Source organism: Sphingobacteruim zhuxiongii (assembly GCF_009557615.1).
GTDB lineage: Bacteria > Bacteroidota > Bacteroidia > Sphingobacteriales > Sphingobacteriaceae > Sphingobacterium > Sphingobacterium zhuxiongii.
Genome location: NZ_CP045652.1, coordinates 1,095,760 through 2,018,505 on the forward strand (window position 1 = coordinate 1,095,760; position 922,746 = coordinate 2,018,505).

Below are 922,746 nucleotides of genomic sequence, written 5' to 3' on the forward strand. Positions count from 1 at the left end.
TATTCCTTGAAGGATCGTATTAACTTGTTGGAATTGAAGCAAGATCGTGCGGATGTTATTATTCCTGCCGCGGAAATCTTTTTGACCATCATGAAAGTTGGCCATTTGAAGAATATCACTGCGCCAAGAATTGGTCTTGCGGACGGTATTATCCAAACTTTAATCAATAAAAATTTTAAAAAATAATACTCGCATTTTGCGTTGCAAGTATAGAAAATAATTATATTTTTGCGGTGTAGATACCTAGGTGGCGAAATTGGTAGACGCACCATCTTGAGGGGGTGGCGCCTGAATGGGCATGGCAGTTCGAATCTGCTCCTAGGTACTGAACAGCAATAAAAAAGCCTTGCATTTTGCAAGGCTTTTTTATTATTCAATCCTATTAAATTTTATTCGCTTTAACGGTTATTTCTGCAATATCAAGGACTTGGATTTCCTGTTCTTTTTCTTTGACCTTGACACCATCACGGAGCATCGTCATACAAAATGGACAAGCCGCGGCAACAACGGTTGCTTGACTTTCAATCACATCTTCAATACGCTCAACATTGATGTCTTTATTTCCTTTTTCTGGTTCTTTAAACATTTGCGCACCACCGGCACCACAACAAAGACCATTCGATTTACATCGTTTTAATTCAACTAGGTCTGCATCTAGTACTTCTAAAGCTTTGCGAGGAGCTTCATAAATTTCATTTGCGCGACCTAAATAGCAAGGGTCATGGTAAGTGATCTTTTTGCCTTTAAACTCATGCCCGTCGGCAGGTTTTAATTTACCGTCGTCAATTAATGATTGTATGAGTTGCGTATGGTGGATGACTTCATAGCTTCCGCCGAGGCTAGGATACTCATTCTTTAAAGTATTGAAGCAATGTGGACAAGCAGTCACTATTTTCTTGATCTCATAACCATTCAGCACTTCAATATTCATCATGGCTTGCATTTGAAAAAGAAATTCGTTTCCGGCACGCTTTGCAGGATCTCCTGTACAGGATTCTTCCGTACCCAGAATAGCATATTTAATACCTACATGGTGTAATATCTTGCAGATATCGCGAGTAATTCTTTGTGCGCGTTCGTCGAAACTTCCCGCACAGCCAACCCAAAACAATAGATCTGGAGATTCTCCTTTGGCTAATAGTTCCGCTACGGTAGGAATATGTATGTTATTTTCCATGTTAAATTCATCTTATTGATTAGTCCAATTTGCACGGTCTGCCTGTGCATATTTCCAAGGCGCTCCATTGTTTTCTAAATTGGAAAACATGTTGTTTACACTAGATGGAGCTTGTGATTCTTCCATTACTGAGAATTGGCGTAAACCAATAATTATCTCTAAGGGATTAATGTTAACAGGGCATTGCTCTACGCAAGCATTACAGCTTGTACAAGCCCATATCTCTTCTCTAGTGATATAAGTGTCTAATAAAGATTTTCCGTCCTCCTGAAAGGCTCCATTCTTGTCTATGTTCTTTCCAATCTCTTCGATACGATCTCGAGTATCCATCATGATTTTACGAGGCGAGAGGAGTTTTCCAGTGATGTTTGCTGGACATGCGGACGTGCAACGTCCACATTCTGTACAAGTATATGCATCGAGCAAATTTTTCCAAGTCAAATCTAATGCGTCCTTCACTCCGAATCGCGTAGGCTCACCTGTTGGAGGCGGTAAAGAAGGATCTAACATTACTTTCACTTCGGCGGTAACCGATGGCATATTGTCAAGTTTTCCCTTTGGTTCCAAACGTGAGAAATAGGTGTTCGGAAACGCCAATAGAATATGTAAGTGTTTGGATATCGGAAGATAGTTCAAAAAGGCAAAAACGCCAAGGATATGAAACCACCAGCAAATCCGTTCAATCAGGATTAAACTGCTTGCTTCATTTGGTAATAAAGGAAGGAGGTAAGCGCTAATTGGGAAAGACCCAGCCATATGATAATGCTCAGCGCCCATCGCCTGTAGTTTTTGATCGGCTGCATTCATGAATATGAATGCTGTCATTAAAAGTATTTCTGCTGTTAATATAAGATTGGCGTCCGTTTTAGGCCAATTATTTAACTCTGGCTGATTTAACCTTTTTAGCTTTAAGACGTTTCTACGAATAAAGAAAATCACACAGCCTAATAATACAGCAAACGCTAATATTTCGAAAGCATAGATTAGAAAATTATAAAAGCCTCCTAAAAACGAAAATACGCGGTGTGTTCCAAATAGACCATCAATTACGATCTCCAGCATTTCAATGTTGATAATACAAAAGCCGACATATACGAATAGATGGAGGAGCGCTGGAATCGGTTTTTTAAACATCTTTTTTTGCCCAAAAGCTACCAAAAGCATTGTTTTTAGTCGTTCTCCAGGCTGATCAAATCGATTGATAGATTTTCCGAGTTTAATATTTCGGTAAATCTTTTTGGCGTTATAGAAGAAAAGAATTAACGACGCGATCAACAACACGCCGAATAGTATTTGACCTATCATAGTTTACAAATTAGGTAAAACAAATATAAAGAAAGCGACTATACTATGCATGCATAATAAATTATTTAGAAAGATTAAAAACAATTGGCAAGATATAATAAAAGTTATGTTAGCCTCACCATGTCTCATGATTACAAAATAACATTATTGATGCAATAGTGCAAAAGCTTGATTTATATGTGTACTCTTTTGTAAATTGCGTTGTACAACCCAAATCTGTTGATTGACCTCGTCAATTAACTATCTATACAAAACATAATGAAGTCTGAAACAAATCAATTTGATGTTATTATCATCGGTTCGGGTATTTCCGGCGGTTGGGCAGCAAAGGAATTCTGTGAAAAAGGATTCAAGACCCTAGTCTTAGAACGGGGGAGAGACGTCAAACATATAAAAGATTATCCTACAGCATTTACAGATCCTTGGCAATTTGAGCATCATAATGCCTTGAGTACAAAATTGCGAGAGGAGAATCCAATAGCCTCCAAATGCTATGCTTTTAAGGAAGATGCCATGCATTTTTTCACAAAAGATAAAGATCAAGAATATATTCAGGAACATCCGTTCGATTGGATACGAAGCTATCAAGTTGGCGGTAAGTCTTTAACATGGGCGCGTCAGGTGCAACGCTGGAGTGATTTTGATTTTTCAGGTCCGGCGAGAGATGGTTTTGCGGTCGATTGGCCAATTCGATATGCAGACATCGCTCCCTGGTATAGTTATGTAGAAAAGTTTATTGGCGTTTCGGGTAATCGCGATGGTAATTCAGCTATGCCCGATGGAGAATTTCTTCCTGCATTTGATTTAAATGCGGTGGAACGAATGATTCAGCAAAAGATTCCTCAGAAATATCCAGACAGACAAGTTATTTCCGGTCGATGTGCCCATATTTCCTCGCCTCAGCCGATACATATTCAACAGGGTAGAACACCGTGTCAGAATCGCACGATGTGTCAACGTGGATGTCCATTTGGAGGGTATTTCAGTTCTAATGCTTCAACTTTGCCTTGGGCAGAGAAGACTGGTAATTTGACGTTGAAATCGCAGTCTATTGTCGAATCGATACTTTTTGATGAAATAACGCAGAAAGCTTCTGGTGTGCGTGTGATTGATGCGGAGACAATGGAAACCACAGAATACAAGGCTAAGATTATTTTCTTGAATGCCTCGGCACTGGCGAGTAATTTAATATTGATGAATTCTAAATCTTCTCGTTTTCCAAATGGTTTAGGAAATGACAGTGGTACGTTGGGGAAATTTGTCGCTTTTCACAATTATTTAGGAAGTGTCGGTGGAAGCATAGAAGGATTTGAAGATCAATATTATTTTGGTCGAAGACCGACGCAACCTCTAATTCCTAACTTTAGAAATGTGAAAAAACAAGAAACGGATTTCTTACGCGGATATGCTTCATTTTTCTCAGCTTACAGAAGACGCGGAATTGCTACTGATCAACAAGTTGGAGGAGAATTTAAAGACAGTTTACTTGAAGTCGGTGGTTGGGGTGTTGGAATGATGATGCAAGGAGAAACCATTCCAAAAGAAAGCAATCATGTCCGTCTTAGTGCTGATCGGAAAGACAAGTATGGGATGCCACAACTTATTACCTCCGTTCAGTACGACGATAATGATCAGAAAAGCATGGAAGACTTTATCGTACAAGCATCTGAAATGCTTGAATATATTGGTGTGAAGGATATTTATAGCCATAACACAAAACAAAATCCGGGTCTTGATATCCACGAAATGGGGGGAGCAAGGATGGGGCTTGATCCCAAAACGTCCATTTTGAATCGATGGAACCAAGTCCATAGTTGTAAGAATGTGTTTGTAACAGATGGGGCGAGTATGACCTCCACAGGAACACAGAATCCCTCCTTGACCTTTATGGCATTGACTGCTCGAGCAGCTAATTATGCTATTGAAGAAATGAAAAAGGGAAATCTTTAATTTAGGGATGCATAAGAATCAAAAAAGGCTTTCAAATTGAAAGCCTTTTTTGATTAAGAATGTCTTAAACTTATTTTTTAGTTGCAGGTGCTGCTGTCGCTGAAATACCAAGTTTTTTCTTGATATCTGTAGTTAAGTCGTCACCACCACCAAAATAAGGAATACTTCCATTAGAAACATCTAATACATAAGCGTATCCTTTTTCTTGCGCTACTGAATTGATTGCAGTAAATACTTTTTGTTCAATAGGAGCGTATAATTCTTGTTGTTTCTTACCGATATCCTCTTGTGCTACGCGTTGTACTTCTTGGATACGTGTTTCCATTTCGCGCATAGAGTTTGCGATAGTTTGAACTTCAGCATCTACAGCATCTTTATTTGCTTCGCTTCTGTTTCTCAACTTTTCATTCGCGTCGTTTTGTTTCTTTTGGTATTCAGCATACATTCCTTGAAGCTCTTTTTGTTTTGTTTCGCTTAAGGTTTTCATTTGTGCTTCCGCTGCTTGAAACTCCGGAGTTGATTGAACAATCTCTGCAGTATTGATATGTCCGATTTTTTGTTGTGCACTCGCCGTGTTTGCTGCCAATAAAACTCCCGATGCTACTACTACACTTTTCAATAAATTTTTCATGCTGTTCATGTTAATTACTTATATACGCTGATATAAGGATTTTGCTATTTTAAATTATCTAGTTAAAAATTAGTTACGCAATAATAATAAAAAAACTTAGTTTGCCAAGGATGCATTTGGCTTCAATCCTAACTTAGTAATAACCTCGTTACTTTTGTCCATTGCAGGATTAGCATATAAAAATGAAGTTTCACTACGCTTATCTAAAATAAAATCAAACTGTTGCGCTTTTGCAACGTCTTGAATTGCCTTTTGAACACGGTCTTGAATAGGCTTCATCAACTTCTCGCGTTGTTGAAATAATTCGCCTTCCATACCAAATTTTCCACGTTGAAACTCTTTTACTGATTTCTCTTTGTTGACAATCTCATCTTCACGACGCTTACGCATGTCTTCATTTAAGCGAGGTGCATCGGTTTGATAAGCTTTGTATAAGTTCTCAATATCCGCATATTGCTTATCGACCTCCGATTGCCATTGTTGTGATAAATTGTCTAACTGTTTTTGCGCATTGTTATATTCAGGGATATGTTTCATCACAAATTCTGAATCTACATAAGCTAATTTCTGCGCGTATGATACACTGCCCATGAAGGCTAGCATAGCCACTAATACTAATATTCGTTTCATAGATCTACCTATTTTAATCATTTCTTTGTTTATGACAAATATTGTGCTAAAAAGTTTAATCCTAAAATCCACCCATGTTCTGGATAATACTAAACGTAAAGTTTTGTTTCCATTGAGAGTTTTGCATTCCAGGGATTGGATCTAACGCATGACCATAATCAATTCCTAACATACCAAAGATAGGTAAGAAAATACGTGCTCCGACACCTACTGCACGACGAACCTTAAATGGATTCACTTCATCAAATTTATTCCAAGTGTTACCCGCTTCGGCGAATGCTAATGCAAATACAGTTGCTTGATCGTTTAACATGATTGGGTGACGAAGTTCAATTTGATATTTTGCATAGATTGGACTACCAGATTGAATAGCAATGTTTTGCATAGAATTACCAGTAGAAGCAGGGATAACAGTACCGTTCGCGTATCCACGCATAGCGATAATCTCAGATCCTTGAAGGAAGTCAAAGCCTTGCATACCATCACCTCCGAGCTTGAAGCGCTCGAAAGGAGAGGTTGGCGTTTCATTTCCATATTGACCTAAATATCCAAATTGAGCTTGTGTTTTTAACACCAATTTACCTACAATCTTAGTATACCATTGTGAGTCAAACTTCCATTTATGATATTCAGTCCATTTATACTTCTCATTATCAGGCGCCGTCGCGTAGTTTACATTATTCCATAATGAATATGGAGGCGTTAACTGTACGCTAAACTTCAAGTGTGAACCTGAGGTAGGGTAGATAGGCGCATCGATAGAGTTTCTGCTAATTTCCTGTGTAAAGTTAATATTAGTCGCTGTACCGTTTGAGAACAAGAAATAGTTTCCGTAGTTCTCAAGTACGTAACGTTGGTAAGATAATGAACTATTAATCTGGAAGTAATTATCTGGCCATTGTAAACGCTTACCTAATGTTGCTGTTACCCCGTGCATTTGAATTTTCGGGTTATTTGCATAACCTTCGTAACGACCTGTTTGAGGATTGTAATATTGTGATTGTGAGTTCGAGATATAAGCGCTTAATCCGAAATAGATAGGTTTTTTACCACCTAACCAAGGCTCAGAGAATGAAAAGCTGTATGATTGATAGCGTTTTCCCGATGTTTGGCCACGAATACTTAATTTCTGTCCATCTCCACGAGGAAGTGGTTTCCAAGCTTCTTTCTTAAAGAAATTACTAGTAGAGAAGTTGTTGAACGTCAATCCTAAGGTACCGATAACTTGGCCGGCTCCATAACCTCCAGAAAGTTCTACTTGATCAGAAGGCTTTTCAGCCACCGAGAATTCAATATCTGTTGTACCGTCCTCATAGTTCAAGTTTGTTGGCATCGGTGTTACTTTTTGCTCATCAAACATTCCTAATTGGGAGATCTCACGTACAGAACGTACTAATAACTCACGAGAGTATTTCTGACCTGGTTTTGAGTAGATCGAACGTAATACAACACGGTCATTCGTTACATCGTTACCTTTCAAGATAACATTGTTGATGGTGTATTGTTTACCCTCAAACATTTGGATTTCCAAATCTACCGTATCTTGGTAAATACGTTTGATCACGGGTTGTACGTTGAATGTTAAGTAACCATCATTTTGGTAAATGGCAGCGATATCATCCGAGTTTCTCGTTGGTCCAGAAAGCTTAGAGTTTAATTTTTCTTCGCTATATACGTCACCTTTTTGAATTCCTAGGAGGATATTTAATACAGAATCTTTGTATTTTGCATTTCCAGCCCATTCGATATTACCAACGTAATATTTTGGACCTTCGTAGATATCGAAATCGATTGCTACTTCATTATTATCAAAGCGGTATACACTATCCTTTAATATTTGAGCATCACGATATCCTTTATCTTGCATTTTAGCGATCAATTTCTCTTTCGCCTCTTCATATTTGTCTTCTTTGAATTTTCCTGGACCAAATACGCGGAACCAAGCTCTAGGCTTAACACCTTTTAAAAATTTGCGTAATTGTTTGTCACTAAATTCTTCGTTTCCTTCGAAATCAACTTTTCTAACTTTAATCTTCTTGTGACGATCTACATCGACTACAACAATTTCATTGTTGTTTTGCGCAGAGTCCTTGATCGTTTTTACTTTAATTTCTGGGTACAAGTATGATTTTTCACGAAGGAATTTTTCGATGGTGTTTTTTGTTGTTTGGAGTAGATTCTCGTTTACAATCTTACCGGTGTTTGCATTTAGACGCTTGCGAACTTCTTCAGTTTGACTCTTACTCAAACCATTGATATCTACACGAGTTAATCTAGGACGCTCAACAACGCGTATTTCTAAAAATATAGTCTCGTCTTGAATTCTGGTAGCATAAAGCTGAACATCTTCAAATAAGTTCTGATCCATTAAGAACTTAATTACGTTCGCCGTTTGTTCACTTGGAACCTCAATATATTCACCAACAGTTAGTCTTGAAATAGTAACCAAGACATCCTTATCTAAGTACTGAGCTCCTTTTACGTCAATTCCGCCGATTACATAGTTCTTCGGCTCCAATGCACTGATATCGTTTCTGTTATTTAAATTAAGAGGGCGATTGCCTGGAATCTGAGCATACGCGAAGTTTAATAAAAATATGGTCAGTAATAAGGTAAGTTTAATTTTGTGATTCATCTACTCTTTATTATGTCTGCTAAAGTACAGCAAAGTCTTGTTAATTTTTGTTAAAAGAAATATTACGAAATTATGGCTTTAACAGCGCCAAAATCAAAATGTTGCAAAAGTAATGATTTCTTATAATTGTTCACTAGTTTTCCCGAATCTTCTTTCTCGGTTTTGATACAAATAGATACATTCGAATAGATGTTCTCTAGAAAATTCTGGCCACATGATCGGTAGGAAGAATAATTCTGTGTAAGCCAGTTGCCATAACATATAGTTGCTGATACGTTGCTCACCGCTTGTTCGAATCATCATTTCAGGGTCTGGAAGAGCTTTCGTATATAGATTATTACTGAAGACTTCTTCATTAATATCTTCCTCTTTTAATTCTCCAGATTGAAGCTTCCTCGCGATGCTTTTTGTAGCATCAAGAATTTCTTGTCTAGAGCCATAACTTAGCGCTAGGGTAAGGGTACATCCTGTATTATCTTTGGTTTGGTCGATTGTGCTCTGAAGGGTTACCTGACAATGCGGGGGTAGATCTGCAGTGCGTCCAATCGTATTCACACGGATATTGTTTTTTTGAAAGGTTGGAAGTTCTTTATTTAAGGAGTCTACTAATAATTCCATTAGTGCATCGACTTCAAATTGGGGGCGATTCCAGTTTTCGGTTGAAAAGGCATAAAGGGTTAGGTAAGAGACACCGATTTCAACGGCGGCTTCTAGGGCTTCGCGAACAGCGGTTACACCATTTCTGTGCCCAAAGACACGCAGCTCACCTTTTTCTTTTGCCCAGCGGCCATTCCCATCCATGATGATGGCAATATGCTTGGGAAGATTAGTTTTGTCTATATTCTCTTTATAGTCCATTTGTTATTATTCAATTGATGATTCCTCAGGTTTTATTTTCGGAATCGAAGGCTTCATTTTTTATATCAACGATAATCAACCCTGATTGGTAGGGTTGGATGTGTTTGATAATCAATAAAATGAAGGTGATTTTTTACTTATTTTTTTATTGCGCGAAAAGGCAAGACAATTATATTCCCGGCCTTGCAAGCGGGTATAATTGTTATCAGTTGCGCTGGTAGAATTGCCAGTTAAAGCCTCTCTTGTTTTCAAAGTAAGACAAATTTTCGTAAAGATACAGGTTTTAGGTCATTCCCTGCACTAAAATAAAGTTAAATGCAGGTTAAACCGAATATTAATAATTTCGAACATCGATACCCCAAAGTAGTTTTTCACGTAATATCCCAAAATACTGATCTTCTTTTAAACGAATCAGGTTTACTGGATAGGGTGCTTTCGTAATTAATAGACTTGTTTTAGTAGACAGGGTATAACTTTTTGAATCACAACTGACGATATATTTTTCCGTACGGCTTTCAATATCTAATCGCAATTCCATGTTTTCCGAAACCACGATAGGACGTACATTAAGGTTATGTGGAGACACTGGCGTAATGACAAAGTTTCCACTTCCAGGCATAATAATTGGGCCGCCACAACTCAATGAGTAGGCTGTAGATCCAGTCGGGGTCGCAATGATAAGCCCATCTGACCAGTAACTGTTTAATAGTTCGCCATTGAGGACCGCATGCACGGTAATCATCGCAGAGGAATCATAACGGAAAACGGTAATATCATTTAAGGCATTAGAGATTCCCGCTTTCAATGTGCCGTCTGAACTTTCCACTTGTAACAAGGCTCTAGGTTGGACGGTGTATTCATTGTTAAGGATTTGGTCTAGCGCTTCTTCAATTTTGTTTTTAGAAATATTTGCTAGAAATCCTAGACGACCGAAGTTAATTCCAGCAATTGGGATACCCGAATCTGCAATTAAGGTTGCAGCGGAAAGCATAGTGCCATCGCCACCAAGACTCAACATAAAGGATATATCCTTCGGCAGGTCTTTATGAGATTTGAACTTTTTAAATTTGAAATCTACTTTACAAAGCTTTTTTAGGAAAGCGTGGAAGTCTTGGTAGATATAAACTTGAACATTCCTTTCGCGTAAATAAGTAAAAAGCTCAACAACATATCCAATGACAGATTGATTGAACTCACGTCCATATACCGCTATCGACAGTTCCTTCATGCTATAAATAATTGTTTATTTTGTTCAAAGTTGGGAATTTCTCTGAAATTATATGTTCAAATAGTTCATTAAAAGGTTATATCGCTCTTGGATATCATTCTGATCTGTGCCGTCATTGAATGAAGCTTTCACAACATAGTCATGGCGCCAAAGGGATGCTAAAACAGAAGAGATATTGTTTTTATTCACTTTAATCGTTAACTCCACCTTCGTGCTTTCTTCGATAGCGCGTATACCCGTGCTCAAGATTTTCGTATTCTCTGACTCAATGATATGAGCGACATGCGTTAGGGAATTATCACGATCTTCCATTTCCAAAACAATAATGGCTCCTTTTTCTTGATTCGATATCGTTTGGTTTACAGCGCGTAGTAAATCTTGCTGAGTCACACAGCCTACATATTGATTCTGCTTGTTTAGGATAGGTAGGATATCGTATTGGTAGGTCTCCAAATATTGAAGAGCATCGTAAATGTGTTGATAATCGTAAAGGTAGATGAATGGTAAAGTGATTTTTACTTCAGAGATTAGGTCGCTTTCATCTTCGACAGAAAGTAAATCTTCTTCCGTCAGAAGCCCTAGGTATTCCTTGTTTTTAACGACAGGTAATTGATGAAAATGCAATTCATTAACCTTATTTAAGGCATATTCCACCGTGTCGGACGGCCTGAGTTCAGTATAAAGTGATGTTATGATTTCGCCAATAAACATATAGCCGTTTATATTATTGAATCGAATAAAGCCCGAAAGGTTTAATTCTTCATTAAAACAGGGTTGAAGCTAAGGTAGCGAAAAAGATATAATTTCATATAAAATAAATAGATGTTTTACGCTACTTTAAACTATTTGTGTAATTTTACGCTACTTTAAAAGAGGGGTTATTATATGGACTTACTAGAGAAAGAGAAGTTTATTAAAGTCAGGGAAGTCATTCATAAGAAAAGTCCAACATTAGCCAAATGGATCCCTAAGCCTTTGATAAGTTATTTGGAGCGTATAATCCATGAAGATGATATCAATTACATCATGACAACCTATCATGATGATATCGGACTAGATTTTGTTGATTCATTGTTGAAAGAATTAGATGTTAAAGTACATCTTGAAGGGATTGAAAATATTCCACTCGAAGACAGTGTAATTTTTGCTTCTAATCATCCGCTGGGTGGTCTTGACGGTATTGCTTTTATGCAAGCCATTGGAAACTACAGAAAAGATGTCAAATTTTTGGTGAATGACATTTTAATGAATATTCGGAACTTGGAGCCTCTTTTTGTACCGGTAAATAAATTGGGTGGTCAAAGTAAGTCTGGAATTGCGGCGATTGAAAATGCATACGCTTCGGATCACGCGCTTTTAGTATTTCCAGCGGGTCTGGTCTCCAGGAAGATAAATGGAAAAATTGTTGATTTGGAATGGAAGAAAAGCTTTATTTCTAAAGCTAAAAAATACCAAAAGGATATCGTTCCAGTATATATTGATGGACGTAATTCTAACTTTTTCTACAATTTGGCTCGATTTAGGAAGTCAGTAGGTTTAAAAGCTAACATTGAAATGTTATATTTACCAGATGAGTTGTTTTCGCAACGTGGAAAAGATATCACCATCAAAATAGGCAAGCGGATTCCATATTCGCAATTTGATAACAGTAAAAATGAACGCCAATGGGCCGCAGAAGTGAAAGAGATCGTATATGCGATGGCCAGAGGTAAAAAATAATTTATGCAAGAAATAATTGAACCAGTAGATAGAGCGTTGATCAAAGCTGAATTGACCAAAGAAGCTTTTGTGCGCTATACTAATAATGGGAATAATGAGGTTTACTTGATCAACTACCATAACTCACCAAACATTATGCGTGAGATAGGGAGATTGCGTGAAGTAACTTTCAGAGGTGCTGGAGGTGGTACAGGATTACCTTTGGATATTGATGAGAATGATACGTGTGAGCATAACTATGATCAACTAATTGCTTGGAACCCGGAAGATGAAGAGGTCATTGCCGGTTACCGTGTTATTAAATGTGCTGATGCTGTAGACAGCAATGGCGAATTTCATCTATCGACTGCACATTATTTTGAATTCTCGGATACATTTGTGAAAGACTATCTACCGCATACGGTAGAATTAGGTCGCTCATGGGTGCAACCCAAATATCAACCAGCAATCGACAATCGTAAGGGAATTTTTTCTTTGGATAACTTATGGGATGGATTAGGGGCTGTCGTGCTTATGAATCCTGACGTGAAATACCTTTTTGGTAAAGTTACGATGTACCCACATTACAATGAAGAAGCTCGTGATTTATTGATTTTCTTTATGAATCATTATTTCCCGGATAAAGATAACTTAGTGAAGCCTGTGGAGGATTTGTATCTAGGTTATAAAACGGATATTTCAAAATATGAAGGTATCTTCGATGGCTTAGATTATAAAGCAGGTTATAAGGTTTTGAATACCAAAGTGAGAGACCTAGGCGAGAATATCCCGCCGTTGATTAATACTTATATGAATTTATCTCCAACGATGCGTGTTTTTGGTACAGCTAGAAACAATGAATTTGGAGAGGTGGAAGAAACAGGTATCATGATCACTTTAGACGATATCTATCCAGCGAAAAAAGAAAGACATATGAATACTTTCGAACGAGATCGTGTATACGGAAGTCGAAAAGTCGAAGATTAACAGAACAAATTTGTATTAAAAAAGCGCAAAGGATATATTCTTTGCGCTTTTTTATTGCCTCAAACCCGGCAGTTCCTTGCTATATGCGAAATCGTCAGACTTCGTTGAAGAATCTTCAGCTATAAAAGAGTTGTCGTTTTTATTCTCTGATACTTCCTATCGAGTATAGACACTTTTGTTATTAAATTGGAAAACTAGTTTTGAAAGACTTTAGCCAGGAAATGAAATAAAAACAGCCTTATAAGTACTATGAGTAAAGTGCCATTTCAATATGTGGTATATTGTCTTCCAAATAGATCTCACTTTCTCGGATGAAACCTAATTTTTCGTAAAAGTCTTGTAGATATTGCTGTGCGCTAATTCGGACAACGTGATTGGGGTATTCTTTTTTCTGATGTTGAATCGCTTCTTTCATTAACTTCTGTCCGAGTTTTTGTTTTCGGAATTTAGGATTGACGACAACGCGTCCAATGGAGGTACAATTCGAATACGATAGGTTTGGTGGGAGAAGGCGCGCATAAGCGGCGCATTGATCTTGTTCCATAAGGAACAAATGCTTTGATTGGAGATCTTTATTATCACATTCAGGATAGAGGCAGTTTTGCTCAAGCATAAATACTTCTATCCTGACCTGTAAAATTTGATACAATTCTTTCGCGCTTAACGCATCAAAATCCTTGATCACCCAATTCATTACTGTAATTTTTTAGCTTAATAAAGACTTTACAACTTCAGAAATTGTGCGCCCGTCAGCTTGTCCAGCAAGCTTTTGATTTGCCAATCCCATTACTTTACCCATTTCCTTAACGGAAGATGCTCCAGTTTCGGCGATAATACCTTTAATAATTTCCTCAATTGCCGTGCGGTCTAATTGTTTTGGAAGATAACCTTCAATTACCTCTTGTTCTTCGATTTCAATTTGATATAGATCGTTGCGATTTTGTTGCTGATAAATTTCAGCTGACTCTTTACGTTGCTTCACTAATTTCTGCAATACTTTGATTTCAGTATCTTCGCTCATTTCTTCCGATCCGCCTTTCTCCGTTTTAGCTAATAAGATAGCAGCTTTGATAGCACGTAAGCCTCTAAGTTTTGCAGTATCTTTAGCGATCATTGCCGCTTTAATATCTTGATTGATCTGTGTTTCTAATGACATATTATTTTGAATTTGATCTGTTTACTATTGTTCCTGTTGCTTGTACCGTTGGCATCACCAACAAATCATTGATGTTTACATGTGCTGGACGATTCAATGCAAAAACTATAATTTCAGCAATATCTTGGCCGCTTAGTGGCGTTACACCTTCATAAACGGATTTTGCACGGTTGCTATCCCCATGAAATCTAACTTCAGAGAATTCTGTTTCTACCATGCCAGGGTTTATTGCAGTGACTTTGATTCCTTTTGCGAGTAAGTCGATACGCATAGCTTTATTTAACGCGTCTACAGCATGCTTTGTTGCGCAGTACACATTGCCATTTGGATAGACTTCTTTTCCGGCTATCGATCCAATATTAATAATATGGGCTTGTTTGCTATCTTCCATCATTGGAACGACAAATCGCGTTACGTAAAGTAAGCCTTTGACATTGGTATCAATCATACGATCCCAATCACCAATATCGCCAGTCTGGATAGGATCGAGACCTTGGCTTAATCCAGCATTATTAATGAGGACATCTATGTTTTTCCATTCCTGAGGAAGGTTGGATAATGTCGTTTCTACCTCGTCAGCATTGCGAACATCTAATTTGAAGGAGTGTACTTCGCAGGCGGGATTAAGGTCTTTAATCTTGCTTTTTAACTCTTCTAATCGTTCAACTCGTCGTGCACATAGCAATAGGCGGTAGTTTTTATCTTTTGCCAACTCTAAAGCACATGCTGCACCAATTCCGGAGCTGGCCCCTGTGATTAATACAGTTCTCATCGGCCTAATTTATTTTTTATATGTTATACCTATTTATTGCATTCATAAATCGTACAGAAACCAAAGGTTTGTGGGCGAACATTGCAGGATGCGAATCCCACTTTATCGGTGATTGCAGCAAAACGTTCACCGTCAGGGAATTTTGCAACCGACTCTGGAAGATATTCATATGCACGATTATCTTTGGAAATCAATTTCCCCATTGCTGGAACAACTTTATGGAAGTAAAAACGGAAAAGCTGCTTAATCGGGAAAGCGGTTGGGTTCGATAATTCAAGAATGATCGCTTTACCTCCTGGTTTCAATACTCTGCGAATGTCAGAAAGGCCTTGCTCTAAATTTTCAAAATTGCGGACACCGAATGCAACAGTGACAGCGTCGAAAGTATTATCGTCGAAGGGAAGACTCTCCGAATCGCCTAATCGTACCTCAAATTGATCTGTTAAGCCTTTTTTCTTTGCTTTCTCTGCCGCAACATCTAACATCCCCTGCGAAATGTCTACACCAATGATTTTTTTTGGATTTAGAATGCGAATCGATTCTAAAGCAAAATCACCAGTGCCTGTCGCAACATCAAGAATAAGTTGAGGATGAAGTGGCTTTAATGTTCTAATCGCTTTTTTTCGCCAGATCGTATCAATACCCATCGTCATAAAGCGATTTAATAGATCATAAGTCTTAGAAATGTTGTTAAACATATCGGCAACTTGTTCTTTTTTACCACCTTCTGGGTTATACGGTTTTACAGTAGAAGCATCGTTTGACATAGCAACAAAGATACAACAAAGTATAGAGAAAATTGCTTTTTCTGAAGCACAAGTTTAAAGCTAAAGAAGACCTCAATATGGCTAACTGCTTGAGGATGAATTTGAAGAGTGCATTAGCCGGAAAATTAGATTTCTTAGACTCACTCATTCAGCTTATTAACATCCACTAAGGTTATTCACATTTTGTTAAAATGTTGATATTGAGTGTCTATTTTCATATATTAACATGTTTTCCACATTTGATGTGGAATACTAGGACTTAGTTTTCAAATCCATAGCATGATTGTTGAAGCACCTATTTTAACTGTTTAAAACTTGTGAAAGGGGGGAGGGTAATTTTTCTTACATTTGTTACCCCAACAGGAATCATCGAGCCGTAAAATTAAATTTGATATGTCCGTAGAAAACGAAAATTCAAACAGTATGTCTAGCCACGCTAGCCGTGCAAACTTTAACAAAAAGCGAACTAGCCTAAACAACTTAGTTAGTGGAATGGGGAAACTTCCTCCACAAGCAGTTGACTTAGAAGAGGCTGTATTGGGTGCGCTAATGTTGGAGAAAAATGCACTAAGTGAGGTGATTGATATCCTGAAACCAGAATCGTTCTACAAGGAGTCTCATGAAAAAATATTTCAAGCGATTTACAACTTATTCCAGAAGACTTCGCCCATAGATATTTTAACGGTTGTTGCAGAATTGCGACAAATGGGCGCGCTCGAGATGGTTGGCGGTGCATATTATATTACGCAATTAACGGATAGAGTAGTTTCTGCTGCGAATATTGAGTTCCATGCGCGTATCATATCTCAGAAATATATTCAACGTGAATTAATCAAAGTGTCAACGGAGATTATTAATTCTTCCTACGACGAGACAAGTGATATTTTCGACTTGCTTGATCATGCTGAGAAATCACTTTTTGATATTGCGCAAAATAACTTACGTCGTGACTCTCGAAAGATGGATGATATTATGCGTGAAGCAATATCATCTTTGGAATTACTACGGGATCGTACAGATGGTTTAACAGGTATTCCTTCTGGATTAACGGCCTTAGATCGTATGACTTCGGGTTGGCAACCATCAGACTTGGTAATCATTGCTGCTCGTCCTGCGATGGGTAAAACCGCTTTCGTATTGTCTGTCGCTCGTAATGCGGCAGTTGATCATTCGCGTCCTGTTGCGGTCTTTTCACTAGAGATGTCGTCTGTTCAGTTGGTTAACCGTCTAATTGCCGGGGAAACGGAGATTGAGCAAGAAAAATTGAAAAAAGGAAATCTAGCCGATCATGAGTGGCAACAATTGCACTCGAGGATTGGTAGATTAACAGAAGCGCCTTTAATTATTGATGATACACCAGCATTAAATGTATTTGAATTTCGTGCAAAGTGTCGTCGTCTAAAAGCGCAATATGATATTCAGATGGTTATCGTCGATTATCTTCAGTTAATGCACGGGAAGAGTGAGGGTAAAGGTGGCGGAAACCGTGAACAAGAAATTGGTAGTATTTCACGTGCCTTGAAGTCTGTGGCAAAAGAATTGAATATCCCAGTATTGGCTCTATCACAATTAAGTCGTGCTGTGGAGTCGCGTCCAGGTAACTCTAAGCGTCCAATGCTTTCCGATTTACGTGAATCTGGATCTATTGAGCAGGATGCCGATATGGTACTGTTCCTATATCGTCCAGAATATTACGGTATCACGGAAGATGAAGAAGGTCGTCCAACGGCTGGTGTCGGTGAGGTAATCATCGCGAAACACCGTAACGGTGAAACAGGGATTGTACCGTTGAAATTCGTTGGTAAATATGTGAAATTCGTCGATTTAGAGGATGACTTTTCAGGTATGCCAAGTGATAGTGGAAGTTTCAATGATTTACCAAGTGGGTTTGGTTCAGCTATGGCACCATCCAACAATTTCGATAGCTTCGGCGGAGGAATTACAATGCCATCAAGAATGAACGATATGCCTGACGATGCACCATTTTAATTAGTTTGTACTGATCCGTAAATAGATTTATTGCTGCAATCTTTCGTTTAGTTTTAGATGTATTGCCGATTACAGCTAAGAAATACCGAGTTGGGGTTGATTGCTTTTCATTTCAATGATTTTCATTCGTTAGTGCACTTTCTTAAAGGATGTAGCTAACGAATTTTAGTTTGCCGATTGCGTAGGATATGCCGATTCTTTATCGGTCTACTGGCAAACCATTAAATACTACCTACTAATACATAGTGGTAAGTAAATTTTTACTATTTTTGATTCCCCTTAGTAGAGGCTATACATAAGTTAAAATTAGGAGACAATTTTGGATTTTTTAGCAGGATTAAATCCCTCACAGCGGGCTGCCGTAGAACAAACAGAAGGACCAGTAATGATTGTTGCTGGTGCAGGATCAGGGAAAACACGTGTAATTACTTATAGAGTTGCGCACCTTATTCGAAAAGGTGTAGACCCTTTCAATATATTGGTGCTGACATTTACGAATAAGGCGGCAAAAGAGATGCGCGAGCGTATCATGAAGGTCGTAGGTTCAGAAGCAAAGAATATTTGGATGGGAACTTTTCACTCGGTCTTCGCGCGCATTCTTCGCGTGGAAGCTGAGTTAATAGGATATCCGCGCAATTTTACGATTTATGATACTGACGATACAAAAAGTTTATTGCGTTCTATTCTAAAAGAAATGAACTTGGACGATAAGCTTTATAACGTTAATCATGTGTATGGACGGATTTCTTCGGCGAAGAATAATTTGATATCGCCCCAGGAATACAATAAGAATGAAGCCATCATGGCAGAGGATGTCGCTAATGGCCGAGGTCAACTAGGACAAATCTATATGACTTATGCACAGCGCTGTTATCGTGCTGGAGCGATGGATTTCGATGATTTGTTATTCAAGACAAATGTTTTGTTAAACAAGTATCCGGATGTTTTGCATAAATATCAACACCAGTTTAAGTATCTGATGGTTGATGAGTATCAGGATACCAACTTCTCTCAATATCTTATTGTGAAGCGTTTAGCAGCTGTTAATGAAAACATATGTGTGGTAGGTGATGACGCGCAGAGTATCTATGCTTTCCGCGGTGCAAACATTCAGAATATCTTGAACTTTCAAAAGGATTATCCGGATGTTAAAGTCTTCAAGTTGGAGCAAAATTATCGCTCGACACAGATGATCGTTAATGCGGCGAACAGTATTATTGCAAATAATAAAAATCAATTAGAGAAAAATGTCTTTTCAGATAATGAAGAGGGTGAGAAAATTAAAGTAACGCGCGCTTTCTCAGATAACGAAGAAGGTAAGATTGTTGCTGAAAATATTTCACAAGAGAAGGCTCTAAAAGGATTAAAATATAAAGATTTTTCCATTCTTTACCGTACAAATGCACAATCGAGATCGCTCGAAGAAGCATTACGTAAATTAGGAATTCCATATAAACTTTACGGAGGTACGTCATTCTATCAACGTAAAGAAATCAAAGATTTAATTGCTTACTTCCGATTAACGTTTAATCCCAATGATGAGGAAGCGTTGAAGCGAGTAATTAATTATCCGAGAAGAGGCATTGGCGACACCACCGTTGAGCGTATTATGGTGATGGCTGATCAGCAACAAATTCGACTTTGGGATGTTGTCGCAAATGCGCAGATGTTTCTAGATGGACGCAGTGCAGGTTCTGTTGGTAATTTCGGCCTGATGATACAAAGCTTTCAAGCCTTATCTAAGACGAATTCGGCATTTGAAACAGCAATGCATATTGCTCAACATTCAGGCATTTTAAAAGAATTGTATGAGGATAAATCCGTCGAAGGGCTAAGTCGTTACGAGAATATTCAAGAACTCTTGAACGGTATCAAAGAGTTTTCAGAACGTGAAGATTTAGAAGAAAAAGGATTGGATATCTTTATGCAGGATATCGCACTGCTGACGAATGATGATAACGATAAGGACCCTAATGCGGATACAGTATCTTTAATGACAATACATGCTTCAAAAGGATTGGAGTTCCCCGTTGTATTTATTGTTGGTTTGGAAGAAAATCTATTTCCGTCGCAATTGTCTTTAAATTCGCGTACTGAATTAGAGGAAGAACGTCGATTATTCTATGTTGCTGTTACACGAGCAGAGAAAAAGCTATTTCTTTCTTACGCAACTTCGCGTTATCGATGGGGTACATTGAACAATTGTGAACCTAGTCGTTTCTTAGACGAGTTGAATCCAGCATGTTTAGATCTTGACTTTAAACCGAGATCCGGTGGCAGTGGAGGAACAGATGACTTCTCGTCTGAAAGAGTTACATGGCAACGCAAGGAAGCAAATACTACTGGCGATGTTTTCTCTAAGCCTAAACCTAAGGTGATCAAAACGACGTCGATTCTTCCGAAAGCACACGTGCCGACAGCAGGGTTTGCGCCTTCAGATACCTCACGTTTACAAGTAGGGATGGAAGTGGAGCATGAACGTTTCGGATTTGGGAAAGTTATCAACCTCGAAGGGAATAAACCCGACATAAAAGCAACTATTTTTTTCAAAGAGTTGGGACAGAAGCAATTGTTGCTTAAATTTGCCAAACTTAGAATAATAGAATAATTCGTATATTACCATTAAAATAAAAGGACACTCTCGAGGTGTCACCCCATAACATATGATTTTTGATTATAACAGTACAAGACCTAAGCTGATCCTAGCTGAATATGGTAGAAACGTACAAAATATGGTAGATTATATCTGCACATTAACAGATCGCGACGAAAGAAATCGTTTAGCACAAGTTGTTATCGATATGATGGGCGTATTGAATCCACACCTTCGCGACGTGTCAGATTTTAAACATAAGCTTTGGGATCACCTATATATCATTTCCGATTTCAAAATTGACGTTGACTCTCCGTACCCTATTCCTAAGAAAGGAGAAATTCATCATAAGCCAGAGTCGCTACAATATCCAAACCACCCAATTCGTTTTAAACATTATGGTCATACAGTTGAGCAAATGATTAAAAAGGCGAAAGCACTTCCAACAGAAGAAGCTCGTGTTAAGATGACGCTTGGTATTGCGAACTTTATGAAGATGGCTTATTTGACATGGAATAAAGATTCAGTGTCTGATGATCAGATTCTAGAAGATTTAAAAACACTATCGCAAGGCGAATTAGCTTTACCAGCGGATACAGTGCTAACGAAGTTAGACTTTAAAACACCGCCTCCAGGAAGCCGCGTGAAAACAGGTAGCGATAATCGAAGCAGTTACAGCAATACTGGTTCGCATTCGAAAGGAAAAGGCTCTTTTCAACGAAATGACAATAATAAAGGCCGTACCTACAGCAACAATAACAACAATAACAACAAGCAAAATATTAAACGTAAAAAATAAAAGAATACAACAAAATACTGATAAAAAGCAATGGTTAATTAAAAGACAACGATTGCTTTTTTGTTTTTGTAAGACTATACTATGAATGCATTTGAAATCCGTGGTGGAAAGCCATTAAAAGGTGAGATTGTACCTCAAGGCGCGAAAAACGAAGCGCTTCAAATTATTTCTGCAGTATTATTGACGGCAGAAAAGATGACCATCAGCAATATTCCAGATATTAAAGACGTAAATAAGCTTATCGATCTTCTGATCGCTTTGGGCGTTAAGGTCAATCGTTTAAATGAGGATACATACGAGTTTGAAGCTCGTGATATAAATATTGATTACTTCCAATCCGAAGAGTTTAAACGTAAGGGCGGAAGCTTACGTGGGTCTATTATGATCGTCGGTCCATTACTTGCGCGCTTCGGGAAAGCTGCAATCCCTAAACCAGGAGGAGATAAAATTGGACGTCGTCGTCTTGATACTCACTTCTTGGGTTTTGAGAAATTGGGTGCTAAATTTGTCTATGACGCGGAGAAACATTTTTTTAATGTTGATGCGACAGAACTGAAAGGAACCTATATTCTTTTAGACGAAGCCTCAGTAACAGGGACTGCAAACATCGTTATGGCGGCGGTACTTGCAAAGGGTACTACAACAATCTATAACGCTGCCTGTGAGCCTTATTTGCAGCAATTATGCAAGATGTTGAACCGTATGGGGGCGAAGATTTCCGGTATTGGATCAAATCTCTTGACAATTGAAGGGGTAGAAGTACTTGGAGGGACCTCGCATCGTATGCTTCCAGACATGATTGAAATTGGATCTTTTATAGGTTTAGCAGCAATGACTGGTTCAGAAATCACGATTAAGAACGTTTGCTTTAATGAATTGGGAATTATTCCGACCGTATTTTCACGTTTAGGAATTAAGTTTGAGTTGCGAGGAGACGATATATTTATCCCAGCTCAAGATAATTATGAGATTGATACATTTATCGATGGGTCTATTTTAACGATTTCCGATGCTCCATGGCCAGGATTTACACCAGATTTATTAAGTATTGTGTTGGTTACAGCTATTCAAGCAAAAGGAAATGTCTTAATACATCAGAAAATGTTTGAAAGCCGCTTATTCTTTGTCGATAAGTTGATTGATATGGGTGCCCAAATTATTTTATGCGACCCTCACCGTGCAACGGTAATCGGTTTAAATAAACAGCAAAGTCTACGCGGTATTGAGATGACATCGCCAGATATACGTGCAGGAGTTTCTTTGTTAATTGCTGCTTTGTCTGCACAAGGAAAATCTGTAATCTATAATATCGAGCAGATTGAACGTGGTTATCAACATATTGAAGAACGATTGAAAGCACTGGGTGCAGATATTCGTCGTGTTGATGCGCAACCACTTGGTCACTAAGTAGATTGTCTGTTTAGTGTTAAATTATTGCTTAGAATTTGGAAAACTTTCGTTGTCCTCTATTTTTGTATCAAATTTTAATGTTTAAACAAATAAAATGAAAAAAATCACATTACTTTCAGCGATTGCAGCGCTAGTTCTTGCGTCATGTGCTGGAAACCCAGAAGGAAAAAAAGCGGAAACAAAAGATTCAGTAGCAACTACAACAGACTCGTTAGCAGTAACTGGCGTAGCTTATACAGTTGATGCAGCAGCATCAAAAGTTGTTTGGACTGGTACTAAAGTGACTGGCAAGCATACAGGAACTGTAGCTATTAAATCTGGTACTATCAACGTTGAAAACGGATCAGTAACAGGTGGTAATTTCGTGTTAGATATGACTACGATCAGCTCTACAGATTTAGAAGGTGAATACAAAGAGAAATTAGACGGTCACTTGAAAGCTGATGACTTTTTTGGTGTAGCTACTCATCCTGAAGCTTCTTTCGCAATTACAGAAGTTAAACCAGGTACTGGTGCTGGCGATTTATCAGTTTCAGGTAACTTGACAATCAAAGGTGTAAGTAAAAATATTACATTCGATGCGAAGGTTGTTGAATCGACAGAAACAGGCGTTAAAGCAACTGCAAACTTCAACATCGTAAGAGCAGATTGGGGAGTAACTTATGAAGGTAAGTCTGACGATTTAATTTCAAAAGAAATCAACTTTGACGTTACTTTAGTAGCGAAAAAATAATATTCTATTTTAGTTTTTCGAAGCCTCTGGTCTCTGATCAGAGGCTTTTTTTTGTGTATTGCTAAAGAATATTTAATCGTTTCGTCGCTTAAATTGTATAGTGCAGGCTTAGATAGAATTTGTAATTTTGTGACATGAAGATTAGCCTAATATGTATTGGTAAAACCGATGATAAGTATATTGAACAGGGTATCGAGATCTACACCAAGCGATTGAAACATTACTGTAATTTTCAGATCATTGTAATTCCTGATATAAAGAATGTAAAAAATCTAACCGAGGCGCAGCAAAAAGAAAAGGAATCACAATTGATCCTTAAAAATATAAGTAATCAAGATTACGTTATGTTACTGGATGAGCGAGGTAAAGAATATTCTTCAATAGAGTTTTCATCTTTTTTAGAGAAGCAAATGGTCGGAAGTGTTGCACATATCGTATTGGTAATAGGCGGTCCCTATGGCTTCGATCAACAAGTCTACGATCGTGCAAATGCAAAGTTGTCTTTGTCTAGAATGACTTTTTCTCATCAGATGGTACGCTTGTTCTTTGTAGAACAATTATATCGAGCACATACGATTATGCGTGGTGAGCCTTACCATCATGAATAATTTTATGTATTTTTAATGTTAAAAGCATCATCTATTAAAGAAGGAGGATAAAATGGATTTAGATAAATTTAAAAGAGAATATAAATATAAAAGCCAAGAGGGCGCACATGGTGCGGATATGAATAAATGGATTATCATCATTGGTGGTGCACTGGTCGTTTTATTGGCTTATCTGTTTACCTAAGCGTATTGGAATATTGATAGAAGAGAGGTGGCTTGTAGCTGCCTTTTTTTATGAAATAAATAAGGCGATACGGGGAGTATCGCCTTAAAATCACACTAACTATTAATAAAACCCTATAGAACTAGGTGTTTTCAAAACGTAGATCAGAAATCATCTCTCTGACCTACTGTAAAAGTAAAAACCTTTTATTATAAAATCAAATAAAAGTTGCAACATTTATATTATAATTCAATTTTGTCAACTGTTTTTAAAAATTCAACCCACGCAACTTGGTCAGTTTTAAAGGTTAAGTCCTCAGACTTTAGTTTATCTACGGGGATCAATCTGAACGATTGTAGCTTACCCTCCACGCTTTTTTCGGTAAAATCGAATTTTTTTGTCTTAATGTTTAATTCAACTTTATTAATAGGATTTACTTGATAATAAATAGAAATAATTTGACTATCATTAAAACTTGATTTTTCCCAAAAATCCGTTGTGTAAATATGCTTTAGCACCTCCACTTCGAGTCCAGTTTCCTCCATATACTCACGTTTTAATGCATCGAGTAAGCCTTCTCCGTACTCTAATCCACCACCTGGAAACTTCGTAAAAGAAACGTTCTCCGTTCGTTCATCACTGATCAAAACTTCTCCTTGCTCATTGACCAGAATACCGTATACTCTTACATTAAATAAATACATTCTTAAAAAATATGATTTTAAATATTAATAAATTATTCAGCGAGTTTATTTCATTTGAAAATGGCCAAGAATAGTCGGGAAACTGATTCTTAGCCAATTGAAATCTTCTATAATAATTCGAATCCCGATGGAATCGCATCTTCATCCATACCAACAATAGAATAATGTCTTGGAAGGAACCAAGAAATACTATTCATTGCCGTCTGATAGTCCTTTTCGTTTGCAAAATTCTTTGGAGTCACATTTATAACAAGATCTTGAGAAACCTTGTCTTCATCCTCATAGTTTCTAGCAATCAACATAACCTTCGGTATTTTAACTCCGTTATAGGCTAGGAATTCACGTAGTTGTTGACGAATAAAAGCCGGTAGAATTGCCTCCGAAGGCTGACCTACGAGTACTTGTTCGTCTTTTCCAATTGCGAAATTTCCCGTGTTTTCAGAAAAGAGATGTTCGTCTGTGTAAAACTCATTATTGATCTGTAGATTGGCTAAATCTCCATAAGTAAAAATCCAATCTGGGTTTGGCTTGTGGGCATTGATAGATACACCAAAGCCATTTCCTAAAATGGTTTGTAATTTATGTTTGATTACGAAGGCTTGAAAATTTTCACCTTCTTCAATCGTTTTTAAGTTGAAATAAGGGAATCCATCGTTGCTCATAATGACTTCTGGTTCGCCAACTTTTAAGTTCGCCTCATCGATTGCAAATAGAAAATCAGCAATCCACTTCGAGTCTCTATCTTCTAAAGCGGTTTCCATTAAATTATTTAATACGATTGTCTTTTCTAAATCGCCTAAATTTCCTGCTCCCGCGCTAGCATCAAAAAAATGTATCGTGCTCATATAAAAATAAAATACGGCTAAAAGTACTGAATATTGGATAAAAGAAAGACCATCGAGGCAATTTTCCTTTGTTTTCCCCGATATACGCTAAGATTAACGGGTTAAATTTAGTACTTTTGTTAAAAAACAAACGCATAGATGTCAGAAACAAATACGACACGACCAGTGCAGTTTAACTCAGCTAAAATGAGCTTCGAGGAGTTCCGTGAATTGCTGATTGCCGATTATAAACTAGCTGTACAAAGCCGTTTTGTTAGTCTACTTGGAAGGAAAGAAGTCCTTACAGGGAAGGCTAAATTTGGTATTTTTGGTGATGGTAAAGAGCTTGCTCAAATTGCTTTAGCAAAAGTGTTTAAACCTGGAGACTGGCGTTCCGGATATTACAGAGATCAAACGTTAGCCTTTGCTTTGAAAATGAGCTCAGTCTATCATTTCTTTTCGCAACTGTATGCAAATCCTACTTTAGAAGCCGATACATCCTCTGCCGGTAGGCAGATGGTTGCCCATTTCGCGACGCCCTTGTTGGACGAAGATGGGGAATGGATTGATCAGACACAGCAATACAACTCCGTGTCGGATGTTTCCACCACTGGAGGGCAAATGTCACGCATCCTTGGACTTGGACTTGCCTCTAAGCTGTATAAGGATAATCCTAATCTTTCTCACCGTACAAAGTTCTCCAAAGAAGGGACGGAAGTTGTTTTCTGTACCATCGGGAATGCAGCAACGTCTGAAGGTGTATTTTGGGAAACTGTGAATGCAGCTGGCGTTAAACAAATTCCGATCGTTATCTCTATTTGGGATGATGGTTACGGGATTTCTGTTCCTAATGAAGTGCAAACGACCAAGGGAGATATTTCCTCCGTACTACGAGGCTTTCAACGTGACGAAGCAGGGGCAGGATATGAGATCTTCCGTGTAAAGGGTTGGGATTATGCCGGACTTTGTGAGGTGTATGAGAAAGCCGCAGAGTATGCAAGAAATGAACATCAACCTTGTATTGTTCATGTAACAGATATTACACAACCTCAAGGTCATTCGACCTCAGGCTCCCATGAAAGGTATAAAGATTCTGACCGACTAAACTGGGAGACAGAATTTGATTGTAACAAGCGCATGCGCGACTGGCTATTAGATTCTGGTCTAGCTTCTGATGATGAATTGAAGGAAATCGAGACAGAAATGAAAGATTTTGTTCGTCAGGAACAAAAACGAGCCTGGTCAGATTACCGAAAAACTCTTCAAGTCGACTTAGATGAAGCCATTCTATTGCTCGAGAAGCTAAATCACCATGCTGTTGAATTGCCTTTGAAGACCTTGTTGTCATTAACTGACTTGTCTTTAAAAGAGGTTTATGTCAATGTGCGTCGAGTGATTCGTGACCTAAGAGGAATCGAACTTGAAGGTAAAGCGGAGCTTTTGGCTTGGTACCAAGAGAAGAAAGAGGTTAATCATAGCCGCTTTAATGATAAGCTATTTAACGATACTAAATATTCGCCTTTAAAGGTTGAACGAATTGAGCCTGCTATCGATGATGATTCTACAATAGTCGATGGTCGTGAAGTGCTAAATGCTTGCTTTAAAGCAAACTTTGAACGAGACGCTCGATTAATTGCTTTTGGTGAAGATGTAGGTAAGATTGGCGATGTTAACCAAGGTTTTGCTGGATTGCAGGAGATCTTTGGTTCACAACGAATCTTTGATACTGGAATTCGTGAATCGGCAATTATCGGTAAAGGATTGGGCTTAGCGATACGCGGTTTCAGACCTATTGCGGAGATTCAGTATTTAGATTATTTAATTTACGCGATGCCAGTATTAAGTGATGATTTAGCTAGTTTAAGTTATCGCACTAAAGGACGTCAGAAAGCACCGCTGATTGTTCGTACACGTGGACATCGATTGGAGGGGATTTGGCACTCAGGGTCGCCTATGTCCGTACTCCTAGGCGGATTACGTGGTCTGCATATTTGTGTGCCAAGAAATATGACGCAAGCAGCAGGTATGTACAATACTTTGTTGAAAGGTGATGAACCAGCGTTAGTAATTGAGTGCTTAAATGGGTATCGTCTGAAAGAGAAAATGCCACATAACGTCGGTGAATTTACAGTGCCGATTGGAAAGGCTGAATTACTTCGTGAAGGTGCTGATATTACTGTTGTATCCTATGGTTCTACATTACGTATAGTCCAAGAAGCAGCATTAGAACTTGAGAAATTAGGCATATCAATCGAGATAATCGATGCGCAATGTCTGTCTCCATTTGATCAAGATCATCTTTGCAAAAGTTCACTAGAAAAGACAAACCGTTTACTCATCGTTGATGAAGACTTCCCTGGCGGGGCCTCATCGTATATATTACACGAAATATTGGAAGTTCAAGGTGGATATTATCTATTAGATAGCCAACCTAGAACACTTACTGCAAAACCTCATCGCGCACCATATGGCTCTGATGGTGATTATTTCACCAAGCCAGCGGTAGACGATGTTGTCGAAGCAGCCTATAAAATCATGACGGATAGTAAACCAAATGATTATCCGGCATTGTATTAACGTACATTAATGTTATTAATTGAAAAGCCTGTTCAAACGAACAGGCTTTTTTGTTGTGTTTTCAATCCATTTGGCCTACACCTTCATCGGTACTCAAGCCTATTTTTGTACGATTCATGGGTTATGCTATGCTTAAGGTAGGGCTAAGGTAGGCTTGAGCTATGAAAGATCCGTGACCATCATGTTTTGTTACTTGCCGGTATAAAAACAAAATGCTGTATCGAGGTATTCGATACAGCATTTAAAAGTCTTAAGCTAAATTATTGCGCTTAGGAGGAGAATAGACTGGCAGCGCCTATGATGGCAGCCTGCTCTTGGAATTTTCCTATGATGATATTATAATTTTTTAATGCGGATTCATCAGGGAAGATCTTTGTCCATGCCTTGCTGATATTGCCGCCAATGATAAAATGATGGCAATGATATTTGTTGCTAAAAAACAGTAGAAAATCCAATAGATGATCCCGATATTCTTGCAGCAATTGCTGGGTTTCTATCCGCGTCTCGTGCTTTTCTAGAATTTCCCGCAAGCCAGTTTCTTCAATGCTGGTCAACTCTTTAAAACGCTTCACAAACCAACGAGTGACTAAATATTCTTCAAATATTCCCTCTTGATAAGGGCTGTTCCAAAGATCGGCGTCGAACGCCTTTTCGCCGTTGTTCCATACAGCTGAGCCTAGACCTGTTCCTAAGGTAATGCCTAAGATACAGGTTTCCGTTTCCAAACCACAACCGTATACCTCTCCCTGAAGAAAGGCTGCAGCGTCGTTGATGTATCGAATTTTTAATGGACTTGCACCAATTAATGCTTTAATTGGTTCGGTTACTTCCATCTGGTAAAGGTCATCGTATTTCGATTGGCCCTTCATTAATGGGATTCCTTTTTCATAATCAAAAGGACCTGGAGCTGCTATGCCTATCGACTCAACGGTTGATTCATTTTTGGCTAGACAAGTCTTCATATTGCTTGTCCAGGCTAGTAAAATCGTTTTAGCTTCTGCTTGCGAATCTACGTGCGAGCGAGTGATTGTGTCTTCTAAGATAGTCCAGTTGCTACTGTCGACAATGGCGGAGGTTATATGTGTTCCGCCAATATCACAGGAAAGGATAAGTTGGTTACTTGGCATTATGATAAGCTTCATATTTTAAGAGGTGGTCAGCGATCACCAATGCAGCCATAGCTTCGACAATGATTACTGCGCGAGGAACAACACATGGGTCATGACGACCTTTGCCAGATATTGTTGTGTCATCTCCTTGCTCATTGATCGTTGCTTGATCTTTCATAATGGTTGCAACAGGTTTGAAAGCCGTTTTGAAGGTAATATCCATTCCATTGGAAATACCGCCTTGAATGCCTCCTGAAAAATTGGTTAATGTTCTAATATTGGAATCTTGATTTACAAATATGTCATTATGTTCTGATCCTAACATCTGCGAGCCTTCAAATCCAGATCCATATTCAAATCCGTGAACCGCATTGATACTCATCATCGCCTTAGCAAGATCAGCATGTAGCTTGTCAAAAACAGGTTCGCCGAGGCCTACAGGCACGTTGCGAATAACTGTGCTGATACGTCCACCAACGGTATTTCCATTTTTGCGAATTTGATCAATATACTCGGTCATCTCTGCCGCGCTAGCAGGATCGGCACAGCGTACGATATTGCTTTCACGACGGGTTAGAAGATCTTGTAAATTGGAACTGTCTAAGTTCGGAGCTTCAAGCTTCCCTACGCCAGATACATGCGCAAATATTTCTATTCCGCGTTGTTTTAGAAAAAGCTTAGCAATCGCTCCCGCCGCTACACGTGCAGCAGTCTCTCGTGCAGAAGAACGACCACCACCACGATAATCACGGATACCGTATTTTACTTGGTACGTGTAATCTGCATGTGATGGGCGAAACTTATCTTGGATATGGGAATAGTCTTTGGAGCGTTGATCTTCATTTGGAATCACAATAGCGATTGGTGTTCCTGTTGATTTTCCTTCAAATACCCCGGATAGAATTTGCGCAGTGTCACTCTCTTTTCTTTGGGTTGTAATCTTCGATTGGCCTGGACGACGTTTATCTAACTCGGATTGAATGAACTCTTCATCGATATCAATCAATGCCGGACATCCGTCCAAAATAACGCCAATCGCAGCGCCATGAGATTCACCAAAAGTGCTGATTTTAAAGATATCTCCGAAAGTGTTTCCTGCCATAATTTGTAAATGCTCGTAAATATAAAAAATTGGTACTAATAAATGTTACTGAATCGTGGAATAATAAGCTTATTCCACGATTTGAAAACCTTGCGCTACAAGGTGCTTCCAGAAGGAAGGGTAAGATTTCTCAACGACTAAAGGTTCCTCGATAGTTACTTGGTTGAATACCAAGGCTAATGGGGCAAATGCCATCGCCATACGATGATCTTCATAGGTCGCTATATTAATGTTTTCGGGCTCAAATACCTTCTCTGTTTTTAAGTGGTATACTTCGCCATCGGCAATTAGTTCTGCTCCAAATTTGCCAATCTCTTGTTGTAATGCAAGGATACGATCGGTTTCTTTGATTTTAAGCGTTTCTAATCCCGTAAAAGAGCTGTCTTTTCTAAGTGCAGCAGCAACAACGATAACCGTTTGTGCTAGGTCTGGACACTCCTTAAAATTAAATAAGGATTTTTTAGAAATTAAGCCTGATTTACGTAAATGAAGTCCGTCTTTTTCAAAGGTTGATGTTACCCCGAAATGGGTCATGATATCAATAATTGCAAAATCACCTTGCAGACTATGCTTTTTCAATCCAGGTAGGACGACATGTGCTTCTTGTGCTAGGGCAACCATCGCGTACCAGTATGATGCAGCACTCCAATCTGGCTCTACATAGATAGTGGCAGGTTGGAAGTCCTGTTTTGCAATCGCAATACTTTGCTCTTGGAAGTCGTATTGAATACCGGCTTCTTTAAGCATTTCAAGCGTCATGGTTACATAGGGTCTTGAGGTTAACTCGCCTTCAATTTGAATCGTCAATCCTTTCTTCAAAGATGAAGCAATTAATAGGAGAGAAGAGATGTATTGACTTGAGATATTTCCTTGTATAGCAACTTGATCCTTACTTTGGAACATCCCGCCCTCGATTTTCAAAGGTGGATAGCCTGCTTTTTTTTCATAATGGATATCCGCGCCAATGCTTTTCAGAGCATCGACAAGAATACCAATAGGACGTTGTTGCATGCGTTCCGTTCCTGTCAGGATAAAGTTTCCTTTTATTAGGTTTAGATAGGACGTTAAGAAGCGCATCGCTGTTCCCGCGGGGCCAATATCGATGGTTTTAAACTCAGTATTGCCAGATTGGGCGATTTCTAATGCTGCTTCTAGTGTTACAGTATCCGCTGCTTCAGATAAGTTCTCAACTGTGACAAGACCTCCACTTAATGCCCGGATAATAAGAGCACGGTTGCTCTCTGACTTGGAGCCAGTAAGTTGAACCGTGCCTCTAATAACTTTTGATTGATGTGATAATATCAATTTTTCTGCTGCCATTATGCCTCCGCAACAGAATTAGAATTCATAATTTCGTTTTGTTTACGGATAGACTCATTGTGTAATAACTCTAAGAATTTAACCGTGAACTCTTCACCTAAGTTTAATGCTTTTGCAAGTGAAACTCGTTTTTGAACGATTTCATCCCAACGACTTACTTGAAGAATAGTTACGTTATTATCTCTTTTGAATTCGCCAATTTTCTCAGCAATCTTCATTCTATCACCAATTTGCTTGATGATTTGATCATCTAATTTATCAATCTGTCCACGCAATTCTGCTAATTTATCTTCGAACGCTGGATTATTTGATTCAGCTTTACGAACTGAGATTGAATCCAATAGGTCTGCTAATGCTGCAGGTGTTACTTGTTGTTTCGCATCGGTCCATGCAACAGATGGGTCAATATGTGATTCAATAATTAATCCTTGCATATCCATGTCCATTGCTTTTTGAGTCACGTAAGGAATAAGCTCACGATTACCGCAAATATGACTCGGGTCGTTGATGATCGGAAGATCAGGTGCAATTGTTTTTAATTGAATTGCAAGATCCCACATTGGCTCATTACGGAATGCTGTTTTTTCATAAGATGAGAAACCACGGTGGATAGCTGCAATTTTCTTGATACCTGCACGGTTTATGCGCTCTAATGCGCCAATCCATAAGGATAAATCAGGGTTTACTGGGTTTTTTACTAACACAGGAACGTCAACACCTTGTAAAGCGTCAGCAATTTCTTGTACTGTGAATGGGTTCGCAGTAGAACGAGCACCAACCCAAAGGATGTCAATACCTGCTGCTAAAGCTTCTTCGACGTGTTTTGCAGTAGCAACCTCTGTAGCTGTCAATAATCCAGTTTCTTCTTTTGCTCTCTTCATCCACTCTAAACCGATGCTGCCGATACCTTCAAATTCGCCTGGACGAGTACGTGGTTTCCAAATACCTGCACGTAGTACATTAACTTTGCCTGTATTTGCCAATAAATGAGCAGTAGAAACTAATTGTTCTTCCGTCTCCGCACTACAAGGTCCTGCTATGATTAAAGGTTTGTCTCCAATTTCAATCCATGAATTCAAAGGAAGAATGTCTAATGAATGTTTCATCTTATTTGCGTTTTGAGTTTTTTACTTATTAATAGATTTAGATTTTTTCGTTTTTTAGGTATTCGCCCATAATGCTAAAGTTGACCGTATGTTTTAACACTTTACGGATCGCAGCATCATAGTCTGCCTGTTTTTTCCATTCTACGTCAACATAGAAGTCGTATTCATTACGACGACCAACAACTGGCATAGATTGAATTTTACTTAAATTGACGTTTTGCTCAGCAAAGCATTGTAATACCGCTGCTAGTGCGCCAATAGCATGTGAGGTTTGGAAAGAAAGGGAAGCTTTGTTCGCATTCTTAATTTCTTGAACCTCGTTTGAAAGGATGAGAAAACGTGTTGAGTTCTTTTTATTTGTTTCGATGCGTTTTTCAATCATTTCTAGTCCGTATACTTTTGCAGCTGCTTCACTAGCGATTGCTGCTGTGTTTGTCAGCTTTTCTTCAACAATCTTCTTTGCACAAGCTGCTGTATCCATCCCTTCTTTGATTGTCCAATCTGGATGCTCGCTTAAGAATTCATCGCATTGACGGATTGCAATAGGATGTGACTCTACAAATTTAATGTCAGAAAGCTTAGTGCCAGGTAAGGCTAGAAGATGCTGCTGGATGTTCAAATGAACTTCACCAATAATGTGAAATCTATAGTCACGAAGCAGGTTGTAATTTGGAAGAATACTTCCTGCGATTGAGTTTTCAATTGCCATCACTACATAGTCTGCTTTTCCTTGTTTTAGTAATTCGCAAGTCTTTTTGAAAGATTCGCATTCTAAAGTTTCGATATCCCTGCCGAAATATTTATAGGCAGCTTCTTCGTGGAAGGAAGCTTTAACTCCTTGGATAGCAATCTTTATTTTTTCACTCATGTTATTGTTTATTCGCTGTTTTATTCAAAAAAAAGAGGTCCCAAATTATTTTGGGACCTCTAAATATATCTTTTAATATACTACATACTAGTCCCTGCTTTTATCGCTAAAATAAAAGTGCCAGAAATAAGAATATGTATTGTTTGTGTTCATTCCCTTGTTATTATGGCTCAAATATAGAAGTAAAAACAATAAGTGCAAAATATTTTTAAATAAAATGTGAAAATACTTTCATTTTACTGCTTTTTAATGTGCTTTTTTTGAGTAAAAAATGCATTAAAAATAACTCTAAAAAATGATGATTGTACACGTTATTTTAAGCTTATATTTTTATAAATATTGTGTTAATGCGTTTAGAAGTGGTTTTTGTTTAATTTTAGGCTGTTTTTGGCAATTAAAAAATTCTATTTATTTAGTAGGTTTTTTGCAGTAAAAATGTTTGTTTTTTATCAATGTTTTTATGGTGTTTTGTATTGAATATAACGCTGTAAAACGACGTTATATTATTGTTTAAACATCTAGATTTAGAATTGTTATGATAAAAACCATCAATAGAGGGCTGTTTTAGATATCTTTGTTCGACCTCGGTCGTCGCCTATAAAGGGTGTTTTTGGAAAATAATGACGCTAGATTTTTGAGTATATGTGGTATGTTTTAATTTCAGTACTTTGTTCGGTAACAGTCGCTGTGATAATCAAGCTTGCGAAACAACGATCTGTGAACTACCTACAGTTATTAGTTTGGAATTATCCTGTCGCATTGATTTTAACCAATATTGTTTTAAAGCCGACCCTAGTTTCTTGGGATAGCTCGCTTCCATGGCATTTATATCTTCCGCTAGGGTTGTTATTGCCGGCAATCTTTATTTGTATCGCGATGTCCATTCGTTATGGTGGTATTGTTCAAACTGAGGTTGCTCAACGTCTTTCTTTGTTTATTCCTTTGCTGGCGGCCTTTCTTTTTATGGGAGAGCAAATAGTTCCCAGAAATCTAATCGGTATAGCTGTTGGATTGGTTGCTATTGTATTTTCGATTGGATGGACCAAAGAGAAAAGAAGCAAAGGCGACGTCAATTGGATATTCCCACTGCTTGTTTTTGTGGGGATGGGAATCATTGATATTCTGTTTAAACAAATAGCATTATTAAGCACCGTTACCTATATGTCTTCCTTATGGATTGTTTTTGTGTTAGCGTTATTATTTGCCTTTTTATTTTTGCTTTATCTACTATTGATCAAAAAACAGAAGCTAGATGTTCAAGCGATTTTTTATGGAGCGATTCTAGGTGTTTTTAATTTCGGGAATATTGTTTTTTATATGAAGGCGCATAAAGCATTACCTGAGAATCCATCCCTCGTTTTTACGGCTATGAACATCGGTGTGATATCCGTTGGAGCGCTAGTAGGAGTGTTGTTGTTTCGAGAAAAGCTTAGTAAATACAATAAAATTGGGGTAATTTTGGCAATTATATCCGTATTATTAATTGCATTACTGTGAGTTTATTCGACGATACTTATAAGACTATCGAGGAACCCTCGGAAGGAATTTTTAGAGATAAGGGAAGTAAATTTATTGCCTATGCTTACCCTTTTAAAGATGAGAGTAAGTTAAAAGAAATTATTGCTCTTTTAAAAGCAGAACATCCGAAAGCGAGACATCATTGCTGGGCGTATAGGCTGACTCCTGATCGAACTGTATTTCGTGTAAATGACGATGGTGAACCTTCTGGTACCGCGGGTAGACCTATATTGAATGTCTTGCTTTCTCAGGATATTACTAATCTTTTAGTGGTTGTCGTGCGTTATTTTGGTGGAACACTATTGGGAGTTCCCGGACTGATTAATGCTTATAAGACGGCTACTCAAGAAGCAATTGATAACAACGTTATCGTTGAGCGTACTGTAAACGATATTTATGCTGTTCATTTTGATTATTTGCAAATGAATGACGTGATGAAAATCGTTAAAGAATACGACCTAAAGGTACTTAGTCAAAACTTTGATACGTCCTGTACTATTCATATAGAAATGCGTAAATTACAAGTGAACGAATTAGTTGGAAAACTAGAATCCATTGAGGGGATTGAAGTAGATTATTTACGAACCATATGATTAACGACTCTGAATTAATTATCAATGCGGATGGAAGCATATACCATCTAAATTTAAAACCGGAGGATATTGCCGACACGATTATTTTTGTTGGAGATCCTGATCGTGTTGCCGAAGTATCAAAATATTTCGATAACATCGAAGTAAAAAAGGGTAAACGTGAGTTTATTACCCATACTGGTTTTCTTGGAAACAAAAGACTTACTGTTATTTCAACGGGAATAGGTACTGATAATATTGATATTGTAATAAATGAACTAGATGCACTAGTTAACATTGACTTTGAAACAAAATCATTAAAAGAAGAAATTAAGTCTTTGGATATTATTCGAATTGGTACTTCCGGTTCAATACAAGGTAATATTGCTATTGGGACTATTTTAGCTAGTGAGTTCGCTATTGGGTTTGATACGTTAATGCAATATTATAAAAAGCCGTATACAGAGACAGAATTAGCGATTCAAAATGCTGTCATTCATAATTTTGAAGATCTTACATTTAGACCCTATATTGGACACGCCTCAGAGAAGTTATTAGCGAAGTTTGCATATGATCTTCCGAAAGGTATTACAATGACTGCTCCTGGATTCTATGGTCCGCAAGGGCGCGCCTTACGCACGAACAATACCTATCCACAACTTATAAAGCAAGCAAATCAATTCATAGTTGGCAATCGACAAATTACCAATTTAGAGATGGAGACTGCAGGAATCTATGCAATGTGTAATATGCTAGGCCATCATGCAATTTCAATTAATGCAATATTAGCCAGTCGTGTTCAAGAATCATTTTGTGAGAATCCTCAAGAGATTATTGACAACGCGATTAAACTTGTGCTGAATAGGCTTTAAATCCCAACGGTTCCTTTTCTAGAAGAATCAAATCTTAATAGAATAAACAATAGAATGGTGAATGACCATAAAGAAGATCCTCCATAACTGATAAAAGGTAATGGAATCCCGATTACAGGTACAATCCCGATGGTCATACCAATATTGATAAAGAAGTGGAAGAATAGGATAGAGGCGACACCGTATGCGTATATCCTCGCAAATGCCGTTCGCTGCCGTTCAGCAATATTCACAATTCGCAGTAATAGCGTTAGGTAAATCGCGATCAGCACCACAGATCCTACAAATCCCCATTCCTCGCCAACAGTACAAAAGATAAAATCGGTACTTTGCTCGGGAACGAAGTTATACTTCGTTTGCGTTCCTTGTAGATATCCTTTTCCAAAAAGTTGTCCAGAGCCTATAGCAATCTTCGATTGGTTTAGATTATATCCTTGACCTTTCGGATCATCCATTTTGCCTAAGATGATATCGATGCGGTTTCTTTGGTGAGGTTGTAATATTTTCTCGTAAGCAAAGTCAACGCACAATACGTAGACAGAGGATGCCGCAAATAGGATTGCCATATTGATCACATACTTTCTCTTCTTACGCATGGTAAAGGCGAAGAAGCCGCAAATTAAAGCAATACAGCCAATAATAATCCATTGGTTAACAAGTAAGGCCATAACGAATAAGAATATCGCCAAGCCTCCTATAATAAGAAATCCTGTGCTTAAATAACCTTCTCTATAGAACACAAATACCAATGAAAAGAATGCTAGCGCTGAACCTGTGTCGGGTTGCAACATAACTAGCGCAACAGGGAATAATACGATACATGCCCCGACAAATAAAGTCTTCATGTTGGGATTCTTATTTGTCTGATTGCTTAAATAATAGGCAAGCGTTAAACAAGTGGCTAACTTTCCGAACTCTGAGGGTTGTAAACGAAAGCTACCTAAAGGAATCCAAGCTTGATTACCTCCGACATTTCTACCAACAATTAATACGGCAATCAAAAGCAAGACTACTATAAAATAGATAATCGGTGCAGAAGACATAAAAAAGCGGGAATCAATAATCAGAATACAAATCCCAATAATCAATGCCGTGAATATATAGATTGATTGTTTTCCGTAATTCGTTGCGAGATTAAATAATCCTGGATTTTCAGGATCATAAACTGCTGCATGAATATTAAACCAACCGATAAGACAAAGTGAAAACCAAAGCAATATGGTAATCCAATCAATACGACCGAAAAAGCTTTTTTCTTGCAAACTATTCATGTGTTCTTCTCACTTGGCTATGATGTACTAATACGGCACTTTTTTCTTTCTTCGGATCATTAGCAGCCGATTTTAAAGGTGCTGAAACTGGTTTATTCTTCGTGCTGTCTTTAGCGTTTTTAGTGGTGTCCTTTTTAACATCTGCTTCTTTCGGTTTTTTAGGCTTCGGCAGAAGGTTGGCATTGTATACACGGTCCTGTATGTACTTAGGAAGGGTAATCGTATCTTTTAAATACTTCTCAACAAGCATGGAGGCTATTGGCGCCGCCCATGTGCCACCATATCCTGCATTCTCAACAAAAACAGCAATCGCTATCTTGGGATTATGTCGGGGAGCAAAGGCAAAGAATACAGCATGGTTTTCTCCATGTGGATTCTGAACAGTACCTGTTTTTCCGCACATTTCGATTCCCGCGATACGAGAAGCTGCACCAGTACCACCTTGGTTAACGGCTTGACTCATTCCTTCAATAACAGGCTCGTAATATCTGGGATCGACTCCTGCAGAGATCTTTTCAGTAAACTCTTCTTTAATAATTTGTTTCTCACCAATCCCTTTAATCAAATGCGGACGGTAATAGAAGCCGCGGTTCGCGACAATTGCCATTATATTAGCCATCTGCAGCGGCGTAATACCGAGTTCTCCTTGTCCAATTGACAAAGAGATATTATAACCCGAACGCCAACTACCATTGCCATAGCGCTTAGTATAGAAGTCTGAAGTCGGTACGAGCCCCGGTTTCTCACCAGGTAAATCAATTCCTAAACGATGCCCAAGCCCAAATTTACCCAAGGCCTCACGCCATAAATCGTAAGCTTTTGGACCACTCATACCTCTAGAGTCGATCATTTTAGCATAAACATATCCGTAGTACGTATTACACGACATCTTAATGGATTTCACTAAGCCCGTTGCACCATCCACGTGGGTACAGCGCATGATAGCTCTTCCGCCACCGTAACGATAACCACCTGGACAATAGAATACTGATTGTTCATTGATAACGCCAGCCTGTTGACCTGTCAGTGCAGCAACAACCTTAAATACCGATCCCGGAGGATACGATGCCTGTATCGGTCGTATAAACATAGGTTTGCTCTCATCATTCAATAACTTCATGTAGTTATTGCCTAGATCGCGCCCAACCATCATGTTTGGATTATAACTTGGGCTACTTACGAACGTTAGTATTTCTCCGGTTGATGGTTCGATGGCTACTACAGAGCCAAGCTTGTTCTTCATCATTTTCTCCGCTAAAACTTGCAGATCTTTGTCTAATGATGAGACTAATCCATCACCTGTAACGGCGACAGTATCATACTTGCCTTCCATGAAGCTACCTTTGGGTCTATTTAGTGCATCAACCATTTGGTTCTTAACGCCACGCTTACCACGAAGTAAGTCTTCATAAGCTCTTTCTACACCAGAAGCGCCAATATAGTCTCCAGGACGATAGAATCCTTCGGACTTTTCAATATCACGCTCATTAACTTCCTGAATATACCCTAAAAATTGTGCAGCAATGCTATCCGGATAGCTGCGGACGGTTCTATTTTGATAATAAAATCCCCTAAACTTATAAAGATGTTCTTGAAACTTAGCAAAGGTAGTCGCGTTTACCTGTTTCATAAACTGTGAAGCACGATACGGCGAATGCGCCCGAGCTTTCTGCATACGCGTGTTAAAGTCGGTTGTATCAATGCCAAGTAAATCGCATAGTAGAAGTGTATCTATGTCTTTGGCTTCGCGAGGAGTTACCATGATGTCATAGACCGGTTCATTCTGAACCAAGACCTGACCGTCGCGGTCTAAAATAACACCTCGAGCAGGATAGACTATCACTTTACGCATGACATTATTATTTGCTGAAAGCAAATAGCGATCATCAATAATTTGTAGATAGAAAAGTCTAGCAACTATAACCAGCGCGATGGTTATGAAGATACCTTGAACGACGAATTTACGGTTGAAGAAACTATTGTTCATGAATGAGATGACCGTAAGAAATATTAATTACCTAATAAGCGAGATTTCCGTTTGTAAAACAATAAACTCATCAAAATAATCAGCAATATGGTGAATATGGAGCTTAACAAAATACTGAATAATGTACTCAAGTAATTGCTAAAGCTAAAATATTCCACGTGCAACAATACGATATGATGAATTAACGTACCAATGGAAATATAAGAAAAAAACCACTTATTTCCCATTATACCTAGCGATGGTGTCTCGAAAGAACCCTGAACATCAACATCTAATGTGATGTTGCAGAAGAATATCCTAAACCAAACCAGTGCTACACATGCAGCTGCATGGACTCCAATGGAGTCGTAAAATGCATCCACGGTTAATCCTGTGATAAATGCAAAAAGGTATAGTAAGAAGTTTGATGTCCCAATCGGTAACAAAAAGATAAACAGGATATATGGAAATGGAGTCGCGAGATTGTAATAGCCAATGTTTTTGAACAAGACAACTTGCATCGCAATCAATGCGATAAATCGAACGATGTTAAATATAATTACTTTACCCATTGTTATCTTCCGTCAACACTTGTAATTGTTTTTTCTCATCCTCTAATAAATCCTTCACCACATAGACATGGTTCAGATTGCTAAAGTTTGTGCGCAGCTGAATGCGAACATCCAAGAAGCTTTCACCGGATTGAATTCCAGTTTCTGAAACTGTCCCGATCTCAATGCCTTTCGGGAATAGCGAAAAGCCCGAGGTGTAAATCTTCTGACCTTTTTTGACCTTCACATGGTTGGGGATATCTTTAACCATTGCAAAGCGAGGGTCTACATTATTCCCCCAAACCAAAGCACCGAAAACATTCGTTGTATCTAATGTTACCGAAATGCGGGTGTCTGGGTGAAGTAGGGACTGAATGGTACTAAAGTGAGGGGAGACATTTAACACAATGCCCACAACACCATTTGATGTAATCACGCCCAATCCTTTTTGGACGCCATCTAAAGCACCTTTATTGATGGTGATGAAATTACTTTTTTGATGAATACTATTGTTGACCACTTCGCCCATGACGAATTGATAACGATTCTCTTCAATGGAGTCTTGAAGTTGTACCGAATCCAGCGTATCTTTTAAAATGTAATTCTGTAATTGCTGACGTAATAAAGCGTTCTCTTGCGCTAAGTTTTTGTTCGCTTCATCTAGTGCTAAATAACTCTTCCATGAATTTAATTTGTCGTAAAAGGATCCTACGACCACATTTGAAGAATTTACAAAAGATGAACGCTGATAGCGGTTATTTTGAACAACTAAGATTAAAGCAACAGTAAAGAAGAGAACAAACCAAAAGAAGGCATTGTATCTAACCAAGAAAAGCCAAAGGTTTTTCATTCTTGTTGTCTTTTAATAGCTACGCGATATAACGTTATGAAACATTATATCGCGCAACGAATAAGTATATCTCAGTTTATTATTACTGCATTAAGAACTTGAAGCGTCCAATATTTTTCAACGCAATACCTGTACCTCTTACAACTGCGCGAAGTGGATCTTCAGCAACATGTACTGGTAACTTAGTTTTTGCTTGAATACGTTTGTCTAATCCTCTTAGCAATGCACCGCCACCAGTAAGGTAAATACCAGTTTGATAAATATCTGCTGATAGTTCTGGAGGAGTGATTTCTAATGCTTTTAGAATTGCTTCTTCAATTTTCGAGATTGACTTGTCTAGACAGTGGGCAATCTCTGTATAAGACACAGTAATCTGTTTCGGGATACCGGTCATTAAGTCACGGCCTTGAACAGCGAAATCCTCTGGTGGATCTGTGAGTTCAGGAAGTGCGGCACCTACTTCAATCTTAATTTTCTCTGCCGTACGGTCACCGATCATAATATTATGTTGGCGACGAATGTATTGCACGATATCTGAGTCGAAGTTATCTCCAGCAACGCGAATGGATTGATCACAAACAATACCTGATAATGCGATTACAGCAATTTCTGTAGTACCACCACCGATATCAATAATCATATTTCCTACAGGTTCCTCAACGTCAATTCCGATACCTACAGCAGCAGCCATGGGCTCATGAATTAAGTAGACTTCCTTAGCGCCTGCAATTTCTGCAGAGTCGCGAACAGCACGTTTCTCCACTTCGGTTATACCAGAAGGGATACAAACCACCATTCTTAAAGATGGGAAGAACCAACTTTTTCCATTATTAACAAGTTTAACCATACCACGAATCAAGTGCTCAGCAGCTGTAAAATCTGCAATCACACCGTCGCGTAATGGTCTAACTGTTTTTATATTGTCGTGCGTTTTACCTTCCATTTGCATAGCCTGACGACCAATCGCAATCACTTTGTTTGTCGTGCGGTCGAAGGCAACAATAGAAGGTTCATCAACTACTACTTTATCATTGTGAATGATTAGGGTGTTAGCTGTACCCAAGTCTATTGCAACTTCTTGCGTAAACCAATTAAAAAGCCCCATTTATATATGAAAATATAATTTAAAATTTTTATGCAAACCTAACGAAAAAAAATGGTTTTTAAATAATTACTAATTGATAAATATCATCTTTTGAACATGAGATTTATCAATGATTAGTATTATGGTATGTTTAACGTATTTGCAGGTTTTTTTATTGTATACTTAACCCAATGTAATAGTTAAACGTGTCAGCCTTAAGGGTTTCTTTTGTAAGCCCATCGAAGCGCATAAGTTTGAACTTGCTGCTTGGATGAATCAATTGTCGTTTTCCATCTTTGTCAAAGATATGTACCGGCATATTAAAATCCTCCACCTCAGAAATCCAACGAACCATAAATACCCCAGGTTGATTTTCAATGATCTCTAAGGTAGGAATACTTTTCTTTTGAACGTATTGCTCAAACACTTTTGTTAAGTCAATTCCGCTCTGTTCATTCATGTACGATAGGATATCTTGATAGTCGACCGTTTTGTGATAAAATTTTTCGTTTATTCCACGAAGTAATGCTCTCCATTTATCGTCGTTGTCAATCATCGTGCGTATCATATTATGTAGAACACCGCCTTTGTTGTACATATCACCGGAGCCTTCCTTGTTAACATGGTAAGGCCCTTGTAATGGGCTGTCATTCTGAATGCCTCTGCGATTCCCATTAACGTAAGCTTGACTTGCTTCTTTTCCATAGAAAAAGTCAATGAATAGGGCTTCAGAGTAATTGGTGAAACTTTCATGAATCCACATATCTCCAAGGTCTCTCGCGGTGATGTTGTTTCCAAACCACTCATGTCCCGATTCATGTACAACAATAAAATCCCATTTCATACCCCAGCCTGAACGAGAACCATCATTTCCTAAATAGCCATTTTTGTACTTATTTCCATAAGCAATTGCGCTTTGATGTTCCATGCCTAAATGAGCAGTTTCGACTAATTTATAACCATCTTCATAAAATGGATAAGGACCAAACCAATGCTCAAAAGCTTCTAGCGTTTCATTGGCATTTTTCTTTAGGTGCGCTATCTTGTCTTTGTTTTCTTTCAGAACATAGTAGTCAATTGCCAAAGGGCCTTTTTCGCCAGCATAGGTCTCCTGAAAATGAGCATAGTCTCCAATATTTAAAGCAATGTTATAGTTGTTAATTGGATTTTCAACCTTCCAATGAAATTTGGTGTAGCCACCTTTGATTTTTTCAGTCTTCAACAAACGACCGTTTGATACATTTATCAATCCGTTTGGTACAGCGACTGAGATTAACATACTTTCAACTTCATCAGATTGATGATCTTTATTTGGCCACCAAACACTAGCGCCTAGACCTTGGCAGGCAGTAGCAACCCATGGCTTACCCTGACTGTCCTTTTTCCAATCAAAACCACCATCCCAAGGCGCACGCGTAGCCTGTATCGGATTACCTGAATAGTGAACAGTGAACGAATCTAGTTTGCCCTTTTCAATATAATCGGGAAAGCTAACAAAAACTGCATTGTAGGATCGTTTAAATGGGAGAGCCTTACCTTTATATTCAACTTTATCAACGGATAAGTTGTCAAATAAATCAAATTGGAGCTGATTAAAACGCTCAACTGCGGTAAATTTGAATAGGTTCGTTCCAGAGATGAATTTATTGTCAATATCTACTTTAACATCCAAGTGGTAATACTGGATGTCATAACATGTGCGTAGGGGAGTAAGTTCACCTCGTAGGGAGTCTGCTTTAGTATATATGTCCTTCGCTTTCATTAACTGTGCTTGTGTTGTTGAAAAAGTCACAAGCATTGTTAATCCGAGGATAAGAGATTTAATACGAATCATAAAGATTAAACGATTTGCTTTTGCTGCGTAAAATAATTAGTGATTTGATCTAAATTGAATGCATTTAGACATTTGTCGGCTGAGAGGCCACCTTTTCTAGCTACATACACGCCAAATTCCATGTCTAGGAAACCTTCTTTGCGGTGCGCATCGGGATTGATAGATAGCAACACACCTTTTTCAAGTGCATACTGATGCCATCTCCAGTCGAGGTCTAAACGTAACGGGTTGGCATTAATCTCAATGACTACACGATTTGCCGCACAGGCATCAATCACCTTTTTAAAGTCTAGTGGGTACCCTGCGCGCGAAAGTAGTAATCTGCCCGTTGGATGACCTAAGATCGTCGTGTAAGGATTCTCAATAGCCTTAATTAATCGAGCAGTTGCTTTTTCCTCATCCATTTTCAAATTACTATGGATTGAAGCAACAACGAAATCAAACTTCGCTAAGATTTCATCAGGATAGTCCAAAGAGCCGTCCGACAGGATATCTGATTCAATCCCTTTAAATATCTTAAATGGCGCCATTTCCTGATTAAGGATGTCAATTTCGGCCCATTGCTGTGCTAAGCGATCTATACCCAAACCATTCGCATAAACTGCCGTCTTGGAGTGATCGCAAATGCCTAGATATTCCATTTTCAACTCATCACGTAAATATTGAGCCATTTCCTTCAACGTATGGACACCATCACTGTAGGTCGAGTGGTTATGGAGAGATCCTTTTAAATCGCTATACTTAATTAAGTTCGGTAGTGTATTATTCTTTGCTTGATCAATTTCAGAACCTCCTTCTCGTAGTTCAGACGGGATAAAGGCTAAACCTAAAGCTTTGTAGATCTCCTCTTCGTTAGCTAAAGAAGGAATTTCACCAACTGTTTTCAACTTTTCAAGATGTGCTTTCGAACCTGTCGTAAGGAGGAGGTTTTTAGCGAAATCTACAGCGCTACTTAAATATATTTTGAAGGCTGTGCTATTTTCATCTTGAAAGCTGATAAATCCTTCGCCTGTGTTAATCACTAATTCATTGTCAATCGCAGTGACCGCTTCGTTCACAACGCCTTCTGGCGCATCGGTTATTAATTCTACATATTGGAGTACTTCTGCTTTTCTGCGAAAATCACCAGTGAATTCAACTTGAAAGGATTTCAAAGTTTCCGTTAGTGTACTTTTAATCGCATTCGCAGATTGTAAAACTTTGGCGAATAAGAACCAACCTTGATTTGCAATCGAAAACTCGATTGCTTTTTTGATATCTTCTTGGGTTTTTAGACCAAATCCTTTCGCTTCAACTAATCTATTCTCATTACAAGCATAGTATAGTTCGCCAACTGATTCTATTTCTAGATCCTTCCAGATAATTTGAATCTTCTTTGGTCCTAAACCTTTAATTTTTAACATTTCGACAATGCCTTCTGGCGTTTTGTCCAATAACTTATCGAGGTCCGGGAAAGTACCACTCGTAATCACCTGCATAATTTTTTCTGCCGTACTCTTACCGATATTAGGTTGTTCACTCAGTTCTTCTAAATTGGATCCGCTAGCAGCAAACGGTAATTTGTCGATTCGAAAGGCAGCACTTGCCATAGCTTTAGTTCGAAAAGGATTCTCATTGTGTAGTTCCATTAGTTGCCCGCACAGTTTGAAAACTTTAGCTATGTCTTTATTTGTCATGATGATGATTTTGATGAAATCAAAAATACGAATCTTATTTCATTAAAAAATCCTGAGGCGGGGAGCCTCAGGATTTTTACCAAACCAATTATTAACCTAAATTATGAAATTTTTACTCTTTTGCTTTTTATACTCTAATAACGCAATCTCGATGCCTTTCGTCTCAAAGTACCTTGAGATTAACATTTTTTAACAAAAGGAGCGCTGAAATCGCGGGTTAAACAAGTAAAAAAGGCTCTCTATATTAATAGACAGCCTTCTCATATGTTTCGTTTGTTTTGTTTTCTATTTTTGTTGTTCAGAAATAGGTACAACCGGTTTACTCGGTTCAGGACGATTATATCGGTGGATAATTAATCGGATACCTGAATTCTTTGTTAAGAACTTGATTGTCCAGTTTACAAAAGTAACCAGTCGGTTTCTGAATCCGAATATCGACACTAAGTGAACAAACATCCAAGTTGCCCAAGCCAAGAATCCTTTCATGTGAAAGTTCCCTAGGTCAACGACAGCTCTTGAACGTCCAACAGTTGCCATAGATCCTTTGTCAAAATACTTGAAGTTATCTGTACTTTGTTTATTTAGCGTGTTGACGATATGTTGTGCAACATATTTACCTTGTTGCTGTGCTACCGGTGCAACACCAGGTAAGCCTCTTGGATTCTCTTCAGTAATCAATGCTGATACGTCACCGATCGCATAGATGTCATTTTCACCTTCAACGCGACATTGTTCATCAATCTGGATACGGTTACCACGTTGAATAATTTCTTCCTTAAGACCTGATGGCATTTGTCCCATAACCCCAGCACCCCAAATTACCGTCTTTGTCGGAATTTGCTCACCCGAAGATAAGGTTACGGTGTTTCCGTCATAGCCGTTTACCGTTGTGTTTAAAACGATATTTACACCTAATTCTTTCAAATAGTGTTCAGCATCGCGGGATGATTTTTCGGACAAAGCTCCTAAGATTTTTCCAGTACCCTCTACTAAATGAACTTTCATTTCGTAAGTAGACAATTCAGGATAATCGATCTTAAGCATGTGTTGTTGGTATTCAGCGATTGCTCCAGAAAGCTCGACGCCTGTTGGTCCGCCACCAACTACAACAAAATTCAAATAACGCTCTCTGTCGGAAGCATTCTTGCGTAAAACTGCTTCTTCTAGATTCTGTAACAAGTAACTACGGATGTTTAGCGCTTCAACAATATTCTTCATTGGTAAAGCATATTTTTCAACCTCCTTATTTCCAAAGAAGTTTGATGTCGCTCCAGTCGCCACAACCAAATAATCGTAATCATAATCTGCAACAGAAGTCTGTACGATTTTATTTGCTGTATCAATATGAAGTACATCCGCTAAACGAAAACGAAAGTTCTTTTGATTCTTAAACATTTTCCGAATAGGGAAGGATATAGAATCTGAAGCTAATGTCCCGGTCGCAACTTGGTACATTAAGGGCTGAAAAGTGTGGTAGTTATTACGGTCGATGAGTAAGACCTCCACTTCTTTGTTCTTCAATTGGCGTGCAACTTCCACACCACCGAACCCAGCTCCAATAACGATAACTCTTGGAAAGTTTCTTTCAGAACGATTTAATAACATAATGCTCTCTTGTTATAAGAATTTTAAAATAAGGCACAAATATCCGACATTTTCTTGTCTATTTCACTAAAATATTACATTATTTTAAGTGTAAGGAAGAGTTGTTTGCCGGATTTGCATCTATCTATCTTTTAATCAGTTGTTTACATTATGTCTTATTAGTGTTAAAAGTACACTATTGAAACCTTACTGTAAACTCCCTCGTATTTTCACCCTTAAACCCTCATTATTATTGTTTAAACGAAGCTGACATGCTAAACGACTATGATCTGTTAAATCTGGCAATGTATCGAGCATGTCAAGTTCTTGATCTTCTGGTTCCGACAGGTTCTCACTGCCTGCAAGAACCTCAACGTGGCAAGTAGCACAAAGCGCCATTCCGCCACATGTTGCCAAAATATCATATTCGGAAGCCTTCAAGATTTCCATTAAACTTAAATTAATATCTGTTGGTACTTCAACAGTTCTCGTCGTTCCGTCGCGGTCTTCTACTTGAATATTAATGATATTGTCCATTCTTAAAATGCATTTACACCATTGACGGTGGTATATTTGAAACTTAATTTTTGATCCGGATAAACATATTTAAAAGCGCTTTGTGCCATGAGCGCCGCCTCATGGTAACCACACAAGATAAGCTTTAGCTTGCCTGGATAGGTATTGATGTCACCTATGGCGAATATGCGCTCGATATTTGTAGAGTAATCAAAGGTGTTTACCTCTATTGCATTTTTATCTATCGTTAACCCCCAGTCAGCGATTGGACCTAATTTGGGACTTAATCCATATAATGGGATAAAATGATCTGCTGAGACAATCACTTCTTCTTTCGATTTATTCAATAAGTGTACACTTTCTAAAACACCATTGCCATGTAGTTTTTTTAGATTATGAGTTAGCAGTAAATTGATTTTACCTTCCTGAGCCAAATTGAACACTTTTTCTGCTGAATCTGGCGCCCCGCGGAAGCTATCGCTACGGTGTACTAATGTTACCTCACGGGCGATATCTTTCAAAAAAATAGTCCAATCTAAGGCTGAATCACCACCGCCAGCGATGACGATTCGCTGATCACGGAAACGCTCCGGATTCTTAACCATATAGTGAACATTTTGTCCTTCAAACTTTTCTAAATTTTCTAATTCTGGTTTTCTAGGTTCAAAACAACCCAAGCCACCGGCGATAACAACGACTTGACAATGGATAATCGTGCCTTCTGTCCCAATAACGTAATAGGAGCCATCGTCAAGCTTTTGTAATTGATCAACACGCTCACCTAGTGTAAATGTGGGATTAAATGGTGCAATTTGTTCCATTTGATTATCAATTAACTGCTGCGCCGTAATATTCGGATATCCGGGAATATCATATATCGGTTTATGGGGGTATATTTCCGATAGCTGTCCCCCAATTTGAGGAAGTGCATCAATTAAATGGCAACGCATTTTTAGTAAACCGGCTTCAAATACCGCGAATAGACCTACAGGTCCAGCTCCGATGATACAAATATCTGTTGTAATCATATTTATTTTGTTTCTAGATTATTGTAAATAGTTTTCAAAATTCTCGTAAAATGATCGAAATCCGCTTGTGACAGATTTTCCCAGGCTTTCATCCGAAAGTCTCTCACCAAGGGTGCTAGATCCTCTACCTTTGCTTTGCCTTCTGCGGTCAAATGCAATAATAAACAGCGACGATCACTCGGATGTTCCACACGCACAACATAGCCCTTTTTTAACAAGAGGTCAATGATTCTTGTCATTGTCGGTTGATCCTTTCCACAGATTGTGGCTAGTTCTCGATGAGTTTGATCAGTTTCCTCGTATAATGTTTTTAATACCGACCACTGATCTACGGTGAGGTCGATTCCATGGTGCGAGAAAGAGCTTTGGGCAAATTGTCTGACCCGTTTTGCCGTCTGATCGAGAATGAATGAATATTGATTGAAGGATTCCTTTAGCATAACAATTATTAGTATGACAAGTAAATCTATAAAATATTTAGCTTTTAACCTAATTCAGATATAATTTTTACATAGCTTATACGAAGCTTGTTCGATAAAAAGTGGCTTTCATGGGTTAAGGTACGAAACAGGTACGAGCGAGGTAGGTCAGAAGTGAAAGGAAAGATCAATACTATGAACCAATTTCTACGTGTTCATGCTTGTCATGAGGGGAACGAATTCTTCTAAAAAAGGGGCTAGTTACTTCACAAAAAAAGCCGTCTTCCGACGGCTTCTATATTCATTGAATGATCTATCTATTATTCATAGATCCACTTAAAGTTGTATTGTTTTTCTGGAATACTCATGCGATCTGCTAAACGTAATAAACGATCGGGAAGTCGCATTAAATAATCTCTTGCTTTTTCTCCTTTTTCATTCAAATCGCTAACCTTATCGATCTTCCAATCGGCTATCAATTCTTTGAGGATATCAACATAGTCGACTGCAGTATATACACCTAAGCGTTGAGCTGCGTCAGAGAAGTGAGAGAAGGCATCTCCTTGAGGTTCGCCAGATTCTCGCAAGAAGTGCGCAGGCATGACAATCTTCTTACGCATCATATCTTCAAATGCAATCATTACTTCGGAAGGGTCAACAGCAAATGCATGCGATATAAATGACATATATGCTTTGGCGTGACGTGCTTCATCGGCAGCAATCACTCCACACATTTTTGCAAGTAATTTATCTCCACTTTTCTTTGAAAGAGCAGCAACACGTCTGTGAGAAACGTTTGTTGCTAATTCTTGAAATGAAGTATAGATAAAGTTTCTATAAGGGTCAGCACCTGTGCCGATATCAAATCCGTCTTTAATTAAATACTGAACAGAAATTTCAAACTGTCGCATGTCAATACGCCCCGAAAGGTATAAGTATTTGTTCAACAAATCGCCGTGACGATTTTCTTCTGCTGTCCATGCACGTACCCATTTCATCCAACCGCCTTGCTCATTTCGATCAACCTCATCAACCATTGTTAACCATGATTCATAAGTAGGAAGCGCTTCTTCAGTTACCGTATCACCAACTAATACAGCGACAAGATCATATGGAAGTTCTTTTGCACTTTCCTGTAATTCACGTACCTCTTCAAAAAAAGTATCACGTGATGAGTCAGGTAAGAAATCAGCAGGTTGCCACATCTGGTCAACAGGCTTCAAATACTCAGACATCTCATTGATCATGAATGGTTCTAAGTAGGTCATCACCTCTTTTCTTGAGCCCTCTGGTATGTTTAAAGGTAATTCTTGCATAATTGCAACAAAGTTAATCAAAGTTAATTTAATATAAGTTCTATATTTTAATAATTCATCGCGTTATTTTAGTTTAAAGAACATATCCTTAAGACAGTGTAACTGCCGTTTTGTTTGGACTTTGCAGGCTAATTATTACGTTTATATTAGATAATATATACTAAGATTGTAGGCATTATTGTTAACTTTGCCTTCACATTAATACGTAATAAATTGAGCAATCTAGATATTCAGAAAATCCGTGAGGATTTCCCCATATTAAAACGCCAAGTGAATGCAAAGCCACTCGTTTATTTAGATAACGGTGCGACGACGCAAAAACCACAAGTCGTTATTGATGCGATTCTTGAGTATTATACCGATATGAATAGTAATGTGCACCGAGGCGTGCATTATTTAAGTCAGATTTCTACCGATGCGTTTGAGGTTACACGTCGAAAAGTACAGGAATTTATCAATGCAAAGCATGATTATGAAGTCATCATTACTAAAGGGACAACCGATAGTATCAATTTGGTGGCTACCTGCTATGGTCGTGAATTTGTACAGGCCGGAGATGAAATCATCGTTTCGGCAATGGAACATCATTCGAACATTGTGCCTTGGCAAATGATCTGTGAAGATCGTGGAGCTACTTTGAAAGTTATCCCGATGAATGAAGCCGGTGAACTGGATATGGACGCTTATGAATCTTTACTGAATGGAAAAACGAAATTAGTATCTGTTAACTACGTTTCCAATGCATTGGGGACTATTAATCCGGTACGTGAGATCATTCAGAAAGCGCATGCAATCGGAGTACCCGTATTAATTGATGCAGCGCAAGCCGTTCAACATATCAAGATTGATGTCCAAGAGTTGGATGTTGATTTTCTAGCCTTTTCTGGACATAAAATGTATGGACCTACTGGTGTGGGTGTGCTTTATGGTAAAGAAGAATGGTTGAATAAAATGCCTCCTTATCAAGGCGGTGGTGATATGATTAAGGATGTGACTTTCGAAAAAACAACTTATAATGAGTTGCCATTTAAATTTGAAGCAGGCACCCCAAATATTGAAGCTGGAATTGCTTTAAACGCTGCGATTGATTATATAAACGATTTAGGTATTGATAATATCAAGGCTTATGAAGATGAGCTTTTGGCTTATGCGACTGAGCAGTTAAGTACAGTTGAAGGAATTCGTTTCATTGGAACAGCGAAAGAGAAATCATCGGTTATTTCCTTCGTAGTAGATGGGACGCACCCTTATGATATTGGTGTACTATTAGATAAATTAGGAATCGCAGTACGTACAGGGCATCACTGTGCGCAACCAGTAATGGATCAATTTCAAATTCCAGGAACTGTTCGTGCGAGTTTAGCTGTTTATAATACAAAAGAAGAAATTGATGCATTAGTAGCTGGCGTAAAACGTGCTACTGCTATGTTGGTATAAAAGGATATGACAATTAACGAAATACAAGACGAGTTAATCGAGGATTTTGCTTTCTATCAAGATTGGATGGAAAAATATGAATTCATCATCCAATTGGGTAAAGAGCTTCCCCTGATAGACGAGTCGAACAAACAAGATCAATATATTATCAAAGGATGTCAATCAAAAGTTTGGCTTTTTCCAGAGATAAAAGATGGTAAGTTATATTTTACAGCAGATTCTGATGCTGTAATAACCAAAGGTTTGGTGAGTTTAATGGTTAAAGTTCTCTCAGGTCACACTGCAAAAGAAATAGCGGCAACTGACTTGTATTTTATAGAACAAATTGGTTTGAAAGAGCACTTGTCACCAACTCGCGCCAATGGCTTGCTATCCATGGTCAAGCAAATGAAATTATATGCCATTGCCTATCAAGCAAAAGGTATTTAGAATTGAATAAAGAAGAAGGTCGCCAATTTGGCGACCTTCTTCTTTTATTATATAATAAGTTCATCTGCGAGAGATAATTCCTTTTTCGTTTGCTTCGTAGAATCAGACCCTACACTTTAATACTTTGTGATTCGATACTTTTTCCAAAGAAAATATTAGCCTTTTGATTGAAATCACTTGCGTCATCGGTGGTGAAGAATTGTAGATTTCCACCCTTGCTACACTGCTCTTCGACTTCAGGATGGCGTTTGAGATAGTCGACTAAACTATCTGCAACAAGCTTTCCTTGTGAAATTATCTTTATTCCCTCGGGAACATATTTTTCGATTATTGGAAGCAAGAGCGGGTAGTGGGTACACGCTAATAAAATAGTATCGATATCCTTGGATTGTGCTAGCAATTCCTCAATATCTTGTTGTACAAAATAATGTGCGCCTTCACTATCTAATTCGTTGTTTTCAACAAGTGGCACCCAGAATGGGCATGCGTGTTGGAATACGTCAATTTCTGGGTGGAATTTATTAATTTCGATTACATAAGACTCCGAGTTAACCGTGCCCTGTGTTGCTAAAATTCCTACTTTATTACTTTTTGTAAATTGGTTAACGATTTCTGATGTCGGACGTATTACACCTAATACTTTTTTGCCTGGCGGAAGATCATTTTGTTGGATAGAGCGCAGTGCTTTCGCAGATGCGGTATTGCAAGCCAAAATAACGAGGTTACATCCTAAATCAAAAAGCTTGAACACGCACTCTTTTGTGAATTCATAAACGGTCTCAAAAGACCTTGTTCCATATGGGACGCGAGCGTTATCGCCTAAATAAATATAGTCGTATTCTCCTAGTTGCTTGTGTATTTCTTTAAATACAGTTAAACCACCGTATCCAGAATCAAATATACCAATAGGTCCTGCTTGTTTATTGTCGTTCATATTTCATCGCATTGAACTCCTTCGTCCAATTTAATTTTAATGTGTCAACAAAGATGAGGTTTCTTTTTTCATTTGTCAATAAAAAAAGGCTGTCCTAGAAGACAGCCTTTAAGTTTATGCTTTTAATAGATGCGGTTTTTCTTTATACAATTTCCACATCAGTTCTCCGAATAACGTGTTTGTCCAGGCGAACCAATGGCGAGTGAATTTCTTTGGATCGTCCACATGAAATGATTCGTGCATAAAGCCAGTGTCTCCATGGGTGCTTTTTAGCATCTGAACACATTTCTTTATTTCAGCATCATCTGTCGACGTAAAAGCACGCATAATGATCGACATTGGCCAAATCATATCACGTCCTATATGTGGACCGCCAATTCCTTCTCCTGCTTTTCCTTTGAAAAAGAATGGGTTTTTATTGGACAAAATAAAAGCCCGCGTACGTTGATAGACTTCATCATTAACATCAACCGCCCCCAGATAAGGAAGTGCTAATAGACTAGGCACATTGGCATCGTCCATCATGAGGTAACTGCCAAAACCGTCTACCTCAAATGCGTAAACACGTCCGTGGGTTGGATGGTCAACAATGCCATAAGTGTTAACGGCTGTTTCTACCTCGTTTGCAAGAGCTTCTAATCGACCCGCTAATTCGGTGTTTTTCTTAACGTTTTTCAATATCTCTGCGGACTGACGTAAGCTAACTACAGCGAACAAATTCGATGGAATAAGGAATGGAAAGATGCTACAGTCGTCCGACGGCCGGAAGCTAGATACAATTAAACCAACAGGATTAACAGGGTAGCCATAACCGTCTACTTGAAGGGTGTCAGTTCCTCGAGATGTGGTGCGTTCAAATTTATATGGACCTAAGTTTTCTTTTCTTTGTTGTTCGACAAAAGTCTTATAAATTAACTCTTGTGCCTTTACCCAGGTGTCATCAAAAGGAGTAACATCATTTGTTAATTTCCAGTAATGATAGGCTAAACGAATAGGGTAACATAAGGAGTCAATTTCCCATTTACGCTCATGTAAGCCCGGCTTCATGGCGGTATGGTCCGAGAACCATTCACCTTTTTTAGTCGGATCATTATAGAATGCATTGGCATATGGGTCAATTAGTATACATTCCGATTGCTTGTTTATGAGACCTAGCACTAGGTCTTGCAACTTCTTATCCTTCTTCATAAAGGCTAAGTAGGGCCATACCTGTGCACTGCTATCCCGAAGCCACATCGCGTCAATGTCGCCAGTGATTACATAAGTTAATTTTCGATTCGGTTTGTCTTCTGAAAATACGGTTGTGTCCAACGTATTGGGTAAGCAATTATTGAATAGCCAGCCTAACTCTTTATCATTAACGTTTTTCTGGAATTCTTTAATCATTCCTTCAATAACTTTACTACTGAAGTGTCTTTTTGATTCTGGCGTTCGGACGACTGGAAACTCCGCGTTCATCGCGCCGAATGAGAACTTACTAGCGAACATTCCTGCGCCTAAAAGGGCAGAGTTCTGAATAAATGCTCTTCGTTTCATATCTTAATTCGTGAGGTTTTATAATTTCAATCCTAAGCAATATACAAATTGTAGTTGATTTTGGAAATAACAAAACGTTTTAGCATATGTTGCTCTTATTATAGGGTAGGATTGAGAATTAAAAAGTATTTTTGTTGTGTTTTAGGAATAGTATTTGTTAGAATAGCCCCAAACACCCAATCCATTATATGAAGCATATTATCAATGGTGCATTAGCTACGGTTTTATTGATTGGAACTGCAGACTCATTGCAAGCACAGATTAAAAATCAGCCATTTTCCCATCAGCAATATCAGAAGTTGAATGAAGAAATGTATTCGCCTTATACGCGTTATCATACTTCTTCGAAGCCCGTTCTTTTTAAAGGCGCCTTGTTAGAAAAGCTAGATTCAATCGAAACAGCTAATCAAACAATGTCTGATAATTGGATTATGAGAAAATTGTTCAATGAACATTTAATCGAAGTTGAAAAAGAAGATCATACATTTTATTTAGATGTATTGCCTGACTTTCAGATCGGTTCGGAATTAATGGGTGCTGATAAAAGAACGACTTGGTTAAATACACGTGGTGTTCAAGCCGGTCTAACTATTAAAGATAAGTTCACCTTTTACGGTAACTTCTTCGAGAATCAAGGTGTTTTCCCTTCCTATATTGACGATTATGTTTCTCGGAATATGCTAGTTCCCGGACAAGCGGCCTCAAAGAAACCTACCGAAAAAGAAAAGGATTGGATGTACGCTACAGCAAATTTGACCTATGATTTCAGTGATTACTTCCAAGCGACATTAGCCTACGATAAAAACTTTATTGGGGATGGTTATCGATCGGTCTTACTTTCTGATTTTTCTTCGAACTACGCGCATTTAAAATTCACTGGTAAAATCGGGAATGTGCAGTACACCTCAATTTGGGCGTATATGTTAGATCCTAAAAATCCACGTGTGGATTCATTGAATTCAGGAGGACGCTATGGAGATGGTATTAAATGGGGTGCTTTTCAATATTTAGATTATAATGTAACGAATAGATTATCGATTGGATTTTTTCAATCGGTTGTTTGGGCAAATAGAAATGAAGGTGGACATCGAGGATTTGACTTTAATTATCTAAATCCCGTTATTTTCTTACGTCCTGTTGAGAACTCAAACACTTCATCGCCCGATAAGATGTTCTTGGGTTTAAATGCGAAATATAAAGTGCTAGACAACGCAACGGTATATGGTCAGTTTTTATTGGGTGAATTTACTGCGAAGGAATTTTTTGCCAATAACGGATATATTCATAATAAATGGGGCGCTCAGTTAGGGGCGAAAGCATTTAATATTTTTGGTGTCAAGAACTTGAATGTTTTAGGTGAGTATAATATGGTTCGCCCATATACCTATCAACATTATGTTTCTATTTCGAACTATAGTAATCGCGGGGAGCCTTTAGCACATCCAAGAGGAGCCAATTTCCGTGAGTTGCTAGGTATTGCGAATTATTCATGGAAGAGATTTGATTTTTCTCTACAAGGTTTATACAGTCGTTACGGTACTGATGAAGCAACGGCATCAGGTATGGTGAATTGGGGAGGAGATATCTTCCAATCTTATAGAAGTGCACCTAATATGTATGGTAATAAGATTGGACAAGGTGTTCAAAACGATTTATATTATGCAGATTTCAAAGCGGCCTATGTACTGAATCCGAAATATAATCTACGTTTAGAATTAGGATATACGCAGCGATATAATAGAATTGAGGATCAACCAACACAAAAATCTGGGGTTATTAACTTCGGATTGCGCTCTAGTTTCCGCAATTTCTATGGTGATATGTAAGATTCTGTTATCTTTATCTTATTAATCAAAACCATGAAAAAAATATTAATATTAAACGGTCCTAATTTGAATCTCCTCGGTGTTCGAGAAAAGGGAATCTATGGGGATCAATCTTTTGAATCTTACTTAGAAACCCTCAAGGAACGATTCGCTGCTAATGCCGAGCTCGAATATTTTCAAAGCAATACGGAAGGGTTTATCATTGATAAAATACATGAGGTAGGTTTTAGCTATGACGGAATCGTTCTAAATGCTGGCGCCTATACGCATACTTCTGTAGCGATTGCGGACGCTATCGCTGCTATTAACACACCAGTAATCGAGGTGCATATTTCTAACGTTCACCAAAGGGAGTCGTTTAGACATCACTCTTATCTTTCTAAAAGTTGTAAAGGTGTTATTTTAGGTTTTGGCTTAGACAGCTATCGCTTAGGGATTGAAAGTTTACTGTAATACAGTTTTAAATATAAAAGAAGCGGGCTGATTGAATATCAGCCCGCTTCTTTTATATTGATATATTTTTTTAGATATCTACTTTTACTTTTCGTCTAGCAATTAAATGCAGGATAAGCGAAATTACAGCTCCCGCACACATCACCGACAACATGGGCCAAGGTGTTTCATTATGAAGGTAACTCACCAATGCAGACGAGAAAGCGCCCAGTGCCATTTGGAAACAGCCTAATAGCGCCGATGCGCTCCCTGCTAAGTGTCTCATTTCAGACAACGCAATGGCAGATGTATTCGGGAAAATAAAACCATATCCAAGCAAGAAGAAGAAAATTAATGCGAGTAGAATTGGAAGACTTAATATTCCAGTTGCTAATACAATAATCATCGATATTCCGACACCAGCCTGCCATATATTGGCATATTTACTGATATCTGCACTTGTGTTGTTTTTTAATAACCATCGATTTAACTGGGTGGCTAAAACCATCGCCGAGGCGACAAACGCGAATGCCAATCCGTACTCGCTTTTATTTAATCCAAAGTATTTTTGAATAACAAACGATGAGCCTGCTAAATAAGCGTATGTTCCCGATGATGCAATGGACCCAATTAGGCAATATGTGATAAAGACCTTATTACTTAAGACACTCCAGAACGTCTTAACGATAGATTTTGGTGCTAAGGATAGATCTTTGTTTCCAGAATACGTTTCTGGAAGCAAAAACATTGTTCCCACGAAAATCAACGTAGCCATTAATGCAAGTAATAAGAATATGTAATGCCAATCTAAATAGTTTAAGAACATGGCACCTGCGCTCGGTGCTAGAATTGGTGAGATACCAATAACCAGCATGAGCAAACTGAATACTCTAGCAGCCTCTCTACTGTTGTAATAATCGGTTACCATAGCTCGGGCACCAACCATACCTCCACAGCTTCCTATGGCTTGTAAGAAGCGAAGAAAGATTAAGTGATTGATGTCGCGTGTAAAAACACATAATATAGAGGCTACAATATAGATCGCCAAACCTACTAAAAGTGGTTTTTTCCGTCCATATCTGTCCAATAGTGGGCCATATATAATCTGTCCAAATGCTATACCGATGAAAAAACTTGTTAAGGATAACTGCACTTTTTCCAGCGGACTATTAAAGTCAGCAGCGATATTTTCAAAAGCAGGTAGATACATGTCGATTGAAAATGGTCCGATTGCGGAAAGAAGTCCGAGGATCAGTAGGGTGACCTTTCTGTTGTTTCTTAGTTTTTGCATAGGATAAAAAAAATGCCCTCTTTTTAAGGAGGGCAAATGTACTGTTTTAAATGCGTTTTGTCTCTTTTGGTTTTCGAAGTAACAAAAATATTCCAACTAGAATAAATGGGATACTTAATATTTGTCCCATGTTAAGTAGCATACCAGCCTCGAAAGCTACTTGATCTATTTTCACATATTCGATTACAAAACGAGCACCGAATAGTAGAATTAAGAAGAGCCCGAATAGTTTTCCAGGAATTGGTTTAGCGTTTTTCTGATACATCGACCATAAAATGATAAAGATGATCACATAAGCGATACATTCATACATCTGCGCTGGATGTCTTGGGATATTGTCAATATTGCTAAATACAACTGCCCATGGGAGCTCAGTTGGATTTCCAATCATCTCGGAGTTGAAGAAGTTACCTAAGCGAATAAAGGCACCTGCGATTGGCACAACGAGTACCAGTCGATCAGCTAACCACATGAAATTAGTTTTAGTATTTCGGCAGAATAACCACATCGCCGTAAGAATACCAATAGCACCACCATGACTAGCAAGACCTGTAAAGCCGGTCATATGCCAGTTTCCTGAAGGGTCTTTTTGGAAAGGGATAAATATTTCTAAGATGTGGTCTTTATAATATTCGAAGTCGTAAAACAAGCAGTGCCCTAAGCGAGCGCCGATTAAAGTTCCAACAAAAATATAAATGGTCAGTTTATCTAAAAGATCTTGTGATACATTCTCTTTCTTAAATACCTTTAGCATAAAGTAATAAGAGGCGGCAAATGCGAGAAGCCAGCAAATTGAATAGTATCGGAGGCCGAAAGCACCTATTTTGAATATTTCAGGCTTAGGATCCCAAATAATATAGCTTAATAAATCCTGCATAATTGTGTTTAATGTTCGGTAAAGATAAGGTTTCGGATTTTATTTTTGCGAAAATTAAGGAAATACTTATTTTGCAAAACTTAACAAGAAAAAGATGGCAAAGAAGAAGATTAAAGAGGATTCGCTTGGTACTGTTGTGACTGCGGAATCATTGGCTTTTTTTGAAAAATATATTAATAACCCTTCGCCTACCGGCTTCGAATGGGCTGGACAGCGTATGTGGTTAGATTATCTAAAACCTTATGTGGATGAAACATATATTGATAACTACGGAACTGCTGTAGGTATCATCAATCCGAAAGCAACATATAAGGTTGTTATTGAAGCGCATGCTGATGAGATATCTTGGTTTGTAAATTATATATCGAAAGATGGACTAATCTATGTGATTCGCAATGGCGGATCGGATCATCAGATTGCTCCGTCGAAGCGCGTCAATATCCATACCGATAAAGGAATCGTAAAAGCAGTTTTTGGTTGGCCTGCAATTCATACGCGCTCTGGAGAAAAAGAAGAAGCACCAACGTTGAAGAACATCTTTTTAGATTGTGGATGTACATCGAAAGAGGAGGTTGAAGAATTAGGGATCCATGTAGGTTGTGTGATCACTTATGAAGATGAATTTATGATCTTAAATGATCGCTACTATGTTGGGCGTGCATTGGATAATCGTGCAGGTGGCTTTATGATTGCAGAGGTTGCAAGACTGCTAACTGAAAACAAGCAAAAGCTTCCTTTTGGATTATATATTGTGAATTCGGTACAAGAAGAGATTGGTTTACGCGGTGCAGAGATGATTGCTCAGCATATTAAACCCAATGTTGCAATCGTGACCGATGTGACCCATGATACCAATACTCCGATGATTAACAAGATAACCCAAGGCGACTTAGCTTGTGGTAAAGGTCCTGTTGTATCTTATGCTCCTGCGGTACAAATTAATTTGAACAGACAGTTAATCGAAGTTGCTCATAAAAACAACATTCCTATTCAACGTCAAGCCTCTTCAAGATTTACTGGGACAGATACTGATGCTTTCGCCTATTCGAATGGAGGGGTGCCTTCCGCGTTAATATCATTACCTTTGCGATATATGCACACCACTGTAGAAATGGTGCATAAAGATGACGTTGATAATGTCATTAAATTGATTTATGAAGTGCTTCGCTCTATAGAAAAAGATCAAGATTTTAGAACATTCAGTAAATAATAATAAACAATCTAACAAACCATGGAAGATAATAATTTCAATAACCCGGAGGCGCAAGAGATTAGCATAGAGCTTAGTGAAGAAATTGCCGAGGGCGTATATTCTAACCTAGCGATCATTACACATTCTAATACAGAATTCGTTATAGACTTTGTGCGCATTATGCCTGGCGTACCTAAGGCAAAAGTAAAGTCAAGAATCGTATTGACACCAGAGCACGCTAAACGTCTGATGAGCGCATTGCAAGATAATGTTAATCGTTTTGAGGGGCAAAATGGGAAAATTGATTCTAAAGATGTCGCTTTTCCATTAAACTTTGGTGGTCCGAAAGGAGAGGCATAATCTTTTTTTAACAAATCTTAAGAGACAAAAAAGCATCCAATCATTGGATGCTTTTTTTTATTAATGTGTGTAGATAAATTTTATCTTTATGTGGAATGAATCGGAGGATAAGTTTTAGCCTGATAAAACAGGGCTTGTCGGCCGCAGCCTGTAATTTTAACCTAGAATTTTCTACACAATATTGATTTTATATGGAAGAACTCTTTAATGCGATGACATTTGAAGAAGCTTTCGAACGCTTTATCAAAGGACAAAAAGCAGTGGATTATGGGGTCCGTCAGCCAGAAGCGGTTATGCTGTCTAACGGATATCAGGCTTTTCCTTGTGGATACTATACACTGTTTGAAAATGGATTCAAATTAATAGTGTCTGGCTTTAATGTAAGCCCTAAGTCTTCTCAACATGAAGCATGGGTATTGGATGAAGATGATCGACCAGTTGGCTATAAAGAGGAAGCATTTATAGACTTTGATTAAGGTACATTTAACTGGTTGTATGAATTCCCAAAACCGAAACAATGAACATTGAAGACTGAACCGATATTTCATTTAGGATTCTAAATCGAATATATCTGTTTTAAGAACTGGAATGGCTTTTGCATAATAATCGTTAACATATGGATATTAAAGTAAGAAACCTTAGTAAACGAGATTACAAGGATTTAAAGTCTTCCATGGAGGAGGCTTATCATGGATTAGTAGGGGATGCTTGGACAAAAGAGAATATCGTTGATTTAATAGATATTTTCCCTGAAGGGCAAATTGCTGTAGAAGTCAATGGGAAAGTTGTCGCATGTGCGTTATCAATTGTGATCGACTCCAGTAAAACCAATATATACGATAAATATTATTCGATTATCGATGATGGTAAATTTGATAAACATGATTACGAAGGAGATACCATGTATGGTATCGAAGTATTCGTGCATCCAGATTTTCGATCGCTACGATTAGGTCGAAGATTATATGATGCGCGTAAAGAATTATGTGAAGAGATGAACTTGCAACGTATTGTTGCAGGAGGTCGTATTCCGAACTACCATAATTACTCGGATTCGATGACGCCGCGTACTTATATTGAGAAAGTCAAACGTAAAGAAATTTACGATCCTACCTTAACATTTCAGTTGTCGAATGATTTCCACGTTAAAAAAGTATTAAAGAACTACCTTCCCGAAGATTCTGAATCGAAGGAAGTGGCGACTTTGCTGGAATGGAACAACATCTATTATGAACCAGATTCCCGTTCGGTATCTGCATCGAAGCGAACAATTCGCTTGGGACTTGTGCAATGGCAAATGCGATTGCTAAAAGATATTCAGGAGTTTTATGATCAGGTAGAATTCTTTGTCGATACAGTCAGCGACTACGGTACGGATTTTATTATGTTTCCGGAGTTCTTCAATACGCCATTGATGAGTCCTTATAACGAGCTCCCAGAACGCATGGCGATGGAAAAATTGGCGGAACATACGAAAGAAATTATAGATAAAATACAGCAGTTTGCAGTATCTTATAATGTCAATATTATCGCTGGTTCTATGCCGGTAATGGAGCGAGGCAAGCTTTACAATGTATCCTACTTGTGTCATCGCAATGGTAGTTTAGACTCCTATAAAAAGGTGCACATTACGCCGAATGAGTTAAAGTATTATGGCTTAGTTGGAGGAAACGAGATTAAAGTGTTTGATACCGATTGCGGTAAAATAGGTTTGCTGATCTGCTATGATGTCGAATTCCCTGAGCTTGGACGTATATTGGCTGATCAAGGAATGCAAATTCTATTTGTTCCATTTATGACGGATACGCAGAATGGTTATATTCGTGTTCGTTCATGTGCGCAGGCAAGAGCCATTGAAAATGAATGTTATGTTGCCATTGCTGGTTCTGTTGGTAACTTGCCGAGGGTCAATAACATGGATATTCAATATTCTCAATCAGCAGTGTTTACACCTTCCGACTTTGCTTTTCCCAATAATGCGATAAAAGCAGAAGCAACACCAAACACCGAAATGGTGCTTATTGCAGACGTAGATCTTTATGCATTAAAAGATTTAAATGAATACGGTACAGTTAAAATACTTCGAGATCGAAGAAAAGATTTATATGAAGTCAAGCTTTTAAAAGACTAGAAAATAAAAGAGCCGTATTTAATACGGCTCTTTTATTTTCTATAGTAAGCTAGTTGCTATCTAATGACATGGAAATGCCTATAGTTCCCTTACCCAAATATTCCTAAAGTTTACTAAATCACCATGATCTTGTAGCGAAATAGAACCAGGACCATGGACTTTAAGCTTTGGTAACCCGATATACTCCGTTGTGCCTTGAAGTTCTGTGTTATATTGTACGACAACGCCATTATGTAAAAGTGTTACTTGACCACGCTTAATTAAGTGCCCATCCTTATTGAATTTTGGAGCAGTGTACAATACATCGTAGGTATGCCATCCATCTTCTGGTTTGCGAACTTCCACTAGGGGAGGTGTTTGCTTATAAAGGCTTCCAGCTTGTCCATTGACGTATGTTTTATTATCATCATTATCCAAAACTTGGATCTCATAAGCCCCATCGCTTAAAAACAATCCGCTATTTCCTCTTCCTTGTCCTTCACCTTTGATAACTTCGGGGCTCTTCCACTCAATATGCAATTGGATATCACCGAACTTACGCTTAGTCTGGATGCCTCCAGTTTTTGGAGCGACAGTCAGCACACCATTTTTTACAGTCCATTGCGGAGCACTTGTTTTGTCCTTGTCACTAACCCATTCATTTAAGTTTGTGCCATCAAATAGAACAATAGCATCGCTGGGAGCAGCATGTGATTTCGTATTCACTACGCGAACCTTTGGTTCATAAAACTCGGTGTCTTGCGGTTGAAATTTAGTCTGCGCATTGGAATTTAACGCAAAAGCTAGAGATGCTAATAAAAAGCTGTATTTGTACATAGGTTTAAGTTATTTTAGGTTAATATAAGAAATATGTCTAATTTTATTTAACATCATCCGTTAAAACTTTTAGATAATGGCTCAAATAACACAGAAAATCGCTCTTGAAAACGTTCGTTTCTTTTCACCTATTGGATATTACGAGGAAGAACAATTATTAGGAAACGAGTTTTTTGTAAACGTATCTGTAAGTTTCCCTTTTAAAAATCCTGATTCCGAGGATATTTCAAATACCCTAAATTACGAAGACTTGTATCGTATTCTCTCAGAGGTTATGAGTCCGCGCCGTAAGCTTTTGGAATCTGCTGCTGAAGATATCTTAAATAAGCTTTTAGAAGGCTATGCGGATATCGAACAGATTGCAATCAGTATCAAAAAGATGAATCCTCCTTTCGGTGGTGACTTAGCTAGTTCTGTTGTATCGCTCGATTTCCAACGTTAAACTTTTATTAACGCATATAATTCACTCCTTTTTAACGTTATTCCATTTATAAGGAAGCGCCTGTTAATTGTTGTTTCGGACATTTTGACCTGTTGTTTTGATTGCGATATGTCAAAATAGCAGATAAATAGAGCGCTAAATGCTTTGGTATGTAAGTTGAATAACAAGAAATGTATTCGAATAGAATAGTAAATAAATAAGTATAAAATATAAGGAGGAAATATATTATGGCATTAATTAAATTACCTGGAAAATCTTACAACACTGACGCAGTGAACCCATTCGTTAACAACGTATTTGATAACTTATTCAACGATTCTTTTATTTCTGATCGTTTAGTTACCAGAGTTCCTGCAGTAAACATTACAGAATCAGCTGATGCATTCAGTATTGAAGTTGCAGCACCTGGTTTACAAAAATCAGATTTCAAGATTAATGTAGATAAAAACATTATCTCGATTTCTGTAGAAAAACAAGAAGAAAAAGAAGAAAACGGTAAAGTATATAGTAAAAAAGAATTTAGCTATACTTCCTTTTCTAGATCCTTCACCTTACCTGATATCGTTGACTACGCAAATATCGATGCTAGTTACGAGAGTGGTGTCTTAGCCGTGAAAATTGGTAAAAAGGAAGAAGCGATTGTTGCAAAAAGACTTATAGAGGTTAAGTAAGAGGATTAGTTGTGGTTAGTTGAAAGGGGCTGTCTGTTAGACAGCCCCTTTTTTATTTGTCATTTTAATGTCTGAATATACGTAATGCTTTTGACTACTTAACACTGTTAAGTAGTTTTGTTTTACATGACGGATATTAAAGAGAAAAAGCAAAAGCATAAAGAGGATCTTAAATTGACGATTCTTGAGGCCGCGAAGAAGTTATTTGTGCAGGAGGGCTATGAATCCACTTCAATTCGAAAGATAGCTAAGGAGATTGGGTTTAGCCCGACAACCATTTACTTATATTACAAAGACAAAAACGATATTGTCTATGCTCTCCATCGAGAAGGTTTCCAACTGTTAAGACAACAATTTGGCGCGCTAGAATCTGTTGATGATCCTTTCCAACGTATTAAAGCCTTAGGACGAGTTTATATAGATTTTGCTTTCCGAAATCCTGATTATTATCAAGTTATGTTTATGATGAAAGAGCCGATGACCTTTCTAGAGACGCATTGTGCACATGAGCAATGGCCTGAAGGAGAGCGAGCATTCGATTTCCTTCGCGGAACAGTCGCACAATGCCAAGAACAAGGTTGGTTTAAAGGTCTAGATGGAAACTTTGTAGCCCTTCAAACCTGGGGAGCAGTGCATGGTCTAGTGACGTTATATCTCTCTGAGCATATGAGTAAGATTGCTGAAAATCTTGCGCTTGAACTCAGTGTAAGGGAATTGGTTAATAAATCATTTGAAGTGTTCGTAACATTTATTGAGCAGTCTAAAAAGTAAAAATTCACAATAACTTAACACTGTTAATGATGAAAACAGTAAATATTCATTTCCCTATCCTCATTCTCCTATTGTTGCTAGGTAAGGTTGGTATCGCTCAAGAATCCATCCTAGATACGTATGTCAAACAAGGGCTAGATAGCAATTTGGTACTAGTCGAGAAAGATTTATCGTTGAAGAAAGCGATGAACGGATTAGAAGTTGCACGCAGTATGTTTCTACCTAATATTACGTTCGATCTTACCTATTCGCATGCGGATGGTGGACGTTCAATTGATCTACCAGTCGGCGATATGTTAAATCCAGTTTATGCGACGCTGAATCAGCTTACAAATTCACAGAACTTTCCACAAATAGCGAACGAGAAAATAAACTTCCTTCCTAAAAATTATTATGATGCGAAGATTAGAACAGCGGTTCCTATTATCAATACAGATCTTAAGCATAATAAAACTATACGTGAACAGGTATTAAAAATGTCAAAGCAAGAAATAGAACTTTACCAACGGGAGTTGGTCAAGGACATTAAGGTTGCTTATTTTAACTATCTAAGTGCCCTTGATGCGGTCTCTATTTATAAAAACGCAATAAGCCTAGCCAATGAAGGCAAACGTGTCAATCAGAAGCTGTTAGATGCCGGAAAGGGATTGCCAGCTTACGTAATCCGAGCTGACGCTGAAATAGCACAACAGGAATCGAAGTTAGCGGAGGCAGAACAGCAATTGCTAAACGCACAATATTACTTTAATGCTTTATTGAACCGTAGCGCGACCGCTAAAATTGATATCCTTGCGGTGCAAGGTTCCATTGAAAGAACTTCCCCAGAGACCTTATCCGTAGGTATTGAAGGTAGAGAAGAGCTGAAATCCTTAAGCGACAACATTGCAATTCAAGAAACAGTACTTGAAATGAATAAGCAAGTATTTGTCCCGAAACTGAGCGCATTTTTAGATCTTGGTTCTCAAGCTGAAGGATTACGCGTAAGTAGCAAATCACAGTATTATATGATTGGTGCCCAATTGAGCTTTCCAATTTTTGCGGGCAATAGAAATCGCTTAAAGATTCAAGAAGGTCAAATCGCCGTAGCTGAGGCAGAGAATAAATTGGCGCAAGCAAAACAAAAGCTAGAGCTCTCCGCAAACATGGCTAAAAATGAACTCGTCGCTACGCAAAAGAATTTCGAAAGCTCGAAGATTCAGATGGAGGCAGCCGCAACCTATCAGCGATTAATACAACGTGGGTTCAATGAAGGTGTCAATACTTACTTAGAAACAATAGACGCACGTTCGCAGTATACCAATGCGAAACTCGCTCACAATATAGCCGCGTTCAAATTACTGTCCGCTGCCGCGAAATTTGAAAGAGAAACCGCAAGCTATCCATTAAACTAATTTCCACATGAAAACAAACCTTACAAGTATTGCTCTGGCAATCATATTATTCAGCAGCTGTCATCAGGAAAAAAGAACTGCAGGAATCCCAGTGCAGGACACCATACCGGTTAAATTAATACCTCTTCAACAAAACGGGAGAGCGACAATTATTGAGGCAACGGGTGTCTTTACAACCGATGATGAGACGCTTTTAGGATTTAAGAATGGAGGAGTTATCTCCCGCGTTTTTGTGAAAGAAGGGGATCCTGTACGGAAAGGACAAGTGCTGGCGGCAGTGCATACTTCAGAGGTGGACGCAAAAGCCGGACAAGCACGCTTAGGCGTAGAGAAAGCAAGACGGGACTATGAAAGAGCAGAGAAATTATACCGAGATAGTGTTGCTACGCTAGAACAATTGCAAAATGCCAAAACGGCTCTTGCCGTTGCTCAAGAGGACTTAAAATCGGTCGGTTTTAATCAACAATATTCACAGATTCATTCACCTGTATCGGGCTATGTATTGGCGAAGCTTGCCAATGAAGGACAGGTTGTGGGGCCAGGAACACCCGTGTTACAAGTGAATGGCGCAAATAATGGGACATGGATGTTAAAAGTTGGTGTGAGTGATAGTCAATGGGCACTTATAAAGGTAGGGGATAAAGCAAGTATACAAACTGACGCCATTCCTAATACTACGCTGCAAGCTCGTGTTGCAAAGAAATCCGAAGGCTTAGATCCGCAATCTGGGACCTTCAGTATACATTTAGTCTTGCAAGAAAAGCCTAGTGGAAAGCTTGCTTCTGGGGTGTTCGGTAAGTCGCAAATTGCTGTGAGTCCAGTAGCATCCAATAATAATTGGCGAATTCCATTCTCGGCTTTATTAGATGGTAATGGTTCCGAAGGATATGTTTTTGTGAGTGTTGACGGTAAGACGGCCAAGAAGCAAAAAGTTACGGTAGCCTCAATTGAAAAGGAAGAAGTTTTAATCTCTGCGGGATTAGAGGATGCGAGTGCGCTAATTATATCTGGATCGCCATATCTACAAGATGGTTCTCCAATCACGGTGAAAAAATAAAAGGATAACTCATGAGTTTGATTAAATATCCGATAAAGAACTACCAATTTACAATGATCATGGTTTTGATGATCATGTTGGTAGCTGCGACATCCCTGATGACGATGCCGCGCGCAGAAGATCCAGATATGAAAGCTGTAAGCTTTCCTGTAATCGTCGTACAGCCAGGTACCAATCCGAAGGATATGGAACAACTGATTGTAAAACCTTTGGAAGCGCGTTTCTATGGTTTAGATGATATTAAGCGAATTAAGACCACTATAAATAATAGCGTTGCATTCTTTTTTGTCGAGTTTGAATACGGAACAGATTATGACGATAAATATCAAGAACTTGTTCGTGAACTAAATGCTGCTGGACCAGAACTCCCCGATAATATCTACAGCATGGAAGTCAAAAAGATTGACCCGACGAATGTCTCCGTTATTCAGCTGGCGTTAGTATCTGAGAATGCATCTCAATCTACGATGAAAGGTTTGGCCGATAAACTTAAGCAGGAACTTGAAAAAGTAAAATCACTGAAGGAGGTCGAAATCTCTGGACTGCCCGATCAACAAATTCGTATTGATATCGATCAAGCAAAAATTGCAGAATTAGGGATACCGATGAATAGAATTATTCAAGCGGTTCAAAGTGAAAATCAAAATATACCTGCCGGTTCTGTGAATGCTGGAAACAAGACGTTTAGCGTTAAAACATCCGGTAATTATCAACAAATTGAAGATATTAAGAATACCATTATTGCCAGCGGACAAGGAAAAAATATAATCCTGAAGGAAGTCGCGACAATCTATCCAACTTTTGCAACGAACAATCATATCACTCGTCTAAATGGATATAATGCGATATTGATAAATGCGGCTCAAAAAATTGGAAAGAATATATCGGACACACAAAAAGACTATCAAAAAGTCTTAGATAAGTTTGAGAATTCACTTCCAGAGAATGTGGATATGATTGTCAATTTCGATCAAGCGAATAATGTAAACAACAGACTAAGTGGATTGGGAATAGATTTCGCTATAGCAATTGTATTAGTGCTTTTTACGTTATTACCCTTGGGTACTCGGGCATCTTTAGTTGTCATGATTGCCATTCCACTGTCTTTAGGATTAGGAGTCATTGCAATGAATTCTTTCGGCTATTCGTTGAATCAGTTGAGTATTGTTGGTTTCGTTGTAGCACTTGGTTTAGTTGTAGACGACAGTATCGTCGTTGTTGAGAATATCGAACGTTGGATGCGCGAAGGCTATAGCCGCTTGGAGGCATCGATTAAAGGAACCGAGCAGATTGCGTTGGCCGTTCTAGGTTGTACCGTTACACTCGTTATTGCATTTATGCCTTTGGTCTTTATGCCCGAAATGGCAGGTGAATTTATACGCTCCATGCCAATCGCAGTAATTACCTCTGTAATCGGTTCTATGTTAATTGCTTTGCTCGTCGTCCCATTTCTTGCCAGTAAGCTCTTGAAGCCGCATGAACATGAAGGTGGAAATGCAATCCTTAGGGGGATGCAAAACATCATCCATAAAAGTTATGGCGTCTTCTTAGATAAAGCGTTGAAACATCCCGGTCGAACTACCTTGATTGCTTTAGCAATATTCTTAGGCTCGCTAGCTTTGATTCCAGTAGTCGGATTCAGTTTGTTCCCTCCATCCGAGAAACCACAGTTCATGATTCATATTACCAGTGAATTACAGGATAATATGGAGACGACCAACCGAATTACGAAAGATATCGAACAGCAACTAAAAGCAATGCCCGATGTAAAGTATTTTACATCAAATGTTGGAAAGGGGAATCCTCGAGTGTATTACAACATGCAGCAAGGACAGGAAAACGTTTCCTATGCTGATATCTTTGTCCAATTGCATGGCGACGTAAAATCGGATAAAAAAATCGAAATGATTGAACAATTACGGAAACAATGGACACCCTATTTAGGCGCAAAGGTCGAGGTTCGAAACTTTGAGCAAGGTGTTCCAGTGATTTCGCCGGTAGAGGTTCGCATTTTTGGGGATAATTTAGACACATTACGTAACCTCGCTGCTCAAGTCGAAGACCTACTGAAGAATACAGCAGGATCTGAATATGTCAATAACCCGATTAAGAATAACAAAACCGACCTACGTGTCAATATCAATCGTGAGAAAGCGATGGCGCTTGGTGTACCCACTTCGTCAATTGATCAAACAATTCGTGTCGCATTAGCAGGATATACGGTGGGCACTTATTCTGATCCGAATAAAGACGATAATGACTACCAAATCGTCGTTTCTGTACCGCGTGCAAAAGATGCCACGATCGAGACTTTAGAAGGTGTGTTCGTCGACAACGTAGCTGGTAAAGCAATTCCACTTGCTCAATTAGCGAGCTTAACTTTCGAAGTGTCGCCTTCCAATATTTACCATATCAATAAGGAACGTACTGTTTCTGTCAATTCTTTTGTTGCCAAAGGCTATAGTAATGATGAAGTGATTAATGCGGTAATTGAACAAATGGAGAAATTTCCTTTGCCAAGCGGTTATACCTACGAAATGGGAGGAGAGGTGGAGAGTCGAGAAACGGCTTTCGGAGGTTTCGGAACAATTATATTGATTACCGTATTTATGTTTATAGCCGTACTGATTCTCGAGTTTAAAACATTCAAAAGCACGTTGATTGTCCTTTCGGTAATTCCGTTAGGTATTGTCGGTGCGGTAATTGCCTTGTTGTTTACAGGAAATACCTTGTCATTTGTTGCAACAATTGGGATCGTTGCGTTAGCAGGGATAGAAGTAAAGAATACCATCTTATTGGTTGACTTTACAAATCAATTGAGAAGAGAAGGAGTGGCTTTGAATGAAGCGATCGAGAAGGCTGGGGAAATACGATTCCTTCCAATTATCTTAACTTCTTTGACGGCAATTGGGGGATTGATGCCGATTGCATGGTCATCGAATCCACTCATTTCACCTTTAGCGATCGTTATGATAGGCGGACTGATTAGTTCTACGCTCTTATCGCGTATCGTTACGCCTGTGGTTTACAAATTAATACCACCGAAAATAGAGATGGAAAAGCTTGTTCATATAGAAGATGGAAAGAGCGAGTAAACGGTTTCGGTTGATTTAAGAGCGAAAGGTCGATTAAATAGCATGTTGGCTATTAATCGACCTTTCGATTTATCTATATTGCGCCTAATCTGCGTGCCTCAAAACAACACTGATGTTTATTTAGCGTCGTAGTATTTTTGTACTTGATCCCAATTAACGATAGACCAAAAATTACCCACATAGTCAGGACGTTTATTTTGGTATTTTAAATAATAAGCATGCTCCCATACATCCAAACCTAAGATCGGTTTTCCTTGTAATGCTACGCCTTTCATCAGAGGGTTGTCTTGGTTTGCAGTACCACCTACTTTTAATTTACCATTCTCGACAACTAGCCAAGCCCATCCTGAACCAAATTGTGAAGTTGCAGCTTTTGCAAATTGCTCCTTAAATTGGTCAAATCCACCGAAATCCTTATTGATAGCTTGTAGTACACTGCCGGTAGGCTTGTTATCTACTTTAGGAGAACGTAATAGTGTCCAGAACATTGCGTGATTAAAGGCACCTCCCGCATTGTTTCTTAGTTTTGAACTGTATTTATCAATTGAAGCAAAAATTGCTTTTGCATCTTTCGCTTGAACTTTTTCATCTACTAAAGCGTCGTTCGCATTTTTTACATACGTACCGTAATGTTTTTCGTAATGTATTTGCATCGTGGTAGCATCGATAGCACCTTCTAACGCATTGTAAGCATAGCCTAAAGGTACTTGCTCAAACTTGAATCCAGTTTGACCTAAGCTAGATAGACTCGCTGTTGCGGTTGAGTTCTTTGCAAGCAAAACACCTGCTGCTAATCCTAAGCTGTTTTTGATGAAATTTCTTCTATTTGCCATCTTCGAATTTTTAGTTTTTTATTTGATTAAGGACGTCAAAATCTGCTTAAAGATAATTGTTAAAATAGGTATTCCAAGGTTAAATTTTTATGAAATAGTCACAACATCGTCAAATGGAATATTATTGAAAGACAATAAATCGAGATAGTTGTAATAAATAGCAATAGTTGAGCAAAATCAATCACAAATCATGGCCCATTTGAGAGGCGAGTGAAAGAGATTTAAAAGGGATTTGAAAGGGATTTGAATTGGGTTTGAAAGGGAAGTAGACTGTAATTATTTAAAGAAAGAAGGCTACCTAAATGTGTAGCCTTCTTTCTGTTTTTATTTATAAATAGACAGACATAGGGAACCGTTAATTGTCCTTGATGCTGCGGTAATATTCATTTTTTAAATCTTCAAATCGATTTTTCCAATCGTCCGATACATTATTGGCTACTGTTTTCAAGCGCTTCAATTGAAACGAAAGAACAATAGATGCAAGTCCTGCAGAGATGATGGCAAATCCAGTCCAATAAACTAAGGTAAGGCCGGCAAATATTGGATTCCAAATGAGCACAAAGCTAAATAAGATACCCAATACACTGAATGTCGTGATCCAACCCCATTTTTTAATACCATAGTTTTTCATATCCATCGAAACTGATAATAATTGAAATGACTTGAAGAGCGAATAAAAGCCCAAAACTAAAGGTAAAGTAGCCATGGATATGGCAGGGTTTCCTAGCAAAATACAGCCGAATAGGGCATTGAGTATACCTCCAGCCAAATACCATCCCCATCCTTCAACTTCATTTTTATTATTTATGGCAAATATGATCTCCATCAAACCAGAGAAAAGGAAATACATGCTAAAAATGGTCGCTAAGGTTAAATAGGATGCTAGGGGAGTTGTTAGCGTATATATTCCTAAGATAATCAGTAGAATTCCGACAATCAATGGAATGTACCATTGTTTTATCGAGCTTTTAATGGTTTTAATAAAACTTGTTTCCATAATAGATTAATTTTATATGTTTGAACTTTTTGATTAATTAGTCAATAGTTTAGTAAATATAATAATAATCTTAGATATATGTAAGTTATAGCAATAGCGATTCTATTACTTTTTGGAAAATAGCGAAGGTTTAGAAGTAACGTTACTTGTAATTAAAGGTTCGTATGTAGGCTACAATACAGGTCTTTAGGTGTTTTCCTTGAAGTTTGCTGCAAAGTGTAGATGATATGTTTAGAATATAATATTTGTGGGTAATAAATGTGGTGGGTTTTTAGATTCAGGCAAAAGATTTAGCATTTGTTTTTAGGAGTTTCGATGCTAAGTCAGTTGAAATCTTCCCTGAATATAAATGCAAAAGGGCTATTGATATCAATAGCCCTTTTGCATTCTTTTTTATTGAAATTAGCCTAAGCTAACCAAACTCTCTTCCAAAATTTGGATCTTCGCCTCTGCATCGGCCTTTTTATTCTTTTCGTTCTCTACGATTTCCGGTTTCGCATTTTGAACAAATCGTTCATTTGATAATTTCTTATCAACGGCATTTAAGAATCCTTTTAGATATTCAATTTCTTTGCTGATACGCTCTTTCTCAGCATCCACATCAATGTTATTTTCTAACGCTACATAACACTCGTTCTTTCCTGCAAGGAAACTTACAGCGCCTGAAACCTTATCATTAACGAAACTTAGCGTCTCTATATTTGCAAGCTTAATGATATTCTCCTTGTATTTTTCATAATCCACTTCAGCAGCATTGATTGCTAATGGAAGCGCGATTTTTGGGGAAATACCTTTCGAATTACGAATATTACGAACCTCAGAAATAATTTGTTGAACTACGCTGAAGTCTTTAATGATTTTTTCATTGTATGCCTCAGCTGTTGGAAATTCAGCGATGATAATACAATCGTTGGCTTCACGTTGTCCGAAGATTTCATCGTGCCATAGCTCTTCTGTTAAGAAAGGCATAAAAGGATGCGCGAGTTTTAGTACCTTTTGAAATAATCTCTTTACTGTCTCTAAGGTTTCGGCTTCAATTGCAGTTTGATAAGCAGGCTTGACAAGTTCGAGATACCAGGCACAGAAATCATCCCAGATTAACTTGTAAGTCGCCATTAATGCGTCTGAAAGACGATAGTTGGCAAAGTGTTCATCAATTTCTACTAATGCTTGATTGAAACGGCTCTCAAACCATTCTGCAGCAGTTTTCTGTGCAGACGTAGCAGGTGAATCCGTCGTCTCCCAGCCTTTTACTAAGCGGAAAGCATTCCAAATCTTATTTGCAAAATTACGTCCTTGCTCACAATAAGATACATCGAACATTAAATCATTTCCGGCGGGCGAAGAAAGCAACATACCTACGCGAACTCCGTCCGTTCCGTACTGCTCCATTAACTCAATCGGGTCAGGAGAATTACCTAATGATTTCGACATTTTGCGACCTAATTTATCACGCACAATACCTGTTAGGTATACATTGCGGAAAGGAGGCTTCTGTGTATAGTCATGTCCCATGATGATCATACGTGCCACCCAAAAGAATAAAATCTCTGGAGCGGTTACTAAATCATTTGTAGGATAATAGTATTTGAATTCTTCATTCTCAGGGTTTCTTACACCGTCGAATACCGATAAAGGCCATAATCCTGAAGAGAACCAAGTATCCAATACATCATCTTCTTGACGAATTCCTGCTGTGGATTTTCCTTGTTTCGTTAGTTCTTCAATGGCTTCCTCTTCAGTTTTGGCAACTACCCACTCATTTTTCTCGTTGAACCATGCTGGAATTCGTTGTCCCCACCATAATTGACGAGATATACACCAGTCCTTAACATTCTCCATCCAATGCTTATAGGAAGCGAAGAATTTGTCTGGTATCAATTTGATTTCTCCGTTTTCTACGTATTCAAGTGCTGGTTTTGCGAGGTGATCCATCTTTAAGAACCATTGCATAGAAAGCTTGGGTTCGATTACAGCATCTGTACGTTCCGAGAAACCAACTTGCGATTTGTAATCTTCAATTTTCTCAATCTGTCCCGCTTCTTCTAATAAGGCAATTATTTTTTTACGGGCAGCAAAACGATCTTCTCCAACTAATATTTGGGCTTTCTCATTTAACGTTCCGTCATCATTTAGAATGTCGATGACTTCTAAATTATGTTTCTGTCCCAACTCGTAGTCATTTAAGTCGTGGGCAGGTGTCACTTTCAAACAGCCTGTACCAAACTCCATTTCTACATATTCGTCTTGGATTACTGGAATCTCGCGGTTCACTAAAGGAACTAAAACCGATTTTCCTTGTAAATGCTTATATCGTTCATCCAACGGGTTAATACAGATCGCTGTATCAGCCATAATCGTCTCCGGACGAGTAGTCGCTATGATAATATATTCTTTACTGTCTTTTACATGATATCGAACGTAGTAAAGCTTTTGATTCACTTCCTTACGAATTACTTCTTCGTCAGACAATGCCGTTTTGCCTTGAGGGTCCCAGTTCACCATACGAACGCCTCGGTAGATGTAACCCTCTTTGTAAAACTTAATAAACGTGTCGATTACTGCTTCGGAAAGGTCGGGATCCATAGTGAATTTCGTGCGATCCCAATCGCATGATGCGCCAAGCTTTTCTAACTGTTTTAAAATAATGCCGCCGTATTTTTCTTTCCATTCCCAAGCGTATTTTAAAAACTCTTCGCGTGTAATGGATTTCTTATCGATTCCTTTTTCCTTTAGCATAGCGACGACTTTAGCCTCCGTAGCAATCGAGGCATGGTCGGTCCCAGGAACCCAACATGCGTTTTTACCCTGCATACGTGCACGGCGAATTAATACATCTTGAATCGTGTTATTCAACATGTGACCCATGTGCAATACTCCAGTTACGTTTGGTGGGGGCATTACAATGGTATAGGGCTCTCTTTCGTCCGGTACTGAACGGAAAAAACCATTTTCCATCCAATAAGAATACCATTTGTCTTCTGCTTCTCTAGGATTGTACGTTTTTGCTATGCTCATTATCTAATTATAAATAATCTAAAAAGGAGTACAAAAATACGGATTTAACCGCTTATTTCCCATTATGTGAACGCAAATAAATACGGATAGATTAATTTAAAGTATAAAATTTGTTAAGAAAATATTTACACTGCTGAATTAAATGTAAATTTGCGCGTTTAGCGTATAACTTTCACATGCAAGATGTTGTAAATGAGCTTAAAGCCTTTGTTCGTTATTTTGGTTTTTGGCTACTAATTTGTTTTATAGACCGTCTAATTTTTATCAGCAGTTTTTATGAGAAAATTGGAGGTTCGAAGATAAAGGAGATTTTAAGGATGTTTTATCACGGTTTGAGTCTCGATTTCTCAACCGTCGCTTATATTAGCGCACTTCCTTTTGTTATTTATAGTTTGGTATCGTTCATTCCAAAATGGAAAATCGGTAGAAAATGGCTCGATATATACACATTGGTGTTAATAGTTGTCTTTTTTGTCGTTTCGTTTATCAATGTGAATGTCTACCGTGAATGGGGAGATAAGATTTCTAAACGTGCGATAGATGCATTTTTTGCATCCCCCTCGGGAGCAGTGGCATCAGCTGAATCAACGCCTATATTTTTTCCAATATTGGGAATGATTGTCGGCATTGTTCTGTTTTATTATATCTACAAAAGACTGTTTAAGGAGGTACATTTCGGACATATCAAGTCGAAATGGGGGTTGATTTTCCGATTGCTTATCGGTGCTGCCATTATTTTTACTTTCATCCGTGGTGGGTATGGTAGAGCAACATTAAACCCAAGTAAGGCATACTATTCGGAAGAGGCATTTAATAACCATGCTGCCGTTAGTACACAATGGGCTTTACTGCGCGACTATTTTAAAAGTAGCACACTCAAGAAGTCGCCCTATAATTACTTCCCTGAATCGGAGGACCTCTCAAACTATATTAAACCGGCGATTGCAAATAATCCAGATTCTGCCATCAATGTGTTAACCACACAAAGACCCAATATTGTATTAGTACTGTTAGAAGGTTTTGTTGGCGATTTGGTGGAATCGATGGGCGGGGAGAAGGGTATTACACCGCATATGGAATCCTTTATCAAGGAAGGTGTTTTCTTTGATAAAATTTATTCTGCCTCCGATCGATCGGACAAAGGGGTTATTGGAACGTTCAGTGCGTTTCCTGCGCAAGGACCGGAAAGCGTTATTAAGTATATCGCTAAACATGAAAATATGTATGCCTTCATGCAAGAATTGGATTCTGCAGGTTATCATAATTCATTCTACCATGGCGGTCAAAGTGAATTCTATAATGTAAAGTCCTATATGTTAACTCACGGAGTTGAGCGTGTTGTTGATAATGCTAACTTTTCGCCGGCAGAAGAACGGGTATCTTGGGGCGTGACTGATGAAGTGGTCTTGAATCGTATGATTAAAGATCTTCGAAAGGAAGAGACGCCATTTTATTCCAGTATTTTTACGCTGGTTAATCATGAACCATTCCAGCTTAAGGGGAACTATAAATTTGGCTCAGATAATAACGCGAATAAATTTAGAAGTACCGCCTATTATACTGATTCCGTGTTGTATGATTTTGTGGAGAAAGCGAAGAAAGAAGCTTGGTATAAAAACACCCTTTTTATTTTTATCGCTGATCATGGTCACCGACTTCCTGCTGAGAAATATGAGATATCACACCCTAACCGATTCCATATTCCCCTTCTTCTATTTGGGGAAGTTTTAAAGCCTGAATTCATAGGTAAGAAAATATCAAGAATTGGAAATCAAACTGATCTAGCGACGACCTTATTACATCAATTAGGCTTACCAACAGAACATTTTCATTGGAGCCGTGATTTGTTTAATCCAACAACGCCGCAAGTTGCGTTTTATAACTCCAAAGATGCTTTTGGTATTATCACACCGGAGCAAAGCATTTCCTTTGATAATGTTGGAAAAGTAATCAATTATCAGGCGACGAAAGATTATCCAACAGCAAAGAACGATAGCCTTCTCAATGTTGCGAAAGCTTATTATCAGACTGTATACAAAGAGTTTTTAAAGTACTAATATGAAGGGGGAAATATTACTTAAAGGTTGGTTTGCACCCTATTTAGCAATAATCATTCGCTTTGTCCTTATGCTGTTTGTGTACCAGATCCTACGCGTTGGATTTTATGCTTACAACGTGGATCAATTTCCGCATGTGACTTTCGCAGAAATGTTAAATATGATGCTTGGCGGATTGAAATTCGATATTGCTGCCTTATTTTATTTGAACAGTCTTTATATTTTAATGATGGGCATTCCATTGCCTTTCAAATCTGATCCTTTGTATCAGAAAGTTGCCAAGTGGATTTTTATCAGTACAAATAGTATCGGAATAGGTTTAAATCTGATTGACTTTGCATACTATCCCTTTACCTTAAAGCGCACGACAGGAACTGTATTTGGTCAGTTCGCTAATGAAGAAAACTTGTTTAAGTTGACCGGTGATTTCTTAATGGATTACTGGTACCTACTACTAGAATTTGTTGTTATTATTTGGTTATTGATCAAGATTTATGATCTTGTGCGAATAGAATACAAGCGATTCAGCGGCTGGATGTTTTACCTCGTTCAACTCATTTGCTTGCTCTTCGTCGCTTTCTTATTCGTAGGCGGAGTTCGTGGCGGCTGGGCGCATAGTACACGTCCAATTACACTGAGCAATGCTGGAGATTATGTGAAATCACCGGAAGAGATGAATATCGTTTTAAATACGCCATTCTCTGTATTGAAAACCTTGAAGGCAGTCGCGCTGAAAGAAAAGCATTTTTTTGATGATCAAGAATTGCAAGCCATATATCCTGTTATTCATCAACCTGTAGACTCCGCAAAATTTAAACCTCTAAATGTCGTATTCCTAATTATGGAGAGTTTTGGTAAGGAGCATATCGGCTTTTTCAATAAGAATCTTGACGGTGGCACTTATAAAGGTTATACACCCTTTTTAGATTCATTAATAACGCAATCTTATACGTTTACGCGGTCCTACGCCAATGGAAGAAAATCTATTGACGCTCTTCCATCCGTTATTACTGGAATTCCTTCTATCGCTGAGCCGTTCGTGCTGTCAATTTATTCGGGAAATAAAACGACCAGTATAGCTAAGTTATTAGGCGATAAAGGGTATGAAACGGCGTTTTTCCATGGAGCTCCCAATGGTAGCATGGGTTTTTCTGCCTATATGCAGTTGGCAGGGATAAAAAACTACTATGGAAAGAATGAGTATAACAACGACGCTGATTTCGATGGTATTTGGGGAATTTGGGATGAACCATTCATGCAATTTATGGCGAATAAAATGAATACGTTCAAGCAACCTTTTTTCAGTAGCTTCTTTTCGTTGAGTTCGCATCATCCGTTCAAAGTTCCCGAACAATACGCTGGCAAGTTTCCAAAAGGAAAGTTACCTCTACATGAGCCGATTGGTTATGCAGATCATGCGTTGAGATCATTCTTCCAAACGGCTGCAAAAAGTGATTGGTACAATAATACTCTATTCGTTATTGTCGCAGACCATGCGAGCATGATTCATTTTCCGGAATACAATACGACTCCCAATTTCTTTGCAATCCCTATTATTTTTTACTATCCAGGAGGACAGCTAAAGGGTTTGTCGGATAAATTAGTTCAGCAGATAGATATTATGCCAACTGTTTTGAATTATCTTCAATATGATAAACCATATTTCGCTTTTGGTTCTGATGCTTTTGATCCAAGAAGGGACAATTTTTTAGTAAGCAATATTGGGGGAAGCTATAATTTCTTTATGGGCGATTACTTTATGACTTTCGATAATGAACGCGTAAGCTCTCTTCACAATTTAAAAGTAGACCCTAAATTGTCTAAGGATTTAGTGAAAGAAGAACCTGTTATAGCAGATTCCTTAAAAAAGCATTTAGAGGCCTTTATACAGCAGTACAATAATCGGATGATACATAATCAGCTTGTGGCTGAATAAGCGCTTCTAGTTCTTTATTTTACCTCCAAATCGATAGCGTAGCGTAAACTGTTGTTGATTGTCAATTTGTCCGGGGGAGAAGTGGAATGAGGCGGTAAATTTACCTTCAATCTTGTCTGATTTAAAAGGCATCCAACCTAAATCTAGTCGATTATATCGATCACGATGATAGAAAGAATCGCCATTTGGAAGGTTCATCGCATCTCCTAAATATAAGGTGTTTGCTAGGAAGAATCGTTTGTAACCTAAATGAATATTTGCGATAAATCCAGCACCTTTGTTTTCATAGGTAGAGCGCAAACGATCGTATCCTAATGCAGCGCCTGCATCAATCGTTAATGAATCTAAGAATGTTTTATGGCTCAAGTCAGCGCCTAGTCTCAACATGAGGATCGCATTATCTTGTATATGCTCGCTAATACTATCATTGCTAGTCAACGCATTGTGATATAGTAATCCGTCATTTGCAATATAGAAGTTACCCATTCTGTATTTTCCAGAAATACCTGCAACAAATTGCTCTCGATGCGTATAACTTTGTTTACTCATCCAATCGATATAAACTGCCTGTTCGAAATTGCTGTTTTTGTATTGGAAGTACATTCCTTCAACATTCGGGCGATCATACATTAATGTATCCGCCAATACTATTTTTGGGATATTCTTAAATCGTTCGTAACGAGGGATATAACCAATTGCGAAATCTATGTTATCGGTGTTGTAATTATAATAAGCAATAGGTTTGACGCGAACTTTATTATCAGCATGGGTCCCAAACTCTTGATTGACATGCACGCCACCGTAAAGTCGATGATTGTCCTCTAACTGAAAGTATAGATGGGGAGATATTGTAGCACCAAAGAATGTTTTGGGAATCGTATAGGGGGCTTTGTATTCGCGATTGTCAGCATATCCTAAGAAATCAATGCCATAGCCTACTTGTTGAGCGGCGCTATAATGTACTGTACCTAGAAAGAAAATGAAGAGTAGATAGCGTAGAATTTGGTCTTTCTTATATAACATGTTCGGAGATAAAAATACCTATGTAATCTTACAAATATAAAAGAAAAGGTCGTTAGAACAATCTAACGACCTTTTAATATCATGTTACTAATGATTATACTTCTAATAATAATCTAGCAGGATCTTCTAATAGTTGTTTAACACGAACTAAGAAGCTTACAGACTCACGACCGTCAATAATACGGTGATCGTATGATAATGCAATATACATCATCGGACGGATTACTACTTGACCATTTTCAGCAATAGGACGTTGAACGATGTTGTGCATACCTAAAATCGCTGATTGAGGAGCATTAATAATTGGAGTTGACATCATCGATCCAAACACACCACCGTTTGTGATTGTGAATGTACCACCCGTCATTTCTTCAAGTGTTAATTTGTTATCGCGAGCTTTACCAGCTAATTCAGCAATTGCTTTTTCAATTTGGTAAAGAGCCATAGCGTCAGCGTTTCTAATAATTGGAACAACCAATCCTTTAGGTGCAGAAACAGCGATTGAAATGTCAGCGAAGTCAGAGTATACGATTTCATTATCTTCGATACGTGCGTTTACTGCTGGCCATTCTTTTAAAGCGGTTGTAACGGCTTTCGTGAAGAAAGACATGAAACCTAGTCCAATACCGTGTTTTTCTTTGAATGTATCTTTGTATTTCGCTCTTAGATCCATGATAGGTTGCATGTTTACTTCGTTGAACGTAGTTAACATTGCAGTTTCATTTTTCACGGCTACTAAGCGTTTTGCGATAGTTTTACGTAATGAGCTCATTTTCTCACGACGTTCGTTTCTCGCGCCCGCAACTACAGGTGCAGCAGCAGGAGCAGGGCTAGCCGCCGGTTTTGCAGCAGCTTTAGGAGCAGCAGAAACTTGTGCTTTTTCAGCATCTTCTTTTGTGATTCTACCGTCTTTACCTGTACCTTTTATGGTTGAAGGATCGATTCCTTTTTCTCTTAAAATCTTAGCAGCAGCAGGAGAAGCAGTACCAGCAGCATAAGTCTCTGGACTTTCGTCTTCTTCAGCTTTTGCAGCAGCAGGAGCAGCTTCTTTAGCAGGAGCATCTTCTTTCTTCTCGCCAGATCCAGCAGGAGCACTTCCCTCTTCAATTGTACAAACGACAGCACCGATTTCTAAAGTGTCGCCTTCTTGTGCAATAATACGTAAGATACCAGCTTTCTCTGCAGGTAGTTCAAAAGTAGCCTTATCTGATTCCAATTCGGCGATATTCTCGTCCATCTCGACGTAATCACCATCTTGTTTTAGCCATTGGGCCAAAGTCACTTCCGTAATTGACTCTCCAACTGTAGGGACTTTAATTTCTAAGCTCATATAGTTATTTTTTTAAACCAGCCGTTGTACACTCTTAAAGATACAACGGCTGGTTAAATAAATTGTTTATTCGAATGATTTATTTATGATTGCTTCTTGTTGAGCAACGTGTTTTTTCATGTATCCTGTTGCAGGGCTACCACTTGCCGTACGTGCGATATAGTCAGTAAATTCAACGTCAGTTTTACGTAATGTACGACAGAAATAAGGCCATGCACCCATGTTCTCATTTTCCTCTTGTACCCAGATAAATTCTTTCGCTTTACTGTATTTTTTGTGAATCGCTTTTAATTGCTCGATTGGGCTAGGGTATAGTTGCTCAATTCTAACAATTGCTATATCCGTACGTTTATCAGCTTGTTGTTTCTCTAACAAATCGTAGTAGATTTTTCCTGAACAAAATAATACACGTTTAACCGAAGCTGCTTTTGCGTAGCTATCATCAATTACTTCTTGGAAATTAACTTTTGTAAAGTCTGTTAATTTAGAAACAACTTTTGGATGACGCAATAAGCTTTTTGGCGTAAATACAACCAATGGTTTACGGAAGTCACGTACTAATTGACGACGTAATAAGTGGAAGTAGTTTGCAGGTGTTGTACAGTTAGCAAGAATTAAGTTGTCATTAGCACATAGCTCTAAGAAACGCTCAATACGACCTGAAGAGTGTTCAGGGCCTTGACCTTCCATACCGTGTGGTAACAACATCACTAAACCATTGGAACGCTTCCATTTTGTTTCCGCGCTACTTAGGTACTGGTCAACGATGATTTGAGCACCATTGTAGAAGTCACCAAATTGAGCCTCCCATATTGTTAATGAACTCGGATTCGCTAGTGCATATCCATATTCAAAACCTAGAACGGCATATTCAGATAACAATGAGTTATAGATGTTGAAGCGATCACCACCATTAACTTGCGCTAATGGAATGTATTTCTCTTCAGAATCTTCTAATGTTAATACCGCATGACGGTGAGAGAATGTTCCACGTTGAACATCTTGTCCTGAGATACGAACGCGTTTACCTTCATTTAATAAAGTCGCGTAAGCCATTAATTCTCCCATTGCCCAGTCGTAAGAATCATTTTTGATCATCGCTGCACGATCTTCAAATAATTTGGAAATCTTACGGAAGAACTTTTTGTCTTTCGGCAAAGTAGTAATCTCTGTAGCAAGTGTTTTAAACTCTTTCTCAGAAACCTTTGTGTTTGCTTCAGCAAAGATATCAGATTTCTTAGCGGGGCGAAGACCTTTCCATGCTCCACCGAACATAGGGATTTCACCTTCTAAGCTTTCTGCTTGTTTAGAAGCATCTAATTGCAATTGTAAATAGTCTTTGAATTCTTTCTCAACTTCTTTCGCATAGGCCGCGTCGATAGTACCTTCATCTTGAAGTTTCTTAGCATAAACCTCTTTCGGATTAGCATGCTTCTCGATTGCTTTATACAATAAAGGCTGAGTGAATTTAGGCTCATCTGCCTCGTTATGTCCATAACGTCTGTAACATAACAAGTCGATGAAAACATCAGTCTTATATTTCTGACGATATTCTACAGCTAAGTTAATCGCATAAACAACTGCCTCTGCGTCATCACCATTAACGTGGAATACTGGAGAAGAAGTGATTTTTGCAACGTCAGTACAGTAAGTACCAGAACGCGCATCTTTATAGTTTGTCGTAAAACCTACTTGGTTGTTGATAACAATATGAATTGTACCACCAGTACGGTAACCTTCTAACTTAGACATCTGAGTCACTTCATATACGACACCTTGTCCAGCAATTGCAGCATCCCCATGAATTAAGATAGGAGCAATTTTAGATGCATCTCCATCATATTTCATGTCTATCTTAGAACGAACAACACCTTCTACAATTGGATCAACTGTCTCCAAGTGGGAAGGGTTAGGTGCTAATGATAAGTGTATTTGTTTGCCAGAATCTGTTGTGATGTCAGAAGAATATCCTAAGTGGTATTTTACGTCTCCACCGAATTGTAATTCAGGATCCTCATCAGCATACATCTTACCTTCAAACTCCGAAAGGATAGTTTTATAAGGCTTACCCATGATGTTTGCTAATACATTCAAACGACCACGGTGTGCCATACCAATCATAAACTCTTGGATACCTAGGTTGCTACCTTTTTCCAATACAGAGTCTAATGCAGGAATCAATGCTTCTGCACCTTCAAGAGAAAAACGTTTTTGACCTAAGAATTTTGTTCCAAGGAAGTTTTCAAAAACGACTGCTCTATTTAGTTTCTTTAGAATACGTTGTTTTGTTTCTTTATCGTAGTTCGGCTTGTTACGATCTGCCTCCATACGATCTTGAAGCCATTTAATCTTCTCTGGGTTACGGATATATTTAAATTCCGCACCAATCGAACGACAGTAGGTGTCTTCGATCAACTGACGAATATCACGTAATTTCGCAGGACCTAATCCAACTTCAACACCTGCATTAAATACAGTGTCCATGTCAGCTTCAGATAATCCGAAAGTTTCTAATTCTTTGCCTGGGTAGTATTTGCGACGCTCGCGAACAGGGTTTGTATGAGTGAAAAGGTGACCACGATCTCTATAGCCGTGAATCATATTAAGAACATCGATTTCCTTTAAAGCGTGTTCCGAAACATTTTCAACATCTACAGAACCAGATACGCCTTCAGAACCTTGTCCAAATTCAAATCCTTCAAAAAACTTTTGCCAGCCAAAGTCTACAGCGTTTGGATCGGCTTTGTACGCTTGATATAATCCGTCGATATAACTCGAGTCGGCATTACTCAAATATGTCAATTTGTCCATGTGGATAGGTAAGATAAAATTTTGCCAAATTTATAAATAATAAAAGAGTTTTCCTCATTTAAAGCTGATAAAATACAATGTTTTAACGGGATTTCCGACATTTTTTAAATATTTAAAATTATATGTCGATTTTAAATAAATAAACCCATTAATACTGTAAAAAAGACAAGATTTTCAGATTAAATTTATAATTATGCTTTTTGTGTTTCTAGTTTTTTTGCAAGCTCATGCCAGCTGCTTGCTGTGTTCTCTTTATCGCTTGTTCCGACTCCTGCAATATGTGACCAATAGCCATAATTTGAGGCCGGATTATAGTCTAGTAAGTGTTCCTCGAAAAAGGAAGCGCCTAATAGCCAATTGTTACTTACTTCTTGCATGTAATAACTTGCAAGCAGTCGACGATTCATATACGTCAAATTGCCGCTACGCAACAACTTTTCCATAGATTCATCGATTAAATCTTCACCCGTGTTTCCACTCATCCATTTTCGAATAGCTTCGCTATCGAGTTCTTCCGAGAAATGTTTGTCATCATGCAAGCCATTCGCTTGGAAAAAAATGTTGGGATATTTTTTTAGCATAAAACGGAAATAATCTCTCCATAATAGTGCTGTTAGTAATCGATCAAAGCGTTTTTTATTTTGATTCAGATTTGACTTAATCATCTCATCATAAACATATATCGGAGATAAAGCACCAACGGATATATAGTGAGAGATCAATGTGAAATTCTGAAAATCACTGTAATGTGGATCTAAAAGTTGGTTTAGCTTTTGGGTTCCTTTGGCTTCACCACCTTCAAATGTTTTTCCTTTCGTTTTCTCAATTTCCGATTCAGAATAGCCTAAGTCGGACAGCGTCGGGAGCTCTGTCGGCTCTAAATGCTGTGGGCTAGCAATCTTTTCCGGTGAAGCAATCGGTTTGCGAACCATGCTTTCACGTTCGATTTTCTTTCGGAATACATTAAATTTGTTAGGGATATCTTTAATTGGAAAGGGTAAATCTTCTTTGTGGTAAAGCGTATGCCCAATAAAGTGTCGGAGATTAATTTTATTTTCCCAAAGAGCCGACTCCACTAACTCCGAGATCATAGTTTCCCGATAAGCCACTTCGCGATGATGATAAACTTCATCAACTTCATACTTTGCGCAAAGTTGTGGTAGGATCTCTTCAGGATATCCAACGAAAGTCATTAAGTCACTCTGCATGTTTTGCAATTGCTCTTTCAAATGCGAGACCGACTCAAGTACGAAGGAGGCACGAAGAATTCCCGTGTTTTTTTGTTCGAATTTATTGGTTTTAAAGTAGCGAGGGTCAAAGCAATAAACCGGAATAATCAAGTCGGATTTATTTAACGCTTCCACTAATACTTCATTATCATGCAAACGTAAATCATTCCTAAACCAAACTAATACGACTTTTTTACCCATTTCTTTTTGTTCCCCAATTATGCTAATTCAGCAAATATAATGTATCGAAAGCATCTAATTCCGTGTTAGAAGGTATTTTTACACACTATAGACAATGTTTTTATGTAAAAATTCTTTTGATTTGTAAAATTATCAGAATCAAGAAACATTCAACAACACTTGTCTGTTAGACAAGCAAGGTGATTAGTGAAGTTCTGGATTTTGGATTAGAATCAATGGAAGTAATAATATCGGGCTTAAACTCCTATTTGGGGAAAAGAGCAATGAGCCATCTAAATAAAGAAGATTTTCATGTTCACGGACTTGTTCGTGACGTGGAATTATTTCGCGCAAGGACGAATGAAGAACTCACAGGATCGCTTAATAAAGTTGATTTATTACGACGTGGAAAGGAATTCGATGCATTCAAATTGGAAAAAGATGCCGATTTAGCAATCTATATTACCCATGTTCCTGAACTGGGGGAGATGGTCAACTTAAATTTAGAGATCATTACCTTAAATAACTTTATAGAACTCGCACGAAGAAATAACTGTTCACGAATTATATATATCGCGCGCCTAATGGATAAGCCTTTCGTTTCACCAATTAAGGCAGCCCTGGAAGCAAGTGGATTGACGTATACGGTAATCCTTAAGAATCTTGCTATTGGAAGGGGCAGTGTTCTTGATCGTTATATGCGACAAGTATTCCGAGGGAAATATCTACCTTATGACTCCAGTATTGCTTCTGTGAAATTCAGCCCCATTTCAGCCTTAGATTTGCTACGTTGGATTTACAATGTGGATTGGAAGAAAAACTTCTTGAATGAAACAATTGAAATTGGAGGGCCAAATACATTAACGATTCAAGAGATGTTTCGATTGTATAGGAAGCATTTGTTTCCTGATTCTCCAGTCAAAAGCATTCGATTACCCCATGCAATCATGAGTATATTTTACAAGAAATTCTATCATATCAACAGTGAGGACCTTGTAGAATTTAATCGCCTAATGAAAAGAGAATATCCTATTGATAATTCAAATTGGAAACAAATTATCCTGTTTTCTTTTACACCACTTGATCAAATTATAAGTGGTGGTTAAAGACCTTTAGATTTTCTTTATCCCACGAATTCCGTTACATTTGTAGTTAAGCTATATTATTAATATGGGATACAAAAGCTTGCACGAATGTGTAATAGATTTAGAAAATAACGGACACTTAATCCGAATTAAAGAGGAGGTTGATCCTTATCTAGAAATGGCTGCAATTCATATGCGTGTCTATGATGCGCAGGGTCCTGCAATCTATTTTGAAAATATAAAAGGGTCGAAATTTCCAGCAGTCTCTAATCTGTTTGGCACATTGGATCGATCGAGATTCATGTTTCGAGATACCCTTGAGCATGTAAAACGATTGGTTGATGTGAAAATGAATCCCATGTCTGTTTTAAAAAATCCGCTACGCTATGCGGGCTCTTCGATGGTGGCTTTAGGCGCTCTTCCTTGGAAGAGAAAATCCAATGCACCTATATTGTATGGGCGGACAAGTATTTCGGAGCTTCCTCAAATTGTCAATTGGCCAATGGATGGTGGACCATTTGTTACTATGCCGCAAGTATATACTGAGGATATGACAAAGCCGGGCATTATGAATGCCAACTTAGGCATGTATAGAATTCAACTTGGGGGAAATGAATATATACAAAACGAAGAAATCGGACTCCATTATCAATTACACCGTGGAATCGGTGTTCATCAAACCAAAGCAAATCAACTAGGGAAGCCTTTAAAGGTCAGTATCTTTGTTGGAGGTCCTCCTTCGCATCCGCTTTCGGCGGTGATGCCTCTTCCAGAGGGATTATCTGAAATGATCTTTGCTGGCACATTAGGGAATCGAAGATTCCGCTATTTTTATGACGACGAAGGGTTTTGTATCTCAGCAGATGCTGATTTTGTTATTACTGGAACAGTTTATCCAAATGAAAATAAACCGGAAGGACCTTTCGGTGATCATATAGGTTATTACTCCTTAGTGCATCCTTTCCCTTTGATGAAAGTGCATAAAGTTTACCATAAAAAGGATCCTATTTGGTCATTTACGGTTGTAGGGCGTCCGCCTCAAGAAGATACAAGTTTTGGGGCATTGATTCATGAAATAACTGGAAATGCGATTCCTCAGCAAATTGCTGGTTTACATGCTGTTCATGCGGTAGACCCTGCTGGCGTTCATCCGCTGTTATTTGCAATCGGTAGTGAGCGTTATACTCCATATCAAAAAGTGGAAAGACCCCAGGAAGTTTTAACGATTGCGAACCAAATACTAGGGACAAATCAGCTTAGTTTAGCGAAATATCTATTTATCTCTGCATTTGAAGATAATCCAAAGCTGGATATTCATGATATCGAAGGGTTCTTTACCCATATATTTGAAAGAATAGACTTAACTCGAGACTTACATTTCTTAACAAAGACTACGATAGATACACTTGATTACACTGGCGATGGCTTAAATGCTGGTTCTAAAGTGACTTTTGCTGCTGTTGGGGACAAAAAACGTGAGCTCGCGCGAACGTTGCCTGCTGGTTTTGAATTACCAAGACCTTTCCAAAATGCTAAGTTGGCTTTGCCAGGTATAATTGTTATCGATGGAAAGTCTTTTTCAAGCTACGAAGAGGAAGCAAAAGTATTGGCGGAGTGGACAAGGGCTGCTTCGAATTATGATTGGACTGGAATCCAATGTATTGTTCTCGCTGATGATGCTGGATTCGTGGCCGAGAATGAGAATAATTTTGTGTGGACGACATTTACTAGAAGCAATCCTTCGTATGATATCTACGGGATAGATAGCTTTACGGAATACAAGCATTGGGGCTGTCGCGGTCCTGTCATTATTGATGCGCGAGCTAAGCCACATCATGCTCCAGATTTGATTAAAGATCCGGAAGTTGAGCGCCGTGTAGAACAGCTAGCTACTAAAGGAGGCTCATTGCACGGAATAATATAGAATTAAAATAGGCAGCGGTGCCTCAGATAACATGCTCCATATTCTTTGTGTTAAACAAAAGAATATGGAGCATTTTTATTTGGTATATGCGCGTTTCATACCGATGATCAGAAACCTTTTACATCTTGCTATTGTGTTTTTTCTACAAACTAAGGATTGTTATGTTCTAGGTTGTGATGGGAATGTTTTAATATGCTTATGCTGCTTGTTTCAAAGAAAAGGCTTATATGATGATAAAAACACAATGAAAAAGAAGTATTATTGATAATTTATCAATAAAAATTAAAAAACATTATGATATTAATTATATAATGCTTTACTTTGTGTCATTCAATAAACAAAAACAAGAATTAGATATTAAAATTTAAATTTTATGTGTGGAATCGTAGGAGCATTTGATTTGAAACAGTCCTCAGGGAGCCTTAGATCGCAGGTCTTAGAAATGTCGAAAAGAATTCGTCATCGCGGACCAGATTGGTCTGGTATTTTTAGTTCTGATCGTGCGATATTAGCTCATGAGCGCTTAGCTATTGTAGATCCAAAATCGGGAAGTCAACCTTTATTTAGTCCAGATGGACAAGTTGTTTTAGCTGTAAATGGAGAGATATATAACCACCAAGACCTACGAAATTCTCTTCCAAATTATCAGTTTTCAACACTTTCTGATTCAGAAGTTGTATTAGCGTTATATTTAGAAAAAGGTCCTTCCTTTGTGGAAGAATTAAACGGAATCTTTGGTTTCGTACTATACGATGGTCGTGATGATTCGTTTTTTATCGCTCGTGATCATATGGGTATTATCCCGTTATATTACGGTAAAGATGAATCGGGGCAAATCTTCGTGGCATCTGAACTAAAATCGTTAGAAGGTTTTTGCGTAGAGATGGATCAATTCCCTCCAGGACATTATCTATACAGTAAAGAAGGGTTAACGCCTAAAAAGTGGTATACAAGAGAGTGGGAGAGTTTCGATACAGTGAAAGACGCGACAACTGATTTAGATGTGTTGAGAAAAGGATTGGAGGATGCTGTTCATCGTCAGTTGATGTCTGATGTACCCTACGGTGTATTATTATCAGGAGGTCTAGACTCTTCAGTAATTGCTGCTGTGACTAAGAAATTTGCTTCAAAGCGTATTGAAAGTAAGGATCAAGAGGAAGCATGGTATCCACAGCTACATTCATTTGCTGTAGGTTTAGTTGGCTCACCAGATTTGATTGCAGCTAAAAAGGCAGCTGACCATATCGGTACCATTCACCACGAGGTAAATTTTACGATCCAAGAAGGCTTGGATGCTATTCGTGATGTTATTTATCATTTGGAAACTTATGATGTTACAACCATTCGTGCGTCTACACCGATGTATTTGCTTGCGCGTGTCATCAAATCGATGGGTATCAAAATGGTATTGTCAGGAGAAGGCTCCGATGAATTATTCGGTGGTTATTTATATTTCCATAAGGCACCTAATGCTCAAGAATTTCATGAAGAGACCGTTCGTAAACTGAAGAAACTGTATTTGTATGATTGCCTTCGTGCGAACAAGTCTTTAGCGGCATGGGGAGTAGAAGGCCGTGTACCGTTTTTAGATAAGGAATTTATGGATGTTGCGATGAGCATTAATCCTGCGGACAAAATGATTAAAGATGGTAGGATGGAGAAGTGGGTTGTTCGTAAGGCCTTTGAGGATTATTTACCAGAGAGTATTGCATGGCGTCAAAAGGAACAATTTTCAGATGGTGTTGGATATTCTTGGATTGATACCTTGAAAGAACAAGCTGAGCGCCTTGTCTCGGATACTGAATTTGAAACGGCAGCTGGACGTTTCCCTATTAACACGCCAAAGAACAAAGAAGAGTATTTATATCGTAGTATTTTTGAAAGACATTTCCCTTCAGAAGCTGCGGCGAAGACTGTACCTTCCGTAAAATCGGTTGCATGCAGTACGCCCGAAGCATTATTATGGGATGCATCTTTCCAAAACTTGAATGATCCTTCTGGTCGTGCAGTAGCTTCCGTACATAATGAAAGTTATGAAAAAAGCAAACCTGCTTCGATTGTAGATTAAGACTAGTAGAATAGTGAAATACATACAAAAAAGGAGATCTATTTAAGATCTCCTTTAGTTTTTTATAGACTTATTTGGTTTTCGAGAGACCGAAAGCCTGTTCGAGAATATCAAATGCTATCTCCGCCATTTTATTACCCTGCTTATCTAACAATGGATTTACTTCGACGATTTCGAAACAAGTTACCCTTTTGTCCGCTAAGAGACTATTTATGATTTCTTGCACTTCGGAAGGTAGAAAGCCTTTCGGGACAGGGGTTCCTGTTCCCTCAGATACTAAATCACTATCCATACTATCCACATCAAATGAGATATAGAGTATTTCGCAATCTTGAAGTCTTGTTTGGCATTCTTCAAGACAAGAGTTAATTCCCCTTTTTTGAACTTCTTCAACTCTAAAGTTCTTAATGCCAAGCTTGTCAATGAGATGGTCTTCTTCTTCTTCCGTGTCGCGAACGCCGAAATAAACGATATGTTCTTTTCGAATTGGGGTGCTTTGATCCACCATTGCCTTGAGCTTTTCCCAGTAGGCATGTGTCTCCGGAGTTATATCATTTTTTTTTGCCGACGTATTGTCTATGCCTAAAATTGCTGCAATAGGCATTCCATGCATATTTCCTGAAGGCGTGGTATAGGGCGAATGAATGTCGGCATGTGCATCAATCCAAATGATGCCTAGTTTTTTGTTCGGAAATTTAGCCCGAATACCAGCTACAGTGCCGATAGCAGAGGAATGATCTCCAGAAAAAACTAACGGGAAATTCCCTCCCATTAAGCTGTTCTCTACAATGGAACTCAGGTCTTTACATTGCTGATAGATCTGTTTAATATGTTTTGCACGAGTATTTCCTTCAATTTCATAAATTGATTCATTTCTCGTTGGCACGTCAATATGTGGGTACTTTTTGAAGAAATAGCTGCCCTTATTGATTGCTGCGATCTCCATAGCGTCAATGCCTAGGTCTGCACCGCGGGTTCCTGCGCCGATATCCGACCTATTCTTGATCAATTCAATTGGTCTTTCCATAATTATTCAGTGAATTTACTCAAAGACTTTTCGATCAAGCGAAGACTTTCTGTTATTTCTTCTGGACTGATAACTAAAGGAGGGGCTAAGCGTATTTTATTTCCATGAGTAGGTTTTGCTAATAAACCATTTTCCTTAAAGGACAAGCAGATGTTCCAAGCAGTTTCGTCGTTTTCGTCTGCATCAATAACAATTGCATTTAAGAGTCCTTTACCGCGGACATTGGTGATTAAAGGACAACGACTTGCAATGTTGTTTAAGCCATTTCTAAAGAGTTCTCCCATTTGTTTGGCATGGTTGGCAAGATCTTCATCAATAACCGTTTGTACGGCTTCTAACGCTACTGCACAGGCTAAAGGATTGCCACCATAAGTTGAACCATGTTCTCCCGGATGAATGGTCATCATCACCTCGTCATTAGCAAGAACAGCTGAAACGGGCAGTACACCAGCAGACAACGCTTTCCCTAATATAATAACGTCAGGTTTACTCATTGAATGCGGATCCAAGATATCATAGGAAGCTAGCATACTTCCTGTACGTCCAATTCCAGTTTGAATTTCATCAGCAATGAATAATACACGGTACTTTGTGCATAATGCTCTGACTTTTTGGAGATAGTCTTCTGCTGGTACAATAATTCCAGCTTCGCCCTGTATAGGCTCTACAATAAATCCGGCGATATGTGGTTCGGTTTGGAATAAGCGCTCTAACGCTTCGATATCGTTGTAAGGAACCTGCAAGATTCCCTCGATGAAAGGTCCAAAGTTGTGGGTAGCCGTCAAATCATTGGATGCGGAGATCACTGATAATGTTCGTCCATGGAAATTATCCTTTGCAAATACAATCTTTGCGCTATTTTCTGGTAAACCTTTAATCTGATATCCCCATTTTCGACATAATTTCATGGCTGTTTCAACAGCTTCAACACCAGAGTTCATCATGAGTGTTTTATCATATCCAAAAAGTTGACATAGAAAAGATTCTAACTCACCTAATTTATTATTGTAGAAAGCACGGGAGGTTAATGTGAGCTGTTCTGCTTGCTTTTTCAATGCGTTAATAATTCGGGGATGGCAGTGGCCTTGATTTACGGCAGAGTAAGCAGAAAGAAAGTCAAAATATCTGTTGCCTTCGACATCCCAAACATATACACCGTTTCCTTTTTCTAGAACTACAGGAAGGGGATGGTAGTTATGCGCGCCATATTTTTCTTCTAAGTTGATATAGTGCTGAGCGTTGTTTTTTTTACTCGAGATATTCATAATTAAAGAATTTTTACGTAGGTTCGAAAAATCAAAATTAAGTTATTTTTTTTCAAAAACAATATGTTTTGAGTTTGATTGACTTAATGATATTTGTTATTAATTTAATTTGACTTTTTCTACTTCTATGGATAACGCAAATAAACTAGACGATTTTGACGTCAACATACTCAAGATTCTTGATCGAGATGGCCGTATAGCCTATTCTTCTATTGCTTTGGAACTTGGCGTTTCTAATACGATGGTTCATCAACGCATTAATCGCTTGACAGAACAGGGGATTTTAGAAGCCGTTCGTCCCGTGTTAAATGAAAGGGCATTGGGTTATGATTGGGGGGCATATACAGGCCTTAGTTTAGAGAAAGATGGCGACTCAAAAAGAGTTATTGAAGAATTAAAGAAGATACCAGAAGTAACAGAGTGTTACTACATCACGGGGAATTATACGCTTTACATTAAGATTCTTGCAAAAAATCATGAGCATATGCGCCAATTGCTATACGAACAAATTGACAATATCCCTGGTATAGCCAAGACAGACTCTATGATAGAATTGGGATGTGCGTTTAAAAGAAATGTAATCCTATAAACTAGATTGGGTTAAATGAGTTTGGAATTAAGCTCAGCGTCTTCTAATTGATAGTTTTCATCCATAATTAGACCGAAGCACGTAAAGACAGCGTTTGTAAAATCTATCAATATTGGAAAATTATCAACGGTATCAATAGAATTGAGCATGTTTTTGAATGTTTGCCAATGCGACATAAAATCCTCTTTGTCGCCAAGAAAGAATGTTAGACCTTCGTTTATTCCTTTTTTTTGAAGCATTTGGGCAATGTAGCGACCGCCTAAAGAGGATCCTTCTAAAACATATTGGGCAACGAGCGCTTCTTCAAAATTTTGTGGAATAGGAGAGGATCTAGTCACGCTATTTGGGGATTCCTGACCTAAGACATTTAAATCGTTTAGTATCATGGATGATCTACGAGAGCAAAGCTCCTTAGCTACAGGGTTTTGCTCTAGATAAGGGAAAATAACATCTTCAACCCCTTTATAGAATTCATAAAACTTATTAAGCAAATTGATGTAATCGTCCTTTGTTTCGATTTCCTTGATTTGCTTAATCACTATTTTCTCCACTCGTTGATGAGATGTTAGCGTTTCGTTTTTTAGTGTATCTGATAAAAGCGTCATAAAGTGTCTTAATTATTATCGTCGTAATTTGGAAAGTAAAGATATATTTCTGTACCGATTCCTACCGTACTTTGGATCGATATCTTTATTTCGAGCTTATCTACAATTCTTTTTACAATAGCCATTCCCACCCCAGATCCATCAAAGCCTACTGAATTAGACATACGTTTGAAGATCTCGTAAATAGAATCTAGCTCTGCTTTCTCAATACCGATACCATTGTCTTTAACGATATACATAACGCCGTTATTTTCTAAATAAGACTCGATCTGTACTGTAGGATTTTTAGATTTTGCAGAGTATTTAATTGCATTGGCGATAATGTTGAGAAATAGTTGATAGATCAACGTTTTCTCTCCATATACAGGTAGTAAGTCACCGCATACAACATTTGTTTTTTCACCAGAAAATCTGTCCTTACTATGAACAATAATTTCATCAATAAACTTGTCAGTTCTTACTAATTCCGGTTCATACTTGAAGACACTAGATTTTGAAAACTCGTGTATCTTGTCAAGCATGTTTACAATGGTTTCGACTCCATCCAAGATATTTGAAGTCATACGTTGTTTCAAATGGTCAGGAATGTTTTCTTTTGAACGTAGAAACTCGCCCGAAAGCTTTATCGCAGAGAGCGGATTTTTTAGATCATGACTTATGGTATACGAGTAGGTGTCTAAGGCGTTGTTCATCTCAATAAGTTGTTCATTGAGATGCGATATCTCGGAGGCCTTTTTAAGTAACGTTACTTGCAAAAGATCTCTAAGACGTTCCACGAAAATAGATTCACGGTAAGACCATTTTACAGATGTTCCTTTAACTTCTTCCATCCATAGGTTAAAAGACGTTCGTGGAGAAGGGATGTTAGCCTTAGCTTTGTCATCAAAAACGTAAGGTTTCTCGGGTTTCCCGGCCCATTTTTTCAAGGTCTCTATTTCTTTTCTGAACCACACGATATGAAAACCTTGTGGTCCTCTTATATTCAAATAGGCAACACCTGGAAATGCTTGAAATGACTGCTGTACACCGTCGATTGAATGCTCATGATGATGATTCGAAAGATAAATCTCTTTGTTAAGCTTGGTTAATGAATTGACGAATTCTGTTATTTTTAATCGGGCTGGCGTTTTTCCAAAAGTATGGATTTCATTTTCTTGAAGAATAGCTAATCCTTGACTTTGCATGAACTCATTTAAATCAAAGCTAAAACTCTTCAGTTCTTGAAATACATTGTTTTTCAAAAGGATTGACTCTTTTATTTTGCTTTCAAGTTGGAGTGATTCTTCCACATCTTGCAACTGCTTTTCATTTAATAACTGTTGATATCTTGCCGCAGCATAATGTGTAACCGTCAATGCCAAATTACGCTGTTGTAAATCAATACATAGCGGTTCACGGTGTTGGCAGCATACTAAACCCCATAACTTCCCCATCACCAAGATTGAAATACTCAAACTCGCTTTGAATTCGGCATTTCTCAAATACTGTAAGTGAATTGGAGAAAGCGAACGAATGGCTACCTGTTGTAAATCATAGGGTTGATTATTGAGGGATCTCATCCGATGCGGTTCAACGTTTACGTCGGCAATAAAACGTAGATGGTTTTTTGTGTAAAGCTCACGTGCCTGACGAGGAATATCAAATTCAGGATAATTATAACCTAAATAACTTTTAAGATTCTCATCCGCTAGCGATTCAGCAACATTTATCCCACTACTGTCTTCATTAAACTTGTATATCATGACGCGGTCAAATGGCATCAATTGCCTTATAATCTTGGCAACATCGTCCCAAAGGCTATCTGTAGATCGTGAAAGTGTGTTTAAATGACTATTAAAGGATAGGTTTTGAGTGAATTTTGTTTGCGACTTAATTTCGAATTCTAAATAGAAAAGGTCGTCGATCTTATAAAGGGAACCATAATATGGAATGTCGCCTAAATTTACCTCTTCAGTTAAGCGGAGGGAATTCTGTATATCCATATTGGATAGTGCCTCTTCTAATTCTGGATTTAAGGTTTTCCATTGATTTGTAACAACGTCGGAAAACTTCTTCCCCAGGATATCTCGAGTGAGAAATTCAGTGTCTGCATTCTCTGGGAGATCGCTATGCGCTAAAATTGTTTGATTTCGATCCAAGATAAATAGAAATCCAATAGGCTGAATGAGCCCAAGAAGATGGATTTGCTCGTCTTCACATTTCTTTGCGTCGATCGTCATAAATTGCAGTAATTAGAAGAAATATAGTGTGTGTTTATTTCTTGTAAAGTGTGTTTAAACAGCTTTTTTCGAAATACGGAAGCAAGATAAGTAAATTTTTGAGAAAGTCGCCTCTTATTCAATCCCGACGGAAACTTTTCAATTCTTTCCAATGGAACAAAGGAAATCGTCTTCAGGAATCTTATTTTTTACTATTTAATCGAAGATGGGATAGCTTTTCTACTGTTGTCTAGGACTGTTCCAAGGGTTATTCCATACTGAGCAAGCATGTAGGTACCCATGATGATTAATCCTGAATTAGCGATATAGGCAACAAACTTATTAGCAGCCAAGATAGAATCAGAGATTATAAAGAGTACCGCTCCAATCATAATGGCTAAGAAACTCCACAAATTGGTTTGATATTTTCTTAAGAATGCAAAGTAGCCCATCATAGCAATGACGAAGATATAAAGTATGACTGGGTATTTTTCAATACCTAAACTAGGCGATAGCAGGTTGTAAAAATTGTATGAATACAGCGATAATATGAGGGCAATTAAAAGGCGTATCTTATGTTTATTTAATTGGATAAAGTAGACCTGTTTATAAAATGCAACTACATAACAAATATGTCCGATAAGAAAGGCTCCTAAACCAAATAAGAATTTGTTTGGAAGCATTAGAAAGATATCGCCAATTAACCCAAATGCTAGCCCTACGGCAACAAGCTTTTGAAAAGTACTTTTTAATCTGGTCGCCTGGAATAGGTACGCAATCAGAACAACACAGATTAATGGTTTTGTTGCCATTCTCAAGCTCTGTAAATCTTCTGAAACGCTATACATATGAATAGCAAATAGAAGAAAATACACAATATGAGGAATGGTCTTTTTCAATATGTGAATCGGCTATGTCTCTAAAGTCTTCTTTTTGTTTTTCTCGACAAGCTTATAGCTAATAAACAGTAGAATTAGCCATAGAGGAATGAGTTCAACTGATATTTTTAAGCCTGTGAACCACATCATCACAAGGACACCAACCAAGAATACCAAACTGAAATAATTACTGATTGGATATAGTATTGTCGGGAATTTGGTTTTAATACCTTGCTGATCTTTCTTCTTGCGGAAGAACATATGAGTCAACGTAATCATAATCCAATTGATAATTAATGCGGATACAACAAGTGACATTAAGATTCCCAAGGCTTCCTTTGGAATTACTTTATTGATCACAACAGTAATCGCAACGATTCCTGCTGAAACTAATATTGCATTGACAGGGGAGTGGTTTTTATTTAGTTTTTTTAAGAATTTTGGTGCATTTCCTTGTTCTGCCAACCCGTAAAGCATTCTGGAATTACTGTAAACACAACTGTTATATACTGATAGCGCCGCTGTCAGTACAATAACGTTTAATGCATTCGCAATAATCGTTGTGAAGTAGAATGTTTTACCAAAGAGATGGAATTCAAATCCTTTCAATGTTGCAAAGACTTCAACAAAGGGACTTGTATCAGCGGAAATTGACCGCCAAGGCATTAATGAGAATAATATAAAAAGAGCACCAACGTAAAACACGAGGATACGCCACAACACTTGATTAGTTGCCTTAGGGATATTCTTTTCAGGATTTTCAGCCTCAGCTGCAGTGATACCTACCAGTTCCAGACCGCCGAATGAAAACATAATTATGACGAGCGCGGCGAGTAATCCTTGATATCCTCCAGCGCCGTCTAGCGCTAACCATCCTTTCGGGAGAAACCCACCATCGTTATATAGATTGGCGACGCTTGCACGATCGCCTCCATTTCCTGAGAGTAGGAGGTAGGAACCGAATATTATCATCGCAATAATTGCCAATACTTTGATGATCGAGAACCAGAACTCCGTTTCTCCATATACTTTTACAGAAGCGAGATTGATGGCATTAATAATAAAGAAGAAGAATAAAGAGGATGCCCATAAAGGGATTTCTGGCCACCAAAATTGCACATATTTTCCAATAGCTGTTAATTCTGCCATGCTGACGAGAATATATAGAATCCAATAATTCCAGCCAGAGGCAAAGCCAGCAAAAGGCCCCCAGTATTTATTTGCAAACGAACTGAAGCTTCCTGATATTGGTTCTTCAACAACCATTTCACCTAGCTGTCGCATAATGAAAAATGCAACTAAGCCTGCTATCGCATAACCTAAAATAACAGATGGTCCCGCAAGTATTGCCGCTTGACCAACGCCTAAGAATAAACCTGTTCCAATAGCTCCTCCTAAAGCAATAAGCTGAATGTGACGATTGCTTAATCCTCTTTTAAGTTCTTTTTCTTGATTTTCCTGCACCTTGTAGATTATTTTTTTGCAAATGATTGGAGCTAATATAGGTTCTATCTTGCCCAAAGATCGCTCTCTGCTGCAAGATAGATTTTTCATTTTACTTTTCAGGAATCATGCGTAAAAATTGGGGATATTTTCGCATTCCCTAATTATTCAATAAGAGGAACTATCTTGAATATATAATATATTTATTGTTCGCTATACATCCAGATTACAACCACACCCTTTACCACAACCAGCAGTATTTTTCTTTGATTTTCCAGGGAAAAATGAACGAAAAATAAAGTATAAGGCCCCTATAAATAAGAGAAAGATAATGATGTACTGGATGATTAAACTAGTTTCCATTACTTTAATGTTTGATACGCAATCAATGCCGCTAGGTAAGCAAGACCCGTCATAAATAGGGTTTGTATCAGCGTCCAGCGCCATGAGCCAGTTTCCTTACGGACAACTGCTATAGTCGCCATACATTGCATTGCGAAGGCGTAAAATAATAATAACGATATTCCTGAAGCCATATTATAGGCTGGCTGTCCGGTATTTGCATTGATTTCAGAACGCATTTTTGATAGAAGCGTGTTCTTTTGATCGTCATCTTCAATATCTACATCATCCCCGAGACTGTATACAACAGCCATAGTTCCTACAAATACCTCTCTTGCAGCAAACGATGAGATTAAACCGATACCCATCTTCCAATCGTAACCTAAGGGGCGTACAATAGGTTCGATTCCCATGCCGATATATCCTAAGAAAGAATGCTCCAGTTGGTACGATGAAACAGCCTTAGCAAGCTCGTCTCCTTCTAGATTTGGACTAGTTTGCACGACATAATCTTCCGCTTTGTAAAACTTATCGTTAGGGCCGAAATTACCTAATACCCAAAGTACGATTGAAATTAATAGAATAATTTTACCAGCATCAACAAGGAAGCCTGATGCCTTATCCCAAACGTTAGTAGCCACGTTTTTCCAATCTGGCATTTTATAGGTCGGCAATTCGAAAATCAAAAATGAAGAACGGACGCTTTTAATAATTTTATTGAGTATCAGAGCGGAGAAAAGGGCGCCTATAATACCTAATATGTACATAGCAAAAAGCGCAATACCTTGCATATTGAATCCTAAGAATTTCTCATCAGGAATCACTAAACCGATAATAACAATATAGATTGGTAAGCGCGCAGAACAAGTCATAAATGGCGTTACTAACATCGTTAGAAGTCGTTCTTTCGGGTTCTCAATGTTTCTCGCAGACATGACAGCAGGTATAGCACAAGCTACGCCAGACATCAATGGTATTACTGATTTTCCATTCAGCCCGAACGGCTTCAACCATCTATCCATAAGAAAAACAACCCGACTCATATAGCCTGATTCTTCCATAATAGAAAGGAATAGAAAAAGAATAACAATCTGTGGAACGAATATTACAATTCCACCAATACCCGCCACAATTCCGTAGATGAAAAGTGAAGAAAGCGGTCCGTCTGGTAACTTGTCGTCCAAATAAGCCGTTAAATCACCGAAAGCGCCATCAATCCAATCCATCAAAGGACCGGACCAAGAATAAATCGCCTGAAAGATTAGAAATAATAGACCAAAGAAAATGATATATCCGAATACGGGATGCAGTAAAAACCTATCGATTTTATTGGTGCTGTCTAATTTATGGTTTTCAGTCTTTAAGATGAAAGAATCTAAGTCCCCACTTGTTTTATCATGTCGAGTAAGTGATTCTTGTTTTTGTAAATCATGCGCATTTAGTCCATATCGATTTCTGATATTCGCTAATTTATCTTGCGTTTCTTTAGGCAGGTTACTGATATGTTCCTGAGCAAGGTATTGCCAGGTCAGGTATTCCGTTGCTAAAGGGAACAATGCTCTTGCCTCATCCATTGCTGCTTGATATGCATCGGGGATCTGGTAATTACCGAAATAATGACCAACTTTTTGATCCAAGCCTTTGATGAGTTCATCGATTCCTTTTCCTGTTCGCGCATTGGTCTTGTAGACCTTTGCTTGCAGATAGGCTTCGAGCTTATTGAAATCGATCTGCATGCCCTTCTCTTCAAGTTCGTCGATCATGTTCAATACAAAGACCGCTGGAACACCAAGTTCACGAGCTTGTTGGTAAAGAATAATGGATCGTTTAATCGTGGAAGGTTCTGCGACAACCAGTGTTAGATCTGGATATAGTGGGTTGTTTTTGTCGCTTAAAACATTAAATACTATCTCTTCGTCTAATGAGCTAGGAAATAGTGTATAAGTACCTGGAAGATCAACTATATGGTACTTTTTGCCGTTCGCACTAAGCGTTCCTTCGCGCTTCTCGACAGTGATACCAGGGTAGTTACCTACTTTTTGGTTTAATTTCGTAAGTCTGTTGAATAGGGATGTTTTTCCAACATTAGGATTCCCTAATAGAATGATTGTTGGGTTTGCCATTAGATTCTTTCTGCGACGATAAGTTTTGCTTCAGATTTTCGGATTGCGATTAGTGCGTTGTTTTCGATGATATTAACACATATAGGGCCGTTCAAAGGCGCTTTATGTTTTACTTCAACTAATGAACCGGGGTAGAATCCGAGTTCATAATATTTCGCGGGTATTTCTAGGGATTGTATTTCGTTGATTTTAACTCTATCTCCAATATTTAGCTTGTCCAGGCTAATCACATCTTGCATCTGTACTTATTTAGATTAAATTTTAATAAAAATATCTCAACGGAAGCAAATATAAAGAATTAAAATCTTTTAATTTGTAAGCTAAGTCACACTAATGTATTAAAATATGCCAAAGATTGAAGAGCTAGTAAAGGTCAGAAAATTTGCTAGTGCTTGGCATCGCGCGACCATTAACATCATTTACAGTAACAACTGGCTGAATGTGGTATTGGAGAAGAGAGCCGGTGCGAAGCAGCTGACGTTACAACAGTTTAATGTACTTCGGGTATTGAGGGGACAATATCCAAATCCAGTAACCAACAATTTACTTAAAGAGCGATTGCTAACTAAAACGCCTGATATTAGTCGTTTAGTCGATCGCATAGTAACCAAAGGGTTGGTTACTAGAGAAAAAAACAGCATCGATAAGCGTGCTGTTGATCTAGTTATTACGCAGAAAGGATTAAATCTACTCGAAGAAATCGAAAGCTCAATGATGCTCGACGACCTGTTACCTAATCACATCACTGAAAAAGAATGTCTTCTACTAAGTGAGTTATTAGATAAATTTAGAGGACCAAGCAACGAAGAGATTTCAGAAGTCTAGCGATTAATGATTGTGGTCATGTCCTTCATGATCATGATTATGATCATGGCCATCTTCAGTGTGGTCGTGTTGCTCCTGAGCAGGACCATGATTATGGTGTTCATGCTCATGAGGGAATAGGAAATTGGTTAGAGAAACCAATACGCCTAATAACACGGCTGCCATTTTCTTTTTGTTGAAGGTGTGGTGATCTGCAGAACCTGATTCAAATAGAATGGTGGTAGAAATATGTAAGAATATACCAATTACTACGGCCATCATTTTATCAAAATACTGCGACATATCACCGATATCACCTTGAGATAGGCCTTTGCTTATTAGAAAGCCTAGTGGTGTCATTGCTGCAAATACAGCGATGAACATGGAGATTGTTTGTTTCGATAATTTCGTATTAATCAATAAACTTCCTAAGGCGAACGCTGCCGGAATATGGTGAATCGCGATCCCAAAAACCAATTCATTTCTGTGCCCTGACGCAAGAGGAAATCCCTCTAGGAACGCGTGTAAGCATAAACTGATTAAAATTCCAACAGGAAACTTATGTTCGTGTTGATGTATGTGTCCGTGTTCAATACCTTGTGAAAAATGTTCAAGTACAAGTTGGAAAAGAAATCCCCCAAGTATATATAGTCCGATTACTTCTCCAGAGGTTTGTCCGCTATGGTACACTTCTGGGATTAAGTGGAGAACGGTAATTGCAAAGAGATAGGCACCACTAAACGATAAAATTAGTTTTAGAAGTTGTGTGTTGTCTTTTTTTACAAAGAATACAGCAATTCCGCTAATTAAAGCAGAGAGAAATAGAATGGATACAATTAGGAAACTACTCATGCAGGTATTGTTGGTGGAATATTATTTTTGGGTTCGAAAAATTTCGGAAAGAAACGTTTAAATAGGTAGCCTGTCCCTAAACCTATGAGCATGCCAACGATGGCACCACAGAGAATATCGAGCGGATAATGCACGCCTACGTATATTTGTGAAATGGATATAGAAGCCGCCCATAAAATACATAACCATAAAGTATGGCGCCATTTTCTACGGAATAATACAATCCAGAAAAAGGCCATTGCAAAGTGGTTGGTCGCATGAGATGACGTGAAACTATAGCCTGATCCACAACGCGCTCTTAAATTAATTTCATTTTTAAAGACGACATCATTACATGGTCGTACTCGTTTCACCGTTTTCTTAATCAGGTGTGAGGAGGTGGCATCAGAGATTCCAAACGTCGCCAAAGTACATGCGACGATTAATACACCAACTTTCCCATAGTGTTTAATGAAAAAGATAATTAAGAATAAATATAGCGGAGACCAAGTATACGGATTTCTCAAGATGGGTAATAACCAATCGAAGACTGGGTTGCTAAGTCCTTGATTGATGGCTAAGAAGAAATCTTGATCGAATTGAATTATTTTATCTAACATATTTGCGAAATAGATTTGTCTAAAATTTATCAAACCAAATCTAAAAAAAAAATGCAAGTAGCCTTTCGATTATTGCAAATGAAACATAGTTGCAACAAAGATAGATAAATATTGGAAAAAAAGAATAATAATCGAATTAATTGTTTAAATGCTTTAAATTTACCGCCAATATCAATTTGAACATCTATGGCATTAATAAAATCTATTTCTGGTATTCGTGGAACAATCGGTGGACGACCTGGTGATAATTTAACACCTGTTGACATTGTGAAATTCACGGCTGCGTATGGTAAAATCGTTACGGAAGGTGCTGACAACAAAACTATTGTTGTTGGACGTGATGCTCGTGTTTCGGGCGAGATGGTTGCTAATCTAGTAATTGGTACACTACAAAGTATAGGTATCGATGTTATCGATTTAGGACTTTCGACAACACCGACGGTAGAGATTGCCGTTCCCAAATTACAAGCCGCAGGTGGTATTATCTTGACAGCTTCGCATAATCCTGGTCAATGGAATGCTTTAAAGTTGTTAAACAATAAAGGTGAGTTTATCGATGATGCTAAAGGGAAAGAGGTTCTAGAATTGGGCGAAAGCTTAAACTTTGATTTTTCTCCCGTGGAGGAATTAGGTAAAGTAACTAAGGATGATTCTTTTTTACAGAAACATATTGAAGATGTTCTAGAGCTTGAATTCGTAGATGTAGCTGCTATTAAGCAAGCGAATTTTAAAGTTGCTGTAGATGCTGTAAATAGTACTGGTGGAGTTTTTATACCTGAGCTTCTAAAGGCATTGGGTGTTGAAACGGTCTATAAAATTCACTGCGAGCCCAACGGATTATTCCCACATAATCCAGAACCATTAAAAGAACACCTAACGGATCTTTCGAAAGCTGTATTGGATAATAAGGCTGATTTAGGGATTGCGGTAGATCCAGATGTTGATCGCTTAGTTTTCATGATGGAAGATGGCGAATTATTTGGTGAAGAATATACTTTAGTTGCTGTTTCTGATTTTATCTTAACACATAAAAAAGGTAATACGGTTTCTAATCTTTCTTCAACTCGTGCGTTGCGCGACGTTACTTTGAAACACGGTGGTGAATATTTCGCTGCTGCTGTTGGCGAGGTGAACGTAGTGACGAAGATGAAAGAAGTAGATGCGGTTATGGGTGGCGAAGGAAATGGAGGCGTAATTTATCCTGCCTCACATTACGGTCGTGACGCCCTAGTAGGTGTAGCCTTATTCTTAACGCATTTAGCCAAGTTAGGGAAGAAGGTTTCTGAGTATAGATCTGAACTTCCGCAGTATTTCATGTCGAAAAATAAAATTACGCTTACTCCTGGATTAGATATTGACAATCTATTGGAAAAAATGCAAGAAAAATACGCACATGAGCAGCATTCGACCATCGATGGATTAAAGATTGATTTTGCGAATGAATGGGTTCACTTACGTAAATCAAATACAGAACCGATCATCCGTATTTATTCTGAGGGTCATACGCCAGAAGCTGCAGAAGCTATCGCTCAAAAAATTATGAATGAAATTCAAGAGATTGTTGGTTAAAACATTCTTACGATATTAATAAATTAAATCCCCCAAAACAGCTATTTTATGTTTTGGGGGATTTTGCTTTTTTTGCTACATGAAAAATCTATTCGCACTTCTACTTACCCTTCTTTTATTCTGTCCATTTTTCACTAATGCTCAACAATCGGTGAACATCAAAGCGAAGCAGGATTTTAAAGTAATTCCAATTGTGAATCACCAAGTGGAACTTTCTAAGAATTCATTTAAACTCATGTTCCATGTGAAAGGGTTAGAAGCATTTTGCATTGCTTTTACAACCGACAAAGATATTTACCGATCAGCTCTTGGTGAGGCAGACTTAGAGGTAATGTGGTTCGAGAATACCGGTATGGCGGAAGGCGTTTTTAATGATGATAAAACCGTTCTATTGTCTGACGAGGCTCCAAGCTATTGGTTTTACTCTTCGATAACAGAGCATAGATTCGATAAGCATCCTCAAGGGACCAGCAAGGAGTGGACTGCGGAAAGAACGATTGATAAGTTTTATCAGGTGGAAGAAGATAAAACCTATAAAATTAGCGAATTGAGTGGCCCCATCTACTATGTTGTTTATCTTCCGATATACGATGAAGATTATCAGCTAATCGATAAGACGATTTTAAATTATGGTGAATTGAAGTGGAAGTAGCAGTTCACAGCAATATTTTACTTAGCAAACGGCTAGACTGGGGTCATAATTGTGGAATCGACGAACTGTATTCCAAATACTAACTTTGTTCTGCTCTTCTTTTTTCGACTTTCAAAATATTTCTTTGAATATCCTGCATAATCCATCTTGCCCATATGCCAGCGTAGAAGTTAAAGGTCGTATCAAGGGTAAAATGACTATAAAGATGAAGTCTATATTTATCATCGGCTAATTTCTCGAGCTCATAAGTCCCATTCAGAACATCGAAGAAATTACCACCAACGACAACGTGTTCATCTAATGTTGTGGATGGAATTTCATAAGGATTTGCCTTGATGCTAAAGCTCATGCTTTTCTGATGCGCATAATGTGTTACGGTCTCATGAAAGACTAAACCATTTGTGAATATTGCTTTGCGATAGGCTCCTACACCCTCGTAGTTAAGTTCAGCCTCGACTGGACGCGGAAATCCTAAGGCTTTATTCAACCAACCTGTGTCTTCCTCTTCTTTAATTTTAGATACACGAGTCACTAAACTCCAAATCTTATCCGCCGGAGCTTCAATATCAATGTAATTATACGCTTTAAACGTTTGTTTATGACTACCAATCCAAGATTCAATGGGAGCAGAAAATAATGGAAGTAGAACTAGGAGCGATACGAGTATTGTATCGTGTTTCTTCTGGAAGCTTTTTCCAACCAGTCCACCAATTGAACTAAAAATCATAAAGATTGGGAATGCCATCATCCAACATGCCCAGCCTTCGAGTTTCAAAATCATGGTCATTATAGCGAACAAGGTTAAAGGAATGTACGGAGCAAGTAGGGTATATGCATTCTTTCTCGTTTGTTCAATCGGGGAGAAATAGATAGTTAGTGCGCCCATAACAAAAGGGACAAGGAACAGAAAACTTATCGACATTAATACAAACAAGGATGAGAAATTCGATAGATCGAACAACAATCGCATTAGCAAGGCGTAGACTAGCGGCATCACTAAGGCGTGGAAATATTTGTTTCTCAGAAATTTTGGAGTCATAGCTTGATTTACGTTTTAAAGATATTAAAATAAGTTTGCTCGAATAAAAAATATATTTTATCTTTGCCACTCATTAAATAATAACATTTAATTCATAACAATGTACGCAATAGTAAATATAGCAGGACAGCAATTTAAAGTTGCTAAAGACCAATTCCTTTTTGTACACCGTTTACAAGGAGAAGAAGGCGCTAGTATTGAATTTGACAATGTATTGTTAGCAGAGGACGGTGGTAAATTTACTGTAGGTACGCCAAGTATCTCAGGTGCTAAAGTTTCAGCTACGATTTTGTCTCATTTAAAAGGTGAAAAAGTAATCGTTTTCAAGAAAAAACGTCGTAAAGGCTACAAAAAGAAAAACGGTCACCGTCAACAATTCACTAAAATCCAGATCACTGGTATCAGTTTATAATCGAATTTTTAATCTGACGTAAGTCATAAATTAGAATAAAGAAATGGCACACAAAAAAGGTGCGGGTAGTTCCAAGAACGGCCGTGAGTCACACAGTAAGAGATTAGGTATCAAGATTTTTGGAGGTCAACAAGCTATCGCTGGTAACATCATCGTTCGCCAACGTGGTACTCAACATAACCCAGATGCTAACGTAGGTATCGGTAAAGACCATACATTATACGCTTTAATTGACGGAACAGTTGTATTCCGTAAAAAAGCTAACAATAAATCTTACGTTTCTGTATTAGCTACAGAAGAGAATAACTAAGATATCTCAAAAAACAAAAAAAAGGCTAGCAGTAATGTTAGCCTTTTTTTTGTTTTTATATATTTCTCATGGAAGGGGTATGAATTCGACGGTATTGTGGTGAAGGATTTAAGTTATTAGAATTTGATATAGATTACTATGAACCTAAAGTAAATTTCTGTATAGTGTAGAAAATACTTTATAAATTAAATTATAGTTTATAACTTGTAAGAGTTTCTGATTTATAAGGTGGAAAGATACAAGTGTTTTCGAGAAAACTACAATTTATTTGACGGATGTTTCACACAGCAGGTTAAACCAATTGTGTTGAATAGCAGCCTAAATAGTAACTAGTAATAAATGTAAAATATAACTTCTATGAGCAAGACAGTTATACGAGGAAATTTTGTCGTAGCGACAAAAGAAGGCCGTCTATATATTAAAACTTCTGATTTTTTTAAACAAACAAAAGTTAGAGAGACAATTGAGAAATTGAAAAACTCTGAGATTGTAAAAAAAATAGGTGAACATAATAAAAAGCTCGCTGGAGCATAATGATATTAAATTTACTTGTCCTTCCTTTAGCAGCAGGGTATTATATTCTCACGAAGTCATATAAATTTAGATATAGAACCCAGAGATTGGACAGAAACTCGTTGTTTTTTGAGACTGTTATTTGTGCTGTATTTATTTTAATAGGTGCATTCTTTATAAAATTATTTTTATATGATCAGTTCATTACGAATAGTTTCAAAGAATCTTTTAGAGCGTTAAATCCATTAAAAACTACACCACTCTCAGGGTTAGTTGGATTAAGTTTTCTTTTAGTGGTACTAATTACTTATGTAAGTAATTTTTTGTTAGATCGTGAACAAGAAATTCATGCGGCTATTATAGCAATAGGCAATGAGTTTGAATTACTGGCTTCGAAAGCAATTAAGGAGGAAAAACTCATACTTTTGTCATTAAAGAACGATAAGTTTTATATCGGCTGGGTTAAAGAATTGCCTATACCGTCTCAATCAAACTACTTAAGGATTATTCCAGTATTCAGTGGCTATCGGGATAAAGAAAAAAGGCTTCAATTTACTTCTCAATATATCGAAGCTTATTCTCTTCTTATCGAAGATGGTCAAGGAAGTAGTTTTAATGATTTTAATTCGGATGTATTGATGCCTATATCTGAAATAATAGCAATATCTTTTTACGACCAAGAGATATATGATATTTTAAATTGACACTGCCTTCGTTAAGAGCGGATGTCGTTTTTTATCTATTTACAATTGCAAAATGTCCGGTCAACATATGTCTTGTTATTATTTTTATTGATATAATAGCAGGCACCCCTAGGCCCCTCATATAAAGCTTTCCCTTTGTACGTACATTTCGTTTTAGACTGATATAAAAATGAATTGTTATCCCCGGCGTAGCTATTCGTAAAAAGAATAACAATAAACAATAAAAGGAATCTTCTCATTATAATTGGTTTTGAACCAAATATATCAATTAAATTCACCGAACCTTATGCATAAGCGTAATCATAATAAACAAAAAAGCGTTAATTTTTTAAAAATTAACGCTTTAAGTAGTTTTGTTGTGGAGAATAACGGAGTCGAACCGATGACCTCTTGCCTGCCAGGCAAGCGCTCTAGCCAGCTGAGCTAATTCCCCGCTTGCGTGCCTGCCAAAGATATAAATTTGTTTTACTTTTTATCGAGAAATGGTAAAATATATCGGTAGGAATCACTGAATGTTGCGTCCTTCATAAATTGAGTAAATGCCGCATAGCTCTCTGCAGGATACTCACCCTCTCTAATTTGTATTTTTCGATAACAATACATTTTTCCGTCTTTCATTTTGATAGACATCTCATAAGAACCCATTGGTACTTCATTTTTTACATCTGCAGGCTTAATTCGGGCATCTAGATCTTCAGGTAATTCAATTTCAATTTCATCGATATCGGTATAACCTCTGGTGATCTTTACAGGGTTTATACGCTTCGCTAGTTCAGTTATTGCGCTAGCTTTGTTGAACACATTGGGGTATATGGTTAGATTATTTCCGTTTTTTATCGCATAATTTGGGACTTCAATTGTTAGGTTTTCCGTAAATACGAGGTTCTTATCATCTAAGCTGTATTTTACATCTGTAAATTCAATTCTATCGATATCGTATTGTCCTCTCAATTCTTTCTTTTGATCGTCCAAGCTCTTCTTGTAATTTGTGAAGTGATTATCGAATTGAGTTCCCATAAACTTTGTTTCTAATGTGCCTTTCAGTAAACCTGTTTCATCGAGTTTTAAAGTCGATTTTCTATGTTGCAAATTTTGCTCAAAATTAAAGCTCTGGGTGCGCATTATTTCCCCGCCAGTCGGTGTTATAGCAAGTACCAATCGATCGTCTGTAAAGTCTCCTAAATAGCCAAATGGACTCTCTGAGCTCGTGCATTCAAGCCAAGTTGTATCCTTCTCAGAAGGCAGACAAAGAATAATATGGTTTCCTTGTAGACTAGCAAAATCCTTGTATAGATCTGATTTGGTTGTTCCAGCGGTTACAACAGAATAGTAGGAGGGTATATCAACGACATCAAGTAAAGCCTTCATGTAGTTGGCGAGGGCTTTACAATCACCATAGCCTAATCTATCTACCTGTTCAGCAGGGAAAGGTTCGTTTCCGCCAACACCAATTTGTATACTGATATACCGCGTTTTCTTCTGCATGTATTCATATAGTGCTTTTGCTTTCTCGCGATTGGAAGATAGGTTTGCCGTTAATTCCTTGACCTGTGCTACGGTGCTAGCGGGCAATGTTTGCTTATCTTTCAATAAGGTTTCATTCATCCATAATCCAAATGTTTTCCAATCAGTAACTTCGCCCTTGTATTTATAAAATTGGAAGCTTTTAGGTATAACTTCAACGAACATCCCTGTCGTTCTACGACTTGGGCTATAGGGCTCGCTACGTTCTGCACGAATATTTTCTACAGTCCAAGTATAAGAGTTGAATTTAGCTTCTTTTTTTGTAATGACTGGATTCGTTAAATTGCGTTCATTTATACGCAGATCGATCTCAGGAGAAGTAATTACCTGAAAAGAACTTTTTTCAACGGAGAGGTCGATTGAATAATTTGGTTGCCAACTTGGTAAATTCAGTGTTTGTTGATGGCGAATTTCATATTCGTATACAATCGTGTAGGGGTATGTGCGAATCAAGGGACTATAACTTTTTACTCGATCATCTGCGTAAAGGTTTGATTGTCCGCTGGCACTATAGTCTTTAAAATCCTTCATTCCGAATTTGCGAATTACTTTGCCATCCTCGTCTTGAATTTCGCCTTTAAGGTCTTTTATTTGCCTAATTTTATCATAAAAGATGTAGAGATCGGCATATTCGTCGCCGGCTTTATTATGTATTGTAATGGCGCTTTTTTCAGTCTCTATCGCTTGATTAAACGACTTAATCTCGAGCACAGTTTCTTTAAATCTGACCGTCGCGGAAGCACGACTTAACATTTCTTTTGGAATTAAGTTCGCTGCGTATTGTGCTTTACTTTGAAAAGCGGTACATGCTAATATTGTAAATAGCGTTGCTGCTAGTATTCTCATATTTTCTTGAAAAGGAAGTCAGTATTCTGATGTTGAATTAGTAGTGAGAAGAACTCTTTTAAATGGAAGTATTCTTCGGGGGTGTAAATTGCCTGATTTAGGTTGGTGACTTGTTGAACCATGAGCACATTGTCCGAAAAAGAAGACCGATAAATAAATTTAGCGGCACCCTCTGGTAGCGAATAAGAGGTGTTTTTTGGGAAATTATCTAATTTATAGCCTTCTGGGAAAGTGATGTTAATATTATACTGTTCAGCTCGTGCGGAACCTAAATCGACATGGAAGTTTCTCTCTGATAAATTAAAAGGATTTTTCCGCTGGCGCTCATACATGATTGGGTTCAATAGAATTTGTGTGGCATTGAAATTTTCGCGCATGTCAAACTCGAATTCCATTGATTCCACTAAAGGATTGTCAAGTTCCGTAAGGTTCTTAATTTTATTGCTAAGAATCTTAAGCCCCGAACTCTTTTCGATCACATTTTCCTCGTACTCCTCAATGGTAGGGAATTTTTCTATTTCGCTTCGCTGGATATAGGCTTCCAAACCGACATAGTATTTTTCAATTTTACCTTTCATTTTGCCGTCTTCGGAAATCGTCGCAAATATATTGTATGTCTTTTTTGTTGGAATAGTATTCGTAAGTTCAATCCAATCGGAGCTTTGTTTGGAGTATATAATTCTTCCTCGTTCATTAATCGAACGTAAAGACAATAAGCCAAATGTTAGGTATTTGTCGCTGGCATCGAGTAGGTAGGACTTTCCATCAATTAATGCCGCCACGATGACCGCATTGAAATCGGATAACACCGGATGTACAACATTGGGAATCCCATTGTTTCGAGTGGAGATAATAACAGGATAAGCTTCAATATCGGCATTGTTTAAAGCGGATACCAAACTTAAGTTAATATCCCCGATATTTCCTTTCTTTTTCTCCAATGCGTCCTTAATACCATTTTCAGCGTATTTACCTAATGTTTTATTCCATACGATATTTTGCTGAATGTAGTTGTAGATTTTCTTTGCGTTGAATAATTTAGATGAGTCTGGAGAAATAATACTAGGAAGTAATTTTCCATAGACGGATTTATTTTTTATTTGCCCACCGAAATCTTTGTCGTTAAGAAGTTCTGTATCTACGTCTTTCCAAACGCGTGTATAGTTTTTTATAGCTCCGCTTGGCTCGTGGAATGTTTTAAGTTCGAAGTTAACCGCAGAAATGTAATTGATGGGAGCCAGCATATAATCTTCTTCTTTGAATGCTGGAATATCCTTCATAATATAGGTCATTCGTGAGCAATCAAAACGCTTACTGTTTAATAAGAAATGCTCGCTTAGTCTTGCTGTTTTTAAGTCACTGATTGCGTAGTGTCCTTTTAGTGTGACGTTGTATTCAAAGACAGATGGGATGACAGCTACGTATTCACTGTGCAATTTTGGGATTTCATCTTGAAAATACCAAGTCTTTAAATTCCATATTGCTGGCGTATTTGTTCGATAGCTATATTCAATAATTGAGTTTTCTTGAATGTTGGGTAAGGTGAATTTAATGACCTGGTAGTGGGCACTAACTTTCTCTGTGAAAATAGCGTCCTTTTTCAGCTCATCAGCTTGAATTTGTCCATCGATTAAATTGTACGTCGATCCCTTTATTTCGGTCACTCGTTCGAAATCTGATCCATATTTGTAAACTGGGATTTCAATCGTAGCGTGCTTATCACCATCTTTCTTTAGGATCTTTATCCGTACGTGACAATAATGGTTAACACCTATTGAATTTTGCGATTCGGAGACTTCAATTTCTGATCGTCCGAATTCGTACAGTACAACAGCTTTAGCTGCGGTGTCTACAGATTGATGGTCATGCTTGAAAATAGTGACGTCTAATTTAGGCATGGAGGAGTTCTGGGCATAGCCCAATGCGCTTAAGAGAATTAAGCAGCAGGTTAATAAATAGCATCTCATAATTGTGTTTGGCTAATATGCTTTAACACAAATTAAATGAAATATTTTGAAATTATACGAGAAATATTTGATTTTTAATTTTAGCTAAGATTCTAGCAATTGTTTATCGTAAAGTGAGCTGTATTCGCCATTTAAAGCCAATAATTCTTGATGCGTTCCTCGCTCAATTATTCGACCTGCATCCAACACTAATATTTGATCTGCATTTTTAATTGTCGAAATTCGATGTGCAATGATAATTGACGTTTTACCCTGCATTATGCGACCTAAATTATGTAGTATTTCCTCTTCGGTCTTCGTGTCTACTGCCGAAAGACAGTCGTCAAATATCAGTATATTCGGATCTTTAACTAATGCTCTTGCAATAGAAACACGCTGTTTTTGACCACCGGATAATGTGATTCCTCGTTCGCCTAAATGAGTCTCAAAGCCTTCTTCAAAGCCGACGATGTTCTCATAAACAGCCGCATCTTTTGCTGCTTGTTCAATGCGCGGCATATCGACCTGGTCTAAACCAAATGCGATATTACGGGCAATGGTGTCGGAAAACAGAAAAACTTGTTGAGGAACAAAACCAATTTGTTCTCGGACAGCATGAGTTTTGAATGCTTTGATATTCTTTTGGTCATATAGAATTTCACCTGCGTCAACATCGTACATACGGAGTAATAGATTTGCCAATGTAGATTTTCCAGAACCTGTTTTTCCAATAATGGCTAATGTTTTTCCTACAGGGACATGAAAACTCACTTGATCAATAGCCTTGATTCCGGTATCAGGGTAAGTGAAGGATATGTTGTCCACACGAATGTCTCCTTCAATTTTTACATCACTTTCTCCTTCTTTGATTTCTGATCGCGTATTTAGGAATTCATTGATACGTTTTTGAGATGCTGCCGCACGCTGCACTAACGAGGTTACCCAGGCTAGCGACATCGCAGGGAATGTTAATTGATTGACGTAAATAATAAATTCAGCAATATTACCTGCCGTAATGTTACCATCATTAACTTCTAATCCGCCAATATAAACTGTAATAATTGTACTGAAACCAACTAGGAATATGATTAAGGGAAAGAAAATGGCTTGAACTTTAACCAGATTTAAATTGATGTTTCTATACCGATCACTTTCAATTTTAAAGGAGTCCATTTTATCTTTTTCGCGGGTATAGCTTTTAATCACACGGATTCCTGAAAATGTTTCTTGTACAAAGGAAGATAAATGAGATAATTGCCGTTGAATGCGCTCACTTCGTCGGTTGATTACTTTATTGACGAATAGAATTAATATCGAGATAATTGGAATTGGAAGAAGTGAATAGGTCGCTAATTTCGCATTCACATTATACATGGCGTAGATAATCATAATCGACAATACAACAGTATTTATCGCATACATGATTGCAGGACCTAGGTAGTTTCTTACTTGATTTACATCTTCGGTTGCTCGGTTCATTAAATCACCGGTGTTATTTCGGCGATAAAATGCGAAGTCTAGTTCCTGATAGTGCTGATAGATTTCATTTTTTAGATCATACTCTATATGACGAGACGTTAAAATCAACGTCTGACGCATCATAAACAAAAAGATTCCCCTGAGTAAGGCCAACACCAATACTACAATACCGAAGAATAGCAAGCTGTTACCAAATATCTGATAGATGAGGGTTTGGCGTTCAAAGCCGTCATAAAGTCGATACAGATCAATATTTTCTTTTACTAAATCGAAAGCCTCGCGAATTACTTGTGCAGGTAGTATTCCGAAGTAATTTGAAATAATGACGAAGATGACACCAGGTACTATCTTCCAGCGATACTTGTAAAAAAACTTATTGAGGTAGGCGAGATCTTTCATGCAAGAACAAAAGTAAGGGATATATTTAAATAAAAGTACTGTAAAGATATCCGAATCTGTTATCCAAGAGTCATGATTCAAGTCAATAGTTGATTATCGGGGCTGAGATAAATGTGTTGATTTGTTTAAATGTTTAGCAGGTTGATAACACAAGGGGATAATCGTTTTAGAATTTTAACTAAAAGGGAATGCATGCTGCATAAAATTTCAAATCTAATGGCTCTAACCTAATATTTTGTGGGTGCATAGCGTTCGATGCAAAAATATTGCTATTTTTGTAGCTGTAAAATTATGTTTAATTATGCAAAGGGATAATTCCTCACTTTTCGACTTGATGCGTATATCTGACCATCAGAACCTTTTTTTCTGTAATGATAAAGAGGTAGGACTAAAAGCAATCGTAGCGATTCATGACACAACTTTGGGCCCAGCAATTGGTGGAGTCCGTATGTTGCCATATGCAACAGAAGCAGAAGCTATTGAGGATGCATTGCGTCTTTCTAAAGCCATTACCTACAAATCTGCATTAGCAGGTTTGAACTTAGGAGGAGGTAGTGCAATTATTATCGGCAATAATCGAACAGAGAAGTCAGAAGTGTTAATGCGTCGTTTCGGACGTTTTATCAATGGGCTAAACGGTAATTTTATTGCGTCTATTGATGTTGGTACAACTCAAAAAGATTTAGAGCATATACATGGTGAAACGAACTATGTTGCTGGTCTACCAACTTCATTAAATGGTGCTGGAGACACAACTGTTTTTGCAGCGAAAGGTGTTTATTACGGGATCAAAGCGGCAATTAAGGAGTTATACGGTGACGAGAACTTGGCGGGTAGAAAAATCGCAGTTCAAGGTGTTGGAAGCGTTGGAGAGCATTTAGTATCCTTATTGCGAGCTGAAAATGCACGTGTATATGTTTCTGACATGACAGAAGAGCGCAAGATGAAAATTGCGGCGAAATATAAGGCTGAGCCAATAACTTACTCTACGAGTTTTGAATTGGATGCCGATGTTTATGCACCTTGTGCGTTAGGAGGAACCGTAAATCCAGATACAGTACCGCGTATGCGTTGTAAAATAATCGCTGGTTCTGCGAATAATCAGTTATTAGACGAAGAGGTTACCACACAATTATTAAAAGATAATAATATTCTTTATACACCAGACTTTTTGATCAATTCGGGCGCTTTAATTAGCTGTTTCTCGGAGTTGGAGGGTTACGGTGCAGATCGTACGGACTATTTGATTCGTCATATCTACACAGCAACAAGACATGTGATTCAAAAAGCAAATGAAGAAAACATTTCGACACACCAAGCTGCAAAAGAGCTTGCGGAAAAACGTATTTCCGATATGAAAAAGTTGAGATAATAGTATAATATCGTTCTTTATTAAATATTCGTTCTTTATAAAATTATGCTAAATAGAAGACACCTTAGGGTTAAGGTAATGCAAGTACTGTATTCCTACAGTTTATCGGAAGATAAAAACCTTCCAGATTTTCAGAAAAGTCTACTGAAAAATGTAGAGGAAGTTGATGAGATGTACATTTGGACTCTGAATCTTTTGGATGAGGTTGCGGAGTATGTATTAAAAGATGTGGAAGGTATTGCCAATAAATGGATCCCTTCGTCGACAGATCAGACCTTTTCTTCAACAAAATTAAACAGCAATACGTTTATTGAGTCTCTACGTCAAAATAGAGAGTATTTGGAGAAAGTAAAACGTTACGATGTTGATTGGAGTTACGATCCAGAGATTGTTCGTTCTATTTTTGCTCAACTGAAAGAATCTGAAACCTACCTAGAATATTTGCAACAAGATGATAGATCTATTGCTACGGAAAAAGATATCATTAAACATATCTTTAAAAAGCTTATTCTAAAATCTACAGACGTTGAACAAGCTTTCGAAGCTCGCTTTATCAATTGGCCGGTAGATCGTGAAGTTTTACAAGCGATGATTGCGAAGACTTTCAAGAATTTCAGTAGTGAGGTTCCTGCAAAGAATCAATTAGCAGACTTGACGCCTTCTTGGATTGAGGATAAAGATTTTGTCTTAGATTTATTGAAGCTTACTATTAAGTATACAAAGGAATACCAAGATCTTATCTCTGAGAAGACTAAAAACTGGGAAGCTGATCGTATCGCGTTAATCGATAATTTGTTAATGAGAATGGCTATCACGGAACTGATACATTTCCCTACGATTCCTGTAAAAGTAACAATTAACGAGTATATTGAACTTTCAAAGTCCTTTAGTACGTTGAAAAGTAGTACCTTTATCAATGGTATTTTAGATAAGATTTTATCGGACTTAACGAGTCAACGTCGTATTAAGAAAGAGGGTAGAGGATTAATCGCATAACATAATGAAAAAACTAAGTTTAATATTGTTAGCAAGCGGATTGTTTTTCACAGCTTGTAACAACACAAGTAAAGAAGCAACGGCGGGCAAAGCAGATTCAACTGTAGTTAATGCTGAGCAAGCAGGTGCTGGCAAAATGGAATTCGAAGAGGATGCATTTAACTTTGGAACAGTTAAAGAGGGTGAAGTTGTAGAGCATGTTTTCAAGTTTAAAAATTCAGGAGATTATCCTATTGTTTTAGCACAGGTATCGGCAAGTTGCGGGTGTACTACGCCAACTTATACTTCAACGCCAGTAAAGCCAGGTGAAGTTGGTGAGATTGCGGTGAAATTTGATAGTCAAGGTCAGGTAGGTCAACAACAAAAAATTATTACTATTGCTTCCAACGCTGAAAAGCCGGTGACAACGGTTCAGTTAAAAGGTGAAGTTGTAGTAAATTAAAAGCAAACAAATAAATTATAATAAAACAAGATGATTTCAACTATTTTATTACAAGCAACAGGTGGGAGTGGAATAATGCAATTCCTTCCAATTTTATTAATGGTGGTGGTTTTCTATTTCTTCATGATTAGACCACAAATGAAAAAGCAAAAAGACCATAAAAAATATATCGAGGAATTAAATGTAAATTCTAAAGTAGTAACTACAGCTGGTATTCACGGTAGAATCGTGGAAGTAACAGATACTACCTTTTTAGTAGATGTAGGTAATGGTGTTAAAATCCGTTTCGATAAAACTGCGATTGCTTTAGATGCTTCAAAAGCAGCAAATGCTAAAGCTTCGGCTTAAACATATTAACAAAATAAAAAAGGCTATCTGATTATCAGATAGCCTTTTTTTATTTTTTATCAACCCATTTCCAAGCAAGAATTCGATTAATCTTATTCCCTTGGGACATATTGATTACTTGAACATCTTTAGCCTTGTGGTATTCGATCACTGCGCGAAGCGGTCTAATATTGTCTTTATTCGACACTAAAGCGGTGCAATAGCCAATTTGATCCTTGAAAGTTAGGCTTTCATAAATTAACTGCGTTATAAACTTTTGTTCGCCACCTTCTGTCCACAGCTCTGTTGCTAATCCCTGATAATTTGAATTGGCATCCTGAGAAATACGAAGATTCTTATTTTTCCTCGAAACTTGTGATTCATGATCCTCTCTGGATTTAAAAAATGGAGGGTTACACATAATCGCATCGTAGTATTCATTCGGGAGAATAATATCCTTTAAAATATTCGTTGGGTCGTTTTGTTGTCTAAGACGAATAGATTTCGCTAACTCTGGATTATCCTTCAGGATAGCATTTCCGTTAACTAGCGAGGGAACATGAGTCTCCGATCCAGTAAATAACCAACCATATTCTTTGACTCCTAGGATAGGATAAATAATGCTAGAACCCGTTCCAATATCAAGAATCTGAACAGAACGTCCTGATTTTCCTCCTAATAGATCGGCAAGATAATGAATGTAGTTTAAGCGTCCTGGTACTGTTGGCACTAGACTATTCGGTAATACGCGCCATCCCTTGATTCCATAAGTAGATTTTAACAAGGCTTTGTTTAAGTGAAATACAGCTTCAGGATGCGTGAAATCTATTGATAGATGATCATGATCAACTTGAATGACATAACTTCTTAAACTTGGGGTATTCTTCACCAGTTGCTCAATATTGTAAGATTTATTGAACTTATTTCTGGGATGTAAATTTTTTGAGATATTTTCCATTAATTTTATACACACAAAGATACCTATTAATAAATGATTGAGTCTAATATTTTATTGGTCATGATACTATTTTTCTTCATGGCTATGTTATTTGTTATAAGTCAGCGGTTTAGCGTTTCTTATCCAATCCTGCTTGTTATTGGAGGACTAGTGATTTCACTGATTCCCGGAATGCCTGAAGTAAGTATAAATCCGGATATTGTTTTCTTAATATTTCTGCCGCCACTGCTCTTTGAGGCTGCTTGGTATACCTCGTGGAATAGCTTCTGGAAATATAAGCGATCAATTATGATCATGGGCTTCGGTCTCGTTTTTGTCACCTCGTTGGCAGTCGCGTATTTATCTGTACATATTATCCCGGGATTTACTCTTGCATTAGGATTCTTACTTGGAGGGATTATATCTCCACCTGATGCTGTTGCCGCAACCTCTGTATTGAAAGGTGTTAACATGCCTAAGCGAGGGATAACACTATTAGAAGGGGAGAGTCTAGTCAATGATGCTGCCTCACTTACTGTTTTTCGATTAGCCTTAGCGGTGATTATTACCGGAAGTTTCGAACCTCAAAAGGCAATTGTTGACTTCTTTACCTTAGCCATTATGGGAATATTTGTAGGTCTGATTATCGGTCATATCCTTTATGTTTTCCTACGTTATGTTGCGAAATCTTCCAGTATTACAACCCCGATTACTTTAATCGCCCCATATATAATGTATATCGTCGCCGAGCATTTTGAATGGTCTGGCGTATTGGCTGTAGTTGCTGGGGGATTATTTCTATCCTTCCGTTCCAAAGACTATTTGGACTATCATACCCGTATTCAAACGCGGGAAGTATGGGATACTGTTGGATTCCTTTTAAATGGCTTTGTCTTTATCCTGATCGGCTTGGAGCTACCAATTATTATTGCTGGGATTGAGGACGTTTCGATGGAATGGGCAATTCAAATGGCACTTGCTATTACCGCAATTATCATTGTGCTGAGGATTATTTTTATTTATGGTTCAGCCTTTATTCCAAGAATGCTGTTCAAAATTATTCGTAATAATGAATACTCTCCAGGATGGAAACTTCCTTTAATAATTGGATGGGCAGGCATGCGAGGTGTTGTTTCGCTAGCTTCAGCATTGGCAATTCCATTGACACTCAGTGATGGTACAGCCTTTCCGCACAGGAATCTTATTTTATTTATCACCTTCGTCGTAATTCTAGTCACGTTAGTCGTTCAAGGGCTTTCGCTTCCTTGGTTAATCAACGGAATTAAATTGGAAGGAAATTCAGAAGAGATCCCAGAAGACGTGCAAATTGAAGCTATTCGTTATCGATTGGCGCGAGAGGGCATGAAATTGATCGAAAATAAATATACCAATGAGTTGCGAGAAAGCTTTACCGTAAAGGCGATTTATACGCAAATGAAAAGAAGATTAGATACTTCTGCGTCGACGATAGATGAAGAATCGAAGATGCGAATCGCAAATGAAAAGGATCTTTACAAGCGCGTTACACAGGATGTGATAAATCAAAGACGTAAGACTTTATATAAGATGCATTCGGAAAAGAAATATGACGATTCACTATTGCGGGAGTTAGAACATAACTTAGACTTAGAAGAATCGCGTTTAAATAGAAAATAGTGATGTTAGATAGGAGTATCCTCAAGGTTACTGGAAACCTTTGGTAACCCATGATTTATGTGTGAAATAAAAAATGTAACTTAATCGATAATAACTTCCATCACTCTTTTTATCAGCAAAAAGAGGGGGAGAGTACAAAAATTGATTGAATTTTATTACACACAATTACTCTAATAAAAGCCAACGTTTTTAAAATGTTTATTAAGATAGCTATCCCGAATAGGGCTAGCTATTTTTTTATTGTTCACTAGGACGGAATATCTTAGGATTTCTAAATCAGAGAAGCAGTAATTTAAATCGAATGAAGATGTTTTGAAAAAATAAACCAGCGTATAAAACAACCTGTTTTTAAGAATTCTTCGTTCTACTAAGGAATTTGGCGAACGCTGTAAAATAGAAAACACTTCCGATTAACGGCACGAAAACTATAACTAACGCGATGTAAATAGAATTTATGAAATTCAACTGCTTATTCGTGGCAACATGAATTAGTGCAATAACCATCGCCAGTACGTGCGTGATAAAAAACAGTTGCCAAATAAATAAGGCGTATGATAACTGGTCAATTAACATAGTCGTATGAATTTAAATTACCTAAAGATAAATGTTATTTCTGAATATTGAATAATCCTACAGAATATGTCTAAGGTATTAGTCGGCATCTCTTTGTCTAAATCAAATTGTGGAAGTGTAGCAAATAGACTAGCGAATTCTTTAAGTTAATTTCTATCATAAGTATGATTCATCACAATCCAGTTGCATTTCTACCATAAAAGATGCTTTAACCAAATTCCAGTCATACCGAATCAAATATTCTTATCGACGTCACGACGCAAACATCATCAAAAAACTAGATATCTAAAGCAATCAGATAGAGTGCTATTTCGAGGAGTTGAATGTTAGAGGTTTAAAAATAGAAAGGAGCCATAAATAATATGGCTCCTTTCTTATTCTATTTATTCTTGTGCTTCACGCTTTAGGAGTGATCGCTAAATTGGCTGAGCCCATTTAGCAACAGCTTGATCAAAATCATTCTCTATCTGTTTAGATAATACCGCCTTTTCTTTCCACGCTGAATCGCCATAAACGCCAGCTTTTGTGTAGTCAAATTTTTTGAAACCTATCTTTTTAATGATTTTATCATTCTTAAATCTGAAGTCAAAGTTTGCGGGATCTCGAAAATTTGGATCAGCGATAAAACTGTGTTCATCACGTCCAAGTTTTTTCCAATCAGCAAAGTTTAATTTAGCGAATTGAAAAGTTTTACTTCGCGTATCCCAATAACAGTTGTTATCGATATCGACTTTCGCTGTAATCCATTTATCTTTTTCATTACTTCTATAAAGAACGCCCTCATTGAAATAAACAATATTGTTTTGAAAGGAAAGTGAACGATGATCCTCTGATCGAGTCAGCTGAATTTGGAAATACTGATTTAGTGCAAAGATATTATTACGGATCATATTATCTTTTCCATAGTGCTGATGGAAGCCAGCGCTTTTGCATTTATACACCAAATTGTTTTCCATAACGATTCCGGTAGAGCCTTCATCAGTATAAAGTCCCCATCCCCCATAATCATAGGAAAAGACGTGGTGTACGACGTTATTACTGACTGTAGTACCTTCTGATGCACCTAGGGTGTAAACACCTCCCATATCGCTTAATTCTGCCCAACCTAGGTGATGGATATGATTGAATTCGATTTTATTCCTTTTGGAAGGACTCGGAGCATATCCCCATACCCATCCTACAGAAACTCCAGAATATCTAAAATCAGCAATATCGTTATGTGTTATTTCATTGTCGCTTCCATGAATGATAATCACGCCTACTGCACAAGGGAAAATGTAGCCACCATGCTGAATGATGTTATTGTGGATTTTTATATGATGACTTAATGCAATTGGGTCACTTCCAATCTTGACTCCACCTCCTCCTAAATCATAAAGGTGACATTCTTCGACCGAGGAGTGAGAAGTATTTTTATTGAACCATATACCGTATCGCCCTGTATGTGCGATATCGCAGTTCTTAAAATGAATGTTATCGGCATAATCAATCATGACAGCCGCATCTAGGTTAGCAGCCGCTTGTACAGGATCTTGACCCTCTGGAGGCGTCTGTGTGGAAACATATTCAAAACGAATATGCTCGAACCGAATATTGGAAACCTTTTTTTCTGGACTGCCTTTTATCACTAGGAATTTCTCCGCAACCGGATAAACGGCCTCTGTATTTTCCAACGTTTCGCCAGGCATCGGGATATAGTAGAGGAAGCCGTCTCGTTCGAGATACCACTCCCCAGGTGAATCTAAAGCTTTTTTATAGTTTTCTATAACGTAAAGGCTCTTGATTGTCAATGGATTTACGGTATGTAGTCTACCGGTTAGATACATGCTGGAGTCTACTTTATTGATATACTGAATCCGTTTTCTAGTATTATCCCATTTATGATAGAATACAGCCTGCACATCATTCCATTCAGATTTTTCTATATCGTTTAAAATGCTTAGCTCGCTATCCTTTAATGTGATTTTTTGTGAGGTGTAGGCATTTGTAGAATCTAATTTATTGACAGTTACGCGTTTTGGTTTGAAGAAGTCGCCCTGATTAGGAGTTTGTGCTCGAAAGCGACGCTCACCATTGATATATAGCTGCTCAAAGTAAAAGCCATAGTTTGCGACTTCGGGGATATAAACCCGCCAAAGCTGAGGTGTCACTGCTTCAAATCGACCGGTAGTTCTACCACCAGTAATTAATGGACGATCCTTTTGATCACCACGGAAAATAATGGTTGTTTTGGAGTCGGAAAGCACTGGATAATCCAATGTAATTGGTCGATTAATTGGATAAGTGCCAGATTGAATTTGAACAATGATACTGTCATTTGCTTGTAATCTTGAGCGGAGTTCTTTGATTTTTAATTGTGCCCCTTCGATACTTGCAAGTGGGGATTCTATTGTTCCTTTGTTCCCATCATTGCCGTTTGGAGCAATGAAGATGGTTTCATTCCCTGCATAGGAATAGGAGACTAGAAATACTAGAAAAGTAAGCCAGATTGTTTTCATTTGATTGTATAGGTTTAAGTAGAGGATAAATATACGATTTGCCTGAAATATCCACCGACTGAAAACAAACAAGGGGCTAACTCTTCAGTTAACCCCTTGTTTCATATTGCGTTGTTTCCAACTTATTTGTTTTGATTTTCAATCCATTGGCGTGCATTAACAAACGCTTCCAACCATGGAGTTACTTCATCTTGACGTCCTTCAGGGTAATTAGCCCAGTTCCATTGGAATGTAGAACGCTCAATATGAGGCATCGTAACTAAGTGACGACCAGTTTTATCACACATCATCGCGGTGTTGAAATCTGATCCATTTGGATTGTGAGGATATTGATCGTAAGCGTATTTCGCTACAATATGGTATTGACTCTCTGTGTTTGGAAGATTAAACTTACCTTCTCCATGAGAGATCCATACGCCTAAAGTGCTTCCTGCTAAAGTTGACAACATGATCGAGTTGTTTTCTTGAACTTTTACAGAAACAAAATTAGATTCGTGCTTCTGAGAAGTGTTGTGCAACATCTTTCCATGAACTTCGTGATCAGGATTGATCAATTCAAGCTCCATGAACAATTGACATCCGTTACAGATACCAACTGAAAGTGTATCGGGACGAGCAAAGAATTTTTCTAAAGCTGTTTTTGCTTTTTCATTATAAAGAAATGCACCTGCCCAACCTTTTGCAGAACCCAATACATCAGAGTTTGAGAAACCACCAACAGCACCAATAAACTGAATATCTTCTAAGGTTTCACGGCCGCTGATTAAGTCGGTCATATGGACATCCTTAACATCAAAACCTGCCATAAACATCGCATTCGCCATTTCACGCTCGGAGTTCGAACCTTTTTCGCGAATAATAGCCGCTTTAGGGCGTGCTTTGTTTGCATCAATTGCAGGCTTCTTCCCGTCAAACTGACTAGGGAAAGTATATTGCAATGGTTGATTTTTATAATTATTAAAACGCGCTTCAGCAGTGCCGTTTTTTGATTGTTTCTGATCTAAAAGGAAAGACGTTTTAAACCATGTATCGCGTGTTTCAGCGACATTGAATGTAAACTGATCTGCATTGATTTTAAAGGTCACTTCGTTGCCGTCAATCGCTTGTCCAATTTTCACAGCTTCGACTTGTGCTTCAGCCATTGCTTGCTCAAATGCAGTATCATCTTTTGCTTGAAGAATCACTGCAATATTTTCATTGAACAATGCTTTTACACTGTCTTGTTCCTTTAATCCGCTTAAATCGTAATTTGCTGCCAGATTTACATCAGCAAAACACATTTCCAATAAGCTGACGATTAAACCTCCTGATCCAACGTCATGTCCAGCAGCAATCTGATCATCTAAGATGAGCTCTTGAATTGTATTGAACGCATTTTTGAAAGCATTCGCATCTTTAACTGTTGGAACTTCTTTACCAATCTTGTTCTGGATTTGAGCAAATGAAGAGCCTCCTAACTTAAAGCTATCTTTGGACAGATTAATATAGTAAATCGAACCAGCAGTTTTTTTCAATGTTGGCTCAATGACTTTGTTAATGTTTGTACAATTTCCTGCAGCTGAAATAATGACAGTTCCTGGCGCAATAACATGCTCTCCATCAGGATACTTTTGTTTCATCGATAGGGAATCCTTACCTGTAGGGATATTAATTCCTAAAGCAATCGCGAAGTCAGAACATCCTTGAACCGCTTGATACAATCGTGCATCTTCACCTTCATTATTACATGCCCACATCCAGTTAGCCGATAGTGAAATACCACTTAAGCCATTTTTAATCGGTGCAAAAACAATGTTCGATAAGGCTTCTGCGATAGCATTCCTAGATCCAGCAACTGGGTCTACTAAAGCCGTTAACGGCGAATGACCTACTGTTGTCGCAATCCCTTCTGTAGACTTATAGTCTAAAGCCATTACACCAACATTATTTAACGGTAACTGTAATGGACCAGTACATTGTTGTTTAGCAACACGTCCGCCAACACAACGGTCGACTTTATTCGTTAACCAATCTTTTGCAGCAACAGCTTCTAATTGTAAGACTTGGTTTAAGTAACTTGGAACTTGATCAGCTTGATATGAAAGATCCGCATATGGACGATCAATTGTTTTGTCGTTCATAATCGTTTTTGGCGAAGAGCCAAAGAAATCTTCCAATGCATAATCCATCGGTTTTTCACCAGTGCTTAGCGATTCAAAAGTAAATCGGTGATCATTCGTCACGTCACCAACAGCATACATCGGAGCACGTTCGCGATCAGCGACGTCTTTTAACTTTTGAATATCATCTTGAGCAATAACAAGCCCCATACGTTCTTGGGATTCATTACCAATAATTTCTTTTGCAGATAGGGTAGGGTCTCCAACTGGAAGTTTATCTAAGTCAATTAGCCCGCCTGTATCTTCGACAAGTTCAGAAAGACAGTTTAAATGTCCTCCAGCTCCGTGATCGTGAATCGAAACAATTGGGTTATGATCTGACTCTACAAAAGCACGGATCGCATTTGCCGCTCTTTTTTGCATCTCAGGGTTTGAACGCTGAATAGCATTTAATTCGATACCAGAGCCAAACGCGCCAGTATCTGCTGAAGATACTGCTGCTCCTCCCATACCAATACGGTAGTTTTCTCCACCAAGGATTACAATTTTGTCTCCTTCTTGCGGTTTATGTTTTTTTGCTTGATCTAATTTGCCATAGCCGATACCACCAGCTTGCATAATCACTTTGTCGTATCCTAATTTGCGACCAGCCTCTTCATGCTCAAATGTAAGTACCGAACCAGTAATTAATGGTTGACCAAATTTATTTCCAAAATCTGAAGCACCATTCGATGCTTTGATTAAGATGTCCATAGGGGTTTGATATAACCATTCACGCTCTTGCATACCGTTCTCCCATGGGCGGTCAGCAAGTAATCGCGAATAAGCTGTCATATAGATGGCCGTACCTGCCAACGGCAATGCACCCTGACCACCAGCAAGACGGTCACGAATCTCGCCACCAGAACCTGTCGCTGCGCCTGAAAACGGCTCAACCGTAGTTGGGAAGTTATGCGTTTCCGCTTTAACCGATATGACCGAATCAAAATCCTTTTCCTCGTAATAGTCGGGCTTGTCGCCAGTTTTAGGAGCAAATTGAGTTACTCGCGGACCTTTTACGAAAGCGACATTGTCTTTATAAGCAGAAACAATACCGTTCGGGTTTGTTTCTGATGTTTTCTTAATCAATTTGAATAGCGAAGTTGCTTGTTCCTCACCATCGATGACAAAAGTACCGTTGAAGATTTTATGACGACAGTGCTCCGAGTTGGCTTGTGAGAAAGCGAATACTTCAGAGTCTGTTAACTTACGGCCAATTTTGTCAGAAAGACGATTCAAATAATCTACTTCCTCCGGACTTAAAGCCAAGCCTTCAGATTTGTTATAAGCATCGATATCTTCGATATCCAGAATAGGCTCTGGTGTGATATGGATGGTAAACATATCTTGAGTTAATGCACTATATTTTTGAGAGATCATCGGATCAAACTCATGAAACTCTGCATTAACTTTTTGAAACTCTTCAATACGAATAATCCCCTCAATGCCCATGTTTTGAGTGATCTCTACGGCGTTAGTACTCCAAGGAGTAACCATTGCAGCACGAGGCCCTACATGGTAGTCATTTAATGTCTGATCGTTGAGTTTATTAGCATTTCCAAAAAGCCAGTTTAGTTTAGAGATATCTTCGGTAGATAAGTCTTTTTGGGTTTGAACAGCATATACAGTGTTCGATTGGTTCACGAAGAAATGAATCATTATGAAAGTGAATTTTGAACGTCCTTCAATTAAAGCACAAAGTTACGTATAATTTTGTCAATAAGCGGATAAGGAACGGGAACTTTTTGCGAATAAAAGCGGTTTTTTTACCGTGAATCGACTCTAGGATGGGGATGTAATTTTTAGTTTCAAAATAGTACATTTGTAAAATGGCTATGAGGCGTATCAGTAAAGTACAACGACGTAAATTATCTATTTTTTTACGTTGTATCCTTATTTCATTTCTAGCATGGACATTATTCGCAATCTCCAGCGATTACACTTTCTCTAAGAAGGCAAGTATGACCTATGTGAATTTGCCAGAAAGTAAAGCCTTCCATCCATTACAATCCGATACAGTCACGGTCAAATTAAAAATGTCTGGTTGGAAAGTTCTAATGGAGCGCGTTCGTCCGGATACTGCGAAAATACAAGTCGATCTAAGTGGATTGAAAACAAGAAATTTTATTGTGTTCGGTAGTCAAATCGGATTTATAAACCGTCAATTTCGACAAGAGGAACAAGTAATCGGAGTGTCTCCAGATACACTTTACTTTGACTTCTCTAAGCAAACACAACGAAAGGTTCCAGTGAAAGTCGTTCATAACCTGACCTTCCAAAAGCAATATGGCATCATTGGAGCTACCAAAGCAAGTCCAGAATATGTGACGATAACAGGCCCGTTAGATGATGTGGCAAGCATTGAATACCTAGAAACCGATACGATCAAGGGGAAAGATGTTAACACGGATGTGCGTACAGTTGCCTATTTGAATAAGCAGCAGCGTACGAACATTACAATCTACCCGACTTTCTCCGAAGTTGTGATTCCTGTCGGTGAAATCACTGAGAAGATTATTGAGTTACCATTAAAAGTCGAAAATGGTAAACAGTATACCTCCGTTCGTGTTCTACCTGGAAAAGTGAAGGCAACGATCTTAGTGGCCGTGAAAGATTATAATAAATGGACTTCCAGAGACTTTGAAGCTGTTGTTGATCTAGAAGCTTGGAAAGAGCATAAAGTTCAAAGTTTGCCGGTAATCATCACGAAGATTCCCGATTTCTGTCAAGTTATTAGTATTGAACCTCAAAATGTAGATTTCTTCGTTCGAAAATAATATGGGATTAAAAATTGGGATAACCGGAGGAATAGGTGTGGGCAAAAGCTTAGTTTCAAAGATTTTTAAGATTCTTGCTGTTCCAACCTACGACGCGGATAAAGAAGCCAAGGACATCATGATTCGAAGTGAAGCAGTGCGAGCTGCATTGATTGAGACTTTTGGTCCTGAAGTCTACTTTGAAGACGGAACGTTAAATCGAGTATGGCTTTCTTCACGTGTTTTTAAGGATGAAGTTGAATTGAAAAAATTGAATTCAATTGTTCATCCCGCTGTGATTAAGGCTGCTGAAGATTGGGCTGCCGCACAAAGCTCCCCTTACAGTCTAAAGGAAGCTGCGCTTTTGTTTGAAAGCGGGTCTTATAGAAGCTTGGATTATTGCATATTAGTAAGTTCTCCTGAAGAACTGCGTATTCAGCGAGTGATGCAACGAGATCAAGTGGATGAAGAAGAAGTGAGGCGACGAATAAGTAAACAAATGCCAGAAAAGGAAAAAGAGGCATTAGCCGACTTTATCATATATAACGATGATGACCACAGCTTGATAACACAAGTGATGGCATTACATCAACAATTCTTATCGAGTAAATAGCTGTATGGCTGAAATAATTGAAGATTTTCTAGTAAAAAAAGATCAAGGCTACTATTGTGCCTATGGTGATTTTTATATTGACCCGCTCTATCCGGTTCAACAAGCGGTTGTTTCGCACGCCCATGGTGATCATGCGAGCCCCGGACATCAAGCGATATATTGCACAGAAGCAACTGCTGCCTTTATGCAAATTCGCTATGCTAAACAAGCCTTGTCATCGTATCAGGTTAAAGACTTTGAACAAAAATTTCATCTCAATGGCGTTGACATTTTATTTTACCCTGCAGGACATATTCTAGGTAGCGCCCAAATACTGATGATTTATCAGGGAGTTCGGTATTTATATACCGGCGACTATAAACTTCAAGAGGATAACACCTGCGAACCTATAAAAATTGTTGAGGCTGATGTGTTGATTACAGAGACGACTTTCGCGGATCCAAATGTGAAGCATCCAGACCCTAAGGAAGAGATTTTGAAATTAGCTGTCGCAAGTAATATTATGTTGGGATGTTATTCGCTAGGGAAGGCTCAACGAATTACGGCACTGTTAAATCAATACCTTCCTGAAAAGGAAATCTTAGTACATCATAGTATGCTAGCGTTCCATCGCATTTATGATAAGTTCAACGAAGTCCCCATGAAATATGAACTCTATAATCGGAAGTCGATGAAAGGTGATGAGAAGAATAAAGTTTATTTGATACCTCCATTGACATTTAATAGTTATAGGCGAGCAAAAAATGTATTAAGGGTATTTGCATCGGGCTGGGCGAGACTTCAAGCAAGCAACGATCTTAGTTTATACCTTTCGGATCATGTTGATTGGGAGGATATTCTGACGTTTGTAAAGCAAGTAAAGCCTAGAGCTATTTGGACTTTACACGGTGATGGAAGGCAACTTCACGCACATTTATCTGATGATCTTATTATACGCGATATTTTTACGCAAACATATAGACCTGACTTTTGTTAGATAATTAATACTAACAAGGAAAACTATATGAACAAATTTTTTAGAGCATTAATTGCCGGTTGGGGAGCAAAAAAGATGGGGCTAGGTTGTTTTGGAACCATCGTCGTTTTTATTATTATCTATTATCTTTTAGGATATTTATAAAATTGAAAAAATGGCTAGTAGATTCTACTGGCCATTCTTATAAAACTAATACCCGAGCGGGTGAACATGAAACAAACCCTTACCAGTTTATTCCCTACATTAACTATTCGATCTTGACGATGTTTGTTGGAAAGGCAAGAATCTACGTTGTGTTTAACTTATACTAAGTTATCCAATAAGGGTTTGATAGTAAATACCTAGAATTCGGTATTTTAAACGGATGTCTATAAGTCATTAGCGCTTCGCGCAACTTTTCAGGTGTTTAATCCTGCCTGGGCGTGGACCTTTCACAAATTGAATGTATTGTCTGAAAAGTTTTTTGGAAACGAAGTTGTATGAATGTACCAGGTATTTTTAAGGCGCAAAAAAAAATCCCCTATCTTTTTCGATCGGGGATTTCTGTGGTGCCAGCTGGATTCGAACCAGCGACACAAGGATTTTCAGTCCTTTGCTCTACCAACTGAGCTATGGCACCTTTACAAGCTTTTGTTTTGAATCTGTTACTTGTCAGATTTTGGTGGTGCCAGCTGGATTCGAACCAGCGACACAAGGATTTTCAGTCCTTTGCTCTACCAACTGAGCTATGGCACCTTTTTCTGCACTTCCGTTACCGAACTTGCGTTGCAAATGTACCGTCTTTTTTCGAAATCTAAAACTTTTGTCAGATTATTTTTAAAGGTTTTTAGCAAATGGTTGATTTTGATTGAGATAAAATTACATCAAATAAACATTGGTATTCCTCATTTTACGGTATCTTTGCACTTCAATAAAATAATATGAGTAAGAAAGGGAGAGTATTGGTAGCCATGAGTGGTGGGGTCGATAGCTCGGTAGCGGCAGTTATGCTTCATGAACAAGGCTATGAAGTCATCGGTATTACGATGAAGACATGGGATTATGCAAGTTCAGGAGGCTCTTCAAAGGAAACAGGTTGTTGTAGTCTAGATAGTATCAATGATGCAAGAACTTTAGCTGTAAATTACGGATTCCCTCATTATATTCTTGACATTCGTGATGAGTTCGGCGATTACGTTATCGACAACTTCGTTGATGAATATATTGCAGGTAGAACGCCAAATCCGTGTGTGCTATGTAATACCCACATCAAATGGGAAGCACTAATCAAACGTGCAAATAAATTGGATTGTGAATTTATCGCAACAGGTCACTATGCGAATATTCGTTTACATGATAATGGACGCTATGTAATCTCTAAAGGTAGAGATGAGAATAAAGATCAATCCTATGTCCTATGGGGCGTGTCGCAGGAGAACCTAGCGAGAACACAATTTCCTTTAGGAAGCTTTACAAAGGCCGAGATTCGTCAAATGGCGTTAGAAATGGGCCAACAGGAGTTGGCTAATAAGTCGGAGAGTTACGAAATATGCTTTGTTCCCGATAACGATTATCGTTCATTCTTGAGACATAAAAAACCAAATTTAGATCAAGAAATTGGACCTGGGAATTTTATCCTTTCGGACGGAACCGTAGTTGGTCAACATATCGGATATCCATATTTTACGATTGGACAACGTCGAGGATTAGGTATTGCATTGGGAAAACCAATGTTTGTCATCCAGATTTTACCGGAGAGTAATTCGGTCATGCTAGGCGAGGAACATGAATTAGAAAAATCACAAGCGTTTGTCCGTGATATCAACCTTGTAAAATACGCTTCGATTGAACAACCAATGGAAGCAATTACAAAGATTCGTTATAAAGACGCCGGAGCGATTTCAACAATTACTCAACAAGGAAGTATCATGCAAGTCGATTTCACACATAACGTGAAGGGAATTGCGCCAGGTCAATCTGCAGTATTCTATGAAGGAGATGATTTACTTGGTGGTGGTTTCTTGATGAAACAAGACTAGTTAGAATAATTTATCAGTTATATAAAGCGAGACCATCGATAGCGATGGTCTCGCTTTTTTATTTTCTAGACAATGCATTTGGAAATAAGCTTAGGCCTAGCTGAGCCTTACCTTAAGCATACCTTAACCCTTGTTTTGTCGAATTAAAGGGCTTAGGTGTACGCGGAATAGGCATGAGCTGGATTTTAGAATAAGGGATGTCGTGGCTGTTGTCTTCAGGGGTAGATACAAAAAAAAGGGAACTCTATATAGAATTCCCTATTTTTTTAAATGCGTTTGGGAGATTAGCTTAATTTAGCAACCTCTTGCGCTAAGTCGATAATTTTGTTAGAATAACCCCATTCGTTATCATACCAAGAGATAACTTTTACGAAGTTGTCATTCAATGAGATACCAGCTTTAGCATCGAAGATTGAAGTACGCTCATCGCCTAAGAAGTCTGTAGAAACAACCTCATCTTCAGTGTAACCTAATATACCTTTCAAGTCACCTTCAGAAGCATCTTTCATTGCTTTTTTAATATCTTCGTAAGAAGCTGCTTTGTCTAAACGAACTGTTAAGTCAACAACAGAAACGTCAGCTGTAGGAACGCGTAAAGACATACCAGTTAATTTACCTTTTAATTCAGGTAATACTAAACCTACTGCTTTAGCTGCACCTGTTGACGAAGGGATAATGTTTTGGTAAGCACCGCGACCACCTCTCCAGTCTTTTGCTGAAGGACCGTCTACTGTTTTTTGAGTTGCTGTAACAGCGTGAACAGTTGTCATTAATCCTTCAACGATACCGAATTTATCGTTCAATACCTTTGCGATAGGCGCTAAACAGTTTGTAGTACATGAAGCGTTAGATACGATATTGTACTCAGGTTTCAAATCTTTATGGTTTACACCCATTACGAATGTAGGGGTATCATCTTTTGCAGGAGCAGACATGATTACTTTTTTCGCGCCAGCATCAATGTGTTTTTGTGCTAATTCTTTCGTTAAGAAGAAACCAGTAGATTCAATTACTACATCAGCACCAACCTCGTCCCATTTCAAGTTTGCAGGGTCTTTTTCAGCAGTAACACGGATAGTTTTACCGTTAACTACTAAATGACCATCTTTTACTTCAACAGTACCGTCAAACCTTCCATGTGTAGAATCGTATTTTAACATGTATGCTAAGTAGTCAGGCTCAACTAAGTCATTGATCCCTACTACTTCAATATCACTGCGTTTTACAGCAGCTCTGAAAGCTAAACGACCGATACGGCCAAATCCGTTAATTCCAATTTTCATTTTAACTAATTTTTATTTAAATAATATTTTAATAGGTTCTGTACAGGTTCACGAATAATAGTCCCCACATTGAGATGGTATTCCGCTGCTATCGCTCTCAGCCATTCGGAGTAATTATTGGCTACGGAGCCCGTAAAATGTAAGGTTACATCGGGATACGTCTCTGATAAAGGAACCAAATAGGTTTTTACATACGTGTCCAATCCTTTTTTTATAATATTCTCCATGTAGGGATCATCTTTGTTTTCTAAAAAGAAGTCCGCAAAAGAGGTTAAAAATATATTTGGGTTGGGTGTATTATAAACTTTATCTAAAATTGTTTTTCTGTCGATATTGTGTTTTCTCAATAATTTTTCTCGAAATCCTTGAGGCATAGATTCCGTTAGGAAATCTTTCAAGACGTATCGTGCTTGCCAGTTTGTCGACGCTTCGTCCGCCAGAATATAGCCTAAGCCATAGTTGTTTTCGATTATCTTACGACCGTTATAATAAGCTGCGTTGGACCCACTGCCGATGATACCAATAATACCCTTTTCGTTTCCAAATGTAGATATTGCCGAGGCAAGTACATCATGACTTGCTTTTACCTTCGCATTTTTAAAGAATTGCATAAAGACTTTTTCAATCTTGGCTTGTCTTTCACGCGAAGAGGCACCCGCACCGAAGAAATAAATCTTACGGATGCGTTCGGCATTATTAATAAGGTGCGTGTTTTTATTCAGTATTTGGTAGATAAATCGCTCGTCTTGTATATATGGATTAATTCCCGTTGTACGGAAACCGTGCAAAATTCGTCCCTTTTCTGCTAATCGCCAATCGGCATATCTTGATCCACTATATACTACTGCTATCATAGATTATATGTTCATTACTTCGGAAATTGTAATTAGCTCTTCGTCAAGTTTAAATTCTTTTCCTTTCAGGGCGTCTTCTAAACTGGTCGAGGTGATCTTACTGCCTCGGATTCCGACAGTGCCTTGGGAATTGCCACTTAACAATTCGTTGACTGCGAAATATCCCATACGGGTTGCTAGTATACGATCAAAACTACTAGGAGAGCCCCCTCGTTGCAGGTGTCCTAAGATACTAACTTTTGTGTCATAAAAATCAAATTTTTCTTTCACTCGTTTAGCTACATTATAGGCGCCACCGTTCTTGTCTCCCTCTGCTACAATAACGATCATCGATGTTTTGTTTCGTTCTTTAGCAACTTCCAGCATCTCAATAAGTTCGTCAATTGCAGTGTCTTTTTCGGGTAACATGATGGCTTCTGCACCACCAGCAACACCAGCATATAATGCGATACTGCCCGAGTCTCTACCCATTACTTCAACGAAAAATAAACGATTATGTGATGCCGCCGTATCTTTAATCTTATCAATTGATTCAATCACGGTATTGTTTGCTGTATCGAATCCTAGCGTGTAATCTGTACCAGCCAGATCATTGTCAATAGTTCCAGGGATACACATCACGGGGATATTGTATTCGTTGGAGAAAATTTGGGCGCCAGTAAAGGTTCCGTCACCACCTATTGCGACTAAGGCATCAATACCTGCAGCTTTAATATTCTCATAGGCTTTTTTACGGCCTTCAACGGTTCTGAATTCTGGACAACGTGCTGATTTCAACATGGTGCCACCTTTTTGCAAGATGGAGCTTACCGAACGGCTTACTAAGTTTTTAAAGTCACCCTCAATCATCCCTTCGTATCCTCTAAATATTCCTGTAACTTCTAAATCGTGGTAAAGCGCTGTTCTGACGACGGCTCGAATGGCGGCGTTCATACCGGGGGCATCGCCTCCAGAAGTATAAACTCCAATTCTTCTGATGTTGTTCATTAGGTTCCTCAATTTTTGAATTACGAATATAATGTGTATTTCTTACACTATTAAATTTTTTTGGTAATTTGTTTGTTGATTTATATAATTGTTAGGGTTATATTGTAATCCAAATTAATCAAATAAATAAATTTAGATTTTGCAGACGCATTTTACCATTGATTGTGTAATCTTTTCCTTCGATGAAGGCCAATTAAAGATACTTTTAGCAGAGAGAAATGAATATCCTTATAAGGAATGGTGGGCACTACCTGGATATTTTGTCAATAAATATGAAGAAATGGAAGATGCGGTTGCGCGTATTCTATTTGAGATGACTGGCTTAAAAGACATCTATATGGATCAATTAGCTGCATTTGCTGGCGTCAAGCGACATCCGGAGGGGAGAATTTTGACCGTTGCTTATATGGCCTTGGTACAAATGGAAGAGGTGAAGAATAAGATTGCGCCAACTTCCGATTACATGCGTCAACTGAAATGGTTTCCTGTTGCTGAGTTGCCCGAGTTAGCCTTTGACCACCGCGATATTATTAATCTAAGTTTGGAAAGATTGAAGAAGTCTGTTACATACTCAACAGCACCTTATGAATTATTACCTACGAAATTCACACTGACACAACTTCAACAAGTGTATGAATCGATACTCAATAAAAAGCTTGATAAACGTAACTTCCGGAAGAAGATCAATAACCTAGGTTATCTGAAGGAATTGAACGAATATCAGAAGGGAGTGTCCTATAGAGCAGCCAAACTGTACTCTTTTGACAAAAGGAAATTCCAAAAGCAATTTTCTCAAGATTAAATATTTAGTCCTTTTTTAGCCACATTTCCTGTTTAAAATGCTGCTTCATTGTTAAGAATGTGTTAAGAATCACTTTTTTGACAATTGAATGATATAATTTGCGATCATTTCTTTACTTTTGAACAATTTTTGAAAAAAGTCAAAAGATAAAAAAGGAGAGAAATGGAAAATCGTAAGGAACAAATCATTGAGGCGGCGTTGAAACGCTTCTCGCATTTTGGTTTTCAAAAAACCACAATGAACGAGATTGCTGAAGATTTGCGAATTACCAAAGCGAATCTGTACTACTATTATCCGGACAAAACCAGTCTAATTCTAGCGGTTTTACATTCTGTAATCGACAATATTCATGCAGATGAGCAAACACTTATCAATAAGTACAATGGTAATCTAATTGACACACTCGTTAGCATCTTGGAGATGCGCGCTTCATTTTTAAGAAAGTACTATGTTCTTCACATCGCCGAAAATTTAGATTGGTTGAAAGGTATGGATATTCAATGCACCATGGAAGGTTTCTATAATCGTGATGTGGAATGCATTTCTGCTTTATTTAAAAAGGCAGTTGATTCCGGTGAAGTGGCTTTAGAAAATGCAGCGGATGCAGCGGCGGCTTACGTTGAGTTAACAAAAGGGGTTAGTATTTTGCATACTGTATCGGATATTATTACCGGTATCCCGAATGAGCAAAATGTAGAACTGATCTTAGCGAGCCAAATAAGAGCGACGAAATTAATATTTGCAGGAAAAATAAAATAAGAATTACACATAAATGAAAAGGATAAATATAATCACACTGTTAGTAGCAGGAATTTTTTCAGGTTCTATGCTACATGCGCAGGAAACCTTGACGCTTCAAGAGGCTGTAAAGTTTGCATTGGAGAATAAGGCAGAGGCAAAGAAATCCAAATTGGATGTCGAAAATGCGCAGTATCAAATCGATGAGGTGCGAGCTGGCGCACTTCCGCAAATTAGTGGATCGGCATCTGTAAAGTATAATGCCATCATCCCAAGTATGCCTTTAGATATGGGAGGTCAGACTACCTATATCAAAATGGGACAGCCTTGGAATTCTACAGCCGCCATTTCTGTTAACCAACAGATATTTAATCAGTCCTTATTTACAGGATTGAAAGCTGCTAGAACAACGCGTGAGTTTTATGCAATCAATCATCAGCTGACTGAAGAGCAGTTAATTGAAAAAGTGGCGAATGCTTATTATGATGTATATACCACTCAATTGCAATTGGAAACGATTGATAGTAATTTAGGTAGTACAACTAAAACACGCGACGTAATTGCTGGTCTTGTGCAAGCTGGATTAGGTCGTAAGATTGATTTAGATAGAACAAATGTTGCGATTAACAATTTGCAGGCAAATCGCCAAATCGTTATCAATGCACTTGAACTAAAAGAGAATGCGTTGAAATTTGCAATCGGTATGGGTATGGAAACGGATATCGTTCTTCCGACAGAAACCTTCGATATCGATGCTGGATTGGCAGGATACGCAGTTTCTGAACTTAACAATCGTACAGAGATTCAGATTCTGGAGAAGCAAAATGAATTATTAGAATTGAATCGTCAAAATATTAAAGCGGATTACTATCCGAAATTATCATTTGGTGGCGATTTAGGATATACTGGATTTGGACAAGGGTTTCCATTAGGTGGAGATTTTAACTGGTTCGGAACGTCAGGTTTAGGTTTAAATTTATCTATTCCGATTTTCAACGGTGGTGCTACAAAAGCTAAAGTGAATCAAGCAACCATTAAAATCAAGCAAGCTCAAGTTGATTTAGAAGACACCAAATTAGCATTGAACTTAGCGAATGAAAATGCTCGCGCTCAAATTAAAAATAGTTTGTTGACAGTTGATGCGAATCGTCGCAATACACAGTTAGCCCAAGAGGTATTGAATGATACCAATAACAACTACAGAAATGGCTTAGCAACTTTGACAGAATTATTAGATGCAGAAAATGCGCTATCTGATGCTCAAAACAATTTGAACACTTCGCTATTAAATTATAAAGTTGCAGAGATCCAATTGATCAAAGCAAATGGAAAATTAAAAACATTAGTAAACGAATAATCACAACTCTTAATACTCATTATGAAACGCGCTTTAATTACAATTATAGTCATTGCATTAGCCCTAGGCGGGATAGTTTACTTGTTAAACAAGAACAAGGCTAAGGTAGAGCAAGAAACAGCTGTGGTAGCACAGAAAAATGCAGCAGTAGCTGTACGTATTGACACTGCAAGAAATCAACAAATGAGCTTGGCTTACCAAGCGAACGGTACTTTCATGCCTAAGCAAGAGGTTACCGTAGCTGCTGAAACAGGTGGTCGCGTTGTTCGTGTCCTAGTTGACGAAGGTTCTCGCGTTTCTGCGGGTCAAACTTTGGCAGTCGTAGAAGGCGATAAGCTAAATGTAAATGTAGCAAACGCACAAGCTTCTTACGATAATGCACAAGCGACATTACAACGTTATGAAAGTGCTTTAGCAACTGGTGGTGTTACACAACAACAAGTAGATCAAATGCGTCTTCAATTTGAAAATGCGAAAAATAACTTGAAGAGTGCAAAATTAACTGCTGGAGATGTTACTATCAAAACATCAGTAAGCGGTATTGTGAACTCACGTAAAATTGAACCAGGTGCATATGTTAGTGCAGGAACACCGGCATTTGATATCGTTAATGTAAGTACGTTAAAACTACGTGTGAATGTTGATGAAAAGAATGTGGCTACGTTACGTTTAGGTCAAACAGTTCAAGTGTTAGCGAGTGTTTATGTAGATAAAACATTCTCTGGTAAAATTACTTTCATCGCTCCTAAATCAGATGGTAGCTTAAACTTCCCTATTGAGATTGAAATTGCGAATAACCCGAACAATGATTTACGTGCAGGTATGTACGGTACAGCAGTATTTGGTGGCGAAGGTACAACATCAGCATTAGTGGTTCCTAGAAACGCTTTCGTTGGTAGTATCTCTGATAATAAAATATTCGTATTGAAAAATGGTAAAGCAATCGAAACGAAAGTAACTTCAGGAAGAAGTTTTGGAGATCAGGTAGAAGTAACAAGCGGTTTAGCTGCTGGCGACCAAGTGATTGTTTCAGGACAGATCAACTTGTTAGATCAATCTCCTGTGGAAGTGATTAAATAATTGTGCGAAACGAAAATTAAGACATGAAGATTACTGAAATATCCATAAAACGTCCCAGTCTGATCATTGTATTATTTATAATACTGACATTGGGCGGGATCTTCTCATACACCCAACTGGGGTATGAGTTAGTACCAAAATTTGAGGTAAACGTAATTACCATCCAAACAGTATATCCTGGAGCTTCACCGACAGAGGTAGAGAACACGGTTACTAAGAAGATTGAAGATGCGGTTTCCTCGTTAGAGAATATTAAAAAGTTAGAGTCAACGTCCATGGAGAATGTCTCTGTGGTAATGATTACGTTGAACGATGGGGCAGATGTTAACTTTCTTTTGACCGATGCTCAGCGTAAGATTAATACAATTTTGAAGGATCTTCCAGAAGATGTGGATCCTCCATCATTAAATAAATTCTCGCTTGACGACGTGGCAATCATGAGTCTTGCGGTAACATCGAAGTTGACCGAGAAAGAACTATATGATTTATTGGACAACAAGATTCAACCTATTTTTGCACGTATTAATGGTGTTGCGAAAGTTGACTTAGTTGGTGGTGAAGAAAGAGAAATTCAAATCAGTGTCGATGCTAAGAAATTAGAAGGATACGGATTATCGATTGGTCAAGTTCAACAAGTTGTTGCACAATCTAACCTTGACTTCCCTACAGGTAACGTAAGTACTCGCGATAGTAGAACTACAATTCGTTTAGCAGGTAAAGTTACTGACGTAGAAGAATTGAGAAATCTTCCAATAACGACACCAGCAGGCATAACTGTTTTTTTACGTGATGTTGCTGATGTTCAAGATGGGATTAAAGAAATTGAGAAAATTGCTCGATTAGATCAAAAGAATACCATCTTATTGCAAGTTTTCAAACAGTCTGATGCCAATGCAGTAGAAGTTTCTAAATTGGTAAAAGAGACGATTACTACCGTAGAGAAAGACTATGCTACCGATAACATTAAAGTATTAGTGGCGAATGACTCGACAGATTATACCTTAAATGCGGCAAACAACGTAATGCACGATTTAGTGATTGCAATTGCCCTGGTAGGTTTTATCATGTTATTCTTCTTGCATAGTTTACGTAATGCGGCGATTACGATGGTAGCTATTCCACTTTCATTGATCGCGACTTTTATTGGTCTATTATTAATGGGCTATACGTTAAACTTAATGTCTTTACTAGGTTTATCCCTTGTGGTAGGTATTCTTGTCGATGATGCGATCGTTGTTATCGAGAATATTCACCGCCATATGGAGATGGGTAAGAATAAAGTGCGTGCAGCTTATGATGGAGCAAAAGAAATTGGTTTTACTGTATCTGCAATTACCTTGGTTATTGTGGTCGTGTTTTTACCAATCGCCCTGTCTTCAGGTTTAGTAGCGAATATCTTAGCACAATTCTGTGTGACTGTTATTATCTCTACTTTGCTATCCTTGCTTGTATCTTTTACAGTGGTACCATGGTTATACTCTCGTTTTGGTAAATTAGAGCATATCAACGGAAACTCCTTCTTTGGACGTATCATTACTGGATTTGAAGCTGGACTTACTAAATTCACGCACTCGATTACGGGTATTCTAGAATGGTGTTTGAAAAGCAGAGCAACGAAATTAGCGACATTAGGTCTTTCGATATTATTATTTGTAGGCTCATGTAGTCTAGTAGGGATGGGATATATTGGTTCCGACTTTTTCCCTGCTTCTGATAAAGGAGAGTACTTAATTCAGTTAGAGTTAGAAAAAGATGCTTCATTAGAAAAGACAAACTTCTTGACACAAAAGGCTGAGGCAATTATTCTTGCGAAACCGGATGTTGAACGTGTTATTACTTCCGTAGGACAGTCTTCGGATGGGGTAATGTCGACTTCGGGTTCCCGTTATAAGTCGGAAATTCACGTTATCATGAAGGACACTTATACAGAAAACTCGAAAGTATATGCTGCTGTCTTACAACGTGAATTAGAAAACAAACTTGTTGGAGCTAAAATTAAGTCTGTTAATATGGGCTTAATGGGAGCGGAACAAGCGCCATTGAAATTGACAATTATCGGTTCTGATGTGAAAGATGCAGGAGAATTTGCTGCGAAAGCTGCCGACCTTTTACGTAAAGTTCCAGGTGCAACAAACGTCAAATTATCTTCTGAAAGTGGTAACCCTGAGATCAACGTAAAAGTTGATCGTGAGAAAATGACCTCATTAGGATTAAATGTTGCTACTGTAGGTATGACGATGCAAACAGCATTCTCAGGAAATACAGACAATAAATTCCGTGCTGGTGATAATGAATATGATATCAACATCCGTTTTGATGAAGCTAGTCGCTCAAATATTTCAGATGTTAGAAACTTGAAATTCATCAACCAACAAGGAACACCAATTGCATTAGAGCAATTTGCTAATATCAGCTATAGTTCGGGTCCAACCTTGTTAGAGCGTCGTGATAAATCGCCTGCCGTATCGGTTCAAGCATCTATCGTCGGTCGTACATTAGGTGAGATTGCTGGCGAATGGCAAGCAGAGTTTGAGAAGTTAGAGCGTAAGCCTGGGGTAGTATATATCTGGGGTGGTAATATGGAAAGTCAAGAAGAAGGTTTCGGTACCTTAGGAGTAGCTTTATTAGCTTCAGTCTTATTGGTTTACTTAGTAATGGTATCGCTTTATGATAGTTTCTCTACGCCATTTGTCGTGATGTTCTCAATTCCATTATCATTTATTGGAGCCCTATTGTTACTTGCATTAACGGGACAGTCGTTAAACATCTTTACGATTTTGGGGATTATCATGTTGATTGGTTTGGTGGCGAAGAATGCGATCTTATTGGTTGACTTTGCGAATCACCGTAAAGAACATGGCGATTCAACGCATGATGCGTTAGTTGCAGCCAACCATGCTCGTCTTCGTCCAATCTTAATGACTACAATTGCCATGGTTTTCGGTATGATTCCAATTGCAATGGCAACAGGTGATGGTGCGGATATGAACAGAGGTTTAGCAATCGTAATTATCGGGGGTCTATTATCATCCCTACTTTTAACCTTAGTTGTTGTTCCAGTCGTTTATTCGATCTTCGATAGTATTGGAAAACGCTTCGGTAAGAAAGAGAAAACAAATTACGAAGAGTTAATGACTGCAGAATTTGTGATGAATGAAGACTATGTTGACGAAATGGACGTTAAACATAATTAAACAGAACAATTAAAAATACCATATAGTGGAGGGCTGCCGAAAAGGTGGCCCTCTTTTTTTTGAATGCAAGATGTAATTTCAATTCGCGCCTATCGGAAAATAGAATACGATTATATCCCAACGGCTAATTACTTGATGTTTTATTATCGGATTGATAATAAATTTCTGAAGAGGCATTATAGAAACTCATCATTTTTCGTTATAATCGTTCGTATATAAAGAATCATTATGAGAACGATCGGCTTAGCTTTTATAATTTTGTTGTTTTTTTCGGGATGCCAATCTGAAAAGAAAAAGGAAGAGGTGAAAGATACTGTTGGGACACTTCCAAAATTAGATACGTTGGTGAAAGAGATTTCAACAGACATTGGAGTAGATAGTTTATTCAAGGGTATACCCGAGCAAGCGTTGCCATATGTGGATTCTACGAACTTTGATAATTTTAAACAACAGGGGATTTCTAACCCGACCCTGATTACGCTATTGAAATTCCAAGCCGACTATCCGAATTTGGAGGATATCAAGATTCGTTATCAAGTACGTTTTTCTGATGATATTCGTGGATTGGTTATTACTTACCCGATTAGTGGACAAGAATTGAATACGACCTTAATAATCATCAATAACAATAATCAGGTTGTTGATGAAATGGAAATCGCTTACGATGAGATAGCCGAGTCAGCAATACGTGAGTTGACTCTAATTGAAAAGGACAAGCTTAGTATCGAACACTGGAATTATTTCAGTGAAGAACCAACTGTTAAAAGAAAGGTTTACAGCATTCGTGCAGATGGCAAGCTTGTGCCATTAAAAAATTAATGTTTACGACTGAATACTGTTGTTCCAATACTTGCCATAACAACACATGCGATTGAGAGCCATTGGAAGCCCGTCAGGCGCTCTTGTAGGAAAATCAATCCAGATAAGGCGGCGAAGGCTGGTTGAAGGCTTGTCAATATAGAGAACGTTTTTGCGGGTAAGCGTTTTAATGCGACCATATCCAAAGAAAAAGGCAGAGCAGAAGACAAGATTGCTACTCCTAGGCCCTGTGCGAACAGCAAAGGCGTAATTTTAGTCAGTTGCCCATCCCATATAGCGAAGGGGATAATAAATGCTGCTGCAATTAGCATTCCGGTTGAAACGGCATCTTTACTATCCATCACTTTGGATACTTTACCGCCCATAACAATATATAATGCCCAAAAAGCCCCTGCTAGAAAAGCAAGGAATAGACCTAAAGTATCTATTGTTCCGCTGCCCCATGGTACTATCAATAATATGCCAGCGCAGGCTAACATTGCCCATAGAATATCTAATAATTTTCTCGACAATACTAAAGCTAGAAAAAGAGGACCAACAAATTCAATTGTAACACCTAATCCAAGCGGTATTTTTTGGATAGCCAGATAGAATATTAGATTCATAGCAGCAATCCCTAAGCCATATATGAAGCAATAAAGCCATTGCTTTTTTGTAAAACTGAATAAGTTAGGGCGATTGATTAGGAATAGAATAATTGCTGATAGACCGATACGTAATGTACTTGTGCCGATGGCGCCTAAAGTAGGGAATAGTCGTTTTGCTAGAGAAGCTCCTCCCTGTACACATATCATAGACGCTAAAGCAGCTGGTACTGCCATGTTTTTATTCTTCATAAAGGTTGTAGTTAATTAAAATCTAAAGACAAACGTTGGCTTTCATTTTTATAAGATTGATTGAATTAACTACCTGTACATGGGTTCATGGTCTTCTAATTTGAGTGCTAAAGATAAGAAATTGGAATGAGGTAGTGAGAGATTTAGGATTTAAGAATCTAAAAACATAGAGGAGCGTTCCGTATTGTATTAGAAAGGCGATACCGAAAGATATCGCCTTTTTATTTAATGGTCGTCGACTTTATTGGGGTTCGGAGGTAATGGGTTTGTATCCTTCTCTGGCCGTTTGCCAGTGTCATGTTCAACGTCCGTTTTCGTTTCTTCTTCTTTAGGATATTTTTTCTCTTCTTTCTCTTTTAACGTTTCTTTTTTACTCATCTCTGTCCTTTTTAATCTTACAACATACGAATAAGTAAAATGTTCGGTATTTCCATCAGAAACATCAATTTACGACCCCATTTTTGATTGAGAAGCATAGTCTCACTTGTGATATATTTCTCCTGTATTTCTAAGGGGAGTGAATAACAAATTATTGAATTAAAAGCTATGGGCTAAGTAAGAATAGATTATCCTAATTAGTGCCTCCCGATCACTTAGATAGATGTTTTTCAAAACAATTCTCGTTCGATCCTGTTTCATTAACTAGAAAAACAGCCTTAATTTATATGGAAAAGCAAAAGAAATCTAATTTCTTTAAAGACAGTTTTAATATTTTGAAAAACTCTGTAATGGGGTTTATGAACGAGGACAGCTTAAAGTATAGTGCGTCGTTAGCATACTACACGATTTTTTCATTAGGGCCAATTTTGGTTCTAATGATTTCACTGGCCGGAATCTTTTTAGGTGAAGAGGCTATAAAAGGGAAAGTTTTTACAGAACTCAATGGAATCGTAGGAGCGAGCGCTGCACGTCAGATTCAAGAGGTTATCAAGAATTTAGAGCTCTCCGGAAAATCTAATATGGCTTTGATTATTAGTATAGTGACGTTAATAATTGGGGCAACAACTGTATTTGGTGATATCCAAAACTCAATAAATAAGATTTGGCATGTACGTGCGAAACCTAAAAAAGGCTGGTTGAAAATAATTACAGACCGTCTGTTATCTTCATCTCTAGTGATTGGATTAGGGTTTTTATTAGTTGTAACGCTTGTTGTTAATGGAGTCATTCTAACACTTACGGATAGGCTTCTTCGTTATTTTCCTGACATGACAGTGTTTGTAATGGATGCGATTAATTTCCTATTGTCGTTTGGAATCACCTTTGTGCTTTTTGCTGTTATTTTTAAGGTATTACCTGATGTCAATATTAAATGGCGAACAGTACGTGCAGGGGCACTATTTACCGCTATTCTATTTATTTTCGGGCGATTATTGATTGGCCTATATCTCCAGAATTCGGATACAGAAACGACATATGGCGCTGCGGGCTCTATTGTGTTAATTCTTCTGTGGGTTTATTATACGGCGGCAATCCTTTATTTTGGCGCAGTTTTTACCCGTGAATATGCGACTTATAAGGGCGTCAGTATTGAACCATCAGAGTTTGCTGTACATGTGGAAACAAAAGAAATAGAAAGGAATGTAGATGAAATCCCCCCCGCGCCATTAACGACGGAGGAGACTGTTATTGAAAAGTAACTTAATCAGCATCAATTGCGGCGTAGAATTGTTCAACTCGTTTTTCAAGATCCGCTATAATTGCGCCTGAAAAGTCTTTTCCACCAAGTTGTATTGCATGGTATAAGGCACCGGGACTGAATACATTAACTTCCATTATTTTGTCGCCTACAATATCTAATCCGACCAAATACATGTTGTCGTTTTTTAACTTTTGGGACACTTGTTGCGTCAGGTTAAGTATGTCATCCGTAATTTCGGCGACTTGTGCTGTTGCGCCTTGATGAATATTACTGCGGATTTCATTCTCCGGTTGTACTCGTTTGACGGCTGCGAAAACACCATCAACAATCAACGGTTCCCCATCCAGCATGAAGAAACGTATATCTCCTTTTGGTGCTTCTGGCAAGTATTCCTGCGCGATCACATAGCCGTCGCGAGCAATGGCCTCTACTGTTTGTTTCAGATTTTGGCGCTCATCATATTTGATCATGAATACGTTTTTTCCACCCGACCCTTTCAAAGGTTTTAAAATAATCTTGTTGTTTTGTTCTTCTAGAAACCGAAGTACATCTTCATGATTTCGAGTTACCATGGTTTTAGGCCTGACGGATTTTGGGAAATTCTCTAAATAAAGCTTATTATTTGCCTGAACTAGATTGTCTGGATCATTGATCACGAATCCACCATTTTTCTTAACAAGCTGTGCGAATTGAATTCCGCTAGCTGCTGCCCAAGGACGATTGATCATGTCTAATGTTGGATCAAATCGAAGCCATAACACTTCGACATCTGCCAAATCGATACGCTGTTTTTTGCTATCTTTTAAATACTTCATGAGTTTCTCACCAGAATCAACTCGGCTCTCAGGTTCAACAACCCGACAATGTGCCAAGACACGTTGCTCATCCTCATAAATAAAGTCAGCCAGCCCAATATATAATACGGTATGGTTACGCTCTAACGCCTTTAATGCAAGTATAGTTGTGGTGAATTTTTCTTCTTCTTTGTGGGTTTGATTGATTAAGAATGCTATTTTCATACAAATGCTCGGGTTTATATTATTCAACTAGTTTAAATATGGATCCTTTTTGGATGACTTCTCGCCAGCGCGGTTTATATTCTTCGGACATATACCGAGGTATTAGTGCCGGCGGAATAAGTACACCACGCTGCAAAAGGTCTTTAATAATTGGTAGATAGTCTTTTCGTATTTTGCCCATCATTAACAATTCAACTTCATGACCTTCCTGCAAGTAGGTTAGAAGCTCGATGATGCCTTTAAGGTAAAGCGCGTCTTTGGTTAATCCTCCTCCTCGATAAACGCGCATCGTTAGATTAAATGCTGTTTCCGGAAGAAATTGATACTGATCGACCAAAAGATCGAACGTATCTGTAAAAGTATTCCCAAGAAGCATATGATGTACGGCAATGACTCTTGCAGCAATAATACGCAGTCGATCGTTATTGAGTCCATTGACAATATATTCAGACAATACGGCTAAACCTTCTTGTAATTCTTCATATCCCGGTACGCCTAGACTAAATAAATTCAGCGGTTGTTGTCGTCCGTTGAAGTAGGTCACCACGTGGGTTCCAATCTCATGCTGAATCAAGGCCATGGCTCTTCCTCTAGTCAACTTATACTCTTGGCTAATGTTCAATGCGCCGCGATTAACCATGACCCCTGAGATATCCTCGCGTACTCGGACAGGGCTATTAAATTCTGCGTTTTGTTTTTGAAGATAACGTATTTCTTCGCGGGCCATCTTCGCAAAGTCGTTCGCAGAGATAATATCGTCAGACTTCTTTGCAGTTTCTTCCGGCTCTGTCATCATTAATAGGGCCAATGCTGAATTATAAAGCTTCTCTGATACGTTTCCAAAGACTTGCAAACTGCCGTGCAAGAAATCTTCCTTCCCTCGGTCCGAAAGCATCGTTATCATGGAGTCCAGTTCGGCACGTTTATCTCTGAAAATATAGGCCATTGTAGGGTCGTAAATGTCTTCGATTCGCAGATTGTAAAGCCTGCGCTTAACAAGATCAGGATCTACATGCATAGGTCTGTACAGAAACTTTGGAGCCTTCCAGTATTTATCTTTTTTAAATTGAAGCCAAGCTTCATGCGAATTCAATGGCGTCACCATCAATAAGAAATCAAACTTCTTTGTTTCCTGCGCTAAAGCTTGATCAATTTCGACCATCATTGGAGTAAGCTCCTGATGTACGTTTATACGTTGTGCCGTAGCATTTAGATGAGTGTAAACTCGAAGGAATTCAAAAAATAATCGAGAGAGTGACTTTGCTAGCGATTCGCGGTATATTCGCATGAGAATTGGGAGGATATTCTCATTCTCGTCCATGTAGTTCCGTTTGATTGACAGACCGAGCAATAGAATTTGCTTGTTCTGTAGCTCTTTTTTAGAGAAAAGCTCATTTGTTTCCGGAGGATGCGGAATATGCTGATCCTTTTCTATTCCTACACTTATTTCAAGCGTCTCCATGCGAATGTTTTTCTCGAGATACTCAGCTAAGGGGAGGAGGTCTTTTTGCGCGACATGGATCTCTATATCGTCGCGCTGTCCATCCTCAGCGGTCCATACCTCGATTAGTAAACAGGCTCCAAAATCCGCTGCCAATTTCTGAGCGATTGGACGTATCCATTCTTCTAAGGGAAAGTCCGAGCTCTTATATACCATACTGGCGTTCTCGGTCTTTGCTAAATCAACTAACATTTTATCTCTTTTTCCTGATTCTGGAACCCGATAGATAAAAATGTAGGGTACAATCTTATTGAATATGAATTTTCCAACATTCGGAATCTGATAATGAATCGCCGATCGCTTATTGATCGCATCTAGGATGCTCTGTAATGGTTTATTCTTTTCGATCATTGTCAAAATAATTCGTTAGAACTTTTAGCGAATTCAATAGCAATTGCTTGTTTGCCGTAATTTTGCTCGGGTCGGGAGCTCCGGTCCATTCATCCATGAAGTCCTTGCGGAATTCGATTGAAACCACACAGCCCGATTCGCCGTATGTTGAATTCAGATACCGATTGAGGTATCCTCCTTTAAATTTAACGTTTTCTCGAATATCGATTGGCTCTCCGTCCATTGTTTCTTGTTGCCAGCAAGTCATAAATGTGGATACGAGCTCACGCCATTTAGGTTGCACATAGGCCGTGCCTAAATTTATCTGAGGGTTTGCTTGCTTATCGATTAATTCGTGAGGCCCTTCTCTCTTAGAATTGTAACTATGTATATCGAAGACAAAAAAATAGCCGTGTTGTTCTATCGTATGTTTAATCAGCGAATCAATTTCTTGATATACGCTAGCATACTCCTTTTGCAAGATGGCGATTCGAGCCTCAGGCAGCTTATTCCATACCTTTAGACCCCATGCTTGAGCCGGAGCAAGATATATTGCATTTTCTAAATCTCGATTAATGTCAAGTTGAAATCTTGATGTACCGACAATGAATTGATTGATGGGTAATTCGGCAAAGGCGGCAGTAAATGGATCCTCTTCGCGCAATCGTTCCGCATCAGAGAGCAACATATAGGGAAGAAGTTCATCTGCCAGCTGATGTCCGTCATGTAATGCAAAGGCCCAAAAAGGACTTTCAACTTGGTTGATGAAGTATTTTGTCATTTGATTCATACATGTAATTAAGAAAAGCGTGTATAGTGTAAACAGCTTTATAGACTAATAGTTTGTTCTCTTTTCTAACTAGTAAAAAAATGAAACAAAGTAATAGAACGTTTGTTTATACGTTAATTTAGTATAACCAGTTAAAAAGGAGGTTGTTATGAACCTAATCGAACGTATAGAGCATTGGGGTGATGCACATCATCCACGTTGGATTGACTTCGTCCGTATATCACTTGGACTTGTCATTTTCGCTAAAGGGGTCAGTTTTATCATGGATCGAGATTCTGTAGCTGCACTGATCGAACGTACGCATTTCCAGCTTTCCATTTGGTCTGCAGTGCATTATGTTGTTTTTGCACATATTGTCGGAGGAATCTTCATTATTTTAGGACTTCGAACAAGACTTGCCGTTGCACTGCAAATTCCAATTCTAATCGGTGCAGTATTCTTTGTGAACATCACGCGAGGATTTAGTTTCCTTAATTCGGAATTTTGGCTTTCGCTCGTTGTGTTGATCTTATTGATTTACTTTCTCGTTGTTGGATCTGGACCGATGTCTTTAGATAAGGAAATGGATAAGCCCGGTTATAAGCGTAGGATATAATAGGAGGTGAGCTTATTGAACTAGTTTTTAGATTAAATCAAAGGCTATTGCGAATTTTAAGAACGCCGCAAAGGTTTTGCTTTCTAATTTGTTGAGTATATTTTTTCTATGCGTATTTACCGTATGGACAGAGATATAAATGTGATCTGCAATTTCTTTGGAGGAGCAACCATTCGCAATAAAAGTGATAATCTCTTTCTCTCGCTTGGTCAGCGATGCATATTTGCGATAGTTTTGTTTGACAAAGTCATAATCATCTAGCACTTTGTTCACCTTATCGATCATATGTCCTTCCCCTTCAACTTGGGTTGAAATAATCATTAACTGATTTGAGGATTTGGAGCTTTCCGACGTCTGAACGAGTTTACAAACGGTAAAGAACCACTTGTACTCTGGGGAATCGCGCAATCTGACTTGCTGAAAAAAAGAATATTGATGATGAGCGTCGCCTTCTAAGACATAATTTTGTATTCCAGCGACTGAACTTTCGACCTCTTCTTTGATGAAATATTTTTCATAATATGCAAAGCCAAGTTCGTTGATTTCTTCTGCGCAGGTACCCAGTAGATTGCAACCAAAAGGACTCATATAGGATACTCCGACAGGAATATTCCCTTGCAATTCATGCATCATAATTGCAGCAGGAATTTGTTCGCCTAATTCCTCAATATTAATTTTTGAATTTGACACAGCCCTTCCTAAAGAGTCAATATGTCCTGCTATCGGGTAGCTGAGCATAGTAGGGTAAATAATGTTAATAATGGTTGAATAGAAGTAAATCTTTCGTAAATCTAATCTGCATTGAGGGATATGTCAATAGCTATTTTCAAAATACCTAAAATGAGGTATTAATTAGAAATTAAACAAAAGAGCCGTATTGGGCGTACGGCTCTTTGAAAGATTTGGATTATTTTAATAGTTAAGCGATAATCCAACACCAAATCCCATGTCGGAATCATAGTGAGTTCGGATACCCATATGCCGCGTTAAGATATATTTTAAATCACCCATATACTCTTTATCGGAGTTAACCATAAAACCAGCTCTAATTCTTTTAGAAATAGGAATATCTTCACGCATCAACTGTAATCGTAGATTTCCATCATGATAAACTTCTGCTTGAAATCGTATTAACATAGGTAGCGTATAGGCAAATCCAATTGACATTAAAGCGCGGTCATTTTTACTGTTTTTCTGTCCAAAGAGATTAGTTTCTGGACCATGTGTTTCCATATTTCTATACCGCCAATCAAATCCTATAAAAGGCATAAACCATTGCATGCGATCGGTAAATCGGCCTATATGGGTTTCAACTTCATAACCATGCATAGCCTGATAGCCTAAGCGCCACTCGCTTGATAGCTGCCATCTCGTATTCTGTAGCATGAGTTCTCCATCATTACCATTGGATGCAAAGTCATTCTGTATCATAAAATGGGGCATATTACTTTCCTGTTGAAGCATTCGGTAAGCTTTATCTTTATGGAGTAGTTTTGGATTCTCCGGCTGATCCTCAGTGCTAAACACGCGGTTCATTCCCGCCATCATGTGATAGAGTATATGACAATGAAAAAACCAATCTCCATCAACATTCGATTCGAACTCAATCGTGTCGGTTTCCATCGGCATAATATCCAATACATTCTTTAAAGGAGCGTGATCACCTTGTCCATTGAGTACACGAAAATCATGTCCGTGTAAGTGCATAGGATGTCGCATCATTGAATTGTTGTAAAGAACAATACGTAGCGCTTCCCCTTTTTTGATTTTTATCTTATCAACTTCAGAAAGAACCTTGTTATCCATGCTCCATACATATCGATTCATGTTACCCGTTAATTCGAATTTTAGTTCCCGAACCGTAGTTCCTTCTGGGAATTTTGTCGAAGTAGGAGAACGGAGCATACCATAATTTAGCGTGACAATTTTAGGACTGATGTTATCAGATTGGTTATGTGTATCGCTGTGCATCTCTCCGTGTTTTGCAGAGGTCCTGTGATCTTTATGCCCGCTTGCCGATTCTACAGTTTCTGGATACATGACGGTATTCATATCCATCTTTTGCAAAGACATCTTCATACCCATATCATCTAGGTCGCCGTTCATCTTCATCATTGCATTCATCATCTTCATCCCCTCGAAATATTTTAATTTAGGGAGAGGAGCGACAAGCTGTTTGATGCCATCGCCTAAGTAAATTGATGTGTTTTTTGTGCGATCTTCCGGGGTTGCCATAAACTCATATGCGAATCCATTCTCTGGTATTTCAACAACAACATCGTAAGTTTCTGAAACAGCAATCAACAGGCGGTCTACTTTTACGGGTTCTACATCGTTTCCGTCGTTAGCAACAACAGTTATCTTTCCACCAGCATAGGTCAACCAAAAATAGGAAGATGCGCCTGCATTGATTACGCGTAGACGAACTTTGTCGCCAGCTTTAAAATCCTTAAAGGATTGCTCGCTCTGACCGTTGATAAGGAATCGGTCGTAGTACACATCACTGACGTCCATCGCTAACATACGTTTCCATTCATTGGCGACTTTTGTTTTGAAATGACCCGCTTTTATGGCCTCAGCATAACTCTGTGTTGCATTCTTTTTAATGGCAAACCAATCATTCGCGTTGTGCAACATTCTATGCACATTGTCAGGATTTAGATCTGTCCATTCACTCAGAACAATAGGGATGGTCGGTAAGTCGTCAATACCCTTCCTGTTTGTTTTATCTTCGTCTTTTTTCTTCAAGACTAAGGCTCCATACATTCCAATTTGCTCTTGCATTCCAGTATGGCTGTGGTACCAATGCGTTCCGTTTTGAATTATAGGAAAGCGATAGATATAGGTACTTCGAGGCTTAATCGGCATCTGCGTTAGAAAGGGAACACCATCTTCAGGATTGGGGAGGTAGATTCCATGCCAATGTAGGGAAGTAGGTTCGTCCATTTCGTTGTGAACATGTATCTCCGCCGTATCTCCTTCGGTAAATGTAAGGGTTGGCATCGGAATCATACCATTGACCGCGATAGCGCGTTTTGTTTTATTTCCATAGTTGACTAGCGTGTCCTTAACATACAAGTCGTACTTAACAACCATTTGTCCAAATAATGAAAGGCTGAAAAGCAGTAGCACGCTAAGTATCGAAGAGGTTCTTAGCTTTTTCATAATTTTCCTTAAGGAATAAATAGAATGTCTGTGAGTTTAGTTTTAGATTTTTTCTTTTACTTCACCACAGGTCATCATTTTTGAACCGTAATAAGGATTTTTAATCTCTTCTTCTAAACTCAACCAATGAGCACCTTTGCCAGCGTTTGCCATCGGACAAAATTGTAAATATAAGGGGATTGTAGTTTTCGAAACCTTTGCTAGCGAATAGATCTGGTTCGATAGGTTCATGAAGCTATTTCTTTGCTTGGTCAGATCTGTCGCCTTTTCAATTGCAGTAGTTTCATTTTCTAAACTTCTTATAACCTTCATCCATAGCTCATGAACCGAAGTGTTAAGCGTTGACATATCGATCGAAGTGATGCTCTTTTTCAAGGTCTGTGCGGCACTTTGAGCTGATTTACTGTCAGATGCAAGCAATGCGTTTTTAAGGTTGATATAGCTCTTAAAAACAGGGTCTAATTGATTGTTTGATTCAGATGATTGTGTTTGTTGATTTTGAACGGTATTATTTTGATTGTTGCTCGCATCTTGATGATGCTGGTGCCCGGTCTGATCGTGTACAATAGGATCGTCTGTTGCTATCGTATGAGCACGGTCATAGCGACAACATTCATGCAATTTCGCATATACATCGTCGGGAGCTCGGAAAGACTGGTTATCATATCCGGCTTGGGCAATCTTCTTCAAAATTGCTTCTTCCGATGTTTTGTTAGCGTCAAACGTCAAAACGGCCATATGGGTATCTTCATCCCATTCTGCTTTGGCTATCTTGGGTTCATAAGCTGCGGTTTCTATTGTCTTTTTACACATCCCACAATTACCATTGATTTCAACGGTACTCGTTACTGCATTCTTAATTTGCGCTTGGGAAGAAATCGTGAACAACACGATAAAGGTAGAGGCGATTAATGCCTTTAAATTTTTCATTTCAAATATTTTTAAATAATCAAACTATCAAGCGTTTACGGGCTTGATTTCCAAATAATAAATCGAACGAGGAATTGATTATCCGATTTTAGGCGGAATAAAAATACTTGAGAATCCATTCGATACAGTGAATTGCTGAAATTCTGTATTTAAGGATTTGATTGTATAGGAGGGAACGTCAAACTCGAATGAAAAGTTGTTGATTTGCAGGTGCGACAGCATAGGAATTATGCAGCAACAAGGACTATTTCCCTGACAACCACTGGAACCATCCGTAGATTTTTCGATAGGTTTACTGTCTTTGTCACAGCAATGATGCCTCTTTTCGTTTTTATCTTCGTTTGTTGTATGTTCACATTTTTCAGTTTCTTGTTGTTCATGATGCATAGCACAAGCTACACTCTGCTTGGGAAGCAGGAATGACAACAAAAGAAAACCTATGAGAACAATGTATTTCATCTGAACAATAAACGTTTTTTAAGGCAAAATGTTATGATGACGTATGCTTTAATGTTTCTGCAAGTTAATAAATAATTCAGATCCAGCGCGCGGTTTAATGCTATTATAGCTCTCCTCCATCTTGTGGATATCAAAATATGCGGAAAAAGCAGGATGATATTCAGCGATATGTCCGCCGAAAGGAGGTCCTTCTTTCTCAAAGTCGGTGTTAAAAAGCAAACCAACTAATCGTCCTTGTGGTACTAGTAGGCTAGCCATCTTCTGGATGTACTGTGGTCGTAAACTTGGATCGATCGCACAGAAGAATGTTTGCTCTATAATTAGATCAAATTGAGCCTCGAGTTCGAAAAAATCACCTTCTATAATAGAGACCTCCGGATGATCTTTAAACTTGTTTCGCGCATTTAAAACGGCAATGGGAGCAATATCTATCAACGTAACGTTTGTAAACCCTTTTTCCAGGAGATAAGATGCTTCATAAGCATTTCCGCAACCTGGAATGAGAATCTTAATATTTTTATCAGTAATGCTATCGATGTATTTGGAAATAGCGGGAGCGGCATAGCCTATATCCCAACCAGTCTGCTTATTCTCCCAGCGCGTATTCCAAAAGGATTGGGTAGATTCAGGATTCAATAGTGTCTTATTTCGTTCCATGTTATGCGATCTTGATACCAAATTATTAATATTTTATGGTAATCGATTTGACCTTATGTCATAAATTGAACATAATAAAATAGACGTTTAATTTTTCTTGAAAAGCATTACTGTGTGTTCGTCTCCATCTGTATACGGGACAATCGAAGTGTTCACTAGCTTAAAATCCCTTTGTTTGAGCATTTCTATCAAGCTTTTTTGACGATGGTAATAAAACTTTACTGAACCTAATGGATTGGTTTTGACCTCAGGTTTGGAAGGTTCGCCTTCTACAAAGGACACATAAAACAAACCGTATTTTGAAAGCTTATCAGCGACATCGTCAAAGAATTGCTGAGTTTCCATTTCGTTCAGATAGGGGATACAAAAGCCTGCAATGACCGCATCGAATTTGCCATCTATCAATCCAATAGCGCGGGCATCTAATAGATGAAAATCTCCCTCAGGTACATTTTTACGAGCAAGCTCCAACATATTTTCAGCAATATCGACGCCTAGCAATTTGATATTCGGGTTATGCTGATGTATAAACCGAGAAATATTTCCCGGACCGCATCCGATGTCTAAGATGCGATTATGACTAAGTACGAGATGATCCAATAGGTTTTTGTAGGTCTCATCGTAAATCGTCAGATCCATGAACTTATTTTCATAGAGCTCCGCTATATTATTCCATGTATTAAAGGTTTCACTTTTATCTTCAGGTTCTTCCTTTTCTCGGAGGATATAACAGCCTGCTTCACTCGGATGATCTAGTACAAGGCTTTCAGGATCTTCTTTACGAATCAGGTCAATAATCATCGCATCGCCAATTGCAACGAGCTTAAAAATTATTGCGAGCGCAAGGAGGGTTGGATTACCAATTGCTATAGCGATAATAGCAGGTATCACGCCTAAGATAATGCCGGGCATTGCACCGCCGATGATATAATGTTTTAGTTTCAGGGGTTCTTTACAATGGCAGTAGGGGGTCAACATTTTTGCTAATATTCCATATTTCATCGATTTGTGTCCTCCCTTAGCATATATACTCCAAGTAAGTCCATGTATCAATTCATGAACAATAACTCCAACAAATAGAATTAAGAGGAAACCAAAGCCTTTTAAAATTGATGCACCCGATGCAATCGACTTCGCGGTCTCTTTCATCGAATCCAGGGTAAATTGATCGGACCAAATTAGAAAATAGGGAATCAAGTATATGATGGCAATTGGAATAATTGCCAAGCAGCCAAGCGTATTGGCTTTTACTAAATCAATTGTCAGTTGTTTCTTATGGTAGTTTGATAGGTCAATGTCCATTATTTACTTTTTTATCCTTATATGTCATGTAAATCATATCGATGCCAGGAGCCCAATAGTCTTTGTGTGTTTCAATGGCAACAAAACCGTTTTTCTCATAGAATTTAAATGCGAATTGAGAGGTTCGCACAATGATTCTTTCGACGGTTTTATTGGATTTGATTATTTCTAAACGATGAGATAATAGCTGCTTTCCAATTCCTAATCCCTGAAGTGAGGCGTCGACAAAGTCCCAACTGATATATGCATCATTGCCTTTATAGTTGATTCCTCCAGCTCCAACGAGATGAGTATCTTGTTCGATTACAAAATATTCCTCACGTTCATTATTTAGGTATTCGATTAAGTCATTGCGTTCTTCTTCTGCAAAATAGCTCGGTACGTTCGTATTAAACAAACGCAAGACCAATTCATAGTCATCGACTTGATAGGGTCTAATATTCAATTCTTTCATTCAACTGTGCTATTCCTTGAATTTATCGAAACTATGCCAATACTTGTCTTTGTATATATCGAATTCTACTTTAAAGTTATTCGCATATTTCTTGACGATTTCCGTCATCACTCGTGAGGGTGTTCGGAAGTCTCGGCAGACCATGTTTATTTCACGGAGCCCATTGCCTGTTTCTCGGAGTATGTTGAGGTATCCCTCTGTCTCGGGAAGCCTGTTGCTAACATCATCCTCTAATCTATCCATCAACTCGTATGTTGCATCATCGGGTAACCCATTCTCTGGTATTCCATCATAATGAATCATGATAAGTAAAACCCAAGGGTGCGAAGCTTTATAATCCCAATCCAACAAAGTCTTATTTACGATGGCGAAAATCGGCAGACCATCTTCAAGTTCGCCTTCAAAAGAGGAGTACACATCGTCCTGACTATTATGTGTTATCTTATCGTATTTCTCAACAAATTCTTTCTCGCGCCATGTAAGGTAAGCATTTAATTTTTCTAAGGGAATAAGATCGGGATGTTCTTGATCTGGACCCACTACTGATACGTTGTCGATACTCGTTATGGACTTCAACTCGCCGAGTGCATTGTCTAAAAATATGCAAACACCATTATAAATTTCCTCATGAAGATTAGCGTCATAAAGCTCATAAACAAGAACCAAATCGATTTGATCGGGAAAGGCCGGATGTTCAATAGGATAGAATTTTAGATTATCACTGCTGTAATTCCTATTATTCATTTTAATACCAAAATCCTTGATGTCGCTCGCTTCTTTTAACGCAATAAAGCGCCAAGAGTCTAAAGAAGGGGCTTCTTTTACAAGATCTTCGATAAATGCAATATTTCTTACAATTGCATCAGGCGTGAGTGTTAGTTCAGCAACTTTTGTTTCCTTATGAATTCCTACAAGAAAATAAATACGCTCATGTAGTTTCGATAGCTGCTCCGCTAGAGGGACAAAGAATTGACCTTCTATGTTCTTTCCGTCTTGAACTGCTTTGTAGAATTCTTTTTCATGATCATTGAACCATTTCCAGAAATCTACAATAGATTGAATTTCGCTTACTCGCTCAGAATTACCTTTAAAAAGCTTATTAAATATGCTCATCGCATGAAGTTTATCGCTGTGAGCTATCAATTTAGTAAGAAATGCTGAAATAATGAACTAGGACGGGGGATAATAAAAAAAAGCACCTCATTCGAAGTGCTTTTCTTATTTTAATATTCTTATGCTAAAGGAGCGGGTGCTTCTTCTTCAAATAATGGTAATTCTTTGATGATATTGTACCAAGAAATTATTTTTTTAATATCAGAAGAATATACTCTTTGTTCGTCATGACCTGGAGCAACTTCTCTGAAGAAATTTCTCAAAGTATCTCCATCAGCTTTTACTTCCGGTGTATTGCCTTCATTTCCTTTGATTGCTTCGAATACATCAATCAAACGAATTTCATCGTCTTCACCGTATATTGTGATATCTTCCAAAGTTGCCATCTTAGTCGTTGACAGATTGACAACAGATTTAATCTTCGCCTTGTCTAAGCTTTCTAAAATGAAACCACCTTTGTTTTGTCCAATTAACTTGAATAAACCTGGCTTACCAGTTACTGAAACTAATCCTCTTAAATTCATTTTTCTTAATTCTTAATCTTCAATAATTTCTACTGCAAGAATACGATCACCTTGACGGATATCATCAACTACATCTACATTCTCAATTACTTTACCGAAACAAGTGTGATTTCTGTCTAAGTGAGCAGTATTATTGCGACTATGGCATACAAAAAATTGTGATCCACCAGTATTACGACCAGCATGAGCCATTGACAATACGCCACGATCGTGGTGTTGGTTGCCACCTTCTAGTTCACAATCGATTTTATATCCTGGACCACCAGTACCTGGCATACCTGTTGCACCTTCACGTGTATTTGGACATCCGCCTTGAATAACGAAGTCTGGAATTACACGGTGAAAAGTTAAACCATCATAATATCCTGATTTAGCCAATTTAATAAAGTTCGCTACTGTATTTGGTGCATCTTCTGTGTAAAATTGCACAGTCATATCACCTTTTTCTGTTTTGATAATTGCTTTACTCATAAGTTCAATTCATTCGAAAAATATTTACAAAGATAAGGTTTTAGCCTAGAATAGGAAGTTATGTCTGTAAGTTATTGATTTTGAATGATTTTATCTCTTCTGAATTCCGTATATTTAATGGGAATCGATTGTTAATCAAATAGATATCGTATGATTCATAAAATGGTTATTCGCGAGTGGGCAGAAGCAGATCGACCAAGAGAAAAACTCAAGGAACGCGGGCGACGCGCATTAACAGATGCAGAATTACTGGCGATTATAATTGGGTCTGGTTCGCGAACAGAATCCGCTGTAGAACTATGCATGCGACTGCTCTCCGGGGTTAACCAAAATCTGCTACAGCTTGCAAAACTTGAAGTACACGATTTATGCCAGTACAAAGGGATAGGTGAAGCAAAAGCAATCAGCATTATTGCGGCCTTAGAATTAGGAAGACGGAGACAAGACTGTCTGCAGGAGGAGGTTCCTATTCTAAATTCAAGTAAACGGGTTTATGAATATTTTCGTTCGAAGTTGCAAGATTTACCCAATGAAGAGTTCTGGGCGATCTATCTAAACACCGCTTGTAAGGTTCTTGATACCCAATTGATAGGGAGGGGAGGAAACGATTTTACGCCTGTCGATATTCGCACAATTTTTCGCTTCGCATTATTGAATAGATCACATTCTATTATATTAGCTCATAACCATCCCTCCGGAACGCTGAAAGCTAGCGACATGGATATACGGATTACCAAGAAGATTACCCAAGCGGCTGATTTGCTCGAGATACGCATTCACGACCATCTAATTTTCACTGACTGTGCATATTTAAGTTTTCGAGACGAAGGGTTATTATCCTGTTGATCGTTCTTATCCTAGATCAATGTGAGTAAAAACCCTTTGCTGGATATTTGCGTTATTAAATTAGAAAGTAGAAATTATGGCAAAATATTTTTATCACGAAGCGGACAGTAGAGGCGATGCAAATCATGGATGGTTGCATTCTAAACATACTTTTAGTTTTGCAGGGTACATGAATGCGGAACGGATGAATTTTGGAGTTCTCCGTGTATTAAATGATGACTTTGTAAGTCCGGATATGGGCTTCGGTAGACATCCCCACAGTAATATGGAGATTATCTCTATTCCGCTTGAAGGAGAATTAGCGCATAGCGATAGTATGGGTACAGGTTCTGTCATAAAAGCAGGGGATATTCAAGTCATGAGTGCGGGTACTGGGATTGAACATAGCGAGTACAATCACTCCAAAGTAGATCCAGTGAAGTTTTTACAAATCTGGATCATCCCAAACAAGCAAAATGTTGACCCTAGATATGAGCAACAAACAATCGATAAGGAAAAAACACATAATAATTTCTTACAAATATTATCGCCAAATGCCGATGACGAGGGCGTTTGGATACATCAGAACGCTTGGTTTCATCTTGCTTCCTTCGATGCGGGGTACAATCGGGAATATGTACTAAAAGACCCTAATAATGGATTATATGTTTTTGTATTAAAGGGAGACGTTGAAGTTGGGAATCAACTCATGCATACGCGCGATGGATTAGGCATTGTAGGGGAGGAACATGTGTCGATCAAGGCGACAACAAATGCTGAATTCTTGTTGATGGAAGTGCCAGTTGTGTTTTAAGGAACTGCTATTTTCCAAGGATTAACATCCTTATAGTTGTGGGGGGAATCTTTGCAATTAAGCAAATAAAGGAATAGGCATTGGTTTAAATTGGAAGACCTATTTTCATATCAGTTGAATTAATCGTTAATACTGATATGAAAATAGGTCTTTTAGTATTCTTGCTCAGGCTTTTCAGCCACTTGCGAACTTAATGTTAATCCAATATGTTGAGATCAATGTTTAAGTTAGGATTATGATAGCTTCCTTAGAATTGCCAGCCTGCAATTTTCGCAACTGTTCTTGGAATATCTACGTTATCCATTTTATGGCTAAAGTTTTCTGCTCCAACACCAATTGCAAATACAGGGATGAATGCTGCTGAGTGATTTCCAGAAGCCCAACCAAGAGATGATGCTTTATTTAGTGCATTTACAGCTAGTGAAGCAATTTTATTGTTGTTTGCGTACAGACTCTTCGCTGTTTCATTTTGGTGATTAACGAAGCTTTTCTCATATGCAGCCTTAATTTCACTTTCTTCTTTTTCTCCAACTTTAACTTCTGTCCATAAACCTGTTTGCTCACTTAAAAGCGTTTTCACTTGCTCCCAAGTCGCATTTCCGTTTTTCTCACGAAGTTCATTAATTTTCGCAGAAAGTGCTTCTTGTGAGATCTTTTGGTTTTTGATATTGTTTATACGTAACGTAGAGCTACCATTACCCACAGCTAAACCACCAGTTTCATGGTCGGCAGTCACAACGATTAACGTTTCTTCAGGATGTTTCTTGTAAAATTCGTAGGCTTTTTGCACGGATTTATTGAAGTCTAAAACCTCTTTAATTGCAGCAGCCCCATCATTTGAATGACATGCCCAGTCGATTTTCCCACCTTCAACCATTAAGAAAAATCCTTGATTACCTTGACTAAGTGTTTTGATTGCTGCTTCAGTAATATTAGCAAGGTTCATATCATTTGGTTGTTGGTCAATAGCAAATTTTAATGCGGAAGGAGATGTTCCCTTATCATTCATTAAAATCAGTTTATTGGTACCGCTTTTTACTTTATTGAAATCGTTCATTCCATAAACAACAGTATAACCAGCTTTTTCTAATTGAGGGATTAACGGGGTAGCTTTTTCTCCCTTAGCATTTGTCTCTGGTTTTAAGAAACCAGCTCCACCAAAAAAGTCGAAATTTGATTTGATGATGTCTTGACCAATTTCATAATACATATCGCGATCTTTTTGGTTCGCGTAGAATGAAGCAGGGGTTGCGTGGTCGATGCTGACACTAGTCGTTATACCAACTTTCATACCTTTTTTCTTTGCTTTCTTTGCAATGCTTTCATATGCGGTCGTTCCAGTACTGTCCATACCAATAACACCGTTTTTAGTTTTGTATCCTACAGCTAAAGCAGTACCACCTGCTCCTGAGTCTGTAACACCATGTGAAAGGGAATGCGAAGTTGCGTGTGTAGCATGGGGAAAGGTGCTGAATACCATCGGAACGATACTGTTTTTGTTTTCTTGACTTGCCAAAAATAGTTCCGCTGCGTGTACTTGGTTAAGGCCCATTCCGTCACCGATAAGAAAGAAAATGTACTTAGGTTGTTTTTGTCCAAAGCTTAGTCCTACGCATAATACGAAGGCGAAGAAAAAGCTTATGCTTTTTTTAATCATGAGTGATAATATTTGATTTGTGTCAAAAATACGGTTAGGATGTTAAGTTACCATTAATTTAATAATGTCTCTGTATGCAAACAAAAATATTACACTGCTTGTTTAACCCGTATATCAATATATAGACAGTATGGAAAATAGTTTATTAACTACCGCTCGATCATACTTTAATGATCAGGTATTCGACAATCTTGCGGCTAAGCATGGCGAAAGTGCAGATAATGTCCGTAAAGGCTTAGATGCCGTAATTCCTTCTTTATTTCTTGGATTACAAAGTAAGTCGCCAAGCGACCAAAGTGGGATAATTGATGTTTTAAAACAATACTTTTCTCAAATAAATTTCTCTGATTTGGGTTCCTTGTGGAACAGCGGAGATCAGGATCCGGCGGATTCTGAAAAAAGCTCTCATCTAATTTCATCTATTTTTGGTGGTGGACTTGATCAAGTGATCGCAACGGTTTCTGGATTTCTCCATACCAGTGGCGGTTCGGTAATGCAACTATTGAAAACGGCTCTTCCAGGAGTGGTAGGTGCTTTAACTCAAAATGGAACCGACTGGGATAGCAGCCGAATTGCAGGCTTGTTAGATAATAACAAATCTGACTTTTTAGCCGCATTGCCGTCTGGATTAAATTTAGGCGCTTTGGGCTCATCGCTTCTATCGCAACCTAACGTTGTTGAAGGAAGACCTGTTATACCAGTAACAGATCCGGAACCGATAATTGATCCTGTAAAAGATGTGATCGTAGATGATCCAATTATTCCGCCAGTGACGAGAACAGCAAATAGAGTAGAGGATCGTCCTGTCGCCCATGTGCCGGAAGAACGTAAAAAAGGAGGAGGCTTATGGTGGCTACTTATCCCGCTGTTGTTACTTTTACTTTGGTTCCTATTCGGAAAAGGCTGTAGCCGTGAGAACGAAACAGCAGCAACTGATACCATCCCATCAACAGTAGCGCCTGTGGATACTGTGGAAGAAATCATAACAGAGACCCCAGTTCGTGAATCGATCATGGTAACTCTACCAGACAACAGTACAATTAATGCTTATAAAGGTGGTATTGAAGATCAATTGGTTGCATTCTTAAACAGCGACTACAAACAGATCTCTGATGATGACTTGAAAAATCGCTGGTTCGATTTTGATAACTTGAATTTTGAAACAGGAACATCGAAAATTACTGCAGAGAGTCAAACACAACTACAAAATCTAGCGGCAATCTTGAAGGTATTCCCGGATGTTAAAGTTAAAATAGGTGGATATACGGATAAGACAGGCGATGAGGCTTTCAATAAAAAGCTATCTGGCGAACGTGCTGATGCGGTAAAAGCAGCATTAACCAATATGAGTGTTGGGGATCGCGTAGTTGAGACAGAAGGATATGGTTCTTCATTAGCGAAGTTTGAAGCGAACGCTCCTGAATCTGATCGTATTAAAGACAGAAGAGTATCAATTAGTGTAAGAAAATAAACGAAGAATTTTTCTAGATTATCTTTTCGGCGTGTTATCTCTTTCTTGAAAGAATAATGCGCCGATTTATTTTTGGAATTTTGAAAAGTATCGGCAATGTTTATTTTTGTGAAATGTTAACAGCTACGCAAACCAACATGATTCAAGGGGATTTCGAGAAATTCCTTACTTTTTTACGTTCTCAAAAAAGGGGGCTGGACTTCGATGTGTTCGGTGATTATGCGGGTTCGGTGTTAAACTTCTATATGGGAAGTTCTCTAATTATTCCGGCGGATAAGCTAGAAGCTGCCAAAGAATTGACAAACTTGTTTAATGCGGGGCTTAAAAATATTATTTCGAAAGAGGATGTTCTCGAAATCGCTGAAAGCATCGCGCAAGATACCAGCCTTGACTACAGTATCTTACAACCCATATTTATGGGGTAGATGTGAAGATTAGATGATTATTTAAAATAAGTAGACTTGAACTTCCGGTTCGCCGGTCTCCCCATGATCTCCTGACGCTGAAAAGTGAATATTAATATTTTCTAAAGGCTAAAAACGAGATTGAGTTACCTTTTCTTTAAATCGTCGTATTCCTAATTTCATTTATTCCTGAACCGTCCATACTAATTTGGAAATATCGTATCCACTTGCTTCTGCGTAGTTTAAATAGGCTTCCTTCCGTTCTTTTGACATGGTTTTTGAGCGAGAGAGGAACCATATATAATCCAGATTGTCACCGAAAACAAGGGCATCTTGATAATTTTCATCCAATTTAACAATGTTATACCCCGAATAGAATGGGCCAAAGAAGGATACTTTCAATGCACCACGGTTCTGTTCGTCTACAAATTTTGCTTTGCCTAAAGACTGTTTATGTTTTCCAGAAGTCTGATCAATACCTTGATTATTTACTAAGACAGTACCATCTTCATTAAGCGAATAATCTGCCGTTACATTCTTTAGATTTTTCTCCCAACGGAAGTCAAAACGCGCAATTTCATACCATTTCCCGAGATATTTTGCTAATTGAAAAGGTTCTACGACCTCAACTTTTGAACGAATAGGGCGTAATAGATTATAAGCTACAGTTCCTAACGCAACGACCGATAGTGCTATAAGTGATTTCTTTTTGTCCATAGTTAAATTTACGAAGAAAACACTTAGCAGACATAAAAGTTTAAATAGATTACTAGTTTTGCAGAAAAATAAAAGATATTGTATTCCAGAGACGAAGCAAAAAGTATTAGAGAGTCCTTTTGGACGAGTTTCGGTCAGTACATGACCCCGATTTTGGGTGCAGAGGGACAAAAGGTGAACTGGGTGAATTATAAAACCGGAGTGAAGCATCTTTTCTTTCGTATGGATGTCGACAATAAGAAAGCTTTTATTGCTATTGAGATGGCACATCCAGATGCTGGAATTAGAAGCTTAATGTTTGAACAGTTTTTACAGTACAAGATGGTCTTGGAGTCGGAACTCGCCGAAGAATGGGTATGGCATGAGCAGTGTTATGATAATTATGGCAAAGAAACTGCGCGAATTTATATGGAATTATCAGATGTAAGTATATTTCGAAGAGACGACTGGCCAAGCTTAATTTCATTTTTTAAACCTCGCATTATCGCATTAGACAGTTTCTGGTCAGATGCACAATATGGATTTGAACTTTTTAAATAGATTATAATGAAAACAGTAGCAAAGATTGTGTTGTTTTTTATGTTGTTGACGTCAAGCCAACAGTTATTTGCTTGGGGAACAACAGGCCACCGTGTTATTTCGGAAATCGCGGAGAAGCATCTTTCAAGAAAAGCAAAACGTAATATTGAATCCTTGATTGGAAAGCAAAAGATTGCATATTGGTCGAATTGGGCGGATTTTATTAAATCTTCTCCTGATCCTTTACTAAACAGCACCGGATCATGGCACTTTTTGAACACCGCAGGAAACTTGAATTTTCAAGATTTTAATACTGCCTTACAGAATTCACCTGATCAAAATTTATACAAAGCATATGCTCGTGTGAAAGCACAATTGGCAGACAAAAAGCTTAGTGTAGAAGAAAGACGTCAGGCATTGTATTATGTTATTCACCTGTTAGGGGATGCGCATCAGCCGATGCATGTTAGCCGCGCGGAAGACTTAGGCGGTAATAAAATAGATATTACATTCTTTGGTCGTCCTGGGAATATCCATCGTGTATGGGATAGTGATTTAGTAGATAACGAGAAGTATTCTTTTATAGAGTATGCAGCCGTTTTAGACTACGATAAATCATTTTTCAAAAAGTATACACAATCTTCATTTGAGCAGTGGCTATATGAATCCCATCAGTTAGCGAATGTAATTTATGACGATGTCGTTAAGCAGAATAAATTGTCTTACGACTATATATACCGTTTTAAATATCCGATGGAAGAGTGTTTGTTAAAGGCGGGACTTCGCTTAGCAAAAGAACTAAATGAGATCTTTGGATAGTATTATTCAAAAACAAGAAAGCCGCTTCATTAGCGGCTTTCTTGTTTTTGTTATTGAATGGTCCAATTAAAATAGCACCCATCTGCCTGAAATAAAGCATTCAAATAGCTAAATTTCATATCTACATAGTCATTGGAACAGCTGTTAGAGTCGCTACAACAAAAATGGCGATCAATGTCGAAACTTAATCGAAAACTACCCTTCGAGTCCTGAGGTGAATATTTAAACTGAGTTATCTTGAATCCATCGGCCTGAGGACTCCCGTCTTTATCTTGCAGTTGATCAAAGATGTAAGAACGAAACGAATCCCATTGATCCGCGGGTACTAGTTTTAATAAAAGCGATGCATCGATAATTAGCTTATCCCAATCGTGCTTTTCTATCCTAAACGTAAACTCAAAAGACTTGCTATCCATGATTAAAATGATTTATAATTTTTTCGAAATCGGGAAAGTATTGACGAATTAATTCAATCTCGTGAATCGAGTTCAATAGTGGTAATATGGCTGAGAAGACGAAATAGTCTATGGTGCGTAAGGGAAAATCTTTAATCTGTTTATTAAATGTGATGTTTCGATTAGTACAATTTGTTTTAAAGGGACTCGCCTTTAACACCCGAAAAGTGATGTTGTTAGTCAAAATATTCAATTGTTCTTCCCAATGGCCAACGCGTTGAAGTATATATTGTTCAAAAAGTTGTTGTCTTAGATTTTCCGCAAATTTCTCTTGCTGAATATCTGTATTAGCTTTTGCACTGCAATGAACGAGATCAGCCTTAATAAAGGGCTTGAATTCCTCATTACGAACAATCTTAACAGGGTATTTTTTTCCAAACAATGCAATCCGAAAAAACTCTAACATGGATTCCGCTTGCGGATAGATAGAAAGATCTTGTTGAAATTGACGGATGTATGCCGCGACTTCATCAATGCTGTGTTGCGCATGCGCAAACACCGTTGGCGTCTCTTCTTGATGATGAGCAATACGAATCTCTTTTTTTTCCGTTGTTAACAGCTTATATTCCTTTTCGTCGACTTTTATCAGCATATCGATACAAAATAACGTATTTCCTTTTTAAAAAGGCGTTAGATTCCGAATATAAAGGAATAGTTACTTTAAGTTTGTTTTTAGATTAACTATGTTTGCAGTAACAAAAAACACCTTTTAGAATAAATGGTTATTATGAAAAAATACGTATTGATTGCTGCATTGATGACTGGTTCGGCCTTAGGCTTCGCTCAAGACCACCAAGCTATCAATGTGTCCTACATGGACAAAAATGTTCGTCCGCAGGATGACTTTTATAATTATGTCAATGGAAACTGGATGAAAACCGTACAAATTCCTTCCGACAAAGCGCGTTGGGGATCATTTGATGCCTTAGCAGAGAACACGGATGAAAACAGCTTAAAACTTCTTAAAACATCCTTAGATCAAAAATTTGAAAAAGGATCTGATGGACAAAAGATTGCCGATTTATACCGTTCATTTGTTGACTTTGATTCGCGTAATAAATTAGGCTTGGCGCCAATTCAACAACAGTTGAAGGATATCGATGCGGTTAAGGATTTGAAGGGACTATATAGCTATTTCTTGAAATACGCTGAAATTGGTGGTAACCCATTCTTTGGGGCTTATGTCTATGCACATATGAAAAACAGTAATATGAATGCTGTTTATCTAGGTGGTGGAGGTTTAGGTCTTGGACGCAGCTACTATCAAAAAGTTGATGAAAAGAATACTGAAACGTTAGGAAACTACCAAAGCTACATCAACACTTTATATTCAAAGGTTGATCAAAAAACTAAAGACTTAAAAGGTCCTAAAATTGTAGAATTTGAAAAGCTGATCGCCTCTAAATTGAAAACAGTAGAGGAGCAACGCGATGCCCAAAAGCGTTATAATCCGATTGCTGTTAATGATTTAGGTAAACTCGTGAAAAATATGGATGTTGCAAAATACATTCGTAGTGTAGGTTTCACAGCAGATACCGTTATTATTGGGGAGTTAAAATACTACCAAGAGTTAGATCAAATTGTAAATCAAGCGAATCTTCCTGTTATCAAAGAATACTTAAAATTCCATGTAATGGATGATGCGACAGGGTACTTAACAAAGGAGCTTGATGATTTATCGTTTGAGTTCTACGGTAAGAAATTAAGAGGACAAAAAGAACAACGTGCATTAGATAAGCGCGGTTTGGCATTTGTGAACAGTAATGTAGGTGAGCTTTTAGGTAAGTTATATGTAAAAGAACATTTTCCAGCAGAAGCAAAGCAGACATGTGAAGAAATGGTACAATACCTCGTTAAGTCATTCAATCAACATATTAAAGACTTAGCTTGGATGTCTCCAGCGACAAAGGAAAAGGCTTTAGAGAAACTCTCTAAGTTCAATGTGAAGATCGGTTATCCAGACAAATGGAAAGACTATTCAAATCTTAGTGTTGGTACCAGCTTGATCGAGAATGTACGCAACATGAATCGTTGGTCTTTCAAAGAGAATCTAGCAAAGCAAGGGAAACCTGTTGATAAATCAGAATGGGGTATGTATCCTCAAATGGTAAATGCATATTACAGTCCACTATTTAATGAGATTGTTTTTCCAGCGGCAATTCTTCAACCTCCATTCTACGATTACAAAGCGGATCCAGCAGTTAACTTTGGTGGTATTGGTGCAGTGATCGGTCATGAACTGTCTCACGGTTTTGATGACTCAGGTTCACAATATGATGGTAATGGTAACTTGAACAACTGGTGGACAGATGACGATAGAGCGAAGTTTGAAAAAGCTGCGGATGCTCTAGTGGCTCAGTTTGAATCGTATGAACCTGTACCGGGAGTATTTGTTAACGGTCGTTTTACATTAGGTGAAAACATCGGTGACTTGGGTGGTTCTTCTGTTGCTTTCGATGCCTTAAAAATGTATTTGAAAGACAAAGGAAATCCAGGCTTAATTGATGGATTTACACAAGAACAGCGTTTCTTCTTATCATGGGCTACCATCTGGCGTTCTAAAACAACAGATGAATTTGTTGTTAACCAAGTGAAAACAGATCCACACTCTCCAGCACAATTTCGTGCATTTGGACCAATCATCAACTTAGATGGTTTCCATGATGCATTCCAAACGAAAGAAGGTGATAAATTATTCGTGCCAAAAGGCAAACGTATTGTTATTTGGTAATCGTCTAAAATATAGATAAATAAAAAGCCCCGAATTTCGGGGCTTTTTATTTATTTCTTATTGGAATTTAACCTAGCTAGTTAAATCTTCAGTCGCTGCTTCAGGTGCATTTTCCTGAACCGACTTTATTCCATTTGCACGTCCAGACTCACTCGCATACATTTCACTAGTGCCGATAATTTGTCCATTACCTGCTTTTAGATTGAAATAGAACTTTCCATTCTTTGCAGTTAACTTCTCAAATTTGCCGCTGTCAGCAGCATTTTTTTTAACGGAAGAAATACCATTTTCACAGGCTGATTTCGTTGTATATCCTTCGCTTGTCAAAATAACCTGCCCGTTAGAAGCTTTTAGATTAAATTGAAATTCTCCGTTCTTTCGGGTAGACATTACAAATTTTCCCATAGTTTTAATATTTAAAATTGATATACTAATCTAATAAATTTCAATTAACATATCATATTTTACTAAAAACTTAGGCTTTCATTTTTCCATCATAATAATACCAAACGCCGTTAAGCTGCTTAAAGGTCGATTTTTCATGATGTATGTGGAGTTCTCCCTGCATATCAATGTAATAAGCCTTGAATTCGACTGTTGAGTTTGTAGACTTGATAAGCTCGAGCTCTTGCCAATTATTCTCTTTCGCCCAAATTTCAATTTCTGCTTTTTTCTGAAATCTGCGCGTCTGTGGATGAAATGTTTGATACAAAAAATCAATAAGCTCCAAACAGAAGGCGGAGTAACGAGCGCGCATCAATTGCTCAGCACTCTCTGCTTGGCTGAGGTCTTCATGAATTTGATTGCAACAATTTTGATAGGAAAGGGTAGAACCGCAAGGACAAAGTTGTTTCATACACGTTTTTATTTGTATTTTAGAAGATAGACCAATATTGGCGATCTTTTTCAAGTTGCGAATATACTTATCATCTTTGTGTCATAGAAGAAATGATAAGGATAATGTTACAAACTAATCCTCGAAAAACGTCGTTATACAAGCAAAACAGTAAACCTGAAATGACAACGATAAAAAACGAACTAATCGGGACTTGGACCCTTTTATCCTATATTGAAATACCTACAAACGGCGCTGATAGTACATTTCCGATGGGCAAAAGCCCTGTTGGAACCATTATGTATGGCGCTGACGGCTATATGTCTGTGCAGATATCAAATCCAGCACGGCAGAAATTCAACTCGAATGATCGATATGTCGCTGATGCTGCAGAAATGGAAGCCTGTGTGAAGGGCTTCATCGCATTCTCGGGCAGTTACCATATCGATAATAAACAAGCGGTCGTAAAATACCATATCAACAATTCATCCTATCCAAACTGGGAGGGGGAGATTCAAGAGCGAAAGGTCGATTTTGAAGGTGACATCTTATATTTGAAATCTGTAGAACCGATTCTTTCGGGTGGTTTCTATGTGCATAGTTACATGACTTGGCGAAGAATCGAAAAACAGGAGTTGATTTCGAGGCGTGATCGCTTTCTAGAAATCAACGCTAACAAGCAGAAATACACATCTTTAGAAGACTTAGATTAATAGTGTCTTTTCGGTGCAATTTTTCTGTTGAAGCCTACGGAGTTTTTTTTAAAAAAGCGTACCTTTGTGCCATCAATTCAAGCTATGAGTGACGCTATAAAACACGAGTGCGGTATAGCACTTATTCGATTGTTAAAACCCCTATCTTATTATCAAGAAAAATACGGTACGCCCTACTATGGGATCAACAAGTTGTACCTGCTTATGGAGAAGCAGCACAACCGTGGTCAGGATGGCGCTGGTATTGCGACGATAAAATTCGACGTAAAACCAGGTAACCGTTATATCTCTCGTTATAGAGCAATGGGTTCATCAGCAGTCGCGGAAATTTTTGAATACGTTCAAAAGAAGTTCGCAGCAGTACAGAAAGCATTTCCTGAAGAAGCTAAAGATACCCAATGGCTGAAAGAAAATGTAAGTTTTACCGGAGAGGTGCTTTTGGGACACCTACGCTATGGTACCCATGGTAAAAACAGTATCGAGAGCTGCCATCCATTCTTGCGCCAGAATAACTGGATGTCGAGAAATTTGGTCGTTGCTGGAAACTTTAATATGACCAACGTAGATGAGCTATTGCAGCAACTTTACGATTTAGGTCAGCACCCTAAGGAACAAGCGGATACTGTTACGGTATTAGAGAAGATTGGACATTTCTTAGATGAGGAAAATCAAAAACTGTTTGACTCCTTTAAGAAAGATGGTCTTTCAAACATCGAAATCTCTGCACAAATCGCAAAAAATATTGATGTATCGAAGATATTAACTCGTTCTGCGAAGACTTGGGATGGTGGATATACGATTGCAGGTATCTTCGGACATGGTGACGCCTTTGTTATGCGTGACCCTGCAGGTATTCGTCCAGCATTCTACTACCAAGACGATGAAGTTTTAGTGGTAGCATCTGAGCGCCCTGTTATTCAAACAGCGTTTAATGTTCCTTTAGATTCGGTAAAAGAAATCAAACCAGGACATGCACTGATTGCTAAAAAAGACGGAACAATTTCTCAAGAGATGTTTAGAGAGCCTGTTGAGCAAAAGTCTTGTTCTTTCGAACGTATCTACTTTTCTCGCGGGTCAGATGCCGATATTTACAAAGAGCGTAAATCTTTAGGTAGCTTATTATGTCCTCAAGTCCTTCAAAGTATAGATGGTGATATAAAGAATACGGTATTTTCTTTTATTCCTAATACGGCCGAAGTTTCCTACTACGGGATGATGGAAGGAATTCGCGAACACGTTAGAAAAGTACAAAAGGATGTTCTTTTAAATCGTACCGATAAAATCACGGATCAAGAACTAGAAGAAGTTTTAAATATGTCTCCGCGTTTTGAAAAATTGAACGTGAAAGACGCAAAACTACGTACGTTTATCACGCAGGATGCCGATCGTCAAGATATGGTTCAACACGTGTATGATACAACTTACGGAATTGTTCGTGATCATGAAGATACAATTGTAGCTATCGATGACTCGATCGTACGTGGTACAACGTTAAAACAAAGTATTCTAACGATTTTAGATCGTTTAAATCCAAAGAAAATTGTCATTGTATCCTCGGCGCCTCAAATTCGTTATCCAGACTGTTACGGTATTGATATGTCCAGAATGGGCGAGTTTGTAGCTTTCGAAGCAGCTATCTCTTTATTACGTAAGAATGGCTTAGCGCACATTATTGATGAGGTTTATCAAAAATGTGTGGCATCTGTTACAATGCCTAAAGATCAAGTTGAAAACTACGTGAAGGCGATATATGAGCCATTTACAGACGTGCAGATTTCTGAAGAAATTGGTCGCATTGTAAAACCACATAGCTTAAAGGCTGAGCTGGAGGTAATCTTCCAAACGCTAGATAATTTACATGTCGCTTGCCCGAGTCATAAAGGGGACTGGTATTTCTCTGGAAATTATCCTACTCCTGGAGGCAACAAGGTTGTTAACCGTGCTTTCATGAACTGGATGGAAGGTAAAAATGTAAGAGCTTATTTCAGTAGTTAAGCAATACAAAATAGTATACATAAAAAAGGCTGTGCACATCGTGCACAGCCTTTTTTTATATGTTTTAAATTTAATTTAAAACTGCTTTGCTGTCTTTTTCTATCTCATCCGAATGCTCGGCGATCATCGTCGGATTTGGAAGGATAGGATTTGATTTTATCAATCTCGTACTAGCTAAGTAATCCTTGTTTCCTGCGTAGATGAACATCAATGAGCCGTTTTTAATGGTGTTGATGATCGGTTTACTCAATTCACGAGGTAATGCTGGACATCCATAGCTTCTGCCGAGTCTTCCTGTCGAGTTGATCACATTCTGGCTGCAATAATCCGCACCATGAACAACAATAGCTCGCGCTAATGCTTGATCATTGATTCCTTTCTCTAGGCCATTCAATCGTAATGAATAACCGTTACCACCTTGATAGGTTCCTTCTGTATAATAAAAACCTAAAGAACTCTGGTAGGAGCCATGTTTATTCGAAAACGTAGTCGCGAATTTCTCACCGCTATTTCTTCCATGTGAAACTATATTATGATATAATAGTTTCTTGTTCTTTAAATCGATTACATACATCCGTTTCTGCGTCGATGATAATGTAAAATCAATAATCGTGATTATATCCCTGTTCTTAGGATTTAACTTCCCGTAACCTTGCATGGCTTGCTCAAAGGCATCCCATTTTAAAATCTTGGAAAGCTTCAACTCTTCGTAGAGACTTCTTGTTGGATCAATATGTTCTGTCTCGATTGTCTTGTTTTCTTTGTGGATTGTTTTAGCATTGCTGCTGTTTTGGTCTACCGGTAGTAAAGACGTAGCTACTGCCCACAATGAAAAAAACATTAGTTTATTCATAAGCACTTTTCCCTTTGTTTACTAATACAAAGCTAATAAAAATGTGACAATCAAAGTGTTAAAAAACCTTTAATCAATCACAACGACAAGGGATTTGAAGGGTTTTGACGTGTCGTAAACAAATTTAGCATGTGATGACGCATTTCTGACACACATGTGTGAGCGAGGCGTGGTACCAAGGGACCAACTGTATTCAACAATTTTACCTTTTGGGTTGTTAACTGGAATACCATGAATATAGCCTCCATTGGTGAATCGGGACGCCCAGGGCGCAAATCCTTCAATAGTTGTTGTTCCATCTCCGTAGTAAAACATCTTGGATTTTTGCTCTTGTACCATGAAGATTCCAACTGGGGTTTCCATCTGATGTGGAGGTCGGTGGAGGCCTGATGTAGCCGGATTCATACTGCGAATTTTCCACTCATCTTCGCCTGTTCGTTCGACTGTTAAAATATTTTGATTTGTAACATCGACAAAGTTAACATGCGTAATATTTAAAGAATCACCAATTGATTTAACATAGCGTTTAGGGACAAACCAGCTTCCTTCAAAGGAAATTCCATTCACTTTAACCATCTTCAGGGTGTCACTGCTCTCTAAACTCACTAAGGAACCATCACGACCATAAATCGCGGGTTTGTCGCTATCTTCTGCAGGATAAAGCGGTGCAGACTGATAACGCTCAGTTCCTAGCGTGTCGGAAACTCGTTTATATGCATTTCTAACGAAGTGTTCTACTACTGGAGATTCACCATTGCGGTTCTTGTAGTTCTGTAAGACAGCATAATTATGCGGTGCTCTTTGGAAATTTTCTATAAACGCGAGTTTTTCTTTTATCTTTTCTAACTGAAACTGTCGCGTGGTATCCTTGTAGGGGTATGTTTCTTCGAGCGAATGTTGATCATAGGTAAGTTCTTTCTCTAACTTAATATCTGCAGCCGTACGCGGTTTTGCTTTCGCTTCTTCTTCTGCTTTTTTTACGCGTTCTAAAGAATCATTCTTTCTTTGAATAGTGGGATCAATCGTTTTTTCTGATGAGTTGGTGCACGACGAAACCGCAATGATAGCGAGTAACATTAAAAACAAAGAATATCTTCTCATTGGTTCGATAGGTATTGTAAAATAGTAAGTTAAAAATTGCCCAAAGATATAAAATACTTTATATCAATCTGTAGAGTACTAAAAATCGTTCCATTATTTAGATAATATCGAAAAAGTTAACTTTGACCCTATGAATGAAGCGAAAATACTACAAATAGCTGTAGCGATTATAATAGACTCGAAGAATAGGTTATTGGTTGTTCAAAAACATTCTTCAACGTACTATCAGCTTCCGGGCGGGAAAATTGAAACTGATGAATCTCCACAATGGGCACTACAAAGGGAATTGTTGGAGGAGTTGGATTTGCAGATCACCGAGGAGCAGATTCAAGCCATTGGGATTCATGAAGCAAAGGCGGTCAACGAAGTTGGGATGACGGTCAGAGGGCATGTCTTTCAAGTGAAGCTAACGACAGCTCAAGAGCATGTTCGTCCGCATGCGGAGCTAAAAGCGATACATTGGTTAACTGTTGATGAAGTCGCTGATTTTAAACTTGCCAACTTACTCAAAGAGTTTGCATTACCCATTTGGTTGGGATAAGGAGAATAAGAAAAGGTCGCCAAAATGGCGACCCTTTCAAATCATTTAACATATTACGTTTTTGATGTCAATTATTTGACATCGGGATATTAAAAGTGGAATTGTACACCTAAAGATGGCGCTAAAGAATTAGCATCTAAACCATAGCTGCTTGTAGTCACTTTGTTATCAGTTATTTCGTTTTTAGCAGTACCATTGTTGTAGTACAAACCTCTAACTTTTAACTCGATACCAATGTTGCTAGTAGGGAAGTAAGCGATACCTGGCGCTAATTCTACACCGTAGTTTGCAGTAGTACCTACTTTATCACCGTTCACTTTGTTTGTACCCCATGACATTGGAACTGAAACTTGTCCGAAGAATTTAACAGGTCCGTCATTTTTGCTGTACATTCTACCGTAAGGAGAAACTACAAATGCAGCGTTAGTTGCATCATTATCTTTATCAGTTTCTTGTTTGTTCCAAGAGTAACCTACACCTGTACCAATAGCGATGTTATCTGCTACGAAATAGCCTACTTGTGGGATGATGTTGAAACCAGTAGTTTTTACATCTGTATCTTTAATTGATGTACCAGCGAAACCAACTTGTCCACCTAAAACAATTTTACCTTTTTCAGTTTGAGCATTAGCAGCGAAAGTGATTGCTGAAATAGCAGTTAATGTAAGTAATAATTTTTTCATGTTTTTGTTTTTTTAATTACTGACTATTATGTCGTATATGGTCAGTTATTCAAACCAAGTGCCAAAGTGTAAAGACGAAAATGAAAAAAAGTATAAAATTCGGCTAGCTTGGCGATAACAGCTTAGTTTATAGTGTTATAGTTTTTGATTAAAAAATATAACGAAAACTTTAATGACATAAAATAAACAAAACTCAGACGAAAAGTTGAGACTTGTAAATTTGAACATTACACGAAATAAGTCAGTATGACAGGTGTCAGGTACAGTTTGGCATGACATGTCTGCAATGTCGCGTTTGAACCAGCATCATTTAATAGCATTTGGATTCATTTGATTTGTACTTTTAACTTAGCATAAGCGATCAATTGTGTGTTTAATGGGTTAAGGTATGCTTGAGCAAGGCTTCAGGTAGGGCTTATCTGTAACTTATTGTTTATGATCAGCGTAAAACTTTCAACTTTTCAAGAAGTTTGATAGCTTAGCCACGTTTTTGATTTTCACACAGCACTATGAATTCCATCAATTCGAAACTTTCATCGACCGTACTTTGGCTCATGACGATTTTTTCCGCGCTAATTGTCGCTAATATCTATTACAATCAGCCATTGTTGGGAAAGATTGCCGAAGAATTCGGTGTTTCAGAAGCTGCTGTTAGTAAAATTACAGTGCTTACGCAGTTGGGTTATGCTTTTGGTTTACTGTTAATTATTCCTTTAGGAGATAAAATGATGCGGAAGCGCTTGATTTTAATCGATTTGGTTTTTGTATTCATCGTTCTTATTTGGATGGCCGTAGCGAGTCAATTGTGGATGTTATTTGTTGCTTCATTTTTGTTGGGGGTAACTTCAGTCGTTCCCCAGCTGTTTATTCCTATGGCTGCAGATCTCTCCACGCCGGAAAATCGCTCTAAAAATCTCGGTTTGATTATGTCGGGATTATTATTGGGAATCCTATTATCTCGTTTTGTTGGGGGTATTGTTGGTGACTTGTGGGGTTGGCGCAGTATATATTGGACAGCATCTATTCTAATGATCTTTTCTTGGATTTGTATCTATCGGTTGTTCCCGGAAATAAAACCCAACTTTAAGGGGAACTATTTGTCTTTGATGCGTTCGGTTTGGGAACTTGCGAAAACACAACCTGTATTACGCCTTGCGGCGTTTAGAGGCGCAATGGGCTTTGGATCTTTGTGTGGAATCTTCACGACTTTGGCATTCCATTTAGAACAAGCGCCTTTTCATGCCGGTCCCTCCGTTGCAGGAAGCTTCGGACTTGTTGGGGCTGCAGGTGCATTGTCGGCTGCCTTTGTTGGAAGGTTGACAAAGCGACTCGAAGTAAATCGTATTATTCTAATCTCCTTATGTGTTTTGCTTGGGAGCTGGCTGTTCACTTATTTTGGGGGATATACCTATATCGGTTTAATTATTGGAATAGTGCTGATAGATTTAGGATTACAGTCCACGCATATCATGAATCAATCCGATTTCTTTGCCATTAAAACAACAGCAACAAGTCGATTAAACACGGTTTATATGGTAAGTTATTTTATCGGTGGATCGTTGGGATCCTGGTTTGCCGCCTATGCTTGGGAATTCGCAGGTTGGACAGGCGTCTGTATCGTAGGTTTTACATTCGCTTTATTGGCATTGACAGCACATTTACTTTTCGCCAATCGATTGAAGCGTGGGTAATAAAAGAATTCGTTCATCGGCCAATCACAAATAATTGCGGATTGACTGATGAACGAATTCACAAAAAAAACTAGTCCTATTAATCTAACGTGGTTCTGTTTAACCGTAATGAGTTAACAATAACCGATACCGAACTTAGACTCATTGCTGCCGCTGCAATCATCGGAGACATCAATATCCCAAAGCTAGGGTATAGAATTCCGGCAGCAATCGGAATCCCGATTACATTATAAAAGAAAGCGAACCCTAAGTTTTGCTTGATATTTCTTAGCATCATATTACTTAAGGTATAGGCTTTATGCACACCTCTTAAGTCGCCTTTCACAAGCGTAATTTCTGAACTTTGTATGGCGACATCTGTACCGGTCCCCATAGCAATTCCAATATCCGCTTGGGTTAGGGCAGGAGCATCGTTTATGCCGTCACCAACCATTATCACTTTCTTCCCTTCCGCTTGAAGTTTCTTAATGCCGTTAAGCTTGTCTTCGGGTAATAAGTTGGCTTGGACATGCTTAATACCCGCCTGTTTCGCGACAATTTCCGCGGTATTTTTGTTGTCCCCAGTAAACATGTAGACTTCTATACCTTGATTTTGAAATTTCTTGATGGCATCAATGCTGCTATCACGTAACGTATCAAATGCAGCGACGATGCCGGCATATGCGCCATCGATTGCCAAAATGGATACTGAATTTCCTTGTTTTTGCAATTCTTCAATCTGAAGACGCTGTGTTTCGTCTAATTTGATCTGTTGTTCATCCATCAATCGAGCCGTGCCTAATAAGACAGACATGTGATGAATTTTGCCTTTGACGCCCTTGCCACTTATATTTTCAAATTGAATGACATCTAATAGTTGGGTGTTTTCCGCTTTGGCTTTATCAATCATCGCCTGCGCTAAAGGATGCGTACTGTTCTTGTTTACCGACGCGGCGATTTGCAAAATATCTTTTGCTTGAAATTTATTGTTTCCTGAGATCACTTCCGAGACGGATGGTTTTCCAGAAGTAATTGTTCCTGTTTTATCGACGATAAGCACGTTGGCTTTGGCGAGGTTCTCCAGTGCCTCCGAATTTTTTATCAGGATACCGTTTTTAGCGCCTTTTCCTATTCCTACCATGACTGACATAGGAGTGGCTAGTCCGAGCGCACAAGGACAGGCGACGATTAATACGGCTAATAAATTAGAGAATGCCATGGCGGTACTATTCGGTACCGATGATAAAGACCAGGCGATAAAAGTTATTATTGCAATGATAATAACTGTAGGAACAAAAATCTTGGATACTTTATCCGTTAGTTTTTGAATAGGGGGTTGGCTACGACTCGCTGTATTTACTAATTCTATAATTTGGGAAAGCAATGTTTCGCTTCCTATGCGTTCCGCTCTGATAAGCACTTCATGGTTTCCATTAATGGTTCCACCGATGACGCTATCTTCCGGCGCTTTTTCAACAGGGATAGGCTCTCCAGTTATCATCGATTCGTCAATAGCGGTATTCCCTTCTTGTATACGCCCGTCGACAGGGACTTTATCTCCAGCTCGAACACGTAAGATATCTCCAACTTTTACATCATGAATAGATATTTTTTTATCCTTTCCATCTACAACAATAATAGCCTCTGCCGGACTTAGTTTAATCAATTCTTTGATCGCACTATTGGTCTTCGAATGGGCTTTTGCCTCCATCACCTGTCCTAATAGAACGAGTGTTAAGATTACAGTTGCGGACTCAAAATAAAGATGTACTTCGCCATGATGTCCTTTTAATTCTGCTGGGAATAGCTGTGGAAAGAATAACGCTAGCAAACTGAAGATAAACGCCGCCGCTGCGCCTAAACCAATTAAACTAAACATATTTAGATTCCATGTTTTAAATGAAGTCCATGCACGTTCAAAAAACATCCAGCAGGTATAAAATACAACAGGGATTGCTAATATAAGTTGAATCCAAGCATTGATCTGATAAGGTATTATCTTGCTAATCGGTTGTCCAGGAAGCATATCACCCATAGATAAAATGAATATCGGAACGGTACAAGCTACAGATATCCAGAATTTCTTGAGTAAATCTCGGTAATGTTTGTCCTCTTCCTCTGTGACTTGGTTGGGTACTAAATCCATTCCACAGATTGGACAGTTTCCAGGGTGATCTTGTACAATTTGAGGATGCATTGGACAGGTATATTCGACTTTAATCGTCGTGTCTGGAATCTTTTCAAGGTTCATTCCGCATACAGGACAAGAGCCGAATTTATCATATACTTTATCACCTTCACACATCATTGGGCAATAATACTTTCCCGCATTTTGGGAATTACTTTGGGCTTTTTGATGTCCGTGCATATGTCCTTGCATAGGAATATGTCCGTGTTGATGCGCGTTATTCGGATTCGGTTTTTCTACTTTTTCAATGGGTCTCAAAAACATGCCACAGACAGGACAGCGCCCAGGTTCATGGTAAATTTTGTCCTCGCCCTCGCAAAACATCGGACAGATATATTGTCCGCTTGGCGAGATTTCCTCACTTCTTTGGATCGGTTCACTTTGTGCTTTTTTTTCGTCGCTAATCTGATAAGAAGTGCCTAACTCATTCAATTTTTCTTGAAGTGAATCTGTGCTGGGAATAGTATTAGAAGTGATTTCCGCTTCACCCTTTGCTAAATCAACCTTTGCATTGATGCCGGGTATTTCATTTAGTTTTTTTTCGACATTTGTTCTACAGCCATTGCAGGTCATTCCTGTAATGCTGTAAGTCCTTGTCGTTTCGGTGTTTTTAGCTACATGATCGTGATGATGCGATGTGTGTTGATTGACTGGTTTTGCTTCATGAATGCTATAGCCTCCAGCAAGTTCATCTAATTTGTTTTGTAACGCTGCAATATCGAGGGGCTGTTCTGTTGATATCTCAACCTCAGCGGTTTCTAGGTTCACAGCGGCTTTAACGCCAGGGATCTCATTGAGTTTATTTTCTACATTGGTTCTGCAACCATTACAGGTCATCCCCGAAATCTTATAGGTATTTGTTGTACTCATGTCGTCTACTTTCTTGATAAACAAAAATCGGGAATATATGATTGCCGTTGTTACATAATTCTGATAATAAGTTATATAATTATGCAATTCTTGCTTAGAAGTCTGCAGAGAGAAAAGGTGAAATTAGCGCTAACGAGCGTTAGAATATTTGAAAGTGTGTTTTAAATACTAGGAAACAAGTTTGTTTTAGGTTTTTCCACGACCTGATTTTGAAGATCAGAAAAAAAGCGATTATTTAATGGGCTGTCTTCCAGTAAATAAGGAATGTAAATTGAGCCTTTTGCTAATTGAAGCTCGTAATACCCAAAAAGAACACCATTGTTTTTCTGTACAGATTGCACGGTTTTGATATGCTGCACGTCGGTTTGTAGGTTAAAACGAACTTGACTGCCACTGAGCCATTCAACAACGACTTCATGTGTTTGTGGGTGATACCAAATCTGTTGCTCACGAACATACTTCAGGTGGTTATTCAAGAGGAATAGATGGCTAATTAAGTAGAAGCTGATTGGGAGTAAGAATAAAAGAATTTTGATCTTTATGGCAAGCACCAATGTGATAATTAACAATACGACGCCGATAGCGACACTATAGGTCGTTGCTTTTATAGCTTTGCTTAGCACCTTAGCGCCAGCATCTAAAATATAATAACCCTGCTTAGTGCTGCGCTGTATATCAGTAGATGAATTGGTTTTCATCATGATTTTACGTGATAGGTAGTAAATTATTACGCCTACCAGACCAACAATAAGCAGGATCTTGTACATTTTAGTATTGTTCTGATTCGTTAGGGAAGGTTCCAGCTTTTACATCCGCAATGTAATTGCTTGCCGCTTTCGTAATTTCTTCTTGAAGGTCAGCGTAAAGGCGAAGGAATTTTGGTTTAAATTCTTTGTTCAAGCCCAGCATATCATTTACTACTAATACTTGACCATCACAGCCATTACCTGCACCAATGCCAATCGTCGGGATATCCAATGAATCGGAAACTTCTTTTGCTAAAGCAGCAGGGATCTTTTCTAATACAAGCATAAAGCAGCCTGCTTCTTGAAGTGCAAGTGCGTCAGCTTTTAACCTGTTTGCCTCGGCTTCTTCTTTAGCACGCACAGAGAAGTCTCCAAACTTATAGATTGATTGTGGGGTTAAACCTAAATGTCCACAAACTGGGATTCCAGAATTTACTATTTTTTTGATGTTGTCGATGATTTCCTCACCGCCTTCCAGCTTTAAAGCATGCGCGCCAGATTCTTTCATCATGCGTACCGCTGCTTTGTATGCATCTTCGACCGAGCCTTGGTATTCACCAAAAGGTAAGTCTGCAAGTACCATTGCACGTTTTGACGCTCTAGCGACTGCGGAAGCGTGGTAAATCATATGGTCAAGAGTGATCGGTAGTGTCGTTTCATATCCCGCGAATACATTGGCAGCAGAATCGCCTACCAATAGTACCTCCACACCTGCAGCATCTAGGATGCGTGCCGTCGAGAAGTCATAGGAAGTTAGCATCGAGATCTTTTCGCCTCTGGTTTTCATTTCACGTAGGGCAGAAGTAGTCACTCTTTTTATTACTTTGTGTACTGACATAGCGTTAAGATTGATTTGCAAACTTAATTATTTTTAGCGGAATTCATTCCTAATCTTACGCTTGGCTTTTAAGAAGGCTGTACAATAGAAAATTAACCTATTATTTGCTACTTTTGCAGGATGGAAATCAAAGAGCAGAATCAGTTTAAATTCCCGAAGTTTCAAGACTTAATTATTCATGAAGATGATAATCTTATTGTAATCAATAAACCACCGTTTATTGCTTCTTTAGATGCGCGTGAGGGGGGAGAAGTCAATATTCTTCGTCTGGCAAAGAAATATCATCCAGATGCGCAAGTATGCCATCGCTTGGATAAAGATACTTCCGGTGTGCTCTTAATTGCTAAGAATCCAGAAACGTATCGTTCGATGTCAATTGAGTTTGAAAAAAGACGTGTAAATAAAATATATCATGCTATTATTGGTGGGACACACGTTTTCGAGAACCTGACTGTTGATTTACCAATCTTAAATCAAGGAAATAAGAGTGTATCGATCGACCGTTACAACGGTAAGCCTTCAGAAACGATATTCAATAGTATTCGCTTCTATAAGAATTTCACTTTAGTTGAGTGCAAGCCTATTACTGGCCGTATGCATCAGATTCGGATTCACTTGGCGACACAACATGCTGCCATTGTAGGCGATCTAATGTATAAAGGAAAGCCTGTTTATCTTTCACAGATTAAAAAGCGCGGATATACATTATCAAAAGATCAAGAAGAGCAGCCTATTATGAAGCGATTTGCATTGCATTCGAAGTCGGTTAGCTTTAAATTGAATGATAAGGAGTATAGCTTTGAAGCTGAATATCCGAAGGACTTTGCCACTCTATTGAAGCAATTGGAGAAATTCGATGCTTAGTATTAATTTATAACAATCATTTTCACTTACCATAATTTAGCTATATAACAAATGAATAAGCAAGAGCTCATTAATCAGATTAAAAGCAAGAGAAGCTTTTTATGTGTTGGATTAGATACGGACTTGACTAAAATTCCAGAACATCTTTTGGATGAAGAAGACCCAATCTTTACCTTCAATAAAGCGATTATTGAAGCGACCGCTGATCTATGTGTTGCTTATAAGCCGAATATTGCATTTTATGAGAGTTACGGCGTAAAAGGATGGGAATCCTTACGTAAGACTAGTGAGATTCTTCCGAAGGATTGCTTCTCGATCGCAGATGCAAAACGTGGGGATATTGGCAATACATCCAAAATGTATGCACAAGCTTTTTTTAATCCTGAAGTATCTGGATTGAACTTCGATTCGATTACTATTGCACCGTATATGGGTGAGGATTCGGTGACACCGTTTTTAGATTTTGACGGTAAGTGGGCGATCGTTCTTGCTTTGACATCGAATCAAGGTAGTTTAGATTTTCAAAACTTCAAAAATTCGACTGGCAAGCAGTTGTTCGAAGAGGTCATCGATAAAGTTAATACCTGGGGTACTGATGAGAACATTATGTATGTTGTGGGTGCGACACGCGGGGAAGCGTTTGTGAAAATTCGCGAACATGCGCCCGATCATTTTTTATTGGTGCCGGGTGTTGGTGCTCAGGGCGGTTCGCTTGCTGATGTTTGCCAATATGGGATGAACAAAGATTGCGGATTGCTTGTCAATAGTACACGTGGAATCATCTATGCTTCGAAAGGTAAAGATTTCGCTGATCGCGCTCGCGAAGAAGCGTTGATTCTTCAAAAGGAGATGGAAGAGCAATTAAGTTTACACGGGGTACTGTAAAAGCTATTTATTTCTTACTTTTTGTTAAAACTGTCGTTTTTGGCATAATAATTTAGGTGCTTGCAAGGTTAATGTTATTTATGAAACAACTTCAATCGAGCTTGCTCTTAGGGGCTATAGCGTTTATCACAATCCTATTTACGGGATGTAGCTCCGTTTATTTGCCGAACGTGCCGGCCACACCGATGTTTACCAATGCAGGTGAGGGGTATTTGGGCGCACATGTGAATGTTAAGGGAAACGTTTCTGGTACTGCGGGTGTCGCTTTTACTGAAAACCTAGCCATTATTGCAAATGGTTCCTATATTGATAATAAAACTACCAATCAAGACTTTAAACAGCATTTAATTGAAGGCGGCTTGGGCTATTATACAGTTCTTGGTCATTCCGGGCGTAGTGTTTTGGAGTTCTATGGTGGATATGGGATTGGATCAACGCGCGATGTTGATAAACGAGCTTCTACTTCAGGAACTGATCCGGTAGAGATTCGTGATCTTGATTTCAATAAGATATTTGTTCAAGCAAACTTCTCCTCCACACGAAAAAACAAATTACGTTTATTTGGAAAGCAACGCACATTAAACTATGGGACGGCAATTCGTCTAAGTAGAATAAAGATGGACAGATTTGATTTGAATAATGCACCCGCTGCATTAGAAGAAAATCTTTACATAGAACCGGTCTTTTTTACCCGTATGGAATTGAATAAGGGTTTCCAACTTCAATATACCAATGGTTGGAACATAGGTTTGATGAAAAATGAATACCTTAAAGCGGGGAATGCTGTATTCACATTAGGATTGATTTATAATTTTGGTAAAAAGAAATAAGTATATGAAAAAGTTAGTTGGGATTTTAGGAGTAATGACTTTGTTGTTCCTTTCGGGTTGTCAGGTAAATAAAAAAGCGCAGTTGCAGGCATTAGCTGATTGTAAGTACGATGTAGAGTCCGTTGATCAGGTTAAGTTTAATGGGAAAACATTAAATTCTTACAAGGGAGCAGATGGCAATTACAGTATGTCGTCAATTGCGAATATTGCGGTTGCTTTATTTAGTAAGGAACTTCCACTGGAGGGAAAGATAAATTTGAAGATTACGAATCCGGAAGCTAAAAAAGCTGCGGTTAATTCGTTTAAATATATGATCGAGATTCAAGGCTCTCCATTGTTTGAGGGAACTGTTGACCAGAATGTAAATTTAACGCAAGGAGAAAGTGCAATCGTTCCTTTGACATTTAAAGCCAATATTTTTAATAAGGCAAAGGAAAAAGGTTTTGATAAGTTCTTTGATGAGATTTTCAACAAGAAATCGGAAGGATTCCTTGTGTTAAAAATCAAACCTTCTTTTAAAGTTGCTGGACAAAATATTTATTATCCATCGTACATTACAGTAGATAAAAACTTTGGTCAGAAAATCTTTAAGCTTTTCAAATAGATTTTAAACTGCTTATAGCAAGATTTGCTATAAGTTGAATAAGCTAGAAGCCCTTATTTAATTGGATGAATGTGGTTCGCCAATTTAATAAGGGCTTCTACTTTTTGATTCAGTTAAAGCACTGAACGTAGTTTCTTACTCTGTGTAAAATATCGAAATTTCTTTACTAGCGGTTGAACGTATATCCGACTGTCCATTCTATGAAGTCAGCCTTACCCATATGTGCTTTTATGGAAACTCCTGCATTGATATTTTTGTAAACATAATATCTAGCTCCGGCGCGTAGAAAGTATTTTCTAATCTCTCCATTAAAGCTTTGGTTGTGAATATAATAACCGATATTTCCATTTAATACCAATCGTTCGTTGAGAATATGAGCAATATAGAAAGATGGACCTCCAGATAGTTTGGATGATAGTTCTCCCGACTTATCTCCCGCAATCTCTGTATCATTTCCGGAAGATGAGTAGAATAAATCAAATCCTCCACCTAAACGCCATTTATAGGATACATGACGGCTAGCATAAACGCTAAAAGTACTCTTCAAGAAACGCTGATCTAAATCATTACGTAATTGTTTTAATCCAACACCGTAATTAACGTGGTACATTATTTTTTTACTATAGGGCTCTAAAATGGAATCTCTTTTGATTTTTAAATCTGGATTGATTTGATATGCAGCCGATAGTGTTAATGGAACAAGGTTTACGCCCTTATTTGGAAGTGCTAATGCTCCATTCGAGAAATGATGGAATGCGAATCCGGCTCCGAGTTTCCAATGTGGATCGACCTGATATTGCGCCCGAATTCCCAAGTCAATGAATACATTATTTTTAGATCCAATAACTAAGTTTAATGGGTTTTCATGCTCATTGTAAGGTTTGAAGTTACCAGATAGACCTAATCCTATGCGGTAGTCATAACTCCATTTAGAGTCTTCTTTAGGTGAAATAGGTGTTTGTACGAAGCCGTATACAGCGTAGGGGCTTCCAATAATATCGGAGTGGAAAGTACTTGAATAGATGCCTATGCCATAAATTGGATAATTGTAAATCTGATAGTACTGATCTTTTTTTGCACGTTGCTTAAATCCAATCTTGAAATTCAATCCATTATAGTATGCACCTTCATAAGTGGTTTCTTTAAGTCCTGATTGCTGAAGTATTCCTCCGTTTTCGACTTCTAATTCGAAAACTAATGGGCTTCGCTTTATTTTTTTAGCTATACTATCGATTTGTGCCGATGCAAAAAAAGGGAGGATAAGGGAAAATATGATGACTAAGACTCTGTTCACTAGCTAAAGAATTTTGCGGTTTTTTAGACGAGGAACAAAAATAGTAATAACTTTGTCAGGTCAAACGGGCCCTCTGTCATTTTTTAATGATACAGGGTGAAAAACATTAACAAGTGTCGAATTTTATCCTCATTGTTTTCTGCTTAGCCGCTGGTGTGCTTAGCCGAAAGATGAATTGGGTTGCAAAGGATGGCTTTCGAGCCTTGAATGCCTGGGTGTTATATTTTGGATTGCCCGCAATCTCTTTCTATTACCTGCCTAAATTAACCTGGGACAATAGTCTAATCTTTACTCTAGCAGGCCCTATTCTTGTTTTGATAGGATCGGTTTTGTTTTTTTATGTACTTGGGAAAATATTAGCTTTATCCAAGCGTACTTCCCATACCTTGATGTTAGTAGCAGGTCTTAGCAATACCTCCTTTGTCGGCTTCCCCTTGATTACTGCGTATTTTGGAGCGGAACGCTTGCCAATTGGTATCGTTGCTGATCAAATGACTTTCTTTCTGCTTTCTTCAGTTGGTGTTTTGATTGCAACTAAAGGAAGTCTGAATACGAATAAGAAGATTAATTTAGCGTTTATTGCTAAACGGGTTTTTACTTTTCCACCACTCATCGGTTGTCTGCTTGCGTTGATTACGACGCAATTTATTGACTTAACTTCTTTAGATGAATTCTTCCATATGATTGCTGGAACTGTATCGCCTATCGCGTTATTCTCCATCGGTCTTCAACTAAATTTTACAATAGTAAAAAGTGAGGTTCCTAATATTATTTATGCGATGCTCTATAAATTAATATTAGCTCCCTTGGCTGTATTCCTAATTGCCTACTATTTTGGCTTTCGAGGACCTATCGTTGAGATCTCTATTTTTGAGATGGCAATGCCCAGTTTAGTGGCAACCAGTATAGTTATTAGCCAATTTAAACTAAATAGTAAACTAGGAAATAGTGTTATTGGATTAAGTATTCCTTTAGGATTATTAACTACCTACCTGTGGTATCAAATTTTGAATATTTTCATAATGTAACTGAAATGTTATCAATATAGGCGAGCTTTTTTTTATCTTTATCAATCGTGTAGTTGATACACTGATAATAACATAATTTATAAGCTTAGTTTTCAGATTAATATGAAGAAATTAATTTTCTTTGCCTTATTAGCTAGTTCTTTCCATTCCTCCGCGCAACAGAATCATGAGCGTTACATTCAAAAAATAAACGGTACAAGTTTAGAATTCAGTATGGAAGCAATTCCTGCAGGGGAGTTTTCAATGGGAAGTGCAAAGTCAGGCAATGAGGATGAGAAACCTGTTCATCAAGTCAAATTAGATGCTTTTTGGATGGGTACCTATGAAGTAACTTGGAACTTATTTGAACCTTTTCTCTACAAAGACTACGAGGTTACTAAATCTACTGATGGGAAAGTTCCTACTGAAGTTGATGCTGTTACAAGACCAACAAAACCTTATTTAGATATGACCTTTGGTTATGGTAAAGACGGGCAACCAGCTTTGGCCATGACTCACTATAATGCCATACAATTCTGTAAATGGCTATATGTAAGAACTGGTGTTTTCTATCGTCTTCCAACGGAAGCAGAATGGGAGTATGCTTGTCGCGCTGGTTCTAGCAGCGAGTACTTCTTTGGCGATGATGCTACTAAACTAGCTGAATATGCTTCATTTAAAGATAATAGCGGCGGCCAAACAGTAAAAGTAGGTACTAAGAAGGCAAATCCTTGGGGTTTATTCGATATGCTTGGGAATGTTGCAGAGTGGACGTACGATCAATATGATGCAAACTTCTATGCTACCTTTAAAGGTAAAGTAGCAGAGAATCCTGAGAATGTTCCAACTACTTTGTATCCGCATGTTGTCCGTGGTGGATCTTTCGAAAGTGAAGCTATCGATTTACGCTCTGCAGCACGTGGTGCTTCAGATGCTATTTGGAAACAATTAGATCCTCAAATTCCAAAGTCAAACTGGTGGTTCCCAGAAGCGCCTTTCGTAGGTATGCGTCTTGTACGTCCAGTAAAGCAACCAAGTCATGCTGAGATCATGGATTACTATGACAAAGCGCCAATTAAAGACTTTTAATCAGAATCAATTACTAAAACAATACATTATAAACCATGGAAAATCTAAATCGTCGAGGATTTATTAAATCTTCATCAGGCCTTGTTGGTGCTGCAGCATTGACGAGTGGTGTAGTCGGAAAAGTATTCGCAGGTGGGAGCGATGTGATCAAGATTGCCTTGATCGGTTGTGGTGGCCGCGGCACAGGAGCAACTTTTGATGCTTTTGCTTCAGGGCAAAACATTCAATTGGTAGCGATGGCTGATGCTTTTAAAGATAATTTAGATCAAACGTACAAAACTTTAAAGGAGAAATTTGGGGATAAAATTAATGTGCCAGATAGCCGTAAATACGTAGGATTTGATGCTTATAAAGCTGCGATTGCAGACGCTGATGTTGTTTTATTAACAACGCCTCCAGGATTCCGTCCATTACATTTTGCTGAAGCAGTTCGCGCAGGTAAGCATGTATTTATGGAAAAGGCGGTAGCAACTGATATTCCAGGTGTTCGCAGTGTGTTGGAGACAGCAAAAGAAGCAAGACGTAAGAAATTAAACGTTGTTGTTGGTTTGCAACGCCGTTATCAAAATAACTACCGTGAGGCAATTAAGCGTATTCACGATGGTGCAATTGGCGATGTAGTTGCGGGTCAAGTATATTGGAATAGTGGTGGTGTTTGGGTTCGTCCGCGTAAACCAGGACAAACAGAAATGGAGTATCAAATGCGTAACTGGTATTATTTTAACTGGTTATGTGGTGATCATATCGTAGAACAACACGTTCATAATATTGATATTGCAAACTGGGTTAAAGGTAAATATCCTGTTTCTATTCAAGGTACAGGTTCTAGAGCACACAGAACAGGCAAAGAATACGGTGAGATTTACGATAACTTCGCGTTAGAGATGACTTACGATGATGGGTCAGTTGTATACAGCCAATGTCGTCACTTTGAGGGAATCTCAAACCGTGTTGATGAGACTTTCCAAGCTACTAAAGGTCGTGTTTATCTTTCGGCAAGTAATCAAGCGATATTATGGGACGCGCAAGGAAAAGAAATCTATAGACACAATACAAAAGGTAACCCTAACCCTTATCAGCAAGAACACAAAGAATTGTTCGAAGCGATTGCAAAGGGTGAGTATAAATTTGACAATGCAGAATACGGTGCTTACAGTAGTTTAGCTGGTATTATCGGTCGTATTGCAGTTTACACAGGTAAAGTAATTAAGTGGGATGAAGCAATGAAATCAAATATTGATTTAATGCCAGATCGTCTTGCATGGGATGCTATGCCAAAGGTTGTTCCTAATGCTGATGGATTCTATCCAGTAGCTGTACCAGGACATGACGTTGAGAAATTTATTTAATAGCCGTGATTAACTGGCTTAATCTATTCGGTATAATGGGAATTGGTTGTTGTGCTTATGCGCAACAACCAATTTCTAATTTACAGCGCTATAATATTGAAGGTACCGCACAAGGGACAACCTATGCGGTAAGCTATTATGCCGAAGATGAGGAGGTAAATAAAATACAGCTAGATAGTATCTTCAATGTGATCGATGAGTCGATGTCGCTATATCGCCCGAATTCATTAATCAGCAAGTTTAACAACAATGTTGTTAGCGAGTTGGAAATGGATCAACATATGAAAATTGTCATGAAGAAATCATTTGAAATCAATAAGAAATCAAAAGGTATCTTCGATATTACCGTGAAACCTTTAGTTTCTTTATGGGGATTCGGTCCTGAGAAAGTGACAGGCATTCCTGACTCCAATGTTGTTCAGTCGACGTTAGCATACATAGGTATGGATAAGTTGCGGATGAAGGGGAATAAGCTGTTGAAGAAAGATAAACGCGTCGCTATTGATCTTAATGGAATTGCTCAAGGCTATACGGTCGATGTTCTTTATGATTTCCTGCTTTCAAAAAAGATTACTTCGTTTTTGGTTGAGGTAGGAGGAGAGATTAGAACACACGGTTATAAGCCCAAGAATGAGACCTATAAAATATTAATACAACGACCAGATGAAGCCAAGGAACAAAGAAACCATGTGATATCCCTTCATAATAAGGCTGTCACAACTTCTGGAAGTTATGAGAAATATCGTACTGTCAATAACTACCGTTTTTCACATCATATGGATGCGAAGACTGGCTATCCATTAAAATCAACCATTATCACCGTTACGGTGATTGCTGATAAGGCAATGGATGCGGATGGCTTAGATAACGTATTTATGGCTATGAAGCCAGCAGAGGCGGTCGCATTTGCGAATGCCAAAAATAAAATTGATATTTATTTGCTGTATTTGGACCAAGGAATTGTCAAAGAAGCCTATTCCAAAGGTTTTAACAAATATATTTTAACCAACTAGCACGCAGGTGCAGTAAAACTTAAACTTAATCCTACATGAAAAGATCAGAATTCTTAAAGAACAGTTCCATGCTTGTTGGTGGCACTTTATTAGGTGGTACAGCTGTAGCGGGCTCTGCGTCAAATGAGCAGAATGCTAAAGTTGCTAATCAGACATTCAAACTAGACTATGCACCTCACCAGGGGATGTTTAGTGCAACTGCAGGAAAGAACTTTTTGGATGAAATTAAATATATGCACGATCTAGGATTCCGTAGTATTGAAGACAACGGAATGCCATCTAGAACGGCTGATGAACAAAAGAAAATTGGTGATTTACTAGCCAAACTTGGCATGCGCATGGGTGTATTCGTTGTCCCTAAAGGTGGCAATGGCGCGAATTCATTGGCAGCAGGTAAGCAAGAGTTTATTGATATCTTTTTAAAAGGATGTAAAGAATCGGTAGAGATTGCAAAGCGTTGTAATGCAAAGTGGGCAACTGTTGTACCTGGCGACTATGCGAGAAAGCTTCCTATAGGAGTACAGACTGCAAATGTAGTGGAAGCGTTGAAACGTGGAGCAGAGATTTTTGAACCACATGGCCTAACGATGGTATTGGAACCTTTGAGCGATACTCCAGATTTATTCTTACGCTTCACAGATCAAACTTATGAGATTTGTAAAGCAGTAGGTAGCCCGTCTGTAAAGATCCTTTACGATGCATATCATCAACAAAAGAACGAAGGAAACCTCATCAATTTAATGGATTTATGTTGGAGTGAGATTGCTTATATCCAAGTCGGAGACAATCCTGGACGTAAAGAACCAACAACTGGCGAGGTTAACTATAAAAATGTATTTAAGTGGTTGCACGAAAAAGGATATAAAGGCGTTGTAGGTATGGAACATGGAATGTCAAAATCAGGAAAAGAAGGGGAATTAGCCCTTGTGAAGGCCTATAGAGAAGTTGATTCTTTCTAGTGCTAAACCTTTTTAGTGTATCTAACAAATTTGTTATCCTATTTTATAAACCGTTAATAATATCTATATTTAGTACCGTTAAATTTAAATAAGCCTATATTACATGTCATCATCTATCAAATTTAAATTATCCTTCATGATGTTCTTAGAGTTCTTTATATGGGGCTCTTGGTTCGTGACGTTGGGTCGCTATTTGCCGAAAAACTTAAATGCTTCAGGCTTTGAAATCGCCAATGTATTCTCTACTCAATCTTGGGGAGCTATTATCGCCCCGTTTATTGTAGGTATGATTGCCGATCGGTTCTTTAACGCGGAACGCGTATTAGGGACTTTACATATCATTGGTGCCGTATTGTTGTTTCAAATGTACAATGCCACGGATATCGCTGCATTTTTCCCGTATGTATTAGGATATATGATTCTTTACATGCCAACTTTAGCATTAGTGAACTCCATCTCTTTCAGACAGCTTTCTAACCCAGAAAGCCAGTTCTCTAATATTCGAATCTTCGGAACAATTGGATGGATCATTGCTGGACTTTCCATTTCATATTTATTTAAATGGGATAGTACCCAAGGTATTGAAGATGGATTATTGAGAAATACATTCTTAATGGCTTCGATAGCTTCGTTATTATTGGGAGTATTCAGCTTTTTATTACCGAAAACACCTCCAGTAAAAGATGATGGAAAAGAAAAACCTTCAGTAGCCTCCATCATTGGATTGGATGCAATCAAATTGTTAAAGGATAGAAACTTCTTTGTATTCTTCCTTTCATCAGTATTAATCTGTATTCCATTAGCCTTCTATTACCAGAACGCGAATGACTTCCTTGGCGATGTAGGGATGGAAGAGGTGACTGGTAAAATGACCATCGGACAGATTTCAGAAGCTTTATGTTTATTATTACTTCCGGTCTTCTTTGCACGCTTCGGCTTCAAAAACACCATCTTGGTGGGTATGTTAGCTTGGGCAATTCGTTATGGTCTATTTGCCTACGGAAACACAGATACGAATACCTATATGCTTTATATCGGTATTGCTTTACACGGTATTTGTTATGACTTCTTCTTTGTATCGGGACAAATCTATACTGATTTCAAAGCGGGAGATAAATATAAGAGTGCTGCGCAGGGTTTAATTACCTTAGCAACCTACGGTGTGGGGCAGCTTATTGGCTTCCAAGTGGCGGCTTATGTAGGAGAATTATACAAAGATTATAAAGCAGATAATATCCACGAATTTTGGCAACATGTATGGTTAGTACCAGCAGGAATTGCTATTGTGGTCATGTTGTTATTCCTTCTTTTATTCAAAAACGAACGGGTTGCAACAGTTAAATTAAATCAATCAGAAACTAATTAAATAGAAAAGTAATGGTAGAGAATAATGTTTATGATGCCATTGTAATCGGATCTGGTATTAGCGGCGGATGGGCAGCTAAAGAACTAACTGAAAAAGGTCTGAAGACAATCATGTTAGAGCGTGGTCGCAATGTCGAGCACGTGAAAGATTACCATGCAAATAAGGATAGTTGGGAATACCCTCATCGTGGTGGTAGAACCAAGCAAATGGAAGCTGACTATCCAGTGCTAAAGCGTGACTATGCGTTAAATGAGAAGAACTTGGATTTTTGGGTTGACGAAAAAGAAAGCCCATATGTAGAGAAGAAACGCTTTGACTGGTTTAGAGGATACCATGTTGGTGGTCGTTCATTAATGTGGGGGCGTCAGAGTTACCGTTTTGGTGATTTAGACTTCGAAGCCAATGCTAAAGATGGTCATGGAGTAGATTGGCCGATTCGTTATAAAGATATTGCGCCTTGGTATAGCTATGCTGAGAAATGGGCAGGTATTTCTGGAAACCGTGACGGCTTAGATGTGCTGCCTGATGGAGATTTTCTTCCAGCAATGGAATTCAACTTCGTGGAGCGTGATTTAGCTGATCGTTTGAAAAAACAATATGGTGGTAATCGTCATTTCATTATGGGACGTACCGCAAATATTACTAAACCACATACTGGACGTATCAACTGTCAATTTCAAAATCAATGTTGGTTAGGCTGTAACTTTGGAGGATACTTCTCTACACAGTCATCAACCTTGCCTCCAGCAATGAAAACAGGTAATCTAACATTACGTCCATTCTCGATTGTGACGAAGATTATCTATGATAAAAACACTAAAAAAGCAAAAGGAGTAGAGATAATCGATGCGGAAACAAATCAAACTTATGAGTTTTTCGCTAAGGTAATCTTTGTTTGTGCTTCGGCATTTAACTCCACTTGGGTCTTAATGAACTCCGCAACTGATGTATGGGAAGGTGGTTTAGGAAGTAGCTCAGGCGAACTTGGTCACAATGCCATGGATCACCATTTCCGTTTAGGAGCGAGTGGTCGTGTGGAGGGTTACGAAGATAAATATATGTTCGGTCGTCGTCCGACTGGCTTATACGTGCCTCGTTTTGTGAATGTTGCATCTGACACCAAAAAACGTGACTATGTTCGCGGATTTGGTTACCAAGGCTCTGCAGGCCGCGGACGTTGGTCAGGTGAGATTGCTGAAATGGCAGTAGGTGGCGCTTGGAAAGATGCGTTATGTGAACCAGGAGACTGGTCAGCAGGCTTTACTGCGTTTGGAGAGATTCTTCCATACCATGATAATCGCATTTTCCTTGATAAAGAAGTGAAGGATAAATGGGGATTACCAGTGTTAGCAATGGATATGGAGTTGAAGGATAACGAACATAAGATGCGTAAAGACATGACCGAAGAGATGAAGAATATGTTAGAGTCAATCGGTTTAAAAGATGTGAACACTTATGATGGTGGTTATAACTTCGGGATGGGTATCCATGAGATGGGAACAGCACGTATGGGCTTAGATCCAAAGACATCGGTACTGAATAAACACAATCAAGTTTGGGATGCAACGAACGTTTACGTAACGGATGGTGCAGCAATGACTTCAGCAGGATGTGTGAATCCATCACTTACCTATATGGCATTAACAGCAAGAGCAGTTGATCATGCAGTGAGTGAGCTTAAAAAAGGTAATATCTAATTGAACTAAACCGAACATTATGAGTAATAATAATTCAAGAAGGGAATTTCTAAAGAACTCAGCAATCGCTGCAGCAGGATTTAGTATTGTTCCACGTCACGTCTTAGGCGGATCAGGATTCTTAGCGCCAAGTGATCGTTTAATTGTTGCCGGTATAGGTGTAGGTGGAAAAGGAGAGAGCGACATTAAAGCGTTTGCCGATAGCGGAAAAGCGGAAGTAGCCTATTTATGTGACGTCGATGAGCGTCGTGCTGCAAATTCTGTAAAAAGATTTCCTAAAGCAAAATTTTACAAAGACTATAGAGAGATGTTAGATAAGGAACATAAGCATATCGATGCGGTTTCTGTTTCATCTCCCGATCATAACCATGCGATTCAAGCATTAGCGGCAATGCAATTAGGCAAACACGTTTATGTTCAAAAACCTTTAACCCACGATATTTGGGAAGCAAGAGTTTTAACGCATGCAGCAAAAAAATATAAAGTCGTTACGCAGATGGGTAACCAAGGAGCGTCAAACGATGGTCCTCGTGAAATCCGCGAATGGTATGAAGCAGGCTTAATTGGCGATGTACATACCGTTTACTGTTGGACCGATAGACCAGTATGGCCTCAAGGAATTCAATGGCCTAGTCAAAAAGCTCAGGTTCCAAAAGAACTAGACTGGGATTTATGGTTAGGTACTGCACCTCAAAAAGACTATATCGACAAATTAGTGCCATTTAACTGGCGCGGATGGTGGGATTATGGAACCGGTGCATTAGGCGATATGGGATGCCACTTGTTAGAAGTGCCTTTTAGCGTCTTAGGTTTATCGTACTTACAAGATGTACAAGCATCAGTAGGATCGGTCTATGTAGATGAGTTCAAACGCGGATATTTCCCTGAAAGCTGTCCGCCATCGAGTCACGCAACAATGACTTTCCCTAAAGCGTTAAGAACAAATGGTCCAGTAACCTTACATTGGATGGATGGTGGTATTCAACCTGCACGTCCAGTAGAGCTTGAACCAAATGAAATCTTTGGTGATGGTGGTAATGGTATCTTAATGATTGGTACGAAAGGTAAAGTTTTAGCTGATACGTACGGTGACAATGCTCGTTTATTGCCGACTACGCGCAAAGAGAACGTAGCCATGAAATATGCTCGTGTAGCGGGTAAAGCAAGCGGACACTATGGACAATGGGTGGAGGCATGTATTGCCGGATATGGTAAGAAAGAAGTAAGTGCTCCTTTCGAAATTTCAGGTCCATTAACCGAAGCATTGTTGATGGCGAATTTAGCAATCCGTGGTGCTGACATGAGAATCGATGGTAAGTATCCAGGGCGTAATTTGAAGCTACTATGGGATAATGACAATATGAAAGTGACTAACTTTGATATGGTAAACCAATTCGTTAAGCGTCAATATCGCAAAGGATGGGAAATTAATTATTCATTTTAAGAAGGTATAAGAAGATGATGAATAGAAGAGAAGCGTTAAAGCGCGTAGCCTTTATCATGGGTGGTACTGTTATCGGTGCTAATCTATTTTTGGAGGGATGTACTCGTCCCGCATCGAAAGATGTAGCTACGTTATTTGAAGCGAAAACAACAGATTATTTAGGAGAATTGGCAGAAGCAATTCTTCCAAAAACTTCGACTCCTGGTGCTAAAGAAGCAGGAGTAGGCGAATTTATCCCAGTGATGATCCGTGATTGTTACGATGAGAAGGATCAGAAATCATTCTTAGATGGTTTAAATGGCGTTGAAGATCGTGCGAAAAAAGATTTCAAAAAGGGATTCTTAGAATTGACTCCTGAAGAGAAACTTAAATTCGTAAATACATACGATAAAGAAGCAAAGGAATATCAAACAAACAAAAAAGAAGAAGAACCGAATCATTTCTTTACCATGTTGAAGCAATTGACTTTGACAGGTTTCTTCACTTCAGAAGTTGGTATGAAAAAGGCCTTACGCTACGTTAAAATCCCTGGAAAATATGATGGAAACTATCCATATAAAAAGGGAGACAAAGCTTGGGCGTTATAGTATAAAAAAAGCCTTCCGTCAATCGGAAGGCTTTTTTTTTATGCTTTTTTTGTTAGTTGCATCAAGAAGTGCGGTCGCTCTCCTCGAGTAATGCTATAAATCGCATTTTGATCATCGATTCTGGCTTCGTTAATCGCGACTTGATTCCCATAAGACAATTCCCTTAGAAAGTTCATCTCGACGGTTTTAATTTTGCCGGATAATACTTCTTTCGGATCTAATGCATCGAAGCACCAGTCCATATATTTAACATTGTTCGCATGATTGACAATATCCAAATCGGATAAGACAACCTGATAATCTCTAATTTTGTTAAAAGCAACATTCCCATCGATTCGTTCAGCAGTTCTTGAAGTCATGATACGATCGGGATGGGGAATGACATGATCTGTACTCGCGATTAGCGTTTCAGCACGTCGTGCCTCAATGTTGAAGACTGCCCATAAGCTCGTTGCAGCAACAAGTCTACGTTGTCCAAAAAGCACTTCGAAATTACGTGTTGAGCGCGATCCGGAGAAGTCTTGAATCCATGTTCTAACGGTAATCGTCTGTTCAAAAATCGGAAGCTTTTCTATTTCGATGAGCATTCGGCTGAGTACCCAAGATTGTTTCGTGCGTAAAATGGCTTTGGTGCCAAAACCTAAGATATCAGCATGCTCGCTTGCGGAAACTTGCAATATATTATCGAGTTCACTGTATTTAAGCTGTCCGTTTGGATAACATTGTGTGAAGTTGAGTTTCCATTCTTTTTCAAAGATACCTTCTTCCATTTTATTCATATTTCATGCGAATGTAACTAATTTAATATTCTAAAATAAAACACTTGTCATTTTATATATAAATCCCTAATTTGACGTTAACCTAATAAACAAGAGTAAGTATGAGCATGATTGGAACATTAATAGAAAAAGAGCAAGTTGATAAATTCAAAATCATTCCTGCCGAGATTGATAATTCAGAGAAGTTTATGTCGAGGTTACAAAGTGCTTTACGCTTAGGGAATGAGTTTAAGTCAAAAACAGACATTGTATTTAATACCGAAGAAGGACCGATGCGTATTGAAACTACGGTATGGTCGTTAACCGATAAATATTTACAAATCAAACACGGAATTTTAATCCCATTGCGATCATTAATTGCAGTGGAATACTAAGAGAAAGGGCATCAGATTTTGATGCCCTTTTTTTGTTTCCCGAATAGCCTAAATCCTAGCTAAGAAGCCACCATATATTTTCATCCAATATCAGTTTTCATCATAGACGTAGTTTTCAAAAGTAAGTTGTACGCGGCTCAAGTTTAGCTTAGGCCTTTTTTATTAACTTATAAGGGCTCATGTAGGCCTAAGGTATGCTTGAAGTAGGCTAAACGTCCAAACAAAACCTGTTTTGAAAATAATTTTCGAGCGCGGATAAAAAAAATAAAATAATTTGTAACAATATCCAATTTATGTCGACTGATAGGGAAACATAAATTGAATAATGAAACAACCGATTTTTACCCTGGTATTTGTACTTTTGAGCATGTTAACAGCCAAAGCGCAAATTACTGGCGATTGGAAAGGAACCTTAGAAGTTCAAGGAACCAAGATGGACCTAATTTTCCATATCAGCCAAGACGGAGAAGCTTACAAAGCAACTTTAGACATTCCTGCACAAGGCGCTTCTGGCCTTGCAATGACGGAGACAAAATTTGAAAATAACAAACTTACTGTTGCTATGGCGCAGGCAGGTTTCTCTTATGAAGGTGAGCTGAAAGGCGAACTCGTAGAAGGTGTTTTCAAACAAGGCGGAGCAGAATTCCCATTAAAACTAAGCAAGACAAAAGTTTCTAAACCTGGAGACACGACTTTGGTTTCTTCAAGAGCCGAATTAGATCAGTTAATCGCTTTAGACAAGGGAGATTTCAAATACGAAGTGAAAGATTATTTTGCAAAACCTAATTCTTCACAATTTGCATTATCTCCAAATGGTAAATATATCTCTTACCGTGAAAAAGATGCGAATAATAAGCGTCATGTGATGATTAAGGAAGTCGCTACAGGAAAGGTAGTTCGTGCAATCGAAGAGAAGAATGAACTTATTCGTGGTATCGGCTGGGTAAATGATGAACGTTTGGTTTATGTAATGGATCAAGGTGGTAACGAAAATTATCACTTATATGCCGTTAACATTGATGGAACGAACAATATCGATTTAACTCCGTTTCCTGATGTACAAGCGGGTATTTTAAATATGTTGAAAGAGCAAAAAGACTTTATCATTATTCAAATGAATAAAGATAATAAACAAGTTTTCGAGCCTTATAAAGTGAATATTCATACAGGTGCTATGGAGAAATTGTTCACAAATACCGATCCTGAGAATGCTGTCGTTGGTTATGATTTTGATAAAGAAGGTAACTTAAGAGGTTACTCGAAAATGTTCAACGGAATAAATACACAATACTACTATAAAGTAAAAGGAAAGACTGATTTTGAACTGTTTGGAACAGGGAAATGGGATGATAGCTTCTCGATTCTTTCGTTCAACTACGCCTCTAAAAATCCGGATGAAGCTTACGTCTTGACGAACTTGGATTCAGATAAAGCGCGTATCATTCTTTATGATTTTGCGACGAAGAAAATTGTTAAGGAAATTTACTCCAACAAAGATTATGATGCAACAATTCTAGCCTTATCACGTAAACGTAACTGGGAAATCGATTATGTTGGTTTCGAGGGTGAGCGTGTAGAAATTAAACCCGTAAGTAAAACTTTCAAAAAACTATACGATAAATTTAGTAAGGAATTCCCGGGCTATGAGTATTCGATCGTTGGTAAAACGGATAACGAAGATCAGTATCTCGTGATGGTACAAAGCGATAAGTTGTACGGTCGTTATTATCATTTAGATGCGAAATCAGGGAAGACAACATTGTTGTACGATTTGATGCCGCAATTGAAAGAAGCGGATATGGCAGAGATGCGTCCGATAACTTTTAAATCACGTGATGGATTGACAATTCATGGATACATTACTTTACCGAAAGAGGCATTAAATGGCAAAAAAGTGCCATTGATTGTAAATCCACATGGAGGTCCTCAAGGTGTACGCGATAGCTGGGGATTTAATCCAGAGACGCAGTTATTCGCAAGTCGCGGATACGCAACCTTACAAGTAAATTTCCGTATTTCTGGAGGTTATGGTAAAGAGTTTTTACGCGCCGGATTTAATCAGGTTGGTCGTAAAGCTATGGATGACGTAGAAGACGGTATACAGTATGTGGTTGATCAAGGATGGGCAGATAAAAATAATGTGGCAATCTATGGAGCTAGTCATGGTGGATATGCGGTGTTAAGAGGCTTGACGAAAACCCCTGATTTGTATAAAGCAGGTGTTGATTATGTTGGAGTTTCAAACATCTTTACGTTATTAAATTCAATTCCAGAATACTGGAAACCTTATAAAGAAATGCTTTATCAAATTTGGTACAACCCAGATAAAGAAGATGAGGCAGCTATTGCAAAAGAAGTATCACCATTATTTCATGTTGATAAAATTAAAACGCCTTTATTCGTAGTACAAGGGGCAAATGATCCGCGTGTTAAAATTGCCGAAGCGGACCAAATTGTAAAAGCGTTACGTGCAAAAGGTGTTGATGTTCCTTATATGGTAAAATATGATGAGGGACATGGTTTCCATAAAGAAGAAAACCAAATCGAATTTTATAAAGCGATGATGGGATTCTTCCGTAAAACTTTAAATTAAACTGTTGTTAATTATGCGTAAAGCCCCTAAATTTAGGGGCTTTACCTTTTTATAGATACCCCGATGAAAATCCTTAACCCAAAGCAATTAAAATTAGTCGACGAAGAAACTGTGATTACTCAGCATATAAGCTCATGGGACTTGATGGAGCGTGCCTCTTCGGTATTTGTTGAGCAACTATTAGTTGATTTTCCGAAGCTGCTTTCTAGCCCTGTTTTCGTCGTTTGTGGCAAAGGAAATAATGGGGGTGACGGATTAGCAATCGCCCGGATCTTGAAGGCCAGAGCTGGACAGATAGAGGTCTTTTTGCTAAAATCGGAGCGATACAGTCAGGATAATGTGATTAATCAAGAAAAGTTAGGGCTGGCGAATATTCATTTCTTTACATTGAGCGATCAGATTGACTTTGCTAACGATGCAGTAATTATCGATTGTCTCTTTGGTTATGGCCTAGAAACAGCTTTAAGCGCAGAGTGGCAAAATATCATAGGGCAGATTAATGGGGGTGACTGCCTTCGAATTTCGGTCGATATGCCATCTGGACTTTCCTGCGAGACACATATTGCCAAGGGATCACCAATTATACATGCTGATATCGTTTATACTTTTCAAGTTCCCAAATTAAACTTATTGTTGCCCGAATATGCTCCTTACGTGGAGAAATTTAGTGTATTGGATATTGGTTTGGATAACGAGATCATACAAGAACAGGAGAGTAGCAACGAATATGTAAAGGAAGATCTGTTGATGCCCTTAATGCCGAAACGTAAGAAGTTTTCACACAAAGGAACTTATGGGCATGCGCTGGTTATAGGGGGGAGTTATGGCAAGCTAGGGGCGGTATTACTTGCTGCAAAAGCAGCTCTACGTTCGGGTTGTGGATTGATTTCAGCAGGCATTCCAAATTGTGGTCATAACGTTTTACAAACTGCATTTCCAGAAGCTATGTTATTTACCGACGATTCAGATCGGGAGCTTCGTAAATTCGATTTTCCAACGAATCTTTCTGCTATCGGAATTGGTGTCGGTATGGGTACTGAAGAGCAAACGTTTCAAGGCTTTTCTAGCTATCTTCAATCGCTTCCTAAAAATGCCAAATTGGTATTGGATGCCGATGCTCTGAATATACTTGCACTGCATCAAAATTTATTAACTTATTTGCCTGCCGATACGATCTGTTCTCCGCATCCGAAAGAATTGAGCCGACTGATAGGTGCATGGGAGAGTGATTATGAGAAACTTTCAAAAGCAAAAGCATTCGCCGCGAAGCATCAAATTTATTTGATAGTGAAAGGCGCAAATTCAGTGTTATTGTGTCCTGATGGAGCTTTGTTTTTTAACTCAACAGGGAATCCTGGAATGGCTACTGGAGGATCTGGCGATGTATTGACAGGAATTTTGACCAGCTTGCGCGCACAAGGATATCATGCTAAAGAAGCGGCCATACTTGGAATGTATATTCATGGATTAGCAGGAGATTTAGCATCTGCTAAAATTGGAGAGGCGAGTTTAATTGCTTCAGATATTATTCAGTACCTACCAGCTGCGTTTAATCAATTGGTAGGCAGATCATAGTTTAGATATCCATTCCTTTTTGCATTTCTACTTCAAAGACGGAGTCTATTTTCCAATTGGCTTTATCTTTTGAAGCTTTTACAGCTAGTTGATCACATCGCTCATTCAAAGGATGTCCGGCATGTCCTTTCACCCAAACAAGTTTGACTTTATGGAGCTTATGTAGCGACATAAGTCGCATCCATAGATCTTTGTTTTTCTTACCTTGGAAGCCTTTTTGAATCCAACCGAATACCCACTTCTTATCGATCGCGTCAATTACATATTTGGAATCAGAAAAGATTGTGACCTGCTGATTGATGCTTTTCAACGCTTCTAGACCAATAATCACCGCGAGCAATTCCATTCTATTATTGGTTGTTTTACGAAAACCTCCTGAAAACTCTTTTTCAATTAGTTTGCCTTGATATGCAGGATTTGTTCCGGTATAGATGGTTCGTAGTATTGTTCCATAGCCTCCAGGCCCTGGGTTTCCGCTCGATGCACCATCAGTATAAAGTTCAATCATTACCGCAAAAATAAACTAATTTCCCGAATTCGGAGCCTCCGAGTCGGCTAAGTATTTATCGATCAAGTAATGCTTTAGTCCTGAGGTGATAATAACTATAACCAAACCGATGATACAACCAAGCCCTGTAGATACCGCACGATAAATCGGTGTATAGGCAATTTGAGTATGATGTGGTTCAATCATTATTATTAGTAATGCGACGATAGCCACTCGCGCCATATTCATGATATTGAATACGCGACAACAGATAATCGTGAGTATTATCCCTGCGGCAATTGAATAGACAGATTGTGGTAATACCCAGACACAAATCATCGCTACACTAGACCCGATACAGTTTGATTTGAAGCGCTCTATTGATAGTCGCTTGGAATCTTTCTCTTCGGGAGAAATAACTAGAATAATCGAGAGCAAGGCCCAAAAAATCTCAAACTCCCTGTATTTATTATAGAGTAAATAGCCAATCAGGAATCCTAATAGGCAACGGAGTGTATAGATTAATAGAGGAGATGTAACTAATTTTCGAACAATTTGCTTTGTAACGCTGTCGCCTTTCATCGCTACAAAAGTAAGGCTTGTGATTCAGTATAAAAAGGAAAAGCCATTTGATTAATCAAATGGCTTTTCTTTTTGTTAAGATATAAGTCACTTATTTCGTTACTTCACGTACAAGTTTTTTTGCGTTTTTCACTTTACTATCTAATAAAGCGAGTTTTACTACTTCTTTCATGTCGGTCACATAGTGGAATTTTAAATCTTTTACGTAGTCTTCTTTTATTTCCAAAATGTCTTTTTGATTCGACTTGCAAAGGATAATCTCTTTGATATTAGCTCGTTTTGCCGCAAGAATTTTTTCTTTAATACCTCCAACAGGAAGTACTTTTCCACGAAGCGTAATTTCTCCGGTCATGGCTAATTTTTCTTTAACTTTACGTTGGGTAAATAGCGACGCTAAGGCAGTCAACATAGTAATCCCTGCAGAAGGACCGTCTTTAGGTGTTGCACCCGCAGGAACATGGATGTTGACATCCCACTGATCGAAAACAGTGTAGTCAATCCCAAAGTCTTCGGCATGCGAACGAAGGTATGCCATGGCAATAGCCGCAGATTCTTTCATAACATCACCTAAATTTCCTGTGAGACTTAATTTTCCTTTCCCCGGACTTAAGCTTGATTCAATAAATAAAATATCACCGCCTACAGAAGTCCAAGCTAAGCCTGTCACAACACCAGCGATATCATTGTTTTCATATAAATCTTTATCAAAGATTGGTGCGCCTAATATTTCTTCAATATCCGAAACACCAAGGTTTGGTTCATACGGTTTTTCCATTACTATCCGGGTGGCAACACCGCGAACAACAGAACCAATCTTTTTCTCTAATCCACGGACACCAGATTCGCGTGTATATTCTTCAATAATCTTTTCGATCATCTTTGGTTTCAAGCTAATGTCTTTGGCTTGTATCCCATGCATTTCACGTTGTTTCGGTAACAAGTGCTTTTTAGCAATCTCAATTTTCTCCTCGATGGTATATCCATTGACCTCTATAATCTCCATACGGTCTAATAAAGCAGGCTGAATACCGCTTAGCGAGTTTGCTGTCGCTATAAACATCACTTTGGATAGATCATACTCCATTTCTACATAATGATCGTAGAAATTGGTGTTTTGTTCTGGATCTAATACTTCTAATAAAGCTGAAGATGGGTCTCCTTTGAAATCAGAACCAATCTTATCGATTTCATCCAATACGAATACAGGATTCGAAGCACCTGCCTTTTTTAAAGATTGAATGATTCGACCAGGCATGGCACCTATATATGTTTTACGGTGTCCACGTATTTCGGCTTCATCGCGAATACCACCTAAAGCCATACGCGTATATTTTCTGCCCAACGCACGAGCGATAGATTTTCCTAAGGATGTCTTACCTACTCCTGGAGGGCCAACAAGACATAGAATAGGTGCTTTCATATCATTCTTTAACTTTAATACCGCTAAATATTCGATGATACGTTGTTTTACCTTTTCTAATCCGTAATGATCTTTGTCTAATATTTTTTCAGCACGTCGTAAGTCGAAGTTATCCTTGGTATATTCTGCCCAAGGTAAGTCTAACAACAATTCTAAATAGTTCAATTGCACTGAATAATCTGCCGCAGCAGGATTTATACGCGCTAATTTCTCTGTCTCTTTATTAAAATGCTTTGCAACATCCTCTGGCCATTTTTTGCTTTTCGAACGTTTCTTTAACTCTTCAAGCTCCAAATCAGGGGTATTACCACCCAATTCTTCTTGAATTGTTTTTAGTTGCTGGCTCAAGAAGTAATCGCGTTGTTGCTTATCTAGATCGACACGAACTTTATTTTGAATCTGATTTTTCAATTCCAACATTTGAATTTCAGTCGTCAGATATTCCAACAATTGTTTTGCGCGCTTAACAAAGTCCTTTGTTTCCAATAGGTCTTGTTTATCTTCTAATTCAAGCGAAAGATTGGATGCAATAAAATTGACAAGGAATGTAGGGCTTTCGATGTTTTTAATAGCAATTCCAGCCTCGCTAGGTAAATTTGGAGACAATTGTATAATCTGCAATGCTAGTTCCTTCACTGAAGAAATTAACGCTTTAAACTCCTTGCTATTTGTTTTTGGTTTCTCTTCAGGGAACTTATCGACCTTCGCAGTCATATAAGGCTCCGACTGAACCAGTTCCACCAATTTAAAACGTTGTTTGCCTTGAATAATAACTGTCGTATTTCCATCAGGCATTTGAAGAATTTTGATAATGTGGGCTACCGTTCCGACTTTATGTAGTTGTTCGAAAGTAGGGTCCTCGACAATCATATCTTTTTGGGATACGACACCAATGGTTCGATTTCCTTTATAGGCATCTTTAACCAACTTGATCGACTTATCTCTACCAACAGTAATTGGAATTACAACACCAGGAAATAATACGGTATTGCGTAAAGGGAGAATCGGTAATACCTCAGGAATCTCCGCATCGCGCATTTCGTCTTCATCTTGTTGGGTTAACAGTGGGAAGAATTCTGTTTCCTCGTTTATGATAGGTAATGTTTGTTCAAAGTTGAATGCGTTGAATTTACTCATATTTTCATATATCGTTATGCCGACATCTTGTCATTAAAATCAGCGATAAATATCTTTTTACAGTTGATTACATATAATGCAACAGCAATGCCAAGGGTAAATTTTTGGTATTATTTATGCTAATGAAGAGTAAAACTGTTAAATCGTCAGTATTTTGCTGTTCATTGACAGCGTTTTAATTTAGCGCAAAGGTAAGTCAATTATCGTAAAATGTGGAAATGTTTATAACTATTGATTGTGGTCTTAAACTATTTAACAGATTTTTACTCTATGGAGTAGTGGACTGCTCTAACAGGCAATGAAAAACAATTAGAAATGAATATTAATAAAATCAATACACAGATGAAGTCTTTAAAAATTGGATTAGCAACGGTAGCATTAGCATTGAGTACAGTAGCTGTACAAGCGCAAGAGAAGCAACATAGTGACCCAAATGTACGTGCTGGGGAGAAAGCATTATTGGATGGAGATTTTAAAACTGCTGCAGCGCAATTTGAAAAAGCACTTCCGACTTCAGGGACAGATCCTGATGTGGTTTATTTATTAGGATATTCACAATTTCAGAACGGTGAATACAAGAAATCGATCGGGTCATTCAATAAAGTAATCGGATTGGATGCAAAGAACGTTCATGCTTATTATTATAAAGCAAAAGCAAACAATAATATCGCTGTAAACCGTGAGGTAAAATTGAAAGAGTCCGAGCGCGAAGCATTATTGCAATCGGCTATTGCTGACTATACAAAAGCAATTGCTATTAACGCAAATGATGCTAAATTATATCAAAATCGTGCCATCGCTTACCGTGATCTAGGAATCTTAACAGGTACTAAATCATCATCAAATTACAATAAAACGTCAGCAACAGAAGCTTACAACAAAGCGGTTGCAGATTACGAAAAAGTTTTAAGCTATGACGCTTCGCGTAAGGATATCCAAACGGAAGTTAAAAAAGCGAAAGTTTATCGTGACAATTTGAAATAGAAACTGTTTTTGATTCGAAATCAAAAACTATGCAAATAAAGAAAGGCAACATTGATTAATGTTGCCTTTCTTTATTTTTGATGGTGTTGCAGATAAAACAACTTTGTCCGATTCTATCTCAAAAATAATTTCTTAAATAGATGTCCTAATACTTGGCATCCGACTTAAACTTAGAAGGGGTGGATCCAGTTATTTTTTTAAATTGTGCGCTTAGATGTGCAACACTGCTGTATTGTAATTTATGAGCGATTTCTGCCAGCGAGACATCGTATTGTAATAACTCTTTCACTTTTTCAATACGCAGTTTGATTAGGTATTTCTCGATACTCTCACCCTGTATTTCGGAGAATATGGTGCTTAGATAGCTGTACTCATAACTAAAACGATCGATCAAATATTGCGAGGTCTTCAAGCTGTTTCCATCTGTCTGATTGACTAATTCTAAGAGTGCAATCTTTATCTGTTCGACCAATTGCGTTTTTCGGTCATGCAAGATTTCAAAGCCGATCGCTTGAAGTTCCTGCTCAAGATCTTTAAGTTCTGAATCTTCAAACAATCGATTAGTATTGATTTGTCCAATTTGTACCTGCGAATAGGACAAATCGAGTTTGTGCATAATCTGCTCTACAGCCATTATGCATCGTGGGCAAACCATATTCTTAACACGTACAACGTTCATCTTAATCAATTAATCCTGCTCGTCTTAATAGCGGTTCAACAGAAGGTTCTTTTCCTCTGAATGCCTTGTATAATTCCATCGGGTGCATAGTGCCTCCTTTAGATAAAATATTATCCTTGAATTTCTTCGCTACTTCTTTGTTGAAAATGCCATTTTCCTTGAAGTATTCAAATGCGTCTGCATCAAGTACTTCCGCCCATTTATAACTATAGTATCCCGAAGAATAACCACCATTAAAAATATGTGAGAACGATGGACTCATAGCGTTGTCCGCGATGTCAGGATAAATGTTGGTATTTGCAAATTGCTCCAATTCAAACGTTTTGACGCTTTTAATCGCACTTGGATCTTGCCCGTGCCAGCCCATGTCTAATAATCCGAAGCTCAGTTGTCTAACCGTTGCTAAACCTTCTAAGAAGGCAGCACTCTCTTTGATTTTTTCAACATACTCCATCGGTAGTGATGCGCCAGTTTCATAGTGCTTGGCGAATAGTGCTAATGCTTCTTCTTCATAACACCAGTTCTCCATCACTTGGCTTGGTAATTCTACGAAATCCCAATAAACGGAAGTACCCGATAGTGTAGGGTAGGTCGTATTGGCTAACATGCCATGTAATGCATGTCCAAATTCATGGAATAAAGTCGTTACTTCATTGAAGGTCAACAAAGACGGTTTTGTTGCAGTTGGTTTTGTGAAATTGCAGACAATAGAAACGTGTGGTCTTTCGTTGTTCCCATCCTGAATATATTGTGGTTTGAAAGAAGTCATCCAGGCTCCATTTCTCTTTCCTTTTCGCGGAAAGAAATCAGCATAAAAGATCGCGACTAAACCACCAAGGTTGTCTCTTACTTCAAAAGTCTGAACGTCTGGATGATATTTGTCTATCGTTCCTACTTCTTTGAAATTGATGTCAAATAATCTATTGGCGATATCAAACGCGCCTTGAAGTACATTTTCTAATTTGAAATATGGTTTCAGTTTTTCATCGTCTAAGTTGAATTTTAACTGTTTCAATTTTTCACTGTAATAAGCGGAATCCCACTTTTCGAGTTGTGCGATACCGTCGATTTCTTTAGCAAATGCGGAAAGCTCAGCAAACTCATTTTCGGCCGCTGGTTTTCCCTTTTCCAGCAAATCATTGAGAAATGTTTTTACGGTCTCCGGATCTTTGGCCATACGTTCTTCCAATACGAAATGCGCATGTGTTGGATAACCTAATAAATTAGCTCGTTGATGTCTTAAGTTGACAATGCGCAGAACCAATTCTTCGTTGTTATTATCGTTTGTTTGAAAAGCTTTTTTACCAGCAGCGATGGCTAATTCTTCACGTCTTGCTCTATTTTCTGCATAAGTCATGAAGGGGATATAGCTTGGGTAGTCTAGTGTGATCAGCCAGCCTTCTTTTTCTTGTTCTTTCGCTAGTTCATGAGCGGCTTCTATCGCGCCTTCAGGTAAGCCCGCAAGTTCCACCGGATCTAACAAATGCATCTGATAAGCATTGCTGTCCGCTAAGACATGCTCACCATATTTTAGCTTTAGTACGGACAATTCAGCGTCAATGTCGCGTAGTTGCTGCTTCTTGTCTTCGGGTAGTAAAGCGCCATTACGAACAAAATCTTTATAATTTTTCTCTAAAAGGGTAAGTTGTTCTACGCTGAGGTTGAATTGTTCTTTTTTGCTGTAGACAGTTTTTATTCGCTCAAACAGGTCCTTGTTCAATGTAATGTCATTGCTTAGCTTAGAAAGCTTCGGAGCTATCTCCTGAGCAATTTTATCTAACTCATCGTTGGTCTCTGCGGAATGTAGGTTGAAGAATATGTTTGAAATCCGGTCTAGTTTCATTCCTGAATACGCTAATGCAGCGATCGTGTTTTCAAAATCGGCAGGTTTTGAATTGGCAACCAACTGATCAATCTCATTTCGAGTTTCTGTAATTGCATCTTCGAATGCAGGTAGAAAATCAGACTGTTGAATTGAAGAAAATGGTGCAGTATCGTGTGCCGTATTAAATGGTGTTGTAAGCAAATTCATAACATAAAGTTACAACAAAATAACATAGCTATGGGTTTACAAACATTTTAAATGATTAGTTTTGACGGTAACATTACGTACATTTTCACCGTTATTAATATTAAAGGAAATTTTATGAACAGAAAAATCAGAGCTTGTTTTTCGATGTGTTTGTTGTTGATGGGTACACAAGCTTGCAATTCAGGTAAATCAGATAATTCAAGTCAGTCAAATGATTCGACTGCAGTCGAACATGTGGAATCAGCTAGTCTTCCAGGGACCTACGAATATGTGGGGAATGCAGACACGATTCGCTTAGATCTGCATACCAAGCAGGATTCTGTTTACGGTCAATTACTTTATGCATTAGGTGAGAAGGATCGTAATGTCGGAGATTTTAAAGGTGTTATTAAAGGGGGACAGCTAATCGGTGAATATTATTTTATGTCGGAAGGACTTGCGTCTGTTCGCGATATGATATTTAATGTGACGAAGGAGGGTTTGCTAGAAGGTTATGGTGAGGTCGAAGAACGCGACGGAGGCTTTCGTTTTATCGATACCAAAAATCTGAAGTTTAATCATGGGATGTTGCTAATTAAGAAATAGCGAATACTGTTATTTAAGAAATAAAAAAGGAAGGATATGGATTCACGTCGGTTTATTGACCAGTGATTTCATATCCTTCCTTTTTGCTAAACTAATCTTTTTGTTAGTTTATTCCTTCCCACCAATGTTTAGTTATATTATTTTGATTTAAGAATATAATTTGTCCCATTTGAGGGGTCAGCAAAGCTTGTCCCTGTTTTTCTGCCTCTGCAGAAATACGAATCATCGGCTCGTCCCAAGCATGATTTGCTAATGGGAATTTAGAGTTGTGGACGGGGATTAAATTCTTTGTCTTTAATTCCTTCGCTGCCGATATAGCTTCCTCAGGCATTAGATGAATGTAATGCCACATATCGTTATATTGGCCGTTTTCGATTATACTGAAGTCGAATGGTCCGTATTTGTCTCCAATTTCTTTGAAGTGTTTACCGTATCCACTATCTCCTCCAATGAAGATGTTATAGTCTGGAGTTTTTAAAACAAAGGAAGACCAGAGACTTGTATTTCGTTTGAACCATCTGCCAGAAAAGTGCCTTGCGACATTTGCTGTAAATGTTAGTGAATCGATGGTTTCTGATTCTCCCCAGTATAGCTCATGTATTCGTTCTGCAGGATATCCCCATTTTTCCAAATGAGCACCGACACCAACACTGGTAATAATCTGCTTCGCTTTATTTTTGAAGCTCATGAAGGTGGGATAATCAAGATGGTCAAAATGATCGTGCGTTATCAGTAACACATCTACTTCTGGCATGTCGTCCACTTGATATGTATACGTCATGTCGAAAGCTTTTACTCCAAATGGAACTGGAGAAGCATGTTTACTAAAAACTGGATCTACGAGGATTCGTTTACCATCAATTTGAAGAAAATAGGAGGAGTGTCCAAACCAAACATACACATCTTGATCTAATGGAATGTTTTTAAGGTCGGTCTGAATCACAGGTAATGGGGTGCTTGGTATATTACGTTTGTCCTTGTCGAAAAAAAACTTACGAAGCATAGTGAATTGTGAAACGCCTTCTTTGACAGCCGGTGTTATTTCGATATTTTGAAAAACACCGTCTTTGAATGTTTTCGTGGACTCCATTCGATGAAGTCTTTCGCCTGACGCTAAAGCGCCGATGGTATCTGATATGCCTAATAAATAGATAAATAATGCAGTTAGAACTACCAATGTTAATATTACATACAACATGTATCTAAGGATCTTTTTCATATTAATGGGGCGCAAGATATAACAATGTTTCGTTTCATTTTTATGGAAGATCAAAAAGACGCAATATTTTACTTTCAATTGAAAATTCACGAAAATATGTTAATTAATAATATTAATCAATAAATAAAATGTTGTGTATTTATTAATAATAAGTTAATATTGCATAGTTATCTTTATGTGTATTTAAGTGAACAAGCCGATGGATTTGATGAACAACAATGAGGTTTCCCCCTTAGTCGAATCTTTCAAGAATTTGGATTCAAAGTATCAATCGTTCTTAGAAAGAGAGGGAAGATGGTTAGGCGGAAGTCTAACAAACGTACTAACCAACACGAAAAACTCCTCCAATGAGGATGTTATCCAAGTAAAACGGGATGTTTTTAATATGTTGCCATCTAACATTAAGGCTGACATTATCAGTCTCGTTCAAGTATAGGTTAGAGTTAGTTTGGTGGCTAGTATTGAATATGGTGCATCATGCATACAAATCAAAAAAAGACCATCTTTTTTAAGATAGTCTTTTTTTGATTATTCATTCGAAGCTATTCGGATTGGCCGAATGCTATTGATATCCCAATAATTTCATTACTTGTTTGGAGTTCTGTTCTTCTCCAAAAACTTCGTAATTGAACGTTTCATCTCTATTCCTGCGCACTAAAACATGTTTAGGGGATGGTAGGAGACAATGGTGTATTCCTCCATATCCACTCAACACTTCTTGGTAAGCTCCAGTATGGAAGAAACCTAAGTACTGTACCTTTCTAGTTTTAGGCATAAATACAGAGTTCATATGTGCTTCTTGATTGTAATAATCTTGGCCATCACATGTAATTCCGCCTAGATTGACACGCTCGTACTCAGAATCCCAATTGTTTATTGGCAAGAGAATATATTTTTGATTCAATGCCCAAACGTCCGGTAAGTTTGTAATAAAGGATCCATCGAGCATTAACCATTTTTCGCGATCGTTCTGTTGTTTACGTCCTAAGACTTTATACAAAATACCAGAGGCTTCAGCGACTGTATATTTTCCAAATTCTGTGATAATATCTGGTTCAACAACCTCGTGATGTGCACAGATTTGTTTAATACGATTTACAATTTCATTGACCATGTATTCATAATCGAAATCATGAACTAATGAATCTTTGAAAGGCATACCTCCACCAATATCTAGGGTATCCAATTCTGGATTGATTTTCTTGAATTTGCAATACAATGTTACATACTTTTCAAGTTCGTTCCAGTAATACGGTGTGTCCGAAATACCTGAATTAATAAAGAAGTGAAGTAATTTCACTCGGAAGTTCGGATTTTCAGCAATCTTGCTATTGTAGAAATCGATAACGTCTTCTAAACGAATGCCTAAACGAGAAGTATAAAATTGCGAGTCTGGTTGTTCCTCAGCGGCAATTCGAATACCTAAGTTACAAGGTTCTGATAGTTCGATTTCATCGTCATACATGTTGAATTCTTCTTTATTATCCAGAACTGGGATAATATTATGGTATCCATCATGTAACATATCTACAATATATTGCTTGTATTGGAAGGTTTTGAAACCATTGCAGATCACGGTAATGTCTTTGTTTACTTTACCTTGTCTCTCCAAAGCATCAATCATTGGCATGTCAAAAGCGGACGAAGTCTCTAAGTGGATATCGTTCTTTAACGCTTCTTCTACAATATGTTTAAAGTGTGATGACTTGGTGCAATAACAATACTTGTAAGTACCGCGATAGTTGTATTTCAACATGGCTGTTTGAAACAAAATCTTCGCTTGTTGTATCTTCTTGCTAATAATAGGGAGATAAGTAAAACGTAACGGCGTACCGTACGTTTCTATCATTTCCATCAAATTCAAATCGTGGAAGTACAATTCGTCATCGATAATATCGAATCCGTCTTGCGGAAAACCAACACTTAAGTCAAGAAATTCCTGATAGCTCTGCATTTTTTATTATTTTTGGCAAAGATATACTTTCGTAATGAATACATAAATATTATTGCAGTTATTTTTTGAATTCATTATCAGAAAGTTAAGAATATTACGAAATATTTACATGGCAAATTCAATTCAAGAACTGCTTATTGAGAAGACAGTTGAAGCAGTAAGTACACTATATGGTTCTGAAATTCCAGCAGAACAGATTAGTTTGCAGGAAACACGAAAAGAGTTCGAAGGTCAAATTACAGTTGTTGTTTTTCCTGTAACACGCTTTTCGAAGAAATCTCCTGAAGTAACAGGTACTGAGATTGGAACATATCTACAGCAAGAGATTAGCGAGATCACCGCTTTCAATGTTATTAAGGGATTCTTGAATTTAAGTTTTTCAGATGACTATTGGGTTAATTTACTCAATGATACGATTCTAACGGAAAGTTTTGCGCAAGTCCCTAAGAATGGTCAAAAGGTGATGGTTGAATACTCTTCACCAAATACAAATAAGCCTTTACACTTAGGTCATATCCGTAACAATCTGTTAGGATATGCTGTTGCGGAGATTTTAGCCGCAGCTGGTTACGAAGTAATCAAAGCAAACTTGGTCAACGATAGAGGTATTCATATTTGTAAATCGATGTTGGCTTGGCAGAAGTTTGGAGAAGGACAAACTCCGGAGTCTACGGGTATGAAAGGTGACCATTTAGTTGGTAAGTACTATGTAATATTCGATAAAGAATACAAAAAGCAGATTGAGGAATTAAAAGCAGCGGGTCAATCGGAAGATGACGCAAAAAAGAATGCGTCTCTAATCAAAGAAGCTCAGGCGATGTTACAGCAATGGGAAGCAGGAGATGAAGAAGTTATGTCTCTTTGGAAAACCATGAACAGCTGGGTTTACGCGGGCTTCGATAAAACATATAAGCAACTAGGTGTAGATTTTGATAAGTTCTATTACGAATCGGACACCTATTTGTTGGGGAAAGATATTATTCAAGAAGGACTTGATAAAGGAGTTTTCTTTAAGAAAGAAGATAATTCCGTTTGGATTGATTTGACTGCAGAAGGCCTTGATGAAAAACTTGTGCTTCGTGGTGATGGAACTTCCGTTTATATCACGCAGGATTTAGGTACCGCACAACTTAAATACGATGAATTCAAGATGAATGAATCAATTTATGTTGTAGGTAACGAGCAAGATTATCACTTCAAAGTGCTGTTCGCTATTTTGAAAAAACTAGGTAAGGAATGGGCGCAGGGTTTATTTCATCTTTCTTATGGGATGGTTGATTTGCCACAGGGTAAGATGAAGTCGAGAGAAGGTACTGTGGTAGATGCTGACGATTTAATGCAGGAAATGTTGGATACCGCTCAGCAACGCACGGAAGAATTGGGTAAAACTGAGGGATTGGAAGAAGATGAAAAAGCTGCTTTATACCAGACATTGGGTTTGGGGGCATTGAAATATTTCTTGTTAAAAGTTGATCCTAAGAAGCGTTTATTGTTCAATCCGAATGAATCTGTCGATTTTCAAGGTCATACAGGACCATTTATACAATATACGCATGCTCGAATTAAATCAGTATTACGAAAAGCAGACTATCAAAAAGATGCTAAAAAAGTAATACCAGCAACGATATCAACTTTTGAGCGTGATCTGATCCAAGCAATTGCTGGTTATCCGGCTATAATTGCTGTAGCGGCAAAAGAATTTAGTCCAGCACAGATTGCGAATTACGCTTATGAATTAGCTAAACTATATAATAAATTCTATCACGAAGAGAATATCTTAAAGGCTGAAGATGAGGATGTAAAACAATTTCGTTTACATTTATCAGCTGCAGCAGCTAAAGTTATCTCTGGATCTATGAAATTACTAGGAATTCAAGTTCCTGAAAGAATGTAATCATGACAAAATTAAACGTTGGATTAATTGGGTTCTCTATTGGGGGACATGTGTTTCATGCGCCATTTATTGCTGGAAATGCTGATTTAAACTTGTATAAGGTAACTGCGCGTAAGCCAGATCAACAAAAGATGCTCGCTGAACGATATCCTGAAGCTATTGCGGTGCAATCTGCAGACGATATCATTAATGATCCAGCGGTAGATATTGTTGTTGTAGCTACATCAAATGATGTGCACTTTAGCCTTGCTAAGCAAGCGCTGGAGGCAGGTAAGCATGTTGTTGTAGAGAAACCCTTCACCAATTATTCTGTTGAAGCAGACGAGCTTATTTCGCTTGCTAAGCAAAAAGGATTGATCTTGTCAGTACATCATAACGCGCGATATCATTCGGATTTCAAAACGGTTAAGAAGGTTTTGGCATCAGGTAGATTAGGTCGAGTTGTAAATTATGAAGCACGATTTGATCGTTTCCGTAATTTTCTTCGTCCGGGAGCTTGGCGTGAAGAAAACTTGCCAGGATCGGGCATTCATTATGATTTAGGTGCTCACCTGATTGATCAGGCTTTGCAATTGTTTGGTAAACCTGATTCCATTTACGCCGATTTGCGTGTACAACGCGATAATGCAAAGGCAATTGATGATTTTGAATTTATACTATCCTATTCAGGGATTAAAGTGTCATTGAAAGGCCAGATGTTGGCAAAGATTCCAACAGCGCGATTTGCGGTCTACGGAACCAATGGTTGTTTCGTGAAATGGGGTGTGGATTCACAAGAGAATATGCTTAGAGAAGGAGCCATGCCACATGAACATGCAGATTGGGGTGTTGAACCAGACGACATACAAGGCACCCTGGCTATTCTAGAAGATGGAAAAGACGTCAATGAACGCGTTGTGAGTGAAGTTGGTTCAGGTCAAGATTTCTACCATAATGTGGTAGCCGCTATTCGCAACGAAGAACTTTTGTTTATCACTCCTGAGCAAGCTAGAGATGTGATTCGTATTTTAGAACTGGCCGAATTATCTTGGAAAGAACAACGCGTTGTTTCTTTAGAGGGTGAACTGATATCCTAATGAATAATTACGACGCAGTTATTATTGGAGCAGGTGCTTGCGGTTTAATGTGTGCCGCGCAGGCTGGTCTACTCGGTAAAAAGACCTTGTTAATCGAGCGCAACGAAAAGCCTGGAGCAAAAATCCTTATTTCTGGTGGTGGGCGTTGTAATTATACCAATATTCATACGTCCGTTGATAATTTTGTATCCGAGAATTCGAAGTTTTTAAACGCCGTTTTTTCGCAATGGACAGTAGATGATACCCTAAATTTCTTTGAACAATACGGAGGGATAACAGGGCAGGAGAAGACTCTTGGCCAGCTTTTTCCTGTGTCTAATAAAGCAAAAGATATTGTAGCGACTTTCAGTAGCCTGTTATATGACACTGGTCAAGATCTTTGGCTAAATACAGAAGTTAAACAAGTTCACAAGCTAGCAGAAGGTTTCGAAATTGTTGTTGATCGCGGGGGAAGCTCACAAACGATTGTTGCAAAGAAAGTCGTGATGGCTTCAGGAGGTCTTCCTGTGGCTAAACTAGGGGCATCGGATTTTGCACTTCGCGTCGCTAAGCAATTTGATATACATGTCGTGCCAACGGCAGCTGCGCTTGTTCCACTGACGATTACGGGAAAAGATGCCGATTGGTACGCATCACTTGCTGGAAATTCTGTTTTCGCGAGGGTCTATAACGATAAGATCGCTTTTGAGGAAAATATTCTCTTCACTCATTGGGGACTTAGTGGTCCCGCAATCCTTCAGATATCTTCATATTGGAAAGCAGGGGAGCAATTTACAATTGATTTGCTACCAAAATTTAAGCTGGAAGACGTTATTAAACAAGAACGTAATGAGGGTGGTAAACGAACCGTTGGTCAGTTATTGAATGATTATTTTACAAGGAAGATGGTCGAGGCTTTAGGAAAATACCTTCCATTAGATATTAAAATCGCTTCCCTCAGTAAAGTCGATGCAAAACTTATTGTAGATGTCGTACACCGATTTAAAGTTAAGCCTGCGGGAGATAAGGGGTATGATAAGGCAGAAGTAATGCGTGGTGGCGTTTCGACAGAAGAGCTTCATGCTAAAAACCTCGAATCGAAGAAGATAAGTGGTCTTTATTTTGGTGGAGAAGCTGTTGATATTACAGGTTGGTTAGGCGGCTACAATTTTCAATGGGCATGGGCTGCAGGTTTCGTCATTGCTCAAGATCTTTAACATTCTTTCCTTAAAAGGAAATAGCCGCACTGAGTGCAGCTATCTTTGGGTCATTAGTTTCCTTAATTAAAGTTTTTCTTCCTTTTTTATTAGCATTCCTTTTCTATTAATTAAATGTGTATTCAAACTTTGCCTCTTCTTTCGCTGCATCTTTAATGATGATATCCTTGGTGGATGCTGCATTATCATTGACTTTAATTTCCAATTTTACCGTTGACGGTTTATCCACTTTCGCGCGGATATAGATTTTCTCACCCTTTTTAGGGATTTTTCTAGTCGTACTAATTGCTTCGCCAATTTTATAATCTTTTTTCTCTTCTTCAGCCTTGCTTCCAATGAAAAATACGCTTGATATTTTAGCATCTTTGTCACTTATCGACAGAATCTTATAGGAAATCTTGGCATCCATTGGGTATTTATTAATTGGCTTTGGCTTGTTTTTTTTGTCATCATCACAAGAAGTTATGAAAATGAAGGCCACAAGCGTCGCTACTTTAATGCCCGCTCTCAATGAAATTAGTTTTTTCATAAAATGAATAAGATAAAAATAAATAATAGTAATTAAATAAAACAATTGTCGACTAATGTTTTGTAGTTATACGATACTTGTAATCAAAACGCTACAACAAACTATGTTTAGATGTTATTTATTTTTCTTTTATAAATTATTCTGAATAAGAAGGATAATAGAGAACCTATCTATATTTTTCCTACTTTTGCATACTGAAGCAAACTGGTTCTATCGCTGCTCTGTGTTTAAACAGAGAAGAGGAAAGTCCGGGCAACAAAGAGCGACACGCTTCCTAACGGGAAGGCTATTTAAAATAGACAGCAAGTGCCACAGAGAATATACCGCCTTGCAAAAGGTAAGGGTGAAAACGTGAGGTAAGAGCTCACGGTATTGTATGGCGACATGCATTACGGTAAACCTCGTGTGTTGAAAGACCAAATAGGTTACGAGTTCGGAAAGCTGCTCGTTTTCTGCCTTCGGGCACTCGTAATGGGTAGGTTGATGGAGCTTGTGTGTAAATGCAAGCCTAGATAAATGATAGAAATTCAGTAATGGATACAGAACCCGGCTTACAAAGTTTGCTTCTTTTTGATTTGTTTAATATTTACCAATAAACTTGAAAGACATAATATGACAACAGTTTTAATCATCGATGATGAGCGTCCGATACGTAGTTCTTTACGAGATATCTTGGAGTATGAAGATTATAAAGTATTAGACGTCGACAACGGCGAAGATGGGCTAAAAATATTAAAAAAGGAGAAAATCGATCTTGTTCTTTGCGATATCAAAATGAATAAGATGGATGGTATGGAAGTTTTGAGTACTGCAAAAGAGTTCTCAGACGTTCCTTTTATCATGGTTTCTGGTCACGGTACGATTGAAACTGCCGTAGAGGCCGCGAGGAAAGGTGCATTCGACTTCTTAGAAAAGCCGTTAGATTTAAATCGTCTTTTAATTACTGTTAGAAATGCGTTAGAAAAAAGCTCTTTAGTTAAGGAAACAAAAGTTCTGAAACGTAAGTTCTCAAAAACCAAAGAGATCTTAGGTAGTTCAACGGGTATCAGTTTAATTAAAGATACTATTGATAAAGTTGCTCCAACCGAAGCGAGAGTATTAATTACAGGTGCTAATGGTGCAGGTAAGGAATTAGTCGCTCGCTGGTTACATGAAAAGTCTTCACGTGCCGCCTCTCCATTAATCGAAGTTAACTGTGCTGCAATTCCATCCGAATTGATTGAGTCCGAATTGTTTGGACACGAAAAGGGATCATTTACTTCGGCTGTTAAACAACGAATTGGTAAGTTTGAACAAGCAAACGGTGGTACCTTGTTTTTGGATGAGATTGGCGATATGAGCTTATCAGCCCAAGCAAAAGTACTTCGTGCCTTACAGGAACATAAAATTACACGTGTAGGAGGGGAGAAAGAGATCGATGTCAATGTACGTGTGATCGCGGCAACAAATAAGAATTTATTGCAGGAGATTGAAGACGGTAATTTCCGCATGGACTTGTATCACAGATTAAGTGTAATCTTAATCCATGTGCCTTCCTTAGCAGAGAGAAAAGATGATATTCCAACTTTGGCTACTGCATTCTGCGAAGAAATATGTGCTGAATATAGTATGCCAGTAAAGCAAATCACGCCTGACGGGATGAAAGCTCTACAATCTTTACCTTGGACTGGGAATATTCGCGAGCTTCGTAATATGATTGAGCGTTTAATCATTCTTTGCGATAAGAAGATTACGGAAGTAGATGTACGCATGTTTGCTAACCCAGAAAGCATTTCTTCAGTTCCTAAATCAACCGGTTCCTCTGATAGCGCAGAAGGATTTGATTTTGAGCAATTTACTTCATTTCAGGATTTTAAAGATTACTCCGAATGCGAGTTTATCAAATATAAGCTAGAAAAGAATAACTGGAATGTCTCGAAGACGGCAGATGATTTAGATATTCAACGTAGTCACTTGTATAGCAAAATTGAAAAATTTGGTTTAAAGAGAGACTAAAGAAAAAGGAATTAAAATAAAAAGCCTCGCAATTTGCGAGGCTTTTTATTTTTCTAGCTATAATCCTAGTCGTTGAATTTTCTTTTCTGCTTTCTATAAAGCATAAAGATTACGACCACTAATAAAATCACACCAATCACTGCATAGGATGAATTTGACGTTTTATGGACTTGCGAAGTACTATCTTGCGCGAAAGCGCTGATTGCCGCCACATTCATCAATGCCAAGACATTCCATTTTCTCATAATACTCAGAATTTAAAGTTTATTTTTAAATATAGTAAATATATTAAGCAAAAACCATGTCATTTATTTTTCTAAAATAAAATTATTTTTAAGGATGGAGAGAATTGGTAGGTAATTACGAAAAAAAAGCGCAATAATTATTGCGCTTTTCTTCTTTTCAATTTTAGATTATTTCGGCTATGAAATTTCCTTGCTGATGAATGATCGATCTTTTATCAATTATCTCTTGGATGTTTATCGTACCAATCACATATTTGTGATTTTCACTGTAGAAACGCTCGGAGATATTGATGAAATTAATATTTTCTAAGATATCTTCCTCTTCATATCTGAAATATGCAGTAATTGTATAGTCTTTCGTGTATTTTACACGCTCGGCATCTAAATGTTTTTTGTATTCATAACGATAATCATATCGTAATGCCGTAATATCAGATAATACTGCTGATCCTGTCGGGTGTCCTCCAGCGCCTTTACCTAAGAAAAATTGTTCATCGGCAAATGCCGCTTTTACTAACACTCCATTGTATTCATTCTCAACATTAAAGAGGATATTAGACTTTTTAATGAATTTCGGAAGAACATATAGAACCACTTGTTTATTGTCAATTTCTTTGGCTAATGGAATCAACTTGATCTTATAGTCTTTCTCGCGAGCATAGCGTATATCAGCGTCTCCTAGCGTATCAATTCCTAGATTCAAGATCTCTTCTGGATTAATGTATAATCCATAAGCATGAGAAGCAACAATAGCTAATTTGAATTTCGGGTCAAAACCGCCAACATCTAATGTTGGGTCGGTTTCTGCGAATCCTAAATCTTGCGCTTTTTTTAGTGCAACATCATAACTCTGACCTTCATTGAATATTTTCGATAGAATATAGTTTGAAGACCCATTGAAAATACCACTTACAGAATGCAATAGTTCATTGTCATAGTACTCTTCTAAATTACGAATGATTGGAATACTTCCGCAGACAGCACCTTCATATAGCAAAGAAGTGCCGTGTTGATGTTGAATCTCAACAAGTTCTTCTAAATGCGTCGCAATCATTTTCTTGTTTGCTGATACGACATTTTTGCCAGTAGATAGGGCGCGTTTCGTTATTTCAAATGCTGCATCAGCATCATCAATTAGCTCAACTACCGTATTAATTTCAGGATCATCTAATATGACATTCGCATCCGTGGTAAATAGTTCAGCTGGGAGACTTCTTTTCTTATCTGCATTTTTGATTACAAACTTCTTAATCTCTAGATTTAAATCCTTCGTTTTGATGATATCGTATAATCCTTGGCCGACTACGCCGAATCCAAACATCCCGATAACCAGTTTTTTACTCATGGTATACTTTTAGTGTGCTCTTTTCTTTTTTTATATTCTACTAATCGTTCAAACTATTTGATTTTCTCAAATGCTTGTTCTAGATCTGCTTTGATATCCTCGATGTGTTCAATACCAACTGACAATCTTAATTGTCCTGGTGCTACCCCTGCTTTTAATTGATCTTCAGCACTCAATTGTTGATGGGTTGTTGCTGCTGGATGAATAATTAGCGTTTTCGCATCTCCAACATTCGCAAGGTGACTAATTAATTGAAGAGAGTCAATAAATTCATTTGCTTTTTCAACTCCGCCTTTTACCGTGAACGATAGCACTGCTCCATAACCATTCTTCAAATACTTTTGTGCATTTTGATGATAAGGATGATTCTTTAATCCTGGGTAGCTTACTTTCTCAACTTGAGGATGAGCATCTAACCATTGTGCAATTTCTAACGTATTGTCAACATGTCGTTGAACACGAAGTGATAATGTTTCCAAACCCTGTACTAATAAGAACGAGTTGAAAGGTGATAGGGCAGGGCCAAAGTCTCTTAATCCTTCAACACGTGCTCTAATTGCAAATTGAATATTTCCAAAAGGTCCGTTTTCACCGAATACGTCAGCAAATACAAGTCCATGATATCCTTCAGAAGGTTCAGAGAATTGCTTGAACTTACCATTCCCCCAGTTGTAGTTACCACCATCGATGATGACACCACCAATACTAGTTCCATGACCGCCAATCCATTTGGTTGCTGATTCAACAACGACATTAGCACCATGTTCTAAAGGTTTAAATAAATAACCACCAGCACCGAATGTGTTATCAACGATTAAAGGCAAATCATGTTTTTTAGCTACAGCCGAGATGCGTTCGAAATCAGGGATGTTATAGCTCGGGTTTCCGATTGTCTCTACGTAAATAGCTTTTGTTTTATCATCGATTAATGCTTCGATATTGTCTGCGTCTGTATCTGCTGCAAAACGAGCTTCGATACCTAATCGTTTGAAAGATACTTTGAATTGGTTATAAGTACCGCCGTAAAGATTTGCACCAGAAACAAAGTTGTCGCCTGCTTCCAAGATATTCGTTAGTGCGATAAATTGAGCTGCCTGTCCCGATGCAACTGCAACTGCTGCAACACCTCCCTCTAAAGCTGCAATGCGTTTTTCAAACACATCGGTTGTAGGGTTCATGATGCGGGTATAGATATTTCCGAATTGTTTTAATGCGAATAAATTAGCTCCATGTTCTGCATTGTTGAAAACATATGAGGAAGTTTGATAGATTGGTACGGCCCTAGATCCTGTAGTTGGGTCAACTTCTTGTCCTGCATGTACCTGTAATGTTTCAAATTTTAAGTTTTTAATATCAGCCATTGTTGTAGATTTTTAAAATGATAAATAATGAATTGTTTTCTTTTTTGTGTTGCTTTTGGTCGTCTTGTAAAGGTATGTAGATTCCACAACGGTAGAACCCAGTTAGATACCGACGACTATCGCATTCGTGAACAGGTGTTCACGACGAAAAAGAAAGTATTGGAGCACTTGCTAGTCGGTTTTCCGCTAGAATATCCAATTAAAGAATTTGAAATAGTTGAAGTCATAGTCTATGTCATTTATATGCTCCGCAGCTTAATTGCTTTGGACAGGAATTGGCACCTTTTCAATCGCTATTGAAGGTTGCCAGTGGGTCTTTGAGCCAGTCTCTCGCCACTTCTTTATAAATCAAGACCAATCGATTGGAAGGGTTTTGATTAGGTACCGATTGCTCGGCACTGCGCAAATATACATTGCCAAATTCAATTTTGCAATGTTTTTTTAATAAACGAGCTTCCGAACTCGATAAATCTTGAAATTATCGAAAGCGGAAGCTCGTAAAAATATAATATTAGTAAATGCGAAGGCTTAGTAAGATCCAGCCTTTATATCACGCATCTGTATAATTTGATCGACGATGTAAACGGTATTACCACGCCATGGTAAAGCTCCTTTATATTCTTTGTAATGCAAATCAAAAACTTTACCGCTATTCACTTCGAGGATTCGGTAAATAGAGTCGTTTTCTATAGAGAACTCAAACTGATTACTCGTTAACCCTGTTCCTGCCTTGCTCGTACCAAAGCCCTCTTGAATCAGTTTACCCTCATAGGTTTTAAATAGATTTCCTTTCTTTACAGCATAATTCAGGACTCCAGATTTGACTCCTTCACCAAATACAAAATAGTATTTCCAATAAATCAGACCGCCGCCTAACAAGACTAGAATTAAAAGCGTCCAACTGATAAACTTACGAATTGCCGATCCACCTTTTTTAGGGACTTGGTTTGTTGTGGTTTCCATGTTAAGATTATTTTGTCAGCAAACCACAAAAAAGATACCTAAAATATAGAAGTTTATGGTAATCAGTTTCAATAGTAGCTATATGTCCGCAAATAAAATTGAAAATGTAAGCTAAGCTAGCTTCTTCATTTCCTGTTCGATGCCCTCTTGCGTCTGTTTTCCAACTGGTACTAAAGGTAAACGAACGGTATCAACACCAAAGCCTTTTTGTTTTAAAATATATTTTACTCCAGCTGGGTTTCCTTCGATAAAACACAGGTCGGTAATACGCAATAAATCAGAATGGATAATTCTTGCTTGTTCGTAATTTCCTTCAAGGCATAGATGCGTAAGCGCTGAAACCTTATTTGGGTAAGCGTTTCCTACAACTGATATAACGCCAACAGCGCCTAAAGCGATCATTGGTAAAGTTGCCGGATCGTCTCCGGAAATCAGCATAAACTCTTTCGGTTTGTCGCGCAGTATTTCGCTAAATTGTGCAAAACTACCTGATGCTTCTTTTATAGCGATAATGTTGTTAAAATCATTAGCTAATCGAAGTGTAGTTGCGGATGTCATATTGCTGCCGGTACGGCCGGGAACATTATACAATATAATTGGAAGGGGAGAGGCTTCTGAAATAACCTTGTAATGTTGGTATATACCCTCTTGCGTTGGCTTGTTATAGTATGGAGAAACTGATAGTATCGCAATATAATCCAAGACATCGAAATTTCGAGTTAATTCGGCAATTTCCATGGTATTATTGCCTCCAATACCAGCGACTAAAGGGATACGTTTATTGACGTGCTTCGAAGTAAATGCCCAAACCTGCTTTCGTTCCTCATTAGACAACGTAGCGGTTTCGCCCGTTGTTCCCAATGAAACAATGTAATCAATTCCCCCTTGGATTTGGTAGTCTATTAGTCTACCTAGGGTCTCATAATCCACAGATCCGTCTGCATTAAAAGGGGTAACTATCGCTACTCCTGCTCCTTGAAGCTCATTCATTCGTGTATAATTATTTAATTTAAGTATTTTTAATTATTTATCATGGCTAATAACTCGCTCTCCGAGATAATCGGAACTTGCAACTTTTCAGCTTTTGCCAATTTGGATGGACCCATTTTATCACCTGCAACTAGAAAGTTCAGCTTTGCGGAAATACTGCTAAGCATCTTTCCTCCATGGGATTCAATTAAAGCGGTCAGTTCTTCTCGCGAATAATCTACAAAAACGCCAGAGATCAAAAAAGTCTTGCCTGCCAATCCATCTCCTGCAAATACGACTTCTTTTTCTTCAATAGCGAATTGAAGCCCTGCATCTTTTAGTTTTTGAATCTCTGCCCAATGTTCATCTTGATTAAGATAGAAATGGATGCTTTCTGCGATTCGGAAACCAATATCTGGCACCGCTTCAATTTCTAATGCGGTTGCAGTAGCAATCGCGTCAATATTTTTGAAATGCTGTGCTAATTTCTTTGCCACAGTTTCACCAATATGACGGATGCCTAATCCGAACAAAACTTTCTCAAAAGGCTTTTGTTTGGAAGCCTCAATTCCCGCTAGCATATTATCTATTGATTTTTGACCGAAACGTTCCAAGCCGACCAAATTATCTTGATGATCTTTCAGAGCGTATAGGTCTGAAATCTTAGATATCAACCCTAAGCGAAAAAATGTTTCAATGGTTTCATCGCCAAGGCCTTGGATATCCATCATCTTCCGGCCAATAAAGTGTTGGATTTTACCAACGATTTGCGGTCTACAACCATCTTCATTTGGACAGTAATGCACTGCTTCGCCTTCTTGGCGAACGAGTTCTGTATTACACTCCGGACAATGCGTAGGATAGGAGATAGCAACAGCGCCTTCTGGACGTTTTTCAATATTCGCGGAAATGATCTTTGGAATAATCTCCCCACCCTTTTCCACAAATACAGTGTCGCCTTCATGCAAGTCTAAACGTGCTATTTCATTTGCATTGTGTAACGATGCACGCTTGACCGTCGTACCTGCCAATAACACGGGTTGAAGGTTTGCAACCGGCGTTACAGCACCCGTACGTCCGACCTGGTAGCTTATGCTTTCTAATATCGTTTCTACACGTTCTGCTTTAAATTTATAGGAGATTGCCCAACGAGGAGATTTTGCTGTAAATCCCAAGTCTTCCTGTTGTGCGTAGTCATTTACTTTGATTACAATACCATCAATTTCATAAGAAAGCTGATGTCTCTCTGTATCCCAATAATGGATAAAGTCTAATACGTCCTGAATATTATTGCAAAGTTTAGTATGCTCACAGACATGGAAACCCCAACTTTTTACCGCTTCGATGCTTTCCCAGTGATTTTCAAATAACTTATTGCGGTTATCAGCGTATAGAAAGTATAAGAAACAATCTAAAGGACGTTTTGCAACTTCAGCAGAATCTTGAAGTTTTATAGTTCCTGAGGCAAAGTTTCTTGGATTCGCATAAGTTTGATCGCCATTGTCTTCGCGTTCTTGGTTTAAACGGAGAAAGGCTGACTTATGCATAAATATTTCACCACGGATTTCGAAACTATCTGGATAGTTTCCTTTTTTTAATTGATGTGGGATACTTCGTATCGTACGTACATTATTGGTTACTTCGTCGCCTTGCGTACCATCACCTCTTGTCACAGCTTTAACAAGCTTACCATGCTCATAGGTGAGGGAGATTGATAAGCCGTCAAACTTAAGCTCACAAACGTATTGAAAATCATCGCCAATCGTCTTACGAACGCGACTGTCAAAGTCTTTAAGTTCTTGTTCGTTATACGTATTGCCCAATGACATCATTGGCCATTTATGTTTTACCGTCTTAAATTTCTGAGTAATGTCTCCACCGACCTTTAACGTAGGTGAGTTTGGATCACGATATTGTGGGAATTGAGCTTCTAATGATTCTAATTCTTTGAGTTTTTGATCAAAATCATAATCGGATATTAACGACTGTGCCAATACATAGTATTGGTAATTATACTCGTTTAATTCCTGGGTGAGCTGCTCAATTTTAGACTGGATATCTGCTGACATAGACCACGAAAATACAAAATATTCTAGGCCTAAAACAATTTAAAACAACTATTTAATTAAATACGCAAACTAATGAGCAATAAAAGATAAACCAGTAAAAAACTTTGTTCAGCAGAACTCCTAATGATGAAAATTATTGTCTTTTAGCTGGGAGAATTTATGGATATTATTCAGATAAAAATCCCATACAATGGAATTCTTATATTGACCAACTTTATTCTCCGGGCTTGAATATTTCTTTCGTTTTCTTGCTGTTTTGAAGAAGTTTTTGAAGAAATACTGATGCGCACGACTCACAGCCCATGCGTCCTTAGGCTTACGATCGACAAGGAATTTCAGTAATGCTGCGAGATCTAGCCAGAATCGTATTCCTATTTTCCATATCCCTTGAGTTATTGGTAGATTTTTTTGCATCATCTGCAGATTATTCCGGAAGTTCAAATAGGTTTTATGAGGGTTACTTGTGTTTAAAGTTCCTCCGCCCACATGATATACTAACGAATTCGGACAATATCCAATTTTATAGCCAAGCTTCTTTAATCGCCAGCATAAATCAATTTCTTCCATATGTGCAAAGAAGTCCGCATCAAATCCTTCAGCTTCGCGCCAAGCGGATGATCGAATGAATAGGGCAGCTCCAGTAGCCCAGAATACCTCTTTTTCATCGTCATATTGGCCTTCGTCTTTTTCAACGCTTTCAAAAAGGCGCCCTCTACAGAATGGGAACCCGAAGTAATCGATATAACCACCGGCAGCGCCTGCATGTTCGAAATATCCTTTTTGATGATATGATTGGATTTTAGGTTGAACTGCGGCCAATTGCGTATCCCGCTCCATCTGCGCAATAACAGGTTCAATCCAATTTTGAGAAACTTCTACATCGGAGTTTAGCAGTACAAAGTAATCTGCTTCGACGCGTTTTAAGATCTCATTATAACCGCCGGCAAATCCTAGATTCTGATCGTTCTTGAGGATAGTGAACTTGGGGTAATTCTCTTCAACATACGATATTGAGTCATCGGTAGAACCATTATCACCGATAACAAATTCAACATTTTGATAGGTGCTGTTAAACACGGATGGAAGGAATTTCTCCAAGAAAAATCGACCGTTCCAGTTTAATATGACAACTGCTACTTTTGGATAATTAGTCATTTAACTCCTTCTTTTTCTTTTCCAACGACGATGAGACCATAACCAATATGCCGGCTCACTACGAATAATTTGCTCGGTAAACTGATTGTGAATATGGGTAATCTCATGTTCTTGATAATCGTCAGGATTCTCTATTAGTGTTGTAAATTTACAAGAATAGTAACCCCTTTTTTTCTTTCTTCTAATTTCACAAAATACAACAGGGTTTTTTGTCAATCGCGCAATGCGCTCTGTTCCTGTATAAACCAATGTATCTTGGTTTAAGAATTCCATGAAATAATCTGAATCCTGATAAACAGGTGTCTGATCTGCTACAAACATACTGATATGCGGGATGTTTTTCAACTTTATCATATGCCGCAATATTTGTTTCATTGGAACCATCGTTGCTCCGAACCTGGTTCTGATGCGGTTATATACTTCGTTGAATACTTTATTATTTAACGGTTTGTAGATAATTAGCTCAGGGGTATTCATCATTAAGGATAAACTATGAATGCCCATCTCCCAATTTCCATAATGAGCCGTCACGCCAATCACTGACTTTCCTTGATTGATATGTCTAAAGACTTCCTCTGGATTTAATAATTCAATTCTCTCTCTTACGGACTTTTCAGAAATACTAGCCAATTTTACAATTTCTACCAATAAGTCGGGGAAATAGCGATAGAATTCGCGTGCAATTTCTTTTATTTCGGAGTCTGACTTCTCCGGGAATGCGTTTCTTAAATTCTCAAAAACAACCTTTTTGCGGTAGCCAACAATGTGGTAAATAAGTACAAAAAGTACATCCGATAGCAGATATAAGAACCAGAATGGTAATAATGAAACGATGTAAATAAATCCTGATACTAGTTTTTCTTTCATCACAAGTGATAAGTACTACGCAAATATCCCCAAATAAAGCTATTTTTGCGGACATTTTGTTGTTTAATTAATTATGTCATCAGGACTTTTGTTGCCGGCTTGCTATTTGCCGAACGTTTCATTCTTTCATGCTATCAAACAAAACGATCAACCTATTGTGATTGAGCAGTTTGAAAATTATCCAAAGCAAACCTTTCGTACGCGAACTCAAATCGGAACCGCAAATGGGGTGCTGAATCTTATTGTGCCGATTGTTCATGGTCGAAAAGAACGGGTTCGAATGAATGATGTGAAGATTAACTACGATCATCCTTGGCAACGTCTGCACTGGTTGAGTATTCAAACAGCATACCGTAGTTCTGCATATTTCGAGTATTATGAAGATGATTTCAGTGCTTTTTATGAAAAAGAATATGATTTATTATTGGACTACAATACCGAGCAAATCAAGCTGATTCTCAAGTTACTTAAGATAAATAGAGAAATTAGCTACTCTACAAGCTATACTGATGTGGAAGAGGGAATTGATTATCGTAAAGCGATACATCCACGAAAGCCTTCACCAATGGTTGATCCTAAACCTTATTATCAAGTATTTGAAGACAAGACAGGATTTATTCCAAACCTTAGTGTTATTGATTTATTATTTAGTCAAGGACCTCAAGCGAAAAACTTCCTATAGTTTTAAATTAATTTGCTTTCAAAACAAATTGCTTTGGTTTATTGTTGTTCAATAAACCAGCAGTTTTAATGAGAAAATTAATGTTACTAGCCCTTTTTTGTTGGGTGTCATTCAGTGCGGTTGCACAGCGGGGTGCTGATACCCTACACTATCGAAAAGTTTATTATTTCGGAGGAACTGGAATAGCGTTCCCATTAGGCAAAACCAAACAGGCTTTGTCGACCAAACTATTTACAGGTAGTATGGGTTTGGATATTTCGCTTCGGAACCCCAAATACTATTTGCAGCCGACATTATATTTGATGAATTTTAAATATGATCAGCTGAATCCCGATTCGAAATATAACCGTGTCGTTGAGAATGCACGTGCTTCTATGTACGTCTTGTCGCTCGCTGGCGGTATCCGGCGTCAGTGGAATCGTCTAAATACCTATGCTTATATCGGTCCTGCAGGTGCCTTGAATATCGAACCTCGAGCGCAGGATGCCGGAAATAACGAATTGGTCGAACTGCACTATAAATACAGTATATCCCCTGCAGCAAAAATTGGAATTGGTGCCGACTATAAATTCAAGGGTTTTTTCTTAGGAACCGAATTAGGTTACATGCATAACTTTCGAGAGATTCAAGGAAATCCGGTCAATGTTATGACATTGATGGTCGGATTGAAATCTGATATTACAAGCTTGAAAGATAAGGTTGTTGACGTTATCCAAAAGACAACAGAATAGCTGCAAGTAGTTGCTTTTAAAAGAATATTAAAAAATTTAATAATCGTACAATATTTGAAAAGTTGCTTCGTTAATGTATTGAATAGAAGAAAAAATATTTAGGTTAATAATTGGTTTGGTAAATACCTGAGGTTCCCCGCCTTGGGTATTTTTTTTATATCGCGTTTTTGCGTGTGTTTCTATTGCAGAGTGAAACAGACGAAGTTGATGAAATCTGATATTCTGATCAATTCTATTGTCGACGAGTTGTAAAGGCTTACTATTTAAATCGAATTGTAACAAAAAAAAGTGTAAATGATACACTTTTGAGATAATATAAGGCGTTTGAGAACGTTATAATGGTAAATTCATAATTTCATAATTTAGGTTAATAATTGGTTTGGTAATACCTGGGGTCCCCGCCTCAGGTATTTTTTTATGGATATGGAAATAAAAAAAGGATCGTAATTCCTACCGCTTACGCATTGAAATTTTCGATCAACAAGTTATTCCACATTACCTTCTGGCAGTATCGATCGAATTACACGACAAGGGTTGCCGACTGCTACAACGTTTGCTGGAATGTCTTTAGTAACCACAGAGCCTGACCCGATTACTGAATTATCGCCAATGCTTACACCGGGATTAATAACGGTATTGCCACCAATCCACACCTGATTCCCGATTGTTATTGGTTTTGAAAATTCCCAACCTTCTGTTCTAAGTTTTGGATCAATTGGATGAGCAGCTGTAAAAAGACTTACGTTAGGAGCGATCATCACGTTGTCGCCAATAATAACTTTGGCGCCGTCGAGAATTACAAGGTTATAATTGGAGTAAAAGTTTTCTCCAATCTCAATATTGTAACCATAGTCGCAACGAAAGGGAGGCTCGACAAAAAAACGATTTCCAGTTTTTCCGAAAAGCTTTTTTATAATTTGATTCCGTGCTTTAACTTTTGTTGGATCCATCAGGTTGAATTCATGTAGTAATTTCTTCGCGTGCTGACGTTCTTGAAAGAGTTCACCGCCCATATCTAAGAATAGCTCTCCAGCTATCATCTTTTCTTTTGCTGATTTCATATACACTGTTTTGCTGTCCGGGGGAAAGATACGAAAATCGCAATTTGAGGCGATGAAATTTCAATTATTAATGAAGACGACATTTTTTTTTGTTAATTATCAGATATTCTGTATTTTAGTAAAAACTAATTATAATTAAAGGAAACAATGATACAGCTACTAATTAAGCCTTACCTACAGGTTTTTGATTATCGAAGTAAATCTTCAATCAAAGAGTTTTGGACTTTCTTTATTGGTGTCTATCTAATATTGATACTGCTTGGCATTGTTGGGAATCGTATCGGCGTTGAAAATCTTCGAATTTACTTCGCGGCATTGAGTTTCTTACCATTGGTAGCCCTAGGTTTCCGACGTTTGAATGAGGTAGGGATTAATAAATGGTTGTTTGTTATTCCTATCGCTGGGCTTTACCTAGCAGGCCTTCCCGCGAAAGGGCAGGAGTTGCGATAATAAGTATGTTGTAAATAACGAAAATCAAATAAGAAAGGGTTGTCTAATGTAGACAACCCTTTTAAATTAAATAAAACAAATCGTTTCTTTCAATATCTTTAGTTCAAGTTGATAACGAAATCTTCCTTGTTTACTCTAACTTTCTTTAAATTGACTAACCAGTCGTTTTGCTCATCGCGGTAACCTAACGCTAAGATAGTAACAGACTTAAGTCCTAATTTATCCAATTCCAATAGCTCATCTAATTGTTGATTATTGAAACCTTCCATCGGTGTAGCATCAACGCGCAATTCCGCTGCTGCCGCTATTGCAATTCCGAAACCAATATATGCTTGACGTGCCGCATGTTCGAAATGCAATTCTTTTGATTGAGTTTGAAAGCGAGCAAATAATCCGTTTTTGTAATCATCTGCAAAGCCTTCAGGTAACCCACGTTCTACTTGTTGTTGATTGAATGGTGCATCCACACGTTCTTTAGTATACTCGTCATATGCAGCAAAGATCAATAGATGTGAAGCATCTACAATTTGCGTTTGTCCGAATGCGATAGGTTGGATTTTAGCTTTCAATTCTGGATTACTTACCTCAATAATCTTGAAGGGATGTAAGCCTGAAGATGTCGGTGCTAAACGTGCTGCTTCGATAATTTGATCAACTTTTTCTTGATCCACAGCTTGACCATTCATCTTTTTGGTCGCGTATCTCCATTGTAAATCTTGTATTAAACTCATCGTGTTCTTTAATTTGTTATGTCCTATTATAATTATTAATTCGCCTTTATGGATTGAATAAAAGCATGTACCGTATCTTCTAATACTTCAGAAGGACAAACTTTGTCCCATTGATTCAAAGATAAAAGCTCAATAGCCACTACGCCATGTAGAATAGACCAAAAACTACGGTATTTAATGCAGCTGCTTATATTCGTGTTTTTACTGCTCGCAATCAATTCATTGATAATATCTAAAAGATATGTTGATAGCTCTTTGATTGACGAAACTTGTTGGTGCATTTCACAGGTAGGTAAACCTACGCCAAACATTAATTCGTAATCCTTTGGGTGCTTAGAGGCAAATAGCCAATATCCTTTAGCCACTTGCTGCACGCGTTTCTCAATGCTGTCACCAACGACAACGCAAGTTTCGATTTCATGCTTTAATGCGGCGAAACCTTCTGCAACGAAAAACGAAGTGATAGCTTCCTTGCTTTCAAAATGCTTATAAACAACGGGGACAGAATATTCAATAGCTTCAGCAATCTTACGGATAGAAAGTGCTGCCCAGCCTTCCGCCTGCACGATCTCTCGTGAGGACGCAATTATCTGGTTTTTCACCTCTTGTTGTTGCCTAATCTTTCGCTCTGATAAGCCCATTATAGTTACTTTTGTTAACAGTGTTAGCAAAAGTAACAATGATAATTAAATTGCAAAAACAACATTTCTAAAACGACAAAAAGATGACATTTTACAATCAGAAAAAATAGATTTAACTTTAACTATGAACATTCTGAAAAGTAAGCGTAAAGTTTCTTTAGTGTTAGGTAGTGGGGGAGCTCGAGGTCTAGTACAGATTGGAGTTATACGAAGTTTAGAAGAAAAAGGATATGAAATTGATGAGGTAGTCGGTTGTTCGATTGGCGCTCTAATTGGCGCAGCCTATGTTGAGGGAAGATTAAACGAACTAGAGGAATGGATGCTATCTATTAATCGCTCCACAATATTTAAGCTGTTGGATTTTACCAATCCAAAGTTTGGTTTGTTAAAAGGAGAAAAGGTTTTTGAATCCCTAAAAGATATATTTCCCGACAAGAATATTGAGGACATGGATATCCCGTTTCGAGCGATTGCTACAGATATTAAAAATGAAAAAGAAGTCGTTTTTGATAAGGGTTCAGTCTATAAAGCTATTCGCGCATCTATCGCTATCCCGGCAGTATTTACTAGTGTTTTAGCTGATGATATAAGCTTAGTCGATGGTGGCGTCGTTAATCCCTTACCAATAAATTTTGTAAAGCGTAAGCGTCGAAATATAATTGTTGCAGTCAATTTGGATGGAAAGCCAAGTGCAAGATATGGCGCTATTCCTTTTGATAAGCCTTTGAATTCAATTGGGATGCTCCAAGAAGCTTATTTCGTTATGCGCAGGAAATTAGCGCAACTCTCTGTGGAATTATATAAACCGGACTACGTTATCAATATACCGCACAATATCGCAGGTCTCTGGGATTATGATAAAGCCGAGAATCTCATAGCGCAAGGTAGAGCATTGACCGATCGTGTCGTGCCGGCATCATCCTATAAAAAGAAGGAATAAATCAAAAAAAATAGCGGAGGAACGTTGTAATCGTTCCTCCGCTATTTTTATATGTAAAACTTATATTTTTTCTTGTAAAAAAGTATTCATGTTAAGATTGAACTTCTCAACGTCTTCCAAATTAGGAAGATGTCCGCAGTGTTCAAACTCCAAGTAAGTCGCTCCTTTAATCTTTTTTGCTAATTCCCCCATCAGCTCAGCAGGGGTAATCTTATCTTCTTTGCCGCGAATAACAAGTGTTGGAACCTTGATATCAGCCAATACGTCTGTGGTGTCAGTTCGAGCGGCCAGAGCTAGCAAGGTGGCGCAAATTGAAGATATGCTATTCCTTCGGATACTACTTTTGATTAACTCAACAGCATCAGGTTTATCCTCTACAGAACGAGGAGAAAAGACATTGCCAATAAAACCAATAGCATAGGGGCGGCGTCCATGTTGTAATACAGCTTGAACAGCGTCAAAGCGCTTTTGTTTGCCTGCGTTGTCATCTGCCTTACTATGTGTATCGCATAAAATCAATCCACTAATCTTCTCCGGAAATAGCTGATAAGCGCGAAGCGCAATATATCCGCCCATAGAAATACCGCAAAGTACAGCGCTCTCAATCTCTAACTTCCGCATAAAAGCACCTAAGTCCTTCGCAAAAACATCAATCGAAAAGAAACCGTGACCTTTGGTACTATTACCATGTCCTCGAATATCCACAGCAATACCGGTAATATTATCCTCTAAACTCTCCAGTTGATCACGCCACATATTTTTATTGAAGGGGAAGCCATGCAGAAAAATGATCGTTTTCTCGGGAGTTTCTGTCGCTTTTTTAATGTGATAGGCAATACTTAAATCACCAACTCTAATTTTATTGCTCTTAATTATACGTTCCGCCATAATTGTAAATATATTAAAATCAACAATATGTAGAAAAGATAGTTTTGAAATGAATTAAAAAATTAAAAAAGGATTTGGAAAAAATAAAAAAGTCACGATATTTGCCTCACCACAAAGGGACATCGTTCCCAATAATGCGCTCATAGCTTAATTGGATAGAGCACCTGACTACGGATCAGGAGGTTAGGGGTTCGACTCCCTTTGAGCGCACATTTTTCCCTCAAAATTTCGAAAATACACTAAAAGCATTCCCACTGATTTATTGCAGAAATAGGTATTTCTTGAAATTGCTTAGTGAACCTACTTTGGCATAAAATCGAAGATGACCTAATCCTATACGCTATAATCCAAATGCTTTCTAAATCTTTTAATGGGGTTTCGATAACACTCGACTAGCATATATGAATAGCAGGAAAGGTTGTTCTTGAATCCCATCATAAAACTGATATCTCTGTCTGGAATCGATGCTCTGCATACTCGTAAAATTTATTTTCCTCAATACATGGAACTTAGCTCAAAATGTAAAAAAAAGTTTTGCTCGGCAGATAATTTCCGTATATTTGCATCACCAAAACAGAAAAGGCACTAAGTCGAGACGTAATGGTTGCCGCGCTCATAGCTTAATTGGATAGAGCACCTGACTACGGATCAGGAGGTTAGGGGTTCGACTCCCTTTGAGCGCACTGAAAGGAAGCCTAATTCTTAAGCGGAATTAGGCTTTTATTTTTTATCTTGAAAAATAAAAATAACAACAAACTATGCTAAACCTTGTATTATTCGGACCTCCAGGAGCAGGAAAAGGCACTCAATCAGCTAAATTGATCGAAAAATATGGATTACACCATATCTCAACAGGTGATATTTTTCGTGCACACATTCAAAATCAAACTGATCTAGGAAAACAAGTAAGTCAAATTATTGCTGACGGTAATTTGGTGCCTGATTCTATCACAATTGCAATGTTAGAAGAAGAGATCAAACAAAATCCAGACGCTAAGGGCTTTATTTTTGATGGCTTTCCTCGTACAGTTGCACAAGCTGAAGCGCTAGATGCTTTTTTAGAGTCAAATAATACAGCAATATCAGGGGTAGTAGCATTAGATGTTGATGAAACAGAATTAACACAGCGTATTGCTAAGCGTCAGGAAATATCTGGACGCGCAGACGATGCTGCTGACAAATTGAAAAAACGAATCGAAGAATATTTCGGAAAAACAATTCACGTACTTCCTTACTACGAAGGTCAAAATAAATTGACTAAAGTAAATGGTATCGGTGATATTGAAGAAATCTTCAATAACCTAACGGCGGTTATCGATCGTTATTAATAAAATAAATTTAGAGGGTTAATGGCGCAGGGGTCAAATTTCGTTGATTATGTAAAGGTTTGCTGTCGCTCTGGACATGGAGGTGCAGGGTCAGCTCATTTGCACCGTGATAAATTCACGGCAAAAGGTGGGCCTGATGGAGGCGATGGTGGCCGTGGTGGGCATATTATATTAAAAGGTTCAACACAACACTGGACACTTTTACACTTAAAATTCCGCAAGCATATTATTGCCGAAAGTGGTGATCCAGGTGGTTCAGCATTACGCTCTGGGGCAACAGGGAGAGATGAAATATTAGAAGTTCCTCTTGGTACAGTTGCAAAAAATGCCGAAACGGGTGAAGTTTTATTCGAGATTACCGAAGATGGTGAGACTAAAATCTTAACAGCAGGTGGTCGCGGAGGACTCGGTAACTGGCACTTTAAATCTTCGACCGTGCAAACCCCACGCTTTTCGCAACCAGGGATGCCAGGGAAAGAAGAATGGATTATCCTCGAGTTAAAAGTCCTTGCGGATGTTGGCTTAGTAGGATTTCCAAATGCAGGAAAGTCAACTTTACTTTCTGTCGTATCTGCAGCGAAGCCAGAAATCGCAGATTATCCTTTCACAACGATTGTTCCCAACTTAGGTATTGTAGGTTATCGTGATAACAAATCATTTGTTATGGCTGATATTCCTGGAATTATTGAGGGAGCTTCAGAAGGTAAGGGATTAGGGCATCGTTTCTTGCGTCATATTGAACGAAACTCCGTTTTACTGTTTATGGTACCCGCGGATACTGATCGTACAATTGCGGAGGAATATGAGATCCTATTGAATGAATTAACTGCATATAATCCCGAGTTATTGGATAAGCCAAAACTACTAGCCATTACGAAGTCTGATATGTTAGACGAGGAATTGGAAAGAGAAATGGAGTTGCAAGTTCCGAAAGGAATGCCGCATGTATTTATCTCCTCGGTAACCGGAAAGAATATACAGCAACTGAAAGATTTAATCTGGAAAGAAATTAACAAATAATATTAAAGCAACTTCGGTTGCTTTTTTTATGTATTTTGCTCTCATGGACTTATCGCTTAAAGACTTCTTAGATAAAAAGGTTGAAGAGTTTAACACCCCCGATTTTATACCTTCCGATCCAATCAGCATCCCACATCGCTTTAGTAAAAAGCAAGATATTGAGATTATGGGTTTCTTTGCAAGTATCCTTGCTTGGGGGCAGCGAAAAACAATCATAAATAAGTGTGTTGAGTTAGCTGAGCGAATGGATAATGCACCGCACGACTTCATTCTAAATCATCAAGAACAAGACTTAAAGAAGCTGTTGGAGTTTAAGCACCGAACGTTCAACGACACAGATTTGCTTTATTTTATATCCTTCTTTAAGCAACATTATCTTCGCTATGATTCCCTGGAAGATGCATTTCTCCAAGCTCCTTTCACTTCAGACTTTAACCGAGTGGAACAGGCTTTAATCAGCTTTCGATCCTATTTTTTCTCCTTACCCGACTTTCCTATTCGAACCAGAAAACATATTAGTTCGCCGCTCAAAAAGTCAAGTTGTAAACGCCTGAACATGTTTCTACGCTGGATGGTTCGAAAAGATAATAGGGGCGTTGATTTCGGAATATGGAACACGTTAGAGCCACGTGATTTAATATGCCCTTGTGATGTGCATGTCGAACGTGTCGCTCGAAAATTTGGATTAATACAAAGCGATAAGGTAAATTGGAAGACCGCCCTAGAGCTAACGGAGAATTTGCGTGAATTAGACCCTTTAGATCCCGTCAAGTACGACTTTGCGCTATTTGGAATAGGTGTAGTGGGGGAGATGTAAAATGGATTACAAGAGCTTAAACATCTCTTTATGGGGGCCGATTCCTGGAATATCAAATTCGTCTGACATATATTCAAAACCTAAACTTTCATAGAAAGGATAAGCCACTTCGCGCGCATTAAACCAGAAATAGGGAACATGCAATTGATTCTTAATATGTTCCATTGCTGCTAACATCAATTGCTTCGCGTAGCCTTTGCGTCGCGCTTCAGGGTGTGTAGCCATGCCGCGCAATCGATATGCTTCGTGTGGAAGCTTAGGATGCCGCTCTTTTTGACAGGTTAAGACGCAAACCAACTTATTGTTTTCATCAAAGTAGCCAAGATGGAAGGTTTCTGGAAGTAAATCCTGTGGATTGATACATTCCTGTTCTGCTAAGCCATTACGTAGCACTAAGCTACGCAAGGCTAATGTGTCTTGTAATGAGATAAAGCGTATCATTTTTTAGCTAATATTTCTAATAAATCAACTAAACGGTTGGAGTATCCAAACTCATTGTCATACCAACCAACTACTTTTACCAATCCACCCACGATACTCGTCAATTGCGAGTCAAATACACATGAGTAAGGGTTATTAATGATATCTACAGAAACAATTGGATCTTCTGTATAATACAGTACGTTTTTAAGTTCATTATCCGCTGCCTCTTTGAACTTCATATTGATCTCCTCTACAGTTGTTGGCTTCGCGAGGGTACATGTGAAATCGGTTAGCGAACCATTCAATACCGGAACGCGAATACCTGCACCACCTAGTTTTCCTTCCAAATGCTTAAACACATTTGTTATTGCTTTTGCGGCTCCCGTTGTTGTTGGAATAATGGAGGCTGATGCGGCTCTAGAACGGCGAAGATCGCGATGCGGAGCGTCATGTAAATTCTGATCTCCGGTCATCGAGTGCACTGTCGTAATATAGCCATCTTGGATTTCCCAATTTGCATCCAATATCTTAATTAGTGGTGCAACATTATTGGTAGTACAAGATGCATTGGAGAAGACAGGTGTTGACCAGTCAAAATCCGAGTCGTTAATACCCAAGACCACGGTTGGCACTTCTCTATCAGGCGATGGTGCTGAAATAATCACTTGTTTCGCACCTGCTTGAATGTGTTGCTCTGCCTGTGCTCCCTTGACGAAGTGTCCGGTAGATTCTATAACGACATCTATTTTCAAATCTCCCCATGGAAGCTCCAATGGCGATTTCGAATTGAAGATATGAATCTTCTTTCCATCGACGTATAAATGGTGATCATCATGCTTGACATCCCGATGAAGGGGGCCGTGCACCGAATCATATTTAAAAAGATGAGCAAGTGTTGCCGTATCTGCCAAATCATTGATCGCCACAATCTCGATAGCAGCGTTCTCACGATTTAGTAAGTTTCGCAAGGTATGTCGACCAATACGACCGAATCCATTAATGGCAATTCTCATTATTTTGTAAATGCTGCAATTACTTCCTCAATTGGTTTTTCACCTTCCCAATATGTTTTTAATGCACCGTCCGCACCATATACATAATTTGCTGGGAATTGATTTGGAATATGGAATTTCTGAATGAAATCTTGATTTCTATCATAAAGCATCTCAACATTCGCTTTACCTTCTAACTCCTTACCGAAGGAAGTAAAGAAATTAGCCATTAATGCCGGATCATTCATCGATACATAGTAAACATTGATGTCTTTAATCTTTGCATAATTGCTTGAAAGTGCTGATGTTTCATGCTGACAGTGACCACATGAAGGGTCAAACATAATGAATACCGTGTTCTTTCCAGGCTTGATATCTGCTTTACTAAATGCAATACCAGATTTTACCTTATAGAAATTAAAATCAGGAATACTTAAAACTGGCGCCTTTACTGCTGTTTGTTCCGGAGCGGTTGCCTGTGTAGTTGCTGTTTGCGAATGATCATGCCCTTCATGTCCAGCGGCGCTGTGATCATGACCAGCATGTGCATCAGCAGTTTCCTGCTTTGTCGTGGAATTATTATTACAAGCAACGGTGCTTAAGGAGATAGCAAGAATGGGAATTAAGAACTTTGTTTTCATATCTGATTTTGTAAAATGTAAAACTAAGAAAAATAAGATAATCGAAATAGCATTTAAAAGTATTTAGTCGCTTCTTGATTGCATTTAGACCTATAGCTGACAGAGGGAGCGGTCCGTAATGCTTTTGCTCGTTTTTAAAACGCTAGAAACAGTAGAAGAAGCGATTACCGTGCGAAACAGGCGATCCGATATTATTAGACCAATTCATTATGCTACTTTCCAAACTGAACGTAGCAAGAGCTTGTAATTAACGGATACTGTTTATTATAAAACAAAAAAGCCCGATTAGAATCCTAACCGGGCTTTTTGTTTTATGTTTAAGCTTAAGCGATAACTTTAGCTTGTTTTTTTTCTTCTGGTTTTGCTGAATCAGCAAGGTGTTTTCCAGCGCTCATGTCATAAATAGACGGAGCAGCTAAGAAGATTGAAGAGTAAGTTGCTACGACGATACCAATTAAGATAGCGAAAGAGAATCCGCGGATAACTTCCCCACCGAATACAAATAACACAGCTAATACGAAGATTACAGTTAATGAAGTAATCACGGTACGACTTAATGTCGAGTTGATCGCATTATTGATTGTTGTATCCATTTTCTCTTGATTCGCATTTGGTTTCGCTAGGTATTCACGTAGACGGTCAAATACAACCACCGTGTCATTCACCGAGTAACCTAATACGGTTAGGATTGCCGCTACGAAGTGTTGGTCAATATCTAAAGAGAATGGAACTAAACCATCCAAGATTGAGAATAAGCCTAACAAGATAATCGCATCGTGAATAGTAGCAATCGCAGCACCTGCTGAATATTGCCATTTACGGAAACGAATTAGAATATAAGCTGCGATTACGATGATTGATAAGATCGCTGCATATACCGCACGATCACGGATATCCGAAGCAATAGTAGGTCCTACTTTTTGTTGCGATAGAATCTCATATTTACCGTCAATTTTTCCTAATCCCTCGTTTAATTTTGCTAATACTTCTTGGTCAGCATCATCGCTTGTTTCTTGGATGTGGTAAGAAGTAGTAACACGTAATTGGTTCTCACTACCGAAAGTTTTAACCTCTGTTGTGGTTCCAAATACATTATCTAAGCTTTCACGTACATGTTCTGCAGCTACGGCTTTATCAAACTTAACCGTATACGTACGACCACCTTGGAAGTCAACACCGTATGAGAAGCCTTTAGTAAGGATAGCACCGATACTGATTACGATAGCGATAAGTGAGATTGTATAGAATAATTTTCTCTTCTTAATAAATTGGTAGTTCGCATTTTTCATCGTGTGGTCAGACCAAGGGAATGAAACCGTGATTTTCATGTCTTTGCTCAACATGTATTCGAAAATCAAACGAGTGATGAAAATTGCAGTGAATAACGATGTAATAATACCGATCATTAAAGTTGTCGCAAAACCTTGGATAGGTCCTGAACCAGTAAAGAATAAGATTACACCTACTAAGAAAGTCGTGATTTGTGAGTCTAAGATCGAAGGTAATGCATGTTTGTAACCATCAGAAACAACTTGACGCATTGATTTACCTAAGTTCAATTCCTCACGCATACGTTCATAAATCAGTACGTTCGCATCGACCGCGGTACCCATCGTTAATACAATACCCGCAATACCCGGTAGGGTTAATACCGCATTTAGTGATGCCAAGATACCCATTAAGAAAAATACGTTGAATAATACAGCAATGTTAGCAGCAATACCCGCACGGTTGTAGTAAGCAATCATAAAGATCATTACCACGATAATACCAATTACTGAAGAGTTAACCCCAGAATCAATAGCAACTTGACCTAATGATGGACCAACAACAGCTTCTTCAACGATTTTCGCAGTCGTTGGAAGACGACCTGCTTTTAATACGTTTGATAAATCTTTTGTATCCTCGAAAGTAAAGTTACCAGAGATCGATGAACTACCGTTAGGGATCTCCTCATTTACTGTTGGTGCAGAATAAACTACATTATCCAACACGATGGCAATCGCATCTTTGTTTTGAGCCGCTTGCGCAGTTACACGTCTCCATTGACGAGCACCTTCTGCATTCATATCCATGGATACGATCGGCTTATTTGTTTGTTGATCAGAACCTGGACGCGCATCTGTAATCACATCACCAGTCATCACTGCTGTATGATCAGCACCAGTAGTTTTGATGGCATGTAAAGCTAATACATTTGGAGATTGTGTTTCTGGTTTAACAGCCCATAATAATCTTAAGTCTGCAGGAATAATCGCTTTGATTTCCGGACGCGCTAAATATTGATTTACTTTCGCTGTATCTTTCAAGTTCGAATAACCCACAGTAGATCCTGGGATTAACTGCGTTTGACCATTCGGCGCTTGATAGAATGAAGGCGATAAAATCGCAAATAATGGATTGTTTGCTAAAGCTGTAGCGTTCGCTACTGCGTTTGTTGTATCTTTTGCTGAATCGGTCTTACTAGCGTTTAAGTTTGCCAATAAGTTCTCTTCTTTTGCAGTGCTGTCAGCAGTAACTTTTTTCGTGCTATCCGCAGTAACAGCAGGCTTGTCGCCTTTTAATGAGTTCGCTAATGTACCGTTGATGTTTTCCAATAATGGATAAATCTGTACGTTGTTGTACGTTTCGTAGAATTCTAATTTCGCTGAACCTTGTAATAGTTTACGAACGCGTTGTTGATCACTAACACCTGGAAGTTCGATTAAGATACGGTTTGTACCTTGTTGAATTTGAATGTTAGGAGAAGCAACACCGAATTTATCGATACGCGTACGAAGTACCTTGTATGAGTTTTGAATCGCATTGTCTGCTTCTTTATTCAAGAAACTTTTCAATTCGCCTTCAGAACTTCCTGCTTGAATTGCAGCTGAGTTATCCTTCGTTGCGAAGAAACTAGCGATCGGCGTACCAGCACCTGTTGCTTTGTATTCGCTAAGGAATAAATCAATTAATGAAGTGTTTGTCGTTTTGCTTTTCGCAACAGCATTTTCTAATGCTTTATTGAAGTTAGCATCTTTCGGGTTGTCGGCCAAGTTTGCGATAAGTTCGTTCAATGCAATTTCCATTGTAACGTTCATACCACCTTTTAAGTCCAAACCAAGAGCAAGTTCATTTGCTTTCGCTTCCCGATAAGTGAATTTTGCAATTCCTAGGTTATAAACCTCTTCACTTGCCATGGAATCCAGGTAGGCTTTTTCTTTTGCCATGTCACCTTTCGCGTATTCCGCAGCGTCTTTTTCTACTTTGCGTGTTACAAAAGTAAATGATAGGGAGTATAGGCACGCTAAGGAAACCACTACCACCAAAAATTTAATCAGCCCTTTACTCTGCATTGTCTATTCGTAATAAGTTATGATTTAGTTCTGTTTTTTTAAGCTTAATAATACTTTACCAAGATTCGCAAAGGTATAAAAAAATTAGAGAAACGAAACAAATTGACAAACTTAATATCGAAAATTTTGTTATACAGAATTTGGCTAATTCTCTAGTTCTTAATACATCATATTTAGCCCAATAAGGGCACTTTTTTTAGTCACTAGCTTGTTACCGAATTTGTGTTATGAATGGTAAAACAAACGGATACAAAAGAATTGAATATTTCTTTTTAGCTGACTTATATTTAGAACGCTATTGAAGCGTTCAATATCAAGTATAAAGGGATGAGCTATGCTTCAGGTGGGGCTCAGCTAGGCTTCAACCCCGAAGAAGTTTCAAAAGGAGTTATTGTGATTCTTTGGAGAGTGATCGTTGATTAGCAAAAAATAGAATGATTGCATGTTGGATGCAAACAAAAAATGGGTTGATTCATTAGAATCAACCCATTTTTTTCTGATTTATTTTAAATTATCTTAAAGTAAATTTAAATCCTAAGCTGAAACGTCCAGCTTCGAAGTTAGACTCGTCAGAAAGGTTCCACCAAGGTTTCCAATCGAAGTGCATAGCTAAAGGAGCTGAAGGAATTTTGAACTCTAAACCAGCAGCAGGACGGATAGCGAATGCAGAATCATCATTTGCGAAAGCGATTTGAGGACCAACACCTACGTACCAACCTAAGCCGTTAGTTCCAGCGAAAGGTCTGTTGTATGAGTAGTCAACACCAACTACTGTAAAGTGATCTCCGAATAACACTTGTGCTTGACCAGCATTTGCACCACCGAATGAATGTTTAATTTGTGGACCGAACAAAGATGGACCGTCACCTAAATCAATACCTAGACCGATTGCGGTTTTATAAGGAGTTTGAGCTTGTGCTTCGTTTGCACCAAAAGCTAAAGCTGCTGCAGCTGCTAAAGATAGTAAGGTCTTTTTCATAGATTATAATGTTAATTAAACTTTAATTTTTCATCATCAATGCAATTAGCTTGCCAAAGTTAAATTGTGTTAAATTATTTTTGAATAAATATGCAAGGCTGTCAATTATTTTCGATTGTCGATTTATTGTAATTAGTGAAACTTTGTTTTAGTTTTCGATAAGTTTTCGTAATTTTGCCCTGCAAATAGATAACCCCATAATATTTGCTATGCAATTAGATCCACAAAAATTCGTATCCGAAGGCCTTACTTACGACGACGTGTTATTAATCCCTGCATATTCAGAGATTTTACCGCGTGACGTTGATACAAGTACCTTCTTGACTAAAAAAATAAGGTTAAATATTCCATTAGTGTCTGCTGCGATGGACACTGTAACTGGTGCAGATTTGGCGATCGCCATTGCGCAAGCTGGAGGAATAGGAATGTTACATAAGAATATGACTATCGCAGAACAAGCTGCAGAAGTTCGCAAAGTAAAGCGTTCCGAAAGTGGTATGATTCAAGATCCTGTTACTTTATTAGAAAATGCAACGGTTGGTGATGCTTTCCAAATTATGCGTGAACATAAGATTGGTGGTATTCCTGTAATCAATTTAGAGAATAAATTGGTTGGTATCGTGACGAACAGAGATCTTCGTTTTCAAAAAGATATGAGCCGTCCGATCAGTGAGTTAATGACTAAAACAAATTTAGTTATTGCACCCGAGGGAACAGACTTAATCAAAGCTGAGGAGATTTTACAGAATCATAAAATTGAGAAGCTGCCAGTTGTTGATGTAAATGGCGTTTTGAAAGGATTGATTACTTTTAAAGACATTCAAAAATATAAACACTATCCAAATGCAGCAAAAGATGAACACGGTCGTTTATTAGTTGGTGCTGCGGTAGGCGTTACACATGATACACTTGATCGCGTTGATGCATTAGTCAAAGCTTCTGTTGATGTAATCACCATTGATACAGCACATGGACATTCATTAGGTGTAATCAATAAGCTAAAAGAAGTAAAAGCGAAATATCCTAATTTGCAAGTTATCGTTGGTAATATTGCAACAGGTGATGCTGCTAAGATGTTAGCCGATGCTGGTGCTGATGCTGTAAAAGTAGGTATTGGTCCAGGGTCAATTTGTACGACACGTATTATTGCAGGTGTTGGTGTTCCACAGTTATATGCGGTATACGAAGTTGCTAAAGCATTAAAAGGGACAGGCGTTCCCCTTATCGCCGATGGTGGTATTAAGCAGACTGGCGATATTGCGAAAGCAATTGCAGCGGGTGCCGATACGATTATGGCAGGTTCGCTTTTTGCGGGTGTTGAAGAAGCTCCAGGAGAAACAATTCTGTTAGAAGGAAGAAAATTCAAATCTTACCGCGGAATGGGTTCTATCGAAGCAATGGAAAAAGGATCAAAAGACCGTTACTTCCAAGATGTGGAAGACGATATCAAAAAATTAGTGCCTGAAGGTATTGTTGGGCGTGTGCCATATAAAGGTACATTAGCGGAAGTTGTTTACCAATATATTGGTGGTTTACGTGCTTCAATGGGCTACTGTGGTGCTGCTACGATCGAGAAGTTACAAGGTGCTCGTTTTGTCAAGATTACTGGAGCAGGACTTCGTGAGTCTCATCCACATAATATCCAAATCACTAAAGAATCTCCAAACTATAATAGTAAGGGATAGTGTTGTTTGGATATTAGATTTTAGACATTAGATGTAAGACATCCTATGGGGTATAAAAAAAATCCTCTTGTTGAAAGACAAGAGGATTTTTTGTTATTAAGGGATTTGATATTTTTTTCAAGCTAGCCATGTTTTTAAACTAGTCATGTTTTGAAAGCGATACCAATTGCTGATGTAATTGTTCAATTTTCTGGTCTGACTTTAACCAGTTCTGTACTGCGTAGGTGTCATTTTTGTGATCGTTTTGAAATTTTTATGAAAGCTAACGAAGTTATTAAAGCCTGAATCGTAGCATATTTCTTTAAGAGAGAAATCTGAATTTCGCAGTTGCGTGCATGCATGGCTGATGCGTAATTCAGTAATAAATTGTACCGGTGTTTTTCCCGTTTTCTGTTTAAAATACCTACAGAAGGAGTTCTCGGTAAGTCCGGCGATTGAGGCCAGCTCTTCAAGTTTAATACGCTGTTTATAATTGTTGCGAATATGCTCCATCAGGCTGTTCATCCGGCCTTGGTCGTCGGAACTATTTAAGATTGAATAATTCTCGCTAGTTAGCGTCTCTGATTCTTGCTGCGCGAAATAGTCCATCAATTCTAACATGGAAGTCAGCTTACTAAGCCCACTGCTGCTGAGCGTACGCTCGGTAAGAAAGGGAATGCGATTCGGATTCCGTTTAGATAAATAACGTCCACGACTAGAATGGCTTATTAAATGTTTAATACCCAACATTTCTGGGGCATTCAAAATATTGTTAATTCCTAAATCCTTGTTGAAATGTAAAACGATACAGTCTATTGGTTCGACTTGTTCATCCAACGTATATGTTTTCTCAAACATCCAATAATGTGGAATCTGTGAACCGATTAAAACGGTGTCTCCTGCTTGAAAGGATTTTATACAGTCTCCAATAAACAAGGTGCCGACCCCTTTAATAATATGAATCAGCTCCAATTCTTCGTGATAATGCCAAATCAATTGATGCTTTGGGGTATAATCGCGACGAATTTGGAAACTTTGATTCGGTTCTTTCGGTAAAGCAAAGTGTTTAATTATCATAATTAACCAATTTATTCAGAGTTTTTCGAATATACAAGGGAATCTATGTTAATATTGTTTATAAGTTGGGTAAAATCTTTTATCCATTGTTTAGAATAATTACCGTAATTAGACTTTCCAATCTATAGCCATATTATATGAGTAAGACAAATAATACTGTAGCAATCGTTTTAATAACGTCTTTGTTTTTCTTTTGGGGATTTATACATAATCTTGATCCAATTTTAATTGCCCATTTACGAAGCGCATTTAGCCTTAGTCATTTACAAGCGTCGCTTGTCGACTCTGCTGTTTTTATCGCTTATTTGGTCATGGGAATTCCAGCGGGGATCATTATGAAGCGTTATGGTTATAAGATAGGCATTTTAATCGGATTGCTTCTATTTGCTATTGGCTGTTTCTTGTTTGTGCCTGCAGCGAATACAATGAGCTACGTTTTCTTTTTATCGGCTCTATTTATTGTTGCTTGTGGAATTACGATCTTGGAAACGGCAGCAAATCCTTATATGACTGTGTTGGGAGATCCAAATACGGCTACGCAACGTTTAAATTTTGCACAGTCTTTCAATGGTTTGGCCGCGTTTGTCGCTCCGATCATAGGGGGACAGTTTATTCTTGCTGAAGACCCATTGAACGCTACGCAGGTAGCGGCTTTGAGTGAGGTTGAGCGATTAAACTATATTCAAGCAGAGACCGCCGTTGTGAAAGGACCTTATGTAATTCTAGGCTGTATTATCCTGGTTGCGGCCTTAGTCTTTATGATGATTAAGCTTCCGGAAGCCAAGGAGGAGAATGAGGAAAAATCAGGTTTCTTTTCGGCCTTGCGCCATAAGAATGTCTCTTGGGCTGTGTTTGCGCAGTTTTTTTATGTAGGAGCTCAGGTCTGTGTATTGAGCTTTCTAATTGTTTTTGCAACTGAGGTATCCGGGATTTCAGCTCAAGACGCTAAATATTTTGCGGGCGTTGCTGGATTGGTGTTTATGCTCGGAAGATTTATCGGTACATTTTTGATGCGCTCCATTGCGCCTTCGAAATTGTTATTCATCTATTCGGTTATCGCAATGTTATTAACCTGTGTAACCATATTTGGGTCGGGTGTGATAACAATGTATGCAATGATTGCCATTGCCTTCTTTATGTCAATTATGTTTCCTACGATTTTTGCTATCGGGGTTACTGGGATAGGCTCTGATACCAAATCCGCATCCAGCTTGATTATTATGTCAATTGTTGGAGGTGCTTTATTGCCGCCATTGCTTGGCTATATATCTGATGCAACGGGTAATATGCAATATGGTTATTTTGTCGTCGTTATCTGTTTTTTAGTGGTGGCACTTTTTGCTTTAAATAATAAGTCTGTCGGCATAAATACGACGGCAGCACATTAATGATAATAGTATATGTTTAAGAGATATGCGCTAGCGTTGGATCTAGTTGATGATCCCCAGATGATTGCTGAATATGAACAGCATCATAAGACCGTGTCTGAAGAGATTAAGAAGTCAATTACAGATGCGGGTATTACGGTCATGGATATTTATCGATTTTCGAATCGTTTGTTTATGATTATGGAAGTAGACGAATCATTTGATTTCGCTCGAAAAGACGAGATGGATGCTTCGAACCCTGCAGTTCAGGTTTGGGAGGGATTGATGTGGAAGTATCAGCAATCTATACCAGGCGCGAAACCAGGCGAGAAGTGGGTAATTATGGATCAAATATTTGCGTTGTAGAAGTCATGGAAAAGACGAAATTATCTTATTTACAAATTCATCCGAAGGACAATGTTCTTGTGGCTTTACGTGATTTGCCAGTCGGATTTACAATAGAATTTGCTGGTGAGCATTTTGAATTAATTGATGCAGTTGCAGCAAAGCATAAATTCACAATTTCTAAGCTTGCCAAGGATGAAGAAGTATATATGTATGGTGTTTTGGTTGGGAAAGTAAATCATGATGTTGAACGAGGGGCTCTGATCCATGTGGAAAACCTTCGTCATGCATCCGACGATTTTAGATTAGGGAAACGCAACTTAAACTGGTTGAAGCCAGATGTTTCGCAATATAAAGATCGTACATTTTTAGGCTATCATCGCAAGAATGGACAAGTTGGAACAGCGAATTATTGGTTAGTAATACCTTTGGTTTTTTGCGAAAGCCGCAATGTAGCAACGTTAAAGAATGCCTTGGAAGAAAAGCTTGGATATCAGGTGGAGTCGAAGGATTACGCTGATGAGGTTGATGTGATGATTTCGAAATTTAAACAAGGTGCATCGGTTGACGAACTATTGAATGTCGATTTAAGCGCTGCCAAGGATAATAAATCTAGGAATCGTTTATTTGAAAATGTGGACGGTGTGAAGTTTTTGAATCATGAAATGGGCTGTGGAGGAACAAGGTTAGATTCTGATTCACTTTGTGGTTTGTTAGCTGGATATATCACACATCCGAATGTTGCCGGAGCAACTGTTTTGAGTTTGGGATGTCAACATGCGCAAGCTTCAATCTTGCGGGATGAGATTCAGAAACGTGATCCGCATTTTGAGAAACCGCTTTATATCTTCGAACAACAGTTCGAGGGTACAGAGCAAGGCTTGATGCAGAAAGCGATTAAGGCTACTTTTGCGGGTTTAAGCTTGGCAAATCAGGATACTCGAAAGGAAGCGAGTTTAGATAAACTTTGTATAGGTCTAGAATGTGGGGGCTCCGATGGTTTTTCTGGTATTTCAGCGAACCCTGCATTGGGTTATGTTTCCGACATACTGGTAAGTCTTGGTGGTTCTGTGATTTTATCTGAATTTCCAGAACTGTGTGGTGTTGAACAGGAATTAAGTGATCGCTGTCAAGATGAAGCGACTGCTGATCGGTTTATGAGTTTGATGAAAACCTATAATGCAAAGGCGGAAGCTGATGGTTCCGGCTTTTATATGAACCCTTCTCCTGGTAATATTCGCGATGGATTGATTACCGACGCTATTAAATCTGCGGGGGCGGCTAAAAAGGGTGGCACATCGCCGGTCGTTGCGGTAAAAGATTATCCTGAACTAGCCAATGGACCGGGGTTAAACTTACTTTGCACGCCAGGGAACGATGTTGAAAGTACGACCGCGGAAGTTGGTTCCGGAGCTAATATCGTTCTATTTACTACCGGATTAGGAACGCCAACCGGAAATCCAATCGCACCAGTCATTAAGGTTTCTTCAAATACGAAGATTTATGAAAAAATGAACGATATTATTGATATCAATTGTGGGACGATTATCGATGGGGAGGAAACGATTGAGGAGGCAGCGCATCGGATTTTGGATTATGTGATTACTGTGGCCAGTGGTCAACAGCTAGCAAAGGCGGTCGTTCTTGGTCAAGATGATTTCATCCCTTGGCGTCGCGGCGTATCCCTTTAGGTAGTGATTTATAGAATTTATTATTGTTTAGAAAAATAAGAAATTAAAATATGGCTAAGTTAGCTGGTAAAGTCGCGGTAATTACTGGAGGTGGCTCTGGAATTGGGCGCGCAATTTCCGAAATGTTTGCCTCAGAAGGCGCAAAGGTTCACATTTTAGACTTGAACCCCGATGGGGCTACCGAAACAGCAAGCGTAATTAAACAAGCAGGTGGTGCTTGTGAATTGCATACAGTAAACGTAAGTAAACAGGAAGAAGTGCTAGCGGCAGTTCAGCAAATCGGGAAGATTGACATATTGGTAAATAATGCGGGTATTGCGCATGTTGGGAACGTTGAACGCTGTGCTGAAGCGGATTTCGATCGTGTTTATCAGGTCAATGTGAAAGGAGCTTATAATGCATTGTATGCTGTAATTCCGGTGATGAAGGCTCATGGTGGTGGTGCCATATTAAATTTAGCATCTATCGCTTCGTTAGTAGGTATTGCCGACCGATTTGCTTATTCGATGAGTAAAGGTGCAATTTATGCGATGAGCATGTCTATTGCACGCGATTTTATGCACGACAATATACGTTCAAATTCTATTTCCCCTGCCCGCGTACATACTCCATTTGTGGATGGTTTTATTTCTAAAAATTACCCGGGACAAGAAGAGGAAATGTTTGAGAAATTATCGAAATCTCAACCTATTGGTAGGATGGCAAAACCAACGGAAATTGCTAAATTAGCGCTGTTCCTTTGTTCGGATGATGCCGCCTTTATTACTGGTAATGATTATCCGATCGATGGCGGCTTTATAAAACTAAATAATTAGCGATTAGATTTGAGACTTTAAACAATAGGATAAAAAGATTTGATCATTGAGATATAAGTACGAATCAAACTATCGGATTCAATATCTTGTTCGTATCGTTTTATCATTTTCTTAGAATAAATAATGTCTTCAATCTGATTTCTACTATCGAATAGAAATCTAAACTTAAATATAATACAATGAAATTATTACGTTACGGAGAATCTGGGAAAGAGAAAATCGGAGTACAAATCGCGGATAAGAACTATGATGTTTCGGCATTCGGTGGCGATTTTAACGAAGAATTTTTTGCGGACAACGGCTTAGCTCGTCTAGAAGAGTTTTTGAAAGCCAATGAAGGTAAATTGATTGAAATTCCTGCCGATTCACGTTTGGGAGCGCCTTTTGCACGTCCATCTAAGATTGTTTGTATTGGCTTGAATTATAGAGATCATGCCGAAGAAACAGGGGCTGCGATTCCGGCAGAGCCAATTATTTTTATGAAGTCTACGACTGCTTTAGTTGGTCCAAACGATCAAGTAATGATTCCACGTAATTCAGTAAAGACGGATTGGGAAGTTGAATTTGGAATTGTTATAGGAAAGAAGACTTCTTACGTAGAGGAATCTGATGCATTAGATTATGTTGCAGGATATGTTCTTCACAACGATGTTTCGGAGCGAGAGTTTCAGATAGAGCGTGGTGGTACATGGGATAAAGGTAAGGGTTGTGATACGTTTGCCCCAATGGGTCCTGTTATGACTACAGCAGATGAAATTCCAGATATTAATTCGGTTCGCCTTTGGTTAAAAATTAATGGCAAGACCTTTCAAGATGGAAATACAAGTAACTTGATATTCAATGTTCAACAAGTGGTTTCTTATGTTTCTCAGTTTATGACGTTGTTGCCAGGTGATGTGATTTCAACAGGAACGCCAGCAGGTGTTGGTTTAGGATTTAACCCACCAATCTATTTGAAGCCTGGAGATATTATTGAATTAGGTGCAGATTACCTTGGAGTACAACGCCAAGAGATTGTTGCATTTTCGAAATAATTAGACTCTCATGCGTATTGATGCTCATCAACATTTTTGGCTTTTTGACCCGGTAAAAGATAGCTGGATCACGGAGGAAATGGCCGTTATTAGTCGGAATTTTTTACCAAATGATATTGGTCAAATTCTGAAGGATAATAATTTTGATGGGGTTGTTGCGGTTCAAGCAGACCAATCTCACCAGGAAACGGATTTTCTTGTTGAATTATCAGGGGTTTATAAACTCATAAAAGCAGTGGTCGGCTGGGTTGATTTAAGATCTGAAGCGATTGATGAGCATTTGGCACACTTCAAGCGTTCACCTATCATCAAGGGGTTTCGTCATATTGTTGAAGGCGAAGTTGATCCTGATTTCTTACATCGGGATGAATTTCTTCGTGGTATTGCCGCTTTGACGAAGCATCAATATACATACGACTTGCTTATTCGTCCGAGACACTACGCAAGTACCTTAAAATGTGTTTCAGTAAATCCGGAACAAGCTTTTATGCTTGACCATATTGCAAAACCACCCATCAAGACACAAGAATTCGACGAATGGGCTGCATTTATCCATGATCTTGCACAATACGAAAACGTGCATTGTAAAATATCTGGATTGGCAACAGAAGCTGATTGGAAGCATTGGACATTGGATCATTTCACGCAATATATAGCGCATGTCATCAGTTGTTTTGGCAAGGATCGCGTTTTATTTGGCTCAGACTGGCCCGTATGTTTATTGGCAGGTAGCTATGAAGATAGCATACGTATCGTTGAGGATAAGCTGAATGACTTTACAGAAGCTGAATTAAAAGGGTTCTGGGGTGATAACGCGGTACAATTTTATTCGATTACTTAAAACTATGGATTTACATTTGAAAGATAAAGTCGTTCTGGTAACAGGCGGCGCAAAAGGTATAGGTAAAGGCATTGTGCTTGCTCTAGCAGCAGAAGGTGCTATCCCCGTGATTATCGGTAGAAAGCAAGCTGATAATGAAACAGTAAAAGGAGAAGTGGAAGCTTTAGGTGGAAGCGCCTTTGCGGTAGTAGCGGAATTAGCAAAGCCTGAGGCTTGTGCGCTCGCCGTGCAGCAAGTAATTGCAAAATATGGTCGAATAGACGGCTTAGTGAATAACGCAGGTCTTAATGATGGCGTTTCCTTAGCTAATGGCAACTATGAGGGTTTTGTTCAATCATTACATAATAGTCTTATTCATTATTATTTGATGGCACATCATTGCTTGCCTGAATTAATAAAAAGCAAAGGGAGTATTTTGAATATTTCTTCCAAGACTGCCGAAACAGGGCAGGGCGGAACGTCAGGCTATGCTGCAGCGAATGGTGGTCGTAATGCTTTGACGCGAGAGTGGGCAGTCGAGCTTCTTCCTCATGGTCTTCGTGTAAATGCAATCATTGTTTCTGAGAGCATGACTCCGCAATACGAAAGTTGGATACAAACCTTGGATAATCCAGCGGAAACATTGCAAAAGATCACCAGCAAAATACCGTTGGGAAATCGAATGACAACCGTCGATGAGATAGCAAATATGGCTGTATTCTTATTGTCGGATCGTTCGAGTCATACAACAGGACAACTTATTCATGTCGATGGTGGTTATGTGCATCTCGATAGAGCACTAATCAAGGAATAAGGTTCTCTAAAGAAAATAAAAAGGCTGTCCTAATTTAGGACAGCCTTTTATTATTATAGAGGTTGATTACTTAGCGAACCATAGTTTTTTATCAATCTCGTCGCCGCCAAGATCGGCGGAAGCTTTTTTCCAGTTTTCTGGATTTAGTGTTTGCTGCGTGAATGGATAGCGTACGCGTGCAGGAAGGTCTTTAGCAATGACATTTCCAGATTGCAATGGGGTGAACACATAAGTTGAATTGTCTTGTGGACGAACTCCAGTTTCACCAGGCATCAACAATATTTGCGTATCCGGATAACCGGTTCTTCTATACTCATTCCATGCTTCGTCAGGATTGAAGAATAAAGAAATATACTTCTGCGTTATGACGTTCCTTTCATTCGCTGCAGGTAATTTAGCGATGTAAGCTGCGATATCTGATGCAGAAACACCTAATCGTTCTTGATTTGCTTTAACGCCTTTTATATAATGATCTTGCGACCAATTATTCATTTCACTCAAGATAAACTCTACTTCAGCGTATTCCATTAATACTTCTCCTCTTGTCGCTGTCAGAATATCTTTTCCAAAGAAATTGACATTTGCTTGCTGAGTATAATAGTTTTCTACAGTCGGAAGGCCATAAGGAAGTCCAACATAATCTGTTAATTTAGTCGAATTTGAATAGCCAGCAGTAAACTGCGCCAAAGACATTCCTTTTGGTGCAGCAATTTTATACAACCGTGGATCTAAACCATAAGTACCAACGGTTCCTTTAAGTAGATCCATGAAAGATTTATTTACCCAGAAATCCGTACGATTTCCAACATAGAAAGTTTTCCATAAAGGATTTCCTTCTAAGTCAGTTGCACCAGAAGCGTGTATTGCATTATCTGCATTTGACGTAAACACGCCGGAAGTAACAGCATCACGCATTTCTGCAGCAGCAGCCGGATGAACTTTCTTAATTCGATTTGCAATTCTTAAACGTAAAGAATTTGCAAATTTCTTCCATAATGCCGCTTCGCCAGCATAGATATTATCACCAGAATTGAAGACAGGGTTGGTAGCTTCAATTTGATTTGCTGCTTCTTTCAGCTCTTTTAATAAATCAGCATAAATATCTTGTTGCTTTGCATAAGCCGGTGTAATATATTGCTCTATATTTAGTGCTTGAAAATTAGGGTTATCCTTTTGACCGTATGACCAATAGGGAACATCGCCAAAATGGGTGACTAAATTGTCAAAAACATAGGCAAGCATGATCCGAGAGGCTGCGATTTGATTTTGTAATGAGCCATAACCTGCCATTTGCGCACTGGTTTCTGGAGCTTCACACTTTTCAATTACGTCTTTATAGTTGTTTGCGACACGATAAAGGAAAATCCATCCGTTCGTCGTTTGATTATCTCGATATTGGTACTTGTCTTCTTCAACATAGTTACTTTGCGCAGAATATTGCATCCAAGGCATAGACATTCTTGCCATCCACCAACCGTCACGTGTATTGTCAAAGAGTACGCGGTTTGCCCCATTGAAAATCGTGTTCGTTGGAACGATTTCCGGTGAATTGGGGTTCTTATTTATTTCTCCTAAATCTTTTGTACAGGATCCCAATGATAATGTGGAAATCCCAATTACAGAAGACAATAGTATTAATTTTATATTTTTCATATTCTCTAAGTCAAATGATTAAAACTGCAATTTCAAATTAATGCCGAAATTTCTTGAAGCGGGTAGATTACCGCCTTCAAATCCTTGGATGTTTCCTGATCCTGTTGTTGTCATCTCTGGGTCGAAGTTTTTATTTGCTAATCCCCAAGCGGCAAGGTTTCTTGCGAATCCGGAGATCGTAGCATTTTTCAGACGTAATTTGCTTACAAAAGATGAAGGTAAATTATACCCCAATGTTATTTCTCTTAATTTAATATAATCAGCATCGAATACGTTTTGAACTGTAGGACCTCCATAGTAATGGCGGTAGTAGCTATATGCAGACACTTCTTTAGTATTCTCTTTCACATCCGTAACAGTGTAAGATCCATCCGCTTCTCTTGCAACAGTTCCTGTAACGCCGGGAACAACAAAATCATTTTCGCGAACTCCATTAGCTGCAGTGTGCTCAAGAACACCAGTGTAACTTCCAAACATATTGGAAATTGAAAAGTATTTTCCACCTTTTTGAATGTCGATCAATGCACTAAGCGTAAAATCTTTGTATCGGATGTTGTTTCTCCATCCTGCGTTGAAGTCAGGTAAAATAGAGCCGAGATTTTTAGCATCTGAGGATAGGTAAAGTCCATTAGCACCTACTAATTTATTCCCTTGATCATCATAAATGAAGTCCGATCCATAAATTTGTCCATAAGGTTGACCAACCATTGCCACAAGCGAAGCTTTAAATGGAGCATTTGCTAGCGGTAAAGATTTGATACCTTCGAATAACTCGACTACTTTGTTCCTATTGCGCGCAAAATTGATTGATGTTGACCATTCGAAGTTATCATTGCGAACTGGTACTAAGGTCAACATGGCTTCTATACCCTTGTTAACAGCGCGTCCTGCATTTAATATTTTAGAAGAGTATCCTGTTTCAGGACCTGTAGAAACAGGCATTATTAAGTCAGTAGTCTCTTCGTTGTAGTAGGTTAAATCTAAACTAACGCGACTATCAAACATTTGGGTTTCGATACCGAATTCGTAAGATTTTTTTGTTTCAGGACGAAGTGCTGGATTTAATTTCTGTAAGCTTTTTAAGAAATAAGGCACATCTAGATAAGATGTGTTTCCGTAGGTATTATTTAGGTATACGTCAAGTAAACGGTATGGATCTGTATCATTACCGACTTGCGACCAACCGGCACGTAACTTACCAAAGTTTAACCATTCGGCACCCACAAACTTAGTGAACACAAATGAACCTGTTACGGAAGGGTAGAAGTAAGAGTTGTCGTTTTCTGGTAGAGTTGATGACCAATCATTACGCCAACCAAAATCAGCATATAGGAAATCTTTGTAACCTAAAGAGAAGTTACCAAAAACAGAATTTACACGCTTCCTAGATAGGGTAGTTTGTAACGTTACTGCCTGCATGCTGTTGTTAGTTGTGTAAAGATTGGGAACGATTAGACCACCATTTGTGTTTGAGTTGGAGGAGAATCTTGTCGTATTACGACGATTTCCACCTATGAATGCATTAAAAGTGAAATTTTCCCATTTCTTATCATAATGCAATCTACCTTCATAGTTCATCTCTGTAAACTCTCTAATTCGCTCTGTAAATGCTGATACGGCTTGTGAACCAACAGCAACACGTTCGCCGATTTTAAGGGTGTAATTATCGCCATAAACATTTCCCGTAACGTATAACCCTGGCATAAAGTCGTAACGTACCTCCGCATTTCCATAAAATCTATCACGTTGATCATCGGCTGTGTTTTCGTTGATGATCCAATAGTAGTTGTCTGAATACAATGGAGTCGGGTCGTTCCAAGCAGATCGGTTCCAAGTTTTTTGAGCCCCCGAAGAAGTCTTATAATTTTGTAGACGTTTGTAGTCTAACTGCATTTGTCCCCATTGGAACATTTTTTGTCCAATTGAAGCGTCACTATATCCTTGTTCCGGGCGATTAAAACCGTTCGTACGAATGTAATTAATGGTACCGCGTGCGGAGAATTTATCAGAGAATTTATTGTCGATACTCAATGCCGCAGTCGTTCTTTTTAAATCCGTATTGGGAACAATACCTGATTGAGAAGTATTCGAGAGGGATAGTCTCGCCGAAGTATTTTCGTAAGATTTTGCTAATGAAATCGAGTTGTTATAAGCTACACCTGTTTCAAAAAACGTTTTATAATCATTTTTAGGGTATTCCCAAGCTCTCGTTTTCATGTAGTTTTGGGTATCCTCAGGGTCGAATGCGTCCCAATGTAATACTTGCTGATTATCGTATTTGGCTCCCCAAGATTCATCTGCATTGTAATCTACAAGTAAGTATTCTTTTCCGTCTATAGTCTGTTTTAAGAAATTAGGTCCCAAACCACCACCATATTGTTTTTGAAGTTGTGGAGTTATTCCTAAACTTTCAAAAGCCATTCCTGTATTTAGGACAATTTCATCACGACCTTGTTTTGCTTTTTTAGTTTTGATTAATATAACCCCGTTTGAAGCTCTTGCACCGTAAAGAGCAGATGCTGGACCTCCCTTTAATACGTTAACGGATTCAATATCATCTGGGTTGATGTCAAAACCTGCATCACCATAATCGCGTCCACCTGCGCCTCTTTCAGCATTTGCTGTATTATAGTTTGAGTTATCCATTGGAATACCGTCCACTACGATCAAGGGTTTGTTCTCTCCTGTTAAAGAGCCAATACCTCTCAACACAATACGTGTGGATCCACCTAAGCTTGAAGAAGGTGCGGAAACTACTGCCCCAGCCACATTTCCAGATAATGACTGTAAAGCGTTTCCACCGCGTGCTGCGGTCAGGACATCGCCTTTAACCTCTTGTGCGGCGTAACCCAAGGATCTTTTCTCTCTTGAGATTCCTAAGGCTGTGACAACGACCTCTTCTAAGGCCTCGTCTTCGGATACTAATTGAATGTTGATAATTGATCGATTTCCTATTGAAACCCTTTGTGAAGTAAACCCAATATACGATACGCTTAATTGGGTTGCTGTTGTAGGTACATCAAGGCTATAGTTTCCTTGATCATCCGTTTGTGTTGCAGTAGTACCTCCAACTACTGTAACTGATGCGCCAGAGATTGGTGATCCATCTGTTGACGAAGTCACTTTTCCCGTTACTTGGCGATTTTGTGCATAAGCCGCTCCAACCATAAGCGTACATAGCACTAAAAGACTAAGTAATCTTTGTTTCATTGTTCGTTTTTTAGTTTTATAATTTTTGTGAGTTCTCTAGGGCTAGAGATACATCACAGAAGTAAACATATTGAAATTTTGAAGATCCTTTTACATTATTTAACATTTAATTCTATTTGTAATATAAAAATCTTAATAAATGAGATTTATTTTTTATTGAAATTTAATAAATGTTTATTTTGTATAATACTACAAATCAAATGTTTATGTATTTTTTTGAATAAAGGTTTGGTTAGGTTAAGTTTTATTGATTTGAGGGAGTAAAAAACAAGAAAGAGGTTTCCTTTGTAACTGTTTTTTGTCAAATGGTAACAAGAATGTTGTAGTAACACTCAACATTTTGATAATTGTATTAAATATTGGATTCAAAACAGCATTGGCTGGGTGATCCTGCTTGTTTTAATAGGATATTTGTATTTCGTAGAAGGGAAATTATTAGTGTATTTGGGGAAATAGTTGATGTTAATAGTAAAGGTTTTTAAGCGACTTAATTGTCATTTAAACAAATAGCATTAGTCAACTTGAAGTTTTTGTTGGCAATGCAGATGTTTCAGTAAACTAGTCGATAATTTTTACAATAGCTAATCCCGCCCAAACTGCAAGGATGCCCAGTAGAACACTTAGTACAATATATAAAAGTGCTTGGATGACTTGGTTATTATTGATCAAATTCAGATTCTCAGCTGCAAAGCTAGAGAATGTAGTGAAACCTCCGCAGAATCCAGTTATTAACAGCAATTTCCATTGGTTATTTATTAATTGATATTTATCAAAAAAGCCAATGAGTAATCCGATAATTAAACAGCCAATGATATTAACGAATAAGGTGCCTGTAGGAATAGTGTTTGGAAATTGCTTTGCTATAAAATGACCTGTAGAGTAGCGTAGAATACTGCCGACAGCGCCTCCGATTCCAATAATTAAAGCTTCTTTAAACATATAAAAGATTATCGAATAATTTCTTGTTGTTAAATATATAGGAAATATGTTTTAAGTATTGATTTTTGCGCTTCTTATTTTAATATTCCAAGTTTTTGTAAAATTAAGAACAATATAGGTTAATAAATTGCCATTTGCGGTTAATATCTGTCTGTCGGGACAGTGTACCTTTACCGAAGAAATAAGCATTAAAAACACCTATTATGATGCAAACTAAAACTAATTCAGGTCTATTTGATTTGAACTATTTGAAGATTGGTCTACATGATAATTTATATTATCAATTGAACGCAGCAGAACTAGTTGAACAGTCGATCCTTAATAACGAGGGGAAATTAGCTGATTCTGGTGCTCTTTGTATTGAAACTGGAAAATTTACCGGTAGGTCTCCAAAGGACCGTTTTATTGTACTTGATGATGAAACTAGAGATAATGTCAATTGGAATTCTGTAAACCAAGCTATCTCGGAAGAAAATTTCGACTCACTTTGGTTGCAAGTTTCTGAATTCCTTTCACAACAAAAGTTGTATGTAATTGATGCTAAAGCATGTGCAGATCCGAAAGAGGAAATTAAACTACGCGTTGTGTCTACCTTTGCTTCGCATAATCTATTTGCATCAAATCTCTTTATTAACGACACTGATGCTTCAGTTTTGGTGCAGCCGGATTGGTCTATATTAGTAGCTCCAGCATACACCGTTTCAGATTATCGCTCGTTTGGGTTGAACAATGAGAATTTTGTTGTTATCAATTTTACGAAGAAAATTATATTAATAGCAGGTACAGGTTATACGGGAGAAATTAAGAAAAGTATTTTTACTGTACTGAATTACTTATTGCCAACTTATAAATCGTACTTAACAATGCATTGCTCGGCTAATCGTGGCGAGGATGGTGAAACGGCTTTTTATTTTGGTTTGTCTGGTACGGGAAAGACGACGCTTTCTTCAGATAAGCGACGTCAGTTGATAGGCGATGATGAGCATGTATGGACGGAAGATAAAGTATTTAATATTGAAGGAGGATGCTATGCGAAATGTGTTGGTCTAAATTCGGAATCTGAGCCTGAAATCTTTCAAGCTGTTCGATTTAACTCTTTACTCGAGAATGTCAAGTTTATTCCGGGTACCCGTACAGCAGATTATGACAACACAAGTATCACTGAAAATATTCGTGTTTCATATCCTTTGGATTTTATCGAAAATATTGTCGGTAATGGGCAGGGAGCTGCACCTAAACATATTTTCTTTCTTGCTGCAGATGCATTTGGTGTTTTACCGCCAATATCAAAGCTCAATGTGGAGCAAGCTATGTATTATTTTATCAATGGCTATACATCAAAAATTGCAGGCACTGAGACAGGTATTACAACGCCGCAGGCGACATTCTCAGCTTGTTTTGGGCAGGCTTTTCTACCTTTACATCCAACAAAATATGCCAATTTATTGGGTAAAAAACTAGAGAAACATCCAGATATTCAAGTTTGGTTAGTAAATACAGGATGGGTTGCAGGTCCATATGGTGTAGGAAATCGAATAAAACTAGGCTATACAAGAGCATTAATAAGAGAAGCATTGTCAGGTAATTTAGCCGACCAGGAATATATTACGCACCCTATTTTCGAATTGCAAATGCCTAAGGAATGCGCAGGTGTGCCAACAGAGATATTAAATCCAGTAACGTTATGGACCGATGCAGACGCATATGAGAAACAAGCGTTCGATCTAAAAGGTTTGTTCGAGAATAATTACGAGCAATTCCGCCAAAAATAATCCGGTAATTGATGGATCTAGGATCTGTCATTACGTATGATTTCTTTAACTTTTAACTAATTTTAATGAAGCGCGGCCTTTCTTCGGAAAGGTCGTACTTTGTTTAGCGATCAAATATTACAATTAACTCATAAAGTATATATAGATTTGCAAAAGAAGATGCCTAGCTTTGGAAACTAAATTATGAGAATATTTTATGTCTGAATTGTTAATATATTCAAACATCTTTTAAGAATAATATAGTGGTTATGAGAAACGTAGATTCAAAAAATCCAATCGAGTTTACAGCCCCTGCTTCAGGGGTTGGTTCGTTCTACGTGCAAGAAGACCTCCGGAATGATTTTTATAATCATTATCATCGTCACAAGGAATATCAGATTTCGTATATCTTGAGAGGAAGTGGCTCCATGCTAATCGGAAATTTGATTCAACCTTTCTCTGATAATGAAATCTATATTATGAAGGCGAATGATCCTCATATATTTATCAAAGAAGGCTCTAACGAAGACAGAATTCACGTTATCCATATTTTTGTAGCATTCGATAAATTATGGTCATTTTTTGATTTGTCTGAACTTCATCCAGCTCGAGATTTTTTCACTAAACTCGATTCTAGTAAAAAGATTTCATCAGAAGTTAGCTTAGAGATAAAAGAGAAGTTTATAGAACTTGCGAAAGTTGAGGGAATGAAGAAGATTATTTCGATTCTTGATATCTTTCAATTTTTAATACGTCATGAACAAGATATGCATTCTTTGTATTCTGGTTTACCTGAATCAACCTTTAACGATAAAGTCGGTATTCGAATCAACGAGGTGTTACGCTTTTCATTAGCCAATTACGACAAAGAAATCAGTATCGAAGAAGTTTCTAAACTTATCCATATGACACCATCAGCTTTTTGTAAGTATTTTAAAAAGCACACGATGAAGACCTATGTTACATTCTTAAATGAGATTCGTATAGAGAAAGCTTGTCAGTTATTGATTAATAAATCAACAGAAAATATTTCAGAGGTTGCATATCAATGTGGATTTAATACGGTTGTACATTTTAATCGGGTTTTCAAAAGTATTATGAATACTTCACCTTCAGAGTTTATTCATAATCATTCGGCAGAGCTCCAAATTTCCAATGCTAAAGATCATCAAGAAGCTGCTGTTTAGATAATTATATTTCGATAGTACTTTTTTTTAACCGTCAATTTAAGGTAATATTCATAATCAATTTGGAAATTGGTTCAGAATTTGCTATATTATAATCAAACAGAAAAAGAAAGGTAAAATATGATTAAAAAGAAAAGTAAGAAAAACGAAAAAATGATGAGTAACCCGTATTTGTATTACGTAACAAACTGGGGTTTCGTCGGAGCCAACCAAACTAAACCTACCAGAGGAGTTAACAGCAAAAGTTAACCTCCTCAATTCAAAAAAATCCAATAAGTTTTCTTTAAAAAATAGATTCTAGACATCAAATGAAGATGTTTGGCTTCTTTGTTTTGTGCATATTGCAAACATAAAGCAATATGGGGAATATCCTATATTACCAGGTGTTAGAACGAGAATTCTGCCGTTCTTTTGGGATTGTCGAGCTTAATACTTTGACGCTTGCCATTGATTGTCACATGCATTATATTCGATTGCGTTTTAAAATCTTGATACAATAGTTGATTGATGATTTTGATGGATGTCACAGGTTGAAGCTGTGGACTCTCCAGGTAACACCAAGCGACATCGTCTTCGATTTCATATCCTACAAATTTTAATGGTTTAATGACTCCGTTCACCTGGATTCTGAAATTCGTACGCACATAACGTGCTATCGCAGAATCGGCCACTGCTCTATTTTTTGGATTGATGACGTCGATTTTTTGTTTTATTTGGTTCTGCAGCGCGACTTCTAAGTCATTGTAGAAGATACGGCAAGATAATTCTATTTGTTTATTGCTCGAATTGTATTCTACAGTTGAAATACTGACATAGAAAGGGTGAGCAATCGCTGTGAGTGTAATAATACAAAGAAGTAGAAGTGTCCAAGCCTTTATTTTCATTTCTTATTATAAGTAGAATTGCAACAATTTTATGCGAATTTATCGAAAAACCCGCAGATAGCGTCTGATAATTAAAATAATACTAAATTTGTATTGCAATTTGACAATACCTAATTAATGAGCGATTTTTCTATCTATTTCCAACTCGGCTGGCAACATATTCTTGACTTGAATGGATATGATCATATATTATTTGTGATGGTTTTGTGCTGTAGTTATGTGCTAAAAGATTGGAAAAAAATATTGTGGTTAGTGACTGCGTTTACACTTGGGCATTCGCTTACACTAGCTCTTGCAGCATTCAAGATTTTAAACGTGAATACCGCTTGGATTGAATTCTTGATCCCAATAACAATATTGATAACAGCAATCTATAATCTTCCTAAGCGAAGAAAACAGCGAAATCCTGCTTTGCTCTATACGATGACATTAGCTTTCGGCTTGATTCATGGTTTAGGATTCTCTAATTATTTACAATCTCTCTTAGGAAAAGAAGCGAATATATTCTTGCCTCTTCTATCTTTCAATATTGGATTAGAATTTGGACAGCTAATCATTGTCTTCTTCGTAATTCTGTTGTCAGAGTTGATGTTGAAAATATTTTCAGTCACAAATAGAGATTGGAGTTTTTTTATATCTTCTGCAGTGATAGGTATATCTTTTATTATGGCTTTAGAACGTATTCCAGTATGATAATAAAAAAGTATTTCAGACTAGCCTTGGGGCTTATCAGTACATTAACAGCGCAGCAAGTTGCCGCACAATCCCTGAATAATCCGGGATCAAACCATGGAAATAAGTTTGAGCAATTAGGTACGTTGTTGACGGATCCTAATATTTTTCGAACAGCATCCGGTGCCCCTGGAGCAATGTATTGGCAGCAGAAAGCAGACTACGTTATCCACTGTGAAATTGATGATGTCAATCAGGTGTTAAAAGGTAAAGAGACAATCACTTACACTAATAATTCTCCAGATCCATTAGATTATTTGTGGATTCAGTTGGACGAAAATGAACACGCTGATAATGCGGAGAGTAGAAGCTTTGACCAAAGTTCGTTAAATGAGCGCATGTCTCTAGAGCAATTAAAAGGAATGGTTCAAGAGAAGAAGGGGCTCGGCGTCTATATTCATAAGGTCACAGATGGAAATAATAAGGCATTGAAGTACACAATCAATTATACGATGATGCGAATCGATTTACCAGTTTCTTTAAAGCCGGGTGCGAAAATGGTTCTAAATATTGATTGGGATTATAAAATCTCAAATCGTATGGTAGAAGGAGGACGCGGCGGATATGAGTATTTCGAAAAAGATGATAACTATCTATATACTATTGCACAGTGGTTCCCTAGAATGGCTGTATATTCCGATTTTCAGGGATGGCAGAACAAGCAATTTACAGGTAGAGGCGAATTTGCACTAGTATTTGGAGATTACAAAGTTCATATCACTGTACCTTCCGACCATATCGTTGGAGCGACAGGCGTTTGTCAGAATTATGCTCAAGTTTTGAACTCTACACAGTTAGCTCGATGGAAGCAAGCACAACAGACAAATGAACCTATTGAGATAGTTACCTTGGGCGATGTTAAGAATGCTATTTCTGAGAAATCAGCGACCAAGAAAACATGGATATATGAAGCGAAAAATGTTAGGGACTTCGCTTTTGTGAGTTCTAGAAGATTGGTGTGGGACGCATTGAAAGTTAATGAAGGAATAGAAGGGAATCAACCAATGGCGATGTCATACTATGGCCCAGAAGCCTATCCTTTATATAGAAAATATTCTACTAAGGCAGTCGCTCACACCTTAAAGACATATTCTAAATATTCGATTCCATACCCATATCCAGTTGCCATTTCTGTTGAAGCTGCCAATGGTATGGAATACCCAATGATTTGTTTTAACTACGGAAGAGCAGATGAAGACGGGACTTATACCGAAGCTGTTAAATATGGAATGATTGGCGTAATCATTCATGAAGTTGGTCACAATTTTTTTCCAATGATTGTTAACTCTGATGAACGTCAATGGACTTGGATGGATGAGGGACTCAATACATTTTTACAGTTTTTGACTGAGCAGGAGTGGGATAAGAATTTCCCTTCTCGTCGCGGACCTGCACATAAGATTGTAGATTATATGAAACTTCCAAAGGATCAGTTGGAACCGATTATGACGAACTCTGAGAATATTTCACAGTTTGGTCCAAATGCTTATGCAAAACCTGCTACGGCTTTAAACATATTACGAGAGACCGTGATGGGCAGAGAGCTTTTCGATTTTGCCTTTAAACAATACGCACAACGATGGGCATTTAAGCATCCAACTCCTGCAGATTTCTTTCGGACAATGGAAGATGCGTCTGCTGTAGACTTAGACTGGTTTTGGAGAGGATGGTTTTTCGGAACAGATCCTGTAGAGATTTCACTAGAGAATGTAACTCAATACAGAATGAGTGGTGGTAACCCTGCGCAGGATCAGAAATCGAAAAAAGAGGCATTTGAAAAAGACTTAAATACAATTAGCAGACAGCGTAACATGGAAGACAACATGGCCTTCTTAGTTGAAAAAGATACCTCTCTGCTAGATTTCTACAATAAATGGGATCGTTTTGCTGTGCGTCCAGTGAATCAAACAAATTATCAACAATTCTATAATGGATTGAATCAGAAGGAAAAGGATATATTCGATGGCAAGGTTTCGTTTTACGAGTTAAGCTTTAAGAATAATGGCGGACTAGTGATGCCATTGATCATCGAGTGGAACTATACGGATGGCACGAAAGAACTCGAGCGTATATCAGCTTATATATGGCGTCATAATGAACTCGAAGCTACCAAAGTATTTGCTAAAAGTAAAGAGGTGGCTAGCGTTCGTTTAGACCCTTATCGAGAGACTGCAGATATTGATGAATCCAACAATTCATGGCCTCGCCAAGCTAGACCATCTCAATTTGAAATCTTCAAGCAGAATGGACGAAATGTAAGAGGACAGTCAAATGAATCGAATCCAATGAAGGAAGCAAGATCTAATTAAATTTTATATTGCTCTAAACTGTACTTCAAAGAGATGAGGAGGGGAGATAAATGGTTGATTTTAACTATTTATCTCCCCTTTTATTTTTTAAGAAATGCTTATAGTGATTTACACGTTTTGCATACAAGCAATTCAATTCTCTTTCCATTAAAGTTTACGATCTGATTTAAGTTTGCTAAATACGATTAAGTCTCTAAAAACTAGATTTCCTGCCCATTCACCATTTCGCTTAATACCTTCCTGTGTAAATCCTAAGCGTTTAGGAATAGCAATACTCCGCTCATTGCCAACTGCACAGCAGATCTGAATTCTTTCCATACCTAAGGTATCGAATATGATTTGCGATAACTTCTCGACCGTTTTTGTCATGATTCCTTTTCCTTGGAAGTCTCTCGAAATCCAATAGCCAATCTCCGTGTTCTTATTTAAATAATCGGTATCTTTTGTGCCAATTAGACCTATCATCCGGTTATCATAGCAGATTTTGTAGACGTAGTCTTTTTTATTTTTGCGAAGCTCTATGGCCATATCGACAAAGCCCTTACTGTCTTTTACCTGATGTGTGAATTGAACGAAAGGCAACCATTCTCCTAAATATGTTCGCTGCGAGACGATGTAATTAAACATGGTTCTAGCATCACTTTCGACTAAAAATTTAAGTGATACATGATCATCGATGAGAATAGTTCGTTTCATGATTCCAAGTTTATTCGACTTTTCCATCTTTAGCGCTCTTAATTAGATGCTCTAATGTCGTTTCTACACTTTTTCGAATTCGGTTTTTCCCTTCTTCTGTATTTAGGTCAATTCCGCAGAACGTGCTGCCGTTGGATTTAGCGTGTAGCGCAAGATAGTAAAGACCGGCGGTCTGAATCGCTAACAGTGCACGAATATCGACATCCTTATTTGGATAGGTAGCTTCAAATTTCTTTAGTAATTGTTCTCCAATTTCTTCGCGCGCATCTGCAAGCTTACGAAGCGGTTTACTCTTCACACCCAACTCCCAATGTATGATACGTTGTAATGTTTTATCATTCAAAACTTCGTCAAATTGACCTTGAAGCAAATTAACCATGGCCAGCTTACTCAGCGTTTCCGCTTGTAATAGCGATTCTATTTGTTGATTTGCTTTTGATTTCCAGTAATCTTGACGTGTGATATAAACTTCGATCAAATTATCTAAGGTACCGAAATACGTATAAACTAGTTTTCGATCTAAACCGCTTTCACTAGCAATATTGGCAATTGTTAAACCCGGATACCCATGTTTTTTAATTACTTTTCCAACTGCTGCGATAAGCTTGTCCATTGTGCGGGCTTTTTCCCGGATCGGTCCAGCGGTCACTTTTCTCGCTTTCTTTTCAGGACGTTCCTCCATGTTATTCATTCTGCATAGGTTCGATAGTCAAAAATTATCTTCGTACGCTTACTCGCTAATGCTCTTGAGGTTTACGGATATAATAATTTTCGTCTTAAATTACCTTTTATTATTTATACTATCGCTTTTCTTTTCTTGTTTTTAAAGCGATAAACAAAAGAGCCGATTTTCCACTTTGAAAATCAGCTCTTTTAAATAATGATAAGAATAGAAATTCTAAGTTGGATAAAGCGAATGGATGCTTGTTTTGCTCTATGGTTAGAATGCAATTTGAGTAAATTTCCAATGGAAAGTATCAATCAAAGTCAGTTGATTCGTTGGAACAGGGAGATTACAAATAACCTTTAGTGCGAGCATTGCCATCATACTCCCGATGATTCCTGGCAATGGTCCAAGAACACCATTTCTATCGCAATTAGGAACTTCGTCAGCAAGTGGTGCCTCTGGGAATAGATTTCGAAGATTTTTCGATCCTTTATAATTGAATAAAACTACTTGTCCTTCGAAGGACTGTATAGTGCCATAAATCAGCGTTTTTTTCAACCTTACTGCAGCATCATTTACAAGATAACGAGTGTCAAAATTATCAGATCCATCAATAACGATATCGTAGTTACTTAGAATTTCATCGATATTGTCATTACAAATTTTCTCAGAGAGTCGAATAAACTGTACTTGGCTGTTTAAATTGCGTACAAAATTAGCGGCAGAATTCACTTTTAGTTCCCCAACAGAGGCTTCGCAATGAATAAATTGACGGTTTAAGTTATGTAGCTCAACCTGATCGAAGTCAGCCAAGCCCAGTACGCCAACACCAGCTGCTGCGAGATAGCTAATAACAGGAGACCCCAGACCCCCAGCACCGATAACTAATACCTTTGCTTCCATAATCTTTCGTTGACCCGCAGGCCCTATTTCATCAATAAATATTTGACGACTATATCGCTCGAATATCTTTTCTTGTTGATTCATAGATCAAATTCCACTGTAAAGTTTATCCCAATCTTTCATTATTGGATCATAGCCTACCTTTTTTATCATATTCTTGATGGACTCCATGCTCCGTTCGTCGGAGATTTCAAATTGTTCGAGGGATTCAGGGTCAACTACATAGCCTCCCGGGTTTGTTTTTGAGGCAGCACTCATACTTGTGGCAGCGATTTGTACGATATGATTTCGAAATAACTCACGTTCACGTGTAGAAATAGAAATCTCTAAATCTGGGTTCCATATTCGGTAGGCGCAGATCAACTGTAATAAGTCGCGATCTTCCATAATGAAATTCGGTTCAACTGTTCCCTGAGCCGGACGCAATCTTGGAAATGAAACCGAATACTTTGTTTGCCAATATTTACGCTGTAAGTAATCTATATGGGCAGCGTTGAAAAAGCTGTCAATGCGCCAGTCCTCTAAACCTAATAGGACCCCTAGACCAATTTTATGAATTCCTGAATAACCAATTCGATCAGGTGTATCTAATCGATATTCAAAATTTGATTTCTTCCCCTTTGGATGGTATTGCTTGTAGACTTCTTGATGGTAGGTTTCCTGGTATACTAAAACCGCATGGCAACCTGCTGCTCGAAGGCTTCGATAAGCTTCGGTTTCTAGGGGTTGTACCTCAATCGATATTTGAGAGAAGTGCGGTTTTAGTAACGTTAAGGCATTTTCAAAATAGACGCTGTCCACTACTTTGTTAGCTTCGCCACTTACCAATAAAACATGTTCGACACCCATCGCTTTTAAGGCCATTGCCTCCAATAACAGCTCCGTATTATTGAGGGTTTTTCTTTTGATCTTGTTGTCCATACTGAACCCGCAATACGTGCAGATATTCTGACATTCATTGCTTAAATATAGAGGCGCAAAAAGCTGAATAGTTTTGCCAAACCTTTGCTGTGTTAATGACTGAGCTTGTTGTGCCATTTCTTCCAAATAGCTAGCTGCAATTGGAGAGAGTAGAATCAGAAAGTCATCTAATGTTTTTCTAGATTTTCTCAATGTTTGCTCCACTTCCAATGCTGTACAACTATAAATGCGCTGCTGAACAGTCTCCCAGTTATATGTATTGAAAATATCTTGAAATCGTTTTTCTGACATCATTAATCCTCCATTAAAAATGCAGTAAGCGGGCTTGAAGCCTCAGCAGCGCGACGTTCAGAATCTAATCCTGATAAAAACGCTTTTCTACCAGCGATAACCGCTAAGCGAAACGCATCCGCCATATCAATTGGGTCTTTAGCTGCTGCAATCGCTGTATTGACTAATACAGCGTCGGCTCCCAATTCCATAGCCTTTGCCGCATCTGAAGGCGCGCCGATACCAGCATCCACTATGACTGGCACACTAGTCTGTTCAATAATAATCTCTAGAAAGTCGAGGGTTTTTAATCCTTTATTACTTCCAATCGGCGATCCTAATGGCATAACAGCAGCCGTTCCCGCGCTTTCTAAATGCTTGCATAAAACAGGGTCTGCATGTATATAGGGTAGGATGATAAAGCCAAGCTTGGCGAGTTCTTCAGTTGCTTTTAATGTCTCAATAGGGTCGGGAAGGAGATATCGAGGATCTGGATGAATTTCCAACTTTAACCAATCCGTTTCCATCGCTTCCCTTGCTAGTTGAGCCGCAAGTACTGCTTCTTTAGCGTTTCGAGCACCCGATGTATTCGGAAGTAGATTCACCCCTGGAAGCTGTAGAGATGACCATAGATTCTCTTCTTGATTTTTGAGATCCAATCGTTTTAATGCTAAGGTTACTAGTTCCGACTCAGAAGTGCGAATTGCTTCTTGCATTTGCCTGTAACTACCGAATTTACCAGTACCAAGAAACAAGCGTGAAGTGAATTCTTTGTTGGCGATATTTAAATTATCCATAAAGATATTGGTTGAGTTGTGGTATCTGTTTATGATTTTTTAGTAAATAACTCGACATAGAGACCCCATAAATCCCCGATGCGCGCAGTTGTTCTACATCGTTTAGTTGTATTCCACCAATGGCATATATTGGCGGGATGCGGTTCGATTCAAGCTGTGCGATAATTTCTCTATAGCCTCGAAGACCCAAAATGGGGCTTAACTTCTCTTTGGTTGAAGTAAATCGATAGGGGCCAAGTCCGATATAATCGCATTTTTCTTGAATTCGTTGGTTTAGATCGGCAAGTGTATTCGCAGTTCCACCAATGATTTTTTCGAATCCTAGAAGTTTGCGACTTTCAATTACCGATTCATCGTTTAGACCCAAGTGTACCCCCGAACAGTGGAAGCTGTTTGCAATACTCGGAAAGTCATTAACGATGCATAGTGCATTATAAGATTTACAAATTTGGAATGCTTGATTGACAAGGTCCTCTAGTTCATCAATGCTAGCATTCTTCCATCTAATTTGTATAAACTGAACACCCTGATCTAAGACTAAGCGAATTCCGTGCAATTGCGCATCTGCGGTGTCGCCAGCAGAGATAAACATTAATCGAGGTAACTCTAATATTCCTTTTGGCATTGAATGTTTTTTAATATTTGTTGACATTTTATAGCGTACTGAATTGGCTGTTTTGTTTGCCAGATAGCTCCCATGAGGGCGATGTTGTCAGCTCCCAGGGCTAGGACTTCTGCCATATTATGTTGGTCAATTCCGCCCAGACCAATCAATTTAACGCGCTTATTTTGACGTTCAGTTATTTGATGTTTTACAGAGGTAGAAACACCATAACCGGGTTTAGATAAGCTAGCATACATTGGACTTAAAAAGGCATAATTCCAAGGGCCAGTCAATGCGTTAAATTCATTTATGTCATGTGTTGAAGTTGAATACTTAAACTTGTCAATAGCTGCTTGTTCGGCGATCTTACTACGATGTTGACTATTATAATGTAAGCGATTAATCCCTAATTCGGCGGCCAAACTATGCTGTTGATGTAATACAATTTGACTGAGATTTTCGGTGCCTAGTGCAACGATCAGTTTTGCTAGGTTTCCCCTGTCTATCAAGGGTCTACGAATGTGTAGTATAACGCCAAGTTCGAGTAATTGCCTCATCGTATTGACTTCTCCATCAATGGGAAATTCATTGCTGATAACAATCATTATAAATAAATCTCTTTTCCTGACTCGATGAACTCTTTAGACTTCGCTAGCATTCCTTCTTCTGTAGCTTCCCTTATTTCTTGTGTAATTTTCATTGAACAAAACTTAGGGCCACACATGGAGCAAAAATGAGCAACTTTAGCCCCGTCGGCAGGTAATGTTTCATCATGAAACTCTCTAGCCGTATCTGGATCCAACGAAAGATTGAATTGATCTTCCCAACGAAATTCAAATCGAGCCTTACTTAACGCATTATCTCTATATTGCGCACCTGGGTGTCCTTTTGCTAAATCGGCTGCATGAGCGGCCAATTTGTAGGTTATTACGCCATCTTTAACATCTTTTTTGTTTGGTAAACCAAGATGCTCTTTTGGGGTAACATAGCACAGCATTGCACAACCATACCATCCAATCATAGCTGCCCCAATTGCGGAGGTAATATGGTCATAACCGGGAGCAATATCGGTGGTTAATGGACCTAGGGTGTAAAAAGGTGCTTCGGCACATTCTTCCAATTGCTTCTCCATGTTTTCTTTGATCATGTGCATCGGGACATGACCTGGGCCTTCAACCATTACTTGTACATCGTGTTTCCAAGCAATTTTAGTAAGTTCACCTAAGGTTTCTAGTTCTGCAAATTGCGCCGCGTCATTCGCATCGGCAATAGACCCTGGACGCAAGCCATCACCTAGTGAAAAAGCTACATCGTATTGCTTCATAATCTCACAGATTTCCTCGAAATGCGTATATAAGAAGTTTTCTTTATGATGAAATAAACACCACTTTGCCATTATAGACCCCCCACGAGACACAATACCAGTAACGCGTTTCGCTGTCAGATGGATGTAGCGTAGTAAAACGCCAGCATGTATTGTGAAATAAGAAACACCTTGTTCTGCCTGTTCAATCAGGGTATCTTTAAATATTTCCCAGGTTAGATCTTCAGGGATTCCTTTTACTTTTTCTAGCGCTTGATAGATTGGCACTGTTCCGATCGGAACAGGAGAATTACGTATGATCCATTCCCGAGTTTCATGTATATTTTTACCGGTTGATAAATCCATGATCGTATCCGCTCCCCATCGACATGCCCAAACCGCCTTTTCTACTTCTTCTTCAATGCTTGAACTCACAGCGCTATTCCCGATATTGGCGTTGATTTTTACGAGAAAATTCCTGCCAATCACCATAGGTTCACTCTCTGGGTGATTGATATTGTTTGGGATAATGGCTCGTCCGGCGGCAATTTCATCACGAACGAAGGCAGGAGTTATTCTACTCTTTGGCGTTTGAGCGCCAAAGCTTTCACCAATATGCTGTTGCTCCATTCCAGGTGTAGCACTTTCGAGCTGCTCAATTCGTTGGTTTTCACGAATTGCAACATATTCCATTTCGGCAGTGATAATGCCTCGCTTCGCGTAGTATAATTGAGAAACATTGGCCCCCGCTTTCGCACGCATAGGGCGATGACTATAGGCAAACCTCAGTTGATCTAAACTAGCATCATTCAAACGAGTTTGACCGTAATCCGAACTGATGTTTGCCAAGATATCAACGTCTTCACGATCGAGTATCCAAGGTTCACGAATTCGATCGATTCCTTTGCGAATGTCAATGTTCTTTTGCGCATCCGTATAGGGCCCCGAGGTATCATATATCGTTATCGGAGGGTTTTCTTCTATTCCTCCTTTGCTTAGTTTTGTTGGACTAAGTGAAATCTCGCGCATAGCGACACGAATAGGATATAATTCGCCAGAAAGATAAATCTTTTTAGAATTAGGAAAAGCTTGCGTTGAAATTGTTTGTTCTTTCATATCGTATTTAGATTGGATTAGAAGTTAACCGCCTTGCGTTGCAGTAATGATGAGAATTTGATCTTTATCAGATAGGGGAGTATTCGGCCATGCGCTAGCTGGAATAACTTGATGATTTAATGCAACAGCTATTCCTTTTCGTAAAGTGCCGAATTCAGCCAATAGCAAAGCAGCTAAATTGGCAGGTATATTTTCGTAAAACTTGGACTGATTGTTTATTGTTAGTTCCATTCCTAAAATGTTTTTTTGGGTAAAAACTTTAGGAATGGCTACATCGATGCATACGGCACCCATGTTGACATCTTACTTTTCCCTACGCCAGTATGATCTGGATCAGGTTATAAGGGTAAAATCTCAGCCTACAACAATGTAGACACCCCTAAAGTCAAGACTAAATTAGACATATTTTTTTAATAAGCAATTATTTCTTCAATGGAGAGTGTAAAAGTGATATAAAAATGGATGGCAACTTGCTACATTTCGAGGGAGGCCTTCACGGGTGAGAAATAAGATTTTTACAGCGGCAATTATCGTCGTTAAATTCTCCTTTTTACTCTTTTTTTGGATTTATTAATCCAGATAATATACCCAGTAACAGGTAAACTAGCGCAGAAAAGGGAAATAATAAAGGCTAGTATTTTCGTAGGCCAACCTGCAATATTTCCAGTGTGCAAATCGAAGTTTAAAGACCCTAACCTTTCACCCGCTGTCTGCTTGTCATGACTGATGACTTTATCTAATGTCAAAGCTTTTTTATCGAAATAATACCACTTGAATTTGTTTGTCTTTTGTTCCTCTAGTCGGATTTGTATATCAAAACTTGCAGCATCTTCTTTTCTGAGGCGTATTGACATCATCCCAGAATTAGGATATGTTTTTAATAAATTGCTAAGCGCATCGTCTAAAGGATTATTACCCCATTGAATGTTGAGTGGCTCAATTTTTTCAATCGCAGTGCTACCTGAAGTAAGCTTATCAAGTTGATCGCCTGCCCAAGTTTTGAACGCCGGGAAGCTAAAGAACAAACCTGTGATTCCGATAAGAAGCCCCAGAATCAAGGAATAGAAGCCTATGATATTATGTAGGTCGTGATTTAATCTTTTCCAATTAACGGACCATTTTGGCCAGAAGCTTCGACTAATTTTATTGCTTTTCCAGCGCTTTGGCCACCATAGAATAACGCCGGTCAACATTATGAAAACAAATAGTACAGTCGAGTAGGCTACTAGCGGATGACCTATTTTCTTTCCCAATAATAGATTCATGTGCAATTGAAGCATTAATTGGAAAAACTCAGTTTTTGAGTTCTCGATAGCCAACACCTCACCAGTATAGGGGTTGACGAATACTCTCTTGGAATAAGTATAGTAGTTCCAGTGTCCGAATGCATTCTCATCTGTTGCTTGAGCCCGAAATATCCAAGAGCGGTTTTTTGCAGGGAATAAGTCCACACGTGATACTTTCTCTCCATCAGGAAGACTCTTGTTCGCAATTGCAGACAACTCGCTTAAACTTAGCGCTTGTGCCTGTCCTGGCGATACTAAAATATATTTTTGCGGATAGCAGATCAACTTCAGATCATCATGGAAGGTATAAATACAGCCGGTGATGCCGAGTATAAAAACGACAATACCAGATAGTATGCCCATCCATTTATGGAGCCAAAGGGATACTGTTTTAAACATTAAAATTTATAGTTAAGCGTTAATGAAGCCGTTGTGCCTGTTCCTTTGACGTATTCTGCATCTAATGCGCGGTATTGGCTAACTACTGGATAGTAATCTTTGTTAAATAGATTTTCTACCCCTAATCCCATTGACCATTTTTGATTAAATTGATAAGAGCCAGCTAAATTAAACATCGACACAGATGATACAGAACCTTCAGAGCTTTTATAAACGCCTTTGTCATTGACAGCAAAGCGATCTCTCGAGCCCGTATAAAGCCAATGCAATTGTAGGTTTAGCTTATCATTCGGTGAGTAATAAAGATAGGCTGTCGCTTTTGAAGGAGCGATTCTTGAGCCGTTTAAGTATGTCTTTGTACCATTATCCTGCTCAGATTTACCTTCGACATAAGCGTATGTTGCTCCGACAGTCCACGTCTTATTTAAACGAGCATCTAGTGCAATTTCGTAACCTTGTACTACCTCAGGTAAGCGTTGTGCAACTAGAATACCATTTCCTTGATCTACTAGTTCTACACCCAGTTTGGAATCACTATAGTAGTATGCCGCGGTGAGGTTAAAGATGCTATAGTGACTGGAAAATCCTATTTCGTAGTTATTGGTGATTATCGGATCAGTTTTTATACTATCTAAATCACTGTCAGTTGCGCGTCGTACAATACGTCCAAGCTCATTGATGGCAAAGCCCTGCGAGAAACTTACGAAAGGATTGAAAATCTCGTATTTGTTAAATCGCAGTCCTGCGTTGAAGGTGGCGCCTTTGTAAGGTATCTTAGCCCCTTTAACGGCAATACTTCCTTCATTATTGGGTCCAGATGCTATCGTATTAAAATCGTCGATCTTCACTGTGGCATTTTCATACCGAACCCCGCCTTTCAAAATAAGATTTTCGACAATATCCAATCTCAATTGCGCATAAGGTGCTAGATTAAACATATTCATATGTGGAATATAGACGCGTCCATCTGTTAAATCTTGATCAGTAACATCGTTTAATAAATCCAATCCATAGGTCAATTCGGCTGCTGATTTGAAAATCTGGAATGGCGTATTTAGATTCAATCGAACGCCCTTTTTCTCGGAGTTAATCTGTGTTTGACCGGGGCCAAACCACGCTGTTCCTTTTTCGACGTAACGATTCATGGAGCGAAAGGTATTATAGTACAAAGTGGCTTGCAATGAACTTTCTCCAAATATCCCCGACTTGTTATAATTAATCATTGCATTATGATTATAGGGAGTTCCCGTCGGTTTACCTGGATCTACACCTTTGATGCCAATAGTAGGATTGAGATCGTATTTACCGGTTTGACTGATGTATTTAGCGTGTTGGTTACTGTTATAATAATTGTAAGAGGCAACGATAGAGGAGGTTGAATCGATGTCGTAGCCTAGTTTGATAAAGGCGTTGTTTTGGTAAGAATTGGATAAACCATCTGTCTGACCTAAGGGTAGCCCATCAGCATCCCGTTGCAGACCGGTATAATCTGTCGATCCACTCAGCGTATAACTAAATTTGTTTTTGCGTCCGTACAATAATTGTGAGAACTTGTAACCCATAGTTTCATCACTATGAAGTGGGTTATTGCCGACACGAACACTACTTATACCTTGGATTAACTTCGATTCTTCAGGACTCTTTTTTGTGATGTAGTTTATGATACCTCCTGCAGAACCATTTCCGTAGATGGAGGTCGCTCCTTTGATAACCTCTACGCGCTCAATGACGTTCGGGTCAATTGTACGAATGTCTCTCGCACCGTTCATCAAAGGTGTCGATTGTGGGATACCATCTATAAGTACTAATACCGCACGGCCCCTTAACGTTTGTCCGGAATTGGTGGCTTTATTTGTAGCTGTTCCCAATCCGGGAACCGTGGCGCCAAGAATATTAGATAAATTGTTGTTGATTTGACTTTGCGCCTGAACTTCCTTTTCAGTTAAAATGGTAATGGAGGAGGGGACAGTTGACAAGTGTTCTGGTTTTCTGCCGGCAGTCACAACCACCTGATCTAACTTGTTCTTATCGGATAGTTCAAAAATGAGACTGTCTTGTGTACCGAGCGCTGTAATAGTCTTCGTGCTTGTACTATAACCAATGTAAGAAGCTTGAATTCTATAAGGAGCTTGATAGGTACTTAAGTCTAAAGTTATTTGCCCATTGACATTAACATACCCTACATTTTTATTGTTGACTAGAATATTAGCATGTGCTATAGGCTGTTTATTTTGATTCTGCACAGATACGTTGAGAGTTTGAGCAACAACAACTTGAGAAATAACGGCAAAAACTATAAGGAGTCCAATTTGGCGCATATAGGGTAGATGTTTGTTTATTTAGACCAATTTTAAATTAGGCAAATGTATAAAGTATTTGAATAATCAAAAAAATAAATTGAAATTTTTCTTAGAAAGTGAGCTTTAGCACATCCATTTTAAACAAATACCTTATTTTAGAGTATATTTCTTTTAAAACCAATTTGGTTAATAAATCGCAAACAATGACAATAGAGCAGGTTATCAATAATTTCTATGAACTACCCCCAGAATCATTGGAACTGCTTTTAAGTCAAATGGATCGTGTAACGTATCCCAAAGGCTATATCTTATTGGAATCCGATCGATTAGAACGTAAAGTGTTTTTCTTAACTAAAGGCTCGGTGAGAGCGTATTCACCTCAACCTGATCAGAACATTACTTTTTGGTTTGGACTCGAAGGAGATATCGTATTATCGATGCGCAGCTATGTAGAGAATTTGAAATCCTATGAAGATATCGAACTGATGGAAGATAGCACGCTGTATGCTATTGGAATGGAGACATTGAAAAGTCTTTATCAAAAGGATATTCATATCGCCAATCTTGGGCGAGTCATTGTGGAAGGCGAGTTGTTGAAGATGGAAAGACGATGGATTTCTTCCCAACTTAAATCTGCAAAGGAGCGCTATGAAGAACTATTGATGGAGTCGCCTGCATTGTTACAGCGAATACCACTAAAATACATTGCTTCATTTCTTCGTATGACACCCGTCAGCCTGAGTAGAATTCGAAAAGAGAAGTAGTTTTTATTGAATTTTAATTATCCCAGGATAATTTCGAGCCGAATTGGAGCACGTATTTTTGCAAGGTTTTCAAAATTTGTAAAGCATAAGAGAGCATCATGAATACAATAAAGAAATTATCTTTTAAGGAACTCATCCCGAATTCAACTTGGATTCGATTAGGATTAATATGGTTGGTTGTTGTTGGTTTTACCTTTTTCGGTCACGGTTTAGTGAACGAGCAAATGAACAATATGACCGCCATCTGCATATTTGGAATATTGCTTGCAACTATTATAGGCGCGGCATTTGGCGTCGTTAAGGAAGCCGACGAGTTAGCTCATAAGTTAGGGGAGCCTTACGGAACCTTAATTTTAACACTTTCCATAGTTTCAATCGAGGTGATTTTAATTGCCGCTGTCATGCTTGGACCAACGGATAATCCAACGATTGGTAAGGATTCAATTTTCTCGGTGATGATGATTATTATGAACCTTGTGATGGGCTTATGCTTATTATTAGGTGGATTGAAGTTCGGCGAGCAAGAATACAACGTCCAAGGTGCAATGGCTTATCATAGTATGATTATTATGCTAGGAGGGATTTCGATGATGCTTCCAAACTTTATTGTAGGCGCTGGCGATGGAGCCTTTAGCACGATACAGGCAATTATCCTTTCCGCTTTAGTCGCTTTATTGTATGCCGCTTTTCTATATTTTCAAATGACTAAATATAGTCATCATTATGTTCAACCAGCTCTGGGCAAGATGGAGATTCGTTTTGCAGAACTGCAACAAGAGAAAATGTCGGACGGTGCCGTGAATTCACAAAAATCCGAATCCAATACATCGGAGATTATCATCCGTTCAATTCTGCTACTTGGAATGATACTACCTATTGTTTTATTATCACATCAAATGGCGGTAGTTGTGGATTATGGAATTCAAGCAGCAAAACTACCAATCTCTTTGGGAGGCGTCTTGATTGCTATCATTGTATTTACTCCGGAATCGATGACAGCCGTAAAAGCCGCATTAAACAATGAATTTCAACGTGCCATTAACTTATGCCATGGAGCATTTGTTTCTACCGTTGGATTAACTGTTCCTGCTGTATTAATCGTTGGTTTGATATCTGGGAAGACGGTACACTTTGGTTTGTCAGGTGCAGAAACCATTATGTTCGTATTAACTCTATTACTGAGTTTGATGACCTTTTTAGGCAGAAGAACTTCACCAATTGTAGGATTAATGCACATCGCGCTATTTATTATATTTATGATGTTGATATTTAATCCTTAGATTTTAGTTTTGCGAAAAAAGATTAAGGTTAAAGAATGTTAATAGACTAATCGATAATTCTCATAATTGTATATCTTAGCTCAGATGAATCCAATACATATATGAGAATTTCTATCTTTTTCTTGATCTTTTTTTCTTCAATATTCTCTGCCATTGCACAAATTAAGATTGTCGATAGCTTGAGTAATAATCCAATTTCGGGCGTTAATATCTATACGGATGCAGGAATGTTAATAGGCTCTTCGGATTTAAATGGTTGGGTGTATTTGGATTCTTTGTCGGACTATCAGTCAAAAACAATCACCTTGAATCATATTTCTTATTTAAATCTGGAGATTTCCAATGCAGCATTTATGAAGTCTAGCATTATTCAAATGCAAGCTCGAAGTGTTGCTTTAGAAGAAATACAAGCACTAGATCGTGAAAAATATGACTACGTTGTTCTGAAAGGTTATTTTAGAGAATATGAAACCTTCAATAATCGTTCTCGTTATTTATACGATGGTATTATAAGTTACTACATCCCGATTAATAAGAACAAAGGGAAGACGAAGATGGAATTGCATCAATATCGTTTGTTCAGTAACAAGGAGGCAAACAAAGAATTGAAAGATACGCAAGGATCATTAATGTATCTCAAACCTTCTGTTGCTGCAATTCAAGGGAGGAGCTTATTGGAAGCCGTTGGAAAAATAAAGGGCGCAACTCTAACGACTAATGGAAATCGGACCGTAATCGAGAAGGAAGGTTTAGCGATGGGCTATGCGCAAGTAGGAGCCGATGGAAATACACAGGTTTTCTATAATGTGCTCCCACCAGGGAAGAATGCTCATGTTAGTTTTTTTAGGATACAAATCGACGTTAACAAGGTCACAAGATCAGAATCCTATCACGGGAAAAACTTCAAAAACCCATCTATTGTCGATTTAATTAGTCGAGTATCAACGGTGTCCGGGTCGATGAAACGACAAAAGAAGCACGGACATATGCCAAGAGATTACTCATCTGAATTCTACGTGATGGAACGGAGCTTTTTAACAAAAGAACAGTACAAGCAATCAAAACCCAATGATAAGCGTTGGATGTTTTTGGAAGAAAAAAGTAGCTATACTGAAGAATTTTGGAAAGATCTTGATCGCTACAATATTCCGCCTTTAATGAAGAGTATATCGAATAAAATTGGTTCTGAATTAACGTTAATGAATTAGTTTTTAGCGATTAAGAGATTGACGTGTTGCACTTGGAAGTTGTTGGTAATGTTGAAGGTAAACCTGCGAGAAATGATGTGCATACTTAAATCCGCTAATATAAGCGATCTCTTTAATATCCATGTCGCTGTGCAACAGTAAATGATGTGCGTGTTGAACACGCTGTTTCCTTACATAGTTGATCACCGTATCGTGGAAAAGCTCCTTGAAAGCATTCTTTAATTTATTCTCGTTGATCCCAAACTGACGGGCAATGTTTTTCAGTCGAAGCTCTTGTTGGAAATTGCAGTCTAGGTAGTTCTTTATATGTGCTAGAATATTTCGGTCCTCTAAGCGCCATCTCGATTCTGTCGAGACTACATTATTGTCTTTAAATGCCGAGAAAATCAATTCAAGGGTCTTTATTCGAATAAATTCTTTCGCAAACTCATCTTGATACTGGTGATTCAATAATTCTTGAATCAAAATATGTTGTTGAGGAGTAATCTGACGCGCATTATGGAAAAAACTAAAATGTCTTAAGTTACAATGGTCCCGTATTTCTTTTTCACTTAATCCCTGCGAACTTAGAAATGCTAAGATGTGATCTAGAGGAATATGAATATCTAATACTTTTCGAGACGTTGAATAATGTAAAACTCCTTTCGCGTTAGGGATATAAATAAACTGATAGTGCCCGCTCGGGATATCAATTTTTTGCTGATCTGCACTCCTAAATTTGGAATCACCTTCAATCTCAAATTGTAACTTGATGAGTTCCTGTTGATGTGCGATAGCTAACTTAAAAGGAGATTTTATATTCCATTCTTGATAGCAAATGGTAATATCGTTAATATTTAGCGTTTTCATTGTCCCGTTGACAAATTCGTTGTTCAAAATTCGAAAATGATAACCGCTAACGCAATCTACATTAGAGATAGAGTCTAGAAGGTTCGAAAACGAATTTACTTCGTAAAAATGCTGTATGCTAATGGTCTTCAAAATATCCGTTTTTTGATATAATAAAATTCGCAATTTGATATTTCCTGGTAACCAAAACTAATACATTTGCTCCATTATTTATAATTGTTCTAAATAAAAACAATATATGCAAAGTATTTACACCTTTAAAAACGTCAACATTTTTCAATTACTTTTACTCTTAATCTGTCTCCCGATTCTTGGTTTTTCACAACAGAACGGCAAGATTGAAGGAGAAATTTTTACAATAGATGGTCTTCCATTATCTTATGCTTCGGTTAATTTAAAAAGTACGGCATATGGAACATCTGTAACAGCAGAGGGACAGTATTCCTTTTCTGCGCCTGCTGGCAAGTATGTTTTGATGATTACCTATGCAAACTATACAGTTCGCGAGATACCTGTTCAGATTCAGAATGGACAAACCACACAAGTCGAAAAAATCACTGTTCCTTCGCAGGCCAATCAATTGAGAGAGGTAATCGTTTCGGATATTCAAAAGAATAAGTTCGCTAGGAAAGAAACGAATGATATTTCAAGAATGCCCTTGGCAAACCTTCAAAACGCACAAGTCTATAGTGTAATAACTAAAGAATTGGTTCAAGAGTTGGGAGCTACTGATTTCAATGCCGCTATGACTCAAGTGGCAGGTGCAGTGGCTAGTAACGGTGTGAACGATAGCGGTAATGAAGTATTTTTACGTGGATTCAATGCTAACGTGACGATGCGTAACGGACTGCCAAGCAGTCCTAGAACAGCTGTTGAAATATATAATGTGGAACGTGTTGAAGTGATAAAAGGTCCCTCAGCGACTTTATTTGGTGCGCAGGTAACCTCTTACGGTGGAGTAGTCAATTCAGTAACGAAAAAACCATTTGAATCGTTTCGCGGTGAAGTTGCTTATACGACAGGAAGTTGGGGAATGAACCGTGTGACAGCCGATATTAATACACCTCTTAATAAAGACCGTACAGCTCTTGCTAGATTTAATGTCATGGGCAGTACCCAAAACGGATTTCAAGATGCAGGTAAACAGCAAGCAATGGGTTTTGCAGCCAGCTTACTATTTAAACCGAACGATAGAACAACGGTAAGCTTTGATGCTGATATCTATGTTCCGGAGAAGACCTTGTTAGCGTATATTCGAAATACAGAAAAGCTTTCATACGGTACGATGGACAAAGTCCCGCTGCCCTATAATCGTGCTTTATTGAGCGACGATATCACAACCTCTCGCGCCAATATGAACATAAGTACGGAACTTGCATATAAAATTTCCGACCATTGGGTTTCAAGAACATCATATCAGTTCAATCAAAGCGGAGACAAAGAGTCGATCTTTTTTGTTCCCACCTATTTAAATGACTCGCAAATATTAAGAAGATATCGCATTTTCGACCGATATAGTTTGACTTATAATTCATTACAACAAAATTTTGTTGGTGACTATTTCGTCGCCAATGTAAAGAATACAATGGTTGCTGGTGTTGATTATTCGTTCTACAAAAATACCGACCAAAGTATGTCCCCTGCATTTCTAACGTTCGACACTGTAGGTATCGCAGATCCATTTTGGACGCCAATTTCTAGAGCTGATATTGCGAAATCGCGTGGCGAGCAAAGCCCAGGAGATTCGTATAGTCGATCTGGTAACAAAAATCTAAGGGGATACGTTTCCAACGTAACAAACATAGCAGATCGCCTTTTCGTTATGTTGAGCTTAAGCGTAAACCATCATATGAGTGATGATGCTTATACTTTTACACCAAATAAAGACCCTAAGAAAAATACTGCAACAACCTTGGAGGGGTATGAACAAACTTCCGTTTCGCCGAAACTGGGACTGGTGTACCAGCCAATTAAAGGCCAGTTGTCCATCTTCGCTAACTACATGAATAGCTTCCGAAATATGGCTGCATCACAAGGCTTAGCGAACGATAATGACTTAAGCATACAGCCCGTTTTGATGAATTGGAAACCTGAAAAGGCGAATCAATACGAATTCGGAGCAAAAGGTGAATTCCTCGATGGAAGAATCAATAGTTCATTGAGTTTTTACAACATTGACGTCACTAATTCGCTTCGCTTAGTTTCTGCAGACGTAAACGTTCAAGATGGCAAATTAAGAAGTCGAGGAGTTGAATTTGACTTTATTGCGAATCCGATTAAAGGTTGGAATATTATTCTCGGCTACGGTTACAACGACATTAAATATGTTAAGAGTATTGAAGCAAACATGAATAAACGTAAAAACTGGGCACCAAAAAACGTTGCTAATATTTGGACCTCGTATAAATTTTTACAAGGGTCTCTTGAGGGTTTCGGTTTAGGTGCAGGAGCTAATTACGTGGATAAGGTATATTTAGATATACAAGAAGTGTTTGCCGTACCTGCATATACTACATTCAATGCGACAGCATTCTATGACAAGCCGAAATACCGTGTGGGAGTTAAATTGAATAACCTTGGAGATATCAAATATTGGGATTTCTATGGCAAAGCTCAAAAGCCATTTGAAATATTAGCAAATCTATCATTTAAGTTCTAAATATTATACCAAATCTGCTGGATGTTGATAGGCATCCAGCTCCCTAAACCAATAAGACATGGCAAACTTCAAACTTAGATCGACAGGAAATGCAGCAGCGGCGGGCGTGCCCGCGAAGAAAAAGGGAAAATCATGGTTTTCTAAACTAAACGCATGGTTACATCTCTGGCCAAGTTTAATATCCGGAATCATACTGGTTTTCGTATGTATTACGGGAACTTTGATCGTCTATTGTGATGAGATATTGGAATATAGTGCCGGGGAGGCTCGCTATGTTGAAGTCGGAAGAGAAAAAGCATCCGGGGAAAAGATTGTCGAATCGCTAAAGCAATATGATCCTAACTATCAAATTGCGCAGATGGTGTTTTTTCAACAAGATAACCGCAGTATTCGTATCCGAGCATTTCATAAGTTGACAAAAAAGCTAACCTTCATCTATATTAATCCTTATACCGCAGAGGTTTTGAAATCAGATTCTAATGCGCACTTTTTCTTTGTTACCGCTCATTTACACTCATCCGTACTTGCAGGCGAAATGGGACACTGGATTGTCACCATTTCGACCATAATATTCGCCTTGGGTTGTATAACCGGTTTAATCTTATGGTGGCCTAAGCGTTGGACAAAGAAAACAAGAAATGATTCCTTCACGATTAAATGGAAGGCAAAGTTCAAACGACTGAACTATGATTTACATAATGTCTACGGATTCTACTCACTTCTACTGTGCTTTGTTTTAAGTGTAACTGGGATTTTTATTTTCTTCCATTCGCTAAGTGACGGATTGAGTAAGGCTTTTGGTGGATCGGGAGAGCATGTTGATCACATTATGCCAAAGTATGATGAGAATCGAAAGTCGCTCGACGTTGCTACGTTTGCCTACCGAGTACTTGAAAAATATCCAGAACAAGAAAATGCAGGCATTTGGGTTTCCGAACGCACTAAGTCTGGTGCCTTCGTATTTAATCTAGGAGTGGCAGGTTTAAAAAGTACTGAAAATCTCGCTATCGAAGCTTATGACCGCTACACGGGTGAAAAACTCCATATAGAACGACCATATATTATTCATGAAAAGGTAGATAATTTCATCTGGCAACTACACATGGGACAATGGTGGGGCCAATTTGGGAAGTTATCTACTTTTCTTGCAGGTATTATAGCTACTTCGTTACCTGTCACTGGGTTCCTCATCTGGTGGGGTAGAAGAAAAAAGAAAAGAAGCACAGTACAAAAGCGGGAGCTTGTCAAAAACACAGAAATAGTAACGAACGCATCGATATAGTGTCACAATAGATATTTTATTTTTTTTCGTAACTCCATTAATTATTATGAAGATCCGTTTCAAATTGTTAGCTGTATTCTTTTTTCTTACTTTTCACTGTCTTGGACAAAAGATAGTCGGAATAAAAGGGCTTGTTGTCAATGACGTACATGAGGCACTTGACCAGGTGAACATTAGCCTTACTAAACCAGGGATGAGGCCCATTTCTATCGTTACTGATGTCCATGGACAATTTCAACTGGAATTGACACAAGGCACCTATCATATTAAGTTTTCTTATTTAGGTTATGAAGATTATATCCGTGAGCAGCTCATAATCGAATCTTCCTTACTTGACTTAGGACAGATTATGTTGAAGTCCTCATCAAAAGCATTGGATGCTGTTTCCATCCTAGGGAATCGACCGCTCATCGAGCAAAAATCTGATAGATTGGTAATCAACATAGAAAATACTGTTCTTTCGGATGGAATGAACGCTCTGGAAATTTTAAAACGTGCTCCAGGAGTGAAAGTCGATGAGGATGGAAATATAAGTATGCGCGGGAAATCCGACGTTGGTATTCTCATCAATGGCAAGCTTTCCTATCTTTCGCAGAAAGAACTGGTTACCCTATTACAGGGTACTTCATCTACATCATTAAAATCAGTCGAATTGATTACGAACCCTTCGGCGAAATATGATGCTGCTGGAATGGGTGGATTGATTAATCTGCAGTTGAAAGATGGTCAAAAGCCTGGTTTTAATTTAGCGGTTAATACGTTTGGCGGTGCTGGGAGAAAGGAACGATATGGTGCTGGAGTTAATTTCAATAGTCAACATAAAGTGATTAATATTATCGGTAGTTATGACTATGCCTACAGAGGAGAAGAAGAATTCCGAACATTTGATCGATATTTTTCAATACTACCCACAGAGAGCCTTGCGCGGAAATCAAAGCAGTATTCCCAAACTAGTGAACCCTTAAACACCAATAATGCAAAATTTGGCATGGATGTACAGGTCTCCGAAAGCCTTCAGTTAGGTGTATTATGGTCTGGTAATTTTGGAACTTATAAAAACCTAAGTGAGGGATATAACAATGTCTTGTTCGAGGATAATCGTCTTATCTCAAATTCGTTAACAGACAATAGTAATGTTAGTGAGTGGAATTCCCATAATATCAATTTGAATTTGTTGCAAAAGATAGGGAAGAAGGAACATGTACTTGCCGTTGATTTCGACTACATGGATGCAGATTTTGATGCGAATCAATTACTTGTGAGCAGATTCCAAAAAACGGATTTCGAACAGCCCTACACCTCTCAACGTAAGAATACAACACCTTCCTTAAGTAAGTTATATGTGGCAAAAATTGATTATTTGCACCATATTGCTGAAAAACAACGTGTAGAAATAGGATGGAAGAGTAGCTGGATGGACGCAGACAACAACGCAATAAATGATACATTACGCGGAAATGAATGGGTGGCTGATCTTGGGACTAGCAATCATTTTTTATATGAAGAGCAAATTCATGCGGGTTATGTGAACTATCATTTGGAGTTAGAAAAGTGGAGCTTAATGGCAGGATTAAGAACAGAGCACACGAGAGCAAATGGTAATCAATTAACGAACAAAATGATTAGTAAAAGGGAATATACCAATCTGTTCCCAAGTGGTGCAATAGGATTCAAACTCAGCGATAATCATCAATTCAGGTTTTCATATAGCCGTCGAATCAATCGTCCTGACTACGAAGATTTAAATCCTTTCCGATTTTATGTAGATGCGTTTGTATTTTGGGAGGGGAACCCGACCTTGCAACCTGAGTTAGCCAATAATTTCGAACTCAGCTATTCACTGCAACAAAATCTGCATCTTTCATTATTCTACACCGATGTCAAAGACGTTATGACGAGTGTGCTGACGCAATTGCCAGCACAGAATATCACGATTCGAAGTTTGCATAATATTGAAGGCTATCGAAATAAGGGTTTCAATTTAAATTACTCAATTTCCCCCGTGAAATCCTTTCATAGTATTAATAATGTAACGCTACATGAGAACCACTATTTTGGCGCTTTCCGTAATGAAGTGATTGATAATAGACAGTGGTCTGTAAATGCAATTAGCAGTAACACGGTCAGATTTCCTAAAGAATGGTCGCTCGAGGTGATTGCTGGATACCAATCTCCGCAGTCAGATGGTGTTTTCAAGCAAAAATCATCAGGGTATGTTTCAGCTGGAATTATGAAAAAATTATGTTCCGATAAAATGAGTGTAAAAATAGCAGCGAATGATCTGTTTAACACTCAACGCTATCGTACAGAGTCATTCGCAGGAAACGTGCGCATGGATCAACACTTTAATCTTGACAGTCGAACATTCCTATTGTCGCTATCTTATAAGATTGGAAGCAATGGGAAAGCATTTGATAAATTGAATCGCAAGAGTGAAGAACAGGGTCGAGTGCGTGGCGGAAACTAAATATTAGCGTAGAATTGTAATAGAGTTTCATTCATAGGTGTCAAAGACGGCAGACTTTCGATAAGAAATTCTGCCTCTTGATTTTATGGAGTCGCTAGCTTTAGCGGCTCTTTTATTTTTGTATCTCCTACATCCCTTTCACTTCCCTTTCAGACCCAATGGTTAACCGTTCTGAATTGGGTTAGATTTGGATTTGATTTGGTCGAGATGAGGTAGGGCTTCAGCGCTGTAACTTGGGAAGACTTGATCATGTTGGTTAGATAATCGTTTCAAAATTTAGCGCTATTTAAAGGCTTCAATTTTACATTGTAAAAATGAGCTGAATGAGGTCATAAGTTTCGTTAGGTGTGGTGAATTAAAGTTAAAATTCTTTATAGTGTTGATATACAGTGTTTTATATATTGTTTGTCATGCTGTTTTTTGCTGGTTATTTAGGTGCTATTTGGTTTTTGAAATACTATGTTTTAACATTGATTTTATAATACCAAATACAATTTTACAATGTAAAATTGCCTAACCAACAAAAAATTATAAACTATGAGAAATTATTTAACGCTTACATTAGGCTTTTTTCTGTATTCTCTTTTTGTGTTTGCTGAGCCCTCAGGAATTCAAGAAAACGTAAAAGGAAAAGTGCTTAATGAACAAGGGGCCGGGATCCCAGGTATTAGTATAACAAATAGGCAGAATAAGGCAAGTACGTCTTCCGACGCCAATGGATCATTTGTTATACCCGGCAAATTAGGAGATGTACTTGTACTGTCTTCAATCGGTTATGAGGGTAAAGAAATTACCCTACTCAGCAAAGAAGTTACCATCACACTTAAACCCAGCGATGAATCTATCGATGAGGTTGTCGTGGTAGGTTATGGTACCATGAAGAAAAAAGATGTTACTGGCTCGATTGCCTCGGTCAGTGGCGAAAAGATGTCTGAATATGTGGTTCCAAATCCTATTCAAGGTTTGCAAGGCCGAGTGGCTGGTGTTTCGGTTTCCAGCAATTCTGGCTCTCCCAATGGAAATTTTACAGTCCGTATTCGTGGTAGCAATTCGATCCGCGGAGGAAATGATCCATTGTATGTGGTCGATGGAATACCAAGTAATCCTTCATCGGTCAACAGTTTAGATATTGAATCTGTTGAAGTCTTAAAGGATGCTTCCGCTACGGCTATTTATGGATCTAGAGCCTCCAACGGCGTTGTTCTGATTACAACGAAACGCGGAAAAGTAGGAAAGGCATCAATCGCCTATGATGGGAACTACGGCGTACAATCGCAGATTAAGCAACTGGAATTAATGGATGCACAGGAATATATGCGCTTCTATAATATCCAGCAGAAAAACGATAACGGTAAAGAATACTTTACGCAAGAGCAAATCAATTCAGCAGGCGAGGGGACCAATTGGCAATCCTTAGTCTATACTGATGCACCCATTCAGAATCATAATCTATCGATCGCTGGCGGGTCAGATAAAATTAAAGCCCTAATTAGTGGTTCGATTATGAATCGCGATGGTATCATTCAGAATAGTAAATACGATAAATATAATCTTCGTTCCAATCTAGATTATAGTTTCAATGATCATTTTACAGCGCACTTGAACATGGCTTATGCGAAGACGGGAACTGATGCGCAGAACAGTGGAGGCGGAAACAGAGGGGGATCTCTGATTGGTGGTTCAATTGCTTCACCGCCGACTTTAGGAGTGTACAATGATGACGGTAGCTATAGAAATCTGCAATTGGCCTATCCATTTATGTCCAATGCGCTATACAACCCTATTAATCTTATTAATGAACAATCCAATTTAACTAGAGCCAACTTGATGAACAATAATCTGATGTTGGTTTATAAAATTATTCCTGGATTATCGATACGTTCATCATTAGGTATTGAAACCTTAGATTATCGAGCAGATGCCTACACTTCATCCAAATATCTCTATGGTTCGTCGGCGGGATCGGTTTCTAACAATAACGATGTTTCAATCTTAAATGAAAATATATTAAACTATAATAAGGAATTTAATGGCAAACATGGATTAGACGTTACGGCTGGATTTACTTATCAAAATAGTCAATCAAAAAGTAGCTTCTTGAGCGGTACGGGTTTCTTAAGTGATGTTCCCGGTACGGATCAAATTTCGGGAGCCTCGGTCTTTGGAACGCCTTCGACTGGTTTTTCGGAATGGACATTAATGTCTTATTTAGGTCGTATCAATTACTCGTACCTAGGGAAATATTTGGCAACGGTGAGTGGACGTGCTGATGGTTCCTCGCGCTATAGTGCTGGTGAAAAGTGGGGATTCTTTCCATCCTTAGCGCTCGCATGGCGTCTCTCGGAAGAGGAATTTATCAAAAGTGTAACTTGGATAAGTGACTTAAAACTACGCGCTGGTTACGGAAAGACAGGGTCTACAGCTCTTAGCCCATATGCGACGATGAACATGTTGAGTCAAGGAAAAACACCAATCAATGGTGATATGGGAACCTTTTATGCCGCAAGTTCCACTTTACCATCCAATCTAAAATGGGAGACAACTGGCCAATATAATATTGGTATCGACGCTGCTTTCCTTCAAAATAAAATTCGCGTTACTGCGGACTACTACAATAAGGAAACGACAGATTTATTGAATTCTGTTGTTCTTCCACCTTCCTCAGGATATGGAACAACCATTAAGAATATTGGTAAAATGCAAAACAAAGGCTTTGAACTCTTAGTTGAGGGGCAGCTATATCAACGCGAAGAATTTAGTTGGGCACTTGGTGGTAATATTTCTTTCAATAGAAATAAAGTCACTGAATTGAATGAGGGTAAAGATATCTATGGAGGTGTTGTTGGATTAGCATACATTGAAGACTTCATTCATTTAATTCGCGTTGGACAACCGATGGGTGTATTCTATACCTATCAGCAAAATGGCTATACAGACGATGGCAATTTGAGCTATGTCGATGTAAACGAAGACGGAAAGCTTTCTATTGACGACAAGATGATTCTAGGTAATCCGCATCCTAAGTTTTTGTATGGCTTTAATTCAGACTTAACTTATAAAGGCATCAGTCTTAATCTCTTTTTCCAAGGAAGCTATGGCAATGATTTGTTTAATGTTGGCGAGACGGCAAATTTAGACCAAGGTATGGGATTGAATTTACGTAGAGCTGTTTTGGAGAGCCACTGGTCAGCGGACAATACACCGGAGCAAAATGCAGCGGCCGCTTATCCGAAGATTACAAGACAAATAAAAAACCAATATTCCAGTCGATATATTGAGGACGGATCGTATTTGCGGTTGAAGAATATTGCTTTAGGCTATGATCTGCCATTGAAGAAATGGGGCATTACCTGGTGTAATCAATTCAAAGTCTACGCGAGTGCTCAAAATATTCTGACGTTTACCAAATATTCGGGCATGGATCCAGAAGTTAACTCTCGTGGTGGCAATGTGGACATTGGATTGGACTACCTGACGTATCCAAACGTAAAGACCATTTCATTTGGCGCTAAAGTTCAATTTTAAATCAATGTTCAATTTTAAATCAATCAATTATGAAAATAAGAAATCTATATATAGCGGGTTTTGTGCTTTTAGGGAGCTTAAGTTCATCCTGCAGTAAATGGCTGGAAGAACATCCGAAAGCGGTAGCTGCTGAAACCTTCTATAATACACCAGCAGAAGCGGCAACAGCCGTTTTAGCCCCACTAAACAAGTTTAGAAGTGGATTTGCGATGTCTTTTCCGGGTTTGATGGAGTGTTTTACAGACTATCAATATGGTCGCGGTTCTTGGACTAGCAACAGTGATTATGTCGGGCTGGATCCAACGAATGTGACTCGTGCTTCCGGAGTTTGGAGTAGCCTTTACGGTGGAATCCGCGATTGTAATATAGCAGTGGATCGTTTGCCAGAGGCATCTGCAATGGATGATGCTCAAAAAAATGCCTATATCGGTGAGGTCAAGTTCCTTCGCGCATTCGCTTATTTCCATCTCGTTAGACTGTGGGGCGATGTGCCTTTGCGTACTGAGCAAAATATGTTGGATTGGGACCTTCCTAAAACGGCAAAAGCAGATATCTATAAATTAATCATCGAAGACTTAAATTACTGTATTGCGAACGCTCCAGAGAAACCGCGATTGGTCGGCACGCCGAGTAAGTGGTCTGCGAAGAGTTTACTTGCTCAGGTTTATATGCAACTAGCGCAGTATAATAGCGCATTGCCGATACTTAAAGAAGTGATTGACAGTAAGCAGTATGCATTGGTTAACGTAGCCAACTCTGGAGAGTTTGAAAAGATCTTTGGCCCTAAAGTCATTACGACTACAGAGGAGATCTTCTATTTTAAGCAAACGAGCTTGGCAGGTTGGGAATTTGTAATGTTCTGTTCGCATCCAAATGCGAAGATTAATGGACAGAAAATGCATGGTGCGGGAGGCTATTTTGGAATTTATACTCGTGCGGATAATAAAGTCTTCACAAATTGGGATCCTAATGATCTTCGTAAGTCGTATAATACATTGAAGCAAGATTTAGGCCTTCAGTTTGAAACATATATTCCAAGTAAATTCTTTGATTCGGAAGCTCCGAATTCCAATGGGGCACGAAACTCCTTCCCATTGATTCGATACGCCGATATCCTGCTAGCATATGCGGAAGCATCCAATGAAGTTAATGGTCCGACACAGGATGCCTTAGATAAAGTCAATATGATTTATCGAAGAGCTTATGGATTGGACCCCTTGGTTTCAGCAAGCTCTGATTACAGCCTTGCAGATTATAATAGCAAAGACAAGTTTTTTAATCTCGTTTCTAAGGAATTAACCTACGAAAACTGGAATGAAGCGAAACGTTGGTTGTTCTTGTTGCGAAGAAATATTGCAAAACAAGTGATTAAAGACGTAAAAGGAATTGATGTTCAAGATAAGCACTTATTGTTTCCTATTCCTGATAATGAATTCAGTTACAACAAAGCTTTAGATCCAGCAAAAGATCAGAACCCAGGGTACTAATTTTCTTTAAATCAATACAATTACGATGAGATATAAGTTAAATAGATTGGTTTTAACGCTAATTGCGACCGGATACGCCGTAGTTAGCTTAGCACAAGACAATAAGCAAGTAATGAGCGCTGCCTATAATGATATTTGGAATCAAGATGTGCAGCAAAAGATTGATGAGCGAATAGAAAAGCATAGGAAGGCTGACGTCAAGTTAAACTTTGCCGATATAAAAAAGGGTAGCGCTGTTGTCGTTGAACAAATAGCACATGATTTTGTGTTCGGTAGCAATATTTTTCTGTTTAATCAATTCGATACACAAGAGAAGAATAATCGATATAATGAGCTTTTTACACAGCTTTTTAATGCTGCCACAGTTCCATTTTATTGGAAAACTTTAGAGCCTACTCAAGGAGAACCTCGCTTTACCAAGGACAGTAAGTACATCTATCGCCGTCCTCCTGTAGATCCTGTCGTTGAGTTTTGTATCAAAAACGGAATTAATATGAACGGTCATGCGATAATCTATGGAATGCGAAGATGGGGACATCCGGAGTGGATGCCAGCAGATCGAAAGAAGATGGAACCAATATTTGAAAATCACATCAAACTATTGGCTGAGCGATATGGGGATAAGATTCAACGTTGGGATGTCGTCAATGAACCTATAGATCAAGCGAATAGAGGTATTATGCCTGACGATTATACCTACAAGTGTTTTCAATGGGCGACAAAATACTTTCCTTCCAATGCGGTTTTCAATCTGAATGACTGCGATATGAATTGGGAAGTTGCACCGGTACGTCGATATGTTGAAATCATTCGAAATCTGAAGGATCGAGGCGCAAAATTGGATATTACCGGGATTCAGAGCCATATTTTTAATCCACAAGGGGCGAAAGCAATTGCTGCTGGCGAGAAGAAGTTGACGCCAGATAAGATCAATGAACTTTTGGATGTCTTAGATGAAGCCGAGCTGCCTATTCATATCAGTGAGGTGACTATATCAGCCCCGGATACTAGTGTAAATGGTGGAGAAATACAGGCTCAAATTGCTAGAAACTTATATCGCTTATGGTTTTCACATCCTACAATAATGGGGGTAACATGGTGGAATGCTGCGGATGGCGGTGCTGCTGAAGGAGAACCTTCATTTTCTGGGATTTTGGATCAGAATTTAAATCGTAAACCTGTCTTTGCGGCTTTACAACACTTAATTCATAAAGAATGGAATACCAGCTTAAATCAGAAAATTGGAACAGCAAATCAAATAACATTCCGCGGATTTAAAGGGAAGTATAAAGTCAAATGGCTAACTAAGAAAGGGAAGTCGATGGAACAGATCGTTGAGGTAAAGTCCGATACAAATATCACTATTTAAAAAACTAAACACTTTCAAACATAAATTATGATGAACTTAAAAAATCAACCGAAAAGAATCATAAGTATGGCGCTGCTGGCAGCCCTTCTCGGAGTAGGTTCCAGTGCCAACGGACAAGAATCAACTTATCAGGAGGCAAAGGGTGCCATGAAAGAGGGCTACTGGAAATTGTGGAATGATGATGTGCAGAAGCAAATCGATCAGAATATTGATAAGAATCGTAAAGCGAATGCTGTTGTACAGATTTCCAATGCTGCTTCTGGAACCAATGTTCATGTGGAGCAGATATCGCATGACTTTATCTTCGGTGCGCATATCTTTAATTACGATCAACTAGGTACGGAAGAACGAAATAAACGCTATAAAAATCTATTTGGGGATTTATTTAACTCAGCAACGATTGCTTTCTATTGGAAGAAATTTGAAATGCAACATGATCGTCCACGATTTAAAGAAGAATACTGGGATTCGGAAGATTTTTGGAATAACTCGAAAGATCCGAAGAGCCAACCACATTGGCGTCGTCCTTCGCCGGAGGCCGTTATTGAGTTTTGCGAAAGGGCCGGAGTCCGCATGCACGGACACCCGATCATTTGGGGAAATAGAAAGTGGCACCACCCAGAATGGTTAATTGATCTTGCTCCTGAAAACGAAAAGGCAATTATCAACGGCTGGTTTCCAGAAGGGGCTAAGAATAAAGACCAAGAGGATATGAGTGCTGAATATAAAAAGTTAACAGCTGATCAAATTCAACAGAGAATTCCTGGATTCTTGAAGATTATGGAAGATGAATTTGAGCGTCGTGTTGTAGAGATTGCACAATATTATGGTGATCGTATTCCGAGTTGGGACGTTGTGAATGAAAGTGCAACGGACTACTCTTTGGGCGTGATGTTGCCCGGTAAAAAGGTTACGAAAAGTCATTATGGAATTATGCCTGGTGACTACACGTTTGCTGCCTTCAAAACTGCAAAAGCTCAGTTTCCAAAGAATGTTTTGTTAAATATCAATGACTATAAGAATGATAAATCCTATTTAGATCAAACAAAGGATTTGATTAAACGGGGGATGAAGATTGATATCCTAGGTTCACAAATGCACTTATTTAATCCTAAGCAATGTCTTGATATTGCGGAGGGTGCAAATATTGAAACGCCAACCATTGTAAAAGATAAGATGAAAATCTTGAGTGAGGCCAATCTTCCAATCCACCTTAGTGAGATTACCATTACAGCGCCTGCCGATGATGAACGTGGACGTAAGATCCAAGCTGTTGTAGCAAGAAACCTTTACCGTTTGTGGTTTAGTACGGAGAAAATGATGGGTATTACTTGGTGGAATATTGTGGATGATTGCGGTGCTCCAGGTGAGCCAACAACTTCCGGACTATTCACAAGAAATATGGAACCTAAACCTTCGTATTTCGCGCTAAACGACTTAGTGAATACCGAATGGAAAACAAAGCTTGATGCGAAGGTTGAAAACAATAAGATTTCGTTCCGTGGATTCAAAGGTAAATACCGTTTAACCTGGAAAGACAAGGATGGTAATTTCCGTGAACAAATTGTGGAAATGAAAAAAGATGTCAATATCTAGATGAGGGAATCAATCAATAAGTCAAACCGCTCGTTCCCATTTAAATGGGAACTGGTTTTCTTACTTTGGGTAGCCTACTTTTTAAATCAGGGGGATCGCCAAATTTTCAATGTGGTTATCCCTTTGATTAAAGAGGATTTACAGATTAATGATGTGCAGATAGGCTGGATTGCTAGCATTTTCACGTTAGTCTATGGATTACTGGTTCCTGTTGCAGGAGTTTTGAGCGATAAGTTGGATAAGGTCAAGATTCTTTTGTTGAGCTTAGCGGTCTTCAGTATTGGCACGCTGTTAACTGGGATTGGACAAGGCGTAATCGCATTGATTATCTATCGCAGTATTGCAACAGGGGGAGGGGAAGCCTTTTATTATCCTGCTGCCAATTCATTGATAGCGAAATATCATGATAGTACGCGTGCTACTGCAATGGCTATACACCAAACAAGTCTTTACGCTGGCGTTATTTTAAGCGGATTTATTGCTGGATATCTAGGGGAACATTATGGCTGGCGCGTTGCATTTTACGTCTTTGGAGCATTTGGTATCCTGTGGGCCATCGTTATTTTTCTGCGAATGCGAAATAAACCGGCTGATAGCGTTGAACTTTCTGTGCAGCAAGAAATGAATGATTCTGCGGTACTCGATACCTTTAAACGTATTGCTTCGACGAAGACCGCGATTATGTTGAGTATCGCCTTTGGCTTTATGTGTTTTGTGAATATTGGGTATTTAACTTGGATACCAACATATCTGCATGAGAAGTACAGTTTGACATTGGCCTCTTCGGGATTAAATTCAACACTATATCACTTTTTAGGCGCTTTCTTCGGGGTGCTATTAGGGGCGAAAATCGCGGATAGATTTGCGCAATATCGAAAAACAATTCGACTAGAAATACAAGTAAGCGGATTGTTAATTGGCGCGCCATTTATCTTTTTGATTGGACAAAGTGACTCCTTGCTTTGGACCTATGTATACATGTTCGTCTTTGGTTTCTTTCGAGGAGTCTATGATTCAAATTTATTTGCCGCATTATTCGACGTGATCGAATCAAAATATCGCGCTGCAGCTACCGGCTTCATGTTATCTTTTGGCTTCGTCGTCGGTGCTTTTGCGCCCGTCTTACTCGGACATATACGGATGACAATTGATATGGCCTATGGAATTACGCTTTTGTCGATCTGCTACTTGATCGGCGCATTGATGATATTTCTAGGTCTGAAACTGTTTTTTAAGAAGGAGAATATTTCATAAAAGAATAGGATTATGATACAGGTGATAAAACGGGCCTTTGATATTATCGAGTTTATAGCATCCGATACTACAAAACCACATTCATTAAGCTCGATTGCTACTTATTTAGGTTTAAATCAAGCGACATGTGCAAATATCCTAAAGACACTTGTCGAACGTAATTACATTGAGCAGGTTGGGTTTAAAAAAGGATATAAGCTGGGTTATATGATTTATCGTTTAGGGCATATAGGCACTTTTGAAGACCAATTGCTGAAGGCGAGTATTGAGCCTATGAACCAACTTCGCCTTTTATTAAATGAAACATGCTTATTAGCGGTATTGCGAAAGCAGAATCGGGTGATTATCCACCAGTCGAATGCAGAACGTGATTTAATGGTGAAGTCAGCGATTGAAAAAAATGCATACAACAGTGCTACAGGTCGTTTTTTATTAGCGAATCTACCGGATGAAGAACTTGAGGAACATATCGAGAAGTTCGGTTTACCCAAATTGGAAGAATGGCCTGAGGCTACCAATTTGAATAAGTTCTGGGAGCAGATTAAACGGATCAGAAATGAAGGTTTCTCTAAACAAGTGACCGCTACACATATCATTGGCTTTGCTTATGGCATCAAGTCGAAAGGTCGAGTTATCGGTTCCATTAGTGTGTATTTACCATTGTCGAGACTGGTAGAACATGGCGAAAAGAATATTGTCTCGGCGACAATCAATACTGCATTAATCATTGAACAATCAATTTAAACGATATATGAAGATTATAGATTTAAGAGTAAGATGTGTTGCAATTCCATTAAAGGCGCAATTGCGCCACAATACGGGAGTTCATCCAGGTTATTTTTTAAGAACCATTTTAGAGCTTATTACTGACGAGGGGATTGTTGGACTTGGCGAAGTAGGCGGTGGCGATCAACGAGCAGCATTAATGAAATTGAAACCAAGGATCGTCGGCTTGGATCCATTTCACTTAGAAGTGATCAAAATGAAGGTCTTGCGCAGTATTTATTATTTATCCAATGCGCGCCTTTATGCTGCAATAGAAATGGCATGTTTAGATATTCAGGGGAAAATTCTTGGTCGTCCGCTTAGTGATCTTTTGGGTGGAAGAATACGTGAGGAAATTCCTTTCATCGGTTACTTGTTCTGGCGCTATGATCGTGAAGACGGCAAGCATGATCAACGTGCTGAAGATTTGGCGGATTACTGTGTTCAATTACATGAAGAACTGGGCGTAAACTCCATGAAGTTGAAAGCTGGCGTAATGGATCCGATGGAAGAAGCTAAAGTTTTGGAACTGTGTAGAAAGCAGTTGGGTGATGATTTTGGTCTTCGTATTGATCCAAACGGTGTTTGGTCTGTACAAACGGCTGTCAAAGTTGGAAAGCGTTTAGAGGATTTAAATATAGAGTATTTCGAAGATCCTTCATGGGGCTTGGAGGGAAATGCTGCGGTTCGCAAACAGATTCGCATTCCCATTGCGACAAACATGTATCCTAATAAATTCGATGATCTGGGGCCTGCAATTCGTTTAGGCGCTGTTGATATCGTATTAACCGATATCCATTATTGGGAGGGGCCCAAAGGGGTGAAAGACCTTTGTGCGGTCTGTAATACCTTCAATTTAGGTATTGCAATGCACAGCGGAGCGGAGTTTGGAATTGAGTTAGCAGCGATGTTGCATACCGCTTCAACGATTCCTCAGATGACTTTTGCGGGTGATGCGCATTATCACTACTTAACAGATGATATTATTCAAGAAGGACTATTTCAATATGTAGATGGCAAAATAAAGGTGCCTGACGGCCCTGGATTAGGGGTAAACCTCGATGAGGAGAAGATGGAGAAATATGAGCGTTTGTATGAGGAGAAAGGTGACTACTATGCACGTTTTCATGCGGATGCTTACAAACCGGATTGGTTTCCAATTGTGGGTGGAATTTAAAAGAGATATATGGATTTCGGCAATTTAAGTAATAAACGAGCATTTATAACTGGTTCATGTGAGGGCATAGGCTTTGCAATTGCAACCCTGCTCGTTGCGATGGGTTGTGAAGTTATCATCCATGATAAATCGGATGAAGAAAAATGTCGATTAGCGGCCCATAAGATTGATCCAAAAGGAAGCTTATGCAGAGAATTTGTTGTTGGGGATCTGGGTAGAATGGAAGAGTTAAATCACATACAATCACAATTGAGTAATGTCGACATACTTGTTCTCAACGCATCTACACAAAGTCGTATAGACTTTGAATTGCTCGATAAAGCAATATTTGATCAGGAAGTTAATACGAATGTTTGGTCAAGTATTGCGTTAGTGCAACGCGTTATTCCACATATGAAAGATTCAAAGTGGGGGCGTATTGTGACTTTAGGGAGCGTTCAAGAGGTGAAGCCTCATCCGAAGATGGCAATTTATGCGAGTATGAAAGCAGCAACAAGCAACTTAGTTAAGAATCTGGCTTTGCAATATGCGAGTTTGGGCATTACGGTCAACAATGTAGCGCCGGGTGTGGTTGCGACCGCTCGAAATATCGAAGCGTTGAGTAATGAAGAATATGCGGCAACAATGCTGCAAAAGATACCGATTGGCAGCTTTGCGAAACCAGAAGATTGTGCCGGGATCGTCGCATTTTTAGTATCTGAATTAGGAAATTATATCACTGGGCAAACCATCTACTGTGATGGTGGGATGAGCCTTTAATTAATAAAATCACTGACATTTATACATTTAACTATGGAAAAGAGAGATTATCCGTTGAGGAAATTTGAAGTAAATTACAATGCGCAAGAGATCGCAGAACGTTTTAAGAAGTTATATACCGGATTGGTTTATGACGCGATGGAAAGCGTAGGGTTAAAGGGACGAGCAATGGATAGCGGAGTTTACCCTTTGGTACACACGATGAAGGTGGCAGGGCATGCTTTCACTATGCACGGGAAAGCAACCCCAAATATGGATACTTATACCCATAATATCCGATTGGGATTGATGAAAAGCATGAGTGACGGCTGTATACAGATTCGAGATACGCAAGGAAATCTAAACTGTGGACAATTTGGAGAAATTAGCGCAACAGCTGCTGCTGCTGTTGGCTGTGTCGGTGCGGTAATTGATGGTTCAACAAGGGATTCGAATATTTTAATTGATATGGATTTCCCAACGTTCTGTCGCTTTAGAAACCCGGTAGAAGCCTACGGAAGGTTTATGATTGTTGATTATCAGATTCCTATTTTCGTGAAAGGGATTGATGGAATGATTGTAGTCAATCCTGGAGATTATATCTTCGGGGATAACGATGGAGTTGTTGTTGTGCCATATGAAAGAACCATTGAGATCTTAGAAATGGCGGAAGAATGGTTTGCTGCAGAAGCGAGAAGTCGTAAAGCGATGGCCGATGGTCGAGATCCTTTTGATGTCTACGACGAATACGGTAGGTTCTAAGGTTAAATAAAAAATCCTGAAGCGGGGAGCTTCAGGATTTTTACCAAACCAATTATTAACCTAAATTATGAAATTTTTACTCTTATTACTTTTGCTTTATATACCTAACGCAATTCGAGTGCCTTTCGTCTCATAGACTATTGTTATTAACACATTTTAACAAGAATCTATCGATTATCGATAAATTTAATCGGTTTTCGGCTTAATGGATTGTGTATAATCTTCTGTAATGTCACTTCTTCCTCAAAGCTTATATGAGGAGTGGCACGTAGTCGTGCTCTAAAATAATCTCTTAATTTGGCAGCAAACTCCTCCGATTGATCCGTTGAATAGATACGAATCAGAATTTCATCGGTTCCTATTTCATTGGAAGAGATTTCAATTAGGTGCAATTTTACCTCATTAAAATGGGCTACAGCATCATGCATTGCTGGCGGATACAACGTCGTTCCTTTATATTTTATCATTTGCTGCTTGCGTCCTTCTACAGGACCAAGTCTATCAGTAGTGCGTCCACAGGTGCAAGCATCGCTATATTTTCGGACTAGATCTCCTGTTTTGAAACGTAAAAGGGGCATGGCTTCAATCCCCAGCGTGGTTATCACCAACTCACCCAATTCACCCTCTGCCACGGGTTTATCATTCTCATCCAATACTTCGGTGATGATCAGCTCTGGATGTTGATGCCCACCTTGAAAGGCATCGCATTCTGTAAACGCAGCACTCATCTCTGTTGAAGCATATGTTGAATAGAGTTTGATAGGCCATTTCTCTTGGATTTTGCTTGCAAGAAGTGTTGGCTTTAAGTCCGCAGTTCGTAAAGCTTCGCCAATACAGATGACACCGCGGACAGAAGAAGCTTTGTAATCGATATTGTTCTCTTCTGCGTATTCTATCATTTTAAGAATGAATGAAGGGACCGCAATCAGGTATTTGGGTTCATAACGCAATATAGAGTCCCACTGTAAGGGTGGTACGCCAGCACCGACACGTATAATACCGGCGCCAAGTTTTCTTAGTCCTAAAAAATAAGCCATCCCGGCCATAAAACGGCGATCTATCGTGGTCATCAACTGTACTAAATCACCCTTTTCAACACCTGCACATTCAAAAGATAACAGCTCGTTATAAGCCAACCTTTCTAAATCATTTTCTGTTAATCCAAAAGTAACAGGATCGCCTAAGGTTCCTGACGTGGTAGAATAATCTCTTAGCTCTTTTTTTGGTACACAAAGGAAATCATCGTTATACAATTGAAGATCGGTTTTTGTAGTGACCGATACTTTTTGCAAATCGTCGATCGATTGAATACTCGTTAACTGAATATTTTCGGCCTTGAACTTCCGCTGATAAAATGGCGAATTACTCATCAAATATGCAATTTGCTTAATTAGCAAAGCGTTTTGGAAGGAGCGTATTTCCGCCTTTTCTTTTTTTTCTATGCTTGGAATCATGATTTCTTCTTTGCTTTTATTAAGCGCTTTTGGATATATTCTTTTGCTTTTTCTGAACTGATCTCTTTAGTCAGTACATTTTCGTAGTACTGAGCGGCTTTTTCCCAGTTGTTTTGGGAATAATAGTAGTCAGCAATTTCTTTATGTGTTAGCCAAAAATTTGGATTGCTGTCTTCGAATTGCGTTAATACTTCAGCAGACAATGATTTCTTTTGTTTTATCGCTTTTTCCAACAAGGGTAGCTGCCTTCTAAATATTAGAAAATTAGCAAAAGTATCTGTTTCTAGAAAGGGATCTGCTGGTATTTCAAGACTTTTAACCGCTTGAATCGGTTGATCACTTTTAAATATCTCTGCTAAGTTGTATGCCTCAAACGTGCCTAGTTGGTAGGGATTGTTTGAAACCCACATAATTAATTCATCTGGCTTAAATATGACTGCATGGTGTGCAATTAATTGGTTTAGCGCTTTTTCGTTTCCATAGCCGATATTACGATTGCTCATTCCAGTAACATCTCTTAGAATCGGAGCCAAGTCTTTAGGTTCATATGTTCTGTTCGACTTTATGGATTCTTTAAGTTTATCTAGGCGGTATTGACTGTGCGAGCTTGAAATATGTGCTTGATTTCTTTTATCTTTACTATAGGTTGCTGACTGAAAATGATTGGTACAGAAAAGAATATCATTCTCGACAGTGTATACATCGAAACGCTTTGGACTGATTTCAATATTAACCGCTTTATTATCTTCGGACGATCCGATTAAGAGTGATTCTGCTACAAATACTTTAAACTCCTTTGCAATATTAATTGCTTCATCTATGTTCTTCGCATGCTGTAAAATTGTTCTCGCAACAATGGATATAGGTGTTTTCCCACTTAGCGGGATGTGTGATTTCCCCGCATTTAAGCTGATCGTCAATCCTTTTTCATTCATTCCTGAGACAACACCTACCATTCCTGGCCAAGAAACAGCTGCGAAATTATAGCCCTCCGAGGGTTTGATAAACTCGATAATCTTATTTTCAGCAAAGTCCTCGTTGATATAGAAGTCGAAATTCCGAGCAATCAATAATTGCCCGTCTGACGTATGCTGATCCCATAGGGCTACGCTTGAACAGCCGACAAGCATCAAATCCTGCATAGCATGCCCAATATCGTGAGCGCCATGTAGAAGTAAGCTGCGCTCATATTTTGTGCCTATATGCTTCCATTTCTCATTTGCATTTAGCGATAAACCGAAGATCTCTTGTCGATATGATAGAGGTATTTCCGTCAGGATATCTTTATGGTACCATTTTAGAAATTTAACAAGAAATCGTTGCCTTTTCGGATTGGGGATATATTCGGCCATCTTCTTGAAAAATACATCTTCTTGGTTTTGGAACAAGGTCTGCGTTATTTTTCCCTTTTTGTATCCCAGTTCAAAATCATTGCCTTCAATCCGCAATTGCCAATTTCCATAAGGCGAGCGGTTCAGTTGATCATGTTTGTCAAAGATTACACTCGAACTGTCAAATTGCTCATTAAACCGTGATGTTTCGTTTTTTAAGCCCTTAATTGAGCCGCAAGAACTAAAGAGGAGGAACACGCAGAAGAGAAACAGGAACCTAGTCATGCTGCACAGTCTTTAAGAATTCGTCGAAGAACCCGTCTCTGCCTAAGATCTCTCCAGCTGCAAGAAAAGCGGAAATGGTAACCCCAAGAATGCCATGCATCCGCACATCTTGACCTGTTAAAAAAAGATTGCTGACTTTTGTTTTCGGAGAAATCAGACTGCTCAGCGGATCGGAAGCGAGCTTCTCAATACCGTACATACTCCCGCTTGATGTGCCTATATAATCTCTGTAGGTTAGTGGAGTAGAAGTGTATATGGATTTAATATTATTTTGTATATCAGGAATATATGTTGAAAGTGTGGCGATCATTTCACTTGCTACCTTCGCTTTAAATGTCTCGTATTCTTCCCCTCGGAAATGCGGGTCTTTCACGGTATTGGATGTATCCTTCCAAGCTTTCACATTGGAAAAATCCATATAACTAAGCATTGATATGCTACTAGCGTAGGTTTGATTTACTTCCTGCGGACTGCAACTAATCATCATGGATTTGGGCTTTTGCCCTAACCAATTCGACTCATAGGAAAAGACATCTTCTGGGCTTTCGAAGTGATAAATGTTATGATTAAAATAGGGGACACTGTTTTCTTTTAGCGTAATGTGTGTAGAAAACGCAGAGGGCCCTTCTTTAAGCCTTTCTAAGCGCCTAATATAAGGCTTGTTGGTGTTTGTGTGGTCAAAGAGTTTAAAGAGCTTTAGAACGCTTAAATTGGATACAAACAGTTCTGCGGTATATTTGTAATCCTTAGTCTCACAGCTTTCGATGGCATTCCCATCAAAATTTAGTTTTTCGACTTCCTGATAAGTATAAAGCTTTGCTCCATGCTTTCTTAACTGTTTTGTTAATGCTTTGCTGATTTGGCTACCTCCTCGGATACAACGCCAAGCACTCTGAATGTAGGAGTTAATGATTAACGCGTGCATGTAAAATGGGGAATCAGCATGTAAACCATAAAGGAATCCGTTACCGAGTAGCACCGCCTGTAGCTTTTTGTTCGTCGTTAGGCGAGAAATAACGCTAATGCAGCTATCCTTCATAATCTCAGCATCATAGCCATAGCCCTTGTCAAGTTGATACAAGGGAAATTTACTGCAATAATATTTCAGGGTTTCAATATATTCTTCAATCGCTTCCCGTTCCTCTGGAAACACTTTGCTGAGTTGTTCGATAAAGTTTTCATGATCTTGCGCTTGCGGATATGCCGTTGCATCATCCTTAAACCGAATAATATCGAAATGATCTTTGTCTAACTGTTCAAATTGGATATCTGCTAGTATATCTAGGTAACGCCAATATTGGTTAAGATTTTCATTTTTACCTAAAGAACCGATATAATGTACGCCAGAATCGAAGATCTCTCTATCACGAACGAAGGTTTGTAAGTTTCCCCCATATTGGTTATTTTTCTCCAATATGCAGACTTTCTTGCCGGATTTAGCCAGGAGTAGCCCTGTTACTAAGCCCCCGAGTCCGCTTCCCATCACGACAACATCGAAATGTCTAATTTCCTTCATATCGCTCATAAATCTGATAATTAGATTCTTCATGTTGAAGCTTGAAACCTGGAAATTTAGCTTGGTATGTACAACAAACCATTACTATTCGTTCAATTTGATCCGGAATATTCTCTTGAAATTCTGTTAAAGCAGATAGCAAGAGAACCTTCTGGCTTTGCCAAACTTGATCGATTGTTTCGACGTATTGTATGTCAAACTTATTGACGATAAAGCTCGCTTTCGCTATAGCTCGATGCTCGGTGTTGATATTGAAGCTGCGTATTTTTCTTCCTGCAAATTGATGTACTAATAGAAAATCAAGCTGGCCGTAATCTGAAGTGATATGTGCTATTTTCTCCTTCTCTCCGAATTCTTTAAATAGTTTATAATAAATACTATTATGCTTTCTGAAGTCTTTTTTTACTTGAGATAGGATATAAGCATCTTTATATCGATAATTCAAGAACAGCTTTTGTTTAAAGTAGTTTTCATCTTCATTTTGGAGTCTAATTGCTTTAAAGGACTCGCGAAAATATAACGCAATGTTTTTAGATCGTTGTGCGTAGTTTTCTCCAAAACTCAAATCACTTGGATCGATTGGCTCTCCAACATGGATATCAAATATGCCATCATAGATAATGAAATCGCCTTTTGGCAGTGCTTCTGCGTTTCCATGCAGGTAAACGGGGGTGATTGGCATTTGCAGCTCTTCTGACAAGTAGAAGGCTCCTTTATGGAATCTATGGATTTCTGATGTTCTAGATCGCGTGCCTTCAGGAAAAATGGCGATAGAAAAGGTTTCTCCAATTCTATTTTTCAGTTGATCCATTTGTCCTTCGATCCCTGCTGATGTCGATAAAAAGCCTAAAAATCGAACTGCGCGACCAAATACAGGAGAGCGATATACCCAGTCATTGACTAAGAAAACGATTCTAGAGTAGAGTCTGCCAATGCTCAGGCTATCGAGGAAAGAGCTATGATTCGCAATAATGATACTAGGCTTGTCATTTGATATTCGCTCGCCACGGAAGGTACGGTTGCTCTTTTGAAATTTTAGAAATAGAACCGAACGCATATACCAAGACATCCATTTTGAAAACAGAAGTTGCTTGTTCAGTTTTGACATCGGAAGTATCCAGAACAGCCCGCGAATTAAAATTGAAACGAAAATACTAGCAATTGCAAAGTACGCGAATAAGAGTATGCTTTGAACGAGTAATCGTAAGTTTATTGGCGATAGTCCTTTTTTTATCCTGTTAAAAAACAGGAATTTGAATAGAATAGGGTAAAGTACAAATGTAACCAATACAGCGACGCTAACACCAATTAATGCAACCGAGGATATGGATTTAAGTGCGGGGTGCTTTGCAAAAATCAACGCTCCAATGGCGAGAATAGTTGTCAGTACAGCAAGGATAATGGAAGTTCGATAAATTGCCATCTCATCTTTTCCATTAGTATATTGCTTTTGAAGCGCACTGGTCATAAAGATGGTAAAGTCAATTCCATGTCCAAATATGAGGGTACAGACAATCGTGCTAAAGATATTAAATGGCACCTGTAATACACCCATCAAGCCAGCGGTAATAAAGCCGGTTAATGCAATAGGGATGGAGGCAACGATTACAAGTTCGATGCGCTTATAAAATATAAACAAGATTAAGAAGACAGCGATAAAAGAGTAGCTTACCAAACTATTGAAGTCTTTAATCAAATAACCTAAATACTGCTCATTCAATGCTTGACGATCAATAAGCAACATAGGTTTATTTGCTATCGTCTTTTCGAAATGGCTGACGAACTGATCTCGATCCTTGGGCCTAATAGAAACTAAAGTTGAAAGCAGTAATTGTTCCTTCTTTCCATGCACAAACTCCCGATAAAATTGTTCATTGAAGGTTTTTATTGAATCTAGACTGACGGTTGAGTAATCGCTAGTTAATCCATCATAGAATGCCTGATGCGTTTTTGGAAGAAAGCCTTTTGCGACACTAGCTTCTTCAATTACGGCTATGGTTGATTGCGACCTTCCATTTGCCCAGAATTGTTGCCAGCGTTCAATTGCGGCTATTTGTTTTTTGTGGCTTGGGATTAAGCTACTAATCGACTGAACGCTAATAATAGCATCTTGTTGCTTGAGGTTTGCCAGTAAGTCTTCGTTATTTTGTAAGACTTCTTCCTCGTTTTTCCCATAGTTAACGATAAAAAGACTCTTTAGTACTTCCTGTCCCTGATTGAGCGCTTTTTCAGCTAAAGCTTGATCCTTTGGAATATAGTTAATTTTTGATAAATCTCCATCAAATCCGACGCGATGATAAGTAAATAAGCTAACAATCAACAGTAGTAAGGAGATGGATATTAAGATTTTATTCTTTTCGAAGGGATAGCCTGCTATCCGGTCTATCGTATGCGCGTGCTTAATCTCTTTACCTTTATACACATGAGGCAGGATAATCAGTGTGAAAATTGCCGTCGCGACAACCGCGATACTCGCAAAAATACCAAGATCAATTAGTGCTTCAGACCGAACAAATAATAAGCATAGAAAGGCGATTGCTGTGGTTGAACTACTCATCAATAGCGGCTTGGAGACATCTTTAAAGAGCTCCTTCTGATTTGCATTACCCTTCGCATGCGTTAGAAAATGAAGGGCATAATCGATCGTTATACCAATCAATATTGCTGAAATGGATAAAGATATCGCGGAAATCTCTGATCGCACGAAATACAAGCAGATAATGCCTAATAAACCACCAAATACAGAGGGAATCATAACGATAATCGGCACAAGCCAATTTCTATAGTAGAATATAAGCATGAGCATCAACAGTGTCACTGAGATAGCAACGGTCGTTAGAATATCTTGCTTAATTTGTTTAGCATTCGCAACAGCGATAAATGCGGAACCAAAGTAGGAGGTTTCTACTTGCGCATATTGCGTATTTAGCTTGGATTGAATCTCCCGTAGCTTTTCAACAAAGACTTCATTGTTCTTTGTTTCTGCCCCTCCAAATTTGGGGTTGATAAAAAGAAATAACTTGGTCTTGTCTTTAGAAAATAGAAAACCCTCGTCAAAAACATAGTTAGTGCCGCCTTGAAACTGATGCAATTTGTTTAGCGCCAAGAATGATAGCTGCAAAGGATCATGAACAATAACATCTTTCATAAAAGCGCCACCAGTCCCCATTAATGCTTCATAATTTCGACTTACTTGCTGCTCAATACTATCTCTCTCTATTTTTTTCTCGATGACTTGATAATCCGCGTCGTTTAAATAAATCGGAAGATGCTGGAAGATAAATTGAAATGACCGATTAAAAAGATCTTCGTCGAGTACTCCTTGAATATCATGGTAATATGGCTGTAGATGAACTACCGTATCTAAAAATGATTGAGCAGCCTCTCGTAAGTCGTCTTCATTGGCCTTGTCATTCTTACTAAAAATAACGGCTATTTTATCCGTGAAAGACATCTGCTGTACGATACTTGAAGCAGTAGCTGTCGAATCATCAATTGGAATAACTTTATTGATATCCTCATTGAATTTGATCTGTTTGATCACAAAAGCAGAAGCGATGAGAAACAGGAATGCAATGAGTAAAGCGATCTTAGGATGCTTATGAATCAGCTTATAAATGTGGAAGAAACTATTCGACATGCTTTTTCGCTTTTCGGCTGGAAGATTTCAAAATAATGTAGAAGACCAAACCAATGCTTACAGATGCAAAAATAGCTAAAAGAAAACTGCCTAGCACATATTGCAGTAGATGAATTTTGATTGATTCTGTATTAAAATGGTCGAAATCAATAAGAATGGGCTGTTCCGATGGAACAAGAAAGCTTCCGATATGCAAAGCAACAAAGACAATGATTGGAATGAACGGAGGAATGCTAATATTGGATCCTAGAAACGCTAGTGCTTTATTCCAACGCAAGGCGACGGCAATACTGATGCATAGAAAGGTTTGGAATCCCCAAGCGGGAATAATTCCTATAAAAACCCCCATTGCGAGTGATAAAGCTTTGATTTCATCGCTATCGCCCGTTTGCAGGATATCTTCTTTTAGGAATTTGTTAAAGCTTTTTTTTTTAGCTTTCTAAAGAAATTACGTGGCTTGATATAAAGTAGGGTGACAATGACTAAAAGCGTATTCAGTATCGAGATTCGCGTAAAGTCTTGGAAAGGTCGGAAATGAGAGACCCGTTCTTTTGGGTCATATAAAACCTTGACAGGGATGTTTTTAACGGTTATATCGTTCCAAGCTGTCCGTACTATGATTTCTATTTCGAATTCGAACTTATTGGTGTAGAGTTTCTTAGGAAGATGTTTTAACGGATACAGACGGTATCCAGATTGAGTGTCTTCTAATCGAATACCTGTTTCGAACCAAAACCAAAAGTTTGAAAAGCGATTTCCAAAGCTGCTTTTCCCTGGAATACCTGCTTGTTCCATATCGCGGTTTCCAATGAGTAAAACTGGCTCGCTATGCTTTTTGAGTTCTGCTAAGATGACGGGGATATCATCTGGGTAATGTTGACCATCAGAATCAATACTGATAGCATAGTCAAATCCATCGATTAAGGCTTGTTTAAAGCCTGCCTGAAGAGCTTTTCCTTTACCAAGATTTTCCGGCTGTTGAATAATCTGAATCTCGCTATAAGAAGCCAAGATTGATGAAGTTTCATCGGTGCTTCCATCATTTACGACATATACATCAGGGAGAAAATTCAAAACCCCATCAATGACCCTTTTCAATGTTTTCGCATTGTTGTAGGTCGGGATGATGACACATACTCGATATATTAAGTCCGTATTCTCCAATATTGTTAAGCGCTAAGCAAAGCTGAAATTTTGAAAGCTAAGGTGTCTCCGAATTGTGCATGCCCCGTAATCTTAAATACAGTAGGTGTTTCACTTTTAATCTGAAAATCAATATGTATTTCAGGATCGGTAAAAGGGTTTATAAGCGCCGTAAATTTGATGTTTTTGCAAGATTTAATCGTTAAAGATTTCTGTGTCGCTTCTTCAGCCAATTCCTTACATATTTGCAACATGCAGACCCCTGGAGTTACTGGATTTTCGGGGAAATGTCCTTGAAAAATAGGATGCTCAGCGTTCAATTTAATATGTGCTTGCACATGTTCGCTTGAAATATTACTGGGTAATAAGCTATAAAAATCAGGGATCAGCATAGAATTCATCATTATTCAGCTAAGCAACAAAATTACAATTTAAACTCACTATCACTAATATTGCTATTGAATTTCTTGTTTTTCAACTTATATAGCGTATAATCGTTGGATTTTTCCACAATCTTGATTGAAGAGATGGTATGCTCGTTGTTCTTGAATGTCAATTCAACTTGCTTTATAAACTTTGCTAAATCTTTATTCTTAGGCGTTAATGTCGCAGATATTGTTGAGGACTCTTTAAAATAGGCGATATTGAAATTCGCTTCATCAAATACGTTCCCCATATTCGTTTCTGTCATTAAGCGTTGTAGCTGACGGAATCGACGGTTTTTGTTCAAATCAATAGTTGATTTTTTCCCTTTATCGTCTTTCATCAATAGTTTATCTTGATCAAACAACATGGCATTTTGCTGAGGGGCATGATAACGCCAAAGGAGTTTTTTGCCTTTTAGTCTAAATATGCCTGTCGAGTTAACCGGATTTTTTAAAACGGAGACATATCGAGTTGCATCAAAGTCAGCAGAAATACTCGTTATTTTCTTTGATTGCTGCTCAACCTTGCTTTTAAAAGCAGCGGCTTCCACGTTATTCATCTTGGTTTGCCCAATCGCTGTTACGCTCAGCAGACAAAATATCAGTATTATTAATCTTGATAACTTATCCATTTCTTTCTATTTTCAACAACCTATCAACGGGGATTGATTGTAAGTTCAATTCTTTCATTTTTATCAACAACTGTTCCAGCACGTTGACTGTGCGTTGTGAAGTATCATGCAACAAAACAATATCACCAGCCTTTAATCTAGGAACAATCCGCTTTAATATCCGATCTTCATTGTTTATGACCGTATCTAGCGAACGTATGTTCCAGCCGATAATGTCTTTGCTTTTTGCCTTACAAGCTTTGACTACATTTGGATTGGTTACCCCAAATGGTGGACGGTACATTGAATTGTTTTGTCCAGTTATTTTCTCAATCATATCATCGGTTTGCTGAATCTCTCCTTCCATTTCTTTAGGGCTTGAAAAAGCAATATCCTTTTTATGCGTATAGCTGTGGTTTCCGATGCTGTGTCCTTCTGCAATAATGCGTTTAGCAATTTCAGGATATTGCGTCAATTGCTTGCCGATACAAAAGAAGGTCGCTTTCATCTTATATTGATCGAGCAGATCGAGTACTTGAAGCGTGTAAGGGCAGGGGCCGTCGTCAAATGTTAATGAGATATTGTTTTCTCCTATGTCCTTTGCCTTAAAAAATGTCTTCCCAAAATAACCCAAACGGATATCAAAGACACCCCAGGTAGTTAAGCCCAAGGCTATTAAGCCAATTAAAACGAACCAATAGATTGTCCAGTCATAAAATAACATACCAATTACCACGATAAGGCATGAAACAATGGAAACAACTTGAATATATCGGTGTTTTAACATGATTTGATTAATACAAAACTATGGTCTAAACCCTGTGACTGATTGATAAGTAAGATTGTTTTTAGCTGAATTGGTTTAATGTTATTATACATCAAATAGGAAGGGACAATCTGGTTTTTCAGTATTTCTACAGCGACTTTTAAACCATAAGCAGAAGCGGTATCAAATGAGCCAGAAATATGCTGATAGTAAGCTAGCGTAGTTCGCGGAAACAGATTGGCGTATATGTCAAAATAGTGTTGCTGGGTCACGTCAGCATTATAGCCAAGAAAAACAATATCGATATCGCTACTCGTCAGTTGATTCCTATTTAGAAACTCTTCTATCTCGACTTGTGCAGAAATCCTAGGTTTATTAAAATAATGTACATCTACCAACTGTGCGTAGGAACTGGGGAGTTGCTTAGCTGAAAGCACAAAAAAGTTGGCTCCTTCCGATCGGCAGGCACCTGCACTATTGGGTTGCTTAAAATCAATCGATGTCATATCCGCTTTATAGTTTCCTGCGAGCTGAAATAAAGCATCAAAAGAACTGGAAGTCTCTTCGACTCCACCAATTAATACATTCGATGCCTCTAAGACTTCAATCTGTTGTAAGCCATCGAACAATGCCGACTCGAACGAATTCGCCCCATTTACATAAGTGAAGTTATAAGCTCTACATTGAAAATGTAATGCTATTTGAGCTGCTACGGTATTATGCGTTGACTGAATGAAAGATGTTGGCGTAAGATATTCCTCCTCATTGGCAAGCATCGACGCTAAGAACTTCTCAGAGTCTTGTAAACAACCTAAGCCAGTACCAGTGATAATAGCATCCAAGTTATCAATCTTAGCCTCTTGAATTGCTTGATTTGCTGCAAATATCCCCATCTTTACGCCTGATGCCATCCTGCGTAGCATCCCTGCTGGGATAATTTCTTTATATGATGGGTGACTCGCTTGATTATAGGTGTTTATGGCAACAGGGCTATCGTTGAAAAGATTAAACGTTAGCGCCTGAATCCCTACTGAGCCGATACCGTTAATATAACATCGTTCCATTTGCTTTTGAAAAAATTAAAGTGGAACAATTACCGCCAAAACCAAAGGAATTGGACAATACATGATTTACTTCTTTTTGAACAAGCGCTGTGTTCGGTACAAGATCGAACTCTTCCATCTTAGTCTCAAAATTGAGGGTAGGGAAGATCAGATTCGATTGCAACGAAAGCACACTATAGACCGCTTCAATTGCACCCGCAGCGGCCAAGGTATGTCCAGTAAAAGATTTTGTTGAACTAAAAATGGGAACCGGTGAAAATGCGCGTAGTAAAGCTCGACCTTCGGAAAGATCGTTGTTGCCGGTAGCGGTGCCATGTACATTGATGTAATCAATCGCCTGAGGGTGAAGTTGTGCCTTCCCAATAGCCTTCTGGATAGCCAAATATGCACCTTCTCCATTGTCAGACGATGCTGTTTGATGGAAAGCATCATTGGCATTCCCGTAGCCGCTTAGGCAAGCTAAAACAGTTTTACTATGCTTTTCAACCTGATCTTTTGACTCCAGCACGAGATAGGCGGCCGCTTCTCCTAGATTTAAACCATTTCGATTCTGATCAAAAGGCTTATTGTCTTTCTCAGAGAGTATCATCAGACTATTAAAGCCGTTAATCGTAAATTTACTCAAGGCATCTGTACCGCCCACAATGACGCGGTCTAGTTTTCCTCGCTCAATGAGTGAAGAGCCAAGCATGATTGAATTTGCCGCTGATGAGCAAGCAGTCGAGATTGTGCTGACCATGCCGCGAACACCTAAATAATTAGCAATCTTGTTGGTACTATCACCAGCATGGTGACTGTTAATATACTTACGTAGCGAAGGTTCTTCCGAAAATCGATTAAAGTATTTCTCGGTACTGTCCATACCAGCAACACTTGTCGCCGAAATAAATCCCGTCCGAGCGGATTGAATATCCGTTATCCCTGCATGTAGCAAAGCTTGTTTTGCTGCGAATGCGCCAAGGAGACTGCCTCGCGTAAAGCTGTGGTCACTCGGGAGCTGCAAAAGCTCCTGAAAGGAGGTGTTGCTAAGCTTAATCTCGCCAACACGCAGATGTCCTGCATGTTTAGAGGCGATATGTTCTAAATTAGAGATGCCCGTTTTCCGATTGACTAACGAATGGAGGTTTTCTTCCACGGATAGTCCAATCGAAGAAACAATACCCATTCCCGTTATCGCGACACCTCTTTGCATCAATATGCTATTTACTGCGATTTTTCTCTACGAAATCCGCCAAGGTATTAATCGATTTAAATATCTCCTTGCCCTCTTTTGGATCCGATAGTTTGATGCCATATTCTTTATCCAATAGGACGATCAATTCTAAGGCATCAATGGAATCTAAGCCCAAGCCATCGCCAAATAATGCATCCTCATCTTGAATATCAGTTACTTGAATATCTTCTAAATTCAAAACCTCAATTATCTGTTGCTTTAACAGATCCTTTAATTCTGCCATTTTTATTTATTTAAAATCTGCTCTATATTGTTAATTTGATGTGCTATGTTACCTTGCTTTTCCACTAAATAAAACTGCGCAACATAATCATCTTTTAGCATCCTTAGCCAACCGCAAAGTACTTTTTTTGCCTTTCCTGATTCGATTAAGAAATCACTGTATGCTTGTATGTACGCTGTTTGGTATGCTTCGGCGAGTAAGAACATACTCTCTGTTTTTAATTGATGTCTAATGCTAACTTCACCAATACAAATATTCGGAAGCGTATAGACAAATGTTGCAGGGCTAGGGTAGAAGCTGTTTTCATCCTGAATATGCCCCTGATGTTGAATGTCTGTATCTAAGCTCCCTTCCTTACTGGAAAATATCAAAGCGATATCTTCTCCATCCTGATCTTTAAGAACGATTTCTGATGCTAGAAAGGCTAATTTACATAAATTATCCATCTTGTAAAACTTAGGATAAGTTATCCCCAAATGCTGATAAAGCTCTTTTGCAAAATCTTTAAATTCGCTGGGCTGCCCCTTGAAATAGGGAGCCCCATTTACTGAAACAGTAGCTTGGCGGATTACGATGGAATTGCTTATGAAATGCATCTGATTAACTTTTCATTAATAGTAAAGCCGTATTGCTTCCCCCAAATCCTGAAGCGGTTTTCAGTGCGGTCCGTATAGGAGCCTGCATATTGTTAACTAACACATTAATGTATTCTGATGTGCCTAGCGTTTCAAATCCTTTACTGGCAAGCAGCGTATCCTTGCGCAAACAGGTTGCCATTAATATACATTCGAGTAAGCCAGAAGCAGCTAGCGTATGTCCATAATTGCCCTTATAACTCGCAAGTGGGGTATTTCTTAACCCTGCTCGGTTGAAGGCAATAGCTTCCATTTCATCGTTGTAAAGTGTCGCAGTGCCATGCCCGACGATATAATCTATTTCATCTGCCGAGATATCCGCTTCCTGCATTGCTTTTTGAATACTTAAGAATAGTCCTTCTCCAGTTCGGGAAGGTCCCGAAATATGGTTAGCATCATTGATACTCGAATCAGCAGCAATTTGAATGCTATCGCTGTTTTTCTCTGTTGAAATATAACAAGCTGTGGCAGCTTCGCCTAAACTAACGCCTTTACGCAGCGCATCATATGGTCGACAAGCTTCTGTACTAATCGCTTGAAAGGATTGAAATCCCGATTGAACAAATGTCGATACTTCGTCGAAGGCAACGATATAAGCATCGTCAAACATCCCCATTTGAATATAGCGCTTCGCTAATGAAAGTGCCATCAATCCAGAAACACAGGCGTTGCTCAGCGTCAAGGGTTCCGTGACAAAGCCAAAATAATTGGAGATATGCTTTGCTAAAGAGGGGATATACGTATTTAATTCATCCGAATCGGCTAATGCCTTGATATTCCCCTTTGTTGTCGTAACGACTAAAAGGCTTTTCCGTCCTGGTGCTTTTTTATCGATTAGCGGTTTTAAAGCGGCAATAGCCAATTTTTCTATTCTTGAGGAATCATTACTTATTCCCAGTTGATTAAACAAATTTGCAAGACGATCCTGATCAAAAATCGAAACATAGCTATTACCTAGTTTCGAATGGATGCTATGTTCTTTTATACTGGTCTCACCTGCGAAAACTGCATCAAAATTCGCTGCAGTAGTAAAACCCAAGGGGCTTAGGATGTTAGAGTCTTGTAAGTAGACTTTCTTCATAACATGCCTACTTTCTTTTTCCAACTTTCAAGAAAGGGAGGAATAGTCAAACTGAGATTGCCCGCAAAATCGGTAAAGACTTGAACCGTCTCTCCGGTACATACCAGCTCGTCCTTCGCGTTGTAGATCTCAAAATTGAAAATCATCTTTGCAGCAGCACAGTCAACATAAGTCGTGATGATATAAGCATCATCAGCATATCGTAGTGGCTTTTGATGTTCACTCAAAACTTTGACAATAGGGGTTGCATAACCATGCTCTTGTATATCCTTATACGATATCCCAAATGCTCGTCCGAAAGCCTCTCTACCATCTTCGAAATAGCCAATGTAGTTTCCGTGCCATACAATACCCAAAGCGTCAGTCTCGTTAAACTTAACCTTAAAATGTTCGGTGTGCTGTAATATCTTGTCGGTTCTAAATCGCTCTTTTCTTCTGTTCATAGTGTGATTTTCAGGCCCTACTCCCATAACTACAAAAATAGGGAATCCATTTAGCTTTTTTTAATTGAATATTATTTTGCAATAACCGTTTTCATCTGTCCCTTCGCAATAATTGTTTTGCCAATTCTACTGACTATTTCAACTAAAGTAACACCTGAAAACTCTTGTAATACAAGTGCTTCTGTATTAATTTGCTCGCCGATCTTTGCGCTTTGCAGGAGATCTAAATTGCTGATACTTCCTATATATCCAATTGGCGCTTGCTCTTGACGTAAATAATATCCAAAACCAGTATGTAAAGCGACAGATTGAGCCATATGCTCTATTAATCCGCTTTCCTGCAAAATCTGGTCTTTCACAAAGATATTCCCCACATCAATGGTCAACGTAGCTATGATTCGTTTTTCATCGTATTCTTTTAAACCATCCACCATCAGCATAGGAGCACGTTGCGGTATGCAAGCTAATATGATATCCATGTCATTGATGGGAAGTACGATATTACTAATCATGTATTAAATATTCTTTGTAGCCCGCAAAAATAGCAAAATATACACTAATTGGGCGTTTTGGTCAATATACAACATAATCGAATCGCGAGAGATGTTGTAACGTATAGACGCATTTAAATAAGAAAGGTTTGAAATGGATGGGGATCTAAAATTCAATTATTTTGATTTTTTAGCGTTCCAGAAATCAAAAAAATTAAACCATTGATAGGGATAACGTTTAAGCATTTGTTCCATGCTTTCGGTATAAGCATTTAAAACTGCTTGTGCATCGCGATGCTTAATTGGGGCTGCTCGACGAGTGTATAAATGATAATGCAGATTGGGCTCCTTCATTACATAGACAAAAGCAATTGGTGCATTCAATCTGGAGGCGATCATAAACGTACCTGCAGGGAATAAAGCGTCTTCTCCTAAGAGTGGTGCAGACATGGTTTTTGAATAGTCAAAATAACGGTCGCCCGTTAAACAAATCAGATCATTGTTTGCTAAAGCTGCGGTAATCTCAAATATATGAGACATATCGTCCTTTATATGAATAAAATTGACTTTAGATTCCTCTTGAGCGATTGCATTCAGGTAATCCTTAATGATAGTCCGTTCTTGATCTGCGGCGACAATATGTATTTGTTGCTGGAAATCGATATCAGCGAAGAATTTTTCCGCAATTTCAAAGTTACCAATATGTCCGCTAATCAGTATGCCACCCTTTTTCTCAGCTAATAATTGCTTGAGGATTTCGATGCCATCAAAATCGAAACTGAATTTGTTGCGTAGACCGGCAAATAGCGCAATTTTATCAATCAAAACTTGCCCAAATACAAAATATCCTCTGTATAGTGCCAGCAAGGATTTTATTAAACTAAAGCCTTGACGCTTTCTATAGTAATAGAACATAGCTCTAGCTGTACTAGGATATGCAATAACATAGTAAAACGCAACAGGGATTAATAACCCATATGCTGCATTTACACCAAGCTTTTTAATGATATTGACGAAAATTTGGTAGCCGAGTAGGGTACCTTTAGATTTGCCGTCCCATTGACTCATGGTTAGGCTTGTTTATCTGCGATCTTTTGTTCGATTAAGTTATAGAAATCTTGAAAGGAAACGACATCTGTAAAATCAGATTCTACCAATTTAACTCCGAAGTTAGACTCAATAATTACCACTAAATCAACATAGTCTAGGCTATCTAAATCCAGTGTGTCTTTCAGGTTTTTATCAGCAGCAATTACCTCCTCATCAACTTCAAACTCTTCCACTAGGATTTCGTTAATCTTGTTGACGATGTTTTCAATTTCTATATTCATCTCCACTATAGTTTGAACTTCTTAACGATCATTGCGGAGTTTGTGCCGCCAAAACCAAAAGAATTGGACAAATATACATCAAAATCTTGATTTTTCGTTTCAGTAACGATATTCAATTTGGAAGAATAAGCGTCCGCTGTTTCAAAATTGATATTCGGAGCAATGAAGTTATGATTCATCATCAAAGTGGAATAAACAATCTCACTGGCGCCTGCCATCCAACATTCATGTCCTGTCATCGACTTTGTAGAACTCACAAAAGGACGTGTTTCACCAAAAACTTCATCAATTGCTTGTGCTTCATTGGCGTCGCCAACGGGCGTTGAGGTTGCATGGGCATTGATATACTGTATTTCCGATGCGTGCATATTAGCCTGTTCCAATGCTTTTCGCATAGCTGTTGCCGGGCCTTCTACATTGGGGGTCGAAATATGACCGCCATTCGAAGAAAAACCATAACCAACGACTTCCGCGAAGATTGGTGCATTTCGTTTCAACGCACTTTCTAAGCTTTCCAAAATGATTGTTGCTGCGCCTCCACTCGGAACAAGACCGTCCCGATTGGCGTCGAAGGGACGACAAGCTTTCTGTGGCGCTGATTCATGGGCCGAAAAAACCCCTAATCCATCAAAACTTGCCATCGCATATTTATTAATCTCTTGAGCGCCACCACAAATAACTAAATCCTGCAGACCATTTTTGATCATCATATGCCCTAAACCGATAGCATGTGAACCACTCGCACAAGCTGCTGAAATGGTCATATTGATACCTCGCACATTAAAAATAGTGGAAAGATTCATCGTAACCGTCGAGTTCATCGATTTGAAAATTGCGCCTGAACCAATCAAGGCGGTATCCTTTTTTTCTCGGACGATATCCGTAGCATCGATGATTGCTTTAGAAACACTGTCGTTACCGAAAATTAACCCAATTTCACGCTCATTAAAAGACTCCAAGGAGATGTTTGCTTCTCGAAGTGCTTCCAATGTTGCGATATAGGCGTATTCGGTTTCTTCACCCATGGTCACCCTTTGCCGTCTATGCAATAAAGCCTTTAACTCTGGAGTAGGTACAACGCCGGTTAAAGCCGAACGAAAGCCATATTCCTTGCGCTCCGGATCAAAGACAATTCCCGATTTTCCTGCGTATAGCGATGCTCGCACCTCATCAAGACTAGTCCCGATGCAGCTGTAGATCCCCATACCTGTAATCACCACTCTGTTATTCATCCTTTATGAATAGATCCCTCCATTAATATTAATAACTTCTCCAGTAATATAGCTAGATTTTTTTGATGCTAAAAATGCGACCAAATCCGCCACTTCTTCAGCTTCCCCAAATCGATTTGCTGGAATTAATTTCTTCAATTCTTTTTGATCCAAATTGGACGTCATATCGGTGTTTATGAAGCCTGGTGCAACCGCATTCACGGTAATATTTCGCTTCGCGATCTCCTGCGCCAGTGCTTTTGTCGCTCCAATGACTGCAGCTTTCGCCGCAGAGTAATTCGTCTGCCCAGCAGTTCCTTTAACGCCGGAAACAGAAACGATATTGATAATACGGCCGTAGCGATTATGCAACAACTTCTGTATAAAATGATTCGTTACATGATAAAATCCTCCAACACTGGTTTGAATAACATCATTCCAGTCTTGAAGAGGCATCCACATAAACAAGCCATCGCGCGTAAGTCCGGCATTATTTACCACGACTTCAACGAGTGCATCGGGATGTGACTCTTCCCATTGCGATAGTGCTTTTTTTACTTCATCCGCTTGGCCTACATCGAATTTGATGATTTCGCCATTTGAACCTGCCGCGCGTACTTCAGCAAGTGTTTCTAGCGCCGCAGTTTCGTTCGAATGATAGTTAATAAGTATATGATAGTCGGTTTCTTCCGCTAGTTTCTTACAAATAGCTCTTCCAATCCCACGAGATCCGCCAGTTACGATTACGTATTTTATTATATCTGCCATTTTTTACGCTACTATCTACTTGAATATTGCACTTAAACTCTTTTTTTCCGATTAAAACCTCAAGCATCAATAATCGCGAGATTGCCAATGCTTAATCAATCGTATTGATTTTTAGTCTATTTTATCAGGTAATCTTTTACTTTTTGAACGATTGGATACATCACAATATCCTCTTTAAAGACCGGGATCATAGTTCGCAAGGATTTATATATTTCCTTCGAGCTTGTGCTCAGTTGATCTTCGATTTTTAAAGCTTCGACTGCTTGGGCAATCGTAATCCATTCAATGGCTAGTACTTCGAAGGTATTTTCAATAACCTTACTACAGATGACCGCCGCATTCGTGCCCATAGAGACAATGTCTTGATTATCATTGTTGTTAGGGATACTATGTACATATAATGATGTCGATAAGGCTTGATTCTCTGCTGTTGTCGACGTTGCTGTAAATTGAACACCTTGCATACCAAAATTAAACCCTAGTTTTCCCAAATTTACGAAAGGAGGGAGTAACTCGTTTATTTTTGAGTTTAACAAATAGTTAAGTTGTCGTTCAGCTAACATCGATAATTTCGTGACTACAAGCTTCAGTCGATCCATTTCTAGCGAAATATAATCACCATGGAAATTGCCACCATGGTAGACATGTTGAGTCTGTACATCAACAATAGGATTATCGTTAGCCGAATTGATCTCCTTTTCTAAGACTTCTTCTACGCTACGTATGCTATCAAAAATGGGTCCTAGAATCTGCGGAACACAACGTAGCGAATAATACTCTTGAACTTTTTCTTTAAAAATATCTTCGTTGTTGTTTCCGTTGTAAAGGTGCTCTTGCCTACGTTTAATAAGTTTACTATCTGAAAGATGTGAACGCATTAATTTTGCAACCTCTTGCTGTCCCAGATGTAATTTTGCCTGATTTAATTCTGCAGAGAAATGATCATCATAGGCTTGCACCAGTTCATTAATGAAACAAGATGCTTTAATCGACCAATCCAAAAGCTTTTGTGCACGATAAGTATTGACGATCCCGATACCAGTCATCACCGAAGTCCCATTGATTAGCGCTAATCCTTCGCGAAGCTTGATTTCGATAGGTTTTAATCCTAATTGCTCGAAAACGTCTTTAGTTGGTCTGCGCTCACTTTGATAAAATACTTCGCCTTCCCCAATAAGTACTAAAGCTAAATGCGCCAGTTGTACTAAATCGCCGCTTGCACCAACGCCGCCGTGGGCGAAAATTAAAGGCGTGATATCCTTGTTAATTAACTCCTGCATTAATTTGATAACCGAAATATGGATGCCGGATTTGCCTAACGATAAGGTATTCAAACGTGCTAGAATGGTTGCTTTAACATGTTCTGCTGACAGCGCTTGCCCTGTCCCAGAAGCATGACTTCGAATTAAATTATACTGCAGTTGTAATTGATCTTTCTCCTGAATTCGGTATTGGGCCATAGGACCGAAGCCAGTATTTACACCATAGATAATCTTATTTTTAGAGAAGCTTTTTAAAAATTCATAACAGTCTTCTACTCTGTTGATTATCGATTGGCTTAAGTCTATTTTTTCATTCTGAAATAGAACATCATTAAACTCTTTAATCGTTAAATAACTGTTGATGGTTTTCATTTAAAATAATTAGTTTCTTCTCTTTTAATTGTTCGAAATGTATGTAATTTTGGAACAAATTTTTGTATCACAAAAATAGAATTTATATATTATTTATAGCTATGGAAAACGAAATTGTTGATGTCCTGATTATCGGCGCAGGCCCCAGTGGTGCAGTTGCGGCAGGTTATTTACATCAACAGGGCGTCAATATCAAAGTTGTTGAAAAGCAAAAGTTTCCGAGAGTAGTCGTTGGCGAAAGCTTAATCCCACGGGTTATGGATCATTTCGATGAAGCCGGACTTTTAGAAGCATTGAATTCCTATGGTTTCGAGAAAAAACCTGGCGCTCGTTTTATTCGAGGTGAAGAACATTGTGTCTTTGATTTTAGTGATAAATATGGTGAAGGCTGGGACTGGACCTGGCAGATACCACGCGCCGATTTCGATAAAGCGATGACCGATGAACTCCAACGTAAGGGAGTTGATATCGCATTCGAAACGGAAGTGATTGATGGCCAGTTTCAAGGTACCAATTCGACAACCAAAATTCGCGATAAGAATGGGGCAATATCCAACATCGAAGCTAAGTTTGTGATCGATTGTAGTGGCTATGGCCGTGTACTTCCAAGATTGTTGAATCTAGAAAGACCATCGCAATTGGATAATCATTCAGCCATCTTCACCCATATAGAAGATATCCGGAGACCAGACGGGGTTGAAGGAACGCAAATCTCGTTTGATATCATTGAAACAGAAGTCTGGCTATGGGTAATTCCATTTTCCAATGGCAAGACAAGCGTTGGAATTGTAGGTCCAACAGATTATATCAACCGCCTGTCAGAAAATATGGACAATCATGAAGCGATAAAAGAAGCGATCAAATTGTCGGATTACTATATGGATCGATTTAGCGGATTAGACTATGAGTTTGATCCTATTCGTCTGACGAATTACTCCGTTGCGGTGTCTCAATTCTACGGGGCAGGATATGCGCTAACTGGAAATAGCACGGAATTTTTAGATCCTGTCTTTTCTTCTGGCGTTTGTTTCGCAACTGAATCAGGTATTTTAGCTGCTAAGTTAGCAAAGCGACAATTGGCGGGGGAATTGATTGACTGGGATAAAGAATACGCAGCCTATATGAAATACGGTATTGATGTTTTTACAACTTACGTAAAGGAATGGTATACAGGAAATCTACAGGAGCTATTTTATCATAGACCAGAGAATCCCGAAGTAAAACAAAAGATATGTTCCGTATTAGCGGGCTATGTTTGGAATAAAGAGAATCCTTTTGTTGCAAAGCATCGCAATATTATCGCGAATATGGCCTATTTGATTAAAAAATAAATATTAGTCGGATTAGCTCTATTAAAGATTAGAGGTCTAAATTGTTTAAAAGGCACATAAACGACAGTTTTTAAGAGAAGCACAATAAAAAGGCGATTCCTGTATATGGAGTCGCCTTTTTTTTTCTGAAAGTGTCTCGTCCTGAAATAGCGATACATAAAAAGAATCGTTATGAAAGAAATATCCAATTATGTAAAACGTACGCAGCGTGATTACACTTTAAGCTTCAAACTGAATGTTGTCAGAGAAGTTGAATCCGGAGAATTGACAAGCACACAAGCACAAAGAAAGTATGGTATCCAAGGAGATAGCACAATTCGTAACTGGTTGAAAAAATATGGTAACTTTGATTGGGAGAATCAAATACCATCCAGTATGGCAAAGTCACCAGAACAACGCATTTTAGAATTAGAAGCCAAAATCAAATTGTTGGAGAAGCAGAAAGCGCAGCTTGAGCGACAGAATTACATTGCTGATTCCAAAGCGATTATCTTTGATATGATGATCGATATTGCCGAACAAGAATATAAAATAGACGTAAGAAAAAACTTCAAACCCGCACAATCGATTGTTTCCGACAAGAAAAACAAAAAAGCCTAAGTTTTACTTGTGGGTTGTTCGGGTTAAGTAGGCAAGTGTATTATCGAAGAATCAGACGAACTAAAAGAAGTCAAAATATAGCGAGTAAAGTTGTGAGCTTAGTCCAGGAACTACGCGCTGTTCAGCCAAGAATTGGTACACGGAAACTCTATCATTTATTGGTCCAAGAGCTACAGGTATTAAAAGTTGGCAGAGACAAGTTTTTTGATATTTTACGAGCCAATCACTTATTAATTATTCCAAAACGGAGTTATCGTACCACGACCATGTCACATCATCGATTTAAAAAATATCCTAATATTATTAAAGAAATGAATATTTATCGTCCCAATCAAGTTTGGGTGAGTGACCTCACTTACATCGGAAAGCGAGAAAAACCTTGTTATCTAAGTTTGATTACAGATGTATATTCTAAGAAGATAGTAGGCTTTGAAATCTCAAGCACAATGTGTACAAGTCATGTTGTAAAAGCATTGAAAATGGCTCAAAAACAAAGAAAAATAAAGGAATCATTAATCCATCATTCCGACAGAGGTATCCAATATTGTTCAGACGAGTATCAATATTATCTAAACAAATACAAGATTAAGTGCAGTATGACAGAAAACTCTGATCCTTATGAAAACGCCATTGCTGAACGTATAAACGGTATTCTGAAACAAGAGTTCATGATTGATACCTATCATTTAGATCTAACTTTGATGAAGCAAATTGTAGAGGAAGCAATCAATATCTACAACAATGACAGACCACATTGGTCTAATCATATGCTAACTCCCAATCAAATGCATCTCAAATCAAATATGAATTACAAAACTTATAAAACAAAAAGCAGTAGAAACCTCTCGGCTACTACTGCATAAAATTATGTATTTTTAATCACTGAAAAACTGTATCTATTTTTCAGGACTAGTCAAAGTTATTATTGTTTTTTTTAGTAATCCAATAAAATGTTAGACCAGTGATTATTCAAGGGTCTATTCTTTTTGTCCGGATAATTTTGTTTCTGTTTCTTGTGTATTATTATTTATGATGAAATGACTTGATTAATAAAAACAAGAGTATAATTTTTTCTACGAGCTCTAAAGGCATCAACTGTTGGTTCTTAACGTCTGATATCAGTTTTATTTCCGGGGAGTCTAACCACCAAAAAAAGGTCGATCTTTTATTTGTAAGACGTGTTTTTAAGGGTACTCAATTGTTTCTGTAATCTGTCAATTCTTTTAAGTCGTCTATTTTCAAGTATTTTCTTATCCTGTGGATGCAATTGATAGGCTTCATCGTCCCTCAGGACATGGTATGCTGCAATCAAGATCTTATGTGCGATGGCTATTGTAGCCTTCTTCTGACCTCTTCGTGCAGCGATTTGATGATGCTTGACCGCAAGTAATGGATTTGCCTTGGATCTAGAGGCCACCCATGCTGCCTCCACGAGCGTCGTCTTGAGATACTTGTTTCCACGTGTTATTTTCGAGGAGTACTTCTTTCCTGCACTCTCATTGTTGCCTGGGCAAACCCCAGCCCATGAAGAAAGGTTCTGATGTGTTGCAAATTGAGCCATGTCCGTACCGATTTCTGAAACGATTCCCAGTGCCACCCTGGAAGATACTCCAGGGATAGATTCCAGTAGTTCCAGCTCCTTGTGCATGATCCTTGCGTACTGTTCCATCTGAGCCTCTGATTGTGCTATTTGTAGATTGATATGATCGATGGATTGCAGTATTAGGTTCAACATGAAGCGGTGATGATCCGTGATCTTGCCAGTAAGTGCCTTAAGTAGCTCTGCGTGTTTCTTGACCAGCGAACCCTTGGCCATGCTTGCCAATAGCAAAGGATCGAGTTGACCTTTGGCCATGGCCCGGACCATTTCCATGGCGCTTACCCCAAATACGTCGCTGACTACGCTCCTCAGTTTGATGTTGGCGGATTCAAGGATGTTCTGTAACCGGTTCTTTTCTGCGGTCCGCATAGCGATAAGCTTACGTCTATGTCGGAAAAGTTCCCTGAGCTCCCGGATATGTTGTGGTGGGATGAAGCTCCCCTTCAGTAAACCGGAAAGAAGCAGTTTAGTGATCCATTCGCTATCCTTCTTGTCGGTCTTCTGTCCCGGAACATTTTTGATATGCCGGGCATTGACCAGTAGGATGTGAAAATAGTCTTCCAGAACCGCGTAAACCGGTCGCCAGTAAACCCCAGTGCTCTCCATGGCAACCTGTGTAATGGAATGGGCCTGGAGCCATTCCACTAAATTGTACAAGTCATCCGTAAAAGTTAAGAAGGTTTTTGTCTCTGTATCAAAATCACTACCTTTAATGGTAGCAACTACTGTGTCTTTGTGGACATCCAGTCCACAACCACGGTCAAGAATAAAGGGTAATCCGCTGACAGCCATAGGTCTTATATTTATTGGTACTAAGATACCGTTTTGGCTAAATGCCTATTGGGACTATGAGCCCGTGACTTTCATGGCTGTTGGTGATACCCGATGTATCATGAACGTTTTATTTAACTGGGGAACGTTGGCTTTTGAGTTATCGAAATTGTCGGCTAAATAGCATGTCCTCCTGTTTTTCTCATTTTGTGAGATCTCCCAAATTTCATGGCCATTGTTTCTGTCTATATCGTTGTATTTATTGCCTATTGCTTCGTGCCTTGTTCGAAACTTGACCGATGATCATTTGATTTGAAACGAAGAAAGGGAAAGTAATTTATTCCCAATAGTTCATTGTCCCGGAATGTATTCAATTAGGGAAAGCATGCCGCGTGTCGTTCATATTAGCGTACGCGCTATAGGTTTATTTACGATCAAAATACCTAAAAAGGTGGTTTTTCAATTCGATTAATTAAGCTATTATTTATTTTACATTTTATTTTTGTTAAGCGTTAAACTTTTTTCGTTCATTCCTATTCAAAGAGGTAAATTGTTCCCATGAAGAAGCTCGCTTTACTAATCATCTTTACTTGCCTTATCTGTGTTGCTTTCGCTCAACAAGGCCGTTACGATACGGATATTTTTGGAAATTTAACTTTTCAATCGGATCGAAACAGCTATGAAGCAAAGCTCGAAAAAAATATTTTCGGCGATTTAATTTTTACCGATTCAAGGAGGAATAAAGAGAGCATGGATAGCAAATTTTTGGAGGAGTTTATGCCCGGTATTCAGGATAGTAAAGAACGCCAGCAGAAGCTGTTTCATGATTTAATTTGGCAGCATCGTCATAATGAATCCTATGAAGTTAGCTATTCGGTGGATATATTTGGGTCGGTTATTAGTAAGGACAATCGAGGCAATGAACGCGAAAGCGGAACGGATATCTTTGGGCATGACTTTGTAAAAGACAAGCGTAAGGGGAGTACCGCGAGTATGAAGCGAAATATTCATGGAGATTTGGAATATGCAGAGGATGGCCAGACGGCGACGATAAAGAAAGATATTTTTGATAAATGGTCGTATAGCGATAGTTATGGCAATAAGCTTGAATTTGCACCATCTACCTGGCGTAGATTGATGAAGAAACTAGGATCAGACAAGGAAATACTATGGTATTTTGTCGATCAATTTTTCGACAATTAATTTATAATTTTCTAAAAAATTTGTTTTCAAGAAAAGTAAGTTCTACTTTTGACACCGATAAATAATTTTTAACTCTTTAAAAAAGACGAAGATATGTTTGTAAGTACCCCAACTTTTCGAGCTTTAACAGCAAACGGTTTTGCTGTAGCTACGCTTCGTGCTTTTTTCATAAACTAGATTTTTAAATCTTACTTCTATTTTCTTTAAAAAGCCCGTCATTTTAAATCGGTTGGTTTGCTGTTGATTTTAATCGACGCCATCATCCGCAATTTTCAATACTATTTTTTATAACAATGGGAAGTAAACTTTCTGGGAAAGACCTGATAAAATTGGGTTTTCCGCAGACTAATGCGATAAATATTGCCTTAGGGCAGATTTCGCGCTATCGCAAACGCGATAAAAAAGAACATATATTACAGGAGGCAAAGCAAGTTTTGTTATTTCCTGAACAATACAAAGGGCATGGTACCTGGGGCAAGGTCGCCGAAGGCTTAATTAAGCCAGTCGAAGTGCGGATGCAACAATTGCGATCACAACGAGTACCATTCGAGATTTTTGGTGAAAACGAAATCGATGAGTTAGCAAAACGACAGCTCTATGATGCTTTGAAATTACCGATATCGGTCAAAGGCGCATTGTTGCCAGATGCGCATGCTGGATATGGCTTGCCGATTGGTGCCGTGTTGGCAACAGATAATTCGGTTATTCCTTATGCTGTAGGGGTAGACATCGGCTGTCGGATGAGTTTGTCCGTATACGATCTTCCGGCAAGTTACCTGAAGGGTCGGAGTTTCCAACTTCGAAATATTCTTCGAGATAACACGGCTTTTGGACTCTATGAAACACATAAACAGCGGTCCGATGCGGAGGTTTTATCACATTCCGCTTTTCAAGAGGTACCGCTGTTAAAGTCCTTACGCGATAAGGCCTATAAACAGTTGGGTTCCTCCGGTGGAGGGAATCATTTTGTCGAATTCGGGATTGTAGACTTGTTGGTCGACCGAGCAGATTGGCAATTGAGAAAAGGTACGTATTTAGCTGTGTTATCGCATTCGGGGTCACGTGGCTTAGGCGCAAATATCGCTAAACATTACACGTATCTAGCACAGAAGCAATGTCCATTGCCTAAGCAGGTGCAGCAATTTGCCTGGTTAGATTTAGATACACATGATGGACAGGAGTACTGGTTGGCGATGAATTTAGCTGGCGAATACGCGAAGGCATGTCACGACGATATACATCGACGCTTAGGTAAAGCACTCGGTAAGCGAGCAATGTTAACGATTGAAAACCATCATAATTTCGCATGGAAAGAAGTCGTTGACGGAAAAGAATGTATCGTGCACCGAAAAGGGGCAACACCGGCTGGCGAAGGCGTATTAGGTATAATTCCGGGTTCAATGACTGCTCCAGGTTATATCGTGGAGGGCAAGGGCAATCCGCTAAGCTTACAGTCAGCTTCACATGGTGCAGGTCGAGCTCGATCGCGTGGTGCATGTAAAGATAGCATCAGTCGGAGCGCTATGTTTGCCGATTTGGAAGCAAACGACGTGGAGCTTATTGGAGGTTCAGTCGATGAAGCGCCGATGGCCTATAAGGATATCACGAAAGTAATACAGCTTCAAGATGAATTGGTTAGCGTATTGGGGACATTTACGCCGAAGATTGTACGAATGGATAAGTAGGGTAGATGATGAAAGTACAATTACAAGTCAGTTCTGGACGAGGTCCTAAGGAGTGCAATTTGGCCGTCGAACATGTATTAACGGTTCTACAGCAAGAAGCTGTAGCTAATAAGATTGATGTGCGAATCGTCCATCAAGAATATTCCGATGGATTATGCTGTTCGGCATTATTAACACTTGAAGGGATTGAATTAAATCTTTTTTTAAAGAGTTGGATTGGAAGCGTCTTGTGGATTTGTACAAGTCCCTTCCGACCGAAGCATGCAAGAAAGAATTGGTTTATCGCTGTTCAAGAAACTGCTCAAGTCAATGTGTTGGATGATATAGATCTTAAGGATGTTGTTTTTCAAACAATGAGGAGCAGTGGGGCCGGAGGCCAGCATGTCAATAAGGTGAGCTCAGCCGTTCGGGCGACACATCTTCCAACGGGAATTGATGTGCAAGTCATGGACACTCGCTCGCAGTTGCAGAATAAGCAAATTGCGCTGCAACGCCTACAAGAGCGGGTTTCTACGATCAATGCGTCGTCGCAGCGATCCAGCAATCGCTCGAATTGGGAGCAGCAGATTCAAATTGAGCGAGGAAATCCTATCCGTACATTTGAAGGAAAAGGATTCAAGCCAAGGCGATAAGTTCCTTTGTTGCCAAAAATAGAATAGCCGATTTGAACTATTACGATTCAAATCGGCTATTTCTTTTTATATTATGCGACCGTTATTTTGGCATCGGTGGCAATGCAAATCCGTTTTTGTACGGCTTATTAATCCACTCTTGTGCTGCTTGAGCAGCATTCAGCGTTACTGATTGACGATTAAATCTAGGGTGTCCATCGATTACGCTAAACTCATCTACCGATACGACCTTGATTTCGTCATTTGGATTGATATTCGTAAAGCGCATGTTTTCACCATCCCACAGTAATTCGCGATGTAGTGCTTGAAGTCGCACAGCAAGAACCCCCATAACGACCATCTCATTAAATGGACCCGAAAATTGGAAATTGGAACTTGTCTCCGTACGGTTTTCTTTAGATTCTTTTGCCGCGCGGATCCAGTCCTGCTCGTGGGCATCTGTTTTCCAAATATCACCATTTCCACCTTTGACACGTGGAATCCATGGGCTTGGTTTTTTGAAGTCCTTCATGTTTTCAACAGGTAATAAAGTCGCATTCATGCCGTAACATCCAGTCATGATTTTACCTTTTTTACCAACGAAGATAATACCTCCGTCTGGGTCACCCATCATCATACCTGGTGTAAGTTCTTTCGGTCTGTCTGGCAATAATCCGCCATCATACCAATAAACGTCAACTTCCGGCATTTTTACCTTTCCAGCCTTCGGACGCGCAGGGAACGTATATTTTACAATCTCCGCATGCGGTGGCGAATATAGGTTACTTAATGTTGAACTACCATTTACTTTCGTCGGATACTTCAAGTTCAATGCCCAGTAAATAGGATCCATAATGTGACAAGCCATATCGCCTAAGGCACCTGTTCCGAAATCGTACCAGCCTCTCCAGTTCCAAGGAGTGTAAACTGAATTAAAATCGCGATGTTCCGCAGGGCCCAAGAATAGGTTCCAATCTAAATCTTTCGGAATAGGCATTCCTTCTTTAGGTTTCATTAATCCTTGCGGCCAAATTGGACGGTTTGTCCAGCAATGTACTTCAGTAATTTCGCCAATAGCATCGGATTGTATCCATTCTGCAATTTCACGACACCAATCAAATGAATTACCTTGATTTCCCATCTGTGTCGCTACACCATATTGCTTTGCCAACTTCGTTAAAAGTCTAGATTCGTAAACATTATGGGTTAGTGGCTTTTGGGTGTAGGTATGCTTTCCAAGTGTAATGGCGTGTGCAGTAACACCAGCGTGTGTATGATCTGGTGTAGCAACTAACACAGCATCAATACTATTTCCGATTTCATCAAACATCTTACGCCAATCTTTGAAGCGTTGTGCCTTTGGATAGTCATTGAAAGTCTTCGATGCATATTTCCAGTCCACATCGCATAAGGCAACAATATTCTCGGTCTTCATATTGTTTAGGTTTCTTCTCCCGATTCCGCCCACTCCAATTCCGGCAATATTCAAGCGATCGCTAGGAGCGATATGCCCAAACTTCTTACCTAGTACAGTGTTCGACACAATAGTGAAACCAGTTAACAAGCTTGCGTTTTTAATGAAATCTCTTCTTGAGTTATTTTCCATGTTGTATTTGGTTTAGTTTATTTCTCTGATTCGTATGTTTTTAAAAAATGCTGGATTCCCATGATCCTGAATTCCAATTTTACCTTTCGCGATCTTGGCGTAGGGCAAGGCAGCGAATTTGCTCTTTGCAATATGCTCCTTCAATTCTGCAGATCCCATCTGATAGGTAAGAATAAGTTTCTTGTTTAGCCAATGTTGAACCTGACCGTTTTTGGATACGATTCTAGTCTTATTCCATTGTCCCGCAGGATTTAAAGGTGAAATATTGGGAGCAATAACGTCTGACATGGCGCCTGTTTTCTGCTGCTCTGTTAATTGCTGCGGATAGTTTTCATTATCAATAATCTGAAATTCCGGTCCTGTTTGATACATGTACTTATTGTCTGGATGTTCGACGACGTAGATAAAAATTCCGCTATTACCGGCTTTTTCGATTTTCCACTCCATTTCTAATTCGAAATTCTCGAATTCATCGTTAGTAACAATATCACCGTTTTTGCCCGCAGTCGATAGAATCCCATCTTGTACTTGCCATCCTTTGATTGCACCAGCATTGTACTGATGCCAAGAATCTAATGAATTGCCGGCCAATAGATTAATCCATTTACCTTTTTTCTCTATATCGATATGATATCTTATTGAACTATCCGTATCGATAACAGGCTGTTCTTGTATTCCAACAGATAGCAAGGCTAGGATGCCGCTGCCGATTAAGATGCTGTTTATCATTTTTTATTATTTTGGGTTAAGTTGAATTAATATCCGGGATTTTGTGTTAAACCAGGGTTTGCGTCTATCGCCGTACGTGGAATCGGATAAATCAAGCGGATTGCATTGATCGCCCCGCGTCCCACAGGTCCGGGTATCGGATTTAAGAATGTGCCAAATCGAATCATATCTTGACGACTTACCAGTTCCCAGGCAAATTCGAATCTTCGCTCTTTATAAATATCATTTAATGTGACACTGCTAAGCAATTTTGCAGGATCCGTAAATGCTCTTTTTCTTATCGCGTTGACAAGTTCCGTTGCTTCCGCATTCGACGTACCAGAACGTACAAGTGCTTCTGCCTTCATTAAGTAAATATCCGCTAAACGGAATATCGCATAGTCGTTTTCCATATTTCCATTAACACCCTTTTGAAATTCCCATTTGTAGCAACGTGCACCATCTTCTTGTTCTACCTGACCCCATCCATCAGCGTCTACACTATATTTAAAAGTGAAATCGATATGGTGGATTAGAGGTCGGCCGTGAGCAGTCATTAGTATTTGTCCTGTTGCAGGATCTCGCATTTCACCAATTAAGAAAGAACCAGCAAAACGGATATCTTCCGTATCAAATTCTCGCACATATCCAGGCATTGCGTTAATTCCATTGAATCCTGTTGTACTCAAGCCTAATGCCGCATTGCTAAGATAATGAAGCGTATGTTGAAGCATGATATTACCACCATCAACAGTACTGAATACGATTGGAAATATGATTTCTTTAGAATTTTGGTTGTTCACGGCGAAGCTGGCTTTCCAATTCGATTCTAAGGTATAGCCTAATGACAATACTTTATCACAACTTGCAATAACTTCTTGCCATTTTGTTCCAGCGGTTGGATTCCAAATATTAGCGTTAAGATACATCTTTGCAAGCAATGTATAGGCTGCACCCTGTGTCATCTTTCCATAGCTGTTGCTAGTAACATCAGCACGTAGGAGATCTTTTACTGCATTTAGTTCGGAAATAATAAATTCATAGACCTCTTTTCGGGAGGAAGTTTTCGGTTTATCGGTTACTGTGAAATCTGTCACGATCGGTACATTCCCATAATTATCAATTAAATAATAATACCATAATGCTCGTACAGCTCTAATTTCTGCTAAGATTTGCTCTTTATTATTTACCGATGGATTGGAATTTACCATATGATAAATCTGATTACAAGTTGATACACCACGCATCATTCCGTTATATGAATCTGTCACGTAACGGTTTCCAGAAGTCCATGTTCCGAATCGGAATTCCTTAAATAATCCGCCTTCCCATCCATCTCCACCTTTTCGCGTAGGAGTAATCGCCATATCCGAAGAACCATCAACCATACAGAAATAGGCTGGACTCCAAATTGGTTTCAAGGTTCTATAGATGGGAGCGATTAACGCATTTATTTCTTTTTCTTTCTGGCCAAATTGATCGGCTGGAAGTTTATCGTACAAATCCTCGTCAAGGTTAGTACAAGCGCATATATTGAGAATCAGCAATAATGCTAATCCATATCTGTATTTTGATTTCATAGTCATTTCTTGCTAAAGTGTTAGATTAAGTCCGAAAGAAACTGTCCTAGCTTTCGGATAATAGTTTCTTCCCTCCATACCAGGGGCTAATCCTCCCATATCAACTTCGGGATCCATACCCTTATAATTCGTTATAAGGAATAAATTCTGCCCATTGACATATAAGCGCAAGCCTTTGACATATTTTATCGAATTTGCTGGAAAACTGTACCCAATCGTAGCATTGTCGAGTCGCAAGAAAGATCCCTTTTCGATATTAAAACTGCTATATTTTGGGTTATCTTTTAATCCATTTGTTAATGCTTCTTCCAGAACATTTCCACCTGGGAGCCACAAAGTCGTGGCATATGCCATTCTTGAGAAGTTTAACACATCATTACCATAAACTCCACGTAGGAAGAATGAAAAGTCTAGATTACGGTAGTTAAATGAATTATTGATTCCGTATGTGAATTTCGGTTGCGCCGATCCAATGTAGGTCCGGTCATCATCCGTCAATCCTGCTTTTCCATCGATCATGTCATCAAAGATATACTTGCCATCGGCATCAAGACCTAAGGATTTCCAGCCAAAGAAGGTGCCGACTTCTCTTCCTTCTTCGAGGATATGAGTCGTTGTATGCGCAGCTCCACGTACAGCAGCAGATCCTAATTTAATCGAGGATGTCGAGAAGTTCGCATTTGATAATTTGGTGACTTCGTTTTTATTGCGTGCAAAATTGACAGACACATTCCATTTGAAGTTTTCTTTAGAAATAGGGGTGCCATTTAGCAATACCTCGACGCCTCGATTTGACATGGAGCCTACGTTGGCAATCATCGAAGGATATAAGAAAGGAGGGACAGGCACTTGATACATATAGAGCAAGTCGTTTGTATTCTTGTTATAGTATTCGACAGTTCCACTCAACCGTCCTTTTAGCATTGAAAAATCAATTCCAACATTGAACATTGCCGTTTCTTCCCATTTTAAATCTGGATTCGCATTTTGACCGATTTGGTAAGCTTGATACCAACTTCCATTGTCATAATAACGACCACTTGCAGCATAAAGCTCCAATGTTTGGTATGGATTCAAACCATCCTGATTACCGATTACACCGTATCCGGCTCTTAATTTTAAGTCGTCAAAGAGTTCTTGTTTTACAAACGGCTCGCGAAGGATATTCCATGCGGCCGATACCGAAGGGAATAATCCCCATTTGTGGTTTTTTCCAAACTTGGAGGAGCCATCACGTCGCAAGGTGGCACTCAATACATAGCGCTCATCATATGAATAGTTTGCTCTTCCGAAAAATGAAATCAGCTTATTCATATTTGCGCCAGACCACACATCACCAGCTCGCAATACTTCGCCCGCCGAGAGGTTATTGTACTCGAAAAAGTCGGTCACAAATTGTCTTGATTGAGCTCCTGCATTTTGGTAATGATTGTCTTCATAGGAGTATCCTCCTAAAACCGAAAGGTTGTGGAGCGATTCGGATTTTAAAGAATATTCCAAGGTTGTTTCTAGTAGCGTGCGATCGTTTGTCCAAGATTGTCTGGATGCAAAGCCACCATCGTCTCTTCCGCTTTCTGTTTCGGAATGATTGTATGCGCCATAGTCATTTGTTCCGCGTTCTCGGAGTACATTTACACGCCCAATTAAATTGGATAGGATATTGATTTTTCCCTGTGCATTTAAGAAATAGCGACTCTCTTTGTTGTCGATACTGTTGTACGTTAGATTTCTAACGGGATTTCCTTCATCGTAGCCGCGGCTGTCGAACCAAGTCCCATCATCATTCTTTACAGGGTATACAGGAAGCATGTTATAGGCTAATACGAAATTTCTGTCGTTCGTCGGGCTATAGTCTCTCTGTGTTATTCCACCAATTAGCGATATTTCGAGCTTATTGTCCATTGCTTTCTGTGTAAAAGCTAAGCGGCCGTTAAGAAGTTTTAAGTCGTTTCCTATAGCAAGTCCTTGACGATCCAAGTAATTCATGGACCCTCTGTACACACTATTATCGTTACCGCCAGAAACGGATAGACTATGATTTTGGGACACACCAGTCCTTAAGATTTCATCAAACCAGTCTGTATTTGCGCCTTTATCAAGCCCCGATACATTGAGGTTATTTTCTTTTACGTATGTTCTCCATCCATCGGCACTTAACATTTTTGGCTTATTGCTGACCTTGTCAACACCTGCGTAACCTTCATAGTTGATGATTGGATTATTTGCTTTTCCTTTCTTTGTTGTAATTAAGATAACCCCACCTGCAGATCTTGATCCATATATTGCTGCCGCGGAAGCATCTTTTAGTACACTGATCGATTCAATATCTTGAGGAGCGACAGAATTAATGTTCATTCCTGGTACGCCATCAATTACGACAAAGGGAGAAGAACTTCCAGTCAAGGAAGAGGTACCACGCAAGCGAATGGTTTCTCCTTTACTCACATCGCCTGACCCAGAGGTAATGCTAAGACCTGGAATTTTTCCCCTTAACAAGTCTACAGCATTTCTATTAACCCCTTTATTGAATTCTTCTTCTTTTAAATTACTTACCGAGCCGGAGATCAATCGTTTATTCTGTGTACCGTATCCTACGACAACCACTTCATCAAGATTATTGATAGATGGTTCTAGTTGAATATTTAGTACGGTTTGTTGATGTGGGCTAATTTCGTATTCTTTATAACCAACTAACGAAAACACGAGAATTGCGTTTGGCGATGGAACTGCAATTTCGAACTGACCCTGTGCGTCTGTGCTGCTGGCCGTCTGACTGTTTTTTATAACAACTGTTACCGCAGATAATGGATTATTACTAGGGTCGGTAACTCGACCCTTAATAATCTGTTGTTGTCTGTTAAGCGACGTCGTTTTAGCTTTTTCAGCTTCTTTTTTGCGAATTACAATCACTTCATTTACGATCTCATAGGTGAAAGGTCTATTCGTAAATATTTGATTTAGTGCATTCTTGACTGTTGTGTTCTTAAATTCTACATCCAATTTTTTCTGACCTAGAAATATTTTCGAATCAAATACTAGGTCATAATTCACCTCTTTGCTGATGCGTAAGAGCACTTGATCAATACTTGCGTTCTTCATACGGAAGTTCACTTGTTGACTCAACACGGTACTAGCGTGTAATAAAGTAAAAGCGCAAATTAAAGTCAGGATTTTCATCACAATAAGGGTCTTGAAAAAGAACATTAGCTGTTCTCTTTTCCATGGAATTTTCATAATTTTGATTGGTTTTTAGTTAATTAATAAATTTCAATATTTGTTAATGATCTAATATTTATCTGTCGGGATGTATCCAGCATCCTGACATTTATTAAATCATTAGATTAGTGATTTGCTTTTCTAACGATTATCCTCCTTTCTTCAATTTTTATATTTAAATCACCTGTCAGTTGAAGTATATCCAGCACTTCACGTAATGATTTGTTGCGGTTTATTTTTAATGTCAGTATAAGTTCGTTTGATTCTAATCCAGATAAATCCGGTACCATATGATACCAACTAGAGATTTCGTTCATGATAACCTGGAGAGATTGATTTTGGAATAAGAATTCATTTCTGGTGAAAGCTAGCATTTCCTCAAGGTCAAAACTGCCTATAGTTAAATTATCATTTTGCAATGCACCTTTTTGTCCCGGCTTCAGTAATATGTTGGATTGATTGTGTACACAGGCTAAACTGCCTTCGACTAAGGCTATAAAAGTATCCTCGATTTTATTATTTGAATTAAACACAAAGGACGTTCCTTTTACAAGAGCCGTGATATGATTCGATTCGACAGAAAATGGACGAGAAGGATCTTTCACGACTTGAAAGTAGAGTCGTCCTTTGGCCTCCACCTGTCTGCTGTTACTTTTGAATTTGCTTGGGAAGATCAGCTCACTTTGGGAATCTAGAGTGACTATAGAAAGGTCAGGAAGTTGAAGTTGAAAACTCTCCATAACGTCTGTTGCGACTCTAATTTGTGTTAAATCTCCGTTATGTTCTTTCGACCGGAATTCATACTTGTTCTCGGAAACCTTAACTATTGAAAAACTTTGCTGTTCGTAAGTCTCACCAATGGACATCAATTTTAGATCTTTGAAATCTCCATTGGAAGTACTCAATCCTGCTGAAGCAGATTTAAAATTATGCCCCTTACTGAATAATCCGATATTAACGATATCATATTTGGCGGCTTGATAGCCAACAATGCCAAGAAATAAGATGGTCGCAGCGATTTTTAAGATGATGCTGTAGTTATTCTTTTTGAAATTAACAGGAGGGTTGGTTTTGCTTAATACGGCTTTGGAAATTCTATCGTGAACATTTTCTTGAGCATCATTATCATCGTTCCATTCGTTCCTTTCAAAAGATTCGGCAAGCTGTTGATCAACCTTATCCAGATCATCTTTGCCCTGTCTTCCAGAAAGAATGTTAATAATAGTTCTAAGAATTGGTTGCTCCATTACCGATTGATTTATCTATATAGAGCAATTATAAAGGAGTATCCCCCAAAGAGTTCTAGAAAAAAAATAAAAAAAACATATATCTACTCAAACCTGCTTTTAATTTCTTCAAAGCAATTGTCAGTTGATTCTCGACGGATTTCCTAGAAATGTTTAGGGCTTCCGCGATTTCTTTTTGCGATAGGTTCTCCTCGCGTTTCATACGATATACCTCTCTGCAGCGCGGTGGTAGTTCAGATATTAGCAGCGCTAGACGATCAAGGAGATCTTGGTATTCTAGTTTTTGTTGTGGATCGAAGGGGTCTGGAACAAGTTGGCTAAATTGTTCAATATCGAGGTGAGGAACTTTCTTCTGTTGAATTTGCTTGTAGATTTGATAACGTGTACAAGCGAATAAATAGACTTTAATGGAATGGTTGATGGATATAGAAGCGCGTTTATTCCAAATGCTGATAAAAACTTCCTGTACAATCTCCTCACTGGTATGACTATCTTTTAAGACAGATTCTGCCATTAAGAACATAGGACGCCAATACCGATCCATGAGCTGTTTTAATGCTCTCTGATTGTCGGTCTGTATCGAATGGAATAAATCTCGATCAGAGGGTACCATTTTAAGTTTAGAGTTTGGTTAATTGTTTTTCAAAGATCTTCATGTCGACCTTTAAGATTAAAGATACAAAAATCCTTTCTAATAATAAAAGGCTTGAGCGAAGCATCTGTCTTTGAATTTTGGGGATAATTATACATCTTAGTTACCGCATATGACTATTTTTTCTCCCGACATTAAATTCAAATATCCTTGGCGTAGCTATCAACAACGCGTATTGGACGAATTAAATACCCATATGGAGGATGAGCACCTTCATGTTATTGCGCCGCCGGGGTCAGGGAAGACCGTTCTTGGCTTAGAGGTCATGTTACGATTGGGGAAACCTACACTTATTTTAGCACCGACTTTAGCGATTCGAAACCAATGGATTCAGCGGTTCACAGAGTTGTTTTTGCGACAAGATTCTACGCCGGACTGGATATCGAAGGATATTCGGAATCCATCAAGGGTTACTGTGGTTACCTATCAAGGTTTGCATGCGGCGTGCAACAATCGAAAAGAAGGGAATTATCAGATAGACTTCGAACACGAAACTGATATTATTGATGCTAAGCGTTCGAATTTTTTAAATCTACCTGCGATAATTAAAGGACTAAAAGCACAAGGTATTGAGACCTTTATTCTAGATGAAGCGCATCATCTAAAAAATGAGTGGTGGCAAACACTCGATCGCTTAAAGAAGGCAATGAAGCCAAAGATGGTCGGACTAACGGCGACACCACCATATGATGTCACAGGATTGGAATGGCATCGATATTTAGAACTTAATGGTGCTATCGATGCGGAAATTACTGTTCCAGAACTAGTGCGGCAGGGGGATCTATGCCCGCATCAGGACTACGTCTATTGCTGTTTGCCTAGCGATGAAGAACTGCAAGCCATCCGAGGATTTCGGGTAAAAGCTTCCGAGGTATTTTCGCTTGTTAAAGAGAATGAAACGCTTTTAGTTGCAATTTCTAATCACCCCATCATTGTTGACCCCATTGCTCAAGAGTATCAGATCCATGAGAACCTTGCGTTCTATTCTGCGTGTTTAATCTATCTGCACGCGAAGGCTATAGAAATTACACCGTTGCATTTTGAGTTATTAGGTATTCCCAATCATCCTGAAGATTTACGATTACCAGAGTTAGATTTTGCATGGATGGAAGTTTTATTACGCAGTTACCTCTTTGATGAGAAAGGATATTTTAAAGAGCAATTCGAAGAAGAACGTAAGCAACTATTAAATACACTAAGACGAAGCGGAGTCATTGAGCGACGAACGATTAAATTTGATCAGGGGCCTAAGATACTGCAACGTTTGAATTCGAGTGTTAGCAAACTTGGCGCCATCGAGCAAATCGCCAATTTTGAATATTCACAACTTAAACATTCACTTCGACAAGTAATTCTCACCGATTTCGTTCGTAAAGAATATTTGCTGAATAGTTCGATAAATGATGTGCCACTACAAAAGATTGGCGTACTACCTATATTCGAACAGTTGCGGCGAAACAATCAGCAAAATATTAAGCTCGGTGTTCTATCAGGAACGATTGTTATTATTCCAATAAGTGCCTACGAAAACTTTCTATCAGCTTATAAGCGGTTAGAAAAAGTGGATGCATTATCCTTAAAGCCGTTGGCTTTTGATTCAGCTTATTACCTAATTCAAGTAACGGATCAAACTAGAGATGGGATGGTTGCTGTTGTGACGAAATTATTTGAAATGGGTAATATTGAAGTGTTAATTGGAACCAAGGCACTCTTAGGTGAAGGGTGGGATGCTCCAGCGATCAATAGTTTATTGCTTGCGTCTGTGGTTGGGTCATTTGTTTCGTCTAACCAAATGCGTGGACGAGCAATTCGTACGAATCTTGCAATTCCAGATAAAACGAGTAATATCTGGCATATCGCATGTGTCGATCCAAGTGCCAAAGATGGCGGACAAGAACTTCTTCTTCTAAAGCGACGCTTTCGCAACTTTGTTGGTTTGTCAGAAAATGTCGAAACAAGTATAGAAAATGGAATCGCTAGAATTGGATTACCCGAACAAATGGATAGTGCAGGTATTTCTAATTTTAATGCACATAATTTCAATTTGGCCACTCAAAGAAACCGTCTTGCTCAGCAATGGGAAACGGCAATCAATAAAGGCTCTCAGCTATTAGAAGAGCTGAAAGTCCCATTCATTGAACCGGATAAATTTCAAGGATTCAAGGCTGCTGAAATGAAGAAAACGATTCGTAATATGACGGCATCACTCGGATCTGCGCTTGTTTTTTATTTAGAATGGAGCACACAGGTATCAATGAAGATGATGAAATGGATGGGGGCCAGTGGAGGACAGGTTATGCTTGGAATGTTTGGAGTCGGCACAGTTTATTTTTCTTCAAAAGCGCTGAGGACTTTTCGTTACTACGTCAAATATAGGGACGTTACAAAGGATATTTATCAAATAGGAAACGCCCTCATCAAGACGCTTTGTAAAAATCGAATTTTCTCTAGTTCAGTATTAGATTTAAAAGTTCTAACTTATTCAGACGGATATGGTGCTGTATTCTGTCATTTAGATGGCGGGACAACCTACGAGAAATCACTCTTCGTTCAAATGATACAAGAGATTGTTGAGCCGATTGATATGCCTAGATATATCATAGTCCGTAAAAGTTTTGCCCTTAAGGTGCTAAGACAGTACGATTATCACGCGGTTCCAGAATTGCTTGGGAAAAGGGCAGCCCTCGCGAACGACTTTGCGCAGTATTGGCAAGAGGAAGTTGGGAAATGTGAGCTTATTTTTACAAAGAGTTTAGAAGGCCGCAAGCTATTAATTCGATCGAAAGTTGCGGCCTTGGCTAATCATTTTAGTGAAGATACGAGCGTACAGCACGTTAACATCTGGAGGTAATTTTCCCTTGTTAGTTTATCAGATTATGCTTCTACCGCAATAAAAGTTTCTACTTCTGCATTTTCTCCATCATAGTATTTTTTGCCATGCACAGTGAAATCAGCTTTATAAGTGCGTTTCAGCGTATCATCGGCCCAAATTTCAAACCAGGTTTTCGCAACCGCTTCTGGCATTTTTCCCTTCGAAACAAATTTTTGATAGTTGGTTTTCTCGATTTCAATACCTACAAATCCCTCAGGGACATCTGACAGCGTACTGACTTGGAGGCCAATGATTGTCGTGTAAGGATGATTGAAATCTGATTCGTAGTTTGTATATACGGCATAAATATCTTCACTGATGCTATTTGGGATTTGTTCCTGAATCTTTTCATTCCAGAACTTAACCCATAATGCTTCAATGTCAACTGCTGCTTGTCCATTTTGATTGCAGGTTCTAGTCGCGATACCAATTACGTAGAACTGTTCGAGTGTTTGATGGTTCATTAATGCTCTTGTTTTTGATTTTCATAAAGGTATAACGAATCATTGACAGCCCTATGGCAGTAGTGTACCGTTACCGTAAATAATTGATTAAAAATAATTTTTCTTAGTAGGAATTTTTTAACTTTGAATAGAGGGTAAGCTTCTGAAAGTTAGTTGTTTACCGCATTTATGCTGTTAAAATTCTAGAAAATATGAAAGCCACCATTGTTTTTGTCATACTATTAGCGTTTGTAGGAGGGTTCTTATTAACGTCTAACAAAGAAAGTTCTATTGTTGGTGCTACAAGCTTATCAAGCGATTTAGCAGATTCAACAAATAAAGATTTAAAAGCTATTTACTTTGCAGGAGGATGTTTCTGGGGAACAGAGCATTTTTTTCAGCAAGTGCGCGGCGTCGTTAAAACGGAAGTTGGTTATGCAAACGGGAATGTTGATAAGCCGTCTTACGAGCAAGTTACGACAGGAAAAACTGGATACGCGGAGACTGTGAAGGTTGTTTATGACCCAACTGTGGTTCATTTGGATTTATTAATTGATTTATTTCTTAAAACCATTGATCCAACCTCGTTAAATAAGCAAGGTAATGATATTGGAACACAATATAGATCGGGAATTTATTATGTAGATCCCTCAGAGCGGTCATTAATCGATTCGAAATTGCAGGACTTAGCAAAAGGCTTTAATACCTCGATAGTCGTTGAGTCAAAGCCTTTGACGAATTTCTATATTGCTGAGAAATATCATCAAAAATACTTGGACAAGAATCCAGGTGGATATTGTCATATTGGACCTGAGTTGTTTGAGATGGCAAAAAAAGCAAATAAAAAATAAACCGCATTTATCTTTCAGATTGAGTCAATGACTTTCGGCTTTAAATGAAACAGAACGCCTATTTTAGTTTGAATTATTAACCTTCTGTTTTAGGTGTAATCTAATTACTAATTTGATTATTTGCTAATTAGTAACTATTTTACTGATTGAAACCAATCAGCCTAATTAATGAGCCGGGACTTAAGTGAAGAAAATCTATTATATCGCCTTCGATGTGGTGATATGAAAGCATTTGAGTCGTTGTACGAAATCTACAGCTCTATAATCTACAATAACATCTTTCGCTTAATTAGAAATAAGACAGTTTCCGAAGATTTATTGCAAGATGTATTTATCAAAATATGGGAAAATAGAGAAAAGATCGACGTAAATCAATCCTTTGTTGCATATCTATTTATCTGCTCCAGAAACATTGCATTTAACTTTAAAAGGCGCTTAAAGCTAGAAATCTCTTCTAGTTTAAACTCTAATTCTTCAATAGAACCCCACGTACATGCTGTTGATGATTGGCTAGAAAATAAAGAAGTTGAGCAACATATAGAGCAGATCATCAATAAACTTCCAGAGCAACGACAAAGGGTTTTTCGTTTAGCCAAATTGGATGGAATGAAGTACCAAGAGATTGCCGATGATTTAGGGATTTCAATCTCTACTGTCAAAGACCATTTGGTTAAAGCGAATAAGTTTGTTAAAAAATATATGATCGAGAATGGCGGTTTAAATGCCGTCTCCCTAATGTTTTATCTTTTTTTGAAAAAATAGTCGACAAGGAGCAGACCTATTCTTCCGCTTAGGTGTATTTATATAAAAATAGACCGAAGTGGATTCTAAGAAAGCCAATATAAACCATTTACTTCAGCGCTATCAATCCGGAGAATATACAAAAGAAGACCTTGAATGTCTTTTAACGTTGTTGTCGGAGGAAGAGAACGTTGAAGTTGACCAACAGCTCATTTTGGAGTTGTTGCATCCCGTAGTAGATTCGAAAGCTGAGGAAAATCAGCTAAGTGCAGTATTCGATCGAATTCAAAGTCAAATTGCCTTGTCGGAAACACCCGACTTAATTCCGATAACATCAAAACGTCGTTCATTAGTCCGTTATTCTATTTGGATAGCAGCATTACTCTGTGTAGTGATGTCGATTACGCTAATTATTAAGAATAGAGAGACTGGAAATAAGGTGCTTGTAAATCTTCCTGAAATCGCTGTTCCATTAGAACAGATACTGCCTGGTGGTAATAAAGCAACTTTACGTATGGCTGATGGAACGCTTGTTCAACTTAATGAATCACAAACGGGAATTGTGATGGGAGATGAAATTCTATATGCAAATGGTCAGATGATTACGGAAGAATCAAGCATTGGTCATGTTGGTGCAAAAGATAAGTCAACCATCGCCTTAGAGCTTTCTACACCTGTCGGAGGAACCTACCAAGTTACTCTCCCGGATGGTTCAAAGGTTTGGTTAAACTCATCTTCCAAATTAACCTATCCGATGGCATTTTCTAGTAAGGAGCGTTTAGTCAATTTAGAAGGAGAGGCCTATTTTGAAGTTCAGCATGACGCTAACAAACCGTTTCGCGTAACAAGTAAAGGTCAAACTTTAGAAGTTTTAGGGACAAGCTTTAATATCAAAGCCTATTTAGATGAAGCGGTAGTGAAATCTACACTAGTGTCAGGTTCAGTGAAGCTTAATACTATTGGCGCTAATCAAAAGAGCATTCATTTGAGACCTGGGCAACAGTCCTTATTTACGGCTGGAAAAGTTATTCAAGTTGATCAAGTTGATACTCGTACGCTTACCGCTTGGAAAGATGGTTTATTTTATTTTAATGAGACTACATTGAATGATGCTTTAGAGCAGATCGAGCGATGGTATAATCTTACTGTTGAGATGGATTCAAACATACCGAATACTCATTTTTATGGTCAGATGAAGCGTAATAAACCACTTAAAAATGTAATTGAAATTTTAGAAGAAAGCGGATTGAATTTCAAGCTTTATCATCGGGGTGATAAACATATTCTACGCGTAAAATCTAAAGAATAAACCAATAATAGACAATCAATTAGACCAGTATAAACCTTAAATCCTATTTCACATATGAGATCTCCAACTTAAATTTTGGAGAACATACAAAAAAAGAAGTAATGCTGGCGGGCATTACTTCCAATAGTTGCATGTTCTCAAACGATGCCATAAGGCATATTAGTTAACCATTTAATTAACATACAAACCTTACAAACTTATGATATTTTATCCATTTGTTAGGCTTCTTCCATGGAGTTTAACATTACGAAGCCTATTGATTATGAAATTGATCATTATCATTTCTTTATTGACTATGATGCAAGTGTTTGCAGAGGGAAGAGCACAGACCATCAATCTCCATGTCCGCAATAAGTCGTTAAGACAGGTTATGGAGCAGGTTCAACAGCAAAGCGGACTTGATTTTTTTCTGCATGGAAAGACCTTAGCGGATACTAAAATTTCCATAGAGTTGAAAGACGCTACTCTTAGGGAGGCAATGGACAAGATCGTCTTACCACTCCACATGGAATGGGTAAAGCGCGAAGATGTTATTGTAATTCGACACGCTAAAGAAGAGCTTTTAGATTATATGACAACAGTACAGCAACGTAGTATTAATGGCCGCGTTGAGAATGAAAAGGGTGAGCCTATTGATCGTGCAACAGTGTTGGTAAAAGGGACCAATATATCTACGTCAACCAATGCGACTGGTGATTTTAGTCTGACATTACCGGAAGCTAATGCTGTTTTGATTTTTTCTAGCATAGGGTTTCAATCTCAAGAACAGACTGTTGGTTCCGAATCAAATGTTCGGATTGTTCTGAAAGAACATGTCGGCGATTTGGATGAGGTGGTTGTCTTAGGTTATGGTAGTCAAAAACGAGCAAATGTGATAGGCGCTGTATCTACGATTAACGGATCATCTTTAGAAAACCGGTCGACTGCAACATTAAGTAGTTCTCTAGCCGGCTTAGCGTCTGGAGTCAACGTGCAAACGAGTACAGGAAAGCCCGGAGCAGATGGCGCTAGCATCTTAGTGCGCGGGACAGGAACACTAAATAATACCTCGCCATTAGTGGTTATTGACGGTATTGTTGGAAATATGGATGCTTTGAATCCAAATGATGTCGAATCGATCTCGGTATTGAAAGATGCTGCAACAGCTGCCATTTATGGCTCTTTAGGGTCGAATGGAGTAATTGTTATCACAACGAAAAAAGGCGCGAAAGGGAAGAACAATATCTCTTATACGGGGATGACCGCCATGTTACGCCCAAATAATATGCCTGAGTTTGTTACCGACTATGCCGATCATATGCGACTTGTTAATGAGGGTTTTACCAACTTAGGGCAGGCGTCTGTCTACACTGACGCGACGATTAAACTCTGGGAAGACGCAAAAGGAAATCCGGATGGATTAACCGAGTTTGGTATTCCAAATTATGTAGCATATCCTAATACGGATTGGGGGAAAGAATTGATGGGCCAGCGGAAACTGTTGCAAAATCACAATCTTTCTCTTAATGGTGGTACAGATCAAACACAGTATTTGTTTTCTGTTGGTTATTTTGATAATCCTGGAACTATGCCTGAAACGGGTGCTGATAAAATCCGAATGCGGATTAACTTACAATCAAAGGTTGCTAAGTTCCTAACACTAGGCACACAAACTTTTGGAGATATGCAAAATCTTAGTGTCTCAGATGTGGTAACGGCGTATTCTTACTTGACACAAACAGTGCCGGGGGTGTATCCTTTTTACAATAATGTATATGGTTTTCCGGCGGCGGCTGAAGAGTCTGCTACAGCGAATAATGCAATTGCATTTTTAAATGGTCAGGGTGGTAAGCATCAAGTAAACCGTCTGAATTCGACCATTTTCGCAAAAGTAAATCTGTGGAAAGGACTGGAATTTGAATCTCGTGTAAACTATAACCAATCTTATACAGAAGTAAGAAATTATCAAGTACCTTATGAGAAATGGAATTTTGCAACAAATAAATTAAGTACGGCAGCATTAAGTCCAGCTCAGATTACAACAAGCTTCGGACTAACCAAGGGGTATAACTTGATTATCGATAATATACTGCGCTACGCAGGAACCTTCGGTTTACATGATGTCGGAGGTATTGTAGGGTACAATGAACAATATTTTAATCAGTTTACTAGTGGAGCTGCAAAGTTGGGACTTGTTCATCCCGATCTGACGACCTTCAACTCGGCAACGACGATGAGTTCAATTACAGGGGATGAAATAGACTACGGCTTACGGTCTGTTTTTGGACGAGTAAATTATGCCTACGATAATAGATACTTAGTGGAGGCAGTTATGCGCTACGATGGATCCTCGCGCTTTGGTGAATCAAAGAGATGGGGTGTGTTCCCAGCATTCTCTGCTGGATGGCGTATTTCAGAAGAAACATTTATGGCGCCATTGAGGACTTATATCGATGACTTGAGAATTCGTGGTTCTTGGGGACGAACTGGAAACAATGCTTCCGGCAATTATGATCACTTACCATCCTATGGTACAGTAAATTATTCGTTTAACAATCAGGCGATTCGAGGGTTAGCACAAACTAAACTCGGGAATGATCTCTTGCACTGGGAAACGACAACGACAACAAACTTAGGGTTAACAGCGGCAGCATTAAAAGGAAAGTTAACTTTCGAGTTTGATGTTTATAAGGGTTTAACCGACGGAATTTTATTTGTTCCAAACATCCCTGCAACAACAGGTACGGCAACAGCGTCTACCATGAATATTGCTGAAGTAAGCAAGAAAGGATTAGAACTAACGCTTGGCTATCAAGATCGAGTAAACGATTTTAAATATGGCGTGTCTGGAAATTTTGCTTATAACAGTAATCGCGTTGAAAAGTACAAGGGCTTATTAGAAGAAGGATACATAACCGATGCTGGAGGAAATCAAATCTATCAGTCGAATATTGGTATGGTATCAACCGGAGGGACAAACCGAATCTTAGAAGGTCATGCGATTAATGAATTTTATTTGTACCAAACATATCAAGGCGTAGGGAACCATTTTAATTCCGATGGATCTGTAAATATTCATGGCGGTCCAAAAGATGGAATGATCCGTACCGAACAAGACATGGATTGGTTAAGGGCGATGGTTGATGCCGGATATAAGTTTCAACCTGCCGATGGCATCGATCCTACAAAAATATGGTACGGCGACTTGATCTATTCCGACTTGAACGGCGATGGCATATATGGAAATGTATATGATCAACAGTTTGCGAAACGTCGTACGACGCCTTCCTATAACTTTGGTTTGAGTATTAATTTGTCGTATAAAGGATTTGATGCGTCGATGATTTGGTCAGCAGCTACGGGAATGTCCTATTATTGGAATGAGCTATATCTAAATTCATCAATTGTAGCACAAGGAAAATCAGTACCTGCTTTAGTGGCGAACGATCATTACTATTACAATAGTTCGAACCCTTCAGATCCGAATAATAATCTGAACGGTCGATTCCCTAGACTTAAGGGTGTTACAGACGCTCAAAATGGTAGAACAAGTAATTTCTATTTCTACGATGCGTCTTTTGTGAAGCTTCGGAATCTACAAATTGGTTATACTTTGCCGACTGATCTTGTCAATCGTTGTTCTGTTTCGAGACTACGTCTCTACGTTGCAGGAGAAAACCTCTTGACCTTTACGAAGTTCCCTGGATTAGATCCTGAGATTGGTGCTGTCGCGAACTATCCGACAATCAGGCAGTATGCATTGGGATTAAATGTAACCTTCTAATCGACTTTAAACATGAAAAAGATATTAGCCTTAATAATGATATGCAGTTTATTCAGCTGCAAGAAGGATCTCTTGGATACTTCACCAAATTCTTCGGTTTCAACAGCTACGATGTGGACAACCGATAATCTTACAGACCTAGGTATCGCTGGGGTATACAACACCTTTCGGTTGATGATGGGACATAGTGGATTAATTTCACCGTATGAACTGTATCAATTCGATCGTTTCTCATTTACTGGTCAAGGGCGTTTTGATGAGCCATTAATGCTAGGCACAATAACAGCTGGTGACGGGATGTTTTTAAATTACTGGAAGATTCAATACGAAGGGATACAAAGAGCAAACGATGCGATTAAAAATATCCCTGTGAAATCTCCTTCATCTGAGGATAAAAAAGCGAAATACATAGCCGAAGCAAAGTTTCTACGCGCTTATTTTTACTTTCGTTTGAATCAACTATATAAGGGAGTGCCAATTTATTTGGAGCCATTTACTGCGGCAGAAGCTACTAGAGGAAGGAGTTCAGAAGAAGAAGTTTGGCAGCAAATTATCAGTGACTTGACCGATTGTATAAATGAGAAGAACTTTCCTGATCGTTACCAGGGAGGCAATGCAAACTATGGTCATGCAACTAAAGCGGCAGCGTATTCGTTGCGTGGCAAAGTGTACATTTATAAAAAAGAATGGGCTAAGGCAGCCGCAGATTTCCAAAAGGTGAAAGACGCCGGACATAGTTTGTTTGCAGATTATAAAGCTTTATTTAAAGAAGCGAATGAGCAAGCCCCAGAAATGATCTTTTCAATACAGCATCGTAGCGAATCTGGATATGGTAACAATATGCAATTGTTTTGCGGATGGCCTTCTGTTTATTCACGTGGTTGGAACTACTATATGCCGACACCTTATTTAGTGGACTTGTATGAAAACTTGGATGGATCTCCATTCAATTGGGATCAAGTAATTCCAGGCTATAGTGCTCTAAGCGTAAATGAACGAGAAGTTTACTTTTTACGGGATAATATTAGCGACGCAGAACGTGCAGCAGCAACATTGAGAGGAGCAAAGATGAGTCTTTATTTAGCGAATGGAAATGAGGAGCGAATTAAGAAAGCCTATGAAAATAGAGATCCGCGCTTAGCCGCAAATGTTGTTACGCCTTATTCAACGTTTAGAGGGGCCTATAATTTTACGATTGTAGAAAGTACACAGCATATGCGATGGCCGTTTAGAGGACAAGCTCAAATTAATGGTGATATTCAGAGTGATACTCAAATTAATTTCTTTTACTTTTATAGGAAGTTTGTTGCCGAGGGAACAAATGAAATTATTGACCGTAATTATGGACCTATTGATTTTCCAATATTTCGATATGCTGATATTCTTCTCATGTGGGCGGAAGCCTTAAACGAGGACAATAAACTTGAGGAAGCGGTTAGTAAAGTGAATGAAGTACGGCAGCGCGCTGGAATTGCTTTGTTGAATTCGAATGCTGTTACGCAGGTAAATGGAAAAGCGGATTTGCGATTGAGAATACAAAATGAAAGACGCGTTGAATTTCCGAATGAGGGAATTAACTATTTCGATGAACTTCGCTGGGGTACATGGAAAGAGAAAGTCTTTCAATCCGGAAATGGAAGAAAACAAATCTGGGGAACGAATGTAAGCAACTATAGTTACAAAGGAGATTTCCTTAGCGTTTGGCCTATTCCGACGTCAGAAATACAAATGAATGTCAATCTAGTTCAAAACCCTGGATGGATTGACTAAGCCTAAACTACATATGATGAAAAGCGTATTGACTAATTTATTGTCTTCATTCTTGTTGATCTTTCTAACCCAATATGCAGTGTTGGGTCAACAAGCAACACCCTTTGGATTTAATCTTGCTGAGCAGCAGTATCGGTTGCTTGCAGAATCGTATACAGATTTAACGAAGTATCCGCGCTCTGCCGATCCAAATGGTAAAACATCTTTTACAGATATTAAAGACTGGACCGGAGGATTCTGGCCCGGATGCTTATGGTATCTATACGAGCACACGGAAGCGCCATATTGGAAGGAACAAGCCTTGAAATGGACAAAGTCTCTGGAAACAAATCAATACAACACCAATCATCATGATATAGGATTTGTTATGAATAGTAGTTACGGCAATGCGTATCGATTGTTGGGAGATACAAGTTTTAAACCGATTATTATTCAAAGTGCTAAATCCCTATTAACACGTTTCAATCCGAAAGTAGGCGCTATTAAGTCTTGGGATAGATTTCGTTCTTGGGATGGAAAGCATACCTATGAATACCCTGTTATCATCGACAATATGATGAACTTAGAACTCCTATTCATAGCTTCGAAATTGTCAGGAGACCCTATCTATAAGGAAGTCGCGATAAAACATGCTGAAACAACTCTCAAGCATCAATATAGGGAAGACTTTAGTTCTTATCATGTGATCAATTATGATCCAAATACAGGTGAAGTGCTGAGTAAAGAAACAGCACAGGGTTTCTCTGATAACTCCGCATGGGCAAGAGGACAGGCATGGGGTCTTTATGGCTTTATACTCATGTATCGGGAGACTGGGCGTGAAAAATACTTACAGGCGGCAATTAAAATGGCTGAGTTTTATCAAAATCATCCTCGACTTCCAGCAGATAAGGTGCCATTTTGGGACTTTGACGTCAATCAAGAAGGCTATAAGCCGAATTGGGATTACAGACCTGAAGAGTATAAGGTTATTCCTCGAGATGCATCTGCTGCGGCAATTACTGCATCTGCATTGATCGAACTTTCTGATTACGTTGCTCCTGAAAAGCAACGTTCCTTTCTCAAACTGTCTAGTGATATTCTCGAATCCTTGGCAACGGAAACTTATTCAAGCAAAGTCGGGAAGAATGGATTTTTCTTACTAAAACATAGTGTTGGTAGTCTGCCTCATAAGGGTGAAATCGATGTTCCTTTAGTCTATGCCGACTACTATTACCTTGAAGCACTACATCGTTGGAACAAACGGAAAGATCAGCGGAAGATTAGTACAGTGTCTCTGCCAAAAGAAGGGAAAGTTCTATTTCTTGGTAACAGCATAACGTATGCGGGTGATTATGTTGCCATGTTTGAAAGCATGAATCGCATTGCCCTACCTCAACATAAGCTTACGTATCTTAATTTAGGCCTTCCTAGTGAAACAGTCTCTGGATTAAGTGAAGAAGGGCATGCTGATGGGAAGTTTCCGCGTCCTTGTCTATTTGAGCGTGTGGATCGTGTTTTAAATCAAATATCAGCTGATGTTGCATTTGTATGCTACGGAATGAATGATGGTATTTATCTGCCATTCGACAAGAGTAGATTTCAAGCTTACAAAGATGGTGTTGAAAAGCTATCTGAAAAGTTAAAGGCAGCAGGAGTGAAGCGTGTGATTTGGATGACACCTCCTGTTCATGATGACGCAAATAAAAGATTAGATGGATATAATCTAGTCTTAGATCAATATGCGAATTGGTTGAAAGAAAAAGCAGCGAAGGAAGGTTGGGAAATCATAGACCTTCATTTCCCTATGCGCTCTTTTCTTGAAGGTCAAATAGCAAAGGAAGCATCTTTTAAACTAGCCGATGATGGCGTACATCCAGCTAAACAAGGACATTGGCTAATGGCGAGAGAAATGTTAAAGCATTTCAATCCTGATGCTTACTACGCACAAGATTGGCAGGTACAACTTAGTAATCAACCAAAGTTAGACAAGGTCTTTCAACTTGTTTCAAAAAGGCAAAGTCTATTAAAAGATGCCTGGTTGACAAAGACTGGTCATAAGCGACCAGGAATGGCGAAAGGTGTTCCAATCAAGGAAGCTGTCTCGAAAGCTTCAGCGTTAAATCAGCAATTGGAAGCAGCGTTATAGCAGAATTATAAAATATAAAAGGCATCAGATAAGATGCCTTTTATATTTTAAGATTTTCAAAGAAAAAATGCATGGTTGCCTTGAAAAACATTGTTGATAACAGCCTATTAATTTATCCACGCTTTCCTAGGCTCTTTATACCAAAGCCTTTTGCTGTGATATAAGGATATCTGTAGAATATTAGAAATATAAATATCCCTATAGCTAGTAGTAAAATCCAACCGTAAAGCTCTTTGAAAGAGCGTAACAATACTTGATTCTGTATCGATTCCAATATACTACTCGCAGATTGCATGAGCTTTTCTTTTTCCAAATTATCAATTCCAGCACTGATTACTTGATAGTTTCTTGTTGTACTATGGTCGAATAGATGATGTAAAACAGCTCCAACGATTGCTGACCCGCAAGCGGCACTGACGACGGCTTGTACTGTCAAGGATTGAAAGAAATGGGGAAAAGGAACTTTTGTCAAGCTACTTAATAATACAATAGCAATAATCACGTAGCCGAAATTTCTCAAAAGAATAGCAAACTGCAATAATTGCTGATTTGTATTTTGATCAATCCAGAAATACATTAACGCCAAGTAGCTGATTATAGCCAATAAGCCGATCATAAAAGTCGATTTATACGAATTCTTTCTCAGTGCAAAATATTGATGACTAAAAAGAACCCCGAGTACTATTCCTATTAACCCAATAACATTGTTCTTTATGAGTTGATGGTGGTCGTAGTTTAAGATTTGATGGAAATATATTTCTTCCAATAAGTGAGCTGGAGAGATCAGAAAATCAACTAGTAAGTAGACAACAAAAGTCAATATGACGATTCTGTATTTGAATGTCTGTAAAGGAATAAAGGGGTGTCGTATAAAAGACGCGCGGACCAAATTGAGTCCGATTAATACGATAGCGAGGAGGCTAGCAAATTGAATTTGCCAAGCATCAAACCAATCGTAATGTGCGCCGTAAATGCAAACAAAGTTAATACATAGCATGGCTAGCCCCCACATTAGCATCCCGAGCCAGTCAATTCCGAAAAGGGGAAAGGGTTTCATAAACCGATTGCTATTGAAAGTAACCCAAACGATAATTATTAAGAGCAGCAAACAAGCGATGACGTACAAATGTACATTCTCCCAAGTCGAGAGTAGTGCTACGTAAGTAAATGCAGAGCCTGACAGCAGTATCGAGCCTTGAACTAATAGATACACGTAACAGAAGAATATGCTTAGATCACGCTTAGGGGTTATCCAAAGCTGTATGGTCGAATTACATTCAAATGTCGCCCACATTCGAAATATGCCGGCAATAAAGCAAACTGCAATCAGTAACATTACATTGTTGGTATATAGGCAGATAATATTACAAAGAATAAGCACGCTGCTACATATCATCAAAATATGTTTAGAAAGAAATCTCAATTTCAGACGCAGCATAATTGTAAAGGTGAGCGCTGTACCTATTAAGCCCGCATATCCTGCCATTAAGATGTCTTCTTGAAGTAGCGAACGCCCAGACTTCATCTCGGTCAGCGTAGCTAGGTATACACCTCCACCCGCAAACTGAAACAAAATAGCAAATAGGATTATTAACCAAGGCTTTAACGGCTCTGGTACATAATTTTTGATGGCGGGGATAGAGAAAGGACCTCCTGGATGATGCATAAATTAATACTTAATAAAACATTCCACATTCATTCCCGCTCTCAATCGGCCGAGTTGCTCTGCATTGTTGTCCTTGTCAAACTCAATTCTAACCGGAATACGTTGCTCGATTTTGACGAAGTTACCAGCGGCATTGTCCTGGGGTAGTAATGAAAATGCGGAGCCTGTCGCATTGGAAATTGATTTTACTATGCCTTTCAATGGCATCCCGTCGAAAGCATCGACTTTAACTTCTACAGCTTGCCCTTCGACAAGGTGATGAGTTTGTGTCTCTTTATAATTGGCGATAATCCACTTCTCATTATTATCTATTATATCAACGACAGTTTGTCCCGGTTGAATTAGTTGTCCCACTTGTACATTCTTCCGGCCTGTATAGCCACTCGTAGGCGCAATAATTACTGTGTAGGAGAGGTTTAATCGTGCTAAATCAATCGCTCTAGCAGCAAGGTTGATATGTGCATCATTTTGTGAGATACGATTGCTCTGTTCGCTCTTAACTAGCACTTGTGATTGCTTCTGTCTTGCCAAGGTTTCATATTTGGCTTTCAATGACACATATTTTGTATGAATGGCATCGAACTCCTGTTGTGTTACACTTTCCTGATCCAATAAGCTCTGGTATCGCTTTTCTTCTTTTGCGGCCAAATCCAAGAGCGCTTTGACCTCCGCAATTGCCGCTTCGGAAACTAATACATTGTTAGTTGCGGTTTGTACAGATGAATTGGATACTGATTTTCCAGCCATTGCATTTTGATAATCTGCTTCAGCCTGCGCTAATCGATAACTAAATTCGGCGTCCTCGAGAATCATTAGCGTATCACCTTTGTTAACAAATTGATATTCATCAAATCGCAATTCTTTTACTGTACCCTGCAGTCTCGAATTGACAGGAACGATTAACTGTTTTACTTGGGCATTATCGGTGAATTCCACATTGCCGAAATGTATAAATTTCGAGCATAGAAAACTAAAAGCAGCGAGCAATAAAATGATAACGAGACTATTGTAAATGTATTTTTTTGTTTTATGATTCATGATTATAGTGTACCTGTAAGTTGTTTTAAATGAAATAATTGAAATAGAATATTGATTTTAGAATTGCTTGCTTGTAAGCTGGCGTCGATTTGGCTATTTTCAGCATCTAGCATCTCGGTCATTAGCACCATGTCGTTCAAAAATCTGTTTTTCACAATCGTGTAATTTTGATTCGCTAAATCAAGTGCTTTCAAATGCGATTGATGTACTGCAAGTGTTTCTTCGTATTGAATTAAGGTTCGCTCTACAGCAAGCATTAATTGATCTTGATTTATGCGATTCAGTTCCTCTGCATTCTCTAATGCTAGCTTGGCTCTTGCTTCCTTTGCTTTATTTTTATAGATGGATGATAGCGAGTATTTTATCCCTACACCCGCAGTCCAATAATTGAAATTGTTATTTAGTATGGGGATTTCGATCATAACTGGTCCATTCAAGTAGTTTCCTGCAAATGCAAAGATTTGAGGATAACGTTCCGCGCGAACTAGTTTCTGCCGTTTCTCAGCTTGGACAACATTTAACGCTGCTTGCATTAGGATAGGGGAACGCTCCATGGCGATATCCTTCCATACTTTCGTGTCGACGCTGTCGCTTTCTTCGAACAGGGATTCTTCAAATGCTACGTTAAGATCTACGTTCGCTGGATATTGAAGAAGCAAACGAAGCTCTTTTAGTCGAATTGTTTTCGCGTTTTCTACTTTAAGCAAAGAAGTTTGCAAATATTCTAGTTGCAATTCGTAACGCGTAACATTGTTCTTTAACGCGACACCCTGTGCTAACTTCTGATTGATTTGATCAATCATCTTAAGAGTTTGTTGAATATTCTTTTCCAATATCGTACGCTGATTACTTAACTTTTGTAGTTCCAAGTAATGTCCAGCAATCAAAAAACGAAGGCGCTGTTTCGACTCTTCACTGGAGAGGGTCGCTTGTGTAATATCATCTTTTGCAAGCGAGATAGATTGCTTGACAGCTCCACCTGTATAAATGAGTTGTTGTGCTTCTATCGAAAAGCTATTTCCAAGTTTAGGAATAGGGATTGACATCCCATTAGAGAAATCTCGATCAGTGATATAACCATTTCCCATATAGCTTGCCGTCAACGATGTCTCTAGATTTGGAAGCCTTTTATCCGTTTGTTCTTTGAGCCTCGACGTCGCGATTTGCTCCTGAAGTGAGTGTAGTGTTAATTCCCGATTTCCTGAGTCTGCAAGATTAAAAAGATCTTCCAAACGCAGAGGCTGTGAGGCATGTTGTGCCAATACTAGGAAAGGAAACAGCAAGCCATATATCGATCCGAATAGGCACTTAAAATTTATATTCATACAATCCAATTTGAGTTGCAAAGTTCAGCTTTAAAACTAAATTGTCGTTCTTCCCAAAACAGTGTAAATTGGTTTTATTTGAATATCTTTGATTGAATAAAGGGTGAATAATTTTAAAGTGTGAAACAATGAAATTGAATGATGATGACTTTGAGGTGTTTCTTGAAAGATTAAGTTATAACGATTTTGAGGCGTATATTAATGTATTTCCTTTTAAGAGCGTACATGCTAATAAGCTAGTCAACAGTAATGTTATCCTAAAATCTACGTTATTTATATTGGTTTTAAATGGAAGTGGAGTGATTGATGTGAACTTCCGACAGTATGAGTTAAAGGCCCAAGATATTGTATTGTTGTCTTTTGGTCACTTCTTTAAAATCAAAGCATTGAGTGAAGACTTCACTGCGCTTGCCCTATATGTCAGTAAGGATTATGTTGACCAGATGTTCTCGGCGGATATGATGTATAAACGAGTGAAGTACGGCGTTCAGATGTTTTCCAATCCTGTAATCAATCTATCCAAGCCTTCAGTCATTCGTTTGAAGAGCCGCATTACTTTTATAAAGGGGCTTTTGAATGATACTAGTCATAGCTACCAGAATGAAATGGTATTGAATGCGCTACGAATTTATTTTCTAGATCTCAGTCATCTCTTAGAAACTTCAAATAAGATGGTGAACCGCAAGCCATCTAACGATGAAATTTACTTAAAGAAGTTTTTAGAACTGCTGGTTCTACACTATAAAGAGCAACATTTGGTGGAGTTTTACGCTAGTAAAATTAATATTACTGGGCATCATCTAACGTTAATTATTAAGCGACTTTGTGGCGAAACTGTATCAGAGTTTATCTTTCAGTTGATATTCGCGGAAGCGAAAATAATGCTGAAATCTCCCAAAATGACTATTCACCAGATTGCAGATGAACTGCATTTCTCCGATCAATCTGCATTTGGAAAGTTCTTTAAACGAAGGTCGGGCGTCTCGCCGAAGGAGTTTAGGAATTTGTAAGGGGAATAGTATTGTTAAAGCATTATTATCAACGTCATTTCAATTGTCGTAGATAAATAGATATTCCTAAGTCTAATACCATGCAATTTGCTTCAATCTTAAAACTGTTGTTTTTGAGCATATTCTGCTATTTGACTATTGAAATATCAACTACAACGTTTTCGTAATTAGTTCTATAAACTCATTTTGAAGGAAATTAAAATTTGTATCTTAAGGATGTTATATTAATCTTATATTAAAACGAAATAAACCTATACGAATGACTATCTACTTTTGATTCTTGGGCGTGCTGATTTAATAGCAGTGACTCCTCAAGATAAATCAAATTAATATCTAGGAATTCGAATGATAATTAACCGATGCTTCGTCTTTGATTAGCCAACAATTGCGGAGAGTAAGAAAATAGTTTTTATTTTCTGAGAACCTTTGAATTAGTAATTCTTTTCTAACCCACCCAAATAATAGCCCCTCTTCAAAGAGCGGCCAGGAACCCATTTGAATATTTGCAACATCTGTTTTTTTCGAATTATATAGAAAAACAGTAAAGATTTATTGAATAATCCCGCGCGCTTTCGCGAAAAGAATGAAAGCGTTGTGCTACAGGTCTGCCCTAAAATGTAGCCTGTTGCAAAATATGAATGCAAACATTTTACCCTAAAATGAAGAGTTTATGAGTCCTTAAAATTATAGTGCCTAAGAGAAGTTTAACTAATTTTTTACTAAACCCATTAAGTATGAAAAACCGATCAAGAAAAACACCTTTAATCATGTTAATCTGTGTAATGCTATTCGTGAGTTATGAAGCTATTGCACAACAAGCATCTGGAAAGAAACTTACCATTTCTGGAATCGTTATGGAAGCTAACGATCCCCCAATTCCGCTATCGGAAGCGACTATCTCTATTAAGGGGTCGGGGAGATCCTTGAAAACTGAAAAGAATGGAAATTTCAATCTAAATGATGTTCCCATCGGAAGTATTTTGGTTGTCACATACACCGGATTCAAAACACAAGAAGTTCCAGTACATCGAGATTACAACAATTTGATTATATCTCTAGTTCGAGATCTCAATGAGATGGAGCAAGTTGTTGTAACTGGTGTCGCCAAACAGAAAGTAAAAGAGATTGCAAGCTCCGTGAGTACTGTCGATATGGAGAATGTGGTCAATAAACCGGTTACTCAACTTTCCCAAGCCTTGCAGGGCGGAACGACAGGGATTAGTGTCAATCAATCGTCGGGCGTAGTGGGGAGTGAACAATCAGCGATTCGTATACGTGGGGTCGCGACTATGGGGAATGCTGACCCCTTAGTATTAGTTGACGGCGTGCCATTCGATATGAATAATTTGGACCCAAACTCCGTGGCGAGCATAAGTGTACTTAAAGATGCTGCCGCAGCCTCAATGTATGGCTCTCGAGGTGCTAATGGGGTAATCTTGATTACAACTAAGCGTGGTGTAGCCGGACGAATAAACGTCGATTATAACGGCTATTATGGGGTTCAAAAGCAATCTATCGTGCCGAATCTAGTTGATGGACCCGTGTATATGCGCGCCATGAATCAGTTAAATGAAAACATGGGCTCAAACCCTGCTTTCTCAGAGGGGGCAATTGACTCCACTGCGAGAGGGTTAGATCCTCTTTTGTACCCAAATACAAATTGGTGGGATCTGACCATGCGGGAGTCTATTCCTATTCAGCAGCATTCCGTTTTGTTGTCTGGTGGTAACACGGCCTCTCGATTTGTAATCAATATCAACCATCTCGAGCAAAGTGGTCAGATCAAGAATTTGGGTGTTAATAATCCGTCAAAATATTCAAGAACTAGTGCGCGTATAAACTCTACGGTCGATTTGACGCGTAACATTATGATTTATACAGACTTATTTGCTTCTCGTTCGCAGCAAGCGGAGCCTTATGTAAATGGTTCCGGACGAGCAACGGGATATCTGCAAGATAAAATCTATGCTGCACCGCCAACAGTTGTCGGCAAATATCCTTTTCCAGGAGGTACAGTACCAGGTTACATTCGTCCCGGTACTGAATTCTATGGGAATTTTGGAGAAGCTTGGAATCCCGTTGGTGTTTTAGAACAAGGCGGTACAATCGGAAGAACGCGTGATGAAGCAATTCTAAATATACGGCCTCAATGGCAGATATCACCCAATTGGAGTGCTAGCGGACAAGTAAGTTATACGGTAGCCTCTGGACTCGATATCACTAATCAAGACGCTTATACATTCTTTGACTATTATTCTTTTACTCAGGTCGGCTCATATGGCTTAACCAAGGGTAGCAGCCTGACCGGTAGGAATAGTTACTTCTATTGGGGTGGAAATGTAGAATATAAAGCAAACATAGGGGCCGATAAAAAGCACAATGTAAATGCGATTTTAGGGTATACGCAGGAGTTGCGAAATCCAGGTCAAGAAAATACGAGTGCTTATTTCGATTTTGTCGCCCTACAGTCTTATTCTTTTAAAGGAATCTATAGTTATGATGAGAAATATCTTTTGGAAGTGGGTATGCGTAGAGATGGTTCCTCACTATTTGGACCGGGGAATAAGTGGGGTAATTTCCCATCAGTTGCTGTAGGTTGGAATATTGATCAGGAAGCCTTCATGGATGGGCAAGATTGGCTTATGGCATGGAAGTTAAGAGCTTCCTATGGTATTTTGGGAAATAACCGTGTGCGTCCTTATTTGTACCAAACAACACTCAATGGAAATGGTACGGTGGCGTCGCATGGGAATGCAAATCTGCGTTGGGAGAAGTTAAATCAGTTCAACATCGGAACCGACTTGAGCTTGAAAGCAGGCTTAGATATTACCGTTGAGTGGTATAACAAAAACTCAGAAGATTTATTACTTACTGCCGACCCGTTGTACTCGAGTGCGATCGGTGTAAATTCTGCTGGTGGAGGCAATAGCCCTACATTTAATGCTGCATCAGCAAATGTCAAAGGTTTAGATGCAAGTATCAAATATTTTAAATCATGGGATAATCGCTTTGGTTTAAATCTCAGTTTAGGTTATAGCACGCTATCAAGTAAAGTGTTGTCGGTTGGTGAAAGCAATACTCCGATTATTTCTGGAAATACAATCTTAATGGTAGGTGGCGCATTACGTGAGTTTTATGGGTATCGTAGCCAAGGATTGTTGCAACAAGCGGATATTGATAATGAAAACATTCCGAAATTGTCTGGAGCAATAAACGCTGGCGATATAAAATATATCGATAAAAATGGAGATGGTAAGATTGATGCGAATGATAGAGTGCCCTTAGGTACAACCCAACCCACAAAGGTTGTCTTCGGGAATATTGGGTTTAATGCAAAAGGTTTTGACTTTGATATGCTTGTTAATTATCAAGCAGGAAGTCCAATTTTCTATCAAGGTGCATTTGCGAATCCCTTTAGCACGAATCCGAGGATAACGCCTCAAGAGGAGCAGATGGATACTTGGGCTCCCGAAAATACGGGCGCAAGCTTGCCGCGCTTTTCTACCGCTGGAGTTGTCTTTTCAGATTTTTGGCAAGAGAAAGGCGATTTTGTGCGCATACGATACATGCAATTGGGATATACGCTCCCTGAGAGCTGGTTGTCAAATGCCCGTATAAAATCAACAAGAGTATATTTCAATGCGCAAAATCCATTCACATTCTCGGACATTAAAATGATTGATCCTGAGACCGCACGTTCGAGTGTGAGCACTGAAAATATTGCTCCGTTAAAAATTTATACGTTCGGTCTATCCGTAAAATTCTAATTAATTGTTAGCACTTTTTAAAGTTTAGAACATGAAAAAATCAAAGATTATTACGACCATATTAGTTTCAACAAGTGTTTTGCTTAGCGGTTGCGAAAAATTTCTCATTCGCGATAATCCCACGGGGATAACAGATGATAGATTCTGGCGTGTAGAAAGCGATTTGACCAGCTATCTTGAAACAATTTATAATAATGCAATTCCTGCAGGGGCGCTAATTACGGATGGTGGAACCTATCAAGCAAACTCATTGATGCAAATGTCAGGGATAACTGACGAAGGCGTGTCCAGAGCAAATTTTGGATCTTGGCAAAACTTCCCAATTGGTTTATTGACCCCGAGTGACGGATATATTAGTGATGTTTATCGATATAATTATGCAAATATATCCGATTGCAGTCGAATCTTGGAAAACTATCAGAACGTTTATATCGCTAATGACGAGCTAAAAAAGAGGTATGCTGCAGAAGCAAGGGCGTTAAGAGCGTATGCACATCTGAAGTTATATGAATTCTTTGGCGTCGTACCGATTGTTGATCACAGTATTAAGTTTTCGGACGAAGACGCTAAGAATCTGCCGCGGCCAACCGAAGCTGACTTAGTAGCCTTTATTTCGCGCGAATTGGATGAAGCAGCGAAAGATCTGCCGACAAGCTATAACGTTGATCAAGCCTATAGAATGAGTCGCGGAGCCTGTCACGCACTACAAGTAAGGCTATATATGAATAATAAAAATTACCCTAAGGCAATTGAATACGCAAAGAAGCTTATCGATTTGAATGTTTACCAATTATGGAAATCGAATAGCAGTAAGAATAGCTATGCCAGTCTTTTTTCATATGATGCGCAAAACAATTCAGAGCGCATTTTATTTCGACGAGCTGGAAACAAGGGGATAGCAGGGCGCATGGGGCCAGCATCTGTTGTAGCAAATGGACAAGCAACGATATCGGCAACTGGTGCTTTAATTAATACCTATGAGACCAAGCAAGGGAAGAACCTGAATGAATTGCCTGCAGACAGTATAGCGATTTATAAAAAGACACCGAACTACAATAATAATAGAGATCCAAGGCTTTCAACCTCCGTACTGCTGCCGGGAGCTCGATTTGTTCGCCCGTACGATCCCTTTAATAATGCAACCGACCTGGTCGGTAAGACGTTTGCAACGGTTACGGGAGCATTGTGTACAAAGTATCTACAAGAAGAGGATTATAACAAAGGGTTTGGCGGCGCAACTATAAATTTTATGGTGATAAGATATGCTGAAATTTTGTTAAGCTATGTTGAGGCGCTAGTAGAGTCTGGTGATTGGCAGAATCCCGATGTGAAGAAATATCTTAATGAAATTAGAAATAGAGCAGGTTTACCGACCTACAATGAAGCTATCTATAATTCACAAGCAAAAATTCGTGAGTTATATCGAAGAGAACGATTTTTGGAGCTCGCATTTGAAGGAACAAGATTGATTGATATTCGTCGGTGGCGAATTGGTACGGAAGTGTTGAACGGTCCGGCATATGGCTTGATCGATCCCAAAACAAATGAAGTAGTGAAAGTTGAAGATCGTGTGTTTGATGCAAATCGGGATTATCTATGGCCAATCCCTCAAACAGAAATCAACAACAATACAGGATTAAATGGTCAGAATAACCCTGGCTGGTAGTTCGATTTAATCTTGTTAATTTAATGCTCGACATTGGCAAAAAAGGCGCTAGAAGTAGCGCCTTTTGTAATCCAGTTGAAACGAATTTTAATATTCAATAGGGTTATATAAACTTTAGGTCGATATATAATTCGAATTAGTGTCTCGAAAGCTTGAAAGCAACTTCAATGCGATTGATTTGATCTAAGTGTCTTATTATATGGTTGATAAGAAACTGAAATGTGTCGCCTAGATTAAGACTTAAAAAACTAGAAATGGAAGTGCGAATTTTTATTTTGTTCAAACTTACATGTCTTGATTTGATCAGAAGATCTAATAGCCTTATTTGTTGATCAATAAAATTGTCAATCACATCAATATTAAGACTCGCGTTTATTGGGTTTTTGTTTTTAAATGTTTTAATTTTCTTTGTTTTATTCTTTGGCAGAATACTTTTTGCAAAATATCCACCTAGAAGGCCACTTTTAAATTGGATATCACTCGTTGTATTAGAGTTTTTAATCTCCATTTCTATTTGTGGTAGATAGAATTGGCCATATAAATTTAGATGTTCCAAACATTCTAAAATGTTCCATGAATTTTCGCTTTCCCGCCATTTTAAACTATCCAATTCATAAAATTTCAACTTTTCGACCTTATTTATGATCAGTCGAACGTCGTCTATAAGTGATTGAATCAATGTCTCAGTATTCATACTGTAATATTTTAAAGGTTAAGAATAAATAAGGTAATTGTAGTTGATCAAAGAACAGATTCAATTGTCAGCCAAATTCTGCCAAATTCACCTAAGCGCCTATATGACCGAATTGTCATCATTCTAGAGGCAGCATAAGCTCCCAAAACACTGATAGGTGTTTCGGTCGTTTAGATAGGTCTTTTAATATTAGATCGTTCGAAAGGATAATAAAAGCTGAATCAGCTCCTCTGTAAATCTCGCTTATAGAATTTATGGCAATAGAATTGGATCATGCGATAGCGCGCTAAATCAATCTTAGATTGTGGGATTAATAATGTTTTTAGGACTACATATTTCAAAACCACAATGGCTTCAGTAAGATAAACTAGATAACTCATTCTAATAATATTCTTTGTATAATTCATTTTTAATGTACTATACAAAGCTCTTACGTTTTTTATGATTAATTCTTGATTGAAGTCAAGAGTTTTTTAAACGAGATAAGGTTTCTGGACTCATTCTTAAATAATTTGCAATGTGTCTATGTGGAACTTCCTGAAAAAGCTGCGGACTTCTTTTTAAAACTCTAAGATATCTTTCTTTCGGTGAGTTTGTTAGAATATCTATTTCCCGCTCAAACTGCTGGATGATAAGAGTTTCTAACATATTAACCCACATATCTCTATTAATTTGTATTTTTAAAAAGGTATTGATTTGGGATTTTGAAATTACTCGAACTACAGTTTTCTTTATAGCTTGTATAAATAGTTCCGAAGGAGTTTCTGTAATGAATGAGTCTAATAAAACTATAATATTGTCTTTGTATCCGAGCCTTATTGTTTGCTCTTGATAATCATCTAATACAAAAATTCTGACACTACCACTCACTATGTAGTATACATTGGTGTCTATACTTCCTTTAACTTTCAAAAACTCATTTCTCTCTACAGTAATTGTTTTTTCGGACAATTCAATGATTCCTTTCATGTTTACTTTAATTTATACCTTAAAAGAATTAGAATATTCGATTTTATTCCGACAATTATAAGTCAGCCTTGAGAATGTAAATTTGCAAAAATTAATGTAGTATGTGTGAGTGTCCCTAAAAAACAAAAAATGTAAAATTGGACAGAAATGCTTATGTAACCCTCACGAAACAATCTGACTCTCGCTTATTCTTGTCTTTTTCATTGGGTTGTTCTAAGTTGCGAATTTTTGCATTTCAAACTGTCCGACTTTTCGGGAGGGTTACAGAACTACCCAGCGAAAATTTTTAACGACATAAAATATGGTCAAAAGAAATTTCAAATATTCGCTACTTAATAAGCTTCCTTTTCTGTTTGTAAAAAAAATGTTGCAAAAATATTTTTTTTATACTGGGCTTTATGTAACTTGTAGTATATAACCTATTAAGTGAGGAGGAGCGAATTGAAATCACCAATTTTAGAGTTCGCAAAGTGAGGAGGCCGATTTATAAACTATCAAAGCTAAATTAAACAAACGAACATGAAACACACCTACACTCTTCGCTATCGCAAAAGTACTTAGTGTATTTTTTACATAATTTTCAATGATTGCCTAGCCAACACAATAGGGTGGGGTGGTATTCTATTGATTAAGTTATTCGGTATTTACCAAAATATCATAGCTAAACACGTGCTTTTCTTTATTTTAAAAGTTTTTTTTGTGATTATTAGGGTATAGTTTATTTAATAATATTTCGTCTATAACCATCACTTAATTCGAAAAAACACCAAAACAACTAATATATTAAACTATGGGAAAATCAATTAAATCCAATAGTAGCTTCTACACTCCTAAAAGCCTACTAAGAGGTGGTTTCCTGCTTTCCTTAGGACTATTGTCAATCAGCAATATGGCTGTTGCCGAAGGTCATCTATGGAATAGGATATCAACCCATCCACTCCAAGCAGTACAATCTACTGTAAAAGGTCGCGTACTAGATGCTATTACAAAGGAACCTATTGCTGGAGCTACTGTTAAAGTGGTCGGTAAATCGACTGCTACATCCACAGATGATGCTGGTAATTTTGAGATTAATGCTTCCGCGAATGATGTGCTAGAAGTTTCGTACATCGGATATCTGAAGGCCTCTTCTGTTGTTACATCGGTGTCTCAAAATTTGTCGATTGAATTGGGCGTTGACAAAACAACCTTCGAAGAAGTCATTGTAACCGGCTATGGTGCGCAACGCAAGAAGGATTTGACAGGTTCTGTTGCGGTCGTTAATGTCAACCAGTTAAAATCGCAACCCGCTGCCTCAGCTGTTGAAGCTTTACAGGGGCGTGCGACAGGGGTGCAGATCGTCAATGATGGCGCCCCAGGTTCTACTCCTCAAATCCGTATTCGCGGTTATAGTACGATCAATAACAACGAGCCACTATATGTGATCGATGGCGTTCCGTATGAAGGAAAGTTAAGCTGGTTCAACCAGAACGATATTGAGACGATGCAGGTATTGAAGGATGCTTCGGCGGCGTCCATTTATGGTGCGCGAGCGAATAATGGTGTTGTCATTATTACAACAAAATCAGGTAAAGCAGGCAAAACTTTAGTCAATGTCGACGCTTATGCTGGTGTCGGTGTACCGAATAGAGGGGCCTTTCCTAAAATGTTGAGCCCTCAACAAGTAGTGGATATGAAGAATACGTTGTTCGGAACGAATAGTGTTGTTCCTGAATATCTACTTGCCGGTGCGAAAAACAAGGACATTACCGCGTCAGACGTGGATATGTCGAAATACTATTATAATTTAAAAGATGCAAACAACTTCTACCAAATAACCAAAGCAAACAAAGAGGGGACAAAATGGTTCGATGAGCTTTCGCAAAATGCACCTATCCAGTCGTATCAAATTGGAGCAACAGGAGGTAGCGAAAATGCAACTTACGCCTTCTCAGGTGGCTATTTAGATCAAAAAGGAACGGTTATACATACAGGATTCAGGCGTTACAATGGACGGACAAACACTCAATTTTCTGCATTAAACAAGAAGCTTCGTTTCGGTGAAAATTTGCAATATAGCTATACTGAAGGCTATGGTTTCGGAGTTAACCCGAACACTGCTGGAGGATATATCGGTGAAGGATCGGTAATGGGATTTGCATATCGTGTTCAAAATGTTGTTCCCGTTTATGACGAAGGAGGGAACTTCGCGGGGACGAAAGGCGGATGGGGTAATGGTCAAAATCCTGTAGCCATGTCTTATCGTGCTAAAGATAATATGAATCGTCAAAACTTCTTCTTCGGTAACGCTTTTGCGGAATACGATGTAATTCAGGGTTTGACAGCTAGAACGAGCTTCGGTATCCGCTACGAAAACTACAACGGTGTGAGCTATAACTATCCAAATCCGGAATTTACTGAGGGTACATTCAACAATGGTATGAGTGAATATCACGGCTACACTACCGAATGGACTTGGACCAATACCTTAAACTACAAGCCAAACCTTGGTGAAGATCATAGCTTAAATGTTCTCGTTGGTACAGAAGCGATCAGCAATCGTAATCGAGGTATCAACGGTTCTAGGAATGGTTATTTCATTTTGAATAGTCTGGATTATTTCTACCTCGATGCTGGTAGTGCGAACATCAATAACGGCGGCTCTGGTTCGGTCGGGTCGATGTTTTCGCTTATGGGTAAGGCTGATTATTCTTACAAAGATCGCTATCTATTGAGCGCGACGGTTCGTCGTGATGGCTCGTCTAACTTCGGCGAGAACCATCTTTATGGGGTATTTCCAGGTATCAGTGGAGCGTGGCGTATTTCTGAAGAAGAATTTGCTCAGGGCGCAGAGTGGTTGAACGATTTGAAACTACGTGCGGGATACGGAGTAACGGGTAATCAACGCATCAGTGCTTACGAATACTTGGCACGTTATAGAGCGTCTTTGACACAATCATCTTATCCGATCAATAATGAAGTTGTCACAGGTATCTGGAAAAGCAACTACCAAAACCCTGATATAAAATGGGAACAAGTAAAATCATTGAACTTAGGTGTTGACTTTTCTGTACTTCAAGGCGATTTAGATGGTTCAATTGATTGGTATAATAAAGCAACCGAAGACATGTTATTCCGTGTCCCATTGCCTGCAACTTCGGTAGGTCGTGCGACTTCCCCTTACCAAAATATTGGAGAAATGCGCAATCGTGGTATTGAGGTAAGCTTAGGCTACCACTATGGACGTCGCCAAGAAAAGCCATTCACTCTTGATATCACGGGTACGATATCGACATACAAAAACGAGGTCGTATCATTAGCACCATCGATAACGCAGGTGAACTATGGAGCGTTCCGTAGTATGCAAACTTCCTTGTTGAAAACAGGCGAAGAGTTTGGTGCATTCTATGGTTATCAGGCGGATGGAGTTTATAATGACGACGCGGAGTTAACAGATTCGCCAACTTATCCAGGAGCACGCAAAGGCGGTGCAAAATACAAAGATATCAACGGAGATGGAAAGATTGATCCTTCCGACCGTACGATTATCGGAAGTCCGCACCCTGATTTTGTTTACTCATTAAATCTAGCGGCTACTTACAAAGACTTCGATCTCACTTTATTCTTCTACGGTTCTCAAGGTAATGATCTATATGAAGCGACACGTTATTTCACAGATTTCGGTGTGTTCAACGGTCAATATAGCGCGCGTTTATTAGACGCATGGAGCCCAAATAATACGAATAGCGAAGTGCCATCCATCATTAGTCAGGGCGATCTTAATGAAATGGAAGTTGCGACTTCATCGCTTTATATACAAGATGGTAGTTTCTTAAAGCTTAAAAACTTACAGATCGGTTATAATCTGAATACGACGAAGCTGTTTGGACAGAATACTTCTTTCAATAAAATGCGTATCTATTTTGGAGCGACAAATCTGTTCACGATTACGAAGTATACAGGTTTAGATCCGGAGATTTCAGCAACCCCATCCGATTATCCGGCATTAGGTGTCGACTTTGGGGTTTATCCGCAATCTAGACAGTACACATTGGGCGTAAGCTTAGGATTTTAAGATTGTTATTATTTCAAAAGAACAAATATTATGAAACGAAATAAATTATACACCTATTTAATTGTTGGCGCCTTAGCGATGAGTTCGTGCGGCAAAGAGTTCTTGCAGAAGCTGCCGCAGGGAGAGCTTTCAGAGCCACAGGTAGGAAATAAAGAAGGAGTAGAAGGTTCCTTGTTAGGAGCCTACAGTATATTAAATGGTAATGTAAGTGGAACCTGGGGCAATTATGCGTCTGCACCAAGCCAATGGCTATTTGGTGAGGTGGCTTCTGATAATGCACACAAAGGATCAGAAGGAGGAGACCAACCTTATATGGCCAATATTGAAAGCTATAAAGCAACTAGCGTTAATGATAACTTGAGTACGATGTGGCAAGTTTATTACGAAGGCATTTTGCGTTGTAATAATACATTGAAATTGCTTGCTGCGGATCAAAGTGGTGCGAAAGAAATCACCGAAGAGCGTGCAAAGCAAATTCAAGGCGAAACCAAGATGCTAAGAGCGCATTATTATTTCTACTTATGGCGAATCTTCAAAAAGATTCCATACCTCGATGAAAATACCACGGCGGATCAAGCTTTAACGATCGGTAATGATGTTGATGTGCTTCCTAAGATTGAGGAAGATTTACGCTTTGCCCTTGCCAACTTGAGCGAGGAAAAGTATAATAATGATGCTGGTCGCATGAATAAACGTGCTGCGCAGGCCTACCTTGGAAAGGTGCTTTTATACAATAAAAAGTATCCAGAGGCGCTAACCTTGTTCAATGCGGTTATGGCAGGAACAGATCTTTCCAGCATGCCATTTTGGAATAACTTTGATGTAACAAAAGAAAATGGCCCAGAAGCTCTCGTGGTTTCTAAACACGCTATCAGTTCTAACGGTAATCCGGAGAACGGAAATGTCGGCGATATGCTTTCAGGTTTGTCTGGAACTGCTCCAGTTAACTGTTGTGGATTTTATCAGCCTACTATTGATCTTGTGAATGCTTATAAGGTCGATGCAAATGGTTTACCGTTGTTAGACAACTACAGATCAAATCCTTATGTTTCGGATTTCGGTCTGCCAGAAATTCAAAAAGAAAATTATGAGTTAAACGTTGATTTAGCATTCGACCCTCGATTAGACTATACAGTTGGCCGTCGCGGTGTACAGTACCTTGATTGGGGTATTATGGCGGGCGACTCTTGGATTAGAGAGGTTGTAACCGGCGGTCCATTCGTAGGGATTAAAACAATGGTGCCTAAAACCTTATTTGGCGTTCAGACGGCTCCGGGTGAATATTATATTACGGGCTTGGATGTGAACATCATTCGTTTGGCTGATGTGTATTTGATGGCTGCAGAATGCGAAATCGAGGCCGGAAGCTTAGCGAACGCATTGAAGTTGGTTAATGCGGTTAGAGCGCGCGCAGCAACGCTAGCTCCGAAGAAAGCTGAATCCGGTGTCAACGCAGCAAAATATAACGTAAAACCTTACCCATCTTTCCCTGATAAGAATTTCGCGCTGAAAGCAGTGCGCTTCGAGCGTCGTTTAGAGTTAGCGATGGAAGGACATCGATTCTTCGACTTAGTAAGGTGGGGAATTGCAAAAACTACGCTGGAAAGCTATTCGGCGTTCGAGGGCGGTATCATTCCAACTTATAAAAACTTGGTGTTCAATACAAATAATGAGTATTGGCCGATTCCACAAGAAGAGCTCGATAGAAATAGTAATCTCAAGCCTAATTAATTGAAGAAACAGCCCAATAGGGTAGTCATGGTCGGAAGATTTATCTTCCGACTTTTTTGTTTTTTCTGTAATCAAATTTGCGAGTGATTCTCACTGATGGTCATTTTTTTTATCATTTAATTGGTCTGTGTTTGGTGTATTTGCGCGCTTGTTGTTGATTAACAGTTAGGTGTGGTGTTTCTGTGAGATTATGAAATATCTCTCGACGACGTTTTCATCTTTGTTCTTACAGCAATACTAAGCTATTTTCTTAATCTTACTTTCTACAATCACACGCATAGCTTAATCCAATTTAGAGTATTAATAAGTATTGTATCACCCTTAACTTCGAAGTCTTGAAAGCGATTTCAAGCTAATTTAAGCTGATGGATACAATTCTATCAAGCTATGCCTGATTCTCATCGATTAATAGATCAAGTACTTATAAACGAATGCATTCGAAGAAAAAATTATGGAATGTTTTTGTAAATTGGTTTTAAAGATTGTTGAAGCGTGTATTGGCTTTATTCACCTGTCACTAATGGAGATTGTAACTATTGAGTTTTGAAGAAATTTTAAACGAACTGAGAAAATATTATCCATTTGGAGTTCCTTTTATGGATGAAAGATATTGTTCTACTAAAGAATTTAAGTTTGGTAGACAAGTTCATAATGATCAATATGCTGAAGGAATTGAAGGACTGGCTGAAGCAAATGATGAATTAAGCAGTTTATTGAATTCAGAAATCGATAGCTATTTTATGGCTGCAGGACATTTTTGTCATCACTATACTTTTTACACTCATGATAATCGTGATGAAAGATATTATTCATTACTTATCAGTACAATAATACCTTTTTATACGATTCGAATTCTCGATACAACAACATGGGAATCGGATTTTTCAAGCTTTCAATCTAAATATCCAGAAAAAACGAAGTTAATAGAAGAATATATAGCAAGAAGATTCCCCGGATATCAAGTCATAACTGATAATGAATTACTAACTAAATCTATTGACGGTGTTGAGGTTGACTTGAGTGATCACCCAAGCTTACTTAATTTAGCATTTACAACTATACTTGCATAAAATCTCTATACACAGTATGCGTCAGATTGTGTAACCTCTTTTTTTACATGTGAATAATTATAAAAAACTCTTCAGGAAACTAAAGCTTTATTCGCGAAAAACCAAGTACTTATTTCATTTAGAGTTTGATTAGGATGATTACGGGTGTCATCAATTTGCCTCTCAAAAGCTAGTGCGTAAACTAACTTATAGATTCAAATAGATAAATAGTCTTCGTCTATTTTTATATATCATCGAATTAATAATTAAGATTACGGCTTTACTTTAAATTTGACTATCCATTTAATGGAGAGCTAATCTTCTCGTTATTAATAAATATTTAGGTTTTTTAATTTTCTTGCCTTATTGTTTTCATTATCTTATATTTGGTTAAGATAATAACCGAACTTAAGCCGCAATCTTTAAATTATTTATTGTTAAACTATTATTAACAATTACTTTATATACTTAGGTTAAATTTGATTAATAAGAAACTTAAACTTTGAAATATACCTTGGATACAAGTCTAAATACGCGTTTAAAGAACAGTGATCATGATGCCTTTGTTTCTATTTACAATAGGCATGCAAAAGAGTTGTATTATTTTGTCAATAAGTATATTAAAGAATCCTCTGTTTGTGATGATATCATTCACGATGCATTTTTAAATTTGTGGAACGCAAGGGCTCGCATAAAGGACTCTTATCCTGTTCATTATTATCTTTTTCGTATTGTTAGGAACTTAATTTATAAAGAGATTAAAAAGCGAATAAATTTTAATCTACTGTTTCAAAATAATTCAGAAATCCTCGATGTTAAAGGGGAAGATGATGTTGAAGAGAAAGTTCTAGATAAAGAATATACTGAAATTTATAATTTAGCGTTAAACACATTACCTCCTCAGAGAAAAAGAATATTTAAAATGTCGCGAGAGGAAGGGTTAAGTTATAAAGAAATCGCAAGTAATTTGGAAATATCCACACAAACGGTTAAAGAACATATGTCTTTGGCAATGAAAACAATTAAAGATTATATTGCTAAAGAACATGATATCTTATTGAAGTCCTTATTTATTTTAATTTTCTATAATAAGCTTTAACGGTATTAATACCGTTAAAGCTTAAATTGTTTAGAAATTAATCATAAAATTAGCGATTACAGGGTAATGATCCGATTCCTTGTCTGCCCAAGTAAATACAGAATACATTTGTGGAGTAAATGCATCTAAAGGATGATAAATTAAATAATCAATAGTTCTTGTTGGATTTGGCGTAGGGAAAGTAAATTGACTACAATTGCCGTTCAAACATCCGAATGTAAAGAAGGTTCTCAAAATGTTCATTGTATTTGAGTTTGGAAGTGCATTAAAGTCAGAACCTACAATCATTGGTTTTCCGAAATTTTTGCAGAGGGTGTTGAAATCATTTGCTTGTTTAATTCGATTTCTTTCATCACCTAGATGGTCAAAATGTGTGCTCATGAAATAGAATTCTTTGCCATCTTTTTCGACTAGAATTCGAGCTACAGATCGCCTTTCACCACCCAAGACAGGGTCAACTTCTAGGTTATATGCCCTTTTCTCTTTAATGGGTAATTTAGATAAGACTGCATCACCATATTCTCCACCTGCAATATCAATTGCTTTAGCAAAATAGTAGTCCATACCTGTTAATTCTCCTAATGCTTTTGCAATGTCTCCATTGTTTTTGTTGCGTTCCGAATTCTTATCAACTTCTTGCAAAGCCACCAAATCAGGATCTGCTTTTTTTATAACTTCGGCAATAACCTTTAAGTCTGGAATCCCGCCAGACCGAGCACCAAATATATTATAGGTCATTGTTTTTACGATAGTTTTATCCTTCGGAGGATCTATTTCGGACGGTTTATTATCCTGCCCTTTGCTACATGCTAATAGAACCATTAAAATAAATATTGAAGTTATTTTTTTCATAGTTTTCATGTTGAATAATATTAAAACGCTACTATTTCTGCAATTGAAGTTGTATCACCGTTTCCTGAGCTAGATAGTACAGTAATTTTGAAGAATCTACAGTTCGCATTTTTTTCAAAATACATAATCGCCGAAGTGTCATCGGATGATGCTGCAATAGTGAAACTTCCTGCTTCAGTCCATGTTGTCCCGTCATTTGAAGTTTCAATCAATACGTTCTTTGGAAATAAATAGGCTTGATTTTGCCCCCTTCTCCCATAAAGGGTAATTCCATGCAAGGTATGGTTTGCATTCATATCTATTGTCAAGTAATGTGGGTGTGCTGGCCTCCATCCATCGACCCGACGATAGGTAGATAACCAGGCCATTTCGATCGTTCCATCAATCGCGTATTTTGCTCTTCCACCTACAGCATCATAATCATCATCTGAATAGTCATGGATTTCCCACTTATCAATCGCGATTGGACTAAATGGATTACTTTCGTAAATTCCATTTATAAGAAAGAATGTTGTTCGTAAAGGTTCATTTACCGTAAGTGTTGGTTGAACATCGCTAATGGCTACAGGAATCATGTAAGCTTTGGTCCCTCCCAATTTAGAAGGATTAATTTCCAAATTAATATTATTTGATCCTGCATTTCCTGGTTGAATGGTAACTGAAGACTCAGCTATCTTATAGCTATCTGCTGGTGGTAATTCGTAATTAGTATTATTTTGTTGATTATATAAGTCTAGTTGCACTTTATCAATCTTAAAGTTAATATTAATGGGGTCCGTAAGTAGTTTAAATCCACTGTAACCAGCGCCAAAGGGAATGTTTGTCCATTCATCCTTTATCGTTAAGGTTTTTGTTACAGCACCATTACTTGCTGATTGCATAAAAACTCTTGTATATTGGTCTGGGTTATCAATCTTCAATTCTGATTTTTTACATTGATACAGAGATGCTAAAGGAGCGGAAAGCAATATCAAGAACGTCCACCGACGAGCTTTTGTCCGTAATTTTATATATATAGTTTTCATTGATAATAGAAATTATAAGGGTTTGAATTACCAACCTGGGTTTTGAATTAGGTTCGGATTACGCTGAACCTCCGTTTGAGGAATTGGAAAATAATAATAGCTTTTTCTAAAAACTCTATTTTCAAATTTAGTCCTTTTAAAAAATGTGAGGTCAGTGTTCGAAGTACCTCCTTCAGCGTTCATTCCATACATTGGACCTGCGTCAGTTTGCTCTGCAATTTTCCATCTTCTAGTGTCAAAATAACGCAGATGTTCCATGGTTAACTCTATACGTCTTTCTGTTCGAATTTGCTTCCTCATGTCTGCCTGGGATAAACCTGAAGATAATGCTGGTATGCCGCCTCGTTCACGGATTTGATTTAGATATTTTAGAACATCAGGATTGTTTGGATCTGATTCATTTAAGGCTTCCACATAATTCAATAATATTTCTGCATAACGCATCATCACATGTGGTCTAGCAACAGAATTTTGCGTTGGATGATATGTTGGTGAAATATTTTTACGGAATAAATAGCCGGTTTCTGAATAATCATGGGAGCCTCCTTTTCCTGATTCCCCCGTATAATATAATTGTATTTCACGTACACCGAGGCTGGAGGTAGTGTTAATCCAATCACTTCCTGAATAGATTATAGTAGCATAAAATCTAGGTTCCCGATTAACATACATATTGAACGTATTTTTTGAACGGGTGGCACCAGGTGCTTGAAAATTGCTAAATCCACTTTCTGAATACCCACTTGAAGTATTGATATTAGGTGCTCCGGTACTATTGTAGCTGGTAATAGGAGATTCTCCGTTTGCCATACGGTAGCTATCAACTAATTGTTGAGTTGGTCCCATTGATGCATAACCACCAGCAAGTCTTGGGGTGCAAGAGCGTTGATAGTTCGTTAAAGAGTTGTTGTTTCGTCCCATTATCCATTCTAAATTCCAAGAGTCTAGAAACAAATCCCTATAGGATAAAAAAGGATCTATTTCGCCATTACCTTTGTTTTTACGATATAATCCTAGTTTACCGGATGATTCAGCATAATTGATAACAGATTTTGCTGCATCGGCGGCTGCCTTCCATTTATTAACATCATTCGTAGCATTGAATAGGAGCTTACCGTCTTTGTTAGCAACACTGGCATAATCTTGGTTTCCATTATTTAATGGACTGGCAGCGTATAATAACACTCTGCTTTTAATTGATCTACAAAGAATCTTACTTGCTCTACCCATATCATTTTCCAAAACGGCATCGCCATTTGCGTAGTGTTCAACATCTAGTTCAGCTTCTGCTAAATTCAATTCGTTTATTATATAATCTACACACTCATCATATGAACTTCGTGCCAACTGCATTGAAGGGTCCGTTAGGGGTAGATCCGGCGCTATTTCCGAATCTCCAATAATAATGAAAGGACCATATTGTTTTAAGAGTTCTGCATAGAAGAAAGCTCTTAGAAATCGAGCTTCACCTTTTCGCTTTTTAATTAAAGCAGCTCCTTCGCGCTCTTGAAGAATTTCTTCATTGCCATCGATATTATTAATGAAGGTAGTTGCTGTGCGTATTCCCTTGTAATAATGGTCCCAAAAATTCCAATAATTAGAGGAGGCATTCCAGTTTCCTAAATTTACTTGAAATGCAGCATTACGCTGAGAAACATCATTGTCATCAGATAATACATCCCATGGTGAATTGTTTGTGCGATGCCCCTCGTCTCGAATGAAATTATATGTTCCTGCTAACCATTCTTCAGACAATTTCCGTCGATTAAAAACCTCTTCTAAGGAAAGTCTATCATCAGGTACTTGGTTTAGAAAATCCTTTTGACAGGAACTCCCAAAGGTTAATATTAGGGATGCTAATGTGGGGTATATAATAGTTCTAAAATTTATTTTCATGATTCGGTAGGTTAAAAGTTAATATTAAGTCCTAAAGTGTAGGATTTGATATTTGGATAACGAGTTCCTCGTCCATCTCCTAACTCCATATCCCAAAATTTAAATGGTGTCCAGGTTAATAAATTGTAACCAGCGAAAAAGATGTTTGCATTTGTTAATTTGATAGGATTGGTCCAAGATTTAGGTAAATTATAAGATAATTGAACGTCCTTTAATCGAATATATCGACCATTCTTTACCCACCAAGTAGAGGTTTGATAATTCCCATTCGGGCTACCATCAGATAAGCGAGGATAGAACACATCTTGCCGTGGATTCTCAATGGTCCATCTATCTTCGATGTTACTTAATAAATTACCTCGACTCATTGATACCGAAAAAGGCATTATCCCTTCGCCATTCATATGTACATCTACGTTTCCGACACCTTGAAACAAGGTCGAGAGAGATAAACTTTTGTAGTTTATACTAAAACCAAAACCATATACAAATTCTGGAATTGTTCCGTAGCCAATTGGCACCTTATCGAAGTCATCAATTTTACCATCACCATTTACATCTTGAAATTTAATATCACCAGGTTTTACTAAGCCTGAATGCAATGGTCCGTTAGCAATTTCTTCCTCAGATTCAAATAGCCCTAAGGCAATCAGGCCCATACGTTGACCAAGCTTTTGCCCTTTTTCATCAAGCCAGGGGTATAAAGGGTCAGGTTGATCATTTTCTACAATTTTATTTCGGTTTAATGTGAAGTTTCCTAGGATTTGGAAGCCAAAATCTTGATATTTTTTGGAATATGTAATTGATCCATCAAAACCTTTGTTGTCTATAATTCCTAAATTGCCAAAAGGAGCGGTCTGTAAACCTACGTAACTAGGAACATTTCCTCTTCTGAGGAAAATACCTTGCCTGCGTTCTTTGAATACATCAAATTGTATACTAAGTTCATTGTTCTTCGTCTGTAAATCAAATCCTAGATTACTTTTAATAGAAGTTTCCCAGGAAACATTTACACCATATTCTCCAATATTGTATCCTGTGGAGAAATTATTTCCTCTGTCTTTCCCAAAATTATAACCTGTAGTATTTGCAATGGTAGAGATATAGGCGAATCGAGTTTCTCCCGTTTCACTTAAAATACGACTACTTCCAACTTTTCCATGTGATAGCCTAAGTTTGGCCAATGGTAAAGTTTCTTTTAAATTCTTAAAGAATTTCTCTTCACTTAAAACCCAAGCTAAACCTACTGATGGGAAGAACCCATAACGATTTTCAGGAGCGAAATTCTCTGAACCGTTATAACCAAAATTGGCTTCTAAGAAATATTTATCAGCAAAAGAATAAGTCCCTCTACCTGACATCCCCATGAATCTAAATGGTAAGGATGTAATTAAGGTTCCGGCTTGTGAATTTAATTCGTCAGACTTATTAAATAATAACATACCTGTTGTGGTGTGTTTACCAAAATTGCGATTGTAGTTTATTGCTCCCTCTAAATATATGGTTCTAGTACCTTGTGATGAGCGAGCAAAACTCAAAAATCGATCTCCTTCAAAAGTCTGTTCATACTGCATTTCTCCATTTTCATCACGGCCAACAGCTAAATAGGAGCTAGGTCGCTTGGTTCGACGCATACTTGTGTAATTGTAAACATCAAAGGAAAACATACTGGTAACAGATAAACCCTTTGTAATAAAAGGTAGGTCTTGGGTCGCTCGAAGGTTCGAAAATAACTGATTTCTCCATTGGTTCGCATAGCCTGTTTGTGTTAAATGGGCATAGGGGTTGACTAATGAACCTGCACGTTGGTCGGGCACTGTCCCATTTTCAAACATGACTGGGTGAAGTACGGGGGTTACCATCCAAGCATTTGCAAAGATATCTCCATTTCCTGTAGCGGGGTAATTCGCATTTGCCAAATAGCCTTGAATACCTAATTCAATTTTTGTATTGATGGATGGCCGCACGGTTAAGTTAGACGTTAAGTTATATCGTTTATAACCTACTTGTTGATTGTAATTTACATTTGGATCTTCCTTATAAAGTCCGTTCTCATCAAAATAACTTGTTCCTACGTAATAAGTTGCTAAATCAGATCCCCCACTGATATTAAGATTAGCTCTACGTTGTTGACCGAAATTCCTGAATAGTGCATCCATCCAATCTACATTAGGATATAGATACGGATCTTCGCCACTAGCTGTTTTTTCTATTCGGTCTTCGCTGTAAATTGGTGATGCACCACGATTCATTAATGCTTCGTTTGACATCCGCATGTAAGTAATACCATCTGCAAACTCTGGAAGTTTTGTGAATTGTGTAACTCCTTCATAATACCGAAAACTAAATTTAGGCTTTCCTGCTGTACCACTTTTAGTCTTTATTATCACTACACCATTGGCCCCACGAACACCATAAACGGATGTTGCTGCAGCATCTTTTAAGACAGTGAAGCTTTCAATATCTTCAGGGTCAACATTAGACATGCTTCTAGGCGTTCCATCTACTAGTATTAGAGGAGCACTTAATCCTTGGCTAAATGTTGAAATCCCTCGAATCCATATACCTGCATCATCAAACCCCGGTTCTCCAGTACGTTGGACAGCAATTACGCCAGCTACTTTACCAGCAATAGCGTTTGTTAAGTTAGCGGCTGGGACTTGGAGTTTTTTAGCCTCAATAGTAGATTGAGAGCCTACCACGCTTAATTTCTTCTGAGTTCCGAACCCTACCACTACAATTTCATCAATACCTTCCTCTGTTGCCTCCATGACAATATTGAAGGTTTTATTGTTGCCTATTTCTATTTCTGTAGTTTTATATCCGACAATTTGAACAACAAGCGTGCTATTTGCCGGAATCGCTAGAATAAATTTTCCATTTATATCAGAGGTAGTACCTACAGATGGTTTCCCTTTTTGAACAATCGTCACACCTGCTAATGGTTGGCCGTCTATATTTCTAATCGTACCAGTAATTTCATTTTGAAGGTGCGTGTTGACTACGGATGAATTGGTTTTTGTTATTATTCGAACATAATCATGCTTGGTTTCTATTGCCAAATTATGTTTGGATAAAATAGAATTTAAAACCTCTCTAGCGGTGCTCTTTCCAGAATAGTTAACCTTATATTTCAAATAAGTAGCTTCGTTACTGTAGGCCAACGGGATTTGGTGTTTTATTTGTAGATCTTCTAATACGGATTGGAGGGAAGCATTCTTAAAATCTACTTCTATAGTTTTCCGAAGTTCCTTTTGACCGAAACTTTCTGTGCTGGCAAATACAATGCAGCAGGTAAGTAAAAAATTCCAGAGCATAAATGTTTTACGCATAATCTGTCGCAGGTTAGGATTGTATAAAATGAGTCGAATTTTTAGCATCTTTGCATAAATTGATAAAGGTTAATACTTTGTTGATTTTGTTGAGTAATCTGTAAGTTTCGCAGACCGGCTGATTACTACATCATGAAATGCAGGGGTGCCTAGCACTCCTGTTTTTGTGTCTTATTTCTTCTTAATTTCCCATAAGTGAGCTGATTTTTTGTAAAGCTTTGCATTATTCATTTCGGCAATGGTGCTCAATACTTGTTCTATATTTTTATCTTTAAAGGTTATTGTCGTTCTTGCATCAGCAATCTCTGGGGAAACGATGATTGAGTCTCCATAGAAGCGATAAGCTTTCATTAAAATTGTACTAACTTTTTCTCCAAGATGAATTAGTTCATTGTTATACCAATTGGTATTTGTATAGGATTTTACTTTCAATTTATTGTCCTCGAAGACAGCTCTTTCACCTGTAGAAAGATCAATTTGCGCCTTCGATAACTTTTCAACAAATTCATTAAATCCTGCCAAATCCTGTTTTAAACTTTTTGAATAACTGTTTTCATGGATTTGGAAAACCTTTACTTTTCCAGTTTTTACTTCGATGGATTTGTCAATTTCAGAATCAATATTAAAAGAAGTGCCAACAACGCGGGTCACAAAATTTTTTGAAAGAATTAAAAATGGACGGATACTGTCTTTTTTTACGTTAAAAAAGGCTTCACCTTTTAGTTTGACAATTCTTAAATCTGTGGTTTTAGATGCCGAATATGATAAAAAGGAATTTCCGTTTAACTTTATCTCTGTGTTATCTTCAAGGCGAATGACTTTTTGTTCACCATGTGAAGTCTTTATAGTAACCCAATCAACTTCCTTAACTTTAATTTCATTTTTGGGATAAAGAAAAATACCGGCAATTATCAGGGATGCTGCAATTGCCAATCCAATGTAAATTAAATGTATTTGCCTTTGTGGTTTTGAACCAGATTGTTTTAAAATAGATAATTTAATGCGGTCTAGATTTTTTTGTTGGTTTTTATATGCGGGATAATTGTCTATATTTTTTCTTATTATGTCATAATCCAATCTACTTGTATGGAGGAGTAATTTTGTGCCTGAAGAGGTATCAAGAATTTCCTTTAGTCTTAAGAAGTCATGTTGTTCAATTTTACCGGATTTGAACTTTTCCAATAAAGTGATTAATTCGTTGTTCTCCATATTAACATATATCTATAAACTTGAAAATGGTAGGGTTATTTTTTTAAAGAAAAATGTAAGTCACTGATGGTCAGTTGAATTATTTTTTTTTCAATTGTTTGTATAAACAGATTAATTTTCCATTTTGACTGCAAAGTATCTGACAGGCTTGCTATAGGTTTTCTGTCCAATCAATTTTACAGGAACGAATTTAATTATTCAAGAATGCTGATTGGGAGGCTTAAAATGACTGCTGATAGGAGGATAGCCCGTAACATAGTCATTGCAGAAAGTTCGTCAGCAGCCAGCCTTAGCGAGAGTCGACTTAATCAAGCTGAGAATAGTACATGGATGGAAGGTATCAGCGGCTAGTCAAGTACATAGAATCCAGACTATCAACTCTTTATATGGGATGTCTGCTAATAAATTAAGGTAGTACTATCGAAATAAATTAAGCGGCTGCCAAAAATTGGAGCATCGCGAAAATGCAATGAAAGGTTGATCTTCCCACAATACGTCAACAGCAACCTTTCAATTGACGAGGCCTGTCTATCCCATCGGGAGCGCTATCGCGTTGTCACCAAGAAAGAAGCCCATGGTACAAAAGGGACTATTACAGTGGTAGTAAGCGGTACATAGTCAGAGACCATTTTCTCTATCCTTTAAAAGATTCCACGACGACTACGCCTCTATAAAAATGAACATAAATGGTCTTTGGAACAACGAGAAAGTGCTATTATGCTATTTGAACGATATCGGGATGGTGAAAACGACTAGATATTACTCAGGAACTCTCTTGGATCTTCAACACCACTATTGATAAGATAAATGCCTTTTCCAGACTAGCTAAACGGGCGGATAAGGTTGAACAAGCTGGCTTCAAGTCTTTCAATACCGTTTCCAGAATAATAAAAATCCATCACAAAAAAATATTGAATGACTTCGATAAAAGAAGTTCGAGTGCTGCTACGAAATCTTTCAATGCCAAGATAAGGACTTTTAGAAGTCAATTTACAGGAGTAGGAGATATCAACTTTTTCTTGTTTAGATCGACTAAATTATTTGATTAGCGCACAGGTTTTGAAACCGATCCAAAAAACTTTCCGTATAATCGAGGATCATACCGAAAGTTTGGGGGGTAAAGATTTTTAAGCATACAATTTCATCACTCTGTACAGGAAGAATGTTGTGTCCCTTACGCCACGGAAGACGCTTCTGAAAGCTTTGAGTTTTGCATTGAAGGATTCTGCGGAAGCATTGGTACTTCTATTGTCGAAGTAGTGTAGGATGTATTGATGATGCGCTGCAATGGATTTTGCCACGCTCTCAAAGGAAGCAATACCCGCATTCTCAACCTGATTGTTCCATAGGCCTAGTTTGGTAAATGCTACCTTTTTGTCCTTGCATTTGTTGAAGATGTCCCCTAAGGCAATTCCAAGATCATAAGCCTGTTTTAGCTTGGGGAACCGCAGGAATAATAATTCAGCACGATGTTTCTGGCTTTCCGACCATCGGCTTGGATGCTTGAACAATAGGTGTCTGGATCTAGCCAACAGCTGTTTGAGCGTATCACCATTTGGCAACAATTCCGGTTCATACGGGATCCCTCGCTTTCGTGATTCCATTATTTTCTTGCTTTCTGCATCCAAGACTTCCCAACGATACTTGATACGGAGTTCCTGCACGGCATCGTAAGCTAACTTTTGGACATGGAACCGATCGACCACACGTCTGGCATTTCTGAAACATCTACGGATTGCCTTGGCCATGTTGGGAGCCATATCCATGGTCACCTCCTTTACCTTATTCCTCGAGCGCAAGGGTATTCGCTCGAGAACAGCCATGATATCCTCAGCCTTGGTACCCTTTATAGTTGCTAAAATCGTTCCTTTACGCCCTTTTGCCGATTTACTGCTAACAATGGTATATAATTCACCGTTGCTGAAGCTGGTCTCATCAATGCTCAGGTGTTCCGATATGTTTTCAGGGAACAATGTCCAGCTCTCGGCATGAGGCTTTTGGTCCCAATCATGGAAATCACTGAGGTGGTTCTTGTATTGATCCTGTAGTTGTTTGCCGTCCATCTGGAAGAACAGACCTACCAATTGGGCGCTTACAGGGTAGCTATCCAAATATCTTCTTTAAAAAAAGCCCGAATTCCGTAGTCATTCGAGCGCCCTCACGCACTAGGTTCCAATCTCTTGTGATGATATCTCCGGTATCCAGTACCGTCCATCGACGACGGCGGATATGTAGCGTAACTTTCTGGCCTCGAATGGGAAAGTCTGAAATTTCAGTAGAAGGCATAAAACCCTTTGACTCCAACTTGCTGTGCTCATAGCCTGTCGGAGCAATATTAAGTTCATCTAAATAAATATGGAGTTGATTGTCGACCTGATCGACTTCTAAAATCTGGAAGTATTCCAAAAGCCCTTCGGGCATCAATAAGGATAGTAATTTACGTTCGGCTTCTTGCAAGGGATATTTGTATTAAAGACGCTAAACTAAGAAATTTTTAACACTCCCCCCAAGAATTCAGCTTGATCCCAAGAATTCAGCTTGATCCGAATTCAGCTTAATCCCTCTTATTTATCAGAATAACAGCAAGTTACAGGATAAAAAAAATGGGACAAGTCTATCATTTTTAGACTTGTCCCAAGAAGTGATCCCGCTGGGATTCGAACCCAGGACCCATACATTAAAAGTGTATTGCTCTACCAGCTGAGCTACGGAATCTTATATCCTTCGTTGTTTGAAGTGATGCAAAGGTAGAAAAATCATCCATACACTCCAAATCTTTTGTAAAAAAATCTAACACCTTATAAATAACTCCTTGTTTCTCAGTTTGAAAAAATAGAAAATATACTTCAGTCTCTCTAAAAACCAAGAATTGTTCCCTGCAAATTCGATGGAATCCACAGCAGAATGGGAGGGACATCCTTCGGGACTTCTTCGTACTATGGCCTATTCTTGTTGAAAAAATGACGAGCCAAAAAGATTGCAGTCGCGACAGCAATAAAAAGATTGGGTTAAGAAACGAAAAGATGTTTAGTAAACTTTCAGCATTCTGGGTACCGCGTTGATGTCTTCGAAGATGACGGCATTTTTAAAACCTTTCTTCAGCATTAGATCTTTGGTTTCTTGTGCGAGATATTGGTTGATCTCAAAATAAAGATGACCATTTGGTTTTAGGTGAGTTAATGCAAAATCAGCGATGTAATCATAAAATAATAGGGGAGCCTCTTGAGGGACGAAGAGAGCGGAATGCGGTTCATGCTGGAGAACATTATGGTGCATGGAAGACATTTCCTCTTCGGTAATATAAGGGGGATTGCTGACGATAATATCATAGGTTTCATCACCGAATGTTAGTTCCCATTCTAAAATATCTAGACAGCGGAAATCGACAGTCGCCTTTTGTCGTTTTGCATTTTCCCGAGCGATTGCTAGCGCATCCTGGGAAATATCGACAGCGACGGTGTTTGCGTTCTTTAAGTTATTCTGCAAGCTGATAGCGATGCAGCCGCTTCCCGTACCGATATCGATCAGTCTAAGGTTTTCTTGGTTTTGGTGATCCCGTAAGATCAGATCGACCAGTTCTTCGGTTTCTGGTCTTGGAATTAGGGTATGCGCATTGACAAGGAATTCGGCACCGTAAAAAGGGGCATGGCCTAAAATATGTTGAATAGGCTTTCCTGTCGAAAGGTCCACTAATAAATCCTGCAAAGCTGTTTCATCAACTGAGTTTAGTTGATTTTGAAGCTGTAAACTAAGTTGCAGTTTGTTTATTCCCATTAATGCTTCGACGCCAATTTGAAACAAGGCTTTCGCTTCCTCAGCATCGTAAATGCTGCTGAGTTTGTCGATGTAATTTTGACGAATTTGCAATAATGTTCCCATGCTACAAACCTACAAAATTCAACAGAAATCTGTGTTTTTATCGATATAATTAATAGTTTTGTTCCATGATGAATGATCAAGTTTATATGCAGCGCTGTCTAGAATTGGCTGTTTTAGGGGCAGGGAAAACAAGTCCTAATCCAATGGTCGGTGCAGTTATCGTATATGAAGATCAGATTATCGGAGAAGGCTATACCTCGCCTTATGGAGGGCCACATGCGGAGGTTAATGCAATAAATAATGCCATCGCGAAGTTTGGTGAAATCGAAGCCTTAGAACGCTTTAAATGCAGTACAATATACGTTAGTTTGGAGCCATGTGCACATTTTGGGAAAACACCACCATGTGCAGATCTAATAGTTGAAATGGGTATTCAAAAAGTTGTAATAGCCTGTTTAGATCCTTATGCCAAAGTGAATGGATTAGGGTTGAAAAAACTTCAAGATGCAGGTATTGCGACCGAAGTAGGCGTTCTAGAAGCTGAAGCGAAATGGGTAAATCGTCGATTCTTTACCAAGATTGCACAATCAAGACCTTATATCATTTTGAAGTGGGCAGAAACTGCTGATGGTTTCTTTGCACCTATAGATTCAAGTCAAAAGTGGATTAGCAACGTGGCCAGCAAGCAACTGGTTCATAAATGGCGTGCTGAAGAAGATGCGATCCTAGTTGGTAAGAATACAGCAATCGTTGACAATCCCAGTTTGACGGTTCGCGACTGGCAGGGAAGGAATCCCAAGCGTGTGTTGATTGATAAAAATCTTGCCGTACCCCCTGACTTTTCTATACTAAACGATCAGGCAGAAACGATTGTTTTTAATGCGATTAAAACCGATTGGCAAGGACATTTAAAATATGTCGAATTAGAAAATTTTGATCTCTATCTACCCCAACAGATTCTATGTCAATTATATTTAATGGATATACAATCGGTTATTATCGAAGGTGGTAAGAAAACTTTGGATATGTTTATTGAGGCAGGACTTTGGGATGAGGCTCGCGTTTTTCAATCAACTGAATCATGGGAGACAGGCGTCAAAGCACCGAAATTCAATGGGCAGGAAATTGCTGTTGAAAAAATAGGTTCAGATGTACTTAGCACTTTCGTTCCTCATAAATAATCGTATCCTAATAGTAAATTTCCCTTAGCTTAACCTTGACTTGGTATTTTCGGATGTGCATGTGTCCGAAGATATACTCCACTTTATTTGGCGCTTTCGCCTATTCCGGCAGCTTCTTTTATTAACATCGAAGGGGCAGTCTTTGCGGATTCTGCAACCAGGTATCTTAAATGAAGATGCTGGTCCTGATTTTCATCAAGCGTTGATCTTACTTGACGGTGTTTACTTGTATGGTCATATTGAGATTCATGTTGCCGCGAAAGATTGGCGATTGCATGGTCATTCTAAAAATCCAGTATACAACACGGTTATGCTACATGTGGTTTGGAATGGTGATGAGCCCTATTGCTTGGAAGACGGTTCAGAAATTCCGACTTTAAGGTTGTGTGAGTTGATCGAAGAGAAGGTGTTATTGAACGCAAATCGATTGCTACAAAATATTAATTCGATTCCTTGTGCTTATGATTTCGACAATGTACCCGCGCATATTCAATACCAAGTGCTGCAAAGGACTTTAGTTGAGCGTTTCGAATCCAGGTATATGCAGGTGCTAGAACACTTAAAGGAAACGAACGGGGATTGGGAGCGCGTTAGTATGGTTTTAATTGCTGCGGCATTTGGGATGAAGGTTAACAAGATGGCGTTCATCGAGTTGGGTATGTTGTTGAATATTAATCTACTGAAGAAATTTGCGAATAAACCAACGATTATACATGCCTTATTCTTTGGGCAAGCTGGTTTTCTAGCTTGCGGATTCGAACGGGATCCCTATGTTCAGTGTTTAAAGAAAGAATATCAGTATTTCGCAAAACTATATCAGCTTCCACAGATGTCCATTTATCAATGGAAATTCATGCGTATGCGACCTGCTAATTTTCCTACATTTAAATTGGGTCAGCTAGCGGCGTTATTTGCTTATAATAGGTCTTGGTTTGCCTGGCTAACGACGACAGAATCATTAGCCGAAATACGAAATGTAATTGCGTTAGTTGAAGTCCCCGAATTTTGGATTAATCATTACCATTTTAAGAAGGAGACAGTAGTGCATAGCACAGCGATTTCTGATGATTTTTTCAACTTACTTGTCATTAATAGTTTTTCGCTTATTTTATTCGCTTACGGGAAGTATGTTGGAGATTCGAATTTGATTCAGAGAGCTTTGGATTGGCTAGAGCAAGTGCCTGTTGAGTCGAATAGAATCGTAGCCATATATCGGAAACTCGGGTTTTCAATGCAATCGGCAATGGATAGTCAAGCGGTACTGCAATTGCAGAAAGAATATTGCGAAAAGAAGCGCTGTTTGCACTGCGGCATTGGCGCTTCGATCGTGAAAGGTATTTAAGCTTTTAGAATCTCTGCGATGTCTTGAAAGCCTTTTTCGGCAGCTAAATCAGACGCGTTTTGACCAAAATCGTTGCGGATACTGATATCTGCGCCTTGTTCGAGTAAAATAATAATCAAATCGATATTGCCTTGTTGAGCCGCCAGGTGTAAAGGTGTAGTTCGCGAAGCTTGAATCACGTTAACTTCAGCACCAGCCTCGATTAGCATTTTTACGATATTGTGTTGCTGTGCGCTTAATGCAGCATGAATAGGGTAGACTTGATAGCCATTGGTTGAAGAGGCATTCGGATTTGCATGGCTCAGTAATAGCATTCTCACGATTTCCTCTTTGCCAAAATGAGCGGCTATACCCAATGGGTAAAATCCGTGTACGGAAATCTCGTTAATTACATCAGGTTTTTGATCAAGCATAAAGCGAACTTGCTCCGCTAGCCCTGCAGCACAGGCTTCATGAATCGTAATACTTGATATGTATTTCAACATAACCTGTACGATCTGTGATTTATTATAATAGCAGGCAAGGAGTAAGGGAGAAATCTCATGACTCGTACTTTCCTTAAGCAGATCCGGATTTTTGCTTAGCAATAAATCAAGATCTTGATGATTCCCTGTTTCAATATATTCTTCCAAAACTGTCAAACTCATAGAGGGCTTTTTATATTACGAAATAAATAAAAAAAAGTTAAATTTGAGTTCTTAGCGGGATTATTCTATAATTTCCTAAATTTTCTTAGCAGGATTTACGCTGTATATATACAAATCTTTTTTAACGTTTACGAACATCATTTAAATTTTGTAGATAATTAGCTACAAATACCCTTTTTTATTAAGTAACCCTATATATATTTTCACGAAATAACTACTTTTGTATTGCCCTCCCCAAGGGCATGTTTTTCATAGGTAGATGTAGGGTCGAATATATTTTTTATTCGACCCTTTTTTATCGCCTAATTTTCCATAAGATTGCGTTTTTAGGATGTTTCAGCAGCTTTCTTATCATCAAGAATGACAAGCTTATTTTCAATCGATACGTGCATCGCCGATGAATGCCTGCTTTAATAATTTGGTTATGATTCTGATTATCGATGCTTTTCAATTCGATATCCATTTAAATCGTTTGAGCAATATTTCCCACTAATTTTGTAACATATTTTATTCAGATTTGAATCTGTTTTTGATTTCGAATTTTGGACTTTATCCGCAAGATGATATATTTGGGTAATTCGTGTTTTAATTCCGAATTGCATCACCGAAGAGCGCGCTTAAGGTGCCTGCTCAAATCGCGCAATCTATTATCAAGAACAAAATTTTATGGCAATCGAGCAAGAAAAGAAACATTTTGGAATTAAGGATATCGCTAAACTGGCAAATGTTTCCATTGCTACTGTCGATCGAGTACTAAATAATAGAAAGGATGTTTCGAACGCTACCCGGGAGCGTGTACTAGCGATCATTAAAGAGCATAATTACCAACCTAATTTATTCGCACGAAGCTTATCTGTAAAAAATAATATACATGTTGCCGTTATCATTCCGAAAACTTCGTTTCAAACGGGTTATTGGGCGCTATGCCTAGAAGGGATTAACAAGGGTAAGGAAGAATTGGCACCATTTGGAATCGTTACAACAATCTTTCTCTATGATCAGGAGGATGTGTCGACTTTCAAAAAGGAAACACAAAAGCTATTGGCAGAAAATTTTACTGCTGTGGTTATAGCGCCCATCTTCGTGAAAGAAACAGAAGATTTTGTGCATGCATGTCATCAACGACATATGCAGACGATTTATATCAATTCGGATATTCCGACAAAGTCTACGATGGGATATATCGGACCAGACTTATACAGTACCGGCAGACTTGCGGGCAATTTGACTTCTTATCTTGTTAAATCGAACTCGAAAATTTTAGTGCTAAACGTCGCTAAAGGGATTGAGAATTATCGTTATTTGGGTACAAAAATCGATGGGTTTAAAGAATATTTACATGATTTCGATCCAACCATTCAGATTGATATTGTTGATATCCCTTATAACGAATATGAGGAAGTTGAATTAGAATTAAAGATTAACATTAAAAAGCACGATCCGAATCTTATCTTCTTTACCAATTCTCGTGTAGCATTTCTGGGACGATTTTATGCGGATCATCCAGAAATTAAAAAACCGCCGATCATTGGTTTCGATTTTCTGTCCTCAAACGTCGAGTACCTCGCGAATGGCGTCGTTGATTTTCTAATCTGTCAGCGTCCCGATAAACAAGGATACTTTGCGTTGAACTATCTTTATCGCTATTTCTTGAAAAAGGAAAGCTTGGAGGGATTCAAACCTATGCCTATTGATATCCTGACGAAAGAGAACTATCTTTTTTACGAAAATTAGAGTAATGAAGTGTTTCCCCGAACTGTTGTATTTTTCCTAGCTTTGCACAATGGCGAACAAGAAAAAGATCGTAGTAGCAATTACGGGTGCTAGTGGCTCTATCTATGCAAAGGTGTTATTAGATAAACTGATGCAGTTGAAAGATCAGATCGCAGAAGTTGGCATCGTCATGTCTGATAATGCTAAGGATGTTTGGAAGTTTGAGCTAGACGATCAATCGTTCAATAATTATCCTTTTAAGTTCTACCAAAAGAATGATTTCATGGCGCCTTTTGCATCGGGCTCAGCAAAGTTTGATACGATGATTGTCGTGCCTTGTTCTATGGGGACATTAGCAAGAATCGCGCAGGGAATTTCTTCTGATTTGACAACCCGGGCAGCCGATGTGATCCTAAAAGAGCGACGTAAGTTGATTTTAGTTACCCGCGAAACGCCTTTAAATCTTATTCATATCCAGAATATGCAATTGGCAACGCAAGCAGGGGCCATCATCTGTCCAGCATCGCCTTCCTTTTATAGCCGTCCACAAACATTTGAAGAGCTTGCCGCAACGGTTATTGATCGCATACTTGATATGGCTGGGTTAGATTTAGATACCTTTCGCTGGGGTGAATAAATAAGCCATTTTATCTCGAGAATTGATCGGTTTAATCCGTTAGCGCGTATTTAAGTTGAACTTTTGGCGCTAATCCTAAAAACTTTTTATTAATCTATTAGAATGATTTTGTACTTTTGTTTTTTAATGAAACAGCTGTACCCATCTTCGCTAAACACAGTTTTCTGTATGCAGAAGGTTTTTCAAAATGCTCATTGGAAAAGATCGATCTGCAGGGTTATTGCTTTCATTCCTAAGCAAACAAAACTTACTTCGCAAATTTTAGATTATCAACATACTTCATGGCTACAATATTAATTACTTCTGCAACATTAGTTTCGGCATCGCATCCTTTGCACTTGACATCGGTGGATGTATTGGTTAAGAATGGTAAGATTGAAAAGATTGCTAAAAACATCCAATCGGATGATAAGAAGCTGCAGGTGATCGATGCGAAGGATAGTTTCTTGTCGGTTGGTTTTTTTGATTTGAATACGAATTTCGGCGAACCAGGTTATGAAACTAAAGAGGATATAAAAACAGGAACTGCAGCAGCTGCGGCAGGAGGTTTTACAGCGGTGGCTGTACATCCGAATACAAACCCTCCAATTCATAGCCGTTCGGAAGTTGCATTAATTGTCAACACCGCGAAAGGTAATCTCGTGGATGTGTATCCCGTTGGAACAATTAGTAAAAAGAGAGAGGGAAAGGAACTAGCGGAGCTTTATGATATGCAACAGACAGGCGCTATCGCATTTTCTGATGGAAACCATAGTGTTCAGCAAGCTGGTCTCATGGGGCGTGCATTGTTATATGCGAAGGGTTTCAATGGATTAATTATGTCACATCCGGAAGATGATTCGATTGGTGGCGGAAATCAAATGAATGAAGGCGAAGTGAGTACCTATTTAGGTATGAAAGGAATCCCTAATCTAGCGGAATCTATCATGGTTTCTCGTGATTTATTCTTAGCGGAATACAACGAGGCGCCAATACACTTCAGCACAATTTCTACGGAAGAATCGGTAGAACTTATCAAGAAAGCGAAAGCAAAAGGATTGAAAGTTACTTGTGATGTTGCAGCACATAACCTCGTGTTTACAGATGAAGAAGTGAAAGGTTTTGATAGTAACTTGAAAGTAAATCCTCCACTACGCACGAAGAAGGATATTAAAGCATTATTGAAAGGATTAAAGGATGGGACAGTCGATGCGATTGTTTCTCAACATACTCCACATGAAATCGAATTCAAAAATGTAGAATTTCAAATTGCTTACAATGGAATTATTGCTTCTCAAACCGTGTTACCACTATTGGTAAAAGCTGGATTAACTGTAGAAGCAATTGTAGAGAAACTTTCTGTTGGGCCACGTGTTATTTTAAATATAGAGCAACCGAAAATAGAGGAGGGGGCAACGGCCAACTTAGTTATTTTTAGTACGGATAAAAAATGGATTTTTGACGGAAAAACAAACAAGTCAAAATCGGCAAACAGTCCTTTATTTGGACAAGAATTAGCAGGCAAGGTGCTTGCAGTGATTAATAATAATCAAATCTTAATCAACGATTAATATGGATAAGAAAGTTAAAAAGGCTTTAGAGGCCAGTATCAATTCATACGCAAAAAGCGAAGAGTTAGACGGCGCAGGTATTTCTGCTGCGTTGATCAATGTGTTCGAATCAGACAAAGCTTTTATGGATAAAGTGTCTGATATGGATGCGGTATTCGATGACGAGCAGCATTTTGAAGAGCTTCGCGAATACGCATTCGATCTATTGATGATAAATTTCTTTGCTGCAGATGTAGAGAAATTAGAAGAAGATTACTTAGATTCGGAAGAGTGGGAGGCAATTGAAGAAGACACGATCGACAGAGGGTCGGAATTGTTGAATATCTTATTGTATCTTCGTGAATGTGCGGATGACGAAATTGAACCTTCGCTAGAGGATTTCTTGAAGGAATTCTTATTGGTCGAGGAGGATGAGTTTCAAGATGAATACCGTATTTACGAGAAGGTAATCGCCAATCAGATTCTAATAGAGAGTGATTTTGCGGCGGTAGCTAAAGTAGCAAAGACAGTAAATGAGGATGAAGAATTATTTGAAATATTTTATCCTTTAGTTGGTTTCTTTAGTGAACCAAAGCCTAGCGACGAGCAGTTAGCTGAATACGAGGCGAATGCTTTGAACAAGTCATTAGATACGGCGCTATACCAATTAATTATAAACTTTAATAAATAATTATGAACGAGACAATCGACAACGCAGCAGTAGTTAAAAAGAAAGCGATTATCCAAGGAGTAATCTTAGGGATTATTTCCTTTATTCTATCGATTATTTCTTTATATATCACGAAGTCAGCGACTTCTTTGTTTACGTCGTCTGCAGCAGCGGGATTTATTAATTACGCCGTTTTTTTAATCGTGGCTGTGTTTTTTGTGATCTCCTTAAGAAAGGCAGCTGGAGGTTATTGGAGCTTTTCAGATGCTTTAAAGAACATTTTCATTATGATGGCTATCGTTGCAGCGATTGGTACTGCGGGTGTCAGCATTTGGAATATGGTTAACCCTGGTTTACAACAAGAAGCAATCGATAATACGATTAATATGACGATTGAGACGATGGAAGCAACTGGTGCACAAGACGAGAATATCGACAATACGATAGAGATGTTGGAGCAACAAAGAAATGCTTTATCGGAGATGACAATTGGTCAAACTCTTAAGGGTTTAGCGATTACGATCGTGATGTATTTCGTGTTATCCTTAATCTTAGCGGCGATTTTCAAAAGAGAAAAGCCAATTTTCCAAAGTCCTGCAGCATCTGATAATGCTCACCCTTGGCAAAATCAAAATTCTTAAATAAAGGTAAACGTTTATATGCTAAAGGTATCATTGGAAAATGATACCTTTGCTTTTTATTATTATGGATATATCAGTAGTTATACCCCTATATAACGAGGAAGAATCACTTCCTGAATTGGTTGCCTGGATTAAACGGGTAATGGATGAACATAACTTTACATATCAAGTTATCATGGTTGATGATGGTAGTAAAGATCGTTCTTGGCAGGTTATCAAATCGCTAAAAGCTGAAAATGAACATGTGACTGGAATTCGATTCCGTAGAAATTACGGAAAATCGGCCGCTTTAAATGTTGGTTTCGCAGCCGCTGAAGGTAATGTCGTGATTACAATGGATGCCGATTTACAAGATAGCCCTGATGAGATTCCAGAATTATATGATCGTATCATGAACCAAGATGCGGACCTAGTTTCTGGATGGAAGAAAAAACGCTATGATCCATTAACGAAGACAATTCCTACGAAGTTATTCAATGCAGTGACACGTAGTATGTCGGGTATCGATAATCTTCATGATTTTAATTGTGGACTTAAAGCCTACAAAAAAGATGTGGTGAAGAGCATTGAAGTTTATGGCGAGATGCATCGATATATTCCGGTGCTTGCTAAGTGGGCGGGATTCAGTAAAATTCAAGAACAAGTTGTACAGCATTTTCCGAGAAAGTACGGCACAACGAAGTTTGGTCCGGGTCGTTTTGTAAAAGGCTTCTTAGACTTGATGTCCATCTTTTTTGTTGGAAAATTTGCGAAGCGTCCAATGCACTTCTTTGGTCCATTAGGCGTGATTAGCTTTTTATTAGGTTTCTTTATTACGATTTACTTAATCGCTGATAAGTTGATGAGTATTGCGAATGGAACGGCCTACAGAAATGTAACCGATCAACCGCTTTTCTTCTTGTCTTTAGTGGCTATCGTATTAGGAACACAATTGTTCTTAACGGGTTTTGTTGCTGAGCTAGTTGCTCGTAACGGTTCTGACAGAAATAAATACCATATCGACCAAGTCATTTAACATGTTCTTTTCGATTATTATTCCTCTTTACAATCGACCTGTCGAAATTAAAGAACTATTAGCTTCTTTAACGGAACAGGTTTATCAAGATTTTGAAGTAATCATTGTTGAAGATGGTTCTTCGAAACCGGCAGAGGATATTGTTGCACGTTTCAAGGATAAATTGGATGTGCATTACTTCTTCAAAGAAAATGAAGGCCAAGGCTTCGCAAGAAACTACGGATTTGAGCGGGCCAAGGGAGATTTCTTTATTGTGTTCGATTCAGATATTATTGTTCCAAAAGACTATTTGAATCTAGTATTGCAGGGTTTGGAACGCGATCAATGGGATGCTTTCGGTGGACCCGATGCGGCACACCATTCCTTTACATCGATTCAAAAAGCGATTAGCTATTCCATGACAAGCCCTTTTACTACAGGGGGAATTCGAGGAAATAAAAAGCATGTTGGTCAGTTTCATCCGCGTAGCTTTAACTTAGGTATTTCGCGTGCGGTTTGGGAGAAAACCCAGGGATTCAAACTATCGAGACGATCGGAAGACATTGAGTTCAGTATCCGAATGATTAATGAAGGTTTTAAAGTGGGATTGATTCCAGAGGCCTTTGTTTATCATAAGCGCCGCGCAAATTTCAATCAGTTCTACAAGCAGACGTTTAACTTCGGAAAAGGAAGAATAGATATCTGGCAGCGCTATCCTGCTGAACTTAAGCCTGTTCACGCATTGCCTGCAGTATTTGCGATCGCCGTGTTTGGATTGATCATGATTAATGCCATCAATTTGTTGACGATGAATGAAATAAACATTGTTAATTGGTTAGGTTGGATTGGGAACAGTTTTATGTTCATCTATACGATTTTGCTTTTTATACATGCATTGATTGTCTGTAGAAGTATTAAAGTAGCGTTTCTCGCAGTAATTGCCGCTTATACACAATTAATCGCTTATGGGCTTGGATTCTTGTCCGAATACTTTAATGTGACGCTTGCGAATAAAAGCAAGAAAAAATTGACAGTTTAACTGGCCTTTGTTATATTGTCGATATTAAGATATGATTGCACTTACACAAACTAGTTTAGATAAGTTAGAGGTACTATTTAGTGATTTGGGATTCAAATTACGTTATGAGAAGGGTTCGTTTCGCACCGGAGCCTGTATTCTTCAAACCTCAAAAGTTGTGGTTGTTAACAGATTTTCCAGTGTGGATATGAAAGTGCAGTCACTGTTACAGATATTACAAGGTATCGAAGTGGAGGAGTCACTCATTAGTGAAAAACTTCAGCCATTTTACGCAAATATAAAAAAGACTTTAGAAACGATTTGAGAGTAACATTTTTAGGAACAGGAACTTCTCAGGGTGTGCCAGTTATTGCTTGTCATTGCCCAGTTTGTCAATCTTCAGATAAGAAAGACAATCGCCTTCGTTCGTCTATTCTGCTCGAATATAATGGACATACGGTCGTAGTCGACACAGGTCCTGATTTCCGTTATCAAATGTTACGTCAACGTGTAGATCGCTTGGATGCTGTCTTAATGACGCATTCGCATAAAGATCACGTTGCTGGTCTCGACGATGTACGTGCGTATAATTACCAACAACAACAATCCATTCCTATTTACGCGAACAAAGCGACTCATGATGCTTTAAGAAAGGAATTCTACTATGCCTTTAGTGAGCATAGATATCCAGGCGTTCCTCAGCTGGAATTGGAAGAGATACATGCGGCTGAAGCCTTCGAACTTTATGGCGAGTTAATCTTGCCGATCGAGGTTATGCATTTTAAAATGCCGGTACTTGGATTTCGTATTGGAGATTTTGCATATATCACCGACGCCAAGACGATTTCGGATTTGTCATTCGAATTGCTTGCTGGTGTGAAAGTCTTAGTGCTAAATGCATTACAGAAAGAACCCCATATTTCTCATTTAACGCTAGAAGAAGCTTTGGAAGTTGCGAAGCGTATAGCTCCAGAAAAGACATATTTAACCCATATTAGTCATCGGTTTGGAAAGCATGAGGATATACAAAAGGAACTCCCTGATGGAGTTTATGTTGCTTTTGATAATATGGTTATCGAATTAGATTAACTTGTCTTAGGCGCGCTCTTATGCGCTCAAAAAAAGTAAAGAAAAGTAATAGACCTTCAAATTCATTGCATTAGCCTATCTGGTTTTTGTTTTACTGTATCAAATCTTGCTTATATATTTTTATTTTATAAATAAGATTATCAATAAGTTATCTCTTTTAAGGCTGAAACTTAATTACTAAAAACAACTCTTTCGCAAACCTTTTAACTCCTAAGTTGTTAGAAAGTTGATAATATGTTTAATTAATTTATAACAAATCAAAACTTTACTACTATGGGAAATATTTTGTATTTAATCGCTGTAATTTTAGTTATTATTTGGGCCATTAGTTTTTTTGGTGGCTACGCGACAGGTGGTATTATCCACATTTTATTAGTAATTGCAATTATTGTTGTCTTATTAAGAATTATACGAGGAAATGCTTAAAAGTTCTTAGTTAGAACTGTTTAAGTAATACTGAGCAATAGCGATATCTTCAGGAAGGGTGATTTTAATATTCTTATAATCCCCTGGTATGATGGTTATGCTATTGCTCATTTTTTCTATTACAGAAGCATCATCTGTAAAGTTGCTGTCTTCCTCTTGTTCGTAAGCCTTTTGGAATAGGGTAGCCTCAAAAACCTGAGGTGTCTGAACCAGCCATACGTCATTTCTATCAATCGATTTACTTTGTTCTTGATTCCCAAGCCGAACCGAGTTACTGCTTTGTACGGCAGGAATGAGCGCTGCCTGTTTACTATGACAAGCCTGAAATAATTGTTCAATCAAGCTTGTACTGACTAGCGGTCTAGCAGCATCATGGACAGCGATAACATCATTCTCTAATAGGTGATAGTGAGATTGGATAAATGAAGTTGCATTTTTCACACTTTGAAATCTGCTGTTTCCCCCAACACATACCGCATGCGGTATGTCAAAATGGTATTCGAGACACAGTTCTTCCCAATAGTTCATCATGTCTTCCGATAGCACAATGATTATTTTTGCATTGACATCGGCATTTGAAAACTTAGCAATAGTATGCATTAGGATAGGTTTTCCATCCAACAGCATAAATTGCTTAGGAAGATTGCTCGCCATACGAGAACCCGTACCAGCAGCTACAATGATTGCAAAGTTATTGTTCATAGCTCACAAAGATATCTAGTAGAAAATAAAAAAGGAGGCATTAGCCTCCTTTTATTTATCTTTTATGCGAATCATTAGATGATTAACATGGCATCACCATAAGAATAGAAGCGGTATTTTTCTTTTACTGCTACTTCGTATGCGTTCATCGTGTTTTCATATCCCGCAAAAGCAGCAATCATTACCAATAGTGTTGATTGAGGTGTGTGGAAGTTTGTGATCATCGAGTTCGCGATACTAAAATCGTAAGGTGGGTAAATAAATTTACTTGTCCAATCGTTCGCTGATTTTAAATGTCTATCGGCAGATACAGATGATTCAATAGCACGCATTGACGTTGTTCCAACTGCACAAATTCTGCGTTTTGCATCAATTCCTTTGTTCACAAGATTTGCCGCTTCATCGGTAATGATGAATTGTTCGGAGTCCATCTTATGTTTGGTTAAATCTTCAACTTCAACGGTACGGAAAGTTCCTAAACCAACGTGTAATGTTACTTCAGCAAATTCAACACCTTTTAGCTCTAAACGTTTCATCAACTCTCTCGAGAAGTGTAAGCCAGCTGTTGGAGCAGCTACAGCACCTTCGTTTTTCGCATAAATTGTTTGATAGCGGAACTTATCTTCAGGAGTAGCTTTACGTTTAATGTATTTAGGAAGTGGAGTTTCTCCAAGAATTTCAATGTTTTTGCGGAACTCTTCGTCAGTACCATCAAATAAGAAACGGATAGTACGGCCTCTAGAGGTTGTATTATCTACAACTTCAGCAACAAGTAAATCGTCATCACCAAAATATAGTTTATTTCCAACACGGATTTTACGAGCAGGATCAACTAAAACATCCCATAAACGAAGTTCTTTGTTTAATTCGCGTAATAAGAATACTTCGATCGTAGCACCTGTTTTTTCCTTGTTTCCGTACATACGGGCAGGGAATACTTTGGTGTTATTTAAGATCATAACATCTTTATCATCAAAATAATCTAAAACATCCTTGAAGATTTTGTGCTCAATTTTTCCACTGTCACGGTGTAATACCATAAGACGCGATTCGTCTCTTTGTTCAGAGGGTTCAGAAGCGAGTAAAGATTCAGGTAGATTAAAGTTGAATTGTGATAATTTCATTCTAAAAAATAATGACAATATTAGACCCTCTAGCCTTACTGGGGCTAGAATTTAATAAGGCTTACAAAGGTAAACATTTTTATGTATTTAATATGTCAAATGTTTCCTTCACAAATCCTTAACGAAATCTTCTTGTAATTGTGTCTTCGAGTTGCTCTTTTTTTGAGATATTCAAAAGATTTCTATTCGCGATATTGCTTTTTCTAAAATATATCGTAATTTAAGTCGAACAAAAAACTGTTAATATCTCCAACTTGAACTAATATAACATGGCTGATACAACCAAAAAAGAGGGTATTGCAAACGAAATCGTTCCTATTCCTGAGATTCTAGAAGACGGAATGCAACATGTGAACAATCCTGTTCTTGATTTGCCAAGAATTGAAAAGCAATATTTAACTGCGGTGAAGGGGTACTCCCAAGACCGTAATGTATTTTATTTTACCGATGGACGCGCCAAGGTGGAGGTGCTGGTGGTCTCGGAAGAGATTATTCGCGTTCGCTTAGCACCGGAAGGTGTTTTTTTAGCTGATTTCTCCTACGCTATCAGTAATAAACCTGATGAGTACGTAAATTATCTATTGGAGGAATCGGATACCCATTATAAGGTAAAAACCAATGCGGTTACCTGTTTCATTCAAAAGGATAATTTCTATATTTCCTTCGGAAGTGCGGAAGAGAAGGTGTTAAACGCAGATTTTGCGGCGATGCACTGGGAGGAAAATGTTGATTTCGGAGGGTACTATGTTTACTGTACGAAAGAAGCACAAGAAGATGAGGTGTTTTTCGGTTTAGGTGATAAGGCGACCAATTTGAATTTACGCGGTAGAAGAGTTCGCAATTGGAACTCAGACACCTACTCTTATGCTTTTAATCAAGATCCTTTATATAAGACTATTCCATTTTATATTGGCGTAACACAAGGTGATGCCTATGGGATATTTTTTGATAATACATTTAAAACTTTCTTTGACTTTGCTGCGGAGCATCATGATCAAACTAGTTTTTGGTCAGAAGGTGGCGAGTTACAATATTATTACATCCATGGTCCGAAAATGATTGACGTGGTAAAACGTTATCATAGTATTACAGGAACGCACTATATGCCGCCATTGTGGGGGATTGGTTACCATCAATGTCGTTGGAGTTACTATCCAGAGAAAAAGGTAAGAGATGTCGCGACAGAGTTTAGAAATCGCGAAATCCCTTGTGATGCACTCTATTTGGATATTGACTACATGGACGGTTACCGTTGTTTCACTTGGAATAAACGTTATTTTCCGGATCCTAAAAAAATGATTGCTGATTTAGCAGCCGATGGATTCAAAACGGTCGTGATGATTGATCCAGGAATTAAGGTTGATGATCAGTATTGGGTATTCAAACAAGGGAAGGAAAACAACTATTTCTGTAGGAGAGGGGACGATTATTTTATGGAAGGTTTTGTATGGCCTGGACGCTGTCAGTTTCCAGATTTTACGAATCCGGAGGTTCGAGAATGGTGGGGCACGCTCTACAAAGGTTTAGTTGATGATGGAGTTGCTGGTTTTTGGAATGACATGAATGAGCCTGCTGTTTTTGGTCGCGGAACTTTCCCTGATGATGTCAGACATCAATTTGATGGACATCGCGGTTCGCATCGAAAGGCACATAATATTTATGGAATGCAAATGGTTCGCGCTACATATGAGGGTTTAAAGAAGTTATATCGCAATAAGCGACCATTTACGATCACGCGAGCGGCTTATGCCGGAACGCAACGTTACTCTTCGGTTTGGACGGGTGATAACATCGCGACTTGGGAGCATTTGCGCATTGGTACTCTTCAGTTACAACGTTTATCGGTTTCCGGAATGTCATTCTGTGGTACGGACATCGGCGGTTTTACTGGCGAACCTGATGGGGAATTATATACTAGATGGATGCAGTTTGGGGTGTTTTCACCATTTATGCGTGTGCACTCTGCCGGAGATACGCGCGATCGTGAACCATGGAGCTTTGGCCCAGAGTGGGAAGCGATTTGTAAGAAATTTATTGAACTACGGTATAAGTTACTGCCTTATATCTACAGTGTATTCTGGCAGCAACATAAATATGGTGATCCCATTCTACGACCGATCGCTCTGTTAGAGCAGCATATCGCGAAGAATTTACAACGCGAAGAGGAGTTTGCTTTCGGCGATCATTTATTAGTATCTCCTGTTTTACACCCAGGTCAAGCAAGTAAAATTGTTTATCTTCCGGAAGGAACTTGGTATTATTACTTCAACAATAAGGTGTACGTGGGTTCGCAAGAACATACAATCGATACACCGTTGGATGAGATGCCTTTCTTCGTTCGCGGAGGCGCCATTATTCCAGAATTCCCTGTGATGCAATATACGGGAGAGCAAAAGATTGAATCGCTTCGTTTGAACTATTACTTTTCAGCGGACAGTTGCGATTCTTATGTTTATTCTGATCATGGCGATACTTTTGCATACGAACAAGACGTTTATATAGATAAGCATTTTATAGCCGAAGGACGAAATAACGGAGTTAGTATCCGTCAAGGCGAACAAGGGCTTTATACACCTAACTATTCAACATTTGATTTATACCTAATTGGTTTACCTTTTACGCCGAGCAATATCATTGTTGATGGCTTAAAAGTTGAATCGAAGAAAGATACAGAAGGACTGTCATACGTACAATTAGACCGTGATTTCAAAAAGATAACAATTCAATAGAGAATAAATTTCTTAAACAACCTAATAATGAGTGAAGCGGTTCAAGTACATAGCTTACTGTCGGATTTTGATATTTCATTATTTAGATCAGGGAGGCACTACAAACTCTATGAGAAATTTGGTTCTCATGAGTTAACGATCAATGGGCAGGTTGGAGTATACTTTGCGGTATGGGCTCCAAATGCGAAGGAAGTATCGGTGATCGGAAATTTTAATGGCTGGAATCCTTATTCTCATCAACTACATGTGCGTTGGGATAGCAGTGGCATTTGGGAAGGATTTATTCCTAACCTGCAAAACGGGGAAGTCTATAAATACCATATTCTAACGAACCAAGGGGAACGTTTAGAGAAATCAGATCCTTTTGCGTTACATACTGAAATTCCACCAAGTACGGCTTCAATTGTTTCAACGACTTGGTACAAATGGACGGATTCGGAATGGATGTACAATAGGAGAGAAACGAATGCATTAGATCGACCGTATTCGGTTTATGAAATGCATTTAGGCTCGTGGATGCGTGATCCTGATCATCCGGATCGTTTCTTTAGCTACCTGGAAATTGGCGAACGACTCGTTCCCTATTTGCAGGAGATGGGCTTTACGCATGTTGAGTTTATGCCGGTTATGGAACATCCTTATTATCCGTCTTGGGGTTATCAAATCACAGGCTACTTCGCGGCGAGTTCTCGATACGGAGGACCTCAGGAATTGATGGGGCTGATTGATGCTTTGCATCAAGCGGGAATTGGAGTTCTGCTAGATTGGGTCCCTTCGCATTTCCCGGGAGATGCGCACGGGCTGTATCGATTTGATGGGACACATTTATTTGAACATGAGGATCCGAAGAAGGGATTTCATCCCGATTGGCAATCTTATATTTTTAATTACGGTCGGAATGAAGTCAAATCGTTCTTAATCAGTAATGCGTTTTTTTGGCTGGATCGTTACCATATTGATGGTTTACGTGTTGATGCCGTCGCTTCGATGCTTTACTTGGATTACTCGAGAAAACAAGGTGAATGGATTCCAAATGAGTTCGGTGGGAATGAGAATCTAGAAGCAGTTCGCTTTTTAAAGGAATTGAACGAAGCTGTATATAAATACTTTCCGAATACCCAAACTATTGCAGAAGAGTCGACTTCTTGGCCAGGTGTCAGTCGGGCGACTTTTAACGACGGTTTAGGATTTGGAATGAAATGGATGATGGGCTGGATGCATGATACGTTGAGCTATTTCAAGGAGGATCCTGTCAACAGAGCGTATCATCATGATAAGATGACTTTTGCAGGTGTCTATGCTTTTACGGAGAATTTTATGCTGCCACTCTCACACGATGAGGTCGTGTATGGTAAGCAATCATTAATCTATAAAATGCCTGGCGATGAGTGGCAAAAGTTTGCTAACTTAAGGTCACTTTACCTCTATATGTTCACCTTCAGTGGCAGCAAATTGCTGTTTATGGGCGGAGAATTTGGGCAAACATCGGAATGGAATGTCAACCAATCTTTAGATTGGCATCTCTTGCAGTTTAAACCCCATTTAGGTTTAAAGAAATTTGTGTCGGATTTGAACGCTGTTTATAAAAATCATCCAGCGTTGTATGAGAAGGCTTTTAGTCCAGAGGGATTTTCTTGGATTGAGATGGCTGATCATGCGAATAGTCTCTTTGTTTATGCTAGAAAAGGGCATGACGAGGAGAACGATTTGCTTGTTGTGTTAAATCTTACACCTGTTGTTCGTCGGAATTTCAGGGTCGGAGCTCCACATGAGGGCAAATGGGAACTTGTTTTGAATTCTGACGATGCGAAATATAACGGTAGTGCTGTCGCTGTAAAGAAAAAGGTAGCAACCGAATCGGTTTATTGGATGAATCAAAAACAGTCTATTGTATTAGATGTCCCACCTTTGGCGGGCTTAGTGTTTAAACGTGTTTTATAAGTTATGCAAGTTATTCATCTTAGTGTCGAGTGTTTTCCAGTTGCTAAAGTTGGCGGATTAGCAGATGTAGTCGGTTCATTGCCGAAATACCTCCGCCAGTTAGGTGTTGATGCTTCTGTGATGATGCCTTTTTTTGATCGGAAATTTACACAGGATCATCAATTTGATAGTGTTGCAAAAGGTGAATTCTACCAAGGCTCGTCACTACTATCCTATGAAGTGTTGCGTGAAAGCAATGATAGCTTAGGTTTTCCATTGTATTTAATACGCATTCCTGGGGTATTGGATCGTGAAGAAGTCTATTGTTATCCTGATGAAGCGGAACAATGGATTGCGTTCCAGCATGCAGTTTTACATTATCTAAAGACCAATGATATTCGTCCAGATGTGCTTCATTGCCATGATCATCATGTGGGTTTAATACCTTTTCTTATTCGTTTTACGAATGAATATAGATCATTAGCGGAGGTTCGAACAGTTTTCACTGTTCATAACGGACAATATCAAGGTTGGATGAGTTGGAGCAAGGGTATTTTGCTTCCAGGATTTGATACTTGGAAATGGGGATTATTGGATTGGGACGGTGTCATTAACCCTTTAGCTACTGCGATTAAATGCTGCGATGCTTACACTACAGTATCGGAAGGATATTTAGAAGAGCTATATAAAGAGGCTAACGGCTTACAGGCGCTGTTTTATGATGAACGGGCTAAATCACATGGCATTGTAAATGGTATCGATACGGCTTATTGGGATCCTGTTACAGATCAACTAATCATAGAGAATTATGGAATAGCACAAGTTGACGAAGGAAAGCTCGCCAACAAAAAGATTCTATCGACCCAATATGGTTTGGATCCAGCATTGCCTCTTTTAAGCTTTATTGGACGATTTGCAACGGAAAAAGGCGCTGATATCTTAGCGGATATCATTGAAGATCTCTTGGGTAACAGTAAGGTATCGCTGAATATCTTTATACTTGGCTCTGGTGATGCAACGATTCAAAATAATATTGCTGCGTTATTGCAGCGGTATAAAGGTCGTTTAGCAGCATTCTTTGGCTACAATGAAGGTTTGGCGCATCAGGTTTATGCCGCGTCGGATTTATTGATTATGCCTTCCAGAGTAGAGCCATGTGGCTTAAATCAACTTTATGCATTGAAATACGGTACCATTCCTGTTGTTCGTAAAATTGGCGGATTAAAGGATACGGTTATCGATGTTGAGGATGCAGGCTATGGCTTTGTGTTCGACGAGGTCGATTCTACTCAGGCTACAGCTGCGGTTTCGCGGGCTTTAGCTTATATTTCTAACGCAAAGCAATTTGATCAGATAAGAGAAAAAGCTATGGAACTGGACTTTTCCTGGCATCAATCTGCTCAAAAATATATTGACTTATATAACCAATTACTTAGATGATATGGCGCACAAAGTTGTTTCAATTGTATTAGGAGGAGGTCGTGGAACACGCCTTTATCCTCTGACCGATCAACGGTCAAAACCTGCAGTTCCTATCGCTGGAAAGTATAGATTGGTGGATATTCCGATTTCCAACTGTCTGAACTCGGGTTACAATAAGATTTTTGTTCTTACGCAATTCAACTCCGCGTCATTAAACAAGCACATTAAGAATTCCTACAACTTTAGTATTTTCAGTAAAGGCTTTGTAGATATTCTTGCTGCTGAACAGACTAGTGAAGGCGATAGCTGGTTTGAAGGAACCGCAGATGCTGTTCGTCGAACGCAAAAGAACTTAATCAATGTGGATTATGATTATGTGCTTATCCTTTCTGGTGATCAATTATACCAAATGGATTACTCTGCCATGGTCGAATTTCATGTCAAGGGTGGTGGGGATATCACGATTGCAACGATCCCAGTGACAGGCAAAGAGGCAACTGGTTTTGGTATTTTGAAATCTGATGAAAATGGCGAAGTATCGTCATTTATCGAAAAACCAGCTAAAGATTTGCTGCCTGATTGGACTTCCGAGGTTCCTGACGAATTGGAAAGACAAGGAAGAAACTATTTAGCTTCGATGGGGATTTATGTGTTTTCTAAAGGGGTCATGAAAAAACTTCTTGCAGAAAACAAAGGAATGGACTTTGGGAAAGAGATTATTCCAGATGCCATCGGGAATGTTAAAATTCTCAGCTATCAATATGATAGTTACTGGACAGATATTGGAACGATCTCATCTTTCTTCGATGCGAATATCGGCCTGACAGACGATATTCCTGCATTCAACCTATTCGGGGAAACAGTCTATACAAGAGCACGTATGTTACCTCCGTCTAAAGTTTCAGGGACGACTTTAAATCATGTAATTGTTTCCGACGGCTGTATTATATTAGCCGATAAAATCCATCGCTCTGTTATGGGAATTCGTTCAAGAGTAGGGGCTGGTACGGTTATAAAGATGACTTATATGATGGGTTCGGATTACTATGAAGAACTAACGGATGTTCTCGAGATGACGAATTCGCAGCAACCTCCTCCAATTGGAGTAGGTGAGCGTTGTTATATTGAAAACGCAATCCTTGATAAGAATTGTCGAATAGGTAATGATGTGAGAATAAAAGGTGGTAAACACCTACCAGATGGGGATTTCGAACAGTATTCGGTAGTAGACGGTATTATCGTGGTGAAAAAGAATGCCGTGATACATCATAATACAAGTATCGGCTTGTAATCCATATTGACTTAACGATATAAAAAAGCGTCTTGATATATTCAAGACGCTTTTTTTATTAAATATTTTGTTCTGGATTTACTGTATCCGTTGGTTTGTCTTTATTGTCAGCCTCCTTTTTTGGTTTCCTTTTACCAAATTCTGCAACCTCTACTATACGTGGGATACTTGATTTAGGTGCCATATGGCGAAGCTTCTTAATCTTTCTTCTACGCTTATAATTTCTTAAAAGGCTACTGTCTTGATAAAGATTCCAATTCATAAGTAATACCGAGAATAATACAACTGCTAGACCAATAATCTGCATTTTGGTAACTTCATGCTCGGTGAAGAAGTGGACTAGGATTAATGCTACAATAGGATTAACATAAGCATAGGTGCTCACTTCCGTTGCTGGACGAACCTGAAGCAAGAAGATATAGCAACTGAACGCCAATATTGAGCCCATTAAAGCGAGATAAACCATAGCACCCCAATATTCAATAGAAACACTCGAAGGATCGAAGCTGCTATATTCACCATTTACTAGAGCTACCGTAGTAAAAGCAGTTCCGGCTACAACCATTTGCCAAGCTGTCTTAACCATTACGTTTAGGTCTTCTTCTTTCGCTGGAGATTGCTCGGCGTTATCTTTGATACTAGCTTTTGAACGTTCCTTACTATATTTAGACCATAGTGAACCTACTGTCCAGCCAATTGTACCTAAGGTTAAAACAATCATCGCTGTTAGCTTATTCTCACTTTCTGTGGTTGCAGAGGCTGGACCAAATATTTGCTCAGCAAAGAGCATAATCACCCCCATAAAGCCAAGGGCCAAGCCGAGGATTGTTGTGATGCTTGAGAAGTTTTCTTTCCATTTCGGTTTATCTAAAATAATAAACCAGATAGCTGTCGCTGCAGATAAGATCGAAACGATAGCACTCGATATATATTGCTCCGACCAAATGATAGCGGCCATATCAATGAATAGCAATAAGAAGCCGACAAATGCAGCATCTTTTACAGCTTTCTTAATATAGATTTTATATCCTTTAAGATAGCAATATCCCATTAACAGCGTTCCCGCGATAATGAAGCGGATAGAGCCTAGCACAAAGGGCGGAAATGCATGTAGTGCTTTTTCAATAAAGAAGAATGTGGAACCCCAAACCACATAGACAACAGCGTAAGCAAAGATAATGGTGCTTGCTGCAGGGGTACTTGTATCTTTTACCATTGTATTCTTATTCCTTTGTCGGAATTACTAGTTTATTGTCTTCTTTTACAGTTTCTAAAACAATCGTCGTCCGAGTTGAAATTATACCCTCAACCTTACTTAGCGTATTACGCATAAGATCCACTAGGCCTGCTGAATCATTTGTTCTCACTTTAATTAAATAACCATCTTCACCCGCGATATCGTGTACCTCGAGTACATCAGGAATTTCAGCAAGCAATAAGCCTACTTTCTGTACACCAATAATATCTTGAGTCTTAATGAAAATAAAAGAAAGCATTTTTTGATCAAGTGCAGCGGGATTGATACGCGCATTATATTGAAGGATAACATCTTTTTGTTCTAACTTCTTAACGCGCTCTAGAATTGCGGAGGGAGCCATACCTAATTCACGTGCGATATCCGCATTATTTGTGCGCGCATTGTCTTGCATAATCCTCAATATTTGAAGATCAATTTGGTCTAAGGAATATTCTAGTTTTGCCATATCGGGCAAATATCGTTAATTCCGAATAAAATTCAAATTAATATATTTATAAATGAATAAAATTCAGTTTTATTACAGTATTGCAGGAGAATGTTTCTATGGAATGTAACGGATTTCTTTAGGGATATAGGCTAAGATACAAATAAAAGTTTCATAGTTTATATTCTTAATTTCAATCGTTTTCCAATGGTTAATTAGTTCTTGCGTTATTGTGCATGTTGTAGTTTTAATAGCGCTTAATAAAAGATAAAAAACTATAAAAAACGCAAAAAATGCGGATTATTTTATTGAATATTGCGTAATTTAGTGATTTCAATCTATACAGTCGTGTCGGAAATTTCAAGTTTAATATCCTTATCAAAATCCCTATCGGGGGATTTATATTTTGATCCCAACAATGTAGAACATCAGACGATGCGCTTAGCATATTCTACAGATGCATCTGTTTATCAAGAGATGCCGTTGGCTGTTTGTATTCCTCAGAATTTAGAAGATCTACAAACTTTGATTGCATATGCCAAAGCGAATCAAACTACATTGATACCGCGTACAGCTGGCACTTCACTTGCCGGACAGGTTGTGGGGGCGGGCATTATACTCGATGTCTCCCGATGCTTTAATCAAATCTTAGAGGTTAACGTTGAGGAGAAATGGGCGAGGGTTCAACCTGGTGTGATTCGTGACGATTTGAATGCTTACCTGAAGCCATTCGGTTTAATGTTTGGTCCTGAAACATCAACGGCGAGTAGAGCGATGGTTGGCGGAATGATTGGAAATAATTCATCTGGACTCCATTCGATCGTTTGGGGAGATACACGACAAAATTTATTAGCTGCCAAAGTACTATTGGATGATGCCCAATTGGTCGAGTTTAAAGACTTGTCTGAAGGCGAATTCTTTGGTAAGCTTGCTCTAAAGTCTCGTGAAGGAGAGATCTATCGGAAGATAAATAATATTTTAACAGACAAAACTAATCAGGAAGCAATTCTTGCAGGCTATCCAAAGAGTGAGATTACACGTCGTAATACTGGATATGCATTGGATATGCTGATGGATAGTAGTCAACCTTTTAATTTTTGCCGTTTGCTGGCAGGTTCTGAGGGGACGATTGGAATTATCACGGAAGCGAAAATTAAGCTATTGGATCTTCCTCCAAAGGAGATCGGCTTACTATGTGTACATTTCAATGATATGGTGGAATGTATGCGTGGGAATGCCCTTGCTTTAAAGCATCATCCCGAAGCATCGGAATTAGTTGATAAGTATATTCTAGACTTTACAGTAGGTCATCCGACCTATCAATATAATCGTTTTTTCATTGATGGGGACCCGCAGGCCTTACTGATTGTGGAATTTCGAGCAGATACCTTGGCAGAAATTGAAGCTAAGGCAGATGCTCTAAAACAGGCTCTACAACAGTCGAACTTAGGCTACGCATATCCTTTGATTACTGGGACGGAACAGACCAATTTAGTATGGGATGTACGGAAGGCGGGACTAGGCTTGATTAGAAATCTGCCTGGCGATAATCAACCCGTAAATCTAATTGAAGACTGTGCGGTATCTCCAGAGGATTTACCGGATTACGTGGCTGATATTCAAAAGCTATTAGCTGAAGAGGGTGTACATGCATCTTATTATGCACATGCAGGGGCTGGAGAGCTGCATATTGAACCATTTATCAACTTGAAATCTTCAGAAGGAAAGCGCCAATTTCGCTCAATATTAGAGAAAACAACGGATTTAGTATTGAAATACAATGGCTCTTTAAGTGGTGAACATGGAGATGGTCGTTTAAGAGGGGAGTTTATTGGCAAGGTGCTTGGTGAGCAAGTTTATCATTTGTTACTTCAGGTGAAGCAAGCATTTGATCCACATAATATATTCAATGCTAAAAAGATCGTTGACACACCGCCAATGGATACACATCTTCGTTACGATACTGTTCGTGATGGCAAAGATATTCCTACCTATTTTGATTTCAACAAGAATGAAAGTATACTTCGTTTAGCGGAAAAATGTTCAGGCTCGGGCGATTGTAGAAAGACAGAAATTACAGGTGGTACCATGTGTCCTTCATTTATGGCGACTCGCGATGAAAAGGATACGACGCGTGCGAGAGCAAATATGTTACGTCAATTCTTGACGAATTCAAATAAGCAGAATCGTTTTGATCACGAGGAACTAAAAGAAGTAATGGATTTATGTTTGAGCTGTAAAGGCTGTAAAACAGAGTGTCCTTCGAGTGTGGATATTGCGAAAATGAAAGCTGAATTCCTACAACACTATTACGATGCTAATGGCAGTAGCTTCCGGTCAAAATTGATTGCTAATTTTACACAATCGCAGAAATTAGGATCTTATGTTGCTCCAATTTATAATTTCTTTGCAACGAACCAAATTACGTCGGGTCTTATCAAGTCTGTCGTTGGATTTGCGCCGAATCGTTCATTACCAAAAGTTCATGGTACAACATTAAGTGCATGGATAAATAAACAAAACACGATTAAACAGAAAAGAAAAGTATATCTTTTTAGTGATGAGTTTACAGAATATAATGACACAGAAATCGGCATAACGGCTTATAAATTATTAACTGCGTTAGGATATGAAGTAGTTGTTCCAAAGCATTTAGAGAGTGGAAGAACGTTCCTTTCGAAAGGATTTGTTAAGAAAGCAAAAGCCTTAGCAAACAAAAACGTATCCATGTTAGCAAATTTGATTTCCGCAGACACGCCTTTGTTAGGTATTGAGCCTTCCGCAATTATTACTTTCCGCGACGAATACGTCGATCTTGTTGACCCTGATTGTAGAGCCGCAGCGGAAAGCCTTGCAAAGAATGCACTCATGGTTGATGAGTTTCTAGTGCAAGAAATAAAGGCAGGTAGAATTCATCCAGAGCAATTTACTGCTGATGCGCAGAAAATCAAACTACATGGTCACTGTTATCAGAAAGCATTCAAACTAGTTGATTACACCAAACAATTGTTATCCCTTCCAACAAATTATGAGGTGGAAGTTATACCATCGGGTTGTTGTGGTATGGCGGGTTCATTTGGCTATGAGAAAGAGCATTTCGAAGTGTCGCAGAAAGTAGCAGAATTAGTATTGTTTCCAACCCTGCGAAAAACTAGCGCGGAATATCTTATCGCAGCTGCAGGTACTTCATGTAGACATCAAATTAAAGACGGTGTGCAACGCAAGTCCTATCATCCTGTAGAGATTATGTATAATGCATTAATCAACAAATAAGAAACTTTTCGTAACTTAAACTGTTGTCATTAAAAAAGATAGATCATGAAAAAAACATTAACGTATTGCTTGTTAGCTTCGATAGCTGTCAGCTTTGCCGCATGTGGAAATGCTAATAAAACCGATGCATCCGCAGCAGACTCTACAGGATCATCGAATGAAGCGTCTAGTACCACTCTCAATCAATTGACCAACGATCCAAAAGGATCGCCACTACATTTATATTTCAACATGAATGAAGTAGGGCAGACCGATTCATCGGTGATTTACGATGCAAGGTCACTTTACAAGAATGATACTGTAGGTTTTAAATTAGAAGTCTTAAAGAATATTGATGCTGGAATAACGGCACAGAATGCGCCGGATAATGATTTAGGTTTTAGAGTAGGATCACTGCGTATATCTTCTTTAGGAGCCGTGTCCGATAATTTCCTAAAAGCCGTAGGAGACATATATGGATTGCCAGCGGCAGGAGCGATGTCAAGTAAGACTATCTCACCATTAGTATTCTCGTCAAATAACGAAAAAGTTGATTTAAGCAAATCAAAGTCTTATAATTTTAAGCTGTTTTTCGATCAAGCTACCGGAGAGCCAGCTGAGTTTTTTGCAGTAGTGGATAATTATAAAAAGTCATTCGAATTGTCTGAGAAAGATTCAACTTTTAGACAAGCTTTTATTAATGCCTTGTCAGGGAAATAGTTTTCGACTAAAAAAAGATTAAGAGCACCTTTCAGAGGTGCTTTTTTTGTTACCTACAATTTCTATTCAACGATAGAATAACGTGTCTTTTCTTACATTTACACTCATGATTCGCAAATTGATTTATTCTGTCCTTGTTCTTGTTTGCTTGTTTAATGGGATTGCAGTTGAAGCGCAAGATTTGAAGGCCGCACGTCAAACCCTAGGCAAAGCAAGCCATCCTGCATTAAGCGAAATATCAGGAATAATTGCCTCTCGGCAATATCCAGGGAAATATTGGGTTCACAACGATAGCGGAGATAGTGGTCGGATATTTTTAATTGATAGTGTTGCAAATCTGCAATGTGAATTCTATTTAGAAGGAGTGCATGCCGTCGATGTTGAAGATATCGCTTGGGTTAATAATGCTGGGCGAAACTATATATTATTGGCAGATATTGGTGATAATCAGGCTAAACGTAGCGAAATAAAGCTTTATTATTTTGAGGAGCCAAAGCTTAGCCATGGTAAGCGGTTGGACAGCATACCAGCATCGCAAATTCAAGAATTTACCTTAAGATTTCCTGACAAATCACGTGATGCTGAAGCCATATTCGTCGATCCAATTGACCAAAGGTTTTATTTAATCAGTAAAAGAGACTTTTATTCAACGCTGTATACCGCAGATATCTTCCAAAATAAACAGGGTAAATATACACTGAAGAAATTATTAGAATTGCCATTTACATTCATCACTGCCTCCGATATAACAAGTACTGGAGATGCATTGATCATGAAAAACTTAACCCAAATATTCTTCTGGGAAAGAAACCCAAAAGAATCAATACTTTCGACGCTTAAGAAGCCATACAAACGGGTTGCTTATCAAGTTGAACCTCAGGGGGAAGCTATTGCGTTTGATTTGAAGCCGAATAACTTTGTCACAATCAGTGAGCGTCCTTTTGGATTAGATGCTTATCTTTATCAGTATAAAATCACTAAACCATGAAAATAAAATTTACTATTCTTTTTCTTCTTTTGACTTGCTCTTTTGCTTTTGCGGCAAAAGTAGATACCTTATCTATTCAAAGCGCTGCTATGGGCAAAAGTATAAAAACTGTCGTCATTTCACCTGATAAGGCAGGTAAAGGGCTACCTGTACTGTATCTCCTACATGGATATTCTGGAGACTATGCAAATTGGGTCAATAAAGTCCCGGCGGTTAAGACTTTAGTTGATCAGTATGGTTTTATCGTGGTATGTCCCGACGGCGGATATGGTTCATGGTATTGGGATATCGAAGGGAATAAGAATTATCAATATGAAACATTTGTAAGTAAAGAGCTTGTCGGCTATATCGACGGAAAATACGATACAGCCAAAGACAGAAGCAAGCGTGGAATTTCTGGTTTAAGTATGGGAGGACATGGTGCGATGTATTTGGCGATTCGTCATCAAGACACATTTTCTGCTGTAGGAAGTACTGCTGGAGGAGTTGATATTCGACCTTTCCCTAACAACTGGGAGATGGCGAGTCGATTGGGAAGCTATGCGGAAAATCCGGAGAAATGGAATCAACATACCGTGATGGAATTAACCCATTTGATTAAACCTAAGTCTTTGGAAATATTTATCGACTGCGGAACGGAGGATTTCTTCTTTGGCGTGAACGAAAGATTACATGAAAAATTGAAATATATGAATGTCCCACATCGCTACTTAAGCATGCCAGGTGGACATAGCTGGGAATATTGGAGTAAATCGATCCATTATCAAATGGCATTCTTCAATGAGGTTTTTAATAAACCAAATGAACCGATAAAGAAATAATAGAAACGCACGGTATTTTGTTTACGACAAAATATTCATAAAAAGGAAGTTAAACTTTGCTAAGCCATTTTGAATAACAAGATGGCTTTTCTATTTTAGTTGCGGATTATTTTAAAGCTACTGCACTATATGCCGATCAATTTCAAGAACAGCTCATTATTTTTACTACTATTACTGAACGTTTTATTTACATACGGGCAGGAAAAGATCACCTTAAGTGGAATAATAAAAGATGCAAATACTGGTGAAACATTAATTGGTGCCCTCATTCAAGTTCCCGCAGCGAATGTGAGTAGTTATTCTAATAACTATGGATTCTATTCAATCACGATACCTTCTGGTGAACAAATCATCGAAGTTTCTTATGTTGGATATAATCGCGTTACGCAGACTATTTCAGTAACGGAGAACAAAAAGATCAATTTTGAACTAAACGATAATTCCACGACGATCGAAGAAGTTGTGGTTTCAGGAAGACGTCAGAATGAAAGTGTTACAAATCCGCAAATGGGCGCTTTGAAGTTTACCATGGAGGAATTAAAGAATGTACCCATTCTGTTCGGGGAGAAGGATATTCTAAAAACGATACAATTGCTGCCTGGTGTTGCATCGGGAGGTGAGGGGAGTTCAAACTTCTATGTTCGTGGGGGAGCGGGCGACCAAAACTTAATCCTATTAGACGAAGCGACTGTATACAATGCCTCCCATCTATTAGGCTTTTTCTCAACCTTCAATTCTGACGCTATAAAAGATGTTAACTTGTACAAAGGTGGAATACCAGCACAATATGGAGGACGTATCTCCTCTGTTATGGATATTTCCATGTTAGACGGTAATAATCGTAAGTTCTCGGGAGAGGGAGGGGTCGGTCTGATAGCCTCGCGTTTAAAACTTGAAGGACCAATTGTTAAAGATCGCAGCTCATTTATGTTGAGCGGACGAAGAACCTACGCAGATATGTTCTTAAAAGCTTCTCCTGACGAGACGGTGAATAAAAGCAAGCTGTATTTTTATGATTTAAATGCCAAGTTAAACTATAAATTGAATGATAGGAATACCGTATACCTGTCTGGATATTTTGGTAAAGATGAATTAGGATATGGAGATTTATTTGGGTTTGATTGGGGAAATGCCACAGCGACGGTTCGCTGGAATCATATTTTTAACGAGAAACTATTCAGTAACACAACTTTGATTTATAGTGATTTCACGTATAACGTGAATGTTAATAATGATGACTCGGATTTTAAAATTGCTTCTAAGATTAGAAATTGGAATCTGAAACAAGACTTTTCATATTATTCCTCAAATAACAACACGCTGAAATTCGGATTAAACATTTTGCGTCAACAAGTTTTGCCGGCAAGTCTTAATGCTTCGAGCGAATCGGCCGTGAATTCAATCAATATTGAAAAACGGTCCGGAGTTGAAGCGGCAGCGTATGTTTCTCATGAATGGAAGCCATTGGAACAGCTCTCTGTGATTTATGGATTACGACTAAATGATTTTATGGTGATGGGTCCAGGAACATTTTATAACTTCGATTCAGACGGTGAAGTAAGTGGTGAAGAATTGTATGGAAATACCGTCATTAAACACCATTTCAATATAGAGCCCCGCGCATCGATGGCTTATATATTAAACCCGAAAAATAGTATTAAAGCGAGCTACAATCGAATTGCCCAAAATTTACATCAACTTACCAATACCACTTCTAGTCTTCCAACCGATCAATATGTATTGAGTAGCTTGAACATAAAACCACAAGTTGCCGACCAAGTAGCCTTAGGATATTTCAGGAATCTTAATAATAACGCTTATGAGCTCTCTGTAGAGACGTATTATAAGTTTATGGACAATCAGATAGATTTCCGAAATGGAGCAGACTTACAGGCTAATAAATACCTTGAGGGCGAACTACTATTTGGTATCGGACGTTCCTATGGTGTCGAGTTTCTCGTTCGCAAGAATAAAGGAAAATTAAACGGATGGATATCTTATACACTAGGACGTAGTGAACGACAGTTCGATGGAATCAATGACGGAAATTGGTTTGCTGCACGGCAAGATCGAACACATGATCTCTCCGTTGTCGGGATGTATCAGATTTCCAAGAGCTGGAATCTAGGGGCTACATTCGTATTCAATACTGGTAACGCTATTACTTTCCCAAGTGGAAAATATCAAATAGATGGAACTACCATGTTTTATTATACAGAGCGAAACGGCTATCGTATGCCGAATTATCATCGTTTAGATTTGTCAGCGAATTACGAACCGAATAAAGAAAATAAGAAATTCAACTCCAGTTGGTCATTTGGTATTTACAACGCTTATAATCGTAAGAACGCGTATATCATAGATTTTAGAGAAAGCGAGAATAATCCTAACGTCACGGAAGCCTATAAAATCGCGCTTTTCGGAATCATTCCATCTGTAACTTGGAACTTTAAATTTTAATAACATGCGAAAACTCTTATACCTCATATTTGCCCCACTTATCATTTTAGCATGCATATCCTGCGAAGAGAAGATTGAAATTGATCTAAATGATGCGAATGCAAAAGTTGTGATTGAAGCCGATATCAATAATCTCGACAGAAAACAAGAAATTAAAATATCCAAGACCGTATCATTTAATGAAAACCGAGGATTTGAACCCATCGAGAACGCTGTAGTTACAGTTACGACAGGTGCTGGACGTGTTTTCAATTTTAATTCAGTCGGAAATGGAGTTTATGTTCATGAGAATATGAGCATTATGGCACAACAAAACTATACGTTGAACGTAACTGTGGATGGCGAGGTGTACAACGCTACAACCAGAATGCCGAGCTATGTAGAGGTCGATTCTGTTGGTATTACTAAGGAAAATATTTTCAATGAAGATTATTATTTTGTTAACCTGAATTTTGATGATCCTACAGGCGTAGATAATTATTACAAGTATAATTTAGCGATTGAAAGTAATAGTGCAGAATCAACAAACATGCAATTTAACTCAGTCTATTCCGATAAGTTTAATGATGGATTGCATGTGAAGCACCAAATTGGAGGTCGTAATGCGGAGATTTACAACGGTGATCACGTTACAATTAGGCGATATTGTATTGCAAAGGATGTGTATACATATTGGTCTGAATATCAATCCACCAATCCTGGGAGTGCGTCTCCAGCCAATCCAACCTCGAATATTAGCAATGGTGCTTTAGGTTATTTCTCGGTAGCTGGAGTGAAAGAATATTCGTTGGAGATTCAAGATAACTTTCAGGACGAAGACTAAAACGTGGAAAATCTGAAGCCGCGCGCGCTTAGGTTATCAATAGCTTTTGGCAAGGCATATTTAACGTTTTCAATTGCTTTGATATTGTCGTGAAATACAATAATACTGCCGTCTCGAGTATATTGAACGGCATTTTTTAAGCATTGTTCCGGGCTAATACGTCTATCGTAATCGCCAGTTAAGACATCCCACATAATCACTTGATATTTCTTCGAAACTTCGCGAAGTTGTGATTTCTTAATACGTCCATAAGGTGGTCGAAACAGTGGACTCGCAATTAATTTATCCGCCAATTCAATGTTTTCCAGATACTGATCATCTGCACAATCCCAACCCTTTAAATGATTGTAGGTATGATTTCCAACTTGATGTCCTTCGTCAAGGATTCTTTGAAATAACTCAGGGTGTTTACGAACATTGTCCGCAACACAGAAAAAACAAGCTTTGATATTCTTCTCCTTCAGACAGTCTAGTATCCAAGGTGTAATCTCAGGAATTGGGCCATCATCAAACGTTAAGTAAATATTATTTTTCCGATTATTTATTCTCCAAATCGCATCTGGATAGAGATAGGGAAGTATAAAAAACGGGCGGACAAAATGCATGTTGATGAATTGCTTGATTTGTAGCAAATTTATCAAGATTTAATTAGCCATCCAATTAATCAGAAGAAAGATGAAAAGATTGTTTGCTTATTTCGAAATGCGAAGAGCCGAGCAAATTGGATTCTATACGATGTCTACTATCATTCTACTGTTGATAGTGATAAATATGATTAAGCGAAATCCGAATAATGAGCAGCCCATAACAGTTCAAGTATTGCCTCTATCCTCCGATCTTATTGACTCCGCTCATCTTCAGCAACCTAACAACGAGTTATATCAAGAAAGTCAACAGCAGCAAAGTTCTAGCGAATTCAAGAAAGCAGTTGCCTATTTTCAATTTGATCCGAACAATCTATCAGCAGAGAGTTGGAAGAAATTAGGATTATCCGATGCGCAGATTCGTGTAATTCACAATTACGAATCCAAAGGTGGTCAATTTCGTGTTCCTGAAGATATTGCAAAGATATATTCTCTTTCAGCTAGTGATGTCAATCGCTTACTGCCCTATGTTATAATTGAAAATCAAAAAGTGGTACCAATAAGCGTTGAGAGCAATAACCATGTCGTAAATTCCGAACTACCTATCAGTCGATATGCTGATTTGATGATTGAACTGAATACGGCGGATAGTTTAGCTTTAATAGCACTGCGTGGTATTGGACCTGTTTTTTCTAGTCGTATAATAAAATATAGAGAACTACTTGGCGGGTATTACGAACTAGAGCAATTAAAGGAAGTCTATGGACTACCGACAGAAACCCTTGAGCATATTTCAAACCATCTTCAGATTGACCCAGGATCCATTCTTAAAATTAAGATTAATACATTGGATGCCAGTGCAATATCAAAACATCCATATATTTCCTATAAGCAGGCGAAAACGATCGTCAACTATCGAAAACAACACGGACATTTTTCTAGCATCGAAGATTTGAAAAAGATTCTTTCGCTCCAAGAGCCTTTTTTTCGTAAAATTGAAATTTATTTAGATTTCAATTGATTTTCAATGGTAGAAGAAAAACTTAAAGCGGTCATCCGCGATATTCCAGATTTCCCTGAACCGGGTATCGTTTTCAAAGATATCACACCCTTATTACAACATCCAGAACTGGTCGATTTAGCCGTAAAAGAGTTTGTGAAACGGTTGTCGGGAATTGAATTTGATCTTATCGCTGGAATTGAAAGCCGAGGCTTTCTTTTCGGATTTTTATTAGCCCAAGAATTGAAAAAACCATTTATTCCAATTCGTAAACAAGGGAAGCTTCCCTATAAAACAGTTTCTGAATCATATAAGTTAGAATACGGTCAAGCGACAATTGAGATGCATGAAGATGCATTCCCTGCTGGATCCAAAGTGTTGTTGCATGATGATTTATTAGCAACCGGCGGTACGGTCGTTGCAGCAAGTAAGCTGATTGAAAAGGTCGGGGGAGAAGTAGCAGGATTTAGTTTTGTTATTAGTCTTGATTTTCTACAGAGCCAAGGCCGCCTTACGCGATTTAGCGAAAAAATTATATCTTTAGTAGGTTATCAATAGGGATAACCCTTAATCACTAACTATATTCTATGGAATGGCTGCTGGATCCAAACATTTGGATATCATTTTTAACGCTGACAATTTTAGAAATTGTACTCGGCATTGACAACATTGTCTTTATCTCTATTCAAAGTGGAAAGCTTCCACCAGAACAACAAAAGAAAGCGCGACAAATTGGTCTTTTATTAGCATTAGTGATGCGCGTTGGCCTGTTATTCTCGATCAAGTGGATCATGGGGCTTACCGAACCATTCCTAAATTTAGCAGATACATTCGGTATTGATGACCCACAGTGGCATCGTTATCTAACGTTGTCAGGGAGAGATCTAATCCTATTTATTGGAGGTTTGTTTTTAATTTATAAAGCAACGACTGAAATTCACCATAAAGTAGAAGGACATATTGAAGCGAGCGGTGGAAAGGCGAAAGTTGTTACGTTTTCGAGCGTTATTATACAAATTATCATCTTAGACTTAGTTTTCTCTTTAGACTCTGTCATCACAGCAGTGGGTATGGTTGACCAAATTGGCGTCATGATAGCGGCGGTAATTGTTGCGGTCGGTATTATGTTATTATCGGCAGAAAGTATCTCGACCTTTGTGAATGACTATCCATCCGTAAAAATGCTAGCATTGGCATTCCTATTATTAATTGGAGTTTCCTTGACAGCAGAGGCTTTTGATCAACATATACCGAAAGGCTATATTTACTTTGCGATGGCATTCTCCGTTTTAGTCGAATTCCTAAATATTCGCGCAGAAAAGAAAGCATTAGCTCATTTGAATAATGAGGAAAAGAAATAAATAGAAAGAGGGAGCTTAGCTCCCTCTTTCTATTTTAAGTTCCCTTGAACTTTATAATAATTATCGCCCATTAATAGAACCTTCTGGTTCTTTTCAACGATATAAAAATTTCCCGTTTCATACACTAGAAATTCGCTGGTTTGATACAAGGTGTTATGGACATGCTTGTCAACACTAAGCATCTTCACTTTCCCTTGATCATCGAATGCTATCCTTACGCATGAAAGGTCTAAATCAGGATTCGTGAAATTATACTCCAACACCCCGTCCACTGTATCGATATCAATGAAACCCGCATACGCTGGCTTATTCAGGTCAATCGCTTTAAAACTCGAAAATTCACTCTCCCAATCTTTTATTGGAAGTGCTTTAGTTTCCTCTTGCATATCTTTAATAACGGTCTTGTTGATCGTTGGATTTGCCTGTTTTAGCGAGTCTATCTGCTGCTGTATAAAGCTAGGGATATCGAAAAGTTCTTGCTGAATTCCATTTATATGTTGCTGAGGCGCTGGTGAGGAGCACGAAAAGAAAGCGATGGCAAGCAAACCTGCCATCGCTAATTTTTTCGGTAGATGCTTAGTATACCAATACATCGCCATTCATTTCTAATGGAATTTCCAAGTTCATCATCTTCAGAACTGTAGGGGCAACATCCCCTAATTTTCCATCTTTTATGTGTTGATAGTCTTTATCAATTAAAATACAAGGAACAAGGTTGGTCGTATGTGCTGTATTGACAGATCCATCACTATTCAACATATATTCTGAATTTCCGTGATCGGCAAGGATAATAAAAGAATAACCTTCTGCTAGACCTTGGTCAACAACTTGTTTAGTTACAGCGTCTACTTTTTCAACAGCTTTAACAACAGCATCAAAAACTCCGGTATGACCTACCATATCCGGATTGGCAAAGTTCAAACAGATGAAGTCTGGATGATTATTAACCATATCTAAACAAATAGCATCAGCGATACCTTGCGCACTCATTTCTGGTTGTAAATCGTAAGTTGCCACCTTTGGCGACGGAATTAAAATACGAGATTCACCTTCAAACTGTTCTTCGCGACCTCCAGAAAAGAAAAACGTAACGTGTGGATATTTCTCAGTCTCGGCAATTCGAACTTGAGTTTTGTTTTGAGCAGCTAGAGTCTCTCCTAAAGTCTTTGTTAAGTTATCCTTCTGGAAGATTACTTTTACACCTTTGAAGGTGTCGTCATAAGAAGTCATCGTTACATAATATAAATCCAAAGGATGCATATCATACTCCGGAAATGCTTGCTGTGTTAACGCAATAGTAATTTCACGACCTCGATCTGTTCTAAAGTTATAACAGATTACGACATCACCATTTTCGATTTTTGCGATCGGTGAACCATCAGGCTTAACCATAACGATCGGCTTGACAAACTCGTCGGTGACATCGTTTGCATATGAAGCTTCAATCGAAGCTAGTATATCTGTCGATGCTGTACCCACGCCTTTGGTTAACAAGTCGTAAGCTTCTTTAACACGTTCCCAACGGTTATCGCGGTCCATTGCATAATAGCGACCAATTGCAGAAGCAACTGTTCCAACAGATAAGGTTAAATGTTGTGTTAAATCACGCATATAACCAATACCGCCATTTGGATCCGTATCGCGACCGTCTAAGAAGGCGTGAATAAAAACTTGATCGCTCGTTAGCTCTGCATGTTTCGCTGCATCACATAATGCTTTAAGATGCGAAATATGAGAGTGTACTCCACCATCTGATAATAGACCTATAAAGTGAACTTTCTTATTGTTTTCTTTAGCATAGTCAAAAGCGCCTTCGATTGTTAAATCGGATTTGAAAATACCATCTTTTGCGGCTTTATTAATACGTCCTAATTCTTGATATACCGTACGACCAGCACCAAGATTCATATGTCCAACCTCTGAATTACCCATTTGACCAGCAGGTAAACCAACAGCTTCACCTGAAGCTTCAAGTTTAGAATTAGGATAGTTGGCTAATAGGTAGTCGAGGTATGGAGTTTTTGCGGCTATTACAGCATTTGAATTATCATCTTTTCCGTAGCCTAATCCATCCAGGATTAATAATGCTACTCTTTTTTGCTCAGAACTCATTACACAAATATAATACTAATGCAGAGAAAAGTATAATTCTCATGCTCAAGCATAGTATTTGTTGCAAAAAATGGGTATTGGCATAATTTTGGTTGTGAATTTCTAAATTTTAGCGTTAGAAACATTGACAGAATATTGAGCAGATCCGCTTTAGGAGTTTTTAAGAGACATGATACAAGGTTTTAAATTTAGTTGCAGAACATTCATTCACCTTTGCTGTACCCTAGTAATAATCCCCTTACTATCCTTTAACCTAGGTTATTCGGATATTGGGAATGAAATATTAGAAGCTTTTAAGTCGAATAATGCGAAATCTATATCGAATTATTTTGGTTCGAATATTTCGTTATCGATTAAAAGCGATGGGGGGTATTATTCGAAATTCCAAGCTGAAATGCTGCTTAGTGATTTTTTTCAAGCCAATAAAACGACAGAAATTAAACAGGTACAGCGAACCATGCGTACTAACAATAGTTTCTACATTGTCTACCAACTGAAAACCTCATCGGGTACTTACCGTGTTTTTACGAAGTTTAGCCAAACATCTGGAGATACTCAAATCGCAGAATTAAGGATAGAATAACAGAGATTTTATTGAATTTATCTTTTTTTTAAAGTAATTTTTATTCATCTTCGCTTAATTTTACATCAATAAATGGAGAAAGAATTCAAAGAAAAGTTGTTGCAATTTGTTGAAGAAGCAATAAAAGAGGATGTTGGGCCAGGAGACTATACCACACTTTCTACGATTGATGATTCAAAGCAAGGCGAAGCACAGCTCTTGGTTAAAGAATCCGGAATCATTGCCGGTATTGAGGTAGCTAAGGAAATATTTTTGGCCATTGATCCAAACCTACAATTCGAAATATTATTGAAAGATGGACAAGCCGTTCAGTATGGTGATATAGCATTTCGCTTAAAAGGCTCCATTCATACAATTTTAAAAGGTGAGCGTCTCGTATTAAACGTAATGCAACGCATGTCGGGCATTGCTACGCAAACTTCAAAATATGTCGCTGCACTCGCAGGTACCAATACTAGGGTATTAGACACTAGGAAAACCACACCGTTACTTCGTTTCTTAGAGAAGAAAGCAGTCACGCTTGGTGGCGGGGTAAACCATCGCTTTGCACTTTACGACATGATTCTGATTAAGGATAATCATGTTGATTATGCAGGAGGTATTACTGCGGCGGTAAACGCTGCATTGTCTTATAAAACGACACATAACTTAAATATTCCGATAGAAGTCGAAGTACGCAACTTTGATGAGTTGAAAGAAGTACTTGCCATTGGTCAGGTTGATCGCGTAATGTTTGATAATTTTACGGTAGAACAAGTAGCCGAAGCTGTTCAATTAGTGAACGGACGATTGGTTACCGAAGCATCCGGAGGAATTACATTAGAAACGATTGCAGACTATGCCAAAGGAGGTGTGGATTTTATCTCTGTTGGTGCATTAACCCACTCGGTTAAAAGTCTGGATTTGAGTTTAAAAGCGAAACTTATTTAGTAAATTGCTGTATATGATTTCAATCTATCTCGTAGGAATAGTCATATTAGCATATTTATTCGGATCAATCCCTACAGCGGTTTGGTTTGGACAAGCGTTTTATGGTGTTGATGTTAGAGAATATGGGAGTGGTAACGCGGGTGCAACCAATACTTTTCGTGTTTTAGGGAAAAAAGCAGGGTCCGTTGTGATGTTTGTAGATATCCTTAAGGGCTGGACAGCAACAAATCTTCCTTATTTATTAGACAGTACGGTGGTCGGAAATCACGATGGCCCACAGTTTGTTAATTTTCAATTAGCATTAGGTGTTATCGCGGTACTGGGTCATTTATTCCCAATATTTGCTGGTTTTCGTGGCGGTAAGGGAGTTGCAACCCTTTTTGGAATGGTTCTAGCAATTCATTGGCCGGCAGCATTATGCTGTGTGACTGTATTTTTGGTCGTTTTGTTTATCTTCCATTACGTTTCCTTGGGATCTATCCTCGCAGGATTTACATTCCCCTTTAGTATTGCTTTTATCTTTAAAACGACGGTACCATCGGTACTACTCTATGGAATAGCCATTTGTGCATTGATCTTAGTTACCCATCAGAAGAATATCGAACGACTACTCAAGGGTAAAGAATCCAAAATATATTTATTTAAGAAAAAATCGTCCGGTTAAACTTTTGGGAACAAGTTTTGTTTAATCATTGTAAAACATTATTTGTATTGAGTTAACTTAATAACAACGTTTATGAAAAGGATTTTTAAATATACGGCCATGTTAATGTTGGGGGCTACGATTGCCGGATGCGCAACATCTGCAATCACAGGTCGTAAATACCTTAAATTGGTAGATTCTCAACAGATTAACGATCAAGCTGCATTAGCCTATAAAGACTTTCTGAGTAAAAATAACTCTAAGGTAATTACGGGAACGGCAGCTGCAACACAGGTTAAGCGTGTTGGTAGTAATATCGCTATTGCTGCGAATCAATACTTGAAGCAATTGGGGATTGCCGACAAATTTAGTTTTAACTGGGAATTTAATTTAATTGAAAGCCCTGATGTGAATGCTTGGTGTATGCCTGGCGGTAAGGTTGCGGTTTATTCAGGTATCTTACCTGTAGCAAAGAACGATGCAGGCTTAGCGACAGTGATGGGCCATGAGATTGCTCACGCGATTGAGGAACACTCTGTATCGCAGTATTCGAATGCTATGGCGGCTCAATATGGCGCGCAAATATTAGGTGCTGCAGGAGCAATGTCAAATAGTAAGTATATTGGGATGTTCAATCAATTATATGGTATTGGCTACCAAGTAGGTTCGTTGAAATTCTCGAGAAATGATGAGTTAGCCGCTGATAAAGCTGGACTAATTTTGATGGCGATGGCTGGATATGATCCAAATGAGTCTATTAAATTCTGGGAAAGAATGGCACAAGGGAAATCTGGCAGTCAACCAGAGTGGCTGAGTACACACCCTAGTGATGCCCGTCGTATCTCTCAATTACAAGCGATGATTCCTGAAGTCATGAAATATTACAAGAAATAAGCTAAAATATAGCATTAGCAAAACAATAGAAGGGTTTATCTAAATGATAAGCCCTTCTTTTTTTTGCCTTTTCAAGTAAGAAGTTAGATTAGGATTTCTATTGGAATATCTCCATAGAAAAACACATCTCAAGCGCAGCTTTTACTATTTATTCTACCAAACATGGTATAAGGTAGGCTAAAGCTATGGCCAAGCTAGGCTTGATCTCCGAGGATTCTCATTGTTTCAATAGTTTTGCTTCATACATACCTTAAAATGCTTCGATTTTAGTTCACTGACTATTTTAATAATCTTTGTTGTAACATTTTTGCTTTTTAAGCGACTAACCAACTATAATACTAAACAACATGAACTTAACAATTAGTAATTTAAACAAGACTTATAATAACGGTGTAAAGGCGCTGGATTCTGTGAATTTGACGATAGGCCCGGGTATGTTTGGTTTATTAGGTCCAAATGGAGCTGGTAAATCCTCATTGATGCGTACAATTGCGACACTACAAACCCCAGATTCAGGCGAAATAACTTTTGGAGATATCAATCTTTTAACGGATAAAAATGCACTTCGTCGTGTTCTAGGCTATCTTCCTCAGGAATTTGGCGTATACCCAAATTTATCTGCTGAAGAGTTGCTCCACTATTTTGCAAATTTGAAAGGCATTACATCCAAGGCTGACCGTCAAAAAATCGTGGCGGAGGTTTTGCAAATTACCAATCTGTATGATGTTCGTAAGAAAAGTGTAAGTGGTTACTCTGGTGGTATGAAACAACGCTTTGGGATTGCTCAAATGCTATTAAATAATCCTAAGCTTATCATTGTCGATGAACCTACAGCTGGTTTAGATCCTGCGGAACGTCATCGCTTTTTAAATGTATTACGCGAGATCGGTGCACAGCATACGGTTATCTTTTCGACACACATTGTAGACGATGTGCGGGAGTTATGTCATGAGTTGGCTATCATGAACGGCGGTCGTGTTTTATTTCGTGGTTCCGCGCAAGAAGGCGAATCGAAACTAAACGGAAAGATATGGACAGCTCGTATCGAACGCGAGGCTTTCGAGGCTGCAAATCAAAAACATAATGTTATCTCTTCAAATTATAATCAGGATAATACATTAAATATTCGCGTGATGAGTGAGCTGCAACCTGATGATTCTTTTCAGTCGGCAACACCGATATTAGAAGATGTTTATTTCGTAGCCCTTAAAAACGATAGCGTTCATGTTTAGTACCATCTTTACTTTCGAAGTAACACGCTGGTTTAAACAGCCTGTTTTCTATATCTATTGTGCTATTTATTTCGCATTAGCTTATTTTACAACCATTTCTTCCTTAGGTGCATTCGACGGCGTCACGGTGACAACTTCCTCACCGATAATGGTCAATTCGCCAATCAATGTTGCTGGCTACTTCAATAGTTTTTCGACGTTTATCTATTTCCTGTTACCGACTGTCGTCGGCGCAGCTGTATATAGAGATTACTTGTATAATGTTCACAATCTATTGTTTTCTTATCCTTTGGATAAGTTCAAGTATCTATCTGCAAAGTTCTTTGCTGCAATAGTTATCGTATGCCTGATTGCAATACTGACTGTTGTCGGGTTCTATGCTGCCCAATATCATCCAGGAATTAATACGAGTCTACTCGGTCCTAATCGTATCGAAGCCTACCTGAGTGGGTTCCTAATCGTTGTGCTTCCAAATTTCTTGCTTTTCGGCAGTATGATTTTTGCGCTAGTGACGTTCAGTCGTAATATCTACATAGGCTTTGTATTTGTACTTGTTTTGTTGCTATTGCAGTCCGTTCTAGATATTGCAACACAAAACGCAGATAATCGATATTTAGTGGCCTTACTCGATCCTTTTGGATTTCAGCCAATCACCTACTACACGAAATACTGGAGTATTGACGAACAGAATAACAATTTATTGCCACTGACGGGGGTGTTGCTTTATAACCGATTGATTTGGTCGGGTTTGGCAATTGTTATTTTAACGGTGGTATACTATAGTTTCTCATTCTCGCAACAAGGCTTTAGCTTTCGTCGAGCAAAATCTGCTGATCGTATAACGAAGAACAACTTTGGTAGTATTATTCGTATTGATCTTCCGAAAGTTGCTATATCACATTCATTTTTTAGCAATCTAAAGATGAGCTGGCGCTTGAGTAATGTTGATTTTAAATATGTTGTTAAAAACTGGACTTTCGCCATCTTAATTATAATCGCCGCACTTTTTGTACTAGCAATTATGTCGTCCAGTAGTATGTTGTTTGGAACGACGACTTATCCTGTAACATGGCAGGTGTTAGAAAGTATGGGAGGGATTTATAGTTTCTTCTTAATCATTATGATTATGCTTTTTGCGGGGATGCTCGTTCAACGAGATCAACAGAGTAATATGAAACTTTTGGTTGACTCCACTTCGGTGCCGAACTGGGTATTGTTATTTTCCAAGTATTTGGCATTGATGAAAATGACGGTCGTGGTTCTGTTTATCAGTATGTTGACAGGGATCGTCTACCAAGCATATAACGGGTATTATAATTTTGAATTCGGACATTATTTATATGAGCTTTTTGTGCTAGATTATCTGAAATATCTGGTACTTATTGGCTTCGCATTGTTCATTCACGGATTCTTCCGTAACTACTTTATTGGTTTTATAGTTTGTCTACTGATTGTGTTAGGGATACCTTTTCTTTCGAAGATAGGAGTAGAACAATTGATTTATAAGTTCAATAATTCTCCAAAATATCACTATTCGGATATGAATGGCTACGCTGATATTCGCCATTACTTGTATTATCGTCTATATTGGTTATTGTTTTCGGGAGTTTTATTTGCGCTGACGTTGTTGTTTTGGCGTCGTGGAATTCTTTCCAGCGTAAAAGACCGAATGCAGCAGTTTACAATGCGATTAAAGCCTGCAATTGTTGTACCCGCGGCTTTATCACTAATCGCATTTATTGGATTAGGATATTCCATTTATTATGTTAATAATGTCGTTTCTACGCGCTACTCTAATAAAGAGACTGAGCTTCAGCAAGTAAGTTTTGAACGCAAGTACAAGCATTTTGAGAAATTGCCAAGTCCGCGCTTAGTCAGTGTATTTACGAATGTAGATATCGATCCGAAACAACGAAACTTTACTGCAAAAGGAGATTTTGTTTATGTTAATAAAACGACGCTGCCGATTGATTCCTTATTTATGGGGATAAATAGTAGCGTGAAGACGAATATTAAAATCGAACGGGCGATTAAAAAGTCACAGCGTGATACAGTTCTTGATGTCAATGTTTATCAATTTGAGCAACCTTTGATGCCCGGTGATACTCTTCGTATTCAATATCAGTTAACGAATCTCTCCAATACTTTTCTGCACGATCGATCGATAATCTTAGAGAATGGAACATTCTTTAACAATACAATTTTTCCAATTCTAAGTTATGCGGATCATTTGGAAATTGATGATAATAGTATTCGCGAGAAGTATAAATTGGCACCTCGGGATCGTATGGCAGACCCCCGCGATAGTAGTAAATTGGGTAATACATACATTTCGAATGATGCCGATTGGATCGATTTCGAAGCCATTGTCAGTACCAGTGCCGATCAAATTGCAATTGCTCCGGGATACCTTCAGAAAGATTGGGTAGAAAATGGAAAACACTACTACCACTATAAAATGGATAGTCCGATTTTGAACTTTTATTCGTTCATCTCGGCGAAGTATGAAGTGAAGCGTGAAAAGGTTAATGGGAAGAATATGGAGATTTATTATCATAAAGGACACGAATATAATATCGATCGTATGATGGCTTCGATTAAGAAATCGTTGGGTTATTATGAATCACATTTCAGTCCGTACCAATTCAATCAGTTACGCATTATTGAGTTTCCAAGTTCTCACGGTACATTTGCGCAGGCTTTTGCGAATACGGTGCCTTTCTCAGAGAGTATTGGTTTTATAGCAAAGGTCGATGAAGACAATCCAGACGCTGTAGATTATGCTTATGCTGTTGTTGCACATGAGTTTGCTCATCAATGGTGGGCACATCAAGTGATTGGCGCGAATGTTAAAGGTGCGACCATGATGTCGGAGTCTTTATCTGAATATAGTTCTTTAAAGGTATTGGAGCAGACATACGGGAAAGGACAGATGCGCAAATTCTTGAAAGAAGCTTTGGATAATTATCTAGTTGGTAGATCAAATGAAAAATTAAAGGAGAACCCTTTGATGTTTAATGAGAACCAACAATACATTCACTACAACAAAGGATCGCTCGTAATGTATGCAATGAGTGACTACTTAGGTGAAGAGGTCTTCAGCGACGTGTTACAGGCCTATATCAAGAAAACAGCATTTCAGTATCCTCCGTATACGACTTCGATTGAATTTGTTGATCTGTTAAAGCAACATACGCCTGATAGTTTGCAATATCTTATTAAGGATATGTATGAAACGGTGACTATCTACGATAATGCTGTAGAGGAAGCGGAAATAAAACCTTTAAAAGGCGGTAAGTATGAAGTTAGTATAGATTTTAAGGTTTCCAAATATCGTACGGATGACAAAGGTAAACGCAGTTACGAAGACGTGAAAGGCAGCAAGCTTTCCGAAAAAATGAACGCAAAAGATAAGAAAGCTATCGAGTCGTTGCCATTGAAAGATTATGTGGATGTCGTTGTATTTGGCGAGGCGAAGAAGCAAGGTAAATATGAAGTCGAGAATCCTCTTTTGGAGAAACGCGTGAAGATTGATCGCATAAAGAATCGTTTGACTTTTGTCGTGAATCAAAAGCCGATTTCCGTTGGTGTCGATCCCTATAACAAGTTGATTGATACGGATTCCGATGATAATCGACATACATTTTAATAGATTGTTACTTACCTTTGGTATAACATAATTTAGACCTATGGATACCATTGTGAATTTACAGCCTGTTTTAGAGCATGATCATTATATGTTGCTCCCCTTACAAGCGGATGATTTTGAAGTACTCTATCCAGTAGCTTCAGATCCTAAAGTTTGGGAGCAACATCCTAATAAAGACCGTTGGCGCCGTGAGGTGTTTTTAAATTTCTTTGAAGGTGCGTTGAAAAGTGAAGGCGCCTTCAAAGTTATTGATAAAGACAGTATGGAAGTTATTGGTTGCACTCGATATTATGATTTTAAACCATCTGAAGAAAGCATACATATCGGCTATACATTCTATGCGACGAACTATTGGGGTTCTGGCGCAAATCATGCGGTAAAGCGGATGATGATTGCTTATATATTTCAGTATGTATCGAAGATACGTTTTCACATTGGAGCCGAGAACCTGCGCTCACAGATTTCTATTGAACGCCTAGGGGCTATAAAAGTGGACGAGAAGGACGTTGCATACTACGGAGAAGGGGTAAAGCGAAATTTCGTTTATCAGATTGATAGGAAGGATTGGAATCCAACAACAGCTTAACCGACAGAAGCGGGACTATTCGAAGCTGATCCTGAGTTCGTCGGGAAAGATGAATAGATTTCGTATTTTTGAGCTTTATTGAAGTTAGCGTTTCCATTTAGCATGAATATTCAAGACCTTATTATTAAGGATAAAGAGCCTGTCGATTTAAACGATGTTTTTCTGAGTCAGGACAACAGATTACAAATCGATCAATTAATTAAAGAGCAGTTGTATGTTGAACACCTGCAAGAGTATGGCCTCCCGGTCAACAATAAAGTTTTACTGTTTGGAAGCTCCGGCTGTGGTAAAACAACAACGGCAAAAGCAATTGCAAATGCCATTCATCGCCCTTTAATTGTTCTTAATTTAAGTAATATCATTAATTCCAGAATCGGAGAGACATCCCAAAATATAAAACAGGTTTTTGATCGTGCGATCCGCGATAAGGCTGTGCTTTTTTTAGATGAGTTTGATCAGATCGGAAAGGCAAGGGGAGAGGATGAAAATGATGTAGGAGAGATGCGTCGTTTAGTTAATACGATGATCCAACTAATTGACTATTTGCCAGAGCAAGTGATGCTGATTTGCGCAACAAATCATATCGATATTATTGACTTTGCCTTGATTCGTCGTTTTCAACTTAAGATTAGTTTCGAAATGCCAACAAAGGAAGTCTTAGATCATTATTATGATAAAATCTTAGCACGTTTCCCTATCGAATTACAACAGGTCGAACGTCGATATCATATTTCATTTGCCGAAGCAAAAGACTATGCTTATACCTTGGTAAAAGCTAATTTGATTCGCTTACTGGAGGAGAGAAGTTAGATGTAAGTATTTAGTATTTAGATGTTAGTATTTAGATATTAGACGTGTGATGATTAGATGTTAGAATTTAGATGTAAGATATTAGTATTTAGATATAAGACGTTTGATTTTGTCTAATATCTTAATACTAACTACTAAATACTAACAAAAAGAAGGTGTCTAAAAAGGCACCTTCTTCTGTTTTATAGCTTTTGCGATTCCATTACTGTTTTCATTTTTGAGTTTTAAGCAGTAAGTTTATATTTTGTGGTTTTAACGCTCCTGACTCCAATTTTTATCGTATATAGTGTTTTATCGCTATAACCATTTCGAAACAAGACATCGTTTGCCCACTTTTTTGCCCATTTTCTGAGGTTATGAGCAATGGCCATCAAACCGAACTCTACAGCGACTTTCTCCAGTCCTTTCATCGTGAACCGGGTAAACTTGTTGTTGCTTTTCATCTGACCGAAAACAGCTTCCACTTCTATGGGTCGCTTGCTTCGATGGTACATTCCCTCTTCTGATAGCAGTCTTTTTCGGGCTTTAGCCTTGAGCTGATCAAGCCTGTGGTTCACTTCAATAATACGATTGCCTTTTGCTTTATGGCACCCACTGCGCATTGGGCAGCCTTCGCATCGCTGAGCCTGATAACAGCTTACCCGGGCAGTATATCCATTGGTACTAACTCTGGTTGCATGACCGATATAGCTGAGCTTCTGTCCGGCCGGACATACATAATAGTCATCTTGCTGGTTGTAATACAGATTCTGTACCGAGAAAGGATCCTGTTTATGCTTGCGCTTCTGTTCCACATGAAAGTAATTGTACTTGACAAAGGCAGTTATGCCCTGTTTTTCCATCAATTCATAGTTCTGTTCACTACCATAACCGGCGTCTGCTACAAGCTGTTCGCTTTGTTTTCCGTAATGGGACTCAAAGCCTTCCAAATGTTCCGGCAGGGTTGTGGTGTCGGCAGTTGTTTGATGGATGCTGTAATGGGTGATGAACTGATCTTCGGTGCTGATTTGGGTATTATAGGCTGGCTTAAGCTGGCCATTCTTCATGTGGTCCTCTTTCATCCGCATAAACACAGCATCGGTATCGGTCTTGCTATAACTATTGCGATCTCCCAGTACTTCCAGTTGCTCTTCATATTTCTCTAGTCGAGGCAAATAGTCCTCTTCAAGTTTCTTAAGCTGCTTATCAGTAGATTTATTGGCTCCTTTGAACTTGGCATTGATCGCTTCGATCTTTTCCTTCAACCGACTGCTATCAATGGCCTTGCTAACTTCTTGATGCCCTAATGAAGATTGGTCTTGGGCGATCTGAGCCTCGATTTCCGAAAGAACCGAAGCAATGTTTGCTTCTAACTTTACCTTATTCTTCTCGACCGATTTCTTCCAAACGAACGTATAACGACCAGCGACCGACTCGATCTTGGTACCATCAACATATTGAACTTTCAGGCTAACATACTCCATATCATGCAGCATACGAACGATACTTGCAAACAGCTCTTGTATCTGTCCTTTAAGACGCTTTCCTCTGAAATAATTGATCGTACGATAATCAGGTGTGCTATTGCCCGAAAGCCACATGAAATGGATATTCTCTTGTAAGGCGCGCTCAATTTTTCGGCAAGAATAGATATTGCTTAAATAGGCGTAGAACAGCACCTTAATGAGCATTCTAGGGTGAAAACTAGTGGTGCCTCCGCCTTTATACTGACGGATAATATGATCTAGATCCAACTGATCAACAACCTGACTCACCAACCGAACCGGATGGTTCATTGGAATACGATCTAAAATATTCTCAGGAAATAGACTCGGACTATTGGATGGAAGCGCTTTGAATTGTATGTTTGCCATATTGTTTTTTTGGGTGCACCTTAAGATACAAAATCTTAAGGACAAAAAAACAGAAAAACCCCGCCATTTTTTAATGACGGGGTTCTTTCTTTAAGAGACCTTTTTAGACAGCCCCTTTTTTGTGTTATTTATACATTTGCTCTCGTTGCGCTTTTACAACATCTGAGTTGATGTATTCGTCGTATGACATCAATTTGTCGATAATACCTTTTGGTGTTAGTTCGATAATTCGATTTGCGACAGTTTGTGTTAATTCGTGGTCACGTGATGTGAATAACATAGAACCTTTAAAGTCGTTCATACCGTTGTTTAGTGCGGTAATAGATTCTAAGTCTAAGTGGTTGGTTGGTTCATCAAAGATTAGGAAGTTGGCTCCTTGTAACATCATTCTTGAGAACATACAACGCATTTTCTCTCCTCCCGATAATACCGAGCATTTTTTCAATACCTCTTCTCCAGAGAATAACATTTTACCTAGGAAACCACGAATGAATTGCTCATCCGCATCTGGTTTGGTAGTATAATCTCTTAACCAATCTACCAAGTTTTCCGTCTTGCCTTCGAAGAATGCAGCGTTATCAATCGGCATATCTGCAGGAGTAATAGTTACTCCCCATTTAAACTCGCCTTTGAAATCGTTATCGCGTCCGGTTAAGATATCGTAGAATGCTGAAGTGATTAAGTTGTTTTCTGCCAATACTGCAATCTTATCACCTTTATTCATCATGAAGGTGATGTCTTTGAAGTATACTTCTCCGTTTTTAGTTTTGCTTAAACCTTCGATATTTAAGATTTGATCACCAGGCTCTCTATCCATCATGTTAAACATAATGGCAGGGTATTTTCTGTTTGATGGTTTGATCTCGTCAATATTGATCTTATCCAAAGCTTTCTTACGCGAAGTTGCTTGTTTTGATTTTGAAGCATTGGCTGAGAAGCGACGGATAAATTCCTGAAGTTCCTTAACCTTATCTTCCATCTTCTTGTTTTGATCCGAACGTTGTTTTAACGCTAATTGAGAAGATTCGTACCAGAATGTGTAGTTACCTGAGTAGATAGACATCTTGCTAAAGTCGATATCCACAATATGCGTACATACTGCGTCTAAGAAGTGACGGTCGTGGGAAACGACTAACACGATAGCTTCATACGATGCTAAGAAATCTTCTAACCAAGCGATAGTATTAATATCCAAGTCGTTGGTAGGCTCATCCAGAATAAGGATATCTGGATTTCCGAAAAGCGCTTGTGCTAATAAGACACGTACTTTTTCGTTACCATCTAACTCTTTTACAAGTTTGTAGTGTAATTCTTCTTTGATTCCTAAGTTGCTCAATAGAGTTGCTGCATTACTCTCTGCATTCCAGCCATCCATTTCAGCAAATAGGCTTTCTAACTCACCAGCACGCTCTCCATCGGCATCCGTAAAAGGATCTTTCATATAGATATCATCCTTCTCCTTCATCACTTTGAAAAGCTCTTGATTACCCATCATAACTGTTTGGATAACTGGAAACTCATCAAATGCATAGTGATTCTGATTAAGAACAGACATACGCTCTCCTGGTGTAAATGCCACCGAGCCTGTACTTGGATCAACTTCTCCTGATATAATTTTTAGGAATGTAGATTTACCAGCACCGTTGGCGCCAATAATACCATAACAATTTCCGGTGGTAAACTTTAGGTTGACATCTTCGAATAGAATACGTTTTCCATAGCGAAGCGATAAATTTGATACATTAATCATTTAAACGTTCTTTCTGTTGTTTTTAAAGGTAATAGTACCTGTAAATCAATTGTTTTTTATACTGTTGTTTTTATATATAAACCCTATCTTACGTTTTTTGATAGTGTCCACTGAATCGCTAGAGCTTGTGGTCTGCTAGGTTCTATGACACAATCCTTCTGTACTAGAGGAACGAAATGGGTCTAAAAACAAAAAAAGACGGACTTATTCTTCTTCAATCTGTAAACGGCGATATACGCCCTTCGGTGAAAAAAGAGAACCTTAAATCCGATTTGCCCACAAAGTTACGATTAAAAAAGGGATTTACCTCATGCGGGTAGATGTACTGTAAACGATTGATTGCTATGCGATGAATTCTGTATGTTCAGTCCGGAAGTATAACCAAATTAATGCTTGATAAAAAACCTTGAAATTTGTTTCAATAGACATTTAAAAAAGCACTTTATTCTTGTTAATAAATTGTTAAATTAGCATTGAAGGGTGAGAATACTAATAAAATAGACTATTTTGACCTACAATTAAACAGACAAACAAAAAATGCCTTCACCTATTAAGTTCATTAAGCCGAGTTCAGAATTTTCTAAAACGCTAAAAAATAAGGTTAACGCCTATTTCAGCGACTTATCAATCAGAAAGGAGGGTAATATGAGTTTAATGCTTAAAGGATTTTTATTGATCCTTGCTCTCTTGGTAAATTATATCATTTTGGTGTTTTTTACTCCCGTTAGTTACATTGCAATACCATTATGTGTTATTTTGGGTTTAAATCTTGCTGCAATTGGTTTTAATATAATGCATGATGCCGGACACGATACATTCTCTTCGAATAAGACACTCAATAATGTGCTTTCCTATTCGCTAAATTTACTCGGTGGTAATATTTATCTATGGAAATTAAAGCATAATATTTCTCATCATACTTTCACGAATATCAATGGTAGTGATCATGATATTGAGATTAAATTTATGCGTGTTACGGAAGACCAACCTTTGAAAGGGATACATCGTTATCAATCTTTCTACTTTCTATTTTTGTATTCTATTTCTTACCTAGCTTGGATCTTCTATCAGGATTATGAAAAGTATTTCAGAAAGAAATTAAGTAAGGAATCAAAGGAGTTTAACTTGCCAATGAAAGAAAAGATTATTTTCTGGGTTAGCAAAGCGATACATTTTGTGATATTCTTGGTTATTCCGATCTATGTTGTTGGTTTTCAAAATGCAATGATTGGAATACTAATTGCGAGCTTGGTTTGTGGACTAGCGCTTGCTACTGTTTTCCAGTTGGCTCACGTTGTGCATGGCACCGAATTTAAGAACGAATCAGATAGTACGATTGATGAGGAGTGGATGGTGCATCAATTGCAGTCGACCTCAAATTTTGCGACCAAAAGTAGAATATTAACCTGGCTTCTTGGCGGTTTAAACTTTCAAGTAGAACACCATTTGTTTCCGAAAATTAGTCATGTACATTATCCTCGCCTAAATAGTATTATCAGAGAAACCTGTAAAGATTATGGTGTTTCGTACCATGAGCATAGAACATTCTTTGGTGCGTTCCGTTCTCATTACAGCGTTATTCATGCGATGTCTAGATAGTTATCTAATATTGTCAAAGACAGCTTGGAAAGGTATATTCTCACTTGACTTGGTTGCTATATTGTCAATCATTCAAAATGAACGTAATTCGTATAACAATAGCTGAGCAATTATAGGTACTTTTGTTGTATGGCAAATAAAAAGAAGTCACAGAAAGCAAACTTGGGCAATCAAGCCGATGTAGAGCGTGTGAGAGAACCCAATCGAGCTTACTTAAATCATGTTCAGATGCAAGCGCGAAAAATGGCTGAATTGATGGGACCGAAGCTCGGTCAACAGTATATTAAGGATGCTTTGAAAGATTGGCCAAAACTTCTATTAGTTGAACTAAAGAAATTTGGCGCATAAATATTTTGCATATTAACGAAGCGAAATGTGAGTAGGATTAATGTAGATCAATCCTACTTGTTATACAGCATAAACAAAGAAAGCCTAACGATTATCGTCAGGCTTTCTTTGTTTTTAATTGATATGCTTTATTTACATGCTTTCCATGTCGTTTGTTTGTTAATCATCTATTCGTAACATTAATGATTGTCAACTTGTTTTTTGAGCGCTGAAGAAAGAGGCAAGGTGCCGCGAATACGGTCTTTGAGGTTCATTAATTGTGTGATTGACCTTGTTTTGTAGAATGTCTTAAATGTACATTATGCTACATTTTGTCCAATTCAAGAGCAAGGGCTTTTAAATCTTGTTTCATCAAGTTAATATTGGACTCGAGTTGATCGTACATATCTGCGCGATTATTTAACTGCTCACTGGAGTATCGACCTCCTTCAGCAAAGTATAGCTTTACGAGTTTCTCTCTCGAGTCGTTATCGATCTGACCTAAATGTGTCCACTTTTCTAAGATCTGTTCGCGGAACGAGGATGTGATATTATAATCCGGATTTGCGTAGTTCAAATAATACCAGACCGCAGGGGGGAATATTTCGGATGTTTTGGTTCCAAACCAAATATCTTTTAAAGCATTTCTCTTATGATGGAATTCAATGGAAGCTTTGTCAAAAAACATTAGAAACCCGAATGTGGCTTCAGCGATACCGGTTGAGATGCCAGTTGCGTTGGCTGCCGTTTCGTTTTTAATAACTCCACCTGTTAATATTGCACCAACTGCGCCAACGACGATGGCTCCAATCGTTAGTTTAGATTCCCGTTCATCAGCAATTCCAGAAAGATAATTCGCAACTTGACTTGTACGTTCTTCTTCACAATCCATCTCCGACGATATTGCTGATATTTCTAATGAAGATAGGTTAATCTTATGATCGATATCTTGTCTCAGTTCCAATAGTTCTATTCGTTGCGTTGGATCAGTAAGACCTTTTTTAACTTCAATGTTGCAGTAACGCTCTAATGTTGGAATGAGACCAATGGCATTTGCTATATTGAGGCTATTATGACTGAGTTTATTTTTTAAGTTGTCTGAAAGCTTTTGTAAATGTAGGGGGATCGGCAAATCAGCTTCCTTATAGTCGTACACATTTCGCTGGTTACAATTGCTATGCTGCAGCAGGTTCTTAATTTCCGCATTTTTTACAGTGGCACAAGAATAAAACAATAGAGTGAGGATGCCCATTCCTATATTTAATAGCGTTGCTCTCATGTGTGATAATTTGCAGGTAAATAAAGTGAATATCAACGATATTTACGAATGATGGCCTCATTTTTTTTAAGCACTAATTACTAGTAAATCTGATTGTTTAAAACGCCTAAATCAAAATTAAATTCTAATATTTAGGTAAAAAAACAGTTTCTTTACGGATATTTCACTATTGATAAACAGTTAAACCAAATTAATGGACAAGTTCGTATCCAGTATTTCCTCCCTTGTCTGGAGTGATATTTTTATTTATTTGTGCCTTTGTACCGGGCTTTATTTTTCGATCCGTACCGGATTTCTACAGGTAACTTACATCAAAGATATGTTAAAGCTCTTGTTTGCTAAAAAGCAAGGGGATGAGGGGATATCTTCCTTTCAAGCGTTTGCATTAGCTATTTCGGGACGCGTCGGTACAGGTAACATTATCGGTGTTGCTACTGCTATATTTTATGGAGGACCGGGGGCAGTGTTCTGGATGTGGGCGATTGCTTTCTTGGGCTCTGCATCCGCGTTCGTCGAGGCTATGCTCGGACAGGTGTATAAACAAAAAGATGGTACTGAGTTTCGTGGTGGCCCTGCTTATTATATTGAAAAGGGACTCGGTGTAAAATGGTATGCGGTTTTATTTGCTGTTTTAACGATAATAAGTGCTGGACTACTATTGCCAGGAGTGCAAAGTAATGCGATTGCTTCATCGATACATAACGCTTTTGAAATACCAACAAGTTACACAGGTATTGCGGTTGTTCTACTTTTGATTTTGATCATCTTTGGAGGAGTAAAGCGTTTAGGAACTGTAGCAGAATATGTTGTGCCTTTTATGGCAGGCGGTTATATCCTGATGACCTTGGTTATTATTGCGATGAACTTCCAGCAAATTCCTGAAGTCTTCGAATTAATCTTTAGTAGTGCCTTTAGTTTAGATGCGACTTTTGGTGGTATCATTGGAATGGCAATAGCATGGGGTGTTAAACGAGGGATTTACTCAAATGAAGCTGGACAAGGTACTGCTCCACATGCTGCTGCTGCTGCTGAAGTTAGTCACCCAGCGCAACAGGGCTTAGTACAAGCGTTCTCTGTTTATGTTGATACCTTATTTGTTTGTACTGCAACAGCATTGATGATTCTGTTTACGGGTAAATATAATGTAACAAATACAGATGCTGCGAGAAAAGCGACATCCATGTTGCAAGAGAATCTTCCTGGAGTTGATTATAATGGTTTTACACAAGCAGCGGTTTCACATCATTTTCCAGGATTTGGCGATGGTTTTGTTGCTGTAGCATTATTCTTCTTTGCATTCACTACAATTATGGCCTATTTCTATTATGCCGATACCAATATCGTCTACCTAGTGAAAAATGAAAAAACACAGAAGATTCTTGGTTGGATTTTTAAAATTGTTTTCTTAGGCTCGGTTTATTACGGGACGGTGCGTACGGCAGATACTGCCTGGGCTATTGGCGATATTGGCGTGGGATTGATGGCATGGGTAAATCTTATCGCAATTCTGTTAATGAGCAAGACAGCGATGAAAGTATGGAATGATTATAAAAAGAAACGTAAACAAGGAATAGAAAACCCTGACTTCAATCCGAAAGAGATTGGCGTTAAAAATGCCGATTATTGGGAAAGTAAAAATCAATAAGCGTCTAAAATATTTTACGTAAATAAAGCGGCTGTTTTTTTAAAAATAGCCGCTTTATTTATGATGAGCCTGTTGTATTTTTTTTGGCTTTTATGGTTATAAAAAAAGGAACAACTTGTTGTTCCTTTTTAGACTCTCACACTTTAATGAATGCCAAAGCAAGTCGTTGCGAATAATAAGACGACAGCCACTAAAAGTAAAAGGAACAAATTCGTCAACGGAGTCCTTTTCATGTTTAATTTAAATTGTGTCTAAATTGGTGATTAACGTTAAAGTTACACATTTTTGTTAGGATTGGAAATTTTTATCCACAGTCTAAAGTTTAATTCTTTGTTGTTTTAAAATAAACTCAAAATATAAACTACTAGTTTTGTCGTTTTTTTATGGAGCTTCCTTTCAAGTAGAAGAATTATACTACTTTTGTAAGGTTTATATAAATTATTCTTATGAAGAAAGGCAATTTTTGGGCCTTACTGCCGCTTATATTTTTTGTTGTCGTCTACTTTTCGTGTTCTTATATCCTTGGCGACTTCTATGCACTCCCTGTTTTAGTAATTTTTGTATTGGCGCTTTTTGTTGCCTTTTTTCAATTTCCGAAAGTATCTTTTTCAGAGAAGTTAAGTCATTTTTCTAAAGGATCGGGCGATGAGAATATTCTGATTATGATTTTGATATTCTTGTTGGCAGGAGCTTTCGGGGAACTATCAAAGAATATTGGCGCAATCTCATCGACAATAAATTTTGCGCTCACTTACGTCTCACCACAATTCATTGTAGCTGGACTTTTTCTGGTAGGCTGTTTTATTTCAACATCTTTAGGAACTTCCGTTGGTACGATTGTCGCTCTGGCTCCAATTGCTGTAGGCTTAGAACAGAACATTGCCGGAATTATGCCTATTGCCTTAGCTGCTGTCATAGGCGGTGCTATGTTTGGTGATAATCTTTCGTTTATTTCAGATACAACTATTGCAGCTACACGAACTCAAGATGTAGGAATGCGCGATAAATTCAAGGTAAACTTTAAAATGGTCTTCCCTGTCGCGATATTAGTTTTTATTATCTACGGATTTCAGGGTCAAGCGCTCGTGAAGAACCTTCAAGACATACCAGTCGGAGATTATGAAGTTATTAAGATTGTTCCCTATGTGATTGTTTTCGTATTGGCTTTATTGGGATTGAACGTTATTTTTACTTTGGGTGTCGGAATTGTCATTGCTGCTATAATTGGACTATTTACGCATTCCGTTGATTTTCTAGCGGTCTTAAAGTCGATAAATGATGGTTTTGCAGGCATGTTCGAGTTAAGTTTATTATGCCTAATAATAGGAGGGGTCGTAGGGATCATTCGTTTTAATGGCGGAATTGATTATCTATTAAATGCAGTTACCAAACGTATCGATTCAAAGAAGAAAGCAGAGTTGGGTATCGCATTTCTAACCGGATTAGTTAATTTGGCTATTGCGAATAATACAATCACCATTGTTATTGTTGGTCCTATTGCAAAAGAGATTTCAGATAAAAACGGATTAGAAGGGAAACGTGTTGCGAGTATCTTAGATACTATTTCTTGCTTTATACAAGGTTTAGTGCCCTATGGTGCGCAGATTTTGGCAGCTCTTGCCGCAGCGAACATGGTTTTATCGGAGCAAAAATTACCACTCTTGTCGCCTGTTGATATTATGCAATATCTTTATTATCCAGTTTTGCTTGGTGGGGTTACCTTGCTGTTTATTATATTCCGTAAAGAAAAGCAAGTCGTGGCTTAACCTAAACGCCATTTGTCTTTTTCAGGATAGTAGCTTGAAGCAATATTCTGTAAAACCTATATAAAGCGAATTTGAAAATGCGCAATATATAGGTTTTTACTTTATGTTGGCTTACTATTTTTAATAAACGTCTTGATTTTTATTTTTCAATGTTTTCGATAACGTCAAGAATCAAAGGGTAGGTGTCATTTTTTATTTTAGATAGGTTTGATTTTTTAACCCATATTGCTTGGTCGATATCTTCTTCCAGCTGAGGTGTAAGTTTGGGAACTTTATTAATTCCCATTTCATACCACTTGGTTTGTTTAAGCACGAATTTTCCGCGCATCGTATAACAGTGATAAGTCGTTTCTATTTTCTTTCCTAAGTAGTTTATCTTGATTCCACATTCTTCTTCGACTTCGCGTAATGCGGCTTCTTTCATTTTCTCGTTTTCTTCAACTTTTCCTTTAGGAAGATCCCATTTTCCTAGTCGATGGATAAAAAGATAGTGTCCTTCACCGTTTTTTACAAGTCCACCAGCAGCTCTGATAATTCGAATATTAGCGATGAAAGTTTTGAAAACTTTCTCAATATTTGGTTGTATGTGTAAATAGATGTTTTTTTCAGTCTTGTTGGTCGACTGGTTAAAAAGTTTTTCTAAATCAATGTCTTGTAAACCAATCGTTTGAATGTTCCCTTTGATTTTCGGAGCAAAATCTGCGAAAATTAACAGAGATTGGTTCATATAAATTTTATAAATTTGTGCCATGAATTATTTAAATGAGGTTGAACAAAAAGTTGCAGAATCCTTATTGCAAATTAAAGCAATAAAATTACAACCTAAAAGTCCTTTTACATGGGCGTCAGGATGGAAGTCTCCAATTTATTGTGATAACCGTATAGCTTTATCGCATCCGTCGATCCGTACGTACATCAGACAAAAGCTATCTCAGTTGATCCAGGAAGAGTTTGGATCGGTAGATATGATCTCTGGCGTAGCGACCGCGGGCATCCCACAAGGCGTTTTAGTAGCTCAAGACCTAGGTTTACCTTTCTCATACGTTCGTAGCAGTGCAAAAGATCATGGTCGTCAGAATATGATTGAAGGAGAGATTAGTAGTGGACAACGTGTTGTTGTGATTGAAGATTTAGTTTCTACAGGAAAGAGTAGTTTAATTGCTGTTAAAGCTTTGCGCGAAGCAGGATGTAACGTAGTTGGCTTAGTTTCTATCTTTACCTATGGTTTCGACGAGGCTCGTAAGAACTTTGAAGAGGCAAAATGTACATTCCATAGTTTATGTAATTATGATGCGCTAGTTCGTGTAGCTGCATCAAATAGCTATATCATGGAATCTGATATCGAATTATTAGAAAAATGGCGCCAAGATCCAGCAAATTGGAGCCCTGAAGTTTAAGCTATGACAGTAATACAGAATTCTACGCTTATTAGTAAGCCAGTTGAGGAAGTATACAACTTCCTTTCGGATTTAAATAATCATGAGCAATTGATGCCAGATAATATTTATAACTGGGTATCAACTGCTGACGAAGCTAGCTTTACCATTAAAAATATGGCGAAATTAGCATTACGTATTAGCCAACGCATCGAGAACAAAGAACTGGTTAGTGTGCCTTCGGAAGAAGCGCCTTTTGCCATTACACTTCGTTGGAAAGTAGAACCAGCATCTGAAACGACAACGACAGCAACGTTTTTAATCGAGGCAGAGTTGAATATGATGATGAAGATGATGGCTTCCGGTCCATTGCAGAAATTAGTGGATCATCAAGTAAGTAAATTGAAAGAAATTTTGGGTTAATCACCCTAGATTCCACAATAAAGAAAAAGCAGCTCATTGAGCTGCTTTTTCTATTAATACAACATCGTTCTTTAAAAAGAATAGGACAGGTGAGTTAGCATTCTATTTCCTGCGTCTATTCTCCCGCGGCCTAGATCTTGATTGATTGGCGTTTGGAATGATGCCCCGACAGATATTCTATTGAAATTGGCTTCTAACCCCATAGAAGCATTTAATAGATGTCCGCCAGTTTCTTCGACTTTAAAGCCCATACTATGATCTTTTCCTTGTTTTTCAAAAGATAGCCCTGCATTTGGAGCAATACGACTATTTGAACCCAAGGCAATCTTGTAATAAGCGCTAGCGTTACTTGCAATTTTATTACCGTATCGATAATCGTCTTTATTTTCTGTATTCAATTTATAACTCGCATTCATATTGATTCCAAAATCTTGAATACGGATATCGTACATTAAACTCGGAATAATGTCAAGGCTTCCAGTTCCCAGTTGGAAAATATTGGGATTTGTTGCCATCGCGTTCTGCTGTTCAAGTGCGTCATATGATCCTGTAGGTAGTTTCACGCCTAATCCTAACCATAATGCTTGAACTATTAATTTATTATTATCAGTACTGTTTGAGCCCTCAAAAAGTTTGTAGTATCCGTTTAATGTGATGTCACCGATACCGTTTTTCTTACGTAAAATTTCACTTCCAGAAGTGTATTTCTCACTGAAATTATAAGGAACAAGGGCTAATACTCGCCATCGCTGACCAATATTCCATGCCCCCCATAATTCCATCGTTTGATATTTTTCGTCTGTTGTCAAGGCTGTGCGATTGCCATGTATATCCAATTGTGTCGTAATTCGATTAAATTGATAGCGGAGACCGATAAATCGTTTACTGAAATCCGGCAACAAACCGATATAATAACCTCCAACACCACAGCCACAGATATCACAAGCCTGGCTACTGTTCATAGAGATTAAGAGTATTAATACAATCAAAAGTTTCTTCATATTATTCACGGAATAAAGGGTTTTTTATAAATGTTTCATCATTGAGTGTGTTTAAGAATGCTAAAAGCTGTTTAACTTCTAGTTCGGATAGCTTTATTCCCATCTCTTTGCTAAATAAAGGATCCAAATTCGGCGTTTGTTGTACTTCTCGACGATAGTGATTAATCACCGATTCTAGCGTTCTAAAACGGCCATCATGCATATACGGTTGTGTAAATGCTAGATTTCTTAGCGTTGGCACTTTAAACTTGAGCCTATCGTTTTCCAATTGGGAAATTTCAAAACGTCCTTCGTCTTTTGCCGGATTCATCCCAATTCCATTATCGCGAAATGATCCGTCAGTGAATAGGGGTTCTTGATGACATGCGTTGCAGTTCGATTGGAACAGTCGATATCCAGCTTCCTCTTCAGCCGTAAATTCCGCTTCCGATCGTATAACCTGATCATATTTCGACTGGTCAGATACGAGCAACAGCATAAACTGTGACAGCGCTTTTAATAAGTGGCTGCTTTGGATTTCACGTGTTCCGAATGCCTTCTCAAACAGTAAAGGATAGGTCTTTGAGCTATTCAACTTTTTTAAGACGTTGGGTAATTTTTCGTCCATCTCCACGACGTTCTCGATCGGTGCAATGGAAAACAAATCTAGATCAAAGACTCCACCATCCCAAAAGAAGGACTTTGACCAAGCCAAATTGGTTAGCGTCATACTATTTCGAATACCTAACCTATCATCGATTCCATGACTAACATCATGGCCGTGATGAGTGAAAGCGTTCTCAGGAATATGACAGCTAGAACAAGAGATGGTATTATCTCGAGATAGAATGGGATCATAAAATAACTTCTTGCCAAGATCAAATTTCTCTTTACTAATCGGATTTCCTGGGAAGTTATAGTTTGGCTCCGGGAAATGCTTCGGTTTCGTAAAAGAAATAAGGTATTCGTCAACAAAGTGATCTGCCTTTTGACAGGCAAATATGATCGTTATGATAGTGCCAGCAACCAACCAATAGGCTTTATTCATTATTTATCTTTTGGAAGTTGTGCGTATGGTCGTGTCGAAACATCTCGCTATAGTTTTCAGCAATTTTATCATTGGGCCCTGTAACCATTACGGTGCTGTTCGTCGCTATGCTGATTTTATTTTTTCCATCGAATACTTTGGATAAGTCAACCATTAGATGGATATCGCTACTCAGATTTTCTTTAACTTCTGCTGCACCCGCTGGGCTTAAATCAACTTGAATAGTTTTGATGTTATTTTTTGTTGGTTTATCATAACCTCCAAAGAGACCGATATGATAGCGGAATTTTTTATCTGCCGTTGTTGACGCCGAGGAGTTACCTTCCATTTTGAAGAAAATATAGCCGCTGTTCCAACTCCAATACATCCCATTTTTGGCAATATCTAAAACCCCCGTACGTTCTTCGACAGGTAGTGTATTGGTTAGGCTGTCAAGACCTAATACGAATTGTAGTTTCGTATATTTTCCTTCCGGTACTTGGATTTTTGGTTGTAATGACGGTTTATTTTCTGCGTCTATTAGAAAATACGATTCTTTTTTTGGAACGGTATAAACTTCGCCTCTATCATTTGAGAGCTGAATATTGCTCACAAAATATTTTAGGTTTTCAACGTTAAATTGTTCCCCGCTATTGTTGCTGTAATTGTAGTCATTCAATACTAATGATTTTCCGCCAACTATATGGTCGAACTTGATTTTTAGCTGCCCTGATTTATTGTTTTCGTAAGTAATATCGTCTTTGGCGCAAGAGAATAGCGTAACTGTAGCCACAAGGCTAAGCATGAAGTGTTTTATTTTCATCGTGTTTTTTTAACTGAAATTTTTTGAAATAAGCTGAACAAGTCATTGCAAAAGCACAATAACTTCAATAGAAATTATGGTCAGTTATACGAGGGGAGGACGAAGGAGTCCTATCGAAATGTCTTTGGGATTCAAGTTCGACTTGAAGATTGCATAGTCCGACGAGTTAAGTTCGGAATAAGTCGGAGATTTGAATGAGAAGGAGAAAATCTGTAGTGTGCATGCTTCATGTAAATTCATTTTGAAGTTTTGCTGCTCTTGTTCTTGTTGAGCTTTTAGTTTCTTCGCAAGATAACATTGACCATGACAGGAGTTGTTTTCCATGTCGCGCTGAATACACAAGTATTTCTCGATGTAATTTTGGTTGTAGTAGAATGAAGCTGATATCAATAATGTCATATTGCTTTGTAAAAGCATTATGGGAATGAGTAGATATAATAACAGCCTTTTCATTTGCTTGCAAATCTAATTGTTAAGTTTCGTAAGTAAAAATTTTACATTGAATTAATTTAGTAAAAGCAAACGAATCTAATTCTAATAGAATAGTTTTTGTACTTTTGTAGCGTTAGCAAAAAACATAAATCTAGAAAGCGCATGGAATTGAATTTAAAGCGCCCGTTGGCCTTTTTTGACTTGGAAACAACGGGAGTCAATGTTTCATTGGATAAAATTGTTGAAGTATCCATTTTGAAAGTATCCCCGGGAGGAAAAGAAGAATCACTTACACTTCGCGTTAACCCTGAGATGCCAATTCCTGCGGAATCATCGATGTTTCATGGTATATATGACGAAGATGTAAAAGATGCGCCGACTTTTCGAGAGCGTGCTGCTGAGGTTGCTGAATTTATCGGCGATTCAGATCTAGCGGGCTATAATTCGAATAAGTTCGATGTACCGATGTTGATGGAAGAGTTTTTGCGAGCTGGCGTTCCTTTTACGTTAGCGGGGCGCGCTTTTGTTGACGTTCAAAATATATTCCATCAAATGGAACAGCGTACGTTAAAAGCGGCGTATAAATTCTATTGTGGAGAATCCCTAGAGAATGCGCATAATGCAGAAGCTGATGTTCGTGCGACCTACGATGTGTTGAAAGCGCAGTTGAGCAAATATGAAGGAGCGGATTTTGAAGATAAGCATGGGAATGTGAGTAAGCCGGTTGTTAATGACGTACAAGCTTTACATACATTTACAAATTTGAGTAAGCCCGTTGACTTTGCTGGACGTATCGTATTTGATGAAGATGGTGATCCTTCCATTAATTTCGGGAAGCATAAGGGTAAAAAAGTGACTGATGTCTTTGATGTAGAGCCGAGTTATTATGCTTGGATGCAGAACGGCGATTTTCCATTATATACAAAGAAAGTGTTGGAGGAGATTTGGACAAATTATAAAAACGCAAAGAAAACGGTAAAGACAGCTGCGGTAGCAGATAAACCCGAGCCCAAGCGTGTCGTAAAGCGCGAAGAGCCCAAGCCAATAACTTCAGATATGTTGCAGCAATTGCAAGGGAAATTTAAGAAATAGCAGATATAAATAAAGATTATGAATAAAACAGAACAAGAAGTAGAACACGTAGGATGCTTGATTATTGGTTCAGGTCCTGCTGGTTATACTGCAGCAATTTATGCTGCTCGCGCGGATCTAAAACCTGTTATTTATACAGGGATGGTACCGGGTGGACAGCTTACACAAACTACAGAGGTTGATAATTTCCCAGGTTATCCAAAGGGTATCACAGGTCCAATCATGATGGAGGATCTACGTGCACAGGCCGAACGTTTTGGTACAGATGTGCGTTTTGGATATGCAACTAAAGTTGATTTTTCTACGGATGGAGGGATTCATAAAGTAGAGGTTGATGGAATAAAAACTGTAACTGCTGATACCGTTATTATTGCTACTGGCGCAACGGCAAAATGGTTAGGTTTGGATTCAGAACAAAAATATAACGGTTTCGGAGTTTCTGCATGTGCGGTTTGCGACGGATTTTTCTTTAAAAATCAAGACGTTGCCATTGTAGGGGCAGGAGATACTGCAGCTGAAGAAGCGACTTACCTTGCAAAACTTTGTAAAAAGGTATATATGCTTGTTCGTCGCGATGAGTTCCGTGCTTCAAAAGCAATGGTTCACCGTGTTATGAATACAGCAAATATTGAAGTATTATATAATTCAGAAGCTCAAGAAATTTTAGGCGATGGTCAAGTGGTGACGGGATTGCGCGTTATCAACAATCAGACTAAAGCACTTACAGATCTAGATATCACAGGATTTTTTGTGGCAATTGGGCATAAACCAAATACAGAGTTGTTCCAGGGCGTATTAGATATGGATGAAACTGGTTATTTGATAACAAAACCAGATAGCACCGCTACTAATATTCCTGGTGTGTTTGCATGTGGTGATGTTCAAGATCATGTTTTCCGTCAAGCGATTACTGCGGCAGGAACGGGATGTATGGCTGCATTAGAGGCTGAGCGTTATCTCGTTGCTAGAGAAGATATCGTAGCATAAAAATATAAAAGGGGCGGATTCACATCGGCCCCTTTTTAGTAAAAGTAATCCGAACGATAGCGTTTGACTATGTTCTTCAACTCGAATTTAAATCTTCCTAAGCGCGGAATATATACCTAGTATTCGGTATTTGTCTACTTCAATTCTTATCTGACCTAGATTAGACCATATTTCTTTAAAGCATTCCATATTCCGTTGTCATCAACTTCATCTGTCGTGTAGTTCGCAATTTCTTTGACTTCTGGATTTGCATTTCCCATAGCAATTCCAAGTTCTACATGCTTTAACATGCTAATATCATTTCCTCCATCTCCAAAAGCCATCGTATGACTTATGTCAATTCCAAAATGCTTACAGATGATGTCGATGCCGACTTTCTTACTCAAACCTTTTGGATTCACATCGGCAAATAGTGGAGTCCATCGTGAAGCTAATGAATTCGGCATTACTTGATTCATGAATTCTTCTTCCACATCTGGACCAAGAAATATGTTTGTTTGTAAAATACTGCTGGTGTCAACCAAGTCCATGTCGACTAGTTTAGGGACAGGTAGATTTAGATGCGCGTACATTCCTGCGATTTCAGGGGTAACATCATGAATGGTGATTTCATGTTCCGACATAAAGGAGAAGCTTAGCGGCTTTTCTTTTGCGTAATCCATCACCGATTGAATATCTTGACTGTCGATTGCTTGACGATAAAGCACTTCGCTGTCCTTCGTAAGACAATATCCTCCGTTGAAAGTAATAAAACCATCGAAGTCTAAAAATTTAACGTGGTCAATGCTATTTATCGAACGGCCCGTAGATAGAATCGTCTTTATCCCTTTGCTTTGCAATTCGCTGATTGCTTCTACGGTTGAGTCTGGTACTTTATGTGTCTTGAAGCTAATTAATGTACCGTCGATATCAAAAAAGACGGCCTTTACAACTGGGTTTTGCATATACAAAGTTACGTTTTAGGCTGATGATTCCTATCTTTGTTTCAAATTCTTAGAACATGGCTATATATCAGGATTTCATTGAACTTCTAAAAGAAAGTATTAAAGACCGCAAGCTCGTCAAATTGACACTAAGTCAATATAGAGGTCAAGAAATCGGGTTGAAAAATTTATACGTTAAGTTAGTTGAGATAAAGCGAGAATTGAAAATGTCTTTTGTTTATCGCTACGAGACTCGAGATATAACAAAGAATTTCAGTCTAAGAGAAGGTTTTGATGTATTGGTCGAAGCGGTTCATTTTAAGGGGTTTCGCTCAGTAGTTTTGCAATCGATCGATGAACAACTGGAAATGCAGATGAACAAAAAAGCAGAGTGGGCTGGTAGTAAGAAAGTTTTGTCGGAAAGTAAGGAGTTGAATCTTAATCACGATAAACAAAAGGAGCGTAAGCTTCAAGACGCGTCGAAATCATATTTACATGATTTAAAATTGACGGATAGTGCGGGTCAAGTTTATAAGAATGCGCAAGATAAGTGGAAGCAAATAAATCATTATATCGAGATTTTGAGTAGTTCGTTGAATAATCTTCCGAATGACCAATCTCTTCGAATAGTAGATATGGGTGCAGGGAAGGGTTATTTAACCTTTGCATTATATGACTACTTGCAATCTACCTTAAAAAGGGATGTGTCAGTTGTTGGAGTGGAGTTTCGACAAGACCTAGTTGAATTGTGTAATCGTATTGCAGAACGAGCAGGATTTCAGCAATTGCATTTCGAGGAGGGTACAATCGAGAATTATCAGGCGAACAAAAAGATTGATGTACTAATTGCTTTACACGCTTGTGATACAGCGACAGATGACGCTATCTATAAAGGTATTCAGGATGAAGCTTCGTTAATTGTTGTAGCGCCTTGTTGCCACAAACAAGTTCGACGAGAGTTGGAACGTGTGAAGGTGAAAAATGATCTAGACTTTATGACGCAATATGGTGTTTTTATGGAACGTCATGCAGAAATGCTTACTGACAGTATCAGGGCATTGATTCTAAACTATTATGGATACGAGACGAAAGTAATGCAATTCATATCAGATCAACATACACCGAAAAATGTCATGATAGTTGCGGAAAGAAAGACGGTAAGTACCGAACAACAGCTTATTATCCTTGAAAAGCTTGCTCGATTAAAAGATTACTATGGTCTTGGATACCAACATTTGGAGCGTCTTTGCCAACTGAATGCAGAGGTGTCGAAATAAAGTCAAATAAAGCACAGCAAAAACATATTAAAAAATCCTTACGAAATGGCTTATTGACTACAAGATTGTGGTTAATTTAGCCTAACATTTCGTCACAAAGTCCTATCTTTGTGTTTTGAAAAAACGATACAATGAGAATTTCATATAATTGGTTAAAAAATTTTATTCAGATAGATAAAACCCCCGGAGAGTTATCGTTGATTCTTACTGATATTGGTTTGGAAGTTGAATCATTAGAGGTAGAACAAAGTATCCCTGGAGGTTTAGAAGGTTTAGTAGTAGGTGAGGTTCTAACTTGTGAACAACATCCGAATGCTGATAAACTAAAGGTTACGACGGTTACCGTTGGTTCTGGGGAACCTTTACACGTTGTCTGTGGGGCGCCAAATGTTAGAAAAGGATTAAAAGTAATTGTTGCTCCTGTAGGTGCGACATGTCATCCAACTAACGGAGAGCCTTTTAAAATCACTAAATCAAAAATTCGTGGAGAAGTCTCGGAAGGAATGTTATGTGGTGAGGATGAGATTGGTCTAGGTAGTTCTCATGCAGGTATTGTTGAGCTTTCTGAAAATGCCGTTGTTGGTTCTCTAGTAAAATCGTATTTCAATATGGAAGACGATTATGCTTATGAAATAGGACTTACGCCTAACCGTGCAGACGCTGCGTCTCACTTGGGGGTAGCGCGCGATTTAGCTGCATATTTCAAAATCCCAGTAAACGCGATTGATGTAGAAGGCTTTAACGAATGTTCAAATTCAGGAACTTCTGTTGAAGTACTTTCAAGCGAAGATGCACCCAGATATGCTGGTGTCAATATAACCGGAATTAAAGTTGGTGAGTCTCCAGAATGGTTGAGAAATAAATTGACGGCAATTGGAATTCGCTCAATTAATAATATTGTCGATGTTACGAATTATATTCTGCATGATTTAGGACAACCTTTACATGCGTTCGATGCCGATAAAATCGCGGGCGATAAAATTATCGTGCGTAAGGCAAAAGAAGGAGAGTTAATGGTGACATTGGATGCTGTAGAGCGTAAATTGTCTGCTGAAGATTTAGTTATCGCGGATGCTGAAAAGCCGATGTGTATAGCCGGAGTCTTCGGTGGTGCAAATTCGGGAGTGTCTGATTCGACAACTTCGATTTTCCTTGAATCTGCGTATTTCAACCCGGTTACTGTTCGGAAAACATCAAAAAGACATGCGTTAAAAACCGATTCATCTTTCCGTTTTGAACGTGGTGTTAATCCTGATATTACAGTTTTAGCATTAAAGAAAGCAGCAAAATTAATCGCTGAGGTTTCGGGAGGCCAAGTTTCATCGACGATTGTTGATCTTTATCCTGAACCGATCATGCCTTTCGAATTTGCGATAAGCTATCGCAATATTCAACGCATAATCGGAAAAGCAATTCCTAGTGAAACGATTCGTGATATCATTGTTAATTTGGGTATTGGGATTCAGAACGAAACAGCTGAAGGGTTTGATGTGATCGTACCTCCCTACAAAGTTGATGTGACTAGAGAAGTGGATGTTGTAGAGGAAGTATTGCGTATTTATGGCTATAATAATATTGAACTAAACACGCAAATTAAAGCTTCATTAAATACTTCGGAAAAGCCTGATAGAGAAGTTGTTTTGAACCAAATTGCTGATTTGTTGATTAGCAATGGCTATCGGGAAATTTTATCTAATTCGTTGACAAAGGCGGATTATTTAGAAAATCCAGAAACAGCTGTAAAGCTTTTGAATCCTTTAAGTAGCGATTTGGACAGTATGCGTCAAAACTTATTGTTTTCTTCATTGACTGCAATCGGTTATAATCAAAAGCGTAAAAATGGTGATTTGAAATTATTTGAGCTTGGTAAGTCTTATAATACAGATGGCGATTGGTATGCTGAAAAGCAAATATTTTCACTTGCTATTGCTGGAAACGAAGAACCTGAGCAATGGAATGCGAAATCAGAATCCGTAAGTTTCTACAATCTTAAATCGGCAGTAGATTTGATTGTAAAACGTTTAAAAATAGAAGGTCTTCGCATTGAAGATTATGAAGGAAGCTATTTCGACTTTGGATTAACCTATCGCAAAGGGGAGAAGGCACTTGTTTCATTTGGTGCTGTTTCTAAATCGAATTTAAAGAAAGCTGATGTGGAGGGCGTTGTATACTTTGCTCAGTTTGATTGGGATTTACTTTTGAAGGTGATCAAAAAGAACAAAATTACATTTAAGGAAGTTTCCAAATTCCCTTCTGTTCGTAGAGATTTAGCATTATTGTTAGACGAATCTATCACTTTTGAACAGTTGAGATTAATCGCTCTGAAGACGGAGAAAAAACTATTAAAAGAGGTAGGAATTTTTGATGTTTACAAAGGCGATAAGCTGCCTTCAGGTAAAAAATCTTATGCATTAAGTTTCGTCTTATTGGATGAGGATAAAACGCTAACCGATAAACAAATTGATGGCGTAATTCAAAAATTAATTGTTAACTTTGATAAAGAGGTTGGTGCAACGGTGCGTTAATCTTCATTAAAATTGCGAATATATATGGCGTCATTATCTTCCCAAATGAATATTATCGTTGAGAAAACGAAAAATTTAATTCAAATGTGTGAAGCCTTGCAAGAAGAAAACGATTTACTCAAGTTAGAGGCTCAATCTTTGCAAGTGGCGTTTGATACGAGTTCTGAGAAGGTTAAACAGCTGGAAGAGAAAGTGAAAGCTTTAGCAGTTGCCAAAACATTAGATGACTCAGCGGGCGATAAGGAAGCCATAAATGAAAAAATACTTGACACAAAACAAAAAATTAACGATTTTGTGCGAGAAATAGACAAATGTATAAGTCTTTTGAAGTAGGTTTAGTGAATTAGGTAAGGACTTATTACGTTTTTAAGCTCAAGAAAAATGGGAGAAATTTCCATAAAAATAAATATCGCTGATCGAGTATATCCACTTCGCGTTGATACGGAAGAGGAGGAAGTAATTCGTTATGCAGCGAAATTAATAAACGAAAAAATAAAAGAATTGCAGGATAATTATGCAGTTCGTGATAAGCAAGATTTATTGTCCATGTGTGTACTACAGTATGCGACAGGGATGATTAAAGCTGAGAAAAATGCACAGAATCAAGACTCAGGATTGGAAAGTGCGGTTCATGAACTAGATAATATACTGACAAATTTCTTTTCAAAATAAAACGTTTCCGTTCTTACATTTAGAGCTTATAACGACGAATTTGCCGCAATTAAATTCGGGTTGTCACTATTTTAAACTTAACGCTTCAATATCACGAGCAATACAAAGATGTAGGCCATTTTGCGAAAGCCATCTAGGTCATGATCATACGCTCAAATCATGTGTAATCGAAGTTTAATAATATTAGATACCTGAAAATTTAATTGCGGTTTTTTTTTGAATAAAAATTGCTATTACATTAACATATATAAATCATAAACAATGGAGTTATCAACTACTATATCAATAATAATATCACTTGTTGTAGGTGTGTTTATTGGACGATATTTGTTGCAGATGCTTTTCAAAAAGCAGGAGCAATCCGCTAATGATAAGGCTGCACAAATTATCAAAGATGCAGAACAACAAGGTGAACATAGCAAAAAGCAACGTCAATTAGAGGCAAAAGAAAAGTTTTTACAGTTGAAGGCCGAACATGAAAAAGAGGTAAATCAACGTAATAATGCCATTTCACAAAAAGAGAATACAGTTCGTCAGAAGGAACAATCCATGAACCAAAAACTGGAGAACTTAAATCGTGAGAAGCAGGAATTGGATGGCAAATCTAAGAAATTAGAGCAGTTAGTGGAGCTGAATGAGAAAAAGAAAGAAGAAGTAGAACTGTTAAAAGGTCAGCATATCAAGCAATTGGAAAGTATTGCAGGCTTGTCAGCTGATGAAGCGAAAGAACAATTAGTAAACTCATTACGTGAGGAAGCACGTTCTCAAGCAATAATTCAAATTAAAGACATCGTTGATGAGGCAAAGTTAACTGCATCAAAAGAAGCGAAGAAAGTTGTAATCCAAACGATTCAACGTACAGCAACTGAGGCAGCGATAGAAAACACAGTTTCAATATTTAATATTGAGAATGATGAGATTAAAGGACGTATTATCGGTCGTGAAGGTCGTAATATTCGTGCGTTAGAAGCAGCTACGGGAGTTGAAATTATTGTTGATGATACGCCTGAAGCGATCATCTTATCTGGTTTTGATCCTGTTCGTCGTGAAATTGCACGTTTATCTCTTCACAGATTGGTGACGGATGGTCGTATCCACCCTGCTCGTATTGAAGAGGTGGTAGCGAAGACGCGTACGCAGATTGAAGATGAGATTGTTGAGATTGGAGAGCGTACAGTAATTGACTTAGGTATCCATGGCTTACATCCTGAATTGATTCGTATGGTTGGTAGAATGCGTTATCGTTCGTCATACGGTCAAAACCTTTTACAGCACTCTCGTGAGGTGGCAAACTTCGCAGCGACAATGGCTTCTGAATTAGGCTTAAATGTTAAACATGCGAAGCGTGCAGGTCTTTTACATGATATTGGTAAAGTACCCGATGATAATCCAGAATTACCTCACGCTATCCTTGGTATGCAATTAGCTGAGAAATATAAGGAGCATCCAGATGTGTGTAATGCGATCGGAGCGCATCACGATGAGATCGAAATGACTTCTATGATTTCACCTATTGTTCAAGCATGTGACGCGATCTCTGGGGCTCGTCCTGGAGCTCGTCGTGAAGTGGTAGAGAGCTATATCAAACGCCTGAAAGAATTGGAAGATTTGGCGCTTTCGTACCCTGGTGTAGAGAAGACATTTGCAATCCAAGCTGGACGTGAACTACGTGTGGTTGTAGAAAGTGAAAAAGTTTCTGATGCGCAAGCGGAAATCTTAGCTGCAGATATTTCGAATAGAATTCAAACAGAGATGACTTATCCAGGTCAGATTAAAGTTACTGTAATTCGTGAGACACGTTCTGTGTCTTATGCGAAATAGAAATAATATTCTAGCATTGAAAGGGCTGTCGTTAATGTCGACAGCCCTTTTTCATTTTAAACTATTCTCGCCTTAGGGTTAAATCAAACGTCCTTATTGTAAATAAAACAACCTTAAGTCAAAATTTGACTCATCATCTTATTTATACATATTAATAGTTATTTTTGCCGCATGAAGAAACAGGCTAAACAAACAAATAAAACGCCACAATTCAATCGTCCGGTTGAAAAGTACTTTTATGAACTGGATCAGCTGTACGGCAATTCAAATTTAACGACTTTGACTGTTGGGGTCGCCTTAACATTCTTTGGTATCATGGGCTTGATTTGGATGATACCCTTTCCACAGTTTGATTTTCTTGTAAAGATGAATGCCCATACTTTTCTTAATTGGGGATCCTTCTTTATTGCTATTGTGATATACAGTTATTTAAAATTAGCGCCAACTCTATCTTATGCGGTTCTATTTTGTATAGGTATTATGAGTTATTTTATTGTTCAATTGGAATATCTTGAACGCGATGGTGGTCCGTCTGTTATATTAGTCTGTTCAATCATTGCAATTATAGGTTTGTTGATTACTTTTTTAGCGGCTAAGAAAAACAAGGCTGTTAATTTCAATGAGTTTTTTAAGCTTTTAACAATAGGTCCCGTATGGTTATGGTCGAAAATGTTCGATAAGCTAAAGTGGAAATATTAAATAGAGATGTTAAGAAATATATAAATCCCTGGCATAAAATGTTGGGGATTTTCTATTTTTACGATAGGGAGCATTTATGAAAGATATAAAATATCCAATTCACTTTAAGTTTCGCGTCACTACGTTTTCTAATGACTTTGAAGCGACTGACGCCGATGGTAGGACTATCTATTACGTTCGAGAGAAAATCTTCAAATGGCGGGATCATATTATGGTTTACCGCGACGGCAGTAAAAGCGAGATGCTGTATGAGTTTGTTTCAAATAAGCTAATAGATTTCCAGCAGACGTTTACGATCAATGATCATAACAAACGTGTTATCGGAAAAGTGCGTCGAAAATCCATAAAATCACTTTGGAGATCGACTTTCAACTTGTTAGATGAGAATGATCAGCATGATCATACGATTACAGAGAAGAATCCCTGGACCAAGTTTTGGGATGGCTTATTTGGGGAACTACCGATTATTGGCATGTTGTCAGGTTATGTTTTTAACCCGAGCTATATCTTAAAAAATCAATTTGGAGAACCGATTTTTGAGATCCGAAAAGAACCCTCATTTTTCGGAAGAAAGTTTACAGTGTATAAGCAGACAACAAAAGATATCGATGATGAACGTTTTGTTCTGAGTTTAATGCTGATGGTGTTGACGGAACGAACAAATGGTTAAAAAAAAATGCTGCAATATATTTGCAGCATTTTCTTGTTTATTGATAGTCTTTTTTCTGGATGGAGAATTGAACTTGTATTCCCGATCCATCTTCTGCTGGATATTCTGATTCCTCAATAGCGCCGATTTTTGCAAGCGCAGCCTTGGAACGTAGATTATCTTTTCGTACATGATAAATTACCTTATCCACTTCTTGGAAGGCAAAGTCCATCATCAATTGTTTTATTGATTTATTATATAATCCACCCCAGTATTCTGTTTTCAGAAAGCTATACCCGATTGCAACAGACTTATTCGCTTCATCGAATTGGTAAAATGAAGTCGCTCCGATTACTTGCTCTGTATTCTGATCGATAATCAAATAAGGGATATCTGTCTCTATTAGTTTTTGGAAGTACTTCGTAAAACCAATCGGCGAATAGCGAAGTTTGTCTGGATGCTGTTCCCAAATTCCAGGATCAGATGCTGCAGCGTATACCCATTCAAAATCTTCTTTGATCATAGGAATCAACTTAACGAGCTCATTGCTGAGTGTTTTTTTGTCCAACATAGCTATTTAATAATACGTTTAATCTTATTTGATTTCTTGATCCATTTGTGTACGGCTTCATAATCCTCCTGATTAATCTTGTCGTAGATATGCTGAAGCTGTTTGATATGCTCTTCAAGTACCTCAAGTACGTTAGTTCTATTTTGTTTAAAAATAGGGGTCCACATGTCAGGTGACGATTTAGCTAAACGCACTGTTGATTGAAAACCCGAACCAGCCAGTTCAAATATTCTGCCCTGTGATTTTTCTTTCTCTAGAACCGTTAAAGCCAAGGCAAAGGATGTTAAATGCGATATATGGGACACATAAGCCGTATGCATATCATGCTCTTCGGCGTTCATGAACGATGTTTGCATTTCCAATTGATCGGTAATTGCATCCGCGATTTCGAAAGCATCTTCATCCGAACGGAAAGCTTCAACATAAACCATCATCTTATCTTTAAAAAGATTTGGAATTGCTGCTTCAGGGCCAGAGTATTCGGTACCAGCCATTGGGTGAGCCGCAATATACCTGCCTCGATTAGGGTGATCTTTAATTAGATTTAGGATGTTCGATTTCGTAGATCCCATATCAATAATCACTTGATCTGTGACCTGATCTAGTAAGCCCGGTAAGATGCCCATGATTACATCAACAGGAACCGTTAATATCAAAACCTTGCAACTTTTTAGCGCTTCTTCTAAAGGTTGAATTTCATCAACCAATCCAAGTTGTAATGCTTTCTTCTGATTTGATTCGCTACGCTCGACGCCGATTAGCTTATCACAGAATTTTGTTTCTTTAAGTCGAATGCCGATAGATCCTCCTATCAAGCCAACTCCGACAATTGCTATATTCATTATAATTGAAAATAATAATCTAAATAATATACTAAATCAGTCTATGAACTTAATCTAGTCTTTAATCTATCCAACGCTAGGTCTAAGACCTTTGGTTTCGCACAAAGGCTAATTCGAACATATTGCTCGCCAGCGGAACCAAATATGCCGCCAGGCGTAATAAAGACCTGCGCGTTATACAGAACCTCATCACTTAATGCATAAGAATCCTTGACAGTAGATGGGATTTTCGCCCAAACAAATAGACCTACCTGGTTCTTGTCGTATTGACAACCTAGATAATCCATAATTTGATAAACTTTTTCACGACGTTGCTTATAGCTGTCGTTCAGTTGAGTATACCAAGATTTATCCAATTGCAGTGCTTTCGCTGCTGCTAGCTGTGCAGGCAAGAACATACCCGAATCCATATTGCTTTTAAAGCGTAATATCTCGTCTATACGCGCTTGATTTGCGATAAGCATACCAATACGCCATCCAGCCATATTAGATGACTTGCTCAATGAATTAAGCTCAATAGCAACATCTAATGCGCCTTCGACAGATAGAATACTTAGTGGATGATCATTTAAGATAAAACTGTAAGGGTTATCGTGGCAAATCAAAATGTTATGCTTTCTGCCAAATTCGATTACTCGTTCAAAAAATTCTATTGTTGCAAGCGCTCCCGTCGGCATATGTGGGTAATTGATCCACATTAACTTCACCTTAGAAAGGTCTCCTTTTTCGAGTGCATCAAGGTCTGGAATCCAGTTGTTCTCTGCTTTTAATTCATAAGGAATAAGCTCAGCACCTGAAATTTGAACAGCGCTAGCGTAGGCAGGATAGCCGGGATTCGGAATTAACGCTTGGTCACCTTCTTGTAAGTAAGTCATGCAGATATGTACAATACCTTCTTTGGATCCCATTAGCGGTAGGATTTCCGTATTTGGATTTAGTGAAACGCGATAATATCGATCGTACCAATCTGCCATGGCTTGTCGTAGTGCTGGAGCACCTTTATAACTTTGATAACCATGCGTGTTGGACAATGCTGCCTGCTCTTGTAATACTTGGATTACTTCAGGATGTGGCGGCAAATCAGGACTGCCGATACCCAGGCTTATTACCTGTGCACCGTTCTTGTTCATCTCGTCGATCTCTCTCAGCTTTTTCGAAAAGTAATACTCTCCGGTGTGCTGTAGACGTTTCGCAACTTCTATTTCCATTTTTACGCTAATTTGGCGTTAAAATTAGGAAATCTTACGGTCAATAAATCATTTCTATCAAATAATTACAGGATTTTTAATCGAATTATTTCAATTTGTTATTTATTCTAATGCATCCATTCCTCTGGAGGCAATTTCCACATCATACCAACCAAAAATAATGTTACTGTTGCTTTCTTGTTAATTTAAATTGAAGGAAATGTTTGGATAGTAATAATAGTGTTAAAAAACTAAAAACATTTAATCATATATTACAAATAGCGATAATATATTGTGTATAAATTATATTTTTGGTTAAAATTAAAAATAATACTTTAAAAATTAATTCAAGACTATGAAAGCTACAGAATTGTCTGGAGTCAAAGAAATTGCCCGTAGGGCCAATGTTTCCATCGCTACGGTAGATCGAGTATTGCATAATAGGGTAGGAGTTGCATTAAAGACGAAGGAAAAGATCGAGTCGATAATCAAGGATATGGACTATAAACCGAATATCCTTGCCAAGCGACTAGCATCTAAACGAGTGCATCGATTTGCTGTACTCATCCCGCGTGAATGTTTAGAAACTGATTATTGGCGCGCACCACTCATGGGTATTCAGGCGGCGCTAAATGAACTCGGTGATTTTGGTGTAGAAATTACCTACTATTTATTTGATCGTCACGATAGCAAGCACTTCCTTGAGATGTCAGAGTATATACTTGCAAAATCTTTAGATGCTGTAATTGTTGCGCCCATTTTTGTTTCGGAAGCTAATGAATTTATTAAGCGATGCGATGAACGCAGGATCAAGTATCTATTTATTAACAGCGACGTGCCTTGTTCTCAACCGTTAAGCTTTATTGGTCCGGATCAGTGGCAAACCGGACGTTTGGCAGCAAACTTATGCCAATACATCATTAGACGGGAAGACGTTATCTTGACTCTTTTTATTCAGAATGAATTCAGTAGTACAGATCATATCAAAAATAGAATCGACGGTTTTGAGAGCTTTTTTAAAGAACATGATGCTAATCGCGAAATAGTAAAACATGAAATCCAAGCACATGACTACGCGACTTTCTCTGAAAGTTTCTCCACTTTCTTAGATTTTAACGATATCGATGTGATCTTTATTCCTAATACTTATGCTTATTGGGTCGCAAGATACTTAGAAGAAAAAGGGATACTTAATTTGAAGATTATCGGATATGATTATACCAGTAAGAATCTTGACTATGTTAAAAATGGAGGTATTGATTTTCTCATTTGTCAAAAGCCATTAGAACTAGGTTACAAAGCGTTAACAACGCTGTTTGAACATTTCATCGCAAAACGTCCCATTTCACGAGTGCAATATACGCCAATCGATATTGTGACAATGGAAAACTTTAGACTCTATAAACATTAATTAATTGTTTTCTATAAAATGAACATATGTAGGCTAACTGCTTAATATTCAATGTTATTGTCTTGTTGCAAGTTTATGTCCTCTGCCTGGTATATCCACTCGGATTTTGACATAAGTTTGCAACAATTTTATTCGATCGCTACCTAAGAACATCGAAGGTTACAAAATTTCTTACATTTGTAGTCTTAGTAATATGCATGAAGACCTACTTTAGATTAATTTCATTCGCTAAGCCTATTGAGAAATATGCAATTCCATACCTGATTTGTACGGTTATCATGGTTGTATTTGGAACACTCAATTTCGCTCTACTAGCACCTTTACTCCATACTTTATTTAACGCGCAAGATGCTGTTGTCGAAGTAGTTGATAAGCCTACGGGAGCATTCGATTTAATGGGGTATTTTAACTATTACGCCTATGATCTTAATAATAGATTAGGACCGTATGCGGCGTTAAAATATATCTGTATTATCATCGTTGTCTCGGTATTCATATCCAATTTATTTCGATACTTATCGCAGCGGGTGATGGAAAACCTTAGAATTCACACCTTATTAAATTTACGTAAGTCAGTTTTCAATAATGTTATGAATCTCCACTTGGGTTACTTTTCCAACCAAAGAAAGGGAGATATCATCTCCAAAATTGCTTCTGATGTACAAGTGGTGCAGTTTTCAGTTACCGGTACTTTGCAGGTTGCATTTAAGGAGCCTCTACAATTAATAGCGTACGTTGTTATGCTATTTATCATCTCGGCGAAATTGACACTATTCTCGATGTTAGTGATTCCAGTCTCCGCTTTTTTTATTTCCCGTATTGTTAAAACGTTAAAGTCACAAGCCCAAGAAGGACAAAAGACTTATGCAAATATGATAACCTATTTGGAGGAAGCGCTGAGTGGGGTTAAGATTATTAAATCCTTTAATGCCGTAGAATACGTAAAGGCAAAATTCAATGGCGAAAACGACCAATATGCTACGATTATGCGAAGGATGGTCCGTCGTCAACAAATGGGATCGCCTGTTTCGGAATTATTAGGGGTTGTCATGGTTGCTATTATTCTACTTTATGGTGGACATTTGGTGTTAACAGGTAATGGCGATCTATCAGCGTCTGAATTTATCGCTTACATCGCTATATTCTCGCAAGTAATGCGTCCCGCGAAAGCATTGACTGATGCATTCAGTAATATTCACAACGGGATTGCAGCAGGTGAACGCGTCTTGCAACTTATTGATGAAAAGAATTTAGTAGAAGATAAGCCAAATGCTATTGTTGTAGGATCGTTTAATGATAAAATACAATTCAATCAGGTTTCATTTTCTTACGAAGAGAAGGAAGTGTTACATGATGTCAATTTGACGATTAATAAAGGAGAAACAATTGCACTCGTTGGTCCATCAGGAGGAGGGAAATCAACCTTAGTTGATTTAATACCTCGTTTTATGGATGTCAGTTCCGGAAGTATCACGATGGATGGAACCGATTTACGCGATTTGAATCAACAATCATTGAGACAATTAATAGGCGTTGTAAATCAAGAATCGATATTATTCAACGATACGATTTTTAATAATATCGCTTTTGCTAATACAAGTGCGACGGAAGAAGAGGTTATTCAGGCAGCAAAGATTGCCAATGCTCATGAGTTTATCTTAGGAACCGAAGCGGGTTATCAAACGAATATCGGAGACCGGGGTTCAAAGCTTTCTGGAGGGCAGAGACAACGTATTTGTATCGCGCGGGCGGTTCTAAAGAATCCGCCGATTATGCTCTTAGACGAAGCGACATCGGCATTAGACACCGAGTCAGAGCGTCTAGTACAAGATTCGCTCTATAAATTGATGGAAAACAGAACAACAGTTGTGATTGCCCATCGTTTGAGTACGATTCAAAACGCCGATAAGATATTTGTTTTAGAGGGAGGTAGAATTGCTGAAACAGGTTCCCATTTAGGGCTTATTGCGCAGAATGGATTGTATAAGCGATTGATTGATATGCAGCAATTTACTGAGTCATAAGGGGTTAAGTTAATCGCTTTTTAGGGCAGGTTTTGCTACATTTGTATAGTAAAGAGTGCGAAATGGAATCAACACAAAAGCTATCGTTTTTATTGAACGATAAAAATTTATCAGAAGAACTAAAAAGTATTGCGCAGAAAGTTCTAAATGACCAGCGTATTACTTTTGACGAAGGAGTCTATCTTTACGAACATGCGGAATTAGGATACCTTGGCGTATTAGCGAATTATATTCGTGAGAAAAAGCATGGCGACATCACTTATTTCAACCGTAATTTTCATATCGAACCTACGAATGTCTGTGTCTATGACTGTAAGTTTTGTTCTTATTCAAGATTGATAAAAAACAGAACCGATGGTTGGGAGATGGATGTCGATGGAATGATGGATATTATACGTAAGTACGACAATGAGCCTGTTACTGAAGTTCACATTACGGGAGGTGTTGTACCAAAGCAAAATTTAGAGTTCTATGCTGAATTCTTTAAACGCTGTAAAGAACATCGTCCTGAATTACATATCAAGGGTTTAACGCCTGTTGAATATTATTATATCTTCAAGAAAGCCAAGCTGAGTCATTACGAGGGCATGAAATATCTTCAATCTTGCGGATTAGACTCGATGCCGGGCGGTGGAGCAGAAATATTCCACCCAGAAATTCGTGAGAAAATTGCACATGATAAGTGTACTGCGGATCAATGGTTGGATATTCATGAGCAAGCTCACAAGTTAGGAATGCACACCAATGCAACCATGCTCTATGGACATATTGAAGAGTATTGGCACCGCGTCGATCATATGGAACGTCTACGTACATTGCAAGATAAAACGGGCGGCTTCCAAACATTTATCCCATTAAAATTCAGAAATAAAGATAACCAAATGGACAATGTGCCAGAGGTATCGGTAATCGAAGACTTACGTAATTATGCGATTGCACGTATTTACTTAGATAATTTCCCACATATTAAAGCATATTGGGCGATGATTTCGAGAAATACAGCACAGTTGTCTTTAGCGTTTGGTGTTGATGATATCGATGGTACGTTAGATGATACAACTAAAATCTACAGTATGGCTGGCGCAGAAGAACAAAATCCTGCCATGTCTACGAAAGAATTAGTGGATTTGATCAAACATGTAGGTCGCCATCCAATAGAAAGGGATACATTATACAATGTAGTAACGGACTATAATGAAGTTGAATTTGAAGAGGAAAATCCTAAAAAGCAGTATTATTCCTTACCAGTAGTGAATTAAGAGAAAGGGTAGGATTGAAAAAGACTATATATTTCATACGACACGGACAAACAGATTTAAATTTAAGAGGTATAGTGCAGGGCAGAGGGGTGAACTCACCCTTGAATACCAACGGTATACAGCAAGCACAAGCCTTTTTTGAAGCTTATAAAGCTGTTGCCTTTGATAAAATATACGCTTCTACATTGCTCAGAACCCATCAAACTGTCGCTCCTTTTTTAGCGCAGGGCTTAGAGATGGTAGAACTAGAAGGCTTGGATGAGATTTCTTGGGGAATTTATGAAGGACAGGAGCAAACCGAAGAGATCCTTAAAGGTTTTGAACAAGTCGTAGGATCCTGGAGAAACAATGATTTAGATTTAGCCATACCCAATGGCGAATCACCCAATACACTCGTTCGTCGTCAGAAAGAAGCGATTGCGCATATCGTCTCGCAAGAAAATGAAGAAACAGTTTTAGTATGTATGCACGGTCGTGCTCTCCGTATTATGCTTTGTCATTTAACGGAAGTTCCGGTATGCAAGATGGATGACTTTCCGCATACTAACACTGCGCTATATGTTCTTGATTATGAGGATGATAAATTTACTATTGTAGACTACTACAACACAAAACATTTAGAAAATTTATTGAATGAAAAAGATTAGAGTATCTGCAGTCTCTTATACCAATACATTACCATTTTTGCAAGGTATTAAGAACTCAGATGTGATAAACGATATTGACCTTTCTGTGGATTACCCAAGTGAATGTGCTCGCAAAGTCATGGAAGATGAGGCCGATATGGGGATTATTCCCGTTGCTGCTTTAGCAAAAATGCCAACTTACCATATCATTGGTGATTATTGTATCGGAACTAAGAACTACGTAGATTCTGTTTTTATATTTTCATCTAAACCAATCGAACAAATACAATCCCTATTACTCGACAAGCAGTCAAAAACGTCAAATGGCTTAGCCCGTATCTTACTTAAACGATATTGGAAGCGTAACGATGTTGAAATACTAACAGAGGGAGAAGCAGATGCCTATGTATTGATTGGAGACCGTACTTTTGGAAAAAAAGAAGACGTACCATACGTTTACGATTTAGGTCATTACTGGCATGAGCTAACAGGCTTGCCATTTGCATTCGCTGTATGGGTATCTAATAAACCTTTACCAGATGCGTTTAATCAGAAATTCAATCAAGCGCTAGCGGAAGGCGTTTCTCGACCTGACGATGTGATACCGGGCTTACCCGTATTCCCAAACTTCGACTATCATGTTTACCTAAATGAAAATCTTGATTTTAATCTAGATACCGATAAAAGAAAAGCATTAAAGCAGTATTTGGAGTGGTATGTGGAGGATGGATTGGGTAGTATCTAGTAGTTAGTAGATAGTATTTAGTAGGGAGTATTTAGTAGGAAGTAGTGAGTAGGGAGACCGATAATTCTACCCTTATTAATTCAAATAGAATTCCAATTAAAGCTCACTGACAAACGATATTAAGATAGGAATATATCAAAAAAGGCTTCATTAAAATGAAGCCTTTTTTGATTAAAACACGCTTTGAACCTTCTCTAAGTTCAGTTCTCAACGCTTATATCGGAAAGTAATTCTTTATACTAAATACTAAATTCTAACTACTAATTACTAATTACTAACTACTAAATACTAACTACTAAATACTACTCAAGAGTATCATTACCCAACCGATAATCATTAAAAGTCCACCGATTGGAGTAATCGGGCCTAAGAATCTAAGATTTACTTTCCAAACATCTTTGAAGCTTAGAAAATAGATACTTCCCGAAAATAGTAAGCAACCAGATAGTAATCCGTAGACAGCCCAATTATCGGAACTGCTTTGGAAATCCATATTGTATCCGACGATTAATAGCGTTATTGCAGCATACATTTGATAGCGAACACCGACTTCAAATGAACTCAATCGTTCTTCTGAGAGGAACTTCTTAAATGCATGCGCGCCAAAAGCGCCTAATATAATAGCGAGAATACCTAGTATTGCGCCGGAGACTAAAGCTAGTTGATTCATTATTTATTAGCCTTTTTAACTTGTTCTAAGATTTCCGATTCTGTTGCAAGACCCGTATTGTCCCAAAACAATTTCCCGTCTTTGTATAGCTTTATTTGAGGGATTGCCGAAATCTTCAAGCTCTTCGTTAACTGCTTGTTTTCGTCGGCATCAATCCGAACAAGTTTGACTTTATCGCCATGCTTTTTTTCAATGCTTAATAAAACTGGTTTTAATTGTTGACACGGACCACACCATACAGCAGAAAAGTTAACTAACACCACTTTAGAGGAATTAATTGCTTTTTCATAATCCGTAGTTGACATCCCTGCCTTAGAATTACCCTTTTCGGTTTTAATCTCAGTTTTTTCAGCTTTGCGCCAGTCCATCATACCGCCAGAGTAATCATAGACGGTATATCCTTCCTTGGTTAAGAAATCTGAAGCCTGTTTACTGCGGCCACCACCCAAACAATAGATATAAACGGGTTGATCTTTTTTCAGATTCGCTAATTGTTCTTTAAAATTAGCTTGGTCTTTCCAGTCGACATTCACCGAATTTGGAATGTGACCTTCAGCGTACTCTTGCGGCGTGCGTACATCCCATAATTGCGTCTCGGGTTTTGCAATTACCTTTTCCATCTGTTCAGCACTGATCTTCGTCTGCGCAAATCCAAATTGAATCGATGCTACTAAGCCTACAATGAATAACGTTTTTCTCATGATTTATCTCCTTTTTGGATAATACTATCCTTTTCTCAAATACTTGGTGAGGATAACAATCGTCTGCCCCTCAACTTTACCTTCAATCTGATCGGTATTGTCGGCCACTAAACGAATGTTCTTAACTACCGTTCCTAATTTCGCAGAAATAGTAGACCCCTTAACATCTAAAGTCTTAATCAAAACTACGGTATCGCCTTCAAATAAACGTGTTCCATTGGAATCTTGATGAAATTCAACACTAGCTTCCGCTTCATGATCGCCAGTTTTCATCGCCCAATTAATCGCGTCATCATCCAGATAAAGAATATCAAGATTATTTGCTGCCCAGGCTTCATTACGTAAGCGACTAAGCATTCGCCAAGCGACAACTTGAACCGGTAAATAAGGAGACCACATGGTATCGCCTAACACTTTCCAATGTTCTGGATCGATCTGCTCTGTCTTTTCAATTTGACTCTTGCAAACAGAACAGACTAAAATACTGTTATCTTGATTAGGGATTTCAACAGGGGGAACTTCGTATACAGAAAGCTCCTGAGTAGAGTTACACAATTCACACTTGTTTTCACTTCTACTTTTTAATTCATCTAGTAACATAAAATTGGGTAATAAATTAATGTTTCAAAGATAAGCATTTTAAATGAGGCGTATGTATATTACATTCGTATAAGGAATTGCTTTGTGGCAAAGATTTTGTATAAGAAGAAAAACAAACTGTAAAATAAATTTAGACTTATGAAATGGCAAGGCGGCCGCAATAGCGGAAATGTAGAAGATCGTAGGGGAATGTCCGGAGGGCAGAAACTAACCCTAGGTGGTGTTGGCGGGGTAATCGTATTGATTATCGGATTTTTAATGGGGGGCGATCCTTCAGAATTATTAAATCAAGTTCAGCAGCAGGGCGGTGTTGCAACAGAACAGGGCGAGTTTCAATCGACTCCTGAGGAAGATAGGCTGGTAGAATTTGCAGGTGTTGTACTTACCAGTACGGAGGATGTATGGGGTGCCATATTTAGAGAGAATGGTAAATCATATCCAGTAACCAAATTATCAATTTATCGCGATGCACTAGAAACAGGAGGCTGCGGTGTTGGTCGCTCGGAGTTTGGGCCATTCTATTGTCCTGGAGATCAGAAAATTTACCTGGATTTAAGTTTCAATAAAGAGCTGAATACACGTTTCGGCGCTAAAGGTGAGTTTGCATTAGCATATGTTATTGCACATGAGGTAGGACACCATATTCAAAATATCTTCGGTGTTTTAAATCAGACAAATGCGATGCGTGCAAAAATGTCGGAAACAGAATACAACAAGATATCGGTGATGACTGAGCTACAGGCGGATTTTTACGCTGGCGTATGGGCGCATCATGCAACTAAACAGTCGGATGTCAAGTTAACGTATGATGATATCGTTGAAGGTATGAATGCTGCTGCTGCGGTTGGTGATGACCATATTCAAGAACAAGCAACTGGACAGTCGCATCCCGAATCATTTACGCACGGTACGTCTGAGCAACGCGCATACTGGTTTAAGAAAGGTTACGAAACAGGTGACGTGAATCAAGGAAATACATTTAAAGACCCTAGTTTGCAATAAGCTATTGCACCAAGAGGTTACATCCGCGAATATCCGAATTGTCAAATCGACCTAGGATTTCAAAGGATCCATCGCTATGGAACTTTCCTAAATCCTGCGTCGCAATAAACGAACAGGAGTGATAATTGGCTAAATCAATGACATTTATTGCTCCTGTTTTTTTATTATCCAAAAGCGTAAGTGGATCATTAGTATCGCGAATAAGAATCTTCATCCAATTTGGTGTATGAAACAATCCTTCTCCATACGAATAGCCTTGAGATAGTAATTCGGTCATTCCATATTCGGAATGAATACGAGGCACCCCAAATCCTGCTTTTAATACTTCATGCAGTTCATCCCGAATCATTTCCTTGCGTTTTCCCTTCATTCCACCCGTTTCCATAACGATAAGCTCGGGAAAATCAACCGAAAACTGCTCCACAAAATCTAAAAGTGCATAAGTCACGCCGAACAAAACGGTCTTTGTTCCTTTTTCCTTTAGCCTATTCAAGCGCTCAAATAAATCTTGATGGTTATATAAGAAGTAACCACTTTCCTCCATTACAGAATGTTTAATTAAATCATCAACCATGTAAATCAAGGATGAGCCAGTACGCTCCAAATAGGATGGAAGCAAAGCTACAATTGCGATGTCCTTAACAGGGCAGTAAAACTGTTCAAAAGCCAAACGGAAGCTACGCTCATACAAGCCGCTATCGGCAACCAAGTGCTTACTAGTAATCATACCAGTCGTACCAGAACTGCTAAAAACCACTTCTGCTGTCAAACCCCTGGTAATAATATCTTGAGTTTTGAAAAATTGGATCGGCATAAACGGAATCTTAGCATAATGATCAATCGAGGAAATTTCAATTCCTAAAATCTGAAGGTATTGCTGATAAATAGCCGTAGTTTCTGCCTGATGTTGAAAGACCGATATTGCACAGGCATTAAACTCGTCCTCCGATTGAATTTGAAAGATTTGATCAAATAATTCCATTGATGCAAATATAGAAGTTTAGAAAGTATTTAAGACCTAGAAAATAGTAGTTATGCCGAGGTCTGACTTTCTCTCGTCTGAGTAGCAAAAGAGCAAAGAAGCTTCAAGTTTTCAATCATATTTTTCGTTCATGAAAATGTCTTTTCAAACCGAATTTACGGAGCGATTTAGCGCTTAATCAAGTCCTTATTTCGAAATGGATTATCTTTGATGTCCAGCTTTTTAACTTTTATACTTTCTTTCAGTTGATCATCAAGGATTCTAGAATAATCGGGAGAAGCTTGCGTGGCGACGCTATAAAGAGATAAATGCCTTTTGATATCGGTAAAGCTTGCTGAATCGGCATGCACTTTAAATGCTTCTATACTTGGTTTGTATATGAGACGCGTAACTTGATCTGCGGCGGCGGCTGTCGCAATTGTTGCAGTACCCAATAATGCTTTTGCTGCAGCGTCGCTTAACGTGGGTTCGTCTGCAGGGTTATCATAGATTGGCCTGCCATTTTCATCCTTTCGAATATTCGGTCGATCGTCGTCAAACGAACTTTCTACTATTCCAATCCCTGTCTTAGCCATTCCCTCGTACAGCGCTATTTTCCGCTCGCGATCAAACTTCACTTTAATTTCTTTGATCGACGTTACGGGGATGTTTTTTGCGCCAGATTTGCCAATAACATCAATCGAATATTTGTTTACCTGTTGCAACAATCCTTTAATGGAGCCATTATCGGTTCTTACTGTTACTTGATATTCTTTAATGGATCGCTCAATGCCTGTTTGGGCACATAAGTTCAGCTTTATAAAAAGACAACTGAAGAATAAAAGATATCTAAAGTGGGTCATAAAGTTAATAATATTTCGTCGATGTAAAAATATGGATTTGTATTGTTTGTTTTTAAAGAAAGTTAAATTATAGCTAAACTTTCCAATAATTCGTGTCATCATGCGTCCTTGCGGTGTTTTGAGATACCGATTTTGAACCTATAAATACGCGATATATAAAAGCTGTATTTAGGAAAGAACAAGAACAATCTAAATTATTAAGTTCACTACACCGACTAATACATACTAACTACTACTTGCTAATTACAGTATTTCACACTATACGACCAATTCTAAGTACTAAATATTAGCTACTAGTTATTTTCTCCATACATGCTTCGAGACACAGCCGCTCGAGATTGGAAAAAATATGAACATTTTCGACGGAATTGTCAATAAAAAAGCCCCGAAATTCGGGGCTTCCATTATTATGTTTGTTCAATGCTTACAACATTCCGCCGTCAACAGGAATTACTTGTCCAGTTACATAAGCAGAAAGATCAGATGCTAAGAAAACACAAGCATTTGCTACATCTTCAGGTTCGCCAGCGCGTTTTAGAGGGATATTTGCTTCCCATCCTGCTACTACTTTCGGATCTAATACATCTGTCATTTCTGTACGGATAAATCCTGGTGCGATAACATTTGTACGGATGTTTCTAGAACCTAATTCTTTTGCTAAGGATTTTGAGAAACCGATGATACCTGCTTTTGAAGCCGCATAGTTTGCTTGACCGGCGTTGCCTTGAACACCAACTACCGAACTCATATTGATAATACTTCCTTTACGGTTTTTCATCATCACTTTCGAAGCAGCTTTAGAAACATTAAATACTGACTTCAAATTGATATTAATTACGTCATCCCAGTTCTCTTCAGTCATACGCATCAATAGGCCGTCTTTAGTAATGCCGGCATTATTAACAACGATGTCTAGGGTTCCGAAATCTGCGACAATATCATTTACTAATTTTTCAGCTTCATCAAATTTAGAGGCATCCGAACGGTAGCCTTTTACTTGTGTGCCAAAGGCTTGTAGCTCTTGTTCTAGCGCTTGTCCTTTCTCTACAGAAGATAAGTAAGTAAACGCAACGTTTGCACCATGTTGTGCAAAAACCTCTGCAATTTTTCTTCCTATTCCTTTCGATGCACCTGTCACTAAGGCTGTTTTTCCGGCTAACAATTTCATATGTATTTCTAATTAAATGCTTGTTAAATGAACCACAAAAGTGGAAAATAAACTGCATAATACAAAAAATGTTGTTGAATAGGAAGATGAAGATTTATTTTTTTGAGCCAGAAACCTGTATTTCTTTAATCAGAGCGGGGAAATTTTGATAAAATCACAAATATCTGATATGTTTCTGACAAAATTATTCGCTTATATATAAAGCGAATATTAATTTTGTAACTCATTTAAAAATCAAATGGGTAAGAAAACTAAGAAAACGGAAGTAGACGTCGTTTTGATTGGTGCTGGTATCATGAGTGCTACTCTAGGCACATTAATAAACGAGTTGAGTCCGGATATTAATATTGAGATTTTAGAACGTCTTGATGTTGTGGCGGCAGAGAGCTCCGACGCATGGAATAACGCCGGAACGGGTCACTCGGCGCTTTGTGAGTTAAACTATACTCCAGAGCAAGCTGATGGTTCTGTTAAGATTGATAAGGCAATTAGCATTGCTGAACAATATGAGGTATCCAAGCAGTTTTGGTCTTACTTAGTTGAAAAAGGAATTATTAAGAATCCAAGTCATTTTATTCGTCAAGTGCCTCATATGTCGGCTGTATTTGGTGAAAAAGATGTTCGTTTCTTGAAAACAAGATTTGAAACGCTAACGCAGCAAAATCTGTTTAAGGGAATGGAGTATACGGAGGATAAACAACAATTGCAAGATTGGGTTCCTTTGATGATGGAAGGTAGAGATGCTAGCGAACAGGTTGCGGCGACAAAGATGGACATCGGTACAGATGTAAACTTTGGTGCTTTAACTAGAGATCTAGTTTCTTATTTAGATGGAAAAGATAACATTAAGCTTTCCTTAAATCAGGAAGTAAAAGATATTGATCGGGAGGATGATGGACGTTGGGAAATCGAAGTTAAGGATTTAGCGACAGGTGAGAAACGTGAAATCTTAGCGAAATTTGTATTTATCGGTGCGGGTGGTCACTCTCTATTACTTCTAGAGCGTTCAGGTATTCCTGAGGCAAAGGGTTATGGTGGATTCCCTGTTGGTGGCCAATGGCTACGTTGTACAAACGAGGATATTATCAACGCGCATCATGCAAAGGTTTATGGTAAGGCGTCGGTTGGAGCTCCTCCAATGTCGGTTCCTCACTTAGATACGCGTTACATCGACGGAAAGCAAGCGCTATTATTCGGACCATATGCAGGTTTTTCAACAAAATTCTTGAAAAAAGGATCGTATTTTGATTTACCAGCTTCGATTAAATTATCAAATATTCGTCCGATGTTATCTGCAGGTCTTGATAACCTACCATTGACGAAATATCTAATTACTGAGGTGATGAAAAAACCTCAAGATAAATTGGATGCTTTGAAACAATTTATGCCTACAGCGAAAATGGAAGATTGGCAAATTGAAAAAGCAGGACAACGTGTGCAGGTAATTAAGAAAGATCCTAAGCATGGTGGTATCCTTGAATTCGGAACTGAAGTTGTTTCTAGTGCTGATGGTTCTATTGCCGCATTATTAGGGGCTTCTCCAGGTGCGTCGACTTCGGTTGCTATTATGATCAACTTGTTGAAAAGATGTTTCCCTGATCGCGCAAAATCAGATCCATATCGTAAGAAATTACGCGAGATGATCCCGACTTGGGGTAAGAAGTTAAACGATGATGCGGACTTATGTCAAGCGACACGCGAACGTACGCACCGTTTATTGAATTTAGATAAATAGATTTTATTAAACTTATGGGGTGCTTGTTTCGAATATCGAAATCGGCTGAGATTATACCCAATACCTTAAATGGTACAACCTGATCCAGGTAATGCTGGCGTAGGGAGAAAGGATCTTGTTATTATATAACATCCATAAGTTTTGTTTTAGGACATAATTTATGGATGTTTTTTTTATGGATTTTTGGAAAGCTTTGCTGGAAACGACAGCATTAGAACGATTTTCAGTGATTTGCAGCATTATCCAAGTTTTACTCTCTCGGAATAATAAGGTTTCAAACTATTTCTTTGGTATTTTTGGCATATTGACAGGTATGTACGTGTTGTTAGGAGCAAAACTATATGCTGAGATCGCATTGAATATGTATTATTTGCTGATGAGTGTTTACGGTTGGTGGTATTGGATGGCAAACAAAAAAGCGCGTGAACAACCTATTAGTTTTTGCCAGCGAAAAGACTGGGTCGTTGTAGGTTCTATTGTCGGTGTCGGTTTTTTCGTGCTTTATTCTGTTTTATACTTTTTTACGGATTCAGATGTACCGATTTGGGATGCTTGGGTTTCTGCAACCGCATGGGCGGGAATGTGGCTCTTAGCAAAGCGGAAAATTGAAAATTGGATTCTTTTGAATATCAGTAATGCTTTTGCGATACCTCTATTAATTCATAAGGATTTGTATTTATTTGCGGCCCTTACCTGCTTTTTATTTATTGTTGCTATTTTCGGATTTTTGAAATGGCAATCCATTATGCGAAATCAAAAACAAATTGAGTATGCTTAGTTCTGAACAAATTTTAACGATTAAAGAGGCGCAATCGGAAGCGATACATAAAAAGTCCTTAACTGCCAATCAGTTAAAACTAGCATATGATAATAACTGGTTCAACCTTTGGGTACCTAAGGAGTACGGCGGTAAGGAAGCAAAATTGGGAGATGGGTTGGCATTATTAGAGGCATTAGCTTACGAGGACGGCGGGTTTGCTTGGACCGTTACGCTTTGTTCTGGGGCGAATATGTTTGCCGGCTTTTTGGAGCCTGGGCTTGCACAGGAACTCTTTAATAAGAAAGATATATGTTGGGGTGGAAGCGGTCGAGCGTCTGGAACGGCAAATTGGGACGGTGAGCATTATGTACTACGTGGCGAGTGGCAGTACGCTACTGGAGCTCCTCATCTTACGCATTTTACTTTAAATGCTCGCTTATTTGAACATGGGCAAGCAGTATATGATAAAAATGGAGAACCAAAAGTGTCGTCGTTCTTTGTACCGCGAGATCAGGTCTTAGTTCATTATGATTGGACTTCCTTTGGATTAGAGTGTACAGCGAGTCATAGTTTCTCTCTACAAGATGTTGGCGTACCGAAAAGCCATGCTTTCTCACTGGGTCCACAAGCAAAGACTTCACAGTCGCCTCTATTTGAACTTCCATTTATGCCATTCGCAGAATTAACACTAGTAGTTAATTATATAGGTATGTTTCGTCGTTTTCTGGATTTAGTGGAGCGCTATTTTTTTGAAAAGGCAAAAGATACAGAATGGGCAAAGCAATACAGCAAAGATAGATTTAAGCTACTTGATGGCTTCCAAGTTGATTTTGAGCAACGTAGGGGGCATGTTTTTAAACTTGCGGAACAGATATGGTCAAATATATTATCTGATGCTGTAGAGGCAAATACGATGATTTATGAAGAATTATCTGTTGAAGCTCGTTCTTTTGTTGCCGATATGCGTCAACAAGTTGTTCAACTATTTCCATTGCTTGGTATTCTTGCTTCTCAAATGGAGAATGAACTAAATATCGTATTCCGAAACATCTTTACAGCAAGTCAGCACAGTTTATTGAATGGCAGATAATAGCAAGTTTGTCAGCGGTACATATTGCGAAGTCCGTATGAGATGATTTCTGAAAGCTATCTTAACAGTCGAATTGTCGATTCGTCTCATAGCCTATTTTTGAACCAGAAAGATTGAATATCAAGCGTTCTTCTTCATAGTCTCGCGGACTTGAGAAGATAAAGTCTGGTTGCCCATCATGGTCTAAATCACCAATGAATTTGAGCTCGGTTTGCGTATCATTGTATTGATCTTGAACAATTAAATTGCGAATAAATTGGTCACCCTCGTATAATTCTAATTTATAGGGAGCAACGCCGTTATTTTCGCGATCGTCGAATTGACGACCCGAGGCTTTAATTTGAAAATTTCGACCTCCGAAGGAAAACTTACTGACTTCCGTTGGGTTTAAGACTAAACGTTCAAGTTTTACACTATCTACTTTCCCATTTTTAATTTCATTCAGTTTAAAGAAGGCAAGTGTATATTCAGATGCAACAAGGGTTTCTGTAGGTAATCCTGAACAAGGGTCTTCGGCTTCATGTTCGATGTGATAAGGAATTCGACCAACGTGATACTGATTATCTTTCTTGTACAAAGCTACCCAAGTGCTGTCAATCTGCTTTTCTATAGATTCAAAAGATTCCCATATTCTGTATCTTGATGGAAGCAGGATATTGCCTTCCGACAGACTATCAATAGGTACTGCTGAAACCGTAGGTTTTTCCACTAAGGCCAAATTAACGGAAGTATCTGCTAATACTGTTGAATCATTTGTTTGTGTTGCGGGGGAATTAGCCATGTTACAAGCAGCACAGAACAATCCTGTACAAAGGATAAAGAAGCTAAATGTTTTCTTCATAGATGTGATCTATTTAGCTTAAAATTATGAAAAATTATTGATTCTATTGTGTTAAGGAGGTTTCCTTTAGGGAGAGGTTGTAATAAAGTATGGGTGGATTTTAATCCTCCTCAGAATTAAAATCATCACCATCATACATTAACTCGAACATGATCGTCGGGATCTCTGTTACTAATACTTCATCTTTTATCATATCTTTTCTTTTTTATTGATACGAAGATAGGGGAGTATTTTGATCTATATATTAATGATGTGTTAAGCTTATGTTAAGCGCTATCAAGGTTAAAATTCTGACCATCATATGCTCCTCGCTCTTTCCCACTCACATAACGTTTTTGAATTTCAAATAAACCTTGTTCTGCCCATGAAACTGCGTTATTATTCTGAGTTCTTAGAATATTATCCTTGTTTACCATTTGTCCTTCTTCCGGAATTCCATAGAAATAAAGTTGTAAGTTTTCGTTCAATCCTGTCGGTTTTCCAAATTCGTCCAATTCAATTGCTCCCGTTCGGTAGCTATCATTGATCCATTCTTTAATAATACTTTTTTCAAGCATTCGATCAAACAGACTATTATTGTTTAATCTAAGATTCCCTTTTGGTACCCGAGCGTTCAATAGGAATTGAAAGTCTTTCTCGATATACTTATTTTTTAGGCGAATACTATTTCCACTTTGTGTAACCGACGGCATCTCTGAAAACAGAAAATTGATGTATCCCTCGCGCATCAAACAAAAGAACTTCTCAGAGACTTCCCGAGGAGGGCCATATGCTAAATGGTTGATGTTAGGTGCCCAACGATCGAGAAATGCTTTCTGTGATTCGGCTGTAAATCCTACCTCATTATACAGCTTAACAATTTGCTCATAGCCTTCGCGAAGTGCGCCAATTGCTGCGGCCATTGGGCTTTGAAATTCGCCAAATTCTGTCATTTGCATGCAGTAATTGCTTAGATCCACTACAAATTCTTGAAAATTGCTGTCCGAGGGTAATTTCGAATGTGAGAATGGATCCATCAGCGCATTTAAGCTAAAATATTTCTCCGCTTTATCGTCCTTTAAGAAATTTAGAACTGCTTCCTTATCCATTTCTTTAAAATTGGGGATCAAGGGGTAAAAAGCATATTTGACTTCCATATCTAAAAGCGGAATTACTTCATTTAAAAAGTCTACTTTTTTATTTTCGGCAATCAATTCGGATAGCCAAGTATCATTCAAAAAGGTAAGTTTTCTTTTTTTCGTGTTTGAAAATGGATTGCCTGGTAAGTTAGGTAAGCTGCGACGAGAAAAAGGAAACATAATTGGCTCTTTACCGGAGCTTAGATAATGGTATTCTTCGTCTTTTTTATAAAAAATTCCTCCACGACCCTCCGTCAATTCAAGCATCGCGTCCAAAAAGGTTAACCCGGTTCCCCAAACAGCCACTTCTGCACGTGCTGGAATCTCATTTAGTTTGTCAATAGGATAAATCTCATCAATAATAGAATAGCCCGCATTTTGATTTGATTTTAAATAAGAAAAGCTAGTATTCTGATAGGAGTGACCTGTTGCAAACAATATTGAATCGTAATGGAAAGGAATGTCTTGCGCTTTAGCTTTTAAGGAAAATTGATCTTCTTCAATATCAAGATCAATAATATCCTCTTTCAATAAGTGCACAATAATTTGAGGATGCTTTTCTTTGATGATAGACATACATGCGTCAAGAAAATAGTAGCCAAGTAATTCGCGTGTGCATAGGTGATCCCATTTAACTTCCTGACTCGAGTTGCTATATTTCTGTAACCAACCTATCAAATTTAACTTATTTGAATGCTGGTCTTCATCCTCATGCTGTTCCCAACAAGTGATCTCTGCTATACATCGGTTGACTAAGAAATAGGATGGTAAATCGGTGTTAAAGTGTGGGCCTGTTGCGAAATTACGGTTATCATTGTACCAATGTACATTCAATTTTTTATCCTTAAACTGTGGTTGTTTTAGGTAATCTTTAGCTCGACTTAGAAAGCTGTCTAATGCGTAGAATCCTTTTGGACCGCCACCGACAATTGCAATATAAGGTTCGTTTTCGCAATACTCTTCTAGCTGCTCAACAGAGCATATCAACGAATCAATCTCGTTGGGCAAATTAAGAAGAGCTGAATCCAAGTTTGATGAATCCCAAATCATATATAGTAATTCTGAAATATATCGGATGCGTTATCCTTAAATAAGAGCTGATAAAGGCAGCTCAGTTAGTGTTTATTTAAAATTAGATATTTTCTGATTAAATAAGAAATGATTTTAATTTTTTACAGATAGTAATGTTGTAAAATAAGTATAGTAAAAGGGTTTGTATTTGTGTTATTTTTAAAAAGTATAGCATTTTATTGAAAAATACCTATAAAGATAGGTGTTTAAACATTTCTTTTAGAGAAACAATGTTTCACTATTATAGTTGGGTTCAATAAATAAAATCATCTATAGCAAAGCGGCAGTCTGTTGTTTTTGTAGGCTGCCGCTCGACATTATTTCGAAAGATAATTAGATACTGACTAATCGTGGATTATGTTAATCTCCAATAGCGTCTTTAAGATTATTGATTTATGCTCGAGAAAGCATCAGCAATGATTTTGAAAGCACGTAGTCGTTTTTCATCATCGAAAATATTATTGGTTACCATAAATTCTTTTGCGTGCAATTCTGCTGCAAATAGTTTAATATCCTTTGCTATTTTCTCTTGCGTTCCAATAAATGTACAAGATGTCATACTTGACACGGCTTGTTCAATTTCTGCTATTCCCGCATAAATTGGCTTTTCTGTAGGTGCTGACAATGGCAGTCGTCTATTGGTAATGATCCCTGCGAACATATTAAATAAGCTATTTGCCAGGAGTTCTGCTGCTTCTTGCGTATCAGCCGCAACGACATTCGCACAAACCATAAAATAAGGTTCTTGTAAATCTACAGAAGGCTTGAAGTGGGTTCTGTAGATTAATGCCGCTTGTTGCAACATTGCCGGGGCGAAATGGGCAGCGAATGCATAGGGGAGGCCTAGTTCAGCAGCTAAGTAAGCGCTATCTGTGCTTGATCCTAAAATCCAAATGGGTACATCGCAGCCTTCGCCAGGAAACGCACGCACTTTAGACATTGCATTTTCTTCACTAAAATATTGTTGTAAGGCGAGCACGTCGTCACGAAAGTAAAATTGAGTGTTTATATTATTTCGTCGTAGTGCCATCGCTGTACCTTGATCTGTACCAGGAGCACGCCCTAAACCAAGATCTATGCGACCAGGATAGATGCTTTCTAAGGTTCCAAATTGTTCGGCAATGACTAATGGGGAGTGGTTAGGGAGCATTACTCCGCCGGAGCCTACCCGTATATTCTTGGTATGGCTTGCAATATGGCCGATGAGGACAGAAGTCGCGGAACTTGCTACAAATTCCATATTATGATGCTCCGCCAACCAGATCCGCGTATAACCAAGGTTGTCAATGCATTGGGCACCTAATTTTGCGCGTTCTATTGCTTGTGCAACGGTTTTGTTTTTAGCAACGTTGGCTAATTCTAAAAGAGAATATTTTATCTGCTCCATCTTTCAAAGATAAGCGCAAAATCAAAGCAGTATTGTAATAGAATTGTAGGATTTTATCGTAAACGGCGACAAGCAATTGCTATATAATTGTTGTCTAAGTCACTGGTGAAGAATAAATAGACTTGTCCACCATCTTTAATTTTGTGTTTTTTACGAATGAGTTCAACCTTATCGGGGAAATTGCGAGTGGCAACATTCGCCTGTGGATAAGGGTTGTTTTTTTTGAATAAGCCGTAGGGTATCACTTCCATGACTTCAAAGATACGTCCAGGGAAATCTGGATTAAACTTATCCGCAGTATAAAGGTGGGCGTGTTGATGAAGTTTTCCTAGTCCAAAATACTTGCCTACAATTTTGAACGCTCCAGCTTTGCTGATCGCGACATCTGGGTCATAAAGGTATTTCTGTGGAAGAGAAAATCGACTGATAGTACCTCTTTCTTCCGAATATGTAAATTCAAAATCTTGGAGCTGATCATGAAAAAGGCGAATTGCTTTAATTATTGGCTCACCAATGAAATCCCGTTCTTGTATAAAAAGAAGCTCTTTGCAGTCGTTATCCAAGCTAACTACATAAACATATTTCACATGAGATAAACTGGAGAGCGCAGTCGAAATATCCAGTAGTGGCGCAAGTTTAGAAATGATAACACTTGCCTTTTTGAAAAACAATTGCTGATTTGCGACTATATTAGGTTCGCAATCTTCGAGTAGAAAGACTTTTCCTTGATTTACGCGTCGAGAAGGGTCAACGTAGATGTAATCAAAGGCGTTGTCTTCGCTTTCCTGCAGATATTTGATACCATCGGTTACTACACAATGTAAATTGTTTACACGAAGTATTTTAGCATTGTAAGCGACGATCTCTGATAGTTTGGCGTTGAGTTCACAATGAATAACTTCAGCGGCTTCTTGTGCTAAATAACAACTGTCGACACTAAAGCCTCCGGTCAAGTCAATAACCCGTGTACCATTATCAATTAACGTTTGTTTGATTAATGCGGTATGTTCCGAAGAGCACTGCTCCAGGTTTAGTTTGTCAGGATAGTAAATGCTGTCACTAAATGCCCACGTGGGTAACTTACGTACGCTTCGCTGCCATCCATCAATTTGTGCGGCAAGCTCCGCTGAGGAAACAGAAGGAAATGGACTTTTCTTTAAAGCAATTTCTGTGGGCGATTTTTCCCGATTTGCTTTAATAAATTGTTGAACTTCTTCTGTTAGTAGATTTCTATTCATCTTTGTTTTTCACCAACATCTGGCAGGTATAACTATCCTTAAGTTCGCGAATAATTTCCTTATTTACCAATACTCGATCAATAGTTTCTTGATTGTAGTATCGGATGGTGATTAATTCAAGGCCTGTTGCAACAGATACTTTATAGCGTTTCTCTAGTTGCTCTAGGAGGGTCCATACATTTTCGCCAGTATCATCCACACTCACACTGAAGCTAATAGCAGAGTTGTGCATCATATTGATTTTTATACGATTTTTATGAAATGCGTTAAATATAGAACTCAAATTATCCTCGACAATGAAAGAAAAATCGCGCGGTTGAATATTGATAAAAACCTGATTTACTTTAAATATAAATGAAGGGACAGGTAATGTCTGATTTGTTGTCTTAATTTGAGTTCCTGGAGCATCCGGATTTAAGAAAGAACGTACATTGAGCGTAATCTTCTTATTTTGAAGCGGTTTAATCGTTTTTGGGTGGATTACCGTTGCTCCATAATAAGTCAGTTCGATAGCGTCAGTATAAGAAAGTTCAGGAATAAGTTCTGTTTGATCGAACCATTTAGGGTCCGCATTAAGCACGCCTGGTACATCCTTCCAGATGGTAATATTTTCGGCATTTAGGCTTGCAGCAAATATTGCCGCAGAGTAATCTGAACCTTCGCGACCTAATGTTGTCGTGAAGTTCTCTGACGTTGATCCTATATATCCTTGAGTGACGATAATATGCTCATCCAAAACAGATGGCAATTCTTTACGGATCTTTTCTTCCGTTTTTACCCAATCGACATTTGCCTCTCGGTGCGTGTTATCCGTAAGAATATAATCACGAGCATCTACCCATTTGATTGGTAAACTACGGTATTGTCCGTATCCAGCAATAATCTTAGTTGATAAAAGTTCGCCAATCGAGACGATTTGATCAAATAAATAATCATAATCATCCTGCGGCTCCTCCTCTAGAATCCATTCAATTTCGACAAAGGTATTAGCGATATCATCAAAGATAGGATTAGATTTATCCTCAAATAACTCATTTAATACTTGGAAATGCTCGTTTTTTAAGTCTTCCAATAAGGCAAATGCATCTGAAGTCTTCTTTACATAGCTATCGGTAATCTTGGCTAACTTATCCGTAGTTTTTCCAATAGCCGAGACAACAACCAATAGTTCGGAATTTTTGTATTTTTCTATAATAGAAACTACATTTTTGATGTTTTCTGAACTCTTAACAGAGGCACCTCCAAATTTAAAAACTTGCATTTATACTAATGTGTTGAATGATAATACTCTTTTACTTGTTTAATGTAATTCTTCCCAGTTTCCGTCATGACGTCTTGCACGGCATCGAAAGGTATAATTACCGTTGTAGTCCCTGCCGCATACGGTTTTATCTCGTACTGATTGTAATGAAAAAAGACACCTTCTTTATTGATGCCGTAATTGGCAGCTAGTGCGAATTTCCCATTTTCGAAAAAATAAGACTTCTCTAAACTTGCAGTATCAGATAGTCCTTCTTCTTTGCGAAAGAACTTCTCTGCAATTTTAGTAAATTCTTTCATCTTATTCTCGGAAATAAAGGTATTTAATGCCAGTTTTTGATAATTTTCTAGATCATATACATTAAGAAGCTCAAAAGTATTGCCGTGCGCCCCGCCTGAATACTCATAAGTCATGTTTTTTAACGTAATTAACTGTGGCGTATACATCAAAACTTCAACATCAGTAATTTTAGACCAAGGAAGATTGTAGTTTACCTCATTTTCTTCGATAAAATTCCCATATCCTTCAATAAAGTTGTCTGTATACTGGTCTATGGATTGTTCCCCATCTAGCAAGATCGTTTGGTTGATTAAACTATTCATGCTACTATCCGCAAAATCTGGATAAGAAACTTGAATATAGGTAGTGTCAATTTCACCATTATTTTCAGAGAAATATTGGCTTATTTTCTTTATTTCCTGCTTTTTATAGGATACCGTATCTGTACGGACAGCTGTTGTGACGCCCTTCTTACTTATTTTTGTGTTCTCAGCTTGATTACTTTGGCAAGCAACGAAGCTGAAACCTAGGATGCCAAGAACTAGCGCCGTGTGTTTAGTGTTTTTTAAAATCAATTGAAACATTTATCCATTCCCCATCTAAAGTTGTGTCGTATTTTTTGTAAAAGTTTATTGCTGGTTCGTTCCAGTCCAAAACCTGCCACATCATTCCGCTGTAGCCTTCTGCTTTAGCAAACGCAATGGTATGGTCTAATAGTATTTTTCCGAAGCCTTTTCCTCGTACCTCCTCCGTTACAATTAGGTCTTCAAGGTATAATCGACGACCCTTCCACGTAGAGTATCGGATATAATAGAGCGACATGCCAACAATCTTTCCTTGATATATTCCAACGAAAGCTCCCCATACGGGATGTTCACCAAAACCTGATTCTTCAAACTCCTCCATGCTAACAGTTACCTGTTCAGGTGCCCGCTCATATAAAGCAAGCTCCTTAATTAACTCCAATAAGTGCGGACAGTCCGTTCGCTCGGCTTTGCGAATTTCTAATTCCATTTAATTGTTTTTGTAATGTTTGATAACACGCTTGCCAAATATCGTACTGCCTAAGCGTACCATATTACTCCCTTGCTCAATGGCAAGTGTGTAGTCTGAAGACATTCCCATGGATAGCGTGTCGAAACTATCTTCTTTTCGGAAGTAGGTTGCTTTAATACCATCGAAAAGCATTTTGAGCTCATAGAATTCTTCCTTGACAATACGTTCATTTTCAGTATTACTTGCAATCCCCATCAATCCGCGAATTCGGATATTTTTTAAAGTACTGAATGCTTCGTCGCGAAATAATTCAATCAATTCGGCATGATCTAATCCAAATTTGGTGTCCTCGTCTGCGATAAACACCTGTAACAAGCAGTCGATTATTCGGTTGTTTTTCAACGCATGTTTATTGATTTCTTCCAGGACTTTTAGCGAGTCTACCGAGTGGATTAAGTGCACAAAGGGGGCAATGTATTTTACTTTATTGGTTTGTAAATGCCCTACTAAATGCCATTCAATATCTTTTGGTAGCTCTTCATATTTTGCGACCAGTTCTTGAACTTGGTTTTCACCGAAAGCACGCTGACCGGCATTATAGGCCTCAAGAATATCCTCGTTAGGTTTTGTTTTAGAGATAGCAATTAATTGAACGCCGATGGGATCTAATTCCTTATGTAGCTCGTTGATGTTGGATGTAATGCTCATATTGTTTTGGGATTCACTTCGAATTTTTATAGGAAGCTATGTGCCAGCTTTTCCGTATTTTTGTACAAATTTACAAAATGCAACGATTAATATTTGGTTTCATCCTGTTGTTTTTTATTACTTCTTCTTGTAAGAAGGGACTGCCTCAAGGAATTTTGAAAGAAGATACCATGGCTGAGCTTCTTGGGGAAGTCCATGTGTTAGATGGATATCTGACCACAATCCCTATCGATAGTGCAAAAAAACTTCGTGACCCACTTTATAATGAGTTGTTTACAAAATACGGGTTGGACTCTGTATCCTTTACAAAGAATGTAGATTATTACTATGGTAATCCAGACTTATCAGTTGCAACATATGACAAAGTCATCAAAGATTTGCAGGAAAAGGAGAGTGCTTTTGTTAAAGAAGACTCCATCCGCAATGCAATATTTTCGGATAGTGTACGCATGGTTAATTTTCAAAATATGAGATGGCAATCAAGCTTTAATTCATTGATGAATGCGAAAGCTGATACGTTACCTTATGGGATTGCTGAGGCCACTCGACGGAGCTTAACATCGACCGGATTGGATGTCATCTGGCGAAATAATATTTATGAAAAACCAACTGTGAGTGCTGCTACAGTGAACCCGCCGCAAACGGGTAGTACGCAAGCAGCACCAAATGTTAGCAGCCCACAGGCAAAACCTGAAGAGCTTAAAGTAGAAGAGGAGGCTCCTCAAGCGCAGCCTCAGGAAGTTAAGCCAGTGGATAATGGAAGGCCTACAGATATTAGGCGTCCATTGCAAGCGCCTGACGGGTCGCAGTTGAAAGAGGTAAAGCCTAGAAAGCCTTTGCCGACAATACAATAAAACATGATTTACCCTCAAAACGCAGTAGATAAATTAGGATATACCGACATTAAGGCACTCATTAAGGATAAATGCCTGAGTGAGGCTGCAAAGCAAATGGTCGATAAAATACAGCCTCAGATTAAATTGGAGCTGATTGATCGATATTTGCGTCAAGCGAATGAGTTTAAAAACTTATTAGTGAATGATGCAGCTTTGCCTGTTGATCATATCTACCCTATAAAAGCAATTATAGAAAAGGCAAAAGTTGAAGGTGCTTTTCTATTTGAAGATGAGTTTTATCGAATTCTACTTTCTTTACGCACCGTTTATGCGATTATTCGGTACTTCAACGAGCGCGAACAGCAATATCCCAATCTAGAACTATTATTCGAGCACTTGCCAATTGAAAAAAGCATTGTTCGTAGTATTGAGCAGGTAATTGATGAGCGCGGCAAAATGAAAGACAACGCTTCTCGTATGTTGTTGGAGATTACGCAACAAATTACGAAGAGTGAACAAGAAGCAAGAAAACGAATTGACAGTATTTATAAGCAAGCCCAACAAAACGGTTGGACGGCTGATGGAAGCTTAACGATTCGAGATGGAAGGCTTTGTATTCCTATTCTCGCAGAAAATAAACGTAAGGTTAAAGGGCTAATTCATGATGAATCGGCTACTGGACAGACAGCATACATTGAACCGGAAGAAGTATTTCATTTAAACAATAAGGTTCGAGACCTTGAATTTGAGAGAAGGAGAGAGGTAATTCGAATTTTGACAGAATTAACGACTACTATTCGATCGCATGTACCTTTATTGCTGGCCTATCATGGATTGTTAACAAAGCTTGATTTCGTGCGTGCCAAAGCATTATTCGCCTTAGATGTTGATGCTGAAATGCCTGAGCTTTCCAAAGAAGCTGAAATTCGTTTAGTGAATGCGAAGCATCCTTTGTTGAGTTTAAGTGCGCGACAAGAGGGGCATCAAGCGGTTGTTCCATTGAATTTGAAGATTGACGCTGTCGATCGCGTTCTCCTTGTTTCTGGTCCTAATGCAGGTGGAAAATCTGTTTGTATGAAGACCGTCGGCTTATTGCAATTGATGTTTCAATCGGGCTTATTGATTCCTTGCGATCCTACTTCCAAATTGGGCTTGTTTAAACAATTCTTCGCCGACATTGGTGATGATCAATCGATAGATTCGGATTTAAGTACTTACAGTGCGCATTTGTCGAAGATGAAGCATTTCACACAGTTCGCAAATGCTAGGACGCTCGTGCTCATTGATGAATTTGGTACAGGTACCGATCCTCAATTTGGGGGACCTATTGCAGAGGCTGTCCTTGAAGTTCTAAATAAGAAAGAAATTCGTGGAGTGATTACCACGCATTACTCAAACTTGAAAGTTTTTGCAAGTAATACGCATGGAATAGAAAATGCGTCTATGCTTTTCGATAATGAACAAATGCGTCCGCTCTATATTTTGCAGACAGGAAAGCCAGGTAGTTCATATGCTTTTGAAATTGCTCAAAATATCGGTTTGCCGAAAGAAGTATTGCATTTAGCGAAGCAGAAAATAGGTGTTCAGCAGAAGAAGGTAGACACCCTACTAGTTGATCTCGAACGCGAGAAGAAGGAAATTTATGATACTAAAACTGCGATTTCCCTGCGCGAGAAGGAGTTGCTTAATCAACAGTCTGAAGTGCAAGAGTTGCAATCTTATTTAGATGAGAATCGACATAGCTTGTTGAAAGAAGCAAAGGAAGAAGCGCGCCAGATTATTAAGAATGCCAATAAGTTGGTGGAGAATACTATTTCTGAAATAAAACAAGTCAAAGCCGAGAAGGATAAAACAAAAGATTTGCGTGTAGGTTTGCAGAAAGCGGCCGACTCCTTAAAAGATAAACCTAAAGAACAGGCGAAAGTGGTTCAAGAAGTGTTATCTGACGAGCCTGTGGAAATTGGAGATTGGGTTCGCATTGTTGAGACAGGAAATGAAGCTCAAGTCATTGAAATAGCAAAGAATAATCTGATTCTTGCCCTGGGCGATTTGAGAACTGTTGTTAAAAAGAATAAAGTCGAAAAACTTCGCGGTAAGGAGAAAGCGAAAGCAGTCAAAAAATCAAGACCAATTTCAGCGGAGAGTGTTGCTGATTTCCATCCTGAGGTTGATGTACGTGGGATGCGAACAGACGACGCTCTACAGAAAATTGAGATGGTGTTGGATCGAGCAGTGATGATTGGATACCCTTCGCTAAAAATTATTCATGGCAAAGGTGATGGTATCTTACGACGGTTTATTCGAGACTACTTGCGAAAATACAATCATGTCAGTCGATTTGAAGATGAACATGCTGATCGCGGTGGAGACGGCATTACCTATGCCTATATCGCTTAATTTAAATTAATAATAAGACGGCGAGAAACAGAAGGTCCGCTTCTTAATTCTTAAAACATTCTATATAGACTCTTTTCTAGCGATCGTTAGAAAGGAGTTTTTTGTTTAATGAACCTGCTTGCCTAATACGCTAGAATGCTGAAAACATTCAATTCTAGCTGTATTATCCCGATGAAGTCATTGCAGATAAATAATCTCAAAGTTTATTAATAATTAAATTTCTGTTAAACGAAGAAAATCCAAAAGAAGCTTTGTGTTTTAACCTGTGATTTAAAAACAGATATTATGAAGAAACTTTTACTATTTTTTGCTTTAATTACGACAAGTTATGTTTCGGTTCAAGCTCAAGTTACCAGCAGTAGCATGACTGGGGTTGTCAAACAGCATGACGGTGTCACAAGGGAAGGAGCAAGCGTCAAAGCAATCCATACACCCTCAGGGACTACCTATTCAGGTATCAGTAATAGCGCTGGCCGATTTAGTCTTGTAGGCATGCGTGTGGGCGGTCCCTATCGGGTGGAGATAAGCTATGTCGGAAAGGAGCCTATTGTTTATCAAAATGTCTACATACAGTTGGGACGCTCATTTGAGTTGAATCCTGTTTTTGGTGATGACGTGAAGTTGATTGATGCAGTTGAGATCCGTGGACAACGTCAAGGACAAAATATGAAGACAGGAGCCAGTACACAGCTTTCGAATCGACATTTGCAAAATATGCCTACTATTTCGCGGAGTTTGAAAGACTTCACACGTTTAACACCACAGGCAGATGTACGTGGAGAGGCTTTATCAGTTGGTGGAATGCATAATCGCTTTAACCAATTAACGATTGATGGTGCCGTGAGTAACGATGTGTTTGGATTAAACGACGCAGGAACAAATGGTGCTAGTACTGGTACATCTCCTATATCTTTGGATGCCATAGAGGAGATTAATGTACAGGTTGCGCCGTTTGATGTGCGTGCTAGTGGATTTGCCGGCGGTGGTATCTCTGCTGTTACACGCTCAGGTACAAATGCTTTGTCGGGTTCGGTATATTATTTCATGCGCAATGAAAATTTAACAGGAAAGACGCCTCCAGATTTAGTGCGTGGCGAGGAGGTTCGAAAAAAGCTTGAGGATTATAAAGAGCGTCAAATGGGGTTTCGCCTAGGGGGACCAATCATAAAAGACCGCTTGTTTTTCTTCGCCAATTACGAACGAACAGAGAATGTGACGCCGCTGGGTTACCTTCCGGGAACTAGTGCTTCAAACATTCCTTTGGACGCTGTAAAGAAAGTGGCAGAATTGGCGACAGCGATGGGTTATAAACCTGGAGATTACTTGGATTTGGAGTCTAATAATTATTCGGACAAGATTTTCACTCGTTTCGATTTAAACATTAATGAACGACATAAGTTAACCGCAAGATATAGCTATGTTAAGGGGTCGGCATTTCAGATTTCGAGAAGTGCTTCTTCTGTAAATTTTAACAATGCAGGTATTTTGAGAAAAAGTGATACGCATTCAGGTGTTATCGAATTGAATAGTAGATTTTCAAATGTGTTGTCCAATAATCTAGTGCTCGGTTATTCCAATATCCGTGAGCCACGTGCATTTCCTGGTGATCCGTTTCCACGCGTCGCTATTAATGGTAAGAACCGAAATATCAATTTGGGGCCAGAACCATTTTCGACCATTAACCAATTGAATCAGGATATTTTTACAGTCACTAATAACTTAACGCTCTTCCAAGGCAATCATACCGTTACTTTCGGAACGCATAATGAGTTTTATAAGATGTATAATGGTTTTATCGGAAGTGCTTTTGGAAATTATACTTTTACTGATTCTCCAGCAACCGATATTAATCCGAACACCCAAGCACCATATACTGCGATTGAGAATTTTGAGCGTCGCATGGCGAGCAATTTTCAATACAACTATAGTGCAACCAGCGATCCTAGGCAAGGTGCAGATATTAGTGCAATGCAGTTGGGTTTTTATATTCAGGATGAATTTCAAGTTGCAACGAATTTCAAATTGAACGGGGGATTGCGCGTGGATATCCCGATTTATACGAGTAGTCCGTTAGAGAATACGGATTTTAACAATTCTATATTAGCAAAACAATATGATGTGCAGACTAACAGGATGCCTAAAACTGCGTTTCTATGGTCGCCAAGAGTCGGTTTTCATTGGGATGTGGAAGGTAATCGTTCTTTAGTATTGCGTGGAGGTGTAGGTATATTTACCTCGAGATATCCATTTGTATGGTCTTCTGGAGCATTTACCCAAAGCGGTGTCTTGTTAGGCGGTGTTCAGGCAAGCGTTAGAAGTAATATGGCACCAAATATTACATTTATTCCAGATGCTAATAAACAGCCGAAAAGTACAGAAGAAATTAAACCTTCGGGAAATATATCGGTACTTGCACGTGATCTAAAATTACCTCAAATGGCACGAGTATCATTTGGTATGGATTACCAATTGCCGTGGGGTGTTCAAGCGACTGTAGATGCCATGTTTTCTAGGAACCTAAGTAATTTCCGTTTTAGGGATTTGAACAGCAAGGAACCAATCGGTCAGCTTGAGGGTGCTGATAATCGTTTGATGTACGATCCGGATGTTAGAAAACGTCGTGTGTTACCGAATTATACACAGGTGATTTATATTGACAACGTAAACAAAGGCTATGCGTGGTCTGGTACCGCTCAACTTTCGAAGCGCTTTGATCAAGGTTTTTTTGGATCAATAGCTTATACGTATACAGAATCTAAGGATTTATTCTCTGGATCATCGTCTCAAAACCAATCTAACTTCTTTAGGACAGGTACTGTCAATGGATCAAACAATATCACTTTAGGACATAATTCGTTTAGTACGGGTAGTCGCATTATCGCTTACGTTTCTTATCATAAAGAATATTTAAAGAATTTGGGATCTACAATTTCATTAGTCTATAATGGACAATCGGGGAATCGCTTTGCATATATGATTGCTGGAGATCCGGCCGGACATTCGGCAGGCAGAAGTGATCAATTCTCTTTGATGTACATTCCAAAAAATGCAAGTGAAATTAAATTTGTTGATATCCCGAAAGGATTAACGGCTGCACAGCAATCTGCAGAATTTGAGAAATATATTGAAGGGAATCCTTACTTGAAAAGCAGAAGAGGGCAATATGCTGAGATTAATGGTGATCGTACGCCATTTAGCCATCAGTTTGACTTAAAATTCTTGCAAGACTTGTTTGTCAACGTGGGAGGGAAGAAGAATACAGTTCAGATTTCAGTAGATATCATGAATGTAGGTGCACTATTAAATAAGAATTGGGGTAAACAATATCAAGGAGGTCAGAGTTTTTGGGATAATAATTTCCGCCCAATTGTATTTGATAGTTTCGAGAAAGATACCAATATCCCACAATATAGATTAGGTAACTTGAACGATGGAAAGCCGTATTATCAGCATAATCTTTCGTCACGTTGGTCCGCTCAAGTTGGGCTTAGATACCTTCTCAATTAGTATTTCTGACTCTTTTAATTTAATATTTTTAATAGTTTGAAGACTGCGATTTTTATCGCAGTCTTTTTTATGCGTTGACACATCGAATTGAATTTAAGGCTTTATAGCGTTTCTCGTTACTTGAGATTATCGGATTGGGTATTTATTATTCAGAATTTGAAAAAACTTTTCCACATTTTAGAAAATGTTAAAATTTGTTAAACTGATAATGTTCTCGTGATTTTGTTAACATTTTGTTAAATATTAACGTTTCTCGGTATTAAAAGTTGTCATGTTTACCAATTTGGGTTACTCGTTTTTGCCAATTCAATGCAAATCTATGGTTGTTAGTATATTAAGTTTATGTTAAGCACTTAGAAGTGATGATATAACTTTATAATTTTGCAGCGGAAAACAAAACAAACCATATGAAGAAATCTTTACTTTTCTTTGCTTTGGTTCTTGCGAGCTACGGAACTATCCAAGCGCAAGTAACCACGAGTAGCATGACGGGTGTGGTGACTCAAACCAACGGATCCACTACTTCAGGTGCTACTATTAAAGCAACCCACTTACCTTCAGGAACGAATTACTCGGGTTCTGCAAATGATGCGGGTCGCTTTAACCTTGCTAACATGCGTGTTGGCGGTCCTTACCGTATCGAAGTAACATACGTAGGACAAGATCCGGTAGTATATGAAAATATCTACTTACAATTGGGTCAACCATTCGTTCTTAATCCAATTTTTGGAGATTCGGCAACGAATATTGATGAAGTTGTTGTAACGGGCAGAAGAGGTGCAAATGATCAAAAAACGGGTGCTTCAACGGTTATTGGAAAGCAGCAATTAGAATCATTACCTACCTTGAGCAGAAGTTTACAAGACTTCACAAGATTGACTCCTCAAGCAACAGGAAGCAACTCTTTCGGAGGTGCAAACAACCGTTTTAACAACATCACAATTGATGGAGCGGTAAACAATGACGTATTTGGTTTAGCTAGTTCTGGTACTCCAGGTGGTCAAGCAAGTACTCAGCCGATTTCATTAGACGCGATTCAAGAGATTCAAGTAGTGTTGGCTCCTTATGATGTAACACAAGGTAACTTCACCGGTGGTGGTGTGAATGCAGTTACTAGATCTGGTACAAACAGATTTGAAGGTTCTGCTTACATGTTTTTTAGAAATGAAAATACCATTGGTAAAAGTGTTCTAACTGGTGAGCGTTCAAGCAAATTCTCAGACAACCAATACGGTTTTAGACTTGGTGGTCCAATCGTTAAAGATAAATTATTCTTTTTCGTGAATGGTGAAATTGGAAGAAGAACTTCTCCATTAGCAGGAAACGCAGGAGAGCCTGGATCAGCGATTCAAGTAGCGACTGCAGAATCTATCGCTAAATATACACTTGATAAATTCGGTTATGATGTAGGTTCGATTGGTCCACAAGACGTTCAGACTCAAAACAGTAAGATTTTCACGAAAGTTGACTGGAATATTAATGAAAAACATTCGTTAGCAGTTCGTTATAATTATATCGATGCTTACGATGATAACATTAGCCGTTCAGGAACTTTCTTTAGATTTGGTAACAACGCTTACAAATTCTCAAACAAGCAACATGTTGCGGTAGCGGAATTAAGAAGTAACTTCTCAAATCGTTTTTCAAATAACTTAATTGTTGGTTATTCAGCGATTAGAGATAACCGCGATATCGCAGGTGGATTATTCCCACAAATTACTATCAACAACGTCGATGGAATCGCTGCTAACTCTGCAGAACTTGGTTCTCAAAGAAGTTCAGTAGCGAATGAATTAGATCAAGATATCTTCGAATTCACAAACAACTTCAAATGGTATGTTGGTAAGAATACATTTACTTTCGGTACGCACAACGAATTCTTTAGCTTTAGAAACTTATTCATCAATAACCTAAACGGTCGTTGGGATTTCAATAGCGTTGAAGATTATTTAAACAATAAGCCAAATCGTGTACGCGCTACATATTCATTAATTGATGGAAATAGCAGACCTTCTGCAGAATTCAGTGCAGCGCAATTAGGGTTTTATGCACAAGGTGAGTCGGAAGTAATTCAGAACCTAAAATTGACTTACGGTATCCGTGTTGACGTTCCTGTTATCAGTGACAAACCACTAAGAAACACAAAAATTGAAACTTCATTTCCTGGATATAGAACTGATAATACACCAAGCGGTAAATTATTATGGGCTCCACGTTTAGGTTTCAACTATGATGTTCAAGGAGACCGTTCAATTATCATTCGTGGTGGTGCGGGCGTTTTCACAGGACGTGTTCCATTTGTATGGTTGTCTAACCAATTCTCAAATAGCGGATTATTGTTCGGTACAGTGGATGCGAGAGGAACAGCAATCAATGGCGGAAAAGGATTTGATCCTAACGTTGACAACCAAAAGAATATGGGTACTGGATCAACAAGAGCTGAGGTTAACTTAGTAAATGAAGATTTCAAAATTCCTCAAGTTGCACGTTTTAACTTAGCAGGTGATTTCAAATTACCTTACGGAATCGAGGCTACTTTAGAAGGTATTTATTCTAAGACAATGAACAATATCGTTTATTCTGATATTAACATTTCTGGATCTCAAGCTTCTATTGATGCATCTTTAACTGGTGGCGCGGACAAACGTCCTTTTTATGCAGGACAACGCGTAAATTCTGGTGATTTTACAAACGTAATCTTAATGGATAACACTAATAAAGGTTACACTTACAGCTTAACGGCTCAATTGAAAAAGCAATTCGGAAACGGATTTAGCGCAATGGTAGCTTATACGAATGGTGGTGCAGAATCTGTAAATGATGGTGCTAGCAGTACAGCGTTATCGAACTGGGAGTATGTTCAAATCGTGAACAATGCTAACGATCCTTCATTAGCGACTTCAAACTTTGCTATCAAACACCGCGTTATCGGTTCATTAGGTTACACTGTTGAGTACGGAAGAAATAAACAATTTGCAACAGGATTTAGCTTATTCTACGCAGGTAACTCTGGTTCTCCATTCACTTACCTATATAACGGTGACTTAAACGGTGACGGCGCATTTGCTAATGACTTACTTTATGTTCCATCTTCAATGAACGAAATTAAGTTAGTTGATATCAAAGATCGTTCAGGTAATGTAACAGCTACTCCTCAACAACAATGGGATGCGTTAGATGCTTATATCAAAGGTGATGAGTACTTATCTTCAAGAAGAGGTCAATACGTAGAAAGAAATGGATCTTTCCTACCTTGGCAACACCAATTCGATTTAAGAATTACTCAAGATTTAGGTGTTTTAGCTAATGCAAACAAACACAAATTGCAATTGACATTCGATATTTTCAATGTTGGAAATATGTTGAACAAGAAATGGGGTAGAAACTACTTCGTAGGAAACCAAGCTTTAACATTAGTAAGTTACACCAATTCTGGTTATACTTTCAGTGCTCCTAAAGAAAATCTTCCTTACACAGTTTCGGATCTATCTTCTAGATGGCAAGGTCAAATTGGTATTCGCTATATCTTTAATTAATAGCTGAATATCTCGATTTAAGTATTTCCTTTAATAGGGTTTTCTTAAAACTATATAAAAGGGTGGAGTAATTTATTACTCCACCCTTTTTTTATATAAATCAAAGTGATCAGAAAGTCTTGTTTTTCTCATCTGTGTCAATCGGATTTTGCGATAAAGCAGTGCAAACACTACGTCTTAGAACTTTAATTTAAAACGAAGGATTTATATGCATTAGATGCAATATGTAGTCTGCATATCTCGATAGACTGAAGCTGATTGAATATTGGCTAAGCTTGACCCGAATTGATTATAGCTAATTGAGGAGTAGCATTATTGTCATAAGGCGTTCTAAAAACTATGAAACGAAAAAAGAGATAAGTTTAATCGCACATGATGTTATTCGATTAAACTTATCTCCTTTTAAACTATATAGGAGGATTAATTCCGTTGCCAGCGCATTATAAATAATTGCTCTTCTTCCTCATCATCCGAAAGAATCTGAATACGCCATTCCATTTTGTTTTCATCGATTGGAAAGACTTCATATTCTGCAACACTGACAAAATCTTCGTCAGTTAAACTTTCGTTTCTGATTAGAATATGCTCGCGTACATCCCAGTTGAAGGTGCCTGCCGCTTGCTCTTCACAAGAACCTCCTGAGTAGATGTAGAATTTATCTGTTCCACTTTGATCATCATTAAACTGGTAATAAGTCTGACCTTCGCAGTCTTCATTAAAATCAACCTCTAAATTACCTCCAACCTGCGCGCCTCTAAAGCATAAGTTCCATCTTCCAACGAGGTAGTCTTTCAATTCTGTGTTTATCATGTAGTTGTAATCGATTAGAAGTTCGGTTTCAACAAATACTTGTCGTAGAAACGGAAAATATGCTCTGTTGCTTCTTCCGCCGAGTCAACCATACGATATAGCATTAAATCTTCTTCGGAGATATATTTGTTAGTCAACATCGTATTCTTGATCCATTCAAACAATCCACCCCAGTATTCGGAGCCAACCAACACAATCGGAAAGCGCGCGATCTTTCCTGTTTGAATTAACGTAATTGCTTCGAAAAGCTCGTCCATAGTTCCAAATCCACCAGGAAGTACAATATACCCTTGTGAATATTTCATAAACATTACTTTTCGAACGAAGAAGTAATTGAATTCAAGCAATTTGTCGCGATCAATATATTTATTGTGAAATTGCTCATGCGGTAATTCAATATTTAATCCTACAGACTTTCCTCCGGCTGTATAAGCGCCTTTATTTGCGGCCTCCATAATTCCAGGACCTCCTCCTGAAATAACGCCATAGCCACGCTCTGCAAGTAAGCGAGCAATTTCTACAGTCATTTGGTAGTACTTATGTTCGTCAGGAGTTCTTGCAGATCCAAAGATGGAAACACATGGCCCAATTTTCGCTAATTTTTCAAATCCATCTACAAACTCTGACATGATTTTAAAGATTTGCCAGGAATCTTTAACTTTTATTTCCTGCCAATTTTTATTGGCGAAGGAGTTTCTAATTTTATCGTCTTTTATCATACTATTAAATAATTCCTTTCAGCCTTTAGCCAAACGGCTAGGGCACGATGTAATATAACGTTTATCTTATAATTTTCGAACGATGAACGTCTGTTTTCTTCATAAAATCTAGTCAAACTATATGCCTAATTTTGAAATCTCTCGTGCTTTAATTAGATTTAAGAAAATAAACCTATTAAAACTTACAACTTAACCTAAAGATGAACAGACGGAAATTTATTAGTTCTGCCGCTCTTGGTGCTGCAGCATTTACAATTCTTCCCAGACATGTGCTTGGAGGCAATGGCTTTTTAGCGCCTAGCGATCGTATAAACCTTGGATATATTGGGGTTGGAAAGCAAGTCGGAACATTGTTGAATGGTTTGATGGGCCTTCCAGAAACAATGATTATGGCTGCCGCTGATGTGGATAGCACTAAATTGAATCGATTTCTAACCAATGCCAATAAAAAGAATGCAGAGAAGTCAGGACATCAGGTTCAGGGCTATAAAGATTATCGCGAATTATTAGAACGGAAAGATATTGATGCTGTGGTTATTGCTTCGCCAGATCATTGGCATGCGCTTCATGTTGTCCATGCAGCAAAGGCTGGCAAGGATATTTATTGCGAGAAGCCACTAGCATTGACTATTGACGAGGGGCGATCGATGGTCGATGCCGTTCGGAAATATAAGCGCGTATTGCAAACTGGAAGTATGCAGCGATCCTATTATAATTTCCGACAAGCGGCTGATTTAATAAGAAATGGATATATCGGCGAGATTAAGGAGGTTAATGTTTCGGTGGGCGTACCTGTGAAGGAATGTGATTTGCCTTGGTTAGAAGCGCCTGCACATCTAGATTGGGATATGTGGATTGGCCCTTCACTATATAGAGGCTACCATCCGGTATTAAGTCCTCTATTAGATGCGAAAGAGTGGGCAATGTGGCGTTTATATCATGGCTTTGGGGGAGGTTATATTACCGATTGGGGAGCTCATATGTTTGATATTGTCCAATGGGCATTGGATATGGACCATTCGGGACCTGTTTCGTTCACGCCGCCAAGTCAAGCAGATGCATCCGAAGGCTTGTATTATACCTACAAAAATGGAGTGAAAGTTCATCATAAGTCTTGGGGTAAGTTTAACGCAATTCAGTTTATCGGCTCCGAAGGAAAAATTGAAGTATCACGAGAGTTCTTAAACTCGGATAAGGAGAATTTACCGAAGTTGCAGATTCCGGAGAAAGATCGAAAAGTCTATTATTCCGAGAATCATTATAAAGATTTTGTCGATGCAATTAAAAAGCGTTCTAAGCCGATATGCGACGTCGAAATTGGTCATAGAACTGCTACGGTGTGTAACGCAATAAATATCGCGTATCAGCTTCAAAAGCCGCTTAAATGGGATCCTAAAAAGGAACAGTTTGATAACGCTTATGCAAACAATTTGAAATCACGACCTTATCGCGGAGCTTGGGATTACAAGGATTTTTAGCGTAAGCTGAGAGATTACTAAAATATTATTATGGTGGTTGTGATCGTTGATGATACAACCACATTTTTTTTTGCTATTAATTCGTAATTTTGAAGAATGAATTTTTCATCAAAACTATTAGAACAAGCGGTTGAGGAGTTTGGTAAGCTGCCAGGAGTAGGGAAGAAGACTGCTCTTCGATTGGTATTACATCTTTTAAAACAATCTGATGCCGATGTTTCTCGATTTACAACATCCTTAGATCGCTTAAAAAGCGATATTAAGTATTGTAAAACTTGTTTTAATATTTCTGATCATGATGTATGTGAAATATGTAGTTCAGTAAAGCGTGATCGCCATATCGTTTGCGTTGTCGAAGATACTAGAGATGTGATGGCGATTGAAAATACGAATCAGTTTAATGGTCTATATCACGTACTTGGTGGATTAATTTCTCCAATGGAGGGAGTAGGTCCAGCCGACTTAAAGATTGAGGGGTTAATTGACCGTGTGCGTTCTGGAGAGATTCAAGAAGTCATACTCGCGTTGAGTGCAACGATGGAAGGCGACACTACGATTTTCTACCTTTATCGGAAATTACGCGATTTTCAAATTCAGATTAGTACGATTGCTCGCGGTATTTCATTCGGCGGCGAGTTAGAATATGTGGATGAAATAACGCTAGGACGATCAATAGCTACCCGTATTCCATATGAGCGTAATGTAGGTTAGGAGTCATTCTTTTTCTAATCAATTCCCTTAAGTTCATGCTGCAATAAAGTGCTGAAAGTTTGTCGGCGTCTTTGCGGACTAATTCTTAAATAGTTATTTTAGTACAAATACCTAAATCATGACTAAAATACTGTGTACAATATTCTTATTGGGCTGTGCTTTCCTGAGCTTCAGTCAAGAGCGCATTTATCTCTATGAAAAAGAGGTTCCTAATTCGAAACCCGGAGAGAATTTGGAAGAAGATCTCCCCAACAATCAAGTCGATACCATCACAAAATTTGTATCAAAGCCTAGTCTAACAGTTTATCTTCCTCAAAAAGGAAAAAGCAACGGAACCGCAGTGATTATCTATCCTGGTGGTGGGTATCATGTGTTGCTCAGCAAACGAGAAGGATCCGATGTAGCGAAGAAGTTTAATGAACTTGGAGTTACAGCCTTTGTGTTGCGGTATAGATTGCCAGACGACAGAGTAATGGTCGATAAGTCGATTAGTCCATTGCAGGATGCGCAAGCCGCAATGCTTTATGTGAGGACACATACAAAACAATGGAATCTTAATCCAGAAAAGATTGGTATTATGGGTTATTCTGCTGGTGGCCATCTTGCTGCTATGATGGGAACTCATTACGAGGATCTGAAGATTAATAATCCCAACGGAATAAAATTAAGGCCTGACTTTCTCATTTTAGTAAACCCAGTAGTCAGTTTTACAGATAGCATAGGGCATATTGGTTCACGAGATAATCTTTTAGGCAAAAATCCAAGTGTAGAGAAAATCCGATACTTCTCCAATGAATTGCATGTCAATTCACAAACGCCAGCAAGCTTTCTTGTCCATGCAGGTTCAGACGAAGTAGTCTCTGTAAAAAATAGTCTATCTTTCTATAATCGACTTTTAGATAATCAAGTACGCGCAGAAATGCATATCTATGGTTTTGGGGAGCACGGATTTCTCACTGCACCAACCTTTGATGAATGGTTTGGTCGCTGTTGCTATTGGATGAAAAGCATGTCGCTATTATAAGCAACACATGGTCTAAGTCGATTTTAATTTTCCGATAATCCAATAAAAACCAAATCCACAGCATATTAATGTTGATCCTGTAATAAGCCATAGGGTAGAATAACCGTGATGTTCGGCTATGTAGGTTCCTATATATGCAGCGACGATATGTGCCATGGCAAAGGAAAGTGAGTTGAGACCCATGTAGGCACCTTGATTTCGTCTTCCTGCTCGCTGAATAGCCACTGTTGCGGTAAACGGTAGTGTAAGCATCTCTCCAGTTGAGAGTAAGAACATCGCGAAGAATAACCAGCCTATACCAAAATCTAAGGTCAACATTAAATAAGAAATACCGGCGATAGCTGTCCCCCAGAACATAATCTGGCGAACGCTGAAGCGATGTTCCACCAGGTGGACTAAGACCATCTCAAATAGAACAATAACAAATCCACTGAAGCCGAGCAAGAGTCCAATCTGACTTGTGTTTAATGAATGCACTTCCTTGTAGAATAAGGATAGCGTTCCTAATAGCTGAAAGAACGCCATAGAAAATAGACAGCAGAAAACACTGAAGATAAGGAATAGCCCGTCTTTATAGGGGCTTCTTTCTGTTGTTTTCTCTTCCGCTGTCTGTTTTATTTGGACGTCTTGAAGATTAGACTTCGGTGCTCTATTTCTAAAAAAATAAATAAAAACAATGACTGCTATAGAAGCACCAATGGCGTTCCCGTAGAAAATCCAATTGTATGAAAATCCTGCTAGAAATCCGCCAAGGGCGGGGCCTATCGAGAATCCAAGATTTACGGCCATTCGGTTTAATGAATAGGCTCTCGTAATATTTTCTGGCTTCGCGTATCGAGCAACGGAAACCGAATTTGCTGGACGGAAGACGTCGGAAACGAGAGAAAGTAAAAAGATCATTATCGCCAAACCTTCGAAGGTTTTGAATGTCGGGAGGATTAGGAAGATGGGTATAACGCCAAATAAACTCCACATTTGAACTTTGAAGCTGCCGAATCGATCGGTTAACCAGCCGCCAAGCCAAGAACCGAAAACGGCACCCAGACCAAAGCAGCCTAATACGATTCCAATCTGTGGCTTCGAAAAACCTAACTCTGCAGACATATAAAGGCCCAAAAAAGGAATAACCATCGACCCTGTACGATTAATAAGCATGACTAATGCCAATAACCATGCGGCAGGAGAAAGTCCCTTATAAGAGTTTATATATAGTCTGATGAGTGATTTCAATTACTTTCTATTATGTTCAAACAAAAGTTTAAACGATTACCTTTTTATCTAAACTTGAATCAATGACATACTGATGAGCAATTGCTTTCTTTGTTCCCTTTTGTTTATCTAAGATAAAGTCAGCGCGCCCCAAATTCACTCCAGAACGTCCAGTTTGATTGACTAAAGTGATCTCGTTATCTAAATTCTTAACCTCAGTTGGTTTATCTAAGAATGTATGTGTATGTCCACCAATGATTAAATCAATATAACGACTGTTTTTAGCGAGTACTAAATCGGAAACTTGATCGGTGTCATAGCTGTAGCCAATGTGGGATAGGCAAATTACTAAATCGCACTTCAATTCTTTTTTCAAGAACGGTGTCATTCTGTTGGCTACTTCAATGGGATCGGAAATTGTCATACCTGCATAACTTCTAGAGTCAACTAATCCTTCCAGGTTAACACCGACAGCAAATACACCAATCTTGACTCCTTGTTTGTTAAAGACCAGGTAATCTTTTGTTTTTCCTTCCAACACGGTACCTTTAAAGTTGTAGTTTGAAGTGACAAAAGGGAAGTTTGCCTTATCAAAATGTTTCAGAAGGCCATTTAATCCATTATCAAATTCATGATTTCCAAAAGTTCCGGCATCATAGCCGAGTTTGGACATCAATTCCAGTTCGACTTTGCCATCAAAAACGTTGAAATAAGGCGTGCCCTGAAACATATCGCCAGCATCAAATAACAAGACATTGGCTTCTTCCGATCGAATTTTCTTAATCAGTGTACTGCGGCGCGCCACACCTCCTAAACCTTGGAATCTAGAACCATCCATGGGAAAAGGCTCAATACGACTGTGTACATCATTGGTATGTAGAATCGTCAACCTTACTTCTTTCGAGCTTCCGAAGCTTTCAAATGGAAGACTGGCAAGACTTGCTGAAGCACCTAGTGCTGCTAAGTTCTTTAAGAATGTTCTTCTATTTAATGATTTCAACTCTTCCATCTAATTTTGATTCTACTTTTTTACCCGCCTTTGTTAATTTCTCAATATGACTTATCAAAGCCTCTCTCACACGTTCGCTAGAGGTAACACTCTGAATAGGATTTGATAAACCCTCTACGTGGTCACCACCATTAGCAATGAAATCGTAGGTTACCAACTTGTACGTTTTATTGGGGTCAATAACTTGATTGTTAATCTTAAATTCTACAAGTTTTTTGTCCTGTATCTTAACCTTTACATTCCCCACTGGCTGTCCATTTGTTTTTGCAATAAAGTCTGCTAAACGCAAAACGTCAGTGCCTTTTAGAGTCAAGATGGTGATATAATTTTCAAAGGGCATCAATTCAAAAACAGTTCTAACCGTTACATCTCCTTGCTTAATGCTGGAGCGGATACCATCTTTTGTTGCCATAGAAAATGAAACCTCCGGGTCAATATTTTCCCCTATAGCAAGCAGTGCATCACTAAAGAAGTTGCTCAAATTAGTCTCCGGGAGATTACGATTATGAATCATGTTTTCTGGAGCAGTGCCGATCACTCGGTTCATAGCTTGATCCAACTGAATCTTATAAGGTTCAATATAATTGCTAATACTTGTGTCTTCTGCAATTGTCTGATCAATAGCAAGCATCTGCTTGTTGCTTACTGAAGCTTGGTAATACGAGGTTTTACACGAAGCTAACAGTAATAAGGTGGAAATCAACAGTAAGTTGAAAGACCTTAAATTTAGTACTCTCATAGCGCGAATTTAATACGCAAAGGTATTAAGATTGCATTAGAATACGAATTTAAGGTCTTTGAAAATTGCTAATATGACAAATTGATAATCCTATCCTAACGTAATCTTAATTGTTTAAGAAGTTAATACTTTTAATGCGGGGATTATCCCATTTTTAGTTTGTCTTCAAAATACTTCTCAATGAAGAATCGACACAAGCCCAAGATTGAACCTTTATCAGCCAGTTCGGATACAAATAACTCACAATCTTTCGATATTTTACCCATTGTATAGGTCTGAATTTGTTGTTGAATTGGATTTGTAATCAACGATGCGGCAGTAGCAAAGCTTCCTGACAAAACAATGCATTCAGGATTTAGTACTTGCAGAAATTGAGCAATTGCCTTACCCAAATGTGCACTGACACCGGAAATCAACTCGATTGCATATTGGTCTCCATCAACTGCTGCTTTTAGGATGTCAATAGGTTGAAGATCTTGATCTTTGAACATGCTGGTAATCATGGTCGGTGTTCCGTTTGCGATATCATTTTTCGCTCGCTTCACTAATGCAGTGCCCGAAGCAACCGTTTCCAAGCAGCCGCGTTTGCCGCAATAGCAAAGTTCTCCATCTTCCACGAAACTGATATGTCCCATTTCTCCGGCAAATCCATGCTTACCTTGGAAAATTTTTCCATTTGAAATGATACCCAAAGATACACCCCAGTCGATTAATACGACGAGACCCTCTTCGCGATTCCGAAGTAAGCCATAGTGCATCTCGGCCAGCGAGGCAATGTTGATATTGTTGGTAATGCATGTCGTTTTTCCAAACGTTTCCGCCAAGTGGGCTTGTAGGTTGAAGTTGGTTGCATGAAAAAATGTATAATTCTCGCCACTATCCTTGTTTATTAGTCCTGGCATAGAGATGGAAAGCCCGGTTACTTGGTTCCAGTCAATCTGTTGTTCTTCAGCATAGCGTCTGATTAGGTCGATAAACGCGGGAAGATTACTCACGTCGCGACTTAACATTAAAGGATATCGAACAGTGCGCGCTAATAAATTGCCATTATTGTCGATATAGGAAATATTGATATTGAAACGGTCTACTTCGATACAAAGGACACGAAACAATTCATTTCGTAACTGATAAAGATTGGGCTTTCTCCCACCGATAGACTCTCCTCGTTCGTGTTGAGTAATTAACTTCTGATCGAGTAATTCAATAATTAAAGTGTTGAGAGTAGGGAAACTTAAATCAAGACTTAACATCAATTCATTGACGGATGCTTTGTCGAGAAGGTAGACTGCTTGCAGTACTTTAAATTTCTTCTTTGCTGTTCTTGCAAGCTTTAGATTCTTATTTGTAGGATTGATAAAAAGTTTCTCAACTGAATTCATATGATGCTATTGTAAAAAAGAGATGCTTTCGACATCTACAAAAATCCGTTCGAAACGAATTTAGATCGTAATAATAAGTATTAAATTATAAAAATAGTAATGTTATATTATTTTAAACATTATCCTATACGTGGTGTTCATTTCAAATATAAGTCAAATTATATAAATAATTCATGTTTTATTGTTTGGAAAAACTTATTTGTTTCTTAATATGAAAACGTTAATGATGGCGTCAATGAGAAATCCAACATTTCCTAAACTTATATACTTTAAGTTTCTTCATTATCTTAAGTTATTTCTTGCAATATAAATTATTTTTAGGTTATAAACACGAATAATTGAGATAATAATTTTATTTAAATATAAATAATAATCAGTTTTTGGATTAAAAATTAAACATGTATTAAATTTATTTCTATAATATAAATTTGTAGCATCTTTATTACGAAGAGGTTAGCGGGTGCATGTAACGAAAATGGAGGTTAAGCCCATGAAAAAAGGTTGCTTTAAACAAAGCAACCTAATCACAATATAAATTTAAATCGATCAAATTATTGTTTGTCGATTTTGTATACTTTCCCAGAGTCTGTTATGCTGTATAAGGCACCATCAGTACCTTGGATAATATCTCTGAATCGTTGTCCTTCGGACTGTAATAAGCGTTCTTCGCCAACAACTTTATTGTCTTTGATAACTAGACGTGCGATATGCGTACTGCTTAAGCCAGAAATAAAGAGGTTGTTCTTCCACTCAGGGATATTATCACCTGTATAGAATGTCATACCGCTTGGCGATAATACGGGATCCCAATAGTAAACTGGTTGTTCTAATCCTTCTTTTTGTTGAATAGGAGGGTTGCCAACAGGATCACCTTTATATTCAATACCGTAAGTTATGATTGGCCATCCATAGTTCTTACCTGCTTGTACTAAGTTAATTTCATCACCTCCACGTGGTCCAAATTCAGAATCCCAAAGATCTCCTGTAGTTGGGTTGAAAGCCAATCCTTGTACGTTTCTATGCCCGTAACTATAAATTTCAGGTTTAGCATCAGCTTGATTTGCAAAAGGATTTCCTGAAACAGGTTTTCCATCTTTTGTAATACGTAAGATCTTACCCAATGCCGAATTTAAATGCTGCGCCTGAGGGCGTGTTTCTAAGTCTGAACGCTCGCCAGTAGATACAAATAAATTACCTTCTTTATCGAAAATGATGCGACCACCGTAGTGTAATTTGCCATTATACGTTGGAAGTGCCTGATAGATTACCGTAGCACCCTCAATTGTTTTGTCGTCGGCAGAAAGCTTACCTTTCCCAACAGCGGTATGGTTTCCTCCGTTTGCTGGTTCTGCAAAAGTCCAATATACCATGCGATTGCTAGCGAAATCAGGATCTAAGGTAATGCCTAATAAGCCACCCTGACCCTCAGCGTCTACTTTTGGAAGCCCAGTAATAGCGTCAGACAACTTGCCTGTTGCAGGGTCAACAATACGTAAATTGCCAGCTTTCTCTGTGATTAGTAAACGACCATCTGGAAGTGCTGCGATTCCCCAAGGACTCTTTAAGCCTTCAGCAATTACTTTTCCAGCAAATGCAGTAGTTGTTTTTACGCCTGCAATTCTCGTTTGTCCTTCGAATGCTGGTTTGTACTCTGCATTACCTTTGTTAGTCTCTACCGGTGGCAGCTTGCTTGTATCTTGTGCTGTACTATCGGTAGGATTTGTTCCTGCTGAATTTGCACCATTGCAGGCAACCAAGGTTGTCGCAGCTGCGCAAAACAGAGCTTTGGAAATTGTTATCTTCATAGCGTATATGTTTTTTAAGTTTAGTTGAATTCTGGACGTTTCGGAAAGTTGGCAACATGTGCGTACTTTGGACCCATGCTAATTATGGCTTCTTTCCAAAGATCTTCGCCATCGGTAATAAAGGCTAAGTCAATGTTGAATGAATTGTGAACAGCCCAAGAATTCAGTTTTATCTCCTCATCAAGCTGATTTGGAGACCATCCCGAATAACCTAAGAATAGCTTCACCTCTTCATTGCTAATTAACCCATCGTTTAATAGTTCTTTTAATCGCTCAAAATCGCCACCCCAATATAGATCGTCAATGATGTGATTCCCGCTCATGAGCTTGTCGTAGGCTTTGTGCACGAAAAATAATGCATCACCCTCTACGGGGCCGCCAAAATACAATGGAACTTCCGTATTATCCATTCCGACAATCACATCAGAAAGATAAAGCATCGATCGATGATTCAGAATCAAACCGACAGTTCCTGATTCCTGATCATGTTCACAAAGGAGAATGACGGAACGCTCAAAATTCTGATCCAACATAAACGGTTCAGATAATATTAAGCTTCCACGTTTGGGTATAAATTCGTTGAACATAAATAAATCAGTGTTGCCTTATATCAAATTTATATAATAATTTGCAAATCGAGCGCTAAATACCTAACTATTTTACCAATAAAACCCCAAAAGGTTCGCTATTTTATTAAGTTTGTAAGAATAAAAACAGCTGCTATGTCGATTCAACATAAGGAGATTGCAGCCATTCGTCAGGACTACGCATTAAGCAGTTTAAACGAATCGGATGTATTACTAAATCCCATCGAACAATTTAAAAAATGGTTTAACGAAGCTCTCCATAGTGAGGTAGTTGAGGTCAATGCTTTTGTCTTGTCGACAGTTAGCAAGGATTTAAAACCATCGTCAAGAATTGTATTACTCAAAGATATTAAGCCCGATGGCTTCAGTTTTTTTACAAATTACGACAGCCGCAAAGGGCAGGAGATGGCGGAAAATCCGTCCGTTAGCGCTCTGTTCTTCTGGCCTGAATTGCAACGCCAGGTGCGAATCGAAGCGCAGATAGAAAAGCTGCCAACCTTCGATTCTGATGAGTATTTTGCTTCTCGTCCTCGTGGCTCTAGAATTGGAGCAATTGCTTCGCCTCAAAGTCATGATTTATCCAACAGAGCAGAATTAGAAGCACTTGTCCAAGCAGTAGAAGCACAATTTGCGGACAGCGAAACAATTCCTCGACCTGCTAATTGGGGAGGATATCTATTAAAGCCAAGCCGTATCGAGTTTTGGCAGGGAAGAAGCAGCCGTCTACACGATCGCATCGTCTTCAGTGTACAAGAAAACGGATGGACTATAAAACGCATCGCACCATAACATGATTGAAAATATCCAAATCGACCTAAATAAACATGTAAACCCGCAAGCGGTATTAAGTCTACAAGAAAGTGGTTTGCAACCCGCTTTGTATATAAATCCAAGTTATCTAAAAGAAGTTTGTTTGTTCTTGAGAGATACCGAAGGCTACTATTTCGATTTCTTAGCCGATATTGCGGCTGTAGATTACTTTCCTGAGCATTATTTTGAAATAGTATATCATCTGACTTCCTTACCTTATCAAAAACAATTGGTATTAAAAGTGAAGCTTGAAAATCAACGTCAAGTCGATGATTTACCAAGTCTAACTTCCGTTTCTGAAATCTGGAGAACGGCAGATTGGCATGAGCGTGAAGCATTTGATTTAATGGGAATTCATTTTGAAGGTCATCCGGACTTAAGAAGAATATTGATGCCCGATGATTGGGAAGGTTATCCCTTAAGGAAAGATTATCAAGATCCAGAAATATATCACGGGATTACAGTCAAATAAGATGGGAAAAGAACAATACGAAGTTGGTTTACGTAACTATGAGCAAAAGATTGCCAGTGTAACGTCCCAAGAGATGGTAATTAATATGGGGCCTCAGCATCCTTCAACGCATGGTGTGCTACGTCTTGAGTTAATTACTGACGGAGAAATTGTAAAAGATATAATTCCACATTTAGGTTATCTACATCGTTGTTTTGATAAGCATGCCGAATCCATAAACTATACGAAAAGTATTCCTTTTACGGATCGATTGGATTATTTATCGTCCATGAACAATAGCCATGCGTTTGTTATGGGCGTGGAGCGGATGTTAGGTCTTGATCAAAAAATACCGAAACGTGTCGAATATATTCGCGTATTGGTATGCGAATTAAATCGAATAGCATCCCACCTCATTGCCATTGGAACTTATGGTATCGATATCGGTGCTTTTACACCCTTTATGTGGTGCTTTCGCGATCGAGAGCATATTATGAATATGTTGGAATGGGCCTCTGGATCTCGGATGCTATACAACTATATTTGGATCGGAGGATTATTCTACGATATACCTGTAAACTTTGAAGAACGCTGTCAAGAGTTTGTAAGCTACTTTAAACCCAAACTCATCGAATTGGACGATCTTTTATCCAATAATGAGATTTTTATCGCTCGTACCGCCAATATCGGCATACTGCCAGCAGATGTCGCAATCAACTACGGTTGTAGCGGTCCGATGCTGCGTGCCTCAGGCGTTAAATGGGATTTGAGACGTATAGACGGTTATTCGGCTTACCCAGAACTCGACTTCGAAATCCCAGTAGGAAAAGGAGAGATGGGACAGCTTGGCGACTGTTGGGATCGCTATAAAGTACGTGTCGATGAGGTGAAAGAGTCGGTGAAAATAATCGAACAATGTCTGGAACGCCTATTGAAGGATTTCAAGCGAACGACAGAATTTGACCCCCGTGCACTCGTTCCGAAGAAAGTAAACCTAAAAGCGCAAGATTATTATGTTCGTGCAGAAAACCCGAAAGGTGAACTTGGCTTTTATTTTGTAACGGCAGAAAAAACGGATATACCAAGACGGGTAAAAGCCAGAGGACCAAGCTTTAATAACCTCTCTGTGCTGCCTGAACTCGGGAAAGGCGTGCTAATTGCCGACCTAATCGCTATACTCGGGTCAATCGACATTGTGCTTGGTGAGGTCGATAGATAGATAAAACATGCAAAAAAACGCAATTTTATTTGAGGCGTATTAGAAATATTTCTATATTTGCTCTCTCATAATTTAAGTTTATAATTGGTTAATAGTTAGGGATGCAATTGCCAGATTGCGTCCCTTTCTCTTTTTAAGATTTCCAAGCACTTCTCGTCATCATTTCAAGACATCTTTCCGAGCATTCCCTAGATCGATTCAGGCTAAATACATAATAATAGCATGACCAATTCAATATCGTTTTAAAGCCCTTGCTGATCGAAGATAAAAGGGAAGTGAAAGGGATTTGAAAGGGAAGTGAAAGGGATCTAAGCAGCTGGATTCATTAGCTTGAATTTTATTTGGAAGGCAAGTAAATCAGCTAAGTCCTTGATTTATTGTGGACAGCAGATTCAATCAGCTTAACATTTATTGTCCGAAAATCAAGAAAGATGTAATTTTTTTGTTAAAAAGTGTTAAAGCAGCTTGAGGTATTCAATCACGCAGTATATTTGACCTCGATATGAAAGCAGTTATCACATTTATTCTTTTCTTTTTCTTCCTCCTTATTCGGAGTGGAAATAGTCATGAGCTAATGACTGACTCGTATCGCCCTGCAATCAGCTTTATGCAACAACATAACGTGCAGGATTTAAAAGTGAAATCAAATACTTCCGTACAGCAGGCAATAAGCTCGTCTAAGACCAATGGGCATAACACAGTCGACGAACACTTACTGTATACCAACGAGAATGAGGACCTTCAAAGTGCCAATGATTTTCAGATGCAAATGGCTTTGTTTGCAACATTGGTTTGTTTCACTTTCGTTTTTGTTCAAGTAGGACGAAAAGCAGAGGAACTCCCTCGGTTTTCCTACCAGCTATCTTACGATACCCCACTTTATCTTACCAAACGCGCGCTTTTAATTTAAGCGTTTCTATTTCCGTTTTTCTGCAATTTCTTATGCTGGAATGGGAATGGTATGCCGTTGTTGTATCCTGACTTCTTCATCATAAAAATTCAGTACGGGAATCCCTTTCGTTTGAGAGTCTTTTAGGCTTTTAAAAATCAAAATTAGTTTACCCCCTATATTGTTTTAAAAATGAAGAGAGTATTAGTGCTCATGAGCTTGGCTGCATGTTTAGGTCAAGTCGCGTGTTCTCACAAAAAAGAGGAACACAAAGAAGAAGAGAAGTTTACAGTGACCTCCGCCATGCTGATGGATACCTGTTTTACGAAAGAGTATGTTTCACAAATCAAATCTGTACGTAACATTGAAATTCGAGCTTTAGAAAAGGGCTATCTAGAGCAAATCTATGTCGATGAAGGACAGACGGTTCACAAAGGGCAATTGTTGTTCCGTATTATGCCAAGGATGTACGAAGCTGAATATCGTAAAGCAATGGCCGAAGTTGATCTGGCGTCGATTGAGATGGAAAACACCCGCAATCTAGCGGATAAAAATATTGTTTCGCCAAACGAATTGGCCATGTCAAAGGCTAAACTAGAAAAAGCAAAAGCAGAATCGGCAATTGCCAAGTTGCACCTTTCTTTTACGGAAGTTCGCGCGCCGTTTGACGGAACCATTGACCGTATCCCATTGAAATTGGGAAGTCTGGTTGACGAAGGAGAGCTTTTAACCAGCCTATCGGATAACAGTCAGATGTTTGCTTATTTCAATGTTTCGGAACCAGAATATTTAGACTATCAACAACAAGTTGCCGACCGCGGTGATAATCACGTATCCTTATTGTTAGCGAATAATCAACCATTAAGCGCTAAAGGGATGGTTGAAACGATCGAGGGGGAGTTCGATAACGAAACCGGTAATATTGCCTTCAGAGCGCGTTTCCCCAATCCAAATAGATTGTTGAGGAATGGGCAAACCGGTAAAGTTTTAATGACCGTTCCGATGAAGAATGCGATCATTATCCCGCAAAAGGCAACCTATGAATTACAGGATAAGAAATATGTGTATCTGGTCGATAAACAAGGTAAAGTTGCTTCTAAGCAAATTAAAGTAGGCTCTTCGTTGCAAGATCTGTATATCGTAGCGTCAGGGCTTTCAGCCAACGACCAATTTTTATTGGAAGGCATTCAGAAAGTGAACGATGATGATAAAATTAGTTTTAGCAAAGTGAATCCTCAGGATGCTATTTCTAATCTGAAGTTGAAAACCGAATAATAAAGCAAAGGAGTAACGTTTATGTTTAATAGATTTATAAATAGACCGGTACTATCGATTGTTATTTCGCTTATTATCGTGTTTTTAGGGATTCTTGCGATGACGCAGCTTCCTGTAACGCAATTTCCTTCCATTTCACCGCCAAAAGTTACGATTACAGCCGAATATCCGGGAGCCAATGGTGAGTTAATGATTAAGTCGGTCATTATTCCACTTGAACGTGCCATCAATGGTGTTCCTGGAATGAAATACATGACTTCGGATGCGGGGAATGATGGTGAGGCTAGTATTCAAGTGGTTTTCAACCTAGGTACAGATCCCAATCAGGCATCCCTCAATGTGCAAAATAGGGTCGCCTCTGTCGTCAATAAGCTTCCGCCGATCGTTGTTCGGGAAGGGGTGAAGATCACGCGAGAGGAATCCAATATGTTGATGTATATCAACCTTTATTCTGAAGAGGAGAGCTTAGGCGGGAATTTCATGTATAATTACGCCGATATAAACATCTCACCTGAATTGAAACGTGTAAACGGTGTTGGTGTTGCTGATATTTTGGGTAATCGCGAATATGCGATGCGAATTTGGTTGAAGCCCGATCGTATGACTGCTTATAAGATTTCTGCCGAAGAGGTGATGAAAGCACTTGAGGAACAAAGCTTAGAAGCTTCTCCAGGTCGTGCAGGGGAATCATCGGGTATAAAATCGCAATCTTTCGAATATGTACTTAAATATTCAGGTCGTTTTACAACGGAAGCTGAATATGGAAATATCGTGCTGCGCGCGAGTTCCAACGGTGAATTATTAAGGCTTAAGGATGTTGCCGATGTTCATTTTGGATCAGCGATGTACGATATCTATTCGACCTTGGATGGTAAGCCTTCTGCGGCAATTGTCTTGAAGCAATCCTATGGAAGTAATGCCTCTCAAGTTATCAAAGACGTAAAAGCCAAAATGGAAGAGCTTAAAGGTTCATTCCCTAAAGGGCTGAAATATGAGATTAGTTATGATGTTTCGAAGTTTTTAGATGCATCTATCGAGAAAGTAATACATACGCTCGTTGAAGCATTTATTCTAGTTGCAATTGTTGTTTTCCTATTCTTAGGGGATTTCCGGTCCACCTTGATTCCAGCCATGGCGGTACCGGTATCCCTCGTAGGTTCTTTTATGTTTATGCAATTCTTTGGTATCACCATCAACTTGATCACCCTGTTTGCACTGGTGCTGGCTATTGGGGTGGTCGTTGATGATGCCATTGTCGTCATCGAGGCCGTCCATAAGAAGATGGAAGAGCAACATATTTCTGCCTATAAGGCAACCAAGAAAGCCATGGGAGAAATCGCAGGAGCAATTATCGCTATTACGTTCTTGATGGCTGCGGTGTTTATCCCTGTCGCATTTATGTCCGGACCTGTTGGGATTTTCTATCGGCAGTTCTCCATTACGATGGCAACTTCGATTATTCTTTCGGGTATTGTCGCGCTGACTTTAACACCAGCATTATGTGCTATTCTATTAAAGAATAATCATGGTAAACCGAAGAAGAAATCAATCGTCGACAAGTTCTTGGATTCATTCAATCGCGGTTTCGATAAGATGTCGAATCGATACGTCGGAATCTTACAAAAGATTGTGACCAAGCGCGGCTTAACCTTTCTGATCTTGACAGGTTTCTGTATTGGTATTTATTTTTTAAACAATAGTGTGCCTTCCGGTTTTATTCCCAATGAGGATCAGGGGATGATCTACGCTATTATTCAGACTCCGCCGGGATCTACCTTAGAGCGTACAAATGCGGTTGCCCGCAAGTTGCAGGCTGAATCGGAGCATATTGATGGGGTTTCTTCTGTATCATCTTTGGCTGGATATGAAATATTAACAGAAGGAACGGGTGCAAATACGGGTACATGTTTAATTAATTTGAAAGATTGGTCCGATCGGAAGGAGTCAGCACATGAGATTATCGAGCAGCTTGAAGAAGTAGCTAAGCATATCCCAGGAGCAACGATTGAGTTCTTTGGTCCGCCTGCTGTTCCCGGCTATGGTGCTGCGGGAGGTTTTGAATTGCGCTTATTGGATAAAACAGGAAACAATGACTTCCAAAAGATGGAAGAGGTAAGTAAGGATTTTGTGAAGGAATTGAGTAAGCGTCCTGAGTTAGCTTCAGTATTTACGTTCTATAGTGCTTCATTCCCTCAGTATATGCTGAAGATCGATAATGATATTGCTCAGCAGAAGGGAGTTTCGATCGATAACGCGATGAATACGCTGTCTACACTTGTCGGTAGTAATTATGAAACCAACTTCATTAAATATGGTCGTCAGTATAAAGTTATGGTTCAAGCTTTACCGCAATATCGTGCTTTACCGGAGGATATATTGAAGCTGTATGTGAAAAACGATAAAGAAGAGATGGTTCCATTTTCTGCATTTATGCGTATGGAACGCGTATATGGGCTATCGGAAATCACTCGGCATAATATGTATATGGCTTCGGAGATTTCGGGATCTCCAGCGCAGGGATATAGTAGTGGGGAAGCGATTCGTGTTATTAATGAAGTTGCTGCGAAAACACTACCAAAAGGATATGGCATTGATTGGGCTGGTATATCGAAAGACGAGGTTTCTAGAGGTAATGAGGCGATGTATATTTTCTTAATCTGTTTAGGCTTTGTTTATTTAATCTTGGCCGCGCAATATGAAAGCTTTATTCTCCCATTTTCGGTTATCTTATCGTTACCAGTGGGGATCTTTGGAGCCTATTTATTACTGTTGCTATTGCATCTAGAGAATAATATCTATGCGCAGGTTGCGCTAGTCATGCTGATTGGTTTGCTGGGTAAGAATGCGGTATTGATCGTGGAATTTGCTGCCCAGAAGCATGCCGAAGGAATGACAGTGTTAGCATCTGCGATGGAAGGAGCGAAAGTTCGTTTCCGTCCAATTCTGATGACTTCGTTCGCCTTTATTGCAGGATTAATTCCTTTGGTATTTGCGACTGGACCTGGAGCAATTGGAAATAGAACGATAGGTACAGCTGCCGCTGGGGGTATGTTATTTGGAACTGTGTTTGGTGTGCTGATCATTCCAGGATTGTATTTCATTTTTGGTACCATCGCATTTAAGCGAAAATTGATCAAACATGAAGAGGAGGGGCCTTTAACCGAAGAAATCAATGACAATTAATAAAAATAACATCAAGGACTGGGCTGCTATTGCTAGCCTAGCCCTTCTACTGGGGTCTTGCAAAGTTCCGCAAGCAACACAGTTGAAAGAAAATAAGCAAACGCCAGCTTCTTTTGCTGCGCAGAACGATATGTCTTCTGCGGACAGTACAAATATTGGGAATTTGAGTTGGCGGACGTTTTTTAACGATCCAAATCTTGTGTCATTACTTGATACAGCATTAAAAAATAATCAGGAGTTGCGTATAACATTGCAAGAGCTTGAGATTGCTAAAAGTGATATTTTATTACGAAAAGGGGCGTTGAAACCTAAGGTAGATATTCGTGCTGGAGGAGGAATTGAAAAGGTTGGGCGTTATACTTCGCAAGGTGCTGGCGATGCGAGCACGGAGATAACTCCAGGTCACGAAATGCCTGATCCCCTTGGCGACTTAAATATTGGCGCCTATGCGAATTGGGAAATTGACGTATGGAAGAAGCTTAAAGACGCCGAACAAGCTGCTGTAAACCGTTATTTAGCGTCGGTTGAAGGAAAGAATTTTGTGTTAAGTAGTTTGATAGCGGAAGTTGCGAATTCTTATTTTGAACTTCTTGCATTAGACAATCAACTGGATATTATTCGTCAGAATATTAAGCTGCAAGAAAATGCTTTGGAAGTTGTAAAGATACAAAAGGAATCGGCTAAGGTTACGGAGTTGGCGGTTCAGAAATTCACAGCTGAAGTGGCAAAGACTAAAGGCATGGAGTTTTCGACATTGCAACAGATTAAGGAAACAGAGAATCGGATTAATTTCTTGCTCGGTCGTTATCCACAGCAGATTGCGCGTGATCCGAATAACTTCATCCATCTCGTACCAGCATCTATAAAAGCGGGATTTCCAAGTCAATTGTTAGGAAATCGACCAGATATTATGCAGGCAGAGCATGAACTGACAGCCGCAAAATTAGATGTGCAAGTCGCACGGAAGGAGTTTTATCCTTCCATTGGATTGTCGGCAGGTGTAGGCTTGCAAGCTTTTAAACCTTCCTACCTATTTAAACTTCCGGAATCGTTATTATTCAATTTGGCGGGTGATCTAGCTGCTCCTTTATTGAACAAGAATGCGATAACCGCCGAGTTTAACGCTTCAAATGCTAGACAGATACAAGCGGTCTATAATTATGAGCGCGCTATACTTAATGCATTTACCGAGGTGTCGACGCAGTTGTCTAATATCGATAATTTAGAGAAGGGCTTTCAGTATAAAAGCCAAGAAGTGGATGCATTAAATAAGTCGATTGAAGTGTCGAATGATTTATTCAAGTCTGCTCGTGCAGATTATTTGGAAGTGTTGACGACCCAAAGGGAAGTGTTGGAGGCTAAGCTGGAGTTACTTGAAACAAAGAAACAACAGTTAAGTGCCGTGGTAAATGTTTACAAAGCGTTAGGAGGGGGATGGAAACCATAGTTCATTATTTTTATTCAATATAGGGTTAGTACATTGGGGCAGGCTTTAGCTTGCTCCTTTGTCATTTTTATCCAAGTTTCTCGATAAAAGAAAATTGCTTGGGAATGATGTCTTTTCCGATAAAAGATATAAATTTAATCAGCAGACAATGAATGGCGTTAGACTAAACTTATTTTTGGTATGAACTTATATATGCTAGTACTTGGCGGAAAGCCAGCAGGTCGATTTACAGAGCAACATGACGTATTTTTTGGTATAGCGAACGAATTGAAAGACTTAGTTCCTCAAATGAATGAATTTTGGCCTGAATTGGCGGATAGGATGCATATAGACTCTTGGCGTAAGGTAACGCGTGTTGGGAATTTTCAAGTAGACGTTATCGAGAAGGTAGCCGACAGCGTTCCTCATGATGTGAACTTGTTCTTTGTCAACTTAGGAGGCTATAAGCCGAATGATATGGAAGAATATCATTATAAAATCCTGGTTGTCGCGCAGGACTTAGCGGAAGCAAGCAAAGTCGCAAAGGAATCAACTTTTTATAAGCATTATGAATCATCTCATATTGATGATAAATATGGAATTGATGTAGATGATATCTATCCAATAGAAGATATGCTACCTGCTTCTTTTAAAGAAAGCTATCAACTTGTTTTTCGTATTGCAGAAGATAGCTTTGAAGATTTGTTAGAAGTAGGCTACCTCAAAATCAGTAAATTACTGGCTACTTAATTTAATAAGCAGCCGTAAAATGTTGTTTGATAAATTTGTTGTTCTCCAGTTCATCCGCGATAGCTACGGCAACATCTTCCACTGAAAGAATACTTTTACCATCATGGTCGAATACGGGGTGTCCAATAGCGGTTCTGTATTCGCCTTTACGTGTTCCTGAGTTTGAAGGATTCATTTCGATTGCAGGGCTGAAAAAAGTCCAATCAAGTTCATCCTCGCGCTTCACGACTTCGAGATAATCGGCAGCAGCTAATGCTCCAGGTTTAATGGCTGCGGGAAAATCAGGACTGTCAACAATTCGTGACTCATCATTGATTTTAAGACTGCCAGCCCCGCCGACAATAATCAGACGTTTTATTCCTGCGTCCTTAACTGCTTGTAGTATATGGCGTCCGCCAGCAAGGAAATCATCGTAAATCTCTGGGTTTTCCCATCCTGCATTATAGGCTGAAATGACAACATCATTACCTTTCAATGCGCTTGCTAGCCTACCTTCGTCATTCACATCCGTCTGAACAGCCAACACATGTGGTTTGTCTTTTATTTTATCTACATTTCTCGCAATTGCTGTTACTTCATAATTTCTATTGATCAATTCTTGGAGGATATGTGATCCTACGAATCCCGTAGCTCCGATTAAAGCGACTTTCATATATATGATATTTAAAGTGAAAATGCCTTGAACATCAAATCGTCCAAGGCATTTATAAAACATTTTAAAACTATTTTAGTTTGACACGAATGTCATCCTATTGTTTTTTGAATTTCGCATAAGAATCGAGAATATAAGCTGTCAAATCTTCTTTGCGAGCAGCTTTAATGAACGCGTAAGTCGGCCTGTATTTATCTCTAAATAAGGCCAGTTGATCGGTTGGGAGCGAAATTAACGATAGGATAAGTTCGTTTGTAAAAGTACGATCAACAAGTCGTTGTTCTTTCTCAAGTTCTAGAATTTTAATGCTGTTTCTAGCAATCTTCGCTTCCTTACCAAATAAGCGCGATGGTGAAACACGTAATCCGCCACGCGTTTTGCTAGTCTCAACCGCTTGACTGTTGTTCTTCGCACGCTCAATCTCGGTATTTAAGCGACTATCGGTCATTCGTGTCACCGTAACTTCGTCAATACGGATAATACTTTTATCGCGAACTAGGTAGATTCTTGAAATTCCATCTTGGTAGATAAATGCTGTATCGCGATCATATCCTTTACCTTTGAGTACTAAATAGTCGTTCTTCTTACCATCGATTGTGAAACTACCATCCGCTGCTGTCTTTGTCGACTTATTGTTGCTGATATTTTCAATCAAGACCTCGGAAAGGCGCTGACTATTTTCAAGATCAAATACAAGACCTTTAATCTGCTGTGCCGCTGCGATTCCGATATTACCTAATAGTATCAGGGTAAGAAAGGCTATAATTTTGATGTTCTTCATTTCTATTTTGATTTCCAAGTATTGTTTTCAGGATTACTATCCGGGTACACTTCGTCCGGGTCAATTTTTACCGATATTAATTTTTCTGTTGAATTCAACAAAAATCGCCATGATTGGTTTCTTTCCCAAATCTCAACAGGTAATTTTTTTCGAATTTTCTTACCGCTTGCGGTTGTTGCTTCAATGACAACAGGCATTGCCATTTTATCTAGATTACTGATGCTGATAATCGCACCTTTGGCCGGGTCTAAATCCGGATAGTTTACTTCATCAATCGCTTGATCTAACTGCCAATTATTTAGGAACCATCCGCGCCAGAACCAATTTAAGTTTTCGCCGGTCTCGTTTTCGATGGTACGGAAAAAATCATATGGTGTAGGGTGCTTGTATGCCCAATATTCCACATATTTCTTAAAAGCATTGTCAAATCGATCCGCACCAAGTACTTCATCGCGCAGGATTCTTAGTGCAAAGCCTGGCTTGTAATAGGCTAAGATGCCGATGTTACGCTCTTTCATCCCTTGCGGCGAAGTCATCACCGGTTCTAAAGCAGGATTCATCAATGCTCTGGTCATAGCATTTCTGCTGCCTAACTCGCGATTGTATTCGCCCTTGTTAAATGCTTCCGTAGATAAATCATTGATAAAGGTATTGAATCCTTCATCCATCCATGCATATAAGCGTTCGTTAGAACCGACAATCATTGGAAACCAAATATGGCCAAATTCATGGTCGGTTACTCCCCACAGACTCGCGGCCTTGGCCCTATTTCCACAGAAGACAATCGCAGGATATTCCATTCCGCCAACATTAGATGCTACGTTAATCGCAACGGGGTATGGGTATTCCATCCATTTCTTGGAATAGTATTCAATAGATGCTTTGGTATATTCGGTTGATCTTTCCCAAGCATTTCCGCCATTGCTTTCCTTTGGATATACGGAAAGTGCTAGTGCTTTCTTACCACTCGGTAGGTTGATTTTGGCACCATCTACAATAAACGCTTTGGAAGATGCCCAAGCAACGTCACGTGCATTTTCTAATCGGTATTTCCAGGTAAGGGTTTTCTTCTGCGGTCTAGAATTTGCGTTTTTCACCTCTGAATCCGAACGTATAATAACTGTTCTGTCGCTTTCTTTTGCTTTGTTATAACGATCCAGTTGGTCTTTTGTCCATACTTCTTCTGGATTTAATAATTCTCCACCTAAAACGACAATATGGTTCGCTGGAGCAGTAACTTCCACATTGAAATTGCCATATTCCATATAGAATTCTCCTGGACCTGTATAGGGTAGGCTATTCCATCCAAGAACATCATCATATACAGCAACTTTAGGATACCATTGTGCGATCGCAAAGATATCACCATTCTCCGTTGGAAGAACACCGGTGCGATCCGCGCCATATTCGGGAACGATATAAGAGAAATCAATGTTGAATTCTGTCTGACCTCCGTTTGCTGCCAATGGTGTCGGTAAATCAATACGCATACGCGTATCATTGACGCTATTCTTTAGTTCTTTACCACCTTTGTCGATGACCTTCGTTAGGGTATATCCGCCATTAAAGTCCGATGCGGCTTCCCCATAGCGACTATTACTTAAAGGTACCGTTGCCTGTCCTGTCGAAGACTGATTAAATAAATTCTGTTCTAGTTGAAGCCAAATAAAATCTAATTGATCGGGGCTATTGTTTGTGTAAGTAATTTTTACGGATCCTTTTACTTCCCGTGTTTGGTCATTCAATGCAACCTTGATATCGTAGCTAGCGGCATTTTGCCAGTATTGATGTCCTGGCTTACCTGAAGCCGAACGATAGGGAGTACCTGTATTGGTGTAAAATGTAGAACTAAAGGCTTCTTTATAATCGTATCGACTTTCTTTCTTTTGAGCTTGCAATTCTTGCTGGCTAATAAAACTAACCAATAGACCTGCAATTGCCCATTTAAAAATTATTCTCTTCATAGATTTATAGTTTAGTTTGATACTCGTCTTCGTTAAAACCTAATAAAATCCCATTGGGTGATTCAATTAGCGGACGCTTGATCATACTATTATTTGATAATAACACTTGATTCGCCGTAGCTGCATCTTGAACAGCCGCCTGCTCTTCTGTGCTTAATTTTTTCCAGGTGGTACCTTTTTTGTTTACTAAGCTCTCCCAGGAAACTTCCTTTTCCCATTCTTCCAGTTTCGCTAAGCTTGCAGGTTCTTTTTTGTAGTCATGAAAAACATAGTCTTTTTGATTCTCTGTCAACCAATCAAGCGCTTTTTTTACTGTATTGCAATTCTTAATTCCGTATACCTGTAGCATAGTGATTTAAAATAATAGATAATAATTCAGGATAAAGATATTAATTAGATCGATATAGGCACGCTAAATAGTGTTAAAATAAGGCCTTCAGCTATGTTTTGTATCAAGATTGTTTAACTCAATGTAGGGGTAATAATGCATGTATTTATGCGTTTAGCCGATAGGATATGTTTGTTTTACAGTAAATAAACGTCAATTAATTAGTTAGTGTAAATTTTACACTATATTTTTTCGAATAATAAAAAAACGTTATCTTTAAACATTCACAACAAATACTTAGAACGAATAAACTATGAGCCTAAAAGATTTCAAAGGTGTTTTAACAGGAGATCAAGTACAAGAGTTATTTGAGATTGCTAAAAGAGAGAAATTTGCTTTACCAGCGGTAAACATTATCGGTACGAATTCTATCAATGCTGTTATGGAAACGGCGAAAGCAGTTAACTCACCCGTAATTATACAGTTATCAAACGGTGGAGCACAGTTCTATGCTGGTAAATCATTAAATAATGATGGCTTGCAAGCATGTATCTTAGGAGCTGTTTCTGCTGCTCAACACGTACATTTATTAGCAGAGCACTACGGTGTTGCTGTTATTTTACATACTGACCACGCGGCTAAGAAGCTTTTACCTTGGATCGATGGATTGTTAGATGCAGGAGAGAAATTCTTTGCTCAACACGGAAAACCTTTGTTCTCTTCTCATATGTTAGATCTTTCCGAAGAGCCAATTGAAGAAAATATCGAGATCTCTAAAAAATACTTAGAGCGCATGAAGCCACTAGGTATGACAGTTGAAATCGAATTAGGTGTTACAGGTGGAGAAGAAGACGGCGTTGACAACTCTGACGTTGATAGCTCTAAACTATATACACAACCAGAAGAAGTAGCTTACGCATTTGAGCAATTAGGTCAAGTTTCAGATAAATTTACTGTTGCTGCAGCTTTCGGAAATGTGCATGGCGTTTACAAACCAGGTAATGTTAAATTACAACCTGTTATTCTTCATAACTCACAAGAGTACATCCGTGAGAAATTTAATTTAACGGCTGAAAAACCAGTGAACTTCGTATTCCACGGTGGTTCTGGATCATCTCCTGAGGAAATTGCTGAGGCAATCTCTTACGGTGCAATCAAAATGAACATTGACACAGATATGCAATGGGCATTCTGGGATGGTGTTCGTGCTTACGAAGCGAAAAACCACGATTATTTGCAAGCTCAAATTGGTAACCCTGAAGGTGCTGATTCGCCTAACAAGAAATATTATGACCCACGTGTTTGGTTAAGAAAAGGTGAAGAAGCTTTTGTTACTCGTTTGAAACAAGCTTTCGAAGAGTTAAACGCTATTGATGTAAATAGCAAACTATAAGGAACGAAATCTTAGATTTAGGGAAAGGGCGAAGTTATACTTCGCCCTTTTTCATTTTCCTGTCATATGAGCATTTTCAACAATAATATTGTCCTTAATCACATTTTTTATAGAAAATAATTCCTAATATTACCAATAAGGGAAGAGGAAATGTATAAGGATAACTTCATCACATATCTACGATTTGAAAAACACTACTCGGTGCATACATTGTCTGCTTATGAAAAAGAGATAGATCAATTTCTATCATTCGCGGAACAGGAATCGTATACCTTTGATGCCATAGATTTTAAATTTCTTCGCTATTATTTCTCTACGCTACGGGAGTCAGGAAAAGAAGTTCGTTCAGTGAATCGAGCGATATCGGCTTTGAAATCGTTCTATAAGTTTTTAATGAGGGAAGGGCTCTGTAGCAAGAATCCAATGTCTCTAATAAAGTCATTGAAGGTACCTCAAAAGCTACCGACGATTGTCGAGAAAGATAAGTTAGTTCAACTGCTTGATAACCTAGAACAGGAGCTCGAAACTTTTGAAGATATACGTGATTTCATTGTATTGGAACTACTTTTTGGAACGGGTATCCGTGTTTCTGAACTAATAAAAATAAAAGAAATTGATGTTGATTTTTATAATAAAAAAATACTTATATTAGGAAAAAGGAGCAAAGAACGCTTTGTTCCAATCAATAACACATTACTTGAAGAACTGAAACGATATTTGTTGGAAAAAAAACAACAAAACTTTCAAAACATTATCCCTGAATTAGTCGTTACCAAAGAAGGGAAGCCTGCATATCGGGAATTGATATATAAGATTGTTAAAAAGTACCTGAGTATGATTACTTCGCAGAAAAAAAGAAGTCCTCATGTCTTGAGACATACTTTCGCTACAGCATTATTAGACAACGGTGCAGATTTGAATGCAATTAAAGAGTTATTAGGCCACGCTGGGTTGTCCGCAACACAAGTTTATACGCATAACTCAGCTGAACGTTTGAAATCAATTTATAAACAAGCCCATCCAAAGGCTTAAAAAAGGAGGAAAAATGAACATTACAGTGCAATCTATTAAATTTAATGCAGACCAAAAGTTAATTGAGTTCATTAAGAAGAGATCAGAGAAGTTAAATCAGTTTTTCGACAACATCATCGAAGGCGCATGTTATTTGCGATTAGAAAATGTCGAAGACGAAGCTAACAAGATTGTGGAATTGAAATTCAATGTCCCAGGCAGTCAATTGTTCGCTAAGGCGCAGGCGAAGACCTTCGAAGAAGCAACTGATATAGCTATTGAATCGATCCGACGACAGATTAATAAGCACAAAACTAAGACTAGAACAAATTTAAGTAACCACAAAGAGATATTAAATCAAGAAGAGGAGTTTTAAGAACATCCGACACTAAGATGAAGAAAGCTGCCTGTACAGGGCAGCTTTTTTTATGAATGGTATTCTCTATAGTATGTCTGCAAAAGTAAATTAAGTCGTTCAACTTGATTCAATATACGTTTTTAACGAGCCATTAGTATACAGTCATGTGTACATTGATTTCGATCGTTAACATCTTCCGAAAACGTGATACGGAAGCAATATAGACTTAGCTAGAAGTCGATTAGCAGATGCTTATGACGATGTGATGACTCAAATACTAGGAAAACCTATTGATTTACTTCTAAAATTTTTATTTATTTGGATTAATTCTTAATATTATTTAGATTTGTTCCAGACTATTGAAAAACATGATTTGTCCTTTAGCAAACGTTGAAGAAGTATTTATAACAGATGACGCGGCAGTATACCAATGCAGCCGTCAAAATTGTTACTGGTTGGAGTTCCAAGGAACAACGACATCGTTCAATGTAAGAGACTTCTTTAATTTTAAAAAGAAAGTAGATAACATCGATATCGAAAAGATGTTAAATGACTCTGCGCGCAATTGCGACTTTGAAATTATCATGCCTTTCCGTACAGAACGTTGTTTCATTCTTTCCATTGAAGAGATATTACAATTACGTGATGTACTTGCTGGGGCTAAGTTTATGATTGAGCTGAATGGCGTAATTCATAGTTGCCTTAGGTCGCGTACCCTTCTTGCTATTTAAAGCTGTAATTATACTAGTTCTAAATAAGTTAGCTCTTTTGCTGTCTAATTTAGACTGAATTCGTATTGCAGAAAAAACCATATATTTTATTGTAACTCATTATCTTTGTAGTGTTGGATTTGAAACTCAAACCCGCTGGACATTTTATATTAGATTGTTATGAAAGATTTATTGAAATTAAAAACATCTATCTCTGAGGAGATCGAAAACATATTGAACGCACAAGTTAAAGTGGAAGCACATTCATCAGCATTGTATTTAGCGATGTCAGCATGGTGTGATGATCAAGGTTTAGATAACGCAGCAGCATTCTTTGCAAAGCAATCTGACGAAGAACGTGCGCATATGTTGAAATTATTTAACTACATATCAGCAAGAGGTGGTCGTGCGATCTCTCCTGAAGTAAGCAATGTACCTGTTGATTTCGAATCATTCAGAGGTGTATTTGAGCAAACTTTAGAGCAAGAAATGTTCGTTACGGAGCAATTCAACAAAATTGCTGATAAATGTATGAAAGCAAAAGATTTCGTGACATTCAACTTCGTACAATGGTTCTTAGAAGAACAAGTAGAAGAAGAGTATGTTGCTCGTCGTATTCTTGAGTTATTCGATGTTATCGGAGAAGAAGGAACTGGTCGTTGGGAGATTGATCGTCACCTAGTTAAAGTTACTTTCGACGGAGAATAATCAGACGAAAATAAAAAAAGGGGCTAAGATTATAATTTTAGCCCCTTTTTTTATACAAAAATTTTAAGTTCCTACGTTTTAATGTTAAATTTCATTTGTTGTGAATTAATGGATATAAATTTCTCTTTAGGAACTGTCTTAAGTGTATAACCTTTATTATATTTTGACCATTGCCATGGTCTGCCTTTCGTTCTCTCCGAATCTTCTCGCTCAAGAGCGAACTAGAAGCATCGAAGGTCTTGTGGTGGATACTATTGGGATGGGATTAAAAGGTGTATCAGTACGCTTGAGTAGCACAGACGATACCGTGGCAGTCATGACAAATGCCAACGGTTTTTACCGAATTGATAAAATTAAAGGAGAACATATTAGTCTAACCTATAGTATGCTTGGGCATCAAATCGTTAAAAGGACATTTCCCACGAATAAATTCATTAATCAGATTTTTGCGCCAAAGATCACGCTACATCCTCAAGCGAATATAATTCCAGAAGTAAGGGTCTTGAAATATATCCCCGTCGTAAATAAAGGTGATACCGTTCAATTTAATATGAAAGCATTTTCTTTCCCTGCACGCTCCTTGTTGGAGGAAGCATTGAAGAATTTGCCAGGCTTCCAAATCCTGCGCGATGGAACTCCGTTCTATAATGGACAGATGATTACTAGCGTTCAAGTGGATGGACGTAAGTTCTTTGGAGGAGATGTACTTACAGCAACAAGAAATCTTCCTGCTGAATTTGTTAAGCAAATTGAAGTTATCAATGATTACGGCTCCTTATCTACAGCAAAAGGAATAAAGAACAATGAACCAGAAAAGATCATCAACATCATTCTCGAGGACAATAAGAAGAAAATAACGTTCGGTCAAGCCACACTAGGTGGCGGTACTCGCGAGCGGTATATTGGAAGTATTGGCGTAAATAAGTTCAATGATGGTCAAGAGATATCCGTCGTTGGGTCCCTAAACAATACGAATAACAGTCTATTTGCATTTGGTTCACCTAATGGTGCAGGGGGTAGAGTCAGTTCTTTAGGAGAATTCGGCGACTATTCTGATCAATCCGACGGCTTGAATAAGCTCGGATCGTTGGGTATTAGTTTTTCAGATAATTGGGGTAAGGATATTCAAATTTCAGGCGGTTATACCTACCAAAGCAGACATAATTTGACTGAAGGTAATTCCCTATTAACCTCTTCCTATAGTAATTTCAAAATCCATAAGAAAGAAGATTACAGCACCAAAACTTTAGACAACTACCATAAGCTATTCTTTGAGATCAATTCCAAACTGAAGAATCAAGATATTATCAAAATAACGCCTACATTGACTTATAATAGAACTTTTGTAGATAATAATCGTTTTACGACGCGCTTAAACTATCGTGTTAGCGAGAGTGGAGAGCAACAAGATAGTTCGGTCAATTCGACGCCTACCGCCGAGTTGCTTTTGTTTTATTCTAAGTATTTTAAAAAACCAGGAAGGAAATTAGTAGGTGATTTTCGATTTAATTTCCAAACCTTAGGTAAAGATGAACGGGTTAGAGAAAGTTACGTTGTCTACGATACAACCAGTACGAATCCTTCCATTAGTATGTTTCAACAAGAGCAAATAGTTGATGCTCGTAATGATTTAAGCACCATTAAATCGTCGATCTCCTATGTCGAGCCTTTTTATAAGCACAGCCTTTTAGAGGTGTCCTATGATATTGACATTACCGACATTGAAGCGCGACGGATGGTCAGGAAAGAACCCTTTGAAATTATCGATTCCCTAGGCGTGGATTATGCCTATAGATACTCTAGTTTCAAGACAGGATTAAATTATCAGTATGAACCTAATAATAAATTTAGAGTAAATGTCGGATTCTCGGTTCAACCACTAAGCTTAGATGGAAAGGTTAAAGGAGATTCGGCTTCCTATAAATATAATAACGTAAATCTTATTCCGACAACAAATGTACGCTATAAGATTGGCGATGCTATGGAGCTTCAATTCTCCTATCTAGGAAAGAATAATCAGCCAAATTTCTTGCATATATCTCCAGTGCGTGATAACTCAAATTCTAGAAATATTATCGTGGGTAACCCGGCGTTAAAGGCAGAATTCTACAATAAGATATCGACGAGTTTTAAAAAGTTTGTGCCTTCTCGAGTGCAGAACTTTGAAACCAGCTTAGCATATACCTTTATCAGCAATAAAATTGTAAGTTCAAAAACATCGGTTTCCAAAGAGTCAACCATACAAGAAACATCCTTTGAGAATACAAGCGGATACTATGATATACGATGGAATTACTTCTTTAACACACCATTAATCAATGATAATTTCCAACTCGATCTAAATGGAGATGTTGAATACTATAATAATTTATCATTTATCGATACCCGGAAAAGTACGACAAAGCAATTGCTTTATAACCAAAGCTTGCAATTTAGATACAATTGGAATGAATACTTTGAGTCGGTCTTTAATTCCAACTATTTTCTGAATAGAGCAATCTATGAGCTCCCTTATGAAAATAAGATTGCTGCACATTCCTTCCTTTTAAGCTTGGGCAGTAAAGGCTATATTAATAATAATATTGTGCTTGGCGCAGAGATGTCGCAGCGATTTTATAAAGGTTACGTTAGTGAGTTAAGCGATGTAAATCCAACGATCATTAACACCTATCTAGAGTATACCTTTATGAAGAATAAATTAGCGTTGTTACGCATTCAATGTTTTGACTTATTAGATCAAAATAAGAATGTAGGCGTGTTGACAGAGTATGCAGGTAACGATGTCTTTGAATCTCGGAATAATCGATTAGGGCGCTATTTTATGATGACATTGAATGTCAGATTACAATCCTATCCAAAGAAAAAATAATGAAAGCTGTAATAATAAGTGCATTTGGCGGTCCAGAAGTTTTAACAATTGAGGAACGCGAGAATCCTATTCCCAATGAATATGAGGTTCTTATTCGAGTAAAAGCAGCGGGAATCAATCGTCCCGATATATTCCAACGAAAAGGGAATTATCCCGCTCCTGACGGTGTTCCTGCAGATATTGCAGGTTTAGAAGTGTCTGGAATTGTTGAGCAGCTTGGATCCAAGGCGTCAAAATATAGAATAGGAGAGGAAGTCATGGCATTGGTAGCGGGCGGAGGCTATGCTGAATATGTGACTGTACATGAGGATATTTGTTTGCGGAAACCGGCTAATATAAGTTTCGATGAAGCCGCTGCAATTCCTGAAACAGTATTTACCGTTTGGCACAATGTCTTTCAACGCGGGAAATTAGCCAAAGGAGAAAACTTTTTGGTACATGCAGGAGCAGGTGGAATCGGTACAACGGCAATACAGCTTGCGCACGCCTTCGGAGCAAAGGTTTATACTACTGTGGGGACAAGTGATAAAAAGAAACTTACGGAAGAGCTAGGGGCAATAAAAGCTGTTATTTATAAGGAAGAGGATTTTGCGGTAGCACTCCAAGGTATTGGAATGGATGTCATCTTAGATGCGATCGGTGGAGATTATTTCGATAAAAATATTAAACTATTGAATCCAGAGGGGCGATTGGTTTATATAAACGCAATGAAAGGAGCGAAGGTTGAGTTGAATTTATTAAAGCTTATGCAGAAGCGAATAAACTTGACGGGTTCAACACTTCGAGCGCGAGACATTCCATTTAAAGCATCCCTAGCAAAAGAGATTCAAGCGCAGGTCATTCCTTTAATCGAGAGCGGAATTTTTAAAGTACAATTAAGCAAGGTATACGATTTCAAAGATGCAGTCGCTGCCCATCAGCAGATGGAAAGTCCCGAACATTACGGAAAGATAGTGCTTTCTTTTAACAGCTAAATACTTTTAGCTGTTCGTAATCCAATAATATTTTTTATATTTAAGCAACTAATTAATCCAATAAAGCCTATGCGATTAAAATTTATTGCTTCAACGTTTATACTGGGTCTATCCGTTTTGTGTTCCTATGCACAGAAAATCGGTAAAGTAGAACGCCCAATTGATATGGTTAGTACCCTGGTTGGTACTCAATCTACTTATTTTCTATCGAGTGGGAATACCTATCCTGCTGTGGCATTACCCTGGGGGATGAACTTCTGGAGTCCCCAAACTGGAAAGATGGGCGATGGTTGGATGTACAGCTATACCGCCGAAAAAATTCGAGGAATTAAGCAAACACATCAACCTTCACCATGGATGAATGACTATGGTCAATTCTCCATTATGGCCATGGTGGGCAATAAGACGTTCGATCAAGAAAAGCGGGCCAGCTATTTCTCGCATAAAGCAGAAGTCGCCAAGCCACATTACTATTCCGTTTATCTTGCCGATTACGACAGTAAAATTGAAATAACGCCAACGGAGCGCGCTTCATACTTCCGTTTTACCTTTCCGAAAACCGACGAAGCTTTTGTGCTGATCGATGCTTTCGATAAAGGTTCGTATGTGGAAGTGATTCCGCAGGAGCAGAAAATTATTGGATACAGCACCAAAAACAGTGGAGGGGTTCCTGAGAACTTTAAAAACTACTTTGTATTGCAGTTTGATCGTGCTTTTGCGAACTTATCTACTTTTTCCGATTCTCTTCTTGTCGATGGAAGACTTAAAATTCAAGCTGACCATGTCGGTGCATTAGTTGGGTTTCAAACCGCAAAAGCCGGAGAGCAAGTGTTGGTGAAAGTTGCATCTTCCTTTATTAGTCCTCAACAGGCGGAGCTTAATTTGAAGGAGTTGGAAGGCATTACCTTTGACCAACAAGTGAAAAAAGGAGAAGAGCGCTGGAATTCGGAGCTTGCCAAAATACAAGTCGAAGGAGGAAGCATTGATCAGATCCGTACCTTCTATTCGGCTCTATACCGTTCTTTACTATTCCCACGCATGTTTTACGAGATTGATGCCAATGGACAGGTTGTACATTACTCACCCTACAATGGAAAAGTACTGCCAGGATATATGTTTACAGATACGGGCTTTTGGGATACCTTCCGTTGCTTGTTTCCCTTTTTAAACTTGATGTATCCGGAGGTTAATGAAAAGATCCAAGAAGGCTTAGCAAATGCCTATCGAGAAGGAGGCTTTTTACCGGAGTGGGCAAGCCCTGGATATAGAAATATTATGGTTGGCAACAATTCCGCATCGATTGTAGCTGACGCTTGGATAAAGGGCGTGAAAACTAAGGACATTGAAACTCTGTATGAAGCAGTAAAGAAAGGCGCGAATAATGCTGGTCCTATGACCGCCGTAGGACGCGCGGGAGCGGACTTCTACAATGAATTGGGTTATGTACCCTACGACGTAAAAATTCATGAGAACGCAGCGCGTTCCCTAGAATACGCTTACGACGATTTTACCATTTTTCAATTGGCTAAATCATTAAATAAACCTAAAGAAGAACAAGAGTTCTATAAAAAGCGCTCTTTCAACTATCAGAAGCTATTTGATCCATCAACGGGCTTGATGCGTGGAAAAAACAAAGATGGATCTTGGTCAACGCCTTTCAATCCGTTTAAATGGGGCGATGCCTTTACTGAAGGAAATAGCTGGCATTATAGCTGGTCGGTATTTCAAGATATTGAGGGACTAGCAAAATTGATGGGTGGACATGCAGCAATGGAAATAAAGCTTGATTCCGGATTTAGTCTTCCACCAGTATTTGACGATTCTTACTATGGATTTCCAATACATGAAATTAGGGAAATGCAAATAGCAAATATGGGTCAGTATGCGCATGGAAATCAACCTATTCAACACATGATTTACTTATATAACCATGTTGGAGCGCCGTGGAAATCACAATATTGGCTTCGTGAAACCATGAATAGGATGTATTCACCAAATCCAGACGGCTATTGTGGTGACGAAGATAATGGACAAACATCTGCATGGTATGTATTCACGGCAATGGGATTTTACCCCGTAACACCTGCAACAGACGAATACGTACTGGGATCACCCATTTTTGATAAGGTAACGATCAGCTTGAATAATGGAAAGAAAGTGCATATTGAATCAAAAAATAACTCCGATAAGAATCGCTATATCCAAAACCTGAAATTCAATAATAAGAACTATAGCAAAAACTATATCAAACATAGCGAACTTCTCAAAGGTGCAAATCTAAGCTTTGATATGGGAGCAGAACCCAATAAGCAAAGAGGCGTAAGTAAGGGCGATTTGCCGTATTCTTTGTCTCTGGAGGACAGATAATAGATGTGAGACATTAGATATTAGACTTTAGACATTAGATGTTAGATATTAGACATTAGATTTGAGACATTAGATTTAAGATGTTAAAAATTAGATTTTAGAAATAAAAATACCCCCAGAAAGTGTCTAACTTTTTGGGGGTATTGTAATTTAGCGCCTTTTTATTTACTTGTTAAGAGTGATAATTAAATTTCGAACCAATATTCAAAATGATGCTTGTTTTGTTTTTCGTTAAAAATTGTACGCCAAACATCTAAATACTAAATACTAACATCTAACATCTAACATCTAACATCTCACATCTCACATCTCACATCTCACATCTAATATCTAACCAGTTGATTATTAGAGACTAAAAATCGTCATCCTCGTCGTCGAAGTCATCGTATCCTCCACCGATTGCATCGATATCATCCAATTCGAAATCGTCCTCGTCGGTATCGAAATCATCAGAATCATCATCTGGACCGTTGAAGTTTAATACTCTTTCTTCAACCATTACATCATTTTCAGTTACTTGCATTGTCGCCATTTTGTTAATTATGATATTGTACTTTGTATCTTTTGTATCGTAAAATTATAGAAGAAAATTCAATTCAAAAATATTTTTTTGAAATTATTTCTAACTGTATAATCTTTAATATTTACAAATTTTATTCAACAATTTCACCAATGCTATTCTCCTCAGCCACAATGTCTTTCAGTTGAGGAAGCTCTTTTGTGCTTCTTAATCCAAAATGCTGCATAAACTCAAAACTGGTCGCATAAAGTAGAGGTTTACCAATGCTATCCGCTTTGCCGACAATGCTGATCATTCCTTTGTCGAGTAGACGTTGGATGGTGTAATCACAGTTCACCCCGCGGATTTGCTCTACTTCGAGTTTTGTAATCGGTTGACGATAAGCAATGATTGCTAATGTTTCCAATCCTGCTTGTGACAACTTTCTTTTTTCTTTATGTAACTGCAGCTGATTTATTGAATTATGATAAACCGCTTTTGTTAAAAACTGATATTGTTCGTTAATATTATGTAGTTCGAAAACTTGATCGTCAGCCGTATATTTTAGCTTAATTTTCTCAACAAAATCTTCAATCTCTTGCTTATTAATCTCTATCGCCATAGCCTCTTGTAACACAAGACGTAAGTCCTGAATACTGATTCCTTCTGCTGAAGCAAAAATAATTGCTTCAATATTTAATAGAATATCTTTCAATTTATAGCTATTAATAGTTAATCACTTGTTCTTCCATTTGTGTTGGCAGTTCCCGATACTTATAAGTCTGTGTACGCAATTGCGGTTCAAAGCCAGCCTCTGTAATCGCATCCTGAATAGATTTCGATGTAAAGCGATGTGGAGCACCCGCAGCGGAAACAACATTCTCTTCAATCATGATCGAGCCAAAGTCATTCGCACCTGCATGTAAACATAACTGCGCGGTTTGCTTTCCGACAGTTAACCAAGAAGCTTGAATGTTTTTTACGTTTGGAAGCATAATGCGGCTTAACGCAATCATACGTACATACTCGTCGGAAGTAACATTATTCGTAATACCGCGTAGACGTTTTAATAAGGTTCCATCATCTTGGAAAGGCCAAGGAATAAATGCGATAAAGCCGTAGTGATCTGCTGGTTTTTCGTCTTGTACTTCACGAATCCAAACTAAATGCTCAAAGCGCTCTTCGATGGTTTCGATATGGCCAAACATCATGGTTGCGGAAGTTGGAAGATTGATTTTGTGCGCAGCGCGCATCACATCCAGCCATTCCTGTCCTCCACACTTACCCTTAGAAATTAAACGACGAACACGATCATTTAAGATTTCTGCTCCAGCACCTGGAAGCGAATCTAAGCCCGCCTCTTTCATAGCTGTCAACACATCGATATGACTCATGTTTTCTAATTTAGAAACGTGAGCAATCTCGGGTGGACCTAAAGAGTGCAGCTTTAAAGCTGGATAAAGCTCTTTTAATTGCTTAAATAGATTCGTGTAGAATGCCAACCCTAAATCCGGGTGGTGTCCACCTTGCAATAGCAATTGATCGCCACCATATTTAAAAGTCTCTTCAATCTTTTGTTTATATGTTTCTATATCGGTGATATAGCTCTCATCGTGTCCGGGTCTACGGAAGAAGTTACAAAATTTACAGTTCGCAATACAAACATTCGTGGTGTTTACATTACGATCGATTTGCCAGGTCACTTTGCCTGAAGGAACTTGAATCTTACGAAGTTCATTTGCAACAAAAGCAAGATCGGCAGTAGGCGCATGATGATATAGGTAAACTCCTTCTTCTTTAGAAAGGAATTCAAAATTCAACGCGCGTTCTAGTAAGTTGTTTACATTCATTACTAACAAAGATACGTAGTTTTTTACAAATCAGTAGCTCAAGATATCGCCGGGATTATCGAAAAGTACATGTGTATTTTTTTACAAGACAATAACTTTCTCTTAATAAACTATTGGATTCTATTGCTTATATTTAAGACAACACAAAGGAGGTCTCTATGCGCCAGCAAACTATTCACATTGAACGTACTTATCCCATCGCCCTAACCGATTTATGGCAGGCTATCACGAATAAACAATATATGAAAGAGTGGTTCTTTGAGATCCCCAACTTTACAATGGAGGTTGGCGGAGAGTTTGAGTTCTATAGACATAACAAACGCGAAGACTCGCTTCATCTTTGTCAGGTTGTTGATGTAATCCCAAATGAGCTCTTCAAATTCACTTGGCGCCATCCTAAACAAAGTAAAGGAACATCGATTATCACTTGGCGCCTAATTCCTCGAGGCGGAGCAACTACCCTACATCTGACGCACGAAGGCTTGGAAAACTTTAGCGATGCCGGCGAACAGTTCAGTCAATCGAGATTCGAAAGTGGATGGAACTATTTGCTAGGGGAATCCCTCAACAAATTTATCGATAAGCTCACGCTGTCCGATCAATAGTACAGCGGAACTCCCAAACGCAAATTTATGACCTTTATTGAAAACTAAATGCAAATAATTTGCAGTAGTAGCTCTTTTTCCTTTAAATTAGACTTTTGTAGATTCTAAAAACCTAACATTATAAGCCACAAAAGCTGTTTATGAAGAAGATTTTCTCGAGCTTGTACGTGCAAGTTATCCTCGCTATTCTCATTGGTATCCTTATCGGTATCTTTTATCCCGACTTCGCTGTTCAAATGAAACCCTTAGGTGATGGGTTTATCAAACTCATCAAAATGGTAATCGCGCCATTAATCTTTAGTTCGATTGTCATCGGTATAGCAGGAATGCAAGATGTTAAGAAAGTTGGGAAAATAGGCTTAACTGCTATTATTTACTTTGAGATCATGACGACAATTGCATTGATCATTGGCTTGGTCTTCGTGAATTGGATACAGCCAGGAACAGGCATGAATGTCAATCCTGCTGAACTTGATCCATCAGCTGTTGCTGAATATGTCAGCAAATCAAAGGAACATAAAACCATGATGGATTTCATTATTGGGATAATTCCGGATAATGTTGTTGCGGCAGTTGCCTCCGACAATTTGCTGCAGGTCTTATTGTTTGCTGTGTTGTTTGGTGTGGGGCTTACTAAGATCGGTGACAAAGCGTCAGAGCCCGTGCTAAATGTCTTAAATTCGTTTCTCAAAGGCCTTTTTGCAGTTATCAAGATCATCATGTATTTGGCACCAATTGGCGCCATGGGCGCGATGGGATTTACGATTGGTAAATATGGTGTGGAAGCCTTATCCTCGCTAGGGATGCTGATGATTAGTTTCTACCTCACCTGTGTTATATTTATCATCTTTGTGATCGGCACTGTCCTTCACTTCTACGTTAAAGTCAACATTTTTAAGTTTATCAAATACATAAAAGAAGAGATTCTTATCGTGCTTGGTACATCCTCTTCGGAGTCGGCACTGCCCGGAATCATGAAGAAAATGGAAGATGCGGGATGTTCCAAACCGATCGTAGGCTTAGTCATCCCGACCGGCTATTCCTTTAATTTGGATGGAACCTGCATATATTTAACAATGGCGGCAGTATTTATATCCCAAGCATTGAACATGCATTTAAGTTTAGAGCAGGAGATTACGCTGTTACTGGTATTATTGCTGACGTCAAAAGGGGCTGCCGGAGTAACAGGAAGTGGATTTGTTACGCTCGCGGCGACATTGCCGGTCGTGGGACATATTCCAGTAGAAGCCGTTGGAATCATATTAGGCATTGATCGATTTATGAGTGAAGCTCGTGCCATTACCAATCTGATAGGTAATGCTGCAGCAACTCTTGTTGTTGCGAAATTCGAAAATGGACTAGACCAAGAATCCTTACATGAAAAATTAGGTTAAATTCCGAGTATAGTATTGTTGCAACTCAACGTAGTACGCGGGACATGTTGTAGAGCTTAAGCCTAGCTTAGCCCTACCTGAAGCATACCTTGTTCGTCTATATGCATAAATATTGGGTTGAGCTATGCAAATGTTTAAAGCAAGGGAGAAGCGAGAGTTACTGAAAAAAAATAAAGGGGTTATACTTTCGTACAACCCCTCATTTATAAAGTTATTTCTTTTTTTGTTAGCATCGCTGCTATCTTAAAAATAACCTTATTTGTTCTATTATAACGCACTGATATTTCAGATATTGTGTAAGTATTAAGTTTTTTTAAAAAAAAGTATCGAAGAACCGCTATCTAGGCTTTTGCAATAATTTTTACTTAGATTAAACCGTTTAGATTAAACACTGTCTTACTGAGAAATGACGAAAGAACAAATGAAGAAAAACTATTTTAGCAGAGCACTACTGTTATTTAACACCTTCAAGAATCGCAAGCTTACGAACGAGGAGATTGATTTGGCAGAGGATAAAGCTCAGCATTTAGGAGAGAAGAGTAGTGATTTTGGTCTTTTAATAGATATGATCAAAGATACCTTCTCGGGGAAATACAAGATGAATAAATGGAATATGTCTGTCGTTGTAGCAACGATCATCTATGTTGTTTCACCTTTAGATGCGATTCCTGACCTTATTCCAGTATTGGGATGGTTGGATGATGCTTCCATTGTTGGCTTTGCCATATCAAAGCTAGCGGATGAGATTCTGCGCTACAAAAAATTTAAACGTATGAAGCCGATTGATTTATCGGTAACAGAATAGACGATGATGAAAATGAAGAAAGGGTTGCGAGCGAATCGCAACCCTTTTTTATTTCGAAATATTTCATTAGCATTGGCTATGCATTATTTAAAACGCTATTTTTTTCTTGTCATGTTTGGGATTTGCTCTTCGGTATCCGCGCAAGACCTCAGTCAGCAATTGGACTCTCTGATTCAACATTACTATCCCGATGCGAATACTCCAGGACTTATGCTAGCTATACATAATCGTTCGAACGGATTTGTTTACAGAAAAGCGGCGGGTTTAGCGAATATGGAATCGCAGGAATTAAATGATGAAATGAGCAACTTTCGTATGGCATCGGTCAGCAAACAGTTTACCGCTTTTGCTATCTTTCAATTGGCTGAGCAAGCAAAGCTGAATTTCAAGGATCGAATCGGGAAGTACTTTCCCTCTTTAAAAGTTCCTGCTGCAAATATTACAATTGAAGAATTAATTCATCATACCTCCGGTATTAAAGACTATGAGGATGTGATTCCGGAGCATCAAAAAGTGCAATTGTCGGATGCAGATGTGCTAAAGTTGGTTAGTCCATATACGGATGCTTTTGATCGAAAGCATGCAAAATTCAGATATAGCAATACTGCATATTGTCTAATGAGTTTGATTGTTGAGCAGGTGAGTGGGAAGTCTTACTTAAACTACATGAAGGATGAGGTTTTCGACAAATTAGGAATGAACGCCACGCAGATTTTTGAACAGGATGCTGATATTTCGAACCGCGCCTATGGGTATACTTTAAAAGGTGAACAATTCGTATTTGCCGATCAGAGTATCACAAGTGCAACAAAGGGAGATGGAGGTGTTTATTGTTCGGCGAAGGACTACGATCTTTGGAGCGCATATATTATAGCAGCTTTTAAGTCAAATCGTAATTTAAGAAACCAATTGACCAATAGAAAGCTAGTCTCCTTCGTTAGCCCGTCGATTTCCTACGGCTTAGGTTGGTTTGTATTAAAGAATGATAAGGGTCAGGATTGCTTACTCCATTCGGGTGAAAGTACTGGATTCAATAATATTGTTTTAATAGTGCCTGCGGAAGGGTTAAGCATCAGCTTATTTACTAATCGCGATGATGCGCAGATAAGTCCTTTTTTTGATCAAATTTTGAAGAGCCTTCAAATTCAATTTAACGATGGTCAAAATAAAGAAGTATTCCGATGCTTAAGCGATGTGTATGCACATCAAGTAAATAACTAATCGAATTCTTTTACATTAGCAATCTTATAAGTATGCTGATCCTTAACTAATGTGATTTCTCGATTGTAGTCTGTATTGTATTGGCAATCAGAAATTAATACTTTAAAGGTTGCTTCTTGCTCATTTCCATGAATGAAATCGCAGGTCGATAAAGTAATGCTGCCGTAATCTTGTCCAGAGATAAGAAACCCCGTGCCTATGCCAGCAAATTTCGTATCAAATTTACCATTCCATTTCTTTTGAAATTCGGCGTTAGTTAAACTGCTGTCGAGGTCCAAATCTACATTTGTCGCGTCGACTTTATACTCATAATAAGTTGCTGTCGTGATAGCTTTCATGTCAGCGGAACTGTCTTCTGTTTTGAAATGTTTCTCCACGGTGGTTTTTAGCCAGCTGCATCCTTCATCTTTCCAAGATGTACTTAGCGTATCCTGAACCAGAGCAGCGCTATCTGCCGTATTTTTTGATTCCAATTTCGTATTCGATTGACAGGCAAAAAATAGGAGGGTTGCCGGAAGTATGAATAGGGACTTTGTTGCTTTCATGTTGAATGTCTAAATTATAGTTTTACGAGTATTTATTAGGAATTGTATCCTTATAAAGGAATCGCAAAGCTGTATATTTTCTTTAAAATTCCACTACCTGCAGACGTAAACTCATACGTGTCATTAAACGCAATAGTGTTCGTTCCATAGCTTATTTTGCCCATCGCCGAAGCGAATTTCCCGTGGCTGATAATCGTTTCAATCTCGATGGAATCGGCTTTGTTAAAACTTACAGTTCCTAAAAATGCGATAACAGCATCTTTACCGATAATTTTTTGATCTCCGACCATCTCCCAATAGATATCTTGATGAAAATATGGAAGGAGTTTTTCTAAATCGGCATGAGCATAAGCCAGATTAAAATCTCTGATCAGTCTTCGTTTCGGTGCGTTGTCGCAATCTTTAGGAACTGTAATATGCATCGTTTTATTGTTTTTCTAATATCTCTTTCAAGTTCGATAAACCTGAATCGAAATCTTTACTCATATCAAAAAAGAGGGTCATTACATTCCATGGGTAGGGCATTTGTCCATCGATAACCCAAGAAATTTTACTTTGTCCGGCTCCGGCATCTTCAACAGCCATATATGATTTGTTTGCTTGATCTGAACCATTAAAATATAAATCCATGTCTATTCGTTTGCCTTCATCGATTTTGCTGATCACTTGCTTGCCATCGCCAACCTTGCTACTTTTCCAAGTGTAAATGAAACCGACTGTACCGTCTGTTCCTTCATAAGCTTGGGTGATGTTGGGGTCTTTCCTCGACCAGGCATCAAACTTGTGCTGATTCTTAATGTACTTTACATAATCAAACACCTCTTGTCGAGGTTTGTTTATTACAATTTCACTTCCTGCGTGAAAATCCTTCGGTACAATTAGGCCGATAATGAGTACTAATGCCAATAAGCCCAGTACGATAAACAGTAGATACTTTAAAAACTTCATGGTAAATTGATTTGGATTTTATTTTGTTGTTTTAGCCAGTAAATTTAGCATTTTATTTACGGTGTTTATATTACGTCCAGTGGCTTTTATCTTCAATTTTTTCTCAAAAAAACTATTACTCAATTTGGCGTTTGCTGCACCATTTGGAAGATAATAGTAAATATGTTTCTCTGTGCAGAGAAATTCTTCTGCTGGGAATTGCAACTTGTTTATTTCTGTTCTCTCGCTGTCATTTATTTTAGAAGAGAGAAATGTGATAAAAACACGGTTTCCTGGTAAATTGGAGTCAAAAGGATTACCATCTCGTGCTGCCATAAGTTCAGCTTCGGTCAGGGCAAAACAGGTAATATCAAGGTTAAAATGCTGAACAAATAATGTGGTCAGTTTATCTCGGGTTTCATCCGTATTGCTTTCTGATTGGAGTATGATATTACCGCTCTGTATATATGTTTGAACGTTTGTAAAGCCTTCTTTTAAAAGCATATCTTTCAAGTCAGCCATTTTAATCAAGTTTTTCCCCGAAACATTGACGGCACGTAGGAAGATGACGAAGGTATTCATTGCGTTTTTATGCTTATTGTTTAACTAATTCTACGCGTCTGTTTTTCGATTTGTTATCCTCCGAGTCGTTCGCCACTAACGGGCGTTCCGCTCCATAACCAATTGCTTTGAGACGAGCTTTTTCGATTCCAGCTTTCTCTAAGGCGACAACTACCGCTTTTGCACGATCTTCTGACAGCGTTTTATTGTGTGCACCATCGCCGGTATTATCGGTATGCCCTTCGATAGCCAATTTCAAAGTACCTTCAGCCTTTAATACTTTCGCAATTTCAGCAACAATCTCTTGTCCGTCTGACTTAATTGTGGCCTTGTCGGTGTCGAAATTGATATATAATATGGACTTTCCGTGGGCAGCGATGTCTTTGCTGATTTTTTCAGAATTTACCTTCTGAATGGTCTGCACTAAGGGTTACTCCTGTAATAGCTGTATCGTCGACGAAGCGTCAATATTATCTTCCAATTGTATATAAATGTCACCATCTGCACGACGGATAATATAAGATTTGATCGGGTTGTTATAGATGTCCATGGATCCATCTTCTCCTTTATACCTCGCTTTCTCGTCGTAAATCTTAATTTGTTCAGGAGATAGTTTGCCATCGAATAGCTTGATTCCACCGGCCTTTAGAATCGCATCCTCATAGCTTTTGTTTAAGTAGAGATTGGTTATTTCATTTACAGAACCTTTGGAGGGATGGATAAAGGACTTGAAAACTTTCCCTTCTTTTGATTGCAAACTACCGTCAGGCATCGCAATAAGTAGTGCATCAAACGCCTTAACTTTTGGGTTATTGATGTATTCACTGCCTTCAGGGGTAGTAAAGAATGGGAAATCGCCAATATCGGCAGTGGAAATCTGAATACTGTTAATATCGAGACTTTGCGGATCTGTTTTCGTTTCGACAATGGTGTCTTTGATTACTATGGTGGTATCGCTATTATTTTGATTCTCCTGTCCTGAATTATTACAGGCAGAAGCCAATAGTGCGAGACCTAAGCTGGATAGGATTGCTCTCTTCATCGTTGTAGTTAGTGTTGTTATTAAATAAATATAACAATTTTCGAGCACTACTTTACGTTACCCGGCGTTTATTAAATCGTTGATTATGATCTTTTTCATCTTCATTAAGGCCGCGCCAGCATGGGGATTGGCACTCATTATTTGACTGATATTTCGGGGTACAACTTGCCAAGATACACCAAATTGGTCTTTACACCAGCCGCATTGGCTTTCTTGTCCTTGCGCAGTAAGGGCATCCCAATAATAATCCAATTCTTCTTGGTCTTTACAGGTAATTGTCACAGATATGCCTTCATTGAAGCTGAAGTCTTGAGGTACGCCACTATCCATGGCAGCCATCGTTAATCCGTTTGCAATAAATTGGGTGTGCATGATTTGTCCTTTAACCTCTCCGTCTGGGTAGGCGAGTAGACCTTGCTTTTTAAATTCCTTGAAGACTGATGCATAAAAAGCAATCGCCTCAGCACATTTTCCTTGTTGTTCGCCACAGAACATGAGGGTCGGTATTACCGCTTGCTCATTGACATCGGTAAGCTTCCCTAAATACAACTGCCAGCCAATCCCAAATTGATCTGTAATCCATCCATAATATTCGCTCCAAGGATAGTTGTCCAGAGGCATCAAGACCTTACCTTGTTTGCTCAGTTCATCCCAAACTCGCTTTAATTCATCCCGGGATTCATACACTTGCATGAAAGATATTGAGTTATTAGGCTTAAAATGAGGTCCGCCGTTAATGCCAATAAAATCTATTCCCATAATAGATCCTTCGACCACGATTGGACTGTTCTTATAGATATCGGTGCTTGGAAAAACATCGGAGTAGAATTCAAAAGCTTCTAGGGCATTATTATCGAACCATAGGGAAGGTATGAGCTGATTCTTCATAATAGCATGTTTAATTTTTCTATAAAATTTATTTAGTAGTATGATCTCTTCGATAATCACGATTTCTGTTCTTTAGTATTGGATAAAACGTAAATTTTACACTTATGTTTTCCGCTGACGTAAGAGCAGGATATTACCCACTGGATCTTTTATCCAATGTGCATTTTGAGGTAATTGTTCGAGGCTATCATCTTGTTCAATATTATTCGCTAGCATATAATCTAAGGCCGGTTTGATAGCGTCTGTTTCGATTTCAAACCAAAGATCTTTCTGTGTTAAATCTTCAACGCCATCAATCCATAAAATCATGTCCGCAAACTTAATTTTACAAGTCTTTGCAACTTGTGGATGATTGAGTTCAATTTCTTCAGCTTCCAATAGCAGTACATCCCGATAGAAATGTACGGTCTCGGCATACTTGTCTAAGGATACTTTCATTGCCAGATTTTTTCCAGCGTTAAATTGTGGCTGTTGCATGTTCATTTAGGAATTTAAGGCGTTTAAAAATGCGATATCGGGATATTGATATCGCATTTCAATTTCTTGGCATTTTAGCCCATTTTCTTATTTCCTTCGAAATGTATCATCCAATAGATTCCGAATTTATCCTCGAATGAGGAGAATAGTTCTGCAAAGAATGTTTCACCTAATTCCATTTCTAGGATTTTTGCATCTTTTGCTAAGGCTTGATACAATGCGCGTGCTTCTTCTGCGTCTTTCGCATCTAACATAATGTATGTTGCATTTCCATTAATCACTTTGCCTCCAAAACCTTCGACAACATCAGAGCCCATTAGCATAGTTGTATCGTTTAACATTAAAGAGGTATGCATTACTTTTCCCTTTGCATGTTCAGGTAAGGCAGGTGAGCCTGGTTCTGCAGGCATATCGTCGTACAGGTATGTCCCGGTAACTGGGGAATTGAAGACTTGAGCGTAAAACTCAAAAGCTTGTTTACAAGTTCCGTCAAAGTTTAGATAAGCATGAATCTTTGCCATAATAAGTGTGTTTTAGTTTTATATGTTTTTTTAAAGTATCTATAGAGGGCATCTTTATTCAGGATGCTGTTTTAACCAATCTATTAAGTTTTGCTGCCCCATTTCGTATCCTTCTTTGAAGCCCATATCTAGCGTTGCTTGAAGATCTTCCAAACGCTGATAGGTGATTTTATTTTCTACAAGGGTTTGATTGTCAAGGGCTGTGAAAGTTGTTTCCCAAACGGATTGTGGAAACGAGGGATCGACATGACCGTTCTCATCGGTGAAAGCGTCATCGACGATAAAACTCACTTTAGGAACAATCTGTTGATAAGTGGATGTTGCCCACATTTTTTCGCCATCGGGGCCCAACATGGCGTAAAGCCACTGACCACCTGATTTGAATTCTTGAGACTTTGTTTCGCATCTCCATGGCTTTGGTGCCCACCATTGATCTGTAATCTTAGCATCGGTGAATGCTTTCCACACTTGGTCTAACTTAGCAGAGTAGGTTCGTTTTATCGATATGCTACGTTTCGCTTCGTCGATTTTGAACTCATAATTTTTAGAATTTTCCATAGCTTTTTTTCTTTGGTCTTGAGCGATATCAAATATTCACAATGAAACTGAGATATTCTTCATAAACCGTTTGCATTCAATTCGATACTCAAAGTTAGGGGATGGGATTTCAAATCTACTTTGCCTATGACAAGTTTTTATTTTTTTGAACTACGCATTGCAGGAATCTTCTTGATGGTCTTATCCTCGATAAGTTGAAAGTATTCCTCCGAAGCCGAATCCACTAATTTCACTCTTCCCTTTTCGTCAAAATAAATTCCCCAACCGTAGGTCTTTGTCAATGGACTTGTGCGTAAACAGGCTTGACCTTTCGAGAAAAAGGTTGATCGTTCAGCCGCTATTTCCGATGTTGTGATATCCTTTCTTAATACATGCGTGTTAAAGATGATGTCATCGGATTCCAGCGCTAGGGGATTCTGATTGATCAGTTGGAAATGATAGTTGGCGACGGTAAGTTTTTCGGGACTTTCTTTTGGAATCGTGCCATGACTGACTTTGCAATCTTCTGCTACGGTTATTAAGCTGTTATAGTAGTTTGTGCTATGCATGGTTTTCGTTATTCGTATAGACCAAAAGTAGGGAAGGAAATGACAACCTTATGTCAGCAGTCATTATGCCTGTTCGCCTATATTCTTTGGTATTTTTCACTAGTAAACTTGATGGAATCTGTCATCATCTTTTGTAGCGTATCTAAATTGATATCGGTCAACTTTTTAACATAAATGCAGGCCTTTCCCATTTTGAATTTTCCAAGCGACTTCAATAGTTCATCTTGTTGCTGACCTCCAGAGTAAACGTAAAGTGAGATTGCTGCTTTGCGAGGAGAGAAGCCCAACAGTGGCGCATCGCCCTCATGACCAGAATCGTACTTATAGTGGTATCGTCCAAAACCGATAATACTCGGGCCGAACATTTTAGCGCGTTCTCCCGTTGCTTCTTCCATTAGCTTAATGAGCTCGTAACTATCCTGACGTTTTTGTTCATTGTCTACCAGTGCTAGAAAGTCGGTCACATCGTCATTTGTAAATGTTGTCTTTACTTTTGCCATTTTACTTTCGTTCGCAGATTTCCTTTAATACTTTTAAAGCCTTCGGCCACATCTCGGAAAACATTTGCTCGTGTTCGTCACTATTCAATTCTAATGAACAAGTGAGAACCGTTTGACCATTTTCATTTCTAAACCGATAAACCTCTAAAGAGTTTCGCCAGGGATCGACATGCTCTCCATCATACTGTTCCACTTGATCTGACAGAATTCCCAAATGTCTAATGATGACAATATCTCCGGGGATATTTTTATCCACGCTGGCGATCATGCCGCTGTTTTCCATGCCATGCTCACTGGATACAAAGAATATCTTTGAGCCTTCGCTCCAGTCACCACGATAGGAAGAGCTTGGCGAGAAGGCTTTAGTCCATTCTTCGTAGCTTTTCTTCTGAAGCATCAAATTATGCACCTTACTTGGCGATGCATTTATCTTCTCTATAAAATATAAGGTTTTCATAGGCTTTATTTATTGCATTCTGCCGATACCAAATACAGCACCTGCAGGATCTTCAACAATGATAAAATTGTATTTACCGTCTTTGCCTTTACTGGAGTGGATAAGCTTTCCACCCAAGGCTAATACTTTTTCTAGTCGCTCGTCGACATCAGGAGCATAGAGGTACATTATCCATTGGGAAGGAATTGCACTGTTTACTCCACGCTTATGGCAAACGCCGCCAACGGCTTCATTATCCTCTCGGAGCATGGCGTAATCATGATAATCTCCGTTCTCATCTTTCATCGCAATAGGATGCTCTTTCCATCCCGCAACTTCTTTATAAAATTCTTTTAGACTGTCTGCCTGATCAGTACTGTAGTCTGCCCAAACAAATTGACCGAGTTTAAAACCTTCTTTTTCCATTTCCTAATTTCTGTTTATTTGTGCTCTACATAATTTTTAAAGCTGTCAAGGATGGCTTGCCAACCTGCCTTTTGCATTTCTTCCGGGTTCATTGTCTCCGCATCAAAGTCTACACTAATTAGCGTGCTATTCCCTTGTTCTTGGAAGCTTATATCTGCAGTTCTTTCATCTCCCAATACGTAGGATATCGAATTTAATGGCGTCACTTCCGTATAGGTGCCTTCGAAGTCAAACTCGAAGCTGCCGTCTTTTGCCGCCATCTTGTTTTTGAACTTACCACCAACACGCAAATCATTTTCCGATGATGGACAATGCCAATCTGGCGATGCTTGATTCCATTGCTTGATATCGTTTGGATTGTTGTAAGCATCCCAAACTTTTGCTATTGATGCGTCGATAAGGCTTTCAATATGTATCTTTTTAGTGTTCATTATAATTGAGTTTATTGAATACGAAGTTATTATTCCGACCGCAAATTATGCTTGCCTTATGACAAGAATATTTCAGTTTGGATTCATCGATGAATTAAAACACGTTTTTTTAATCGGACTGCGATAAATAATCAAATGAACTCCTTTCTAGTAAACGAAAATTTTTAGATATTGATTTAAGAAATGATAAATTATTTCTTCATTTGTGTAGTATTAAAAAAATGTAAAAGCCTAACAATTTCAGTCTATGGAAAACACACTAACTGCGAAAGCATCCATCCAAATTCAAAAGCCTGTGCATGAGGTGTTCGAGGCGATCGTTCAACCGGAGGGTATGAGCAAGTACTTTATTGAACATTCTACGGGACCTTTAGCAATGGGGAAAACCGTTACTTGGAAATTTCCGGAATTTGAAGATACCTTCCCTGTGACAGCTAAGCATATTGAATTGGATCGTTATATCTCATTTGATTGGAGTGGTGGTGTCGAAGGAATGCTCGTTGAAATACATTTACAATCTTTAGCTGACGGTTCAACTGTTGTCCGTATAGTAGAAGGGTCGATGAATCCAGACGAAGAGGGAATAAAACAAGCAATTGGACAATCGGAGGGTTGGGCGAATTTCTTAGCGTGTTTAAAAGCTAGTTTAGAATATGGCATCAACCTACGTAAAGGAGCCTTTGATTTTATGCGTCCTGAATAAAAGTAATTTGTTATGAGTGATACGATTTCAGTAATTGATGAGTATATCGCAGGTGTTGACCCCTCGAGACAAGCATTGCTACAGGAGTTACGTACAATCATCCGGAATAACGCACCCTCGGAAACGACAGAAACCATCAATTATGGGATGCCCACATTTCGGTATAACGGTAACTTAATTCATTTTGCTTCATTTAAAAATCATATTGGACTTTATCCAGGGAGTGAAGCGATTGAAGCGTTCTTCGGTGAATTGTCTGCTTATAAGACATCGAAAGGCGCTATTCAATTACCTTTAGACCAAGCGCTACCGGAAGATCTAATTAAACGTTTAGTAGCCTTCAACGTCTCCAAATTGAGAGATAAGACGGCACCTAATTGGCATAAGCGATATGAGCGTTGGGATGAATGTGTAGAACTAATGAATCAATTGATTGTGAAAACTTCAGAACCGTTAAAAAAGGAATTTAAATGGGGCACTGATATTTATACATTTCAGAAAAAGAATCTTATTGGATGGGGAGGATTTAAGGATTTTTTCTCGCTATGGTTTTACAATGGTGTTTTTCTAGTCGATAAAGACAAACATTTAATAAGTGCATCTGAAGGTAAAACGAAGGCTTTGCGTCAATGGCGATTTACCGATTTCAAGGATATGGATGAGAGTATGATCTTAGCCTACATTAATGAATCGATTCAGACGATTAAAGACGGTAAGGAGATAAAACCCGAACGAGGCAGTGCAAAACCCGTAGACGGTTTATTGAAAGATTACTTGGAGCAGGATTCAGAATTTGAGTCCGCTTTTCAACAATTAACCCCTGGCAAACAGAAAGAGTATATCGCTTATATTGAAGAAGCAAAACAGGAGAAGACCAAGATGGCTCGTATAGACAAAATTAAGCCGATGATCTTTGCTGGTCAAGGTCTTCACGATAAATATAAAAAGTAACGGCATCAGCTGACATTGTTTAAACCTCTCCATTGGAGAGGTTTATTTGTTTATATGATCTTCCGTTTGTCGTTTTGTTTGGTAAAAGAAATTGGAATTGATTTGTCCGGTCCGGATACAAAAATGTAACTTAGAAGTATGAAGCAAAACGAAAGACTTGGATTTATAGGATTGGGAAATATGGGGCATCCCATGGCAAAGAACTTAGAGAAGGCTGGATTTCCACTATCTGTCTATAATCGGAGTGCCGATAAGGCTGCAGACTTTTCTGCAGGTTCTCAAATCTGTACAGATATTCCAAAGCTTGTAGCGGAGAGTGATATTATCTTCACGATGCTGAGCAATGATGATGCGGTTCATGCAGTTTATGAGACCATATTACAGCTTCCGATAGCTGGAAAAGTGTTTGTTGATATGAGTACAATTTCGCAGTCAGCGTCCGTTGAAATAGGCAAGCTACTCAGGAATGAACAGGCAGATTTTGTTGATGCGCCGGTTGCTGGCAGTACACAGCCAGCGAAGGAAGGTACGCTAATCTTTATGGTCGGCACTTCCAATACAAGCTTGTCTCGTGTAAAACCTTATCTATCCGTTATGGGCAAGGAGGTACTACACCTAGGGGAAAATGGTCAGGGTATAGCTGCGAAATTATGCATTAATTACTACCTATCTATCCTTTATCAAGGTATGGCAGAGACAGTTCTATTTGCAGAAAAGATGGGGATCAGTGCTGTCGATATGATGCGTATTATCAATGAGAGCGCGAGTGGAAGCGGCGCGAGTCGAGTAAAAACACCCCTTTTGGTTAATAATGAGTTTCCTGCAGCATTCGCGTTAGATTTTATGTTGAAGGATGTAAAGCTTGCGGCAAATGCTGGTGCGAATTTTCCAATGAGCAGTACGCTATTACAAACTTATCAAGGTGCGCATGACAACGGCTTGGGTGAGAAAGATGTGATGGCTGTAATCGAGTATCTTCGAAAATTAGGATAATACATAGCCGCTAAAAAAATAATTGCGTCCTCAAAGTTTTTGTAGGACAGCTATAAGGACAACAGCATATAAAAAAGTAAAGACTATGAAAATTGCATCGATATTATGTCTGTTCGGAATCATTGGAAATCTTTCTGGATATGCGCAAGAGTTGAAAGTTGTAAACTACCAAGATGGTGACCAAAAGTTACAAGGGTTAGTGAGTGCTAACGCGGCAAAAGGTAAATCTGGCGTTCTTATTCTTCCAGCGTGGAAGGGGATTGATCAAGAGGCTAAGACTGCGGCATTAGCCTTGGAAAAGGAGGGGTATATTTCTTTTATTGCCGACATCTATGGGGTTGGAAATACGCCGGAAAGCAATCAAGAGGCAGCGGCTTTATCTTCCAAATATAAGGTCGACTATCAGCTATATCAGAACCGGATTAAAGCGGGCATTGCTGCTTTAAAAGCGCAGGGAGCGGATAAAATTGCGGTGATCGGTTATTGTTTTGGCGGTACTGGAGCTTTGGAAACAGCGAGAGCTGGCTTGCCGGTCTTGGGTGTGGTTTGTATTCATGGGGGTCTCGCGAAAGCTGCCGACCGTCCGCATACAGCAATCCACGCTAAAGTATTAGTTGAACATCCTGCCGCTGATGCCAGTGTGAAGAAAGAACACTATGATGCCTTAGTTCAAGAATTGGACGAGGGGAAAGCGGATTGGCAGATTATCACATATGCACATGCGAAACATACGTTTACCAATCCAGAATCTGCAGATTATAACGAATTGATGGCGAAACGAGCGTGGAATCATACGCTGCTTTTTCTAGCGGAATTGCTGAAGTAGAAATCGAGCTGTTATCTTCCTTTTGGTTTTATAGATCGTCTTAATAAGATATACCAGAAGGAAGTTGCTAACCAACTATAAAATACCAGCCAGTCGTAAGTCAACTCTAAAGCATATTTCTTGGAGAGTATTAAGCTGGAGAAAAAGAACAGCAAGAAGAGGAATAGTAGAAAGAGGATTACTTTCATTTTATTTACGATATCATTTTTACTTATGTTTATTTAATTTAAAGGTAAATAACAATTATCTGAAATGAAAATATATGTCTGTTAAAAATTATTGTTAACTCATTTATGTAAAATAGCTGTTAACTATTCAATATTGTTTTGTGAATTGTTCTAAATCAGATTAAATCATTGTTTATTTCGAAAGCCTTGACGAAATAATCTTTATATTGTTCGAAAATTATTCGATTGATCGAATTGTTCATTATAATCGTACTTCATGAATACTAGAAGAGACTTTTTAAAGAAAGCTTCCTTGTTAGCAGGTGCAACTGCTGCGACTCAATTTATGCCGGATTCTATTCAACGTGCATTAGCCATCGACGCTCCTGCTGGTTCAACATATTTGGACGCTGAACACATTGTGTTCCTAATGCAAGAAAATAGATCATTCGATCATAGCTATGGTACATTGAAAGGTGTACGCGGATTCAATGATCCACGCACGATTAAGAATAATGGCATTCCAATTTGGGTGCAGAAAGACCATCAAGATAGATATTTTACACCTTTCCATTTAGATATCGAGAAGACGAAATCTACTTGGATGGGTTCCTTACCACATGGATGGCGCGATATGGTTTATGCACGGAATGATGGTAAAATGAATACTTGGTTAGAAGCGAAGCGGGCGGGTAATCCGAATTATCAACATATGCCATTGACTTTAGGATTCTACAATAGACAAGATCTTCCATTTTATTATGCTTTTGCGGATGCCTTTACGGTATGTGATCAGCATTTTTGTTCGTCCTTAACCGGTACGAGTGCAAATCGTTCATACTTTTGGTCAGGTACGATTCGTGAAGAGCCTCGTAATCCAGAATCGACAGCTCATGTCGACAATGGACAGATAAATTATCGAGATATTTCATGGAAGACTTTTCCAGAGCGCTTGCAGGAAGCTGGTGTTGATTGGCGAGTTTATCAGAATGAGTTGAGTTTGCCTGTAGGATTTGTTGGTGAAGAGGAAGATTGGTTGGCAAATTTTACCGATAATAACTTGGAATTTTATAAGCAATATCAAGTAAAATTCCATCCTGCATATTATGATTATATCAAGAAAGAGATTCCTAAGATTGAACATCAGTTAATGACAAGTCGGTATGCTAGTGAAGAAGCGTACAAGAAGGTCGTCAATCGTTTGGAAGGTTATAAGCGTGATGTTGAGCAATATTCCCCTGAGAATTTTGCCAAATTAAGTCAGCATGATCAAGAAATCCATAGACGTGCCTTTACAACGAACACGGATGATCCGGATTATCACAGTTTGACTGATATTAATTATGATGATCAAGGAGAACAAAAAACTGTTCAGGTTCCAAAAGGCGATTTGTTCCATCAATTCAGAAAGGATGTGGAAGCGAATAAATTACCTACCGTATCTTGGTTAGTTGCTCCATGTCGTTTTTCTGATCATCCAGGTTCACCTTGGTTTGGTGCGTGGTATGTGTCGGAGACCTTAGATATTTTAACTAAGAATCCTGAGGTTTGGAAGAAGACGATTTTTGTACTTACCTACGATGAGAATGATGGTTATTTTGATCATATTCCACCATTTGTTCCTGCTTTACATAGCCGTCCTGAGACCGGTGCTGTTCCGAAAGGTATGGACACCGCAGATGAATATGTGACGAATGCGCAGGAGATTAAACGCAGTGGAAATCCGGATAGCGATTTGGACTCGCCAATCGGTTTAGGCTTCCGTGTACCCTTAGTGATTGCTTCACCATGGACAAAGGGGGGCTGGGTAAACTCCGAAGTTTTTGATCATACGTCGACACTTCAATTTATGGAGCATTTTATTCAGAAGAAAACAGGGAAAAAAGTAGTGGAATCGAATATCAGTGCGTGGCGTCGTTTGGTATGTGGCGATTTAACCTCTGTATTTCGTAAACCGGAGGATTCGCAAAGACCGACGATTGAATTCGTCGATCGGGATGCCGAAGTTAGTCGGATATATAAAGCTCAAGCAAAAGGACTTCCGGAAGATTTTGATGTGCTGAATAGCCTTACAGATGTTAATGCTTTAAATTTTACGAATGGGCATAATGGATTACGTTTAGCAGAGAAAGGAACTAAGGCAGCTTGTGCAATCCCTTACGATATGGACGTTAACTTTGCCATTGATAGAACACATAAAACGTTGACACTATCTTTCCAAGTTGCTGGAAAACTTCCTGCAAAGAAAGTTGTGGGTGTTCCATTTTTTGCTAAAAGTGCTGTGCCTTTTGGTGAATCGGCAGAATTAGATCGCGTATTCAATTTTGCAGTAAAGCCAGGAGAATCAATTCACTACAAATGGTCAATCGATCAATTTATTGGTAATGTTGTCGATATTGAAGTTTATGGTCCAAATGGATTCTATCGTCGTTTTAAGTTTGATAAGAATCAGCTGCCTTCAGCAATCAAAGCTACAGCCGCCGATTATAAACATGGTTTTTCCTTAAAGTTTGATTCCTCGTTTGCTGATCTAATGATTCGCGATACATTCTATCAACAGGAGGAGAAGCAAATTGCAAAGGGGCAATCTGTGACGCATCGTTGGAATTTACAAAAATCTTCGGGCTGGTATCAGTTTGAGATAAGCAGCAAAGCGGATGCTACTTTGTCCTTGGTTTACGCCGGACATCAAGAGAATGGTAAACCTAGTATCACCGATCCACAGATGGGTGGAGCTTCCTAAGCTACTTAGATGAGTTTGTATTCAAGCAGTTGATATTTAAAATATAGGCCCTATTATTTAGGGCCTTCTTTTTACAAGGAATATGATTCAAGTGTTCTTGATTACACTCGTGCCTGCTGTCTAGTTAATCGTCCTTTCTGAAGTAGGTTGGAATGGTAAGTTTATTGGCAATCGTTTTCGGAAGACTTCTCGAGAAAAGATTACGGAAAAAGCTTTTTCGCGTATAGGATACCAATAATAAATCGACAGCTTCTTCTTCCACCAATCTTTCGACAGCGTAGGGGATAGGCTCGTTGACATCCAATCGGTTGACCATCTCATAGTCATGATATGTAAGCTCGTTAATGCCGATGTCCTTCATTAGGCGTTCCTGCCAGAATAAGATATCTTCGTTTTTAGGTTTTTTGTTTACTTCATTGACATGAAGCAAAGCAACTTGTAAACTAGGACTTGTTCTGCCAATGAAATCTTTTAAGATTTCGACATCATTTTCTTTAAAATTAGTTAGAAAGCCGACCTTTTCGAGTTTAAAAGATTTTGCGCTTGCAGGGACCGCGAGTACACCAATCGGAGAATGACGTATTAATTCATACGTATTACTCCCCAAAGCAACATTCACAAGTCCACTAGCACCTTTTGTTCCCATCACTAAGAACTTAATTGGGTTTGCTTCAATAAGCGCTAGTACGATGTCATTTAAATTTCCTTCCATACATGCTGCAGTACAGTCGATGTCTGGATAGGTGGCTCTAAATCGAGTGTTAAATGCTTCCATATCCTGTTCTGCCGCGGCGATATTGTGCACGCTTACAGCGTCTTTAAATTCTTGCGTCGCGAGTAATCGTGAAAAAGTTTGGTACACATGGAGTAACTGTATATTCCAATCGTATTTCTTGGCTAGTTCAGCAGCATAACAGGCTGCAATCCATGCGTTTTCGGAAAAGTCTATGGGGACGAGTAAGACATGTTTCATAATGATGGCAATTAAGAAGGTTATAAATCAAATATACCCAAATCAAAAAATCCAAGCAAGTGAATGGGTATTGGTGCAATCAATTTGTAGCGAAATCCGCTATGCTTGTTAAATATTGTTAAGCCTTGGTTTATTACATACGATGCTTACCGCTACGGCGTTATTATAGCAAAGAAAGCGAAGCAAAGAGTAAAAGAGTAAGTAATTTCATAATTAGGTTAATAATTGGTTTGTTAAAAATCCTGAAGTTCCCAACTTCAGGATTTTTTTATGTGTTGATTCTCTCCTAACGGAGTGTGTTATTAATTACTTGTGGCTCGATTTTAATACCAACGAAGGCATTTACTATTTTAACATCATTGCCTCTTTATGATTGAGAACTTGTTTATAGGTAGGATCTCCATTTAGAAAAAGGTTTTCATGAAAGGGGGCAGGCACCAAAACTTTAGCTTCGAATTTATCCATCGGAATAAAAAAGAGGACACCATGCGATACGGACTTATCGTCGATTATCTGCGTGTATTTACTTGCCTTTTCTCCAAGTTTTTTATCCTTTTCTAGTTTTTTGATCAGTAACTGCATAACTTATTTCTCTTCATGGAATACTAAAATAGGAACTTTAGAGTGAAAAGCTAGATTGTTACTAACACTATTGTTAAACATGCGGTCAAAAAAGCTTCTGTTGCGCTTCACGACAGCAAGGATATCGATATTATTCTCTAATAAGTATGTCGTGATGGTATTTTCAACGCTCTCGACTTCGTCTAGTAGCACATAATTGATATCCTCATTGGGGAATTCATGTCTCCAATTTTCAGTCTGCAACAAAATATCGTCGACTTTTGAATTCCGAAGGATATTTAAACAATCTAATCTAGCGTTGACAGCTTTCGCCATGACGAGTGCCTCGCGCAATGCAGGTTTGTCTTTATCGCGGAATAGCGTTGTAAAGACTACGCGTCTAATGCCCTGATATTTGGCATGCGGCGGTACAGCAAGCACTGGATTTTGAATGCTCTTAATGACATTTACTGTATTTGATCCGATAATTTTAGATAGAAATCCGCTTTCTCCATGGGTTCCCATCACCACAAGATGGATTTTTTCCCGTTCTGCGATTTTCTTTACGACAGAAGCGACAGGCCCTTCTTCGAATAGAAAAACAAGTTCTACCTCTGCAGCGCCTTCTTTCTCGGCGATTTCACGCATACCCTGGGTTTTCTTCTTATAAGTTTCGAATTGATTGAGTTCGATCGTTTGGTATACTTCGCCAATCAGCTCTGGGTGTCCAGCATGGGTTGCCGATAAAACGGGTTCAACATAGGTATATAGAACGTAAATCTTTGCATCGATTGATTTGGCAATATGCAAAGCGTAGACAAAAGCATTTGTAGCAATGTCTGAAAAATCGGTGGGGAATAGTATGGCTCTCATGATAGTGCTTTTTGAAGTCACTTAAATTTACCAATTATTTATCATATTGTTAATGACGTAGGTCATTAATTGAAATTGAGCTGTAGCATTTTATGCAGATTCTACGTACTCATATAAAATAAGTAATTTTGGGTATATGAATATTGAATAAGGCTATTTAATCGATTGATAGGAAGACAAGAAATGACGTTAGTATTGGAGCTTAGATAACCAGTGGGAATTTTAAACAAATACCTTGGAAATAGCGCCCCATTGAACCTTAGAGTTGCTTTGGAGAAGTGTGCTATGTCTAACTCTGAGAAGAGCAAGGCATTTTTGTATAAGAAATTCTACGGTTACGTCATGACGATTGTATTCCGTTACATGAAGCATGAGATGGAAGCAGAAGAGCTTACGAACGAATGCTTTGTGAAGGTTTTCTCGAAGATCAATAGTTTCAGCATTCATGACGATGAGGTCATTTTGGAGAAAACCTTCAAAGCTTGGATTGGCCGAATAGCGGTAAATACGTCTATAGATGCATTACGCGTGCGCAAGCAAATGTATATGCTAGACGACTTAAACGGTAGTGACACGCTGCATTTTTCCGTTGAAGCTGATAACCGATTAGAGTATAATGATATTATTGCTCTAATCCGTGAACTTCCTGATATACAGCGTTCCATATTCAATATGTACGAAATTGAGGGTTTCTCCCATGAGGAGATTAGTAAAGAGTTAGGTATTCCTGAGAGTACATCCCGGACATATTTAACGCGCGCGAAGCAGAAGTTGAGAAAGCTTTATGCCTCGCAAATTAATTTAGAAAGAATACAATCCTGATCTGTTTAGAAAAATGGAAAGCAAGAAGAATAGAGACATTATTGATCACATTGTTCGGTCATTAAGAGATAAGGAGGAGCTACCTTATCGAGAAGGTGCTTGGGAGAATTTCCAAAGCAGCCAGTTTGGCCCTAAGCGTAGTAAGTCAGCCGTATATTATTGGGCTGCTAGTGCTGCTGCGGCCTTACTTTTTGGCTTTTTTGCGGTGAATCGCTGGGTAGAGAGTCCAATTTCGGAAAACACGCTCAGTACTGTGAATTCGGGTCCTTCTCAAGAAGCGATCATTGCGCCTGAGACTCAAGACTCTAATTCAACACTGCTTGATTATGTTCAAGCGGACAACCTTCAAGCTGGAAACTCCATTAGCTCAGGAGCCAATTCTAGTGTGAGTAATTGGATGTCCTTTCAAAATACTAATCCTGATTATGTGAGCGAGACGAGTCGTACAGAGTTTACAATCGGTGATATGCAAGCTGCTTCAGTAGATTTTGTTAATAAGTTGGCCAATATTCCAATGTTGCAACCTGCGGGCGTTGTGGTTGAGCATTCTGTTAATTTTGCAAACGCGAAGCCTAGGTCTGATGGCCCGATGAATCAAGTTATGGCTTATCAAGGGGATCAGTTTGCCGTACAGTCGACCGGTTCAGCACCCAAGCTATCGCAAAAGAAATTTAGTTTTGCGGAGAAGTTTGATTTGGGATTATTTGTTTCGCCAAGTTCTACAGATGAGCAGATGAATTTCGGAGGAGGTATGCTTTTAGGTTATAATATCACTAAAAACCTGAGTGTACGAACTGGCCTAGCGTACAATCAATATCAAGTCGGTTTAATGAAAGATCCAGTAGGTAATCCGGAGACCCAAGTACTCGCGTCTTCAGATGTCTTAGAACAGGATGCTAAATATAGCATGATTACCATGCAGGCTAGTCGCACGATGATTTTACCAAATGTAAATGCGGTGAGCGGGAATGTGCAAGCTTTTGAAATACCGTTGGAAGTGAAGTTTAAGGCTAATTCCGGTATTTATGCTTCTTCGGGGATGACATATGCGGTTGTCCTTAATCAGAATCGCTTTACCCACTTTATCGAAAACGCAAATGCAGATTTATTTGATAAGGGTTTACCAAGTTCATCTAAGGAGATGAATGATGCGGTACAACCGGTGACTCGTAAAGTAAAAACAGACGAACAAAACGTGAATACCAATAATTTCGGTGGCTTTATCAACTTATCGATTGGTAAAGAGATGAAAGTTAATAAGCGTTTGAATTTATCAGTAGAACCCTACGTGAAGTTACCAGTTGGAAGTTTTAAGCAAGCGGATATGAATTATACCAACGGAGGTATAAGAATTATCACAAACTTTTAAAGGATACTAAATTTCATCTATTCTTACCCAGGACATTCCTGCGGCAATTGCTCCTTGTACCCCAGGATCTCCGTCTTCAAAGACTAAGCAATCAATTGGATCTACTTGAAGGTGTTCCGCGGCAAGCAGAAAAGGTTGTGGAGAAGGTTTCCCAAACTCCGTATCGCCGGCGCATACCAGTGTTTGATATTTCCCTTTCACTTCAATAACGTCTAAAGTAATGTTCAATGTAGAACGGGATCCCCCGGAAACTACCGCTATTTTTTTGATGTCATGGAAGTCAAATAAGATTTGGCGTACGAAATCAATCGGTTTTGTTTGTTGAATGAATTCTTGAATGAAAATTGCGGATTTCCTTTTGGCAAATACTTCAAAATCCAATTCCACTTGATATCGTTGACTAATTTCTTTCGCAACAGCAACTGTTGGCCATCCTGCCGTTTCGTCGATTAAGTCTGGATTTAAGGTTATACCGTATTCTTTGGCTGCCGCAACATAGGACGCTTTATGGGCATACATGTTATCGGCAAGTGTGCCGTCAACGTCAAATAATAGTGCTTTAAAGGGAGTGGAGAGTTCTTTAAGTTTTAGGTATTTGTACAATGATTGTTCATTCATGGCACAAAGGTAAGAAAGTCTCCGTAATTGGGAGACTTTCTTACTATTGAATTATCGTGCTGCCTTACGGCGATTAAGTTCTTTCATGATTAAGCCTAATTCACGGCCTGTTTGACCTCCGACCGATGTATTCTCTTGCGCTCGACGGAATAAGTACGGCATAACAGATTTAACTGGACCGTATGGCATGTATTTAGCTACATTGTATCCTGATGCTGCTAAGTTGAAAGATAAGTTTTCCGACATACCTAGCAATTGTGCGAAAAATACGTGAGGGTGGTTATGAGGAATGTTACGTTTCTCTAATTCTTTCGTTAGAATAAGGCATGATTCTTCATTGTGAGTTCCAGCCATAAAACCAATGCGATCGATATGATCTAACATGAAATAGATTGCTTCATTATAGTCAGTATCTGACGCAGGCTTGTTTGGTTGAATTGGAGATTGATAGCCATTTTCTTTTGCTCGTTCACGTTCAATTTCCATGTATGCGCCACGTACTATTTTAGCTCCTAAGAAGAAGTTTTGAGTCTCTGCGTATGCAAAGTCTGCTTTTAAGGAAGCTAATTTGTCGTGTCTATATAATTGATAAGTATTATAAACGATTGGTTTTTCTTGATTGTATTTCTCCATCATCTCTCTTGCGATGTCATCGATGGTGTCTTGAATCCAAGAATGTTCTGCATCAATCAAAACGGGAATACCTGCATCATGACATGCTTTACAGATTTGATCACAACGATTATATAAGCGATCGTACTCTGCTTTTTCTTCGCTTGTTAGACTTTGTTTAGCATCAATTTTTGCGAATAAATCAAAGCGTCCTAATCCTGTTGGTTTGAATACACAGAAAGAAATCAAAGGGTTTGTCTTTGCCGATGCTACGGTTCTCAAGATCTCTTTACAAGTTTCGTCGAAACTTGCTTCCGATTCTTCACCTTCCACCGAATAGTCGAGGATTGTGGTAACTTTTCCTTTTCCTAAATCTTGGATGGCTTGATAACAGTCGTCTATACTTTCGCCGCCACAGAATTGTTTATAAATTGTGTTTTTAATAATTCCTGTTATTGGAAGACCAATATTTAAGGAGAAATTGGTAATGGGGGTACCAATTTTAATCAAGGTATTGCTTGCTACCATTTTGAACAACCAATAAGCCTTGTTTAAATCCTTATCACTTTTATTTTTGAAAGCGATTTCGGTGTTGTTAAAGTCAAGCTTTGTGGGCGCTGATATATCCATGATACTATATTTTATATATTCTGCAAAAGTAGTTAATTAATTGTAGATAATTTTAATAGATAGGTTGTAAAAAGTTCGCAATTGCATATTTTTGTTTATGCAAACGTTTACATTAAAAGGTGAGTTCATCCAGATGATTCAATTATTGAAAGTAATGAATTGGGTTGAACATGGCGCAATGGCTCAATGGGTCGTTGAAGAGGGATTAGTTAAATACAATGGTGAAGTTGACCTTCGCAAACGGCTGAAAGTTAAAGTTGGCGATATCGTCGAATTTGATGGTAATAAAGTAAAGATAATTTAACGCGAAAAACGCTATCTTTAGGCTGAAATTATAATATGAAAAAGATAAAGAGCTTAGGGTATGACGTGGTGTTTGAAGATAATTTAAACGAATTACAATCATTTTTGATTGATCACGACTATTCCCAACTATTAATACTTGTTGACCGCAATACGAACGATCATTGTTTGCCTGTCTTGCAAGCATCCATTCCTGACATTGTAGACTATGATATCATTGAAGTTGATCCAGGAGAAGAGAACAAGAATATCGACTTCTGTATTGGTGTATGGAAAACGATGTTAGACTTCGGTGCTGATAGAAAGGCTTTGATGTTGAACCTTGGTGGCGGCGTTGTTACCGATATGGGTGGTTTCGCTGCAGCAACATATAAAAGAGGTATTGATTTTATTAATGTGCCGACGACATTACTTTCACAAGTTGACGCATCAGTAGGAGGTAAGACTGGAATAGATCTCGATAATGTTAAGAATATCATTGGGACGTTCTCACAACCTCAAGCCGTTTTTATTTCAACAGCCTTTTTGAAAACACTAGATGATAGACAAATTCGCTCTGGATTCGCAGAAATCATTAAACATGGATTAATTCAAGATAAAGCACTTTATCAAAAGTGTAAATCGTTGGAATTACCAGTGGTTCCGAATGAGATTGTGTTTGAGTCTGTTCAAATAAAGAACAATGTTATTACGATTGATCCGAAAGAAAAGGGATTACGTAAGATTTTGAACTTTGGACATACCATTGGTCATGCGATTGAAGGTTATTCCTTAGAAAATGATCAATCGCCTTTATTACATGGGGAGGCTATTGCAATAGGTATGATCTGTGAAGCATATCTTTCATTTAAATTGAATAATCTTGAGGAAGCGGAGCTTGAAGAAATCGTTCAATATTTGAGTTCAGTTTATCCAAAGTACCAATTTGATCAATCAATCTATCCGATATTGTTAGGACTAATGCGTAACGATAAGAAGAATGAAAATAACCAATTAGGGTTTTCGTTATTACGTAGTATTGGAGACTGTGACTTCAATAAATATGTAGAAGAGGCAGATATTATCGAAAGTCTTGATTATTATAGAAATTTGAATTCATAGAACATGAAGTTAAAGGCATTTCACCTAGGTTTATTGTTTGTTTTTCTTGTAAGCTTTACTGGGCTTAGTTTTGCTGCTAAAAAGAAAATATTGCTATTTACCAAGACTGCCGGATATCGACATGAAAACATTGAAAAAGGAGTTAATGTATTAAAGAAGCTTTATGCTGAAAGTGGATATCAAGTGGTTCATTCTGAAGACGCGGATATTTTCCTTTCTGATTCGATTTCTAGTTTCGATGCTGTCTTGTTCTTCAGTACAACGGGTACAATCTTTAATGAGGCGCAAAAGGAAGCTTTTCAGAAATATATCCAATCTGGGAAGGGATTTATGGGGATCCATGCAGCGACTGATTCGGAGCACAAATGGCCTTGGTATAATCGTCTAGTAGGCGCCTATTTTATGAGTCATCCTGCTGTTCAAGACGCAAAGATAGATGTGTTAAATAGAAAGCATGCTTCAACAAAACACCTAAATAAGATTTGGTTGCATAAGGATGAATGGTATGATTTTAAGGACGTCCAGCCTGGAATAACCGTTTTGATGAACCTTGACGAAAGTTCCTATAAGGACGGTAAAATGGGGGCAAATCACCCAATCGCTTGGTTTCAAGAGTTTGAAGGCGCTCGGATGTTTTATACAGGATTAGGACATACGAATGAATCATTCGACTCACCGACCTTCTTAAAACACCTTGTTGGAGGCATGAAATACGTTTTAGGGAAATAACGAAATGTAAGGAGGCGATAAGCCTCTTTTTTGTTTTTATTCTATCGACTTATTTCGATGCTAAAACAATAAGAGCATGCAATTTCCTCCTTTGCCTAAACTAAGTACAAATGGCATTAAATTAAGATTCTGGATTTGAGAACCTTGTGTTTTCATAAGGTCAATCGTTTAGATTTCTCTTATATTTACGAATTATTGAATCACACCTTATGAAAAGAATCGTGGCAACTTTATGGGCATTGATCATGTCCTTTTCATTGTTTGCGCAAAACTATAGTGAGCTAAATGGACTATTTCAAAATTCTACCGTTTTGAATAAACATTATGTAGGATTTAGTTTATATGATTTAGCGTCTAAGCAATATGTCTATGGTCAAAATGAGGATAAGCATTTTACGCCAGCGTCTAACACAAAGGTATTTACACTTTATACTGCATTAAAGCTAATTGGTGATTCTATCCCCGCTATAGCATATGTTGAACGTGGCGATTCGCTTATTTTTTGGGGTACTGGGGATCCTACCTTTCTTCACCCAAAATTTAAGGATGAAAAAGTGTTTCAATTTCTGAGAGATTCGAATAAAAAGCTCTATTATTCGTCAGCGAAATCGCAAGAACCATTTTATAGAAACGGTTGGTCTGTAGAAGACTATGAATATTATTATCAACCTGAAGTTTCGGTATTTCCGATGTATGGAAATGTTATCCTGTTTAAAGAAAAATCAGGCAAGTTAGTGTTAAGTCCGAAATATTTCGATAGCCATATTAGTCATAAAGATGATACTACTTCACGATTCTTAATCCATCGAGATTATGGGTCGAATAAAATGGATTATAACTCGGTACCCTTGCCTAAGGAATATATCAATGAGAAACCTTTTCATGTTTCAGATAGCTTAATTCAAGCCTTATTGCAAGATACTTTACATCGCTCCGTTGGTCTTGTTGAATTACCACTACCTATGGATGCGAAGGTGCTTCATTCCGAGAAAACCAGTGAAGTGATTCGGGAGATGATGCTGCCGAGTGATAATTTCTTGGCGGAGCAATTAAATATGGTTGCTTCCTTTGTTAAAAACAGGTCTTTTCAGACGAAGAGCTTGCGTCAACAGATGCAAGATGATTTCTACCGCTTTTTTCCAGATACGATTGAATTAAGAGATGGAAGTGGATTGTCTTCGTATAATAAATTTACGCCTCGTGCGATGGTGACTTTGTTAAATTGGATTCATTCAGATATTCCAGATGAGCAGACAAAGCTTCATTTATTTCCTGCAGGGGGATTAGAAGGTACGTTAAAAGGTGTATATCCTACGCCAGGAGGAAAAGCTTTTGTTTGGGCAAAGACAGGCACAATCAACTCTGTACATTGTCAGAGTGGCTATATAATTACGAAACAAGGAAGACGCTATGCGTTCTCGTTCTTAAATAATAATTTTATGGGAAGTGCGGGACCTATTCGGAAGGAGATGGTTAAAATTGTTACGCACATCTATGAAAACTTTTAGTCGTTTTAAATTCATTTGGCTATATTCGCTAGGTATTTTATGAAGATTTTCAAGAAAAACGACAAGCGATTAATTCGATCGTGGTCCATGTATGACTGGGCCAATTCGGCTTATAATTTGGTTATTACTTCGACCATTTTTCCAGTATACTATACTACGATTACTAGCAATAAAGAAACAGGGAATGATATCGTTTCTTTTTTTGGATTTGAGTTGATTAATACCGCTTTATCGAACTTTTCATTGTCCATTGCCTATCTGTTAATGGCCATTTCTTTACCTTTTATTTCGGCTTATTCTGATGCTGCGGGAAAACGTAAGTATTTCATGAGAATATTTACCTATGTGGGTGCGATTGCCTGTATGGGGTTGTTTTTCTTTAAGATAGAGACTCTCGAATTAGGGATTATATTTTTTGCGCTCGCCGCGATGGGTTATATTGGAGGGGTTGCGTTTAATAATTCCTACCTACCTGTCATTGCGACGCCCGACGAACAAGATAGAGTCAGTGCGCAAGGTTTCGCATATGGCTATGTGGGTTGTGTAACGCTGCAATTAATCTGCTTCATTTTTGTGTTCAAGCCCGATTGGTTCGGGATTACTGATCCTTCTTTACCGGCCAGATTGTCCTTCTTTTTAGTCGGATTATGGTGGATTTCTTTTGCGCAGATTCCATTTAGGTTTCTTCCAAGGAATAAGCCTACCATTGAAAATGAAAAGCTTTCATTCTTTGTGAAAGCAAAGAAGGAGTTTTTGTCGGTGTTTGAAAAAATTAAACAGATACCAGCAATTAAGCGCTTCTTACCTGCATATTTCTTTTATGCGATGGGTGTTCAAACTATTATGATTGTTGCAGCAGCGTTCGGTGAAAAAGTACTCAACCTAGGGGCGACAAAGCTAATTGCATCAATTCTTTTAATTCAACTAGTGGCCATTGGTGGAGCATTTATAATGTCTGCACTGGCAAAGAAATTTGGCAATATTAAAGTGTTGATATTTGTTGTTACGATTTGGATCTTCATTTGCGTCGGCGCATTCTTCTTAAATAGTGAATACCAGTTTTATGGAATGGCGTTCCTAGTGGGGCTATTAATGGGGGGAATTCAATCCTTATCGAGGTCAACATATTCAAAGCTTATTCCTACTGATGTGGAAGACACGACGGCTTTTTTTAGTTTTTATGATGTTTCAGAGAAACTAGCAATCGTTATCGGACTTTTTACATTTGGAATCATTGAACAGCTTACTCATAATATCCGCTATTCGGCACTATGTATGTCTGTATTTTTTATTATTGGACTGTTGTTGTTGTTTCGTGTTTTAAAATTTAATAAATTACAGATTATTCAAAGCAATTAATGCATAAAGTCGAGTTATTTATACCGTGTTTTATTGATCAGCTTTACCCAGAGACAGCATTCAATACAATCAAGCTATTGGAGAAAGCGGGATGTGATGTTATCTACAATACGGAACAAACTTGTTGTGGTCAACCAGCCTATAATGCTGGTTTTTGGGATGATGCAAAAGTTATTGGTCAAAAATTTCTAAACGATTTCACTGAAGAACATCCTATTGTATCGCCTTCTGCCTCCTGTACAGGTATGGTTCGCGAAGGATATGATGATTTATTTACGAATACTACGGATCACAATCGTTGTCGGGGAATTCAGCGCAATATATTCGAAATCTCGGACTTCTTAGTCAATGTGATGAAGAAGGAATACTTCGGCGCTGAGCTTGTCGGACGGGCAGTATATCATGATTCTTGTTCCGCCCTACGCGAGTGCAAGATCAAAGAAGAACCTCGCCGTCTACTAAGTCATGTTGGTGGTTTGGAGATCGTTGAGATGCGCGATCAAGAAAGTTGCTGTGGTTTTGGAGGGACTTTTGCAGTAAAGTTTGAAGGTATCTCTACAGCGATGGCTGAGCAGAAAGTGAAAAATGCACTTGCGGTAAACGCGGAGTATATTATTTCAACGGATGCTTCTTGTTTGCTGCAGTTACAAGCTTATATTGAAAAACATAAATTGGCAATCAAAACCATTCATTTGGTTGATGTCTTGACATCCGGTTGGGCCAATATCTAAGAATACTAATAAATAAAATATGAACTCAAGAAGAGAATTTTTAAGAAATCTAGGATTGGTAGCTGCGGGTGTGACGCTAGCGCCTTCATTAGATGTATTTGCTGCAAAGAAAGGTTGGTTCGAAATTTCATTAGCCGAATGGTCTCTGCACAAGAAATTGTTTAAGGGAGATTTGAAAAATATTGATTTTCCAGAGTATACAGCAAAGAATTTTGGTATTTACGGAGTTGAATATGTAAATCAATTCTTTAAAGATAAGGCACAAGATATGACTTACTTAAAGGATTTGAACAATAGAGCGAAAGATAACGGCGTGAAAAACGTATTAATCATGGTCGATGGCGAAGGTTCATTAGGTGATCGTGATGAGAACAAGCGTTTAAAAGCTGTAGAGAATCATCACAAATGGATTGATGCTGCGAATTTCCTAGGCTGTCGTGCTATTCGTGTGAACGCTGCAGGAGAAGGTACCAAAGAAGAGGTGAAAGGTCAAGTTGTAAAAAGTCTTTCGGCATTAGCTGATTACGGTAAAAAAGGAAAGATCAATGTAATCGTAGAGAATCATGGTGGCATTTCTTCTCATGGAGATTGGTTATCTGATGTTTTGAAAACCGTAGGTAAGAAAAACTGTGGTAGTCTTCCAGATTTCGGTAACTTCTATGAATATGACCGTTATCAAGGGGTTACTGATTTGATGCCATATGCAAAAGGTGTAAGTGCGAAATCACATGCTTTTGATGCAAATGGTAACGAAACTGGTATCGATTATGCGAAAATGATGGATATCGTGAAAAAGGCAGGCTATAAAGGTTATGTTGGAATCGAGTTTGAAGGGGATAAGATTAGTGAAGATGAGGGTATCAAACTAACGAAAGCCTTATTAGAGCGTTTAAAATAGATATCGTGAATAGGTATTTGTATAAAATACTGACGTTATTAATAATATGCTGTACTTCAATTGCTCAAGGGCAATCAAAAGTAGTAAAGCTAGAAGTATGGCAAGATAGTTTAGCAAGTTTGGGGAGCGCAATGTTCTCCAGACTTTCTGAACCTGAACGGATGCAGAAGAACTTCACCTTCGTGAAAACCCTCGTTTCTGCATTAAAGGAAAAGGAGTCCTATCAGTTTACCTTTTCGAAGCTTAAAATGATCTCTATTTTGAGCTCCCCTGATCAAAAGTTTCGTGTCTTTTCTTGGAATTTGCCGTTAGACGATGGTTCGTTTCTCTATTATGGAGCTATTCAGTTTCCGAATAAGAATGGGCAGCTGCAATTAATTCCATTACTAGATAAGACTTTTGAGATTAAAGATCCAATGTATGCACAAGTTCAATCTAATAATTGGTATGGAGCTCAATATTATGATATTCGAAAATTGGATGCGAACAGTTATGTACTTCTCGGATGGAAGGGACATCACGCAGACTATACGCAGAAGGTTATTGAAGTCTTGGAATTAAAAGGGGAGAAGTCTGTAAGCTTTGGTAAAAATGTTTTTACAGACGATCAGAAATTAATGCGTAAAATATTTAATTATACGCGACAAGCCAGTATGTATTTGAAATATAATACCGAAGTGCAACGCTATGAGTTTGATCATTTGGTACCAGCCGACCCGAAATTAAAAGGCAATTTTAAGTATTACGGTCCTGATTTATCTTATGATGCCTATTATTTGGAAAATGGGCGACTAAGATTTCAAGATGATATCGAGATCAACAATCCTGTCCGAGGCGATGAAGATCGCTTTTTAGCACCCAATCGGAAGGAAGTTAAAAAGGAAAGCGGTTTCTAAAAGCTGTGGAAATTGTAAATAAAAATTTGTTTATTTGCTTTCCGAATAAAATATTGTTCTGAATATAATCAAACATTAACAAAATAAGTATAATATATGAATCAAGAGAAAGACGCAGAATTGGTCCAGCACCTTGCGAAACAAGGGGTTGATGACAAGATGGTGATGGGCCATCCAGCCAGTCTTTTTGTACTCTTCTTTACTGAAATGTGGGAGCGTTTTAGTTATTATGGAATGCGTGCATTGTTAACTGTATTCTTAATTACAGAAATAGCAAAAGGAGGCTGGGGATGGACTAATGCTGAGGCCATGAATTTATATGCATGGTATACTGGATTAGTTTATTTAACACCTTTAATAGGGGGTATGATTGCCGATAAGTTAACCGGCTATCGTAAAGCCATTATTTTAGGCGCCTTGATTATGACTCTAGGACATGCGTCCATGGCATTAGAAACCTTTAATCAAAACTATTTCTATGTAGGCTTAGTGCTTATGATTCTAGGAAACGGACTATTCAAACCGAATATTTCTTCGATGGTAGGTCAATTGTATCCTGATAAAAGCGCTAAAAAGGATGCAGGTTACACCATCTTCTACATGGGTATTAACTCCGGTGCATTCCTAGGAATGTTGTTATGTGGTTATATTGGTGAAAAAGAAGGATGGCATTATGGATTTGGACTAGCTGGAATATTTATGTTCTTCGGTATGATTCAGTTTTATTTTGCGCAAAAGATATTTGGTATTATTGGTGAAAAGCCGGGTACTGAGCATAAACCGGGCGATAATTTAGTGAGTGTTCAAGAAGAAGATCACACGCCTGCAAATATCGTTAGAGATCGTTTGATAGTCGTGGCTGTATTGATGGTGGCGAGTATCTTCTTTTTCTTTGCTTTTGAACAAGCTGGTGGATCGATGACCATCTTTGCGAAGGATTATACGCAGCGCGTATTATCTGGTAACTCAGGAGAGATATTCAAATGGGTTGATGCCGCATTAACGATTTTCCCAATCGCCATAGTAACTTATGTATTATTTAAGCTTTCCCAGAAAATTGTTGCTAAATACCCGTTAACCGTAGTTTTTACCGCTATTTCCTTTGCCATTATCTGGGCGTTAGGAATCTGGAAAGTATACAGAGAATTCAATCTTGATCAAACAGAGGTAACCGTATCTTGGTTTCAGATTTTGAACTCATTCTTTATCATTACGCTAGCATCATCATTTAGTAAGCTTTGGGAAAAAGTATGGAATCCATCAGGTCCGGTGAAGTTTGCATTCGGATTACTATTGGTAGCTGTAGGATTTGTTGTTTTAGCATACGGATCGATGTCGATTCCACAGGGTGCGAAAACAGCATCTGTAAGTATGGTGTGGTTAATCTTAGCCTATTTCTTCCATACAACAGGCGAGTTATGTTTATCACCAGTTGGCCTATCGTATGTTAGTAAACTTTCGCCGAAGAAATTCGCAGGCCTTCTATTTGGTTTATGGTTTACAGCATCTGCGATCGCGAACTTTATTGCTGGAAAAACAGGTTCATATATTGACTATATCGTTCAAAACTATTCGATGACAACATTTTTCATGATTATCGCTGCATTGCCGGCAATAGCTGCAATATTCTTGTTATTGTTTAATGGAAAGTTGAAGAAAATGATGCACGGAATTAACTAATATCCGTTTATATTAAAAAAAAGGCCGCTTTGTTTAACGAAGCGGCCTTTTTTGTTTTTAAAGCATTAAATCCATGAATTAATAATTAAGTTAAATTATTACTTTTACAGTCCAGAAACAAAATCGCGTTTGGGAGCGCGAAAAAGTTTCCTTAAGTCGCTGTCTCGAATAAAAAAAGATAGTCCAAGAGGCAGGACTTACTGAATTTTACAAGTACAATTATGGCTATTGAAGCACAAAAATCTCTAGAAGAGATTCAAGATTTTAAAGGGAAGTATCCAAAACAGATTTGGAGACTATTCTTTTCTGAAATGTGGGAGCGATTCTGTTTCTACGGAATGCGTGGTATGTTGGTGTTCTTTATGATAACCCAGTTAAATTTCGGTGAAAAAGAAGCCAATCTTCAGTACGGAGCAACTCAAGCTTTTGTATATGCTTTCACATTTATTGGTGGTCTTTTCGCGGATAAGATCCTAGGCTTTCGGAAATCGTTGTTTTTCGGTGGCGTATTGATGATTGTCGGTTCAGTGCTACTGTCGATTGATACACATGAGTTTTTCTTCTTTGGTTTAGCGTTCATTATTATAGGTACGGGGTTTTTCAAACCGAATATCTCAACAATGGTGGGAGAGCTTTATAAAGATGGCGACAATCGTCGTGATGCTGGATTCTCGCTGTTCTATGCAGGTATTAACTTAGGAGCATTCTTAGGAGGGTATATTTGTGTTGCAATTGGTAAGGGATATATGCTGAGTTCTGTAATCGATGAGGCTCACCGTTGGAATGTAGCATTCGGTTTAGCAGCAGTGGGGATGTTAATCAGTTTAATAAATTTCCAGTTTACTAAACATGAATTAGGTCCAATTGGCTTGCAGCCTGGACATCCCGATGCTATCGTAAAGTCAAAACCTCTACCGAAATGGGTAGAATATGCTGTTTACGTTGGAACTTTATTATTAGTTCCTGTCATACAGATTATGGTTTCCAAAACGGAGTTTACAGATTATTTCATGTATACCATTGGTCCATTGACGTTGATTTATTTGTTTTATGAGATGTCTAAAGTCGAAAAGAAAGAGCGTCATAAATTAATAGCCGCGTTAATCTTTATCCTGTTTTCTATCGTATTCTGGGGTATTTATGAGCAGAGCGGTGGTTCGCTAAGCATATTCGCGGCGAAGAACTTAAATGACTCAATGCTCGGAGGAGCATTTCATTTAGATCCAAATGGCGTGAATAATTCTGGAGGAGCATTCTTTATTATCTTATTAGCACCTTTATTTGGTCTTTTCTGGTTGTGGTTAGCAAAAAGAAAAGTAGAGCCGAATACGGTTATTAAATTTGGATTAGGATTCTTGTTTTTGGGATTAGGATTTTATGTGTTATATGCGACGAAGTTTTTCGCTGTAGACGGAATGACCTCGCTTGATATATTCACCTTAGCCTTATTGGTAATCACAGTTGGCGAGCTTTGTTTATCGCCGATCGGTTTGTCTATTATGACGAAGTTGTCTCCAGCACGTTTGCAAGGTATTATGATGGGCATGTGGTTTCTAGCTAGTGCCTATGGACAATATGTTGCTGGATTAATCGGAGCCAATATGGCAGAGGCTAGAGAAGGTGATTCATTAATGGATAAACTAATCACTTATACGGAAGGATACAAGCAATTAGGACTTTATTCTTTAATTGCAGGGGCGATTTTGATTGTTTTATCCCCAATGATTAAAAAGTTGATGCACGGCGTTAACTAGTTTATAAAAGCTTATTTATTAGCCGATTTGTAGTAACAAATCGGCTTTTTTGCATTTAATGCCTAAGCCTATGGGGTTAATAGTTCCGCTAAATTACTACCTTTACATTTCAAAATGTAAACGGTGACAGATAGTATAGTTATTATTCCGACTTATAATGAGAAGGAAAATATAGAAAGAATCATAAGGAAAGTGTTTTCGATGGAGGTGCCCTTCCACATATTGGTGGTCGATGATGGCTCTCCGGATGGTACAGCTCAAATTGTCAAAAGTTTACAACAAGAGTATCCCGATCAATTACACATCGAAGAGCGTAAAGGGAAGTTAGGATTAGGAACGGCTTATATTCATGGCTTTAAATGGTCGCTAGCACGAGCATACGAGTTTATATTTGAAATGGATGCAGACTTTAGTCATAATCCTGATGATTTGATTCGTTTGCGCGAAGCATGTTTGCATGACGGAGCTGAGATGGCAATAGGTTCCCGATACATTAAAGGTGTTAATGTTGTCAATTGGCCAATGAAGAGAGTATTGATGTCATATTTTGCATCAGGCTACGTGCGGATGATTACAAGGATTGATATTCGAGATGCCACTGCTGGTTTTGTATGCTTTAGAAGGAAAGTACTACAAACGATTCCTTTAGATAAAATCAAATTTGTGGGCTATGCCTTCCAAATTGAAATGAAGTTTACAGCGATAAAATATGGCTTTAATGTAGTTGAAATACCAATTATTTTTACCGACCGTACATTAGGCACTTCCAAGATGAGTACCAAGATTTTTAAAGAAGCATTCTTTGGCGTTATTCAAATGAAAATCGCTAGTTTTTTTAAAAATTACAATAAATAACGAATTTTTCTGTTTAATTGAATAGAGTAATCCAAGATATGAACGAAAACCTAGATCCAAATGCAGAACGATTGACCCAAACGGAGAAAGACCTAGAGCGTGTATTACGCCCTCAGACTTTTGAAGATTTTACGGGACAAGCGAAGATTTTGGAAAACCTGTCTATATTCGTTCAGGCAGCCAAGCTACGAGGAGAGGCTTTAGATCACGTTTTATTACATGGCCCTCCAGGCTTAGGTAAGACTACCTTATCCCATATTATTGCCAATGAAATGGGTGTCGGGATCAAGATTACCTCTGGACCTGTTTTAGACAAGCCAGGCGACTTAGCAGGCTTACTAACAAATCTTGATGAGGGTGATATTCTATTTATTGATGAAATACACCGTTTAAGCCCGCTGGTTGAAGAATATCTCTATTCCGCAATGGAGGACTTCAAAATCGATATCATGTTGGAGACGGGTCCAAATGCACGTTCAGTTCAAATTTCCTTAAATCCATTCACGCTTGTCGGAGCAACAACTCGATCAGGTCTGTTGACTGCACCATTGCGCGCAAGATTCGGTATTAATTCTCGCCTGCAATATTATGATGCAAAGTTATTGACTGATATTGTTGTTCGTTCATCGAGTATATTGAATGTTCCGATTTCGGAGGAGGGGGCTTTTGAGATTGCACGCCGAAGTCGTGGGACCCCAAGGATTGCCAATGCGCTATTGCGTAGAACACGCGATTTTGCGCAAATAAAAGGCAATGGATCTATTGATAAAGCAATTTCTCAGTTCGCATTAAATGCGTTGAATGTAGATGAGAATGGCTTAGATGAAATGGATAATAAAATTTTGAGCACAATTATTGATAAGTTCAAGGGCGGTCCAGTAGGGTTGAAGACAATTGCAACAGCGGTTGGTGAGGATGAAGGAACCATTGAAGAAGTTTACGAGCCCTTTTTAATACAAGAAGGATACCTGATGCGAACCTCTAGAGGGAGAGAATGTACAGAGATTGCATTTAAACATTTAGGAAAAACTAATCATTACAAAGGAAATACATTATTTTAAATTATGCACTTAAAGAAAATACTAAGTTTAGGACTCATCTCCATTCCATTTTTGTTAAATGCCCAGGCCCTAAAGTGTCCTCCAGTTGATGCCTACGGAAATGCTAATCAGAAATTTGACCTCACTATGGGTGGCGGTGCGACTTGGTTATACGGTGATATCAATCATGAGAGCAATTTAGGATATGCAGGCGTATTAAAACTAGATTACAAACTTTACAAAGGTTTATACATTGGTGTCGAAGGACAACTGGGTCGACTTAGATCAAAAGGAAACGATAATCCTTTAGATCAAGATTGGGACCCTAGATATGTTATCAACCAATTTTATGCTACTGGACTAATTAACGCCACGGTCTATCCGTATCGTTTCTTTATTAACGAACGTGATCTTTTCCGTGCCAGCGGTTTCGAAAAATACGTATTAAATGGCTTTCACGTCTCTATAGGAGCGGGTGGTATTTTCAATAACTACGCTAAGGTGAATCGTAACTCTACTTATCGCTATAGAGCAAACGACGGTTCAGAGATCGTACAAGATATTCCTCCTGGAACTGTAAACGGTCCGCATGAAGTGACGGAAAGAACAGACGCCAACGGCAATGTGATTACAGGCAAGGCGTACAAACGTAAAACCAAGGATGTCTTATTTCCAGTTGTTAGTGCTGGGGTAGCAGTACCTTTAAATAAATACAGCAGCTTCTATAGAAGCGGATATTATAGTCTTGTCGTAAACACTCAATTTGCTTTCTCACAAGGCGAAGATTTAGATGGCTATGATCCATTAGATGCTGGTGGCTTACCAGCCAGCAAATACAATGATATGTACAACTTCACGTCTATCGGTCTACGATATACGTTTTAATATACGGTTACCTCGGCTTTTTAAAGCCGGGGTAGCTTCTTTTTCTAAAGCCAGCTCGATACGAATTCTCAGCTCGTTGGCAATCCAATCATATTTCTTAATCAAATCCGCAAGTATATCCATGACGTTGACTTGAACTGCGACAGGACAACTACTATTGTCGAGTATGACGAATGATTTCTCAAGGATGTGCTCTTCTTGCTCCTCAGATAATGTAAACTGTTTGTTCTTCTTGGAAAGCATCCACATCAGCAATTTGCTATAGCTACGTAGAACACTCCAATTGGCTGTATGGTAGTATATATCGATAATATCGGCGCCATACAAAGCGTATAGACGTTCATCTTTTAGGAAGAAATGCTCAATGTACCAAGCAGACCGAAACGCCAGTCTGTTATCATCTAATTGTCTACTCCATGCTATTAATTGTGGAATTGAGAAGTCATGGACGGTTTGATCAGTAATGCCAGCAGCACTATGGTTCAATAGTGCTGCTAACATTTCTTCTTTACTTTTTTTCATATTATCTTCTGATCGGGCGATCCTTGTTAATTTCCGTCATATCGACTTCATTAATCTTAGATTCACCTAACAAGTGCTCACTGAAATAGTCGGCCATTCTCCAAAAGAAATATTCAGTCATTTCCCCAAAAGCATGACGCTGTCCCGGAAGTAACACAAAATCAAAACGTTTGTTTGCCTTGATAAGGGCATCTACCATACGAATCGAGTTTGCTGGATGTACATTGTTGTCAATATCGCCAGTGACAATTAATAGCTTGCCTTTCAAGTTTTTCGCTAAATCGGAATTACGTTCAATTTGGTAATTGAATGTCGTATCGCCTTTCGCGGATACTTGTTCTTTAACACCATGATGCCTTTCGCTCCACCAGCGGTTGTAGATATTATTCTCGTGATTTCCAGCACCTGAAACAGCAACTTTAAAGAAATCTGGATAAACTAGCATCGCCGCAGTAGACATAAAGCCCCCGCCAGAGTGTCCGGTAATCCCAACACGATCGATATCGATGAAATTGTATTTGTTGGCTAGTTGTTCAGCCACAAATTTCTTGTCTTCCAAGCCATAATCTCTCAAATTTCCATATCCGTAAGTATGATACCATTTAGAGCGCGAAGGATGTCCTCCACGATTACCAACTGATACGACAATAAAGCCCATCTGAGCTAAACGATCAACGCGATCCATGCTTCTGCCGAAGCTTTTGTTCACAGCCTCTGTTTGCGGGCCAGGGTAGACATATTCTATGATAGGGTAGGTCTTGATGGAATCAAAGTCAAAAGGCTTGTACAAGACGCCATATAGGTCTGTAACGCCATCGGCAGCTTTAACCTTAAACGGCTCTGGGAATTTATAACCTGCAGCAAATAGCTGAGATAAATCAGACTCCTCCAATTTCATGATGAGCTGACCGTTTGAATTATATAGATTACTAACCGGAGCGGTATTAACACGGGAGAAATTATCAACAAAATAATTTGAACTCTCGCTGCTCGCAACTTGATGGTCGAAATCGCCTGGCGTTAATAGGTTAATTCTTCCACCATTTTTATTAACTGAATAATAGTAGGTGTAATATGGATCCGAATCTTTTTCTTTTCCGTTAGCTTTGAAAAGTAAGTTGCCCGTGCCTTCTTGATAAGCTGTTAATTCATCGCAATGGAAATCGCCTTTAGTAATTTGATGGATTAATTTTCCTTGCATATCATACAAGTAGAAATGTCCCCATCCATCTCGTTGAGACCAATGAATAAACTGCTTTCCATTGTTAACGATATATGGCTTCTTAACATCGAGATAGACGTTAGAGCGTTCCTCAACCAAGGTTCTCACCGTTCCGTCAATATTTACCGCGAGTATGTCAATACGTTTTAAATCACGGCTAGATCTTGCAATATAGAACTCCTTGTTGTCTCCATGCCAATAGTTGATATAGTAACGTCCTTTAAAGCTCTCTTTGCTTCTATCCTTACTCCAAGGACTAATTGTTTGATTCTTAAATGCAGAAACGTCGACGCGTTTGGCTTTTAAATCTGCCGAATTAAAGATGTATAATTCATTCTCAGTTGAATCAAGTTCACCTGGCATTAAGTATTTATACGTTTCTAAAGTCGGGCGCTTGGCACCTACATTGTTGATTACCCAAAGTGCACTTAAGTCTCTGTTATCCTTGCGCATTATAGAAAAGTGTTTTCCGTCAGGAGACCAGTTTAACCAAACTGAATTTCTTTTCTTCTTTTCATCTTCTTCCGATTTTTTGTCTCCGGTCGTAACACTATACGGTTCGCCGCCCCAACTATAATATTGAACCCCATCGGTAGTAATTTGATGCTCAACAATTGTCGAGTCCTTATCATCTTTGATCGCTTTTTGATAGTTCGCATAATCCATCCAATACAAGTTATAGTTCTTGCTGAAGAATACGCGAGAGGTATCCGGATTAAAACTTCCCCAAGATAGACGATCTTTCTTCTCTGTGCTATCACTTATCTCTTTCAATATGTTATTCGAAAGATTGTACTCAAAATAGAAGAGTTTCTTTTTGATCGTATCGCTCTTGTTCGTTAACTTCTTGATTTCCTCCTTTGATTTAACCGTGTCCTTGGTGCTTTGTACCTCAAATCGTACGATATTGTCGCTAGTTTCGTTGAAGCGAAGGTTCTGAATCGCTAAATGCTGAGCGTCGAATGGATTCTTTACAATTGAAGTAATTCTGGCTGCCATTTCCGAACGATTAAATAGTTCTTTTTTAGAACGTGTCTTCGGATCAACGATATACCAATATTTTCCAGCCGGACTGCTGTATTCATACCAAAACTTATCGGAGAAATTAATCCAATTCGGTGATACTTCAGTCGAGAAAATCATTGTCCTTAAGCGAGCTGGAGAAAACTTTGCTGCTTGTTGGTAATTTGGTTTTGCTAAGGTATTCTTTTCTTGAGCGAAAAGAATACCTGTGCATAAAAATAATAGGCTTAAATAAACTTTTTTCATTTATATGTTATAGTGTAATAAAGAAATAGCGAAAATATCTTTTTTCTCAGTTAATCACGCATACAAAATGTATCATTTTCGATAGGCAGATTAGGAATAGAACTTTTCATTGAAGTTTACTAAAAAAAGCTCTTGTGTTGCCCGTGTAATAGCTGTATAGAGCCAGCGAAGAAACTCCGTGTTCAGCATATCATCGTTCATATAACCTTGGTCGACAAAGATCAATGGCCATTGTCCACCTTGAGCTTTATGGCAGGTAATCGCATAGGCGAACTTGATTTGCAATGCGTTATAGTAAGGGTCTTTTTTAATAGCTTCCAATCGATCCTTCTTATATCCGATATCTGCATAGTCTGCAGCGATACGTTCGTAAAGTTCTTTTTGCTGATCGTATGGCAAGTTTGGCGAATCTACATATAGGCTGTCTAGCAATACGCGACATCGAATTGCGTCACCTTCGTTGTTATCCATAAACTCCAAGTATAGGTCAGCAAAGCGAAAACCATGCATATCATGTACATTACTAACTTTCTTAATCATCGCCATATCACCATTGGCAATAAATCCAGTATTCTTCTCGTCATTGTCTTGAAGCCAGTAATAATTGTTTCGCACAACCATAATTAAATCACCACCAGTAATCTCTTCCTCGCGAAACAAAATTTGGTTACGAATATGCCGGTTGTAAAGGTTCGCGGATTTGTTTGAGCGACAAATGACCATACAACTCTCCAAACCGAATTTGTCGTACGCATAATGAAGTCCCTCAATTAACTTATCGCCATTCATGCGAAAGATATCACGATAATTCTGTGTGACGAACTGTGGATAGCTATATTCTGGTGCTGCTTCCTCGAGCCTAATTTCATTCCGAATCTTTGTCGCGTTGAATAATATTCCCGAGTTTTTATCCTGTCTTACCACCTCTGTAAGCTCGTACTGCATGACCTGAAGCCCGAAAACGTCGGCAAGGTAGGCTGGGATCAAAGCGGGGCTTTCTTCCAAGCCGACAGGCGGAAGCTGTGCGATATCGCCAACGAACATGATCGAACAGTTCTTGCCTGATTGCACATATTGTAGCAAGTCGCTCAATAAACCATTCGAAAACATCGAAGCACCTTCATTTGAAATCATAGAAGCCTCATCGATTATAAACAGGGTGTTCTCATGTATATTGTCGGCAAGTTCAAAATCCATCTGAATGCTTGCGGCTGATTTCTTTCTATAGATTTTTTTGTGAATGGTTAATGCTTTTCGCCCGGAATACGACGACATCACTTTGGCTGCCCTACCCGTAGGAGCTAACAGGACGGATCTTTTCTGTAATCTCGGTAACACATTGACGAGTGCGCCAATTATCGTTGTCTTACCCGTTCCTGCATATCCCCGTAATACAAAGCAGCTTTCCTGTGCAAAAGTGAGTAAAAACTCCTCCAAAAGGCGGAACACTTCAATCTGCTGTTGTGTGGGCTGATGGGAAAACTGCTGTTGTAGTAGATTTTGAATATGCACATCCCAAAGTTATCTAAAAGGTTGGTCAATCCAATTTTTAAAACTATTTTTGTCTTCCTAGTAAAGGCAAAAAATGAATTATACCGCAGCAGAATTCCATCTACATTTTATTGCAAAATACACGCTAATTGTCAAAGCAAACTATGTGTATGATATCTTATATGTGATTGATCAAGAGGGACAATTAATGGTTTATATGAAGTATGATAGTAATAGACCGTCCGAAGAGGCGCTCAAGCTATTGAGCTTACCTTTTCAACGTGTATATGTTAGTCTACCTCAAAATAACCTTACTTTTATTCCAGCTGATTTATACCAATCCGAAGATGAAGGTTTATACCAGGAGTTTATGGAGAACCCAAATCAAGCGATGGAGCTTACCGATTTAGATTATCTACAAATCAAAGCTGTATATCAATATGACGTATTGTTAGCGCAACGTTGGAAATCGTTGTTCCCGGAAGCTCACTTGATTCCCGAGTTTAAACTTAATTTAATGCAAGTTAGGCCTTATGTGCCCTTGAAGGGAGAAGTTATGGGGGTTGTTTTCAATGATACCAGTACCGAGCTGTTTTTATTCATTAATGGACAATTTCAGTTCTTCAATAGCTTCGAAGTTATCACAGAAGACGATTTAAGTTATTTCATCTTGAATTTATTCCAAACTTTTGGAATAAAAGACAAAGTGAATAAGGCGGTTGTGAGTGCTGTTGATATGGAACCTTCTTTTCAATATAAACTTCAACAACTGGCCGATGAAGTGTTGGTAATCAGAGCTAATACAAAATTGAAAGCAAGTGATGAGGTATCTGATGATATTACATCGAGTTATTTATTAGACTTACCTTTATGCGTATAATTGGCGGGAAAGCAGCAGGTCTGAGGATCAATCCTCCAACAAGTTTGCCTGTACGTCCAACTACAGATATTGCAAAAGAAGCTTTGTTCAATATTCTGAACAATCGTATTGAGTTTGATGAGATAGATTGTTTAGATCTATTCGCTGGTACGGGGAATATCTCTTTTGAACTCGCATCGCGAGGCGCCGTATCGGTCGATGCAATCGATCAACATGCGAAATGCATTATGTATATCGATGAGACCGCGAAGAAATTGAAGCTTGAGCAAATTAAGACCCGTAGAGCGGATGTATTTAAATATATTAAATCGGCAAAGAAGTCCTACGATTTTATCTTCGCTGATCCACCCTATGATATCGGGGCGCTTCCACAATTAGCCCAAATGATTCTCGATGGCGATCTATTGAAACCTGGAGGCTTGCTTGTAATTGAACATCCAAGCTCTAGAAAATTAGCGGAAAGTCCGTATTTTGTAGAGATAAGAGTGTACGGAAACTCTTCTTTTAGTTTTTATTCCAAATAATATGAAAATAGCTGTATTCCCAGGGTCTTTCGATCCCTATACTTTGGCCCACCACGATCTGGTAGAGCGTGCTTTACCAATTTTCGATAAAATATACGTCGCGATAGGAATCAATAGCGCTAAGGTTGGGATGATGGATGTAGACTTGAAAAAGGAAGCGATCGCAGCTTTGTATGCTTCAAATCCAAAGATTGAAGTGACTACTTATAAGGGATTGACTGTCGATTATTGTAAAGAAGTGCGGGCGCAAGTTATCCTACGTGGATTGCGAAATACGACAGATTTAGATTATGAAAATATTATTGCACAGAATAATTTGCAGTTAAATCCAGCAGTAGAGAGTTATTTCCTCGTTAGTAGAACTGGTTTAGCGCATATATCTTCGACGATCGTACGCGATATTTGGCGAAACAATGGTGACATTGCACCATTAGTTCCTGCCCAAATTCTTAAATATATTGAAAAGTTAGACCGTAAATAGTCTAATTTTTTTACCTTTTATCTTAGTATTATTTCCTGTTTTCGCAATTTCGGACGCTTTACTGGCTGCCACAGCAACGTAAGATTCATAATCTTTTAGATTAATCATTCCCACATCTTCTTTTTCCATTTTCGTCAAAGAGTGTAAGAATCCAACGATATCGACCTTGTTGATTTTGTCTTTTTTACCTGCAGAGATACGCATGGTTTTAAATCCCGGTGCATCTGGTAGGGGATAGAACTCGTCCAGACTCATGACTTCTGAATCTTGAAAATATTCTGGAAAACGATCCTCAGGTGTGAAAATACCATAAACGGAACCCGAGCTTTGATTTCTTCCTGTACGACCATTTCGGTGAATAAACTCTTCTTCTTTATATGGAAATTGATAATGAATAACGTGCTTCATTTCTGGAATATCCAAACCTCTAGATCCCAAATCGGTCGTCACAAGGATATGCTCACTACCATTCTTAATCTTGATTATCGCCAACTCACGATCGTATTGGTCTAATCCTCCGTGGTAGTTAATACATTCTACACCCTTACCAATCAGGAGCCTTTGAATATGATCTACCGCTTCTCGATGATTACAGAAAATCAATACTTTCTCCGTACCGATTTTACAGATTAACTTGAATAACGCTTCAAGCTTCATCTTACTGCTTGCCTCAATCTGGAAATAACCCAAATTCGGCGTAAAAACCGTATCTGCTAAGAAGTTTAGGGATACCGGATTGTTGAGCTTTAAGAATGGTGGATATTCTTTGATAGCCGTTGCTGACGTTAAAATCTGATTTTTAATGCCTGGGCAAGCATTTAAAATACTGTCCAATTGTTCATGAAAACCTAATTCCAGTGACTTATCGAACTCATCGAGTACCAAGATTTTACAATCTTTCAATAAATTCGGATTTCTGTCAATATGATATAGAATACGTCCTGGTGTACCGACAATTAAATTAGGAATCTGCTCGAGTTTTTTGCGCTCCGCTCGCGCATCATTCCCCCCGTATACACAAACCAAGGATATATCCTTGGTTAAGGCTTTAATTACTTGCTCGATCTGTAAAGCTAATTCGCGCGTTGGAACAATAACTAATGCTGATGTTCCTTTTAATTTGGCCTTCTCCATCAATTTCAACATCAATAGGGCAAAGGCTAAAGTCTTACCGCTTCCGGTAGGAGACAAAAGCATGAAGTCTCGACTATAATCAAACGCCGCTAAAGATTCCTCTTGCATGGCGTTTAACTTTTCGATTCCTAAGTTTTTGAGATACTGTTCTAATGCTAGCATGCCGCAAAAGTATCAATTTAAATGCTATTTCACTTGATGATATAGAATTATAATAATTTGCAATTGATATTTAAAGTTTGGCACACTGTTTGATTGTGTACTAGTATTCATAATTTAGGTTAATAATTGGTTAGTTAAAGCTTGTAATCTCCCCGATTACAAGCTTTTCTTTTTTAGCCTAAGTATTTGATATTAATTAGCGTTGCTAATTGTTCCACCGCTTGACTTCTCGAAACTTGTTGCTTTTGGTTGCCCAGTATAGGATACCCTAGCACCAGAAGATGCTTCCGCAGACAAGGACTCTGTTACGTGTATATTTATTTTAGCACCTGAACTTGCGTCGGCAGTCACTTTATTTGACGAAAGCTTTTGCGCATTAATATTAGCGTTTGAGCTTGCTTCAATGGACGTTGTTTTGCTTGCCCCTGAAATTTCTACAACGGATGCAGAAGAGGCTTCAATGGCCAATGTTGTTGCTTTTATAGCCCCGGTATGTACCTTTGAAGCAGAACTAGTTTCAATCGATAATGCATTAGCGTTTATTGCTGCTGTCTTTAATGATCCGGCAGAGGATAGGTCAATATCAAGATCACGAACATCAATAGCGTCTGTAATTTCTAATGAACCTGCAGACGAAAGTTCAATACTACTCAAATTCGGATTGATATATACCGTCGCTTTTAGGTTTTTAGAGTTTTGAATGTTGCTGTTCCGCTTTACGCGAATGGTCAACACGCCTGATTCAACCTTAGTCTCAATCTTGCCGAGCTGATTTTGGTTTTGCGCTTCAAGGACAACCTCGTTCTTGTTTGATTTAATGATTTTCGCTTGAATGCCAGTAGAAACGGAGATACCAATAGGTTTTGAACTGATTTTTCGAACTTCAGATTGCTGTGCATAACTTAAGCTCGCAAATCCAATAAATGCAATGGTTAATAATTTTCTCATAATCACTTATACATTATTTAAGTTACTGCAATTTAAGTAATCCTAATGGCAAATTGTCCTTTAGTAAACTGGAAAATTTGAAATTGTAGAAGAATTAGGTTAGGAAAAGATAAATTTAAAAATTTTGTGTAGACCGATTAAAAAGCATATTTTCAAGTATCTTAACCGTTCGATAAAGGGGAGTTTAATGGATCTTATAAGCAATTTCAAACAGTTATATCATATTGATGATTTCTTAGAGGAATATCTCGATAAAATAATAGAGACAAAGAACTTTCAAAAAGGAGATATTATATTCGAACCCGGAGCATATCTCAAGTATATATACTTTATCGAAGAAGGCTTTACGCGCATTTACTATTATAAGAACCGACGCGATATTACCCATTCCTTTTTTGGCTCAAATTCCTTTAGTACTGGGATAGAAAGTGTATTCTACAAAAAGCCTGCGATGTTTGGCTTTCAGGCATTGACGGCTTCTCGAATTAGCTATATGCCATTTGCGGCGATTGAGAAGCTTGCGAAGACTAATATTACAATGAATCAGATTGTCCAAAAAGTATTATTAGATAATTTAATCCACTTTTCTACCCGTTTCTATAATACCCAGTTTGAAACCGCTCATGAGCGCTATGCTTCGCTCATCAAGGAGAATCCCGAACTTTTTCAAAACGCAACCTTAGGTCATATTGCTTCTTACCTAGGTATTTCTCAACAAACACTCTCCGTTATCCGAGGACAGAAATAAATTTCATTTTTTAAGATATCTGAAAATTCCTTTACTAAACAACTCGGAACTTTGCATTGTTAATCAAGTAAACAATGAAAGAGATGACGTTTTCAAGAAAAGGAATTTTTATCGCATGGGCGATACTTCTCAGTAGCATTGATTTAGCGTTTGCCCAAGATGACTTAACAACGTTTAGGGAACCTGTCAATAATGCAATTCGCTACAATAAATCGCTTAAAAATGCCGAGCTGGAAAATCAAAAAGTGGCATTAGATCAGCAGATGGTGAAAGGAAAGTTATTGCCAACGGTCTCCGCCAATGCGATGTATGGTTATGTAAATAGTCTGATAAATATCGATCTCCCTACTCAAAATCTACCCATTACCGGAATTAATTTGTTCGAAGGAAGCCAGAGCGCTAGACTTTCAACACAAGTTGGATTGGCTGGAGTTACAGCAACGCAAGTAATTTTTTCGGGCCTACAGATAAGTAATGGACAGAAAGCATTGGAGCAGAAATTTAAAGCACAAAGACTCCTCCAAGAGGCTAGTTATGATCAGGTAGCACAAGAGGTCATTATGTGTTTTGATCAACTGATGCTACTCAAGGAGGTTGATTTACTGATTGCCGATTCTGAGAAGCGATTGAATAAAGAGCATCAGAAGGTCATGCAAGCAATAGAAAACGGACTTGCAATCCCATATGATCGCGATAAGATAAAATTAGCAATTCTGGAGTTGGAAAGTAAGAAAGCCGAAGTCGAGAGTAATCGAGAATTGCTTCATTACAAGTTATCAGAATTAACGGGAATGAAGGGCTCAGCCTTGGAGAATGTCCGATTCAAGTTAAAGGAAATATTATTAGATAAGGATACTGCTACTGTGATGAACCGTAAGGAAATATCCGCTTTAGAAGCATCTCAAAAAGCGTATGAATATGCTTATAAAAAGGAGAAAGGGACTAAGCTTCCACAGGTTTTTGCTTTTGGCAATGTATCCTATGTTAATGCTTTTGGTACCAGCTTAAAGATCAAAGATTTACCCGTTGTTGGTGATTTAAAATTGTCAAGTAATCAGTTGATGATGGCTCCAAATTATGCAATAGGCATTGGAGCAAAGTGGACCATCTTCGAAGGCAAAACCCATCAAACAGCTATTGACAAGGCAAAAATCGATATGCAAATCAATGAAAACAAGCTTTCCGATACTAAAGAGAAACTCGCACTTCTTCAACGAAAGACAATCGTCGATTATGATTTGTCGATGAAGAAAATTAAGGTGAATGAACAGCAGGTGGAAATAGCAAAAAATAACTTGTATTTAGCTTCCAGACAATTCGAAGAAGGTCTAAGTGATGTGACAGATCGTTTAGAAGCCGAAAACGAATACTATAAACAGACATTGAATTATTATACTCAAATCTTAAACCAACGTACAGCTGCTTTAGAACTGCTTAAAGCAAATGGCAACTTGTATCAAACTGTAACTCGATAATCATGAAAAAATTAACATATACGTTCGCCGCGCTTTTCTTTTTACAAAGCTGTTCTAATAAAGATGCTGAAAAGCAGGTTAAACTGGAAGGTAAAATTGAAAGAGATCAATTAGCTGTGACCACGAAGATTCCTGGTAAGATTCAGCGAATTCTTGTAGAAGAAGGGCAACATGTTCAAAAAGGGGACACACTAGTTATTTTAGAACTTCCGGAGGTGGATGCGAAATCTATGCAGGCGCAGGGCGCCTTGGATGCTGCACAGGCCCAATATGAAATGGCACTAAAAGGAGCGACCGACGGACAGATGAAACAGTTACATGCGAAGGTGAACGGTTTAAAAGAACAATTTGACTTTGCGCAGAAGTCACTGGATCGCATGAATAATTTGTTGAGAGACTCCTTAGTGGCGCAACAAAAATATGATGAAGTTTATGCCAAATACCAAGGTGCTAAGAATCAATATTTAGCTGCCCAAGCTGAAGTGGCAGATGTACAGCATGGAGCACGCGTCGAACAGCAACGTATGGCTCTTGGACAAAAGGAACGTGCTATTGGTGCGGTTAGCGAGGTAAACGTGGCATCCAAAGAACGTTACATTATTGCGCCTCAAGATATGAGCATAGAGACGATTAATCTTCGCGTTGGTGAACTAGCACTCGCTGGCTATAGTTTATTGTCAGGTTACATTATTGATGGCACTTATTTTCGCGTAACAATTCCAGAAAGTCAAGTAAAGGATTTTCAGAAGGGGGCGGAAAAGATATTAGTATTTCCTTATTTAGCTAACAGAGAGCTTAAAGCTCGTGTAGAGACCATTAAGTCGTTAAGTTCTTATGCGAATATTAGCACCGCATATCCTGATTTTGAAGAACAGGAGACTTTATTCGAAATCCGACTAAAGCCCGTTAATCTCAATGATAGCCAAGATTTATTGACAAAAGCTACGTTTATTGTTAAACAAGAAAAATCAGCTAAGTAATGAAGAACTTTATTAGCTTATTGAAGCGAGAGTTTTCGCTATTTTTTCAAAATAAAGTGCTGATGGTTTTATTCCTTGGCGCGCCAATCATGTATGCTGTACTGATAGGAGGGGTCTATAAGAAAGGGAAGGTGACGAATCTTCCTATCATCGTCGTCGATGAAGATCGAAGCCCTATGAGTCAGCAATTAATTGAGATGTTTAATGAGAGTGAAGTAATTTATGTTGCGGAGGTTTTGAACGATGGTTTTAAAGCAAAGGAGGAAGCTTTGCGTACCGAGTCGACTGTTGTTGTTCAGATTCCTAGAAACTTCTCTTCAAATATTAACTACGGTCGTTCGACAGAGTTGACTTTGTTTGTGAATGCATCAAATACATTGACGTCGAATTATGCGATGATGGCTGTTAATGTTGCTGCTGGAACAATGAAAGCCGGAATTCAAATTAAAGCTCAACAGAAGAAAGGTGTTCCAGAATTTGTCGCTTCTCAACAATATGAGCCCTTTAAAACGACGATTATCAAACAACATATACGAAGTGGAAACTACTTATACTTTATGTTACCGGGCGTTTTGCTTACCGTACTTCAGCAGGTCATGATGTTGGGATTGGCACTAAGTTTTGCCTCAGAGTTTGAAAAAGGAACTTTTACCGATTTAGTCGCTCGATCTAAAAATGTATTCCTTCTGATTCTGGTCAAAGTGTTGCCTTATATTCTGATGTCGGTTTTTATTGTATTCCTGTACTATGGGTTTTCTGTATTCTATCGTATGCCTTTACAGTTATCAGGCATATCATTTTATGTCTATACCTTGTTGTTTTTACTAGCGGTAGCTTTTATTGGTATTTTGGTGAGCATTGCAATCCCGAGCCAGTTGAAGGCGACAGAAATCTTAATGGTTATTGCTACACCAAGTTTTATATTAAGCGGTTTCACTTGGCCTTTAAGTCAAATGCCGGAATGGATTGTTTGTATTGCAAAGGTAATTCCATTAACTCATTATCTGCAAATATTTAGAACGATGATTATCGAGCAGGGCGGAGCCGCTTACGTGCAAGAAGCAGTCTGGGGATTAGTGCTAATCGCTTCTATTGCTTTGCTACTTTCTGTGGTTCTATTGCAGTTGAAAATAAATAAAGCGAATAAAGAATTAAAAGCGCAAGCTTAAAATGTTGAATTCCGTCGATACACTAGACTAGGATCTTCATTTTGAACATCGGAAAGGTAATCGATTAAGTTGAATTGGCATTTTTCAAGTACGTTGATGGAGGCAAGGTTGCTGGGGCGAACAAGCGCGTAAATGGCCTTTTTCTTTAGTTCTTCAAATCCAAAAGCAGTGGCTGTTTGTGCTAATTCAGTCGCAAATCCTTTTCCCCAAGCGCTAGGGGAAAAACGATAGCCTAGATTAGTACGTTGATGATCGAGGTACATTTTGTTGGAAAGACCGCCAAATCCTATGATTTCGCTTTTATTGACTTCTCGGACCATCCAGATACCGTAACCGCTAATGTCCCAATGCAACATAATATTATGAAAAACCTCATGGGCTGTTATTTCTGACATTGGTCCATGTGGATTGAACAAATTGGTTTCGGGATCCGCATTTATAGCAAAGTATGCTTTAAAATCTTCCTTGCTAGGTCTGTAGTAGGCTAGTCTGGATGACTTGATAATCTTATTCTTAATCATTGGAACTCGAGCTAAGGATCTCTTTTTGTATAGCAAGCAAGCGTTTTTTCAATTGGAAATAGTTGTCGTAGAGTATAAAATAATACTGATTTAATGCAATATTAAGCAAGTCGAGGCATTCGTTAATATAAGAAGAGCCATCAAAATAATCCAGTGTCGTATTTGTATAGCGTTCTAACTTAGACTCGATTTCTGTTCCAAGCGTGTTGCCGTTGATTTTATAGCTGTTTATCAATTTAGCGAGCTCGACTTTGAATGGAATCTCCGATTTTTTGACCTCTTCTAGTCTTCGTGCAATTTCTGCGTAAGGATGATTTTCATAGATAAAATAGGTTTTATCAATCATATCCATATAGAATTTAGTCTGATCCGCAAATTTACGCTCCGAATCCATGAACGCCTCATATACATCAGTTAGTGCATTGTCGATTTGCTTCTCGGTAGATTGAAATAGGCAGTAATCATAGACGTCAGTATTATATCCTTCGACGCGGTTTTTTAAAAGATCCGATTCTTGTTCGAGTTTAGCAATCACTTCTGCGACATCCGAATTTTTGTATTTGATCCCCTCATAGTCAAAGGTTTCTACGTCGATTGTTTTCGTTTGTATTTGGTTTAACGTTTCAATGTCATTCGTCAAAGAATTCAACGTAAAAGTATCGCTAACGCGCTCATCGCTAAAAAGGACCGCAGGACTTAACTGACTACCATTTTGTAAAGAGATTTTTTCTTTATCAAAGTAGGGATTATTGAAGGTATAGAAGTCATTGAATACCTCATCAAAAGATTGAGTTTCAAACCAGGATACGAAAGCGCTTGCAAATTCCTTTTCGTTCATAGCACTGGGCGTATTTGAATAGGGGCCGTCGGCAAAAGCTAGTGCGGTGAAGTGATCAGCATAATGATCAAATCGCGTTAGAATTTTAAATGCCGGACTTTCATTCGTCTTCGTTAGTTCGAATTCTAAAATCTTTACAGCTTTAATGCGATCCGTTTCAGACGGGTGAGATGCCCATTGATCACTAATTACTAACTTCGATTTATCGTATTTATTAGCTTCTAAAAGACTAATTTGCGGGATTCCGTTGATTAAAGGATATTTAAATCGAGTAGATAACAGCTGTGTGGCCGATCTTTGGTCGTCAAAAATATTAGCGCTAATATGATTGTTTTCGATTTGCGCTCCGTAAAAATTATAGACATTGGTTAGGCAGTAGTTTGAAAACGCCGTGCGCAACAGTGAGGTTTCAATAGCTTTTGAACCGGCTACTTCTGCAGAAATGGCGTCCGCATGAAATTCCATTTCTCGCGATAGGGCCATGTAATTCTTGTTGATGATTTCATATTGCTTCTGTAATATTTTCTGCATAAACTGAATAATAATACGAGGAAGCCATTGAAATGCTGCAGCATAATAGCTTGTGTTATACCAGCGTTCGCTTAATGAATTCAATGACTCATTCCGATATAACATATTATATATGGCTTGGTTTACATGATATACATAGCTCCCGACGCGCATGCTCCGCTGAGAAAAATGACCAAATTCATGGGCCAGAATACCTTTCAGCTCTTGATAGGTTGTCGAATTCACTAAGCCTAAGCCGATTATCAAATTCTTGCGTACAGGAAAAAACATGCTCCAAAAGCTCGAGTTGTAGAAAACAGACGCATTTATTTCACTCGATAGAAATACTTTTTTTGGCATCTGAGTTTCTACAGCAGAAGCAATTTCTTCAATTAATGTAAATAAAGTAGGTTCTTGATTGTTATCAATTTTCACCAAATGACTGGTGTCAAGTCTTTGAAAAGAGAATATAAATTTGAACAGAAAGACAAATATAAACAGGGCAGAAACAAGTAGACTAATTGCTAAAAATAACAGGATTAAATGCGGATAATTGGATATCAGTAGAATGCCGATATAGGATATGCCTGCACATAAGGCTATGGTGAAAATTACAAGCAATAAATAGATGAAGGCAAATGCAAATATAGAATATAGTGTTTTATTCGCACTTTTCTTGAATTCAGCAGAGATTTTAGCTGTCATTGGTCAATATAATTTGTCTTCTAAATTAGAAAAATATATCAGAACTACTACGTATATTTCGTTTTTTAACCGTTAATTATTACATGCGTCATTTTCTGTTGTTTTTCCTACTTTTTAGCGTCGTTTTATCGCAAGCTCAATCGCCTGATAGTACGCTGTTGAAGCAGTTTGACTTCGATAAAGCTCGGTATCAAGAATTTGAAAAAAATCATCGACGAACAGTTAAAACAAAGCATGTTGCACTTTCTTACCTGCATTGGGGTAAGGCATCTAATCCTGCATTCATTTGGCTCCATGGAAGCTATTTGGATGCGTATGATTTCGAACCTTTCGCACAGCATCTGGTTGACTTAGGGTATCAAGTGCTTTCGATAGATCATTATGGGCATGGGAAAACAGGTTTTCCGAGTAAAGATCTTAGCTTCGAAGATTTCGCTAATGATCTATCCGCCCTAATGGATTCGCTAGCGCTTCCAAACGCAGTTGTCGGTGGTTTTTCAAGAGGAGGGTATTTGGCGAGTAGCTTTTATAAACAACATCCTAAGCGTGTCAAGGCGCTAGTATTAGAGGATGGCGGTTCCGCGAGGTTCTATGGGCATTTTTATAAATTAAACGCAAAGGAACAAGGAACGATATTAAGTTCTTTTAATCTCTCGACAGAGATGTCTGATTTTCTCTTGGGGGCGACAGCAACTCCTTTTGAGCAGTATAAGCGATTTTATGAGGCTGAAGGGGAGCCATCACAATACAAAATCTTATCAGTTATTAAGAGAAAAGGCGATAAATATATCACGTATCAAGGCTTGAATACATATTATGGCCTTCAAGACTCCTCACATGCTGCACAAGCGCTGTTCGCCCCTGAAACGACGTCTCGGTACGTTCGTTCTATTGTTCAGCAGAATCCTATCGAAATATATCAGCAATTAACCGTTCCAATGTTGTTGATGGAAGCGACGAAATCGCCGGATGCTTTTCCGCAGGATGTAGAGAATAATTTGTTAAGTGAATCGCATCCCGACCTGATTGCTCATAAGAAATTCCCGAATGCAAGTCACAATATACATTATGAATGTACAGCAGAATTTATAGTGACACTGCTCGACTTCTTATCCGAAATAAAAGCAAAACAATAGCTTTGATATAATTAATATTTTAATAATTTAATAATATTCGTTTTAATTATTTTATATTTGTCGACTTAAAACGACAGGGTTTCACCTGCTTTATTTATTGTTAACCATATTTACGAAGGAGAGAAAATGAAGTTATGTGCTTTAAAACCGACATCTTGTATTGAGGTACTGTTTGTAATTGCCGTTTTACTCAATATTGTGAATTATCATATGATTCAACTGACTCTAATTCCGCTGGAGGTTATTGCGAGTTTCTTTCTGATAGGGGTTTTTATCATTTTTATTCTAGGACTTGTTTCAAACCCCATCTGGCATTATGGCTTCGAAATGCTAATGTACTGTGTTGTCATCTTTGGGACCTATCTAACTTTCCTATGTTTGATGATTAACGTCATCTTCTGCGCATCGAAAGTACACGCGAAAAGTTATAAAGTTGAGCGGATTACCGATCGTTTGGTTGGACGGTATATATACTCGCATGGTCATCATATCGGTTTAGTGACTTTTGAAAATGGGAGAAGTAAGCGAGTTTACCAGGAAAAGTTGAAAGGAAAAAATAAGCATTCCAAGGATTCCATTGTTGTATTTACTTCAGATGGTTTTCTTAAATACCCCATAATCCGAAGGTTTGAAAGCAAGAACTAAATTCAACGCTTTCGTTATCAAATAAAAAAACTCCTAAAGCGGGGAGCTCTAGGAGTTTTAACTAACCAATTATTAACCTAAATTATGAAATTTGATAAGTAATGTACAAGCACCGTGCCGAAAAAAGTGAGTGCTTTCCTTTTAACATTTGTTAACATTTGAACTGAATACGAGTGCTTTATTAAAGTATTTAACTTGTTTTCTTGTACTTAACGAGCGCCCAAGTATTCAATACGATGGCGAAGATGAACATAATGACAAAATGCCAGCGAATGTCCATTAATCCACTGCCTTTTAGTACTAACATACGCATGACATCAATAAAATAAGTGACAGGACTGCAGTATGCTATGACTTTTGCCCAATCGGGCATACTGTCTATCGAGGTGAATAATCCGCTCATCAGCATGAATATCATGATAAAAAAGAAGGCGACAGACATAGCCTGCTGCTGTGTATTTGCCGTTGTTGAAATCAATAGTCCCATGCCAAGCAAGGCAATTAAGTAGATTGCTAAAAAAGCGTACAGTAATAGGATATTTCCAATCGGCACAATGCCATAGATAAAGCGAGCGATTCCAAATAACCCAACCGTAAATATAAAGATGCCGATAAGCCAAAAGGGGATGAGCTTACCAAGGATAAACTGATATTTCTTAATCGGAGTTACATTGATCTGCTCGATTGTCCCAACTTCTTTTTCCTTCACTATATTGAGTGCGCACATGTATGCGCAAATCATCGTTACGAGTATAACTAGTATGGCAGGAACCATAAAGATTTGATAATTCAGATGCGGATTAAACCAATAGGTGCTTGTCACTTCGATTTGTTGTGTTTGAATGTTGGCTGCACCGGAGGTCCATTTAAGGCGTACTTCTTGATTGAAGTCGTTTATAATTTGGCCCACGTAAGCACCGCCCAGACCTGCCTTAACACCATTAATTGCATTTATGGCGATAAAGAGTTCTTGTTGATTTTCGCGTACTAAATTTCTTTCAAAACCGGCGGGAATTTCAAGTATAATATCTGCTTTTTCTTCTTCAATCTGCTGTAATGCCTGACTGTACGAGCTTCCATAGCCAACGGCGCGGAAATACCCTGAGGAAATGAGTTTGTGGAAGAGCTGCTGCGATAAAGTCGAATGATCATGGTCTACATAACTAATATTGATATTTTTCACCTCGAAGTCGGCTGCGAGGGGCAGAATGATAAGTTGCATGACCGGTGCAAAGAAGATTAGCGGTAATAAAGCCTTATTTCTAAAAATCTGTTTAAACTCTTTACGGAGTAAGAATAGTAGGGTTCTCATTGCAATCGAGTTTTAAATTTTTTGAAACTGAGGAACAACAGAAAGACAGTCATTCCAATTAAAATAAGCGTCTCTTTCCAAATTGCCGTAATACCAAGTCCCTTGATCATTATGGATTTTACGATGATATAGTACCATTTTGATGGGATGATATTGCTAATGATCTGCAGCGGAAGGGGCATATTCTCGATTGGGAACATAAATCCGGTAAACAACATAGTAGGAACTAGCATTCCCATCATGGCAATTAACATCGCTGCTTGTTGACTTGCGGTAATATTGGATATTAATAGACCGAGTGCAAGCGCCGTAATAATAAGTAAGGTGCTTTCCGCAACCAGTAGCATGATACTGCCATTGATAGGCATGTCGAGCAACGTCACACTAAGGATTAAGATGACCGCTAGATTGATTAGAGAAAGCGCTAAATAGGGGATAGCCTTCGCGATAATTAATAAAAAAGGATTAACTGGCGATACCAACAATATTTCCATAGTTCCTTGCTCTTTTTCTTTCACAATGGAGATCGAGGTCATTAATACGCAGACTAGCATAAGCACCAAGGCCATGACACCAGGTACAAAGGTTGGTGCTCCTTTGAGCTCAGGATTATAGAGCATGCGTGTTTGCGGAATAATCTTTAATGGAATGTTCGCGGATTCCATCATTTCCTGCTGATAAGACTGTACAATAGCAGTCGCATAGGATTGTAAGGTGCTCGCAGTATTCGGGTCGGAACCATCCAAAATAAATTGTATGCTGCCTTTTTGAAAGTGATTTAATTCCTCTCCGAAGTTAGCAGGTATAATCATCATCATCTTGATATTGCCTTCTTGAAAGACTTCTTCGATTTGAGTCTCCGAATTTATCGTCTTTTGAATGCTAAAATACTTGCTCGCTTCAAACCTATTGATGATTTGCTGTGAGGTTTGATCTTTCGCATGATCAAAGATGACCATCTTCGCGTTCCGAATCTCATTGGAAAGTGCGAATCCAAATAGGATAATCTGTACAATCGGTAGTCCGAATAACATAAGTAGGGTCTTGTTATCGCGGAAAACATGATAAAATTCTTTACGTACAAAAGTGATTAATTGATTCATTTGCTAATCTCCTTTTCTTTGTGCTCCTCGAGCTAGATCAAAAAATACGGCTTCCATACTGTCTACATGGAAGTTTTTCTTCAGATTCTCGGGACTGTCGAGCGCTTTGATTTCACCATCGACCATAATCGAGACACGATGGCAGTATTCCGCTTCATCCATATAGTGTGTGGTTACAAATATGGTAATCCCGCGTTCGGAGGCATCATATATTAAATCCCAAAATTGTCGACGCGTGACAGGATCAACACCACCAGTAGGTTCATCGAGAAATACAATCTCCGGGTTATGTATGGTTGCTACAGAAAAGGCAAGCTTCTGTTTCCATCCCAGAGGTAGTGTGCTGACTAAGCTTTTGCTCACTTCTGACAGGCCTAAACTTGCGATTAATTGTTGTCCACGTGCTTTGATTTCTTTATTGCTAAGACCATAAATGCCGGCGAAGAAATCAATGTTCTCCTGTACGGTTAGATCCTCATAGAGGGAGAATTTCTGACTCATATAACCAATTCTGCGTTTGATTTCTTCCGTGTCTTTATAGATATCAAAACCGGCAATCGTAGCCTCACCTGATGAGGGTATGGAAAGTCCGCATAGCATTTTCATAGCTGTCGTTTTTCCGGCACCGTTGGCTCCCAAAAAGCCGAAGATCTCGCCTTTATACACATCGAAGCTGATTGCGTTGGTTGCTATAAAATCACCAAATTGCTTCGTTAGTTTGTTCGTGCTGATTACTTTTTCCTGTTCCATATTAATGCATTAATTGAATGAAACAATCTTCAATATTTGGCTTAATCGCTTTGATGTTGATACCATGATGACCCTTCTGCATCAGGTAATTTTCTAAATATGAATAATCGATCAAGCTTTGATTTTTCCAAGTGATGTGATGGTATTCGCCGAATGCATAACAAGAACTGATATCCGGTAGCTCGCGCAGATCTTTTAATAACTTAATCATATCACTCGCTTTGACAGCATATAAAGGCGCTGGGTACTTTTGCATCACACCTTCCGGGCTGTCGATCGATAGAATGGAACCGCCTTGCATTAATGCTATTCTTTCGCAGAGATTTGCCTCATCCATATAGGGGGTAGATACTAATATACTTATTCCTTGCTCCTTAAGGCGTTTCAACATTTCCCAGAATTCCTTCCTTGAGACAGCATCGACTCCCGTTGTCGGCTCGTCTAGGAACAAGACGCTTGGTTTATGAATCAAAGCACAGCAAAGCGCTAGTTTTTGCTTCATACCGCCCGATAATTTACCTGCACGCCGATCTTTGAACGGCTCAATCTGTACATAGATATCCTTAATTAAATCGTAATGATCTGCTATTTTATGGCCGAATACTGAAGCAAAAAAGCGAAGGTTCTCCTCAACAGTTAAGTCTTGGTATAGGGAAAATTTGCCGGGCATATAACCGACTTGTTTACGGATTTGCTTATAATCTTTGATAATTTCTAAGCCGTCTACACTAGCAGCACCGGAGTCTGGAAGCATCAGTGTCGTCAATATTCGGAATAAGGTAGTCTTACCAGCCCCATCGGGACCGATTATCCCAAATAGTTCAGCCTCCTTAACGTCAAAACTAACCGAGTTAACAGCCGTTAGACCGCCCTTGTTGAAAGTTTTATGAATATGATCTATACTTACTGCCGCCATATTAGTTCAGCTTTATTTCGCCATACATACCGATTTTGTAAAAGCCATCATTCTTTACTTGCACTTTGACAGCATATACCTGATTCGCTCTTTCATTCTTCGTTTGAATTGTTTTAGGCGTGAATTCCGCTTTACTATTAATCCAAGTGATGATGCCTTCGGTTTCTTTAAAACCTTTATTTCCATCGTCTGTAAATACTTTTACCTTCTGATTGAGCTTGACTAATGCTAACTGATCTCCACTGATATATACTCTCAAAATCATGTTGCTGAGGTCAGCAACTTTATATAATGGTTTTCCAATGCTCGCCATTTCGTTAACCTCGGCATATTTCGTTAATACGGTACCATTGATTGGATTGATAATCTTACTTTTTTGGAGTTGATCTTCAATTTGAAGCATCTGTACCTCAATAGGCTGTACATCTTTATCGATTCCGGAAACAGAAAGATCTAGGGTAGAACGTTGGGCAGCAACCTGCTTACTAATAAGGTCGATTTGCGCATTGATATCGTCTAATTGCTTAGCCGGAACAGCATCATCTCTTAGAAGATTCTGTATGCGCGTACGTTCGCGTTGTGCGGTCGCAAGCTGCGATTGCAATGCCGCTAACTGAGTATTTACACTAGGCTTTTTCCCTAAGAGGGCTTTCGCTTGCGTCTGCAATTGCCTTTTCTTTAAATATAGTTGAACGCTGTCAATATAACCGATGGATTGTCCAGCGGTTAATGTTTGTCCTTCTTGCACATCGAAGGCTTTAATGGTTCCTGCGGCTTCCGCTGAGATAATCGTCTCGATTGCTTCAAAGGTGCCCGTTGCGTCAAATCCTTTGTCTTTATCTTTACAAGATGAAAGCAGGAATAAACTCAGGATACATAGGAGGTTTAAAGTAGTATGTGAGGTTTTCATAATGTATTAATTGCCTAATGTGATGTTTTGGTTGTATTGAGAAAGTTGAAGTTGTATTTGATGCAAGACACGATTCTGGCGTGCTTGATCTTCTTCAGTCAAGGCCGTCATATAGTCGTAGGTACTAGCAATTCCATTCTTCAATTGCGCAAACATGGATTTCTTGACCGTCTCACGCAATTCGACAATCTGATTATCGGTTTCTATTAACTTCTGGAACTTGTTAGACTCTTCTTTTTGTTGTAGTAAGGTTAGGTTTGTATTGAAGAGGAATGTTTCCTTTTGTTTTTCCACTAACAGTTTGTTTACTGCGATATTCTTTCTGTCGTTTTTGTAGGTATAAAAGCTGGACAAGTTCCAGTTCAAACGAAGCCCAGCCATGTAGTATCCTTGCATGTCAGGATTCAACATATTTAAGCCTGGTCTGCCAGCGCCTCCTTGAAGAAATGCACTAAAGCGAGGTAAATTTTTATTGTATAGTAATTTGTTCTGGACGTCAATTGCATTCTCCTGTAGTTTAAATAGTTCTAATTCCGGACGATTGATTTCTACGGAGGAGCTTTGGACAATTGGAGTAGTCAATTTAACGTCGTCCGTAAGCTTCTGTCCAATAAAGTAGGATAGCATATTGATGTATGCTTTTTTTAATGCAATTTGCTCTGTTTTCCGCTGATCAACTTTTAAGAGTTCGGCCTGTAGCTTACTTAAATTGCTCTTGGTTGAAGTGCCATTTTTTACAGCTGACTCCACCTGTTGAATGGCATGCTCAATATCTGTTGCCGTTAATTTGGTCTGTTCTAATTGTGCATCAACCAAAAGACTTCCGAAGAAAAGCTGGGAAACTCGCTCGCGAAGTTTATAAAGCTCAACTTCTATTTTTTGCGATTCTACCTGGCTATTTGCTTCAACAAGCTTATGCTGATCGTTGACCAGAAGCAGATCCGTTAAGCCTTGAGATAACTCGGCGTAAACTTTATATTGATCTTTTGAAAGACTTGGTATTGACATCGAGGGGATACTAATTGGAACCTTCGTAACATCAGATTGATAAGTTGCCGAGCCACTAATATTAACCTGAGGCAGGTAAGCTTTATTTGCATTGTCGATGGAATAGTCTTTGGATTGCTGGATAAGACCGATTTGTTGAATCAATGGGAAATTTCGCTTCGCCATGGTTAAGCAGGAATCTAAGGATAGGTGAGATGGTACCTGTGCATTCGCTTGAAAAGCCTCAGCATTTATTCCAATCGCAGCCGCAAGCAAAAGGAGTTGGAGTATATTTTTCATTGTTTTATATTATTAATCATTTGATTAAATAAAGGGTAAATAAAAGCCCTAGGCTTGAATCATATTTTTTATCCATATAGGTATTAATTTCTTTCTTTCATTCATCATTTCTTGAAATAGTTTTTCCTTAGTGCCCGTTATATTTTCGAAGATTGGTTTAGCAATAAAAGGGAAAATAATCAAGCCCATCAGGTTCAATAAGAATTGAAGTGGATTGGTTTCAGAGATCTCTTTTCTTTCTCTCTTCTCCAGAAACTGTTTGTAGAAATAGGATCCCATAACGATTGTCTTGAATGGAATCTTATCCGCAAAATTATCAGGATTATCTCGAATTGCAGTTAATATAAAAACAGGTATATTAGGTTCTTTGCTCAAGAAGTCGATGTATTTGACAGCCAGCATTTCTATCTTTTCTTCGAATTCGCTATTTTCATCATGGAATACTATGGCTAAACTTTGGATAAAGTTAAATAGAGTCTCAAAGGTTATAATCTCAAATAAATTCTCTTTGCTTTTGAAATAGTAATTTAACAGCGCTAAATTCAAACCAGCTTCCTCGGCAATATCTCTAGTCCTTGTCGCGGCAAAGCCTTTCTCATGGAATACTTTCCGTGCAGCTTCTTTGATTTTATCTTCTGTAGAATGATCTATTTGTTTCTTCGGTCGTCCCTTTGCCATGTCCTTGATTTGATTAATGCTAAATAAAGGTAAATGCTAGAAATTTAAAATCAAAATTTAATTAATCAAATGATTAAAACATGTCATAAAAAAAGAGGAAACATATCGTTTCCTTTTTCCATAAAGTGTTTATATTTTATGCAGATGGTTTATCTGTTTCTTTGCCGAAATTGTAACTCGCAAAACGCCCAGCGTCTTTAGGATTTACCAAATCGGTTTCTTGATCTCCCCAAGGCCATCCGCCAAACTCTGTTAACTGATACTCGCGGAAAGCATCTTGCAATTCACGTTGGGTGTTCATGACGAACGGTCCGTGTGCTGCAACAGGCTCGTTTATAGGCTCGCCTTCCAAGATTAAAAACTGTGCTCGCTTATCAGCGTTTTTGATTGTAATCTCCTCGCCACCATCTAAATCCGCTATATAGTTCTTTTGAACTTTATAAGTGTCGATTTCAATTGTACCATCTCCTTCATAAAAGAATACAAAACGACTCATGCTGCTCGATACTGCCGGAAGCTTGAACTCAGTATTTGGATCCATATCAACTAAAGCAATACCTACATGGTTTTTAGGATCGGCAGCCCAAGAATGCGTTAAAGCTCCGCTATCTTTAGTGCCATAGTACTCGCCTAAGATTACTTTGGCAGTTACTTTTTTGCCATCTCCTTGTTCGATTACCGCTGTAGGGATTTTCTCTGCCCAAAGCATTTTGTAATTCGGATCCGTTAATTTGTTTTTACCAGGAAGGTTCAACCAAATCTGGAATAAGCGTAATGGATTTGGTTTATCTTCATGTATCAATGGAAACATTTCAGCATGTAATACGCCTGATCCAGCACTCATCAACTGTACGTCACCTTCGCCATAACGACCTTTAGAACCTTTGGAGTCAAAATGGTCTGCATATCCTTCTGGAACAATGGTCACAATCTCAAATCCTCGGTGTGGATGGTGAGGGAATCCAGGGATGTTCTGTCCATGATACATACGCCATTCTGCTTTGTTGTCAAAGTCACTTCCGATTTGACGGCCTTCTAAAGATGCTTTAGGACCAAACTTACCGTTTCCTTCAGGATATTTATCGTAATGATATGCACCTAAGATATATGGATCGCGAATAGGTAATCTACCTTCAACTTTTGTAATATTTTTTACTTTCATAATTATTTTCCTTTTTCTAATCTATTGTACAAAACACAGACCATCCTACGTCGAATTGACATGGAGTTACCAGCAGGTGACTAGTTACTTGATGGTAACTCAAGCTTAAAATAGCAATAGGCCGAGCTTGCTTTTGCCAATACGCGACATGAATGTTTCTGCCTTTTGACATTCTGGCAGGAGCAGGATGTCTATATGAAAACTAAATAGCGCTTACTTTGTTTAGTTAATTATACAGTAAATCAATCTGATCCCAGTTAGATTCATTTGAACACGTATTTTATAAGGAGGGAATTGCTATGGAAGAGAACAAAGAGTACAACGAGAATCTGCCTCAAGAAGATCAAAAAGTCCCAGAGATTGTAAAAGAAGAGGCTGATGATAAGCCGGCAGGGCGGAATATCTTTCGGTCGATTATCATCGCGATTATTATCCTTGTGATTATTTACTTTATCTATGTTCAGATGCGTGACGGCGCTTGGTAAGTAAAAAATCAGGTACAATTCGCATGAGTTTTCATTAGTAAGGTATAGAATTGGCTAAATATTTATATATTTAGTCAAGCCAATTCAGGCTGCATTAGCTTGGCGATGTGAATCTTACCCATTTGCTCGCTTTTATAAACTTAAACCTTTACCCAATGAAAGACCATTTTTCGAGAAGGCAGTTTCTTGCTGCTTCTAGCCTTTTGTTAGGAGGAACTGTACTTCCAGCATCAGCAACAACAAATAATGAAGATTTATTAAGTGGATGGATTCCCAATGGGAGCCATGCAAAATTGAAAGTAGCACTCGTTGGAACAGGGTCACGTGGCTCTGGTATGTGGGGACGAGACATTCAAAAGAACTATGCAAATCAGATTACATTTGTTGGCTTATGCGATAAAAATAAAGGTCGTGTAGCCTTCGCAAAGCAACATATCGGCGTGGATTGCCCAACCTACACAGACTTCGAGAAAATGATGAAAGAAACCAAGCCAGACTTACTCATCGTATGTACAATGGATTCAACACATCATCATTTTATTATTCGTGGAATGGAATTAGGCGCCAATATCTTAACGGAAAAGCCGATGACAACGGATGAGAAGAAAGTTCAAGCCATAGTCGATGCTGAGAAGCGGACGGGAAAGCAATGCCGTGTAACCTTTAATTATCGCTATTCGCCACATCGTGCGAAGATATGGGAACTGCTGCAAGCTGGCGAAATCGGAGAGCTTACCTCAGTCGATTTCCACTGGTATTTAGATACTTCTCACGGCGCGGATTATTTTAGAAGATGGCATCGCCGCACAGAAAATAGCGGCTCACTATGGGTACACAAGTCAACGCATCATTTTGACTTATTAAATTGGTGGATAGAAAGCGATCCAGAGTCGGTATATGCTTCGGGCTCGCTAGATTTCTATGGAAAGAACGGAAAGTTCCGTGCTGATAATTGTCGCGTCTGTCCGCATACAAAGAATTGTGACTTCTATTGGGATGTCACGAAAAGTAAATATAGCAAGGATCTATATGTCGATAATGAACAGTATGATGGGTATAAAAGAGACGGCTGCGTATTCAAAGAAGATATTGATATTTATGACAAGATGGCTGCAACAATTAAGTACAAGAACGGCGTTCAGGTATCTTACTCATTAACCACTTATTCACCTTATGAAGGATATCGAATTGCATTCAATGGGACAAAAGGCCGTATTGATGCATGGATTGAAGAGTCCAATAAATCTAACAATGCGGATTATGATGAGCTCGTTGTTTATAAGAATTTCAATAAGCGTGAGTTTGTTCGCATACCACATGGTACTTCTGGTCATGGAGGAGGCGACAAATTACTTCAAGATCAGATATTCTTACCTAATGTTCCAGATCCTTTAAAACAGTCGGCAGGTGTTAGAGATGGAGCCTTATCTTGTTTAATTGGAATTGCAGCACGAAAAAGTATAGAAACAAAAGGTGTCGTTGCGATCAGCGACTTAACAACAATAGATTTACAAGCAAAGAAACCATACCAACGCATGGTATAGTGGTCGTTAAGCTTATCCTACAAACAACAAGCACAAATGATATTACTCATTTGTGCTTGTTGTTTTTGGACTCTATACGGATTTATTGCTTTACGCCGTACATCAACATTCTCTTAAACGGATAAATAGCGGGAAAGCGTTTAAAATGCGTTGCAATACGCTCTATAAAAGTATCTTTTAACAGAACCTGTAGATCTTGCTCAAGTTTTTCCATGTAAGGGATCAATGCGGAGCCCGCAATAAATTGGTAAAGATCTAAGGCGTTGTCAGCGATGATAGGGTAGGTTTTGATGCTAATATCGATATCCTTTAAACCCTGCTCAAACATAATCTGCGCATATTGATCCAAGCTTAGCACAGGCGACACTCGGCGAAAGCCTCTTAGTTTCGTGAGGAATGGTTCTTCTTGCACAAGTCGATCTAGTAAAATATTGAGGGTATTATCGTTTTGCAAGGGCATCTGCACAGCAAATTGCCCATCCTTATTTAGTTTGGAAATAAGTTGAGGGAATAATTGTTCATGATTGTCCACCCACTGCAGTGCGGCATTACTGAAAATTAAGTCCCAACGGCTATCGTCAGCAGTAAATGATTCTATAGACTGCTGTTTGAATGATAGTCTCTCCTGAGTGATCTCCTTCGCCTCAGCTAGCATCTCTTCAGAAGAATCAATTCCTAAAAATGTTGTTTGTTTGAACTTCTGCGATAAGAGTAATGTTTGCTCTCCGGTTCCACAGCCTATATCAATAGCATTTGATTGATGATCGTCGATGATTAAGGCTGCAAGATCGTAGAATGGCTTATAGCGTATTTCTTTATATTGATTGTAAACGTCGGGATTCCAAGGCATAATTCTATTATTTCCCGAAACGAAGCCAAAGGCGTGCCATGTTTTTTCTAATAGTCAGGCTAATCAGGCGAAAAAAAAGCCATCCGATAGGGATGGCTCTTTACATATTTAATAAATTATTTTTTCAAATACTGATCAAAGTACTTTGCTATCTTATCGTACATGTGAATTCGATCTTTTCCCATCACGTTATGCTCATGTGTTGGGTATAGAAAGTAATCCACTTGTTTTCCCGCTTCAATACATTTTTGTACGAATTCCATACTATGCTGTTGAACGACAACAGGATCTTGCGCTCCATGAATTATTAATAAATGCCCTTTCAATTGATCGGCTTTATTCAACATAGACGTCTTTTCGTAGCCTTCCGGATTCTCCTCCGGCGTATCCATGTAACGCTCACCGTACATGATTTCATAATATTTCCAATCGATTACCGGACCTCCAGCAACTGCAGCTTTAAAAATATCGTTATGCTTTGTCATAAAGGAGCTAGACATAAATCCACCAAAGCTCCATCCGAAAATACCCATGTTTTCTGAATCAACATAAGCTAAGGATTTCAAATAGTTAATCCCCACTAACTGATCCGCCATTTCTGCTTCCCCTAAATTTCGATGTGTTACGCGCGTAAAATCTCTACCCCGTGCATCGGAACCTCGGTTATCTAATGTGAATACAATATAGCCTTGTTGTGCCATGTACAGGTCAAAATAGCCCGCCGCACCTAACCATTTATCAGTTACCAATTGCGCATGCGAACCGCCATACAAGTAAACCATGACAGGATACTTTTTAGTTGGATCAAAATTGTTCGGATATAAGATTCTGGCATTTAAAGGGGTTTTTCCATCCGCCGAGGTGAAAGATTTCAACTCTATCTTAGGTAATGCTATTTTTCCAGTAAATGGATTTCCAGCTTCTAAGATCGTGCTGCTTTGATTTCCTTTGCGATTGATAACTTGAACTTTATTAGGAACGCTAAGATTACTGTACTGATCCAATACATAGTTGCCACTTGTACTGATTGAAGCATTATGTGTTCCTGCTGTATGGGTTAATGCTGTCGTCTTACCGGATTGTAAGTCCACCTCAAATAAATGACGTTCTAAACCATTGTTATTCGCCCCAATATAATAGGCTTTAGTTCCCTTAGTATTGAAACCTTGAAAGTCTGTAACGACAACATCTTGGTATCCTAACTTGCGAATTAGTTTTCCTTGGGTATCATATAAGAATAACTGGTTGAATCCATCCTTATCCGTTTGATAAAGGAACTGATTAGCTTTATTAGGCACAAATGCCAAAGTATGCTGCGGTTCAACCCATGTTGTCGATTGCTCTTCAAATAGGGTAGAGATAAAGGCACCTGTATTTGCGTTGTATTTGTTCAATTTTAAGTGGTCCTGCCCACGGTTTAATACGCCAACGTATACAAATTCACTACTCGGGTCCCAAGTAACGATCGTTAGGTATTGTTCTTTAGGTTCTCCGGTTTGTAATCGAATCGTTTCACCTGTCTCGGTATTAAAGATGTTTAAAGTAACTTCTTCACTCTTCATACCTGCCATCGGATAGCGAATGTCTTTTACGGTTGCCACACGGGAATCCCACTGAGGTAAAGGATATTTGGTAACCATGCTCTCATCCTTACGGTAATATAGCAGTAGCTTGTCATTGGCAGACCACCACATCCCCTGATCGATTCCAAATTCGTTTCGGTGTACCACCTCGGAGCCATTGACGATACCGTCAACCGTATCCTTTGTTACGACGATTTTATTTCCAGTAGCGTCGATAATTTCAATATTGTTTCCATTTAAATATGCTGTTTTATTTTGTGAGGCATTACTCATTGTGTTCGCCAATTCTGACGGCACAGTGTTTAATACAGTCACTTGTTTCTTCGACAGATCATATTTAATTTGATATTTGTTTTTCTCGCCTTCAATTTGGAACGCTATGTTGTTCACGTCAATCCATTGGTAATCGCTAGGGAAGCGACGCAATTCGATTTTATCCGTAGAGATTGCTTTAGCTAATGCATTTTGTAAGTCTGACTTACTAATTAATTGTTTTGCTTGCCAGTTGTTTTTGGCATCGCGGACTAGTAAGTTTTGATAAGTGCTGTCTAAGCTAGAAAAGGCATCAACGTTTTTTATCCATTTTGACACATAGATTGTCTTAGGAGCAAATTTTCCAGGACCAAAGACCGTTTCATCTATACTGAAATTACGCTGTCCGTAGGCCATCGAAGAGCTTAGCAGAAATAATATCAATAGTTTTCTCATTGTAAATAATTTTATGCAGACGAAATTAGGGATTAGTTCTGGTAAATTCGCATCGAAAATTAATCAGTACGTCGGACTCTAAGGATTTTATTTTAGCTTAGATAAGCTAAGCAACGCTAAATTAATAGCCACATTTGCCGAAAAAATAGGTGAAGATTATTATCTTTAAAAAAAATAAGCACAAAGCTTTTAGTGAACTTTTGCGCTTACGATATATTAATTCAGAACCTAAACCCAATAGATATTCAATAATGATTGCTTCCAATTTCATGAAAACATGTATGCTGTTGTTTTGTGTAGCAGCGCTGTCCTCTTGCCAACAAAAAAGATCCGGTGATCCTCGTGTACTCGTCTTCAGTAAATCCGATAAAGATACCTTAAACACAAATGCCGAAGGAAGTGCAGCTTTACTCAATTGGGCAAAGGAGAATAAAATCAAGGTTGATACAAGTACGAATGCTACCTTATTCAATGAAGATTCGTTAAAGAATTATTCTGCCGTTGTATTATTAAACACCTCTGGAAACATCTTGAATAAGTTTCAAGAAGTTGCTTTTGAGCGTTACATACAAGCAGGGGGTGGTGTATTAGCATTGGAATCGATTCAAAATACAGAAGTTGATTGGAAATGGTATCGTCGACTATTTACAGATAAGGATGCGCATGCTGTTTCGCAACAAGAAGTCGATGGAGGACGTGCTGCATCAATTCAGATGGAGGATAAGTATTCAAATGCTGTTTTTTCGGACGAATCATATCTAACGAATGTTTCCAATAGCTTAAAATTTGCAATCGGCAAAAACTTAGAGTTAGTTTACACAAAAGCAAAATCTAAACCCGTTCCTGCGGAAGAAGATTTTACAAAAGTAGCCATGGCTTATGGCGAACTTTTCGAGCCTACAGAAATGGCTATTCTACCCGATTTAACAATACTGATTGCACAGCGCAGAGGTGAGCTATTATTGCTCGATCAGAAGACGAATAAGTTAGAGCAGGTCGGAATGTTAGATGTTTACCATGATACCGGTATTCCGAAAGTAAGTGCGGAAGAAGGCTTTATGGGCTTAACTTTGGATCCTGACTTTGCAAAAAACAACTATATATACGCATTTTATAGTCCTAAAGATACTTCGGTTAATCGTCTGTCGAGATTTGAGTTTAAGAATAAGAAGCTAGACTTGAAATCAGAAAAAGTAATATTACAATTTTATTCGCAACGATATATCTGTTGCCATACCGGAGGATCCTTAGCTTTTGGAAAGGATAATCTACTTTACTTATCAACGGGCGATAACTCTACGCCATTTAATGAAGAAGGACAAAAATTCGTAAGTGACGGTTATTCTCCAAAAGACTCACGTGTAGGACATGAACAATACGATGTACAACGTACATCAGGAAATACTAACGATTTACGCGGTAAAATTTTAAGAATTAAGATGAATGCCGATGGGACTTACGCTATTCCTGAAGGTAACCTATTTAAAAAAGAGCAAGCGAATACACGTCCTGAGATTTATGTGATGGGAAATCGGAATCCATACCGTATTTCAATTGATCAGAAAACAGGATTCTTATATTGGGGTGAGGTTGGACCAGATGCTAGCAAAGATTCATTGGGTCGAGGACCTCGAGGATACGATGAGGTTAATCAAGCACGTAGTGCAGGTTTCTTTGGATGGCCATATTTTATCGGTAACAATTACGCCTACCATGCGCACAATTATGAAACAGGCGAAAAAGGCGCCGCATTTGATCCGAAAAAACCAATCAACGATTCCCGCAACAATACGGGTTTAAAAGAATTACCAACAGCTCAAGCCGCATTTATTTGGTATCCTTATGCCGATTCACCTGAGTTTCCACAAGTTGGAAATGGCGGGCGAAATGCTGAAGCAGGTCCTGTTTACTATTCTTCAATGTTTCCGCAAGAGACGCGTTATCCTGATTATTACGATGGAAAACTATTTATCTATGACTGGATTAGAGGTTGGGTGATGTTGGTCTCCATGCAACCGAATGGCGATTTTGACAAGATGGAGCCTTTTATCAGCAACATGAAGTTAGCAGCACCAATTGATATGGAGGTTGGCCCGGATGGTAAGATATATGTATTGGAGTATGGAAGTGGTTGGTTTAGTAAGAATCCAGACGCTGCGGTAGCTCGCTTCGATTACGTTGCTGGCTCTGGAAAAGCAGGGAAAACAACCGGTGCTCAGGCTGGCAATGCTGCGAATACAATCGGACATCAACAAGCCGCCATTCCGCGCGGACAAAGCTTAATTGAAGCTTCAGACTGTAAATCATGCCACGCTATAGATAAGAAATCCGTCGGCCCATCATATAAAGAAGTAGCAAAACATTATAAAGATAATAAAGACGCCGAGTCGATCTTGGTAAAAAAGATCATGACAGGAGGGAGTGGTGTATGGGGGAAAGTTGCCATGGCTGCGCATCCTAATTTGAAAAAAGAGGATGTTCAAGAAATGGTGGCTTGGATCTTAAAACAATAAGGACCAGTGCGATTAGCTTGATTGCTTTTTAATACAATCGAAGCTACTCGCAGTTTATTGCTTATTGGGACGATTTGGAACATTTTATCTTACCTATGAACTAAGAACATGGGGCTAGGGTCTATTTTTTGTAGGGTAGAATAGCGGGGTAAGTAATCAATCTAACATCAACCTAAATAAGTATATGAAAATTTCCTATCGATCGCTCTATTGTGGAATGCTGGCTATGGTTATCTTCCTGAATGTCACCGTTGCTCAGCAAGAAGGCAGTGTATTGGCACCTGGATGGTTTATGCATCGCGACGCTCCGAACTCTTTGTATGAGCACTATTATCATCAGTCTATCAATTACTTAAATCAACGGAAATCAACAGTTGATAAAATCAATACGCTTGCAGAACTGCAAGCTTGGCAGGTGAAAAAGAAAGAGCAGATAAAGAAAGCAATAGGCGAATTTCCGAAAGCAGAGTCTTTGAATGCGAAGCAGGTCGGGAAAGTAAACTTTGCCGATTACAGCATCGAACACATCGTATTTGAATCGCGTAAGAATTTTTTTGTCAGCTCTTCACTCTATTTACCTAAAAATCTGAAAAAGCCTGCTCCAGCGATAGTTTATTGCAGCGGACATAGTGAGACAGGGTATCGTTCGGATACTTATCAGCATGTCATTTTAAATCTCGTTAAAAAGGGATTTATTGTCTTAGCATTTGATCCGGTAGGGCAGGGAGAACGACTGCAATACTTTGATCCGCAAAGCAAGAAATCCAAATTCGCAAGTCCGACCCAAGAACATTCTTATCCTTCGATACAGCTATTGGCTGCAGGCGACAATATGATTAATTATATGGTCTGGGATGGTATTCGGGCGATTGACTATCTCGTTTCACGCAAAGACGTCGATTCAAAACGAATCGGAGTAACCGGTAGATCGGGAGGTGGTACACAATCGGCTTATCTAGGTGCCGTTGATGATCGGGTAAAAGCAGTTGCAATAGAGAATTATTTAACGAATTTTGAAAGACTGTACCAAAATAAAGGTCCTCAAGACGCCGAACAAAACTTAAATAGCGGCATCAAACAAGGAATCGATCATGCCGACTTTATGATAGCTCGCTTACCTAAAGCGACTTTACTGGTTGCCACACGAAACGATATATTCAATATTCAAGGTACGCGCGAAACGTTTTCCGAGGCTGAACGCTTATCTAAACTCTACGGGGGGCAAGCCGCCAACCTGTCGATGGTAGAAGATGATGCAGGACATGCCTCCACCAAAAATAACCGGTTGGCCTTATATGCTTTCTTCCAACAAGCACTAGCGAATCCCGGCAATGTAGTAGATGAAGAGGTCACTTTACCGACTGAGGAGCAATTGAAAGTAAGTCCGACTGGCCAAGTCAATAGTTCCTATCAAAGCAGCTCCGTATTTAGACTGAATAAGCAAAATGCGGATAAATTAAAAGAAAATTTACGAGGACAAGCGAGTCTAGATTTCTTGAAATCAAGCCAAGGAAAGCAGCAGCTAAAAGACATGACAGGATTTGTATCGATGAAACCCTTACAAAGTCCAGTTTATACCGGTAGGATACTAGGTAAGGGTTATAATATCGAGAAATTTTTCAGTTATACGGATGCCGGATATATTTTGCCATACCTACTCATTAAACCAGAAAAGACCAATGGTAAGTTCATCCTTTGGCTCGCGGAGCAAGGAAAACAAGATGTCGTTGGAAAAGAGGATAATTTTGTCAATTTAGTGCATCAAGGATATACGATTGTGTGTCCTGACCTAATTGGGACGGGTGAAGTAGGTCCTGGCACTTATAAAGGCGATGCGTTTATCAACAATGTTTCCTATAACCTCGCCTATATGGGCTTGCAAATTGGACAGACAACAGTGGGTTTGCAGGCAAATGATATTCTTGCATTAGCGGATTTGTTGAAGCGGGAGTATGCTGCTGAAGCGATTGTTGCTGTTGCTCAGGATAATAGCATAGCGAGTTTGCTGCATGCCGCTTATTTCGAGAATCCTTTTCAGCAGGTTATTGCCCTAGGTAAATTGACCACTTATCAAGAAATAGTCGACACCGAGTATTATGATTCGAACGTCGTGCCTAGTATTGTACCAAACGCGCTGAATTATTATGATTTACCCTTACTGGCAAAAGTTATTGATCGTTATTCTTTTATTTCAACAAATCAAGAGTCTTTAAAGGGGGAATACCTACTAAAACTATTGCAAGCTAAATCGAAGTAAAGACTGAAAGGCCTAAGTATATGTAAGGTAAATATTAGAGATCTTATCTGCTTTTACGTACTCCCTTTCATAACCCATAGATACAGAATGTGAACGGGGTTTGAAAGGGAAGTGAAAGGGATGTGAAAGGGATCTAGACAGAGGGTCCTAGTACGAAATCGAGAAAACAGTAGGTTCACGTCTATAAAAAAGTTTCTGCCGTATATGAATAAAATACTGTATAAACCAAGATTGATTTAAAGAGATATTTAACATAACCAAGTTAGTTATGTAAGGTTTTAGAGTTGTTGAAATCCAGTTAATTAAGAAATAAAAAGAAGAGAAAATTTAAAAAGAGTTTTTTTAAATAACCATTTTTATGTTCTTTTGCTATTTATAATTAATCTTAATAAAAGTGAATCGCTTAATCTGCCTTCTCGTTCTAATGCTTTTTTTTGCGGGCATTCCTTATTCATTTGGACAAATCACCTCGCTAAGAGGGAGAGTAGTAAACGATAAGAATAAGCCTCTAGCTTTTGCTACTATTCGGATCAATAACGGTGAGCAAGTAACCTCATCTAATGACAACGGAGAGTTTTCCATTAGCATTTTTACTAATCAGGATGCAGTACAGTTGTCGATTTACCATGTTGGCAAGAAGACCCTACAAACGCGTATCAGGCGTCAAGATTTTTCGCGGTTTCAATCCTTTGTACTCGAAGAATTAAGTTTAACTCTGCAAGGCGTAAATATTATTCCAACCTACCAGAATACCAAGAACAGTAATTCCTCCATTTTTTTCGATAAAGAAACCATTGAGGCAACGCAGGCTTTTAGTCTACAAGATGTTTTGAAAAATTTACCTGGGAAAGCCAATATCGCCCCCAATGTAAACCAAGTGGAGACCTTTACGCTGCGTGGTGGAAATACCAGCGGTTCTGGTGCTGATAATGTTTTTAATCTGAATAATTCCTTAGGTATCGCCATTATTATGGACGATATGTATTTGAGTAATGATGCAAATATGCAAAGTCGGTCCGCCAGTCGCTGGGGGATGACTAGCGCAACACTCTCGGGAGTTGGTTTTAACGATTCGTATTTAGGAATGCAAAGTTCAAAAAATTATGACGTTGCTTTTCAAGGGATTGATTTGAGAGAAATCCCGGTGAATAATATCGAAAGTATTGAAGTCATCCAAGGAGTAGCATCAGCTAAATATGGTGAGATTACGGACGGAGCAATCATTATCAATCGCCAAGCGGGATCGTCGCCATGGGCTGTCAATCTTCAACTCAATGGTGGATCGGTTTCGACAGGTATCAGCAAGGGCTTTGAACTTGGGAAGATCGGAGCTTTAAATGTGTCGACGAATTATACCAATTCCAACGCGGATCCAAGAGATAAAATCAAAACTTTTAATCGTATCAATCAATCGCTCATGTGGACGAAGCGATTCCGTAATGATATAAAGAATACTTTGTCTTTCGACTATAATTATCGAAATGATCATCGGCGTTTAGATCCAGATGATGATCAAAAGGAATCCTCAAAATTTACGAATAAGGGATTTTCCATTTCCAACCGTTTAGCCATCCCGACCAATATCAAATGGCTAAATACGGCCAATTTTAATGTAAACTTTTCAAGGTCGAAGCAAAACTCTTATAAACAATATATTCTGAATCGGGGGATTACCGCTATAACAATAAAAGACACGACGGGTATTTATAAGGGCTATTTTAGCAACGGTAGTTATCGTGCGGAAGAAGAAATTGTCGGCATTCCAATCAACTTTGGGGCGAGACTGGATGCCTCAAGCCAATTTGAATGGGGATCGTCGAAGCATCAATTAAGCTATGGCATTAATTACAGCTTGTCAAACAATGGCGGACAAGGTATTATTAGTGATCCGGATCGCCCACGATGGTTATTGAATGGTGGGGGAAATGAACGGGCCTATGATTTTGAGCATCTTCCCAATGCCCAAAATTGGGGACTATTTATAGAAAATAGTATACGCGGAACGATCGGTACACGTGCTTATCAGGCGAACTTAGGATTGCGAGCGGATATTCAAAATGGCTTTTTAACGCTACAACCACGAGTGAATACAAGTTTTAAGTGGAATGATCAATGGTCGTCGACGGCGTCCTTCGGGATTTCTTCGAAGGCACCAACGCTAGCACATATGTATCCAGCACCCGTTTTTATCGATATTGAATTATTGAAAATATACGCTGGAGATTTGTCCAAGGCTCTTTACTTAGTGTATACGGATAAGAAGATATTAGATAATGCACATTTGAAACCATCCATGTCATCCCAGTTAGAGTTAGGTATGCAGTACAAAGGCTCGATCTTGAATTCTGCATTATACACCTACTTCAAGCAAAATTGGAACGGATTCGAAACAGTAAATTCTGATCACCATTATACCTTGCCTAATTATAATTACGAGGTTGACCCTATCTCTGGGGAAATTAGCTATTCGGAAGCAGGAACCACAAGTAATTATTTCGGATTCTATGGTTATGAGATGACGAATGGAGCCAAATCAGAGACCATTGGTTTGGATTGGATGATTAATTTCAATCAAATTAAAGCGATTAAAACGAGCTTTTCTATTCTAAATAACGTGTATTACAGCGCTTATAAACGAACTCAACCTTTACGTATACAAATAGAAAATAATAAGATTATTCTTCCTGATCAAACCAGTATGACCTATGCAGTATATGATCCCAATGAAGGAAATCAATTGCAGATCATGTCCAAACTAAACAGTTCGACCCATATTCCTAAAGTAGGCTTTATCGTTAATTTTAGTGCTGATGTATTCTGGAGGGACCGACTTAGGTCGAGCAATTCGATTTTGCCTGTCGCTTATTATAATTCCAATGGACTTTACAAAACTGTTGCAGAGGCTCCACTCTCGACGGAGGTAATGAATGGTTTGAAGCGAATTTCTGAAGATATGGTTTCGGAGGATTTACCCTTCGTTTATTGCATTGTCAATATGTCCTTAGTGAAGGAAATTAATAAGAAGTTCAGAATAAACCTCAATGCCTACAACCTATTTAACATACGTCCAGAACATTACTCGGTAACGTCTTCCGGGATTGAAAGAATTTATAAGTATAACAGAAGACCAAGCTTCACTATTGGCACAAACATAAAATTTTAACCCATGAAATTCAATTCAGTAATCTTTGCTTTCCTTATTTTCACGCTGTCGAGCTGTCAAGAGGTGCCCGAATTAACACGTGCTGTAAAATTCACAGTAGAGGCTAAAGTCAAGAGTGACGAAAATTTGCAAATCACTACGGAAGGTGCAAGTGTCACTATAACCAATAAAACGAATGGTTCAACCTACCAGACTACAGTACAGGCGGATGGTAAGGCCGTTTTTGAAAGTGTTACTCCCGGTTCCTATACGTTAAGTGCGACTTTAAGTATTACTGCGGAGAAGTATATGGAACTTGCAGGCTATTATGTCGAAGATGCCGTTAATTTTTCTGGAAGCTCAGATAATGTGGAAGTCTTTGATGATAAAACGCTGCCTATCGAACTAATCGCTGGAAAAACAGGGAATCTAGTTTTTAAACAGATTTATTATGTAGGTTCCAACGTTGCAACAGGTGCCTCCTTTAGAGATGTTTTTTTAGAGATTTATAATAACTCTAACCAAGTTCTTTATGCGGATAGTCTGTACTTCGGTCAAGTAATTGGAATTAACAATGCTAAAGTAAGTGAATACAACTTGGAAAGTGGACAATATGATTGGTCAAAAGCTGTTGGTATGAGCATTGATGCAGGAAAAGATGCGAATGTTGATTATATTTATGCACATACATTATTCCGTATTCCGAGTGATGGAACTGGTAAAAAACATCCGATTCAACCTGGTCAAAGCATAATTATTGCAGCAACTGCTGTTGATCATACCAATTCATACGAGTCGAATACCTCAGCACCGGTAACAGTAACAGACCCTGCGTTGACGGTAAACTTAAATCTAGCTTATTTCGAAGTTAATTTAATTGAATTCTTAAGACCAACGGATAATAGCGCCCATACCCCATATCGTTTTGATGTGGATAATATTAGTGTGCCTAATGTGGATGTGCTACATGTGTCTAGTGGAAATGATTTAATATTAAATGCTTTGGGACGCGAAGCCATTTTTATTGCCGATACGAGAGGTACGGATATAAATATGGAAAGTCTAAAAAATTATGCAACTCCCGAAGTAAGATCGATAACGGCAGAGACGAAAACGTATAGACAGATCCCCGCGTCGATTATTGTAGATGCCGTAGAATTACAGCATCCAGTTGCTTCCTCAAGAGTTCCTAAACGTTTGCCAACAACTTTGGATGCAGGACGTACGTTTGTACCAGGCGGGCAATATTCTAGTCAGTCTTTAGTGCGTAAGACCTTAAAAATAGTTAATGGTCGCCGGATTTTGAAAGATAGCAATAACTCCGAGGCAGACTTCGGCTATTTGCAAAAAGCTGATGTTTCTAAATCGGCAAGTTCATTTATTGATTAATTAGTACGATGCTTAAGTTTAGCTTTTCAATACTTTTCGTTCTTTTTTGCTATAACTGCTTTGGACAGCAGTTATTCAGCAGAGACTCTTTGCTGTTAGATTTGCCATCACAACAGAAATTACTGTTCCACTTTGAGAATCCACAGCTCGTTAGGACGCAGCTAAAGGACTATAATATTGGAGAGGCTGAACTTTCTTTTCAACATAGAAAAGGCGAGTATCGAAGAGCTAAAGATGCTTATCAGCAAAACCTGGCGGAGTTTAATGCATTCGGTATATCGCAAATCGATAGCTTTATTATTTCTGGACATTTTAAGTTCAATAGAATTTGGGAGGATAGTCTTGCGAACACGCTGCAGGGGATAAACGATGATGTTTCTCCGTTTTATTACTTTGTTGAAAAATCAGGGAGATATGAACGTCAAAATTTTAACGGAAATGTCCAAGTTCGTTACGCTGGTTTTAATCCGTATTTCCAACCTGGATTGAAATTTGACTACAATATGCACTGGACAACAAGGTCTGTCGATCCGCGTCCGAATGTGGCTTCCGTAGCGATTAGATTTAATCCTTTTATTAGTTCTCAGATAGGTAAAGGTTTAATTTCTGGCGGATTTTTATTTGGTTATGGAGATGAGGAGAGCGGCATTGCATATAAAAATCCAATGTATGGCACGAGTATGCTTTTTCCAGATCGTATTTACTATACGAATCAGGGATTTGGTTATATATCTCAAAAGGACTCGAGTAATATGCGGAAATATGATCAGTATTTGGGGGCTAATTTAGCCTATAGCTTACAATCAGAACGCATTGAGTTATATAGTGCATTGCGTTTCGAACGAAAGATAACAAATAGCACATTCGATCAGAAAATGCGTAAGCAATATTATAAACGTAGTGAATTTAATTTGCAGACGCTAAATAGTCAGACGCAGGTTCATTGGAAGCAATCTTCCGAAAAACAACATTTGTTTTTTCTTGATTTCATTTATCAAAGAGGTTTGGACTTGAATTACAATCTCCGTTCAGCGAATTATTTGGTTACTAATACCAACATCAATTTGAATTATGCTTACCAAAATAAATTATGGACACTTGGTTTAGGAGGGGATTGGCAAAGTATGGATAAGTTAGATGCCGCTGCTGCTCATCAGCATACTTATCAACAGCTTAAGCTTCAAGTTCAAATTAGACGCATCTTTAATATTGGAAAAAACTTTTTGGAAACCGAGTTGATCCCGAATTATACCATGAGTCTGTCTAATAAGCTAACTGTGCCTAGCACGCAGGTCAATGTTTTTACGAAAAGTATAGTCTATCCGGACTTTGATTATTTCAATTTGGAACCTGTTGGGGTGGATTTCAATTTAGCATACGTGTTGCCGAAGGCGATGAAGATGCGCGGCGCGAAATTGTTTTTGCGCAATCAATTTCTGACTGTGTTAGGCGAGCCTAATAAAAACAACTTATCTTTGCAGAAAGATAAATATAACCTGTGGCAAGCGCAAATTGGCGCACGTTTTAGTTTGTAGCATATGACTAAGAATAAATTAGTATCGCTAGTTTCGATTTTTATTATCATTATCTGTAGTGCTTTTCTTCACGATAAGCAAGACTCCATCCGTGATTTGTATAGTCGTCCCATAAGCGAATGGCCTAAGCCCACGATTGATACGGGCGTAAATTGGCAGGAGTTTAAATCTTTACCGAAGATTGATACCAGCTATTTTAGTTTGATGGAACGACCAGATATTAAGCTGGGAAAGATCTTGTTTTTCGATCCTATTTTATCGGGTTCTAATCAGATTTCCTGTAGTTCTTGTCATAATCCGCAAACCTCTTGGGCGGATCATTCGACGGTTCCAGTCGGTCATGATCATTTGGTCGGGACTCGTAATACAATATCCTTACTTAATGTTTACGCGCGTAAATCGCTATTTTGGGATGGTCGTGCGAAAACACTGGAAGAGCAAGCGCTGGCACCCATTGAAGCGCACAATGAGATGGCAATGGATTTAACGAAGTTGATTCCTAAGTTGAAGGCAATCCCTGGTTATCGACAAATGTTTGAAGAGGCGTTCGGTGATGAAGACTTTTCTATGCCTGAAGTTCTTAAGGCATTGGCAGCATTTCAACGCACGCTTACTAGTCGTAGAAGTCGATTTGATGAGTTCCTCGATGGAAAGTATAGTGCTTTAACTGACGTCGAGATTCAGGGTATGCACCTCTTCCGCACCAAAGCGAGATGTATAAACTGCCATCATGGAGAGTTTTTAACAGACGAAGACTTCCATAATATAGGTTTGACTTACTATAAAAGAAAATATGAAGATCTAGGTCGCTATTTGGTAACTAAGGACCCGAAAGATGTAGGTAAGTTTCGTACGCCATCACTTCGAGATGTGATGAACACAAGTCCTTGGATGCATAATGGTCTTTTTGAAGATATCACAGGATTACTCAATCTGTATAATAGTGGTATGGTGATGAATAATCCTAAGAATGCGGAGCAACATGCCGACCCTATGTACCCGAGAACTGATCCATTATTAAAGCGTTTGGATTTAAGTAAAGAAGAGATTCAAGCTATTGCGGCTTTTTTGAAAGCCACGACGGCGACAAAATATAGAATGAATAGACCTGATAGCTTACCTAGATAATCGGCTATTATCGTATTTTAATAGGAAAGCTGTCTGTAATGGACAGCTTTTTTTGTGTAGGAGTGGAGCTTTATATGGTGGGTGCTGTTTTCAGAGTTCACGAGGGATTCTAAATTAGCTGTTGATAGGGTAGTTGGTCATTGATGTAGAAAATAATGTTTTGGTTCGTCTGTGTAAATAAACACTTCTTGAGCCATATTGGGGTAGATCTTGATTTGACAATTATTCTATTAAAAGAGCGAAGCTTTGTTACATAATTCGCTCATTTTTTATAAACAGACTTCAATGCTCCAACTTATTTATTGAATTCATGCATTTTATTCCTCCATTATTTCACTGTGACATAATTGTGACAATTTTATAAAACGTTAGTTTTCAATAACAGAATTATAAATCTTATACTTGTTGTAACCTTTGCCTTCTAATATCGGGTACGTGAACGATAATGGTATAAACTAAATTATGATGATGAAGATTGCAAGTAGTGTGAATACGAATTGCTGTCTTCAAATTTACCAAATTACTCCCGTAGAACGTTCAGGAAATTAATTTTTGCAGTTCTGAAAAAGCAGTTCGTATGGAATCATCCTGTACTAGTACGTGTTATTCCTTTTAGAAAATGAAGATCAGCATATACTGATACTTAGCTTATTCAAATGCCTGCAGTGAATATTATAGTGGAATTAATTTCAATGATATAACGCATTTAAGATATAGTTTATAGTTCAATTCGAGATGTCGACAAGTACGACTACTATCAGCAGGAGGAAGAGTCATTCTCCTTGTTTTGACAACGCTATTCTACTAAAAAATGCAAGCGTGTATTGACGCTATATTATTGAAAGCAAGAGGTCCCTAGTTTTTGTCCTAGAAGTGATGCTTCTAATAGTTTGCCCCTAGGAACCTTTTTAGATTAAAGATTGAAGTACCATATGTGTGTCGGAGAATAGTGTCGGTTTTAACAGCATGAATTCTATTACTATTAACTCATATCATTATACAATCACCTAAATGAATAATCTAAATATGATGAAAAAATCACAACTATTTCTATTAACCATCTGGTTTTTAGTGATGTCCATGCAGCTCTATGGACAAGAAGCACGAAAATACGAGGGTGTTATTCTCAACGCGGATACTAGGAGTCCGCTAGCCGGGGTTTCCGTAAAAGTGAAGAATGCTGCGGTTCAATCAGACGAACAAGGGAAATTCACCATCCAGGGAAATCAAGGAGAAAGCTTAACGGCAAGTTTGTTAGGCTATGAGAGTGTGAGCATTAATTTGGCTAGTACCCTTTCGCTTCAAATTGAAATGCGTGAGGTTTCCTCTGATTTGGAAGGTGTTGTTGTTATTGGTTATGGAACGGCAAAGAAATCTGATTTAACAGGTTCGGTGGTTCGGATAAACATGGCCGACAAGGCTTTGCAGGCAAACACAAACTTGCTTCAGTCGCTAATTGGTGCAACTTCTGGGGTGAACTTAGAATCTAGAGGTGGCGCAAGCAGCGAGCCTTCCTTATCGATTAGGGGACAGACTTCACTCTCAGCTTCAGATAGACCACTTATTGTACTTGATGGTGTTATCTATAATGGTAGCATCAACAATATCAATATGAATGATGTGGAGTCCGTAGATATTTTGAAGGATGCAAGTGCCGCTGCCGTATATGGATCGCGTGCAGCGAATGGGGTAATGTTGATTACAACAAAAAAAGGAAAGACAGAAAAGCCTGTTATCTCTTTTAACACCTATGCTGGAGTTCAGGATATGACGAATAATCCAATGCGTGTAATGGACGGCGATGAGTTTGCTGTTCGTTTGGTGGATTGGGATTGGCAAAGTAAAGTATATAACTGGTATAAAACAAAGCCTACAGACGCTTCGACACGCCCTGTAAGACCTGATGTAACGGATAGAAATGTGGTTGCTAATTATCTGAGAACGCTAGAAGAAAAGGAAAACTACTTAGCAGGAAAGTCTATTGACTGGGTTGATGAGGTTTTGCAAACAGCACCAATGCAGTATTATAACTTGAGTTTGCAAGGTAAGTCGGATATGACCAACTATTATCTTTCTGGATCTTATTCCGATGTAGAAGGCGTTCAGCTAAATGATCGAATGAAACGGATTACAATGCACAGTAATATCGAATCTAGAGTGAATGAGTGGTTGAAGATTAACTTAAATACATCGTTTAGTAATATTGATAACTCGGGGATACCTGCAAGTTTAGCGACGGCAAGAAAAGCCAGTCCCTTAGTAAACAATCATATCGGACAAGATGATTATGATATCTATCTGGGAGGAGAACTATTCCAACCCTATCCTTTGATTGGTCTATACGTCGATAATTCTGACGTTAGTAAAGAATTCTTTGGTGTTGGTGGATTACGTATAGATGCACCTTGGGTAAAAGGATTAGCTTATGACTTTAATTATTCTTATGTCTATTCAAGTCGCAATAACAACACCTTTTATTCCAGTAAAACACCTGAAGGGGTGAGTAATCGCGGTGCCGCTGTGAAATCACCATCGGAAGGGAAAGATTGGGCAATCAATAATATTTTAAGCTATAGCAATACATTTGGTAAGCATCAAATCAACTCAACCTTATTGCTTAGTACGGAAGGTCGGACAGGTAATGGATCGACTTTGAATGCTTCTGGATTCAACAATGAAATCTTGGGCTACAATAATATGGGATTGGGTGAAGTGGCAACAGTGGGTTCCAGTGCCTATAAGGAAAACAGTATATCCTATATGGCGAGAGCCAATTATAGTTTTATGTCCCGATATCTATTTACAGCGACAATTCGTAGGGATGGTTTTTCCGGCTTCGGAGAGACTAATAAATGGGCTAACTTCCCTTCTGCTTCTGTTGCTTGGGTACTTTCTGAAGAGCCATTCTTTAAGCCTGAGGATGTATACCTAAAGATTAGAACATCTTATGGTAAGAATGGAAATCAAGGTATCGGCCGCTATTCTAGTCAGTCTAGAATGGGAACTAGGGACTATGTTTATGGACAAAATACTGCTATTGGTATTTACCCAAGTACCTTAGGTAATATTGAATTAGGCTGGGAAACGACTTCTTCAATCAATGCCGGTATCGATTTCGGTTTTCTGAAAAATAGAATTACAGGAGCATTGGATCTATATTCCTCGAAAACTTCCGACATTTTAGTCAGACGGAAATTGCCTCGTATGGCTGGTTATGCTGATATCTGGACTAATATAGGAGCAACAAGTAATAAAGGTATCGAGCTAGATATCAAATCGCTAAATCTAACAGGAGCTTTTCGTTGGGAGACTAGTCTAACATTCGCATTGAATAGAGATAAATTGACGCGTCTTTATGGAGATGGAAATGATAGCGATATAGGTAACTCATGGTTTGTTGGAAAGTCGTTAGGTGCTATTTACGACTACGAAATGGCAGGTGGCGTCTGGACGGAAGACGAGTTCTTTCGTGGGGAAGTATTGGAAGGCTGGTATCCTGGTCAATTCAAATACGTAGATCAAGGTACAAAAGACAATGTAATCGATCCGACAAACGACAGGACGGTAATTGGCTATACATCGCCTAGCTACCGCTTTAGTATCAATAACACATTTTCTTATAAGAACTTTAGCCTATCGGTTTTCATAAATTCGATTCAAGGTGGAAGTAATCGCTACATGGCAAACAATGTGGAAAATGCCAACCCGCTTTATTACTTCCCAGATAGACATAACAATTCAGCTGTTAACCCATATTGGAGCCCCTTAGCACCAACAACGAATACCACAGGTATCTATAATGTGCCGTTGCGACAAAGTGGAATCTACCAAAGCAGAAGCTTCGTCCGCATCCAAGATATCTCACTAGGTTATAGTTTCAAAAATGAATTGTTAAAGAAGCTCAATATGCAGAATGCGCAGATTTATGTTTCCAGCAAGAATCCATATGTATGGACTAAATGGCAAGGATGGGATCCAGAGAGTGGTGCAAGTGACATTCCTGTTATGCGGAACGTAGTCGTGGGTTTAAATGTTTCTTTTTAGCAAGTTGATTTACATATTGAAAATTTATCTGATATGAATACGATTAAAAAAATAATAAGCAAGATACTGTTTATAGGGTTGTCATTCTTTTTTCTACTTTTTCTCTCTTGTGATAAAAGTCTATTGGATGAGAAACCGTTAGATTTCCTATCGCCAGATAACGCCTATCTGACGGAAGCTGGAGCACTACAAGGGGTTACCGCAATTCACGATCGAGTACGGTCTGCCTATTACTCTTTTGGAGAGTTTGGTGTGATGAACTGGGCGACAGTAGGTTCAGACTTAGGCTATAATGGTGAAACACCTGCTGCCGGGGGATTATATTTAAATTCCTACGACGACATGACGCCTATCTGGAGAAATGTTGTTGACACTTGGAACGTAGGCTTTGAAGTGATACAATGGGCGAATGTATTGATCGATAAAGTTGGTCAAGCTGATCCCGCTGACTTTGTACAAGGTGAAAAGGGCAAGAATGTATACATCGCGGAAGCACGTTTTTTTAGAGCTTTCATGTACAGAAATTTAGCGTCCACTTATGGCGATATCCCTGTTCTAACGGAGCCTATTCGTACGGCGAAGGCAGATTTTGTGCGAGATCCAATTAAAAAAGTTTATGAACAAATGGTGGAAGACTTCAAGTTTGCTTCAGAAAATCTACCTAAACCGAGAGAAGAAGCTGCACCTGGAAGAATTACGCAAGGTCCAGCACTTCACTTTTTAGCAGAAACTTACCTTGAACTTAAAGAGCCACAGAAAGCTATTGAAGCTTCCAGCAAAGCGATTAATGATTTTGGATATAATCTAATGACCAGACGTTTTGGTGGTCGCCTAGGAAAAGATGTATTTGGTTCTGGAGATCCTTATTTCGACTTATTTGGATATGGAAATCATAACCTTCCTGAGAACACCGAATCCATGTGGATAATACAGGTTGAGCCGTTTATTAAAGGTGGTGGCCAGATTGCGAGTGCTTATATCTTTGGTCCGCGTTATTTCGATATTGGATTGACGCCAGATGGAAAGAAAGCTATTCGAGGTGAGTTCTACAATGGAGCCTACACGGGCTACACAGATACCTTGGGCAGGCCTACTGCAAATGCAAGAGGAACGAATTTAGTGTATTACTATTTGTGGAAAGACAATTGGAACAATGACACTAGGAATGCGGAGCATAACTTAAAGAGAAATTTCTATTATGATAATCCGGAATCTGCATACCATAAGAAGAAGATAGATTTCAGTCTTTATAATCCAGCGAGAACAGATCCGAGAGCAGATACGCTGAAGATTTTATTCCCGATTCATACGAAGTTTACTGACCCTCTAAACTATTTCCTTCAACCGAATCGTTCAGGCGGTGGTATTACCCATAAGGACTGGTATGCTTTACGTTTTGCAGAGACCTTATTATTAAGAGCCGAGGCTTATTTGGCAACAGGACAAAAGGCACTCGCTGCCGCCGATGTCAACAAGGTACGTCAGCGATCTAATGCGAAACCCGTAACGGCAGATAAAGTGGATATTGATTATATCCTTGATGAACGCGCAAGAGAACTATATGGTGAAGAATGGAGACTTATAACATTGAGAAGAACAGGAAAATTAATTGAACGTGTCTTAAAATACAATGATAATCCACTTTGTCCTGGCGCATTTATCAAACCACATAACTTCCGTTGGCCAATCCCATTAGCAGATATTGATTTGAACATCGATGCAGAATTCCCTCAAAACCCAGGCTACGAATAGGTAGAGCTAGCTTCCTTTCTGGCATGCGGTTATTTTGCTAGAAAGGAAGTATTTATTTAGAAAGCGACGAGTTCATTAGGTTGTCCTCAACAGGAGGCTGATCAATATTTGATGATTATAATAGCATAGAAAATGGATAACAGCATATCTACACAAGGGTATCTTAGCAAGCTAAGTAGATCCATAGCATTTTTACTTTTGGTCGTTCTGATCGGTATAGGAAACACTGATGTAGCAATTGCGCAGGGCAAAACAAAGGCCCCGCTGCACATTGTGTTTTTAATTAGTGAAGATCCAGATAACTATGCGGCACATTTGACTATTCCTGAATTCGCTGATTACTTGGCAAAGTCAAAAAAGTATAAGACCACTGTGTTAAAAGGGGAATCAAACCGAACCTCTTATCGCTTTCCGAATTTTGAAATCCTAAAAGAGGCTGATCTAGTTGTTGTGTTTGCACGTCGATTAGCATTAGCTTCGAATCAGATAGCCGAATTGAAAAGCTATCTAAAGCGCGGTGCCGGACTTGTTGGAATCAGGACAGCAAATCATGCTTTCAAATTAATGAAGGGCGAGAAAGTGGCTGATGGCCATGAGGAATGGCCTGAATTTGTATCCGATGTCTTGGGATGTGAAAATAGAGGATACGCTTTAGCGACTTCAAATACGGAAGTTCAAATGAATATTAAAGAATCAAAAAGCAGCTTATTGAAAGGGATAGAGTCAAGTCGATGGATCAGTGACGGAAATCTTTATTTGGTTGATCCGCTGTTGGCAAACGATGCGCAAGTCTTGCTTTATGGAAAGGGTGATCAAAAAACAGAGCCGATTGCCTGGACGCGACATTACGGTCAAAGTCGTATCTTCTATACATCCCTAGGCTATCCGACTGATTTTAAAAATAAAAAGTTCATTATGCTCTTAGAGCATGCAATTGCATGGGCGATTAATAAAAATACATAGCCCCGTCAGACTTATTGTCTAAAAAGAGAATATCTCATTATAACTTATAACCTATGGTTTTCAAAAGAATAAGCATTTATCCAACTTTCCTAAGCAGTCTATTTTGTCTTTATATTTTGATGGTAATACCAGCTAGTTTGTTTGGTAATTCGAATTCTGCGAGTCTTCAGGTGGGGATTGGCAAGAGAAATATTACGCCAAATGCAAATGTGAAAAACTGGGTGACCGGCAAACCTTACCTAAAGATTAAAGATTCGCTATATGTAAGATCACTTGTCATCAAAGATAGCCTTAACAATACCTCAGTTATTATTTCTTGGGATCTTGTAGACGCTAATGAGTCTGCTACTGAGGAAGTCCGCAAGAAGATTACCGAAGCATTGGGCATTCCGATGAAGAATATCTTGGTGAATGCAAGTCATAATCACTCTGCACCTTGGTCGCCAATTTATAATCGCGGTTTTCGAGGATCTGAAAATGAGACATGGTGGACTACACGATATATCTTGAATATAAACGAAGATCCACACTATATTAAATGGAAGCAACAGTTGATCAATGAAACGCTAGCGGCAACCAAAGCGGCTCTTAAATCAATGCAAGCAGCGACCATTTGGATTGGAAGGATCGATGCTTCCGAATACATGAATAATAGGAGACCACGTACACCTAAATGGGGCGTAGAAGATCCAAATACGCCAAAAGGTTATAACTACAAGCATGAGGAATGGAACCCAAAAGTATTGATGGGCGGAGCAACGTTTGGGCCAATGGATAGAGCAATGTCACTTGTTTCTTTTCGTGATCACAAAGGGAAAAACATTGCAAGTATCTTCCATCTAGCCGTGCATGCGGTAGCCATTTACCCTTATTCCGATGATATTTCGGGCGACTGGCCGAGTGCTGCTGCCAAGAAATTGAAAGGAAAAATTGACGGTGAATCTATCTTTTTGCAAGGCGCTGCCGGCGATATCAATCCTTGGCGACGAGGACCGGACGCCGTGGAGGAAATGGCAACTGGTCTTGCGGATCTAGCAGCGACTGCCTATAAATATAGTGCTAAGATATCCATGTCGCCCTTGCAAACTTTCCAACGCAAAACAAGCCTGCCTACCTCAGAGCGGGGGAAGAGTCGGACGGGTTTATCGATGCTAGAAGCGGAAGTACAAGTCATCACGTTTGGGCCATTAGCAATTGTAGGCTTACCGGGCGAACCGCTGACTTCCTTAGCGGATGAATTAAGAAAGAAATCACCTTTCCCGCAAACTTTGGTTCTTGGTTACTCGAATGGCAATGGCGTTCACTATGTCTGTATGCCAGATGAGAAACCACATGGAGGATATGAAGTAGAGGAGGGGACTTCGGGATCCGAAGTTGCTGGTTTGGAACTTGTCGATGTAGCAAACAAGATGCTACAAGAGGCTCGTGCGAATATGCAACAGGTAAAATAAGCAGCCGTTACGAATGAAACAGCATTTCATGAAATGCGAGCACATGTCAAAAAGAATAATAATTATGAAAACTACAATAATCGTATCCTTGATGGTTCTAAGCGCTTTTTTATCACAAGCAAATACACGAAAGTCTATCAGCGAAGGGTGGAAAGTCGGCGTCGCAAAAGCCGATATTACACCTAAAAATCCGATGTGGTTGGCAGGGTACGCGAGTCGAACCAAAGTATCCGAAGGCGCTATGCATCCTTTGTGGGCCAAGTGTCTCTTCTTTCAAGACGCTAAAGGAAATTCTTCAGCCTTGTTAACGCTCGATGTTGTCGGTATTAGTAGCGAATTTGGTATTGATGTTCGAACGGAAATTAGTAGAAAGACATCGATTCCACTTTCAAATATCTTGATCAATTGCTCGCATACACATTCGGGGCCAGTCTTGGATCAAGTACTAACTAGTATATACCCGTTAAAGGAGTCCGATAAGAAGGAAATCGTTAAATACAGCAAATGGCTAAAAGAAACATTAATTGAATTGAGCCTACGCGCGCACAAGGATCTAGAGCCTGTAAACCTTTATGCCAAAAATGGTGTTTCGAGAATCCAAGTAAACCGACGCACAAATCAGGAGAAAGATATTGACGTATTGAAAGAACTCAACGGGCCAAATGATTTCGCTGTCCCAACGATTAAAGTTGAAACCAATAAAGGGAATCTGAAGGCAGTTGTTTTCGGATATGCCTGCCATCCTACCGTTTTATCTGGATACCAATGGTCGGGCGATTATGCTGGATTTGCACAGCTAGAATTGGAGAAATTATATCCAGGAACAGCTGCACTTTTCTTTCAAGGTGCCGGAGGCGATCAAAACCCATTACCGCGAAGGACGATCCCTTTAGCCAAGCAATATGGTAAATCTTTAGCGGCCGCAGTTGAACGTGTCCTGAATGAAGAAATGACACCTTTAGCTGGTTCTTTTAAATCGTCCGCTGCAACTATCGAACTGGGGTTAAGCGCAGCACCTTCGTTATCGGAGCTCAAGCAAATCCAAAAAGAAGCCGGACAAGGTTACATTTATGAATGGAGTTCGAATTTGATTGGACAGTATGAAGCCGGTAAGCCTTTACTCCGTAATTATCCGAATTATCCGATACAAGTCTGGGACTTCGGAGGACAAAAGATCATTAGTCTAGGTGGTGAAATAACCATCGGCTACGCTGTTAAACTAAAGGAAAAGTATGGCGATCAAATTTTTGTTATGGGGTATACGAACGATGTGATGGGCTATATACCGACCGAATTGATATTAGAAGAAGGCGGTTATGAAGGGGATACTTCGCAAAGAGCCTATGGTCTGCCGAGTAAATGGGCAGCGGGAATAGAAAGTCAAATTCTATCAAAGATTAATGATTTGATGGACGCTATAAATTAATCATACACAAGCTATTAACAATACTAAATCTAAATTTTTGCAATACGATGAAGAGAATCACTATTAACTATCGCGGACTTGGCTGTCGTGCCTTTATGTTGACGTCCATGGTCGTCGGATTTTGGGCATGTAAACAGCCTAAATATCCTGGCCCGTTAACTGCGCAGGAGTCAATTGAAGCAATGAAAGTACATCCTGATTTTGAGGTTCAAATTTTTGCTACCGAGCCTCTTGTAAAAGATCCGGTAGCCATGACCTTCGATGAAAAGGGGAACGCTTATGTTGTAGAGATGGCTGATTATCCTTTTTCAGATATGGAGCCCAACCCGCCAGGCAAAGGTAATGGACGAATTGTCTATCTAAAGGACAATGATAAAGATGGTGTGGCAGATGAGTCCATCGTATTTATCGAAGGGATATCGGAAATGACAAGCGTGATGCCTTGGAAGAATGGCTTATTAGTGACCGCTGCGCCAGATATCTTTTATCTAGAAGATACGGATGGTGATGGAAAATCAGATCATAAAGAAGTGCTTTACACGGGCTTTTTTACCAATAACTCAGAGGCACAGATTACCAACCTGACCTTTGCAATAGATAATTGGATTTATGCTTCGAACCACGGTCAAGCTGGTGAAGTTACATCGACTCGTCAACCGGATGCTCCGGCATTATCGGTGGGTGGTGCGGACTTTCGTTTTAGATTGGATCGGGAATTGTTCGAGACTGAGACCTCGCCAGCTCAATTTGGTCAAACGCTGAATGATTGGGGGCATAGGTTTATGACTCAAAATACACTACACATTCAACAAGCTGTGATGCCGGGAAGATATATGCGAAGACATGCTTTTTTACCTTCGCTAAAAGGGGTTGAGAATATATCTGATCATGAGTTACGTATGTACCAAGAGACGCCTGCACCGTATTGGCGTGCTGAGCGTAGCCGAAGAAGGCAAGAACAATATGATGCACAGGGAAAAGGGCAGGTAGAGCATGCTGAAGGACATTTCACAGGAGCATCCGGTGGAACCGTTTATGGGGGCGATGCTTTTCCTGAGGGATTCTATGGAAACGTTTTTACTGGTGAAGTAGCCGGAAATCTGGTTCATCAAGATGTGTTAACATCGCATAAAACGAGTCCAAAGTATATTGCTTCGCGCGCTGCTGAAGAAAAAGAGTCGGAATTTATTTCTTCGACTGACTCCTGGTTCCGACCGACTAGTTTTGCTGTAGGACCAGACGGTAATCTCTATATGGTCGATATGTACCGCCAGCACATTGAAACCCCGATGTCTATTCCTGAGGATTTAGCTGCTGAAATGGATTATAAGCAGGGGATGGATATGGGAAGAATCTATAGAATTGTGCCCAAAAAGAAAAAGAGCCTGGATACTTCGATCAGCTCGAAAGCACAAAAAACGAATGCTGATTACGTAAAGCTGCTATCACACGAAAGTCAATGGTGGCGCCTGCAAGCACAACGTAAGCTGGTTGAAAGTCAGGACAAAAGTGTTATTCCGAGTCTGATAGATTTATTTAATCAAAGTTCTGATGCGCGTTTTAGATTGCATGCACTTTATACCTTGGATGGTCTTGGTGCCTTAAACAATGAACTGGTGAAAAAGGCAGTCGTTGATCCGCATGCGGGTGTAAGAGAACACGCTGCGATACTTTCTGAGCGCTTTCCTGAAAACAAGCAGCTATTAGTCCAGTTGATTGACGATCAGTCGCCAAGAGTTGCTTTTCAAGCGACTTTAAGTTTAGGACAGTTTAATGATGCTATGGTTACGGATCAACTTGCGAAAGTGGCAGAGCGGAATGTGAGTGACCCTTGGTTTAGAATGGCAGTTTTAAGTGCAAATAACGGTGCTAGTGCTGATTTGCTTGACGCGTTGCGGAAGAAAAACACCTTCTTTGCAACATTTAGTGATGATAAGGGTGCCTTCATAAAAGACTTCGCATTCGCGATAACGCGTAAGGATCAGGGAGCGGATAAATTAATAAAAGATCTAGATGCCATCGCCAAAGAAAAAGGTGAGCAGAAATGGGTGATGAGTGCCATTGAAGGTGTTTCGAAAGCGAGTGGCGACAAAGGCGTGAAAAACCAAAACTTTAAGGCAGCGTTGAAATCGGTCATGGAGTCATCTGCTGACGATAGTGTAAAAACAAAGATATCGCAACTACTTAAAATATAATCTGCAATGGACAATAAGAAGATCGAACGAAGAGAATTTATTAAAGGCACTGTTACTTCTTCATTAGCGTTTCTAATGGGTAGCGCTTATGTTCTTACTGGATGCTCCAATACTGGAAAGCAGGCCGCTGGAAATCAGGATGCTGAAGCGGCAGTTAGTTCCTGCGACGACTATTCGAATGTAGATGAAGTAAATTTGAGAAAAAGGGAACAGCTAGGTTATGTAAAGCAAACGGTAAATCCGGAGAATAAATGTAGTAACTGTAAGCTGTGGATTGCTCCCAAAGAAGGGCAGTCATGTGGCGGATGTTTATTGTTTAAAGGCCCGGTTTACGATGAAGGGTACTGTACCTATTGGGCGCCTCAGGATCAATAGTAAAACATAAAAACCCTGCAAAAAAAGAGTTCAGATGGATGACATCTGAACTCTTTTTTTATATTCCATCTCTTACAAATTCGAAAGAATATGAAGTGAAAAAATTGGAGAAGAGGAATTTGTTTATAGAGTTACGCTTGTAAACGAAATGTCTCTGTGGCGCTTGCTGTTCTTCGTGGTTTTTCCAATTTAATTGGTTATCAATCGAACTATTCTATTAATTTTTAACAGACGGAATAATTGTTAGATTAATTGAAGATATCCATATAGTGCCTGAGTCGGCAGGTATGAATATTATTTTATATCTTACGGTAACTAATTTGCCAACTATAGATCATGATGAGAGCCTTTCTTTTACTGTTCATTTTGAATTTCCATTTGTTTACTTTTCAAGTTGCCCTTGCGCAAAATCATCAGGATATTGGCTTAAGCACAATTGTCGTTGAATTGCGTGGAAATTATCCGAAGGACTTTAGCATTGCGCAGTTTGGGAAAAGTGATGGTCTTCAAGGTCAAGGTATATTAAATTTAAAGAAAGTAAATGATTCAACCTATTACAGTTCATTTGACAATCCAGCTTCATCTCAATATTATCTGATTCTAAACAACAAGTATTTTACCTCCAATATTGCCCCCAATAGAAATGATACCTTGTTGTTCAATTATAAGACAAACGACGATTTCCAAGTAGACTATTTGGGAGATGCTAAAGACATCTTTTTGCATTCTGACCAATATGCTACATTGATGAGGAACTTTTTTTTCATCAATAATGACGTGGATACCTGGACGAAGAAAGATATTGTCATCAAAAATATCGAGGATTTAATGGCGTATGTAAAGGAGCGAACAGAGAAAAAGACGATTCTTTTAGAATCGATTACAGATAATCCGTCTATACGCTCGCTTGGTATGGAAATAATTGACGTTACGGAAATGACTTACGCGATGGGGATGCATAAAAAATTGCTGGAAGGGGCGTCGCTCCAGGAGCGATTTGCTTTTTACCGCAGGATTTTCAAAGATAAAGCGGGTTTATTTACGATGAAGCGCCCCTTGTCAGAGATAGTTTTTAAAGAATTACAAAGGGACACGCTTTTGAAACTACCTGATATTTCGGCGGTAGGACCCTATGTGTATGAAAGCTACTTGAAGTCTATATTTGGAGATAGCTTAGGCGCGGATGAAGCTGAGTTTTTTGAACGCCTAATAGCAATAGCTTATCTCGAAAAGATCTATGCTAATCTTACTTTCAATGAGACCGAGAAGTTCAATATCTTAACCTACTTTCGTAGTAACGTGTATAAGTCTAATTTGATTCGGCTTTCCGATATCAACGCGAAGCAAGCCAATTCGTTGAATGTACATTATCTGCCCTTTGATGCTAAAAACTTGGATGTCTTTGATAGTATCATTTCAAAGTATAAGGGACAAGTGGTTTTGATAGATTATTGGGCGACTTGGTGCGGACCCTGCATCGCTTCATTTGAAGAGATCAAACCTCTCAAAGAAAAGTATAAAGATAACAAGGATGTCGTTTTTCTATATCTGACAGACGAAAGCTCAAACTATAATCTATGGAAAGGTTTTCTCGATAAATTATCAGGTGAGCACTACTATATTACGAAAGCACAGCTTAATGTAATCTTTGAAAAAAATAAGTTTAATGCTATTCCGCATTATATGTTGATTGACCGTACGGGGACGATAAAGCATTCTGAAACCTATCCTAAAGAAATTGCGAAAACTTTAACGGAGTGGATTGATAATTCGCTGTAGGCACTGGGAGTGAAGAGGGGGGGATCTTTCTAATGGATAACAAAAGCTCATAATTTATCAAAAAGTAAAATTTCGAAAAAATGGTAGAAATCCATCTTTTAATCGAAAGTTAGCTTTTTATATCAACACAGCCCATCTTAATTGTAATGTAATAAGAGCACGTTAATATTGTTCTGTTCCTTATATCTCTAATTAGGCAGTGTTTTTGATGTACTTTTCTTAACAAGTCAAATTAGCTCGGAAGATTCGATACTTAGCTATCGACTGAATGATTATTAATTTTCGACGCTATAAGAAATTAGATTGACGCTGCTTTACGCTGAGGATTTCTCTAATTTTGCTCGGAATTTTATAGTTTTGAATTTCGCTTGATTGGAGAGTAAATAATATCATAAAGATACAGTCAGTGAAGGGAATTTTGGTTAAGAAAAGAAATACCTACGAACGATGATACGGAAACAAATGATGGGCGAGAACTGCCTAAAATATATTCTTACAGGTGCCTTTTCCGCGATTTTACTTACAGGATTTGCGCAGGAAGAAGAGAAGCAAAAAGACCTAAAGCAACAAACTAATGAACAAGTTGGCGTAGGGCAGCCTCGTGTTATGGATTCCATTGAAGTCGTACGAGATTATCGTCCAATGTTAGCTGACGCAGTAAAGATTCGTCGAAGTCCCGACATGAAGATTAATCGGGTTGCTTTAGAAGATGAGTTGCGTGAAATTGCTGCAGGAATGTATTGTACAAGGAATCCTTACAAAGAACCCTATCATAGTCCATTGCCTGAAAGGTATCCGAACGCATCACGAGATAATATTGATAATAACCGGATTGGTATTTTAGCGTATCGTGCAGGTGAGTTCGAACGAGCAACTAGTATACTGAAGAAAGTGAAACCAAATGATGCTTTCTATCAGAGTTCAATTATCGCTTTTGGTTATATGGCGATGAAAGGCGGGGATAAACTATCTGCGCGGAATGCTTTTTACGATGCTTCAAGGATGAATTATGATCAAGATCTAAAGGCGGACGCGTTGTATAATTACGCAAAATCCTTATTGGACTTGGACTCCGTTCAAAATGCCGTTAAGCCTCTCAAAGAATATTTCGCAATAAAATATGCAGGCGTTGATCTAGAGTCTAAAAAAGCAGAAAGTACGGAAGATCGTATGGTTCAAGTCTTAACGGGAAGTAGCAATTTTCAAGCAGGCGTATATTTACTGGAGTCGTTCAACAATAGGAGTGAAAAAGAAAATGTTATCTATCAAAAGATAACTTATTACCGGGGAATGGAGTTCTATAATGAACGTGCCTTCGAAAACAGTATTTCTATGTTTATGCGATCCGAAAAATTTCCTTTTGATCAAGAAATGGCAGCATTAGCGATTTACTGGAAAGCGGAAGCCATGTATGAGGTACGTAAGTATAGAGAGGCGGTTGATAACTTTTCTAAGTTCTTAAGTCTACCTGTTGCCCGAAATACAAATTTATATAATTACGCAAACTATGCGCTAGCTTATGCTGCATTCCGTATCGACAGATATAGCGTAGCGGCTGACTATTTCGAACGTTTTCTAGCTTCTAAAGACGGAAGTATGGATGATAAGATTCGTTATGATGTTATGGCGCGTTTAGGTGATTCTTATCTATCAATGCGCAATTATGGACGTGCGAATGAGTATTATGATCAGTTGATTGCTAGTAAAGCACCAAATCAGGATTATGCCTTATTTCAACACGGAATTATACAAGGATTGCGAGGTGATAATGATGCTAAGCTCAATACGTTAAAAGCGGTAGTTGAGCGCTTTCCTGGATCTAACTATGCCGATGATGTGGCATTTGAGATTCCATACATCGCTTTTGTCAAAGGTGATTACGATACCGCAATTAAGGGATTGCAGAAGATGATTGAAAAATATCCGCGAAGTAGTTATGTGCCTAGAGCCTTGATGACTATAGGGCTTGTTCAATATAATTCAGACGATAACGAAGCAGCGATGGCAACCTTTCAGAAAGTCGTTAATGAATACTCAAAAACGAGTGAGGCTGCGCAGGCGATGCTATCTATCGAAAATATCTACTTAGATCAAGGGGATGCAACTGGATATATTCAATATGCGGTTGGAAATAACATTACTGAACTTAGTGTTTCTGAGCAGGATAACTTAGCCTTTCAAGCAGGGCGTACATTGTTCTCTCGCGGTCAATATGGTCCAGCTGTAGAAGCTGTTAATGCCTATTTTGATAAATTTCCAAAGCCTAGACAAGAGAAACATGCACGTTATATACGAGGTGTCAGTTTATACCATACAGGTCATCCCGATGAAGCCCTACACGATCTAAACATTATTCTAAACGATTGGACTAGCCCTTATACTGAAAACACCTTGTTGACGGTAGCAGCACTATACTTAAAGCTGAAAGAATATAATGAAGCTATTGTTCATCTTAAGAAGCTAGAGATCAATGCGGACTATAAAAAGAACTACGGCTTTGCTATTAAGAATCTGATGATTTGCTATTTTGAAATCGGTGATTACGCGCAGGTGGCGAAATATGCAGCTTTAATTAAGAGCTATGATCAAGCAACGGAAGAAGAAATTGCCACTGCCCATCTATACAGTGCTAAGGCGCTTCAAAAGGAAGGAAAAACAGAATCGGCAACAAAAGAACTAAACTTAGCAGCATTAAAAAGTAAATCTGCTGCGAGCGCTGAGGCGAGGTACCGCGTGGCTCAATTACAATATGACAGCAAGCAGTATGACAAAGCACAGAAGTCGGCCTTCGATGTAATCGAGAACATGGACGCACAGGATTACTGGGTCGCTAAAAGTTTTATCCTGGTCGCTGATACCTATGCGCGCAAAGGTGATACGCTGCAAGCAAAAAGCACACTGAAGAGTGTAATCGAGAATTATGAAGGTGACGATGATATTATTCCAACCGCAAAAGCGAGATTGCAGAAATTGAAATAGAATTAGAGAATTCTATCCCGGAAGCCATCACGGTTTCATTTATACTTCTAAACTTATTCTAAAAACAGAGCTCCCCAACTTTCATATGAAAGTTGGGGAGTTTTATTATTGAACTGCGATAGCAATTCGTTGAATTTGAAACGAAATCAACTTTTGGTTTAATATTTAACACATCTAATATTCATAGAAAACGGTTTTGTGGAATTCGTAGGTTGTACGTAATTGATAAACGCAGGGGAGCCAGCGACGAATCTTAAGTAGTTAATCCCATCAACACCTGAAGTATTTAATATTGTTGATGTCCAATATACGCCGACAACGCCTCTTTCGTCGAGGGGTAGTGAGATATAATTACTTGTTCCTACCTCGACTGAAGTTCCGAAAAAACCTTGCGCCGGGAACGTCAATTTAATACTCTTGTTCCTTTTGCTGGTTAATACTTTTGCAGCGGAATAGTTTGTATTGCTTTTTGTCCATGTACCTACATCTGTATGAACGGTAGCATCAATCAAACGTTGAAATTCTGTTCTCGTTGGCACTCGGTATCCGACTGGACAAGGGTCGTTGCTCGTCTTTACAGGTGCCAGTTCAGTGCCTAAATTCCAAGAATTATTTGGCTGTGAAGCTGGCTTCCAATTGGTATTAGTCACCGTAGCAGTGGGTGCAGCCACAACTAGCGAACTCCCAAATTGATAATAATTTCCAAAGATTTGAGAGGTTCCAGGGGCTTGGTCAGGAGTGACCGTATTTGCAACACTAAGGTTTCTTCGTGACCAAGTGACGCCATTGATTCGCACGTCATCGCCCACGTAACCATCTGTTGGAGTAATACTTAAAGTAAGATTATACTTAACACCCGGTTTAATCACTAAGCCGCTTAAAGCTGCTGCAGTCGATGTCTTGTTTAGAGGACCAATAGTGATGGACGATAATGTGAGTGTACCCGAAGTTGTTTCACTGTTTATTAGGATTGGAGCAGACGTTAAAATTGACGTGTTCAATCCGGAGAAAGAAAGTGTTGCATTTCCTGCAGTCCCTGTTCGGGTTAATGATCCATCAGCAAGTTTAAGGTTACTTGCAGTGTATTGTGGTGATAGATTTGCGTTGATTGCTGATATAGTATAACCAGTAACAGAAGCGTCGATAATAGTGGTTATCTGACTAAAACGATGTTTGAAAACTATGCTTAAATAGTTGGAGTTATTTCCGCTAACCGTTAGCTCTGTACTAAAATACATCAAATCATTACTAGATGTTACCCCATTAACAGAAGAGTTGTCTAGGGTCTTGTTACTAGCGTCGGCGAAGGTAACTGCAGGAAGGATTGATGTGCTATTCACACTATATGCAATAAAAGTATATTTTTTATCTCCATCTAGTTTAAGTGCAGCTGTGCTTGCCTCACTTCCATATGCATAATCTCTTTCTGTGACATATTTACGATCAGGACCGAATACCACGACTTTATATCGTGTTCCGGGAATTAATTGGTTGCGCTCAATCGTCGATGCCGCCTTTTCCGCGTTACCGCTTGTAGTCATTTGAGAACTCGATAGATTCGTCGAATTTTTTACTTCTTTTAATTCTGCAACAAGGATTAGGTCATCGCCCAATTGTGTTTCAGAAATGTTCGCCGTGTTGTGGACGCTTGTCTTGTTTGATCTGTCAACACTTGCCTTCGCTGAAGGCTCTAGTTTCTCGTCGCCATTAAAGACAGCGTCCTTAAGAGATACCGTAACGACTGCTTGGTCTCCACGACTTATTTCGTCGGTTTCTTTTCTTTGGCAGGATGTTCCCATTAGTACCACTAACATGATAGAAGCAATTTTTATCAAGTTTGAAGTGGATATTTTAATTTCTGAATAAAGCAAAAGGCTTTTCATGATAGCATGTGTGATTTTTTGGTCTGAAAATTAATAGTTTTTAAAATCTTGGATCGTAAAAAAAAGGAATCCATTAACAGCAGGGGAATCATAGGAGAAACTAGGTCTACCAATCGTAGTTCCCACTTACATCAGTCTCTTTCTCCCACTCATGATAGACTTCCTGAGAGTTGTTTGTAGGTGTGACTATGGCTGATCCAGCGGCTATTGATCCTTCTAGTTGAAGAAAATCCTCATGAATCATAGGGGGGGAATATCTCTTTTTTTTAAGAATAGTGTGAGTTGTGTTTTTCATTTTGAAATAGTTGGTTTCTTAAGGGTTAACATACGGATTGCTAGTCTCATAAAGACTTAACAAAGTTGCGAATTGACAAGAATATTTTTCGTTCTATAGTTGGTTTTTGTAGCGGGTTTGCTACATTGTATTTAATATTGGGTTAAGCAAATGATTGTGTAAATTAAAGTGTGTGTGCTTTTTGGAAATATACTTACTGAAATTCGCTTCTTTGTTAAGTTTGTTTGAAGGTGTACTATGTATCCTGCTTGAATATTTCGTTTAGATATATGTTCATTTGAAGTGCAACAGTATTGAAGGATTACGAAAATTTAAACCTAAATGCAGCATTCTTATTCCAATTTGCACCCTACATCATCAGAAAAGTTTCGTTATCTAATGAATCATATTAAATCAAAAAAGCCAGCTTTTCCTAAAGAAGTTGGCTTTTTAATGTATTTACTCCATCTGGAGAATGTTCTTCTTGTAATGCTGAGTTCACTTCAGATATCTTTTATAGAACTGGTCTTGCAAAGAACAATTCAGAGCGAAAGGTTTTAAACCTTCTATTTGCTGTTGGACTATTCTTTTGGATCGATTGAATACAAGCGGCTATTGGACCTTGGAGTGAATACTTAACGAATTAATAAGAGACTTCGATTGATTAAAACCTAAGGGCAGTTAGCGCAATGATATCCTTTTTTTATTTCTATTTCTTGAGGAAGTCCTAGAATCACCTATTAAAACTTTTTGCAGAACCAATTTACTAGTCTGATTTAGATTTTGAGATTAAAAAATACCCTCTATAGGGTATTTTATTGTGACTATACATGCTGTAAGTTTACAACGTAAATCGCAAATCTATTGAGCGGTAATTAAAAGTTCAATTTTGAGAATCATTTATGCCAAACTAATTAATTCTTTATGAAGCACAAAAGGTAGATTCTTTACGCGTATTTACGCTTTTAATCAGATCATAATCTTGTCTACAATTACAGCAAACCAAATTATCATAGTGTATGAGATTAAAGCAGGTTTTGAATGACTAAGGGTAGACTTGCAGAGTTCAAATAGTAAAAAAAACCAACCAATTTGAGGACTAATCACGATCCTCATAAAAATTAAAGGATTATTAAAAACAGTAATTAATTCATTAAACTAACCGAAGATGACTACTAATTTATCTATTAGGAAATTACTAATATTTCTTGTTGGACTATTATTCCTAATCAATCCAATTAAGGCGCAAGAATACACTCGAAAAAGCTTAAGTATTATGATGCTTCACTATGCAGATAGTAAGCCTTTTACGTCTGATTATTATGATAGATTGTATGTGCCAAAGCGTTTTGACCATAACTACATTGGTATAAATGCATTAGATATTAACAGCTATTTTTCGAATGCTGAATCAGTTACCGAAACTGATATTCGGAATATTATTTCCTCCCAACAAATTCCTAATAAGATATTGAGAAGCATTCTCGTTGATGAAACCAAAGGTTATATGACGACTCAGGTTATTGAGGACAGGGGCTTGTATAATGCCTCCGATGCTGATTATGCTACCGCACAAAGCTCCGCACGGGGGTTAAGTGTTCTGAAAGATGTAGGGGTTAAGTTGATGCAAAACATCTATTTTTTGGTGATCGTGCCTAAGGAAGTGAGTTCCATTTATATCGATCAAACTCAATCGAATGAATATACATTTAGCGGAACAGGCTATCTATTTCAACTTGATTTAAATGAAGCATATCTAGCGAATCAATTTTGGCAGGATTTCTATTTTGATAAACCTAATTCCGCGATGATGAACAAGTTGATGAGCTATGATTTTCCTTTGAAGAGTACGCCTAATTACTTTGGTGTGAAAGTTAGCGATGTCAATGTTGCTGATAAAGTGGGTTCGGGATTGATCAGTACGTTGAATACGTTATCTGGAAATAACAACAACTCAAATAACTATACAGTAACACGTAAATCTATTGACGAAATTAGAAGAGAAGCCATTGATAAGATCATTGAAGATTGTCTATACAGCATAACATCTGCCGAAGATTTCAATGTCAAAAGTTCTATATTTTCTACCAATCCTGTACGCGCTAAACTTGGAACAAAGGAAAGTTTGAAACCCAACGATCTATTTAGGGTTGTGGAACGTCGCGTAAACGAGAAGACCCAAGAAATTGAGCTTAAAAAGAGAGGATATGTACGAACTCAATGGGTTGCTTATAATGAAGGAACCGGTGCTGGACGTAGTGCTGCATCTTCTTTCTATAGAATAGCTACTCCTAAACTCGACAAAGGGATGTTACTAGAAGAAGCTAAGGATTCCGATCATAAGTGGACCATGGGATTTAGCTATAATCATGACTCTACATCTATTATGGGAGGCTATTACATGAATTTTGAAAAACTAACCAGCTCGCTTCCAGGATTTAGTTACACGATTGATGCAGGTGTAAATCCAAGCCTATACTCAAAAACAGTGGAATTGGATGGTACGGTAGTTCCCGGATATTTCAAAGGCTGGGCATTCAATACAGGATTGTCTTTACGTCAAAGCTTTACTTACAATTGGGTGGGATTAACCCCTGTTGCAGGAACATATCTGTCGTTCGTTGGACTTAATGATGGTACTGTAGTTAACTCCGAAGGGACTTTGTTAAACTCTAGCGAGATGTCGAGTTTATATGGTGCTAATTTAGGAATAACCTTAGGCCTGCTCGGAGGGGCGGATTTGACAATCAATTTAAACCATTACATCCAATTGAGAGCAGGTATTCGATATAATGCCGATTTCTCACCTCTATTTTTCGATTTAAATAGTTTGGGCTCAAGTGGAACAGATACCTCTGGGTCAGTTTGGAATGAAACCACGGGGACCTATGAGTCAACCGGTTCAAGTGGTGCAAGTAGTTCCAAAACTTTTGAATATACACCGAAATTTGGAAACAGATATTACACCGTGGGCATTCGTTTATTTAATCTATAGCCATGAAAAGGATTTCTATTTTATATAGTATTGTCATTTCTATCGCGCTAATTTCCAGTTGCATTAATCCTAAAAGTATCGTTAGACCAGCAGGGAGTGCTGAGAAACTAGAGGTACGGAAAACACATGAAGGTAGCGACGGGTTTGTCTATTTCGTCGCATTCGGGAAAGGCGCTAATAAGAAAGAATGCTTGTCCAATGCGAAGTATCTTTTGTTAAAAGAGGTCATTTATAAAGGAATTGACCAAGGGACAACTATGCGTCCTTTGGTGACTTCAGGAGAGTTCGCAAATGAATTTAGAGAGAACGAAAACCGCTATTTATCTAGGCTATTGGAAGATGAAACCCTGTTGAAACACGATAATACAGTGCTAGAGAAAATTGCTACAAATGAAGAGAAGAGAAAGTCCTTATATCAAATGTCATTTCAAATAGGGATATCGCCGTCTCAATTAAAAGAAAGCCTACAACGACTTAAATAATAAAAAAATGAATTTTAAATACTTCCTTGCGCTGATTGGCTTATGCATCAGTACGTTGGCAATAGGCCAGAAAAAAGATAAAAATGATCTCTTGGAAGATCAGTATGAGGTACAATTTGTCAGAACAGGGGTGGAGGGCACCACCTTATTTAAAGTGTTCTCTTATGGGAAAAATGAAAAACAATGCCTAGAAAATGCAAAAAGAAATGCAATTAAAGCCGTTATTTTCAATGGTATTCCAGGTTCTGATCTTCAAAAGCCACTAGCTTCAGATCCCAACGCTTCGGAAGTACATAAAGATTATTTTCAATCATTTTTTCAAGAAAATGGAAAATATCAACAATATGTAAGTCTTTCGACAGATGGTTCTATTAATGCGAATGATCGATTGCGCGTGGGGAAGCTTTTGAAAATTGGCTTTATTGTATCTGTTCAAAAGGCTTCACTACGGAGGGAACTTGAACAAGCAGGAGTGGTTAAATCATTAAGTCACGGATTTTAATTTGAGATTATGAGAACCTTATATATTTCTTTGCTCTTTTTATTTCTCGTTTTAGATGGTGCTGCCCAAGCAAAGAAACCTACTATTATGGTAGTTCCTTCTCGCCAATGGTGCTTCAGCAAGGGTTATTTTCAAGAAGTAGACAACTTTGGGACACTCGAAAAGGTGCCAGATTACCGTGAGGCATTAGATGATAATCCAGATTTATTGTTGGTAATCTCCAAAATAAACAATCTGTTTTCTGATCGTGGATTTCCATTAAAAGACCTGAGCCAAATGCTTTCTTCGATCAGTAGATCCAATGCGGAAGATATGGCTTTAAGTCTTGATCGGGAAGCGAGTGGAAAGGGAGCCATTGCTGAATCCCTATTTGATAAAGTTCGAAATACGGCGAAAGCTGATATATTAATTGAGCTTCAGTGGACGGTAAATTCAGCTGGCCCGCGTAGATCAATTACCTATATTATGCGAGGATTGGATGCTTATTCCGATAAACAAGTTGCGGGTGCTGAAGGCACCGGATCTCCTTCTGTGTCAGCCGAAACAGCGGTACTCTTAGAAGAGGCGGTATTACAGCATATCGATAATTTCAATGCTCGACTTACTGCACATTTTGATGATTTGTTTGTAAATGGACGAGAAATAAAAGTCGAGTTTAGAAAGGATAGCAATTGGCAATATGATTTCGAAAGTGAGTTTAATGGAGATGAGCTATCTTTTGCAATTGAGGACTGGGTAGCTGCAAATACTGTTAAAAATAGATTTTCTACCGACGAAGCGACGGATACTAAATTGGTATTTAATCAGGTGAGAATTGGCATGTTTGATGAAAATCAACGAGCTATGGATGCTCGAGCCTATGGAAGAAATATTCAACGATTTCTCAAATCTAAATTCAATATTGAATCAAAGATTGTCACTAAAGGATTGGGGTATGTTCAAATGATTTGTGGTCAAAAATAATCAAGATGAAAGCGACTATTTATATAATGGCATTTATCGCGTGTTGCTTCACATGTTTGCAACCGCTGAAGGCCCAAGATGAAATAAAATTTACGCCTGTATTTAGATCCTCTGATGTGACAGCGGCTTCTGCGAGCATTAACGTGCTCAAAAATAAGTTTAAGAATCAAACCATTAGAGAAGGCTATTTTTCAAAGAATGTAACTCGATTTTTGGTGATTATAAATCCTAATAAATTGGATGTTCAAACCTTAGCGGATAAGCAAGTCATCAAATTTAACTTGCAATTTGAAATTTATGACCTGCTCGCTGATCAAATTTTCCATAGCTTTTCAACTATCTTGGGAGGAGTTGGTAAAACGGAAGCTCAAGCTTTCGCGGTTGCAGTAGATCGGTTAAACCTCGCCAATAAAAATTATGATGTAGAATTTAAAGCAGCTATTAAGAAGATTAATGACTATTATGCTCAAAATTGCAGTCAGATATTAACTAGGGCCGAAAGCTTGCTGAATGCTGGTGAATATACACAAGCATTTGCTCAAATAGACTTAATTCCGAATATTCAGGATGGGGGATGCATTGACCGCTATAATAGCATCTTTGCTCGTCTTTGGAAAATCTATAATACCCACTATTGTGAAAATCAAATCAGTAAAGCCAACTTAATATGGTCCACGAATCCTACGATAGAAGGGGCACAGGAAGCCGGGCGATTTTTACAAGGAATCGATTTAAATGGTAATTGTAAAGACAGCTTTCAACAATTAGCAACGGGAATTCGTGAAAAGCTAATTAATGATCAATTCGATGAAAAGGAATGGAGACGTATGGTGCTATCTGGCATTGTTGAAATTGAGAAAAATAAATTGGAAGCTATTCGTGATATTACTTCATCCTATTATAATCGTCTGGCAGGGGATACCTACCTAATAATTCCCTGATTTTATTAGTGATTTCATACTCAAATTTTTATAGTAAAAGTCAGCGTCCTTCATTGGATAGCTGACTTTTCTTTTTAAGATTTTTCAAGGTGTTTACTTTATAATACATCGTGTTTTGTTCGGGAGATAACCCGAAAAAATTGGTAAATGATCGAAGCATTCTCGAAGGAATCTCGAAGGGTGTGTATCAAAAGTACAGTATTCTGTATTTTTTTTTAAAGAGGGTTTTATTCATTTAGACGGAGGAGTGCATGACATTAATATCTTAGTAGAAGCAAGTATATTTTAATTGGGCATATCTTGGTCAGGCATTCTATCTGTTTCTTTAAACTCGGGGATACTTGAGCGGGTACTAAAGCCAATAAGAAATTATAACGATGAATGTAATTTTAGGCGTTACGGTAAATTGGAAGGAAATATTTAGTAGATGAAATGAGTAATTGGAATAAAGGGGCTCAACCCTTATTCTATTTAAATAAATTAATGATAGTTTTTAGAGGTAGAAACATTCGATTTGACGTTTTCAAAGGCACAAATCCAAGTTTAGCATAGAATTTTGTGGCAATATCATTAATTGGATCGACAACGACTGCATGATTTCCAACAAGTGCGCTTATTTCCACGATTCGTTTTAACGCATCGATAAGTAATGCTTGCCCTAGTTTGTTTCCTTGGTAATCTTTATGAACTGCTAAACGACCTATTATGACTACAGGTATTTCTGAATACTTTAAAGACTTTGCTAAATCTTCTGGAATGTCTGAAAGGTTTATGCTATTCGAAGAAAGCGTATAATAGCCAATTACATCATTGCCTTTATCAGCAATAACATAACAAACAGCTAATCGCTTTTTGATGTAATGATTTGCATATAGTTTTAGGTAATTATCTAATTCATCAATCCCACAAGAGAAGTTTTTGCGGTTATGATTTTTTTCTAAAACTGTCGAAATTGGAATTGCAACTTAAAAGTGGAGACTTTTTATGCCACTAATAAACTAGTTGATTTATAAAATTTTTCCATTTCATTTGGTGTTTTATTACCTAATCCAGAATGGATTCTTTTTTGATGGTAAAATCCTTCGATGTATCTAAAGATTTCTAATCTCGCAGCTTCCCTGTTTGCAAATTTTCTGTGATAAACTAATTCACATTTTAGTGTTTTGAAGAAGCTTTCCGCGACTGCGTTATCCCAACAATTACCTTTCCTGCTCATACTTTGGATAATTTCATTTTTTCCTAATAAAGACTTAAACTCGTTTGCATGCATATTGAGCACCTCTATCTGAGTGGAAAATCAGACCCTGTTTTACATTCCTTTGGCAATAGCCATTTTAAGTGCTTTTAAAGTTGTATGCTCTGCCGTCATGTCATTACTGAACGACCAACCTATGATTTTTCTATCGGCAAGGTCGATAACAGTAGTAAGATACAGCCATCCTGATCCAGTCTTGATGTAGGTAATATCACCAACCCATTTTTGCGATAGGCCATCTGTAAAGAAATTTCTTCCAAGGAGATTCTCAGCAAGTTGAAACTGTGTTTGGAATCTGTCGTTATCTTAAATTTCTTCCGAATCTTGCTTCTTAGATTCAATTTTCTCATCAATCTGGCGACATAAGACGTGATATTTTATGATTTTTCTTATTCAGTTCTAAAGTAATTCGAGGACTGCCGTATATTTGGTCACTGTCCTGATGTTCTTGTTTTACCAGTATAGATAATTCCTCTGTTCTCTTATCTCTGTTGCTTTTTGGTCTAGAAATCCATTTGTAAAACGAACTACTGCTTGTATTTATAATCTTGCACATCTTTTCAACTGCGAATAGGTTCATATGCGATTTTATGAACTCATATTTTCTCAGTCGCCCTTGGAAAAGATGGCTACCGCCTTTTTAAGATTACGTTTTCTAATTCTGCTTCCTTTAAACGCTTTTTAACTCCCTAATCTCTTGCTCCTCTGGAGTTAATTTATCATTCTTTGGTAATAGTGTACCTCCATTATATCTAGGATCTACACGCCATTTACTTAATCTACTTGCATCTAGATCCAACTCTTTTGCTGCTTCCAAAACCGAGCCCTTTAGAGAGGACAACTCTACTGCCATTTTTTTAAATGACTCATCAAATATTCTTGCCATGTCTTAACAAATTTAATTCTATTTTATTTTAAATCTGTCTCCACTTAAAGGTAGCAACTCCACCCGACGAAGTGCAGGCCCCGATCAGAGTAAACGGCGAAGAACTTTCGGAAAAGCAACAGGAGGCTTTCCGCAATGGTGAAGTGGTGGAACTCAAAGACGGAACGAAAATCCAGCACTCGGCAACGGACAATAAGGGCATCCGTTCAGACCGTAAACGGCTTATCCTATCCGTGCTATTGGACGGTGGTATATCCTACTTGGTATTCCGTGGAATCAAGAACCTAAGAGGTAGGCTCGAACCACAAAGTGAGGGGTACAGCGAGGGGTACAACCGTGCATTGGCCGACATGATGATGACCGACAAAAAGCTAAGGGAAAAAGGGAACGAGAAAACCGTTCAAGACCTTGCGCAACATCTTCATGATAAACAAGAGAGCAGGGGCTATACCCGTACCCTTGCGAGGTAATGGTATTTCTCCAATTGAAAGCCGAAGTACGGAACTTCTTTGCTCCCTATATGGATATGGCCGAGGATAAAATTCTGTTTCCCTATACATTGGGGAATCAGGTCATAGACCAGGAACGTTGGAGCGAAAACGGTGTTCGTATTCCAGTAAGCAAAGGTGTATGGTTGGCGACGGACAGCTTACCTGTATCCGTCACCGACCTTTTCATCGGTCATTCGGCTGGCGATATAATGTGCTTCTGCCATCATTACCCCAATTGGATTGATCCACACCGTCCGAGTGCGTTTACTTCCTTGGGGTTATTGCCGACCAAAGAACAGTTTACTTGGCTAAAATCCCTTTTCACCAATGCCAAAATACATACGGTATTTGACGGGGGGATAAGTGGCCGCGTAGCCGATTGTAAAGTGGCAACGTGGCAGATCGGCAAGAGTGCAAGGTTTACCCTTGTTGATGAACATGGCGAATTTTATTGCAACAAAAAGAGATACCGTATTCCGGTCGGTAATTTTTCATTGAACCGTTTTGAAAAATTGTCGGGTATCCGTGCGGGTATCAGAACCCATAAACCCAAAGCACCATTTGAAACGTTCTACCAATCCTTTACGAACGGGCTAATCTGAACCAGCCCACCCGCACCCCTGATCCTTAATTGGGTCAGGGGTTTTGTTGTATTGTGAATTACAATTCTGTTGCGGCTTTTAAATCGACTCTTCAACAAAGTTTAGTTCTCCATCTAAAAAGCTTACAAGATTATTAAGAATCAGTAAGGAACATTGTAATAGCTCTCTATCTCTTCCATTATCTGCATTGAGAACTTTATTCCCATGAAAAAGGTTGTTTCTTATGGTACGAATATGTAAAGTTAAAACTTCCAATTGTTCAATATTTGTCTGTCTTTTATCTTGCCATAAGTATTTTCCATCCTTTTTAACCAATTTTTTTGGAGGATTAGAATTGATGTATTGAATTGCATTTTGAAGTTTTTCTGTAATCCCTTTATCCAGCCAAATTTTATAATCTATTTTCTTTTTACTCGTAAAACCATCCCAATGAACAGTGCCATCCGGTTTTATGAAATCGTCATATTTAAGGAGAAACTCAAATCGAGAAAAGTATAAAAAGAATTTTATAATTATTTCCTGATAGGATGGATCTAAATTCTCTTTGAATTTTTGATAAAGCTGATCTGTTGGTGTTATCATTTGATACTCTCTAAGTTTTTTTTCAATATAATTAAAGGTTTTGAAATAATGTAAGCGATAAAGAGAAATATCCGTATTTTGCAAGAAACGTAATTTATTACCTTATATTATATGTAATTTTAAAGACTGAAACACAAGCATATAACTTATTATTTCAGTAAAAACAGCCTTTACTGGTTTTTTGACACTTCTAAGTCTACATAATTAACCGAGCTTGTTTCTCCAAGAAGGGAATACTATGGACAAATGGGGTTCGAGGTAATAAGAAATTGAGAATGTATGAAATATTTAGAATGGAACAATATCATATCGGCATATTTTTTCAATCCTGCAAACGCAGGTAAGGATATTTATTTGTATTTAACCAAGAGTGATATTATCAGCATAGGTAGGCCATATTTCATAGAAGAAACAGAAGAAGATATTTGGATTGATTATATAGCTTCAATTAAGCGTGGCGTTCCGGGGTCAAGTGGAAATGTGATAGCAAAAGCAAAATTTGCTCACTCAAAAAATAACTTGCTAAATTCAAAACGTCAAGACGGGAGTCCGCTTGAAATTGACGGTGTACCTGTTGTTTATCCACCTTACATTGCTTACTTGGTTTTTATTGTGCTTCCGTTAATTGAAGGTGTTGATAGCAATAGCCAAAGAGCAAATAATTATTACAGAAGACTTGAAACCTTCCTGCAAAACAACCAAATAAACGAAAACATCGGGACAAATGATTTTCGCAACAATCAAATTAATCGTTTGTGGGAGGATTTAGCAAGCTGGGCAAACTTAAAAAATAACGGTGATTTTGGTTGTTTCAATGTTATCCCATTTACAAACGAAAATTGGGTCTATGTTGGAAAGGTTTTTTCGCAATGTGTATTACCACCAAAATTTTTAAATCGTTTACCGGAATTATTTGAATCTATGAGTTTAGTTCCCAATACCTTTTATGAAGACCATTTTTTGCGAGAAAAAATAAAAAACAGTAGGACGAATTTAATACCTAAAAGTACGTTAGGCTTTTTGAAGAAAGATGATGAATTGTCAAGCTCTATCATTCAAACTATACAACGACAATATAAAAAATGGACAGGTGAAACACACGAAGAAATAGAAGAAGGAGCAATAATACGAAAGAAAAGAAATTATACTGTGGCACCTTTATTTCTTCAATTTAAAGTAAATACCAATGACGAAGAGATTAAATTTTCGTACAGAATGTATTCTTCAAATGACTATCCCGAAGATTTAAAATTTGGAGAACACGAGAATTTGTATGAAATAAACGGTTGGTCAAAAACGTTACCTATTGAATTCAAAGAAAACCTTGAACTTAAGGACAATTTCAACAAATGGATTGCGAAGTTTTCTAACCGTGATGTGAGGCTATTCATAAGTGCTGGGACATTTCAGTTGAGCAATGATTATTGGATTGAAACGGACGTTCTCTCAAAAACAGAACGAATGTATCTGCTGTGCAAAAATGAGAAGCAAGAAATAATCAAAGAATGGGGAAGTACATTTGTCAACGGAGATTTCAAACAAGAAGATTTTGAAGGCTTGCCAGAAAACTATTCATTGTTTTGGTTTCGCAATCCTACACAAGGACTTTATGAAATTCCACTTCTTACATTATACACTGAAAAACGGATTGAATTAATTGGTGGACTAAAGGTGAATTTCAGAACGTATGTAAATGATTATTTGCCGGAAGTTGAAATTGTAAATGCGGACGGTAACGAAAAAGTTTATTTGCAATACAAAGAAACAGATGATAAAATTTTCCTTTCAAAAAAGCAGTCACTAAATAACCGTTGGTTATTACCCGAAAGAACAGCAATAGGTGCCGATTTCTATATAAAAGTAGAAAACGAGAACTTTTCGGGAAATGAACTTCCATACAACTTGATTTCATCAGACAACACGGCAATTCAAGTTGATGACTCTAAATTACCGAAAAGGGATTCCTTTGGCAGAAACATTACAACTGATGTGGAGCAATACTGTTTAGGTAGCAATATCGTTAATCCTAACAAGTCAAGTCAAAGATATTTCTGTCATTTAAGCTCAATGTTCACTTCCACTAAAAAGGAGGTTGCAACTAACATTTCAACTACCATACTCAATAATCATAACGGAAATAAACTTTGTAGCTTTCTTTCTCTAAAAGCTGAACTTACAACCGAAGAGTTTTTCAGAGCATTTGAGTTTTATTATTCGAAAGAGTTTTCGGAGCAACAAATAAACTCAAACTTTAATCTCACCAGACTTAAAAGAGCCTCATTGAATTATTATGATTTCATTGGATTACTTGATTATGATTATGAGACTAAAAATGTCATTTTAAGCCCGCCCCAATTTATTTTCATTCCGACAACACGAGGGAGAAAAGTTTTGCTAATAGGTGCAAGAGATTCTGCCTTGGTTGAAGCAATCGTAAATACTGCACCTAAGCACAATTTACAAGTTGAAATAACAAGGCAATTTGTTTCAAACGAGCGATTGCTTTTACCTGATGTAGTCACAGTTAAGGCATTTGAACAAACATCAACAGATAATTATGGAGAGAATTGCTTGAAAGCTTTTGCAGATGAATTGAGAATAAAGTTGTCAAATGATTATTTTCCGCAAGTTGCACTTCAAGATTTTTCAGCAAATATCATAGACTACGAGAGGACAGTGCAGCAGACCAATGAAAATGACTATGATTGGGCGAGGTATATTTTCAATCCTGAAACCTTAATTTTTGAAAAGAGCGAAACACCAACTTTTGACAAATCATTTTCGTTGATAAAATACAAATTGAATGAATATACTCATCAATTCAAACTTTGGAAAGACAATAAGAGCTATCAAATTGACATGAATTGGGGAAGGTTTATTGCATTGAAGCATTGCAATAAAAATGTGATTTTGTTTGATAGCACAAGTAAAAAAGTTGCTATTCCAATCGAAATGCCTTTGCCAAGATTATTGTCGGAAGCTATTATGTTGTTAAGTGGATTAGCCCCCGATTTCAAAGTGATAGATGGGAAGAAATACAGGATATATGAAAATGTAATTGGGATTTTCACTCAAAATTTGTTCAGATTAAAATTAGGCCAGACTCCAATAGATAAAACATTATGAAAGACCCAATAGGTTCGTTTGAAACCATAAAAGAGAATTTTATTCGTTATATAAAAACTGCGTTCAGAACAAAGTTTGAAGGCATTGAAAAGGAGCGTTATGACTTATTGAACTATGACAGAGTACTTTATCGTAAGCCTTGGATTGAGCCTTTGCCCGATTATGTCTCAAGTGGAAAAAAGATAAATGATTTAACACTTGAAGATTTAGGAAATGCGTTGAGTGATGCAGAAGTCAAAACATTTAAGGGGCTTGTAAATACGGGACTTGTTGGGGATTTCCCTTTACATTTGCACCAAGCGGAAATGTTGAAACAAACCTTGCTTGGAAATAATTGCATTATTACTTCCGGTACAGGTTCGGGAAAAACGGAATCATTCTTACTGCCACTATTCGCCCAGCTTTCAAAAGAACTTTCCAATTGGCAAGCCCCAAACCAAAAATCCACAAGTATAAATAATTGGTGGTGTGATAATGGTGGACTTTCTGCAAAGGAAATTGTCAACACTTCGAACTTCACTTTAAGCAATGTGGTAAGGCAACGCAACCACGAAACTAGGAAAGCCGGAGTAAGAGCATTGATACTCTACCCAATGAACGCTTTGGTAGAAGACCAAATGAGCCGTTTGCGAAAAGCATTGGATTCAGACGATACAAGAAATTGGTTAAGTGAAAATACTAATGGCAACGCAATTTATTTTGGAAGATATAACGGGAGTTCACCTGTTGCCGGAGAATTGAAAAAAGTAAAAGATGACGGAGCTTTTGTAATAAACACAAGGAAAGTAAATCAACTTAAAGGACAGTTACAACAGATAGAAACAGATTCAAACCGTGTAGCAGAATACATTCAAAAAACGGGAAAAATAGGAAGTGAGGCCAAGGATTTGAAATCATTTTTCCAACGTTTAGATGGTGCAGAAATGAGGTGCCGATTTGATATGCAAGTCACACCGCCCGACATTATGATTACCAACTATTCAATGTTGAGCATAATGTTAATGCGTGATATTGACAAAGGAATTTTTGATGAAACAAAACAATGGTTAGAAGAAAGCGAAAACAACATTTTTCACTTAATCATTGACGAGTTGCATTTATACAGAGGAACGCAAGGAACAGAAGTTGCGTATTTGCTCAAACTTGTTCTTAATCGTTTAGGCTTAAATCCTAATCACCCACAATTACGCATTCTTGCTTCCAGTGCTTCGTTGGAAGCAAAAGAAGAAACGAAAGAAGGAAAAGAAAGTAAACAGTTTTTGAAAGACTTTTTTGGGACAGAAAAACCGTTCAAAATCATTGAAGGAAAGAATAATGAAATTACAGCGTTTTCTGAAAATAGCAGAAAACTACCAATTACCCCTTTCAAAGAAATTGCAAAAAAGTTTTCGGAAGTAGAAGGAAACATAGCTGATGAAAATTTTATTTCAACTTGCGAAGCAACAGCAACGCAACTTGCAACAACGTTCAATTTATCACAAGACGGAAATGGAATTTCAAAATTACTATCGGTAATTACCAATCCAAACTTTCAATTGAAAGAACGTTTATTTTCGCCTTGTCAGGATTACAAAGCTGTTTGCTCAATACAAGCAAATGGCGATGATGCAAATGGAAAATATTTTGCTGAAACAATTTTTGAAAATACAGCTAACAAAGATGATTTAGAAAACGCTTTGCGTGGTTTATTGATTGCAAGAGCAATGTTAGACGAACCTGAATTCAAAATCATTGTAGACAAAATTCCTGATGACAGAAAGTTGCCACGTTTCAGATTTCACTATTTCTTTAGAAACATCGAAGGTATTTGGGCTTCTGTAAAACCTGATGACGTTGATGAAATATATTCTGATGGAGAACGCACAGTTGGAAAACTTTATTCTAATACACGAATAAATTCGGAAAACGGAAATCGTATTTTGGAACTACTTTATTGCGATAATTGCGGAACGACATTGTTTGGCGGAAGTCGATTAGTTACAGGTAATGGTACTTTTGAATTACTTCCAATCAGCCCAAACATTGAAGGCATTCCGGAAAAAACACCAGCAAAATTGGTAGAAAAAAGAAGTTATCAGGAATATGCTGTTTTTTGGGCTTGTGGTAATCAAATTTATGATCGTGACAATTATGATTTAAGCAAATTGGGCGGAACTACTGAAAGATATTGGAGACAACCTACATTAAGTACAGAAGAGCAAGGTAATTACAAGTCTGAATGGATTGAAGCATCATTGAATTGTATTTCTGGGGATATACATTTTACATACGACGAAGCAAACAAAAATTCTGAGCAATGGATTAAAGGTTATTATTTCACCATAACCCCCAATAACTCCAATCGTGATATTGCATCCCCTGATGCAAATGGAAACATCTCCACAATAGAAACACACAAAGCATTGCCAAGCGTCTGTCCAAGTTGTGGTATAAATCATTCAAAATTTAAGCAAGAATTAAGAAAGAGAAAAACATCGTCAATTCGTAGTTTTAGAACAGGTTTCGCCAAAACAACCCAAATGTTTGCAAAAGAGTTGATGTATCAACTTCCAAGCAACGAAGAGGAAAGAAAATTAGTTGTGTTCTCTGATAGTCGTGAAGATGCAGCACAAGTTGCAAACGGAATTGAACGAAATCACTTTACTGATTTAATGCGTGAAATTTTAGTAAATGAATTACATTCAAATTTGATGTTACGTTTTAATATTATAAAGGCTTTTGATAATAAAAATGAAGAAGAAAAAGAAAGGTTTTCAAATGACAATCAACGTCTTTTTGACGAAATGAACACTCTTGTTTACCACTCTAATTCTCCAAACCGACAAGAAAAAGAAAACGCTCTAGGAAAATTAAACGAAATACGGTCACTAACTCTCAATGTAAGAAGTTTAGTTGATATTACTAATTCAATAAATCTCGCACCGCTTGTAAGGCGTTTTGTTGAATTGGGAATAAATCCGGGAGGAAATGATATTTCTTTGCAAACAAGAATGCGGAATAATGACTTTGTTTCTTGGTTTAACCTTATTGATTTCACCAATTTCCAATGGGCAAACGGAGCAGATCAATCATACATAAACGATTTGAAAGAAGGTTCTTTTGACGGGCTCGCATCGATGTTCTTTGGTTCACTGTTCTATTCGTTTGAATCCTCTGCATTGGGTTATGTGTGTATAAATCCGGAATTAGAAGTTGTAGCAGACCAAGCGAGATCGGTTGCTTTAGCAAAAGATGAGTTTTTACAAATTGTAAATTCTACAATTAGGATTTTAGGGGACAAGTACAAACATAACAAAGTCGAAGATGCAAGTCCTTTCAACTTGACGCAATACAATGATTTTCCGGGGCAAATAAAAAAGTACATTCGTGCCGTTGCAAATAGGTTTTCAAAACAAGAAAACGAAATTGGTGATGCAGTATTCAATACACTTTCAATAAGCGGTTTGTTGACAGCTAATAAAGGAATTCAAATTGAAGAACTTTTCATCAAAGTTGCACAAGCAACCGATCAAGTGTGGACAACTACAAGAGGAAATAGGCCACATTTGCATTTTAGTGGAGGCATTTGCACTCATTCTGTGACAGCGTTACAAACGCCACATAGCAAAATTTGTGATGATATTTGGAAAGATAATTACCTTTCTTACAATGCAATTAAACAACAGCGTCCGCCAATTCGTTTGCATTGTGAAGAACTTACCGGACAAACAGACGACCAATTTGAAAGGCAACGGCATTTTAGAAATATCATTTTGCCAGATGAAGGCAATAGACAAGTAAAAGCAATTGATTTGTTGAGCGTAACGACAACACTTGAAGTTGGGGTTGATATTGGAGCATTACAAGCCGTGATGTTGGGAAATATGCCGCCTCAACGTTTCAATTATCAACAAAGAGTTGGTCGTGCAGGTCGTAGAGGGCAAGCCTATTCCGTGATTTTGACTTTTTGCAGAGGTAGAAGCCACGATGAATTTTATTTTGCAAACCCTCAAAAAATCACAGGTGATGCACCGCCAACACCTTTCTTGACAATGGGACAAGAGCGGATTTTTAAACGGTTGCTTGCAAAAGAAATTTTAAGGAGAGCATACGTTGAAAAAGATATTGATGTTAGTTCTGATGAAAAATCAAGTGTTCACGGAGAATTTGGCTCTACTGATAGTTGGGACACATACAGAATAGAAATTACAGATTGGATAAACAATAACAAAGTAGCGATTGAATCAACGGTTGATGCTTTGCTGACTGAACAACTAAAAGGGAAAAGAGAAGAATTTATCAATTGGGTTATAGATACAACAACCCAAAATGGATTGATTGGGAAAGCTCAAAGTATAAGAGACAACGAAGAAATTGCAACAAACGATATTTCTGAAAAGTTTGCCGAAGGCGGGATTTTACCAATGTTCGGAATGCCAACTACCGTTAAAAACTTGTATCACGGCATAAACAGAAAACTTGAACCACTTTCAATAGACCGAGCGCAAGCAATGGCTATTTATGAATTTGCACCGGGTGCACAGAAAACAAAAGACAAGGCAATTCATCAGGTTATTGGTTTTACAAGTGATTTTATCAATACGCGTAGAAACGGAAATCAAATTGTAACAAATGTTGAAACCAACAACTTACTTCCGTTTTCACTAAACCGTTGGTTTGTTCGTTGTAGGTCTTGCGGGTTTTTTGAAACATATTCGGAAGAACGAAAAGTAGAATTGGAAAACCAAAACCAATTTGATGTTTGTCCAAATTGTGGTGAAGACAACCCAAATAAATATCAACGACCTTTCATGCTGAAATCACCAAGAGGATACAGAACAAATCTTTCAGTAGGAAGCGATACGAAAGATGATTCGGAGTTTTTGCTTTCACGGCCACCAATTTTTGCAGAAAAAATCGGTTCAGCAAATACGGGAAAAATAAGTAATGCCTCAATTTCCATTTCAGATAACGATGTTACTTGGAGAGTAAATACAAATTCCGATAGGTTTTTCACAGGAAAACTTTACAACACAAACAACAAATTTCCTTTCAATCAAAACGGATTTTGGTTTAATAATCAATGGCTCTTGAATGATTTAGCCGTACCGACAAATGACAGCAATGGTTGTTCCATGTTTGTTCAACAAAACGCAACAAATACAGACGAGCAAATTGCGTTAGCAAGCAATAAAAATACAGAAATATTCAGAATAGCACCTTCGACTATTCCTTTGGAACTTGACTTGAATATGTTTTTTAGTGAAACAGATTTGCCTCACGTTAAAGCACAAAGCAACGGTGTTCGTTCAGGATATTATTCAGCCGCTTTTTTGCTTCAACGGATTTTGGCTGACAGACTTGATGTTGACCCAACCGAAATTGAAATTGCTGACATTTCAATGAAAGTGCTTGAAGACGGTACAAACAGAAGAATTGCAGAAATTATTTTGACTGATGAATTGCCAAATGGTTCGGGCTTTGTGAGATTTTTATACAACGATTTTCAAAACATTCTTTCGGAAGCAATGGAACCAAGTAATATGAATAGTTATTTAGGAAAAATTCATTCACAAATACATCAGACAAAATGTGATGATGCTTGTTACGATTGCTTGAAAGTATATAGGAATATGAATTATCACAGTTTGCTTGATTGGCGATTAGGTTTATCAATGCTCCGTGTGATGAATGATTCAACTTTCGTTTGCGGTGCTGATGGAAATTTCAACTTTGTCGAATTACAAGATTGGCTTGCTTTTGCAAAAGAGTTGAGAAATGGTTTTGCTCAGAGTTTTGGCTTCTCACATACAGCAGAAATAAAAGGTTTGCCAATTATCAAATTTGGAAGAAATCAAAGAAATGTGATAATGATTGTTCACCCATTTTGGAATATGAAAGATTTTAAAGAAGCAAATTGGTTGGCTGAAATCTATTATGAAATCACAGAACATACTGAAAGTAACGGAGGAAAAATTAGCATAATAGACTCATTCAACTTACATCGCAGACCGGGTTGGTGTTATGAAAAATTGATAGAGAGATGATGAATAGAATTGGAGAAATAAATTTCAAGGAAATCAAACGTATTTCGCCAAGCCAATTTTATTCAATGAAAAATTGTGCTTACAAATCTTTATTGGCAGAAGCGTTTGATAAGAAGCCTTTACTTCCACTTTCGCCTAATGCCTATTTCGGTACAGTATTGCACAAAATACTTGAATTGATTGCAAAAGGGGTTGTAAAAAATGAAGATGATTTTAATACGGAGTTTGATAAGCAATTGAAAATAGTTGAAGAGGATCTGCAGGAAAATAGTTTTGGATTTTTCGTTCCACTCCAAAAAAAGTTGAAAAATTTCGGCTTGAAAAAAATCCAGTTAAAAAGACATTTAAGAAACGAACCTAAACAACAAGCGAATTTAGGTGACATAAATTTTTATTCTGAAAGATGGTTTGAATCGGAGGATAAATTGATTGGAGGGAAAGTTGATTTAATAATTGAAAATAACGATAACATAGAAATTATAGACTTTAAAACCGGAGCGATTACAAAAGATTGTTTAGATGATGAGGGCGAATTATATTCTGATGTAAAAGAAGAATACAAAGAGCAACTTAAGCTTTATGCCTATTTGTATTTTGAAAACACGAATAGGTTTCCAACGAGTTTAAGCTTGGTGGATTTAGCGAATCAAAAGTTTATGGTTACGTTTTCCGAAGAAGAATGTAAAATAATATATGATGAAGCAAAAAATCTTTTAAAGACAACGAATAACTGTATAAGTACAAAATCATTTTCAGTTACTCCAACAGAAGTAAACTGCAAGTATTGTTTATATAGGCCAGCTTGTTCTTTTTTTATCAGAAAACTTGAAACTGATTTTTCATTTAATGATGTTTTCGGAGAAATTAAAGACGTGAAGAAATTTCAAAATGGGAATGTGAGTGTGTTTTTGCAAAATGGTACAAGGCAATTGACCATCAAAAACTTTAATTCTGAAAAATTTGACGAATTAAGCTATAAAAGAAAGAAAAAAATAAGTATTTACAATTTGCGAAAAGAGTCAACAGATTTTGTCTATTCTGTTACCGATACGACAATGATTTATGAACAAATTTAACGAACATAAAATCCCTGTTCTCTCCTTTTATTCCGGGGGAGGATTTATGGATATGGGCTTTGAGAAAGCTGGTTTTGAAATTGTTTGGACGAACGAGTTCGATAAAGTGTTTGCAAAACTTCATGCAGCTGGGATTACTTCATGGAGAAAATCTCGAGGAAATGGAATTAAAGCAGAAATTTTTAATACGAAGTCAATTACAGACGTAAAATCAAACGAAATAATCAAAGAAGCATTTCCTAATGGAAAACCAGAACATTTTGGAATAATTGGTGGTCCACCTTGCCAAGACTTTAGTATGAATGGTTCGCGAAAAGGTTTTGAGGGCGAGAGAGGTAAACTTACGATTGTTTTTTTTGATAAGATTTTGGAATTGAAACCTACCTTTTTCGTGATGGAAAATGTAACCGGTTTAACAAAAAGGAAAGAAACAAAGGAATTTTTGCAAGCGCTGTTGAAAAGAATCGAGAACGAATATTACGTCGACCATGAGAAGTTAAACTCATTGGATTTTGGTGTTCCTCAACACCGAGAAAGAATTTTTTTTGTTGGAATTAGAAAAGAATTTCTTGATAAAAAAAATGTTGAACGAAGCTCTTTCGGCAAGTGGTTCCCTTTTCCAATAAATGCAAAATATGAGAATGCTTTAACCAAATATAATTGGGGCAAACAAAGTGAATTTGGTGCGTCCGTGATTAAATCTAAAGATGTGCCAATTGAGTTGTGTGTTGAAAAATGTCTTGTGCCACAAAACCAGATAAATTTGACTCCTAACGCAAATGAATTTTTCAATTTGCACGTGAGCGAAGAGAAATTATGTGCAATTAACGAAGGTGAAACAAATAGACCCTCCTTTAAGCGTCTTCATCGTTTCAAATATAGCCCTACAACTTGTTACGGTAATAATGAAGTTCATTTACACCCTTACGAGCACAGACGTTTGTCTGTACGTGAAGCATTGAGGATACAAGGAGTGCCTGATGAATACGTTTTACCGGAGGAATTACCTTTGACAAAGAAATTCAAGATGATAGGAAACGGTGTCCCTGTTCCGCTTGCAGAGGCTGTTGCTGAGGCGGTATTGGAGTTTATTTATAAGAACATAATTAAAATGAAAGTGTAATCCTCCCTATTTTCGGACTGGCATCCAGGCGAGTTTTCAAATTTAAAAATAGTTGTTATCAATAGGTCAATCTTTTTTAAAGTTGACCTATTGATAACATGCCGCCGGCAGGGCATCGTATTCCATTGGTGTCTTTCCTCCCAATGACTCATGTGGTCTTCTGTAGTTGTAATCCTGAATCCATTCTTCTGCAAGTATCTGTACTTGCTGTGTATCTTCAAAGAGGTAGGCATCAAGGATACTTTCCCGAAACGTGCGGTTGAAACGTTCAATGTAACCGTTTTGCATCGGCCTGCCTGGTTGAATGTACTGTATATCTATTTCTTTGCCAGCACACCAATCTCGAAATTCCCTACTGATAAATTCAGGGCCGTTATCCGTACGGAAACGTGAAGGTTTTCCCTGCTCTTTTATGATGCGTTCCAATAGATAGGTTACTTTGTTTGCTGGCATACTGTGCGCAACCTCAATAGCGATGGCCTGTCTATTAAAATCATCAATGATATTCAGGGTCCTGAACTTGCGCTTATTGGTCAGTACATCGCTCATGAAGTCCAGAGACCATGTTTTAAGCGGCCTTTCTGGAATCGATAACGGTTGCTTTACCCGGGCTGGAAGTCGTCTCCTGACCTTTCTGCGACGGTTCATCCCCAAGAGTTGATACACCCTGCGGATTCGTTTGTAGTTCCACTTCAGTCCCTCGTGTCGGATACGTGAATAGTAAAGGTCCTGTCCTTCGGTTGGATACCGATCGGCCAGCTCTCGGAGCTTCGCTATCGTTTCGCTGTCGTCCTTCCTGTTCCTGTAATAATACATCGACTTGGGCAGGTTGACAACCTTGCAGGCCCTGCTGATGCTGATCTGGTGCATAGAAATAACATAAGCAGCCATATCCTTGCGCTGGCAGGGCCTCAGAACTTTTTTGAGAGTACGTCCTTGAGGATCTTGTGGTCCAGGACGAGGTCCGCATACATCTGCTTGAGACGGCGGTTCTCTTCCTCCAGTTCCTTCATGCGGCGCAGCTCTTGGCTGTCCATCCCGGAATACTTCTTCTTCCAAGTGTAAAAGGTGGCTTGGTGGACACCCAACTCCCTGCAGATGTCCGAAGTGCTTTTACCCGATTCATGTTGCTTGATCGCAGAAACGATTTGGCTCTCGCTGATTCTTGTCTTTTTCATTGTACTGTTCTAAGTTACGAATTTTCGCGTTTCAGACAGTCCGAATTTTCGGGAGGGTTACAAAAGCGATCGATCAAAGTTTTAGCAATATCTAACTTGAAACTCTTAGTGCATTTGACAACTGTAATATTAGAGAAGCATACACGAGAAGAAAATCGTTACAAATGTGTTACGGAATAAAATTTCGAAATTCCAAAAATTGTCCATATGTTGCTTCTGCAAGTCGGAAACGACGATTTTGCACCATGTAAAAAGGTACAGGCCGAAAGTCTCTTAATCTCCACCTCAATTCTAATTATTTTCATTCGGATTTAAATATGTTAAAAATCTTCATTAATCCTTTTTTTAAGGTTGATTCCCCATTAAAGGGAAATCAACCCAAGTGGAAGTTTATTCAAAATTAGACTTGCTTTTAAAAATTTTTTGTTCCGCTTTCTTCAATTTTTTAATTACTTTTCGTTGCACATCATCTATAATTTTCCAATCTTTTTCAATATAGATATCAGTTATTTTGTTGCCAGAGTCAACGTGATTTAGTGCAAGTGCAATATCATCCTTACTCATTCTACATTTGTTTCTAGCTACAGTAGCAAATGTATGTCTAGCCCAGTATAAAGTTATACCCTGAATGCCAGTAATAGTTCTCAACTGTTCCATTCCCTTGCAAAGAGCCCAATTTAGACAATATGTGTTAGCATACCTCGAAGAAAGTAATCCTACATATTTTTCTAGAAGTGAAGTCGCGACTTTGGAGACCTTAATGCTTATGAATGCATTGTCCTTTCTCTTCCTCTCTGTTTTAGATCGATTGTAATTAATACGTCCATTTTTGATATTTTTATCAGTTAGATTATATAAGTCAACTGCGTTAATTCCACATAGATAGAAAGAGAGCATATACAGTTCTTTGGCCAATTCAGCCCGACTGTCAACCTGAGTGATGCAATCACGAATTTTTAGAACTTCTTCAAGCGTATGATTTCTTTTGCGTGTTGGGGGAGGACTACCTACTTTATATTTCTTAAATGGGTAGTGCTTTACTCTGTATATTCCGATGTCCTCATTATTGTACTTCTCTCTGGCTGCATTGAAGAGTGTTCGTAAATCTCTCATGTGGTTGTGAAGACCGCTGTCAGATAGACCTTTTTTTATGGAGTATATTGGATTTCCCAACTGATTAAATCTTTTTAATTTCCTCTCTGATCTTAAATACTTCTCATAAGAAACTAACATGTTGGAATGAATTTCATTAATTGAAAATGACTCTCGTTTGAAATAGTCGACGAGACTGTTTCGGATAACCCGATGAGTAGCTGCTGTGCCATCTCGACCCTCGGATTTGAGTTTTTCAATATGCTGATCACAGAACTTTATGAAATTGATGTCTTCGTTCTTATTTAAGAGATGGTCTGCAAGTGAGTCAGCGGTAAAGTAGATTAATTTTTCTGCAAGTTCGCTTATTTCCTTGCGGTAATCTCTCAATTGTTTTTCAACTTGCTCTGCAATAAATGGATCTTTTATTTTGTAGTCTTTTGTAAGTTGCTTTTTCACTACAAAATGTGAGGTGTCAAGGTACTTTCTTTTTCCTTCGTGTAACAAGATTATCTTAACATTGTAAGAACCATCTACTTTTCTGTGGTGTTTGAACACCATTGCTTTTACGGTCGTTGCCATAATTTTTAAATTGCCACGTTTTCTTTGTAGCATAATTGTAGCATGAAAACGTGAAGTTTAACAAAAAACTATGTAAATCCCACCGTTTCGGAGAGCTCCGAAAAGTGAAGGACAAATGATTCAAAGATGCCCTTAGAAACGAAAAAAGTCGTTTTTTCTATTCAGAAAAACGACTTTTAGATTTGTGCGCCCACCTGGGCTCGAACCAGGGACCAAAAGATTATGAGTCTTCTACTCTAACCGACTGAGCTATAGGCGCGGTTTTATTTTGTCAAAAATATAGAACATTAATTCCGCTTTTGACGATGCAATTATCGATATTTGAGACGAGAAAACAAAATTTTTGTATGCAAAATATTAAAAATGTTATCCTAGATTATGGGAATGTGATCTTTATGATCGACTTTAATAAAGTACGCGAATCCTTTAGTGCATTGGGTATCACCAATGTGGATGATTTTTTTGGACATAAAGGGCAAGATGGACTTTTTGATGATTTTGATAAAGGCGAAATCACGGCGGCAGAGTTTAGAGAAGGCGTGAGGGAGAAAGCAAACCGTCCCGACTTAACAGATCAACAAATTGATGATGCATGGAACTCTTTACTTATTGGTGTTCCTCCGGGTAAACATGAGACGCTAGATGAACTTAAGAAACACAAGCGTATGTTTCTGCTTAGTAATAACAATGAGCTCCACTATGCTTACTGTATGCAGCATATTAAAGATACATATGGTGTTGAAAACAATGAGCATTTTTTCGAGAAGACTTATTATTCTCATCTTGCAGGTTTAAGAAAGCCAGACCTGGCAATTTTCGAATTGGTATTGAAAGAAAATAATCTGATTCCAGAGGAAACCTTGTTTATTGATGATAGTCCGCAGCACCTAGAAGGAGCAAAGCAGTTGGGGATTCATACCGCATTATGTACCCCAGAGCATCCATTGGAGGCAATCGTTGCTGAATATAAACTAGTCGAAAATTAATTTGCGGGAGTGCATTGTTTTCATTACTTTTGCACACCAAGAATTTTACGACGAAAGGAGGTATATAAAAGCTATGATTATTGTAAATGTTAAAGAAGGTGAATCTTTAGATAGAGCGTTAAAACGTTTCAAGAAGAAATTCGAGAAGACTGGTGTTTTAAGAGAACTACGTTCTCGTCAGGCTTACGAGAAGAAATCTGTAGCTCGTCGTATCCAAGTTAAGAAAGCTGTCTATAAGCAATCTTTAAATCAAGATATCGCGTAATTTAGCGGCGCCTTAAAAACGCCAATATAAGATATAAGTCCCATCACATTACGTGATGGGGCTTTTCTTTTTTGCTTCTTCTCGAGAATCACATGTATACACTAAAAATCAATCTTTCACTATCGATATTAGGGAAAAGTTGAAAACTGTGATTGAAATCATAACAAGATCTCTAGGATTCCGTAAATTTCAGTCTGTTTCAAATAGAATATATTTGATATGCAGCAATCCTATCAAAAGTATGATTGTTATCTCCTAGAAAATCGATAAAAAAGAACAGTATTGTATGAGTACCTATAATATTCCTAATCAACTACAAGGTCTGTCGGACGAAGAGGTTCAGAGTTCAAGAGAAAAATATGGATCGAACAAGATTGAAGTGACACATCGAGGTGCTTTCGAAATGCTGTTGGATATCTTGAAAGAGCCCATGTTGATCTTGCTTTTTGCCATTTCCATTATCTATGTTATTGTCGGTAACTACGCCGAGGCACTCTTTATGTTTGTTGCCATTGTCGCAGTTTCTGCTATTTCATTCTATCAAGACAATCGCAGTAAAAAGGCGTTAGAAGAGCTTGAGAAGTTAAACGAGCCCCTAAGTACGGTGATTCGTGGCGGAAAGATTATCAAACTTCCGACACATGAGATCGTTGTAGGTGATTTATGTATTACGGAAGAAGGGAAAATGATTAATGCTGATGGTCGTATAGTTCATAGTAATGACTTTTCTGTCAATGAAGCTTCCTTAACAGGGGAGAGCTTCTCTGTCTTTAAGAACCCGGAGAAAGGAAATAATCAGATTTATAGTGGGACGATCACAGTGTCCGGATTGGCGGTCTTTGAAGTGGAGCATATTGGCAAGCAAACAAAGATTGGACAAATTGGCGATTCCATTATGACCATCAAAGAAGAGAGCTCGCCTTTGCAAATCCAGATACGACAATTTGTAAAATGGATGGCTATTGCCGGAATCATCATTTTTATGATGGTCTGGGGATATAGCTATCTACAATCAGGTAATCTACTGTCTAGTTTGTTAAATGGGTTGACGATGGCTATGTCTGTTTTGCCGGAAGAGATCCCTGTAGCCTTTACAACCTTTATGGCATTAGGAGCATGGAAGCTCATGCGTGACGGGATTATAATTAAGCGGAGCAGCATTGTAGAGACGCTCGGAAGTACTACCGTAATTTGTACCGATAAGACAGGGACGATTACAGAGAATACCATGCATTTAAAGAAGCTCTACGATTATCAGTCTGATAAGACCTTTGACGAAGAGGCATTTCAAGATAGTGCGCTATCGACCTTGATCAATTACGCTATGTGGAGCAGTGAGCCCGTACCATTTGATCCGATGGAGAAAACGCTACATCAGGTATATGTAAACACGCAACAAGTAGATCAACGAAAGAATTATGAGTTATTTCATGAGTATCCCTTGGAAGGGAAGCCGCCCATGATGACGCATCTCTTTCAAGACATCAATAAGGATCGTATTGTAGCTGCAAAGGGAGCTCCTGAGGCGATACTTGCCGTTTCTAATTTATCAGATATTGAAAAAGAGAAGGTGAGGGGACTGATATCGGCATTTGGGAAAGAGGGTTACCGTGTGTTGGGAGTTGCTAAATCTACCTTCGAAGGTGATAATTTTCCGCTTAAACAGCAAGATTTCGAATTTGAATTCCTAGGACTTGTTGTTTTCTACGATCCACCCAAAAAAGGGATTAAAGAGGTTTTTAAGCATATCTACGAAGCTGGAATTAAAGTTAAGGTCATAACTGGTGACAACGCCGATACAACGGGGAGTATTGCTAAACAAGCTGGTATTATAAATACAGAAGTTGGAATCAACGGAAATGACTTAGCTGCATTTACAGAAGAGCAATTGATCGCTGTTGCTGATAAAACAGTCTTATTCACACGTATGTTTCCAGATGCAAAACTTGCTGTAGTCAACGCGCTAAAGAAAAACGGCGAAGTTGTTGCAATGCTGGGGGATGGCGTGAATGATGGACCTGCTCTCAAGGCTGCACATATTGGTGTAGCTATGGGAACCAAAGGGACTGAGATTGCAAAGGCCGCAGCGGCCTTAGTGATTACAAATGATGACTTAGATAAGCTCGTCGTTGCAATTGCTGCAGGGCGCCGAATTTATACCAATATCAAGAAAGCTATTCAATATATCATATCGATACATATCCCGATTATCCTAACGGTTTCGCTGCCTTTATTCTTGGGCTGGATATTTCCGAATATATTTACGCCAGTCCATGTCATTTTCATGGAACTTGTAATGGGGCCAACCTGTTCTATCGTATACGAAAATGAGCCCATGGAAAAAAATACCATGCAACAGGCTCCGCGTAAATTGACCGATACTTTTCTCAATCTGCGAGAGTTGACCATTAGTATTATTCAAGGGATTGTCATTACGATCGGCGTGTTGTTTTCCTATCAGTGGATGGTTCAGCAGGGCGGAAGCGAAGAACAAACGAGAGCCATGGTGTTTACCACTTTGATTTTCTCCAACGTTTTACTCAGTCTAGTCAATCGATCTTTCTACTTTAGCATATTTGAAAGCTTTAATAATAAAAACAAATTGTTCCCGGTAGTCATTGGGCTGACCTTATTATTGTTGTTTGCTATTCTTTTTATAGCTCCTATTGCAAACTTCTTCAAACTAACAAGTTTGAATATGACAGAGCTTGCTATGTCGGGCTTGATTGCATTACTTTCTGTGCTTTGGTTTGAGATCTACAAATGGTTCAGAAGGAAGAGATCTAAAGATTAGGATTTTCCAGAAGATAAAGAAGCTCACGATGATTGGGCTTTTTTTTATAACAGAAGATTTTTGCTTTCGCTATTCAAGATCGAGAATTGTAATCATTATCTCATTTATTAGTTTGTTGGTAATGCAACATTGTAGCATTAAATTAAAATATCTATCTTTAGTATTGATAAGACATCGGTATTGATCTCTCAATTGAGACATTCAATCCTTTATTGCTGTCTTATATAGAGCTGTTTACATATTGCAGTATCTTGAACATATAAGTACGATGCTATGGAAAATTTAGGAAAATATGATGTCATCATCATCGGTGGGAGCTATGCCGGGCTTTCGGCAGGAATGGCGCTTGGTCGATCCTTGCGTCAAGTGCTAATAATTGATAGCGGTAGTCCCTGTAATCAGCAAACGCCACACTCGCATAACTTCATAACGCAGGATGGTCAAAAGCCTAGTGTGATAGCAAGTATCGCTAAGGAACAAGTATTACAATATCCTACTGTTGAATATATTAATGCTTTTGCAACAAACGGTATTCGAAATGGAAAAAGTTTTGTAATTCAGACAGATCGAGGAGAACGGTTCGAATCTGACAAGCTACTGTTTGCTACAGGTATTAAAGATATTATGCCAGCGATAGGTGGCTTTGCTGAAGCATGGGCGAAATCAATTGTCCATTGCCCATATTGCCATGGGTATGAAATTAGAAATAAGAAGACCGGTATTCTATTAAATGGGGCAAAAGCTTTCCATATGGCATCCTTGCTGAATAATTTAACTGATCAAATTACTATTTTGACTGCAGGTGAACCTGATTTTACACAAGAGCAGCTTGCAAAATTCAAAAAGCATAATATAGCTATCGTTGAAAAGAAAGTAAAGGAGATTGAACAGCAGGATGGACAGATTGCTCAGGTGTTGTTTGAAGATAATAGTCGGTTAGCGCTAGATGCGCTCTACGCGGGTCTCCCTTTTGAACAGCATTCTGAAATACCTAAACAACTTGGCTGTGAAACCACCGAAGAGGGCTATATCAAAGTGGATGGCTTTCAGAAAACAACAGTTGATGGTGTTTTTGCATGTGGAGACAACAGTTCAATGATGCGATCGGTGTCAAATGCTGTAGCAACAGGAGGGGTAGCAGGAGCTATGCTGAACAAGGAATTGGTAGATGATCGTTTTTAACAAACGTCGTCTTGTTTTTCTTTATGAAATTCAAAAAAGAGGGTAATGGCAAGCCTAATGCTGCCATTACCCTAAGATATTAAGGATTTTGATCTGCTTCTGTAAGCGAGGTGTTTGAATTAATTTCCTTTTGAGGAATGCGTAGTAACCAACGTACATCGGATGGCTGTATTTCAACTAAGAAAGGGTTATTTCCGGTACGTTTAAACGTTTTTTGTAAGCGCTTATAATCAAAATAAACACCTCCGTTTTCACCGTAAAGCTCTCTACGACGCTCTTTAATAACCTCATCTAGGAGTTGACTTTTACTCAAAGCTGTAGAAAGCTTCACCGCCTGCGGGTCGCGTAGTTTCTGAAGCTCATACATTTTATCCACCGCTTTCTGAAACTCATTCTTGTGAATATAAGCTTCCGCCTCAATTAACAACAATTGCGCGGAACGTAGGATAATAATATCCCCCTCCATCACACCTGCAGTTCTAGACTTAAACTTGTTGGTATAATTTTGATACAGAGGGTAAGCGGGGCCATAGCCTGGATTTACTAACAATGATCTGCGTTCATCAGTAGCTGAATATAGATCATACAACTCCGATGTTGCGTAGATGTTCTTATAGTAACCATTGGTTTGATCCAAGAAAGAATAGATGGAGTAATAAGTCAATGATTGATCATTAGGAACTGGAAGTCCCCAAATCCATTCGCCATTTGATAGGTTGTTAAAACCTTGCTTATACTGGCTGTTTGTCATTAAAGGATATCCTGTCATGGCTTCTTTTGCATTGTTGATAACCTTATCCCATTGGGCAGGATCGGACATCGCCAACTCTTGATAAATCATTGCCGCAATACCCTGAGCAACATTTTTATTAATCTCATATTTCTCGTTACGGGTTGCGCTCAAATTTGCAACAGCGAACTCAATATCCGATACTACAAGATTGTAGACTTCTTTCAACGATGCTCTAGGATTTCCATATGTTTCTTTATTTGCCGGTTCTGTATAAATTGGAACACCTGGATTGTCCGGATTTTGAGCATAGGACTTTTGGTACACGCGTGCTAACCAAAAATAACTGTAGGCGCGAAGGGCTTTCGCTTCAGCGATTAACTGTTTCTTTTCGTCTTCACTAGCATCCGGTAGCTCCGGCACGTATTTGATAACCGCATTCGCATTGTTTATAACGGCGTAAAACATGTCCCAGATCTGTACGGTACGAGAGCCATTGGCATCGCGGTTATAGTAACCTTCTTTCCATGTCGCTTCGTTACCCCACCAATAGGTGCCCCCATAAATATCTAAAAAGTCATTACCCTTCATTTCAAAGTGAAACATACTGGTTTGAAGTCCACGATTGGTAAGGACACCAGCACCACCACTAGCACCACCATAACCATTGAAATCCTCACTGCGAAGTATCCAGTAGATGCCGGTCAAGGCTGAACGAGCGCCAGCTTTTGAAGAAAAGATAATGGTTTCTGTTAAGTCGCCATTTTTTGGACTAGGGTCTTCTAAGAAGTTTTTGCTACATGCGGTCGTTAAGACTGCCAAGCTGAAGACCATATATTTGAGATAGCTTATTTTTTTCATGTGATTCAAATTAGATTCCGACATTAATACCGAAAGAGATGAATTTATTCGCTGTTGTATTGTTGTTTGATGCTTGTGCATTTAAGCCTGCATCTGGATCCGCACCGCGTGGAGCATCAGGAAAGAATGTAAACGGATTCTGTGCTGAGAAATAAATGCGTGCCGATCTAAGTTTAGCTTTCTCCATCAAGGTCGGACTAAAGTTATATCCCACAGTAATGTTTCTTACGCGAACGAAGGTGTGATCATAAAAGAATCTCGTCGATGAACTATTTCCATAGTTTTGTTGAGTTATCAAAAGTGGAGTATTTCCATCACCTTTATTGCCTTCATCCATCCAGCTTTTTGCAACATCGACTGAAGCATTGCCTCCTAAACCACGAATACCGTTCATCAAGGATTGATAGTTGCTATCGTAATAGTCGCCACCGATACCGAAGGAAGCAAGAATCGAGAAATCAATATTCTTATATTTTAACATGGAACTTAAACCACCCGTGAAGTCTTGTAGTCGATTTCCCATGTGATAATAAGTTGCTTCGTTATAGTTCTTCGTAGAAACTTTATTGCCATTCGCGTCATCTTTATACCACATTGCTGCACCATCTGCAGGGTCAACTCCAATAAAATCTCTGATATAATAGTTATACCAGCTATTTCCAACAACTTGCTGAGTGCCTGGTGCGGCTTCAGTAATTGTATTATTTAATTTTGTAATGTTAAAAGACGTTGACCAGGTAAAATCTGCTCTTTTGATATTCGTTGTGCTAATATCAAATTCAAAACCATGGTTTTTAACTCCACCTACGTTGTCGGCGATTGAACCAACTCCAGAAGATGTAGGCATAGGACGTTCAAATAATAGATTGTTTGATCGGCGATCAAAGTATGTGAATGAACCTGTAATGCGATCGTTTAAGAATCCATAATCGATACCAACATCTAATTGACTAGTTTTTTCCCAAGATAACAATGGGTTGGATAGCGTATTGATAATACTACCACTAGCAGGACCGACATTGGCGCCAGCAGAGTAGGTGCCTAAATATGGGAAACTACCAGGTAATGCTTGATTTCCAGACGTACCATAAGAAATCTTTGGTTTAAGCATAGATAAGTAGGTCACATCTTTTAAGAAGTCTTCTTGATCAATATTCCAAGATGCTCCCACAGCATAGAACGTTCCCCAACGGTGATCTTTATGAAAGCGTGTTGAACCATCACGACGTAACGATCCTGTAAAATGGTACTTCTCGCCGTAGTCATAGCTCATACGCGCAAAGTAACTTTCTAAACGATTCTCATTTGTATTACCGTTAGAAGATTGCGTAGTTCCATAATCCAGTTCTGTCGGGTTAGAGAAAGTATAGCCTGTGCGCTCGCCAGACAAGAATTGCGCCTTGTATTTGTATGATTCCATACCTCCGACAATGTTCAAATGATGAACATCGTTAAAATGATTATCGTAGGTCAGGGTATTCGTGAAGTTTTGCGTCAGTAGATTTGTAATGCCGCGGTAAGAGTAGCCATTAGTTGTTGTTCCATCACCATAAAATGGATTCCAAAACTGATCTTGCTGAACGGAATTATAGTTCATGTTATACAAGGTTTTGAAACTTAATGTTCTATGGAATTTGATGTTTGCATAGGCTAGTCCTGTTGCCGTTGTACGACTATTGCTAATTGGGTTTAAGTCAGCAGTTGCTGCTACGTTTTGGCCCTCGCCAAATGTTCTTCTATAGCGACTGTCACGTAATTCGCCAAGTACAGCGGTGTTATTTCCGAAATCATAAATCAAATTGCCGTTTGCGTCTTTTATAAACTCGCCAGTTGTAAAGTCAACCAAATGCACTGGATAGATTGGCGCTATTCCACGCGCAAAATACATGGCATCGGACGCATAAGCAGTACCTTGAGATGGGTAATTCTGATCAGACTTCGCAAAAGTAGAATTTGCTCCGACTTCAAACCAATCGGTAATTTTACTACTCAGATTTACACGCCCCGTATAACGAATAAAGTTTGACTTCTTAACGATACCTTCATCTTTTAGATATCCACCACCAATAAAATAGTTGGTTTTATCCTCCGCATCAGCACCTGAAATGCTTGCATTGATATCTTGACGAATTCCATTATGAATCATTTCATCCATCCAGCTTTCGCTCCAACGTAATTTGGCATTCGAAAGAATTTTACCATTGGCGTCAAAAGGTTGTGCGATGTCAAAAGGGTTGTAACGAAGGTTGTTTAAGGTAAGTTTAGTTGCATAATCTTCAACCGTTGCAACTTGCTGTGTCGCTAATAAACTTGGGTCTACCTTGGCGTCGTTTCGGTAAGCAAGCCAAGTCAATTCATAGTACTGACGCTCATCTACAGTTTCGTATTCTTTAACTGCACGAGAAGAGACACCAGTGATCATATTAACATCGAAACGTGGTTTGCCTTTACCTTTTCTTGTGACGATGTTGATAATACCATTTGCTGCGCGAGAACCATAGATTGACGTCGAAGAGGCATCCTTTAAAACGGTCATCGATTCAATATCGGAAGGGTTAATACTATTTAAGCTTCCGTTGTAAGGTGCGCCGTCTAATAAGATCAAAGGAGCGCTACTTGCGTTGTAAGAACCAATTCCGCGGATACGTATCTGAGCATCTTCACCCGGCTGTCCTGTGGTACCGATTGCTAAAACTCCTGAGGCATTTCCTTGCAATACATCGCTAATGCTGGTGGATTGCAGATCTTTCATCTTATCTCGGTCGATAACTGAAGCTGATCCGGTAAATGCTTTTTTGTTCGTATTTCCGTAGCCAGTAACAATCACTTCGTCAATTTGCGCATCGTTTTTCTCCAATGCTAGTGAGAGTGTTGATTTACCGTCCCATTTAACAAATTGAAAAGCATAGCCAATAAACGTTGTTTCAATTTGATCCCCATTGTTTGCTTTGATGCTGAAATTTCCATTAGCATCTGTTTGTGTGCTTAGATTTTGCGTGGCATTTCGAACCGTTACCCCACTGATAGGGCTATTGTTCTGTTTGTCGAGAATTCGACCGTTAATGATTTTGCTTTGGCCAAAAGCATAATTGCCAGCAAAAACAGAAAGAACCACACAGGTTAGTAGTCTTTTGTTCATTTTGTTTGTTTTTAGGTGAACTTGAATTAGTGGTGTTTCATTGTCAGCCGATTTCAAATGGGAAACGAGGACAATGCTGCTAATCAAATAGCGTGTTAATAACTGTTGTTGTACTTGTTGTTTTCTTGGAATTTGGTATTTTGATGGTAATAATTACTGTAGTTTAATATTCATATCATAATCTAGTGGATATCTTTTTTAAATATCCTGTAGCTGCTGAAAATGGGCAGTTTCTCAGACAACCCTTTTAAAATTATTGTTTAAATCGATAGACTGATGAGCTTGAGCATAAAATGTAAACAACTGGACAAAATAGGTTTAGTGCTGCGGTGTGATTTAGGGAAATTTCAATAGAATGATTGTTTTATTGAAATATATTTAATGAATTAACACTAGTTGTTGGGGGGTGTTTTATGCTTTTTACGGATGTTGTTCGAGTCGAATAACAAGATATGTTTAATTTGGAGCATTATAAGTTTACATTTTTGTTGCAGTCGCGATTATCTTTGAGAATTGCTAGTCGACGATTATCCCAAATCTGTTTCCTAGTGTTAAAATATCTAAATTATGAAAATAATATATAGCCTATTAGGTTTTCTAGTGTTTTTCCTGATACAGACTAATGAACTGCATGCGCAGCAATTTAAAATTGACACCATTCAGTATCAAGGTGCAGATCATAACACTGTTAACTTGGTGATATTAGGAGACGGATATACGAAGGATGAATTGACTCACTTCTTAGAGGATGCACAACGTTTTTCGGACTTTTTCTTTAAAACAGAACCCTTCGCGCAATATAAAAATCTCTTCAACGTATTTGCCATAGAAACAATCTCTGCAGAGTCTGGAGCTGTGCATGAATGTACAGCGAAAGATTGTCCGCATGTTGAACATGGACGAACTGACTTACCTCCGCGATTTAATGAATTCCCACGCCGTATTGCTGTACCTGAGTCACATCCGAAGACTATATTTGGATCAAGTTTTGACAACTTTGGTATTCATCGATTGGTCATTCCACAGAATCAAAACAAGGTTCGTGAGGTATTGAACACACATGTACCCAATTATTCACAGGTCGTTATTCTGGTTAATTCACCATATTATGGAGGTTCGGGCGGGGAATTTGCAACAGCCACAGTAAACTTCGATAGCAATGATATCGCGGTTCATGAAATTGGACATTCCTTTACGAATTTAGCCGATGAGTATTGGGCGGGAAATATGTATGCTGTTGAGGGACCTAATCGTACACAAGTTGCTGATCCGGAAAAAGTTGCATGGAAGCATTGGATTGGGACGAATGGGGTTGGGGTTTACAGTTATGGGGGCAAAGGTTCTCGCGCTAACTGGTTTCGCCCGCACGAGTTCTGTAAGATGCAATACCTCGTGGCGCCGTTTTGTAATGTCTGTCAAGAAGCCATTGTGCATCGCGTGCATGAAATTGCAAATCCGATCGCTGGTACCAGACCAGATAGTGTGGTCGACGCAGAAAATAAAGAGAGTTATAAATTTGCCTTGAAACTCCTCAAACCTATACCGAATACGCTCAAGACAACCTGGTATTTAAATGAGGAAACCATTGCGCACAACTTAGATTCTATTAATATTAACTCCGGACGCTTTGCTAAAGGGCTGAATAAACTGCGTGTTGAAGTGCAGGATACGACGACCTTAGTGCGTCATCCGGAATATTTACAAAAGAAATACGAACATCATTGGTCTATTAATATTGCGGCGGACAGCCTACTAAAAGCGCCAATATCGACTTGGGGCGATACTTTAGAAACCTGTTACAACGGCTTTCAAGCACTCTCTGTTAAAAATCCAGAGGTGGGAGTGAGTTACCGTTGGTATGCAAAGCCCGATGGTAACTCAATTATAGGCGAAACGCATAATTACGTAACTCCAAGATTGAAGAAAGATCAGACTTATTATGTTTCCGCTATATATCAAGGGCAAGAATCAGCGCGTACTGCCATTCATGTCACGGTATTAAAGCCGATTATTATCAAGGAAAAAGTAAAGTTGAATGATAAAGATGGCGACTTAGTACTTACGATTGAGGGAAAATTGGATAAGCGATACAATTACCTATGGTTTGATGAAGCCGGGAAACGCTTATTGAACAAAGGCGGTCGAATTTCTAGTTCTATGCGGACAGACGATAATAAAGGAGAGTTACGCTTAGATGCTAATTTTGCAGGTACTAAGGTGTTTCTACAAAAAGTAGACGTAGAAACCACTTGTGTTAGTGAGCTTAAGGAAATCAAGATTAAATAATCCTCGAAAGGGCTCAATATCCTTGTCTTGAGGAATATAACCGTTCGAGAACTAGCAACTTTGATCAATGATTTTAGCTGTGTGAACTAGCGACTTGCATAGCATTACTCATTGATTTGAGAAAATCACCTGATTTACGGAAAGCCGTATTTCTTTGTGATGCTAATTGAATAAGTTTGATCCGAATCTTAAATAGGAATAGTAACGAACGGCTTTTGAGATAAAATAATTTTTCTTTCTAATGGGGTAAGTAGGTAAGGAGAGTCGCGACTCGAACTTATCTACTTTTATTATTTAAAGCGAGTATAAAAATGGGGATGTCTACTCTGTCTAATCTATTTTAAAAATAGAAATGGATCATACCGAAAGTTTGGGGGGTAAAGATTTTTAAGCATACAATTTCATCACTCTGTACAGGAAGAATGTTGTGTCCCTTACGCCACGGAAGACGCTTCTGAAAGCTTTGAGTTTTGCATTGAAGGATTCTGCGGAAGCATTGGTACTTCTATTGTCGAAGTAGTGTAGGATGTATTGATGATGCGCTGCAATGGATTTTGCCACGCTCTCAAAGGAAGCAATACCCGCATTCTCAACCTGATTGTTCCATAGGCCTAGCTTGGTAAATGCTACCTTTTTGTCCTTGCATTTGTTGAAGATGTCCCCTAAGGCAATTCCAAGATCATAAGCCTGTTTTAGCTTGGGGAACCGCAGGAATAATAATTCAGCACGATGTTTCTGGCTTTCCGACCATCGGCTTGGATGCTTGAACAATAGGTGTCTGGATCTAGCCAACAGCTGTTTGAGCGTATCACCATTTGGCAACAATTCCGGTTCATACGGGATCCCTCGCTTTCGTGATTCCATTATTTTCTTGCTTTCTGCATCCAAGACTTCCCAACGATACTTGATACGGAGTTCCTGCACGGCATCGAAAGCTAACTTTTGGACATGGAACCGATCGACCACACGTCTGGCATTTCTGAAACATCTACGGATTGCCTTGGCCATGTTGGGAGCCATATCCATGGTCACCTCCTTTACCTTATTCCTCGAGCGCAAGGGTATTCGCTCGAGAACAGCCATGATATCCTCAGCCTTGGTACCCTTTATAGTTGCTAAAATCGTTCCTTTACGCCCTTTTGCCGATTTACTGCTAACAATGGTATATAATTCACCGTTGCTGAAGCTGGTCTCATCAATGCTCAGGTGTTCCGATATGTTTTCAGGGAACAATGTCCAGCTCTCGGCATGAGGCTTTTGGTCCCAATCATGGAAATCACTGAGGTGGTTCTTGTATTGATCCTGTAGTTGTTTGCCGTCCATCTGGAAGAACAGACCTACCAATTGGGCGCTTACAGGGTAGCTATCCAAATATCTTCTTTAAAAAAAGCCCGAATTCCGTAGTCATTCGAGCGCCCTCACGCACTAGGTTCCAATCTCTTGTGATGATATCTCCGGTATCCAGTACCGTCCATCGACGACGGCGGATATGTAGCGTAACTTTCTGGCCTCGAATGGGAAAGTCTGAAATTTCAGTAGAAGGCATAAAACCCTTTGACTCCAACTTGCTGTGCTCATAGCCTGTCGGAGCAATATTAAGTTCATCTAAGTAAATATGGAGTTGATTGTCGACCTGATCGACTTCTAAAATCTGGAAGTATTCCAAAAGCCCTTCGGGCATCAATAAGGATAGTAATTTACGTTCGGCTTCTTGCAAGGGATATTTGTATTAAAGACGCTAAACTAAGAAATTTTTAACACTCCCCCCAAGAATTCAGCTTGATCCATAGAAATCACTAAGTCCAGCATAGGTCTTCATACTCACTACTAAATACTATATACTAAAAAAGCTCATCGAAAGATGAGCTTTTTATCCAAGTACCTAGGGCGGGAATCGAACCCGCACTCCCTTAACGGGAACAGGATTTTAAGTCCTGCGTGTCTACCAGTTCCACCACCTAGGCAACTGAGCGAAAGACGAGATTCGAACTCGCGACCCCAACCTTGGCAAGGTTGTGCTCTACCAACTGAGCTACTTTCGCTTGACGTGCTGCAAATATAGAGAGAAATGCGAAACTGCAAAAATAAATCTTAGTCTTTTCTTGCAACAGGCTTAAAATGTGCGTAATAATTTTATCACGAAAGGCATTTTCCTCGTTAAAAGTAGTTTCTAGAAGGAAAATTCCCTATTTTTGTCCATTATTATTAGCTTATGCGACTTAAACTTATTCCGATTCTTCTGTTATGTTTGTTTAGTTTGAAGACAAATGCGGAAACCTATCCAGAGGTAGTCTTTGATAACAGCCTTGTTAATGGAACTTATGCTCGAAGTTTGGTAGAGTATAACGGAAAGAGCTGGGTTGAAAATGTCAATAAACATTTGCTGGTGTCGGACACGCTATTCTTTACGCCTGGCAATGCTTTGTCATTACGTTATCTATCGCACCCAGAAGGGGATTGGAATGTAACGATTCGTTATAGCCGGCAGAAGTTTCATTACCGTTTAGCGAGTGATGATGTCTTGAATTTCAAGTTGTATGTAGGCTCTGGGCATACTAAGGCTGAACATCTGCCATCAATCTCTATAAAGCAAAGAGATAATCAATCGGTGAGTTTGGCGGTCCGCAACTATGTCGAGGGCTTTAAGAACGGAGCGTGGTTAAACGTTCGAATTCCGGTAAAAGATTTTGCTGGATTAAACTTGGAGGATCCAATCTCTGGAATAATCTTTCGCCAACTCAATGAGGCGAAGACCATGAATCAGCTGTTTTTAGATCAAATTGAATTCTTGCCAGCAAAGTATCCGACCGTGCCCCTAACTTCGGCGGCTGTGCTTGCAAAGGCAAATGCCCATGCGAATCATGTCGACTTACAATGGCAGGTGCCTTTGACACCGAGTATCCGCTATGTAAAGATTTATCGTTCGGAAAACAATAAGGACTTTGAGCCCATTGCAATTCGCCCAACCTATATGCAGCGATGTTTGGACTATGTGCCAGTACTTGATAAAAAGTATTATTATAAAATCGCTTGGTTAGATTTCAATTATAAAGAATCGCCATTATCGGCGGTTCAGGAAGTAGAACCCAAGCAGGTTAGCGATGAAGAGTTGTTCAATATCATCCAAATCGCACATATCAACTACTTTGTCGAGAATTACGATATCAATACAGGGATGCATATGCCGTTCCGAATGAAAGAAAAAGCTATCGTGTCAGTCAAAGAAACTGGGGGAGCAATCCTCAGCCTGATGGTTGGTGTTGAAAAAGGCTTTATTAGTCGTCCTTTATTTATCAGTCGTGTAAAGCGTATCGTTAATTTCCTTGCCAAAGCGCAGAATAAACACGGATTCTTCCCATCTTACTATGATGGTAGAAAGGGCATACCAGAGCACTTCGACCGTAGACCGCAATATGATATCGAGTCTTCTGCCGCTATTATGGAAGCTTTGCTTGTCGTTCGGCAGTATCTAAAAGGAGACGAGGAAACCGAAACAGAAATTAGAAGAGGCATTACCGATATATGGGAACGGATGGACTGGAAGGCAGTAACGCTTCCGAATGCCCCTCATATTCTACGCTCGAATCTTGATATGCTCGATGATTACTTTATCGCAGAGCCAATCGTTGGTGTCAATCAAGGATTAAATGCTTATATGCTTGCTATGGCATCAACCAGGTCGAATATTCCCATTTCTTCATTCGTAGACGCTATTGAACATAAATATGTTCCGATTCCTGAAGCGCCTGCCTTATTGGCGGTGGATTCAGCGACAGTCGATACCTTAAAGCAAAATTCTATGTTTCCCGATGGTAGTGATATCGTAACGCAAGACTCACTACAACGCGTATCAAATTTGCAAGATACCATGATGTATGGTGTGAGCTTGCCTTTTGGTGCACCAGAGGGTAATCTATTGGAGATGTATAGACCCTTTGTAACGATTAATCCGAAGTTAGCGAAGTTGAAAGATTACAACTTGGCAGAAGTAGTAGGCAAATATGCGAGTGTTGTTAAGCGTCGCGATAATGAGATTGGGGTAGGAACAAGCAATTCCGACATTTGGGGATTCCAGGAGCGCAGAGATAGCATTGGCACATTCCGAATTAATCCGGCAATCTCAGTTGCGAGTATATTCGTTGACAGTCAGGGCGCTAAGAAATCGCTACATGCACTATATCACGAATTTGGAGCTTTCTTATTTACAGAATATGGCTTCCGTTCGTGGGTTGATTTACGTAGTAATGATGTTTCCGACGAATATGTCGCGAGTAATCAAGCCAATGTCGCATTGCTGTTAGAAAATGCAAAGACTGGATTTATATGGAAACTATATCAACAGATTCCTGAAATTCAGGCCGTTGAACAAAGGCTATTTAAGAAGTAAAAAATTAGGGATAAAGTATTATATTTACGCAAACAACAAAGAAACCATAACATGAAACGCATCAATTTATTAGCATTAGTTTTACTTTCGAGCATAACATTCTTTTCTTGTAAACAACAATCATTGGTTGTCAATCCTGGCGCGGTTGTCAGTAAAGATGGAACAGACGACGGATTGAAAAATGTGAAGCGCGAGTTTAACGACGTGAAGCAAACTGATGAAGGAATTCTAGTTTCCATTTCCTCTGATTTATTGTTCCCAACGAACTCATCTTATTTGTCAGACAATGCCAAACAAGAATTGAGCAAATTGGTGAAAGTTTTAAAAGATCAAAAAGCTAAAGTTCGTGTTGATGGTCATACGGATGCAACAGGTACTGCGGAATACAACCAATGGTTATCAGATAAACGTGCTGCATCAGTGAAGAAATTTTTAGTTGATGCAGGAATTGCAGAATCTAGATTATCAATTAAAGGTTTAGGACAATCAAAGCCAATCGCTGATAACAAGACTCCAGAAGGACGTCAAAAAAATAGACGTGTGGAAGTTGTGATCTTAAAGTAAGATAAAACAATAGAAATTTTATAGCCACCCTAGAGGTGGCTTTTTTGTTTTTAAGGATACGATCACAACCGTTTTTTCGCTGAACAAAGGTGAATCGCTAGCAATTTTGCGCGAAAAGACAAAGGAAGTATATAATTACTTCGTTATTATTACGTTAAAAATAATGACGTTCATCTTATCGGATGATGTAGAAAATTGTTGATTTTAATGAGTAATTTTGTTAGTTCAGAGGGGAACACACTATGTATATTATTTTCGATACAGAAACGACGGGATTGCCAAAAAGATGGGATGCGCCAATAACGGATACAGACAACTGGCCGCGGTGTATTCAGATTGCTTGGCAGCTCCATGATGAGATGGGAAGGATGATTGAACATCAGGATTATTTGATTAAACCTGATGGCTTTAATATTCCATACGATTCGGAAAAAATACACGGTATCTCAACCGCACTAGCAGAAGAACAAGGGATTCCCCTAACCGATGTATTGGTCAAATTTAATGAGGCTTTAGCGAAAGCGAAGTTTGTTGTAGGGCAGAACATTGGTTTTGACATCAACGTGATGGGCTGTGAATTCCACCGATATTCGGTAGACAGTCCAATGGCGTCCATGCCAATCTTAGACACCTGTACGGAAGTTACCGCTGAATTATTAAAACTACCTGGGGGACGTGGAGGACGTTTCAAGCTTCCGAACTTAACCGAATTACATAGTTATTTATTTGGTGTTCCTTTTGCTGAGGCGCACAATGCGACTGCCGACGTTGAAGCGACAACACGTTGTTTCTTCGAATTGGTTCGTAGAAACGTTTTCAAAGCAGAAGAGTTACAAGTTGATACTGGCTACTTTGTCGATTTTAAACATCAACACCCGACAACGGTTGCCTCCGTTGGATTAAAGCACGTCAATCTAAAAGCTGCTTCGGATGCGATTCGCGCGAAGACAGAGCCCGCAATAACTCCAGTAGAAATTGATTCCGCGACGCTGGAAGCCTTGGCAAATGCTAATTTTGCACACCTCCATAATCATACTCAATTTTCCGTATTACAATCAACTATTTCAATCGATAGTCTCGTTCAGGCCGCGGCGAAGCAAAAGATGCCTGCCGTTGCAATGACCGATCATGGAAATATGATGGGGGCCTTCCACTTTGTGAATAAGGTCTTAGGCTATAACAAAGATCTCGAAGGGAAACAGAAGGAAGCTGAGGAAAAAGGGGAGGCTTTTGACGGACAAGCGATAAAACCTATCGTTGGTTGTGAATTCTTTATCTGCGAAAATCGAAAAGATAAATCTAGGAAAGACAATGGCTATCAAGTTGTATTTCTAGCAAAAAATAAAAATGGTTATCATAATTTAGCGAAGATGGCCTCTGCGGCCTATACCGAGGGCTTCTATTATGTGCCGCGAATTGATAGAGAGACTGTAGAACGCTATAAGGAAGATCTGATAGTTCTTTCTGGGAATTTACAAGGAGAAGTACCTAGTAAGTTGCTTAATATTGGAGAGCTGCAAGCAGAAGAAGCTTTGTTATGGTGGAAAGAGCGCTTTGGCGAGGATTTCTACATTGAAGTGATGCGACATGGTCAAGAAGATGAAAATCGCGTTAACGAAGCTATAATAGGCTTAGCACGCAAGCATGAGGTGAAACTGATCGCGACAAATAATACGTATTACGTAAACAAGGCCGACGCGCATGCGCATGATATTCTTTTGTGTGTGAAAGATGGGGAAAAGCTATCGACACCGAAAGGTCGCGGTCGAGGCTTTCGTTTCGGATTGCCTAACCAAGAATACTATTTCAAATCATCTGAAGAGATGAAGAAGGTATTTGGGGATCTTCCAGACGCTATTATCAATATTGATGAAATACTGGATAAGATCGAAACTTATGTATTAGCTCGCGAAGTATTACTTCCGAAGTTTGAGATCCCAGAGGAATTTCAACATGCAGAAGATGATGCAGATGGAGGTAAACGTGGTGAGAATGCTTATCTAAAAGATTTAACCTATAAAGGAGCCGCTAAGCGCTACGAAGATCTTACTGATGATATTCGGGAACGCTTAGATTTTGAGCTCGCTACGATTGAGAAAACAGGCTATCCTGGGTATTTCTTAATTGTACAAGATTTTATTGCCGCAGCAAGAGAGATGGGCGTATCGGTAGGCCCGGGCCGTGGTTCTGCTGCCGGATCAGCAGTAGCCTATTGTTTGGGGATTACTAATATCGACCCCATTAAGTACGATTTACTTTTCGAGCGTTTCTTAAATCCTGACCGTGTATCCATGCCCGATATCGATATTGACTTTGATGATGAAGGTCGTGGTCGTGTTATGCAATACGTAATTGATAAATATGGCGCTTCCCAAGTAGCCCAAATTATCACCTATGGTACGATGGCGGCAAAGTCGTCCATCAAGGATACCGCGCGCGTGTTAGACTTGCCTTTAGCAGATGCAAACGAAATCGCTAAATTGATCCCCAATTTAAAGCTTAGCAAGATCTTTAATATGGAAGATAAAGCTTTGAAAGAAGTTTTGCGTTCTGAAGAATTGGAAGCGGTCAATCGATTAAAAGGACTAGCTGATGGAGCGGGGCTCGAAGCCGAAACTATTAAGCAAGCCCGAGTACTAGAAGGCTCTATGCGTAACACAGGTATTCATGCTTGTGGGGTTATTATTACCCCAGATGATATCACGAACTTCGTACCTGTTTCTTTAGCTAAAGATTCGGATCTGTATGTAACACAGTATGATAACTCGGTCGTTGAGAGCGCCGGATTGCTGAAAATGGACTTCTTAGGGTTAAAGACTTTAACGCTTATCAAGGATACCGTACAGAACGTTAAATTACGACATGGCGTAGACTTAGATCCCGAAGCCTTTGATATTGAAGATACATTGACCTATGAGCTTTTCCAACGAGGAGAGACGATTGGGATCTTCCAATATGAGTCGCCGGGAATGCAGAAATACATGAAGGAGTTAAAGCCAACGGTTTTTGCCGATTTAATTGCGATGAACGCCTTATATCGACCAGGACCAATGGAGTATATTCCTTCCTTCGTCAAACGTAAACACGGCATCGAACCCATCACTTACGATATTGATGCTTGTGAAGAATACTTAGCCGAAACATACGGTATTACCGTTTACCAAGAGCAGGTAATGCTTTTATCACAAAAGTTAGCCGGATTCTCTAAAGGTGATGCCGACGTTCTGCGTAAAGCGATGGGTAAGAAACAAAAGGCCGTTCTCGATAAGATGAAGCCTAAGTTTGTTGACCAAGCTGCAGAGAAGGGACATAACCCTAAAGTCTTAGAGAAAATCTGGACCGACTGGGAAGCTTTTGCATCCTATGCCTTCAATAAATCTCACTCGACATGTTATGCTTGGGTAGCTTATCAAACGGCTTACCTGAAAGCGCATTACCCTGCTGAGTACATGGCTGCGGTTTTATCGAACAATATGAACGATATTAAGCAGGTTACCTTCTTTATGGAAGAGTGTAGGCGAATGGGCTTAACGGTTTTAGGACCAGATGTTAATGAATCACATTATAAGTTTACTGTAAACGAAGAAGGAGCAATCCGCTTTGGTATGGGGGCTGTGAAAGGAGTCGGGGCAGGCGCTGTAGAAACAATTGTGCAGAGTCGAGAAGGAGGGCACTATAAATCGTTATTTGACTTAGCGAAGCGTGTAGACTTGCGGATGATCAATAAGAAAGCATTTGAAAGTCTAGCTTACGGCGGCGGATTTGACTCCTTCACCGATACACATCGGGCACAATACTTTTACTCAGATTCTGATAATCCTAGTGGTATTGAGAAGGCTTTAAAATTTGCGCATAAATTCAGAGAGAATGAGAACTCAGCGCAAGTGAGTTTATTCGGTGCGGGTGGTGCTGTTGAGTTACCTGAACCGAGCATGCCTCCTTGTCCTCAATGGGGGCTTATCGAAAAGCTAAAATATGAAAAGGATGTCATCGGAATATATTTGACAAGTCATCCTTTGGATAATTATAAATTCGAGATTAAACACTTCTGTCCGAATAATGTAACTGATTTACAGTTAATCAATAAGGCTAAGGCATCTGAAGTAGATCAGGAGGTCTTGTTGGACTTTAATCGAATAAAAAATAAAGAGGTGGTTATCGGCGGGATCATTGCATTAGCAAATCATCGCGTCGCTAAATCAGGGAAGCCTTTCGGATCTTTTATCATCGAGGACTACTCTGATTCGTATGAGATTATGGTCTTTGGAGAAGATTATGTAAAGTTCAAAGGTTACTTACAAGAGGGTTACTTTGTTCAGATTCGCGGACTTGTTCAAGAGCGATTTAAGCAAGTTGGAAACTGGGGATTTGAATTGAAACATATTCAGTTGCTTTCTGATCTAAGAGAGAAGATGGCGAAGAGCTTTACCATTCAGTTTCCATTGCATTTACTGGATTCTGAGTTTATGACTTCGTTAAACCAATTGCTAGCATCAACGGTAGTTGAAGGGCAAGAAGCAAATTGTCAATTGAAATTCAAAATCATGGATGAACAAGATAAGCTAGCGATAGAAATGCCTGTGAAAAAACGCAAGATATTTATCACTAATGAGTTTTTAGACGGTTTAGAAGCGATGGAAGGCGTAAACTATAGATTAAATTGATAGGCGATAGAAAAAATGTTAGTACAGGATAAATAGCAATACGAGGGTAATCATTATCTTTGTTTATATTTAGAACTATAAATCATAAATTTATTAAATATGGCATTAGAAATTACAGACAGCAACTTCGAAGAGGTTGTTTTAAAATCAGATAAACCAGTGCTTATCGATTTTTGGGCAGAGTGGTGTGGTCCATGTCGTATGGTTGGTCCATTAGTGGACGAAATTGCTACTGAATATGAAGGTAAAGCAGTAGTAGGTAAGGTAAATGTGGACAATAACCCAGATATCTCTGTACGTTACGGTATCCGCAATATCCCCGCATTATTATTCTTCAAAAACGGAGAAATTGTTGATAAACAAATTGGTGCAGTGCCTAAATCAGTTTTAGCAGAGAAATTAGACAAACAATTATCATAGTTGTAATTGTATAAACCATAAAAAAGGTATCCAATTTGGATACCTTTTTTTTTCTGAAAGTTATTATTGTTTTTTTTAGTAATCCAATAAAATGTTAGACCAGTGATTATTCAAGGGTCTATTCTTTTTGTCCGGATAATTTTGTTTCTGTTTCTTGTGTATTATTATTTATGATGAAATGACTTGATTAATAAAAACAAGAGTATAATTTTTTCTACGAGCTCTAAAGGCATCAACTGTTGGTTCTTAACGTCTGATATCAGTTTTATTTCCGGGGAGTCTAACCACCAAAAAAAGGTCGATCTTTTATTTGTAAGACGTGTTTTTAAGGGTACTCAATTGTTTCTGTAATCTGTCAATTCTTTTAAGTCGTCTATTTTCAAGTATTTTCTTATCCTGTGGATGCAATTGATAGGCTTCATTGTCCCTCAGGACATGGTATGCTGCAATCAAGATCTTATGTGCGATGGCTATTGTAGCCTTCTTCTGACCTCTTCGTGCAGCGATTTGATGATGCTTGACCGCAAGTAATGGATTTGCCTTGGATCTAGAGGCCACCCATGCTGCCTCCACGAGCGTCGTCTTGAGATACTTGTTTCCACGTGTTATTTTCGAGGAGTACTTCTTTCCTGCACTCTCATTGTTGCCTGGGCAAACCCCAGCCCATGAAGAAAGGTTCTGATGTGTTGCAAATTGAGCCATGTCCGTACCGATTTCTGAAACGATTCCCAGTGCCACCCTGGAAGATACTCCAGGGATAGATTCCAGTAGTTCCAGCTCCTTGTGCATGATCCTTGCGTACTGTTCCATCTGAGCCTCTGATTGTGCTATTTGTAGATTGATATGATCGATGGATTGCAGTATTAGGTTCAACATGAAGCGGTGATGATCCGTGATCTTGCCAGTAAGTGCCTTAAGTAGCTCTGCGTGTTTCTTGACCAGCGAACCCTTGGCCATGCTTGCCAATAGCAAAGGATCGAGTTGACCTTTGGCCATCGCCCGGACCATTTCCATGGCGCTTACCCCAAATACGTCGCTGACTACGCTCCTCAGTTTGATGTTGGCGGATTCAAGGATGTTCTGTAACCGGTTCTTTTCTGCGGTCCGCATAGCGATAAGCTTACGTCTATGTCGGAAAAGTTCCCTGAGCTCCCGGATATGTTGTGGTGGGATGAAGCTCCCCTTCAGTAAACCGGAAAGAAGCAGTTTAGTGATCCATTCGCTATCCTTCTTGTCGGTCTTCTGTCCCGGAACATTTTTGATATGCCGGGCATTGACCAGTAGGATGTGAAAATAGTCTTCCAGAACCGCGTAAACCGGTCGCCAGTAAACCCCAGTGCTCTCCATGGCAACCTGTGTAATGGAATGGGCCTGGAGCCATTCCACTAAATTGTACAAGTCATCCGTAAAAGTTAAGAAGGTTTTTGTCTCTGTATCAAAATCACTACCTTTAATGGTAGCAACTACTGTGTCTTTGTGGACATCCAGTCCACAACCACGGTCAAGAATAAAGGGTAATCCGCTGACAGCCATAGGTCTTATATTTATTGGTACTAAGATACCGTTTTGGCTAAATGCCTATTGGGACTATGAGCCCGTGACTTTCATGGCTGTTGGTGATACCCGATGTATCATGAACGTTTTATTTGGATTTAATGCTGAGTCCATTGATATCGAAGACCTAAATTCGCCCATCGACTAGGCATAGGAACTGCACCCACTTCAACATACTTTTCATCGAATATATTCTGTACGTCAGCAAATACGGAAATGCGTTTCTTCTGATAGGCTAATCGCAAATCAGAAATGAAGTAGGCATTCGAAGAACTACGTTCCAGCCAACGATTGGCGGTAGTAATCGACCAATTTTGAATGCTGTAACTAAGGCTAGCCTGCAGTTGATGCTTTAAGCTTTCAATTCCGTATTTAATAATACTGTTGCTATAATCGTTAATTATAGAGGGATCTAGATAGGTGTAGGCGAAGTTAAACATTAGTGAATGTTGCTCGGCGAATACCGTTTTATAGCCGACATTCGCGTAGATCCCATGTGTTTTATTATTGCCTAAGTTTTGCGCTTGATAGGGCACATCCGTACTTTCGCGTAGCCAATCAATAAAGCGGCGGATATCTCGGTAGAAGTATCCGGCTTGGAAGCTAAACTTATTTCGGTAATACTGCAAGCCAAATTCATTTTGCCAAGCTGACTCACTTTTCAGGTCTGGATTACCGATGTTACCAGGGCGCTGATTAAGGTACAAATCAGTAAATGTTGGGATGCGTTGGCTCGTACCGCTATTAACTGATAGGCGTAGATGCTCTGTCGCTTGGTAGCCAATGTCGATACCGGGAAAAATCTCCCAATTATAGTCGGTATTGTAATTTACGTAGGCACCGACATTAATGTCAAAACGGTTGAATTTAGTCGTTCTAAACTCTGTGAAGAAGCCATAATTCTCTCTATTATGTTTTCCGATATTGGAGCTGCTAATATCTTCAAATCGAGCTTCAGCACCAATACCCAAATCGCCTAATGTCGTTTGGTAGCGGGCATGCAATTCGCCGGTAAGGCTCTGTGTATAATGTTTACTACGACCCTTACTAAGATCGTTTCGGAAGTATCGATAATCATCCTCATTGTAGCGATGACTAATTCTAGGACTTAAATACCATTTATTTAGCTGGTGATGCGATGAAATACTCGAAATAACTGTTTCTACGAGCTCTTCCGATTCTTTATCACCAGGTGCAGCATAGTAACCATTGGCACCAAACTCATTGTTGATGTAACCCGCCATCATTTGGATTTTATGGGAAGGTGCTAGCGTGATTTGGTTTTGATAATACAATTTCTCATTGTCGGCGCCACTATTATAGCGCTGCCCATTGCTATGCTCTTTTCCAAAGAACAACTGATGTTGATGGTTTTTGCGAACGAATGACCCGCCCACTTGTACCGCATTGCCGTAATAGATGCCATCTTTTCCAACTTCGGCTTCGACTTTCTTAAAGGATGAACCCGATTGGAGTTGAACAAAAACTGAATTAGCCGTTGCCTGCTTCGTCACGATATTCACCGCACCAGTTAGTCCATTGATACCGTAAATTCTAGAAACAGGACCGCGCAATACTTCTATTCGTTGTATTTCCGATAAGGGAACAGGCAGATTGAGCATGTGGTGTCCAGTCTGCGGATCCGAAAGTTTGACCCCATTGATTAAGATTAATGTCTGGTCAAAACTACCCCCGTCAATTCCGATGTCGGCTTGCGTACCAAAAGGTCCACGCTGCCGAATATCAACACCTGCGGCATAACGTAGCACCTCATTGATGCTCGTACTAGGAAGCTGTTGAATATCCTCTTGCGTTAGGATTTGAATATTTCTATTGCGCTTATCAAAGGGAATAGAAAGTCTATTCTCTTGGATTACGACTTCCTTCAATAGAGTCGTATCACTTTGTTGGGCGAATAAGAAGCTTGGACTGATGCTAAGCAATAAAAAAAGTTTTCTTGAAAACATGGAAAGAAAATTTCTCAAAGGTAGATAAAAACTCCAAACGACCAGCGTTTAATACCAATCTTCGTGACCTTTCTGAATAAATAAAGAAAAGCGCCAATCTTTATTTATTTTGTTTGCACCCGCTGTAAGCTCATTCATCATCGGTTGGCCGGCATCAATCCATGCAGAATACCACAAGGACGCCGTTGCCCGAATAGAGGCTTTTATTCGCCGCTCAAGCATGCCCTGCATCGCCTGATGATAATGTCTGCAAAACTCATCGCTGTAGTCTAATTGAAGTAAATAGTTCTTTACGATATAGCTTCTCTTCCGATATGCCGCTATTTGTTGACTTGTTTGCCATTCCAAATAAAAAACGGAGTCTAATAAAGCATGACTTGCTCTTACAGTTTCCCAAGCAAAATGGAGCACGTCGGACGTATACTCGGGTTTACCGACGATTAAATTATAGCTTGGAATGAACATCTCGGGTAGGCGGGTCTCCCACAAGGCGTGAATACCATGTTGATTGGTTTGTTGACCATTATAATTGCTGCTGGTATGCAATGGAACATGTGCATCCGCCATGTAATGTCCTAGATCGGATGCATGTTGAATAATCTTTGCGCTATTCTTTTGGGAAAAAGCATTTACAAGCTTTCTGTAAGTCAAATCAATCTGCCAGGGGATAATTCCTTGTTTTAAGAGGTCTCGCTGCAGGCTATGTTTATCCAATTTGTACCATGGGATGATCAAGGAATCATGGATATTGTTGTGATTGTCCAAGTGAATGTAGTGACGAGCACCTTCGTCGGGATCTACATAGACACGTTGGTCGGCCTGTACAGACTTCTTTTGGATTTCGTAAGCATATCGTTTGAAAAAAGGTGACATTTCGAGCGGAAGGCTATAGCTAGCGTGTTGATTAATAATACGATGTGTATAGAATCCCCAAGATTGTAAAGTCAACCCGAAAAATAAAATGAATACCAAACGAAAATATCGTTTCATAGCTTGGAAAAATGTCTATAGTAATATAGCTATGTTTAATAAAAGAATAATGAATTTAATGATAAGTTATTAATCGTTTTTCGTTACTTTGAGGTTCAATCAATCTGTGGATGAAAATTTTATATGCTGTACAGGGTACAGGAAATGGACATTTAACAAGGGCAATTGATATTATTCCCTGCCTACAAGCTCACGCACAAGTGGACGTCTTGGTAAGTGGTATCCAGGCGGATATCCAATTACCTTTTGAAGTCAAATATAGATATCATGGTTTAAGTTTTATCTTCGGTAAATCGGGAGGTGTCGATCTATGGAAAACATTTATGAGCTCTACTGTTCGTAAGTTTGTCAAAGAGGTCAACTCAGTGCCCGTTGAGGATTATGACTTGGTCATAAATGACTTCGAGCCGATCTCTGCTTGGGGCTGTTACTTCAAAGAAAAGCCCTGTATTGGTTTAAGCCATCAAATAGGCGCGTTTGATCCTGCCAGTCCTAAACCGGAAGAAACGGATATGTTGGGTAAGTTTATCATGAAAAACTATGCACCCTCAACCAGTGCCTATGGTTTCCACTTTAAATCCTATGCAAGCCATATATTCACGCCCGTCATTCGCCAGTCTGTCCGACAATTAGAGTCTATAGACAAAGGGCATTATACGGTATATTTGCCATCTTATGACGATGCACATCTTATTAAGCAACTCACGCGCTTCCCGGATGTAAAATGGGAAGTATTCTCCAAGCATAATAAGCGACCATTCCATCAAAAGAATGTCTCGATAAATCCGATTAATAGTGACGCTTTTGTCGCAAGTATGGCAAGTTCTTCTGGTGTTTTATGCGGTGCAGGCTTTGAAACTCCAGCCGAAGCCTTATATTTGGGAAAGAAACTATTGGTTATACCTATGAAAAACCAATATGAGCAGCACCTAAACGCCGCTTCTTTGGAAGAAATCGGTGTGCCTGTAATCAAATCGTTGAAAAAGAAATATGAATATGATATCGAGGCTTGGCTGAATGCGAAGTCACGCGTCAACGTCGATTATCCGGATTGTACTGCTGATATTGTTGAGAAAATCATCAAAAAACACAGCTAAACATGAAATACATTTTCGGACTTCTGTCCATCTTTTTTGCACTAAATACCTCCGCACAATCGCTAAAAACCGCAAACGACTCCTTAACCTATGCGTTAGGGCAGGATCTTGGAAAGCACTTAAAACGCTTAGACTTTCCGGTGAATCAAGCTGTATTGATGAAATCCATTAAACAAGCATTGGATGGTAAAGGACAAAAGTTCTCCGAATCTCAAGTTAATGATATAATCCAAACTGGTTTAACACGTTTGGGAGAAGAGAAAATTAGTAAAACCAAAGCAAAGTCTCAAGCGGTGCTTGATGAAAATAAAAAGAAAGCAGGCGTCATTGTGACCAAAGAAGGTTTACAGTACGAAGTGCTGCAAGAAGGAACAGGTTTACACCCTAAACTGCAGGATGAGGTTGTTGTTCATTACAAAGGAATGCTTGCCGACGGTACAGTATTCGACAGCTCTTATGATCGAAATGAACCTTTAACAGTTGGCGTTGATCGTGTCATTGATGGTTGGAGGATTGGGATCCCAACGATGAAGGTTGGTGGGAAGACTCGATTTGTTATTCCACATGACTTGGGGTATGGAGCACGAGAAAGTGGTCCAATTCCTGCATTTTCTACTTTAATCTTCGAAGTGGAGCTGTTAAAAATCCTAAGCGACGAACCCCATGAATCAATCTAAGCTCGCACATGCAGATCTATTAATTCCGGAAATATCTTTAGGGGCAATGTCACTAGATTATAAGGAGCCACAATTAGCTTCTAAGATCTTAGATCAGGCATTAGCCTTAGGAATAAACTATATCGATACGGCGGATTTATACGATCGCGGTGAGAATGAGCGGATGATTGGAAATTTAACCAAGGCAAATCGCAAGAATTGGCTATTGGCTTCCAAAGTTGGTAATTTATGGCGTCAGGATGGATCCGGATGGGATTGGGTTCCATCAAAGCAATATATTATCCAAGCCGTGGAGCAAAGCTTAAAGAATTTGCAAACTGATTATTTGGATCTGTATCAACTTCACGGAGGTACCAATGAAGATCCCATGGCGGAAATTGTGGAGGCCTTTGAACTGTTGAAGGCACAAGGCAAGATTCGTGCATATGGCATATCATCTATCCGTCCGAATGTTTTCCAGAATTATGCAAAAGGGAGTCAGATTTCCAGTAATCTGATGCAATATAGTTTACTTGATCGTCGTCCGGAAGAATATTTGGATTTCTTCGATAAATCGCAAGTGTCGGTTTTTGTTCGTGGTGCCTTAGCACAAGGATTGCTGGTAGATAAGTCTGCCAAGTCGTATTTAGGATTTGAAGCTACGGCGATAGCGCGCCTACAAATTGCTTTACAAGATGTATCGAATGATTTACAAGTGCCAAAACTCGCATTAGCCTTGAAGTATCCATTACTGCATAGAGCTGTAAAATCAATTGTGGTAGGGATTCGAACAGCGCAGCAAATGGATGATTTGGAACAGGCTATACAGAAATTAGCGGATATTCAGCTTTCTGACTATGAGGATTTATTAAATCTATTGCCTACAAACCGCTATACAGATCATAGGCAATAAATCACTTTATTTTTATCCGTTGAAATACTTACGCTTGATAGCTTCTAAATCTTCAGGTGTATCAATCGCATCGTTGACATGATTAGAAATGGCTGTTTTAATGCTATAGCCATTATCAATCCAACGAAGCTGTTCTAAGGACTCTATCTTTTCTAAATTCGATACCGGCAGTTGAGTTAATTCCTTTAAAATTCCAGTACGATAGCCGTAGATACCTATGTGGTTATAGTAATCCGCATGATTTAGCCAGTCTTTGATATCCTTTCCGCGGTAATAAGGGATTGCCTGACGCGAAAAGTAAATTGCTTCCTGTTTCGTGTTTAGGACCACTTTTGGCTTATTCACGTTGTCAAGATCGTTAAATTCCGTAATCTTACGTATCAACGTCGCAATCTGAACCTCTTGGTTTTCAAAACAGGATACCAATAAATCGATTTGCTGTGGATCGATAAAAGGTTCGTCGCCTTGTATATTGATGACCGTTTCAAATCCGGTAATATTCTGTACGACTTCCGCACAGCGATCTGTTCCTGACTGATGTTCTTTACTCGTCATTACGACGTTGCCAGCAAAGCTTTTTACATGATCGAAAATACGTTGATCGTCGGTTGCTACCACGACCTCACTAAGACTACTCGCGTGTTTGACTTGGTTATAAACACGTTGAATCATTGTCATTCCGCCAATGTCGACCAAAGGTTTCCCAGGGAATCGCGTAGAATCGTAGCGTGCAGGTATTACTCCAATTACTTTCATATTCAAAAATAGACATTAGATATTGGAATTAAAAAGGTAGGGAAACATGCCTGAAGATTTTTGATTCAAAAGTCGATTAATTAATGATTTACCAAAGGTAAAAGTTAGCGTTCGGTATGTTTCATATCGACTTTTTAATAGCCTTGCTATATAGCAAGTTCGTACCTCGTTCGATGGGAGTCGAATCGCGATAAGCGAATGGATGGAACCGTAGTGTTCTGAAAACAAAAAAAAGCCAGAATTGATATTCTGGCTTTTTAATAGGTAATCAGGCAATGCTTTTTTGCAACAAACTGCTATACCTTATATATTTTTAGATTAAAATAAACCGAATAGTTCGGCTTCAATCTTTTGGATAATTGTTCCAAGATCCTCTTGATTATTTGCGAAATCTAAGTTGTCTTTATCTAAGATAAGTAGCTTTCCTTCTTTGTAATTTCCTATCCATTTTTCGTATTTATCATTCAATTTGGACAGATAATCAAGGCGAATGCCAGATTCATAATCTCTTCCACGTTTTTGGATGTTGTTGACTAGGGTAGGGACAGAAGCTTTTAAATAAACTAATAAGTCTGGTGGCTTGATGTAATGAATAATAGATTGAAAGATGTCGCTATAGTTTTCGAAATCTCTAGCACTCATCAATCCCATATCATATAAGTTTTCTGCGAAGATATAAGCGTCTTCATAAATCGTTCTATCTTGAATCATATTGATTTGACGATTTTGAAGATCCACGATATGACGGAATCTGCTATTCAAAAAGAAGATTTGTAGGTTGAATGCCCAGCGTTTCATATCGCTGTAAAAATCTTCTAAATAGGGGTTGTTTTCTACGGCTTCGAATTGTGGCTCGAAGTTTAAGTGTTTGGCAAGTCTTTCTGTTAAAGTTGTTTTACCGGCACCAATATTTCCAACAATTGCTATATGCATAATATCTATTAAAACAGTCTTTTTAGACCAATGATTTCACGAACTTCTTTAATGGTTTTTTGCGCGCTTGCCGATGCTTTTTCAGCACCTAGCTTAACGACTTTCTTAATGTACTCATCATCTTTCGAGATGCTATCGATTCTTGAGCGTACGTCTGCAGTAGCTAAGACCATGTCTTCTGCCAGTTGTTTTTTGAAGTCGCCGTAACGTATTTCACATTTGTTGTATAAGGAATCAAAATGTTCTACTGTATCTGCTGTAGAAACGACATTCATTAAGTCAAATAGATTCTGTACGGCTTCAGGTTTTGCTTGGTTCATTTCGGTAGGACCGGCATCTGTCACTGCACGCATAATCTTCTTGCGAATTGCATCCTCCGTGTCAGATAGGTAGATACAGTCGGCATCGCCATTAGATTTACCCATTTTCCCTTGTCCAGATAAGCCTGGTACTTTTACCAATTTATCCGTATACGTAAATGCAAATGCTTCTTTGAAATAGTCTACATCATACAATCGGTTAAAGCGATTACCAAAAGTTCTGGTCATTTCTAGGTGTTGCTCTTGATCTTTACCTACAGGGACTTTAACACCATGGTGGATTAAAATATCACAAGCCATTAAAACAGGGTAGGTCAATAATCCTGCGTTGACGTTATTAGGGTTTGCACGAACCTTGTCTTTGAAAGAAGTGGCTCTTTCTAATTCGCCAAGGTATGCGTTCATATTCATGTATAAGTAAAGTTCAGCGACCTCAGGAACGTCCGATTGAACGTAGATCGTTGATTTTTCAGGATCTAATCCTGCAGCTAAATATTCGACAACGACATTGCGAACCATGCTATTTAGGTCCTGCGGGGTAGGGTGTGTCGTTAAAGAGTGTAAATCAGCAATAAAAAAGAAACAGTTATATTCATCCTGCATCTTCACGAAATTGCTCAACGCTCCATAGTAATTTCCTAAGTGTAATTTTCCGGTACTTCTAATACCACTAACAACAGTTTCCATATGGCTGCAAAGTTACGGAAAAAAATACTAGTTTTTCTTAGGCGGTACCGCATAAAAACGTCGGAAAACGAAATTCTTAACCGATGGTGGAAGGGCCTTCCGCTTGGCGTCTAATAGATATGTGGATTTTCCAATAAGTCACATACATAGCCCAGTACTTCGGCCTCCGAAGAGCCGTCTTCTAACATCGAGAAGGTTAAGTAGGCTGCGTATATCTCCGGACTAAAGAGGATGTGTTTGTCTGAAACAATAGTGTCGATAATGCCTTCGCGAACATCAATACCTAGATGTTCTAATTCGTTATGGAGATTCGTGGAGATGGTTTCATGTTCTTCACCTGAAGCGAAACCGACAATGATATGGAGTACGAGTTTATCGAATAATTCGGGCTGCATATTTTTAAACTTATTCGCATAGAGCTCAGCGTCAAAACGACTTTTTGCACTTGAGACAATTTTGTCCCAAATTAGGTATTCTGTTTTCGTTTGCATGGTTTAAAGTTTATAAATTGTTAAGGTAAATTTAATTAATATTATCTTAATTTCCAATGGCTAAAGGCGCTAATTGTTAAGAAATTATGCAAACAATATGGGGCGCTGAAAGGTTTTATAAGAAAAAGCATTTTAAACGATAGAATACGATGGAAGATCACAAGAACAAGAAAAATGTAGATGGTGAAAAAGGAGATTTTGAGCCTAAGGATTTAGCTTATAATGCCGACGACGCGAGCTTTGAACTGGATGTGAATGATAATGATCCGGATTGGGATCATCCTTCGGATTACGATACGATTAGTGAGGGTGCGGAAACGGATGACTCAAGTTACGATTCATCAAATCCATTTGTTGGCGATGAGTATGCCGATTTAGATGAACTGCGCGAAGATAGTTTATCGGATAATCATATGCATATCGCGGGGGAGTCGAGTTTGCGGATTTCGAAAGAAGACGAGGAACTCGCTCGTGATGAAGAGGATAATCGGGATGACTTGGATGAAGAGGGTTATCCGATTAATGATAGGGAATAATTTTGAATTATCTAAGCCTGCTATTTGCTTCTTTGCGTATTGAAACTCTATATTTATAGTCTAATAAATATGTCAAATGCAAATAGATTTAAAAGGTAAAACAGCCTTGGTTGGGGGCGCATCGGCGGGAATAGGGAAGGCTATTGCGCAAGAGCTTGCTAAATGTGGTGCTACTGTTTTTATAATGGCTAGAAACGAAGACAAGCTGAAGAAAGTACTGTCGGAATTGGATGCGAAAGCAGGGCAGGTTCATGGTTACCTTGTTTCAGATTTCATGAATTATGAACAGCACAAAGCTACTTTAAATACCTTTTTCAAGTCTCAGGCGATCGATATTTTAGTGAATAATACGAATGGCCCTGCAGCGGGTTCTGTATTATCGAAAGAAGAAGAGGATTATCAGGGCGCTTTTGAGCTTTTGTTTCAAACGGCAGTTTATACGAGTAATTTGGCTTTGAATCATATGAAGAAGCAAGGTTATGGTCGTATCATCAATGTGTCGTCGATGACGGTTAAGGAGCCTCAGGACAATCTAGTACTTTCGAATACGATGCGCACGGCTTTGGTGAGCTGGAGTAAATCGTTAGCAAATGCCGTAGGGAAGGATGGAATTACGGTAAATTCGGTATTGACGGGTTATTTTGCGACCGATCGTTTATATAGTTTGATGGAGAAACAAGCGGAACAAGAGGGCTTGGATATCGCTATTATCGAGAAACGTAGACGAGAGAGTATACCTTTGAAAAGATTAGGCAAACCAGAAGAATATGGTTACCTCGTTGCATTCTTAGCTTCTCCTTATGCTTCTTTTCTGACTGGAGCTTCCATTCCATTGGATGGCGGTATTTCCAACTTAATATTCTAATACAATTGGAAGCCTATTCGGCTTCCAATTGCGCTTTATAATTCTTCTTGTGCTCTTCAATCTCTGGTTCCATCTCTGGATATTGAATATCTGGATAGCTAGAGAGTACTTCATAGATAATCTGTGCGACTAGATATCGGCTGATCGGCTTGCTATCGGAAGGGATAACATACCAAGGGGCATCTTTTTTACTGGTGTTTTGGATGGCTTCCTCATAGCAGACCATATATTTATCCCATAGTTTTCGCTCTTCCAAATCGCCAGGCGAGAACTTCCAGTTTTTTTCATCCTCTTCTAAACGACTTAATAGTCGTTCTTTCTGCTCATCCTTGCTGAGGTTTAAGAAGAATTTTAGGACGATTGTTCCATTTTCAACGATTCTTTTCTCGAAGTTGTTGATTTGTTCATAGCGCATTTTCCAAAAATCCTTTGGTAGATCCTTCGGATTGTTGATATGTGGAATACGCTCATTCAAGAGATATTCTGGATGTACTCGGGTGACTAAGACATTCTCATAATGTGTGCGGTTGAATACAGCGAATTTGCCTTTCTCGGGAAGTTTGATCTCGTGACGCCATAAGTAATCATGCTCCAATTCCTGAGAATTTGGGGTTTTAAAGCTCTCTACAACAACTCCGCGAACATTAAATTCTTTAAAAACTTCGCGTATCAAGGAATCTTTGCCGGAGGTATCCATCCCCTGTAAGCAGATTAAAACGCTGTATTTATCGTGCGCATACATTTTATCTTGTATCTCGGCGATTTTCTTACGTAGTTTCTTTAGCTCGGCTTTGGCATCATCCGGATTGATTTCATCGCGTATATCTGTAGGATGTTCCTTGAGTTTAAAGCTGCTTTTTGCAGTTAATAGCTTCGAGTAGTTGGTCATAGCGTGTTTTTTAGTATTAGCAATTTACTAATTTTTATCATTCTTATTTGCAGGCTAAACGATTTTCAGTAGTCCTTTGTTTCGTATGGAATTAAGTATTTCTTTCTTGTTTGATTTATTTTGATCATAATTTGAATTATGACTTATTTTAATCATATTTGTAATTATGACTTATTTTAATCATAATCTAATATTTGATTAAATTTGGTCATATAAGGTAATTGCTTATCTTTAGATTTATAAATGATCTAAAGCGTAACTACCGACGATAAACGATTCTATTATGGCATATCATTTAGTGATCACGGGTGATATTATTCATTCTCGGAAATACGAGAGTGGGGAATGGCTTCCGCAGTTGGAAAAAGCCCTAAAACAATATACCACCGATTTTGATGTCTTTCGAGGGGACAGCTTTCAAGCGGAACTACCGCTCGACAAGCTTTTTTCATGTGTTTTCTATCTAAAGTCTGTTATTCGACAAAAGGAAGGCATGGACGTACGTATGGGAATTGGTATTGGAGCAATCAGCTATCGCGATTCGAACATTAAGAAAGCAAGCGGAGAGGCCTTTATCAATTCGGGGAAAGCATTAGATTCCTTATCGAAAGAAAGCTTGGCATTTATTTCGCCTTGGCTGGACTTGGATGAACAAATGAATCTGATATTGACGTTGAGCACGCGCTTAGTTGATCAATGGACGGTGAATATGGCCGAAGCTGTTCAAATGGTGATGGATTATCCGGATAAAAATCAAACTGAGATTACCCAACTTTTGAAACGGACACATCAGAGCCAAGTCAGTAGAGAACTCAATAAGGCCAATTATAACAAACTCGATCAAGTCATTCAATATTGTACCAAACAACTAGCAATCTATGTTAACAAGCCTGCTTAAGATGTTTATAGCCCATCTGCTTGGCGATTTCGTCTTGCAGCCAAAGTCTTGGGTGGAGAAAAGAAAAACACAGATACAATATCTTTTCTATCATGTTGGGGTACATGCTGCCTTGCTCATTTTATTTTTTATTCAAGACCTTGCAGGCAATTGGCAGAATATCGTGTTCCTAGTTGCTGCACATTTGGCAATCGATAGCATCAAAATCGGCGTAGAAAGCCGATGGTCTATCAATCCGATACGCCTTTTTGTGATTGATCAAATCTTGCACATCGCGAGTATCGTCGCCATCTATTTCTATTGGACGCCATCGGCCCTAACAGATTTTATTGCACAGGTTGACTGGAATAAAGTATGCTTGATCATCATTGCGCTGATTCTAGTGATATTTGCTATTCCTATCGTTATCCGCGTATTTTTTAGCAAATGGCAAAAAGAAGATGCCTTTCATACAAAGCGTGCAGAAACTTTATTTGATGCGGGAACCGTAATCGGTATTATGGAAAGGCTAATGATTTTAGGCTTTGTTCTACTTGGGCTCAATGAAGGGATTGGTTTTCTCTTGGCAGCCAAATCTATCTTTCGATTTGGTGACTTAACGAACGCACGCGACACCAAATTTACAGAATACGTTATGATAGGCACTTTACTGAGCTTCGGACTCGGTATGCTCGTTGCCTTCGGATTAAAATACTGCTTAAGCATACTATAATAACATCATACATGAATATTATCTCTCAACTTTCAAAGAAAATCACACTCGCTTGTATAGGCTTCATCATGAGCAGCCAACTAATAGCGCAGTCTGCTGATTTCGATCAGAAACTTCAAGCCGTAGCCAATAAGTATGAAGCTGTAGGACTCGCAATCGTCGTCGTGAAAGATGGTGCGCCAGTCTATAATAATGCAATAGGTTATAAGAATTTGGATACGAAAGCGCCTTTAACGACCGACAATTTGTTCCGTATTGCTTCGATTTCCAAATCCTTTAGCTCAACGGCTATTATGCAATTGGTTGAAAAGGGCAAAATATCCCTATCAGATGATTTTAGTGATCTCGTAGGTTTTAAGGTGCGCAATCCTAAATTTCCAAATACCAAGATTACCCTTGAGATGGTATTATCACATCGCTCGAGTATCAACGATAGCAATGGATACTTTGAATTAGATGTGATTAATCCAGAGAAGAATGCCAATTGGGCGAAGTCTTATAATGACTATGAGCCTGGAAAGGGCTACCAATATTGTAATCTAAACTTTAATATGGTGGGCGCTGTATTGGAACGATTGACCAATATTCGTTTCGATCAATATATTAAACAGCAAATCTTATCGCCAATAGGTTTGGAAGCAGGCTATTGCGTTGACTCCTTGGATCAGTCTCGATTTGCAACACTCTACGATAAACAAGACGGCGTTTTTAAAGCCCAAACATCAGCATATAACCCGCGTTCAGAAGAGATTCGTAATTATAAGATGGGGATTAGTACGCCCGTATTCTCGCCAACCGGGGGGATGAAGATCTCGGCAAATGATTTAGCGAAGTATATGATGATGCATATGAATTATGGGCAATCAGGAACGACAAAGATCATAAGTAAGAAAAGCTCGAAACGAATGCAAAAGGGATTGTCGAGTAAAGAGAACTATGGTTTGGCTTTATTGGAGAATTTTAAGCTAATACCAGGGGAGCATATGATTGGACATACGGGTTCCGCCTATGGTTTATACAGCAACATGTTTTTTGAGCCAAAGAAGAAATTTGGATTTATTGTGATTACCAATGGCTGTGTTCCAACAATGGATGCGGATGATGATATTTTATTATCTAAAGAAGTTATCCGATTGTTATACAGTGAATTCGTAAAAAAATAAGTAAACTTGAATAGAATCTCCCGCTTAACTAAAGAGGAGATTCAACTAAAGATATGGTTTAAAAAATTACGTAGAGGGATGTTTCCTTGAAAATTTAACTACTTTTGTAACTAATTATTCAACTTTGAAAGATTAATAAAAGATGATTATTCAACCAAGAACAAGAGGATTTATTTGCTTGACAGCACATCCTGAAGGAGCTGCTCAACATATTAAAGATCAAATCGAGTATGTAAAATCAAAAGGTAAAATTGCTGACGGCCCGAAAAAGGTATTAGTAATTGGTGCTTCTACGGGATTTGGTATCGCCTCTCGTATTTCTGCTGCCTTTGGTTCGGATGCTGCAACCATCGGTGTGTTTTTTGAAAAACCAGCTACTGAGGGTAAATTAGGAACTGCTGGTTGGTATAATACGGCTGCTTTTGAGAAAGAAGCACATGCAGCAGGCTTATACGCAAAGAGTATCAACGGAGATGCCTTCTCTGATGATATTAAAAAGCAAACAATTGATTTAATTAAACAAGATTTAGGACAAGTAGATCTTATTGTTTATTCATTGGCTTCACCACGTCGTACACACCCTAAAACAGGTGTACAATACGCTTCAGTATTGAAACCAATTGATCAAGCATTTACAAACAAAACAGTTGACTTCCATACAGGCGTCGTAACGGATATTACGATACAACCGGTAGAAAATCAAGAGGATATCGATAATACCGTTGCAGTAATGGGCGGTGAAGATTGGAAGTTCTGGATTGAAGACTTGAAGGCTGCAGGTGTATTAGCAGAAGGTGTAAAAACTGTTGCTTATTCTTATATCGGCCCTGAGCTTACTTATCCTATCTATCGTAACGGTACAATTGGTCGTGCGAAAGATAATTTAGAAGCGACTGTTCCAACGCTAAACGAACTGTTGAAAGACTTAAATGGTGTTTCATATGTTTCTGTAAATAAAGCATTAGTAACTCAATCAAGTTCAGCAATTCCTGTGGTTCCTCTTTATATCTCATTATTATACAAAGTAATGAAAGCAAAAGGTATTCATGAAGGTACTATCGAGCAAATGCAACGCTTATTTGCTGAACGTTTGTACAACGGTTCTGACTTACAATTAGATGAAAAAGGAAGAATTCGTGTGGACGATTTAGAAATGCGTGAAGACGTTCAAAAAGAGGTTGCCGCATTATGGGAACAAGCAACGACAGAAAACTTAGAAGAAATTTCTGATATCGCTGGATACCGTAATGACTTTTTCCAATTATTCGGATTTAATTTCGATGAAATTGATTATGAGAAAGATACGAATGAAGTTGTGCCTGTTCCAAGTATCGGATAAGGAATAATTTTCATTTCCAAAACATAATAAAGCGTCAGATTGTTATTAATCTGACGCTTTTTCTTTTTTCATGCGAAGAAACAATCTTATCTTTGTACGACAAAAGACACTAACTAACCAAGGTATGCTCAACTCTTCTTCCGCTGTTCAACAGACGTCTGTCGTCTCTGATGTTATACAAAGCTTCGGCTATCTTGTTGTAACAGATTTGGATTTGAAAATCGTTGCCATTAGTGAAAACTGCTCCGACTGGCTTCGCGAGCAAGCAAGTGATCTTTTTGACTTCCCTATATCTTATTTAATCGAGCATTATTTCGATTGGTATACCGTCGACGTCCAAGAGGCGATTCGTCAGGTTGTGGCTAAAGAAAATGATCGTCACTTATTGGAGATTCGGGTACTCGAGAGGAGCTGTTATTTGAGTATATACAGAACTGACGACCGTGTTTATTTTGAGTTTGAAATTAAAGTTTCTGATCTACAGGTTTATTTCCCAAAATTTGAGTCTTTCTCTAAGATCCTACAAACGAATACAAAGGGCATCTGGCAACATCTAAGCGATTATATGTCGAATGTGCTGGGTTATGATCGGATTACAGTTTATCAGTTTCTAGATGGCGGCTATGGAAAGATTATTGCAGAAACGCGAAAGAATGACAATTTAGAGAGCATTTTGGGCTTGTACCAGTCTGATTTTGATGTGCTAACACATGCTCGAAAGGTGCACCTTCAGAACTTATGCCGTCTAACGCATGATATCGAAGAGGAGCCTGTTCCGCTAATTTCAAAAGACGGTGAAGTTATCGACTTACAGTATACCAATATTCGTACGCTGTCGAAAGTGCATCGCGATCATTTGAAGAAGGTGGGGATAGGGTGTAACCTAAGTTTTTCGATCTTAATCAATGATAAAATTTGGGGACTTATTTTTTGTCAGAATACAAAGCCTACGCGTATCAATCTAATTAAGCGCGAAGCTTTCGTCTATATGATTCAATGGGCATCTACACGCTTCGCCGATGAGCAATTGATATTAGAGCGCGAGTTTACAGAACGCATTCGTAATATCGAACTTCTCCTAAAAGAGAAGTTGATGCTGAAAAAAGACATGCTGGAAGTCTTAGGATCTTTTAGCAAAATTCTATGTCAGTTTGTTGATGCCGATGGGATGTTAATTGCCTATGATGATCAGATCTTCTTTCACGGGCTGACTATGGGTAAGGAGAAACTGAAGCAATTGAGAGCCTTGATTCTGCGAGAAACAGATCAATATATCTATACCGACCATGAATTCACATGGAAATATGGAGAAGAACTGGGCATTGACTTTGGTAGATTTGCTGGGCTTGCTAAGGTCGATATTGAATCTAACCGTAAATTTACGCTGTACTTTTTCCGAAAAGAACAGGTCGTCAAGCGTACTTATATGGATGCACCGACACGATTGCTGATGCATCAGAAACCGAATGAAACATTCGAACCAGAATGGCATGATCATTTTGATGTATGGCATCATACTATTGTTGGTACTTCGGCGCAATGGAGTGACCGCGATTTGTACTTTCTAACGCGCTTGAGAAAGTTGATTAAGACAAGTATGAATCAAATGTCTTTGGAAATTAGTACGTTGAATGATGAGGTTGTGCATTTGAACAAGGCTTTGGATGCTTATGCCTATACGGTAAGTCATGATGTGAAGAACCCTTTATCAGCGATTAATCTTTCTGTACAGATGTTGAAGCAGCGACCAGATATGCCTACAGAGCTGCGTGAAAAGATGCTTCATAATATGAAAGAAGCGGTAGATATTATATCGGAATTGTTGGTCGCTATTCATATGTTCTCCAAAATCAAATCCTTTAATTATCAAACGGAATTGGTTGATATGACGGGTTCAATAGATCAGATTACAACCTTCTGTAAGATGCGCTATGATGCTGATCTGACGACTGTTTCAATTAGTGAATTAATTCCGGTGTACGGACATAAAACGCTAGTATATCAACTGTTTCAAAATTTAATTGGGAATGCAATTAAGTACTCTGCCCGAAGGGACAACCCAGTCGTTGAGATTTTCTCTGAGAGTGGTTCGGAGTTTACGAGATACTATATTCGCGATAATGGTATTGGGATCGCTGACGAGGACTTAAAGTCTATCTACGATACATTTAAGCGCCTTGATAATGCGACAGAATTTGAAGGTACGGGTTTAGGTCTTACGATTGTTAAGAGCATCGCTGATAAACTTGACCTTCAGATTAAAGTAGATAGTCAAATAGGAGTAGGGACTGAATTCCAAGTGTTATTTCCTGTAGAGCAGTAGTTCTTATGGTGTCTTATCACTTTTCTACTTGATGTTCATCAGTAGTGTCTGTATTCCATTGTCTTAACTTTGTATGGGAATTGATGACGATCGTTAAGATCTAGTCGCTGCAAATGTAAAGGTAATGGAGCAATTATTGAAGATTTCTTACAAGCAATGGTTTATCATTGCTCTCGTCGATTTTCTTATCGTAGCTGTATATGGTGCACTAATGCGCTATAAATTCCTTGTTCCGATTCCTTGGCTTGATCACAAGAATCTCCTGCATGCACATTCGCATTTTGCTTTTACCGCTTGGGTATCAATGACCTTAATGATATTGTTGCCGATGATGTTAAATGCGCAACGGGCGACAGATTCGGTTCCTAAACCCTACAGTATCTTACTTTATTTAAATCTGCTGACATCGGTAGGGATGCTGGTTGCCTTTACACTTCAGGGGTATGCCTTGTTCTCTATTATTTTATCTAGCTGCTCTTTGTTGGTTTCATTTGCTTTTATTCGCAAGTTTTGGAAGGATTTGAAGGCAGCCGCACTTAGGTCTACGATTAAACATTGGTATTATATTTCTTTAATCAGTTCGGCCGTATCAGCCTTGGGGACTTTTTACTTGATTTACTTGAAAGCATCGCATCAAGACGATCCTTTGCAGCACCAAGCAGCGATCTATTTTTATTTGCACTTCCAATATAATGGTTGGTTTTTCTTTGCTTGCCTTGCTTTATTCTATCATTTCTTATGTAATTTAAAACCTCAATTTTCAATTCCGAAAGCCGTTCAATATATCTTCTCTGCTACGCTTATACCGACTTATTTCCTTACCATCGTTTGGTGGAAAGGATTTCCTGAAATCTTGTTTTATCTGCTCATCCTGAGCGTAGTAACGCAAGTATGTTGCTGGCTTTATGTGTGGAAGAATAGCATCGCCGTTCTAAAAGTACTCGCTGGTACACCTACTACATTGGTTTCGGTTCTTTGGATAGCAGTTGCAATTGGAGTTAGTCTGAAGTTTCTGTTGCAAGGCTGCTCAATTATTCCTGCGCTCAGTTCCTTGGTGTATGGCTTTCGACCGATGGCTATTGCTTATTTGCACCTTGTGCTTTTGGTTAATATCTCTCTGTTTTTAATTGGATTTGCTTTTAAGCATGAGTTTTTAAGGACGACGAGACTAGCGTTTATTGCCATCCTTGCACTATTGATTGGGGTCTGCCTAAATGAGGTTTTGCTCGGTTTGCAAGGGATAGGTGGATGGCTACATTGGAACTTCAAATATTCGCATGAGTTTTTATTCTTGGCATCTGTTTTAATTTCATTTAGTATCTTCTTGCTATTGATATCGCAATGTTTTAAGTCTCAGCCAAACGCTGACGGGGTCAAATAGAATAATCGCCGAAGTTTTAAGCGAAAAGCTCGCTTAAAAAAATTATATTTGCGAATTAATTTGAAGGCATAATAACCTATATGAAGCATATACGCAATTTTTGTATTATCGCGCACATTGACCATGGCAAAAGTACCTTGGCAGACAGATTGTTAGAGTTTACCAAAACCATTACGCAACGTGAAGCACAAGCTCAGTTGTTAGATAACATGGATTTGGAAAGAGAGAGAGGTATTACCATAAAAAGTCACGCCATCCAAATGGAATATATGCGAGATGGACAGAATTATGTGTTAAACTTAATTGATACACCAGGCCACGTGGATTTCTCGTATGAGGTATCCCGTTCAATCGCAGCCTGTGAGGGAGCATTATTAATCGTCGATGCATCCCAAGGTATTCAAGCGCAAACAATCTCTAACTTATATTTGGCGCTGGAACATGATTTAGAAATCATTCCTATTCTTAATAAAATGGACCTTCCTGGTGCAATGCCAGAAGAAGTGAAAGATCAGATTGTTGAACTTATTGGTGGTAAACGTGAAGATATTATTCCTGCTTCTGGAAAGACAGGGCTTGGAATTCCAAATATCTTAGACGCTATTATCGACCGTATACCAGCACCTGTTGGTGATCCTACCGCTCCTTTACAAGCTTTAATCTTTGACTCGGTATTTAACTCATTCCGCGGGATTATGGCTTATTTCAAAGTCGAGAACGGTGAGATTAGAAAAGGTGATCGTGTTAAGTTCGTGGCGACTGGAAAAGAATACTTCGCTGATGAAGTAGGTACATTGAAGTTAAATCAAGTACCAAAGGAGGTTATTAAGACTGGAGACGTAGGTTATATCATATCCGGAATTAAAGAAGCGCGTGAAGTGAAGGTAGGAGATACCATTACGCATCGCGAACGTCCATGTGAATCTGCTATTCAAGGATTTGAAGAGGTAAAACCAATGGTATTTGCGGGTATTTACCCTGTAGATACTGAGGATTACGAGGAATTGAGAGAGTCCATGCACCGCCTTCAATTGAATGATGCTTCGCTTGTCTTTGAACCAGAATCATCGGCCGCATTAGGCTTTGGATTCCGTTGTGGTTTCTTAGGTATGCTACACATGGAGATTATTCAGGAGCGTTTAGAACGTGAGTTTGATATGACGGTAATCACAACCGTACCCAACGTATCTTACCGTGCGTATTTAACAAAAGACAACGAAGAGGTTGTTGTACATAACCCTTCCGATCTTCCTGATCCAAGTAAATTAGATTCAATCGAAGAGCCCTATATCAAGGCGAATATTATTACAAAGGCAGAGTTCGTAGGACCTGTTATGTCATTATGTATTCAAAAGCGTGGTACGATTATCAATCAATCGTATTTGACTTCTGATCGTGTTGAATTGGTGTTCGAAATGCCTATGGGCGAGATTGTCTTCGATTTCTACGATAAATTGAAAACGATTTCAAAAGGATATGCATCATTTGACTATCATCAAATTGGCTATCGTGTATCTGATTTAGTGAAATTAGATATTCGCTTAAACGATGAGCCTGTGGATGCGCTTTCATCTTTGATTCACCGTAGTAATGCTTACGATTTTGGTAAGAAAATCTGTGAGAAATTGAAAGAGCTATTACCTCGTCAACAATTTGAGATTCGTATCCAAGCCTCTATTGGTGCTAAGATTATCGCTCGTGAGACGATATCTGCATTACGTAAAGATGTAACTGCAAAATGTTATGGTGGTGATATCTCACGTAAACGTAAGCTCTTAGAGAAGCAAAAGAAAGGTAAAAAACGTATGCGTCAGGTAGGTAACGTGGAGATTCCACAGTCTGCATTTATGGCGGTATTGAAATTAGACTAAAACTTAAATCAACCTATTTATAACATGAAGTTACTTGACGGAAAAGAAGTTTCTGCAAAACTTAAAGAAGATATCAAAAGAGAAGCCGCTGAATTGACAGCAAAGCTTGGTCGTAAACCACATTTAGTGGCAATCTTAGTTGGCAATGATGGAGGAAGTGAGACCTACGTTGCGAGCAAGATGAGAAACTGTGAACAAGTAGGATTCGATTCTACGAATGTTCATTATGACGCTGATATTTCTGAGGAGGCTTTGTTAGCAAAGATCGCAGAAATCAATCAAGATGAAAACATCGATGGTTTAATTGTTCAATTACCATTGCCAAAGCATATTGATCCAGAAAAAGTAACCGAAGCAATCGATTATAAAAAAGATGTGGATGGTTTTCATCCGATCAATTTAGGTCGTATGCAGAGAAATTTACCATGTTTTATTCCTGCGACTCCTTATGGTATTATGTTAATGTTAGAGCATTACGGAATTGATACTGCAGGTAAGAAAGCTGTTGTTGTCGGACGTAGTAATATTGTCGGCTCACCAATGAGCATCTTATTAGCTCGTAATAGTCAACCAGGAAACTGTACAGTAACCTTGACGCATAGCCGTACAAAAAATCTTCAAGAAGAAGTCCTTCAAGGCGATATCATTGTAGCGGCGATTGGTAAGAAGAATTTTGTCACTGCGGACATGGTTAAGGAAGGTGCGATAGTGATCGACGTAGGTATCAACCGCGAGACGTCTACAGAAACAAAATCGGGCTTTAAATTATACGGAGACGTAGATTTTGAAGCTGTAGCGCCGAAAGCGTCATGGATTACACCTGTACCTGGAGGCGTAGGGCTGATGACGATTATTGGTCTATTAAAAAATACATTAGAAGCAGCAAAAGGTACAGTATATACAAAGTAAATTTTTTGGTACAAATATTGTATATTGAGCTAATTGTAAAATGTTAACCAAAACGCAAATTAAAAAATGAAAAAAATTGCATTATTAGCAGCCGTTGCATGCGCGATCACATTCTCAGCATGTAACAATACTTCATCAGTTGATAAAAACAATGATGGCGATACAACAGTGGGTGAAAAATTAGATCATTCATTAGAGACAGCAGAAGATCATGCTGGTCACCTTCATGCAGAAGCTGATCAAGCTTTAGTAGACGCAGAAGCAAAAGCTAAACAAGCGCAAGCTGATTTAGATGCTGCTATTAAAAGCGGAGACAAAAAAGCACAAGAAGCAGCTCAAAAAACTTTAGATGAAGCAAACGCTGCTTGGGAAAAAACTAAAGCTGCAGCAAAAGAAGCTGGTCAAAAAGTTGAAAACGGTGTAAACAACGCTGTTGATGCAACGAAAGACGCAGCAAACAAAACTGGTGAAGCAATTGACAATGCAGCTAAGAAAACAGCTGATAAAGTTGAAGAAGGAACCAAAGCTGCAGAAAGAAAGCTTGACAATGTTAAAGAAGCTTTGAAAAACTAAACTAATTTAATTAATTATAATTAATTGGTTATTAGGTTTTTAATTGAAGCGCCAAATTCATTTGGCGCTTTGTTTTTTGTTTAAATTTTACAAGATATGATAGAGAAAAAGCTGCTGATTGACTTATGTGTTGAGAAAACGAAGAATCGCGTCAATGAAATTCAAGTCGCTATAGACGCGGCTAATGATGCGATTGTTAACGACACGAAGAGTAGTATGGGGGATAAGTACGAGACTTCGCGTGAGATGGCTCAACAGGAGCTCTCTCGTCTGCAGAATCAGTTAAACCAAGCCAATAAGGATCTTGATATTCTATTAAATCTTCCAGAGGGTAAAAACAAATTGGTTGGCATGGGAAGCCTAGTGATGACGGATCAATTCAACTACTTAGTAGCAACATCGATAGGGCCTATGAAAATCGAAAATGAAATATTGATGGTCGTTTCTCGACTGTCGCCGATTGGTGAAGTCTTGTTTGGAAAGGAAGTTGATGACGAGATACATTTCAACGGTAAACGATTCAAAATAAAAGCTATTAAATAATACAAAAAAAGGATTCTATTTAGAATCCTTTTTTATTGCCTTTCAATACCTGTTGTTACAATAATTCCTATAAAATCCCCTTAAAATAAAACCATAAATACTTTTATTTTTTAAAACATTTTCAACTTGTTTTTTGTTTAGATTTAGGTAGTGTTAACTAACGTAAATAAGTCATTTATGAATCTTAAAAAAATCTTATCTGTATTAGTGGTTGCCGTTACTTTATTAACGGGAACTATCGCTTGTAAATCGAAGATTTCAGACGCCGATTTGAAAGCCAAAGTAGAGACTGCAGTTCAGTCTAATCCAAATGTAATCGTAGAAGTTAAAGACGGCGTTGTGACCTTAAATGGTACCGTTTCTTCTGACGATGAGAAAGCGAAATTAGAGTCAGCAGCGAAAGCAGCAGACGCAAAAGGAGTGAAGTCTGTGGTTAATAACCTAGTCGTTAACTCGATTCCATTAGAGCCTATTCAAGTGAATACTAATGATGCGGATCTTCAAGGCAAGGTTGCTACATTCACCAAAGATTTCCCAACAGTGAAAACAACAGTTGTAGACGGTGTAATTACTGTGACTGGAGAATTAGAACAAGCGCGTATACAAGCGTTGAAAATGGGATTGGATGCCTTAAATCCTAAGAAAGTAGATATGTCAGGTATAAAGATTAAATAGATTATTATGAGTTTACAAGACAAATATAAAGTACTGATTGATACGGCAAATTCTTCAGGAATCGACGGATTGCAAGTAGCAGAATTAGATGGTGTACTTCAAATTCGTGGTACAGCGCCAAATGCTGATGTGAAAAACAAGTTATGGGATGTCTATAACCAGATTGATCCAAATTTCTTAACAGGCGATGTCGTTATGAATGTCGATGTTTCAACTGCAGTTACAGGACAGCAAGTTCGTGTGATTACAGAAAGTAGTAACTTGAACATTCGTAAAGGTCCAGGTACTGATCAACCGATTGTAGGTAAGGCTGCTAAAGATGAGATTATCACTCTAATTAGCCGTGCTAATGATCAATGGTGGTTAGTAAGAACTAAAGACAATGAAGAAGGATATTGCTATGCGCAGTATCTAGAACCTGTTTCTTAAACGGTCCAACATAAAAAAAAGGAGCTCCATGAGCTCCTTTTTTTTTATGCTTTTTCTATTTTCATTAAATCCTGTATCGCTACAGAAGCTAAGGCACCTCCAAAAGCTGCCGGAAGATACGACATCGTACCGTATGCAGACTTCTTGAAATTACTGCCATCCGTGTATAATAGGGATTCCTTGTCTGGTAATTCCGTTGAGAAAACGACTTTAACCCCTTTGCGAATACCATGTTTCTTTAACTTCTTGCGGATATGTTGTGCTAATTTGCAATTATAGGTTGTGCCAATATCGGCAATACGAACCTTTGTAGGGTCTAATTTCCCTCCAGCGCCCATCGAGCTAACGAATGGAATTTTAGCATCTAATGCCAAGCGGATAAAGAATAGCTTCGGTGTAATACTATCAATTGCTTCAATACAATAGTCAGGAGCATATTCCAATAAAGCAGGAATAGTCTCTGGTAGCACAAAATCCTGTACTACATTTAATTCTAATTCGGGGTTAATGGCTAGCAAGCGCTCGCGCATGATTTCGGCTTTCGCTTGACCGTGATTCGTCGCCAAGGCTGGTAATTGTCTGTTTCTATTGGTTGGATCAACCGTATCGCCGTCGATGATCGTCATTTTACCGACTCCCGAACGACAGATAAACTCCGCAGCAAAGGAACCAACGCCCCCTAAGCCCAAAACCATCACATGTGAATTAGCTAACTTTTCTAGTGCTTCTCGTCCCACCAACGCCTCGGTGCGAGAAAGCCAAGATAAATCCTTCATTGATCTTTAAGTTGATTTAAATACGCTATTAAAATTAGTCGAAATCTGATCCTCTACCTGTATTGTAGACAATTTTCGAACTCGGCAAAAATAAGCATAAATATCTGAGATTTTCGTTGGTTTATCGTCAGTTTCTAAGAAAAAACGATCCAAAGGGATATGCTGAATGACATCATCCAATTTGCCTTTTAAGATCGCTGTACCTAAGGAAAGGTAGTAGTTTTTATTCTTTAACAGTTGCTCAGCAAGGGGCCAGTTTCGATCAAATCCATGAAATATAACCGGAACCTTAACCTCTTTTCGTAAAAGCGAAATGAAAACCTCATGATAGGCGCGAACACAATGAATGATGAGCGGCTTTTTAAGCGCGTTAGCGAGCGTTATTTGTTTTTCGAATACCCGAATCTGTTTATTCCACTCCGTGCTTGTCAGCTTATCTAAACCGCATTCTCCGATAGCAAGAACCTGAGGCTTGCCAGCGTACTGTTCGAGCGCTGCCCATTGTGCCTCCTCATCTAAATCAATATACCAAGGATGTATACCTGCGGAACAGGCCTGTTCATAGAGGTAATCTTTCGATACGATACAATTTGGAAGCACAAAATCTTCCGGAGCATTGGTCGAAATGGAATGCGAGTGAATATTAATCAGCATGAATACGTGTAATTTTCCGGACGGAAGTTAAGCAATTAATCGACAAGATAGCAAGCTTCGAACTCCAGAACGACAATTCCCGAAGTCGTATCAATCTTAAATCGCTTTCTAGACTGATCATTGTCAAAACTCTTCTCGATTTCTGGAACGACTTCGCTAATCTCTAGAATAACAGGATAACCTTCTTTCGGAATCTCCGAACGCGAATAATAGGTTACATGCTCAAATCTAAGCTTCTTTTGTTGCGCATGACTCGGTTCCTCAGCGTCCAATAGCAGGGTGACATCCAGAGTCTGTGTTCGTGAATCTTCTTCTGTTTTGATAATTTCAGCGTCAAGTAATGAATCAATATCTATCGTCATAAATTTGTATATATAGTCCTATATACCTAATAACAGCTGAATATAGATTTCGTTTTAAATATTAATTATTGCTGAACTCGAATTTATGTCGTTGCAAATGCTCCAAAATTTCTTTCCATAGGAACTTCGGTTTATCGCTCATTGCAACCTTCTTTATACTCTTGATAAAGGGATGACTGTGTCCTGTCGAATTTGATGAATTCAATCCATAGGGCTTCTTGTTAAACATATTGTCTCCTTCCTTTCAATTTGTTTACAAATGGTTATTAAGCAGGCTTTTGTGGATTAAGCCACGCTATTCTAATTAAATTTATCGAATTAAAATGGAAATATGAAATAGCAGGCAGAATAAAATGATAGGAATTGTTAGCCGAGCAGGAGTGACGAAACCTAAAGAACGCTTTTTCCACAAGGGTTTTTTATTGCTTGCTGATTGGTTATATTCGTGACAAATTTTTCAGCATTGTTAAAAATAGCGCATCATAAAGCATACATACACCCATTAGCTTCGACTCATCGATTTCCGATGATTAAGTATGAGCTCATTCCTGAACAATTGCTATATGAAGGTCTTGTACAAACTCATAACTTTTTCGAACCACAATTAGTTGATAGAGAACTAATCTATTTGGCACATGATAAAGCTTATGTTGACGCATTGTTAGACCTGCAGCTCGACCCAATGATGATCCGAAGAATTGGATTTCCAATGTCGCAAACCTTAGTAGATCGCGAACGTTATCTAATCGATGGTACAATTAAAGCCTGTGACGCAGCGATGCAATATGGGGTCGCTTTCAATACGGCTGGAGGAACACATCATGCAGGGAGGGACTTCGGAGAGGGCTTTTGTTTGTTGAACGATCAAGCAGTTGCTGCTGCTTATTTGTATCATCAGAAGCTCGCAAAGAAAATCTTAATCATTGACCTCGACGTGCATCAAGGAAATGGAACAGCACATATTTTTGAAAATCATCCTGATATCATCACTTTTTCTATTCATGGAGAAAAGAATTTCCCCTTTAAGAAGGAGAAGTCCCATATCGATATTGGATTATCCGAAGGAATAGAAGACGATGCCTACCTAGACTTATTAGCGCAAGAACTCGAACGCGTATTCCAACAAATACAACCAGATTTTGTATTTTACCAAGCTGGTGTTGATGTACTCGCTACGGACAAACTCGGAAAGTTCAAATTAACACAAGAAGGCTGCAAAAATAGAGATGAGTTAGTCTTTCAAGCCTGTAAAGCAAATCATACACCAGTAGAAGTTAGTATGGGCGGAGGTTATTCTGTGCAAATTAAAGATATCGTTAATGCACATGTAAACACATACCGCACTGCTATTCATATTTACGATTTATAAAACAAACATGTTATTTCACCAAGACGCAAACTTCGAAAACCTTATTATCCATCATGTTGGAAATAAAAGCCAAGACGAGTATTTCACTTTATCAGACGTTGAAGTCGATGTCGCTTCAGACGAAGTGCTGACAAGTTTGTTAATGCAATACTTTATGAAACCTTTCGGTAAACAAGCTGAAGTCTATCGCTTTTACCATCCCAATGATGATTTGGAATTTAATGAGGTATACAGTTATTCTAAGCGTTTCTTTGAAGGGCAGTTATCCTTTATTGAATACTCCAAATCCGTAACGAAATACCTGTTCGAGGTATCCGAACACCCCAAGATTAAATCCGGTGAAGTCTATGTTGTAGCGCTGGAGAATGTGCAATTAGAAGGGGAAGATCATCGCGCGATAGGTATCTTTAAATCAGAGAATAAAGAAGCTTATCTTAAAGTGTATCCTCAGGCGGATGGCCTAGGTGTAAATTATGAGGAGCAGGCTATTAACATTAATAAACTTGATAAAGGCGTAGTTATCGTCAATACCGAGTCTGAGGAAGGATTTAAAGTGTTATGCTTAGATCAAACCAACGGGTCAGAGGCTGTATATTGGAAAGATGACTTCTTGAAGCTTCGCGTTCGTAACGATAATTTCCAACAGACAGGAAATCTGATGAAGGTCTATAAGAACTTTGTGAATGATAAATTGGAGGAAGTTTTTGAATTGGACAAAGCCGATAAGATTGATCTGTTAAATCGCTCGATGAATTATTTCAAAACCAAAGAGGAGTTTAACGAAGAAGAATTCAATACCGAAGTGATTGCTAATCCAGATGCCGCATCGCTCTTCAAAGACTATAAAACAGCTTTTGAGAAAGAATTTGATAGCCCATTCCAATCCAACTTTGATATCGCTGGCAATGCCGTTAAAAAGATGGCCTCGAGTTATAAGTCTGTTATTAAGCTGGATAAGAACTTCCATATCTATGTCCACGGAAAACGTGAGTATCTTGAAAAAGGATACGATGAAGATAAGGGAATGAACTACTACAAACTATTTTTTGAGAACGAAGCTGAATAGCAGATGTCGGAGCGCAAACCACTGAAGTCGATTTATTGTTGGATAGGTAGCTGCATAGCCCTGATCCTAGGCTTGAATTGGTTTGTTTCTAATCCTGAACGCGTCGAAGAGCTTTATAGCCGCGCATTCTACCCGATATATCAATATTTGCCAAAGGTCTTGTTTGGATATCTGCCCTTTAGTATTGGCGATATCATCTATTTGCTCATTGTGCTCGGCTTAGTCTATCTTGTCGTAGCTGCGCTAATCGCGCTATTTAGAAAACAATTCGCATATGCATTCCGTAAACTATTGATCCTTGTAGGAAGTTTACTATCGCTTTATCTATTCTTTCACTTGGCATGGGCAGTGAATTATTACCGTGTTCCGGTCAGTAAGCAGCTGAATCTAGAGGTCGACACCGTATTGTTAGAAGATCATATTCGCATTCTGGAGGAGCAGATTCAGCAGGCAAATGCTATAAGGGAAAATTTGAATATTGATGAGCGAGACCTAAAACTCGTTAATCAAGAAGTCGAATCCCTATTGCGAGTCGATTCCCTGTTTCCAATGCTGAGTAAAACGCAAATTCACGTAAAGTATCCTGTAAGTTCAAAATTGATATCTTACTTTGGTACATCTGGTTATCTAAATCCTTTTACGAATGAATCCCATGTCAATAAAGACATGCCGAATACTTCCTATCCCTTCACAGTTTGTCATGAATTGGCACATCAAATGGGGATTGGTCTAGAAGATGAATGTAATTTCATTGCCTACGTGAAGCTGCGCAATCATGAAGATCCATGGTTTCGGTATGCTGCCTACTACGAAAGCATACAATACCTTTTAAGGACACTTTACCTGGTAGATGAGGTGCAGTTTCAAAAATACAAAGACATGCTCTCTGCAAGCGTAAAAACCGATTTAAAAGCAGATCAAAGTTATTGGGAAAATTACACGGGTTGGTTGACGGATTTGTCAGGTCTATTTTATGATCAGTATCTGAAACATAATAATCAGCGCGAGGGGATGGCACGCTATGGTCTCGTTAGTCGATTGATTTTAGCTTACGAAAAAAAAGCGGGTCATTAACCCGCTTGAAATATTGTTAAACTGAGAAACTCTCCCCACATGCACATGTTCTTGTTGCATTAGGGTTGTGAAATTCAAAGCCTTTACCGTCTAAACCGTCTGAATAATCAAGTTCTGTACCGGCTAAATACAAGTAAGACTTGATATCTAAGCAGATCTTTACGCCATTATCCTCGAAAAACTGATCACCTTTCTTCTCTTCGTTGTCGAAATTCAATTTATACGAGAGACCAGAGCATCCTCCACTTTCTACTGCAACACGAACGAAGTAATTGCTATCGTAGTTCTCTTGTTGCATGATATTGCTAATACGTTCTTTTGCTTTATCTGTAATGGTAACCATATTGTTCTCCTTCCAATTATTTCACAAAGATAATCAAAACAAATTCCAAATATTTGCTAAATCATCTGAGTTCTGTCAAATTAGACCTTCTTTATACATTTGCCAAATTGGAGATTCTGCTCGAATCTGCTCTACAGCACGTTTTATTTGTGGAATTACCAAGTCGATATCTTCCTTACGGGTGTATTTGCTGAAGCTAAAACGACTGCTGCAGTAGGCGTCCTCATCGGTTAATCCCATAGCTTTGAGCACATGCGATGGATCGCGCGAGCCCGACACACAGGCTGATCCGGACGAAAAGGCCATTTCTGGTAGTTTGGTCATTAAAACAGTCGAGCGAACATGTTTAATGAGGACATTGCTTGTATTTGGAATGCGGCTGGATTGTGCAGCGTGTATACTGCTTTCGGGAATAGCTTCTAAAAGTTGGGCTTCAAAATAATCCCGAACGCTCTCAATATTCTTTTCCCAGTCGAACTGCCTAACCGCGGCCCCCATACCTACAATCTGAGGAACTGCATACGTTCCGCCTCGGAAACCATGCTCTTGATTGCCGCCTGCAATCAAGCTTGGAATCTGAGTAGGCTTGCTTTTACGACGAACATAAAGCCCGCCGATACCTTTAGGACCATGAAATTTATGTGCACTAAAACTTAATATATCGATTGGAATTCTTTCTAAATCAATGGGTAATTTACCAATATGTTGTGTGGCATCGCAAAAATATAATAGATCGTGCTCCTGGCAAATACGGGCGATTTCTGCAATGGGATGCAATACACCAGTTTCATTATTTGCAGACATTAGGCAAACCAATATGCTGTCCTTTCGAATAGAGTTCTCTAACTCTTCCAGACTTATTTGCCCATCTGTATCAACATCCAGGTAGCTAATTTCTACCCCTTGTTTGGCCAAAGCTTCGCAAACTGTTAGCACGGCTTTGTGCTCGGTCTTACAAGTGATGATATGTTTTCCTTTCGATGCGTAGGTATGTACAATCCCCTTTAGAACTGTATTAATACTTTCTGTTGCGCCCGAGCTGAAGTAGATTTCTTTCGGTGTAGCGTTCAGCAGGTTCGCCAGTTCCGCGCGTGCTTGCTCAATAGCCGAATTTGCGGTTCTACCAAGCTTGTGCTGCACGCTGGAGGCATTCCCGTAGGATTCCTGTAGGTAGGGTAGCATCGCTTGCAGTACCTGCTCATCCATCCTTGTCGTCGCGTTGTTATCGAAGTATTGAAAGCTCATACGTTAAAGATATTTAAAAAAATGCCATTTAGATGTGTCGAAAGCAGTATTTTCTTACTTTTGAAAAAAAATTACACTCACATATGAATTGGTTTTCTGTTGAAAGAAGTTTAGAAAAGCTAGTAGACTCGGTAGTAATTGCTCTTCCTAATATTGCGGTTGGGTTTTTTATTCTGTTTGTCGGCCGCTATGTTATCAAGTTTGTACTCAAATTTATTGATAGTAGGTTTGAAAAGCGAAATGTCGATCGATCTATTCGTTCATTTCTGAAAAGTATTATCAAATTTACCCTCTACGGATTATTGTTACTAACGGTAGCCAGTACGATGGGTATTCAAACAACCTCGTTTATCGCAGCTTTATCGGCCTTTGGTTTAGCAGTTGGTATGGCATTGCAAGGAAGTCTTTCCAACTTTGCCGGAGGCGTCTTAATCCTATTATTCCGTCCGTTTGATGTGGGGGATTATATCTCCAGTGGGGCAGGTGCAAGCGGTTCGGTCGAGCGTATTGACCTATTGTATACCTCTTTGATTGACGATGATGGTATTCGTGTTTTCACGCCTAATGGTCCATTAGCGAACTCGGTGATTAAGAACTTTACAAAAATTGCTTCTCGAAGAATGCAATTTACCCTTGTTGTATCTTACGATACCAATATCAAAGTAGCTAGAGAAGCAGTGCTAACGGTTTTGAATAATGAGTCTCGTATTTTAGATAAGCCGAAGGCAGAAGTGATCGTAGGCGATTTAAAAGAATCTGGAATTCAGTTGATTGTTCGTGCTTGGGCGAAACGCGAAGAATTTTGGGCGACTAAAAATGATATTGCGGAAGCTGTGAAGATTGTTTTAGATGGCAAGAATGTGGTATTTCCTCAAAACGTCGTGAAGGTCATCGGTAATGAAGATGATGCAGAAAACACAGTCGCTTAATCGAGCGACTGCGTTAAAACATAATATCGGTAAGCTACAACGGCCTGTTGTAGCTTACTTAGTTTAGCGGGGTCTAGCTTGGTATAACTCGGCAACACCGCTTTATTGATCTTATTCAAAAGTTTAAAAAATCCTTTTTTCATTTCGTTTTAGTATACGCAGCTATATAATGCTACGGCTAATAAGGCTCCAATAATTGGGCCTAAAACCGGAACCCAGGCATAGCCTGCGTCAAAACCAGCTTTATTCTTTATCGGAAGAATCGCATGGATAATACGAGGACCTAAATCTCTCGCTGGATTGATGGCGTAACCTGTTGTTCCACCTAAGGATAGACCAATCACCCAAACTAAAAAGGCAACCGGTATAGCACCTATGGTTCCTAATCCGATAACGGAATCATCTGACATTTTTGCATCTGTAAAATGAAGAATCGTAAATATTAACACGAAGGTGCCCACAATCTCGGAAACTAAGTTGATAGGGAGGTTACGAATGGCAGGAGCTGTACAAAATACCGCCTGCTTAGCTCCGGCATCATCGGTTGCATCAAAATGATCCTTATACATCAACCAGACAACAAAAGCGCCAGTCATCGCTCCTAGAAATTGGGCGGCGATATAGGTTAAAGTTGTGATTAAATCGAGCTTGCCTAAAGCAAGATTCGCAATACTGACCGCACAGTTTAAGTGCGCCCCACTATAGGGACCGGCAATCGTAACGCCAACAAAGACAGCAAGTGCCCAAGCCGTCGTAATGACAATCCAACCACCATTATTTCCTTTGGTGCCTTTCAGCACCACATTGGCAACCACAGCTCCTCCAAGAAGGATCATGACGGCCGTTCCTAAGTATTCTGCTACAAATGGACTCATAAAATAGGTTTAGCTATGATTTATTTTTATTCTGGATTCTCTGACCAATAGCGGACGGCCTTCACGGCACGATTCCACTCCTTCAAGTTATTCGCTAGCTTGGCTGTTTTTGAAGGACTAATTAATTTGTCCTCTTTCCAAAGGCCTTCAATCTCCGCCACATCTTTCCAAAAACCTACCGCTAAGCCTGCTAAGAAGGCAGCACCCATGGCTGTTGTTTCTGTAACTTTTGGGCGCACAACAGAAGTTTTAAGAATATCCGCTTGAAATTGCATCAAGAAGTTGTTTTGTGTCGCGCCTCCATCAACGCGAAGCTCTTTGATCTTCGTCGAAGAATCCGACTCCATCGCTTTCAAAATGTCATAAGTTTGATAGGCAATGCTCTCTAAGGCAGCACGTGCGATATGTGCATCTGAAGTTCCTCTAGAGATACCAAATATGGTTCCGCGGGCATTCGCATCCCAATGTGGCGCGCCAAGTCCAGCGAATGCAGGAACTAAATAAACGCCATCGGTGCTATCTACACTCGTTGCCAAAGCCTCAATATCGCTCGATTTCTTGATGATTTTTAGCTCATCACGAAGCCACTGCACTACAGCACCACCAATAAATACCGATCCCTCTAAAGCATAAACAACCTCTTTGCCGATTTTCCAACCAATCGTTGTCACCAACTTATTTTTCGAATAAACGGGTTTATTCCCTACGTTCATCAATAAGAAGCAGCCTGTGCCGTAGGTGTTTTTTGCCATACCTTTCTTCAGACACATTTGTCCAAACAAAGCCGCTTGTTGATCGCCAGCAATACCTGCAATTGGTATCTGTCGGCTCCCTAAGTCGCCGGAAGTCTCACCATATATTTCTGAGGAGCTTTTGACTTCAGGGAGTACAGAAGCAGGGATATCAAAAAGTGCAAGCAATTCCTCGTCCCAACTTAAAGTATTGATGTTGTATAACATGGTGCGGGAGGCATTAGAAACATCCGTTACATGCGTTTTACCATCCGTTAAGTTCCATATTAACCAGGTGTCAATGGTTCCGAAGGCTAATTCACCACGTTCTGCAAGCTTTCGGGCACCCTTCACATGATCTAAGATCCATTTAATTTTCGTCGCTGAAAAATAGGAATCAATCAATAATCCGGTTTTTTGCTGTACAGATTCTAGATGCCCATCTTTAACCAGCTGCGCACAATAGTCAGCCGTCCGGCGATCTTGCCAAACAATAGCATTGTAAATTGGCTCGCCTGTACGACGATTCCAAACGACGGTTGTTTCCCGTTGGTTGGTAATGCCGATACCTTTGATTGTATCGAGCTTCGTTTTTGATTTAGCCAACACTTCGGTTAATACCGCTAATTGACTCGACCAAATCTCCTGTGGATCATGCTCCACCCAACCCGATTTAGGGTATATCTGTTGAAATTCTTTCTGTGAAATATTGACGATTTCTCCCTTTTTATTAAAGAGAATTGCGCGAGAGCTCGTCGTACCTTGGTCTAGTGCAATAATATATTCTTTCATTCAAAATAAATTTATAAGTGGTTATCTTACAATAGGTAATTATTTGCTAGTTTATTAAATGATTCAACTTCCTCTTTTTCCCATTCTGCCGACTTCTGAAGCTCCGAAGCCATAATTCTGGCAACTGTAGGAGCGGCTTGCACAGCGGCTCTCGCATCCAAAAGTAAAAGGCGACATCGGCGTGCCAGAAAATCTTCGACCTTACGAATCATTTCATGACGGCATGCCCAAACGACTTCCGCTTGGGTATATTCATAGCCTTCTACGAGAGGGGTTTTTAATTCCTCATGTTCTTGCATCAAGGATTGAATCTGAAGGTAATCTACTCCATAGAAGGTCCAGTGTCCAGCTTGAACCTGATGTGTAGATCCATGTATCGGTAAGTTTGTGGTTTTACATGCGATATGCGCAAGCCCGCCTGCAGTAATTGCAGCGTCGACAGTATCCTGAGCCATCTTCCTGTAGGTGGTCCATTTACCACCAGTGATGGTGATCAATTTGGATTCACTTACGATCAGCTTGTGATCACGAGAAATCTCTTTCGTACTGCCACTATCGTTGTCCTTTGGAGCCGCTAAAGGTCGCAAGCCAGCGTAGATACTCAAAATATCGGCACGCGTAGGATAGGGGTTTAAATAGTCCTTGGCCGTTGCTAAGATAAACTCTATCTCTTCTTCCAAAGGTCTAGGCTCTATTTGATGCTCCTGAATCGGAATATCAGTAGTTCCTAAGAGCACCTTATTATGCCATGGAACGCCAAATAATACGCGTCCATCGGAGGTTTCTGGAATCATCAACGCATCACGTCCAGCGAGAAATTTCTGATCAATAACAATATGTGAACCTTGGCTAGGACGCACTAAGTTCTTATGTGTTGCTGTATCTAGTTTGAGGATATCGTCGACAAAAATACCAGTAGCATTGATCACCGTCTTTGAATGAACAGTATAGCTGCTACCATCTTCGGTATCACGAATTGTTAATCCATTTACCTTGCCCTGTTGATCTTTGTCGATTGCTATGGCTTCCATATAATTCAACACAGTAGCGCCATGCGAAATAGCTGTCTGCGCTAAATTGATTGCAAGACGGGCATCATCGAATTGTCCATCGTAATACAGAATCCCGCCCGTTAATCCATCTTCCTTAATATGTGGTAGCTTTTCTTTAACCTCCGCTTTCGAAAGTAAGACTGACTTGCCAATGCGAAGACTGCCGGCTAACCAGTCATAAAGCTTTAATCCAATAAGGTATTTTAATTTATCGAAAGTAGAGTATAGGGGGATCACAAAAGATTGTGCGGAAGAAACATGTGGCGCATTTTTAAAGAGAAGTCCTCTTTCTTTTAATGCCCCAATTACTAGCTTAATATCGCCGTTTGCTAGGTAGCGAACTCCACCATGTACTAGTTTGGTACTTTTACTGGAGGTTCCTTTAGCGAAATCGTACTTTTCAATTAAGAGTACCTTGAAACCTCGGCTTGCCGCATCTACAGCCGTACCGAGTCCAGTGGCGCCGCCACCGATAATCACAAAATCCCATAATGTTGTTTGCTTTAACTTTTCAAGTTGGTTTATTCTTGCAGTGTCGAATTGCATGAGATTGATTTTTATCTAAATGTAAGCATTTTCAAACGTATATCTCTAGGCAATTCTGAAAAAGATGGATTTGATTTTTTCTGATTTGCGATTCTCTTAGACAATGGATTTAAGCTGAACCCTACCTTAAGCCTAGATTAGCCCTAGCTTAGCCGAATGAAGGGTATTTTGAAGGTATGAGCTGAGTTTGAGGCCGATCGCAGATGTTGATTTTTTCGGATTTACAATGCCGGGTTTATCGCTTCCGAAATTCTTTTTAGAGCAGGTAAAAATTTGCCTAAAATGAGCCAAAAAACACATACCTTAGATGAGATCTCGGGTTAAATTCTCGGAACTTGATGAATATCATTTGTTTAACAAAACGGCGGATTTATTCGTAATATTTTATTTACGCAACCGATTGTTTTAATAAATTTTATATTCATCGATTCATATTGACTTAAAATAATATTGTTTTGGCAATTTTGAATAAGTCAAAAATGAAAACTTTTTATAATCTTGTAACTTAATCTATTTATAAAGTTTTTATGATTGGATAACTATTAACCTAAATACAAAATCGACCAAGTTAAAGAGACAATATTAGGCGTATAGTGTTCTAACTATGGAACCATAAACATTATGAAAGAAAACAATAATTCTTCAAGACGCGATTTTATTAAGAAATCGTTGATCGGGGCAGCAGCCTTTACCATTGTACCAAGATTCGTACTTGGAAAAGGATATTTGGCCCCAAGTGACCATTTAACCAAGGGTGTTATTGGTGTAGGATCTATGGGCCGTGGCCACTTTGCTTACGCTGGAACTAAGACTGTCGCTATTTGTGATGTGGATTCACGTCATTTGGCATTAGCGCAGAAAGCGCTTGGAGGCGGAGTTAAAGAGCACCATGATTTCAGAGATTTAATCAATAATCCAGAAGTAGATATTGTACATATTGCTACACCTCCGCACTGGCATGGTTTAATGGCTGTTGAGGCTGCACGCTCGGGTAAGGATATCTGGTGTGAAAAGCCAATGACAAGAACTATTGGTGAAGGTAAGAAAGTGAAAGAAGCTGTTGCACAGCATGGCAATATTTTCCGTTTGAATACATGGTTCCGTTTCGATTCGAATTTCTATGGAATGAATGTTCCAGTGAAAAAGATCAAGAAATTGGTGGATACTGGGATGTTAGGATGGCCGTTAAAAGTTACTATCTCGAAACATACAGGATTTGACTGGAAATTCTACTGGGTAGGAAAAGAAAACTTACCAGTTCAAGAAGTGCCAAAAGAATTAGATTATGAAATGTGGTTAGGCCCTGCGCCGTATAAACCATATAGCGCACATCGTACACACTTAACCTTTAGAGGTTATTGGGATTACGATGGTGGTGGTCTTGGTGATATGGGACAACACTATTTAGATCCTGTTCAATATTTCTTAGGAAAAGACAATGAGAGTCCAGTATCGGTTGAGGTGGACGCTCCACAACAACACTCAGATGCTGTAGGTACTTGGCGTAAGATTACTTATACCTATGCTGATGGCTGTCAGATTATATTAGATGGTGCCGGAACAGAAGAAGGTAAAGCTTATGTGGAAGGTCCACAAGGTAAACTATACCGTGGATTTGTATCCGATATTCCAGATTTGGAGCGTAAGTTAGCGCAATATCCGGACCCAGCACCACAAGTTACAGATTTCGTGGAAGCGGTTCGTACGCGTCAAAAATTTGCCTTGAATGAGCAAAACGGTTATTACTCATGTACGCTAGTGAACCTAGGTTTAGCAGCATTACGTTTAAACAGAAACTTGAAATTCGATTCTGCGAAGCAAGAGTTTGTGAATGATGATGCAGCAAACAGATTAATCAATCAACCAATGAGAGGTCCTTGGACATTTTAATTCCCTAGAAAAATCATGAAAAAAGTATTTAATACGATAACCGCTTTACTATTTATACAAGTTGCTGCCTACGCGCAACAACCGGCGAATAGAACCTCAGCGACTAAGATTGCTGATGTGCTCGCTCAACAGCCTGCTGCTGAGCAGTCTAAGTTTCTTTCTGCAATGAAAGAGCTTGAAGGATTCACTTCTGATGATGTTTCTAAGCTATTATTAGGATTGCAACCTCAAGGGGGCAATAATGCGCCAATTGAGTATGCTACAAATTCATATGCCTTCTATGTGATGCAACCGGGCTTCGAAAGCCAACGAGCAACTTATGTTCAAGGTTTATTATCTGCATTAGATAATTTAAAAGACGCTAATAATAAGGGTTATATTTTCGAATTGTTGAAATTCTGTGCTAAGAATGATGCGATTGCGAAAGTTGCGCCTTACTTAGCAGACGAGTATTTAGCAGAGAAAGCTGCTCGTGTGTTGAATGCGATTCGTACACCAGAAGCTGCAGCCGCTTTAAATAGCGCATTGAGCTCAGCTGCTACGGAGAAAACTGCAACCGCAATTATTGCTGCTTTAGGTGATTTAAAAGCTAGCGAATCGGAAGCAAAAATTATTGAGTTAATTTCTAAATACCCTTCGGAGAATTTCCAATGGAATGGTTTGACAGCGTTGAGTAAAATCGGTGGTACGCAATCTTCTTCGGTATTTTTAGATAAAGCGCAAGCATTAAACTATCGCTACGATAAAACAAATGCTTCTAGTTTAGCGATCAACTACGCAAAGCAATTAGCAAAGAAGGATGAGGCTGCGGCAAGTAAATTTGCGACTACCTTATTCAATAACGCTGGAAAAGCAAAAGCGTCGGCAGTTCAAGTAGGTGCTTTAGAAGTGTTAACTGCAATCAATCCGCAAAGCCAAAAGAAACAGTTGGTTAAACTAGCTGCATCGGATAATAAGGTTTTACGTAATGTGGCCTTAGGCTTGTTAGCAGACAATGCTTCCGCAGCAGACTATGTACAATTAGCGAGCTCTATCCGTAAATTGGACGGCGATGCACAAGAAAGTGTATTGAACTTTTTAGCAACAAATGATGCGACAGGCGCTGTTTCTGTAATTGAAAAGGGATTCCCTAAATTGAAGGATGCTGAAGCGAAAGTTGCGGCATACAATGCTTTATCGGTATTGACCAAAGGAACAAATGTACCTTTCTTATTGAAGCATCTTCCAAGTGCTTCGGACAGCGAGTTAAAGACCATTACATCAATGTTGTTATCATCAAAAGATGCAGGGACAATTGATTTGGTAAACGCTGCTTTGCCGAATGCGAATACAAAAACACAATTGGCCTTATTAGATGTATTGGCACAGCGTATGAATCCGAGTTCTGCGGCAGTGGTATTGCCATTGACAAAATCATCGGATAAAGCAGTTCGTGCTGCAGCCTTCAAAGCATTGCCAAATGTGGTAAACAGTGCTGATTTTGAAAACGTGATTACATTAGTGAATGATGCCGAAGGAGCAGACCTAGCAAGTGCACAGCAAGCGGGAATTCTAGCATTGCAAGCGAGTGCTGATAAAGATGCGAAGGTACAGCGCTTAGCGGCGAATATATCTCGTTCTTCAGCGCCTTCAGCTGCGAAGTACTTCCCGATTTTTGCGGGAGTAGGTGGTGCTGATGCCTTAAAAGCGGTTGAGAATTATGTTTCAAATCCAGGATTAAAAGGTGCTGCGATTGATGCTTTGTCTAAATGGAACAATGAAGAGGCTTTACCAAGCTTAATCAAATTAGCGAGAACGGAAAAAGATGCGAATTTATTCAATACCATCTTTACTGGATTAATCAAACAAGTTAACGCAAGTTCGCAATCTGCAGAACAAAAGACTTTGACTCTACGTGATGCTTTCGCCTTAGCGCAGAATGCAAAGCAAAAGCAAGCAGCTTTAGGTAGTCTACAAAGTACAGGTACTTACCAAGCAATGATGTTTGCGAAAGGATACATGAATGATGCAGATCTGAAAGGTACGGCTTCCAACGTGGCGATGAATATCGCGATGGATAATAAAGAATTTGTAGGTGCTGATGTACGTGCAATTTTAAATCAAGCTGCTGATAACTTATCAGGAAGCGAAAGCTCCTATCTAAGAGAGGCGGTTGTTCGTCACTTATCGGAGATGCCTGCTGAACAAGGGTATGTTTCTATCTTCAACGGTAAAGACTTAACTGGCTGGAAAGGCTTAGTAGAGAATCCTATTAAGCGTGCTGCGATGTCAAAAGCGGAATTAGAGAAAAAACAAGTAGCAGCGGATCAAAAAATGCGCGAAAGCTGGCAAGCAATTGATGGCGATTTAGTTTTCTCTGGTCATGGCGATAATATTGCTACGGTTAAGAAATATGGCGATTTCGAGATGTTGGTTGACTGGAAATTGGATCCTCAAGGTAAAGAGCCTGATGCAGGAGTTTACTTAAGAGGTACACCACAAGTTCAAATTTGGGATATCTCTCGTACGAATGTCGGTGCACAAGTAGGTTCTGGCGGTTTATACAACAACAGCAAGAATGCTAAAGATCCATCGAAAGTAGCTGATAACGCTTTAGGCGAATGGAATACATTCAAAATCAAAATGGTTGGTGAGAAGGTTTCTGTTTGGTTAAATGGAGAATTAGTAGTTGACAACGTAACGTTAGAAAACTACTGGGATCGTAATCAATCAATCTTCCCAACAGAACAATTGGAATTGCAAGCACATGGTTCACGTGTTTGGTATCGCGATATCTACGTGAAAGAGATTCCACGTCTTGAAGTATTTAAATTGAGCGATACTGAGAAGAAAGAGGGATTTGACATGTTATTCGATGGTACAAACACGGACAAATGGACAAGCTCTGCAGCTTACGAGATTACCAAAGAAGGCTATATTCGCTCAAACCCAGATGCGAAATTCGGTAAGAATATCTATACCAAAGAGGAGTATGGAGATTTCGTTTATCGCTTTGAATTCAAATTAACACCTGGTGCAAATAATGGTATCGGAATTCGCACGCCTATTGATGGGGATGCGGCTTATGCTGGTATGGAAGTCCAAGTGTTAGATGATAATGCTGACGTTTATAAAGATTTGAAGGAATATCAATACCATGGTTCGGTATATGGAATTATCGCTGCAAAGCGTGGTTCTTTAAAACCACTTGGCGAATGGAATACGGAAGAGATTCGTGTTCAAGGAAACAAGATTAAAGTAACCGTAAATGGTCAAGTAATCGTGGATGGCGACTTAAAAGAAGCGACTAAAAATGGTCCTGCTGATAAAAAGAACCACCCTGGTGTACAAAATAAATCTGGACATATTGGCTTCTTAGGCCATGGTACAGAGGTATTCTTCAGAAATATCAGAATAAAGAAATTGTAAGTAAAATAGGCTTTATTTGCAGTAGAGGCGGTTGAAAAAACCGCCTCTTTTTTTTGATATATTTCCATAATTGCTTATATTTAAGGTTACAAAACAAACCAATTGTCCATCATGAGTTACAATAAGATACAACTGTTGTTAATCTCAGTCTTCGCCCTAATGTGCTCGATTTATTTCTTCCTCGGCAAGGAAGTGATCCATAAAATTATCGGTGCGATATGCCTGCTGATATTAATCGGCCTCAATGCTTACTATTACATGAATTCAACAAGCTGGCTGAATCGGAAGCGGAGAAGCTAGGGGCTAGTAGTTGGTAGTTAGTATTTAGATATTAGACATTAGATTTTAGACATTAGATGGGAGATATTAGATGGGAGATGTTAGATGGGAGATATTAGACATTAGACATTAGACAATATATGAGAGATATTAGACATTAGATTTTAGACGTTAGATGGGAAATGTTCGATATCTGACATCAGATTTTAGACAAATACATAACTTCTGTCCGATAAACGAAAAATATTTACACTAAAAAAGAGCCTATTTAGGCTCTTTTCTGTTTAATGACAATAAAATTTGACGTCATACGTCTAATATCTAAAATCTCATATCTAATGTCTAAAATCTAATATCTAAATACTAACTACTAACATCTCCTCTACGCTACATCTCTCAAATCTACAGCTACCACTCTAGAGACCCCTTGTTCCACCATGGTTACACCATAGATGATATCGGTGCTAGCGATGGTACGTTTATTATGGGAAACAACAATAAATTGGGATTGATTAGAGAACTCGCGGATGATATTATTGAACTTGTCGATGTTTGTGTCATCCAATGGAGCGTCTACCTCATCGAAGATACAGAATGGTGCAGGTTTCAATAAGTATAGTGAGAATAGCAATGCAGTTGAGGTCAATGTTTTCTCACCTCCGGAAAGCTGATTTATAGACAAAGGACGTTTTCCTTTCGGCCTAGCGATAATATCAATATCAGATTCCAATGGATTGTTTGGATCGCTGAGTACAATATCGCAGGAGTCTTCCTCATTAAATAGGGAACGGAATACCTTAACAAAATTCTCACGTACTGTGGTGAACGCGTACATAAACTTATCGTTTGCCGATTGATCGATTTCGGAAATCGTGCTTAGTAGAGATGCTTTGGCATCCATCAAGTCGGTTTTCTCTTTATCGATAAATCCATGTCTGTCATACATCTCGTCGTAGGCTTCTTTAGCCATTGGGTTGATGCTACCGTAGTCGTCGAGTTGTTTTTTCAACTTATTACACTTCGTTGTCAGTTCCTCGAAAGGTAGTCTATCTTCTGGAATTTCTTGTTCTAATAGTTCTTGAAGTTCTATGTTGAATTCTACAGAAAGACGCTCTTTCAATGCATTCAGATCAATCTGTAAGGATGTCTTTTTGTCTTTATACTCATTGATGATGGTATCAGCGATGTCCTTATTGCGGCGAAGTTGCGTAATGTTTTCTTCTAAATCGTTGATGATCTTACGGCTAGCGTAGAACTCTTCTTCGATTTCCTGGAGTCCTTGTTCGAGCAGTACTTTTTGCTCGTACATAGCCGCCAAATCGATTTCGTCTTTATCTTCGGTATTAACAGATTCTTTAATTTCTATTTTCACCTGATCGAATTCTGTCGTATTTTTTTCAATACGTTCCAGTAGACTATCTTTCTGATGTTCGCGGTATTCCAAATCTTTCAGTAGGGTAGAGACCTTACTTTGTTGTTGATGGAACTTAATATTCGTATTATTATAAATTGCAGATCGTTCCGTCAAGATTTCAGAGATATCTTGAAATTGTTGCTGTAGATAAACCAATTCCTGTTGGTTGGTTGCCGCTTTGATTTTCAAGTCTTGCAATTCAGGCTCGGCTTTGTCTAGTTCTACGAGAATGGAAGCGATCTTCGTTTCGATATCGAGCTTTCGGTTCTGGCTGTTATTGATGAAAGTCTGATATTGTTCTTGTTTCGTTTTCACAGAAACCAATTCATTCGTTAATCGGTTCAATTGCACGCGTTGCTCTTCGATAAACATACGCTGTGAACCACCTTTTAATCGAATTAGTTTTTCATTTTCGATGCGTAAGCTCTCTTGTAGCTCAGTAATCCGTAGATTTAGTGTTTTAATCTCTTTTGCGAGGATTTCTAGGTTCTTTGCACGACCAATACGCTTTCCTTCGAATAGTCCCACAGAACCTCCGGAAAGACCTAATTTGGTCTTCGAGAATTTACCATCCTTGTGTAAGATGGTTACGTTATCTTTCGGTAAATCGGATTCTAAGCTGATATCATCTTCAGATTTCAGGAGATAAACGCCATCTAAAAGAATTGCGCATAGCGTTTTAAACTTATCATCGACTGAAATTACATCCATCGCCGGTATGAGACGGGAGTCGTTTTGTTCGTTAGAGGCTAGCGAGGGTAGTTGTTTTACGGCTTCTAGAATAAAGAAATTGGCTCTTCCGCGGGATGAATCGCTTAAAAGGTTGATTGCCTTAACGGCGTCATCTTTAAGGTCAACAACGTAATGGTTCATGATTGGCTCCAAGAAGTTCTCAATCGCCACACGATAGTCCTCTTTACAGAATAGGATATCGGAAAATAAAGGGTATTGTTTTTTCCAGCCGGCATTCTTTCTTAGGAAACGAATAGATTCCGGGAAACCTTCTAAGTTATCAACTAATGATTTTGTCAGGTTGTATTCGTTTTGCTTAGCATCGACTACACGAGACTCTTGATTGAGTTCGCTGGTGTTTTGACGGATATTGTCCTCGGTTTCTTGGATCTGCAATTGTAATTGCTCTTCCGTATGTAATGCTTGGTCGAATTGCTCTTGTTGAATATTTACGCGTTCTTCCAATTCAGTTACCACGAGGGTGAATTGGTTCAACTCGGTTTCTTTTGCAATGGCATCATTCGATGTACGATGAGATTCTTGCTCTAAAGCATCTTTTTGAATACCTAAGACCGCGATATCCTTTTCTAAACGGTAGATGTTATTTTGCGTCTCGGCATTCTCTTTTGTAAAAGTATCTAACTTTCCTTTTGCAGATTGCTGTTGTCCGCGCAGTTCCTCAACCTCTTGTTTGTTGTTGTCAAGGTCTTGTTTAATTTCTTCGAGTTTATTCTGCTCCTCAAATAGCTCCTCGTTCAAGCGCTTAACACTGTATTCAATCTGCGTAAGCTGTTGCTTATCGATTGCAATATCATTGTTCAAGCGAGTTTCTTTCTCTTGCAAGTGCACCATTTTGGCATTCTTGAGCTTCTCATCGGATTCAAAGGCACGAATCTTATTGATGTACTCATGGGTTATCTTCTGTTGTGCAGATAGGTTTTTCTCCTTCGTAAGAATATCGTTCTTCTGAGTCGAAAGTTGCGTTTCTTTGGATGCTATTTGCTCAACAGTTCCCTGAAGCTGTTCTTTTTGTTGGTCTTCTTGTTCTTGAATACGTTCGAGGTCCGTCTGGAAATTCTCCAAGCGATAATACGCTAAACCAATGCTGGCTTCGCGGTATTCCTCTTTCATAACAAAATACTTGTCCGCTTTCTTGGCTTGATTTTCTAAGGATTTTAAGTTCTTATTGATTTCAAACATCAAGTCATCTACACGGGATAGATCGGCTTCTGTGTCTTTAAGCTTGGCTAAGGTTTGTTTCTTACGTACCTTATATTTAGATATACCCGATGCTTCTTCAAATAAATTGCGGCGCGAATTGTCCTTATTAGCGATGATTTCGTCAATCATCTTTAATTCGATGATGGAGTAGGTGTCAGCACCAACACCTGTATCTAAGAATAAATCTGTAATGTCCTTGAGTCGGCATTTTACATCATTCAAGCGATATTCACTTTCGCCAGTACGGAATAGTTTACGCGTTACAGTTACCGTTGTAAATTCCGTTGGTAAAATGTTCTTTGTATTATCGAAGGTTAATGATACTTCGGCGAGATTTGCAGCTTTACGATTCTTGGTGCCATTGAAGATAATGTTTTCCATTTTCTCGGAACGTAACGTTCGCGTGCTCTGTTCACCCAATACCCAGCGTATTGCATCAACAACATTAGATTTACCACATCCGTTTGGTCCTACAATAGCTGTTACCCCTTCATTGAAGTTGATAACTACCTTATCGCCAAAACTCTTAAATCCTTTAATTTCTAACTTCGTTAACTGCATTTAAGTTGTTTTCCGTATAAAAAATATCTTGCGAAAATAGTGAATTTCAGGCACGATTAAAAGCCTCCGCATCGCCGGCTTGCTAAGAGTTGAGTATTTCCTTGAAATAAATAAAGCATGGCGATTGATCCGATTGAATCTTGAATATGCCTTTGCCGCCACGTAGATAGGCCGCGATTGCTGTTACCGCCCAGGCATCTGCCTCTACAGCTGGCCATTGTGCTTGAGTTAGCAGGCCGAAATTAAATACATCTCCGTAGTTTTTGATGACTTCCAATTCCTCAAGTGCTTGTTCATCAATTTGATCAGATGACCAATACCAGTGCCATTCCTTTGTGCTATCATCGATATGTCCCACAATCTGATAACTAACTGCGAGCACTAAGTTTTCATTTTTAAAGAAACGAAGGATGTTGGTATCGGGATCTACGGAATAATGTTCAAAGTCACCGAATTGGTATTCCTCGGTGAGTACCTCATGTTGGTCACTTATAAATTCGTGTGCTTTTTTGTGTAACACGCGGAAAGATTCGTCGACGGTAGGTTTAGTTAGGCTCATGTTTATTTGCTTACAATAGGGTAAAAATAAGAAAAGCCCATAAAATATGGGCCTTCCTAATTATGGATGTATTGTAAAGCTGCCTAATTGATTAGAAATAACCGATATATAATGGTTTTCCTGTGTCACCTTTAGTTCCCATAAGGGCAAAAGTGTAATAATATCCATTCTTCAACAGGATGTTTTCGCGTGTAACAAGTACTGCTCCTTCTTCATCGAGAACGCTGATGGTAAAAGTACCAGAGGTTACTGGGCGGAATATCTGTGTTTCTGTAACGGTATTTTTGGTTTCTTGTACGCGGTCTTTAAATGCAGCGACCTCTTGGTCCCCAATTTTCAGAGTTACTTTGCCTATTCCGTTTCCAAGTTGGATAAAACGTACTGCTGCTTTCTCAGCATCATTATTGATTGGTAAATCTGTTGTTCTGATAAACTTTGGTTTTCCTGCAGTACCATATACATATCCTGTATATACCGTAGAATCTGCGTAGGACATCGTTGTGTCGATCACCGCCTTATTATCCATTTTCCCAAGGACTTCCAATTTTCTATTTCCTGGGTATGCTCTAAAATAAGTCAATCCTTTGAAGTCGCCATTGTATTGAGAAATGCTATTCCCATCCATGCGATAATAGATACCTGTTTCGTCAGGGTATGCATTCAATAAGGTTACTAATGCTTGTGGCGTTGGTTGCGCATCATCTTTTAAGCAACTGCTTAAAGTAAAGATGGCGAGTACGATCACGATTAAAAAATGCTTCTTTTTCATGTTTTTCAAATTATGCTCCTGTCTTTCATTTTTTTGAACGTTCAAACAGATAAACGCAAGCATTATTCGATACGCTACAGCCGTATTAAAATAAAGTTAAATCGATTTGCGGTCAACAATAGATTTGCTGTCCTTAATCGCCCTTAGGAATGCTTCAACACCCATTTTATGGATGCTAAGGATTTCTGATTGATAGATTGGAATCAGTTGTATTAATTGAATTCCCTTAGATTTTTTGCTATCAAATATCGGACTGCTGTCGTTTAAGAAGTCTATTTCGCCAACAATAAATGCATCCATCTTGGAATCTGGACTGATTGGCTGTCCAATTTTAATGATTTCGTCGGTTTTAAATGGACAATCTGTACGTAACTGATTGGCTAGATAGCCTACAATATGAATCCAATTGCTTTCCTGAGATTCGACTTGCAAGCATAGCTCGACTTCTCGAATGCGCTCTGGATGTGTTGCAAAGGATACGCCATAAGAGAAAGCGCTGATCAGTTTGTTTTCCGCGTCGGGGAACGCGAGGGTATAGACAAATGGTAATTTCTTCTGTGCACTCTTTTCACGAAACACCTGAGCCTTTCCGTGCATACGTTTTTCAATCTCTTGTCGATAGCGTTCGATCGGGGATTTTAGGAAGTCAGGTTTCGCAAAAGCCATTTCGTTTCAGTCTATTTTGACGCAAAAATAGTGTTTTATGTAATAATTGCAGTTTTAGCTGTCAAAATGACTTAAAAAATACAATGGAATACCTATTGATGTAGACATAGAAAGAATATTAAAAAACGAAAAATCATATATAGCATATGCAAGAAGAAAAAGGTACAATTTCCATTCACACCGAGAATATCTTTCCGGTTATAAAGAAATTTTTATACTCAGATAATGAGATCTTTTTACGCGAGTTAGTTTCCAATGCCGTTGATGCGTCTCAAAAAATTAAGCGTTTAGGTTCATTAGGACAATTCGCAGGCGAGGTTGGCGACTTAACTGTAGACGTTAAGTTTGATGAAGCGGCAAAGACGATTACTATCTCGGATTCAGGGATTGGTATGACGGCGGATGAGATTAAGAAATATATCAATCAGATTGCTTTCTCTGGAGCGACAGAGTTTATGGAGAAATTCAAAGAAGCAAATGATGCCAATGAGATTATCGGTCGCTTTGGTTTAGGTTTTTACTCCGCATTTATGGTTGCCGATCGTGTTGAGATTGATTCTTTATCATTCCAAGAAGGTGCAAAAGCAGCACATTGGACTTGCGACGGAAGTACTAGTTATGAAATCTCTGCGGGTACCAGAACAACTCGTGGTACAGACGTTGTCCTTCATATTAATGAGGATTCCAAGGAGTTCTTAAATAAAGCAAAGATTCAAGAGATTCTAGAGAAATACGCGAAATTCCTTCCGATTCCTATTCGTTTTGGTACAAAATCTACTTCAGAACCTGATGGAGAAGACGAAGAAGGTAAACCAAAATATAAGACTGTAGAGGTTGATAATATCATCAACAATACGAATCCAGCATGGACAAAATCTCCTTCGGAGTTAACCGATCAAGATTATTTGGACTTCTATCGCGAACTTTATCCATATGCGATGGATGAGCCATTATTCTGGATTCATTTGAATGTAGATTATCCGTTCAACCTAACAGGTATTCTGTATTTCCCTAAGGTGAAGAATGAGTTGGAAATCCAACGTAATAAAATCAAGTTATATTCTAGACAAGTCTTTATTACTGATGAGGTTAAAGATATCGTTCCAGAATTCTTGATGTTGTTACATGGTGTTATTGATTCGCCAGATATTCCATTAAATGTTTCGCGCTCGTTCTTACAAGCGGATAGTAACGTAAAGAAAATTAACAATTACATCACGAAGAAGGTAGCGGATAAATTGCAAGAGATCTTCAAAGCTGACCGCAAAGGTTATGAAGAGAAATGGAATGATATCGGTTTGTTCATTAAGTACGGTATGTTAAGCGATGAGAAATTCGCTGAAAAAGCTATCGATATCTGTTTATTGCAGGATACAAACGAGAATTCATATACGATTAAGGAATATTACGAGAAGGTAAAGGATATTCAAGTTGATAAGAACGGAAATATCATCTACTTATATACGAATGATAAAGCGCAACAAGATGGTTTTATCGCTCCAGCCTTGGCAAAAGGTTATGATGTACTCAACTTAGATGGTCAATTAGATACGCACTTCACAAGCTTCTTAGAGCAAAAAGGAGGAGAGAAGGTGCAATTGAAACGTGTTGACGCGGATGTGATTGAAAAGCTTATCGAGAAGGATGAGAAAATTGAGTTGACACTTTCCGAAGAAGAAAGCAAGAAAGCGAATACAGTTTTTGAGAAAGCGATTTCTAGAAGCGATATGAAGGTAGAAGTGGATGCTTTAAATGCGAACGATTTACCGGTTTCTGTTACACTAGATGAGTTTATGCGTCGTATGAAAGATATGGCGAAAACAGGTGGTGGTATGGGCTTCTATGGTAACCTGCCAGATAACTATAAAGTGACAGTTAATGGGAACCATCCTTTAGTAAAACGTATTGTTGATTCTTCGGAAGAAGAAGGCGAGAAGCTTGCAAAACAAGCATTTGATTTAGCTTTATTATCTAGAGGCTTGTTAACAGGTGCTGACTTAACGGCATTTGTTAAACGTAGCGTAGAGATGATCTAAGCGTAAGCAAAAGAAGATCATCATAAAGGATACGAATCCTTTAAGGTATACCGAAAAGTCCAGCTATTTTAAATAGCTGGACTTTCTTTATTTAGATACTTGTCATTATGTATTAACATATTTTAACGGGTGGCTCATTAAACTTCTATTCTCGAATTCTATCTTATCCATACAACAACAGTTTTATGCTAACCTGCAGGGTTAATCATTTTAACAGCATTTAACAGTTGTCGATTAAACTATTGAGTTTAAAAAATATCAAAAGAATATAAGTTGAACATTTAAAATAAGTTCCTATGAAAAAGATATTAAGCATGGCAGTATTTATGGCAGGATTAACAGGCCTTACATATGCGCAGAGTACAAATACAGAAGTAGATAAAAGAGATAGTAATAAACGTGAAATACGTCAAGAGCGTAAAGGTCGTATGCACATGAGAAATCATGCGGGCATGTCAAATAAAACGGCTGAGGAAATTGCGCAAGCAAAGACTGAACGTCTTGACAAAGAGCTGAAGTTCTCTGATCAGCAAAAGAAAGATGTGTATGCATATCATCTAACAAAAGCTCAGGAATGGAAAGCAAAAGCAGAAGCTCGCAAAGCAGAACGCGAAGCTCGTATGCAAGAGATGAAAGCAGATCGTCAAGAGTTTGAGAACTTATTGACTGCTGAACAAAAAGAGGTTTATAAGAATAAGTTGGCTGAGAAAAAACAACGTTTTGATAAGGGTTCAAGAAGAGATCAAGGTAGAGAACCCCGCAAAGGTGGAAAAGGAAACTTTAAACCAGTCGAAACTACCGAGCAGACAACTGATCAAGTATAGTTCATAAAGGTTAAGTTTTAAAGGTTATATATATTAGTTAGTGGTTATATGTTTAATTGATGAAGGTCTCGCAGTGATGCGGGACCTTTCATATTTTCAGCGCTATTAGTTTGCGTATTGTGTTACTTTACTTCCTTTATCATGGTCTTTAACAATATTGATCGAACTTGGAATACGCTCTTTAAGTTCTTCAACATGGGATATAATGCCGACGACTCTGTTTTCTTGGTGAAGGTATTGTAATGTATCGAACACGGTATTGATGCTTTCAGCATCCTGCGTACCGAAACCTTCATCAATAAAGAAGAAGTTACGGTCTGCCTTATTCAGTGATTGTATGTTTTCAGCCAGCGCTAATGCAAGGCATAGCGATGCTTGAAACGACTGTCCACCAGAGAGGGTTTTCACCGAACGTCGATGTCCGTCATTAAGGAAATCAACAACTTCAAACTCATTGTTTTCGTTTATTGTAAGACTTAACTGATTCCTTGTCAATCGATGGAAACGATGATTCGCCATCTCGCACATTTGTCGCAAATGTATACTTGAAATATAATTTACAAAGCCATTCCCTTTAAATAGGTTTTCTAAGGTCTTTAAATTGTTCGCACGATTCGAGAGTTGTTCATACTCTTCCAAGAGCTTTTCTTTCTTACCAAATTCAATCGTTAAGAATGACAGTTCTTTCTCCAAAGCACCTGTTAAGGCTAATTGCAGCTCCAATTCCTCTTTTTTCAAATTGAATAAATCCGCCGTTGTTTCTAGCTCTTCATCACTAAAGGCTTTATTCGCTAAGAATTCTTTTAATGCGTTAATCTGCGTTTCCAAGACTTCCATGCGAATATAAAATTGCTGGATTTCTTGGCGCATTTGCTCTACAGGAAGTGGGCGTCGAATAATCTGTTGCACCTCAGTAATATCATTCAATTGAAACTCTTTCAATAACTTCGCAAGTTGCTCTTGACGTGCTTTAATCTGCTGGTTGTAAATACTCAACTGCTCCTTCGAGCTATTGTATTGACCAACGATTTCCGCGAGTTTCGTTTTAAACGTATTAATCTTCTGTGTAAGTTGCAGGTACGTACTTTCAATATAAATTATGCGGTTGTCTAAATTGAGTTTCTCATGTTTTAGCTCATCCAAAGGACGGTCTTTAAACTCTTCCCATTGGAATTGCTGTAATAAACTCTTACTATGATTACTCAATCCTTGTACAACGGCAATTTCATTGCGAATGCTGTCGAGCTCTTTTTCAAAACGCGCAATACTTGTTTGCGTTCTTTGCAAATCCTCACGCTGCTGTTTGATCTGTTGCTCTAGATCAGCTTGCAATGCCTCGCTGTGTTTCAACTTCTGTTTTTGCGCTTCAAATGCACCGCTATCTTCTGTTGAATAGCCATCCCATTGGAATGTTCCTAAATGACTCGCTAGCTGACTTTCGTACTGGTCAAGCGATTGTCCTAATTGTATGGTATTGCCTCGCTTTCCTTGAACTGACATGTTTGCTTTAGTCAGCTGCTCTTTGATCGATAGGGTTTGCAGACGTCGCTTATTAAGCTCGTTCTTTGCCGTTTCATTCGTCTGTAATTCCTCATTAACATGTTCAGTCTGCATGGGCTGCGGATGGTCTAAGGCACCACATAGCGGACATGGTTGACCATGTTGTAGGTCATTGGCAAAATTAACAAGCTTTGCTTGAACCTTTAAATGTGTTTCCTGTTCTCTTAGTTTCAGTGTTTCCTGATCTAAGGATTCCAACTCTTGACTAAGTTTAGCCTCCCAATTAGACTCCTCATATCCTAAGGATACCATGAGTGCTGTCTCTTCATCGATCTGTGCTTGCAGTGTCTGAAGTTGCTGTTGAACTTGCGTCTGTTGCTGCTGTATATTCTCCTTGCGCTGATACCAGTTCTCCATTGCGATAAGTTGCGTGGTATCAATTTTATCTGACTTTAGTGTCTCTAACTGCTTTTCTAAATCGGATAGCTTACTAACAGTAGCATCCTCAGTATTTTTTGCTTTTATTACAATTGGATCGCCTTTCGTTAATCTATGCAATAACTCTAACTCCTTTTGGTCATTCTCTTTAATCTGAATAAGATATTTATAATCCTCAGCTTTCGCACGGAAGGTATTTATGGCGAGATATTCTTTTTGAATTGCCAATATCTCCCGCTCTAGGATATCAATTTCTTGCGATTGACGTTCCTTACTCGACTGAAAGTTCTCTATTTTGTGGATTAAAGCTTCTCGATCTATATTGAGAGACTGTATTTGATTTAAAGGTTCTCGGAAAGCATTGGATGTGCGCTCGTAACGGTTTAATTCCTGCTCTTGCTGTTGTACTTTTTCTCTTTTGCCAGAAAGCTCTTGGAATTGAGAAGTCTTCGACTGCAGTTCACTTTGCTTGTCTTTAAATTCTTGCAAAGACTGAACCTTTTGCAATAGCGTCTGATAGCCTGTTTTTGTGAGTTCCAAGGATTCCTTGGCTTCTTGTACTTCCAACTTTTTCAAACTAAGTGCATCCGCAGATACACTTTCAAAGCCCGAAAGAGCGCCTTTCATATTCTCTATCTTGCGATTGTTCTGCGCTTGTAGTATGCCTACTTTAGGGCCGAGGTCGAATTTGCTCAAAAAGAAGATCTCTTTCATCATCTCTGAGCGGTCTTTGCCTTTTAGCTCCAAGAATTCTTTGAACTGTCCTTGAGGAATGATAATTGTTCTACGGAAATTTGAGTAGGAGAGGTTGGTCACTTGTGCCCCGTCTGCCGATTCCATAGGAATCCAGTTCTCATCTTTCCATTCATAGGCTGTACGCTCAATAGTAGTTGTGTCTTCAAAGTTTTTCCGACGTTTCCATTGGGCAACGAATCGATATTTCTTATTTTCAAAATTGAGGAACTCAAAGACAATCAATGTCTGATTCGACTTGAGGTTCATCATATTGTATGCACGCTTATCGGTTTTATTCAATCGTTCAGTGTCCCCGTATAAGGCAAAACTGATGGCTTCCAATATAGACGATTTCCCCGATCCAACTGTTCCAAATATGCCGAACAATCCGGATTCTGTAAGCTTGGTAAAATCTATTTCTTGTTTTTCTTGATAGGAGTATAGTCCTTCTATACTAAGATATAATGGCAGCATGCTTAATCTTCTTTTTCTAAACTGTTCGTACTGACTTCATCAAATAATCCTAACAGCTCATCATTCGGCTCTTGTCCATATTTCGACTTAAAATAGTCTTTAAATAAGTCCTTAATATCTTGATCAAGATTGATTTGCGGTGCTTTAGAGCTATGATGCGCTTGCTTTGAAATAACAGGTATAATATGGATAATACCCGCATGGCTCTCATGTATACGCTTCAGATCAACCGCCGTGATGTAGGTGTCGCTTTCTAGGGTGAGTTCAACTAATGCATTTTGATTTTCTTGAAGCCAAACGATCGCTTCGTCAATAGCCGTAAATCGCTTTCTATACAATGGCTTACCTTTTTCTAGTGCGACATTTCTGTATTGCGCATTTCCATTAGGCTCAATTTCGACAATAACGACTTGTTTCTTTTGTCCAGCTTCCGAAAATGAATAGCATAATGGGCTGCTTGGATAAACAACAGGCGCATTGCCCTGTCCAATTTCATGGAATCGATGTAAGTGTCCCAGTGCTGTATATTGGATTTGACTCGGAATAGCGTCAGAATAGACCAAGTCTGCATAGCCTAAGCGTAAGGGTTTCTCACCCTCTGGTTCGTCGAGAATTTCGCCGCCACGCTTTAACATATACAGATGGCTCGTTAATACATTAATACCATAGGTGTCGCAATATTGCATGGCAAGATCCGACCAACTTTGCTTTAATGATTCGTGTAATTTTGCGCCCTTATCTTCAAAGCCAAGAAATTGCTTTAAACGGATCTCATTCGCAAAAGGGGTGTTTATGATGCGAATTGGGTAATAGTATTTTGGAAGTTTTATCTCTACAAAGCCTTTATCAGAACGGAGGATTTCAAATCCATTCTCTACGAGTAGCGGACGAGTTTCCTGATTAGGATATCCAAAGAATAGAATCCCACATTCTCTTGCTAATGGGTCCGGTGAGTCAATGCGGTCTGGAGAATCATGATTTCCAGCGATAGCAATAACAGGACGCTTACCATTCTTTGATAATTGCTTAAGGGTTTTATATAATAATTCGGTAGCTTCTACAGGCGGGTTGAAGGTGTCAAATAAGTCACCTGCCACAATGACGATATCCACTTCCTCTTGGTCGGCAATGGCGCAAATCTCCGCTAATACCTCCCGCTGCTCTTCCAGTCGTGAATAAAAGTCTAATCGTTTTCCTAAATGCCAATCTGCAGTATGTAATATGCGCATCTAAAAGTAATTTGTAAGGGTGATGGTTAAAATTACTGAATTTTTAGGATGCAGAGGGTTAATAAATGTGAAAGTATAGGGGACTTTCACATATCAGCTTACTATTTAGGCTCGGAATGACCTAATGACTTTTCAGGGTTTACAATATTGCGAACCAATTGTTTAAGTTCTTTGATTTCGGGGAATCTTCCCTCTCTTTTACGATCAAAAATCACCTCATCATTGATGTATATTGTGTAACGACCGCTAATTTCGCTAGGTTGTAAAGTGACCCCAAAGAGGTCATCGGTAAATGTGGTTAGTAACTCCTGAGCCATATAAGCTCCACGAAGCATCCAACCACATTTAGGACAATATTCTATTCGGATTGTTGGTTTCAATATCTTTAGATTATGGCTTTACGACAGTGAATGCTTCCGTTTTACCATTATGGCAAGTGTTACAAGCAATGTTATGTACGATTCCTTCGTATTCATGCTTAAACCATTTCTTATTAATCTTGTTGGTCATTTTCATCATTTCCCTAGCCACATCTTTCTTTGGATTGGCGTCAGAAGCGAAGTCTAAGCCCTTTTCTCCATTTGCTTTGGGGGCATGACAGTGATTACATTTAACGCCCAAGGCCATGTTAAAGGATTTCATCGTCTTTTCAAGTTCCTCGTGAGAAATATTCTTCGGAAGAACCTTTAAGTTTGTTGCCTTTTTTTCCTCTTGCTTATAGTTAAATGCACTTAATCCCGCTACAAGCGCAAATAAAGTACAAAGTGTAATCAGTTTATTTTTCATTTTAGTCTGCTTTTGGTCTTTCTAAGATAAGTAAAATAATTGAATTGTAATGGAAATGTCATGAAAATTATAACGCATTGATATTCAATACGTAAATATCTTAATATTTTGAGTGTTAAGTTTAATGTTTTACATTCGAAGCTGTTTTTTGTCGATTTTTATATAAATCGACACGACTTTTATACTAACGAAACAACATGACAAAGCCCATATTCCAAAGAACTTGCTATCTCATTGCGTTTATTATCTTATGCTTTTCCCAAAATACAAAAGCACAACTTAAAGCCTACAATGAAAAATATGGATACTCCTATTGGGTAAGGATGCCAAAGGTGGAGTCTACAAAAGAAAAGATCCCAGTGATTATCTTTTTACATGGTCGGAGTCTTTCTGGACATGATTTAGCGCGTGTAAAACGTTACGGAGTATTGCGAGCAATAGAACGAGGGAAGGACTTGGAGGCAATTATTGTCGCACCCCAGACTTCGAATGGATGGGACCCCGATAAAGTAATGGAGGTATTAGATAAAGTAGAGCAGGAGTATCCCGTTGATAAAGAACGTGTCTACGTATGTGGCATGAGTATGGGAGGTTACGGCACGATGGATGTTGCAGGCAAATATCCCGATCGAATTGCTGCTGCTGTAGCGATTTGCGGAGGTGGAACACTAAGCTATGCTTGTAATCTAACACAGGTGCCCCTATGGATTCAGCATGGAAGTGCTGATCGAGCAGTTCCAGCGTCAGAGTCTAAGAAAATATACAATGCGATAAAGAAGTGCGATAAAGATGCCGATGCGACATTAACCATTATTCCAGGTGGTACGCACGGTAGTGTAGAGCGACTTTTTCATGGCGAAAAAATATATGATTTTATGTTTAGGCATGTGAAAGAGTCTTAATCTCCGCTTCTATAGCTAGAGAATAAAAAAGAGCAATTGATCCCAAATTGCTCTTTTTTATTTTTAATTAAACCGACCTAATGCCCCCGATAATATGGAAAGCATAGCAATAATAAAAATTAGGAAATATAAGGCAATCAAAACGATGACAAGGATACCCATAAACTTGTATTGCTTTTTAAGGAATAAGAAGGATTCTTCTAGCACATTCGAATTTTTAAGATTCAAGGCATCTCTCAATTTTGTCGCAAATTGGTATAGCCACCATATTGGGAAAAAATAGGCAATAATGACGACTAACCAAGGTATAGTCATGTAGAAGGTATAAGAAGAAACATCAATATGTGACGGGAAGTTTCCTGATCTACCAAACGGGTTAGCTCTCACAGCGATAGTCAGTATGATATAACCAATCAAAGATATTCCGAGACCGACTAAACCAACAATACCGAGGAAGCGGCCCCATTTCGATACTTCGCGTAGATATACAAGACTTGAAGCGGTTAGTGTAAAAGTCGGATTACTGTTGGAAGGTAGATCATGTGACGATTGCTCTGATTCTGGTTCAAAATTTTCCATAATTGAAATTTTTAATAATTGTTTCTGTTGAATTGGTTAAGTATAAAAGTAATAAATTTCTTGAAAGATTTTATTCTATTAGAACTAGGTTCATTTTGTAGAAGAAGAAGTACGAAAATGTTAAATAAGCTATGCTGATTATTAGCTTGGCTTATTTTTTGTATTTTACTAATTAAATAAACCCGGAAGATTATGATTAAAGTATGTATAATGGCTTTTGTTCTTTTAGTTACGAAGAACGTTTATGGGCAGAAACTAAACTTAGAAGAAGTTAGGGCAGATTTTAATAAGGGAGTAAAAGATGAAGCTTTATGCAAAAAGCACTTAGAATCGTTAGAGTCGGAAGCAAATACACCAGTGGAACGCGGATATGCTGCCGCATTTCATATGTTTATGGCTAAGCATACCTCTAATCCATTTAAGAAAATGAATTATTTTAAAGCAGGCCGGAATAAATTAGAAAAAGAGATTAAATCAAGTCCCAACAATGTGGAGTTACGCTTTATCAGGCTATGTATACAATACTATATTCCAAAGTATTTAGGCTATCATGATCAAGTAGAGGGAGACAAGGAATACGTCATGAATAATCTTTATAAAATGAGCGACAAAGCAACAAAAGATAAAATTTACAAATATTTAAAGGGTGCAAATATGTATAATGCGACAGAACTTGCGTTATTAGCTAGATAGATTAATATTTTATAATGAAGAACACAGTAGTTTTATTTTTTATGCTGATTGGCCTAGGTGTGATAGGCGCAAAAGCACAGGTTAACATGCAGATTAATGAGATCAACACCCTAGAAGTGACTGATCGTATTTGGGTAACGGTTGTTCCAAGCGACCGTAATGAGTTGCAAATAGAAGGCGAATTAGCCGATAAAGTAGAGACCATTATTACCAACAAAGAGCTTCGATTAAAAATGAAAGCAGGTTATTACCTAAAAGGTAATCAAGCGTCTGTTATTATTTATACCCCAACGGTTTCTAAAATTATTGCTAGAAAAGGTGCAGAGGTAAACTTTGAAGAGGAAACTTTGAAGAATGCTCGCTTAGATATTTTTGCAAATGAAGGCGCAAAGATTCGTGCGAAGATCGATGCCCAACAAGTCGAAGTAGAATCCAACACCGGGTCAGTAATTGATTTATTGGGAACAACACAGGAGCTAACGGTCAACAATACCGCTGGAGGATCATTCTTCGGGAAAGACTTAAAAGCAGAGCGTGCATTAATTCGTACGAATGCTGGTGGTAAAACGGAGATTTATGCAACCGAATCAGCCGATGTACAAACCCGTGCTGGCGGTGTTATTGATGTGTATGGCGAACCAAAACAACGTACTCATAAGCGTATCGCTGGTGGTAAGATTAACTTTATTAAAAACGATCAGACGCTTTAATAACCACTGAAATCATATCCGCTAAGTTAATGATGGCTTAACTGCAGCTTATGGTAAGCTTTATATGATGAAATTGTTAAATTTCCTCCTGTAAAATCAATATTGAAATTGTAACTTTGCGGCATGTCAGAAAAAATAATCATTCTCGATTTTGGATCTCAATATACCCAATTAATCGCACGTCGCGTGAGGGAGTTAAATGTTTATTGTGAAATCCACCCATACAACAATCTACCGGCATTTGATGACGCTGTAAAAGGTGTTATATTTTCAGGAAGTCCTTATTCAGTACGTCAGGAAGAAGCTCCTCAAATTGACTTTAAGGCAATTCAAGAGAAATATCCTTTGTTAGGTGTATGCTATGGTGCACAATACATCGCGCAACAATCTGGAGGTGAAGTATTACCTTCTACGATTCGCGAGTATGGTCGCGCAAACTTACAGTTTGTAGACCAAGAGAATGAATTATTAAAAGGCATTCCTGTACAATCTCAAGTATGGATGTCACATGGTGATACTATCAAAGAAGTTCCAGCTAATTTTAAGATTATATCAAGTACTGATAAAGTACGTGTGGCTGCTTACCATATTGAAGGAACAAGAACATACGGTATTCAATTTCACCCAGAAGTAACACATAGTACTGATGGTCAAGTTCTATTGAAGAACTTCGTCATCGATATCTGTGGTTGTCATCAAGATTGGACACCAGATGCTTTCGTAGAAACGACTGTTGCTGAATTAAAAGAACAGTTAGGCAATGATCACGTGATTATGGCGCTTTCTGGTGGTGTTGACTCTACTGTTGCAGCCGTGTTATTACACCATGCTATTGGCACACGTTTACACTGTTTCTTCGTCGATCATGGTTTATTGCGTAAAGATGAGTACGAACAAGTACTTGAATCTTACAAGCATATGGGTTTAAATATCAAGGGCGTAAACGCGAAGGAATTATTCTTTTCTCGTTTAGCGGGAGTTTCTGAACCTGAACAAAAAAGAAAAATTATTGGCGCTTCATTTATCGATGTATTTGATGAAGCATCTAAAGAAATACAACGTGAACTTCCTGACGGAGCAGAAGCGAAATGGTTAGGTCAAGGAACAATTTATCCAGATATTATTGAATCAATCTCGGTAAAAGGTCCTTCCGCAACAATTAAGTCGCATCATAACGTGGGCGGTTTACCCGATTACATGAAATTAAAAGTAATCGAGCCATTAAAAACTTTGTTTAAAGATGAGGTTCGTCGTGTAGGAAAGACCTTAGATGTAGATCCAGCGATTCTTGGAAGACATCCTTTCCCAGGACCAGGCTTAGCAATCCGAGTATTAGGAGACATCACAGAAGAAAAGGTACGAATTTTGCAAGAGGCAGATGACATATACATCCGTAACTTAAAAGAGGCCGGATGGTATGATAAGGTATGGCAAGCAGGAACAATATTCTTGCCAGTACAATCTGTTGGTGTGATGGGAGATGAACGTACTTATGAACACGTAGTAGCATTACGTGCTGTAGGTTCTTTAGACGGTATGACGGCAGATTGGATTCATTTACCTTATGATCTATTAGCTAAAATTTCAAATGAAATTATTAATCATGTTAAAGGAATCAATAGAGTCGTGTATGATATCAGTTCAAAACCACCAGCAACCATTGAGTGGGAATAAACTAAAACAAAACTTTTCTAGAAATACGGTATTCGCAGCAGCGCTAGGTATAGCGCTTGCTGTGAGTTCTTGTACTCCAAAAGTTGGCGTGCTACGCTCACCGGATGTATATGGTGGAGCAGTAGGTAGTGAGAAGAGCAAAGAAGAAAAAACTGAGGAGAAAAAGGCTGAAGAAGCGAAGAAAGCAGAGGCAGCTAACAAAAGCATCGCGCTACTGTTGCCATTCCAATTAGACCGTGTCGTGGTGAATTCTATGAGCGGGGAAGATGTTAAACGTTCGGCGCTAGCGCTAGATTTTTATCAAGGCTTTCAATTGGGTATGAATGAAGCAACAAAGAAAGGCGGAGAATACGCTTTGAAGGTTATGGATACTCAAGATAGCGAATTGCGTAATGTTTCTTTAGCAGCGTCTAAAGATGTGCAAGAAGCAACGCTAATTGTAGGTCCTGTCTATCCAAAGGAAATCCGATCATTCGGAAAGGGGCAAAGCAACAAAAAAGTGCTACAGGTAAACCCACTTGCAGCAGCCATGCCGACCGAATTTAATCAAGGTAACTTAGTGTCAATTACGCCCCCAATTCGCATCCATATGCGTGCTGTTGCTACAGAGGTAGCCTCGAAATATAGCGCAGGGGATGTTGTATTAGTATTTGATGCACGCGATAACGATCACCGTCAATATATTGCAGGAATCGATGAGGAAATTAAAAAAGTAAATCCAGCGATTGTTGTTAAACACGTAGCTTCTGTTGCTGCATTGACAGCGGCAATGCCTGATCTGGAGACTGCATTCGTGATTACAGGAACGACTGAGAAAAACCAATTACGTTCATTAATATCTGGCTTAGATGCCAAAGTTCGTGAAGGATTTGATATCAAGTTATTTGGTCATCCTCTTTGGGATAGATTTGACTTCACGCCTTATTCGAACTTCTATAGAATGGATCCGACCATTACAGGTGAAAGCCATTTGAAAGTGTGGAGTACAGAAGTGCAGAATTTCCAACGCAACTATAAAGCGCAGTTTAAAGTAGACCCTTCAGATTATGCCTATAAAGGCTATGACGCAGGTAAATACTTTACAAACGTATTAAATAAATACGGCGCAGACTACGCTGATAAATTACAGAATGAAGAATTCAATGGTATATTTAGTCACTACAAATTCAGATACAATCCACAATGGGGTTATGTAAATGAAGGAGTATTACTAAAGACATACCGAAACGGTTCTTTCCAATAAGAGCATCTTGGAGCATAATAGCAGACGCGTTCAACAGCAAGTACGCAATTTCGAGCGTACATTAGAAGGGTATCAATACCAAGAACCTTTCTCCCGATATTTAACACAGTTTTATAAACAAAATAAGCAGATGGGGTCATCCGATAGAAGGATGAACTCCAGATACTGCTATAATCTGTTCCGTTTAGGAAAAGCATTTGCAGAAAATGAACTTATCGAACGCTTAGCAATCGCCGAGTTTCTTTGTGAAAAGGAAAGTGCGCTCGTGCAAGAGTTTAAACCAGATTGGTTGACAAATGATTATCCTATCTTAAACGATAAGATTCAGTTTATCACAGCCCAATATGGGGAGTTTCTAGATGCCGTATTCCCTCTTCCTGAACATTTGTCAAGCTCGATCAATAGCCAAGAATTTATAAGTTCTCATTTTATACAACCTGATTTATTTATTCGTGTAAAGCGTGGTAGCGAACAAATCGTGAAAGCGGAGCTTCAAAAGAAAGAATTGCCATTTACGGAAGTTTCAGATCGAACAATTGCGCTGCCTAATGGACTTAACTTGCAATCGATGAGTTCTATACAGGGCTTATATGAAGTTCAAGACTTATCCTCTCAACAAAGCTTAAATGCAGTCGAAGCGAAACCAAATGAAAGCTGGTGGGATGCATGTGCAGCCTCAGGAGGCAAATCGCTATTGTTGTTAGATCAATACCCTTCGATTAACCTGATGGTCTCTGATGTTCGCGCTAGCATACTCAGAAACTTGGATGAAAGATTCGATATCGCTGGGATCAAAAAGCCTTATCGAAGGAAAATATTAGACCTCAGTAACCCTGTCGATCATATCATGGCAAAAGAGCGCTTTGACGGCATTATTATCGATGCCCCTTGTTCAGGTTCAGGAACCTGGGGAAGAACGCCAGAGATGCTCTCAAAATTCCAATTAGCGGATTTAAACACATACTCTACCTTGCAGAAAGCAATCGTTAGAAATGCTATTCCTTATCTGAAGTCCGGCTCCTCATTAATCTACATCACATGTTCTGTTTTTCAAGATGAAAATGAACATATAGTAGATTATATAGAAAATGAACTTAACCTTAAATTGGAGAGCATGACACCTATTTTAGGCTATGATCGTCGTGCCGATTCCATGTTCACAGCTAAGTTCATCAAGCCTTAATCGCAGTGCAAAGGAATTACTAATACCGGACAAGTTGCTTTTCGAATAATTGCTTCGGAAACAGAGCCGGATAGAAAATGATCAAAACCCGTACGTCCGTTCGTGCCGACGATAATCAAATCCGCCGTCCATTCTTTGGCAACTTGCAATACTTCATCGCGAACATCACCAATACGATTAAACGTAAATGTCTCGGACGCTCCAGCAAATTCAACTGCTAAGTCATCCAAAAACTTCTGTGCCGCCTGCTGTTGAATCTCTGAAACCTCTGGAATGATTATAGGTTGCTGGCCAAGTAAAGGGTCAACACCATAACTTGTAGGGGAGGTCGGAGGTACCACAGTCACTAATGCCAGTGAAGGTTTTAAGTCTGAAACGATCCCTTTTGCGTAGTTGACAGCACGTTCTGAACATGGACTTTCATCAACCGCTAATAATATTCTGTTAAACTGTGTAGCGCTCATAATGTTTAGATTTTCTATACCTAATATATTAAAAACCACGTAGGCAATAAATAGTTTTGGTCATTTTTTCAAATGAATAAATACATATTCGACCTGTTGAATCCATTTCAACAACCTAAATAATGTACTCGGATAGTAATAAACGCAGATTTGTAGGCGAATTAGAAAGCGTACATCAGGACGATTATATTCAAAAAAAAAGGCCTTCCGTGCGGGAGGGCACTGAAAAAGTCCCCTTAGAAAAAAGGTTAAAAAAGGGAGTGGAAAATTGCAGTTTTCTGCTCCCTTTTTCGTATTTTAAAGCAGCCTTTAACGGAGATCAGGATGCTCACTACCCAACAAAAAATACAGTTCAGTTCCTACTCAGGATTGTACGATATCATCGTTCCAAAAGATAACCTACTTCGAAAAATCAACGATCTTATCGATTTCAGTTTTATCTATGACGAGCTTTTGGCTAAGTATTGCCATACGAATGGCCGTACAGCGGAGAGCCCTATCAAGATGTTCAACTACCTTCTGTTAAAGACGATCTACACCGTTTCGGATGTAGATGTCGTTGAGCGCTCCAGATATGATATGTCCTTTAAATACTTTCTTGAAATGGCTCCCGAGGAGGATGTGATCAATTAAAGTTCCCTGACCAAGTTTCGCAAACTACGATTAAAAGATATGGATCTATTGAACCTGTTGATCAATAAGACCGTAACGATTGCTCTTGAAAAAGGCATTATAAAATCAAAGTCTATCATCGTAGACGCGACCCATACCCATTCCAGATCGAATCCATACACAGCATTGGAAGTCCTCAAGGATCGCTCCAAGCTATTAAGAAAAGCGATATATCAGATCGATGAGGAATACAAGAGGAATCTGCCGCACAATAACGAATCCAACGACCTGGATCAAGAGCTTGCATATTGCAGGGAATTACAGAGGGTCCTTGATCAAGATCAATCTATCAGTGAAATACCGGCTGTTAAAGAGAAGTTGAATCTGTTGAAGGAAACCATTGAGGACACAAAGGAATACTATCTGCTCTCTAAGGATGATGAGGCTCGGCTTGGACACAAGTCAGTGGACAGCAGTTTCTTTGGCTATAAAACACATCTGGCGATGAGCGAGGAACGTATTATAACAGCGGCAGTCGTTACTACGGGGGAGAAAGGTGATGGCCCTGAACTACCCAGATTATTGGAGATTAGCCAGCAGAATGGAATGCAAGTGGATACGATAATAGGTGATGCCGCGTATTGGGGAAAAGAAAATCTTCAGTTGGCAAAAGAACAAAACATTGATATCATCGCTAAATTAAATCCATCCATTACCCAAGGCTTTAGGAAAGATAAAGACAAGTTTGACTATAATAAAGATGCGGATATGTTTGTTTGTCCCGCAGGACATTTGGCCATCCGCAAGGCGCGTCAGGGAAAGAAGGAACAAGGCACAAATCAAACGGAGACCTATTACTTTGATGTGGAGAAATGTAAGGTCTGTCCTCTTAGGGAAGGATGTTACAAGCAAGGGGCCAGAACCAAATCCTATTCAGTCTCCATAAAATCCGAACTCCATAGGGAGCAGATGGCTTTCCAGCAAACCGATTATTATCGAAGCAAGTCTAAGCAAAGGTATAAGATCGAGGCCAAGAACAGTGAGCTCAAGAATGTCCATGGCTATGGCAGGGCTGATGCTTATGGAATCCACAATATGGAAATGCAGGGCGCAATGGCCATCTTCACCGTAAACTTGAAAAGAATCCTGAAATTGATCTAAAAAAGGGGATATTTCCCCAAAAACAATCTCAAGAGGATGCTAAAAACTCAAATAGCAAGTCCTAGTCGCTTACACCTTCAACAAGACCATTAAAAAATAAACTTCCAGAAATCCTTTGAACAAAAATGACCGAGTAAGGGAAAACCTATACTCAGTCATTTCTTTAAGTCTCATAAGAAAGTTGAGGCTTTTTCAGTGCCCTCCCGAACAGATGGCCTTTTTTTATATGTCTATATTTATTAAACGTTAAAACGGAAATGCATAATATCACCATCTTCAACGATATATGTTTTTCCTTCTACCGATAATTTTCCTGCCTCTTTCACTGCCGCTTCTGAACCAAAGTTCACAAAGTCTGCATATTTGATTACTTCTGCACGGATGAAACCTTTTTCAAAGTCGGTGTGAATAACGCCGGCCGCCTGAGGAGCTGTAAAGCCTTTCTCAATAGTCCATGCACGTACTTCTTGGACACCTGCCGTAAAATAGGTCGCTAAGTCTAATAATGAATATGCCGCACGAATTAATTTATGTACCCCTGATTCTGCTAATCCTAAATCATCAAGGAACATCTTGCGCTCCTCATAATCTTCTAATTGAGCAATCTCAGATTCAATCTGTGCTGAAATAACCAATACTTGCGCATTCTCGTCTTTTACAGCTTCTTTAACGCGCTCAACATAGGCATTTCCAGTGTTCACTGAACCCTCGTCAACATTACATACATAAAGTACTGGTTTTACCGTCAATAACGTTAAATCAGCAATAAATTCCGTATCCTCTTCAGAAATAGGAGCAGTTCGCGCTGATTTCCCAGACTCTAAATGCTCTTTTACAACTGTTAAGATCTCGAAAGTTTTCTTCGCATCCTTATCACCACCCGTTTTCGCCATTTTCTCAACCTTCTGAATACGTTTAACAACCGTATCCAAGTCTTTCAATTGAAGCTCTGTATCGATAATTTCTTTGTCGCGAATAGGATCTACAGAACCATCAACATGCACGACATTGCCATCATCAAAACATCTTAAAACGTGAATAATAGCATTCGTTGTACGGATATTTCCTAAAAATTGGTTTCCTAAACCTTCTCCTTTGGAAGCTCCTTTAACAAGGCCTGCGATATCGACAATCTCGATGTTGTTCGGAACGATACGTTGTGGATTTACTAGTTCAGCTAGTTTATTCAAGCGCTCGTCTGGAACGGTGATTACGCCGACGTTAGGCTCGATCGTACAGAAAGGAAAGTTTGCTGCTTGTGCCTTTGCATTCGATAAACAGTTAAAAAGTGTTGATTTGCCTACGTTAGGTAGACCTACGATACCACATTGTAATGCCATATTGTTATTTCTTAAAAATTGACGCAAAGATAATAAAACAAGGGGATATTTGAGACTATCCAGTGGTATTAATTGGAAGGAGGCTTTTAGCAAGTAATTTTAAATTAATGTGACCAAATTATGAACTTTAAATTACTTAAAATGAATATAGTAGCGTATTATTTACAAATTTTAACATTTTAGGATTAATCTTTCGGCCGAAGATTTGTGTCATACCATCAAATTACATTAAAAAACGAACCCACAAATAATAAGGAGGTTAATATGAAAAAGTTATTCTACGTTGTTGTCTTTCTAAGTGCCTTTGCTTTCGCAAAGCCAGCTAACGCTCAAGTAAATGTTAGTATTAATATCGGTTCACAACCTCTTTGGGGTCCTAGTGGATATGATTACGCAAGGTATTATTATATGCCAGAAATGGATGTTTACTACGATGTATCTAGTCGTCACTATACTTACTATAACGGAGGACAATGGGTTTCGCATCGCAGTTTACCTAGTCGCTACGGCCGTTATGACATGCATAGAACTTATAAAGTAGTGATGAATGACTCACGTCCTTGGAGAAATCACCGCCGTCACCGCGATCATTACCATGGCTATTCAAGAAACTATAACCAAGTATCATTGCGTGACTACGGTAGAGGACATAAGCATCATGGTAAGAGTTATAAAAAAGCGCATAAAGAATATCGTAAAGCAGAAAAAAGACATGCAAAACATTACAGAGAGAGATCTTCTCGCAGAGATAGAGACTACAGAAATGTAAGAGGCATGTGGTAAAAAATAATGAAAGTAGAAAGAGGGGCTTAGCAATAAGCCCCTCTTTATTTACTTCATAAATAATATATTATTCGTTACTTTTGTCAAAATTTAAATGTGCATAGCAAAGCCATGTTGAAAAAGAAATTGCTCATTACACTATCTGTTTGTATCCTTGTCGGAGTCTTTTATTCTTGTAATCAAATTGTCGGTTCAACTGCAGATAAAAAAGGAGGGAAGGAGTCCGGATCTTTAGTTGAAGAAATTGAGCAGCTCGTTCAGCAGGACACCAGTTACTTAATGGATAAATTGGACTCCTTAAACCGAAATCTGATTGTTTTTCCAGCTGTAGATTCTTCGAACAAGATTGAGCCTAAGCAAGCGAAGCGTAATCTTCGGGATTCTATTTATCGCGAATTAAACAAAAAAGATAAGCACATTTATTTAACCTTTGATGATGGGCCTTTAATAGGGTCTCGCGCTATTGATTCTATAGCTACAGCAAAAGACACCAAAGTAAGTGCCTTTTTAGTTGGCAAGCATGCCAATATGAGTAAACGTTTAAAGAATGATTTTGAACGTTATGCAAAGAATCCATTAGTCGAATGTTATAATCACAGCTATACCCATGCTGGAAATAAGTTTCATGCCTTCTATAGTAATCCAGATTTAGCACTTGCAGATTTTGATAAATGTGAGGAAGCCCTGTCTTTGAAACACAAGATTGTACGTATGCCGGGGCGTAACATTTGGTTATTCGACGATGTTAGACGTGTTGATTTGACTAGTGGAAGCCAAACCGCTGACCTACTTGGAACAAAGGGATACAGTATATATGGCTGGGATGTCGAGTGGAAAATACATGGACTTTCCGGTAACCCTGTTCAGTCTGTCAATGAGATATACACACGTATTCGTACCATGCTTGGCAATAAATCTACCCTGAAACCAAATAATGTCGTTTTACTGATGCATGATGATATGTTTCAGAATAAAAAAGGGCAGCAGTTATTGGTAGCTTTAATTGATAGCCTGAAGAAACATAAGGATTATCACTTCGAATTTATCTCAACATATCCGCATAAATATTAGTATTCGTCTTTTCTTGTAATTTTTGATACATTGATTAAACTTTTTAATAAAAATGAAGTTTAGTCCATATGACCATATCGCAGTTATTCAAGAAAATCACGCCATTTACTAAACCTTATAAGAATCTAATTTTCTATACCCTGATCCTAACTGTTATAGGATCTTTCGCCGCACAGGTAAACGCATTTATCTTAAAATATACGGTGGATTCCATTTCGGAGCTGCTCGTCAATAAGACACCCTTGCGCATGGGGTTACATCTGCTCGGCATTATCTCTGCGATCTTATTAAGTAAGGAAATTATCTATTCCATTGTACAGTTTGGGCAGAAGTTCTACGGCGAGAAATTAAGGATTATGATTGCGCGCGACTTTTCTCAAGCCATTGTCGACAAGATACTTACCTATAAAATGGCGTTCTACACGTCTAGTGTCAACGAATCTGGAAAGCTGCAAACGCGTATTGATGCCGGAATAAGCTCCCTAACACGATTAGTACAAAACTTTTTTATCGATATTCTTCCCTTATTTGCCAATGCGATTATCGCATTGGTCTGTATGTTTATCGCGAACGTTTATGTCGGACTCGTCGGGCTAATCATTATCCCCATCTATTTTTATATCTCTCAACTTCAGGCACAACGACTTTCGGGCTTTCGAAGAAATATGCGAAAATACAGGGAGAACAAGAATAATCAGATTATTAATTTAATCGATTCCATTACGGTGATTAAATCCTTTGTCCGGGAAGATTTGGAAGCCAAGCGGCATCAGGAGATCCAGTACGAAATGACGGAGAATCAAATGGCGACTCGAAAAACTAGCTTTATATTCGATAGTATTAAGAGCTTTATTGAACAGATCGGGGTCGTAATTGTGATTATCTTGACTGCCTATTTCGTTTTAAATGAACAAATGTCAATCGGGGCAATCATGTTTCATATCATGCTCTTCAATAATGTCTCCGCACCAATTAGACAGTTACATCGTATTTACGATGAGGTGAACGATGCATTAATCTATTCGGAGAGCTTTTTCGAAATTTTAGAAGATGAGGGACAGAAAGAGCCGAGTGGTAGTTACAAACCCGCCTCGATTAAAGGATTAATAGAAATAAAGAATATCAATTTTACCTATCCCAATGGCCATCGCGCCATAACCGATGTGAGTATGACCATCCGCCCTAATCAAAATACGGCGTTAGTAGGACTTTCTGGCGCAGGGAAAAGTACCATCATCAATCTTCTGGATAAATTCTACGAACCCGATAGCGGACAAATTCTATTAGACGGTGTTGATCTGAAGGAATATGATACTGATTTTTTGAGAGAGCATGTTGGCCTTGTATTGCAGCGCAACCATATATTCAAAGGTAGTATTGCTGACAATATTCGCTATGGAAAGACGGAAGCGACGCTTGATGATGTGATCGAGGCGGCAAAGAAAGTCTATATACATGAGCAAATTATGGAATTGGCAAACGGCTATGAATCGGAGGCTCATCTACTGTCGGGCGGGCAGCAGCAGCGGATTGCAATTGCACGCATGTTCTTAAAGAACCCGGCTATCATCTTCTTAGATGAACCGACGGCAAATTTGGACGCCATCGCAACCGAACAAATAAAAAACAGCTTAGACGCCATTAAAGTCGGTCGTACAGTGATTATTGTTTCCCATAGCATCTCCCAGATTATTGACTCCGAACATATCGTCGTCATGGAGAAGGGGCGAGTTGTGGAGGATGGTACACACGAGGAATTATTTGATCGGCATGGAACCTATCATAAGATATTTAGCGCTATGGCAAATAGTTTAAACATCCACAAAATTACCGAATCATTGAAAGAAGATTGATAAAAGCAATTTCAGGCAAGTTTTTTGTGTTAAATTTACAACGTTTAAATAGCACATTCAGGAATATATGTTTTATCCACTTCTTCGTTCCTTTGTAAAATTCGGATTAAACTGGTATGTCGCGGATTGGCAATTAAAGAATCTCGCCAACGCAAGCCTTCATCATCCGACGATTGTCGTATGCAATCACCCTAATTCATTCTTTGATGCTTTGGTCTTAGCAGTGCATAGTCCTAAGGAAACGCGCTTCTTGGTGCGTGGAGATATTTTTAAAAAGCAATGGGCAAATTGGGCGTTGCGGAATTTATTTATGATTCCAATTTACAAGAAGTCTGACGATCCTGATTTCGAAGTGATGAATGCTTTTACCTATGATGAATGTGCAAAATGGTTAAAGTCGTCTGAAAACATTGTTATTTTTCCAGAGGGTGTATCTCGAAATACGCATCGCTTGCGCCCATTTATGCCGTCTGGTTTTTCGGCCTTGGTGAAACGTGCGATTAGCATGGATATCCCCGTACAAATACAACCCTATGTGATCAATTACAGTTCCTTCAACGCTATTCCTAAAGCAGTAGCATTAACGGCGCTAAGTCCGATCGATAGCACAGACTACATCCAAGAATCTGAGGTTGATACTTCCAAAATACTAACATTGATGCGTGAAGAAATGGACTCCGAATTAGCGGGAATACCAATTACGCCGACACCAGATTACGCAAAGAATAGGGAATGGATGAAATACCCAGCAAAAGCAGGATATTATACCCACCATTGGTTATATAAGTTGCTGAAAGCTCAAGTTGAAAAGAAGACATCCGGAACAATTTTCTACGATTCGCTGATGTTTGCTGCACTGTTGTTTGGCTATCCACTGCTAATTTTAATCCTCAGTCTGCTCATTGGAAACCTAATTGGATTTTGGACAGGCCTATTAATTTTTACCATTCTACCGTTTCTATCCTATTGCTGGGTGCAATACGAACCCATTCGTGTACATGACGAATCGGATACCTTTAAAGATAATAAACTGAACTAGCCGAGCTCTTGTCTCTTCGGTCTGAGCTTTTGCCATATTTTTTTACCGTACCGTACGATAAAAAAGAGAATTAGCAAAACTAGGACGGCGGCAAGAATTGGTAGGAAGATGGCGAAAACACTCATAATCGTTGAGCCTACGGTTTCAACTGTCGATATAATGGGATTTCCGACGCCACCTGTTGTCCCAGACGATGCCGCCCGAGTACCTGCTAATGCCGAGCTGATTGTAGCTGCCGTTCCTCCACCAGCGATTAATGCTAAGGACCATTGTGTCCAATCATTCACTTCTGTAAACTGAGACGCAAATAATAGGGAACCTGCAAGGGTAGCTAGAGGCACTGAGATCGTGTCCAATAGATTATCCACAAAGGGGATGTAATAGGCTAATATCTCCACCAAAGTCGCAATGCCAGCACCTAGAACAGCCGGAAGTGTACCAATCCAAGCAAAGCTATCATTCGCCGGAATCCATCCCATAAACGTTCCTAAGCTTAAGATAAATATCGGTAGGAAAACCCGAAAGCCTGTAGCAGCCGCCAAACCAATGCCGACAAACAAAGAGAGGAGGTAGGGTAGAAATTCAGACATTTAATTAGATTTTAGTAGTTAGATATTAGTAGTTAGATGTAAGATATTAAAAATAAGATATTAGATGTTAGACATTAGACTTTACGTATTCGATGTTATCCTTGATATTATTAGACATTAGATTTTACGCATTTGATACTATGTTTGATATCATTGAATAATAGAAATTGGATATTACACATTTGATACTATGTTTGACATAATTATCCAATAGATTAATGCTTATGATGTTATGTTTCATATCATTAGACGTAAGGTATTACACATTAGAAATAGATACTATATCTAATATCTAATATCTCTTTACTCAGACCATAGGTTTTAAAAGTTCTATTTAAGAAATAAACATTTCTTCCAAGTATTATTCGGGTTTATATTTCTGCTGTATAACCTTCATAAGATACTAATAATCTACCGTTTATTAGTCTTTTTCCAGTTCCTGTATCTACAACAAAAATAAGTCCAATTGTGGGTTAGTATAACAATGCTTCGAAGATCTTTCGAGAATGATGGGTTAAGCTACGAAGAAGTTACGAAGAAATTTTGCATCAGTTGTGTATCAACTAGTACGAATGCCTATTCCATTACTTAAAATCGGAGTCGATTTTTCTAGAAGTATTATGCATCAAAAGCCAAAGTTTGTAAAAAACATAACTCAATTCTCTAAACATAAACCAACAAAGAACAATAATCTAATAGCTAAGGAGAGATCGTCGAGCTTCAGGGGGAATCTTCTGTTAGGCCACTCAGAGCCAGAGAAGGTCGGTAAGTAAAGGGACCGTGGAATAAAGCGGAGCGAAGCGAGCATTTATGCCGCGAAAGCCCTTTAGCTACCGATACCTTTGGAGGCTATCTTTGCAGCAACAGACGATTCTCTCCAGAAAAAGGAAATGAACAAAAAGATAATATCAATAACCAACTATCACCGAACCACTAACCACTAAATACAAGCTACAACCACAATATACTAGCGACTATCCTCTAAATACTAACTACTAATTACCAACTACTAACACAATATACTAGCGACTATCCTCTAAATACTAACTACTAATTACCAGCTACTAATCAACAAATACTAACAAAAAAAAATGGCGACCATTTCTAGTCGCCATACTCTAATATCTAAAATCTAATGTCTAATAGATAATATCTTAACCCTAACTCAACGATTCAAGTTCCATTATTTCTTCCGCTAGGGCTTCCCATTCGGCTTGAATTTGGTCGAATCGAGCTTTTTCGGAATTGTAATTTCTGGTATGTTCTTGCAGTTTTACTGCGTCAGAATAGATTTCTTCTTTTGCGAGTTCAGTTTCTAATTGTTTAACGATTAGTTCTTGACTGGCAATTTTCTGTTCTAAGCTACTAAGTTCTTTATTTTTCTTTTGCAGCGTCTTTTGTACGTCATCGTTTGCCACTACTTTAACAGGTTTTGGCTGTTCTTCTTTCACCTTTTTTGCAGGTTTATCCGAACTTTTGACAGTACGTTTAGCGTTCCATTCTTCGAACTCTTGGTATGTACCAGGGTATTCTTTGACTTTCTTATCCTCGATATACCATATTTTATTAGCGATATTATCTAGGAAATAGCGGTCGTGGGATACCACGATAAAAGTACCTTCATACTGTTGGAGGGCTTGAATAAGAATATTCACGGATGCCATGTCCAAGTGGTTGGTAGGCTCATCGAGAACGAGGAAGTTGGCGTCAGCGGTTAGAGCTTTCGCAAGGGCAACTCTTGATTTCTCGCCTCCGGAAAGGACTTTAATCTTCTTGAAAACATCGTCGCCAGTAAAGAGGAAGCATCCTAGGATAGAGCGTAATTCAGTTTCCGTTTGTTTTGGAGCGAAGTTTATCAACTCTTGGATAAGCGAATTTTCCAGGTGCAGGGCTTCCAGCTGATGTTGTGCGAAGAAGGTTTGAGAAACATTATGTCCTTTTGTACTTGTTCCTGAGAATTCAGAATCAGCATCGGCAACAATACGTAATAACGTCGATTTACCCTTACCGTTTGCACCAATTAAAGCAATCTTGTCGCCTTTTTCAATTAATGCATCCGTACGATCTAATATTTCTAGGTTAGGGTAGGATTTAGAGATCTGCTCTAGAGTCACGACATGTCTACCAGAAGGCTTAGAAAACTTAAAGCTGAAGTTTACTTCAGGATTATCATCATCGATATCATCAACCTTTTCCATACGGTCTAAGGCTTTGATACGAGATTGTACCATTTTTGCCTTACTTGCTTTGGAGCGGAAGCGTTCGATTAATTTCTCTTCTTGTTTAATTTTAGCCTGTTGATTCTTGAATTGATTTCCTTGAATCTCTTCGCGCAGCGACTTTTCTTCTAGATAGAAAGAATAGTTTCCGGCATATAGCGTTAACTTACCTTTTCTAGATTCCACCGTTTTATTAATAATACGGTCTAAGAAATAGCGGTCATGGGAAACGATTACAATTGCTCCTTCGAAAGCTTGCAAGTAGTTTTCCAACCATTTAATTGATGGTAAGTCTAAGTGGTTGGTAGGCTCATCGAGTAATAGGATGTCAGGAGTTTGCAGTAAGATACGGGCTAACATCACGCGCATACGCCATCCTCCGGAGAATGTCGCTAATGGGCGTTGTTGTTCGTCTTCCGAAAATCCTAAACCAGCTAAGATCTCATGCGCACGGAATTCAATGCTGTAGCCGTCTAAGGCTTCAAATTCCATTTGCTTGTCACTCAATTTGTTTAATATATCGTCCGAGTAGTCTGTTTCCAGTTTTTTTAGTAGAACCTCAATTTCGCTATGCAATTGGTTTTGACGTTCAAAAGCTTCCATTGCCACATGTAAGATACTTTTCTCGGAGTGGTAGGAGAGTAAATCTTGATTGAGGTAACCAATTTTTAGGTCCTTAGCCATTGAAACGGTTCCGGCTGTAGGGCTGTATTCGCCGACAATGATTTTTAATAGCGTCGACTTACCAGTACCGTTAGCACCAATAAGTCCGACTTTATCACCTGGTTTGATGTGCCAGTTTGCTTCGTCGTACAGTGCACGAGCACCAATTTCAAAAGTTAAATTATTTATAGATATCATTTCAACGACAAAAGTAATGAATATTTCTGCTTCTTTGGCTACCTTTGCGCTATGTACAAATTAGTTAAGCCACTATTTTTTCAAATGAACCCTGAGCAGGCACATAATAATGTGACTTCGGGTTTGAAAGTTTTTACTAAAATTTGGGGTTCCAATGCGATTTTGAAATCATTATACGCAGTGGAGGATCCTCGTCTGCAAACGACAGTTTTTGGTTTAACGTTCAAGAATCCAGTAGGTTTAGCGGCGGGTTTTGATAAGAATGCGGATTATATTGAGCAGATGTCAAAACTAGGTTTTGGATTTATTGAAATCGGAACTGTAACACCTAAGCCACAGCCGGGAAATGATAAACCTCGTATGTTTAGATTAGTGAACGATGAGGCATTAATTAATCGAATGGGCTTCAACAATCAGGGCGCTGATGTTGCTGCCGGGCGATTGAAACATTTGAAAGAGAAGAATGGCGTTATTATCGGTGGAAACATTGGTAAAAATAAAGTAACTCCGAATGAAGAAGCTGTAAACGATTATATCTATTGTTTCAATTCGCTTTTTGATTACGTAGACTATTTTGTCGTGAATGTAAGCTCGCCAAACACCCCAGGCTTGCGTGATTTACAAGAAAAGGAACCTTTGAAGCACATCTTGAATACCCTTCAAGAGCTGAATATGGCAAAAGCGAGTCCGAAGCCTATATTGCTGAAGATAGCGCCCGATTTGACAGATTCACAATTAGATGATATCGTAGAGATTGTACAGGATACGAAGATCGCTGGTGTGATTGCTACGAATACCACTATTTCTAGAGAAGGATTAAAGAGCGATCCTAATTTGGTGAAAGAAACGGGAGGGGTATCTGGAAAACCATTAACGAAACGTTCAACTGAAGTTATCAAATATTTATCGGATAAATCGAATAAGGCTTTTCCTATCATTGGTGTAGGGGGGATACACTCCGCTGCAGATGCAATAGAGAAGTTAAATGCAGGAGCTAGTCTTGTGCAAGTGTATACTGGATTTATCTATCAGGGTCCGGGTTTGGTCGCTGAGATATGTAAAGGAATATTAAAGGGGAAATAAAATTTCCCCTTTTTTTATGATCAGCAATACTGCTTATCATGAACTCTTTTGTTCTCGTTTAAAAAAACGTATTGTCTACAATTCTTTTTTCAAGATATAGTGATCTTTCAATGGACCATCAATAGGTTTTCCATCTTGATCTAACGAGAATAGTTGATTCTCTCCAACCTTAAGTTTCATATTAACCTCTTTGCCCATCAGGTGCACCACGCTTCCGTTATCGTGCCACATAAATTTTCCAGCATCTTCAATTTTGCTGTCGCGTTCTTGGTAGACACCGGTATATTTAAACGTGAGATCATCATTTAATACAACCGTTGTCTCAATACCTGGACAATCTGCACAAGGGATTACACCTTTGTACGTCCCTGCCCAATCCACAGAATTTTGAGAGGTATGCTCGGTATCCTTGGCTGCAGTGCTTGTGTCGCCGCTTGTTGCTGTCGTATCAGCCCCGGCACCTTGTTTGTTGACGTTCGATTCACAGGCAGCAAAAGCCAATAGCCCGATACATAGCGATAGTGAGAATAGTTTTTTCATCTTACAGAATTTATGATAGCAAATAATTACCAAAAACTAGACCAATTGAAATATATTATCCGTAAAGTTAAGGGTGCTTAAAAATAAAATAAGCCTACTTGCTGGAAAGTAGGCTTAATAAAGATAATGAAGAACTTTAATATTGGTCGATGAAGTAATTGAGTAGGTCAGTTGTCGTGACTATCCCTACTAGTTCTTCGTCTTCAACGACTGGAATTGAATGAAAGGAATGCTTGGATAAAATTTCTGTCGCCTCTTTGATGGTACTACTTGGTGGAATACTCACTGGCGATTTTGCCATCAACTGAGAAACAGTGTACGTATCATACACCACCGATTCGATATCATCATCTTCAGAGACATCTACATAGCTGATTTTTAGAAGGTCTGAGTAACTTACAACACCAATTAGCTTTTTGTTTTCGACAACCGGAAGGTGACGGATATTGTGCTTCTTAAATAAGTTTTCCGCATCATAAAGGCTATCCTTCTGAGTCAAAGTGATAAGCTCTTTACTCATGATTTGCGATACTGGGACTCTCTGTTTCATAACTATGTAATTTGAATAAACGCTGCATTAGCGTATAGTCAAATATCCATGCAATCGAAAAAAAATCCTAGGTGAACGATTACTTTTTAAAATGATTGTGATCTTGTAAATTTTAAAAACAATTTCTTAACTTAGTAGCTTGCCTCTTATAAAATTATCAATAATAAGCCTCTTCTAAGTATCTTGCTTTTCTCCAATATTTATTTCAGTGGTATTGGGTTAAAGAAATGATTTAATGGTCCATTTCCTTTTCCAATTTGGAAGTCTTTTGCGGCGACTATCGATTGATGTACGAATTCTATTCCTCCTTTAACAGCTGTCGTTAATGATTGGCCTAAGGCTAGATAGGATGCGATCGCAGCGGAAAGGGTACAACCAGTGCCTCGCGTATTTCGAGTATCAATACGTTGTGTTTTAAATGCTATGGAATCCGAGGTGTTCGTTTTCAAAAGGCTACTTAATGTATCATCGGGAAGATGACCTCCTTTAAGTAATACTGCATGCAGTCCCTTTGTTAAAAGAATATCTATTGCTAGTTCCATATCTTGTAGATTTTTAACTGACATACCTGTCAATGCTGCCGCCTCATCTAAGTTTGGAGTAACTAGTGTAGCTAGTGGATAGAGCTTTCGGATACATTCTGCTATAGTTTCTTCATCTTGTAACTGATGTCCTGAACTAGATAACATCACTGGATCTACAACAATAGGCCCTTTATAGTTTTCTAAAATACGGGAGATGATGTCGACTTGCTTGCTATTGGCTATCATACCTATTTTTATCGCATCGGGATAGACATCATCGAAAACACAGTTCAACTGTTCTTCTATTGCTACATCAGGAATAGGGAATACTGCCTTGACGCCAGTCGTATTTTGAACAGGAAGTGAGGTTATTATAGTTGTCGCATAACAACCAATTGCAGATATAGTCTTGATATCTGCTTGTAGGCCTGCGCCAGCAATATTATCAAAACCGGCTATACTTAAAACTGTCTTAATTGATGTAGGGTTCTTAGATTGTTCCATTTTTTTGAGCGCTCCCTTCAAATATAGTCATGTTCATTTAAAGTAGGCTGGTATGGCGCAAATCTATCTAGCAGACCTTCGCACTATACAGCGAGAAGGGATGCTCGTGATTCCAAAAGATAATTAACGAACATCTTCCAACAGTTTAGGAATTCTCAAGATCGTATCTCTATCTTTTTGTTTTTCGGCTTCAGAAATTTGATCCCACGGAACGAGCGAAGGATGTAGTTTAAGTTCATCATTGCGGACTGGAGCAAAGTCCCAGCCGTATAGATAGCGATGCGCCATCCATCGTTTATGTTCAATGATGGCTAAAGATTCAATCTCTTCTTTGCTGAAGTGTAAGTCCGTATTCGAAAGTGGATTTAATGATTTACCAGAAAGCAATAGTTTAAACGAGATATGATCAGCCTGTGTTCTATTGGCATCTTTAGCATCTTCGCTTAGAGTATGCCAGTCTGAAGTATAGCGTTTACTCTCGGAGGCTTCACCGGAAATTAGCTTCTGATAGTCGTCGTGTATAGCTTGTGCCATCCGGTCTTGCTTTTCACCAGTAATGAATTCTATACTACAGGTTTCCTCAATTCCTCCAAAGAAATGAATGCGCTGATTTTCCGTACTGCTTTCCATTAATGCGCGCAATCCCTTTCCCTCGGCATTTAAGGTGTAGATAGGAAAGTCTAGTTGTCGACTTTGTTGTAAGAGTTCCAAAGCGTTATTTAAATTCGTCTCATCATCATCAAATGCATTAATAACGATCGTTTGTTGCGCGGTATTCGTTAGTTCTTCCTGTTGCAATAGCGCTTGAAAGGAACCATTGAACTCATGAAAGCTGATATTACCAATTTTATGCGCCATTGGGTAGCGCTCTTGAAAGAGTGCTTGTTCTTTTGTCGCCGCATCTGTGTAGATTACTATTGTGGGTTCCCGTTCAGGATGTACGTGTAGCATACGCAGCGCCTGCAAGAGGATCGCTTTTGCAAAATTCCCGAAGCCAATAAAGACAACTTTCTCCAACTGCGGCTTGTTACTTCGCTCTAGGTCGATTAATAGTTGGCTAAAGAACTGACGGGCAACCATTTTATGGATATTGAAGAAATGTAGTTCGACGCTATTATTTGCGAAGTTTAAATCTGCATTCCGCACCAGTTCGATCAATCGAGGATTTCTTAAATGTACGTAACAGCGAAGTTTATTTTCACATTGGGACTTCTTGTAGATTTGCTGAACCGATTCGACAATTTCAATAACGGATTGCTCATTATCTAGAAAAACAATGAGGTCCGCAGCACGTTTGATTCCTGCTTCAATCAGCGTACTTTCTTCTTCTGCATTGCCGGTAATCAGAAGATGTCCCTCTTTTTTTATAGCCAAACTATCGGCGGGTTCACTTTCCTTCTCAATCACAACGCCCTTCCGATTGTAATCATTTTTTAAGCTCTGTACAATTTGTCTCCCCTTTTTAGATAGGCCAACGGAAATCAAATGATTCTGTTTGAACGAGGCCAATAATAGGGTGTATTGCTCGCTAAAGACCTTTTGGATAATTTTAAAGGCTCCAAATAGCAGAATAAAGATTGTGAAGATTTTTGCCAGTATTAACTCCCACGGAATATTCACATCTTCGAGGGAAGTAGCAGAGGGATCACTGCCAAATGCTATTTTTATAATGCGATATATTCTATCAGGAAGATAGCGAAGGCTATTGCTTTCTGGGTAGAGTTTTGATAAACCTATCCAAGAAATTGTTATCAATGCAATGATAAATATAATACCAAGAATTCCTTTTTGCCTTCTATTGAGCTTCATTCCGCTTGTTATTTAAGTTTTTGTGCTGTGCTTTTTAATAAGTTTTCGACTTCCTTCTTGAGCGGTACATCCTTGATCTTCGCTAATTGCAGTGTCGTTACCTCATACATGCGCTTACCAATGTATTTTGTCTCCGGCTTGGTAGCAAAATAATCCGCTAAAATTGATCTGGAAAGTGGATGCTGTGCGAAGTTCACCGCAAGATATTGCAGGTCTGCATCAGTCTTAATTGGGTAATGTTTTTTGATAAGTTCTACCACGCCTACGCTAGCGTTCGGCGATAGGCGACGAACATCAGGGTCTTGGAAATACCATGTGTTATAGTCTTTCTTATTGTCGTTATAAGCGAGGATAGCACCAGTTTCTTCATCGTATTTCTTTCCGTAGAACTTCTCTAAGTCGTCAGCAAGCTGATCGGCTGAAGTCGCTACATTGCCCGGTATTTCCCAAATACTGATAGACTTTCCATCCATCAAGCCTTCAACTGTCAGTATTTTATCTTCACTAGGCAGGATATGAATATAATTGAAAGTGGTATTGATAAATGGCATCGTTAACACATTCCCATTGTTAGCATCGATTAATTTTGCCGAGAAGCCAATACGTTCCGCATCATCTTGAACGAATATCGTTTGGTCATCCTTAGAAAACTGAAAGAATTTAGAGTACTTACTGATCATAATCGTTTGACCAAAGGATTTCTTACGATCTAAATTCCAAAGGCGCATATGATTAGCGTCTTCGGAAATTGCCAATACATTCCCTTGGTTATTGAACATTAAGAATGGAAATTCAATTGTCGGAATCTCCATGATGGTTTTGTAATCCTTCGTGTCCAATACCTTTGCTTTTCCGTTATTGCCAACGATTACGAGGGCTGTACCTTGCTTATTATAAGTCCCACTACTTAATAGGCCTTTCTCTTCTTTAATAACCTTCTTAGAGTTTATATCAATGATTTGCCAAGAATCCTTGCCAACGACAATCATTCGCTTTAAATCGGGACTTGCAGCAAATCCGCCGAGAGGCTCTTTCGTCTCATAGGTCACTAATTTCTTACCCGTCTTTAGGTCCCAAATACCAAAACCGTTTGTTCCTGTTCTCGCGAGCACCTGCGTTTGCTCCGTGTTGAATACATAGTTCTTCACTTGGCTTTCGAAAGCTTTCCCCATCTCTTTACCGGTGTTGGCATCAAAGGCATACGTAAATCCCTTCTTATCCTTTACTATGAAAATATTTGAAACTGGAAGGAAGTGGATAAAGCTTATCTGCTCTTGAATGGTAAAGTAGTTTTTCTTAAGCTCAGCAGTTTCAAGGTTCAGTAAGTCAACGTCTTTGCTTCCGCGATTGAGAATGTAAAAGTCTGCATCTTGCTTACCAGGTATTCCCGCGAGATAACTCGTGTCTGCATAGAATTGCGCCAATTTCAAGGGGCTATTCTTTACGTTTTTGATAAAACTCAATGGTTTTGTATAGACAATCTCCTGTGTCCAATCTGGCGAGTGATAGTCCATATCCATTGGATCCTGCGCAATCATTTTCGCGAAGTTTGTACTAAAAAATAGGTTCTCCGAGAGTGCGGTATATTTTATGCGCTTACCGTCGCCGTCGAACAGGTCGATTACCTGATCGTTTCCTGCTGCTATGTTCCCGTCATGATTAATGCCCGCAAAAGCATAATTTCCAGAAGGAGGTTTAATTTCAAATTGTTTTTTCAAGCTATAATCCACATAGTGAAGACCATCCTTATTGATGAATGCGAGTTGTTTTCCCGATTCGCTAAACATCGGACGTTTTATACCGCCTGTAAGAATCTTGGTGAAAACAGGTTTGGGTTCAACGCGATGAAGGTCATAAACACGTAATTCTGTTGATTGATCGGCTGACAGCGTTAATATCAAGGTCTGATCGACTTGATCAAAGTAGGCAGAAGATGTGGATGTGATCGGGGCTGTCGCTAGTTGCTTTTCCTGATTATTTTTAAAATCAATTAAGGTTAGTTGGCTTCCCTTTCGAAATAGAGCTGCATTTCCTGTCGGAGAAATTGCGAGCACATAGAGGAAAGTACTGTCTTGGTTTTTGTATACAGTTGTTGCCTTATCGTTTGCAATATCGTAGCGAATGATATCGGATTGATCGTTGGTGCTGTATATGCGGTTTTGTTGATCAAACAGGGGGCGCCGTGGTTGTCGAGTATGTATGCCATTGATCTGTTTAACTAATTTCCGACTTACAGCGTTCCATACTTGCAGAACATTTTTATCGGCACCAACATTTGCATAGGTCGCTATCCATGTTCCGTCAGGGGAAAAGCTTGCACTTCCTGGATTGCTGTTAGGCATAACAGTTAAATCGTCTTGAATCGCTAGCATAGAATGCGCAAACAACTTCGCGCTTTCATCACCTCGACGGGTCGCTTCGGCAATATAAGCAGCACCATCACCATATTCACTTTGCGTCAATTTATTGATGCCAGAAGCGTATAGTGAACGAGCAAGATTTCGCAATGCCGCATTCTTCTGATTCCAAGCAAATATTCCGGCAATGATCGCTAGAATCCCTAATATGGAAATAGCAATTGCAATACGTTGTATATTTTTATTCTTTTTCTTAATCTTCTCGAGCTGATAGGCTTGATCACGCTTGGTCAACTCGCCAAGGGGAACGCCTAGAATACCGGCTATGATTTTTAAGAGTGCTAAATCAAGGCGTTGTTTATATTCGTCAACTGCGGTCTTGATCTCCTGATGACTCTTCCCATCCGCTTGCAATTTATGTCGATAAGCTTCTGCTGAAGTAAAACCTTCTTCTGTACTATGCGGAATACGGACATCGGCGGCAAGTACTTCTTCAGGCTTATTCTTGTCTACATTTCCTTCAGAGTCTATATTTAATCGCAGTTCTTCTGGGAAACATTGCATGTCCGAGTTTTCGCCTTTGTATTCTGGTTCTCCAGATAGAATCAACGCTATTATTTGCTTTGATTTTCCCGACTTTTTAAAATAACGGATTTCATCACGTACGTAGGTTGAGTTGGCAGATCGAGGCGAGCTCAGGTATATTAGAAAGTCAGAACGGTCTAAAGCATCCGTTAGGGAGTTGTTTAAGTTTGAACTTGCAGAAAGCTCCTTCTCATCTTGGAATACGGGGTAAATCTGCCGCGGTATTTCTTGCCCTTTGGCATTCTTTGTGCCGATTAGGTCGGCAGGTATTTCATAGGTTTATAAAGCATGATGTAACCAATCGGCCCACTTTCTTCCCTCACCTTGGTTATTGCTATGACTGTAACTGATAAATGCTTTATAACGCTTAACAGAGTCTTTCGCTGGATTCTCCATACTAGGTTGTTTCGTTAGTTATGTGTGTGTGTTCGAAGAATCTATCGCAAAAACCAAACCTTTTTTCGCTAATCGATTTTTTTTATCAGAATAATAGGCAGTGATCTTACTTTTTTCTACCTTTAGGCACCTTTTTAAAACATACGATATAGCAGTTACGTAAAAGTAAAGTATCGTAAAATATGATTCACAAACAAAACAAGATGTTTTGGGCATTGGCAATATCACTTTGTCTTGCTCAATCATTTCATGCGCATGAAGGACTCGCGAGAGAATCTTCAAGCATGCAAGCTATGGATAGCTTAACGATTGTATCTGCTGAGCAGATAAATCCAACCAGTATTGATCTACTGCTTTCTAATCAAAAACGGATAAGTCTCGATTTCTATGGAGATAATATCTTTCGTGCATTTTATGATCCCAATGGGGGAATTCTTCGAGATCCGCAGGCAAGACCTGAGGCGCAAATCCTTGTGGATAATCCGCGTCGTGCGTTGAAGGAATTAGCATTAAGTGAGAAAGATGGGCAGATTGTAATACAGACTGCCAGCATTCGTGTTGATTTTTCTAAAGCAAATACTCAATTTGAAATTACCGACTTAAAAACAGGAAAGAAGGTTCTGAAAAGTCTTTCTGCTATCCAATTTGAGGAAAAGAAGTTTCAAATTGATCTGTTGGAAGGGGAGGATGAATACTTCTTCGGTGGAGGTGTACAAAATGGTCGTTTCACTCATAAAGGAAAGGCAATTCTGATAGAGAATACCAACTCCTGGACAGATGGCGGTGTGGCATCCCCAACACCTTTCTACTGGTCTGATAAAGGGTATGGCGTCATGTTCTATACCTTCAAGAAAGGTCGTTATGACTTTGGAGCCAAGGAGAAAGGAAAGGTTAGCTTATCCCATGAATCCGACTATTTCGATGCTTTCTTTATGGTTGATGAAGATGCAGTATCCTTGTTGAATGACTTCTATCAATTAACAGGTAATCCTGTATTGATTCCTAAGTTTGGTTTCTACCAAGGGCATTTGAATGCCTATAATCGCGATTACTGGAAGGAAGATACGAATGGAATTCTATTTGAAGACGGTAAACGGTATAAAGAGAGTCAGAAAGATAAAACAGGTATCCGCGAATCATTAAATGGTGAATTGAATAACTACCAATTCTCTGCTCGCGCAGTTATTGATCGATATAAAGCTCACGACATGCCATTAGGTTGGCTATTACCGAATGATGGATATGGGGCGGGTTATGGACAAACGAGTACAATAGACGGTAATATCGCTAATCTACGAAGCTTAGGTGATTACGCTCGTGAGCGCGGTGTGGAAATAGGATTATGGACACAGTCAGACTTACATCCAAAAGAAGGCGTTGATGCATTATTGCAGCGCGATATTGTAAAAGAAGTTCGAGATGCGGGGGTTCGAGTACTTAAAACAGATGTTGCATGGGTAGGCGCCGGATATTCTTTCGGGTTAAATGGCGTTGCTGATGTAGGTCAAATAATGCCTTATTACGGCAGCAATGCACGTCCGTTTATTATTTCATTGGATGGATGGGCAGGTACGCAACGCTATGCGGGTATATGGTCAGGCGATCAAACAGGAGGTATGTGGGAATATATCCGATTTCATATCCCTACTTATATAGGTTCGGGATTATCTGGACAACCAAATATTAGTTCCGATGTGGATGGTATTTTCGGAGGAAAGAACAACGTTGTGAATACACGCGATTTCCAATGGAAGACATTTACGCCGATGCAACTTAATATGGATGGGTGGGGTAGTAATGAGAAATATCCGCATGCTTTGGGTGAACCAATTACCTCCATTAATAGACATTACTTAAAATGGAAATCGGAGCTCATGCCTTATGCCTATAGTATTGCCAAAGAAGCGGTTGATGGGAAACCGATGATTCGTGCCATGTTTCTAGAGCAATCCAATCCCTATACCTTAAGCACAGCTACTCAATATCAGTTCCTTTATGGTCCTTCCATCTTAGTAGCGCCAATTTATCAGGCTACTGCGATTGATACTGTTGGGAATGATATCCGGAATCATATTTATCTACCAGAAGGCACATGGCTTGATTATTTTACGGGAGAATCTTACGCTGGAAATCAAGTCATCAATAATTTTAAGGCACCATTATGGAAACTTCCAGTATTCATTAAGCGCGGTGCTATCTTACCGATCGCTAATGCAAATAATCATATAGGAGAGATCGATAAGCAATTGCGTATTGTTGAATTCTATCCTTATGCCGAAAGCTCATTTAAGTTATATGATGACGATGGCAAAACGGAGGCCTATCGTTTAGGTGAAGGGGTAGAGACAATGATTCATTCCAATGCGGATCAATCAGGCAATGTGGTACTTCGTTTCGAGGAGGCTAAGGGAAGCTTCAAAGGATTTAATCCAGAGCAAGCAACCGAGTTTCGTGTAAATGTGACTGAGCGTCCTAAGAAACTGGAGTTGAAAGCGGGGAAGCGCAAGATTAAATTGCAGGAAGTGAAATCGAAGGACGAGTTGAAGAACGCAACAAATGCTTACTACTATGAAGAGCGCCCTAATTTAAATCAATTTGCTACAAAAGGATCGGCATTTGCTGCGGTTGAGATGTTTAAAAATCCCGTGTTGATCGTAAAAACAGAAGCATTAGACATAACGAAAGAGGCCTTGACGTTGAGCATGAAAGGATATGTGTACAATCCTAATAATAGCTATGCATCACATACCGGTCAATTAAACAGTCCTAGCAATGTGCAGGTGAAAGATGCCAATGCGAAAGCTTATACTTTACGTCCAACTTGGGATGCGGTCAACAATGCGGACTATTATGAGATTGATTTTCAAGATATGCACTACAGCCTAATCCAGGACACCACTTTATTGTTTGAGGGTTTAAAAGCAGAATCTGATTATGAATTTAAGATTCGCGCAGCTAATAAAGACGGCTTCTCCGATTGGCAGCAATTTTCCGCAAAGACCAAAGCAAATCCATTGTTATATGCGATTAAGGGTATTGTTGCGTCGACTTCGGTTCCAAATCAAGGAGGCGAAGGTATCGATAAGCTATTTGACTATGATGAGGGAAATATGTGGCATACCGCATGGGGAAATAAGGCAGTTCCATTTGAAATTGTTATGGATCTAAAATCCTTTAATCAATTGGATAAGTTTCAATATCTTCCACGTTCAGGACGAGGTAATGGTGTGATCTTAACTGGTAAGGTAAGCTATAGCAGTGATCAAGCACATTGGGATCCTGCAGGTGACTTTACTTGGGCCAATACCGACGAATTGAAAGTTTTCAATTTTGATAAGCGTCCAAATGCACGTTATATCAAGATTGAGGTAAGCAAGGCTGTCGGCGACTTCGGATCAGGGCGAGAGCTTTACGTATTCAAGGTGCCTGGTACAGAAAGTTATATCCCAGGCGATATAAACAATGACCGTTTGATTAACAGAAATGACTATACCTCATATGTCAACTATACTGGTTTACGTCAGGGTGATGCCGACTTCGAAGGCTATGTAAGCAATGGAGATGGCAATAAGAATGGCTTAATTGACGCTTACGATATCTCTGTTGTTGCAACACAAATCGATGGCAAGGCGAAGCCTAAGAAAGAGGAACATTTAAAAGGTCAGGTATCGATTTCAACAGCTAAGACTAATTACTCAGCAGTTGAGACGGTAGAAATCCTTGTTAAAGGAACTGATCTAAATGGGGTCAATGCGCTGAGCTTTGCACTTCCATATGCGGTTCAAGATTTTGAATATGTAGGAATAGAGAATCTAGCATTAAAACAAATGGATAATCTTACGAACGATAGATTGCATACCAATGGACAGAAAGCACTTTACCCAACATTTGTTAGTGTGGGCGATAAGGAGACTGTGAATGGAAGCAAGGAGTTGTTTATTATCAAATTGAAAGCGAAGCGCAATTTGAAGTTCAGTTTGAAAGCTATCGATGGAATTATTGTCGACAAGAATTTAAAGAGTCTAAGTTTTTAAAAGGCAATTCGTATAATCTTCACCTGTTCGGAAGGATAGATCAATTGAATTGGGAAGGCAGAGAAGATTGTTAAAGAAAGGCGAGTCATATTATATGACACGCCTTTCTTGCTTTAAAAACTATATCCGAAACTCACATAAGGCCAATAGGGAATAAAGTTTCCTTCAGCAATTAGTGGCGCAAAACCTGCCCGGAAAAGGAATCCTCCATCTACCGGTTGTTTTCTATAGCCAAATATTAAGTTTCCCGTTACCGTTTTTGCTTTATCCGACCCAATAAAAAAGATTTCACCTTCATCGTCAACTGTACCTGAAATAAAAGTCGCACCCGCACCCAACTCAAAGTAGTGACCATTCTTTCCTAAGAGATAATTTAACGATACAGGCAATGTAAAAAGGCTATTGCCGTCAATCGCGTAGTAACTAACCCCAACGCGTCCACCTAGTCCGTCTTGTCTATTTTGGAAACGCGTATCATAATTAAAAGAATAAGTTAGCCCAGTTCCAAATAGTTCAAAGTAGACACCCTGTGCTCTTTTGTTTTCAGACTGTTCTTGGCGAAAAGTCGTATAACTATAATCCGCTTGGATTGCCGACGTACTTGCACTGGAAGAGCTGGATGAAAATGCTGTTTGTGCCGCTAGGGAACTCGCACATAGCATCAAAGTTAAAAATGGTAGTAGTTTTCTTTTCATATTTTCTTAGTTGGAATAATTATTATAGCTAAGAAACGTATTAATGAAAGAAAACGCAACAGTGTTACAATAAAATAAATAGAAAGTGGTATAATTTGCCTGTCGCTATACTTTCAGTAAAGCATAACGGACACCGCAAGATCTATCTAAGGGCATAAAACCCTTTATCGACCAAATCTAAAAGCATTGCTTAAAGGATGTTTCTTTCCTTTAATCCAGTCCGAAACCATTTCCATGCCCGTTACCGAAAAGGTGATCCCATTGCCGCCAAATCCCAATACAAAGTAGGAATTTTTAAAATCCTGATGCTCCCCGATATAAGGCAATGCATCTTTTGTTTCTCCGAAAGTACCTGCCCATCGGAAGTCCAGACGAAATTCTATCTCTGGAAATAGTGATTCAAATTTCGCTTTGATTTTTTTGCTTTTTATTTTTAGTAGGCGATCTCTCTTTTCAGGATTTTGGAAATCCTCATCCTCGCCACCGATTAGAAAACGGAAGTCATCCGATGTACGCATATAAAGATAAGGGGAGGAGGTATTCCACATCAATATATCTTTATATTTCCGCCAAAGTTTTTTATCAACTTCAGAAATTATCGCATAAGTACTTAGTAAATTGACAAACTTCTCCTTAATCATGCTGGCACTTTCATAGCCAACGCAATACACAATTTTCTTTGCCTTAATTTTCGCCTGCGTATTCAATGTACAAAGGTTAAAGCCTTTCTTATATTCGACCTCGACGAGTTCCGTTTTATCATAGATTTGCAGACCTTTATGATGATTTAGCGCAAGCAGTTCATGTGCTAAAGTAAAGGCATCGACGCTGGCTCCTTGTTTGGAGAGAATCCCTCCAAAGTTTTTATGAATACCGTAGTCTTTTAGTATCTGCTCACTTTCTAACCATTCGACTTCAAAACCAGCTTCCGCACGGGCTTCAAATTCTTGAAACAACCAAGGCACATCCTTTTTGGCAGAAGCAAAATAAAGCGAGTTTTTACGTCGAAAACCTGCCTTCGACTTGATCGAATCGCAGAGTTCAGCCAATCGGTCGATTGCATCAGAGCAGGCCTTATAGCTCGCGATTGCAGTCTTTTCACCTAGCATTTCTTTCAACTGATAAAGAGGCGCATCGATCTCATATTGCAACATGGAAGTCGTTGCCGAGGTGCTGCCATTACAAACCTCTCTTTTGTCAATCAGAATTGTTTTCAATCCATCCTGGATGCATTGATGCGCGACTAGCGAGCCGGTGATTCCTGATCCAACAATTAGCACGTCACATTCCGCATCCTGATGTAATGAGGGATAACTATTTAAAATACCATTCTTTATTAACCAAAAAGGCTCGTTAGATTTTAAATCCATATTGCTTACGTTCGTTAGTGAATAAGTGATCTATGACGGAATCACCATATCGTAAAACAGTAAACAGTTGGATTTGTTTAGGAGGGGAAATAAAAAAAAGCCACCTCGAAAGGTGGCCGATTATTAATTGTTGTAATACTTATGCTAAGATAAATTGTAGATCCGCTTGGAATTTCACTTCATCACTTACCATTACACCGCCAGTTTCTAGCGCAGCATTCCAAGATAAGCCAAAATCTGTACGGTTAATTTTACCAGTTACAGTATAACCAGCTTTTTGATTTCCCCATGGATCTTTGCCGATACCACCAAATTCCGCTTTGAATGATACTGGTTTCGTTACGTCTATAACTGTTAAATCGCCAGTAACTTTATATTCTTCGTCATCAACTTTAGTGATTCCTGTCGATACAAACTTAATTTCTGGATAAGTAGCTGCATCGAAGAAGTCGCCACTTTTTAAGTGTTGATCTCTTTGCTCGTTCTTTGTATTGATTGATTCTGTTTTAATAAGAACAGTTACTTGTGCGTTCTCAATCGTTTCTGAATCATTTTCTACAGTAACAGCGAAGTCTTGAAAACTTCCTTTAACTGTAGAAATCATCATATGTTTTACTTTAAATTCAATCTCACTGTGTGCAGTGTCTAATGTCCATTGTGCCATATTCTTTTCTTTAGTTTTTCTTAATATTTGTACAACAAAAATCGCGAGCTTTTGTGTGCTGTGCATTGATGTATGTTAAGAAATGAAATTTTCTTCAATTATTTTCATTTGTAGCATATAAATAGGGCTTTTTATTTTTAATCGCCACATCACAGCACATGCCACGCTAGGCATATTATGAATAAATTTACTTATTTTGTGTTCAAGCGATGAAAACCGAATTTATTTTGCCGATCAATTCATTTAAGCGACCATGAGAATAACCCTAAAAGATATAGCCAAAGAATTAAATCTTTCTGCTTCGACTGTTTCGAAAGCCCTTTCTGATAGTTATGAAATCAGTGCCGAGACGAAGAAATTAGTGAAGGAATATGCTGCTAAGCATAATTTTCGTCCGAATAAAATTGCTCAAAATCTAAAAACAGGCAGATCAAATACCATTGGTGTAGTCATGTGTAGTATCAGTAATAATTTTGTTGCGCAACTTTTAGATGGAATTCAAACAGCATCGGAAGCGGGACATTACGATATTATCATTATGCAAAGCCGGAATTTAGAGAGTTTAGAAAAACAAGCTATCGAGGTATTACGTATGCGGGGTATCGATGGGCTGCTATTGGTTCCGATGGCATCGAACTCTAGCGAAAAGGAGCTTAAGGAATTGCAGGCTGCTGGAATTCCAGTGGTTATAGTGGATCGTACATTTCATAGCTTAGATACGCATAAGGTTGGTGCAAATAATTTTTACGGTGCATATCAAGCCACAAAGCATCTATTGGAGCGCGGAAAGAAGAATATCTACCACTTAACAGTGAAGGGTCTTGGTGTCAGCGAAGAACGTCTAAAGGGCTATAATGCGGCGCTCGAGGAAGCTGGTATTCCGGTTAATCCTGCACAAGTTATTGCTATAGATCAATCTACTGGGCGCAGTGTCGAAGAGTTAATTAAAGAGGCAATACATCCGCTTCTAGCATCTGCAACACGTCCAGATGCGCTTTTCTGTGCTACCGACGAGATTACTTCCCGAACATTGGGGATATTAGCCGACTTAGCGGTTGTTGTTCCGCAAGAGATTGCGGTGATCGGCTTTTCGAATACGCCCAACGCGAATGCACTTAATCCAGCGCTTTCTGCCGTTGTGCAACCCGCACGCTTGATGGGGGAGATTGGAGTACTTAAATTAAATGAACTTATGAAATCCAAGAATAAGGAAGTTGAATTTGAAACGATCGCCCTCGCTACCGAGTTAGTAATTCGTAAATCTTCTTTATAAGTAGATCATGTGGCTTGCTGGTGAAGACTATTTTAGCTTCTGCAATTGCCTAAGCTTCCAAAGTCTATCGCTAAATAAGATAATAAGCACCACATAAAACAGTAGGCTGGCCAGTTGCACATTACTCTTCAGTGAAGCGCTTAAATCAGAGCCGGCAACAAATTCAGCCAGCAAATAGTTTGTCGCCATACCGAACAGTGTTCCAATACTGAAAAAAATCATCGCATACTTCCGCGATGCTTGCATTCGCAATTTCTGTGCTTCTGCTTGTTCAACCTTTCGCATCACTTGATCATCAAAATCCTCAAAAGGAACTTTGACCATAGCGGATTTCATCCAGTCTTTTATTTGATTTTCATTAGGTTCCATATTGAAAATTTTCTGTTAATCTTTTCATGACTATACTTAAGCTCTTACGGGCACGGTGGAGGATAACTTTACTATTGTTCTCGGTCCATCCTGTAATTTCTGTAATCTCTTTCACACTGAGTTCTTCCAAATAGAAAAGCCTCAGAATTAAGCTTTCATTGGAAGGTATTTTCATTAGCGCATCGTTGATGATTTCGCTTTGTTCCTTCCGCACTAAACTCTGTAAAATTGCTTCTTGCTGTGGGAGATCATGTTTGGAAAGATCAAATTCAGCGTCAACAATTTTGTTTTTTGCCCGATACTTATACGCTGTGCGGACGAGGATTTTGTAGAACCAAGTGCTAAACTTAGCTTCCTTTTTAAAGTTTGACAGGGATAAATAGGCTTGCACAAAAGCCTCTTGCACAACTTCTTCGGCAAAAAGCTCATTCTTAAGCATAGATATAGCAATGGAGAATGCCATGTCCTTGTAGGTACTTATAAAGTACCGAAAAGCATGGCGATCACCGGATAATACTTTATCTATATAGATATTATCCATCTATCTCTTCTTCATTCGTGTTGACACGATCTGCAATAAACAGAGCACATCCTACACAAAATGTAATTGTTCCGATAATAAAGAATCCTTCACTTTGATTGTCTTGAATGAGATTTAAGTTCTGCAAAAATCCGACAAGGAGTAAACCGATGGAAAAACCAAGGGCAATAATCCCAGTTCTTTTCCATGAAAATCTTGACTTTGGCGTTCGAGGAATGGGACCCCCTAATGTTTTTATTGCATCGTAACGGAAGCGATTTACAAAATAAACGCTCAACGTAATGCAAGCAAACAAGGCTACTGGAACTAATATTCCGACTAATTCTTTCATATTCTATCTGGTTTTATCATTAGTGCATCTTGCTCTTCGAAAGGTTACAGAAAAAATGAAAATAATTGCATTGCAACAATTCAATAAGAATTAAGCGGGTTTTCTGAGGATCTTTTCCATCTTTCTACCCTTAGCAATTTCGTCGATTAATTTATCTAAATAACGCGCCTTTTGCGTCAATGGATTCTCGATCTCCTCCACGCGATAGCCACAGATAACACCCGTAATTAAATTTGCATTGGGATTAAGATTAGCCTGATTAAAGAACTCTTCAAAAGTGATGCGTTGCTCAACAAGCTCTTGTATTTTCTTTTCGTCAAAACCAGTAAGCCAGGTAATCACTTCATCAAGCTCTGCCTTCGTTCTACCTTTGGACTCTACTTTCTGAATATACATGGGATATACAGAGCCAAAGATCATTTTTGCAATTCGCTCATTATGTTTATCTGTTGTTTTCATAGGTGTAAAATCATTTTAATGCAAGTTAGTAAATAGAATCCTTAAGTTTCTAACGGCCGAAAACCTTCCTGCTAAAGTATATGGAATTGAAGGTATGTAACTGTAAGATATAGTCCCTAGCGGAGGAATATAGGGTAAAGTAAAAAGACACCTTCCGGGAGGTGTCTTTTATAGATTTTAGCTTAAGTGATAGCTTTGATTCTTAAATTCCATTGATGCATAAATTGCATACTTTTCTTGATCGAGTGGATAGTCCCAACATCCCATACGATGGTAAATTTGGCCTCCAAATCCCGATTTGAAGCGATAGAGTCCATACATAGGATGGGCAGGATCAGCTTGCGGCGAAATGCCAAAGAAGTCATATTCTGTACAGCCTTTTTCTTTTGCAATCTGCATTGCTTTCCATTGCAAGGCGTAGGTCGCCATATAGTTTCTATTTTCTGTTGCTGAAGCGCCATATAGATAGGTTCCCCGCGTACCAGTGACCACTAAGAACATCGCAGCTAAAGGCTTGTCGTTAACCTCCGCAATAAGTAAATATACATCGGCTGGCGATTGTGTGTCGTTAGCACGTGCCGTTAGGACGATCCGAAAATAATTAATATCATGCAGAAAGAAGTTATTGCGCTGAGCAGTCTGCCTATAGAGCTCATACCAAATATCAAGACTATCGAGGTCGAGGGACCGAATCTTAACGTCTTTTCTGCCCGCTAAGTTGATATTATAGCGTGTCTTCGGCTTCATATTCGCTAATAAGGTATCCGTATCTTTCTTCAAATCCATCATAATGGTGTTGGAAGGGAGGATGTCGGTATTTGCCTTTCGAAGATTCCAATGATTAGTGCTATAGTTGAGTCTAATTTCTTGTAAACGCTTGTCTGGAGCCCCTAGCCAATTGCCGTGTAAGTCATAACAATCGTCTTCATTGGCCCATAAGGATTGCCATGACAAGTCATAGCGAATCATGATGCATTGTTTTGGAAGGTAAGTTCGAAGGGCTTCAGAAAGCTGTTCCAAAAAGTAACCCTGCATATCTTCTACAGGTTCAACTTCCGGTCCATAAGGAACGTAAGCGATGCAATGCTCTGCATCCAACTTCTGAATAACAATCAACAGGTCACCGATTAAGAAAGATTCTGTATCGGGCGTTTGATTTGGCAAATCTGCCTTGTCAATCTTAAAGTTAAACGCCGCTGTTTCGACGCCTTGAAGTAATTTAACTTTTGACCAGTAAGCGGTCTGCTGAATAATGGAAGTTCGGTAAATATCCTTAATTTCCTTCTCCTTCAAATCTGCAATCATGATAATAAAACTTAGATCCTAGCCGATTCAAATTCTAGCGAATAGGCCAAAAATGGCAAACATAGCCATTAAAAAGGAGAAAGGCGGTTTTATTTGTCAGGACTTTGTTAAAAAGCTATTCTTAAGATGTTTACACTGTAAAAGTGCCAATTAAAAGTCGTCTTCGACAATTTCTGCGACACGACCGACAGAACCGTCTGTCAGTCGAACTTTGATACCTCGACTATGATAAGGCGAAGAGGTAAGAATATCTTTTACTTCACCTTCGGTCAGATTCCCACTGCGTTGATCTTTTTTCAGAATAATATTAACGATCATGCCGGGCTTTATATTCGCTCTAGTATTTCCTTCGCTCATCTCTTTGTTTTTTACAAAAATAAGGGATGTGTTAGATATTCGCGAACCGAAATGATGACAATCGCTAAAATATAGGGTCACAAATCATTTTCTAATCTTATAAAAAGCCTTACTTTTGGCAGCCTCAACCAATTTGGGTGATGAAAATATATTTTTTGTGATGCGTACTTTTTTAATTAGCCTTCTTCTTTTCTGTTCTTTATGTGCTTGTGAATCTATTCAGGGATTTCAGCAGTATGTTCAAGTCGCTTCTGATTTTCCTCAGCAGCAAGAGGAGCTAGGCGAGTTTGTTCGTGTTGCGAGTTATATAGATGGTGACACCTTCTGGGCAATTCGTGCTGACAGTACGCGCATGAAGATCCGATTAATCGGAATTGACGCTCCTGAAACCAAGACCGTGTTTAACAAGAAGAAGCATCCTTACGGTGCTGTGTCTAAAGCTTATTTAACTGAAGTGTTGAGTAAGAGTCCAAGTGTTTCACTAAAATTTGATGTTGACTCTCTCGATCGCTATGGAAGAACACTAGCCTATGTCTTTTTGGAAGATGGCACTTTCTTAAATGAACTTATGCTCCGTAAAGGTCACGCGATGACGATGACAATCCCTCCAAATGTAAAGCATCAGGAGCTTTTACTGGCCGCACAACGAGAGGCAAGAGAAAACGGACGTGGGCTCTGGAAGGAGAATTAGTATTTCTTTCGGTCGAAAAGAGAGGCAATTGACAACTTAAGTTCTATTATTAGCGTTTTTATTTTATGGAATTCTTTCCGTAATTTAATCTTATCTCTAGCTATGTTTATCAATTTACAGACCGAAAGATTAGATATTCGTCCATTAGATATGTACGACTCCGCCTTTATCCTCAAGTTGCTAAATACAGAGGGCTGGATCCAATTTATTGGGGATAAGGAAGTTCATGAGCTCGAAGATGCCTTAGCTTATATCCACTGGATCTTGAAAAAGGACAATTTCTATTACCATGTTGTCCGTAATAAAGCTGATTTCGAACCTATTGGCGTCGTGACTCTGCTCTACCGAGATACCTATCAACATCCCGACGTTGGATTCGCTTTTCTTCCCGAACAAAACGGTAAAGGATATGCCTATGAAGCCGTTTCAACCTATTTAGAGGCTCTCCGCAATGCTACTCCCCATATCCAATTGCTGGCATTAGTGATGCCTTCCAACCATCGATCCATACGTCTTATCGAGAAACTAGGATTTAGATTTCAAGAAGAAGATGTAGAGGAGGGACTGATGGAGTATAGATTTTAAACTTTAGATTTTAGACCTTAGATATAAGACGTTAGATGTATGTGTATTGAATTTATCCTTTGGATTTATTTGTAAATTCTAGGATCTGTATGCTTCGTGGATATTCGGTTTTGGCTTGCTATATTTTGCGTAGATACTAGGGGCATTCTTCGGAGCTCAACCCTTGGGTGCTTATCAATTCTCAATTCACCTATGTTTTATGCTATTAGCGTTGGTAAACCCCTAACTGTTTCGGAAATAAACGCAAAGCTGTCATTCGTTGAAAGGAGATATACAAAATACACAATAGGGCGCCCTTTCGCTCTATTTCGATCAGCTATTTAAGTATAAGCAATTTAACGCTAGTCGATCTGATTTTAATACGATTTAAAGGGATCGATCTACGTGTTTGGTCTTAAGTTTTGGATCTAATGTCTATTATTCCCATATAATTTGATCTTTTTTTGTTTAGAAAGATTCTAAACAGGTATATTTGCACCTGAAACAGTGAGAGCTTCTATTTATCTACCATCTCTCACCTCTATTATTAATTTATACTCGCATTATTGCAGATGAAATTTAATACCATTACGTTCGGAATCATCGGGACTTGCTTAAGCATATTCTTATACCATCCACTTTCCGCACAGGAGAAACGAGCAACACTAACAGGGACTGCTTATGAAACGGTGAACGGCAGACTTGTTCCTTTACGACAAGCGACACTCAGCATTCAAAATATGGGCATTAGTTTATCGACTGATGGTTCTGGGAAATTTGAATTTAAGGATCTTCCGACCGGAAAGATCGCTTTACACGGACAATTTGTTGGGAAGGTATCGCTAGATACGGCTATAAATCTAATTGATAATCAGCAGATTCAATTGGTTTTTCGAGACAACTCGTTTAGGTTGGATGAGGTTGGCGTTACTGCGGAGGCCTCTTCAAAAAATGCGGCAACGAGTTCCGTTATCGGCCGGGCAGCGATTGAGCATTTGCAGGCGAATAGCTTAGCGGATGTGATGAGCTTAATGCCCGGAGCGCGGGCGTCGAATCCGGATTTAACGAATTCAAAACAAATCAACATTCGTCAAATTGTTGGCGCGAGCTCTGATAATTTCAATGCCTTCGGTACATCAATTATTGTCAATGGGGCACCGACTTCGAACAACGCGAATATGCAAGTCATGAATCCTGTAGGCGTAGGATTAAATTCCTCGATGTCAGGGGGCGCTTCTGCCGCTGGTGGAATTGATGTACGTAATATTCCTATTCAAAATATCGAGTCCGTTGAGGTTATTCGCGGTATTCCTTCCGTTGAATATGGCGATGTTGCTTCGGGTGCTGTGATTGTTAACCAAAAGGCGGGAAAGCAACCTTTAACCATTGAAGCGAGAACGAATCCCAATTTGTATTCTTTTATGGCAAATCAAGGGATTCAATTAGCAGAATCAAAAGGCGCTTTAAATTTAGGTGCTGATTATAGTTATAATGTCACTAAGCCTGAAGAAGGCAATGTTTTTTATCAACGAGCGACATTTAATACGTTATATAGCCGAGGATTATTGAATAATCGTCTTTCTACAAATACCGCATTAGCGTTTAATTTTGGTAAATCGACGCGTAAGCAGAACCCTGACGACGAACGTACATTTCTTGAAACATCCGGTAAGGAAGTTGGCTTTAACCTGAATACCAATGGTACACTGTCTTTTACTGACAAATGGTTGAAAAATATACGTTACACGTTAAGTGGTAATTATCAGCATAAGGATTCGTATTTAAAGTCACAATATACGAATGCGACAGCGCCATATTCCATGACCTATACTGACGGAGCTGTATTATCGAACAGGCCTGGGCAAGCGATTTACGATGCAGATGGAAATCAAATAACAAATATCCCTGCTGGCGAGGAAAGCTTATATGCGGTTTATTTACCTGCTACCTATGTTGGTGAGTATGGTATTGATGGACGTGAGTTTTCGGGCTTTGCAAAAGCGATGGCGTCGTTCTTTAATAAGGTCGGGAATACACAACATAAATGGGTTATTGGTGCTGATTTTAAGTACGATAAGAATTTTGGGGATGGAAAGCAATTTGTCGACTCACTACCCCCGATTAGGAACTCGCAGGTTCCTAATTCGACAACTAGAAAGCGTACATTCCGCGAGGTTCCCGGACTTCAACAATTCGGTTTGTTTGCGCAAGAGAATTTTACTGCCCATTTTGGCGCGCACGATCTGAATATTGAAGCAGGTATTCGTTATGACTTATTTAGTGGCGGCCATTCGGCCTTATCACCACGTATTAATGCAAATTTCGAATTGATACCGAATGTGTTAACTCTTCGTGGGGGCTACGGATTATTAGCAAAGGCGCCGAGCTTAACCTATTTACATCCTGAGCGCGCGTACTTTGAGTATGTAAACATCAATGAATTGGCGTCCACAATTCCCGCGGATCAGCAATTGTTTATCACTACGACGCGCGTCTTCGACACTGAAAATAGTGATTTGAAGATTGCGAAAAATAAGAAATCGGAGCTGGGTTTTGATTTGCAACTTGGCAAATCGCAGTTACGTGTAACTGGTTTTCAAGAGCAATTAATCGATGGATACAGTTACAGCTATTTGCCTAATTCTTTTCAAAGCGTCGATTATATAGAATACAAGCGAGCGAATGCGAACGCTGATTTGGTAGGAACACACAATCCGATCTTATCGAAATATTTCATGCCGAACAATACCAACCGCTTAGAAAAGAAAGGGGTGGAGATGGAGCTTCACTTAAAGCGTATTGACGCGATTCGGACCCAGTTTAGCATAAATGGTATGTATTTATGGCGTAAAGCGTTCTCATCGAATTATACCTACTATGACAGTGAGAGTGGTTTAGGGGCAACCAACAGAACACATGTTGGACTTTATGCTCCGGACATGGAGGTGAACTATCATAAAGCAGCAAGTACGTCGATTCGTGCGACTCACAATATTCCGTCGATTGGACTTGCTATTACTTTAACGGCAGAGACTATTTGGAACGATACGAATTGGAAGGTTTATGGAAATGACTCGATTCCATTAAGTTACATTAGTAAATACGACGGACAAGTTTATGATTTCGACCCGAGTAAGAAGGATGAAGCCGAATTTAAAAACATTGTTCGTAAAGTCAGTCGTCCGGAAGAGTTGAAAGAAAGCTTACCTGCTTTCATGAATTTCAATATTAATATTACCAAGGAAATTCGGGATATTATGCGTGTTTCGTTCTTCGCGAACAATATGTTTAGGTCTTATCCTAACCATCGTTCAGATCGTGTGAAATCAGAATATATCAGTCGAAATTCCAATAATCCATACTTCTTTGGATTAAATCTCGCTCTTATTATTAAATAATGTCTATAATGAAAATTAAATATACTTTATTCGGCCTTGTCGCAGCGGCAAGTATTAGTAGTGCTTGCAGCCGCATTGACAATGGTCTAGATACGGACGACATTGCTTACATGAGTTTAAATGTTACAGCAAATCCTGCTTCCGCAGGTATTCAAACCACAGAAGGTCTTAAGATAGTATTGGAAAACTTTTCGGAGGGTTATCGCATCGAGCATACGATGACTGAAGGCGTTAATCGAATTGAAAAATTAATTCCCGGTACATATTCGATAAATATTACAGGTAATGTCGAGCAGGATGGGAAGACTTATTATTTGAACGGTAGTAAGGTGAACTATCTAGTCGTTAAAGATAGTGAATCGATTAGCATAGATGTTAATGGTGCGTCTGTAGGACCATTAGCTTTTAGTGAGTTGTTTTATGCTGGTACGGAGCCATTTTACTTTAGAAATCAGTTTTATGAAATCATCAATAACTCGGATGAAACGGTTTACTTAGATGGTCTTCATTTTGCGAATTTGGTTCCAGGTGCTGCGACAACGAATCTTCCGGTATGGCCTGAAGAAGATGCGGGTCAATATGTTTACGCGGAGCGTATTTGGAAAATTCCAGGAAGTGGAAGGGAGTATCCTTTAGCGCCTGGAGAATCTTTTAGTATTGCACAGTTTGCTGCGAATCATAAATTGGCGCAGTATAATCCTAAATCGCCAATCGATTGTTCGACGTCGGAATTTGAATTTAATATGAACAATGCGAACTTCCCGGATCAACCAGCGGCTGATATGCAGCATGTTTTTTATAATGGTTTAGCGGGAAAGGGAAGCTTGCCGCAATACTTGACTTCCGTTATGGGGGGTGCATACGTAATTTTCAGGATCCCGGAAGGTAAAGCTTACGATCCTGTAGGCAATAAAGCCTTGCAGACGCGTAATCTAGCGACAACGTCGGCAACACTTTACGCGAAGATACCGTTGGATTTTGTGATGGATGCTGTTGAATGTGGACAAAATGAGAATATGATTACCGCCAAGCGTGTTGCCTCCGTTTTAGATGCCGGGATGACCTATGTTGGCGCGAGTTATAACTCCAAAGGGGTACGTCGTAAAACCTCAGGAAAGAACGCGGCGGGATTGCCTATTCTGCAAGATACAAACAACAGTACAGAAGATTTTGAACGTTTGGTTACTCCACAATTTCGCTTTTTTGGGGAAGGAATTCCAAGTTGGTCCAGTGCAAAATAATTAAGCTTAGCTATCCGATGAAAAAAATATATCAAGTACTTACCCTTTCAGCCTGTTTCGCTTGGACAGTACCAGCATCAGCGCAGGAAGGAACGCAATCTATTATTGAGCAAGAGCAAGAGATCGAATACTTACAGTGGGAGCATAGTCATAATGCTGCCGGCTTAACCTTAGATCAGCCAAAGCAACATTCTAGTGTGGCTGGAGGCTACTCGAAAACAACTGGCAATTTCCGTCGTCCACAAACAGGGGAAACATTGAGCGATTTAAATCTATATACACGTGGTAATCTTTATTTAAAGAACTCCTATGTACAGGGATATTTTAAATATTCTAGAAATAGAATTGAAGATGCGGAATATAATACTTCGCTAATTGACCCATTCCGTGGGATGCCTTATGCCTATGCCGATACGAATTCGTCAGATTGGTTGAATCAGCATTATGCAATAGGTTTTAAGGCTTCCAGTGCCACGCTCGGGGAGAAATGGCACATTGGTGTGTCGGGAAATTACAAGGCATCCTCTGGGGCTAAACAACGTGATATTAGAACCGTTAATAAATACTATCAGCTCGATTTACAACCTAGTGTTATATATTCTATTGATGAGCAAAATCACTTGGGTGCAAATTTCTTTTATAAGAATTATAAAGAAGAATCGAATAACAGTAATGCGATAGACTATGAATCGCAGCCATATTATGCTTTGTTAGGTTTAGGGAATTCGATTAATTACCTAGGATCAGGACGTACTACGAATTACCTTGGCGATGCCCTAGGCGGTGGTTTACAATATCAGTATCAGGGTCCAGTTAAGGTTTTATTGCAAGCGAATTATACCGTACTGGCTGAAGATGCAGAGATATCGTTTACCAATGCACGGCCTGGAGGTTCTATTTTGAAAAAGGAGTGGGATGGAAGTCTACAGTTGCAAAAAGGAAGTGACTTGTATTTACACGGTTTTCGTGCGGACTTTTTGACTTCGAAGAGCAAAGGAATTGAATATATAAATGAGTTTGTCAGTGGGATAGATAGTGAAGGCTACTACACCCGCTTCCAGAGTGTTCGCTCCACTTACGAGCGAAAGGCTTTTTCTGGAAAATATGAATTACTACGCAAATCAGGCGATGCCTACAATTGGAAAGCTTCGGCGCGTGTGGGTTATTCTAAAATGGACGATCGGTACTTAATTCCGGCTTCGCGTATGTTTGCTGAGAATCTTCTTTATGGTCTAGAAGCCCATAAATTGTTTAATTTATCAACAGCTTTAAAGTCTCAGCTATCAATCGGTTTGAAAGTGAATTTAAATAAGAATCTATCTGGAGCTTACGATTACAGCGGTTCGGATGCTGAAACTATAACAGTCACTGATTTGGAGACTCGCAATTATCAGTATTACAAAGCCGACTATCAACAATTTGAAGTTCCAATTTACTATGCACAGCAATTGCGAGCAAGTTCGAACGTGCAGCTGTTTGTAAAAGGCAATCTCGGAATTTTAAAGACCGATTCTTACACATTTAAAGATCGCAAATCATTTAATTTTAGTGTTGGAGCGACATTTTAACAGAAATAAGGCTTTATATTTGTAGTATTAGCAAAGGATTATAAAAGAATAGAAGATGAAAAAATTAATGAGTTTTGTCATGCTGCTTGCAGCGATGGCGCTAAATGCCCAAGCCCAACAGACGAAAGAGGTAAAGCCTAGAGCAGTTTTACCTGCAGAGGTTCAAATAAAGATTGCTACACAGGCGGCACCTGCGGAATTCCGAGATGCTGCAAAAGTATTAGGTTACAGCCCTGAGGGTAAATTTGTGACCCTACGCGAGGGTTCAAACGGTTTTATTTGCTTGGCACCGGATTATCGGATGTCGGTTTATTATGCCTACTGTTACCCAGAGAGCTTAGAGCCGTTTATGGCTAGAGGTCGTGAATTGACAGCGGACGGAAAGCGCAAACAACGTGATGAAATTCGTGAGGCAGAATTTAAGGCTGGTAAGTTATCGATTCCACAGACACCAAGTATGCTTTATGGATACTGGGGAGATGCGGATAAGTTAAATGCAGAAACTGGTGAGATTGCAGAAGCAAAACGTCGTTATGTAATTTATGTTCCTTTCGCTAAAGCGGCTGATTACGGTATGGCAAATAAGGGAAATAATATAGGTATGCCTTGGTTGATGGATGAAGGAACTTATAAAGCGCATATTATGATTACGCCTCCTTTAGATCATAAACACTAAAGATAAAGAATTAGAAAAGCCGGTCACTAATAGCATAGTGACCGGCTTTTTTATGCCTATAAAAGGCTATCTTTTGTATGTCCAATTAGATCTTGTGCGATGCTGCATGGATTCTGTTTTTTGTCTTCAAGGCTTCATTCTTTACTGCGGCAGGCGCATCGGAAGCGATAATACTTTCGCAACCTTCCACAATTGCTTCTCGCTGGTAAGAAAGGGTAAACCATCCTAAAGCTTCTAATGCATTTGTTCTTACGTTCTCTGAATTTTTATTGTCTTTGGCTAAATCAATAACCGCAGGTACTACACGGTGATGTCTATATAGTCGTAAGGACTTGATTTCACTTAGTTTTTCCTTTTCAGAAAGCTCTGGATTTTGCAGTGCTTTTAATAGTTCCTCGGATTTTGATTTATAGTAATCCAAGTCTTTGTCGAGTTTGTTTGCTAATTCTTCACGACCTGCAATCGCCGGATTGTTACGAATTAATTCATTAACATGTTGCTTCGCTAGATCAGGGTTCATAAACTGAAGAGCCCAACGAGCACGATAAGCGATACGCTCAGAATGCGGGTCATTGATATAGAACTCAATTAAATCTTTTGAGAAATCATCGGATCCATAGTCTGTCAAGTCATAAATTGCACGACGACGGATGTATTCATATGAGTCACCTTTGGCGGCATGTAATACTTCCTGGTACTCTTTATTTTCAAATCGACGTAATAACTGAAATGCTTGCATGCGTGTAGGCTCAAAAGCGGAGTTGAAATAGTATTCCTTTAAAAGTGGGGAAACCTCTTTTTCGGGAAGAATATTAGTCAGTTTGTTCAGCGCTAAGGATTGTAAATCGGCGTCATTTTCTTGGAGTACTTTTTTCCAATAGCTCGCCGACTTGTTTAATGTTGCCGCCTCATTCAATTCTTTTGCTTTCGAAGACGCATAGTGGAATGTTGGGTCTCCATGAATATGCGTTTCTAAATAAGCGATATGTTTTAGCCAATTTCCAATACGGTATCCGTTTGTTAATAAGCCCATCATTTCGGTCGGCCATAAATCTTGAAGTACACCTACAGAATTAGCAATGGCTGCAATATTCTCATTATTGGAGAAAGGGTAGTATCCAGCAATGTAATTATCGAGTTGGAAAGAACCGGTTAAACAACTGTTTAGATAAACGACTTTAGATTTGATACCGGCGTCTTTCAGGTCGTCCATTTGTACATCTAGATTGATGTTATAGATGGAGTCTGCTTCGATGGATTTTGGATCGAAAGCATCAGCAAACCACTTGTCTGATACGCCTAACGAAGTTTTAAATCCGTCGATTGTTTTTTGTACGTCTCGGCCATCTTCTTTTGCATTTCTAACTTTTGAGCGTAGGTATCGTCCGACATTCTCCATAGAAGGCTGTGGACTGGATACGTAAGGGTAACCGTTTAACAGTTGTAGCGTTGCAGTTCCGTGTCCAGTCATATATGCGAAATCAATATCGTTTCGCTTTAGTTCCGACAATAGATTGAACTTCATGAAATCAGCGTTTCTGAAGTTTAAGAACTTCACAGATCCTCCTGGTTTGAAGAGCTGCGGCATCTGTGCTTTTAAGGCCAATGCTTCCCCTGTGATTGAGTTTACAGCATTGGAGTTGTAGCCATGCCCGTAAGATGCAATCATATCATCTAATGGGTATTCTTTGCCACGTAGAGCTACTAAGCGTTTTAAGTAGTCTTTAATTTTTTGAATTTTATCTTCACCTGCAGCAACCGGAGGCTTAATCCTTGCAGAATAGATATCCATTTCTAGATATTGTGGTGATTCTGCTTTAAGGGAGTAGTAATGCAATAACTTTCTAGACGCCGCTGTATCTTGTTTTAAATAATCAAATTGCAAGTCGAAGTCATCGTAGAAACGGTCAGAGGGTACTGATGATTTATCCCAACGTATATTTTGATTGATCTTCAAGGCCGAGGTCATAAACTGCGCATCGCGAAGCATCGGGATAGGGATATCTCCAATCAATACGGTTCCTTCTAAAGGAGACTTTTTATTTTGATATAAGTCTTTTAGAATTTCACGAATCTTATCAGGTGATTCCCAGTTTGCATAAATAATATAGGTGCCAAGTCCATCCTTTTCTACAAGTTTCTTATATGCAGCAATTTCATCTTTTGCGGCATCGTATGTTTTCCTATCTACAACAATAGCGAAGCTTGTTTTTGACGAGATGTTTGGTTTTTCAATTTCTTGTCCTGTTGCCGCTAAAGCAGAGATCGCTAAGGCAAAGGTTAAGGTAGATTTAATTTTTTTTAAGAACATTGCTAATCATTTCGTTTACACCTTACAAAAATGCAATAAAAAGCTGGTGAAATGATAATTTATATGTAAAAATAGGCGATGAGATGAGTTTTTAAGACTCGGTTATCTGAATCAGAAATTAAGAGAATTGCGCATGTTCAAGTATTGATTTTGGCTGTTGGATAAAGGTGAGGCAAACGAATCTTCAACACTGACAAGAGTCAATGATTCCCTAACAAAATGCTATTGTTTATTTAATAGTTAATAGCACTGTGTAAATTAGTTAATAGTTAGATTTGAATAAATCAATTTTTAATGATTGAATCCAAGGGCTGTTCACTATTTCTATCTCCGGAGGGATACTTATGAAATCACTTCTTTTGCAGACGAAGGCCACCGTCGACAAAATATTGAAGCTATTGATATTGCATTTCGAATCACAAAATGAATTACCAGATGGGACTCCGCGGCAACAAGGTTCCTTAGACATTGAGAATCCAGAACTTATATTATTGGATGCGCAGGATGTACAGCGTTTATTAAAAATAGGACGAAGTACTTATTATCGGTGGGTTGGGAGTGGTTTGCTAAATCCTATACGTATTGGCGGCCGTCATTACTACAGTCCGAGATTGATTGAGGATTTAAAGGCAACGATGGATTCGTGCTAGTAGGTTAAATTGGAAGAATCAATTAGGCTCAGTAACATGCTGAACCTAATTGAAACGTTCTTTCATTTTATTTTTCTATTTCTTTAAGACTTGCCATTTTCTTGTATTCTAGGAAGCCCTTGATATCTTCGAAATGCTCGCGAACGCGTTGGTTTCCAAATTCAAATACCTTAGTTGCTAGTCCGTCTAAGAAATCACGGTCGTGAGATACTAATATTAGGGTTCCATCGAATTCTTGAAGTGCATCTTTGATAATGTCCTTTGTTTTCATATCCAAGTGGTTTGTCGGCTCATCGAGGATCAACACATTCACAGGTTCTAATAGAAGTTTAATCATTGCGAGGCGTGTTTTCTCACCTCCTGAAAGTACTTTTACCTTCTTGGTTGTATCGTCGCCACTGAACATAAATGCGCCTAGTAGATCTTTGATTTTTACGCGTACATCACCTACAGCAATTTGGTCAATCGTTTCGAAAACGGTCATCTCTTCATCTAAGAGTGCAGCTTGATTCTGTGCGAAGTAACCAATCTTGGCGTTGTGACCCACTTTTAGTGTACCTTCAATATCAATTTCTCCCATAATTGCTCTAATCATGGTTGACTTACCTTCGCCATTTTTTCCAACAAATGCTACCTTTTGCCCACGTTCGATAACCATGTTAGCGTCTTTGAATACTAAATGATCGCCGTATGATTTACATAAGTCTTCCACGATAACAGGGTATGTACCTGAACGTGGAGAAGGAGGGAACTTTAAACGAAGTGCTGAATTATCGACCTCATCGATTTGGATAACCTCTAGTTTCTCCAACATTTTTACACGAGATTGTACTTGTAATGTTTTTGAATAGGTTCCTTTAAAACGATCGATGAACTCCTGATTGTCGGCAATAAATCGCTGTTGCTCTTCATATGCTTTCAACTGATGCAGTCTACGTTCTTTACGAAGTTCCAAATAATGACTATACTTCGCTTTGTAATCGTAGATCTTACCCATCGTCACCTCGATTGTGCGGTTGGTAATATTATCAACAAAAGCACGGTCGTGAGAGATAACAATAACGGCTTTGGCTTGGGTTAACAAGAAGTCTTCTAACCATTGAATACTTTCAATATCCATGTGGTTTGTTGGCTCATCGAGTAGGATTAGATCTGGTTTTTTCAATAAGATCTTCGCTAGCTCAATTCTCATCCGCCATCCGCCTGAAAATTCTGATGTTTGACGAGTGAAGTCTGAGCGTTCAAAACCTAATCCCTTCAAGACCTTCTCTACCTCTGCATCATAGTTCGTTTCTTCAATCGAATAGAACTTTTCGCTAAGCTCCGAGACGCGTTCGATAAGCTTCATGTAATCATCCGTTTCGTAGTCTGTACGAATGTTTAACTGCTCATTCAGCTCTTCTAGCTCATCACGCATTTTATATACCTCGTCGAAGGCTTTTGATGTTTCCTCAAAAACCGTCATGTTGTCTTTCGTCAACAAGTGCTGTGGTAAGTAGGCAATCACCGCGTCTTTAGGACCGGTAACCGCACCTGTCGTTGGCTTCCCAACACCTGCAATAATCTTTAGTAATGTTGATTTTCCAGCACCATTTTTACCCATTAAGGCGATTTTATCATTCTCATTAATTGCGAATGATACATCGCTGAAAAGTGTTGTTCCACCAAAGGAAACCGAGATGTTATTTACGTTAACCACTATAGCTTATTTTTAATCAGCTGCAAAGATAGTTTTTAGATATTAGATTTCAGATAGGAGAATTTAGAAGTTCGTCGGATTCAAGCTTGGAATAGAGGTGGCGCTTATTTTGCTTTTTCAAGAATCAATACCGCTGGGTATCACTATATCTGTTTTATATTTCCTGGAAATATTATACTTTTAATCTTCAAATAAATCAATGTGGTAAAAAAGAGAGTGTTGCAAGGTTTATCAGATCGACAATTAGAGCGATATATTGCATCCGATAGTCGATATGTTTCCGAGGCTGTTGAGCTTGCGTTTGAGATTCTACAATCTCGAAACCGCGTGTTCACGGAGGAAGAGATTCTTGCGGTTCAAGCGCTAATCGATAAGAAAAAGGAAGAAGAAAAGGTCGAAGAATTGCAAGACTACCGCACGATTAAGGATGAGTATTATACGGATGATCCTTCAAGTATAGCTCTCTATAGCGATTACCTGGTTTATGTATTTAACCTTATTTTCGGTTTCCCATTTGCGACAGGATTACAAGTTTGGAATTTTGTAAAGCTGGAGAAATATCAAGCCATCATTCCAACGATTTTGTATGGTATCGTTTTCACAGGAATTCAATGGTTCTCGATGCCGTATATGATTCAGCTTCGTGATGCTTGGGATTTTCGACGGAATGGAATTATTGTTCTATTGATTCCAGCGATTGGATGCTTGGGATTTTATCTGCTAAAAAAACTATATTATCCAAAAGGGGAGAAGTATCGCACAAAGTCATTCCTGCCAGCACTGATCATTTGTGCGGTACTTTCACTATTGTATCGCTTCTATTTGAAAGATACGATAGGACATGGTATTGAGTTGAGTGTGTTTTTGGAGATTTTAAATGGGAGACATTAGATTTTAGATATGAGACATTAGATATTAGACATTAGATATTTGACGTATGATTTAAGTTATAAAATAGTAGACTAAAGACATCGAAAATAACTCTAAACGCTGCTAATTTCGCATTTTTATTAATAAATCTAAGATCTAATATCTCACATCTAATATCTAACATCTCATATCTAAAATATAACATCTAACATCTCATCAACAATACATATCCACTAGTTCATTCACTTTCAATTTCACGAAAGTATCGTAATCTAACGTATGTTCGATTGCAGTTTTTTGTTGCTTTTCGGCGAATACGCGCGCAATATTAATTTTATATTTTTCGATAAGTTTCGGAATTCCTTCATCACGGCGGCGCTTATGTCCGATAGGGTATTCAACTACTACCTCAGGCAATACAGTACCGTCTTCGAGCTCTAAGGTTAACGCATTGGCGATTGATCTTTTCTCAGGGTCATGGTAATCTACGGTGAACTGAGGGTCTTCATGACAAGTGATTCTATCCCGTAGGGCATCAATACGAGTGTCTGTAGCAACATTGTCTTCATAATCTGCAGCTGTTAAGCGTCCGAAGATTAAAGGTACGGCAACCATGTATTGTATCGCGTGATCCCGATCTGCAGGGTTATGTAGCGGACCTTTTTTATCGATGATTCGAATAGCTGCCTCATGCGTCCTGATTTTAATTGACTTGATATCTGCGGCTGTTTTTCCGAGTTGTTTTAATTGTTCATGTAGGGTCATGGCTGCTTCTACAGCGGTTTGCGAGTGGAACTCCGCTGGGAACGAGATTTTGAATAATACGTTCTCCATTACGTATGAACCATAGCTACGCTGGAATTTGAAAGCTTGTCCTTTGAAGGATACGTCATAGAATCCCCATATCGGCGCGGTTAACACAGAAGGGTATCCCATTTCACCTTTTTGAGCAATTAAGGCTAGTCTTACAGCTCTAGATGTTGCGTCGCCGGCAGCCCATGATTTTCTACTTCCGGTATTTGGCGCGTGACGATATGTTCTTAGAGACTGGCCATCGACGAATGCTAATGAAATAGCGTTGATCAATTCGTCTTTGCTCAATCCGATTAACTTGCCGACAACAGCTGTAGAGGCAACTTTCACTAGGATAACATGATCTAAACCTACCTTGTTAAATGAGTTTTCTAAGGCAAGAACCCCTTGGATTTCATGCGCCATAACCATTGCTTCTAAAACCTTATCCATGGTTAATGGCTCTTTCCCTTCGGCGATTCGATTTCTAGAAATCCAATCAGCAACAGCTAGGATACCACCTAAGTTATCTGAAGGATGTCCCCATTCTGCGGCAAGCCAAGTGTCGTTGAAGTCTAGCCAGCGTACCATAGCACCAATATTAAAAGCGGCTTGAATGGGGTCTAATTGATAAGGAGTACCAGGAACCTTGGCTCCGTTAGGAACAATAGTGCCTGGAACAATCGGACCGAGTAATTTTGTGCAGGCAGGATAGGTAAGGGCTTCGAAGCCACAGCCTATAGTGTCTAGAAAGCAGTAATGTGCTGTTTTAAGAGCGAGACTACTTGTAATTTTATATTCTAAAACGTAATCGGCAATATCGACTAGTACCTGATCAGGCTGAGGTCGATTGTTTGAAATAAAGGATGACATATACTATATAAATTCTTTTTACTAAGGTTATTAATTTCTGTTTTCTAAAGGTACGAAGGTTAAGTTTTCTGGCCCTGTGTAGTTAGCGCTTGGGCGAATAATCTTGCCGTCCTGACGCTGTTCAATAACGTGAGCGCCCCATCCGGATACTCTTGACATGACGAAGAGCGGGGTAAACATATCGGTTGGAATCCCCATAATATGATAAGCAACAGCAGAAAACCAATCTAAGTTCGGGAACATCTTCTTTTCATTCCACATAAGCGTTTCTAATCGTTCGGCAATCTCAAAGAGGGTAGTCTCTCCTTTCTCTTCGGAGAGTTTCTTTGCGACCCTTTTGATGACTTCATTTCTAGGATCTGAAATAGTGTAGACAGGATGCCCAAAACCAATGATGACTTCTTTGGCAGCAAGGCGATTTCTAATATCGGCTTCAGCCTCATCTGCATTCTTATAGCGTTTTTGTATTTCAAAGGCTACTTCATTTGCGCCTCCATGCTTAGGACCGCGAAGCGCACCAATGGCACCGGTAATGCTGGAGTAAATATCTGATCCAGTTCCTGCGATAACACGTGCCGTAAATGTCGAAGCATTAAATTCATGCTCGGCATAAAGGTTCAAGGATATCTGCATGGCTTCAACCCAGGATGCAGGAGCTTTCTGACCGTGCAGAAGATGTAGGAAATGAGCAGCGATGCTGTCGTCATCGGTTTCTACCGTAATTTCACGATGATTATGGGAGAAGTGATACCAAAATAGTAGCGCAGAAGGAAAGCTAGCCATTAATCGGTCGATAATATCGCGAGTCTTCTCAATTTCATGTGCCAACGGCTCGGGTTCTAATGTTCCCAAAATCGAAGTATATGTACGTAGTACATCCATAGGATGTGCCTTTTTAGGGATTAGCTTCAAGGCTTCCTTCGCTGCATGTGGTAATCCTCGCAAACCTTTTAGTTTATGCTTATACTGCTTGAGTTCTTCTTTATTGGGGAGTTTCTCATGGATTAGGAGATAAGCAACCTCTTCGAAGCTTGCCTGATCGGCTAAATCTAAGATATCGTAACCTCTGTAATGTAGATCATTTCCCGAACGTCCGACTGTACATAAAGCAGTATTCCCTGCGGGAACACCCGAAAGGGCGACACTTTTCTTAGGCTTAAAACCTGTACTGTTCTCTTCACTCATATTATTTGTTTTTAAATAATTGATCAAGTCGATTTTCATAAGCATAGTAATCTATGCTTTGGTAGAGTTCTTCACGAGTTTGCATGCTGTCGATTACAGCTTGTTGTGTGCCATCCTTTCGGATATGTTGATAGACATTGAGTGCAGCTTTATTTGCTGCGCGAAAGGCTGATAGCGGGTATAATACAATTCCTACCTGTACTTCACGTAGCTCATCGACGGTATAGAGTGGTGTTTGTCCAAATTCGGTAATATTCGCAAGGATGGGAATACCGGTTGCTTCGGCGAAGCGCTGATAATCTTTGATTTCTGATAAAGCTTCTGCAAAGATGAAATCTGCACCGGCTTCCTGATAAGCAACCGCACGCTCCAATGCTCTTTCAAGCCCCTCAGAGGCGAAAGCATCCGTGCGTGCTCCAATAACAAAATGAGGATCTATTCGGGCATCTACTGCTGCTTTAACACGGTCAACCATCTCGTTTAATGAAACAAGTTCTTTGCCCGGACGATGTCCACAACGTTTCGCCCCAACTTGGTCTTCAATATGTACGCCCGCCGCGCCAGCTTTATCTAGCGATCGAATGGTACGCGCAATATTGAAGGCAGAGGGACCAAAGCCGGTATCGATATCCACGAGTAGGGGTAAAGAACAGACATTGCTAATTCTCTCCACATCAATCAAGACATCTTGTAAATTGGTAATTCCTAAATCGGGGATTCCTAAAGAGCCGGCAGCTACTCCTCCTCCAGAAAGATAAATCGCTTTGAATCCGGATTGTTCGGCTAAAAGGGCATGATTAGCATTGATGGCTCCGACAATCTGTAAGGGCTTTTCTTCAGCCATCGCAGTACGCAAGCGTTTTCCTGCTGATTCTATCATCGTAATAGGCTTTTATGTTTATAATCGTTGTTTAAGATAGCCTATGCCATGATTTTGATGCATTGGGTATCCTATTAAAGGTAATGAAATTAATTGGAAATTAGTGGGTTAGACGCTAGTAAATTGATAAATAAAATATGCAAGCATATTAAATGTAGATAGGAAGAACGGAATCAGACAATCAGCCTTAGGAGGCCATAGAATTCTTTAGAGAGGGCATTTGGAAAAAAGAAATGGTTGGATATCCGCTAGTCATTTCGGATTGATTCCATCAATTTTTGAAATATTCTTTGAAGCTCTTTCCAACGCGATACAGTTTCTAGCGAATACTGCGCAGCGTAAATGGACAGGTTTTCATCCGATAGTGGAAATGGAAAAATATAAACGGGTATCTGAATCTGTCCAGCAGATTTTGCAAAGGAGGCAAGCGTATAGAGTTCTTCGATTGCTGTATCACCCATGGGGAGACAACCAACTGTTTCTATTCCTCCATGAATGAAGATATCTGATCCCGTATATCCCTGCGCCATGTCATAGGCATTCGGGAAGTTTAGGCCTAAAGATAAATGGTATTTGCTATTTGGATTAAAGCGATTGATATAGTATTTACCTTCCGGTACTTGTTTATCGCCTTCTTCTTTCTTTGGTCCTAGTACGCCGGATCGATTGAGGATATCGAATGTCTTCAAGATTTGATATCGACTGTCTTTGTTCCTTTTAGCATAAACCTGCAGTTGATCTTGATCTTTAAATGCAATGAGTAGGAGATCCAAGCTATCTTTCGACAAGCGATGAGAAGCCAATAAGTCTAATAGATTTGGCGCATGACGTTCATAGGCTTCTTTGGCGCGGTCGACAGTAGACATGTTAAAATTGGATTTTTAATTGATGTTTTTCCAGTAGACCAGGAAGGCCTTGTAGTCCGAATTTTGCCCCTTTTATCTTATTGCTATCCGGGTCAATACTGAAGTTTTCTGCATTGATAAAATTCGCTTTTTCCAAATTTGTCTGGAAGAAGTTTGCTAGCTGAAGATCGCATCTCTGGAAGTCAGCTTGTGTCAAGTCGGCGCCCTCAAATTCCACTTCTTGTAAGCGAGATCCTACGAAGATTGTTTTCTTAATTTTTAATCTAAAAAAACTGCTATGATCTAAAATACAGTCTTGAAAACTAAACGATATATTGAAGGGATTACATGCTTCGAAGTGTAAGCCCAGCAGCTTACAGTTAATAAATTTAATGTCTTGAAAGCTACAACCGGCGAGGTTTGCTAGACTTAAATTACAGTCGGTAAAGGTGCAGTCTGTAAACTTATAGCCGCTGAGGTCATAGCGTTCCAAATTGCAGCCTGTAAATCGGCAGTAATCGTAATGCGCTTGGATCAGCGGGGATTCTACTAACGCGGCTTGCTGGTAATTTTGATCTTCAAAGTAAGGGGCTTCCATTGCTTAATTAAGAGGTATGTATGATTTCTTTACGAATGCGGCTCAAGGAAGTATCCGTAACACCAAGATATGATGCAATATATTTGAGTGGCGCTTGTTGTATAATTTGTGGTTTTTCTTGCATAAGATGCAGATAACGTTGCGTCGCGGGCTCAGTAATCATCTCTGTTGCACGCTTTTTCGAAAGATAGAGTTCGAATGCCATCCAAGCGCGACCCCACTCACGCATTGCGGGGATTTCATGAAAAAGCTCTTGAAAATGGTCATAGTCAATTTGCCATAAAACACAGTCCGTTAGGCATTGCATATATTCCAGTGTCGGTATACGTTGAAAGATAGATGCCACTTCAATCGCGACCTCATTTACACCGCTAAATCCAGTAGTGATTTCATTACCTTCATAATCGTATAAATAAGTGCGGATAAGGCCTGATTCTATAATAGCGTATGAATTTGCTATTTGGTCTTTCTTTAAAAGGAAGTCGCCTTTGTTGAGTTCAATTCGCTTATGTGCTTGATAGATTAGATCGAGATCTGCGGATTCAAAGAGGGGATGCTGATAAACGAATTTTAAGATTTCCATTTTGGAGGAATTGATTAGCAATACAAGTTAGGAAAATGAAAACGAAAGTTAAAACGGATCCGCTACATCGAAGCTCATTTGTTCTCCTGTTCGCGGATGTCGGAAGGAGATGTATCCAGCATGTAGATGCAATCGATCGGCACGGCTACCATACAAATCATCGCCAACGATAGGGGTATTTAATCCTTGGCTATGTGCCGAGTGTACGCGTAGTTGATGTGTCCGTCCGGTAAGTGGAAAATAATGTATTCTGCTTCGATTGCCTTCCACTGCAACAAGTTCATATTTGGTTTGCGCGGGCTTTCCATATTCGTAACAAACAACTTGTCTTGGGCGATCATCAAGGTCAACGCGAAGCGGTAAATCAATGATTCCATGTGTTGAGTCGATGATGCCTTCCAATAGTGCAGTATATCTTTTTTGAATGCTATGGCGGATAAACTGATCTTGAATAATTTGATGCGCTTCTTTATTTTTTGCCAGAACCATAATACCCGAAGTTGACATGTCAAGCCGGTGAATAATAATCGGCGATTTAATGTCGGGGTATCGTTTTTCAATCCGGGTTTGCACACTGTCTTGAACGTTAATCCCTGGTACAGAAAGAAATTCCGCCGGTTTATTAACTACAATAATATCTTCGTCTTCGTAAATAAATTCGATTTCTTTATCCTGTGCCGGATTTTCCAACATAGGATTCGGATCGACAGCCAAGCCTTTCAACATATGGCCTAATATCGGTTCGCATTTACCTCGGCAAGAAGGATAGAATTGCTGATGCTTGCGTACTTCAGAAGATGGAGATGCTCCCCACCAAAATTCTGCCATGCAAATTGGTGTCAATTGCTGTTGATACGCATATTGTAACAATTTGGGGGCCGCACATTCACCAGCACCTGCGGGAGGCGGCATATGAATTTGATCTTCAAAGATATCCAATACGGATTTCGTTTTCCCTTCCGCATTTAAGAAATGATACTGATCAAAGAGGCGTTGTTGAAGTTGTCCTGAACGACTTTTACGCTCTTCCTTTGCGTTCTCCATTTCCGAAAGCAAACTATTCAGAATATTTTCTTGACTTGCTAAGCGGTCCTTACACTTCTGCTTTGCAACATCGTAGTCGTGCTGATCGCGGTAACTTTGCTTAATCAAATCTTCTGCGATAAGCTGATAAGCGAGTTCATCAAGTTCGATTTTTGATGTTTCGCGAATCTGCTTACGTTCCGCTTTATTGGCTTTATGTAGTTTTCGCAGTGCCGATAGCTCCTGTTCATTTTCCACAATAGTAGTTTGAATGGCTACTTTTTGAGTCGCTATTTCAGGATTCGCTTCCAAGCGTTCAATCTTTCGATTTAAAGCATTGATAATATGCTCCTCTTGAATAAAGAAACCCTCAGGATCAAGCATATCGAAAATAGGTGGAATGAAGTAGCGATGCTGATTAGTACCTGCTAGCTTGCCAGAGCAGGCGGCTATAAAGCCTAAGTGACCAGCAGCGTCTTCTACAACCAGGACGCCAAACATCTTCCCGATGATTAATCCAGGCATCCCGTCTTTCAATCCGAAGTTATGCTGGAAGTCGTTTTGTTCCATCAAATATTCTTGAACCTGTTGTGCCGCCAAAATGCTTAGCGGGTGTGGTTCATAGTAAAAGGGGAAGGTAAATGCCTCCGGCCGACTTACTGTAGAAATATCCTGATTAAAACGATGTAGATGGGTAAGATTCGTTTGCATGCTGATTAAATTCCTCGAAAGGGCAAAAGTACAAAAGTGTGGGTGATTAATAGCGTAATGTTATAATATTATGACAAGTAAGAGGTCTTAATAATGGGAAATAGACATAATTATCGGTAACTTGTACCTATCAAAATTAGAGCGCCCGCTATGGAAAACAAACGTCAGATTGCAGATTCAGAATTATTTATTGATCCTATTATTTTCGGAGGAAATGTCTTTGGATGGACATTGGATGAAAAGGCGTCCTTTGACATCTTAGATCGTTTTGTAGACTTAGGTTTCAATGCGATTGATACCGCTAATAACTATTCACATTGGGTTCCCGGAAATAAGGGCGGCGAGTCAGAAGCAATCATTGGTAGCTGGTTACAAAAGCGTAACAAACGCGATGATCTGATCTTGATGACCAAGGTTGGCGGTAGATTTGGTTATGATTCAAAACCAAATACGAAAGCTTCTTATATTAAAGAACAAGTAGAATTATCCCTTCAGCGCTTACAGACAGACTATATTGATTTATATCAAACCCATTATGACGATATTGAGACGCCGCTAGAGGAGACTTTAAGAGCCTATGAGGACTTAATTAAAGAAGGGAAGGTCAGATATATCGGCGCTTCCAATATAACGGGAGAACGATTGGAAGAGAGTCTATCCACTTCGGAGCGTTTGAATCTTCCGAAATATATTTCTTTGCAGCCTGAGTATAATCTTTACGATCGTGCACAATACGAGCGCGATTATGAAGTTATTGCTGCGCAAAACAATTTAGCCGTTATTCCGTATTATTCATTAGCGAGTGGCTTTTTAAGTGGTAAATACTTGTCAGACGATGATTTTAATAAGTCTGCGAGGGGAGAAGGCATCCAAAAACGTTATTGGAATGAGCGCGGGCAACAGATTGTAAAGGCCTTGTCGGATGTTGCCGCAGCGTATCGTACCACATCATCTTCAGTAGCTTTAGCTTGGCTATTAGCAAGACCATCTATTACTGCGCCAATTGCTAGTGCAACAAAAGAAGAGCATCTGCAGTCTTTTGTGACCGCTGTACAGTTAAGATTAGGGGAAGACGCTATCCAAAAATTAAATGAAGCCAGTGCATATTAATAAAACATATTAAAACTATATAATAAAATGAAAGCAAATATCGGATTAAAAGAAAAGGACACAGCGGCAGTTGCACAGATGTTGAACAGGTTATTAGCCGATGAAAACGTATTGTATATTAAAACGAGAAATGCCCATTGGAACATCGAAGGTCCGGACTTTCACGCTCAACATTTATATTTTGAGACTATCTACGACGAGTTGGCGGAATTAATTGATGAGATAGCAGAACGTGTACGTTCGATTGGTCATTATGCGATCGGTACGATGAAAGAATTTCTAGAAGTTACACAACTGACAGAGATGAAATACAAGAAAAACGATAGCCAGGGATACATTAAAGAATTACTTAGCGATTTTGAGAGCTTAATTATTAGTCTACGCGAAGATATTAAGCTTGCAGAAGATCATAATGATGCTGGTACCGAAGATTTCTTAGTTAGTATTTTAGAAAAGCATGAAAAGACTGCATGGATGCTACGTGCCCATGTGAAATAAAGGTATTCTACTCCGATTATTAGAGCTCCGAAAGGGGCTCTTCTCATTTTTTAGCTACTGTATTCAATAAAGTCGAGAATATATTTATGATTTCCGTCATTTTCTTGAAAAGAATAGCTATTTTCAACGCGTATTTTCAGGACATATATGATTGATAACCTAATAGCATACTTTGAAACCCTAGATCCTATTGTGGCAGCTTTAATTGCTGGACTTTTTACTTGGGGCGTAACAGCACTCGGTGCAGCAAGCGTATTTCTATTCAAGGGCGTTAACAAGAAGGTGCTAAACGGCATGCTTGGCTTTACTGGCGGGGTGATGATTGCAGCGAGTTTTTGGAGTTTACTGGCGCCAGCAATTGAAATGAGTGAAGGGGAGAGCTTTGAAAAGGTAATGCCAGCAGCAATTGGTTTCGTACTTGGCGCACTGTTTATCTTTGGCTTGGACAAATTAATGCCACACCTCCATTTAAATTTCTTAAAATCGGAAGGCCCTAAATCATCCTTACATCGTACTACTTTATTAACCATTGCAATTGCACTACACAATATCCCAGAAGGATTAGCTGTAGGGGTTTTATTTGGTGGAGCGGCAACAGGACAATCCGAAGCAACCATTGCTGGAGCTATTTTATTGGCTATGGGGATTGGCTTACAGAACTTCCCGGAGGGTGTTGCTGTTTCTATGCCATTGCGTAGAATGGGCTTATCCAGAAGAAAAAGTTTTCAATACGGTCAAATGTCTGCCATTGTAGAACCTATTTTTGCGGTTCTCGGTGCTTGGGCGGTAGCTTTCTTTATACCGATCTTACCATATGCATTAGCATTTGCTGCAGGAGCAATGATTTTTGTAGTAATAGAAGAGGTAATTCCAGAAACACAACAAGAGGAACACTCGGACATTCCGATGTTAGGCTTTATCTTAGGATTTGTCGTGATGATGGTCTTAGACGTCGCATTAGGTTAATTGAACAATGAACAAATGCCAAATAGCAATATAAAAAAGAAGGCCTTCGTATCACGAAGGCCTTCTTTTTTATATAATCTTATTAAGCTTATTTGATCGCATCGATCTTCGCTTGTGTTTCTGTTGATTTTGCTTCATCTTGCATGAAGTCGTAGAAGTTTTTCAAGTTACGTAATGCATCTACGTTTTTAGGATCAGCTTCTACTGATTTCTGTAAGTAAGGCAATGCACGTCCGATCTTCTCTTTTAAAGCAGCAACTTTAGCATTGTAATCTTTAGGTTGTAATGATTTGTTGTCGTTTAATGCGATTAACTCATCACGTCCACTGTTCATGATTACCACTGCAGCATTTGTGTTTGCTTCTAAGTAATTAGGATCGATTTCTAACGCTTTTTTGTAAGACTCTAATGCTTTTTCTGCTTGTCTTGAAGTGCTGTATGCTAAACCTAAGTAATAGTGAAGGCTTTTATTTGATGCATCTTTCGCAATTTGCGCTTCGATATCAGAAACTACTTTTGCTTCATTTCCAGTAATTAAGTTTAACTCGATGTTTTGAACTACCGCAGCATTATCATTTGGATAAGCAGCAGCGGCTTCTGCAGCAGATGCTAAAGCAGCAGCTGTATCTTGTTTAGATAAGTACAGTTTTGGTAAGTCAACCATGATTGACTTATGTGCTGAATAATCTTTTACAGGAACTAATGCTTTATAGCGTGCGATTGCGTTATCGTAATCTTTGTTTTGAACTGCCGCAAGACCAGAATAGTAGGTTAATGTAGTATCACCAGGAAGGTAATCTAAAGCACCTGAGAACTCTTTATAAGCAGTAGGGTAATCTTGTTTATCCCATGCTGCTACACCTTCGTTAAAACGGAACTGACCTAAAGTTTGTCCTGCCGCCTTAATGTTCGCTTCATTCTTTTTATCGGCATCCAATTCTGTCGCTTTCTTAATACCTTCGATTGCCTTGTTTGCAGCTTCTACATTTTTATCTAGGCTAGCGATATTTGCATAAACGAGTGAATATACAGCCCAAGCTTCCGGATCATTTTGAGTTTTCTCATGAACAATAGCAGCATCAATTGCTTCTTGCGCAGAAGTTAAGTTTCCTTTTCCTAGCGCAGCTGTGTTTGCAGCTTTAAGTTCCTCAAATTTTGTGAAGTTGGATTTCGCTTTTTTAACATTACCCGATTGAGCGAATACAGTCGTTGAGCCGGCTGTTAATAGCACTCCTGCGAATAATATGGATTTTGTTAGATTCATATCGTTTTTATTTGTGTTGTATTAATTTGTAAGTTGATTCAATAATAAATTCACACGATCTAATTGCTCGGCGTCATCAGCTTTCTCATAAAACATTGCTAAGGATTTCAACGCATTAATTTCATATGGTTTGATTTCATTAGCCTTTAACAGAAAACTCTGCGCATTATATTGTGCTTCATGGTTGTCTGTATCTTTCAAGAAGTCCTTCAAATAGATCAAGCCTAATGCCAGATTGGATTCATAATTATTAGGATCCAATTCCAGTACCTTTTCGTAAAACGCTTTTGCGGCCGGAATATTGTTTGCATTTTCATTTGCATAGCCAGCAAGGTAATTTAGCTCGAGGTTTTCAGGCTCCATTTTGATCGCTTGATCAGCAATGGGAACAATCGCATCATATGCTTTAACCGTTGCATATTCTTGAATCAATTGCAGTAAAATAGCTTTGCTCTCTGGGTATTTCGCTCGCGCATTTTCCAAAGTCGTCAGATTATGTTGGCTTTCGCCAATCTTAGCGTAAAGTGCTGCAAGCTCTAAGAACTGCTGCTCTGTAGCATTACCACTCTCGATAATTTTCTTGTAAAACTTAACTGCATCCTGTGATTTCCCCGCTTTGTTTGCAAGGACTGCAAGGTTGTAGGTAACATCCTCATTCTTTGCACTGAGCTCATCGACTTTTAGGAAGTCCGTATAAGCTAAGTCAAATTTTTGTCCTTGAAGCGATTTGTTAGCACGTTTAATTAACGCCGCTGCCAAATTCTGCTTTACGTAACTCATCTCCCCAGGGAATTCTTCGCGATCTTTTTCACGAATCCTGTCGATTGTTTGATACGTTAAGTCAATAGGATCTTTATCCGTTTTAATCGTACGCGCCGAATCTGCATAAGCAATCGAACTCATGACCATTGCACGTAATACATTGACACGTGTCTTAGCGGAGTCCTTCTTCGTTTTGTAGATATTGTCCAGCTGTTTCTTTGCATTATCCAGATTTTTAATCTCCCCAGTTTGGGTGTATAATGCAAAGGCATTGCTAGCCTCTTTATAATTTGACTGCGCGAAAGCACTGTTAGCTGAAAAAGCTAACAGTACGGATAAGGATGAAATAATTAAATTATTCTTGTTCTTCATTCTCTGCACTACTTGAATCGTTGTCAGTTGTGTTTTCGGATCCTTCGATTGGCAATTCTTCTTCGTCGTCTTGATGGTCAACTTTCGTAATCGATGCGATTGCGTCATTGTCCTTCAAGGTAATTAATCTTACACCTTGTGTTGCGCGACCCATTACACGAAGAGCTTCTACGCCGATACGAATAACAATACCTGATTTATTGATAATCATTAAGTCGTTCTCATCAGTAACTCCTTTGATTGCGACAAGCTCACCAGTTTTATCAGTAACATTGATTGTTTTCACACCTTTACCACCACGGTTTGTAATGCGGTAGTCTTCAATGTCTGTACGTTTTCCGTATCCTTTTTCCGAAACAACTAATACCGTTGTCTCTGAATCATTAACACTAATCATGCCAACCACCTCGTCAGAATCGCTTGCAAGGGTGATTCCGCGTACTCCAGTAGCGGTTCTTCCCATAGGTCTAACGGTCTCTTCGTTGAAACGAATCGCACGACCCGAGCGAAGTGCCATCACGATTTCACTACCACCTGATGTCAATGTTGCTTCCAATAATTGATCGCCTTCATTGATATTAATTGCATTGATACCGTTTGCACGTGGACGAGAATAAGCCTCTAGTGAAGTCTTCTTAATGGTACCTTTCTTAGTACACATAATAATGAAGTTGTTCTCAAGGTATTCTTGATCCTTTAAGTTCTTCACATTAATGTACGCTTTGATTTTCTCGTCTTTCGGAATATTGATGATATTCTGTAAAGCTCGACCTTTCGATGTTCTACTTCCCTCAGGAATTTCAAACGCACGTAGCCAGAAACAACGACCTGCTTCTGTAAACAACAATAGGTAGTTGTGTGCTGAAGCGGTGATAATATGTTCTGTAAAGTCTTCGTCGCGTGTAGAAGAACCAATGGCTCCTTTACCACCACGACCTTGACGACGATATTCAGTCAATGGCGTACGTTTTACATAGCTGTTATGGGAGATGGTAATTACAACCTCTTCATCATCGATGAAATCTTCCATACGCATATCTTCTGCCGAGTGAACAATCTCCGAACGACGCTCATCGCCATATTTCTCTTGAACCTCGAGAAGCTCGTCTTTGATAATCTTCATGCGAAGACCTTCATCTGCCAATACTTCTTTTAAGTATTCAATAGTTTTCATTAATTCTGCATACTCTTCTTTAATCTTATCACGCTCTAGTCCTGTTAATCGACGTAGAGTCATGTCTAGAATCGCACGAGCCTGAATGTCGGATAATCCGAAACGTTCCATCAATCCAACACGCGCATCCTCTGGTGTATCCGATGCACGGATTAATTTAATGACCTCATCTAAATGATCAAGAGCAATTAAATATCCTTCTAAGATATGAGCACGTTTTTCTGCCTCTGCAAGTTCGTATTTCGTACGACGTACAACAACATCATGACGGTGTTCTACAAACTCGTGAATCATGTCTTTCAAGTTCATCAACATTGGACGCCCTTTTACCAAGGCGATGTTGTTGACCGAGAAAGAAGTTTGAAGCGAAGTGTATTTGTAAAGGTTGTTTAACACCACATTGGCGTTAGCATCCCTTTTTATTTCATAGATAATACGGATTTCTTTGGTCGATTCATCGCGAATCTCTGAGATACCTTCGATTTTCTTCTCATGGATTAAATCAGCAGTACGTTTAATCATCTCTGCTTTATTCACCTGATAAGGAATCTCCGTAACGATGATTACCTCTTTACCACTTTTGGTAGTTTCGATTTCTGCTCTCGCACGCATAACTACACGACCGCGGCCGGTTTCGAAAGCCTCACGAACACCATGGTAGCCATAGATTAAACCTCCAGTAGGGAAGTCAGGACCCTTAACATGCGTCATTAATTCAGCGATCTCAATCTCACGATTATCGATGTATGCAACCGTCGCGTCAATAACCTCTGTTAAGTTGTGTGGCGCCATGTTTGTTGCCATACCTACAGCGATACCTGAAGATCCATTAACTAATAAGTTCGGGATACGGGTCGGAAGAACTGTTGGTTCCTGTAAGGAATCATCAAAGTTCAATTTAAAGTCTACCGTATCTTTATTTATATCCGCTAAAAGCTCTTCTGCAACTTTACGAAGACGCGCTTCGGTATAACGCATAGCTGCTGGCGGGTCACCATCGACAGAACCGTAGTTACCTTGTCCATCAACCAATGGATAACGTAGGGACCAATTTTGAGCCATACGAACCATTGTGTCGTAAACGGACGAGTCACCGTGTGGGTGGTACTTACCCAAAACATCCCCGACAATACGTGCGGATTTCTTATACGGTTTTCCGCTTGTTACCCCCAAGTCCAACATCCCAAACAATACACGACGGTGAACAGGTTTCAGACCATCACGCGCATCAGGAAGAGCACGAGAAACGATTACAGACATCGAGTAATCGATGTATGCCGCTTTCATTTGATCTTCGATATTGATAGGGACAATCCTGTTTTCCGCAGGTACTAAATTGTTTTCGTTTTCTGTTTCTTCAGCCATTATTTTGTGGTTTCGATAAAACTAAAAAAGTGCCCGTTGTAAGTATAGACACTTAGCTGGCGAATATACACAAAATTTCGGCCAAAAACCAGTTTTAAGGCCATTAAAAATATCAACAGTGAGGACAAAATGTTAGTTGTTTTTGGGGATTGTAAAATAGCTGATTAATAGGCTTGTTACTGATAAAATGCTATTGAATTTTACTATATATTGTCATATTTCAAACAAAATCGGTTTTTGCTTTAAAAAATTTCAAAAATATTTTACCTTTGGGCATTCAAACGTTAGAGCAAACGATTGAGTTTGTTGTAACAGCCTTATTTTAAACAAATTACTAGATAATAATGAAACATAATTTCGGAGCAGGCCCTTGTATTTTACCAAAGGAAGTCTTTGAAGAAGCTTCTCAAGCTGTGTTGGACTTTAATGGAACTGGACTTTCCATTTTAGAGGTATCCCACCGTTCGAAGGAGTTTGAAGCGGTTGTTGTTGAGACAGAGCGTCTTGTGCGCGAGCTATTGAACGTACCGCAAGGATATTGCATTTTATTTTTACAAGGAGGAGCAAGCCAACAATTCGCAATGGTTCCGATGAACTTATTGCCAGAAGGAGGGAAAGCAGCTTATTTAGATACTGGTGTTTGGGCCAGCAAAGCCGCAAAGGAAGTAAAAAAACTAGGACAAGTAGAAATTGTTGCCTCCTCGAGTGATAAGAATTATACCTACATTCCAAAGGATTATTCCATCCCGACGGATGCTGCTTATTTCCATTTCACATCCAATAACACGATTTACGGAACAGAGGTTTTTCAAACGCCTGCAACAAATATTCCAGTCGTAGTGGATATGTCTTCGGATATCTTAAGCAGAAAGATCGACGTTTCAGAATTTGACTTAATCTATGCCGGTGCACAAAAAAATATGGGCCCCGCTGGTGTTACCTTGGTTATTCTGAAAGATGAGCTATTCGGCAAATCAGGACGTAATCTACCTACTATTTTTGAATATGAAGCCCATGCGAAAGCAGGCTCGATGTATAATACTCCTCCCGTATTTTCAATCTACGTTTCTATGTTAAATTTACGTTGGTTGAAAGCAAAAGGGGGCGTAGAGGTTATCGAACAAGAGAACATCATCAAAGCGCGTATGCTATATGATGAAATCGATCGTAACCCTTTCTTCAAAGGAACTGCCAATACGGAAGATCGTTCACGTATGAATGTGACCTTCGTTATGGAAAACCCAGAGTTCGAAGCTGAGTTCTTAGAACTTGCTAAAGAACGTGGATTAATTGGTCTTAAAGGACACCGTTCAGTTGGTGGATTTAGAGCGTCTATTTACAATGCATTGACGATTACATCGATTAATGCCCTAGTGGATACGATGAGAGAATTTGAAGAAAAGCATAAATAAAAAATTAAATGAGAATATTAGCAAACGATGGGATTGATCCTATCGGTAAACAGATATTAGAAGCTGCAGGATTTGAAGTGGATACAGTACATATTCCACAAGAAGAACTTGCTGCACGCTTAAATGACTACGATGCAGTGACTGTACGTAGCGCAACTAAATTAAGACAAGAATTAATTGACCTATGTCCAAATATTAAGGTTATTGGTCGTGGCGGTGTAGGTATGGATAATATCGACGTGGATTATGCGCGTTCAAAAGGTATTGCTGTTGTTAATACCCCTGCTGCATCATCACATTCCGTAGCTGAATTGGTATTCGCACACCTGTTGAATGGCGTTCGTTTCTTATATGATTCCAATCGTCAAATGCCAGTAAATGGCTCGACAAAATTTGGAGCGTTAAAGAAAGCTTATGCAGCAGGTACAGAATTGCAAGGTAAAACTTTAGGCGTTGTCGGATTCGGTCGTATCGGTAGAGAAACGGCAAAGATTGGTTTAGGATTAGGTATGAACGTTATCTATTCGGATCTGTTCGAAGGTCCTAAGTCATTAACATTGTCCCTTTCTGGCGATATCCAAGTGGAGGTTCCTGTTAAGCAAGTAGATTTAGACAGCGTATTACGTCAGTCTGACTTTATTTCTTTACACGTACCATTTACTGATAAACCCGTTATTGGAACAGAAGAATTTGCGATCTTGAAAGATGGCGTTGGTTTAGTCAATGCATCACGTGGGGGCGTTATCGAAGAGCTTGCTCTAGTAGAAGCCTTAAATTCAGGTAAGGTAGCATTCGCTGGTTTAGACGTTTACGACGATGAACCAACACCACGCGCAGAGATTCTTACGCATCCAAAAATTTCATTAACTCCACATATCGGTGCTGCAACAAATGAAGCGCAAGAGCGTATTGGAGAAGAACTAGCAACATTATTAATAGAAAATCTGAAGAAGTAATTCTTCCGCATTCAAAATATGCGGCACAAAAGCTTTTAATTGCATTTGTGCCGCTTTTTTATGGGATAAATCCTTATATTCACACCCGCAAAAAACAAAGTTAAATTATAGAGATATGAAAATTCTTAAGTTCGGAGGAACATCCGTAGGAAGTGCTGAACGTATCAAAGGTTTACTGGAAATTGTAAACCCATCGGAGCGTCAGATCGTCGTGCTTTCAGCCGTTGCTGGAACCACAAACGCATTGGTAGAAATTGGAAAAGCTTACTTAGCAGGTAAGAAGGACGATGCCAAGCAATTGATCGAAACGCATAAGAATAAATACGAATCGTTAATTAAGGAACTCTTCAGCACAGAGAACGGATATAAGAACGGTAGGGAATTAATTGATTATCATTTTAACTTAATTTCCTCTTTGTCAAACGACTTGTTTACCGCAGTAGAGGAGAAGATGATTTTAGCGCAAGGTGAATTGTTATCGACCGCATTATGGCATTTCTATTTGGATGAAATCGGTGTTCAATCGGTTTTATTACCAGCATTGGATTTTATGAAAATCGACGAGGATAACGAACCAGTTGTGCCTTATATCAATGAGAAGCTGAGCGCAATTTTAGCCTCGTATCCAGATAATACATTATTTATTACGCAAGGATACATCTGTCGTAATGCATTTGGCGAGATTGACAATTTACGTCGCGGCGGATCTGATTATACTGCATCATTAATCGGTGCAGCGATTCAAGCGGAGGAGGTTCAAATCTGGACCGATATCGACGGGATGCATAATAATGACCCACGTGTTGTCAAAGGAACAAGCCCAATTGCTCATTTAAGCTTTGATGAAGCGGCCGAGTTAGCCTACTTTGGGGCAAAAATCCTTCACCCACAATCGGTATTCCCAGCGCAAAAATACAATGTGCCAGTACGTCTGTTAAATACGATGGATCCTAAAGCGCCAGGGACGTTAATTTCAAAAGATGGTGGACAAAAGGGAGCAATCCGTGCAATTGCAGCAAAAGATGAAATCACAGCAATTCATATTCACTCTTCACGAATGCTTTTAGCCTATGGTTTCTTGCGTAAAATCTTTGAAATCTTCGAACGCTATAAGACACCAATCGATATGATTACAACTTCGGAGGTTGCTGTATCTTTATCCATTGACGATACACGTAACTTAGACGATATCATCCGCGAAGTAGAAGACTTCGGAACCGTGCGCGTTGATAGAGATCAGACTATTGTTTGTATCGTAGGCGACTTCGGGGCCAATACACATGGTTACGCGGCTCGAGTTTTAGATGCTGTGAAACACCTTCCAGTACGTATGATTTCTTACGGCGGATCTGACTATAATGTTTCCATCCTTTTGAATTCCGAGCATAAAACAGAAGCACTACGCTCTTTACATAATAGATTGTTTTAATAATTAGAAAATGCAAATAAATAAAATTAGCCTAGACCGTTTAACGCCATTTGAAACTCCATTTTATTATTACGATATGGAGCTTTTGAATCGCACTTTGCAAGCTGCGAAAGTTGCTGCAGATAAGCGTGGATTTCATATTCACTATGCGTTAAAAGCTAACTTTAATGATAAAGTGTTAGCGGCTATACAAGCGCTAGGTTTTGGTGCCGACTGTGTATCGGGGAACGAGGTTCAAAAGTCTATCGACAGTGGTTTTCCTGCCGAGCAGATTACATTCGCAGGGGTAGGGAAGTCGGATAAGGAAATCTCGATGGCATTAAAGCATCAGATTTTCGCTTTCAATGTAGAATCTATCGAGGAACTACAAGTAATCGATGAGATTGCCGCTTCACTTGGTGAGCGTGCCAATGTCTCTTTACGTATTAACCCAAATGTGGATGCCCATACGCACCATTATATCACAACGGGTCTTGACGAAAATAAATTCGGCGTGCCAAATTCCGAACTCGAACAAGCAGCTTCCGTTTTGCGAGATTGTAAGCATGTGGATCTTGTGGGATTACATTTCCATGTAGGATCGCAGATTACCGATATGAATGTGTTCAAGAGCCTTTGCGTAAAGGTAAATGAATGGAAAAACTGGTTTGAAGAACGTGGTACAACAATCAAGATATTAAATGTTGGCGGCGGATTAGGTGTTGATTATCATCACCCTGATGAGAATCCGATTCCAGATTTTGAAGCCTATTTCGACGTATTCGATAAGTTCCTAGAACGTACGCCACAACAGGAGGTTCACTTTGAACTTGGTCGTGCCTTAGTCGCTCAATCCGGTACGTTAGTAAGTCGAGTGCTGTACAGCAAAAGTGGGGTAAAAAAGAATTTCTTAATTCTCGATGCGGGAATGACGGAGCTGATGCGACCAGCACTATATCAAGCGTACCATAAAATCGAACGCCTCGGCCTATCAACTGAAACTAGTACCCTCAACTACGATGTTGTAGGGCCTATTTGCGAGAGCTCTGATTGCTTCGGTAAAGAAGTATCACTTCCTATATCTAAACGAGGAGATCTTATCGCTATACGTACCGCAGGTGCCTATGGAGAGGTAATGGCTTCTAGATATAATTTGAGAGAAGAGATAAGATATGTCTTTTCGGAGAATGTTGGGGGGTAGAATTTAGATATTAGATTTAAGATATTAGAATTTAAATATTACAGTTGAAAACGATCCTGCATTGCAGGATCGTTTTTTATTAGTACCAGGCTCAAAATACTCTAATGCTTTCAATAATCGCTTATTACAACTTGGGATATTTTTTCTTTTATCGGCATTTTTTATCATTTTACTTCCAGCTTCTAAATGTCTCATCCTGAAATAGATTGACCACAAATTTGTATAAACAATGAAAGTAAATTTGCGATTAATCAGGAAATCATGTATTTAAGCGGGAATTAGTTTCCCGATTTGAGCGGGGAAAATACAGTGTGTTGAAGTTAGTACGCCTTTACGGCCTTAGTAATCCCCTCTATCTACCAATGGGTCTATAAATTTTCTATCTTTAATGGTAGTAGAAAACTTTCATGATGTCACCAGGCTATTGAATGAAGATCTAAAGGAATTATTTAAAACAACAAGGTAAAGGGGGGAAGTGTCATTCTTCGATGTACCTTAACATGCTTAGGGTACATCATTGTAAAATAAGCATGTGGAAGATCGCACAGGAAAGCGCCTATGCTTAAAGGATCCATGGAAAAATAAAAAATGAATATATAAAGCGTTGGAAGCTTAAAGAAAATGGTAAATTAGGTAGTAGCACAGTACGATATGAGCTGGAGCCACGAGTCACTAGGAAGAACATCCCCATACGTGTTTCAAAAAAAAAAGTGGCTTAGGGGAATGCTATCTCATAAACTACTTTTTACTATACTTGATGTAAGTAAGAAAATTATAAAAACGGTCAACACTATTTAGGGATGGACTAATATCTCCCATCTAACGTCTAAAATCTAATATCTAAGTACTAAAATCTAACTACTAATATCTAACTTTGCCAAATGTCATTTACGCATTCTCAAGATACTATTGTTGCTTTAGCGACATCTCCAGGGGTTAATGGTGCCATTGCGGTTATTCGTTTATCGGGTCCGGAGGCTGTTTCAATTACGGATTCTGTTTTTAAGGGTAAAGATTTGAAGTCTCAGGCTTCGCATACTATTCACTTTGGGACGATTCGCGATGGCGATCAGGTTATTGATGAGGTTTTGGTATCCTTGTTTATTGCGCCTCATTCGTACACGAAGGAGAATGTGGTTGAGATTTCGACGCATAATTCTAAGTATATTATTGAGCGTGTGTTGACTTTGCTTATGAAAAAAGGAGCAAGGGCTGCCAAGGCGGGCGAGTTTACTTTGCGTGCTTTTCTGAATGGTGGTTTGGATCTTTCGCAGGCGGAAGCTGTTGCGGACTTAATTGCTTCGAACTCGGCAGCATCACATCAGATTGCTATGCAACAAATGCGTGGTGGTTTCTCCAATCAGCTTAAGCAATTACGTGAGGATTTGGTACATTTCGCTTCGCTAATTGAGCTTGAACTGGATTTTGCGGAAGAGGATGTAGAATTTGCCAATAGAGATCAACTGCGTCTGTTAATTGAGAAAATCTACCAGGTTATCTATCGTCTGATTCAGTCATTTGAACAGGGGAATGTGCTTAAGAATGGTGTTCCTGTAGTGATTGCAGGTAAGCCAAATGTCGGTAAGTCGACTTTGTTAAATGCTTTGCTAAATGAGGAGCGTGCTATTGTTTCGGAGATTGCTGGAACAACACGCGATACCATTGAAGATGAGATCAATATTCATGGGGTTACTTTCCGTTTTATTGATACAGCAGGGATTCGCGAGACAGCCGATATTATTGAAGCAAAAGGGGTGGAGCGTACCATGGAGAAGATTAAACAAGCACGCTTGATAATCTATCTTTTTGATCCTTTGCAAGACCATATTGCTTCTGTGCAGGAGCAAATTGCAGAAGTGGAGGCTTTGCAAATTCCATTTGTCACAATTATTAATAAAAGCGATCTGCTATCGGACGCCCAACGTTCAGAATATGCAGCGCTAAACCCAATTTATATTTCCGCAAAAGAGCAAGTAGGAATCGAAGAGCTAAAAGATGAATTGCTCAATCAAGTGAATCTTTCTCAGATTAATACCGATGATACCATTGTGACGAATATTCGTCACCTGGAGGCTTTGCAAAATACTAGAGAAGCGCTGGAGAAAGTTTTGTTTGGTATTGATAATCCGATTACATCGGATTTCTTGGCGATTGATATTCGTCAGGCATTACATCATTTGGGTGAGATTACTGGGACCGTTACTACGGATGATTTGCTGGAGAATATATTTAGTAAGTTTTGTATCGGGAAGTAGTTGCGTAAAACTGAATAAAAGTAGATGTTAGTAGAATTATATAAAACCTTGGAAATTAATTATTTTCAAGGTTTTTTGTTTATGTTTGGTTATATTTGATTTAACCGATTTTTACAGGAGATGTACGTGGTGTACGTCTCACGTACACCACGTACAAACTTTAAATTACTAATATGGTGTCTTACAAAGTAACGGCTAGATAGCAAAAAAAATAAGTCAGGTTGCAACAGTTTGTATTTGGATATCTATCCCGCGATTTATGATGAAGTCAAGAAAAAGAAGACTAGGAGAAGATTTTTAGACTTACACATTTATGATTAACCTACTGATAAAAAGAAAGGAAACATAATAAATTTACGATGATTAAGGCAAAGAAGCTTGAAAGTGAATTGCAAATGGATTGGTTGAGTGTGACTCTCGATATGCCTTTCATCAATGATAAGGAGATTGACTTCCTTGCTTATTATAAATCTATTGTAAGAAAAAGATATACTTCTAAAGGGAATTACGATAATTTGCTTTCGAGTTATAATTATTTTGAGCTTTTCTGTAAAGATAGTTATATGGTTTCTCAACTTACTGCTGTTTTTTGTCAAGATTTTAAAGATCTTCTAGATACTGTAGCCTTACCCTTTTTCAAACAGTGAATAAATATAAAAACGCGTATTAAGAAACCAATTGTTCTTCAGCGTATAACCATGGGCTTAATCCATTTAAAGCTTTGTGAGGATGATTACTATTGTAATCAATCTGCCATTCATAGGCCAGTGCATTTACGTGGCTGATTGATTCAAATAAATAAGCGTCTAACACATCTTCTCTGAATGTACGATTGAAGCGCTCAATATAAGCATTTTGAGCAGGCTTGCCAGGTTGGATATATTGTATTACTATTCCATGATCGCTACAAAAATCTTTGAAAACTTTAGCTATAAATTCTGGTCCATTATCTGTTCTGATACGCTTTGGTTTTGCTCTGTGTAACAGTAATTCTTGTATTTTTTGCACCAACCTTGTTGCAGGAATAGAATAATATGCTTCGTTAAGTAAGGCTTCTCGATTATAATCATCAATAATATTGATAACTCTAAACCTTCTCCCATTAGCTAGAGAATCGCTCATGAAATCGATCGACCAGGTGTCAATAATGGAACCTGGAACAAATAATCGTTCTTTGATTCTAGCTGGTAGGCGTCGTTTCCGCTTCACTCTAAGCTTTAAATTAATATTACGATATACACGAAGCACTCTTTTTCGATTCCATAGAAGACCCTCCATTCGGATCTTACCAAAGTAAGTTTCAAATCCTCGTGTAGGATATTTCGTTGAGAGATCCATCAGTTTATCAATAATGATCTGGTCATCTTTTTTATGAGCATAGTAGTACATACTACGACTCATGCAAACAATTTTGCAGGCTCTATGAATACTGATCCCTTCCGCTTCAATTACACCTTCAATCAGCTCTTTACGTTCACAGAGCTTTAAAGCATTTTTTCAATGATGTCTTTTAAAATACGATGATCCAAGCTCAAATCAGCAAACATTCGCTTTAAACGGCTATTTTCTTCTTGTAATGCTTTCAACTCTTTCAAATGCTGGGCATCCATACCGCCATACTTTTGCCTCCATTGATAGAAAGTGGATGATGTAATACCATGTTCCCGACAAATGTCGCGTGTCGATTTACCGGATTCATATTCCTTTAGAATACTGACAATCTGATGCTCTGAAAATTTGCTCTTCTTCATAATGTCTAACAAACTAATTTAACATTTTTAATTGGTCTGAAAAACGGGGAAGTCTACCCTAATCAAGATATATTTTATTTCTTAGAATTGATAATATTGAATCTGCAAATTTAGTGGATCACTCTTTTAGGAGGTAAACGGTCGATATGCGTCTAGCAATGGGGGAGAGGAAAGTCGTGGGTTGACGCGCATAAACTACGGGGCTGTTAATTAAATTAAAAAACACTTTGATTTCCAATTAATTATTCTATCTTTGTTTTATAATCAGGCTATGCCTATGCTTTCTGAAACAGATCAGTTTACTCATCCTTTTTAGTTTCGCAAATTCTAGCTATGTATTTGTTATCAATTAGCGATGCTGAAACTATCGGATTTTGTTTCCTTCAACTTCCTTTAATATCATCATCTTTTGTTAGCGAATCGATTATCTAAGACATTTATGTCGTAGTAGGACTGGCTTAACCGCCTTAACATTTTATTCATTAAAAAAAAATTACAATGCAAGAAGGAACAGTAAAATTCTTTAACAACACCAAAGGATTTGGATTTATCACACCTAATGATGGTAGCGCGGATATCTTCGTTCACACGACAGGTCTTAGAGATAACATTAGAGAGAACGATAAAGTAACCTACGATGTAGAGCGTACTCCAAAAGGATTATCTGCTACAAACGTACGTGTCGCTTAAGATACTTGTAAGTTTGTTATTAGAATGTGGTTATGCAAAACATCAACCACATTTTTGTTTATTACGTAATATCGGAGTTTAAAGTTCAATTTACTCCTTGTAAGTTTTGTTAAATCAATTTCATCAGCGATGATGATTCCGATATTATTTAAATGTGAGGTCTAGGCGATTTATTTCCTAGGCCTTATTTTTTGTAGCTTCATGAAATTGAAGCAGACGCTGGTAGGCAGGACACTTCTCTATCTCTTTTGGCCAGCGCTCGCACTCCGCAAATTGAATCGTCAGGAATTTCTTTACATCCGATACAATCGAGGATGAATTAATTTGTACCGATTCTGGATGGGTTTGATTCAATAAGGCACTCTGTAGTTCTGCAATAGTCATAGCGCGAAGGTACTTAAAAATTGAGTGCAGCGATGCAGTTTTCTTATGCTATTTTAATTAAAGGCGGTCACAAAAATACTGCTAAAGCCAGTAATCAGCGAGGCCAATAATTTTTTAATAAAAGGAAGCATGATTTACCGTGGTTTAATTAGAAGATGAAATTTTACTAGATTTTCCATAACAGAACCGCTTATGTTGATGGGATTAAGGAGTATTTTCTTGTTCAATTAGAAGGTTCAAATTTGACGATAGCAGCGTGATTTCTAAGTTTGACAGGATTAATTTTGCTTATTTTTTGAAAATATTTAATAATTTGATAATATTGGAATAACTAGTTATACAAAAAAACATACCAATTTAGCTTCCGATACCTACTTTTACTTTGAAAGACTCGAAATTATCCTTGGAATTGGTTCTCCCAGCTTTTAATCGGGGCGATGAACATGCTTTTAAGTGCATTTATAAGGCATGTTGGCCTCAAGTATTTTCGGAGGCATATTCCCGCTTGAAAAACAAAGAAGATGCTGAAAACATTACCCAAGATGTTTTTACTAGCTTGTGGGAGCAAAGGGGCGAGATTGAGATTCATAATATCGATGCCTATCTGTTTACACTCTGCAAGCATAAGACCCTGAACTTTATTTTGAAGAAAAGACCCGCTTTATTGGATGTTTTTAAAACCGAGATCCCTTCAGAAAATTCGCCCGTCTATCAGCTTCTTTTTAAAGAAGCACAGGGGCAGTTGAATTCCAAGATTGGTAAATTACCTCGACAACAGCGTGCTATCATCCAATTGCGCTATATGGAAAACCGCTCTACCGTTGAAATTGCCGACGAACTGGGCCTCTCTGTCAAAACTGTGCGTAACCACTTAGGACGTGCATTAAGCACCCTTAGAAACCTCTTCAAAATTTTTCTTATTTTTTTTATTTCTTAACTGGGCTTTCTGCCCATCTATCTGTCTTATCTCTAGAACTGCCTTAATCTAGCAAGGCCAGGTCACTTTATTATACCTTATGAAAAACGTACTGCTTAGTTTAATCGCTAAATATTTAAAGGGGAGCGCGAATGCCGAGGAAAAAAAGATCCTTGATCAGCATTACGATCAATTGGCTTCGGATAAATTTCAGCTCGAGGATTTTAGCGAAGAAGAGCAAGCTGACATGGAGGCGCGTATGTTTACCCAGATTCAACAGGGCATGCAGAAGTCGACAATCAAGAAAATCAAGCCGAATTATTTAAAGTGGGCAGCGATCTTCTTACTTCCTTTGCTCTTCGGCCTTCTCTATTATGCGCAACAGCGGAAACCATCCGATGCGAGTTTACTGCTCAGCAAGCCGGGAGCGATGTCGGCAAACTTGATTAGCTCATCCGGGAAGACTTATTCGTTAAGCTCGGCGGAAGATTTAATCAAGCTGCAGGCAGCTGGATTATACCAGGAGGTGGATGCGGCAGAACAAGCGACGGTCATCCATGAAATCAATACGCCCAAGGGTGCTTTCTACCAATTGATACTTCCGGATTCCAGTAAAGTTTGGTTGAACGCAGCAAGTAGCATACGCTTTCCATCTCGATTTGAGGCGGATAAACGTGAAGTCCTCCTAACCGGGGAGGCTTACTTCGAGATTAAACACAATTCGAAGTCTCCATTCTATGTAAAGAGTGCGCACCAGACGACTCGAGTATTGGGAACCAAATTCAATATAAACGCCTACGCGGATCAGCAGGAAGATGAGGTGACCCTCATTGAGGGAAGCGTGGAAGCCAGTTCGACAAGTCTGCAGAAAGTCTTAATGAAACCGGGCTATAAAGCGCGGATAGGCGATAAGATACAGTATCAGCAAGTAGATCATGCAGGGGACTACGCGGCATGGCGATCGGGAGATTTCTATTTCGATAACTACTCGCTCGAGCAGGTCTTACAAATGTTAGGGCGCTGGTATAATTTGGAAGTAGATACCCGTTCCATTCCCAGCAACAGAATCAATGGTTTGATACCACGGAACCTTCTCTTGAGAGACGTTCTCGCCTTGATTGAGACTACTTCAGGCATTCAGATCTCCGTCGTGGAAGGAAAGTTAAAAGTCCTACGTTAATCGCAATCTAATTTTAAAACAAAACAAACAAATCAATAACGCCAAAAATGAAATTTTTAAAAATCAAAAAGCTCAACTTCTTGCTTTTCGCGGGTATGGGTTTTCTAAGTTTCCATTTGCCGGCACGGGCTGAATCTGTTCAAAAGATTAGCCTCGATGTGCGCAATGAGAAATTAGTCGACGTTTTTAAGCAGATCAAGAAGCAGAGCAATGTTTCTTATCTGTTTGACGGCAAATTCAGTCCCCAAGCGAACGCCATTACGCTTAAAGCGAATGGAATGGAGTTGAAAGAGCTATTGCCCTTAATCTTCCACAATCAACCTTTCGATTATAGTTATGACAAAGGGGTGATTGTCGTTAAAGAAAAGAAAATCGCTGAGAAAGCGACAGCAGCTTCTGCTCGCGTTCAACAATTTGTATCCGGCTTCGTTGTCAGCGAAACAGGGGAACCATTGCCTGGTGCGACCGTGCAGGCAGTGGATGGCTCGAGATCCGTACAGACGGATGCCAAGGGTTATTTTAACTTGCCAACTACCGCAGACCCGCTCAGTGTTCGTATTAGTTTTACAGGTTATGAAACCAAAACGATTAATTTAAAACAACAAGAAGCGCCACGTATTATTCTGAATGCACGACAAAATGTATTGGATGAAACAGTCGTTGTCGGCTATGGGGTGCAAAAGAAAGCTTTGGTAACAAGTGCTGTTGGAAGTTTGAAAATTGATGATTCTAATATGCGTCAGGTCGCAAGTCCAACGCGCTTATTGGAAGGACGTATTGCGGGGGTAAATGTGTCTTTAGGTTCGGGTAATCTAGCCTCTGGCGAGCGGATTTCAATTCGCGGAACCTCGTCCATTAGTGCTGGAAATAATCCTTTATACGTAGTTGATGGGGTGCCTATCAACACCTCGGATATGTCTCTATTCTCTTTCGGAGAGAATTATAGCCCCTTGGCAGCCTTTAATCATGCGGATATTGAGTCCATTGAAATATTGAAAGATGCCGCATCGGCAGCAATATATGGATCAAGAGCAAGTAATGGGGTGGTATTGATTACGACAAAATCCGGTAAAGCAGGTCGAAATGATGTGCGCTTAAATATTACAACTGGATTTAGCGAATTCGCTAATCCAAATAAAATTAAAGTATCGAATTCTGAACAATATATATCGAGCTATAATGCCGGTGCAGATAATTACAATAACCAATATGGTTTAGTGGTTGGGCAAGCGGATTATAAAGTACGTATATCAAATCCTTATGAAGGACTACCAGATACCGATTGGTTAGGGCTTATTGTGCAAAAAGGGTACTTCCAGAATTATGATGCTTCATTCTCAGGCGGAAATACCAAGACGAACTACTATTTCGGATTAGGTTTAACGGATCAAGCGGGTGTAATTAAAAACAACGCTATTCGCAAATACAATTTGAATTCAAAGATCAGCCACAAGTTCAGCGACTGGTTGGAAATTGGAGCCAACAACATGGGTAACTTTATCAAGAATAACCAAGTTCCGGGAGCCAATTTAGGATCGACGATTATTGCGCGTGCCATTGAGCAACGCCCTTTTGATAGACCGTTTAAACCCAACGGAGGGTATTATGTGGGGGGAACAGATGAATTAACACGTCATAATCCTCTACAGATTTTAAATGAGCAAGATGCTTATGTCGATAATTACCGCTATTTGGGTACTTATTACGGACAAGCGAATTTCTTGGATCACTTCTCCTTCCGTACCTCATTCTCCGCAGATATAGGCTATACTTATGACTATACCTATTATAACGATAAACACCCATATGGAACTGGGGTAGGACGTTTGGTAGATTATAACCGTTTGATTCAAAACTTAGTTTTTGACAACGTTATTAATTACAATAATAAATTTGGCGATTTAACGGTATCGGCGATGTTAGGACATTCCTTTCAAAAGCAAATGTCTCGATCCTCAATGATTGATGGACGTGGATTTCCGACGCCATCGATGCAAGTAATTTCTGTAGCATCGGATATTTTTGATGCCAGCGGATCAATTGGTGAGTATGCATTGGAGTCTTATTTTGGTCGCGGTACGTTCTCGTATCAAGATAAATACCTGATGACGGCGACCTTGCGTGCAGATGGTTCTTCAAAGTTTCATCGGGATAATCGCTGGGGGTATTTTCCATCGATCTCGTTCGGATGGAATGTATCTCGTGAGGAATTTATGGGCGAGAACAGCAATGACTTGAAAATCCGTGCAAGTTATGGTATTACCGGTAATCAGGAAGGAATCGGACAGTATGCTTACCAAGCCTTAATGTCCGGTGGACAGAACTACGGTAATATTTCAGGGATTTCGGTTTCCTCCTTCGGAAATAAGGATCTGCGTTGGGAAAAAGCAAATCAGTATGATGCCGGTTTTGACGTGTCTTTCTTCAAGAAACGATTGAATATTTCCTTTGATGCGTACTATAAAAAGACTTTCGACTTATTGTACAGCATGCCAATTCATGCGACAACAGGGATGACTAGCATTGTTAGTAATATAGGAACCATGGAGAATAAAGGATTGGAGCTAAGCATCAATACCAACGTACCTTTGGGACCAGTAAGTTGGAAATCAGACTTTAATATCGCACATAATAGAAATAAGATCCTTTCACTATTGGATGATGAACTACCAATTGCAATCGGCGATAACCGCGCTTTACAAGTAGGTAAAAGTATTGGTGCGTTCTACCTGTTTGATTCAGATGGATTATATCAATACGACGGAGAAGTTCCTCAGGAGCAGTTTGATTTAGGATACCGAGCTGGCGACGTGCGTTGGAGAGATGTAGACGGTAATAATATTATCAATGACAATGATCGTCTGGTTATTGGAGATTCAAACCCTAAGTTTACAGGCGGCTGGAATAACAGTTTTTCTTACAAAGGATTTCAGTTGGATGTGATGTTTACGTTTATGTACGGAACAGATGTTTATGCGCAATGGAAATCAACGGGAATGGCGAACTTAGGTTCTAATTATGCAAAGGACTTAAGCTATGTAGAAAATGCATGGACCGGACCGGGTAGTACCAATGTTTATCCTCGTGCTTTAATAGGTTTGGGGCATAATACAAAGAATTCAACTCGCTTCTTAGAGGATGGTTCATTTATCCGCCTACGCGCTTTGACCTTCGGTTATAACTTCGATCGTGCGCTTGTCGAGCGGATCAAACTGAAAGGCCTGCGTGTATTTGCAACAGCAGACAACTTATTGTTATTCACCAAATACTCAGGATGGGATCCGGAGGTAAACAATAATTTGGATCCGAGATACTATGGGGTCGACTTATTTGGCGTACCTCAGCCTAAGACATTCAGCTTTGGTTTAAATGTTAATTTATAATCTTATGAAACGCTTAAAACTTAACTATATCGCTCTTGCCGCAGCCCTTGTATTGGGGAGCTCTTGCGCAAATCAGCTCGACTTATATTCGCATTCGGCCATGTCGCCAGATGCTGTCACCGCGGGTGACTTACCTGCTCTCCGAATCGGTATGTACAATAATATGCAGAACGATCCAGGAGTACATAACTTTATTCTATTTGATCTGCTGGGCGGTGATTTGCAAACAAGCGCTAATACCTCGGCACTGAACTTAATAACCAGCACACTTTCGCCTTTGAATTCGGTGATCTCTAGAGGATGGAATGGCTACTACAGCTCATTATATCAAGTGAATAATGTTGTTGACATCTGTAATAAGCAGGAGGCAAGCGCTATTCGAAATAAAACTTTAGGAGAAGCTTATTACTTCCGTGCTTTAAATTATTATAATCTGATCGCTCGTTGGGGAGATATACCGTTGTTGTATGAGAATACGCTCGATAAACCGACTAGAACTGCAAAAGCAGAGGTTTGGGATTTCATCGAGCAAAATTTGGAAGAGGCATCAAAGCTTTTGTCGACTGCTGATTCCTACTATTACGTTTCTGCAGATGCTGTTACAGCATTGCAAGCCCGTGTGTTCTTAACACAAGGAAAGAAAACGGAAGCTGCTCAAGCGGCAGAGAAATTAATCAACTCTGGAAAATATGCCTTGGATAGTTTCGAGAAAATTTTCCGTAAACAAGCAAATAATGAGGTGATCTTTGCCTTTGAAAACCTATCGGAAGAATCTTCGATTAATATTTCGGATTTGTTTTATTCTTACGCGCATCCGAATAAAGGACAAGGGAATTATCGTATTACGGAGAAGACCTTGAGCTTATTCGCTGGATCTGATAAACGCCGTGCGATGACCATCATCAATATTGCAGGAACCGAATGTGTTAATAAATATCCGAGTGGACAGACTGGTCGTGATCCGGTGATTATCTCACGTATTGCTGAGATGTATTTAATCTCCGCAGAAGCGCAGGGATTACAGAACGGCTTGGCGCGATTAAATCAATTGCGTGCTTATCGCGGCGTAGCTGCTGTGAGCCCAGGATCGGAAACAGACTTCCTAGATGCTGTATTATTGGAGCGACAATTGGAGCTCTTGGGCGAGAATTTTAGATATTACGACCTTGTTCGTACTGGAAAAGCAGTGAGTACCCTCGGTATCTTAAACTACCAAACCCTATTGCCAATCCCTGGAAGTGAATTGCAAAGAAATACGAATTTGACACCAAATCCAGGTTATTAATCATTAAATCATGAATAAGTTAAAGACATTATATATAGCCCTTTTTATTGCGCCGCTATTGATTAGCGCTTGCAGTAATGAGGATGAATTTATCCGCGTCGAAGATCAATATAATTTGAATCCGCAGACCGAGATGGCCAAGAAATTAGTCAATGGAACCAATCTCTTTGTGCATATTAAAAAAGATACTTCCTATACTGTACAAGAAGGCTTAACGGCAACGGAGATTTCATATGTTTCGCATACAGGTTTAGCTAAGAAGGTTTTTACCTTCGAGGTGGACCTCACTAAGCCTAATCTTTCCATTGAGGTTTCTACACCTAACAATTCGCCGCAATTTGGGATGCAGCAAATGACTAAACAAGCTACGTTCGAAGATGCGGAAGGTCATAAAGTATGGGCGGGCGTGAATGCCGACTTTTTTAATACCTCGAATGGAACGCCTCAAGGTATTGTTTATAAAGAAGGCTTGGCTATCAAAACAAGCGTAACAGACGCTGTGAATACCTTCTTTGCGATTCTAAAGAACGGAAAAGCCTTCGTTGGTGATCAAGAAGACTATGAAACCGTGAAGTCATCGATTCAGGAGGCCGTAGGTGGTCGTGTAACTCTTGTGTCCAATGGGATTTTAGTGACGCAAACCTCTCCAACATTAGAGCCAAGAACAGCAATTGGCGTTTCGCAAGATGGTACGAAGGTTTATATCTTGGTGGTGGATGGACGTCGTTTCCATTATTCTAATGGCATGAGCTACGAAGAGCTTGGACAATGTTTGAAGGCGATGGGTTCCTATGATGCGATCAACTTAGATGGTGGTGGCTCGAGTACATTCTTTATTCGTAATCAACCTGATTTCGCTGCCAACCGATTTGAGATTCGGAATTGGCCGACAGACAATGGTGGGATGGAACGCGCAGTTGGCAATGGTATTTTAATCATTAAGAAGTAATAGAAATGAAATTATATAGAATTAAGCAAGTGCTTGTATTGCTCATCTTAGCGGCATTTGCTTCTTGTCAAAAGATAGATATCAAGAGCTTCGATGCACAGGCAGGAGAGATTGCCTTTGATAAAAGTTCCCTTGATGCAGGCAATCAATTAGATACTTTAGAAATCGCACTGCAGAGTAATCTGCCATATCGTTTAAAAACGGCTAGCAACTGGATTACCTTTGTGAAAGCGAATGGTTTAGCGTCCGATAAAGTACAAATTATTGTGGCTAGAAACCGTGAATTGGTTGATCGTACGGGCATAGTCGAAGCGTATATAACCGATCAAGTGAAAACTAGTTTGACGATTGTTCAAAAGGCTGGAGAAGTTTCTTCAGAGACCAAACATCTTTACGTGAAAGCAACTGCGACGGCATCTACCGATGGCTTATCGTGGGAAAAGGCAACTTCGTTAGATCAGGCATTGAAAGATGCGGAAAACGGCGATGTGATTCACGTTGCAGCGGGTGTCTATCGGCCGACAGTGACCTTAACTGGAGGCTCGCAAGCGGGCGATATCACCTTCGAAATTGCACAAAATATCAAGCTGATTGGAGGCTATCCATCACAAGCAAGTACAGGCGCGACTGCCGATCCGATAAATAACAAGACCGAATTAAATGGTGACGATAAGGCCATCCACGTCTTAACCATTCTGGCACCTAAAACCCCTGGTCAAAAAGTGGAGATCGATGGATTTACGTTAACCAAAGGAAAAGCAGGTGGTACTGGTACTGTTCCTTCAAATGGTTTGAATATTAGTCGTCAACATGGTGCGGGATTATTAATAGCAGGATCAGTAGTTGAATTGAAGAATATGCGTATTACGGATAATAGTTCTGCGAATCATAATCCGGGAGTGTATTTGACTGCAGCAGCGGATGTGATCATTAGAAATTCGACTATTAGCAATAACTATTGTACCATTGCAAGCTCTAATGGTGGTGGTATTTGGAATGATGGCTCGAGATTACAATTAATAGATTCCGAGATTGTCGGTAACCGAATTGGTGGGGTAGGCGCTGGACTATACAGTCTGAACACGAGCGTTGAAAGTGTAAATATTCTTTACAATGTAACGATTGCGAACAATGTGGCAGGTATGTTTGGTGCGAATAGCGTTGGCGGTGGAATCTACGCGCGTGAGAAATCGCAGTTTTATCTGATCAACAGTACGATCCACAGTAATCGCGCTGGTGGTAATGGATTTGGTGGAGGAATTGCCATGTATGGCGCTAGCCAAATGAATTTGATTAACTCGACGGTAACGGCGAATCAAGGAGGAATGAATAATGCGGGTTCTGGAGGTTCAGCTATTCAAAATGCGTCAGCAGCAAACAATAGCTTATTTATCTATAACTCGATCATTGCTGGAAATGTCAGTACGGGAAGTCCCGAGCTTGGCGGGAATGCATTTGCATCTTACAGCATCAAGTCGAGCACCTTAGGAACGCAGGTGTACGACTACGACGGAAAACTAGGAACGAAGACCTTCGATCCTCAGGCTTCTTTCGGCACCGTTGGCAATCACGGTGCTTATGGCGAAACTGTTCCTTTAAAAGGAGCTTCGGCAGCGACTACCGATGGGATGACCACACTGCAGTTACAGATATTAGGTGTCAATTTAAGCGCTATCAATGCAGATTATTTATTGATCGATCAAAAGAACGTTTCAAGAAATGGAAAAGCAATTATGGGAGCTGACATCAGCGTGAAGTAAAACTAAGCTTATCTTATATAAAAATAGAGGTGTCTTAAAAAGGACACCTCTATTTTTATTATTGGAACCAAGAAGCCAATACTCGGCACTTGAAGAATAATATTCTAAAATACTACTCAGCAGTCGTTGTTCCTGGTAATTGTGTTTCTACATTTATTTTACTTGCGCCAGCACGTTGAATCATCACCGCCTTTCCAAGTTCTTGTAATCCTTTACTCTCATAGATTTTCATCGCTGTCGATACATCGATAGCTTGTCTTGTTTGCTCGTCTAGGTCGAATGCTAAGGTGATAAAATTTAACTTCACACCTAGTTTCTCAAGCTCCCGGTTGCTCTCTTCTAGAAGATGATTCTCAATATCCGATTGATCTAATTCAACGATATCCTCATCAACGAAGATACGCTTTGCTACATCTTTAATACGCTTATCGATCACCATATTTTCAGCCATTTCAAAGGATTTCCCTAATGCATCCTCATTATCGGCATCCACATTTGCTTTACCCAAGAACTTCGCTTGTTTGATAAATGATAAAGCATCAGTAATAGAATAATCGTAATCGATATGGATATTTGCTCTCACTTTATCCTTCAAATTAGAGATAAAGCGTGCTTCGCCTTGCATTGGAAAGTTAGGAATAACAACCTTCATATAGCACATGTTTAATCCGGCTTTCGGAACTGCATCTCCGGCTTCGATTTTTTTCCATGTCATCCCGCAATCGCTAGAGACAACAACCTGTTGATTTGATTTGGCGTAATTACAAGACTGCGCAACCAATGCTGCGCCAGCAAGTGTTAAAATCAATAATGATTTATTAATAGTCATGGTTAGTTTTTTATTAAATAGATTTGATTTAGGGTCTCTATGTCGACATAATCGCGAAATAAAGACCGGCGCGAAAATAATCATTCAAAGGCATATTTAGGTGTATAGAAAAGAAATATTTAGTTGTATAGGAGAAAAGGGGCTTGCTAATAGCTCGTTGGGAAGCGTAGGTTAGTCGGGAGGTTTATTGCAGTTTGTAAACTAGACTGATCGGTATATTAGAAGGAGCTATAAATAAAAAGAGAACCGTTTTGGTTCTCTTCTCAAGCGTAATGCTTATCTCTTTTTATTCTTCATGGTCATCTTGGCTTTTGTTCCGCCACCATAATTATATGTTTTGCTATTGCTTTCTTTTTTCTTGTGGAATGCACCGCCTTGGGTTTCATCGATAACATTCTTCTCCTTCGGAGTATCGGCTGCTGTGTAGATCAACAGATCCTCAGGTAAAGGCTCTACAGGAATTTTTTTCCCTAATGCCTGTTCTATTCGTTTGATCTCTGGAAGCTCCAAATCTGTTGCAAAGCTAATCGCAATAGCGTCGTCGTCATTCGACTTCAACACATGCTTCACAAATAATTCTTTCTCTTCTGGAATTTCAAAGTGGAAGATAAATGGAATACCTGCCACATCAATATCTGAAGTTTGTTCATAGGAAACAATCAGAATTCTACACTCTGGATGTTGTTTGAAAATACTTGTTTCTTGGATATTGTAATCCTGCGGATTTGTACCTTCATAGATAGCGGCTACGCCTTTTTTAACGTATAGCCTTTCTAATATCTTACGTGCAGTATGTGTGGTATTGACAAATACGACAACTTTATCGAACACTTCCTCATCGCGCATAAGATCATTTAATAAGTTGACCTTTGTCGTGAAGTTCGGTACCTGATAGAGTAGTAAATCGTAGGTTTCATGCGCTTGTTCTGCAAGTTCCTCTACTTCGATCTTAGTCGCAAACGGCATGAATATATCAATCATGGCATGCAGTTTCTCATGTTCCACTGTACTAAATGCTAAATATTGCACTTTGCCACAGCTTTGTGCTAACTCGCGAACGGTGTTCGACATGCCTTGTTTCACGATATCTTCCGCATCATCAATAATGAACGTTTGTATACGGTTTAAATTTAAACCTAATTTTAGGTAAACGGCTCTTGCACGATTCGGCGTAGCAACAACAATATCAACCCCGCGAACTAAGTCTTCGATCTCTTCCTCCATACTTCCAGAAGCCTTTAGACCCATAATTGCTAGGTTCTTATTCTTACTGATAGTATAGAAAGCTTCTACAATCTCTTCAATACGTTCTTCATTCGGTGCCAACACTAATATTTTTGGAGCTTCGTCTTCGGAATATTTAAGACGCATTAAGGCCCCAAGGATATAGGTCGTTGTTTTACCAGCACCTTCAGGAGCGATACCGATTAAACTATGTCCGCCGACAATTCTTGATAATGTTTTTACTTGAAATTCTTTGGCTGTAAAATAACCAAGTTCATTCATATTGGAATGCAAACGCTTGCTAAGTTTCAGTTTTTCTAATGACACAGTTCAATTTTTGATGTGAATAGGAAGCACAAAGTTAAACAAAAAATCCAAGGGTAGGGTAGTTAGGCCGTATCGAATTATTTCGTAAACTATAAAGAAATGTTTTTTTATCTCAGACTGTAAATTAATTCCTATTATGGTATATATCTGTTCACCATGTTGAAATGGCGCTGCATATTTGGTTTCAGAGACGATGCAGTCTATTCACCGCACAAAACGAAGAGGGCTGTTTTTTAAGGATATAGTTGGTTTTTGTATGTCTTAGCTAGCCAATATTTTCTAAAATTTTATTTGTAAGAAGCGCAGAATAATGATATCTTCATCCAAAGTAACCAAATCTCCTTATAAAACTAAATTATACCAAGATGAGAAAAATCCCGTAAATGTTTTTTTTTAGTGTTGTACCGTGTACGTACACAATAAGTATAAGAACGAATAAACCAACTTAAAACAGGGCTGAAATTTCTACCTATGAAGCCTAAAACCAATGAAAAATTATGAAATCGAGTAAATCATTTTTATCGAAATTTCTAATGTCTTTCTTCTTGCCTATACTTTTTCCAATGCTAATATTTGGACAAAGTGATCGAACGATTAACGGTGTAATCATCGACGAGGCGACAAAGAAACCACTTGTGGGTGCATTAGTAAAAGTAAGATCAACCAACAAGAGTAGCAGTACTGCTGAGCTAGGAAAGTTCCAAATCAGCGTAAAGACAGGCGACGTAATAGATGTTAGTTATGTAGGCTATGTCCGCAAGTCTTATACCATCACCGCGAATAATCAATATAACATTATGTTGAGTCCTGTGGAGCAACAAGTTGAAGAAGTTGTGGTAATGGGCTATGGACAGCAAATTAGTAAGCAAGATTTAACAGGGGCGGTATCGCAAGTGAAGATGAAAGACTTGGAGAAGGCACCTGTTCCTAATATTGACCAGGCCTTGCAGGGACGTGTCGCAGGGGTTCAAGTCTCTGGAACCGATGGGCAGCCGGGAGAGGGATTAAATATTGTAATACGGGGAGGAAATTCTCTAACGCAAGATAATTCACCGCTCTATGTCGTGGATGGCTTCCCGATGGAAGACTTTGCCAGTTCTAGTATCAATCCTGATGATATAGCCTCGATCAGCATCCTGAAAGATGCTTCTTCCACCAGTATATATGGTGCTCGCGGTGCCAATGGGGTTGTTTTAATCGAAACGAAGAAAGGAAAAGCAGGATCTCCTGTGATAACCTTCAATAATTCAATCGGGATACAACAAGTACAAAAGAAGATGGAGATGATGGATCCTTATGAATTCGTCAAGTACCAACAGGAACTCAATTTGAGGAATGCGACTTCGATGTATTTAGATTCAGTTGGTCGTACTTTAGAAGATTACAAGAGCATTGCTGGTGTCAATTGGCAAGATCAGGTTTTCAGCAATTCGCTGAATAGAATTCATAACCTGGGAATCCGAGGCGGAAATGCGCAGACCAAGTTCTCTATTTCTGGATCGGTGAACGATCAGAATGGTATCATCATTCATACGGGCTATCAACGTTACCAAGGACGTATAGCGATCGATCAGAATATTGGGAAGAAGCTGAAAGTTGGCTTAACCGCCAATTACACCAAGCGTAAGACCTTTGGGGGCGTTATTCGTGAAGGAGAAGGGGTGACGATTACTTCGCATCTCTTAAGTCGTGTATGGGCCTATAGACCGGTTACAGGATCGGGCTCCAACCTATTAGAGGAAGATATGGATGCAGACGCGGAGAATCAATATGATGCCCGCTTTAATCCGGTGGTTACGCAAGAAAACTCCTATAACTTAAAGTACTATACCGACTTGATTAGCAATGGGTATATCGACTATCAGATATTGCCGGAATTGAAGTTCAAGAGTACCTTAATTTACAGCTCGAGTCAATATCAATTTGACGATTTCTACAATTCGAAAACCCCACAAGGAACTTCCATTAGCTATTTCAATAGTAAAGGTGTCAATGCAAGCCTCAACAACGGCAGTAGAAATACATTCTCAACGAACAATACCTTAAACTTTACAAAGACCTATAATAACCATCATAAAATATATGCTTTAGCGGGACTAGAGATACAAACATCGAATGTGAAGTCCTATGGTTTTTCAGTTCAGCAGTTGCCGAATGAGCGATTAGGTATGGCAGGCGTCAAACAAGGAATTCCTTTGGATATTCGCTCGACTTGGGCCGATTATTCATTGTTCTCTTTCTTTGGTCGTGTCGATTACAGTTATAAGTCTAAATATATTCTAACAGGTACATTACGTTCAGATGGTTCGTCGAAATTCTCACCAGAAAACCGCTGGGGATATTTTCCAGCTGCCGCTCTTGCTTGGAATGCAACTAATGAAGAGTGGTTTAAATCGCAGAAAGTGCTAAATACAGCCAAATTTAGATTAAGCTACGGTATGAACGGAAACAATCGTATTGGCGAGTACACCAGGTTTCCAATGCTATCCTTACCAATGACTAATGCGTACTCATGGGGCAATGAATCTCCAACATTGGGCGCTGTCATGACCGCATTGCCATCGCAGGGAATTAAATGGGAAACAACCGAGAATATCGACTTAGGTTTAGACTTAAGCTTCCTAAAAGGCCGTTTGGAAGTTATCGTCGACTTGTATCGTAAGAATACTCGCGATTTATTGATGAATACACAGATCCCAACAAGTCAAGGATTCTCATTCGCGATGAAGAATGTTGGCTCCGTACGTAATGATGGTTTAGAGTTTACTATCAGCTCCCATAATATTAAGAGCAAAGACTTTAACTGGACAACGGATTTCAATATCAGCTTCAACCGAAGTAAGATCTTAGCGTTGAATGGAGATCAAGATAAGATTATGAGCTTTCCAACCTTCATCTCGCAATATGGATCCAATCCATTGTATATTTCTGAAGTAGGAAGACCTGTCGGAATGATTTACGGACTCGATTGGGAAGGCACTTATAAATATGATGATTTTAATAGCCCTGCGGAAGGTGTTTACGAACTTAAGAATAACATCACTGACAATGGAACTGGGAATGTGATGCCAGGAGATATTAAATACAAAGATCAGAATGGCGACTATACAATTGACAGTAAGGATTTGACCATTATAGGTCGCGGACTACCAATCCATATTGGCGGATTGAATAACCAGTTTTCTTACAAGGGCTTGACTTTAGCAGTCTTCTTCCAATGGTCGTTTGGAAATGATATTTACAATGCAAATCGTCTTCACTATGAGGGCAACGGTAACGTTCGCACAAACCTGAATCAGTATGCTTCATACAACGATCGCTGGTCGCCGGAGAATCCAGATTCAGATATTTTCCGGGCGAATGGGCAAGGTGTAATCGGTTGGCATTCCTCTAGAGTGTTGGAAGATGGTTCTTACCTGCGTTTGAAAACAGTGTCTATCGACTATAATATCCCGACGAAATACATTCGTGCAGTAAAACTGAAAGGCCTCGCGATTGGTGTAGCCGGACAAAACCTATATACCTGGACCAATTACAGTGGAATGGATCCGGAGGTTTCCACTCGGAATACCACCCTAATGCCAGGCTTTGATTATTCAGCATACCCGATGGCAAGAACGATTGTAGGAACTTTAAAAGCAACATTTTAAACATCGAACATCATGAGAAAATCATTTAAATATATACTGGCGGCACTGATTTGTAGTAGCAGCCTATCCTGTAAAAAGTTTTTAGATAAAACACCTTATGATTTGTCGCCCGTAGGTTATTATGAGACGGACAAAGAGCTTACGGCAGGACTTGCTGGCGTTTATGACCGACTGGGGGCTTTATATGGCGGACCTTGGCTTTATCGCTTGGGATTGGAAGCCGATGAAGGCTACTATGCGCGTAATAATCTTCCTCAAGGGCCACAGAACTTCAACTTCTCGGCCTCGCATAATGACGTCGCTTCTATTTGGAGGACACTTTATGAGGGGATATTCCGCGCGAATTTCTTGTTAGAGAATATCGATAAGAATACTAGCATCAATGAGAACTTCCGTAATCAGGTTCGTGGTGAAGCTTTAGCACTTCGTGCGCATTACTACTTTATGTTAGTGCAGCAATTCGGGGGCGTTCCATTATTGTTGGAGGCAACAAAAGACTCCAACGAGAATATGGATATTCCGAAATCCTCCGCGAAGGAAATCTATGAGCAGGTGTTAGCAGATTTTAAAGCGGCGGAAAGCTTAGTACTCGATATAGGTACCGTAAAACATGGGGGACGTATGACAAAATCTGCCGTGCGAGGTATGTTAGCCCGCGTATGCTTATACATGGCTGGCGAACCTTTAAAAGATCAATCGAAGTATGCGGAAGCCAAAGAATGGGCGGCGAAAGTCATCAACGATGCGTCTGCAGGACATAAGCTAAATCCAGATTTTACGGAGATTTTTAAGAACTATGCGCGCGATCAATACGATATCGGCGAGAGTATCTGGGAGGTTGAATTCTGGGGAAATCGTACAGATACCTACACCGAAACTGGCTTCGTTGGCTTTGCAAATGGACCGATTACTAGCAATGCTTTGACAGGTAATGGATTCGGTGGGGTGAAAGTAACCGCCAAGCTATACTATAAATACGCTGCCGGCGATGAACGCAGGGATTGGACCATAGCGAACTTTGTATATGTGAATTCGGGTGCGGAGGGCAATAAAAATATGATTACCGCGACAACAGAAGGCTCTATTTATAACCGAGAGACTGCAAAATGGCGCCGAGAGTATGAGACCTTAAGGCCAAAGGCAACCGGCCAAACGCCACAAAACTTTCCTTTATTGCGTTATTCCGATATCCTCTTAATGTATGCTGAGGCAGATTTTTACGCTGCTAATAAAACCGTGTCTGCGCAGGCAGTCGACTATATCAATCAAGTTAGACGTCGCGCTTATGGTAAGTTAAAACCAGAGGCTACTGATATCAACGAACATGATTTATCACTACAAATGGATGCATCAGAATTCGAAACGGCTATACGTGATGAACGCATGCGTGAATTTGCATTTGAACAGCAACGCAAATTTGATCTGATTCGTTGGGGTACATTTATCATAGAAATGCGCGCTGTAGTGGATCGCATGAATGTAGTGACTCCGAATGCGGCAAATTTATATGCGAAAGAACGCTTTGTGAATGCTCAGCATGAAAAGCATCTCATTTGGCCGATTCCTTCTATAGAATTGACGATGAATAAAGCAATGGTTCAAAATCCTGGTTGGTAATAAATGTAGAAATCATGAAAAATTTAATCTTTATATTAAGCATATTGGTTTGTTTCTCTTCCTGCAAGGATGTCTTAGATCCGGAAGAGATCACCGAGTTCTCTGTGACAACGAGCAAAAACAGCTTTAAAGTGGGAGAGGAGATCCCATTCCAGATTACGGGCAATCCGAAAACAATAAACTTTTACTCTGGCGAGTTTGGGAATAACTATGATTCCATTGCTGGACGTATAATTCCTCCGGGAGAAATTGAGTTTTCCTTCAATCTACGCTATAATTATCCGACACGTACCGGCAGCGAGTTTGCTGTCCTTGCTTCCTCAGATTTCACTGGCGAGCGCACCGATATTAATGCCGTAGAAGCAGCAACATGGACAGATATTACCAGCCGTTGTATTATTAAACGGGAAGATGCGTATATTAATTCAGGAATTGTGAATGTATCTGATTTAGTGGTTGCTGGAAAGCCTTTATACTTTGCGTTCAAATATATCTTTGATCCATCGAAAGGAACTTCTGGTGCAGTGATGTGGATTAATACCGTTCTCGTTACAAGTTCTACAGATAATGGAAAGCAGACGATCAGTTCATCGCTAATAAGTGATTTCCCGAGTTATGCCGCCGTGAGCATTGACAAGAATCCTTATCGTTCCGACAATCGTTCATCAAATCTCGTCATGTGGAATAATGCCAATGCCGTGGTGGATGGTATAACCTATACACCGACAACCTATACAGAGGAGTATTTTGTGAGCAGAGGTTATCCTGTAGGTTCATCGATTGATAATGGACCCGATAAACCGCTCACCTTGAAATCGTATTCCGATGCCCGTGTCGATGCTTTCAAATATGCATTTACAAAACCAGGAAACTATAAAGTGGTATTTGAAGCCATAAACACCTCCATCAATGGAAATAATAAGGTTATCAAAGAGATCAATCTAACCGTTACAGAATAGTTATGAAAAACAGCATCATCAAAGGTCTGCTACTTGCGCTTTGTCTGCAGTTAGTACAGGTATCCATGGCGCAGATCAGCACCATGGGTATCGATGTGCAGCCTGCTGGAGCGACCTTAGCCAGTGAAAATCCACTGTTGACTATTGGACTCAACCATAAAGACTGGATGTATCAAGTCGGTGAAGAAGTCATCTTTGAAATCGAGTTTAAAGGAGATGGTGAAAAACCGAAGGATATTACCTATGCCTACGGTTTGGAGCGTATGAAACCTACAAAGTCAGGTAAGCTGAAATGGAAAGGGAATAAAGCATCGATAAAAGCTGGAAAATACAATGCGCCAAGCTTTATTCGTTGTATCATTTCTTACACTGCGGATGGAAAAGAACTTCAAGCATCGGCGACAGCAGCAATTGCTCCAGAGAAGATTCAGCCAACCATCGCTAGTCCGTCAGACTTTAATGAATTCTGGGCAGCAGCAATTAAAAAATCGAAGTCTATAGGTCTGCAAACTAAGCTTACGCCGATGGCTAATCAGCCATCCGCATTGGTTGACGTCTATCAAGTGGAATACGCTTTTGAAAATGACGGCGTACAGAAGTTCTATGGGGCACTATGTGTTCCAAAGAAAGCAGGGAGCTATCCTGCGATTATTCGTTTTCCAGGCGCTGGCTGGGTGCCCTTGAGTGCAGATATTAAGACTGCTGAGGAAGGGTATATTAGCCTGAGCTTGTATATCCATGGGCGACCAGTAAATAAGGACCTCGCATATTACAAAGATCTACAAGAAAATGACTTAAAAGACTATCAATTTAAAGGAATTACTGATCGCGACTCAGCGTATTATAAGAATGTAATTCTAGGCTGTGTTCGTTCGGTCGATCTAATTTATTCCCTGAAAGAATTCGATGGCAAGAACGTCTTATCGTGGGGATCGAGCCAAGGAGGCGCATTATCGATTATCAGTACCTCCTTGGAGCCGAGAATTAAATATGCCGTTGCGCTCTGCCCAGCGATGTGTGATTATACGGGTTACTTAAATGGTCGCGCAGGTGGATGGCCACATTATTTCGCGGCAGATAAATTAGAAGAATCTAAGAAAGCTAAAATGCTAGAGACGCTACCATATTATGATGTCGTTAATTTTGCAAAGAATATTCGTGTTCCCATGTATTTTTCTTGGGGATTTAATGATGTGACGACGCCACCTACTTCCTTTTACTCTGCTTACAACCAAGTCAAAGGCGATAAAAAGTTATTTATCATTCCCGAAGGCGTACATCGTATTTACCCGGAACAAGTAACGAAAACCTATAGCTGGCTTAAAGCGCAAATCAAACCATAACCTATCTTATGTCAATGAATTCTAGAAGAAATTTAATAAAAAGCCTAGGTGCAGGCGCCTTAATTGCCGGGATAAGTACAGTTGCCAAGGGCGAGGTATCAATCAAAGGGGCTGCCGATCTTACGGTGAAGAATGTCGCTACAGTAGCAGATTTAATTTTACAAAAGAAAGCGAGTGTTGGCGATATCTACCGTACGTTGGGTTATTACAGCGAAAACGATGGGGGTGGAGCCCATTATATACTACGTGATCAACGAGTAGATAGTCCCGGCAATCATTTGCTTGGCAATGGACTAGTTGCGGAATTGTTCGTACATGAGGCCTTGAATTATAAGATGTTTGGGACTAAATCAGATGGGAACTTCGACGATGGTATCGCGATAAAAGCCACGCATGAATATGCGAATATGTATAGTCTTCCGGTTATTAATAGACATGGTGAATATTGGATTAAAGAATCAAATGATATCAATATTCAAACGTCCGTGGAGTGGGGTGCCTCTGTATTTTATATCGATGAGCAACATAATACACCGAAAGCCTTCAAGTTTAATATTGTATCCAAAGCACCTATCAAAAATCATCAGCTTAGTGAAAGCGACAAAAGAAATATCCTTGCTAAGTTAATCCCCGGAGTAACGGAGATTGCTGAGTTGAATCAATTTCGCGGCAATCTTATCTATGTTGAAGATAAAAACGATCGCGTAGGCTATCGTGCGGGTGCTAAATTTGACGGGCAATCATGGGCGAAGCAAGAGCTCTTTTTTATTGAAGATCATGGAAAGGTGGTAGGTGATATCGCCTATACTTTTAAAGACTTTAGCAGCTTTGAAATAATCCCTGTAGAGGACAGCTACCTAACGGTCACAGGAGGTTGTTTTGTGCTTTCTGGAAATAGCTCAGGAAAAGGATATACAAAGAATGGAATTGCCATTCGACGCAGTAGAACAATTGTTTCTAAGCAGATTGTACGCCTTGCAGATGGCGCAGTAGATAATGCCCCTAATGCGAGAACAGGCTTTTATAATTTCCACAAGGTATATGAGGTACGCCTCGAGGATATCAAGCTGATTCCATATGAGCAAGATCGGGAAGGTACAGAGCGCGATGTACCAGCGGGAACCTACGGAATATCAGGTGATCGTATATTGAATGGTACTTTTCGCAATGTGACGGCGGAGGGTGGGAAGGTGCATTGGGGCGTCTTCGGAACCAATATGAATAAGAACTTCACCATTGATCTATGTCGTTTAAATCGTGTTGATGTGCATTTTCATTGCTGGAATCTACGTATCTTAAATACTCATATTGGTCATCGTGGCATATCGGTTACTGGTGGTGGAAACTTGACCGTCAGAGATTGTACCGTTGAAGGAAGAAATATCATCAATTTTCGACAAGATTTCGGTTCTAAATGGGATGGTGATATTCGTGTCAATAATATTCTGTTCAAACCGACTTATCCTTCCTCTGTAGCACTATTGGAGTTGACGCCATCGAACTTCAATTACCATTATCCTATTGTGCTAGGGAAGACTATTATCGTCGAGAATGTAATCATAGACACCTCGTCTGTCAATAAAAATGCAGAGATACATTTGATCCACTTTCCAAAATTCGCAAAGATGGACCATGATGAACGCGTGATCTTCCCTTCTTATATAGAATTCAGAAATGTAATGTGTCGCGGACATGTGAGCGGTGTTAAGGGTTTCCACCTTGTTAAACCACAAGGCTTCTTTACCGATAAGGTTGGTTCATTTGATGGAAGTCTCTTCGATGCCAATGTGCAAGTGAAAATTGATCATGTCGATTTATTAGACGGAGGAAGCTTAAATAATACGTCCAATCCCTACCATTTCAGCATGCTGTCGAATAACGACCAGCAGGCTGATGCGCATTCCTTGTTTATAGACTTTAACCTGTCGCAGGCAAAAGAATTGCAGATTGCAGTGGATGCAGTGCCTTTACAGTTGACGCTTAGAAACTCCCTGCTCTCCAAAATTGATCTTGGGGCAGAAGCTAAGCTTCATGGCGCCTTGTTTTTGGATCGATGTCAGCTTGCTCCACAAGTAAATAAAGCAGAACAAGTTAAGTTCGATGTGCAGTCTAGCTTAGGCACGGTGTTTAACAACTGTACCATTCATGCACCACGTGTGGCGGCGCAAGCAGAGCCAGAATTGTTTAAGCAATATACCTTTCTGGAAATCAATAAGAAACTTCTAGGTACGCATATGAACACAAAAATTGCTAATAGTTACTTACAGTATCTAAATAGCAAAGGCATCAAATTGACTTCAGAGTATTCCAGCAGGCTCTTGCTTGGACATGGGATCTCATGAAACGAAAGTTCTGATTAGTTCAAAGTTTGGATGTTTTAACATGTAATATTTTCAATTCTAGAACATCAAAGTATTTTAATATTTTAAATATATTTGCCCCAGCACTAACTGGGGCATTTTTATGTCGTAATCCTAATATCAGTAGCCTGCTATCAAGTTTATTGTTGCGGTATATCCCAAAAAATAAATAGGGAATTATTGATCAAAATCAATCGAATATTGGCTTAAACTGAACGAATATTGAATTAACCCTAATTAGTGATTATAAAAAATCATTTTTATAATTATGAAAGTAAATCGGATAGTGAAACCTAAAACTAGATGTTCAAACGTGTTTTGGACATGCCTTGCATTTACTTTTTTTTTACTAAGCCTGTACAGTTGCAATTCGAAACAAACAAGTATCGAGGAAGTAAGTAGTGACGCGCAATTAGATAGCATTGCCAAACAAACACTTTTGAAGGCCATGATACGCTCTGAAGTGGAGAATAAAGCTGTAAATGATTCATTAATTAAAGCCTACGAGAAAACAGAGGGCTATGAAAACAATATCTATTATTGGACCTCAAAAGCGAGTAAGTACTACTATGGTTTTAAGAATGATTCATTGCTAAGAAAGGTAGAATCAATTGATATTCCTAAAAGCAAACCAGACGAATGGGTGCTAAAACAAGCCTTGTTGTTGAAAAGCAAATCAAGCTATATGGATATTAATTCTTCTGAAGTCTTGGGGGCGATGATCAAAGCAAGAAATGAAGCGGAGAAATTAAAATCCGTATTTATTTATCGATTGGACAATTTAATAGCAATGAGTTATTATACCAATAATGATTCAGAGAACTCATTGAAATACATGGAGCTTTATAAGAGCGGCTATCCTTATGCAGGCCATCCTCGGTACCGCCAAGTTTATTACGATATACGTTTTATGTTGTCTTTAAATCTACCGGGAAATCCAGGGACAAAAGATTTTCTTGATAGTTGTCAATCCTTGGCGATTGAGCTAAATGATACCCTCGCCTTGATGCGTTCCTATGATTTTGAAGCGCAATGGCTCTTGACGAATGGGAAAAAACAAGAAGCGCTAGATAAAGCGCGTATATTTTTTCAATATGCATCGGAGACAAAAAACTATACCAATCTCAAACGATATTATAATTTTTCAAATCTCTTTTTAGTCAATAATCAACCCGATTCGGCCATCAAATACATAAAGGAAGGTTTCCAACTGGATTCTCTTTCGCAGGCAAATACGAAAGATCTAGACGGGATCTATTATGTTCTTGGTGAAGCTTATGCGATGAAGGGTGATTTTAAACGTGCGTATGAATATGGACGTAAGGAGATTAATACCTTTAGAAAATCAACGGAGACCATTCAAAAGACCGCAATTGCCGAGCTAACCGCCCGCTATGATGCCGAAAAAAAGGATGAAGCGATTTCAGCCTTACAGGCTAATAATGACCTAAACGATAAATTGATCATTCAACAACGTTGGACATTTATCATATTCCTTGTTCTTGCAGCCTTTGTTGCCTACTTCGTGTTTAATTCCTATAAACAGAAGCTCTTTAAAGCAGAGCATGAGCGCTTACGCTTATCCAATAAGCAGCTACTTCTTGAACAAAAGAATAGGCAGAATCAACTGAATCCCCATTTCATCTATAACTCCATTGCCAATCTACAGGGGTTAATCAGCACCGATCGGAAGCAGGAAGCAAATCAATACTTGGTCACCTTAACTAAGGTAATACGTGATATGCTGGAGCTTAATCGCAAGGATTTTATTCCGATAGATAAGGAGATTCGAAGCTTGGAGAACTATGTAAATCTTCAGCAGATGCGCTTTAGTCATTCATTTGACTTTAAAGTTGAAACCGGAGATCTAGAAATAGACAATATCCTGATTCCGCCTATGTTAATCCAGCCCTTTGTTGAGAACGCAATCGAACATGGCCTGATGAATCTCGAGCAGCAAGGACGACTAACCGTGGAATTTGTTCAGGATAACAAAACGTTGCGTATTAAGATTGTCGACAATGGAAAAGGAGGAGTAGGATTCTCGACTAAAAGTGGTGAGAAGGAATCCCTTTCCCAAGTGATTACACAGGAGCGCATTGAATTGCTCTATGGACGAGATCCCGAAATCGCTGGACTCAAAATTTATCCCCACTTTAATCCGGATGGAACGGGCTATAAAGTTGAAATTTATCTACCACTAACCTTGTATTTTGATTAAGCTATGTTAAAGATTTATGTGCTCGAAGATGAGGAGAATATCCTCCGTTATATTCAGACAATTTTAGATGAAATTCCTTATGTCGATCTTGTTGGCACATCGGCCTCTATTAAAAAAGCGCAGATAGAAATCCCGAAAGTCATGCCAGACTTGATTCTTTCGGATATCCAATTGAAAGATGGCATTAGTTTAGAACTGCTTTCAAAGCTAAATTTAGATACAAATATCATCTTTATTACGGCTTTTAACCAATATGCCATGGAAGCACTTAACCTTGGTGCCATAGGATATTTGACTAAACCTATCGATCCAAAGCTCCTGCTAGAGAAAATTGAACAATGTTATAAGAAGACCTCCGATTTTAAATTTAATCAGCTACAGTTGAAGATTGCCGAAAATCATTTGAAACACCCTGCTATACCTAAGAAAATAGCCCTACGTACCTTTGAATTTACACAGATTGTCAATGTTGAGGATATTCTTTACTGTTATAGCGATAAGGGCTATACAACCTTTAATTTAAAGGATGGTGTAAGTCTGATGGTTTCCAAAGTGATTAAGCATTTTGAAGCCATGTTGCCGCCTGATCAATTTATACGCTGTCATCAATCATATCTTATCAATTCGCATTTTATACATAAGTATTATAAAGATGGGCAATTAGAGATGAAAGACGGAAAGAAAGTACCTGTTTCCAATCGGAAGAGAGATGCCATTATGCAGTTTATCGAACGCTTAACCTAAAAAAATCAAGTACAATCAGTTCATATCTTAACGCATCTCTAGGGATGCGTTTCTTGTTTGATTTATGATTTAGCCATTCGTTATCGGGTAGGCGTCAAATTGTCTTCAACTTGCATTAGGAAGAAAATTTAATAAGTAGCCGCATTGGTTCGCTGTTCGGTTAAATCACAATATCTAATGGTGCGCTTCACTGGTCAAAGACATAAAAACTTTAGCAATACATTGCTTTAAATAACGAATATTTTCAGAAGCATAACGCTTATTGATTGCGCCCTTGCTGAATCTAGATTTACCCCAAAATCTTAAAAATATTCTCTGATATTTAAATCAACAAATCAAACTTGTATGAGAAAGTTAAAGAAAATTGAAGACAAGGTAATTTCCAAGATTGCGGAAATTAAGGGAGGACAATTTAGTCTTTCATCCGACTTAGCTGTTGATGGCGACACGATTACAGGTGGTATTGATCGGACACAAGATCGTTCAACGGGACAAGTGAGAGCGGATCAATGGAGAGATAGAGTTCCATCTTAAGACTAAAATTACACTAAAAATATAAACCATGAAAAAGTTAGAAAAACTGAAACAAAACAAATTGGTAAATACAAACCAAGTGAAAGGTGGCCTTCTTGGCGGACGTATCAGCCCAATTGGAATAGATACGGGTGTTCAACCAACGCAAAGTAGCTCGAATGAGTTATTTGTTGATAACAGTATTCCAGATCATATTACTGATGGCTGTACTAGACCATAATTTCAATTCAATTAATATTCACACAAAAAATATAAACCCCATGAAAAAGTTAGAAAAATTAAACGCTAATAAATTAGCTAACGCAGAACAAGTAAAAGGTGGAGCAGGAATCTACGTAGATTTCTCAGTAGAAGTTGGTGGTGGCGAAGGAGTTCCAACAACGGAGCACAGACCTACAAAAGGAAAATTCCAAGAGCACTATTCTTGTGATCATACGTTAGATTAATCGTTATCGATTATTTGAACGCTATTGAAAATGAAGGTGTCTAAAAAGGCACCTTCTTCTGTTTTATAGCTTTTGCGATTCCATTACTGTTTTCATTTTTGAGTTTTAAGCAGTAAGTCTATATTTTGTGGTTTTAACGCTCCTGACTCCAATTTTTATCGTATATAGTGTTTTATCGCTATAACCATTTCGAAACAAGACATCGTTTGCCCACTTTTTTGCCCATTTTCTGAGGTTATGAGCAATGGCCATCAAACCGAACTCTACAGCGACTTTCTCCAGTCCTTTCATCGTGAACCGGGTAAACTTGTTGTTGCTTTTCATCTGACCGAAAACAGCTTCCACTTCTATGGGTCGCTTGCTTCGATGGTACATTCCCTCTTCTGATAGCAGTCTTTTTCGGGCTTTAGCCTTGAGCTGATCAAGCCTGTGGTTCACTTCAATAATACGATTGCCTTTTGCTTTATGGCACCCACTGCGCATTGGGCAGCCTTCGCATCGCTGAGCCTGATAACAGCTTACCCGGGCAGTATATCCATTGGTACTAACTCTGGTTGCATGACCGATATAGCTGAGCTTCTGTCCGGCCGGACATACATAATAGTCATCTTGCTGGTTGTAATACAGATTCTGTACCGAGAAAGGATCCTGTTTATGCTTGCGCTTCTGTTCCACATGAAAGTAATTGTACTTGACAAAGGCAGTTATGCCCTGTTTTTCCATCAATTCATAGTTCTGTTCACTACCATAACCGGCGTCTGCTACAAGCTGTTCGCTTTGTTTTCCGTAATGGGACTCAAAGCCTTCCAAATGTTCCGGCAGGGTTGTGGTGTCGGCAGTTGTTTGATGGATGCTGTAATGGGTGATGAACTGATCTTCGGTGCTGATTTGGGTATTATAGGCTGGCTTAAGCTGGCCATTCTTCATGTGGTCCTCTTTCATTCGCATAAACACAGCATCGGTATCGGTCTTGCTATAACTATTGCGATCTCCCAGTACTTCCAGTTGCTCTTCATATTTCTCTAGTCGAGGCAAATAGTCCTCTTCAAGTTTCTTAAGCTGCTTATCAGTAGATTTATTGGCTCCTTTGAACTTGGCATTGATCGCTTCGATCTTTTCCTTCAACCGACTGCTATCAATGGCCTTGCTAACTTCTTGATGCCCTAATGAAGATTGGTCTTGGGCGATCTGAGCCTCGATTTCCGAAAGAACCGAAGCAATGTTTGCTTCTAGCTTTACCTTATTCTTCTCGACCGATTTCTTCCAAACGAACGTATAACGACCAGCGACCGACTCGATCTTGGTGCCATCAACATATTGAACTTTCAGGCTAACATACTCCATATCATGCAGCATACGAACGATACTTGCAAACAGCTCTTGTATCTGTCCTTTAAGACGCTTTCCTCTGAAATAATTGATCGTACGATAATCAGGTGTGCTATTGCCCGAAAGCCACATGAAATGGATATTCTCTTGTAAGGCGCGCTCAATTTTTCGGCAAGAATAGATATTGCTTAAATAGGCGTAGAACAGCACCTTAATGAGCATTCTAGGGTGAAAACTAGTGGTGCCTCCGCCTTTATACTGACGGATAATATGATCTAGATCCAACTGATCAACAACCTGACTCACCAACCGAACCCGATGGTTCATTGGAATACGATCTAAAATATTCTCAGGAAATAGACTCGGACTATTGGATGGAAGCGCTTTGAATTGTATGTTTGCCATATTGTTTTTTTGGGTGCACCTTAAGATACAAAATCTTAAGGACAAAAAAACAGAAAAACCCCGCCATTTTTTAATGACGGGGTTCTTTCTTTAAGAGACCTTTTTAGACAGCCCCATTATTTTTATAAATCATCTTCTTTTCAAAAGTCAATCAAATAAACATGAAATCACTTCAAAACTTGCAAGCGAATAGAATTCAAAATACTGAGAATATTAAAGGAGCGGCAGGTATCTTTATCGACTTTTCAGAAAATGTACTAAACGACAATTCTGAAAGTACAAGCGCTCATCGACCAACGCATGCGGGTGATAAACTCTATTGTGATCATTTCAACGATAACTAAGGGTAGTAGTTTTCTCGACACTATAGAATTCGCATGATATGCCTTCCAACTCAATGATGGAAGGCATTTGTCTTTATTTTGCAAACGAATATTCGTTGAATCGCAGCGAATATTGATTGCGTTATAGCACGCATATTTAAGACCACTTTTTTTCATTTCCGATTATTCTATTTTCACATGCTAGAGCATCCGGTTGGATGACTTTAGGGAAGGCCCTATATAATTGGAATGATGAGTAAAGTATTAATCTTAAGTCAAGCTAGTTTTGAGACCTCTACAGACTATCTCTGTAAGTGGTTGGCATATTATGCCATTCCATACCTTCGAATGAATGGAGAGGATTTGTTTACAGTAAACAGCCTGAGTGAATTACCGCAGAACGAAGATTTTAGTTTAGTATGGTATAGACGCCGTATACATCGCTTTCCCAACGTAAATTACAGCTTTCGGGAAGAGCATTTTGAAAATAAAAAGGCCTTAAGTGATTTCCTAAATGCGGAGTTCAAAGCTCTCTTTTTCTACATCACGGAGAAAATAGATTTGAATAAATGGGTCAATAATCCCTTTGTATTTAATCGCATTAATAAGCTGCATGTATTACAGCTAGCGAAAGAAAACGGTATTCAAATCCCCGAAACGGAGGTGATGACTTCTAAATCTGCGCTAGAAGGCTTTTTGAACAAGTACCCTAAACTGATTATTAAACCCCTGAGTGAGGTAATCTTTCTTGAAGATACAGCAGAATCGCACTTTAATATGCTCTCCAAAATTGTAGAGGAGAAAACCTTGAAATATGTACCGGATCGTTTTTTTCCGTCGCTCGTTCAGCAGGCCATTGAGAAGAAGATGGAAATCCGTGTCTTTTACCTCTATGGAAAATGCTATTCCATGGCGATCTATTCGCAAAACAATAAGAATACGAAGACGGATTTTCGTAATTACGATAATAAGCGTCCAAATCGCACAGTTCCATTCCAATTGCCAAGTCATATGGAGCATAAATTAAAGAACCTGATGGAATGCTTAGGATTTAATACCGGATCTATCGATTTAATATTAACTCCCGAAGGCGAATACGTATTCTTAGAAGTAAACCCAGAAGGTCAATTTGGTATGGTATCGCATCCATGTAATTATTACCTCGAACGCGAGATGGCTTTAGCCTTTAAAACGAAGATTTCCCATGAAGCATAGATTCGTCAAAAGAAAATTGAAGAAGATGGAAGGGCTACCCTTATCCATCTATTTCCTAGAAAGCGATACCATGGATATCGATAAAACTCCATTAAAGCTCGAAGAAGCAAAAGGTATTAATTCCAAAGGCTATCGCGTGATTGGTTATTATAAACCTGTGTCTAAACTATAACATGGAATACTTACACCTTTTCGCCAATTGTAAGCTGGTCAAAGGAGCCAGTATGTCGCTAATCTGTGATCTGCAGCTTCGTAAATACTATCATATTCCAAATGATATGGCTGAAGTATTGGAATATCTGGCTGATCATTCCATCGATGAAACCTATGAAGCCTTTGGAATTGACAACAAAAGCATTATCCAAAGCTATATTAAGTTTGTCATCAAGCAGGATATGGGCTTTTTGGACGATAAAATATGGAAAGAGATGACGCCCTTATCTTTAACATGGGATGCGTTCACAGAGATCACGAATGTTATTTTCGAGATCAAAGTCGGAATGGATTTTCAGGTACCTTTTGTGCAGGACTTACTCGCTCTCCATCTGCAAGCCGTGGAGATTCGAAGCTATGAGATCATCCCACTGGAACAGTTAAAGGAGTTATTGGCGATGTTTAAATATAGCACTGTGCTTTCGATCAAGCTTATTTTGCATGATAACCCCGCTGTTTCGGAAAAAGAATGGCAACACATCATGGAAGATGACTTTCGTATAAACACCATTCTACTGCACAGTGCGAAGGAGAATAGACAAGTCAAACTGATGAGAGATACCGCGACGATTATCTACAGTCAAAGTAAATTGGATTCATGTCTGCAATGTGGAGTTATTCAACCTTCTTACTTCAGTACAAGCATTGAGCTGTTTTCAGAAAGCCAGCTTCATAATACCTGTTTAAATCGTAAGCTCGCCATAGATCAAGAAGGGCATATCAAGAATTGCCCGTCCATGAAGGCGAACTACGGTCATTTCCATTCGACATCTTTAGCAAGCATTCTGAGTAATGCTGAATTCCGCAAAGACTGGTTTATCAACAAAGATCAAATAGCTGTCTGCCAAGATTGCGAATTTAGACATATCTGTACAGACTGTCGGGCATTTACAGAGCGGACACATATCGATTCTTCCGGTAGAGATACCTCCAAACCGTTGAAATGTGGTTATGATCCCTATAGTAATCAGTGGGAAGATTGGACCAAGAATCCACTCAAGGAAGAGGCAATCTCATATTACCAAATGGAGGATGTTATAAAGCAAGCATCCCATGGCTAAGTTTCCATTCTATAAGCAACCCGACGCCAAGGACTGTGGGCCAACCTGCTTGCGCATTATCAGCAAGCATTATGGAAAGTCTATCTCTTTGCAGATGCTTCGCGATTTGTCGGAAACGACACGTGAGGGCTCCAGTTTAATGGGTCTCAGTCGTGCCGCAGAAGCCATCGGGTTCAAAACTTTAGCCGTAAAAATTGACCTTAATACGCTTTTTGAAGATGTACCAATGCCTTGTGTTGTGTTCTGGAGAAAGCAGCATTTCGTTGTCGTCTATAAAGTCGAAAAAAGTGGTAATAACTTTAAGATTTATATTTCTGACCCCAGCTATGGACTCATTACTTATAATAAAGAAGAATTCTTAGAAGCATGGATTGGCAAAGGCGCAAACGAAGAAACGGAAGAAGGGATTGTATTGGTTTTAGAGACGACAACGCGCTTTGATGAAGTTGAAGAAAATACCGATAAGAAATTCTCTATTTATAAATACTTAAAACATTACTTAGGAAAGTACCGGAAGTTTATTGTTCAATTGTCTATTGGACTTATTGGCGGCAGTCTCTTAGCCTTAGTTTTTCCATTCCTAACGCAGAGTATTGTAGACATTGGGATTCAGAACCAAGACTTGAGCTTTATTTACTTGGTACTATTTGCACAGATAATGCTCTATTTAGGGCAAATGAGCATTGAAGTTATTCGCTCTTGGATATTGTTGCACCTGTCTTCACGTATCAATATCTCCATCGTATCCGACTTCTTTATCAAGCTGATGCGCTTACCAATCAAATTCTTTGATACCCGCGTAACGGCTGATATCATGCAGCGGATTAACGATCATTCTAGGATAGAGCAACTCTTGACCAACAGTTCTTTGCAGACTTTATTCTCTCTAATCAACTTTGTCATCTTTGGAATAGTCTTGCTAATCTATAACTACAAGCTATTTCTTGTTTTCCTATCCGGTGCTATAGCCTATGTGCTATGGATTACGTTCTTTCTAAAAAAACGCCGTGAACTGGATTACAAGCAGTTTTCGCAAGTCTCTGAAGAACAAGGGCAGGTGATGGAGCTCATCAACGGCATGCAGGAGATCAAGATGAACAATGCCGAGAACTACAAGCGTTGGCAATGGGAGGGCATACAGATTAAGGTGTTTCGCATTAAAATCAAAGCCCTAAAGCTCGAGCAGGTGCAAACGATTGGCGGTAATATCATTAGTCAGCTCAAAGATATTTTAATCAGCTTTATTGCCGCTAGTCTCGTGGTTGAAGGAAAACTTACACTCGGGATGATGCTGTCTGTACAGTATATTATCGGGCAGTTAAATACGCCATTGATTCAACTGGTTAATTTCATTCGTCAATTGCAGGATGCAAAAATTGCATTGGAGCGTCTGAATGAAATCCATGAAAAGGATGATGAGGAAACCTTAGATGGAACGCGCATCACCGATATTCCAGCAGCTGATATACAACTTCACAATGTTTCTTTCCGCTATACAGGTACAGAAACAGCTGTCTTTGAAAACTTAAATCTAACAATCCCTTATGAGAAGACAACGGCCATTGTAGGTGCCAGTGGAAGTGGAAAGACGACTTTAATGAAGATTTTGGCGAAGTTCTACGATGCTGATCAGGGAACTGTGAAGATTGGACCCAGTGACTTGAAGAATATCTCTGTACACGCTTGGCGCGCCAACTGCGGAATTGTTATGCAAGATGGCTATATATTTAATGAGAGCATCGCTCACAATATTGCCTTGGGCGATGATAGCATCGATAAAACCAAGTTAGGGCAAGCCGTTGAAGTCGCTAATATTAAAGAGTTTATTGAAAGCTTACCCTTGAGCTATAATACAAAGATCGGATACGAAGGATTAGGGCTGAGTGGCGGTCAAACGCAAAGAATGCTGATCGCTCGAGCAGTTTATAAAGAGCCAAAATTCGTATTCTTTGACGAAGCCACCAGTGCCTTGGACGCTAATACCGAAAAGATTATCACTGACAATCTAAATCTATTTCTGAAAGGTAAAACAGCCGTCATTATTGCTCATCGGCTTTCGACGGTAAAGAATGCTGATAAGATTGTGGTCTTAGACCGTGGTCGCATTGTCGAGGAGGGGAGTCATGCCGAACTTGTAGAAAAGAAAGGCGAATACTATCGTTTAGTCAAAAATCAGTTAGAACTTGGAAACTAATAAAAATACATTAGATCAGATTCATCTTCGTTCAGAACAGGTGAATGATGTGTTGGAGAATCCACCGCATTGGCTGATTCGTTGGGGAAGCACGGTAATCTGTCTGCTGATTGTTTTATTCTTTACGCTGGCCTGTATCATCAAGTATCCAGAGTTTATTCAAGGTGCTATTGTCATTAGCTCGAAGAATCCGCCGGAAAAGATTGAAGCGGCAGTAAATTCTAAAATCGAGAAGATATTTATTGCCGATCAGCAAGAAGTGAAGCAGGGCGAGCCTATTCTAGTCTTGCAATCCAATGCTAATTATGCTGATGTGCTTAAGCTGAAGGATATGCTGGATAGCATCCAACCGAGTAGCTTAGCCTCCTTTCCGATTACATCGACGTCGATGCTTCGCTTAGGCGAAGTGCAGGAAGATTATACGGCCTTTGCCAAAGCAGTACAAAACGAGCTCTTGTTTGCAAAATTGAGACCATACGATACTGAAGGCCTCACAGCTGGAAAGAACATTAATGACTACGAGAACAGAATTGCCAATATGAAACAGCAATACGCGATCGAGGAAGCAAAAATGGGATTAACAGAAAAGAACTATCAACGTTCAGAGCAGCTGCAACAGCAAGGCGTTATTTCAACCTTGGAACTGGAGAACGAAAAAATAAGACTCCTAGAACAACGCAAAAACTTTAAGAATACCCAATTATCGCTGTCGCAACTTGAAGAAAGTATATTGAACTTTAAGAAGATTCAAGCTGGCGTTCAAATTAATAAATCGAAGGATCAATCGAACTATGCAACCGGTAGCATTCTCATGTTGGAAAAACTACGGAAGTCTATTGTCCAATGGGAACGCAATTACCTAATCCGTGCTTCTATTGATGGGAAAGTAAGCTATCTACAGTTTTTAGGAGCTAATCAGTTTGTTAAAGCCGGAACAACCTTACTTAGTATTTTACCAACAAATAGAGCAGTTATCGTCGGGCAGATGCATATTGCCGCTCAGAACCAAGGAAAGATCCAAAAAGATCAGCGTGTTTTGATTAAGCTGGACAACTATAAGTACCAAGAATTTGGGATAGTCACAGGACGTATACAGTCGATCTCCTTGACACCAGATAAGGACGCGAAGTATTATGTTGAAGTAGCCCTTCCAAATGGCTTAGAAACGTCCTACCACAAGAAACTAAACTTCAATCAGGAGCTGACCGGAAATGCGGATATCGTGACTGAGGAATTTACCCTTGCACAGCGTATTCTCGATCAATTGCGAAGTATTTTAAAGTATCAAAACAACGGATAGACTATGGTGCGGTTTATTGTCATGCTATATTTCTTTATATGCGCTTTGCTTGAATCCTTTCCGAGCTTTGCACAAGAGCAGTGGAGTCTGCAGCAATGTATGGATTATGCTGTTGAGCGCAATGGAAGCGTGGCGCTCTCCCGACTGGATGTCGATAGCAAAGCTATCGATATTCAAATGGCCAAGAGTGAACGTCTGCCTAATTTGAATGGATTCAGCAATATCTCCAGTAATTTTGGTCAATCTCAAGATATCTTTGGTAATAATGCGCGGAATGATAATTTCAGCAGTACCCTAGGGGTCGGTAGTTCCTTATCGCTACTGAACTTTGGCCGTATAAAAAACAATATTAGCAAGTCAGAATCCTTAGCGAAAGCATCCAAAGAGGACCTGGAACTGTTAAAAAGAAATACCCGAATTCAGGTGGCGCAGAGCTTTCTACAGGTGTTATTGCAGCAAGAGATCGCTCGTCTTGTGGATTCCTCAGCGATGTTTTCCGCACTGCAGATGCAGAAAATTCAGAAATCAACCGATTTGGGCGTAAGCCCTATGTCTGTTCTGTATGAAGCGAAAGCCAATCATAGTCGCGATGTTCAAAAGCAGGCTAGCGCATTGCAGGAAATAGAAAAAGCTATGCTCGCTTTGCGGCATGCGATGAATTTAGAAGACGATAGACAAATAGCAATTGACACCAGCTTGTACTTGCTTAAACAGTTATCTCTAAGTCCTCAAGAAGAAAGCCAGCTAAGCAGTCATCTATGGGATGAGCATCCTTTAATACGGAAATATCAGTTCTTAAATGACGCTATGCTTGCGGATGCTAAGTCAATTCGTGCGAATCTGTATCCAAGTGTCGATTTATCTGTGAATGTTGGAAGTTTCTATTTTAATAACTTGACGACAGGCATGGGGAAACTACCATTTGTCAATCAACTTCAGAACAACTTCTCTCAACAAGTCACTCTCGCTCTGAATATTCCGATCTACAATAGAAATGCGGTGAAGCATAATCTGCAGAAGAACAGCAATCAGATTTTGCAAAACGCAGAGCAATTGGCACTCAACCAACAGCAGTTTAAACAGGAAATGCAGAGCTATCTGTTAAATTATCGGAATTTTGAGAAGCAATTAAACTTGAGCAATGAAGCCCTAGCAAATACGCGCTTAGCTTTTGCGATTAGTCAGAAGAGCTTTGATGCCGGTAAAATTAGTATTTACGACCTCAATAGCTCGCGCGCCAATCTATTAAACGCGGAAAGCGAGATGATACAAGTACGGTACAATCTTGTGTTCTCCAAACTATTGCTGATGATGATGGCCAAGGGGGATCTTACACACTAATCAGTTTGATGCAATAGATACTGTAAATATCCCTTCGTGATTACATAAGCGAAAATCATTAGATTTTTTCTTAAATTGCAATCTAGCTAATACACCTAAATAACCTAGAAGCAAGAAATTTCAGATGAGCGGGCTTAATGAACATGATTTTGAGGAAATTTTTGACCAATATTTCGATTTAATCTACGCTGGGTTTTTCCGACGCTGTAAGTCTCATGAAACCAGCCAAGACCTTACACAAATTACTTTTATTAAACTTTGGACGTATCGAGAGACCGTTGATCCAGAAATTCCTATACGTATCCAATTGTTGCGTAAAGCAAAACTTGTATTCATCGATTGGCTCAGACAGGAGGCCTATGTCCGCGAGCGTAAAAAGGAACTTAAAATTGAAGAATTAACCCAACTCAATGAACTCAATTTTGAACTTCGAGACCAATTAGAGAAGGCTTTAGAGCAACTCCCAGAAGTTGGTAAGCGCGTATTTAAACTGGCGTATATCGATGGCTACAAAACCAAGGATATCGCTGCTGAGCTTAATATCTCTGTGCGTACAGTGGAGAATCATTTGTATAGATCAGTAAAAAAGCTGCGTAAAATTCTTTGCCTAATCATCATCTATCAACATATTCAATAATTTTTTTCATGGCAGTGAGTAGTTTTAGTGGTTCAAACGAACTTACTTAAAAACAACCGAACCTTGAACCGACCTGACCTAGATAAATTCTTAAATAATCAGTGCTCTTTTGAAGAGGCTAAGGCTATAGTAGATGATATTTTAGCCAATCGAATTTCTATCGATGAGATTGACCTGTTCGACCAAGTCTCAGAAGCAGATCTAGAAGCAGTAGACTATGCTTTCAAGCGCAGACTACAAGGGGAGTATTTCCCAAGACGCAAGTATGCCTTGCTATATCGAACTTGTCGCATTGCTGCCGCCGCAGTACTGTTGATGTGCTTTACAGTCCCGCAAATCGAACAGGAGCAGCCTCAGTATTCATTAGCCGCAAAAACAACCCTATTTAATACGCATGCTTTTCCTGTCCAGGCGATCTTACCGGACTCATCGAGTATCGTCTTAAGAGCCAATGCACAGATTTCTTATGCGACAAATTTTATAAAGAACCGACAGATCAAACAGACGCAGGGTTCGGTGAGCTATACGGTCACGAAAGACCCGCAACACCCATTTCAAGTGGTGTTCAATGAAGTGTCGACAACTGCAATAGGAACAGTCTTTAGCATAGAGCAGCCTACAAATTATCGAGCTAAAATCTCTCTACATGAAGGGAAAGTCTTAGTTCGCGATATTGCGGGAAAACGAACCGGCGATATCTACTTGAATCCGGGACAATCACTCATTATTGATGCTGAATTTGCCACTCGGTTCCTGTCTAGTAATAAGAAAAGTAAGCTGCCAAATTGGAATATGAAATCCACATCTGTTAAGCTGAGCAGTTCACCGAACTTACAATGGACCAACGATCATGTGGGCTTCCAGAAAGTCGGTGCTCGGGAAGTGTTTAATATTATTGAGCAGCTATTTGATATCAAAATAATCGTTAACGAAGATGATATTATGTCCAATAGTTTCACTGGAAGTATTTATCGCAAAGACAACTTGGCGACCTTGCTGAAAAATATTGCCGTCTTGATGGATATCACTTATGCGATCGAGAATGATGTAATTATCATATCCAAAGGAAAGGAGGACCGACTTTAACAAAACCTCATATTAGAATCAACCTATACCTAATCTATAACCGTTAATAGCTATTTTATGAAAAAAACACTTCATTTTCTAATGATTGTTGTTTTCGCCAGTTTCCTATTGAATGCCTATTCACAAGGAACGATAACAACAAAAGGTAGGATCGTCACCTTGGATGGTGAGCCGATCGCTGGATCTACCATCGAGATTACGAATGTAAAAACTGGAACCAAGCAAAAGGTTGTTGCCGATGATGCTGGTGTTTTTACAGTTGGCAACTTATCCAGCTCCGCGAGCTACAGTATTCGTGTCATACACCTGGGCTACCAAGAAGAGGTAGTCAACGACTTTGTCGTTGCAGAGAACAATAATAATTCATTGTTAATTCGTTTGAAGCCAAATCAATCGGATTTAGATGAGGTTGTTGTCATTGGCTACGGCACAGCGAAGAAGAAAGATCTCACCGGTGCCATTAGCAGCATAAAAGCTGAAAGTCTCTCGGCACAAGCACCTCGAAATGTTCAGGATTTATTGCGTTCAAATGCTGCTGGTTTACAAGTAGGAATTGGTACTGATGCTAAAGCCGAATCATCCGTAGGAATACGTGGCGATGGATCCCTAACCGCTAGCAATAATCCGCTCATTGTTCTTGATAATGTCATCTATGATGGAGCGATGTCTGACATCAATCCAAATGATATTGCGACAATCGATGTGCTAAAAGATGCAAGTTCGGCAGCCGTATACGGATCCCGATCAGCTAATGGGGTCATTGTGATTACCACCAAGCGCGGGAAGGTAGGCAAGCCGCTTATTAACGTTGTCGCTAGCAATGGATTTGCTTCTTCTGCAAATCAGCCAAAGATTCTAGACCCTGCTGGATTCCTAAGTTTCCGTAAAGACTATAACGAAGGGCGTGTCATGGAAGAATACTTACAAAAATATCCAGAGATGTTTGTTGATCCCACTAAACTAGGACAGGTTGATCAACTCAGCTGGTACAACTATGATCAAGCGACGCCAGTAACGGCGGTTACGGCGGATCAACTGACCACGAAATGGCTCTCTCGTCTGAACTTCAGCACGCCAGAGATTGAAAATTACTTCGCCGGAAACATCACCAAATGGGATGATCTAGTATTCCAAAGGGCATTTCAACAAGACTACAATGTCAGCGTATCGAATTCCTCAGAATATGTTTCGCAGTATATCTCTGCTGGATATACCGACCGCGAAGGCATTATCGTTGGCGATCGTTATAAGAACTTACGTGCACGCGTCAATGTGGAATCAAAAGTCACCTCGTATTTAACAACGGGTGTAAATGTGCAGTTTGCATCCCGCGATGAGGGTTATTTAAAAGCTAACTGGAGTCAAATGACGATGATTTCTCCGTATGGCGCAAACCATATGGACGATTTAACCAGTAAATACAGAAGACGTCCGACCGGTCTAGATCCGATCAATCCGTTTTATGATAATGCTTATACCAATCGCGAGCAGCTTAATCAGAACTTAAATGCAATCGTTTATGCGAAGATTAAATTACCTTTTGGGATTGAGTACAATGTAAATTTCAACCCATACCTCAACTGGTATAACTACTATAATCACTATTCTTCGCAAGGGGAAAACTGGTCAGCCTTAGGTGGCTCTGCCGATCGGAATCTTTCGAAAACCTACAACTGGCAAGTAGACAACATCTTGAGATGGAATAAAGTCATTCAGGATGACCATAAAGTAGAAGTAACCTTATTGGCGAATGCCGAAAAAGGACAATATTGGTCGACTTCCACCTATGCTTACGGCTTTACGCCGAATGATAATCTTGGATACCACTTTATGAATGCTGGTGCTACCGCAACGGTAAAGAGCAATGATACCTACAAAACCGCTGATGCGCTTATGGGGCGTATATTCTATTCGTATAAAGATAAATACTTGTTAACGAGTTCTGTACGTCGTGATGGTTATTCTGCTTTTGGAAAAAAGAATCCACGTTCCTTATTTGCTGCTGTTGCGCTAGGGTGGGTATTCTCGGAGGAGCAATTCTTTGATAATACGGGATTGTTCAATTACGGAAAGCTACGCTTCTCTTGGGGGGAGAATGGAAATCGAGAGATCGGACAATATGCGGCACTTTCGCAAATGCAGTCAAGCTTACTTCCTTACTTAAATGCGGCGGGTAACTTCTTTACCACATCGCAAATTTACGTAACAACTATGGCCAACTATAACCTGAAATGGGAGCGTACCGGTACCTATAATCTCGGATTAGACTTTGGACTCTTCAATAACCGATTGACGGGAGCATTAGAAGGCTATGTTGCCACTACGAACGATTTATTGATGGAGCGATCCTTGCCGAATATTACAGGATTTAGTGATGTGATGTCCAATTTAGGAAGATTAAGTAATCGTGGGGTCGAATTGACATTAAATGCAACACCATATAAAACCGAAGACCTTGCATGGCAGATTTCTGGAAATTTCTCCTTCAATCGTAGAAAGATTAAATCCTTATACGGCGATATGATTTCTATTGTCGATGAAAAAGGTAATGTGATCGAGACTAGAGAAGCAGATGATGAAAGTAATCAATGGTTTATTGGTCAAGATCCAGACCGCATCTGGGCGTATCAGCGTGATGGCGTTTGGCAATATGATGAAGCAGACCTAGCGAAGCCTTATGGTTTGCAGCCTGGTGATTTCAAGTATTTAGACCAAAATGGGGATGGGGTGATGAACAACAAGGATAAGGTATTCCAAGGCTATAAGACGCCGCGCTTTAGATGGTCGCTACGTAATGAAGTATCCTATAAGAATTTCGACTTCTCTTTTGTATTATATTCCTATCTAAAGTATTATGGTGCATTTCAACGCGCAGCAAATACTTATTCCTTTCCAGATCGTACGTCAGACTATGACTTCCCACGATGGACAAAGGACAACCCAATAGATGATTATGCGCGTATCGGTTCTAAAAATATTGGCACCAATTGGGTCAATAAATCATTCGTACGCTTAGAGAATGTGACGCTATCGTATAACGTTCCTAAATCTGTATTGAATAAGTTAGAAATTCAAAACTTAAGACTTAACCTGACGATGCAGAATCTAGGGGTATTAGCAAATGACTGGTCATTCTGGGATCCTGAAAGTGAGACAGTAACCCCTCGGACGATCAACTTTGGAATCAACCTGACCCTATAACTTAATGCTATTCTTATGAAAAGTTTTCATATCTCTATAATTACTGCCTTAGCGATTGTTTCGCTAGCTTCCAGTTGTAAGAAATCATGGCTCGATCCAAAGCCATTATCCTTTTATACCCCCGAAAACACCTTTGATAATGAGGGTGGCTTTGATGCTGCGCTTGCCGCTTGCGAGCATATTATGCGCTCTGAATTTATGGGCGATGGGATGCCACAGTTAACGGAAATGATCCTTTCGGATATTGCTGTTGAAGGCACGACCGATAAGGCAGGACCACAAATGGACCTAGACATCAGTCTACTACCAGATGCAAATCTGAACAATATGGATTTCACCCGTGTTGGTTGGTATTGGGAGAATGCCTATAAAGCTATTCAATATGCCAATATCATTATTTCGAGGAGTGCAGGCTTGGAATTTAAAAACGAAGCCGAGAAAAATCGAATTCTTGGTCAAGCTTATTTTCATCGTGCTTATTGGTATTACAAACTAGTCCATCAATTTGGTGATGTACCTTATATCGATCAGGAAATCAACGAGCCTAGAACAGATTACTATTCGAATAGTCGATGGGATATCCTCGCGCGTTTAAAAACCGAATTGGAAACCGCCTACCAACATGTTCCGCAAACGACAGTACGTGGACGTGTCAACAAGGGTGCTGTAGGCACTTTGCTGGTAAAAATATACCTTTCCCTGGGTGAATTTCAAAAAGCAATTGATGTAGGTAAGCAAGTGGTGGCAACCCATCCTTTAATGAACAATCGATTTACCGTTAATCAGACAAAGCCGCGCACGAATTTAATGCACGATTTGCATAGCGTAGAGGCGAAGATTGATCTTAGTAATTCGGAAGGAATTTTATACATTATGTCTTATCCGAATGTTTTAGGTTCGATCCGCTCACAATTGGGTCGTCAGCTAATCCCGCGTATTGTAGGGGTGACGACGCCAGATGGCAAAACGGGGATTGCATTTGACAAGAGCGTTGAACCCGCATTGGAAATCAATAGCATCTATGGTCGTGGAATTGGTAGAGCACGCCTCAGCAACTATTATCAATATACGGTGTGGACAGCCAAAGAAAAAGACGATCTCCGTGGCGTGTATAATCGCGACAGTTGGGTTAGCCCGGCTGATTTAAAGTACAATGATCCGAACTTAAAGAAAAGCGGAAATGTATATTACGGGAAGAACCTAGTGAAGAACCCGGCTATGTCAGTGGAAGATTCCATCCGTAGCTGGTATCAGTGGCCTCATTTTAAGACCTTCGTTCCGGATCCTCTTTCGGGCGACTGGAATTGGGGTGGCGAAACGCCGATGTATATTTACCGTTCTGCTGAAGTTTACCTGTTGATTGCGGAGGCATACTACTGGATGAACAACCTAGGCGGCGCCGCGGAAATGCTCAATTTGGTGCGCAGTAGAGCTAAGGCAAGTCCCTTATTAGCCTCCGAAGTTAATATAGGTTCCATTGTCGATGAACGTGCTCGGGAGCTCTATTTTGAGGAAAACAGACATTTAGAACTTACTAGAATTGCATTTATTTACGCAAAAACAGGAAAAAGTTGTGAATATTTTGGCCGAACTTATAAATTAGAGACAATATCGGGACCTAGCGGTTCCTCGTATAATAAACAACCTGGTTATAATTTTTATTTTGACTGGGTGATGCAGAAGAATAATTTTTACAATAAAGGCGTTAAACATAGGTGGGCAGAATACAAGATGAGTAATCACCACATCCTATGGCCAGTGCCGGCAGCGGCAATTAATGCCAATACCAAGGGAACCATCAATCAAAATATAGGATACCCAGGTGCTGCAAATAACATTAGTCCTAAACCACTTTAAACCATATTCCTATGAAATCATTAAAGTATGCGTTATTGTGCCTCTGTCTGTCGCCTTTTTTTGCGACCAGTCAGCAAGTGAATTATGATGAGTCCCTCGTCGGCAGCTATGAGCTCCCCGATGTACTCCGTTCAAATGATGGGACAAAAATAGATAACAAGCAGAAATGGGAGAAAATAAGACGCCCTGAGGTCTTAGAAACTTACAGCAGCTTAGTATATGGTCGCACGCCAACGGAGGAAATACCGGTCAGCTATGAGCTGCTGACCGAGAATAAACAGGCGTTGAATGGGTTTGCTACCATGCGTCAAGTGAAAATGACCTTCTCCAAGAATGGTAAAACGGTAAACGCACTTTTGTTGCTGATGCTTCCCAACCATGTTAAGAAAAAGATTCCCATGTTTGTCGGTTACAACTTCAAAGGCAACCATAGTACCATTGCAGATTCTAGTATTATCTACAGTGAGAACTTTAAATTGGTTCGCGAACCAGACCATTTAGATTGGATACGGGGCGTGCAAGCCAAGCGTTGGGATTATACCCAAATCATTAAACGTGGATATGGGGTTGCCACCATGTGTTACCATGATATATTCCCTGATAAGGATGGCTTCAAGGATTACAGCATTGCGGCTTTATTTTCAGACTACAGCTCGCGGCAGCAGGCAGGTGATAACTGGGAAGCAATAGGAGCATGGGCATGGGGATCCTCTCGTATTGTAGACTACCTCGAAACACTCCCTGAAATTGATAAGCGTCGCCTCGCCATTATTGGCCACTCCCGACAAGGGAAAGCCGCACTTTGGGCAGGCGCGCAGGATCCACGCTTCCACGTCGTGATCTCAAATGATTCTGGGGAAGGTGGAGCTGCTATTTCCCGCCGTAACTACGGCGAAACCCTCGCAATCGTCACCGGCATCAAACCCGCATGGTTCGCCAAGAACCTTAATGCGTACCACGGTAGAGAGAAAGAAATGCCATTCGATCAACATATGCTTGTCGCCTTGATGGCGCCCCGACCTGTGTATGTCGCCAGTGCAGAAGAAGACCGATGGGCAGACCCCAAAGGGGAGTACCTTTCCGCATACCACGCTGGACCTGTCTATGCGCTGTACAAGAAGAAAGGACTACCCAGCGAAACACCACCAGCCGTACATCAACCGATATACAACGATGTCGGATATCATATCCGAGCAGGAATTCACGATGTCAACTCCTATGACTGGTTTTGCTATCTGAATTTTTTCGATAAAATGGGGCGATGATAAAATAAAGTGGCCAAATATGAAATACTTGGCCACTTTATTTTATCATCAGTATTTAGATGTGTGGTGGCTAATGTATGTGTTAGTATTTAGTCATCTCCATAGATTTGAGTACTAGCCTAGCAGCAATGCTTACACAACCTTCTCTAACTACTAATTACTAAATTCTAATATCTTACACTTGGAGGTACCGTCTGTTCCTTTGGCTTGAGCTTATCGTTTCATGATTTGCTTAGCACAATGCTCCTGACGGTTATTGGATCAACGATTAGTTTCTTACTTAGTAAGCTGCTTAATCAACGATTTAGAAAGTAAAATTAAAGGCACCCGAGGGTGCCTTTTTCTACTGTTTATGCTAACATTGATTTTAATTGTTCAAAAGTACTTTGCTCTTCGATTTTTGCGCTGTTTTGTAGGTTTTAATTTTTGCGTTTTCCGCCTCAATATCCTTCGATGAAAATGTATCGCCAGCAATATCGCGGATACTGTGCATATGAATGTCGGCCTGCGCTAATGCGGCTGCTAACGTTAAATCGCCCCAGTTGATAATGCTAGGAATATGGATAGCCTGACTGTAATAGCTGTCTAACTTCGCTTTTCGAACAACATAACTAATCGGCGCATCGTAGGTGTCTACCTGATTTATTTGCTTATTGAGTGCGGACGCTAGAATGGCTGCAACACCGAGTTCTTTATGCGCCTGAATGTCGATGGATTGCGCCGCAAGTTCCTGTTTTGTGAAATTTGCTAAATGTGCAATTTCTTCAGTCCATAGCCCCATCATACTGCGTCCCAACCAATGTTGGGATCGTGAAAGGGTATGCAATTTTGGGAGCCCGTTATCAAATTTCTGACCTACACTTGAGGAGTTGATTCCGAGGCCTGTCAAATCTGCAAGTAGGATCCCATAGCCCGCATCTCTGTATTTGCGGACTATATCGTTTAACTCCTTTTTGCTAAGTTCAGCGGCAAATATAAGTTTGAATTTTGTCGATTTGGCGGGATTGCTCACCAGTGTATTTAACTCGTGCCCATTGGCTAGGGAGATATCGTATTTGCTCCAGGTATCATTGATTTCTGTTTTACTGTTTTTATAGGCCTTCTGTTCCAGAGCATCAATTTGTAAATGCTGCTGCAGAACTTGAAGATGCTGATCACGATTGATTTTCTTAAGATCTATATTTCTAAGTAACGTTGCGGCAGTTTGTTGGCAGTAGGTCTCCGTGGTTAATACCTCAGGAACCCTTTTTCCCTTTTCAAATACCTGTAAGGTTTCTTGGCTCAGGGTCGATAGATTCGGGTAATTGCCAGCCGTTGCTGCAGTTTTGTTGAGTAGATTTTCATTAAACCAGCTAATCATTGCTCTACGTTGATCCGCCCAGTAACCATGGGTGGTGTTAAATAGCTGATAAGAGAGGTTAGATTCAGCATTATGGAGCTTGTAGATTTGATTGGCAGTTCTATAGGATCTGAACATTTCACTTGGGAAAAACGCTTTGTTGCTATCGTGAAGCGCGTTGAATAGGCTTAATTTTCGCGGCGCCACTAACCCTAGTATTTCAGATTCCTCTAGGAAGGTGAGTCCGTCGGGAAGCAATTCGCAGATGCAATTTGCATTCATGACATAGGACTCGAATGTTCCGACAGACACAACAGGAATGGCAGCTTTGATACGATCGTCGACTGCTGAAATCCACATCGTTTGATTTCCACCGCCACTGGCACCTGTTGCGGCAATCAAATTTTTGTCGACATAATTCAACGAGGAGAGCAAATCTATGGCTCGGATGTTATCGGTAATCTGCATCCCCATCAATGTCTCCCCAACATCGAGTAGGTGTCCCCCCATATGGGAGCCGTGGTACTCAAAGTTTAGATGTTCAGTGCTTCGTTCGCCGGCACCCCAAGGATCGACAAGTAGAGCGACATAACCGTTTTTCGCAAGGTCTTGTCCTAAGAGTTGATAATTGTCATAAAACTTGCCGTTCCTAGAATGTCCCATCATTACGAGGACTGCCGGAAATGGACCATTTCCTTCTGGAACGTATAGATTCGCAGTTGTGAAGGTACTAGGGCGGGTTTGGAAAGTAATATTCTTGAGCGTAAATCCTTTAAAATCTTGTGCCTTGTGTTCGGTATAAACTAAGGGAAGATCAGGAAATCGCTTATAGTTTGTTTTTTTTTGTATAAACTGATGGATTGCGGCTTTTCGATTTTGCCACTGCGTTAGATTTTGAGGGGCGATAAATTTTTTGAATTGTCTCGCTGCTTCTAGTGTGAGGCTATTAGATAAAACATCATAGTCGGATTCGTTGATGATCTTTGGGATGCTATCGTTGTTCTTTGACATATGGTTAAGGTTAGCAAATGTGTGAAAGGAACTCGCCATTAGGATGGCGGATGCACCAAACAGAAATAAGGAAGATGACTTCAAAAATGCGCTCATAATCTATCGGTTGTTAGGTAAGTAAACTGGTGATTTACAATACAAGTTTATCGAATTTATTGGGATAAATAAAAAAAATCGTCGGCAACGATTGCGTTAAAAAATAGAACATGTATAGTCAAGTTGTTGCGGTTTAATATTTAATATTGTATAACCTAGGTGCTCGATCACAGACACTTACACTAAATCGCCAATAAATCAAAAATTATGAGAAAAATCAGTTTAGTACTTATTGTACCAATTTTGGCATTCTCATCCCAATCGATTGCTAATAGCCATTTCTTATTCGGATCTGGAATTTCCAGTTCTGTGCTTTGGACTCAACAAAGCGTTCAAGGAAGGGTCGTTGCATCGGATACAGATGAACCCTTAGTTGGTGTAACGGTTTCCTTGAAAGGTAAACAAGGAAGCACGATTACAAATTCTGAAGGACATTTTACGATTGCTGCAAATCGGGGAGATGTGCTTGTATTTTCCATGTTAAATTTCGCGAAGTTTGAACTGCCCGTTGGTGCGGAAAGCGTCGATCTTCGGATTGCTTTGGAGCGCTCAAGCGAAGGACTGGATGAGGTTGTTGTTGTGGGGTATGGTGTCCAAAAGAAAGCCACATTGACCGGCTCTGTTGCTTCTGTGCAGGGAGATGTATTAAAACGAAGCCCTGCAGTCAGTGTGACGAATTCTCTTTCCGGTTTAATGCCTGGATTGATTGCACTAAACCGATCTGGAGAGCCCGGCGCTGATGTTTCATCCCTATTGATTCGTGGTGTAAACACCACTGGAACTACCAGTCCGCTCGTGGTAGTGGATGGTATTCAGAATCCTTCAGGCTGGCAGCGAATCAATCAGAACGATATTGAGTCAATCAATATTTTAAAAGACGCATCTGCCGCCATCTACGGTGCTCAGGCTGCTAATGGGGTTATCTTAATTACAACAAAGCGCGGGAAATCGGGAAAACCGGTTATTAATTATTCGATGAATATTGGCATGGGCCAGCCAACACGAACACCGAAGTTAGCAAGTTCTGCAGTGTTTGCAGACTATGTGAATGATTTGTTGATTCAAAGCGGACAGGATCCGCGGTATACCGATGCGGAGATTGAAAAATTCCGTCTTGGTAACGATCCGAATTATCCGAATATCAATTGGTATGATGAGGTGCTAAAGAATATATCTACTCAGCAGATACATAACCTCAATTTGCGAGGCGGTAGTGAGAAGGTCCGATATTCGATTTCTGGTTCCTACAGTAATCAAAATAGTATTTTTAAGAAGGGTATTCATGACTATGATGGCTTTACTGTGCGATCCAATATTGATGCGGATGTCACGAAAGACTTTACAGTATCTGTTGATTTGAATTCGGTCTATAATAATCGTGTTCGTCCCGGTACAGTAGATCCTTGGTATTGGCTGAATGGATTGCCAATGGTTCCTGTTTATTATGAAAATGGATTACCTTCTGCCGGGATAGAGAATGGATATAATCCTTCAGTTATGGCAAGTGACGCTGCAGGAAAGAATAGTATAGTTGATAAGAATTATAATATTAAAGGAGGCTTTAATTGGAAAATCCCCAAGGTCGAAGGCTTAGAACTCAATGGATATTTAGTTTATACAGATGGTTATGGTTTCAACAAGAATTGGCGGACACCATGGAAGGTCTATAATTATGATTCGACGAACGATACCTATATTCCGATGACTGGAGGCGCTATTGTGAGCCCTGATTTGAACATCCGTACAGACAAGAGCGACGGTATGTTTTATAATTTGAAGTTAAGCTACCACCGAACTTTTAAAGACCATTTCATTAGCGCATTTGTTGCTGGCGAGCAATCCAGCTCGAAGTCCAATTATCAAAGGAGTTTTCGCAGGAACTTCTTGTCAACAGCCATTGATGAGTTGTTTGCTGGAGATCCGGCAACACAAGAGTCTGACGGGATGTCTTATGACTTCGGCAGGCAGAGTGTATTCGGCCGCCTGAGTTATAACTACAAGGAGAAATACCTCGTGGATATGAATGCTCGATTTGATGGCTCATATGCCTTTGCGCCGAAGAAACGTTTTGGGTTTTTTCCAGGGATCTCAGTGGCATGGGTCGCTTCAAAGGATCTTTTTCCGGAGTCCACTGTAGTTAATGATTTAAAAATTAGAGGATCTGTTGGGCAGCTGGGTAACGATCAGATAAATCCCTATCAATATCTAGCTTCATATAATTTAGGACTTCAATATGGTTATCATTTTGGACAAACACCAAAGTCAAGTTTAGGTTCTATTCCGAATGTGACACCTAACCCAGATATAACTTGGGAGGTCGCTACTATTTCTAATATTGGTTTGGATGCCTCTTTCCTAAATAGAACATTTGAATTGACCTTTGATGTGTTCAAGCAAAACAGATCCAATATCCTCGCATTACGAGATTTAGAAATCCCTGCCTATACCTCACTATCACTACCGACAGAAAATATTGGAGAGGTAGAAAATAGGGGAATTGAGACAGGGTTGAAATACAATCGCTTGGCGGCTGGAGATTTTAAATTTAGTCTAGGAGGTAATTTTGGTTATTCGAAGAATAAGGTGATCAGTTTGAGTGAGGCGAGTAATGTACCAGACTATCAAAAGGCGGAAGGGAAGCTTGTGGGTGCCGAGCTGTATTATCAGGCTATAGGTGTTATCCGTACGGAGGAGCAGCTCAATGGTTCGCCTATATTTCCGGGTTCGAAAGTTGGGGATTTACAATATCAGGATATCAATGGTAATGGGGTTATTGATGCTGGAGATCGGATGCGTATGGATCGTTCTAATATACCTCAGATTACTTTTGGTTTGAATGCTCATTTTCAATATCGGAACTTTTCCTTATTTATGAATTTTGCAGGTCAAGCAAAGGCATGGCAATACTATCATCAAAATGCTAGAATTGGGGTGAATGGTCTGGAAGATCTTATCGTCAATCGCTGGCGTCCAGGTAGCATGGATTCCAAATATCCGCGTGTTCCTACTTTAACGAGCCCTGGGGAGCCAAGTGCACTGGTGAGTACCTTCTGGTTACAGAACGCATCCTTCTTGCGCTTGAAGACTTTAGAACTTGGATATGATTTAGATCCAAATTTGATTAGCCAGTTGAAGTTGAGTAGCGCTCGTGTTTTTGTGAATGGGAATAACCTATTTACATTATCGGAGATCAAGTGGTATGACCCTGAGGGTACTTCCGACCGCGGTACCTTCTATCCACAAAGCAAGGTGTTTAATATAGGTTTGAGTGTTGCCTTTTAAGAATTTACGTTATGAAAAGATATATATTATCAAATACTAGAAAATGGTTAATCGTTGTGTTTAGCTGTTTTTCGCTGGTTTCCTGTGATATGGATGTACTGGATACTGTACCCAGTGATCGCTTTAGTGAGGATGCCATTTGGGATGATCCAGCCTTGATTGAAACTTTTGTGTCGAGTACCTATCGATCAATCCCTAATGGATTTCGTTATAGTTTTTATAATCTATCGGTGATGGTTGATGAGTTGAATGCAAGAAATAATGCATGGCTTTATGCCTATTGGGGTGGCAACCTGACGGCAGACAATTTAGGCATTGCTAATTATTGGAGTGCGGTAGCTACTGGAACGAATACAAATCAGAACTACTGGACAACAATTAATCGTACGAATATTTTCTTTCAAAATATCGAACGTGAACGCAGTAAAGAATTAGCGCCTGAGACTCGCGATCGTATGATTGGTGAAATGAAAGTCATTCGTGCGAAGAGTTATTTTGAATTGATTAGTTTGTTTGGCGGAGTTCCCTTAATTACGAAGCCTTTTAACTTGAAAGATGATTTCAAACTTAAACGCAATACGTATAACGAGGTAATGGTTTTTCTGTTGAAGGAAGTGGAAGAAGCTATTAACTTACTTCCTATGGAATATGACGCTGCAAATAAGGGCAGAATTAGCAAGGGAGCTGCGATGGCTTTGAAGTCTCGTGCGATGTTATATCGTGCTAGCCCACTAAATAATCCGCAGAACGACCGATCCTTGTGGGAGGCTGCTGCAAATGCCGCAAAAGATGTGATCGATTTGAAGAAGTATCGTCTATTTCCAGATTATCGTACCTATTTTCTGGAAGAGAATATCTACAATTCGGAATCGATTTGGCAGCGCCCTTTCAACCAGTTAATCAGTCCAGAGGCTGTTTATTTAGAGCTTGCTTCATATCCTAATGGATATAATGGATTTGGTCAGATACATCCTTTGCAGAACTTGGTAGATGATTTTGAAACGACGCGAGGGCTAATGCCAGAGAATGACCCATTGTTTAGTGATCAAGATCCGTATAAGGATCGAGATCCTCGATTCTATGCGACGATACTACATGATGGTATGGTTTGGAAAGGTCGGGAAGTAGAGACTTTTTTACCGGGAGGGAAGGATTCCAACGAAGGGCCAATTTCTCCTTGGAATGCATCGGAAACTGGCTATTATCCGAGAAAGTTTGTCAATGAGCGGATCAATAATCCGAGTTCATCGAATATGTCACAAACGCCGTGGACGTTCTTTCGCTATGCGGAGATTTTACTAAACTTCGCAGAGGCGAACTATTTCTTGGGGAATGAACAAATTGCACGCGATTATTTAAATATGGTTCGTAGTCGAGAGAGTGTAAATCAACCAAATATTCCCGCTAGTACATCCGGATCGGCTTTATTTGATCGCATCGTTAATGAGCGTCGTGTGGAGTTAGTTTTTGAAATGCATCGTTGGTATGATCTTCGACGATGGAAGATTGCTCCAAAAGTGTTGAATACAGACTTTTTGCGCATGGATATTCGCAAGAATATAACATCAGGCGTGAAAACCTATAAGAAAGTGGTTTGGAAAAAGGCGGTATTTACTGATAAGGATTATTTATTGCCGATTCCTCAAGATGAGATCGACAAGAACGAGCTATTAACGCAGAATCCAGGATATAATTAGGAGATAAATGGAGAGGCAATATATTTATTGCCTCTTATTTATTTGTGTTTTCAATAGCCTGTTCGAGGATGTTTTTCAGGTTTTGTTTGAGCTCTGCTGGTTCAAGAATGGTGACAAAATCTGCGAACATCATCATCCATCGTGGGAATTCAATTGCTATATCTTTGCTTTGAAAAGTCATCTCGACTTGATCATCGATTATTCTTTCGGATTCAAAGCCGTAATGTTTTCGCTCCCATTTTAAGTGGTTGGCGACTTTCTTCCCCATAATAAGTTTGACAGTCGTTTTTGGTCGTTCGGTGTTTTTATGACTTTTTAAATATGCGGCAATAGAGATGTGCTCCTTACTAAAGTTGTTTTCCGTAAGTCCGGCTTCAAGTATTCTGTCACTTCGAAATTGGCGAAAGTCTTGTCGAATTAAGCAATAAGCTACTATATACCAAAATCCACCTTCATGATAGATACCGATGGGTTCAAGCGTACGCTCTTTTCCCTCTTCATCATTAATACCTTGGTATTTGACAAAGAGTTGTTTCTTGTGGGAGATGCTTTCTAAGGTGCTGCTCAGTGCATGGGGTACCTGCTCAAGAAAGGGAGGCATGGACTGTTGCTGCATAATAATCTGATTTTCTACTGTAGATAACAAGTCCTTATCGTGCGATTTTAGGATAGCCTTGATCTTCAATAGGGCGGAGCTATACTGTTTTGCACTTTCTTTATCTAAGAATTTTTGTGTTAACTTCTCGGTAGCGACAAAAGATAGGGCCTCTTCTTTACTGAAACTTATCGGCGGTAGTTTATAGCCCTCCATGATGGAATAGCCTGTGCCAGCCTCTCCAATTAATGGTACACCAGCTTGCTCTAAACTCTTAATATCGCGATAGATAGTTCTTAGGCTGACATCAAATCGATCCGCCAGTTCTTGCGCTCGTACAACGCGTTTCGACTGCAATTGGATCAGGATATCGACGATGCGATCGAAACGTTTCTTAAGGTCTACAGACATAATAAGTTGACAAAAGCGTTATCCAAGATCGGCTAATTTAAAGGTGTCCTTTACACGTATTCCTTTTTCCGTATGTTGCAGGGTACAGCATTCGTGTACCGAATCATGTTCTAAGAACAGAATGTATTCCTTATCGACAATTTCTTGCCAATATGATTTTCGTTCATCCATCGTTACCAATGGGCGAACATCGTAACTCATAACATAGGCTAGGGGGATATGCCCTACAGAGGGCAGTAAATCGGCCATATAAAGTAAGGTCTTGTCTTTGTATGTTATTTGCGGTAACATCATGGCTTCTGTATGTCCATAAGCAAAGCGCATCTGGATTTCCGTATCGTATTGGGGCTGCTCTTCGGAGATGAAATGGAGCTGTCCCGATTCTTGAATCGGAAGTATGTTTTCTTTCAAAAATGAAGCTTTCTCTCTAGGATTAGGATCTACTGTTGCCCAACGCCAATGCTTCTCATTTGACCAAAAGCGCGCATTTTTAAAGGCAGGTACAAGCTTTTCACCTTCGCGAAGAATTGCTCCTCCACAATGGTCAAAGTGTAAATGTGTTAAAATAACATCGGTAATATCATCGCGATGGAAGCCATATTTTGCCAAAGAGTTGTCGATGGTGTCGTCTCCATGAAGGAAATAGTGTCCGAAGAATTTTGCGTCTTGTTTATCGCCCAATGCGGTGTCAACTAAAGTTAGGCGTTTACCATCTTCAATCAAAAGCAGACGGGTAGCCCATGTACATAGGTTATTGCTGTCTGCAGGATTTGTCTTTTGCCAAATGGATTTTGGTACGACGCCAAACATTGCGCCGCCATCTAGTTTGAAAAATCCCGTATCAATGCTATATAATTTCATTCTTCCCCAATTTGATTAATGTTTCTATAAAATTGCTGTTTTCATTGATGGAAAGCAAACTGCCAGGCGATTGTTTTTTATAATGCTTGCTTTTTTGTTACTGATTCCGATTTAATACAGCTTTTTTCAGGATATCGGCAGCAGATATAAGCTATAAATAAAAATAGCCGTGTCTTACACGGCTATTTACTCTAGGAGTTGTATTTTTTAGTGAATAAATAATAATTCACGTAATTTAGGTAGAGGCCATTTAGCATCATCTACTAATTTTTCAAGTTTATTTACGTGGTAGCGAATATCATCGAAGAACGGTTTTACGACCTCATCGTAAGCGATTGCTCTTTCACGAATATCATCGATTGTATTTGCTTTTTTACGTGCTTGACGCATTTCTTCAGCTTTCTCAAGAATTGTGTTTACATGTTTAGAGATACGCTCTAAATAGTTTAACTGTGAGCTGTATGATTCTTTTGGTAAACCAAGATCTTTCAATCCTTTCACATTCTCGATTAACTCGTTTTGGTACGTGATACAAGCAGGAGCAATTTGACTCGTTACAATTTCGCCAATTACACGAGCTTCGATTTGAAGCTTCTTAAAGAAGTTTTCTAAAAGAATTTCATGTCTAGCTTCTGATTCGCGTTTGTTGTAGATACCTAATGTCTCGAATAACTCTAAAGATTCAGGAGTTACATAAACATCAAGTGCCTTAGGAGTTGATTTGATGTTCGCTAATCCGCGAGCTGCAGCTTCAATTTCCCACTCTTCGCTATATCCATTTCCTTCAAAACGGATTGCTTTAGACTCTTTAATATATTTACGAACAACGTTTAAGATCGCTAAATCTTTCTTCGTTCCTTTTTTGATTTGCTTATCAACTTCTGCTTTGAATTCGATTAATTGCGTTGCAACGATTGCATTTAATACAGTCATTGGAAGTGCAGAGTTCGCCGATGAACCAACAGCACGGAATTCAAACTTATTACCGGTAAAGGCAAAAGGAGACGTACGGTTTCTGTCTGTGTTATCCAGTTTCAAATCAGGAATCTTAGGGATACCATGCCATAAGTTTGCTTCCGATTTTACTTTCTTCGCTACGCGAGCTGATTCTACCTCTTCTAAGATTTCATCTAATTGAGAACCTAAGAAGATAGAGATAATTGCTGGAGGAGCTTCGTTTGCACCTAGACGGTGGTCATTAGAATGACTTGCAATCGATGCGCGTAATAAATCAGCATGTTCAAATACCGCTTTGATAGTGTTCACAAAGAAAGTTAAGAACATTAAGTTGTTCTTTGGAGTCTTTCCAGGAGAAAGTAAGTTTACGCCAGTATTGGTGATTAATGACCAGTTATTGTGTTTACCTGAACCATTTACGCCAGAGTAAGGTTTTTCGTGTAATAATACTTTGAAGTTATGACGTAAAGCCACTTGCTCCATTACATTCATCAACAATTGGTTGTGGTCAATTGCTAAGTTGATCTCTTCGTACATTGGCGCACACTCGAATTGAGAAGGTGCAACTTCATTGTGACGAGTTTTCAATGGAATACCAAGTTTTAGGGATTCATTTTCCAAGTCAACCATATAGGCTAATACACGCTCAGGAATTGCTCCGAAGTAGTGATCTTCTAATTGTTGTCCTTTTGCAGAGATATGTCCAAATAAAGTACGACCAGTTAATTGTAAGTCAGGACGCGCATTATATAAAGCAAGGTCAACAAGGAAATACTCTTGTTCGATACCTAATGATGCGTTAACCTTTGTTACAGATTTATCAAAATATTGAGCAACATCTGTTGCTGCTTTGTCGATAGAAGCGATTGCTTTTAAAAGTGGTGCTTTGTAATCTAAAGATTCTCCAGTGTAAGAAACAAATACAGTAGGAATACAAAGTGTTTTACCAGATGAAGATTCGAAAATAAATGCTGGAGAGGAAGGATCCCATGCCGTATACCCTCTAGCTTCAAATGTATTACGAATACCACCGTTCGGGAACGAAGAAGCATCCGGTTCTTGTTGAACTAATGCATCAGCAGTAAATTTCTCAATTGCACTTCCGTCAGAATCTGGTTCGAAGAAAGAGTCATGTTTTTCAGCAGTCGATCCAGTTAATGGTTGAAACCAGTGTGTATAGTGTGTAGTTTCATTTTCAATTGCCCAAGCTTTCATCGCTTGTGCAATATACTCTGCCATCTCGTGCGTGATTTGCTTTCCTTCTTCAATCGCAGTTGTTAATTCTTTATAAACTGTCTTCGGCAAATATTCTCTCATCTTAACGATAGTGAAAACATTTTTACCATAAATGTTTACTGCTCTTTGTGCTTTTACGTTTGATTTCGCGCTGAAAATATGTTTCGTTGCTTCTTCAACTGCTTTAAATCTGCTGTTTGACATGGTTTTCTAATTATGTATCCCTTTGTTTATGTTGATTAAATTATGTTTTTCTGTAAAACTTTTCAAAAATATAGGAAAAACATGGAAATCGAACATTTTTTTTCAAAAAAAATTGAAAAATGACAAAAGTTACCTGCTGAAAACGAAAAATGCAGGAAATATTTTAGATTTCCTGCATTTTTAACCATTTGTATGGGAGTTATTCGGTTTCTAATCCCCAGTCGATTCCTTTTTCAGTTGCTTTGACACCTTTTTTAATCCAATTTGGAGCAGGTGCTCCTTTTAGGAAGTGATCAAAGAACTGGGCTTCGCGGATTTGTATGTCTTTTCTATTCTGACGTTGCATTAAGTTATGTCCATCGCCGTTATAGTTTAACATCCAAACAGGCTTATTCAAGCGTCTCAATGCACTGAAGAATTCGATACCCTGATACCATGGCACGGCGCCGTCATTATCGTTGTGCATGATTGCAACAGGCGTATTGACGCGATCCATGAAGAATAGGGGAGAGTTCTCAATATAAAGATCTTGAGCTTCCCATAATGTTTTACCGATACGGCTCTGTGTGTTTTCATATTGAAATTGGCGTGAAATTCCCGTTCCCCAACGGATTCCTCCATAAGCGGAAGTCATATTAACGACAGGTGCACCAGACCATGCCGCAGCATACATATCTGTGCGTGTAATTAAATGTGCAACTTGATATCCACCCCAGCTTTGTCCTTGAATTCCCATTTTTGTAGAGTCAACCCAGTTGTTGTTGCGCGCTAAATGGTGCATTCCTGAATTGATAAATTCTTCAGCTGATTTACCAGGGTAGCCCGTTTCATAGCGGATGTCTGGTGTAAACACTAAATATCCATTGCTGACAAAGTACGTTAAATTCAATCTGGATGCCGTTGGAGCAGGAGCTTGGTAGGTATATAAACCGTCAGTCATCTTCTCATAGAAATATGCAATGATTGGATATTTTTTATTTGGATCGAAGTCCTCAGGCTTATATAAAATCCCTTCCGCTTCATATCCTTTTGGCGTTGTCCATTTCACAACTTCCGCAGTCAACCAATTATAGTCTGCTTGCTGTGGATTAATAGTCGTATAGCGCTGTTCATCTTTAAATCCTGTTAATATATAAACGTCCGGAGATTGAAGAGCATTTTCTTTCGTATAGATAATGTTGTTGACCTTCTGATCCGCTGCAAGCATTTTATAAGTGTAAGGACCGCTCCATAATTGTTGGATATCCTTTTTCCCTAATTTAAATAGACCAGCATACTTACTTAATTGATTGAATCCATTCATATAAATAGGAGCAGCTTCATCAATATATGTCGTACGGATCCTCGGGTTTTCTTCACGGGTTAGTCTTTGAAAACGATAGGTAATCGATTCTTTTCTTCCCTGACCATGGGTATAGTTGGCTTTGTTCTTTCCATCAAGACTTAATTTCCAAATATCATAGCGATCATTAATATAGACTTGCTTTGCATCTTTGGACCATCCCGCAATGCCGTAAGCACCTGGAAGTGCAGGTACATCATTTTGCTCATTGACAAAACTTACTGATAAGCCTTCATTCAATTGTTTAACGGCTTCTGATTCGATATGGTAACTATACCAATTTGCGTTCTCTTTGTTGAAATAGACAACATAGTCACCTTTTGGCGAAAGATAAGCAGAGCCATTAAAGTTCTTAGCGACAAGTTTGTTTTTTCCGTTCAATAGGGAAATGACATAAACATCTGACTTAGTATCGCCGTCCCATTGAGAAGCAATTCGGTAACCCAAATCACTCGTTGCTATAGCCCATTCATTATCTGCATCCTCGGTCATCCCAATGCGGTTAAACGTCTCATCAGACAATGGTATCACTTTTCCGGATTGCTTAGGAAGAATCATCGCAGTGAAATTGCGGGATTGATCTCTACGTGCATTTAGTAATTGTGCGGGCTGAATATAATCATCCTGCCAATGCCAAATATCTACTCTTGCGGATTCAAAATCTACGAGGGTGGTATCTTTAACACGCGGTATGGGTGCCAGCCCAAAGAATAGTCTATTCCCCGATTTGCTAAAGCTTAGTGAACCATCTCCAGAGATATACCAATTATTAGGAATACCATTTGACTTTTGATCCGCTAAGATTGTTGCCGTATCTTGCTTTGTTGTGTAATAATAGAGTTTGAAATTTTTAAGCTGTGCTTTGTCGGGTGATTTATCAGCTAAGAAAGTCAGTTGATTGTTTTCATCATCGAAAGTAAAGTTCTTGTAATTACCCTTGCCGTTACTGATTTTCTTCAGCTTTTTAGTCCCTATCTCGTATAAATATAAACCCGCTTCATTTAGCGTGTCTTTGTCCACTCCCTTTTTAGTGAAAAGGAAATAACGCTCATTATTCGTGATTTGAAAGTTCTCTGCTTTAAAGAAGTTTATTGTATCGCCAGTAGGCAGGTGCAATAGATGAACGACAGGCGTCGGTTTCTCTTTCTTAGCTGCTGCAGCTTTGTTTGTCGTCGTATCCTTTTCCGCAGCCTTCGCAGGGATGACAACTTCGCTTGCAATTGCGATGTAATTATTGCCAGTTCTGTTGATATGATAGCTTTTGAAATTCGGATAGCGGCTAGCGGTATTCTTTGCCAGATTATATACCAATAGTGTATCCTTAGGGAGATCATCGCCCTTTTTCTTTTTAATTCTTGCTTGTCTCGTTTCCTTGAAGAAAGGCTTAATTGTACTGATCAGGAATTGTTCATTTTCTGTAAGCCTGAGATCGGTACCTCGAGGTATGCTTAGAAGCAATTGATTCTTATTGTTCTTTACTTCCGTCAGGCCATCGCCCTCCTGTGGACTGATCGTATAGTGGACAATATTTCCGGATTTACTGATTTCTGCGCGACTAATTGTTTTCCAATTGTCGTAGACAGAATGGTCTACAGGTTTTTTTTGTGCATAAATACCTGAAACCAGTGATAGACTCAGCAATAAAAGGCTGTACTTTTGTTTCATAAATGTGTTAGATATAGGTAGCCCCAATATTAATCAAAAATTGCTAACTTAGAGAATAACACTGTATAACATTTTTAATATAAAACGGATTTAGCACATGAAAAATGCAGGAATTATTATCAGTACGATTGCCGCAATAGCCTTTATTGCTTTTGCCGTAATCCTAGGAAATGCCTATAAATACAAATACAAAAATTCAAATACTATTAATGTGACAGGTGGAGCGAAGACGGACTTTGCGTCTGATATCGTGAAATGGTCGGCATCGTATAGTCGTAAGTCGATGGATTTAAGTGAGGCATCGGAGCAGTTGAAGCGTGATCGCGATTTAGTTCGCAATTTTCTATTACAAAAAGGAATCAATGAAAAAGAGATTCTTTTCAATGCGGTGAGCATTAATAGAGAGTTCAATTATTACACCGATGCAAGTGGACACTCCTCAAATACATTTACTGGCTATAATCTATCTCAGAACGTAAGTATTGAATCGAAAGATTTGAATAAAGTTGATAATGCCTCTCGAGAGATTTCGACGCTTATATCTCAAGGGATAGAGTTAAGCTCTAACACGCCGAGTTATTACTTCTCAGGCCTTGAAGATTTAAAGCTGAAGTTGATCTCCCAAGCATCTGCAAATGCTCGTGTACGGGCGGAAAACATTGCTAAAGAAGCCGGGTCTTCATTAGGCTCTTTAGTGAAAGCAGATTTGGGAATTTTCCAAATCACTGGACAGAATGATAATGAAGAGTTTTCATATGGAGGAGCGTTCAATACAACCTCTAGAAATAAGACAGCAAACATCACTATTAAAGCAAGTTATCTTTCAAATTAAGAAAGAAGTATCTAAACGCTACGCATAAAAAAAGTCATTTGAATACAATTCAAATGACTTTTTTTATCCTTAATACTTTCCTTATACCTATGGATCGATTCTTACAAACTTACCTTCTTTGTCAAATACAAGATCCAAGCCGTTCGTCAATTCGATATCAAAACCATAGTTTTCTTTCTCGATACTGTTTACGCCGCTATTCGGATAATTTTCTTTCACATAAGCTAAGATAGCCGCAGGGATTAAGTTGTCAGGTAGGATAGAAGCATCGTTTACTGCATCGATATCCAACCATTGACCATTTTTATCAAATTTAATTTCAATACCGTTGTCTAATAATACTTCAAATTCTTTACCCGATAGACCTTCTTTCTCTTCAACAACAGATAGGATCTTAACCCCATTAAAACTGCTATTGATGAACTGAGAAGCGCTGCTCGGTAAATCACCTTCCGTAACGACTGTTTCTTTGTCGCATGACATCGTTAAAAACGCGATTGATAAAAAAAGACTAAGGCTTAATAATAACTTTTTCATATGCTTATATATTGAGTAATTTTTTTAAAATTCTGATTAATCGTCAATTCTGATAAACTCACCTTTACTGTTGAATTTCAGGTCGATACCGCTTGTTAACTCCACTTCAATTTCTCTACTGCTTTTTGAAATCTGAACAATTTCATTGTTAGGGAAACTCTTTCTGACGTATTCTTTGATGGAGGCTGGAACAATATCTTGTGGGACGGCTTTTTTCTTCCCGTCTACTTCAGTCCAATTACCGTTTTTATCAAATTCTACTTTTGTGCCATTTGTTAACACAACCTTGTATTCAATCGGCGAAAGAAGATCTTTTTCCGACTTCACCAAAGAAACTTTTTCATGATTATAATGTGAAGACATAAATGCCTGTGCTGTTTTTGGCAATGCATTTAGTTGAATTACTTTCTCTTGTGCAATTGCTTGGAAGGACGATCCCGCGATCATCGTAATTAGTGCTGCTTTTAATAAATTTTTCATTGCTCTATCGAATTAATAATACAATATTCGATAGCAATACTGGAAAGAATTGGGAATCTAGAACTTATTTAGTGATAGAACTCTTTTTTATTTCAAAGTGCTGTAAGTCAGATTCATAAAAGTACACTAAACGAAGCTGATTATGCTGTTCAAGAATAGAATGCACGATAGAAAGCCCTAATCCATTAGAATTATTATCCTGATTTCCTTTGTGGAAGCGTTCGAAGATATAAGCTGGATTTAAAGCTCCAGAGGTACTCGTATTGGCGATATCAAGAATTTCCTCACTTATTTTTATAATTAACTGGCCCTTGCTAGTATTATACTTAATGGCATTGCGCAGTAAATTTGAAAGCAATATCAGCGCGAGATCCGGATTGAAATCAACAACAAATTGTCCATTCTCGATGAGTGTTACCTGGATTTCCTTATAGCTAATGACATCTTCTAAATCCTGTAACAAGTTCTTCGCAGTCTCATTGAAATTTACGGTTTTTAGTTCTGTATACTGATTGTTGTCTATCCTCGATAACATTAAAAGAGATTTATTTAAGGCAACCATGCGATGCAAGGATTGCTTTGCTTCTACAATTTGCATAAGCTGACTCTCGTCTAAATTTCCCTCTTGTAAGAGTAATTCGAGTTTTGCGATCGTAACAGCTAAAGGAGTTTGCAGTTCATGGGAAGCATTCTCTAGGAAGCGTTTTTGCCCTTCGAATACCGCCTCATTACGACTAATCATGGTGACAATTTGACCATTTAATTCTTCAAACTCTTTCACCTTCGTGGGGGTAGGTTCAAAGCTCTTGGAATGACCAAATCGATATCGACTTAAATTGTTTAAGATTTCTTGAAAAGGCTTCCAAGCGCGACTCATTACATAATAATTTACCACGAGGATACTTAAGACAATCACCAAGTAAAGGACAGTCAATGCGATGGCAAGATTTATCGAATAATCATCTTCCTCGACGGTCGACGTCCGTATCTCTAAACTATAGGCTTGCCCATTTGTACTATAGAAACCAGTTTTCAGTACACGATAAGGTTCATCTTCATCATCATAGGGCATATACATAAATTCTCTCGAAAAATGGTTTTTATCGAGATCTTCACTGTCTTTCGTCGGAAGAATACGGAACTGATTGATGCCCCAAGTCTTATTATTTTCTAAAATGGTCGGGTTATTATATGCTTCTCGGATAATCTCAATCTTTTGATTTTTTAGCCCATCGTCGACGTTATCATAAACCTCGTCCATTAAGAAAGCATAGAAAATCAATGCCCAAACTGCAATGATGATCAGAATGGTAATGACTAAGAATCGATTTGTATAATATTTAATGGATACCGACATCTAAACAAGTTTATAACCCACGCCGTAGACTGCTTGTAAGTCCATATCAGCTTGCGCTTCTTTTAATTTTTTACGTATATTTTTTATTTGAGAATAGATGAAGTCAAGATTATCGGCTTGATCGGTATGATCACCCCAAACAGACTCGATTAAACTTGTCTTTTCCATCAATTTGTTGGGACGCAAGATAAAATAATAGAACAGATCATATTCTTTGCGATTTAAAGTCATTTCCTTACCGTCGACAAGCACTAAACGGTTATCCGGGTCGACCGTCACATTCTTATACTGTAATAGTTGTTCCCCGTCGCGCGCATTTCTACGAATAATGGATTTAACACGTGCCAGCAATTCAGCTAAATGAAATGGTTTAGCCAAATAATCGTCAGCGCCAATTTCTAAGCCTAAAACCTTATCCTCCACAGAATCCTTGGCGGAAAGAATAATGACGGGTTGTTTTTTATGCTGATTTTTTAACTCCTTCAAGATGTCAAGTCCAGAACCTCCTGGCAGCATGATGTCTAAGAGAATACAATCATAGTCGTAGGTTAAGGCTTTTTCAAGACCCGAATTATAGTCCTGCGCAGTTTCCACTAAGTAGTTCTCCGTTCTCAAAAATTCTTCGATGGTCTTCGATAAAGCTAATTCGTCTTCTATGATCAGTATCTTCATTTGGAATAAAAATACAATTATGTATAAAGAATCTGAAAAGAATCTGGAATGCATTGGATTTTTACGTTTTTGTAGCGGTAAAACATTTTAATCTTTAGTAATTTTCTAATTTAGCTTCGAAAAGCAGAGATATATTATGCAAAACCGGATGTTAATTATCGATGATGAAGATAAACTTCGTCAATTACTTGCTCGCATTATCGAATTGGAGTGGGAAGACTTGGATATTCATCAAGCTGGTACATTAAAAGCAGGGATGCAGCAATTAAAGCAATTTGAGTTTGATCTCGTCATATCTGATGTTAAGCTGCCCGACGGCAATGGTGTAGACTTCGTATTAGAAATAAAAAAGCAACAACCTTTATTGGAAGTAATCTTGATGACGGCTTATGGACAAATTGCCGATGGTGTGCAAGCCATTAAGAACGGCGCGTTCGATTATATGACTAAGGGGGATGATAATAATAAAATAATTCCATTACTCCATAAAGCCTTTGAGAAGGTGAACATGGCGAAGCGCATTGCCAAGCTAGAAGCACAGGTAGGTAAAAAGTATAGTTTTGATCAGATTATTGGGCATTCTAAAGCGCTTAGAAATGCGATAATCTTAGCGGAGAAAGTAGCCCCAACGGATAGTACTGTTTTATTATTAGGAGATACTGGAACAGGTAAAGAAGTATTTGCTCAGTCAATACATTTTGCGAGCCGTAGAGCGAAGAAGTCTTTCTTGGCAATCAACTGCTCCGCATTTGGAAAAGAACTGCTGGAGAGCGAGCTATTTGGTCATATCGCAGGGGCATTTACCGGCGCGATGAAGGATAAGTCTGGATTATTTGAAGAAGCCCATATGGGGACGATCTTTCTCGACGAGATTGGTGAGATGCCGCTAGAATTGCAAGCGAAATTCTTGCGTGTACTGGAATCCGGTGAGTATATCAAAGTTGGAGAGAGTAAGATTAGGAAAGTCGATGTTCGTGTTATTGCAGCAACGAACAGAGACCTAGAACAGGAAGTTGAAGCGGGGCATTTTAGAGCCGATCTTTTTTACCGTCTTTCCGTCTTTAATATTACGTTACCGTCATTAAATCATCGCGTCGCCGATATTCCTGCGCTTGTTGAATATTTTGTTGCGCTCTTTGCTGGCAAGATGAATCGAAGAGTGCCAAGCATTGACGACCCATATATCGTTTGTATGCAGAACCATCATTGGAAGGGGAATGTTAGAGAACTGAAGAACGTTGTGGAGCGCAGTCTCATCTTGATGGAAGGGGATCACCTGACCGTGGAAAGCCTACCATACGATATCCAAGTAGAGAAACCTCATATACAGAAAGTCGCATCCTTTGCGCTCCAAGACGTAGAAAAGTCACATATCAGTCGCGTCCTAGCGCATACCCAAGGAAATAAAGCGGAGGCCGCACGTCTGTTAGGGATTGGAATAGCGACACTCTATAGAAAAATCGAAGAATACGATATATAAGACCTTCTCATATTGAGAAAGAGCCTATCAAAATGATAGGCTTTTTTTATGCTTAAATTTCCAGGAGAATACGTAAGTATTTGTTTCGTAGTTGTTTGTAGCTCAAATCGTTAGGCTGGTATTTCTTTTGGCCTATCCCCAGAAAAGCTAAAAAGATGAACAGAAAAAACAAACTCCAAATTCCAGTGCGTGAATTCCATAGTATCTCATCCTTAATTACATCGATATGTTAACATTCGTCCTAATTCTCGTTGGCATACTATGCTTTCTACTCTTTTATAAATCGATCAATTTTTTCGATAAAATATAAATCCATGAAAAACAAAATCGTAACCAGCATTAAGGAATGGTTCCCGCACTGTGTGCCGTCGGAAACGGATGCAACAGAATACATGCTGCTACAATGCGTAGCGGATTATTGCATTGCATGTTTTGGCGGACAGCAGGAGGATCACTTGAAAGCCAAAGAAGCAATCCATATCATTAGCATATTATACTACAATGGGTCCTTGCATGAAAGAAATGCGATTGAGAACGAGTTTCTTGAGCGCATATCCCACGCTGAGTCGCCAGCCAGCCTGCGCCAGCATATCGACTTTTTACCCAAAGAGCTGAGACCCGTCTATATGAAAACTATTCTAGAAAACTAATATGTTCAGCTTATTAATTCTATCCATTCTGGTTTTTTTCTACATCGTGTATGTATTGATTTATCCAGAGAAATTTTAAAAAAATGATGAACACAGAAATTATTTCAATCATTTTCATGTTCCTTTTTACGGTGCTTTTAGGGCTCCCAATTGGACGATATATTGCCAAGGTTTATCTCGGCGAACGAACTGTACTCGATCGAATATGCGGGCCTATAGACCGTTTTATTTACAAAGTATCTGGTATCAATCCCACACAGGCGATGAGCTGGAAAGAAAACCTGTCTGCACTGTTGACGGTCAACTTGGTTTGGCTTTTCCTAAGTATGCTGGTTCTCATGATTCAACATATACTTCCTTTAAATCCGGATCATAACCCCGGTATGTCACCTGATTTAGCGTTTAATACGGCGATTTCCTTTGTCGTAAATTGTAATCTACAACATTACTCCGGGGAATCCGGATTAAGCTATCTATCGCAAGGGATGCTGATGTTCTTACAATTTGTGAGTGCAGGAGTTGGCATGGCGGCAGCAGCAATGCTGTTTCGTGCGTTCCGCGAAAAGCAGACTCAAAGTCTAGGGAACTTTTACCAACTTTTTGTCAAATCCTGTACTCGAATTTTACTACCTATTGCCATCCTCATAGCCAGCTTACTTGTTTTTCAAGGAACGCCGATGACTTATCAGGGCAAACAACAGATGATTAGTCTAGAAGGGGATACAGTTGATGTTTCCACTGGACCTGTGGCTGCTTTCGTTAGCATCAAGCACCTCGGTACCAATGGTGGAGGCTTCTTTGGTGCAAATTCAAACCATCCCTTTGAAAACCCATCCTTCTTGACCAATATGACCGAGATGATAGCGCAGTTTATCATTCCTATTGCAATGATCTTCGCTTTCGGCTATTATATTCAGAAGAAGAAATTCGCGTGGGTTATTTTCGCTGTGATGACCCTTGGCTTTCTTTGTTTAGCCATTCCAACAGTGCAGATGGAAAGGGCAGGTAACCCGGCGATTGCAGCTATGGGAATTAATCAGGAAAGCGGCGCCATGGAAGGGAAGGATATTCGAATTGGTGCCGCTGCCGCAGGTTTCTGGTCTATCGTTACGACCGTTATTTCCACAGGCTCCATCAACTCTATGCACGATAGCAGTATGGCCTTGTCGGGAATGAATCAATTGCTCGGCATGATGATCAATGCATTCTATGGAGGCTGTGGAGTCGGAATCCTAAACTTTTTCGTTTTTATCATCCTCGCCGTATTTATTAGTGGACTAATGGTAGGGCGCACACCTGAGTTTATGGGGAAGAAGGTTGATGCTAAAGAAATGAAAATCGCGATGATGATCGCATTACTACATCCCTTTCTAATTCTTGTTAGCACGGCTATGGCAAGCTACTATCCGTCACTAGGTGCAGCAACGACCAACAACCCAGGTTTCCATGGATTTTCGGAAATATTATATGAATACACTTCGGCTGCAGCCAACAATGGTAGCGGTTTCGAAGGTCTAGCCGACAATAACCTATGGTGGAATATCAGTACGGGTATTGTGCTTTTATTTGGACGTTTTATTCCAATTATAGGGCCTGTTGCTATCGCGGGTTTGTTGGCCGAAAAGCGATATATACCAGAAAGCGCGGGAACCCTAAAAACCGACACCTTTACTTTCGGTTTCATGATTCTTGCCGTGATTCTTATTGTTGCCGCATTATCTTTCTTCCCAGCACTTACACTAGGCCCCATTGCCGAGTATTTTTCACTTAAATAATTCAGAACACATGAAAGCTCAAAATTCATTTTTTGATCCTCGATTAATAAAAGAATCTCTAGGTCAAGCATTTGTAAAACTTGATCCGCGAATAATGGTCCGTAACCCTGTTATGTTTACAGTAGAAATCGCAACCCTGGTGATGGCAGTCGTTTGCGTAGGGATTATTCTAGGGAACCAGGAGCAAGGAAGTTTCGCTTATAATTTCAGTGTATTCTTGATCCTTTTAATCACCCTTTTATTTGCAAACTTCGCTGAATCCCTTGCAGAAGCGAGGGGTAAGGCTCAAGCCGATAGCCTTCGGAAAACACGAGAAGAAACGCCCGCAAAACTGAGCAACGGAAAAACGATAAACTCGTCGGAACTCCAGAAAGGAGATACATTTATCTGCATAGCAGGCGATATTATTCCCACGGACGGAGAAATTATTAAAGGATTAGCGACTATCGATGAAAGTGCGATCACTGGGGAGTCAGCCCCTGTTATACGGGAGGCTGGCGGTGATCGTAGTTCGGTAACCGGCGGTACGAAAGTCCTATCGGATGAAATAGTCGTTACCGTGACAGCTGCTGCTGGAGAAAGCTTCTTAGATAAGATGATTGCGCTAGTGGAAGGAGCGAAGCGGCAAAAAACACCCAATGAAATAGCGCTCACCATTCTGTTAGCAGGCTTTACTCTAGTCTTTATCCTAGTAGTCGTCACGCTCAGCCCGTTTGCACAATTTGCCAATGTAGGAATCAGCATTGCTGCTTTTATTTCACTTTTTGTCTGCTTGGTTCCAACAACAATTGGGGGATTGCTTTCTGCAATTGGGATTGCCGGGATGGATCGCGCATTAAGAGCAAACGTATTAACGAAATCTGGAAAAGCCGTGGAGACTGCCGGTGATATTGATGTTCTTTTATTGGATAAGACCGGGACAATTACGATTGGTAATAGAAAAGCAACACGTTTTCAAGAAGCTCCTGGCATTGCTAAAGAACGCCTGATTAAGGCGGCTGCGTTGAGCTCTAAATTTGATGAAACCCCCGAGGGTAAATCCATTGTCGAACTGTCGGGATTAGATCTTTCAAGTTCATCATCGCAGGAAGAATTATTTATCAAATTCACGGCAGAAACGCGATGTTCAGGACTTAACATCGGTTCTACGCGAATTCGAAAAGGTGCAACGGATGCCATTAAGAAAATTGTGGAAGATGCAGGAAATCATTTTCCACAAGAGACAGCTTCGGCTGTTCAAGCGATATCGGCAAATGGAGGAACGCCATTGGTTGTTATAGAGAACGAGCAGGTACTGGGCGTTGTTGAATTGCAAGATATTATTAAACCAGGTATTCAAGAACGTTTTGCAAGACTCCGGAAGATGGGTATAAAAACAGTGATGGTTACCGGAGATAATCCCCTGACAGCATCTTTTATCGCCAAAACTGCGGGAGTAGACGATTTTATTGCGGAGGCAAAGCCCGAGGATAAGATGAATTATATCCGTAAGGAACAACAAGATGGGAAATTGGTGGCCATGATGGGTGATGGAACGAATGATGCGCCAGCGCTAGCCCAGGCAGATGTTGGCGTAGCGATGAATAGTGGAACGCAGGCCGCTAAGGAAGCTGGGAATATGGTTGACTTAGATAATGATCCGACAAAACTTATTGAGATTGTGGAGATTGGAAAGCAACTCTTAATGACTCGGGGAACTTTAACAACCTTCAGCATAGCGAATGATGTCGCCAAATATTTTGCAATTATCCCTGCACTCTTTGTGATCGCGATTCCTGCATTGGCTCCGTTAAATATTATGCAGTTAAAGAGCCCGGAATCAGCCATTCTTTCCGCTATCATATTCAATGCAATCTTGATCCCTTTGTTAATACCGTTGGCCCTAAAAGGTGTACCCTACAAGCCAATTGGAGCTTCCGCATTACTTCGAAGGAATATAGTCATCTATGGGTTCGGAGGACTTATAGCCCCATTTATCGGTATTAAATTAATTGATATGCTATTGTCCTTTATCTTTTAAATCAGAACATTATGAAAAACTCAATTTGGATAGCCATCCGACTTACGCTGGTCAGTTTAGTGTTATTTGGCGTTCTCTATCCTTTAGCGATTTGGGCCATTGCGCAAGCGGCGCCAAGCCAAGGTCGCGGAGAACGAATAGAAGCCGATGGCCGCAGTTACTATTATCATATCGGGCAGTCCTTTACCGATACCAAGTATTTCCAATCTCGACCTTCCGCGGTTAACTATAATGCTTCCGGTTCCGGTGCAAGTAATAAAGGGCCTTCTAATGAAGATTATTTGAAGGAAGTGGAACAACGAATAGACAGGTTTATGGAGCAAAATCCCGGTATAAAACGTAGTCAGGTTCCTGCAGAACTGTTGACAGCGAGTGGTAGTGGACTCGATCCACATATCAGCGTAGCATCAGCAAATGTACAAGTTGCACGAGTCGCAAGGGCGAGGGGCATATCGGAAGCTGCTGTCGTCGATTTAATCAATCAGCACATAGAGAAGCCGCTTTGGAACTTGTTTGGTCCAGCAAAAATTCACCTCTTGTCGCTAAATATTGCACTAGACAAGATCAGTAAACAGACAGGAGGTAATCATGCAGATTAAAAATTGGTTATCGGGATTATTTTTGTTTTCAGCTTTCACATCTTATGGTCAGGAAGATCAAGATACAACAAAGGCGAAGCTTCGAATCTCGGCGTACATTGAAAGCTATTATAGCTTCGACCCGAAAAAGCCAAGTCAACATCAGAAAGCGGCATTTACCTACAGTCATCATCGTAATAATGAGATCTCCGTCAATTTGGCGATGGTCAAACTCGCTTATCAGACTGAGCGGGTTCGTAGTAATCTAGCGTTGGCAGCAGGATCCTACATGAATGCGAATTATGCAGCCGAAGAGGGAATCTATAAAGCTATATATGAGGCAAATGTAGGATATAAAATCAGCAAAGACGGCGATCTGTGGATCGACGCTGGAATCATGCCTTCCCATATTGGTCCAGAGTCTGCTATAGGAATGGATAATATCAATCTCACACGGAGTTTGGCTGCCGACAATTCGCCGTATTTTGAAACCGGAGTTAAACTGTCGTTTCAAAATAGCGATTCTACTTGGAGTATAGCAGTCTTGGCGCTGAATGGCTGGCAGCGGATACAGTTACCAGAACATAGTACTGGTTTATCCTTTGGCCATCAAATTCAATATAAACCCACTGAATCGCTGTTGATAAATAGCAGCTCCTATATTGGAAAAGAGGGAGCAGACAGCCTGCGTATGTTTCATGATTTCTATATTCAAGTCGATTTCAACGAACGACTACGCCTATTAGGTCTCTTTGATTTTGCGATACAACAGCGTTCTCAAGGTTTGAAGAATGCAAAATACTGGACCGCAGGCTTACAAGCAAAATATCAAATCAATAACAGATTACATCTCAACGGGCGCATGGAGTATTTTAAGGATGAGCAGGGCATTATATTGGCTGCTACGTCTACCGCTTTGAATAGCCTTTATGGAGCATCGGCAGGTTTTGACCTGCGCCTAGTCGATAATTTAATATGGAGAGTGGAATATCGTTACTTACAGGCGAACACCGACACATTTTATAATCGAGATACGCTTTCTGAGCGGCGTAATAACACATATAACACCGCAATTACCTGGCGATTCTAAGGTTGGAGGCTACACATGGAGGAGCAACGTAAATCGGCCGAGTATTTTTTAGATCTTTTAAAGCAATCCCGAAAAGGTAAGTTTAAGATCTACTTAGGAATGAGTGCGGGTGTAGGTAAAACCTACCGTATGCTGGAAGAGGCACATAAGCTATTGAAGAATGGTATATCTGTAAAAATAGGATTTGTTGAAACACATGGACGCGCGGAGACGGAAGCATTGACTGCCGGTCTTCCCATCTTGCCTCGACGAAAACTATATTATAAGGGAAACCAATTGGAAGAAATGGATGTGGACCTTATTTTGAAGCTGAGACCCGAAGTGGTTATCGTCGACGAACTAGCACATAGTAATATTCCAGGGAGTAAAAATTCAAAGCGATGGCAGGATGTTGTCGAATTGTTGGAGGCAGGAATCAACGTCATCGCGGCGCTTAATATTCAGCATGTAGATAGCTTACAGGTCGAACTCAATGCTTATTTTAAGATGGAGGTCAAAGAACGGGTTCCCGATAAAGTTTTAGATATGGCTGATGAACTTGTATTGATCGATATAAGTGTGGATGACCTTATCACACGCTTAAAAGAAGGAAAGATCTATACCTCGGATAAAATACAAACTGCTTTGCGTCATTTCTTTCAGGAAGAGCATTTGGAATTGCTACGGGAACTCGCCGTGAAGGAAATTGCAAGACATAGCATGCAGAAACATGAACGTACGGCGATTGGAGATAAAAAGCGTCGTACGGAACGATTTATGGTCTGTATAAGTTCGGAGGAAAAAGTCGCTCGCAACATTATTCGGAAAACTTGTCGACTCGCTAGTTATTATCATGCCGATTGGTTTGTCTTGTATGTGCAAACGCCAAAGGAGTCGCTAAATAAAATCGCTTTAGACAAACAACGTTATTTGATTAATAATTTTAAATTGGCAACAGAATTGGGCGGACAAGTTTTACAGATACAGGGCAAGGATATCCCGACGTGTATCGTCGAGCAAGTATTGCAGATGCGCATTACGACCTTGTGTATAGGACGTCCCCATTGGCCATTGTTCCGAATTTTATGGACCGTAGGCCTATTTAGAAAGTTACTCAAGAAATTAGAAACAATAGCGGTTGATTTAATCATATTGTCATGAAAATCAAAACCAAATTAAACATCGGTATAGGGTTATTATTCTTAATGATCCTTATGCTCGCCTTTTCAAGTACTTGGTATGTTAGTGCCTTGAAGAAAGATGGCGAAAATATTCTTGCGGCGAATTATTTGTCTGTAGAATACGCTCGAAATATGTTGGAAGCGGCCGATCAATGGGCTGCTGGCGATTCGCAGGCCTTGAAAACGCTACAGATTAATCTATCCAGACAGCAAAAGAATGTGACAGAAATTACCGAGCGGGAAATTACAGATCGCCTGACGAAGAAGCTAAATTTGTTGCAGGAGGAACCCAATAACTATCCCGTCGCGGCGGCATTGCGTAAGGAGTTGGTCAATCTTATGAACGTCAATATGGCGGCGATTGTCCAAAAGAACGACCACGTGCGTCTACTCGCTAAAGAAGCTTTTCTACTCATTTCTATATTAGGGGCGTTAAGTTTCTTAATAGCCTTTGTACTATGGATGAATTTACCGAGCAATATTGCCGATCCGATTAAAAAACTAACCTTGAGTATTCGGGAGATCGCCAATCAGAACTATGCGCAACGATTATACTTTAAGGGTGATTCGGAGTTTGTTGATCTTGCCAGTTCATTTAACAGCATGGCCGAACGTCTTCAGGAATATGCGAACAGCAAATTAGATACGATCTTACAGGAGAAAAAGCGTGTGGAAGCGCTGGTGAACAGTATTCACGATCCTGTCATCGGCTTAAACGATAAGCAGGAGATTCTTTTTATCAATGATGAAGCGTTATTGTTGACGGGTTTATCACGCAATGATATCGAAAGCAAAGGCTTGAAAGAGCTGGCGACAGGTAATGAATTGGTTCAAAAGATAATAGAAATACCAGATAAAGAAAGCGTCAACAGCGAAGTCGAAAGCCTAGATCAAACCATTAGTATTTATACGGAGGACAAGGAGAGCTTTTTCGAGAAACAAGTTTACCCGATTGCTATTGTGCCGACAGGAGAACAGACCTTGCAACATGTTGGGGAAGTCATTATCCTAAAGAATGTAACGAGCTTTAAGGAGCTGGATGTGGCGAAGACTAATTTTATTGCCACAGTATCACATGAATTAAAGACGCCCATTGCCTCAATACAAATGGGTTTAGAGCTGATGAATCATCCTAAAACAGGAGCGCTGACCGAAAATCAGAAGAAATTAATGGAGGGTATCCGTGACGATAGTGAACGATTGCTACGTATTACCTCGGAATTGCTGAATATGTCGCAACTCGAAACGGGAAATATTAAATTGTTTGCACAATGGTGTAATCCCATGCCTGTCATTACTTACGCCTTGCAAGCAACACATTTGCAAGCTGAGCAAAAGCAAATCGAGTTGATCACGCAATTGAATGAAGACCTACCTGAAGTATTTATTGATGAAGAAAAGACCGCCTGGGTACTTACAAATTTTATCACCAACGCGATTCGTTATTCTCCAGAACGGAGTCAGATCATCGTTTCGTTAATCAAGAAAGATTCGAAGCTTATCTTTTCTGTTCAAGATCATGGGAAGGGAATCGATAGTTCATATAAGGATCGCATATTTGATCGCTATTTCCAGATACCGGGTTCTATGCGTTCAGGAACGGGTCTGGGACTCTCCATTGCGAAAGATTTTATCGAAAACCAAGGAGGAAGCATTGCTGTAGATAGTAGCCTGGGTGTTGGTAGTACCTTCTCCTTTAGCATTCCCACGAGTAAATCGGCCATTTATTCGAAATCGTAGGTCTCAAAATGGGTAACGAATTCTTCAAACTCCAAAAGGTATTTTTTATCTTCGGGATAGTAGCGCGCTTTCTGAAAATGCTCCCCAGCGAACTGTTGAATGCTGGTCGTTGATTCCCATTCTGTGACGGTCATAAAATGACAGATATCGTGATCTATGCGACGCAGTACTTTTGCAGATAGATTTCCTTTGGTGCTGCGGTAGTCTTTCATGCCCGTGCTAGTCAGGTAGTTCAGATAGACATCAGCGTCTTCTTTCCGCGTAATGCCATGCCATATTCTGGTGATTGTTTTCATCGCGTTTATCGTTGGCTTATACTAATTTAACAATAATCGGCCAAAAAGAAGGCGCTGAGGAAAATAGCAAGACAGGGTAGCTATCTCCCAACCAACGAAAATTTCTTTCCTATTTCATTTACATTAAAACCCAAGCTCAGGCCTTTTAAGTTTCCTTTGAAGGGCTAAGCTTGGGTTCAGGTAGGTCTGAGCTAGGGCTAATCTAAAAGGTTGTCCTATAAATCGGGCTGTGTATGACTGCTGATCGCGATTCGATTCCAAACATTGATGGTTGCAATGGCTAAGATAACTTGCGCAATATAGCTTTCGGTAAACAATTCTTTTGCTGCTTTGTAGGTCTCATCGGTTAGGCCAGACTCATTTATTTTGGTAACTTCTTCAGTCATCGCTAAGATAACACGTTCCTCTTCGCTGAAAACATTTGTTTCACGCCATGCATTCAACAAGAATATACGTTGGGCGGTTTCTCCCTGTGCCATCGCATCTTTCGTATGCATATTTATACAAAATGCACATCCATTAATTTGTGATGCCCGGATTTTTATTAATTCTAATTGCGTTTTGTTGATGTCGGATGCTTGTACAAAATTTTCAAGCGTGATTACTCTTTTGTAACCATTCGGAGCCAATTCGGCGATATTCATTCGTGCTTCCATCGTAAATTTCTTTTTGTTTAGACAAAGATGCTATTCTGAAAACAAGAAAAACTTAAGCTGGTTTAAGAAAACATTTTTTTACGTATTTCACTCAGATACTCAGGTGTGAGTCCGAGGTAGGAAGCGATTAGATATTGAGGCACCCGCTGCACAAAATCTGGAAAGTTATTGTTAAACTGAATAAAGATCTCCTCCTTTGAATGCAGCTTAAAGAGCTTGTTTCTGAATTGGGCAGCTGCATAGGCCTTCTGATACACTTGAAGGAAGTAGCTTTGTATAAAAGCTTGCTCCTGGAGTAGTAATAGCTCTTGATCTCTACTAATTCGAAGGATTCGACTGTTTTCTACTGCCTGAATCGCGCAGTTTGATTCTTGCTTCCCGATATAGGCTTTTTGATCGCAAATCCACCAGGACTCCAATGCAAAATCGCAGGTTAATTCTTGACCTTTCTCATGTAAAGTATACATTCGTAAGCAGCCATCTAATACAAAATAATTGTATAAATGTGCCTGTCCAGGATTTTGTAAATGCGCTTTCTTTTTGACGTCAAGCACTTCGAAATAGGGGACGATCGCTTCGAATTGTTCATCGCTAATCGCTACGTGTTTTCCGATATGATTTTTAAAATTCGATAACATAAGGTTCCTTCATTTCCTCGAAAATACTTTTTCTACGTACTATTACCGACGTAAACAGTTAAGCTTTTTTGTGTAGGGTCTAGCGTAGCCGTTTGATGAAGAGATTATTTGTTGTTACTCTCTTTATCATTGCTTGGGCGACTTGACCAATATTACGTTTTCTATTAATCGTTTTTTACATCATCAGCTTCAAGCCAGCATAATAATTACGCGGTGGAGCGGCATTGTAGAATCGGTTTCCCATGGCATTGATGTCGTTTCCTAAGCTGTATTTTTCATCCAATAGATTGTCTGCGCCTACGAAGAACTGCACTTTGCGCTGCTTCAAAATGGCTGTTGTCCACGCTAGTTTTGCTTGCAGCAAATCGTATTTCTTCGCGTAAAAACTATTCGCATCATTCAATGGAATAGACGAGCAGTGGTTATGATAGAGGTTAATTTCAAATTGCTTCGGCAATTCAAAGGAAAGGGTATTCGCCCACATCCATTTTGGGATCGATGTGACTTGATTACCGGTGTAGTCCTTGTCATCGACCAGGTATTTCGTGAATGAATAATCTTGATAGGTCAGGTTGGTCGAGAAAATTAAGCTTCTGACAAATAAGCCTTGCTCAGGGCTGATAATTTGGGTTAAAACACTAGCTTCTATTCCTTTTTGGTCGATTTCACCTGCGTTATTGAAGTACTCGGCACCGCCAGCATCCAATTGTCTAACGATTCCGTTTTTCATGCGGTATTGATAGGCCGCCAAATCAGCTATGATTCGACGATTTTTGGTTTCATAGCGTAATCCTGCTTCGTAGTTTACGCCATCCTCAGGATTTAAATCTCGGTTGATTTGATTGTTAGAGGAGCGAACTTCGGAGATTGTCGGTGTAGAATAACCTTTAGAAATAGATGCTCTGATGGCAAATTCTGGAAGTACTAAGTAGGAGAGTCCTAGTCTTGGCATCCAGCTGTTTTTAAAATGTTTATCACCCTTGATCGGATTGGCATTATTGGCCTTTTGTTCAAAGTCTATATTGTTCAGGTTGAGACCAATTGATCCCTCAGCAATTAGGCGTTGTGCGATTTTTGCTTTTACGCGATAGAAATAGAAATGTTGAAGGTTTTCAAGCTGATCGTCGTAGTTGAGGGCACCCTTATCACCGAAATTGTTCTCGTAGTTCTTAATGGCATACCAACCTTTTTGTCCTTCAGCACCCAATTGCATTTCCCATTGAAATCTTTCAGATTGGTTTTCTTCGTATGAAAGATAGGTGCGTAATCCGAAGTTTTTCTCTTTTCGCGTTTCGTAGTTTGTTACGAATGGGTTTTTAAAATCGGTATAGCTTCCGAACAGGGCGATTACATGCTTTAGTTGCGCATTGAATTGATAGCTATGTGTAATTCCAGCGATGCTCGTTTTGTTATAGATTGCGGCTTTTTGATCCGCAGCACTTGGAAAAGGACCGCCTGCAGGTCTTGCTTGTCGTGGATTTTCGAGATACTGCGCTTCGGTAAGTCCTCCTGGTGTTTCATAACCTAAATCGGCATATAAGGCTAGGAATTTCAGTTCTCCTTTTGGACTATAAGCCCATTGATGGGCGGTTTGGAAGAATTTCTTGTTTAAACCGCTTTGATCACGATAGCCATCGGATCGTAAGAAGGCTTGGCTAAAGGAAAAGTTATATTTTTTATTGACCTGCTGTTCAATATTGAGCTGCTCTTGGAACATGCCATACGATCCGCCCGCTAATAGCAAAGAAACATCGTTGTTTTTTTGAGTGGTGAGACCATTCGGCATAATGCGTACGACGCCGCCCGTATTCGGTCCGTAGAGTGAGCCGTCGGGCCCTTTGATGATTTGAATATTATCGATACCAACGGGATCGATAATATTGAGGTATGTATTTCCGCTGGCGTCGGTAAAAGGAATTTCATCGAGGTATATTTTAGTATTTCGAACTCCAAATGGGGAACGTATCATACTCCCGCGAAGGGCTAATCGATAGCTTCCTGGAGAACGTTCTTCCATGCGAATGCCCGGAGTACTATTCATAGCACTCAGGATAGTGCTTGTTGATTGCGCTTGTAAAAGCTTCTTGCTGACCACTCGCGCAGAACTCGTCATATCGAGCATGGCTTGCGAATTGAAATGCGCCTTGATTTCTATCGGTGCAATTTCAGCGAGTGTGGTATCGGTTTTCGGTGTTTGCGCTTGCGCGTTTAGGATGCTATAGGAAAGTAGGAGTATGGTTAAAATAGATTTCTTCGAAAAAACAAACATCATGTTCAGGTTGATTTGTCTGCAAAATACCGAAAAAAAAGAATTTCTTAGCTACTTGTCCTATAAATATAAGTCGTAAAACGGCTAAAATGCATCGTTTAAGCCTAGAAATAGACCTCTTTGACCAAACTTGCCAAAAGCATAGTCGATACATAGGTTGGTACGCGTCGCTTTATTGAATAGGACACGCAGACCAGCACCTGCTGCCGGTTGCCAGTGTTGGAATAACTTGGTTCCCATTTGATCGTTGGTGCTTTGTACATTGGCAAAAACAACGCCACTCAGGAATTGATTGCGAAGGATAGGGTAGCGATATTCAACTTCCGAGTAGAAATAAGACATGCCTTTGAAATAGCCCATCGTATAGCCTCGACCACTTCGGGCATATGGATCCTTACTGGTTCCAGGTAGATCGATATAAGGTAGTTTTCCGCCTAATTTATAAGATCCGAAATTCCAAAATGCCAGGACATGGTTTGGTCTTCTGCTGGATAGTTGCCAGTATTTTCGGAAATCTGTTTGTAGTTGGTATGCATTATGTTGGGAGCCCATCCATTCTTGGTTCATCCGTAAAACGACGTCCGCGTAGATTCCTTTATGTGCACTATTAGGATTATCGCGCGTTGTATACTGCATATTCAACATCAGTCCGTTGTTGTTGATGTTAACAGGATCAAAGTTGTTCCATCGGCTGTAGATTTGGCTGGGCGACATGTTCTCGTCGCTTCCTAAGGTTTCCAGACCACGTTTTAACTCGAAGAATACTCCAGCACCGACGAAGGCACCGGGAAAAAGTTGCTTATAGATCCGCTCGTTGATCGTATAGGCGGTAAATTTATTGACAAAGCGATGTCGCTCGGGATTGTTGATAATCAGTTCTTCTTCCGTTGGATTCTCTAATGGGATCCCCATACCTATTCCGTAATCTAATCCTACGGCCTTGGCGACCATGACGTTACCTTTAATGTTCCATTTGTTGGAGGGCGTGTAAATATCATGAATTAAATAGCCTACGATAATACCTCTTGTTGTATAACTTAAGGCGGCGGCAGCAATCGACATCTGCGTGTTGGGTTGGTTGCCCAATACTTTTCCACCTACGGCTTTAATTCCAATCTGTGCACCAATGGAAGGGTTGTAGTTGATATTTGGGAGGTAAGAAATTGGAGAGCGCTTTTTTGGCGTTGTGTCTTTTGGTTTTTTTGAAGGGATAATATCTTTGAAAAGGTCAACAATATCGTATAATTCCTGTGTGTTTCGCGTACTATCCTGCTGTTGTTTGGTGGTAACGCTATCTTGAATCAGTATTTGTTGCGCGTGAGTTGGCATAATATAAGCCAAGAGTAAGAACAAACTGATGAGGATTTTCCGCATGATTAAAGTATATGATTGATGTCTTTGTATATCAGTGTCGTTCACAATAAACAATAGGTTTAGTACATTGTTTTCACGAGCTCCTTTACAGACGCTAAATTATCGAATTTTTCATACATTCCTAGGAATCCTGTTAATCCGCCAGTATGAATTGCTAAAATCTTACTGTTGGGTTTAATATTGCCCTGTTTTACTTGGTCAAAAAGAGCGTACATCATTTTTCCAGTATAGGTAGGCTCGATCATAATGCCTGTTGTTTGTATTAAGCTATGTATAAACTCGAGGAGCTCAGGTTTGGTCTTGGCATACCCACCGAAATGATAGTCTGTATGGAGTCTCAGTTGGACGGTGTCAATTCCCCAATCTTGAATATCTTTTTGAATAAAATCGCCGCCCTTTAAAACGGGGATTGCATGTACAATGCTGTTCTCTTTGCGTTTTGTGATTGCCGATAAGATGCCGGCGCAGGTAGTTCCTGTTCCAGCGGCAAGGAATATATCGCTGTAGGATTCTGTTAGTTCCTCAACTATAGTTTCACAGCCAATAATACCTTCTTTGCTGCGTCCACCTTCATCAACAAATAGCGCGGAATCCCTATTGAAATGTGACTCGAATAAAGCATACTTGTCCTTATAAGCTGTTCGATCTACAAAAATTAGATGCATACCAAACAGTTTGCAGAGACTGAGGACTGGGTTTGAAACGTCTTCGCCACGAACGAACGCATAGGTTTTTAGTTGGAACTGCGCTCCGGCAGCTGCACTTGCCAATAAATGGTTTGACCAAGCACCGCCGAATGTAACTAACTTATTTATTTTTAATTGCTTCATATGGCTAATATGAAGTTTTAGTTTTCTCCATTTATTTCCCGAGATAAATGGATGTATCATATCGTCACGTTTAATGGCGAGTTCGATATTTTTTTCCGTCAACAGGGGATGGGCTATGTGTTGTACAGGACTATATATAGGGAATTCGAGCGACATGGGGTAAAGTTAAGGATTAATCTATTTGTTGAAACTGCCGAATGTAAAATAAGGAAGCTTAGGTACATCAGGTGAAAAATATTACTTTTGTGGCTATGACGGAAGAATTGGATTTAGAACAGGACGAACAAGAACTTTTTGAGCATTTACGTATCGTTGCCGACAAGGGGCAGGCGGCTTTACGCTTGGATAAATTCTTAATGAATCGTGTGGAAAATACCTCGAGGAATCGCATTCAGAATGCGATTGATTCGGGTTCTGTTTTAGTGAATGAGAAAGCTGTAAAAGCAAGTTACAAGGTGAAGCCTTTGGATGTTATTACGGTTGTTCTTCCAGACCCACCGCGGGATACCGAAGTCTATCCAGAAGATATTCCCTTGGATATTATTTATGAAGATGATGATGTCTTATTGGTTAATAAACAGGCGGGTATGGTTGTTCATCCTGGGTTTAATAACTATACCGGTACGCTGGTGAATGCGCTGACTTTCCATTTAAATCAATTGCCTACCTTGCCGGGGAATACTGGACGTCCGGGTCTCGTACATCGTATTGATAAAGATACTTCTGGTCTATTAATCATTGCAAAGAATGAGTGGGCAATGACTTTCCTGGCGAAGCAATTTTACGAACACTCTATAGCACGTAAATATATTGCTTTGGTTTGGGGCGATTTGAAGGAAGATGGCACGGTTACTGGCTATATTGGTCGGAACATGAAAGATCGTCGGATTATGGACATCTATGATGATCCGGAGAAAGGGAAATGGTCTGTTACGCATTATAAGATTTTGAAACGTTTGGGCTATGTAACCTTAGTGGAGTGCCAATTGGAAACTGGGCGTACACATCAAATTCGCGCGCATATGAAGTTTATCGGTCATCCCTTATTCAATGATGAGTCTTATGGTGGTCATAAGATATTAAAGGGAACGACGTTCACGAAATATAAGCAGTTTGTTGATAATTGTTTTGCTTTATTGCCAAGACAAGCCTTGCATGCGAAGAGCTTAGGCTTTGAGCATCCAAAGACTAAAGAATTTTTACATTTTGAAGTACCAATACCTGAGGATTTCCGTTTAGCATTAGAGAAGTGGGAAAACTATAGTACAAACACAGTAGATTAGATAGGATAGAGGAAATATGCCGATACAATATATAAACTTTAATGGGAGTTTAGTACCCGAAGATATGGCCGTTTTAAGCGCAGATAATCGTGCTTTTCGCTATGGTGATGGATTATTTGAGACGATGTTATGGAAAGACGGCGATATTCGTTTTTTAGATTTTCACGTTGAACGCTTGCAAGAAGGCATGTCCTTGTTGCAGTTTGAAGATACCGGTATTTTTGATACTTTTTTTGTTCGCAGTAAAACCGAGGAACTGATTCGCAAGAATAATATGATGGGTCAGGTTCTACGCGTACGCCTAATTATTTTCCGAATGGGGGCTGGACTTTATGGTCCAGAGTCTAACAAGGCTGGCTATGTGCTGCAAGTGGAGCGCAAGCAAGAAACGCTACGGGATAAGAAATTGGGTTTAATAGTCGATTTATATACAGACTTTAAAAAGCCTTACAGCGAGCTTTCTAAGCTGAAGTCGAATAATGCTTTAGTTTATGTGATGGCGGGTATCTTCCGTAAGAAGCACGCCTTTGATGAAGTCTTTATCGTTAACCAAGCAGGAAATTTATGCGAGGCCTTGACTTCGAATATTTTTATCTACTACAATAAGGTTTTGTATACACCGGCATTGTCTGAAGGCTGTATTGCTGGGGTGATGCGTCGAGTGGTCATGGATATTGCGCTTTCTGAAGGTATTGAGGTTGTTGAAGCGGAGATTAAGCCGGACATTATGAAGGTTGCGGATGAGATTTTCTGTACCAACGCGACCCAAGGTATACAATGGGTTATGGGCTATAAACAAAAACGTTATTTTAATAAGATTTCAAGAGTATTCCAAGATCGTCTCGCGAATTGGACTTACGAAGTTGAAGAATAAACAAAAAAAGAGGCTATCCAATTTTTGGAAGCCTCTAATTTTGGAATAATGGAATAGTGTGGAATTCCATTATGTAAGTAGTTCTTGACTACTCCTAGGTATATATTACACTTAGTTCTTTACAAGTTCAGTATTGACAATGATTTTTACGTCAGAAGCCACGGCTTGTACACCAGTTGGCAATTTGTCATTGTAATTGATATGGTAATCCAGGCGGTTGATGCTTGTTGTTGCTGTAAAGCCCGCACGAGTTTTTCCCCATGGATCAGTGATAATTCCGTTGTTTTGCACGACTTGAAATACCACAGGTTTAGTGACATCACGAATCGTTAGGTCACCTTTTAACGTATAACGTCCTTTTTTTCCTTTGATTAATACGCCATTTGTCAATGTCATTTTTGGGAATTGCGCAGCATTAAAGAAGTCATCGCTTTTTAAATGTTGGTCTCTCGCATCGATACGCGTATCAATGCTGTTGACATCAATTTCAAAGGCAATTTTTGCTTGGTTAAAGTTGACGCTATCCGTTGTTTCTACAGCACCCGATAGGGTATTGAATGTTCCATCAACGAAAGAGATTCCCAGATGGTTAACTTCAAATCTTGCACTTGTATGCGCAGGGTCAACTGACCATTTTACTTGCGCAAAGGCTGTATTCGTTATTAATAATAAGGAAGCTAGGGCTGTTAATAATGTTTTCATAAATCTATTTTTTTATTATCTGCATAAATGATAAGGCAAAGTTGCCATTAAAATTTATTGCAAATATTGATCTATGTTAATAAATCTCGAAAACAGGAATTAGTTTGTCATAAAATTATCAGAACTCACGAGATTTGCTATTCGTTGGAACTCGTTTTCCAGCATATTCTTATTAATTCAATTCTTGATTAAAATTTGGTAAGGTGCACTATGCTTTTTAAAATAGTGAATTAACATTATTCAATATTTTAATTGATATTGTTAAGATATGATAATTTTTAACTAATTACTAATTCTTTTTTTAAAGAAGTGCTTTTTAGTATTTGTTTTAAAAAGTAGAATTCTTCTTAATGTTCTCATCCATAGAATATAGACTTCGATTCATTTGGTCTGTGGATTGTTGAAAACTTGTATAACAATTTCAATACATTGAGACATGGTTCACACTTGCTGAGATTAGGCTAGTTTTTTAAGCAACTTAGTGATTCGTTTTTGTTGACTTTCTTTGGGTAGGTCGTTTAGACGTTGGTTCAAGGCGGTTTTAAATATTTCTTGGAAAGGCTTCGGCAGTTCTTTCATGATTTCTTCAGCATACATGGGGTATTGATTGTCTGGAGCCTGTTTTAGTTGCTTCAATAGTCTATGGAAGGTTTCTTCTTGCAGTTCAGCGTGTTTTAGGAGCTTCACGAGTGTTTTTACAAAATTATCGCGGGTAATGACGGATCCTTGCGTGGCGGCTAGCTCAAGCTGATCCAAAGAATCGACAATTTGCGATGCTGTTTGATCGGCGATGCTGTAAATTGCAGTCATTGCTCCCCATTGAAGACGATTGTTTTTACTGCTCAATAGGTACAGGAAAATGGAGAAATAAGGGGCGATTAATGTGGGCTTTCTTTCTGCGATTTCATAGAGAGTCTTTATACAATCATTTTGAAGCTTTCTATTGGATAGGTTTTCGAGCAATTCATTGATGGCCTCTTGGTCTTCATTTGCTGCGATCTGTATCGCTAAAGCAATATTTGCCGTTTCATCTTTTAATCCTTGAGCTGTTGAGAGTTTGCTTAATATGGACATAACACCTTATTTTCTGTTGTTGATAATTGGTTCTTATTCGCTTGAACAAATATAAACATCGCTATTTAATTTGTTGATGAAATCGGTACGTCATAAAATCAATTAATTTTTGGTATTAGTATGTTTTGGAACGGTTTTGTCTTCATTGCTATAGATGTTCAAACTAAAGTGAGCTTATAATCGTTATGCTATAGGATTCGATAATATATAATCAAATAGTGAAATGAAGCTTATTTTTTAAATAACATCAGATTGATATCTTCCGATATTATAATTCGTATCTTAATAAAAATTGGGTAGTGCATGCAATTTAACGGTTTTCAAAAAATTAAAAGGGTAGGTCAGATCTTGAAGATCCTATCGAAACATGGTTTTGATGAGATTATTTCGCGTTCAAATATTGATCGATTACTTCCAGATAGCTTTTTATTTTGGAACAATCATGCGAAGAAGATCTTTGAGGACGATTTTAATACGCGTATCCGTATGGCAATCGAAGAGCTCGGGCCGACGTTTGTGAAGCTTGGGCAATTATTGAGTAATCGTCCGGATATTATTCCAAAGGATTTGCAAGAGGAGCTTGTCAAGTTGCAGGATGATGTGATGCAAAGCCCGATTGATTTGCGTGCGGTATTGGCTTCGGAATTGGAGATCGATTTGGATGCTCATTTTTCGGAGATCAATGTGGTTCCTATCGCTTCGGCGTCCATAGCACAAGTGTATAAAGCGAAATTGATCAATGGCCAAGATGTTGCACTGAAAGTTAAACGTGCGGGAATTGATGAGGTTATTCGTGCAGATTTGGACTTTATCAAGGATCTGGTGCAGCTTCTACAGCGCAAATATGAGGTTATTTACAAGATGAATCTCTATCAGATCGTGCTTTCCTTTGAAAGTTCATTATTAAATGAGCTTTCATTCACCAATGAATTGAATAATATCGAGCGCTTTCGTCGGAATTTTGCCTTGAATAATGATGTTTATGTTCCGAAAGTGCACCGTCAGTACAGTACCGACAGGGTTTTATGTCTTGAATTTATTGAGGGGGTTAAAGTTAATGATCTGGAAGGCTTTAAGCGATATGGCTTGTATACGAAGTCTGTTCTTCAAAATGTTTTAGATCTTTACTTGGAGCAAGTGCTGATGCATGGTTTCTTCCATGCGGATCCTCATCCTGGAAATGTCTTGGTTAATAAACGAGGGCAGGTGGTTTTTCTAGATTTTGGGGCTATGGGCTTTATGATTGCGCAGGATCGGAATATCATTGAGGCGATGGTGCTAGACTTCTTAGCGAATGATGCGAAAAGCTTGATTAAGAATATTAAGAAGTTAGCAGTCGTGCACCATATTGAAGATGAACGTCGCTTGGAGCGGGATGCTTACGAGATTTTTGAAATGATTAAGCAAAATGCGTTAGATGATATCGATATCTCGGTTATGCTCCAAAAGTTAAATATTGTTTTGCAGAGCAATCATATCTTACTTCCCGATTTCGTGTACATATTACTTCGCGGCGTTTCTATATTAGAGGGTACCGGTCGGCAGTTGGATGCGGAGCTTAATGTCCCGGAGAGTATTGAGCCATTTGCGAAAAAGATTGCCCAAGAGAAGCTTTCCGCGGAGTATTTAATACAACAATTAAAAGAGAAGGCGAAGTTTGCGAAAGACGTGTTGACGGAAGTGCCTGTTGATCTTTTAGAGCTTCTAGAGAAAGTTAAAAACGACAAGGTGACTTTAAATCATAAGATGCAAGATTTTGATAATCTGCAGCTTATTTTACATCGAATGGGGAATAAGTTTCTATTATCAATTCTAGCGATGACCTTTGGTGTAGGGGCGAGCATTATGGCGCATGGTAGGGTTGGTTATTTGGTTTGGGGCATTCCTGTCTTGTCTTGGTTTGGCTTTATTGCAAGTTTCATCATTTGCTTTGCCTTGCTAAACCACCTTTATAAGAGTAAATAGTGACATAGCTATAAAACAAGATAAGACAGCCAATTGCTGTCTTATCTTGTTTCTGGTCGTTTTATTTTAAAACTAGAATTTATAAGTTACGCCAGCACCGAGTACTTGTCTAACTTGTAAACCTGGCCCTTTTGTTCCATCGCTTTTAGGAACATCGATATTGTCATCATAGATTAATTGCGCTGCGGCATTAACTGAGATAAATTTATTGACCTGCATTTTCAGGTTGGCTGTATAATCTACATCAACGTTTTGTGGATCTTGTAGATAGTTTGAATATAGTTTTAGGATATTTTCTAAGGCGATATTCTCCATGATACCCAGTTTGTAATAAGCATCTAGGGAAGCACCAAATTCATTTCTTGAGAATTTATCGACATCTACATCGTAGAGTCCTCTCAAGCTTTTTGCGCCCACCATAATAAAGCGTGCTGCTGCTGGCGAAAGGTTAATTCTGAAGTTATCAGACTCCTTATAGGCGATACCTGGACCGAAGCTTAGATATGCTGGAGCGAATGCTTTTGAGATTAAGGTACCTGCATTGTCGTTATCATACGAATAACCATTTGCAAACTGTGTGTTGAAATTTAGGAAAACAGTATATAGCCATTTTTCTGCTGCTTGATACCCCAATAAACTGTTCAACGAGAATCGGTCATCGTTTTTTCGCCAATCTGTTTCTTTTTGGAAAGTCTGTCCATAAGCTGCCAATACCTTATTGTCCCAAGACCATTTGTCTTTCTTGTAGTTGAAGTCATAGTTGAAGATTAGATTTCCAGCCATGGAATTAATTCCTCCGGCAGCCCAATTGGAGAAGGAACTTTGATTAATTAAAAAGGTGTTTTCACCTTTAATAGTCCATGTTTTTGTGGTATCCACGGCAGCTGTCTCCGTTTCTTGCGCGGAAACATTTAATGTGAATACGGTTGCGATCGTTAGTGTTGCAAGTTTTAAAAGATTCATATATATGACGTTAGCTTTTATTAATTGAGGGCAAAAATAGGGAATGGACGTTTTTCTTGACAAGCAGATTTATTTTAATGTTGTAACATTAGTTATTTGGTTCATTTAAATTTTATTTTAAAATGTATTGATATGCAGTGTTTTATATTGGTTTTTAGTCTTGAGTTCTTACTGATAGAAAGCAGACTTTATTGAGTTTCGCATGTAACTTTTTGTACTTTTTACAATAAATCTGCTTAAAATACCGTTGCGTTCGACCTAATTCCTGTTATAAATGCTTTATACTGTGACAAATTGCCCTCATTTCGATGCTGCTCAAAATTGGTTAATGTTCGATGTAGTGTTATGATGAAATATAAACTAATACTTAGCTAATTCTGAGTTTACCGACTTTAAAGGTTGTTTTAAAGAAAAAACGTCGTTTATGAACAGTGAACCTGTTTAATTCTGTGTTAAGGGTAGGTTTTAATGGTTTTCTATGGCTTGTCGGTCGTTCACTACAAATATATTTTTGCGGGGTTCAATCTAGAAATATAGCCTTGTTGAAAGCTTATTTTTGCTGCACAGATGGAAAATATTCAGCTTAACGATTGAATCGGAAGGTGTTTTTCAAGATCACTATCAGGAGAAACAGGATTCGAATTTGTCTGATACTAAATCAAACGAACAATTCGCACAAAGCATTAATTACTTAAAAGAGGAAATTTTGAAATTATTAGTTGTATTCATCCCTTTCATAATTGCTATCATGATTAATAGGGCCTTTATACCTTTTATCATGTTAGTGACTTATAAGAAGCGACTATTCGATCCTATTGATGAGCGGAAGATTCATCGTCGAATAATTCCACGCTTGGGAGGCGTTTCTTTTGCTCCGGTGCAGTGTTTACTGCTGGTGATTACCATGACTTTAGTGTTTAAGGCGAATCTAGTCAACATTGATGTACAATCTTGGGCTTTCTTATCTCATTTTATGATGCTCGTCTGTGGATTGGTAATTTTATCGATGGTAGGTATTGGTGATGATTTAATTGGTGTTAATTATAAATGGAAATTTGTAACTCAAATTTTAGTTGCGTCTTTACTTCCTCTTTCTGGATTATGGATTAACGACTTGTACGGTTTAGGCTTTATTGTGAAAATACCATTTTGGATCGGTATGCCACTTACTGTGTTTGTAATCGTTTTGATTATCAATGCTATCAATTTGATTGATGGCTTAGATGGACTTTGTTCTGGCTTAGTCGGTGTCAGCTGTCTTGTATTGGGCTCCTTGTTTGTTTTTTACGGCGCTTGGGTTCATGCCTTATTTGCTTTTATTACGCTAGGGGTGCTCATTCCATTCTTCTACTACAATGTTTTTGGGACGAAGAAGCGTAGACGTCAAATCTTTATGGGGGATACGGGCAGTATGACTTTGGGTTTTTCAGTGGCGTTTCTTGCGATTAGTTTAGCGATGAACAATCAATACATCAAGCCTTTTTCTGAAGGAGCGCTTGTTGTTGCCTTCTCTACATTAATCATCCCAGTATTTGATGTAGCGCGTGTTATGCTTGTTCGTTGGAGACTTGGCAACCCAATATTTAAACCTGATCGTAATCATTTACACCATAAATTCCTACGTGCCGGTATGACGCACCGTACGGCAATGATTTCCATTATTGGATTAGCACTTTTCTTTAGTATATTTAATATTGTATTGGTTGAGTATGTCAATAATAACGCTGTTTTTATACTTGATATAGTTATGTGGGTTGTTTTCCACCTAATTTTTAACCGATTGGAAAAGCGTAAAGTCATTGAGCGAGTTCAGCTTTATATAAATTTATTATAACTTAAAATGAATATATCTATTATTGGAGGTTCTGGATTTGTTGGAACTCAACTTATCGCATTACTCCGAAAATCAGCTAATCTACAGATAAAGAATATTGATAAACAAGCTAGTGCTACTTTTCCTGAATTAACGAGTATTGCAAATGTATTAGATACTGATGCGTTAAAGCGGGAGTTAGTGGGTGCTGATCTAGTTATATTATTGGCGGCTGAGCATAGAGATGATGTAACGCCAACAAGCTTGTATTACGACGTGAATGTACAGGGCATGCGCAATACGTTAGAAGCTATGCAACATAATGGGGTTAGTCGTTTGATTTTCACGAGTTCGGTGGCTGTATATGGCCTTGATAAGCCTAATCCTACAGAAGACTCAGCGAAAGAGCCGTTCAATCACTATGGTATTAGCAAATGGGAAGCGGAGAAAGTATTGGATGCCTGGGCTAAAGATCATGAGGATTGGAATATTAATATTATTCGTCCGACGGTTATTTTTGGTGAAGGTAATCGAGGTAACGTTTTTAACTTGCTTAATCAAATTGCAACAGGCAAGTTTATGATGATTGGTAAAGGAAATAATCAGAAGTCTATGTCTTACGTAGGGAATATTATTGCTTTTATTCAATTTGTATTATTAGAGAAGCAAACCGGTTATAATATTTATAATTACGTTGACAAGCCTGATTTCACGACAAATGACCTAGTTTACCATACTGGTGAGATCCTAGGGAAAGAGATACCTACAGTGCATATTCCATATTGGTTAGGTATGATGGGCGGTTATGGATTTGATGTACTGGCGTTTATTACAAGGAAGAAGTTGAATATCAGTTCCGTTCGTGTGAAGAAATTCTGTGCGGTTACAAAATATGATTCTACGAAAGCAATGTCTTCAGGTTTTGTACCTCCTTATTCTTTGGAAGAGGGCTTGCATCGTATGTTGAAGGCAGAGTTTGGGAAGTAAAGAATTCGTGTTTTTATATGTGTAGTTCTTTAAAAATTAAGTTTTATTTGTTTTAGTTTGTTGATGAGGTATTGTTGTTCTTTTTGTATTGTTTACGAAATTGTTAATTATAATACCCAATCTTAAATTCAATAAATGAGTTCGAAGTCCGCCCAGATAACAAATAATGCCTTTAGTCTGTATATAAGGATGCTAATTACATTAGCAGTAAGTTTATATACGTCTAGAGTTGTGTTAAATGAGTTAGGAATATCTGATTTTGGGGTTTATAATGCTGTTGCGGGCGTGGTTAGTATGTTTGCTTTTGTAAACAACGCGATGGCTGGGGCAACGAGTCGATTCCTATCATTTGATCTAGGAAAAGAGGACTATCATGTCTTGTCAAAAACGTTCAATCTGAGTGTCTCGATACACTTAATAATTGCTGGATCGATATTAATTCTTGGAGAAACAATAGGTCTTTGGTTCGTTGCGAATAAACTGGTTATTCCAGCGGATCGTATGGAGTCGGCACTATGGGTTTATCATTTTTCTATAGTAGCAGCAGTTATTGGGTTTTTAACTGTTCCTTATTTGGCGATAATTAATGCCTATGAAAAAATGAAAATTTATTCAATGGTGTCAATTATCGAAGTTGTTCTCAGGTTATTGATTGTATTATTACTACCCTTTATCAAGTACGATAAATTAAAGACTTATGCTATTCTATCTAGTTTTATTTCAATTTTAGTTTTTGTCATCTTTTATGTTGTTTGTTTTCGATTGTTCCGAGAAACTCGTATCAAAAGGTTAATTTGGGATTCTGTTTTATTTAAACGAATGGCCGTTTTTGCAGGTTGGGTTATGAATGGCAATTTGGCATTTGTTGCCTATACACAAGGTATCAATATTTTACTGAACATATTTTTTGGTCCAGCTGTTAACGCTGCTCGAGGAATAGCACTTCAGGTTCAAAATGCTGTGAATAATTTTTCGCACAATTTTCAAAAGGCCATGAATCCGCAAATAACAAAGGCATATGCTGTTGGAGAAATTGAACGTATGCATCGGCTTGTATTCTCTAGTTCTAAGATTACGTTTTTTTTGGTGTTTATGGTTTTTATACCAATATATTTCGAAACAGACTTCATTCTAATGAAATGGCTAAATCAGGTGCCGGAGTATACTAGTATTTTCGTAAAATTAACGATGATTATTAGCGTAATTTCCAGCCTTAGTTATTCGTTGGTAGTTTCAATTCATGCTAATGGTAATATTAGGAAATTCCAACTTTGGGAGGGGGGAATTTTATTATTAATTATTCCAATTTCTTACGTTTTATTAAAAAGTGGTTTTGGTCCAACATCAACGTTAATAGTTCATCTAATAATAAGTATACTGGTACAAATAGTACGCGTATTGATTGTTAGTAAGGCGGTTGAATTCTCCAATCTTACCTATTTCAATAAAGTGTTACTAAAGCTATGTATTACAATTCCGTTTTGTATGGTTTTTCCATATATAATTTTCCATTATATGGAAGAGGGGTGGATCCGACTTTTATTGCTGAGTGTTGTTTCTTTACTTTCAGTTGGTGGCTTTGGATATCTGTTAGGATTGGATCAAACTGAAAAGGAGTTTGTCAACCATTTTTTAACTAAATTTAAGCGTAAGATGGCCTAAATAGCCTTGCGATACGAGTTGCGTTTAAGATAATTCTTTAATTTGGCGACGAAGGGTTGAGCATTGTACAATCCTAATTAAGTTCAGTTTCAAAAAGTTTAACCGAAAAATATTAATTAAGATAAAACTGTTATTATCAAGTATCGAGAAAATGAATAAAATTCCAGTTGTTTTTTGCTTTGATGATAATCTAGTTCTGGGTGCAGCTATAGCTATAAATTCTTTATTATTGAATTCCAATCCGGATACTTTTTATGAGATTTATGTACTGCATGATCAAGATGCTAAATTTCCCAAAACGAATTATTTCGAGCCTTTATTCGAAAAGTTTTCAAATTTTTCACTTGATTTTATAAATGTAGGCGACGAATTTAAGGATGCTTTTGAAATTCGAGGTATTACGATTGCTGCATATTATAGATTGCTCATTCCTAGGTTATTGCCGCAATATGATAAAATAATGTATCATGACGTGGATGTGATATTTCAAGATGATTTGACTGATATATTCTTGAATACCGATATGACCAATTATTATATTGCGGGGGTTGTATCTCCAGCATGTCTCGATGAGAAAGTTGCGTCAGATCGTAGGAACATGGGCCTAGATCCATTCAATTATATCCTTTCGGGTAATTTGATTATAAATTCCGCATTAATGTTATCTGACGACATTGTCGATAAATTTAAAGAAGAGGCTAAAAACAAATATTTATTTCAAGATCAAGATGTAATAAATATTGTCTGTCGAGGAAAGATTAAACTATTGCCAGTAACATTTTGCAGTACCGTAGGCGCATTTAAATTACTAGCAAATAATGTCGTTCAAACTATTTATCCACAAGAAGACTTATCATTGATGATAGACAAAGGTATAGTCCATTATAACGGACCGAAGCCTTGGAGTAACCTTTGTCCTAATTTTGATATTTGGTGGGAGTATTATCGGAAATCACCTTATTATTCCTCAAAACTTTATTTTGATTTTTTTAATAGGAAAATGGAAGAACATGATCGACTTCCTTTGTCAAAACGACTTAAGATCCTGTATAGATACTTTCGACATGGAAGAAAAAGCGATTAACGGGCCTTTAATTATATCCTAGATTATTATGAGAAAAGTGATAACGTACGGTACCTATGATTTATTTCATCAAGGACATTTGAATTTGCTAGAAAAAGCAAAAGCACTTGGTGACTATCTTATTGTTGGGGTTACGTCAGATAATTTCGATTTGGATCGTGGTAAATTAAATGTTAGACATAGTGTTCTACAACGAATTGAAGCAGTGAAAAATACGGGATTGGCAGATGAAATTGTAATTGAGGACTATATTGGTCAGAAGATCGACGATATCCAACGTTATGGTGTTGACATATTTGCAATTGGCTCGGATTGGGAGGGGAAATTTGACTATTTAAATGAGTATTGTAAAGTAATATATTTGCCTCGCACGGAGGGTATTTCTTCTACTCAGCTCCGTGCAGAGTCACAGAACACTTATAAAATTGGTGTAATCGGATCTGGTCGGATAGCACAACGATTTGTGCCAGAATCTGAATTTGTTAGTTCTGTAAGCGTTAGTGCTGTCTATAATCCAGACGAGTCAGAAGCAATAGCTTTCGCGAATAAATTTAATATCGATCATTATTCCTCCGACTTTAATGGGTTTTTGCAAAATGTCGACTGTGTGTATATTGCAAGTCCGCATTTATCTCATTATGAATACGCAAAGCAGGTTCTATTGGCGAATAAGCACGTGCTTTGTGAAATTCCACTCGTTCTTTCAGAAGCAGAAAGTAGAGAATTGTATGCCATTGCTTCGGAACGGAATTTAGTGTTTTTAGAAGCAAGTAAAACTGCTTTTTGCCCAGCCTTCATTCACCTCAATAATATGATTAAGAGTGGTGTGATAGGGCAAGTCGTAGATGTGCAAGCTTCGCTTTCAAAATTACAAGAAAGATCTTTACGGGAGTTTGATTCATTCCAAGCTGGCGGATCTTTTACTGAATTGGCGCCGTTACCAATAATGGCAATCATTAAGATTCTTGGTATGAAGATAAACGATGTTGAGTTTTACTCGAGAATTGATAATGAAGTCGATATCTACACAAAGGCAATTTTTAAATATGATGCTGCAATTGCCACTATTACATTAGGACTTGGCGTAAAAACTGAAGGTAACCTAGTAATTTCTGGTACAAAGGGATATGTCTATGTACCTGCCCCATGGTGGAAAACAGAGTATTTTGAGTTACGCTTCGAAGATCAAAACCTTAATCGTAAATTCTTTTACCCATACTTTGGAGATGGATTACGATACGAAATTCAGGAATTTATTTCGATGATTGACATGTCTAGGATAAAGTCATTTAAGCTTAATCCTGATGAATCGATTCTTATATCTAGAATAATTGAGAAGTATATAAGCAAAACTAAAGTAGTTTTATTAAATGGATAATCAAGGCAAAATTGCGATCGTCACTGGTGGAACGAAGGGAATAGGCAGAGGGGTAACAATGGAATTGCTGAGAAAAGGATTCTTTGTAATTATCACTTATTCTACCGATACCGCTGCTGCCGAAGAAATAAGAAGCCAAGTAGGCGATATGCATAAGCGGCTATCGATAATGAAGGTGAATCATTCGTGTAAGAATGATGTTTATTCCTTTTGCCAACAAATTAAAGAAGTGTATTCCAAGATTGATGTGCTAATTTGTAATGCAGGTCATACGAATAGAAAGCCTTATACCGATCAATCTGACGAGGAATTTGAGCAGGTAATGCAAGTTTCTCTGTTTTCACATAATACGATTATTCGGGAACTATTTCCTTTATTAAGTAGTTCTTCCCAAATAGTGTTTATAGGATCGATGATGGCAATTTATCCGCACGCAGTCAGTGTTGCGTATGGGGTAGCGAAAGCTGCCGTACACGCTTTAGCGATAAATTTAGTGAAGGAATTTGATGGATTAGGAACAACGGTCAACGTAGTTGCTCCTGGATTTGTAGAAACAGAATGGCAAGAAGGAAAATCTGCAGAAATTCGTGAGAGCATTTATAGCAAAACTGCTGCGGGGAGATTTGCTACGATTGAAGAAATCGTTAGTGCAGTGAATTTTTGTTTATCTAACTCGTTTGTTAACGGTAGTGTAGTAGAAGTCTCAGGTGGTTATAATTTTAAATAAGAAGTACTAATATGGACAATATGTCGGAAGGTAAGCTGTCTAATGAATACAAAGAGATTATTCTGGATGTATTTCGCGTGTTCATTTCCATTTGTGAAAAGTATGATCTTCAATATTTTTGTTGTGGAGGTACCGCAATTGGAGTTGTAAGACATAACGGAATGATTCCCTGGGACGACGATATTGACGTACTCATGCCTAGAGATGATTACAACAAATTCATTGATTTAATGAAAGTAGATTGTCCAGAAGGATTTGAGTTAGTAGATCCAAAGACTTTTGACCACTATTACCTACCATTTGCTAAGTTTTCAAATAATCGGACAACGGTTTTGGAACATTTGAATATTCCTTGCGTATTTGGAGTCAACATAGATATTTTTCCATTAGATGGTGCTGATTCGAATAAAGAATTCCTAGAGCGTGATTATCAGGAGTTCAAATTGAATGCAAATAAATTACGGGCAATAGCAAAAACGAAAAAGGATAATTTCAATGATTTTTTTAATCATTTGATAAAGTTTCAACTGAGAACAGCGCTCAACGAGGCTAGATATGCCTTCAATAAGAAAGAATCTCGAATTGGAATTTGGCAAAAAATAGAACATATACTATTGAAAAACAATTTATCCTCGAGCAATTTTGTCGGCAATTACGGGGGGATGTGGGGACTAAAGGAATTTTGTCCGAAAGAGTGGCTTAGCAAAGACGTTAATGGAGATTTCGAAGGTATAAAAGTTAAGTTACCAGGTGAATATGATAAATTGTTGACTCAAATGTATGGTGATTATATGACACCACCTCCGAAAGAAAAGAGGCAAAGTCACCACCATGTTGCTTACGTAGATTTAAATCGACGATTATCAATTTCTGAGATACGTAATCTACTCCAGCAATAATCGCAAACGTTTTTTGAACAACAATATTTCTCAAATTAATTATCGATAATAAATGAAAGTTGCAGTATTACTAACTGTTTTTAATAGGATTGAAAAAACACAAAAATGTTTGGATACGTTGTATCAAGCAACGCTTCCATTCTCGGATTTTGAATTCAAACTTTTTCTGACAGACGATGGTAGCAATGATGGTACTAGTGAAATAATAAAGTCTAGGTATCCCGATAAAAATATCGAGATCTTACCCGGTAATGGGCAATTGTTTTGGAACGGTGGAATGAACAACTCTTGGAGGCAAGCAATCAAAGAGGGAGGCTTCGATGGGTATCTTTGGCTTAACAATGATAGTATTTTACTGCCGAACTTATGGGAAGAACTTGTTGGAGCAGATCAATATGCAAAAGAGAAATTTGGAAAGGGTGGAGTTTATGTCGGGTCAACTTATAATAAGGAGCGAAATGGACTCAGTTATGGAGGATTTAAATTTACAAGTAAATGGACTTTGAAAAGTGAGTTTGTGATCCCGAATGGTGAGTTTCAAGATTGCGAAGCTGCTCATGGAAATATTACCTATGTATCTACTAATGTCGTTGAATCTGAAGGGGTTTTCTGTGACGAGTATGTGCATAGTGGCGGCGATCATGATTATTCTTATTTGGCTCATAAACATGGTTTTCCAGTATTTGTATTGAAGAACTATGTTGGAGTTTGTGAGAATGATCATTATCAAGGTTCAGGTGTTATCTTTCAAAATATGTCAATTAAGGAGCGGTTTAAATACTTAAAATCTCCTTTAGGCTACAACTTAAGCAATACATTATTATTTCAAAAAAGATGTTTTCCGTATCGTTATGTTCCAGTTTTGTTTGCTGGATATTTCCGAGCAATCTTTCCTGGAACTTACTATAGTCTTCTCAGGTTTTTAAGGAAATAATGAATTAACCATAACTTATATCAATACTAATCGTGATTATTGCGAATTGAATAAGTTATATTAAACAAAAAAACACTAACAATATTTAATCGAAGAAATGAAAACAGCTTTAATCACAGGTGTCACAGGTCAGGATGGTTCATATTTGGCAGAATTGCTGCTTGAAAAAGGATATATGGTTCACGGGATCAAGCGTAGAGCGTCATCGTTCAATACCCAACGTATTGACCATTTATATATTGATCAACATGAGCAACATGTTAGATTTAAGTTGCATTACGGTGATTTGACAGACTCAACAAACATTATCCGTATTATTCAAGAAGTACAACCAGATGAAATCTACAATTTGGGCGCGATGTCCCATGTAAAGGTCTCTTTTGATTCTCCAGAATATGTAGCAAATGTTGATGGTATTGGTACACTACGTATACTTGAGGCTGTTCGAATCCTAGGTTTAGAAAAGAAAACACGTATCTATCAAGCGTCGACTTCCGAGCTATACGGATTGGTGCAAGAGGTACCTCAGAAGGAAACAACGCCATTTTATCCTAGATCGCCTTACGGTGTTGCGAAAATTTATGGCTTTTGGATAACGAAGAATTATCGTGAAGCTTATAATATGTATGCATGTAATGGTATCCTTTTTAATCATGAGTCTCCGCGTCGTGGTGAAACGTTCGTAACAAGAAAGATTACTATGGCAACAGCGGCAATTGCCTTAGGAAAGCAAGACTGTTTGTATTTAGGAAATCTAAATGCACAACGTGATTGGGGACATGCAAAAGACTATGTGGAAGCTATGTGGCGAATCTTACAGCAAGATGTCGCAGAGGATTATGTTATTGCAACAGGTAAAACAACGTCTGTTCGCGACTTTATAAAGATGGCATTCCTTGAATTGGATATTGAGTTAGCTTTTCATGGAACAGATGCCGAAGAAACTGCGGAAGTTGTCTCTTGTTCAAACCCAGCATATCAAGTGGAAATTGGCAAGACGGTTGTGAAGGTAGACCCACAATACTACCGTCCAACAGAGGTCGACCTATTAATTGGTGATCCTACCAAGGCCAATGTTCAATTACAATGGATGCCTAAGTACGATCTGAAAGCATTGGTAGGAGAGATGGTTCAATCGGACGTTTCTATTTTGTCAAATACTAAGTAATTATCTAAGCGTGGGAGTTTCTGTATCAGTAATTGTTCCTATGTACAATGTTGCTCCATTTGTGGAGCGATGTGCGCGACAATTGTTTGAGCAAACCTTGGAAAACGTCGAGTTGATCTTCATAGATGATTGTTCTCCAGATAATAGTGCGTCGATTGTCGCAAATCTCTTGGAGAGCTACCCTAGCCGAAAGGAACAGGTACAAATCGTTCGTCACGAAGTAAATAAAGGGCTTCCCTCAGCTAGAAATACAGGTTTAAAAATTGCAAAAGGAGAGTTTGTTTTCCATTGTGATGGAGATGACTGGGTTGAAACAAATGCGCTAGAGCTGTTGTTTAATAACGCAAATGCACAAAATGCCGATATAGTATGGTGTGATTATTATTTGACGTTTAAAGATAATGAGCGCTATATGTCACAGCAAGCTATGCAAACAAGTAATGATCCACTTTATATTCTGGAGCAAACGCTCAGTGGAAGATTGAAATACAATGTTTGGAACAAGTTAGTAAAACGAGATCTCTACCTAGCACACGATATTACTTTCCCCGATGGATACGGTATGGGAGAGGATATGACCATGATTCAATTATTTGCAGTAGCAAAGCGCGTTAGTTATCTGCCCGAGGCACTATATCATTATGTACAGCTGAATTCTGAAGCGTTTACGAAAAAACCTAGTCCAAAGCATTTGGATGATATAAAATACAATGTGGATCGGGTCATTAAGTTTTTGGAGAATCGATATGCCAGTCAACTGGATGACTATATTCACTATTTTAAGCTGAATACCAAATTGCCCTTTTTAATATCGGCCGATCAAAGTTCATACGAACGCTGGTTATCTTTTTATCCAGAATCAAACGCTTACATTGAAAAGAACCCGTCGTTCAATTTTAGAACACGGTTTATTCAGAAGGCTGCTTTAAAACGACAGTTTTGGCTTATCAAGTTGTATTACTATTTCGTCATTAAAGTTGTTTATGGCCTTATTTATAAATAAGTAGGAATAAATTATGAGAATAATACTGTTCATCTTCGTTGGAATACTCGTTAGCTTTTTCTACTTTCCTTTTGAATTTACATTTCTACCAAAGGGATTAAATACAAAGATTATGCTTGCGGTGATTGGCTTGCCTCTAATGCTTTATCACATGATAAAGATGAGGAAAACAATCATTTCGAAAGAGATTTTGTTCTCCAGTCTAATAGCCTTAGTATTCTCTATTGTTGGGCTTTATTCTGTCGATTTAAATCATACGGATGATTATGCGTACGCAAATTATATAAGCTCCATGTGGGTTTGGTTGGGAGCAGCTTATACAGTAATTACAGCAATCAGTACGCTTCATAATAAGCTCTCAATTCGAATTGTCGTCAACTATTTCATAGTTGTCTGTGTAACACAATGTGTTTTAGCGCTTGTTATTGATTTTGTTCCTGCTGTCAAAATGTTTGTTGATCGCTATTTCGATATGGGAATTACCGTTTTTCTGAATGAAGTTGATCGCTTATATGGTATTGGGGCTGCACTTGATGTAGCTGGTGTTCGATTTTCTGCAGTATTAATTATGATCACAATATTGTTGATCAACAACCCTCATATCAAAAATAATCCTAGAGAAATTTACTTTTATTCCTTTGCTTACCTCATTTTAGTGGGGATTGGAAATATGATTTCAAGAACTACTGTTATTGGCTTCGGTATATCTGCAGCGTATTTGTTTTTTTCTGCCAACATTATTAAACAACAGGTAGAAAATTATAACGTAAAGATGTGGAAAGTGATCATCGTCTCAATACTATTTATCGCATTTGTTGGTGTTTACTTCTATCAAACCAATGCAGCAATATATGATTTACTAAGGTTTGGTTTTGAAGGCTTTTTCAATTGGGTAGAAAAGGGGGAATTCCGTACCGATTCAACTGACCGATTAAATACTGTCATGTGGATATGGCCGGAAGCAGGCGATTGGCAAACATGGATTATAGGAAAGGCAACATTTTCGAACTGGTGGGCTGTAGGAACCGATATTGGTTACTGTCGATTTGTATTTTACTGTGGACTTATCGGACTTAGCGTTTTTATATTCTTCTTCTTGTATTTATCTGTCGCCCTTTGGAATAAATTTAAGATTTACAGGCATTTGTTTTTACTGTTATTTGTCCTCGCATTAATAAACTGGTTAAAGGTATCAACGGATATATTCTTGGTTTATGCAATCTTCCTAGCTATTGGAAGTCCCTACCTGTATGAACGGTATTATGATAAAGCAGAAGATGGGGAGGTGGAAGAAGAATGAAGATAGTTTATTGTATCCTAGGTACGTTTAATTCAGGAGGAATGGAACGTGTATTGACGAATAAAGCGAATTATTTGGTCAGTCAAGGGCATGAGATTACGATTATCACAAGCGACCAGAAATCGCGACCTAATTATTTCCCTTTAGATCCTCGAGTTAAGCAGGTCGATTTAGGAATTAATTATACGGACTATGTTGATCAAAAGTTTCTAAAGAAGTTTTTTGATTATCGTCGATTGAAAAAGAAACATACATTAGCCTTGCGCGACGCGTTGTTTCAGATACGTCCCGATATTACGATTTCTATGTTCGACTATGAAGCAGCGATGCTTCCTAAAATAAATGATGGTAGCGCCAAAGTTTTAGAGATACATTTTTCCCGATATAAGAGACTTCAATATGGTCGGAAGGGAATTATGGGGCTTGTTGACAGTTATTTAAATGGTCGAGATCAAAACATTGTCGTTAAATATGACCGATTTGTAGTTTTGACCGAAGAGGATAAAGGATATTGGGGGGATCAATATAATATCGAGGTTATCCCTAATGCCAATAGTTTTGAACCGCAATCTACCGCCGAATTAAATGATAAGCGCGTTATAGCCGTTGGTCGCTATGATTTTCAGAAAGGCTTCGATGATTTAATTCAGATCTGGAAAGCAGTACATCAACAAGTTCCAGAATATAAATTAGATATCTTCGGAAGAGGACCTCTAGAAGGGGAACTTCAAACCTTGATTCAAGAGCTGAAACTGCAAGATACTGTGTTTTTGAGATCGCCTGTAAAGGATATTGCGTCTGAATATTTGAAGAGTGCATGCGTTGTGATGAGCTCTCGATACGAAGGCCTGCCCATGGCATTGCTTGAGGGGCAGGTATGTGGTCTTCCTATGGTTTCGTATACATGTAAATGTGGACCGAAGGATATTATTACCGATGGCGTCAATGGATTTCTTGTTCCGGAGGGTGATAAGGAGCTGTTTGCAAGTCGTCTAGTGCAGGTATTGAAGGATGAGGAATTACGTAGGAAGATGGGGCTGGATGCCAAGGAGATGTCCGCTCGATTTTCAGAAGCTGAAGTGATGAAGAAATGGTTAACCTTATTTAATAGTGTAAAGAAATAATATGAGGAAAACGATTGTTATTTCTGCAGTTAACCTCGTAGAAGCAGGAACTTTAGCAATTCTTCGCGATTGCTTGTCATTTTTATCGAAGAATGCAGTAGAGCAAAACCTACGCGTCGTGGCCATTGTACATAATCAGTCGCTAGCGGATTTTCCAAATATTGAGTACATCGAGAATCAGTGGCCAAAGAAAAGATGGATTAACAGACTTTGGTATGAGTATGTTTCGTTGAAATCTATTTCCAAAGAAATTGGTCATGTAACGCTTTGGTTTTCATTACACGACACAACTCCTTCCGTTTATGCGGATCGTCGAGCTGTATATTGCCATAATTCATTCTCGTTTTATAAATGGAGCGTGCGTGATCTTCTATTTGCCCCTAAAATTGCAATGTTTGCGATTTTTACAAAATTTATCTACCAAACCAATATTCGCAAGAATAATTTTTTAGTCGTACAACAAGAGTGGTTTAGGAAAGGATTGAGTACGATGTTCTCGATTGATAAGCATAAGATTATTGTTTATCCGCCTTTGGTTGAGAACACAACTAACAGTGTGGTCGCAACCGAACAAAGCAATGCACGATATCAATTTATTTTTGCAGGTTCGCCAAACAGTCATAAGAATTTTGAGATTATATGTAAAGCCGCTGAAATTCTAGTCAATAAGAAAATAGTAGACTTTCAAGTCGTCCTGACCCTGAAGGGTACGGAAAATAAATACGCAAGATGGATATATGAGAATTGGGGACATTTAGAAAATATCAAGTTCTTGGGTTTTGTAACTCGTCAACAGCTTGAAGAGTTATACTCCGAGAGTCAATGCTTAATATTTCCATCGAAGGTAGAGTCTTGGGGATTGCCGATTTCTGAATTTAAGCAGTACGATAAACCAATGCTCCTTGCTGACTTACCCTACGCGCATGAAACAGCAGCAGGAGCACAGCAAACAGCATACTTCAATCCAGAAGATGCCAATCAATTAGCGATGCTAATGGAGGCTTTAATTGAAGGAAATAAAGCGTGCTTAAATCCGAGTCCGAAAATCAATTATTATGAACCCATGGTTGAAAACTGGGGGCAATTGTTTGATAAATTAATGAATGCTAATTAATTAGATGAATGAAAATACTTCAATTAGGTAAATTTTATCCTATTCGTGGAGGTGTAGAAAAGGTAATGTATGATTTAATGCTTGGCCTTTCTGGACGTGGCATTACCTGTGATATGCTTTGTGCGACGACAGAAGATCATCCTGGAGGTACCATCGCATTAAATGACTATGCGACACTCATGGTTATTCCGACGCAAATTAATCTAGCAGCGACTAAGTTAGCGCCGAAGATGATCAGGACGTTAAGGAAGATTGCGAAGAACTACGATATCATTCATGTTCATCATCCTGATCCGATGGCGGCTTTAGCGCTTTACCTTTCTGGATATAAGGGACCGGTAGTATTACATTGGCATAGCGATATCCTCAAGCAAAAGAATTTACTCAAGTTGTATAAGCCATTGCAAGAATGGCTTATCCGTAGGGCAAATATTATTGTCGGTACAACTCCTGTTTATGTACAGCAATCGCCATTTCTTAAAGAATATCAAAGTAAAATTGATTATATTCCAATTGGTATATCGCCATTAGCGGCAGATATGGATAACGCCCTACGCATTCGAGAAAAATATCATGGAAAAAGGATCATATTTTCCCTTGGACGTTTAGTTGAATACAAGGGTTTTGAATATTTAATCAAATCTGCAGAACAATTAGACGATTCTAGTATTATACTAATTGGAGGGAAGGGACCTTTGCATGATGAATTGAACCAATTAATCCAAGATAGAAAGTTAGGTGACAAGGTAAAACTCTTGGGTTTCTTGAGCGATGAAGAAGTGCCTGATTACTTTGCTGCTTCCGATTTGTTTTGTATGAGTTCAATCATGAAGACCGAAGCATTCGGTATTGTTCAGCTCGAGTCGATGGCCAGTGGCAAGCCGATCGTGTCAACGGAAATTCCTACATCAGGGGTGAGTTGGGTGAACGAAAATAACGTGTCCGGGTTGACAGTTCCGATCGAAAATACAGAAGCAATTGCACAGGCGATTAAGAAAATGCTGGAAAATCCTGCGTTTTATGAGCAATTGCGCGAAGGAAGTTTGACTAGATATCAAGCAAATTTCACTTTAGATAATATGGTAGATAAAAGTTTACAAATATATAATCAGATTTTATCGAATTACAAGGTATAGGTAATTTTGTCGCTCGAAGTATTTTGTTGCTGCCGATATAGCGAGAATCGTAATAGATAAATGTTCCGTTATTAGGTTAGGAATAATTTTTAGAGAGTCAGGTAAATTTAATAAAGACCGATTTTCTAATGTAGTAAAATGACTAAATGAGATTAAGAGAAGATTTAAAGCTAAGACATATCGGTGGAGATTATATCATTGTTGACCCAGGTCAAGAAATGGTTGACCTCTCCAAAGTTTTTACACTTAATGAGACTGCGGTTTTCTTGTGGAAAGAACTCGAGGGAAAGGAATTTACTTCCGATACCATTGTAGAACTATTATTAGAAACTTTTGACTGTACCTATGAAGTTGCAATGCAAGATGCAACCCAACTAATTAAAGACCTTAAAAAAGGCGGTTTAATAGTAGAGTAGAATTCTCAGAATGAACGAAAACAGAGTTTTGAGTGCTTTTTTTGAATTATTGCGAAGCGGTTTATGGGATCGTTCTTTGCAACGACTCGACTATTTTCCATTGTCTAGGGCAGAATGGCAAAAATTATATGATCTTTCCGTGAACCATACTGTGGAGGGGGTCATCTTTGATGGTCTGCAACGGCTTGACTTAAGTTTACTCCCGGGTAGGGACTTGCTCGTACCTTGGGCGGTCAGAATCGAAAAAATCGAACAGCGAAATAAATGGATGGATAAGGTGATCAATGAGCAGGTTCATTTTTTTAATAGTCATGAAATCTCCCCAATCTTGTTAAAAGGGCAGGGGCTATCAAACTTATATCCAAATCCATTGCGCAGAATATGTGGAGACATTGATTGGTGTTTTGAAAGTAAGGCTGTATACGACAAAGCACGGAAGGTAGTCGAAGAGAAAGGAATTGACGTTAATAGGTCAGCAGGCTATAGTGAAAACTATATGTGGGATAATTGCGAAGTAGAGCATCATCAAAAGATGTTCGATATTCACAACCCCTTTATGAAAGGCTATATCAATCGTTTTGAAAAGAACGAGAATAAAAAGAAAAGTGCAATCTATCTAAATAATATTGAAACCCTAATACCGTCACCAATAGCGACATTGCTTCAAGTTAATTTACATATCTTAAAACATCTGCTATCCTTCGGGATCGGTATTCGTCAATTGTGTGATTCTGCGAGGGCCTATTTCGCTTTGTATTCAAAATACGATAAAGCATCTCTTTATTCCTTGTATAAGGCGATTGGGATTGTGAAGTGGGTGAATTTGCTACATATCATTTTGGTTGACCATTTTGGGTTATCAGAAGATGTTCTTCCCTTTCCGTTAAACCGTCAAGTCGAATATAAATGGATGCTAAGTGATATCCTGGAGGCTGGCAATTTTGGTTTTTTCCATGAAAGTTATGCCAATAAAGAGAATGAAGTGGGACATCGGGTGGATAGTGGTAGCCGTATATTTTCGAATCTTACTAAATATTTTAAAGTAGCACCGAAAGAAGCGATTTCTTTCCCTGTAATGCATTTTATATCACGCTTTAGCCACTAGTTGCATGCTTGCAAGATCGAAATATCAGCTAAAGTGGACATGGAAGCTAATCGACGGCTTTAAAAGTCGATTGTTCTTATATTTTATACTTGAATTAGCGTCAATATCATTATCGCTGTATTTTATACTATTATCAAAACAAGCGATCGATCTTGCAATCGCTGGAAATAGAGATACGGTTAAAACCATCTTGATTATTGCGGTATCAGCTGTCTTAATCAGTATGGCATTGAAGAGCTGGTCCACTTGGTTGAATGAAAAAACAAGAATGGACATGCTTATCTCTCTACAAAATCGATTGATAAAGAAACAAATGCTGTCAACTTGGAATTTCGTAAAGAAGTGGCATTCTGGAGATATACAACTTCGAATTAATGCAGATAGCAATGAGGTTGTTCAAATGGTAGGGAGCTCAATTATTGGGTTTGTACTTACTTTATTTCGACTATTAGCATCGTTTTTTCTGCTTTGGTCGATGGATCCTATGTTAGCATTTATTATATTAGCGATCTCTCCATTATTAATTTTTTCTAAAATTTATTTTAGAAAATTGAGAGGCCTAAATGCGAAACTAAAAAAGGCGGAAAGCTATTTTGCACAAATTGTACAAGAGAACTTGCGCTTTCGATTATCGATTCGTGCACTTGGATTACAAGCCAATCGATGGAAGAAAGTAGAAGATAGCCAACAAAGCATCTATATTTTAAAAACCGATTTATTGAACTTTTCGACAATTTCTCAGACGCTTTTAAAAGCATCAGTGAATTTTGGTTTCCTATTTACATTTGTTTGGGGAACCTATAAATTGTTGGATAATGAAATTACATTCGGTATGATGACCGCGTTTTTACAACTTGTGGGAAGAATACAGGGACCCGTATTGGGATTAATGAGTTTTGTACCGCTGTTTATCAAGTTTGGAACTTCTGTTGACCGTATTGATGATTTGATGTCAACTGAAGAAGAGCAGCAAGAAGAACCTGCGTTCTTAGATTCGGTAGATGCACTTTCGATGGAAAATCTTTCCTTTCGATATGAGGATAATCGGATTATCAGCAACTTTAATATGCAGGTTGAGGCAGGAAAACCTGTGGCGATCATTGGATCTAGTGGAAAAGGTAAAACAACACTTATAAGACTGATTCTATCGCTGGTTAATGCAGATGAAGGATCTATTTGGATTCATCATCATGGTGAGAAATCACATCTATCGAATAAGCATCGCGTAAATATTGCCTATGTGCCGCAAGGGGACAAGCTATTTACCGGGACGATTCGAGAAAATCTACTTGTGAATGAGCATATTTCAGAAGATCAATTGAAAGAGCTTATTTACCTCAGTTGTTCTGAGTTTGTCTACGATCTACCGGACGGCTTAGATACTTATATTGGAGAATCAGGTTATGGTCTATCCGAAGGTCAGGCACAGCGAATATCATTGGCGAGAGCCTTATCGCGTGATTGTAAGATATGGCTGTTTGATGAGGTAACCTCCGCTTTAGATTCTGCGACAACGAAAGAACTATTGAATCGTTTGATGATTGCGGGAAAGGATAAAATAGTCATCTATGTCACACACGACTTAGCGTTAGCCGAGCGTTGTGAACAAGTAATTTATATGCAGTAAGGAGATTTATCCCAAACTGCACACACTATTAATTAAATTAAGGAATGCAAAGAACAAGATTTGTCATAGCTGATATCGGATTAGAATTATCTTCACAGGATTATTTGCCTTTAATGGCTGTGCTTCCAAATTTTGAGAATTTCTACGTGGAAGAATTTCCGTTTGATATAACGGTCATCCGATTTGAATTTATCGAAGACGACTTTGTCATTAAAGAAGATGATTACAAGCTTTTAAGTGATATTTCCATCGTTTGGGGGGATAACTTTAAGTTTATGGAATCTGAAAATTCCTATGTGACTGTAGTTGATGAGTTAGTCCGCGCCGATGATACTGTCTGGATCATGGAAAGTGATAAAACATTTATGAATTCCAGAATCTATTTTGATCGAAAAAAACTGGAAGGCTCAACTGCCTTAAGCTGGCTAATTATGGTTGCATTTGGACAGGCGTCTTTACGTTACGATACGGCATTAATTCATGCTTCAGTTGTTATCAAGGATGCACAGGCTGTGGCTTTTTTAGGAAAGAGTGGTACAGGTAAGAGTACGCACAGTCGACTATGGGTTAAATATATCCCTGGATTTAGTCTATTGAATGATGATAATCCAGCGATTCGAATAGTGGATGAAGAGACCGTTTATATCTATGGGACACCATGGAGTGGAAAGACACATTGCTATGTGAATAAAAAAGCAAAGCTAATGAGTTTAGTTCGTTTACAACAAGCACCTTATAATCGATTTGTCAGTAAAAAAGGAAAGGAAGCTTTAATGGAATTGCTACCAAGTTTTACTGCCTTGAGGTGGAATAAAGAAATATTTTCAACAATGATAAATCTGTTGGAAAACATTATTAACTCTGTACATGTTGGACATTTAGATTGTTTACCTGATCAAGATGCTGCCGAACTGTGCTATGAAAACATCAAATAGAAAAATTTAATCTTTAAAGACATATGAAGTTTAGTGTTTACTTATTGCTTGGAATTAGTTTTTTGTTCTTGAATGCCTGTAAAGTTGGTCAGCGTATTGTTTATGTCGATGACATGAGAGCGGACACAAACTACATGATTAATGACTTCAAGCCCTTACTGATTCAAAAGAACGATCGACTAAGTATTTTTGTGAGTGCAAAAAATCCAGAGCTCGCGGCCCCATTTAATGAAAATGTGGAAGCTTTTGATATTGGTGCCAACGGGGAAGTGGTCACAAAACCGGTGAGTAATCATTTAAAAAATGGTTATCTAGTCGATTTAGACGGAAATATTGAATTCCCAATCCTTGGAACAATTCCAGTCGAAGGCAAGTCAGTCAACGACGTAAAAAACTTGCTGCGTGACAAATTAGTGAGCGCTAAATATATCAATGAACCAATCATTAAGGTTGAATTAACCAACTTGAAGATTAATGTTATTGGAGAGGTTAAAAATATTGGCGTGCTGGATGTTCCAGATAATCGTATTAATCTTTTGGAAGCTATCTCCCGTGCTGGTGGTCTAAGTACAAACGGCTCTGCACAAAATGTAGTTGTTATTCGTGAGGATAATGGCATTCGCAGAAAAACAGTTGTAGATTTAACGTCCCAAGATGTGTTCGCGTCACCAGTATATCAGCTTCAACAAAATGATATTGTCTTCGTTGAGCCAAAAGATAATGTGCCAACTCCAAAAGATGATATGAACTGGAGATTACTGACGATTGGTATGTCGGTAGTGACCGTAGTATTTACAGCCTTGAATTTCTTAAAGTAGGATATAATGAGCAAATTATCATCGACTGATATGCCTGCAAAGCCAGATAATAAGTTTATCAATATTTTTGATATCATTCAATACTTACTCCATTACTGGAAGTGGTATTTGTTATCCATTCTAATCTTTACGGCATATTTTTATTATCAATACAGTAAATCGCCGTTTATCTACAGCCAGTATGAGACGGTGATGATCAAAACTCCGGAGAATACGCCTACTTCAAGTCGTGTGACAAGATCATCAATGTATTATAATACAGTCAATGTGGCGAGTGAAATTCTACAGCTGAAATCGAAAGAACTCATGAGACAGGTGGTTGCTATTACAGGAGCTGACGTGAGTTATTCCGATAAGCAGGGCTTAAGAACGATTGAGCTTTATAAAGATGCGCCAGTCCGTGTAACCTTTGAAAATAAAAAAGCGGCTGAGTACTTCTACTTGACCGTTACACCCAAAGATGATAACCAAGTAGAGTTAAGTAACTTTTCGAAAGGGGATGGGGGCGTGAAAATCGTGACGACTTTCAATAAGCTGACGCAGACGCCAATTGGTAAAATAAGCGTGGCAAAGAGTGAAAACTACAGTAAGTATTACTTTGGTGAGCAGATTGTCGTAACGAAGAATAATGTGGAATCGATGGTTGGTCATTTCTTGGGGAACTTGAAGATTACCCAAATGGAAGATGATGCCTCCTTATTGATGATTGCGATGGAGGATAATTCTGCGCAACGTGCTGCAGATGTTATTACCAACATGATTGAAGTTTATAATGCAACCACTATCGAAGATAAGAGTGAAATTGCAGAGAATACATCGAGATTTATCCGTGAGCGATTGGCAATTATTGAAGTAGAGTTAGGTGCTGTCGAAAGTGATATCGAGCGTTTAAAGACAAGCAATCAAGGCGTTGATGTAGAAACTTCCGGACAGATGTATCTTTCGGAGAGCCGTCAATC

777 protein-coding genes, 10 tRNA genes, 1 other RNA gene, 3 pseudogenes and 2 riboswitches (2 of these 793 cut by a window edge) are annotated in these 922,746 nt (G+C 38.8%); of the genes and pseudogenes, 422 read left to right on the forward strand and 369 right to left on the reverse strand.

The genetic code is table 11. From position 1 onward, the window contains the following. Together GFH32_RS04745 and GFH32_RS04750 are read left to right on the forward strand one after the other, a co-directional pair. Window positions 1–186 carry the final stretch of a Ppx/GppA phosphatase family protein gene (locus tag GFH32_RS04745; RefSeq protein ID WP_153509986.1) on the forward strand. Its footprint begins 693 nt before the window's first position, so the window shows 186 of its 879 coding nt (coding positions 694–879); its start codon lies off the left edge, out of view; its stop codon occupies window positions 184–186. Window positions 187–241: 55 nt separating this feature from the next. After that, window positions 242–325, forward strand: a tRNA-Leu gene (locus GFH32_RS04750). Between the two features lie 57 nt (window positions 326–382). Here the strand turns inward: GFH32_RS04750 and GFH32_RS04755 are convergent. Both GFH32_RS04755 and GFH32_RS04760 read right to left on the reverse strand, forming a co-directional pair. Beyond that, a complete protein-coding gene (locus tag GFH32_RS04755; protein WP_153509987.1) occupies window positions 383–1,177 on the reverse strand; it encodes a (Fe-S)-binding protein in 795 nt (264 codons plus the stop codon). Window positions 1,178–1,189: 12 nt separating this feature from the next. Beyond that, a complete protein-coding gene (locus GFH32_RS04760; RefSeq protein ID WP_153509988.1) occupies window positions 1,190–2,482 on the reverse strand; it encodes a (Fe-S)-binding protein in 1,293 nt (430 codons plus the stop codon). Window positions 2,483–2,740: 258 nt separating this feature from the next. Here GFH32_RS04760 and GFH32_RS04765 point away from each other — a divergent pair, with 258 nt between their 5' ends. Beyond that, window positions 2,741–4,432: a GMC oxidoreductase gene (locus tag GFH32_RS04765; protein ID WP_153509989.1), complete on the forward strand. Its 1,692-nt coding sequence runs from the start codon at window positions 2,741–2,743 to the stop codon at window positions 4,430–4,432. 70 nt (window positions 4,433–4,502) lie between these two features. Here the strand turns inward: GFH32_RS04765 and GFH32_RS04770 are convergent, their stop codons facing one another. The 6 genes from GFH32_RS04770 to GFH32_RS04795 form a co-directional block, all read right to left on the reverse strand. Beyond that, entirely contained in the window at window positions 4,503–5,063 is a 561-nt protein-coding gene (locus tag GFH32_RS04770) for an OmpH/Skp family outer membrane protein (RefSeq protein ID WP_153509990.1), read from the reverse strand. A 96-nt stretch (window positions 5,064–5,159) separates the two neighbouring features. Continuing rightward, window positions 5,160–5,693 carry an OmpH/Skp family outer membrane protein gene (locus tag GFH32_RS04775; protein WP_153509991.1) on the reverse strand — a complete coding sequence of 178 codons (534 nt, stop codon included), beginning with the start codon at window positions 5,691–5,693 and terminating at the stop codon, window positions 5,160–5,162. A 61-nt stretch (window positions 5,694–5,754) separates the two neighbouring features. Next, window positions 5,755–8,328: an outer membrane protein assembly factor BamA gene (bamA, locus tag GFH32_RS04780; RefSeq protein ID WP_153509992.1), complete on the reverse strand. Its 2,574-nt coding sequence runs from the start codon at window positions 8,326–8,328 to the stop codon at window positions 5,755–5,757. 120 nt (window positions 8,329–8,448) lie between these two features. Beyond that, window positions 8,449–9,186 carry an isoprenyl transferase gene (locus GFH32_RS04785; protein WP_153509993.1) on the reverse strand — a complete coding sequence of 246 codons (738 nt, stop codon included), beginning with the start codon at window positions 9,184–9,186 and terminating at the stop codon, window positions 8,449–8,451. Between the two features lie 334 nt (window positions 9,187–9,520). Then, entirely contained in the window at window positions 9,521–10,414 is an 894-nt protein-coding gene (locus GFH32_RS04790; protein ID WP_317162874.1) for an NAD kinase, read from the reverse strand. Window positions 10,415–10,462: 48 nt separating this feature from the next. Beyond that, on the reverse strand, window positions 10,463–11,125 hold the full coding sequence (locus GFH32_RS04795; protein ID WP_153509994.1) for a CBS domain-containing protein: 663 nt from the start codon (window positions 11,123–11,125) through the stop codon (window positions 10,463–10,465). A gap of 174 nt (window positions 11,126–11,299) precedes the next feature. On the opposite strand from GFH32_RS04795, the gene GFH32_RS04800 reads away from it, so the two are divergent. Continuing rightward, window positions 11,300–12,133: a 1-acyl-sn-glycerol-3-phosphate acyltransferase gene (locus GFH32_RS04800; protein ID WP_153509995.1), complete on the forward strand. Its 834-nt coding sequence runs from the start codon at window positions 11,300–11,302 to the stop codon at window positions 12,131–12,133. 3 nt (window positions 12,134–12,136) lie between these two features. Then, on the forward strand, window positions 12,137–13,099 hold the full coding sequence (locus tag GFH32_RS04805) for a GNAT family N-acetyltransferase (protein ID WP_153509996.1): 963 nt from the start codon (window positions 12,137–12,139) through the stop codon (window positions 13,097–13,099). 247 nt (window positions 13,100–13,346) lie between these two features. Here the strand turns inward: GFH32_RS04805 and GFH32_RS04810 are convergent, their stop codons facing one another. Genes GFH32_RS04810 through ubiE form a run of 4 tightly spaced genes read right to left on the reverse strand, consistent with a single transcriptional unit; the run spans window position 13,347 to window position 15,794 of the window. Beyond that, the gene (locus GFH32_RS04810) at window positions 13,347–13,793 is read right to left on the reverse strand and encodes a GNAT family N-acetyltransferase (protein WP_153509997.1); all 447 of its coding nucleotides are present in this window, start codon (window positions 13,791–13,793) and stop codon (window positions 13,347–13,349) included. 12 nt (window positions 13,794–13,805) lie between these two features. Then, entirely contained in the window at window positions 13,806–14,255 is a 450-nt protein-coding gene (locus GFH32_RS04815) for a GatB/YqeY domain-containing protein (RefSeq protein ID WP_153509998.1), read from the reverse strand. A 1-nt stretch (window position 14,256) separates the two neighbouring features. Beyond that, window positions 14,257–15,027 carry an SDR family oxidoreductase gene (locus tag GFH32_RS04820; protein ID WP_153509999.1) on the reverse strand — a complete coding sequence of 257 codons (771 nt, stop codon included), beginning with the start codon at window positions 15,025–15,027 and terminating at the stop codon, window positions 14,257–14,259. Between the two features lie 29 nt (window positions 15,028–15,056). Next, on the reverse strand, window positions 15,057–15,794 hold the full coding sequence (gene ubiE / locus GFH32_RS04825) for a bifunctional demethylmenaquinone methyltransferase/2-methoxy-6-polyprenyl-1,4-benzoquinol methylase UbiE (RefSeq protein WP_153510000.1): 738 nt from the start codon (window positions 15,792–15,794) through the stop codon (window positions 15,057–15,059). 393 nt (window positions 15,795–16,187) lie between these two features. Here ubiE and dnaB point away from each other — a divergent pair, with 393 nt between their 5' ends. The 7 genes from dnaB (at window position 16,188) to GFH32_RS18500 (ending at window position 24,110) form a co-directional block, all read left to right on the forward strand. Next, a complete protein-coding gene (dnaB, locus tag GFH32_RS04830; protein ID WP_153510001.1) occupies window positions 16,188–17,783 on the forward strand; it encodes a replicative DNA helicase in 1,596 nt (531 codons plus the stop codon). A 319-nt stretch (window positions 17,784–18,102) separates the two neighbouring features. Continuing rightward, complete coding sequence (locus tag GFH32_RS04835; protein WP_153510002.1) at window positions 18,103–20,391, forward strand: ATP-dependent helicase; 2,289 nt, start codon at window positions 18,103–18,105, stop codon at window positions 20,389–20,391. A gap of 55 nt (window positions 20,392–20,446) precedes the next feature. Then, a complete protein-coding gene (locus GFH32_RS04840) occupies window positions 20,447–21,175 on the forward strand; it encodes a DUF4290 domain-containing protein (RefSeq protein WP_153510003.1) in 729 nt (242 codons plus the stop codon). A gap of 81 nt (window positions 21,176–21,256) precedes the next feature. Continuing rightward, the gene (murA, locus tag GFH32_RS04845) at window positions 21,257–22,582 is read left to right on the forward strand and encodes a UDP-N-acetylglucosamine 1-carboxyvinyltransferase (protein ID WP_153510004.1); all 1,326 of its coding nucleotides are present in this window, start codon (window positions 21,257–21,259) and stop codon (window positions 22,580–22,582) included. A 97-nt stretch (window positions 22,583–22,679) separates the two neighbouring features. Then, window positions 22,680–23,318 carry a YceI family protein gene (locus tag GFH32_RS04850; protein WP_153510005.1) on the forward strand — a complete coding sequence of 213 codons (639 nt, stop codon included), beginning with the start codon at window positions 22,680–22,682 and terminating at the stop codon, window positions 23,316–23,318. Window positions 23,319–23,452: 134 nt separating this feature from the next. Next, window positions 23,453–23,926 (forward strand): 23S rRNA (pseudouridine(1915)-N(3))-methyltransferase RlmH, encoded by a 474-nt coding sequence (gene rlmH, locus GFH32_RS04855; RefSeq protein ID WP_153510006.1) that lies wholly within the window; start codon window positions 23,453–23,455, stop codon window positions 23,924–23,926. A gap of 52 nt (window positions 23,927–23,978) precedes the next feature. Further along, window positions 23,979–24,110 carry a hypothetical protein gene (locus GFH32_RS18500; protein ID WP_262884790.1) on the forward strand — a complete coding sequence of 44 codons (132 nt, stop codon included), beginning with the start codon at window positions 23,979–23,981 and terminating at the stop codon, window positions 24,108–24,110. Between the two features lie 221 nt (window positions 24,111–24,331). On the opposite strand, the gene GFH32_RS04860 is transcribed toward GFH32_RS18500, so the two are convergent. Then, complete coding sequence (locus tag GFH32_RS04860) at window positions 24,332–24,793, reverse strand: NUDIX domain-containing protein (protein ID WP_153510007.1); 462 nt, start codon at window positions 24,791–24,793, stop codon at window positions 24,332–24,334. Window positions 24,794–24,900: 107 nt separating this feature from the next. Further along, window positions 24,901–25,638 (reverse strand): hypothetical protein, encoded by a 738-nt coding sequence (locus GFH32_RS04865; protein WP_153510008.1) that lies wholly within the window; start codon window positions 25,636–25,638, stop codon window positions 24,901–24,903. 138 nt (window positions 25,639–25,776) lie between these two features. Between GFH32_RS04865 and GFH32_RS04870 the strand changes: the two genes are divergently transcribed. Continuing rightward, window positions 25,777–28,194, forward strand: a complete 2,418-nt coding sequence (locus tag GFH32_RS04870; RefSeq protein WP_153510009.1) for an alpha-ketoacid dehydrogenase subunit alpha/beta — start codon at window positions 25,777–25,779, stop codon at window positions 28,192–28,194. Window positions 28,195–28,463: 269 nt separating this feature from the next. Here the strand turns inward: GFH32_RS04870 and GFH32_RS04875 are convergent, their stop codons facing one another. From GFH32_RS04875 to GFH32_RS04895, 5 genes are all read right to left on the reverse strand, one after another. Then, complete coding sequence (locus tag GFH32_RS04875) at window positions 28,464–29,336, reverse strand: ROK family protein (protein WP_153510010.1); 873 nt, start codon at window positions 29,334–29,336, stop codon at window positions 28,464–28,466. Next, window positions 29,311–30,405 (reverse strand): chorismate synthase, encoded by a 1,095-nt coding sequence (aroC, locus tag GFH32_RS04880; RefSeq protein WP_153510011.1) that lies wholly within the window; start codon window positions 30,403–30,405, stop codon window positions 29,311–29,313. The genes GFH32_RS04875 and aroC overlap by 26 nt, the downstream gene beginning before the upstream one ends. Before the next feature lie 69 nt (window positions 30,406–30,474). Then, a complete protein-coding gene (gene aroA, locus GFH32_RS04885; protein ID WP_153510012.1) occupies window positions 30,475–31,725 on the reverse strand; it encodes a 3-phosphoshikimate 1-carboxyvinyltransferase in 1,251 nt (416 codons plus the stop codon). Next, window positions 31,725–32,831, reverse strand: coding sequence for a chorismate mutase (locus GFH32_RS04890; protein ID WP_153510013.1), 1,107 nt, complete (start codon window positions 32,829–32,831; stop codon window positions 31,725–31,727). Before GFH32_RS04890 ends, aroA begins: the two co-directional genes overlap by 1 nt. 37 nt (window positions 32,832–32,868) lie before the next feature. Further along, window positions 32,869–33,699: a prephenate dehydratase gene (locus GFH32_RS04895; protein ID WP_153510014.1), complete on the reverse strand. Its 831-nt coding sequence runs from the start codon at window positions 33,697–33,699 to the stop codon at window positions 32,869–32,871. A 642-nt stretch (window positions 33,700–34,341) separates the two neighbouring features. On the opposite strand from GFH32_RS04895, the gene GFH32_RS04900 reads away from it, so the two are divergent. The 3 genes from GFH32_RS04900 to GFH32_RS04910 are packed head-to-tail and all read left to right on the forward strand — an operon-like array spanning window position 34,342 to window position 36,661. Beyond that, a complete protein-coding gene (locus GFH32_RS04900) occupies window positions 34,342–35,196 on the forward strand; it encodes an EamA family transporter (protein WP_153510015.1) in 855 nt (284 codons plus the stop codon). After that, the gene (locus tag GFH32_RS04905; RefSeq protein ID WP_153510016.1) at window positions 35,193–35,810 is read left to right on the forward strand and encodes an IMPACT family protein; all 618 of its coding nucleotides are present in this window, start codon (window positions 35,193–35,195) and stop codon (window positions 35,808–35,810) included. The genes GFH32_RS04900 and GFH32_RS04905 overlap by 4 nt, the downstream gene beginning before the upstream one ends. Continuing rightward, window positions 35,807–36,661, forward strand: coding sequence for a nucleoside phosphorylase (locus tag GFH32_RS04910; protein ID WP_153510017.1), 855 nt, complete (start codon window positions 35,807–35,809; stop codon window positions 36,659–36,661). Before GFH32_RS04905 ends, GFH32_RS04910 begins: the two co-directional genes overlap by 4 nt. On the opposite strand, the gene rodA is transcribed toward GFH32_RS04910, so the two are convergent. The 12 genes from rodA to GFH32_RS04970 all read right to left on the reverse strand — a co-directional run bounded on the left by rodA (window position 36,658) and on the right by GFH32_RS04970 (window position 50,756). Then, window positions 36,658–37,932: a rod shape-determining protein RodA gene (rodA, locus tag GFH32_RS04915; protein WP_153510018.1), complete on the reverse strand. Its 1,275-nt coding sequence runs from the start codon at window positions 37,930–37,932 to the stop codon at window positions 36,658–36,660. The genes GFH32_RS04910 and rodA overlap by 4 nt on opposite strands. Next, on the reverse strand, window positions 37,925–39,919 hold the full coding sequence (gene mrdA, locus GFH32_RS04920; RefSeq protein ID WP_153510019.1) for a penicillin-binding protein 2: 1,995 nt from the start codon (window positions 39,917–39,919) through the stop codon (window positions 37,925–37,927). The genes rodA and mrdA overlap by 8 nt, the downstream gene beginning before the upstream one ends. Window positions 39,920–39,942: 23 nt before the next feature. Continuing rightward, a complete protein-coding gene (locus tag GFH32_RS04925) occupies window positions 39,943–40,470 on the reverse strand; it encodes a rod shape-determining protein MreD (RefSeq protein ID WP_153510020.1) in 528 nt (175 codons plus the stop codon). Next, on the reverse strand, window positions 40,463–41,299 hold the full coding sequence (gene mreC / locus GFH32_RS04930; RefSeq protein ID WP_153510021.1) for a rod shape-determining protein MreC: 837 nt from the start codon (window positions 41,297–41,299) through the stop codon (window positions 40,463–40,465). Before mreC ends, GFH32_RS04925 begins: the two co-directional genes overlap by 8 nt. Before the next feature lie 82 nt (window positions 41,300–41,381). Beyond that, window positions 41,382–42,404 carry a rod shape-determining protein gene (locus GFH32_RS04935; RefSeq protein ID WP_149526761.1) on the reverse strand — a complete coding sequence of 341 codons (1,023 nt, stop codon included), beginning with the start codon at window positions 42,402–42,404 and terminating at the stop codon, window positions 41,382–41,384. A 151-nt stretch (window positions 42,405–42,555) separates the two neighbouring features. Then, window positions 42,556–44,217: a M1 family metallopeptidase gene (locus tag GFH32_RS04940; RefSeq protein ID WP_228384220.1), complete on the reverse strand. Its 1,662-nt coding sequence runs from the start codon at window positions 44,215–44,217 to the stop codon at window positions 42,556–42,558. Between the two features lie 5 nt (window positions 44,218–44,222). Continuing rightward, complete coding sequence (locus GFH32_RS04945) at window positions 44,223–45,893, reverse strand: DNA polymerase/3'-5' exonuclease PolX (protein WP_153510022.1); 1,671 nt, start codon at window positions 45,891–45,893, stop codon at window positions 44,223–44,225. A gap of 285 nt (window positions 45,894–46,178) precedes the next feature. Further along, window positions 46,179–47,498 carry an NAD(P)/FAD-dependent oxidoreductase gene (locus tag GFH32_RS04950; RefSeq protein ID WP_153510023.1) on the reverse strand — a complete coding sequence of 440 codons (1,320 nt, stop codon included), beginning with the start codon at window positions 47,496–47,498 and terminating at the stop codon, window positions 46,179–46,181. A 186-nt stretch (window positions 47,499–47,684) separates the two neighbouring features. Then, the gene (locus tag GFH32_RS04955; RefSeq protein WP_153510024.1) at window positions 47,685–48,014 is read right to left on the reverse strand and encodes a 2Fe-2S iron-sulfur cluster-binding protein; all 330 of its coding nucleotides are present in this window, start codon (window positions 48,012–48,014) and stop codon (window positions 47,685–47,687) included. A gap of 2 nt (window positions 48,015–48,016) precedes the next feature. Then, window positions 48,017–49,021, reverse strand: coding sequence for an NAD(P)/FAD-dependent oxidoreductase (locus GFH32_RS04960; RefSeq protein WP_153510025.1), 1,005 nt, complete (start codon window positions 49,019–49,021; stop codon window positions 48,017–48,019). A gap of 2 nt (window positions 49,022–49,023) precedes the next feature. After that, the gene (locus GFH32_RS04965; protein WP_153510026.1) at window positions 49,024–49,461 is read right to left on the reverse strand and encodes a MarR family winged helix-turn-helix transcriptional regulator; all 438 of its coding nucleotides are present in this window, start codon (window positions 49,459–49,461) and stop codon (window positions 49,024–49,026) included. A gap of 299 nt (window positions 49,462–49,760) precedes the next feature. After that, complete coding sequence (locus GFH32_RS04970; protein WP_153510027.1) at window positions 49,761–50,756, reverse strand: acyl-ACP desaturase; 996 nt, start codon at window positions 50,754–50,756, stop codon at window positions 49,761–49,763. Window positions 50,757–50,969: 213 nt separating this feature from the next. On the opposite strand from GFH32_RS04970, the gene GFH32_RS04975 reads away from it, so the two are divergent. Together GFH32_RS04975 and GFH32_RS04980 are read left to right on the forward strand one after the other, a co-directional pair. Continuing rightward, entirely contained in the window at window positions 50,970–52,193 is a 1,224-nt protein-coding gene (locus GFH32_RS04975; protein ID WP_153510028.1) for an aminotransferase class V-fold PLP-dependent enzyme, read from the forward strand. Window positions 52,194–52,199: 6 nt separating this feature from the next. Beyond that, window positions 52,200–52,622 carry a SufE family protein gene (locus tag GFH32_RS04980; RefSeq protein WP_153510029.1) on the forward strand — a complete coding sequence of 141 codons (423 nt, stop codon included), beginning with the start codon at window positions 52,200–52,202 and terminating at the stop codon, window positions 52,620–52,622. 109 nt (window positions 52,623–52,731) lie between these two features. Here the strand turns inward: GFH32_RS04980 and murI are convergent, their stop codons facing one another. After that, window positions 52,732–53,556 carry a glutamate racemase gene (murI, locus tag GFH32_RS04985; protein ID WP_153510030.1) on the reverse strand — a complete coding sequence of 275 codons (825 nt, stop codon included), beginning with the start codon at window positions 53,554–53,556 and terminating at the stop codon, window positions 52,732–52,734. A 114-nt stretch (window positions 53,557–53,670) separates the two neighbouring features. Further along, window positions 53,671–55,092 (reverse strand): glycoside hydrolase family 125 protein, encoded by a 1,422-nt coding sequence (locus GFH32_RS04990; protein ID WP_153510031.1) that lies wholly within the window; start codon window positions 55,090–55,092, stop codon window positions 53,671–53,673. A 188-nt stretch (window positions 55,093–55,280) separates the two neighbouring features. Here GFH32_RS04990 and GFH32_RS04995 point away from each other — a divergent pair, with 188 nt between their 5' ends. Both GFH32_RS04995 and aroQ read left to right on the forward strand, forming a co-directional pair. Beyond that, window positions 55,281–56,918, forward strand: a complete 1,638-nt coding sequence (locus tag GFH32_RS04995) for a gliding motility protein RemB (protein ID WP_153510032.1) — start codon at window positions 55,281–55,283, stop codon at window positions 56,916–56,918. 33 nt (window positions 56,919–56,951) lie between these two features. Continuing rightward, window positions 56,952–57,371, forward strand: a complete 420-nt coding sequence (gene aroQ, locus GFH32_RS05000; RefSeq protein WP_153510033.1) for a type II 3-dehydroquinate dehydratase — start codon at window positions 56,952–56,954, stop codon at window positions 57,369–57,371. A 70-nt stretch (window positions 57,372–57,441) separates the two neighbouring features. Here aroQ and GFH32_RS05005 read toward each other — a convergent pair whose 3' ends face one another. Both GFH32_RS05005 and lgt read right to left on the reverse strand, forming a co-directional pair. Then, window positions 57,442–58,641 (reverse strand): multidrug effflux MFS transporter, encoded by a 1,200-nt coding sequence (locus GFH32_RS05005; protein WP_153510034.1) that lies wholly within the window; start codon window positions 58,639–58,641, stop codon window positions 57,442–57,444. Between the two features lie 46 nt (window positions 58,642–58,687). Then, window positions 58,688–59,518 (reverse strand): prolipoprotein diacylglyceryl transferase, encoded by an 831-nt coding sequence (gene lgt / locus GFH32_RS05010; protein WP_153510035.1) that lies wholly within the window; start codon window positions 59,516–59,518, stop codon window positions 58,688–58,690. Between the two features lie 94 nt (window positions 59,519–59,612). Between lgt and GFH32_RS05015 the strand changes: the two genes are divergently transcribed. The 4 genes from GFH32_RS05015 (at window position 59,613) to GFH32_RS05030 (ending at window position 63,201) form a co-directional block, all read left to right on the forward strand. Next, entirely contained in the window at window positions 59,613–60,728 is a 1,116-nt protein-coding gene (locus GFH32_RS05015; RefSeq protein WP_153510036.1) for a M42 family metallopeptidase, read from the forward strand. 21 nt (window positions 60,729–60,749) lie between these two features. After that, window positions 60,750–61,070: a DUF3467 domain-containing protein gene (locus tag GFH32_RS05020; protein WP_153510037.1), complete on the forward strand. Its 321-nt coding sequence runs from the start codon at window positions 60,750–60,752 to the stop codon at window positions 61,068–61,070. 191 nt (window positions 61,071–61,261) lie between these two features. Further along, a complete protein-coding gene (locus tag GFH32_RS05025) occupies window positions 61,262–61,546 on the forward strand; it encodes a hypothetical protein (protein WP_153510038.1) in 285 nt (94 codons plus the stop codon). 140 nt (window positions 61,547–61,686) lie between these two features. Beyond that, window positions 61,687–63,201: a carbon-nitrogen hydrolase family protein gene (locus GFH32_RS05030; RefSeq protein WP_153510039.1), complete on the forward strand. Its 1,515-nt coding sequence runs from the start codon at window positions 61,687–61,689 to the stop codon at window positions 63,199–63,201. 78 nt (window positions 63,202–63,279) lie between these two features. Here GFH32_RS05030 and GFH32_RS05035 read toward each other — a convergent pair whose 3' ends face one another. Then, entirely contained in the window at window positions 63,280–64,017 is a 738-nt protein-coding gene (locus GFH32_RS05035) for a 3-keto-disaccharide hydrolase (RefSeq protein WP_153510040.1), read from the reverse strand. Window positions 64,018–64,093: 76 nt separating this feature from the next. On the opposite strand from GFH32_RS05035, the gene folB reads away from it, so the two are divergent. From folB to GFH32_RS05065, 6 genes are all read left to right on the forward strand, one after another. Continuing rightward, on the forward strand, window positions 64,094–64,459 hold the full coding sequence (gene folB / locus GFH32_RS05040) for a dihydroneopterin aldolase (RefSeq protein ID WP_153510041.1): 366 nt from the start codon (window positions 64,094–64,096) through the stop codon (window positions 64,457–64,459). A 227-nt stretch (window positions 64,460–64,686) separates the two neighbouring features. After that, window positions 64,687–65,130 carry an Hsp20/alpha crystallin family protein gene (locus GFH32_RS05045; protein WP_153510042.1) on the forward strand — a complete coding sequence of 148 codons (444 nt, stop codon included), beginning with the start codon at window positions 64,687–64,689 and terminating at the stop codon, window positions 65,128–65,130. Between the two features lie 126 nt (window positions 65,131–65,256). After that, window positions 65,257–65,901 carry a TetR/AcrR family transcriptional regulator gene (locus GFH32_RS05050; RefSeq protein ID WP_153510043.1) on the forward strand — a complete coding sequence of 215 codons (645 nt, stop codon included), beginning with the start codon at window positions 65,257–65,259 and terminating at the stop codon, window positions 65,899–65,901. A gap of 26 nt (window positions 65,902–65,927) precedes the next feature. Further along, window positions 65,928–67,292, forward strand: coding sequence for a TolC family protein (locus GFH32_RS05055; RefSeq protein ID WP_228384221.1), 1,365 nt, complete (start codon window positions 65,928–65,930; stop codon window positions 67,290–67,292). 7 nt (window positions 67,293–67,299) lie between these two features. Continuing rightward, complete coding sequence (locus tag GFH32_RS05060) at window positions 67,300–68,349, forward strand: efflux RND transporter periplasmic adaptor subunit (RefSeq protein ID WP_153510044.1); 1,050 nt, start codon at window positions 67,300–67,302, stop codon at window positions 68,347–68,349. Between the two features lie 11 nt (window positions 68,350–68,360). Further along, entirely contained in the window at window positions 68,361–71,444 is a 3,084-nt protein-coding gene (locus tag GFH32_RS05065) for an efflux RND transporter permease subunit (RefSeq protein WP_153510045.1), read from the forward strand. 116 nt (window positions 71,445–71,560) lie between these two features. Here the strand turns inward: GFH32_RS05065 and GFH32_RS05070 are convergent, their stop codons facing one another. The 3 genes from GFH32_RS05070 to GFH32_RS05080 all read right to left on the reverse strand — a co-directional run bounded on the left by GFH32_RS05070 (window position 71,561) and on the right by GFH32_RS05080 (window position 76,292). Then, window positions 71,561–72,277, reverse strand: a complete 717-nt coding sequence (locus tag GFH32_RS05070) for a superoxide dismutase (protein WP_153510046.1) — start codon at window positions 72,275–72,277, stop codon at window positions 71,561–71,563. A 355-nt stretch (window positions 72,278–72,632) separates the two neighbouring features. Then, window positions 72,633–73,274: an HdeD family acid-resistance protein gene (locus tag GFH32_RS05075; RefSeq protein WP_153510047.1), complete on the reverse strand. Its 642-nt coding sequence runs from the start codon at window positions 73,272–73,274 to the stop codon at window positions 72,633–72,635. Window positions 73,275–73,676: 402 nt separating this feature from the next. Next, window positions 73,677–76,292 carry a valine--tRNA ligase gene (locus tag GFH32_RS05080; protein WP_153510048.1) on the reverse strand — a complete coding sequence of 872 codons (2,616 nt, stop codon included), beginning with the start codon at window positions 76,290–76,292 and terminating at the stop codon, window positions 73,677–73,679. Window positions 76,293–76,468: 176 nt separating this feature from the next. Between GFH32_RS05080 and GFH32_RS05085 the strand changes: the two genes are divergently transcribed. Beyond that, entirely contained in the window at window positions 76,469–78,349 is a 1,881-nt protein-coding gene (locus GFH32_RS05085; protein WP_153510049.1) for an LTA synthase family protein, read from the forward strand. A gap of 1 nt (window position 78,350) precedes the next feature. Then, window positions 78,351–80,285, forward strand: a complete 1,935-nt coding sequence (locus GFH32_RS05090) for an LTA synthase family protein (protein WP_153510050.1) — start codon at window positions 78,351–78,353, stop codon at window positions 80,283–80,285. Between the two features lie 6 nt (window positions 80,286–80,291). Here the strand turns inward: GFH32_RS05090 and GFH32_RS05095 are convergent, their stop codons facing one another. From GFH32_RS05095 to GFH32_RS05110, 4 genes are all read right to left on the reverse strand, one after another. Beyond that, window positions 80,292–81,308: a hypothetical protein gene (locus GFH32_RS05095; RefSeq protein ID WP_202111184.1), complete on the reverse strand. Its 1,017-nt coding sequence runs from the start codon at window positions 81,306–81,308 to the stop codon at window positions 80,292–80,294. Between the two features lie 94 nt (window positions 81,309–81,402). Continuing rightward, on the reverse strand, window positions 81,403–82,638 hold the full coding sequence (gene odhB / locus GFH32_RS05100) for a 2-oxoglutarate dehydrogenase complex dihydrolipoyllysine-residue succinyltransferase (protein WP_153510051.1): 1,236 nt from the start codon (window positions 82,636–82,638) through the stop codon (window positions 81,403–81,405). A 66-nt stretch (window positions 82,639–82,704) separates the two neighbouring features. Further along, window positions 82,705–85,449 carry a 2-oxoglutarate dehydrogenase E1 component gene (locus GFH32_RS05105; protein WP_153510052.1) on the reverse strand — a complete coding sequence of 915 codons (2,745 nt, stop codon included), beginning with the start codon at window positions 85,447–85,449 and terminating at the stop codon, window positions 82,705–82,707. A 191-nt stretch (window positions 85,450–85,640) separates the two neighbouring features. Beyond that, on the reverse strand, window positions 85,641–86,879 hold the full coding sequence (locus tag GFH32_RS05110) for a deoxyribodipyrimidine photo-lyase (protein WP_153510053.1): 1,239 nt from the start codon (window positions 86,877–86,879) through the stop codon (window positions 85,641–85,643). 215 nt (window positions 86,880–87,094) lie between these two features. On the opposite strand from GFH32_RS05110, the gene GFH32_RS05115 reads away from it, so the two are divergent. The 3 genes from GFH32_RS05115 to asnB all read left to right on the forward strand — a co-directional run bounded on the left by GFH32_RS05115 (window position 87,095) and on the right by asnB (window position 91,935). Next, window positions 87,095–87,964 (forward strand): SDR family oxidoreductase, encoded by an 870-nt coding sequence (locus tag GFH32_RS05115; protein ID WP_153510054.1) that lies wholly within the window; start codon window positions 87,095–87,097, stop codon window positions 87,962–87,964. Between the two features lie 64 nt (window positions 87,965–88,028). Beyond that, the gene (locus tag GFH32_RS05120; RefSeq protein WP_153510055.1) at window positions 88,029–89,867 is read left to right on the forward strand and encodes a UbiD family decarboxylase; all 1,839 of its coding nucleotides are present in this window, start codon (window positions 88,029–88,031) and stop codon (window positions 89,865–89,867) included. A 373-nt stretch (window positions 89,868–90,240) separates the two neighbouring features. Beyond that, entirely contained in the window at window positions 90,241–91,935 is a 1,695-nt protein-coding gene (gene asnB / locus GFH32_RS05125; protein WP_153510056.1) for an asparagine synthase B, read from the forward strand. A 70-nt stretch (window positions 91,936–92,005) separates the two neighbouring features. Here the strand turns inward: asnB and GFH32_RS05130 are convergent, their stop codons facing one another. Both GFH32_RS05130 and rocD read right to left on the reverse strand, forming a co-directional pair. Beyond that, entirely contained in the window at window positions 92,006–92,962 is a 957-nt protein-coding gene (locus tag GFH32_RS05130) for an arginase (RefSeq protein WP_153510057.1), read from the reverse strand. Between the two features lie 2 nt (window positions 92,963–92,964). Beyond that, complete coding sequence (rocD, locus tag GFH32_RS05135) at window positions 92,965–94,227, reverse strand: ornithine--oxo-acid transaminase (RefSeq protein ID WP_153510058.1); 1,263 nt, start codon at window positions 94,225–94,227, stop codon at window positions 92,965–92,967. Between the two features lie 127 nt (window positions 94,228–94,354). Between rocD and GFH32_RS05140 the strand changes: the two genes are divergently transcribed. Then, on the forward strand, window positions 94,355–94,816 hold the full coding sequence (locus GFH32_RS05140; protein ID WP_153510059.1) for an Lrp/AsnC family transcriptional regulator: 462 nt from the start codon (window positions 94,355–94,357) through the stop codon (window positions 94,814–94,816). An 11-nt stretch (window positions 94,817–94,827) separates the two neighbouring features. On the opposite strand, the gene GFH32_RS05145 is transcribed toward GFH32_RS05140, so the two are convergent. The 7 genes from GFH32_RS05145 to GFH32_RS05175 all read right to left on the reverse strand — a co-directional run bounded on the left by GFH32_RS05145 (window position 94,828) and on the right by GFH32_RS05175 (window position 102,644). Then, on the reverse strand, window positions 94,828–95,421 hold the full coding sequence (locus GFH32_RS05145) for a biliverdin-producing heme oxygenase (protein ID WP_153510060.1): 594 nt from the start codon (window positions 95,419–95,421) through the stop codon (window positions 94,828–94,830). A gap of 8 nt (window positions 95,422–95,429) precedes the next feature. Beyond that, window positions 95,430–97,640, reverse strand: coding sequence for an ATP-binding protein (locus tag GFH32_RS05150; RefSeq protein ID WP_153510061.1), 2,211 nt, complete (start codon window positions 97,638–97,640; stop codon window positions 95,430–95,432). A 191-nt stretch (window positions 97,641–97,831) separates the two neighbouring features. Beyond that, window positions 97,832–98,431: a lysoplasmalogenase gene (locus GFH32_RS05155; RefSeq protein WP_160366790.1), complete on the reverse strand. Its 600-nt coding sequence runs from the start codon at window positions 98,429–98,431 to the stop codon at window positions 97,832–97,834. 99 nt (window positions 98,432–98,530) lie between these two features. Next, complete coding sequence (locus tag GFH32_RS05160) at window positions 98,531–99,961, reverse strand: amino acid permease (RefSeq protein ID WP_153510063.1); 1,431 nt, start codon at window positions 99,959–99,961, stop codon at window positions 98,531–98,533. A gap of 192 nt (window positions 99,962–100,153) precedes the next feature. Then, a complete protein-coding gene (locus tag GFH32_RS18610; RefSeq protein WP_370626496.1) occupies window positions 100,154–100,387 on the reverse strand; it encodes a FeoB-associated Cys-rich membrane protein in 234 nt (77 codons plus the stop codon). After that, window positions 100,303–102,405, reverse strand: coding sequence for a ferrous iron transport protein B (gene feoB, locus GFH32_RS05170; RefSeq protein ID WP_153510064.1), 2,103 nt, complete (start codon window positions 102,403–102,405; stop codon window positions 100,303–100,305). Before feoB ends, GFH32_RS18610 begins: the two co-directional genes overlap by 85 nt. Beyond that, window positions 102,405–102,644, reverse strand: coding sequence for a FeoA family protein (locus GFH32_RS05175; RefSeq protein WP_153510065.1), 240 nt, complete (start codon window positions 102,642–102,644; stop codon window positions 102,405–102,407). The genes feoB and GFH32_RS05175 overlap by 1 nt, the downstream gene beginning before the upstream one ends. 106 nt (window positions 102,645–102,750) lie before the next feature. On the opposite strand from GFH32_RS05175, the gene GFH32_RS05180 reads away from it, so the two are divergent. Further along, entirely contained in the window at window positions 102,751–103,230 is a 480-nt protein-coding gene (locus GFH32_RS05180; RefSeq protein ID WP_153510066.1) for a MarR family winged helix-turn-helix transcriptional regulator, read from the forward strand. Window positions 103,231–103,233: 3 nt separating this feature from the next. Here GFH32_RS05180 and GFH32_RS05185 read toward each other — a convergent pair whose 3' ends face one another. Then, entirely contained in the window at window positions 103,234–104,061 is an 828-nt protein-coding gene (locus tag GFH32_RS05185; protein ID WP_153510067.1) for a ZIP family metal transporter, read from the reverse strand. Then, window positions 104,058–104,660 (reverse strand): phosphatase PAP2 family protein, encoded by a 603-nt coding sequence (locus GFH32_RS05190; RefSeq protein WP_153510068.1) that lies wholly within the window; start codon window positions 104,658–104,660, stop codon window positions 104,058–104,060. Before GFH32_RS05190 ends, GFH32_RS05185 begins: the two co-directional genes overlap by 4 nt. A gap of 186 nt (window positions 104,661–104,846) precedes the next feature. Here GFH32_RS05190 and glmM point away from each other — a divergent pair, with 186 nt between their 5' ends. Continuing rightward, a complete protein-coding gene (gene glmM / locus GFH32_RS05195) occupies window positions 104,847–106,229 on the forward strand; it encodes a phosphoglucosamine mutase (RefSeq protein ID WP_153510069.1) in 1,383 nt (460 codons plus the stop codon). Window positions 106,230–106,308: 79 nt separating this feature from the next. Further along, window positions 106,309–106,881 carry a hypothetical protein gene (locus GFH32_RS05200; protein WP_153510070.1) on the forward strand — a complete coding sequence of 191 codons (573 nt, stop codon included), beginning with the start codon at window positions 106,309–106,311 and terminating at the stop codon, window positions 106,879–106,881. 79 nt (window positions 106,882–106,960) lie between these two features. Here GFH32_RS05200 and GFH32_RS05205 read toward each other — a convergent pair whose 3' ends face one another. Continuing rightward, window positions 106,961–107,920 carry an SRPBCC family protein gene (locus GFH32_RS05205; RefSeq protein ID WP_202111186.1) on the reverse strand — a complete coding sequence of 320 codons (960 nt, stop codon included), beginning with the start codon at window positions 107,918–107,920 and terminating at the stop codon, window positions 106,961–106,963. 100 nt (window positions 107,921–108,020) lie between these two features. Between GFH32_RS05205 and rplU the strand changes: the two genes are divergently transcribed. The 4 genes from rplU to GFH32_RS05225 all read left to right on the forward strand — a co-directional run bounded on the left by rplU (window position 108,021) and on the right by GFH32_RS05225 (window position 109,859). Further along, entirely contained in the window at window positions 108,021–108,332 is a 312-nt protein-coding gene (gene rplU, locus GFH32_RS05210; protein ID WP_153510071.1) for a 50S ribosomal protein L21, read from the forward strand. 43 nt (window positions 108,333–108,375) lie between these two features. After that, on the forward strand, window positions 108,376–108,642 hold the full coding sequence (gene rpmA, locus GFH32_RS05215) for a 50S ribosomal protein L27 (RefSeq protein WP_153510072.1): 267 nt from the start codon (window positions 108,376–108,378) through the stop codon (window positions 108,640–108,642). 357 nt (window positions 108,643–108,999) lie between these two features. Further along, window positions 109,000–109,176 carry a hypothetical protein gene (locus tag GFH32_RS05220; protein WP_153510073.1) on the forward strand — a complete coding sequence of 59 codons (177 nt, stop codon included), beginning with the start codon at window positions 109,000–109,002 and terminating at the stop codon, window positions 109,174–109,176. Next, window positions 109,176–109,859, forward strand: a complete 684-nt coding sequence (locus tag GFH32_RS05225; RefSeq protein WP_153510074.1) for a hypothetical protein — start codon at window positions 109,176–109,178, stop codon at window positions 109,857–109,859. The genes GFH32_RS05220 and GFH32_RS05225 overlap by 1 nt, the downstream gene beginning before the upstream one ends. 359 nt (window positions 109,860–110,218) lie before the next feature. Here the strand turns inward: GFH32_RS05225 and GFH32_RS05230 are convergent. The 4 genes from GFH32_RS05230 to GFH32_RS05245 all read right to left on the reverse strand — a co-directional run bounded on the left by GFH32_RS05230 (window position 110,219) and on the right by GFH32_RS05245 (window position 116,053). Further along, window positions 110,219–110,292: transfer RNA gene (locus GFH32_RS05230), tRNA-Ala, on the reverse strand. A gap of 32 nt (window positions 110,293–110,324) precedes the next feature. Next, window positions 110,325–112,229, reverse strand: a complete 1,905-nt coding sequence (locus tag GFH32_RS05235; RefSeq protein ID WP_153510075.1) for a DUF3857 domain-containing protein — start codon at window positions 112,227–112,229, stop codon at window positions 110,325–110,327. Beyond that, window positions 112,226–114,196 (reverse strand): DUF3857 domain-containing protein, encoded by a 1,971-nt coding sequence (locus GFH32_RS05240; protein ID WP_153510076.1) that lies wholly within the window; start codon window positions 114,194–114,196, stop codon window positions 112,226–112,228. The genes GFH32_RS05235 and GFH32_RS05240 overlap by 4 nt, the downstream gene beginning before the upstream one ends. A gap of 84 nt (window positions 114,197–114,280) precedes the next feature. Next, the gene (locus GFH32_RS05245; RefSeq protein WP_153510077.1) at window positions 114,281–116,053 is read right to left on the reverse strand and encodes an ABC transporter ATP-binding protein; all 1,773 of its coding nucleotides are present in this window, start codon (window positions 116,051–116,053) and stop codon (window positions 114,281–114,283) included. Window positions 116,054–116,354: 301 nt separating this feature from the next. On the opposite strand from GFH32_RS05245, the gene GFH32_RS05250 reads away from it, so the two are divergent. Genes GFH32_RS05250 through yajC form a run of 4 tightly spaced genes read left to right on the forward strand, consistent with a single transcriptional unit; the run spans window position 116,355 to window position 119,211 of the window. After that, the gene (locus tag GFH32_RS05250; RefSeq protein WP_153510078.1) at window positions 116,355–117,425 is read left to right on the forward strand and encodes a Glu/Leu/Phe/Val family dehydrogenase; all 1,071 of its coding nucleotides are present in this window, start codon (window positions 116,355–116,357) and stop codon (window positions 117,423–117,425) included. 45 nt (window positions 117,426–117,470) lie between these two features. After that, window positions 117,471–118,421 (forward strand): transcription antitermination factor NusB, encoded by a 951-nt coding sequence (nusB, locus tag GFH32_RS05255; protein ID WP_194285672.1) that lies wholly within the window; start codon window positions 117,471–117,473, stop codon window positions 118,419–118,421. Window positions 118,422–118,425: 4 nt separating this feature from the next. Continuing rightward, a complete protein-coding gene (locus GFH32_RS05260) occupies window positions 118,426–118,863 on the forward strand; it encodes a DUF1573 domain-containing protein (RefSeq protein ID WP_153510079.1) in 438 nt (145 codons plus the stop codon). Window positions 118,864–118,893: 30 nt separating this feature from the next. Then, a complete protein-coding gene (yajC, locus tag GFH32_RS05265; RefSeq protein WP_153510080.1) occupies window positions 118,894–119,211 on the forward strand; it encodes a preprotein translocase subunit YajC in 318 nt (105 codons plus the stop codon). A 49-nt stretch (window positions 119,212–119,260) separates the two neighbouring features. Here the strand turns inward: yajC and rlmF are convergent, their stop codons facing one another. After that, complete coding sequence (rlmF, locus tag GFH32_RS05270) at window positions 119,261–120,148, reverse strand: 23S rRNA (adenine(1618)-N(6))-methyltransferase RlmF (protein WP_153510081.1); 888 nt, start codon at window positions 120,146–120,148, stop codon at window positions 119,261–119,263. 84 nt (window positions 120,149–120,232) lie between these two features. Between rlmF and GFH32_RS05275 the strand changes: the two genes are divergently transcribed. Then, on the forward strand, window positions 120,233–121,783 hold the full coding sequence (locus GFH32_RS05275; RefSeq protein WP_237249235.1) for a Na+/H+ antiporter: 1,551 nt from the start codon (window positions 120,233–120,235) through the stop codon (window positions 121,781–121,783). Between the two features lie 348 nt (window positions 121,784–122,131). Here the strand turns inward: GFH32_RS05275 and GFH32_RS18615 are convergent, their stop codons facing one another. The 3 genes from GFH32_RS18615 to purL all read right to left on the reverse strand — a co-directional run bounded on the left by GFH32_RS18615 (window position 122,132) and on the right by purL (window position 128,651). Continuing rightward, entirely contained in the window at window positions 122,132–122,356 is a 225-nt protein-coding gene (locus GFH32_RS18615; RefSeq protein ID WP_153510083.1) for a PLDc N-terminal domain-containing protein, read from the reverse strand. A gap of 416 nt (window positions 122,357–122,772) precedes the next feature. Further along, window positions 122,773–124,854 (reverse strand): right-handed parallel beta-helix repeat-containing protein, encoded by a 2,082-nt coding sequence (locus GFH32_RS05285; RefSeq protein ID WP_153510084.1) that lies wholly within the window; start codon window positions 124,852–124,854, stop codon window positions 122,773–122,775. 122 nt (window positions 124,855–124,976) lie between these two features. Continuing rightward, window positions 124,977–128,651, reverse strand: coding sequence for a phosphoribosylformylglycinamidine synthase (gene purL, locus GFH32_RS05290; protein WP_153510085.1), 3,675 nt, complete (start codon window positions 128,649–128,651; stop codon window positions 124,977–124,979). 176 nt (window positions 128,652–128,827) lie between these two features. On the opposite strand from purL, the gene GFH32_RS05295 reads away from it, so the two are divergent. Genes GFH32_RS05295 through GFH32_RS05305 form a run of 3 tightly spaced genes read left to right on the forward strand, consistent with a single transcriptional unit; the run spans window position 128,828 to window position 131,337 of the window. Beyond that, a complete protein-coding gene (locus GFH32_RS05295) occupies window positions 128,828–129,769 on the forward strand; it encodes a YbbR-like domain-containing protein (protein ID WP_228384223.1) in 942 nt (313 codons plus the stop codon). 1 nt (window position 129,770) lies between these two features. After that, window positions 129,771–130,361 (forward strand): dephospho-CoA kinase, encoded by a 591-nt coding sequence (gene coaE, locus GFH32_RS05300; RefSeq protein WP_153510087.1) that lies wholly within the window; start codon window positions 129,771–129,773, stop codon window positions 130,359–130,361. A 4-nt stretch (window positions 130,362–130,365) separates the two neighbouring features. After that, window positions 130,366–131,337: an MBL fold metallo-hydrolase gene (locus tag GFH32_RS05305; RefSeq protein ID WP_153510088.1), complete on the forward strand. Its 972-nt coding sequence runs from the start codon at window positions 130,366–130,368 to the stop codon at window positions 131,335–131,337. Between the two features lie 546 nt (window positions 131,338–131,883). On the opposite strand, the gene GFH32_RS05310 is transcribed toward GFH32_RS05305, so the two are convergent. Both GFH32_RS05310 and GFH32_RS05315 read right to left on the reverse strand, forming a co-directional pair. Then, a tRNA-Phe gene (locus GFH32_RS05310) sits at window positions 131,884–131,956 on the reverse strand. Window positions 131,957–131,996: 40 nt separating this feature from the next. Then, a tRNA-Phe gene (locus tag GFH32_RS05315) sits at window positions 131,997–132,072 on the reverse strand. 185 nt (window positions 132,073–132,257) lie between these two features. Here GFH32_RS05315 and mnmA point away from each other — a divergent pair. Next, window positions 132,258–133,355 (forward strand): tRNA 2-thiouridine(34) synthase MnmA, encoded by a 1,098-nt coding sequence (gene mnmA, locus GFH32_RS05320; protein ID WP_153510089.1) that lies wholly within the window; start codon window positions 132,258–132,260, stop codon window positions 133,353–133,355. Window positions 133,356–133,639: 284 nt separating this feature from the next. Here mnmA and gap (GFH32_RS05325) read toward each other — a convergent pair whose 3' ends face one another. The 3 genes from gap (GFH32_RS05325) to pfkA are packed head-to-tail and all read right to left on the reverse strand — an operon-like array spanning window position 133,640 to window position 136,479. Then, window positions 133,640–134,638 carry a type I glyceraldehyde-3-phosphate dehydrogenase gene (gene gap, locus GFH32_RS05325; RefSeq protein WP_153510090.1) on the reverse strand — a complete coding sequence of 333 codons (999 nt, stop codon included), beginning with the start codon at window positions 134,636–134,638 and terminating at the stop codon, window positions 133,640–133,642. Between the two features lie 5 nt (window positions 134,639–134,643). Beyond that, window positions 134,644–135,492: a hypothetical protein gene (locus GFH32_RS05330; protein ID WP_153510091.1), complete on the reverse strand. Its 849-nt coding sequence runs from the start codon at window positions 135,490–135,492 to the stop codon at window positions 134,644–134,646. Window positions 135,493–135,495: 3 nt separating this feature from the next. Next, window positions 135,496–136,479: a 6-phosphofructokinase gene (pfkA, locus tag GFH32_RS05335; protein ID WP_153510092.1), complete on the reverse strand. Its 984-nt coding sequence runs from the start codon at window positions 136,477–136,479 to the stop codon at window positions 135,496–135,498. Window positions 136,480–136,618: 139 nt separating this feature from the next. Between pfkA and GFH32_RS05340 the strand changes: the two genes are divergently transcribed. From GFH32_RS05340 to GFH32_RS05365, 6 genes are all read left to right on the forward strand, one after another. Beyond that, window positions 136,619–137,281 (forward strand): NUDIX hydrolase, encoded by a 663-nt coding sequence (locus tag GFH32_RS05340; protein WP_153510093.1) that lies wholly within the window; start codon window positions 136,619–136,621, stop codon window positions 137,279–137,281. 162 nt (window positions 137,282–137,443) lie between these two features. Next, entirely contained in the window at window positions 137,444–138,040 is a 597-nt protein-coding gene (locus GFH32_RS05345) for a TetR/AcrR family transcriptional regulator (RefSeq protein ID WP_153510094.1), read from the forward strand. A gap of 13 nt (window positions 138,041–138,053) precedes the next feature. After that, window positions 138,054–139,376 carry a TolC family protein gene (locus GFH32_RS05350; protein ID WP_153510095.1) on the forward strand — a complete coding sequence of 441 codons (1,323 nt, stop codon included), beginning with the start codon at window positions 138,054–138,056 and terminating at the stop codon, window positions 139,374–139,376. Window positions 139,377–139,397: 21 nt separating this feature from the next. Continuing rightward, on the forward strand, window positions 139,398–140,456 hold the full coding sequence (locus tag GFH32_RS05355; protein ID WP_153510096.1) for an efflux RND transporter periplasmic adaptor subunit: 1,059 nt from the start codon (window positions 139,398–139,400) through the stop codon (window positions 140,454–140,456). Between the two features lie 23 nt (window positions 140,457–140,479). After that, window positions 140,480–143,650: an efflux RND transporter permease subunit gene (locus GFH32_RS05360; RefSeq protein ID WP_153510097.1), complete on the forward strand. Its 3,171-nt coding sequence runs from the start codon at window positions 140,480–140,482 to the stop codon at window positions 143,648–143,650. Between the two features lie 228 nt (window positions 143,651–143,878). Next, the gene (locus tag GFH32_RS05365) at window positions 143,879–144,469 is read left to right on the forward strand and encodes a hypothetical protein (protein WP_153510098.1); all 591 of its coding nucleotides are present in this window, start codon (window positions 143,879–143,881) and stop codon (window positions 144,467–144,469) included. On the opposite strand, the gene GFH32_RS05370 is transcribed toward GFH32_RS05365, so the two are convergent. Beyond that, on the reverse strand, window positions 144,466–145,305 hold the full coding sequence (locus GFH32_RS05370; RefSeq protein ID WP_153510099.1) for an EamA family transporter: 840 nt from the start codon (window positions 145,303–145,305) through the stop codon (window positions 144,466–144,468). The genes GFH32_RS05365 and GFH32_RS05370 overlap by 4 nt on opposite strands. 225 nt (window positions 145,306–145,530) lie before the next feature. Then, entirely contained in the window at window positions 145,531–145,683 is a 153-nt protein-coding gene (locus GFH32_RS05375; protein ID WP_153510100.1) for a hypothetical protein, read from the reverse strand. A gap of 287 nt (window positions 145,684–145,970) precedes the next feature. On the opposite strand from GFH32_RS05375, the gene GFH32_RS05380 reads away from it, so the two are divergent. Continuing rightward, the gene (locus tag GFH32_RS05380; protein WP_153510101.1) at window positions 145,971–146,945 is read left to right on the forward strand and encodes a YihY/virulence factor BrkB family protein; all 975 of its coding nucleotides are present in this window, start codon (window positions 145,971–145,973) and stop codon (window positions 146,943–146,945) included. 1 nt (window position 146,946) lies between these two features. Here GFH32_RS05380 and GFH32_RS05385 read toward each other — a convergent pair whose 3' ends face one another. From GFH32_RS05385 to GFH32_RS05395, 3 genes are read right to left on the reverse strand one after another with little or no spacing between them, the layout of a single operon-like run. Next, on the reverse strand, window positions 146,947–147,966 hold the full coding sequence (locus tag GFH32_RS05385) for an ATP-grasp domain-containing protein (protein WP_153510102.1): 1,020 nt from the start codon (window positions 147,964–147,966) through the stop codon (window positions 146,947–146,949). Window positions 147,967–147,985: 19 nt separating this feature from the next. After that, window positions 147,986–149,818, reverse strand: a complete 1,833-nt coding sequence (locus tag GFH32_RS05390) for a flavohemoglobin expression-modulating QEGLA motif protein (RefSeq protein ID WP_153510103.1) — start codon at window positions 149,816–149,818, stop codon at window positions 147,986–147,988. Then, window positions 149,802–150,587 carry an N-formylglutamate amidohydrolase gene (locus GFH32_RS05395; protein WP_228384224.1) on the reverse strand — a complete coding sequence of 262 codons (786 nt, stop codon included), beginning with the start codon at window positions 150,585–150,587 and terminating at the stop codon, window positions 149,802–149,804. The genes GFH32_RS05390 and GFH32_RS05395 overlap by 17 nt, the downstream gene beginning before the upstream one ends. A 148-nt stretch (window positions 150,588–150,735) precedes the next feature. Here GFH32_RS05395 and GFH32_RS05400 point away from each other — a divergent pair, with 148 nt between their 5' ends. Further along, window positions 150,736–151,182 carry a DoxX family protein gene (locus tag GFH32_RS05400; protein ID WP_153510104.1) on the forward strand — a complete coding sequence of 149 codons (447 nt, stop codon included), beginning with the start codon at window positions 150,736–150,738 and terminating at the stop codon, window positions 151,180–151,182. A 27-nt stretch (window positions 151,183–151,209) separates the two neighbouring features. Here GFH32_RS05400 and GFH32_RS05405 read toward each other — a convergent pair whose 3' ends face one another. The 10 genes from GFH32_RS05405 to GFH32_RS05450 form a co-directional block, all read right to left on the reverse strand. After that, window positions 151,210–151,872, reverse strand: a complete 663-nt coding sequence (locus tag GFH32_RS05405; protein WP_160366791.1) for a response regulator transcription factor — start codon at window positions 151,870–151,872, stop codon at window positions 151,210–151,212. A 222-nt stretch (window positions 151,873–152,094) separates the two neighbouring features. Next, the gene (locus GFH32_RS05410; protein ID WP_153510106.1) at window positions 152,095–154,347 is read right to left on the reverse strand and encodes a multicopper oxidase family protein; all 2,253 of its coding nucleotides are present in this window, start codon (window positions 154,345–154,347) and stop codon (window positions 152,095–152,097) included. A gap of 42 nt (window positions 154,348–154,389) precedes the next feature. Next, window positions 154,390–155,277, reverse strand: a complete 888-nt coding sequence (locus GFH32_RS05415; protein ID WP_153510107.1) for a DUF3347 domain-containing protein — start codon at window positions 155,275–155,277, stop codon at window positions 154,390–154,392. 227 nt (window positions 155,278–155,504) lie between these two features. Then, window positions 155,505–155,657 carry a hypothetical protein gene (locus tag GFH32_RS05420; RefSeq protein ID WP_153510108.1) on the reverse strand — a complete coding sequence of 51 codons (153 nt, stop codon included), beginning with the start codon at window positions 155,655–155,657 and terminating at the stop codon, window positions 155,505–155,507. Between the two features lie 127 nt (window positions 155,658–155,784). Next, window positions 155,785–156,393, reverse strand: a complete 609-nt coding sequence (locus tag GFH32_RS05425; protein ID WP_153510109.1) for a methyltransferase domain-containing protein — start codon at window positions 156,391–156,393, stop codon at window positions 155,785–155,787. Between the two features lie 87 nt (window positions 156,394–156,480). Continuing rightward, window positions 156,481–157,695: a metalloprotease family protein gene (locus tag GFH32_RS05430; RefSeq protein ID WP_153510110.1), complete on the reverse strand. Its 1,215-nt coding sequence runs from the start codon at window positions 157,693–157,695 to the stop codon at window positions 156,481–156,483. After that, window positions 157,685–158,149 (reverse strand): GNAT family N-acetyltransferase, encoded by a 465-nt coding sequence (locus GFH32_RS05435; protein WP_153510111.1) that lies wholly within the window; start codon window positions 158,147–158,149, stop codon window positions 157,685–157,687. Before GFH32_RS05435 ends, GFH32_RS05430 begins: the two co-directional genes overlap by 11 nt. Before the next feature lie 9 nt (window positions 158,150–158,158). Beyond that, window positions 158,159–159,262 carry a DUF695 domain-containing protein gene (locus GFH32_RS05440; protein WP_153510112.1) on the reverse strand — a complete coding sequence of 368 codons (1,104 nt, stop codon included), beginning with the start codon at window positions 159,260–159,262 and terminating at the stop codon, window positions 158,159–158,161. Window positions 159,263–159,381: 119 nt separating this feature from the next. After that, complete coding sequence (locus tag GFH32_RS05445) at window positions 159,382–159,786, reverse strand: DUF5606 family protein (RefSeq protein WP_153510113.1); 405 nt, start codon at window positions 159,784–159,786, stop codon at window positions 159,382–159,384. A gap of 12 nt (window positions 159,787–159,798) precedes the next feature. Beyond that, entirely contained in the window at window positions 159,799–160,257 is a 459-nt protein-coding gene (locus tag GFH32_RS05450) for a peptidylprolyl isomerase (protein ID WP_153510114.1), read from the reverse strand. Window positions 160,258–160,407: 150 nt separating this feature from the next. Here GFH32_RS05450 and radC point away from each other — a divergent pair, with 150 nt between their 5' ends. Further along, complete coding sequence (radC, locus tag GFH32_RS05455; RefSeq protein ID WP_153510115.1) at window positions 160,408–161,103, forward strand: RadC family protein; 696 nt, start codon at window positions 160,408–160,410, stop codon at window positions 161,101–161,103. A 76-nt stretch (window positions 161,104–161,179) separates the two neighbouring features. Beyond that, window positions 161,180–161,896: a pirin family protein gene (locus tag GFH32_RS05460; protein ID WP_153510116.1), complete on the forward strand. Its 717-nt coding sequence runs from the start codon at window positions 161,180–161,182 to the stop codon at window positions 161,894–161,896. Between the two features lie 247 nt (window positions 161,897–162,143). Here the strand turns inward: GFH32_RS05460 and GFH32_RS05465 are convergent, their stop codons facing one another. Then, entirely contained in the window at window positions 162,144–163,553 is a 1,410-nt protein-coding gene (locus GFH32_RS05465; protein ID WP_153510117.1) for an alkaline phosphatase, read from the reverse strand. Window positions 163,554–163,683: 130 nt separating this feature from the next. Between GFH32_RS05465 and GFH32_RS05470 the strand changes: the two genes are divergently transcribed. Both GFH32_RS05470 and GFH32_RS05475 read left to right on the forward strand, forming a co-directional pair. Next, window positions 163,684–165,024, forward strand: a complete 1,341-nt coding sequence (locus tag GFH32_RS05470; RefSeq protein WP_153510118.1) for an OmpA family protein — start codon at window positions 163,684–163,686, stop codon at window positions 165,022–165,024. 56 nt (window positions 165,025–165,080) lie between these two features. Beyond that, entirely contained in the window at window positions 165,081–165,449 is a 369-nt protein-coding gene (locus GFH32_RS05475; protein WP_160366792.1) for a hypothetical protein, read from the forward strand. Window positions 165,450–165,611: 162 nt separating this feature from the next. Here the strand turns inward: GFH32_RS05475 and GFH32_RS05480 are convergent, their stop codons facing one another. Further along, complete coding sequence (locus tag GFH32_RS05480) at window positions 165,612–166,145, reverse strand: lipocalin family protein (protein WP_153510120.1); 534 nt, start codon at window positions 166,143–166,145, stop codon at window positions 165,612–165,614. Between the two features lie 78 nt (window positions 166,146–166,223). Between GFH32_RS05480 and GFH32_RS05485 the strand changes: the two genes are divergently transcribed. Then, a complete protein-coding gene (locus GFH32_RS05485; protein ID WP_194285673.1) occupies window positions 166,224–166,685 on the forward strand; it encodes a DUF4268 domain-containing protein in 462 nt (153 codons plus the stop codon). Between the two features lie 6 nt (window positions 166,686–166,691). Beyond that, window positions 166,692–167,483 carry a S1/P1 nuclease gene (locus tag GFH32_RS05490; protein ID WP_153510121.1) on the forward strand — a complete coding sequence of 264 codons (792 nt, stop codon included), beginning with the start codon at window positions 166,692–166,694 and terminating at the stop codon, window positions 167,481–167,483. A 50-nt stretch (window positions 167,484–167,533) separates the two neighbouring features. Here GFH32_RS05490 and GFH32_RS05495 read toward each other — a convergent pair whose 3' ends face one another. Beyond that, on the reverse strand, window positions 167,534–167,899 hold the full coding sequence (locus GFH32_RS05495; protein WP_153510122.1) for a hypothetical protein: 366 nt from the start codon (window positions 167,897–167,899) through the stop codon (window positions 167,534–167,536). Beyond that, a complete protein-coding gene (locus GFH32_RS05500) occupies window positions 167,892–168,530 on the reverse strand; it encodes a YgjP-like metallopeptidase domain-containing protein (RefSeq protein ID WP_153510123.1) in 639 nt (212 codons plus the stop codon). Before GFH32_RS05500 ends, GFH32_RS05495 begins: the two co-directional genes overlap by 8 nt. Window positions 168,531–168,665: 135 nt before the next feature. On the opposite strand from GFH32_RS05500, the gene GFH32_RS05505 reads away from it, so the two are divergent. After that, the gene (locus tag GFH32_RS05505; protein ID WP_153510124.1) at window positions 168,666–170,669 is read left to right on the forward strand and encodes a M13 family metallopeptidase; all 2,004 of its coding nucleotides are present in this window, start codon (window positions 168,666–168,668) and stop codon (window positions 170,667–170,669) included. 72 nt (window positions 170,670–170,741) lie between these two features. Here the strand turns inward: GFH32_RS05505 and GFH32_RS05510 are convergent, their stop codons facing one another. Together GFH32_RS05510 and GFH32_RS05515 are read right to left on the reverse strand one after the other, a co-directional pair. Next, a complete protein-coding gene (locus tag GFH32_RS05510; protein ID WP_153510125.1) occupies window positions 170,742–171,074 on the reverse strand; it encodes a YegP family protein in 333 nt (110 codons plus the stop codon). A gap of 70 nt (window positions 171,075–171,144) precedes the next feature. Beyond that, window positions 171,145–171,525, reverse strand: a complete 381-nt coding sequence (locus GFH32_RS05515; protein WP_153510126.1) for a YchJ family protein — start codon at window positions 171,523–171,525, stop codon at window positions 171,145–171,147. 161 nt (window positions 171,526–171,686) lie between these two features. Between GFH32_RS05515 and GFH32_RS05520 the strand changes: the two genes are divergently transcribed. Further along, window positions 171,687–172,217, forward strand: coding sequence for a lipocalin-like domain-containing protein (locus GFH32_RS05520; RefSeq protein WP_153510127.1), 531 nt, complete (start codon window positions 171,687–171,689; stop codon window positions 172,215–172,217). An 84-nt stretch (window positions 172,218–172,301) separates the two neighbouring features. Then, window positions 172,302–174,212, forward strand: a complete 1,911-nt coding sequence (locus GFH32_RS05525; protein WP_153510128.1) for an amidophosphoribosyltransferase — start codon at window positions 172,302–172,304, stop codon at window positions 174,210–174,212. Window positions 174,213–174,282: 70 nt separating this feature from the next. Here the strand turns inward: GFH32_RS05525 and GFH32_RS05530 are convergent, their stop codons facing one another. Further along, on the reverse strand, window positions 174,283–175,065 hold the full coding sequence (locus GFH32_RS05530) for a murein L,D-transpeptidase catalytic domain family protein (RefSeq protein ID WP_228384225.1): 783 nt from the start codon (window positions 175,063–175,065) through the stop codon (window positions 174,283–174,285). A gap of 69 nt (window positions 175,066–175,134) precedes the next feature. Next, window positions 175,135–176,166 (reverse strand): L,D-transpeptidase, encoded by a 1,032-nt coding sequence (locus tag GFH32_RS05535; RefSeq protein ID WP_153510129.1) that lies wholly within the window; start codon window positions 176,164–176,166, stop codon window positions 175,135–175,137. Window positions 176,167–176,296: 130 nt separating this feature from the next. On the opposite strand from GFH32_RS05535, the gene GFH32_RS05540 reads away from it, so the two are divergent. After that, window positions 176,297–176,707: an NUDIX hydrolase gene (locus GFH32_RS05540; RefSeq protein WP_153510130.1), complete on the forward strand. Its 411-nt coding sequence runs from the start codon at window positions 176,297–176,299 to the stop codon at window positions 176,705–176,707. 89 nt (window positions 176,708–176,796) lie between these two features. On the opposite strand, the gene GFH32_RS05545 is transcribed toward GFH32_RS05540, so the two are convergent. Beyond that, the gene (locus GFH32_RS05545) at window positions 176,797–177,390 is read right to left on the reverse strand and encodes an outer membrane beta-barrel protein (RefSeq protein WP_153510131.1); all 594 of its coding nucleotides are present in this window, start codon (window positions 177,388–177,390) and stop codon (window positions 176,797–176,799) included. A 509-nt stretch (window positions 177,391–177,899) separates the two neighbouring features. Between GFH32_RS05545 and GFH32_RS05550 the strand changes: the two genes are divergently transcribed. Beyond that, window positions 177,900–179,081, forward strand: coding sequence for an MFS transporter (locus tag GFH32_RS05550; protein WP_153510132.1), 1,182 nt, complete (start codon window positions 177,900–177,902; stop codon window positions 179,079–179,081). A gap of 79 nt (window positions 179,082–179,160) precedes the next feature. Here GFH32_RS05550 and GFH32_RS05555 read toward each other — a convergent pair whose 3' ends face one another. From GFH32_RS05555 to panB, 3 genes are all read right to left on the reverse strand, one after another. Next, window positions 179,161–182,118: a heavy metal translocating P-type ATPase gene (locus GFH32_RS05555; protein ID WP_153510133.1), complete on the reverse strand. Its 2,958-nt coding sequence runs from the start codon at window positions 182,116–182,118 to the stop codon at window positions 179,161–179,163. Window positions 182,119–182,279: 161 nt separating this feature from the next. Then, window positions 182,280–182,819, reverse strand: a complete 540-nt coding sequence (locus tag GFH32_RS05560) for a hypothetical protein (RefSeq protein WP_194285674.1) — start codon at window positions 182,817–182,819, stop codon at window positions 182,280–182,282. A 67-nt stretch (window positions 182,820–182,886) separates the two neighbouring features. Continuing rightward, complete coding sequence (panB, locus tag GFH32_RS05565; protein WP_153510135.1) at window positions 182,887–183,702, reverse strand: 3-methyl-2-oxobutanoate hydroxymethyltransferase; 816 nt, start codon at window positions 183,700–183,702, stop codon at window positions 182,887–182,889. Window positions 183,703–183,822: 120 nt separating this feature from the next. On the opposite strand from panB, the gene GFH32_RS05570 reads away from it, so the two are divergent. From GFH32_RS05570 to GFH32_RS05585, 4 genes are all read left to right on the forward strand, one after another. Beyond that, complete coding sequence (locus GFH32_RS05570) at window positions 183,823–184,566, forward strand: RluA family pseudouridine synthase (RefSeq protein WP_153510136.1); 744 nt, start codon at window positions 183,823–183,825, stop codon at window positions 184,564–184,566. A gap of 51 nt (window positions 184,567–184,617) precedes the next feature. Further along, complete coding sequence (gene pyrF / locus GFH32_RS05575) at window positions 184,618–185,451, forward strand: orotidine-5'-phosphate decarboxylase (RefSeq protein WP_153510137.1); 834 nt, start codon at window positions 184,618–184,620, stop codon at window positions 185,449–185,451. Window positions 185,452–185,531: 80 nt separating this feature from the next. Continuing rightward, the gene (locus tag GFH32_RS05580; RefSeq protein ID WP_153510138.1) at window positions 185,532–186,281 is read left to right on the forward strand and encodes a hypothetical protein; all 750 of its coding nucleotides are present in this window, start codon (window positions 185,532–185,534) and stop codon (window positions 186,279–186,281) included. Between the two features lie 4 nt (window positions 186,282–186,285). Further along, window positions 186,286–186,885, forward strand: a complete 600-nt coding sequence (locus GFH32_RS05585; protein WP_153510139.1) for a hypothetical protein — start codon at window positions 186,286–186,288, stop codon at window positions 186,883–186,885. A gap of 166 nt (window positions 186,886–187,051) precedes the next feature. Here the strand turns inward: GFH32_RS05585 and GFH32_RS05590 are convergent, their stop codons facing one another. After that, a complete protein-coding gene (locus GFH32_RS05590; protein ID WP_228384226.1) occupies window positions 187,052–188,179 on the reverse strand; it encodes an acyloxyacyl hydrolase in 1,128 nt (375 codons plus the stop codon). Window positions 188,180–188,292: 113 nt separating this feature from the next. On the opposite strand from GFH32_RS05590, the gene GFH32_RS05595 reads away from it, so the two are divergent. The 9 genes from GFH32_RS05595 (at window position 188,293) to GFH32_RS05635 (ending at window position 198,690) form a co-directional block, all read left to right on the forward strand. After that, the gene (locus GFH32_RS05595) at window positions 188,293–189,207 is read left to right on the forward strand and encodes an AEC family transporter (RefSeq protein ID WP_160366793.1); all 915 of its coding nucleotides are present in this window, start codon (window positions 188,293–188,295) and stop codon (window positions 189,205–189,207) included. A gap of 102 nt (window positions 189,208–189,309) precedes the next feature. Continuing rightward, on the forward strand, window positions 189,310–190,275 hold the full coding sequence (locus GFH32_RS05600; protein ID WP_153510141.1) for a formylglycine-generating enzyme family protein: 966 nt from the start codon (window positions 189,310–189,312) through the stop codon (window positions 190,273–190,275). A gap of 35 nt (window positions 190,276–190,310) precedes the next feature. Then, a complete protein-coding gene (locus GFH32_RS05605; RefSeq protein WP_153510142.1) occupies window positions 190,311–191,624 on the forward strand; it encodes a Gfo/Idh/MocA family protein in 1,314 nt (437 codons plus the stop codon). A 5-nt stretch (window positions 191,625–191,629) separates the two neighbouring features. Continuing rightward, entirely contained in the window at window positions 191,630–192,637 is a 1,008-nt protein-coding gene (locus GFH32_RS05610) for an FAD:protein FMN transferase (RefSeq protein ID WP_228384227.1), read from the forward strand. A gap of 35 nt (window positions 192,638–192,672) precedes the next feature. Then, window positions 192,673–193,596 carry a hydroxypyruvate isomerase family protein gene (locus GFH32_RS05615; protein WP_153510143.1) on the forward strand — a complete coding sequence of 308 codons (924 nt, stop codon included), beginning with the start codon at window positions 192,673–192,675 and terminating at the stop codon, window positions 193,594–193,596. Window positions 193,597–193,699: 103 nt separating this feature from the next. Further along, window positions 193,700–194,962, forward strand: a complete 1,263-nt coding sequence (locus GFH32_RS05620) for a nucleoside permease (RefSeq protein ID WP_153510144.1) — start codon at window positions 193,700–193,702, stop codon at window positions 194,960–194,962. An 11-nt stretch (window positions 194,963–194,973) separates the two neighbouring features. Next, window positions 194,974–196,659 (forward strand): GMC oxidoreductase, encoded by a 1,686-nt coding sequence (locus tag GFH32_RS05625; RefSeq protein ID WP_153510145.1) that lies wholly within the window; start codon window positions 194,974–194,976, stop codon window positions 196,657–196,659. A gap of 19 nt (window positions 196,660–196,678) precedes the next feature. Next, window positions 196,679–198,103: a Gfo/Idh/MocA family protein gene (locus GFH32_RS05630; RefSeq protein WP_153510146.1), complete on the forward strand. Its 1,425-nt coding sequence runs from the start codon at window positions 196,679–196,681 to the stop codon at window positions 198,101–198,103. Window positions 198,104–198,117: 14 nt separating this feature from the next. After that, window positions 198,118–198,690 (forward strand): gluconate 2-dehydrogenase subunit 3 family protein, encoded by a 573-nt coding sequence (locus GFH32_RS05635; protein WP_228384228.1) that lies wholly within the window; start codon window positions 198,118–198,120, stop codon window positions 198,688–198,690. A gap of 38 nt (window positions 198,691–198,728) precedes the next feature. On the opposite strand, the gene GFH32_RS05640 is transcribed toward GFH32_RS05635, so the two are convergent. Further along, window positions 198,729–199,469 carry an acyl-[acyl-carrier-protein] thioesterase gene (locus GFH32_RS05640; RefSeq protein WP_153510147.1) on the reverse strand — a complete coding sequence of 247 codons (741 nt, stop codon included), beginning with the start codon at window positions 199,467–199,469 and terminating at the stop codon, window positions 198,729–198,731. Window positions 199,470–199,570: 101 nt separating this feature from the next. Between GFH32_RS05640 and GFH32_RS05645 the strand changes: the two genes are divergently transcribed. From GFH32_RS05645 to GFH32_RS05655, 3 genes are all read left to right on the forward strand, one after another. Continuing rightward, a complete protein-coding gene (locus GFH32_RS05645) occupies window positions 199,571–199,843 on the forward strand; it encodes a hypothetical protein (RefSeq protein WP_228384229.1) in 273 nt (90 codons plus the stop codon). A gap of 325 nt (window positions 199,844–200,168) precedes the next feature. Next, entirely contained in the window at window positions 200,169–202,436 is a 2,268-nt protein-coding gene (locus tag GFH32_RS05650) for an alpha/beta hydrolase family protein (RefSeq protein WP_153510148.1), read from the forward strand. A 63-nt stretch (window positions 202,437–202,499) separates the two neighbouring features. Then, window positions 202,500–204,011, forward strand: a complete 1,512-nt coding sequence (locus GFH32_RS05655) for an NAD(P)H-hydrate dehydratase (protein ID WP_153510149.1) — start codon at window positions 202,500–202,502, stop codon at window positions 204,009–204,011. Window position 204,012: 1 nt separating this feature from the next. On the opposite strand, the gene rnhA is transcribed toward GFH32_RS05655, so the two are convergent. The 3 genes from rnhA to lon all read right to left on the reverse strand — a co-directional run bounded on the left by rnhA (window position 204,013) and on the right by lon (window position 207,637). Then, complete coding sequence (gene rnhA, locus GFH32_RS05660; RefSeq protein ID WP_153510150.1) at window positions 204,013–204,519, reverse strand: ribonuclease HI; 507 nt, start codon at window positions 204,517–204,519, stop codon at window positions 204,013–204,015. 15 nt (window positions 204,520–204,534) lie between these two features. Continuing rightward, a complete protein-coding gene (locus tag GFH32_RS05665) occupies window positions 204,535–205,080 on the reverse strand; it encodes an FUSC family protein (RefSeq protein ID WP_153510151.1) in 546 nt (181 codons plus the stop codon). Between the two features lie 91 nt (window positions 205,081–205,171). Continuing rightward, entirely contained in the window at window positions 205,172–207,637 is a 2,466-nt protein-coding gene (gene lon, locus GFH32_RS05670; RefSeq protein WP_153510152.1) for an endopeptidase La, read from the reverse strand. 315 nt (window positions 207,638–207,952) lie between these two features. On the opposite strand from lon, the gene GFH32_RS05675 reads away from it, so the two are divergent. Next, window positions 207,953–208,621, forward strand: a complete 669-nt coding sequence (locus GFH32_RS05675; RefSeq protein ID WP_153510153.1) for a tetratricopeptide repeat protein — start codon at window positions 207,953–207,955, stop codon at window positions 208,619–208,621. 145 nt (window positions 208,622–208,766) lie between these two features. Here GFH32_RS05675 and GFH32_RS05680 read toward each other — a convergent pair whose 3' ends face one another. Then, window positions 208,767–209,300 (reverse strand): helix-turn-helix domain-containing protein, encoded by a 534-nt coding sequence (locus tag GFH32_RS05680; protein ID WP_153510154.1) that lies wholly within the window; start codon window positions 209,298–209,300, stop codon window positions 208,767–208,769. A 1-nt stretch (window position 209,301) separates the two neighbouring features. Beyond that, on the reverse strand, window positions 209,302–211,332 hold the full coding sequence (locus GFH32_RS05685) for a M3 family metallopeptidase (protein ID WP_153510155.1): 2,031 nt from the start codon (window positions 211,330–211,332) through the stop codon (window positions 209,302–209,304). A 114-nt stretch (window positions 211,333–211,446) separates the two neighbouring features. On the opposite strand from GFH32_RS05685, the gene GFH32_RS05690 reads away from it, so the two are divergent. Continuing rightward, entirely contained in the window at window positions 211,447–211,917 is a 471-nt protein-coding gene (locus GFH32_RS05690; protein ID WP_153510156.1) for a hypothetical protein, read from the forward strand. Window positions 211,918–212,020: 103 nt separating this feature from the next. Here GFH32_RS05690 and GFH32_RS05695 read toward each other — a convergent pair whose 3' ends face one another. Further along, a complete protein-coding gene (locus tag GFH32_RS05695; RefSeq protein WP_202111187.1) occupies window positions 212,021–213,136 on the reverse strand; it encodes an MBL fold metallo-hydrolase in 1,116 nt (371 codons plus the stop codon). Window positions 213,137–213,335: 199 nt separating this feature from the next. Here GFH32_RS05695 and GFH32_RS05700 point away from each other — a divergent pair, with 199 nt between their 5' ends. Further along, the gene (locus GFH32_RS05700) at window positions 213,336–213,572 is read left to right on the forward strand and encodes a hypothetical protein (protein ID WP_153510157.1); all 237 of its coding nucleotides are present in this window, start codon (window positions 213,336–213,338) and stop codon (window positions 213,570–213,572) included. A 126-nt stretch (window positions 213,573–213,698) separates the two neighbouring features. Here GFH32_RS05700 and GFH32_RS05705 read toward each other — a convergent pair whose 3' ends face one another. Beyond that, window positions 213,699–215,090, reverse strand: coding sequence for an arginine decarboxylase (locus GFH32_RS05705; protein WP_153510158.1), 1,392 nt, complete (start codon window positions 215,088–215,090; stop codon window positions 213,699–213,701). Window positions 215,091–215,199: 109 nt separating this feature from the next. On the opposite strand from GFH32_RS05705, the gene argS reads away from it, so the two are divergent. Genes argS through GFH32_RS05720 form a run of 3 tightly spaced genes read left to right on the forward strand, consistent with a single transcriptional unit; the run spans window position 215,200 to window position 219,256 of the window. Continuing rightward, window positions 215,200–216,984 carry an arginine--tRNA ligase gene (gene argS, locus GFH32_RS05710; RefSeq protein WP_153510159.1) on the forward strand — a complete coding sequence of 595 codons (1,785 nt, stop codon included), beginning with the start codon at window positions 215,200–215,202 and terminating at the stop codon, window positions 216,982–216,984. A gap of 2 nt (window positions 216,985–216,986) precedes the next feature. After that, on the forward strand, window positions 216,987–218,060 hold the full coding sequence (locus GFH32_RS05715) for a Gfo/Idh/MocA family protein (protein WP_153510160.1): 1,074 nt from the start codon (window positions 216,987–216,989) through the stop codon (window positions 218,058–218,060). Next, window positions 218,060–219,256 carry a BaiN/RdsA family NAD(P)/FAD-dependent oxidoreductase gene (locus GFH32_RS05720; protein ID WP_153510161.1) on the forward strand — a complete coding sequence of 399 codons (1,197 nt, stop codon included), beginning with the start codon at window positions 218,060–218,062 and terminating at the stop codon, window positions 219,254–219,256. The genes GFH32_RS05715 and GFH32_RS05720 overlap by 1 nt, the downstream gene beginning before the upstream one ends. A 106-nt stretch (window positions 219,257–219,362) precedes the next feature. Here the strand turns inward: GFH32_RS05720 and GFH32_RS05725 are convergent, their stop codons facing one another. After that, on the reverse strand, window positions 219,363–219,785 hold the full coding sequence (locus GFH32_RS05725; protein ID WP_153510162.1) for a hypothetical protein: 423 nt from the start codon (window positions 219,783–219,785) through the stop codon (window positions 219,363–219,365). Between the two features lie 197 nt (window positions 219,786–219,982). Here GFH32_RS05725 and rnpB point away from each other — a divergent pair. After that, window positions 219,983–220,355: RNase P RNA component class A (gene rnpB / locus GFH32_RS05730), an RNA gene on the forward strand. Between the two features lie 42 nt (window positions 220,356–220,397). Then, window positions 220,398–221,780, forward strand: coding sequence for a sigma-54-dependent transcriptional regulator (locus tag GFH32_RS05735; protein ID WP_153510163.1), 1,383 nt, complete (start codon window positions 220,398–220,400; stop codon window positions 221,778–221,780). A 65-nt stretch (window positions 221,781–221,845) separates the two neighbouring features. Here the strand turns inward: GFH32_RS05735 and GFH32_RS05740 are convergent, their stop codons facing one another. The 8 genes from GFH32_RS05740 to GFH32_RS05775 all read right to left on the reverse strand — a co-directional run bounded on the left by GFH32_RS05740 (window position 221,846) and on the right by GFH32_RS05775 (window position 230,754). Next, window positions 221,846–222,025 (reverse strand): LPXTG cell wall anchor domain-containing protein, encoded by a 180-nt coding sequence (locus GFH32_RS05740; RefSeq protein ID WP_153510164.1) that lies wholly within the window; start codon window positions 222,023–222,025, stop codon window positions 221,846–221,848. 163 nt (window positions 222,026–222,188) lie between these two features. Next, the gene (locus GFH32_RS05745; RefSeq protein ID WP_153510165.1) at window positions 222,189–223,370 is read right to left on the reverse strand and encodes a homoserine dehydrogenase; all 1,182 of its coding nucleotides are present in this window, start codon (window positions 223,368–223,370) and stop codon (window positions 222,189–222,191) included. A gap of 53 nt (window positions 223,371–223,423) precedes the next feature. Continuing rightward, a complete protein-coding gene (locus GFH32_RS05750) occupies window positions 223,424–224,731 on the reverse strand; it encodes an O-acetylhomoserine aminocarboxypropyltransferase/cysteine synthase family protein (RefSeq protein WP_153510166.1) in 1,308 nt (435 codons plus the stop codon). A gap of 236 nt (window positions 224,732–224,967) precedes the next feature. Continuing rightward, a riboswitch (SAM riboswitch) is annotated at window positions 224,968–225,081 on the reverse strand. Window positions 225,082–225,259: 178 nt separating this feature from the next. Next, window positions 225,260–225,694, reverse strand: coding sequence for a hypothetical protein (locus GFH32_RS05755; RefSeq protein WP_202111188.1), 435 nt, complete (start codon window positions 225,692–225,694; stop codon window positions 225,260–225,262). Between the two features lie 111 nt (window positions 225,695–225,805). Then, window positions 225,806–226,684, reverse strand: a complete 879-nt coding sequence (gene dapA, locus GFH32_RS05760; protein WP_153510167.1) for a 4-hydroxy-tetrahydrodipicolinate synthase — start codon at window positions 226,682–226,684, stop codon at window positions 225,806–225,808. A gap of 29 nt (window positions 226,685–226,713) precedes the next feature. Continuing rightward, on the reverse strand, window positions 226,714–228,732 hold the full coding sequence (ligA, locus tag GFH32_RS05765; protein WP_153510168.1) for an NAD-dependent DNA ligase LigA: 2,019 nt from the start codon (window positions 228,730–228,732) through the stop codon (window positions 226,714–226,716). 120 nt (window positions 228,733–228,852) lie between these two features. Continuing rightward, complete coding sequence (locus GFH32_RS05770; RefSeq protein ID WP_153510169.1) at window positions 228,853–229,887, reverse strand: glycosyltransferase family 2 protein; 1,035 nt, start codon at window positions 229,885–229,887, stop codon at window positions 228,853–228,855. Then, on the reverse strand, window positions 229,888–230,754 hold the full coding sequence (locus GFH32_RS05775; RefSeq protein ID WP_153510170.1) for a lysophospholipid acyltransferase family protein: 867 nt from the start codon (window positions 230,752–230,754) through the stop codon (window positions 229,888–229,890). A 73-nt stretch (window positions 230,755–230,827) separates the two neighbouring features. On the opposite strand from GFH32_RS05775, the gene GFH32_RS05780 reads away from it, so the two are divergent. Both GFH32_RS05780 and GFH32_RS05785 read left to right on the forward strand, forming a co-directional pair. Then, window positions 230,828–231,436, forward strand: coding sequence for a WbqC family protein (locus tag GFH32_RS05780; RefSeq protein WP_153510171.1), 609 nt, complete (start codon window positions 230,828–230,830; stop codon window positions 231,434–231,436). A 68-nt stretch (window positions 231,437–231,504) separates the two neighbouring features. Then, a complete protein-coding gene (locus GFH32_RS05785; RefSeq protein WP_153510172.1) occupies window positions 231,505–232,167 on the forward strand; it encodes a hypothetical protein in 663 nt (220 codons plus the stop codon). A gap of 485 nt (window positions 232,168–232,652) precedes the next feature. On the opposite strand, the gene GFH32_RS05790 is transcribed toward GFH32_RS05785, so the two are convergent. Next, window positions 232,653–233,228, reverse strand: coding sequence for a sugar O-acetyltransferase (locus GFH32_RS05790; RefSeq protein WP_153510173.1), 576 nt, complete (start codon window positions 233,226–233,228; stop codon window positions 232,653–232,655). 147 nt (window positions 233,229–233,375) lie between these two features. Here GFH32_RS05790 and GFH32_RS05795 point away from each other — a divergent pair, with 147 nt between their 5' ends. Continuing rightward, window positions 233,376–233,678 carry a DUF805 domain-containing protein gene (locus tag GFH32_RS05795; protein ID WP_153510174.1) on the forward strand — a complete coding sequence of 101 codons (303 nt, stop codon included), beginning with the start codon at window positions 233,376–233,378 and terminating at the stop codon, window positions 233,676–233,678. 98 nt (window positions 233,679–233,776) lie between these two features. On the opposite strand, the gene GFH32_RS05800 is transcribed toward GFH32_RS05795, so the two are convergent. Together GFH32_RS05800 and GFH32_RS05805 are read right to left on the reverse strand one after the other, a co-directional pair. Next, window positions 233,777–234,409 carry a nitroreductase family protein gene (locus GFH32_RS05800; RefSeq protein WP_153510175.1) on the reverse strand — a complete coding sequence of 211 codons (633 nt, stop codon included), beginning with the start codon at window positions 234,407–234,409 and terminating at the stop codon, window positions 233,777–233,779. Window positions 234,410–234,444: 35 nt separating this feature from the next. Beyond that, entirely contained in the window at window positions 234,445–235,050 is a 606-nt protein-coding gene (locus tag GFH32_RS05805) for a TetR/AcrR family transcriptional regulator (protein WP_153510176.1), read from the reverse strand. A 124-nt stretch (window positions 235,051–235,174) separates the two neighbouring features. On the opposite strand from GFH32_RS05805, the gene GFH32_RS05810 reads away from it, so the two are divergent. Next, a complete protein-coding gene (locus GFH32_RS05810) occupies window positions 235,175–235,990 on the forward strand; it encodes a patatin-like phospholipase family protein (protein WP_153510177.1) in 816 nt (271 codons plus the stop codon). 60 nt (window positions 235,991–236,050) lie between these two features. On the opposite strand, the gene GFH32_RS05815 is transcribed toward GFH32_RS05810, so the two are convergent. Then, complete coding sequence (locus GFH32_RS05815) at window positions 236,051–236,878, reverse strand: alpha/beta fold hydrolase (protein WP_153510178.1); 828 nt, start codon at window positions 236,876–236,878, stop codon at window positions 236,051–236,053. 136 nt (window positions 236,879–237,014) lie between these two features. Here GFH32_RS05815 and GFH32_RS05820 point away from each other — a divergent pair. The 5 genes from GFH32_RS05820 (at window position 237,015) to GFH32_RS05840 (ending at window position 240,043) form a co-directional block, all read left to right on the forward strand. After that, window positions 237,015–237,088 (forward strand) — tRNA-Arg (locus GFH32_RS05820). A gap of 399 nt (window positions 237,089–237,487) precedes the next feature. Then, window positions 237,488–237,561 (forward strand) — tRNA-Arg (locus GFH32_RS05825). 75 nt (window positions 237,562–237,636) lie between these two features. Further along, window positions 237,637–238,206 (forward strand): adenylate kinase, encoded by a 570-nt coding sequence (locus tag GFH32_RS05830; RefSeq protein WP_153510179.1) that lies wholly within the window; start codon window positions 237,637–237,639, stop codon window positions 238,204–238,206. A 21-nt stretch (window positions 238,207–238,227) separates the two neighbouring features. Then, the gene (obgE, locus tag GFH32_RS05835; protein WP_153510180.1) at window positions 238,228–239,226 is read left to right on the forward strand and encodes a GTPase ObgE; all 999 of its coding nucleotides are present in this window, start codon (window positions 238,228–238,230) and stop codon (window positions 239,224–239,226) included. 43 nt (window positions 239,227–239,269) lie between these two features. Then, on the forward strand, window positions 239,270–240,043 hold the full coding sequence (locus tag GFH32_RS05840) for a TIGR02757 family protein (protein ID WP_153510181.1): 774 nt from the start codon (window positions 239,270–239,272) through the stop codon (window positions 240,041–240,043). Window positions 240,044–240,049: 6 nt separating this feature from the next. On the opposite strand, the gene GFH32_RS05845 is transcribed toward GFH32_RS05840, so the two are convergent. The 5 genes from GFH32_RS05845 to GFH32_RS05865 form a co-directional block, all read right to left on the reverse strand. Continuing rightward, a complete protein-coding gene (locus GFH32_RS05845) occupies window positions 240,050–240,484 on the reverse strand; it encodes a GNAT family N-acetyltransferase (RefSeq protein ID WP_153510182.1) in 435 nt (144 codons plus the stop codon). Beyond that, entirely contained in the window at window positions 240,481–241,479 is a 999-nt protein-coding gene (gene gap / locus GFH32_RS05850; protein ID WP_194285675.1) for a type I glyceraldehyde-3-phosphate dehydrogenase, read from the reverse strand. Before gap (GFH32_RS05850) ends, GFH32_RS05845 begins: the two co-directional genes overlap by 4 nt. Beyond that, entirely contained in the window at window positions 241,479–242,099 is a 621-nt protein-coding gene (locus GFH32_RS05855; RefSeq protein WP_153510184.1) for a peroxiredoxin family protein, read from the reverse strand. Before GFH32_RS05855 ends, gap (GFH32_RS05850) begins: the two co-directional genes overlap by 1 nt. A gap of 323 nt (window positions 242,100–242,422) precedes the next feature. Further along, window positions 242,423–245,434, reverse strand: coding sequence for a protein translocase subunit SecDF (gene secDF, locus GFH32_RS05860; RefSeq protein ID WP_153510185.1), 3,012 nt, complete (start codon window positions 245,432–245,434; stop codon window positions 242,423–242,425). 511 nt (window positions 245,435–245,945) lie between these two features. Next, window positions 245,946–246,413, reverse strand: coding sequence for a hypothetical protein (locus tag GFH32_RS05865; RefSeq protein WP_153510186.1), 468 nt, complete (start codon window positions 246,411–246,413; stop codon window positions 245,946–245,948). Window positions 246,414–246,622: 209 nt separating this feature from the next. Here GFH32_RS05865 and guaB point away from each other — a divergent pair, with 209 nt between their 5' ends. Continuing rightward, a complete protein-coding gene (gene guaB, locus GFH32_RS05870) occupies window positions 246,623–248,098 on the forward strand; it encodes an IMP dehydrogenase (protein ID WP_153510187.1) in 1,476 nt (491 codons plus the stop codon). Window positions 248,099–248,299: 201 nt separating this feature from the next. Here guaB and GFH32_RS05875 read toward each other — a convergent pair whose 3' ends face one another. Beyond that, a complete protein-coding gene (locus GFH32_RS05875; RefSeq protein ID WP_153510188.1) occupies window positions 248,300–249,154 on the reverse strand; it encodes an AraC family transcriptional regulator in 855 nt (284 codons plus the stop codon). 137 nt (window positions 249,155–249,291) lie between these two features. Here GFH32_RS05875 and fucP point away from each other — a divergent pair, with 137 nt between their 5' ends. The 7 genes from fucP (at window position 249,292) to GFH32_RS05910 (ending at window position 256,040) form a co-directional block, all read left to right on the forward strand. Continuing rightward, window positions 249,292–250,542, forward strand: a complete 1,251-nt coding sequence (gene fucP / locus GFH32_RS05880) for an L-fucose:H+ symporter permease (RefSeq protein WP_153510189.1) — start codon at window positions 249,292–249,294, stop codon at window positions 250,540–250,542. 12 nt (window positions 250,543–250,554) lie between these two features. Then, window positions 250,555–250,887, forward strand: coding sequence for an L-rhamnose mutarotase (locus GFH32_RS05885; RefSeq protein WP_153510190.1), 333 nt, complete (start codon window positions 250,555–250,557; stop codon window positions 250,885–250,887). 5 nt (window positions 250,888–250,892) lie between these two features. Further along, window positions 250,893–252,557, forward strand: coding sequence for a UxaA family hydrolase (locus GFH32_RS05890; RefSeq protein WP_153510191.1), 1,665 nt, complete (start codon window positions 250,893–250,895; stop codon window positions 252,555–252,557). 50 nt (window positions 252,558–252,607) lie between these two features. Then, a complete protein-coding gene (locus tag GFH32_RS05895) occupies window positions 252,608–253,372 on the forward strand; it encodes an SDR family NAD(P)-dependent oxidoreductase (RefSeq protein WP_153510192.1) in 765 nt (254 codons plus the stop codon). A gap of 179 nt (window positions 253,373–253,551) precedes the next feature. Next, complete coding sequence (locus GFH32_RS05900) at window positions 253,552–254,406, forward strand: fumarylacetoacetate hydrolase family protein (protein WP_153510193.1); 855 nt, start codon at window positions 253,552–253,554, stop codon at window positions 254,404–254,406. A gap of 10 nt (window positions 254,407–254,416) precedes the next feature. Further along, entirely contained in the window at window positions 254,417–255,247 is an 831-nt protein-coding gene (locus tag GFH32_RS05905) for an amidohydrolase family protein (RefSeq protein WP_153510194.1), read from the forward strand. A 4-nt stretch (window positions 255,248–255,251) separates the two neighbouring features. Next, on the forward strand, window positions 255,252–256,040 hold the full coding sequence (locus GFH32_RS05910; protein ID WP_153510195.1) for an L-fucose dehydrogenase: 789 nt from the start codon (window positions 255,252–255,254) through the stop codon (window positions 256,038–256,040). Between the two features lie 66 nt (window positions 256,041–256,106). Here GFH32_RS05910 and GFH32_RS05915 read toward each other — a convergent pair whose 3' ends face one another. The 3 genes from GFH32_RS05915 to crcB form a co-directional block, all read right to left on the reverse strand. Beyond that, window positions 256,107–257,693, reverse strand: a complete 1,587-nt coding sequence (locus GFH32_RS05915; protein ID WP_153510196.1) for a SusD/RagB family nutrient-binding outer membrane lipoprotein — start codon at window positions 257,691–257,693, stop codon at window positions 256,107–256,109. Window positions 257,694–257,711: 18 nt separating this feature from the next. Beyond that, window positions 257,712–260,903, reverse strand: a complete 3,192-nt coding sequence (locus tag GFH32_RS05920; RefSeq protein ID WP_153510197.1) for a SusC/RagA family TonB-linked outer membrane protein — start codon at window positions 260,901–260,903, stop codon at window positions 257,712–257,714. 558 nt (window positions 260,904–261,461) lie between these two features. Next, window positions 261,462–261,842, reverse strand: a complete 381-nt coding sequence (crcB, locus tag GFH32_RS05925) for a fluoride efflux transporter CrcB (protein ID WP_153510198.1) — start codon at window positions 261,840–261,842, stop codon at window positions 261,462–261,464. Window positions 261,843–262,045: 203 nt separating this feature from the next. Here crcB and pckA point away from each other — a divergent pair, with 203 nt between their 5' ends. After that, on the forward strand, window positions 262,046–263,614 hold the full coding sequence (pckA, locus tag GFH32_RS05930) for a phosphoenolpyruvate carboxykinase (ATP) (RefSeq protein WP_228384230.1): 1,569 nt from the start codon (window positions 262,046–262,048) through the stop codon (window positions 263,612–263,614). A gap of 248 nt (window positions 263,615–263,862) precedes the next feature. Then, window positions 263,863–264,780 (forward strand): AraC family transcriptional regulator, encoded by a 918-nt coding sequence (locus GFH32_RS05935; protein ID WP_153510199.1) that lies wholly within the window; start codon window positions 263,863–263,865, stop codon window positions 264,778–264,780. A gap of 386 nt (window positions 264,781–265,166) precedes the next feature. Here the strand turns inward: GFH32_RS05935 and GFH32_RS05940 are convergent, their stop codons facing one another. Continuing rightward, entirely contained in the window at window positions 265,167–265,664 is a 498-nt protein-coding gene (locus GFH32_RS05940) for a DUF6702 family protein (protein WP_153510200.1), read from the reverse strand. Window positions 265,665–265,781: 117 nt separating this feature from the next. Here GFH32_RS05940 and GFH32_RS05945 point away from each other — a divergent pair, with 117 nt between their 5' ends. Further along, window positions 265,782–266,357 (forward strand): HupE/UreJ family protein, encoded by a 576-nt coding sequence (locus tag GFH32_RS05945; RefSeq protein WP_153510201.1) that lies wholly within the window; start codon window positions 265,782–265,784, stop codon window positions 266,355–266,357. Next, complete coding sequence (locus GFH32_RS05950; RefSeq protein WP_153510202.1) at window positions 266,354–268,705, forward strand: M1 family metallopeptidase; 2,352 nt, start codon at window positions 266,354–266,356, stop codon at window positions 268,703–268,705. The genes GFH32_RS05945 and GFH32_RS05950 overlap by 4 nt, the downstream gene beginning before the upstream one ends. Window positions 268,706–268,852: 147 nt before the next feature. On the opposite strand, the gene GFH32_RS05955 is transcribed toward GFH32_RS05950, so the two are convergent. From GFH32_RS05955 to GFH32_RS06005, 11 genes are all read right to left on the reverse strand, one after another. Continuing rightward, the gene (locus GFH32_RS05955; RefSeq protein ID WP_160366794.1) at window positions 268,853–269,401 is read right to left on the reverse strand and encodes a GNAT family N-acetyltransferase; all 549 of its coding nucleotides are present in this window, start codon (window positions 269,399–269,401) and stop codon (window positions 268,853–268,855) included. Between the two features lie 10 nt (window positions 269,402–269,411). Next, window positions 269,412–270,092, reverse strand: coding sequence for a TetR/AcrR family transcriptional regulator (locus GFH32_RS05960; RefSeq protein ID WP_153510204.1), 681 nt, complete (start codon window positions 270,090–270,092; stop codon window positions 269,412–269,414). 249 nt (window positions 270,093–270,341) lie between these two features. Further along, the gene (locus GFH32_RS05965; RefSeq protein ID WP_153510205.1) at window positions 270,342–271,055 is read right to left on the reverse strand and encodes a HesA/MoeB/ThiF family protein; all 714 of its coding nucleotides are present in this window, start codon (window positions 271,053–271,055) and stop codon (window positions 270,342–270,344) included. A gap of 3 nt (window positions 271,056–271,058) precedes the next feature. Further along, the gene (thiH, locus tag GFH32_RS05970) at window positions 271,059–272,186 is read right to left on the reverse strand and encodes a 2-iminoacetate synthase ThiH (protein ID WP_228384231.1); all 1,128 of its coding nucleotides are present in this window, start codon (window positions 272,184–272,186) and stop codon (window positions 271,059–271,061) included. Then, window positions 272,186–272,959 carry a thiazole synthase gene (locus GFH32_RS05975; RefSeq protein WP_153510206.1) on the reverse strand — a complete coding sequence of 258 codons (774 nt, stop codon included), beginning with the start codon at window positions 272,957–272,959 and terminating at the stop codon, window positions 272,186–272,188. The genes thiH and GFH32_RS05975 overlap by 1 nt, the downstream gene beginning before the upstream one ends. Continuing rightward, entirely contained in the window at window positions 272,952–273,584 is a 633-nt protein-coding gene (locus GFH32_RS05980; RefSeq protein WP_153510207.1) for a thiamine phosphate synthase, read from the reverse strand. Before GFH32_RS05980 ends, GFH32_RS05975 begins: the two co-directional genes overlap by 8 nt. Beyond that, window positions 273,566–274,120: a thiamine phosphate synthase gene (locus GFH32_RS05985; RefSeq protein WP_160366795.1), complete on the reverse strand. Its 555-nt coding sequence runs from the start codon at window positions 274,118–274,120 to the stop codon at window positions 273,566–273,568. Before GFH32_RS05985 ends, GFH32_RS05980 begins: the two co-directional genes overlap by 19 nt. 47 nt (window positions 274,121–274,167) lie before the next feature. After that, on the reverse strand, window positions 274,168–275,982 hold the full coding sequence (thiC, locus tag GFH32_RS05990) for a phosphomethylpyrimidine synthase ThiC (protein WP_153510209.1): 1,815 nt from the start codon (window positions 275,980–275,982) through the stop codon (window positions 274,168–274,170). A 24-nt stretch (window positions 275,983–276,006) separates the two neighbouring features. Then, window positions 276,007–276,213, reverse strand: a complete 207-nt coding sequence (gene thiS, locus GFH32_RS05995; protein ID WP_153510210.1) for a sulfur carrier protein ThiS — start codon at window positions 276,211–276,213, stop codon at window positions 276,007–276,009. Between the two features lie 62 nt (window positions 276,214–276,275). After that, a riboswitch (TPP riboswitch) is annotated at window positions 276,276–276,373 on the reverse strand. 145 nt (window positions 276,374–276,518) lie between these two features. After that, a complete protein-coding gene (locus GFH32_RS06000; protein WP_153510211.1) occupies window positions 276,519–277,667 on the reverse strand; it encodes a PepSY-associated TM helix domain-containing protein in 1,149 nt (382 codons plus the stop codon). After that, window positions 277,667–279,985, reverse strand: a complete 2,319-nt coding sequence (locus tag GFH32_RS06005; RefSeq protein ID WP_153510212.1) for a TonB-dependent receptor — start codon at window positions 279,983–279,985, stop codon at window positions 277,667–277,669. Before GFH32_RS06005 ends, GFH32_RS06000 begins: the two co-directional genes overlap by 1 nt. A gap of 185 nt (window positions 279,986–280,170) precedes the next feature. Between GFH32_RS06005 and GFH32_RS06010 the strand changes: the two genes are divergently transcribed. The 3 genes from GFH32_RS06010 (at window position 280,171) to GFH32_RS06020 (ending at window position 283,219) form a co-directional block, all read left to right on the forward strand. Next, on the forward strand, window positions 280,171–280,731 hold the full coding sequence (locus GFH32_RS06010) for a Crp/Fnr family transcriptional regulator (protein ID WP_153510214.1): 561 nt from the start codon (window positions 280,171–280,173) through the stop codon (window positions 280,729–280,731). Window positions 280,732–280,829: 98 nt separating this feature from the next. Further along, the gene (locus GFH32_RS06015) at window positions 280,830–282,011 is read left to right on the forward strand and encodes a calcium:cation antiporter (RefSeq protein WP_153510216.1); all 1,182 of its coding nucleotides are present in this window, start codon (window positions 280,830–280,832) and stop codon (window positions 282,009–282,011) included. 101 nt (window positions 282,012–282,112) lie between these two features. Then, window positions 282,113–283,219 (forward strand): hypothetical protein, encoded by a 1,107-nt coding sequence (locus tag GFH32_RS06020; protein ID WP_153510218.1) that lies wholly within the window; start codon window positions 282,113–282,115, stop codon window positions 283,217–283,219. 3 nt (window positions 283,220–283,222) lie between these two features. Here GFH32_RS06020 and GFH32_RS06025 read toward each other — a convergent pair whose 3' ends face one another. Further along, window positions 283,223–284,068 carry an AraC family transcriptional regulator gene (locus tag GFH32_RS06025; RefSeq protein WP_153510220.1) on the reverse strand — a complete coding sequence of 282 codons (846 nt, stop codon included), beginning with the start codon at window positions 284,066–284,068 and terminating at the stop codon, window positions 283,223–283,225. A gap of 238 nt (window positions 284,069–284,306) precedes the next feature. Between GFH32_RS06025 and GFH32_RS06030 the strand changes: the two genes are divergently transcribed. The 12 genes from GFH32_RS06030 (at window position 284,307) to GFH32_RS06085 (ending at window position 303,149) form a co-directional block, all read left to right on the forward strand. After that, window positions 284,307–286,727, forward strand: coding sequence for a TonB-dependent receptor (locus tag GFH32_RS06030; RefSeq protein WP_153510222.1), 2,421 nt, complete (start codon window positions 284,307–284,309; stop codon window positions 286,725–286,727). Window positions 286,728–286,785: 58 nt separating this feature from the next. Next, window positions 286,786–288,009, forward strand: coding sequence for a PepSY-associated TM helix domain-containing protein (locus GFH32_RS06035; protein ID WP_153510224.1), 1,224 nt, complete (start codon window positions 286,786–286,788; stop codon window positions 288,007–288,009). Between the two features lie 46 nt (window positions 288,010–288,055). After that, complete coding sequence (locus GFH32_RS06040) at window positions 288,056–290,476, forward strand: TonB-dependent receptor domain-containing protein (protein ID WP_153510226.1); 2,421 nt, start codon at window positions 288,056–288,058, stop codon at window positions 290,474–290,476. Window positions 290,477–291,013: 537 nt separating this feature from the next. Continuing rightward, window positions 291,014–294,001 carry a SusC/RagA family TonB-linked outer membrane protein gene (locus GFH32_RS06045; RefSeq protein WP_153510227.1) on the forward strand — a complete coding sequence of 996 codons (2,988 nt, stop codon included), beginning with the start codon at window positions 291,014–291,016 and terminating at the stop codon, window positions 293,999–294,001. A gap of 29 nt (window positions 294,002–294,030) precedes the next feature. Then, the gene (locus GFH32_RS06050; RefSeq protein ID WP_153510229.1) at window positions 294,031–295,488 is read left to right on the forward strand and encodes a RagB/SusD family nutrient uptake outer membrane protein; all 1,458 of its coding nucleotides are present in this window, start codon (window positions 294,031–294,033) and stop codon (window positions 295,486–295,488) included. Window positions 295,489–295,513: 25 nt separating this feature from the next. Next, window positions 295,514–296,857: an endo-1,4-beta-xylanase gene (locus GFH32_RS06055; protein WP_153510231.1), complete on the forward strand. Its 1,344-nt coding sequence runs from the start codon at window positions 295,514–295,516 to the stop codon at window positions 296,855–296,857. A 27-nt stretch (window positions 296,858–296,884) separates the two neighbouring features. Next, on the forward strand, window positions 296,885–298,453 hold the full coding sequence (locus GFH32_RS06060) for an endo-1,4-beta-xylanase (RefSeq protein WP_202111189.1): 1,569 nt from the start codon (window positions 296,885–296,887) through the stop codon (window positions 298,451–298,453). Further along, entirely contained in the window at window positions 298,454–299,707 is a 1,254-nt protein-coding gene (locus GFH32_RS06065) for an MFS transporter (RefSeq protein ID WP_153510232.1), read from the forward strand. Window positions 299,708–299,719: 12 nt separating this feature from the next. Then, window positions 299,720–300,451: an IclR family transcriptional regulator gene (locus GFH32_RS06070; RefSeq protein ID WP_153510233.1), complete on the forward strand. Its 732-nt coding sequence runs from the start codon at window positions 299,720–299,722 to the stop codon at window positions 300,449–300,451. 7 nt (window positions 300,452–300,458) lie between these two features. Then, entirely contained in the window at window positions 300,459–301,649 is a 1,191-nt protein-coding gene (locus GFH32_RS06075; RefSeq protein ID WP_153510234.1) for an enolase C-terminal domain-like protein, read from the forward strand. A 9-nt stretch (window positions 301,650–301,658) separates the two neighbouring features. Beyond that, the gene (locus tag GFH32_RS06080; protein WP_153510235.1) at window positions 301,659–302,408 is read left to right on the forward strand and encodes an SDR family NAD(P)-dependent oxidoreductase; all 750 of its coding nucleotides are present in this window, start codon (window positions 301,659–301,661) and stop codon (window positions 302,406–302,408) included. A 33-nt stretch (window positions 302,409–302,441) separates the two neighbouring features. Further along, the gene (locus GFH32_RS06085) at window positions 302,442–303,149 is read left to right on the forward strand and encodes an RraA family protein (RefSeq protein WP_153510236.1); all 708 of its coding nucleotides are present in this window, start codon (window positions 302,442–302,444) and stop codon (window positions 303,147–303,149) included. 167 nt (window positions 303,150–303,316) lie between these two features. Here the strand turns inward: GFH32_RS06085 and GFH32_RS06090 are convergent, their stop codons facing one another. The 21 genes from GFH32_RS06090 to GFH32_RS06185 form a co-directional block, all read right to left on the reverse strand. Next, complete coding sequence (locus tag GFH32_RS06090; RefSeq protein ID WP_153510238.1) at window positions 303,317–304,603, reverse strand: phenylacetate--CoA ligase family protein; 1,287 nt, start codon at window positions 304,601–304,603, stop codon at window positions 303,317–303,319. Beyond that, window positions 304,600–306,219, reverse strand: coding sequence for a C45 family peptidase (locus tag GFH32_RS06095; RefSeq protein ID WP_153510240.1), 1,620 nt, complete (start codon window positions 306,217–306,219; stop codon window positions 304,600–304,602). The genes GFH32_RS06090 and GFH32_RS06095 overlap by 4 nt, the downstream gene beginning before the upstream one ends. After that, window positions 306,212–307,735, reverse strand: a complete 1,524-nt coding sequence (locus GFH32_RS06100; protein ID WP_194285676.1) for a phytoene desaturase family protein — start codon at window positions 307,733–307,735, stop codon at window positions 306,212–306,214. The genes GFH32_RS06095 and GFH32_RS06100 overlap by 8 nt, the downstream gene beginning before the upstream one ends. After that, window positions 307,722–311,375: a 1-acyl-sn-glycerol-3-phosphate acyltransferase gene (locus GFH32_RS06105; RefSeq protein WP_153510244.1), complete on the reverse strand. Its 3,654-nt coding sequence runs from the start codon at window positions 311,373–311,375 to the stop codon at window positions 307,722–307,724. Before GFH32_RS06105 ends, GFH32_RS06100 begins: the two co-directional genes overlap by 14 nt. Then, entirely contained in the window at window positions 311,365–311,772 is a 408-nt protein-coding gene (locus GFH32_RS18350; protein ID WP_228384251.1) for a DUF2062 domain-containing protein, read from the reverse strand. Before GFH32_RS18350 ends, GFH32_RS06105 begins: the two co-directional genes overlap by 11 nt. Window positions 311,773–311,780: 8 nt before the next feature. Continuing rightward, a complete protein-coding gene (locus GFH32_RS18355) occupies window positions 311,781–312,539 on the reverse strand; it encodes a glycosyltransferase family 2 protein (protein ID WP_202111190.1) in 759 nt (252 codons plus the stop codon). Between the two features lie 5 nt (window positions 312,540–312,544). After that, a complete protein-coding gene (locus GFH32_RS06115; protein WP_153510246.1) occupies window positions 312,545–312,922 on the reverse strand; it encodes a 3-hydroxyacyl-ACP dehydratase in 378 nt (125 codons plus the stop codon). A 20-nt stretch (window positions 312,923–312,942) separates the two neighbouring features. Then, window positions 312,943–313,575 carry a LolA family protein gene (locus GFH32_RS06120; RefSeq protein WP_153510249.1) on the reverse strand — a complete coding sequence of 211 codons (633 nt, stop codon included), beginning with the start codon at window positions 313,573–313,575 and terminating at the stop codon, window positions 312,943–312,945. After that, window positions 313,568–314,341, reverse strand: coding sequence for a polysaccharide deacetylase family protein (locus GFH32_RS06125; protein WP_153510251.1), 774 nt, complete (start codon window positions 314,339–314,341; stop codon window positions 313,568–313,570). Before GFH32_RS06125 ends, GFH32_RS06120 begins: the two co-directional genes overlap by 8 nt. Then, window positions 314,335–315,384 (reverse strand): beta-ketoacyl synthase N-terminal-like domain-containing protein, encoded by a 1,050-nt coding sequence (locus tag GFH32_RS06130; RefSeq protein ID WP_153510253.1) that lies wholly within the window; start codon window positions 315,382–315,384, stop codon window positions 314,335–314,337. The genes GFH32_RS06125 and GFH32_RS06130 overlap by 7 nt, the downstream gene beginning before the upstream one ends. Next, the gene (locus tag GFH32_RS06135) at window positions 315,365–316,576 is read right to left on the reverse strand and encodes a beta-ketoacyl-[acyl-carrier-protein] synthase family protein (protein ID WP_153510255.1); all 1,212 of its coding nucleotides are present in this window, start codon (window positions 316,574–316,576) and stop codon (window positions 315,365–315,367) included. The genes GFH32_RS06130 and GFH32_RS06135 overlap by 20 nt, the downstream gene beginning before the upstream one ends. 7 nt (window positions 316,577–316,583) lie before the next feature. After that, a complete protein-coding gene (locus tag GFH32_RS06140) occupies window positions 316,584–316,841 on the reverse strand; it encodes a phosphopantetheine-binding protein (protein ID WP_153510257.1) in 258 nt (85 codons plus the stop codon). Window positions 316,842–316,843: 2 nt separating this feature from the next. Further along, the gene (locus tag GFH32_RS06145; RefSeq protein WP_153510258.1) at window positions 316,844–317,437 is read right to left on the reverse strand and encodes a beta-ketoacyl-[acyl-carrier-protein] synthase family protein; all 594 of its coding nucleotides are present in this window, start codon (window positions 317,435–317,437) and stop codon (window positions 316,844–316,846) included. Between the two features lie 4 nt (window positions 317,438–317,441). Then, window positions 317,442–318,557 (reverse strand): beta-ketoacyl synthase N-terminal-like domain-containing protein, encoded by a 1,116-nt coding sequence (locus tag GFH32_RS06150; protein WP_153510260.1) that lies wholly within the window; start codon window positions 318,555–318,557, stop codon window positions 317,442–317,444. After that, a complete protein-coding gene (locus tag GFH32_RS06155) occupies window positions 318,554–319,000 on the reverse strand; it encodes an acyl-CoA thioesterase (protein ID WP_153510262.1) in 447 nt (148 codons plus the stop codon). Before GFH32_RS06155 ends, GFH32_RS06150 begins: the two co-directional genes overlap by 4 nt. A 71-nt stretch (window positions 319,001–319,071) precedes the next feature. Continuing rightward, a complete protein-coding gene (locus GFH32_RS06160) occupies window positions 319,072–319,512 on the reverse strand; it encodes a hypothetical protein (RefSeq protein ID WP_153510264.1) in 441 nt (146 codons plus the stop codon). 156 nt (window positions 319,513–319,668) lie between these two features. Continuing rightward, window positions 319,669–320,559: an LpxL/LpxP family acyltransferase gene (locus GFH32_RS06165; protein WP_153510266.1), complete on the reverse strand. Its 891-nt coding sequence runs from the start codon at window positions 320,557–320,559 to the stop codon at window positions 319,669–319,671. Between the two features lie 2 nt (window positions 320,560–320,561). Further along, a complete protein-coding gene (locus GFH32_RS06170; protein ID WP_202111191.1) occupies window positions 320,562–320,822 on the reverse strand; it encodes an acyl carrier protein in 261 nt (86 codons plus the stop codon). Window positions 320,823–320,827: 5 nt separating this feature from the next. Then, window positions 320,828–322,054, reverse strand: a complete 1,227-nt coding sequence (locus tag GFH32_RS06175; RefSeq protein ID WP_153510268.1) for a beta-ketoacyl-[acyl-carrier-protein] synthase family protein — start codon at window positions 322,052–322,054, stop codon at window positions 320,828–320,830. A 3-nt stretch (window positions 322,055–322,057) separates the two neighbouring features. Then, entirely contained in the window at window positions 322,058–322,801 is a 744-nt protein-coding gene (gene fabG / locus GFH32_RS06180; protein WP_202111192.1) for a 3-oxoacyl-ACP reductase FabG, read from the reverse strand. A gap of 116 nt (window positions 322,802–322,917) precedes the next feature. Then, window positions 322,918–324,435 (reverse strand): HAL/PAL/TAL family ammonia-lyase, encoded by a 1,518-nt coding sequence (locus GFH32_RS06185; protein ID WP_153510270.1) that lies wholly within the window; start codon window positions 324,433–324,435, stop codon window positions 322,918–322,920. A gap of 101 nt (window positions 324,436–324,536) precedes the next feature. On the opposite strand from GFH32_RS06185, the gene GFH32_RS06190 reads away from it, so the two are divergent. The 3 genes from GFH32_RS06190 (at window position 324,537) to GFH32_RS06195 (ending at window position 327,229) form a co-directional block, all read left to right on the forward strand. Then, entirely contained in the window at window positions 324,537–325,766 is a 1,230-nt protein-coding gene (locus GFH32_RS06190) for an NAD(P)/FAD-dependent oxidoreductase (protein WP_153510272.1), read from the forward strand. 171 nt (window positions 325,767–325,937) lie between these two features. Next, window positions 325,938–326,366: a helix-turn-helix domain-containing protein gene (locus tag GFH32_RS18360; protein ID WP_228384109.1), complete on the forward strand. Its 429-nt coding sequence runs from the start codon at window positions 325,938–325,940 to the stop codon at window positions 326,364–326,366. Window positions 326,367–326,380: 14 nt separating this feature from the next. After that, on the forward strand, window positions 326,381–327,229 hold the full coding sequence (locus tag GFH32_RS06195) for an IS3 family transposase (protein WP_237249276.1): 849 nt from the start codon (window positions 326,381–326,383) through the stop codon (window positions 327,227–327,229). Between the two features lie 302 nt (window positions 327,230–327,531). Here GFH32_RS06195 and GFH32_RS06200 read toward each other — a convergent pair whose 3' ends face one another. After that, window positions 327,532–328,758, reverse strand: a complete 1,227-nt coding sequence (locus GFH32_RS06200; protein WP_153509890.1) for an IS110 family RNA-guided transposase — start codon at window positions 328,756–328,758, stop codon at window positions 327,532–327,534. Between the two features lie 537 nt (window positions 328,759–329,295). On the opposite strand from GFH32_RS06200, the gene GFH32_RS06205 reads away from it, so the two are divergent. The 3 genes from GFH32_RS06205 (at window position 329,296) to prfH (ending at window position 332,257) form a co-directional block, all read left to right on the forward strand. Next, the gene (locus tag GFH32_RS06205; protein ID WP_153510274.1) at window positions 329,296–329,940 is read left to right on the forward strand and encodes a hypothetical protein; all 645 of its coding nucleotides are present in this window, start codon (window positions 329,296–329,298) and stop codon (window positions 329,938–329,940) included. A gap of 293 nt (window positions 329,941–330,233) precedes the next feature. Further along, window positions 330,234–331,625: an RtcB family protein gene (locus GFH32_RS06210; RefSeq protein WP_153510276.1), complete on the forward strand. Its 1,392-nt coding sequence runs from the start codon at window positions 330,234–330,236 to the stop codon at window positions 331,623–331,625. Between the two features lie 5 nt (window positions 331,626–331,630). After that, a complete protein-coding gene (gene prfH, locus GFH32_RS06215) occupies window positions 331,631–332,257 on the forward strand; it encodes a peptide chain release factor H (protein WP_153510277.1) in 627 nt (208 codons plus the stop codon). Between the two features lie 82 nt (window positions 332,258–332,339). Here the strand turns inward: prfH and GFH32_RS06220 are convergent, their stop codons facing one another. The 6 genes from GFH32_RS06220 to GFH32_RS06245 all read right to left on the reverse strand — a co-directional run bounded on the left by GFH32_RS06220 (window position 332,340) and on the right by GFH32_RS06245 (window position 341,206). Then, on the reverse strand, window positions 332,340–333,842 hold the full coding sequence (locus GFH32_RS06220) for a Gfo/Idh/MocA family protein (RefSeq protein WP_153510279.1): 1,503 nt from the start codon (window positions 333,840–333,842) through the stop codon (window positions 332,340–332,342). Window positions 333,843–333,854: 12 nt separating this feature from the next. Further along, window positions 333,855–334,571: a 3-keto-disaccharide hydrolase gene (locus GFH32_RS06225; protein WP_153510281.1), complete on the reverse strand. Its 717-nt coding sequence runs from the start codon at window positions 334,569–334,571 to the stop codon at window positions 333,855–333,857. Window positions 334,572–334,597: 26 nt separating this feature from the next. Continuing rightward, entirely contained in the window at window positions 334,598–336,130 is a 1,533-nt protein-coding gene (locus tag GFH32_RS06230; protein WP_160366896.1) for a RagB/SusD family nutrient uptake outer membrane protein, read from the reverse strand. A gap of 12 nt (window positions 336,131–336,142) precedes the next feature. Beyond that, on the reverse strand, window positions 336,143–339,364 hold the full coding sequence (locus GFH32_RS06235; protein ID WP_153510285.1) for a TonB-dependent receptor: 3,222 nt from the start codon (window positions 339,362–339,364) through the stop codon (window positions 336,143–336,145). A gap of 107 nt (window positions 339,365–339,471) precedes the next feature. Beyond that, on the reverse strand, window positions 339,472–340,593 hold the full coding sequence (locus tag GFH32_RS06240; protein ID WP_153510287.1) for a FecR family protein: 1,122 nt from the start codon (window positions 340,591–340,593) through the stop codon (window positions 339,472–339,474). 55 nt (window positions 340,594–340,648) lie between these two features. Continuing rightward, a complete protein-coding gene (locus GFH32_RS06245) occupies window positions 340,649–341,206 on the reverse strand; it encodes an RNA polymerase sigma factor (RefSeq protein WP_153510289.1) in 558 nt (185 codons plus the stop codon). Between the two features lie 151 nt (window positions 341,207–341,357). On the opposite strand from GFH32_RS06245, the gene GFH32_RS06250 reads away from it, so the two are divergent. Continuing rightward, the gene (locus tag GFH32_RS06250) at window positions 341,358–344,096 is read left to right on the forward strand and encodes a DEAD/DEAH box helicase family protein (protein WP_153510291.1); all 2,739 of its coding nucleotides are present in this window, start codon (window positions 341,358–341,360) and stop codon (window positions 344,094–344,096) included. A gap of 23 nt (window positions 344,097–344,119) precedes the next feature. On the opposite strand, the gene GFH32_RS06255 is transcribed toward GFH32_RS06250, so the two are convergent. After that, window positions 344,120–344,581 (reverse strand): GyrI-like domain-containing protein, encoded by a 462-nt coding sequence (locus GFH32_RS06255; RefSeq protein WP_153510293.1) that lies wholly within the window; start codon window positions 344,579–344,581, stop codon window positions 344,120–344,122. A 191-nt stretch (window positions 344,582–344,772) separates the two neighbouring features. Between GFH32_RS06255 and msrA the strand changes: the two genes are divergently transcribed. The 6 genes from msrA (at window position 344,773) to GFH32_RS06285 (ending at window position 355,122) form a co-directional block, all read left to right on the forward strand. Next, entirely contained in the window at window positions 344,773–345,411 is a 639-nt protein-coding gene (gene msrA, locus GFH32_RS06260) for a peptide-methionine (S)-S-oxide reductase MsrA (protein WP_153510295.1), read from the forward strand. A gap of 168 nt (window positions 345,412–345,579) precedes the next feature. Further along, window positions 345,580–346,173, forward strand: a complete 594-nt coding sequence (locus GFH32_RS06265) for an RNA polymerase sigma factor (RefSeq protein ID WP_153510297.1) — start codon at window positions 345,580–345,582, stop codon at window positions 346,171–346,173. A 58-nt stretch (window positions 346,174–346,231) separates the two neighbouring features. Continuing rightward, window positions 346,232–347,461 carry a FecR family protein gene (locus GFH32_RS06270; protein ID WP_153510299.1) on the forward strand — a complete coding sequence of 410 codons (1,230 nt, stop codon included), beginning with the start codon at window positions 346,232–346,234 and terminating at the stop codon, window positions 347,459–347,461. 262 nt (window positions 347,462–347,723) lie between these two features. Beyond that, a complete protein-coding gene (locus GFH32_RS06275; RefSeq protein ID WP_160366895.1) occupies window positions 347,724–351,224 on the forward strand; it encodes a SusC/RagA family TonB-linked outer membrane protein in 3,501 nt (1,166 codons plus the stop codon). A 12-nt stretch (window positions 351,225–351,236) separates the two neighbouring features. Next, window positions 351,237–352,994: a RagB/SusD family nutrient uptake outer membrane protein gene (locus GFH32_RS06280; protein ID WP_153510303.1), complete on the forward strand. Its 1,758-nt coding sequence runs from the start codon at window positions 351,237–351,239 to the stop codon at window positions 352,992–352,994. 13 nt (window positions 352,995–353,007) lie between these two features. Continuing rightward, window positions 353,008–355,122, forward strand: coding sequence for a GDSL-type esterase/lipase family protein (locus GFH32_RS06285; protein ID WP_153510305.1), 2,115 nt, complete (start codon window positions 353,008–353,010; stop codon window positions 355,120–355,122). A 112-nt stretch (window positions 355,123–355,234) separates the two neighbouring features. On the opposite strand, the gene GFH32_RS06290 is transcribed toward GFH32_RS06285, so the two are convergent. Genes GFH32_RS06290 through GFH32_RS06300 form a run of 3 tightly spaced genes read right to left on the reverse strand, consistent with a single transcriptional unit; the run spans window position 355,235 to window position 359,151 of the window. Then, window positions 355,235–356,788 (reverse strand): efflux MFS transporter permease, encoded by a 1,554-nt coding sequence (locus GFH32_RS06290; RefSeq protein WP_153510307.1) that lies wholly within the window; start codon window positions 356,786–356,788, stop codon window positions 355,235–355,237. 3 nt (window positions 356,789–356,791) lie between these two features. Continuing rightward, window positions 356,792–357,826: an HlyD family secretion protein gene (locus GFH32_RS06295; protein ID WP_153510310.1), complete on the reverse strand. Its 1,035-nt coding sequence runs from the start codon at window positions 357,824–357,826 to the stop codon at window positions 356,792–356,794. Window positions 357,827–357,828: 2 nt separating this feature from the next. Then, entirely contained in the window at window positions 357,829–359,151 is a 1,323-nt protein-coding gene (locus GFH32_RS06300) for a TolC family protein (protein ID WP_153510312.1), read from the reverse strand. Window positions 359,152–359,279: 128 nt separating this feature from the next. Between GFH32_RS06300 and GFH32_RS06305 the strand changes: the two genes are divergently transcribed. From GFH32_RS06305 to GFH32_RS06315, 3 genes are all read left to right on the forward strand, one after another. Next, the gene (locus GFH32_RS06305; protein WP_153510314.1) at window positions 359,280–360,161 is read left to right on the forward strand and encodes a helix-turn-helix domain-containing protein; all 882 of its coding nucleotides are present in this window, start codon (window positions 359,280–359,282) and stop codon (window positions 360,159–360,161) included. A 734-nt stretch (window positions 360,162–360,895) separates the two neighbouring features. Next, entirely contained in the window at window positions 360,896–363,928 is a 3,033-nt protein-coding gene (locus GFH32_RS06310; protein WP_153510316.1) for a SusC/RagA family TonB-linked outer membrane protein, read from the forward strand. 31 nt (window positions 363,929–363,959) lie between these two features. Beyond that, on the forward strand, window positions 363,960–365,594 hold the full coding sequence (locus GFH32_RS06315) for a RagB/SusD family nutrient uptake outer membrane protein (RefSeq protein WP_153510319.1): 1,635 nt from the start codon (window positions 363,960–363,962) through the stop codon (window positions 365,592–365,594). A gap of 136 nt (window positions 365,595–365,730) precedes the next feature. On the opposite strand, the gene GFH32_RS06320 is transcribed toward GFH32_RS06315, so the two are convergent. Then, complete coding sequence (locus GFH32_RS06320; RefSeq protein ID WP_153510321.1) at window positions 365,731–366,288, reverse strand: DinB family protein; 558 nt, start codon at window positions 366,286–366,288, stop codon at window positions 365,731–365,733. A 462-nt stretch (window positions 366,289–366,750) separates the two neighbouring features. After that, window positions 366,751–367,257 (reverse strand): Crp/Fnr family transcriptional regulator, encoded by a 507-nt coding sequence (locus GFH32_RS06325; RefSeq protein ID WP_153510323.1) that lies wholly within the window; start codon window positions 367,255–367,257, stop codon window positions 366,751–366,753. A 790-nt stretch (window positions 367,258–368,047) separates the two neighbouring features. Here GFH32_RS06325 and GFH32_RS06330 point away from each other — a divergent pair. The 4 genes from GFH32_RS06330 to GFH32_RS06345 all read left to right on the forward strand — a co-directional run bounded on the left by GFH32_RS06330 (window position 368,048) and on the right by GFH32_RS06345 (window position 375,190). After that, a complete protein-coding gene (locus GFH32_RS06330) occupies window positions 368,048–371,311 on the forward strand; it encodes a SusC/RagA family TonB-linked outer membrane protein (RefSeq protein WP_153510325.1) in 3,264 nt (1,087 codons plus the stop codon). A 30-nt stretch (window positions 371,312–371,341) separates the two neighbouring features. Continuing rightward, window positions 371,342–373,042, forward strand: coding sequence for a RagB/SusD family nutrient uptake outer membrane protein (locus tag GFH32_RS06335; protein ID WP_153510327.1), 1,701 nt, complete (start codon window positions 371,342–371,344; stop codon window positions 373,040–373,042). A 536-nt stretch (window positions 373,043–373,578) separates the two neighbouring features. Continuing rightward, window positions 373,579–374,112 (forward strand): hypothetical protein, encoded by a 534-nt coding sequence (locus tag GFH32_RS06340; RefSeq protein ID WP_153510329.1) that lies wholly within the window; start codon window positions 373,579–373,581, stop codon window positions 374,110–374,112. A 481-nt stretch (window positions 374,113–374,593) separates the two neighbouring features. Then, window positions 374,594–375,190: an RNA polymerase sigma factor gene (locus GFH32_RS06345; RefSeq protein WP_153510331.1), complete on the forward strand. Its 597-nt coding sequence runs from the start codon at window positions 374,594–374,596 to the stop codon at window positions 375,188–375,190. A gap of 30 nt (window positions 375,191–375,220) precedes the next feature. Here the strand turns inward: GFH32_RS06345 and GFH32_RS06350 are convergent, their stop codons facing one another. From GFH32_RS06350 to GFH32_RS06370, 5 genes are all read right to left on the reverse strand, one after another. Beyond that, on the reverse strand, window positions 375,221–376,042 hold the full coding sequence (locus GFH32_RS06350) for an endonuclease/exonuclease/phosphatase family protein (protein WP_160366894.1): 822 nt from the start codon (window positions 376,040–376,042) through the stop codon (window positions 375,221–375,223). Window positions 376,043–376,062: 20 nt separating this feature from the next. Next, window positions 376,063–377,067, reverse strand: coding sequence for a BT_3987 domain-containing protein (locus GFH32_RS06355; protein WP_153510335.1), 1,005 nt, complete (start codon window positions 377,065–377,067; stop codon window positions 376,063–376,065). Between the two features lie 27 nt (window positions 377,068–377,094). Continuing rightward, window positions 377,095–378,963, reverse strand: a complete 1,869-nt coding sequence (locus GFH32_RS06360) for a RagB/SusD family nutrient uptake outer membrane protein (protein ID WP_153510337.1) — start codon at window positions 378,961–378,963, stop codon at window positions 377,095–377,097. Window positions 378,964–378,974: 11 nt separating this feature from the next. Further along, the gene (locus tag GFH32_RS06365; RefSeq protein ID WP_153513018.1) at window positions 378,975–382,280 is read right to left on the reverse strand and encodes a SusC/RagA family TonB-linked outer membrane protein; all 3,306 of its coding nucleotides are present in this window, start codon (window positions 382,278–382,280) and stop codon (window positions 378,975–378,977) included. Window positions 382,281–382,466: 186 nt separating this feature from the next. Continuing rightward, window positions 382,467–383,504 (reverse strand): FecR family protein, encoded by a 1,038-nt coding sequence (locus GFH32_RS06370; protein WP_153510339.1) that lies wholly within the window; start codon window positions 383,502–383,504, stop codon window positions 382,467–382,469. A gap of 758 nt (window positions 383,505–384,262) precedes the next feature. Between GFH32_RS06370 and GFH32_RS18620 the strand changes: the two genes are divergently transcribed. Next, a complete protein-coding gene (locus GFH32_RS18620) occupies window positions 384,263–384,553 on the forward strand; it encodes a transposase (RefSeq protein ID WP_153513019.1) in 291 nt (96 codons plus the stop codon). A gap of 78 nt (window positions 384,554–384,631) precedes the next feature. On the opposite strand, the gene GFH32_RS06385 is transcribed toward GFH32_RS18620, so the two are convergent. From GFH32_RS06385 to prmC, 4 genes are all read right to left on the reverse strand, one after another. Continuing rightward, a complete protein-coding gene (locus GFH32_RS06385; RefSeq protein ID WP_153510343.1) occupies window positions 384,632–385,567 on the reverse strand; it encodes an ISAon1 family transposase in 936 nt (311 codons plus the stop codon). Window positions 385,568–385,607: 40 nt separating this feature from the next. After that, window positions 385,608–385,961 carry an ISAon1 family transposase N-terminal region protein gene (locus tag GFH32_RS06390; protein ID WP_153509180.1) on the reverse strand — a complete coding sequence of 118 codons (354 nt, stop codon included), beginning with the start codon at window positions 385,959–385,961 and terminating at the stop codon, window positions 385,608–385,610. A gap of 185 nt (window positions 385,962–386,146) precedes the next feature. Further along, window positions 386,147–386,219: transfer RNA gene (locus GFH32_RS06395), tRNA-Lys, on the reverse strand. A gap of 312 nt (window positions 386,220–386,531) precedes the next feature. Then, window positions 386,532–387,383 carry a peptide chain release factor N(5)-glutamine methyltransferase gene (prmC, locus tag GFH32_RS06400; RefSeq protein ID WP_153510345.1) on the reverse strand — a complete coding sequence of 284 codons (852 nt, stop codon included), beginning with the start codon at window positions 387,381–387,383 and terminating at the stop codon, window positions 386,532–386,534. 65 nt (window positions 387,384–387,448) lie between these two features. On the opposite strand from prmC, the gene ribD reads away from it, so the two are divergent. After that, complete coding sequence (ribD, locus tag GFH32_RS06405) at window positions 387,449–388,504, forward strand: bifunctional diaminohydroxyphosphoribosylaminopyrimidine deaminase/5-amino-6-(5-phosphoribosylamino)uracil reductase RibD (RefSeq protein WP_153510348.1); 1,056 nt, start codon at window positions 387,449–387,451, stop codon at window positions 388,502–388,504. A gap of 61 nt (window positions 388,505–388,565) precedes the next feature. Beyond that, window positions 388,566–389,846 (forward strand): DUF2851 family protein, encoded by a 1,281-nt coding sequence (locus GFH32_RS06410; protein ID WP_160366908.1) that lies wholly within the window; start codon window positions 388,566–388,568, stop codon window positions 389,844–389,846. On the opposite strand, the gene GFH32_RS06415 is transcribed toward GFH32_RS06410, so the two are convergent. Beyond that, entirely contained in the window at window positions 389,843–390,493 is a 651-nt protein-coding gene (locus GFH32_RS06415) for an ankyrin repeat domain-containing protein (RefSeq protein ID WP_153510353.1), read from the reverse strand. The two genes, GFH32_RS06410 and GFH32_RS06415, sit on opposite strands and share 4 nt — an antisense overlap. A gap of 666 nt (window positions 390,494–391,159) precedes the next feature. Between GFH32_RS06415 and GFH32_RS06420 the strand changes: the two genes are divergently transcribed. The 10 genes from GFH32_RS06420 (at window position 391,160) to GFH32_RS06465 (ending at window position 399,210) form a co-directional block, all read left to right on the forward strand. After that, the gene (locus GFH32_RS06420) at window positions 391,160–392,227 is read left to right on the forward strand and encodes a substrate-binding domain-containing protein (RefSeq protein ID WP_153510355.1); all 1,068 of its coding nucleotides are present in this window, start codon (window positions 391,160–391,162) and stop codon (window positions 392,225–392,227) included. Window positions 392,228–392,276: 49 nt separating this feature from the next. After that, entirely contained in the window at window positions 392,277–392,843 is a 567-nt protein-coding gene (locus GFH32_RS06425) for a UbiX family flavin prenyltransferase (RefSeq protein WP_153510358.1), read from the forward strand. A 281-nt stretch (window positions 392,844–393,124) separates the two neighbouring features. Then, entirely contained in the window at window positions 393,125–394,393 is a 1,269-nt protein-coding gene (locus tag GFH32_RS06430) for a dihydroorotase (protein ID WP_153510360.1), read from the forward strand. A 1-nt stretch (window position 394,394) separates the two neighbouring features. Continuing rightward, entirely contained in the window at window positions 394,395–395,063 is a 669-nt protein-coding gene (locus GFH32_RS06435; protein ID WP_153510363.1) for a hypothetical protein, read from the forward strand. 2 nt (window positions 395,064–395,065) lie between these two features. Then, the gene (locus GFH32_RS06440) at window positions 395,066–395,683 is read left to right on the forward strand and encodes a DUF4199 domain-containing protein (protein WP_153510365.1); all 618 of its coding nucleotides are present in this window, start codon (window positions 395,066–395,068) and stop codon (window positions 395,681–395,683) included. Window positions 395,684–395,747: 64 nt separating this feature from the next. Further along, window positions 395,748–396,698, forward strand: coding sequence for a glycosyltransferase family 2 protein (locus tag GFH32_RS06445; protein WP_153510367.1), 951 nt, complete (start codon window positions 395,748–395,750; stop codon window positions 396,696–396,698). 1 nt (window position 396,699) lies between these two features. Further along, window positions 396,700–397,716, forward strand: a complete 1,017-nt coding sequence (locus tag GFH32_RS06450; RefSeq protein WP_153510368.1) for a glycosyltransferase — start codon at window positions 396,700–396,702, stop codon at window positions 397,714–397,716. A gap of 31 nt (window positions 397,717–397,747) precedes the next feature. After that, on the forward strand, window positions 397,748–398,020 hold the full coding sequence (locus GFH32_RS06455; protein WP_153510369.1) for a hypothetical protein: 273 nt from the start codon (window positions 397,748–397,750) through the stop codon (window positions 398,018–398,020). Further along, a complete protein-coding gene (locus GFH32_RS06460; protein ID WP_153510370.1) occupies window positions 398,017–398,784 on the forward strand; it encodes an MBL fold metallo-hydrolase in 768 nt (255 codons plus the stop codon). The genes GFH32_RS06455 and GFH32_RS06460 overlap by 4 nt, the downstream gene beginning before the upstream one ends. Before the next feature lie 273 nt (window positions 398,785–399,057). After that, window positions 399,058–399,210, forward strand: coding sequence for a lmo0937 family membrane protein (locus GFH32_RS06465; protein ID WP_138090834.1), 153 nt, complete (start codon window positions 399,058–399,060; stop codon window positions 399,208–399,210). Window positions 399,211–399,216: 6 nt separating this feature from the next. Here GFH32_RS06465 and GFH32_RS06470 read toward each other — a convergent pair whose 3' ends face one another. Beyond that, a complete protein-coding gene (locus tag GFH32_RS06470; protein WP_153510371.1) occupies window positions 399,217–399,912 on the reverse strand; it encodes a 2-C-methyl-D-erythritol 4-phosphate cytidylyltransferase in 696 nt (231 codons plus the stop codon). A gap of 74 nt (window positions 399,913–399,986) precedes the next feature. Further along, on the reverse strand, window positions 399,987–401,036 hold the full coding sequence (gene queA / locus GFH32_RS06475; RefSeq protein ID WP_153510374.1) for a tRNA preQ1(34) S-adenosylmethionine ribosyltransferase-isomerase QueA: 1,050 nt from the start codon (window positions 401,034–401,036) through the stop codon (window positions 399,987–399,989). A 269-nt stretch (window positions 401,037–401,305) separates the two neighbouring features. On the opposite strand from queA, the gene GFH32_RS06480 reads away from it, so the two are divergent. The 4 genes from GFH32_RS06480 to GFH32_RS06495 are packed head-to-tail and all read left to right on the forward strand — an operon-like array spanning window position 401,306 to window position 408,398. Beyond that, window positions 401,306–403,765, forward strand: a complete 2,460-nt coding sequence (locus GFH32_RS06480; RefSeq protein ID WP_153510376.1) for a glycoside hydrolase family 31 protein — start codon at window positions 401,306–401,308, stop codon at window positions 403,763–403,765. A gap of 27 nt (window positions 403,766–403,792) precedes the next feature. Further along, entirely contained in the window at window positions 403,793–405,706 is a 1,914-nt protein-coding gene (glgB, locus tag GFH32_RS06485; protein ID WP_153510377.1) for a 1,4-alpha-glucan branching protein GlgB, read from the forward strand. Between the two features lie 3 nt (window positions 405,707–405,709). Then, entirely contained in the window at window positions 405,710–407,125 is a 1,416-nt protein-coding gene (locus GFH32_RS06490) for a glycogen synthase (protein ID WP_153510379.1), read from the forward strand. A 1-nt stretch (window position 407,126) separates the two neighbouring features. Next, window positions 407,127–408,398 (forward strand): glucose-1-phosphate adenylyltransferase, encoded by a 1,272-nt coding sequence (locus GFH32_RS06495; protein ID WP_153510381.1) that lies wholly within the window; start codon window positions 407,127–407,129, stop codon window positions 408,396–408,398. Between the two features lie 58 nt (window positions 408,399–408,456). Here GFH32_RS06495 and GFH32_RS06500 read toward each other — a convergent pair whose 3' ends face one another. Together GFH32_RS06500 and GFH32_RS06505 are read right to left on the reverse strand one after the other, a co-directional pair. Continuing rightward, window positions 408,457–409,614 carry an EamA family transporter gene (locus GFH32_RS06500; protein ID WP_153510384.1) on the reverse strand — a complete coding sequence of 386 codons (1,158 nt, stop codon included), beginning with the start codon at window positions 409,612–409,614 and terminating at the stop codon, window positions 408,457–408,459. 7 nt (window positions 409,615–409,621) lie between these two features. After that, entirely contained in the window at window positions 409,622–410,101 is a 480-nt protein-coding gene (locus GFH32_RS06505) for an Lrp/AsnC family transcriptional regulator (RefSeq protein ID WP_153510386.1), read from the reverse strand. Between the two features lie 327 nt (window positions 410,102–410,428). Between GFH32_RS06505 and GFH32_RS06510 the strand changes: the two genes are divergently transcribed. From GFH32_RS06510 to GFH32_RS06535, 6 genes are all read left to right on the forward strand, one after another. Next, the gene (locus GFH32_RS06510) at window positions 410,429–413,353 is read left to right on the forward strand and encodes an FAD-binding and (Fe-S)-binding domain-containing protein (RefSeq protein ID WP_228384232.1); all 2,925 of its coding nucleotides are present in this window, start codon (window positions 410,429–410,431) and stop codon (window positions 413,351–413,353) included. A 45-nt stretch (window positions 413,354–413,398) separates the two neighbouring features. Further along, window positions 413,399–414,052, forward strand: a complete 654-nt coding sequence (locus GFH32_RS06515; protein WP_153510388.1) for a hypothetical protein — start codon at window positions 413,399–413,401, stop codon at window positions 414,050–414,052. 106 nt (window positions 414,053–414,158) lie between these two features. Further along, a complete protein-coding gene (locus tag GFH32_RS06520; protein WP_153510391.1) occupies window positions 414,159–415,040 on the forward strand; it encodes a hypothetical protein in 882 nt (293 codons plus the stop codon). After that, the gene (locus GFH32_RS06525; protein WP_153510393.1) at window positions 415,037–415,861 is read left to right on the forward strand and encodes an alpha/beta hydrolase; all 825 of its coding nucleotides are present in this window, start codon (window positions 415,037–415,039) and stop codon (window positions 415,859–415,861) included. Before GFH32_RS06520 ends, GFH32_RS06525 begins: the two co-directional genes overlap by 4 nt. 129 nt (window positions 415,862–415,990) lie before the next feature. After that, window positions 415,991–418,321, forward strand: coding sequence for a TonB-dependent receptor (locus GFH32_RS06530; RefSeq protein WP_153510395.1), 2,331 nt, complete (start codon window positions 415,991–415,993; stop codon window positions 418,319–418,321). 4 nt (window positions 418,322–418,325) lie between these two features. After that, entirely contained in the window at window positions 418,326–419,144 is an 819-nt protein-coding gene (locus GFH32_RS06535; RefSeq protein ID WP_153510397.1) for a DUF4249 domain-containing protein, read from the forward strand. Here the strand turns inward: GFH32_RS06535 and GFH32_RS06540 are convergent. Continuing rightward, window positions 419,141–419,749, reverse strand: coding sequence for a polysaccharide deacetylase family protein (locus tag GFH32_RS06540; RefSeq protein ID WP_153510399.1), 609 nt, complete (start codon window positions 419,747–419,749; stop codon window positions 419,141–419,143). The two genes, GFH32_RS06535 and GFH32_RS06540, sit on opposite strands and share 4 nt — an antisense overlap. Before the next feature lie 70 nt (window positions 419,750–419,819). Here GFH32_RS06540 and GFH32_RS06545 point away from each other — a divergent pair, with 70 nt between their 5' ends. The 3 genes from GFH32_RS06545 to GFH32_RS06555 are packed head-to-tail and all read left to right on the forward strand — an operon-like array spanning window position 419,820 to window position 422,089. Then, window positions 419,820–420,749, forward strand: coding sequence for a helix-hairpin-helix domain-containing protein (locus GFH32_RS06545; RefSeq protein ID WP_153510402.1), 930 nt, complete (start codon window positions 419,820–419,822; stop codon window positions 420,747–420,749). A gap of 6 nt (window positions 420,750–420,755) precedes the next feature. Continuing rightward, window positions 420,756–421,286 carry an adenine phosphoribosyltransferase gene (locus GFH32_RS06550; protein ID WP_153510404.1) on the forward strand — a complete coding sequence of 177 codons (531 nt, stop codon included), beginning with the start codon at window positions 420,756–420,758 and terminating at the stop codon, window positions 421,284–421,286. Window positions 421,287–421,315: 29 nt separating this feature from the next. After that, window positions 421,316–422,089 (forward strand): TerC family protein, encoded by a 774-nt coding sequence (locus GFH32_RS06555; RefSeq protein ID WP_153510406.1) that lies wholly within the window; start codon window positions 421,316–421,318, stop codon window positions 422,087–422,089. A 29-nt stretch (window positions 422,090–422,118) separates the two neighbouring features. Here the strand turns inward: GFH32_RS06555 and GFH32_RS06560 are convergent, their stop codons facing one another. Beyond that, window positions 422,119–422,682, reverse strand: coding sequence for a hypothetical protein (locus GFH32_RS06560; protein ID WP_153510409.1), 564 nt, complete (start codon window positions 422,680–422,682; stop codon window positions 422,119–422,121). Continuing rightward, window positions 422,666–424,201, reverse strand: a complete 1,536-nt coding sequence (gene gpmI / locus GFH32_RS06565) for a 2,3-bisphosphoglycerate-independent phosphoglycerate mutase (RefSeq protein WP_153510411.1) — start codon at window positions 424,199–424,201, stop codon at window positions 422,666–422,668. The genes GFH32_RS06560 and gpmI overlap by 17 nt, the downstream gene beginning before the upstream one ends. A gap of 169 nt (window positions 424,202–424,370) precedes the next feature. Here gpmI and GFH32_RS06570 point away from each other — a divergent pair, with 169 nt between their 5' ends. The 8 genes from GFH32_RS06570 (at window position 424,371) to GFH32_RS06605 (ending at window position 433,528) form a co-directional block, all read left to right on the forward strand. Further along, the gene (locus GFH32_RS06570; protein WP_153510413.1) at window positions 424,371–424,784 is read left to right on the forward strand and encodes a DUF4783 domain-containing protein; all 414 of its coding nucleotides are present in this window, start codon (window positions 424,371–424,373) and stop codon (window positions 424,782–424,784) included. A gap of 72 nt (window positions 424,785–424,856) precedes the next feature. Further along, the gene (nadC, locus tag GFH32_RS06575) at window positions 424,857–425,714 is read left to right on the forward strand and encodes a carboxylating nicotinate-nucleotide diphosphorylase (protein ID WP_153510415.1); all 858 of its coding nucleotides are present in this window, start codon (window positions 424,857–424,859) and stop codon (window positions 425,712–425,714) included. Between the two features lie 13 nt (window positions 425,715–425,727). After that, the gene (gene plsY / locus GFH32_RS06580) at window positions 425,728–426,378 is read left to right on the forward strand and encodes a glycerol-3-phosphate 1-O-acyltransferase PlsY (protein WP_153510417.1); all 651 of its coding nucleotides are present in this window, start codon (window positions 425,728–425,730) and stop codon (window positions 426,376–426,378) included. Window positions 426,379–426,450: 72 nt separating this feature from the next. Next, window positions 426,451–427,251 (forward strand): M48 family metallopeptidase, encoded by an 801-nt coding sequence (locus GFH32_RS06585; protein ID WP_153510419.1) that lies wholly within the window; start codon window positions 426,451–426,453, stop codon window positions 427,249–427,251. A gap of 347 nt (window positions 427,252–427,598) precedes the next feature. Next, the gene (locus GFH32_RS06590; protein WP_153510421.1) at window positions 427,599–428,483 is read left to right on the forward strand and encodes an ABC transporter ATP-binding protein; all 885 of its coding nucleotides are present in this window, start codon (window positions 427,599–427,601) and stop codon (window positions 428,481–428,483) included. After that, complete coding sequence (locus GFH32_RS06595; RefSeq protein ID WP_153510423.1) at window positions 428,476–432,132, forward strand: ABC transporter permease/M1 family aminopeptidase; 3,657 nt, start codon at window positions 428,476–428,478, stop codon at window positions 432,130–432,132. Before GFH32_RS06590 ends, GFH32_RS06595 begins: the two co-directional genes overlap by 8 nt. Before the next feature lie 40 nt (window positions 432,133–432,172). After that, window positions 432,173–432,718 carry a GNAT family N-acetyltransferase gene (locus GFH32_RS06600; RefSeq protein WP_153510425.1) on the forward strand — a complete coding sequence of 182 codons (546 nt, stop codon included), beginning with the start codon at window positions 432,173–432,175 and terminating at the stop codon, window positions 432,716–432,718. A 102-nt stretch (window positions 432,719–432,820) separates the two neighbouring features. Continuing rightward, window positions 432,821–433,528 carry an AAA family ATPase gene (locus tag GFH32_RS06605; RefSeq protein WP_153510427.1) on the forward strand — a complete coding sequence of 236 codons (708 nt, stop codon included), beginning with the start codon at window positions 432,821–432,823 and terminating at the stop codon, window positions 433,526–433,528. Between the two features lie 332 nt (window positions 433,529–433,860). Here the strand turns inward: GFH32_RS06605 and GFH32_RS06610 are convergent. Continuing rightward, window positions 433,861–435,381, reverse strand: a pseudogene (locus GFH32_RS06610) (IS1182 family transposase); the annotation flags it as partial. A gap of 124 nt (window positions 435,382–435,505) precedes the next feature. Then, on the reverse strand, window positions 435,506–437,131 hold the full coding sequence (locus GFH32_RS06615) for an ABC-F family ATP-binding cassette domain-containing protein (RefSeq protein WP_153510429.1): 1,626 nt from the start codon (window positions 437,129–437,131) through the stop codon (window positions 435,506–435,508). Between the two features lie 645 nt (window positions 437,132–437,776). Between GFH32_RS06615 and GFH32_RS06620 the strand changes: the two genes are divergently transcribed. Further along, entirely contained in the window at window positions 437,777–438,730 is a 954-nt protein-coding gene (locus GFH32_RS06620; protein WP_228384233.1) for a fatty acid desaturase family protein, read from the forward strand. Window positions 438,731–438,859: 129 nt separating this feature from the next. Further along, complete coding sequence (locus tag GFH32_RS06625; RefSeq protein WP_153510433.1) at window positions 438,860–439,078, forward strand: hypothetical protein; 219 nt, start codon at window positions 438,860–438,862, stop codon at window positions 439,076–439,078. 304 nt (window positions 439,079–439,382) lie between these two features. Here GFH32_RS06625 and GFH32_RS06630 read toward each other — a convergent pair whose 3' ends face one another. After that, window positions 439,383–440,336, reverse strand: coding sequence for a hypothetical protein (locus tag GFH32_RS06630; protein ID WP_153510435.1), 954 nt, complete (start codon window positions 440,334–440,336; stop codon window positions 439,383–439,385). 193 nt (window positions 440,337–440,529) lie between these two features. Here GFH32_RS06630 and GFH32_RS06635 point away from each other — a divergent pair, with 193 nt between their 5' ends. Beyond that, the gene (locus GFH32_RS06635; protein ID WP_153510437.1) at window positions 440,530–441,981 is read left to right on the forward strand and encodes an alanine/glycine:cation symporter family protein; all 1,452 of its coding nucleotides are present in this window, start codon (window positions 440,530–440,532) and stop codon (window positions 441,979–441,981) included. 446 nt (window positions 441,982–442,427) lie between these two features. Then, window positions 442,428–443,747 (forward strand): Na+/H+ antiporter NhaC family protein, encoded by a 1,320-nt coding sequence (locus GFH32_RS06640; protein ID WP_153510440.1) that lies wholly within the window; start codon window positions 442,428–442,430, stop codon window positions 443,745–443,747. 139 nt (window positions 443,748–443,886) lie between these two features. On the opposite strand, the gene GFH32_RS06645 is transcribed toward GFH32_RS06640, so the two are convergent. Further along, the gene (locus GFH32_RS06645) at window positions 443,887–444,474 is read right to left on the reverse strand and encodes an NUDIX hydrolase (RefSeq protein ID WP_228384234.1); all 588 of its coding nucleotides are present in this window, start codon (window positions 444,472–444,474) and stop codon (window positions 443,887–443,889) included. 22 nt (window positions 444,475–444,496) lie between these two features. Here GFH32_RS06645 and pyrE point away from each other — a divergent pair, with 22 nt between their 5' ends. Continuing rightward, on the forward strand, window positions 444,497–445,144 hold the full coding sequence (gene pyrE, locus GFH32_RS06650) for an orotate phosphoribosyltransferase (protein WP_153510444.1): 648 nt from the start codon (window positions 444,497–444,499) through the stop codon (window positions 445,142–445,144). Window positions 445,145–445,147: 3 nt separating this feature from the next. Continuing rightward, window positions 445,148–445,546, forward strand: coding sequence for an SRPBCC family protein (locus GFH32_RS06655; RefSeq protein WP_153510446.1), 399 nt, complete (start codon window positions 445,148–445,150; stop codon window positions 445,544–445,546). A 71-nt stretch (window positions 445,547–445,617) separates the two neighbouring features. Here the strand turns inward: GFH32_RS06655 and GFH32_RS06660 are convergent, their stop codons facing one another. From GFH32_RS06660 to GFH32_RS06675, 4 genes are all read right to left on the reverse strand, one after another. Continuing rightward, window positions 445,618–446,547 (reverse strand): transporter, encoded by a 930-nt coding sequence (locus tag GFH32_RS06660; protein WP_153510448.1) that lies wholly within the window; start codon window positions 446,545–446,547, stop codon window positions 445,618–445,620. Between the two features lies 1 nt (window position 446,548). Next, window positions 446,549–447,574, reverse strand: coding sequence for a cytochrome-c peroxidase (locus GFH32_RS06665; RefSeq protein WP_153510450.1), 1,026 nt, complete (start codon window positions 447,572–447,574; stop codon window positions 446,549–446,551). Beyond that, on the reverse strand, window positions 447,567–448,376 hold the full coding sequence (locus tag GFH32_RS06670) for an MbnP family protein (RefSeq protein ID WP_202111211.1): 810 nt from the start codon (window positions 448,374–448,376) through the stop codon (window positions 447,567–447,569). The genes GFH32_RS06665 and GFH32_RS06670 overlap by 8 nt, the downstream gene beginning before the upstream one ends. Window positions 448,377–448,460: 84 nt before the next feature. Continuing rightward, complete coding sequence (locus GFH32_RS06675) at window positions 448,461–448,775, reverse strand: hypothetical protein (protein WP_153510452.1); 315 nt, start codon at window positions 448,773–448,775, stop codon at window positions 448,461–448,463. A gap of 195 nt (window positions 448,776–448,970) precedes the next feature. Here GFH32_RS06675 and GFH32_RS06680 point away from each other — a divergent pair, with 195 nt between their 5' ends. Further along, a complete protein-coding gene (locus tag GFH32_RS06680) occupies window positions 448,971–449,900 on the forward strand; it encodes a 3'-5' exonuclease (RefSeq protein ID WP_153510453.1) in 930 nt (309 codons plus the stop codon). An 18-nt stretch (window positions 449,901–449,918) separates the two neighbouring features. Then, window positions 449,919–450,887, forward strand: a complete 969-nt coding sequence (gene trxB, locus GFH32_RS06685) for a thioredoxin-disulfide reductase (protein ID WP_153510454.1) — start codon at window positions 449,919–449,921, stop codon at window positions 450,885–450,887. A gap of 155 nt (window positions 450,888–451,042) precedes the next feature. On the opposite strand, the gene GFH32_RS06690 is transcribed toward trxB, so the two are convergent. Continuing rightward, entirely contained in the window at window positions 451,043–451,831 is a 789-nt protein-coding gene (locus tag GFH32_RS06690; protein ID WP_153510455.1) for a Cof-type HAD-IIB family hydrolase, read from the reverse strand. A gap of 56 nt (window positions 451,832–451,887) precedes the next feature. Here GFH32_RS06690 and GFH32_RS06695 point away from each other — a divergent pair, with 56 nt between their 5' ends. The 7 genes from GFH32_RS06695 (at window position 451,888) to GFH32_RS06725 (ending at window position 459,474) form a co-directional block, all read left to right on the forward strand. After that, window positions 451,888–453,087, forward strand: a complete 1,200-nt coding sequence (locus GFH32_RS06695; protein ID WP_153510456.1) for a class I SAM-dependent methyltransferase — start codon at window positions 451,888–451,890, stop codon at window positions 453,085–453,087. Window positions 453,088–453,218: 131 nt separating this feature from the next. Beyond that, on the forward strand, window positions 453,219–455,612 hold the full coding sequence (pheT, locus tag GFH32_RS06700) for a phenylalanine--tRNA ligase subunit beta (RefSeq protein ID WP_153510458.1): 2,394 nt from the start codon (window positions 453,219–453,221) through the stop codon (window positions 455,610–455,612). 24 nt (window positions 455,613–455,636) lie between these two features. Continuing rightward, a complete protein-coding gene (locus GFH32_RS06705) occupies window positions 455,637–455,945 on the forward strand; it encodes a hypothetical protein (protein WP_153510460.1) in 309 nt (102 codons plus the stop codon). 48 nt (window positions 455,946–455,993) lie between these two features. Next, the gene (locus GFH32_RS06710; protein ID WP_153510462.1) at window positions 455,994–456,284 is read left to right on the forward strand and encodes a cell division protein ZapA; all 291 of its coding nucleotides are present in this window, start codon (window positions 455,994–455,996) and stop codon (window positions 456,282–456,284) included. A 261-nt stretch (window positions 456,285–456,545) separates the two neighbouring features. Continuing rightward, complete coding sequence (gene rny / locus GFH32_RS06715; protein ID WP_153510464.1) at window positions 456,546–458,105, forward strand: ribonuclease Y; 1,560 nt, start codon at window positions 456,546–456,548, stop codon at window positions 458,103–458,105. Window positions 458,106–458,276: 171 nt separating this feature from the next. Next, on the forward strand, window positions 458,277–458,804 hold the full coding sequence (locus GFH32_RS06720) for a hypothetical protein (protein WP_153510466.1): 528 nt from the start codon (window positions 458,277–458,279) through the stop codon (window positions 458,802–458,804). 76 nt (window positions 458,805–458,880) lie between these two features. Beyond that, a complete protein-coding gene (locus GFH32_RS06725; protein WP_153510468.1) occupies window positions 458,881–459,474 on the forward strand; it encodes an LURP-one-related/scramblase family protein in 594 nt (197 codons plus the stop codon). A gap of 37 nt (window positions 459,475–459,511) precedes the next feature. On the opposite strand, the gene GFH32_RS06730 is transcribed toward GFH32_RS06725, so the two are convergent. Genes GFH32_RS06730 through GFH32_RS06740 form a run of 3 tightly spaced genes read right to left on the reverse strand, consistent with a single transcriptional unit; the run spans window position 459,512 to window position 462,074 of the window. Beyond that, window positions 459,512–460,024 (reverse strand): GNAT family N-acetyltransferase, encoded by a 513-nt coding sequence (locus GFH32_RS06730; protein ID WP_153510470.1) that lies wholly within the window; start codon window positions 460,022–460,024, stop codon window positions 459,512–459,514. A gap of 2 nt (window positions 460,025–460,026) precedes the next feature. Then, window positions 460,027–460,866, reverse strand: a complete 840-nt coding sequence (locus GFH32_RS06735; RefSeq protein WP_153510472.1) for a prephenate dehydrogenase — start codon at window positions 460,864–460,866, stop codon at window positions 460,027–460,029. A gap of 41 nt (window positions 460,867–460,907) precedes the next feature. Beyond that, window positions 460,908–462,074: a pyridoxal phosphate-dependent aminotransferase gene (locus GFH32_RS06740; RefSeq protein ID WP_153510474.1), complete on the reverse strand. Its 1,167-nt coding sequence runs from the start codon at window positions 462,072–462,074 to the stop codon at window positions 460,908–460,910. A 334-nt stretch (window positions 462,075–462,408) separates the two neighbouring features. On the opposite strand from GFH32_RS06740, the gene GFH32_RS06745 reads away from it, so the two are divergent. The 5 genes from GFH32_RS06745 (at window position 462,409) to GFH32_RS06765 (ending at window position 468,118) form a co-directional block, all read left to right on the forward strand. Continuing rightward, window positions 462,409–463,464: a LacI family DNA-binding transcriptional regulator gene (locus tag GFH32_RS06745; protein ID WP_153510476.1), complete on the forward strand. Its 1,056-nt coding sequence runs from the start codon at window positions 462,409–462,411 to the stop codon at window positions 463,462–463,464. A 197-nt stretch (window positions 463,465–463,661) separates the two neighbouring features. Further along, window positions 463,662–465,488, forward strand: a complete 1,827-nt coding sequence (locus GFH32_RS06750; RefSeq protein WP_153510478.1) for an ABC transporter ATP-binding protein — start codon at window positions 463,662–463,664, stop codon at window positions 465,486–465,488. A 62-nt stretch (window positions 465,489–465,550) separates the two neighbouring features. Further along, window positions 465,551–466,747 carry an aminofutalosine synthase MqnE gene (gene mqnE, locus GFH32_RS06755; protein WP_153510480.1) on the forward strand — a complete coding sequence of 399 codons (1,197 nt, stop codon included), beginning with the start codon at window positions 465,551–465,553 and terminating at the stop codon, window positions 466,745–466,747. 14 nt (window positions 466,748–466,761) lie between these two features. Next, window positions 466,762–467,394, forward strand: coding sequence for a histidine phosphatase family protein (locus GFH32_RS06760; protein ID WP_153510482.1), 633 nt, complete (start codon window positions 466,762–466,764; stop codon window positions 467,392–467,394). Beyond that, window positions 467,381–468,118: a menaquinone biosynthetic enzyme MqnA/MqnD family protein gene (locus GFH32_RS06765; RefSeq protein WP_153510484.1), complete on the forward strand. Its 738-nt coding sequence runs from the start codon at window positions 467,381–467,383 to the stop codon at window positions 468,116–468,118. Before GFH32_RS06760 ends, GFH32_RS06765 begins: the two co-directional genes overlap by 14 nt. Window positions 468,119–468,413: 295 nt before the next feature. On the opposite strand, the gene GFH32_RS06770 is transcribed toward GFH32_RS06765, so the two are convergent. Genes GFH32_RS06770 through GFH32_RS06780 form a run of 3 tightly spaced genes read right to left on the reverse strand, consistent with a single transcriptional unit; the run spans window position 468,414 to window position 470,089 of the window. Further along, a complete protein-coding gene (locus GFH32_RS06770) occupies window positions 468,414–468,788 on the reverse strand; it encodes a DUF423 domain-containing protein (protein ID WP_153510486.1) in 375 nt (124 codons plus the stop codon). Continuing rightward, window positions 468,788–469,489 (reverse strand): thioredoxin domain-containing protein, encoded by a 702-nt coding sequence (locus GFH32_RS06775; RefSeq protein ID WP_153510488.1) that lies wholly within the window; start codon window positions 469,487–469,489, stop codon window positions 468,788–468,790. The genes GFH32_RS06770 and GFH32_RS06775 overlap by 1 nt, the downstream gene beginning before the upstream one ends. A 24-nt stretch (window positions 469,490–469,513) precedes the next feature. Next, window positions 469,514–470,089 carry a PhnA domain-containing protein gene (locus tag GFH32_RS06780; RefSeq protein WP_153510490.1) on the reverse strand — a complete coding sequence of 192 codons (576 nt, stop codon included), beginning with the start codon at window positions 470,087–470,089 and terminating at the stop codon, window positions 469,514–469,516. Between the two features lie 138 nt (window positions 470,090–470,227). Here GFH32_RS06780 and ypfJ point away from each other — a divergent pair, with 138 nt between their 5' ends. Beyond that, entirely contained in the window at window positions 470,228–471,091 is an 864-nt protein-coding gene (ypfJ, locus tag GFH32_RS06785; protein WP_153510492.1) for a KPN_02809 family neutral zinc metallopeptidase, read from the forward strand. Between the two features lies 1 nt (window position 471,092). Here the strand turns inward: ypfJ and GFH32_RS06790 are convergent, their stop codons facing one another. The 3 genes from GFH32_RS06790 to fabG (GFH32_RS06800) form a co-directional block, all read right to left on the reverse strand. Beyond that, a complete protein-coding gene (locus GFH32_RS06790) occupies window positions 471,093–472,073 on the reverse strand; it encodes a LuxE/PaaK family acyltransferase (RefSeq protein ID WP_153510494.1) in 981 nt (326 codons plus the stop codon). Window positions 472,074–472,240: 167 nt separating this feature from the next. After that, entirely contained in the window at window positions 472,241–472,915 is a 675-nt protein-coding gene (locus GFH32_RS06795; protein ID WP_153510496.1) for a hypothetical protein, read from the reverse strand. 424 nt (window positions 472,916–473,339) lie between these two features. Then, on the reverse strand, window positions 473,340–474,083 hold the full coding sequence (gene fabG, locus GFH32_RS06800; protein WP_153510498.1) for a 3-oxoacyl-[acyl-carrier-protein] reductase: 744 nt from the start codon (window positions 474,081–474,083) through the stop codon (window positions 473,340–473,342). Window positions 474,084–474,321: 238 nt separating this feature from the next. On the opposite strand from fabG (GFH32_RS06800), the gene GFH32_RS06805 reads away from it, so the two are divergent. The 3 genes from GFH32_RS06805 to GFH32_RS06815 all read left to right on the forward strand — a co-directional run bounded on the left by GFH32_RS06805 (window position 474,322) and on the right by GFH32_RS06815 (window position 477,668). After that, a complete protein-coding gene (locus GFH32_RS06805; RefSeq protein WP_153510500.1) occupies window positions 474,322–475,818 on the forward strand; it encodes a malate:quinone oxidoreductase in 1,497 nt (498 codons plus the stop codon). A 175-nt stretch (window positions 475,819–475,993) separates the two neighbouring features. Beyond that, window positions 475,994–476,596, forward strand: coding sequence for a nicotinamide riboside transporter PnuC (gene pnuC, locus GFH32_RS06810; protein WP_153513022.1), 603 nt, complete (start codon window positions 475,994–475,996; stop codon window positions 476,594–476,596). Then, window positions 476,589–477,668 carry an acyl-CoA dehydrogenase family protein gene (locus GFH32_RS06815; RefSeq protein ID WP_153510503.1) on the forward strand — a complete coding sequence of 360 codons (1,080 nt, stop codon included), beginning with the start codon at window positions 476,589–476,591 and terminating at the stop codon, window positions 477,666–477,668. The genes pnuC and GFH32_RS06815 overlap by 8 nt, the downstream gene beginning before the upstream one ends. A 61-nt stretch (window positions 477,669–477,729) precedes the next feature. On the opposite strand, the gene GFH32_RS06820 is transcribed toward GFH32_RS06815, so the two are convergent. The 8 genes from GFH32_RS06820 to GFH32_RS06855 form a co-directional block, all read right to left on the reverse strand. Next, window positions 477,730–478,509, reverse strand: a complete 780-nt coding sequence (locus GFH32_RS06820; protein WP_153510505.1) for a hypothetical protein — start codon at window positions 478,507–478,509, stop codon at window positions 477,730–477,732. A 266-nt stretch (window positions 478,510–478,775) separates the two neighbouring features. Next, window positions 478,776–480,677, reverse strand: a complete 1,902-nt coding sequence (locus GFH32_RS06825) for an FAD/NAD(P)-binding protein (RefSeq protein WP_153510507.1) — start codon at window positions 480,675–480,677, stop codon at window positions 478,776–478,778. A gap of 406 nt (window positions 480,678–481,083) precedes the next feature. Continuing rightward, the gene (locus GFH32_RS06830; RefSeq protein WP_153510508.1) at window positions 481,084–482,085 is read right to left on the reverse strand and encodes an LLM class flavin-dependent oxidoreductase; all 1,002 of its coding nucleotides are present in this window, start codon (window positions 482,083–482,085) and stop codon (window positions 481,084–481,086) included. 53 nt (window positions 482,086–482,138) lie between these two features. Beyond that, window positions 482,139–483,323 carry a class I SAM-dependent methyltransferase gene (locus GFH32_RS06835; RefSeq protein WP_153510510.1) on the reverse strand — a complete coding sequence of 395 codons (1,185 nt, stop codon included), beginning with the start codon at window positions 483,321–483,323 and terminating at the stop codon, window positions 482,139–482,141. Further along, window positions 483,316–484,584 (reverse strand): aspartate kinase, encoded by a 1,269-nt coding sequence (locus GFH32_RS06840; protein WP_153510512.1) that lies wholly within the window; start codon window positions 484,582–484,584, stop codon window positions 483,316–483,318. The genes GFH32_RS06835 and GFH32_RS06840 overlap by 8 nt, the downstream gene beginning before the upstream one ends. Before the next feature lie 5 nt (window positions 484,585–484,589). Next, window positions 484,590–485,447, reverse strand: a complete 858-nt coding sequence (locus tag GFH32_RS06845; protein ID WP_153510514.1) for a DUF3298 and DUF4163 domain-containing protein — start codon at window positions 485,445–485,447, stop codon at window positions 484,590–484,592. Then, a complete protein-coding gene (locus GFH32_RS06850) occupies window positions 485,419–485,877 on the reverse strand; it encodes a GNAT family N-acetyltransferase (protein WP_153510516.1) in 459 nt (152 codons plus the stop codon). Before GFH32_RS06850 ends, GFH32_RS06845 begins: the two co-directional genes overlap by 29 nt. Then, the gene (locus GFH32_RS06855) at window positions 485,878–486,567 is read right to left on the reverse strand and encodes a YggS family pyridoxal phosphate-dependent enzyme (protein WP_153510518.1); all 690 of its coding nucleotides are present in this window, start codon (window positions 486,565–486,567) and stop codon (window positions 485,878–485,880) included. A 77-nt stretch (window positions 486,568–486,644) separates the two neighbouring features. Between GFH32_RS06855 and GFH32_RS06860 the strand changes: the two genes are divergently transcribed. From GFH32_RS06860 to GFH32_RS06875, 4 genes are all read left to right on the forward strand, one after another. Further along, window positions 486,645–487,421, forward strand: coding sequence for a DUF4296 domain-containing protein (locus GFH32_RS06860; RefSeq protein ID WP_160366820.1), 777 nt, complete (start codon window positions 486,645–486,647; stop codon window positions 487,419–487,421). A gap of 3 nt (window positions 487,422–487,424) precedes the next feature. Further along, on the forward strand, window positions 487,425–489,800 hold the full coding sequence (locus GFH32_RS06865) for an endonuclease MutS2 (RefSeq protein ID WP_153510522.1): 2,376 nt from the start codon (window positions 487,425–487,427) through the stop codon (window positions 489,798–489,800). A 285-nt stretch (window positions 489,801–490,085) separates the two neighbouring features. Further along, the gene (locus GFH32_RS06870; protein ID WP_153510523.1) at window positions 490,086–493,307 is read left to right on the forward strand and encodes a TonB-dependent receptor; all 3,222 of its coding nucleotides are present in this window, start codon (window positions 490,086–490,088) and stop codon (window positions 493,305–493,307) included. Window positions 493,308–493,714: 407 nt separating this feature from the next. Continuing rightward, window positions 493,715–496,843, forward strand: a complete 3,129-nt coding sequence (locus GFH32_RS06875; RefSeq protein ID WP_153510525.1) for a TonB-dependent receptor — start codon at window positions 493,715–493,717, stop codon at window positions 496,841–496,843. 420 nt (window positions 496,844–497,263) lie between these two features. On the opposite strand, the gene GFH32_RS06880 is transcribed toward GFH32_RS06875, so the two are convergent. Together GFH32_RS06880 and GFH32_RS06885 are read right to left on the reverse strand one after the other, a co-directional pair. Next, the gene (locus tag GFH32_RS06880; RefSeq protein ID WP_153510527.1) at window positions 497,264–497,653 is read right to left on the reverse strand and encodes a lipocalin-like domain-containing protein; all 390 of its coding nucleotides are present in this window, start codon (window positions 497,651–497,653) and stop codon (window positions 497,264–497,266) included. Between the two features lie 14 nt (window positions 497,654–497,667). Next, window positions 497,668–498,372: an LOG family protein gene (locus GFH32_RS06885; protein WP_153510529.1), complete on the reverse strand. Its 705-nt coding sequence runs from the start codon at window positions 498,370–498,372 to the stop codon at window positions 497,668–497,670. A gap of 200 nt (window positions 498,373–498,572) precedes the next feature. Here GFH32_RS06885 and GFH32_RS06890 point away from each other — a divergent pair, with 200 nt between their 5' ends. The 3 genes from GFH32_RS06890 (at window position 498,573) to GFH32_RS06900 (ending at window position 501,585) form a co-directional block, all read left to right on the forward strand. Beyond that, window positions 498,573–499,850: a Gfo/Idh/MocA family protein gene (locus GFH32_RS06890; protein ID WP_153510531.1), complete on the forward strand. Its 1,278-nt coding sequence runs from the start codon at window positions 498,573–498,575 to the stop codon at window positions 499,848–499,850. A 96-nt stretch (window positions 499,851–499,946) separates the two neighbouring features. Continuing rightward, a complete protein-coding gene (gene recR / locus GFH32_RS06895; protein ID WP_153510533.1) occupies window positions 499,947–500,561 on the forward strand; it encodes a recombination mediator RecR in 615 nt (204 codons plus the stop codon). A gap of 118 nt (window positions 500,562–500,679) precedes the next feature. Continuing rightward, window positions 500,680–501,585: an alpha/beta hydrolase gene (locus tag GFH32_RS06900; protein ID WP_153510535.1), complete on the forward strand. Its 906-nt coding sequence runs from the start codon at window positions 500,680–500,682 to the stop codon at window positions 501,583–501,585. 12 nt (window positions 501,586–501,597) lie between these two features. On the opposite strand, the gene GFH32_RS06905 is transcribed toward GFH32_RS06900, so the two are convergent. From GFH32_RS06905 to GFH32_RS06930, 6 genes are all read right to left on the reverse strand, one after another. Next, window positions 501,598–502,815, reverse strand: a complete 1,218-nt coding sequence (locus GFH32_RS06905) for an MDR family MFS transporter (RefSeq protein WP_153510537.1) — start codon at window positions 502,813–502,815, stop codon at window positions 501,598–501,600. A gap of 28 nt (window positions 502,816–502,843) precedes the next feature. Continuing rightward, window positions 502,844–503,803, reverse strand: a complete 960-nt coding sequence (locus GFH32_RS06910) for a bifunctional metallophosphatase/5'-nucleotidase (protein WP_153510539.1) — start codon at window positions 503,801–503,803, stop codon at window positions 502,844–502,846. After that, window positions 503,778–504,542 (reverse strand): 5'-nucleotidase C-terminal domain-containing protein, encoded by a 765-nt coding sequence (locus tag GFH32_RS06915; RefSeq protein ID WP_153510542.1) that lies wholly within the window; start codon window positions 504,540–504,542, stop codon window positions 503,778–503,780. The genes GFH32_RS06910 and GFH32_RS06915 overlap by 26 nt, the downstream gene beginning before the upstream one ends. A gap of 143 nt (window positions 504,543–504,685) precedes the next feature. After that, window positions 504,686–505,921: an ROK family protein gene (locus GFH32_RS06920; protein WP_153510544.1), complete on the reverse strand. Its 1,236-nt coding sequence runs from the start codon at window positions 505,919–505,921 to the stop codon at window positions 504,686–504,688. A gap of 551 nt (window positions 505,922–506,472) precedes the next feature. Then, entirely contained in the window at window positions 506,473–507,726 is a 1,254-nt protein-coding gene (locus GFH32_RS06925; RefSeq protein ID WP_153510546.1) for a PQQ-dependent sugar dehydrogenase, read from the reverse strand. Between the two features lie 20 nt (window positions 507,727–507,746). Beyond that, window positions 507,747–508,313 (reverse strand): YqgE/AlgH family protein, encoded by a 567-nt coding sequence (locus GFH32_RS06930; protein ID WP_153510548.1) that lies wholly within the window; start codon window positions 508,311–508,313, stop codon window positions 507,747–507,749. Between the two features lie 135 nt (window positions 508,314–508,448). Here GFH32_RS06930 and pdxH point away from each other — a divergent pair, with 135 nt between their 5' ends. The 8 genes from pdxH to GFH32_RS06970 all read left to right on the forward strand — a co-directional run bounded on the left by pdxH (window position 508,449) and on the right by GFH32_RS06970 (window position 518,316). Further along, the gene (pdxH, locus tag GFH32_RS06935) at window positions 508,449–509,102 is read left to right on the forward strand and encodes a pyridoxamine 5'-phosphate oxidase (protein ID WP_153510550.1); all 654 of its coding nucleotides are present in this window, start codon (window positions 508,449–508,451) and stop codon (window positions 509,100–509,102) included. 1 nt (window position 509,103) lies between these two features. Continuing rightward, window positions 509,104–509,595: an NADH-quinone oxidoreductase subunit C gene (locus tag GFH32_RS06940; protein WP_153510552.1), complete on the forward strand. Its 492-nt coding sequence runs from the start codon at window positions 509,104–509,106 to the stop codon at window positions 509,593–509,595. A 1-nt stretch (window position 509,596) separates the two neighbouring features. Then, complete coding sequence (locus GFH32_RS06945) at window positions 509,597–510,793, forward strand: NADH-quinone oxidoreductase subunit D (protein WP_153510554.1); 1,197 nt, start codon at window positions 509,597–509,599, stop codon at window positions 510,791–510,793. A gap of 502 nt (window positions 510,794–511,295) precedes the next feature. Next, window positions 511,296–511,703 (forward strand): hypothetical protein, encoded by a 408-nt coding sequence (locus tag GFH32_RS06950; RefSeq protein ID WP_153510556.1) that lies wholly within the window; start codon window positions 511,296–511,298, stop codon window positions 511,701–511,703. A 171-nt stretch (window positions 511,704–511,874) separates the two neighbouring features. Continuing rightward, window positions 511,875–512,957, forward strand: coding sequence for an efflux RND transporter periplasmic adaptor subunit (locus tag GFH32_RS06955; protein WP_153510558.1), 1,083 nt, complete (start codon window positions 511,875–511,877; stop codon window positions 512,955–512,957). A gap of 21 nt (window positions 512,958–512,978) precedes the next feature. After that, window positions 512,979–516,140, forward strand: coding sequence for an efflux RND transporter permease subunit (locus tag GFH32_RS06960; protein ID WP_153510560.1), 3,162 nt, complete (start codon window positions 512,979–512,981; stop codon window positions 516,138–516,140). Then, window positions 516,130–517,587, forward strand: a complete 1,458-nt coding sequence (locus GFH32_RS06965; RefSeq protein WP_153510562.1) for a TolC family protein — start codon at window positions 516,130–516,132, stop codon at window positions 517,585–517,587. The genes GFH32_RS06960 and GFH32_RS06965 overlap by 11 nt, the downstream gene beginning before the upstream one ends. Before the next feature lie 180 nt (window positions 517,588–517,767). Beyond that, the gene (locus tag GFH32_RS06970; RefSeq protein ID WP_153510564.1) at window positions 517,768–518,316 is read left to right on the forward strand and encodes a DUF1543 domain-containing protein; all 549 of its coding nucleotides are present in this window, start codon (window positions 517,768–517,770) and stop codon (window positions 518,314–518,316) included. Between the two features lies 1 nt (window position 518,317). Here the strand turns inward: GFH32_RS06970 and GFH32_RS06975 are convergent, their stop codons facing one another. The 4 genes from GFH32_RS06975 to GFH32_RS06990 all read right to left on the reverse strand — a co-directional run bounded on the left by GFH32_RS06975 (window position 518,318) and on the right by GFH32_RS06990 (window position 522,062). Then, window positions 518,318–518,968, reverse strand: coding sequence for an NAD(P)-dependent oxidoreductase (locus tag GFH32_RS06975; RefSeq protein ID WP_153510566.1), 651 nt, complete (start codon window positions 518,966–518,968; stop codon window positions 518,318–518,320). 97 nt (window positions 518,969–519,065) lie between these two features. After that, window positions 519,066–519,749, reverse strand: coding sequence for a hypothetical protein (locus GFH32_RS06980; protein WP_153510568.1), 684 nt, complete (start codon window positions 519,747–519,749; stop codon window positions 519,066–519,068). Window positions 519,750–519,751: 2 nt separating this feature from the next. Then, window positions 519,752–521,713 (reverse strand): M1 family metallopeptidase, encoded by a 1,962-nt coding sequence (locus tag GFH32_RS06985; RefSeq protein ID WP_153510570.1) that lies wholly within the window; start codon window positions 521,711–521,713, stop codon window positions 519,752–519,754. Window positions 521,714–521,717: 4 nt separating this feature from the next. Beyond that, complete coding sequence (locus GFH32_RS06990) at window positions 521,718–522,062, reverse strand: ArsC family reductase (protein WP_153510572.1); 345 nt, start codon at window positions 522,060–522,062, stop codon at window positions 521,718–521,720. Window positions 522,063–522,354: 292 nt separating this feature from the next. Here GFH32_RS06990 and fbaA point away from each other — a divergent pair, with 292 nt between their 5' ends. From fbaA to GFH32_RS07030, 8 genes are all read left to right on the forward strand, one after another. Beyond that, complete coding sequence (gene fbaA / locus GFH32_RS06995; protein WP_153510574.1) at window positions 522,355–523,434, forward strand: class II fructose-bisphosphate aldolase; 1,080 nt, start codon at window positions 522,355–522,357, stop codon at window positions 523,432–523,434. A 150-nt stretch (window positions 523,435–523,584) separates the two neighbouring features. After that, window positions 523,585–524,466: a tyrosine-type recombinase/integrase gene (locus tag GFH32_RS07000; protein WP_153510576.1), complete on the forward strand. Its 882-nt coding sequence runs from the start codon at window positions 523,585–523,587 to the stop codon at window positions 524,464–524,466. Window positions 524,467–524,479: 13 nt separating this feature from the next. Beyond that, the gene (gene hpf / locus GFH32_RS07005; protein ID WP_153510578.1) at window positions 524,480–524,821 is read left to right on the forward strand and encodes a ribosome hibernation-promoting factor, HPF/YfiA family; all 342 of its coding nucleotides are present in this window, start codon (window positions 524,480–524,482) and stop codon (window positions 524,819–524,821) included. A gap of 350 nt (window positions 524,822–525,171) precedes the next feature. Then, a complete protein-coding gene (locus GFH32_RS07010) occupies window positions 525,172–525,534 on the forward strand; it encodes a DUF6686 family protein (protein WP_153510580.1) in 363 nt (120 codons plus the stop codon). Between the two features lie 159 nt (window positions 525,535–525,693). Next, entirely contained in the window at window positions 525,694–526,221 is a 528-nt protein-coding gene (locus tag GFH32_RS07015) for a ferritin (RefSeq protein ID WP_153510581.1), read from the forward strand. Between the two features lie 142 nt (window positions 526,222–526,363). Further along, a complete protein-coding gene (locus tag GFH32_RS07020) occupies window positions 526,364–529,090 on the forward strand; it encodes a TonB-dependent receptor (RefSeq protein WP_228384235.1) in 2,727 nt (908 codons plus the stop codon). Next, a complete protein-coding gene (locus tag GFH32_RS07025; RefSeq protein WP_153510582.1) occupies window positions 529,090–530,064 on the forward strand; it encodes an NAD(P)H-quinone oxidoreductase in 975 nt (324 codons plus the stop codon). The genes GFH32_RS07020 and GFH32_RS07025 overlap by 1 nt, the downstream gene beginning before the upstream one ends. Before the next feature lie 69 nt (window positions 530,065–530,133). Further along, a complete protein-coding gene (locus GFH32_RS07030; protein WP_153510584.1) occupies window positions 530,134–532,431 on the forward strand; it encodes a GH92 family glycosyl hydrolase in 2,298 nt (765 codons plus the stop codon). Window positions 532,432–532,783: 352 nt separating this feature from the next. On the opposite strand, the gene GFH32_RS07035 is transcribed toward GFH32_RS07030, so the two are convergent. The 3 genes from GFH32_RS07035 to mqnC form a co-directional block, all read right to left on the reverse strand. Further along, window positions 532,784–532,963 carry a hypothetical protein gene (locus tag GFH32_RS07035; RefSeq protein WP_153510587.1) on the reverse strand — a complete coding sequence of 60 codons (180 nt, stop codon included), beginning with the start codon at window positions 532,961–532,963 and terminating at the stop codon, window positions 532,784–532,786. 121 nt (window positions 532,964–533,084) lie between these two features. Continuing rightward, on the reverse strand, window positions 533,085–533,645 hold the full coding sequence (gene scpB, locus GFH32_RS07040; RefSeq protein ID WP_153510589.1) for an SMC-Scp complex subunit ScpB: 561 nt from the start codon (window positions 533,643–533,645) through the stop codon (window positions 533,085–533,087). A gap of 10 nt (window positions 533,646–533,655) precedes the next feature. Beyond that, a complete protein-coding gene (gene mqnC, locus GFH32_RS07045; RefSeq protein ID WP_153510591.1) occupies window positions 533,656–534,780 on the reverse strand; it encodes a cyclic dehypoxanthinyl futalosine synthase in 1,125 nt (374 codons plus the stop codon). A gap of 158 nt (window positions 534,781–534,938) precedes the next feature. Here mqnC and GFH32_RS07050 point away from each other — a divergent pair, with 158 nt between their 5' ends. The 4 genes from GFH32_RS07050 to GFH32_RS07065 all read left to right on the forward strand — a co-directional run bounded on the left by GFH32_RS07050 (window position 534,939) and on the right by GFH32_RS07065 (window position 538,805). Further along, window positions 534,939–535,385, forward strand: a complete 447-nt coding sequence (locus GFH32_RS07050; protein WP_153510593.1) for an SRPBCC family protein — start codon at window positions 534,939–534,941, stop codon at window positions 535,383–535,385. 140 nt (window positions 535,386–535,525) lie between these two features. Next, window positions 535,526–536,779, forward strand: a complete 1,254-nt coding sequence (gene dctA / locus GFH32_RS07055; protein WP_153510595.1) for a C4-dicarboxylate transporter DctA — start codon at window positions 535,526–535,528, stop codon at window positions 536,777–536,779. Between the two features lie 406 nt (window positions 536,780–537,185). Further along, on the forward strand, window positions 537,186–537,584 hold the full coding sequence (locus GFH32_RS07060) for a YkvA family protein (RefSeq protein ID WP_153510597.1): 399 nt from the start codon (window positions 537,186–537,188) through the stop codon (window positions 537,582–537,584). 3 nt (window positions 537,585–537,587) lie between these two features. Beyond that, a complete protein-coding gene (locus tag GFH32_RS07065; RefSeq protein WP_153510599.1) occupies window positions 537,588–538,805 on the forward strand; it encodes a serine hydrolase domain-containing protein in 1,218 nt (405 codons plus the stop codon). Here GFH32_RS07065 and GFH32_RS07070 read toward each other — a convergent pair. The 15 genes from GFH32_RS07070 to GFH32_RS07140 all read right to left on the reverse strand — a co-directional run bounded on the left by GFH32_RS07070 (window position 538,802) and on the right by GFH32_RS07140 (window position 546,665). Further along, window positions 538,802–539,350, reverse strand: coding sequence for a hypothetical protein (locus GFH32_RS07070; protein WP_153510601.1), 549 nt, complete (start codon window positions 539,348–539,350; stop codon window positions 538,802–538,804). The two genes, GFH32_RS07065 and GFH32_RS07070, sit on opposite strands and share 4 nt — an antisense overlap. Before the next feature lie 50 nt (window positions 539,351–539,400). Further along, window positions 539,401–539,772, reverse strand: a complete 372-nt coding sequence (locus GFH32_RS07075) for a nuclear transport factor 2 family protein (RefSeq protein WP_153510603.1) — start codon at window positions 539,770–539,772, stop codon at window positions 539,401–539,403. Window positions 539,773–539,776: 4 nt separating this feature from the next. Further along, window positions 539,777–540,298 (reverse strand): SRPBCC family protein, encoded by a 522-nt coding sequence (locus GFH32_RS07080; protein WP_153510605.1) that lies wholly within the window; start codon window positions 540,296–540,298, stop codon window positions 539,777–539,779. Between the two features lie 18 nt (window positions 540,299–540,316). Beyond that, on the reverse strand, window positions 540,317–540,859 hold the full coding sequence (locus GFH32_RS07085) for a DUF1697 domain-containing protein (RefSeq protein ID WP_153510607.1): 543 nt from the start codon (window positions 540,857–540,859) through the stop codon (window positions 540,317–540,319). Window positions 540,860–540,872: 13 nt separating this feature from the next. After that, window positions 540,873–541,262 carry an OmpA family protein gene (locus tag GFH32_RS07090; protein WP_153510609.1) on the reverse strand — a complete coding sequence of 130 codons (390 nt, stop codon included), beginning with the start codon at window positions 541,260–541,262 and terminating at the stop codon, window positions 540,873–540,875. 6 nt (window positions 541,263–541,268) lie between these two features. Next, entirely contained in the window at window positions 541,269–541,880 is a 612-nt protein-coding gene (locus tag GFH32_RS07095) for a hypothetical protein (RefSeq protein WP_153510611.1), read from the reverse strand. A 57-nt stretch (window positions 541,881–541,937) separates the two neighbouring features. Beyond that, window positions 541,938–542,768 carry a VOC family protein gene (locus GFH32_RS07100; protein ID WP_153510613.1) on the reverse strand — a complete coding sequence of 277 codons (831 nt, stop codon included), beginning with the start codon at window positions 542,766–542,768 and terminating at the stop codon, window positions 541,938–541,940. Between the two features lie 102 nt (window positions 542,769–542,870). Then, window positions 542,871–543,245 carry a glyoxalase gene (locus GFH32_RS07105; RefSeq protein WP_194285677.1) on the reverse strand — a complete coding sequence of 125 codons (375 nt, stop codon included), beginning with the start codon at window positions 543,243–543,245 and terminating at the stop codon, window positions 542,871–542,873. A gap of 74 nt (window positions 543,246–543,319) precedes the next feature. Continuing rightward, the gene (locus GFH32_RS07110; RefSeq protein ID WP_153510617.1) at window positions 543,320–543,766 is read right to left on the reverse strand and encodes a VOC family protein; all 447 of its coding nucleotides are present in this window, start codon (window positions 543,764–543,766) and stop codon (window positions 543,320–543,322) included. Window positions 543,767–543,820: 54 nt separating this feature from the next. After that, window positions 543,821–544,324 (reverse strand): SRPBCC family protein, encoded by a 504-nt coding sequence (locus GFH32_RS07115; protein WP_153510619.1) that lies wholly within the window; start codon window positions 544,322–544,324, stop codon window positions 543,821–543,823. A 137-nt stretch (window positions 544,325–544,461) separates the two neighbouring features. Continuing rightward, entirely contained in the window at window positions 544,462–544,872 is a 411-nt protein-coding gene (locus GFH32_RS07120) for a DUF6157 family protein (RefSeq protein ID WP_153510621.1), read from the reverse strand. 77 nt (window positions 544,873–544,949) lie between these two features. Beyond that, window positions 544,950–545,372, reverse strand: a complete 423-nt coding sequence (locus tag GFH32_RS07125; protein WP_153510623.1) for a DUF1801 domain-containing protein — start codon at window positions 545,370–545,372, stop codon at window positions 544,950–544,952. 1 nt (window position 545,373) lies between these two features. Further along, window positions 545,374–545,829: an SRPBCC domain-containing protein gene (locus GFH32_RS07130; protein WP_153510624.1), complete on the reverse strand. Its 456-nt coding sequence runs from the start codon at window positions 545,827–545,829 to the stop codon at window positions 545,374–545,376. Between the two features lie 9 nt (window positions 545,830–545,838). Beyond that, window positions 545,839–546,234 carry a VOC family protein gene (locus tag GFH32_RS07135; protein WP_153510626.1) on the reverse strand — a complete coding sequence of 132 codons (396 nt, stop codon included), beginning with the start codon at window positions 546,232–546,234 and terminating at the stop codon, window positions 545,839–545,841. Window positions 546,235–546,248: 14 nt separating this feature from the next. Continuing rightward, a complete protein-coding gene (locus GFH32_RS07140) occupies window positions 546,249–546,665 on the reverse strand; it encodes an SRPBCC family protein (RefSeq protein ID WP_153510628.1) in 417 nt (138 codons plus the stop codon). Between the two features lie 247 nt (window positions 546,666–546,912). On the opposite strand from GFH32_RS07140, the gene GFH32_RS07145 reads away from it, so the two are divergent. The 5 genes from GFH32_RS07145 to GFH32_RS07165 all read left to right on the forward strand — a co-directional run bounded on the left by GFH32_RS07145 (window position 546,913) and on the right by GFH32_RS07165 (window position 553,048). Continuing rightward, window positions 546,913–547,368: an SRPBCC domain-containing protein gene (locus tag GFH32_RS07145; RefSeq protein WP_153510630.1), complete on the forward strand. Its 456-nt coding sequence runs from the start codon at window positions 546,913–546,915 to the stop codon at window positions 547,366–547,368. A 12-nt stretch (window positions 547,369–547,380) separates the two neighbouring features. Next, window positions 547,381–548,319 carry a DUF1801 domain-containing protein gene (locus GFH32_RS07150; protein WP_153510632.1) on the forward strand — a complete coding sequence of 313 codons (939 nt, stop codon included), beginning with the start codon at window positions 547,381–547,383 and terminating at the stop codon, window positions 548,317–548,319. Between the two features lie 138 nt (window positions 548,320–548,457). Beyond that, window positions 548,458–549,312, forward strand: coding sequence for an NAD(P)-dependent oxidoreductase (locus GFH32_RS07155; protein ID WP_153510634.1), 855 nt, complete (start codon window positions 548,458–548,460; stop codon window positions 549,310–549,312). Window positions 549,313–549,397: 85 nt separating this feature from the next. Further along, complete coding sequence (locus tag GFH32_RS07160; RefSeq protein WP_153510636.1) at window positions 549,398–550,138, forward strand: dienelactone hydrolase family protein; 741 nt, start codon at window positions 549,398–549,400, stop codon at window positions 550,136–550,138. Between the two features lie 444 nt (window positions 550,139–550,582). Further along, a complete protein-coding gene (locus GFH32_RS07165; protein ID WP_153510638.1) occupies window positions 550,583–553,048 on the forward strand; it encodes a phosphocholine-specific phospholipase C in 2,466 nt (821 codons plus the stop codon). Between the two features lie 124 nt (window positions 553,049–553,172). On the opposite strand, the gene GFH32_RS07170 is transcribed toward GFH32_RS07165, so the two are convergent. The 3 genes from GFH32_RS07170 to GFH32_RS07180 all read right to left on the reverse strand — a co-directional run bounded on the left by GFH32_RS07170 (window position 553,173) and on the right by GFH32_RS07180 (window position 555,455). After that, on the reverse strand, window positions 553,173–554,021 hold the full coding sequence (locus GFH32_RS07170; protein ID WP_153510640.1) for a universal stress protein: 849 nt from the start codon (window positions 554,019–554,021) through the stop codon (window positions 553,173–553,175). 345 nt (window positions 554,022–554,366) lie between these two features. Beyond that, window positions 554,367–554,603, reverse strand: coding sequence for a hypothetical protein (locus GFH32_RS07175; protein ID WP_153510643.1), 237 nt, complete (start codon window positions 554,601–554,603; stop codon window positions 554,367–554,369). A 3-nt stretch (window positions 554,604–554,606) separates the two neighbouring features. Further along, entirely contained in the window at window positions 554,607–555,455 is an 849-nt protein-coding gene (locus tag GFH32_RS07180) for a universal stress protein (RefSeq protein ID WP_153510645.1), read from the reverse strand. Between the two features lie 213 nt (window positions 555,456–555,668). Here GFH32_RS07180 and GFH32_RS07185 point away from each other — a divergent pair, with 213 nt between their 5' ends. Together GFH32_RS07185 and GFH32_RS07190 are read left to right on the forward strand one after the other, a co-directional pair. Next, window positions 555,669–556,277, forward strand: coding sequence for an RNA polymerase sigma factor (locus GFH32_RS07185; RefSeq protein ID WP_228384236.1), 609 nt, complete (start codon window positions 555,669–555,671; stop codon window positions 556,275–556,277). 13 nt (window positions 556,278–556,290) lie between these two features. Next, window positions 556,291–557,646: a hypothetical protein gene (locus GFH32_RS07190; protein WP_153510649.1), complete on the forward strand. Its 1,356-nt coding sequence runs from the start codon at window positions 556,291–556,293 to the stop codon at window positions 557,644–557,646. Between the two features lie 6 nt (window positions 557,647–557,652). Here GFH32_RS07190 and GFH32_RS07195 read toward each other — a convergent pair whose 3' ends face one another. Both GFH32_RS07195 and GFH32_RS07200 read right to left on the reverse strand, forming a co-directional pair. Further along, window positions 557,653–558,264 carry an HAD family hydrolase gene (locus tag GFH32_RS07195; RefSeq protein ID WP_153510651.1) on the reverse strand — a complete coding sequence of 204 codons (612 nt, stop codon included), beginning with the start codon at window positions 558,262–558,264 and terminating at the stop codon, window positions 557,653–557,655. 51 nt (window positions 558,265–558,315) lie between these two features. Continuing rightward, window positions 558,316–559,506, reverse strand: coding sequence for a proline dehydrogenase family protein (locus tag GFH32_RS07200; RefSeq protein ID WP_194285678.1), 1,191 nt, complete (start codon window positions 559,504–559,506; stop codon window positions 558,316–558,318). Between the two features lie 97 nt (window positions 559,507–559,603). Here GFH32_RS07200 and GFH32_RS07205 point away from each other — a divergent pair, with 97 nt between their 5' ends. The 13 genes from GFH32_RS07205 (at window position 559,604) to GFH32_RS07265 (ending at window position 573,245) form a co-directional block, all read left to right on the forward strand. Then, entirely contained in the window at window positions 559,604–559,810 is a 207-nt protein-coding gene (locus tag GFH32_RS07205) for an RNA-binding S4 domain-containing protein (protein ID WP_149526330.1), read from the forward strand. A gap of 35 nt (window positions 559,811–559,845) precedes the next feature. After that, window positions 559,846–560,910, forward strand: a complete 1,065-nt coding sequence (aroB, locus tag GFH32_RS07210) for a 3-dehydroquinate synthase (RefSeq protein WP_153510655.1) — start codon at window positions 559,846–559,848, stop codon at window positions 560,908–560,910. 3 nt (window positions 560,911–560,913) lie between these two features. Next, the gene (locus GFH32_RS07215) at window positions 560,914–561,639 is read left to right on the forward strand and encodes a ThuA domain-containing protein (RefSeq protein WP_153510658.1); all 726 of its coding nucleotides are present in this window, start codon (window positions 560,914–560,916) and stop codon (window positions 561,637–561,639) included. Between the two features lie 209 nt (window positions 561,640–561,848). Further along, a complete protein-coding gene (locus tag GFH32_RS07220; RefSeq protein ID WP_153510660.1) occupies window positions 561,849–563,147 on the forward strand; it encodes a D-alanyl-D-alanine carboxypeptidase in 1,299 nt (432 codons plus the stop codon). Between the two features lie 39 nt (window positions 563,148–563,186). Continuing rightward, complete coding sequence (locus tag GFH32_RS07225; protein WP_153510662.1) at window positions 563,187–564,506, forward strand: MFS transporter; 1,320 nt, start codon at window positions 563,187–563,189, stop codon at window positions 564,504–564,506. Further along, window positions 564,506–565,237 (forward strand): (Fe-S)-binding protein, encoded by a 732-nt coding sequence (locus GFH32_RS07230; RefSeq protein WP_153510665.1) that lies wholly within the window; start codon window positions 564,506–564,508, stop codon window positions 565,235–565,237. The genes GFH32_RS07225 and GFH32_RS07230 overlap by 1 nt, the downstream gene beginning before the upstream one ends. Before the next feature lie 19 nt (window positions 565,238–565,256). Further along, a complete protein-coding gene (locus GFH32_RS07235; RefSeq protein WP_153510667.1) occupies window positions 565,257–566,135 on the forward strand; it encodes a sugar phosphate isomerase/epimerase family protein in 879 nt (292 codons plus the stop codon). A gap of 5 nt (window positions 566,136–566,140) precedes the next feature. Then, window positions 566,141–567,031 (forward strand): hypothetical protein, encoded by an 891-nt coding sequence (locus tag GFH32_RS07240; protein ID WP_153510669.1) that lies wholly within the window; start codon window positions 566,141–566,143, stop codon window positions 567,029–567,031. 96 nt (window positions 567,032–567,127) lie between these two features. Then, the gene (locus tag GFH32_RS07245; RefSeq protein WP_153510670.1) at window positions 567,128–568,711 is read left to right on the forward strand and encodes a peptide MFS transporter; all 1,584 of its coding nucleotides are present in this window, start codon (window positions 567,128–567,130) and stop codon (window positions 568,709–568,711) included. Window positions 568,712–568,932: 221 nt separating this feature from the next. Further along, window positions 568,933–570,465, forward strand: a complete 1,533-nt coding sequence (locus GFH32_RS07250) for a peptide MFS transporter (protein WP_153510672.1) — start codon at window positions 568,933–568,935, stop codon at window positions 570,463–570,465. A gap of 123 nt (window positions 570,466–570,588) precedes the next feature. Next, the gene (locus GFH32_RS07255; RefSeq protein WP_153510674.1) at window positions 570,589–571,320 is read left to right on the forward strand and encodes a polyprenol monophosphomannose synthase; all 732 of its coding nucleotides are present in this window, start codon (window positions 570,589–570,591) and stop codon (window positions 571,318–571,320) included. A gap of 38 nt (window positions 571,321–571,358) precedes the next feature. Beyond that, a complete protein-coding gene (ruvB, locus tag GFH32_RS07260) occupies window positions 571,359–572,381 on the forward strand; it encodes a Holliday junction branch migration DNA helicase RuvB (protein WP_153510676.1) in 1,023 nt (340 codons plus the stop codon). A 3-nt stretch (window positions 572,382–572,384) separates the two neighbouring features. Continuing rightward, window positions 572,385–573,245 (forward strand): hypothetical protein, encoded by an 861-nt coding sequence (locus GFH32_RS07265; RefSeq protein ID WP_153510678.1) that lies wholly within the window; start codon window positions 572,385–572,387, stop codon window positions 573,243–573,245. Here the strand turns inward: GFH32_RS07265 and GFH32_RS07270 are convergent. The 3 genes from GFH32_RS07270 to GFH32_RS07280 all read right to left on the reverse strand — a co-directional run bounded on the left by GFH32_RS07270 (window position 573,228) and on the right by GFH32_RS07280 (window position 577,770). Then, on the reverse strand, window positions 573,228–573,767 hold the full coding sequence (locus tag GFH32_RS07270) for a hypothetical protein (protein WP_153510680.1): 540 nt from the start codon (window positions 573,765–573,767) through the stop codon (window positions 573,228–573,230). The two genes, GFH32_RS07265 and GFH32_RS07270, sit on opposite strands and share 18 nt — an antisense overlap. A gap of 1 nt (window position 573,768) precedes the next feature. Next, window positions 573,769–576,258 carry a S9 family peptidase gene (locus GFH32_RS07275; RefSeq protein ID WP_153510682.1) on the reverse strand — a complete coding sequence of 830 codons (2,490 nt, stop codon included), beginning with the start codon at window positions 576,256–576,258 and terminating at the stop codon, window positions 573,769–573,771. Between the two features lie 90 nt (window positions 576,259–576,348). Further along, a complete protein-coding gene (locus GFH32_RS07280) occupies window positions 576,349–577,770 on the reverse strand; it encodes an ATP-dependent DNA helicase (RefSeq protein ID WP_153510684.1) in 1,422 nt (473 codons plus the stop codon). A gap of 73 nt (window positions 577,771–577,843) precedes the next feature. Between GFH32_RS07280 and GFH32_RS07285 the strand changes: the two genes are divergently transcribed. Genes GFH32_RS07285 through coaD form a run of 3 tightly spaced genes read left to right on the forward strand, consistent with a single transcriptional unit; the run spans window position 577,844 to window position 579,634 of the window. After that, window positions 577,844–578,629, forward strand: a complete 786-nt coding sequence (locus GFH32_RS07285) for a DUF3822 family protein (RefSeq protein WP_153510686.1) — start codon at window positions 577,844–577,846, stop codon at window positions 578,627–578,629. Further along, the gene (rsmD, locus tag GFH32_RS07290; RefSeq protein ID WP_153510688.1) at window positions 578,620–579,153 is read left to right on the forward strand and encodes a 16S rRNA (guanine(966)-N(2))-methyltransferase RsmD; all 534 of its coding nucleotides are present in this window, start codon (window positions 578,620–578,622) and stop codon (window positions 579,151–579,153) included. The genes GFH32_RS07285 and rsmD overlap by 10 nt, the downstream gene beginning before the upstream one ends. 1 nt (window position 579,154) lies before the next feature. After that, window positions 579,155–579,634, forward strand: coding sequence for a pantetheine-phosphate adenylyltransferase (gene coaD, locus GFH32_RS07295; RefSeq protein ID WP_153510690.1), 480 nt, complete (start codon window positions 579,155–579,157; stop codon window positions 579,632–579,634). Here coaD and GFH32_RS07300 read toward each other — a convergent pair. Continuing rightward, window positions 579,620–580,930, reverse strand: coding sequence for a DEAD/DEAH box helicase (locus GFH32_RS07300; RefSeq protein WP_153510692.1), 1,311 nt, complete (start codon window positions 580,928–580,930; stop codon window positions 579,620–579,622). The two genes, coaD and GFH32_RS07300, sit on opposite strands and share 15 nt — an antisense overlap. A 192-nt stretch (window positions 580,931–581,122) precedes the next feature. Further along, on the reverse strand, window positions 581,123–581,878 hold the full coding sequence (locus GFH32_RS07305) for a head GIN domain-containing protein (protein ID WP_153510694.1): 756 nt from the start codon (window positions 581,876–581,878) through the stop codon (window positions 581,123–581,125). 187 nt (window positions 581,879–582,065) lie between these two features. On the opposite strand from GFH32_RS07305, the gene GFH32_RS07310 reads away from it, so the two are divergent. The 4 genes from GFH32_RS07310 (at window position 582,066) to GFH32_RS07325 (ending at window position 586,250) form a co-directional block, all read left to right on the forward strand. After that, entirely contained in the window at window positions 582,066–582,626 is a 561-nt protein-coding gene (locus tag GFH32_RS07310; protein ID WP_153510696.1) for a Crp/Fnr family transcriptional regulator, read from the forward strand. Window positions 582,627–582,700: 74 nt separating this feature from the next. Beyond that, entirely contained in the window at window positions 582,701–584,101 is a 1,401-nt protein-coding gene (locus GFH32_RS07315) for a TolC family protein (protein ID WP_153510698.1), read from the forward strand. Between the two features lie 2 nt (window positions 584,102–584,103). Next, complete coding sequence (locus GFH32_RS07320) at window positions 584,104–585,081, forward strand: HlyD family secretion protein (RefSeq protein WP_153510700.1); 978 nt, start codon at window positions 584,104–584,106, stop codon at window positions 585,079–585,081. Next, window positions 585,081–586,250 carry an ABC transporter permease gene (locus GFH32_RS07325; RefSeq protein WP_153510702.1) on the forward strand — a complete coding sequence of 390 codons (1,170 nt, stop codon included), beginning with the start codon at window positions 585,081–585,083 and terminating at the stop codon, window positions 586,248–586,250. Before GFH32_RS07320 ends, GFH32_RS07325 begins: the two co-directional genes overlap by 1 nt. Here the strand turns inward: GFH32_RS07325 and GFH32_RS07330 are convergent. Both GFH32_RS07330 and GFH32_RS07335 read right to left on the reverse strand, forming a co-directional pair. After that, the gene (locus tag GFH32_RS07330) at window positions 586,247–586,771 is read right to left on the reverse strand and encodes a GNAT family N-acetyltransferase (protein ID WP_153510704.1); all 525 of its coding nucleotides are present in this window, start codon (window positions 586,769–586,771) and stop codon (window positions 586,247–586,249) included. The genes GFH32_RS07325 and GFH32_RS07330 overlap by 4 nt on opposite strands. Further along, complete coding sequence (locus tag GFH32_RS07335; protein WP_153510706.1) at window positions 586,764–588,824, reverse strand: M48 family metallopeptidase; 2,061 nt, start codon at window positions 588,822–588,824, stop codon at window positions 586,764–586,766. Before GFH32_RS07335 ends, GFH32_RS07330 begins: the two co-directional genes overlap by 8 nt. Window positions 588,825–588,907: 83 nt before the next feature. On the opposite strand from GFH32_RS07335, the gene GFH32_RS07340 reads away from it, so the two are divergent. Both GFH32_RS07340 and GFH32_RS07345 read left to right on the forward strand, forming a co-directional pair. Further along, entirely contained in the window at window positions 588,908–589,960 is a 1,053-nt protein-coding gene (locus GFH32_RS07340; protein WP_153510708.1) for an alpha/beta fold hydrolase, read from the forward strand. Between the two features lie 126 nt (window positions 589,961–590,086). After that, on the forward strand, window positions 590,087–590,605 hold the full coding sequence (locus GFH32_RS07345) for a hypothetical protein (RefSeq protein WP_153510710.1): 519 nt from the start codon (window positions 590,087–590,089) through the stop codon (window positions 590,603–590,605). 190 nt (window positions 590,606–590,795) lie between these two features. On the opposite strand, the gene GFH32_RS07350 is transcribed toward GFH32_RS07345, so the two are convergent. The 8 genes from GFH32_RS07350 to GFH32_RS07385 all read right to left on the reverse strand — a co-directional run bounded on the left by GFH32_RS07350 (window position 590,796) and on the right by GFH32_RS07385 (window position 598,723). Next, window positions 590,796–591,917 carry an ABC transporter permease gene (locus GFH32_RS07350; protein ID WP_153510712.1) on the reverse strand — a complete coding sequence of 374 codons (1,122 nt, stop codon included), beginning with the start codon at window positions 591,915–591,917 and terminating at the stop codon, window positions 590,796–590,798. Beyond that, window positions 591,914–593,020, reverse strand: a complete 1,107-nt coding sequence (locus tag GFH32_RS07355; RefSeq protein ID WP_153510713.1) for an ABC transporter permease — start codon at window positions 593,018–593,020, stop codon at window positions 591,914–591,916. Before GFH32_RS07355 ends, GFH32_RS07350 begins: the two co-directional genes overlap by 4 nt. A gap of 3 nt (window positions 593,021–593,023) precedes the next feature. Then, on the reverse strand, window positions 593,024–593,770 hold the full coding sequence (locus GFH32_RS07360; RefSeq protein ID WP_153510715.1) for an ABC transporter ATP-binding protein: 747 nt from the start codon (window positions 593,768–593,770) through the stop codon (window positions 593,024–593,026). A 1-nt stretch (window position 593,771) separates the two neighbouring features. Further along, a complete protein-coding gene (locus tag GFH32_RS07365; protein ID WP_153510717.1) occupies window positions 593,772–594,686 on the reverse strand; it encodes an ABC transporter ATP-binding protein in 915 nt (304 codons plus the stop codon). A 1-nt stretch (window position 594,687) separates the two neighbouring features. Beyond that, on the reverse strand, window positions 594,688–595,596 hold the full coding sequence (locus tag GFH32_RS07370; RefSeq protein ID WP_153510719.1) for an HlyD family secretion protein: 909 nt from the start codon (window positions 595,594–595,596) through the stop codon (window positions 594,688–594,690). Window positions 595,597–595,602: 6 nt separating this feature from the next. Continuing rightward, entirely contained in the window at window positions 595,603–596,883 is a 1,281-nt protein-coding gene (locus GFH32_RS07375; protein WP_153510721.1) for a TolC family protein, read from the reverse strand. 48 nt (window positions 596,884–596,931) lie between these two features. Next, complete coding sequence (locus tag GFH32_RS07380; protein ID WP_153510723.1) at window positions 596,932–597,561, reverse strand: TetR/AcrR family transcriptional regulator; 630 nt, start codon at window positions 597,559–597,561, stop codon at window positions 596,932–596,934. Window positions 597,562–597,697: 136 nt separating this feature from the next. Beyond that, entirely contained in the window at window positions 597,698–598,723 is a 1,026-nt protein-coding gene (locus GFH32_RS07385; RefSeq protein ID WP_153510724.1) for a pirin family protein, read from the reverse strand. A 299-nt stretch (window positions 598,724–599,022) separates the two neighbouring features. Between GFH32_RS07385 and GFH32_RS07390 the strand changes: the two genes are divergently transcribed. Both GFH32_RS07390 and GFH32_RS07395 read left to right on the forward strand, forming a co-directional pair. Further along, window positions 599,023–599,208, forward strand: a complete 186-nt coding sequence (locus GFH32_RS07390; protein ID WP_153510726.1) for a hypothetical protein — start codon at window positions 599,023–599,025, stop codon at window positions 599,206–599,208. 155 nt (window positions 599,209–599,363) lie between these two features. Further along, a complete protein-coding gene (locus tag GFH32_RS07395) occupies window positions 599,364–600,752 on the forward strand; it encodes a Gfo/Idh/MocA family protein (protein ID WP_153510728.1) in 1,389 nt (462 codons plus the stop codon). A gap of 82 nt (window positions 600,753–600,834) precedes the next feature. Here the strand turns inward: GFH32_RS07395 and GFH32_RS07400 are convergent, their stop codons facing one another. Together GFH32_RS07400 and GFH32_RS07405 are read right to left on the reverse strand one after the other, a co-directional pair. Continuing rightward, window positions 600,835–601,602, reverse strand: coding sequence for a methyltransferase domain-containing protein (locus GFH32_RS07400; RefSeq protein ID WP_153510730.1), 768 nt, complete (start codon window positions 601,600–601,602; stop codon window positions 600,835–600,837). Window positions 601,603–601,718: 116 nt separating this feature from the next. After that, entirely contained in the window at window positions 601,719–603,893 is a 2,175-nt protein-coding gene (locus GFH32_RS07405; RefSeq protein WP_153510732.1) for a S9 family peptidase, read from the reverse strand. Window positions 603,894–604,162: 269 nt separating this feature from the next. Here GFH32_RS07405 and GFH32_RS07410 point away from each other — a divergent pair, with 269 nt between their 5' ends. The 15 genes from GFH32_RS07410 (at window position 604,163) to GFH32_RS07480 (ending at window position 632,821) form a co-directional block, all read left to right on the forward strand. Further along, window positions 604,163–606,406 (forward strand): PQQ-dependent sugar dehydrogenase, encoded by a 2,244-nt coding sequence (locus GFH32_RS07410; RefSeq protein ID WP_160366822.1) that lies wholly within the window; start codon window positions 604,163–604,165, stop codon window positions 606,404–606,406. A gap of 184 nt (window positions 606,407–606,590) precedes the next feature. Then, the gene (locus tag GFH32_RS07415; protein ID WP_153510736.1) at window positions 606,591–608,663 is read left to right on the forward strand and encodes an alpha/beta hydrolase family protein; all 2,073 of its coding nucleotides are present in this window, start codon (window positions 606,591–606,593) and stop codon (window positions 608,661–608,663) included. 424 nt (window positions 608,664–609,087) lie between these two features. After that, window positions 609,088–611,826, forward strand: a complete 2,739-nt coding sequence (locus GFH32_RS07420; protein WP_153510738.1) for a TonB-dependent receptor — start codon at window positions 609,088–609,090, stop codon at window positions 611,824–611,826. A gap of 3 nt (window positions 611,827–611,829) precedes the next feature. Continuing rightward, on the forward strand, window positions 611,830–613,194 hold the full coding sequence (locus GFH32_RS07425) for a DUF4876 domain-containing protein (RefSeq protein ID WP_153510740.1): 1,365 nt from the start codon (window positions 611,830–611,832) through the stop codon (window positions 613,192–613,194). 101 nt (window positions 613,195–613,295) lie between these two features. Next, window positions 613,296–614,729, forward strand: a complete 1,434-nt coding sequence (locus GFH32_RS07430; RefSeq protein WP_160366823.1) for a DUF6850 family outer membrane beta-barrel protein — start codon at window positions 613,296–613,298, stop codon at window positions 614,727–614,729. Between the two features lie 3 nt (window positions 614,730–614,732). Continuing rightward, the gene (locus GFH32_RS07435) at window positions 614,733–615,857 is read left to right on the forward strand and encodes a cytochrome-c peroxidase (RefSeq protein WP_153510743.1); all 1,125 of its coding nucleotides are present in this window, start codon (window positions 614,733–614,735) and stop codon (window positions 615,855–615,857) included. A 1,026-nt stretch (window positions 615,858–616,883) separates the two neighbouring features. Continuing rightward, the gene (locus tag GFH32_RS07440; protein WP_160366824.1) at window positions 616,884–619,901 is read left to right on the forward strand and encodes a SusC/RagA family TonB-linked outer membrane protein; all 3,018 of its coding nucleotides are present in this window, start codon (window positions 616,884–616,886) and stop codon (window positions 619,899–619,901) included. A 33-nt stretch (window positions 619,902–619,934) separates the two neighbouring features. Further along, the gene (locus tag GFH32_RS07445) at window positions 619,935–621,653 is read left to right on the forward strand and encodes a RagB/SusD family nutrient uptake outer membrane protein (protein ID WP_153510747.1); all 1,719 of its coding nucleotides are present in this window, start codon (window positions 619,935–619,937) and stop codon (window positions 621,651–621,653) included. A 132-nt stretch (window positions 621,654–621,785) separates the two neighbouring features. Beyond that, the gene (locus GFH32_RS07450) at window positions 621,786–622,616 is read left to right on the forward strand and encodes a ThuA domain-containing protein (RefSeq protein WP_153510748.1); all 831 of its coding nucleotides are present in this window, start codon (window positions 621,786–621,788) and stop codon (window positions 622,614–622,616) included. A gap of 119 nt (window positions 622,617–622,735) precedes the next feature. After that, the gene (locus tag GFH32_RS07455) at window positions 622,736–624,067 is read left to right on the forward strand and encodes a neutral/alkaline non-lysosomal ceramidase N-terminal domain-containing protein (RefSeq protein ID WP_228384252.1); all 1,332 of its coding nucleotides are present in this window, start codon (window positions 622,736–622,738) and stop codon (window positions 624,065–624,067) included. A gap of 64 nt (window positions 624,068–624,131) precedes the next feature. Beyond that, the gene (locus GFH32_RS07460; protein WP_153510752.1) at window positions 624,132–625,493 is read left to right on the forward strand and encodes a neutral/alkaline non-lysosomal ceramidase N-terminal domain-containing protein; all 1,362 of its coding nucleotides are present in this window, start codon (window positions 624,132–624,134) and stop codon (window positions 625,491–625,493) included. Window positions 625,494–625,540: 47 nt separating this feature from the next. Beyond that, window positions 625,541–627,688 (forward strand): PVC-type heme-binding CxxCH protein, encoded by a 2,148-nt coding sequence (locus GFH32_RS07465; protein WP_202111213.1) that lies wholly within the window; start codon window positions 625,541–625,543, stop codon window positions 627,686–627,688. Between the two features lie 6 nt (window positions 627,689–627,694). Beyond that, window positions 627,695–628,063 (forward strand): high-potential iron-sulfur protein, encoded by a 369-nt coding sequence (locus GFH32_RS07470; protein ID WP_153510754.1) that lies wholly within the window; start codon window positions 627,695–627,697, stop codon window positions 628,061–628,063. 336 nt (window positions 628,064–628,399) lie between these two features. Then, window positions 628,400–629,842 (forward strand): TlpA family protein disulfide reductase, encoded by a 1,443-nt coding sequence (locus GFH32_RS07475; RefSeq protein ID WP_153510756.1) that lies wholly within the window; start codon window positions 628,400–628,402, stop codon window positions 629,840–629,842. Window positions 629,843–630,289: 447 nt separating this feature from the next. Then, window positions 630,290–632,821, forward strand: coding sequence for a tetratricopeptide repeat protein (locus GFH32_RS07480; RefSeq protein ID WP_153510758.1), 2,532 nt, complete (start codon window positions 630,290–630,292; stop codon window positions 632,819–632,821). Window positions 632,822–632,979: 158 nt separating this feature from the next. Here the strand turns inward: GFH32_RS07480 and GFH32_RS07485 are convergent, their stop codons facing one another. Next, window positions 632,980–634,704: an FISUMP domain-containing protein gene (locus GFH32_RS07485; protein ID WP_153510760.1), complete on the reverse strand. Its 1,725-nt coding sequence runs from the start codon at window positions 634,702–634,704 to the stop codon at window positions 632,980–632,982. Between the two features lie 106 nt (window positions 634,705–634,810). Then, complete coding sequence (locus tag GFH32_RS07490; RefSeq protein ID WP_153510762.1) at window positions 634,811–634,948, reverse strand: hypothetical protein; 138 nt, start codon at window positions 634,946–634,948, stop codon at window positions 634,811–634,813. A gap of 1,198 nt (window positions 634,949–636,146) precedes the next feature. On the opposite strand from GFH32_RS07490, the gene GFH32_RS07495 reads away from it, so the two are divergent. The 5 genes from GFH32_RS07495 to GFH32_RS07515 are packed head-to-tail and all read left to right on the forward strand — an operon-like array spanning window position 636,147 to window position 640,861. Continuing rightward, window positions 636,147–637,973 (forward strand): hypothetical protein, encoded by a 1,827-nt coding sequence (locus GFH32_RS07495; protein ID WP_153510764.1) that lies wholly within the window; start codon window positions 636,147–636,149, stop codon window positions 637,971–637,973. 2 nt (window positions 637,974–637,975) lie between these two features. After that, the gene (locus GFH32_RS07500; protein ID WP_153510767.1) at window positions 637,976–638,455 is read left to right on the forward strand and encodes a hypothetical protein; all 480 of its coding nucleotides are present in this window, start codon (window positions 637,976–637,978) and stop codon (window positions 638,453–638,455) included. A 7-nt stretch (window positions 638,456–638,462) separates the two neighbouring features. Further along, window positions 638,463–638,957: a hypothetical protein gene (locus GFH32_RS07505; RefSeq protein WP_153510769.1), complete on the forward strand. Its 495-nt coding sequence runs from the start codon at window positions 638,463–638,465 to the stop codon at window positions 638,955–638,957. 9 nt (window positions 638,958–638,966) lie between these two features. After that, window positions 638,967–639,920 carry a DUF6175 family protein gene (locus tag GFH32_RS07510; protein ID WP_153510771.1) on the forward strand — a complete coding sequence of 318 codons (954 nt, stop codon included), beginning with the start codon at window positions 638,967–638,969 and terminating at the stop codon, window positions 639,918–639,920. 5 nt (window positions 639,921–639,925) lie between these two features. Then, the gene (locus GFH32_RS07515; RefSeq protein ID WP_194285679.1) at window positions 639,926–640,861 is read left to right on the forward strand and encodes a hypothetical protein; all 936 of its coding nucleotides are present in this window, start codon (window positions 639,926–639,928) and stop codon (window positions 640,859–640,861) included. A gap of 467 nt (window positions 640,862–641,328) precedes the next feature. On the opposite strand, the gene GFH32_RS18625 is transcribed toward GFH32_RS07515, so the two are convergent. The 6 genes from GFH32_RS18625 to GFH32_RS07545 all read right to left on the reverse strand — a co-directional run bounded on the left by GFH32_RS18625 (window position 641,329) and on the right by GFH32_RS07545 (window position 643,002). Beyond that, on the reverse strand, window positions 641,329–641,820 hold the full coding sequence (locus GFH32_RS18625) for a GNAT family N-acetyltransferase (protein ID WP_153513025.1): 492 nt from the start codon (window positions 641,818–641,820) through the stop codon (window positions 641,329–641,331). A gap of 23 nt (window positions 641,821–641,843) precedes the next feature. Next, window positions 641,844–642,131: an integrase core domain-containing protein gene (locus tag GFH32_RS18630; protein WP_153510774.1), complete on the reverse strand. Its 288-nt coding sequence runs from the start codon at window positions 642,129–642,131 to the stop codon at window positions 641,844–641,846. A gap of 39 nt (window positions 642,132–642,170) precedes the next feature. Then, complete coding sequence (locus tag GFH32_RS18635) at window positions 642,171–642,317, reverse strand: hypothetical protein (protein ID WP_370659317.1); 147 nt, start codon at window positions 642,315–642,317, stop codon at window positions 642,171–642,173. Beyond that, entirely contained in the window at window positions 642,251–642,466 is a 216-nt protein-coding gene (locus GFH32_RS07535; protein ID WP_153510776.1) for a hypothetical protein, read from the reverse strand. The genes GFH32_RS18635 and GFH32_RS07535 overlap by 67 nt, the downstream gene beginning before the upstream one ends. Continuing rightward, window positions 642,466–642,696, reverse strand: a complete 231-nt coding sequence (locus GFH32_RS07540) for an IS3 family transposase (protein ID WP_153510777.1) — start codon at window positions 642,694–642,696, stop codon at window positions 642,466–642,468. Before GFH32_RS07540 ends, GFH32_RS07535 begins: the two co-directional genes overlap by 1 nt. Window positions 642,697–642,786: 90 nt before the next feature. Continuing rightward, window positions 642,787–643,002, reverse strand: coding sequence for a transposase (locus GFH32_RS07545; RefSeq protein ID WP_153510779.1), 216 nt, complete (start codon window positions 643,000–643,002; stop codon window positions 642,787–642,789). A 32-nt stretch (window positions 643,003–643,034) separates the two neighbouring features. Here GFH32_RS07545 and GFH32_RS18640 point away from each other — a divergent pair, with 32 nt between their 5' ends. Both GFH32_RS18640 and GFH32_RS07555 read left to right on the forward strand, forming a co-directional pair. After that, a complete protein-coding gene (locus GFH32_RS18640) occupies window positions 643,035–643,472 on the forward strand; it encodes a DUF3945 domain-containing protein (RefSeq protein WP_153510781.1) in 438 nt (145 codons plus the stop codon). Window positions 643,473–643,528: 56 nt separating this feature from the next. Further along, complete coding sequence (locus tag GFH32_RS07555; protein WP_160366916.1) at window positions 643,529–644,095, forward strand: hypothetical protein; 567 nt, start codon at window positions 643,529–643,531, stop codon at window positions 644,093–644,095. Window positions 644,096–644,173: 78 nt separating this feature from the next. On the opposite strand, the gene GFH32_RS07560 is transcribed toward GFH32_RS07555, so the two are convergent. Then, the gene (locus GFH32_RS07560) at window positions 644,174–644,761 is read right to left on the reverse strand and encodes a hypothetical protein (RefSeq protein WP_153510785.1); all 588 of its coding nucleotides are present in this window, start codon (window positions 644,759–644,761) and stop codon (window positions 644,174–644,176) included. Window positions 644,762–644,956: 195 nt separating this feature from the next. Here GFH32_RS07560 and GFH32_RS07565 point away from each other — a divergent pair, with 195 nt between their 5' ends. From GFH32_RS07565 to GFH32_RS07580, 4 genes are read left to right on the forward strand one after another with little or no spacing between them, the layout of a single operon-like run. Further along, window positions 644,957–647,803: a hypothetical protein gene (locus GFH32_RS07565; protein WP_153510787.1), complete on the forward strand. Its 2,847-nt coding sequence runs from the start codon at window positions 644,957–644,959 to the stop codon at window positions 647,801–647,803. After that, entirely contained in the window at window positions 647,800–653,829 is a 6,030-nt protein-coding gene (locus GFH32_RS07570) for a DEAD/DEAH box helicase (RefSeq protein WP_153510789.1), read from the forward strand. Before GFH32_RS07565 ends, GFH32_RS07570 begins: the two co-directional genes overlap by 4 nt. Beyond that, window positions 653,826–654,905, forward strand: coding sequence for a PD-(D/E)XK nuclease family protein (locus GFH32_RS07575; RefSeq protein ID WP_153510791.1), 1,080 nt, complete (start codon window positions 653,826–653,828; stop codon window positions 654,903–654,905). The genes GFH32_RS07570 and GFH32_RS07575 overlap by 4 nt, the downstream gene beginning before the upstream one ends. Continuing rightward, window positions 654,892–656,028, forward strand: coding sequence for a DNA cytosine methyltransferase (locus GFH32_RS07580; RefSeq protein WP_153510793.1), 1,137 nt, complete (start codon window positions 654,892–654,894; stop codon window positions 656,026–656,028). Before GFH32_RS07575 ends, GFH32_RS07580 begins: the two co-directional genes overlap by 14 nt. A gap of 87 nt (window positions 656,029–656,115) precedes the next feature. Here GFH32_RS07580 and GFH32_RS07585 read toward each other — a convergent pair whose 3' ends face one another. The 4 genes from GFH32_RS07585 to GFH32_RS07595 form a co-directional block, all read right to left on the reverse strand. Then, window positions 656,116–656,919 carry an IS3 family transposase gene (locus GFH32_RS07585; RefSeq protein ID WP_202111304.1) on the reverse strand — a complete coding sequence of 268 codons (804 nt, stop codon included), beginning with the start codon at window positions 656,917–656,919 and terminating at the stop codon, window positions 656,116–656,118. A gap of 20 nt (window positions 656,920–656,939) precedes the next feature. Beyond that, window positions 656,940–657,206, reverse strand: coding sequence for a transposase (locus GFH32_RS18365; RefSeq protein WP_202111303.1), 267 nt, complete (start codon window positions 657,204–657,206; stop codon window positions 656,940–656,942). A 390-nt stretch (window positions 657,207–657,596) separates the two neighbouring features. After that, window positions 657,597–658,880 (reverse strand): site-specific integrase, encoded by a 1,284-nt coding sequence (locus GFH32_RS07590; protein ID WP_228384237.1) that lies wholly within the window; start codon window positions 658,878–658,880, stop codon window positions 657,597–657,599. Window positions 658,881–659,065: 185 nt separating this feature from the next. Next, window positions 659,066–659,139: transfer RNA gene (locus GFH32_RS07595), tRNA-Ile, on the reverse strand. Between the two features lie 88 nt (window positions 659,140–659,227). Between GFH32_RS07595 and GFH32_RS07600 the strand changes: the two genes are divergently transcribed. The 4 genes from GFH32_RS07600 to GFH32_RS07615 all read left to right on the forward strand — a co-directional run bounded on the left by GFH32_RS07600 (window position 659,228) and on the right by GFH32_RS07615 (window position 664,107). After that, entirely contained in the window at window positions 659,228–659,866 is a 639-nt protein-coding gene (locus GFH32_RS07600; RefSeq protein ID WP_194285680.1) for an HAD family hydrolase, read from the forward strand. A 73-nt stretch (window positions 659,867–659,939) separates the two neighbouring features. Continuing rightward, a complete protein-coding gene (gene rpsU, locus GFH32_RS07605; RefSeq protein ID WP_153510800.1) occupies window positions 659,940–660,131 on the forward strand; it encodes a 30S ribosomal protein S21 in 192 nt (63 codons plus the stop codon). A 286-nt stretch (window positions 660,132–660,417) separates the two neighbouring features. Then, window positions 660,418–662,925, forward strand: a complete 2,508-nt coding sequence (locus tag GFH32_RS07610; RefSeq protein ID WP_153510802.1) for a cation-translocating P-type ATPase — start codon at window positions 660,418–660,420, stop codon at window positions 662,923–662,925. Between the two features lie 273 nt (window positions 662,926–663,198). Further along, window positions 663,199–664,107, forward strand: coding sequence for an NAD(P)/FAD-dependent oxidoreductase (locus tag GFH32_RS07615; RefSeq protein ID WP_153510804.1), 909 nt, complete (start codon window positions 663,199–663,201; stop codon window positions 664,105–664,107). A 79-nt stretch (window positions 664,108–664,186) separates the two neighbouring features. Here the strand turns inward: GFH32_RS07615 and GFH32_RS07620 are convergent, their stop codons facing one another. Further along, entirely contained in the window at window positions 664,187–665,698 is a 1,512-nt protein-coding gene (locus GFH32_RS07620) for a RagB/SusD family nutrient uptake outer membrane protein (RefSeq protein ID WP_160366915.1), read from the reverse strand. A 10-nt stretch (window positions 665,699–665,708) separates the two neighbouring features. Continuing rightward, window positions 665,709–668,837, reverse strand: coding sequence for a SusC/RagA family TonB-linked outer membrane protein (locus tag GFH32_RS07625; RefSeq protein ID WP_153510807.1), 3,129 nt, complete (start codon window positions 668,835–668,837; stop codon window positions 665,709–665,711). 567 nt (window positions 668,838–669,404) lie between these two features. Between GFH32_RS07625 and GFH32_RS07630 the strand changes: the two genes are divergently transcribed. Continuing rightward, window positions 669,405–671,123: a M64 family metallopeptidase gene (locus GFH32_RS07630; protein WP_153510809.1), complete on the forward strand. Its 1,719-nt coding sequence runs from the start codon at window positions 669,405–669,407 to the stop codon at window positions 671,121–671,123. A gap of 387 nt (window positions 671,124–671,510) precedes the next feature. On the opposite strand, the gene GFH32_RS07635 is transcribed toward GFH32_RS07630, so the two are convergent. From GFH32_RS07635 to GFH32_RS07650, 4 genes are all read right to left on the reverse strand, one after another. Further along, a complete protein-coding gene (locus tag GFH32_RS07635) occupies window positions 671,511–672,446 on the reverse strand; it encodes an ISAon1 family transposase (RefSeq protein WP_153510811.1) in 936 nt (311 codons plus the stop codon). 40 nt (window positions 672,447–672,486) lie between these two features. Beyond that, window positions 672,487–672,840: an ISAon1 family transposase N-terminal region protein gene (locus tag GFH32_RS07640; protein WP_153509180.1), complete on the reverse strand. Its 354-nt coding sequence runs from the start codon at window positions 672,838–672,840 to the stop codon at window positions 672,487–672,489. Between the two features lie 162 nt (window positions 672,841–673,002). Continuing rightward, window positions 673,003–673,087, reverse strand: a tRNA-Leu gene (locus tag GFH32_RS07645). A 5-nt stretch (window positions 673,088–673,092) separates the two neighbouring features. Continuing rightward, window positions 673,093–673,165, reverse strand: a tRNA-Gly gene (locus tag GFH32_RS07650). A 170-nt stretch (window positions 673,166–673,335) separates the two neighbouring features. Here GFH32_RS07650 and GFH32_RS07655 point away from each other — a divergent pair. The 4 genes from GFH32_RS07655 to trxA all read left to right on the forward strand — a co-directional run bounded on the left by GFH32_RS07655 (window position 673,336) and on the right by trxA (window position 681,158). Further along, window positions 673,336–675,510, forward strand: a complete 2,175-nt coding sequence (locus GFH32_RS07655) for a glucoamylase family protein (RefSeq protein ID WP_153510813.1) — start codon at window positions 673,336–673,338, stop codon at window positions 675,508–675,510. Window positions 675,511–675,561: 51 nt separating this feature from the next. Then, window positions 675,562–676,074, forward strand: coding sequence for an OmpA family protein (locus tag GFH32_RS07660; RefSeq protein ID WP_153510815.1), 513 nt, complete (start codon window positions 675,562–675,564; stop codon window positions 676,072–676,074). 242 nt (window positions 676,075–676,316) lie between these two features. Further along, complete coding sequence (dnaE, locus tag GFH32_RS07665) at window positions 676,317–680,738, forward strand: DNA polymerase III subunit alpha (RefSeq protein WP_153510816.1); 4,422 nt, start codon at window positions 676,317–676,319, stop codon at window positions 680,736–680,738. Between the two features lie 99 nt (window positions 680,739–680,837). Next, on the forward strand, window positions 680,838–681,158 hold the full coding sequence (gene trxA / locus GFH32_RS07670) for a thioredoxin (RefSeq protein WP_153510819.1): 321 nt from the start codon (window positions 680,838–680,840) through the stop codon (window positions 681,156–681,158). 306 nt (window positions 681,159–681,464) lie between these two features. On the opposite strand, the gene GFH32_RS07675 is transcribed toward trxA, so the two are convergent. The 3 genes from GFH32_RS07675 to GFH32_RS07685 all read right to left on the reverse strand — a co-directional run bounded on the left by GFH32_RS07675 (window position 681,465) and on the right by GFH32_RS07685 (window position 685,669). Then, entirely contained in the window at window positions 681,465–682,691 is a 1,227-nt protein-coding gene (locus GFH32_RS07675; RefSeq protein WP_153509794.1) for an IS110 family RNA-guided transposase, read from the reverse strand. 119 nt (window positions 682,692–682,810) lie between these two features. Next, entirely contained in the window at window positions 682,811–684,679 is a 1,869-nt protein-coding gene (locus GFH32_RS07680; protein ID WP_153510821.1) for a TonB-dependent receptor plug domain-containing protein, read from the reverse strand. 48 nt (window positions 684,680–684,727) lie between these two features. After that, window positions 684,728–685,669: a zinc dependent phospholipase C family protein gene (locus tag GFH32_RS07685; protein ID WP_153510823.1), complete on the reverse strand. Its 942-nt coding sequence runs from the start codon at window positions 685,667–685,669 to the stop codon at window positions 684,728–684,730. 110 nt (window positions 685,670–685,779) lie between these two features. Between GFH32_RS07685 and GFH32_RS07690 the strand changes: the two genes are divergently transcribed. From GFH32_RS07690 to GFH32_RS07700, 3 genes are read left to right on the forward strand one after another with little or no spacing between them, the layout of a single operon-like run. Beyond that, window positions 685,780–686,766: a glycosyltransferase family protein gene (locus tag GFH32_RS07690; protein WP_153510825.1), complete on the forward strand. Its 987-nt coding sequence runs from the start codon at window positions 685,780–685,782 to the stop codon at window positions 686,764–686,766. Window positions 686,767–686,768: 2 nt separating this feature from the next. Next, entirely contained in the window at window positions 686,769–687,443 is a 675-nt protein-coding gene (locus tag GFH32_RS07695) for an FKBP-type peptidyl-prolyl cis-trans isomerase (RefSeq protein ID WP_153510827.1), read from the forward strand. Further along, window positions 687,430–688,335 carry an aldo/keto reductase gene (locus GFH32_RS07700; RefSeq protein WP_153510829.1) on the forward strand — a complete coding sequence of 302 codons (906 nt, stop codon included), beginning with the start codon at window positions 687,430–687,432 and terminating at the stop codon, window positions 688,333–688,335. Before GFH32_RS07695 ends, GFH32_RS07700 begins: the two co-directional genes overlap by 14 nt. Before the next feature lie 12 nt (window positions 688,336–688,347). Here GFH32_RS07700 and kdsB read toward each other — a convergent pair whose 3' ends face one another. The 4 genes from kdsB to GFH32_RS07720 form a co-directional block, all read right to left on the reverse strand. After that, window positions 688,348–689,091, reverse strand: a complete 744-nt coding sequence (gene kdsB / locus GFH32_RS07705) for a 3-deoxy-manno-octulosonate cytidylyltransferase (RefSeq protein WP_153510830.1) — start codon at window positions 689,089–689,091, stop codon at window positions 688,348–688,350. Between the two features lie 318 nt (window positions 689,092–689,409). Beyond that, the gene (locus GFH32_RS07710) at window positions 689,410–690,024 is read right to left on the reverse strand and encodes a deoxynucleoside kinase (RefSeq protein ID WP_153510832.1); all 615 of its coding nucleotides are present in this window, start codon (window positions 690,022–690,024) and stop codon (window positions 689,410–689,412) included. An 8-nt stretch (window positions 690,025–690,032) separates the two neighbouring features. Continuing rightward, on the reverse strand, window positions 690,033–691,031 hold the full coding sequence (trpS, locus tag GFH32_RS07715) for a tryptophan--tRNA ligase (protein WP_153510834.1): 999 nt from the start codon (window positions 691,029–691,031) through the stop codon (window positions 690,033–690,035). A gap of 110 nt (window positions 691,032–691,141) precedes the next feature. Then, complete coding sequence (locus GFH32_RS07720) at window positions 691,142–691,522, reverse strand: hypothetical protein (protein WP_153510835.1); 381 nt, start codon at window positions 691,520–691,522, stop codon at window positions 691,142–691,144. A gap of 149 nt (window positions 691,523–691,671) precedes the next feature. Here GFH32_RS07720 and GFH32_RS07725 point away from each other — a divergent pair, with 149 nt between their 5' ends. Together GFH32_RS07725 and GFH32_RS07730 are read left to right on the forward strand one after the other, a co-directional pair. Then, window positions 691,672–692,058 (forward strand): hypothetical protein, encoded by a 387-nt coding sequence (locus GFH32_RS07725; RefSeq protein WP_153510837.1) that lies wholly within the window; start codon window positions 691,672–691,674, stop codon window positions 692,056–692,058. Window positions 692,059–692,134: 76 nt separating this feature from the next. Then, complete coding sequence (locus GFH32_RS07730; protein ID WP_153510839.1) at window positions 692,135–692,923, forward strand: SDR family oxidoreductase; 789 nt, start codon at window positions 692,135–692,137, stop codon at window positions 692,921–692,923. Between the two features lie 13 nt (window positions 692,924–692,936). Here GFH32_RS07730 and GFH32_RS07735 read toward each other — a convergent pair whose 3' ends face one another. After that, entirely contained in the window at window positions 692,937–693,812 is an 876-nt protein-coding gene (locus GFH32_RS07735) for a PPK2 family polyphosphate kinase (protein WP_153510841.1), read from the reverse strand. Between the two features lie 283 nt (window positions 693,813–694,095). Between GFH32_RS07735 and GFH32_RS07740 the strand changes: the two genes are divergently transcribed. From GFH32_RS07740 to GFH32_RS07795, 12 genes are all read left to right on the forward strand, one after another. Next, window positions 694,096–694,710, forward strand: a complete 615-nt coding sequence (locus GFH32_RS07740; RefSeq protein WP_153510843.1) for a hypothetical protein — start codon at window positions 694,096–694,098, stop codon at window positions 694,708–694,710. Window position 694,711: 1 nt separating this feature from the next. Beyond that, window positions 694,712–695,422: a DUF3307 domain-containing protein gene (locus tag GFH32_RS07745; protein ID WP_228384238.1), complete on the forward strand. Its 711-nt coding sequence runs from the start codon at window positions 694,712–694,714 to the stop codon at window positions 695,420–695,422. 11 nt (window positions 695,423–695,433) lie between these two features. Then, a complete protein-coding gene (locus tag GFH32_RS07750; protein WP_228384239.1) occupies window positions 695,434–696,585 on the forward strand; it encodes a serine hydrolase domain-containing protein in 1,152 nt (383 codons plus the stop codon). Window positions 696,586–696,727: 142 nt separating this feature from the next. Continuing rightward, the gene (fabV, locus tag GFH32_RS07755; protein WP_153510847.1) at window positions 696,728–697,924 is read left to right on the forward strand and encodes an enoyl-ACP reductase FabV; all 1,197 of its coding nucleotides are present in this window, start codon (window positions 696,728–696,730) and stop codon (window positions 697,922–697,924) included. Between the two features lie 70 nt (window positions 697,925–697,994). Beyond that, window positions 697,995–700,247 (forward strand): sensor histidine kinase, encoded by a 2,253-nt coding sequence (locus GFH32_RS07760; protein ID WP_153510849.1) that lies wholly within the window; start codon window positions 697,995–697,997, stop codon window positions 700,245–700,247. 124 nt (window positions 700,248–700,371) lie between these two features. Further along, the gene (locus GFH32_RS07765; RefSeq protein ID WP_153510851.1) at window positions 700,372–701,628 is read left to right on the forward strand and encodes a hypothetical protein; all 1,257 of its coding nucleotides are present in this window, start codon (window positions 700,372–700,374) and stop codon (window positions 701,626–701,628) included. 80 nt (window positions 701,629–701,708) lie between these two features. Then, the gene (gene lepA, locus GFH32_RS07770; protein ID WP_153510853.1) at window positions 701,709–703,499 is read left to right on the forward strand and encodes a translation elongation factor 4; all 1,791 of its coding nucleotides are present in this window, start codon (window positions 701,709–701,711) and stop codon (window positions 703,497–703,499) included. A gap of 24 nt (window positions 703,500–703,523) precedes the next feature. Continuing rightward, window positions 703,524–704,408, forward strand: a complete 885-nt coding sequence (locus tag GFH32_RS07775) for a bifunctional 5,10-methylenetetrahydrofolate dehydrogenase/5,10-methenyltetrahydrofolate cyclohydrolase (protein WP_153510855.1) — start codon at window positions 703,524–703,526, stop codon at window positions 704,406–704,408. A 66-nt stretch (window positions 704,409–704,474) separates the two neighbouring features. After that, on the forward strand, window positions 704,475–704,981 hold the full coding sequence (locus tag GFH32_RS07780; protein WP_153510857.1) for a hypothetical protein: 507 nt from the start codon (window positions 704,475–704,477) through the stop codon (window positions 704,979–704,981). Between the two features lie 96 nt (window positions 704,982–705,077). Beyond that, window positions 705,078–705,524, forward strand: coding sequence for a hypothetical protein (locus GFH32_RS07785; RefSeq protein WP_153510859.1), 447 nt, complete (start codon window positions 705,078–705,080; stop codon window positions 705,522–705,524). A 177-nt stretch (window positions 705,525–705,701) separates the two neighbouring features. Continuing rightward, window positions 705,702–706,199: a BON domain-containing protein gene (locus tag GFH32_RS07790; protein ID WP_153510861.1), complete on the forward strand. Its 498-nt coding sequence runs from the start codon at window positions 705,702–705,704 to the stop codon at window positions 706,197–706,199. A 6-nt stretch (window positions 706,200–706,205) separates the two neighbouring features. Beyond that, window positions 706,206–706,628: an SH3 domain-containing protein gene (locus GFH32_RS07795; protein ID WP_153510863.1), complete on the forward strand. Its 423-nt coding sequence runs from the start codon at window positions 706,206–706,208 to the stop codon at window positions 706,626–706,628. A 44-nt stretch (window positions 706,629–706,672) separates the two neighbouring features. Here the strand turns inward: GFH32_RS07795 and GFH32_RS07800 are convergent, their stop codons facing one another. From GFH32_RS07800 to GFH32_RS07815, 4 genes are all read right to left on the reverse strand, one after another. After that, a complete protein-coding gene (locus tag GFH32_RS07800; RefSeq protein WP_153510865.1) occupies window positions 706,673–707,404 on the reverse strand; it encodes a tRNA threonylcarbamoyladenosine dehydratase in 732 nt (243 codons plus the stop codon). A 6-nt stretch (window positions 707,405–707,410) separates the two neighbouring features. Then, on the reverse strand, window positions 707,411–708,058 hold the full coding sequence (locus tag GFH32_RS07805; protein ID WP_153510867.1) for a TatD family hydrolase: 648 nt from the start codon (window positions 708,056–708,058) through the stop codon (window positions 707,411–707,413). Between the two features lie 35 nt (window positions 708,059–708,093). After that, the gene (locus GFH32_RS07810) at window positions 708,094–708,420 is read right to left on the reverse strand and encodes a hypothetical protein (RefSeq protein ID WP_153510869.1); all 327 of its coding nucleotides are present in this window, start codon (window positions 708,418–708,420) and stop codon (window positions 708,094–708,096) included. Between the two features lie 61 nt (window positions 708,421–708,481). Then, window positions 708,482–708,649 carry a hypothetical protein gene (locus GFH32_RS07815; protein ID WP_153510871.1) on the reverse strand — a complete coding sequence of 56 codons (168 nt, stop codon included), beginning with the start codon at window positions 708,647–708,649 and terminating at the stop codon, window positions 708,482–708,484. Between the two features lie 216 nt (window positions 708,650–708,865). Between GFH32_RS07815 and GFH32_RS07820 the strand changes: the two genes are divergently transcribed. The 3 genes from GFH32_RS07820 to GFH32_RS07830 are packed head-to-tail and all read left to right on the forward strand — an operon-like array spanning window position 708,866 to window position 711,929. Continuing rightward, window positions 708,866–709,789 (forward strand): histone deacetylase family protein, encoded by a 924-nt coding sequence (locus GFH32_RS07820; protein ID WP_317162875.1) that lies wholly within the window; start codon window positions 708,866–708,868, stop codon window positions 709,787–709,789. Window positions 709,790–709,796: 7 nt separating this feature from the next. Beyond that, a complete protein-coding gene (locus GFH32_RS07825; protein WP_153510873.1) occupies window positions 709,797–710,855 on the forward strand; it encodes a nucleoid-associated protein in 1,059 nt (352 codons plus the stop codon). A 3-nt stretch (window positions 710,856–710,858) separates the two neighbouring features. Further along, window positions 710,859–711,929 (forward strand): DUF3810 domain-containing protein, encoded by a 1,071-nt coding sequence (locus tag GFH32_RS07830; protein ID WP_153510875.1) that lies wholly within the window; start codon window positions 710,859–710,861, stop codon window positions 711,927–711,929. A gap of 16 nt (window positions 711,930–711,945) precedes the next feature. Here GFH32_RS07830 and GFH32_RS07835 read toward each other — a convergent pair whose 3' ends face one another. Both GFH32_RS07835 and GFH32_RS07840 read right to left on the reverse strand, forming a co-directional pair. Next, window positions 711,946–712,272: a HesB/IscA family protein gene (locus tag GFH32_RS07835; protein WP_153510877.1), complete on the reverse strand. Its 327-nt coding sequence runs from the start codon at window positions 712,270–712,272 to the stop codon at window positions 711,946–711,948. A 75-nt stretch (window positions 712,273–712,347) separates the two neighbouring features. Further along, a complete protein-coding gene (locus GFH32_RS07840) occupies window positions 712,348–713,517 on the reverse strand; it encodes a cysteine desulfurase family protein (protein ID WP_153510880.1) in 1,170 nt (389 codons plus the stop codon). 83 nt (window positions 713,518–713,600) lie between these two features. Here GFH32_RS07840 and GFH32_RS07845 point away from each other — a divergent pair, with 83 nt between their 5' ends. Continuing rightward, complete coding sequence (locus tag GFH32_RS07845) at window positions 713,601–714,446, forward strand: mechanosensitive ion channel family protein (RefSeq protein ID WP_153510881.1); 846 nt, start codon at window positions 713,601–713,603, stop codon at window positions 714,444–714,446. Here the strand turns inward: GFH32_RS07845 and GFH32_RS18240 are convergent. Genes GFH32_RS18240 through GFH32_RS07860 form a run of 4 tightly spaced genes read right to left on the reverse strand, consistent with a single transcriptional unit; the run spans window position 714,443 to window position 718,442 of the window. Then, a complete protein-coding gene (locus GFH32_RS18240) occupies window positions 714,443–714,589 on the reverse strand; it encodes a hypothetical protein (RefSeq protein WP_194285681.1) in 147 nt (48 codons plus the stop codon). The genes GFH32_RS07845 and GFH32_RS18240 overlap by 4 nt on opposite strands. Before the next feature lie 6 nt (window positions 714,590–714,595). After that, on the reverse strand, window positions 714,596–715,321 hold the full coding sequence (locus tag GFH32_RS07850; protein ID WP_153510883.1) for an MIP/aquaporin family protein: 726 nt from the start codon (window positions 715,319–715,321) through the stop codon (window positions 714,596–714,598). A gap of 26 nt (window positions 715,322–715,347) precedes the next feature. Further along, the gene (glpK, locus tag GFH32_RS07855) at window positions 715,348–716,844 is read right to left on the reverse strand and encodes a glycerol kinase GlpK (protein WP_153510885.1); all 1,497 of its coding nucleotides are present in this window, start codon (window positions 716,842–716,844) and stop codon (window positions 715,348–715,350) included. Between the two features lie 26 nt (window positions 716,845–716,870). Beyond that, window positions 716,871–718,442, reverse strand: a complete 1,572-nt coding sequence (locus GFH32_RS07860; protein ID WP_153510887.1) for a glycerol-3-phosphate dehydrogenase/oxidase — start codon at window positions 718,440–718,442, stop codon at window positions 716,871–716,873. Between the two features lie 621 nt (window positions 718,443–719,063). Between GFH32_RS07860 and GFH32_RS07865 the strand changes: the two genes are divergently transcribed. Further along, a complete protein-coding gene (locus GFH32_RS07865) occupies window positions 719,064–720,332 on the forward strand; it encodes a Gfo/Idh/MocA family oxidoreductase (protein ID WP_153510889.1) in 1,269 nt (422 codons plus the stop codon). A 15-nt stretch (window positions 720,333–720,347) separates the two neighbouring features. Next, on the forward strand, window positions 720,348–723,740 hold the full coding sequence (locus GFH32_RS07870; protein ID WP_153510891.1) for a DUF1080 domain-containing protein: 3,393 nt from the start codon (window positions 720,348–720,350) through the stop codon (window positions 723,738–723,740). Between the two features lie 661 nt (window positions 723,741–724,401). On the opposite strand, the gene smc is transcribed toward GFH32_RS07870, so the two are convergent. From smc to GFH32_RS07890, 4 genes are all read right to left on the reverse strand, one after another. Beyond that, window positions 724,402–727,947, reverse strand: a complete 3,546-nt coding sequence (smc, locus tag GFH32_RS07875) for a chromosome segregation protein SMC (protein ID WP_153510893.1) — start codon at window positions 727,945–727,947, stop codon at window positions 724,402–724,404. Window positions 727,948–728,029: 82 nt separating this feature from the next. After that, window positions 728,030–728,506 (reverse strand): DUF6882 domain-containing protein, encoded by a 477-nt coding sequence (locus GFH32_RS07880; RefSeq protein ID WP_153510895.1) that lies wholly within the window; start codon window positions 728,504–728,506, stop codon window positions 728,030–728,032. Between the two features lie 91 nt (window positions 728,507–728,597). Then, window positions 728,598–729,275 (reverse strand): DUF4397 domain-containing protein, encoded by a 678-nt coding sequence (locus GFH32_RS07885; protein WP_160366888.1) that lies wholly within the window; start codon window positions 729,273–729,275, stop codon window positions 728,598–728,600. A 96-nt stretch (window positions 729,276–729,371) separates the two neighbouring features. Continuing rightward, on the reverse strand, window positions 729,372–729,941 hold the full coding sequence (locus GFH32_RS07890) for a suppressor of fused domain protein (protein ID WP_153510899.1): 570 nt from the start codon (window positions 729,939–729,941) through the stop codon (window positions 729,372–729,374). Window positions 729,942–730,087: 146 nt separating this feature from the next. On the opposite strand from GFH32_RS07890, the gene htpG reads away from it, so the two are divergent. Both htpG and GFH32_RS07900 read left to right on the forward strand, forming a co-directional pair. Further along, window positions 730,088–731,977, forward strand: a complete 1,890-nt coding sequence (htpG, locus tag GFH32_RS07895; protein ID WP_153510901.1) for a molecular chaperone HtpG — start codon at window positions 730,088–730,090, stop codon at window positions 731,975–731,977. Window positions 731,978–732,273: 296 nt separating this feature from the next. Then, the gene (locus tag GFH32_RS07900; protein WP_153510903.1) at window positions 732,274–732,801 is read left to right on the forward strand and encodes a hypothetical protein; all 528 of its coding nucleotides are present in this window, start codon (window positions 732,274–732,276) and stop codon (window positions 732,799–732,801) included. Window positions 732,802–732,906: 105 nt separating this feature from the next. Here the strand turns inward: GFH32_RS07900 and GFH32_RS07905 are convergent, their stop codons facing one another. The 4 genes from GFH32_RS07905 to GFH32_RS07920 form a co-directional block, all read right to left on the reverse strand. Further along, window positions 732,907–735,948 (reverse strand): SbcC/MukB-like Walker B domain-containing protein, encoded by a 3,042-nt coding sequence (locus GFH32_RS07905; protein ID WP_153510905.1) that lies wholly within the window; start codon window positions 735,946–735,948, stop codon window positions 732,907–732,909. A gap of 2 nt (window positions 735,949–735,950) precedes the next feature. After that, window positions 735,951–737,177 carry a metallophosphoesterase family protein gene (locus GFH32_RS07910; RefSeq protein WP_153510907.1) on the reverse strand — a complete coding sequence of 409 codons (1,227 nt, stop codon included), beginning with the start codon at window positions 737,175–737,177 and terminating at the stop codon, window positions 735,951–735,953. A gap of 101 nt (window positions 737,178–737,278) precedes the next feature. After that, complete coding sequence (locus GFH32_RS07915) at window positions 737,279–737,557, reverse strand: Rdx family protein (protein ID WP_153510909.1); 279 nt, start codon at window positions 737,555–737,557, stop codon at window positions 737,279–737,281. Window positions 737,558–737,567: 10 nt separating this feature from the next. Further along, a complete protein-coding gene (locus GFH32_RS07920; RefSeq protein WP_153510911.1) occupies window positions 737,568–737,963 on the reverse strand; it encodes a c-type cytochrome in 396 nt (131 codons plus the stop codon). Window positions 737,964–738,160: 197 nt separating this feature from the next. On the opposite strand from GFH32_RS07920, the gene GFH32_RS07925 reads away from it, so the two are divergent. After that, a complete protein-coding gene (locus GFH32_RS07925) occupies window positions 738,161–738,865 on the forward strand; it encodes a carboxylesterase family protein (protein ID WP_153510913.1) in 705 nt (234 codons plus the stop codon). A gap of 63 nt (window positions 738,866–738,928) precedes the next feature. On the opposite strand, the gene GFH32_RS07930 is transcribed toward GFH32_RS07925, so the two are convergent. Beyond that, the gene (locus GFH32_RS07930) at window positions 738,929–739,444 is read right to left on the reverse strand and encodes a DUF5362 family protein (RefSeq protein ID WP_153510915.1); all 516 of its coding nucleotides are present in this window, start codon (window positions 739,442–739,444) and stop codon (window positions 738,929–738,931) included. Between the two features lie 192 nt (window positions 739,445–739,636). Here GFH32_RS07930 and GFH32_RS07935 point away from each other — a divergent pair, with 192 nt between their 5' ends. From GFH32_RS07935 to GFH32_RS07955, 5 genes are all read left to right on the forward strand, one after another. Continuing rightward, entirely contained in the window at window positions 739,637–740,137 is a 501-nt protein-coding gene (locus GFH32_RS07935) for a hypothetical protein (RefSeq protein ID WP_153510917.1), read from the forward strand. Window positions 740,138–740,151: 14 nt separating this feature from the next. Continuing rightward, complete coding sequence (locus GFH32_RS07940; protein WP_153510919.1) at window positions 740,152–740,847, forward strand: head GIN domain-containing protein; 696 nt, start codon at window positions 740,152–740,154, stop codon at window positions 740,845–740,847. A 123-nt stretch (window positions 740,848–740,970) separates the two neighbouring features. After that, window positions 740,971–742,521, forward strand: a complete 1,551-nt coding sequence (guaA, locus tag GFH32_RS07945) for a glutamine-hydrolyzing GMP synthase (RefSeq protein ID WP_153510921.1) — start codon at window positions 740,971–740,973, stop codon at window positions 742,519–742,521. Beyond that, window positions 742,478–743,764: an ABC transporter substrate-binding protein gene (locus tag GFH32_RS07950; RefSeq protein WP_153510923.1), complete on the forward strand. Its 1,287-nt coding sequence runs from the start codon at window positions 742,478–742,480 to the stop codon at window positions 743,762–743,764. The genes guaA and GFH32_RS07950 overlap by 44 nt, the downstream gene beginning before the upstream one ends. Before the next feature lie 7 nt (window positions 743,765–743,771). Beyond that, window positions 743,772–744,947 (forward strand): RsmB/NOP family class I SAM-dependent RNA methyltransferase, encoded by a 1,176-nt coding sequence (locus GFH32_RS07955; protein ID WP_153510926.1) that lies wholly within the window; start codon window positions 743,772–743,774, stop codon window positions 744,945–744,947. Here GFH32_RS07955 and GFH32_RS07960 read toward each other — a convergent pair. After that, the gene (locus tag GFH32_RS07960) at window positions 744,944–745,411 is read right to left on the reverse strand and encodes a universal stress protein (RefSeq protein ID WP_153510928.1); all 468 of its coding nucleotides are present in this window, start codon (window positions 745,409–745,411) and stop codon (window positions 744,944–744,946) included. The two genes, GFH32_RS07955 and GFH32_RS07960, sit on opposite strands and share 4 nt — an antisense overlap. A 324-nt stretch (window positions 745,412–745,735) precedes the next feature. Here GFH32_RS07960 and GFH32_RS07965 point away from each other — a divergent pair. Beyond that, a pseudogene (locus GFH32_RS07965) lies at window positions 745,736–747,184 on the forward strand (IS1182 family transposase). Window positions 747,185–747,423: 239 nt separating this feature from the next. Here GFH32_RS07965 and ychF read toward each other — a convergent pair. Beyond that, window positions 747,424–748,524: a redox-regulated ATPase YchF gene (gene ychF, locus GFH32_RS07970; protein WP_153510930.1), complete on the reverse strand. Its 1,101-nt coding sequence runs from the start codon at window positions 748,522–748,524 to the stop codon at window positions 747,424–747,426. A 264-nt stretch (window positions 748,525–748,788) separates the two neighbouring features. Between ychF and GFH32_RS07975 the strand changes: the two genes are divergently transcribed. The 4 genes from GFH32_RS07975 to GFH32_RS07990 all read left to right on the forward strand — a co-directional run bounded on the left by GFH32_RS07975 (window position 748,789) and on the right by GFH32_RS07990 (window position 753,270). Next, window positions 748,789–749,307: a hypothetical protein gene (locus tag GFH32_RS07975; protein WP_153510932.1), complete on the forward strand. Its 519-nt coding sequence runs from the start codon at window positions 748,789–748,791 to the stop codon at window positions 749,305–749,307. A gap of 111 nt (window positions 749,308–749,418) precedes the next feature. Further along, complete coding sequence (locus GFH32_RS07980; RefSeq protein WP_228384240.1) at window positions 749,419–750,378, forward strand: polysaccharide deacetylase family protein; 960 nt, start codon at window positions 749,419–749,421, stop codon at window positions 750,376–750,378. A gap of 68 nt (window positions 750,379–750,446) precedes the next feature. Then, window positions 750,447–752,231 (forward strand): ABC transporter ATP-binding protein, encoded by a 1,785-nt coding sequence (locus GFH32_RS07985; RefSeq protein ID WP_153510934.1) that lies wholly within the window; start codon window positions 750,447–750,449, stop codon window positions 752,229–752,231. A 67-nt stretch (window positions 752,232–752,298) separates the two neighbouring features. Continuing rightward, the gene (locus GFH32_RS07990; RefSeq protein WP_153510936.1) at window positions 752,299–753,270 is read left to right on the forward strand and encodes a 1-acyl-sn-glycerol-3-phosphate acyltransferase; all 972 of its coding nucleotides are present in this window, start codon (window positions 752,299–752,301) and stop codon (window positions 753,268–753,270) included. On the opposite strand, the gene GFH32_RS07995 is transcribed toward GFH32_RS07990, so the two are convergent. Both GFH32_RS07995 and GFH32_RS08000 read right to left on the reverse strand, forming a co-directional pair. Continuing rightward, on the reverse strand, window positions 753,267–753,860 hold the full coding sequence (locus GFH32_RS07995; protein ID WP_153510938.1) for a DUF4126 domain-containing protein: 594 nt from the start codon (window positions 753,858–753,860) through the stop codon (window positions 753,267–753,269). The two genes, GFH32_RS07990 and GFH32_RS07995, sit on opposite strands and share 4 nt — an antisense overlap. Before the next feature lie 1,160 nt (window positions 753,861–755,020). Further along, window positions 755,021–756,940: an ABC-F family ATP-binding cassette domain-containing protein gene (locus GFH32_RS08000; RefSeq protein WP_153510940.1), complete on the reverse strand. Its 1,920-nt coding sequence runs from the start codon at window positions 756,938–756,940 to the stop codon at window positions 755,021–755,023. Window positions 756,941–756,991: 51 nt separating this feature from the next. On the opposite strand from GFH32_RS08000, the gene GFH32_RS08005 reads away from it, so the two are divergent. Beyond that, the gene (locus tag GFH32_RS08005) at window positions 756,992–758,023 is read left to right on the forward strand and encodes a quinone-dependent dihydroorotate dehydrogenase (protein WP_153510942.1); all 1,032 of its coding nucleotides are present in this window, start codon (window positions 756,992–756,994) and stop codon (window positions 758,021–758,023) included. A gap of 75 nt (window positions 758,024–758,098) precedes the next feature. Here GFH32_RS08005 and GFH32_RS08010 read toward each other — a convergent pair whose 3' ends face one another. The 6 genes from GFH32_RS08010 to GFH32_RS18370 all read right to left on the reverse strand — a co-directional run bounded on the left by GFH32_RS08010 (window position 758,099) and on the right by GFH32_RS18370 (window position 765,288). Continuing rightward, window positions 758,099–758,563 (reverse strand): copper resistance protein NlpE, encoded by a 465-nt coding sequence (locus tag GFH32_RS08010; protein WP_153510944.1) that lies wholly within the window; start codon window positions 758,561–758,563, stop codon window positions 758,099–758,101. 136 nt (window positions 758,564–758,699) lie between these two features. Further along, window positions 758,700–759,113 (reverse strand): CBS domain-containing protein, encoded by a 414-nt coding sequence (locus GFH32_RS08015; RefSeq protein WP_153510946.1) that lies wholly within the window; start codon window positions 759,111–759,113, stop codon window positions 758,700–758,702. 200 nt (window positions 759,114–759,313) lie between these two features. Further along, window positions 759,314–760,141: a bifunctional hydroxymethylpyrimidine kinase/phosphomethylpyrimidine kinase gene (gene thiD, locus GFH32_RS08020; RefSeq protein ID WP_153510948.1), complete on the reverse strand. Its 828-nt coding sequence runs from the start codon at window positions 760,139–760,141 to the stop codon at window positions 759,314–759,316. A 123-nt stretch (window positions 760,142–760,264) separates the two neighbouring features. Then, complete coding sequence (locus tag GFH32_RS08025; protein ID WP_153510950.1) at window positions 760,265–761,950, reverse strand: NAD-binding protein; 1,686 nt, start codon at window positions 761,948–761,950, stop codon at window positions 760,265–760,267. 8 nt (window positions 761,951–761,958) lie between these two features. Then, complete coding sequence (locus GFH32_RS08030) at window positions 761,959–765,162, reverse strand: TIR domain-containing protein (RefSeq protein ID WP_153510952.1); 3,204 nt, start codon at window positions 765,160–765,162, stop codon at window positions 761,959–761,961. A 9-nt stretch (window positions 765,163–765,171) separates the two neighbouring features. Then, window positions 765,172–765,288: a toll/interleukin-1 receptor domain-containing protein gene (locus GFH32_RS18370; RefSeq protein ID WP_228384241.1), complete on the reverse strand. Its 117-nt coding sequence runs from the start codon at window positions 765,286–765,288 to the stop codon at window positions 765,172–765,174. 182 nt (window positions 765,289–765,470) lie between these two features. Between GFH32_RS18370 and GFH32_RS08035 the strand changes: the two genes are divergently transcribed. After that, a complete protein-coding gene (locus tag GFH32_RS08035; RefSeq protein ID WP_153510954.1) occupies window positions 765,471–769,322 on the forward strand; it encodes a TIM-barrel domain-containing protein in 3,852 nt (1,283 codons plus the stop codon). A 113-nt stretch (window positions 769,323–769,435) separates the two neighbouring features. On the opposite strand, the gene GFH32_RS08040 is transcribed toward GFH32_RS08035, so the two are convergent. The 3 genes from GFH32_RS08040 to GFH32_RS08050 form a co-directional block, all read right to left on the reverse strand. After that, on the reverse strand, window positions 769,436–770,017 hold the full coding sequence (locus GFH32_RS08040) for a hypothetical protein (RefSeq protein WP_153510956.1): 582 nt from the start codon (window positions 770,015–770,017) through the stop codon (window positions 769,436–769,438). 164 nt (window positions 770,018–770,181) lie between these two features. Continuing rightward, window positions 770,182–771,387 (reverse strand): NAD(P)/FAD-dependent oxidoreductase, encoded by a 1,206-nt coding sequence (locus GFH32_RS08045; protein WP_153510958.1) that lies wholly within the window; start codon window positions 771,385–771,387, stop codon window positions 770,182–770,184. A gap of 139 nt (window positions 771,388–771,526) precedes the next feature. Further along, window positions 771,527–772,117 carry a YceI family protein gene (locus GFH32_RS08050; RefSeq protein ID WP_317162876.1) on the reverse strand — a complete coding sequence of 197 codons (591 nt, stop codon included), beginning with the start codon at window positions 772,115–772,117 and terminating at the stop codon, window positions 771,527–771,529. Between the two features lie 187 nt (window positions 772,118–772,304). On the opposite strand from GFH32_RS08050, the gene GFH32_RS08055 reads away from it, so the two are divergent. Beyond that, window positions 772,305–773,324, forward strand: a complete 1,020-nt coding sequence (locus GFH32_RS08055; RefSeq protein ID WP_153510960.1) for a LacI family DNA-binding transcriptional regulator — start codon at window positions 772,305–772,307, stop codon at window positions 773,322–773,324. A gap of 27 nt (window positions 773,325–773,351) precedes the next feature. On the opposite strand, the gene GFH32_RS08060 is transcribed toward GFH32_RS08055, so the two are convergent. The 6 genes from GFH32_RS08060 to GFH32_RS08085 all read right to left on the reverse strand — a co-directional run bounded on the left by GFH32_RS08060 (window position 773,352) and on the right by GFH32_RS08085 (window position 776,686). Then, window positions 773,352–773,693: a hypothetical protein gene (locus GFH32_RS08060; protein WP_153510962.1), complete on the reverse strand. Its 342-nt coding sequence runs from the start codon at window positions 773,691–773,693 to the stop codon at window positions 773,352–773,354. Continuing rightward, window positions 773,683–774,234 carry an RNA polymerase sigma factor gene (locus GFH32_RS08065; RefSeq protein WP_153510964.1) on the reverse strand — a complete coding sequence of 184 codons (552 nt, stop codon included), beginning with the start codon at window positions 774,232–774,234 and terminating at the stop codon, window positions 773,683–773,685. Before GFH32_RS08065 ends, GFH32_RS08060 begins: the two co-directional genes overlap by 11 nt. Beyond that, the gene (locus GFH32_RS08070) at window positions 774,227–774,565 is read right to left on the reverse strand and encodes a hypothetical protein (protein ID WP_153510966.1); all 339 of its coding nucleotides are present in this window, start codon (window positions 774,563–774,565) and stop codon (window positions 774,227–774,229) included. Before GFH32_RS08070 ends, GFH32_RS08065 begins: the two co-directional genes overlap by 8 nt. Window positions 774,566–774,655: 90 nt before the next feature. After that, window positions 774,656–775,024, reverse strand: coding sequence for a DUF2200 domain-containing protein (locus GFH32_RS08075; protein ID WP_153510968.1), 369 nt, complete (start codon window positions 775,022–775,024; stop codon window positions 774,656–774,658). 177 nt (window positions 775,025–775,201) lie between these two features. Then, complete coding sequence (locus GFH32_RS08080) at window positions 775,202–776,329, reverse strand: lipid II:glycine glycyltransferase FemX (protein ID WP_153510969.1); 1,128 nt, start codon at window positions 776,327–776,329, stop codon at window positions 775,202–775,204. Between the two features lie 150 nt (window positions 776,330–776,479). After that, window positions 776,480–776,686 (reverse strand): YwbE family protein, encoded by a 207-nt coding sequence (locus GFH32_RS08085; protein WP_153510971.1) that lies wholly within the window; start codon window positions 776,684–776,686, stop codon window positions 776,480–776,482. A 160-nt stretch (window positions 776,687–776,846) separates the two neighbouring features. Between GFH32_RS08085 and GFH32_RS08090 the strand changes: the two genes are divergently transcribed. From GFH32_RS08090 to GFH32_RS08115, 6 genes are all read left to right on the forward strand, one after another. After that, entirely contained in the window at window positions 776,847–777,377 is a 531-nt protein-coding gene (locus GFH32_RS08090) for a thermonuclease family protein (protein ID WP_153510973.1), read from the forward strand. A gap of 102 nt (window positions 777,378–777,479) precedes the next feature. Further along, window positions 777,480–777,962: a GNAT family N-acetyltransferase gene (locus tag GFH32_RS08095; protein ID WP_153510974.1), complete on the forward strand. Its 483-nt coding sequence runs from the start codon at window positions 777,480–777,482 to the stop codon at window positions 777,960–777,962. Window positions 777,963–778,513: 551 nt separating this feature from the next. After that, entirely contained in the window at window positions 778,514–781,339 is a 2,826-nt protein-coding gene (locus GFH32_RS08100; protein ID WP_153510977.1) for a TonB-dependent receptor, read from the forward strand. Window positions 781,340–781,347: 8 nt separating this feature from the next. Beyond that, complete coding sequence (locus GFH32_RS08105; RefSeq protein WP_153510979.1) at window positions 781,348–782,580, forward strand: DUF4876 domain-containing protein; 1,233 nt, start codon at window positions 781,348–781,350, stop codon at window positions 782,578–782,580. A 17-nt stretch (window positions 782,581–782,597) separates the two neighbouring features. Then, on the forward strand, window positions 782,598–784,148 hold the full coding sequence (locus GFH32_RS08110) for a DUF6850 family outer membrane beta-barrel protein (RefSeq protein ID WP_153510981.1): 1,551 nt from the start codon (window positions 782,598–782,600) through the stop codon (window positions 784,146–784,148). Window positions 784,149–784,203: 55 nt separating this feature from the next. Further along, a complete protein-coding gene (locus GFH32_RS08115) occupies window positions 784,204–784,824 on the forward strand; it encodes a hypothetical protein (protein WP_153510984.1) in 621 nt (206 codons plus the stop codon). 85 nt (window positions 784,825–784,909) lie between these two features. On the opposite strand, the gene GFH32_RS08120 is transcribed toward GFH32_RS08115, so the two are convergent. Continuing rightward, window positions 784,910–787,135, reverse strand: coding sequence for a HEAT repeat domain-containing protein (locus GFH32_RS08120; RefSeq protein WP_153510986.1), 2,226 nt, complete (start codon window positions 787,133–787,135; stop codon window positions 784,910–784,912). 344 nt (window positions 787,136–787,479) lie between these two features. Between GFH32_RS08120 and GFH32_RS08125 the strand changes: the two genes are divergently transcribed. Beyond that, a complete protein-coding gene (locus GFH32_RS08125; RefSeq protein ID WP_153510988.1) occupies window positions 787,480–787,785 on the forward strand; it encodes a helix-turn-helix domain-containing protein in 306 nt (101 codons plus the stop codon). 67 nt (window positions 787,786–787,852) lie between these two features. Here GFH32_RS08125 and GFH32_RS08130 read toward each other — a convergent pair whose 3' ends face one another. After that, window positions 787,853–789,484 (reverse strand): ABC-F family ATP-binding cassette domain-containing protein, encoded by a 1,632-nt coding sequence (locus tag GFH32_RS08130; protein ID WP_153510990.1) that lies wholly within the window; start codon window positions 789,482–789,484, stop codon window positions 787,853–787,855. Between the two features lie 201 nt (window positions 789,485–789,685). Between GFH32_RS08130 and GFH32_RS08135 the strand changes: the two genes are divergently transcribed. Next, window positions 789,686–790,375: a hypothetical protein gene (locus GFH32_RS08135; protein ID WP_153510992.1), complete on the forward strand. Its 690-nt coding sequence runs from the start codon at window positions 789,686–789,688 to the stop codon at window positions 790,373–790,375. Between the two features lie 195 nt (window positions 790,376–790,570). Here GFH32_RS08135 and GFH32_RS08140 read toward each other — a convergent pair whose 3' ends face one another. The 7 genes from GFH32_RS08140 to GFH32_RS08170 all read right to left on the reverse strand — a co-directional run bounded on the left by GFH32_RS08140 (window position 790,571) and on the right by GFH32_RS08170 (window position 797,844). After that, complete coding sequence (locus GFH32_RS08140; RefSeq protein WP_153510994.1) at window positions 790,571–792,019, reverse strand: bifunctional 2-methylcitrate dehydratase/aconitate hydratase; 1,449 nt, start codon at window positions 792,017–792,019, stop codon at window positions 790,571–790,573. Window positions 792,020–792,049: 30 nt separating this feature from the next. Then, entirely contained in the window at window positions 792,050–793,204 is a 1,155-nt protein-coding gene (gene prpC / locus GFH32_RS08145; RefSeq protein ID WP_153510996.1) for a bifunctional 2-methylcitrate synthase/citrate synthase, read from the reverse strand. Between the two features lies 1 nt (window position 793,205). Further along, the gene (prpB, locus tag GFH32_RS08150; protein ID WP_153510998.1) at window positions 793,206–794,084 is read right to left on the reverse strand and encodes a methylisocitrate lyase; all 879 of its coding nucleotides are present in this window, start codon (window positions 794,082–794,084) and stop codon (window positions 793,206–793,208) included. A 248-nt stretch (window positions 794,085–794,332) separates the two neighbouring features. After that, window positions 794,333–794,950 (reverse strand): L,D-transpeptidase family protein, encoded by a 618-nt coding sequence (locus GFH32_RS08155; RefSeq protein WP_153511000.1) that lies wholly within the window; start codon window positions 794,948–794,950, stop codon window positions 794,333–794,335. 1 nt (window position 794,951) lies between these two features. Beyond that, window positions 794,952–795,527, reverse strand: a complete 576-nt coding sequence (locus tag GFH32_RS08160; protein ID WP_153511002.1) for a pentapeptide repeat-containing protein — start codon at window positions 795,525–795,527, stop codon at window positions 794,952–794,954. A gap of 7 nt (window positions 795,528–795,534) precedes the next feature. Further along, the gene (locus tag GFH32_RS08165) at window positions 795,535–796,110 is read right to left on the reverse strand and encodes a Crp/Fnr family transcriptional regulator (RefSeq protein WP_153511004.1); all 576 of its coding nucleotides are present in this window, start codon (window positions 796,108–796,110) and stop codon (window positions 795,535–795,537) included. Between the two features lie 48 nt (window positions 796,111–796,158). Continuing rightward, on the reverse strand, window positions 796,159–797,844 hold the full coding sequence (locus GFH32_RS08170) for an RluA family pseudouridine synthase (protein ID WP_153511007.1): 1,686 nt from the start codon (window positions 797,842–797,844) through the stop codon (window positions 796,159–796,161). Between the two features lie 150 nt (window positions 797,845–797,994). On the opposite strand from GFH32_RS08170, the gene GFH32_RS08175 reads away from it, so the two are divergent. From GFH32_RS08175 to GFH32_RS08185, 3 genes are all read left to right on the forward strand, one after another. Next, window positions 797,995–798,954: an aldo/keto reductase gene (locus GFH32_RS08175; protein ID WP_153511008.1), complete on the forward strand. Its 960-nt coding sequence runs from the start codon at window positions 797,995–797,997 to the stop codon at window positions 798,952–798,954. A 27-nt stretch (window positions 798,955–798,981) separates the two neighbouring features. Beyond that, window positions 798,982–799,452 (forward strand): Dps family protein, encoded by a 471-nt coding sequence (locus tag GFH32_RS08180; protein ID WP_153511010.1) that lies wholly within the window; start codon window positions 798,982–798,984, stop codon window positions 799,450–799,452. A gap of 147 nt (window positions 799,453–799,599) precedes the next feature. Next, window positions 799,600–800,418: a ZIP family metal transporter gene (locus GFH32_RS08185; protein ID WP_153511012.1), complete on the forward strand. Its 819-nt coding sequence runs from the start codon at window positions 799,600–799,602 to the stop codon at window positions 800,416–800,418. 88 nt (window positions 800,419–800,506) lie between these two features. On the opposite strand, the gene GFH32_RS08190 is transcribed toward GFH32_RS08185, so the two are convergent. Genes GFH32_RS08190 through gyrA form a run of 3 tightly spaced genes read right to left on the reverse strand, consistent with a single transcriptional unit; the run spans window position 800,507 to window position 805,355 of the window. Beyond that, window positions 800,507–801,682 (reverse strand): tetratricopeptide repeat protein, encoded by a 1,176-nt coding sequence (locus GFH32_RS08190; RefSeq protein ID WP_153511014.1) that lies wholly within the window; start codon window positions 801,680–801,682, stop codon window positions 800,507–800,509. A gap of 21 nt (window positions 801,683–801,703) precedes the next feature. Continuing rightward, on the reverse strand, window positions 801,704–802,816 hold the full coding sequence (locus GFH32_RS08195; RefSeq protein WP_153513031.1) for a tetratricopeptide repeat protein: 1,113 nt from the start codon (window positions 802,814–802,816) through the stop codon (window positions 801,704–801,706). Further along, a complete protein-coding gene (gene gyrA, locus GFH32_RS08200; protein WP_153511016.1) occupies window positions 802,800–805,355 on the reverse strand; it encodes a DNA gyrase subunit A in 2,556 nt (851 codons plus the stop codon). Before gyrA ends, GFH32_RS08195 begins: the two co-directional genes overlap by 17 nt. A gap of 344 nt (window positions 805,356–805,699) precedes the next feature. Between gyrA and serC the strand changes: the two genes are divergently transcribed. The 6 genes from serC (at window position 805,700) to GFH32_RS08230 (ending at window position 813,234) form a co-directional block, all read left to right on the forward strand. Then, window positions 805,700–806,767, forward strand: a complete 1,068-nt coding sequence (gene serC / locus GFH32_RS08205; protein ID WP_153511018.1) for a 3-phosphoserine/phosphohydroxythreonine transaminase — start codon at window positions 805,700–805,702, stop codon at window positions 806,765–806,767. An 8-nt stretch (window positions 806,768–806,775) separates the two neighbouring features. Continuing rightward, the gene (locus GFH32_RS08210; protein WP_153511020.1) at window positions 806,776–807,723 is read left to right on the forward strand and encodes a D-2-hydroxyacid dehydrogenase; all 948 of its coding nucleotides are present in this window, start codon (window positions 806,776–806,778) and stop codon (window positions 807,721–807,723) included. A 115-nt stretch (window positions 807,724–807,838) separates the two neighbouring features. After that, window positions 807,839–809,152 carry an aspartate kinase gene (locus GFH32_RS08215; protein ID WP_153511022.1) on the forward strand — a complete coding sequence of 438 codons (1,314 nt, stop codon included), beginning with the start codon at window positions 807,839–807,841 and terminating at the stop codon, window positions 809,150–809,152. 10 nt (window positions 809,153–809,162) lie between these two features. After that, window positions 809,163–810,332, forward strand: a complete 1,170-nt coding sequence (gene lysA, locus GFH32_RS08220) for a diaminopimelate decarboxylase (RefSeq protein ID WP_153511024.1) — start codon at window positions 809,163–809,165, stop codon at window positions 810,330–810,332. An 881-nt stretch (window positions 810,333–811,213) separates the two neighbouring features. Then, a complete protein-coding gene (mnmE, locus tag GFH32_RS08225) occupies window positions 811,214–812,587 on the forward strand; it encodes a tRNA uridine-5-carboxymethylaminomethyl(34) synthesis GTPase MnmE (RefSeq protein WP_153511026.1) in 1,374 nt (457 codons plus the stop codon). Between the two features lie 359 nt (window positions 812,588–812,946). After that, entirely contained in the window at window positions 812,947–813,234 is a 288-nt protein-coding gene (locus GFH32_RS08230; protein WP_153511028.1) for a phage integrase SAM-like domain-containing protein, read from the forward strand. Between the two features lie 19 nt (window positions 813,235–813,253). Here GFH32_RS08230 and GFH32_RS08235 read toward each other — a convergent pair whose 3' ends face one another. Continuing rightward, window positions 813,254–814,051 carry an IS3 family transposase gene (locus GFH32_RS08235; RefSeq protein WP_153511030.1) on the reverse strand — a complete coding sequence of 266 codons (798 nt, stop codon included), beginning with the start codon at window positions 814,049–814,051 and terminating at the stop codon, window positions 813,254–813,256. 20 nt (window positions 814,052–814,071) lie between these two features. After that, window positions 814,072–814,338, reverse strand: a complete 267-nt coding sequence (locus GFH32_RS08240; protein WP_153511032.1) for a transposase — start codon at window positions 814,336–814,338, stop codon at window positions 814,072–814,074. Window positions 814,339–814,836: 498 nt separating this feature from the next. Here GFH32_RS08240 and GFH32_RS08245 point away from each other — a divergent pair, with 498 nt between their 5' ends. Beyond that, window positions 814,837–815,028, forward strand: a complete 192-nt coding sequence (locus tag GFH32_RS08245) for a cold-shock protein (RefSeq protein WP_153511034.1) — start codon at window positions 814,837–814,839, stop codon at window positions 815,026–815,028. Window positions 815,029–815,205: 177 nt separating this feature from the next. On the opposite strand, the gene GFH32_RS18675 is transcribed toward GFH32_RS08245, so the two are convergent. Further along, window positions 815,206–815,412, reverse strand: coding sequence for a DUF6965 family protein (locus tag GFH32_RS18675; RefSeq protein ID WP_153511036.1), 207 nt, complete (start codon window positions 815,410–815,412; stop codon window positions 815,206–815,208). 409 nt (window positions 815,413–815,821) lie between these two features. Between GFH32_RS18675 and GFH32_RS08255 the strand changes: the two genes are divergently transcribed. The 6 genes from GFH32_RS08255 (at window position 815,822) to GFH32_RS08280 (ending at window position 824,885) form a co-directional block, all read left to right on the forward strand. Continuing rightward, window positions 815,822–816,349 carry an RNA polymerase sigma-70 factor gene (locus GFH32_RS08255; RefSeq protein ID WP_228384257.1) on the forward strand — a complete coding sequence of 176 codons (528 nt, stop codon included), beginning with the start codon at window positions 815,822–815,824 and terminating at the stop codon, window positions 816,347–816,349. Between the two features lie 79 nt (window positions 816,350–816,428). Next, the gene (locus GFH32_RS08260) at window positions 816,429–817,508 is read left to right on the forward strand and encodes a FecR family protein (RefSeq protein WP_153511040.1); all 1,080 of its coding nucleotides are present in this window, start codon (window positions 816,429–816,431) and stop codon (window positions 817,506–817,508) included. Window positions 817,509–817,555: 47 nt separating this feature from the next. After that, window positions 817,556–820,891 carry a SusC/RagA family TonB-linked outer membrane protein gene (locus tag GFH32_RS08265; RefSeq protein WP_153511042.1) on the forward strand — a complete coding sequence of 1,112 codons (3,336 nt, stop codon included), beginning with the start codon at window positions 817,556–817,558 and terminating at the stop codon, window positions 820,889–820,891. 4 nt (window positions 820,892–820,895) lie between these two features. Continuing rightward, window positions 820,896–822,176, forward strand: coding sequence for a RagB/SusD family nutrient uptake outer membrane protein (locus GFH32_RS08270; protein WP_153511044.1), 1,281 nt, complete (start codon window positions 820,896–820,898; stop codon window positions 822,174–822,176). Between the two features lie 10 nt (window positions 822,177–822,186). Further along, window positions 822,187–823,125, forward strand: a complete 939-nt coding sequence (locus GFH32_RS08275) for a phosphodiester glycosidase family protein (RefSeq protein WP_153511046.1) — start codon at window positions 822,187–822,189, stop codon at window positions 823,123–823,125. 5 nt (window positions 823,126–823,130) lie between these two features. Continuing rightward, window positions 823,131–824,885 carry a right-handed parallel beta-helix repeat-containing protein gene (locus GFH32_RS08280; RefSeq protein WP_153511048.1) on the forward strand — a complete coding sequence of 585 codons (1,755 nt, stop codon included), beginning with the start codon at window positions 823,131–823,133 and terminating at the stop codon, window positions 824,883–824,885. Window positions 824,886–824,997: 112 nt separating this feature from the next. On the opposite strand, the gene GFH32_RS08285 is transcribed toward GFH32_RS08280, so the two are convergent. After that, window positions 824,998–825,714, reverse strand: coding sequence for an SPFH domain-containing protein (locus GFH32_RS08285; RefSeq protein ID WP_153511050.1), 717 nt, complete (start codon window positions 825,712–825,714; stop codon window positions 824,998–825,000). 276 nt (window positions 825,715–825,990) lie between these two features. Next, window positions 825,991–827,265, reverse strand: coding sequence for a DEAD/DEAH box helicase (locus tag GFH32_RS08290; RefSeq protein ID WP_153511052.1), 1,275 nt, complete (start codon window positions 827,263–827,265; stop codon window positions 825,991–825,993). A gap of 497 nt (window positions 827,266–827,762) precedes the next feature. Here GFH32_RS08290 and GFH32_RS08295 point away from each other — a divergent pair, with 497 nt between their 5' ends. The 10 genes from GFH32_RS08295 (at window position 827,763) to GFH32_RS08340 (ending at window position 841,139) form a co-directional block, all read left to right on the forward strand. Then, complete coding sequence (locus GFH32_RS08295; protein ID WP_228384242.1) at window positions 827,763–830,915, forward strand: SusC/RagA family TonB-linked outer membrane protein; 3,153 nt, start codon at window positions 827,763–827,765, stop codon at window positions 830,913–830,915. Window positions 830,916–830,927: 12 nt separating this feature from the next. Further along, window positions 830,928–832,532: a RagB/SusD family nutrient uptake outer membrane protein gene (locus GFH32_RS08300; RefSeq protein ID WP_153511054.1), complete on the forward strand. Its 1,605-nt coding sequence runs from the start codon at window positions 830,928–830,930 to the stop codon at window positions 832,530–832,532. A 14-nt stretch (window positions 832,533–832,546) separates the two neighbouring features. Continuing rightward, complete coding sequence (locus GFH32_RS08305; protein ID WP_153511056.1) at window positions 832,547–833,491, forward strand: DUF5017 domain-containing protein; 945 nt, start codon at window positions 832,547–832,549, stop codon at window positions 833,489–833,491. A gap of 2 nt (window positions 833,492–833,493) precedes the next feature. Then, window positions 833,494–834,834, forward strand: coding sequence for an acetylxylan esterase (locus GFH32_RS08310; RefSeq protein ID WP_153511058.1), 1,341 nt, complete (start codon window positions 833,494–833,496; stop codon window positions 834,832–834,834). Window positions 834,835–834,848: 14 nt separating this feature from the next. After that, on the forward strand, window positions 834,849–837,176 hold the full coding sequence (locus GFH32_RS08315; protein WP_153511060.1) for a hypothetical protein: 2,328 nt from the start codon (window positions 834,849–834,851) through the stop codon (window positions 837,174–837,176). Between the two features lie 466 nt (window positions 837,177–837,642). Next, window positions 837,643–839,415 (forward strand): sensor histidine kinase, encoded by a 1,773-nt coding sequence (locus GFH32_RS08320; RefSeq protein WP_160366920.1) that lies wholly within the window; start codon window positions 837,643–837,645, stop codon window positions 839,413–839,415. A 3-nt stretch (window positions 839,416–839,418) separates the two neighbouring features. Further along, the gene (locus GFH32_RS08325) at window positions 839,419–840,159 is read left to right on the forward strand and encodes a LytR/AlgR family response regulator transcription factor (RefSeq protein ID WP_153511064.1); all 741 of its coding nucleotides are present in this window, start codon (window positions 839,419–839,421) and stop codon (window positions 840,157–840,159) included. Between the two features lie 345 nt (window positions 840,160–840,504). Next, on the forward strand, window positions 840,505–840,693 hold the full coding sequence (locus GFH32_RS08330) for a hypothetical protein (RefSeq protein ID WP_153511066.1): 189 nt from the start codon (window positions 840,505–840,507) through the stop codon (window positions 840,691–840,693). A gap of 28 nt (window positions 840,694–840,721) precedes the next feature. After that, window positions 840,722–840,913, forward strand: coding sequence for a hypothetical protein (locus GFH32_RS08335; protein ID WP_153511068.1), 192 nt, complete (start codon window positions 840,722–840,724; stop codon window positions 840,911–840,913). A 40-nt stretch (window positions 840,914–840,953) separates the two neighbouring features. Beyond that, a complete protein-coding gene (locus GFH32_RS08340; protein ID WP_153511070.1) occupies window positions 840,954–841,139 on the forward strand; it encodes a hypothetical protein in 186 nt (61 codons plus the stop codon). Window positions 841,140–841,352: 213 nt separating this feature from the next. Here GFH32_RS08340 and GFH32_RS08345 read toward each other — a convergent pair. After that, window positions 841,353–842,873: pseudogene (locus GFH32_RS08345) on the reverse strand (IS1182 family transposase); the annotation flags it as partial. Window positions 842,874–843,034: 161 nt separating this feature from the next. Between GFH32_RS08345 and GFH32_RS08350 the strand changes: the two are divergent. The 12 genes from GFH32_RS08350 (at window position 843,035) to GFH32_RS08405 (ending at window position 858,566) form a co-directional block, all read left to right on the forward strand. After that, entirely contained in the window at window positions 843,035–843,217 is a 183-nt protein-coding gene (locus GFH32_RS08350) for a hypothetical protein (protein ID WP_153511072.1), read from the forward strand. Between the two features lie 228 nt (window positions 843,218–843,445). Next, window positions 843,446–844,411 carry a grasp-with-spasm system ATP-grasp peptide maturase gene (gwsG, locus tag GFH32_RS08355; protein ID WP_153511074.1) on the forward strand — a complete coding sequence of 322 codons (966 nt, stop codon included), beginning with the start codon at window positions 843,446–843,448 and terminating at the stop codon, window positions 844,409–844,411. Next, on the forward strand, window positions 844,401–844,583 hold the full coding sequence (locus tag GFH32_RS08360; RefSeq protein WP_153511076.1) for a hypothetical protein: 183 nt from the start codon (window positions 844,401–844,403) through the stop codon (window positions 844,581–844,583). Before gwsG ends, GFH32_RS08360 begins: the two co-directional genes overlap by 11 nt. Window position 844,584: 1 nt before the next feature. Continuing rightward, window positions 844,585–845,685 carry a grasp-with-spasm system SPASM domain peptide maturase gene (gwsS, locus tag GFH32_RS08365; RefSeq protein ID WP_153511078.1) on the forward strand — a complete coding sequence of 367 codons (1,101 nt, stop codon included), beginning with the start codon at window positions 844,585–844,587 and terminating at the stop codon, window positions 845,683–845,685. After that, window positions 845,678–847,879: a peptidase domain-containing ABC transporter gene (locus GFH32_RS08370; protein WP_153511080.1), complete on the forward strand. Its 2,202-nt coding sequence runs from the start codon at window positions 845,678–845,680 to the stop codon at window positions 847,877–847,879. The genes gwsS and GFH32_RS08370 overlap by 8 nt, the downstream gene beginning before the upstream one ends. Then, window positions 847,869–849,179 (forward strand): HlyD family secretion protein, encoded by a 1,311-nt coding sequence (locus tag GFH32_RS08375; RefSeq protein ID WP_153511082.1) that lies wholly within the window; start codon window positions 847,869–847,871, stop codon window positions 849,177–849,179. The genes GFH32_RS08370 and GFH32_RS08375 overlap by 11 nt, the downstream gene beginning before the upstream one ends. 3 nt (window positions 849,180–849,182) lie before the next feature. Beyond that, window positions 849,183–850,520 (forward strand): TolC family protein, encoded by a 1,338-nt coding sequence (locus GFH32_RS08380; RefSeq protein WP_153511084.1) that lies wholly within the window; start codon window positions 849,183–849,185, stop codon window positions 850,518–850,520. A gap of 124 nt (window positions 850,521–850,644) precedes the next feature. Further along, the gene (locus GFH32_RS08385; protein ID WP_153511086.1) at window positions 850,645–851,157 is read left to right on the forward strand and encodes an RNA polymerase sigma factor; all 513 of its coding nucleotides are present in this window, start codon (window positions 850,645–850,647) and stop codon (window positions 851,155–851,157) included. Window positions 851,158–851,220: 63 nt separating this feature from the next. Continuing rightward, a complete protein-coding gene (locus tag GFH32_RS08390) occupies window positions 851,221–852,243 on the forward strand; it encodes a FecR family protein (protein ID WP_153511088.1) in 1,023 nt (340 codons plus the stop codon). 57 nt (window positions 852,244–852,300) lie between these two features. Continuing rightward, the gene (locus GFH32_RS08395; protein ID WP_153511090.1) at window positions 852,301–855,444 is read left to right on the forward strand and encodes a SusC/RagA family TonB-linked outer membrane protein; all 3,144 of its coding nucleotides are present in this window, start codon (window positions 852,301–852,303) and stop codon (window positions 855,442–855,444) included. 15 nt (window positions 855,445–855,459) lie between these two features. Next, complete coding sequence (locus GFH32_RS08400; protein WP_153511092.1) at window positions 855,460–857,301, forward strand: RagB/SusD family nutrient uptake outer membrane protein; 1,842 nt, start codon at window positions 855,460–855,462, stop codon at window positions 857,299–857,301. Window positions 857,302–857,312: 11 nt separating this feature from the next. Further along, on the forward strand, window positions 857,313–858,566 hold the full coding sequence (locus tag GFH32_RS08405) for a glucuronyl esterase domain-containing protein (protein WP_153511094.1): 1,254 nt from the start codon (window positions 857,313–857,315) through the stop codon (window positions 858,564–858,566). Between the two features lie 367 nt (window positions 858,567–858,933). On the opposite strand, the gene GFH32_RS08410 is transcribed toward GFH32_RS08405, so the two are convergent. Next, a complete protein-coding gene (locus tag GFH32_RS08410; RefSeq protein ID WP_153511096.1) occupies window positions 858,934–861,012 on the reverse strand; it encodes an alpha/beta hydrolase family protein in 2,079 nt (692 codons plus the stop codon). Window positions 861,013–861,219: 207 nt separating this feature from the next. On the opposite strand from GFH32_RS08410, the gene GFH32_RS08415 reads away from it, so the two are divergent. Together GFH32_RS08415 and GFH32_RS08420 are read left to right on the forward strand one after the other, a co-directional pair. After that, the gene (locus GFH32_RS08415) at window positions 861,220–864,294 is read left to right on the forward strand and encodes a SusC/RagA family TonB-linked outer membrane protein (protein WP_153511099.1); all 3,075 of its coding nucleotides are present in this window, start codon (window positions 861,220–861,222) and stop codon (window positions 864,292–864,294) included. 11 nt (window positions 864,295–864,305) lie between these two features. After that, window positions 864,306–865,991 (forward strand): RagB/SusD family nutrient uptake outer membrane protein, encoded by a 1,686-nt coding sequence (locus GFH32_RS08420; protein WP_153511101.1) that lies wholly within the window; start codon window positions 864,306–864,308, stop codon window positions 865,989–865,991. A gap of 34 nt (window positions 865,992–866,025) precedes the next feature. Here GFH32_RS08420 and GFH32_RS08425 read toward each other — a convergent pair whose 3' ends face one another. From GFH32_RS08425 to GFH32_RS08440, 4 genes are all read right to left on the reverse strand, one after another. After that, on the reverse strand, window positions 866,026–866,997 hold the full coding sequence (locus tag GFH32_RS08425; protein WP_153511103.1) for a helix-turn-helix transcriptional regulator: 972 nt from the start codon (window positions 866,995–866,997) through the stop codon (window positions 866,026–866,028). Between the two features lie 18 nt (window positions 866,998–867,015). After that, window positions 867,016–867,858, reverse strand: a complete 843-nt coding sequence (locus GFH32_RS08430) for an MBL fold metallo-hydrolase (protein WP_153511105.1) — start codon at window positions 867,856–867,858, stop codon at window positions 867,016–867,018. A gap of 207 nt (window positions 867,859–868,065) precedes the next feature. Further along, window positions 868,066–870,255: a glutamine synthetase III family protein gene (locus GFH32_RS08435; protein WP_153511108.1), complete on the reverse strand. Its 2,190-nt coding sequence runs from the start codon at window positions 870,253–870,255 to the stop codon at window positions 868,066–868,068. A gap of 199 nt (window positions 870,256–870,454) precedes the next feature. Next, window positions 870,455–873,262 (reverse strand): S9 family peptidase, encoded by a 2,808-nt coding sequence (locus GFH32_RS08440; protein ID WP_153511110.1) that lies wholly within the window; start codon window positions 873,260–873,262, stop codon window positions 870,455–870,457. Window positions 873,263–873,359: 97 nt separating this feature from the next. On the opposite strand from GFH32_RS08440, the gene GFH32_RS08445 reads away from it, so the two are divergent. Continuing rightward, window positions 873,360–874,094: an SIMPL domain-containing protein gene (locus GFH32_RS08445; RefSeq protein WP_153511112.1), complete on the forward strand. Its 735-nt coding sequence runs from the start codon at window positions 873,360–873,362 to the stop codon at window positions 874,092–874,094. A gap of 87 nt (window positions 874,095–874,181) precedes the next feature. On the opposite strand, the gene GFH32_RS08450 is transcribed toward GFH32_RS08445, so the two are convergent. The 4 genes from GFH32_RS08450 to GFH32_RS08465 all read right to left on the reverse strand — a co-directional run bounded on the left by GFH32_RS08450 (window position 874,182) and on the right by GFH32_RS08465 (window position 877,140). Continuing rightward, entirely contained in the window at window positions 874,182–874,631 is a 450-nt protein-coding gene (locus tag GFH32_RS08450; RefSeq protein ID WP_153511114.1) for a PepSY-like domain-containing protein, read from the reverse strand. Window positions 874,632–874,667: 36 nt separating this feature from the next. Next, the gene (locus tag GFH32_RS08455; protein WP_153511116.1) at window positions 874,668–875,111 is read right to left on the reverse strand and encodes a PepSY-like domain-containing protein; all 444 of its coding nucleotides are present in this window, start codon (window positions 875,109–875,111) and stop codon (window positions 874,668–874,670) included. Between the two features lie 64 nt (window positions 875,112–875,175). Beyond that, the gene (gene porY, locus GFH32_RS08460) at window positions 875,176–876,468 is read right to left on the reverse strand and encodes a PorY family sensor histidine kinase (RefSeq protein WP_153511119.1); all 1,293 of its coding nucleotides are present in this window, start codon (window positions 876,466–876,468) and stop codon (window positions 875,176–875,178) included. Next, entirely contained in the window at window positions 876,469–877,140 is a 672-nt protein-coding gene (locus GFH32_RS08465; RefSeq protein WP_153511121.1) for a response regulator transcription factor, read from the reverse strand. Window positions 877,141–877,276: 136 nt separating this feature from the next. Here GFH32_RS08465 and GFH32_RS08470 point away from each other — a divergent pair, with 136 nt between their 5' ends. The 9 genes from GFH32_RS08470 to GFH32_RS08510 all read left to right on the forward strand — a co-directional run bounded on the left by GFH32_RS08470 (window position 877,277) and on the right by GFH32_RS08510 (window position 887,633). Then, window positions 877,277–878,620: a sigma-54-dependent transcriptional regulator gene (locus tag GFH32_RS08470; RefSeq protein ID WP_153511124.1), complete on the forward strand. Its 1,344-nt coding sequence runs from the start codon at window positions 877,277–877,279 to the stop codon at window positions 878,618–878,620. Window positions 878,621–878,934: 314 nt separating this feature from the next. Beyond that, a complete protein-coding gene (locus GFH32_RS08475) occupies window positions 878,935–879,270 on the forward strand; it encodes a DUF7674 family protein (RefSeq protein ID WP_153511126.1) in 336 nt (111 codons plus the stop codon). Window position 879,271: 1 nt separating this feature from the next. Further along, complete coding sequence (locus tag GFH32_RS18645; RefSeq protein ID WP_153513033.1) at window positions 879,272–879,349, forward strand: potassium-transporting ATPase subunit F; 78 nt, start codon at window positions 879,272–879,274, stop codon at window positions 879,347–879,349. Between the two features lie 7 nt (window positions 879,350–879,356). Further along, window positions 879,357–881,045, forward strand: a complete 1,689-nt coding sequence (kdpA, locus tag GFH32_RS08485) for a potassium-transporting ATPase subunit KdpA (protein WP_153513034.1) — start codon at window positions 879,357–879,359, stop codon at window positions 881,043–881,045. A 10-nt stretch (window positions 881,046–881,055) separates the two neighbouring features. Then, a complete protein-coding gene (gene kdpB, locus GFH32_RS08490) occupies window positions 881,056–883,065 on the forward strand; it encodes a potassium-transporting ATPase subunit KdpB (RefSeq protein WP_153511128.1) in 2,010 nt (669 codons plus the stop codon). 11 nt (window positions 883,066–883,076) lie between these two features. Further along, on the forward strand, window positions 883,077–883,664 hold the full coding sequence (gene kdpC / locus GFH32_RS08495; protein ID WP_153511131.1) for a potassium-transporting ATPase subunit KdpC: 588 nt from the start codon (window positions 883,077–883,079) through the stop codon (window positions 883,662–883,664). Continuing rightward, entirely contained in the window at window positions 883,654–884,733 is a 1,080-nt protein-coding gene (locus tag GFH32_RS08500) for a porin (protein WP_153511133.1), read from the forward strand. Before kdpC ends, GFH32_RS08500 begins: the two co-directional genes overlap by 11 nt. A gap of 15 nt (window positions 884,734–884,748) precedes the next feature. Next, window positions 884,749–885,873, forward strand: coding sequence for a sensor protein KdpD (locus tag GFH32_RS08505; protein ID WP_153511135.1), 1,125 nt, complete (start codon window positions 884,749–884,751; stop codon window positions 885,871–885,873). After that, a complete protein-coding gene (locus GFH32_RS08510) occupies window positions 885,870–887,633 on the forward strand; it encodes a HAMP domain-containing sensor histidine kinase (protein WP_153511137.1) in 1,764 nt (587 codons plus the stop codon). Before GFH32_RS08505 ends, GFH32_RS08510 begins: the two co-directional genes overlap by 4 nt. Here GFH32_RS08510 and GFH32_RS08515 read toward each other — a convergent pair. The 6 genes from GFH32_RS08515 to GFH32_RS08540 all read right to left on the reverse strand — a co-directional run bounded on the left by GFH32_RS08515 (window position 887,618) and on the right by GFH32_RS08540 (window position 893,852). Next, entirely contained in the window at window positions 887,618–887,929 is a 312-nt protein-coding gene (locus GFH32_RS08515; protein ID WP_153511138.1) for an antibiotic biosynthesis monooxygenase, read from the reverse strand. The genes GFH32_RS08510 and GFH32_RS08515 overlap by 16 nt on opposite strands. Before the next feature lie 215 nt (window positions 887,930–888,144). Continuing rightward, window positions 888,145–888,585: a carboxymuconolactone decarboxylase family protein gene (locus tag GFH32_RS08520; RefSeq protein WP_153511140.1), complete on the reverse strand. Its 441-nt coding sequence runs from the start codon at window positions 888,583–888,585 to the stop codon at window positions 888,145–888,147. Between the two features lie 62 nt (window positions 888,586–888,647). Beyond that, window positions 888,648–889,223, reverse strand: coding sequence for a Crp/Fnr family transcriptional regulator (locus GFH32_RS08525; protein WP_153511142.1), 576 nt, complete (start codon window positions 889,221–889,223; stop codon window positions 888,648–888,650). 175 nt (window positions 889,224–889,398) lie between these two features. Continuing rightward, window positions 889,399–891,495, reverse strand: a complete 2,097-nt coding sequence (locus GFH32_RS08530) for a TonB-dependent receptor (RefSeq protein WP_228384243.1) — start codon at window positions 891,493–891,495, stop codon at window positions 889,399–889,401. Between the two features lie 81 nt (window positions 891,496–891,576). Further along, window positions 891,577–892,866 (reverse strand): BamA/TamA family outer membrane protein, encoded by a 1,290-nt coding sequence (locus tag GFH32_RS08535; protein ID WP_153511144.1) that lies wholly within the window; start codon window positions 892,864–892,866, stop codon window positions 891,577–891,579. A gap of 59 nt (window positions 892,867–892,925) precedes the next feature. Continuing rightward, window positions 892,926–893,852, reverse strand: coding sequence for a 1-aminocyclopropane-1-carboxylate deaminase/D-cysteine desulfhydrase (locus tag GFH32_RS08540; RefSeq protein WP_153511146.1), 927 nt, complete (start codon window positions 893,850–893,852; stop codon window positions 892,926–892,928). A gap of 95 nt (window positions 893,853–893,947) precedes the next feature. On the opposite strand from GFH32_RS08540, the gene GFH32_RS08545 reads away from it, so the two are divergent. Continuing rightward, entirely contained in the window at window positions 893,948–894,979 is a 1,032-nt protein-coding gene (locus tag GFH32_RS08545; protein ID WP_153513036.1) for an RluA family pseudouridine synthase, read from the forward strand. 16 nt (window positions 894,980–894,995) lie between these two features. Continuing rightward, entirely contained in the window at window positions 894,996–895,853 is an 858-nt protein-coding gene (locus GFH32_RS08550; RefSeq protein ID WP_153511148.1) for an aminotransferase class IV, read from the forward strand. Between the two features lie 111 nt (window positions 895,854–895,964). Here the strand turns inward: GFH32_RS08550 and GFH32_RS08555 are convergent, their stop codons facing one another. Further along, window positions 895,965–896,555 (reverse strand): YceI family protein, encoded by a 591-nt coding sequence (locus GFH32_RS08555; RefSeq protein WP_153511150.1) that lies wholly within the window; start codon window positions 896,553–896,555, stop codon window positions 895,965–895,967. A 456-nt stretch (window positions 896,556–897,011) separates the two neighbouring features. Next, entirely contained in the window at window positions 897,012–897,629 is a 618-nt protein-coding gene (locus tag GFH32_RS08560; protein ID WP_153511152.1) for a hypothetical protein, read from the reverse strand. 303 nt (window positions 897,630–897,932) lie between these two features. Between GFH32_RS08560 and GFH32_RS08565 the strand changes: the two genes are divergently transcribed. Next, the gene (locus tag GFH32_RS08565; RefSeq protein ID WP_153511154.1) at window positions 897,933–899,594 is read left to right on the forward strand and encodes an ABC1 kinase family protein; all 1,662 of its coding nucleotides are present in this window, start codon (window positions 897,933–897,935) and stop codon (window positions 899,592–899,594) included. 72 nt (window positions 899,595–899,666) lie between these two features. Here the strand turns inward: GFH32_RS08565 and GFH32_RS08570 are convergent, their stop codons facing one another. Beyond that, window positions 899,667–900,557, reverse strand: a complete 891-nt coding sequence (locus GFH32_RS08570) for a DUF3078 domain-containing protein (protein ID WP_153511156.1) — start codon at window positions 900,555–900,557, stop codon at window positions 899,667–899,669. Between the two features lie 556 nt (window positions 900,558–901,113). Between GFH32_RS08570 and GFH32_RS08575 the strand changes: the two genes are divergently transcribed. The 20 genes from GFH32_RS08575 to GFH32_RS08670 form a co-directional block, all read left to right on the forward strand. Continuing rightward, a complete protein-coding gene (locus GFH32_RS08575) occupies window positions 901,114–902,391 on the forward strand; it encodes an MraY family glycosyltransferase (protein ID WP_228384244.1) in 1,278 nt (425 codons plus the stop codon). Window positions 902,392–902,397: 6 nt separating this feature from the next. After that, entirely contained in the window at window positions 902,398–903,357 is a 960-nt protein-coding gene (locus GFH32_RS08580) for an NAD-dependent epimerase/dehydratase family protein (protein WP_153511158.1), read from the forward strand. Window positions 903,358–903,588: 231 nt separating this feature from the next. Next, complete coding sequence (locus GFH32_RS08585; RefSeq protein WP_153511160.1) at window positions 903,589–905,019, forward strand: lipopolysaccharide biosynthesis protein; 1,431 nt, start codon at window positions 903,589–903,591, stop codon at window positions 905,017–905,019. A 151-nt stretch (window positions 905,020–905,170) separates the two neighbouring features. Then, the gene (locus GFH32_RS08590) at window positions 905,171–906,103 is read left to right on the forward strand and encodes a glycosyltransferase family 8 protein (protein ID WP_153511162.1); all 933 of its coding nucleotides are present in this window, start codon (window positions 905,171–905,173) and stop codon (window positions 906,101–906,103) included. A gap of 28 nt (window positions 906,104–906,131) precedes the next feature. Further along, on the forward strand, window positions 906,132–907,481 hold the full coding sequence (locus GFH32_RS08595; RefSeq protein WP_153511164.1) for a Gfo/Idh/MocA family oxidoreductase: 1,350 nt from the start codon (window positions 906,132–906,134) through the stop codon (window positions 907,479–907,481). Continuing rightward, window positions 907,474–908,208, forward strand: coding sequence for an SDR family NAD(P)-dependent oxidoreductase (locus GFH32_RS08600; protein ID WP_153511166.1), 735 nt, complete (start codon window positions 907,474–907,476; stop codon window positions 908,206–908,208). The genes GFH32_RS08595 and GFH32_RS08600 overlap by 8 nt, the downstream gene beginning before the upstream one ends. Before the next feature lie 11 nt (window positions 908,209–908,219). Next, entirely contained in the window at window positions 908,220–909,107 is an 888-nt protein-coding gene (locus GFH32_RS08605; protein ID WP_153511168.1) for a LicD family protein, read from the forward strand. A gap of 52 nt (window positions 909,108–909,159) precedes the next feature. After that, window positions 909,160–910,041 carry a glycosyltransferase family 2 protein gene (locus GFH32_RS08610; RefSeq protein ID WP_153511170.1) on the forward strand — a complete coding sequence of 294 codons (882 nt, stop codon included), beginning with the start codon at window positions 909,160–909,162 and terminating at the stop codon, window positions 910,039–910,041. A gap of 97 nt (window positions 910,042–910,138) precedes the next feature. Continuing rightward, the gene (gmd, locus tag GFH32_RS08615; protein ID WP_153511172.1) at window positions 910,139–911,209 is read left to right on the forward strand and encodes a GDP-mannose 4,6-dehydratase; all 1,071 of its coding nucleotides are present in this window, start codon (window positions 910,139–910,141) and stop codon (window positions 911,207–911,209) included. Between the two features lie 10 nt (window positions 911,210–911,219). Further along, window positions 911,220–912,212, forward strand: a complete 993-nt coding sequence (locus GFH32_RS08620; protein WP_153511184.1) for a glycosyltransferase family 2 protein — start codon at window positions 911,220–911,222, stop codon at window positions 912,210–912,212. 13 nt (window positions 912,213–912,225) lie between these two features. Next, window positions 912,226–913,512 (forward strand): hypothetical protein, encoded by a 1,287-nt coding sequence (locus tag GFH32_RS08625; protein WP_153511186.1) that lies wholly within the window; start codon window positions 912,226–912,228, stop codon window positions 913,510–913,512. Continuing rightward, window positions 913,509–914,636 (forward strand): glycosyltransferase family 4 protein, encoded by a 1,128-nt coding sequence (locus GFH32_RS08630; RefSeq protein ID WP_153511188.1) that lies wholly within the window; start codon window positions 913,509–913,511, stop codon window positions 914,634–914,636. Before GFH32_RS08625 ends, GFH32_RS08630 begins: the two co-directional genes overlap by 4 nt. A 1-nt stretch (window position 914,637) precedes the next feature. After that, window positions 914,638–915,750, forward strand: coding sequence for a glycosyltransferase family 4 protein (locus GFH32_RS08635; RefSeq protein WP_153511190.1), 1,113 nt, complete (start codon window positions 914,638–914,640; stop codon window positions 915,748–915,750). Between the two features lie 8 nt (window positions 915,751–915,758). Continuing rightward, window positions 915,759–916,886, forward strand: a complete 1,128-nt coding sequence (locus GFH32_RS08640; RefSeq protein WP_153511193.1) for a glycosyltransferase — start codon at window positions 915,759–915,761, stop codon at window positions 916,884–916,886. A gap of 146 nt (window positions 916,887–917,032) precedes the next feature. Next, window positions 917,033–917,302, forward strand: coding sequence for a PqqD family protein (locus GFH32_RS08645; RefSeq protein WP_153511195.1), 270 nt, complete (start codon window positions 917,033–917,035; stop codon window positions 917,300–917,302). A 10-nt stretch (window positions 917,303–917,312) separates the two neighbouring features. Continuing rightward, window positions 917,313–918,407 (forward strand): nucleotidyltransferase family protein, encoded by a 1,095-nt coding sequence (locus GFH32_RS08650; RefSeq protein ID WP_153511197.1) that lies wholly within the window; start codon window positions 917,313–917,315, stop codon window positions 918,405–918,407. Between the two features lie 4 nt (window positions 918,408–918,411). Further along, window positions 918,412–920,034, forward strand: coding sequence for an ABC transporter ATP-binding protein (locus tag GFH32_RS08655; protein ID WP_153511199.1), 1,623 nt, complete (start codon window positions 918,412–918,414; stop codon window positions 920,032–920,034). Between the two features lie 44 nt (window positions 920,035–920,078). After that, window positions 920,079–920,969 carry a hypothetical protein gene (locus GFH32_RS08660; RefSeq protein WP_153511201.1) on the forward strand — a complete coding sequence of 297 codons (891 nt, stop codon included), beginning with the start codon at window positions 920,079–920,081 and terminating at the stop codon, window positions 920,967–920,969. 23 nt (window positions 920,970–920,992) lie between these two features. Beyond that, the gene (locus GFH32_RS08665) at window positions 920,993–921,787 is read left to right on the forward strand and encodes a polysaccharide biosynthesis/export family protein (protein ID WP_153511203.1); all 795 of its coding nucleotides are present in this window, start codon (window positions 920,993–920,995) and stop codon (window positions 921,785–921,787) included. Window positions 921,788–921,793: 6 nt separating this feature from the next. After that, a protein-coding gene (locus tag GFH32_RS08670) for a GumC family protein (RefSeq protein ID WP_153511205.1) crosses the window boundary here: on the forward strand, window positions 921,794–922,746 show its beginning. Its footprint extends 1,438 nt past the window's final position; 953 of the gene's 2,391 nt are visible here — the first part of the coding sequence; its start codon is at window positions 921,794–921,796; its stop codon lies off the right edge, out of view.

What these genes read in the sequence shown, in the direction of transcription:
- GFH32_RS04755 (WP_153509987.1), bottom strand. Translation starts at nt 1,177, where the DNA reads ATGGAAAATAACATACATATTCCTACCGTAGCGGAACTATTAGCCAAA.
- GFH32_RS04760 (WP_153509988.1), bottom strand. Translation starts at nt 2,482, where the DNA reads ATGATAGGTCAAATACTATTCGGCGTGTTGTTGATCGCGTCGTTAATT.
- GFH32_RS04765 (WP_153509989.1), top strand. Translation starts at nt 2,741, where the DNA reads ATGAAGTCTGAAACAAATCAATTTGATGTTATTATCATCGGTTCGGGT.
- GFH32_RS04770 (WP_153509990.1), bottom strand. Translation starts at nt 5,063, where the DNA reads ATGAAAAATTTATTGAAAAGTGTAGTAGTAGCATCGGGAGTTTTATTG.
- GFH32_RS04775 (WP_153509991.1), bottom strand. Translation starts at nt 5,693, where the DNA reads ATGAAACGAATATTAGTATTAGTGGCTATGCTAGCCTTCATGGGCAGT.
- bamA (WP_153509992.1), bottom strand. Translation starts at nt 8,328, where the DNA reads ATGAATCACAAAATTAAACTTACCTTATTACTGACCATATTTTTATTA.
- GFH32_RS04785 (WP_153509993.1), bottom strand. Translation starts at nt 9,186, where the DNA reads ATGGACTATAAAGAGAATATAGACAAAACTAATCTTCCCAAGCATATT.
- GFH32_RS04790 (WP_317162874.1), bottom strand. Translation starts at nt 10,414, where the DNA reads ATGAAGGAACTGTCGATAGCGGTATATGGACGTGAGTTCAATCAATCT.
- GFH32_RS04795 (WP_153509994.1), bottom strand. Translation starts at nt 11,125, where the DNA reads ATGTTTATTGGCGAAATCATAACATCACTTTATACTGAACTCAGGCCG.
- GFH32_RS04800 (WP_153509995.1), top strand. Translation starts at nt 11,300, where the DNA reads ATGGACTTACTAGAGAAAGAGAAGTTTATTAAAGTCAGGGAAGTCATT.
- GFH32_RS04805 (WP_153509996.1), top strand. Translation starts at nt 12,137, where the DNA reads ATGCAAGAAATAATTGAACCAGTAGATAGAGCGTTGATCAAAGCTGAA.
- GFH32_RS04810 (WP_153509997.1), bottom strand. Translation starts at nt 13,793, where the DNA reads ATGAATTGGGTGATCAAGGATTTTGATGCGTTAAGCGCGAAAGAATTG.
- GFH32_RS04815 (WP_153509998.1), bottom strand. Translation starts at nt 14,255, where the DNA reads ATGTCATTAGAAACACAGATCAATCAAGATATTAAAGCGGCAATGATC.
- GFH32_RS04820 (WP_153509999.1), bottom strand. Translation starts at nt 15,027, where the DNA reads ATGAGAACTGTATTAATCACAGGGGCCAGCTCCGGAATTGGTGCAGCA.
- ubiE (WP_153510000.1), bottom strand. Translation starts at nt 15,794, where the DNA reads ATGTCAAACGATGCTTCTACTGTAAAACCGTATAACCCAGAAGGTGGT.
- dnaB (WP_153510001.1), top strand. Translation starts at nt 16,188, where the DNA reads ATGTCCGTAGAAAACGAAAATTCAAACAGTATGTCTAGCCACGCTAGC.
- GFH32_RS04840 (WP_153510003.1), top strand. Translation starts at nt 20,447, where the DNA reads ATGATTTTTGATTATAACAGTACAAGACCTAAGCTGATCCTAGCTGAA.
- murA (WP_153510004.1), top strand. Translation starts at nt 21,257, where the DNA reads ATGAATGCATTTGAAATCCGTGGTGGAAAGCCATTAAAAGGTGAGATT.
- GFH32_RS04850 (WP_153510005.1), top strand. Translation starts at nt 22,680, where the DNA reads ATGAAAAAAATCACATTACTTTCAGCGATTGCAGCGCTAGTTCTTGCG.
- rlmH (WP_153510006.1), top strand. Translation starts at nt 23,453, where the DNA reads ATGAAGATTAGCCTAATATGTATTGGTAAAACCGATGATAAGTATATT.
- GFH32_RS18500 (WP_262884790.1), top strand. Translation starts at nt 23,979, where the DNA reads ATGGATTTAGATAAATTTAAAAGAGAATATAAATATAAAAGCCAAGAG.
- GFH32_RS04860 (WP_153510007.1), bottom strand. Translation starts at nt 24,793, where the DNA reads ATGTATTTATTTAATGTAAGAGTATACGGTATTCTGGTCAATGAGCAA.
- GFH32_RS04865 (WP_153510008.1), bottom strand. Translation starts at nt 25,638, where the DNA reads ATGAGCACGATACATTTTTTTGATGCTAGCGCGGGAGCAGGAAATTTA.
- GFH32_RS04870 (WP_153510009.1), top strand. Translation starts at nt 25,777, where the DNA reads ATGTCAGAAACAAATACGACACGACCAGTGCAGTTTAACTCAGCTAAA.
- GFH32_RS04875 (WP_153510010.1), bottom strand. Translation starts at nt 29,336, where the DNA reads ATGAAGCTTATCATAATGCCAAGTAACCAACTTATCCTTTCCTGTGAT.
- aroC (WP_153510011.1), bottom strand. Translation starts at nt 30,405, where the DNA reads ATGGCAGGAAACACTTTCGGAGATATCTTTAAAATCAGCACTTTTGGT.
- aroA (WP_153510012.1), bottom strand. Translation starts at nt 31,725, where the DNA reads ATGGCAGCAGAAAAATTGATATTATCACATCAATCAAAAGTTATTAGA.
- GFH32_RS04890 (WP_153510013.1), bottom strand. Translation starts at nt 32,831, where the DNA reads ATGAAACATTCATTAGACATTCTTCCTTTGAATTCATGGATTGAAATT.
- GFH32_RS04895 (WP_153510014.1), bottom strand. Translation starts at nt 33,699, where the DNA reads ATGAGTGAAAAAATAAAGATTGCTATCCAAGGAGTTAAAGCTTCCTTC.
- GFH32_RS04900 (WP_153510015.1), top strand. Translation starts at nt 34,342, where the DNA reads ATGTGGTATGTTTTAATTTCAGTACTTTGTTCGGTAACAGTCGCTGTG.
- GFH32_RS04910 (WP_153510017.1), top strand. Translation starts at nt 35,807, where the DNA reads ATGATTAACGACTCTGAATTAATTATCAATGCGGATGGAAGCATATAC.
- rodA (WP_153510018.1), bottom strand. Translation starts at nt 37,932, where the DNA reads ATGAATAGTTTGCAAGAAAAAAGCTTTTTCGGTCGTATTGATTGGATT.
- mrdA (WP_153510019.1), bottom strand. Translation starts at nt 39,919, where the DNA reads ATGAACAATAGTTTCTTCAACCGTAAATTCGTCGTTCAAGGTATCTTC.
- GFH32_RS04925 (WP_153510020.1), bottom strand. Translation starts at nt 40,470, where the DNA reads ATGGGTAAAGTAATTATATTTAACATCGTTCGATTTATCGCATTGATT.
- mreC (WP_153510021.1), bottom strand. Translation starts at nt 41,299, where the DNA reads ATGAAAAACCTTTGGCTTTTCTTGGTTAGATACAATGCCTTCTTTTGG.
- GFH32_RS04935 (WP_149526761.1), bottom strand. Translation starts at nt 42,404, where the DNA reads ATGGGGCTTTTTAATTGGTTTACGCAAGAAGTTGCAATAGACTTGGGT.
- GFH32_RS04940 (WP_228384220.1), bottom strand. Translation starts at nt 44,217, where the DNA reads ATGATTCGTATTAAATCTCTTATCCTCGGATTAACAATGCTTGTGACT.
- GFH32_RS04945 (WP_153510022.1), bottom strand. Translation starts at nt 45,893, where the DNA reads ATGACAAATAAAGACATAGCTAAAGTTTTCAAACTGTGCGGGCAACTA.
- GFH32_RS04950 (WP_153510023.1), bottom strand. Translation starts at nt 47,498, where the DNA reads ATGTTATTAAATCGTTCTGAAAGAAACTTTCCAAGAGTTATCGTTATT.
- GFH32_RS04955 (WP_153510024.1), bottom strand. Translation starts at nt 48,014, where the DNA reads ATGGACAATATCATTAATATTCAAGTAGAAGACCGCGACGGAACGACG.
- GFH32_RS04960 (WP_153510025.1), bottom strand. Translation starts at nt 49,021, where the DNA reads ATGATTACAACAGATATTTGTATCATCGGAGCTGGACCTGTAGGTCTA.
- GFH32_RS04965 (WP_153510026.1), bottom strand. Translation starts at nt 49,461, where the DNA reads ATGCTAAAGGAATCCTTCAATCAATATTCATTCATTCTCGATCAGACG.
- GFH32_RS04970 (WP_153510027.1), bottom strand. Translation starts at nt 50,756, where the DNA reads ATGCAAGAATTACCTTTAAACATACCAGAGGGCTCAAGAAAAGAGGTG.
- GFH32_RS04980 (WP_153510029.1), top strand. Translation starts at nt 52,200, where the DNA reads ATGACAATTAACGAAATACAAGACGAGTTAATCGAGGATTTTGCTTTC.
- murI (WP_153510030.1), bottom strand. Translation starts at nt 53,556, where the DNA reads ATGAACGACAATAAACAAGCAGGACCTATTGGTATATTTGATTCTGGA.
- GFH32_RS04990 (WP_153510031.1), bottom strand. Translation starts at nt 55,092, where the DNA reads ATGAAACGAAGAGCATTTATTCAGAACTCTGCCCTTTTAGGCGCAGGA.
- GFH32_RS04995 (WP_153510032.1), top strand. Translation starts at nt 55,281, where the DNA reads ATGAAGCATATTATCAATGGTGCATTAGCTACGGTTTTATTGATTGGA.
- aroQ (WP_153510033.1), top strand. Translation starts at nt 56,952, where the DNA reads ATGAAAAAAATATTAATATTAAACGGTCCTAATTTGAATCTCCTCGGT.
- GFH32_RS05005 (WP_153510034.1), bottom strand. Translation starts at nt 58,641, where the DNA reads ATGCAAAAACTAAGAAACAACAGAAAGGTCACCCTACTGATCCTCGGA.
- lgt (WP_153510035.1), bottom strand. Translation starts at nt 59,518, where the DNA reads ATGCAGGATTTATTAAGCTATATTATTTGGGATCCTAAGCCTGAAATA.
- GFH32_RS05015 (WP_153510036.1), top strand. Translation starts at nt 59,613, where the DNA reads ATGGCAAAGAAGAAGATTAAAGAGGATTCGCTTGGTACTGTTGTGACT.
- GFH32_RS05020 (WP_153510037.1), top strand. Translation starts at nt 60,750, where the DNA reads ATGGAAGATAATAATTTCAATAACCCGGAGGCGCAAGAGATTAGCATA.
- GFH32_RS05025 (WP_153510038.1), top strand. Translation starts at nt 61,262, where the DNA reads ATGGAAGAACTCTTTAATGCGATGACATTTGAAGAAGCTTTCGAACGC.
- GFH32_RS05030 (WP_153510039.1), top strand. Translation starts at nt 61,687, where the DNA reads ATGGATATTAAAGTAAGAAACCTTAGTAAACGAGATTACAAGGATTTA.
- GFH32_RS05035 (WP_153510040.1), bottom strand. Translation starts at nt 64,017, where the DNA reads ATGTACAAATACAGCTTTTTATTAGCATCTCTAGCTTTTGCGTTAAAT.
- folB (WP_153510041.1), top strand. Translation starts at nt 64,094, where the DNA reads ATGGCTCAAATAACACAGAAAATCGCTCTTGAAAACGTTCGTTTCTTT.
- GFH32_RS05045 (WP_153510042.1), top strand. Translation starts at nt 64,687, where the DNA reads ATGGCATTAATTAAATTACCTGGAAAATCTTACAACACTGACGCAGTG.
- GFH32_RS05050 (WP_153510043.1), top strand. Translation starts at nt 65,257, where the DNA reads ATGACGGATATTAAAGAGAAAAAGCAAAAGCATAAAGAGGATCTTAAA.
- GFH32_RS05055 (WP_228384221.1), top strand. Translation starts at nt 65,928, where the DNA reads ATGATGAAAACAGTAAATATTCATTTCCCTATCCTCATTCTCCTATTG.
- GFH32_RS05060 (WP_153510044.1), top strand. Translation starts at nt 67,300, where the DNA reads ATGAAAACAAACCTTACAAGTATTGCTCTGGCAATCATATTATTCAGC.
- GFH32_RS05065 (WP_153510045.1), top strand. Translation starts at nt 68,361, where the DNA reads ATGAGTTTGATTAAATATCCGATAAAGAACTACCAATTTACAATGATC.
- GFH32_RS05070 (WP_153510046.1), bottom strand. Translation starts at nt 72,277, where the DNA reads ATGGCAAATAGAAGAAATTTCATCAAAAACAGCTTAGGATTAGCAGCA.
- GFH32_RS05075 (WP_153510047.1), bottom strand. Translation starts at nt 73,274, where the DNA reads ATGGAAACAAGTTTTATTAAAACCATTAAAAGCTCGATAAAACAATGG.
- GFH32_RS05080 (WP_153510048.1), bottom strand. Translation starts at nt 76,292, where the DNA reads ATGAGCATAGCAAAAACGTACAATCCTAGAGAAGCAGAAGACAAATGG.
- GFH32_RS05085 (WP_153510049.1), top strand. Translation starts at nt 76,469, where the DNA reads ATGCAAGATGTTGTAAATGAGCTTAAAGCCTTTGTTCGTTATTTTGGT.
- GFH32_RS05090 (WP_153510050.1), top strand. Translation starts at nt 78,351, where the DNA reads ATGAAGGGGGAAATATTACTTAAAGGTTGGTTTGCACCCTATTTAGCA.
- GFH32_RS05095 (WP_202111184.1), bottom strand. Translation starts at nt 81,308, where the DNA reads ATGTTATATAAGAAAGACCAAATTCTACGCTATCTACTCTTCATTTTC.
- odhB (WP_153510051.1), bottom strand. Translation starts at nt 82,638, where the DNA reads ATGAGCTTAGAAATTAAAGTCCCTACAGTTGGAGAGTCAATTACGGAA.
- GFH32_RS05105 (WP_153510052.1), bottom strand. Translation starts at nt 85,449, where the DNA reads ATGGACAAATTGACATATTTGAGTAATGCCGACTCGAGTTATATCGAC.
- GFH32_RS05110 (WP_153510053.1), bottom strand. Translation starts at nt 86,879, where the DNA reads ATGGGTAAAAAAGTCGTATTAGTTTGGTTTAGGAATGATTTACGTTTG.
- GFH32_RS05115 (WP_153510054.1), top strand. Translation starts at nt 87,095, where the DNA reads ATGGAAGTAATAATATCGGGCTTAAACTCCTATTTGGGGAAAAGAGCA.
- GFH32_RS05120 (WP_153510055.1), top strand. Translation starts at nt 88,029, where the DNA reads ATGGGATACAAAAGCTTGCACGAATGTGTAATAGATTTAGAAAATAAC.
- asnB (WP_153510056.1), top strand. Translation starts at nt 90,241, where the DNA reads ATGTGTGGAATCGTAGGAGCATTTGATTTGAAACAGTCCTCAGGGAGC.
- GFH32_RS05130 (WP_153510057.1), bottom strand. Translation starts at nt 92,962, where the DNA reads ATGGAAAGACCAATTGAATTGATCAAGAATAGGTCGGATATCGGCGCA.
- rocD (WP_153510058.1), bottom strand. Translation starts at nt 94,227, where the DNA reads ATGAATATCTCGAGTAAAAAAAACAACGCTCAGCACTATATCAACTTA.
- GFH32_RS05140 (WP_153510059.1), top strand. Translation starts at nt 94,355, where the DNA reads ATGGATAACGCAAATAAACTAGACGATTTTGACGTCAACATACTCAAG.
- GFH32_RS05145 (WP_153510060.1), bottom strand. Translation starts at nt 95,421, where the DNA reads ATGACGCTTTTATCAGATACACTAAAAAACGAAACGCTAACATCTCAT.
- GFH32_RS05150 (WP_153510061.1), bottom strand. Translation starts at nt 97,640, where the DNA reads ATGACGATCGACGCAAAGAAATGTGAAGACGAGCAAATCCATCTTCTT.
- GFH32_RS05155 (WP_160366790.1), bottom strand. Translation starts at nt 98,431, where the DNA reads ATGGCAACAAAACCATTAATCTGTGTTGTTCTGATTGCGTACCTATTC.
- GFH32_RS18610 (WP_370626496.1), bottom strand. Translation starts at nt 100,387, where the DNA reads ATGGCGCTGGACGCTGATACAAACCCTATTTATGACGGGTCTTGCTTA.
- feoB (WP_153510064.1), bottom strand. Translation starts at nt 102,405, where the DNA reads ATGGCAAACCCAACAATCATTCTATTAGGGAATCCTAATGTTGGAAAA.
- GFH32_RS05175 (WP_153510065.1), bottom strand. Translation starts at nt 102,644, where the DNA reads ATGCAAGATGTGATTAGCCTGGACAAGCTAAATATTGGAGATAGAGTT.
- GFH32_RS05180 (WP_153510066.1), top strand. Translation starts at nt 102,751, where the DNA reads ATGCCAAAGATTGAAGAGCTAGTAAAGGTCAGAAAATTTGCTAGTGCT.
- GFH32_RS05185 (WP_153510067.1), bottom strand. Translation starts at nt 104,061, where the DNA reads ATGAGTAGTTTCCTAATTGTATCCATTCTATTTCTCTCTGCTTTAATT.
- GFH32_RS05190 (WP_153510068.1), bottom strand. Translation starts at nt 104,660, where the DNA reads ATGTTAGATAAAATAATTCAATTCGATCAAGATTTCTTCTTAGCCATC.
- glmM (WP_153510069.1), top strand. Translation starts at nt 104,847, where the DNA reads ATGGCATTAATAAAATCTATTTCTGGTATTCGTGGAACAATCGGTGGA.
- GFH32_RS05200 (WP_153510070.1), top strand. Translation starts at nt 106,309, where the DNA reads ATGAAAAATCTATTCGCACTTCTACTTACCCTTCTTTTATTCTGTCCA.
- GFH32_RS05205 (WP_202111186.1), bottom strand. Translation starts at nt 107,920, where the DNA reads ATGACTCCAAAATTTCTGAGAAACAAATATTTCCACGCCTTAGTGATG.
- rplU (WP_153510071.1), top strand. Translation starts at nt 108,021, where the DNA reads ATGTACGCAATAGTAAATATAGCAGGACAGCAATTTAAAGTTGCTAAA.
- rpmA (WP_153510072.1), top strand. Translation starts at nt 108,376, where the DNA reads ATGGCACACAAAAAAGGTGCGGGTAGTTCCAAGAACGGCCGTGAGTCA.
- GFH32_RS05220 (WP_153510073.1), top strand. Translation starts at nt 109,000, where the DNA reads ATGAGCAAGACAGTTATACGAGGAAATTTTGTCGTAGCGACAAAAGAA.
- GFH32_RS05225 (WP_153510074.1), top strand. Translation starts at nt 109,176, where the DNA reads ATGATATTAAATTTACTTGTCCTTCCTTTAGCAGCAGGGTATTATATT.
- GFH32_RS05235 (WP_153510075.1), bottom strand. Translation starts at nt 112,229, where the DNA reads ATGAGAATACTAGCAGCAACGCTATTTACAATATTAGCATGTACCGCT.
- GFH32_RS05240 (WP_153510076.1), bottom strand. Translation starts at nt 114,196, where the DNA reads ATGAGATGCTATTTATTAACCTGCTGCTTAATTCTCTTAAGCGCATTG.
- GFH32_RS05245 (WP_153510077.1), bottom strand. Translation starts at nt 116,053, where the DNA reads ATGAAAGATCTCGCCTACCTCAATAAGTTTTTTTACAAGTATCGCTGG.
- GFH32_RS05250 (WP_153510078.1), top strand. Translation starts at nt 116,355, where the DNA reads ATGCAAAGGGATAATTCCTCACTTTTCGACTTGATGCGTATATCTGAC.
- nusB (WP_194285672.1), top strand. Translation starts at nt 117,471, where the DNA reads ATGCTAAATAGAAGACACCTTAGGGTTAAGGTAATGCAAGTACTGTAT.
- GFH32_RS05260 (WP_153510079.1), top strand. Translation starts at nt 118,426, where the DNA reads ATGAAAAAACTAAGTTTAATATTGTTAGCAAGCGGATTGTTTTTCACA.
- yajC (WP_153510080.1), top strand. Translation starts at nt 118,894, where the DNA reads ATGATTTCAACTATTTTATTACAAGCAACAGGTGGGAGTGGAATAATG.
- rlmF (WP_153510081.1), bottom strand. Translation starts at nt 120,148, where the DNA reads ATGGAAAATATCTCAAAAAATTTACATCCCAGAAATAAGTTCAATAAA.
- GFH32_RS05275 (WP_237249235.1), top strand. Translation starts at nt 120,233, where the DNA reads ATGTTATTTGTTATAAGTCAGCGGTTTAGCGTTTCTTATCCAATCCTG.
- GFH32_RS18615 (WP_153510083.1), bottom strand. Translation starts at nt 122,356, where the DNA reads ATGTTAATTGACCAGTTATCATACGCCTTATTTATTTGGCAACTGTTT.
- GFH32_RS05285 (WP_153510084.1), bottom strand. Translation starts at nt 124,854, where the DNA reads ATGAAAACAATCTGGCTTACTTTTCTAGTATTTCTAGTCTCCTATTCC.
- purL (WP_153510085.1), bottom strand. Translation starts at nt 128,651, where the DNA reads ATGATTCATTTCTTCGTGAACCAATCGAACACTGTATATGCTGTTCAA.
- GFH32_RS05295 (WP_228384223.1), top strand. Translation starts at nt 128,828, where the DNA reads ATGAGGCGTATCAGTAAAGTACAACGACGTAAATTATCTATTTTTTTA.
- coaE (WP_153510087.1), top strand. Translation starts at nt 129,771, where the DNA reads ATGGGATTAAAAATTGGGATAACCGGAGGAATAGGTGTGGGCAAAAGC.
- GFH32_RS05305 (WP_153510088.1), top strand. Translation starts at nt 130,366, where the DNA reads ATGGCTGAAATAATTGAAGATTTTCTAGTAAAAAAAGATCAAGGCTAC.
- mnmA (WP_153510089.1), top strand. Translation starts at nt 132,258, where the DNA reads ATGAGTAAGAAAGGGAGAGTATTGGTAGCCATGAGTGGTGGGGTCGAT.
- gap (WP_153510090.1), bottom strand. Translation starts at nt 134,638, where the DNA reads ATGAAAATTGGAATTAACGGATTTGGCCGTATCGGTCGTTTAGCTTTC.
- GFH32_RS05330 (WP_153510091.1), bottom strand. Translation starts at nt 135,492, where the DNA reads ATGATAGCAGTAGTATATAGTGGATCAAGATATGCCGATTGGCGATTA.
- pfkA (WP_153510092.1), bottom strand. Translation starts at nt 136,479, where the DNA reads ATGAACAACATCAGAAGAATTGGAGTTTATACTTCTGGAGGCGATGCC.
- GFH32_RS05345 (WP_153510094.1), top strand. Translation starts at nt 137,444, where the DNA reads ATGGAAAATCGTAAGGAACAAATCATTGAGGCGGCGTTGAAACGCTTC.
- GFH32_RS05350 (WP_153510095.1), top strand. Translation starts at nt 138,054, where the DNA reads ATGAAAAGGATAAATATAATCACACTGTTAGTAGCAGGAATTTTTTCA.
- GFH32_RS05355 (WP_153510096.1), top strand. Translation starts at nt 139,398, where the DNA reads ATGAAACGCGCTTTAATTACAATTATAGTCATTGCATTAGCCCTAGGC.
- GFH32_RS05360 (WP_153510097.1), top strand. Translation starts at nt 140,480, where the DNA reads ATGAAGATTACTGAAATATCCATAAAACGTCCCAGTCTGATCATTGTA.
- GFH32_RS05365 (WP_153510098.1), top strand. Translation starts at nt 143,879, where the DNA reads ATGAGAACGATCGGCTTAGCTTTTATAATTTTGTTGTTTTTTTCGGGA.
- GFH32_RS05370 (WP_153510099.1), bottom strand. Translation starts at nt 145,305, where the DNA reads ATGAAGAATAAAAACATGGCAGTACCAGCTGCTTTAGCGTCTATGATA.
- GFH32_RS05375 (WP_153510100.1), bottom strand. Translation starts at nt 145,683, where the DNA reads ATGAGTAAAAAAGAAACGTTAAAAGAGAAAGAAGAGAAAAAATATCCT.
- GFH32_RS05380 (WP_153510101.1), top strand. Translation starts at nt 145,971, where the DNA reads ATGGAAAAGCAAAAGAAATCTAATTTCTTTAAAGACAGTTTTAATATT.
- GFH32_RS05385 (WP_153510102.1), bottom strand. Translation starts at nt 147,966, where the DNA reads ATGAAAATAGCATTCTTAATCAATCAAACCCACAAAGAAGAAGAAAAA.
- GFH32_RS05390 (WP_153510103.1), bottom strand. Translation starts at nt 149,818, where the DNA reads ATGATCGAAAAGAATAAACCATTACAGAGCATCCTAGATGCGATCAAT.
- GFH32_RS05395 (WP_228384224.1), bottom strand. Translation starts at nt 150,587, where the DNA reads ATGAATCAAATGACAAAATACTTCATCAACCAAGTTGAAAGTCCTTTT.
- GFH32_RS05400 (WP_153510104.1), top strand. Translation starts at nt 150,736, where the DNA reads ATGAACCTAATCGAACGTATAGAGCATTGGGGTGATGCACATCATCCA.
- GFH32_RS05410 (WP_153510106.1), bottom strand. Translation starts at nt 154,347, where the DNA reads ATGAAAAAGCTAAGAACCTCTTCGATACTTAGCGTGCTACTGCTTTTC.
- GFH32_RS05415 (WP_153510107.1), bottom strand. Translation starts at nt 155,277, where the DNA reads ATGAAAAATTTAAAGGCATTAATCGCCTCTACCTTTATCGTGTTGTTC.
- GFH32_RS05420 (WP_153510108.1), bottom strand. Translation starts at nt 155,657, where the DNA reads ATGAACAACAAGAAACTGAAAAATGTGAACATACAACAAACGAAGATA.
- GFH32_RS05425 (WP_153510109.1), bottom strand. Translation starts at nt 156,393, where the DNA reads ATGGAACGAAATAAGACACTATTGAATCCTGAATCTACCCAATCCTTT.
- GFH32_RS05430 (WP_153510110.1), bottom strand. Translation starts at nt 157,695, where the DNA reads ATGGACATTGACCTATCAAACTACCATAAGAAACAACTGACAATTGAT.
- GFH32_RS05435 (WP_153510111.1), bottom strand. Translation starts at nt 158,149, where the DNA reads ATGAAAGAATTGAATATTAGACCCTATCAAGTCGATGACTATGAATTG.
- GFH32_RS05440 (WP_153510112.1), bottom strand. Translation starts at nt 159,262, where the DNA reads ATGAGCATATTTAATAAGCTTTTTAAAGGTAATTCTGAGCGAGTAAGC.
- GFH32_RS05445 (WP_153510113.1), bottom strand. Translation starts at nt 159,786, where the DNA reads ATGAATTTAAGAGGATTAGTTTCAGTAACTGGTAAGCCAGGTTTATTC.
- GFH32_RS05450 (WP_153510114.1), bottom strand. Translation starts at nt 160,257, where the DNA reads ATGAGTAAAGCAATTATCAAAACAGAAAAAGGTGATATGACTGTGCAA.
- radC (WP_153510115.1), top strand. Translation starts at nt 160,408, where the DNA reads ATGATTCATAAAATGGTTATTCGCGAGTGGGCAGAAGCAGATCGACCA.
- GFH32_RS05460 (WP_153510116.1), top strand. Translation starts at nt 161,180, where the DNA reads ATGGCAAAATATTTTTATCACGAAGCGGACAGTAGAGGCGATGCAAAT.
- GFH32_RS05465 (WP_153510117.1), bottom strand. Translation starts at nt 163,553, where the DNA reads ATGATTAAAAAAAGCATAAGCTTTTTCTTCGCCTTCGTATTATGCGTA.
- GFH32_RS05470 (WP_153510118.1), top strand. Translation starts at nt 163,684, where the DNA reads ATGGAAAATAGTTTATTAACTACCGCTCGATCATACTTTAATGATCAG.
- GFH32_RS05475 (WP_160366792.1), top strand. Translation starts at nt 165,081, where the DNA reads ATGCGCCGATTTATTTTTGGAATTTTGAAAAGTATCGGCAATGTTTAT.
- GFH32_RS05480 (WP_153510120.1), bottom strand. Translation starts at nt 166,145, where the DNA reads ATGGACAAAAAGAAATCACTTATAGCACTATCGGTCGTTGCGTTAGGA.
- GFH32_RS05490 (WP_153510121.1), top strand. Translation starts at nt 166,692, where the DNA reads ATGAAAACAGTAGCAAAGATTGTGTTGTTTTTTATGTTGTTGACGTCA.
- GFH32_RS05495 (WP_153510122.1), bottom strand. Translation starts at nt 167,899, where the DNA reads ATGGATAGCAAGTCTTTTGAGTTTACGTTTAGGATAGAAAAGCACGAT.
- GFH32_RS05500 (WP_153510123.1), bottom strand. Translation starts at nt 168,530, where the DNA reads ATGCTGATAAAAGTCGACGAAAAGGAATATAAGCTGTTAACAACGGAA.
- GFH32_RS05505 (WP_153510124.1), top strand. Translation starts at nt 168,666, where the DNA reads ATGAAAAAATACGTATTGATTGCTGCATTGATGACTGGTTCGGCCTTA.
- GFH32_RS05510 (WP_153510125.1), bottom strand. Translation starts at nt 171,074, where the DNA reads ATGGGAAAATTTGTAATGTCTACCCGAAAGAACGGAGAATTTCAATTT.
- GFH32_RS05515 (WP_153510126.1), bottom strand. Translation starts at nt 171,525, where the DNA reads ATGAAACAACTTTGTCCTTGCGGTTCTACCCTTTCCTATCAAAATTGT.
- GFH32_RS05520 (WP_153510127.1), top strand. Translation starts at nt 171,687, where the DNA reads ATGACAACGATAAAAAACGAACTAATCGGGACTTGGACCCTTTTATCC.
- GFH32_RS05525 (WP_153510128.1), top strand. Translation starts at nt 172,302, where the DNA reads ATGAGTGACGCTATAAAACACGAGTGCGGTATAGCACTTATTCGATTG.
- GFH32_RS05530 (WP_228384225.1), bottom strand. Translation starts at nt 175,065, where the DNA reads ATGAATAAACTAATGTTTTTTTCATTGTGGGCAGTAGCTACGTCTTTA.
- GFH32_RS05535 (WP_153510129.1), bottom strand. Translation starts at nt 176,166, where the DNA reads ATGAGAAGATATTCTTTGTTTTTAATGTTACTCGCTATCATTGCGGTT.
- GFH32_RS05540 (WP_153510130.1), top strand. Translation starts at nt 176,297, where the DNA reads ATGAATGAAGCGAAAATACTACAAATAGCTGTAGCGATTATAATAGAC.
- GFH32_RS05545 (WP_153510131.1), bottom strand. Translation starts at nt 177,390, where the DNA reads ATGAAAAAATTATTACTTACATTAACTGCTATTTCAGCAATCACTTTC.
- GFH32_RS05550 (WP_153510132.1), top strand. Translation starts at nt 177,900, where the DNA reads ATGAATTCCATCAATTCGAAACTTTCATCGACCGTACTTTGGCTCATG.
- GFH32_RS05555 (WP_153510133.1), bottom strand. Translation starts at nt 182,118, where the DNA reads ATGAGTACAACAAATACCTATAAGATTTCGGGGATGACCTGTAATGGT.
- GFH32_RS05560 (WP_194285674.1), bottom strand. Translation starts at nt 182,819, where the DNA reads ATGATGAAAACCAATTCATCTACTGATATACAGCGCAGCACTAAGCAG.
- panB (WP_153510135.1), bottom strand. Translation starts at nt 183,702, where the DNA reads ATGTCAGTACACAAAGTAATAAAAAGAGTGACTACTTCTGCCCTACGT.
- GFH32_RS05570 (WP_153510136.1), top strand. Translation starts at nt 183,823, where the DNA reads ATGGAAATCAAAGAGCAGAATCAGTTTAAATTCCCGAAGTTTCAAGAC.
- pyrF (WP_153510137.1), top strand. Translation starts at nt 184,618, where the DNA reads ATGAATAAGCAAGAGCTCATTAATCAGATTAAAAGCAAGAGAAGCTTT.
- GFH32_RS05580 (WP_153510138.1), top strand. Translation starts at nt 185,532, where the DNA reads ATGAAACAACTTCAATCGAGCTTGCTCTTAGGGGCTATAGCGTTTATC.
- GFH32_RS05585 (WP_153510139.1), top strand. Translation starts at nt 186,286, where the DNA reads ATGAAAAAGTTAGTTGGGATTTTAGGAGTAATGACTTTGTTGTTCCTT.
- GFH32_RS05600 (WP_153510141.1), top strand. Translation starts at nt 189,310, where the DNA reads ATGAAGAAATTAATTTTCTTTGCCTTATTAGCTAGTTCTTTCCATTCC.
- GFH32_RS05605 (WP_153510142.1), top strand. Translation starts at nt 190,311, where the DNA reads ATGGAAAATCTAAATCGTCGAGGATTTATTAAATCTTCATCAGGCCTT.
- GFH32_RS05615 (WP_153510143.1), top strand. Translation starts at nt 192,673, where the DNA reads ATGAAAAGATCAGAATTCTTAAAGAACAGTTCCATGCTTGTTGGTGGC.
- GFH32_RS05620 (WP_153510144.1), top strand. Translation starts at nt 193,700, where the DNA reads ATGTCATCATCTATCAAATTTAAATTATCCTTCATGATGTTCTTAGAG.
- GFH32_RS05625 (WP_153510145.1), top strand. Translation starts at nt 194,974, where the DNA reads ATGGTAGAGAATAATGTTTATGATGCCATTGTAATCGGATCTGGTATT.
- GFH32_RS05630 (WP_153510146.1), top strand. Translation starts at nt 196,679, where the DNA reads ATGAGTAATAATAATTCAAGAAGGGAATTTCTAAAGAACTCAGCAATC.
- GFH32_RS05635 (WP_228384228.1), top strand. Translation starts at nt 198,118, where the DNA reads ATGATGAATAGAAGAGAAGCGTTAAAGCGCGTAGCCTTTATCATGGGT.
- GFH32_RS05640 (WP_153510147.1), bottom strand. Translation starts at nt 199,469, where the DNA reads ATGAATAAAATGGAAGAAGGTATCTTTGAAAAAGAATGGAAACTCAAC.
- GFH32_RS05645 (WP_228384229.1), top strand. Translation starts at nt 199,571, where the DNA reads ATGAGCATGATTGGAACATTAATAGAAAAAGAGCAAGTTGATAAATTC.
- GFH32_RS05650 (WP_153510148.1), top strand. Translation starts at nt 200,169, where the DNA reads ATGAAACAACCGATTTTTACCCTGGTATTTGTACTTTTGAGCATGTTA.
- GFH32_RS05655 (WP_153510149.1), top strand. Translation starts at nt 202,500, where the DNA reads ATGAAAATCCTTAACCCAAAGCAATTAAAATTAGTCGACGAAGAAACT.
- rnhA (WP_153510150.1), bottom strand. Translation starts at nt 204,519, where the DNA reads ATGATTGAACTTTATACTGATGGTGCATCGAGCGGAAACCCAGGGCCT.
- GFH32_RS05665 (WP_153510151.1), bottom strand. Translation starts at nt 205,080, where the DNA reads ATGAAAGGCGACAGCGTTACAAAGCAAATTGTTCGAAAATTAGTTACA.
- lon (WP_153510152.1), bottom strand. Translation starts at nt 207,637, where the DNA reads ATGAGTAAATTCAACGCATTCAACTTTGAACAAACATTACCTATCATA.
- GFH32_RS05675 (WP_153510153.1), top strand. Translation starts at nt 207,953, where the DNA reads ATGAATATTAATAAAATCAATACACAGATGAAGTCTTTAAAAATTGGA.
- GFH32_RS05680 (WP_153510154.1), bottom strand. Translation starts at nt 209,300, where the DNA reads ATGAACGTTGTACGTGTTAAGAATATGGTTTGCCCACGATGCATAATG.
- GFH32_RS05685 (WP_153510155.1), bottom strand. Translation starts at nt 211,332, where the DNA reads ATGAATTTGCTTACAACACCATTTAATACGGCACACGATACTGCACCA.
- GFH32_RS05690 (WP_153510156.1), top strand. Translation starts at nt 211,447, where the DNA reads ATGAACAGAAAAATCAGAGCTTGTTTTTCGATGTGTTTGTTGTTGATG.
- GFH32_RS05695 (WP_202111187.1), bottom strand. Translation starts at nt 213,136, where the DNA reads ATGAAAAAGATCCTTAGATACATGTTGTATGTAATATTAACATTGGTA.
- GFH32_RS05700 (WP_153510157.1), top strand. Translation starts at nt 213,336, where the DNA reads ATGGATTTGATGAACAACAATGAGGTTTCCCCCTTAGTCGAATCTTTC.
- GFH32_RS05705 (WP_153510158.1), bottom strand. Translation starts at nt 215,090, where the DNA reads ATGCAGAGCTATCAGGAATTTCTTGACTTAAGTGTTGGTTTTCCGCAA.
- argS (WP_153510159.1), top strand. Translation starts at nt 215,200, where the DNA reads ATGGCAAATTCAATTCAAGAACTGCTTATTGAGAAGACAGTTGAAGCA.
- GFH32_RS05715 (WP_153510160.1), top strand. Translation starts at nt 216,987, where the DNA reads ATGACAAAATTAAACGTTGGATTAATTGGGTTCTCTATTGGGGGACAT.
- GFH32_RS05720 (WP_153510161.1), top strand. Translation starts at nt 218,060, where the DNA reads ATGAATAATTACGACGCAGTTATTATTGGAGCAGGTGCTTGCGGTTTA.
- GFH32_RS05725 (WP_153510162.1), bottom strand. Translation starts at nt 219,785, where the DNA reads ATGAAAAAACTAATTTCATTGAGAGCGGGCATTAAAGTAGCGACGCTT.
- GFH32_RS05735 (WP_153510163.1), top strand. Translation starts at nt 220,398, where the DNA reads ATGACAACAGTTTTAATCATCGATGATGAGCGTCCGATACGTAGTTCT.
- GFH32_RS05740 (WP_153510164.1), bottom strand. Translation starts at nt 222,025, where the DNA reads ATGAGAAAATGGAATGTCTTGGCATTGATGAATGTGGCGGCAATCAGC.
- GFH32_RS05745 (WP_153510165.1), bottom strand. Translation starts at nt 223,370, where the DNA reads ATGAGTAAAAAACTGGTTATCGGGATGTTTGGATTCGGCGTAGTCGGC.
- GFH32_RS05750 (WP_153510166.1), bottom strand. Translation starts at nt 224,731, where the DNA reads ATGGCTGATATTAAAAACTTAAAATTTGAAACATTACAGGTACATGCA.
- GFH32_RS05755 (WP_202111188.1), bottom strand. Translation starts at nt 225,694, where the DNA reads ATGGAAACCACAACAAACCAAGTCCCTAAAAAAGGTGGATCGGCAATT.
- dapA (WP_153510167.1), bottom strand. Translation starts at nt 226,684, where the DNA reads ATGAATGAGCTTCAAGGAGCAGGAGTAGCGATAGTTACCCCTTTTAAT.
- ligA (WP_153510168.1), bottom strand. Translation starts at nt 228,732, where the DNA reads ATGTCAGCAGATATCCAGTCTAAAATTGAGCAGCTCACCCAGGAATTA.
- GFH32_RS05770 (WP_153510169.1), bottom strand. Translation starts at nt 229,887, where the DNA reads ATGACTAATTATCCAAAAGTAGCAGTTGTCATATTAAACTGGAACGGT.
- GFH32_RS05775 (WP_153510170.1), bottom strand. Translation starts at nt 230,754, where the DNA reads ATGAAAGAAAAACTAGTATCAGGATTTATTTACATCGTTTCATTATTA.
- GFH32_RS05780 (WP_153510171.1), top strand. Translation starts at nt 230,828, where the DNA reads ATGTCATCAGGACTTTTGTTGCCGGCTTGCTATTTGCCGAACGTTTCA.
- GFH32_RS05785 (WP_153510172.1), top strand. Translation starts at nt 231,505, where the DNA reads ATGAGAAAATTAATGTTACTAGCCCTTTTTTGTTGGGTGTCATTCAGT.
- GFH32_RS05790 (WP_153510173.1), bottom strand. Translation starts at nt 233,228, where the DNA reads ATGAAATCAGCAAAAGAAAAGATGATAGCTGGAGAGCTATTCTTAGAT.
- GFH32_RS05795 (WP_153510174.1), top strand. Translation starts at nt 233,376, where the DNA reads ATGATACAGCTACTAATTAAGCCTTACCTACAGGTTTTTGATTATCGA.
- GFH32_RS05800 (WP_153510175.1), bottom strand. Translation starts at nt 234,409, where the DNA reads ATGAGTTTAATACAAGATTTACAATGGAGATACGCGACCAAAAAGATG.
- GFH32_RS05805 (WP_153510176.1), bottom strand. Translation starts at nt 235,050, where the DNA reads ATGGGCTTATCAGAGCGAAAGATTAGGCAACAACAAGAGGTGAAAAAC.
- GFH32_RS05810 (WP_153510177.1), top strand. Translation starts at nt 235,175, where the DNA reads ATGAACATTCTGAAAAGTAAGCGTAAAGTTTCTTTAGTGTTAGGTAGT.
- GFH32_RS05815 (WP_153510178.1), bottom strand. Translation starts at nt 236,878, where the DNA reads ATGGCGGAACGTATAATTAAGAGCAATAAAATTAGAGTTGGTGATTTA.
- GFH32_RS05830 (WP_153510179.1), top strand. Translation starts at nt 237,637, where the DNA reads ATGCTAAACCTTGTATTATTCGGACCTCCAGGAGCAGGAAAAGGCACT.
- obgE (WP_153510180.1), top strand. Translation starts at nt 238,228, where the DNA reads ATGGCGCAGGGGTCAAATTTCGTTGATTATGTAAAGGTTTGCTGTCGC.
- GFH32_RS05840 (WP_153510181.1), top strand. Translation starts at nt 239,270, where the DNA reads ATGGACTTATCGCTTAAAGACTTCTTAGATAAAAAGGTTGAAGAGTTT.
- GFH32_RS05845 (WP_153510182.1), bottom strand. Translation starts at nt 240,484, where the DNA reads ATGATACGCTTTATCTCATTACAAGACACATTAGCCTTGCGTAGCTTA.
- gap (WP_194285675.1), bottom strand. Translation starts at nt 241,479, where the DNA reads ATGAGAATTGCCATTAATGGATTCGGTCGTATTGGTCGACATACCTTG.
- GFH32_RS05855 (WP_153510184.1), bottom strand. Translation starts at nt 242,099, where the DNA reads ATGAAAACAAAGTTCTTAATTCCCATTCTTGCTATCTCCTTAAGCACC.
- secDF (WP_153510185.1), bottom strand. Translation starts at nt 245,434, where the DNA reads ATGCAGAGTAAAGGGCTGATTAAATTTTTGGTGGTAGTGGTTTCCTTA.
- GFH32_RS05865 (WP_153510186.1), bottom strand. Translation starts at nt 246,413, where the DNA reads ATGAAAAAGACCTTACTATCTTTAGCAGCTGCAGCAGCTTTAGCTTTT.
- guaB (WP_153510187.1), top strand. Translation starts at nt 246,623, where the DNA reads ATGCAATTAGATCCACAAAAATTCGTATCCGAAGGCCTTACTTACGAC.
- GFH32_RS05875 (WP_153510188.1), bottom strand. Translation starts at nt 249,154, where the DNA reads ATGATAATTAAACACTTTGCTTTACCGAAAGAACCGAATCAAAGTTTC.
- fucP (WP_153510189.1), top strand. Translation starts at nt 249,292, where the DNA reads ATGAGTAAGACAAATAATACTGTAGCAATCGTTTTAATAACGTCTTTG.
- GFH32_RS05885 (WP_153510190.1), top strand. Translation starts at nt 250,555, where the DNA reads ATGTTTAAGAGATATGCGCTAGCGTTGGATCTAGTTGATGATCCCCAG.
- GFH32_RS05890 (WP_153510191.1), top strand. Translation starts at nt 250,893, where the DNA reads ATGGAAAAGACGAAATTATCTTATTTACAAATTCATCCGAAGGACAAT.
- GFH32_RS05895 (WP_153510192.1), top strand. Translation starts at nt 252,608, where the DNA reads ATGGCTAAGTTAGCTGGTAAAGTCGCGGTAATTACTGGAGGTGGCTCT.
- GFH32_RS05900 (WP_153510193.1), top strand. Translation starts at nt 253,552, where the DNA reads ATGAAATTATTACGTTACGGAGAATCTGGGAAAGAGAAAATCGGAGTA.
- GFH32_RS05905 (WP_153510194.1), top strand. Translation starts at nt 254,417, where the DNA reads ATGCGTATTGATGCTCATCAACATTTTTGGCTTTTTGACCCGGTAAAA.
- GFH32_RS05910 (WP_153510195.1), top strand. Translation starts at nt 255,252, where the DNA reads ATGGATTTACATTTGAAAGATAAAGTCGTTCTGGTAACAGGCGGCGCA.
- GFH32_RS05915 (WP_153510196.1), bottom strand. Translation starts at nt 257,693, where the DNA reads ATGAAAAATATAAAATTAATACTATTGTCTTCTGTAATTGGGATTTCC.
- GFH32_RS05920 (WP_153510197.1), bottom strand. Translation starts at nt 260,903, where the DNA reads ATGAAACAAAGATTACTTAGTCTTTTAGTGCTATGTACGCTTATGGTT.
- crcB (WP_153510198.1), bottom strand. Translation starts at nt 261,842, where the DNA reads ATGTTTAAAGAAGCTTTAATTATTGGAATCGGAGGCGCTGTCGGCAGT.
- pckA (WP_228384230.1), top strand. Translation starts at nt 262,046, where the DNA reads ATGATGCAAACTAAAACTAATTCAGGTCTATTTGATTTGAACTATTTG.
- GFH32_RS05935 (WP_153510199.1), top strand. Translation starts at nt 263,863, where the DNA reads ATGAGAAACGTAGATTCAAAAAATCCAATCGAGTTTACAGCCCCTGCT.
- GFH32_RS05940 (WP_153510200.1), bottom strand. Translation starts at nt 265,664, where the DNA reads ATGAAAATAAAGGCTTGGACACTTCTACTTCTTTGTATTATTACACTC.
- GFH32_RS05945 (WP_153510201.1), top strand. Translation starts at nt 265,782, where the DNA reads ATGAGCGATTTTTCTATCTATTTCCAACTCGGCTGGCAACATATTCTT.
- GFH32_RS05950 (WP_153510202.1), top strand. Translation starts at nt 266,354, where the DNA reads ATGATAATAAAAAAGTATTTCAGACTAGCCTTGGGGCTTATCAGTACA.
- GFH32_RS05955 (WP_160366794.1), bottom strand. Translation starts at nt 269,401, where the DNA reads ATGAAACGAACTATTCTCATCGATGATCATGTATCACTTAAATTTTTA.
- GFH32_RS05960 (WP_153510204.1), bottom strand. Translation starts at nt 270,092, where the DNA reads ATGAATAACATGGAGGAACGTCCTGAAAAGAAAGCGAGAAAAGTGACC.
- GFH32_RS05965 (WP_153510205.1), bottom strand. Translation starts at nt 271,055, where the DNA reads ATGAATCAACAAGAAAAGATATTCGAGCGATATAGTCGTCAAATATTT.
- thiH (WP_228384231.1), bottom strand. Translation starts at nt 272,186, where the DNA reads ATGATGTCAGAAAAACGATTTCAAGATATTTTCAATACATATAACTGG.
- GFH32_RS05975 (WP_153510206.1), bottom strand. Translation starts at nt 272,959, where the DNA reads ATGGATAATTTAAATATCGCCAACAAAGAATTCACTTCACGCTTGTTT.
- GFH32_RS05980 (WP_153510207.1), bottom strand. Translation starts at nt 273,584, where the DNA reads ATGCCAAAAGGAATATTAGAGTTACCTCGATTAATGTTTATCTCTGCT.
- GFH32_RS05985 (WP_160366795.1), bottom strand. Translation starts at nt 274,120, where the DNA reads ATGAGGCAATTACTCGAACTTGGCGTTATACTACACATTCGTAGACCC.
- thiC (WP_153510209.1), bottom strand. Translation starts at nt 275,982, where the DNA reads ATGAAAGAACAAACAATTTCAACGCAAGCTTTTCCTAATTCTAAAAAG.
- thiS (WP_153510210.1), bottom strand. Translation starts at nt 276,213, where the DNA reads ATGGAACTAACAATAAACAATCAGTCCAAGTTTTACGAAAATATACCT.
- GFH32_RS06000 (WP_153510211.1), bottom strand. Translation starts at nt 277,667, where the DNA reads ATGTTTAAAACAGTATCCCTTTGGCTCCATAAATGGATGGGCATACTA.
- GFH32_RS06005 (WP_153510212.1), bottom strand. Translation starts at nt 279,985, where the DNA reads ATGCGCCAAATTGGACTCCTTATAGTTTTTGCCGTTATTTCTCAAGTT.
- GFH32_RS06010 (WP_153510214.1), top strand. Translation starts at nt 280,171, where the DNA reads ATGACAATAGAGCAGGTTATCAATAATTTCTATGAACTACCCCCAGAA.
- GFH32_RS06015 (WP_153510216.1), top strand. Translation starts at nt 280,830, where the DNA reads ATGAATACAATAAAGAAATTATCTTTTAAGGAACTCATCCCGAATTCA.
- GFH32_RS06020 (WP_153510218.1), top strand. Translation starts at nt 282,113, where the DNA reads ATGAGAATTTCTATCTTTTTCTTGATCTTTTTTTCTTCAATATTCTCT.
- GFH32_RS06025 (WP_153510220.1), bottom strand. Translation starts at nt 284,068, where the DNA reads ATGAAAACGCTAAATATTAACGATATTACCATTTGCTATCAAGAATGG.
- GFH32_RS06030 (WP_153510222.1), top strand. Translation starts at nt 284,307, where the DNA reads ATGCAAAGTATTTACACCTTTAAAAACGTCAACATTTTTCAATTACTT.
- GFH32_RS06035 (WP_153510224.1), top strand. Translation starts at nt 286,786, where the DNA reads ATGGCAAACTTCAAACTTAGATCGACAGGAAATGCAGCAGCGGCGGGC.
- GFH32_RS06040 (WP_153510226.1), top strand. Translation starts at nt 288,056, where the DNA reads ATGAAGATCCGTTTCAAATTGTTAGCTGTATTCTTTTTTCTTACTTTT.
- GFH32_RS06045 (WP_153510227.1), top strand. Translation starts at nt 291,014, where the DNA reads ATGAGAAATTATTTAACGCTTACATTAGGCTTTTTTCTGTATTCTCTT.
- GFH32_RS06050 (WP_153510229.1), top strand. Translation starts at nt 294,031, where the DNA reads ATGAAAATAAGAAATCTATATATAGCGGGTTTTGTGCTTTTAGGGAGC.
- GFH32_RS06055 (WP_153510231.1), top strand. Translation starts at nt 295,514, where the DNA reads ATGAGATATAAGTTAAATAGATTGGTTTTAACGCTAATTGCGACCGGA.
- GFH32_RS06060 (WP_202111189.1), top strand. Translation starts at nt 296,885, where the DNA reads ATGATGAACTTAAAAAATCAACCGAAAAGAATCATAAGTATGGCGCTG.
- GFH32_RS06065 (WP_153510232.1), top strand. Translation starts at nt 298,454, where the DNA reads ATGAGGGAATCAATCAATAAGTCAAACCGCTCGTTCCCATTTAAATGG.
- GFH32_RS06070 (WP_153510233.1), top strand. Translation starts at nt 299,720, where the DNA reads ATGATACAGGTGATAAAACGGGCCTTTGATATTATCGAGTTTATAGCA.
- GFH32_RS06075 (WP_153510234.1), top strand. Translation starts at nt 300,459, where the DNA reads ATGAAGATTATAGATTTAAGAGTAAGATGTGTTGCAATTCCATTAAAG.
- GFH32_RS06080 (WP_153510235.1), top strand. Translation starts at nt 301,659, where the DNA reads ATGGATTTCGGCAATTTAAGTAATAAACGAGCATTTATAACTGGTTCA.
- GFH32_RS06085 (WP_153510236.1), top strand. Translation starts at nt 302,442, where the DNA reads ATGGAAAAGAGAGATTATCCGTTGAGGAAATTTGAAGTAAATTACAAT.
- GFH32_RS06090 (WP_153510238.1), bottom strand. Translation starts at nt 304,603, where the DNA reads ATGATTCCAAGCATAGAAAAAAAAGAAAAGGCGGAAATACGCTCCTTC.
- GFH32_RS06095 (WP_153510240.1), bottom strand. Translation starts at nt 306,219, where the DNA reads ATGACTAGGTTCCTGTTTCTCTTCTGCGTGTTCCTCCTCTTTAGTTCT.
- GFH32_RS06100 (WP_194285676.1), bottom strand. Translation starts at nt 307,735, where the DNA reads ATGAAGGAAATTAGACATTTCGATGTTGTCGTGATGGGAAGCGGACTC.
- GFH32_RS06105 (WP_153510244.1), bottom strand. Translation starts at nt 311,375, where the DNA reads ATGTCGAATAGTTTCTTCCACATTTATAAGCTGATTCATAAGCATCCT.
- GFH32_RS06115 (WP_153510246.1), bottom strand. Translation starts at nt 312,922, where the DNA reads ATGATGAATTCTATGCTGATCCCTGATTTTTATAGCTTATTACCCAGT.
- GFH32_RS06120 (WP_153510249.1), bottom strand. Translation starts at nt 313,575, where the DNA reads ATGGATAAGTTATCAAGATTAATAATACTGATATTTTGTCTGCTGAGC.
- GFH32_RS06125 (WP_153510251.1), bottom strand. Translation starts at nt 314,341, where the DNA reads ATGTTAAAACACCGATATATTCAAGTTGTTTCCATTGTTTCATGCCTT.
- GFH32_RS06130 (WP_153510253.1), bottom strand. Translation starts at nt 315,384, where the DNA reads ATGGAACGATGTTATATTAACGGTATCGGCTCAGTAGGGATTCAGGCG.
- GFH32_RS06135 (WP_153510255.1), bottom strand. Translation starts at nt 316,576, where the DNA reads ATGCAAAGAGGTGTCGCGATAACGGGAATGGGTATTGTTTCTTCGATT.
- GFH32_RS06140 (WP_153510257.1), bottom strand. Translation starts at nt 316,841, where the DNA reads ATGGCAGAATTAAAGGATCTGTTAAAGCAACAGATAATTGAGGTTTTG.
- GFH32_RS06145 (WP_153510258.1), bottom strand. Translation starts at nt 317,437, where the DNA reads ATGCATTTCATAAGCAATTCCATCGTAATCCGCCAAGCTACTGTTTCA.
- GFH32_RS06150 (WP_153510260.1), bottom strand. Translation starts at nt 318,557, where the DNA reads ATGAAGAAAGTCTACTTACAAGACTCTAACATCCTAAGCCCCTTGGGT.
- GFH32_RS06155 (WP_153510262.1), bottom strand. Translation starts at nt 319,000, where the DNA reads ATGAACAGAAGAAAAGAGCGATTTAGAACCGACAAGATATTACAGCAC.
- GFH32_RS06160 (WP_153510264.1), bottom strand. Translation starts at nt 319,512, where the DNA reads ATGATTAGTAATATCGTACTTCCCATCAATGACATGGATATCATATTA.
- GFH32_RS06165 (WP_153510266.1), bottom strand. Translation starts at nt 320,559, where the DNA reads ATGAGTCAATGGGACGGCAAATCTAAAGGTACCCTACTCGGCTACCAA.
- GFH32_RS06170 (WP_202111191.1), bottom strand. Translation starts at nt 320,822, where the DNA reads ATGAATATAGAAATTGAAAACATCGTCAACAAGATTAACGAAATCCTA.
- GFH32_RS06175 (WP_153510268.1), bottom strand. Translation starts at nt 322,054, where the DNA reads ATGAATAACAGAGTGGTGATTACAGGTATGGGGATCTACAGCTGCATC.
- fabG (WP_202111192.1), bottom strand. Translation starts at nt 322,801, where the DNA reads ATGGCAGATATAATAAAATACGTAATCGTAACTGGCGGATCTCGTGGG.
- GFH32_RS06185 (WP_153510270.1), bottom strand. Translation starts at nt 324,435, where the DNA reads ATGAAAACCATCAACAGTTATTTAACGATTAAAGAGTTTAATGATGTT.
- GFH32_RS06190 (WP_153510272.1), top strand. Translation starts at nt 324,537, where the DNA reads ATGGAAAACGAAATTGTTGATGTCCTGATTATCGGCGCAGGCCCCAGT.
- GFH32_RS18360 (WP_228384109.1), top strand. Translation starts at nt 325,938, where the DNA reads ATGAAAGAAATATCCAATTATGTAAAACGTACGCAGCGTGATTACACT.
- GFH32_RS06200 (WP_153509890.1), bottom strand. Translation starts at nt 328,758, where the DNA reads ATGGCTGTCAGCGGATTACCCTTTATTCTTGACCGTGGTTGTGGACTG.
- GFH32_RS06205 (WP_153510274.1), top strand. Translation starts at nt 329,296, where the DNA reads ATGAAGAAGCTCGCTTTACTAATCATCTTTACTTGCCTTATCTGTGTT.
- GFH32_RS06210 (WP_153510276.1), top strand. Translation starts at nt 330,234, where the DNA reads ATGGGAAGTAAACTTTCTGGGAAAGACCTGATAAAATTGGGTTTTCCG.
- prfH (WP_153510277.1), top strand. Translation starts at nt 331,631, where the DNA reads ATGATGAAAGTACAATTACAAGTCAGTTCTGGACGAGGTCCTAAGGAG.
- GFH32_RS06220 (WP_153510279.1), bottom strand. Translation starts at nt 333,842, where the DNA reads ATGGAAAATAACTCAAGAAGAGATTTCATTAAAAACGCAAGCTTGTTA.
- GFH32_RS06225 (WP_153510281.1), bottom strand. Translation starts at nt 334,571, where the DNA reads ATGATAAACAGCATCTTAATCGGCAGCGGCATCCTAGCCTTGCTATCT.
- GFH32_RS06230 (WP_160366896.1), bottom strand. Translation starts at nt 336,130, where the DNA reads ATGAAATCAAAATACAGATATGGATTAGCATTATTGCTGATTCTCAAT.
- GFH32_RS06235 (WP_153510285.1), bottom strand. Translation starts at nt 339,364, where the DNA reads ATGAAAATTCCATGGAAAAGAGAACAGCTAATGTTCTTTTTCAAGACC.
- GFH32_RS06240 (WP_153510287.1), bottom strand. Translation starts at nt 340,593, where the DNA reads ATGGAGCAACCAATTCTTAGAACTATTATTAACATTCTTTCTGGAAGA.
- GFH32_RS06245 (WP_153510289.1), bottom strand. Translation starts at nt 341,206, where the DNA reads ATGGTACCCTCTGATCGAGATTTATTCCATTCGATACAGACCGACAAT.
- GFH32_RS06250 (WP_153510291.1), top strand. Translation starts at nt 341,358, where the DNA reads ATGACTATTTTTTCTCCCGACATTAAATTCAAATATCCTTGGCGTAGC.
- GFH32_RS06255 (WP_153510293.1), bottom strand. Translation starts at nt 344,581, where the DNA reads ATGAACCATCAAACACTCGAACAGTTCTACGTAATTGGTATCGCGACT.
- msrA (WP_153510295.1), top strand. Translation starts at nt 344,773, where the DNA reads ATGAAAGCCACCATTGTTTTTGTCATACTATTAGCGTTTGTAGGAGGG.
- GFH32_RS06265 (WP_153510297.1), top strand. Translation starts at nt 345,580, where the DNA reads ATGAGCCGGGACTTAAGTGAAGAAAATCTATTATATCGCCTTCGATGT.
- GFH32_RS06275 (WP_160366895.1), top strand. Translation starts at nt 347,724, where the DNA reads ATGAAATTGATCATTATCATTTCTTTATTGACTATGATGCAAGTGTTT.
- GFH32_RS06280 (WP_153510303.1), top strand. Translation starts at nt 351,237, where the DNA reads ATGAAAAAGATATTAGCCTTAATAATGATATGCAGTTTATTCAGCTGC.
- GFH32_RS06285 (WP_153510305.1), top strand. Translation starts at nt 353,008, where the DNA reads ATGATGAAAAGCGTATTGACTAATTTATTGTCTTCATTCTTGTTGATC.
- GFH32_RS06290 (WP_153510307.1), bottom strand. Translation starts at nt 356,788, where the DNA reads ATGCATCATCCAGGAGGTCCTTTCTCTATCCCCGCCATCAAAAATTAT.
- GFH32_RS06295 (WP_153510310.1), bottom strand. Translation starts at nt 357,826, where the DNA reads ATGAATCATAAAACAAAAAAATACATTTACAATAGTCTCGTTATCATT.
- GFH32_RS06300 (WP_153510312.1), bottom strand. Translation starts at nt 359,151, where the DNA reads ATGAATATAAATTTTAAGTGCCTATTCGGATCGATATATGGCTTGCTG.
- GFH32_RS06305 (WP_153510314.1), top strand. Translation starts at nt 359,280, where the DNA reads ATGAAATTGAATGATGATGACTTTGAGGTGTTTCTTGAAAGATTAAGT.
- GFH32_RS06310 (WP_153510316.1), top strand. Translation starts at nt 360,896, where the DNA reads ATGAAAAACCGATCAAGAAAAACACCTTTAATCATGTTAATCTGTGTA.
- GFH32_RS06315 (WP_153510319.1), top strand. Translation starts at nt 363,960, where the DNA reads ATGAAAAAATCAAAGATTATTACGACCATATTAGTTTCAACAAGTGTT.
- GFH32_RS06320 (WP_153510321.1), bottom strand. Translation starts at nt 366,288, where the DNA reads ATGAATACTGAGACATTGATTCAATCACTTATAGACGACGTTCGACTG.
- GFH32_RS06325 (WP_153510323.1), bottom strand. Translation starts at nt 367,257, where the DNA reads ATGAAAGGAATCATTGAATTGTCCGAAAAAACAATTACTGTAGAGAGA.
- GFH32_RS06330 (WP_153510325.1), top strand. Translation starts at nt 368,048, where the DNA reads ATGGGAAAATCAATTAAATCCAATAGTAGCTTCTACACTCCTAAAAGC.
- GFH32_RS06335 (WP_153510327.1), top strand. Translation starts at nt 371,342, where the DNA reads ATGAAACGAAATAAATTATACACCTATTTAATTGTTGGCGCCTTAGCG.
- GFH32_RS06350 (WP_160366894.1), bottom strand. Translation starts at nt 376,042, where the DNA reads ATGAAAAAAATAACTTCAATATTTATTTTAATGGTTCTATTAGCATGT.
- GFH32_RS06355 (WP_153510335.1), bottom strand. Translation starts at nt 377,067, where the DNA reads ATGAAAACTATATATATAAAATTACGGACAAAAGCTCGTCGGTGGACG.
- GFH32_RS06360 (WP_153510337.1), bottom strand. Translation starts at nt 378,963, where the DNA reads ATGAAAATAAATTTTAGAACTATTATATACCCCACATTAGCATCCCTA.
- GFH32_RS06365 (WP_153513018.1), bottom strand. Translation starts at nt 382,280, where the DNA reads ATGCTCTGGAATTTTTTACTTACCTGCTGCATTGTATTTGCCAGCACA.
- GFH32_RS06370 (WP_153510339.1), bottom strand. Translation starts at nt 383,504, where the DNA reads ATGGAGAACAACGAATTAATCACTTTATTGGAAAAGTTCAAATCCGGT.
- GFH32_RS06385 (WP_153510343.1), bottom strand. Translation starts at nt 385,567, where the DNA reads ATGGACGGCAAACAACTACAGGATCAATACAAGAACCACCTCAGTGAT.
- prmC (WP_153510345.1), bottom strand. Translation starts at nt 387,383, where the DNA reads ATGGGAACATTATTGCAAATTCGTCAAAATTACATCGACAAACTCAGC.
- ribD (WP_153510348.1), top strand. Translation starts at nt 387,449, where the DNA reads ATGATGAATGATCAAGTTTATATGCAGCGCTGTCTAGAATTGGCTGTT.
- GFH32_RS06415 (WP_153510353.1), bottom strand. Translation starts at nt 390,493, where the DNA reads ATGAGTTTGACAGTTTTGGAAGAATATATTGAAACAGGGAATCATCAA.
- GFH32_RS06420 (WP_153510355.1), top strand. Translation starts at nt 391,160, where the DNA reads ATGGCAATCGAGCAAGAAAAGAAACATTTTGGAATTAAGGATATCGCT.
- GFH32_RS06425 (WP_153510358.1), top strand. Translation starts at nt 392,277, where the DNA reads ATGGCGAACAAGAAAAAGATCGTAGTAGCAATTACGGGTGCTAGTGGC.
- GFH32_RS06430 (WP_153510360.1), top strand. Translation starts at nt 393,125, where the DNA reads ATGGCTACAATATTAATTACTTCTGCAACATTAGTTTCGGCATCGCAT.
- GFH32_RS06435 (WP_153510363.1), top strand. Translation starts at nt 394,395, where the DNA reads ATGGATAAGAAAGTTAAAAAGGCTTTAGAGGCCAGTATCAATTCATAC.
- GFH32_RS06440 (WP_153510365.1), top strand. Translation starts at nt 395,066, where the DNA reads ATGAACGAGACAATCGACAACGCAGCAGTAGTTAAAAAGAAAGCGATT.
- GFH32_RS06445 (WP_153510367.1), top strand. Translation starts at nt 395,748, where the DNA reads ATGGATATATCAGTAGTTATACCCCTATATAACGAGGAAGAATCACTT.
- GFH32_RS06450 (WP_153510368.1), top strand. Translation starts at nt 396,700, where the DNA reads ATGTTCTTTTCGATTATTATTCCTCTTTACAATCGACCTGTCGAAATT.
- GFH32_RS06455 (WP_153510369.1), top strand. Translation starts at nt 397,748, where the DNA reads ATGATTGCACTTACACAAACTAGTTTAGATAAGTTAGAGGTACTATTT.
- GFH32_RS06465 (WP_138090834.1), top strand. Translation starts at nt 399,058, where the DNA reads ATGGGAAATATTTTGTATTTAATCGCTGTAATTTTAGTTATTATTTGG.
- GFH32_RS06470 (WP_153510371.1), bottom strand. Translation starts at nt 399,912, where the DNA reads ATGAACAATAACTTTGCAATCATTGTAGCTGCTGGTACGGGTTCTCGT.
- queA (WP_153510374.1), bottom strand. Translation starts at nt 401,036, where the DNA reads ATGAAATTATCACAATTCAACTTTAATCTACCTGAATCTTTACTCGCT.
- GFH32_RS06480 (WP_153510376.1), top strand. Translation starts at nt 401,306, where the DNA reads ATGGCTGATACAACCAAAAAAGAGGGTATTGCAAACGAAATCGTTCCT.
- glgB (WP_153510377.1), top strand. Translation starts at nt 403,793, where the DNA reads ATGAGTGAAGCGGTTCAAGTACATAGCTTACTGTCGGATTTTGATATT.
- GFH32_RS06490 (WP_153510379.1), top strand. Translation starts at nt 405,710, where the DNA reads ATGCAAGTTATTCATCTTAGTGTCGAGTGTTTTCCAGTTGCTAAAGTT.
- GFH32_RS06495 (WP_153510381.1), top strand. Translation starts at nt 407,127, where the DNA reads ATGGCGCACAAAGTTGTTTCAATTGTATTAGGAGGAGGTCGTGGAACA.
- GFH32_RS06500 (WP_153510384.1), bottom strand. Translation starts at nt 409,614, where the DNA reads ATGGTAAAAGATACAAGTACCCCTGCAGCAAGCACCATTATCTTTGCT.
- GFH32_RS06505 (WP_153510386.1), bottom strand. Translation starts at nt 410,101, where the DNA reads ATGGCAAAACTAGAATATTCCTTAGACCAAATTGATCTTCAAATATTG.
- GFH32_RS06515 (WP_153510388.1), top strand. Translation starts at nt 413,399, where the DNA reads ATGAAAAAAACATTAACGTATTGCTTGTTAGCTTCGATAGCTGTCAGC.
- GFH32_RS06520 (WP_153510391.1), top strand. Translation starts at nt 414,159, where the DNA reads ATGATTCGCAAATTGATTTATTCTGTCCTTGTTCTTGTTTGCTTGTTT.
- GFH32_RS06525 (WP_153510393.1), top strand. Translation starts at nt 415,037, where the DNA reads ATGAAAATAAAATTTACTATTCTTTTTCTTCTTTTGACTTGCTCTTTT.
- GFH32_RS06530 (WP_153510395.1), top strand. Translation starts at nt 415,991, where the DNA reads ATGCCGATCAATTTCAAGAACAGCTCATTATTTTTACTACTATTACTG.
- GFH32_RS06535 (WP_153510397.1), top strand. Translation starts at nt 418,326, where the DNA reads ATGCGAAAACTCTTATACCTCATATTTGCCCCACTTATCATTTTAGCA.
- GFH32_RS06540 (WP_153510399.1), bottom strand. Translation starts at nt 419,749, where the DNA reads ATGCATTTTGTCCGCCCGTTTTTTATACTTCCCTATCTCTATCCAGAT.
- GFH32_RS06545 (WP_153510402.1), top strand. Translation starts at nt 419,820, where the DNA reads ATGAAAAGATTGTTTGCTTATTTCGAAATGCGAAGAGCCGAGCAAATT.
- GFH32_RS06550 (WP_153510404.1), top strand. Translation starts at nt 420,756, where the DNA reads ATGGTAGAAGAAAAACTTAAAGCGGTCATCCGCGATATTCCAGATTTC.
- GFH32_RS06555 (WP_153510406.1), top strand. Translation starts at nt 421,316, where the DNA reads ATGGAATGGCTGCTGGATCCAAACATTTGGATATCATTTTTAACGCTG.
- GFH32_RS06560 (WP_153510409.1), bottom strand. Translation starts at nt 422,682, where the DNA reads ATGTATTGGTATACTAAGCATCTACCGAAAAAATTAGCGATGGCAGGT.
- gpmI (WP_153510411.1), bottom strand. Translation starts at nt 424,201, where the DNA reads ATGAGTTCTGAGCAAAAAAGAGTAGCATTATTAATCCTGGATGGATTA.
- GFH32_RS06570 (WP_153510413.1), top strand. Translation starts at nt 424,371, where the DNA reads ATGATACAAGGTTTTAAATTTAGTTGCAGAACATTCATTCACCTTTGC.
- nadC (WP_153510415.1), top strand. Translation starts at nt 424,857, where the DNA reads ATGGAGAAAGAATTCAAAGAAAAGTTGTTGCAATTTGTTGAAGAAGCA.
- plsY (WP_153510417.1), top strand. Translation starts at nt 425,728, where the DNA reads ATGATTTCAATCTATCTCGTAGGAATAGTCATATTAGCATATTTATTC.
- GFH32_RS06585 (WP_153510419.1), top strand. Translation starts at nt 426,451, where the DNA reads ATGAAAAGGATTTTTAAATATACGGCCATGTTAATGTTGGGGGCTACG.
- GFH32_RS06590 (WP_153510421.1), top strand. Translation starts at nt 427,599, where the DNA reads ATGAACTTAACAATTAGTAATTTAAACAAGACTTATAATAACGGTGTA.
- GFH32_RS06595 (WP_153510423.1), top strand. Translation starts at nt 428,476, where the DNA reads ATGTTTAGTACCATCTTTACTTTCGAAGTAACACGCTGGTTTAAACAG.
- GFH32_RS06600 (WP_153510425.1), top strand. Translation starts at nt 432,173, where the DNA reads ATGGATACCATTGTGAATTTACAGCCTGTTTTAGAGCATGATCATTAT.
- GFH32_RS06605 (WP_153510427.1), top strand. Translation starts at nt 432,821, where the DNA reads ATGAATATTCAAGACCTTATTATTAAGGATAAAGAGCCTGTCGATTTA.
- GFH32_RS06615 (WP_153510429.1), bottom strand. Translation starts at nt 437,131, where the DNA reads ATGATTAATGTATCAAATTTATCGCTTCGCTATGGAAAACGTATTCTA.
- GFH32_RS06620 (WP_228384233.1), top strand. Translation starts at nt 437,777, where the DNA reads ATGAGTTTAATGCTTAAAGGATTTTTATTGATCCTTGCTCTCTTGGTA.
- GFH32_RS06625 (WP_153510433.1), top strand. Translation starts at nt 438,860, where the DNA reads ATGGCAAATAAAAAGAAGTCACAGAAAGCAAACTTGGGCAATCAAGCC.
- GFH32_RS06630 (WP_153510435.1), bottom strand. Translation starts at nt 440,336, where the DNA reads ATGAGAGCAACGCTATTAAATATAGGAATGGGCATCCTCACTCTATTG.
- GFH32_RS06635 (WP_153510437.1), top strand. Translation starts at nt 440,530, where the DNA reads ATGGACAAGTTCGTATCCAGTATTTCCTCCCTTGTCTGGAGTGATATT.
- GFH32_RS06640 (WP_153510440.1), top strand. Translation starts at nt 442,428, where the DNA reads ATGAAGAAAGGCAATTTTTGGGCCTTACTGCCGCTTATATTTTTTGTT.
- GFH32_RS06645 (WP_228384234.1), bottom strand. Translation starts at nt 444,474, where the DNA reads ATGAACCAATCTCTGTTAATTTTCGCAGATTTTGCTCCGAAAATCAAA.
- pyrE (WP_153510444.1), top strand. Translation starts at nt 444,497, where the DNA reads ATGAATTATTTAAATGAGGTTGAACAAAAAGTTGCAGAATCCTTATTG.
- GFH32_RS06655 (WP_153510446.1), top strand. Translation starts at nt 445,148, where the DNA reads ATGACAGTAATACAGAATTCTACGCTTATTAGTAAGCCAGTTGAGGAA.
- GFH32_RS06660 (WP_153510448.1), bottom strand. Translation starts at nt 446,547, where the DNA reads ATGAAGAAACTTTTGATTGTATTAATACTCTTAATCTCTATGAACAGT.
- GFH32_RS06665 (WP_153510450.1), bottom strand. Translation starts at nt 447,574, where the DNA reads ATGAATAAAGCCTATTGGTTGGTTGCTGGCACTATCATAACGATCATA.
- GFH32_RS06670 (WP_202111211.1), bottom strand. Translation starts at nt 448,376, where the DNA reads ATGAAAATAAAACACTTCATGCTTAGCCTTGTGGCTACAGTTACGCTA.
- GFH32_RS06675 (WP_153510452.1), bottom strand. Translation starts at nt 448,775, where the DNA reads ATGACATTATTGATATCAGCTTCATTCTACTACAACCAAAATTACATC.
- GFH32_RS06680 (WP_153510453.1), top strand. Translation starts at nt 448,971, where the DNA reads ATGGAATTGAATTTAAAGCGCCCGTTGGCCTTTTTTGACTTGGAAACA.
- trxB (WP_153510454.1), top strand. Translation starts at nt 449,919, where the DNA reads ATGAATAAAACAGAACAAGAAGTAGAACACGTAGGATGCTTGATTATT.
- GFH32_RS06690 (WP_153510455.1), bottom strand. Translation starts at nt 451,831, where the DNA reads ATGCAAAACCCAGTTGTAAAGGCCGTCTTTTTTGATATCGACGGTACA.
- GFH32_RS06695 (WP_153510456.1), top strand. Translation starts at nt 451,888, where the DNA reads ATGGCTATATATCAGGATTTCATTGAACTTCTAAAAGAAAGTATTAAA.
- pheT (WP_153510458.1), top strand. Translation starts at nt 453,219, where the DNA reads ATGAGAATTTCATATAATTGGTTAAAAAATTTTATTCAGATAGATAAA.
- GFH32_RS06705 (WP_153510460.1), top strand. Translation starts at nt 455,637, where the DNA reads ATGGCGTCATTATCTTCCCAAATGAATATTATCGTTGAGAAAACGAAA.
- GFH32_RS06710 (WP_153510462.1), top strand. Translation starts at nt 455,994, where the DNA reads ATGGGAGAAATTTCCATAAAAATAAATATCGCTGATCGAGTATATCCA.
- rny (WP_153510464.1), top strand. Translation starts at nt 456,546, where the DNA reads ATGGAGTTATCAACTACTATATCAATAATAATATCACTTGTTGTAGGT.
- GFH32_RS06720 (WP_153510466.1), top strand. Translation starts at nt 458,277, where the DNA reads ATGAAGAAACAGGCTAAACAAACAAATAAAACGCCACAATTCAATCGT.
- GFH32_RS06725 (WP_153510468.1), top strand. Translation starts at nt 458,881, where the DNA reads ATGAAAGATATAAAATATCCAATTCACTTTAAGTTTCGCGTCACTACG.
- GFH32_RS06730 (WP_153510470.1), bottom strand. Translation starts at nt 460,024, where the DNA reads ATGTTGGACAAAAAAACACTCAGCAATGAGCTCGTTAAGTTGATTCCT.
- GFH32_RS06735 (WP_153510472.1), bottom strand. Translation starts at nt 460,866, where the DNA reads ATGAATATAGCAATTGTCGGAGTTGGCTTGATAGGAGGATCTATCGGC.
- GFH32_RS06740 (WP_153510474.1), bottom strand. Translation starts at nt 462,074, where the DNA reads ATGGAAATAGAAGTTGCGAAACGTCTACAGCACACCGGAGAGTATTAC.
- GFH32_RS06745 (WP_153510476.1), top strand. Translation starts at nt 462,409, where the DNA reads ATGAAAGCTACAGAATTGTCTGGAGTCAAAGAAATTGCCCGTAGGGCC.
- GFH32_RS06750 (WP_153510478.1), top strand. Translation starts at nt 463,662, where the DNA reads ATGAAGACCTACTTTAGATTAATTTCATTCGCTAAGCCTATTGAGAAA.
- mqnE (WP_153510480.1), top strand. Translation starts at nt 465,551, where the DNA reads ATGGAATCAACACAAAAGCTATCGTTTTTATTGAACGATAAAAATTTA.
- GFH32_RS06765 (WP_153510484.1), top strand. Translation starts at nt 467,381, where the DNA reads ATGAAAAAGATTAGAGTATCTGCAGTCTCTTATACCAATACATTACCA.
- GFH32_RS06770 (WP_153510486.1), bottom strand. Translation starts at nt 468,788, where the DNA reads ATGAATCAACTAGCTTTAGTCTCCGGCGCAATACTAGGTATTCTCGCT.
- GFH32_RS06775 (WP_153510488.1), bottom strand. Translation starts at nt 469,489, where the DNA reads ATGAGAAAAACGTTATTCATTGTAGGCTTAGTAGCATCGATTCAATTT.
- GFH32_RS06780 (WP_153510490.1), bottom strand. Translation starts at nt 470,089, where the DNA reads ATGTTACTAGATGAATTAAAAAGTAGAAGTGAAAACAAGTGTGAATTG.
- ypfJ (WP_153510492.1), top strand. Translation starts at nt 470,228, where the DNA reads ATGAAATGGCAAGGCGGCCGCAATAGCGGAAATGTAGAAGATCGTAGG.
- GFH32_RS06790 (WP_153510494.1), bottom strand. Translation starts at nt 472,073, where the DNA reads ATGGAATTATTTGATCAAATCTTTCAAATTCAATCGGAGGACGAGTTT.
- GFH32_RS06795 (WP_153510496.1), bottom strand. Translation starts at nt 472,915, where the DNA reads ATGACCCACTTTAGATATCTTTTATTCTTCAGTTGTCTTTTTATAAAG.
- fabG (WP_153510498.1), bottom strand. Translation starts at nt 474,083, where the DNA reads ATGAAATTGTTAGCCGGAAAAACAGCCTTAGTGACAGGTGCATCGAAA.
- GFH32_RS06805 (WP_153510500.1), top strand. Translation starts at nt 474,322, where the DNA reads ATGGGTAAGAAAACTAAGAAAACGGAAGTAGACGTCGTTTTGATTGGT.
- pnuC (WP_153513022.1), top strand. Translation starts at nt 475,994, where the DNA reads ATGGATTTTTGGAAAGCTTTGCTGGAAACGACAGCATTAGAACGATTT.
- GFH32_RS06815 (WP_153510503.1), top strand. Translation starts at nt 476,589, where the DNA reads ATGCTTAGTTCTGAACAAATTTTAACGATTAAAGAGGCGCAATCGGAA.
- GFH32_RS06820 (WP_153510505.1), bottom strand. Translation starts at nt 478,509, where the DNA reads ATGAAGAAAACATTTAGCTTCTTTATCCTTTGTACAGGATTGTTCTGT.
- GFH32_RS06825 (WP_153510507.1), bottom strand. Translation starts at nt 480,677, where the DNA reads ATGATTTGGGATTCATCAAACTTGGATTCAGCTCTTCTTAATTTGCCC.
- GFH32_RS06830 (WP_153510508.1), bottom strand. Translation starts at nt 482,085, where the DNA reads ATGGAGCAGATAAAATATTCTCTTTTAGAATTAGCCAACGTTGCTAAA.
- GFH32_RS06835 (WP_153510510.1), bottom strand. Translation starts at nt 483,323, where the DNA reads ATGAATAGAAATCTACTAACAGAAGAAGTTCAACAATTTATTAAAGCA.
- GFH32_RS06840 (WP_153510512.1), bottom strand. Translation starts at nt 484,584, where the DNA reads ATGCAAGTTTTTAAATTTGGAGGTGCCTCTGTTAAGAGTTCAGAAAAC.
- GFH32_RS06845 (WP_153510514.1), bottom strand. Translation starts at nt 485,447, where the DNA reads ATGTTTCAATTGATTTTAAAAAACACTAAACACACGGCGCTAGTTCTT.
- GFH32_RS06850 (WP_153510516.1), bottom strand. Translation starts at nt 485,877, where the DNA reads ATGGAATTAGAAATTCGCAAAGCCGAGCGAACGGACTGTCCGCACTTA.
- GFH32_RS06855 (WP_153510518.1), bottom strand. Translation starts at nt 486,567, where the DNA reads ATGAGCATTACATCCAACATCAACGAGCTACATAAGGAATTAGATCCC.
- GFH32_RS06860 (WP_160366820.1), top strand. Translation starts at nt 486,645, where the DNA reads ATGCAACGATTAATATTTGGTTTCATCCTGTTGTTTTTTATTACTTCT.
- GFH32_RS06865 (WP_153510522.1), top strand. Translation starts at nt 487,425, where the DNA reads ATGATTTACCCTCAAAACGCAGTAGATAAATTAGGATATACCGACATT.
- GFH32_RS06870 (WP_153510523.1), top strand. Translation starts at nt 490,086, where the DNA reads ATGAAGAAACTTTTACTATTTTTTGCTTTAATTACGACAAGTTATGTT.
- GFH32_RS06875 (WP_153510525.1), top strand. Translation starts at nt 493,715, where the DNA reads ATGAAGAAATCTTTACTTTTCTTTGCTTTGGTTCTTGCGAGCTACGGA.
- GFH32_RS06880 (WP_153510527.1), bottom strand. Translation starts at nt 497,653, where the DNA reads ATGATAAACACAGAATTGAAAGACTACCTCGTTGGAAGATGGAACTTA.
- GFH32_RS06885 (WP_153510529.1), bottom strand. Translation starts at nt 498,372, where the DNA reads ATGATAAAAGACGATAAAATTAGAAACTCCTTCGCCAATAAAAATTGG.
- GFH32_RS06890 (WP_153510531.1), top strand. Translation starts at nt 498,573, where the DNA reads ATGAACAGACGGAAATTTATTAGTTCTGCCGCTCTTGGTGCTGCAGCA.
- recR (WP_153510533.1), top strand. Translation starts at nt 499,947, where the DNA reads ATGAATTTTTCATCAAAACTATTAGAACAAGCGGTTGAGGAGTTTGGT.
- GFH32_RS06900 (WP_153510535.1), top strand. Translation starts at nt 500,680, where the DNA reads ATGACTAAAATACTGTGTACAATATTCTTATTGGGCTGTGCTTTCCTG.
- GFH32_RS06910 (WP_153510539.1), bottom strand. Translation starts at nt 503,803, where the DNA reads ATGGAAGAGTTGAAATCATTAAATAGAAGAACATTCTTAAAGAACTTA.
- GFH32_RS06915 (WP_153510542.1), bottom strand. Translation starts at nt 504,542, where the DNA reads ATGAGAGTACTAAATTTAAGGTCTTTCAACTTACTGTTGATTTCCACC.
- GFH32_RS06920 (WP_153510544.1), bottom strand. Translation starts at nt 505,921, where the DNA reads ATGAATTCAGTTGAGAAACTTTTTATCAATCCTACAAATAAGAATCTA.
- GFH32_RS06925 (WP_153510546.1), bottom strand. Translation starts at nt 507,726, where the DNA reads ATGAAGATAACAATTTCCAAAGCTCTGTTTTGCGCAGCTGCGACAACC.
- GFH32_RS06930 (WP_153510548.1), bottom strand. Translation starts at nt 508,313, where the DNA reads ATGTTCAACGAATTTATACCCAAACGTGGAAGCTTAATATTATCTGAA.
- pdxH (WP_153510550.1), top strand. Translation starts at nt 508,449, where the DNA reads ATGTCGATTCAACATAAGGAGATTGCAGCCATTCGTCAGGACTACGCA.
- GFH32_RS06940 (WP_153510552.1), top strand. Translation starts at nt 509,104, where the DNA reads ATGATTGAAAATATCCAAATCGACCTAAATAAACATGTAAACCCGCAA.
- GFH32_RS06945 (WP_153510554.1), top strand. Translation starts at nt 509,597, where the DNA reads ATGGGAAAAGAACAATACGAAGTTGGTTTACGTAACTATGAGCAAAAG.
- GFH32_RS06950 (WP_153510556.1), top strand. Translation starts at nt 511,296, where the DNA reads ATGAAAGCAGTTATCACATTTATTCTTTTCTTTTTCTTCCTCCTTATT.
- GFH32_RS06955 (WP_153510558.1), top strand. Translation starts at nt 511,875, where the DNA reads ATGAAGAGAGTATTAGTGCTCATGAGCTTGGCTGCATGTTTAGGTCAA.
- GFH32_RS06960 (WP_153510560.1), top strand. Translation starts at nt 512,979, where the DNA reads ATGTTTAATAGATTTATAAATAGACCGGTACTATCGATTGTTATTTCG.
- GFH32_RS06965 (WP_153510562.1), top strand. Translation starts at nt 516,130, where the DNA reads ATGACAATTAATAAAAATAACATCAAGGACTGGGCTGCTATTGCTAGC.
- GFH32_RS06970 (WP_153510564.1), top strand. Translation starts at nt 517,768, where the DNA reads ATGAACTTATATATGCTAGTACTTGGCGGAAAGCCAGCAGGTCGATTT.
- GFH32_RS06975 (WP_153510566.1), bottom strand. Translation starts at nt 518,968, where the DNA reads ATGAAAGTCGCTTTAATCGGAGCTACGGGATTCGTAGGATCACATATC.
- GFH32_RS06980 (WP_153510568.1), bottom strand. Translation starts at nt 519,749, where the DNA reads ATGAAGAACATCAAAATTATAGCCTTTCTTACCCTGATACTATTAGGT.
- GFH32_RS06985 (WP_153510570.1), bottom strand. Translation starts at nt 521,713, where the DNA reads ATGAAGAGAATAATTTTTAAATGGGCAATTGCAGGTCTATTGGTTAGT.
- GFH32_RS06990 (WP_153510572.1), bottom strand. Translation starts at nt 522,062, where the DNA reads ATGCTACAGGTATACGGAATTAAGAATTGCAATACAGTAAAAAAAGCG.
- fbaA (WP_153510574.1), top strand. Translation starts at nt 522,355, where the DNA reads ATGAGCCTAAAAGATTTCAAAGGTGTTTTAACAGGAGATCAAGTACAA.
- GFH32_RS07000 (WP_153510576.1), top strand. Translation starts at nt 523,585, where the DNA reads ATGTATAAGGATAACTTCATCACATATCTACGATTTGAAAAACACTAC.
- hpf (WP_153510578.1), top strand. Translation starts at nt 524,480, where the DNA reads ATGAACATTACAGTGCAATCTATTAAATTTAATGCAGACCAAAAGTTA.
- GFH32_RS07010 (WP_153510580.1), top strand. Translation starts at nt 525,172, where the DNA reads ATGATTTGTCCTTTAGCAAACGTTGAAGAAGTATTTATAACAGATGAC.
- GFH32_RS07015 (WP_153510581.1), top strand. Translation starts at nt 525,694, where the DNA reads ATGAAAGATTTATTGAAATTAAAAACATCTATCTCTGAGGAGATCGAA.
- GFH32_RS07025 (WP_153510582.1), top strand. Translation starts at nt 529,090, where the DNA reads ATGAAAGCTGTAATAATAAGTGCATTTGGCGGTCCAGAAGTTTTAACA.
- GFH32_RS07030 (WP_153510584.1), top strand. Translation starts at nt 530,134, where the DNA reads ATGCGATTAAAATTTATTGCTTCAACGTTTATACTGGGTCTATCCGTT.
- GFH32_RS07035 (WP_153510587.1), bottom strand. Translation starts at nt 532,963, where the DNA reads ATGGCGACAATGCAAGTAACTGAAAATGATGTAATGGTTGAAGAAAGA.
- mqnC (WP_153510591.1), bottom strand. Translation starts at nt 534,780, where the DNA reads ATGAATGTAAACAACTTACTAGAACGCGCGTTGAATTTTGAATTCCTT.
- GFH32_RS07050 (WP_153510593.1), top strand. Translation starts at nt 534,939, where the DNA reads ATGCGCCAGCAAACTATTCACATTGAACGTACTTATCCCATCGCCCTA.
- dctA (WP_153510595.1), top strand. Translation starts at nt 535,526, where the DNA reads ATGAAGAAGATTTTCTCGAGCTTGTACGTGCAAGTTATCCTCGCTATT.
- GFH32_RS07060 (WP_153510597.1), top strand. Translation starts at nt 537,186, where the DNA reads ATGACGAAAGAACAAATGAAGAAAAACTATTTTAGCAGAGCACTACTG.
- GFH32_RS07065 (WP_153510599.1), top strand. Translation starts at nt 537,588, where the DNA reads ATGATGAAAATGAAGAAAGGGTTGCGAGCGAATCGCAACCCTTTTTTA.
- GFH32_RS07070 (WP_153510601.1), bottom strand. Translation starts at nt 539,350, where the DNA reads ATGAAAGCAACAAAGTCCCTATTCATACTTCCGGCAACCCTCCTATTT.
- GFH32_RS07075 (WP_153510603.1), bottom strand. Translation starts at nt 539,772, where the DNA reads ATGCATATTACAGTTCCTAAAGATTGCGACAACGCACCGAAACGAAGA.
- GFH32_RS07080 (WP_153510605.1), bottom strand. Translation starts at nt 540,298, where the DNA reads ATGAAGTTTTTAAAGTATCTACTGTTTATCGTACTGGGCTTATTGGCA.
- GFH32_RS07085 (WP_153510607.1), bottom strand. Translation starts at nt 540,859, where the DNA reads ATGAATACCTTCGTCATCTTCCTACGTGCCGTCAATGTTTCGGGGAAA.
- GFH32_RS07095 (WP_153510611.1), bottom strand. Translation starts at nt 541,880, where the DNA reads ATGAAGAGAGCAATCCTATCCAGCTTAGGTCTCGCACTATTGGCTTCT.
- GFH32_RS07100 (WP_153510613.1), bottom strand. Translation starts at nt 542,768, where the DNA reads ATGAAGAATCAGCTCATACCTTCCCTATGGTTCGATAATAATGCCCTA.
- GFH32_RS07105 (WP_194285677.1), bottom strand. Translation starts at nt 543,245, where the DNA reads ATGCAACAGCCACAATTTAACGCTGGAAAAAATCTGGCAATGAAAGTA.
- GFH32_RS07110 (WP_153510617.1), bottom strand. Translation starts at nt 543,766, where the DNA reads ATGGCAAAGATTCATGCTTATCTAAACTTTGACGGAACTTGTAAACAA.
- GFH32_RS07115 (WP_153510619.1), bottom strand. Translation starts at nt 544,324, where the DNA reads ATGGAAAATTCTAAAAATTATGAGTTCAAAATCGACGAAGCGAAACGT.
- GFH32_RS07120 (WP_153510621.1), bottom strand. Translation starts at nt 544,872, where the DNA reads ATGCATAGCACAAACTACTATAACAGCTTAATAACCGTAGCAGAAGAT.
- GFH32_RS07125 (WP_153510623.1), bottom strand. Translation starts at nt 545,372, where the DNA reads ATGGCAAAAGTAAAGACAACATTTACAAATGACGATGTGACCGACTTT.
- GFH32_RS07130 (WP_153510624.1), bottom strand. Translation starts at nt 545,829, where the DNA reads ATGAAAACCTTATATTTTATAGAGAAGATAAATGCATCGCCAAGTAAG.
- GFH32_RS07135 (WP_153510626.1), bottom strand. Translation starts at nt 546,234, where the DNA reads ATGGAAAAAGAAGGTTTTAAACTCGGTCAATTTGTTTGGGCAGACTAC.
- GFH32_RS07140 (WP_153510628.1), bottom strand. Translation starts at nt 546,665, where the DNA reads ATGAACACTAAAAAGATACATATTGAAAGCCTTATCGACGCATCAATA.
- GFH32_RS07145 (WP_153510630.1), top strand. Translation starts at nt 546,913, where the DNA reads ATGGAAAACACACTAACTGCGAAAGCATCCATCCAAATTCAAAAGCCT.
- GFH32_RS07150 (WP_153510632.1), top strand. Translation starts at nt 547,381, where the DNA reads ATGAGTGATACGATTTCAGTAATTGATGAGTATATCGCAGGTGTTGAC.
- GFH32_RS07155 (WP_153510634.1), top strand. Translation starts at nt 548,458, where the DNA reads ATGAAGCAAAACGAAAGACTTGGATTTATAGGATTGGGAAATATGGGG.
- GFH32_RS07160 (WP_153510636.1), top strand. Translation starts at nt 549,398, where the DNA reads ATGAAAATTGCATCGATATTATGTCTGTTCGGAATCATTGGAAATCTT.
- GFH32_RS07165 (WP_153510638.1), top strand. Translation starts at nt 550,583, where the DNA reads ATGAATACTAGAAGAGACTTTTTAAAGAAAGCTTCCTTGTTAGCAGGT.
- GFH32_RS07170 (WP_153510640.1), bottom strand. Translation starts at nt 554,021, where the DNA reads ATGAAACATGTCTTACTCGTCCCCATAGACTTTTCCGAAAACGCATGG.
- GFH32_RS07175 (WP_153510643.1), bottom strand. Translation starts at nt 554,603, where the DNA reads ATGCAGTTACTGATCAAAAAACTAGAAAAGGATAAAAAACTTGGAGAA.
- GFH32_RS07180 (WP_153510645.1), bottom strand. Translation starts at nt 555,455, where the DNA reads ATGAGAGCCATACTATTCCCCACCGATTTTTCAGACATTGCTACAAAT.
- GFH32_RS07190 (WP_153510649.1), top strand. Translation starts at nt 556,291, where the DNA reads ATGGAAAGCAAGAAGAATAGAGACATTATTGATCACATTGTTCGGTCA.
- GFH32_RS07195 (WP_153510651.1), bottom strand. Translation starts at nt 558,264, where the DNA reads ATGAATGAACAATCATTGTACAAATACCTAAAACTTAAAGAACTCTCC.
- GFH32_RS07200 (WP_194285678.1), bottom strand. Translation starts at nt 559,506, where the DNA reads ATGGATATATCAGCGCCCACAAAGCTTGACTTTAACAACACCGAAATC.
- GFH32_RS07205 (WP_149526330.1), top strand. Translation starts at nt 559,604, where the DNA reads ATGCAAACGTTTACATTAAAAGGTGAGTTCATCCAGATGATTCAATTA.
- aroB (WP_153510655.1), top strand. Translation starts at nt 559,846, where the DNA reads ATGAAAAAGATAAAGAGCTTAGGGTATGACGTGGTGTTTGAAGATAAT.
- GFH32_RS07215 (WP_153510658.1), top strand. Translation starts at nt 560,914, where the DNA reads ATGAAGTTAAAGGCATTTCACCTAGGTTTATTGTTTGTTTTTCTTGTA.
- GFH32_RS07220 (WP_153510660.1), top strand. Translation starts at nt 561,849, where the DNA reads ATGAAAAGAATCGTGGCAACTTTATGGGCATTGATCATGTCCTTTTCA.
- GFH32_RS07225 (WP_153510662.1), top strand. Translation starts at nt 563,187, where the DNA reads ATGAAGATTTTCAAGAAAAACGACAAGCGATTAATTCGATCGTGGTCC.
- GFH32_RS07230 (WP_153510665.1), top strand. Translation starts at nt 564,506, where the DNA reads ATGCATAAAGTCGAGTTATTTATACCGTGTTTTATTGATCAGCTTTAC.
- GFH32_RS07235 (WP_153510667.1), top strand. Translation starts at nt 565,257, where the DNA reads ATGAACTCAAGAAGAGAATTTTTAAGAAATCTAGGATTGGTAGCTGCG.
- GFH32_RS07245 (WP_153510670.1), top strand. Translation starts at nt 567,128, where the DNA reads ATGAATCAAGAGAAAGACGCAGAATTGGTCCAGCACCTTGCGAAACAA.
- GFH32_RS07250 (WP_153510672.1), top strand. Translation starts at nt 568,933, where the DNA reads ATGGCTATTGAAGCACAAAAATCTCTAGAAGAGATTCAAGATTTTAAA.
- ruvB (WP_153510676.1), top strand. Translation starts at nt 571,359, where the DNA reads ATGAACGAAAACCTAGATCCAAATGCAGAACGATTGACCCAAACGGAG.
- GFH32_RS07265 (WP_153510678.1), top strand. Translation starts at nt 572,385, where the DNA reads ATGCACTTAAAGAAAATACTAAGTTTAGGACTCATCTCCATTCCATTT.
- GFH32_RS07270 (WP_153510680.1), bottom strand. Translation starts at nt 573,767, where the DNA reads ATGAAAAAAAGTAAAGAAGAAATGTTAGCAGCACTATTGAACCATAGT.
- GFH32_RS07275 (WP_153510682.1), bottom strand. Translation starts at nt 576,258, where the DNA reads ATGAAAAAAGTTTATTTAAGCCTATTATTTTTATGCACAGGTATTCTT.
- GFH32_RS07285 (WP_153510686.1), top strand. Translation starts at nt 577,844, where the DNA reads ATGAATTATACCGCAGCAGAATTCCATCTACATTTTATTGCAAAATAC.
- rsmD (WP_153510688.1), top strand. Translation starts at nt 578,620, where the DNA reads ATGCGTATAATTGGCGGGAAAGCAGCAGGTCTGAGGATCAATCCTCCA.
- coaD (WP_153510690.1), top strand. Translation starts at nt 579,155, where the DNA reads ATGAAAATAGCTGTATTCCCAGGGTCTTTCGATCCCTATACTTTGGCC.
- GFH32_RS07300 (WP_153510692.1), bottom strand. Translation starts at nt 580,930, where the DNA reads ATGCTAGCATTAGAACAGTATCTCAAAAACTTAGGAATCGAAAAGTTA.
- GFH32_RS07305 (WP_153510694.1), bottom strand. Translation starts at nt 581,878, where the DNA reads ATGAGAAAATTATTAACCATTGCATTTATTGGATTTGCGAGCTTAAGT.
- GFH32_RS07310 (WP_153510696.1), top strand. Translation starts at nt 582,066, where the DNA reads ATGGATCTTATAAGCAATTTCAAACAGTTATATCATATTGATGATTTC.
- GFH32_RS07315 (WP_153510698.1), top strand. Translation starts at nt 582,701, where the DNA reads ATGAAAGAGATGACGTTTTCAAGAAAAGGAATTTTTATCGCATGGGCG.
- GFH32_RS07320 (WP_153510700.1), top strand. Translation starts at nt 584,104, where the DNA reads ATGAAAAAATTAACATATACGTTCGCCGCGCTTTTCTTTTTACAAAGC.
- GFH32_RS07325 (WP_153510702.1), top strand. Translation starts at nt 585,081, where the DNA reads ATGAAGAACTTTATTAGCTTATTGAAGCGAGAGTTTTCGCTATTTTTT.
- GFH32_RS07330 (WP_153510704.1), bottom strand. Translation starts at nt 586,771, where the DNA reads ATGATTAAGAATAAGATTATCAAGTCATCCAGACTAGCCTACTACAGA.
- GFH32_RS07335 (WP_153510706.1), bottom strand. Translation starts at nt 588,824, where the DNA reads ATGACAGCTAAAATCTCTGCTGAATTCAAGAAAAGTGCGAATAAAACA.
- GFH32_RS07340 (WP_153510708.1), top strand. Translation starts at nt 588,908, where the DNA reads ATGCGTCATTTTCTGTTGTTTTTCCTACTTTTTAGCGTCGTTTTATCG.
- GFH32_RS07345 (WP_153510710.1), top strand. Translation starts at nt 590,087, where the DNA reads ATGAAGTTATGTGCTTTAAAACCGACATCTTGTATTGAGGTACTGTTT.
- GFH32_RS07350 (WP_153510712.1), bottom strand. Translation starts at nt 591,917, where the DNA reads ATGAGAACCCTACTATTCTTACTCCGTAAAGAGTTTAAACAGATTTTT.
- GFH32_RS07355 (WP_153510713.1), bottom strand. Translation starts at nt 593,020, where the DNA reads ATGAATCAATTAATCACTTTTGTACGTAAAGAATTTTATCATGTTTTC.
- GFH32_RS07360 (WP_153510715.1), bottom strand. Translation starts at nt 593,770, where the DNA reads ATGGAACAGGAAAAAGTAATCAGCACGAACAAACTAACGAAGCAATTT.
- GFH32_RS07365 (WP_153510717.1), bottom strand. Translation starts at nt 594,686, where the DNA reads ATGGCGGCAGTAAGTATAGATCATATTCATAAAACTTTCAACAAGGGC.
- GFH32_RS07370 (WP_153510719.1), bottom strand. Translation starts at nt 595,596, where the DNA reads ATGAAAACCTCACATACTACTTTAAACCTCCTATGTATCCTGAGTTTA.
- GFH32_RS07375 (WP_153510721.1), bottom strand. Translation starts at nt 596,883, where the DNA reads ATGAAAAATATACTCCAACTCCTTTTGCTTGCGGCTGCGATTGGAATA.
- GFH32_RS07380 (WP_153510723.1), bottom strand. Translation starts at nt 597,561, where the DNA reads ATGGCAAAGGGACGACCGAAGAAACAAATAGATCATTCTACAGAAGAT.
- GFH32_RS07385 (WP_153510724.1), bottom strand. Translation starts at nt 598,723, where the DNA reads ATGAAAGTAAAAAATATTACAAAAGTTGAAGGTAGATTACCTATTCGC.
- GFH32_RS07390 (WP_153510726.1), top strand. Translation starts at nt 599,023, where the DNA reads ATGGAAGAGAACAAAGAGTACAACGAGAATCTGCCTCAAGAAGATCAA.
- GFH32_RS07395 (WP_153510728.1), top strand. Translation starts at nt 599,364, where the DNA reads ATGAAAGACCATTTTTCGAGAAGGCAGTTTCTTGCTGCTTCTAGCCTT.
- GFH32_RS07400 (WP_153510730.1), bottom strand. Translation starts at nt 601,602, where the DNA reads ATGCCTTGGAATCCCGACGTTTACAATCAATATAAAGAAATACGCTAT.
- GFH32_RS07405 (WP_153510732.1), bottom strand. Translation starts at nt 603,893, where the DNA reads ATGAGAAAACTATTGATATTATTTCTGCTAAGCTCTTCGATGGCCTAC.
- GFH32_RS07410 (WP_160366822.1), top strand. Translation starts at nt 604,163, where the DNA reads ATGAAAACATGTATGCTGTTGTTTTGTGTAGCAGCGCTGTCCTCTTGC.
- GFH32_RS07415 (WP_153510736.1), top strand. Translation starts at nt 606,591, where the DNA reads ATGAAAATTTCCTATCGATCGCTCTATTGTGGAATGCTGGCTATGGTT.
- GFH32_RS07420 (WP_153510738.1), top strand. Translation starts at nt 609,088, where the DNA reads ATGCTTTTTTTTGCGGGCATTCCTTATTCATTTGGACAAATCACCTCG.
- GFH32_RS07425 (WP_153510740.1), top strand. Translation starts at nt 611,830, where the DNA reads ATGAAATTCAATTCAGTAATCTTTGCTTTCCTTATTTTCACGCTGTCG.
- GFH32_RS07435 (WP_153510743.1), top strand. Translation starts at nt 614,733, where the DNA reads ATGACTAAGAATAAATTAGTATCGCTAGTTTCGATTTTTATTATCATT.
- GFH32_RS07440 (WP_160366824.1), top strand. Translation starts at nt 616,884, where the DNA reads ATGATGAAAAAATCACAACTATTTCTATTAACCATCTGGTTTTTAGTG.
- GFH32_RS07445 (WP_153510747.1), top strand. Translation starts at nt 619,935, where the DNA reads ATGAATACGATTAAAAAAATAATAAGCAAGATACTGTTTATAGGGTTG.
- GFH32_RS07450 (WP_153510748.1), top strand. Translation starts at nt 621,786, where the DNA reads ATGGATAACAGCATATCTACACAAGGGTATCTTAGCAAGCTAAGTAGA.
- GFH32_RS07455 (WP_228384252.1), top strand. Translation starts at nt 622,736, where the DNA reads ATGGTAATACCAGCTAGTTTGTTTGGTAATTCGAATTCTGCGAGTCTT.
- GFH32_RS07460 (WP_153510752.1), top strand. Translation starts at nt 624,132, where the DNA reads ATGAAAACTACAATAATCGTATCCTTGATGGTTCTAAGCGCTTTTTTA.
- GFH32_RS07465 (WP_202111213.1), top strand. Translation starts at nt 625,541, where the DNA reads ATGAAGAGAATCACTATTAACTATCGCGGACTTGGCTGTCGTGCCTTT.
- GFH32_RS07470 (WP_153510754.1), top strand. Translation starts at nt 627,695, where the DNA reads ATGGACAATAAGAAGATCGAACGAAGAGAATTTATTAAAGGCACTGTT.
- GFH32_RS07475 (WP_153510756.1), top strand. Translation starts at nt 628,400, where the DNA reads ATGATGAGAGCCTTTCTTTTACTGTTCATTTTGAATTTCCATTTGTTT.
- GFH32_RS07480 (WP_153510758.1), top strand. Translation starts at nt 630,290, where the DNA reads ATGATACGGAAACAAATGATGGGCGAGAACTGCCTAAAATATATTCTT.
- GFH32_RS07485 (WP_153510760.1), bottom strand. Translation starts at nt 634,704, where the DNA reads ATGAAAAGCCTTTTGCTTTATTCAGAAATTAAAATATCCACTTCAAAC.
- GFH32_RS07490 (WP_153510762.1), bottom strand. Translation starts at nt 634,948, where the DNA reads ATGATTCATGAGGATTTTCTTCAACTAGAAGGATCAATAGCCGCTGGA.
- GFH32_RS07495 (WP_153510764.1), top strand. Translation starts at nt 636,147, where the DNA reads ATGACTACTAATTTATCTATTAGGAAATTACTAATATTTCTTGTTGGA.
- GFH32_RS07500 (WP_153510767.1), top strand. Translation starts at nt 637,976, where the DNA reads ATGAAAAGGATTTCTATTTTATATAGTATTGTCATTTCTATCGCGCTA.
- GFH32_RS07505 (WP_153510769.1), top strand. Translation starts at nt 638,463, where the DNA reads ATGAATTTTAAATACTTCCTTGCGCTGATTGGCTTATGCATCAGTACG.
- GFH32_RS07510 (WP_153510771.1), top strand. Translation starts at nt 638,967, where the DNA reads ATGAGAACCTTATATATTTCTTTGCTCTTTTTATTTCTCGTTTTAGAT.
- GFH32_RS07515 (WP_194285679.1), top strand. Translation starts at nt 639,926, where the DNA reads ATGAAAGCGACTATTTATATAATGGCATTTATCGCGTGTTGCTTCACA.
- GFH32_RS18630 (WP_153510774.1), bottom strand. Translation starts at nt 642,131, where the DNA reads ATGCATGCAAACGAGTTTAAGTCTTTATTAGGAAAAAATGAAATTATC.
- GFH32_RS07535 (WP_153510776.1), bottom strand. Translation starts at nt 642,466, where the DNA reads ATGAGAAAATTGAATCTAAGAAGCAAGATTCGGAAGAAATTTAAGATA.
- GFH32_RS07540 (WP_153510777.1), bottom strand. Translation starts at nt 642,696, where the DNA reads ATGAACCTATTCGCAGTTGAAAAGATGTGCAAGATTATAAATACAAGC.
- GFH32_RS07545 (WP_153510779.1), bottom strand. Translation starts at nt 643,002, where the DNA reads ATGGCAAGAATATTTGATGAGTCATTTAAAAAAATGGCAGTAGAGTTG.
- GFH32_RS07555 (WP_160366916.1), top strand. Translation starts at nt 643,529, where the DNA reads ATGGCCGAGGATAAAATTCTGTTTCCCTATACATTGGGGAATCAGGTC.
- GFH32_RS07565 (WP_153510787.1), top strand. Translation starts at nt 644,957, where the DNA reads ATGAAATATTTAGAATGGAACAATATCATATCGGCATATTTTTTCAAT.
- GFH32_RS07570 (WP_153510789.1), top strand. Translation starts at nt 647,800, where the DNA reads ATGAAAGACCCAATAGGTTCGTTTGAAACCATAAAAGAGAATTTTATT.
- GFH32_RS07575 (WP_153510791.1), top strand. Translation starts at nt 653,826, where the DNA reads ATGATGAATAGAATTGGAGAAATAAATTTCAAGGAAATCAAACGTATT.
- GFH32_RS07580 (WP_153510793.1), top strand. Translation starts at nt 654,892, where the DNA reads ATGAACAAATTTAACGAACATAAAATCCCTGTTCTCTCCTTTTATTCC.
- GFH32_RS07585 (WP_202111304.1), bottom strand. Translation starts at nt 656,919, where the DNA reads ATGGCTGCTTATGTTATTTCTATGCACCAGATCAGCATCAGCAGGGCC.
- GFH32_RS18365 (WP_202111303.1), bottom strand. Translation starts at nt 657,206, where the DNA reads ATGAAAAAGACAAGAATCAGCGAGAGCCAAATCGTTTCTGCGATCAAG.
- GFH32_RS07590 (WP_228384237.1), bottom strand. Translation starts at nt 658,880, where the DNA reads ATGGCAACGACCGTAAAAGCAATGGTGTTCAAACACCACAGAAAAGTA.
- GFH32_RS07600 (WP_194285680.1), top strand. Translation starts at nt 659,228, where the DNA reads ATGCAAAATATTAAAAATGTTATCCTAGATTATGGGAATGTGATCTTT.
- rpsU (WP_153510800.1), top strand. Translation starts at nt 659,940, where the DNA reads ATGATTATTGTAAATGTTAAAGAAGGTGAATCTTTAGATAGAGCGTTA.
- GFH32_RS07610 (WP_153510802.1), top strand. Translation starts at nt 660,418, where the DNA reads ATGAGTACCTATAATATTCCTAATCAACTACAAGGTCTGTCGGACGAA.
- GFH32_RS07615 (WP_153510804.1), top strand. Translation starts at nt 663,199, where the DNA reads ATGGAAAATTTAGGAAAATATGATGTCATCATCATCGGTGGGAGCTAT.
- GFH32_RS07620 (WP_160366915.1), bottom strand. Translation starts at nt 665,698, where the DNA reads ATGAAAAAAATAAGCTATCTCAAATATATGGTCTTCAGCTTGGCAGTC.
- GFH32_RS07625 (WP_153510807.1), bottom strand. Translation starts at nt 668,837, where the DNA reads ATGAACAAAAGACTACTAACCTGTGTGGTTCTTTCTGTTTTTGCTGGC.
- GFH32_RS07630 (WP_153510809.1), top strand. Translation starts at nt 669,405, where the DNA reads ATGAAAATAATATATAGCCTATTAGGTTTTCTAGTGTTTTTCCTGATA.
- GFH32_RS07635 (WP_153510811.1), bottom strand. Translation starts at nt 672,446, where the DNA reads ATGGACGGCAAACAACTACAGGATCAATACAAGAACCACCTCAGTGAT.
- GFH32_RS07655 (WP_153510813.1), top strand. Translation starts at nt 673,336, where the DNA reads ATGCGACTTAAACTTATTCCGATTCTTCTGTTATGTTTGTTTAGTTTG.
- GFH32_RS07660 (WP_153510815.1), top strand. Translation starts at nt 675,562, where the DNA reads ATGAAACGCATCAATTTATTAGCATTAGTTTTACTTTCGAGCATAACA.
- dnaE (WP_153510816.1), top strand. Translation starts at nt 676,317, where the DNA reads ATGTATATTATTTTCGATACAGAAACGACGGGATTGCCAAAAAGATGG.
- trxA (WP_153510819.1), top strand. Translation starts at nt 680,838, where the DNA reads ATGGCATTAGAAATTACAGACAGCAACTTCGAAGAGGTTGTTTTAAAA.
- GFH32_RS07675 (WP_153509794.1), bottom strand. Translation starts at nt 682,691, where the DNA reads ATGGCTGTCAGCGGATTACCCTTTATTCTTGACCGTGGTTGTGGACTG.
- GFH32_RS07680 (WP_153510821.1), bottom strand. Translation starts at nt 684,679, where the DNA reads ATGTTTTCAAGAAAACTTTTTTTATTGCTTAGCATCAGTCCAAGCTTC.
- GFH32_RS07685 (WP_153510823.1), bottom strand. Translation starts at nt 685,669, where the DNA reads ATGAAACGATATTTTCGTTTGGTATTCATTTTATTTTTCGGGTTGACT.
- GFH32_RS07690 (WP_153510825.1), top strand. Translation starts at nt 685,780, where the DNA reads ATGAAAATTTTATATGCTGTACAGGGTACAGGAAATGGACATTTAACA.
- GFH32_RS07695 (WP_153510827.1), top strand. Translation starts at nt 686,769, where the DNA reads ATGAAATACATTTTCGGACTTCTGTCCATCTTTTTTGCACTAAATACC.
- GFH32_RS07700 (WP_153510829.1), top strand. Translation starts at nt 687,430, where the DNA reads ATGAATCAATCTAAGCTCGCACATGCAGATCTATTAATTCCGGAAATA.
- kdsB (WP_153510830.1), bottom strand. Translation starts at nt 689,091, where the DNA reads ATGAAAGTAATTGGAGTAATACCTGCACGCTACGATTCTACGCGATTC.
- GFH32_RS07710 (WP_153510832.1), bottom strand. Translation starts at nt 690,024, where the DNA reads ATGCATATAGCAATTGTTGGAAATATTGGTGCCGGTAAAACAACTTTA.
- trpS (WP_153510834.1), bottom strand. Translation starts at nt 691,031, where the DNA reads ATGGAAACTGTTGTTAGTGGTATTAGAAGTACCGGAAAATTACACTTA.
- GFH32_RS07720 (WP_153510835.1), bottom strand. Translation starts at nt 691,522, where the DNA reads ATGCAAACGAAAACAGAATACCTAATTTGGGACAAAATTGTCTCAAGT.
- GFH32_RS07725 (WP_153510837.1), top strand. Translation starts at nt 691,672, where the DNA reads ATGGAAGATCACAAGAACAAGAAAAATGTAGATGGTGAAAAAGGAGAT.
- GFH32_RS07730 (WP_153510839.1), top strand. Translation starts at nt 692,135, where the DNA reads ATGCAAATAGATTTAAAAGGTAAAACAGCCTTGGTTGGGGGCGCATCG.
- GFH32_RS07735 (WP_153510841.1), bottom strand. Translation starts at nt 693,812, where the DNA reads ATGACCAACTACTCGAAGCTATTAACTGCAAAAAGCAGCTTTAAACTC.
- GFH32_RS07740 (WP_153510843.1), top strand. Translation starts at nt 694,096, where the DNA reads ATGGCATATCATTTAGTGATCACGGGTGATATTATTCATTCTCGGAAA.
- GFH32_RS07745 (WP_228384238.1), top strand. Translation starts at nt 694,712, where the DNA reads ATGTTTATAGCCCATCTGCTTGGCGATTTCGTCTTGCAGCCAAAGTCT.
- GFH32_RS07750 (WP_228384239.1), top strand. Translation starts at nt 695,434, where the DNA reads ATGAATATTATCTCTCAACTTTCAAAGAAAATCACACTCGCTTGTATA.
- fabV (WP_153510847.1), top strand. Translation starts at nt 696,728, where the DNA reads ATGATTATTCAACCAAGAACAAGAGGATTTATTTGCTTGACAGCACAT.
- GFH32_RS07760 (WP_153510849.1), top strand. Translation starts at nt 697,995, where the DNA reads ATGCGAAGAAACAATCTTATCTTTGTACGACAAAAGACACTAACTAAC.
- GFH32_RS07765 (WP_153510851.1), top strand. Translation starts at nt 700,372, where the DNA reads ATGGAGCAATTATTGAAGATTTCTTACAAGCAATGGTTTATCATTGCT.
- lepA (WP_153510853.1), top strand. Translation starts at nt 701,709, where the DNA reads ATGAAGCATATACGCAATTTTTGTATTATCGCGCACATTGACCATGGC.
- GFH32_RS07775 (WP_153510855.1), top strand. Translation starts at nt 703,524, where the DNA reads ATGAAGTTACTTGACGGAAAAGAAGTTTCTGCAAAACTTAAAGAAGAT.
- GFH32_RS07780 (WP_153510857.1), top strand. Translation starts at nt 704,475, where the DNA reads ATGAAAAAAATTGCATTATTAGCAGCCGTTGCATGCGCGATCACATTC.
- GFH32_RS07785 (WP_153510859.1), top strand. Translation starts at nt 705,078, where the DNA reads ATGATAGAGAAAAAGCTGCTGATTGACTTATGTGTTGAGAAAACGAAG.
- GFH32_RS07790 (WP_153510861.1), top strand. Translation starts at nt 705,702, where the DNA reads ATGAATCTTAAAAAAATCTTATCTGTATTAGTGGTTGCCGTTACTTTA.
- GFH32_RS07795 (WP_153510863.1), top strand. Translation starts at nt 706,206, where the DNA reads ATGAGTTTACAAGACAAATATAAAGTACTGATTGATACGGCAAATTCT.
- GFH32_RS07800 (WP_153510865.1), bottom strand. Translation starts at nt 707,404, where the DNA reads ATGAAGGATTTATCTTGGCTTTCTCGCACCGAGGCGTTGGTGGGACGA.
- GFH32_RS07805 (WP_153510867.1), bottom strand. Translation starts at nt 708,058, where the DNA reads ATGCTGATTAATATTCACTCGCATTCCATTTCGACCAATGCTCCGGAA.
- GFH32_RS07810 (WP_153510869.1), bottom strand. Translation starts at nt 708,420, where the DNA reads ATGACGATAGATATTGATTCATTACTTGACGCTGAAATTATCAAAACA.
- GFH32_RS07815 (WP_153510871.1), bottom strand. Translation starts at nt 708,649, where the DNA reads ATGTTTAACAAGAAGCCCTATGGATTGAATTCATCAAATTCGACAGGA.
- GFH32_RS07825 (WP_153510873.1), top strand. Translation starts at nt 709,797, where the DNA reads ATGTTATTTCACCAAGACGCAAACTTCGAAAACCTTATTATCCATCAT.
- GFH32_RS07830 (WP_153510875.1), top strand. Translation starts at nt 710,859, where the DNA reads ATGTCGGAGCGCAAACCACTGAAGTCGATTTATTGTTGGATAGGTAGC.
- GFH32_RS07835 (WP_153510877.1), bottom strand. Translation starts at nt 712,272, where the DNA reads ATGGTTACCATTACAGATAAAGCAAAAGAACGTATTAGCAATATCATG.
- GFH32_RS07840 (WP_153510880.1), bottom strand. Translation starts at nt 713,517, where the DNA reads ATGAGCTTTCAATACTTCGATAACAACGCGACGACAAGGATGGATGAG.
- GFH32_RS07845 (WP_153510881.1), top strand. Translation starts at nt 713,601, where the DNA reads ATGAATTGGTTTTCTGTTGAAAGAAGTTTAGAAAAGCTAGTAGACTCG.
- GFH32_RS18240 (WP_194285681.1), bottom strand. Translation starts at nt 714,589, where the DNA reads ATGAAAAAAGGATTTTTTAAACTTTTGAATAAGATCAATAAAGCGGTG.
- GFH32_RS07850 (WP_153510883.1), bottom strand. Translation starts at nt 715,321, where the DNA reads ATGAGTCCATTTGTAGCAGAATACTTAGGAACGGCCGTCATGATCCTT.
- glpK (WP_153510885.1), bottom strand. Translation starts at nt 716,844, where the DNA reads ATGAAAGAATATATTATTGCACTAGACCAAGGTACGACGAGCTCTCGC.
- GFH32_RS07860 (WP_153510887.1), bottom strand. Translation starts at nt 718,442, where the DNA reads ATGCAATTCGACACTGCAAGAATAAACCAACTTGAAAAGTTAAAGCAA.
- GFH32_RS07865 (WP_153510889.1), top strand. Translation starts at nt 719,064, where the DNA reads ATGAAAGAAAACAATAATTCTTCAAGACGCGATTTTATTAAGAAATCG.
- GFH32_RS07870 (WP_153510891.1), top strand. Translation starts at nt 720,348, where the DNA reads ATGAAAAAAGTATTTAATACGATAACCGCTTTACTATTTATACAAGTT.
- smc (WP_153510893.1), bottom strand. Translation starts at nt 727,947, where the DNA reads ATGCAGTTAACGAAGTTAGAAATTAAAGGATTTAAGAGTTTTGGCGAT.
- GFH32_RS07880 (WP_153510895.1), bottom strand. Translation starts at nt 728,506, where the DNA reads ATGAGCCTAACTAAACCTACCGTCGACGAATCTTTCCGCGTGTTACAC.
- GFH32_RS07885 (WP_160366888.1), bottom strand. Translation starts at nt 729,275, where the DNA reads ATGAAAAAGAAGCATTTTTTAATCGTGATCGTACTCGCCATCTTTACT.
- GFH32_RS07890 (WP_153510899.1), bottom strand. Translation starts at nt 729,941, where the DNA reads ATGGCTTTTGCGAAACCTGACTTCCTAAAATCCCCGATCGAACGCTAT.
- htpG (WP_153510901.1), top strand. Translation starts at nt 730,088, where the DNA reads ATGCAAGAAGAAAAAGGTACAATTTCCATTCACACCGAGAATATCTTT.
- GFH32_RS07900 (WP_153510903.1), top strand. Translation starts at nt 732,274, where the DNA reads ATGAAAAAGATATTAAGCATGGCAGTATTTATGGCAGGATTAACAGGC.
- GFH32_RS07905 (WP_153510905.1), bottom strand. Translation starts at nt 735,948, where the DNA reads ATGCTGCCATTATATCTTAGTATAGAAGGACTATACTCCTATCAAGAA.
- GFH32_RS07910 (WP_153510907.1), bottom strand. Translation starts at nt 737,177, where the DNA reads ATGCGCATATTACATACTGCAGATTGGCATTTAGGAAAACGATTAGAC.
- GFH32_RS07920 (WP_153510911.1), bottom strand. Translation starts at nt 737,963, where the DNA reads ATGAAAAATAAACTGATTACACTTTGTACTTTATTTGCGCTTGTAGCG.
- GFH32_RS07925 (WP_153510913.1), top strand. Translation starts at nt 738,161, where the DNA reads ATGACAAAGCCCATATTCCAAAGAACTTGCTATCTCATTGCGTTTATT.
- GFH32_RS07930 (WP_153510915.1), bottom strand. Translation starts at nt 739,444, where the DNA reads ATGGAAAATTTTGAACCAGAATCAGAGCAATCGTCACATGATCTACCT.
- GFH32_RS07935 (WP_153510917.1), top strand. Translation starts at nt 739,637, where the DNA reads ATGATTAAAGTATGTATAATGGCTTTTGTTCTTTTAGTTACGAAGAAC.
- GFH32_RS07940 (WP_153510919.1), top strand. Translation starts at nt 740,152, where the DNA reads ATGAAGAACACAGTAGTTTTATTTTTTATGCTGATTGGCCTAGGTGTG.
- guaA (WP_153510921.1), top strand. Translation starts at nt 740,971, where the DNA reads ATGTCAGAAAAAATAATCATTCTCGATTTTGGATCTCAATATACCCAA.
- GFH32_RS07950 (WP_153510923.1), top strand. Translation starts at nt 742,478, where the DNA reads ATGATATCAGTTCAAAACCACCAGCAACCATTGAGTGGGAATAAACTA.
- GFH32_RS07960 (WP_153510928.1), bottom strand. Translation starts at nt 745,411, where the DNA reads ATGAGCGCTACACAGTTTAACAGAATATTATTAGCGGTTGATGAAAGT.
- ychF (WP_153510930.1), bottom strand. Translation starts at nt 748,524, where the DNA reads ATGGCATTACAATGTGGTATCGTAGGTCTACCTAACGTAGGCAAATCA.
- GFH32_RS07975 (WP_153510932.1), top strand. Translation starts at nt 748,789, where the DNA reads ATGAAAAAGTTATTCTACGTTGTTGTCTTTCTAAGTGCCTTTGCTTTC.
- GFH32_RS07980 (WP_228384240.1), top strand. Translation starts at nt 749,419, where the DNA reads ATGTTGAAAAAGAAATTGCTCATTACACTATCTGTTTGTATCCTTGTC.
- GFH32_RS07985 (WP_153510934.1), top strand. Translation starts at nt 750,447, where the DNA reads ATGACCATATCGCAGTTATTCAAGAAAATCACGCCATTTACTAAACCT.
- GFH32_RS07990 (WP_153510936.1), top strand. Translation starts at nt 752,299, where the DNA reads ATGTTTTATCCACTTCTTCGTTCCTTTGTAAAATTCGGATTAAACTGG.
- GFH32_RS07995 (WP_153510938.1), bottom strand. Translation starts at nt 753,860, where the DNA reads ATGTCTGAATTTCTACCCTACCTCCTCTCTTTGTTTGTCGGCATTGGT.
- GFH32_RS08000 (WP_153510940.1), bottom strand. Translation starts at nt 756,940, where the DNA reads ATGATATCTATAAATAATTTAACTTTTGAAATTGGTGCTCGTGCACTG.
- GFH32_RS08005 (WP_153510942.1), top strand. Translation starts at nt 756,992, where the DNA reads ATGTACAAATTAGTTAAGCCACTATTTTTTCAAATGAACCCTGAGCAG.
- GFH32_RS08010 (WP_153510944.1), bottom strand. Translation starts at nt 758,563, where the DNA reads ATGAAAAAACTATTCTCACTATCGCTATGTATCGGGCTATTGGCTTTT.
- GFH32_RS08015 (WP_153510946.1), bottom strand. Translation starts at nt 759,113, where the DNA reads ATGAAACAGAGAGTCCCAGTATCGCAAATCATGAGTAAAGAGCTTATC.
- thiD (WP_153510948.1), bottom strand. Translation starts at nt 760,141, where the DNA reads ATGGAACAATCTAAGAACCCTACATCAATTAAGACAGTTTTAAGTATA.
- GFH32_RS08025 (WP_153510950.1), bottom strand. Translation starts at nt 761,950, where the DNA reads ATGAAGCTCAATAGAAGGCAAAAAGGAATTCTTGGTATTATATTTATC.
- GFH32_RS18370 (WP_228384241.1), bottom strand. Translation starts at nt 765,288, where the DNA reads ATGGAGAATCCAGCGAAAGACTCTGTTAAGCGTTATAAAGCATTTATC.
- GFH32_RS08035 (WP_153510954.1), top strand. Translation starts at nt 765,471, where the DNA reads ATGATTCACAAACAAAACAAGATGTTTTGGGCATTGGCAATATCACTT.
- GFH32_RS08040 (WP_153510956.1), bottom strand. Translation starts at nt 770,017, where the DNA reads ATGAAAAGAAAACTACTACCATTTTTAACTTTGATGCTATGTGCGAGT.
- GFH32_RS08045 (WP_153510958.1), bottom strand. Translation starts at nt 771,387, where the DNA reads ATGGATTTAAAATCTAACGAGCCTTTTTGGTTAATAAAGAATGGTATT.
- GFH32_RS08050 (WP_317162876.1), bottom strand. Translation starts at nt 772,117, where the DNA reads ATGCACAGCACACAAAAGCTCGCGATTTTTGTTGTACAAATATTAAGA.
- GFH32_RS08055 (WP_153510960.1), top strand. Translation starts at nt 772,305, where the DNA reads ATGAGAATAACCCTAAAAGATATAGCCAAAGAATTAAATCTTTCTGCT.
- GFH32_RS08060 (WP_153510962.1), bottom strand. Translation starts at nt 773,693, where the DNA reads ATGGAACCTAATGAAAATCAAATAAAAGACTGGATGAAATCCGCTATG.
- GFH32_RS08065 (WP_153510964.1), bottom strand. Translation starts at nt 774,234, where the DNA reads ATGGATAATATCTATATAGATAAAGTATTATCCGGTGATCGCCATGCT.
- GFH32_RS08070 (WP_153510966.1), bottom strand. Translation starts at nt 774,565, where the DNA reads ATGAAAGAATTAGTCGGAATATTAGTTCCAGTAGCCTTGTTTGCTTGC.
- GFH32_RS08075 (WP_153510968.1), bottom strand. Translation starts at nt 775,024, where the DNA reads ATGAAAACAACAGATAAACATAATGAGCGAATTGCAAAAATGATCTTT.
- GFH32_RS08080 (WP_153510969.1), bottom strand. Translation starts at nt 776,329, where the DNA reads ATGATTGCAGATTTGAAGGAGAAGGAAATTAAGGATATTTACCGAACT.
- GFH32_RS08085 (WP_153510971.1), bottom strand. Translation starts at nt 776,686, where the DNA reads ATGAGCGAAGGAAATACTAGAGCGAATATAAAGCCCGGCATGATCGTT.
- GFH32_RS08090 (WP_153510973.1), top strand. Translation starts at nt 776,847, where the DNA reads ATGCGTACTTTTTTAATTAGCCTTCTTCTTTTCTGTTCTTTATGTGCT.
- GFH32_RS08095 (WP_153510974.1), top strand. Translation starts at nt 777,480, where the DNA reads ATGTTTATCAATTTACAGACCGAAAGATTAGATATTCGTCCATTAGAT.
- GFH32_RS08100 (WP_153510977.1), top strand. Translation starts at nt 778,514, where the DNA reads ATGAAATTTAATACCATTACGTTCGGAATCATCGGGACTTGCTTAAGC.
- GFH32_RS08105 (WP_153510979.1), top strand. Translation starts at nt 781,348, where the DNA reads ATGAAAATTAAATATACTTTATTCGGCCTTGTCGCAGCGGCAAGTATT.
- GFH32_RS08110 (WP_153510981.1), top strand. Translation starts at nt 782,598, where the DNA reads ATGAAAAAAATATATCAAGTACTTACCCTTTCAGCCTGTTTCGCTTGG.
- GFH32_RS08115 (WP_153510984.1), top strand. Translation starts at nt 784,204, where the DNA reads ATGAAAAAATTAATGAGTTTTGTCATGCTGCTTGCAGCGATGGCGCTA.
- GFH32_RS08120 (WP_153510986.1), bottom strand. Translation starts at nt 787,135, where the DNA reads ATGTTCTTAAAAAAAATTAAATCTACCTTAACCTTTGCCTTAGCGATC.
- GFH32_RS08125 (WP_153510988.1), top strand. Translation starts at nt 787,480, where the DNA reads ATGAAATCACTTCTTTTGCAGACGAAGGCCACCGTCGACAAAATATTG.
- GFH32_RS08140 (WP_153510994.1), bottom strand. Translation starts at nt 792,019, where the DNA reads ATGTCATCCTTTATTTCAAACAATCGACCTCAGCCTGATCAGGTACTA.
- prpC (WP_153510996.1), bottom strand. Translation starts at nt 793,204, where the DNA reads ATGAGTGAAGAGAACAGTACAGGTTTTAAGCCTAAGAAAAGTGTCGCC.
- prpB (WP_153510998.1), bottom strand. Translation starts at nt 794,084, where the DNA reads ATGATAGAATCAGCAGGAAAACGCTTGCGTACTGCGATGGCTGAAGAA.
- GFH32_RS08155 (WP_153511000.1), bottom strand. Translation starts at nt 794,950, where the DNA reads ATGTCTACTGTCGACCGCGCCAAAGAAGCCTATGAACGTCATGCGCCA.
- GFH32_RS08160 (WP_153511002.1), bottom strand. Translation starts at nt 795,527, where the DNA reads ATGGAAGCCCCTTACTTTGAAGATCAAAATTACCAGCAAGCCGCGTTA.
- GFH32_RS08165 (WP_153511004.1), bottom strand. Translation starts at nt 796,110, where the DNA reads ATGGAAATCTTAAAATTCGTTTATCAGCATCCCCTCTTTGAATCCGCA.
- GFH32_RS08170 (WP_153511007.1), bottom strand. Translation starts at nt 797,844, where the DNA reads ATGCAAACGAATCTTACCCATCTACATCGTTTTAATCAGGATATTTCT.
- GFH32_RS08175 (WP_153511008.1), top strand. Translation starts at nt 797,995, where the DNA reads ATGGAAAACAAACGTCAGATTGCAGATTCAGAATTATTTATTGATCCT.
- GFH32_RS08180 (WP_153511010.1), top strand. Translation starts at nt 798,982, where the DNA reads ATGAAAGCAAATATCGGATTAAAAGAAAAGGACACAGCGGCAGTTGCA.
- GFH32_RS08185 (WP_153511012.1), top strand. Translation starts at nt 799,600, where the DNA reads ATGATTGATAACCTAATAGCATACTTTGAAACCCTAGATCCTATTGTG.
- GFH32_RS08190 (WP_153511014.1), bottom strand. Translation starts at nt 801,682, where the DNA reads ATGAATCTAACAAAATCCATATTATTCGCAGGAGTGCTATTAACAGCC.
- GFH32_RS08195 (WP_153513031.1), bottom strand. Translation starts at nt 802,816, where the DNA reads ATGAAGAACAAGAATAATTTAATTATTTCATCCTTATCCGTACTGTTA.
- gyrA (WP_153511016.1), bottom strand. Translation starts at nt 805,355, where the DNA reads ATGGCTGAAGAAACAGAAAACGAAAACAATTTAGTACCTGCGGAAAAC.
- serC (WP_153511018.1), top strand. Translation starts at nt 805,700, where the DNA reads ATGAAACATAATTTCGGAGCAGGCCCTTGTATTTTACCAAAGGAAGTC.
- GFH32_RS08210 (WP_153511020.1), top strand. Translation starts at nt 806,776, where the DNA reads ATGAGAATATTAGCAAACGATGGGATTGATCCTATCGGTAAACAGATA.
- GFH32_RS08215 (WP_153511022.1), top strand. Translation starts at nt 807,839, where the DNA reads ATGAAAATTCTTAAGTTCGGAGGAACATCCGTAGGAAGTGCTGAACGT.
- lysA (WP_153511024.1), top strand. Translation starts at nt 809,163, where the DNA reads ATGCAAATAAATAAAATTAGCCTAGACCGTTTAACGCCATTTGAAACT.
- mnmE (WP_153511026.1), top strand. Translation starts at nt 811,214, where the DNA reads ATGTCATTTACGCATTCTCAAGATACTATTGTTGCTTTAGCGACATCT.
- GFH32_RS08230 (WP_153511028.1), top strand. Translation starts at nt 812,947, where the DNA reads ATGATTAAGGCAAAGAAGCTTGAAAGTGAATTGCAAATGGATTGGTTG.
- GFH32_RS08240 (WP_153511032.1), bottom strand. Translation starts at nt 814,338, where the DNA reads ATGAAGAAGAGCAAATTTTCAGAGCATCAGATTGTCAGTATTCTAAAG.
- GFH32_RS08245 (WP_153511034.1), top strand. Translation starts at nt 814,837, where the DNA reads ATGCAAGAAGGAACAGTAAAATTCTTTAACAACACCAAAGGATTTGGA.
- GFH32_RS18675 (WP_153511036.1), bottom strand. Translation starts at nt 815,412, where the DNA reads ATGACTATTGCAGAACTACAGAGTGCCTTATTGAATCAAACCCATCCA.
- GFH32_RS08260 (WP_153511040.1), top strand. Translation starts at nt 816,429, where the DNA reads ATGAAAAACGTACTGCTTAGTTTAATCGCTAAATATTTAAAGGGGAGC.
- GFH32_RS08265 (WP_153511042.1), top strand. Translation starts at nt 817,556, where the DNA reads ATGAAATTTTTAAAAATCAAAAAGCTCAACTTCTTGCTTTTCGCGGGT.
- GFH32_RS08270 (WP_153511044.1), top strand. Translation starts at nt 820,896, where the DNA reads ATGAAACGCTTAAAACTTAACTATATCGCTCTTGCCGCAGCCCTTGTA.
- GFH32_RS08275 (WP_153511046.1), top strand. Translation starts at nt 822,187, where the DNA reads ATGAATAAGTTAAAGACATTATATATAGCCCTTTTTATTGCGCCGCTA.
- GFH32_RS08280 (WP_153511048.1), top strand. Translation starts at nt 823,131, where the DNA reads ATGAAATTATATAGAATTAAGCAAGTGCTTGTATTGCTCATCTTAGCG.
- GFH32_RS08285 (WP_153511050.1), bottom strand. Translation starts at nt 825,714, where the DNA reads ATGACTATTAATAAATCATTATTGATTTTAACACTTGCTGGCGCAGCA.
- GFH32_RS08295 (WP_228384242.1), top strand. Translation starts at nt 827,763, where the DNA reads ATGAAATCGAGTAAATCATTTTTATCGAAATTTCTAATGTCTTTCTTC.
- GFH32_RS08300 (WP_153511054.1), top strand. Translation starts at nt 830,928, where the DNA reads ATGAGAAAATCATTTAAATATATACTGGCGGCACTGATTTGTAGTAGC.
- GFH32_RS08305 (WP_153511056.1), top strand. Translation starts at nt 832,547, where the DNA reads ATGAAAAATTTAATCTTTATATTAAGCATATTGGTTTGTTTCTCTTCC.
- GFH32_RS08310 (WP_153511058.1), top strand. Translation starts at nt 833,494, where the DNA reads ATGAAAAACAGCATCATCAAAGGTCTGCTACTTGCGCTTTGTCTGCAG.
- GFH32_RS08315 (WP_153511060.1), top strand. Translation starts at nt 834,849, where the DNA reads ATGAATTCTAGAAGAAATTTAATAAAAAGCCTAGGTGCAGGCGCCTTA.
- GFH32_RS08320 (WP_160366920.1), top strand. Translation starts at nt 837,643, where the DNA reads ATGATACGCTCTGAAGTGGAGAATAAAGCTGTAAATGATTCATTAATT.
- GFH32_RS08325 (WP_153511064.1), top strand. Translation starts at nt 839,419, where the DNA reads ATGTTAAAGATTTATGTGCTCGAAGATGAGGAGAATATCCTCCGTTAT.
- GFH32_RS08330 (WP_153511066.1), top strand. Translation starts at nt 840,505, where the DNA reads ATGAGAAAGTTAAAGAAAATTGAAGACAAGGTAATTTCCAAGATTGCG.
- GFH32_RS08335 (WP_153511068.1), top strand. Translation starts at nt 840,722, where the DNA reads ATGAAAAAGTTAGAAAAACTGAAACAAAACAAATTGGTAAATACAAAC.
- GFH32_RS08340 (WP_153511070.1), top strand. Translation starts at nt 840,954, where the DNA reads ATGAAAAAGTTAGAAAAATTAAACGCTAATAAATTAGCTAACGCAGAA.
- GFH32_RS08350 (WP_153511072.1), top strand. Translation starts at nt 843,035, where the DNA reads ATGAAATCACTTCAAAACTTGCAAGCGAATAGAATTCAAAATACTGAG.
- gwsG (WP_153511074.1), top strand. Translation starts at nt 843,446, where the DNA reads ATGATGAGTAAAGTATTAATCTTAAGTCAAGCTAGTTTTGAGACCTCT.
- GFH32_RS08360 (WP_153511076.1), top strand. Translation starts at nt 844,401, where the DNA reads ATGAAGCATAGATTCGTCAAAAGAAAATTGAAGAAGATGGAAGGGCTA.
- gwsS (WP_153511078.1), top strand. Translation starts at nt 844,585, where the DNA reads ATGGAATACTTACACCTTTTCGCCAATTGTAAGCTGGTCAAAGGAGCC.
- GFH32_RS08370 (WP_153511080.1), top strand. Translation starts at nt 845,678, where the DNA reads ATGGCTAAGTTTCCATTCTATAAGCAACCCGACGCCAAGGACTGTGGG.
- GFH32_RS08380 (WP_153511084.1), top strand. Translation starts at nt 849,183, where the DNA reads ATGGTGCGGTTTATTGTCATGCTATATTTCTTTATATGCGCTTTGCTT.
- GFH32_RS08385 (WP_153511086.1), top strand. Translation starts at nt 850,645, where the DNA reads ATGAGCGGGCTTAATGAACATGATTTTGAGGAAATTTTTGACCAATAT.
- GFH32_RS08395 (WP_153511090.1), top strand. Translation starts at nt 852,301, where the DNA reads ATGAAAAAAACACTTCATTTTCTAATGATTGTTGTTTTCGCCAGTTTC.
- GFH32_RS08400 (WP_153511092.1), top strand. Translation starts at nt 855,460, where the DNA reads ATGAAAAGTTTTCATATCTCTATAATTACTGCCTTAGCGATTGTTTCG.
- GFH32_RS08405 (WP_153511094.1), top strand. Translation starts at nt 857,313, where the DNA reads ATGAAATCATTAAAGTATGCGTTATTGTGCCTCTGTCTGTCGCCTTTT.
- GFH32_RS08410 (WP_153511096.1), bottom strand. Translation starts at nt 861,012, where the DNA reads ATGAGCGCATTTTTGAAGTCATCTTCCTTATTTCTGTTTGGTGCATCC.
- GFH32_RS08415 (WP_153511099.1), top strand. Translation starts at nt 861,220, where the DNA reads ATGAGAAAAATCAGTTTAGTACTTATTGTACCAATTTTGGCATTCTCA.
- GFH32_RS08420 (WP_153511101.1), top strand. Translation starts at nt 864,306, where the DNA reads ATGAAAAGATATATATTATCAAATACTAGAAAATGGTTAATCGTTGTG.
- GFH32_RS08425 (WP_153511103.1), bottom strand. Translation starts at nt 866,997, where the DNA reads ATGTCTGTAGACCTTAAGAAACGTTTCGATCGCATCGTCGATATCCTG.
- GFH32_RS08430 (WP_153511105.1), bottom strand. Translation starts at nt 867,858, where the DNA reads ATGAAATTATATAGCATTGATACGGGATTTTTCAAACTAGATGGCGGC.
- GFH32_RS08435 (WP_153511108.1), bottom strand. Translation starts at nt 870,255, where the DNA reads ATGTCAAACAGCAGATTTAAAGCAGTTGAAGAAGCAACGAAACATATT.
- GFH32_RS08440 (WP_153511110.1), bottom strand. Translation starts at nt 873,262, where the DNA reads ATGAAACAAAAGTACAGCCTTTTATTGCTGAGTCTATCACTGGTTTCA.
- GFH32_RS08445 (WP_153511112.1), top strand. Translation starts at nt 873,360, where the DNA reads ATGAAAAATGCAGGAATTATTATCAGTACGATTGCCGCAATAGCCTTT.
- GFH32_RS08450 (WP_153511114.1), bottom strand. Translation starts at nt 874,631, where the DNA reads ATGAAAAAGTTATTATTAAGCCTTAGTCTTTTTTTATCAATCGCGTTT.
- GFH32_RS08455 (WP_153511116.1), bottom strand. Translation starts at nt 875,111, where the DNA reads ATGAAAAATTTATTAAAAGCAGCACTAATTACGATGATCGCGGGATCG.
- porY (WP_153511119.1), bottom strand. Translation starts at nt 876,468, where the DNA reads ATGTCGGTATCCATTAAATATTATACAAATCGATTCTTAGTCATTACC.
- GFH32_RS08465 (WP_153511121.1), bottom strand. Translation starts at nt 877,140, where the DNA reads ATGAAGATACTGATCATAGAAGACGAATTAGCTTTATCGAAGACCATC.
- GFH32_RS08470 (WP_153511124.1), top strand. Translation starts at nt 877,277, where the DNA reads ATGCAAAACCGGATGTTAATTATCGATGATGAAGATAAACTTCGTCAA.
- GFH32_RS08475 (WP_153511126.1), top strand. Translation starts at nt 878,935, where the DNA reads ATGAAAAACAAAATCGTAACCAGCATTAAGGAATGGTTCCCGCACTGT.
- GFH32_RS18645 (WP_153513033.1), top strand. Translation starts at nt 879,272, where the DNA reads ATGTTCAGCTTATTAATTCTATCCATTCTGGTTTTTTTCTACATCGTG.
- kdpA (WP_153513034.1), top strand. Translation starts at nt 879,357, where the DNA reads ATGAACACAGAAATTATTTCAATCATTTTCATGTTCCTTTTTACGGTG.
- kdpB (WP_153511128.1), top strand. Translation starts at nt 881,056, where the DNA reads ATGAAAGCTCAAAATTCATTTTTTGATCCTCGATTAATAAAAGAATCT.
- kdpC (WP_153511131.1), top strand. Translation starts at nt 883,077, where the DNA reads ATGAAAAACTCAATTTGGATAGCCATCCGACTTACGCTGGTCAGTTTA.
- GFH32_RS08500 (WP_153511133.1), top strand. Translation starts at nt 883,654, where the DNA reads ATGCAGATTAAAAATTGGTTATCGGGATTATTTTTGTTTTCAGCTTTC.
- GFH32_RS08505 (WP_153511135.1), top strand. Translation starts at nt 884,749, where the DNA reads ATGGAGGAGCAACGTAAATCGGCCGAGTATTTTTTAGATCTTTTAAAG.
- GFH32_RS08510 (WP_153511137.1), top strand. Translation starts at nt 885,870, where the DNA reads ATGAAAATCAAAACCAAATTAAACATCGGTATAGGGTTATTATTCTTA.
- GFH32_RS08515 (WP_153511138.1), bottom strand. Translation starts at nt 887,929, where the DNA reads ATGAAAACAATCACCAGAATATGGCATGGCATTACGCGGAAAGAAGAC.
- GFH32_RS08520 (WP_153511140.1), bottom strand. Translation starts at nt 888,585, where the DNA reads ATGGAAGCACGAATGAATATCGCCGAATTGGCTCCGAATGGTTACAAA.
- GFH32_RS08525 (WP_153511142.1), bottom strand. Translation starts at nt 889,223, where the DNA reads ATGTTATCGAATTTTAAAAATCATATCGGAAAACACGTAGCGATTAGC.
- GFH32_RS08530 (WP_228384243.1), bottom strand. Translation starts at nt 891,495, where the DNA reads ATGATGTTTGTTTTTTCGAAGAAATCTATTTTAACCATACTCCTACTT.
- GFH32_RS08535 (WP_153511144.1), bottom strand. Translation starts at nt 892,866, where the DNA reads ATGCGGAAAATCCTCATCAGTTTGTTCTTACTCTTGGCTTATATTATG.
- GFH32_RS08540 (WP_153511146.1), bottom strand. Translation starts at nt 893,852, where the DNA reads ATGTCGCTCGAATTCCCTATATATAGTCCTGTACAACACATAGCCCAT.
- GFH32_RS08545 (WP_153513036.1), top strand. Translation starts at nt 893,948, where the DNA reads ATGACGGAAGAATTGGATTTAGAACAGGACGAACAAGAACTTTTTGAG.
- GFH32_RS08550 (WP_153511148.1), top strand. Translation starts at nt 894,996, where the DNA reads ATGCCGATACAATATATAAACTTTAATGGGAGTTTAGTACCCGAAGAT.
- GFH32_RS08555 (WP_153511150.1), bottom strand. Translation starts at nt 896,555, where the DNA reads ATGAAAACATTATTAACAGCCCTAGCTTCCTTATTATTAATAACGAAT.
- GFH32_RS08560 (WP_153511152.1), bottom strand. Translation starts at nt 897,629, where the DNA reads ATGTCCATATTAAGCAAACTCTCAACAGCTCAAGGATTAAAAGATGAA.
- GFH32_RS08565 (WP_153511154.1), top strand. Translation starts at nt 897,933, where the DNA reads ATGCAATTTAACGGTTTTCAAAAAATTAAAAGGGTAGGTCAGATCTTG.
- GFH32_RS08570 (WP_153511156.1), bottom strand. Translation starts at nt 900,557, where the DNA reads ATGAATCTTTTAAAACTTGCAACACTAACGATCGCAACCGTATTCACA.
- GFH32_RS08580 (WP_153511158.1), top strand. Translation starts at nt 902,398, where the DNA reads ATGAATATATCTATTATTGGAGGTTCTGGATTTGTTGGAACTCAACTT.
- GFH32_RS08590 (WP_153511162.1), top strand. Translation starts at nt 905,171, where the DNA reads ATGAATAAAATTCCAGTTGTTTTTTGCTTTGATGATAATCTAGTTCTG.
- GFH32_RS08595 (WP_153511164.1), top strand. Translation starts at nt 906,132, where the DNA reads ATGAGAAAAGTGATAACGTACGGTACCTATGATTTATTTCATCAAGGA.
- GFH32_RS08600 (WP_153511166.1), top strand. Translation starts at nt 907,474, where the DNA reads ATGGATAATCAAGGCAAAATTGCGATCGTCACTGGTGGAACGAAGGGA.
- GFH32_RS08605 (WP_153511168.1), top strand. Translation starts at nt 908,220, where the DNA reads ATGGACAATATGTCGGAAGGTAAGCTGTCTAATGAATACAAAGAGATT.
- GFH32_RS08610 (WP_153511170.1), top strand. Translation starts at nt 909,160, where the DNA reads ATGAAAGTTGCAGTATTACTAACTGTTTTTAATAGGATTGAAAAAACA.
- gmd (WP_153511172.1), top strand. Translation starts at nt 910,139, where the DNA reads ATGAAAACAGCTTTAATCACAGGTGTCACAGGTCAGGATGGTTCATAT.
- GFH32_RS08625 (WP_153511186.1), top strand. Translation starts at nt 912,226, where the DNA reads ATGAGAATAATACTGTTCATCTTCGTTGGAATACTCGTTAGCTTTTTC.
- GFH32_RS08630 (WP_153511188.1), top strand. Translation starts at nt 913,509, where the DNA reads ATGAAGATAGTTTATTGTATCCTAGGTACGTTTAATTCAGGAGGAATG.
- GFH32_RS08635 (WP_153511190.1), top strand. Translation starts at nt 914,638, where the DNA reads ATGAGGAAAACGATTGTTATTTCTGCAGTTAACCTCGTAGAAGCAGGA.
- GFH32_RS08640 (WP_153511193.1), top strand. Translation starts at nt 915,759, where the DNA reads ATGAAAATACTTCAATTAGGTAAATTTTATCCTATTCGTGGAGGTGTA.
- GFH32_RS08645 (WP_153511195.1), top strand. Translation starts at nt 917,033, where the DNA reads ATGAGATTAAGAGAAGATTTAAAGCTAAGACATATCGGTGGAGATTAT.
- GFH32_RS08650 (WP_153511197.1), top strand. Translation starts at nt 917,313, where the DNA reads ATGAACGAAAACAGAGTTTTGAGTGCTTTTTTTGAATTATTGCGAAGC.
- GFH32_RS08655 (WP_153511199.1), top strand. Translation starts at nt 918,412, where the DNA reads ATGCTTGCAAGATCGAAATATCAGCTAAAGTGGACATGGAAGCTAATC.
- GFH32_RS08660 (WP_153511201.1), top strand. Translation starts at nt 920,079, where the DNA reads ATGCAAAGAACAAGATTTGTCATAGCTGATATCGGATTAGAATTATCT.
- GFH32_RS08665 (WP_153511203.1), top strand. Translation starts at nt 920,993, where the DNA reads ATGAAGTTTAGTGTTTACTTATTGCTTGGAATTAGTTTTTTGTTCTTG.